The sequence below is a fragment of the Mucilaginibacter ginsenosidivorans genome, from assembly GCF_007971025.1.
Lineage (GTDB): Bacteria > Bacteroidota > Bacteroidia > Sphingobacteriales > Sphingobacteriaceae > Mucilaginibacter > Mucilaginibacter ginsenosidivorans.
This window is the reverse complement of the sequence record NZ_CP042436.1, coordinates 1,038,087-1,960,832: the sequence shown is the minus strand read 5'-3', so window position 1 is coordinate 1,960,832 and position 922,746 is coordinate 1,038,087. Positions and strand designations below refer to the sequence as shown.

Here is a 922,746-nt window from a genome sequence, read left to right as displayed (position 1 = left end):
AGCAAACGCATTACCCGTAAAACGGTAGTTGGCAGAGTGCGAGTTAAAATAATCTAAGGTAACCTGCGGGTTGTAATTGTTACCCCCGCCCAGGTTGAAGTCGCTTGGGTCGCCATAAGTTCCATCCGCATAATAAACAGGAACTACCGGCGCAGCGCCATATAACTCGTGGAAAATCCCCCCGTCAACATTTCTCGATCTTGAATATTGCCCGCTCGCGCTGATACCCAGCTTCAGGTTTTTGTAAGGCTGATAGTTATCGGTCAAATGCAGTGTGTAACGGTTGTAGCTATTGGTCTTTACAATACCGTCCTGGTCCAGGTACCCGACAGATAAGTTGTAATCCGATTTTTCGGCCCCGCCGTTGATCGAAACCTGGTGGTTAGTTACGAAAGCATCGCGCAATATCTGGCCGTACCAGTCGGTTCCTTTTCCAAAAGATGCAGGATCGGCGAATAACGCCGACGCGCCGTTCTCTGTCTGCAACTCATTAATGGCCGTTGCATATTCCGTAGCGTCCGCCATTTTTACCTGGTTGGTAACATGCTGCCAGCCGGCATAAGCGTTGTAATTAACAGTCGCTGTTCCTTTTTTACCTCTTTTGGTAGTTACCAGGATAACGCCGTTAGCGGCACGTTCGCCGTAAATGGCGGTACTCGAACCATCCTTAAGGATACTGATGTTATCAATATCAGCCGGGTTCAAAAAGTTGATGTCGTCGTACAGCGCACCATCAACTACATAAAGCAAGCCTGTGCCACCATAAATAGTACCGGTACCACGGATTGTGATCTGCGGCGAAGAACCCGGCGAACCCGAATTGACAATGTTTAAACCGGCAACCTTACCCTGTAAGGCGCTTAGCGGGTTAGTTGATGCCTGTTTGGCAATTTCATCGCCCTTTACCGTAGCGATGGAACCGGTTACGTCCACTTTCTTTTGGGTACCGTAACCTACAACCACAACCTCGCTCAGCGAGTTTGCCTGTGCCTGCAATTTAACGTTAATAAGCAGTTGCCCGTTCACGGGAACTTCCTGTGATGTATAGCCAATATAGCTGAATACTAAGGTGGCATTTGACGGGGCATTGATCGAATAGCCCCCGTTAACATCGGTTTGCGCACCGTTCGACGTTCCTTTTACAAGCACGGATACACCGATAAGCGTTTCGCCTGTCGAAGCATCTGTTACCTTACCTCTTACTGCTACGTTTTGTGCGAAGGCAGAAGAAATAAAAAGAAAGAAAAACAGCACCAACCCTGAAATAGTAAAACTTCTTTTCATGTGGTCATTGGAAATTAAGAATTGATAAATAATTGGTTTTTAATCAGTACGAAATTGTCGAGATAATACATTTTTAACAAATAATGTCACTCTACATTAATACATCATTCAAAAAGTAGTTTCTCAAAAATTTGTTATTTATAATACAATTAATTGATTATAAATGTTTTAAAAATCAATAGTGTAACCGCCACATACTACATTTAAGAAGTCGGGAACAATAAGGTGGGAATGGGCTTTGAGAGGTAATGATGTAGTATTATAAGCTGGTGAGAAACTCAATGCTATCCCGGCTATGTTCACAATTCGGTGTTTTTGACGTGGCCTGGTTATGCCGACACTTTTTAAAGTAATATAATTTTGGTCAGAGCAGTGGACCGTGGCGGGGTTTGGCAGGTGAAATAAATTTTATAACTCCATCAAAAACTCCACCAGGTTCTTATCGTGCTCCAGGTTGAGTTTTTTACGCAGGCGGTAGCGCCTGATCTCGACACCGCGCAGGGAGATGTTTAGCAGCGAGGCCATTTCCTTACTGCTCATGTTCATGCGCAGGTAAGCGCACAGTTTAAGGTCGTTCGGTACGAGGTCGGGATGCTGGGCCTTCAGCTTTTTGAAGAAACTTTCATGGGCCTCGTTAAAACTGCTTTCAAAAAGGTTCCAGTCGCGTTCGTCGCTCATTCCATCATTTATTACCTTTTGTATCCGTCTAAGCTGTTCGTCCGAAAGCTTTTTGCCGCTGCTGTCCTTCAAGTGAGTTATTTCGTCGCTTATCTTTTGCAGCAGTTCGTTTTTATACACGATATTCATGGCCGAATTTGCCAGTTCGCGGCTTTTGCTGGCCAGGTCGGCCTGTAACTGTTCGTTTTTTATTTTGACGATGCGTTGTTCGTTCGCCAAGGCTTCCTGTTTCAGGAATTCTTCATGTTCTGATCTCAGTTTTTCATGAATATGGTGCTGATGACGTTTCAGTTTCTGGCGGTAAAAATAACGTATAACGTAATAGGCTAATACCAGTAGCAGCAGGTAACAAGCTATGGCAACATTACCGGCGTACCAGGGCGGCAGTATTGTGAAGCTGAAAACCGTTTCTGGCGAGATACTTAACTCGTTGATGCTTGCCCGTACCCTAAAATGGTAGGTGCCCCTATCCAGGTTGGTGAAGTCCTTTTGGGTTTGGGTGCTCCAGTCCGACCATTGCCTCGAGTAGCCATCCAAATAATACTGGAACCTTACCTTTTCCTGGCGGTAAAAAGGCAGCGCATACGATATGCGGATATTATTTTGGGAATACGGGATTTCTATCTCGCCGTCGCGGTCATTATCGGCCATCAGGGTTATGCGGTCGGTAATATCTTCCACACGCCGTATCAATACGTTTGGCAGCTTAATATCACTGCGCTGCAGGGCATCCTCATCATTCAATATGGCAAAACCGTCGTCGACGCTGATCAGGTAAATAGAGCTGTTGATGCGGCTGATGCTCTCGTAATTGTGCAGCATCCGGCCATCCAATATAGTAAACCTGTTTGAGTCGATGCTGAGTTTCCCGGGTGCTGACAGGTCGGCAAGCGCCACTCTGCCGTGATTTATGAACCAATATTTCTTGCCAAATGCCGGTATGATCTTATTAGAACTGGCAAAAGAGCCAAGTTTGCGGTTTAGCTGTGCGTATTTAAAAAAGCGGTCGCTAATGTCATCGTAAATATAAAAGCCCGAATCCGACGCAAATACGATCTTATTATCCAGGTTAAATACATTGATATTGTAGCTGCCCGGCAGGCCGTACCGGTTATCGTAGTATTTTACCGAGGTCGCTTTTTTAAGATCGCTGCTGAGCGTTACCTTGTATATGCCTTTATAAGCATGGCTAACCCATATCTGCCCGCGGTTATCCTGTTCCACATAGCGCGAAGGCTCGCCGAAGCCATCAACCCTGTCATCGAATATCCAGTTGCCCTTATTATCCTTGCTGTATACAACCAGCCCTGTATAGGTTCCCTGTATCAGGTGACCGGCATTCAATTTTTTGATGGTCCACCCTCCGCTTATAGTCGTTATTTTGGTTAAGGTTGCACCGTTTACCTGGTAGGTGCCGGTATTGTGGCCGCAAAGCAGTCTGCCATCCTGCAATATCAGTTCCCATACCTGTCCCTGCGAACCGGGTATTAGTTTGAAGTCGAACGATTGTTTACTGCCGTTACCCGTCCAGTCGCTGTAAAAAAGTCCCTGGTTGGTGCCCAGGTAAATCTTATTGTTGAAAATAATACTGGAATATACCGTACCGAAGCGGCCCGTCTTGTCAAAATAAAAATAAAGCGGCGAATTAAATTCAATACGGTCGATGCCATTATCCAAACCGCACCAAAGGTTTTGTTCATTATCGGTATAAAGGCTCAGCACGGTATTATTCTGCAACCCGCTTGATTTATTGATCTGCTGAATAACATTGCCAGCGGTGTCGATAACAATAACACCGTTCAGGATAGTGCCGTAAGCAAAGTACTTGCCCGGGATAACTGCCCCGTTGTTCAGCTGGTATGTTTTCAAAAAATCGCTGGCCTGGTTGTTCCATGGCTGTATCTGCTTACCGTCGTAGATGAAAAGACCATTATGAGCCGTGCCTATCAGGTACCTATTATGCGGGAAAGGCAGTATCGACAAAATGCCGCTGTTGCCCATCAAATTGCTGCCAGCAATGGCTTCAAGCTTATTCCCTTTCAGTTCGAACAGCCCCGTATTTACTTGTTCTACGAAATACCGTTTGCCTACTTTAAACAGGAATAAGTAAGGGTTTGGCGCTTTCACAATACTGATCTTCCCACCGGCATAAATGAAAATGGTGCCAAAGGATTGAAAGATGATCTGCTTATCGTCGATGTATATCTTCCATATTTCCTCATTAAGGGGACGGTTATCTTTTGGGATAAGGCTGATGAGCGAATGGTATTGCAACCTGCCCATGTTATTGTTTTCCCAGTAACCAAACTCGCCGAAACCACCCGAATACACTTTACCTTTACCATCTGCAGCTACAGAACGTACGATCAACCCGTTTGGCAGTGAATAGGATTGCCAGTAGCGGCCATCAAAGGTGAGCAGGCCCTCCGAGTTGCCGAAGTACATAATACCATGCTCGTCGCGCGTTACCGACCAGTTTTGGTTGCCCGACTGGTAAATGGCCTTGGTGTAATTTTGCACATAAGGTACGCCGATGCTTTTTATATCCGCAGCTTTGAGGTTGCCCGCAAAAAGCAAAAAGACCGGGAAGATGAAAAGTGCTGCTTTACGCATTGGCTATAATATGGTAGAAACGCTGTGTATTGCGTCTCTACGAAAATACGTTTTGGAAGTGATTTTTTACAAAGCGGATTATTCAGCCAGCTTTATCTTAGCTTTCTTAGCTGTATTCACCGGTTGCGGCACCTTCACATAATATCCCGTGCCGTCATATTCGCGTTTGCGGGGATGTTGTTTGCAGGCGTCGCTGCAGCAGCCGTCCATTTGCCAGCCGCACTCTTCGCATTGCGTAAAGTGCTCGTTGCATTCAGGATTGGCACAATTGATCATCTTATCGGTATGTTTGCCGCAGTTGAAACAGGTTGAAATAACAACCGGGTTCACGCTGTTCACATCAACCGAAAGGCGATTATCGAATACGTAACACTTACCCTCAAAATCCTGCCCGCCTGCTTCCTTGCCGTATTTGATGATGCCGCCATGCAATTGATAGACGTCGGTAAATCCTTCGTGCAGCAACAGCGCCGAGGCTTTTTCGCACTTGATGCCGCCGGTGCAATAGGTTAATATCTTTTTGTCCTTGTATTGAGCCAGCTCATTTATTTTAGCAGGGAAGTCGCGAAAATTCTCGATATCCAGCGTAATGGCGTTTTTGAATTTGCCGAGCGAATGCTCGTAGTTCGAGCGCACATCCAATACCACCACGTCGTCGCGGTCCTTCATCGCCAAAAAATCCTTTGGCTCAAGGTGCTTGCCTGTTTTTTCCTGCGGGTTGATGATCTTCGGGTCGCGCAGGCCGGAATGGACGATCTCCGACTTATACCTCACATGCATTTTGATGAACGATGGTCCGTCTACTTCGTCAACTTTAAAGTCAATAGCCGCGAAACGCTCGTCGGCGTGCAGGGTGTCCATGTATGTTTTGCAGGATTCTGAATTACCTGAAACCGTGCCGTTCAAGCCTTCGTCGGCCACGATAATACGCCCGACCAATCCTAAAGATTTACAAAATTTCAGATGATCGGCAGCAAATTGCTCCGCATCCGCTATTGCCGAATAGCAATAATAGAGTAGTGTGTTGTACTTTGCCATAAAACATTGATACTGTTGCAAACAGCGTTTAATGATGGGGCAAATCTACGATTTTGAGGTGAAAGGTAAAAGCCTAAAGGTGAAAGGTTCCTGGGATGCTCAGCAAACATTAAATAAGGCAAGAATACAAACATTTATTCTTTCGCCTTTAACCTTTCTGCTCCTACTTAATTCCATAGAATATCCTGAATCCCTGTAAAAACTTATGGCTGCCCTCGAATGACACGCCATAATCCAGGCGGAATATAAAACGCTGGATACCTACATAAAACTCGGTGTAATTGCGGTTATCGTTGGTGGTTAAAAAGTTTACGCCCGCTATCTCATCCAGCTTCAGTTGTCTTAGCAAAGGTACCCGGCTAAAAAAGTGACCGGCAAAATTATGCTCGAAGTGCCCTTCAAAATACGGGCCATCAGTACTATAGGTATAGAAAGGCAGGAAGTGGTAGCTGCCTGGTGTTGGGTCGATAGTAGTACCCTGGTTACCTTTAAAATGATTGTAGTCCATGAAGTATACGGAACTGTGTTTAAAGAAATCGCCGGCCTCGATCTTGAACGCCGAAAAACCCCATAATCCATTGTCCAGGTGTTCATGATAAACAGATAGCGAGGCGAAATTATAGTTGACATCAGAACCAAACAACCCCTTTATACCCTGCCGGTAGGTAAGCGTTATCTGCGGATATTTGGATGGCAAAAACTCCCTGCCGGTTGGGCGGGTAATATATTGCTGATCGAAGGTGTAAGTAAGTGACGAAGTAAGCGTTAACGCCTGGTTTTGCGGGAATAATTCCGACCGTTCATAAGCCGGCGCCTCTGCCATCAGCGGGTTGTTGGATGTAAGGTGGCTGTCCACAGTGTGCTTGAAGGTGTAAAGCGTATTGTTATATAACTGCGTGCGGTTGGCAAAGGACAGGTCTGCTTTTAACAGCAAGTTATCGTTCAGGTTGCGCTGGAATCCAAAATTAAGATACTCCGAACTATAATATTTCACATAGTTACGCGCGCTGAGCAGGGTACTCAGGGTATTGAAATACACCGAACGTGTGCCGACATTGTTCAGATCGAGTATGTTTTTGCCAAAACCCGCAAAAAACTTGCCCCTGTGTAACGGATCGTAATTATACTCGCCGCGGATATTGGCATAAAGCGTTTTGTCTGTAAAGCCATACCGCAGGTTAGGCGTTATGCTGTAGGTGCGCAACGTATCAATATGGTGCACAAAGGTGCCCTGCAGATTGATGCCGCCGCCCTCGACAGTATTATAAAATACGGTTTGCAGGAAAGGATCGACATAGATCGAATCGCGGTGATGTTTGAATGACAACTTGTAGCCAAAAGGAATGTAGGGTAAAACATTGAAGTGATTTCCCGATTTCTCGATCACTCCCGCCTGCTCAAGCGCCTGGTTCATGGCAGCTATTTCGGCTTTATTAGCATAGTCCTTATTTTCCTGCGCCGTCAATGGCACCGGTCGCAGCTCTTGCCAGGCAGCAAGATTATGATTATCTGCCGAACTATCAACGCGCATCCGTTCGCCGTTAAAGTAATTATCAGCGAACCCAGGGTTTAGTTTGTAGTTGTTATAGATGCCCAGGTAATACCCCTCGAATTTAAAGCCCAGTACATTCCCGTTAAAGTTGTACTGAACGGACAACGGCTCCCATACACTGTCGCGTATCGGTACGTATTCCTGGCTTATCTGCAAGGTATCCACCAGGTTTAATGCGTTCTTGCTGCCGGTCAGCATCAGGTCGACGCTGTAAATGCGCCAGTCGCCGTCAACCACATAAACATAGCCGGTAAATACCCGGCTGTATTTGTGTTTTGGCGAAACCTGTATCTTATGTACTATAAGACCATTCTCCACTTTGGAGCCTACAAGATTGTAATTGTAATATTCGGGTGCATCCCCGGCAAAGGGCGAAATAAAACCCCGGCTGCTAAGGCCGCGTATCGTGAAAATATCCTTGTAAAAATTGGCCGAAAGATCAGAAGCCTTGTCGAAACTGAAGGCAGCATTCTGGCCGGCAGAGATAGAGGATATCATCACCTCTTTAAAATTATCAGGTTGCTTGAAGGCAAAATTGGAAATGGATTCTGTTTGATAAAGTATGCCTTTGCCTGTACTGTCGACACTCAGGGCGTTACTTACGTTGGGACTCATCAGCATTTTCGGGGCGCTGATCAGTTTCTGTACACCCTTTACATAAGCCGCACAGGAGTAGGAGTTGACCTGGTTTATAAAATACTGGCGCCTTGCTATTACCTGCCTGATGATACCCACCGCCGAATCGACCGGCTGCCCTTTGATACGACCGAACCGCCGCATAGCGTATTGCTCGTCCGTCATCTGCACATCATGCTGCGCATTGGCATCGGCAATAGTAATATGCTCCGTCAATTCCTTGTAGCCTACAAACCGGTATACTACATCATATTCACCCGTGGTCAATTTTAATTCATAACTACCCTGCTCGTTGGCATTGGTACCGTAAGTGGAATTTTTTATATAGACAGCGGCGAAGCTTAAAGGCTTGCCATTAACGCCGGTTATTCTGCCGGTAAGCATAAATGCCTTTTGTGCCGAAACAGAAAGCGAACAAATACAGGTAAAAAGCAGCAGTAGATATTTCCTCATAAACAAAGCCTCACCTTATAACAGTGGTAATGGAAAATGTTTTGAAAAATAGGGATTTTGCGCGGGATTGTTACGGAACACATCGCCAGTGCCGGGTTGTACATTTTTTGTGTATCGCAAAAAAATTGCATGACTGATGCTTCGGATTATTAAGAATTGCAGATGAGCGTAAGAATTCAATTTAGTTGTTCCTAACACGCCGGTCGCCTTCCGTGCAATTGTAAATAACTCGTTGCGTTAACAGTTTTGTTTTAAAAACGACATTTTGAGGCTATATTACGGCGTCAATCCGACACAATAGAACGTAGCATATTGAAACAATATTACCCGGCGCAGGCCATAAAACTGATCCTGATTATTTTTTGCTGCATCGCAGGCGACCGGGCGTTCGCTCAAAAAGCCAACGCTAATTACCGCTACCACATCAAGAGGGCAGGCTCGCCCATAACTATCGACGGTGTGATGGATGAGCCGGCGTGGCAGAACGCCGACTCGGCAGCTAACTTTCACATGGTGCTGCCTATGGATACCAGCATGGCCAAAGTAAAAACGGTGGTGCGTATGACCTACGACCAAAATAACCTGTACATCATCGTCATCAATTACAAACTGCTGCGCGGGCCATATATGGTGGAATCGATGAAGCGCGATTGGGCCTTTCAGAAAAATGATAATTTTATCTTCTTTATCGACCCCTTCGACGCGCGAACCGATGGCTTTACTTTCGGCGCCAACGCAGCAGGCGGGCAATGGGATGGCACCTTGTACGCAGGCGGCAGCGCCGATCTTAACTGGGATCAAAAGTGGTATTCGGCGGTAAAGAATTACCCGGACAAATGGGTTTTCGAAGCTTCGATCCCGTTCAAAAGCATCCGGTATAAAAAGGGCATCAAAGAATGGGGCATCAACTTTAGCCGGAATGACCTGAAGACCACCGAAAAATCGTCATGGGCGCCTGTGCCGAGGCAATTTCCGACAGCAGCCTTGGCCTTTACCGGAACATTGGTTTGGGACGAGGACCCACCGACATCGAGCAGTAACATATCCATTATCCCCTATGCCCTTGCGGGTGTTTCAAAAGACTACCAGACGGGAAACTCAGCATCTTTCAAAAGAGAATTTGGGGGTGATGCGAAAATTTCGCTGACACCATCACTCAACCTCGACCTGACGGTGCACCCCGATTTCTCGCAGGTGGATGTTGACCAGCAGGTAGTGAACCTGGACCGGTACGAATTGTTCTTCCCCGAAAAAAGGCAATTCTTCCTGGAGAGCGGCGACCTTTTTTACAACTTTGGTTATTCAGATATCCGCCCGTTCTTTTCAAGGCGTATCGGGCTTAACCAGCCTATCGATTTTGGTGCAAGACTGACGGGCCAATTAAACAAGAATTGGCGCATCGGCGCTATGGATATCCAGACTGGTAACTCGACCGATAACAATATTGAAGCTGCGAACTATGGCGTGATCACCCTGCAACGGCGTGTGCTCGACCGATCGAATATTGGTTTAATGTTCATCAATAAAGACATAACCGGGTCGCTGCCCGGTGTTAACGCCGCTAATAACAGCACCATAGGCGCCGAGTTTAACCTGGCATCGCGCAACAATGTGTGGACGGGCAAAGCTATGGCCTTGAAATCATTTACCGCGGATAAAAATGGACACGACTGGGTTCTGGCTGATCATATCCAATATTTTAGCAGGCACTGGCAGTTGTATTTGCAGGAAGAGTATGTAGGGAAGAATTATACAGCAGCCGTTGGTTACGTACCCCGGGTGGGTTACGTAAAGATCAGTCCGCTGTTATTGCGAAATTTCTTTCCTAAAAAAGGCCCTATACTTAGTCATGGTATCCAGTTTACCTCCAATTACTTTTTTAACGAAAATTTCAAACGGACGGATAATGAGAGCGCCCTCTCCTACATCATCACACTTCGCAACAGAAGTACATTGACCGTGTCGGGCATTAATGATTATGTAGCACTTCAGCAGAAGTTCGACCCTACCAATACACACAGGGATAGCCTTGCAATTGGCAGCCAGCACCGCTATAACTCATTGGATATTTTACTGGTGTCGAAACCGCAAAGCGTATTTACCTACCAGGTAGAGGCGTTAACCGGGGGCTATTATGATAACGGGCACCGGCTAACGTTAAGCGGCACCATTGGCTACCGCATACAGCCTTATGTCAATATCGCTTTGAATGGCAACTATACCGATCTGCGCCTGCCGCAGCCCTATGGCGATACCAGGTTCACACTCGTTGGGCCCAAAGTGGATGTGACGTTTACTAATAATTTGTATTTCACTACCTATGTTCAGTATAACGATCAGCAGAAGAACCTGAACGTTAATACCCGTTTCCAATGGCGTTATGCACCGGCCTCGGATATATTTATTGTATATAGCGAGAATTCGATGCCATCGCCTTATACTCCAAAGACAAGGCAATTGGTGATCAAGTGGACCTATTGGTGGAATATTTAATTGATCGGGTTTTAGCCAAAATCAAATACTGATAAATTTATCGTGCACGCGCACACTTTTCGGTAATTATTATAAATTTACCACTGATAGTGCTGCTATCAACCCAACCATTTACTAACCTAATAAAACAGAGATGAAAAATCTAATTAAATTCTCAGCAATATCGGTACTGGTAATTGCCACCATGGCTTTTACCATACAGGCGGTAAAGCGTGCTCCGCAAAAAGGCCAATGGGTCAGTTTGTTCGACGGCAAAACGCTGAAAGGCTGGCACGGTTATAACAAAACCGGAATCGTAAAAAATTGGGATATCGAGGACGGCGCGCTGGTTTGCCTGGGTGCCGCGAAAGATGCCTCGGGAGGCGATATTGTGACGGATAAGAAGTTTGCCAATTTTGAATTGAAGTGGGAATGGAAAGTGAACAAAGGCAGTAACAGCGGTGTGATGTATCACGTGCAGGAAGGCCCTAAATGGCACGCGCCTTATGAAACAGGCCCGGAGTACCAGATCATTGACGATGTCAACTTCCCTGAGAAACTGGAAGACTGGCAGAAAGCCGGTGCCGATTATGCCATGCATACCGCCAATGATCAAAAGACCCTGAAACCTGTTGGTGAATGGAACACGAGCAGGATCGTCTTTAATCACGGCCACGTGGAGCATTGGCTGAATGGCAAAAAGATCGTTGAGTTTACCGCCTGGGATGCCGATTGGAACAAAAAACGAGCCGAAGGCAAATGGAAAGATTACCCGGATTATGGCAAGGCCAAAACAGGTGAGATCGCATTGCAGGACCATGGCGATAAGGCTTTTTATAGGCATATTATGATAAAGGAATTGTAACAACAGGAGTTTATTAAGTTGATTGAGTGAGTGGTTGATTTAGTTGGGAAGATTTGAACTTAATCAACTTAATCCAACTCAATCAACCACCTAACTGAACTATAATGGAAGAAGAAAAAAAACTAAACACCCGGCGCGAGTTCCTCAAAAAATCGGCTATTGCGGCTGCGTCATTCACGATAGTACCCCGCTTTGTATTAGGCAAGGGCTACATAGCGCCAAGCGATCAGCTAACAAAGGGCATTGTAGGTGTTGGCGGTATGGGTAAAAACCATATCCCATATGGCAATACCCGCGTTGTCGCCATTTGCGATGTAGATAAGGGCCACCTGGACGAAACAGCAAAAATGCTGAATAACGGCGCAAAAACCTTTAGCGACTACCGCGAACTGATCACGCTGCCAGAGGTGGATATCGTACATGTGGCCACCCCTCCGCATTGGCACGCCATCATAGCCGCCGATGCTGCAAGGCAGGGCAAAGATATTTGGTGCGAGAAGCCCATGACCCATACAATGGGCGAAGGTAAGCGCCTTATGGAAGCTGTGCAGCAGCATGGGCGTATCTTCAGGCTGAACACCTGGTTCCGCTTTAGCGATAATTTTTATGGGATGGGAACGACGGTAAAACCAATAAAAAAACTGGTGGAAAGCGGCATGCTTGGCTGGCCACTGACCGTAACCGTTGGCCGCCATACCGGGTTCGACTGGAAATTTTACTGGGTGGGCAAGACTAATCTGCCGGTAATGCCTGTTCCGGCTGAGCTTGACTATGAATTCTGGCTGGGGCCCGCTCCTTTCAAACCTTATAATCCTCACCGGGTTCATCAAACCTTCAGGGGCTACTGGGACTACGATGGTGGCGGTTTGAGCGATATGGGGCAGCATTACATCGACCCGATACAATACTTTTTGGGCAAGGACGATACCAGCCCGGTTTCGGTGGAAATTGACGCGCCGCAGCAAAACTTCGACGCTGTGGGCACCTGGCGCAAGATCACCTATACCTATGCCGACGGCTGTAAGATCATCCTCGATGGGGAAGGCTCGGTTGAGGGTGTGCCTTACATTGAAGGGCCGAAAGGCAAGCTGTTCCCGGGTTTCAAATCAGACATACCCGACCTGGAAAGGAAACTGGCTGAGTTCCCCGACCCGGAACCGCAGGTGACCGACTTTATCGAGGCAGTAAAGACTCGCAAGAAATTCGCGCTGAACGAGCAGAACGGCTACCGCTCCTGCACCATCGTCAATATGGGATTGATCGCCCTGAAATTGGGGCGCAATTTGAAGTTCGACCCGGTGAAACAGGAATTCATCGGCGATGAAGGCGCTAATAAACTGATAATGCCGCCAATGCGCGGTCCGTGGACCATTTAACCCGACCCTCATGAGAAAGATATTTTATACCATCGTCATCTTATCCGCATTGGGCAGCCAGGTTTGGGCCCAGTCGGACAGCCGGATTACGGCAATATTAGATAAGGAACCGGCGAATAAAGCGACTGAACTAAATGCTAATGCCGTGGCTACCGCAGCGCTCGGCGAAAGCGGTATAACTGCCATGCTGAACATGCTGCAACCTAACGGGACCGCTGATAACACGCATATTTATGATGCCATCAGCGGGTTTTCATACTACGTTACCCAAAACGGAAAAGAAGCCTGGCGGGCGTTGGCCGTTAAAGCTTACAGCAAGGCTTTGCCTCATCAAAGTGACGACTACAACCGGGCGTTTATAATCAGCCAGCTGCAAATTGTAGGAAAAGATGATGCCGTAGCCACCTTAAAAAAATACCTGAACGACGACCATCTGTGCGACCCGGCCGCACGGGCATTGGTGAAGGTGAATTCCGTATCGGCCAAAGCGGCTTTGTTATCGGCGCTTAAAACCGCGCAGGGCGACTGCAAAATTTCGCTGGTGGAGGCATTGGGCGATATTAAGAATACCCTGGCTGTAAAAAGTATCAATGCGGTTATTGGCAGGGATAAAAAGCTGACTAAGGTTGCCTTATATGCACTTGCTAACATTGCCAGCCCTGTTTCCATTAACCTGATGGCCAATGCAGCACAAAATGTTGGGCTGACCTATGATGAAACCAATGCTACATCGTCCTACCTGCTTTATATCGAAAATTTAGGCAAGCATGGCCAGAAAGCAACCGCAATACGTTTGGCGAAAACATTGCAGACGAAAGCCAGCCTTGCCGGACAGGTGCAAACAGAAACTGCAGCCTTAAAATTGCAGGCGGATATGCAGGGCGCGGCGAGTACGTCTTTGCTGATACGGGCGATGCAGGATAACAACGAACAATTTCGTAAAGCCGCGCTGAAATTTGCGGCGCCGTACCTGGCGCCGGCTGCTGCAAACGCGTGGATCGCCACAATGCAAAAAGCTGATAACACACGCAAAGCCGAGATCATCACCATGCTTGGGCTTAACCATGTGCAGGCGGCATTGCCTGCGGTAGTAAAAGAAATAAAAAATGAAGATGCAGGTGTGGCATTAGCTGCGATAAAAGCTTCGCAACAGATAGGCCAGGATAAGGTATTAAACGACCTGCTGGCTGTATTGAATAGCGGCAATGCTGATGAAATTGCCGCCGTTCGCGATGCTTTAATGGTGATGAAAGGGAAAACCGTGGTAGACAAAACAGCCAAAGCTTTGCCCGATGCTAACCCGCAGGCCCAGGTAGCGCTGATAGCCGTTTTGGCTGAACGCAGGGCGCACAGCAAGATAGATATTATTATGCCGCTGCTTAACAGCACCGATGCATCAGTGCGCCTGGCGGCCTACAATTCGTTGAAAGAAATAGCAGGCGAAGACAACCTTTCGCAGCTATTTGCCTTGCTTACTAAAACTACCCAGGCGGATGAAACCGCTGCTGTACAAGCGGCTATTATATCGGTATTCGGCCAAATGAAAGATACCAAAGGGCAAAGCGCCATGGCATTGGAGCAAATGAACGCGGCCCCTGCCGCCAGGAAGCCATTGTATTTTAATATTTTGGCAAGCATTGGCGACAAAGCATCGCTCGCCGCAGTTTCAAAAGCTTATGACGGCGGCGACCTGGACACTAAAAAAGCAGCCGTTACCGCATTGTCGCAATGGGCCGATGGCAGTGCCGTACGCGAGCTTGTGCACATTGGCAAAGACGCGGCCGATGCAGGCTTGCAAAACCGTATTATGCGGGGGCTTGTCGGGCTGATAGGCAAATCGGCTTACCCGGCTGACGAGAAGGTGATCTTTTTGCGCGAGGCCATGGATATTGCCCGCAATACCGACCAAAGGAAATTGGTATTGGAAGAGTTGGCGAATGACAAAACCTATGTTGCTCTGCTATATGCGGGCAGGTATTTGGATGACCCGCAATTACAGACCGAAGCATCGGCGGCAGTAGTAAGCATTGGCCTTTCCAACCCGGCATTTTATGGTAACGATGTGAGAACCATCATGAATAAAGTGATAGCCATGCGGCGCGGCGGCGACGGTGATTACGAGCGCGAAGCCATTAAAAAGTTTGTTGCCGAAATGCCTAACGATGACGGCTTTGTCGACCTGTTCAATTACAAGGACCTGACCGGCTGGAAGGGTTTGGTGGAGAACCCGATCGCCCGCAGTAAAATGGACGCTGGCACGCTTGCCAAAGCACAGCAAAAAGCCGACTCGATAATGCGTAAAGGCTGGTATGTAAAGGACAGCATACTGAATTTTAGTGGCGAGGGTGAGAACATTTGCACCATCAAACGATACCGCAATTTCGATATGTACGTAGACTGGAAGATAGAACCCAAAGGAGACGCCGGTATCTACCTGCGCGGTTCGCCGCAGGTACAGGTTTGGGATACCTCGCGGGTGGACGTGGGCGCCCAGGTAGGTTCAGGCGGTTTATACAATAACCATGCGCACGAAAGCAAGCCGCTAAAACTGGCCGACAACGCCATTGGCGAATGGAACAGCTTCCATATTATTATGAAGGACGACAAGGTTACCGTTTACCTGAACGGGGTGCTGGTGGTGGATAACGTGGTGATGGATAATTACTGGGACCGCAAGCTGCCGATATTCCCGAAGGAACAAATAGAATTGCAGGCACATGGGAACCATGTGTATTACCGGGATATTTATTTGAAGGAATTGCCGGATTAAGGTGGAAAGTGAAATGAGATGATCTTTAAAATAGCGATGGGTTTGAGACCCATCGCTATTTTTTTATTCTGTTGGATGGAGGTGAGTCTTTCCTGATGTGGCGGAGTAGCCAACAAAAAGAATTTTCGTTAGATTGATGAGATCACCCCGTTCAATTGCCGTGGGGGCTGTTACTTCTCTCTTGATACAAAGTAGCGCAAAATCAAGTCAGCGCTATAGCCTCACCTAAATCATCTCCAAGGGAGAGGACTTTCCTTTTTTTCACTCACTTTCCTTTCCCCTGGAGAGGCGTTGGCGGTAAGGCTAACTCCTGTCTACAAACTTCTTATTGTTCTCGTTATACCTGTCGCCGATGTTGGGATATTTGAGCAGGAGGGCCTCGATGTTTTGCTTGTCTTGCACGGTTACCTGTACATCAACACTGCCTGCGTTGTCTTTCAGCTTGTCCTGTTTTTTAGTACCGGGGATGGGGATAATGTTATCGCCCTGCGCCAGCACCCAGGCCAATGCCAATTGCGCCGGCGAGCAGCCTTTCTGCCGGGCCAGTTCAGCAAAACCTTCGGCCAATTTGGTGTTGTTGTCCTGGTGTTCCTGCTGGTAGCGTGGCAGGTTCTTACGAAAATCGTTGGCAGCCAGTTCGTCCAGTTTCAGCGTGTTGGTCATGAGGCCGCGCGCAAGCGGGCTAAAGGGCACAAATGTGATGCCCAGCTCTTTACACAGGGGCAATATTTCCGCCTCCACATCGCGGGTGAGCAGTGAATATTCGCTTTGCAGCGCGCTGATCGGGTGAACGGCGTTCGCTTTTCGGATGGATGTTGCTGAAGCTTCCGACAGTCCCAGGTACCTCACTTTGCCCTGGGTAACCAGTTCGGCCATGGCGCCAACCATTTCCTCAACCGGCACATTAGGGTCGATGCGGTGGGCGTAGTAAAGGTCGATGGTATCGATCTTCAGGCGTTTGAGGCTGGCCTCCACGGCTTGCTTGATGTAAGCGGGCCGTGCATCGAATCCTGTTAAGCGGGCATCGGCATCGGTCCGGAAGCCAAACTTTGTGGCAATAAATATTTTATCACGGTTTTCAGTTAGCACTTTGGAGATCAGCTCTTCGTTTTTGCCGTTGCCATACACATCGGCAGTGTCCCAAAAGTTGATGCCGAGGTCCAGAGCAAGGTGGAGGGTGCGGATGGATTCCGGATCATCGGGAGTACCGTAGGCGTGACTCATGCTCATGCAGCCAAGACCAATGGCCGACAGTTGCTCGTTTTTTGCAAAAGTTCTGTATTTCATAAATGGTAATGTTATTTTAGCCGGAAATAGCGCAATATCTTAATAAAAGCGCGGGCGGGTTTAATCGGTTTGTAAAATTTGAAAAAACACTACTAATAAACCATGTCATCCCGAACGATAGAGAGGGAACTTATACGCCGCGTATCGGAACTATGCATAACGTTTAAGATTTCTCGTCGCTACGCTCACTCGAAATGACATTGATTAATTTACCTATGAAAAAAATCATCAACACGGGCCTCATCGGTTTCGGCAATTCGGGCCAAACTTTTTTTGCGCCCTTTATTGAGGCTGACCCGGGTTTTAAGCTGGCAAGCATCAGCACAAGCGACCCGGCTAAAGCGGCGAAGGCTAACGAAGTATATCCAAACGCCAAAGTAGTACAAACCGCCGACGACGTTATTAACGATCCGGGTATCGATCTGGTGCTGGTAGGGTCCCCCAATACGTCCCATTTCGATTTGACCAGGAAAGCTTTGCTTGCGGGAAAGCATGTACTGGTGGAAAAGCCGTTCACGATAACCAGCGCCGAGGCTGATGAACTCATCGCGTTAGCAAAACAGCAGAATAGGGTTTTGTCGGTGCATCATAACCGCCGGTTCGACAGCGGGCATAATACCATTAAAAAGGTTTTGGCAAGTGGCGTGCTGGGCAAACTCGTGGAGATGGAGGTACACTATGACCGCTACCGCCTTGGCCTGCGCCCACAGGCCTGGCGCGAGAAGCCGCTGCCGGGCTCCGGTATATTTTATGACCTGGGGGCCCACCTGATAGATGCCTCACTCGAGCTTTTTGGTAAACCAACCGAACTCACCTGCATGATGACCACCCAGCGCCCCGGCGGACTGGAGGTTGAAGATAATTACGAACTGATATTATGGTATCCCGGCCTGAAAGTAACCCTTAAGGGCGGCATGCTGGTGAAAGAAGCAGGGCCGGTTTATACGCTGTATGGTTATGACGGTACTTTCATAAAATATGGCATGGACGTACAGGAGGAGGCTTTGAAAGCGGGCCACAAACCAACTGAACCCGGCTGGGGCGTGGAACCTGAATCGATATGGGGACATGTGACGCGTGACGTGGACGGCAAGACGGTGACCGAGGTGATCCCGAGCGAACCCGGGCGTTACCAGGACCTGTTCCGCAATGTGTATGAGGCCATTGCCGAAGGTAAACCGCTTATTGTTCAGCCGGAACACGCACGAACGACTATACGCATTATCGAACTGGCTTTTCAGAGCAGCCAGGAGAAAAGGACGGTGAGTTATAGTGATTGATTTGATTCAATTAACGGGTTGAGTAAAGCCATGTTCATACTGGTCAACTTATTCAGATCAATCGGCCAAAAAAATGTAATTTTGCAACCTCAATAATAACACACTATGTACAACACGTTGAAACCAGTGCTGGAAAAGGAGCTTGCTGAGATAGAAAGCGCCGGACTTTACAAACGGGAACGCATTATTACCAGCCCACAGGGCGCCGATATAACGGTGCAGGGAGGCAAGGAGGTTATCAATTTTTGCGCCAACAATTACCTGGGGCTTTCGGGCAACAAAAAGGTAATAGATGCTGCCAAAGCAGTAATGGACACGCACGGCTACGGGCTATCGTCGGTACGGTTTATTTGCGGCACACAGGATATTCACAAGCAACTTGAAGCTAAGATAGCGGAGTTCCTTGGTACAGAGGACACGATCTTATATGCAGCTGCCTTTGACGCTAATGGCGGTGTTTTTGAGCCCTTGTTTAACGAGCAGGACGCCATCATATCGGACGAACTCAACCATGCGTCGATCATCGACGGTGTGAGACTATGCAAGGCGCAGCGCCAGCGCTACAAACATGATGACATGGCCGACCTGGAGGAAAAACTAAAAGCAACGCAGGACTGCCGTCACCGTATCATCGTTACCGATGGGGCATTCAGCATGGATGGGACCATTGCGCAATTGGATAAGATATGTGAGCTGGCCGAAAAATACAATTCGCTGGTGATGATAGACGAGAGCCACTGCTCGGGTTTTATGGGCAAAACGGGCAGGGGCACGCACGAGCATCACAATGTGATGGGCAAGATCGACATTATTACAGGCACGCTTGGCAAGGCCCTGGGGGGTGCATCGGGTGGCTTTACCTCGGGCCGTAAGGAAATTATTGACATGCTGAGGCAGCGGTCGCGGCCATACCTGTTCAGCAATACGCTTGCGCCGGCTATTACGGGCGCATCCATAGCGGTGCTGGATATGTTGAGTGAGACTACGGAACTGCGGGATAAGCTTGAAAAAAATACACAATACTTTCGCAGCAAAATGACGGAGGCCGGTTTCGACATCAAACCGGGTGTTCACCCCATAGTACCGGTAATGCTGTACGACGCCAAACTGAGCCAGGAGTTTGCCGCCAAAATGCTGGATGAGGGAATCTATGTGACCGGCTTTTACTACCCGGTAGTACCGCAGGGCAAGGCGAGGATACGTGTACAGATATCTGCCGCGCACGACATGCATCATTTGGATAAGGCCATAGCAGCGTTTACCAAAGTGGGGAGAGAATTAGGGGTTATCAAATAAGACATTATGCAGGACAAAATAAACCAATACACAGCCGAAATTAAAGCCGCCAACCCGGCAAATGCTGCGGAACTGGAAGAATTCAGGATAAAGTACCTGGGCACTAAGGGTATTATTAAGGACCTGTTTGACGAATTCAGGACCGTAAGTCCCGAAGAAAAGCGGGTGCTGGGTAAAGTGCTGAACGAGTTTAAGCAGTTAGCCGAAGCGAAATACGCTGAACTTAAAGAGAGCCAGGAATCAAGAGCCAAGAGCCAAGACATTGATATTGACCTGACTTTACCCGGCGAAGGCTTTGAATTGGGCTCGCGTCACCCGCTATCATTAACCCGTATAGAGATCATCGATATTTTCAAGCGCCTGGGTTTCGTGGTAGCCGAAGGACCCGAGATCGAGGACGACTGGCATAATTTTTCGGCACTGAACTTCCCCGAAGAGCACCCTGCGCGGGATATGCAGGACACTTTCTTCATCAAAAAGAACAGCGGTAAGGACGATATCGCTTTGCGTACACATACTTCGTCGGTACAGGTGCGGATGATGGAGAGCGGCAAACCACCATTCAGGGCTATTATGCCCGGCCGCGTTTACCGCAACGAGGCTATATCGGCCCGCGCGCATTGCTTTTTCCACCAGGTGGAGGGCCTGTACGTGGACGAGAACGTATCCTTCTCCGATCTTAAACAAACCCTTTACCATTTCGTGCAGGAGCTTTACGGCGAAGGCACCAAAGTAAGGTTCCGCCCGTCGTATTTCCCGTTTACCGAGCCGTCGGCCGAAATGGACATCAGCTGCACCATTTGCGGCGGTCCGGGCTGCAATATGTGTAAATATACCGGCTGGGTGGAAATACTGGGCTGCGGCATGGTCGACCCGAACGTATTGGAAAACTGTGGTATCGACAGCAAGAAATACACCGGCTTCGCCTTCGGTATGGGTATAGAAAGGATCACCAATTTAAAATATGTGATACGCGATCTGCGTTTATTCTCTGAAAACGACGTACGCTTTTTAAAGCAGTTCCAGACAGAAATAATATGACGCGTAAAATTGCCCTGCTGGCGTTATTGATGTCCACCTTTTTTGCCTGCGGCAAAGGGGGCGACGTCATCCCCAACGTGTCGGTCAACTTCCAGGCAAATATCAACGACCCGCGGCTGGCCGCCCTCCATAGCCCCGGTGGCGCCGTAATTATCGATGGCTACGGCGTGGCAGGGCTTATCCTGTACCGCGAGGCCGACCAATCCTATGCCGCGTACGACCGCTGCAGCAGTTATCAGCCTCAAAATCACTGCGCCGTCAACCTCGATAATAACACGCTTACCGCAACCGACCCCTGCTCAGGCTCCAAGTTCTCACTCATCGACGGCACGCCCGTAAAGGCCCCCGCCACACGCTCGTTACGCACATATAGTGTAAATGTGAGTAATTTTGAGATATTTGTATCAAACTGATACATGGAAGCCGACAAGATAAAGGAAAGTATAAAGGGAGCCGCGAAGGAATTGTTTCGCAAATTCGGGTACCACAAAACAAGCGTAAACGAAATTGCCAAAAAGGCCAGGATAGCCAAAGCCACCATCTACAAATACTTCGACAGCAAGGAGGCCGTGCTGCACGCCCTGCTGATGGAGTACATTAAAGTGAACGTGGACGAACTGGTGCACGGCAACATGAACGAGATAGACGAAGAGGCGCACCTTAACAACCTCATCATGAAAACCTGCCGCCTCAGCTACACCGTTTGTAACGAATTTATCGGCTGGGACTTCATCCGCGAATCGGCTAACTCGCAGGAGTTCCTGCGCAACCTATCCAACGAGCTCGAGGACCTGCTGGTAAGCTCCTTTATGCAATTGGGCGGGGGCATGCGCAAAAGCGACAATTATTCGCAACGCATACGCTTCCTCATCAAATGCAGCAAAAGCATCGTGTTCAGCTTTGCCTTTACCTCTGTCAGCGACTCCGATGTGCGCAAAAACTTCGTATCCTTCCAGAAAGAGATATTGCCGTACCTGGTAAAAGCCGCATTAACCGTTTAGCTTATGGCCCATGGGCGATGGATGATAGCTGCATCTGCCGGTTCATTCACCACTTTTATAAAATTTGCATCCGCGCTTGCAGGGTGTATAAGATTTCTCCTTACCCCGGTACACCACCCTCGCTATTCGTTAGAAATAACATAATTTTTAAAGAGCACACGTGACAGGAGTGCGCCGGGGAGGAAAAGCCCGCCCTCAGATTAAATAAAATGTCATTTCGATAGAGCATGGGTTGTCGGTGCGGCTGCGCGAAAGAGAAATCTTATAAAATTCGCACCCGCACTATGCAGGGTGTTTAAGATTTCTCCTCACCCCGGTACACCATCCCGCTGTTCGTTCGAAATGACATAATTTTTTTAAGGAGCTTGGTTTTTATTTAACGTATGTGTGTGCAAGCGATGAGGTATTTAATTTACTTTGCCTGGTTTATCTCTTCCTCGCCCTTACTTGCGGCATTAAAAGAAGCGTCATCATTTTGCTTCTTCTTGGCATCTTTTATCTTGTCCAGGAATTTAATAATATATGGAGCGGCCCCATCCGATTTATACTGAATGCCGATGTCTGTAAGCACGGCAATACCCTGCCGGGTTGCATTGGAATCGTTGATATTAATGACCATTATAGCAAACTTGTTCAGCAGGTGTATCTTTTCCTGTAGTGTGCCGTCCGTATATCGTTTATAAATAAAAGGCCAGTTCTTAATATCCGCCTTTTTCCCATAAAGCACAAAAATGCCTTCCGTTAATTCACCTTCATTGTCTTTTTCAAGAGTTTTTGCCGCAGTTATAGCCTTTGTTTCGTCAATACGGCTTATTCCGAATAACGCCGCCGCCTGTACATTGTACGATTCGCTCTTTAGTGCTGAATAAAATACAGGTAAATTCTCCGCATTGTTATATTTAGCCAACACCTGCAATACTGCCGTTTTAGTTTGATTGTTTTGTTCCGATTGGGCTAACGCGGCTAATTTGGGCTGGGCTTTGATCTTCATCGCCGAGTCGGCCGATTCGATCAGTCGTACAGCCTTCTTTCGCAAACCGGGGAACTTATCGTTAATAGCCGCCAGTATTACTTTTTGAGCGGTCGTATCCCTCAGGTTCTTTCCAGCCGCATCAATGGCCTCCAGCCGGTCCATGTACAGGGGCGCATGAAAGTATTGATAGGCTAACTCCTCCAGCGGTTTATTGTCCGTTTTCTGGCACACCAACATCTTGTCGGCATCGACATTCACCAGGTCGGGCTTTCTGTCCAAATGGAATCTCAAAGTGTCATTTTTATCAGCAAGCCAAACTTTATGGCGGGCGGCCTTGCTATCACTATAAATATCGACAGCCAAAGGAACTTTAAATATTTGGCCCTCCTGTTGTTGTTGAATGTAAACCGATTCCATCTTCGAGACCTCATCCCATTTGTAACTGATATTTAGAACAGGGTGCCCTGCCCCAAAATACCATTCATTAAAAAACCAGTTCAAATCACGGCCGCTGGCTTCTTCCATTGCCAGCCTAAGCTGGGTCGTTTCGGCGTTTTTTAATGCGTTGGTGGTAAGGTAAATGTGTAGTCCTTTATAAAATGCCTCGTTTCCTAAATAATTACGCAGCATATTTAAAATTCTGCCCCCTTTCTGATAGGTTACACCGGTAAACATATCAGCGGGTTCTTTGATATTGTAATTAACCAAAGGTTTGGTGTAATTGTTCTTGTCGCCGAGATATCCGTTCAAACCTCCCGCAACGTGTTCTCCTGCCGCATCCTTCCCGTATTTATGCTCTAACCAGATGATCTCACCAAAATCGGCAAATGATTCATTCAGGGTCAGGTTAGACCAGTTTTTTGCGGTTACATAGTCGCCGAACCACTGGTGGAATAATTCATGTTCGATACCGGCATTGAAATATTGGTCCGCTAACTCGCGTACACTGCCCTGGAAAGGATTACCAAATACAGTGGCGGTGGTATTTTCCATGGCACCGCTTACATAATCGCTAACCGCGATCTCGGCTTCCTTGTTCCACGGAAAATTGACCCCGAGGGTTTTTGAAAAAAATTCCATCGCCTCTGGCGTTTCCCCGAATATTTTTTTTGCATACGGCGCATATTTGGGATCGAGGTAATAATCTACCGGTTTGCCGCGCCAATGATCATGATAGATATGAAAATTGCCTACGGCCATCATAAAAAGATAAGGTGCATTAGGCTTCTCCATCTTCCAGGTGTCAGTACGCGTTCCATCTGAATTGCTTTTCTGCGAGGCCAGCCTTCCGTTTGAAAGCGTCACGTATTTAGCAGGAACGGTCATACTGATCTGCGAAGGAGCTTTTTCATCAGGACGGTCGATGGTAGGGAACCAGCCGGATGAACTTTCCGGTTCTCCTTCTGTCCATATCTGGGTTGGTTTATTTTTTTCCCTGCCCTGCGGGTTAATAAAGTAAACACCATGTTCGTTTTTCTTTACTCCCTTCCGTTGGTTGGGTTTAGCCGTATAGTTTATGAACAAGGTGTAGTTTTCTCCGGGTGAGTAAGATTTGTTAAGCCTGATGCGGAGCTTAAGACTATCGTATATAAATTTTAACGGGAACTTTTGCGTCCCCTTTATTATCGCAACCTCGCCAATATCCATACCCTTCGCATCGAGCGTCAACGAATCGGTTTGGTAAAAGTGGGGCGTCAGCGTCACCCACTCTTTTCCGTATACGTAACATTTTTCATAGTCGAACCGGACATCAAGGCGTGTAAACACCAGGTCGTTGATCTTATCCGGCGTTTGGTATGACTGTGCATTAAGTGCCGTAATCAGTAAAATCTGTAAGGCAATCAAAGGGAATATCTTTTTCATCACTAACATTAGTTTGTCAAATATAGTACTATTTATTACATAGTACTATAAAATATTATTTTTATTTTTTTTCGCCGCCTATAACCGAAAGGCAGAGCGAGCCATTGTTGTTCTTATCCGCAGCGGCTACATCTGCCGCAGCAGAAAGAGTAGTTGTTCCCCCGCACCTGCGCAACCCATTCACTATTCACCAATCACCCCCTATCGTGTCTTTCTGACACAACGAGCTATCGGGATCGCAACTCCGCCATTACAACCGTTAGTTAAACTTAGAGCATTTAGAAAAATTTGTTATCTTGCAGGCATTAACCTGGCTTTATTAAATGAAATATCTATTCAACCTAAGTATCCTTATCGCATTTACACTAACCGCATGTTCAAAGAAAAGCGGCGATGTACCACCGAAAAACAGTGTAAATATTAACGGCACCCAGTACCCAACAGTTACCATTGGTAGCCAAACCTGGACAACAGTAAACTATAATGGCCCCGGAGGAATTAACTACGACAATGAGGCTAACAACCCGGTATACGGCAAACTATATACTTTTGCCGAAGCGCAAGCCATTCAGCTTCCGGCAGGATGGAGGTTGCCAACAAAAGACGATTTTAATAAGTTAATAGGCGTACTGGGCTCTCCCGCAATTCCGAGCGAGATCACTTCCCTTGTTGATGAGAACGTAACCAAATCGCTGCTCTCTACCTCAACCTGGACTTATAAATCAGGCACCAATTCCAGCGGTTTTAACCTTGTTTCAGCAGGGTTTTACTCAAATTTTTACGGCAAAACCGTAAATAAGGGAGACAGAACAGCTTTCTATACACAAACTCTTTTCAATGTCGGCGGGAATATTCCCTATGTGGTTTCGGTATATGAATACCCTAACGAGGTGGACATGGCTTTTGACACAAGTACCTTTGGAAAAGATGACCGCCTGTCTATACGTTTAGTTAAGGACAATTAACATATAAAGCTCACCGGTGTACGCGCCGCGTGTGGCTAAACTTTCCCAACCCGAACAGGTAAACAGGCTGCTTACCAGTTACCTCATCAAGGGATCAGCATAGCGGCCCCCCTGCTATTGCGCATTGCCCACCGCGCCCCCTCCCAAGAGGGGAATTTAATTTTTTGTCCCCCCGCAGGGTCTTCCGCAGGAGACCCTGCGGCGGAGAAACCCAACTCCGGGCAATTCTTTAATTCCATCCAGGGCATCCGCATGGCGGCGACGCTTGCCGTAGGGAGAAGTCAGCTATTCCACCACGCCAGCCCGCCCCCATTCACCATTCACTATTCACCATTCACCTCCCCCTATCGTGTCTTTCTGACACAATAATTTTTAAACACCGTGTTATTTCGGATTTATTTTCGGTATTATTGTTTAACACAACCTCTTTAAACCAATACCGATATATGAACCTGTATGCAAAACGCTTATCCGCCCGTATAAGCCGTTATGCGCTGGCCCTGCTGATAATGCCGGCAATGCACCACGCCGCGCAGGCGCAAACTGTAAACCAGCCGGCCCGGCCGCGCATTGTGGTAACTGCCGACCCCGAGCTGGATGACAACAACTCGATGATCCGTTTCCTGCTTTACAGCAGCGACGTAGAGGTTGAGGGCCTGGTTTATGCCAGCAGCGCCTTCCACTGGAAGGGCGACGGGAAGGGTACCAAATGGTTTGTGCCAGGCAGGGAATATGCGCGTTTCGGCTTAAATTTATGCCCGTGCGAGTCGTGGCGGTGGGCAAAGGACGAGCGTTTTATTCACAACGCGGTGGAGGCCTATGCCAAAGTGTACCCCAATTTAAAGATACATAACCCGGCCTACCCTTCGCCCCAGCTGCTGCTTTCGAAGATAAGGTATGGCAATATCCAGTTCGACGGGGATATCTCTAAGGACTCGCCAGGTTCCGACCTCATCCGGTCGCTGATGTTGGATGATAAACCGGGGCAGCTATACATTACCGCCTGGGGCGGGCAAAGCACCATTGCCCGCGCGCTGAAATCGATACAGGAGCAATACCAGTATACGACGGATTGGGAACGCATCAGGGCGAAGATCTCGCGGAAAGTGGTTTTGCTTCCCTCGGGCGACCAGGACGATACGTATGCTACGTATATAAAACCCAACTGGCCCGGTATTGAATACCGGCAGTTTCGCGGCGGGCCAAATTACGGTTACGGTGCGCAGCTGAGGGCCAAACCGGAAGATTCGGTATACATGACGGCTGCCTGGATGAAGGCAAACGTAAGCAGCAGGGGCCCGCTTGGCGCCTTGTACCGTGTTTGGGGCGATGGCAAGCAGATGGTAAAGGGCGATATTATGGACTATTTCGGCATAGCAGGGCATACTACTGATGAACTGCGGAAAATGGGTTACGTGGTTTGGATGCCCGTGCAGGAGCAGGGATCGTGGCTGGGTGAAGGCGACGACCCAACGTTTATGGATATGCTGGGTAATGGCTTGCGCGCTTACGAGGTTGGATCGTACGGCGGCTGGGGCGGCCGTGCAGTAGTTGACCCCAATGCTAAAAATATCTTTTTTCAAACGGGTGATACCTCATCAAGCGCTATGGCAGCCACGCTCAGCTCGTCTGCGGCGCAGGCAAATAAAGTTGCGGATGCTATGGCTTATCCAAATTTTTTCCCTGCGGCACAGCAGGATTTTGCCGCGCGGCTGAAGTGGTCGGTAACGCCAAAATATTCAGGCGCCAACCACGAACCGGTAGTAACCATCGAGGGTCCCCTCAGCATCATGGCCTCGGCCGGCGAAAAGATACGCCTCAACGGCACCGCCTCCGACCCCGACGGGAATTCCCTTACGGTAAAATGGTGGCAGTTCCGGTCGGGCACCTACCCCGGCACCGTCGATATCACTAATGCCACCGCCATGCAGGCCGGGGCCCAGATACCTAAGGATGCCCTGCCGGGCCAAACGATACACCTGGTGTTCGAGGCAACGGACAACGGCTCGCCATCGCTCACCCGGTACCAGCGGGTAATAGTTACGGTGCGGTAATTGGAGCCGGGCGTTTATTTTCTGTTGCATACTGAAAATACAATTGCCCCGCTTGTCGCACGTCATGCCGTCACGGCTTTACGTACGCCAGCACCACGCATCCATTTTTAAACACCCTGGTCTCCGTTATTGGGTGTACAAGTAGCTTATTCGATTCGAGCTAAAACCGCGCCGGCTAAACCAAAATATTTTCTATTGAAAAAGAAATAATTATGGTTAACACGCATTTTATTTAATTTATTGATAATCAGATAATTAGTTAATAAATGAGCCGAATTGTGTTAACCACGTTAACCCTTGATCGTTTCTTCAGCTTAACGGAAAAACGTGCTTCTTACTGAATTTCCAGAGCGGAGATGGTTTCGTTCCCCGCAATGATGGCCCGTTGAAACTCCCGCATCCCAACTCCGACATTACTCTCTTTCGTAAAACATAACTCCAAAAAGCCCACTCCGGCACACCTATTGCATAGTTGTAACCCGCAACTATTTTTTATTGCGCAAATAATTTTATATTTTTATACTGATCGGTAACGGTATAGTAACCCCTGTTAAAGTAAATTATTGATGAGAAAAAGATTACCTATAGCATTATTATGCGTGGTACTTTCTATATCTGTCTCAAGCTGCCGAAAATCAGCCGGTACCGATAGTGGCAACATCGTATTAATTGACAACGATACGCAAGCTATTCAAAGTCAGCTCAATGCCGGCGACGTTACACTGGAAGCGGGAAAAACCTACCACGTAACCGGGTTAAAACTTACCCATTCGCTCGATCTGAATGGCGCCACCATCAACCTAATCACCAATAATCCCTACAGTTATGCCATAACCGTGTCAGCCCCCGGAGTGCGGGTAAGTAACGGAACAATTACCGGGAACTGGAACAACCAGAACCCGGGCAATGCCAGCGGCTATGGCGCCATCAATATCACTGCCTCCAAATGCGCTGTCTTCCACGTCAATATATCCGCTTTTTCATCCTATGGTATTTATGCCGCCGCGGTCGACAGTACATCGGTAACTTATTGCAGTATCTCCAATACGGGCTATATCGGCTTCTTTTTTAATGCCGAAAATGCGGTAACATCCGGCGGTACGTTTAGCAATAATACCGTCGACCGCAGTATGCTGCCTCCCGCAACCGTCCAGCAAATGGCCGTGGGCATCAGGGGTAACCTCTCCAACAGCGCCATCACGACTTCGGGCTGGGTAATAGCTAACAATACCATTAAAATGCCCGTCAATCCAACCGATCTTTCTGCCCAGGGCATGGAACTGAGGCGCTGCAATAGCACCCGGATCGAGAGCAATACCACCACGTCGGGGGCCATCGGCATTAGCATGGTCGACTGCTCGGGCAATACCGTAAAGGGAAACATTTGCAATAATGTGAGCCAGGAAGGAATAGAATACGCTAACTGCCAGTCGTGCACCGGGCAAAACAATGTCGTATCCGGCTCGGGCACCGTAGGCGAACTGATAGACGGCGACATGGGTTCAAATAACATACAGATAACCGGCGATAAAATTTCGGGTACTGCCATGGAATGCATCCAGGCCTGGCATCAAACAAAAAACCTAACTATTTCGGCTTGCACACTGTCCACATCGTCGCCTAATAGTTTTGCTATCAACCTTCAAAAGGCAAACCTGGTAAAGGTGATCAATTGCGATATCAACGGCAACGGCATAGGTAATGCCGCCATCCAACTGGATAATTGCCCCGGCAACCTGACAGTAACCGGCGGAACGATAACCAGCTTCAAAAGCAGCGTGCTGTATATTTACAACTCCACTCCCGGGCTTATTACCGATAATATAACTGTGTCGGGGGTAAAAATAAGCAGCGTACCGCAAGGCTTCACCTATGTGCTCGATAACGGCGGCCTGCTGGGCTCAAACATCCATGTAGCCTTGTAGTGCATGATTTTATTTTCGCCCACCCTGCACCACGCCCAAACAAAAATTTGCTATATTCATTTTCTTTAATTTACTTTGCAACTCAAAGTGCTTTTTCAATGGAAGAAACAGAATTGCAAAACGAGCTCGCATCCATCCGCAGCATTATGGAGCGCTCGTCCAAATTCATATCCCTCAGTGGGTTGTCAGGTATACTCGCGGGTATTTACGCGCTGTTAGGAGCCGGCGTTGCCGGCCTGGTGATTATGGACGACCCGGGATATTCCTTTTCGCGTAAATTGGATGAAGCGATATTTAAAGGACACAACGCGGGCTCGTTGTACCGCAACTTCAACGATTACTCCGATCTTATATTAAAACTAGTGACTATTGCGGCTGTTGTACTTGTTGCTTCCATTGCAACGGCACTGTACTTAAGCAACCGCCAGGCCAAACGTAAGGGCCAGCAAATGTGGGGTTCTGTAAGCCGATCACTGCTGTATCATATGGCCGTACCGCTGCTATCAGGAGGAATACTCATCCTTATCCTGCTGCTGCATCATCATTACGGCATCGTTTCGGCAACTTCCTTGATTTTCTATGGGCTCGCCTTGTTCAGCGCCGGCAACTTTACCTTTGCCGACGTAAAATACCTGGGGTTATGCGAGATCATTTTAGGTTTGATCGCCGCTTGTTTACCCGGCCACGGTTTACTATTTTGGGCCCTTGGTTTCGGCGTGCTGCATATTGTTTACGGCGCCCGCATTTATTTAAAATACGATAGGTGAATATAGCTTTTGATAAACTTGATAAGGCCTTTGAAAACCGGGTAAGGCTGCAGGTAATGAGCGTGCTGGTGGCGAATGAACGCTATGATTTTAATTCGCTTAAAGAGCTGCTGAATATTACCGATGGCAACTTGGCATCGCACCTGAAAGGGCTGGAGCGTGAGGAATACATCAGCGTGCACAAAAGTTTTTTGGGCCGCAAACCTAATACCAATTACGAAGCCACCGAAAAAGGCAAAAAAGCTTTCAAAGATCACCTGGATGCACTTGAGCAATTGATAAAGCAGCAAAAGAAGATTTAAATTTTTTTATCCAAATACTTTGAAATACAAAGTACTTTTTTATAGAATCAACATGATAGAACAACAACCGCAACCACAAGGACTTTTACACTGGCTCAGGGAGTCGGTGACGGTCAAATTGATTTTCATCGGCATTCTGGTACTGGTATTACTGATACCCTCGGCCATGATTAACAGCCTGATACAGGAACGTGCCCAACGGCAGGACGACACCGTAAAAACAGTTACCGACCAGTACTCAGGCGACCAGCTGATACAGGGGCCGGTGCTGGTGATACCTTACCGCGAGCAGCAAACCCAAAGCGATAGCAAGGGTCAGACGACAACAACAGAGGTTATCAAAACGCTTTATGTTCTGCCCAACGAACTTAACTATAAAGGCAACATCAGCTCCGAAGTATTGCACCGGGGTATTTATGCTGTGCCGGTTTATAACGGCACCATCAATGTTTCGGGCAATTTTACCAAAGCCGACCTGGCCTCGCTGTCGCTGAAACGGGAGCAACTGATACCTGAAAAGGCGTCGCTCCTTTTCAGCATCAGCGACCTGAAAGGGCTGAAAACCAACCCGCAGGTTGTGGTCGCCAGGCAAACCCTGACTGCTGAACCTGCCGCCGGCGACCGGTTGTTTGCCAATAGCCTGCAGGTTGCCGTAAACCTGGAGGGATTGCTGGACAACCCTGTGCCTTTCGCTTTCAGCCTGGATATCAAAGGCAGCCAGGATCTCAATTTCCTCCACATCGGCAAAACTACCGATGTAGAACTGACAGGCAACTGGACCAGTCCAAGCTTCGGCGGCAGGTACCTGCCTGATACACGCGTAGTAAATGACAAAGGCTTCTCGGCCAAGTGGCGTATGCTGTATTATAACCGTCCGTTCCCGCAGCAATGGGTGCAGGATACCGACCTGCTAACCAACGACAAGAGATCAGCCGACGCAACTTTCGGCGTAAAGTTCAAGCTGCCTGTCGACGACTACCAGAAAACCATGCGCACCAGCAAATATGCCGTCCTCATCATCATGCTCACCTTCGTGTCGCTATTCCTTACCGAGATGATCAGGAAGCAAAAGGTGCACGTATTCAACTATATTCTGATCGGCGCAGCCATGATCATTTATTACACGCTGCTGCTCTCCTTTTCCGAACAGGTGGGGTACAACATCGCCTATTTGATCGCGTCCGCCGCTACGATAGGGTTGATAGCCACTTTCCTGGCATCGCTTCTGAAAAATGGCAAGGCGGCCGTCGTATTTACCTTTATTCTAACGCTTTTTTACTCGTTCATTTATGTGCTTATTCAACTGGAGGATCTCTCGTTACTGATGGGCAGCATCGCACTGTTCATTATCGTAGCCGCGCTGATGTATTCGTCGAGAAAGATCAATTGGGACAAACCTTAAACCCTTATCACCGGGCGGGGCCTCCGGGCTTCGCCCATTTTTAAAATGATTATTATGAAACATTCTCACTTTTTGTATAGCCTGAAAATATGGTTGAGCAGCGCGGTCATCGCACCGGTCCTTTTTTTTGTTTCGCAATTGTTTACAAATCCACGTCAATGCGACCTTAGTGAAATTGGAATTTATCCTTTTTTACTGGTCATCGAGCTGATATTTTCCTTTGTCACCTGGCTGGTGTTTTGGGCATTTATTGAAACGGTCGCCTGGGCGACCAAAGATAACTTACTTAGGAAATGCCTGATATCCTTTATAGGGATCGCGCTTACAATTGGTACATTTTCCGTGTTTTCCATGATCGAATCCTATTCATTATTGGACTTTCCTTTCGTCATGATGCTGGCCAATGCCTTGCTTATCGCCCTTGGCACCTGGTATTTCAATGTCGAACCCAAAATCAATTCCGAAACACTGCCTGATTCAACACTATCTATCAATTCCAATGAAAACTAAACGCATCATCAACCTTATTAAATTCATCGCCATAAGTGGTAACGTCATATTCATTTTTTCGATCCTATACGACCGGCTGACAGAATTATTCGCTGTCACCTTCGATCAATTCCTCGGCTACATGATACTGGCTGCACTACTCATCATTAATACATTTTTAGTGGTAAAAGGTGCAGACCATGCTAACATGAACCGATCTAACTAAATTTAAAAGCCATGTTCTATAAACGACTGATAAATTTCATGCGTGTGGTGACAATAAGCGCCAATATCATTTTCCTGGCGTGGACAATATACAACGGCATCCAGGGCGATTTCGACAGCACGCTTATCCAGGCTTTCCCTTACGATGGACTAATGGTGTTGCTGGCCATGAATTGTATTTTGCTGATAGAGCGGAAAACAAGGACCGTGCATATTTATTAACGATCGCAGTGGCTGGGTGAGTGGGCAGCAAAAGCGACCAGTCGACTCACCTCTGCCCCCTCTTTCCTTCGTCAAGAGGGGGCTTTTTGAAACAAACAACCCTCTTTACCGCTTGCGGTAGAGAGGGTCGGCGAGCGAAGCGATGCCGGGGTGAGTCCATAGCAAAGCGGCCGTCAAAGTAACCTTTCAAAAAAATGACAAACATCATCAAAACAAATCAAATACCATTTTGGTTTTTGGTATAAATATATTTATATTAGCGTCACATAAATCATTTACCCCATGAGCCGTGAATTAATCGAAGTATCCGAACAAATTGAAGAGCAATTTGAAATAGAAGAAATAGACCTGGAAGCCGATGACTTTTGGCAATCTGTTTTGAATCTGTTTATTTAAAGGTTAAAGCAAAAAGACCAAAGCGTCTATTGCTTTAAGCCTTAGTCTTTCAGCTTTCTGCTATATTTGCAGCCTGATGAATAAAGCTGCTAATAACCTGTTTTTCGAAAACGTTTCCATTATTGATATTGCCGAGGAAGGCAAGGGCGTGGGCAAAGCCGACGACTTTGTGCTGTTTGTAGATAAGGCCGTGCCTGGTGATGTTGCCGACGTGCAGGTTTACCGCCGCAAAAAAAACTTTGGCGAGGCAAAAATAACACAGCTTAAAAAAGCATCTGATTTTCGTACCGGGGCTTTTTGCGAACACTTTGGCACCTGCGGGGGCTGCAAGTGGCAGCACATGACCTACGATGCGCAATTAAAATTCAAACAGAAAACCGTTGAAGGTGCTTTGGGTCACCTGGCAAAAATTGATGTGAGCGGCATGCTGCCTATTGCGCCATCGCCTGCTGACAGGTATTACCGTAACAAGCTGGAATTTACCTTCTCAAACAAACGCTGGCTGAACGACGGCGAGAACCGCACGGATGAAACGCCCGATATGGATGCGCTGGGTTTTCATATTCCCGGCAGGTTTGATAAGATACTGGATGTACAGCATTGCTACCTGCAGGCCGACCCATCAAACGATCTGCGTAACCGCATCCGCGACTATGCCAAACAACAGGGCATGAGCTTTTATAATCTTAAGCATCACGAAGGGGCCTTACGGAACCTGATCATCCGCACCTCGTCAACCGGCGAATTGATGGTGATCGTGGTGTTTGCTTATACCACGCAGGAACAGATAGACGGGCTGATGGGGTTTATCGATCAGACTTTTCCGCAGATCACGTCGCTGTTATACATCGTCAACCAGAAGAAAAACGACACCATCTTCGACCAGGAGGTAGTAGCCTGGCGCGGACCGGAATATATTTACGAGGAAATGATAGACGGCAACGGCAAAACCGTGCGTTTTCGCATCGGGCCGAAATCGTTCTATCAAACCAATTCAATACAGGCTCTAAAGCTCTACCAAATAACCCGCGACTTCGCCGGGTTTAAAGGCGATGAGCTGGTTTATGACCTGTACACCGGCGCTGGTACCATTGCCAATTTTATAGCCGGTCAGGTGAAGGAAATTGTCGGGGTTGAATATGTGCCTTCGGCGATAGAGGATGCGAAGATCAATTCGCAGATCAACAACATCACCAATACCAAATTTTACGCCGGCGATATGAAGGATGTGCTGAATGCTGATTTCGTCGCACAGCATGGCAAGCCGGATGTTATCATCACCGATCCGCCGCGCGCGGGCATGCACCCGGATGTAGTGGCAAGATTGATGGAGATCGGGGCGGAAAAGATAGTTTACGTAAGCTGCAACCCTGCCACGCAGGCCCGCGACCTGGTTGTGTTGAAGGAGAAATATGATGTGGCGAAAATACAGCCCGTCGATATGTTCCCGCATACGCAGCATGTGGAAAATGTGGTGTTGCTGGTGATTAGTTAACTTGTGATTAGAGATCAGTCGAAATATAATAGTTATCTTATGATACCTGAATCTTATAAATCTTAGTTCAGACAGAATATGGATCCGGAAGAATTATTAAACGAGGGCAATAGCCAGGAAGCAGGAAAAAAAGAAAGTCCGCTGGTGAGTTTGGAAAAAGACCTGAAACTATACAGTGAATCGATACACGAAGTGGCCGTCGAAATCATGGTGGAAGGCTTATCGCGCTACCCCATTTTCGTTGCGCACCAGCACGAAGTAAAGCTGGGGGAACTGATACTGGACCGCCACGACCTGAATACGGAATGGACCATACAGGCATCCACACTGGAAGAATTTGTAGAGAAAGGGATCATCAAGGAAATACTGAAAGAACGTTTCATTAAATCGTACAAAAACCCCGATGACTTTATGTGCATGTTCGTCATCGTGCCCGAGGGGGCCAATTTCGTATATTACCCTTATCAGAAAGATTGATTTTTGTTGTAAAGTTGAAAAGTTTGAATGTTGCAAAGTTGCTTATATCTTTACAACAAGTTTGGACGAGGTAATAACATTTCAACTTTCCAACCTTACAACTTTCTAACAAGATGAAAACATCCGACAAAAAACTCCTCATACTCGACCATCACCAGATAGAACAAAAGATCGATCGTATCGCGTACCAATTGCTCGAGGATAATTTTGATGAACAGGAAATAATCATAGCAGGTATTAAGCCGCGCGGAAATTACCTTGCCGAAAGACTGAAGGCTATCCTGGACAAGATAGCCCCTTTCAAAAGCACGCTGATGACCATCGAGCTGGACAAGCAAAGTAGCAGCCTGAAGGCCGTAACTGATACCGACATACAAATATGCCACAACAAGGCCGTTATTTTGGTAGATGACGTGCTGAACAGCGGCAAAACACTTGCCTATGGCTTCGGTGTATTCCTTGATGTGCCGTTGAAAAAGCTACGTACCGTAGTGCTGATAGACCGCAACCACAAAAGCTTCCCCGTAACTACGGATTACGCCGGCATAGCCCTCTCAACCGTTTTAAAGGAGCATGTAGATGTTGTTTTGAATGAGTCTGGAAAAGAGGATGCGGTGTATTTGATGTAGGATAAAAATTAGAGAAGGAAGTTTTGGCATTAAAAGCGCTGGGCTGTCATTCCGGCGGGCCGGGGTAAAGGCGGGAATGTCGCTTTAGCTTTTTCGGGTCGTAACCGAAAAAGCGTTAAGAAGCGGCAGGGCGGGTAGAAGCTTCGGAATGACTTGATCTTTTGGTTACTTTTGGATCAAGCCAAAAGTAACAGGCCCCGCGCCAATTGAGCGGGGGTACTTTCATCAGTTTAACGAAAAGTCCTCTTCTTCCTGATGTCCTATGACGGGATTACCTCATCGAAGAGTCCACGTAGGCCTTTACGCCCATGCTTCGACAGGCTCAGCATGACAGCCTTTTTTGATGCACTATTCAACAATCAATATCTGCTCCATCCGTTCCGCAGTTAAACTCAAACCATCAGCGATGATGTTGGCCTGGGCGTAAAAGGGTTCCCGTTCAGCAAGTTTATGCTCGATAAATTCCACCAGCGCATCACCATGTTTATCCTGCAATAATGGGCGTTCCTCCTTTCCCGACTCCAGCCTGTCGGCTAACGTCTTCGGTGAAAGCTTAAGATAAACCACTTTACCGTTGGCTTTCATCCAGTCCATATTATCAAAAAAGCAGGGCAGTCCGCCGCCGGTGGATATAATGGCATTTTCAGGGTAAGGCGTTTTACGCAACACTTCAGCTTCAAGCTTGCGGAAGGAATCTTCGCCAAAAAGTGTAAAATATTCGGCTATGCTCAATTCTACCTGCTGTTCCAGTTTATGGTCAAGGTCGATAAATTCATAGTTCATACGGGCGGCCAGTTTGCGGCCCAGTGTGGTTTTGCCGCTGCCCATAAAACCGGTGAGGAATATCTTCATAGTTTAATTTCAGGTCAGTTTTACCCTCGGGTCTATCCACACATACAGGAAGTCGACCAGGATGTTAATGACCACAAAAATAAAAGTAATAAACAGAATAGAGCCCATTACAACCGGAAAGTCGGACATTTCAAGCGCATCTACCGTAGTTTTGCCTAATCCGTTATAGCCGAACACATATTCCACAAAAAACGAACCTGCCAGCAACGAAGCAAACCAGTTGGCAATAGCCGTTATCACGGGGTTAAGGGCATTCTTCAAAGCATGGCGATAAATAACGGCCCGCTCGCCCAAGCCTTTCGCGCGTGCGGTACGGATATAGTCCTGCCCCATCACGTCAAGCATGGCGCTGCGTGTAAGCTGCACGATAATAGCCAAGGGCCGCAGACCCAATGTCACCATCGGTAGCACCAGGTTTTTCCACGTGATCATCTCGCCTTTAAAAGGATCGTAGCTATACAAACTGCCCGACATGTTGAGACCGGTATATTTGGTTAGCACAAAGCCGAATATCCACGCGATCAGTATCCCTGCAAAGAATGAAGGCGCCGAAATACCAAGTGTCGAAATGGCTACCGAAAGCCTGTCTATCCAGGTGTTTTGATGTACGGCGCTTAACGTCCCCAAAAATACACCAATCAGTATCGCAAATATCATGGCGGTGGTGGCCAGTATCAGCGTGTTGGGTATTACGCCCATCAGCAAAGGGGCAACTTCCTTATGCGTTTGGTACGAACGGCGGAGATAGGGCCATTTCAGTGCGATAACTTTGGCTTTCGATACCGGTAGCAGGGTGACATAATGATAGCGCTGCTGTTCTTCCGGCGTACGGTCATGAAAACCAATGGGCGAAAGGTCATTGATATAATAGGCAAACTGCACCGGAACAGGTTTGTCCAAACCAAACTCCTTGCGTACCGCCTGCAGCGACTGCACATCCGCGCGTTGGCCTTGCGTCATCCGCGCCGGGTCCACCGGTAAAATATTGAACAGGAAAAACACCACTACCACAATCCCCAGCATTACTGCGGACCCATATCCAATTTTCCGGAGCAGGTAGCCGATCATCGCTTTATTTTTGAAAATACTGTTTCACCAGGTTATCATAGTTTGGTATCGAATGGTAGTGCCATTTATTGATGACGGTGCCGTTCTTCATTAAAAATATGCCTGGATTGGCGCGTATCATAGTTTTCAGCGGCACGGCGTCGGCATAAAACACCTCCATTATCAAATGGTTCTTCTTACTGAACTGCTCTGCATCCGCCGGCGAATTCGAGGTCAGGAGCACCGTACGGGTGTTGTAATTCTGCGCCAGGTTAATGGCCAACGCATTTAGCTGGCCCATCGCGTCCAGGTTGGTCTTGCCCAGGTCGTAAGCCACAATGATGAGGTTGTTGAACGGATTAGCGAACAGTTCCTTCGTGTAATCGTTCCCTTGTGCGTCCTTAATGTTCAGGTCGATTATTTTAGGGGTGAAACCACGTCTAACCAGTTTACTTTCTGGGTTACCCACCACCGTCCAGTTATTATCTTTCCAGATATTACTTTTGATGTACTCCTTATCGGTCATCGTCTTAGTTTCGCCTGTCTTGCTGTTTTTAAGGTTGTAGGTGATCTCATACTCATCAGGCTTGGCCCCCGGCGGGGTGACCATCTCGGCCGGAATATTGGCCCCAATTTTATAAGGCAGAAAATCGATCACGGGCAAAAAACTATAGGTATAAAAACCAATGCCCAGGGCGACAATAATAGACGCGTACAGAGCCCGGTCGCCGTTTTGCGCACTGAAAAGCGGTTTGATGCTCCTGCGATTAACAAATATCACCGACACCAGCACCAGCAGCGCCATGTCTTTACTGAATGACTGCCATGGCGTAAGAGGTATCGCGTCACCAAAGCAGCCGCAGGTTTGCACCACTTTGAAATACGCTGAATAGAAGGTAAGGAACCCGAAGAAAATAATAAGCAGCAGCAACCCCCAGGCAACCGAGACCGCCCGGATACCAATGAGCAGAGCAAAGCCCAAAACGATTTCCAGCGTACATAAAATAATGGCTATAATAAGCGCGAAACTATCCAGGAAAGTAATGTGGAACACCTCGAAATATTCCTGTAGTTTGTACGAGAACCCAAGCGGGTCGTTGATCTTAATCAGCCCAGAAAAAATAAACAGCAACCCGACTAATATCCTGCAAACCCAAACTAGTTTAGTTCTCATTTTACTCCCAATTTTATCAACGCGAAAACGGCGTAGTTCAGCATATCCTGGTAGTTGGCTTTCACCCCTTCCGACGCCAGGGTAAGGCCCTTGTTATCTTCTATCTGTTTTACGCGGAGCAGCTTCATCAGTATCAGGTCGGTCATCGAGCTTACGCGCATGTCGCGCCAGGCTTCGCCGTAATCGTGGTTCTTGGCAAACATCAGGTCGCGCGTTTCGTTCGCCTTTTCGTCGAAAAGTTTGCTCACGTGCTCCACCGAAAGCTCGGTAGGTGTATCCGGACCGCTATCCAGCTGCATCATGGCAATAAGGCAGTAATTTACGATGCCGATATATTCGCCGGTGATATCCTCGTCCACCTTCGATATTTTCTTTTCTTCCAGCGTGCGTATGCGCTGCGCTTTGATAAATATCTGGTCGGTGATGGATTCGATACGCAATATGCGCCAGGCGGTACCGTAATCGCGGGTCTTTTTCATAAAAAGCCCTTTGCAATTTTTTATTACCGCGTCGTATTCTGCTGCTGTGTTACTCAATGTGTTACTTTGTTGGAAAGTTGCAAGGTTGGAAAGTTGAAATGTTGAGCCGGATAGCTATAAAGGATTATAAAAGTAGAGTAACTTTACAACCTTTCAACATTACAACGTTACAACCAAAACCGTGGCTAAAGATACATTTTTTCGCAAAAAAGGAACCATCAATGCGGGAGGTAAACTCATTGATCTGGCCAAACCAAGGGTGATGGGCATTATTAATATCACGCCCGACTCCTTTTATGCAGGCAGCCGAAAAATGGATGTTTCATCAGCCTTGCAGCAGGCGGAAAAAATGCTGAACGAAGGCGCAGCTATGCTTGATATCGGCGCCTACTCGTCACGCCCTGGGGCGGATGATAATTCGGAACAGGAGGAAACGGACAGGTTATTACCTGTTGTAGAGGCGATTGCAAAAGCTCAGCCGGATGCGATATTATCTATTGACACTTTCCGGTCCAATGTCGCCGAAGCGGCCATCGCAGCTGGCGCGCACATCATTAACGATATTTCGGGCGGGCAACTGGACGGAAATATGTTTGCCATGGTAGCGCGACTTCAGGTGCCTTATATCCTGATGCACATGAAGGGCACTCCGCAAACCATGAACCAGCTGGCAAAATATGACGATATCTTTATAGAAGTACTTGATTATTTCGCGGAGCGAACCTATCAATTAACCCGACTGGGTGTACACGATGTCATCATCGACCCCGGTTTCGGCTTTGCCAAAATGCCCGGGCAAAGCTACGCCCTGATGAACCGCCTGCAGGGCCTGGCGATGCTGCAATTACCCATTCTTGTTGGCGTATCCCGCAAACGCATGGTTTACAGCGTAACCGGCGGTACTGCCGAAGAAGCATTAAACGCCACTACTGCATTAAATACTATAGCGCTGATGAAAGGCGCCGGCATCCTGCGTGTGCATGATGTAAAGGAGGCAGTTGAAGCGGTTAAAATATATACTGCCGCGGTAGGTAATTAATTCTCGAGTTTAATATACTCCGTTGTACCCTCATCGGGTACCAGGGGCGTCAGCGTCATAAGCGTCCCGGCAATACTTATCAGCGACGTAAAATTGGCGTTGTTGCCAATGTATAATTCATCATAAGTGTGTTGGTTCATCGAATAACCGTTTTTTTTGATATGAAAAACTCCCTGGTACACCAGCGTACCGTCAAAGTACTGTTTAAAGGTGCTATCGCTGTTAAACTGCAAAATGTTACCGTTGCCCACTCTATATGTGGTATCAGGCGGTGTAATGTTGCCCCCATGCCTGCTATGCAATTCCCATTTACCGAAAATTACAGGAGCAATGTTTTTGTTTTTTTACACGCGGTAAAACTGCATACCACGGCAACCATCATCAAAATCCGTTTCATATAACTATGTTTAATCTGATATCTTCACATAATGGGTTTCTACCCCGTCATCGAAATCCATGCCTATCTGGAGGCTATCGCCCTTCAGGATGAAAACATCTGCATAACCACTGCCATCAAAGGATATCGCCTTTGAGCCCGGCGAAGGAAAATCACTTGGCCTGATATGAAACGTGCCCCGGTTAACAACCCTGTTTTTGCTGTACTGCAAATAAGTGCTGTCGCTTTTAAATTGCAATATCCGCCCATTACCGGCTTTAAAGGTCGAATCGAACCCGGCTATGCTGCCCATTTTCAGCCGCATCTCCCATTTGCCGAAAAGACCCGGAGATATAATTACTTTATCTTTTTTGCAGGCCGTGACAGTTATCAGCACAGCAATGAGTAAAAAACACCTTTTCATATTATTTTATCTTTACATATTCATAAGCAACACCGTCGGCAATCGTGGTTCCTATGGTCAGTTTAGTCGCGTTTATCTCTATAACATCGCCATAGGCGCTGTTATCAAAATAAATGGTGTTTAAAGATGGTACCTGGAAATTGTTGCCCTTACGAATATGAAACCTGCCAGACGAGGTTAGCGCCCCGTTGTCGTATAGTTTGTAGGTGCTGTCCGGATTAAATTGATAAATATTCCCGTTGCCGGCGACATACGTCGAATCGTGCCCCCATCCTCCGGATGCATGCCTCAATTCCCACTTTCCAATAAGGCCTGGTGATATTTCCGTTTTTTTGCAGGATGTAAAAATGACCGTCGTTAAGGCCAGCGAAACCAGTAACTTTCTCATAATCGCTTTTTTACCATTACGGGCATTTTCGATACTATGTAACAACTCATATCTTTTTTCCTTACCCCGTACGAAAACGAACAGCATATTGTATCAAAATAGATCATTTGACACAATATTTATTCGTTTAATATATTGATTATTAATTGGTTAAATAATCGGCATTGCATTTGTTGTATGCTTTTCGGAAAGTATTTAATATGTCTTATTTCCGCAAAAAACTTGAACGCCGCACCTTCTCGCAGGACAGGTACTATATCCTCATCAAAAGGCAAAAGGCAGGCACAGCTACCCTTAGCGAGCTTACAGAACTCGATGAGATCGTAAATCGTGTGCCCGATATCCGCGAAAAGGTACTTCGCGAAAATTTTGAAGAATTTGCCGATAACCCCAATGATACCCCGGCAGACGAGCTGCCCGGCGACGGTTTAAACGCAACGCCGGTGCGTAAAAATCTGTGGTTGCGCATTAAGGCCGTTTTAAGGGAGGCCTTTGCTGTAAATAGCGGTGCCGTTTCCCATAAAATTAGCACCATATCCTGACAGTTTTCATTCTAATTATTTACTTTTAGTGTCGAAAACATTGTGGCATTGTAATATGCTTTAATGGTCTGCTTAACTTATGAACAAAAACAGCCTGGTTACGTTGCTCCGAACCGACAGCGCCAACCGCGATTTTCAATACCTCGTGGTTTTGATGGACCATGACTTGCGCGAACGTTATGGTACCGTGCAATCAATTTACAACGAATTAAACCAGGTAGGCAATGTAGATACCATAGTTATCGCTTATGACGAACAGCAGGCAGTAGGTTGCGGCTGCTTCCGTAAATTCAGCGATAACACGGTCGAGATCAAACGGATGTACGTTGAACCGTCGCATCGCGGCCTGGGTATTGCCACCCGCATACTGAACGAACTGGAACTATGGGCGAGGGAAAAAGGTTTTACTCACGCTATACTCGAAACCGGCCGGAAACAGCCGGAGGCAATTCACCTTTACGAACGGTCGGGCTATGCCACCACCATCAACTATGGCCCCTACGATGGCCTGGATAACAGCATTTGCATGCGTAAAAAATTGTAATTCTTCATTATCTTAGGGCAGGATTTGACACGCGACCATGCCCGCAAAATCGATCACGATAAAACGGACCGAGGCTAACGACCCGGACTTCCCCTACCTGGCAGCATTGCTTAACCACGAGCTGCACGAAAAGTATGGCGAATTGCAGGTGGTATACGACAAATTTAACCAGATAAGCAACCTCGACACTGTAGTGATAGCTTATGTAAACGACGCCCCCGCGGGTTGCGGATGCTTTAAAAGGATCGATAAAAATACGGCTGAGATAAAACGGATGTTTGTTAAGACCGGCGAACGCAACCAGGGGCTGGCATCATCTATACTGAATGAGCTGGAGGTATGGGCAAAAGAAGAAGGATATTCCTCGGCTATCCTGGAAACCGCCAACAAACAACTGGAGGCCATTGCCTTTTATGAAAAACAGGGTTATGAAATGATCCCGAACTACGGCCCTTATGTGGGGATGGAAACAAGCGTTTGTTTTGGAAAAAAGTTGTGACCGCTGATAAACGACGCCCGCTTACCCCACCAACTCCATCAGCAACAATATCGAATCGATATACTCGCGGTCATTGGCTAAGCGCGGCACTTTATGCTGACCGCCGAGTTTGCCTTTTTCTTTCATCCAGTTAAAGAAGGTACCTTCCGGTGCAACGCGCACAATGGGGCGGCGCAGGGCCATATCTTTAAAGCGCTTGGCATCGTAATCGGAGTTGATGCGGCGCAGTGTTTCGTCCAGCAAGTCGACAAAGCGGTCGAACTCAGCAGGCTTTTGCTCAAATTCGATGACCCACTCATGCGCGCCGCATTCGTCGCCTTTAAAGTAAACGGGGGCGGCGGTATATTCTTTGATGATGGCGCCGGTTTGCCTGCAGGCCTCGTCCAGTGCACGTTCGGCATTGTCGATGATCAGTTCCTCGCCAAAGGCATTTATATAATGTTTGGTTCTGCCGGTTATCTGTATCCGGTATGGCGAAAGCGATGAGAAGCGGATGGTATCGCCTATCATATAACGCCACAAACCGGCGTTGGTGCTTATAATGAGTGCGTAGTTTTTTCCCAGCTCCACTTCATCAAGCGAGAGTGTCTTCGGATTTTCATCGTGCAGGTGTTCCAGCGGCAAAAATTCGTAAAATATGCCGTAATCCAGCATCAGCAGCATATCGTCCGAATCGGGTTGGTCCTGCAAACCAAAAAAGCCCTCCGAGGCGTTATAGGTTTCCAGGTAATACATATCATCGGCTGGTATCAGCTGCCTGAACTGCTCGCGATACGGCGTAAAATTCACCGCCCCATGAAAGTATAGTTCCAGGTTCGGCCATACTTCAAGCAGGTTGCTTTTGCCCGTTATTTCGAGTATGCGTTTAAATAACAGGATATTCCATGTTGGCACGCCGCTCAGGCTGGTCACATTCACATCTTTAGTGGCGTGGGCCATCTTTTCTATTTTCTCTTCAAAATTCTCCAGCAGGGCTATATCAAGATGGGGTGTGCGGTAAAATTCGGCCCAAAGCGGCAGGTTTTTCATGATCACCGCCGACAGATCGCCAAAAAAAGTGTCAGCATAAAGCTGGTTCACCTGGTGGCTGCCGCCAAGTGTTAACGATTTTCCAGTAAATATCCTCGCATTTGGCCGGTTGTTGAAATACAGGGTCAGCATATCCTTGCCGCCTTTAAAATGGCATTCCTCCAACGATTCCTCACTCACCGGGATAAATTTGCTGCGGTCGCTGGTGGTACCTGACGATTTGGCAAACCACCTGATCTCGGTGGGCCAAAGCACATTTTGCTCGCCCTTCAGCATCCTTTCGATATAGGGCTTCAGGGTGTCATAATTTTGAATGGGCACCTGTTCCTTAAAATTTTTAAGGCTGCTTATATCCTTGTAATGATACTTCCTGCCCCATTCGGTTCCTTCCGCTTCTGATATCAATTGCTCGAACCATTCTTCCTGCACTTCATTGGGATATTTCTTAAAAAGCTCTATCTGGTGGATACGCTTTTTGATGAACCAGGTAAATACAGAGTTGATAATTGGCATATTTCAGGCGATAGTCATTGGTCAATGGTCAATGGTCATTAGGCATTGGTCACTCCGCTTCGCTGGCATTTGCTTCGTAGCATTGGTCGTTGGTTTCCCGCATTATCCAATGCCTGATAACAAACCCCAAATGCTTAAACGAAGGTCTTGCGTTTCAGCACAAAGTTTGAACCAAGATACACTTTTCTTACCATTTCATTCTCAGCTAAAACCTCCGGCACGCCCGATTCCAATATTTTCCCTTCAAAAAGCAGGTATGCACGGTCGGTTATCGACAGGGTTTCCTGCACGTTATGGTCGGTTATCAGGATGCCTATATTGCGATGCTTTAGTTTGGCCACCATTGCCTGTATCTCCTCCACGGCTATCGGGTCCACACCGGCAAAGGGTTCATCCAGCAATATAAAGTTTGGCTCGGCAGCCAGCGCCCGGGCTATTTCGGTGCGACGCCGCTCCCCGCCCGAAAGCAGGTCGCCACGGTTCTTGCGTACTTTATGCAGACTAAATTCATCTATCAACTGCTCCAGTTTATCCCGCTGCCGTTCTTTGGGCATTGTACCCATTTCCAGCACAGCCTTAATGTTATCCTCTACCGAAAGCTTGCGGAAAACCGATGCTTCCTGCGCCAGGTAACCTATTCCTTTTTGTGCGCGGCGGTACATGGGGTCGGTAGTGATGTTCTCGTCGTCAAGATAAATAGTTCCCTCGTTTGGCTTTATCAACCCAACTATCATGTAGAAGGAAGTTGTCTTACCCGCGCCGTTCGGCCCCAGTAATCCCACTATCTCGCCCTGCGAAACCTCGAACGATACGTGGTTTACAACAGCGCGTTGCTTATATTTTTTAACTAAGTCGTTTGCTTTTAAAATCATTATTATTTACGAATTACGATTTACGGATTACGATTTGCCTGCAATCGTAATTCGTAAATCTAAAATCTAAAATCGTATCCCTTTTATATTCAACTGTATCGAACGCCTGTCGCGCCAGATATTTTCTTCTATTGTATAACAAATATCGAAAGGCTTCTTCTCACTTACTTCTGCCACGTGGTTACCCAGGCCAAAGCCGATACAATCGAACGTCGGCGAGCCTTCCTGCATCACCGACATTTTCAGGTGCTGCTCTCCCGCCAAACCAGCGTAACCGTTAACTTTAACACCTTTGCTGATAAACATCGGCGCCATATTCTCAGGCCCAAACGGCCCGAACTGGTTCAATATCCTGAAAAACTTTGGTTCTATTTGTTTTAACTCCAATTCGGCATCAATTTTTATTTCCTGCACCAGTTGTTCATCAGTAATGGTGGCGCTTACCACTGCCTCAAACTTATCGGTAAAAGCCTCAATATTTTCAGGCAGCATGGTTAACCCGGCAGCGTATTTATGCCCGCCGAACTGTATCAGCAGGTCTTTGCATTCGTACAGGGCCTCATACAGATCGTACCCGAACACTGACCTTGCCGAACCCGCAACATGCCCGTTCGACCGGGTTAGAACGACGGTTGGCCGATAATATTTTTCGGTTAGCCGCGATGCGACAATTCCGATAACTCCTTTATGCCAGTTCTCGTTAAAAACCACGGTCGATTTTCGGCCCATCATCACCTCATCGTTACCGATCATGCTTAACGCCTCATCGGTAATGTTCTGATCGTGCCCCTTGCGTTCGGCGTTTTTTGTATTGATCAGCATACCCTTTTCCGTGGCCGTTTCTTCATCGCAGGCAGTAAGCAGTTCGACCGCGTGTTTCGCGTCGTCAATGCGCCCTGCCGCGTTAATGCGCGGACCAAGTGCAAATACCACATCCGATATGGCATAGTTGCCCGTCCGCCCCGAAACGCCCATCAGCGACTTAACGCCAATACACGGATCATTATTGATCTTTTGCAACCCAAAATAAGCAAGTACGCGGTTCTCACCTGTAATATGTACAATGTCGCATGCTATACTGATGGCAACCAGGTCGAGATAACGGGTTACTTCCCCGATATCAATATCATTCTTTTCGGCGTAGGCCTGCACCAGTTTAAAGCCGATACCACAACCCGAAAGTTCCTTATAAGGATAATCGCAATCACTCCTTTTCGGGTCAAGCACAGCCACCGCCGCAGGTAGTTCACTTCCCGGCAGGTGATGGTCGCAAATAATAAAATCAACACCAAGCGTGTTCGCATAAGCTATCTTATCCACCGATTTGATCCCGCAATCCAAAGCGATGATCAGGCTGAAGCCATTAGCAGCAGCATAGTCTATCCCCTCTGTTGAAATACCATAACCCTCGCGGTAACGGTCGGGTATGTAATATTCAAGATTATAATAAAACTTTTTGAAAAAACTGTAAACCAGCGATACAGCCGTGGTGCCATCCACATCATAGTCACCGTAGATCAGTATTTTTTCACCCGACGCAATAGCTATTTCAATTCGTTCTATGGCCCTTTCCATGTCCCGCATCAGGAAGGGGTCGTGCAAATGCCGAAGGTCGGGTCGGAAAAAGTAGCGGGCCTCATCATAAGTTTTGACGCCGCGCTGGAGCAATAAAGTACTTAAAACAGTATCGATGCCAAGTTCCGAAGCCAGTTTTATTACATCATCATTACCCGGCCTCTCCCTTATCGCCCACCGTTTATTCATATCTTTGTCGCTTAAAACAGTAAAGATAGATAAATGTGCAGATGTTTTGATGTGCAGATATGCGAATATGCAGATGTGCAAATGACTATAACACCTTCTATCTGCACGTTTGCACATTAATAAACCATGGAGATTTTTGCATTAGGCGAAGGGTCATATTCTGTTGACGCTTCTAAAAAATTTATACCCTTCGACCCGCAGGTAGATAACTTTCGCGAAAGGCCGGGCTCGCTTTTTATTCATGTCAATCCCTTCCTGGTAAAAACGGCCAATGACCTCATTGTGTTCGATACCGGGCTGGGCTACAAGGATACACGTGATGAACTATTCATTCACCAGCATATCCGCAACGCCGGGTTCGACCCGGACGAAGTAACGCTGATCCTGATGTCGCATTTGCATTATGACCATTCCGGAGGATTGGTTGTTGAAAGAAATGGAAAGCTCGAACCAAGTTTCCCCAAAGCAAAACACGTTATCCAGCGCGGCGAATGGAACGTAGCCATGAGCGGCAAATCTTCGTCCTACCATAAAGAAATTTTCGAGACATTGAAGGACTCGGTAGATATTGCATTTACAGAAAATTCAGGTGAGTTTAAACCCGGCATCACCTACGAAGTATCAGGCGGCCACACACCTTGTCACCAGGTATTCTGGATAGAAGATAACGGCGACAAATGTTTTTTCGGTGGCGACGAACTGCCGGAACCTGAACAATTGATACGAAAATTTATTGCCAAATATGATTTCGACGGGCGAAAGTCGATGCAGTTGCGCGAAGTGTATGGTAAAAAAGCTGCTGAAGAAGGATATACCTGCTTATTTTATCATGCCAAATCCAATCCTGTGGGAAGGGTTAAGTATGATGGTGATGTGTTTAGTATTGTACCTGTTGGGTAGGTTTTAAGAATTATACTATTGGAGGGGATTAGACGGAAATGAAATAGCTATACTCACTCATTCAACCGCTCCGATCTTTAAAACTATTTCATCCAGTCGTCAGTCAGGCGGGATTTGCTACCGCGAAAAGTTCTTTTATCTTATCCACGTTAAGCGGCTTCGATACAAAGTCTTTTACAATCGGGTATGAGCGTGCCTTGTTTATATCGTTGCTGAAAACCGAAGACGAAATAATGTACACCTTGCATTTTCCAAGTGGATCGATGTTCAGTCTGGTATACTCATCCAAAAATTCCCATCCGTTCATTATCGGCATGTTAATATCAAGGAGAATGTAGTCCGGTAGCTTCGAAGGGTCCTCACGCTGTATCTCCATCAACAGATCAATTGCATACTTGCCGTGGAGGCAAGCCATGATCTCTGTATTCAATAACGCCTTCTTAATCAACTTGATGGAAATAAAGTTGTTTATTTCGTCATCATCTACAAGTAATATACTTACTGTTCCGCTATTCGTCATCATATACACTTTATACGGCAGCAAATTTTAAAAGGTTATGTCACGTTTACACTTCTTTATAAAAAAGTTTAAATACATTAACCTTTATGCAAGTTACGGTATTTTATATATTATTCAGATAATAATAAGCACAAAATATCATGTGTGCGCACCCAAAAAAGCAAAGCCATAACGCTTGGTTAACTAATAGGAAACACCGTCGGCCTGCGTACAGTAAGCCGCCGACGTTGCGTTGCCGATATATTCCATAAAAAAGGCTCCGGTAAAGGAGCCTCAAATTAATTATATTTCTTACGCTTTATTCAAGTCCCGAACTCCGGTGTGGTCACTTCGCTTTCTTCAAACTCGTAGTCGGTTAGCGGCGGGCAACTGCATATCAGCGTCCGGTCGCCATAGGTATCGTTCACGCGACCAACCGACGGCCAGAACTTGTAAGCCGCGACGTAAGGGAGCGGAAAAGCCGCCTTCTGGCGGGTATAGGTATGCTCCCAGTGATTGCCCGTTACTACGGCAACCGTATGCGGCGCATTCTTAAGCGGGTTATTTACTTTGTCAGATTGGTCTTTTTCTACATCATCAATTTCGTAACGAATGGAGATCATCGCATCGCAAAAGCGGTCGAGTTCGTGTTTTGGCTCCGATTCGGTTGGTTCCACCATTACCGTACCGGCCACCGGGAAGGATACTGTAGGTGCATGGAAGCCATAATCCATCAGTCGTTTGGCTATGTCGATCACCTCGATACCGAAGCTTTTGAACGCGCGGCAATCCAGTATCATTTCGTGTGCACAACGCCCGTGCGCGCCCGAGTACAATACCGGGTAATGATGCTCGAGCCGCGTCTTGATGTAGTTAGCATTCAGTATAGCATATTTAGTGGCGTCGGTTAAGCCTTCGGCTCCCATCATTGCGATGTAAGCATGCGAAATGATCAGAATAGAAGCCGAACCCCATGGCGCAGCTGAAACCGCGTGGATGGATTTACCTTTATCAATATCAACTACTGCATGACCGGGAAGATAGGGCACCAAATGTTTGGCCACACCTATCGGACCCATACCAGGGCCACCACCGCCATGTGGTATGCAGAATGTCTTATGCAGGTTAAGGTGGCAAACGTCGGCCCCGATATTAGCGGGACTGGTCAGGCCCACCTGCGCATTCATGTTGGCGCCGTCCATATAAACCTGGCCGCCATTTTCATGAATAATGTTACAAATATCAATAATACCTTCCTCGAACACCCCATGTGTAGAAGGGTAGGTTACCATCAGGCATGAAAGATCGTGTTTGTGCTGTTCCGCTTTTTCTTTCAGGTCGGTTACATCGATGTTTCCATTCTCGTCACATTTAACCACAACTATCTTCATCCCCGCCATAGCCGCCGAAGCAGGATTGGTACCGTGAGCCGAAGAAGGAATAAGAACAATATTACGGTGAACATCCCCCCTGTCCATGTGATAAGCGCGGATTACCATCAGCCCTGCATATTCGCCCTGGGCACCGGCATTGGGTTGCAGGCTCATGGCGGCAAAGCCGGTAATTTCCGACAGCCAGTTGTTCAGTTCGTCAAAAAGCTGCATATAGCCTCCTACCTGGTCGGCAGGGGCAAACGGATGTATCTTGCTAAATTCGGCCCAGGTAACCGGCACCATTTCCGTCGTTGCATTCAGCTTCATGGTGCACGATCCCAAAGCGATCATGGAATGGCACAGCGACAGGTCGCGTGTTTCCAACGATTTGATATAACGCAGCATCTCATGCTCCGAATGATGTGTATTGAAAAGCGGGTGCGTCAGATAAGCTGATGTACGCTGCTGCGCTACCGGTATGACCGTTTGAATATTCCCCTTGATCTCGTCAAAGTTCACATCGCTTAATGATTTGCCTTTTACTTTGGCAAAAAAGCGCACCATGGTTTTGATATCTTCCGGCGAAGTGGTTTCATCTATCGAGATGGTGACAACGGAACCTTTGTAATGAAAGTTCATTTCATTATTCAAAGCTTCAGCATGGATAGCGCCTACCAGGTCGCCAAGGTCAAATTTCAGGGTATCAAAATAAGCATCGTTCAGTTGTTTGTAACCCAAGTCGCTAAGCGATTCGGAAAGCAGTATCGCCAAGCCGTGAATACGCTCTGCTATCAGTTTTAGTCCCTTAGGGCCGTGGTATACGCCATACATACCGGCCATAATGGCGAGTAACGCCTGGGCGGTGCATATATTGGAAGTTGCCTTATCACGGCGGATGTGCTGCTCGCGCGTTTGCAGCGCCATGCGCAGGGCATAGTCACCAGCACTGTCAATGGTTACGCCGATGATGCGGCCCGGGATAGATCTCTTGTATTCTTCTTTGGTTGCAAAAAAGGCTGCATGCGGCCCGCCGAAACCCATCGGCACGCCAAAGCGCTGGCTTGTACCAACTACGATATCGGCGCCCCATTCACCAGGAGGGGTCAATAGCAGCAGGCTCATCAGGTCGGCGACAACCGTCAACTTGATGCCCTTTTCATGGCCCTTTGCCGCAAATCCTGTATAATCATAAACTTCGCCGTCGCCTGCGGGATATTGTACAATAGCGCCGAACATATTGTCGTTCAGCTCTACCGTGCGGTGGTCGCCGATCTGTAGTTCGATACCGTAAGGCTCCGAACGTGTTTTTAAGATATCGATGGTTTGCGGGTAAACCTCTTCCGAAACAAAGAAAACCTTCGCATGATGGTTTTTGCGCAGGGTATATTGCATAAACATGGCCTCGGCGGCAGCAGTACCTTCGTCCAGCAACGAGGCATTGGCTATTTCCATCCCGGTCAGGTCAATCACCATCGTTTGGAAATTAAGCAGCGCCTGTAAGCGTCCCTGGGCTATCTCGGCCTGGTAAGGGGTGTACTGAGTGTACCATCCCGGGTTCTCCAGTATGTTGCGCTGAATAACGCCCGGTACAATCACATCGTAATAACCCTGCCCGATATAGGATTTGAAGACCTTGTTTTTCGACGCGGTTTGCCTCAGCGTATTCAGGTAATCGAACTCGCTTTTCGCGGGCGGCAGGTTTAGCGGTTTCTTTAGCCTGATGCTTGCCGGTACCGTTTGCGCGATCAATTCATCAAGTGAACTTACTCCTGTTGTTTTTAACATTTCGGCCGTATCCGCTTCATTTGGCGCGATATGCCTGTTCTGAAATTTCTCCTGATATTCCGTGTTCAGCTTCATGAATTTTTGTCCCAGTTAATTATCGGGCAAAGGTACAATTTTCGGCATTCAGTAACAATCCCGTAACCCTATAGTGACAATGGTTTTACAACTAAAAAATTCTTATATTTAAGCTGCCTTGCTATGCTTATCTCTAAACATATATCGCTTCGTTTTACCGCAACATTATTGTTGTTCGTTTCTTCAAGTTTTAGCATACCCGGACAACATGATCTCCCAAAAAAAATTACCCAAACCGTTGATTGCCCAACTTTTGATTATACCTCAATGGTTGTAACAAATGCTGATTGCCAGGAAGCAAACGGATCGATAACCGGGATAAAAATAATTTCGACTAGTACGAAGATAAATTACACCTGGTACAATAGTGCCAAAACCATAGTAGGGCATACGGCCGACTTGAAAAATATTCCCGCCGGCCTTTATTATCTTATGATAAGCGACAACAGCGATTGTGTTAATAATATAACATCCAAAAAAATACTTGTAGCAAACGAGAACGCGATATCTATGGATGAAAGCGGGGCTTCTACAATAGATGCAAGTTGTGGCAACGGAGGGGCCATAAGTGGGATATCTGTGATTGGCGCAACCGAGTACGATTGGTATAATATTGCTACTAAAACTATAGTGTCGGCATCCATTATTTCGCCCGATCTATTAAATGTACAACCTGGAGAATATCAGTTAAATGCGCATAATAGCACGTGTCAATCCATAAGCAGAATCTATACAATTAGTTCCGAAGTTAAAGTGCCAAAGGTTATTGATTATTCTACTGTTGACCCAATCTGTCCGGTAGATAATGGAAGTATTTCGGTAACGTTGAGTATACAGTCGCAGCAACCCAAACTGAAATTTTATTTTACCGACTCAACCGGCAGTCATCTTTTTGACGGAGTAATAACAGGTGACAATCCAAACCCCGTACTTACTGCCACAGGCCTATACGGCGGCATTTTCTATCTGTATGTTCAAGATGATAACAACTGTTCGGTATTATTGGGTACTTACACACTCACAGAAGCAAATGTTTATATATCGCAAACGGAGACTGAAGTTGTAAACGACCGCTGCAATCAGCATCTCGGCTATATCGCCCCTGTTATAAAAGGTTATAAGGAATCAAAGGGGGACCAATATACATGGACAGACGTTAATACTGGTCAGGTTGTCGGCAAAAACAAGATTCTGTCGAAAGTTGGGGCCGGTACTTATCAACTTAAAATTATTACGGTAGCTGGCTGTCGCGGTAAGGCTGTCTTTACACTCAATAATATATCGCCTGCCCTGGTACCCCCTATAGCCGAAGGCACTACTTCATGTCTCCCAAGCCTGATCAATATTACAGTGACCAATGTGGACACTTCAAAACTGTTCAGGCTATACGACTCACCGACATCAACCGTACCAATCGATTCAAGCAAAACCGGGATATTTTATAAACAGGTTGATCAGACCACCGATTATTATGTTACACGGGTAAGTAAAGATTGTGAAAGCGACCGCACGAAAGTTACCGAAACCGTTGTCGTATCCATCAAAATACCAAATGCATTTACACCCAATAGCGACGGCGTTAACGATACCTGGGCAATAAATGGCATCGACAAATTCCCCGGTGCCGACCTGAAGATATTTACCCGCTACGGCAAACTGATCTATCACTCCATCGACTACCCGGTGCCGTTCGACGGTACGCATAACGGCTCGCCTTTGCCCGCTGGGGCCTATTATTATATCCTCGATGTAAAGCAGCCCATCTGTTACGGCAAAATATCGGGCAGTATAACCATTATCCGTTAAGCTAATTGCCGCAGGTACATTTGTATGGTATTCTCTAATCCATAATAAAGGGCATCGCAGATAAGTGCATGTCCAATACTTATTTCTAAAAGGCCGGGTATGTTTTGGGCGAAATATTTCAGGTTGTGCAGGTCAAGGTCGTGCCCCGCGTTGATCCCAAGGCCAACTTTTTGGGCAGCTTCGGCAGCTTCCGTATAAGGCGCTATTGCCTGTTCCTTATCCTTGTGATAATGGCTCGCATAACCTTCGGTATACAATTCAATACGGTCGGTCCCGGTAGTTACTGCGGCCTCCACCATTTCCACAACCGGGTCAACAAAGATCGATACCCGTATACCCGCGTCTTTAAATATTTTGATGATATCTTTCAGATATTGTTGGTATTTAATGGTATCCCATCCATGGTTGGATGTGATCTGCCCCAAAGCATCAGGCACCAGGGTCACCTGTTCGGGCTTGTTAGCTAGTACCAGGTCGATGAACTTTTGCTCCTGGCAGTTGCCCTCGATATTGAATTCAGTCGTCACGATCTTTTTCAGATCGAATACATCCTGGTAACGGATATGCCTTTCATCCGGTCGCGGATGCACGGTAATACCCTGCGCACCAAAGCGCTCACAATCTTTGGCAACTTGTATTAAGTCGGGGTTATTCCCTCCACGCGAGTTACGCAGCGTGGCAATTTTGTTAATATTGACAGACAAACGGGTCATGGCGCTATTATTTATGCGGTAAATATCATTATTACTTGTTTAACAAAGCCAAACAATTTTAGGATTCGTTTATTTGTGAGCTTAATATGAAAAATCTGTCCCGGCGCCTTTTGCTGTTGTTAATTGTTACGTTGCCTGCTTTCATTTGCCGTGCCCAGCAAAATTTTTTGAACATCGTCAATTATCGTGTCTACTACGGCTGGGCACATAATTACCCGCAGGATTGGTTGATACTGCGCCGCTTTGAAAATAATGGCAGGGACTACTTGCTGCTGGTAGACCCGCTTACGTTGCAGACCAAGGTAAACGAAACCAGTTTTTACCAGGTTAAGGAAATGACGCTGGAACAAACGCGTGCCCGCTTCTTAAAAACCGCTTATGAAAGGGCCATCAACGCAGCCGAAAAACAATCGGTAAACATCCAGGACGCGGGCATCGAGCGCGGCTTACCCACCGAAGCGGGCATCAGCCTTACCGCCGATCTGTGTCCATCGCACAAACCACTGGACAAGCGATTGTTTGAGGCGATGTTCCATGAATTTAAGAAGGTGGAAAGGCCTGCACCCATAGCGCTATCGGTAAGCGGCCTTTGGATGAAAAATCATTTACAGGATCTTGACTGGCTGAAAAAATTGCGCAACCAGGGCGATATTCGCATCACCTGGGTCAATCACTCCTACAACCACCGGGTAAGCAAAACAGCACCGCTTAAAGAAAATTTCCTGCTGGAACCCGGCACCGACATCAATTATGAAGTGCTGGCCACCGAAAAACTGATGCTGCGGAACGGACTGGTGCCTTCGGTATTTTTCCGCTTCCCGGGATTGGTATCCGATCAGCAACTGGTTTATAAAATAACAGCTTACGGCCTTATACCTATCGGGTCGGATGCATGGCTGGCCAAAGGGCAGCGGGCGCAGAACGGCAGCATAGTCCTTATTCACGGTAATGGCAACGAACCGATGGGTGTTAACGATTTTCTCCGGTTGTTGCGATCAAAAACCCGGCAGATAAACGAAAAGCAATGGCTGCTGTACGATCTGAGCGATACTGTTGATGAGGAATTCGGACAATAGGTGGGGGTGCTGCCTAAACTATAACCTTTGCCATAGCCCTTACCGGGAAAGTACCCACACCTTTAAACTTTGGCGGGATTGCACTGAATTTAAAACCAGCGGCGGGGAGTTGACCGAGGTTGCAAAGATGCTCAACGATCAATATTTCGGCTCCAAGTAATGTGGTATGCACGGGCCTCCTGTTACCCGTTGTATCGTCAATATTCATCGAATCGATCCCAACCAGTTTAGCGCCGTTATCGCGTAAGTATTCAGCGGCCCCTTTGGTAAGGTGCGGATTCGCGTTGAAATAATTATCCGTATTCCAGAATCCGTCCCACCCGGTTTGCACCAGCACGGCCTTGTTCCTCACCTCATAGCCCTCAAAATATTTTTCTGTTATCGTCGACGTTTCGGTATGAGGCACCCGGATAACAATACCATCCAAATCGGCAAAACTTTCCAACCCAACTTCTGACAAATCTTTACCATCCGCAAAACGGTGAAAAGGGCAGTCGATATAGGTGCCCGTGTTTGATACCATCTCTATTTTGCCGATTTGGAATGTGGTACCCTCTTCATAAAAACCCTTCGAATCCTCCCGGCTCAGGAAATCGCAGATAACAGGCGCGGGTAACCCTTTATAAGTAATCAGCCCAGCCTCGATGGTATGACTCAGATCGATAAATCCTTCCGTTGTGTTACTCATTTTGATGTTTGTTTATTCAGTGCTCCTTTAATAGCAGGCACCAGCCTTGCATGCAGGGCTTTGTCAACCGCCGCTTCCGAGGTCATGCCTCCTAACGAATAGTATTTTATTTTATTAGCGTGAATTGCTCGTGAAGGTAAAGCTTCCTTATCAATTGAACAAAAAAACACCGCCTCCCCGGTAATGATTCTTAAGTCAAGAGTTTTGTATGTTCTGCTTACGGGGGTCCCTTTCAATAATCATAAATATGTTCTACCTTAATGGCACGGTCGCGTGTTAATACACGAAGAATACCGCTTAAACTATCAACGGGCGTCACGATTGCTACCCTATTCAAGCCGGGTTGAGTAACGATGGACTGTGTAAACAGCACTTCCCATCCGCTGGTCTTTTGTAACGATTTATTCGTTAGAATCGTCAGCATGATTGCTGACTTATTTCCGGCTATCTCTCTGAAATTCACACCACTATTAGCAAGCTTACAGGCTGCCGAATTGAACGCTGCATACCTGGGCAGATCCATTACAAAGCATCCGCCAGGCATTTTTCGTATATTTTTTATTTCAGTAAACAATTTGATGTCCGGGGGCAATTTGTCGGTGACAACAGCCGTGTTAAATAAAGCATTATCATATGATGCCTTCGTAGCCAGTTTGATCAGCCATCCATATCCGGCCTTTACCAGCAACTCACTTGTCAGATAATATCGACGTTCGGCCTTTCTTAAAATATGCGGACCGGTTATATCCGTCCCGCTCCAAAGCTGTTTTAGTCTGGTTGTAAAATCATACTCGTACCAGGGATATTGTTCTATAAACTCTACATAGCTGTTAAGATACACAGCATTAAACTTATCCTCATCGGTCATCTGTTCTTCGGGTGCGATATCTGTCAACCGGCCCGCCAGCGTCTCATATACCGACTTTACATCATACTCCAGAGTCGTGCTTCCAGCTATCACAACGATCATGACATGGTACCCCATATTAAACTTGTAGTTTCCCTTGATCTGGTCGTTGATTACATCATATCCTTTCCACAGTTGGCGGACGTGCGCCTGATACGGGAAAGTGGTTGAGGTATGTTTTTTAAAATAATCAGCCTGTTCGGAAGGGCTAAATACAAGGAACCATTCCGGAAAGGTGAGAAATGTTTGATCAGGTGGACGTACATCCTTTACCGGTATCATTGGCCGGGCACTTGACTTCAGCCATGCCTTATTCACAACCAACCCCTTGCCTGCCGGAATAGTCAGCGGTTTCATGCTGCGTATATACCAGGTGATCCCCGCCAGCAATACCGAAATTAGGGTTAATATCCGCAGCCTTGCCATTTTTTTATAATTTAGTAAATAGCATCAACGTGTTATCCGATGGATCATTTTCCTGCAATATTCGTTCGCCGGCATCTTTGAATCCAGCTTTTGCGATAAGCAAGGCCCATTCATCGGCCGACCTGAAATTTTTTGAGTCTTTTTGTTCAAACTCCCAACTTTCATTCAACCCTACATTAAATACCGTATGCACAAGTGAAACAAAAGTGGCCATTTGCGATGTCTTTACGTCATGGTCGCGGATAATAAAAGCTCCGCCATTTCTCAGAATTCGATGAACGGAGCTAATAAATGCGTTAAGTTTCGCCGGCGGGCAATGATGCAACCCAATATAGCACGTAACCAGATCAATGCTTTCCGATGCTATTTCAGCTATAGGCTCATAGTTATTTAGATTGACAAAACTTCCGATCTTAGCCAGTTGTCCGCGCTCCATAATATCAGCAGGAGAGTTCGCTGGTGCAATATCATTCATTAAATATACCGTTCCGGCTATTTTAATTTCTTTCTTTAACCTGCTAATATACCTGCCTGTAGAACCAATCTCAAGATACCCGTTTATCTCTTTTTTTTCTCCTAATAGTCGAAGAGTCTGCCTTACTATCTCTTTCTTTTGTTTTTTTAGGGCGGGCAGTGCATATGTCAATTCCGAAAGAAACGGTTTAATGTCTGGTAGTTTTTCCTGTATTGACTTATAAATTTCCTCATCGGTTACATTAGTCGCCGTTTGCTCCTTTATCAGTTGGTGGAACTTGTCCTCAGGAAACAAATGAAATATCACTTGCAGAAAACGATAAAACTTATCGCTCCAAACTGTATCGTTAAATACTGATTTAAACTCTGACGATGTATTAGCCATGATCTTTCTGGTTAAGGTTTGTAATAAGTATCCCAAAGGGTGTTCCTGAACCGATTATCGGGATCGAGCTTTGCTTTTAGTGCAAATAATTTGCCTGCGTCAGGATAGGCTCTGTGAAATTGATCAGCAGTTGCGTGAACCTGATAAGGTAAATAATATGCACCGTTTACAGCGATAACAGCATCGGCTAATTCCCGCGTCCATACAGCCACTTTGTTTTTTGATATGGCATCGGTCCGTTGCTTGTAATAAACTACAAATGCGAACACTTCTTCACGCGCCCAGGCCAAATAGGTGCCGGGGTCGGCCTTGGCATGCCTGATAGAAACATTCAGTACATTTACATCGTACCGGATAAATATTTTTGCCATAGCTTGTTCAAATTCATCGAACCGATTTACCGGGACAAAATATTCAAGCAACACATAGGTGCTGTTAACGCGCGATTTAGGCTCAAGTTCTGCAACGTCATAACCAGCTTCATAGTTTCGCCAGTGTATTTTTTTATTTCTGTAAACCAGGGGGTCTATCACAAATTCACGGCGCCATTTTCCTAAAGGCGTTTCGGTGAACGCCCATAAAAAATAGCGTTCAGCCGGATATGACTCCCGCAGAGGCATTAGCCTGGTTTTCACTGTGGGCTTTTCATTCGTTTCTATCCAGCTAATAGCCCGCACACGTTTATATTTGGGAGGGTAAATATCCCCGTTATGAAATATCGCCTTTTTATTCGCCCGTACATTTTCAAAAAAATAGGATTTATAGTCGGCTACTTTCATTTTTTGCTGAACCCGTTTCATTGGCACATTGTCGGCCAGTTCAAGTTCGACCTCCGCAATAATACCGATAGCATTGTATCCACCTATTGCGCCAAAAAATATCTCCTTGTTTTCGTTTAGGCTTGCATGTACCAAATTACCATTGGCCAAAACCACATTGATTGAGCGGACGCTCAAAACAGCAGGCCCCATACCTATGTACCGCCCATGCGCGTTTACGCTTAGTGCGCCCCCTACTGTAAAATTAGCATAAGTCTGCATGGTCTTTATACTAAGGTCATATTCGTCGATATATTGCTGTATATCACACCAACGGATACCAGCCTGAACCTCGATCACCTTCGCACTTTCCGAAAAGTGAATGATCTTGTTCAGCCCGCGCATATCTATGTGCGTACTGTAAGGGCTTGCAGTTTGCCCACCCATACTAAAACGTCCGCCGCCAACTGAAATTGGGCCAATAGAATTCTTCACAAAATCACAGAGGTCATTTACCGATTTTGGCTTAAATATTTTTGAAACAAGTATTGGGTTTAGCTTAGTTACATCGTCAATAATGCGTTCATTAGTTTTCAGATGAGGTATCTCTTTCCCTTCGTCATTCTTTAGATAATCGGTGGCCGAGCCAGGAACGGCGCCGTACCGGTTGGGGTTTATGTTGCCTTTCCTGAAGCCAAGCATCATGATGAGCAGCAAGGGTCCAAGAGCTGGTATTGCTAACAGAAACATCCAGTAACCAGACAAGTTTTGATCATGCAGGCGTTTAAAGGACGTCGCTATAATAATCCAGAATAAAATTGGATATAAAATAAATGTTGCGCCTGAACCAATTGCAAACCAAAGCAGGTTAAACAACACATAAAAGCTGCACCAATAAAAAATGGATGCCATCCAATAAGTGCCGCGTGATATGCGCCCCTTTATAGTGAACAACAGATAGCTAACAGGCAGCTTTTGTTTTAAGCGCATTGTATGTATAAGGTCTCCTTAGCGGCACTAATATAATATTAAAATGAACAGATTATATAACAAAAAAGGCACCGCCTCCCCGGCGGTGCCTTTTTATTTGCGGTAAAAACCTTTCAGCTTTCGCCTTTATCCTTTCACCTTAATAACGGTAATACTCTGGTTTAAACGGACCTGCAACCGGTACGCCGATGTAATCAGCCTGGTGCTGGTCCAGTTCTTCCAGTTCCACGCCGATTTTGGCTAAGTGCAAACGGGCCACTTTTTCGTCCAGGTGTTTTGGCAGGGTATATACTTTATTTTCGTATTTATCGCTGTTTGCCCAAAGCTCTAACTGAGCCAGGGTTTGGTTAGTGAACGAGTTACTCATTACGAAACTTGGGTGACCGGTAGCACAACCCAGGTTCACCAGGCGACCTTCGGCCAATACGATCAGATCCTTGCCATCGATAGTGTACTTATCTACCTGCGGTTTAATTTCGATCTTGGTATTGCCATAGGCGCCGTTAAGCCAGGCCATATCGATCTCGTTATCAAAGTGGCCGATGTTACAAACAATGGCTTTATCTTTCAATGCGCGGAAATGTTGTTCCTTAACAATGTCGCAGTTGCCGGTGGCGGTTACGACAATGTCAGCTTCGGCAATAGCGGTCGAAAGCTTCTTCACTTCAAAACCTTCCATAGCAGCCTGAAGCGCACAGATAGGATCTATTTCGGTTACGATAACACGAACGCCTGCATTACGCAACGAATCGGCGGAACCTTTACCCACGTCACCATAACCACAAACAACGGCTACTTTTCCAGCCATCATCACGTCGGTAGCGCGGCGGATAGCATCCACCAGCGATTCGCGGCAGCCATATTTATTATCGAATTTTGATTTCGTAACCGAATCGTTCACGTTGATAGCAGGCATCGGCAAAGTGCCGGCCTTTACCCTGTCGTACAAACGGTGCACGCCTGTCGTAGTTTCTTCTGATAAACCTTTGATACCCGCAACCAGTTCAGGGTATTTATCCAATACCATGTTGGTCAGGTCACCCCCGTCATCCAGTATCATGTTCAATGGCTTGCGTTCTTCGCCAAAAAATAAGGTTTGCTCAATGCACCAGTCAAATTCTTCGGCGTTCATGCCTTTCCAGGCATAAACCGATGTTCCGGCAGCGGCAATGGCCGAAGCAGCGTGGTCCTGGGTCGAAAATATATTGCACGACGACCAGGTAACCTCGGCGCCCAGCGCCTGCAATGTTTCAATTAAAACAGCGGTTTGTATGGTCATGTGCAGACAGCCTGCAATGCGCGCGCCTTTTAAAGGCTGCGACGGACCGTATTCGGCACGCAGGGCCATCAGGCCCGGCATTTCGGCTTCGGCAAGCCCTATTTCTTTGCGGCCCCATTCGGCCAGCGACATATCTTTTACCTTATGCTTAATATAAGCAGTATCTGTTATCGACATAGTTTTTCAATTTGTTTGTGGTGCAAAAATAAGCAATGGGATTGTGTAAATCAAGTTACGCGCTCACCAACTCGGGCTTAGTGTGTTTGGCAACTTGTTGAGTATTAGCCGACATGGAGAGTTTTCCATTATGTGCGCCCCCGGTTTCAACCTGAAGTACCTGCGTTTTGATATCGCCGGTGATACGTCCCGTACTCCTTATTTCTAATGAATGTGTATTGATATTTCCGTTTACTGTGCCATAAACAATGATGTCCTTAGTGTGGATGTTCCCTGTTACACTTCCTTTTTCGCCCAGGATCAGCCCTTCGTCAATGGTTACGTCACCATTTATCGTTCCGTCTATCCTTACATAAGCCGGTGCCTTCATGTTGCCGTCAAACACACAACCCTCGCTTATCAGGGTCGATATCGCCTGCTGGTCCAGTTCTACTTTCTTCTTTTTCGAAAACATGCCTTTTTTAGTTATCAGTTGATTATGTTAGATTAAGTTGATTGGATCAGGTTAATTCAACTTCATCAACCACGTCCTCAATCAACCGCTCACTTAAACTAATTATTCAGTGTCAAAAACCTGACCGGGTTAACCGGTTTCCCATTCTTGCGTACTTCGTAATGCAAATGCGTACCGGTTGAGCGGCCCGTCGAGCCAACCTTCCCGATCACATCGCCTGTTTTTACCGGTTCGCCCTCCTGCACATTGATGTGCGACAAGTGGCCGTACAACGTCTGGAAATCATTTTTATGCTGCACGATAATGCAATTTCCGTAACCACCTTTCCACCCGGTGAATACCACTTTGCCATCGGCTGTCACGTGTACCGGATCGCCTTTGGCACCCCTGAAATCGATACCAGGATGCAGCTCCGCGCTTTCGCCGTCAAATGGGTCGCTACGGTAACCGAATGCCGAAGTAATAGAACTTATCCGCGGATATCCCATTGGTGTAAAGGCCACGCTGTTTAGCAAACGGCTAAGATATTCGTCATAAAGCGAATATTTCTCATTATCGCTCAGGTCGGCAGCAGCTTTGTTGTCGCCCCCTATATCTTTGGTCGAAAAGCCCTTCAGGCCCCTCTTTCTCAAATAGTCGTTTATTTTTTGCAGCTTACCCTGTATCGATTCGATATAAGTTTGGGCCGAGCTTTTGGCAACTGCCTGGCTATCAGCGGCAGCTTCAACCGCTGGCAGCTTGCTTTGCAGCCGGGCTATTTGCGACCGCAGTTGCTGCTTCTCCAGCTCATCCTTGCTACCTTTTGATGAAAGGTAAATAACCATACAGGCGAGCGCAAGGATAACACAACCGATAGTGGCTATATAGTGTTTTACTCTTTTTAAGTGCTTTGTTTTTACCCGGATAGCCTGTGTTTGCTCCTGGTTTTTGTTAACAATAATGATCGTACTAAAATTGGTCAGTTTTAGGTTCATGCTGCTAGTTTGAGTTGACTTGGGTTCTGCAATATAAGAGAATAGACGTATAAAAACCCAAAATATTTCGAAAATTTAACATTAAATTCAAATCTTTCTGACCTGCCATCGCTCATGGTTTCCTTTTACGTTTTAAGTCAGCAAAATGTTATTATTACACTTATAAAATTTGAATAAAAAATGATTTTATACCTTTGTAAAAAGTTTATTGAACAAACATGATGTACCCTGAATATTTAGTTACCCCAATGCGGGAGGAACTGACCAGAGTTGGTTTTGAAGAGTTAAAAGATGCAGATGCAGTAACCAAGGCTATCGAGAGTGAAGGTACCGTATTTGTGATGGTAAATTCGGTATGCGGTTGTGCCGCCGGCATGGCGCGCCCTGCTGCACGTGCAGCGGTGCAAAACGAAAAGCACCCGGATAAATTGGTAACTGTGTTTGCCGGTATGGAAACCGAGGCTGTAAACAAGGCCCGCGCTTACATGCTGCCGTACCCGCCATCGTCACCCGCTATGGCATTGTTTAAGAATGGCAAGCTGGTGCATATGATCGAGCGTCACCAGATAGAAGGCCGCCCTGCACAGATGATAGCCGATAACCTGATCGGTGCATTTGAACAATACTGCTAATTAGGTCAAAGGATAAAGGTGAAAGGCTGAAAGGAACATTTTTCTTTTCAGCCTTTTCATTTTTAAGATCTTGGCCCAATGAAACCTTTCGCCTTTATCCTTTCTAAATAATTGGTATATCCGGATTATCAGGTTTGCTTTTGAGATCTTTATCCGATTTGAGCTTCTTTTCTTCCTGGCCGTTTATCATCTCCATCAGGCCAGGGCCGTCGGGATGTCCCCTGGCCTCTTTTACCGGATTGTTCTCGGCAGGCTTAGTTTGTTTATTTTTATGAGTATTCATATTTAATTAACGTGAACCCCGATCGTTTTGTTTTATTTACCGCTGTATTGCAGCTCCGCCTGGATCGTGATCGGACGCGGCACCTTAGCATCGATAAGCGATGGCGTCAGGTACATCAATCGCAGGCTGGCCCGACCGCAGCGATTACTGGAAAGCAATAAAGGATAGCTGCTATCCCATATTGAAAAAATGCCGGCTTACGATTCATCGCGAGGTTTTTATTGACCTAATAGAGCTAAGACGAGCGATATTATCCGGTTGCTACAATTACCGACGCTCCCTGCAAAAAAAACTTCCCCTCAAAATCACTCGCTCCGCAAACTCTTTATCGGGTTCATCAAGGCTGCTTTTATCGCCTGGAAACTTACCGTAACCAGCGCTATAAACAGGATGATAATCCCCGCCATTGCAAACATCCACCATTGCATAGGCGTATGGTATTCAAAACCAAGCAGCCACTTGTTCATGGCATACCACGACACCGGTAGTGCGATAAGCAGCGCAATACCTATAAGCATCAAAAACTCCCGCGACAAAAGAGCGTATAACGACTGCACACTCGCTCCCAAAACCTTGCGTATGCCGATCTCTTTAACCCTTTGTTCGGCAGTGAACATCGCCAGGCCAAGTAGCCCGAGGCATGATATCAGTATGGCCAGGAAGGAAAAGGCATCCGAAAGCTTGCTGACGATCTGCTCGTTCTGATAAAGTTTCTGGTATTCCTCGTCCGAAAAATAATAGGTGAACGGGAAAGCCGGGTTCATCTGTTTGCATAACTTCTCCATGCTGCTAAGTGCCTCACGCGTTTTGCCTGGCCGGGTGCGAATAAGGAAATTCCCGTAATCCTCGTTTTCACGCAGCCTCAATATCAGCGGCCGTATCCGATCATGCAACGAATTAAAGTGAAAATCCCGCAGTACTCCTATTATTTTTCCTTTCTTACCCCACATCGTAAGCGGTTGCCCAATGGGGTCCTTGTATCCTATTCGTTTCAACGCCGCTTCGTTTATGATGTACCCGATTGAATCAGTGGCAAAGTCTTTTGAAAAATCGCGTCCTGCGGCCATTTTCAGCTTCATCGTTTTGGTAAAGTCGTACCCCACCGAAGCAAATGTAAACTGGATGTTAACGGTCGTATCCTTACCTACCCAGTTAATACCGCCTGTGCTGCCTTGTATATTGGTTGGTGTATTGCTTATGCGGGTAACCGATTCCACACCCGGCATGCTTAAGGCCTCCTGCTTAAACACCTCGTATTTCTGAATAAGTGTGCCCTCCATGGGAACATATACCAGGTTTTCGCGATCATAACCCAGGTTTTTGGATTGTATGTAGCTCATTTGTTTGGATACAACTATCGTTGCCGTGATCAGTACAATTGACAGGAAGAATTGAAAAACCACCAGCCCCTTGCGGAAAAACGTAGTGCCGGTATCCAGCTTCAATGTCCCTTTCAGTACCTTAACGGGTTTGAACGAAGACAAAAACAAGGCAGGATAACTGCCGGCGATAAGCCCGGTGACCAGGGTAATGGCGGTCAGCCGCGCCCAGAACCCAGGCTGGTTAAACGGAAGCACTATCTGTTTTTGTGTCACATCGTTAAATACCGGCAACAGCAGCGCCAGTAATACCAGCGAAACCGCAACTGCAATAAAAGTGATCAGCATCGATTCGCTGATAAACTGCTGGATAAGTGAACTGCGCAAGGCACCAACCACCTTGCGTACGCCTATTTCTTTAGCCCTTTTTACCGACCGTGCCGTGGCCAGGTTCATAAAATTAATACAGGCTATCAGCAGAATGAATACCGCCACTATGCTGAACAAGCGCACATAGGCTATGCGTCCGCCATCTATCCGTCCCTGGTCGTCAAAATTTCCATGCAGATATTTTTCGCTGTATGGCTGCAGAGCCAGGTCGATGATGAAGGTTGCTGTTTTACGATCCAGGTTATTGTATTTATCCAAAAACCTCGTTATCTTTTTTTCCACCAGCGCAGCATTGGCATCCGGGCGCAGCATGATATAGGCAGACGGCCCGTTATTACCCCATTCCAGCGCCCAGCTATTGTCGTCGGTGAATACTTTCCAGTTTGTTATAAAATCGACTTTTTCAGATACATTGGCCCCCATATCCTCAAAGACTGCGGTTACCGTAAGGCTTTTATCATTGTTGTATCGAATCGTTTTATTTATCGCAGCAGCCGGGCTGCCATAAAATGCCACCGCCATTTTCCTCGATATAGCTATGGCTACCGGACCTTTGAGCGCGTTTTGTGCATTGCCTTCGATAAGAGGATAGCTAAACATTTTGAAATAATCCGGGCCGGCCGAATTACCGTTCATTTTCAATATTTTATCACCCGCCTGAAAAGTCGCCGGGTTGGTAAAAGCGTAAGGTGACGCATATTCGATTTCTGGGATAACCTTTTTCATCTCCTCGGCCGCGGGGCCCGGGGTGTTATAGGTGCCGTGTGCCTTATGGTCATAATACTGGCTTGCATAAACCGAGTAAAGCCGCGACGAATTTTTATGAAATGAATCCATCGCCAGCTCATTCTGCACCCACAACAAAATAAGGATGCTGCAAACCAGTCCTACCGACAAGCCCGCGATGTTGATGAAGGTATGCGTTTTGTTTTTCGACAAATTGCGCCAGGCAACTTTAAGGTAATTTTTGATCATAGTCTGTTGGTTTAGCTGTTAATTGGTTCAATCGTTCATTACAGCCCGCTGTAATGGCTTAGCATCACTAACTTATTCGTTCAAGTATCTTTTCAAAAAGCCGTTCGTCATACTGTTTCTGCCCTTGTGCGGTTTGCCACCATTCAAATACCTGGTTTGCACGGTCACGCATTCCCGGGTTTCGCCGCAGCAATTCGTCCAGTTCACGCAATTCATCTTCAGTAGCTTCGCTGGCCAGCTTATCAGCCAGGCGCTTCCACATTTCATCTTCAGGATCCATACTAAGCCCGGAGCAGCTTTTTCATCCCCTGGGTTACAGGCAATAAAACACATGCCAAGTTTTAATAATTTGACTATCAATAATTTGCAAAATAAGATACATCATTACTGTACGAATACGGACAGACAGTGTGCGGTTTTGAAAACCTCGCCGCTTTATTATGAGTGAATATCACCTTTTTACATGAGGGATTGTAACACATCGTAGCGGCGCTGCGTCTGAGGTTTTTTGAATGAAAACTTTTCTAACTTAGCTGAACATTAACTGATCCATAGATGAAAAGACTCTTTTTCCTCATCGTGCTGTTATTCAGCTCGGCTGCCTTTGCGCAAAAAACTTATATCCAATGCGGAAAATTGATAGATGGCATAGCCGATAAACCACAAACGGAAGTGACAATTGTTATCGAGGGAAACCTTATCGCCGATATTCAAAAAGGATATACGAACGGCGGATCATCCGATAAGATCATCGACCTGAAAAATAAAACCGTAATGCCCGGACTGATCGATTGCCATGTGCACCTCGAAAGCCAGGGCAGCAAAAACTCTATCGTCGAGGGGTTCACATTTACCGATGCCGATATTGCTTATCACGCTGCTGTTTATGCAAAAAGAACGTTGATGGCGGGCTTCACCACCGTTCGCGATCTTGGAGGTACAGGTGTAAACATCAGCCTGCGCAAGGCGGTGAAGCAAGGGTTGGTCGATGGTCCGCGTATTATCACTGCCGGGCGGGCCATATCCGGCAGCGGTGGACACATGGACCCATCAGTAGGCTTCAGGGACGATGTGTTCAACCATAAAATGGGGCCGGACGATGGTGTTGCCGATGGCCGCGATGAACTCATCAAAGCAGTTCGTTTGCAATTCAAACGCGGATCGGATGTGATCAAAATAGCCTCAACCGGCGGCGTACTCGACCTGAGCGAGGAAGGTTCCGGTGCACAAATGAGTATCGACGAAATAAAAGCCGTTGTGGAAACAGCCAAAGATTACGGGCTGCGGGTAGCCTGCCACGCACACGGCGCCGAAGGTATCCGGAGAGCTATTTTAGGTGGAGTTACATCAATAGAGCATGGCACCTTTATGAACGACGAGGATTTTGAATTGGCCAAAAAATATGGAACCTATCTTGTTCCCACAATTATAGCGGGCAAATCCGTAGCCGATTCGGCAAAAATAGAAGGTTATTTTCCGCCGGTTATCAAACGCAAGGCGATAGAGGTGGGAACACAGATACAAGCCACTTTCGGGCGAGCTTATAAATCAGGTGTAAAAATAGCCTTCGGCACCGATGCCGGGGTGTACGCCCACGGTAAAAACGCCATCGAATTCCAATATATGGTGGAAGCTGGTATGCCACCGATGGAGGCTATCAAGGCCGCTACCGCCAATGCTGCGGATCTGTTAGGTATGAGTACGAAGGTAGGCAGCATCAGCAAAGGCAAATTTGCCGATATAGTTGCCGTTGACGGCGATCCCCTTACAGATATAAAAACAATGAGAAATATAGCCTTCGTAATGAAGGATGGAAAAACTTATACTAACCAATAATTACAAAACATGATAAATTTTAAAACGCTTTCAAAAATTGCGCTTACAGGCATACTTGCCGCAAGCCTGACGGCATCGTATGCGCAACAAGCATCGTCCGACAGCGCCCGGTTAAAGATTTACCGTGCGACCCCGGCCAGGATAAACGATGTGATACATACCAAACTCGATGTGCGCTTCGATTACAAAAAACGATACATGTACGGTAAAGAATGGGCCACTTTTAAGCCACATTTTTACCCTACCGACAGTCTGAGGCTGGATGCAAAGGGCATGGATATAAAAAATATATCGGTAGTAAAAAATGGCAAAAATGTGCCGTTGAAGTATAAATACGACGATAGCCTGAGCCTGAACATTCAACTCGACAAAGTTTATCACAATAACGAATCGTATGTCATCTACATCGACTATACATCGAAACCGAACGAGCTTAAAGTAAAGGGAAGCGCTGCTATTAACGATGCAAAGGGTTTGTACTTTATCAACCCTGACGGCACTGAAAAAGACAAACCTATCCAGATATGGACGCAGGGCGAAACCGAAGGTTCGTCGGCATGGTTCCCGACGATTGACAGGCCCGAGCAAAAAACCACTGACGAGATCAGCATGACCGTGCAGTCGAAATACGTTACGCTGTCGAACGGTAAACTGGTATCGCAGAAGAAAAATGCCGACGGCACCCGAACCGATACCTGGAAAATGGACCTGCCGCACTCTACTTACCTGTTTATGATGGCCGTGGGCGATTTTAAAATATACCGCGATCACTGGCGCAACAAAGAGGTGAACTATTACATGGAGCCCAAATATGCACCTTATGCCAAAGATATTTTTGGGCTGACACCTGAGATGATCGAGTTCTACTCGAAACTGACCGGCGTCGACTACCCCTGGAATAAATATTCGCAGATAGTAGTACGCGATTACGTGAGCGGCGCTATGGAAAATACAACAGCTACCCTGCATGGCGAATTTGAGAACCAAACCAAACGCCAGTTGCTGGATAGCTACTATGATTTCGGCATGAGCACTATTGCTCACGAGCTGTTTCACCAGTGGTTCGGCGATTATGTGACCTGCGAAAGCTGGAGCAACCTGACCGTTAACGAGTCATTCGCAAACTTCAGCGAGGTGCTTTGGGCCGAACATAAATACGGCCAGGATGTTGCCGACGACCAGAACCACCAGGACATGGCACAATATCTTGGCGACCCCGCCGCGGCGGATAAGGACCTGGTGCGTTTTTATTATGTGGATAAGGAAGATGTGTTTGATGATGTGACCTACCAGAAAGGCGGCCGTATCCTGAACATGCTACGTAATTATTTAGGTAAAGACGCTTTCTACAAAGGCTTAAATATTTACCTGAAAACTAATGCCTTTAAAAATGGCGAGGCGCAGCAATTGCGCCTGGCATTGGAGCAGGCCAGCGGCCGCGACCTGAACTGGTTCTTTAACCAGTGGTATTACGGCGCAGGCCACCCGGTATTTGATATCAGTTACAAATGGGATGATGCCAGCAAAACCGAGACGGTATACGTGAAACAAAAGCAGGACGGGCAAATATTTAGCATTCCGCTGGCTGTGGACATTTATGCAGGCGGCAAAAAAGAGCGCCATAAAGTTTGGGTGAACGGCAAAGAAGATACGCTAACCTTCCAGGTAGCATCTAAGCCCGACCTGGTAAATTTTGACGGCGACAAGATCATTCTTTGCAAAAAAACAGATAACAAGCCGCTGGATGAATTTGCGTTCCAGTACTTCAACGCCCCACTTTATATGGACCGGTTTGAGGCCATTGAAGCGGCACAATCAAAAGAAACTGAAGCGGCCGGGCAAAAAGTAATATTGGCCGCGCTTAAAGATAAGTACTATGGCTTACGCTTAAAAACCGTAAGGGCCTTGAAAATGAACAACCAGGCTGTACACGATGCCGCCCTGCCAATATTGACCGCCCTGGCAAAAAGCGATGCGAACACACTGGTACGCGCGGCGGCACTCACCGCACTGGGCAAGCTGAAGGACCCGGCCTATATGAATATCTACAAAGATGCCATTGGCAGCCAGTCGTACGCCGTACAGGGCGCCGCACTTACCGCTATAAATGGTATCGATTCGCTACAGGCCTTAACGCTGGCTAAAGGTTTTGAAAAGGATAACCTTGGTGCACTTACACAGGCCATGATAACCGTTTTTGCAACCAACGGAAGCTCCGAAGCGTGGCCGTTTGTTTATGATAAATTTACCGCGGGCGATGTTAACACAAAGTTCGGGATGATACGGAATTTCGGCGCAATGACGGGGAAAGTAAAAAGCCCGGAGTTCGCACAGCAGGGGATAAATGAAATAAAAGCACTGGGTATCAAATACAAGAAATTTGGCGGTGTGGGCCCTTTTATTATCAACATGCTAAACAATATTAAGGACGACCGCGCTAAGATGAACGATGCCGCTTCGGCCAAAGTTGCTGACGATGCAGCAAAAGAAGTGAAGGACGCCAAATAAGCGTTAACGTTCATATTACCAAGGACAAGTTTAAGGCCCCGGAAAACCCCGGGGCCTTTTCTTTTTCGCTGATTACAGCGTCATTAATTAAGCGTTCACACACAAATCATCTTATATAATGATCTCCGTCATGTTTAGCCAGCCGCAACACGGATAATTTAGCGGCATTTAGTGACCAGTAGGGCCCTGTTGAAATTCGGCAGCTTTACAATAACTTTATGTTATGGACAAAAATTTTTTTGTGTACCTCCAGCAGCTTGAATTGATGGGTTTCTTCTCGGGCTATGCGATAATTTACAGCATAATATTGTTTTTAGCCGACACCCGGCCGCTACAGGGGAAGTTCACAAAAAGGCTGGTAGCGCTATTGCCATTTTCCTATGCACTGGTTGGCATACTGTTCCTCGGCTTCCTATTCAAAAAACTATATCCCGATTACTCCATCGAACATATAAAGCAGGCTATACAGCGGCCATGGTTAATAACCTGGGCATTGCTTGCTATTCTTTTCTGGATACCGGCTGTAAGCAAAAAAAAGGCCCTGAGCCTGGTGCACAGCCTCGTGTTTTTCTTCTTCCTCGTAAGCGACCTGTTCGTACAATTATCCTCTTCATCCGTTAACAGCGACATCATAAAAAACGACATGAAAGTATATGCGGCAAGCATAGTTCTCAACATCGCTGCTCTCTTCTTTTTGGCGCTCGTCTACCCCTTGTTTAGCCGTTCCAACAAGCGGGCAAGCGCTTGATCAACTAGCCGGCGCCGTACTGTGCCGGAGCATGAAAATTTTTCATATTATTCTGAAAAACAGCATATTAAATTTAAAAACATCACGTATAATTTCCCCGATAATGTGATTTATATCATTCTATTGTCTGATTAGGCTCATAGAATTGTCAAATTCTTCCCGATACTTTTGACTCGTTGATAATTAAAAATTCTTCCACTTAAAAATGCTTTTTATGAAACGCTTCAATAACAAAATGCTAATGTTTGCCCTTATCCTCATTAGCGGCTATGGGGTTATAGCCAGTTGCACACACAAAAACGACCCATTACCAGCCGGTGTATCAAACACGGTAAAAATCACTCACGGCAGTCACGTACACTTGCCCGGTACCACCATTGGCGATACCACACAATGGAAATTCGATAAGGTACACAGCGCGGTAAACTGGTCGAGCCCATTTTTGGAAGTAGGCGCCGACCTGACCGGGAAATTCAACCAGTTTGGGGTGGCCAATCTTACCGATGCAATGATGCAGAATTATTCCGCTACCAAACAACCGGTACCTGATACCTCATGGGCATTTTACGAAAACGCTCCGGAGAAAACACATTTTGCGGGATACGTTCAACTTAACACGGTTAATACAGGAGAACCAGGCCGCGACGGAGGGTGTTTGATCACCACTTTTGGCACCACCGCTATCGTAGCCGGCACCCAAAACCTTACGGTACAAAATGTTGCCCATATCAAAACAACCAAAGTTGAATTTGATCCCACTTCAAATGATTACATCGCCACATTCAGCTTTACCTGGCAAGGTGGGTTGTCGGCACCGGCTACCCAAACATATGTAGGCAAATTGTCCTATATCCCCGAGGCCCTTGTTCCCGGCGGTGCTTACAGCGATTTTGGTCTCAAACTGGAATTCCAGATAAACAAAGCTGATTTCGGCATCAACAACACCGAAGTTGGCGACAATATCAGCATAGTGGTGAATGTAAACTTTAATAATAAATAGTAAACCTAATTACCATGAAACCGATAATCATATTCATAGGGCTGCTTTTTACAGTTGGTATCGCATTTACAGGGTGCTATAAGGATGTTATCCTTCCGGCAGCCGGGGTCGATCCGAACGGCCCGCCAAAGCAGTATAGTTTTAAAACAGATATTGCCCCCCTTTTAAGCACGAACTGCGCTTTATCTGGGTGCCATGTTGCCGGGGCCCAGGCGCCGGACCTGGAATTAGGCGTATCCTATAACAGTCTTGTTAGCGGTGGGTATGTAAATACGCTTATCCCGAATCAAAGTGAACTATATATCATGATCAATGGCGACATGCAGGTACATATTCCAAATGCCGCTGACAGGCAAAAGGTTTATGACTGGATCAGAACCGGCGCTAAAAACAATTAATTGACCTTAAATCAAAACAACGTGAAACCAAAAATAAATTTCGCAAAACGCTTGCTAACAGCGAGTGCGTGCCTGGTCAGTTGCATCTTAACATTTGAGACTGCCGTATATGCCCAGGATACCACTGCTACTACAAAAGAAGCCGAGGCCCCGGTTAAAGCAAAACCGGTAAAAAATACCTTCCAAAGCATTTGGCTGATCGACAATCAATCTGTTATGGTACCTTTCAAAGGCACTTTTGAAATGGATATCCAGCACAGGTTCGGAACCGTTGATAAAGGATACAGCGACCTTTGGGGACTGTATGCCTCCTCAAACATACGCATTGGCGTTGGCTACGCCCCGATCAATAACCTTTACCTGGGTATTGGGCTCAATAAATATGACGAACTTTGGGACGTAAGCGCTAAATATGCGCTGATAAAACAAACACCGGGCGAGTCTCCCGTCAGCATTACCTACTATGGCGATCTGTCGTACGACACGAGGAAAGACCCAACCAAGGATTTGTTTGCACACCAGTCGGACCGTTTCCTATCGTTCAACCAGATCATCATCGCCAGGAAGTTCTCCGATAAATTTTCGCTGCAGGTAGCGCCAAGTATTACGCACCAAAATGCGGTGAACGGTTACTATACAAAAAATGACAGTACAGGGCAAACCATCTTCGAGGAAATGAAGCACGACCACTTTGCGGTTTCCGTTTCCGGCAGGTATAAATTGGGCGATGCAACCGCTGTATTGGTGAACTACGACCAACCAATTACAAAGCATGCCACAAATAACCCCAGTCCAAACTTATCCTTTGGGTTTGAGTTCGCCACAAGCGGCCACACGTTCCAGATATTTATGGGCAACTACTCCCTGTTAAATCCGGGAAAAAACAACCTGTTTAATACCAACAGCGCCTTTAACTATACCCAGGCCGACGGCACGAAGGTAAAAGGAGGAAAGTTTGTCATCGGATTTAATATCACCAGGTTATGGAATTAAAAAAAGGTGACTGCTAATAAATTTTAAGTAATTTTAACATTGTTCAATATTAAATCGTAAATCCAATGAAAATTAAATTAATGCTGGCTACCTCCACCATTGCGGCAAGTGTTATGTGCGTCGCATTCACCACCGTGGAGCAAACAAAACCCTGGCCGGTTCCTGAAAAGAACGCCAAGATGCCGAACCCTGTAAAATCAAGCAAGGAATCAATAGCCAACGGTAAATCCTTATGGAACCTGCATTGTGCATCGTGCCATGGAAAAACCGGTTTGGGCGACGGCAGTAAGGCCGCTCAATTGAAAACCCAACCAGAGGATATGACCAAAGGCGCTGCTCAAACACAGTCCGACGGGTCGATCTTTTATAAGATATCTGAAGGGCGCGATGATATGCCAAGTTTCAAAAAGAAGATCCCCGATCCGGATGATATGTGGAGCCTGGTAAATTTTATCCGCACGCTGAAAAAATAATATCTTATCAAAATAATAGACGAAAAGCCCGGCATAGCCCGGGTTTTTCTATTTACACGTCTGATTATCAATAATATACATTAAAGTTGACTTTGTGATGACAGTCACTTTTTTACCTGCGTGGTATCATGGTACACGTTCCCGCACATAAATAGCTTTACACCATCAAATAACCAATACTATGGATAGCAATAAAAAAGCAAACCTCGATAACTCGCCATCCAGGCGAAAGTTTGTCTGGGGAGTCGGCATTGTATCTGCTTTCGCGGCAATTGCAGCTGCAACCGGGCTTCCCTTTTTCAGGAAACAAGCTCCAGCAAATAAAAAGAATACCGTTAAAATGCTTACTGAAGACGGCAGGCTTGTCGAGATCGATCAGTCGTTGATATCGGCAAGCAAGAAAAAAGTAACCAATACCGAATTGCAGCATTGGATCAAAAAATAAGTGTTAAAGACCTTTTCAAATTAAAAAATGGAACAAGAAAATAGCCCGAGAAGGGATTTCCTTTTAGCAGGCCTGGCAGCAGCCGGCGGTCTTCTGGCAGCTTGCACCCCGAGTAAAGATAAAGACCCCTTTGAAGCCGGTGCTGTGGAAACCGCCAGGGCATCCGGGAAAAAAGTAAAACTGCTTTCCGTCGATGGCGAGGTGATTGAAGTTGACGAAGCATTTCTGAAACCTGTGCCCCATCTGCCGCCCGTTTCCAATAGCGAAGCAAGGCTTGGTATCCCAGGCAAAAAATTTGTAATGGTTATTGATCTATCCAGGTGCAAAAACCTGAAAAAATGCCAGTCGGCCTGTAACCATGCCCACCAATTGAACCCAGGCGAGAACTGGATAAAGGTAGAGCCGATGCAGGATGCCGGAAATACCGCCCCTTTTTGGGAACCTACAACCTGTATGCACTGCGACGACCCACCATGCGTAAAAGTTTGCCCGGTTGATGCAACCTTCAAAAGGCAAGATGGTATTGTCCTCATAGATAGCGATCGTTGTATAGGTTGTCGTTTTTGTATGGCCGCCTGTCCATACTCAACCAGGGTATTCAACTGGGGTGAGCCCGATTTACCTGCCGAAGTTGCAAGTCAGCCTTATTCGGCTGAAACCAGCATCCCCCAGAAAAAAGGAACCGTAGGTAAATGTGATTTTTGCGCCGACATGACCCGCGAAGGGATGCTTCCGCACTGCGTTTCTGCTTGCCCTAACGGAGTATTTGCCTTCGGCGATATGAATGAAGATTCGGTTACCAACGGCGCGGAAACCTTTCGCTTCAGCGAACTGATAAGAGATAAAGCCGGTTACCGCCTGATGGAGGATCTGGGTACTAAACCAAGCGTTTATTACCTGCCGCCTGTCAACCGGAACTTCCCTTTCCAATCGGGGCTTGAAAATGATAAACAACCATCTTAACTAAATCCAATTGATCGTGGAAAATTCAGATTTAATTGCAGAAGATAAAATAATCCAGGACCTGCTGCCGCAAAAATTTGGCAAGTGGGGCAAAATATGGACCGCCGCCTTAGTCGTTGTTTGTTTAATAGGCGCATTTGCCTACTACCGGCAACTACGTTACGGCCTGGTGGTCACAGCCATGCGCGACTATGTTTCGTGGGGTATTTATATCTCCAACTTCGTGTTCTTTGTGGCCATCAGCTTGGTGGGTTCATTAATAACCGCAATTTTCAGGCTGGCGGGCGTAAAATGGGGTTCGCCCCTTACCCGGATAGCTGAGATAATTGCCGTGGCGGCCATCATCTTTGCGGCCATTATTATCATAGTAGATATGGGTAGCCCCGAAAGGTTCTATTTCCTTTTTACCCATGGCCGTATACAATCACCCATTATTTGGGACGTGATCGTAATTACCACTTACTTTTTTATCAGCATCCTTTTGCTGTACTATCCCCTTTTGCCAGATATGAAGATATTGCTACGCTTCAGGGAAAGATCAGGCGAGGGGCTGCATAAGTTTTACAAATTCATCGGCTCGTTCTGGCAGGGTACTGCCGCCCAGTTCAGGCTCAGCGAAAAAGCTATCAATATGCTTTGTATCGCTATCATCCCGGTTGCGTTTACCATTCACACGGTAACTTCGTGGTTGTTTGCCACAACTTATCGTCCCGGCTGGGATAGCACCAACTTTGGTGCATACTTTATAGCGGGGGCATTTTTAGTAGGCGCGGGCGCTGTAGTAGTGGCTATGTATGTTTTCAGGAAAGCCTATCACCTTGAAAAATATATTACCGAGAGCCATTTTGAAAAGATGGGCCGCATACTGGTACTGCTGGCTATGCTTTATCTTTATTTTAACGTGAACGAGTTTTTAACGCCGTTCTTTAAGATGAAGGAATCGGAAGCCGCCTATTTAAATGGCCTTTTTTCAGGCGATTTCTCCGCAGTATTCTGGTTTGCCATTTTAACCGGAATGATAGTGCCTACCATCATCCTGTTATTTAAAAAGGGGCGGAAACCGTTGCCCGTTATGATCTCGGGCATCCTGGTGATCATCGGCGCCTGGTTTAAACGTTACCTGATTGTAACGCCAACCTTGCTGCACCCGTTCCTGCCCATGCACGATGTTCCGGCAAGCTATCGCCATTACTACCCAAGCTGGGAAGAATGGGCCATAACCATGGGCTCGCTGGCAGGCACCCTGCTGGTGATCACTATACTGGTGAGGATATTCCCTATCATTCCAATTCAAGAAACTATAATTGAACAACATGAAACCGGTAAATAAAATAGTCGCCGCATTGTTATCCGTCGCCCTGCTGGCGACAGGCTATGATGGCTTTTCGCAAGGCGCACAAAAAGGCGACCTGAGCGTAAACATCAGTTATTTCAATGTAAACAACCGGATACCTTACGTAACGGTAAATGTGAAATCGAAGATCAACGGAAGGTTCCAGCCCATTGGGGGCATCCCGCTGAAGCTTTACCTGGATAAGGACTCTACCGGAACATTCATAGGCCAGGTTGTGACGAACGAAAAGGGGCTTGCCTGGGCCAATATCCCGCCTTCGGTAAAGAAAGAATGGGATAGCTCCACAAGTCATACCTTTTTGGCAACGTTTGACGGTAACAAGCAATACGAAACAGCAAAGGCCGATTTAACCGTGGGCAGGGCAATTGTTACCCTAAAAGTAACCGATGATAAAAGCATAACCGCTTCGGTTTTTGAAATGAAAGATGGAAGCTGGGTGCCGGTAAAGGGTATCGATCTGAAGATCGCGGTAAAGCGTCTCGGCGGCGACCTCCCCGTAAGCGAGACCCCTACCTTTACAACCGATTCAACGGGCCAGGCTTCGGCAGATTTTAAAAGGGACAGTATCCCAGGCGATGTTAAAGGGAACATTACCCTGGTTGCTAAAATGGAAGATAACGATCAGTTTGGAAATGTTTCAGCCGAAAAGGTTGTGCCCTGGGGCTCTAAATTTGTTTACAAAAGCACGTTTAACGAACGGACCCTATTTGCCACAAGGAATAAAGCGCCTATATGGCTGCAGTTGATAGCCTATTCCATCATATTTACTGTTTGGGGCATTTTGATATACCTTGTGTTCAATGTTTTAAAGATCAGGAAACTGGGTAAAAGTGTTTGATAGTGTAATGTCGGGCCGTATCTTTCAACCATCAGCAAATTGAAAAAGATACCGGCCAAAGGCCCCTGCCGAACAGCAGGGGCTTATTTTTTAACATTATCCTTCAAAAAATAACATCTTTTAACATTTGAATAGCTTAATTTAGTGCTGAACAAAATCATCATATCATGAAAAAGACCTTATTGATCCTGTTCATTATCGCCGCGGCTCTGCAGTTAAGCGCACAGCAGCTGACTTCGAAGCCAACGGATTCCGTATTCTTTAAGTCGCCGAAAAGTTTCCCTAACCTTAAACTATCCGACAGCGCGTTATTTAAAAAGTACCTGCAAACCCCCAACCTGAACTCGCTGGTTTTTGCAAATACTTTGAAGGAAAAGGTAAACGCAAACGCGTTGTACAGCACAATGCCGGTTGTAAAAATGGGAAGCAATGATAAAATGCCTGTCGCGAAGTTGGGAGATGGAAGTATGAACTACACGATGCTGATCAAAAAGATAACAGTGGTTAACCCGTTGGAAATGAAAAAGTCGGCGACGCCGTGAATTAAAAGTCCTTATTCAGCAATTTCTCCAGTTCGGCAAAGCCGATGTTCATTTTGATACGGCCCTGTTTGGCGTAGGATATTTCGCCGGTCTCTTCAGATACAATGATGGCCGTGGCCTCGTTATTTTCGGTCACGCCGATGCCCGCACGGTGGCGCAGGCCAAATTGAAGTGGCAGGTCGGTCTTGTCGGTAAGCGGCAATATGCAGCTGGCTGCTTTTATTTTATTTTCGGATATAACGACGGCGCCATCATGCAATGGGCTGTTTTTTTGAAAGATACTCTCGAGCAGCCGTTTGGATATTTTTGAATCCAGCACTTCACAGCTGTTCTGGTAAAACTGCTCATCGTAATATTTGGCGAATACGATAAGCGCACCGGTACGCGATTGCTTCAAGCCCTTGCAGGCGTCAACAATGGGTTTGATACGGGCGTAATTATCCTTTTCCACATCAGCCCGGCCAAAGAAATATTTCCACCAGGCTTTATTTCGCTGCAGTGAGGCATTTTTGCCCACCAGCAGCAGGAACCTTCTTATTTCCTGTTGGAACAGTACGATGACGGCTATAATGCCCACATCGGCCACTTTCTTTAATATCCCCGCCAGCAGGGGCATTTTGGATGCCGGAACAATGTAGTACAACAGGTAGATAAGCGCCAGCCCAATAAAAATATTGGCCGCAATGGTGCCGCGTATCAGGTTGTAAAGCTGGTAAATGATAATGGCCAGCAGCAATACATCGAGCACCGAAAAAACCGTGATCTTAAAACCGCTGAAATCAAACCAATGCATTGAGCGAAGTTAATACTTTATGTGAGATGTTAGATTTGAGACGCGAAATCTAATTTCCCGGATTTATCCCCGGTATGGGCCGCCGGGCACGCCCCACCCCCACGATGGCATAGGCACATCGGGCGGTTCGTTTATCTCATCCAGTTGCGAGTTAACAAGTGCCAGCCTCGAGCCCCATTCAAGGTAAGCCAGAAATGCCGAGCGGAACTCTGGGTCGTCCGGAAGTTTCAATTCGTCGGCGGTATCGAGCAGCAAATGAAGCCAGCGTTTGCGTTGTTCGTTGGTGAGGTGTTTCGAAAGATGTTTTTTTATCATTTCAAAATGGCTGCCTTCGGTTTCGCTGTAAAGTTTTGGACCGCCGAGTACCTCGGCTACAAAATGCGCCACATGCAGCCTGTGCTGTGGCGACATGTGCCGCAGGATCGGTTCGAGTAAGGGATCGACGACCACCTTATCATAAAACTTGTCAAACAGGGTTTCAAAAGCCTGCATGCCTCCGGCCCATTCGTATAGGGTTGGAATAGTGGGTCTGTGATCGTTCTCCATTTTTACCAGGTATGATACCGTAAATATAGGAGGTTGAAATAAAACTAAACGGCTTTTTTCTTCGGAAATATGAGCGAAGCTCCGATGCTTACTACAAGGATACCGAGTATGATCAGCAGTGCCATTCCGGTGGTCAGCCCAATTTTTTCAGCATAATCCCCCGCAAGCATTTTCAGTCCTATGAATGCGAGTAGTACCGCCAGGCCTGTTTTGAGATAATGGAATTTTTCGATGATATTAACCAGCAGGAAGAACATCGACCTGAGGCCCATAATGGCGAAAATATTAGAGAAAAATACGATATACGGGTCCTTGGTGATGGAAAAAATAGCCGGGATAGAATCCACAGCAAAAACAAGATCGGTTACTTCGATGATCATCAGCACCAGGAAAAGCGGGGTGATGAGTCGTTTTCCGTTTACTCTGATAAAGAATTTTCCGCCCTCGAATTTTGGATGCACCGCAAAATATTTAGATGCAAATTTCACCACACGGTGATTTTCCGGGTCTATTTCATCTTCCTGGTTCCGGTTGATAAACATCATTACCCCGGTATATACCAGGAATGCACCGAACAGGTATAATACCCAGTGGAACTGGGCTATCAGGGTGGCCCCAAGGAAAATAAACAGGAAACGCATCACCACAGCGCCGATAATACCCCAAAGCAGCACTTTATGGTAATACCGGGGCTGCACCGCAAACGCTGTAAAGATGAGCACCATCACAAATATATTGTCAACCGACAATGCATATTCTACTACGTAACCGGTGATAAATTCAAGCGCCAGGTTTTTGCGGTACAACTGCAGGCCACCGGCCAGGTCGTCAGGATTTAAATGTAAGTGATGAAAATGCTTTTCGTTAATATCTTTCAGCGCCGCAAAAGTCTCGACATGGTGCAGCAGATGCCCGTATTTAAAAATGAGCCCATAAAAAACCAAAGCCAGCGACACCCACACACCGCTCATGATAGCTGCCTGCTTCAGGCTAACCGGTTTGTCCGATTTTCCGAACAGGCCAAGGTCAATGGCCATCATGATAAAGATGAAAACTACAAATCCGGTTATAAAAATAAGTTCGCTTGGCATTTATTTATTCCTTTCGGTAGTGAACCGCACTAATTGTTCCAAACCTTTGCGCGAGTCGCTTTCGGGGAAGGTGTTTAAAATTTGAAATGCTTCGTCCTGGTATTTTTTCATCTGGGTTTCGGCATATTGCAATCCACCTGTCTCGTTTACAAACCTGATGATCTCGGCTATCTTCTTAGGATCATCATTATGGTTTTTTACCAGGTTGATGATGCGCTTTCTTTCTGACGATAGCGCGTGGTTCAACGAGTAAATTAGCGGCAGCGTAACTTTCTTTTCCTTGATATCGATACCCAAAGGCTTGCCTACATCATCGGTACCAAAATCGAACATATCATCTTTGATCTGGAAGGCAATGCCGATCTTTTCGCCAAACAGGCGCATTTTCTCAATTGTTTCCCTATCGGCACCCGCCGACGCGGCGCCACACGCGCAGCAGGAAGCTATTAAGGACGCAGTTTTCTGGCGAATCACTTCATAATACACAGGTTCGTCCACGTCCATACGGCGTACCTTTTCAACCTGTAATAATTCTCCCTCGCTCATCTGCTTTACCGCTTCGGAGACGATCCTCAGCAGCTCAAAATCATCGTTATCAATAGAAAGCAGCAAACCTTTCGATAGCAAAAAATCGCCCACCAAAACCGCTATTTTATTTTTCCATAGTGCATTGATGGAGAAAAAACCTCGCCTTTGATAGGAGTTATCCACCACGTCATCGTGCACCAGGGTGGCGGTGTGCAATAGTTCAACCAAAGCCGCGCCGCGGTGCGTCGAATCATTGATACCTCCGCAAATGCTGGCCGAAAAGAACACGAACATCGGCCTTATCTGCTTGCCTTTACGCTTTACAATATAATGGGTAATACGGTCGAGCAGGGGTACAGAGCTTTGCATAGAGGATTTAAACCTTTCCTCGAAGGCGTCAATATCTGCTGCTATAGGCTTTTTGATCTCGTTGATCCCCGGCATTGAAGATTACAGGTTTGCCCTTTTTGGCAATGGCACAAACATAAGCTAAAAATGTGTATCCGCGATGCGGCCAAAAATTTTTACGAAACGATTAAACCAAGGCGCCCTTGCACCGCTCTATATGTTAAATAACACGAATAAAAACTAAAAACAGAAAAAGATGAATATCAGAATATTTGGAGGCGTATTGGTTGCAGCTTTGGCCATTACCTCGATAGCAAGCGCTCAAACCCGTACCCCGGTTGTAAACCATAAACAGGTAAAACAGGAACGCCGCATACACCAGGGTGTGCGTAGCGGCGAACTAACACGCAGCGAGGCCGCCAATCTTCAGCTGCGCGAAAGAAAGATACAGCACGACAAGCGTATGGCAAAGGCCGATGGTCGCGTTACCCCTGCCGAACGCAGGCATATACGCCGCGAGCAGGCCCGCACCAGCCGCGCCATATACCGTAAAAAGCATAACGACCGTGTAAGAGGCTAATTTTAGTGTGGTTGCTTTTGTGGGCGTCCCGGCGATTGGCCGGGGCGCTTTTTTGTTTTATAGACTTCGCCATTCCACCACCGTCATCACATCCGCTCGGCGCGGATAAAACTATTTGCGGTGATACAACGAAGCAAATTGAGTTAGCTTACAGGGATTTTAAAAATAGAATTGGCACGAAATAAAAATTCACGGCCATGCCAGGCAATAAACTGTTTTGCGGAGAGGGACAGATTAATTTCATTGATCCCTTGAGGGGCGGCCTCAAACTATGTCAATGCCGTTCGTTTCACTCACTTTTATTTTTGTTTCCCGACTTTTGCGCAAACTACGTTTGGCAACGCCATAAAACAAAAACACCCCGCTTTGCGGGGCATTGACATAGTTTAGCGGAGAGGGAGGGATTCGAACCCTCGATACCCTTTTGAGGTATACACACTTTCCAGGCGTGCTCTTTCGACCACTCAGACACCTCTCCGGAATTCGGATTGCAAAGGTAAGATATTTGCCGGTTAGGACAATACGATTCCTCTACTTTGTTTTTACGTTGGCATTAAAGCGATCTGGGCGTCTGCCGGGACCGTAACAAAAAACGCCATCTGCCGGGGAGCAAATGACGTTTGTATTGTATAAAATGATCGGCAGCTTATAATTTGTTATATAATCTCCTTTCGCCGGTTTTAATTTTTTGCTCGTACCTGGCTTTTTTTTCATTTATTTCGGCGATCATTCTCTCGTACCAATCCGATTCGCTGGTGCTTAGGTAAGTGACTTTCAACCCCATCAAAAAGTCGTCGATCATCAGGACATTGTTATTATTGTCGCTTATTTTACTATGCATCAGGTTTACCTGGTTAGTGTACTTTTCCAGGTATTTGCCGGCAATAGTGTTTACAATATAATCACGCTCGTGTTTTGCCAACTGATTGTAAACATAGTTCACTAAAAATACCTTATCATTATACATATGTACTTCGCAGCGGGTTTTAAGGCCATTGAACCTCCACTTGTAAACATAAATGGACAGGTTTTTTTCTGCAAAAATGAAATCAGGTTTTCCGTATTTACTGGTTACGGCCCTTGCGTTGGCGCCAAGTATGCCCTGCTGAATGTTAATACCGGTATGAACCGTGCTTAATTTTGTTGATCCTGTGAATATTTCAACGTAGTTCGAAAAGTTTGTATACTGGCTCAATAAGGTTTTATAGTAGGACGTATTACTGTGATAATAGTTCCCCGAAAATATCTTTTTTGTCAGATCCGACAAAAGATACCCCTTCCGGAGATAGTATGAAAAATTTCGTGGAGATGCAATGGTTGCCATTGTGTTGTGAGTGGTTTTGGTTAATGGTAAATGGTTTCCTTTTATAATAATATCCCTGTAATATATATTTTTTGACTACTTATACGTCATTTACGTATATAAGGTTCTTAATCATTAAGCAAAAAAATAATATTAAACATTAGGAAATATATTTCTCAATAAGAAATTAATACGGTACGATCATTCCCGTTTTAGCTCATTAGTTAAACAAAATAGGAGTACCGCTGAATGCCCGGGAGATATTTCCGATATCGAATGACCGAACGGGAAGGTAACCGATAATTGGTGCTGTCAAAAAAGCAACCGGGCGTACCAGGTGAAGGGAGCGCAGGCTATCCTGGTCTGCAAATTATTTATAGGTTAAATACTCATAGGAATTTAGCCGGTAGCCAGCATCTGGGTTCAGCACCTTAACGCGAACGGAATGCTGCCCGGCAGGCAATTGATATTTCCAGCATAATTCCTGGCGACGCGTGGTAAAATTGGTGGGCAGTTTTGCTGTTTCAGCTTTTTTGCCATCGATCCATACCTCTTCGTCGAAAATGTAATCAGGGGAATCGGCTTTAACTTTTTCCGCTTCGCCCTTTAGCACAAAACCTGTCCCGGAAAATTCAAAGCTCACCTCCTTTCTGCTGATATCTTCTCTTAATTCGGTTTTCTGAAAGGGGCGCATTCCCGCAAACCCTTGCTCCCACTTTACCGTTTTAGGAACCTGCGTAAGAATAGTCACGTTATCCCCGCTTACTTTTCCGCCGTTTCGTTCGATGTTTTGTAAAGCATGTTTAAATCCGATCTCGTAAACCTTGTTCAGCGACATGGTAGTATATTTGAAATCGATCGATTCCGCATCCTTCAAACCCATTTTCCAATAGGCAGGGATTTTCTTATACCCAAGCATCGCACCCAAAATACCGCCAACAGAGGAGGGGTTGCAATCTGCATCCTGTCCGCAGCGGGTAGCTATCTCCAGCGTTTTTGTGTAGTCGCCATTTCCATATAGCAGGGCGAGTACAACATAAGCTGAATTGATCTTGGAATCGATATCAAAAGCAGCGAAAACGCCATCCGGGCAGCCGGTTTCCGACGACCATTTCTTTTGCAGTTCAAACCAGGTTTGATGCCAGTCGGCCGGGTACTGCTTGTGCCATTTGATCACATCTCTAATGCATTTATAATAAGTGGTGTTTTGCGGAATGGTTTTCAGTGCCTCGTTTACGATGTGGTTAATATCGTTCGACGTAAATGTCAGCGTGTACATCGCGCCGATAAACACCCCGCCGTACCAGCCGTCGCCATAATTCATGATGTGGCCAATCTTATCACTGATCTTTGATGCTGTGTTGGGCATTCCAGGGCTCATCAAGCCCGCAAAGTCCGATTCGATTTGGTAATCAATATCGTCAGCATGGGGATTGTTCAGCCAATTGCCCGATGCAGGCGCCTTGATACCATTAAGCAGGTTATATCTTGCCGCCTGGTTTGCATGCCACAACATATACCCGGCATGGGCAAAGGCATTGGCGAATGAATCGACAGGGGCATCCAATCCATATTTTTCAAAAACATCGACAAAGGTAAGGTCCATATACAGGTCATCGTACAGGCCCGGGGTTTCTATCATGGTCTTTTTCAGGTAGCCGTCGTACCAGGTTAAGGGCTGGTAATCCTGTATAAAGGTACCGTTGAAACGAAATTCGTATGGCCCGCCAAAAGTTACCGCAATGGTTTGCCCGGCCCATCCGCCCACTATTTTATCTTTTAACTGCTCTTTGGTGAGCGTGATCTTATATGCGGCTGCTTTTTTTTGCGCAAAGGACTGCATGCCGAAACACACCAGCAATGCCATAACCAGGTATCTTCTCATACGATAAATTTACTATTCTTTATCAACAAAGCGCCAATTGCCTGTGCATACCAATCCAACTGCGCGGCCATGCTAATTTCCCTTTACTTCAACCTTGCCTTTCCTCGCCGTCAAAGGCAGCCACAAATAATCCGACTTTTCCAGGTCGAGTTTATTCCACCTATCAGCCATAAAAATATAGCTGCCCGGCTTATCCTTAATGGGCAGCACGAAGGTGCTTTGTGCCTCGTAAGTGGTAGCGGCGCCAGGCCCTTTGCAAGGGTTGCCATATTCCTTGTATGGCCCCATGGGGTTATCGGCCACAGCATACATAGCCGCATTCGGCGACCAGCCGGAACAAGCTGAAGTAATGAGGTAGTACTTACCACCGTTTTTGAATAAGGCAGGAGCCTCTCGTTTTTTTCCGATCAATATGCGTGTGAAAGTTTTGGTCGGCCGTTTATAATCGTCGCTTAGCAGGCAAACCTGCATGGTAAAGTTTTGTTCGGACGAATAAATGAGATATGCTTTGCCATCTTCATCCTTAAACAGTGTCATATCGCGCGACATCTGCACATTGGGTTTAATGCTATACAAGTACCGGTAAGGTCCGGCAGGTTTGTCGCTTACCGCCACGCCCGATTGTGAATAGGAATAATCCTTTTTGTCGATGTGCATCCACATTACAAACTTTTTGGTCTTTTCATTATAGATCACCTTTGGCCGTTCGATAACCCGGCTCGTGTCCAGGTCGTTTGAAGGGTCACCCTTCACAGGGGCCAGTGCCACGCCTTCGTATTTCCAGTTTTTCAGATCTTTGGACGAATAACAGGAAACCCCGCCGGCAGGCACACGGTAATCCTCCCATTGCTGACCGGGTACCAACCAGGTTTTGCCTTTTTTTATCTCGCCGAAAAGGTAGTAGGTACCATTATGAAAAAGCACGCCTGCGCCATGCGCGTTCACTGGGTTGCCCGAGTCGTCTTTGATCGGTCCTTTAACGGTTTGGGCAGCAACGCCGATAACCTGGCCCGCTATTATTAAAATGAACAACAAGTACCTTTTAATTTTCATGACGTTACAATTTAATATTTCCTATCCCCAGCTTGTAAACTATGCTTTCCACAAATGCTGAGTTCCCGGATAATTTATAGTCATCAAAATTTTTCAATTGGCTGGCTGAAGTTATGATTGTTCTCCCTGCATTTTTAAACGCTGGGTTGACGTTCATTTCCGGGATTACCGCATCCGCATTACCCCAGGCTCCAACACATTTTTGCCTCCATTCTTCAAAACCGTTGATATCATTCATGTGAAAGCCTTTTTCAATGCTCCACCAGTTATTGCCCTGGTATTTCGCATCGCCGATCTTGTCCTTTCCTTTGATCAAAGAATCTTTCCCTACAAACACATTATACTTAAACCTGATACCTTTGCTTTCACTCTTTTCCGAAAAGCAAAGAGCTGCCACCTTTGAATTGTAAATTATATTGCCGTAAACCTCGCAATCATGAAATTGCTTTTCATCGTCCGAACTGTTCCACACATAAAGCCCGGCTTGAGAATCGGAAACCGTGCCATCATTCTCACTGATGTTATACCGGAAAATATTATCGTGCCAGGGGCTTGCCCCCCAATACTGGAATATGCAATAACCGCTGCCCTGGTTGCCATAGGACATATTGTACTGAACAATGGAGTTGGTCACCCCGCCATCCAGGTCGAAACCGCCGCCGTCCGCGCCTCCTTTTGAAGTTTTATTTTTGTATGATAAGCAATGCTGTATAACCACACTATCTGCTTCATAGGCCCATATGCCAACCGGACCGTTACCTATACGCGGCATATCCCAACCGTTGTTGGTTGCGGTACAATGGTCTATCAACACCTTGCGGCAATCGCCCACCACAATGCCATTACCGCTATGATTGGTGAGGTTAGTTGGGTCGCCGGGATTATTTTCGGCACGGCAGTTCAGTATTTTGATGTTGTGGCTCTCGCGTGTTTGGTAAGGCGCTTCAACAGTAATGCCGGCTGAGCCATTATCATGCACGAATACATTTTTTGCAACGACATTTTGAGATGAATAGATAAGCAGTCCTGATTTCTGGAACCCTGAAATGTCCAGCACACTTACTTCGATATTTTTGCAATTGATCACCGCCAGGCCATCCTTTACATTCCCCGTTTTGCGGCCGCTGCCTTTTAGCGACAACTGCTCCAGTTTAACAAAGTTGCTTTTATAAAGCCGGATGGCCGAACTGTCTTTTGAGTCAATAATTGCCCGGCCTTCGCCAAAAGACGTAATTACTACGGGCTGGTTTTTTGTACCGTTTACGCCGGTCTTTAATTCAAGGGTTCCTTTAAAAATTTGACCGGAGCGGAAGTAAAGTGTATCGCCTGCATTCAGGTTGATGGAATTGGCACGGGCCATGGTTTTGAATGGCTTTCCCTTTGTGCCAGTCGCGGCGTCGCTGCCTTTATTGTCCACATACCAGGCCCTGCCATGATGGGCTTGCCCAAACGCGGCACTAATTGCCAGCAATGCAATATTCGCAATGAAGCACACTATGCAAAAAACACGTTTGCGATGCATTAACAATCAATTAGGTCCGTACCGCGAAAACGGTGGCCGGGATGGTTTATAATGCAATATGGCAAATTAATTGGTCAATTCAAACGTGCGCTTCAGCCTGATATCATCCGATGCGCTGCCTATCATTACCTGGAACTCACCTGGCTGGGTGGTATATTCCAGGTTGTCATTATAGAACGATAGCATATCGCGGGTAATGTTAAAACTGACGCGCCTGCTCTCGCCTGCCTGCAGGTAAACTTTCCTGAAATCCTTTAGTTCTTTTACAGGGCGCAACGGCTGCGCCACGAGATCGCGGATATATAATTGCACGGTTTCTTCGCCTGCGTATTTTCCGGTATTTTTTAAGGTAAAAGAGATAGAAAGGTTCTCATTATCCTTTATAGCGGTAGTGGTATAAAAAGGCTCGTCATCAACGTAGTCGAAATGGGTATAACTGAGGCCATACCCAAAAGCATACTTAGGCGAGTTAGGGAGATCGATATAGGCGGATTTATAGTTAACATCATTATCACTTGCAGCGGGCCGGCCTGTATTCAGGTGATTATAGTAAATGGGTATCTGCCCTTCGGTCCGCGGAAAAGTGATAGGTAATTTCCCCGAAGGGTTATAAGCGCCATACAGCACGTCGGCCATGGCATTACCACCCTGGCTGCCCAGCCACCATGCGTATAAAATAGCCGGGGCGTGATCGGCCGTCCAGTTAAATATCATCGGCCTGCCCGACATCAAAATAACAACAACCGGCTTTCCCGTCTCCACTACGGCTTTTATCAATTCCTCCTGTACGCCGGGTAAATGGATGTTAGACTTGCTTTTAGCTTCGCCCGTCATGTCGGGGGCCTCACCCATCGCCATGATCACGACTTCCGCTTTCTGAGCTGTAGCCACGGCATCGGCAAACCCGGCTTTAGACTGATCGTTGATATTACAGCCATACGAGAACAGGTATTGCGTTTGCGGGTTCTGTTTTTGCAAGGCATCCATCAGCGAGGGGATATCCTCGTTCTTGTCCACATCCAGCGACCAGAAACCCTTCAGCTCCTTTTTTGCCTTTACCAGCGGGCCTATCAACGCCACGATTTTCAGCTGCTTTGACAAGGGGAGGATCTGGTGATCGTTTTTAAGCAACACCATGCTCTTATGTGCCATATCCTTTGCCGCGTCCTGGTTCTCCGGCAGGTTGAGCGCCGACTTTTCTCTCCCCGGGTTGATAAACCGGTAAGGATCGTCAAAAAGGCCCATTTCAAATTTCTTTCTTAATATCCTGCTCACCGCGTCGTCTATCAGCGTAAACGAGACCTTGTTATCAGCAACCAGTTTTGCCAGGTTGTTGATATAGCTCCGGCTTTCCATATCCATATCATTCCCGGCTGTCATCGCGATAAGTGCAGCCTCCGCATTGTCTTTTGCATATCCATGCGGTATCATTTCGCCTATCGATCCCCAGTCGCTGACCACAAAGCCTTTAAAGTTCCATTTTCTTTTCAGCACCTCGCGCTGCAGGTATACGCTTCCGGTGGCGGGTGTCCCGTTCAGGTCGTTAAACGAATTCATGAATGTGGCCACGCCTGCATCAGCAGCCGCCTTGAAAGGTGGCAGGTAATATTCCCACAAGGTATGCAGGCTCATATCCACACTATTGTAATCGCGCCCGCCTATGGCGGCGCCGTAAGCAGCAAAGTGTTTGGCGCAGGCCATTACTGCATCGGTATTTCCCAAACCATTGCCCTGGAAACCGCGAACCCTGGCGGCAGCTATTAATGAGCCAAGATAAGGGTCCTCGCCGGCACCCTCCATTACACGGCCCCAGCGCGGGTCGCGCGCAATATCAACCATCGGCGCAAAGGTCCAGTTTATGCCCGACGCAGCCGCTTCTGTCGCAGCAATACGTTCTGCTTTTTCAATAGCATCGGTGTCCCAACTGCAGGCCTCGGCCAGCGGGATAGGAAAAGTTATGCGGTAACCATGTATAACGTCCTGCCCAAACAGCAGGGGTATCTTCATCCGCGATTGCATAGCTGCATCCTGGAAAATTTTGGTGTGCGCACTGCCCATAATATTCAGTACGGCTCCAACGCGGCCCTTGCGTATCTCGTCCAGCTTGTTACCCACATCTTTGGTAACGGGACCGGTGGCTTCCCAATCGCCATTGTATTGATTTAGCTGACCGATCTTTTCGTCGAGCGTCATTTTGGAAAGGACGGAATCTACCTTCTTATCAATGGGGTCGTCCTGTGCGGAAACACTTTTTCCGGCAAAAGCAAGTGCCAGTAACAGCAGGATACATCCTGTTTTAGTAAAATTTTTAATCATCCAGGCAGTTTAATTAGGATATACAAATATTTGAACAGCAGTTAAATATAGTTACAAATTTCCTTTTTTCATTTCTGCTGCTGCAAAATTTGCTGCCCTGGCTGTCAGAGCCATATAAAGTATGGACGGGCTTTGGTTGCCCGTACTGGTCATGCAAGCCCCGTCGGTCACAAAAACGTTCTTACAAAGATGTAGTTGATTCCATTTATTCAGCAGGGACGTTTCCGGATCTTTACCCATGCGGCAGCCGCCCATTTCGTGGATATCCAGGCCGGGAGCCTGTTTGTTTTCGTACGTTTCGATGTTCTTACAGCCGGCCTTCTCCAGCATTTCCCGTGTCTCTTTCAGGAAATCCTGTATCATGCGTTCGTCGTTATCGTCATATTCTACCGACGTGATCAGCAAAGGGATACCCCATTGGTCTTTCTGGTCCTTACTCAACCTGACATGATTGGCCGCCTTCGGCACGGTTTCGCCCTGCATATACATGTACAGCTTCCAGCCGCCGGGTTCGGTAAGCGAATCTTTATACGCCGCGCCAACCTGCGAAACGCTTTCATCGGTTTGATGCGGATCGCGGTAGGCGCCCATAAATGTTGTATATCCGCCAAAATAATCGGTTTCGTGTTTATGCAGGTTTTTGTAGTTAGCCAGTATCAGCTCTGTAGGGTTGCGGCCGAAGTAATACTTATCCAAAAAGCCGTCCATTTCAGCGCTCACCGATGCGCGGTAATTCTGAAAAGCAACATACTTGCCAAGCAGGCCGTTATCATTGCCTAAACCGTTAGGGAACCGGGACGAGGTAGAATTGAGTAATACCAAATTGCTATTGAGCGCCGAAGCATTCAAAAAAATGATCCTGGCTTTGTATTCAAGAACTTCTTTTGTATTGGCATCGATCACCCGTACACCCGAAGCCTTGCCCAGCTTTTCGTCATAAATCACAGAATGCACTACCGAAAAAGGCCGGATAGTCAAATTGCCGGTCTTTTTTGCCCAGGGTAAAGTGGAACTGTTCGAACTGAAATAGCCGCCAAACGGGCACCCCCGCATGCACATATTGCGCGCCTGGCACTTCACCCGGCCCTGTTCAAAATGTATCTTATTGGGTTTTGTCAGGTGCGCCCAGCGTGCATGTACCAGGTGGCGGTCGGGGTAATTCTCGTGTATCTTTTTGCTGACCACTTCCTGCACACAATTCATTTCGAACGGCGGCAGAAACTCTCCATCGGGCATGGCCTCGATACCATCCTTGTTGCCGCAAACGCCTATAAATTGCTCCACGTGCGAATACCAGGGCGCCACATCATCATACCCTATCGGCCAGGCTATGCCATAGCCAAATTTTTCGGGGTTTGTAAATTCGTATTTGCTCCAGCGCTGGCAGGCACGCCCCCAGGTAAGCGATTTACCCCCAACCTGGTAGCCGCGAATCCATTCAAAAGGCTTTTCCTGGATATAGGGATGATCTTTATCTTTTATAAAAAAATGCGCGTTATCCTCGCCGTAACCGGCAGCTTTGCTGATGTATGGATTCTCCTTGATCACCGATAACGGCATCCGGCCCCGGTGTTTAAAATCCCAGGGTGGGGTGTTGGCAGTAGGATAATCTTTGATATGTTCGACGTTCCGGCCGCGTTCGAGCACCAGGGTTTTCAATCCAAGTTCGCACAGTTCCTTTGCGGCCCAGCCGCCGCTGATGCCGGAACCGATAACGATAGCGTCGTAGGTGTTTTTAATTGAATCGTCCATTCAGAAAGGTAGTAAATTGGCGGATGAAAGGTAAGATTTTATCCAAAACCAGGCAATAAAAAAAGCCCCATGCGTGCACAGGGCCTTAAATTTTACCAAGATTGTTACAGGATTATTTCCTGCCTCCGCCAAAGAAGAACCCTAAAGCAAATGCAGCATAGTTAGAGTTATTCCCGAGTATGTTATATTCAGCCGATATCCTTAAATGCCCGGCTTCAAAGCCTGCGCGGGGGAAAAAACCGAATTTGGAACCTATCGACGCGTACTCGGTAGAGCCTCCGGTATTGTTGTTGATGCTGATAGAGCCCTGGTCGAAAATACCTACTCCTCCTCCAATAAACGGCCTGAAACCGCCTTTCATTAAATAATATTCAAGAGAGGGGCAATACGAATAAATAATGGAGATATCGGCGCTTGAGTTATCGCCGCTGTTGGTATCAGCATAACCTAAACCGGCGCCTTCGAACCTGAAACCTACCGCAAGCGCGTCTGTTATACGATAATGCGGTTCAACGGTAATCGTTGCCCCTGCTTTGACATTGGTCGAAGCATCGCCGTTAGATGGCGGGATAGCGTAACCAAACGTCAGGTCGACCTTAAACGCGTGGTAGGTGGCTGACTGGGCCTTTGCCAGCGCGGCACAACCCAGCAATGAGATAAGTAACAATAGTTTTTTCATGATAATTAGGTTTTAAGGGTTAATGGGTAATTGTTAAACAATGTCGTTGCCCGTAGCCCGATTTAATTATTTAGCGTACTGTTACGAAATATAACTCTAAGCTGTTACCTTTAACTCAAACTAACTTGCTGATGAAGAAGCTATTCTGCATACTTTCCTTGTTCCAGTTGCTAACCTGCGGTGTGCTTGCACAGCAAAAAACTATCCCTTATGGCAACAACCCGGCAGCAGGAAGGTATTATGATGTAAGGGGTATAAAAATGTATGTGGAGGTTTACGGGCAGGGCAAGCCTTTGTTGCTAACGCATGGAAATGGTGGCAGCATTGCCGCTTTCTCAAAAACGATACCTTATTTCGCAAAAAAATATAAAGTGATAGCGGTGGACAGCCGGGCACACGGAAAAACGGTTGACACCAAAGATTCACTAAGTTTTGAGATGATGGCCGACGATTTTTCGGCCCTGCTGGATAAGATGCATATCGATTCGGCGTATGTCATCGGCTGGAGCGATGGAGGCATCAATGCGTTAGTAATGGCTATGCGCCATCCAAAACAAGTGATCAAACTGGCATCGACCGGCGCCAACCTGACGCCTGATTCAACTGCGCTGCAACCGGCAGTATGGAAAGATTTCGTTAAACAATATAACGAGGACAAGGATAAGCCCCGCAATACAGCCAAACAAAAAAATGACTGGAAGATATTTACGCTGGATTATTTCCAACCGAACATACCTTTCTCCGCTTTAAAGGCCATCAAATGTCCGTCGCTCATTATTTGCGGCGACCACGACCTGATACCCATTGACCATACCACCAAAATATACCAGGCAATTGACCGGGCTTATTTATGGGTAGTACCGAACTCGGGTCACGCCACATTGATAGAACATGCAGATGATTTCAATAAACTGGTGGATGAGTTTTTCCAAAAACCATATCATAAGTTTTGAGCCTCCCCCCCAACCCCTCTCCAAAAGAGAGGGGCTAAATTTCAGCCAGCTTTAATTTTTTCAAATAATCAATATTGATCTTTGCGCTTTGCAAGGGGGTCTCGTGAAAATAACGGCTCTGTTCTACAAAGAAATATTTCATACCGTTATCCAAGCCTGTGGCAAGCAAATGCGCGTAGTTGATGATACCCTGCCCCAGGTCGCAGGCTGACTCTTCTTCGCTGTTTTTAGGTAATCGCTGTTTCAGCACATCGCGCATGTGGCAGAGCCTGAAACGGTCACCGTATTTTTTTATATAAGCCTCCGGGTCCTGCCCTTCGGTAACGGTATAATAAAAGTCCATTTCAAAGTCAACCAGGTTTTTATCGGTATTCGCCAGCAGCACATCTATGGGCAACTGACCATCTACTTTTTTATAAGGATAATCATGAGGGTGATAGCCAAAGCGCATACCATGTTTTTTGCATATCTCGCCGTTACGATTAAATTCATCGGCAAACTCTTTAAACTTATCTATCGATTTCTGCGGACCTTTCCAGGGGCAGATCAAATATTTCATACCGATTTCGGCCGCTTTTTCCGCCTGCTTTTCAAAGCCGCCGGGTTCATCGTTGTAATGACTGGATATTAGCATCAGCCCGCTATCCCCTGCCAGTTTTTTGAAATCTTTATTACTCATTCCCCAGAACATGCCCTTATCGCTGCCATAGCTTTCAATCTGCGAGTAACCCATTGCTCCAAGCTTTTTTAAAGTACCCGGTGCGTCCTTTGCCATATCCTCCTTTACCATATACAGCTGTATGCCGAAGGCTGGGAGTTTATGGGCCGGAGCCGTAAAAAAATTCGTTTTAGCAACCGGCAGGCTTAATGCCAAAAGGCCTGTGTTTTTTATAAATGCTCTTCTATTGGTCATTTGGACGGTCTGTTTTATGGTTAACACATTTTTCGGCGTATTTTATTTAAAGCACTGATAATCAAATATTTATATTCAAAACAGGAAAAATTGTGTTAACCATGTTAACCCTGATCAGCATCAGATATTCCCCTTCTTCATCTCTTCCGCCGCATGGTTAGCCGCCCTTGCAGCAAAAGCCATGTACAGTATCGACGGGCTCTGGTTGCCGGTACTTGTCATACAGGCCCCATCGGTTACATAAACGTTGTTGCACAGGTGCATCTGGTTCCATTTGTTTAGTAATGATGTTTTAGGATCGTTACCCATACGGCAGCCCCCCATTTCATGGATATCCAGGCCCGGCGCCTGGTGCGTGTCGTGTTTTTCGATATCCTTTACCCCGGCCACTTCCAGCATTTCAGCGCATTGCGTCAGGAAGTCCTCCACCATCTTGTCATCATTATCGTCATAACCCACCGAGGTGATGAGCTGCGGTATGCCCCATGGATCTTTTTGGTCTTTGCTTAAACGCACATGGTTATGTTCCTTCGGGATGGTCTCGCCCTGCATATACATGCCTGCACGCCATGGTCCCGGTTCCGACAGCGAATCTTTCAATTCGGCGCCGATGCCCGGGTTCCAGTACTGCCTGCCCCGGTTGGAGTAAACAAAAGTCAAAAAACCGCCCAGGTAATCGGTGTCCTGCTTATGCAGGTTGCGGTAATTAGCAATGATGGGGTTGGTAGGGTTGCGGCCATAATAGTATTTATCTTCATAGCCTTCAACCCGACCGTGTACGCTGCCCCGGTAATTCTGGAAAGCCATAAATTTACCCAGCAATCCGTTGTCGTTACCCAGCCCATTCGGGAAACGGGACGAGGTAGAATTAAGCAATATCAAATTCGTGTTCAAACAGGCCGCGTTAAGGAAAATAACTTTAGCGTAATATTCTATCTCCTCTTTGGTATTAGTGTCGATGATACGCACGCCGGTTACCTTTCCTTTCTTATCATCATAAATAACGGAGTGTACTACAGAAAACGGCCTGATGGTGAGATTTCCGGTTTTTTTCGCCCAGGGCAAGGTCGAGCTAACCGAACTGAAGTACCCGCCAAACGGGCAGCCGCGTGTACACAGGTCGCGCGCCTGGCATTGCCCGCGCCCCTGGTCCAGGTGAATTTGGTTTGGCTTCGTCAGGTGAGCCCAGCGGGTTTTCACCATAAAGCGGTCCTTATAATGGGCATGTATCTTTTTTTGAATATCAGCCTCCACACAACTCAGGTCGAACGGCGGCAGGTAATCGCCGTCGGGCAGGGCTTCCAACCCGTCTTTATCGCCGCAGATACCCGAGAATTTTTCGACATGCGAATACCAGGGAGCAATATCTGCGTACCTTATCGGCCAGTCGACAGCGTATCCATAACGCTGCGGCGCCGAAAATTCAAAGTCGCTCCAGCGCTGGCATGCCCGCCCCCACATAATGGATTTGCCACCAACCTGGTAGCCGCGTATCCAGTCGAAGGGCTTTTCCTGTATGTAGGGATGTTCGGCATCCTTTACAAAAAAATGGTGCGTATCCTCGCCGTAAGCATAGCATTTACTTATAACGGGGTTATCTTTTATCACCTGCAGCGGTTCCTGCATACGATGCGGAAACTCCCACGGGCCCTTTGTTGCGGTCGGGTAATCCTTTATATGCTCGATATTCCGCCCGCGCTCCAGCACCAGTGTCTTTACGCCCAGGTCGCACAGTTCCTTAGCGGCCCAGCCGCCGCTGATGCCCGAACCTATTACTATAGCGTCATAGGTATGTTGTTCCGTTCCTTTACTCATAGTCAATCAATTACTTTACTTCGAACAAAACCAGGTCGATCGCTTTTTTGCTTGTCGGCGACAGGTAAAAAGAAATGCCTGGCGGTATATAAGTTTCTTTACCGGCTTTTATGATGATCGTTTTATTATTTTTTGTGTTGTGCAGGATAATATCATTGCCCACCACCAGGCCGGCGATCATCGGTCCGCGATTATCGATGATCTGTTTATCTACCGCGGTTACACGATATGCGATGGCTTTTTCTTCGTTAAACAAAACAGTAAACGGCAATGGTGTGCGATCCGAATTTGGTTCGTAGCCCGAAAGCAGCTCAATATCAGTGACGTGATAGTTCGTCGTATCCCAATTACTTACCCGGTGAATAACGGTATCCCTGGCGAAGTTGCGGTAAAAGACATTACCTGCCACACTTTTCCCGCTTTCCCAACTTCCTCCCCTGTTTTGAGTGGCGCTAACCGTATTTGTAAAAAATAAAATAACCGATGGCGTGGAATGAATATGCTGTAATGTTGTATCATGAGGTGGGATGTTTACGTCCAGCACCCTGAAATATTTATTTTCCAGCACATTATGGTGCCGCGGCTCGTAACGCACCTGCACCTGGGCGACCAAGTTCGCGGAAACGATCAATAATACTGACAAGCAAAACAGGCTGTATCTCATCATCCTGATAATTATTAACTATCGTTCTCGCAATAAAACACCGTCACATCCCGGTGCAGCCATAAAACTGAGGCCGGCAGTTGTGAGCTTATTTTACCTTCGAAAAGCCGGTCCATAATATCCTTTTTGTTTTTGCCGAAAACCGGCAGGATGATCTTCTTTGATTGCAATATATCGGCCACGCCAAGCGTGAGGCCATATTTCATATCGACGCCCGAGCTTTTGATCATATTGTGATTTAGCGATGTCTCGCTTAACACGGTCAGGTGCGCATGAGGTTGCAGGAAATCTGCAGGTTCGTTAAACCCGATATGGCCGTTAAGTCCTATTCCTAATACACAAATGTCAATTGGCCCCTTAGCAGCTATAAAATCATTTATGCGTTTGCATTCCGCCCCCGGGTCCTTCGCCATAGCATTAAAGCCGGTATAATTTTCATCCGCGATGCCCAATGGAAGGATCATATATTGCTGAAGGTAATATTCGCAACTGGCGGGGTGGTCCATAGGCAGGTTATACCATTCGTCAAGCTTTAACAAGCTGAGTCCATTGGGGTCGATAAGGTCCTTCTTATCTGCAAGCAGCCGGTAAATACCAGTAGGCGAATTGCCCGTCGCAGTACAAAACAGCGACTTCGGCCTGCTGTTCAGGTCGTTTATAATGTATTCAGAAGAAAGTTCATTTAGCTCAGCAACGCTGGTACAACGGGTTATTTGCATAAAAGAAAGGATTATAGTTGGTGGTAAGCCAAATATAATCTTTCCTGCATTTTATTTCGAAATAATCTGTTTATTCAGGCTTTAACCTTGAAAAGATCACGTGATCGCCTTCCTTCAGCTTAGCGATATCGAAACCGTAATAGTATGTTACCCTAAAATGATCGTTATCTATTTTTTCGAAGACGAATTGCTGATAAAGTGTGCCCCTGCCTTGGTGTGCGCTCGCATTCGCCAAAATTATCTTTCCGTTTTCCCAGCCATCGCTGGTAAAATCGTTAAGACCGGTAAAATTATTTATGATATGCGACACGGTTTTTCCGTCGCGACCAGTAACCCATGCCGACGTAGCTTTGTACCTGTTAGGCGCTTTGTCGGCATAAATATTTATCAGGCTGGTGCTATCTGTCGAAATATAGAATGATACATCAGCTTCTACTTTTTTTCCATTGGCAAACTCACCGGTGCCGGCCCAACTGCCGGCAAAGTATTTTGCCATATCCACGTTGATTTTTGGTGACTGCCCTTTCGCAGAAATAGCTGATATAATCAACAGGCACCCGGTAATATATTTCGTTAACCTCATCATCGCATTAATTATTAAATCTCGACACCAGGTCGGGTGCAGCGCCGGGCATCTTTATCTTATACCGGTACATACCATTGAACTGATCCTCTTCCTTCAGGAATTCATGATTTTTCTTGCTGATCCAAAAGGTTTGCGTGTAATGGGTACTGCCATTGGTTCCTTCGGTAAAAAGTTTCCAGCAATCAACCTTTTGATTATCGAGTGTTGCCAGAACCTCGCTCCCGGTAACTTTGTAAATCACATATTCCGGGGGGTTAAGCCCTGCATCATAAAAATTGATCGCGAAAGTTTTGTTCGCGGCAAGTGGCAGCATTTCAAATGTCTCGATATCCAGATCCCAGTTAAAATTAGGCACCTTAAAATCAAGGCTGAAATCTTTATGGGCATTGTTAGCCACGCTATCGGCGCCGGTTATTTTGTCCCTGCTCCAGTTGTAAGCCTTGGTTATACCTTTAATGGTCAGCGATATGTAAACCGGTGCAAAGTCTTCGGCTTTGTTTATCGAGTAAATACTCCGGTATGCTGCGCTGTCGCTTCCATACCAGTGCTGCGTAATGGCAAAGACTTTTTCGCCGTCGCGGTTTTTCAATTCAATATTACGAAGCCAGTACCAAAACCTGATGGTTTGCTTGTTTTTGGGGTTTTGAAAATATACCAGGTACTGGTTTAACCCCGGTTTAAGAACAGACGTATTAAGGCGCTTATCCTGTAAACGGATCGTATCGGCCTGCCCGTAGGCAAATAAACCGGCCAGACAGGTTATGAGTAATATTATAATTCTTTTCATGTTTTGGGGTTGTTATGGTCAATCAATTACCGGCATTGAATTTAACAGGATGTATTCCCTTTGATCTGCCGTAAACCTGAGGTCGGCCGACGTCAATGTAACAGATCGTTTCACCATCAGCTCGTCGCTTATAATGAGCCCGTTTTTGAACGTTGTATACCCTACCCAATGCGACCGCCCCGGAGCGATGTCCATAGGTGTTACCTTACCGTCCCTGGTAACATTCAACCGCTTCCGGTCATTATCATAAAAACCATCTCCCTCGCCTTCCCGCTTTAACCTGACAGTATGATTAGCAGCATCTATATCCAGCACGGTGATGGTTTGTTCGCCGGCGCCACCCAGTTCCCAGGCCTGCGGAATATTCATTTTCCATGAATTGCCTTCGCTAATTTTTGCAGGTGGTATACCCCATATCAGCGAGTTGTATAATACGCCGCTTCCATCGGTGTTAGTCATTGATGTGCCATCGTAATTTACTGTCTTCCCGTTGTCGTGCATTTCTACCTTGGAATGACTTTCGGCGCGGCCGTCGTACCGGAATACCCCGTCAAAAACAGGGTTTAACGGGCTGTTATTTATTACCGTATAAACGCCTGTTCCCCCTGCACGAAAAACAATTTCCGGAAAATCGGCCGATTTGTAAGATATGGTCCTGGAAAATATATTGCCCAGTTTTTCACCCGTTTTAACATCCAGTTTGAAAAACCCGGCACTGTTATAGCTTTTGCGTGCGTGGTTTTCTTTGTTATGTTTCTCCTTGATAGTACTTCTCTTTGGATAGGGCGGTAAGACCGCAAGGCAGCTCACCGCAATAACTACTGCTGTTTTCATAATTTTGTCAAATAACATATATCTGCGTATCGGCGAGCTTCCGGTTCACCTGCATTTCGAGATAATACATAAATAACAGGAGGGACAAGTTGAGTAATTCGGTGACAGCGGCGTACGAATCGGAAAACGGGTCGCGGTTATGCCAATGCGTATAAACTGCGCCCAGCATGATCAATATCAAACCGGCAGAGGCCGCCACGCCTGTTTTGAATCTGAAATGAAGCAGGATACCAAGCGCACATATAGTTTCTGCTGCCATAATAAAATACAGAAACCATATTGCGTAGCCCGACTGTTTAAAAAAATCGATCATGATACCCATGTTGGTTGATTTACCAACCGTCGCTACCAGGAAGGAGTTGCCGATGGATACCGATACGGCCCACAAAGTGATATTCATCGTTGAGGGAAGCAGGGTATCGTTTGATGATTCGTCCTTAGCATGCAGCCTGGTAAAAATGTTTACGGCCAGGTAGCCCAAAACCAGGTGAATGGCGTATGCCCCGTAATGGATAAGGATGTTAAGCGCCTTTAACAGGAAAGCATTTTTGATGCCCGCAAAGAAAAATATCCACACAGCCAGCGCCAGGTAAATAGCCACCATAAGGTAAGCCTTAGCCAAACTATGAACTGGTTTGGCATCGGGCTCCCATATAAAGTTCAATAACCCTCCAAGTAACAGCAAGCCGATAAAGATCATGATGTCCATCGCGTCAGTTTTCTTTTGCGGCCAGAGGAATTTTTACGGGCACCATTAAAATACCGGGCGCCTTATCCTGTGCGTAGTACAACGTTTTGCCATCGGGCGAAACAATTGGATCGAAATTGCCTTTGCCGTTGTTAACGTTGGCGCTTAGCTTTTCGCCCTGTGTCCAGTCATTGCCTTTTCGATAGCTGATATACAGTTCGTTATCACTTACGAAGATGATATAATGCTCATCGGGCGCTATGAAGGGATCATATATCTCCTTATCACCATTCAGTGCCAGCATTTTGGGCTTATCATAATGGTCACCGAGCCATTTAATGTAATATCCGTGCATTCCCTGGTTCCCATCGCGGTTTCGCGAACAAAAACATATTGTGCCTGAACCACTGACAGACGGGCCAAAATCATTACAGCCTTCCACATTTACAGGCGCATCGAAATGTTTTGGTGCCGACCAGCTATCACCTGATAGCTTATCTACATACCAGAGGTGAGCGTTTTCCTGCGCCTTATCCTGCGGGGCGCCTTCCAGCGGGCGGGTGGATACAAAGATCAACCGCTTGCCATCCGGGCTCATGGTGGGGTCCCAGTCTTTCCATTTTCCAGAGAAGGAAGCCGTTACCGGCGTACTCCATTTATCCCCGCTCCTTTTAGATACGACAATGGTTTGTCCATCGGCGATGAATACCGTTTTTTGGTTTGGCATAAAGGCGGCAACCGATTCATTACTCAGGTCGGCTTTACCTTCCTGCGAAAATACTTTTGGCTGTGCAGCCGGGTCAACTATAGCCTGGCCGAAAACAGAAAGGGTTGTACAAAGTACCGCGATACCCAGTACAACCCATTTAATGATGTATTTCATACAATAGATGATATGTTGAGATTTAGTTGATATCCTTACCGTCCTGCAGCTTTTGCACCATGGTGTTCACGATATTTTTATTTGCCGGGTCGGGTGCCTGTGACTGTGCTTTTTGTGCGTAAGTAAGCGCCTTTTTGTAATCGCCTACGGCTGAATAGCCCCTTGCCATACCCGCGTTGGTCAGAAATTCGTTCGGATGCTTGTCATAATTGATCTTGAACACTTCAAGCGCTTGCTGGCCTTTTTTCTGGCGTGTCAGGCTCCTGGCATAAAAATAAAGCTCGTTCACGTTGCCATAGGGGTATGCTTTTTTCATTACGTCGGCCGCTTCCTGGGTTTTGCCCAATCCATCCAGCACGCTGGCTTTGGTACTCCAGGCGGTAAAGCTTTTATCGCCGCCGAAATTCACGCTTGTAGCGGTATCGGTCCATAAAAGCGCCTCGTCAAGGTTGGTTTTGTTCTGAACGCAGTACTGCGCGGCCTGGTCCCAGGGCTCCCAGGTAAACCCTTTTTCGCTTTGCAACTCTTTTCTGAACGAAGCCAGCTGCGTACCCACTACGTCAACATCTATTTTGAACGGGATAACCAATTTCTCCCACTCCAATGCAACTACCGCACTTGATGGGGTTTGGTCGGTAAATTCATATTTCAGCCATTCAACACTTTTATCTACAGGTACCGGCTTTACTTTTACACGCAATACGTCTTCGCTGGGTTTGTAAAAGAAGCTACCCCATGAAGTTGAATTTTTCGAGAAAATGAGCGTGCATTCGTTTGGGTCGTAGGCAATAAAAAAGCCGTATTTACCTGCTGCCAAAGGCTGCCCTTCTATCTTTACATCGGTCGAGAATTCGATGATCGTATTTTCGTTGGCGCCGGCCCTCCACGGAGCCTGTTTCGACGGGCCAAAACCCTGGTCGACATAGCCAACAGGAACCAGTTCGCCCCAGATATGGCCGTCCCTTTTTTTAACCGCGGGGCGGCTATAGGTAATGGATACATTGGTGATACCGATACCCTCGCTTACCGATGCGCGTTTATTGCCACCGCTGGGCAGCGATGTTAGCTGCGCCTGCACCGGGCTGGTATAAATGATCTGCATAATTGCCAGTAATAAACCGGCGGTGATTAATTTCTTCATGTGAATGGTTTGAAAATTAATGTTCCTATTATTTTTACTTCCACAACGAAACGGCATCTTTTAAACCATGCGACAATAGCAACCACGCTGCGGCTGCAAGCGGGATAAGCTTTTGAACAAATTGGTATAATTTCATATCGGTTCGCGTGTAATTGTTTGTTAAAATTTGCCTTTATTGTAAGCCGCAGCAAATCATTTCAATCTGCACGGCAGTATTTTTAACCGATAGGCCCGGTTGATGGCATGTAGTGTTTTTACGGCTATTATTGAATAAGTAAGTCGGTTGGTTGAAAATGACGGGGCGGAATCAAAAAGCTTTGTATTTTTAAAAATGAATTTTTTGAAAGGAAAGGCAACGATCACCCAGTTGCAGGTGCTGATATGGATAGCCGTTTACCTGATCATTTTCTTTTCGATACTACCCGAGGACGGGCTGCCACAGGCTGCCAGCTTCAGTACCATCAGTGTAGCTTTCTACATTTTGATCATTTACGGGAACATCAAGTTCCTTTTTCCAAGGCTTTGGGAAAAAGGGCACAAGGTAACCTATGTGCTTTGTGTGATCGTCCTGCTGGTGGGGGGTGGATTAGCGCGGGGTTACCTCATCATGTCCATCTATAACAAGTTCATGGCTACCAAGCCCGAAGTGATGAACATTAACATGGCGCTGAATTTTATCATTGCCGGGTTCCTCAACTATATGCTCAGCTTTGTTTTCCGGATAGCGCTGGCCTATTTCAGCCTGAAGCAACAGGCAGAGGAGATATTACTACAAAAAAGCCAGGCAGAGCTCAATTTATTAAAGTCGCAGGTACAGCCACATTTCCTGTTTAATACGCTGAACAACATTTATTATGAAGCTTACCGCGAGGCGCCACGAACCGCGGGCCTGATTGAGAGACTTTCCGACATTATGCGCTATTTTGTGGATGAAAGCCCGAAGGACGAAGTTTCCCTGCAAACCGAGATACAGTTTATTGAAAACTACATCGCATTGGAAAAAATACGCATCCGCCACAAAACGGAGATCAACTTTGTAAAGGAATACAACGCCGAGTCGCGCATTCCGCCTATGCTGCTGATGACCTTTGTTGAAAATATTTTCAAACATGGGATAGATAAATCGAGCGCCGAGAACAAGATCGACATCTCCCTGATACAGCAGGACGGCTACCTGCTTTTCCAAAGCTGTAACAGGATACATCCAAAAGCGTCAAAAGAAGTAGCGCATGGCTTTGGGATACAGAATTTACGGAAAAGGTTAACCATGCTGTACGGGACCAGGTTCGAATTGAATATTGAAAACAATGGTCAAAAGTTTGTTGCGTTTTTAAAAGTGCCCATATCATGAGCTTAAGCTGCATCATCATCGACGACGAACCTAATGCGGTAAATTTGCTGGAGATTCTTATCCATCAAACAACCGACTGGGAGCTTTTAGCCAAATGTTACGATGCGCTGGAGGCGATGGCTTTCCTGAAAAAGAATAAGGTCGATTTTCTCTTTCTTGATATCAATATGCCGCAACTGACGGGCATGGAGCTTGCAGGGCTGCTGCCCATCGAAACCAAGATCGTTTTTACTACCGCCTATTCGGAATATGCCGCTGAAAGCTATACCTTTCAAACCATCGATTACCTGACGAAACCGATCACGCTGAAAAGGTTCCTTACTTCGACCCAAAAGATCGAATCTTATTTTGGCAAAAGGCGCGTGGTTGAACCTCCAACGCCACAGCATGAGAAAGAATATTTCTTTGTAAAATCGGGTAAAACACTTAGCAAGATAAGGCTCGAGGATATCCTGTATTTCGAGGGTGAAAAGGAATACGCGCGCCTGGTAACCACCACGGGACAATTGCTCATTTACCGGAGGCTTAAGGATATCGGGGCACAACTGCCGCTGCCATTTGTGCGGGTACATAACTCCTATATTGTCAACACCAGGCAACTGGAAAAGATACAGGACAATCACATTTATATAGCCGGCAAGCAGATACCTATCAGTGAAAAATTCAAACCTGAACTAATGGCGGTGATACAGCAACGGATATTTTGAGAGCCAGGAACCAAGATTTGTCTTGATTCCTGGCTCTTGGTTCCTGGCTCTATTCTACTTCGCAAACAACTGCCCCATGTCTTTAAACGCCTTAAACTCTAAGGCATTACCCGACGGATCGGTAAAAAACATCGTCGCCTGTTCCCCCGGCAAACCCTTGAAACGGATATAGGGTTCGATGATAAATTTGACACCAAAGTTTTTTAGGCGTTCAGCCAGTTTTTCCCATTCGTCCCACTCCAGCACTACACCGAAATGCGGCACGGGTACATCGTGCCCGTCTACAGGGTTGGTGTGATGTTTCGGATCGCCTTCAGGCTTGGGCTTATAATGGATAACAAACTGGTGGCCATACAGGTCAAAGTCGGTCCACAATTCATCGGTACGGCCTTCGGCGCAGCCTAAAACTTCGTGGTAAAATTTGCGTGCCGCCTCCAGGTCGTGAACCGGAACAGCGGCATGGAACGGGGTGAGTTTGCTCATGATGCAATTATAATTATTTTAATATTATCATATTTGCTTAACATGAATAACATCTGTTTGATCGAAGACGAACAAAAAGTATCAGCCTTTATCGTTAAGGGGTTGGAAGAGCATGGCTATACGGTTAAGGCCGCGGCAAGCGGGGCCGAAGGCCAAAAACTGATAGGAAAAGATAAATTCGATCTGCTGATTTTGGATGTAATGCTGCCCGACACCAACGGTATTGATCTTTGCCGGCAGATACGTGAGGACGACAATGACACGCCCATCCTGATGCTTACCGCCCTGAACCAGGTGCATGACAAAGTATCCGGCCTGAAAGCAGGTGCCGATGATTACCTGGTAAAACCGTTCCATTTCAGCGAGTTGCTCGCCCGCATCGAGGCCCTGATGCGCCGCAACAAAAACCGGGAAACGGATCATCAATTATTATTCGACGATCTTAAGCTGGATAGCTGGACCAAAACGGCGGAACGCGACGGTAAACAAATAACGCTGACCGCAAAGGAATATACATTGCTGGAACTGTTCATGCGCAACCCCAACAAAATACTTTCGAGGGAATATATTGCGGAAGAGGTTTGGGGTATCGGGTTCGACACGGGCACCAACTTCATCGACGTTTATGTGAATTATCTCCGCAAAAAGATCGAAAAGGATTTTAAGGGTAAACTCATCCATACCGTCATCGGCATGGGTTATATATTAAAGCAGGCAAATAAGTAATGAAAATAAAGAACAGGCTGGCGCTTTATTTTACCATTATCAGTGCGGTAATACTGCTGATAGCGCTTGCTGCAATATTTTTCACTTTCAGTTCTTTCGTAAAATCCGACTTCTACAACCGATTATCGGACCGCGCCAAAGTTGCCGCGCAATTATACCTGGAGGCTGATGAAATTCCTGTCGATTCGCTTAACCGCGTACGCGAACGTTACCTGAAGCAGATACCCGGCGAGGTTGTGCGTATCTATAACGACCGCAATGCCCCTTATTTCATCAAAGACAGGCAACAGTACTGGAGCGACAATGTGATAGACCTGGTTCGCCGCCGTAAGGAAATGGAATTTACCGAAGGCGACCGGCAAACCGTCGGTATCTATTATAACGACAACCAGGGAAACTTCGTGATATTGGTATCGGCCGAGGATATACACGGGCACCACCGTATAGAGGACCTGATCGAGATCATGCTGGTTATGATCATCTGCCTTTCGGCGGGTTTATTTTTTGTCGGCCGGTGGTTCGCAAAAAAATCGCTTGAGCCGATAGACGAAATTGTTGCCCAGGTACAGCAGGTGCGTGCAAGCAACCTTAGCCTGCGCATAAACGAAGGCAATGGCAAGGATGAGATAAGCGCCCTGGCAAAAAATTTCAACAAACTGTTAAAGCATCTTGAAAATGCCTTTGAATTACAGCAAACTTTCGTGATCAATGCTTCGCACGAACTTCGAACACCGGTTACCAGCATTATGGGCGAATTGGAAGTTACGCTGAATAAGCGGCGCACCCAGCAGGAGTATGAGCAGGTGCTGCGATCGGTACTATCAGATGCGGAAAGGCTGAATGAGACCATAACAGGGCTGCTGGAACTGGCGCAGGTGGACATGAATTATACGCAAGCTATACTTAGCCCTGTAGCCATTGATGAATTGATCTGGGAGCTTGCCGATTACTGGAACAGCAAAGCCGGCAGGGGATTATTTGTTGTCAATATCATTCACCTGCCCGACGACCACGAAAAATTGCTTATACCGGCAAACAAAGCGCTGCTCAGCATTGCACTGAACAATATTATAAGTAACGGCTATAAATTTTCAGATAACCGGCCGGTGCAATGCGACCTGGATGCCGGCAATGACCATATCAGTATTACCATTACCGATTCGGGCATTGGTATACCGCCCGGCGAAACCGACAAAGTGTTCAGGTCATTCTATCGCGCCACCAATGTGAAGGATTATTACGGCAACGGCATTGGCCTGTACATTACCGCCAAGATCATCAACCTGTTCAATGGCACCATAGATGCCCGTTCAAATCGTGGCAAAGGGGCATCATTTGTTATCAATTTCCCGGTTTAGTAATTCTAATCCCTTTCTAATCCGACTTTAATTCGGCTCTAATACTGCCCATCTACTTTTGCGCAAACAACAAAATATGCGTCTAAAGTTTATTCGCGCCTTTTTTTCAATTCAGCTTTTGGTTTCGGTCACGGGTGCACCCTTATTTGCGCAAGTGCAGTCCGATACTTTAAAGCTCACACTTAAACAGGCCGAAGATCAATTCCTCAAAAATAACCTTGACCTGATCATTCAGCGTTATAATATTGATAATGCAAGCGCCAATGTGATCACCGCGCGCTTGTTCCAAAATCCCGATTTCAGTTTTGCAAATGGCATCCACGCCACCGGGGTACCCAATGCATTCAGCGAACAGGCGGTCAGCGTCTCGCAGCTTTTCTTTACTGCCGGAAAAAGGAATAAAAATATCCAACTGGCAAAGATCGGCGTCGAGCAGGCCAAATATCAGTTCTTCGACCTGTTACGCACGCTAAAATTTACGCTCCACAGCGATTTTTACAATATCTATTTCCAGGAGCAGTCGGCTAAAGTTTATGATGAAGAGATAAGCTCGCTTGCAAAAACACTGGATGTTTTTAAACAACAGTATCAAAAGGGCAACATCGCCGAAAAAGAAGTACTGCGTATTCAATCGCAACTCTATTCCCTGCAAACGGAATACAATAGCTTGCTTACCAGCATAGATACCACGCAAAGCGAGTTGAAACTGCTCATCAAGGCATCACCTGCATCTTATATAGATCCGCAGGTAAATTTCGACAGCAACAAGGATGCCGTTTCTGCTGTTCCCTACCAGCAACTGCTTGATTCGGCCTACGCCAACCGATACGACCTGAAATATACCAAAGCGGCGGTCGACTATAACACACTCAACTTAAAACTTCAGAAGGCCACCGCTATTCCTGATGTTTCACTATCCTTCAATTATGATAAGCTGGGATCTTACGGCAACAATTTTATGAGTGCCGGCATTGCGTTCAGCCTGCCATTTTTCAACCGCAACCAGGGCAACATTCAGCAGGCACGTATAGCTATTGACCAAAGTAAAGTGCAGTTCCAAAGCCAGCAGGACCAGGTGCAAAGCGATGTGGCTACCAGTTACAAAAGTGCGCTTCGGCTCGAAAAACTGTATAACAGTTTCGACCCGAAGTTTAAGACCGACTTCACTAACCTGATCAAAGAAGTAAACATCAACTACGAAAAAAGGAACCTGAGCATGCTCGAATTCCTCGATTTCTATGATTCTTATAAAACCAACACCATCCAGCTGAACAACCTGCAATTGAGCAAAGTACTTGCGCTGGAACAATTGAACTACGCCACCGGGACACCCTTTTTTAATCAACAATGACAATGTATTCCAAACGATATGTAATGCCCCTCCTATACGCGGTCGCCATAGCCATATCGGCTATGGCGCTGCAAAGCTGCCACCATGCTGAAGAACCACCAAAGGACGAAAAATTTGAGGTGACCGACAGCCTGCTCAATAGCTTGCTGATAGACACTGTGAAAGAGGCGAGCGCTTTATCGGAGATCAATCTGACGGGAAATATAGCTGCCGACGAAAGTAAAATGGTAAAAATATACCCGATGGTAAGCGGCGTGGCACATGATGTTAATGTGCAATTGGGCGATGTGGTGAGCCGGGGGCAAACGCTTGCCGTAATGAAAAGCGCCGAGATGGCAGGCTTTACCAAGGATTATATTTCTGCCGAAGCTGATCTGCGAAGTGCAAAACGGGCTTTTGAATCAACCAGTGACCTGTACAAAAGCGGGCTTGCATCGCAAAAGGATTTTGAGCAGGCGCAATCGGATTATCAAAAGGCGGAGGCCGAAAACAAACGCGCGGGGGCCGTGGTGAACATCAATAAAAGTGACGGCCAGGGGTATTTGGTAAAATCGCCCATCTCAGGCTTTGTTATCGAAAAAAACCTTACAGATAATACACAGGTAAGGGCCGACAACAGTTCGAACCTGTTCACGATAGCCGACCTGTCGGATGTTTATGTGCTGATCAACATTTATGAATCGGACATATCCAACGTGCAGGTTGGCGACCCGGTAAAGATCACTACCCTCTCTTATCCTGATAAGATCTTCAGCGGTAAAATAGATAAGATATACGATATGCTCGACCCCGACAGCAAAGTAGTTAAAGCAAGGGTGAAAATAGAAAATCCGGGCAATAAACTTAAACCCGAAATGTTTGCCAACGTCACCATCAAGGCAAAATCGGGTGAGAACCTGCCGGTTATCGATACAAGGGCGCTGATCTTTGATAATGACAAAGATTATGTGATCGTGGTGGATGGCAAGGCCAAAGTGCATGTGCAGCAAATACAAATTGCAAAACGGGTGGAAAACAGGGCTTATATACGTTCGGGTCTTAAGGCTGGCGACCGTATCGTAGCTTCCCGGCAGCTGTACCTTTTTGAGTCGTTAAGAGATTAACTGAATCCGGAGCAAGAAACATGAACAAATTCATCAAAAGCGTACTGGCATTCTCGTTAAAGAATAAGTTCTTCATATTCTTTGTAACGGCATTAATGGCTGTCGGTGGCTATATCAGCTTTAAAAACATCAGTATCGATGCATTCCCGGATGTCACCAATACTTCGGTAACTATCATCACTCAATGGCCCGGCCGAAGCGCCGAGGAGGTCGAGAAATTCGTAACCCGTCCGCTAGAAATCGCCATGAACCCGGCGGAAAAGAAAACCAGCATCCGCTCATCCTCACTCTTTGGTCTTTCCGTGCTGAAAGTAACCTTTGACGACGATGTCGATTACGCTTTCGCGCGGCTACAGATCAATAATCATATTGGCGACGCTAACCTGCCCGATGGCGTAGATCCATCTATCGAACCGCCTTACGGCCCAACCGGCGAGATATACCGTTTTACTTTGGCGAGCAACCGCAAATCTGTACGCGAATTAAAAACCATTGAAGACTGGGTTGTAGAACGCGAAATAAAAGCCGTACCGGGCATTGCCGATGTGAACAGCTTTGGCGGCGAAGTTAAAACTTACCAGATAACCGTCGACCCGCAAAAAGCGTTGCAATATGGCGTTTCGGCACTTCAGCTATACGAGGCGGTATCCAAAAGCAATGTTAACGTAGGCGGTGATGTGATAGAGCAAAGCGGGCAGGCGTATGTGGTAAGGGGCATCGGCCTGCTAAATAATATCGACGAGATAAAAAATGTTGTTGTAAACAACGTAAAGGGAACGCCTATATATGTGAAAACCATTGCCGAGGTAACTGAGGGGGCCTTACCACGTTTAGGGCAGGTTGGCCGCGACCGCGACCCTGACGTGGTAGAAGGCATTGTGGTGATGCGTAAGGGCGAAAACCCCAGTAAAGTTATTGCGGCCCTGAAAGAAAAGCTGCATGATCTGAATACGAATGTCCTCCCTGATGACGTCAAGATAGTTCCCTTTTACGACCGCGAGAACCTGGTAAACTTTGCCACCGGGACGGTTCTCCACAACATGTTCGAGGGGATCATCTTCGTCACCATCATCGTGTTCCTTTTTATGGCCGACTGGCGCACGACACTTATTGTCTCACTCATTATTCCGCTGGCGCTCTTATTCGCCTTCATTTGTCTGAAACTAAGGGGTATGTCGGCCAACCTGCTATCGATGGGGGCGATCGACTTTGGCATCATCATCGATGGCGCTGTGGTGATGGTGGAGGGAATATTCGTCGTACTGGATATGAAGGCGAAAGAAGTTGGCATGGAGAAGTTCAACAAGCTCAGCAAGCTCGGGTTGATCAAACAATCCTGCCTGGTGAATGGGAAAGGCATCTTTTTTGCCAAGCTGATCATTATCACCGGCCTGCTGCCTATCTTCAGTTTCCAAAAGGTCGAGGGTAAAATGTTTTCGCCGCTGGCCTGGACGCTCGGCTTTGCACTGCTGGGCGCGCTGCTGCTTACGTTCACCTTTGTGCCCGCCCTTGCAAGTATCCTGCTAAAGAAAAACGTCAAAGAAAAGCACAATGTCATTCTCGAATTTATCATCAATGGCGCTATGCGGTTCTATAATTTTTGTTTTAAGGCCCGCAAAGTTATCTTTCCCGTTGCCATTATCTTCCTGGTATCGAGCCTGGCTTGTTTTAAGCTGCTGGGTACGGAATTTTTACCCGAACTGAACGAAGGCGCTATTTATGTGCGCGCAACGGGCCCGTTAAGCACCTCGCTGGGGCAGTCGGTAAAGCTGGCGAACGAGATGCGCAAGATTTTTTTGAGTTTCGATGAGGTGAAGCAGGTGATGTCGCAAACCGGCAGGCCAAACGACGGCACGGACGCCACAGGGTTCTATAACATCGAATTCCATGTGGACATCTATCCGCAGGACCAGTGGAAAAGAGGAGAAACCAAGGAAGAACTGATCAGCCGGATGCAGGACAAACTCAAGTTTTTTCCGGGCATCGACCTTAACTTTTCGCAACCGATATCCGACAACGTGGAGGAAGCTGTATCAGGTGTAAAAGGTTCCATTGTAGTCAAAATGTTTGGCGACGATTACAAATTCATCGAGAAGAAAGAAGATACGATCTACAACATTTTAAAAAGCGTTCAGGGGATTGAAGACCTGGGTATCCTGCGCAATATGGGTCAGCCTGAATTGCAGATCAACCTTAACCAGGCAAAAATGGCGCAATACGGCGTTGAAGCGGCCGATGCCAACGCGGTGATAGAAACAGCTATAGGCGGCAGGGCCGCAACCCAGATATATGAAGGGGAGCGCAAATTCGATCTGCGTATCCGTTACCCCGAAGACTTCAGGAATAATATATCATCTATCGGCGACTTACGCGTACCCTCCATCAGCGGCAACATGGTACCGCTGCGCGAGATAGCCGATATAACCAAAACCACTGGCATCAGCATGATCTACCGCGATGATCATAAACGTTATGGGGCCATCAAATTTTCTATCCGCGGGCGCGACATGGGAAGTACCATTAAAGAGGCGCAAAGCAAGGTTGAGAACCAGGTAAAGTTGCCTAAAGGCTATTCCCTGCAATGGGCCGGGGATTTCGAGAACCAGCAGCGTGCCTCGGCAAGGCTGGCGCAGGTAGTACCCATCAGTTTGCTCATCATCTTTTTTATCCTGTTCATCCTGTTCGGCAATTTCAGGGATTCGTTGCTGGTGCTTAACAATGTGCCATTCGCCATTGCCGGCGGTATCATCGCACTGATGATAACCGGGGTCAACTTTAATATCTCTGCAGGTATCGGGTTTATTGCATTGTTTGGCATTTGTGTGCAGAACGGCGTGATACTGATCACGAAATTCAAGACCAATATCCGCGACTTAAAGCATCATACTACCTGGAACCATTTCACTGACGCTTTAAGGGATGGCGTTGCCGACCGTATGCGCCCCGTTATTATGACGGCCATGATGGCGGCTATCGGGCTGCTTCCGGCGGCATTATCACATGGCATCGGTTCCGAAGCATCAAAACCACTGGCTATCGTGGTGATCGGCGGCCTGATCACCAATACCGTATTTAATCTTTTTGTTTTCCCTATCGTATTCTACTGGGCCTACCGCAAACGTGTGGAACGCGGCGAGATAGGGCGGATCTGATCAAAAATACTAATACCCCTAAAGTATCAGTGTTGTTGAAGGCGGTGCGGCTATGGCTGCATCGCCGGATACAATTTAATTTATACCAGGCATATCGTAATAAACATTTTGTAAATTTGTTTTATGGACATTCAGGCCGATAAAATTGAGCTGGCAAAATTAATATTAAGCACTAATGACACCGGATTGATCAACAAGGTAAAAGCTTTGTTCAAAAATGACGGTCACAATTTGTGGGATGAGTTACCACAACATATTCAGCAAGGTATTAATGAATCTATTGCACAAGCAGATCGGGGTGAGTTTGTGTCATTGGAAGATGTTAAAAAAGAGGTAAATACTTTGCTCAAAAAATGAGCTTTGAAATAATACTTACCCCGAAGGCAAAAGACACCCTGCTTTCCATAGTGAATTTTATAAAAGCGGAGTGGGGCCAAAATTCTGCTGAAAAGTTTGTTGCCAAAACTTATCAAACGCTGCACAATATCTCCATGCAGCCCTATCTCTTTAAGGCTTATTCAGGCAATGATGTTAGAATAGTCCTGATTGCCAAACAAACTTCTGTTGTATACAGAATTGGCTCCGATAAGATCGAAGTGCTTTTCTTTTGGGACAACAGGCAGGATCCTGTTATAACCGGTTAATTACTCTGCCCTCAAACTCTCTACCGGATTAGCATTAGCTGCCTTAACCGTTTTAAACGCTATGGTGCAAAAAGCAGTAATAATACCCGCCGATAACGATGCCGCAAATACCCACCAGCTTATAGTAACGCGGTAGGGGAAATCATTCAGCCACTTATTCATAAAATACCAGGCCGATGGCAGGGCAATGACGTTGGCTATAAGCACCAGCCTGAAGTATTGTTTATAGAACAGCAATACAATATTTCCTGCTCCTGCGCCTATCACTTTGCGTATACCGATCTCGCGCGTTTTTTGCGCCACCGTATAAGTGATCAATCCCAAAAGGCCGAGACACGAGATAAAGATGGCCAGGCCCGCGAAAATGCTTATCATTTGCTGCTCCCGCTGGTCCTGCGTGTAATCTGCCTGGAATATGGCATCCAAAAACCCGTACGAGAGAGGTGTATCCGGGTTCAGCTTTTTCCATTGATCCGAAGCGTATTGAACAGCAGCGGCGGCATGCTTACCATCAATTTTCGATACAATAGTGGTGCACCTCATCGGGTTAACCCCCATTATGGCACATGGCCCTATGGTGGCATGCAGCGAGAAATAATGATAATTTTTTACCACACCGACTATTTTATACTGGTACACTATCCCGTTGTGCAGGTGCGATACATATTGCCCCGGCGCTTTGTACGGGTCGAAGCCAAGCAGCTTTGCCGCCTCTTCGTTCAGGATCACCTGCTTGCCAAAATCGTGCAGTTCCGTATCTTCCTGCATATTGGTATTGGTAAACGTTTCGGGAGCAAAATTTGTACCCGCTATCAATTGCAGGCCAAGTGTTTTTAAATAGTTCTCATCGGCAAAATCAAAAAAAACGATCTGCTTATCGGCAATTGTTTTATTGGATGCATACAGATTCATATCGCCCGATACCAGCGGCGCGGTTGCTTTGGTAACTGATTTGAAATTGACATTTGCGGCAAGCCGGTTTGCCAGCAGGGTACTGTTTCGTTGTGCCTGTTCACCATTCAGGTTTAATACCAATTGCTGATCGCCGTCGAAGCCTGTTTTGGCGCTCAGCATAAAATCCAATTGGGTCCATATCACCAGCGTAGCAAAAATGAGGCAGGTTGAAATAATGAACTGCGAGACGATCAGCACCTTTCGCACGCTAAATCTGCCCGATGCTTCCACTACTTTACCTTTTAGTACTTTAACCGGGTTGAATGCGGACAGGTAAAAGGCCGGGTATAAGCCAGCCGCAACGCCGGTAACGAGGGTAATTAATATCAACCATAGAATCAGACTACTGTTCTCCTTTGCGAAGAAAGATAACGCCTGTCCAGTGAAATTATTAAACACCGGCAGGAACAAAAAGCCAAGTGCGATGGAAAACGCTAATGCTCCTAAACTGATAATGATCGTTTCTATCAAAAATTGATACCGGATGGCCGCTTTTCCCGCCCCCAGAACCCGACGTACACCTACCTCACGCGCGCGGCTTATAGCATGAGCCGTTGCCAGGTTCATGTAATTAATGCAGGCCAGCAGCAATATAACCAGGGCAATGGATGACAATAGGTACAGATATTTTATATTACCCTGTTTATAGGCCAGGTAATCCTGGTATTCAGACGAGTTGAGGTGAATATCCTTTAGCGCCTGTAGCGAATTGGTGATATGATCGCTATGTGATCTTAGTTCGGCGCCCGCGCGCCGTTGCAGGTAAGCGTTCAATTCCCTTATTACCTTCCCGGTATCGCTTCCGCGCTTTAGTTTTACATAGGTATAAAAATTATCATTCACTACCCAGCTGGTATTGTTCGCCATCAGCTCACGGATATGATCGCTGTTGTTCGATGCAAAAAAATCTGCCTGGATATGATTCAAAAAATCTTCCTTAAAAACACCGGTGATGGTATAAACTGTGCTGCCTGCTTTCAGAGTTTGCCCGATAGGATATTTGTCTTTGAATAATTTCCTGGCCAGCGATTCTGACAGCACTATCGCATTTGGCGCAGCAAGCGCTGTTTTACGATCGCCTTGCAAAAAGTGGAAGGAAAGCAGGTCGAAAAAATTTGGGTCGACCCAATAACCGGAGTTTTCTGTATAAGGTGGCTGATCGCCCGTCCCCTGCACCTGTACGATGGTAACACCGTTTGTCGGGTCCAGCCGGGCTGCCTGCTCAATTTCAGGTATCTCGTTTAGGTACCTGGCGTAGGGCAGGCCTACCGTAGGCGCTTTGCTGCCATCTTTAAAGGTGGAAGTTATACGGTAAATCTGCTCGCCATTATCAAATCCTTTATCAAAACTCAATTCGTGCTGAAAAAAAAGAAAGACAAGGGCGCAACATGCCAGGCCAACAGCTAAATCTAAAACATTGATAGCAGTGGTTATTTTATTCTTCCATAAATTGCGGAAAGCGAGCCTGAAGTAAGTTCTGATCATGTGATAGCCGTTTACCCAAAATTAACGGATTAAATTAGAAAGGGATTAAGAAGCACCCGATTTAACAATTTTTAACTGCCGGCACCGTTCCAAATTTTAACTAAATTTACTTCGGTACGTTTAAACCCTCATTATGAAAAAACTATTGATCGTGGTCATCATATTCTTTACGGCCAAAGCTTATGCCGACGATACGCTGCGACTACAGGCGTTGATCGATGCCGGAAATGTTAAACTACCCGCACACCACGCACCTTATTCCATCACCAGTTTGATATTACGGCATAGCCTGGATGCCAACGGAAATGTTTTCCGTTGCATACTACCCGACGGCGAGGGCTTTATCATGAAGAAAAGGGGCATCAAGCTTTCGAATGCAGAAATATACGGCGGCGATGATTTTACCAATCCGTCCGGGGCATCGGGCGTGCAGCTCAATGGAGATCACGACACGGTCGAGAACGTTTATATTCACAAATTTTCTGCTTATGCTATCATAGGTGGTAATGGCGATAATTCGGTAGTGCGAAATTGCAAATTTGCCGACATCGGCTACAGTTGCATGTTCCTGGTAACACGCACACACCCGGTAAAAGGCGGGATAGTTTCGGGCAACACATTCGATCAAAGCATGATGAACCCCGGCACAATACCACAACCGGCGCTTATGCTTCGTGGCAGCAAGGTTAATCCGTCAGCAGGCTGGAAAGTTTATAACAACACCTTCATTATGCCTTTTTCGCCAAAAGAGCTCTCGGCTGAATGTTTTGAGCTGCGCGGAGCCCCTTACAGCGAGATCCACCATAATACATGTACCGGTGGCACTATCGGGATTTCAGTGGTGCAGAACGATTTCGTGCAAACCTACGCCAACAAATGTTTTAAGCAGCGCGAAGAAGGCATTGAATACGCAGATAGTAACAATGGCATGATACGCGATAACCTCATCAGCGATCAGGATAACCTGGGGATAATGATTGATGGCTTCGCCCCATTAGGATGCCGTTTTGATACATTATTGAACAACACCATCTCGAAATGCAGGGGTATCGGTATTCAATTATATAAGGATACCTACGATACCTATATCAGCAATTGCAACATCAGTGCAAAAACCAAGGCGCTCAATATACAGGGAGCGCACGGCGTAACTTTACAGAACTGTACTTTTACTGGCAACGGCTACGGGAGTACTGCTATTTTCTTAGACAATTCCAAAGGCAAAATAACTATGAGAGGAGGCAGCATGAACGGTTTTGAGCATAAACTTTTCATTTATGCCAATAAGCAGGTGAAAACCGATGATGTGGTGATCGACGGCGTTAGGGGAAATAACAACATCAAGGAATCGGATAAAAGCTTATCAGGCGGGGGTGAGATAGGAAGGAATATCCGGATCAGGTAATAGATTACTTTAACACATTATGAAAATACCCACAATTACCGGGATAATTGACAGGCGAATACTGGTCAATTTCACTGTGGACATGGCTATAGCCAAATCCATTGTGCCGGCACCTTTTACACCAAAATTATATGAAGGCAAAGCTATTGCCGGAATATGTTTAATCAGGCTGAAAAATGTAAGACCGAAAGGTTTGCCGGGTTTTATAGGAATAGGTTCTGAAAATGGCGCCCATCGTATAGCCGTTGAATGGGAGGAAGATGGTTTAGTCAAAGAAGGAGTTTACATACCACGCCGTGATACTTCATCACTCATAAATACATTAGCTGGTGGGAAAATATTTCCGGGAAAGCATTATAAGGCAAAGTTTGATGTAAAAGAGGATAACAATAATTATCACGTAGCTTTTGTTAGCTCGGATGGAACAAGTATTAGTGTGGATGCCAAAACAACTTCACAATTAAATGAAGACTCCATATTTAAAAAATTGGAGTCCGCATCAAGTTTCTTCGAGAAAGGGGCAGCGGGATATTCGCCAAACGGGCAAAAATATGAGGGATTGCTTTTAACCACCCACCGGTGGGAAATGAAACCGCTTGAGGTAACAAGTGTGAAGTCCACTTTTTTTGAAGATGAAACCATTTTTCCAAAGGGTTCTGTAAAGTTTGATAATGCCTTGTTAATGACTGATATCAGTCACGAATGGTCTTCGCTGACAAACAAATCGTGTTATTAAGATACCGTCAATTCGCCCCGCAGGTCAGTTTCCAGTAATTCCTTAATAATAAGCGGGTCCTCATACTGTCCCAACAGGAACATCATTTTGGTGATGGCCGCTTCATAGGTCATATCGTAACCGTTGGCAATGCCCATATCCTTCAGCTCCTTGCTGGTTTCATAACGGCCCAATTCAACCGTACCAACTTTACATTGCGAAATATCAAGGATCACCTTATTGTCCTTGATCGCTTTTTTCAGCAGGTCGGTAAACCAGGTGTCCGTCGTGGTATTGCCTGCTCCGAATGTTTCCATAACAATGCCGCGTACATCCGCATTCAATATATTTTCAACCACTTTAGGGCTGATGCCGGGGTACAACTTCAGCACCGCCACATCGCTCGCCAGTTTTTTGTGCACTTTAAGAGGGCCTTCTACCGGCTGGCGGATATCGTTTATACTGAATTTGAGGTGCACGCCCGATTCGGCCAGGATAGGATAGTTGGGCGAACGGAATGCCTCAAATTTTGAAGAATTATATTTAAACGCCCTGTTGCCCCGGAACAATTTATAATCAAAATAGATACAAACTTCGGGCACGCGCGAGCGGTCGTGTTTTTTGGCTTTGGCTATTTCGATGGCGGTCATCAGGTTTTCCTTTGCATCAGTACGGATAGCGCTGATTGGCAATTGCGAACCCGTGAAGATTACCGGCTTGGATAAATTCTCGAGCATAAAGCTGAGTGCCGATGAAGTAAAGGCCATGGTATCCGAACCATGAAGGATCACGAAGCCGTCTACCTTATCATAATTGTCTTTTATCAACCCGGCAATTTCGCTCCAGATATCAGGATTCATGTTGGATGAATCGATAATATGCTCGAAAGAATGCACCATGATCTTGCAGTTCAGGCGTTCCAGTTCGGGAACATTCTCCATGATCTGCTCAAAGTTGATGGGCCTGAGCACTTTGGTTTTTGGGTCGCTCATCATACCGATTGTCCCCCCGGTATAGATGATCAGTATTTGGTTCATGCGTAAAGGTCTATGCGAAAAATAAATCTAACAAATAAAATTGTCATTCTGGCCATATTCGATCAGGCTGGCAATTACAAAAAAAGCGACAGGCAAATCCGTCGCTTTTATATTTTTTTTTCGGTTTTTAGTTAAACCAGCAAGCGAACGGGCTCTTCTAAAAGCGACTTCAGCGTTTGCAGGAATGCTGCCCCTGTTGCCCCGTCAACCACGCGGTGGTCGCAGGTAAGGGTCAGCTTCATGATGTTGCCTGGTACTACGGCGCCATTCTTCACTACCGGCACCTGCTGTATGCCGCTAACGGCCAGTATACAGGCTCCCGGAGGATTGATGATAGCCGTAAACTCATCGACACCAAACATACCTAAGTTAGATATGGTGAAGGTAGAGCCTTCCATTTCGGGCAACTGTAGTTTTTTAGCTTTGGCACGCTGTGCGAAGTCTTTTACTTCGGCAGATATCGCGCTTAACGATTTACCATCGGCAAAGCGAACTACCGGAACCAGCAAACCTTCGTCAACCGCCACGGCCACGCCAATGTTCACATGTTCGTTGGCGCGGATACTTTCGCCCAGCCACGATGAATTAACAGCCGGGTGTTGTTTCAACGCTACAGCGCAGGCTTTCAGCACTAAATCGTTAAATGATATTTTAACCGGCGCAAAGTCGTTCATTTTAGTACGGGCAGCTACCGCCTGATCCATATCAACCGTGATGGTCACGTAGAAATGCGGGATCAGGAAGCTTTCGGATAAGCGGCGGGTAATGGTTTTACGCATTTGCGTAACCGGCCTATCCGTATATTTTTCCTCGCCAACGTATTGTGGAATAACCACTGTCTTTTCTGCTTTAGCCGGTGCACTCGCAGACGCAGCTTCGGCAGCGTGTTTTTGTTCTATTTCTTTGGTTGATGGCGTAAAGCCTTCAACATCCTTTTTCACAATACGCCCGCCATCGGCAGTGCCTTTTACATCGTTCAGGTTGATGCCTTTTTCCTTAGCTATCTTACGTGCCAAAGGGGATGCTTTTACACGGCTGTCATCTGTTGAAGTGGCAGTTGCAGAGGTTTCCTGAGTGGTAGTGGCAGAAGCAGTTGCAGTCGGTTGTTCGCTGATTTCGCTGCTACTGCCAGCGCTACTGCTACTTTCAACACCGCCATCCTGCAGCAATGGGGTAATGTCAGTACCTTCTTTACCCACAATGGCTATGATACCATTTACAGGAGCGGCCTCGCCTTCTTTTACACCAATATATAATAAGGTGCCGGTCTCGTAACCCACAACTTCCATGGTTGCCTTATCGGTTTCCACATCGGCTAATGAGTCATCGGCTTTTACTTTATCGCCTACTTTAAAATTCCATTTCTGTATCACACCTTCGGTCATCGTATCGCTCAGCAAAGGCATACGGATAACGGTGGCCGGTATTTTAGAGGTATCAACTTTAGGTGCGGCAGCTGCAGCGGCTTTTTTATCCTCTACCGGTGCAGGCTTCTTATCTTCGGCAGGCTTAGCTTCTTCTTTTTTATCACTGCTACTGCCAGTGCTACTGCTACTTTCCAGTGCCGATTTGTAATCTTCGCCTTCTTTACCCAATACAGCTATCACGGTATCAACCGGAACGGCTTTACCTTCCTCGACACCTATATATAATAAAGTACCATCCTGGAACGATTCGAAATCCATCGTAGCTTTATCAGTTTCTACTTCGGCCAGCACGTCGCCCGATTTTACTTTGTCGCCAACCTTCTTATGCCATTTCGCTAATACCCCTTCGGTCATGGTATCGCTCATTTTAGGCATTTTAACTACTTCGGCCATATACTATTAAATGAATAGTGTTTTTATAAAATTAGTATAAAATATATTAGTCCTTTATAAAAGGATAGTCGCTTTCCACGTACACATCGGTGTATAGTTCTGATGCTTCAGGATAAGGCGACTCTTCCGAGAACTGAACCGATGCGTCAACTTCGGCCTTTACTTTTTCTTCAATATCCTCAAACCACTTTTCGTCTGCATAACCTTCCTTCAATATGGTTTGTTTCACCGCTTCGATAGGATCCTTCGCTTTGTAGCTTTCCAGTTCTTCCTTGGTACGGTATTTTTGCGGATCGGACATCGAGTGTCCCTTATAGCGATAGGTGCGCATTTCCAGGAAAGTCGGTCCTTCACCGGCACGTGCGCGCGATACCGCCTCGTCCATGGCGTTATGCACTGCAACCGGGTCCATACCGTCAACCGGCGAAGAAGGAATATCGTAAGGCAGGCCCAATTTATAGATGTCGGTTTGGATAGTGGTACGTTCAACCGAAGTACCCATAGCGTAGCCATTGTTTTCGCAAATAAATATCACCGGCAATTTCCACAACGACGCCATGTTAAACGTTTCGTTCAAAGCGCCCTGGCGCACGGCGCCGTCGCCCATGTAGGCACAGCATACATAGTCGGTGCCTTTATACTTTTCAGCGAACGCTATACCGGCGCCCAGCGGGATCTGGCCGCCGACTATACCATGCCCGCCGTAGAAATTATTTTCCTTGTCAAACATGTGCATCGATCCGCCTTTTCCCTTGGAGCAGCCTGTGGCTTTGCCATAAAGTTCGGCCATCACTGCATTTGGGGAAGTACCCTTAGCCAAAGCGTGTGCGTGGTCGCGGTAAGCGGTTATCATACTATCTTCATGCTTTAACACCGACATAGCACCCGCCATAACAGCTTCCTGGCCTATGTATAAGTGACAAAACCCGCGTATTTTTTGCTGCCCGTAAAGTTGCCCGGCCTTTTCTTCGAACCTGCGCATCAGAAGCATCGCTTCGTACCACATCAGGTAGGTGTCTTTGTTTATTTCAATGGAACTCATTTGTTGTAAACCAAATTTCTTTTTTGAGAAAGCGCAAATCTAATTATATCCGCGTAAATATCGAAACCGCAACAAATTTGTTAGAAAGAAATATTCCATCGTGAAACTTTTGGAATTCTTTTCCGTAAAAGGGAGGAGGCAGCTCTATTTTTACATTTTTCATAAAAAACGTGTCATTAATTTGTAATTCTAAAAAATTAAGATAGTTTTGCAGCTGACCACGGGTAAAGGGTCTAGTTTAATAATTCAATGTTGCACCCTGACGCAACAAAGACTAAAGATTAAATGAAGAAATATATATTCGCTATTCTGTTGAGCCTCAGTATTGTTGCAGCGCAAGCTCAAACAAAAAGCGCACCTACACCACCTGCCGATAAAGACAAACAAGAAGAAGACGGTTTAGTAAAAGATTACTTTTCGCAGATAATGGGCGTTGCCCTTTCCACCACTTCAAACGTAAAACTTTTCCAGTTTGTTTATGACTGGATAGGAACCCCGTATCATTTTGGCGGCGATTCGAAAAAAGGCATAGACTGTTCGGCATTTACAAAAGAATTATACAGCAAGGTTTTCAATCTTACTATCAAACGTAATTCGCGCGATATTTTCAGCATGGTTAGCCCTGTGCGCAAGGATGACCTGAAGGAAGGCGACCTGGTATTCTTTAAGATACACAGCCGCAGTATAAGCCACGTGGGTATTTACCTGGGCGATGGTAAATTCGCCCATGCTTCGTCAAGAGGTGTTGCGATCAACAGCCTTGAAGACGGATATTACAGCCGTTATTTTTATAAAGGCGGCCGCTTGCTTGATGTTTTCAAAAAACAGCTGGAGGATGAAGACGACTCCCCGGATGACAGCAATAAACAATAAGATATGTTGATCCTTTCAAGCGAAAGGATTTTTTTTTGCCATGAGACCGCACTTCCTTATCATCAGCCTTCTCCTTGCCGCACTGGTTACCGGTTGTGAAAAACCTGCTGCGTTTCCTATCCGACCGCATAAATCAAAAAGATCAATTGTTCGCAGGCGCGATACTTTAGCAACGATCAAACTACACGATACTATTTCTATAGCCGCCGTGGGCGATATGATGCTGGGTTCGGCTTACCCTGACGGCAGCAAATTACCGCCGGACAGCGCAAAACGTAGTTTCGAAACAGCAAAGGAATATTTCAAAGGGGCGGACATTGTATTTGGCAACCTGGAGGGCACCCTACTTGATACAGGCATGCCCGCCACGTACAAAAAGAACCTTAAAGTAGCCTATCTTTTCAGGATGCCGAGTTACTATGGTAAAGTCTTTAAAAATGCCGGCTTCAACCTGGTTAGTGTGGCCAATAATCACATCACCGATTTCGGAGAAAAAGGATACACCAGCACCACCAAAACGCTCGACAGTTACGGCATTCATTACGCCGGCCTGGAAACCTGCCCTACAACTGTATTTGAGAAGGCTGGTATTAAATACGGTTTTTGCGCCTTCGCTCCTAATGCACATACTACCTCGCTGCTCGAACTGCGCCACGTGTCAAAAGTGATCAGTGAACTCAAACGGCGGTGCGATATTGTGATCGTATCTTTTCATGGTGGAGCCGAAGGTGCGGGTTACGAACATGTACCTTTTAAAATGGAATCTTTTATGCACGGCAAGCGGGGCAATGTACACGCTTTCGCCCATACCGCGATTGATGCTGGCGCCGATATTGTGCTGGGCAACGGCCCGCATGTAAGCCGCGCACTTGAAAAATACAAGGGCCGGTTAATTGCCTATAGTCTTGGTAATTTTTGCACATACAAAAGTGTAAGTGTCGCCGGTGTTTGCGGTATGGCGCCCCTGCTGAAAGTAAAACTGGATAAAAAAGGCGAATTTCTTGGCGGAAATATTATTTCCTTCAAGCAAACACACCTCGAAGGGCTTACCCGCGATACATTGAACCATGTAGTAAAACGCATCAAATTATTAACTGAGAAAGACTTTCCGAATTCGGGCTTAGAGATCGGAGATGATGGATCGATAATTTCGAGCGGCACAAATTAACGGGTCATTTTGCCTGGTCAGCGGTCGTTCGTATCAGGCTGATGCCCGAGAAAAAGAATAACAGCCCTAAAATGCCGATAACAATAATAGGTGTGGTATGTGAACTATGCTGCATTATGGTGATACCTGCATAAATGAGGCCGATGATCCCAAGAGTAGTTAAGATGGCGCCGAAGGTTCGTTTTAAGTTCATGGTAACTATTTTAGTAGGCTAAACAAATACCATACCCAAAATAAATTCTATATTTATTGTCTCCAATTATTGATCTATGACTCCTGCAATCTCGTTTATGATCGTTGTCTTTATCGGCCTGATCATCTTATTTAGCTCATTTGTGACTGTAAAACAGGGCACTATCGCTGTAGTGACCGTGTTTGGCAAGTACCGCCGGATACTGCATCCCGGCCTTAACCTTAAGCTGCCGCTTATCGAGCAGATACATAGCCGCATATCCATTCAAAACCGTTCAGTAGAATTGGAGTTCCAGGCGGTAACCATCGACCAGGCCAAAGTTTACTTTAAGGCCATGCTGCTGTATTCGGTATTGGACCAGATGGAAGAAACCATTAAAAACGTGGCGTTCAAATTTGTTGACGAACGCAACCTGATGCAGGCGCTTATCCGCACCATCGAAGGTTCTATACGCGCTTATGTGGCTACCAAGAAACAGGCGGATGTTTTGATACTGAGAGGGGATATTGTGGAACACGTAAAGGGCCAGCTTGACCAGGTGCTGGAAAGCTGGGGCTATCATTTGCAGGACCTGCAGTTGAACGACATCACTTTCGACGATGTGATACTGAAATCGATGAGCCAGGTAGTTGCGTCGAACAACCTGAAAGCTGCTGCTGAAAACGAGGGGCAAGCCTTGCTCATTACCAAAACAAAGGCTGCAGAAGCTGAAGGAAATGCTATCAAAATTGCTGCGGAGGCTGAACGCCAGGCGGCTCAATTGCGAGGACAGGGTATTGCCTTATTCCGCGAGGAAGTGGCCAAGGGTATGACCGCTGCGGCCAAAGAAATGCACGAGGCCGATATGGATACCTCGGTTATTATGTTCACCATGTGGACGGAATCAATTAAACACTTTGCCGAAAACTCGCAGGGGAACGTGATATTCCTGGACGGGTCGACCGATGCGATGCAAAAAACATTAAAAGAGGTGATGAGCCTAAACCTTTTGCATGCAGATAACGTCAAAAAGGGGAAATAAATTTTTACCCTTTGTTGAGTAATGAAGAGAAGATCAGTGAGTGTGATATTGACGGTGTTGTTGAGCACCGTTTTTCTTGTTGGTAGCGCCCAACCCTACCGGGTGCTGACTGTTAATGATTTTAGGGGTATACCTCAACATACCGGCCCCACCATTGCAGAAACAAACTGCTTTGTCGATCTGAGATATGACGTGCATCAGGAGGGTGGTAATTGCCAGCTGACCTTCCACGTTGCACTTACCATGGATAATGAAAGATCGTGGATAGACCGTTCGCGCATCACATCGGCAGCTATGCTGGCAGATATTCTTAAACACGAACAAGGGCACTACAATATCAGTTATTTTGAGGGGCAGGAATTATTGTTCACCCTTAACCGGATGCACTTCAGTACCAATTATAAAGTTGAGGTCGAGGGCGTGTTCGACCGTATACACGGAAAGTATAAGCAGCTAAACGCCGACTATGACGACGATACGCTTAATTCGAAAAACAGCATACAACAAACCAGTTGGGATAAATATTTTCAACGAAAACTGGCTTATCAGCAACCGGCAAACCATGCCGCCTTATTGCAGCGATAGATAATCGAGCCACAAAGCCGTGCTTTGCTGTGTGTTAAATTTATGGCCGCCTTTTACCGACACCTGTACCGAATCGGCAGTTGCCGTACTTTGTGTTATGGGTATGGTAAATTTCCGGTAGAGCGGAATAGTTTCCGTGTCGATCCATTCGCCACTATCCACAACGGTGTTCGAACTAAAAACGCGCACCTTGATGCTTACGGTATCTCCTTCAACCAACAGCCCCTTAGCATACCCGATAAGTGCGGAAGGATGGGATGTAACAACAAATTTATCGGTGGCCGTGGCATTAAAAACACCGTTGTAAATAAATTTCGCAGCATATTGTCCGTGGTAAGCCTCAGTAGTCTTTTGCACTACATAAGTTTCGAACGGTGGAACGCAAACGGGGCAGCTGTTGGTTTTCCACTGCTGCAATTCGTCGATGCTGGTCCAGCTTTCAAAATCGCCATTGGGGACATTGGATGCCGGCAGCGACTGTTTTTTCTTACAGGCCGTGATACCCGCAACAATAAATACATAAAGAAGTAAAGCCTTGATTTTCACTATATAATAGTACGGGCTGCACAACCAGAACGATACAGGCAATAATCGTTTTTTTTTATTTTTTGTAGTCTGAAATATCCAGCCCATGGGTGCAGAAACTGTATTCATGCTCCTGGTTCGAACAAATGATCGTAAGCCGCCCGGCCGCAAACTGCTGTACCAGCCGCAGGTACCATTCCACGCCCTGTTTATCGAGGTTCGATGTGGGCTCGTCGAGCATCAGCATTAGGGTGTCCGAACAAAAAGCAAGGGCCAGTTTTAGCCTTTGTTTCATGCCTGAGGAGAAGTATTTGATCATTTTATTTTTGCTTTGCTCCATACCCAGCAAACCGATCAACCCATCATCATCTATCCCAGCTTTGCGCTTTTTGAATTTGAAGTGAAAATCGATCATTTCGGTTAGGGTAAACTCTTCGATGAGTTCCAGGTAAGGGGCAGCGAGGCTTAAGTGTTTGAAAACGAGTTCCGATTCAATGGGCCGATCTTCCAGCAAATAATTGATCTCCCCTGCCGACGGGGCAAGGCTACCATTCAAAACACTTAGCAAAGTGGATTTTCCGGAACCATTAGGACCAAGTATGGCATACGCCGTACCCTGTTCAAACTCATAATCAATACCCTTGAATATCCAGTCGCGGTTAAAACGACGGCCTATGTTTTGGAGCGTTATCTTCATTGATTGTTCATAGTTCATGGATCATAGTTCATGGTGGCTATGAACCATCAACTATGAACTATAAGCAAGTTAGGTGTTTCCAAATCCCTTCATGATACCACGCTGCGAATTGGACACAAAATTAATGATCTCGTCGCGCTCTACAGTAGGAGCAAATTCGGCTTCGATGATATCCATCGCTTTGGTTACGTTGTACTTTTTCAGGAATATGATGCGATATATTTCCTGTATCTCGTTAATCGTAGCTGCCGAATACCCCCTTCGGCGCAATCCAACTGAATTGATACCGATATAAGAAAGTGGTTCCCGGCCGGCTTTGGTATAAGGGGGGACATCCTTGCGGACGAGTGAACCGCCCGAGATCATGCTATGTGCCCCTATCTCGACGAACTGGTGAACTGCCGATGTACCGCCGATAAAAGCATAATCGTAAATATTGATATGGCCGGCCAGTTGCACCGAGTTGGCTATGATCACATTATCGCCTATCACGCAGTCGTGCGCGACGTGCACATAGGCCATCAACAGGCAATTGCTGCCAATGGTGGTTGTGTTTTTATCAAGGGCAGTGCCGCGGTTTAGCGTAACACACTCCCTGATGGTTGTGTTGTCGCCGATGGTAACGGTGCTCTGTTCCCCGCGGTATTTTAGGTCCTGCGGCGGGGCCGATACAACGGCCCCAGGAAATATGCGGCAATTCTTCCCGATACGGGCGCCATCCATAATGGTGGCATTTGAACCCACCCAGGTGCCTTCCCCTATCTCAACATCCTTATGTATAGTAACAAAAGGCTCGATGGTGACGTTGTCGGCTATCCGGGCTTGCGGATGTATATAGGCTAGGGGCTGTATCATGCTTCTTTTTCTTCTTTTGTCTTCTTAACTATCTGGGCCATCAGTTCGGCTTCAACTACTATGCGCGAGCCTACCATACCGACGCCTTTCATCTGCGCTATACCCCTGCGGATGGGGGCTATCAGGTTACAGTAGAATATGATGGTATCGCCCGGCACTACCTTGTCCTTAAACCTTGCATTTTCAATTTTAAGGAACAGGGTAATATAGTTCTCAGGATCGGGCACCGTATTCAGCACCAAAATACCACCTGTTTGCGCCATCGCCTCTATTTGCAAAACGCCAGGGAACAAGGGGGTGCCGGGAAAATGCCCTGCAAACAAGTCCTCGTTCATGGTCACATTCTTCAAACCGACCACGTGGCTTTTACTTAGCTCCAGTATCTTGTCTATCATCAGCATGGGCTGACGATGAGGCAATATTTTCATAATATCAACGGTATCAAATACCGGTTTCATATTGGGGTCGTAAACTTTAATATGCTTACGGCTGCGTTCCTTTTTGATAAGCGTTTTTATTTTTTTGGCGAAAGCCACATTGGCCGCATGGCCCGGGCGGGCCGCCATGATATGGCCGCGCAGCGGTACGCCAACCAGCGCCAGGTCGCCTATCATGTCCAGCAGTTTGTGTCTTGCAGGTTCGTTCTGGTGACGTAACTCTATGTTATTTAATATCCCCTGCGGGGCAACTTTGATATCCTTACGGTTAAATATCCTGGCCAGGTGAGCCAACTCGTCATCATCAACTTCTTTATCTACCACAACAATGGCATTGTTCAGATCGCCGCCTTTGATGAGATTGTGCTTTAAAAGCATCTCCAGTTCGTGCAAAAAGCAAAATGTCCGGCATGATGCTATTTCGGTATTAAATTCGGATATGGTTGATATACTGGCGTGCTGGCTGCCCAAAACCTGCGAATTATAGTCAACCATACAGGTAAAGCGATAGTCATCCAAGGGCATGGCTACCATTTCAACCTTGCGGTCGGGCTCCGAATAATGAATGTTGTATGGTATGTGGTAATATTCGCGGTCAGCATCCTGTTCGGTAAAGCCGGTTTTAGATAAAGCATTCACAAATTGTATGGAACTGCCGTCCATGATCGGCGTTTCGGGGCCGTCCATGTCAATCAGCACATTGTCTATTTCCAAACCTACCAAAGCGGCCAATACGTGTTCGATGGTACTTACGCTTGCCCCGTTTTGCGAAATGGTAGTTCCGCGCGACGTGTCGGTCACATTGTCCACATCGGCATCAATAACAGGCGACCCTTCTACATCTATCCGCCTGAACTTGTACCCGTGATTTTCCGGCGCGGGATTAAATGTCAGGTTAACTTTCTCCCCGGTATGCAAGCCTGTACCGGATATAGTTACCGGCGCTTTTATGGTTCTTTGCTTTACGTTCATTACTAATTAATTCATTGATACATTAGTTCATTAAGGATCTTAACGAGCCATTGAACTAATGCTTATTATTTCGCAGTTCAGCAATTATTTTTTCTAACTCCGTTACTTTCTTTTCCAGTTCGGGCAGGCGCATCACAACAATTTGCGAACGCATGTGATCCCCGTATGCCGTAGCGGGCGAACCCATCCACTTTTTATTTTCCTCGGCGATAGTCCGGCTAACGCCCGACTGCGCCTGCACCTGTGTCCCTTTTGCTATTGAAATATGCCCTACTACGCCTACCTGGCCGCCAAGTATAACGTTCTCTCCTATCTTGGTACTGCCGGATATACCTGTTTGTGCCGCTATTACCGTATTCTCGCCTATCTCCACATTATGCGCCACCTGGATCAGGTTATCCAGCTTCACCCCTTTCCGGATAACGGTCGACCCCATAGTTGCGCGGTCGATGGTGGTATTTGAACCAACCTCCACATCATCTTCCAGCACCACGTTACCTATCTGGGCAATTTTATTATACGTGCCATCGGGCTGCGGAGCGAATCCAAAACCATCACTGCCAATTATCGCCCCGGAATGGATGATCACATTATTGCCGATAACGCAGTCGAAATATACTACCACCCCTGGAAAAAGGGTAACGTTGTTTCCTATCGTAACATTATCTGCAATATAGGCATTGGGGTATATTTTACAATTGTTACCAATACTGGAACCGGGACCGATATAGGCGAATGCACCGATGTAGCAATTTTCGCCTACCGTTGCGCTGGGATGCACAAAGTTAGGCAGTTCGTTGCCTGTTTTATTCAGTTTGATGGTGTTATATTTTTCGAGCAAAATCGAAAATGACGAATAAGCATTCTCAACCCGTATCAGTGTAGCCTTAACCGGTTCCGAAAGTACAAGATCGTGATTGACGATGACAATGGAAGCTCCCGTTGTGTACAGGTATTGCTCATACTTGGGATTGGCCAGGAAAGATAAGGAACCGGCTGTAGCCTCCTCTATTTTTGCAAGCTTGTCGACTGCGACACGCGGGTCGCCCTCAACTGTTCCGTTTAGCATAAAGCCTATCTCCTGGGCGGTAAATTGCATCGGGCAAATTTAAGTGTAAATATCGAAGCGTCAAACTACAAATACGTCGGCCCCTCAGCGCTCATATCAGTTCTTTGGCGTAACATATAATGTATTTTTTAACTGTGCGGGCAAGGGCCTCCAGGTTCGAGTTATCGCTCGCCTGCGCAATGTCCTGCAACTTGCCGTCTTTCATCAGTATAAGTATGCTGCCGTCACCAGGTTTGTAGGCATTATTCTTTATGGTATCCGTAAATACAAAATAATCCAGTTCTTCGTGGCTGATGGGGTATTGGCCCAACGCCTTTGCCGACAGCTTTTCAAGCAGGGCCGCATCGGGCACATCATTAGTAATGTCGATGTGGTAAAGATGCCGGCGCATCAGCATGTGGCACAGGGCCGACAATATAAAATCATCGCAATTTTCCCAAACCTTTACCGCAGCCATAATATCATTATCGTCCAGCCGGGTAAAAATCTCGAGATGAACTTCACTTTGCATAAAATCATCCTTATTGATGGTATTTGCCAGGAAATGATTAAGCGCCGGCGTGGCAAAAAGCGGTTTGCCTTTTAGCGCCAGTTCCCGGGCGCGTTTTAAAATTTTGGCTAGCAATTGTTCGGCAGATACCACGGTTTTATGCAGGTACACCTGCCAGTACATCAGGCGGCGGGCTATAAGGAATTTCTCTATCGAATAAATACCCTTTTCTTCCACAGCAATATGGTCATCAACAACATCCAGCATCTTGATGATGCGGTCGAAACTGATCACCCCTTCGGATACGCCGGTAAAAAAACTGTCACGGTTCAGGTAGTCCATCCGGTCCATATCCAACTGGCCCGAGACCAGTTCGTGAAGAAACCTTTTTGGATAGGTTCCATTAAAAATTTCGATAGCTGTAGACAGTTTGCCGTTGAACTGCCGGTTTAGCTTATTCATCAGCAATATGGAAATATCTTCGTGCGATATCCCTTCGACAATCGTCTGTTCTAATGCGTGCGAGAACGGGCCGTGCCCGATGTCGTGCAACAGGATAGCAACAACGACAGCCTCTTCTTCTTCTGGCGTGATTTGATGGCCCTTATTTCGGAGGGTTTCTATAGCGAGACACATCAAGTGCATAGCGCCAAGCGCATGGTGAAAACGCGTGTGCAATGCGCCCGGATAAACCAGGTGCGTCATACCCAACTGCTTGATATATCGAAGACGCTGAAAATAAGCGTGCTCGATAAGGTCGAACACCAAATCGGCAGGTATGCTGATGAACCCGTAAACCGGGTCGTTTATGATCTTCTTTTTATTCAATGGCGTAATGCTGTGCAAAAATGTTAAATAGAAGTAAATTATACGCTTTTATTTGTTAATTTTTGTTAATTCCCTCTAAAGCATAGTAACAAAACCCTTGTATTGGGGTTATCTTTGTATAAAATATAATTATGCAGGATACGACCATTTTATGGGCTGATGATGAGATAGATTTGTTGAAGCCGCACGTACTTTTTTTGAACGAAAAAGGATATAATGTAAAAACAGTTACCAATGGCACTGATGCCGTTGACGCTTTTAGAAATAACTACTTCGACCTGGTCTTCCTGGACGAGAACATGCCGGGGCTGACTGGCATCGAAACCATGTCGCAAATAAAGAATCTGAATAACGAGGTCCCCATCGTGATGATCACCAAAAACGAGGAAGAATACCTGATGGAGGATGCCATCGGCTCAAAGATAGACGACTACCTGATAAAACCGGTAAACCCGAAACAGATACTGCTCACGATAAAAAAACTGACGGAAAACAAACGCCTGGTAACAGAAAAAACGACAATGGCTTACCAGCAGGATTTTCGCACCCTGGGGATGACGCTAAACGACCGCCTGAGTTACCAGGAATGGGTTGATGTTTATAAAAAACTGATCTATTGGGAACTGGAGCTTGAAAAGCTGGAAGATGAAGGCATGCACGAGATACTGACGCTGCAAAAAGCGGAAGCCAATGTACAGTTCGGTAAGTTCATCGAAAAAAACTATACCGGCTGGATGCAAAACCCGGAATCGGGACCGATAACATCCCCGCAGCTATTCAAGAAAAAGGTGTTTCCGAAAATGGATGGAAGGGGGCCGGTCTTTTTTATCCTCATCGACAACCTGAGGTACGACCAGTTCAAGATCATCAACCCGATCATATCTGAATATTTCCGGGTAGAGGAGGAAGATACTTATTACAGCATTTTACCAACGGCGACACAATACGCACGTAATTCGATATTCTCGGGGCTGATGCCGCTTGATATGGAAAAACGTTTCCCCGGCATGTGGCAAAATGACGAGGACGAAGGCGGCAAGAATCTTTTTGAAGAGCAGTTTTTGGCCGACCAGCTAAAACGCGTACTGCGGAAAGACAGCAAATTCTCCTACCACAAAATACTGAACATTGACGAAGGGCGCGCGCTGAACGATTCGGTAAACAACCTGATGACCAATGACCTGAACGTGGTGGTTTACAATTTCGTGGACATGCTTTCGCACGCGCGTACGGATATGCAGATGATACGCGAGCTGGCCAGTGACGATGCCGCTTACCGATCGTTAACCCTGTCATGGTTTGAGCATTCGCCATTGTTTGACCTGCTCAAATTTTTGGCGCAAAAACAGGCCCGGGTTATCCTTACAACTGACCATGGTACCATTTGTGTTAAAAACCCGAGCAAGATCATAGGCGACCGCAACACCAATACAAACCTGCGCTATAAACAAGGCAAAAACCTGAATTTTAATGCGAAGGACGTATTCCATATTAAAAATCCGCATGATATCATGCTGCCAAAATTGCATGTAAGCTCAAGTTTTGTTTTTGCCAAAAGCGACAGCTACTTTGTTTACCCGAACAACTATAATCACTTTGTGAACTTTTATAACGAAACGTTCCAGCACGGGGGCATATCGCTTGAAGAAATGATCATCCCGATTATCAGTTACGGCCCCAAATAAAATTTTGTTAATGTTTTTAACTTTGGCCCGATGGAACTGCCGGTCAAAAACATTAACGAACTGAGAGTTGCTGCCGAAAAACTGATTGTTTTCGCAGGCAACGAAAAAATATTTCTGTTTTACGGCGACATGGGCGCGGGTAAAACCACGTTCATTAAGTCGCTTTGCAGATGCCTTGGTGTAACGGAGCAAACGTCGAGCCCTACGTTCTCTATCATCAATGAATACCAGGCGACCGCTCTAAAAATATATCATTTTGATTTTTACCGGCTTAAAAAAGAGGACGAGGCATTGGATATGGGATACGAGGAATACTTTTATTCAGGCAATTACTGCTTTATCGAGTGGCCCGAAAAGATAGCCGGACTACTGCCCGATCACTATATACGGGTGGATATTAATGTTTTAAACAATGGCGAACGCTTATTAACTTTTACGAAGATTTAGTTTAACATGAAGTGTTTTTTCCCTATCTTCATCATCCGGAAATAAGCACCAATGAGTTCGGAGTTATACAGTGGATTTTCTGATGTTGCCAGGCAGGCAATGATGCAGCCCCAGGAGTCGATGCTGGAGGTAAAGAATAAAAAAAACAAACTTTATATTGGTATCCCCAAGGAAACATCGTTCCAGGAAAACAGGATAGCTTTGACACCGCTGTCGGTGGCCCTGCTTATTAACAACGGGCACGAGGTAATACTGGAAAGCAATGCCGGGCAGGCCGCAAATTTTTCTGACAAAGATTATAGCGACCAGGGTGCAAAAATAGTTTACGATACCAAGTCGGTTTATGAGGCAAACCTGATCATCAAAATAGCTCCGCCGACAATGGAGGAGATAGCCATGATGAAAACGCACCAAATTCTGATCTCCACCCTCCAATTATCAACCCTGAAAGCTGATTGCCTGCACGCCCTTCTCCATAAAAAAGTGACCGCATTGTCGTTCGAACATCTGCGTGACGAGGGTGGCTCCTTAGCCGTTGTGAGGGCAATGAGCGAGATAGTCGGCGCAACATCAATATTGATAGCAGCCGAATACCTGAGCAATATATTCGACGGCAAAGGGCTGATGCTGGGCGGCATAACCGGCGTACCGCCGACCGAGATCGTGATATTGGGCGCAGGGACCGTAGGCGAATACGCCGCACGAACTGCTATTTCGCTCGGTGCAGAGGTAAAGGTTTTCGATCCGTCAATTTACAAACTGCGGCGATTGCAGAATAATATAGGAACAAGGGTATTTACATCGGTAGTGCAGCCTATCGTGCTCGAGAAGGCCATCACCACCTGCGATGTAGCCATCGGCGCTATGCGGGCCGATGACGGCCGCAGCCCCTGTATTGTTTCGGAAAGTACCGTAAGCAGGATGAAACCCAATTCGGTGATCATTGATGTCAGCATAGATCAGGGCGGTTGTTTCGAAACATCTGAAGTAACCAATCACACCCACCCGGTTTTCCGGAAATATGATGTCATCCATTATTGCGTGCCGAATATAGCCTCAAGGGTTGCACGGACGGCTACCTATTCGCTCACCAACATCTTTACCCCCATTTTGCTGGACATCGGCGAACAGGGCGGATTAAAGAACGTTATCTGGCAAAAGTCGGGCGTACGTAACGCCGTATACATCTACGAGGGGCAATTGACCAATAAATTCATTGGCGAAAGGTTTAATATTCCGTGCAAGGATCTTGACCTGCTTATAGTTTCGCATCGTTAATAATAGTTTTTTTAATATTACCTAACACCTTTATGATCACATTTTTAAACTTAAAAAAAACATTTTTTTTATCCATCCTGATACTTGCCGGAAGCGCTGTATCTGCACAAGACATCATGTCAAAAGCCTGGGATGCATTTTTTGAAAACAGGCGGGCAGATGCCAAAGAACTATTTATGCAGGCCGCAAAACAACCCGGAGCCACCGGCAATGCCTTGCTTGGATTGAGCATATTGTCTCATGGCGATGGGCCGGCTTTACAGTCATTTAACTATTTTAAACAGTTTTACGCGCAAAGCAAAAATCCACAGCCTTATGTTTATGCGCTTTGGAACACCCCTTCAATAAATGAAACGTTTGGAAAAAAAACGCCCGAACAGCTGGCATTTTTGCGGGAACTGGCTACAAATAAAAACTATGATGGGACTATAGCCGCAATAGCGTACTCCATGCTGGGCAAACACTACGAAACCAGCAAAAAAACAGAACAGGCAAATAAAGAATACGCCAATATAGGCTCTGTTGACTCATGGGCAATTAGCGGTGAGTTTGAAAATATTTCGAGCAGTGGATTTGATAAAAGCTATGAAACTTTAAATCACCCGGAAGATACATCTGCTTTTAAAAATAAAAAAGGAGTTAAAGTCGCCTGGCATAGTGTGCCCTATTTACGCCATGATAAATGGTTTGATTTTACTTATTACGCCAACGCCTACAACTCAATTATGTTTGCCCAAACATTTGTAAAATCAGACACCGAAACAGAGGTGCAATTACGTATCGGTGTCTCTGGGTCATTAAAAGTATGGGTGAACGACCAACAAATCATTTCAGAACCCGAGGAAAGAAACAATGATCTTGATACCTATATTCAATCAATGAAGCTGCACAAAGGCTATAACCGCATTTTAGTGCAAATCGGTGAAAGCTATGCAGAGCGTTCAAATTTTCTTTTGAGGATAACAGACGAAAAAGGCGATGTAGTGCCAAACCTAATGAGTACTTACAAAGCACAGCCATATACCAGAGAAACTAATTATACCTCACATAAAATAGAACAATTCGCCGTCGCCTATTTTGACCAGCAGATAAAGAAAGACGCCAACGATAATCTTTCGAAACTATTGCTTACGCAAATTTACTTACGTGAGGATAAGACATTTGAAGCACGAAGGCTGATAGAGCCTTTACTAAAAAAATATCCTAACAGCACTTATCTAAACTCGTTGCTGCTAGAGGTATTTAGCAAAACAAATAACCGCACGGGAGCAGAAACTGTTAAAGAGAGGATCAAGATGGCAGACCCGGAAAGCAGCTTATCACTGACACTGAAATACCAGGAACTGTTAGAACAAAAAAACTATGATAAAGCCGCCTCGGTGATCGACAAACTGGAAGTTAATTACCCATTTCAGCGGGAGTTTATATATCTGGCAAAGATGAACCTTGCCGGTTACAATAAAAACCAGGATGAGTTAATCAAGGCGACCGAAGAGGCTTACAATAAATTCCCTGACAATCAGAGTTTCGTATATATCAAATACCTGATTGAAACCAATTTGAGAAAAAACACCGCAGCCGCCCTTGAAGTCCTTAAAAAATATGTCGACAATAACGATAATTACACTTACGCTAAACTATTGGCAGGGACTTATTTCACAGCAGGAAATTCGACGGCCGGGCTGAAGGTTTACCAGGACGAGATTTATAACGATCCTATTGGTGTTGCTATATATGAGGATTTGGCAGAACAATACTATAAGCTGCAAATGTATGACAAAGCCGCGGATAGTTACCTCGATTGTATCCGCATTGCCCCAACGCGTGCCAGTTACTACACGTCGCTCGGCAAGATATATGAAGCTAACAATCAAAAAGATAAATCCATACAATATTATCAGAAAAGCCTCGAATTAGATCCCAGTAACTACGAGTCGATCAAGTCATTAAGGAAGCTGCAGAATAAAAAAGACGTATACAGCTATTTTGAAGAACCTGATATAGATGCGATTATCAAAAACGCTCCAGCGGCAACGGATTACCCTGACGATAACTTTGTTATGCTGGACAAAGAAACCCAAAGAATTGTTTATGAAAATGGAGGGTCTGAGGATAAAAACTTCCTTGTTGCAAAGATACTTACCCAAAAAGGTATAGAAAGCTGGAAACAGTATGATATTGACACGGATAACGGGCAGGATCTTACTGTTGAAACTGCTGAAGTAATAAAGGCAAATGGTAATAAAATTCCCGCGGAGCGCAATGACGGATCTTTGGTTTTTACGAATCTTGAAGTGGGTGACGTAGTGAATATCCGGTATAAAACGGAAAATTATTTCAAGGGGAGGCTTGCCAGTCATTTTTGGGATACCTTCTATTTTACGATGGGATACCCATGCGTAAATTCAAAATACTCATTGCTGATCAGTAAGAATAAAAAATTCAGCTATAAATTTTCCAGGCAAGTCATAGAACCACAAAAAACGAGTGCGGATGAGTTTGATATGTATGTTTGGAAAGACAGCAAATCCAAATCGTTAGAGTACGAAGATAAGATGCCTGCACTTGACGATGTTGCTAATATTCTTTACCTCACTTCGATCCCCGACTGGAAATTCGTTTCTGACTGGTATAACGATCTGGCATCTGCCAAAGCGCGTAAGAATTATGAGGTTACCGAGGTGGTACGTGATATGTTTGATGGAAAGGCAAACCTGACGGACATGCAAAAAGTTGAAAAAATTTATGATTATATTACAAATAATATCAGCTATAGCTCAGTATCCTTCAGGCAAAGCGGGTGGATACCCCAAAACCCGGCCGACGTTATTAATACCCGAATTGGGGATTGCAAAGATGTATCCACTCTTTTTGTTACGATGTGTAAGGAGGCTGGTATAAAGGCCCAACTGGTGTTGGTAAAAACGCGGGACAACGGTTTAAATAAAATGGTCGTTCCTGCTATCGATTTTAACCATTGTATTGCAAAAGTGGAGCTTAACGCCCGGGACTACTATATCGAGCTGACGTCGCAATATTTACCATTCCGCTGTATTTACACAACAGAATTGAACTCAGCCTTATTGGATATTGGCGATGATAATACAACAAATACGATTAAATATCTGAACCCAGCTACCAGAAAACAAAACAATATTCATCGCTCCGTCAGCATCATCTTGAAAGACAGAGATTTTTTAATAAATGAAAACACTTATAAAACGGCGTCACTGGCGGGCGGTATAAGAGAAGCATACAATGAATTATCATCAAAAGATCAGGTCAAAAAAATAAAGGAGGCTATAGCAGTGGAATACCCGGATAATGAGATTACCGGACTTAGCTTCAGCAATATGGCGAAGAACAGCGGCGATACGGTATATATGAAACTGGATTATCAACTAAAAAATATTACTAAAGTGATTGCAGGGATGTCTGTATTTTCATTGCCATGGTCAGATAAATTCACTCCTTCTGATATCCAGATCATCCTGCCGCGTGCAACCGGTCTTGACCTGAGCCAGATGTATGAAATGGATAACGAGACGGAAACCATAACCGTAACGGTACCTGCCGGGAAGAAAATAATTGAAGGCCTTATACCCATTAAAATAAGCAACGATATCTTAGACTACAGTATTGTATCAAAGATGATCGGGAATAAACTGATATTAACCCGCACATTTAAGCTAAAAAAGGATTTTATACCTGCTGAAAAATCTGCTGAATTCAATAATATATTTAAAAAAATGGTAGAGGCCGACAATAAAGAATTTGCAATGAGGTAGTTACATTCGCGGATTTCAAGTCTCCGAGGTCTGTATTTAAGAAGTTTAAAAAAATCCTTGTGGAATAAAAAATGCTGACTATATTTGCAGCCCCAACGGAGTGGTAGTTCAGCTGGTTAGAATACATGCCTGTCACGCATGGGGTCGCGGGTTCGAGTCCCGTCCATTCCGCCAAGCACATTTTCAAAATTGTAAAAACCCCTTAATTTTCAAAATTAAGGGGTTTTTGGCTTTTAAGGGATACCCCAAAATCGCCAAAATTGTCAATTTTAACGCCAACATCAGTGCGTCACCATTTTTTAAAGAAAATGACGCACGAAATATCGGTTAATTAATTGACATCCAGCCAGTTCATGTGATGAACATCTTGATTGCCGACGCCTGCATTTCGAAATTTGTTTAATCTTTAAATTATTTCGTCATGTTAGAAAAAAGCTTTGGATTACTGTTTTTTTTGAAAAGTTCAAAAAGTCAGCGAGACCAGAACCTTCGGACCGTGTATTTACGCATCACAGTAGACGGTTCCGCAAAAGAATTATCCACTAAAAGGATCTGGCCCCAGGAGCGCTGGAGCCAATCTGCCGGCCGCGCGACCGGCAACAAAGAAGATGCCAGGGCACTCAATACCTACCTCGATGTATTATGCAGCGAGGTCTACAAAGCCAAGCAACATCTTATAGAATCAGGTAAACCGATTACCGCAGATGCTTTAAAAAACTTATTGACTGGACAGGGTGACGAATCGCGTAAGATCGTCGCGGTATTTGACGAACACAACGCACAAATGAAAGCCCTGGTTGGTGCAGAATTCGCTCCTTCAACCTTAACGCGCTACAAAACCGCGCGCGACCATACCGCCGCATTTATCAAATGGCAGTACGGAAAAGATGACCTGTCTTTAGCCGATCTTAACTACGAATTTGTAACCCAATTTACCTTCTGGCTGAAGACAGAGAGAAAGTGCGGCCACAATGCCGCTGTTAAATACATTGGCAATCTAAAAAAGATCGTTTTAGACTGTATCAAAAAAGGCTGGTTACTCAGGGACCCTTTTGCCAATTTCAAAATGAACCGCAAAGAAGTTGACAGGGTGGCGTTAACCAGAGATGAATTAAAGCGCATCGCAAAAAAAGACTTCGAAAATGAGCGGTTGAACAACGTCAGGGACATTTTCCTGTTTAGCTGTTACACTGGGCTGGCCTATATCGATGTCTATAACCTGCGCCGTTCCGAGATTATTGACGGTGTAGACAACAGCAAATGGATCATCACCAGGCGCCAGAAAACCGACTCAGCCACCCGCCTGCCGCTGCTTCCGGGGGCATTAGAGATCATGGCCAGGTACGAAGACCATCCGAAATGCGTCAGCAAGGGATTGGTATTGCCGGTGCTGACCAATCAGAAAATGAATTCCTACCTTAAGGAGATCGCCGACCAAAGCAAGGTTAACAAGAACCTGACCTTTCATATCGCCCGCCACACTTTTGCCACAACGGTTACACTTAGCAATGGTGTACCTATCGAAACCGTGTCTAAAATGCTTGGGCATAAGTCACTCAAACAGACACAGCATTATGCCAAGATCGTTGATACCAAGATCAGCGAAGACATGGCCATACTTAAGAAAAAGCTGCGGCTGACCTAGCGACACGGTATTTATTACAGGAAATAAGAAAAACATTAAAAGACAAGTAGCCTTATAAGGCTACTTTTATTATATTTGTATGGAAAAAATAAGAACCGTCAAATTTTACAAACGATACTTTCTTGATTTCTTTGAGGGTCAGAGACCGAAGGTCAAAGAAAAGATTGTCTGGACACTAAAGATCATAGAAGAAACCCGGCTGATACCGGAAAATTATTTCAAATACCTGGAAGGCACTGAGGGTTTATATGAGATCCGCGTGCAATCCGGTGGAGATATTTTCCGGATATTCTGCTTTTTTGACGAAGGACAGTTGATTATTGCAGTGAACGGATTTCAAAAAAAGACTCCAAAAACACCTATAAAAGACATTGTGCGTGCTTTAAAAATCAAAAAGGAATATGAAAAAGCAAAATAAAGAACTGACCTCCCTTGACGAACTGATAGACCGGGAGTATGGTGTTAAGGGAACGGCAGCACGCGACGAGTTTGAAGCAGGCTACGAAGAATTCAAAATAGGCGTAATGATCCACGAGGCCCGTTTGGCCAAAGGAATGACCCAGACAGAACTTGCGGAAAAATGTGGTACAACCAAGGCCTATATCTCTAAAGTAGAAAATAACCTGCGTGATGTCCGGATTTCAACCTTAAAAAACATTATTGAAAACGGCCTCGGGGGCCGCTTGCAGTTAAGTATCAAAATTTAACCTGTCTGATCCCATGAATGAGCAAAAAGCTATTGCATCCATTGCAGCAGAAAAAACCTACTTCATCCGCGGACAACGTATGATGCTTGATTTCGATATTGCCGACATGTTGAAGTAGATACCAAACATATCCGGCGTGCAGTTGCCAAAAATCCCAAACGTTTCCCCCCGGATTTTATTTTTTTGCTTGCAGCAGCAGAATGGGAGGAGTTAAAAAGACAAATTGGGCCTGCGGCTGTTCAGTCCGTAAAGCAGGTACCATATGCCTTTACTGAGGCGGGAGTATTGATGTTATAAGGCCAGATTAAGAGTGAGGTCGCCGTCAAGGTAAGCATTAGGCTTATTGAAGCCCTGTTTATTTTCAACAGGTCCGTTTAACGAACAATCGCGCGGCATTATCTATTAAAACTATTACCGTGACTTTTTAGAGGTTTTATTTAGTTTGCTGAGCGTTGTTCGGACGATGCCGACTAAGTCTATCCGGGCCAAGTGTTTAACCACCTAGGATTTCTTTATCACCAAATGCACCAGCGCCGGATCACTCAGTAACCGCTCCATCTCCAGCTCAATCATATCCCGGATATCCTGCCTGATCTGCAGATAATTCCGTTCGACAATAGCCGGGCTGATCTTCCTTACCTCCGGCAACGGCACATACCCGTCGATCTCTTTTTTCAGCGCTGCATGATCGTTTACGATCTCACAGTGGAAGGCTTTTAATTCGATCTTACAGTCCGGGTTATCGGCTACCATCCCCACAAACTCGCCTGAGCTGAGAGCCGAAATGCGCGAGGCCGGCACCGCCGCCTCCAGCTGCTTCGACCGGCTGACCGAAGTATCGTTGCTATTGATGGACAGGCTCTCCCGGTCCTGCATGATGCGCCCGATCTTTTCCGAAACGAACTTGGCCGTATCCCCCGACACCTGACCCACCGCCATATTGCCCACGATGTTCATGATCACGTCCGCCTGCTCGCGCCCGTAGTCCTTGCGCAGCTGGCTGGCATCCTGGATGCCGAGCGTGGTGGCGATCAGGTTAGACCGGCCCGTTGCGATCGTCGGGATGATGTCCGTCGTCAGCGTCGGGAACTCATCGAATACCAGGCTGCATTTGAGCTTGTTTTTCTGGTTAATGATCTTCAGCAGGCGGTTGGTGAACAGCGACAACACGGCACCGTAGATCTGTATCTTCTGCGGGTTGTTCCCCATGCAAACGATCTTCGGCGCATCCGGGTTATTGATATCCAGCGTGAACTCATTGCCCGACAGCACGTAGTACAATTGCGGCGAAGCGATCCGCGCCATCGTGATCTTGGCCGAAGCGATCTGGCCCTCCAGTTGCTCCACCGCATCGCGCTTATAAGCGCTGATAAAGGGATTGATCAGCACATCGATCTCCTTTTGCGTGCTCAGCACCGTGAACAGGCTGTCATAATCCACCTGCATCAGTTCGATCACATGCGGCAGCGTGCAGAACTCCCCGTCTTTATAACGCCTCAAATACCAGATGATCGCTGTCAGGAAGTTGATCGGCGATTCCACAAAGAAGTCGCCCTGCCGCCTGATCCACTCCCGGTTCAGACCCAGCAGGATCGTCCGCGCCGATTCCACCGCATCCGTCAAATCCAGCATCCCCGAAGGATCCAGCGGGTTGCAGCGGTTCGACCGCGCCAAGTCATCGAAATTGATGGAAAAGAACGCCGGTACGACTTTATACCTGTGCTTATACGTCAGCCAGGTATTGTACGCAATGACCGCCAGATCCGGCATTTTGAAGTCGTAGACGAACATCGCAAAACCCTTGCGGATATGCTGGGTGATCACATGCCGGATCACGAAATAACTCTTGCCCGAGCCCGGCGAACCCAGCACCAGCAATGCCCGGAACAAATTGATGAAATTGATCCAGGAAGGCCGTTCCCTGCGCTTCAGGATATATTTTGCCGGCAGGTTCACCGAGAATTCGTTTTCCAGCAGCCGTTCCTCCTGCGGGAAAGTCTCCTGGTCGCGGTTGAAAATATCGCCCTGCAGCCTGTCCCGGATAATGCGCGACAGCATCGTCCCGCCGCTCAGGATAAGCAAAAAGCCCAGGCCCGTGGTGCCCATATAAAGCAGTGCCACAACCGTATCTTTCGCCGGAACCAACAGTAAAAAGTAGCTGGCAAGGAAAAAAAAGACACCTACAACGAGGTAAAGCAAAGCCACCCTGACCGTCTGCTTTTCATCCTTCTTCCCGCGCACCCCGGTCAGCGCAATGACCAGGAAAGCCAGCGCCATTAGCTTCGGTTGCAGAAAGCTGCTCAGCAACCCGGTCTTAACAATATTTCCCAGGAGCCTATCCGAAATACCCGAGACCAAATGCCAGTCAACAAAGGCGCCGTAACACACCACATAAAAATGCAGCAACAACAACACGATACTGATCAGCCTCGTCATATCCAAGATCTTGCGCATCGCCTGATCATTCTCTCCGGTTTGCATAAAACAGCCCCCTCTCAATCTCCCTTGCTTCGACTGCGCTCAACACAGGCAACGGGAAAACTTTTTAATCATCCACACTCAACTCCTGTCACTCGCCACAGCGGACAGCCAGCGCCCGCCATCCCTCAATTGCCGAAAACGGTCCATCATTCACCCCAAAAAACATCTTGCCATCAACCCGGCGCGATCCGCACCCGTTTCTTCTTTTTGCGTCTCCTCCGCCGGAGTTCAGCATCCATGCCCGCCGTTTGCTCACCGTCCACCAGCAGCTCCTCCGCGAATCGCGACAAACCACCTTTCAACACGTCACCACCCAAAAATTCCGGAACAAATTCACGGCCTTCACCGCCGTTTGCCTGACCCGCCTGCACCACCCGTTTTTGCCTTTGTACGTTTTGTTTTTTCCCCTCGTCCGCCCCCCTGTTGGTGCAGCGGTCCAGTATAGCCTTTGCGCTGAACGCCTTGCCCAGCTCACTGCCATTGAACACCACTTTTCTCTCATGATCCACAAAGGTCAGCCCATACACCACACCATCCGCATTTTGCCGCACCAAAAGGTCAATACCCTTTTCCCGCAAGGCCATTTGCAAATCGGACAGGCGCTTTGCCCCTCGTACAAAAGCCATGTTCACTTCATAAGCCACCCGCTTGTTTTTGCCCGCCTTTAAAGCTTCATTCCTTGTGAATTTTTCCTGCAAATTTTTTAAGATCGGCTTACTGGCAAAATCGCTCGCCTTGATCGGCACGCCAACCTTATTACCATCCCCGTCCAGCATACGAAATACCAACCCTTTGTGCCTGTTCACCCGCGAACCCTCGGCGCCCGTGTCCGCCACAATATTGTACAAACCCAGCACCGCGTTCAACTGCGCCAGCGACGAAAAACGATAACTGTCCGTCACGACATGGATGATCGTATTCATTGCTTTTTTCGTTTCCATCCGGCCGTAAAGCGCGCGCGAAACATTGATGGGTTTAAATTTTTCGCCCAATTTTTTTTCCTGATCGGTCGCTACCACCAGACCATATTCTTTTTCCAATTCCACGCAAGCCGGCCGGGCTTTGTCTTTTCCGATATTATGCATATTGATCGCTTTGCCATCCGCCTGAATATTCGTCGATAAAAGATGAATATGCGGGTGCCCCGCATCGAAATGCTGGTATAATAAATAAGGCTGTCCGCCAAACCCGATCTTGTCCATAAACAATTCCGCGATTTCTTTTAGCTGTTCATCTGATAGTTTCTCTGAAGGATGAAAGTTCAGCGAAACATGCAGCGTATTCACCTTTGTGCGCTGGTTTAATTCCGTCAGTAGTTCCAGCCGGCGAAGCTTCTGGTGAAAGTTCATATCCGCCGCATCCATCGGATAAAAACCGGCGTCCAGACAAGTCGCCATACCCGCCTTCACCTTGTTCTCGTTGTAGTTCAAACAATCCCTCAAACTCTTATGCGTATGCACTACTGCAACCATTGCTCGCTCACCGAATTGATCTTCAATTTCACCTCTTCGAACAGGGCAAAATAAGCATCCCGGTCGCGTCCGAAACGCTCCACCCAAACCTGCATCTGCGGCGAATGATCCGACCTGTTCAACCGGTGCACCGCCTGGTTAAAATTCACCCCGATAGCATGCAGTTCCCGCCTTAACAGTACCAGTTCAGCGACCAGTTCATCCAAAGATTTGTTCCGCGAATAGACCGTGATCTTCCTGCCAAACAATGCCCCCCGCACGAACTCCGAGAGCTTTTTCACCGTGCTGTTCTTCCAGCTTTTTTCCAGCTCCCCGTATTCATCGGATGTCAGCCGCAGCCCGATGATCCGCGTGCGCCCTTTTCCTTTAGCAGTCTCATTCGCTTCCATCACTACATCTCCATCATTATTCCGAACACCAAATACAGCCATCAAATACAGGTCTTCAACCGGCCCCCGAGTTCCGAGGATAGGGCGCCCAGGTCAGTTGTTGTTAAACAACTGTACATCTGGCCGCACGCAAATTGGCGTGCTCAAACGTCTCCCGGTGAGGGAAAAATCACAAAAGACAACAAACCAGCAAAACGCCTAAACGTGCAAACCGACTTTTTGCCTGACTTTCGGCGTTTCGCCCTTATGCTGTAACCATTCGTTCAAATCCTTGAACCGCTCATATAGTCCGCTTTCATCCACGTAACGGGAACCCAGCGACAAAGCATAATCCCGATAAGCCAATCCCGTCACATCCCGGTCGAGCCATAAATGGACCCGCTCGTGCCGCTCCAGAAAAGGCAGCGCCCGTTCAAACAAACCCGCCCCGTTCAACACCAGCACATCCGCCGAACAAGGGTCGGTATAAGGGTGCAACGTGCGCCAGGAAAGAAAGTCCATAAAGCCCTCGAAAACATGCGCCGCAGCCGCGCCATGAACCAGGCAGGTAATATCTTTCGGCGATGAACTCCGCTTGAAATTTTTGTTGCGGATCTCCCAGCCCCCGGCATCATTCTGAAAGCCGATACCATAGCAGGAACGCCCGGCCACCTCGTAGGAAACTTCCTTGCAGAAAGCATCCGCCACCGATATCGGTATCGATCTTTCATGAAGGTAATTTTTAAGCGGATAAGCGTACAGCGGCCGTACATTTTTCACCGCCAAACGGCTCTCGTTGCGCAGCTCAGCGGCGAACCGTTCCGGCTCAAAAGCCTGCAGCGCATGCATGGAATAACGGCGGCCCAAAATTTCCGGCAATCCCGGAATATCGCAGCCATAATACCGCAGGAAAAAATCCAGCGGGTTGCCGCCCGCGCCCAGCCCGAAATCATACCATTCGTTCGTTAAGCGGTCCACATGAAAGCTCGCCGTTTTCTCCTCGCGCAGCGGCGACAAATACCACCAGTCCGTATCCTGCTTCCTGCGCGCCACCGGGTCAAATCCTTCCAGTTCCAGGAAACAGGTCAGATCTATTTCCCGGAGCTTACTTAGCGAAAAATATTCAGCACCTATATCCATCTCATTAATTAAAACCAAAAGTAGAGGGCCTAAATCACATTCACCTATCCTCCCCATATTTTAATGAGGATCGTTTAAATCAGCGCAACTACCTTTGTGACATTGATCACATAAAATTTTCGACCATGGGAAAAGATGTATTGGGAACGGTCTACGAAACCTTGTTATGTAGTCCGGGTATGAATGAAGCCGTAAAGATCGACCAGAAGATCAGCCGGAAGACCGTGCTGCTTTTAAGCGGTGTGATCGAGCGAAGTTTGAAGGAAGGTGCTACCGTCGGCGACGATCTGGTGGGAATAGTGCCAGCCGAAGATATTGGCGCACTTAAAAAATTCAGTGATGAATGCCTGGAAAAAGCCGGGTTGAAACAATTGCAGGATAAGCTAAAGGCGCTCCAGAAATAATGCCACAGGCCGGCTGACCGCCGGCCTGTTCATGCTATCGATACGGTAATTATTTCAGTTGAAGCGGATGTCGGTGAGGCACTCGCCGGCGGCTTTATGCAATGCTATCAAAAAAGCCTGTCAGAACAGGTTTAACTGTACCCGGCCCACCTGGTAGGCAGCAATCGCTTTCAATGTTTTCTGTACTACGTCCTGTTTATAATTGGTTGTATCCGAATGATTCAAATATTTCGTAAAATCCGCTTTTAGTTCTGACAGCGCGGCATCCAGTACCGCCTCCCGGCTCGGGTATTTCTTGCAGAACACACAAAGCGGCCCGCCGCCACCCGCACAGCCGTAATCTGAAAATTTCGCATAGGCCCAAAGGCCGTTTGGGCCGCGCCCGATCCTGATCTCGCTCCGCTCGAATCTGATGAGTTCAAAGTCCAGGAACTGCGGCGCTGCGAACCAGCCGTACCCGGTAAAGGCGATTGCTGTAAATCCGAACTCAAGGCCTTTGCGGTAATGGTTTACATTCATCAATATGGCCCGGAAGCTGTCGCCAAAACCGGCAAACCAGTTTAATTGCTTTGCGTCGCCGGCAGCGATCACATCTGTTATTTCCGCCAGAATAGCTTTTTCATCGGGCATCAAATGAGAATCGGCGATATATGCGTCGATGGCGGGCTGGGATTGAAGGGTTAATTCGAACTTTTCCATAACCTGAAGTGTTTTAAGGGCCCCACTTCGCGGTTCGCTTGTCCGTCAAGGGCCGCGGCGGAGCCGCGGTTCATATACCCTTGACGGGCAGGATAGGGCCGCGCTACCTTTGCCTTAAAAACTTCAGGTGGTTTGGGAAAGGAAAGCCCGCCGACCCAGTTCCAGCGCGGCCAGCAGCGTTGCCGCTTTCGCCGTACCCACGCCCCGGAACCGGCACAGGTCCCCGGTCGTCCGCGTCAACAGGCGCGAAGCATCATCCTTCACCGAGCGCATGATCTTTTGGCAAAGGTCCAGCACCGACAATTCCGAACTGCCCGTGCAGAACAGGATCGCCAGCAGTTCAGCATTTGACAAGGACGCCGCGCCGAAAGCATGCAGTTTTTCCCGCGGACGGTCCTCCGCCGGTATGGCCTGCATTCCTTTAGGGTCTTCGACCACTTTCAATTCCGGACGGGTAAAAGGCCGCGGCCCGTCGCCGCAGATAATCTCCGCCAATACCATGGAAAGCGCCTCCACGAAAAAGGCCAGGTCTTCTTCCCACAACTGGATGGTTTGCCGGTGATATTGTTTTTCCGCGTATTCCTCGCTGGAAGTGAACAGGATGAAATGCGTATCGTTCAACGCCTTCTTGACATCAATAAAATAGTGTTTCTTCCCGTGCCCGAAGCTTTCGCTCAGCAGATTGGGGTATTCAGTTTTGCGTGCTGTTTCCATGACCAAGTGTTTGAATATAAAGCACAAAATTCCCCTACCCGGAAATCAAAATATAGCAAACGCTGTTATTTAAACGTTTATATCCGTTTAAGTCACAGCCGATACCTCAACGCTATGGGCGAACAATTGCCAAAGAACCCTGAAAACACCTGCGCGGAATGCGGTATGCCGCTCGGGCCGGGACGCCGCGACCGCAAGTTTTGCAACGATCTTTGCCGCACCGCCTATAACAACCGCAAGCCGAAGAAGAAACCGGCAGCGGAACCCGCCTACCTGGAAAACGAGACCCGGGATACACGGCGCATTTACCAGGTCTTGCTGAAAAACCGGACCATCCTTTATTACCATAACCGGTACTTTGGCGATGAGCTGCCGCTGCGCGACCTGATCGGGCGCGGTTTTAACCTCAAATTTTTCACCAGCGAGATCATGACGCCGGATGGGGATATCGAACGCTATTGCTTCGACATGGGCTACCACATTTCCAAAAGTGAAACCGTTTATATCGTTGAGCGCCCCGAGGAAACCTTCTGAACCAAATAACCAAGCAACTGCCCTGATTTTGGCCGGTGCGGGGTCGCTTTAGCGCCCGCGCCGGCGAAGCGCAGCCTAAAGCATGGCGGTTGCTTCGGCGGCCTAGGCGGGTGAACCGCCGCGGCGTGCGCGGAGCGCGCAAAGCGGCGATGAACCTGCCCTGGCCGCATCGCAACCAGCTGAACGGCTGCGGCGGCCGTGGTCGCCGAACAAAGCAAACCATCTGCAGATCGGATTGCAAACCTATTAATCTTTCATCAATGCACTTGCTCCGGGAACCGACAGCGCGGATCATTCCAGCGGGCTATTGGCTTTATATTTATTGAAAACAAAAACGGCTATTACCATCGCAAACGTGATGCTAAAAAGGATGAGCGAATAAATATTTGCCGAGTGATAATCCATGTTCTCCACCGAATCATAAACGGCTATAGATGCCACCCTGGTAACCCCCGGTATATTACCGCCTATCATCAGCACTACGCCAAATTCGCCCAGGGTATGGGCAAAGGTAAGGATGGCAGCCGTCCATACCGAAGCACGGATGTTGGGCAGTAAAACATGAACAAAAGTTTGCCACTCCGTTTTGCCCAGGGTACAGGAAGCCTCGGACAGCGAAACCGGCAGTTGTTGCAAAGCTGATTTGATGGGACCGATCATAAACGGCAGGCTGTAAATGGCAGAGGCCAGCACCAAACCCTGGAAGGAAAACACCAGCTGCAGATCGAACGTGTTATGCAGCCACTTGCCAATGCCGTGCTGCGGGCTAAAGGCCAGCAGCAGGTAAAACCCCAGCACCGATGGCGGCAGCACCAGCGGCATCGTGATAATAGCCTCAATGACGATCTTGAATATCGAACGTCTTTTAGATAACCAGTAAGCTAAGGGCAGCCCGATGATCAGTAACACCAAAGTGGTGATAGCAGCCAGTTCGAGTGTAAGCCATATCGGGTTGAGATCCATTTTCAGGTCATCGTTTAAAGAAGGGTTTACTTCAGACCAGAGTCCTTAGCTTAGTTAAGCAACATCCGCCGTTTCACCCGCCAGATAAATTATCCTAACCAATTGAAATCAGCACTAAACATCGTTATCCTGAAAGTTTACCAGGCTGAGCCCGGCAAACAGCTCCCTGAACATCTCCCCGGGGTCTTCCTGAATTGCCAGAGCGATCTTATAAAGTTCCTCCGCTGTCACCCTGGTATTCGGATTAATGGACAGTTTGCTTAGCCTGGACCGACCCAAACCCGTCTTCCGCGACACGTCCGACAGATTCACAGATCTTTTCTTCAGGTATAGCCCTATATTGGTCATGCAGCCGGCGGTTGTATTGAAAATTCCACTCAAGTTACATCACAAAAAAAAAATCCCCCGCAAAATTTGTTTTTGTATCTAATATAGATACATTTGTATCTTTAATAGATACAATTAATAATAATGGAGCATGACACAGGCCTCCCGGTGCCAATTAAAAAACGGGGGAAAAAATATACCCACTTCGTGGGTGTCGACGTTTCCAAAGGAAAATTGGACTATGCGGTGCTGAACCAAAGCCGGTTGCTTTTTCATGAAACACATATAAATACCCCGGAAGCCATCCTGGAATTTCTGCAGCAGTTAAAACAGATCAGCGGCTTCACCTTAACCCGGGCCTTGTTCTGCATGGAATCTACGGGCATATACGGCAACCACCTCAGTGAAGTGCTGCGAAAGTCGAAAGCGGACCTGGTCATCGAAAACCCGCTGCACATTAAGCGGTCGATGGGGCTGATGCGCGGCAAAGATGATAAGACCGATGCGATCCGGATCGCACAATACTGCAGGAAAAACCAGGGGGACTTACGCTTACAGAGCGCCCGCCGCCCGGTCATCGCCGAACTTGCCGCCCTGTTCTCGCTCAGGAACCGCCTGCTTTCCAATATCCTGGCGATGAACAAACCCGTTGCCGATCAGCGCATTTTTATAAAAAAAGGGCTCCATCGTCAGAATGAGCAGTTGTGCCGGCGCACGATGACTGCCATGAAAGCAGACCTGGAGGGAATGGAAACAGCGATTGACCGGCTGCTCGACGCCGATGCGGAACTCAAAAGGCTGCGGGCAATCATAGAATCCGTCCCGGGTGTCGGGCGCATAACCGCTATACAGATGCTGATCAGCACCAACGAATTCCGCAATATTACGTGTCCAAAGAAATTTGCCTGCTATGCGGGCGTCGCCCCGTTCAAAAATGAATCCGGGACTTACACCGGCAAAGCCCGCATTTCGAAGTATGCAAACAAACGTATGAAGGCCCTGCTGCACATTTGTGCGTTGAACTGCAGGAAGGCCGACCAGCAGTTAAAACAATACTATGAACGCAAGACCGAGGGTGAAGGAAAGCCAAAAAGAGCGGTTATCAACGCACTCCGGTCAAAACTGATCCTGCGGGTGTACGCCTGTGTGCGGCAGAACCGGTTGTATGAAAGGAGGACAGCCTGAGCAATTATCAGCTATCGAACACAAATCATGCTCCATCTGCCTGGCACCGCCTTAACGGCCGATAGGACGTATTAACCCATGATATAAACAGCAGGAGGATTAAAAATTAAACTGAGTCGGACTCATCGTGTTTGGTAATCTACTGCTGTTTTTCAGCACCATGAATAGCAGTACAAGTTTACGCTTGAAAAATTTCCAAGTTTCCATTCGCAGATTTGCATTGCATTAGCGGACGATCGTGACTCAAAACATAAACAGTAGCGGGATTGATAATTAATTGAAGGTTGGACTTACGCGTTTGGTAGTCAGCTGCTGTCTTTTTAAAACGGGCAAAAGTTGGACTGGTTATAAACTTAAGATGAATTCATTGGCATTAGCAGACCGCTACTGTTTCTTCTGCATCAACGCCCAAAGGAGAACATTCCCGGTGTGGAATAATTGACGGGCGGAAAAAGAAAACTATATGGCACATCCTGGCAGGCAAAACCGAACAAACACTTACTCGTCTTGCCAATATTGTTTATTACAGCAGGGGCGACATTTTAAACGCAGGGAAAAAAGCGACCGATTTAGGATCATTTGGAGATCGGTAGCGGGTGGAATTATACTATGAGCAAGGTTAAAGACCTTCCCCTGTTGATAATCCCCGCTGCTGTTTTTCTTTATTTAAAAATAAGCAGCGGGTGGAATTAAACTATGAGCCAGGTTAAAGACCTTCCCTTGTTGATAATCCCCGCTGCTATTTTTTGCTTTCAAAAATAAAAAGCGGCGGGGCGAATTAAATTACGAGCCAGGTTAAAGACCTTCCCCTGTTGATAATCCCCGGCGCTGTTTTTCTGCTTAAAAAAATGCAGCGGGTTGAATTAAATTATAAATTAGGCTAAAGGCCTTCCAGCCTTGATAATCCCCGCTGCTATTTTTTGCTTTCAAAAATAAAAGGCACCTGTGGGGCATTAAACCACGAGCCAGGTTAACGACCTTCCCCTGTTGGCAATCCCGTGCCCTTTATGGCTCCCGTTGCTCAGGTAAGAACATGTACCCGGATAACCCGGCGCATACAGCATATTGAAATAACTTTGATCCGGATGACCCATCTTTTCACACCGCTAGAAAATCAAACCTGCGAACGGATGCGGCTGAGGGTTTCCTGCGTCATACCGAGGTATGACGCAATAATGCCAAGCGGTACGCGGAGAAGAAAGGAGGGATTTGTTTCCATCAGCGTTTGGTAACGCTGCGCAGCTGTGGTGAAATGCATATCGTCAAATTTCTGTTGCAATTGCACCAGGCCCGAACTGACAAGCAGCCGGCCCAGCTTTTCAACCTCGTGGAATTTGGAGTAAAGTTGCTCCAGTTTGTCGTGGGGGAACGAATAGAGTACAGAAGGTTCTAAAAGTTCGATGATCCAACTGTCGGGTTTACGGCTGATAAAGCTGAGTATGGAAACGGCAAAAGTGTTTTCAGGACTTATCCAGTCGGTAACATCCTTGCCGTCTTTGAAATAGTAGGTCCGGGTTAAACCTTCTTCCACGAAATAAAGGTTATTGCAAACGCTATTTTCTTTTACCAGGATGTGCCCCTTTGGCAACTCCAGCTTTTTCGCGATGGAAGCAAGCGCTTGCCTTGTTTCGGCCGAAAGATGGGTGAGTTGAGAGGTTGCTTCGCAGAATTTATCCATTAAGGCTCCGCGTCACTTGGCCTCATACATCACATAATTATCGCTCAGCATGCTTCCGTACCAGCCTTTATAATCGGGGAAGGACTTTAGAATGAATTTTTCCTTCGGCCCCGCATAGCTTTCGGGCAGGATGATGTATAGCGGCCCGGCGTGGCCCCCCTGCTCGTAATCATCATAATCAATACGCAGGTCGTCGCCGATAGGGTTCAGCGTAACCACCCGGTTATGCCTGATCTCGAGGCCGAGGCTTTCGTTCACAAAAACAAAAATAGCGTCCCTGTTTTTTTTGTCCAGTGCTATCACTTCATTCAGCGCCTTCTGGTCTATAGCCTGTTGTGCAATGCCAGAAAAGCCGCGGGCGCTTTTGGTACCGTTAAAGCTGTACCCTTTAACTATATAGATCACGCTCGAAACCGCAATACCCGCCCATATCAAACCAAAAGCGACACGATAAACGGGCAATTTAACTTTACTCAACAGGTACAATACACCGGGAACGACGATAAGCCCGATGATGCGGAAATGCCTTGCCTCGTAAGATATGGTCATTTGCCTGAGGTAGGCAATACAAAAGAATATAACGGATGCGATATAGAACACGCGCACAAGCAGCTTGTAGTTTTTATCGGGAACCGCCCGGACAACGCCCTGTATCAGCCACAAACTCAAAAACGCAAGCAGGGCCAGCAGGATGATGGCCTCCGTATTCGAAAATATAGCTTTTCCCGTATGATAGATCAAACCATGTGAAAGATCATCAACAGAAAATCCCGACAGGATGGGCGATGCCAGCGGAAAGAAAATTGCCTTCAGGCTCAGTTTGACCCCGGCCGAAACCGATGCCGGGTTTTGCCCTTTGGAAAGGAAAAACAGCCAGATAGAAACCATCGAAACAATTGCCGGCAAACCTATCCATACAGCGTTCCTGATCCATTCGGCCGATGGACGCAGGGACGACAGCCGCATCCAAAGGAACAGCAAACCCGCGGCGTACATCCAAACTACGGATGACTTGCAGAAAAATCCTATCCATCCCGCTAGCAGCACGAACAGGGTCAATTGCCAGCCAACCGTATTTATTGCCGTGCAGCCATACAGGAACCAGCCCAAAAACGCGAACAGCAATATTTCGCCGCCATTATAGAATACATAGGGCACCACGAAAAACTGCTGGCAGGCGATGAACAATAAACTCAGCGAGGAGATAAGCGGACTAAAACCGATCTTTTTGAAGAACGCATAAAAGCCTCCGAGCCCGAGCAACTGGCACAGCGTAATGGTTAGCGCCGAAGCCTGGCCGGTGTTAACGCCAATTAACAGTTTGAAGGTATAGGGAACAAGGTATTGCCCCGGCGACCACCACGTTAAAAATTCCGAAGTGTTTTTGGTCAGGTTATCAGCATCGGGTGTTATGAGCCGGTTAAAGCCGCCGCCTAACTGCATGGAGCGCATTACCCGGAACCCATTGGCCGGGTCGGGAAAGATGGACGGAGGGGCAATGAATATCATTATACCCAATACTATTACGGCCAGGTATAAAAAGGCCATGATAGCTTTTGGCAGATTCTGGTAGGCAGTTATCATATTATTATTCGTTCGCGTATCTTAACTGCAGGGTTACCCTGGTAAACCCCATAAGCCTCAAGGTCACCGGTGGCAACCGAGCCGCTGGTAAGCACGGCATGTGAATGTGCCGTTACGTCCAGGTTAACAATAGCTCCGGCCCCGATCCACGTACCATCTTCGAGTGTGATACCTCTTGTCAGGAGGTCGAAGCTGCTTTTTTTATAGTTATGACTGCCGGTTAGCAGCGTGGCGCCCTGTGATATACAAACGTTCGAACCGATAATGATCATCACCAGGCTGTCCAGCCACACATTTTCTCCTATCCACACCTCGTCGCCGATCGTCAAATTCCAGGGGTATTTGATATTGACGCAGGGCTTGATTTCAACTTTCCTGCCGATCTTTGCACCAAAGGCCCGCAAAAGCGCAACTTTAAAACCATAAAACGGGAACAGCGCACTTTTGAAAAAAAGGATATTGGTGTAATACCAAAGCACCCTTTTCACGGCATTTCCCCCGGGGTTATAGGGGTGATTATTATAGGCTGAAAGATCAGTTTTCTGCATGGCCTGCGGATGTTCTTTCGGCGGACTTCACCCAAATGTAAAGACTTAAGCCGATAATTACATAAATAATGATGTTAAAAATAGCGTGATGATCCAAAATTAGCCCCTGCCTTTGCTTCCAGAAAGCGGCCAGCAACACAAAACGCAGGATATTCAGCACCTGGATAACCGCTATCCCGCAAATAAGAAACAGCAGTTTCGATTTTAATTTTTGGGGATAAGCGATGACGAAAGCGCTGAAAAAGCTCATCAGGCCCAGGCCTAAACAGGAATAGATCAGGATAAGGCGCCCCTTGCCCATTACCAGTATTTCGGTGTTATTATAGATCGATGTGAAGCCGAACCACGAAAGTACAGTTTTGGTGGATGCCAGCAGGAAAGTGCGTAAGGCCTGGATATAATTGAGGTGCCGGGCCAGGAAGTCGCTATAATGATTGCCGGGCGACGTGATACCGAAAAAGAAGATGTTGAAGTAGTAAAATAGCAGGAACAGTGTTAAAAACGTCACTACAAATCGCAGCGGCGAACCTTTTTCAAATACTCGCTTTGCCATCCTTTTCCTGTTTTAACAACTCGTCTATCTTGACGTCCACAATAAGCCGGAACCAAAACCCCTGCAAAAAGTGGAAAATGATACCCGTCCGGCCGTCAAGAAAACCCAGTTGAAAAATGATGCGCTGGGTAAAGTAAAGCATCGGGCGCACATAGCGCGGCAGCCGCCACCACAATTGCTTGCGCCAGGCAGTGCGTTCGTCCGGCGAACCCCAAAACCGGGGCTGCACGGTTTGCGAGCGGGCCAGTTTCATACGCTCCACTTCTTCCTGCGCAACCAGGTCGCTGTAGCTGTTGTGCTTATCTATCCAAAAGCGAATACTGTTCTCTTTCAGGTTTTCTTCCAGGATGATGCCATCCTTCCAAACCTCCGTTTTCCCCGGAACAACGAGCCGGTGATCCATGTTTTCGTTGGTATCTGAGTAGCCCACACCGAACCGGAACATCTTCAGCAGGTAAAAGGGATAATACCCTCCGTGCTTTATCCATCGGCCCTTGAAGAAGTTCTTCCGGTTGAAATAGATGCCATCAATGTCCTTATGATCTTCATCCTTAAAATCCCGTAATCGTGTCTTCAGTTCCGGCGTCACGATCTGGTCCGCATCCAGGCAGATCACCCATGGCGTTGTAACCGGAAAATTTTTGAGGGCGAAATCCCATTGTTTAGGATGATTTTCAAAAGCATGCTGCAAAAATTGTGCGTGGTATTGTTCGCCTATCTCTATGGTTTTATCTGTGCTTCCCGAATCGAGTATAAAAACCGGTGCATCCAGACCCTTGACCGATTCCAGCAATCGTGGCAGGTGCAACTCTTCGTTATACGTCAGGATGATAAAAGAGAACCGGCTGCTCAATTGAGTTTGGCTTTGATGATCATGGATTTCCAAAAATACGGCATACGCCCGCAACCCTTAAAATCAGTTACTTCGAATCCTTTATCGTTAAGTAGTTTACCCAATGTTTTCCTCGACCAGAATTTGATGTGCCCGCCATGCCAGTCGGGGCCCAGGTGCTTGTCCCAATGATTGAACAGTGCAAGTGACAGGTTCTTCAAATAGCCATGATAGGGGGTCGAAATAATTAATTCACCGCCTTCAGGGAGGCACATTTTACAAAAATCAATAAAACCCGCCGGGTCGTACATATGCTCAATGACCTCGGTGGAAATGACGGTATCAAATTTGATCGCCTGTAGTTCCGCTGGTAATTTGCCTGTAGACAGATCCTGCAAAAAGAAGCGGTCAGGGTATCCCTTTTTAGCTATCGCTATACCTTCGGCCGATGCATCGGTGCCGTAGGCGTTATACCCCTGCTTTAGTAAATAAGTAGCCAGGTACCCGTTGCCGCAGCCCAGGTCGAGTATGCTTTGATTTTTCTGCTTATCCAGCAATGCCATCAACGGCTCCTGCAAATAGCCGAACGTATGCGCCGGGTTGCCGGTGGTAAAACCGTAGTCCTTATAATCCGTCATTGGTGATGATTTCAAGATACATTTCGTAATATTCTTTTCTTAAGCGTGCGTTGCTAAAATCTTTTACCACCCCCAAAGGCCCGTCCTGCCGTATACGTGCTAATTGGTCCCGATCGCGGGCTATGGCATTGATCTGCCTGCCAAAAGAGTCGGGGTTATGTTCGCAGACCCAGCCCAGCCGGTTGGTTTCGACGTAATTCGAAAGCCCGACATGCTTACTGATAAGCACTGCCGTGCCGACACCCAGGCTTTCTATCACGGCGTTCCCGAAGTTTTCATCAAAAGAGGGAAGCACCATCAGGTCATGCTGTTGCAGGATCTCAAATTTATCGTCCTGCAGGAACCCCGCCCAAATAACGTTCTTCGCAATGCCCGCTTTCTCCGCCAGGAGTTTAAGCTTTTTAACGTAAGCCGGCTCACCCTCGCCGGCAATTGTCAGTTTGTATGATACATTGACCCTGGTCAGCGCGTTGAACAGGATCTCCAGGCCTTTTTTTTCTTCGATCCTTGAAAAAAAGATTAGCCTGAGGATTCCCTCATCATGGACCGGTTGTAAGGGCATACAGCCGGGGAGCCTGATAAAGTTGGGGATATTGAATATTTTACGGGGTTTGACCAAAAGTTCAATAGCCTGCTTTTCGTGGTCAGAAGTTACATGAATGCCGATTTTTTTTAACAGGCGTTTCCCGATAAGACTGTGCATCAAACTTTTCGGTAAGTTATTTTTATTGGTGAAGGAGTAAGCGCTCAAAGTGCCCCTTGGTGAAACCACAACAGGTACACCGCGCCTGATGGCTATCCAGCACGACAGTACTGATACCAGGTTCCACCAGGCATGGATATGTACCACATCGAAGCTTTTAACGCTACGCCACAGATGTTTTAGCAGCGCGGGTGAAAAGTGGCTGTGATCTTTTGTCACGCGTTTAAAATAGGTTACGGTAACCCCGTCGATATTGATCGGCTGCCCCGCCCCCACGTCGAGTTCACCGGGACCGTTGGCGGTAGTCGTGAAAACTTCTACCTCTGCTCCGGCAAGTACCAGTTCTTCGCTTAATTTGGATACCGACATGGTGGGGCCGCCATAAATATAAGCGGGTTTGTAAGATGCGTTTACCTGTAAAAGTTTCAAATCCTTTTTAAGATATGGGTCGCCAGCAAGATCCTATGGATAAGCAACATGCTGATATAAGACCAGAAGACCGTATTGATCAAAAACTCGAAGCTCAGACCCCGCCACATGATCTGGAACAAGCCGCTGAATATTAGCGCAGTGCCCAAAATATAGCCGCCAAATAGTTTTTCTGCCTTTATCGAAATAAGCTGTGCAAGCGCACCATACAGGAACAGGGAAATAAAAACGCCCGGGCCTCCGAAAGAAAGATAGGCATCGACAACAAATGCGGGCTTTGCCGACACGAGAGAGCCCCGGTTGACGACATCGGCATCGAAAACCCGCTCCATGATCAGGTCCTCTGTATTAGGTTTGGCATGCCAGAATACCCGGGGTACAATGGCCATCCCCGATTGTTTTAGCAATTGAAACCCGTAGAAATCGACTTTTGCCGGGGTGGATTTAACAAACGTGGTAAACATATCGATCTCGCTTAAACGATAAGCCAGAAAATCCCAGTTTCCCTCATCTGCTGATTGCGGCGAGTCTTTGTTAAGCGCCGCATCCAGGGCCAATTGCGATGCTTCATCGACATCTACATCCCCGGACCACGCGTTCTGGCGGAAAATGCGGTTATATGTTGGCAGAAAAATAAAAAGCAGGATAAGCAGCGGCACAAATATGACGGTCACCAGCTTTTTATAAGAAGGATAAAGAAAGATTCCCAGCACCAGGATACTGACGATGATCGGTTCTTTGTAACCGGAGAGCAGGGCCTGGTAAAAGTTGGAAAAGTATAAGACCAGGCAAAGGATCGTATTCCAGATCTTTTTTTCGGGGATAGCAAAAGCGAGCGCAAGCGTCCCGGCGATGAAGCTCAGCGAAGCAAACTGATTGGCAAATTGTGTCAGACCGGGTACTTCGAGGAAAAGATAAGCGACCGGTAGCGTGATCAGGGCCGTTACCAGCAGGATATTGGCCAGCACGTCTTTTTCGATCCTGTACTGCTGTTTGAAATCGTAACGCATAAAGGCGAGGATTCCGGTGACCATCGCAGCATGACCCAGACAATAATAACGCTGGCACTGCGCGGTCAGTTCCAGCCTGTTGTAATCAACCAGGTAATATTCGGTCGTTTTGTGAAAGTCTTCGTATCCCAGGACATTGAGGAAGTAAAATATAGAAGTACAGCACATGTACCCCGCAAAAATAATCTGTACCAAAAGAATCGGCCTCATTAGTTGCTCATCCCAGCGGCGATCTTCCGGGAGAGGCTTAACCCAGCCGCTGAGCGACAGGTAGAAGATCAGGAACGAGCCCAGCCAGGCAATCATGTACGAGAATTCCGGATCCGACTTGAAGAGCATCGCAAGCAACCAGGGAATATACAAGACCAGGTATTTCTCGAACGAAGCGCTTTTCATGATCTATTCATTATAATGCAGCAATAATCAGCATTTAAATTCAAAACCTTAGCCTGGCAGGCCGGAGACCTGGTCTTCAATCCGGCGGACGATAGCGGCAAAGGACCAGGGCCGGATCATTGCCCGCGAATTCATACCCAAATGTTGCAGCCTGTCCTTCGATCCCGTGAGTTGATCCAGAGAATCTGCCAGGTCCCCCATCCTGCCGCTTTCAAAGATAGCGCCATTCTCCACGTTTTTTACCAGGTCAATCGCGCAACCGACCTTATCTGATACCAGCACGGCTTTCCCGCAGGCCATCGCCTCGTTGACAGCCAGTCCCCATGTTTCGCCCGGGCCGGCGGAAGGGAGGCAAAAAAGATCGCAGGCCTGGAGTATTACAGGCATGCGGCTTTGATTCTGGAAATCTATAAAATGAACCTTTTCTGAATGGCTGGCCCGGCTTTTTAAGATGGCCTCCTGCGCACCGTTCCCGACGAACAACAGGTGTACATTCAGCCGCCTTAAAGTCAGGAAAGCTTCCAGCAGTTCGACAGGTGATTTCTTTTTCTCAAATTTTCCTGCAAATAGAACCAGGACGTCCTCCGGGTCAATCTGTAGTCGCCCGCGAAAGGCGGCCGCTTCAGCCGCGTGGTCGGCCGAGAAACGGTCATTATCCACAGCATGAGGGGCAAAGCTCAGTTGATCATCCCTCAGGCCAAATTTTTTATAGTAGGCTTTGTTATTCGTACCGGTATAGAACGCATGGTCGATATGCCTGTACACCCATCGGAGGAACTGGGTCCTGACCAATTCTTTGAAGCCACCCCGGCTATCCAGCAGCGTCGAGTCGCCACGGAAAAAAACAGGCAGTCTGCCTTTAAAGAACCGCAGGCACCGCAAATGTCCGTGCCAGCCCCAGCCAAAAATCAGCAGGGCATCCGGTTGCCATTGCTGTAACTGGCCGGTCAGCCCGGGATTGATGATCCCGCGAAAGTGGTGCGTCCCGGGATCAGCCGAAGTATTCTTCACCCAGGTGTACGGGTACCCTTCCAGCAGCGGTATATCCCAGTCGATAACACTGCCGAACCCAGGGTCGTATTTTGTCCTGGCCGCTTCACCCCAGGTATAATAAACCATGATGCTGATATTCCCACGTTCATGCAGCATCCGGAATACCGGTGCGTAGTATTGTATCGGATGAGTGGTAATAATGGCAAGTTTCATCGATCACGCCTTTCAGCCAATACCTGGTCAAAGAGCAGGCACTGCTCATGCGTCATGTTTTCTGCGGCATATTTCTTGATAACGGCCGCCTGATAGCGCGGCGCGCTTGCGGTTCCCCCACACACCTCTGCCAGGAAAGCGCCGACCCTTTCCGTGCGCACCTCGTCAAAAGACAACACGTCCTTTACACCATATTCGCGCAGGATTGGAATCGCCGAACTGTCCGGGTGAAAGATGGCCAGTAGCGGCCTGCCCGCCAAAACGTAGGGATATATCTTCGAGGCAGTATATTTAGCGTCGTCAGAGCCCGGTATAAATAAGGCATCCGCTTCCTGCAAAGTAAGCAAAGCATGATAAAAACTTACCCTGCCCGGGATCTCGGTCACGTAATCTTCCAGCCCAAAACGCTGTGCCAGCGGGAATATGGTCTGCCGGCCCTTTCCTTCCGGCGCATAACTGGTACCGATAAAGTGGAGGCGGACCTTCCCATACCTTTCCGGGTCGGCGGTTAATGCTGTCCGCAATGCTTGAAATAAAGGTACGGTGGCAGTGTGCATATCCTCGCCTCCCCGGCCCACATAGACGATGTTCACCATTCCATTTTCAAGTAAGGGCGGGAACAAAGCCTTATTTTGTTGCGCGATGTGAAGATCCGGCGCGAAGGAACCAAACGTGATGGTTCTCGAAGGAATTCGCCGGGTCTGCGGATATCGCGCCCTGATATCCTGAAGGTAATCGGCGGATACGCCGATCAACCCGTCTGTCTTGCGCATGGCTATAGGCTCCAGGAACTTATTCAGGCGGTAAGAAAACCAGTATTTTGGCGGCCGTTGCGAACGGGGTTTATCCCGGTAATACCCGGAATGCCAGGGGTCCTGCAGATCGATCACATAAGGTATATCAAACCTCCTTTTCCAGCAAGCGCCCAATATACATACCGGGAACTGGGTAGTGGAAAAATAGACAAGGTCGAAGTGCCCATTTCTTAAAATACGGTTCACCCCCTTATAATAAAACCAAAGGGAACGCAGGGCTATACTGCCCAGCCCGAGCTTTGACGTCCATCTTTTACTCCAGGCGCTTACCCAGTGAACTTTAACATCAGCCGGCAGGCTCTTCAGCAGCAATTCATCCTTTACCATATCAGTATAGCGGGGCTCGACGGCTGCGACTTCAGCAACCCAGCCAAAATGATTGAAATATGGCAGGCTCATGCGGACCCGCTGCATGTCCGCCGCGTTTACCGGCGGAAAATACGGAGATATGATCAGTACCCGTTTCAATTTCTCACCAGTTGCGGCTGATTTTTAGCGCCAGCGCGTGCGCAGGTCTCTCAACCAATAAATAAAAGATGTAAGCTATAGCGATCGTCAGTGTCATCACGACCGGGTAATTCACTACACTGTTTTTGAGCCAGTAACGCAGAATAACGTAGGCAAGCGGGTGACACAGATAAAGTGAATAGGAAAACTTACCCATTTTTTCGAGGAAACCGGCAGGCTGATGGTCCCTGTAAAAAATAATTTCCGCCTTTAGCCACAGGCAGATGAGCGGTGCAAATACCGTCATGGACAAAATATAGCTGACGAACCAGTAGGAACGGGCAATGATCAGCAGACAACTTATTGCGTACACCCCCGCACGCCAGGTCATGATCTCTTTCATACTGACCTTTGCCGGCTCGTCTATATGTTCTGCTACCATAACACCAAGTAACCACACCGGCAGGCCGACGAGCCAGGTCAGCCCGATACCTAACTGCCAGTAATAGCTATGGTAATGGATGTCTTTTTGCTGCACCAGCGACTGGATATCGTGCTGTGCCCCGGCTCCGATCGCAATGACGGCGAGCAAACAAGCACCCAGGCATTGATATAGCCATTTGATCCTGAGTTTCAGGAGAAAAGGATAGATCGCATAATAGACCAATTCACAGACGAGGCTCCAGATGACTTTTTTGTCCGGGTGCCCAAATCTGGTGCCGGCAAGAAAGATGACAACCAGGGGGATCAAAATGCGCACAAACCTTCTCATCCAGAACTTCCCGAGGCTGCCGAGGCCGTTCTTATTGGGATAGTGAATAACAAACCCGGAAATGATGAAAAAAGCAATAACCGCAGCAGTGCCATTGAACGCATTTTCCAGCAGAAACGCGCATACCCGGCCGGCCGCAGTATCAAAATGCCGGAAAACACGTATCAGGGGATCATCAAAATGGGAAAGTACAACAATAAGCGCAAGGATGAACCGAAGGCTGTCGAGCCCCTTAAACCAGCGGATATGCCGGGAAGAAATATCTGCTGCCGGCTCATTCATAAAATCCCCCCGATACAACCGATAAATCGCCGGCTCTCATTTTCCCAGTTCAGGTCGCTTTGTCCTAATTGAAACGCCGCTTTTTGTGTTTCAGAAAGCAGGCGCCTGTTGCGGTCGTATGCCAAAAGGATCGAGCTCAGTTCCGCGCGGTCAGGGTATACTTTGCCCACCTGGGGATAACTGTTCAAAAATGCGACCTGCGCGGTAGTCGGACTGGCAGCAATAGCCAGCCCGCATTGCAGATAGGTAAACAGTTTGTTGGTGAGGCAGATATCCCGGTTCAGCGGAACCGTTTCCTCACAGGCAAAACCAATATCAAAACCCGCTGCTATGCGGAACAGCTCATCGGGGTAAACCGTATCGTGAAAGACCAAACGGCAGGCCCCGCCGCCGGTATCTGCCAATTCTTTCAGGATCGTATCATATCCCGGCCTTGGGTTGCCAAGCAGATGCAACTCCATGGCACTGCCGGCGGCCATGATCGCGCTGATTACTGTTTCAAGACCCCTGCCGGGACCGATCGTTTGTGAGAACCAGAAGAGGCGCAGCGGTCCCTGGCTGTCCTTAGCCGGCCTTGCTATACCGATCTTTGGAAATACATTCAAAATTGTTACCACGGGCCGGCTGAAAAGTTTCGCGTAACGCGCTGCGATCAGTTCGCTCGAGGCCGTTATATAACTTGTTTCAGGCAAATAAACGTCTTCGACAGCTGCTTTCAGCCGGTAATCCGGGTGTGTAAGATCATCCGTCATCTCATTCCGGTGGAAGTCTTCCGCATCAAAACCGCTTTTCGCCCTATTTCTGACCGCTGCGAGTACCACCACCGGCAGTGCACCGGGATTGTGCCCGATGTACAGGTCTGCGCGGCAGGCGACCGCAGCTCTCAATTGCCAGGAAAAATGCCGGTTCAACGTACTGGCAGGATCACGCGACAGTCGCTGCCGAAACCTGGAACAGACCCGGCGAAATTTTGAGCGCCAGGAATTGCCCGCCCAGTACAGAAAAACCGCATGCCATTCGGGATGCTCCTGCAGGATCCGGCGATCATAGGCAACAAGCTCTTCTACGTGCTGCGTGAAAACCAAATACACCTGGTAGCCAGCCGCCGAAAGAGCAGTCGCTTCCTTGACCAGGCGCGGGTCCGAAGCAATATGCCCGGGGGTGACCAGGCAAACTTTCTTTACCGGAACTGGGTCCATTCTTTTGTCACAAGCTTCATCAGATTTTGACGGTACTCCGGCCATTGGTAGCTGCCTGCTTTTTTTTTCGCCGCCCTGCCGCAGGCTGCCACTTCGTCCCGGTGGCCGACGCACCAGCGCAGGTGCTCCGCCAGCGCGTCCACTTCTCCGGGGGGCACCAGCCAGCCATCGTAAAATGGCTCGATGATATCAGGACCGCAACTGTTCGTTGAAGCGATCACCGGCAGTCCCTGTGACATGGCTTCCGTAACGACCATCCCGAATCCGTCCGCCAGCGTAGGGAAAACCAGCACGTCCGCCTGGCTATACAACTGCATGAGTTCGTTGTGGGCGATATGCTCGCGGATCAGGACGTCACCCGGCAACCCGTTTCTCAACGATAAGGGAAGCGACATGTTGCCAATGAGCCATAAGCTCGCCTGACTTTCGCTGAAGTTGCATCTGCGCCAGGCCTGGTAAAGGATATGCACGCCCTTTCTCATGGATTGATTCCCGGCATACAGGAATTTCAGCGGCCCTGTCGCTGGCGTGATCTTCTCCATTGCGCTTACTTCCGGAAAAGCAAGCGGAATGACGGCAATCTTTTTCGCTTCCACGCCCGCTGCGATAAGCGTATTTTTTGTAAAAAGGGAATTGCAAAGGACGACTGACGCCATGCTCAGCTCGGCGTCGCGCCTGCGATTCCTTCGGGCGGCGTGCGTATTGACCTGAAGGTCATCCGTTGCGTTCCGCAGCTCCGGGTATAACACCATTTGTTTCCTTGCGATCTGGGAAAAACAGGTATGGTGCTGGCTTGGCTGCTCGTATATGCTGAAAATATGCATCTTTTTAGCAGCGGTCAGTGTCGCCAGAGCGGCATGTTCGTAGGTATGGACGACGTCCGCCCGCACCGAAAGGTTCCGGGCGACCCACTGATCGAATCCGAGTTCAGACCATTCCCATAACCGGTCGGTTGTTCGCGGACCGAGTGTCCTGGCTGAAAGGCTCCGGAAAAGTTCCGGCCATGGCCGTGCCGCAATTTTTTCAATAGGTAACTCGTGAAATGCACGTTTCCGGATTTCATGCCCGAATTGCGGCACCCTGCTGAGGGCAGCCGCAAGCCGGTAATCCGGATGGGTAAAAAAACTGGTATAAAATGTTTCGAGGAAGCCCGCCTCCTGATAGGCTGTCACGGTTTGCCTGACATGTGGAGCAATAGTTGGGCTGGCGACGACTGATCTCATTTTTTGCGGGTCATCCGGTAATAAAGATCCTCGTATTGCCGCACGATCACCCCGGCTGAAAAATGCGCTTCGGTAATATCCCGGATAAGTTTCCGGTCCAGCGAATGAACCTGCCCCACCCATTCGGTTAGCTCCTCCATGGTATTACCGTAATAGCCGGTAACGCCGTGCTGAACGACTTCGCGAACCGCGCCGCGATCGAACCCGATGACCGGCGTTCCGCAGGCCATTGCCTCGATCATGACGATTCCAAAGGGCTCGTTCCACTGGATAGGCATCAGCAGCGCCAGTCCGCGTTTCAGGAGCTCGTTTTTTTGCCGGTCGTCGACGGGTCCCGTATAGGTCACCTGTTCATTCAGAAAAGGACGGATACGGGTGTTGAAATAGTCCTGTTCCTGCGCAGGAACATTACCTGCTATGACCAGTTTCCTGCCCGTCTTCTGCGCAATTGTTATCGCGGTATGCGCGCCTTTAATCGGCTCAATTCTTCCAAGGAACACCAGCGGGGCATCGCCGGCGGCAGGCATGCCCAGGTCATACCGCGCCGGGTCGATGCAATTGTAAACGGTTTCAGCCGTGGCGTAGGGCTTTATTTGGCCGGTAATATAATCGCTGCAGCCCGTGAACCGCAGACTCCCGTGTGCCGAAAGACCGGCCGCCCTTTTGATTTGCCGGATGGTCGGTTCTCGTTGATAACTCATCAGTTTGGGCAACCGGAGCGGCAGCAGCGGGGAAAGATAAGCCAGCCGCCCGAAACTGTGTAACACGTCAAACCCTCCGCCGAAGATCGTCTTGCTCACCGCCCAGGTGTTCCTGACGACGTCGGCGGCCTTGTTGCCTTCGGCGCCATAGGGTACCAGCCGGCAGCGCACATTGGAGTCGCGGTGGGCAAACAGGGTCACCTCGTGCCCAAGCGTCATCAGGCCCGAGACGAGCATGTCTATAATGCGTTCGATCCCGCCGTAAAGGGCAGGTGGTACCGGCAGCTCTGCGTCGGCCGTTATAGCGATCTTCAACCGCTCACGATCTTTGTTCCTGTTCACGTACCCTTGCTTTGGTGTTCTCTAAAAGGTAATGCCATAATTCTGCGTAGACCGTCTTTGCACGCAGGCAGCCCGACAGCACCGAAGGGTGCCTGATATTATAAAGAATGAAATTAAACCATTCCAGGGCGGTGGCTTTGCCGAGCAGTTTCCTGCTGGAGCGGCAGCAAAGACCGGTGTACATCAGCATCAGGTAGGACCGGTAACCGTTTCCCCTGACCTCGGTCCATAACTTTTCCGCTCCGGCGGCAGATATGGGTACACATTGAAGGAAACTGTCAATCAGCAGCAGACAATGCTCCTGACGATATTTAAAAGACGCGGATCTTCCTGTGCTGACCGTCTGTGCAAAATTCGCCAGGGGCAGGGAAACCAACAATAAAGGATGCCGGTATGCACGTTCCCGGATCGTTTCAGCAAAATCAAATAAAATAGCTTCGGGTGTTCTTAACTGCGCAAGGTCACTGTTCCGTACCAGCATGGCGCCGTTCGAATGCAGCGCCGTGTAGGCCTGGCGGTATTGCGGAAAATGAAGCAGCTTTGCCTGATCCCCGGCGGGCCACACGGTCTGACCGGTATCGGTCCACTGGTCGCCGGCGCTTTCCCGCCAGATACGCAGGTTTGCCCACGCCACCTGGACCTCAGGGTGTTCATCCATTGCCCCCAGCATGGTTGACAGGAAATCAGGTTCCCACCAGTTGTCATCTTCGAGGATCGATATAAATTCCTCGGGACAACCACCAAATGCCATGTTAAAGGTTTTTGTCGGCCCGAGGTTCGCCGGATGGTTGACCACCGTGAACCTTGCGTCGCCCAGTGACGCAATATGGTCAGCCGGAAAGATATTGGTAGGTTCGTCATTGTGGATCTCACAAACCCATCCGCCGAAGGTCTGCCGCCGCAGGCTTTCAATGCTCCTGACGAGCGTCCCGTTTCGCCTGTAGGTAAACAAATAAACCCGTACCCTTGTCCGGCTCATTTGTCCTTTTGATAAATACGGTTGTGACCTACGTTGAGTATATTTTTAAAACCAAAGCTTTCAATCGTCCGGCAGGCTTCTGAAACTCCCTGGTGGCCCTTCCAGAACTTTGTTCCGGGAAGATCACAGGATGCGTCATCCATGACCAGCAAACCGCCCGGAACGATCAGCCCGGAGAAGTTCCGGATATCCAGGACAACCGTGTCGTAACTGTGATCTCCATCGATGTAGATCACCGAAAAACGCTCGCCGGCAACCTGGCCGCGCACCCCGCCGTCCGTAGAGTAGCCCCGGATCAGGCGAAACTTTGTGAATTCGAGGGAAAAACGGCGAAACAGGCCTTCGATGATCCGGAGATAATCAGTTTCCTCGTAGAAATTTCCGTCCCGGAGGTCCTTCCTGTATTGTGCGGAAAACCTGGCTTTAAAAAAGCGTTCCCATTTGCCCGGAATCTTCTTGCCGCTAAGCGGCGTAATGCCCGTTACACGCAATTCGGGGAGCGTAGTTTGTGCAATCAGGGACCACAGGGACACCACTTGCCCTTTAAAGACGCCAATTTCAAGCATATCGGGTTTTAATTGCCGGGACTGGACATGCCGGATGATCAGATACCACATATAATGAAATGCCCGGTCGCCATATCCCAGCCGGTGCTGCTCGATATAATCGCGGTGTTCTTTTAAAAAGGGGTAGCGGTCCGTATTGCGGGTAAACGTTTCGAAAATATCATCATTGCATGCTCCGGTGTTTTCGTATTGCCTGACAAAATCATCAAGCGTCGCCTCTATTGGTGAAACCATATTTTTATTTTTTTTATCAATTTCCAGCCTAAAAATCTCTGCAACAGCAGCAAATAACCAGACGCCGGGTAAGCCAGGGTGGCGCTGCCGTATTTCGCCCTTTGTTTTCCTGCAGCAGCGATAAGGTCGGGGTGAGCCGGGTACACCCAGTAAATAAAGCTCTGCCATATATTCGCGCACGTCCTGCGGACTTCCGGAGACGGGCAGCGGCCTGAAAAGGCAGTTGTCGTTTTTTCGATCGCCCGGAAGGCTGAAAGGAAGGCGGCGCGGGAGTTTTTACCGGAAAGGCTGCCGGGCACGCCGGACCGGTAGGAAAGTATGGCCTCGCTGCAAAAGACCACTTGTTCCGAAGCCAGGACAATACGCGTAAAGTATTCGGTATCATCAAGAAGCGACAGGCGCTCATCCCAGTTGCCTGCGATGTCCGCAATTTTCTTGGGGATCAGGAAGAGGCCCGGGTTGGTCATCGGTCTGCCGTCCTTCCAGGAACTGCAAAGCCATTCATCTGGTGGTAATGTCCGCCAGCAATCTTCGTTTGCCATCCGCAATGCGCCGTGTTCGTCGTTGCTGAATCGCCCCCAGCGGCACGTGATAACGCTATGCCGGTGCCGCTCCGCCAGTTTTACCTGCTCTTCGATCATCACCGGGTTGATCAGGTCATCCCCGTCCAGGAATTTGATCAGTCCGCCCCGAGCAACACGGAATCCCGCGTTGCGGGCGGCCGAAGCGCCCCTGTTCTCCATATTGATCACCCGGATCAGATCTCCCGCTTGGGACAATTCGTCAATGATGCCGGCTGTATCGTCTGTCGAACCGTCGTTGACCACGATGACCTCGATCGGCCTGTAAGTTTGCTCCAGGACGGAGCGGACGGTAGCGGCAATATAAGGACCGGCATTATACGCCGGGATAATGACAGAAACCAGCTCCCTTTCCATTATGATCTTTTCCAAGACGTCTTATAATACCATTCCTTAGACCCCGCTACGTAATGGTGCAGCGTAGCCGTGGGGCGTTCCGCTTCCTCTTTGCCCGGCATGACGACATATTCGCTGCTGTCGGCAACGGTCACCGTTTCCCCTGCTGCCAGCATGGCGCTCATCGCCTGCTCCAGCAGGTAGCTTTTCCCTTCGGCATGCTCCAGGGCGCCGATCCATCGTTCCACTTTTATCCAATCGATTGCATCGCTTTTTAAACCAACCATGCCGACATTGAGGTGGGTTGGCACGGGATGCCCGGCCAGCGCTTCCATCAGGCCGGCCGAGTAATGGTATGAATTTTCCGGGTCCCGCAAAAACAGGGGATGTTGCGGATCCCCTATCCAGTGCAGTATTTCCGCAGGTTTTTTAAAAAAAAGCATATCCGAGTCCAGTACCAGCTTCCAGCCGGACGACCCGGCATGAATATCCGTCAGCTTGCGGATATGCGGATACGTCTTTCTTTTCTCGTGTATAAGAGGGAATTGCGACGGCGGTAACGCCCGGGCCATTTCCGGTTCAATATCGGAAGCCTTTTTGACCAGGCAGCCGGGGAACTGGAGATAAATACGCGTCATCAACCGTTCGTCCAGTGTACCATCGTCCACGAAAACAGGCCGTATACCTGACCCTGCGTGCCGCAACAAGGAACCTGCGCAGAAAGCCGTGAGCGGCCAGAATTTCTTCCCCGTCAAAAAATAGACCCCGAACGCTTCCGCCGGCACCGGGGAACGCTTGATCTGCGCCGCAGCTTTTTTCATCGCAGCACGGCCCCTTTTTATGCGTAAAACGTTAAACACCCCGCCGAATTTGCGGACCTCCCTCGTCCAGGACCTGGGTTTATAGAATAAATGATAGGCCAGTTTACCGGTTAATGACATCAGTCAGGTTTTTTGATAAGACCTTCATATAAACCGCATGCGCCCCGCCATTTCACATAGCCCGACGGGCTGCGCCAGGCCGCGAATACGAACCAGGATTTGATTTTCCGGAGACCCACGGACCAGCCGGGCACCGTATCCCAGGGACACAGGTCGTAGCGTCGCAATAATTCCGCCCACGACCGGGTAGACTCATAATTCAGCCGTGCGAGGTAACCCTTTTCCAACCGGGAGGCGGGGATGATGTGCCGGATACTGAGTTTCGGGAAATAAGCAGTCTTATACCCTTGTTTTAATACCCAGATATTGATCTCATTGTCGCCCCCGGAAGCCAGACTATTGCCCGTGCGGTCGGTAATCGCCCCCGGGGCATCTGATACCTCCCTGATATAACCGTCCACCAGCGCTTTCCTCACCGCCATGCCGGCGCCGACTGGGGCGAAGGCAGGATAGCCGCCCGAAAGGGAAGAAGCGGCCAGGTCCCGGTTCCCTGGGTCGCGGATAGCCAGCATATTCCAGAAAGGCCGGGTCCATTCCTGCGGCTGGTAGCCGTCAAATGATGCCGTGATACGGCCGCCGGCCGACCCCAGTGCCGGGTCACGGCTAAAATATGTCGTAACAAGCGATAAATAATCCCGTGCAAGCACATTGTCGTCATCGACCAGCACCAGCACATCCCCCAGTGCACGCCGAAAGCCTGCGATACGGCCGAAAGTCAAGCCTTGTTTCTTTTCTGCAACGATCTGATGGTTCGGGTGCCAGGAAAGATCCATATGACCAAGAACGCCGTTTGATGAATTATTATCCACGATGACCAGCTGCCAGTGCTGCGGCCCGAGCGATTGATCGCGGAGCGCTTCCAAAACACGGGACAGCCTTTCCGGGTTCGGGTTGTAGGTAGGTATGATGACAGATAATAACATGTTATTCCCGGTAACGGATAACTTTCGCGGGTACACCCACGGAGATGCTGTAAGGCGGAAGGTCCCGGGACACGACAGAACCGGCACCGACCACGCAGCCGTCGCCAATGGTCACCCCTCCAAGGATCTTGCAGCCCGCACCGATCCAGACGTCATGGCCGATGGTGACCGGCAGCAGGATATCCGGCTCCGAGCGGATGAGTGTTTCTTTCCCCGGGACCGTATGATTGGAAGATACAATACAGGTTTGCGCCGCGATCAGCGTATGGTCCCCGATAGTCACGCCCCCGTGGCCGTAAATGATCGTATATTCACCCAGGAAAGTATGACAGCCGATCGATATCTCGCCTCCGAAGGTACGCAGTACGGCGCCACGGCCAATCTCGCAACTTTTACCAACACGGATGCTGCCATACCGGATACCAGCAGGTGTGAGCCTTAAACTGGCTCCGCCGGCTACTTTCGAGGATAGATCGACAAAGATACCTCGCAGCTTTAACCGGATCACCCGGGCAAGGTATGGAAGAAAAAGAAGGAATTTACGAACCATTGGTCTTTTTGCCGGACTTGAGCCTGGCGCGCCGGTAAATATTAGCGAAAAACGCCCGTATATTGAAACGGACCAGGCGGGATATATCCGAATTTTCAAGGTTCTGATAAATGACCGTGAACTGATGATTATAGGGAAAATACATTCTCCTCCAGGCAAAATCATGTCTTATCCTGTTGAAATCCTGTGCTATTTCACGCAGCAGCCCGGCCGGCCGGCCATGAAAGACCTTCACCGTTTGTATGACATAGTTAGGGTAGTAAACGATGAAATTGTAAGCCGATGAAAAAATAGCGAACCTTACAGCGGAGCTGTAAAGGGTCCGGCGCAGGTGGTATTGATCCGTCTTGATCTCCGTATTCGTATCGAAGGCCGCATCCCAGTCATCGAACAGTCGAACCACTTCAGGGGTTAGGCTAAACGCGATCACCCCGGTGTTGAACTCGGGCATGGCGTTGGACATTCCCGGCATGGAAAACTCGTATCCCTCATCAGCCTGGTGGATCGCGAACTCCCGGAAATCGAGTATACTGAACAGATCGTCGAGGGGTTCAACTACATACGTGTCGGTATCCAGGAACACCGTTTTCGCGAAAGGCGTGTGGCGGATCAGTAACTTATCCCGATAGTTGAAGTACGCGCTTTTCACAATGACCTCGTCAAACAGCCCGGCAGGAAGATCATATGCTGCACGGTCAGTGATCAGGGCAATGGGGTAGCTGTTATGCACTTTACAGGAAGTCGCGGAAATGATCGCTTCTTCGACATACTTCTGACCGGTGGCAACATACAGGATGCCTTTTTCGGAGCCGGTTATTTCGACAGGTTTATTCAATGGCGATAGTTTGGGGGTTATCAACTCAGGAAAGTTTTCAGAAAAGCTTTGAACAATTCGTTCAAAGGGACCTTGTTCAATTTACCCAGCGGGTGCTGACGGAAAATTTTTATACCGTTACAATACTTATGTGTCGCGAAATAACATTTGCTCCAGAATACCTTGCCGGCCTTGCCGGTAAAAAGCCTGTCGTCAAACGCCCTCACCTGCCGGTTCCTGACCACCATGCCATACAACAGGTCCCCGGCTGCTATGAGGTGATCCGGCGTGCGCTTCCAGCGCTCCATGATCAACTTTTCAAAAAGGTGCAGTACGTTTTCGTCGCACAGCTGCGATTCGCGGACAAAATGTTTTTGCACGCTTTTGCCGGAAATACCCTGATGGTCCGCAAGGTTACTCGTTTGCCGGTCATGCAGGCGGTAGTGAAGCAGCACCTCGTCCAGGTTGTGAAATTGGGTCTTATCCCGTAACCGGAACCACATGAAATAATCCTCTGCCGGATAATATGCTGCATCGTAAAACAACTGGTATTGTTCCAGCAGCCCGCGCCGTATCAGCACAGCCGGGTGAGCCAGCGGGTTTTGAAACAGGAAAGCGATCCTGATAGCCGCATCGGAAACCGGGTAATCCCATATTTTTCCCAGTAACCCGTCGCGGATAGGCTGTACCCGGCACCCGCAAAGGCCGATCGCTGCGTGTTCCTGCAGATAACTCACCTGCTTCTCCAGACGCCCGGCCAAGGCGACGTCATCACTGTCCATGCGTGCGATATACACGCCTTTTGCGTTTTTAATACCTTCGTTCAGCCAGTGGATATAGCCCTTGTTTTCCCCGCAGTCCGTCAATTTTATCCGTTCATCTCGGTAAGACGCCAGTATGGCGCCGCTTTCATCGGTTGACCCGTCGTTAAAAATGAGGAACTCAAAATGACGGTAGGATTGATTTAGAATACTTTCTACCGCTTCGCGGAGGTATGGAGCGGAGTTGTATACCGGCATGATCACCGAGACCAGCGGTTGTTGATCTATAGCTTTATCCATTTTTCAGGAATAAGGTCATCCGGCTTAAATCCATCGGGGGGTACCTTAAACCAGTTTTTGGGTGCGATGACCACTTTTTCTTCATATCCGTTCAGCCAGGCCGCCCACCAGCTATAGGTACTGTTAGCAATGATGTGATGGCGGCAATTGCTCATCAGGTACAGATCGGCGCCATCCGGGGAACCGGCAGGTCGCTGGTCAACTATATAGCAGCCAGGTGCGCGGAAAAGCATTTGTTCCTTTACCCAAGGGGGTTCATCCGAAAAAATAAAAAAGTTCAGGCCGGCGAAGCGTTCGTTCAACAGGCGCATCGCATCTTCATAGTATTCGGCTCCGCAAACACCGTGACGCTCCCTAACCGGGACAGAGCTGATATAGTCGCCGCGGCGTACATGGACAGCCACGGATTCACAGGCCTTCAAGCGGTTTAACCAATGCACGTCCCCTGCACTTAACAGGTTTTCGCTGAACGAAAATTCTGCGCGTATCTTTGGTTCAATGTCGATAAAGTATTTTTCGCTCTGCCAGTACCCGTCCAGGTAGACAGGCGGACGGATATTTTCAAGCCTCGTGTCAAAGGCCATCACTCCTTCGCGGTAAATGCGGACCCGGCGGTTCATGATGCGCTTGAATACGCTATTGAAGCCTTTTTTCTCAAATATCCCGTCCAGCACCGCCCCGGGCGCCGTTTCAGCACTGACATGAAAAGCATCAAGGGCATAACGCCTGGGGGTGATATCGGTTGTCCCTGCGGAAGCGCTTAACGAACGCGTATCCAGGTATAATTTCGTGCCGTGACTGACCGCCAGTTTCAGGGCTGCGGCATATTGAAACATCTGGTTACCCAAACCTCCCTGAAGACGGGTCACGATCATCGTTTACGGGCATGGATGTGTATCCCATAACATAACAGTTCCCGAGAACCGCTATCGGCGCCGTCCAGGCGCTCAATCGTTTTAAGGAGTTTGTTGATGCGTATCCGCTCGCTCCGGCTAAGCGGGGAAGCAGTATATTTCTGAGCGACCGAATTCAGCCGGAGCAACTCCTGCGCGAGGTATCCAAAATAGTTGCCGTTATAGCTGAGTTCGCTCAGTTCGAAACCGTTGGCGTCCAGGTGATACTCATAGAAAAACCGGCTGAAGCCAGTGCAGAAATGATTGGGCGCAAAATGGGTCAGGCTGCAAAAAGGAGCGGTAAGGATCAGGTGCCCGCCCGGGCGAAGCAGGCGCGAAAATTCCCCGAAGACCCTGACCGGGTCAGGGATATGCTCAATCACTTCGCTGCATAATATGGCGTCAAAGGCGCCATCGGGTTCAGGGATACTGGCGATGTCACTGACGATGTCAAGCTTTCCGAAGTCCCAGCGCTCCGTTTGCAAGCCCACTTCCCCCTTGCCGTCGTATTCCCCAATGTCCTGGCTCACGTAGTGCAAATGACTGCAAAATGGACGGTAGGGCTGTTCACCTGCACCCGCGTCCAGCAGCCTGGAACCGGCAGGTACCTGCTGAAGGACATTCCTAAGCCATTCGCTTCGGTTGATTTCATTACCCAGCCCAACCGTGGTCCCCGATGTGAGTCCTGCGGCTTTTTTGATGATGTCTTTGATATTTCCCATGAATCTGGCTTAGTGATGAATCCGGATAATGTCGTCCTCGACCGCAAATTTTAAATCTTTGTCATGCTCCCTGACGAAATTTTCCAGGGCGTTCAGCGTTGGGTAGTCGTTGGTGCCGTCAAAACATCGCGCATCGTCGATCAGGATAACATGTTCTTTGACCCGGTGGGCCAGGATATGCGTCAGCTCTTTTAATACAGGCGTATTCAGTTCGCCCTTAGCCGTTACGCCTTCCGAATAATGGCCGTCGAGCCAGAAAACACATTTCTCACGGATGGCGGGCAAAATCTCTCCGATCACCTCACCCGAATCGCCCTGGCAGAGAAATACATTTTTGTCATTGCGAAACCTGTGCCGGGCAAGTTCGAACAGGTGTTTGTCAAGCTCGACCGAATAAACCTTGTCAAAGGTTTTACGGCACGCCGCCAGCGTATCCCCGTAATAGGTCCCCGTTTCCACCAATACCCCGATCTTATGTGCAGTGGCATATTCCCGGATAACATTTCGTTTATGCAACTGCGGGGGAGGGAGCGGCTTACCCGAAGCTTCCCATTGCCGAAGCTCCTGCAACCCGGCCCTTTCCGCTTTTCTCCTGAGCCACCCGGCATAAACCGGCGTACTTTTAACCAGCCTTTTTAAGAACCGCAGACTTTTACCGGAAAAGGAATGATCGGTGACCGGTTGCAGGCGCACAGGCTGGATAGGCTTCACGCCGTTATAGCGGAACCGCGGGTAGGCAGCGGCATCTGTTGCATTTTGCCCGAGTTGCGCATAATTAAGTTCGCCTGCAAGGAATGTGCTCCCGCCGTAAGACGAAATGAGGTAGACCAGGTTATTCCTCACGAAAATCTCGTCCAGCGAAGGCTCGGCAAACCGCAATTTGTCAAACTCGTTTGCCGCAACCAGGATCAAATTCGTCGCGGTGATGTGCGCCAGTTTGTAGCCCTTTTCGCGGCCCAGTTTCAGCAGGGAAAGAGCCGAGGAACCGAAATATCCCCCCTTTTCCTGGACAACCTCCATATCCGGAGGTATCGTTGGATTGTACTCAATAATAATTACCCTCGGCGTAAAGTCCCTGAGGCTTTCCAGTATGTAATAATCATCCCCGTCGATGTCGATGGAAAGCAGGTCTATCCGTGCCGGGAATTGCTGCCGGCGCAAGATATTGTCCAGGGCATCGGGCCCGCTGTCTGTCACAAAAGCAAGCAACGGCGTAACGTTCGCATGGCCTGAAGTATTGCTGACCAGCAACTTATATTTATCCGGGTCACCTTCAATAAGCAGGGTTCGCCAACCGCTTTGGTGCCACAGGTTCCAGGTATTGCCAAAATGGATGCCGTCCCAGGCTCCAAACTCGACGCAAGTCTTGTCAGTAACCCCGATCCGTTCAAATATTTCTTCAATGATGCCGTCTTCCCCGAATTGAGACCTGATGTTTTTTTCAAATTTTTTTAGACTCATGATATGGTATTTGCTGGTTTAATTGTAATCTCCATCGGGTTCAGCAATATTCCGGTTCCCGATGTCCTGATTATGCTTGGATCGAGGTCTTCTGCGCTGATCTCCGATATCTGGAGGTGCGCTGCACCTTCAAAGTACTGAACAGGTTTTTCATAAGAAGAAAGCCCCACCGAAAGGCTGTAAGTCCCGGTGGCCAATAGTAGCGAATTTTCCGTAAAAACGGCTTCATAGTCACCCGGGATGATATCGGCCGGACAGCTCCACGCCGTGCGAACGTGGTTATCCCTCGAATCGCTGATACCCAGCGCAATAATAAAATGCCGGATCGTCGCCGTAACCCGGAAGACAATACGTATCTGCCAGTACTCGCCAACGCGGACCTCCGTAACCCGGTTGCCCGCGCGGTCCTCGGTGAACAAGCGGAGCGCGAAGGCCGCGAGCGCCGCTTTATCGGCAGGCAAAGGGAAATCAAAAGCGCTCTGGCTGACGCGGCTAAGCAAGGCATAATTATCGATCACCCGCTCGACCGTATCAAACTGGCGGAGCCGGCCTTTGTCCAGGTAAAGCCCTTTTTTGCAGAATTTTTTGACAGCGCCCATATTGTGGCTGACGAACAGCACGGTACGGCCCTCCCCCCGGCTCACTTCGCTCATCTTCCCGAGGCATTTCCGCTGGAACTCCGCATCGCCCACGGCCAATACCTCATCTACGATCAGTATTTCGGATTCGAGGTGTGCAGCTACGGCAAACGCCAAACGTACATACATGCCGGATGAATAACGCTTCACCGGCGTATCGATATAGCGCTCTACACCCGCAAAACCCACTATTTCGTCAAACTTTCGCCTGATCTCCGCCTTACGCATACCCAATATGGCGCCATTCAGGAAAATATTTTCCTTACCCGTCAGTTCGGGATGGAACCCGGTACCCACCTCCAGCAAACTGGCAATACGGCCTTTTATCTTAACCGACCCGGTGGTCGGCGAGGTCACCCGGCTCAGTATTTTCAGCAGGGTACTTTTACCGGCACCGTTCCTTCCGATCACGCCTACAGCGTCCCCTTGTTCTATCTCGAAATCCAGGTCCCGGAGGCTCCATACAATATCACTCCCGCCTTTAACAGTCCGGTCGTTGCTTTCGCCGATCTTCAGGAACGGGTCCTCTTTTCCCCGAACCCGGGCCCAAAAGCGCTCCAGGTCGCGGGATATGGTCCCCGTACCGAAATCGCCCAACTGGTACGCTTTTGAAAGCTGTTCCGCTTTGATTGCCTTAGCCATTAAACTGTATCTACAAAAGTTTTTTCCACCTTGTTGAATATGACGATGCCGAGCAGCAGCATAGCCGCCGTCACCGTGGCACTATACCCCAGCAGTCCCCAACTGAATGACGCACTTCCAAAAAAGCCGTACCGGAACGTTTCGATGACCGGAGTTATCGGGTTATACCTGATCACCCAGCTATATGCAGGGTACCTGGTTACAGCGGTCGACAAAGGATAAATGACCGTCGTCGTATACATGAGCAGCGGTACACCGAATGCGATCACGAAAGCCAGGTCGCGGTATTTGGTAGTGACGGCGGAAATGATCATGCCCAGGCCAAGGCCCATTGCAGCAATCAAAACGATCAGGAGCGGAAATAGCAGGACGTAAATCGTCAGGTGGATCTCGACCCCTTTGAAGAAAGCAAAGTACAGCATCAGGACAATAAAAAGTAAGAACTGGACAGCGAAACGGATCAGGTTGGAAAATACAATGCTCAACGGCATAATAAGGCGGGGAAAGTACACTTTACCCAGCATGGCCGAGTTATCCTTGAAAACCGTGGATGTCTTCGTCAGGCATTCCGAAAAGTAGTTCCAGATGATCGTTCCGGCCAGGTAAAATAGGGGTGCAGGTACCCCTTCGGTCGAAATTCCCGCCAGATTACTGAATACCAGGGTATAAATAGCAACGGTAATGGCAGGCTGTATAAAAAACCATAAGGGGCCTAAGATCGTCTGCTTGTAAAAGGATACGAAATCCCGCCGTACCAGCAGCCACAGCAAATCCCGGTAGTGCCACGTATCCTTCAGCCTAAGGTCGAAAAGACTGTTTTGCGGGGTAATTTCAATGTCCCAGTTTTCCTCAGGCTGCAAGCTCATCAGTTATCAATTGTAAAAGGGTTTCGCGGTAATGCTTCTCGTTGAAATAGCTAAGGCAGGTTTTCTGCAACTGTTCTCTTTTTGCTACTGTCAGCGGGGTTTCCAGGTAGGTCACTATCGTCTTTTCCAGTTCGTCAAGGTCATTAACATTAATGGCCGTACCCAGTTCGCCGTTCCTGATCGCATCTACGCTGCCATCGGCATTACCGCAAATAACCGGCAGGCCGCAGGTAAGCGCCTCGATGAAGACAATGCCAAAACCCTCTTTTTTGCTGGGTAATACAAACAGGTCGGCCAGCAGGAAATAGTCTGCCAGTTCCCGCTCTTCCAGGAACCCGGTCAGGATAACATGGTCTTCCACCAGGCAGGCCTTGATCAATTCCTTAATGCGCGTTTCCTCGGCATGGTCATACGGCCCGGCCAGGATATACCGGATGCCGGGAAAACGATCTTTCAGACGGCTGACCGCTTTGATCACCTGCTCGTAACCCTTGTATTGTTCCGACGAGGCCAGGCGTGTCAGCGTAAAAAGCACCTGGTTATCCGCATGCAGGCTATACCTGTTCAGCAGGTATTCCGGTTTTTCAAATTCGTCCGGATGTTTAATAAACGGATCGACAGCGTTATTCAGGACGATACATTTTTCCGGGTCGGCGTTATGCCATTTCATCATCTGGTCGCGGGTGAACGCGCTTACGCAGATAAACTTGTCGCAATAACGGCGGACGAACAGCTTTTTTATCAGGGTGAGGGGCCGCCACACCTCGATGCCGTGGGCCACCATCCATAAACTGCATTTTGGGTTAAGCAGCTTGATGATAAAACCGATCAGGGCCAGGTTAACATGGCTCAATATCACTATATCTGCTTTGGTCGCCTTCCCCAGGGTTTCTATGCCAAGTTTTAACTTATTACGGCCGAACCCGACAAAGTTTTCGGGGGCGAGGTACTGCCGCATCAGGTCGTACCTCGAGTCATAAACCGACCAGAGCGCGAAATCCCATTGCTGCTGTTTTGACAGATGGTATAGCGAATGCGCCAGTGTCCGCGTCATCTTTTGAATGCCCCCGGTGCTGCTGAAGGTTTGCAACGAAAAAAGGACGATCTTTTCAGGCATTCATTTGTATTTGGTACAAGGCAAATATTTTCGACCAGTGCATGGTATTTTTCCCGAAATCCCTGATAATGTCTTTCGCCTTTTTACTTTGGTATAAAGTTACATTGGTTATTTCCCCGTGCGCGCGCATCCATTGCTGCAGCGGGAAAGTGAAACCCATTTTTGACCGGTCCCAAATGGCCCGCGGTAAAATATCCTTAAAGCTATCGATCAATATTTTCTTCGGTTGATTCATGTCGAACCGAATCTCCGGCGCGATGCATTCAGCCAGTTTTTTGAAATCCTCGTCCAGGAACGGTACCCGTACTTCCAGCGCGTGGCTCATCCCCATCACATCGGTATCGCGCAGCAATTGGTTTTGCATGTACAGGTTGGTTTCGAACCAGGCAGCATCCTCCTCATCGTAATTGCTGATATTAGGTAAGGGTTTGTCGTTAAATAATATATCCTCCACATTGCTCAGGTCTGTTTCCAGTATTTTGGCGATATCCATTGGGGTGTAGTGGCCCCTCAGAAGCAGGTAGTCGGCAAGGGGGTGATTGTAGGTCAGGAATGATATTTTTTTATACCTGTCGGATGTAAAATACTTCGCTGCGGCGAATGACACCCGCGGGAGCTGCCTCATTTTTTTGAGATATTTGATGCGGTTGAAGGAGGGGTATCCACCAAACAACTCATCCGCACCAACGCCTGACAATACCGCCTTTAAGCCATCTTCATGGGCATATTTGCTGATAAACCAGGTATTGATACCATCGGTGGTTGGCATATCCATATCCTCGATGATCTGTGGCAGAAATTCTTCGAAATCCTGCTGCTTCACCAGGTGGGCAAATTTTTCACCTTCAATTTTCTGCAATATCAGGCTTTGGTACATCCGCTCGTCGTAAGCCTTTTCATCAAAAAAAATGGATATGGTTTTTAGCCGGGCATGCTTCTCCTGGTTGGCAAGCAAGGTGATTAAACTCGAATCGGTGCCGCCGCTCAGGAATACGCCGATTGGGGCATCTGCTATCAATTGCCGGTCCACGGCAAAGTTGAGCGCGTTGTGGATCAACCCGTGGGCCTCATCCAAATCAGTAATGATCGTTTTATGGTTCGCTACATGGTAGGAGTGGATCTCGTAAGTGCCTTTTTGATGGTGCCAGCATAAAAACTCACCTTTATGCAAGCTAAAAACACCCTTAAGTGTCGTATAGGGTTCTGGAATATGGCCGTACGCCAGGAAACGCACCTTCCAGTTGCTATCGGGTTCTGTCGCTATGCCTGCCTTTTTAAGGGCCTTGACCTCCGACGCAAAGCTTAAGTCACCATCGTCAATGTAATAATATAATGGCTTCACACCCGAACTATCCCTAACCAGGTAAGTAAGTTCCTTTTCCGTATCGTATAAACCAAAAGCGAAGATACCCCTTAACCTGGAGAAAGAAGCCATTCCCCAATGGATATAGGCCTGAATAATGACCTCGGTATCCGTATTGGAGTGGAATTTGGCGCCAAGGCCCGCCAGCTGTTCCTTCAGGTCGATGTAGTTATATATCTCGCCGTTAAAGGTTATCCAAATTTTTTGCTGCACATCGGCCATGGGCTGATGCCCGTTCGGGCTTAGGTCAATAATGGAAAGCCGGCGGTGGCCGAAAACAAGCCCCGCTTTATCATCCGAATAAATGCCCTCATCGTCGGGGCCGCCATGCGCCAGCGCCTGGCACATAAGGGTAACTTTTTCACGCAGTTCGGCCGTTGTCAGCCTTTTAGATATCATTCCCGCAATACGGCACATAGTAGAGGTGTATTCAAAGCTTCGCCCGGTAAGTCACACGGTTGATGTATAACTTATTAATTTACAGCATTTTATAAATTTTCAAAAAATGCCTTTTGTTAATATATAACGGTCTTAAATTAAGTCAAAAAATAGCATTAGCCCCGTATAAAACTTATTCACATTAGGGTGCAGAATGTTAAAATCTGCCGATTAAGGAAGCCGCAATATGTATGATGATCGAACAGCCAAGGCCTTCAAGGCGCAGTGCCAGCAGCTTTTGCGAACGGTAGGATATGATCTCGCCGGTCATTCCTTTTAAGGGCCCTGCTTTGATAACGATCTTTTCTCCCGGAAGCAGGTTTTCCTCGGTGATTTCCAGTTCCGCCGGGCTGGCCATTAACAATTTAAGGTCCCGGATCTGACTGTCGGGCATGAAGGCAATTTTCCCCCCGAAGTAAATGAAGCGGACGACGCCCCTGGTCATCAGTACTTCGGCCTGGTCGCGGTCTGAAATGTGAACAAATAAATAGGATTTGATCAATGGTTCCTCCACCCATTTCTTCCTGTCGCTCCATTGTTTTACCTGCCGCCTCAGCGGCAGGTAGGTCTCGATACCCTTCTCCGACAAGGCTTGGCAGGCCTTTTTTTCAGCCCGCGGATGGGTATAAACCGGGTACCATTTATGGGATGCTGCCTTCGATTTTATCTTATCCATTTATTTTAACCACCGCCTGATATCCCACCACTTAAACTTTTTCTTGTCCACATAATAATCAGAGCCCTCGTAGCCGCTGTAATCCGAATAATAGTAATAATGCGACCCGGTATACTCCCCGGTAAACTTGGTCGTGTAGTAGCGCGAGTGCAGCAGATCCTCGGCAAAAGCATTCAGGATGATCACCGTGTTATCCAGGTGATATTCATTGGCTATGCGCTGGGGAACCGTAGCCGCATAATATTTGGACTTGCCCGAGCGGATCACAAAAATATTGATATCGCTCATCCGGATAAGCGGTATCGAGTCCGAAACCAGGCCGATCGGAGCGGTATCGATCATGATGATATCATACCGCTTTTTCAGCTCGGTTATCAGTTCCTTCATGCGCTTGCTGTGCAGCAATTCCGAGGGGTTGGGCGGTACAGGGCCCGACAACAGGATATCCAGGTTAGGCTGGCTGGTATTACGGATCACATCGTCAACCGTGCACTGGTTCGCCAGGAAATTGCTCAACCCGACGTCGTTGGGCAGGTGAAATGTTTTATGCAGCCTGGAACGCCTCAGGTCGGCGGCTATCAGGATGATCTTTTTATCGATCAGGGACAGCGTGCTCGACAAATTCACGGCAATGAACGACTTGCCCTCGCCCGCGATCTCCGAGGTGATACAAATGATCTTGCTCGACTTTTCCGAGGCAATAAAATTGAGGTTAGTGCGGACAGAGCGCACCGATTCCGCAAAAATAGATTTCGGCCGGCTAACCGCCAGGATCTGGGTATTGTCCTCGTCGATCTCGTCAGGGAACTTCCGGATCACCCCGATAATAGGGATGGTCGTCAGGCTTTCAACGGTTTCCTTGTCATAGATATATGGATTCAGTACCCTGATCAGGATGATCAATCCCAGGCCGATCGCGACCCCGGCGATCAGCGCGGTGCGGTGAATGGTGTGTTCATCCGGGGACACCGGGCTGAAGTTGGCCTCGGCGGGCTCGATAACGGTAGCCCCTGGTAATATCGCCGAGCGGCTGATCTGCGCATCCAGCCGCTTTTCGGACAGAAACGAGTATACTTTATCGTTGATCTCGAAGTCCCGTTTCAGGCTGATCAGGTCACGTTCCGCTGCAGGCAGCGTTGCGATCTTTTGATTGACCTTTACAGCCTGCGCGTCCAGGTAGTCTATGTTTTTATTGATACGAGTACTGGTACCCTCGATATTGTTCAGCGCTGCGTTCTTGATCTGCAGGATCTGCCGGTCGATATCCCTGATGACCTGCGAATTCGCGTTATAGGTTTTCAGCAGCGTACTTTTTTCATTGAGCAGGTTATCCAGGTTTTGTACGAGACTACCCAGCAAGGGGTCGATCACACCCTCGAGATTCAGGTTCAGGCTGACATTGTCCTTCTCTTTCATGATCTGATCCCGCAGCTGGTCGATAGCGATGAGTTGGATCTTGAGCAAGGAACGCTGGGACTCCAGGTCCTTGATCTTGCTGAACTCCAGGTCGGTCGCTGATGTAACATCCATGATCTTCGAGTTCTTCTTAAACTTCTCGATCGATTTCTCAGAGCCTTGTACTTCATTTGACAGCAACTCAAGCTGGTTATCAATGAAGCGGATCATATTCGTCGCTGACTGGGTCTTCAGATTTTTGTCATAGGAAAGATATTCCCTCATGATCGCGTTCAGCATGTCAGCAGCGAACTGGGGGTTCGAATCCGTTTCCTGCAGCGAGATAATATTAGAGTTTTTTACTATTTCGCTGGTCCGGAGCCCTCCTTTCACCCGTCCGATAAAATCCTCCGGCACATTAAATTTAAACATGAAAATGGTATTCTTCGCCAGTTCCCCGGGTTTTTGAATGCTAAAAGAGGTGTTTGCAATAGTTATCGGACTGTCATAGTTAAAAACGTGATTTACGGGCTTGCCGGCCAGCTTATAGCTCAGGCCGAACGAAGATGAGGAGACCGGCTTAAAAGAGATAATGTCCCGGAAGAAGTTTGTACTGTCGAATTTTAGCAAGTGGATATTCAGTAATTTCTGCGGGTAAACGTCGCTTGTGCGCACACGACCCGATATAAAAAAAGTAATCCGGTAGTCGATATCCCTGATCGCGTTCAGGATGAGCGTGCGGCTTTGTAACACAAATATTTCGCTTTGTATTTTCGACGGCCCCCGGTCATTATTGTTGATGATCCCGACCAGGTCCGAAAACTCTGACTTCTTTTCCTCGATCTTGAGCGTCGCGGTTGTAGCGTATGTTTTCGGGGTATACCACAGGTAAATATAGGAGATCAGCGTGCAGATCAGCACTGAAGCCGCTATCCAGTACCAGCGGCTCAGGAGGATTTTGGCAATTTTGTAATAATCCACCTCCTGGTTCGGCAGTTTCCGGGTTATCTTCTGGGTTTCTTCCATTAGCGGCGGATAAGCGTATAAATGATCAGGGCGGTATTCAGGATGATCAGCGCAGGCGAAAGCGTCGTTGTTACATTTTGTAACTGATCATTTTTGACCGCCCGTTTGTTCTGCGCAATATAAATAATATCATTATTCTGGAGGATAATCCTCGGATCCGCCAGCGTTTTCAGGTTGCTGAGGTCCACCGTGGTCACTTCGGGCTTAGAAGGGTCGCCCCGGATGATCTTGATCGTTTTTTCATCTGCCTTTTCCGTCAGGCCGCCAGCCTCACCGATCATCTCGACCAGACTGGTCCTGTCTTTCACCAGGGGAAAATTCCCCTGTGCCTTTATTTCACCGAGGATGGTCACCTTCAGGTTAACGATCCTCAGGTCGATGATCGGGTCCTTCAATACATCCTTGCGATAAAGACCCTCTATCTTAGCGGCGGCTTCTGCCCGGGTCAGACCGGCGACCGGGACATGCCCGATGAGGGGCAACGCGACCGTGCCGTCGTCCTCGACCTTATAAGTCTGGCCCGTTCCCGCAATCGTGCCTCCGCCGGTATTTCCACCGGCCGACGACACCGCCGAAGGGGTCTGGTCAACGATATATTGCGCATTCTGTAAATTTCTAACCTGCAGTATATCCTGTGAACGGATATGATAATCGCTTGTACCCGAGCCGGCTGCGTAAGCATGGCGGGCGGTGTCCGCGGTCGCGGGCATCTGCTGAAACAAGACCTGCTGCTGTTTATAGGAGCAGGAACTGATGATCAAAATTCCAAAAAGTAACAGGGTAGTAGCAAGGGCGGTATAAAATCGCATACACAATCGAACTGCCGTTTTGTTTAGTTTTACGCAGTATTTCCAAAATTACATATTTTGTGCAGATTAAAAATGTATTTTCCCTGAAATGCAAAATTTAAAGATATCGGTTGTAACGGTAGTATTTGACGCTCAAAATACCATAGAAAAATGCCTCGGCTCTGTAGCGAGGCAAAAATTCAACAATATCGAGCATATTGTTATCGACGGCGGATCGACCGATAATACCGTTCATATCATCAAAAAATACAGCAATAGCGTACACATTTTCGTATCTGAACCCGACGAAGGTATCTATGACGCTATGAACAAGGGAATTAAGTTGGCGACAGGAGACATTATTGGCGCATTAAATGCAGATGATTAATTGGCAAACGATGAAGTGTTGAACGACATTGCTGCGGCATTTGCCAGCCAGGAAACCGACGTTTTGTATGGCGACCTCGATTTTATAGATCCGGACGGGAATATCGTTCGGAAGTGGAGACCGGGAGCGTACAAATACGGTAAGTTTAACTGGGGCTGGATGCCTCCGCACCCTACATTTTATTGCAAGCGAACGTTGTTTGAAAGATTGGGTGGTTACAGGCTTGACTACGGTAGCGCTGCCGATTACGAACTCATGCTGCGATTTATTCATGTCGGAAGAGCACGCGTGTCCTATCTTCGAAAGGTTATCGTGAAAATGTATATCGGCGGGGTGAGTAACAAAAATTTAAGTAACCGTCTGCAAGCTGCGCGTTTCGATGTAAAAGCTATGCAAACCAATGGAATTTTGTTTCCGTACATAGCATTGATATTTAAGCCTTTGCGTAAATTAATTCAATTTTTTTAACATCTGTTAATAACTACCGGTTGTCTGCCTGATCATTCTATGGCTATTTTCCGCCATTGATGTATCCATGACAGAACTTCTACATTCGTACTATCTCGTTTATTACCCGGTCATCGTAGCTTTTTCGGTTTTAATAACCTCACTGGCCATCCCCTCAATTATTCACGTTGCCCGCGCAAGGCACCTGTATGACGATCTTGGCCATTTCAGAAAGCAGCACGACCATGGTATTCCACGTTTAGGCGGTGTAGCAATTTTCGTGAGCTTTACTATTACTTCGCTGCTTTTTAGCATGACTGACAAGTCGCTCCCCATAAATTACCTGCTAACGGCCTGTATCATCCTGTTCGCCATGGGCTTAAAGGACGATCTTTCCGGTGTAAATTCACGCACAAAATTCCTGATACAATTCGTGGTAGCGGCTATATTGGTTTTATTTGGCGATATCCGCCTTACAGGTATGTATGGGGTGTTTGGCATCCACGCGCTTCCTTACTGGCCAAGTGCTGCGTTGTCTGTTATGACCATTATACTTATAGTTAATGCCTTCAACCTGATCGACGGGATCGACGGCCTGGCAGCGACTACCGGCATTGTGGCCAATGGTTGTTTTGCCTTGTTGTTCATCTATACACACCAGTACCAGCTTGCTGCAGTTTCGCTGGCAATGGTAGGCGCCATAATTGGATTTCTGAAATTTAACATTACCCCGGCTAAGATATTTATGGGGGATACCGGATCATTGCTCATTGGGCTTATATCCGTAGTAATGGCTATCAAATTTATCGAGCTAAATAAGTTTACGAGTGCCAATACACCTGAAATTTACTCGGCTCCGGCGTTAGCCCTGGCTATACTGATAGGGCCGATATTTGATACTTTAAGGATCTTTATTTTACGCATTTCTACCGGAGTATCGCCTTTTACTGCCGACCGCAACCACATCCATCACCGCATGCTGAAACTTGGTTTCAACCACCTGCAAACTACGCTGATATTGGCGGGCCTTAATGTGCTTTGCATTGGTATGGTGATCTTTTTCCAGAGTTACGGCAACACAGTTTTGATCGGCTTGATACTGGTTGTTTGCCTGCTATTTAACTGGACGATCACTTTCCTGATTCGCTCGAGAGAACGCGAAAGCCTGGCCCTGCGCAACTTTTTTGGGTAAACCAAAAATACGCCCGCCGCCAAAAAAAACAACCCGCACAAGAGGGCCATCAGCGGACATATTCAACCCCCCTGCGGCGATGCGAAGCGTCCCGCGACCCGCTTCCCTTTCGAATTTTTCCCGCCAAAAACCTGCGTACCTGTCGTTGATCAGACCCTCCGGTACGCCGCCCGCCAAACCAGCGATCCCACAGCGCAAGAATTGCAAACACACCGGCGGGCAACCAGCCTGCCAACCGTTCCGGTTTCCCATCCATTGAGCTGTTCTTCGTTGCCCTCCCAATTAATTAATTTTTGCACAAACAATCCGCGCACCCATTAGTTAACTATTAAGCAATATCACTACCGGTATTAATTAACAATACCGGTCAGCGAAGCCGTTCCACATTAAATCAAACCCGTGATATGAGCCGGAAATTTACCATAGCCGCTGTCCTCCTCATCCTAACGTCCGGCTGCAACAAGACCAGCCAAAGCCCCGCACCGGATACGTTCCAACCAGCCACCGGCGAATTCAGCCTTGCCCAGATCAAAACCTGGTATGCAGCACAGGAATCCGGTTCCAACGGAACCCAAACAACGCAGGCCGCCGGCCAGGCCAGCCACTGGCGCATGCCCGCCCTTGACCTCAACCATGCCGAAAAAGTCACCCGGAAAAATACCCATTGGTGGGTCCTCGCCCTCCCCGGCAGGCCCCAATTCCAGGGCTTCCCCCAGGGATACCGAAAACTCGCCTTTTTCAAAGACACCGTGACCGGCGCCATCAAAATGAACATCCTCGAGATCATTCCCGACGCCCTGTACATCCAGCGCAAACAACGCGCAGCCACCCGCGACTTCACCGGCCGCGTCTTTATCTTCGACCAGGACTACCGCTTACAGCGCGGCCTTGTTTTTCAAAAGGGCACCATCACCGGCAAGATCCGCCCCCGAGACACCGGCACTACACAGCACCAGGATCTCCAAACCGACGCCACCACCGTCATCCGGGACTGCGAATGGCACGACGCTAATTACGTCGACGGGGATAACGGCCCCGTTATCTACTCCGAGCTCGTTTGCGACTACACCATCATCGACGATGGCGATACCGGCGACACCGGCATCGGCGGCAGCACCGGGCCCGATTACCTCGGCAGCGGAGGCGGCGGAGGAGGTACCGCCGCAGATGCACCACCCCCATCTAACCTCCCCGGCGAAGACGACCCGAAGATCGACCCCAAAAAATATATGGATTGCTTTGGCACCGTCCCTGACGCCGGCGCCAAGACTACCGTAACCGTCTACGTACAGGAACCCTGGCCCGGCACCACCTTCAACCTCGGCCCCAACAGCGTCGGGCACACCTGCATCGGCCTCACCAAGACCAACGGCAACACCAGCATCACCCAAACCGTCGGGTATTACCCCGACGCCAGCGGCTTTGCCAAGATGCACGCACCGAGTAAGGTCTTGGACAATGGGGGTGATTTAAATTACAACGTTAGTATGACCTACTCTGTCAGCACGGCGCAGTTCCAGCAAATTGTTAATTATATTGCCAATCCCCCCGCTACTTATGACTTGACAGAATTTAATTGCACGAATTTTGTTTATAATGCATGCAAAGCCGGTAATATTACTTTACCGAATCCGTATAATACCGTCGGGCCATCCGGGCCGGGGGGCTCAGAAGTCGCAATGACGCCAGCCGGATTAGGCGACAGCATAGATGCCCTAAAGAACAATCCCAATGTCAATCATACAGGGGGGACAACTCCTAATAGCAAAGGGTCATGTAATTAGAAATTATGAAAAGAAAGCTTTTGATCATAGTAACGGTAATTATACTGTTAAGCAATTTACCTTTCTGGGATTTCTTTCTTTTAGAAAACTATACTTACAGTAATATAGACGGAACCTTTTTGTATAGCGAGGAAGCGAATAAGGGAAAATCATTTTCTATGTGTGAAAGAAAATATGGCGTCTTCCTCTGCCAGCACCCCGATAAAGATCGCGGTGACAATCGCCTTTACCGGACTTTTACCATCAAACCCTGGCGTTTCTGGCAATGGAGACAGTTCATTTTTCACAGCGAGCGGTTCACCCTGCCCTACCTTGAACCACCTAAAGATACAAATAAGCCGTAAACAAAGCACGGAATCTTAAACCCAATTCCTTCATCGGACCCGGGATGAATTGAAGGCGATTAACGACACACCGGCTTACATTGGCAAGGTGGAATAATCCGGAAAAAGTCAGGCTTTGCGCTGCTCGCTGATCAACTGCGCCAGGGCATCCAGATGCCCCTTAAAAGCCAGTTTACCCTTGCTGGTCGCTTCATAGCTGGTGTTCGTCTTGCGCCCTGAAAAACGCTTGTTCACCAAGATGTATTCCTCGCGCTCCAAGCCTTTTAGGTGAGAAGCCAGGTTACCGTCGGTGACCTGCAGCAAGTCCTTCAGCGAATTGAAATCGTAATGCTCGTTCGCCACCAGCACACTCATGATCTGCAGCCTCACCCGGTTCTCAAAAGCCTTATCGAGTTTATCAAAAGGTATCTTCACCGATCGTATTTTAAATAAATGCGCGCACCGTAAATAATATGCAGTACCCCAAAACCAAGAATCCAGAACAACAGGCCATAGCCGGGAAAGTAAGCGGCAATTAACCCTAACAGGAGTTCGCACAAGCCCAGGTATTTGATATCCGCAAACGTAAAGTTGCCCGCGCTGAAGAGCGCAAGCCCGTAAAATATAAGTGACGCTGCCGGTACGATGGCATAATGATGATACAGCAGCATGATCAGGATAAGCACCCCACCCGTCAGCAGCGGCACCGCCAGGTGATACAGCAGCGCACGGCTGACCAAACCCCACATGGGCTGGCCCTTGCGTTTGGCCTGGCGGTTGCTTAAAAACAAAGCCGTAGCGACAGCAGCCACCAGGACAATCAGCGCTATCCAAACCAACTGCAGGACCAATCCCGATGGGGCGCTCCCCCAGCCGCCCGCCATCCCCTCTACCTGCAAAGAAGAAACCGCCTCCGGATGGAGCAACCAAGGCTGGGCGTAAACAACCACGCCCGCACCCGCCAGCGCATAAACGCCAGCCAATATGCCCGACAAGCCGCTGAGAGAAATAAATTTCGAGGACCGTTCCATGATGCGGCGTATCGACGCCAGTTCATCCTGCAGCTCTGTTTTTTTCATTGAAAAGCACTTTTATTTTCAAAGTTACTAACAACGGATCGCTTTTCCAAAACATACCTCTCTTTAAAGTACCGGTTGATCAAGCCAAAAAGAAACAGCGGCTCCCCAACCCAGGACCCGCTGCCAGCAATTTAAATTGATTCCAAAAGAACGGACTGTTGCACTCCCGGCGTTAACCCGGCGCATCGAAACCCCCGCTGAAAAACTCAGCCGGCGTCACCCCAAGGCTCCCAATCACCCGCACAACGCTATTTTGCCAATAGCCATCAATCGGCCTTTTTCGCCCCCGCGTGCTCCAGGCGATCGACCCGCTGCTTCAGTTCCTCCACCTGTTTGTCTTTTTCGATCAGGTAAAGCGTCAGCTCTTCCACCTTTTTCAGTAATTTTTCATTCATCGCGCCGAGGTCCTGGCCATTTTTACTGACCTCCGCAGCCGAAGGCATTTCCGGCAGTCGGTGATTCGACCGCACGAATGCTGCCAAGTCGGGGAGCGGAGTTAACCTGTAATTCACGTCGAACACATAGTCGGGCCAGTATTGCAGTTCCTTTACCGTCACCGACGTCGCAATCGTTTTCCCGTTAACCGCGAACTGGAAGCCCGCCGGTACCGCTGTACCGCCGATGGCCAGCTTGTCGTTGAACGTTTTGTTACCCGCGATGGTCTCGTTGCCGGCCAGGTGTACCACCATCGCATCATTCGATGGCGTAAAAGCAAGCAGCGGTTGGTAAGTTGCCCCCGCGCTCGCCTTCAGGTACCGCGTATCGCCCAGCGGGAAAAAATTAGCCACCGTCTGCAGTTTAGCCGTATCATTGGAAAACGTGATTGTGCCCGCCGAATTAGCCACCAGCAGCCCCGTGGCCGTACTGCCCGACAGCGTCTTTGCTTCCATTCCTGCCGCGGAGCCGTTCGCCCCCACCACCTGGTTCGCGGTCAATGCGGTACCGTTTAAATAGAATAGTCCATTATCGGCCATCGCCAGCCGTTCGTTGTAGCCGGCAGCGTTCACCTGGCTGGAAAATACCAGCCGCGAGGTAACCGGGCTGGTCCCGCTGACCGGCTTCACCTCCTCGATCCAGTCCACAAACTGCGAAGCCGAGCCCGTATAAGCCGAGCCCGTAAAGCGAAGTCGCGGGGAATACTGCACCGGAATGCCTGACGTCCCGGTTGAATTATTTCGCATAATGAGCCCGTCGGTCGAGCTGTTCCCGATCGAATTGATCGTACCCTGGTACATCCCCGCCAGCACGCTGCCGATCGAAGCCCCGTTCACGCCAACCGTAAGCGCGCCATTCGTTCCCAATTGCAGGTTCGTTCCCCAGGCCGCGCCGTTGACCGACGACTGGATAAACAGGTTGCCAACCGGCGAGCCACCCTGTACCGGCAGTGTGTACATCCGGAAATCCACCGACTGCGATGAGCCGGCCGTCGTCCCCCAGCCCGGCGACCGGAAATGCAGCGACGGCGAAATCTGCTGCGCATTATTCGCCGCAGCCGTCGTATTCTGCAGGATCAATGCATCAGCCGTCGTCGTTCCCAGCGAATTCTGCTGCAGGGCCTGCTGCTTCAGCCACGTATAGAATTTACCGGTATCCAGCGTTGCAGAGACATTAGACGAACCGTTGAAACTTCCGCCGGTAAGGCCGCGGCCAAGGGTAAGCGTACTTTGCGCGCAGGCAGTAGAGATCACTCCGAAGAGCGAAAAAAGCAGGACAAGGTTTTTCATGCTATATCAAATTGTAATAAAGGTGGCGTAGTCATCTCCCGGCAGACCGGGAACTGCAGGAATACCTGCCTCCCAAATATAAAAAAAACGTTCTGACATTTCCCAGAACCTTTCAACATTTTTTAATTAACAGGCAAAAGCCGGCAGCTCCCGCCAACCGGCAACACCCTGCCCGATGGACTCAACCATAACAGCGAGCCAGCAGATCCGTATCGCCTCCCCATTGACCCAACACGCAGCCGGAGCCTGCTTACCCATGAGGGAACACCGGACCACCCGCCGTAACCCACCGCGCGGTACCGTTTGCCCGCCGGTTATTTAATTTAACCTGACCAACAAGCAGCTGCCAGCCTGCTGCTCAGGGCATCCACCCTCCCGGGGGCGGCCCATAGCCCCAGCATGCGAAAAAAGCCATTTTCGCTTTATCTCGCCGCTATACCCGATCCGCATAGCGGTATACCCCGAGACCCGCATTTTCGCCACAATAGCTGCAAAAATTGACCAATAAGCATAAAATCCTGATTTTCAACTCCATCGCAAATATCTTAACCATAGAACCCTGTCATTTTCGGCTTACAGCAAAAAAATATTTGCATTGTTCATTTTAATCGCTAAGTTTACTCATCACGAAATAACGACAACCTTATACTCATTCACAATGAAAAAATACACAGCATTTAACGATCAGTAACCGGCCTGTTCCGCGTTAACTCCCTCCGGTCCGATCCGGCTGGGTTCCGAATTTTATTTCCCGGCGAATCCCGCTAACCCGATGTGACGAACGGCCATTGATGGCTATCCGTCCCTTGGGAGCTATTTGCCTATTAATTAATAATCCCCGGTGACCCCGTGTGTTCGCCGGGCGAAGACAGTTTGTTTTTTTCCGGCGGCTTTCGGGCGCTGCTGGCATCCACCACCACGACACAACGAACATGAAAAAACTCATCTTGCTGACGATCCTATTGGCCGGCGGGCGCGCGGCCTCCGCCCAGGATTACGTATTGAAGAACTGGATCGATTACTTCACGATCATGAAAAGCGGGCACGGCATCACCATCCAGGGCGACGACCTCAAAGACAGCCAGGGCGCGTATTTCCTGAAAGGCGTGCCGGATGGCTTCCTCCAGAAAAACACCAACTACTGGACGATGACCGGGCATTTTCTCGTGCCTTTTAATGATTACACCGGCAAAATCTCCACCGATTCAACCTTTGAATACGACCCGAACTACCACGCCCTGAAGGTCAGCAACATCTATACCAATCGCATCCTCGGAACCAATTTCGACGTGCAGGTCAATGCGACCTTCGGGAATATCGGGTTTTACTCCGACGGTACCGGGACCAGCCAGGAAGCGGCCATCATCTTTGATGACCACACCCGCGCCATGTCACTGAAATATTACCCCTCCGCGATCGGCCCCGGCCTGTACCTGAACTTCGCCGACCAGGGTTCCGGGGGGGAAAAACGCGTCATTGTCGGCGATGCGAACGGCAATATCGTGATGACCAATAAGATCATCACCGCAGACGGCAAAGACATCTGCAAGACACCCAACGGCAGCTGGAAATATATTCACGTCGCCGACGACGGCTCACGCCTGGTTGATGATGCAACCGTATCCATCGACGCCGCCGGCACAGCCACCGTGACCATACCCTGAACTCAACTGACAAATTAACCAGCGGCACAGCGATCATGAACACCAGTCAACTTACCAGGCGTACAATCTTTACCGGGCTTCGGGTTTTTTGCCCGGGCCCCCGGTACCGCGCCGCCTGCTGCCTGTTTTTCACGCTGCTGCTGACCATCGCCCGCAGCGGCGCAGCGACGCTGGTATGGACCGGCGCCGCCGGCACCGACTGGGCCAATGCCGCCAACTGGAGCCCGCAGCAAGTACCCGGCTCCGGCGATGCCGTCCAGATCGGATTTACGGGTTTTGTCAATCAGCCGGCACTCAGCCAGAACGCCCAGTGCGCGTCGCTGGCCTTCGGCAATCGCCAGGCCGTCACGCTGACCATAAGCGGCAGCCTTAACGTCAGCGGCGCCATCACCCTGGCACACAGTGACGATGATTTTATACCGCACGCAACCGTCACCGGCACCGGCACCCTGACCTGCACGTCCCTGCTGATCGGCGACGGGGTCTTCAGCAAGCTGGTGCTCAGCAAGACCACCCTTTTCAGCACCTCGCTTACCAATTTTACCGTAAACGGGAACGCCACCGTGAACTCCGTGACGATGTTTCTGCTCTCCGGCGGAGTGGCCCATAATCATGGCCGGCTGTCCCTCGAGGGGGGCCTGCTGACCATTACCGGGCAGATCCGGCTGACCAATAACATCCCGTCCTTCCTGGCCGGCCATATCGACGGGTATTTACCATCAGCAAGTTTTCTTATTGATGTGAGTACCGCGGATGCCCGCCTGAAGCTGCCCGGGAACCCCGCCATCCATATCGGCAATCCGGCCGGAGATACCGTCGACTTCTACACCTACGGCGAAACACAGGACGGCGGCAGCACGGTCGAATACGCCGGCGGAGACCAAGTCGTTTCCACCCGTTCCACCCCGGGCATGGACCGCCTTCCCGCAGTATACCAGAACCTGATCATCTCCGGCAGCGGCACCAAGGTAACCGAAAACGCCAGCGGCGACACCCTCGACACCGAAGGGTACCTGACCATATCGGCCGGAGCCCTCGACCTGCAGGCCAACCACGCCTTCCTGTCCACCGGCGGCGATTTTAACAACCGGGCGACCACCCGGCTGGCCAAAGCCAGGTTCTACGGCACGCTTTTCCTGAATGCGGGCACGTTTTCCACGACACCCGACACCCTCAGTTTCCTCAAAGCCGGGCAACAACTGCGGGACAGCACTGCCGACGGCACCACGATCACGACAGCTTACCTGAAGACCGGCAGCAAAACCATCGTCGGCGGGCGGTTCATTATCCCGCCCGGCGGCAGCTGGACCGTCGCCGACAACGCGACGCAGCTCCAGGTTTCGCCCAACGCCGAACTGGTCCTCCGGGCAGACGGCACCGGGGACCCCGCGCTGATCTTCCTCGGCATCAACCAGAACCTCGTCGCGGCCGCACGGCAATCCCCCGTGACCGGCCCGGTTAACCTGAAGGGACGCATCGCCGCCGCAACCGCAAAAGGGGCCGCGCGGCGCCCGCTGCTCGCCACCACCGGCCGGCAAACGCTCGCGCCGCCACAGGTCCTTACCCTCAGCCTGCTGCACGAAGGCGCCGTCTCCCTGCCCCTCGTCATCCGTTTTGACGCGGGTGCGCAGCCCTCCTACAGCCCCGGCGAGGACCAGTTATACCGCAAAGCAGCAGGACCCGGTCCGGAAGCCTGGTCATATTCCTCCGATCACAAGCCGCTGACACAGAACACCCTACCCCTGCATACCGGCAAAACCGTCATCAGTTTGTTTTGCGGGGGCGCTTCCGGCGGCGCGTACACCTGGCAGATCAACGGCGCCGCCGGCCTTCCCCCAGGCTATACCATCCGGCTGCTCGACAAGCTGACCGGCAAGTCAGCCGACCTGAAAACAACAGCGCATTACCACTTCAGCACCGCCCGGGGCAACCCCGCCAGCTACGGTTCCCGTTTTGAACTCTTAATCACCAGGCAGGATGGGCAATAAACGATACATAACCCTGGCCCTTGCCTTGTCCCTGCTCGTCCTGGACAGGCAAAACGCCCTTGCACAATCCCCCGTCGACCGGTCCGTGCTCCGGCAGGACTCCCTGTTCCGGGCAGCTCATCCGGCGGACCTCTTTCACTGGCGCGACTTTTTTACCGGGCAGGCATTGACCTTAAATCCGGCAGCAATGCCGGCGGCCTATTCCCCGGGAACCGGAAGCGCGCTCCTTCTCCGGGCCCGCCAGCTCCGGAACAACGCCGCCGGCACAAGCGGGGATCCGCTGCCTGCTTTCCGCGGCGCCATCAGCGCGCGATTGACCGGGCTGGAGAACCTGGCACCGGGAACCGTGCTCCCCCGCAACCCGCTCGCCGCCGGCCAGGCCAGCTACGGGAGGCTCCTCCGGGACGGAAAAAGCCTGCTCACCCTGCCCGCCACCGGAAACCCGTTGAAAACCTTATGGACCCGGGATACCAGCCTGTTCCGGCTGCCCGGCATTTCCCCCACCCTGCCCCAGGCCAGCCAGCTCACCGCCAAACTATCCGGCCTGCAGGGCCAGCTGGCCGGAGGACCCGGCAAGGCCTTCGCCTTTAAGGTCCCCGACGGCGCGCAAGCGCCTTTCAAAGCTATGGACGACGCCATCAGCCAGCATTTCAAGACCCTGAAGCATCCCGCCTTGTCGGCAAACCTTTCGGTGGAAAACGACCTGCGTTATAACCCCGCCCAGTTTTCGATCATCCCGGCCTCCAAATTCCAGGAAGTCCTCGGCGTGCGCGGCACCCTGCTGGTCGCCGGCGTCCCGCTAAGCCTCAACCTGTCCAACAACCAGGCCGCCTTCAACGGCCAGAACCCCCTGGGCAGCAGCCTGTTCAAATTCGGCTTTAATCCCGCGGCTTATGCCGGCAACCTGAAAAATGAGTTGCAACAATATACCGACCTGAAGAACAATGCCTTCCACGGGTTCAATTTTACCGATTACGTACGCCAGACCATCACCGAACAGGTGCATTCGCTGCAGGGCAGCCTGCCCGACCTCAAAAAGCTCCCGCTGTACCACCTCCTGGACAACCCGGCGGACCTCCAGGGACTCCTGAAACTCAGCGACAACCGCCTCCGCGAAAAACTGCAGGCGATCGCCGCGGAGAAAAGCGAGCTTGCGGGTGCGGCACAAGGCGGAAGCGGCACCCTCAGCGCCGCGGAAAAACAACTCAGCCGCCTCCGGGCAGACAGCGTAGCCGAAGTGCTCATCGCCGTCCGTAAACAGCTGACCGCAAAAGGGCTGGACCCCGCCCGCCTGGCACTCCTCGAAAGCTACCTGCTCGGCAAGGGCTCGCCGGAATTCCTTTCCTCCGAAGCCGCGGCAGCGCTGTCCGAAAAACGACCGCACAATTCCTGGCAATCCGCATTCGGCAAACTGAAGGACCTGCGCATCGGCTCCTTCGGCACCACGCTCCCAGGCGCCGGGGAAGGCGAGCAAAGCAAACTGATGAACGGCGCCAACATCACCGTAAAAATGAGCGGATACCCCGTCACCGTCGGCTTCGGCACCCTTAAAGATGTCAATTCCCTGAAGGATGCCGGGTACCAGAACTCGGTTTATAACTTCCCCACCAGCGTATCTTATGTCGGCGCGCAGCTGCGGAACAACTGGCTCGGTAACGTCCGGGTTTCCGTCATGGGCTCCTTTAGCGGGCAATCCGCTTTCATTCCCTACGGACAACCCGGCCTGCATTCAAATGCCGTGAACTTTACCGTCGGGAAGACCCTCAACCTGGACCGCTTCGGCCGGCTGGATGTCGACGTCTCCAAGTCCACCACGCTGTTCAATAACAACTACCAGTTGGGGAACGAAGCCCTCCTGCAGCAAAAAGCCGGCGCAAACTATAGCCTGACCAACGACCTGTTCACCTCGATGTCCGTCGGCTTCCGCCACGCGCTCAGCATCCGGGAACTCGGCGCAAGCGACAATGTTTATTTTACCTACTCCGGCCTGGGCTACCAGAACCCCGCCAATAACGGCTATTCGGGCGCTGCGATGAAATTCGGCGGGGACCTGAGAAAGACTTTTTACCAGAACCGCCTCTCCCTCGACCTGCGTTCGGACTTCAGCAATACGCCCCTCAGCTACCAGTCCGCCGATAAATGGAAAAACTACCAGGTCCAGCTGACCGGGAACTATAAATTGACGCGGACCCTTAATTTCAGCCTGAAATACCTGGAGAACGGCGTGATCAAAAAGTCAGACAGCGCCTCCATTTCGGTTTACAACGCCCGCAAGCTGGAGCTCGTCGCCAGCAACAGCTACAAAGTCGGCAGCAACTACACCACGATCCGGGCCAGCGTTGCCGGGCAGATGTTCCGCAACACCTACGTCACGTCAGCCGCCGGCAACCTCCTCAGCCTGAATTACCTCCAGAGCATGGTCTTCCGGACCAGCTCCATCACGTATATGTTCTTTTATAACAAAAACCTCTCCCGCAGCACCCTGCTGGGCGACATGCTAACCTCTGACCTGGCTTACCAGTACCCGTTGTCCAAACAGGTACAGCTAACCTCCGGGGCCACCTACCTCAATAACGGCCGCATCGCGGACCAGTTGGGCATCAAGCAGGGCATCCAGGTCCTGGCCGGCCGGCATTTTGATGCCGGCGCCTCCATCGACCTGATGAAGAACCTGATCACCCCGCAATACGACGACCTGTTCCCTTCCGTCCGCGCGGAACTGACCTTTAAATATTACTTCAAAACAGAATGATCATGAAAAGAACGCTATTCCTGTTTTTGATGGTTTGTTCGGTACCTGCCTTCGCGCAGGTCACCTTCCAGTTTATTCCCGAACTATCCGGGCGAAACGTCGACGGCCTGCTGAACTGCAACATCGTGAACCCCGGCGGGCGGAAGTCCGCTTCGCTCCAGGTAACGGTGACCGAAAGAAAGACCGGCATGGTCCTGGTCCTGCAGACCGGCGCCTTTACGCTTGCGCCCGGCACCAACCGCATCCCCGTACAGGCAATCCGCGGCACCCGCATACAATACAGCAGTAACCCCATCTCCGTCATCATCCGCCACGACCATAATTTCCCGGAGGGCGACTACGAATATTGCTTCACCCTCGATTTCCCCGGTTCCGCCCAGGACGCGCCTGCAGAGCAGTGCTTCCAGTACGGACTGGTACCCTTTGCGCAAATGCACCTCATTGAGCCCTATGACCGCGACACCATCTGCGACAAGCGGCCGGTCCTTTCCTGGCAACCCCTGCTGCCCACGCCGGCCGGGGCCGCCTACCAGCTCGTCCTGTCCGAGATCAAACCCGGCCAGAACGCCATTGAGGCGCTCAACTACAACCTGCCGGTCATCAACCAGTCGCGGCTGATATCGCCCATACTGCCCTACCCCGCGATCCTCAACCAACTGGAAGAAGGCAAGTCCTACGCCTGGCAGGTAACCGCCTACCAGGACCAGACCATCCTGAACCGGTCCGAAGTCTGGGAGTTCCGCGTACAATGCCAGGAAAAGAAAAAAGAAGCCGTACTGGCCGACGACGGCTACCGCGACATCGGCGAGCTCCTGAAGGGCAACTATTACGTAGCCGTCGAACTCCTCAAGTTCGCCGTGCTCAACCCCTACAAACCCGGCAATTTTAAATATACCATCGAATCGCTGAACAACCCGGGCAAAAAGATCAAAAACCTCCCCCGGGTACGCCTCGAAACCGGCGAGAACAAGATACGCATCGACCTGGCCAATACCGATTCCTTTACCGACGGCTACACCTACCTGCTGACCGTCTGGCTGCCGGACGGTTCCACCAAGAATTTAAGGTTCATTTATAAAGACTGAGATGAGAAGAATTTACACGCTCGCATTATTGCTTGCCCTGTCCTCCTGCAAGACCCCCCCAGCGCTGGCTCGACGGGCTCGAAAACCATGCCTCGGCCCGGGACCGGGCCCTTTCCCTGGACGCCGCCCGGATCCCCCCGCGGCCGGGCGATACCAGTTCCGTCACCTATAAGGTTCGCCTCTACCCAGCACGGGACTGGCTCGACCAGCACGGGACCAGCGGCGTGAACGAACTCAGCTACCAAATGGACAGCTGCTTCCTGCTCCGGCAGGGCAAACACGATTTCGCCCCCGCCCTTTTCGAACCTGTCAACAACGGCGTCGCCGGCTGCTTCGAATACCTGCTCTCTTTCGACCTGGTCAAAGACATGCAGGCCGGCCGCCTGCAGCTCGTCTACCGCGACCGGTTTATCAGCGGCAAACCCTATACCCTCAATTTACATGCACAATAACCATCGCCCGGATATGAAGAAAAGAAAACAGATCGCGATCGCTTTTTTAACCCTATGGCTGCTCAACCTCCTGCTGCCCTTCACCGCCGCCGCACTCACCTCCGGCCCCACGCAACCCGAAGCCCAGCAGTTCCAGCCCGCCGGCGTTTCCGATATGGTCGACCTCTTCACCGGCGACCTCAAATACAACATCCCCCTGCTCGATGTCGACGGCTACCCCGTCAACCTCAGCTATAACTCCGGCAGCGGAATGGACGACGAAGCCAGCTGGGTCGGCCTCGGCTGGAACCTCAACGTCGGCGCCATCAACCGCCAGGTCCGCGGCATCCCCGATGACCTGAAAGGCGATAATATCGAATCCGACCAGGACACCAAACCCAAGATCACCGTCGGCGGCCGTGTCTCCGGCAAGTTCGAACTTTTCGGCTATGGGAAAGGCGTGAACGGCGGAAACAAATCAGTCAACGGCAGCGGCACCCTCAGCCTGGGCATCTTCAATGACAACTACACCGGTATCGGCGCCGAATTCAGCGCCAACGCCGGTATCTCCGCCGACTTCGGGAACGGGGGCGCGAATACCGCTTCCCTCGGGCTCGGCGTCACCTCCAATACCGCCAGCGGAGCTGGCTTTTCCCCCACGGTGAACCTCGGGATCAGCCGCAAAATGTCCGACAACATCGCAGAAAATGCCGGCTTCAGCGCCTCGCTGGGTTACAACAGCCGCTCAGGTTTAAAAGCCCTGACCATGGGCAGCAGTTTCGGCGCATCTAAGTTCCAGGAAAAGTGCATAGGACCGGGCGGGAGCCGCTCCTGGAACCGGCAGTACGATGGCCTAAGCGCTCACGCCGAAGGCTCCTTCATCACCTTCAACACCGAGCCCATATCTCCGAAGATCCAGGTTCCCTACAGCTCCCGTTACGGCTCCTTCAGCATTGACGCCGGCCCCGCCGGCGAAGGCAGCTTCGCCAGCGCCGGCGCTACCGGGTATAAAAACGTGCGCTGGATCAGCAACAAAGTCATGAACCACCCTGCCTACGGCCTCCTGTATGCCGAAAAAGGCAAGGACCTCCCCGACGCCGTCATGGACTTCATCCGGGAGAACGACAACCCCGTCATCCCCAATATACCCAACCTGGCCGTGCCCATCGGCACACCCGACCTGTTTTCCTTTACCAGCCAGGCCGGCGCCGGCCAGTTCCGCCTGCATCGCGGCGGCACCGGCATCTTTTTTGACAACGCCGCCAGCGACGACGACGGCAGTACGACCTTCGGTATCGACCTCGGCATCGGGCCCCCGCTGCCCGTGGAACACGGCGGGGTAACCCAGTACAACCAGACCGTCAAAAACAATACCCGCAAATGGACCAGTGACAACGATTACCGGCAGGTCGGGGATTTCCAGGAGGAATCGCAGACCGATCCCGCAAAACAGCACGCCTATTTCAAAGTCGTCGGTGAAAAAACCGCCGAAGACGCCTCCCTGGCCGATCAGCAGTTGCACGGCGACGAAGCCCTGCAGGTGCAGATCCACGCCAGCGACACCAAGAAAGCCGACGCCGCCTTCACCACGCACACGATCGGCGGCCCCATCACCCAGACAAACCGCGCCCTCAACCGGACCGTCGTGTCCTGCCTGACCGCAGCCGAGGCCACCGCCGGCGGCCTCGACAAAAAAATTCAGAATTACGCCTTTTACGACGCCACGGTGACGCAGTTCACTCCCTCGCCGCAACCCATCAGCACCGAGGACCGGTCCGGCGACGGCGTCCGCCAGCCGCACCACCTCTCCGAGATCACCGTCACCGGCGGCAGCGGGCAGCGCCTCGTCTATGGCCTGCCCGTCTATAACCGGGTACAGCGTGAATACAGCTTCGCCATCGGCACGGAGACCGTAGATTACGGGCAACCCGGCGGCCCCGGATTTCACGATAACCACCTCGAATCCGTACCCGCGGCAAATTCCGGCGAATTCGGCGATTTCGACCACCAGAAAGGCGTCGACCAGTATTACCATATGCAGTCCCAGCCGGCCTACGCCGCCAGCTTCCTGCTCACCGCTGTGCTTTCCCCGGATTACGCCGACCGCACCGGCGACGGTATCAGCCCGGACGACCCCGGCACCGCCATCAAATTCAACTACGCCAAACTCGCTGCCCCGTTCAAATGGCGGACCCCCTTCACCGGCGCCACCGTCACCCGCGGCCTGTTAGCCGATAAGGATGACGACAAGGCCAGCATCGTCTACGGTGAAAAAGAGGTCCGGTACCTCAGTTCCATCGAATCCAGGACCAAGATCGCCTATTTCATCACCGCCGACCGGAAAGACGCCTTCGGCGTAACCGGGTACAACGGCGGCATCGACCCCGGCAACCCCCAGAAACAACTCGTCGAAATCCGCCTCTATTCCAAGCTGGATATGAGCAAACCCATCAAGATCGTCCACTTCAATTACAGCTACCGCCTTTGCCCCGGCCTACCGAATTACCACGACGGGCAAACCAACCAGGGCGGCAAACTCACCCTGGAAAGCCTGTACTTTGAATACGGCAAAAGCACCAAAGGCGCCAATTTTCCCTATGTCTTCCACTATAACGAAGGACTGGCCGCCAACAACAGCCCCGTCGGCTACGGTTACCAGCAGACCGACCGCTGGGGCGTTTACAAACCCAGCGGCCACAATACGCTGGCCGCGATGGCCAACGACGAATTCCCCTACACCCCGCAGGATTTCATGGGCAGCGACCCCACCATCAAACAACGCCAGGACACTTATGCCGCCCTATGGCAGCTCAGCCAGGTCGACCTCCCCACCGGCGGCAACATCAGCATCAGTTATGAGTCCGATGATTACGCCTATGTCCAGGACCAGCGGGCCATGGTCATGACCGGCGTACAGGCGCTTATCACAGGCACTTCATCCACCACGTTCACCTCGTCCCTGCTGGATGCCACCGGCATCCGCGTAGCCATCCCGGGAACAGCTCCCACCGGCCTCCAGACCGCCTGGTTCAAACGAAACTACCTGAATAATTCCGACTACCTGTACACCAAGTTTTCCGTCAAGCTGGCCACCTCCAATTACCGGAACAAGAAACCGGATGGCAGCGCGTTAACCGGCGCCGACTACGATTTCGTCAGCTGCTACGCCAAAGTGCAGTCCGTCAGCATCGGGGCGGACGGCACCGCCGACATCCAGTTCGAGCCCCGCAGCGACGGCGGCGTCACCCGGAACCCCATAATTTTTTCCGCCTGGCAGCAAATGAAGGACGAGTACCCCCGTTACGCCTACCCCGGTTTTGACCGCCGGGTAGGCGATTCAGGCGACGGCAACGTCGGCCAGGCCGTCAGCGCCGTCCTCAGCGCCATCGGCAACCTCAGCGAACTGGTCGAGAATTTTTATAAGAAAGCCCAACGCAAAAACTTTGCCGCGGACATCCAGCTGAACCGCTCCTTCGTCCGGCTGGCGCAACCCGGCGGGCGCAAACTCGGCGGCGGCCTGCGCGTCAAAAAGATCCGCATCAGCGACAACTGGCACACCATGTCCGGCAACACCGGCGCCGATGCCGCTTACGGCCAGGCCTATGATTATACCACCACTCTCGACGACGGCACCCGCATCAGCAGCGGCGTCGCCGCCTACGAACCCTCCGTCGGCAACGACGAGAACGCCATGAAACAACCGGTGCCCTATAAGCAGGATATCAAGGGAACCGTGGACAATTTCTTCGACCTGGAGAAACCCTTCGGCGAATCCCTCTTCCCTGCGCCGTCCGTGGGCTACAGCAAAGTTACCGTCACCGACCTGGATAAAGACGGCGACCCCGACCCTACCCTACGCACCGGCTACACCGTCAGCGAATACTATACTGCCAGGGACTTCCCGGTACAGGTGACCAACACCCCCATCGACCCCCACCATCCCAAACACATCAACGACTTCGCCTTCCTCGGCTCCACCAGCATCGACGAGCTCACCCTGGCGCAGGGCTACAGCATCATCGTCAACGACATGCACGGCAAGGAAAAACGCGTCGCCACCTATAACAACGCCGGGGCCGAGCTCAGCTCCACCCTGTATGAATACAACCGGGAACAAACCGGCGCCGACACCTACAAACTCAAAAACCAGGTGAGCCTCGTCAAACCCGACGGCAGCGTAGTTGACGACCAGGTCATCGGCCGCGACGTTGATTTCTTTACCGATTTCCGCGAAGCCGAAACCATCAACGACGGCAACGCCTACGATGCCGGTTACGACGGCGTCGGCATTCCCATCTTTGCATTTCCCCTGCCGCATTTCCCCGGGTATAACAACTCCGAATACAAACTCTTCCGCTCTGCCTGCGCCGTCAAGTGCAGCCAGTATTACGGCATCATCGATAAGATCACCAAAAAACAGAACGGCTCCACCATCGTCACCCAGAACATCGCCTTTGACCAGCTCACCGGCGCCCCGGTCGTTACCCGGACCCAAAACGAATTCGGCCAAAACCTCTACAGCGTCGCCATACCCGCCTACTGGGCCTACCCCGGCATGGGCGGCGGCTACCAGACCAGCGGCACCACCCTCGCCAATTTCAGCACCAACGCCGCCGGAGAAATACCCTCCGCTTACGACACCTTCCTCAGGGCCGGCGATGAACTGATCGTCGCCGACCCCGGCAACGAAAACCCCGGCCCTTATTGGGTCATCGAGAACCAGATCAGCGGCGGCAGCACCCATAAACGCCTCGTCGACCGGTACGGCGCCGTCCCCGACCCGATCAGCAACGAACCCGTCAAGGTCATCCGCTCCGGTTACCGCAACAACCTCGATGCCGGCACCGCCAGCCTCGTCTGCCTCACCAACCCCATCCAGAACGGGCAGCTCGCCATCCGGACCAACACCAACGACCTGACCAGCCTCAAAGTCATCAACGCCTCGCTGCAAACCTTTAACGATAACCGGACCATGAGCCTGAACAGCCAGGGCCCAGAGTATACGCGGACGCAAACCGGGACGTATTATCCCTATACCTCAGCCCGCTGGACTACCGCAGAAGATTACACGCCACCTTTGTCGCCGCAAACAACATATTTTGCTCCTGGCCGATATACAAGCGACAATAACGGCTTCGGCGTCACTGGCTTATATAACTGCGGCATCTGGCAGGTTACCGATCCACCCAACAACCAGCCGGTTACCATACAGCAGCAAGTTTACCTCCCACAAGGCGCCTATTTTGTCGGCTATACCGGCGTTGGCAACTACACTTACAATATAAGTGGCGTAGGAGATCTTCCTCATCCTTCGGCAACTTACGGAATGTATCATGTATACATCTCTTCGAGCGGTTACCACACGATAACCCTGACCGCTTCCCGCGGAACAGCAACAACACCCGAAATCGGCCTGGTCATCTACTCCACCACGCCCACGGAAGACCCTGCTGTAGATTATATCAACCAGGTCGTATTTACGACCGCGTCGCTCGTTACACAAAGTTCACCCGTCTACGACTACCGTTACCACGTCAACCCCTACGTCCGCGGCTTCCTCGGCAACTGGCACGAACAGGACACCCGCGTCTTCCAGCAGGCCCGCCAATACAATACCAGCCTCGGCACGAGCGGCGTTGACGTTAAAAACGCCGGCTACCTTAAAAACTTTGCCTCCTACTGGTACTATAACGGCAGTAACTGGGCCACCGACGCTGCCGGCAACCGCGCCCGCTGGATACCCGCCAGCACCGTTACCCAATACGACCGCTACGGCCAGCAGCTGGAGAACCGGGACGCCCTGCAGCGTTACAGCGCCGCCATCTACGGCTTCCTCGGCGAGCTGCCCGTCGCCGTTGCTTCCAACGCCCAAAACCGCGACCTTTACAACGACGGCTTTGAAGACGACGGCTTTGCCCTCGGCAACCTTGAGCCGGTCCTTCCTGCCAACCAGTTCAAGACCACCACGACCCAGTTTGACGACGGACCCGGCCAGGACATCAGCCATTTCATCACCGGCACCGTGTCCCATACCGGCAACTACAGCGTGCAGGTTCCCTCCAGCGGCTTTACACTTACCACCCGTTGTTACGACCAGCCCGCCAGCAGCACCCTGCTCCTCGTGAACGATCACGGCGAGTATAACGTCCAGTACGACCAGGCCACCAAAACCTCCCCCGCCGGGCTCTACCCCGCCGGTTTCGAACCCGTCCCCGGCGACGGCAGCAGCAACAAGGGCAAATACATCTTCCAGGTCTGGGAAAAAGACAACCACCCCGGCGACCGTTCGTTTGACCTCACGCTCAGTGCCGGCGGCACCCCCGTGACGCTCACCTGCCGCGCCGTGGTCGAAGACTGGAAATTACTCGAAGGCACCTTCAGTGTGCCTGCCTCCGCCTCCACCGTTTCGATCGCCATCGCCGGTTCCGGCGTCTACATCGACGACCTGCGGATCCACCCCATGGATGCCCAGATGAAGACCTACGTCTACGACGACAAAACCCTGCGCCTGATGGCCGAGCTGGACGAGAACGGCTTCGCCACCTTTTACGAATACGACGACGAGGGCCTGCTCATCCGCGTCAAGAAAGAAACCGAGCGCGGCATCATGACCCTGAAAGAAACCCGTTCCTCCTACCTTAAAAACCCCCTGCAATGAGCCATAAACCCAAATTCCGCCGCAATATCCGCTGGGCAATGCTATTCTCCCTGCTGCTGGCCACCCTGCTCGGCTGGGCCGTGGAACACCACAAGCGCCAGGCAGCGCCCAAAACCGCACCCGGCCCTGACGCCGCCCCGGCAGTCGCGTACGACCCCGCGCTGCTGCAGGAACTGGCGGACAAGCTGCGCACCCTTGACCTGAACCAGCCCCGCTGCCTGATCGAAGGCAGCATCGACCTGACCGACGGGCAGGACACCGCCAGCTCCGCCCGGGACCTCGCCTATATATTCTGCCGCAACGGCAAGGATTTTTATGGCAGGCTCGGCGATGCCGAGACCATCCATCACGGGACGCAGAACATCTATATCCGCCACGATCTCAAACGCGTCGTGCTCTCCGCGCAGGCCATCACCCTGCGCCCGCCCATGGTCGCCGCCGGCGCGCTCCTGGCTTACCTCAGGAACGAAAGCTACAGCCTCCGGGCAAGTGTTTCCGGCCGCAGCCGGACACTCTCCCTGGTCAACGAACACCACCTGGCCTGCAAAGAGATATCGTTAACCTACGACACCCTTTCCGGCAAGCCGCAGCGCGTGCTGACCAGGACCCCGGACCTCAGCGACCCGGCCAACCCCGAAAAGGACCGCGTGACCACGCTGCGCATCCTGCATTCGGCCGCCTCCGGCAAGCCCGGGCGGTATACCGCCCCCGCCGACGTCGTTCAAAAAGAAAACGGGAAATGGAAACTTACCGGCAAGTACGCCGGCTATAAACTGATTATGCTCTAATGACGACGATGAGGAAAGTACTGCTGTTTTTGTTAGGAACCGGGCTCGCCTGGTGCCTGGGACCCGCCCCCGCCTTCGCCGGCGTCGAGCCCTACCAGAATTTTATCCGCGGCAAGATCAAAAGAAACGATACCCTGCTGGTCAAGGACGAAAAGTTCAAAAACCCCCGGTTCAACTGGAGCGACATCACCCGCGTTTCCGTCAGCAACGAGATCGACCTGCGCATCACCGGCCAGGCCGCTGTCAGCCGGGACTTCAGCTGCACCGCTTACCTCAGGATACAGTACCTCACCGACCCCGGCCAAAGCGTCCCCCTGGAAAAAACCGCCGAGCTGAAAGTCAGCTATTCCGCAAAAAAAGGCGCCCATTACAAATACCAGGACGTCTTCAACTTTGCAGGCGCCTACTGGGTACGCGTCATCGTCGATAACATCTACAGCCCCGAGTTCGGCAACGACCTCCCGGCAGACTTCCAGCTGACCAGCCGCATCCTCGTCAGCCGCGAATACCGCTTTGACAAACGCCAGGCCATCCGCCCTTCCGCTGTATTTTTCAAAGCCGGGCAGCCAACCGCCGCCCCTGCAGCTACCGCCGGCCCCTCGCTCAAGACCAAACTACTATCGTCCCTCAAGCCCGCCCTCCGGGCCAATACGCTCGACCATGATGCCACCGCCTTTGCCAACCAGGGCAGCCAGCTGCAACTCTACTGGGCCAACCCCTCCGCTGCGGAATACGATATCGAGTGGACCACCGCTGATGAAAACAGCGATTACAGCAGCACCATCGCCCAAATGCTCGGCGCATCCGGCGGCGTCAGCGCCGCCGAAGCCGACCCGATCTTCCGGCACAACGCCACCCGCGTCACCACCAGCGGCAACGCCTACCTGATCTCCCTGCCCTATACCGATAAATACCTCCTCGTGCGCATGCGCGCCGTCAGCTATTCCGGCAACGTCCGGCAGCTCGGCGACTGGGACTACCAGCAGAGCAACGGACAGTACGCCGTCTGGCAATTGCCCAGCTGGTACCAGCAGGGCCTCGACTGGCAGTACAGCGCCGCTTTCGCCGAAGAAGGCAAGAAAAAAGAAGTCGTTAGTTTTTTCGACGGCAGCCTGCGCAGCCGGCAGACCACCACACTGAACAACAGCGACAAAGTCGCCGTCTTCCAGGAAAACATTTATGACGAGTTCGGACGGCCCACCGCCTCCATCCTGCCGGCACCGTTCCGCGAACCCGGCACCGGCACCGCCTACCTGCGCTATCAGCCCGGGCTCAACCTCGCCACAGGCACTTCCACCCCCTACAGCGCCGCCAACCTGGGCATTGCCGGCAGCGCCCCCGGCATCTGCGAAGTAGCCCCCGCCGCACTGAACACCGCCGCCGGCGCCTCGCAGTACTATTCCGCCCAAAACCCCTTCCTGCTGTCCACCGACCCGCTGTATAACCGTTATATCCCCGATGCCGGAGGCTACCCCCTTGCCGTCACCCAATACACCCCCGACAATACCGGCCGGATCAAACTGCAGGGCGGTGTCGGCCCCGCCTTCCAGCCCGGCGGCGCCGCCTCGCATACCACGAAATATTATTATGCCAAACCGGAACAATGGGAACTCGACCAGCTTTTCGGTAATGATGCCGGCCTCGCCGAACATTACCTCAAGAACATGGTGATGGACCCCAACGGGCAGATCAGCATCAGCTACCTCAATTCCAGCGGCAAAACCATCGCCACCGCCCTCACCGGCGCGTCCCCCGACGGCATGGACCCCGTCAAAACCGAACAGACCGGCGTCACCCCGCCCGTCATCAGCCAGACCATCCCGCTGCTGGACCCATCGAAGTTCGAGTTCCATAGCAGCGACCTGAAAATAGCCGCCACCACCACCTACCTCGCGTCGATGACCGGTCCGGCCCACCTGGACTACAACGTCGAACTGCTCGCCGACCATTATTCCGGCGGCACCGCGGACCTGTGCAGCAATTGCTATTACAACCTGCATATCACCGTCGCCAACGACTGCGGGGACCTCATCTACGAGAGCACCAAACCCACCCACGTCGGCTCAACGGACCTGCAGAACTGCCAGAGCGGCACCTATACGCACACCGAAGACTTCACGCTGAGCGCCATCGGCGAATACTACGTCACCTTCGAGCTGTCCCTCAGCCGGTCCACCATGGAAGATTTCGCCGACAATTTCGTCACCCAGGGCCAGGCCGGCCATATCCTGCAGAAACCCTTTGACTTTATCCTCGCCGAGCTGCAGCGCATCGACTTCCAGTCCTGCCTCAGCGACTGCAAGACCAATGTCGCCACGCTCGGCAGCGCGGAACAATTCGGGAACTGGGTCCGCGCCAAACTGACCGCCCTCGGCGTCGCCCAGGATGACCTCGACAGCGCGCCGTTCACCACCTGGCTCGACCAGGAGTACAGCAGCCTGTACACCTATGTCCAAAGCACCCAGGCCACCTGCCAGAGCGATGCCGATGACAGCCCCTGCAAACAGGCCGAGACCGCCATGAAGCACGATGTATCGCCCGGCGGGCAGTACGCCCTCTTCGACAGCAACGGCAACACCCTGGAACCCGCGCTGAACGTGCTCACGGCCCACTGGCACGATGCCGGTGTTTTCCCCGTGAAACCCGCCACCGACCCGCAGTATACCGCCGAGCTCATCACGCTGCCCGACGGCAGCACCACCTCGCCCTATGACGCCAATTTCAGCCCGCTGTTCATGGTGACCTACTGGAAAGACAGCTGGGCAAGCAAGTTCCTCCCCTTCCACCCGGAATACTGCAAGCTCCTGTTCTGCTATGCCAACTCCGACTACGTGTACTGGGACCAGCGGGTGCAGGAACAGGTCACTGACGCCAGCCATCTGGAAGACATCACCATCCCTGCGGCCCCCCATTCCTACGACCGCGCCAACGCCGCCTGGCTCGCCGACCTTGACCCCTTTTTCAACGGTTCCGGCCCCGGCGCCAGCCTGAAGTCCGCCTTCCGCAACGACCTGCTCCAGTATTCCCTCAACGTGCTGCACAATACCGTCAGCTCCGTCAAGAATATCGAACAGACCGTCGACTATCTCCTGTACTGTTCCGACCCCGGGGCGTCCACCAACACCCTGAACGACCCCAACAAGGATAGCTGGGAAAACTGCGTCCCCGACGAGAACTGCCGCGTTCCCGACCGCGAATGGGCAGATTACAAGACCTTTTACTTCCAGCTCAAACAAAAATATTACGACCTGCTCCGCGCAGCCACCACCTGCGCGGGCCAGTGCCGCGTCGGCCAGCCCGCCGCCCTGCCGCAGCCCGGGCCCTGCCCCGCCAACGCCGACTTCTCCGTGCAGCCCTTCTCGCCGCTGGACACCCCGCCCCAAACCGCCTGCGATGCCCAGCACCGCAACGCCCTGCTGGTTTACAGCGGCGGCATCCTGCGCGCCGACGCCACCGTGCAGCTGACCTACCCCGGCGCTACTGCGCCCATCACCGTCAGCCTGCCCAAAGGAGCCACCGGCATGGCCTTCTGCGCCCCGCTGGCCCTGCCCAACGCCGTCATCACCGTCCTGTCCGTCACCTGCGCCTCCTGCCAGGCCGACCCCCTGGTCTATAACGCCTGGCAGAACGACCATATCACCCGGCAGACCCTCGACGACCTCGGCAACGTGACCGCCACCCAGGACCTGCCGGTCAGCAATACCGACTTTTTTGCCGGCACCCTGACCATCGCTCCCGGCAATACCTTTCATGTCAACAGCGACCTGCACCAATATACCGGCAGCTGGTCCATGGACGAAAACTGCCAGTTCAGCCTGTCCGCCGTCACCGTGAAATATACCCTCGCCAGCCTCAGCGCCGCCACACTGGCCCTGACCCATACCGAGGGCCATACCCGCGAAACCTGGTATTTCAACAGCTCGCAAAACGACTGCACCAGCCCCGCACTTATACCCGTGACCGCCGCCGACGGCCCGAACAGCTACCTCAGCGGCAGCTACCCCGCACGGCACCGCATCACCGTCATCAACGGCAGCTCCGGCAGCCAGCCCGTCTTCAGCGGCACCGACGCCGCCGGTCAGCCCGTTACCGCCACCGCCGCCTTCTACAGCTGCCTGAAGATCACCCTGCCCGGCGGCGGCGCGATCCCCTACCAGGACGCCTGGGTCTTCGACAACCTGTACGACAACCTTCCCGGCACCTGCTCCGCCGGCCTCCTGAACAAACAACCCCGCTTCCTCGATGGCAGCGGCCCGGTCCCCGTCGGCCTCGGCAGCGACCCCCAGCAAGGACAGGACGCCCTCAACCAGCAACTGCAGACCGCCGCACAGGGCGGCGCCACCGGCTGGATGCAGGCCCTTTCCCCCGGCCTCGCCGGCTACAGCCAGGAGACCATCGACAAACTCAAACAAGACCTGATCCAGGTCGCCCTCGCCGGCGGCGATATCAACCACCCCCTCGGCGCCAGCACCACCGCCCCCGGGAAAACCACCGCCAGCGGCTTCAGCTCCTTCGCCGACGCGATCAAAGGCGACCTCGGCCTCGACCATTTTACCAGCGACCTCAACCCCTGGCTCATCGGCACACCTTACCCCTATGCCCCGAAGATGCAGGTCAACAACCAGCTGCTGTCCAACAGCAACCCCGCGCTATGCACCCTGATCGCCCAGCTCCAGGCGCAAAAGGACAGCTATAACACCGCGCATGGCAGCAGCCTCGACCTCTTCGGCTACCTCAGCCAGACCTACGGCACCGCCATGACCCTGACCACCGGCGACCTTGACGTCCTGACCAGCTCCTGCCAGCAATGCCAGTTCCTGCTGAGCCGCGATATTACCCTGCCCGTCTTCCTCGACCCGGACGCCAAAGGCTGCGTCACCCGCCAGGAATATAACGATGCCAAAGCCGACCTGCAGACCCAGTTCGGCGGCAACCTCGCCGGTGACGACCCCAATTACGAGCTCATCTTCACCACCTTCATGAACCAGCGCTGGGGCTTCGTGCTGAACCATGAACAATACACCACCTTTGAGAACGACCCCGGCATCGCCACCCTCTGCAACCAGCCCCCGGCCGGAACCAGTCCCGACCCCATGGCCTGCCCCGGCGACCAGCTGACCGTCGCCGTGTCCAACGGACAAGCCGCCTACGACACCTATATCGAGCAGCAAAAGGCCCTCTTCCGCGCCAGCTACGTCAGCGCCTGCACCGCCGCCAAAGCCAACCTCAGCCTGACCGCCCGGCAGCAGGTCTACCATTATACCCTGTACTATTACGACCAGGCCGACAACCTCGTCCGCACCATACCCCCCGAAGGCGTGCGCCTGCTCGCCGGCGACGACCTCGTCAAAGTCGCCGCCGCACGCGCCAACGCGACCTCCGGCTGCACCTATACCGGGCCCGCATCGGACTCCGACAAACCCACCGCGCTTAACGCCCTGTCAGCCACCCTGTCCGCCAGCACCGGCGCCATCGAACTCTGGCTGTACAACGACGGCAGCCAGCCCAACCAGTTCGCCGGCGTTACCCCCGATAAAAAATACCTGTTCCAGGTCATGCTGCTGGGCAACCGCCTGGGCATCGACATCCAGCCGCTGGACGCCCCCGACGACCATACCCTCACCCTGGCGCCGAATTCCCAGCATTACCGCGCCGACATCAGCGCCCTGCAGCCCCTGCAACCCTTTACCCACCTGGTCATCCAGGGCAGCGCACTCGGCAGCCAGAACAGCGCCCAGCTCTACCTCAACGGCCATCTGCTCAGCTACACCAGCGGCAACGACCCCATCGGCCCCGGCTTTGAACTGACCGCCGCCGGCGGCACCTTCAGCCTGCCCGACAATACCGCCAGCCTGAAACACCTGCGCCTGTACAGCCAGCCGCTCAGCCAGGCCGCCATCAGCGCCAACGCCGCCAGCAGCTGCTTCATGCCTTCCGACGCCGCCAGCCTCGCCGGCTGGTTCCGCTTCAATACCCCCGCAGCCGGCGGCCCGACCACCATCGCCGACAACAGCACCGTAGAAACCCAGGTCACCTATGTCTATCCCAGCCACGGCCTGGCCACCACCTACGCCTATAACAGCACCAACCAGGTCACCAGCCAGCACAGCCCCGACGGCGGCACCAACCGCTTCTGGTACGACCTGCTCAGCCGCCTGACCTTCTCGCAGAACGACAAGCAACAAGCCGCCGGCGATTACAGCTACAGCACGTATGACGCCCTCGGCCGCATCACCGAAGCCGGTCAGAAAAATACCACCGCCACCCTCAGCGCCCCCGATTACCTGGACGATGCCGCCATCAGCAGCTTCCTCGCCGGCGGCAGCAACAGCCAGGTTACCCATACCTATTATGACCAGGCCCCCGCAACCGGCAACGGCATCCACGGCGACCTCGCCCAGGCCAACCTGCGCAAACGCGTCGCCGCCAGCACCTACCAGGAAACCGCCGGCGCCGAAGTCAAACAGGCCACCTATTACGACTACGACATCGACGGCAACGTCAAAACCCTTTACCAGCAGATCGACGGCCTAGGCGAGCCCAAGCAAATCGCCTACGAATACGACCTCATCAGCGGCAAGGTCAACTTCGTCAGCTACCAGAAAGGCCAGCCTGACCAGTTCTATTACCAGTACCAATACGACGCCGACAACCGCCTCACCGAAGCCTGGAGCAGCCCCGTCCCCGCCGCCACCGGCCAGGCCAACGGCGAAAGCCTCCTCGATCCCGCCACCAAGCGGCTCGACGCCAGCTACCAATACTACCTGCACGGACCCCTCGCCCGCATGGAACTCGGCGACGTCAACAACAAAGTACAGGGCCTCGACTACGCCTACACCCTGCAGGGCTGGCTCAAAGGCGTCAACAGCCAGGACGTCACCCTCGGCAGCGACATCGGCCAGGACGGCGCCCCCGGCAGCACCCTGCCCAAAGACGCCTACGGCTACTCGCTCAACTATTACAGCGGCGACTACCAGCCCATCGGCGGCAGCCCCTATACCGCCTTCGCCAAAACCTTCAGCGCCCCCTCCGGCGACATCACCGGACACAGCCTGTACAACGGCAACATCAGCAGCAGCACCCTGTCGCTCAACGCCATCAATAACGGCACCCCGGTCGGCAACAGTTACCGCTACGACCAGCTCAACCGCCTCATCAGCGTCCGCCAGCACAGCGACCTGACCAGCTGGACAGCAAGCAACGCCTATAACGAAGACTTCACCTACGACGGCAACGGCAACATCCTCACCGCTGACCGCACCGCAGCTAACAACACCGCAGACCACTTCGCCTACCAGTACAACCGCGACAATAACAGCCACCTGCTCAACAATAAATTAAACTACATCCAGGGCAACAGCACCGCCACCAACCTCGGCGCCCAGACCGCCAACAACTACCAATACGACCCCACCGGCAACCTCACCGACGACCACACCAGCAATCAAAGCGTCACCGGCATCCAGTGGAGCGTCTACGGCAAGATCCGCCAACTCACCGGCACCAGCGGCCTCATCAACTATACCTATAACGCCGCCCAGCAACGCGTCGCCAAAACCAGCGGAGGCACCACCACCTATTACGTCCGCGACGCCCAGGGCAACACCCTCGCCGTTTACGACAACCAGCAAAGTCACATCAACTGGCGCGAACAGCACCTCTACGGCAGCAGCCGCATCGGCATGTGGCTCCCCAACGAAAACCTCGCCGACAACAACGCCCAGACCATCTGGCAAACCCTCGGCCACAAACAATACGAACTCACCAACCACCTCGGCAACGTCCTCACCACCGTCAGCGACCTCGTGACCGCCACCGACAACGGCGACAACACCACCAGCTACACCGCCGACATCACCAGCGCCCAGGACTACTACGCCTTCGGCGCCCTCATGCCCGGACGCGCCGCCACCGGCACCTACCGCTACGGCTTCAACGGCAAAGAAAACGACAACGACGTCCACGGCAACGGCAACCAGCAGGATTACGGGATGCGGATTTATGATCCACGGCTTGGGAAGTTTTTGAGTATAGATCTTCTAGCTGATCAGTATCCGTGGTATTCACCATATCAGTTTGCAGGAAACACACCAATTGAAGCTGTTGATTTGGATGGCTTGGAACCTTATAAAAAGGCTACTGAATTTGCCCATAAAACCGATCCCTCATTAAATTTATTTCATTCAGATAACATCATCGATATGGCAAATGCACCCAATCCATCTAGTTACAATAGTTTGGGCTGGCCAAGAGATGCATCATATTTCTGGAAACAATATAGAAATACTCCGATAGGCAAACTAGCTTTAAGCAAAGCTAATCTAACATTAATTAAGAACAATAAATCACCGAAAGTCGATGAACAATGGAACAAAGTGATGGAAAAGTTTGGAAATGATGGTGAACTGAATGAAACTGTTCATCACCACCATTCAATTAAAGGACGAAACGCATTTCCTGTTCCTGCAAGCAAACATATTGGCGAAGATGAAGAGATCGCTATGCATAGCATGAATATGAGATTGGGTCGTACCAGTCAGACATTTGGCAAATTTACTGGACGACTAAATATTTGGTTTAATATTTCGTCAATTATATTAGATTCGCCGAATTCTATTATCTATAACTACCACCAAATGGGAACACTTAAAACAAACAGGGCATACCCAACCAACGAAGAAAATGCACCTGCTGAGTATTATGAGTGGCGATGGCAGGGAAAAGAAGGCAAGTCCTTACGTATAATTACATATTTTAATGACTACCAAAAAATTAATGGCACTTGGCGAGGCGTTAACCAGGTTGGGAAAGAGCACCTTTACAACGCCGATGGAAAAGAAGTTCAAATTTTTTAATATGAAAATTAAGGAGTATTTACAGGAATTGATAAAAATTAAGCCATCTGATGAATTATTATTGATGGCAGGTTTCGATGAAATTCCTGACTATATTACCAAGGGCTATAAGCTTGATCCTAAATTGAACGATTATCTTTCAACTAATTTAACTGGTTTGATATTTGAATTATTTAGGAATTACGATCCGCAATATATAAGTTTTGGCGATTTTGTCTTCTATGAGAAGATAAAGAATAAAAATGGAGGTTACATTTTTGCAGGAAGTTCTTATTCTGAATTAGCTTTCGTTGATGTTACTTCTGAAGTGATTGAGTATGATAGAGACGAATGGTCTGTCTTAAATCGTTGCGCAGTCAACACCGACTCATTTTTGCTTGCATTGTTGCCACTGCTTGAACTGTACTCACTTCGCTTACAAGATATAATTGAAGTTGATGATTATGCAAAAAATATGGAATATCTCAATAAATGTACTTTTTTTGCAGGTGGAGATAGTTATAAAAGATTTTTTAAAAACTTAATCTTTTAGAATTAGGCGTACTCAGTCAACTAACTCGAGTATCAGGTGAGGCTGAGTACTTATGAATAAATAAACTGCCTCGCACCACATGGGTTACTGTTACCATGTTAACCAGATGAATATCTGCAAGACAATAAAATCCGTCAAACGTTATTGTCAACTATCTTTAAGTTAATATTTTGGCCTGGCGATATAATGAGATTTGTTTTTCATTGTAATTAATGTCAAACAAAAAGCTATTTTCATAGTAGGATTTGGAAAGTATAGAAATGCTGAGTTAATTAGATGAAACAAATTTTTAGGAAATCACTACTCTTCCGTTACTTCCTTTTTATAGTTTTTTCCACCTCCGCCCAGCAAAAACCTCAGTACACCCAATACCTCCTCAACCAGCAACTGCTCAACCCCGCCGTCACCGGCATCGAGAACTACATTGAAGCGAAAGCCGCCTACCGCAGCCAGTGGACCGGCCTCGACGGCGCACCCGTCACCAGCTACCTCAGCCTCAGCGCCCCCATCGGCCGCGAATTCATCAACACCCCCGGCCCCACCGGCAGCAACCCCTACAGCCGCTATTACCCCGAAACCTACCAGGCCTCCCCCGCCCACCATGGCATCGGCCTCCAGCTCCTCTCCGACCAGGCCGGCCCCTACACCACCACCGATATCGCCGCCTCCTACGCCTACCACCTCGGCCTCAGCCAAACCTGGAACCTCGCCCTCGGCCTCCAGGCCGGCTTCCAAAACTTTAACCTCGACCCCGCAAAACTCAGCCTCACCGACCCCGGCGACCCCGCTTTCCTCAACGCCGCCGGCAACCACTGGCGCCCCGCCATCGGCGCCGGCCTCTGGGCCTACAGCCCAACCACCTTCATCGGCCTCTCCGCCCAGCAACTCCTGCCCGCGCAAGCCGGCAACGGCACCGCCGCCACACCCGCCGGCACCGTCAACTGGTTCCTCACCGCCGGCCTCAAATGCCTCATCACCGACGACCTTGCCCTCATCCCCTCCGCCATGCTCAAAGTCATCCGCCCCCTCCCCCCATCCGTCGACCTCAGCCTGAAAGCCGCCTTCGGCAACCGCTTCTGGATCGGCGCCAGCTACCGCGACCGTGACGGCCTCGCCGGCCTCGCCGGCCTCAACATCAGCCCCCTCCTCAACATCGCCTATGCCTACGATTACAACACCTCCGCCCTGCGCAACGTCAACACCGGCAGCCACGAGATCGTCCTCACCCTCCTGCTCAACAACCGCAACCGCGTGCTCTGCCCCGAGCACACCTTTTAACACCCTCAACCGCTGAACTACCCGCCCGCACCGGACTACAGCGCCACCGCCACATAACCCGAACGCCGCAGCAGCTCCCCGTCCTCACCAACCGCCTCGATCTTATAATAATAGGTGCCCTGCGGCACCACCCTGCCCCGGTAAGTCCCATCCCAGTGATGACTGATATCCCCCGATTCGAACAGCAAAGACCCCCAGCGGTCATAGATATACACATGAAACGAACGGATATTCGTCATCACCACCCGGAAATCATCATTCTTCCCATCCCCGTTCGGGCTGATCCCGTTCGGTATAAACACATAGTTATTGTCCCGGACCGAGGCCACCCCGCTCACCAGCGCCGACGCGCTGCAGCCCCCGCTGTTGTAAGCCGTCAGCCGCACCGCATAGTCCCCCTTCCGCGTGTAGACATGCACCGGGTTCACCTCCGGAGAAACCGTCCCGTCCCCGAAATCCCAGGCATAGCGGTCCGCCCCCGAAGACCCGTTTATAAAATTCACCGTCAGCGGCGGGTACAGCGCCTCCGCGTGCAGCGGGTCCGTCGTAAACGCCGCCACCGGCGTTACCAGCGGCGCCGGCACCACCACCGAAGCTGCCCCGCTTTCACACCCGTATCGCGTCACCACCAGCGCATAAACGCCCGCCACCCCCGCTCCCGTCACCGGCAGGGCCACCACCCGCTCCGCCGAGCGGAACCCACCCGGCCCCGACCAGGCGTAGGAAGCGCCCTCCAGCGCCGCCGTCTCCAGCCGCAGCGTATCACCCACACAAAACTGCGCCTTATTGACCGAGATCACCGGCAAAGCCGGCTTCATCCTGACCAGCAGCGACTCCACCGCCACCACCGTGCAGCCCCCCGCGCCCCCCGCCTCCAGCGTCACCGTTTTCGGCCCCGGCATCGCGTAAGATACCGCGAACGGCCCCTCCCCGGAGCCCCCTGCCGGGCTCGCCCCCTCGCCGAAAGACCACTGCAGCGACGTATAATTCACCGATTTACTCGTAAACACATATTGCGGCGCCTCCGTACAATCCGGCGGGGCTGTTACCCCGATCACCGGCTGCGGCCCCGCGAAAAGGCCCGTCCCCGCCTTCCCCGCCTCATCCGTGAACGCCAGGCTGAAACCATTGTTACCCGATGAAAAGTTGTTGATCAGCAGCGCATAGAAGTGCCCCTGCTGCATCGTTAAAAACGCCAGCTTCCCGTTCTGCCCCTGCCCGCAGCCCGGCGGCTCTGACACATCCGTTTCCCCGAAGTCCAACCCTGTCTTATAGTAAGGCTTATCCCCCGGGCAATCCGTCACATCCACCCCCGCCCCCGCCTTACAGCGGATAGCGTTCGCCGCCCGCACCCCCGAGCAATCCCCCGTCGTACCCAGGTCAAACAACACCCAGTCGATATCATCCCGCGTGTCCGAAGGCGTGATCGTGAACACCAGCGTCCCGCTGTTCGCCGCCTGCCACTTGTACCAGGCGCTGTTCGCCTCCGAGGCCTGCCCCGCCACGCTCAGGCAGGTCCCCTTCGCCTCATCATTATCCGCACCCGCACCCGTCACGTCCTGCTGCGAGATCGCCTCCGTCGTACACAGCACCGAAGCCGTCGCACAATCCTGCCCCGGCTTCACCACCGGGTTATAGTTATTCAGGCACAGGCTGAAAACCCCCAGCTGCCCCTGGTCCCCCGTCACCTGCAGGTAATACGTCGCGCCGATGATCAGCCCCCCCTTATACAACGAGGTCAGCGCCGCCCCCGCGATACTGCTCCCCACCAGCTCCGTCCCGCTGCAGTCGCTGTACAATCTGACCACCGGCGAAGCCAGCCCCCCGCTGAGCCCCAGGCTGCTCACACTGATATTCACATCATGCGCCGTCGCCTTAAAGACGAACCACATCGATTTATGCTTGTTATTATTGGAAAACTCCCCCGCCGCAGAACAATAGTTCACCGTCTGCTGCAGCGCCTGCCCCAGCACACAATCCTGCACGATACCCTGCGCCGCGCCGCGCAGCACACTAACAAAAAGAAAAGAGAAAAGGATCAGGCGCTTCACAGCCCTAAAGTGCAAAAAAATCCGCAATTCAGGCATGCGGAATACCCGTTTTCGTCAACCTGCAGGTACCGGCCAAACGGCATAGCCTGTGCCCAACGCCGCCCCGGAACCCATCAAAAAGAAACAGCGGCTCCCCAACCCAGGACCCGCTGCCAGCAATTTAAATTGATTCCAAAAGAACGGACTGTTGCACCCCCGGCGTTAACCCGGCGCATCGAAACCCTCGCTGAAAAACTCAGCCGGCGTCACCCCCAGGCCCCTGATCACCTTCAATAACGTTGTCAGGCGAATATCCGAAACACCACGTTCATAGCGCCCGTACTGCGAACGGTTCAGGCCCCTGGCATTCGCAAAATCCTCGTAATCCGGGAAACCCTGCGCCTTCCGCAAGGCCTTCACACGTGCCGCAAAGCGACGCAGCAGCTCCTCATCTTCCTTGTCCGCCGGGATGGATTTTTTCGCCATGCCGTAAATTAACCGAAAAGCGCCCTCAATTTATACCGCTTATCCGCACCCGCTTATTAGGAACATAACAAATTTTCACCTACCTTTACGCAGCCACCAAAGGACCATGGACACCCTGCAGCAGCCCCTTAACCAACTGGCATTCAGCCCCGACTTCCTCGCGCGTTCCGGCGACATGGGTTTCCGTTGCCTGCAGGACATCCTCGACTGCACGCCCGCCGCGATCCTGAAAAAAGAAAGATTCAGCTATTTGTGGCTCGAAGAACTGACCACCTACCTCAGCGCCAAAGGATGGTTAACATTATGGCAGCCATGGCCGGGAAATAACGCGCGCTGATCAGGCCCGCCATGCGCAGGAGCAGATCCCGCACCCGCGCCGCCGTGAACTGGCTCGCGCTGTAAAACTCCTTATTAAAACTCCCCGCCGAGATATCCCCCCGCCGCCGGCTGCTAAAACAGCCCGGCACCGCCCGGAACAGATCCGCCAGCGGCATCCCGATCGCCCCCGCCTCGTGCATCGCCCGCAGCAAACAGGCCAGGTGCGCCACCGACAGGTCCAGCTTCAGTTTAGTGACCGCAGCCACCGGCTCCGCCGCAGCCGGAACCGTCCCCGCCCGCCATTCCCGCAGCCAGCGGTAAAACAGCTCCCGGATCCCCGGCAGCCCCGGGTCATAAGGCGGCCCCTCCCGGAACAGCACCGCGCCCCCGGCCTCCGGCAAAACCCCATCCGCAGCCTCCCCGGCCGCCACGGCGCACCGCTCCCGCGCCTGCAGGTACAAAAGAAAACCCAAATGATTAAAATTATGGCGGAGCAGCTCCTCCCGCAGAAACCCTTCCCTGTCCCCCGCCGGGTGCCTCCCCAGCGGTTCCAGCAAACGCACCAGGCCCCGGAAATAAGCCAGGTCCCGGTAAGCCGGCCGGTGCAGCACCCCCGCCCCCCGCATATACGACAGGTAGCCCCGCACACAACCGCATAAGGCCGCATCGACACCCCCCGTATCCAGCAACGACAACAGGTCCTCCACCGGAGCCCCGAGGCCACCCATAAGCTGCCGCCCATAAGCCGGGTAGGCCGGCAGTTCGCCGCCGGCATCCAAAGCCCCGCCGTCCAGCAACAAATCCGAGACCGCCCCAAGTTCCGCTTCCAGCACCCGGCAACCCTCCAACTCGCTTACCCCCGCCGGAACCACCGCCTCCATCCGGAAACCCAGCTCCGTCACCGCCCGCAGCTGCTGCCGCAAAAAAAGCCGCAGGCCATCGCCCGCGGCTCCGTTCAACAGCCGTTGCTGAAGCTCCACCCGGAAGGCAAGCCCCGCCGCACGCAATGCGCCCATGCCCGCTAAGGCCTCCCCCCTGGCCGGCACACCAGGTTCCCCGGCGTCCCGCAGCAGCAGGTCAGCAAGCTCAAAAAAACATGGCGCATCCCCACCCGGCACAACCCACCTCCGGCTTTGCTCAATGCATCTTCAGATGCGTCGTCGTGTAAACCGTCCCGCACAAGGTAGTCGGGTCCGAGCAGGGCGACGTCGTTCCCAAAATAGCCGCTTTAACCGACGGATGATACTGGTACAGCCGCTCCGCCGGTTTTTGTGTTAATTTTTTCGCTTTCATATCATCTTTTTTTACGATATTATCTTTTTTCTTTTGAGCAGGCAACAAATTCTGACCAACGACCACATGCCCTATGCAAACAGCAGGAACCACGCGCCAACCTGAAAATCACGGGGAACTTTTCCTCCCCCGGCCGGGCATCCCCGTCCAGATCCTCGCCTGGTGCGCCTTCATCGCGTACGAGCAGGCCGCCGTGATCCTGACCACCCCGAGCATCACCACCCTGCGACTCAGCATCCTCTATTATACCCTCAACATCGCCCTTTTCTACAGCCACTGGTTCCTGCTGCGCTACACCATCCGCGAACAGCGCCGCCGTTACCTGCCCGCCGTCGCGCTCACCCTCGCCGAGCTCGCCGCCTGCCTCGCACTGAAGTACGGGGCCAACCAACTCGTGACCATCAGCCGCCCCATGACCGCCCGCCAGGCACTGGTCAGCAGCCTCTGGGACCTGCACCGTTCGCTGTATTTTATCGGCCTGTCCACCCTGACCTGGTCCATCGCCTTTATCAGCCGCTTAAGACACCGCGCCCTCGAACTGGAAAACGCACGCCTCCTTGGCGAACGCGACCGCGCCAGGCTCGAAGTCCGCCTCGCCGCCGCCCAGCAAGCCTACTACCGGCAGCAACTTAACCCCCATTTGCTGTTCAACACCCTCAATTTTATTTACAGCCGCGTCGCCGCCACCTCCGGCGAAGCCGCAAAAGGCGTCCTCCTCCTGTCGGACCTACTGCGTTACAGCCTCGAAGCCGGCGAACCCGGCGCTAAGATCCCCCTCGACCGCGAGCTGGAGCATATCGGCAAACTCATCGAGATCAGCCGGCTCCGCTACGACGGCCAATGCTACCTGGACTACCGGGCCGAACCCGGGCAAAACCCCGCCGCCATCATTCCCCTGCTCCTCCTGACCCTGGCCGAGAACCTGTTCAAACACGGCCTGCTGACCGACCCCGCCAGGCCCGCCAGCCTGCACATCTCCTGCCGGGAGAACCAGCTCCTCTTCCACAGCCGCAACCACCGGAAACGCCCCGGCCCGGCCCGGGAAGACCACACCGGCCTCAAAAACACCCGCATCCGCCTCGAACAGTCCTACCCCGGCCGCCATACGCTGGACATCAGCGAAAACCCGGACACCTATGAACTCCGCTTAAACCTGTACTTATGAAAACCACCGTTTATATCGTCGACGACGAACCCCATGCCCTCGAAATCCTGGCCGGCTACATCCGCCGGACCCCCGGCCTCGAACTCGCCGGCACCGCCACCGAGCCCCTGCAAGCCCTCGCCGAGATCCGCCGCGACCCGCCGGACCTCGCCTTCCTGGACATCGACCTGCCCGTCATCACCGGCCTCGAGCTGGCCGGCATGCTGCCCGCGCGCACCCGCGCCGTCATCAGCACCTCCTACCGGGAATACGGCCCAGAAGCCTTTGACCACGAAGTCCTCGATTACCTGTTGAAACCCTACGCCTACGAACGCTTCCTTGCCGCCCTGCGGAAGTTTGACGCCCAGCGCACCCCCGATACCGGACCGTCCGGCGAAACCGATCAACTGTTACTGCTCAAGACCGGCACCAAAGGCAAATTGCGGAAGATCGATACCACCGCCATCGTCTGTATCGAAGGTGCCCAGAACTACGTCCGCCTGCACCTCGCCGACGGAGAAGCCCTCCTGACCAACCTCACCCTGCAGGACCTCCAGGAGCGCCTGCCCGCCGCCCATTTTTTCCGCGTTCACAAATCCTTTATCATCAACCTCCGGCGCATCCGCACCTTCGAACAGCGCCGCGTCCTCCTCGACAACCAGCAGGACGTACCCGTCGGCCGCTCCTACCAGGCCGCTTTCCAGCACCGCCTCGCACCCCTGCTCCTGCTTCCCAAAAAAGACCGCAGCTGAAGGCATCACCGCAGCCGCCCGGCAGGCGAGCGCTCATATTTACCCAGCAGGTAATACACCGCCAGCTCATAATCCAGCTGGGACGAGCGGAAAAGCCGGTTAACCAGCATATGGACCAGGTCCGCCACCAGCGCCAGCCGCTTCCTTTCCGCCCATCCCCCCGTCGCCCCGTACAACTCCAGGCAGCAGGACAACACCCGCCGCACCGCCGCCTTCCCCGCATAAACCCGCAGCGCCTCCCCCGCCAGCAGCCCCTCCATCGCCGGCCGCATCCCCCGGAACTTCTCGTCCAGGCTCCGCTTCAGCGCCTTCGGCTCCCGGTATTCCGCAAGAAAACGCGCCCCCATCGCCCGGAAAAAATCACCCGCCCGTTCACCCAGCATCGCCTCCGACATCAGCCAGACCAGCGCCAGCACCGCCAGCTCCACCGGCACCGCAGCCCCGGAACCCCGCCCCGCCAATTGCTCCAGCACCCATACGCTCTCCGCCTCGAAACACGCCTCCGCCAGCCCGATCTGCCCGGCCCCGTAGCGTTCCAGCTCGCGGTCATAGACATCCCCCTGCACCGCTTTGACCATGCGCCCGCCCGCCCAACGCCGTAACCGCCCGTGCAGCGCCGGCAGCAAAGCTGCCAGCGCCGCCGGTTCGCCCATCAGCCGCAGGCGGATGTGGTACCCCCCCTCCGCGTAGCGGATAAAGAACCAGCGCCGGATCACCCCCCGGTTCTCCCGGATAAAAGGCGCCACCACCCCCGCCAGCAGCTCATCCGCCACCCGCGGCGTGCAAAAAAGCTTGACAAACAGCCATTCGCTCCCCGGCAGGAACCGCCGCTGCACCCCCGCCGGCACCGCAGGTACCCGCGGCAAAGGCAGGACGGCCGCATCCCGCCGCACCAGGAAACCCAGGTACTGCGCCACCGCCGGGCGCCCGCCCGGCACCTCTTCGATCAGCATGCCCTCCTTCCCCGCCAGCTGCTCCAGGAAAAACCAGGCCTCCTCATCCCGCGACAGGTCGAACACCAGCTGCCGGTCCCCAAAACCCGTCGCCACCAGCGCCGGCAGGCCCCGCCTTTCCCGGAACAGGTGCAGCCGCCCCAGCGAGCGCGGCGCCGCCCGCAGCTGCTCCAGTTCCCCCTTTGCCAGCCGCCATTTCGCCGCCGCCAGCACCACCCCGCGGTACTCCACGCGCGGGTAAAAATCCTCCCCCGGGAAAAACCGCTCCAGGTCCAGCGCCAGGTCCCCAAGCGGCTGCGGATACTGCAGGTCACACAACAGCCGGAACAGCGCCAGCTCATTATGCCGGTAGTTATACGCCGTCGGCAGCCGCGGCACCACCCGCATCCCCAGGGCCGCCGATTCCAGCACCAGTTCCTCCCCCTGCACCGACAACAGCAGGTCCGAAGGCAAAAGCACCCCCCGGCCACCCGCCCGCGGGAACACATTAACCGGGATCACCCGGTCGTAAACCTGCCGCCGCCGGTTAATATTATCGATATGCCCCCCCGAAAGCTGGGCGACCTCCGCAAACACCACCCCCGGGTTCGCCGCTTCCTCCAGCCGCGCCACCTCCCGGCAAAGCCCGTACACGGCATCGCTGCAAACCGAGAAACGGCCCGCCAGCGCCACCGCCGAGGGCCCCCCGCAACGCTCCAGCCACAGCAGGCCACCATCCGCTTCCCGGAACAATACCCCCAGCGAAGCCGGCAGCAAACCCCGGCCCTCCGCCCCCGCCTGCCCTTCCAGTTCCAGGATATCCTCCCGCGACAAACAAAGCGGACCGAAGGCCGACCTCCCCGGCGCCTGCCGCCACAGGCGGAACAACAGCCGGTGCGCCGCCGTCCAGGCCGGCGGAACACCAGCGCCCGGCGTATCCGGGAAAACCAGCCCCGCCAGCAGGAAATCATCCCCCCCGGCCCGCGGCGGCACATCATAGCCGATCCCCTGGTCCGGGTCCAGCGCCTCCAGCAGCGGCACCTTCCCCCGGTCATAACGCTTTTTGAACTCGCGCACAAACTCCTCCAGCGGCCGGATACCACCCGGCAGGCCCAGCGCCCGCAGCGCGCCCACCGCCTCCAGCAACCGTTCCCGGCAACCCGGCCCCGACGGCCCCCGCCCGCCCGTACGTTCCAGCAGCGCGTAATCATAGGCACCATCCCCCCGCCGCAAGGACCCCGGCAACACCTTTTCCAGCGCCGCGCCCCGTTCCGGCAGCCCCAGGGCCCCAGGCTCAAAACGGCCGAAAAACCCCGCCAGTTCCCCCCAGCCAGGCAAACCCGGCACCGCCGCTTCCTCCCCCCGCAGCAAACCCGGGTCCGCAGCACCCAGCAGCACCTGCTCCCCCAGCAGAAAGCGCAGCCAGCCCAAAGCCTCCGCCAGATCACAGCCAAGCTCCCCCGACAAGCGCCCCGCCAGTTCCCCCAGCGGCAGCGGCCCCCGCCCCAGCCAGCGGAAAAGCAGCCGGTGCGCCGGCCCCGCATCCAGCGCATTCAGCCAGAATTTGAGCGCACCATCCCCCCGCACCTCCGAGAAAACATAGCGGTAACCCTTTCCCGCCCGGTACAAGGCCGGGTTCAGCGCCAGCAACTCCCCCTCCCCCGGCGGCGAAAGCCGCAGCGCCGCCAGTTCCAGCTCCCGCGACGGCAGCAGGTGCAGCCAGGTTTCCCGCGCAGCCCCCCGTCCCCCGCCGGTTCCCCAGCCCGTCACCGCAAACGAAGCAAAGGCCCCGAACGGCGTTGGCCGGAAACAGGCCCGGTTCATATATTTCTTCAGCGACAGCCGCTTACCCGCATCCAGCCGCTCCCAGTCGAAACCCAGCTTTTCCAGCGCCCGGTAAAACTGCGGGCTCGCCAGCCAAAGCGCCTGGCGGAACAAAGGCTCCGCCAGCAGCCCCGCCGGCCCCTTCCCCGCGTAATCCCCCGGCCCAAACAAAGGCTCCCGCAGCAGCAGCCCCTCCGCCATCACCAACGCCGGATCCATCCCACCCGGCACCTTATCCCGATCGTCCCGTTCCATCCTGCTACCCTTTCGCTACCCTTTTACCACTGTTCACCGCCCGGTTCCAGCCTTTCCTTTGTCCCAAAAAAACGTCATGAATACCCTGAACACCCGGACAACCCGGAAAACCCAGGCGCCCCGCGACAGGTTCAGCCCCATCGCCGCCGCCCTGCTCATCCTCCTCTGGGCCTATGCCGCAGTAAGCAAGCTGCTCGATTTTGACCAGTTCCGCGGGGAACTCCTCAACCAGGCCATCCCCCGCGAAACCGCCTACCCCCTGTCCTGGCTGCTGCCGCTCAGCGAACTCAGCGCCGCCGCCCTGCTGCTTTTTCCCAAAACCGAATACCGCGGCTTCCTCCTCAGCGCCCTCCTGCTGACCCTGTTCAGCGGCTACATCGCCCTCGTCCTCCTCGGCTTCTGGGAACGTATCCCCTGCTCCTGCGGCGGCGTCCTCCGCCACCTCGGCTGGGGCCCCCACCTCGTGTTCAACCTCGCCTTCCTCGCCCTCAGCCTGGCCGGCGTCCTGCAAAACCACCGGCGCGGCTAAAGCCGCATACGATAAACAGGGGCAGCCGAAAACCTGCGAAAAGAGTAGGCCCATTAAATCATCAAAAGTTTTTCGTTTGTTTTTTAGCAAAAAAGCATTCCTCATCATGAAAAAGTTAAAAGTTTCCATCACCGCCCTGGCCCTCGTACTCGGCGTCGGCACGGCCTTCGCCACCACCGCGTACCGCCCGTTCACCAACAAGACCTGGGCGCTCAACCCAAGCACCGGCCTGTATATGGACATCACCGGCCAGGTACGCGGCGTTGACTACAACTGCACCGGCGCCTCCGGCACCTGCACCGCCGACTTCCCCAGCGACGTCAACCCCAACGACCAGGCCCACGACGCCCACCCCGGCACCGTCCAGGGCACCAACATCCAGACCGGCGTATTCAGCAACTAAGCCGGATCATACCGTCATCCAGGCGCCCGTTCCCACAAACGGGCGCCTTTTTTTACCCGCCGTTCCCGTATCTTAACGCGGATTCTGCTGGATCCCGCTCCGCCCCACCTCATCCGCCGGTATCGGGTACACATAGTCCACGCTCCCCGGCTCCAGCCGGTACACCGCCCCGTTCAGTTCCCGCACCAGTTCCACCCGGAAAGCCGCCTCCCGGTTCAGCCGCCGCAGGTCCCCCCAGCGCGTCCCCCGGTCCGGCAACTCCTTCCGCCGCTCCCGCAGCACCAGCGCCAGCGCCGCATCCGCGTCCCCCGCCGAAAGCGGCATAAAGCCCCCCGGCGCATACCGTTTCGCCAGCAGCGTATTCAGGTCCGCCATACCCCCCGCCACATCACCCGTCCGCACCCGGCACTCCGCCCGGACCAGGTACAGCTCATCCGCCGCCAGTCCCGAGAACAGCGTCAGCACCCCGCTGTAATTCCCCTTAAAACCAAAGCCCCCTTCCGCCTTCGCCGCAAAGAACAAACCCTTCCGCAGGTCCCCCTCCCCGTAAGAACCATACAGCGCCGAATCCACATAGGTCGGCGAAGAACCCTGGTTAAACGAATAAGGCACCGCCGCGCAATACCAGATCACCTCCCCGTTCCCGTCCGGCAGCGCCCGCGGGAACGGACGCCGCGCCGACCCGTCCAGCAACGAATAGTCCAGCAACGCCCCCTGTAAGGCCAGGCAGGAATCCGCGCAGCCCCCCGCCCGCGCATAGTCCCCCATCGCCAGGTAAACCCGCGCCAGCATCCCCCAGGCCGCCGCCCGCGACGGCCGGCTCTTATAACCCACCGACACCGGCAGCAGCGCCGCCGAGGCCCGCAGGTCCGACAGCACCCGTGCATACGTCTCCCGCAGCGACGAGCGCCCCACCCGCAGCGTCACGTCCGGCGACAGCCGCAGCGGCAAACCCAAAGCGGCCCCCGGGTCCCCCGCGCCGTAATCCGCGCAAAACACCTGCGCCAGGTTAAAGAACGCCGTCCCCCGTGAAAACAGCGCCGTCCCCTTCACCGCGCGGAACTCCGCCGAAACGCTGTCCGCCCCCAGCCCGTCCAGCCCCTCCAGCACCACGTTGCTGTAAAACACCTGCTGGTAAGGAATATTCCAGTCCGCCGACGGCTCGTTCCCGAAAATGTCCCGCGCCCAGGTATAACTGTTCCGCTCCCCGTTGCTCTGGTAAGCCGCCCAGCCCGCATCCGTCGTATAAAAATCCCCGTCCGCGATCCCCGGCAGCCCCGGCGACAGGTTAAACACATTCAGGTTATCCAGCAAAGCCCGGAAATCCCCCAGCGCCGAAGGCACCAGCAGCGCCTTCGACGGCTTCACCTCCAGGTAACCCTTCTGGCAGGCAGACCAAAGCGCCGCCAGCAGGAGCAAAGCCCCTATTCCAAATTTCATTTTCATCGTTCAAAAGATTAAGTGTACCCCTAAAGCCAGCGTACGCGGCGCCGGCGTCGTATTCGGAAAATCCGGGTCCTGGTGATCCCGGTTCGCGCGCCAGACCAGCCCCAGGTTCGCCGCGTAAGCATACACCTGCAGCGATTGCCGCGGCAAACCCCGCAGCCAGCCCTTCGGCAGTGTATAAGACAGCTGCACATCCCGCAAACGCACATTATCCCCCTTATCCACCAGCACCGAAGCATACGTATAAAAGTCATCCCGCTGACTGTCCGGCACCACCGGCAGCGAAGGCACCGAAGTATGCCCCTCGTCCCCCGGCCGCTGCCAGCGCAGCGCAAAGTCCCCCGACTGCCCGCTCAGCCCATAGTCATTCCCGTAACGCACCGACGTACGCCGGAAATAAAACCCCAGTTCATAAGCCAGCGTCGCCGACACCGAGAACCCCCGGAAACTCCAGCTGTTCCGCCAGGCCCCGAACACCGGCGGCCGCGACGGCCCGTTATACACCAGCTCCCCCGGCGATACCCCCAGCAGCGCCGCGTAATCCCGGCTCACCTGCCCCTTCAGCACTCCCTGCGGGTCACCCGACTGCGCATCCAGCCCCGCCCAGCGCAGCGAATACACCGCGTACAGCGGCCGCCCCTGCAAAGGGTAATAACCCAGCGCACCGAACTGCAGGTAACTCAGCGCATCCTGGCGCTGGTCATACCGGCTCACCCGGTCGCTGATATAGCTCAGCCAGCCCGAACTCCGCCAGCTCAGCCCGCCCCAGTGCAAACGCAGCTCCAGGCTCAGGTCCAGCCCCCGCCCGCTCGTCTCCGAGGCATTCCCCGTGAATACCGTGATCCCCGACGAAGGCGGGAACGCCGTACTCCCGATAAGGTCCAGCCCCCGCTTCCGGAAATAGTCGATGCTCCCCGACAGCACCTCCCCCCGCGTATGAAAGTCCAGCCCCAGGTTCAGCTGCCCGATCCGCTCCCAGCGCAGCTCCGGGTCCGGCGGGTTCACCACCGTCGCATACGGCAAATGCGTCTGCGACCCGCTCCCGTCAAAGTACGCCGCCGTCGTATAAGCCGACAACGACTTGTTCACATTCCCGTTATAGCCGTAAGTCACCCGCAGCCGCAGGTAAGGCAGGCCGCCCAAACCATAAAAATCCTCCTTCGACAGCTCCCAGCTCAAACCCGCCGACCACAGGGGCACCCCCTTCCGGTTCGAAGCCACCCCGAACAGGTTCGAACGATCCAGCCGCGCACTCGCCGACAGCGTATAACGCCCCCGGTACGTATACGCCGCATTCCCGTACCAGGACAGGTAATGATCCGTCGCATCCGCCTCCGAGCCCCCGAAAGGGATCGCCGACCCGTTCCCCGGGTTATCATAAAAACTATAAATATTCGCCTCATCCACCGGCACCGCCGTCGCATGCCCGCTGTCATAGCCATACAGCCGCGAACCATCCTCCAGCACGTGCAGCGACTGCAGCTCATAGCCCGCGATCGCCGACAATTCCCCCTCAGCCCCCAGCCGCCGGTCCAGGTCCAGCTGCGCCCGCAGGTCATGCCCCACCGACACCGCATCATCCAGGTCCAGGATCCCCCCGGCCGGCAGCGGACGCGACAAATTCCCCGCCCCGTCATCCTGCGTATACCGGTTCACCAGGTTTCGCGTATAATAACTACCCGCCCCGTGCAGGTCACGCCCCAGCGTCAGCCCCCGGTCATACCGGTAAGCCAGCGAGGCCGACAAACCCGCCAGCACCCGGTACTTCCCCGAAGCATTCACCCGCACATCCGTCAGCCGGCTCCGGTTATCCGACAAGCCCGGCTCATCCAGCGGCCGGTACTGCCAGTCCAAAAGCCCCGCAGACCGCGCATCCGACAGAAAACCCAGCCGGTAATCATGCACCAGCGCCAGGTTCGCCCCCGACGCATCCCGCAGCACCGCATAAGGATACACCGGCTCCCCCCGGTTCCAGGTCAGCGCCCCCGGGTTGTTCCGCACCGTCCGGTTCTCCGACAGGTACCCCGAAGCCGACAACTCCAGCCGCCGCCCCGCCAGCGCCCAGGTATTCCCCCCGCTCACCGTCACCCGCTGGAAGCCATTACCCACCAGGTTATCCCGGTTATCATCCAGCCCCGCCGAGAAGACATAGCGCTGGTTCAGCGAGCCCCCCGACAAACCCAGCTGGTACTGCCGGTTCAGCCCCGTCCGGTACAGGTACCGGCTGATATCCCGCCGCACATCCTGCCCCGCAAGCACCGCCAGCGCCGCATCCGCCTGCGCAGCCGGCAGCAAACCATCCCGCTGCGACACCAGCACCTCCGCCGCCGGCGACAGCGGCGGATGCCCGTCCGCCCCCGGCAGCGCATCATCATAGCCCTCCGCGAACAGCCGCCGCTCCAAAGCGATATAATCCCCCGAAGACATCCGCCGCTGGTAAAACAGGTCCGGCCGCCCGATCCACTGCACGCTGCTGTTCAGCGACACCTGCAAAGGCTGGTTAAAACTCCCCCGCTTCGTCGTCACCACGATCACCCCGTTCCCCGCGCGCGAACCCCAGATCGATGCCGCCGCCGCATCCTTCAGCACCGACACCGAAGCCACATCCGCCGGGTTCAGCGACGACAGCGGCGCATTGAACGGGAACCCGTCCACCACCACCAGCGGCTCCGCATTCGAAAACAGCGTACTCTGCCCCCGGATACTCACCTGCGTCCCCACCGGGTTAAAACCCAATCCCGGCACCACATCCTGCAAACGCGGCAGCAGATCCGTACTCACCGTACGTTCCAAAAGCCCCCGGTCCACCCGCACGAACGAACCCGTCGCCCGCTCCGCCGGGATATCCTGGTACCCCGTCGACACCGTCACCGCATCCAAAGCACGGGAAACCCCCAGCAGCACCACCCGCAGCGCCCCCGCATACGGCATCACCACACCCAGCGTATCCGGCACAAAACCCACATAAGAGACCACCAAACGGTACCGCCCCGCCGCCAGCCGCAGGGAAAAGCCCCCCGCGCTATCCGTCACCGCAGCGCCCGCACCCCCCGCCAAAACCCGCACCGAAGCACCCAACAGCGGCGCACCCCCCGCATCCGACACCCGGCCCGACAGCCAGGAAGACCCCTGCCCGCAAACCAGACCCGGCAGCAGCAGCCCCAAAAACAAAGCACCAAACCATCCCCGGCCCAAACACGTAAAAAACCTCATCGCGCATCCCCCTTCCCCGGAACCGCATCCCGCACCACCAGCAACTTCACCAAAGCCCGCTTCCGCTCCAGCCGCAACCCGTACCGCGCCAGCTCCCCGTTCAGCTCCCCTACATCCGACAAGTCCGCCGAAATATCCAGGTCCACCTTCCCCAGGTAACCCGTCTCATCCACCACCGGCAGCTTCGAATGCTGCAGGTACACCTGGCTCAGCCGCATCATCAGCTGGTTCAGGTACGCATTATGCAGCACACAGGAATAGGGCCCCACCGCGATCACCCGCTCACCCCCCGCCGAACGCAGCTTATCCGCTCCCGGCAGCCGCACCAGCGCCAGGCTCCGCACCGAATCCTCCTCCACCGAAAACACATATTGCGGGAACAAACGCCGCAGATCCCCCTGCATCCAGCCAAAGGCACTCCCCGCCAGCCCCGCCGGCAGCAGCAACTCATAACAATACCCATGACCATCCGCCAGCCAGCGCTCATACGCCTGCCCCTGCAAACCCGTATTGAACAAAGCCGAATCCCGGCTCAGCACCCGCACCCGCGCATCCGGGAACCAGTCCAGCCCGTAACTGTACGCCAGCCGCCCCAGCCACAGCAGCGGCACATTCCGCGCATTGAACTTCTGCCCCCGCACCGGATCCAGATCCGAAATATTCACCCCGCCCGAAAGCCCCGGGATATAACCCGACAACAACGCATGGAAACGCAAAGCCGCCGCCCCATGCCCGTCATCACCATTACCCCCCACCAGCAAAGGCAAAGCCATATCATAGCCCACCGACACATCCACCTTCGTTTCCGCCCCGACAGCACCACCCGCCAGCACCCGCGACACATTCGCCGCCGTCACCGCCGAACCCTCCGTCACCGCCAGCACCCGGCCATCCTTGCCGATCCACACCTCATGCGGCAGCGAACGATGCGGGAACAAAGCCCCCAGCAACCCATCCTCCACCACAAAAGGCAAACGCCAGCGCCGCCCGCGACCAACCGCCGACACCACCCGCCCCAGCTTATCCCAACCCTCCGCACTCACCGGAAGGAAAGCCACCTTATCCCCGAACACCCCCTGCAGCGAATCCAGCTCCGGCAGCAACGTACGGCACGGCGCACACCACGACGCCCAGAAATCGATCACCACCAGCTTACCCCGCAAGCCCGCCAGATCCAAAGCCCGGAACGCAACATCCGAACCCTCAAAACCCGCAGCAACCACCCGCGGCAACACCAACGGCGGCAAAACCCCGCCAACCCCCAAAGAACGCTCCTGCCCCGCCGCCCCAAAAAAAAGACACAGCAATACCAGGAAGCCAAAAAAATGCTTCATAAAACCAAAAATTTTAAAGTGAAAAAAAAAGAAAAATCAAGACCACCCCGAACAGGCAGCCCACCGGCCAAACCCAAAAAGAACCCGGGAAAGCCCAACACCAGCCCCCCTCATTCCGGGGGACTGATCAGCAGCAGCCAGCCCCGGACACGCGCACTAAACATCACGCGCCCCCTCCGCCGGCCCATCCGCCATTGCCCCGCGACCCGCAGCAGCCTCCGCCACACACCGGTCCATTAACTGATCCAAAAACGAGGCAAGATCATCCAGAGAACCACCGGACAACAAACCCGCATCCAAAGCCGCCCGCCGGAACGCCCCCCAGAGCAACACCTTCGCATCACCCACCGGCATACCCCGCAGCACAGCCTCAAACACCGAACAGGCATCACCCCGCCCCCCATCAAACAACAATAAGATCCGGTCCTCCATGACTAACAAGATTAAAAGCCGGACCCAACCCCCAAAAAATAAGGCGTGGAACCCAACTTATCGTCTTAGCGGCCCTGAGAAGCCCGGAAACGAATAAGTCAGGCCCACGCCTATGGCGTGAGCGCTGTCACTTATCCTCCCGTTTCCTTTTGAAATTTCTCAGGTTTCTAAGACGAGATTCAAGTGCGAGTGCTATCTATGCTAACAAGTCTCGCAAAAGTATAAACTACTTCTATATTTAATTTTATGCAATATACTAAATATTTTAATTGTGGCAATATTGCCACAAAAATTTATACTTTTTTCCCTCATCTTTCGCTCAGATGAAGGAAAAGCACAAGTCGATATTTGCTTCAATAGGCAAAAACGTCAGACGTATCAGAAAAGAACAAAAGCTTAGCCAACAGGACCTGGCAAATAAATGTGATGTCGACCGTGCCAAGATTAGCACGATTGAGACCGCAAAAGAAGACTTTCATTTTACAACACTTCTTGAACTGGCAGATGCATTAAATGTCAAACCAAAAGAATTATTGGACTTTTGACATTCTTCAAAAAGAGTTCGACTCCCGACGAGAATATAGTTTTAGACTATTTAAGACCATTTTAAACTTTAATGAATCAATGGGGATCATTTGGCGTGTATTCTAAGTCATTCACACTTTACCTATTTTTTACTTTTTTAGTGAGATTCCAATTAAAGACTTGCTAATCAAAGGATCCATTTTGTTCTTCTTAATATGAGATAACAGTTTTGGAAAATGAAAATGCATGGTTTGGGAACCTGAAACAAGTCAAAAAGCGTAGGGGATAGGGGAATATTATTTCGCTATCGTAGCAAGCTGGACATTCCGGCGCCATTGACCATCTCGTTCCGGAATTGCTAACAATTGATTCCGTAGCACTTTGAGCATATTAATTTGTTGACTAATAATGCCAATTTTTTTAATTTTCTACACAACTATGTGATCCAAAGAGCACCGAATTGCCTGGTCGCGCTTCCCGGAATATCCAAGCCAAAGGCGAAAAAGACTTTGAAACTCGTATAATGGATCTGGAATTTTAAAAACACTTATTCTCTTAATGAACTTAACAGATCAGAAAATCGAAAACGAACTCCGGCTGAAACGAATCAAACCCGAAGCATTTATTGCACAGTTTGAAAATTATTTTGACGATGTGGCCACAACTTACCAGGTCACGTCCCGCGAAATACGTCAGCAGCGGAAGAATATTAAAGCGCATTTCAAACCCTATCATCATTTTACAAACATCATGGACATTGGTGATATCACTAACAAAGTCCTCGCCCATTCAGAAGCGGCAAAGCAAGCGGTCGCCGAAGGCAAGCCGGTGCCGCCCGGCCCCAACTATGCCGCCATCGAAGCGGACCTAAAAGAGCGAAACCGTTTTATTGATAATTTCGACACTAATCCCGAAAGATTCAAAAAGATACTGGACGAATACCACATTAACCAGCTCCGTGACCAGCTCGCCAGCGGCGCGCTGAACGCTTGGCTAACCAGCAGATTTTTAGGGGCGACCACCAAACTACTGTTACTGCTGCTGGCCATCGGTGTTTCACTCTACGTGGAAGATCCCATGACGAAGTTATTGAAATCGCAGGGAAAACAACAAGCGATCATCTTGACAACGACTTTCATCTATTTTACGCTTGATATCGTCGTTGACTGGATCAAAGATTTATTGTTGTGGCAACGCGTAAAAACCTGTTACCTGCGATTTAAAAAAGTCAGGGCAATTATTGAACCATGAGTTCCGTTTCTTGGTATTATATGTTATCTATTTGATCATGAGAAATAAATTTAACCATTTCTACGCAAGTAAAATGTCAAAATATAGCATCCCGTTTTGTACTTTTACTAAAGCTATATGAATATCGGAATCACGCCAAACCTAAAGATCGTAGATTGGGCCATCGGCCGGGCAGGCTACAATACGGATGAATTTATGCTGAAATTCCCTGTCTTCGCTGGCTGGCTACAAGGCGATAAACTACCCACCCAAAAACAACTGGAGGATTTTTCCCAAAAGGTCCATCTGCCTTTTGGCTATTTATTTTTGGAACAACCTCCCCAGGAAAAATTAGCCTTCCCCTTTTTTAGGACCGGTAACACCACAACCTTCCAGGTTAGCCTGAATTTGTATGATACCATACTGCTGATGCAGAAAAGACAAGACTGGCTCGTTGAATATTTAAAAGAAAACAACGCACCGCAGGTGCCATTTGTCGGCAAATTTGCCCAAATTAATGACCCGGAAATCATCGTCGCGGATATCCGGAAAACGCTCGGACTGGAACCGGAATGGGCCAGCCTGCATAAAAAAAACGAGGAAGCTCTTGACCACCTAAGTTCCCGCGTCGAGGAAGCCGGTATATTCCTTAGCTTCAATAGCGTCGTTGAAAATTCTAATAAACGGGGCATAGCGGTCGAAGAATGCAGGGGTTTTGTTCTGGTCAATACCTACGCGCCATTCTTATTTGTCAATGCCGCCGATAGTAAAGCTGCGCAGATCTTTACCATCATGCACGAACTGGCGCATATCTGGCTCGGTAAAAGCGCCGGTTTTGACATGCAGCAATTGCTGCCCGCCGACGACCCGATCGAACAGTTGTGTGACCAGGTGGCAGCCGAACTGCTGGTGCCCGGTGTTTCCTTTAGCCGGAAGTGGGAGGAGCTGAAAGACATTCCAAAGCTGGCGGCTTATTTTAAAGTTAGCCGGATAGTCATTGCACGGCGCGCATTAGATCATCAGAAGATCACCAAGAAGGAGTTTTTCGGTTGGTATAATCATTATAAGGTCAAACTGCAGGAACAAAAAGAAAAAGCTTCCGGGGGTGATTTTTACCTGACGCAAAAGAAGCGGCTCGGCCTTCGTTTTGCCGGGCTGGTCAACCAGGCCGTCAAAGAAACCCAACTGCTATACCGCGACGCTTATAAACTGACTGGGCTGAAAGGGGACACCTACCAGCATTTCATGAACAATAATTTCTGAACATGAGTGGGCCGTTATACTTACTCGACAGCAACTGCTTTATACAGGCCCACCGGATGACTTACCCGCTTGATGTCGCGACCAGCTTTTGGGCGAAGCTCAAACAACTGGCAGATGAAGGCACAATCTCCAGCATCGATAAAGTAAAAGGCGAATTAGGCCGCAATAAAGATGCCCTCCACCTTTGGTGCGCGGCCAACCTTCAGCCAGATTTCTTTCATAGTTCCGGCAGCGTCATGGCCGACTATGCAAGAGTGATCCAGACTGCCAGTCGCCGTATCCCGCCTTACAGTCAGAGCGCGCTCAGTACATTTTTTGACAAAGATGAAGCCGACGCCTGGCTGATTGCTCACGCATTGCAAAAGGGTCTCCCCATCGTCACGCACGAGGTAAGCCAGCCCGCCGGGATAGCCAATGTTAAGATCCCTGATATCTGTAACCTGCTCGGCGTACGCACCCTGATCACCATAGCGATGTTTAGGGAATTGAATGAGCAATTTTAGGCAGCAGCGTCAAAAGATGGTTGATGCATTTAGAACGGCTTATAACCGGATAGATCAGCTAGAAATTTACAAGGGTTTTCCAGTTGTTATCAAATACATTTGCGTTGTCGCCTTTAGACGGTTCTTTAGAAATTCTTTGCCCCCTCTCACAGCATAAGAACGTTATGTCAACAAGTAAATATTTACTATGTTAAGTAAATTTTATCCTTACAACTTTTTCCAAATCAGTTAGCATAGGCTTCGCTCATCGAAATTTTTTAGATAAATTATTTTTAAGACCTTTCAAATTCGATCTAATTCAGCAAAATCTGGTAGTCAAATTTAATAAAACTTATCTCGGAAAAATTTTAGTAAATCCCGCTTTGCCTGCTGGCCTTACCGGGTTAAAGATTTTTCCGGTAAATTAATCAAATATTAACGAATAGAACTTTTCAATCAGATATTTTCTTTTTCAAATTATTTTCCATATATATGGATTAAATAACCCTATGCCTGAATTAGTTATAGAAAATTCTTATCCTGCCAGCAAAGATATCGACAACCTTTACGCCGCATTCTTAGCCATTCATAAGGATGCGGTGGATAAGCTGTTAAAAATCACGGCAACGGTTGAAATTGTGAAATTAGATATTCGCTATATCGGGTACCTGATCTTATGCAAGCAGGCGCGGCCTGATATCGAATTTTTATTGGAATTTCCGCTAAATAATGAACCGCGACATAATGGTTTTCAATATATTTTATATCAATATGGTACCTATGCCTATTTAATGACCAAATCGGGCGTATTTAAAGTATCATTTGGGGAAGAAATACATGATTTCGATCTTCATACCGCTACGAAGTTCCCAACTAACTGGTTTGTGCTGTCCAGTCAATTTATGCCTTTACTATATGTAAATCGCGAGGATAAATTACTTTATGATTTATTGTTTGAAGCGCGGTTAAATAATTTAACGCCGGATACCCCCCTTCAATCATTACCCGCAAATTGCGAATACGATACCGACAATAACTTATTACTTGGAAATATAACCTTAAAAATCACCGAAAGCACTGACCCCCGGAACCAACCCTCGTGTATTGTTGATTTAGGGCGCTTGGCGTTTTACGGGATATTAAATCAGCTTAAGGTGCTGAATATCTTTCTCGACCAGCCGTATCGCTTTGATAAAGAGAAAAAAAACCGGGACGTTAAATCGGGGCATATCGGGATCAAAAAGAAAGACGGCAAAGAAATTTTCGAACAATACCAATTTTACGAAAAAATAAAGTTCCTAATCGACGAAATCAGTGATCAGCCCCTAATCGCGCAGTTCATATTCGCTACTATTATCGGTTCAGACGGCTTTTCGCACACTTTGCGCTTTTCCAATGCGGACCACTTTTTCAACCAACTGTTAAGCACCTGGAAATTTACGAAAGAAGCAGTATATGGCTTAAAGGAACTGATCAAAAACATTACCCAGCACACGGTTTCCGGACAGGGGCTGATAACCGGAAGGATCTACAAGAAAAATATAGCGAAAGCTTTTTTGGAAAGTGAATTGGAACAATTGGACGTGTTCGCAGATTATTTTGCAGGAATCGATAAAAGGCATTCCGCGATATTCCGGGATATTTTAGAGATCAGCGTAGCGGATCTGGGGGAAAATGGCGTCACCCGGAAACTGTTGGAGAATAGCGAAAGTTTTAAACAAAAACTAAGAGCCAATAAAGACCTCGAAAATCTGATACAAGAAGATATCGATTTGATCACCAGCGGTAAGTTTTCATTTAAAGACCTGCTTCATCCACCGGGGATCAAGCCGCTCCATCAACAAACCAAAAGGGCGATCGCGCACTGGGGCTTCAATATCTTCACCAAATTAGTGAAGAAAAATAATGGTCTGTTATTCGCAGCCACCGAAGGCCTGACATTGCCGAGAGAAACGGCGATCATTAGCAAGCAAGGCATCTTGACTTATACTAACGCCGTTTCTTTTGGAACATCCTTTCAGATCGTCTTCCCGATCATTCCCAGCCAGGATTTTGAACCCCACCTGCCTGACCGTATTATCTTACCGACAGAGACCACACAAGAAGATATACTTGGATTGGAAGAGCTCTTTAAAGTCAGGACCTGGAACTCCAGGACGGACAAGGAGATTAAACCCATTGCAAAAAGAAGGAACCTCGTTACCATCGCCTTGCCGGAAGGTACGGTGAACGACCGGGCGGACGAGCAAATCCTATGGGAATTTTTGGAGCCTTTCATTGAAGAGCTTAAAAGTTACGGTGTGCGATCATCTTTATTGTTTAATCTCGACTTTGACGAAGTACAATTGGATAGCAGCCAGTTATTGCGCCTGCTTAGCCGCTGGGAAGATACTTATCCGCAAATACCCTTAATGGTCAGTAATATCGCCTCACAGCTTTTAGAGGAATTGATCATCCTGAACAAGGACTTTCAAGAGCAACAAGACGCTTTCCCTTTTTGGAATAAACACGCAGGGGTTATTTTCTTTAGTTATGCACTCGTCCGCAATAACCGTTTCTATTTTTCTGATATTCTTTGGGGGGAGACTTTTGATGAATACCTGGTCATGAATAAACTGATCAGTTCCACCAGCTTTAATTATTCCAGCTTTTTTATTGAAAGAGATGATAAAGAAGGGCTGGTGGCCCAGATAGAGCCCTATCCGTCCAGCCCCGCTTTATACAACCGCCACGTGTTACTACCGCTGGATGTGATCCTGCAAAGCAAACTCGGGATATCGTTTTTTGAACATAATTCAATTGTGCTACTTGAAAATCATATCCAGCCGCTAACCTTAACCAATGAATCATGAACCCGGTAAATAGCATTGCTCAATTATCCGGTTATAAAATAGCTGGTTCTCATTTTCGAATTGGTTCAAAAATACATATCAGCGAATTTTATTATGCCAAGCGTTTTTTCCAAAACAGTTTTTTTGCGACAAGAATGGCTTTTATCCTCGCCAACGAGATCATCGAGACGACGGATGGCGCTACGTTACGGCGCATTCGCGGGACAGGATTAACCTTGGTCGGGTACGGTATCTATTCCGAATTACTCTTGAGCCTTGTGGAGAAATTCTTGCGTACGCAATGGCAACTAAGCTATGAAAAATTGAACCACAGTTTAGTGTTGGATTCGGAAGAGATGGAACTGGTTAACCAAACCAGTTTTCAGCAAAATGCACTCATTATTGTTCCCATTGCGAGCACCTTCAGTACATCGATCAAAATACAGGAAAAAATTCAAAAGACTTTTAAGCTACTGAAAGTAACCCCCAAACACTATAATATACTTTATATCGCCGACGGGCCGAACAAAAACGACTTGCTATCTAAATTAGAAAGGGAGTTTGGCTGGCTGGAAAAAAGTGCTTTAAAAAAAACCGTAACTATCCAAACCTACGGCGAGGGAAATCCAAGTAAGATCACCCAAAAATATTTCTTATCGCTGGAATCCGCCTGGCAACGCATTGAGTCCTGCAATCATTGTTTTCCGGAGTTACAAAATAAGGAATTGTTGGATGAACGCCCGCTTTTTGAAACAGACAAGACGGCCGTTACGCCATCGCTCATTTTTGACTTACCGAAAGGGCGTCACATTGAGAAAGACGATAACCGCCGGCCATTTAAACTGACACCTGACCTGATTGTTTATGGTCATCACACCCGTAATAACAGCCACTTCCTGTTCTCTGTCAAGACGGAAGATTTTTTAAATAAAAATTACGCGGCAATTGATTCCTGGCTCGACACGTGCAGGAAAACGATGACCGATGAAAAAATCATTTCCCCAAGTGACCATGTGATGATCGCTTCCAATTGTCATTATTCCAACGCCGCGTTTATCAACCTGGTCAATGAAAAATTATTTTCATCGGCGGCCACGATCATCCATTACGACCCCGCCAATGATTATATTCAAAATTTCGAAATGGTATATGGCCGGGAGATCGGGCGGGCGGACAAGATTTTTTTTGTAGATGATTCTTTGAAATCCGGTTCCTCTTTTTTGAAGATCTACGAGTTTATTGAGCAGACTATGGCAGGAAGTAAAACCGGGGGTGCTACTAAAGGAATTACTGCTGCTTTTTTTCTACTCAATAAGGCACAGGCGTTCACCGTAAATTCCGTTGAGCGCAAGTTGACCCAGCCCAACGGCATATTTGCCTTTGCGAACCTTCATTTATATACCTCCCTAAGCCACGACCAAGAGTCCCCGCTTTTGATCGAACAACGGCGGTACCGCGACCTGACCTCGGATTCTTTTTTGGATAGTTTGAAAACGCATTTTACCGAGCAGGCAGCAAAATTGGCGATCAAAGAGCGTGACACTAAATCGCCTTTAAAGCAAGAGCGGCATCTTCGGATGCTGGAAGCAACGCACCTGATTTATAATTACTTTGCATCCAATAGTTTAAGCAGCGACGATTTCGGGGATTTTCACGCCTTCAAAGAGCAATTATATGCCGAAACCAACCGGCCTGTTCAGTTCGCCGTTTATGATGATGTGGCTTCAGGCGTGGGGATATCTGAAGACGAGGCCGCCGTATTAAAGGTGCTAACGCAATCACCGTTTGTGCAGTACGAACCATTAAAAAAAGTGGTTTTTAAGTGGATATTAAAATTGCTGGATAATTATATCCGAGCGCTACAAAAAAAAGGCAGAACTCTAAGCTATGACGATTTTGAACACTTTAAGTTCCTGACCAGGCGGGTAGGCCTGTTAAATTCCAATTACCTGATCTCTAAAAAAATGTTCAGTTTTCTCCGCGATTTTTTCTTGGAAAACGTTATTGACCAATTAAAAATCAAGGTCCAGGAAGACCTGGATCTGGCGGAACAGAAAATAAAGGATCAGGGCGACATGTTTAAAGAAGTCAATATAAACGCCAGGGATGTCGTCAAAGCCCGGCTGACCAATCTGAAAGACTTCATTATTTTTTATACCGCCCAGATCAAAGAACTGTTGTTGCAAAATGAAAGCCGGGGCATTAAGCTGGAGTCGTTATTGCTCCAGGAAGCGTCCAAAGGCAACGCAGCTTACCGGCAATTAATTCGGATACTGACCGTTGAAAACGGCATACTGGTCAAAAGATTTTATGATTTTATCCGCAAACAGGAAGCATGGCCGGAGCTCTACAAACCAAGGAAGGATGCCGAGGACGAGATCAACGAATCTACCGGGCCGATAGAAGCACTTTTACGAAAACAGCAAGTTTTCGGCCATTATAAATACCAAAACCTCGTCAATTACAGCAACGCGGAAGCGTTCCCGGATTTTAAAGGTAATCTTTCAGATCCTTCTTCCAGTCCCTTATTGCTGAATTATTTGTGGTTAATGTATTTTTTTCAGTTTGACGCGTACAAAAAAGAACATGAACTCGCTGTCAGGACCGAATTGATCATAAAAAAACTTAAAGACTTTTTTGACGACCCGATGGGAGGCCCTTCGATGATCGGCTCCTTTTTATCGATTAAGAGAGGAGCCGATACGATGCTGGTGTATAACCGAAACCATAAGGGCAGAGAAGAACTTGATGATGATAAATGGCTGGAAAGTAACCCGTATCTCCAGCAATTCCAGGACGGGCAACTAGATGAATCGGGTACTTATCGCAAAACGGTTATCGAGCTCAAAAAGCTGGGCGTAAAGGAGCAATGGATCGATCAGTATGATATCAATAAAGCGTGCGTTATGCCCGGTATTCAAGTCGATTTCCTGCCTACCGAAATCAACAGCCTGCTGCTGGTTAGGCTAAACCGGGCTGACCGCAAGGGCGATAACCGAACGCAGGGACTACTTGGCTTTTACTTCAAATCTCCCAAGGACACACTCACCTCTTCCAGCCTTATCAAATATTTGCTCTTAGTGCGGCCGGCGCTAAGCTTGTTCCTAGAGTCGCACCATGAAAATGATGAATATCACGCCTGGCTGCTTTCTGAAAAGACCAAACGTTTAGCCTTACTGTCCGGCCACGGAAAAGAAATGATCAAATCGCTATCGTTAAGCGGACCGCTTAAAAGTGTCTACAGCCGTATCGCACTGAACCTCGAGCAATTGCAGATGATCATCCTCTTCAATTCTGCGGTGCGTAATAACACCATGGACCAAATCAAAGAGCGATTTAACCAATTTTACCACGTCAGTGGTAGCCTGGCTATTGACCAGGCCTTCTTAAACTCGCTGAAGGATATGGCCAATGATATCTACGAGAATTTCCGAATTGAAAATCCAGTCGATTTTTTGCCCGTGTTTTCAGCAGACAAAAACCGTTTGCCCTTTGCCTTTAGCAGGAATATTTTGGAACTCATCTGTTTTGAACTATTCGTCAACGCCAAGAAAAACAGGTGGCATCCGATGCCGGGAGACGATCCGTTGCTTAAAAATAAACTAACCGTCCAGTTCAAGATCAGCACTGAAGTAGACAAACGTTTTCTGGACCTGTATGTAACGAGCACAGGCCCGAGGGTTCTTGAGGATCACGTACAAAAACTAAATGATAAAAATAATAACATTAAAACGGACGATCCCGTGTCCGGCACCAGCCTGATCAAGACTTTAGTAAACAATTATCTGGAAGGCAAGATCAGTTTTGACAATAAGGACAGGCCGGCGGGAGAATCATTCGGCGAGTTTATCGTACATATTCGGTTAAAGGAGATGACCGGCAATGATTAAAAGAAGACTGTTGGTCATTGAGAACCAACTCAAGCAGTTCCAGACCCTGACCAAACTTTTAGAAGATGAATCCGATTTTCTGAAATACGATACCCATGAAGAAAGGTTTGATGTTTACCCCAAAACGGACGACTATACGCGTGTGCTTGATTGGATACGTGTCTACCTCGGCCCTTATTATGAGCAAGCGCGTAAAGACAGTGCTTTAGAATTACTGGTTGATTATATCCAGGCGAGCAGGGTCGAACTCTTTTTAATTGACTTCACACTGTCCGGCAGTTATGAAGGCGGAACGGGGATCACACTGGTCAATGCCTTAAAAAATAAAGAGAGCAGTTTTAAACAAATGCCAACTATTTTTCTGAGCAGGACGATGCGGAACGATCAAAGAGTCAAGGATACGATGCCCAATGACGAAAATATTCAATGGGTAGAAAAAGGGTACGCTGGTTTTGAAAATCTCGAAAAAACCTATTTTGAGAATTACGTGAAAAAGATCATACCGGGCTTCATCGGCAAAAGTGACTTCTCCAATCAACTGGAAATCATAGAAAGGCTGCATACTGTTTATGAACCTGCCCCGGAACTGAAAGAATTATTAATTGCCTTTAAGCATAAGCTCTTTCAATCCCACCAAAGCTTGGAAGCAAACTTGAAAATTTTGCAAACCCTGGAAACCAAACAATTTACGATATCCAACGAACGAATCAAAGATGGACTCAACAAACTCATTGCCAGTATTTGAACCGGAAGCTGAACCCAAGTGGAGACAACGCTATTATATCAAACTATCCGGTTTTTTCAACAACACCTTTTTAGGAATTTTTGTAGGTATCATCACTGCGGCAGTCGTCAATATATTAACAGGGGAAAAGTCATTGGGCTGGCGGTTTGAGCTGGCTATCCTTGGTTACTTTGGGGTAATTTATAGCGTGTACCAATTAATGATCTTTAGAAGAGAACTAGATGATGTAGAAAGCACGAGGAGATCCAGCGTAGCCGCATTTGAAAAAAGGTGGAAACTATCCTGCGGGTGGGAAAACGATAAAATTGTAAGCCGGTTTTTCCGGTTTTTTTCCCTTGCCATCCTGCTTCTCTTCCTTGCTGTTTTTATGAACGGCTGGTCAAACCAGATCGAGGCGACAGAAGCTAGCCAGCAGAATATATCATTATTGAACAGCTTAGACAGCTTAATAAAAGAAAGAGTCTCGGGCCGGTTCGATCGGTTAAATACCAAGATAGATTCTATAGCATACACTCAAATAGCGACTATCAAGAAACTCGATTCAATCAAAGGTAAATCAGGCAAAACGACAAAAAAATATAGAAGTTTCAAAGCTCCCAGAAACAATTAATTTTAAGCAGAATGTAGTTCGATCCTGTTTTAGGCTCAAATTCATAGTCAGTCTGAAACAAGATCGAACTACTGAAATTGGGCAAATAATCGCAAATCGTCCATTAAGCGGTTCGACTTTAGTCCTGTCGGGGCCCAGATTACTTGGCAGCGGGTGCAGGACTCGAACCAAGCTGAGCAAAATATGCTTCCGATCAATTTTTGGACGGCGATTGAGATTGACCTTTTCTTTTGGTACTGTTTACTAAAGTTGGCGCGTTGTGGCAAACCTAAAATATTTAATTAATTGATTATGAATTCCTTGCGATAATTCAAGATGCAGCTAAAAGCCTTAAGTCTGCGAAAAAGGGGTTCGAAAAGCTTCCCCTAGGGGCTACTCTATCGGCAAAAAGCCTTGAAAGTTAAGGCTTCTCTATTGAGGATCAAGTACTTTCAAGGCTTTGTTATTTTTTACATTTAATTCTCAATTAGTAAAGATCAAGTAAGTATTTGATATATAAAAATTTACAAGTTCGATCCTGCTTCAATTAACCCAACCGGCAAAAATCCATAATATGTTGAGAACCAAGACGATTAAGGATTCGGCCAATATTTGTCATCGTTAATAGCTCCATCAATCCTTATTTTTGTTTTTTCCTTTCGATATTCATAATACGCGATCTTAGTCAATTCTTCAATTGTACGTATTACTTCAGTGGCTTGTTCGTCTGAAAAATGAGCGAACCATGAACATGATTTTACTTCTTCTATTGTAATATCATGTTTTCGTTTTGGATCATTTGGACACAATTAAAAGCTTCAGAAATGATATAAAATATAAATCTCTTTTATCTCCACATTGCATTCAATCAACTCGTTCTTGTAAAGGAAAGTTTTAGAATAAAAATTGCCAAGAATTTGATCCTTAAATGTTTAATATTTAGCTTTATTAATTATCTAATCTAAACCGAATAAAGCTATATAGATGGAATATATCTTTTACTATAAAATTACCTGCTTAATTGTTGGCTTTTCAATAATCTTTTTAGGGTACAAGCTTTTCGTAAAAGGGGTATTTGTTGACGGAGGCAATTTCGAAGTATCGCTTAAAAATAACAAGTTAATTTTAAAGAAGGCGTTGCCCGGAACTTATTTCGTTGTTTTAGGTACAGTCATTATTTGCTTTACGATTTTTAAAGGTTTAAGTTCAGATGACATTTCTCGTCACAGATCTCCAGGAACGATTTCTCAAAAACATATAGATTCTCTCAAGATTAATAATGATTCAATAGTACTCAAATAAAAAATCATGAAAAAACGTGGTCTATGGATATTTTTTTTTACAATAATTATCTCATTAAGTTCTGGATATGCATACTGTCAAAATAGCATAAATGTTGACTACGGAGGTTTAAATATGGCAAGGCAGTGTATTAAGCAAAACAATTATGTCCTTGCTTACAAGTATCTAATTATATTTAAGTACTCTAACTTACAAAGATTACAAACAAAGGAAAATTCGGAAAATTTAACCAAGCTAGAGAAGCAGATCAATGAAATAGAAGCTTATTTACTTGAAAATTATTCTTGGGTTGATGAAATCAAAATTAGAGGATTTAAAGATGCTCAAATTGACTCCACATTACAAGCGCTAAGAGTCCACCATAAAAAAATTGCAGTTCAAAATATTGAGATTAATTGAACGGAGTATGAAAAAGGGGTTTATTATTTCAATCATGCTTTTATCGTTCCAATTATGTGCATTTGCTCAACATAAAATTTCGATCAAGCGAAGTTGCGGGTTTAGTAAAGAAGATCCGCCTGCTGAAGGTTACGCTTGGGGAGCAGACAATCAAGCACTTGAGTATATTAAAAGGATTTGTCAGGTATCGGGAATAAGTAAAAATTTTACTGTAGAACGCTCAAGTGCAACAGCTACTGCATGTGCCTTAATTGATTTTAATAACAATCGGATTATATATTATAATCAACACTTTTTTGCCTCATTGGGCGATGAAACGTATAAAATTGCAATATTGGCTCATGAAATTGCACATCATTTAAATAATAACCTTTTCACTAAGGATTCTAACAGGGCAATTGACGAACTGGATGCTGATAAGTTTGCCGGAAGTGTCATTTGTAAACTCGGCCTCAAACTGGAAGATGCAAAAGGGCTATACTTAACACAATGTCCTGCTCAAAGTACAGGATTATATCCAGCTCAAAGCGACAGAATTGATGCTTTTTCAATAGGCTTTAATGACGCCGGATGTCAAAATACCATCACACCAAAACTGGCGACAAAATCTGCCGAAACCGGTGATTTTTGCTTTCAGAACGCTGACAGAGTTGGCTATAAAGCCACCGTCACAATTCTTAAAGAGGGTAAAAATGGCGCTATCAAAACTATAAGCGTAAGTGATGGGGAGAAACAATGTGTTTACGAGTTGGAGGCCGGCGTTTATACAGTTAATATTTCATGGAGTGATAGATGGTCGAATAATATCCCGTCTACAACACAACAAATAAGAGTAAGAAGCGGCGTTGCTGGTACGCTTGCATTACAGCATTAATATTCAGCTTCTTGTCGGTGTTATTCACCGTATCAGCAGCGAAATATGAATTAAACGCTTTTTTTGATGGCACCAGCCCAGCTTAAATGGTCATACACTAAATGGTAGACAGTAATCGGGTAGACTTTATATCCTCCAAAAAGTTCTACATTTCGCGCGTTCCCGCTGAATGAGGCAATAGTCCTAAAAGGGTGGAACTTCTAAAACACAATAAGAAGACTGTGTTCATGTTTTATCTTTTTTAGATAAAACATGAAGCCTCAAATGCACATTTTGGAGGCCATGCTGCACTGCCCGTACAAAGCGGGCCGGAAACTGGGCAGGGGTGTTAAAAGCGCAGCGAATTTCACGTCCGCCCGAGCCACAGCAAGGCGGATGGAAAATGCCCTTTTTTTCGTACTAAAATTGACACGGCCTGCCTATAAATTTAGCCTTCGCTGCGCTTTTTACCCGTTTAGCATGAAAAAATCAATCGGTACTGCATTAAGGATTGAAGCGGCATCTTTTGAAAAAGATACAGCGGAAAGCCCGGGCCTGTTCCTGCAGGCAATGCCCCGGTTGTCCTTAACAACGGTGCTGAGCGGAGAAAATCAGGGTTAAAAAACCCTGAAAATCAGGTGTTTTAGACGTTGCTTGTGACGATTGTACCAGCGATATTCATAAAACAAACCAGTAAATAATGAAAAAAGAAGAAGAATGGAAAAATTGGGTCAAGTGGCGCTACGATCTGCTGCAAGGCGTTATCTCCTGGGCCATTATCGGTGCCTTATCCTATATCCTGTTGCACACCTATCAGGACAAACAGGCGGAAAACCAATTCAAACTTCAGAAAACGCTTGAGTTTCGAATCAACAGCATCAGGATATTCAGAAAAAACTCGCTTGTTTATTTATATGCATTACATGACGTGTTCTACAACAAGGAAGTACCGGGAGAAACCGATTATCACACGTTCACAGACAAAATAGTCGATGAGTTTTGGGATGATATGGCCGGTCTCCGGTCGTGTTATGTCGGGCCGGATACGCTCAAAAACTTATATGAATTCGACTACCAGGCGGATACCTTGTTCACTAAGCACGTCGAACGGCACGGAAAGGCTTGGATCACACCAAGCGATGCGGAAACGAAAATATTTGAGGCAAGTTACCAACGCCTCAAAGTTCTGCAAGATAAGATCATTGGGCAAGCTGATAGCATTAACACGGCAGGGATCTATTCGGACACGGTGCGCAGAATGCACACACTAAAGCGTTGAGAAAAAAAAGCCGCAGGCCTCGCCTGCGGCTTTCCAACCCCTGAAATTAATTATTGTAGCAGATATTGCATTTGGGCCTGTCCCTACGGATCAATTTTCTTTCGATCGTCAGAGCCTTTTCTCTTGGTTTGGCATCGTCGAAATCATATTCATCGAAAACGAGCCCTCGGACCTCATGTTCATTCAGACGCGCATCCATCCGGTCCTCATAACAAATGCCATTATATACAATATGGTTCTTGTGCCATAGAACGTAGTTCATGGTATCGTGATCCCGTTTAAAAATTGAACTGACCGCGTAGGCGGTTAAAAAAAATGCCCCAAGTCGTAAAAGGGAGCTGAACTCATTTGAATTGTGATCAGGATTATCATTCATACCTTAAAATTACGGCTTCGGCCACAGATAGTTACGTTGTTGCCGGCATTTAATTATCAACGTTGCCGATTTGCATAAAAAAATTGCATGCCGGATTATCTAAATTTCCCTTTTTAGGATGAGTCGAAACAAACAGAGAAAAGAGGGACTTTATGGGCTATGAGCGCGCAATATGACAGGCGGTTGATGCTTTGACAGGGGAATTGCTCAAATGGATGGAGTTATCATATAGCCATCAACATTCCCGGACCACATGGTACTGATCAACTCCTTAGTCTTTGATGTATCATTTTCGGTGCTGCAAAAAAATAGCTTGTAGGCTTTCTTACAGGCTAGTTCCTCGACATTGTAAGCTATATGCGAAAAAAAAAATCGGAAATCTTCTCCACCATGAGGCAGATCACCTTAGTCTTGCCTGTACTCAAACTCGTCGCAAGGTGGCTTGGTTTATATCCTTTCTCCTTAACATATTTCAGCACTCGTTCCGCTAATTCTTCGCTGATCCTTTTTCGTTTGGCTTTTCCGTTCAATATAAATGATACCGTTGACTTGGCGAAGTTCAAATCTCTGGCGATGTCATTTATAGACGTCTTCTTTTTCATTGGGCAGCCTATCTACCACAAATTGCAAAGTTTTTCTTTTTAAAGTCTATTTCGAGGTGTCTAATCCCACGAAATTTAAAGACTTCAATCTTTCTGAACAGTATCATAAGCCGGCATTTGGTGATAGCGCTATCCTAAGTGCCTGTTCTGTGAAATTCCGATCTGTCACAATGGTTTTTTCAAGCTGCTCAATTACTGTAATTGGAACTTCAGACTTCTTTAATTCTTCAATTAATTGAGTGAATATTTTTTTAGGAATATCGGACGTGTTTGGTTTAGGTTGATCGGTGGTATCCATAATATAAAAATACCTAAATAATTTGAAGCATTAAACTAAGGATGAAGTTACTATAACAAGGCAAATAGTGATAACACAGTTGTTGAAGCTTCAGTGATTTCTTCTACGACGTTTTGGATTTCAAATTTTTGATATTAAAGGATGAAGCAAATAGTCAGGCAAATTAAGATATTGCTTAGCATAGTTATTACGCCAGCTGCAAAATTTCGAACGCCACTTCCGAATTTCTCATTTTCTGTGTTAACTCAATTAGCGAGAACTTAGCAATATTCGAATCAAAATCAGCCATATTTTTTTCAAGTGTTCTGACTGACTTTGCTCTGTCCTGCACCGCTAGGACAAAAACAATCTTTCGTTCCTGGAAAAGTTTTATAAAATCTAATCTTGAAACTTTTGCCAATTCTTTTCGTGCTTTTTTGTAGTAATTAGAAGCACCCTTATTTGCCGCTAAAGCATCATACAAGCTCCCAAGAAATGCAAATTTATTTTTAGAATCTTCTAGTACTTTTCTGGCTGCAATACTTATCTGCCCGCACAGATCACGCATAGAATTATTAAAGCCCTTTTTTACGTGGTATAAATAAATATTATCCTTATCCCATCTCAAAATATCACAAACTTCGATATTTAGCGGAGTAATCAAATCAAATGCAAGGGTATTCGCCGTACCGAGAAGTGAAGCGTTGAACGCATTTTCCGATTGCGTTGATGGCCATTTAGGCATTGCCGGACCTGTATATTTTTTTTCGACTACAAAATTGGTACAGGTTACATTAATTTTATCAATCATGGACCGGCTGATTTCATACCAATCCTTTTCGATCAGGAAATAGCTTTTCAGGCCCTGTTTAATTTCCGTACAATAATGATGCCTGACAGTATCTGTGGTGAGGAGAGTCCCGTCTGCATCAAAGGTCTGAATGGTCCCGTTGTCGAGCATCAGATCTAATTCATCTTTAGTCAGCTTTGAATTTAAGGTTCTGATCTCATCGAGAATGGTTTGGATGTCCCGGATTGGCGCTTCATATTCGACCTCATGCGACTTGCGGCTTATCTTTAAGGATAATTTGGTCTGGTCAGACAAATAATATTTTTCAAATTCCTTGTGGCTGATCTCAACGCTGACAAAGTCTGCCACTTTTTTATAATTGGCATAAATAAGTTTATCCAAGTCTTTGTTCAGGCTGCTAATCAGCGCCGAGTCTTTCCTATCGATTTTGGTAATCGAATTAATTTCAACCGCAATCGGAAGTTTCAATATCTTCTCACAAGAATCAATGATACGCAACAGCTCTTTGAATGATACCGACTTCTTGATCGAAAAGGAGTTTTTGGCAATACAGAGATTATTGGAACGCAAATCATTAACGGAGAACCCGAAATGTTTAACCAGCTTTGCTTTAGTAAGTGCAGCACGTAATTCATTGTAGACCATACCAAAACTTTCATTGTCGTAAAAGTTATTTTCATTCCTGAAAAACTTGACTGCGCCTTCGACATTGCCCGTAAAGGTTTTTTCTTTGGTGGATCGAAGGGCTTTGTCTTCCGCTTTAACAATGCGTGACAGGATTTGAATACCAAGATCATTTGTTGCCACGTCCATGATATCGACATGCCCGAAGCCACCGGTTGAGCAGTAGAACTGTTTCGATGTCTTATTATATAACAGTAGAATATAGCTTTCGGAATGTCCGATACGATTTTTCAAGATATCCTCATTCGGATCGGCGATGGTTTCAATAAAGTCTTTCCACTTTACAGGTGTGGTATTTCTTTTATAAAACAAGTACACATCATAAGCTGCACTCAGGTTGGCTTTAAGGGCTTGCTCCTTGTATTTTCGTGTTTTAAAAAGCTTCTTAAGATATGTTAAATCCACCTTTTGCACCGTATACTTTACAGCGTTGTTGTTAAAAATATTAACCTCTTCTTTAAGCAGGTAAAAACTGTTTTGAATCTTTTGCGGCATAAATTATTGCATAAGGTTTAAGTTAATATATAGAATATTAAACAACATTTAGAGTGTTACTACTAACTCGAAAAACCTGAAAAATTCCCTATACTTTGCGATACATGTCAAAAGTTGATAGCATAAACTATTGGTAATAGTTGCTTTTTCTCACAGGGTTCGAACCCCAGCGGGACTACCCAAAACAGCATTTACGAAACTGTTACATACGTTTATTACCGATCAAAATTCACACAAAACCATTTGACCAAAATTACCAATTCAAACTTATCAAGCTTTGGGCTTATGGATGTGCGGTTTCAAATCAGGATGTTTTGGCTTATTCGGCGGATCCACCCGCCGTCTCCTGTCGTCTTGCCCATCATCTTTCTTTGGTTTTGGGCCCGGTTTAATCGCTTCCAACTTATCCATAACATTGAATTTTTTAAGTTTAAAATTTGCTTCCAATAGCTTACAGCAGCAAATATAAATCATTACAATTCCGGCCCATTACGGATTCCCGTAAAGAGAAACGGTGCGGCCCCCTGGCAAAACCTTTGAACAATTATTCTATTTTTCCCACCTCAACCCAAGTTTTCGTACCCTCATTGTTATATCATCTACGCCGGTACCTCACCGGATACTTACCACCGCCGGCACCGGGATAAAAGCCTGGATAAACACCGACATCGAAAACAAAAAGACCACCGCCAGCCCCACCACCAGAACCGCACGTACCACGCCTACCCCCACATTATTCTCCGCCAGCTCCACCACCAGCGACCTCCCCTTAAACACCCTTCCCGAGAGAAATCCCTCGAACGCCGACACCAGCACATAAGCCACACCCGCCACACAACAGCACAACAGCAGGAAACTGAACAGCGCCCAGGACAAAACCTCCTTCCCACCCGCCGTGATCAGTAAATAATCCCGCAGCGGCCCGAACACCCCCGATACCAGTATCAGCCCCGCCAGCAATTTACCCGCCAGCACCAAACCCTGCGCCAGGTTAGGGGCCCCCTCCGCATAATGCTTCCTGCGGAACCCGGACGAGATCAGCGTAAGCAACAGGTAACTCAACAGCCCGGCAAGCGCCAGCGCGAGACCACTCGCTATTAAAAAAGATATTTTCATGATGAAGTCGTATTTACCAAGTTAAAATCCCAATAATCCAGGTGATCGATCTCCGGACTCAGCTGACCCGCCCTAAACCCCCTCGAAGTCGTCTCCCACAAAACATACCGTTCATTGCCCGCCATCTTCGCCGAACCCGGCAGCGGCAACTCCAGCCCCAGCAGCGAATGCCGGAACGACTCACTCCCCAGGATCGCCACCCGGTAATGATAATGGTCAAAAAGCGTAAATAAAAAAAGCGTCCGCGTATCACAATCCCCCTGAAAGTTCCCCATGAACTCCACCGGCGACTGCACCCCGTAGGGCACCTGCCCGATACAATTGTAAGGCTCACCTGCCGGCCCGCTTGACACACTCCCCCCCCGCTCCGGACACGACCCGTCCGTCACCGAACTATAAGGAATATCCTGCACAAAACTCACCAGCATCCCCGCGAAACGCGTACTATCCAGGTGATTCACCAATTGCAGGCTATCGAACAAGGCATAAACCCCATCCAGCCGCCCCTCATCCGACAACGCCATCGACCGGTACACCTCGGGCAAACCACTCAGCCCCGCCAGCCGGCGATGCTCCGCCCCCGCCTGCTCATACACTGAACGTAGCACCCGCACGTCCCCTTCATAATTGTTACCATCCAGATCCGACCAGGCCCGGTGATGAACGACCCACTCATCGCCTTTCTCCGCAGGATGCCCCGCACCCCGTGCCCCAGCCGTCACCGGCTGCGTATGCGTATAATCCCGGTCGTCCGGGGCAGGCGCCTGCCTCACTACCGGATGCCCTGCAGACGCCGAACGGAACAGCGAAACACTGACCGCCAGCAGATAGATCAAAAAGAGCAAACCAAAAAAAACCGAGAAGAACGCCCTGCCGACACCCAACCGGCTGATCCTGGAGACCAGGAAAACCACCAAAAAAAAGCCCACCAATAACAACCCCACCCAGGATAAACGGATCAAAAAACCCACCAGCAGGCCTCCAAACAGCAAAACCCAAAGAAACTGCAGCATGCCGGAAAAAGACCAGCCGCCGTCGACCGCATACCAGTTCCCCCAGCGGTAAGCAGTTGCGCCGGAAACATAACGGTCACGCCGGAAACGCTGGCTGCCAGTCCGTTTAAATTCATGAGCGTCCGTCCGCGCCCAGCTAAGCGGCTCAGCCTTACCTGCCGCCGACACGGTATCTTCCCGGAAATGCTCCGTGCGGACCCTAGCCGGCACCCACCGGCTGATGTAACCGTAAAGCGTCCCCGTGATCGTCCCCAGGTGCTCCGTGCCTTCACGCGTGATCTTAGACAACTCCGGCCCCGCGATCCGGAGCTCCTCGAGTTGCAACTGAAAATAGGCGCCCGACTGCGCATCATAGCAATTGAGCGGCTGGCTGACCGTCCCCCGGAAAGACCGCAAACCGCCAGCTTCCGGGAAATCCCCCTCCTCCTCTTTACGCACCTGGTTGATACTCAGTTCCCCCTCGTAGATATGCATGCTGTACAGTTCACTGTGATGCTGCGAATCCTCCTCCTGACGCTGCGCATGGTATTTCCCGGAAAACGCACCCTTGATAAAAGTACGCTGCAGGGTCGTGATCTCTTCTTCGGTCCAGTAGCTGCTCATGCGTAAAAACGGTCTAAAAAGTCCTCCTGCGTTTTAAAAACACGCCCATCCGTTTTTCTTTCCGTATTAAAAGGCGGATCGGTGTAATTTTCGATGATGTCCACCCTGGCCCCGTATTTTTCCAGGAATATTTTGCGGTACTCCGCCTTGAAATCCCGGTAAGCGCCGTTGACAATCCCTTCATAGATCGTCCGCTTATCCCGGAAATAAACATTGGAGAAGTTTAACCGCCATTTTAGGTAGATCGGCAGCAGGAACAACAGGATAACCACCGACGTAAACAACCAGGAAAGCCTGTATATACCCCTGCCCGCCAGGATCTCCAGGCGCTGGACAAAGAAATCCGCCCTGCCGATCACAAAACGTACCCGGGCGAGGGCCTCCTCCTTTTCGCGGTCCAGCCGTTCCAGTTGCGCGAGCAGCGGCTCAAGGTCCGCTTCCGGGTAGTGCAACGCCCGCTTCCTCCCGATAGCCGCCCTGATCTTTTGCTCTGCCTCCCTTGTCCGATCGTTCAGCTGTCTTTCCGACTTTTGAATATCCCGCTCCTTCAGCTTTTCAACCTGCTGCGATAATTGCGGCTCAAAGACCCAGGCCTCGAGCGGCTTCGAGATGAACACCGCAAAAAAAACTATGAAGCTGATCCTTAAAAAAAGAGACAGGTGTTTGATCACACCCTGGTATCTGACCCGCAGCACCGGCTTCGACAAGGTGGTCAGCAACACCGTGTAAATATTATTGATCATCCAGGCAAATAACAGCGAGACCGGCACCGCCAGCAACCCATTGTCAAAAAGCATCCGGAAAGAATACCAGCAGGACAGGAAGCTCATGCAGTACACCAGCGCCGCAATCGCCCCAACCAGGGCAAACCGGTCACGGATGCCCTTGTGCCCGCAATTGTTGATCACCCAAAGATCTTCCCCGCTCCTTGCACAAAAATATTCCGTGATCCCCGCCATTGTTTACGCCTCCGGCTGTATTGGTTTATCCGCATGGGTAATACTTTCGCCCCCCGCCTCGTCCGGAACAATTTCTTCCGCCAGCACTGTGCTGACATAGGCCTCCAGGTTCCCGTCGATCTGCCGTTTTTGCTTCGCTTTCCACTGATCGATAATGTATTCATTCAATTCCTTTTGCGCCTCGATCACCCGGGCCTTCATGCTCGTCATGCGCTCGACCTCGTGATGGATCACCAGTTCCCGTTCGATACCTTCTTTATCCTTGTAATAATCGTGCTGTATCTCGATCCCGTTCTGGGCCTTGACAAGGTCCTTAATATTTTCCTCCAGGTAGTCGTACGGACCCTTGATCAGCATCAGCTTAAAGAAGATCGGCGTTAGCTCGATCGCCATGAACAACAGCGTAATAAAGATCGATATCCCCGGCGCCAGCTCCTGCGCGATCTTAATCCTTTCCAGTAAACCGTCCAGGCCCGCCGACACGGACTTGTTTTTTTTGAGGGCGGCCTCCAGTTCCGTGTTCATCGCAGCACGCCGGCGCTCGATATCCAGGATCTTGGATTTGTTCATTTCCGTGAACTGGTTCTTTTCCGCCTCCACCCGGTCCCTTTCGGCTTTATAGGACCTCGCCATCGGGCCCTCACCCTCCCCTCTTCCGCCCTGTCCCTTGGAGGTCTCCACGTTCCAGAGCGAGTCTTTTGTGGCGATCACCTTCATAAAATTATCTATCCGGTCCTGGATACCCGCGTTCTCTTTATCCAGGTCTTTGATGCGGTCCTCGAAATTCTTCCGTGTCCTGATCTCATACTCCTTTTGCGCCTCGAGCTGGGTCTGGTAAAGTTTCGCGTCGATCTCGCTTTTAAACATGCGGATCTCCACCGGTTTTGAAATCGTCAGCGCGATGATCGTGCCCATGATAATTCGTGGAAGCGCGCTTTTCAACTCCTGCTTCGTGATCGCTTCCGTCCCGTCGCCCTTGCCCGTGCTGGTGACAATAAACCGGTCGATATTAAAGATGATCGCCCCCCAGATCAGGCCAAACACCGCCGCCAGGATCGCCGTCGGCATATCGGTCGGGTCGTAATGCCCCGATTTGACGATCGTATTGATGTCGTCGATCGCGTCACCCTTCGGTGCGAAGATCGTGTAAAACGCATAGCCCCCGGCCAGGGCTGCCATTACCCCCGTGGCCAGCACGATGCCCCCCATACAGGTATATTTCACCTGGTCCGAATACGTGCTCTTTTCCAGGATATAACGGTCAGCGCCGGACACCTTCCAAAACTGCCTCATCAGCCAGGTCGGTTTTGGATTCTTATAATAGTTCGTTTCCATATCAGGTGATTAAGAATTTACGGTCATTTGGTCCTGGAAAAGCAAGATCCGGTTTTGCAACATTTCCTCTTCGCGTTTCATCAGAGGGCCCTCCAGCGTGATCCCGGGCGTTATCACCGAAGGTTGCGGCGCAACCGGTTGCCGGTAGGCCAGCCTGATCAACAGGCCGTTAACCATCGCAGGCTGCGCCGGGAAAGACCGCTTCAGCAACAGGACCGGAGCCTCGCGATAAATAAACGACCTTACCGGTAAGGAAAGCGTTTTTTCCTCGCAGCCAAAAACGCCGCAGGCCCTGACCCGCAGTTCGCCGGCGTAACCAGTGGGGATAAGTGGCACCCTCTCCGGAAGAAACGCAGCCACTTTTTTATCGCCAATAAACAGTTTGACCCGGTACGCCCCTTCTATTTGCCAGATCAGCCGGAAGGCCGCTCCTTCAAACAGCAGTTTTTGATCAGGTTCCAGGGCAATAAACCGCAGCCTTTTAAAACGAAGCGCAAGCCAACACCAGCCCAGGTAAACGCGAAAGTATTCTTTAAAGGTCAGCTTGCTCATTTTCGAAACAGGAAAAAATCGGAGATAAGTCTGTTGTGATCGTTTAATGTCAGGCCAGTTGTTCTAAGCAACTGCTATAAATTTAAAATCAAAATTCCATCCCCGCAACCCGTGAAAACACCCTAATTTCCCAGCCTTGCCGGCGCACCAAACTATGGGCTGAAATAAGGATAAGGTTTAGGTTGTTTGCTAATTGTCCCGGACCATACCTGTTCATCCGCTACACTTGCCAGCACTTTACTTCTCCCAGCCGCACAACGTCTTACCACGCTTCTTCGCCTCCGCCGGCGTGATCTTCACCACCCGGTGCTGGCAATTGCCCAAGCCCCGGCAATCCGCCCTCAAATGGTATTTCTTTGCACCGGGACTATCGCAAACATAAACCGAGTCCGGACGGAAGTGGCCCCCTCCCTGGTAAAGCGCTAGTAATAATATAAGTGTTTTCATCGTGAACAGGTTATCAAACAAGGCATTCAAGCTTCATCTGGTGGTGAATATTTATATGAATTTAATTATTTACCAGCACAATGCTGCACGCCTGCAATCACCGGATGTCCTGCTATCTCGTATGACAACCAGGCGAACAGGTCTTACAGCCATCGGCCGATTTGTATGTTTTTTTAGCTTCGTCCACCGCGTCCCTGCAACCATAAAATTCACCCAGGTACAGTCGGTTTTGTTCGGCGGGCAAATAAACACAGGACTGTTCATGCACCTCGTGATCGCCATTGCTTTGCGCGTGTTTGTTAACGTAGTATTTCTTTTTCATGCCGATAAATTTTAATAAAGTTATTTAGGATAATAGTTAGGGTATTTAATATTCCAGCAGGGCGTGCCTACTGTTAAAGCCATTCGTAATTGATCAGGTGCGACAGGTTATCTATCACGGTTCCGTCATGAACCGTCCTCAGGTAACTGCCGCCAACAACTTCCACCCGCGTTCCATCCCGCCAAAACGAGGTCGGGTAGTTCCAAAGCCAGGTCACCGCCGAATTACCGGAAATGCTCAGTCGCCTGACCGCATCTGCTTTCGCAGTCTTTACACCCCTGTAAATCGTGCCTCCCGACACCTCATGCATCGCATAGTGCGTAATCGTCCCCTGGGAACTCTTCCACACCCCTGATATTTTATATTGCGCCATCTTTTGATCAATTAAAAATCATTCAACACCCAAAAATAAACCGCAAAATCACCCCCTCCTTACGGGAAACCGTAAAAGCAGTTTTTAAACCAAATAAACTCGAAAGCTAAGGAATACTCCGGGGCACCTAATTCCGGATATGATAAATATACTTCTCCAGAATATAGTCCGTCATCGGCAACAGCCGCCGCGTAGAATCCAGCGGGTGCAACCCACTCCCCTTCCCAGTATAAAACTCTACCCGCCCGTGGTATTTTGCATACCACACCTTCCCGATCGAAAAAGGCGTCAGCGTATCCGGCCGCGTGATCCTTCTAAAATAATCGACCAGCTCATGGTCGATCGCGCGAAGCGGTATCGCCGCAGATCTATCCCCGCAATCAGCCGGCTCATAGTGATCCCCGGCCCAGATCATACAACCCTTCGGGCCTGCGGGCCAGAAATAGTGCACCAGAAAATAGCCCCCGATACCGGCCGCAAGCCATAAGCATAAGAATACCAGCTTGCGGTCACCACGCCGGAAAAACCGCCCGGTTTTTTCATCCGCAGCATCCGGTTCCCCTTCACCGTTCACCGCCGGATCGTCACCGTCCAAAACATCCCCGGCAATGGGCTTCTGCCGTTCGTTATCCCCCGTGCCCGTTACTTCTCCGGCGGCCTCCCCCGCCCGCCTTGCCTGCTGACCGGCATCGTCCGCACAGGGTCCAGCCACTTTCAGCCATACATGATACGGCCTTGCCTTAAAATCGATCAGCCAGGCCAGTAACTCTATATTCTTCTCATCCGTTCTCCCGACGTTCCCGTTCAGAACCAAATTCAGCGGCCTGAACCGGTCCGCCTCCCATTTCCTGATCGCCAGACGGTAGGCCTCCCGGTCCGCTCTCGGCTCAAAAAAAGAACGCAACGCACGCTCGTCTTTTTGATCATAGCGCAGGTCAAACGCCAGCAGGCATTCCTTTTTGAGTTTTCCAGGCGTCGGATGGCTGAGATTGGTCGAAAGCGCCCCAGCGGACTTCTTTTCTTGCCAGTCACGCATTACCGCCGACTCATAATCATCAAACATTTTCAAAAAAATTACAAGTAAAGCTAACGGAATTTCCGGAAAAGTCAACGCTTTCCCGGAAACCCGCCGGAAAGACCGGAATTACCGGAAATCATTGCTGTCAAGCCAGTTACCTCCGGCTACATTTGCTTCAGAAACCGATTCGAACGGTTTCGACCGAGCAAAGAAAGCGGAGGCCATTAGCCGGCCTGGGAAGCGGTGACCAGCTTCCGCGATCAATGCTCATCCCTTCCCAAAAAAATGTAAGAGGCGCCCTCTTACGCGGTTTGCAGCGTGACCCGGGGACAGTTCCCCGGGCCGCCTGCAGGATTTTTTAACCCATTAAATTTTAAAAAAATGATCGAGCTTATCTTAGCGCTCCTGCTGGCATTTTCATGCCCGGCGCATAACCCAGGCGGTAATACCACCGGCAACCAGGTCGTAACGACCGCAACCGACAGCGGCGGCGATGACGGGCATATCCCGCCCCCTCCGCCACCACCGCCACCTCACTGAGCAAACAAGTGAGGATCGCATAAGGCAGGCCACAACCTGCCTTATTTTTTTGCTGCCATTTTCCTAATTTAGGAGAAAAAAAGCCTTGAGAAATCTTATCCTCTTGCTATCGTTCGCTTTATTGGTTTCCCCGGCCTGCCGGAAAGCGCCAAAAAAGCCGCCTCAAGACCCCTGGGCCGACTACCGGAAAGCCTATAACTTTCGGGACACCCAAAAAGATTCCGCATTCTTTTACTTCAACCGGTCCGCCTCCCGGTCAGAAGACAAGTCACAAACCGCCCTGGCCTATTATAATATGGCCATGCTCCAAACCGATGCCGGCGACTATTATGGCGCCCAGGAAAGCCTCACGCAGTCCCTGAAGTCCCTGGATGAGCACCGCCGCGAAGACCGGAACAACCTCGCCACCGATTACAACGAACTGGGCATGACCTGCACCCGCCTGCATAATTACCAGCAAGCCATCCCGTATTACGAGCTCGCCCTGCGCTTTGCCGATGATACCGCCTTCCGCCCGTACATTTTGAACAACCGCGGCAACGCCTACAAGAAGCTCAAGCGTTACCCAGAGGCCCTGGCCAGTTACGAACAGGTCCTCCGCTTAACCGGAACCGGCGGCACAGCCTATGCGCGCACGCTGACCAACCTGGCCACCACCCGCTGGCTGAACGACCCGCGTTACAACGCCGCGCCACAACTCAGGAAAGCCCTGGCCATCCGCCTGCAGCTACATGATCTTTGGGGCCAGAACTCCAGCTATGCCAACCTCGCGGAATTTTACAGGGACAGCCATCCCGACTCCGCCCGCGCATACGCCGGCCAAATGTATGGCATTGCCCGCCATCTGCAGAGCCCCGACGACGAACTCGAGGCTTTGCAGACACTGATCCTGCTTTCCGGGCCAGCCGATGTAAGACGCTACTCCCTGCGCTACCAGGCGCTCCGGGACAGCCTCGACAACAAACGCAACGCAGCAAAAAACCAGTTCGCGCTGATCCGTTACGATGTTGAAAAAAACAAAGCCGAAAACCTCCAGCTTCAAAAAGCCAACGCCGAGAAACGCTTCCTGATCGGCGGCCTGCTGCTCCTGTTCATCGTGGGAACCGGGCTGACTGTGTTTTGGTACCGAAAACGGAAACAACGGCTCCAATTTGAGACCGCAAACCTGCTCCGGCAAAACGAGCTGCGCTTATCCCAAAAGGTACATGACGTGGTCGCCAATGGCATCTATCGCGTCATGAGCGAAGTTGAACATAGTAAAAAGGTCGACAAGAACGGCTTACTCGATAAACTGGAGGTCATGTTTGAACAGTCAAGGAATATCAGTTATGAAATACAGCAGCCTTCCGGCGACTTCCCGCAACAATTAAACGCCCTGTTAAATGCCTTCAAAAACCAATCCATTAAACTCGCGATCACCGGGATAGATACCCTGCCCTGGCAAGAGATCAACGCAGACATCAAGGCACAATTAACGATCGTCATCCAGGAACTCGTGGTCAATATGAGCAAGCACAGCCGGGCAAGCTGGGCTACCATTGCCTTTGATCTGAAAAGCGGGGTGCTCCAGGCTGATTACCGGGACAATGGCGTCGGGTTCCCCAAAGATCTTGTCTTTGGGAACGGCCTGCGCAATACGGTTTCCCGTATGCAGGCGATAGGCGGTGCGCTTATCTTTGATACCCGGGTGGAAAAAGGCGCCCATCTGCAAATCACTATACCACTGGCTTAATTATCAGACCCTATGTTCGAACACGTCCTTGTCGCCGAAGACCATGAGATCGCCAACCTGTCCCTGCGAAGAACACTGGAAGGCCTGCATATCCCCTCGCCGGACCATGCCCATTACTGCGACCAGGCCCTTTCCAAAGTAAAAAAGGCCCTGCAGAACGGCCAACCGTACGACCTGCTGGTCACCGACCTTTATTTCGAAGCAGACGGCAGCGCGCAGCAATTGCCTGAGGGTGTGGAGCTGATCCGCGCTGCAAGAACCCTGCAGCCGAATCTCCGGGTACTGGTATTTTCCGCGGAAAGCAGCCCGCCCGTGATACGGTCGCTATTTGAAGAACTTAACATTGACGGCTACGTCCGCAAAGCACGCGGTGACGCGCAGGAACTGAAAACCGCCATTGCGCACCTGGCGCAAAACCGCAGACACCATCCCCGCGAACTACGGACGCAGCCGGCACAGGAAAACCTGCACGTATTTTCAGAACTGGATACGGCGATCATTCGCCTGCTGGCCAAAGGAACCGCCCAAAAAGATATCCCGGCTTTCCTTAACGCCCTTGGCCTGCATCCCTCCAGCCTGAGCAGCGTAGAAAAACGCCTCAACCTGATCAAAACCGCCATGGATTTCAAGAAAAACGAACAATTGGTCGCCTTCTGCACCGAGCTGAAGATCATCTAATATTGCCGCTACGGTTTCCCGTAAAAACAGCCGCCAATGCCCGCCTACTTTTGATCCAATAGTTGCATTATTAAGATACGATATGATGGCAGGCAGCAATCAAGATGTCGCCCGGTAAAAAGACTTTCTTTAAGACCGTAACGCTACGTCGCCAACTAAGCCTTAACGTCATGCCATTGTTTATTGATCACAGCATAGGGTTAATCGTTGTCCTTTTTAGTTTCATTTTTGTTATGAAAATCAAAGTCTTATTTTTAGTCTCAGCTACCCTCCTTTTCATCACTTCCTGTAGCAATAATACTGACACGCAAATCGGTGATAACACTTTTATTCACCGGGGCAAAATTTATAAGTTGATCGACAACGAACTCCGGGAGATCGGCGACCTGGATTCCCGGAATATAAAAAAGTTCGAGGTTTTCAAACCCAATTTACGTGATCTCGGGACAACCAATCTCGATTACGTAAAAACAGGCGCCACTACAGCCATGAAAACGCTGTACCGGGGCAACTTCCTCTATTTCAAATTTTACCTGTATGGACTGAACGACCTGCGGGATAACTATAACCGGGGCGCGTTCACCGTTTCCTTCCTGGATGAACATGACTTTCGTCTCCATTCAACCGAGATCCCGGTGTCGGACCTGGTTGGTATCGTCGGTGACGACCGGAAACCGGAATATTTCGAATTTAACGGCAAGACAGAGATGAGCACCGATATCAGCTCAGCCATTAAAAGTTACGAGGTGGAATCGAGTGTCCGGTCAACTAGCTATTGAGAAATTATTGTCGCTATAATCTTCGAGACCAAAGACCATGCCCTATGTCAGACAAATTGATCCTCACGTGCCTGCTGGCATCGGCCGTGACCTTATCTTGTGATCAAGAGGTAAAAAGTCTCCACCGGTCGTTGAAACCAAACGGACCGTTTTACTTCAAAAACGAGAAGAACTTTAAGCAAATTCACCAATCACTTTCAATATCTATAGATAATAATTACAAAACACACTACATTTATTTACAATTCACTTAATTTTAAACTGGCCCACTTATATTATCATTCATATTAGATGCACAGAAAACCTCAAAACCAGGAAAACAATAGTGTATGCTTATGGGACATGACGCGGAGAACCATCTGACAGGAACAAACCAGTGCGCATTTTTCCCGTAGATGATGCCGGTCAACAAATCTGAGGCCCATTGCTTATAATAAGCCAGACGTCTTTAAGCCCGACTCTTCATTTTACAATGTAAAAACTGTAGTAAACCCAATAGCCAGCCGGTTTTGAAGGCCATTATTCACGCGATGGACGTCAAACGGATCCTGCGCTTGGACATCGAGCCCAAACACCGGCGCCCTGATACCTGATTTGTTTTGCTTGGTTAAAAAGAAAAGCAAACCAGCGTTCGTCTCAGGTTTGCCCGCTGACATGATGCTTTTGAGGTATACTGTATAACCCAGCCTTAGTTTCGCCACAGAGGCAGAGCCTGGCGCATCCGTTGTAGTCGCTTTGGTGAGTGCGATCATCAGGGGGTAACTGTCACCTTCCTTGTAGACCCCTTCTTTAGCTGTCTTACTTTTAACAGTTTGCCGAATCACCATGGTTTCCGGATCGGTGATCGAAGAAATATCCTGGATATTTACCGTATTCAACGCACCATAGTTACTGGTCCGGGCATAACCAAAATGGGCATTAAATATCCATCTTGACTTTATCAGTGCATTATAATTCAATGCAATACTAAGCCCCTTAAAACTTTGGGAATATACCTGGCCGGCAAATGCCAAATCCTTTTTATACAAAGAATATTTATCGATCACGTAAGCAATAGTAACCCCACCCCAATCCGTGAATGCGCTTTGGTCAGCAAACAAGGAAACCTGCGTCAGCGAATAGTTAAATTTCAGTCCCGGGGAGAATTGGCCATTGTTAAGGACCGCGGCCGCGCCATCGGTCGGTTTCGCTTTTACGCTGAACTCGTGAATGCGGTAATTAGAAGGGTCAAAGCTCTTGGAGGAGACAATATAATCGAATCCCAGCGACTGATCGCCCGTATTGAGTTTGATAAGCACCGTATTGATACCCCGATCCGCTCCTGCGGTTTGAGTGTAAACAGGTGCGTTGTTTGCGATCTGATCGCCCTGCTTGTCTTCCAGCAACACCTGGCTGAAGCCGGTAAACGAACAACCGGCGAACATTATAGTCCATAAAATTTGCTTCTTCATGATCAGATCGGATAAGATTGTGTGGCATATTTTTTATCTTCTACTTTGGCATCCACCGTTTTGACCTGTTTGGTACTATTGATGAACACTTCACAGCTTAGTGTGCCGCCGGTAATGCCATGACACCCTGCAAATACTTCGAGGCTGACATCTTCGATTTGATAACCTGGTAATTTTTTGTATAAGTAGCCGTCGGGTGACGATTGCCAGCCAGTCACCTTTTGATTCTCGTCCGTGGCGTCTTCTAAATAGATTTTCCACGTAATAATTGAGCCAAAGGCGGTCACCCGAAGCTCCAAGTCGAATGTTTTCATTTTTTGGATTTTTTAAAATCAACAGATAATTTTTTGTCTAAGTTATCCGCGGATACTCATGAAAAAACGGGTAGAAACCCCCTTTTTAACAGGGCGAATTCCCACAAAAAAAAGGGTGAAAATCCGGGTACAAGTCTTCGCAGATTAATATTGACTTCACGATCCCATGACACGACTCATTGGCCGCATAGCCCTCTATGCCTGCAACGAGAAATGGCCGGCAGATCCCTACAGGTACCTGAAAAGCTCAGGAGGTATTGAAAGAAAGATCGCGGTATATTGTATAACGCCCGCAAAACTGAATACTGCATTTCCTTTAACGCAAACGCAGCCGTATCGCTGTAACAAAAAAGGGTGAAAATCCGGGTAGTCAAGTCCGTTTTTTCATAGTATCTTCATTTCTATGAGCCTCTGGTCAAAATATCTGATTTTTTTCATCGCCATGTCATGGCACTTTTCGGTTAACGGAGCAGAATCAACCGTCCTGATCTACAAAAATATTTTACCAGGGCGGACGATCAAATGTTTGTTTATTGACCGTGACGGCTATTTATGGATCGGCCATAAAGGCGGTGTTTCGAGATATGATGGCATCATCGCTTCTGCTGTACCTCTTGGCCCGGGAAATCAAGAGATCGACCACATCATACAGGATGAGCAGGGTGGGATCTGGCTGACAGGCGATAAAACCAACCTGTATTACCTGAAAGATCAACAAAAGCCGCGGCTTCTCCGGCGGAAATCAAAGAATGATCGTTTTCAATGCCTCCTTTATCATGACCACCAAGTTTACGTGACCTCGGAGTCAGGCTTATACCTGTTCGACAGCAAAAGCCTTTCCTGCAAAGGCTACCGCCACCACAATGATTTCCCCGCGATCGACGAGCAAGCCACTAATATTTTTGCCATCTCGGGTCATATCTTTGTATACAACATGCCAACAGGCGATATTTTTTCCTTCTCGCAGAGGCGGGGGTTCAGGAAGCTCAACAACATTATCAGCCGCGACCGCAAAGACGCCTTCGGTATGATCTACCAGTCGAATTCATCGGGCACAGTATTATTCGCAGAAATAAATGCGCCGGTCATAAACTACTCACGGCTGGGCGTTCTCGGGTTCAATGGCTCTGCAATTACACCGTCGTGGCGGGCTGTACTTCCAAACGACCGGTTACTGGGCACGGCTTCGGAGCCGGATGGCACTTTATGGTATGGTGGTATTAATACAATTTATTGCAGCGACGGGCGCCAATTCCCGGGGTATAATATGCGGGACCTCGCGTGTGACCGGGAAGGTAACTTATGGTTCGTCACGCGGGACCGAGGGCTTTTCATGCTGCCGTACATACCAGCCAGAAAGCGCCTGGATATACCTGGTGAACAAATTGCATCGATAGCAGTGGACCATTCCGGATTGATTGCCGGCACCAATTCCGGAAAAATATATTTGATTGATCCTGAACAGCGTAAAATTGCACTAATTTTTAATACGGACAGCGTCCGGTATCCATTAATTCATGTGCAAAGGATTTCCCATCACCGCTATCTATTCGACGGCGGACTCGCCACATTTATATATGACGATTCCCTGCGAAAGACAACAAGGGTAGGGTGGATATTTTCAGATTCACTCAAGACTGCAGGAGGGGACGGGCTGGTCCTCCATACCGACGGCCTATTCGGCCATCTGCTCAGGCCGGACAGCCCGCTGCTCTCCCAGGAAAACCTGCTCCCTGCAGAATTCAGCCACTACACCGGAAGACCCCGCCCGCCGGACTTTATCACCGGCATCTGCTATGATACAGTGAGGCATTGCTTCATTGCCGGCGTCAAAAGGAAAGTCATTGAATTTGACAAGCACAAAAGGCGGTACATCCGTTTCGGGGAGAAAGACATCGATGCATCAGCACTATGTTCCACCGGGTCAAAAGAATTCATCGCGGTTAAAGAAAAAGGCATTATCGTTCATGAAACCGGGAAGACCAGACTGGCAATAAGTGCAGACCGTTTGCCTTTGGCGGAGATCCGCGATATGAAAGTGATCGGGAGCCATATACTACTCGCGGGACCAGGTGAGCAGCTGTTGATGAATTTAAGATCAGACAAGCTCGAGGGCGAGCGGTTCGGCGAAGATATGGATATGCGGGACATCGTCGCTACAAACGATTCCGTTTACATCCTGTCACGGGAAACAATATACAGCGAACCGCTGAAGAACCTCGATGTGCAAGCCGCGTTACCATGCGCAATAACTTACGCCATCTTTAACGGCGCCGATACATTATCCGGGTCGCGGATCAGCTACAGCCATGCCCTAAGCGATGTAGAATTTGTACTGTCCTTCCCTGCACTGCGATCACCAGAGGAAACCCGTTACCAATACCGTTTTGCGGATACCCGGGGGGGCAACTGGCGTTTCCTGCGGGCGGGGCTTAACGTCGTACACTTTGCTTCTCTTGCTCCCGGGAACTACGTTTTTGAGACTCGGGCCTGGCATCCTGTATTGGGGCCAAGCAGCAATAGTGTAACCTGCAGGCTGACTATTCCCCCTGCCTGGTGGCAGACGACCTGGTTTAACGTGTTTGCCGCGATAACTATCGCTCTGCTGATCTTCCTGGCCATCCGTATTTATTACCATATGAAGCTGACGCGGCAAAGGCTGTATTTTGAAAAGGAACTGGCAGTGGAAAAAGAGCGCCAGTCGATCAGCCGGGATATTCATGACGATATCGGCCAGGCCTTGTCAGTGATCAAGCTTAACCTGGGCATGGGCGCCCCTGGCCAGCTCGAGGAAGCCAAATCCATCCTGAACGAGGTAATCGGAAACCTCCGGGATTTTACACACAACCTTTATTACGGAAAATTGCTCATGCACGACCTGGTAGAAAGTATAAAAAGGGACGCGGAACGCCTGAACTTGGCAAAAAAAATCGATGCTTCGGTGAATATCGACTGGCAGGACGGGTTCCTGGACGACCAAACCGAACTGCTCGTATACCGTATCTTCCAGGAAGCGGTCAATAATATTTTGAAGCATGCCGATGCAAAGCACATTTGGATCACGGTGAGCAGCACTTCGAAACGTTTCAGGATCGCAGTGCGCGACGATGGTTCGGGTTTTGAGCAAACAAGCGCCCATGAAGGATTAGGTATATCCAACATGCAAAAAAGAGCGGCAATGGCCGGAGGTGTGCTTTCTGTTCTTTCCGAAAAGGAGCAGGGTACAGAAATCAGCGTGGTGATACAAAAACCAAAAAAATGAAGACATCACTTGCCATAGTAGACGATCACAAACTCTTCCTGAAGAGCCTAGCCGTTCTAGTCGCAACCTTCGATGACTATGAGGTACTGTTTTGCAGCGACAACGGCAAAGATTTCACGGAAAAGGTCAATCCCAAGCGCAAGCCGGACATCGTTCTCCTAGATAACAATATGCCGGACATGAATGGCTTTGACACGGTCCTTTGGCTTAAGGCACATTACCCGGATATCCGTGTGATCATCTTATCCATGAATCATAACGAAGAGACGGTTATCAAAATGGTCAGGAACGGTATCTCGGGTTATGTTCTAAAAGATGCCGAAATCGAGGAGTTCAGGTCCGCGCTCGATACCGTACGGAGCGGCGGGCTCCATTATCCCAGATTCGTGACCAATTACCTGGTTAAACATACAGCACGGGTCGCCGAGACCTCACCGGTATCGCCGTTACGAGGCCGGGAAATTGAGTTCCTCCGGCTGGCAGCGACTGAACTGACCTACAAGGAGATCGCCGATCGGATGTGCCTGAGCGCAAAAACGATTGATGGTTATCGCGAGGACCTTTTCCGTAAGCTCGAAGTTAAAAACCGCGTGGGTCTGGCGATGTACGCGGTGCATCATCAACTTATCTGACCATTCGGGCAAAAAGACAGTCCCAACTCTCAAAAGGCAACAATCAGCGGCCGGGATAACTTTGCTCAGGTGATTCTCCTTCTCTTAATTTCTCCCGAGGGGGTTTTCACGGGCACAAAAAGGGGATTTTTCCCTGCTGGCATTTGTTTGGTTTTGAGGATTTTAGCATTGGTATTTTAATCCAGTTAAACCATGTTCCGATTTACCGGGCCATCACCAGTTGATCGTTTTGCCGATACAGGTTCAGTTGCTACAGGAGCTATCAGACTGTCCAAAAATGTCACTTCGCTCCTGGTCGGTTCCCGGCTCCCCGGGCAGGTCATCATTATCTCATTGAGTTCATTCATTAATTCAGCAAAGCCATGAAAACAATCACCAAAAATGCTGTTTCCATTATAGCAGCCCCTGTTATTTTAACCTTAGGTGTAATCGCATGCCGTCAAAACAATATTCCTCCTGCCATTAAAGGCTGCACCAACAAAGAAGCAACCAACTATAATGCAAGTGCAACGCAGGATGACGGATCCTGCTGCGTACCAACAATTGATGTTTACCGGCGTGACATCAACGTGTTCGAGTTGGGTGTACCCGTGCCGTTTGCAACCTTCAACTTTATACAGACGGATAAGACATTCGTTAGCGGCTGCAGCCAAAATCGTTACAGCACGGTATTAAAAATCCAAAATCTCACCGGTCATTATCTGACATTTAGCTATACAATAAATTTTTCTCTTAATTTGATACAATGGTCATCGGCGAACACGGTAACCCTTTCTCCGGGTCAAACGCTGGAAGTCGGTGAAATTAATCAGAATCCCGGCAGGATCGATTTCGGTGCGATAGGTATTGGCTGCTATGGCATCCTGGTCTATTAGCGGGTTGATCCCGTGCACTTGCATGCCGGTGAGGTTAGCTTTACAAATACAGCTGCTGGCACGGTAAATTCAGCCTACAACATGGTATCAGACCTGGTAAAAATCACCGTGGTTATTTTATCGAAATTTGCTTAACCCATCGCTGAAAAAAAGGGACCAGGTTCAAATATACCACGGTGGCGCAGGGAGTTCTTTACTGATATACGCGGCGATATTATTTTGCTTTTAATTAACGGTATAATAAGCGGCATAATGAGACCCGGCTGGTTAGCCATGCTGTCATGAAGGAGAATATCGAAAAGTGTATCCGGTTCGGCACAGGGATTACAAAAACCCGGATATAAACGTATAGACAAGGCGTGAGTAATGCAATTGTACAGTAAATGGACAGAAATTTATTCCTGAACAATTCACTCCCTGCCTGCGATCCGGCTGGCCAAGCGGGCCAGGTAATTGACAAAGCCCGGTAAAGCAGGGCTCTGCTTTACCGCACCCGGCCGGCCGCTCCCGTCATTTCGTCATAAATTCAAAGACCCCCGAATCCGAAGTATTCCCCTTCGCATCCCGCGTCACCACCTTCCAGTAATACGTTTTGCCCGCAGACACATCCGCCGAGGTCGCAGATGCCGTAACGGCACTTGCCACCAGGGCAGGCTGGGACGTTTCGCCAAGGTAAACATCATAGCTGACAATGTCGTTATCCACATCCGTAGCATGCCAGACCAGGTTTACCCTGCCATCGCTGACCGTAACCGCCTCGTTGACCGCCGGCGAAACAATTTCAGCTGGAAAAGGCGCATAGTCAATACCCGCAGGCCCGGAATTATAGAATTTCCATACCTCGCTTTTCGCGAGAACCGCATTCGCCGCCGACCTGGAAATAACCGACCAGGAATAAGGCATGTTCCGCTCCAGCGTCACAGCCGCCTGCGTTTCCCCCGTTGTCCGGGTTTCGGCCGAGCCGTCCGCCAGGTTTTTGATCGTCAGCTCGTAGCTGTTGCTGCCACTAAAGCCCGACCATTTCAAAGTAACCGTGCTTTCAGCAGCGGAAATGACCGAACCCTGCGTACAAAGCTCATTCTGAGCAGGCGACAGCAACGCGATTTTACCCTGCTGCGGCACAGGATTGTCCCCTTTACCCCCGCCGGCCTTGCCACAGCCCGCCAGCACGATCGCTCCCAATAAAAAAAATATCGCTTGTTTCATTTCTTAATAATTTTATAGACGGTCTCCCTCGAGTCCACCACCACGTGAATAAAATAAACACCCATATCCAGACCGGAAACATCCAGCGTGATCACGCCGGACTGGGCATGGTATTCTTTTTCGAGCTTAAGCGCACCCGTTGAAGCACTGTAGATTTTGAACGCCGCGCGCTGAGCCGGGACCTCCCCGATATTGACATACAACAAATTTTCAAACGGGTTGGGATAAGGCGCCTGGTTACCGGAGATATTGATGATCTGCTCGATCCTGCCCTGGCAAAGCTTATCGGTGGTCACCGTTAATTTATTACTACCGGCCTCGAGCGGCAGCGTAATCGTATTGTCGGCTGTCGCATAGCTTTTCCCGTTAAGCTGTATCCGGTAGGCGGCGCCACCATGCAGCGCGATCGTAACCGTATTGGCGCTCTTATCGGTCACCGCATAGGCCGAAAGGTCCGCGGGTTCCGTGATCACCAGGTCAAAACATTGCTGATAATTGGCCAGCGACGGGTCCGTTATACAAACCGTATAGGTGCCCGGGGCCAGGTTATCAAAACTGCCCGCCGCAGAAAAATCAAGGTTCCTGCTTAACCCGTTCCCGGTCAGAACCGCCGTATAAGCAGAGGCCCGCACAGCGGTAATACTGATGGATCCGTTATTTTCGCCCTTACAGGTAACACTGCCTGCGGCAACCTTAAAGTTGTCCTGTGGCGGGCTCACCGTCAAGATGCCCTTGATATAATTGAAATCGTAACTGTCCGAAGTGCCGCCGCTCACCACGATATCGTAGCTCCCGGCCGGCGAAAGCGCCGTCGCCACGCAGCCCGCCGCCGGCAGGGTGCCCAGCTTACTTTCATTGTCCCCGTTCACAAAACCTTCATAAGTAAGCGAAAAAGGCGGATTGGGCTGCCCGGACGGGCGCACCAGGTCGCCGGCCCGGACCGTGAGCGACCTTTTGCGGATGTTGATCACCTGCGCGACGCTTTTTGCCGCATTATTAAGGCCGTCCCCGGCCTGCGACACCGTCACCGTTACCGTACCCGCGGTTATGATGTGCAGCTGACCGCCCGTTATGGACACTACACCCGGTTTATCAAGCGTGTAAGCCAGGGGTATCCCATTGTTGTTACTGGTCGCGTCCAGGCCGAAGTCAGCATCCCCGTAGGTATGGGCCGGAACCGGCGGAAAACGGATCACTTCGTTGGCTTTGACCGTGACCGATGCCAGCGTGCCGGTCCCCCCCGGCGTCGTCACGGACAGTTCCCCGCTCACGCCGGTAAACACCGCCGTGATGGTGGAGTCAGCCTTAACCGTAAATGAACTGGCCGCGACACCCCCGATGGAAACCGAGGCAGCACCCGTAAAATAATTACCCGAGATCGTCACCAGGCCGCTCCCGTCAGCAGCGGCCGCAGCGGCGGTAATCACCGGCGCCCGCGCAAAGATAAAGCCCGGGAAGGTCGCCTCACCGTTCGGGGTCAGCACCGAGATACGCCCCGTTTGACCATCGCCCACGACCGCTTCGATGCTTTCCGTAGAAACGACCGTAAAAGAAGCCGCCGCCTTACCCCCGAACTTCACGGAAGTCGTGCCGTCGAAATGCTTCCCCTTGATCGTCACTTTTATCCCCGGGCCGGCCGTAAGCGGTGACACCGACGTGATCTCCGGCACTACGGCCGGGCCGTTATGATAGATCGACAGTTTACCGTTCTGTCCGTCGACCAGCAGGATATCCACCCTCCCGTCACCATCCATATCGCTTGTCGTGATATAGGCAAGGTTGTCGGAACCGACATTGCTGACCAGCGGCGCCGGGGCCGCCAGCGCGATCGTTCCGGGAACGGACTGGTTACGGGCAAAATAAACAGCGTTGTTCGAGGCAGCGACCAGGTCGATCTTCCCATCCCCGTCCATGTCGGCGGCATTCATGAAATATTGCATGGATGAATTAGAGAATGCAACCGGCACATCAAGCGAAGAAGCGCTGAGAGCGCCGGGTACAGCGATATTCCTGGAAATGATCAGCTGGTTACCCGTAAAGTTATCTTCAACGATATCGGGTTTACCATCCCCGTCAAAATCCGCCGTGATGATGCCCGAGGCGTCATAATAGGTCCCCGAATTGGTAAAATAGGTAAGCGGAAAGTCATCCGCAGACAGGTCCCCCGGAACAGAATTGTTATGGAATATCGACATGCCGCGGTAAGAGCTTGCATTGATCGGGTCCGGTTTACCGTCCCCGTCGACATCGGTGATCGCCAGTGCCATGTTGCTGCTCGAAGAAGCATTGGCCAGGTACATCTGCGGCCCGAAAGATATGGTGCCGCCCGACGTCGTATTCGGGTAATAAACCGTCTCCGCCGAACCGACGATCAGGTCCGGCCGCCCGTCACTATTCATATCCCGCAGCGCCATACCGTCGAATGTTCCATTCAGATTTTCAAAAACCTGTTGTTCAAAAGCGATATGATCCGCAGTGGAGATATTATGCAGCAATACGATACTTGGATAGGAGGTAAACATAATGTCCATCCTGCCATCACCGTCCACGTCGCCGATCGCCGGCGACGCCCCGCCCCGCTGCGTTTCAAGGACGATCTTTTGGGAGAAAGATGACCGCGAAAGCGCTGGGTCGCTGCCATACCGGAGAATAAACAAAGAATCCCCCTTCGACACCAGCAGATCGGGCTTGCCGTCCAGGTCAAAATCCTCGACCGCATACCTGCCCGGCGTCCCGTTGAACTGGAGGTCCAGGTGGTTACTGAACCCTGCCGTACCGCTGTTATTGGTCACAATAAACGGCAGGTTGGAATTGGCCGACAGTTTTTTGTCCGTGTTGAGCACCCAGACCAGCCCGTTCGCCCCGGCCGGCACGGTAACCGTCAGCTGCGTCTGGCTCGCATTGGTGACCTGCGCTCTGACCGGGCCAAAGAATACGATGTTCTTTGCCGCAACACTATTAAAGTTATCGCCATTGATCTGCAGCGACGTCCCGACAGGGCCTGAGGCCGGCGAAAAGGAACTGATGGAAGGCGGTTTCAAATACAGGAAGCCACGGATCGCAGCCGTACCACCGCTGGCCGTGACGGTTATCTTACCCGTCGCCCCGGCACCCGGCCGGGCGGTTATACTGGTTGTGGACACCACCGAAAAGGACTTTGCCGGCACCCCGCCAAACTGGACCCCCGTGACCCCCGTAAAGTTACTGCCGGTCAGGGTAACCGTTGCATTCGCACCCTCGCCGGACGAGGTAAACGAAGTAATTGCCGGCGCAGCCAAAAAAGTAAACCCCGGCAGGACAGCCGTCCCGCCCGCAGCGGTTATCGTAATATCCCCGCTTGCGCCATTTGCAGGATCGATCGTGATCTGCGTAGACGAATCGATACTGAAGTTCACCACCGAGCCGCCCAACTGCACTTGCGTGATCGCCGCAAAATTGGTACCGGTCACCACCACCGGCGTTTGTGCGTTGGCGGCCATCGGCGAGGCTGAAGTGATCGCAGGCGCCGGATACCAGGTAAAACCGTCAAGTTCCGCTAAGCCCGCGATGGTCCTGACCGAAACCTTACCCGAAGCCCCCGAACCGGCCTTAGCCTTCACCTGGCTGTCCCCGCTGCCGGTTATCGTTGCGGCCACCCCCCCGACCAGAACCACGGAAGCGCCCGTCAGGTTTGCCCCGCTGATCGTTATCTCGGTTCCCTTTCCGCCCTCGTTTGGTGTAAACGCATAAATAACGGGTGGCGGTAAAAACGTAAAACCCGGAGCGGAAGCCGATCCCGCCGGACCGGCAACACTGACATTGCCGCTGGCCCCCGTACCCGTCACAGCAGTTATTTTGGAGGATGAAACGATCGAAAAAGAGGCCGCTTCTGCATTTCCGAATTTGACCGATTGCACCCCGCTGAGATTTGTCCCGTTGATCGTGACCGTCTGTCCTGCCGCTGCCAGTACCGGGCTGAACGACTGGATGGTCGGTGACGCATAGGTAAAGCCGCTTTGGGTGGCCGTGCCGCCTGCGGTAACAACGACCACATCCCCGCTGGCGCCGTTGCCGACCGTGGCGTTCAGGGTCGTCGGGGAAACCACGCTGAAATACAACGCCGGTACGCCGCCGAACCTGACGGAGGTCACGCCAACAAAACCGGTTCCGGTGATCGTTACCATACTGCCGCTAACCTGCGAGGAGGGGGAGATCGATGTGATCGCAGGTACCGGCGCCCAGGTAAATCCGGGTCTGCTGTCGGTGCCCAGCGGCGTGGTCACCATGACATCCCCGGATACACTTTTGGCGGGTGTGGCCTGTATCGAAGTCGCCGATATGACCGTAAAAGATGCAGCGGGTACGCCGCCGAAGCTGACGGCAGTTGCCCCGGTGAAATTGTTCCCGGTGATCGTTACCGGCATTATATAGAGGTCACCCGCGTAAGCCGGGCTGAAGGACAGGATGTACGGGCCCGGATGCTGGAATCCGGCTAGCGAACCCGACCCGGACGGCGTAGTCACCGTAACGCTTCCCGACCTGCCCGCGCCCACGACAGCGCTGACCTGAGTCGCCGAAATCACCCGGAACGACGTCGCGGGCACACCGCCAAAACTAACCCCGGTCGCCCCGTTGAAATTACTTCCCTGTATGGTTACCGTCTGGCCCTTTCCTGCCTGTACAGGCAGGAAGGAACTTATGGAAGGCCCTTTATAGACAAACCCGGGCACCCCCGCGGACCCGCCGGGGGTAGTTACCATCACGGCGCCGCCGGCACCATCCGGTACGGTAGCCTCGATTTCGCCGTCCGATATCACCTTAAATGTCGCATACACACCTCCGAAAGATACCGCGGAGGTCTCGGACAGGTTACTGCCTTTTATACTGATTTTTTCCCCCGCGGCAGCTGTTTGCGGTGTGAACGAGGCAATGGCCGGCGGAGCGATCCAGGTAAAGCCCGGCAGGGTGGCCGTTCCGCCCGGTGTCACAACAACGATATCGCCCGATGCGCCCCCGATGCCAAGGGTGGCATAGATCTGGTTGGTATAATTAGCGGTCACCGTCGCCGGAACCCCTCCGATGGTGACGATAGCGCCATCCAGGTTGGTGCCATAGATCGTGATCACCGAGTTGTTCCCTCCTTTCATGGTGCTGGTGCCGGTGATCACCGGCGGGGCTTTAAAGCTGAAGGAGCTGAAAGTTGCGGTCCCGCCGGGGGTGCTGACGGTAATACCGTCCGACGAACCCGCCGCAACAACGGCGGTGATCTTCGTCGCTGAATTCACGGTAAAGGAGCCTGCGGCGGTCGTGCCGAATTTTACGGAAGTGGCGTTGCTGAAATTGCTCCCGTTGATCGTAACAGTCGCTCCCGCCCCTGCGGATGCAGGGGATACGGACGAAATAGCTGGCGGACTGATAAAAGTAAAGCCCGGAACGGTCGATTCCCCGCCCGGCCCGTAGACAAAGATGTCGCCAGAAGCGCCGTCGCCCACCACGGCGTCGATCTGCGTGGGGGAGATCACCTTAAATGAAGCATATTGCCCCCCGATCATGACCTGGACAGCGCCTTTGAACCCGGTCCCCGTGATCGTTATGGTCGCTCCTTTGCCGGCAGTCACCGGCGCAAAAGAAGTGATGACCGGCGGCGGAAAAATTGTGAACCCCGCCCGCCGCGCAGTGCCGTTAGGCGTGGTGACGGTTACCTCGCCGGAAGGGGTCCCCGTATTAATATCCGCGGTAATAGCGGTTGGGGTTACATTATAAAAAGGCTCCTGCTTGCCGCCAATGGTGACTTTGGTAACCCCCGTAAAATAGTTCCCGGTGATGGTTATCGAGCCCCCCGGATAGGCCGTATCGGGGCTGAATGAAGTGATCACCGGCGGGTCCGGCGGGATAACGACGGCCAGGCTGACCGTCGCTGAACTGATCCCCTGCGCGTTCGATGCCGTTATTTTATAGTTCGCCGGGGCAGCAAGCGCCGTCGGGGTGCCGCTGATGGTTCCGTCCGCCCCGAAGGTTAAGCCGGCCGGAAGCAGGGGAGCGATATTATAACCCAGCATGGATAGCAGGTAAAAGCCGTCCGCAGCGCAGGCGATGACATTGTCATTTTCATCAATGATGACCCGCCCCGGCAGGTTACTGTATACGGGCTGACCCGTCTTATCATAAAAGTTTGGAGAAATGGTCGTGACCACACCGCCGGCACTGATGCGGCGTAAAAGCGAGTTCCCGTCGCTAACCAGCAGGTTCCCTTTAGAGTCGACCTGCACGGCCGTCGGATTGGAAAAAGATGCCGCAGTACCGACACCGTCATCGCTACCATATTTGTCCGATCCTGCGACCGTGGTCACCACGCCATCCGGCGTGATCTTCCGGATCCGGTTGTTTTGCTGATCAGCCATAAAAATATTACCCGCGCGGTCCGTCGTTATGCCTCCCGGGTAACCGAACGAGGCATTCGCACCGGTACCGTCATCCGCCCCCGGGCTGCCCTTACCGGCCAGCAGCGAGACTGTGCCGTCGGTGGCGACCTTCATGATCTTTCCCGAAGTCTCGGCAACGTACAGCACGCCGCCCTGGCCGGCCGCTATACCGAGTGGCCCCTGTAATCCCTGCGCATAGGTGCTGACCAGGCCGCCCGGCGTGATCTTTCGTATCCTCGAATTCAGTCCATCCCGGTAGTTATTGTCCGTGACATATAAATTCCCCTGCCCGTCTTTCGTGATGCCGCCCATTTCGCCAAAGCCCGCAGCGGTGCCCTGCCCGTCCATGTAGCCATAGCTGGAACCGCCGGCGAAAAGGTCATAAGTGCCGTCCGGCTTAATATGGTAAATGGCCCCATACTGGATACCGTAAATATCTCCCGAAGGTAAACGTACAAAGTACTGGATGGCCAGGCTGTTGCTGTTGACCGGTGTCAGGAGGCTGACCTGGGGAAACAACTGTCCGGGAACCGCTCCGCCGGCATTACTCACCTTAAGGGGCGTCATGGGCTTAGCGATAAAGATCTTAGGCGGTACGGGATAGGATATATCCGGGGCCTGGGCCCGCACAGCGAACGGCATGAGCAGCCCAAAAAAAATAGTATAAATTAAGGATTTTGACATCTAGACAATGGACAAGGTTGGTTAATGGACTTTTGCCAGCGAGCAGCTAAGCTTTAAGGTTATTCAGCATGTAAGTGTTCAGGATTTGTTATATGAGCCCAAGGTACGTCAAAATCCTGAAAAGCGGAATTTCTTTTAACAAATTCCTGCTCTCCGCCCTGTCTAACTGGATAGACTGCCGGCAACCAAAGCTATGGCACCGGTTTACAGGATCCCTGGTTGAAACAAAGGCGGCTACTCAGCCCTCCACGGCCTCCCTCAGCTCCTCCAGCAGCCCGATCACCTTTTTCTGAAGGGCCAGCAACTCCACATCCCGCTGTTCCAGCAAACGCCTTAACGTCTCCTCCTCTCCCAATTCCCCTTCCCGGCCGCTATTGCGGGACATCAGCCCGGCCATCGAAAGGCCGAAAACTTCAGCCAGCTGATCCAGCCGTGATAAATTCAGATCCGTGATTCCCGTCTCCATTTTGGAAAGTGCAGGCACCGACACCCGCAGCAGCGAGGCAAGAAACTCCTGGTTCCATCCCCGTTCGAGCCGCAATAAACGTATTCTTTCCCCGATCGTATGCATGATAAACAAGGTTTAATTGCGCAAGATAAGCAGAAGCCACCCAACCGGTCAACCCGTGTTTTCACGGTATTTTTATCCCGCGGGATCCACGCGCAGCCCCCACCCTCCTGCGCGGCAATAAAAATCCCGGGCGCCTTTCCCCCGGGATCATCTGACCGGCACAAAAACCACGCCCCCTGGGTACCCCGCAGGCTCGGTCAGCGGAAGCCTAATCGTTTTGTTTAGGTGAGAATCGATAGCGTAATAAAAAGAAAAGTTCGGTGCATTTGAATTTGGCACAGAGAAGCCTTCCGTGCGCTTTGGACAACCTGGTTATGCAGATAGTCAGGAAATTCCGAATTAATCATCAACAAATTAACAGGATCAAAGTGTTGCCGAATCAGTTGTTTGCTGTATCTGAACGAGGTGGTAAATAACTCCTGAATGTCCACCATTAATGGAGCTCAAAGCAAACTAAAATAGAGTTCATTTTATAGTCTTATTGAGCTGCATTTAACAACTCAATGAGCTTAAACTGGAGATGCCGGGCGCCTTGAACACCTAATTCCACGCGCTTTGGACACCTCCTTGCGCGGATAGCCGGGAAATTCGGAGTTGACCATCAACGAATTAATAGGATCAAAGCTTTGGGGAATCAGTTGTTTGTTATATCGGAACGAGGTTGTCAATGAGTCCGGAATGTCCGCATAGCCGAGGAAACGACGACGCTCGACGGGTTAAATGAAACAGGTCTGATCAGGATCAATTACGGCCAGGAAGCTGAAATTTTAACTTACCTTCCTGCGGCTCCATAAAAGCATCGCACGAACGCAGATAAACCTCCATCGCATTGCTAGCTTCACCGTAAACTGTCGAACTGAATGCATACAGCCTGAGCATCATCCGAATAAACGGAGCGGTTTCTCCGCGCCTGGTCAGCAATCGCAGCGCGCCCATATAATCTTCGCGGTAAACCGTTGGCACGATAATTTTTGAAAGGCTATTTGACGAAAGCTCGGCGTTCATCATAACTCGTGCAACGCGGCCGTTGCCGTCAAGAAATGGGTGGACTTCGCTGATAAGAAACATCATGTAAGCGGATTTCGCAAAAGGATGCCGCAGCATACTATACCAGTCAAAACCTTTTTTTAGTGTTCCTGCAACAAGGGTTTGATCCACAAATTCCGTATTTCCGGCACGGTTATTTTTGTCTTTGAACTTGCCCGGATTTTTGTTGGGACGCGAAGCCAGCATCAATTTATGCCGGTACCTCACCAAATGGAGCAGTTCGTCTGCCGAGGCCGGGCAAACGGCCATTTCCTGCCGGTTGGATACCAGTTTATACGTTCCGAGCACGTCGTGCGAATCTTCATTTCGTGCCGGAAGCGGAGTTTCTGTCAAGATGATCTGCTTAGCTTCCTCAACTTCAAACATGGTACCCTCGATATAGTTTGAAAAATAGCTTTCGAAGAAGGCAAAGTTTTGATAACTCCTGGTACTTTCATTCTTATCGTAATAGAAGGGAAAGTCCTGGCCTGCAAGCGCTTCATATAATTTTTCAAACAAGGCAATCCTGGAAGGATCAAACGGTTCCCCCAGCGCCCTTGCTTTGGCGACCGTAGAGGAAAGTAATTTGCTTGGCTTTGTTGCCAGCAATGCACTGATTAGTGTATTGAGTTTTATGAACTCCTTTTGCATGTCCAGTTCATCGGCTATTGAACGGGCCCGGTCACGAAGCTCGTTCAGGCCCTCTTCGCCCCGGCTGCGGATCAGGGTTTCAAGTCTTTGTTCGATTTGCTCCCTTGTAAGCGTTTTTGGGGGTTCAGCGCCTCTTGAAGTTTGAAGGTTTTCGAGATAGGCACGAGCTTCCTGGGACATATATAGTTCGCCAAAAAAACCCGGGTCACCTTCAATTCGTCCGACGCCCTTTTGAAAATGTATGGTTAGACCGGGTAGTGGTATATTTTTAGTATAGGTATAGGTGAGGAAAATATGCCCGTCTGGCGTCGGGCGGCTTTCAAGCGCACTGCGATGACTTAATATGGCCCCCGGGTATTGTTCAGCCAGTATGCGAAACCAATTGCGCTTGATGATACTTCCGGGGGAGTCCGCCATATTGGTGGTATATAACCTTGGCGCGATCTTTTTGGCGGTACCGTTTTTGACATAAAGGGAAATTTGCCTGGATTCCTTTTTATCAGAGCTTCCGAACAGAATTTCCTGCAGGTGTGCGGGATTTTTTTCCATTATAATTTAAATACTGTAGCTAATATAAGAATATTTTCTATTATTGTTGGATTTAGTAAGAATATTTTCTATTAATTAGAATACCTTAATGCTTTTAAGGAGAATAGAGGAAGAGAATTTTTTCGATTGAGATGGAGAAATCATTAACATATAAGAATATTTTCTATTAATTATATTTTATATAAGAATATTTTCTATTATCAATAGAAAATAGCAGAACGTGAAACGATACAGTGTTCACCGCAGAACTAAAAATTTTTGACGCCAGGGCCGGGCATCCCAGAGCCATTGACCTCCTCATTCTGGTATAGCAAACAACTGATCCCGCAACACTTTGAGCATATTTATTTGTTGACTATTAGTGCGATTTTGTAATTTGTACACACAACCAGGTTTCCCACCGTTTCCTGTTCATTATATTCGAAATCCCAAGCGCTTACGTTCAAAAAAACATTTTGTTCATGAATCATGAACACCTTCAACCAGGAAGGTTTTTACCGACTGTAATAGTCGAACACCCGTTTGGTCAATTCCTGCAATTTGCCATACAGCATGGTTATTTGCTTATAGCCCGCATTTATTCCATCTATGGGGTGCCGTATTTCAACCCGGTTAAAAATATCATCGGTTGATTGGAGGTTTTTCGTTTCGGTAACAAATTCTTCAGGGTTATACCAGCGTTTGTTTGGCGGGTCAAATAACCAGGCATTACGCTTTTTGGCTTCGTCGGCAAAATACAAGGCTTTTCTATGCGACGGGTACATTGCCCATACGTTATCCCGCAATTCTTTTTCTGCCGCCAGCTTTTGTTCGCGTTTATAATGTTCAAATGGATATTTATCGCCCGTATGTGCCATACAACAAAATTGCTAAAAATATTAGTAATTGCAACAGCAATTTTTATATTTGTATGTACATTGTTAATTTGGAGGTAATTATGGCATCTCAAACTATCGATACGGGTTTGCCGTTAGTTTATAAAGGCGTTAAGATAATCGTGCGCAAGCACATCATCGGGATGACGGAAGTATACCGGGCAATATTTGCTGATAACCGGCCGCCACTGCTGATAACGACGGCTAAAAACGATAAGGGCCGCGTGTTTTGGACATCGGTACCCGAGGGCCGGCTTGAAGAAGCTAACGATATTGCCATGCTGGTTGACGAACATTATTTTTTAATTAAATAATTATGTGTTATTACAACGGTCAAAAGGTTTCGCACGATGAGTTTATCCGGCTCAAGATTTTGGAAAAAGCTGCGTGCGATTTTAATTTTCTCGATAAAGACTTATCGGTAGGGTTTAGTTATGATTTGAATGCGGTGATAGTACCCGTGCCGGGGCAAAACGATTTTGATATTGTGCAAATGGAATGGGGCTTTATCCCAGGCTACCTGCGTACCCGGCAGGATGTAAAAAACATGCGTTTTGGCTATAAAGATGCCAAAGGCCAGTACCGCCCGCCAATTACTACACTAAACGCCATTGGCGAAGAAGTAATAAAACCCGGCAAAATGTTCCGCGAGGCTGGACTGCACAGGCGCTGCCTGGTACTTTCATCGGGCTTTTTTGAGTGGAGGCATGTTTTCCCGATAAACCAGCGTACCGGCGAACTGCTGAAAAAGTCGGTTACCTATCCGTACTACATTACGCTAAAGGATAAAAGCTATTTTTACATGGCAGGCATCTGGCAGCCCTGGGTTGATAAAGAGACGGGCGAAATGGTAAACACTTTTGCCATTGTAACTACTGCGGCCAACAAGCTGATGGAACAGGTGCATAACACCAAAAAGCGTATGCCGACCATTTTGGACGACGAACTGGCTTATGAATGGATTTTTGGCGACCTGACCGAAGAACGAATAACCGAGCTGGCTACTACACAGTACCCGGCCGAATTGATGACAGCCTGTACCATCGAGAAAGAGTTCAGGCAATCGCTTGAGCCTACAAAGGCGTTTGAGTATGAAGATCTGCCGGCACTGGAGTTGCATATCTGACCCCTACATATAAACGCTTTCTATCCTGTGCCCAATTTCGGTTATTATGCTGTAAGGCAGCGGTACGCCTGCCGTAAGCTGCCAGTTTAAATTATCGTCAAGCTGTATTTCGGCAAAGGCGCTACGGAAAACAACTTCATAAGCGTGGTCGCGCATAATAACTTCGCAGTAACGCAACTCCGTTGCAATTTGCACAGCATAGCCAAATACCGGGTTATCTATCCAATGAACCATATGCTAATTTAAGCAATCCGGGTTGGCACTAAAATCAAATACGCAAGCTGTCTTATGCACCCTGACGTTTTACGCCGGTCGAAAACCAGCGTCATAAAAGGGGCAGGTCTAAAGCAATCAGGTTTCCCGGCTGCGCCTGCCGTAGCTGGAAGCCTGCAAAATACCGTGAAAACACCCGGTGGAAATATCAGCTCGTCTCTATACCTTTAAAACAACCAAACACTTAGCCACATGATAAAAAGACTGATCACCATTTCCCTGTGTTCCTGGATGAGCACCGCCGTCGCCCAGGACACCGTCACGATCGTCCACCACCGCTATATCACCACCTTTGATACCGTGTTACACTACCCCGTGAAAGTACACTGGATCCTCAACGCTGCGGATGTCTGTCCCGCAGGGAAGCCCCGCCATGTTAACCGGACCAATGATTTCCGGCCCGACGCGGCATTGCCTGGACCAACAGATTTGCAGCCCTTTTACCACGCCATCGTTAAAAATTATGACCGCGGCCACAACATGGACGCGGCAGATAACGCATGCAGTACCGCCGATATGCACGAGTGTTTCTATTTTTCGAACATGACCGCCCAGGCCAGGCATCTGAATGAAATCACCTGGGAAAGGCTGGAAGTTCATACCCGCGCTATGGCGACCAGGTTCGGAACGGTCGAAGTATGGTGCGGCAGTTATGGCAAAAAAAAACAAAGCGGTCCCATGACCATCCCTTCCAGGTGCTGGAAAATCATCAGGTATCACCACACTATTGAAGCTTATATCTTTCCCAATACCTCCACCGTCAGCAAGAAAAAATACACCCAATATAAAAGCACCGTGTCGCAAATACGGGCCGGCTCCCATTTAGCATTGACTGAAATAACAGATTAAAAGCGGTTACAATGAAACAAGCGTTATTTATCCTATCCCTCTTCATCGGCATCCATGTCGTCGTTGCCAGGCCAATGCAGCATCGGCCCATTAGTAAAACGGACTCGGTCTACATTTGCCAGAGCAAATCGGCTTATGCCTATCACCAATATCAATGCCGTGGGCTAAAACGGTGCACCCATGTGATTGAAAAGCTCCCCTTGAAAGAAGCGATCCGGTTAGGCTATAAGCCCTGCAAAATTTGCTACCGGTAAGGCCCGTCAAAGCCAGCGATACTTAGCCAGCCACCGGAAATATGCCTATTCCCGGTTTTGATCCGAACTGGCATCACTAACCCGTCCCAACGCGCAGGCTAAGCATTCCGCGGGATGGGCCGACCGGCCCAGGTCACCCGTGGGATAGCTGCCCGCGAATCCGGCTCAGCGCCTCATGGCTCACATTGATGTGCGAAGCGATCATCCATAAAGGCACGCGCCGGATAATATCCGGGTGCGTCTTCAGCAGCAGCGCGTAGCGTTCCGCTGCCGTCGCGTTGCGGAGCAGCATCGCCCGGTGCTCGCTCTCGATGTAATATTTTTCCGTCAGCACACGGCCATGGTAGTTAAACTCCGGAAAATCCGCATAAATCCCCTGTAGCTGCGTCCAGCTGATACTCTGCAGCCGGCAATCTTCCAGCAGTTCGATGTTTTCCTCTCCCGGCTGCTGCGTAAAGAAACTGAACACGGAGATCATCACATCCCCTTCCCGCATGAACCAGGTTGTACATTCTTTCTGCTTCCCGGTAAGGTAATAGGCCCGCGCCATCCCCTCGGCGATAAAATAGATTTTACGGCAGGTTTCGCCCTGCCGCTGCAGCAGGTGTTTTTTGGGCAAGCGCTCTTCCCGGAGACATTCCCCCAGCCGGTCCTGGAGCCGGCCCGACAGGGGCCTGATAAAATTAAGGGTCTGTAGTAAGTGATCGATCTGCATAGGCCATTCAATATGGGCAACAGCGACACGTCAGGAATCCGATAAATTGCTTATAGATTAACATTAAAGTCAAAAGATTGTTTAAACCCGTTTTCGCATACCCGGAAAACTACACCCGTATGCCGAAAATAAATTGACTCAGGTCATTGGAAAACCGCCGGAAAAACTGTAAAACCACCCACCGACGAGCCGCCAGACCAGCACAGCAAAGCAGGCGGCACACCGGATGACCGCGTTTATTATTTGACTTCTGTCAATTCCCGTAGCCGCATCAAACCCGCTATTTTGTCTTACATATTTCTCTATAGTTAACACCAACGTCGATTAACCAAAGCTAAGCAGATGTATGAATTACTAACGGACCCCGGTAATTACCCGTTCGCGTGGCTCGAACAGGTCATCAGCATCCTCCTGAACCCGGAGGTCACGCCGGTCCTTGAACTGAGCCCTGAACAATTGAACGCAGTCGAAGCCAGGCTTCCCGAAGCAAGCGCCGAGATCATGCTCAAGCTGAAGGCGTGGATGTTCCTGCTCCTCGTGCCGGAACAACTGCGGCAGATCGCGCGCAACACCGAGGCCGCGGTTGCGGACCTCCTGCGCAGGGCAAGCGCCAATTACAGCGCCTACCCACCCGGCACGGCGATCGCCGGCCTCGGCCGGCAGGTCATACGGCGCCTGGAAATGCTTCACCGGGACCTATCCGAGCGCCATGCGCCCTACCTCCCCGCCGCCGGCACCGCATCTCCCGGCCCGGTCGCCCCGCCGGGCAGGATCACCTGCCTGCTCAGCGTCGACCAGCTTGGGCTCATCCTGAAAGCTGCCGACGACGCCCGGCTCATCCGGTCACCCTCCCTGAGCCTCATCTTTAAGACCCTGGTGCCCTATCTCTCCACCGAGCGGAAAGAAGACCTTTCCTGGGACAGCATGCGCAGCAGCACCTACCACCCGGAACACAGCGACCAGGAGGCCGCCATCGCCGCACTGGACAAGCTCATCCAAAAAATCCGGGAATACCGTTAATCCCCATCCGACCATTCCCTGCGGCGCGCCGCCTGCCGGTGGAACACCTGCGCCTGAAAATTAAAATACTGTGAGCCAATGGGGTACAAGGGCACAAGCCGGGTCCGGTTTGCGATCCGGACTTTTTGAGCGCCGCCGTTGGACGCACCTTTGTTCCATGAAGCAAGCGGAATGCCGCTTACCCGTAAAAAAAAGATCATGGACAATTTACTTAACCCGTTCAGCTGGAGCGCCTACCTGGGAACCCTTACCCTGCTGGCCCTCGCGTATTACGCCTTTATTGCCAGGAAATATTACAGCCGCGAAATCATCCGGCTCATCGGCCGCATTGGCCAAAGGGGCGTGACCGGGCAGCAACTACCGGACGCCCTGCGCTACCAGGCCGGCACCGGAGCGGATGAGCAAGCCGAAAGCTCAACGGCTTCCGCAGGACCGGTGCAGGCCGCCGCCGGACCCCGCAGCGCAACCGATGTCCTGGCACGGCAACTGACGGATTGTATCGCATCAGCTGCCGGAATGGCCTTCAGCCCCGGAACGCTCGCCTCCAGGCTTAAGACGATACTCAACTGCTACCCGCACATTATGGCTGCCAAGGAGCGCGCGCAGGTCAACGCGCTCATTGTGCGGCAATGCGAAGAAACCGGCACGGCATTGCTAAGCGAAAGTGAAGTCGATACGTGGTGGGACGCTTAGCATCCCGTGCCTTTGTCAATACCGGGAAAAAAGAAGCTGCCCGGCCCGGGCTGTAGAGCCGTGACACGACGATGGGGGTAACGGGCGCAGCATCCTTTCCGGCCGCTCCCGGATGATCCCGGGAGCGGACCGCAGAGGTCCTTGCTCAAAGTTTAAAAGAAAATGACAGTACAAATGAAAACGTGTAAAAGAACATTGCGGGGCAAAGCCCTGAAAACCGGCCTGCTGGCTGTTTTTTTTGCCAGCCTGAGCCTCCTCGCCAACGGCCAGGACGGCAACGCGGGCATCGAACAGGCGAACACCCAGGTCAGGAGTTATTTCGAGAGCGGAACCAGCCTGATGTATGCCATCGGCGCCATCCTCGGCCTGATCGGTGCCGTCAAGGTTTATTCCAAGTGGAACGCCGGTGACCAGGACACCTCCAAAGTGGCCGCTGCCTGGTTCGGCTCCTGCATCTTCCTGGTCGTGGTCGCCACGATCATCAAATCCTTTTTCGGCCTCTAAACAGCGAACGCTATGGACAATATGAAAACCCTTTTGATCGGCAAGCTGCATAGTTATATGCTCCAGCAGCACACCGACCTGCTCATCGCCCTGCAGGAAGAACACCGTCTCAGCCATTACCTCTCGGCCAAGGTCGATTCCGTAAGCAGCCTCATCGAACAGCTGCAGACCGAAGGCCGACCTGCCTATGTCGTCGAAGCGCTCTGCCTCGAAGAACTCACCCACGACCTGCGCCCCTCCCGCTTCAGCTGGATGCGCGAGCTGCTGGAAGCCGAATTTCCCGAAGCCCTGCGCCGGATGGAACGCAGCGGCGTCCTTACCTACGAACTCATCAACCTGATCGGGGCTTGTGAGCCCATTTTCGAGGTCTTCCGGTTCGGGGAAGAAACCGAAGACAACGTCCAGCTCCGCTATGCTGTCATGGGCATGATCGCCGAATACCTGGACCAGTAAAGGAAAAAATACAAAGCAAAAAGGTAGAGATCAGAAATAAATCATGGCCTATAACGCGTTCCAGCAACTCCGCACCAACATCGAGGCGATCCGCATCGCGCTTGCTTTCCGCCCCGGCGACCGGCTGGACGAAAAGCAGGCCGAAACCCTCCGCGCCTATGCCGGCTTCGGCGGCCTGAAAGCCGTGCTGTATCCTTATGCCGGCATCGGGGAATGGAAAGCGCAGAACGCCGCCAGGAGCGACCTGAAGCTGTACCCTTCCATGATGGAACTGCACGAACTGCTCGAAACGAAATTGGCCAAAGACGAATACAAAAGCGCCATCGACTCCATCCGCAACATTGTGAACACCGCCTTTTATACGCCAGCCTTTGTGCCGCAAACGCTTTACCGCGTCCTGGCCGCGCATGGCATCCACCCGCAAAGGATCTATGAACCCAGCAGCGGCGCGGGCATTTTCATCAGCGAAGCCGTTAAAGCATTCCCGGACATCCGGCAGGTCACCGCCGTCGAAAAAGATCTCCTCACCGGCAAGGTGCTGACCGCGCTGGCCTCCACCATGCCCGTGCCGGTCGACGTACAGATCAAAGCCTTTGAAAAGACCGATAACAGCGAGAACGGCTGCTACGACCTGATCACCAGTAATGTGCCCTTTGGCAATATCGCCGTATTCGACCCGGCCTATCCCGAGAAAAGCCTGAGCGGGAAGATTCACAGCTACTTTTTTGCCAAGGGACTGGACAAGCTGGCCGAAGGCGGCATCCTGGCCTTTATGACCAGCGATGCTTTTTTTAACGCCCCGTCGAATAAAGCCGCCCGCGAGCACCTGTTTTACCGCGCTGATTTTATAAGTCTCACTGTGCTGCCGGATAACCTGATGCTCGATAATGCCAATACCTGCGCGCCCAGCCACCTGCTGCTGGTGCAAAAGCATACCGGCAAAACCGAACTGACTACAGACGAGCAACTATTGCTGAACACCGCCCTGCAGCGCAACGGGTTCGGCGAATACCATAGCAACGAATACCTGCAAACGGTCAAAGCCTATGCCATCGCCGCCGATACCATCCGCGACGGCAAGGACCAGTACGGGCAGGCGCATGAGGCGCACTGGCAGGCCGCCGAACTCAGCGGCATTAGCGAAAAGATTGAAGAAACCGTCAGCGACGGCCTCAGCAACTGGTTCAACCGTGAAAGATTTAACGAGGCACAAAAGCAAATACAGTTGTTACAAGGTGGCGAAAGTACCGGCGAGCAAGAAAGGCCGCTCCTCACCTACCTTCCCATGCCGGAAAGCAGGGCGGTAGCCGTTTCCGTGCAGCTTGGTTTGTTTGATAGTCAGCCCGCCGAATCCGTGAACCGGGCGATGGATTACCTGACAGATACCGACCGGGCGGCAGTGATCCCGGAAACCGCCCGTTCCATCGGCATCATCAAAACCCGCGATAACGAAAAGCAGGAGTGCGTTTTGCTGGTGACCGCCAAACTTCGCCCGGGCAAGCAATACGCCTATAAACTTTTTTCAACCGTGCAGGAAATCCGGCCGCCCTATGGCTGGCTCAGCGGCAATCAGTTCAGCCGCGAAGTGACCATGCTTCGCGAAAAGCTGTCCGGCTATGGTCATGAGTTTTTCTTCGAGGGCGACCAGAGCCTTAAAGGCCTGTTCAAATTTCAAAAGCAGGAGATCACCTGGTTCCGCGGCCTGCTGCCGCACCACCGGGAAGGCAGCCTGGTCACCGAGGGCCTGAAAGCAGGTACCATTAAAAACCTGGAACCTGAACGCAACCGCGCCGTTTTCGAGCCGCTGGACGACCAGAAAGACACGCTGTTTTACCGCGCCTACCTGCGCCTGCGCGACGGCTATTATGAATTGTACACCAAAGAGGCCGAAGCGTTGCAGGAGTTCCCGGCGCTGCGCGAGCAATTGAACCATGCCTATACCGATTTCAAGGAGCAATACGGCGAACTCAACCGCCCGGCCAACCGTCGCCTGATCCTCGCCGATGAAAAGGACGGTTTTAAAATGCTGGCTTCGCTGGAAACCCGGGAAGGCACGGACTACCGCGCCGCAGATATCCTGAATGGCCCGGTCTTCCAAAAAACCGAGGTCTTCAAGACCGATGACCCTGTTTCCGCCCTGGCGCGCTGCCTGAATAACCGCGGCCGGGTGGATATCGAATTTATCAGCGACGCCACCGGCCTCAGCGCCGGGGAAGCCATCATCAGCTTGCACAGCCATATTTTCCTGAACCCTGCGGGCCGGGAATGGGAAACGCGTGACGCTTACCTGAGCGGTAACGTGGTGGAAAAGCTGGATACCGCGCGCAGGGCAGCGCAGGCGCATCCGGACGATCCGGAGATCCGGCGCAGCATGGCCGCCATCGAAAAAGCGCAGCCCGAACCGATCCCTTTTGAGCTGCTCGATTTCAACCTCGGCGAACGCTGGTTCCCGAACCGTTATTATGAACGCTTTGCCAGCGCTTTTTTCGACCTGCCGGTCACGATCACTTACCTGGCATCCAGCGACCAGTTCAAAGTTGCTGTGGATGGCACCAACCTGAAGATCACGAAAGAATACGCGATACGTCCGGCCGAGGGTACCCGCACTACTTATGGCTATACGCTGCTGGAACACGCGCTGGAAAACACCACGCCCTATTTCAGCTATGAAGTCAAAATGGGCGACAGCACCAAACGCTACCCGGATAATGAAGCGATCCAATTGGCCCATGAAAAGCTTGAGCAAATCCGCAACGGTTTTACCAACTGGCTGCATGAGCTGCCGGACAGCGAGAAGGCGACGATTACCGAGCTCTATAACCGCACGTTTAACTGTTATGTGCTGCGCGAGTTCAACGGCGATCACCTGCGCTTTCCCGGCCTGGAGAAAAAAGCGCTGGGGATCGAAGACCTGTACAGTTCCCAAAAAAACGCCGTCTGGCGCATCCTGCAAAACCGTGGCGGTCTGATCGACCACGAAGTGGGACTGGGTAAAACGCTGACGATGATCGTGGCCGGCCACGAAATGAAGCGTCTGGGCATCGTACAGAAACCCATGATCCTGGCGCTGAAGGCCAATGTAAATCAGATTGCGGAAACTTACCGCAAGGCTTACCCCGGGGCGCGAATACTATTTCCCGGCCAGAATGACTTTACGCCAGATAAGCGTCTACGCATTTTTCACGAGATCAAAAACAACAACTGGGATTGCATCATCCTGACGCATGACCAGTTCGGCCGCATCCCACAGTCGCCGGATATCCAGGCGCAGATTTTTGCGCGCGAGTTGGCCGATGTGACCGAGAACCTGAACACCCTGATTACGGAAGGCGGCGAAGTAACCCGCCGTGTGCTCAAAGGCCTGGAACTGCGCAAATCCAACCTGGAAGTCAAATTGCAGACCCTTCAGCAGGAGATCAACGAGAAAAAGGACAGCGGCATTAATTTTAAGGAAATGGGCGTCGACCATTTGTTCATTGACGAATCGCATAAGTTTAAGAATCTGACCTTTTCCACCCGCCATGACCGCGTGGCCGGCCTGGGCAATACCCTCGGCAGTCAAAAGGCGCTGAACCTGTCCTTTGCCATCCGCACGTTGCAGGAGCGTTACGACAGCGACTTGTGCGTGACTTTTCTAAGCGGCACCCCGATCAGCAATTCGCTAACCGAGCTGTTCCTGATCTTCAAGTACCTCCGTCCAAAAGAAATGGAGCGGCAGTCCATCGCCAATTTCGACGGCTGGGCGGCGGTATTCGCCAGAAAAACCACGGACTTCGAGTTCTCGGTCACCAACCAGATCATTAGCAAGGAACGTTTCCGTCACTTTATCAAAGTACCCGAACTGGCGCTGTTCTACAACGAGATCACCGATTATAAAACCGCGAAACACATCGCGCTCGACAAGCCGGAACTGGATGAGCGGCTGATCAACATCGCGCCGACACCGCAGCAAAGTGAATTTATCGCCAACCTCATGAAATTCGCCGAAAGCGGCGATGCCACCCTCATCGGCCGGCCGCCGCTTTCCGAGGAAGAAGACAAGGGCCGGATGCTGATTGCCACCAATTATGCCAAGAAAATGGCAGCGGATATGCGCCTGATCGACCCGGCCTACGGCGATCACCCGGACAATAAGGTGAATACCTGCGCGCGTAAACTGGCTGAACTTTATCATCAAAGCGCGCCGCACCGCGGCACCCAGATCGTTTTCTGCGATATCGGAACGCCTAAACCAGGCGAGTTCAACCTCTATGACGCGCTGAAGGACAAGTTGGTGAACGACCTGAACGTCAAAGCCGGTGAGATCACTTTCATTCACCACTGGACGGACAAGCAAAAGCCCGACCTCTTCAAAAAGATGAACCGGGGTGAGATCCGGGTGCTCATCGGTAGTACCGAGAAAGCCGGTACCGGCCTGAACGTACAGCAGCGCGTGATCGCCATGCACCACCTGGACATTCCCTGGAAACCATCGGAGTTGGAGCAACGGAACGGGCGCGGTGCCCGGCAGGGCAACCTGCTGGCTAAACAGCACTACTCCAACAAAGTGCTCAACTTTATCTATGCCGTCGAACAGTCGCTCGATAACTACAAGTTCAACCTGCTCAAAAACAAGCAGACATTCATCAGCCAGATGAAAAACTGCGAGCTGAACGTGCGCAGCATCGATGAGGGTTCCATAGACGAAAACACCGGGATGAACTTTTCGGAGTATATCGCTATCCTGTCCGGTGATACCACCCTGCTGGAAAAATCCAAGCTGGAAAAAAAGATCGCCGCGCTGGAAAGCCTGAAAACAGGGCATTACCGCGAGAGCAGCCGTTCACGCAACCTGCTGGAGGACAAATATAAGGAGCAAACGCAAATCAGCCGGGAACTGGACATCTTGCAAACAGACTTGAAAATATACCGGGCCAACCTCAAGCTGGAAAAAGACGGCAGCAAGGCCAACCCGATCCGGCTGGAGCGCTTGCAAAGCGCCGACCCGGTCGCCATCGGTAAATTCCTGATCTCCAAATACCGTAACTGGCTGCCGGAAAAAGGCTTGACCGGCGCGGCGAAACTCGGCACGCTTTACGGCTTCGACCTGATGATCGAACGCCACGCCGGCAGCTTTGACTTTGATAAATCCGCGAACTGCTATAATGTGCTATATGCCACCCGACCGGAAACCGGCGGTAAGTACCTATACAGCTCCGGCGTGCCTAATGTCGACAATGCCAAAACAGCCGCCCGCTATTACCTCAACGCGCTGGATAAAGCCCAGGGTCATGAAGGAAAATTAAAAACGACCCGGGATGAATTGGACGCGCAAATCCCACAACTCGAAGCGCTGGTTGGCAAACCTTTCGAGCGCGAAGCTGAACTCCGGGACATGAAAGCCGAACTCGTACGCCTGGAGCGGGAGATCGCGCAGCGCATCAAGGCTGAGCACCGGGCACAGAACGGTATCGATCAAGAAGAGCGGACCGTTCCGGCGGAAAAGATCAATGGCATAACAACGGTTATGCCCACCAGTCAGCAGGAAGCCGTCACGGTCTCCGAACAGCGGGAGGACCTGGTGCTGGCCGAAGTGAAAGCCGGGGTCCAGCCGCAGGTCGCCGCCCTTGCTGAGACCCGCAAACTGAAAGGAGTACGGCTATGAAAATACTACAATTCGATCATATCCGGTCCGCGCTGCACCGCTATATTTTTTCGATGAAAGCAATCCGGCAATCGGTGGAACAAACCTGCGAAGGCCGGGCGCTCAATGTCTTTGCCAGTCAAAACCAACCGGCCGTGGAGGAAGCGCGCAACGGCCTGAACCCGGCTATGCCCGCATTCTTTTTCCCGCTGCGGCCATCATTCTAAAACGAAAACCATGAACAACAGCATTTATAGCATCAACAAAGGCATAAACAACAGCATCGAGTTCCGCGGGCTGCGGGCGCAATACATCTGGTATTTCGCCGGGCTCGTGCTCGCCCTGATGATCCTTTTCGCCACCCTGTACATCGCCGGCGCCGGCGCCCTCGTCTGCCTCTCCACCTGCGGCAGCACCGCCGCGTTCGGCACTGTCAAAATATTCGCCCTGAGCAAACGCTACGGCGAGCACGGGCTGATGAAGGCCATCGCCCGCAAGCGCGTGCCCCGCGTGCTCAAATCCTACGGGCGCCGCTATTTCCAGCAATTAACCATTAATATCAGCCGCCATGAAAAATAAACCGGAACCCGTCATCTTAGATATCCACGGCACCGCTTTCGAACTTGACCTCGAAAAGCAGGCCCTGCTGCGCGCCGATGACCGCGACACCGAGATCTCCTTCATCAAGCAGATGACCGACCACGGCGACCGCTATACCTTCTTCTATGATACCGTCGCCCGCTGCGCCATTGACGAACCCTATGAGGAAAGCCGCGTCAGGCTCGTGGAGATCCCGCCGCTGCACGTCCTCGACCCGGACGGCATGGCGGCCAGGTACGGCAAAAGCCCGGAAGAACTCCAGGGTAAAACTGACTTCGAGATCATCTGCGATCCCGATACCCTGAAACAGCGCCGGGAAGGCATCCTGCCGCAGATCGACCTGGCGGGGGAAGCGTTCATCGTTGACCTGCAGCTGCACGAACTGCGCAACGCTAAATTTTTCTTTCCGGTCATCAGCCTCAAAAGCTTCGAACTTACGAATGACGGCTGGCATTACGAGGCTTTTTATGAACCACTGATGAAGCAGGTGGTTACGATCGACCCGGGCATCCTGGAGTTCCCCGAAGGCATCATCAAAATCAAAATACCGAACGAGCTCGGCCTCGACCCGGTTGCCACCGCCAAAGCCTACGGCTTGGACGAACGCAACCTGCTGCGGCGTTACCCAATATCAAAAGACCTTAAGGCGGAGATCATCCCGCTCAGCGAAACCGAGATACCCCGCCTCATCCGGCAAAATAAGGACAAGCTGCGCCGGGAACACGAACAAATCATGCAAAGGGCCAAGCCGCGGCGGCGGCCGCGATTCTAAACCGGGTGCCGGAGGCAAGAGGACAAAGCAACAACCCAAACGCCTGTTCTTTTTTCGCTCGCCGCCCCTCAATTTGAAAAAGCCGCGCAGAATAACAAAATGAAAGTGATACGTGAAATGGAAAAACAACTAAAAGACATACTGCCCCTGCTGGGCATCGAGCAGGGTTGCCTGCTCTCCAAACAGGGCGAGGTCACGCTGGCCTTCCGCCTGCAGCTCCCGGAGATCTTTACCCGCTCGGATGAAGAACACGAAGACCTGCACCAGGCCTGGATCAGGGCCATCCGGGTTCTGCCCAAACACAGCGTCCTACACAAGCAGGACTGGTTCCTCCAACGGAAAACCGACGGTGCTTCACTGGCCGGCAAGGGTTTCCTGAACGAAGCCGCCAGGCGACATTTTGCCGGGCGCAGCTACCTCGACCATGACTGTCTGCTGTACCTTACCCGCGTGCCCGAAGCCCGCAAGCCTTCTACCTCGCTGTTTTCCAACCTGCTGCGCCCGACGCTCGTCCCGCGGGATCTGCTGGACGCCGCCGCCATTTCCAAATTCACCGAAACCTGCACCCAGTTCTGCCGCCTGCTGGAGGACACCAGGCTGATCAGGGTCACGCGGCTTGGCGCGCAGGAACTGCAAAGCCAGCTCAAGCGCACCGGCCTCATCGAACGCTATTGTTTTTTAACCGAGCGCGAAGACCAGGCCGTTTACCGCGACATCAGCTTCGGCGAACACCTCGCCATCGGGGAAAAGCAGCTGGCTATATATACCCTCGGCGATACCGAACAGCTGCCCGCCCACTGCGGGGCGCGCCTGACCTATGAGCCTTTTTCGACCGACCAGACCCGCTTCCCGGTCAGCTTCGCCGCCCGCCTCGGCCTGCTGCTGCCGGTCAGCCATCTCTATAACCAGTACGTTTTTATAGACGACCCGCAAGAGACGCTCAAAAAACTGGAAAAGAAACGCCTGCGTCTGCAAAGCCTCTCCGCCTATTCGCGGGAGAACGCCATCGCGCTGGAAGCGACCAATGCTTTCCTCAACGAGGCCATCGTGCAGCAGCGCCTGCCCGTTCGGGCGCATGCCAATGTAATGATCTGGGACGACGATGCTGCGGCGCTCCATGAAAAAGGCAACCTCGTCGTTTCGGCGATTGCCGCCCTGGACGCCTCGGCCAAACCCGAGACCGACGGCGTGCCGCAGATCTGGTGGGCGGGCATTCCCGGCAATGCCGCCGCCTTCCCGGTTAACGATACCTATGCTACCTTCGTCGAGCAAGCGGCATGCTTCTTTAACCAGGAGAGCAATTACAGCAGCGCGCCGCCAACCAGCGGTATCCGCTTCTGTGACCGGCTCAACGGCCGCCCGGTCTTTGCTGATCTCTACGATGCGCCGCGTGCGCACGGCCTGACCTCCAACATGGGTACCCTGGTCTGCGGCACCTCAGGCAGCGGCAAGTCCATGACGGTCAACCACCTGCTGCATTCATTGTATGAACAAGGCGCGCACTGCGTGACCGTTGATATCGGCGGCAGCTACCAGAGTCAGTGCGAATTGCTGAAAGGCTATTATTTCACCTACGAGGAAAGCAACCCGATCCGCTTTAACCCTTTTTACCTCCCGCGCGGCGAAACGCTCGATACCGAGAAAAAGGAAAGCCTGAAAGCCTTGCTGGTCTCCCTGTGGAAAGCCGAGAACGAAACTTTTAACCGCGCCGAGTATGTCGCGCTTTCCAACGCGCTGCAGGGCTATTACGGGTTTATCTCCGGCGACCGCAGTATTTTCCCCTGCTTCGATACCTTTTACGAGTACCTGGAAACGCAGTATGTCGCTGTGCTGAAAAACCAGCGCGTCAAAGACTCCGCCTTTGACATGGATAACTTCCTGTACGTGCTGCGGCCGTATTACAAGGGCGGGGAGTTTGATTACCTCCTCAACGCGCGGGAAAACCTCGGACTGCTCAGCCAGCCTTTTATTGTCTTCGAGCTCGACCAGATCAAGGATCACCCCATCCTTTTCCCGGTGGTGACGCTGATCATCATGGAGCTGTTCATTTCCAAGATGCGCAAGCTGGCCGGGCTGCGCAAGGTGCTCACGATTGACGAAGCCTGGAAAGCCGTTGCCAAAAGCGGTATGGCCGAATTCCTGCGCTATGCCTTCAAGACCATTCGCAAGTTCAACGGCATCCCTATCGTCATTACCCAGGAACTTGACGACCTGATCTCCTCTCCGGTGATCAAGGACGCTATCATCAACAATGCCGATATCAAAATCCTGATGGATATGCGCAAGTTCCAGGGCAAGTTCGACAAGCTGCAGGACGCGCTGGGATTGTCCGACAAGGGCAAGACCATCCTGCTCTCGGTCAGCAAGGACGACCGGGAGATCTTTGTCGATATCGGCGGGCAGGACATGAAAGTCTACCGCAACCAGCTTTGCCCGGAGGAATACTACGCCTATACCACCGAAGGCCGCGAACGTGTGAAAGTGCGCGAATACGCTGCCCGCGAACGCAGCATGGAGGCCGGTATCGCCGCGCTGGTCCGCGAATATCAAGCAAAAACCAAAAACAAACAGCTATGAAAAAGCAAAATCACATGAGCCGCGTGATCGCGGCCTTGAAAGTGCTGCTGACCTTTGGTGCGCAGCACGCCGCCAGCCTGGAAGCCAGTAAAAAACCGTACACCCGCAGCTGGCTGGACCAGCCCTCGGGCGACCGTTGCTCGGTGAAGCTCGCGATCCATCCCATGGGGCACCTTTTCGAAGTGATCCTGACCTATTTCGTCAATGACCAGTACAAAGTCACCGAAAAATGGCCGGCGACCTACGGCTGGCATTCGAACGGCCACCTGATAGCGATCGGCCGCACGGCCCACATCATTTTCGACCCGGCGCGCAAGCTGGTATTGGTAGAGAACATCCCCGGCAATGGGCCGGTCACCATCGACATCTATCACGAAGCTTAAAGAGACCGCCATGAAAAGAAACATTGTCTTAACACTGCTTTTTTGTTGTCTGGCCTTTGCCCAGCGCGCTTCAGCGCAGGTACCCGTCGTTAGCCTGGTCACCGGCATCATCAAAAAGGTGATTATCGCCATTGACCTGAAGGTGCAGCAATTGCAGAACCAGTTGATTGCCCTTCAGAGCGGCGAGCAGCAGTTGGAAAATAACCTGCACCTCAATAGCCTCAATGACATTTCGGGGTGGCTGAACAAGGAAAAAGACCTGTACGCGGACTATTACCAGGAGCTCGCAACCGTGCGGAAGACCATCGCCGATTATGATGCGGTGAAACGGGTGATCAGCAGCCAAAAGCAACTGGTCTGGGAATATCAGCGCGCGAATGCGCTATTCCACAGCGATGCTCATTTCTCGCCTTCGGAGCTGAGCTATATGGGCAACATCTTTAACGGCATCCTGACCGAAAGCCTGCGCGACGTGGAAACGGTCACCACGGCCATCACCGACTTTGGCACACAGATGGACGACGCCGAACGCTGGCAGCGAATCGACCATGCGGCTAAAGCGATGCAGACCAATCTCGACCACCTCCGGCAGTTCAACCGGCAGAATGTGCAGCTCAGCTTCTCGCGTTCCCGCGATGAAGCCGACCGCAGGAGCGTACGCCGGCTTTACGGTATCAATTAACCCTTAAAATCAATACTATGAAACGTAAACGATTGACCTTTTTATTTTTCTCCTTCACCGGGTACTCCTTCCGCGTGCCGCGTCACCGGCGCATCCGCCGGACGGCCATCTGGCTGCTGGCGATCTTCCTGCCGGGCGTACGCACGGCCGAGGCGCAGTTCGCCGGCGGCTTTTTCAACCAGCAAAGCACCAAGGAAAAGCTGATGGCCGAACAGATACTCGGCCTCGACACTTACCTCGGCGAGATCAAGACCGGTTATCAAATCACCGAAAGCGGCCTCCATGCTGCCCAGGATCTCAAGGGCGGCACCTTCAGCCTGCATACAGCATATTTTAACTCGTTGCAGCAGGTCAGCCCGGCGGTGCAGCGGAACCCGAAAGGCAAGGCGATTGCAGAACTGTACCGGCAGCTCTGCAGCCAGTTCAGTGCCGAACTCAGCTGGCAGCAGCAGAAAAAACAACTGAGCCAGCCGGAAATGCAATACCTGCAAAAAATAAGCGCCAACGTGCAAAAAATGGCAGGCGAGGATTTGTCGGCGACCGCCGACGTACTGACGCCGGGCAAACTTCAGCTAACGGATCAGCAGCGGCTGGACCGCCTGGATAAACTCTACGCATCGATGAAAGATAAAGCGGCTTTCACCGCTTCGTTTACCGTCAAATGCCGGCAGCTTGCCTTAGCCCGACAGCGCGCCGCCGCCGACCGCACCCAGCTCAAACAATTGTATGGCATTCAATAAACATTCTATGAAAAAACGGATCAAAACCCTCCTGCTCACGGCTATAATCGCCTTCGGGGCCGCTGACCACTGCCGCGCGCAATCCGTGGCCGACTGCATCCGGCAGCTGGCGCTGGATTATCAGAAGCTCGCCAGCCTGAAAAGCATCCTCGGCCAGATGTACACTGGTTACGATATCCTCAGCAAGGGCTACCGGGCTGTAAAGGATGTTTCCCAAGGCAATTTTTCGCTGCACGAGGCTTTCCTCAACGGCCTGTTCATCGTCAACCCCACGGTACGCAAATACCCGCGGGTGGAAGACATCATCAATGACCAAGCCATGCTCGTCAGCGAATACAAAACGACCTGGTCGGCCTACCAGTCCAGCGGCAAATTCAGCCCGGATGAGCTGAGCTATATGATCGGGGTTTATAATAACCTTGTCGACGCCACTTTCAAAAACCTGAATGACCTGGCCATGGTGCTGGGCGACGGGCAATTGCGCATGAGCGATGCCGAGCGGCTCGGTGTGATCGACCGTATTTATCTGGACAGCAAAAACGAGCTCAGTTACCTGCGCAAATTCAATGACCAGGCCGGGCGGACGCTGGCGCAGCGCAAACAGGCGCAGGCGGACAAGCAAATTATCAACAGCCTTTACGGCTTAAATCCATAGTCCCATGAAAAGAAAGATCGCATTCACTCTTTTGCTGGCTGGCGGCTTGTTCCTGTTGCCTTCCTTCGCCCGCGCCGACGGTATCGCGGACGACCTGCGCGGGCTGCAGGGCGTATTGTCCGAACTTTACGACCAGATGATGCCGCTGTGCTCGGGTATGATCGGCGTTTCCCGCGCCATTGCCGGTTTCGCCGCATTGTGGTATATCGGCGCGCGCATCTGGAAACATATCGCCGCCGCCGAGCCGGTGGATGTCTACCCGCTGCTCCGGCCCTTCGCCCTGGGCATCTGCATCGCTGCTTTCCCGGCCGTGCTGTCTTTGATGAACGGCGTGCTGCAACCCGTTGTGACTGCGACCCAAGGCATGGTGCAGAACAACTATGCCGCCATCGCCTATTTGACACAACAGCCTGATGAAAATAACGAAATTCCGGCCGGCCAGCAAAATGCCGATCCGGACAAATGGTACCAATACAGCCACCCGGACGGGACGACGGCTGATAACGGCTCGTCCAATCCCATCGCGGACGCCTTTTCCGGCTGGAGCCTGAAGAACATGGTACGCAAGTGGATCGCGGAGCTGCTCAATATCCTGTTCCAGGCGGCCGCGCTTTGCCTGGATACCATCCGCACCTTCAAGCTGATTGTGCTGGCGATCCTGGGACCGCTTTGCTTCGGACTAAGCGTCTTTGACGGTTTTCATCACACCCTCAAGCAGTGGGTCGCCCGCTATGTCAATGTGTTCATGTGGCTGCCCATCGCCAATATCTTCGGGGCGATCATCGCTAAGATACAAGTCAATATGATCACGCTGGCCAACAGCGGGCAGCTGGGCGGCAATTCCTTTGGCAATACAAGCACCGCCTACCTGATCTTCCTGCTGATCGGCATCCTCGGTTATTTTACGGTACCGAGCATCGCCAATTATATCATGAATGTCGGCGGTCATGCACTGTTTAACAAGACCTCGGCACTGGCCTCGATGGCGGTCTCTTATGTCAGCGGCACCATGCTGCAAAACGTGTTCGGCGGCAGCACGCGGAACCAGCCGCAAACCAATCATTACAAAAACAAGCCATCGGGCAATACCTACAACACCGAAAAGCTGCAGGGCAGCCCCGGCAAAAAATCTTAACCATGTTCAAGAAACTCAAAAATCTCGAAACGGCCTTTCAGCATGTGCGCGGCTTTACCATCGCGGTAGTGACGTGCTCTTGCCTGCTGGTGGGTTTTTCCATCTGGGAATGCCGCAGCCTCGTGGCTACGATCCAAAACCGGGTGTATATCCTGTTCAACGGGAAGGTGCTGGAAGCCTTTGCCGCCGACCGGCACGATAATGTCGCCGTGGAGGCCCGCGACCATGTGAAGACCTTCCACGAGCTGTTCTTTACGCTCTCACCGGACGACAAGGCGAACCAGGCCAGCATCGGCAAGGCGCTTTACCTCGCGGACGAATCGGCCAAGCGCGTATATGATAACCTGTCGGAAAGCGGCTACTATGCCAATATCATTTCCGGCAACATCAGCCAGGAACTGACCGTCGACAGTGTGCATGTCGACCTGAGCAGCTATCCCTATGCTTTTCGCTGCTATGCTAAACAACGCATTATCCGCACGACCAGCATTGTCACGCGCAGCCTGATCACAACCGGCGAATTGCGCAATGTCAGCCGGAGCGACAATAACCCGCACGGCTTCCTGATCCAGCGCTGGACGACCATAGAGAACAAAGACCTGCAAATCATTAACCGCTAAATAGTCAATATCATGGAAACAATAACCCTTCAACAACTGCGCAGGCGTAAGTTCCTGCTGGTGGCGCCCTTGGTCGTGCTGCCTTTTCTGACCTTATTGTTCTGGACGCTCGGGGGCGGAAAAACTTCAGCGGATGCCCAACCCGCAGCCCAGGCCGGCTTCAACGTCCACCTGCCTGATGCCAAGCTCAAAAAGAACGGCGATCGCAGTAAACTGAGCTACTACGACCGCGCCGCCGCCGATTCTGAAAAGTACCGCCAGGCGGCGCAAACCGACCCCTATGCGCGCAACCGGACGGATAGCTCCGGGCGCTCACCGGTTGCCGGGGAATTGGCTTTTTCCCCACATCCTTCCGGCACGCTGAATTTGGCGGACGGCCCCGGGAGCGATAACCCGGCCGCAACGACCGCGCAGATTAATAAGAAGCTGACGCAGCTGCAGGCGCTGGTCAATAAGGCGGCTACCGTTACCGCGGCCGGCAAGCCCCAGCCTCCTACGCAAGCAGCCAGGGCACCTGTCGTTGCGGCCGCCGAAGACCCGGAACTGAAACAAATGAACGGCCTGCTGGAAAAAATACTAGATATCCAGCACCCGGAGCGCCTCGACGAAAAGCTTGCAGCTGATGTTACCCCACTCAAAGGTGCTTTTCAGGCGATCCCTGCGGTGGTCGACGGCACGCAGAAACTCGTGCAAGGCAGGGTCGTGCGGATCAAGCTGCTCGATTCGGTGCGGCTGAACGGCCAGCTTTTTCCCAAAGGGACGCTCGTCTATGGCAGCGGCGACCTGTATAACCAGCGGGTGAAAATCAATATCAGGCTGATCCGCCTGGGCCTGCAGATCATCCCGGTCGACCTGTCGGTCTATGACCGGACGGACGGGCTGGAGGGGATCAGTGTGCCGGAGGTTGTAACCGGCGACGCTATGAAAGACGGCGCGGTCAACGACGTGCAGAACATGCACGTGATGAGCTTTGACCCGTCCATGACGGCGCAATTGACCGCGGCCGGCATCAATACGGCAAAGGGGCTTTTCGCGAAAAAGATCAAGCGCGTCAAGGGCAAGATCAAAAACGGGCACCAGCTTTTGCTGCGGGATAATGCCACGCTGAAGGGCCGGACAGAAAAATCAAACATTCACTAAAAAACAAAACATATGAATCAATCAAGTTATGAGTACAACAAGACGACTTTGCAGAACCTGGGGTTCGGCACGGATATCGCGGAACAATTGCAAACCAAAATGGACCAGAACCTGGCTGAATTTACGCTAAACCATGTGCGCAAGTTCGGCAAGGACGAGGTGCACTCCTTACTCCATTTTTCAAAAGGCGATGACACGGACAAAGATATGACCTTCTTCAACCGTTTCGATGCGACGCTAAAGCAGCAAGGCAAGGAAGATCTGACGCAAAGCTTCTTTGTAGGGAAGAAATACAATTACACGCTGCAGGAGCGCTATAACATGATGGACGGCCGCATGGTGTACCGCGAGCAGCCGGTCATGGCGCAGTCCGATTCCGGCACCGGCAAAAAGATGGTGCCGACAGGCGAAACGTACTGGGCATGGCGGGGACTGGACTTCAAGAGTGCGGACCCGTACGGTAATTTCCTACCCAAAGTGGTTCGCTGGAACGATCACGCGAAAGAGTTGGACAAATACCCGATCCTGGGCATCGAAGAGAACTACATGAAACAACGGTTGGTCGCGCAGTTACAGAAAGGCAACCGGCCTGAAGTCACGCTGCAGAAGGATGGGCAGGAAGTCAAAGCGACGATGACGCTGAACGCCCCGATGCTTCGGCTCGACTTCCATGATGAGAACGGGCAAAAACTGGATGTCAAAAAGGTGTTCAGGCAATCGTTGCAGCAAGGCCAGCAAAACAACAAGACGCCGCAGGAAGTGCAGCGCGCGGCTATAGCGAAGGCGGCTGCGGAAAAGGAGCAAAACCAGGGTCAGCAACAGGGGCACCCCGGCCGAACGGAGCAGACCAATTCCCAGCAATTGATGCAGCGCGAAAGTGCTGAGCAAAAAGCGGCAACGGAACGAAGGCAGGAACAAGGTCCGCGCCGCAAGCATGGCGTGCATGTGTAATTGATGGATTCGGGCAGGGCGTTATCGGTTTTTTTCCATGCGATCCGGAGGGATCCCCGCATCGGGCTGAACCATATCGGCCTGTTCGCCATTTTGGCCGCCCATTGGCAAGACCTGGGCTGCCCGGAATTCATCCATGCATTTGCGCATGAGCTGATGCCATTGGCTAAAGTTTCCAGTACGACCTACCACCGATGTATCCGCGATCTGCATGATTTCGGGTACATCGTTTATGAACCTACCTACAAGCGCAACGAGCGCAGTCGGATCAGTTTGATTTTATAAGTGAACGAAATGAGCGTAGAATTAATCACGAAGGATGACTTGCAGCATTTTAGATTGGTACTTTTAAATGATATCAAGGAATTGCTGGCCGCTAAGACGGAACCCAGCAAAGAATGGTTAAAGGGAACAGAGGTCCGGAAGCTGCTAAAAGTTTCGCACGGTACCTTGCAAAATCTGCGCACCTCAGGACGGCTGTATTATTCGAAAATCGGCGGCACTTATTATTACCGGTATAAAGAGATTATGAAAATGCTGGAAAGTGGGGTGGAGGCCTACCGCTAGTATGGCCGCTGCTGCAAGGCATTTGTCCCGCTTATTCACCCGTTTCAACTCGGATGACCGTATCACGGCCTGGCACCAGAGTTTATATATGGCCTTATTTTATCTATGGCTATCGAACGGCACGCAAAATCCCCTACAGGTTTCGCGAAAGATGTTGATGGACTTGTCGCGCATCCAAAGCATCGTTACCTACCATAAATGTATCCGGGAGCTGAGGGACTATGGCTATATTAAATATACCCCATCGTATCATCCCACGCTTGGCAGCCAGGTTGATCTTTTGCTGGTCAGGTAATGACTTACCGTTTTGTTTTTTCCCCTCACCGGGTTCGAAATTTCCCTTTTATTTTTGGCATAAAAAGCTTAATTTTGATAGGTAAAAGAAATGCAGTTCTTTGGTAAAAAAGATGTTTTTTGCAACGAAGATTAAGGCATAATTTTGAAAAATATTGGCAACTGCTTGATACTGAAAAAAGTAGTTAAAAATCGGGTAAGCGTCACTCGTGTAGTACGAATTTTTAAGACCGCGTAAGTAATTGATTTACAGATTGGTTTTAGAAAGGTTCGAGTCCCGTCCATTCCGCTAAAAAGGAAAAAGCCTTACTGAAAAGTAGGGCTTTTTTGCGTTTAGAGCCATTTCAGGCCGTTTTCTGCAAAAAAGCATATCAAATTCAATCAAGTTTTCCCGATCAAAAAGGGTACCATTTCGGGTACCGTTGCCATTTGCGAAATTAGGCACCCTCGAAGGGGTTTAATCTTCTATTTATCAATGATTTGCGGAAGGAATGAGGTTTAATCATTCATATTAAAAATTTGATTATGAAAATCAATGAAAGGGTATCCTTATTGGTCATGTTAGAGAAATCTAAAGTGACGGCAGACGGCAAAGCGCCGGTCTTCATCAGGCTGACTATTGACGGCAAACGCGGCGAACTGTCATTAGGTCAAAAAGTCCATTTAAAGAACTGGGATCAGCAAAAGGGCTATGTGCGGGGAGCGTCGACAGAAGCACGGCTGACCAACAACACGATTGACGTAGCCGTATTAAAAATCAAGAAGTTGTACGAACACCTTTGCCGGAATGAGGAGTATGTTTCTGCTGAAATGGTGAAGAGCGCCTACCAGGGCAAACAGGAAAAAGAGAAGACGTTAATGGAGGTCATCGACTTTGTGATCGACCGGGTGAGGCAACGGGTAGCCGCCAACAAACGAGCTCCTGCAACATTGACCAAATGGAATACGGCCAAAGACAAGGTGATTAGTTTTCTGCAGGCTGAATACAACGCCAATGATATTTCGTTGCGTAAAGTCAAGATGTCCTTCGCAGAAGATTTCGTGGACTACCTGATGCTTAAAGAAGGTATCGGAAATAATACTTCGATGTGCTATTTGAAAAAGGTGAGGTCGATTTTAAGATCAGCTGTAGAAAGGGAGTGGCTGGATAAAAATGTCCTGAACAATTACCAATGTTCCTATATCGAACCGGAAAAGGACGTGCTCGATGAAAAAGAATTGCAAACCCTATATGAAAAACAAATGCCTGTTGAACGGCTCGACGAGGTGAAAAATGCCTATCTATTTATGTGTTATACCGGCTTCGCCTATAAAGATGCCAGCAAGCTAACCCCGGATCATATCGTTCGATTTTTTGACGGTGAAGAATGGCTCGTTAAGAATAGGGAAAAGATCAAAAAGACTATTTGCAAGGAAAGTGTACCACTACTTCCGATAGCAAAAGAGATTATCGAAAAGTACAAGAATCATTCGTATTGCAAAGAAAAAAACTTGTTGCTGCCTATCAGCAGCAATCAAAAGTACAATGCTTATTTAAAGGAGGTTGCCGATATCTGTGGTATCAAAAAGCATCTGACCACGCACACAGCCAGGCACACTTTTGCCACGACAGTGACGCTGGCTAACGGGGTGCCCATTGAAACCGTGAGCGCGATGCTCGGCCATAAGTCGATTAAAACAACCCAGATCTATGCGAAAATCGTAGCCAAAAAGATTGGGGAAGATATGAGTGAGCTAAAGACAAAGCTGGCCATGAAACAACCTGCTTTACTTCATAACGAATAGTAAGAATCTGGAGGTCTCTAATTGTGACTTCCAATTAGATAAACCTTTTTATCAGATAAGAAAATGACAAAAGATCAATTGCTACCGGATGAGATCATCGCCAACAAAATCTATTATATCCGGGGCCAAAAGGTAATGCTGGACAGAGATCTGGCAGAATTATACGGCGTAGAGACCAAACGTTTGAAGGAACAAGTTAAAAGAAATGCCAACCGGTTCCCCGAGCGTTTTATGTTTGAATTAACGAAAGATGAAAATGATGCTTTAAGGTCGCATTTTGCGACCTTAAAGCAGGGGGAACACTCTAAATATTTGCCATTCGTTTTTACAGAACACGGTATCCTCATGTTGGCTAATGTTCTGAAAAGTGAAACTGCCGTTGAAGTCAGTATAAGAATCATCGACATTTTTGTGAAGTTAAGAGAAACCTTTGCCGACCAAACTGAAATATGGCTGCAAATTGAGCGCTTGAAAGGCAAGCTGGATAACCAGGACAAAAATATGGAAATCGTCTTTCGGTATCTTGATGAATTATCAGAACGTATTCAAAAACCGCCAGAGGTTGTTCCCCGAAAAAGAATAGGCTATAAGTCAGATGATTTATAACAACTGATTTTGAGGTCACAATCTGTGACCTCAAAATTGTCCAAAGTGTCAAAATGGCTCCATGAAACAAAGCGAGAATATTAAGCACGGAGGACTTCTATATAAGTCAATTATTTTGAGTCTATAATTTTCTGTTTTCCTTTTCCCAGATTTCCTGCGCAATCTTTAAAATATCTTCTTCCAATGAAAACCCCTTAAGCTTGCCGCTTAAAAATCCTAATTTATATTCTATTCCCGGCGACATTAAACGCCAATTGGTTATAAACAAGGCAGTTTCGATTGTCTTTTTTAATTGTTTAACACTTTTAGCTTCTTCGCGGTCTGTCGGGTCTTGCGCAGAAAATTCTACCGTCAGATAACGACTGCGTTTTGGCTTGTCAAACTGAACTTTGATGAATCCGGCTTTCCCGATCTCGTCGGTAAGTGTTGTCTCCAGTTGGGCGATGTTTAGCTGCTGCACTTTACCATAGCCATATTTTGTTTTATTCTCCTGTTGCCCGAATATTTCCGACAGGTCAGCCAGCGCTTTTACATCTTCATAAAAATTCCGCCGGCCTTTGAAGTCTGTGCAGTATTTTTTTCGTTCATCTTCATTGATGGGTGATGGGAGTTTCGGCGAAATGTCAAACTCCATGATCTCGACGTTTTTGCAGGTTTTACAGGTTTCGGTAATTGCAAGTCTGTTTTTGGTCTTCTTTTTCTTTGTAAGAAGCTTACCCCCGCAGTGTTGACAATGATGGTCGGGCAGCCGATATTCCCTGCCGCTGGCAAATAGGGCTTTTTTGGGTACGTGGCCATTGACACAGGAAAAAATAAAGATGGGATCATCATCTTTATTTAGAAAATCATGCATTTCAAATTTCATTGGTACGCCACAGGTATCGCATCGTACATTTGTGGGAACGGGATGTAACCGGATCAGCCGGTCTTTTTTTTCGTCCGAATGCATTCGCTCTTGTATGGAGCTTTCCTTATTTCGGGATAACGCCACGCCTGTGTCCAGGTAGCGTATCCTGTAACCTATGTATTCGGTATCGCTTCCGGGGCCAAGCGGTGCATCCGGGTCAATATGAAACCTTTTTCCCGTCTCGATCATTAATTTTTCTATCGCTTTAAGTTCCTCAATAGTCATACGATCATATTCGTCGATATAATATTGGTCGGGTTTGCGATACTGCTCCATAGTGCTACTTTTTTGCTTGGGTAAAGTTACGTATTAGGCTTTCAGCAGTGGTCTAAATGAGCGCCTCGTTTTAACGCAGTTGGAAGAATAGCCCCTTTCTTTTGCTACTTTTCTCCGGCGCTTGAGGGGAAAGAAAAGTAGCCCGGCGGGTTTTGTCATAAAAAAAGGGGCTTGCGCCCCCTTCGATCAATTCATCACAAAAATCTCATCGCCTTTCTTTTCAAATTCCCGGCATAGGTTAAATGCGGTTTGGTTTTTATTGAAGCCATTGCCAAATAGGAGGGACTTTAATTTAGCTTCCTCACTTTTATAAGTCTTTACATTTTGCAGGTAACCACTAATTGCATTGTATGCCCCAAATAAGGTTCCTTTGGTGGTTCCTGATTGCTGCGTAGGATGGCTGAACGCATACTCGCAAACCTTTTCTACGGTATTCAGGAACTGGCGTGAATATTCATCGATATTTTCGTCCAAAACGTTCTGCAATACTTCCCTGCTTGGCGCCATTGCCTTTTGCACCAGCTTTAGCACTTCCTTATCCGTAATGCGCACCCGCGCCCAACGGTTAAAAATATCGTTCAACCGATCGGTCATAGTGTTGGTTATGCCCATCACTTTATGCGCCTGTTTCAGTTTTTCCTGTGCGCTTTGAGTGTGGCGTATCTTTACCCAATTGGTCATATTGCTCAAAGTCGCGTTCAATGTATTATTACAGCAAACCCGTGTCGGGGTAAAAGCTGCGGTGATACTGCCGAAACCATCGTGCGAAGTAGTCAGGAAAAGATATTTTTCGATCAAATCGTCCCTGCCTACTTTAATGTAGCCCGGTAATTTGGCGGTAATAAAGATGCGTTCGCCGTTCCCCAATGCGCCTGCGGTTTCATATAGGATACCATCTCCGCCACCGACAATTTCATCGAAAAAAGAAAAAGCTTCCCGGTTTTGTACGATCTCGTAGTCTTTGCCTACCACGCCCAAAACATCCCCGGTATCCATGCGGATAGTTGCATAGTTATTGGGTACAATGATATCCGGCAGCAATTCCCCATCCTCGTAATGGGTGTAAAGGTTTCGCTTTTCAACGGTGTAATCCAGTCCGGCATATTTGATCGCCTCGCTACTTGTCGGGTAATGGTCGATAATTTGCCCTAAGTTGTGCCAGGCTTTTTCCTTCACGCTCATGAAACTGTGCGTTCCTGTCTTACTATTATAATTTATCTGATGTGCCATGATAATAACTTTTAAGATTTACGTGTCTTTAATTGCATGATCTCTGTTTTAAGGACTTTCACATTTTTGGTGCTGCTTACCTGCAACAAGGTTTGAGACTGTAATTCTTGTATTGCCTCATGAATGTGTTTGTAGCTCGTCCTGACGGTGCATTTCACCAGTAAAAAGATTCTATCTTCCATCGTCTTTAAGCTGATAATTGTTTAAAAAATCCGTTAATTCAAATTGGAACCGTTCAGGGTTTTCCCTTGACAGTTGTTCTGCGTAACCATCCCAAAAAAGCTGGTCCGTCAGTTCTACAAATTGCTCGTACATAGGAATTGCTATTTTATGGTGAAGTCCTAAAAAGTCCCCGGAATGGCCGGGGACTGCTGTTACATCATGGCTCAGGCGTTTGGGAATTTGATCCCGGCTTCTATTTCAGCCAGTTTGGAATAGCAAGCTTTTTTTACAAATTCAGCTACCATTTTTATGAGGTTGGAAGTATTTGTAATGAAAGTCCGCCCCTTGCTGTCATAAATAGCCAGTTTGCATCCCTGAAAATGGTTGCCCTCTAATTCGTCGCTTTCTTCCATCAACTGGATTTCAAATTTTTCCAGTTCATCAATGCGCCCGATAAGGTTATCCCTTTTCACGCTTTCGCGGTACAGGGTGTGTACGGTTTTAAGGGTACGCTCCAAACCGATACCGGACGGTACAGTTTCGATTTTAATTTCTTCAGGCTTTGCGGGTTCTGTCTTTGCCGGCTCTGCCTTGGGTTGCTCCTCGTTTTTTGCTTCGGTTTTCTCAACTTTCGGAGCTTCGGCGGGTTTTTGACTTTCAGCTTCTTCATTTTTTGCTTCCTTTCCTGTCAGGTTTGGGCGATTTGTGGTTTTTGCTTCGGTTCCTTTTGCTGCTGCACCTTGTACCGCACCGTTGTTTTTGGTTTTAGTTTCCATTTTCTTGGATTTAAGAGTTAAAAAATCTGTTTACTTTTTCTTCTCTTTCGCCCCTTTCCCTGAAAAGCCTTTTTTCAAAAGAAAAAGGAAAAAAAGAAAGCCAAAAAAGGTTGCCTCGTTAAAGCCAAAAGGAAACGGAATAAGTCCCGCAGGGTGGCGCACCAAAGAATAAACACCTGCGCCATTATGCCGTAGTCTTTTGGATGACCTTATGTGTTCATTCGTTATAGAGGCACAACCTTAGCTGCCTTTTTTTCCTTCTTTTGAAAAAGGGAATGCCTCTGTCTGCAATTAAACGGTCCACGCAAAGCGGCATTGGGGGCGAAGGCAAGTGCCTGCCTCCCGGACAAGGAATTTGCCTGGCTAAGCGGCAACGTGCTGTCAAATTCAGGTAAGCGGGGGCATACGGCAGGCAGGCTCTTGCCGTGCAGCGGAAAAACTGCTGCGTGAATGAGCGGAGCTTTGCGGAACGAATGAGTAAAGCGGTTTGTATGCGGGCTTGCTACGGTTTGAGAAAAGCCCTGATAGGGATAGCAGTGAAAATCCTGCGAAGCAGATTGTAACGCATAGCCCGGCCCGCCTGCGGGATCAGCCAAAATCACCTTTTGCTGTTTATGAAAAAGCCCCTTGCGGGGCTTCGTATTAAATTTAGTGTACTGGCTGTTTCCGGGATTGTTTTCTTGAACTTTCCTCCTGCCCGTTTTTCTGGCTTTGCTTCTTGCTTTGACTTTGCTCGTTGCTGTTATCCAGCCGGAGTGATTCGCGTTTAACGCTTTTCATCTGGCTGTCATAGATGTTGATCTGTTTGTACTGAGGTTCCGCAACCAGGTAATATTTCTGGGCATGACCGTCTTTTTCAATGATGACCTGCTGGGCGTTACCTTTACGTAACGACCGCATAAGCTCTTCTTTTTGCTGGTTGTTATTGAGTTCCTTTATCGGGTATTGGGCTAAGGTCTTTTCCAGGTTATAACCATAACCTTCGCTGAATTTGTTCAGCATGTGATTACCGTAGTCATCCTTTTCCTTAAAATCCAGTTTCAGCCAGGCGGTGTAGGGCTCGTTTTCCTTGTTATAAAGCTTCTTCTCAACTGATCTTCCTTCGAGCAGGTTGAAAGCTTCCTTTGCGGTAATACCGTGACCACGATTGATGTACAGGGTTTGCGCCCGGTCTTTGGTCGGGTCAGCTTCATTCTTGAGGGTCGCTTCGTAGCGATTGAAGAAATACATATCGTTCTGCTCACCGGCTTTAAAATGGAGGGTGTAGTCCACCTTCTTATTGTTATAGGTCTGCTCGGCGGTCAGGTTAAATTCGGGCACTTTGGCCCGGATCAGCTTTTCCATTTCATCGTTGACCTTTTCGCCAAACCCCAGGTTCAGCAGGTTCTTTTTGAGATACTCTAAATTTTCTGTATTCATGGTTTTCCTTGGTTATTGCGTAAGAGAATGGGGAAGCCGTTCTTCAGCCGGACCTTCACCCTTCGTACTTTTTTGCTCAGCAGGCCTTTCGCGGCGTCGATGCCGGCGCTGGCGGCTTGTGTGGCCAGGCTTTGGTCCATGCTCAGCAATTGCATGTCCTGTAAAGCATTGTTTGCCCCTTCACCCGCAGCACCGGTGAGTTCCGCTTCGGGCGCAGGGATGCCGGGCAAACCGTCGAGGCTGAAAACGGTGAGGCTGACGGGGATAATGGAGTGTCCGAGGCGGATATTTTTGATATCCAGGAGCAAACGCTGGTTGGTGATGTTACAGGAACCGAAGAGTAATTGCCCTTTGCTGACTAGCGCACCTTTGACCCTGATGGTATCGGTTAGCCGTAATCTGACGACGCCCCCTTGCAATATTCTTTGATTGCCGTCGACTATAGCGGGAGTAGCTTTAAAAGGTGTATCAACTGAGGATTCGGCCGGTTTGGATTTTGTCGTTTCCGGGCGTTGTATGGCCTGTATCTTGTCCAGCATACCGGAGAGTTGCTGCATTTGAGGGTCTGGCTGCTGGCCGCTGTTCATGGTTTTCATCATGGTCTCCAGTTTGCTGACCTGCTGACTGAAGGATTTATCGTGCGCGATGTTATCTGCGCCATTGCCCGAAGGGAGGTTAACCGGCTGGGGCTGGCTGATCTGCCGGTTGATCTCCGCCAGTTTCTGGTTAATGCGGCCGACATTGGGATCGGTATTATTGGCTAAAAGCGGATTGGGAACTGCACCACCGGCAGACTTTGGTTTAAAGCCGAATTTTTGCAGCAGGGGGTTGCCATCTGACAACCTGGCTTTGCCCGAGTCCTGTACCGCTTGCTGGTAAAAGCTCATTTTGTCAGGGGTTTTGGCATGCTTGTCAAATTTCGCATCCGGCAGTCGGGTGTTTAATCCCTGGCTCTTCGTTTGGTCATTGGTTGATGGATTGCTGCTATTTAATTTCCAGAAAGCAAAGGAGAGCAAGGGTACGATCAGTAAAGGCAGGAAAAGCAACAGCTTCCTGGTCCGTTTAAATTGAATGGTATGATTCATTGTATTAGTTTTTAATTATGAAATGCTTTAATAATTAAGTACAGGCAAAGGCTGCCGAACAACAGGCAGAAAAGGAACAGGGCGATGAGTTTGGAAGGCTTGTTCCAATACTGCGTTTTCCGGTTCAGATAATTTGCCAGCTGGGTTTTCCTGTGGATGATCCGGCTGGCGATCCTGCCAGCCAAAACATCTGTATTTGATCCTTTCATGGCTATTGCGCTTTGGTGACCAAGTCATTGTTTTCCAGGATCTGCCATTTTTCGATCAGGAAGCCGTGGGGATTGTTGTCGGAGCGGCTTACATTACGCAGGTAGCCCTGTGTAATCAGGCTGCGTGTTACGGTAGAGCTTGTCCGGGTGAGTTTTTCGGTAGCGAAGCATTTGAACGCAAACGGGTATTGATTCATGTCCAATTGAATGCTGTCGACCGTTAGCTGCTGGCTGACATTGCCGGAAATGAGGTTGGCGTAAAAACCGGACTCCTTTAAATTATCATACTGCGTTTTGGCGCTTCCGTCCGCCAGGTACAGGGCTTTGGTTATCGTCGCTTGTATTTGTTTATCATCCGGATCAAGCGTAAAAAAGTCCTGGTGGAACACGTTGATATGGTCGCGGGCTTCTACCGGGATGTTGCTTTTGCGGTCTGCTGCGAACGCCTCCAATGCCTTACCATTTGCGAGGATATAGATGTGGTTTTTAAAGTCGGCGGAGGACTGGTAGCTTTTATACACTGCGAAGCAGGATATACCTGCGCAGGCGAGGATTAGCAGGCAGCTAAACACTTTGATGTGTTTAAAAGCGGTATCGATGTTTTTAAGATGGGTGAACATAAACTCTAATTTTTTAATTTGTCTTTGAAATAACCTTCGGACTCACTGTTGACGGCATAGCTCTGGGTGACATTCTCGCGCTGGTTGCCGAAAGCATCGGCGGCAAAGCCGCCACCTGCTGAAACGACTGTACGGGTACTGCTGCTAACGAGGCTGTTGATCTTCTGGAGCAAGCTGTTACCGCCTCCGGCATGGACGATGTAATTCGCGGTGGTCGGGACGGTAAAATAACCGACAATGCCGATCAGCAGGAAGATCAGGTAAGCCGTGTCAGTGCTGCTGAAAAAGGTATCGCCCGTGCTTTGTATCTGCGCGATATCCAGTTGCAGCATGTTTTGCTGCACCTTGCCGATAATGCTTCCAAAGATATTGGCGACGGGCAGCCAGAGGAATACATTGACATACCGGGCCATCCAGACGGTCAGTGTATGCTGGAAACCGTCGAAAACGGCAATGCCGAAAACCAAGGGCCCTAAAATTGCCAGCACGATCAGCTGAAAAGTGCGAATGGTGTTGATGCACAATGCAGCCGCTTCGTAAAGCACCTCTAAAATTTCCGACATCCATTCCTTGATACTGTTCCTGAAATTGTAAGAGGCTTTGGCCATGGCGAATTTGATGTCATTGCCGACGCTGCCGATCATGCCTTCGTGGCTGTCGGTCGGGTCATCCGGGTGTGTGTATTTATACCATTTGTCGCGGTCGCCTTCCCCATCCGTGCCGACAAACATCTGGTAAGCGGGGGTCTTTTGTTCGGCCAGCGTCTTTTGCTGCAACAGGGTGGCTATAGCGGCGTTGCTGTCCTGTACCATATTATTGGTAGCTGCTACCACCGGCTGTAAAACGCCGTTCATCACCGCGATTACGCCCGGAAACAACATAATGGCCAGACCTAAAGCGAAAGGCCGCAATAAGGGATAAAAATCGATGGGTTCTGCGGCGGCGATCTGCCGCCATACCCTTGCAGCAATATACCAGAGTGCGGCAAAGCCTGCAATGCCCTGGGCAGCGCCGATCAGGCTGCCGCACAGCGGCAGCATCTGGTTATAGACCTGTTCTAAAGTGGCCTGAAGGCCGGTTAAACTTTCCATGATCAATAGAGATTTTGAATGCCCCGTATCTCGTTCTGCTCATTTTTCCGCTGCACGGCCAGGATGGTCGCCTGCTGGTCGAAGTGCCGCAGAAAGGTCAGCTTGTCGTCCGTGTCGGCATAGATATGGTCAATTGCCCGCAACCGTTCATCATCTGACATCCGCAGCTTTCCTGTGGTTAAAATATCCGCCAGCCTGCTGAGGTTCAATAAACTTTGCTGTAACAGCGTGGTGTATACATTGCCCAGGTAGGCGATCTCGTCCGCGCTGAACCTGCCGCTTTGCTTGGCCTGGCTGAAGGTGCGCGTGTATTCGGCAACGATATAACCCTGTTCCAACACAATGTCGGCCACCCGGCCGTATTTGGCGACCGCCGGGCTGACCGCCAGTAGTCCGTTTAAAAAGGTCTGATGCAGGTTAAAATTGCCCTGCGCGATACTTTTGACCTGGTTATACCCGCCGTTAATGAGGTCATAGCCTGTTTTCATATCGCTCAGGATGCATTTTAGCTGGGTCAGTTTTTCGATGTCCAGGATCAGCTGCACCATATCGGTGGTCTGGGCTCTGCTTTTTGTTGCAGTGGCAGTTAACAGCAGCAGTGTCGCGGCTGCTATGATTTGCTTAATTCGTTTCATATAAGTTTCTTAAAGATTGTTTGGCATTCGTGTCCCGTTGCCTTTGCGCTGCCAACAGCCGGGCGGAACCGCAAAAGCTTTGCGTGAATTGGTATTTGTCCTGCATATCGGCATGAAGCCTGGTTAGCCACCGGAAGCGCTCATCGTCGGTCATTTGCAGGGTGCCTGCCCGTAGTAAGTTTTGCAGATCGGCCATATCCTCGCCGCAGTCTTTGAGCAAGTTGGTTTGTACCAGGCTGATATAAGTTTGCTCATTGGCGGTTAGGCCGATAAAAGGCTGGCTGAAGCTGCTGATGATCTCCGCTTGCCATTGGATGATGTCCTGCACCTGCGTACTGTTTTTGATCGCTGTTCCGGGTTGCCGCAAGGATTGGTAATAAGCGTCATGCGCATTCAGTTCGGCTGTATTAATTGCGGCGATACCGTTCAACCCATGCCGCATCACGTTATAACCCATTTTCAGTTCCGATTGGAACACTTGATAAGCTGCGATCTGCTGCAAGTAGTATTGCTTCTGTTTCGCGGCCTGGTTAAACAGGTCACCGAAGCTGAAAGATTGAGCAAAAAGCTGAAGGCTTAAAGCCGAAAGCAATGCGCTTAGGACTAGCTTTTTAATTGATGCCATAGAGGTTTTTCGTGCTTTGAATATCATCTTCATCATGCGCCCGTTCGAGGCTGAGGATGATATTCTGGTTATTAAATTCTTTCAGGTCATTATAATTTTCATCGACGCGGCGGGAAGTTGCATTGATCAGTTCCATCCGCCTGCCGTCCGACATTTGGGTTTTAAAGGAATTGACCAGTACCAGAAGCTGGTCGAGGTTATTGACGCTTGCCTTTAATATGCCGGTGTAAACCGAAGCGATATATTTCAGTTCCTCCGCGCTGAAATGCTTGTCCTGCCTGGTCAGGCTCCATCCGCTTTGGTATTCCCTGACCAACGCTTCCTGCTCCAGCGTGATGTTCCTTACCTGCTCATAGTTGGTAATGATCTCCTTTACGGTATACAATTCATGGTAATACTTCGTGAACAAGTCGGTTTGTTGCTGGCTGACGCCTGCGATCTGGGAAAGCTTGAGTTGGTTCAGCTGGTTTTCGATGACCTTTTGGGCATTCTGAAGCCAGATTGTTTTGTTCTGTGCCTTCTGCACCCCCAGGTCGATTGCGCGGATGATCCTGCCTACCGTTTGGTTCAATACCTGGCCGATGACAAACTGGGCATCGGCCTTCTTATCCGGCAAGGTAATGAGGATCACTGCCATGCTGAGGGGCAATACAACTTTGAAAAATCTCATAAGCCCTCCTTTATTTTAGTTTGTGATAAACAGCGGTGCCAACGGTCAGCGTTTGCGCATCCGGCTGAAAGACCAAAATGCTCCCATCCTGGGTGATCTGCAATATTTGTTTAGCCTCGTCCCAAACGCCGCTGAATGTTTTGACCTTATATTCTTTTGGCTGCAGTTTGCCATCCCTGATCCGCTGAAAGCCCGTTCCGCGTACAACCTGGTAGAGGTTACCGGCGTGTTCATCCGGGATCAGCAGCAGCGTATCGCTGGCGATGCTGTACGCGCTCTGCGCCTGATTGACATAAGTGCCGGGGATGAAATCCCTTACTTGTTGTTTGTTGCTGCAAGCTGCCCATAAGCCTATGGGCAGCAGCATGATCTTTATTGCTGTTCTCATGATCGATTGTTTTTAAATTCATTTACTAATGCGGTTATCCCCTTTTCCATACTGCCGTATTTTGCGGCATATTCCTGAACCCTTACCCGCTCTTTGCCTTCGGTTGTAAAAGCGTAGAGTTCTTCGGGGCAGAGCTCATTCTTGTATACTTTGATGATCTGCCCGCCGATGTCTATGTATATCTCCCGCTCATCCTTATTGACGGATAACAGGATCGTTTTGGCTTTATCGGACAAACCCAGTGCATCCTGCACTTTGTCGAACTTGTATTGGAATTTCCGCATGTCCATCAGTATTTTGATGTCGGCATTATTGATGATAGCATCCTTGATTATCGATGAACTGATCAGGTCGTCCACTTCCTGGGAAATCACCATGGGTACGCCGTTGAATTTGCGGATAGTCTTAAAGGCATACTGAACAAATGAGGCCATGCCGGCTTTCGAAATCGCCTTCCAGGCTTCGTCGATGCACAGCACTTTACGAATGCCCTTCAGCTTACGCATTTTAGAAATAAACATCTCCATAATGATCAGCGTCACCACCGGGAATAAAACCGGGTGATCCTTCAGGTTATCCAGTTCGATCACCACGAATGGCTGGTTCAGCAGATCGAGGTTCCCCGTCGCGTTCAGCAGGTAGTCAAACTCACCGCCCCGGTAATAGGGCCGCAGAACATACATAAAATTATCTAGGTCAAAATCACGGTCCTTGACCCGGTGCCCCTTTAACACCTCGGTGTACTGTTTTTCGAGGTACTCATAGAAAGTGTTGAAGCAGGGAAAAATGGCGTTGTCTTTTTCTACATGCTGGTAATAACCCTGTAAAGCGTTGGACAAGGCCACATATTCGCTGCGGTTGAAGCTGTCGTTTTCCTGTTTCCAGAGCGCAACCAGCAAGGCTTTCAGACTTTCTTTCTTTTCAGTATCCAGCAGATGGCCTTCGGGCAGATGGAAAGGATTGAACCGGATCGGGTTGGTCTCTTCATAAGTGAAATAGTATCCCTTAACCAATTCACACAAACCTTTATAGCTGCCGCCAATATCGATGATCACGCAATGCGCCTCCTGGTCATGCAATGTTTGCAGGATATGATTAACGGTTACCGACTTACCACCGCCCGAAGTGCCACAAACCAACGTACCCATGTTAGAGGTAATTCCCTGCTGTCGCGGCCGGTCATACAGGTCAACGTAAACCGGTTTATGACTAAGCCGGTCACAAAACCGGATACCGCTTTGCGGCGGATCGCTGCGGTAATTGCTTTCCATGTTCAGGAAACAAGTGGCCTGCTCCAGAAATGTATCGAAGGTATCATTCATGGGAAAATCGGCAGCATTGCCGGGAATGCCCGCCCACCAGATCTGCGGCGCTCCGTCGGTCTCCTGTTTGGCGATGGCGCCGATCAGTGCCATGGCTGAGCCCACCTGGTTTTTGATGTTCTGTAAGCCGTTCTGCCGGTCCGTCCAGGCCAGTACATTAAAATGCGCCTTAACAGGCAAGCGTCCCTGGCCGATAGCTTCATTCAGAAAATCATTTGTCGCATCCCTGGCAATGGCGTTTTCACGGCTATAGGTTGAAAGGGACTGTAAGCGCCGTTTTTTGGCTTCCAGCAGCTTCATCGTCTTGGCTGCGTCGCCGATAAAAATGTACTGGTTGTAGATATGGTTACAATCCAGCAACAAGCCGAGCCCTGCTGCAAAACCTACCGGGAATTTGGTATGATCGGTGCTGTATTTATCATAATCGATCCTGCTGCCGCAGAGCGATGGCAGATTTTCAGCATCCGAAAGCGTAAATAATTGTCCATGGAGCTCGCCAACCTGTATCCGGTCCTTTAAGTGCACATCTTTTAGGACCGGCTTTTCATCCTTGCCCAATAGGAAACAGTATTGCTCCAGGACACCCGGCTGCTGCATCGTTCCGGCCAGTTCGTCATCGTCCAGCCGCTGCAAGCTGATCAAACCGCTGCCTGACAGGATGCCGGCAAACTGGCCCACTTTTTCCATAAACTCCGCGAAGAGCCTCTGATCAATGGTCTGCTTCGGCACGATGTTTTTTCGCATCAGCCCGGAATAAGCACTGCTGGCAGTCTTGCGATCCTCCGCTTTTTTGGTCAGAAAGATGTAGCAAGTATGATCCAGGTAGGGTCGGCCCTCGAAATAATGATCCGCGCAACATGATAAAAAGCTTTGTCTTTCCTGCCGCGCTCCTGCATAATGGCTACGGATGAACACATCTTGTTTATGCATCACACTATGTTTGGGCAGTACCCTAATGGCCCTCAGCCAGGATTGATGCGCATTCTCGTAGTCAGCATTGGACAGGGTAAAAATATCCGGGAGCGCAGCCCGGTAGGCGACCGTGATGTCACCCTGCGCAGAGAGCAAACAGTTATTCTCGATCTTATAAATCGGCATAATTTTTTCGATAGGGATCATAAGTGCATAAATATTTTTCGTGAACGAAATTTGACATAGTCCGGAAGCCGCCTTTTGGCGCTTCTTTTCATCAAACCGTACTGGCCGTATTTATAACTGAGCCGGAAGATGCCCATGACCAGGGCGGTGCCCGATCCGAAGACCAATACCAGGCAGGCGTACCGGTTAACCCCGGTCACGTACAGGATGACAAAAAGGATGAGTAAAATGACCAAGGCGGCGGCGAGGTAACTGATGTATTGGGCCCGCAGACCCCGAAACTCTATGCTTTTGTTGATGCCCTTGTTGATGTGATAGACGCTGCTCATAAGCCAAAGAAGGATTTGATGACGGTCGCTACGACTACTAAAAAAATGCAACTGCCAAACCAGGCAGCAGCTACTTTACCCGTGTCCGGCTCACCGGCGTTCCATTTCTGGTAAACTTTCACCGCGCCAACGATACCCACCACCGCACCGATCGCGTACATCAGCGTGCAGCCTGTACTGAAATATCCCTGCACCAAAGTCGTAGCTTGCTGGATGCCAGCGTTTCCGTCCTGCGCATAGCCACTTACAGCAATCAGCACCAGGCTGACCAGTAATAAAAAATCTTTCTTATTCATCATTTAAATCGTTTAATATTTGTTCCAATTCGTTTGCACTAACTTGAAAAGGGAGTCCGCTGTCCCGCACGTAGCTGATAATGGATTCATTAAATGAGCCATCCATCAACTGGCCGTATTTGCCAGCTACCAGGCCGAACAGGGAAAGAAAACCCTCTTTGGTATCTTCTGACTCTATCGTGATCCTAACCAGTGTTTTGAGCTCATGCATAAAATCCGCCAGGCTACCTAACAACAGGACCTTGTTTCTATCACGGATAGCTGCCTGTTCCGGCCCGGCGAAGTCGAGGTCCCTGCTGCTTACCAGGCTCATTTCTGCGTCATCCTCCTTTACTTCTCCCATCACGCTGTAGCTATTCCGTGTTTCGGATTGTGGAGCAGGCTGTCTGAGTCGTCCTGTAAAAAAATCGCGCAATTCTCGCCGGTAACAGCAGACGGCGACGATGAGGTAATAGATCAGCAGGGCCGCGGCCAATGTCAGGCCGAACTGCCCCCAGGTGAAATAGTAATGCATAAAAAAATCTGTTTTCAGCAGCGCTCCATTGCGCTGCCGGAACAAATCTGATCAGCAAAAAATCCCGGAATCTCCGACCTACACCGATGTCAAAGTGTGTTTTACCTTAGCTTGGCGACCATTCTTTCCAGCACCGCTTTTTTCATCTCATCTAAGTAGATGGTTTTATTGGCCCGGCCGCAGATATAATTCCAGGTATCCGAGATATTACCGACATCTGCATGAAACACCTTTTCGAGATAGGCGGTGATCCGGGCAACGGAAAGTTTTCCCTGGTTCAATGCCTTTGTTTCTTTCAATCCATAAATGAGTTCCCCTAAGGCTGTGTTGGTCTGTGTCCAAACCACCATTTCTTCTTCGATAAAAGAAGACAGGTCTGTCCCTTCTCTGTGATTCAGTTCCAGCACCGCTTTCTCCAGGTAAATCAGCATCAGTTCATTAGCCATGAGCTGAGCCAGCTTGCTATCGTGGCTGGTCGTAAATGCGGGGTCGCCGTCCAGCACATTCTCATCAGACCCTAACAGCGGGTCGTAGATGCCGGGAAGAAAGTACTGCTCGTCCAGATAAACAGCGCCGTTACGGACATATTTGTAGAAATCCATGTTGCATTCAAAGAAGTAAGTCAGCATCTTCAGCTCGTCCAGGTAGTAGGCCGTTAGTGCCTCCTTGTTGCCAACGGGTTTCCGTGCTTCCATGTTAAGTACCGCCTGGTGAAAGATGAGCAGGGATTTGAATTTGGGTTTTACGCTCTTAAAAAAACTAATTTGATCCTCTTTATTGCCTGCCGGATTTGTCTTGCAGAAATCACGCAGTTTGATAAAGTATTGCCTGCAAACGGCAATTGATTCTTCAAGCCTTTTGAAACGGTGCTTCTCCTTCAGTTTGAGCATCCCTAACGCACTTTCCAAGTCCTCATAAAGTTTTTCGCTATATCTTAAAATCATCACGTATCCAATTTTTAGTGAATAAAAACCGGTCCTCAAAAGCCAAAGCAGTGGCTAAGCCCTGAAAAAAGGCTGCTTTATTGTTTAATATGCTTTGAAAGAAATCGCTGACCGGGAATGGTCAAAAAGGCGCGGGTGTGTACTGCAATAGAGGTACTGGTATACCCTGCAAACAGAACATGCAACCCCGCGCTTTGGCAGGCGTCGCACTTGTTCTCGTTTGCATTAAAAATTACCAGTTTTCTATTGCGAGAAGTGTAGTGACGCTGTGATTTAATATATTTTTAAGTTACTTTCTGTTCTTTATTTTTCATTTTGATTTCGTTTGTAAATATAGGTAAATAGCTTATTTGTTTTTATTCTCTGCCGCCTTTTCCCATGCCCAGGTAAGGATTTGCTCAATCGCAATCAATAGTTCTTCCCTGTCCTTCTCTAGGTTGGCATCAACTCCGGCTACCGTACTTCTATTATTTTCAGCGTGAAGGATCACGTAATAAATCCCGCCGAGTAACAAAGCGACGATCGGTCTGAAATTGATACCGGAATCCCTGAAATGTTCATCCGTTAAATTCAGGAGTTTTGCGCCCTCACTTTCCCGGTTTTCAGAAATGCTTCGCATCAGAACATTGAGTTCGCTGATCTGCCAGAGAATAAACTTCTGCATTTCCTTTTCCTCGTAAAAGAAGCGAAACTGATCCTGCAATAACGTGACGAATAATTGCAGCATATCCGGAGGCTTTTCAATAGCCGCAACGCTGAGTTCCGTTAATAGCGGCTGCCAGTAGTCTTTGCCGCTGATATAGGCCTTCAGCAAATTATTTAAACTGTCAAAGTACCGATAGATCAGTTCTTTGCTTACTCCGGCTTGAAATGCGATTTTATTTACACCTAAGCCGGTATAACCTTTGTCTTTTAATATTTGACCAACTGCTTCTATCAATCTTTTCATTGTTTCATCTTTATTTTTTCTGTGCATTTTTCTCCTTTCTTTATGTTTTAATAGGGTATTTATTCAAATTGAGTTTGCGGCCCACCCAATCCCAGGCGTTTAAGATTTTGTCCATATGTTCCAGTGTGTGTGCAGCCGTGATACTCATTCTAATCCGGGCGTTTTTGCGCGGTACTGCAGGATAGCCGATCTGATTGGCATAAATACCTGCTTGGAGCAAAAGGCTACAGGCCTCCGCGTTTAGATTCGGGTCCCCGGTCATCACCGGAATGATGGCGGATTGCGTATTGCCTAAATCAAAGCCCATTGTTAAAAGCCCTGTTCTCAGGTAATTGATATTAGTCCATAATCTTTCCTTCCACCATGGTTCCTCATCAATGAGGTCGACACTTTTGAGGATACAGCAAGAAGCCGGCGTCATCGCTACCGAAAAAATATGCTGCCGCGCCTGGAATTTTAAAAACCCAACCAGTTTTGGATCGGCAACCACATAGCCCCCCAAATGACCAAAAGTTTTGCTGAAGGTGCCTGTGATGATGTCCACCCAGCCAAACAGATCGTACAATTCAATCGCGCCGCGCCCCGTGTTTCCTACAACACCAACACCATGTGCATCATCCATCGCCACGTAAGCGCCGTAATGCTTCGCCAATTTTACCACCTCGTCCAGCTTGGCTATATCGCCCGGCTGTGAGTAGACGCCGTCCACGATCACCATCCGGGTACGATAATGTCCCTGCGAATCGGATAATATTCTTTCCAGTTTTTCCATATTGTTATGCGGAAAAACTTTCACATTAGTTAACTGACAGCCTTCATACATGCTGGCATGAACAGCCATATCCAGGATCGCAAGATCTTCACGTTTTAGCAACGCTTGCATCGTCGCACTATTAGCCGTATAGCCGGTTGTGTACAGCATCGCACTTTCATGCCTGAAAAACCTGGCAATCTTATCCTCGATCTGGCGGTGATAACCCATATGACCACCGATCGCAGGTGATGCGGCGCTGCCCGCACCATACTTTTCGATGCCGGCAATTGCCGCCGCCTTAACCGCAGGGTGCTGCGTAAAACCCAGGTAATCATTTGAGACCAACGAAACAAAACGCGTCCGCGGTTGCCCAGGCAAGTTCAACTCCACTTCAGGCATACAGCCGGACACCCCTTCCTGGTAATAATTCCAATGGCCGCGTCCGCTCCAGTTTTGTACATACCGGTCAAACGCTTCGGCCCATTCGAAGGGGCTCTTCCCCTCCATGTTCTCGAAGTCCTTAAAACTTGCTTTTTCTAAATTTAAACTCATAGATTTCTATAATTGGTTGAGCTTAAAATTACCTGAGAAACCAGGTTGGCAGTGGTCACATCTGATAAGATTTTTAACTTTTATTTAATAAAATATAAACTAAAAAAGCGCTCCCAGACTCAACCGGGACACGCTTCACATAATCAACTAAACCAGTCAACTATTAACTGAAATATAAAGAACAACGAGTATCTTAATCATCGCTTTTTAAAAAATTGGGGCCGACCAGACGGCCCCATAACCAATTTACTTTTTTAAGAATGTGCTCCTGGTAAGCGTCATTAAGGGCTATTCAGCATAAACCAATCTCTTTGTAAAATACTTCGGGTATTCCTGGTAACCCTGCTGCTCGTAAAACTTTTGTTCGGCGGCTCTCCATTCGGATAAATGGACCTGTATCCGTTCGCACTTTTTTAATATGGCCTGTTCACTAATGTATCGTTCAAGCGCCTTGTCAACACCCTGGCCCTTTAGCGAGTCATCAACCGACAGGTAACTGATGATAGCAACCCCGCCGTCAAATGCCAATTGTGGTAAAAAATGAACAGATGCAAATCCAACAATTTCCCCTCGCCGCTCGCAAACAAATACCTGGTGATCGTTTTTATCAAACATGGTTTCCAATTGATGAATAAGCATGCTCATCCGGGATTCATAACCCAAGACTTTTAGCAAGGCTTTGATTGCGGGGGCATCATGATACGTAGCATTTCTTATTGTCATTTACTTATCTACTTGTCAATTTGCTTTCCGGTAATAAAACTAAACGGATATAATTGAGTCCGCTCAGATAAGTCATTGCTGCATTCTGTATATCGGCCACGGAAATCTTATCTCTTATTTTCGTATAGTCGTTTAGCTTACTAATCGATTCCTTATTCTCTACCTGTCCGCTTAAATACCGCAGCCAAAAACCATTGGTTTTGAGTGCTGTTTCCCGGCTGTTTCGATCCTCCGCCCGCCATTTTTCCAGGTTTTGCGGCAAGGGCCCACTTTGTTTCAACTTGTCAATTTCGTCCTGTACCGAGGCGATAAGTTTATCGGCGTTTTGTGGCGCACAGCCGAATTGAACTACAAAACTGTACCGACCTTGCGGATATTTTGATGAGCTAACAAAAACGCCAGGGCTATAGACACCACTCTCCTCCTCCCGCAAACGCTCCAACAAACGAATTTCGAGCGTTTCTTTTAGGGCATCCAGCCGAACTACATTTTGCGGGTTGTACTCCATTAAACCTGAATACACCAGTAAAACGGTGGAACGCGGTTCGGTGCCCTTATAGACATTTTTGTTGACAATGCCCTCCCGTATGTGAATACCGAGATCCTTAGCGTCTTCTATGTTCTCATGCGAGGGTAAGCCGCCCAGGTATTTTTCCAGCAACGGTTTAATCGTAGTGGTGTCAATGGCGCCGACGAAAACAAAGGTCATTCCATTTACGTTGCGGAACCGGTTTTCATAAAAGGTAATCGCTGTATCCAGATTAAGCTGTTTTATTTTTTCGAGACTTGGGCCTGCCTTCCGGACGTTTTTGTTGTATAAAATCGCTCTTACCGAATCGCTGAACAAACTATTGGGATCACTTGAACGGTTTGCCAATGCGGCTATGCTTTTCGTGACTATACCATCGAATATTTCCTTATCCTTTCTCGGCTCGGTAATGTAAGCGTAAGTTAAAGCGAGTGCATTTTCAAGATTTTTAGGCGTGGTGTTGCCATTCACGCCTTCACTTTCCGGCTGCATGAATGGGATGACATTCGTTTGTTTATCAGCCAAATAATTTTCGAGCTCCGTTTCATTGTAGTTCCCCGCCCCGCTGGAATTCACCAGGTCGGCGGACAGGGCAGCACTTTCGTAAGCTGCATCAGTGGCCGTGGAGGTTCCACCAGGCTTGATCCCAGTAAAAATAATCTCATCGTTTTTAAAATCCGTTGGTTTTAATATCACCCGAACATGGTTGCTCAGCAGGTAGCTATAAGTGCCGGTGGCGCTGTCTTTCTGCTCCTCTACTATTTTCCCGAGAACCGGTTGCTGCGCCAGCAAAAGTTTGTTACTGATGTCATCCTGGTATGGAGTTAGCTTTTCTGCCTGAACAGTATTTATCCAGCTAGTAAAAACTACTTCTGAAGGCAATACTTCTTTCTCCTTGTCAGGTGCAAGCAACAGTATTGTTCGGTCATGACAGGTGATATTTGCTGCTGATAAAGCGTTTACATCAGCCAGGAAGATCGCCGGGAGAAAAGTTTTCACCAACTCACGCTCTTTATCAATACCGGGAGCGGCGATATCCTTCAAGAAATAATTCTGGTATTCCCTTACGAAACTTTCTGAATTCGTTTTTGCTTTTTCTTTCCATTGGGATTCTACATTATTCAGATAAGCAGCTTTCGTACGATCCAGCTCCCCCTGAGTGAACCCGAATTGCTTAACTCTTTCGATCTCCCGCCAAACTGCCTTAACTCCGTTTTCGAGTTCGCCTGGTTTGGCGACAACGGACACATCGAACATGCTCAGCCCTCCGATAAACCCGCCGATGCTTGCTCCGCCCTGCAAAAAAGGCGGCGTTGCCTGCCTTGATAATTGATCAATACGTTTAGCCAGCATTTGATTATACAGATTTTTGATCAGGTACTTCCTGTAATCGGTCTCGGTTTTTAACGGTTGTTCAGGATGTTTGAAGATGATGTCGGCAGCCGCCACCGTCATTTCTTTATCTGTAACTGCGACAAAGCGGTTCTTCCCGTCAAGCGGCACCTGGTATTTGATCCTCGCTTTTTCGTGCGACGGTTTTTTCAGGCCAGCGAACATCCGTTTTATGTCTTGTTCTATGGTGTTCACGTTAACGTCGCCGACTACAATCAGCGCCTGCAGGTCGGGCCGGTACCAGTCGTTATAGAAACTGGCAATCACCGGCCGCTTAAAACCATTCAACACGGTATCGTTACCGATTGGCATACGTACAGCGTAACGGGAATTATTGAGCAGTACTGGCCAGTACAGTCTTTGCATCCGTTCGGCAGCGCCTTTGCCCAGGCGCTTTTCCTCCAACACGACACCACGTTCCTTATTAATTTCACCAGAATCAAGCATGGCATTTTGCGCCCAATCCCGCATGATCATTAAGCCAGTATCAACCAAACCCGGTTTGTCAGATGGCAAGGGCAGCTGGTAAACTGTTTCATCAAAGTTGGTGTAAGCATTAATGTCAGCACCAAAACGCACACCCGCTTTTTGCAGGTAATCGATTAGCGCATTATGCGGGAAATTTGCCGTACCGTTAAATTCCATGTGTTCCATGAAGTGTGCCAGACCTCGTTGGTCATTGTCTTCTAGCACAGAACCCACCTTGTTCACAAGGTACATAACAACCCTGTCTTTGGGTTCTTCGTTATGCCGAATATAATAAGTAAAGCCATTTGGTAAAGTACCTCTTCGAACAGCAGGGTCGATACGTAATACTTGCGCTTTTACAGTTATGGCAACGATCACGGCATTAAGCAGTACTAAAATTAGTTTTCTCATCTATAGGTTTTGTTAGAATTTTTGGTAAAGGCGTGGCCCTGCTTTGCAGAAAAAGCTAGCTGAATTATTTGATTTGATTTTATTTTACCTGTGCGCGATACTCCACTTCATGGGAACACGATCCAAAAGCATCTAATAATTGTTAATTAAAAGAACATGTTGGTTACCAGGAATGTCATACAGAGCAATGGTGAAATTCTTCCAGCGAAACCGATTTTGATTAGTGTTGACCACCCCATCATTAATTCCATTCATTGTATAACTTGCTATTAAATTGCCGGTTGTGGCATCGTGAAACTCAAAGGTATAGCTGTTGATATTTCCTTTGGCTGAATAGTTTTTAAACGCCGTGACACTTTTATAGGCCAGACTAGCTACTTCCGAACCATCGGCGCTTCCTTGAATATTAACACTCATTGGGTTGCTGCCGGGCGAAATGTTCGCAAAACGGACACTTAATGAACTATCTGCCGCCAGGTGATAGGGCAGATTATCCGTGGTCAGGAAACTTTCAGGCGAAGCTAGTGTTCCAGTCAGGAAAAGTGTGCTGATGCTATGTAAAGGCAGGTTCAACGGGTTATCATACACCGTATGAGTTGTATCACTGATGTCCGAAAGAGCCAAAGGCACGTTGCCGGTATAACTGCCGAATTCCTGGAAAGAGCCATAGCCGATCTGTTGGGCGGTGCTGTAATATTTTAGCGTAGTCCGGCTGTCAAAATTGGTTACCAAACCTGCGCTGCCGACCACGCTGTTAACAATGGTCAGGGCCGAAGTGGCAGTAGGTGCGGTATTATCTTTTTTGCAGGCTAAAGCTGCCATCAGCAGCAATAGCGGTATATGCCTGATAAGTCTATTTTTCATGTTTAAAGTTTTTTGAAACATTTAAATTGTGATTCATTTTCCTGTTGTTTGAAAATATTTTCTCAGCCTTTCACCAAAGTCTTTCCCTTCATCACTATTTTGAATCTCCGAAGAAAGGGAATGAAACAGGGTATCCAGTTCACTTACGGGCTCCTTAAGCGTGGGGTCGCCGTTCCCCATCATCCGCAGGGCGGTCATGCAGAGTAATGAATGCGGATTTGAGAGAATATATTGCCTGGGGACATTGAAACAGCCTGCTATGGCTTGATTCATTTCTTTTTTGAGCAACACGGTATCTGCTCCTGTACTTCGCAATTTAGCATTTATTTGATTGATCTGGGTATTATACCGCTGCACCGGGGCAAGTAGCCGAGTTTGATAATCCATAGTGAGCACCGGTCCTTCAATAGAATATTCCTGCGACAAGGCGGATGAAGTCACTTTAACGGTAATATTTTCACCCGGAACAAGAAATAATGCAATCGTATTATTTATGGGTTTCCAATCCGTATATTTGAATTCCAGCTGGCAAAGGACAGGCCCGGTTAAGGTGTCCGGTATAATAGTCCTATAACCGGAAACTTGATAAACACCACAAGCTACTGAAAACCCTTTACCGTTTGCTTTGAAAAACTCAATACTTTCCAGTTGATGTCCGCAATCGGTTAATACTAAAACTGACGCTATTTTCCCGGTATCCGGCAGGGTAAGTATATTGAAAGATGATTTTGCTGCATTTGCCGAAAGTCGGGAGATGGTTAAAAAAAGAATGATTATTGAAATGATGTTGCCTATCCTGGTTCTCATTATTGTTAACGATTTAAATGACGATTATTTATTAAGATATTTATCCACGAACCAATGCAGTTCCAAACCCGAAATATTCCAGGCAACGATCTTCCCTTGTTGATCGATGACCACATTCTGAGGTGTATGTATGATCTTGTATGAGCTGTATACCGAATCACCAAATCCTTTCAGACTGGAGACATTTATCCAGGGTTGCTGATCGTCGGTAATTGCCTTTTTCCAGCTCTTTTCATTTTTATCCCAGGAAACAGCTATGATTTCCAATCCTTTGTTGTGAAATTCATTATACAAGGCGACAGTATATTCCTTAAACTCATTTCTGCATGGAATGCAACCGGAACCCCAAAAATCAAGGATAGTGAGTTTATTTTTAGCTGTTACATCTTTTAGTGATACAGATTTGCCCTCCGGCGTAAATGAAGTAAAATTGGGCGCTGGTTGCCCTTCGCATAAATACAACCTATTTTGCATGAGTTTTCCATAATAGCTGGTTTTAATATGCTCATCTAGTCTGTCATATAATAACGATACAATTGAATCATGTCCTACAGCGTCAAAACACTGCATAACATAATATGGAACTGCAGCCTGACCAGAAGAATTTTGAACCAGTCCACGTTTTACCTGGGCCAACTGCTCCAGTTTAAGCCGTTCAATTCCTGCCATAAAATCCTTATTATAGCCTAAAAGACCATTCAATTTTTGTAAAGTATCAGTCAACCGATCACGCAGCCCCTGTCGCCAAATGTCAAAGTAAGGGAACAATTTTTTCCTTTCCTCATTGGATCGACTGCCCTCAATAATTATTGACTGAGACGGCAGAATCTTTGCTCTAACTCTGCCGTGGATAACGATATTTTCATTATCCATTAAAAATGGAGGGAAAGGCTGCTTCATATCAGCGTTAGTACGGGAAAATTCTAATTCAGCCAATCTGGGACCATCAGGAAGATATCCGCGAATGGTAAATTTTCCATTTTTGACCAAAGCCGAGGCAACCGGTTTGGTCCAGCCGTTGCCCCAAATCGGCCATGTATCCTCAAACGTTAATTTGACCGTTTCCCCTTCTTTCAGCCCCTTTATTTTTCCGGTAATGGTAAAGCCGTGCTTTTCTTGTGCCCATCCTATTGAGGCAAAAAATTGATTGAATACAAGACACAGCAGTATTATAATTTTTATATTATTCATGTTTTTGATTTCTAATTCATATTTCAATAGCCTGGATTCTGTCTTAAATTGGGATCCGTTATTAATTCAGTTTTGGGAATTGGGTATAAAAGAGAATTGGATGACCAAGGTTGCTTCAAAGGAATTGCACCTAATACTGTGTTGGCCTGACCTGTTCTTTTCAGATCGAACCAGCGGTGCCCCCATTCTGCAAAAAGTTCAACCTGGCGCTCATGATAAATTGCATTCAATATTGAAGTCTTATCAGTTGTACCTGAATAGCTCGTAAGACCCGCCCTGTTCCTTATCGAATTCAAATCATCCAATGCGTTATTTTCTCCCAACTGCACTCTGGCTTCAGCCCTTATCAGGTACTGTTCTGCCTGGCGCAGCATCATGTAGTACTGAGGAATGTTACCACCCGGTTGAATATTGCTGGGAGCTAAGGTATATTTGTAAGGGAAATAATAAGTTGAACCACCATAATTAGTGCTGTCCACCCATATTTTTCTTCTTAAGTCCCCAGTCTCAAAGGAATTCAGCAATGAATTCGTAAGAATATATATAGGAGCAGTGTTGCTGTCATAAGGAATAAAAGTCTGCGCATCGACAGTCCCATTATATGGGGAAGCAATATTATTTTGTTTTAATTGCCAAATTGCTTCTTTACTATTGGTATTGAAAACATTTCCGACCATAGGTTCTAAACTAAAAAGGGAACTATTATTGATTACTGCACTTGCTTGCAACTCAGCATCTGCCCAATCACCTTTAAAGAGATACACTCTGGCTAAAAGAGCCGTGGCAGCCCATTTATTGGGGCGGACTCTTTCTCCCAAACCTGCAGAATAATCATCCGGTAACGCAGTTTGTGCATCTTTAAGATCTTGAATAATTTGATTGTATATCTGGGCTTGAGGTGTACGGTACATCAAGGCGGTCCTATTAAAATCTACGGTTAGTGCTAACGGAACGTCGCCAAACATGTTCGTGAGATAGAAATAACAAAAGGCGCGAATGAATTTTGCTTCACCTGTCAATTCCTTTTTTACGTTATCATGAAGCGCACCTGAAGTAGAACTTGCTATGCCTTCAATAATCGCATTTGCCCCGTAAATATTAGAGTAAGCAGGGGTCCAAATGAAATTATTAACATATCCGTAACCAAATTTTGCAACTTGTATAGAGTTGGAATCAAAATATCCGTCATCTGCCGGGCCATAAAAATCGATAAGTTCATCGGCTGACAGTCCGGGATAAAGGGTTGTCGCTCCATTGCTAAAAACAATGCTCGTAGTCGGCGGGTTTATCATCTGGGTGTAAATCCCTGCTATCGCAGAATTAGCTTGGGCATCGGTTGCAAATACTTCTTTTGTTGTAATAGAATCGACAGGTTCAGGAACAGACACCATTTTTTTGCAAGCGGCAAAGATAAATGGGAGAATCGCAAAACTCCATTTTGTAATCCTCAACCAGTTCTTAATTTCTTTATGTGATTTCATAATGCGTTTTTTAGAAGTTACAATTAATGCCTATCACGATAGTTTTCGCTGGGGGCAATCCGCCAAAATTCTGTACATCAGGATCAATGCCCTTGTATTTGGTAATGGTAAACAGATTATTCGTATGCAAGAATATGTTTAGGCCTGTCAATCCCAATTTTTTGCCAATTACGTCTGGCAGGTTATAAGAGACCGACAGGTTGGAAACTCGTATAAAAGAGGCATCTGTATATATACCGTCTGAACTACCAAGATAACTGTCTGATGTTGCGGATATGGTAGTCAATCTGGCGACACCGGTAATATCGCCAGGCTTTTGCCAACTGTTTTGAAAAACATACACTGATTGATTATGCATTGAGCCCGGGAGTTGACTGGCTAAGAAAGCGTTAAGTCCGATCTGTTTTTTGAAATACAAGAGAAAACTCATATTCCACCTCTTATAGCTAAAACTATTGGTTAATCCTCCAGTAAACTTAGGGGTAAGAACGATAGGATACTGGTCATCATCACCAGTTCCTGGCGGAATAGAATAATCAAGTGTTATTAACCCGTCATGATTCCTATCTTTGTAGGTATACTGACCCGTCTGAGGATCAACTCCGGTCATATGCAAAGCCCAACTTATATTCAAAGGTTGTCCTATCCTGTATTGATTTGCATAAGGCGACAATGCCAAATTCGGATACGAAAGGAGCTTATTTTGGTTGAACCCGGTATTAAAATTCATTGACCAGTGGAAATTCTTCGCATCAATAATGTTTGCAGATACCAAAAATTCCCAACCCGTATTTTCCACATTAGCAGGGGAATTAGCAATCACGCTAGTAAAGCCAGTAAATTCGGCAGTGGGGAAATTCACCAGTTGATTATCACAACGATCACGATAGTAGGCAATATTTAGGTTGATCCTGTCTTTTAAAAACCCCAAGTCGAGCGCCCCTTCTAATTTTCGGTTAACCTGCCAATGATAGTCAGTGTTAGCATGTTGTAAAGGTACCAAAGGAGAAACCCCATTATAGGTATACAGGTTATTACCTGACCAGCGGCTAAGATACGCATAGCTATTCCCTATATCCCCGCCGGTGGTACCGTAACTGCCGCGTAACTTAAAAAAACTGATAAAAGAAGGCAGAAATCTTTTTATGAAACCCTCTTCGCTGAGTATCCAAGCGGCTCCTAAAGACCCGAAATTACCAAATTGATTGCCGGGGCCAAAACTTGAAGCTCCATCTCTCCTTGCATTAAGGTTCAAAATATATTTATTATCCCAATTGTAACCGAGCCGACCAAAGGCTGCTACATACTTGTATTCTCCATAATTATCATTTGAAATCACATGTGGAGCATTGGTAATTGTTCTTAACAATGCATCATTTGTGTAACCTATTCCATTCACTTGAAGTCCATCCGTGGTGTTTTTTTGATAGGATCCTCCAAGAAGGATATTTAGTTTACCCCTGCCAATAATACCGTTATATTCCAACTGGGGTTCAACAATCAAGTTATGGTTGCTATTATTTCCAAAACTGGACGATCCTGTTGGATTACTGGCAGGATCTAGTGAAGCTATTGGAATAAAGGAAGTCTGGGTAGCCTGTGCATTATTATATCCCATACTTGTCCGTATCACAAATCCTTTCAAGATATTGTAGTTTAATGTCAAATTTGTAGTAAGAAAATTGGTTTTGCTATCATAGGGTTGCAATAGATTCCCAAATGGGAAAGAGCCGACTTTAGCATCCCATTCGGCGTAATTGAGATTGCCACTACCGTCGTAAACTGACGGCGCGTCAGGAGGTAAGATAGCCGCACCGTTAGGGATACTTATCATATTTACGTTTGAATAGGAATAATTAGTGGTAAAGGACACTGAGAATTTTTGATTGCGGGTATGATGCGAGAGGTTAAAAGAAACACTGGTATTCTCATTTGCACCACTAGTGGTGGTAATCTCAGTCACCCGATGATAACCTGCCGCAATCCGGAAGACGGTTAAGGCGTCCCCGCCAGAAAGACTGGTCTGCACATCCGTCGATTTCCCTGTATTCCCCCATAAAAATTTTTGCCAGTCAGTATAACGGTTGGTATCCCATACAAGCAAGTCTGGGGCATTTCCGACTGTTGGTGTAACCCCATCGTTCTTAAATGCTTCTTGGCGCATTTGAAGATATTGCTGTGTATTCAGCATATCCCAATGCCGAGTCACTTCACTTAAACCTTCTGTTGCATTCACACTAAACTGGGTCTTACCAGCTTTACCCTTTTTGGTAGTTATAAGAATTACTCCATTTGCTGCTCGAGAACCATATATTGCCGTGGCGTCGCCATCTTTTAATACTTCAATGGACTCAATATCCGCTGGCTCTAAACTGAACAGGGCACTTTGACCACCTGCTGGACCGGCCATGCCATTTTGAATAAACCCAGAAGAGCCGGAACCATAAAAAGACCCTCCGACGTTCACCACAGTTAAAGGCACCCCATCAATAATATAGAGCGGGTCGGAAATAGTATTATTAGTAATGGAGTTTCTTCCTCTCAACTCTACTTTTACCGGTCCGCTGAGGTAGCCGCTATTCGTTGTAATTTCCAAACCGGGTACCTGTCCTTGCAATGCCAATAAAGGGTTCATTATTGGTTGCTTTCCTATTTCTTCCGCTGTTACACGCGCTATATTTCCTGTGGCTAAACGCTGCGTAGTCTGCCCATAAGCCCGTACTACTACCTGGTCGAGCTTATTGCTTGTTTCTTCCAGTGTCACTTTAAAAACAGTCTCATTGCCTACCCGAACTGATAGGGAACTGTAGCCTATGAAACTAAAGATCAGGGTATCAGTGCTGCTCACCCCGCGTACTGTAAAACTACCATTTGCATCGGCTAACGTCCCGCTTTTAGTACGTTTAATAGTTACTGTCGCACCAGCCAAAGGTTCCCCTGCCTTATTGGAAATACGTCCCGTCACATCTTTTGACTGTTGCGGCTTTTCTTGAACCAGGGGCGGGATTTCTCTTTTTTTTATTCCAATAGTATTTCCCGCAATGGTGTAGACCAATGGTTGTCCTTTAAAACATAAATCTAATACGTCGCGGAGGTCAGCATTCTTAACATTTATGCTAACCCTTGATGTACCATTCAGCACGTTACTTTCATAAAAGAAAATGTAACCTGTTTGCCTTTTGATGTCATTGAACACCTGTTCCAAAGGTGCGTCCTTTACATCCAAGGTGACTTTTTGTGCCAAAACCCTTGCGGAAACCTGGAGACATGCTACCGTAATAAGAATAATAACAAGTTTCATGACAAGAAGGACTTTGAATAATCGCCCCCGTTTTTTACGCACAGGGTTGAAGAGCGTATAAAAATTCATACTTTTGGTTGTTTGGGTTAATAGAGATAATCTGTCGCAAGATTTTTTATCCTCGCACGCCATCGAGCGGTCGAAGAAAGGTTAACCCAAGCATCTGCCGGTGGTGTTGGTAGCACTTCCGGCTTTTTTTATGGGATCACCCATTGAGCGAATCTTTATTTCACCATAGGCCTCTTTAGTTTAATCATACATAGTTTAAATCCTATTAAGGTTTTATCGTTATTTTCTTGCCTTCCACCGTAAAATGGATGTTATTAAATTCCAATATTTTCAGTAAATCAGAGAGGTTAGCATTTCTTGAAATACCGCCCATAAATTTCCGATCGGGTATATCGCCCTGGTATTGAACATCTACGTCATACCAACGTGAAACCTCGCGCATGATCTCATGTATATCGCCATTTTTGAAGGACGTTTGCCCTTTTTTCCAGGCTATAATGTCTTCAACATCCGCTGTTCGAACATCCAGTGTGTTTTTCTTTATATCTACCAAAGCCTCTTGGCCTGGAACGAGTACAATGGACTTCTGTTGCCGCATGACCCTAACACTACCATTGACCAGGGTTGTGCTGATATACATCTCATCGTCATAGGCATTGATGTTAAATTCAGTTCCGATGTCTTCTATTGTCTGGCCTTTAACCATAACCTTAAACGGCTTACCGGCATCATGTGCAACCTCGAAATAGACCTGCCCGGTAATCTCGACGATTCTTTCCTTACCATTAAAAGTCACCGGGTATTTTATAGAGGAAGCGGCGTCCAGAATGGCAACAGTTCCATCAGCCATCTTCAATGGGTAATAGCCGCCCCTTTGGGTTGTGATGGTATTATAGGTGTCGTTGGTTGGGGTCGCCGAGTTTTGGCCGTTGTAAATAACCTGACCGTCTGCGGCTTTAATAACCGTTGCACCGTCTTGCTTGGCTAACGTGCCAACAGGTGCTTCATTCAATGCAATTTGTTTGCCGTCCGCCAGCTTAAGTATAGCCTTTTGACTTCCGGGTTTGATATTTACCGCTTCTGCCTTTGTAAGCTGTTCAGGGGCTTGTTTTTTGTGCAAAACGAAATAGCCTCCCACGGATATAGCAAGAATAATGGACGCAGCAGCGGCGATGCGTGGCCACAGGCGAATTTTCTTGTCAGGATATAACGGAACGATCTGCTCGTCTTTTCTTTCATCGATTTGGTCAAGGCCGCGCTCGATGCTGGCAATTAAAGCAGGATCAATATCATCGTAAAGTTCGGCCGCGTTAGCTAACTGTTCCCAATGACCAATCATCTGCTCGTATTCTTCCCGGCTGCAATGCTCCGCCCAATGAACAAAAGCCTGGTATTCTTCATTGGTATAATTACCTGAAGCCAGTTTTTCTAAAAATTCCCGGATTTCCTGCTCGTTCATTTTTATCCCCGTTTATAGTAAAGACAGGAAGTGCAAGCAAAGAGATACCCCGTTTTGAAAAAATATTTTTGCGGTTTATTTGATGAATAATGCGCCTGCGGCAATGGCGATAGAAGTGGTTAGACCCGCATGTAATTGCAGGTATTCCTTGACATAGGAATTAGCCGCATAAAACTGCTTTTTGACCATTGACTTGGAAATATTCAATTCTTCAGCAATCTGATCATAGGAGAGGTCCTGTTGTGTACTCATTTCAAATACCTGGCGGCGTTTGGGTGGAAGGGAGCTGAGGGCTTTTTGAACGACCTCATTGTATTGCTTGTAAATATACTGATCTTCCGCAGTGCAGCCACTTGTCTCATCTTGTTGCCCGATATAATCGGCGGCTTTTTGCCTGACCTTTTGATGGTCATAGTGATTCATCAGCTTGTTGCGGGCAATGCGGAACAGGTAACTGTTAAGCGTTTTGACGGTAGAAAGATCCTCTTTCTTTTCCCAAAGCTTTAAAAAGATATCTTGAAGAATCTCCTCAGTTTCTTCTTTTGAGCGGATAATCCCATAAAGATATTTATATAGTCGGGGAAGATAGTATTGGTAAAGCACTGCATAGGCTTCCCTGCCGCCCTGGGCAGCTTGTAGTAGCAGTTGAGGCTCTGCCTCGGGGGAATATGTAGCCTTCGGTTCCATCACTTTGCTCAGCGTATAGCTGTATCAAATTTAACGAATTTAATACGAACATAAAGGTTTGCTAATTAAATTGGTATGAAACAGGAAAAGAATTTTGTAGACGGACTAACCGTGACTATCCATTTTATCAATTCTTATACTCATTGGCAACTTGTTTATTCAGACAGCCGTTTTTCAGTATTTATTAGAAATTACTATCTTGCCGTTTACTATTTGGTTGATACTCTATCAGCCATTTGTGATAAGGTTTAGGTTGAAAGCCCCCAACAGCGAGTGTCAGGGGCTTTCGTTTTTCGGCTTTCACCGTGTCTGTCACGATCAGTTAATGATTTTTAGTTCTTTGATAAAATCCTTGATATTTAAAAATTTTATATCTGTATATAAATCCTCCTTCTTTTGAATTTGTTGCAAAGTATCGACTCTTGACTTATCGGTAACCACGACGGAACAATATGGAAATAGCATGGCGTGGAAAATATCTCCTTCGTCTGAAGGCTTGACCATTTTCTTTGCTACTACATATTCATACCAGAAAAGGCAAGTTTGCAAAAATGTCCTCTGATCGTAGTTTATATGGTAGTCGCGTTAAAATAGAGGGGTAACGCGCTTCTTCGAAATTATAGATATCATTTTGATTTACGATCACAAAAGGATTAACAGACAACAATTGTATCGCACGATCGGTCCGGTCACCACTAATGATTACCGGACTGTGATATTCTATCAACTGAAATGATGAAATAACAAGGTGTAACTGATGGATTTCGAGATAGTCATTTAATTCCTTATAGTGATCTTTAGTAAGTTGCGATAAAGCAAATGTGTCCAAAAAGATAAATTGCATAATCGGATAAACATAGAGTAAAAATACCGTTAAAACACCCTATGATATTAAATGCGGATCTTCTTATTTTTATTTGATTTATAAACACCAGTTACGAACCTAAACTCACCGTTATTAATGAATATTGATGATTATAAATTATCCGGCAAAGGCGTTTACGCGATATTAAAAAAGAAAGGAGTTGAATTTTTATATCATGCTAATACCGTCCTGACCTGCCTGACATTTATAAAGGAAAAAGCTTTGTTATCGAGACACCAGGTTGAAAGTGATGGATTATTACAAAGCCCCCAAAAGTCCGATGCGGAGGACAAGAAATATGACGTATGGGACTGCGTATTTCTTGATGGCGTAGATCTTCATAAGAAGTATTCAAGGGCGAACAAATATGGGCCAGTGTTGTTCAGGCTAAAACTTGAGCTTCTTGCGTCCCAGACAGTACAGCATATACATGTAACAAAGACTAACCCCTGGTATTGGAATGATCGCTTACCTCCTGAAAAACGCTATTACCAGTCATTGGAAGAATTGGAAAATGATTATTTAACCGGGAAAAAGCTGGATTCCCAAATAATGTTTACAGTTAGAAACCCCGGCAGAGAAATAAAGCTTAATAAATTCCTGGACTCAATAGGGATTGATGAGCCGAAGATACCGGTAACAATTGGAAATGGGGATGAAGTGTATGTCGGTGATTATGCGAGAAATGCCATTAAGGATGCACTAAATAAAAATGGTCTCGGCCACATTAACGTATTGACAAGACATCAAAATACTATCTACTGGTGTGCCTGCGCAATTAATTATAATTATTTGAATTTATGGGACAAAACTGAGTTTAAACGCCGTTTCAGTACCCAATCTCTATAATCAGACAGTTTTTTCGGTTAGCCTAGAGCGGCAGTATCACAGATAAGGTCAATAAAATAGCTGCGCCAATGCAGGTTTTTCACAAGGGGCGAATTTTAAATGCTTATATCATATACGGTGCAGTTTCATTCTGTTTCTTAAAATACCGTGAAAACACGGTGTAAAATAATAATTTATTGTATATACATTAGTGCCAATTAGCTTATTCCTAAATGCTTAACACGCTGCGAGATCATGATAATTACCCTTCTCCAAATAAAGGAAAGTAAACTAGAAGAAATACCCTCAACATCACATTACAATGGGATCAATAGTACCGCTGATTTCGGTTTTTCGTGGTGCTCAAGTATTCAAAAGCCCTGCAACTGGATATTGAACCCATGACGTAATCACGGCGGTTCCTAAACCCTCTCATAATGAGCAATTTTGCCTCTCGTTCGTCGGATATTAGTAATAGTAGCTTTTTAATAACCGGAGGTGCTGGTTTCATCGGTTCAAATATTGTCAGGTATCTTATAAATAATAATGCGGGAATGGTCAGGGTTTTGGACAATTTCAGTACGGGTTATATCCAAAATATCAATGACTTTATCAAACTGCCAAATTTCGAATTAATAACTGGCGATATAAGGAATTTGAACATTTGTAAAAAAGCCATCGCAAATATTGACTATGTTTCGCATAATGCTGCACTAGGGTCTGTGCCGAGATCCTTTAAAAATCCAATCAAAACTACCTCAGTAAACGTGAACGGATTTTTAAATATACTGCTCACAGCTAATGATGCGCGCGTAAAAAAACTGGTTTATGCTTCGAGTTCAAGTGTTTATGGGAACTGTAAATCACGTAACAATTTTGAAAATGTTATCGATAAGCAAATATCGCCTTACGCATTAACAAAATATATTGACGAATTGTACGCTGAATTAGTCGCAGATATTTCTGAATTTGCTGCGATAGGTTTAAGATATTTTAATGTATTTGGCCCATATCAAAATAATCGAGGCATATATGTTACGGTAATCCCGCAGTTTATAAATGCAGCATTGGCTAATAAAAGGCCTATTGTTTATGGCAACGGAGGAATAAGCCGAGATTTTACATACATTGAAAATGTTGTTCAAGCAAATATTAAAGGTTTATTGAGTGGAGAGAATGTAAAACATGAAGTTTTGAATATAGCTTGCGGAGAGAGTACTACCCTAAATGAACTGTGGCAAATTGTGAAAAACATCAATAATGCCGGAACGAGTCCCATTTACAAAGCTGCAAGAAAAGGGGATATTGAACACAACCATGCAAGTATTGAAAAAGCGAGTATATTGATTGGATACAAGCCCGATATTTTTATAAAAGAAGGCTTAGTTATAACAAATGACTGGTTTAGGCTTAATCGTAATTGGGGCAAAAAATAGCCTATAGTAAAACCTCGAAGGTAATCTTTTCCACAGGACAACAGATGAATATACCTTCCTCAATTATCTGTAAAGACTTTTTTTAAAAGAATTTTGACTCTCTGTTTAGATGTTAAAAACTAATCAAAAACCCATCTCAAGTTGAATATTATATTAGCCCATTCTGAATTTGAATGACTAATAATTTACCATTCGTTAATAAAATCATCCAAAGATTAACCAAATCGGGTATATCAACAATTTTATTCGGTGGGTGGGCGCAGGAATTGACCAGAATGATTTCCCCAAAAAGTCATAAAGACATCGACCTGCTATTCATTAACAAAGATTTCAGGCTTGTTGACAAATTTATAAACGAAAATAGCGACATTCTTGAAATTACCACAAAGCGTTATCTACATAAAAGGGCCTTTATGTTGGACGGAGTGATGATAGAAATAATATTAATCCAGCAAGAGAAAAAAGAATTTGTAAGCTGGTTTTGGGGCGAATATAAATTAACATGGCCAGCGATTAAACCGATATGCTATACAACAGATACAAAACAGATAGTTCGAGTTGCGTCCCCTGATGTACTGCGATTTTACACTGATAATTATCAAAACATTAACAAGCTGCGACAAAAAATACTTAGAGCTGCCTGATAATATTAAATTTATTAATAAATTTAATATGTGTACCCTGACCTGACTTGTCATCCTCAATATTTCTATGCCCAAAACCCGGAGACATTTAAGCGGGCTAGATTAAGCTATTACACCAGCAAAAAAAAAATAGATCAAAGTTTCGTCCGAAAATTATTCCTTGATGAATACAGATCGCGTTTTCTGGATCAGTATTTTCATAAACTGAATTTAGAAAAACTAAAGAATATAAAAGCTGATATTATAATAATTACCGCCACTTTTAACCGTGCCCATACAATTGAAAAACTATTTTTAAGTATTATAAATCAAAAATTTCCTGGTAATATTTGTTGGATCATTATTGACAATGGGTCAACGGACGCCACGGCCCAACTATTAGCGAGTTATCAAACAGATTTAAATATAATCTATTTAAAATATTCTGCGCCTTTTGGATACGCCTCTCCCAGCAGGAACCGGGGTCTTGCCTTTGCTTACGCATTTCTAAAAAAGCAAACGGGATTAAAATATTATTGGGTAATTGACTCGGATGATTATATTCATAATGAGTATGTTTTAAAAAATCTCTATACTATTTCGAGAAGGCATAGGTCTGTAATTACCCATGGATTTGCGGTTACAAATTACGAAGACAACAATGGGATAATAATAACTCAAAATACTATTCCCAGAGAAATCAATAGCGCTTTTCCGATGGTACCTACATTAAAGGATGAATTTGAAACAGGCCCGCAAAATTTGGCAGCAATTGTCGATTGCAACTTTCTACCCTATTTTTATTACCCTGATGAGTTTACAATGGAGGATGACGCGTTAAACCAAAGGATAATGGCTTATTGCTTTAAGCGTAAATTAAAGATCATCGCTTTGGACACGCCGTGTTTAGTGAAAACATTTCATTTGAACAGTATGTCCGGCTCTAATAATACCATCGGCAACCAAGATCTGATGATGGGCGTCGGTCCAATGACTGTTAAAGGTGTACGGGCGCAAGTTGTTATTGGACTTTTGCACCTCCGGGATTATTTTACGAGACAATCTGTATGAGGTATGTTCGAGTCAATTTATCATATTTCGGATGAACCGGTTTTAACCGTCGTAATTTCAACTTTTAACAGGCGCGATCGTCTTATGATTTGCCTGCAATGCTTGTATTCCTCTATTCTGTTTTTCGATGAGAGTGTACAAATTATAGTCATGGATAGTTCTCCTGACAACAGTACAAAAAACCTGCTGGTAAAATTTGTTGAAAGCAAAAAGCAATTATTCAATCTGCTATATGCACATTGCCCTTCTAAAAATCAATCACAGCTTAGAAATCTTTCCGTTGCGGCGATCCCGGAAACGGTGAAATCGGTGATGCTTCTTGACTCCGATATTTATATCAATAAACAAACGCTGGTTGAATGCCACGAGGCCTTGACTCGCAATAAAAACATCGGAGCGCTGGCCCCTCCGTTATTTTCTTATTTTGGAGGTAAGCATGCTGCTTGCCTTGCGAAAGCAAACAAATATCTGGACTCGGGCTCAGACCTAATTATTATGCCTGACAAGGGAGATTATAATAATAATCAGTATCGCAACGGCTTATTGGTAACAAAGCTTTTAAGAGGCGCTTTCTTTCTTAAAAAATCCATGTTGTATAGGAATTTTCCATACCAACCTTGGCTTGAAAGTTTTACTGTTTGGGAAAATGTTCCATTTTTTCTAACCATGTCGGAACTCAAAATATCGTTTGGTTACCTGATTGGAAAATCTACGGCTGCATTGCACGATGAAAGACCTCATAAAGACACGATCAGATTTTCATTAAAAAGTTGGCACGCTGAAACGATCAAATCAATTATTCTACTTCTTTATAGAAACAAACTTTACTTAAAATCGCAGCAAAGGCTCAATAGCAGATTCCTGGGTATTGCAACAGAAATCATAAAAAACCACCAAGTAGAACAGTTAACGAAACCCAGTCTTTCCTTAGTGGCTGCAAGGTATTTGAGTCTACCCGAGGGCATTGGAAAAAAAAAGCTTTTAAGCCTCACTAAAAACAAGATGGATATCAACTTTAAAGAAGCGCTCATTCTCTTAACGTCATTAAATTGGAATGATTTAAAAAGAGTTAAAAGCGAAAGTGTTCATGTTAAAATGTAGATTTTGCTATGAAAATCCTTTTTGCTACCGGTAGATCGTTATATCCATTTTTTCGTGGAGGGGATGGAACAACTGCGGCCCAAATGTTGTCGGGACTAAAAAGATATGGACTTGAATGCAAAGCTGTCGGTAAATTAGATCCTGAATTAGGCAGAAAAACACTTAAAGAAATTGAATCCAACTTAAAATTACACGACCATCCATACACGAAATCTGTCAACGAGATAGTTTTCGAAACGGAATTTGATAATCATTTGATAAAATCTGATTTCTTCGAAAATTATCTAAGCAGAATAATTAGAGATTACACGCCTGACTTTGTTATAACACAACAAGAAGATTCTGAAAAAATAATACGACTTGTAAAAAAATATGCGATTAGGTGCATCTTATATATTCATGATTGCGCAATTGAAAATTTTAAGTCTTTAGAGGAAAGTCCGGGATACATTTTCTACAATTCCAGCTTTGTATCTGACTATTTTAAAGCCCGCTATAACATTCCTTCACAAGTGATCTATCCGGTGGTAGATGAAGTTATTTACAAATCTAACAAGGTTAATCCAGTGTACGTGACTATGGTTAATCCTACGGTTGAAAAAGGCTCGGATATACTCTTGGAATGTTGTCAAAAACTCCCTTCGATACCTTTTCAAGTGGTCAACGGGTGGCGAAGCGATAGTAGTTTATTAACTAGGCTTCAAAATGTCAAAATTTTGCCTTTTGGTACAGAAATGAAGAGGGTATATGCTGAAACAAAATTTGTGATTGCACCTTCACAATGGGATGAACCTTTCTGTAGAATACCCGTGGAGGCAGGATTATGTCATGTACCAACAATCGCCAGCGCAATTGGGGGGCTATTTGAGTCTGTATCCAACGGAGGAATCTTAATTAAAAAACATACAGATAAAGAAAGATGGCTTAAAGAAATTTCTGATCTATACCACAATAGACGGAGAATTGATATATTAGGAAATCTCGCTGAAATTAACTCACAGAAATTTAGGCTCAAAGCGATTATACCTCAAATAATAGATCGATTAGCCTTATTGAATTCAAATGAGAAACAGCATGAATAAATTGGTCAAATATGTTTGCGGGACAAGAACTAAAATCATTATAGCTTTCATAGTTGTTGCTCTGTTTATTTACATCTTTTTTTTACTAATTTTTGCTTCGCTGTACTTTTATACTAATAGTTTATGCTCAACTCAAAATAAACCCGCGACTAGCATTAGCTTTTTTGATTGTCTTTATTTTAGCCTTGTTTCTTTTCATACAATTGGATATGGTGATATCTTACCATGCCTACCCGTTGGCAAAACAATATTATTTTTCCAATCGATAACATCTACGATATATACCAGTATTTATTCGGGGTTCTTAGTTTATCTTTTCATTAAACGCCCCCAAAATGTGTTCACTTCAGAAGATTGTTTCATAAGATTCATTTATGACAAGTTTTGGTTTTCTATAAGGGTTGGAAACAGAGGTGCCGAAGTCATCAATTGCAAGGCATCCATCGAGTTATTAAACCCCGATGATCGACACCGCGACAAAATTTTTATTCAAGTAGCTGAGAATCTTACTTTATTAGTGAAGACATGGTACGTTGATATTGACTTAACAAAAAAAATCAATTTACGCTTGCTTAGAAAATTGCAGGATGTTATCAATAATGATGAAGAAATTTTAATTCGCTTTTTATTTACGGGAATTGATCAAAGGAACGGTACCCCGGTTACTTTTCTGAAATGCTTTTCGTCAAAAAACTTAAAATTTGGTCATTGGTTTAATCCAGTTAATGCTAAGAATAGGGGTAGAAATACCTTTAACTTTAAATGGAGAAATTTCAATAGCATCGAACCTATGGATTTTGAAAAAGTAAATGAATTCAAAACGCTTTGAACAATACATTTTTCATTTGACCCGATTGAATATTGCGCTGTCGCAAATGCATTGTTTTTAGAGATTATCGTTTGGCATTATCGGCTGTTGACTTTGTCAGGAAGTCGGCTAGGCTAATTTCAATTCCTCCAAAATCAATCCCTCAATATTCATTTTGATTCTTAAATAATTAGCCCATACCATATCATGGGTCACAGATCTCAATACTGGTAAATCCCGATACTTCGCTTCTTCTTTTTGGATAGCTTCATGATCGTTAACGATTTCCACGTGAAAAGCCTTTAAGGTGATTTTCTGATCAGGATTATCCGCCACGATTCCGACAAACTCTCCTGATGATAAGGAAGCAATTGTCGATAGAGGTATAGCCGCATCCAGTTGCCCCGAATAATTCACTGACGTGTCGCTGCTGTTGATAGATGTGCTTTGCCGGTCCTGTATGATCCTGCCGAAACTCTCGGATAATGCCTTGGCGGTTTCGCCGGCAACCTGCCCGCTGATAATATTACCGGGTAAATTCATGACCACATCAGCCTGCTCTTTGCCATAGTCGCGTTTTAGCTGGCTGTAATCCTGCACCGCTAAAGTGGTCGCCACTTTATTGGAACGCGCCGTTGCCATCAGCGTATCAATGCCGTTAAAATAGATCGTCGGAAACTCGTCGAAGATCAGACTGGATTTTAGCTGACCCGGTTTATTGACCAGCTTAATCATTTTGGTAATATAAAGCGAAAGTACCGCGCCATAGACCTGTTGCTTTTGCGGGTTATTCCCCAGACTAATCAATTTGGGTTCTTGCGGGTTATTCAGGTCCAATGTAAAATCGTTGCCAGACAATATATAGTACAATTGCGGCGATGCTAATTTGGCCATCGCGATGCCTGCGCCTGAAATCTGTCCTTCCAGTTGATCCATCGCGTCGTTCTCGTAAGCGGAAATAAAAGGGTTGATGAGCGCGTCAATCTCTCTTTCCTTTTTCAATACTGCGAACAACTTGGCATATTCCACCTGCATCAGCTCCACCACATGCGGTAGCGTGCAATATTTACCGCCCTTATACTTTTTTAAATACCAGATCATCGCAGTGACATAAATGATCGGTGACTCCACGAAAAAGTCACCTTGTTTGCGTATCCACTCCCGGTTCAAGCCCATCATGATCGTCCTGGCGGCTTCCATGGCATCCGTAATATCTTCCATTGTACTTGGGTCCAGTGGATTGCAGCGGTGTGAACGGGAGAGGTCGTCAAAATTGATGACGTAAAATTGCGGTCTGATCTGATAACCTTTCGGGTGATTCAACAGGGTGTTATAAGCGATCCTGGTCAGGTCGGGGTATTTAAAATCATAAATGAACATGCTGAATCCCTTGCGGATATGCTGACTGATGACATGCCGGATCACAAAATAGGTTTTCCCCGCGCCCGGCGTGCCCAAAACTTCTGTACCCCTGAACGGGTTGATGATATTGATCCAGCTTTTGCGGATTTTCCCTTTTAAGCTGTATCGTGCCGGCAGGTTAATCGAATACTCATTTTCAAGCAGCCTTTCTTCCTGCGGGAAGGTCTCGTTCACTTTATTGAAAACATCCTGTTTAAATTTGAATTTCAGCAATCGCGAAATGAGCGTGCCGCCTGTGAGCATCAGGACATAACCCAGGCCGGTAACAGATATGTAAATGACAGCCCGAAATGTGACAGTACCTCGCAGCATAAGCAAAAGCCAACTGCCAAAGAATAGCAATAATCCCAGGCCGATGTAAGCCACTGCATTGCTCAACTTGATCTTTTCTTCCTTCCGCCCCCTGGTGCCGACCAATGACACTGCTAACAAGGCCAACGATATCGTTTTGGTTGTCGTGCCATTTTTAAAAACGGACATCTTAATAAAACTTTCTATAATATGATCCGCCAGCTGGGCAGTTAAATGCCATCCCTGAAATGCGGCGTAACATGTCAGATAAAAATGTATCACCAATATGAGCAGGCTTAACAGCCTGGTAAAATCAATAATGCGCCGCAGGCCATGTTCGTTTTCACCGGTTTGCATAGTTTAAAATCTTTGTTGTTGTCCCCTTTTCTTTTTGCGCTTCTGCTTTTTAGGCAACTGCCCGGGGACGTAGTTATCGAGCCGCCGGGATTGCAGTAAATCCTCCAATATTCGCTGATTAAGGTTAGTGTGTTCGCCCTGTTGAGTGATTGGTCCGGTTAACTGAGTTTGTCGATTTTGGTTCTGCATCACTTGTTGATGTTTCAATTGATCAATGGTAACGAGTCGTTCGGTGATCGCATTAGCTGCATAGGCTTTCCCCAAGTCGCTGCCATTGAATACCGATTTTTTATATTGATCGATATAAGTGATACCATAAATCTTGCCCTGCTGATTTTCCCGGAACAGAACTTTGATGTTTTCGTTCTTTAATAGATGCTCCAGGTCATTCCTGCTTAACTTTGGAGAGCTGTTTAATACTTTATCAATGCGTTCTTTAAGCATTTCTTTGTACAATTTGCGCCCTTGTTCATTTTTCAGGAATCGCTTTTCCAGGTTATTTAAGGTAGGCTTATTATAAATGGCACTGGCCTTGATCGATACACCGAGTTTTTTTCCCTGATCATCGACAGCACTATATACTAAGCCTTTACCCTGATACATCCGTGTGTGCTCATAGCCCCGGTCAGCTATGACATTGTATTGTTTTAATACCGCGTTGAATTCTGTTAAAGACGTGAAATTGTACTGGCGGACAATGGTGTTGACGATATTGGTAATCGCCCTTTTGGTTTCAGTCTGCCCGTATTGCAGCTTTTCAATCTGAAAAGGTTTGAGGCCTTGCATCTGCTTTTGGGAACGGCTTTCGGCCTGTATAAGGCCGTATTCTATCTCCAGTTCTTTTCTTGCCAGTTCTGACCGCCCCCTTCCGATATTATGCAGGCTGATCGCTTTACCGTTCTCCTGCACATTTGTCGTCAAGATGTGCACGTGAGGGTGCCCCGCATCCCGGTGTTCGTAAACCAGGTACGGTTGATTGCCGAAGCCGATCTTTTCCATATATCGACTGGCAATCTCAGCGAGTAGTGGTTTGTTTAATTTTTCGGATGGATCAAAGTTGAGCGAGATATGTACGGAATTCGTTTTTACCCTACTGTTCTTTTCCTGCAAGTTCTCCAGGCGGTTCAGCTTCTGGTAAAAACTTAGCTCTTCATGTTCAATGCCATAACTACCTGCCCCTATGCATTGCGCCTGGCTCTCCTTCACTTTGTTTTCGTTGTAGTTCAGGATACCCCGGATCGTCTTGCCGGTCGTTATTTTTGCAACCATTTTTTCGCGAGTTGGGAGATCATGGTTAAAAGCAGGCTGACTTTGGTATCCACCTGGCTGTAATATTGTGCGGCGCGTTTGATCTGGTACCAGCGCTGCCGTTCGCCGGTCATGCTATTAAAATTCCGGGTGACCTGATTGATGTTGACGCCTATGGCTTTCAGTTCTTTTTGTATGCTGATCAGGATTTCCATGGGCGCATCCATCGAAGCATCCTTGTTAAAAAAGATGATCTTCTCCAGGTTGATGATCCTACGAGCTACCTCGGGAATGGTCCGGCAATCGCTTTTTGACCTGATATTTTCGAGCTTATCGTAAGTGGCTTTTGTCACCCTGAGCATGATGATTTCGGTCAGCATTTCGTTCGGCTTAGCTGCTTTCTTCCTACCCATTCTTGGTTATTTTACCGGTTTGAAAAATGCGACTCTGGAGCATTTTGGCGGGTCCCGCAGGGCGAGATTATTTTTTGATGTAATCAAAAATACATCTCGCTAAACGCGCTGATGCGGCGTTTTGCGTCCTGGCGGACTTGCCTCTTGCCTTCGGTTGTCTTTGGTTAATTGTTTTATTATTTGATCCGCAGATATGGGTTTCGCAGTTTGATCTCCCATATCCATTCCTGCGCTTTGGTTTTCCAGTTGCGGATCAAACCGCCTTTTAGGCCCTGCCATTGCATCTCCTGATAGTGCTGATAAAACCGCCTTGCTTCGGTTTCAGGTAAACCAGCCTGGTCGAAAAAGATCAGCACATGTTCCCATACAGGCGGCACCTGGTCGCCTAAACCTGCTTGTTGGTGGCTGCCCATTAGCGTACTGCATGACCATGATTAACCTTGCGCTCTTCCATTACCTTCAGGATATCATCATAGTCGAAATAAAGCACCCCGCCGATTTTGGAATAGGGCAGGACGCCATTGATGCGCAAAGTCAATAACGTGGTGATTGATATGCCAAGGATCTTCCTGACTTCGTTGGTTTTGAGCCAGCGTTTGGTTGGCTGGCCAGCGCTTTCTCTGATTGTCCTTTTGACTTCGGATAGCAGGTCGTTTTTAAAATTGTCGAGGTCTTTGAGGGTAACTAACTGTTCGCCGAATAATTGTGTGTGGCCGCCGAGTTTTTGTTTATGTTCTGTTGCACTCATCTTGTTTGGGATTGATGGGGCAAAGGTGGGAGATTGAGAGATGGGGAATGTCCGACGGGGTTAGAGGTCGGAGAGAAATTGACGGAATAGTTGCATTAACATTTAACTTTTACCAGTTATCGCTATATTGCGACATCCGAAACCAACTCTAAACAATTGGCTATACCTTTATCAGAATTTGTAAAGTTTTTCCCGCTAAGAGCTAATAATCTAGCTTGGTTCTTCGGCGCGGGAAGTTCTGTTTCGGCAGGTGTTCCATCCGCCTATGACCTTATTTGGGATTTTAAAAGGCGAATTTATTGCGCTGAACAATCATACCCTTTATTGCTTTTTAGTAATTTAACTGACCCCGCCATACGGGAACAGATCCAGGCTTTTTTTGATGGGCAGGTAGAATGCCCGCCTGTAGACAGCGTAGAAGAATATTCCTATTATTTCGAGCGTGCTTTCGCCTCACCTGTGGATCGGAGTGAGTATATAGGACAGCAAACAAGTGGCATGCAGCTTACCTATGGCCATAAAGTTATTGGTATATTGATGAAACACCGTTTTATCAATATCATTTTCACAACCAATTTTGACAAAGCGTTTGAAAATACGGCTGCCGGCCAATTCAGCAAATTAGAAGATTGGTATGCTGCTGATATTGAAAGCGGAGAGAATGGAATGCGATTTCTTCAATCAGGGAAACGTCCGATTATAGTAAAGCTTCATGGGGATTATTTTTCTACTAAGCTTAAAAACACGTCCGAGGAACTCCAAACCCAAGATCAAAAATTGCGAGAGATTTTAGCTTTAACGATAAACACAAAAGGGTTATGTGTGATGGGTTATAGTGGAAGGGATTCATCTGTTATGGATGTTTTACATGAGGCGCTTAAAATTTCAAGCTCATTTCCAGGAGGGCTTTTTTGGTTCATCCGTGCAGGAAGTAAACCACTACCCGAAGTGGAAGCATTGATAAATGCCGCCATAGCCTGTAATAAACATGCAGAACTCGTTGAGATCGAAAACTTTGACACCGCTTGGGCAGATATCATAAAAGGGTTTGATACTATTGCATCTGAAGATCTTGGCCCACTAACCGTAACTCATCAATTGGTTAATCAACCATTGCCAATTCCAGGTAAGCGATACCCCCTCATCCGATTGAACGCACTGGAAATCACGCAGTATCCGGCGACGGCCCGACTGTATAGATGTGAAGCCGGAAACATGAAAGAAGTTAGGGAAGTTATTAAGAAGCAAAAAAGCAATTTGCTGGCTGTCAGAAAAAAAGCGGGTATAATCGGATTTGGGTCTGATGACGATTTTTTAAGCTGCTTTAAGCATTATGGGGACTTCGAAATGGATCTATACCAAATCACCTCAAAAGATTTGATGTATGATGATTCGTCAACAAAAGAATTGATGGTTACTGCATTGGCAAAAGCGATCATTAATAATAAACCCTTAAGATATTTAAGAAAAAGAGAGCGACAGTTAATTATACCCGATCCCAAAAAGATTAATGACGCAAATTTCATTCAGCTGAGCAAAGCCCTTGAAAGTTCAATTACCGGTTATATCCCTCGAACAAAATTATTGTGGACGGTCGCACTGGAGGTAAACATTCATTATCTACTAAACAAGCCGTTGCTGCAGTTGATGCCAACAATTATTGTCGCAAAGACTTCAGACGTAACTGAAAAAAAACTTGTTGCACCTTTTGTAAAAGAAGCGACGGCAAGGTGGTTCAATACTAAATTTGACACTATTTTAAACGGATGGCTCAAAATAATTTTTGGGGATGAAAAGGTTGTAAAAGTCAGCACATTTTCGTCCATGACACCAGGTGTTAACCCAACATTCGAGATAGCACAAACTACAGCATATTCAAGATCTTACTAATGGCAGAATTTCCAGGCTATCAGGTAATTCCTGAACCAAAATTGTCTTTTGAAGCATTTTCAGGTGGAATAGAAACCCATCCATTAAAGGGATTAAAAACGTTTGGTCCTTACTCATACAAATTAAATAACCTTCCCAAAATACGAGTTGCCGCCATCTATCCGGAGGGTACTTATCCAATCCTTGAAAACCTAGTACGCGAGCTTCACGGGAGCCACATGCCCCAGGAACGTAAAGCTTATCTCGAAGTCTTTGACGGAATTGAAAAGATTTTTAAAACAAAGGTCGAGCTGGCAGCGATGACTACCTGTATCGCCTTAAAAAAAGAGGATGCTTTTAAAGCGGGTATTGAACCCTATCTTTCATTAAGTGAAACAATCGGCAGGGCGATTAGAGAAATGGCTGGGCGAAAACTTGATTTCGATGTGTTAATGATATATCTTCCCGAAACGTGGTCGCCTGGGTTTGAAAATCTCGAAACCAGTTTTGACCTGCATGACTTCATCAAAGCAACAGCAGCGATGCAAAACATAGCTACTCAGGTTGTACGTGAAGGTAGTGCTATCAAATACAAATGCAGGTGCAGCGTTATGTGGCGCCTCTCCATTGCATTGTATGTAAAGGCCGGCGGGATACCTTGGAAACTTACTTCTTTAGATCAAAACTCCGCTTTTATTGGATTAAGCTATGCTATGCGAATGAATACCCATACCAGTAAATTCGAATATACCACTTGCTGCAGTCAAGTCTTTGACGGGGACGGAACCGGTCTCGAATTCATTGCATACGATGCCGCAGAAATCGAAAGTGTAAAGGGGGAAAATCCTTTCTTATCCCGGGCGGAAATGAGGCGATTGATGTCCAGAAGCCTTGAATTGTATCAAAGAAAACATGCGGGGAGACGTCCTTCTCGATTAATTGTACATAAAACATCACAATTCACTCAAAATGAGATCGACGGAGCATTTGATGCAATTCCCGGCAACATCAATCTTGAATTATTACAGGTAGTTCAAGATACCAATTGGCGTGGAATAAAATATATTGAAAAAGGGAAATTTAAGCAACCCGATATGTATCCATTAGACAGAGGCGCTTACTTACAGACCGGCGCTCAGGAAGTGCTGTTATGGACGCAAGGTAATATTCTGTTATCTGGCAAAAACTTTTTCAAGGAAGGGAAAAATATCCCATCGCCATTAATGATAAGACGATTTGCTGGAGAAGGTGGCTGGGACAGAAACTGTCAGGCTATTATGGGTTTAACCAAAATGAATTGGAACCATGATGCTATGTACGACAGGCTTCCCGTTACCCTGGGGTATGCGAAAGTACTTGCGACAACCATTAAAAGGATGAATCAATTGGTAAATAAGCCTTACGAATTCAAGTATTTTATGTAATCATAAAGCAGTTGTAGTGCCTCCGGCTCCAAAATTCCTGATCTTCAAATGAAAATAATATCCAATTTCTCTATAAATATTTTCTGAATGCCGCTATGGTTTGATAGATACCATAAGCAATCAAAATTTTCCCTAACAGAAAGAATAACGCTCCGATAAAACCACCGTTGACGGTATGATTGGTATTAATCAATCCGTCAAGACCATTAGGCAACCAAAAGTATTGTAGAAAACCTGGCCAGTCCGGCTGAACAAAACGGAAATTGTGGACGCTTAATGTAAAGAAATAAAAGCAAACAAATCCGGTTGCAACCGTAAAACTTAACCCTATCAGCCAACTGGTGCCGTACCGATTGGACCAGGCGTTAAGTTTTAATAAAAGCCAGTCACCTGTTTGACGAAAATGCAAATCCTTCGCGTGTAGTTCCATTTCGCGGCGATAATAGGCCAAGGCAGAAATGCTATTGTTGATTTTTTTGGCTTCATTTTTTAGCAACCGGGCACCGTGCCAGTCAGTTACGAAAGGTGCGAGCGTGCCGTTAGCTTGTAAGTTGCCGGTCACTACTGTTCCATCCAGACTAATCTCTTTTAAGTAAACATTTCTTATATCCATCAGGCCCTTAATTAAAGCACTTTGCATCTGAAGTTTTCCTTGAACGTTATTAACGGTGTTAATGTGAAATATCCGTACGATGGAGTTAGCAGAAATATTGCTGGCTTCGAAACCAATTGTGCCCTGAAAAGAGACCGCGTTTTCGGCCCGGAGATTGGCACCGATCCAAATGTTGTCATTAATCTTTGCCCCGGTAAACCATAAACTTCCGTTGTAGGCCGTATCGGTAAATGATAAAGCCTTTTCCAATAAACCATGAGAAAAGCTTAGATCCTGTTCAAACTTACAATGCTCGACCATGACAATCCCTTGGGCGGTGACTGCTGGAAAACGCACATGGCTATTGAATACACTGTGGTCGATATACAACTCTTTTTCAAAAACAGCTCTCGTTCCACGAAGCGTGCCTGTGAGGCTTAGATTATGTAATTGTACCTGTTGTTCAAAAACCGTATCGCCTACATTGAGATCGTTTATCATGATGGGCTTATCGCCCTTAAAAGCACCGGTAAGGACAAAATGACCAACACGACAATGAGATACATCTACAACGCCCGCTAACTGGCCATGGCTGATTTCCAATTTTTTTTTAAAGTGACAAGAACTCAAGTCCAGACCCTTTGGAAACTGCGAATCAAATAGAAAAACGTCTTGTTCAAATAAAGAATATTTGAAACCCGGCTTCATCAAAGGAAGCATAGACTTTGTTACGGTAAATGTGCTGCGCGCAAGGGTACTTACAAAAGAAGCCTCGCCTTTAACATCGATCTCCGTAAAATTCACACGTTCTCTATATTCATTATGATGAAATTGCAACCCCTTTTCAAAAATTACATTGTTAATTAGAACGGGGCCGCTTAGGAGAGAGTTGAAAACGCCAAAAGATTTGGTAAATTTCAAATTAGTGATGTATAGGCCCGGGGTTATGCGTGCTGACATTAAATCGGTTTGCTGAATCTCATTCATTCCCAAGATAATCTCTATGCCTTCGACCGGGTTATCTTTTATAATCTCATATACATTGATACCGACGTTGATTTCGCACTCAGAGAAGACAAATACGTTTTTATTCTTGCGCAGGATATTGAGCACATCTTCTGCGCTTTTTATGAGAAATTTCTTCTTGGTGACCATATGTGATGAAATTTAATTATAAATGGGAAAGTGCTCATTCAGCAGGTTTTGAAGGATTATTCCTCTCGGATCAGGATAGATATTGGCTACAATTGCGAATGTTTTTAGAACGGATAAATGGGTTTGTTGCTTTATTGCTCCGGATCGGAATAAATCCATTGTGAATCATGGTCTGGTCGGGCCGAGTAATATTTAAAGAACCATTTCAAACGAAGAATATTTATCTAATTCCAGTTGTCGATTAGGTATTGTTAAATAAGCGAAGTCCTGCAGGTCCATTATACATTTATTCACAATGTCTTCTCCCCGATTGAATTTTAAAGGCTCAAAATCAACGGCTGCCATTTGTATATCTTCATTTACCATTTCTACCTTCAAAGTATTTATAAAAGTTTCACAAATTTTAAGTATCATATTTTGAATCACTGAACTATCAAAAAAGCTATCATCACTTGAATCCATGTAAATGACACAGTTACAAGCATAATAAGGTTTGGTAGTTCCAGTTTTCGCGCCTTTATACTTGGCAACGATCGGGATCGTAAGAATGGTTTTCGGAGAGCTTTTAAAATTATATTTCTTTTCAATATTTAAATTAGTCATCAAGGCGTTAAATAGGTCGTCATCAATATTTTTCACCCAAAGAGGCAGACCTGTTCTGATTGAATAACCTACATTGCCCTTGTCAATTTTATAAACTGTTCCAACTTTATTGTTTTTCCTGCCATCTTCTTGGATTTGGAAGTAAGGGGTCAGCATTTGATAATATAGTTTGGTATCTATACTCAATACTCTATGAATGGTTACCCGTAAATTTTTTTCATCCTTATAATGTTCGGAAATGGAGCTGCCTAATATGTCTACAAAAACAGAGCAAATAGATTTTGTGTATCTTGATAAATGATGCTGTCTCTTTTTCTCATTAAAATAGGTGTTAAAGGTATCTTCATCCCAATTTATTTGAATCATGCCATGCTCAGCACTTTTACGCTGTAACGCCCTGATTTTAACTAACTGCCGGTACTCGGTAAATGAAAATTTAGCCTTATGATAAAGATTTTTCTTATTTGTTCCCTCCCTGATAATAATCTTACAATCACCTGTTATAGGGACATTTTCGAACTTGGGATTAGTAATGTCCAATTTTTTATCATATAAGAACTTGTCGTATTTGTATAAAATATAGGCAACAAACGCATTTATTAAAGAGATTCTTTTATAATTCAATATTTGATTGAACCTATCCTGTAGGCCGAATAAATAAACGTTAACTGAAGCATCCAATTTGGTGAAAAACTCTTTCCTTGTATATTCATCAATTATATAAGAATATTCATTTGGATTAATTGCCGAAAACTCTGTCTGGTAAAAATCATCATTCAAATTTTTACCTGTTAGTCTTTTACGTCTTATCTCAACAAGGTGCTTTAATAGCTTCTTACCGGCTGCCTTGCTGTGTAAAATATTCAAAAAAGAATCGTAAGAAAAATCCCTGATGAGTATAGTAAACAAATCTATAAGAGCTCCATCACCTGTACCGGATATCAGATAATTTGTTTTTGAAAGATCGTCTTGCTTTATTGACGTATCTCTCCAGTACGATTCTGATTTATTCTTGGCTGTGACACCTTTTTCAATTCCGTATCCAATCGCATAAATAACGAGGTCTGCATAAAGATCTATATTTTGAACAGCGTAACGACTTTCCGTTTTACCGACAATTTCAAAATGCTTCCCACTAGCGCGTTCTATAATTTTAATTTCTTTTGCGTTACAATGTTCTTCATAGCAGTCAGGGTTAACTTTCCTGGCTTTCAATAAAATTGCTTGAAATTCCTTTTTTACAGATTTGACAACATTCGCTGCAGTATCGTGGTGCCAATTTAATACTGGCAAATTTGTCCGTGTTTGGGTAGCGTTCTCTGCCGGCCAATCATATAAATAGGGATGGATATCTCTATTTGTACAACCAGCTTGTATATTTAATGTTTGAGAACCCTCCTCGAATAAATAAACCTTATTCTTCGACTTTAAGGCTGCAGCAGCAAATGTTAAACCAGCAATCCCTCCTCCAATAATCGCTATTGTAAAGTTTTTATCACTGGGGATTTTTCCTGTTTTCTTGAGCGCATCAAAAATATTTAATGCTCTGATTTGCTGCTTATAAAACGTAATGCCGCTTTCGAAAATCCCGATAATAAATTTGAATTCTGTAATCCTAAATAATTCCAGATATTCTGAGGCTTTTTCTTGGTCGGTCTTACTCATTAATAAAATTCAGGTTTACATAGATATGTATTTATTATTAAAAGTAAAAAAATAAAGCACAATAAATCACATCAACTTATTCATTAGAAATCATTTAGAGATTATATTTCAACAATTCAGAAAGGGTAGATATCTATTTACTGTTTATTTTTCCCAAACCATTACTACCTGCCGAAATACTTTGTCAACTACTTCTTTAAATCCAGCTTCTTCAGCTGCTCTAATTGATGCGATATTTGATTTGCGTGTATGCATATATACTCTATTCAAACCACTTTGCTCACAGGCCATATTATAAGCATATCGTCCTATGTGTCGACCCTGATACTCTTTGTTAATGAAAATATCGATTGATGGATGATTGCCGAGCACTTCATTTTCGAGGAAATCAATGTATATTTTTCCCACACGGACATCCCCTAAATGTATATGCCAATATTTACCTCTATTATGGTCATGTAAATTTTGTCCCTGTCCCGCCTTTAGCGTTAGTTTACTTGGGTCTATTGGTTCAGCCTTAACCTTCTGCATAGCTAATCGTTTAATAATTCATCAATTATCTCCATTGATTCCTTCCATAAATCTGCCGGATAAAATCCTGGCGAGAGCGCGATAGTTATATCTTCAAGTTGAGATTTTGGAATCTGATTCATAATTGCGACAAACACCTCTCGCACGCGCCTTAAAACATTGGCTTTGCTTGGATTGTGGATATACCGATGACCTTCCCAATCTGAGTCACCATCAAAACGGTTATTAAAATAATCCATATCAACATGCAACAAGATAGGAATGTCAGTTGGAATTTCAGATAAAAACGCCGCTAAGTCGTCCGTCGGATCATAGATGATACCGGATGATAATTCATTGGATTCAAATCCCAACGAGGGCCGAACACAGGTTTGACACAGTAGATCGTCGTTTGTGAGGCTTTTTTTTATTATGCCCTTTTTGTACGCGTGTGGAATTCGATAAGTGGGCAGCAGATGCCTGAACTGCAACTTTGAGAATTGATGAAAAAACAAAGGCATAAAACTTCCTACTGCAATTGAACCGCTTTTAATTGCGTTCTCAACAGATATCGGAGAGGCGAGGTTCACCTCACTTTCAGCTAAAGGATCGAAATATTGATGATCATCTTGGTGAAATAAAAGTGGGGGCATGCAATCCCGGTGGTCATCTACATGAAGAATAATAATCTCGTCAGTTCGTGGTTTCTTTTTTATAAGCTCTGCATACCATTTACTCCATGCAAATAATGTCCAGTTATCATTTAAAGATAATTGGTAGTTTGGATTTTGACGCACCGCAAAGGGAATATCCCGAACTTTGCAACCTTCTTGCCACCATTTTAATCCTTCTAATAAATCGGGATCAATATAAAAAGATTCGATTGCCGGCCAATCAATTGAAATTTCAACCACATCATGACGCAATTCAATGCCAATTTCCATTCCGGAAAAATAATCCGAAAGCAATTGATGCCGATCTATCGAACTAACAGGGAGCTGACGTAAAGGCAGTGTAATTTTCATTGATTAATGCCTTAAATCGGGTATTTAATAAAGTCAAAATGATACGGCCTCCTTCGGTAAGATCACAGGATTCAACAACAGCAAACCCTTTGCTTAACTGTTCGCTAATTCTAAGGCTTTCCTTATCTGCTTTTTCTTTTAAGATTGAATCAGCATTTAATTTAAGGAATGTCCAAAAATCCAAAAGTTCAACAAAAACAAATAGTGCGTGAAATAGACCAGTAGGCGGCCGCAATTCTTCCCTCCATGGTGAAGCCACTAAGGGGTAATCGGCGTGTACAATAGGACACACTCGCTGCAGCATATATAATTTTTGATGACGGTGCTCATGAATAATTGAATCCGCTAAATCACTTGGATCGATAAATTCATTTCCACGCATGACTTGGACATAAAGAGCACCAGGGACGCTATTATCGCTAAACGATACCACTTTATCTGGATGAGCACTTGGGTCACGTATAAATTGTATTTCAGGTGAGAACAATTGCATTTCTCCAATCAACTCTGGTTTCCATGAATTAATCAGATTCAATGCTTCATCCAAAATTGGTTTTCCGTTTGCCGCAATTGTTGCCGGCTCAAAATATATTTTGTCAGCGAAAGGCAAACGTAACCAACGATCTTCCCGCTGTACAGAAGGCCAAGGGGATCGGGTTTCACTTAACGCTAAAATTTGTAAAACATATTCGGGCTCCGGAGCTATGATTTTTCTGTCGATATCGTGCACCGTTATGCCTGCCATATGTTTTTGCATAACTTCTGTCCAGGCTACAATCGAAGGCTGAATAGCTAAAGACTGAAAATCCTTGTCGGACAAATCATATAGCTGGTTTATAGCAGACGCCAAAGAATTTTTATAAATATGATCAATTACACTTTTGAACTTTTCAGTCTGGCTTTGTTCAAATGATCCTAATATTGTTCTGAATGCACCAGTAATTCCTGGCTGAGTTTCATATTCATTTATAAGGTCGGTATCAAACTCCTTTAACCCTACTTCTCGGCGTTCAAACTCGATCTGCAGTTGTTCATTTACGCGTTTATTTGCATGTTCAATTAGACCTTTTAATTCCATACAATAAATACTTGGGTTTAAAAAGCCGTCCTTACCATAACGGTGAGCTACAGCCCCACCACCACAAACGTCTACAACCGGACAATTTTGACATTGCTCACTTAATCCTTCCTTTGTAAGCAAAACCCTGTGTTTGTTAACCTGTTCAGATTGTAAGGCTTGGAAAATAGAAGTGGAGTGCACATCTCCGTTAGATAAATTAGTACCCTGGCCAGTAATTTTTAAAACGTCAAGATCATGATAGCAGCCATCGGTTTCGATGGTAATTAAACTAACGTCTCCAAACCCAAATCCATCTGTTTCACTTGGCACTCCCATTAGCGAAGCCAATATGGAATCAAAAGTTCTTATTTTTAAGTTGGAATAATTATCAAACCAAATATCAAAACACTCTATTAACCATCTGAGGTAACGTTCTGGATCTTTGGATCTTCCTGGTGGCAAGGTCAAGTAATTGGCATCTGGCAACAAAAAGTCTAATTGAGGAATATCCCGTTCGGCAAAATATTTAAGAAGATCCAGGGGTGAGTTATCGGCGTCTATAACGGCAATTACCCCTGAGAAAACCTCTGGGTAATTCTCCAGTAGCGACAAGGCTTTTTCGGTGGCGCTATAGCTTGACTTTCCTTTATGGTCGAGCCGGTGGCGATTATTTGCAGATGCGGGACCATCCAAACTTAGGGATACTTGGATACCTGATTTTTGAAAATGGATTAAATCATCTTCCTTTAGCAAGACACCATTGGTTTGTAAAGAAAATTCAACAACTACTCCCGGCAGAAAACTCTTTAGTAGTTCTGCATGATTGATCAGTTTTTCCGTCGCCATCAACAAAGGTTCACCGCCATGATAAACTATTGCTATCCGGTCTAATTGTTGTTCAATTGTGTAGTCTCTAATTCTTTCTGCAACGGCCTGAAGAATCTTATCAGACATCAATTTTGGCTGTGATTTCCACCCTTGGTCCAGGTGGTTATACATATAACAGTAGTCGCAATTTATATTACAACGAGAAGCAACCTTGAGTAAGAAGCAACGTGCTGTAGGGTTGTTCGGTAACTCAGGCATAAGATTAGGTCGTTAATTTATAATTAAAAGAAAATGGATTGGTATCTACATTCTCTTCGGAGACTGGTCTATGAACGATTATGACGGTGGTGCATCCTATCGTATGCTGTTATTGCCTGAACGCCTGAAGCCTGCATCATTTTAGCGCGCATTCGGCTTAACGCTGGGTGCTCAGAAGTATTTTGTTGTAATTTCGGTAATAGCTCTGGTGCGCTAACGATAGACGACTGAGAAGTGGCTGTAGTGTTATGTTTCATGGTCGCAATTTATTGTTAAATTTTTTAAAGATAATAATATTGTTCTTGAAATAAAAAGTATAAACTGACAAAGGTAAAAAGCCCATATGTTAAAACTATGAATTAATGTTCTTTATTAACAAAATTTCTCAAAATCAATCTTATCTGCTTCACCCAATATTTCCCCCCCTTGAGAATTAATGACTTCAAAAACGTCCATCAGAAATATCCCAGGAGAACTTAATAAATCATCTACGTTTCTTTTTGGTAAAAGTCCTTGCGCAAATTCCCTGAATTCTGGATACCTATGATCAGTATCAATTCCAAGTGTTTGTTCAATGTGAAAAGGCAAAAGGTAAAATATGGCTATCATATGGAGATTACGATAATTAAGAACAGCACTTTCAATTTCAGTATTTAAGGGTATTTGTGGTTCAATGATAACATCTCTGCCCTCATTTTGCAATTTCCAGTCCGCATTCCAGTCAAGCTCTCTTGGAAATCCGGCTGTTACAAAATGGAATAAATAATCTTTTAAAATTTTACGACCAGAATGATACGCAATAGCCGAATCAACCCATATCCTTTTTGCACCCTTTGCCTGCGCCCGGATAAACAGTCTTGTTGTTTCTGCAAAAATCTCTTGCCCTTTCGCATTAAACTCTCTTTGATGCTGACCCCATTTAATGTAATCACTTAACCAATAACCCGATACCTTATCGTCAACGATATAGTCATGATTTATTGAATCGAAAAGATTTTGATATTTAGCATCGCTAATACTGCATAAATTAAAATAAGAGGCATAATCTGACAAAAAATCCGGCGGATAGCTGACGCACGCTTCGAATAAAAAATTGTGCCCATATTGAAGGGCTGCAGCCTTTATAAAATCAACATAGCCATTACTATAGATTGTATCAGCGTCAGCCTGAAGAATGAGGACATCTTCGATTTTTAAGTTAAGTTTTTCAGCGATAGTAACCGCTAAAAGATTCCCCCGATGGCGAGCCGGAACATAACCTTGTTCGCCTTCAAATACCACATAGACACTACCATCCGAAGACTTTTCTTTAATATCATTCGCGACTTTCATTGTTGAATCAGTTGAATTGTTATCAACTATTATCAATATTACATCATGGAGAGTTGATTGGCCTGATATACCAAATCCAAATGATTGACAGGCTTTAACAAGATTGTCTTCTTCATTATAACATGGCATTACTATTATAATTTGCATAGAGGGGAAGATAAAATGATAAGGGTCTAAATACTATGAGATTGCTATGCTTAAGTTTCTGAAATTTCGATTAAATATAGACATCTCGTGATGTCTACTAAAATTATATCCTTAAATTGTATTTCTTAAGCAGCTCTTCAACCCTTTAATTTCTGTTAATTTTACAGATTGAGCTTATGTTAGCCTGCGCCTTAACGACTTTTCCATATTAGATAAAAACTAATGAGCAAACTCCAGGAAATTGAACAAAAACTGATACGGGTAAATGATGCTGTTTTTCAAAATGTGTGTGACGCGGTGTTATTCAGCACGGAGCGGAATTTTTCAACTATCCACCGAACCGGAAGTCAGAAAGGAAAACAAAAAACAACGAAGGGAACGCCTGACAGCTATTTTCTTTCACCAATCGGCAGGTACACGTTTGTCGAATATACTACGAAGCATAAAGATGATAATCCGAATAGTTTTTTAAAAAAACTACAAGATGATATTTTGCGATGCCTGGATGAAAACATAACAAAGATTCCGGTCAGCAAAATTGAGAAGATAATCTACTGTTATAACACCACACTAACTACCGAAGAGTCGGACAGCTTGTCCGAAATTTGCAAAAGCAAACGTATTGCGCTCGACCTGATAGGTATTGACCAGTTGGCGCTGCTGCTGCTCACCAGAGCCGCCTATGCAGCAAAAGCATTTTTAGCGGTAAATATCGATACCGCACAAATTTTGCCTGTGGCACAATTCATTTCGGAGTATGAGTCGTCCGGGATTGCCACCGTGCTGAGTAATCAATTTATTGCCCGTGAAGCAGAGCAAACAGAGCTGATCAACCTACTCAATGAGAACCAGATCACCATTGTGAGGGGTGCACCAGGCACCGGTAAATCTAAATTAGTGCTCGCCTCGATAGATACCTTTTTGGCCGGGTCGCCAGACTACACAGTTTATTGTATTTCAAATAAGAATGCGGCGATCAACGAAGACCTGCGTACTTATGTTAATGATGAAAATAACTATCTTATTTTCATCGACGATGCCAACCGGCAGTATGAGAACCTGAACTCCATTTTGGGGATACTACGCGAGCAGCGCAAAGGTACCCTGAAAATTATACTCACCGTAAGGGACTACGCCTTTGACGATATTGTTCATCAATGCCGGGACCTCGCTCCCGCAGAATTAAATGTTCCCAAGCTTTCCGACGAACAAATTACTGAGATCATTACAGGCAGGGATTTTAATATCAAGGACAAAAGGTTCATTAGGCAGATTCTAGAGATCGCCGAGGGAAATCCGAGGCTGGCGATCATGGCGGCGAAGGTAGCATTGAAAACCAATAATCTGCTCAAGCTGTATGACGCCTCCGCCATCTATGACGAATATTTCCAAAATGCAATTCCTGACCATCGCCTGTTCAAGGACCGTGTCCTCATGAAAACCGTCGGGCTGATCGCATTTTTCTTTGCTATCGATCGTACAAATACGATCTTTCTGCAAAAACTACTTGATCTGGCCGACATCACGACCTACGAATTCAACCAAGCTGTCGAACAACTCGAGCGGCTGGAACTGATCGAAACGAACCTCGATTTATCGATTATTAAAATTGGCGACCAGGTTTTGGCGACCTATTTCTTTTTTAAAGTATTCCTCAAGGATCAATTGATAAAGTTCGAAATCATCCTTGAAAACTTCTTTAACAACTATTCAAACAGGGTCAAAGATTCAGTCATCCCGGCTAATACTATATTCGGTTATAACCAGGTAATAGAAAAAATAACGCCGTCCCTCGATGTCTACTGGACCAAAATAAAGGAAGACGAGTACCTCGCCTTGAAATTTCTTCAAACTTTCTGGTTCTACCGTTACCAGGATGTTTTTGCATATCTCTGGGAACGCATCCGGCAGCTGCCTGCAACCGAAGAGCCATTCATCTACGATCCTAAAACGTCACAAAGGGACCTCCTTGCTCATGAAGCCTACCTCGACCTATTGGACAGTTTCTTTGCATATCACTTCTCCGTTTTCAAGGATTCTCTGGAGTTGAGCTTTGAATATATCCGTAAAAAGCCACAATTCTTTACCAAGCTTATCAAATCGGTAAATGAAAAAATCGCCTTCAGCTTTGAGGACCAATTGTCGCATTTTACCAGGCAAAAGCAATTGTTTGAATTGCTGACCGAAAATTTCGATGATGCATTATATCGTCAGGCGTTTTATATTCTAAGCCGTAAATTTCTTAAATCCGTTTATCGCGTTCACACTGCATCAAGAAAGAAAAACACCATTTCCTGGTATGAATATCAGCTTCCCCTAAACACTGATATCAAAAGGTTCAGGACAAAGATATGGCGTCAACTTATCAAGTTCCAAATGAGGTATCCGTTGGAAACCCAACAGTTCATCTATGAATATTCCCAACGTTCCCCTGATTGGGTCAAAGAGCATATCGGACATGACTTGCCTTTTCTGCTCCAAGTATTCAAAAGATTCGATAAGAAAAACTTCGTTGATTGTTACATCATTCACCACGTGGAATGGTGGTTCAACAGGCTTGGGGTGCACTCTAATGAGCTAAGTATGTTAAAATCGGTCTTTACAAATCGGACCTATGAAGAATACAAGGTTCTAAGCTTCGACAGGTTGAGGGATAAGCGAGATTTTGAATTCGACGACCATGACGAATATAATCGGCTAAAGGAGGCGGAGATCCGAAAAGCTCTAATATTTAAGAATATGCGCGAATTCAAGGGCTTTTACAGCCGCTTTGTTTTTCTGAACACCTGGGCTGCAAAAAACAAGAACAATCAACTCACACAAACCGTCGATATGGCACTGGAGGAAAATTCCAGATTGAACCCGGTTCTGGGACTTAAACTGTTAAAATATTTGATTGAGTCAGGCAATGAGTCATTGATGATTCCCTGGAGGGCAATTAAGATGGTTATGGAAAAGATGCCTCAGCGTAGCCTTAAAAGTTTTTACAAACTCCTAACCGGGAACGACTACCCAAAGTCAAATTATTGGGTACTTTGTTATTTTGAATTCGCACCGTTCCACCTGGTAGATAAAAAATTGTTTACATTGTTCCTGAAATTTATCGCGGCCAACCAGGAGGGATACTTCTCTGTGGATTGGGACTGCCTGGATAGGTTTCGCGCCATCGATAAACGGGCGATCGTAAAAATCCTGACTATAGTTAACAGTAAAATCAGGGACAATGGGAAAAAATGGCGCATTGATCACCGTTTCTTTCTAAAGTATATAAATGACTTTAAGAAAGATATGCCGCTGTTGCAGGAGGCCTATTTGCTGCAAGAGTCCATGCAGGACCACTTCGATTTCAGCTGTGAAGCATTATACCTTTTGATCGAAAAGAGTCCGAAATTCCTATTGGTTTTTATCGAATCCATTTGCAAAGGAAAGTCTTTTATCAGTAGCCGGGAATATTCCCATCTGAACCTGATCTGGAAGTTTAAGTACGCAGAAAAATTGCTTGAAGAGATATTTCTTGTTATCGAACCGAGAGGTTTGATAACAGAAGATAATATTTATAATGCCTTTTTTGAACGCCTTGATGAGACGAATAAAAATAGAGCAATCGCATTTTTGAAGGAGTTATTAAAGAAATATCATAAGGACTCCGGCAAGGTTTCCATGATCATGGAAATTGTCATTGCCGTTTTCAAAAATCTACGAAAAGATTTTATCAGGTTGTTTCTTTCTCTTTCAGATGACTACGACGTCTTTACTGAAATCAAGCTGGCGGAAACAAATTACTTTGGACCTGCCAACGTAAATGTTGGCGCTCTGCGGGCTGCTGAATGGGAGGCGGTGCTTGAATGCCTGAATGAAATTAGGCGTGGGGCTTATAAATATGCCGCACACAAAACGTTTGTTTTAGGACAGATTAGTGCGTATAAACGTGACGCCGACTATGAGTATCGGGCACAACTCATGTTCGATCGGGACTGATGTAAAAATGTGTAACCTTCCATCAAACTACTCATTAAATTTCATTCCGAGAATTATCACATTAACGCCTTCGTCGATTCCTTTGCGTTGCAAACGGACGGCCATATTTTTTCCAAAGAATCATAGCAGCACTTGCCACAACGATCGCAGCGCCCCACCACTGAATACTTTCGTTAGCGGGTATTTTTACTTCCTCCTCTGTGTAAGTCAGCATGTACCGCACATTAGCATCCTCCAGCACCAGGTAGGTTAAGAGATCCTCTTCCATTTCCCTGTCCTCTTCCCCCAAATGGATAACCAGCACACTGGCTTGCTTCGTCTTATACTGCTGAATTTTTTTGGCACTGAGCGGGTTAGTCACGATAATCTCGACATAGACCGGCTGACCGTCCACTGTAATGGTCGCATCTGGCACTAGGTCGTTGCAGCGGATTTCGACCATCGGGTCCGTATAAGCCACCATCCCCTTACCAGGCATGAATAACCTGTTATTTTGTTCAATAATGACCTTGGCCATCAAATGCAGCTGGCTCTCCGGCGTGGGATTACAATTTAAGTTGTGGTTGTGCCGGAAATGCTTTTGATAAGGGGTGTTCAATACCGCCGTTAAAGCTTCCTGACAGTCATAACAAATGCAGTCACATTTAAGGCCGGTTTGCGTCACCTGTCCGATCGTTATGAGCTTTCCGGCTTCCCGTTGTATGGCTACGATAGGTTGTCCTCTCATTGGTTCTGTTAAAATTTAAATGGCAGCATCCGCCAGCGCGGTCCTGACGGCAGTTGACAGCGGAAGGTCGAATGATGGGTTTTTAACCAACAAGGTATAGCGTCCGACGTGGGCTTCGTTCCTGCGCATCGCGTAGTTAAAAAGCGGGTCGTCGACCAAAAAAGGTTCGTCCAGCGGCGGCATCACTTCCCCGTAAAAGACGACGCCAAAGATATTTTTATAGCGCCCCAACTCTATAGCAAGAGCAGCGACGGTTTCCGGCACATTCATCGTCAGCATATAGAGGATATGTACGGGACAATAAATGAGGCCGGGCTGACTTTCTGGGATCTGTTTAACTTCTCTTCTGAGTCGGCTGTTTTTAATTATCTTCATTGTATAATCATATTCCACATCGAAACCATCGAACCGGCGGGCGAGCTGAAGTTCAGTGCTCCAACGGTCAAGTTCATCGAGGCAATCAGAATGTGCAAAAGCGATAGCGAGGTATTGATCACGGTACGCAGCTACTTTTCTTTGTGTCGCGGCCTCATCTTTCAGTGCTTTTATCAGGTCAAATAATTGCGTTAAATGGTCATCCGGCACCAATTTATACAACTTTCCGGCAACGGGCAGGCTATAACCGTCCCTAAAGCACAGGTTTAGCAAGCTGTAATAGAGCCGGTCCTGTTTTTCCCGGAGGCGGCCCTCGCTGATCCGAGAGACTTCAATAAACACCTTTTCGCCCGTGCCGGGACAAATCAGTTCCAGGTCGGAGTTCTTTTGCCCCTCTTTTTCCTCCGGGAAATAAATGTCAAAACCCAGGGCTAGGTGCCGGGCACCGATCTCCAAAAACGGAATGGCCTCTGTAGCTACTTTGGTCCTCGAATGCAACTTTTGCAGCAGGTGCGGGTAATTACTCGCTGCTGCTTTTAATTGTCGCAACACCCTAATCCAATGGATGAATTCTTTAAGCTGCCCTTCTCCGCCTGCCATCATTAATTTATGGAGGACCGGATGGTTCCTCCCGCAAGTATCGAAAAAGCCCTTACCCAATTCCTTTTCTAGAAAGGAAAGCGCGGCTTCGCCATCCGCCTTCAATTCGTCCGGAAGATCCGGAAGGGTTCTCAGTCTTTCCTTGAAATAGGGCCAGCGCAAAGGAAACGGGGAACCGCCAAAGGGATATATTTTATATTGTGCTTCTGCCATTTTTTTGACGGGTATAAGGTATTGGAAATACGGAAGTCAAAATACTTAATCTGGACGACCGAGTTTCAGCAATTGGTCGACAAGAAAATATCACCGCAGATCAGTCATACAGGCAGAAATACGAAAAATGTTATTTATCGACCTGAAAAGTAAAAGTCTGCTAAATATCCGATTAACATTCGATAAAATATTTAAGGTAATTTAATATTTAATTGGAGAACTCACTGAAACAATACCAAATTTTGGGAATTGACATTGATTCATTAAATTTGTTCCGAGAGTTCTTTCCACAAAATCTGATTAAATAGAAACAAATAGCAAGGGTGCCATTTCGGGTAACTCTGATAATATTTGACTTTAACTACTTATAGGTAAGGCATATACGGACGAAACTTCGGTCCCGTCCATTCCGCTAAAAGAGCCGCAAGGCTTCGTAAAACGCTTAAATCATCTGGTTTAAGCGTTTTTTTTTGCTCAAAAAATCGCATAACTACTCAGGTTTTATGATTCACCCAGGTGGCCTATTCGGTGGCCTGTTTCTAAACCCTAAATTAGTCCAAATTAACGGTTAACTAAATGACATTCAATTAGTTAGTATCATAAATTTTGAGCTGAAAACGCCTCAAAACTACTCAGGATTCTGGCTTATTGGAACCGTCAAATTCGGACGATATCAGACCGTCTCAAAAGACCTCATTGATTAGGGTCTGAGGGTTCGGGTCCCAGCGGGACCGGGGTAAATTTTCCGCCAAAAAGTGACCATTTCGGTGACCTGTTTGGCGGATCGGATTTTGGTCACCGAATTACGTGGTAAACAGTTGATTTTAAAGTACTTAATATGATAAAAATGACCTTAAAAAGGCTCATTTGAACTCAAAATTAATGTAGTTAAACAATTTAAAATCAAATGTGGTATGAAAAGCACACAAAGGTTCTCAGTTCTCATCTGGGCTGACAAAAGAAAATCAGATGCAAAAGGTAATGTTCCGTTATACGCGCGAATTACCTATTTAGGTAAAAGGGCGGAAATTTCCATCGGACGGAAAGTTGACCCGAGCAAATGGGATCCGGAGGCCGGATTCATAAAAGGTCCGGGGCAGGAAGTAAAGGATATCAACAAAGAAATTATCACGGTCAACAACGACATCCACGCGGCCTTTATGGATCTTAAGCAAACGGAGGATTTTATTACCGCCGAAAAGATCAAACAACGATATGCCGGTGAAGAAGTTCCTCAGCGGATGTTGCTGGAAGTATTCGATGAGCATAACAAAAACGTGGAGGAACTGGTCGGTAAGGATTTCGTAAAGGCTACGCTGACCAAGTATAACACTGTCCGATCTAAAACGGCGGATTATATCCAGCACAGATTTAAAAAGCCGGACATCTACCTGGAATCTATCGATTACGCTTTTGTAACCGGATTTGAAATGTATCTAAAAACCGAGGATGGCATTGAGCACAATACCGCCATGCGGTACATAAAGAACTTGAAGAAGATTGTTAACCTGGCCTTTAATCATGGGTGGATCAGGACGAACCCGTTTAACTTGTTCAAGTGTACATATAAAAAAGTTCATCGTGAAGAATTGGAATGGGAAGAGATCCATCAACTCGCCAATCATCCATTTACCATTAAACGGCTGGAAGAAGTCAGGGATACCTTTTTATTTTGCTGCTATACAGGTTATGCTTTTGTGGATATTGAAAAGCTAACGCCCCAGCATATCCATATTGGAAAGGACCAGGTGGCGTGGATAAAAACACAGCGGACAAAAACGTATGTGACAGCCAATGTCCCACTCATCCCCCAGGCCATGGAGCTTATTGAGAAATATAAAGACCATGATTGCAGAACGGTACTGAACAAATTGTTTCCGGTTAAAAGCAACCAAAAGATGAACGCCTATTTGAAGGAGATCGGTGACCTTGCCTCTATTACCAAAGTTTTAACCACGCACATTGCCCGGCACACCTTTGCCACTACCGTTACCCTGGAGAACGATGTTCCATTGGAAACAGTCAGTAAAATGCTCGGGCATACCAAATTGACAACTACCCAGATCTATGCGAAGATGAAGGACAAAAAGGTTAATCGAGATATGCATGCGCTAAAGACCCGATTGAAGCTTCAGGAAGAAAACAATTCATTTGAAATTATGGAGGAGGAAATCGTATGAATTTAGAAAAATCAATTGTTACAGATATTCAATCGATTATCATTAAGGCGAGGGAATCAGCAATACGTGCGGTAGACCATGAACGTGTTTTGATGTATTGGCAGATCGGTAAAAGAATCTTTGAAGAAGATCAAGCCGGTGAAGAACGGGCGAAATATGGTTCTCAGCTATTGAAGTTTTTATCTGATAAGCTTCAGCCGCAATATGGAAGTGGGTTCTCAAGACGAAATTTAGAATGGTTCAGACAATTTTACAGAACCTTCCCAATTACGTCCGCACTGCGGACGCAATTGAGTTGGACACATTATAAGTCGCTTTTAAGTTTAAATAGTCAGGAGAAATTAGAGTTTTATTTAGAAGAAGCCGTTAAAAATAATTGGACTTCCAGGCAAATGGATCGCCAGGTTGCCAGCCAACTGTATGAAAGATTATTGTTGAGTACCGATAAAGACAAAATACTCTCAGTAGCCAGAAATGAAAATCATCCAACAGAGCCTAAAGACATTGTAAAAGATCCCCTTATACTTGAATTTTTAGGATTAAAGCAAGAAGCTTCTTATTTTGAAAAAGACCTGGAATCTGCGCTGATTACCCATCTACAGGAATTCATGCTGGAGTTGGGTAATGGATTTTCCTTTGTGGCGCGGCAGAGGCGAATCCATCTCGATGGCGATGACTTTTTTGTCGACCTGGTATTCTACAATCGTTTGCTCCAATGCTTTGTTATCATCGAGCTGAAAACGCATAAGATCACGCATCAGGATCTTGGCCAATTACAGATGTATGTAAACTACTATGACCGCATAGAACGCATGGCCCATGAAAATCCAACTGTCGGCATTTTGCTCTGCCTGGAAAAAAACGATACAGTTGTAAAGTTTACGCTGCCGGAAAACAGCAATGTTTTTGCAAGCAAGTATCAGCTTTACCTACCTACTGCAGAGCAATTGTCCAGGGAGATTCACAACGAGATCCTTAAACAAAAGGATAAGGAAAATGAATAAATGAATTAAGCACACAGCGTGTGCACAATTCATTTACACCAATATTTATTGGATTTTGACATCACAGATTGTGATGCCAAAATTATAACGGCCATTAAAATGTCGATCCATTTTCCCCTACTTCTATCTGATAACAATTATCACATTGTGAACGCACAGCGTTCACAATGTCCAAAGTCATGCCTCAATTTCAATTGTGCAGACAGCGTCTGCACAATTGAAAGGTATTGTTCGTTTTCATTGTGTGGTCCGAATTGTGTACGCACCGCGTACATAATTCGGGTTTTCCGATATCTTGAATTGTGCACGCACTGCGTGCACAATTCAAAATGACTTATATGATAAGCTGTATGGATGTGTTGCCTTTTCTCCTCTTTTGTGCGGCACCTTCCACTTGTTAATTGCCAAGATAAGTTTTCAGTGTTCTTGAATGGGTACTGTGACGCAGCCTTTCCAATGCCTTGTCTTTAATTTGCCTTACGCGTTCGCGGGTAAGCTGATATTTTTCACCGATTTCATCCGGGCTATGTGCCTGCTGATTTTTCAACCCGACAAACAGCACTGTTTGTCCACGCTTCAAAATAAGAAAGCTTTATATTTACATTGTTAACCATTTGTAAAACCTCACATTAACACTCCGCTAACCACCTTGAACCCGCCATTTTCATTTTTAACCTACTTTTCCCATCATCAGCTTATTCTGCAAACAATGACGGGCAGCATCGCCGAAACGTTAAAGAAAAATCTGCTAAACGCGTCGCATTATCCGGATATCCTCAGAAAACATGAAGCGAACCGTGCGTATAATCAAAGCATAGTGGAATACCTGGTGAAGCATAATGTGCAGCCGCTGCAAACACTTTTAGTGGGCGAAACCCCAATCAAGCCCGGGACTATGTTTTGGGTTGAAACAACGATCGCTTTTCAGGGAGCCGGCAAAGCATGGGAACAACTGAATTACTATAACAAGGTGCCCAGCTATTTCAGTTTCAGAATAAATTTTGAAGAATTTGAGAACGTCATCATTGAAGGGCAACTGAATGCCGAACACCTGTATACGACATCTTCCGTCGATCAATTGTCGCGCATCAAAAGAAAGTTTCTTTTCGGGCACGTGCAGGAGATCAACGGAAAGGCAATCACCGTACGGGCGTTACTGATCGGTGACCGTGTAGTTCATGATGACGAAATGCTGCTTTATGAACCTAAGCGGGCGGAACTAAATATTCACGCTATCGACGAATTTCGGGAAATTAAACGAATCAGCCACAAAGACCCTTCACTGGATATCAATATAAACAAGACAATTCCGGAGAAAAAAATCAAACAATACCTTGCCGAGATCATCGCCGAGTCGGGTGTTGATAAAGATTGGGGCGGCGAGCAATCCGACCTGTTTACAACTCATCTACATGTAGACGGCCAGCAGTTGAGAGCAGCTTTTGTACTTAAAGGACCTTCAAAATTTCACAAAATGCAAGTGAAAGACCTCGGTAAGAACGGCGATCAGATCGCGAGGCTTTTCGACGAACCGGCCGATATTTTTATTTTGCAACATTGCCACGATATCGCTTCATCTGTCATTAAAACGATGGATGCCTTTGCCAACCAGATCAACCGGCCCCGCAAATATTGTATCATTAATGGCATTGATACACTCCGGCTTTTCAAAGCATATCATAAACTGCCCTGACCTGCCCTTGTTGTTCATAAAAGAAACCGTTTTTAAGCGGTACCGGATATTCCTGCAGTTAATTATTTTGCCGCCATGATTTCAAACCAGCTAAATAAAATTGAAGGCATTGACCCGGAGGCTGATGCACTGAGAAAATTAGGGAACCGGATAAAAACTTTGCGGATCAAAGCCGGCCACCATCATTATGAGAAGTTCGCCTACCAACATAATATCGGAAGAATATTGCTGCGACGTGCGGAACTTGGCGGGAATGTCAATTACAAAAATCTGTTAAAGATCATTAAGGCATTAGGAGTAACACCATCAGCATTTTTTAGTGAAGGATTGGACTGATTGAAAAAAAGTTACATCCGAGTCGGATAAACTCGGATGTAACTTGCTGTTGCTTGAGCCAAATTTGTATCTGCTAACGTTTTAATACGATACAATTAATAAAATTAAAGTTATGGCAGCAGAAATAATAACTAAGGAAGACTTACAGGAGTTTGGAAAAAGCCTCCTTAACCAGATCAGGGGCTTATTGAGCCAAACTATCGAAGAACCTAAAAAATGGTTAAAAACCTACCAGGTAAAGAACCTTTTAAAAATATCAGACAATACCCTGCAAACATTAAGGGATAACGGCACCATACCGTTTACCAAGATCGGTGGCATCCTTTATTACAGCTCGGAGGATATCAACAAGGTTTTAAGCGGAGAAATTAAGCCGAAACGAGTTAAGGTGGGCCGTGAAATTAAAGCCGCCTGAATAAAATCATTATTGCATAAAGAATCCTTCTGGCCCCAGCGGTGCCCAAAAAGCATAGCGGATCAGTTTGTTCCTGCGCTTCTCTAAAGGAATTTCCTTTACCTGATAAGCCATTATGGCACCGGGTTTGGGATGTTTGCTGCATAATTAACTTATCCCAAAACATGAAAGACCGGGTCCTGCAGCCTATCACGCTATAAAAAATCAGTAAATACTTTTAAAATTGAACTTTGTTTACTAAGTTTGAGTGTTTACTAAAAGTAAACAAGTAAAAAATATAAACATGCACTTGCCAGTTGTCTTAAAAAAAGGATTCGAACTTCTGCCGCCGGTTTTTAAAGACGCTTATAAAAGCATGCAGGTACATATCGGGAGTTTGCATTTAGGGCAAAGCACGCTGTTGTCATTTGAAGTAAATAAGGTTGAATTAAAATTCAATGTTTACTATGCTAACCAGATCAGCCATCTGCAATTGAATTATATCCAACGGGATGCCGCTGATGCTTTAAAACAGGCTAAGCTCCCTACTTTAGTGATCAGCCCGGTAATCTATTCAAAGATCGCTCAGAAGCTGGTGGACATGAATATAAATTATCTGGACTCTTTAGGGAATGTTTATATTAATGAGCAAACGATCTACCTGCAACATACCGGGCACAAACCCCAAGCCGGATCAGTAACCGCAAAAAGCAGATTGTTTGGCGAATCAGGGCTAAAATTATTGTTCGCGCTGTTGCAGGATGAGGAAGCTATAAATTTTCCTTATCGGGAAATCGCAAAAATAGTAACTATATCGCCGGCATCGATCACGATCCTATTCAAAGAAATGCTGAAAAACGGTTACTTGTTCGAAGATTACGACGACAGTAAGCGGCTATTGAAAAAACGGGAACTCTTACAGCGCTGGGTCAACGGTTACCAGGAGATCTTACGCCCAAAGCTTTTGATCGGCGTATATCAAACCATGAAAAAAGACCTGATCCGTAATTTCGCTGATCAGCCAATTGCTGACTGGGGTGGCAATTGGGGTGGCGAAGCAGCAGCAGCGCTCTATACCAAATATCTCGTACCTCAATTACTGACTATGTACGTTCCTGCTGATGAAAAAAGCTGGATGAAAAAGATGGGGCTGATTCCGACTGATGATAACCCAGATCTGGAAGTCTTCGGTTACTTCTGGGACAAGGATCACCCGCTGTTTCGGGTGGAGCCAAACCTGGTACCTCCACTGATCGTTTATGCGGAACTAATGGCGACCGGGGACAGCAGGAACCAGGAAACCGCTCAAAAAATTTATGATGAATACTTACAATTTATCGAGCGATAAGATCCCTCAGCATATCCTCCGTATCATTAAATCCCTTAAAGAGATATTGGGCAAACAAGCCTACGACTTTATCCTTATTGGTGCCACCGCAAGAGATATAATTATAGATGGCATTTATGATCTCGGCGTCAGCCGATTAACCGCAGACGTAGACTTTGCCGTTTTTGTACCCGAATGGGATAATTATACGGGCATCATGAATAAACTGATCAATTCAGGAAGATTCTCACCGACCAAAGCAGCTCATAAACTAATGTATGATAACGCTTACGAGATTGACATTGTTCCGTTTGGAGATATCCAGGACAAAGAAGGGCAATACACGTGGCCGCCGGATAATATTAAAGCCATGAATGTAGCGGGATTTGCGGAGATAAGCGATGCCGCAATTAATATCTTCTCGGGCAATATAGATTTCAAAATAGCATCCATCCCGGGCATTTGCATAATGAAATTGCTTGCATGGAAAGACAGGGGGTCAAAAGATAACAGAGATGGTAAAGATCTCGGATTTATATTGGCAAACTATATCGAAATGAAGTATGAGGACCTTTATGAGGCTCATGAAGACCTAATGACCTCTCCCGATTTTGATCGTGTTGTCACAACTGCACGGATTATGGGTCGTGACATCGGCGATCTTTTGAAAAGTAATAATGTCGCGTTACGCCAGGTCTACGGGATATTGGAGGCTGCAACAGAAGATGAGGAATATTCCAGGTTAGCGCTGTCGATGAAGGACGGGGGTTCAATTTCCTATAAAACAGCTTATGACGCCGTTATTGCCCTGATGAGAGGTATCTCAGACAAGAATTCGGATAAATAAAGTTATTTGTGGCCAGGCAAAAAAGAAAGGCAAACACGATCAAGGCCACCCCAGCTAATCGTACTTGCTGACAGCGGAAACCATGGGGAATTATACGCGCCAGGATACTAACCTTTTGTATTTGTAATTCTTGAAAAAATCAAGTAACTATGAGATCATAGTTCAGCAATACCGCCTGTGAATATAAAATCTTATTTACCGATCAATACAACAGCAAAAGTTGATGAACTCATTGCTGAACTGGAATCCATGCGCTGGGACGCCAAAATGGAAAAGGTGGAACTGGAAGTGGTTATGGAGATCCGGAAAATGAAAATCCAGCTATATTGCAAGGAAGCTTTTCTGAAGCTACGGTTGCGCAAACAAAATCAAAAAAGTACGGCGACTGCAAGCAGCAGCAATGCCCAATCCGCAACTGTTAAGGAATTGACGGTAGGAAAAAAGGCGATGAAGCAGGAAAGCGCCCTGTGCCGGCAATTCATTGGTTTGACAATAGCAGAAGTCGCCCATCATATGGAGAAAGACCTTGTTGAACTGATCCGGGTATTGGGAAGCCTGGGCGCCGATGTCGCTGCCGATAGCTTATTTTCCCGCGAAATACATAGCCTTTCGAAAGATTATATCGTCAATTATATTTTTGCACGAAACCGGGCCATAAAACTTAAAGAAATCGAAACACAAAACCAGGCTTCGGGCTTCGTTAAAAAGGCTGCCCTGTTCAGGGCCAGCGAGGGTACAGAAGGAAACTATCACAAACTGATTTATACACACCCTAAATCCTGAGCCTAACGGCCTTCGCCGGGGTTTACCCTGAATTTGTGCAAGTGCCACTTGCACAATTACTTTACCATCATATCACATTATTGGACAAAGTAAGGGACAACGGATCCATGAATTATGTGAACCAACAGTCTTAAAAAGAAAAGTCCCGAACACTCGCTGCCGGGACTTTTCAACCTAAACCTTATCACAATAGGTGGGAGATTTCCACCTGTAGATCGCGCAATCTACTGAAATAAATGTTCCGTATCATAATATTTTGCAACTTCCAGGAAGCCATACCGCATGGCATTGGTATCAAAATGCAAGGGCTGTTTCTTTTCCTCGTCCAGAAACTCCCTCCCTCTCTCTTTAGCTATAGCCCTGCCGATTAGCGGCATTTGGCTCATCGCAACGGTGTCAATATCGGCGTCAAGGTTAATCAAACTCATTGGTTTTTCGGGATGCTGGAAGTTATATAATTTCATGTCAGCAATTAGCTGGTTAACCGTTTCAATGGTCAGGCCGAGCGCATCAAACATTTCCTGTATTTTCATGGCAGATTTTTTTTTACAAAGCTAAATGTTATGCCGCTTTCCAGGAATTTCCGATTGGTTTATTTAATACACTTAAATTGTATCCGATTTAATAAGTCATGAGCGAACACCACATTACCTTAATTGAACCCGCCAGTTGTTCGGAAGAACAATTAAGGCAGTTTCATGATTTGGTCATTTCTGGCAACCAGGTTCAGGCGGAAGGCCTGCCCGAACGCATCGCGTCAGCGGCGTTATTAGCATTTGCCCACGCAGATGGACAGCTCGCAGGCGTAGCCTCTATCAAAAATCAGAAGCGAAGTTATATCACCGGCATATTTTTGAAAGCCAAAGTTCCGCGCCTTGCCGGAGATTTCGACCATGAGATCGGTTATGCGGTTACCCATAAGGATTACAGGCGCAGGGGTATCAGCCGTGAACTAATAGGCCGTTTAATGGACAGCAAACCTCAGGCAGGATTTTATGCCACCACTAAAAATGAGGGTATGCGGATCCTGCTTGAACAAATCGGATTTAAAAAGACCGGGCACCCGTACCAGAATTTAAACGCTGAAGTTTTGGATGTTTACACCTATTGCAAAAAAATTTTTTAGCATGGAGCGCCCCGTATTTTCACCAGAGCAATTAACATAACGCGAAAACACGGGGCGTAAAATCGGGGCTCCGGCGCGCCGGAGCCCGCGGGACATTTTAAACCTGCACAGGTTCGTAAACGATAATGTCCATTGACAATTCCGATAACATTCCCGTGAGCATAGGTTTTATCACTTTCCAGTCCAGCCCGCCGTTACCACAGCCTAATGCAGGGATGGCGATGCTTTTTAAGGTACTTTCTTTCAGGAAAGAAAGCAGGGCAATTAGTCCCGAAGCAATATATTCATTCTTGGAAGGACTTTTCCAGTCCCTTTTTGTAGGAAAGTTGATGATGGTCTTTTCGCCTGTCAGCAGATTGCTGTCTTTTACAACCAATAATTTACCCGTGACCAGTTCGCCTTTTTTACAGGCGTTACGGTATTCTTTATAGTTGACGGGAAATGCCTGTTTAAACTGGAGGGCAATTCCCTTACCCATTACGCCAACTGTGTTGACGGTATTCACCAATGCTTCCGCACCGCTTTCCAGAATATTCCCTTTGGTAAACCGTATCATTCCCGTTCTTTTTTTGCTTTTATTTTGGCATCCAATATTAAGAGTTTTTGATAAAAATCTTCCCAATATTTATATAAATGCAACTGATACGACGAAGGCGCATTTACCCTGTAATGGCGGTAATCATCTGCCTGCATCATTGCCAGTGGTAAATCCGTTACAATTATTTCATTGCCGTCTAAATCTATTACTGTCATAACTGTGCTTATTTAATTGGGCTATCCTGCGGGCGGGGCGTTTTTGACAACCCTGCTTCCCGGGCAAGCGCATTCACTTTTATCGGGGTCGTCCTGAACTCTTTCAGATTGAGGAAAAATCCCCTGTTAAATAACATACCCTCCCGGAACATCTGCCATAAAAGCGATGCCCCTAAATTGGCGAGTGCGGAATTGATAAATAAGTCCTGCCTGCCGAGGGCATCCGCTAAGGAACAGCTTGGCGTATCGTCCGTTGTTTCCGATTGCTTTAACAGTTCTCCAAATTCGGCGGTGACCAGGGGCAGGCTGCCCACGACCTCAAACTTTTTGCTTTGGGGTTGGTCTATGGATGTCAGCGTGGCTAATACCACCTGCCCGCTGTCCTTGCTGTTGCCGAAGTCCAGCCAGTACAGGGGTTTGCTCCGGGCGTAGGAAATCTTTTTAGTAATTTCCATCAGCAGTTCCGCTATTTCAAATCTTGCGGAAACGGTGTCGACGCAGGATATGGTAAATTCCGCCATCCCTAAATCGGGGTCAGCCAATAGCGTGTCTCTGTTATACCGTTCGGTTATGGCTTTCCAGTTCGTGCCGAAGAACAGGTTGATGCGGTTTACTAAGGCTACCGCCTTATGGAGGCCAAGTTCAGCGGTAGTAAACAGCTGCCTGCCGAGGTTAGCGGGTTCAACCTTATCATCGTCAAAAACCCGCACCATCAAACCGGGATGGTTCAGTTCAATCAATGCATGGTTCATCCTGCCCAATGCAGTCAAAAACTGGCTTCCTGTACCGCCCGCCCCGATCAGGTTGACCATGACCGGGTTATAAGGGTTTAGCAATACCTTTTCCACGATATGCACGTTAGGCTTTACAGCCTTTATTTTCTTCGTTTTCATGTCAGTAAATTTTGAAGGGTAAGATGGGTTGGCTTTAATACTCGGGCAGGAAAGGCGTTATCGGTGCTGACCTGCGTCTGCCATAACTGAACGATATTTTCAGTTACCGGATTAAACTCATTCATTAAATGGCTGAAATAGCTGTTCCAAAAGTAGCTTTCCCATAGCCCCATAAAATCTTCCAGTCTTGCGGATTCGGCGATATTGATCCTTACCGTTCCCATGCATACCCTGCCATCATTGTAAATGTTAAAGAAAGGGGCATGGAACAGCTTGGTACGGCTGTCCGGCTTTCGGTTTCCTTTTAAGGCATAAACCATTAATTCGTTCCGGCCTGCCTTCCAAATCATGGCCGGAACATTTCCCCGGCCGGAAGTAATGCCCAATGCTTCGGCAAAAAACAGGGGTACTTCCTGCGATGGTGTGTACCAAACCGCATAGCCGGATAATTGGGGATTAACATATAATACTTTGTTCGGCATTACGCCCCTGCTCCGCAGGTAACCCGTTTTCAGTTCTTCGGCAGCCTGAAACAAACAGCTCAATTGCAGGGTTTCCCTATAAGTTAACGGGTGGGCGTTAATAGGGTTGCCGTTTTTGCCGATGTCGTAACTTTCCACGTATATGCTGTGCTGTTCGCCCTCGTCGCTTTGGCTTTGTTTTTGGCAAATCAGCAGGGCTTTGATGGCTTGGTAGTCGTTGCAAAAACTATTTGTTAAGTTCTTCATAATCGTAGTCGTTTAATAATTCAGATAATCGGTTAATGACCGAAAACAGCCTCGGCTCGTAATCAAATACATGCTCTTCTTTTTCCTGTGGCCGGTCAAACCATTGCAGGCTCAAGGGTTCTTCCTGGTAACCCATTTGCTGAAATTCATCGTTAATCATGTTGTACACGGTATCATTCAGGCAATCCTCCCCGCTCCAGTAAAAGGAGATATACTGCTCCCAATAAATGGTTTCCCCATCGTCCAGTTCCTTATCATAGTACATCGTTTCACGGATGGCTCTTTTAGGGTAATCCTTAATCAGCTTGATGATCTCGGCTACCGCTTCAATCATGTTGGTATCTGCCTGCTTACCTTTTCTGTAAATTTTCAGACAGCTTTCCAGTTGCTTCAAATCAAATGGTCGTTTGATTTCAGGTAACAGCGTATCGCCTGCCTTTTTCAATAATTCCAATTCAACCCTTTGGTTGTTTCTGTCGGTTTCCTCGTCGTCGTCAGCTTCCTCATCCAACCAGTTTTTAATGGTATCGTAGGTGCTGTCAATCGTTCCCGGCTCGGTAAAAAACGGGATGCCTGCCACCTGATAGAAATAGCCAAAAACCGAAATAACCAGTTTATAAAGGGATTGCTCCGCTTTTTTGTCCCGCATTTTCCAAACCGCCCGAACAGGGATATAATACAGGTGGTAATCCGTATTGAACGTTTTACCTGTGGTCATACAGCAGGCGCGTTTTTCATCCTGACAAATCTTTACTTCCAGACTAAACCCCGTTGTTTCCTGTGCGGTAATCATCTTATAGGCTTCCCTGATATTTTCGGGAAAGGACAAGCCGGAAACGTCCGGCATTGTCCATTGATACAAAGCGCACAGGTTTTCAGCGGAAACAAAGAACTCCTGTTCGGCAGATTTCCAGTCCCGGAACGCCACACCCCAAAAAGGCTGAAAAGCATGGTTCAGAAAACCATTACGGTGCGTTCCTGCGGTGCGCTTCGTAACGGGTTTTGCTGTACTTCCCTTGCGTCCGGCAAGCGGTTTAGCTGTTGGGCGAAATTTCCGAATAACTGATGCAGTTTCCATTGTTTATTATACTCTATGATGGTTACTTTTCTTTTAATTGCTCTCTTTTCCATAGCGGTCTGTATTAACCTTTCGTCCCCATTGTGCTTTCAAATCGGTACTGTATCTCATCGTTTTTGATTTCCGGTCCGACTATCCTTGCGTTGGTGAGTATTGGATAAGTACCCGCATAAAAATTGAGCACCATATCGGGATTGAATGCTTCGCCGGGGTCGGATAAGCGGACTTCCTGCCCGTTCTCCTTATGGATAAAAATCCGTTCTAATTTCGTGGTCTGTAACATGGTTAATCTTGATTAAATAATTGCAGGGCTTGCGCCATTTGTTCTTTTTTGCGGGTCAGGTCGGCTTTGCGCTTGTTCAGTTCCTGTTCCTTTTCAGGGTAATCGCTTACCAATGGCAGGATGGCTAAGGCTTCCTCGTACTTACATGCATCGTTCAGTTCCACCACTTTGCGTATTGCATCGGTGTAGACTTTCTTTTTTTCCTCTGCCGATATCTTAGTTTCGGCAACTTCTATATCATCACCGTTTTCCGAGGCGGTTTTTTGAACAGGCCGGGACTTGTTCCCCTGTGACAACTTCTTCTTGGCACTATCCAAATTCCTGTTGTACGTTTCAACATTGCTGTATAAACCTGCGGTAGCCTGTACGGGCTGTCCGATTGCTTCAAAAAAACCCTCATCCATTTCGGCAACCGTCCCCTTGAATATCAGGGGCGCAATCGTTTTCAGGGCGGGTTCATTGGAATTGTTGGGCGAGTACAGTACGGATACTACAAAATGCCCGTTCGCATCATTTTGGACGCCTATTTTCCAGATGCCGGGGGCATTCAGACTGGTTATATTTTCAAAAAAATTCGTTTTCATAATTGACTATTTAAAGATTAACAGGAGGATACCCCCTATAATGGCCAGTAAACCCAAAAGGTTAAACAGGGCTTCTATACGGGTGGTCAGCCACCATTTTTCATAGGATGAAAAAAGCTGTAGTCCCGCAATGCCACGGCGGTTAAACCTGCGCCTGTTGATGAGGTAGCGAACCAATAAGCCTGTACCAATCAGGACAATGGCGTTCAGGGCAGCAGGGTGATGATGAATGATTAATAGTTCCATTTGAAAGAAGATTAAAGGGGGATTGCTCCCCCGGTTAATTAATTCAGGGTTAGCGCATCCGCTCCGTTTTTGGCAAAATCCCGGCAAAGGTCAAAGGCGGTTTGTCCCCTTTGCTTGGCTGTTCCGTCCATGATAGATTTGAATTTCGCTTCGTCATTACCGAAACTGCGAACATTCTGAAAATAGCCCGTGATGGCGTTATACGCCCCGAATACCGTTCCGGCGGTAGTTTCCATTTGTTGGGTGGGACTGCCTAAAGCGTATTCATACACGTTATCCACGATATTGGTATAGGTGGTGGAAAGTTCATCCACCTTGCCCTGTGCTAAGTTTTTTAAAACCTCCTTGTTGGGTGACATGGCAATTTGTATCAGCCTCTTCACTTCTTTGTCGGTAATCTTCACCTGTGCCCAATGATTGAGCAATCCTTCCAGTTCAGAACCTAAACTGCCGGATATACCCATTAAAATATGGGCCTGTTTCAGGCGGTCATTGGCGGATGCGGTATGCCTGATTTTAATAGAATTGCTATGGTTACGCATAGCAGCGTTAAGGGTATTGTTGCAAACGATACGGACAGGGGTAAATGCTGCGGTGATACTGCCGAACCCATCGTGAGAAGTGGTTAAAAACAGGTATTGCTCTATCATATCCTGTTTACCCACCCGTATATAGCCCGGTAACTTGGCGGTGATAAATATGCGTTCTCCTTTGCCCAACGCCCCTGCGGTTTCGTATAGTATACCGTCACCGCCACCCACGATGGCATCAAAAAACTCAAAGGCGTTTACGTTCTGTACGATTTCGTAGTCTTTACCCACCACACCTAAAACAGCGTGGTTATCGGTGCGGACGGTAGCAAAATGATTGGGTACAGGCAATTGATTCCCCCCGATGATTTCGCCGTTATCGCCTATGGTTTCATCCCGCTGATAGGTGAACAGCGGTGATTTAATGACCTCGTAATCTAACCCCGCATATTTGATGGCTTCTGCGCTTGTGGGGTACTGGTCAACGATTTGACCTAACCCGTGCCAGGCCTTTTCCTTTACGCTGAAAAAGCTGTCTTTTCCGTTTACCCGATTAATGTTGTGTCCCATGATTTTAATTTTTTAAATGATTACTGAATTGCGCTCAATGGTATATTATGTTCTCCGGCTTAAAATGGCAGGTCGTCATCTTCCGGTGCGCCTTTCCCCTTGCTATCGCCGGGTTTGGCTGCGGTGCTGTTGGTTGAACCGCCTAAGAATTTGAGATGGGAGATATTACAGGTCAGATAGCTTTTGGCATCGCCATCCTTATTCACCCATGCACGGCTGCCTATGCGCCCGTTCAACTGTACCAATAAACCTTTTTTAAGGTATCCACCTACTTTGGCGTTCAGCCAGTAGGCGCACTCTACGTAGGTGGTCAGTTCCACCCGTTCACCGTCTTTCGGCTTGTAGCTATCGTTGATAGCGATACTGAAATTCACTACTTTTTTTCCTCCTTTAACCTCGCTCACCTGAGCGTCTGCGGTCAATCTTCCTGTTAGTTCCATTGCGTTAAAAAATTACTTGTTTAAAAAATCTGTTAATCAAGTCCAATTCGGCAAAACCCTCATTTGGCCTTTGATAGAGGCAGAATACTTGCGCGGGGGGCGAGCGGAACAAGGCTGACGCAAAAAAATACGACCCGGAGCGCAGCGGAGGTGTGGAGATTTTTTTAGCGGCACTTGCCTGGCCTTGGCCGCTGAAGAGGGGTAAATTTGCCTCAAGCAAAGGCTAAATGAAAAGGATCTGAGAGCTAAAAGCAGTCCGGGAAAAACTATGAAAAATAAACCTTCAAGCCGTTCATCAACAAGGACTTAAACCGGCAGAAAGAATAACTGCCCTTCCGGCTACCGTTGCCGGACGAGGCACCCGAAGGGCCTGGTTGTTATTGTCTGACGGGTCATTTGAAAGCGCGGGGGGTGGATATAAAAAGTACCAGGATCAGGGCAGGAATGAAAAACGAACGCAGTTTTACCAGATGGAATAATGGGAGCGGGTTAACCAGTGAGGCAGGAATGATGCGTTGATCCCGGATCTGCTGTTCGGCTCTTGCGAAAGCAAATGCCGGAACACTTGAGACAAAAAACTCAGTGATCGCAGCGGCATCTTTTCCGGAAGTATCGTGGAAAACACGACCTTGTGATGGGCATAATAGCAGACAAAATCTTAATGAATATCCTGCTAACTTAAACAGGTTGCTCTCCTGATGAATTGTATCTGCTATATTTAGTGTCTCTATAAATCACATGCAGTTCACGTAGCATAACTAAAAGATCAATGTCTTTTCAACGTTCAATAGATTTAGCTTATGATAAAACCAATGGTGATCTCTACGACGCTGATGCATCGTTTAAGGTCGCTAAGGAAGGTTATGAATTGCGTACGCGGTATAACTCGGGAGATCTGAACCTTTTTTGCTGCAGGTGTGATCAACCACTAATCATTTCAGATAGTAAAAACGACCGCTTGCACTTTAAGCATTTTCCAAACGCGGGCTATTGTGACCTGAAAGACGGAAAAATAAGCACAGAGGAAGTTCAGGATTACAATGACATACTCAGGGCGAGAGAAAGGCCGAGGCATAAGTATTTGAAAAACAGGATCGCTGAACGGCTGATGAACACGGAGGGTGTTGATCCGCTGTCAGTGATCGCGGATACCCGGTTTTTTTTCAACGAAGTTGAAAAGCGCAGGCCGGACGTTTATTGTATCTACCGGGGAAAGCAGATGGCTTTTGAGATCCAGCTTTCCAACTTGTCACAGCGTTACCTTTTAGGCCGGCATAAATTTTATAGTGAAGAAGGCATTTACCTGGTCTGGATATTGGATCAGTTCGATGTTCACGGGCAGTCGACCATGGAACGCGACATTAAATACCTGACACCGTCACAGAATTTTTTTAAGCTTGACGAATCCGTCGATGTGTTCAGACTTTCATGTACCTATAAATCACCGTTTATAACGAAGGAGGATCAAATCCTTTCCCCATGGCAAACCAGGTCTGTTGCATTGCCGCAGGTACAATTTGATCCGGCGACCTGCCAGATCTATTATTTACACTATGAGCAGAAGTTAAAGGAAACCCAGCGGCTGTTACAGGAGAAAATTGCGCGGGACGAAGAAAAGGTGCTTGAAGAGCGGATGGCCGTGCTCCGGGAAACGGCTGAAAAAAGCGCAGCCGCTATTATCGAAAAACTAAAATTTTATAAAAGCAAAGATTGGAATTTTTACAAGTTTGACGAGGAATTAGACCGGTTGTCACCTTTAGGTCTGGAAGCGCTGAATTCACGCTTTAAGTTTGCAACCAAACGGGTAAAAGGCATGTCGTTAATTAATCATTATATTTTCAATGCGGGCAAACTACAGCATTCCTTCATCCATTTTTTATTGCGGGACCGGCGCATTGAGTATGATATTAATGCGGCCAACGACGACGGCACGACTACCTTCCAGCAGATTTTGCAAAATCCCTATCTCGATTACCTGCAACCCCTGGTAAAAAGCATATTTAAAAGAGGCTACCGGCTAACCGAGGAAGACATCTCCGTTTATAACGAAATTGCTACGGAAATGCAGTTAAAGAACCACGAGCTAAAGGTCATTCAATGGTGTGACCAATTAAAAGACAAAAGCCTGGTTGATGATATTTTTAAGCATTTAACATTCCTGTTTTCTATAGAAAGCGCCCGCCGACAGCAGATCATCGGCTTCAATTATAAGAACTGGATCAGTTTTGCCGTGCAGGCGGTCATCAAGCACAAACAGTACTGGATTTATATTGAACGGTCGTTCAAAAGATACGGGCTATGGGAAATCATTGAGGCGCACGATAAAAACAAAAGCTTTCAAAAGCAAGTGGCCAACTTAGTGCTGGAACCACCGGAGCAGGATGCCGGTCCTGTTTATCCGTTGATACGGGAACTTTATAACGATATAGCCTGATCAAATTTTGACAGGCGATGGATGGGGAAGCCTTTGCAGCGAGGCAAAGTGCCATTTTATTTTTTTAAAATCATGTGTTTAAATTATCTTAGCCGGAGAATGTTTGTAAAGTCTAGTTTTGCTGAACATGGGCTGGATATCCAATCCATTTCCTCACCGTTGTTAAGTTACTGGGATAAGGAACTGGTCTGCAGATTTGCCAACGAGGCTTATGCAGCAGCAGCTGGAATCGTATTAGAGCGATTGACCGGCAACCGGATGTCCACAATTGCTTCGGCAGTACAGATTCCGGACAACAATTATGTACGAAAAGTACTGCAAGGCAAAATGCAGTTGTTCATTATTGGCGGGACAAGTCAATCCCGGAAAAACAGGGGAGTCATTGCTTCCTACAGTCCTGTTTACGGGAACGGCGAGGTCGAAGGCTTTTATTTTCATGCGGCCGAAACTGGTCGTCCCGGGACAGAACCGGCAGCAGGCCTTGCCATACGCCCTGGTAGGTGAACCCTTCCCGCAGGACCGGCAAGAGGAACCGGCACGGTCCGGCGAATGGAAAGAAATTATCCTATCCACAGTTACCTTGGTATTTTATTCGATGACCCCGGTTTCCGGCAACATTTTTATGTGCATTATGGGACGTGCTCCGCGGATTAAAGGCTGACTCCGGATAACCCGGGCAATTGCCCGATTGTATTGCGGTCTGTTTGACAAGCTGAATGTTCTTTATTCAGCGTTTAATGCCCAATGTCATTTTTTGCAGGGTTATTGGCGACTACATTTGCACTTTGCCGGATTTTGTGTACCATGAAAACCCGAATCCTAAAACTTTTTTAAATGACAAAGACTTCAGAGGCCTCCGGAAGGCAGATCCGCTTATGGCTGGGGGCAGGGATATTGATGGTACTGGTCCAGATTTTATTGGGTGGTATCACCCGTCTTACCGGTTCAGGTCTATCGATCACGGAATGGAAACCGCTATTGGGCGCGCTACCTCCACTAAACCACGCCGATTGGAGCCACAGCTTTGCACAATACCAACAGATCGCACAATTTAAAAAACTAAACAGTCACTTTACATTGGCCGATTACAAGGGGCTATTTTTCTGGGAATGGCTTCACCGGGAATGGGCAAGAGTCATGGGTCTGGTGTTTATCATTCCTTTTATGGTTTTTCTCTTGCAGCGGAAGTTTGACCGGCACTTAAAATGGCAGTTGACCGGCTTATTTGTACTGGGAGCCGTACAGGGGCTTGCCGGGTGGTTAATGGTTCAAAGCGGTCTGAATGATACCGATGTCGCGGTAAGCCATATCCGGCTGGCTGTGCATTTTTGCCTGGCGCTATTTTTACTTGTTTATCTGTTCTGGATGTATCTTAGGCTTCAGGCGGATAACGAGCCGGTGTATGTATCCCGGCCATTTAGGCTATTGACGGTGCTGACCTGCCTCGTGCTCTGTCTTCAGCTCATTTTTGGCGCTTTTATGGCAGGTACACATGCGGTGCTCTATGCGCCCACGTGGCCGGATATCAACGGGACATTTTTCATCCCATCATCCGGCATAACCGGCGGTTTCCTTCTCCGGATAATTTACGACCCCCTGCTGATCCAGTTTATCCACCGCCTGCTTGCTTATTTGTTATGCGTCCTCTTTTTAAGCTTTTTCCTGTATGCGCGCCTTTTACCGGCCCGGTCGGAATTGTCAGGGCCGGCGCTTTACCCGCTGCTGCTATTGATCATTCAGGTTTCTCTGGGCATTGCTTGTCTTTTCCATGCGGGCAGACCGAATTATATCTGGTTCGCCGTCCTGCACCAGTTCAATGGGATCCTGTTGCTGCTGAGCGTGACAGCCATCTATCGCCGGATCCGCACCGGCCCGCATAACGTATCGAATAGTCTTTAATTCGAACAGGCGGCCGGCGCTTGAAATTTCTGCTGCAGGGTTTCTGATCCGGGGATGCCTCGTTGAACAAGGCGATCAAACTTTCCGGCACCGTTAGCAGACAGCTTCAGCCTCCATGAAGTAAACACAGTGATTGGTATGCTCATACCGGCAACTGGCCCTGTAGTTCAGATCAGCAGCAATCTGCTTGTGCCGTCACCGGGACGGGGTTGGTTCCAATATTACCCGGCCAAGAAAACGGTCGGCCGAGACCTGATAACCGGTGACCGGCTTTTTCACCTGCAGCGCGGTATCGATCAATACCCGTTTTTTCTCCAGGATAACGGTCCCCAATACTCCCTCCCGGCGGTACCGGTTACAAAATTCCTTGTGGAAATGAGCCCCACTGAGCGAATCAACCTTTTGACGCAGCAACAGACGCGTATCATAATAGACGTAAACACGGTCTCCGGGATGAAGGCCTTTAACAGCCAGGGTTAAATTCTGACAGCTATCTGTCGGAGTATCCCTGTATGTATTCTTTTTTTCGCATCCGGCGACCGAAAGGAGGGCGATGATGATGATGGGAATTTGAAATTTGATCATGCTGTAAAAGGGTAAAAATGAAAAACAAAACCCTTCACTATGAGTGAAGGGTTCAATATTAGGCGGCCGGGCGTATCACATCCTGAATTAAAAGCTTCCATTTAGCGGCCAGCAGGATGGTTCTTTTTAAATGCCAGTCATTATCATGGTATTGCCTATAGAATATGATGTGCGATATTTTCTGGTGCTTGTCCCGAAGTCCAAGTTGTAAAAGCTGAAGCGTATCGCCCCGCTTTTTTTCTTCAAGCACACAACTGTCGATCCCTTCGAGGTCGATCTGACCGATCTGATAATCCGTATGGTCCATCTGGATAAGTTTTTTTTTCACAGGATCCAGGGCGATGACAAAAGCATCCAGCTGGTCTACGTACTGAAAGGAAAGTTCCCGTTCCTGCTCGGCAGCCTTAAGTTCATCGCTGATCTTTTGCTTTCTACGTTTATGGGACCTGATCATGGCCAGGCTGACAGGAAGGAGAATCACGGTTAGTAAAGCGCCCGCAATGAGGCAGTTTTCCAATATATGTGTCATAAAATAATATTTAATGGTTAAAAAAGGCATTGATTATATAAGCTGTTCGCTGGCAGGCACACCCGCTACCAGAAATAATGGGCGGGAAATAAGAGCCGCTGAATAAACCTAACCTCATACACCGCCGCGATCCTGTTTTGAAAAAAAAGCGTGGCGCAAATACGGGAAAAGCTGAAAGCGAGTTGTTTCACGTTTCCTTCCCCGGGGAATTTATGCAGCCCCTGCCGGACTGCCGGCATAACTGGTGCCTCCGCGATGTTTCCGGTGACCTGAAAAAGCCTGGCTGCATGCAGTTGCTCATTCCGGTTAGCCCGCGGAAGGCTTTCTGACACGGATGCCCTGTCAGGCTGCCAATGGCCTATTAACGCCGCCGATAGTACCAATAAGAATTTCAGCAGGCCTTTAGTTACCCTTGCCGCACCGATCTGATAATAACCCATATGAATTGAATTTGCTCCGGTAATATTAAACGAAGCGTTCATCGTAGCCCGCGCAAACATTGGGGCTGTCAGCCGCCAAAAATTCAGGATCTTCCCCGTCCCGGTGAACAGAAAGGAGTTCGAATCGCTGAATCCCATCCGGCATTTCCCATTCGGTCCGGTGACCATCGGCGTAGCCCAATAACGCAATTGACAACGGGTCAGTGATCATTATTTTATTTAACCTGGCCGGTTCGGGGTTTTGCGCAACAATATGTACACGGAAGGTTTGGTGCTTGCCAATATTTCTTACCAGTACTTTTGCTCCCTGCCGGGCTACGTTCAGCGGCAGGCTTCCTTTGCCGACGATACGCGCATCATTTAACTCACCGAAAAGCTTACGTTTATTAAAGACGGACAGGCCCTCGGTAAAATAATATTTCATTAACAATTTAAAATCCCCGATCGTTAATGTCAGTTGAAATCGCTTTCCCATGTTTTTTTATGATTTAAGGTTAAAAAAACGGCGTAAACGGCGCTGATAAAGTTACAGGCCCGGATCTATCCGTCAACTGCCTGCTGCAAGTCAATCCGGGTTACTTTCAGGATCTCAAATTCCTGTACGCCCCCGGGCATTTCCCATTGGGCCGTCGACCCTTTGCGGTAACCTAATAAGGCAATGGCGATAGGTGCCAAAACAGATACTTTGTTTTTTCTGACGTCTGCCGCAGCCGGCGACACGATTTGAAAAACAAAGCTCTGTTTGCTTTGCCGTTCCTGAACGTGTACGACCGCATTGAGGCTTATCACGTCGCAGGGAAGCTCGTGTTCTTCCACGATTTGGGCGGACGCCAATTCCGACAAAAGATTCTTTTTATTAAAATCCGTTAAAACGGACTCGTGCAGATATTTTTTCAATATGTCCAGCTCCCGCTGAACGATGATCAATGGAGTGTTCATGTTTTTTTAATTTAATTGCTAAAAGAATAAACGGATTGTAACAAAATCAATTGAGATGGACCAAAGGCGCCAAAGATCTTTCCCGCCCCGTTTGACAAAAAATATCTTTAAGCGATACGACCTCGAAAGCACTGATCCTGCGGAAAAAATCAGCCGGGTCGGCTTCCGATAAATGCTCATAGCCGCAGCGCTGCATAAGTGTCCGGGTGGCCCCGACCGTATTGCGCTGAAAATTGGCCAACCAGATCCCTGGTGAGCCGGAGCGGCCTATTGGTTTTTGCTGAAACAGGCCATTTTCCATCGGTATACCCGCCGCACTAAAGCAGGCATCGGCCCCCAAAGCGCACAGGCGCAGGATATCATATTCGGTCAGGATAACGCCGGTACCGATCACTTTTGCTGGTAGTCCATAGTTGCGGAGCATTGTTTTTGCCGTAAATACCGCCTCTAAGAAACGCTGCTCAGAATCTTTGTGCATCAAACGATTCGCCGCCCATGACTCTTCAATGCTGATAAAATCCAGGCAAACATTTGCCGGTCCCATTGACCTGACCAGGTGGCTGACCAATTCTTTAGCCGGGTTCAACAGGTGTATCCCAACCGGTTTACCACCTGACCAGAGCCGGAGCTTGCTGACCAGGGCAAAAACAGCCCATTCGTTGGGTGTCTTTTCCTGGCCGGCTACCTGTGTGGAATAAAGCCCTAGTTCGATCATTTTGACATACGGTTTGGCGGCAATGAGCTGCATCATAGTTTCATTAAAAGAACGGTCCGGGTTCCTGAGCTCAAGGTCACTGTAGCTCATATGCCAGACGATATCACCGCCGCCCCTGACCAGTTCGGGCGTAAGCCCTTTTTCACCTGAGTTCACCGCGCAGCTGCACATGTTGGCGGCCTGGGAAAGTGCATGGACGCTTTGATCTGCTACCTTGCCGCGGTCCAGCGCGCCGAAGTTAAATACACTTAAACTGTACGGTTGAAGGCATTGTGCCGTGCCGATATTTACCCTCAGATCCAATGGGCCAGGTAAAAAAAAGGGAGGGTGCGTCTGCACATATTCAAAGCCGGGATCGTTTTCAGGCAGCAGATTATCCTCAACCAAGGTGGTGTCCGTGCTCTTGGAGCGGCGGGCAAGCAGCAAACCTTCTTTTTCAGTCAGTTCGGTATTGGTCCGCGTTTTCACGAAGAGCCTGCCGACGCTTTCCGGGAGAAAGGACAACCGGTCCTTCAGGAGCTGGCCAAAAGGATAATTTGTTAAAGTACGGTAGCTGCGACCAAAACGGTCATGCAGGTAAAATTGGGCACAGGACAGCACGATCGCCAGCGCGATCAGCAGGTGGCTGGAACCGATGACGGCGGCGGCCACTAAGCCGGTATTCAAAACAAAAAGCGCGATAACCAGACCTATTCCGGATCTGAAACGAAATTTCTTCATAAAATAATAATTTAAAAGTGAAAAAACAGCCAATTGATGACTGGCCCCAAACCAGGATCGGTCCGGGGCTTACTTTACAAAGTCCTTACTGGTGGTCTGGGCGTAGAAGCCAAAATGAAAATGTACAGGCACAGACAAGCCGTACAAGATGAAAGATGACTGTATTTTGCTGCGTTTATTTTGCAGCCCTTTAAAAGACTTGAATGGGAAATGGATCATAACGAACTTTATCAGACAGTGAAAAACAAGCGTTTAAAACTGGCCCCAAACCAAATTTGGCCGGGGCTTAATTGATGAAGTCCTTGCTGCTTTGAATAAAAGCGTATGCCAAAATGTATTGGAAGCAACAATCAGTAAGGGGCACAACAGCAGTATCCGGGCTGCTTTTTGCAGGTCCGTTCCGATGTTTGCGATATGATGTGTTGTTCATGAACATGATCTCTGTAGGTATAACAAATAGCAAGCCATTTGTTTTCGCTAAATCTGATAACGCTGGTATATGCTGATTATTGTCGGGCCGCCATTAATAATCACCGCAAAATATACACGAAGCTGTATAAATCCAATGTCTAAACACCGCTATATTGGTCTTTGATGAATGGTTAGCAGCAAGGAAACCCGTGTGATCTGACACCGTTTAAACGGACTTTTTCGATATTTTCCTGCAGCATTTTATCGTTTAAAACGATCATCCTGATAGAAAAAGCGACGAACAGGTACTTGCCAAACGGTTTGGGAGCCATCAGGCCCCCATCGTGAGCGCGGCCAGTTTTTGGCGGTCATTGATCCCGATCTGCTTACCCGTCACCACGACGATATTTTCTTTTGTCAGGTCCATGATCACCCGGAAAACTGTTTCGTAGGTCGAGGCGGCGAACGCAGCGAGGTCATGCCTCGAAAGGGTAAGGTTAATGTAGCCGCCGGTGTCCTGGCCAAACTGTTCTTCCAATGATAGCAAGGCCTGCGCCACGCGCCCTTTGACGGGCATGTGCGCCAGGTCCCGCATTTTTCGCTCGGAAACATCCAGTTCTTCTGCAAAAAGCACCATGAGTTTATAGCATAGGTCGCTATTGGTTTTCAGCGAGGCTTCAAAGAATTTGATGTCTACAAAACAAACTACCAGCGGTTCTACAGCAGTGGCGGATACGCCGTAAACCATTTTGCTGCCCAGCCCACGATGCCCGAGGATCGAGCCATCGGCAGCGAACCTTATGATCAGTTCTTTGTCATCGCCCCATTTTTTATGAACTTTTGCCGTACCGGAATATACGAAATAAATACCCGTTACCGGTTGCCCCTCGCTGAAGATCACCTCGCCTTTTTTAAATTTCAGGTTTTGTTTATGGAGGTTAATGGTCTCGCGCCACTCCGGCACCGTGTTGTTGCAGAGGAAACATTTTTCGAGGTTACATCCTTTCTGGGGCTTGTTCATGGACTTTCGTTTTTATATTCGGTTGGTAATGATAGGATAATTTGTCAAAAGAAAAAAGCCACCCGGACTTTGGCAAATAGCGGGGTGCCGGGTGTAAAACTCATCTGATCAACCGGCGCAGCTTCTCCTCTCAGCCGGCTAACCTGTTCAACGGCATATTCGTTCCATTTTTTGTTCAGCAGATTTTCTACGGTTAAACCGAGCTCGTAGCGCTTTTTGCTATAGTTGATCTTCAGGTCGGTTACGAAGTAGCCGTCTGCGGTGAGTGTACTTGTGTTGTTTCCGGGGCGGTCGTGCATATAGCGGTAGCTCAATCCGCCGTTAATGCCGTTATTTAATTTAAAATCCAGGCCTCCGGTGCTGGTCAGCGTCGGGGCCAGCGCGAGGTAGCCGGTCTTTTTTGTACTGTCAGCATATCTTGGATGGGCGATATTGACGTTCAGGTCAGCAAAAAGCCATTTGGCCAGCTGGTAGCGGGCAGAGAGATCAATGCCCGAACGTTTGGTTTTACCGCCCGGCACAATGTCACCGTCGTCGGTGTAAACAAACTCCTGAGACAGGTACAGGTACCAGACCGCTGCGTTGATGAACAAGCGCGGCATTGGTTTCCAGTTCAGCCCCAGGTCCAGGCCATAGGCTGACGGAATGGTTTTCAGCCCGTTGTTGGCGATGACAGCGATCGCGTTATTGGAATGAAACCCTTTACCCGTTTTCAGATAAAATTGAATTTGTTCGTTAGCGGTATACTGGACATTCAGTTTCGGACTTACCGCCAAACTGTTTTTAGTGGAATCATGGTAATTGAATTTAAAATAGTCCAGCCGTGCACCGGCATTGAACTGCCATTTACCGCTTTCCAGTGTTTCATCCAGGTAGACGGCCGTGTTATTTTGCCGGATATCGCCCTGGGTGATGTTATCCAGGAATTGGTATTGTTTGGTAACGTGGTCATAAACGGTGCCATAGGTGCGGTCAAAGCGGCTGGATAATCCAATGATGGAAGTCAGCAGGTTATTGCCCCAGTATTTGCGTTTACTGAGTTTTCCGTTATAACCGAACATATCCCGTGTTTCCGACTGCCGGCGTTCGTCGCCGTTAACACTGTCGGCGGCGAAAAAAGTGGAATTGACATGCAATGAAAAGGTGTAGTGGGTGTAATACAGCTGGTTTTCCATAGCCCAGTCGTTTTTCAGGTCAGTGTTTAAGCGCGCGAAGGCATTCACCCTTGTTGACTTACCCCCTTGAGCGCTGTCGATAGCGGCAAACCTGTCGATGGTTACAGGAGCAGCCGGGATCCTGACCGCGTTTCCCTGCTCGTCCAGCGCAACCGTATTAGCGGCAACTACCCGTTCAGGTATTTCCCCGGAAGCGATCCAGCTGGTACTGAAGGTAGAAGCGCTTACGGTTAATTTATTATTTGTTCCTATTTTTTGGGTGTACTTCCCGAAGAGGTTGGTCCGTTTATAATGTTCCGGAAGCTTGAAGGCACCGTCGGTATAGTTGTATTCGCCCGCAATATAAGCTGTTCGCCCGCTATTGGCGGCTGACACGCCCAGCAGGTCAACAAGGCCAGCGAAGCGAAAAGTATGGAATTGCCCGCCCTCCAGGCTGATCATGCTCCGGTCTGTCGCGTCTTTGGTCGTATAGCTTAAATAGCCTGCTGTGGCCAGATCGCCATAAGCGGAATAATACGGGCCCTTGCCAAAATCAAAATTCTTCACCGTCTCCGGGATCAGGAAATGCAGGTCGGCATAACCCTGCCCGTGGATATGGGAAACCATATTAACGGGCATTCCGTCAACCGAAACATTCAGGTCGGTGCCATGATCCGCATCAAAGCCCCGTACAAAGATTTGTTCCGCTTTGCCGCCGCCCATGTGCTGGGCGATGAACAAGCCGGGAACCAGGCGCATCAGGTCCTGTGAAGAATTGACCGGGCGAAGCCGCAGGTCTAAAGTGCTCAGCGTATGAAAAGGGCTGCACAGCAGCGAGGGGGCGATCACCACCTCTTTCAGGTCGACCTGCCCGTTATCCATCAAAATGCTTAACGGCATAGCCGAACTGCGCAATGGAAGAACTTTTGTCGTATAACCGATATAAGTAATCGTTAAGGTGGCGGTATCTGTTGAAAGTGAAAGCTGAAAGTCCCCTGTTTTATTGGTGCAGCATAACTTGCCATTGGCGCGAATGCAGGCACATTCCAGTGGCTGTTGTGTATTGTTGTCGGCGATATGCCCTTTATAAATATATTGTGCGTTTGCCCATTGCACCGCTAAAACGGTAATCATGATAAGCAACGCCATTTTTTTTAGCGTGTTCATTGGAATATATTGAGTAAAACCGCTTGCGGTTTGATGATCGTTTAAAATTGTTCTTCAGGCCGGAAGAAACGGCCGGTACATAAATTAACCATTGAAGGTGCCAAAAGGCTCCCCCATGAGGATTAGACTTAGTTAAAGATCAAATCAATTGGGGCGGGTGAAAGATGGACAGAAAGGCACCAGGAACCTTCCCGTAATTTTCTGCAGACGGGAACGCGTTTCCGATACCCACGCTCCATAAGGTGTTGTTGTGAAAGCAAGTGTTGACCATATAAACATCCTGGAACAGGTTTTTCTGCGCCTGGCTTTCAGCATTGTTTTGTTTGTCTTCCGCTTGCTTTATCTTTTTCATCAGGTAACATTTACCGTTGCAATGGAGGAAAGGCTTATCGCGGTTTTCACACAGTTTGGCGGTGATATAGCTTTGGTTCAATTTGAATCCGGCGTAAACGAACAGCCGGGAGTAGTTAACGGTGAGTACCGAGAAAATCAAAAGCCATGCCGTGAACTGCTTTAACATCTTTATTACTGGAAATATTGATTGAATAGCGTTAAGCGTTTTTTTACTTCGTTAAAGTGAATTTTGGCAGATGCCGCGTTGGTCGCCTGGTTAAGGAGCGCAACTTGTTCCATCAGCGGTTCCAGCCATTTATGCAGGGCCAGGTGATCCGGTCCTTTCATCCGGCATTCTTTGATCATCTGGTTTATTCCGGCCTGCAGCGCGGCGCCGGCCTGGTGATAATCGGCTAACGTCCTGACGCCGGCTTTTCCAGCGATCTGCTGAAGACGGGTGACATTTTTACTGGTTGGCTGGTCGATCTTCCATTTGGCGCCATTGTTCAGCACTAATTTCTCCGAAGCTTGTTCATGCTGGTATAAACTCTTCGCATTCCCTGCAAAAAAGGTAACAGTCAATAAAATGATAGTTGTAATTTGTTTCATTATAGGTCTTTCTTTTTAAATATTTTAAGTGCAAAAAACAAGGGTACGATGATCCAGATGGTTTGCATCAGCAGCGAGAACACGATCCCGACACCACTTCCGAAAAATTGCTGGTACAGCGCCCCGGTATAGCCCATCAGCGCAGAAATATCGAGTTGCAGCAGGATCAGGATGCGGGCAAGGTCTATAGGGTTCAATGCCGTCAGAACGATCATCGCCTTTTCCAGGGGATAGTCGGCAAATAGGGTCAGGAACAATAAAACAAGCCCGTCAAAGATGATCGAGAAGTAGAACCAAAGCATTAAAGCCAACCCAATCCCTTTGGCTTTATCGCGGGTAATGGTCGATGTCAGGAATGCCAGTGAAATAAAGCTGAGTGTCAGCAGGCAGCCGGAGATCATTAAGGTGATGCCGGTGGCCGAAAATGCGAACAGGCAAACCGGGATACATACGCCAATAAAAAAGGCCAGCAAGATGGAACTGCTGATCCCAATGAATTTTCCCAGTAAGATATTGCGCCTGCTGATGGGCTGGGATACCAGCATTTCGGTGAACTCAGCCGCATTAAAATAATAGGTGGTCGCGTAAACAATGCTAACAAGCGGAATAATGATCAGGATAACCGTCGTAATACTCACCAGGCCTTTGGTTACATCTGCATCTGACAGGAAAATGGTCAGGCTGATCGCCAGTAATAAAAGCGTATACGCCAGCAATACTTTGCTGCGTACAATATCGAGGATGATATATTTCGCGATCTTTAGCATGATGTTGAACTTAATATTTGTGTTAAGGCCTTACTTAATTTTTGCTCACCGGTTTCCCTTTTTACATCTGTTAAGGTTTTATAAAATTTAATCTGACCTTCAAACAGATAAAGGATATGATCCGATATTTCATCGGCTTCGCTCAGGATATGAGAGGTTACCAGGATCAGTTTGCCTTTAGTTTTTTCTTCCAATATTTTCTCTTTAAGCGCTTCAGCAGCGAGCGGGTCGAGGCCCGCAGATGGTTCATCCAGGATCAGTACAGCAGGATTGAACATAAATGCCAGCGCAGCGCTTACTTTTTGTAAGGTACCTCCGGATAAAGTACGCATGGTTTTTTGATACATGCTTTCCAGCTGGTAAGCTTTGAGCAGTTCGGTGTCGACCGCGTCCTGTTGGCGGATATCCATCACCATTTTAAAAAGCTGACCGATCTTCATGTTATCCGGGTAGTGCCCTATTTGGGGCATATAGCCAATGTGCTTTTTATAATCAAAGGTGTTCAGGATAGACCTGCCTTGAAACAGGATCTCTCCGCCATCGGGTATAACCATCCCGAGGATGGATTTGATGAGTGTAGTTTTTCCCGAAGCATTCGGCCCCAGGATAGACACCACTCCGCCGCTTGCAAAATCGCAGCTGAGATTTTTGAGTACTTCCAGCCGTCCAAATGACTTTTGAAGTCCCTTGACCGCTATTATCTTTTCCATGGTTTCATTCTTGGTTTTTCGTCTTTAACAGATTCGGGGGTAATGGAAGGAATGGCGCGTTCCACCTTGTCAATGAGGTTGACGATGAAACTCCGCATCAGCATGACGCTCTGCGGGTTCTGTTCGATGATCTGCGCGTACAGGCTGATCGGGCGGTAGGGAATATCCCCGGTACCATCCTTATTCAGATCATAGCCTTCGTATTTGTCCCAATAGTTATCATTGAAATAGATTTCTTTTAACGTCCCGTTAGTGGTAACGTCAAAAGAGTTTCCTTTATAGTTATTTTGGGTAAAATGGTCCTTGTTACAGCTGGCCAGTACCCGCATGGCCCATCCATTGGATATAAAATCGTTATGGGTCACCGTAATACGGTCGGAATTTTCCATATAAATGCCGGTGGTGTTCCGGATAAAATGGTTGCCTTCGATCCGTGCATCGGTGATCTCTTTGAGCAATACGCCGTAAATGGAGCTTCCCCAATTTTCAATAAACGTGTTATCCAGCATCGCTATGCGCCGGGTGTACATCACGGAGACACCCGAGCCGTTGTTTTTAAAAGTATTGTGGCGATAGGTGTCATCATCCGAGAACATAAAGTGCAGCCCGTAGCGGATATTCTTTTCACTGAAATTGTTCTCGATGAGGCATTTTTTGGCAAACTCGAAATAGATGCCGTCGCGGTGACGGGTCACATAATTACCGTTAAGCAGTATTTCCTTACATTTCCATAAATGGATCCCATTCCCGGAGTTCTCGATGTTGTTGGAACCGGTGATGCGGTTATGCAGCACCTGGATATGTTTGCAGTTGGACAAATAGATCCCGAAAAAATTGTTGACGAGCGTATTATTGCTGATGGTCACAAATTCCACATTACTTAGCCGGATGCCTGCAAAATCACGCATAGAACCCGTCCTGGAGTTTTTGATGATAAAACCGTCTAACTTTACATGACGGGCCGTTATTGTCAGCACTTCTTCCTGGAAACGCGCGTCAAGTACAGGCTGATTTTGCCCTAAAATGGTCAGTTCCTTGTCAACTATCGTATTCAGAGAAATATAGGTTCCTTTTTCAACGCGTATCGTATCCCCATTTTTTGCGAGGGCGATTGCCTGTTTGATGGTAGCCACTTTTGTTCCGGGAGCCACGACGATCGTGTGTGCCCATGCCGGAAACGGCATCACCAGCAGCAAACCTATTTTTACGATCAGCGATCTCATTATTTGTTCTTACTTAATAACATTGACCAGTCATAAACCTCCGCCGACTTGTCCTTTTTTGCGGCTTCTGCCGCCGGCAGGGAAAGAAAAGCCGCCAGGTTCCCGCCCATAGGTGAGGACAGCGAACTATCTCTCAGGAAAAACGATTTACGGGCATCGGCAAATTGCCCGGGCCTGCTAAAATCATTGACTAAAAAGACGCTCTTGACATCTTCGGCAATGGCTGGATTTTCCTTTAAAAAACCGGCCATACATTCGGCCGCGTCAAATTTGAATACCTTGCCTTTGGCGGTGATCAGCTCAGCGGCAAAGCGTTTATCCATAATCGTCATTTTACAATGTGTACAGGCGTCCTGACCATAGCGGATAGGATCCGGCGCGTGACTGCATGCTGCTATCAGACAGCACAGTACCAGTATAAATATATTCAGCGTTTTCATTTAATTTTGTTTGATGATTGTTGCGGTTTATAAAATAGTGCAGCAGCGGCCAATAAACCACCTACACCTACCAGGATGCCCCCGGTATCGGGTAATGAACCAGCAGTGAAATTGAGCAGTTGCTTATAGCCAAAAAGTGGCGGCTGATAATTCATCCCTTCTACTTTGATAGCGGCATGCGGGTTGAGGTTGTGTCCATAATTATATTCCCACACATAGAAATCACCAAAGCCGACAATAGCAAACAAACATAAACCAATGAACCAGGCCCATAATAACCTGCGGCTTCTGGCAACAGCTGCGGCAAAGCCGATCAGTGTAAGCGCCCCAAATACATAGGGCAGGATCCTGAATTCTTTAAAGTCATCCACCGAAATAAATTTCATCCCGATATAATGGTTCAGCCCGTTGATCTGTTGAATGCTCCCCGATAAGCCATTCAGCCAGATCTTCATTTCCAGGCCTTCGGGGTATTGGGGTGCATCCAGCAAAATATGCCATAACGGAAGAAAATAGGCGGTCAGCATCAGCACACAGCTGATGAAGATCAACACTCTTGTATGTGTTTTCATGATCAGAGGATTATCAAAGTGTATCGTATTTTCAACACGATACACTTTGATCTGTAATTATTGGGTTACCGGGTTTTCACCGATAGAGAATTTAACAGGCACATTGGAGCCTGCGGGAGACACCCTGAAATAGCCCTGCATTTCTTGGTGGAGCGCTGAACAAAAGTCAGTACAATAGTAAGGAACTATGCCAACTAATCCTGGAGTCCATTTCAGGGTGCAGGTTTCACCCGGCATGATCAGCAGTTCTGCGTTATTCGCGCCTTTGATGGCGAAGCCATGCGGCACATCCCAGTCCTGTTCCAGGTTGGTGACATGGACATAAACTTCGTCCCCGATCTTAATCCCTTCAATGTTATCCGGTGCAAGGTGTGAACGGATAGCCGTCATATAGACATCCACCCGGTTGCCGTTCCGGACTACTTTAGTATCTTTTTCAGACTTGGTGGCATAAGCATTTTTATTTTCCTCCAGCTTGAAGAATTTGACCTGGTTTTTCAGGATCTTTTCAGCCGGTATCATCTGCGCGTAATGTGGTTCTCCAATGGTCGGAAAGTCAAGCAAAAGCTTCATTTTGTTTCCTGTAATATCAATGAGCTGACAAGCCTGGGCCAGTTCCGGGCCTGTTGGCAGGTACCTGTCCTTGGTGATCTTGTTCAGTGACAGCAGGTATTTACCGAATGGTTTTTTGGAATCACCGCCGACAACCGATAAGTGGCCCGGTGAATAATAAGAAGGTATCCTGTCAATAATTTCCAGGTTATCTATCTTCCATTTCACTACTTCGGATGATACGAACATGGTGGTGTAGGCATAGCCCTTGCCGTCAAATTCAGTATGTAACGGCCCAAGACCTGGTTTTTTAACCTCACCATGGAGAACGTCTTCATACTTTAACACAGGTAATACGCCATCGATCATCCCATCATATTGTTTTTTGTCTATTGCCGCAAGCATCTTTTTGAAGGAAAAAACCGGGATAACAGCCGCAAGCTTACCGCTGGCCGCCATGTATTCTCCGTCAGGGGTTACGTCAACGCCATGCGGTGATTTCGGGCAGGGCAAATAATACACCAGGCCCGGAAATTTGGTAACATCCAAAGTTTGCGTCCCTGTTTCCATAACCGACGTAGCGGTATGCGTATTTTCGTTATAAACATTGTGCGCATATTTCGCAGTAATCTTAGTGCCCTTTCCGGCAGCTATTAACTCTTCTGCTTTTTTCCAGTTTACCGCCATGATAAAATCTTTGTCCCGCTGGCTCGCATTTACCTCTAACAGCGTGTTGGCCTGTTCTGTATTGTAACAGGTAAAAAATATCCAATCATGTGAGGGGCCTTTACCTGCGTGTGCCAGGTCATAGTTAAATGGAGGCACTATCAGCTGAAATGCGAGGTTCATGGCTCCCTTGTCCTTGTCAACCTTAACAAAAGATACCGCCCCTTTGAAATTTTTCTTGTAGCTGTTAATGGGCACATCGCCATTGCTGTTATCAAGCGGTTCGCTAAAACGGGTGTTACCCACCACGTACTCCGTGTTTTCTGTACAAAACGGGGACGCGTGATTGCCACCGATATTAGGCAATTCAAGTATTTCTACCGTTTTAAAAGTGGCCAGGTTGATCCTGGCTATACGCGGGGTGTTGTTCCCGTTTATGAATAACCAGCGCCCGTCGTCCTCGCCGTTTGTTTTCGAAAGCTCGGGATGGTGGGAGTCATCCCATGGAACAAAACCGTGAGACGTATTCAGCATTGGTTTTGTTTCTTCCGAATAGCCATACCCGTTTTCAGCGTTTTGCGAGAAAACCGGTATTACCTTTAACAATCGACCAGAGGGTATGCCGTATGCAGCGACCTGCCCGCTAAACCCGCCGGATAGAAAAGCGTATACTTCATCATATTTACCAGGAGCCACGTATACTTTTTGGGCAGCATCGGCATCGACGGAAGAACCGGCTTTTCCCGGCTTACAGCCAGAAATAGTACTGCCGGCTAATATAGCCAATGCCGGTACCAGTAATTTATAAGATAAGAATTTCATAATCTGTAAAGGTTTAAATATTATTTGCTGTCATTTTTTCTAAAGTATTCCAGGATCTGGCGGGTTTCCTCATCCGTTACATTCTGGAAGGTCATCTGGGTTAGGTGTTTCGCTAACAACGCCTGGCCAACCGGATCTTTCGCTTCCATTTCTACCGGGTTGGTGATCTGGTTCATGATCCATTCAGGTGTACGCCTTTTGGTAACATCCTTCAGGCCGGGCCCAACTACTTTTTGATCGGTCACTTTGTGACAAGCGCCACATTTGGCATTGAAAACAACCATGCCCTTATCCGCCATCGCGGGGTCGATAGCATCCAGTTTCACATCGGTGAACCGGCCGATACCTTTGCTGTCACTTTTCGCAGCGGGGTCAATATCGGCGCTTGCTGTTGCTGCTGGCGCAGCCGTTGAAGTGTTCTCTGAATCGGAGCCCCCGTTTGACGGACCGCAGGCATATAAAAAGGTTAAACCTGACACGAGCGTCGCAATCAATAAGGTTTTTAAATTTTTCATTTTTCTTGTGTTTTAATTTTTGATAAAACTAGCTGTAAATAAGGAGGGTCAACATGATGCCCGACATTGTATAATGTGATTTAAATCATATTATACGATATTTTAACTTGTTTTATGTTCGTTTTATTTATGATAAATCATATTAATAAAAGATATTAATGTCCTTTATTGTGTTAAAATTTTTATTTCAAAAAGTATTTATGCTGCAGAAACTCTTCCACCAGTTCGGTAACAGGCTTCTTGCTGAACTCGGCCATTAACTGATCCCGGATCGGTTTGACCTGTTCGTGCATCGGGCAGGGCTGTGTTTCCGAGCACTTATTCAGGCCAAGTACACAGGCAGAGAACAGGCCGTTGCCATCGATGGCCCTGACAATATCGATCAGGAAGAGGTCCTGCCCGTTTTCAACATAAAATCCTCCGGTCGGCCCCTTCGCGGATGAAAGGATCTTCTTGCGGACCAGCGTTTGCAATATCTTGCCTGTAAAATGCATAGGCGAGCCGATTGCTTCAGCAACCTCGATGATCCCTGTCTTTTCATTCTTCCTGCTTTTCAGGGCGACATAAACCGTCGCCCGGATGGCGTATTCACATGATTTGGATAGTATCATTTTTTGTGCTGTTGATTTTACAAACCTAAATATATAATCGTCCTTTAAGATAATTCCTTTTCGAGCTGAATGGCTTTAGGGAACAGGATATTGCTTTCCAGGTGTACGTGACGGTGCAGGTCGTTTTCATATTCTTCCAGTTTTTTGAACAGGATGGTATAAGAACTACAGGCATCCGCAGGCAACTGGTAATTTGAAGTAATTGTCCGTATCGTTTCGAAATCGCCGCCTACCTGCTCATGTTCAGCGTCCATGATCTGTATCGGTACGGAGATCTTGCCGAAGTCAGCAGAAGGGAGCATGCCCCCGGAATTATAAACCTGGGCCAGTTCTTTGATAAAAGGGAACAGTATTTGTTCTTCTTTGACCATATGCAGGGTCAGGTCGTTTCCGATCCGTTCGAATAATTCCGCCACTTTGATCAGTTCCGGATGTCTTTCACCGTGCACCCGTGCTACTTTTTGGGCGATCTCCAGGATAAACTGGGTATTCTCACGTACATAGCGGTGGTGGGTATTGATCACATAGTCACTCAGAAAACCCAGGTCCCAGTTTTGAAAATCATTTTCACTGTTCGTGTTTGCTTCACCCTTGATGGCTTCGAGCTGGCGCTCCACTTCTTCAGGGTCAATCCCTTTTTTCTCGCAAACTTCAGCGATGGTCTTTTTACCGCCGCAACAAAAGTCGATACCCAGGTTTTTAAAGACCTGCGCTTTGCGGTAATCTTTGGCTACAATCTCACCAATGGTCTCGGTGTTTTCCGCTTCGGTCTTTTTGGCAATCTTTACCTGCCATACTTCCGGCCCGCTTTCCAGATAATCCCAAAGAAATACCTGTCCCCTTTCAGCCAGCAGCTGATAATACAACGGTTTAGGATCATGGTCATTGTGAATAATAAAGGCCTCGCCGGCTAACAGCGAATCGAACTTGTCAAAGATCTTTGGATGTTTAAACCGCGGTTCGATCACGGTTACGTCCAGAATGTCTAATACTTCCATTTTTTAAATTGTTAAATAATAAAAGACAAATGTATCTTTTATTATTTATTAAAAAAGTGATGTTCGTCATTAATCCTCAGAAACCGGGAAGAATACATAAAAAAAGCCGCTTGCGAAGGGCCGCGTTAAGGATATATCAAGGTTGGCTCATCCGCATTTGGAGGAACCGCAGTCCTTACAGTTCAGGCAGCCTTCCTGGTATTGGAGGTTGGTCGAGTTACAGTTCTGGCAAACCTGCTTTTTTACCTGGGTGCCGTCCGGTATATATTTTTTTAACGCCCGGGCGACACCGTTCTTCCAGGTATTGATGGCCTCGTCGAGCTGCAGGCTGCCGATCAGGTCAACCACCTTTTCTATCGGCATACCATGGCGCAAGGTTCCGGAGATCAGCTTGGCATAATTCCAGTATTCCGGGTTGAACTTGTAGGAAAGCCCCTCGATGGTGGTTTTGTGGCCGTAGCGGTTCTGGTACTGAAAATCATAACGGGAAATGCCGTCGCCGTCTTTGTTCTTGATGATCAGGCCATCGTTGACCCACCGCGGGATCAGGATGCCATCTTCATCGTCAGCCAGGCCTGTAAATATTTCATAGGGTTTATGGTCAACTAACCCGATGAACGCGATCCATTTGTCCTTGTTATTTTGGAAGCGGACGATCTCGGCATCCAGCACAGGCGGCCTGTCTACCGGAAATACCGTTTCTCCGCCGGCAGTATTTTCTGTTTTATCTCCTGTATTGGCGATCAGGACACCCGAGCGCGAACCGTCACGATATACGGTGACACCCTTACAGCCGGCTTTCCAGGCCGCCATATAGAGTTGCCCTACCACCTCTTCGGTCACCTCCGCAGGCATATTAATGGTAACACTGATGGAGTGATCCACCCATTGCTGGATCTGCCCCTGCATCTCCACTTTTTTAAGGTAATCAACATCGTTGGCGGTAGCTTTATAATAGGGCGATAACGCCACCAGTTCATCCAGATCCTGCTGCGAATAATTCTTATTAAGGTCATGGCCGTTTACGGTCATCCATTGCTTAAACCGGTGGTGGAACACCACGTATTCTTCCCAGGAGTCCCCCAGGTCGTCCACAAAATCTACACGTGCATCCTGATCACCCGGATTCACCTTTCGCCGGCGTTTATAAACCGGCATAAATACCGGTTCGATCCCCGAGCTGGTTTGCGACATCAGGCTGGTCGTTCCCGTAGGTGCGATAGTAAGCAAAGCCATGTTTCGCCTGCCGTGTTCCTGCATTTCATAAAACAGCTGCGGGTCTGTGGCCGCGAGTCGCAATACAAAAGGGTTCTGCTGCTCCCTTTCTGCATCAAACAGGGCGAAGGCCCCCCTTTCTTTGGCGGCATTAACCGAGGCCCGGTAAGCCTCCAATGCCAGGGTACGGTGCACCTGCACGGCGAAAGCCGTCCCCTCGTCGCTGCCGTAGCGCAGGCCCAGGGCAGCCAGCATATCACCTTCGGCGGTGATTCCGATACCGGTTCTCCGGCCTTCTTTGGCTTTGTTCCGGATATGCTGCCACAAATTCGTTTCGGTCCGCTTCAATTCCGCGTCTTCCGGGTCCGCGGCAATCTTTTCGAGGATCGCGTCAATTTTTTCCAGTTCCAGGTCTATGATATCGTCCATAATACGCTGAGCGGCATGAATGTGTTTTTTAAACAGGTCCCAGTTAAAAGCCGCCGCGCCGGTAAACGGGTGATCTACATAACTGAACAGGTTTACGGCCAGTAAACGGCAGGAGTCATAAGGGCATAAGGGAATCTCGCCGCAGGGATTGGTTGAAACGGTTTTATAGCCGAGATCGGCATAACAGTCGGGTAACGACTCCCGGATGATCGTATCCCAGAATAAGACGCCGGGCTCTGCCGAGCGCCAGGCATTATGAACGATCTTCTGCCACAGCCGTCCCGGGTCGATTAGTGTTTCATGAGTTGGCGTACTGCTATCCACCGGGTATTGCTGCCGGTAGTCCGATCCGGATTCCACAGCTTCCATAAAAGCATCATCGATCCGTACGGATACATTGGCCCCGGTTACTTTACCCTGTTCCATTTTAGCGTCTATAAAATCTTCCGCGTCGGGGTGCCTGATGGCTACCGAAAGCATCAGTGCGCCGCGCCGCCCATCCTGGGCAACCTCGCGGGTGGAGTTAGAAAAGCGTTCCATAAAAGGCACGATCCCCGTGGAGGTGAGTGCAGAATTTTTGACCGGGGAGCCCTTCGGACGAATATGTGACAGGTCATGGCCTACGCCGCCCCGCCTCTTCATGAGCTGTACCTGCTCCTGGTCTATCTTGAAGATCCCGCCATACGAATCGGCATTGCCATCGTTCCCGATCACAAAGCAATTAGAAAGTGAAGCCACCTGGTAAGGGTTGCCGATACCCGTCATAGGGCTGCCCTGCGGGATGATATATGTAAAGTCACGGATCAGCTCAAATATCTCATCCACCGATAATGGACTCGGATAGCGCTGTTCTATCCTTGCTAACTCGTTCGCGATACGATGGTGCATGTCATCCGGTGTCGCTTCGTAAATATTGCTGGCGGAATCTTTCAACGCATATTTATTAACCCAAACCCGGGCTGCGAGCTCATCACCTTTAAAATATTCAAGTGATTGCTGGTAGGCTTCTTCAGCGGTGTAAATGGTTGCGTTTCTTTTTTTTTCGGCGACGTTCATATTGATAACTGGTGTTAAAATGATGGTTGGACTGACGCTGGCGGTGTAAAAACATGAGAGCAGCCCGGTTATTAATAAAAGACAAATGTATCTTTATTTGCCAGCCAAAAAGTGATGCCGGTCATAATTGCTTATTATTATTCATTTTTGTGGCCGTCGTCAGGAGTCCTGCCCCAAAACCGAGGAACAGCAGGCACAGCCACAGCAACAGCTGCTGATAAAAGGGAATAGCAACATCAAAAAGGGCCAGCAAAGGCTGGATGAATAGCAAAGCCAAATAGGCTACGGTCAGTCCGACATAGGTATAGCTCAACGTGATTGTTCTTCGTCCTGTTTTTATGAACCCTTTACGCGCCAGCTGTCCGATAAGTAAAGGCATGATGATACCAAGCGTGAGCAGGTGGATATAACCTATAATCAGGTTACGGTTGAGGAAGGTCCAGTCGCCAACGGCAGGAATACACACCAGGAGTTGAAAAACGCATTTGAAAGTCAGGCCTATGACGGCCGCGCGTTCTATAAAAGACAAATCGCGCGATTGACTTCTAAAACTAAAACACAGTGCCAGCCAGCTGACCAGGTTTAGCGCGGCACCGGAAAAAGCCAATATTAGGATACCGTTACCAGGGCGACTCCATAGCATAAAAATAAAATACAGTGGTATCGCGGAAAAGACAAAAAGATATAACCACAGCCTTGATCGTCGTCCTACCGGCTTAACCGGTAAGGCAGCAGCCAATAGTCCTAAAACTGCCGGTAACATAAACCCGTTCATTTGGAAATGCAGGTAAAAGTAAATTGCGTCCTGGTAGTACGGTGTGTTTTTTAGCCCAGATGCAGCCAGCGGGCCTAAGGCGAATGGCCCCAGGGCCGAAAGGCATAATAAGACCAGGCTTCCCTTGAGCAGGATATATGCTGGTTCATTCACACGTTTTTTAAGCAAGTTTCCATGGAACACGAGGTAGGTAAAGCAAAAAGTCACCAATACAAAAAGAGTTGAAAAACCGATGGAAACCGGTTTATAGCCCTGCCAGGAAAAGCTGGCCAGCATACCGTAGGCGCTGACAAGCGTTAGCAAAAGTACCCGTTTGAAATTGTTGCTTAATTTATCGCCGGTACCTAACGAGGCGATCAAAAACGCGATAGTGAGAAACATCCAGCCTGAAAAAGCAAAGTGTGAGTGGGCGTGCAGGATGAACTGGTAGTCAAGCTTGGGGACATCGTAAAGCTGCATATAACGAAGTACCACACCGAAAATACTCAGCACAATGAAATTAATGATCGCCCACCGGGGATAATTCAGGCTTTGATACCATTTCATCACAGGCCTAATAATCGTTTACCTTGATCCGTAATACAATCATAAGACCAGACCGGCTCCCAAACCAGGTTGACCGTGGCCTCATAACCTTCATAATGGCCCTCGATGCAATTTTTTACTGCAGATACAATACTTTCACCCATCGGGCAATACGAAGAGGACAAGGTTATTTCAACCGTGACCCGTTTTTCCGGAGCCTCTATTTCTATACCGTAAACCAGCCCGAGGTCGATGATGTTAATGTGCAGTTCCGGATCCATCACCAGGCGCAGTGTTTCCGTCATTTGTTCTTTTAAAAAGGAATTGGGGTCGGTAATATCAAAGCTTGCCATAAGTTACTGTTTTATGAAATAGTACAATAAAGATGTTGGACAGGTACAGCATAGCTGTAACCATCAGCGCCGCTATCCCGACGTAGATCAGCGGCAGGAACAGCAGGTAACAGCCCGGCATAAAGGTTAAGCAAAAGATCAAATACGAAACGGTTTGTGCCTTTAGCAGGTTATCCGCGAACAGGTCTGCGGGCATCGGGGTTTTGAATTTGCCCGTCAGGTGTTCGTACCGTTTAACCCAAACAATAAAAGGCATTGTCTTAAAGGTTTGCCCCAATATTAACGCGGTGATCCAGCCCATCAGCATGAATTCGCCATAGATCATCGAAAAGCGGATGGTCACCGGATTGTTTTTAAGGTGGAAGTAGATAATGAACGGAACGGTCAGCGTCGCAATTTTTAACAGGATGAAAGAGAGGAAACTGTTCAGCATTGGCAGGTCGATATGCTTTCTTAACCGCGACCGCAGGCATTTTAACAGGAAGATAAAATAGCAGGCTATCCCGGCGCCACCTATGGTAAATATCAGATAAGTGCGAAGGCTGAGGCCAAAGAGATAGGAATCTACCAGGAAGTACAGCAACGCGCCTACGATCAGGTAATAACTGTAGGTGAGCAATTTGGTGCTTTGATAGGACGAGACCAGGAACATGGGTACCAGTTTGGAACTCACGCCGATCAGCATCAGCAGGAACCAGCCGATCAGCCCCATGTGCGCATGCAATTTCAGGAAATGCAGCTGATCCTGGGGAAATATAGCCAGGGTAAAATTAAAGACCAGCGCCGCTCCTAAGGCGACGGTCAGGCAAAGACAGATACAGGCGCTGAAGATAAAATCCTCCTGGATGGTCTCCTGCTTCTTCTTTTTGGCGGTCAGGTAGACATTTACCGTAAATAAGAGGACGGCCAAAAGCAATAAAATAGCCCCGCATTGCATATGAATACCCGGCACAAATACCCAGAATGAATAGACAAGTGCTATCAGCCCCGGTAAGAAGAGCGCGAAACTTATCCAGGCCAATTTTTCGCTATACAGATCCGTTTCCAGCACAACAGGTATTAACTGGTAAGATGCGCCCAGGATGATCATTGTTCCCCAGCCGAGCGCGGCCATATGCGTGATCGCGAGGATCTGCGGATGGAAATAATGCCCGGTAAAAGCTTTCACCGAAAATAACATCATTACAGAAAGAACCAAGAAACAAATGGCGGCAACCACATAATGGGTTACCACGATTTTATAAAGGCCGGGGTTCTGTTTGATCCCGCTCATTTTTTATAGATCAGCATGTTGACATCCGTAGGGCCGATCTTTTTAAAGACGTAGGATAACCCCTGCTTTTCTAACTCCGGAAGCAGGTATACCGGTATCTTTTTGTGATACACATACAGGGCACTCCCGGCAACCAGGTTCGGTGTTTGCTCCAGGATGGCCAGCATGGGTTTTGGCATTTCCAGTTGGCGCACATCAAGAAAAATAATGCGGTGTTCGTCAAATTTTTTCAACAGCCGGTCGAACTGGTCATTATCAACGGCCGGGGCGGTTAAGGGAATGGTTGCCGTTTCGTCCGGAGTAGATCCCGCTTTGCTAAAATAAGTTACGATCAGGTTTGGCTCCGGTTGTTCCACACGGAAGGAAAACCCTTTGTCTGCGAGCAAATGGATCAACGGCAACGGTTCGAAAGTATTGATCAGTTTTAGTCCCTGACCGTCTTCGAGTTGTTTAATACAGGCTAATATTTCTTTTAAGGGATCTTTGTCCCGGGCCAACATAGGGCGGACATCAAGTTCGAAATAATCCAAGGGCTCCCGGAAAGGAGCATTTAGGGTAGCTATATTATTTTCAACGGGATTGTCACCAGTTACCTTGAACCCGATCTGCTTCATGCTCCGCATAAAATCAGTGAGCTCGGTTTTTGATATTTTGCAGGCGTCAGCGATGCTAACCCTTTTGACCAATAAACTTCGTAGTAACGGATTTTTGAGTTTTGAAAATTTTTTATTCAAACCGACGAGCGTCCTGATCACCAGGTCACGGTCAACTTCGAGCAGTCGGCCGATTTTTGTTTGCGGGTTAATTGTAAGTTCCATCATGTAAAAATGCACATGTCCGTGGGTTTAAAATATGATATAAATCATGTTATATGATGATTGTTTGCGCAATAACCACACCCGGGAATGATTGATTTGTAATTATCTGTTTCAACTAAGACGCATCACCCGTACCGGTAATTTATTAAACAAGGATAGCTATCCTATTATGGATAAGCAGTATTAAATTCCTGGTTTTCGAGTCGGCTTGCGGACGAATCTTTAGTTTATATGGCTTTACTAAAGGTGTTGACATTTTTTTGCTCCCGCCATAGCCGGGCATCAATGGCAACACAAATATTCCGGATAAAAGATCTGCCTTTTGAGGTAACGCGTATGTTTGTCTCATCTACCGTAACGAGACCGTCCGATTCCAATTCCTGCAGCTGTAAAAGAGCGCTTTTGACAAAATCAGGCTCCAGCAGTTCACTATCCAGAATGGTCTTATCTTCACACATCAATTCAAGTATATTTTTTCGGATAACAGCATCCTCTCTATTCAGTAAATGACCGTTTACCAAAGGGAATTTTCCCTGGCTGATTTTTTCTTCGTAGGCTTCCACTACTTTTTCGTTTTGTGCGAATGCGTCCCAGGAATCACTGATGCTTGAGACCCCGAGACCAACTATAAGTTTTGATTTCGTTGTCGTATAACCCATAAAATTTCGATGCATGTTCCCATTTTTGGCAGCAACAAAAAGCGTGTCACTCAACAATGCGAAGTGATCCATTCCTATACTTTCAAATCCGGCATCCTCCAGTAACGCCCTTCCCCGGTTGTACATTGCCCATTTTTCTGAAGCTACCGGCAGATCTTCCTCCGTATAGTGTCTTTGCCCTTTACTTTTCCACGGGACGTGGGCATAAGAATAGAATGCGATCCGATCTGGTTCAAGCGTCTTAACGAGCGAGACAGAAAGTTCTATACTTTTTATCGTCTGATGAGGAAGGCCATAAATCAAATCAACGTTTATACTATTGTAGTTGTATTTCCTCGCCCAGTCAACGACTTCTTTTGTTTTTTCAAAGCTCTGAATCCTATTTATTGCAAACTGAACCTTAGGGTCAAAATCCTGGATACCCAAACTGATCCGGTTGAAGCCAACTTCCGCAAGTCTTGAAAGGTGTTCTTCGGTGGTATAATTAGGATGTACTTCTACGCTGAATTCGTGGTTTTCTTTTATAATAGCGTCAGCGGTAATGCCATTAATAAGTTGCACCAGGTTATCCGCACTAAAAAAAGTAGGCGTCCCGCCTCCGAGGTGGATTTCCTTTATTACCGGGATCGTTGAAAATAAAGCACGATACATACGCCACTCTTTAAGAACAGCGGTAATGTATGGGTCTTCAACCTGGTGATTTTTTGTGATCCGTTTGTTGCAGGCGCAAAATGTACACAGATTCTCACAAAAGGGTAGGTGAACATACACACACATTTCCCCATTTTCAGCTGTAAATGTGTCAACCACCGAATGTTTCCACTTTGCTTCATCTATTGTTGAAAAATCCCAGTAGGGAACGGTAGGGTAACTCGTATACCTGGGTGATGGCACATCGTATTTGTGCAGTAAATCCAGAGTGGTCTTATTCATAGCCTATGTTTAATTCAAAATATTTTGTGCTTTATAAAGCAAACCCAACTCCCGCCATCCATAAGGACATCAATCATCATTTTTCTTCTTTCGGTAACGCATTTCCACAGATGTCTCATCACATCAGGAACAACCGGATTAAATAGCCTCACCTATATTAAGTAGCTGCAATTTAAACTCTGCCTCAGCTAATTGCTCATACATTTTATTAAGGTATGTTTCGGTCTGATCACTGATCCGGGGTATGAGTTCTTTATAATACGCGATACCGTTTTGCAGCTGATCTTTAAACTTTGAAAGGTATTTAGCCTTTTTATCACTTAAATCTTTAAAATGATTTTCAACATCCTTTTTAAGATAGTCTATATACAAGTTTAACTCATTGATAAACATATTCGGCCGTTCTATCCCGGAAAGCAGGTTAAATTTGCCATAGATGTGTTTTACCAGTTCGTCCAAAGAAAAGATGTCCGAAAAGTATGCAGTATTGGGTCCGGGGCAAATAGCGACTGCCTTATTTTCTTTGGCTTGCAGCATGTTGTTTTTTTGATATACAGAAGTTGCCAGGCCTTCACAAAGGCAGGCCTTCTCCGTTATTTCGTCAAAACGGGCCTGGTAATCCGCTTCCCCGAGGTTATAGGACTTTATCTGGTCGATCTTCTTTTTCTGGTATTCGCGCGAAGCGGTACAGATGGGCGCCGAGGTAAACTCAGTATTAGAAACAAGATATTTCTTTTTACAGGGAGAACCGGGCCTGCCTTTTGCTATGCGGTCTAAACGCAATTTCTCCGAGGAAGAGTTTCGAAAATTGTTAAAAGGAATCCCCAGTGGCGAAGCGTTACTAAGATAGAACTCTTCTTCTTTTGCACTGACTAAATTCTGCAATGTTTCTTCATCTACATTTGTCGCTTCGGGAACCAACAGAAAAGGGCTCCCCCAACCTGTCGCATCCATTCCATAATGATTTAAAAGAAAACTATTTTCTTTTCCGGTGCCAATTCCGCCCTGGACGCTGATCCTCATCGCAGGCTTATTAATGATTGACAATCCCTTCGTTTCAAGCCCCGACTGGTAGAGTTGAAAGAGTTCCTGAATCATCTCCTCGCGCTTTTGTTTAAATTCTTCAAGAATCGGGCCTAATAAATATCCTTCAGTAGCAAAAGCATGACCGCCGCAGTTTAGTCCGGATTCAATTCTGAACTCTGATACCCAAATTCCTTTTTTTGCCAGGAATTTAGCTTGAATGAATGCCGAGCGGAAGTCACTTACTTTTAAAATAACGTTCTTTTTGATTTGTCGATCACTATCCGGAAAAAAATCTTCAAAAGTTTCCAGATAACTGTACAAGCGGGGATTCATTCCCGCTGAAAGTATTAAAGATGATTGCAGGTTACTTTGGGCAAAGCCCCGCAAAGCAGACAAAGCATCACTGAATTGATCACCTAAAGGAGCTCCATCTTCGTTTAAATTCAGCTTATCCACTTTGGACATAATATTTACATTAATAGCTCCTTTCTGTATGGCCCTGCGCAGCTCATTTTGCTTTTTTAACTTTCTTGTTTCATCCCGGACCTGCAGCATTTGATTATATGCCACTTTTAAAGCAGCCGTTTCAGGTAACAGCTCAAAATAACGGGTTATATCGCTGCCGGGTTCAAAAGGTTCCTGTTTTAAAGATGTGAACTGGCTGTCAACTATTTTTTCCATCAGGTTCAGATACGCAGAGATCCGCCTGGCACGAAAATCGGGTTCTTTCTGACTGATCGGAATGAATGCTTCCCCATTTCTTTCCGCGTGGAATTTCCGCATCCTTTCGATCAGGATGTCATCGACAATAGAAACTACCGATGAAATCCCGTACCGGGCTACCTTCAGCGGTGTATCAATCGAAAATGCTAAGCCGAGAACTGGTATATGGAAGGTGTGATTCATGGAAATTAAGTTAAGTTATAAAAAAATACTTTTAACGCACAAGGGCGGGTTTAGCGGCATTTAGTTGCGTTAATAATAAAGGACAAATTTATCCTTTTTTATTTAGTTGAGTTACATTTTTTTACTATTTCCCAATTTTCTGGTAAATCTGACCTGCCGATGGCAATTAAATTTTGCCAGAAGATTTCGAAGTGCGAAGTGATACATATCACTTACTGCGCTGATCATTGTCAATAATCAGGCTGATAACAATAGCTAATTTGCCGAAAGTTTTGAGTTTTAAAAAATGCCTGGAGTATCATTAAGGCATGGCTGATCTTAAAACAGGCAACTGAGTTAACCCATTACCCATCGGCAGATGCAAATACAAGAAGAATCGCAAACTGAAAAAGGACAGACTGAAAGAGACGTATCAAACGTTCGCCAACTGTTTCTTCAATTATTGCACAACTATCCGGATGGCGCAATAAGTATAATTGACCGAAATTACAATTTCATATTCACCGGAGGAGAATTGCATAAACGTATGAATGTCGTTCCAAGCGAATTAATTGGTCATGAAATATATCCGAAATTTCCAGAAGAAGTCAGAAATGTAATCAGGGGGCAATTAGATAAAGTTTTTCTGGGGAACAACATATTGGAGTTTGAGCTTCCTTACCCGATAAAAAGTAACCTATACGTAATGGATGCTTTCCCATTGAAAGAGGAAGGCGGATCTATTATATACGCAGGCGTAATTTTTAGAAATATTTCCCATTTAAAATTGATTGAGAACGAGTTAAAACAATCGTTGGAAAAAGAAAGGGAACTTGGCGATTTGAAATCCCGGTTTCTAACCATGGCTTCCCATGAGTTCCGGACACCATTGAGCAATGTCCTGCTGTCAGCCAAGTTAATAAAAAAATACACTGCGGTTGATGCCCAGCCTAACAGGGATAAGCATATTAGCAGGATCGTGTCGTCTGTAAATTTAATTACGGACATCTTGAGCGACTTTCTTTCCGTTGAGAAAATAGAAAGCGGCGTAGTAGTTGTTAATCCGGAAAAACTGGACATAAAAGAATTTATCGGCATGATTATCAAAGAAATAAAGGCGGATCAGAAAACCGGGCAGGATATTTTCTATCGGCATGCCGGTAAGAAATCAGTTGTATTAGATCCTCTTTTGTTGAAACAAATTATTGTAAACCTTTTATCCAATGCTATCAAATTCTCTATCGACAATTCGCCCGTGGAGGTCAGGACGGAATGGCACAACAGCCGGCTATCGATTTCAATAAAAGATTATGGGATCGGTATCCCGCCCGAATACCGCAAACATATGTTCGAACGGTTTTACAGGGCTCCAAATGTAACAAATATAGGAGGCACCGGTTTAGGCCTGTATATTGTCAGCAAATATGTCGAATTAATGAACGGTACCATTCGATACAACAGTGAAGTACACAAGGGAACTCAATTTGTAATTACACTTTAAGAAAGAGGAATTCAAGGTGCATGAACTGCACATTCTGAAGCAAATTCATATTCACCCCTCTTCCATACCATGCTGTTGCCAAAGCCTAAATGGCTATCCTTCATCTTTATGCTATCAAGAAAAATGGTAAATACTTCGCCTTTCATCGCCAGCGCGATCGGATGCTTTTTATGATAATCAACAGAAGCCCCCAGTGCCAATGGGTGAAGGTGATCCAACACTTTTCCTTGCAGCTGTATACCTTTTGTCATCAATTTATTTAATTTATCCGGCAGCACGGTTCCCGCAATTACCGATTTTTTAACCAGCAGCTTAGAATGATATGCATCAGGTGATGATTTGAAATACAACAATTTGTCTTCCTGGTTAAATGCGTAAAAACAATTGAAACAATAAGGGTTTCCCTCGGTATCTGTGCAGCAAATGGTTGCACACGTTTGTTGTTTTAAGAATCGAAAGATATGTTCATTCATAATTTCGTCATTCATAAGGCTTGCAGTGTTAATTGCTGATCGGCTATTTCTTCTATTATCTCCAATATTTCACCTGCCTGCTTTTTATCAAAATCCTGGTGCTGCCGCTTGGCCACGCCGAAACTGGTGAGCTCTATGTGAACATCGGGTTCGATTGAATGATTACCTAAACAAGCTTTAGCGCAAGCCAGGGGGCAGCCATCGACAACTATAATTTTCCGGCCGGAATGCGCAGTTTGAACAAGCTTTTTGACGTTGCCGCCGACGCCTGCGATGCACGACATTTCTGCCGTTCCATTTCTATCCATTTGAACGGCAAGGTAATTTGCCATTTGTGCCGCGCTGGAGCAGCCGGAACAGGAATAAACAATTGGTTTCATTATTTCATTTGTATTCATAGTGCTTTATGATTAGTAAGATCCCACCGGTTCTTCCTGGTGTTGGATTGCAGCCCCCACTTTAGGGTTAACTTTTTTCAATCCCCTTCTCCTGCTGATAACAAACCATGTAAGCGGAATTACACCCCCCAGGGTGAACAAAGCACCACCGACCATTCGCAGCCAGGTAAAGGTCTGAAATCCGGTACTCTCAATAAACGTGTGGCTTCGCGCATACCAGAGACCATGTTCGGTCACTGTTTTAAATTGCCAGATACCCGCCGGGAACAGATCAAGAAATACCATGAGCAGTAAACCTATATTGATAGACCAGAATGCTGTTCTGATCATGTACGGCTTCCACCGCTCTGGTTTTACCAATAACTGGCAGCAAAATAAAACAATTGCTAAGGCCAGGTTGCCATATACCCCCATCAATGCAGCATGCCCATGGTTAACCGTTAAATAAGTGCCATGCTCATAATAGTTGGCAATGGGCAGGTTAATGATAAAACCAAGTACGCCGGCCCCGAAAAAGTTCCAGAAATTAACGGCAACCAGGAACAGGAATACTTCCGGAAATCCAAATTGTTTCTTGATGTCCCTATTTGCACCATTCCCATTTTCCAGTATTTTGGGCAATTTACTGAACCGCCATGCTTCCAGCGTGAGCAGTATTAACGGAATTACCTGTAGAGTTGAGAAAACAGCGCCTAAAGCCAGGGTACTTACTGTTTTGGCATTCCAGTAAAAATTATGCGAAATGCCAAGCAATCCTGAACCCAGGAATAACAATGTTGCTAAATATATAACGCGGATGACTGCCTGCTTATTAACCAGCCCCATCATAACCATAAAGTAGCCGATGAGCACAGTTGTGAATACTTCGAAGAACGCCTCGGCCCACATATGCACTACCATCCATCGCCAGAAATCAGAGATTACAAAGTTAGTTTTTGGGGTAGCAATAAACCCTGATATAAATAATATGATAACACTGAAGATGGCATATAACAGCCAGTTGGGCAATGCCCATGGTTGTTTTAATTTCATTACCGGCTTAATGCCACGGTACAATGTAATGCCCCAAATGACAAAAACAACCCCAAGCATAATTTGCCATAGTTTCCCCATTTCCACGTATTCCCAGCCCTGATGGCCGAACCAATACCACGTTTTTGGCAATAATCCCATTGGCCCCAGAAAAATGCCGGCGAACGAACCTGCCACTAATAGAATAGTCAGCCAGAAGATCGTATTGATCAGGGTAACCTGTTTTTTTGGCTGATCAGGAGAAACCAGCGACATCATAAAAAATGAAGCCCCGATCCAGCAGGCTGAGATCCACAGCAACGATAGTTGGACATGCCAGCTACGGGTTACCGGAAAGGGCAGGACTTTTGCGAGATCAAATCCCCAAAATTTGGTAAACCCCACAAAGTCATGAACGGTTAATATTCCGGCAAGTACCTGGACTGAAAAAAGCAATATCGCCGCATAAAAAAATTTGTAAGTAGCCCTTTGTATTGCCGTTGGCTGAAATTTTTGAACCTCAGCCGTAGTCATCAGGGGCTGGGCTTTGTTGGTATATGCTTTATCATCAAGTTTTTCCAGTTTACCATGATAATACATAACCAGCCCAAGTCCGATTATAAGCGCTAACGATCCAATAATACTCCATAAAATAACCGCAGGAGTGGCTGTATTTCCTGCCTGTTTATCATAGGGCCAGTTGTTGGTATAGCTGTATTGTTCGCCTGGTCTTTCCACACCGCAAACCCATGCCCCCCAGAAGAAAAAGGCGGTCAGCGATTTCAATTCTTCCTTACTGGAAATATACACGGTCGGTTTAAACGCACCCGGAAAAGTAGAGTCGGTAAATTTTGTAGTATAAAACCTAACCAGTTCATTTGCCGCAAATGCCTGTGCTTCGCTAAGCCTTACAGTATTGTTGTTCCTAACATATGTATTAGTTTTAATCTCTATCCTCACCTGCTCCGAAATGCCTGTCCGAAGTAATTTTATATTCGCATCATTTTGCAGATGTGACTGGTAATAATCATTCATGTATTGGGTTAACAGGTGTAGTGCTTCTGCGGTAAAATCAGGACCCCGGTTAGCCCCATCGCCAAACATAGTACCATATTCCATCAACGCATATTTCTGGAAAACTCCTTGTCCTTTTAATATATCGTCGTTGGAAAAGACAACCTCACTTTTCCCGGTTACATAAGAAGGGATTGGCGGGGCGTCTGTATAGGTATGTACACCGATCATCATTACTCCAGCAATGCCGACAATAAAAATTAACAGCAAAGGAAGCCACCAATTCTTTGGATTGAGCAGATAGCCCATGAAATTTCGTTTAGCCATAACATGAATTTTTGGTAAATATAATAATTAAAGACAAATTTGTCTTTAATTATTATTAAATTAACTATTTTTGAAAAATAAAATTCTTGAAGGTGCAAGCGAAGACTAATCCATGGCTTTATCATCCTAAGTCCCATGTATTATTCATTGCTAATAGCACGAGAACTGGATAAATTTTAACTAAACAGGGCCGGACACTATTCACGTGGAGGGTTCATATTCTATTGGTATAATGATCAGGATCACAAAAATATTTTATTTTGAAATGGCCCATGCGCTCCACGGCTACAATGGCGCCTGCAGGCATATACACGGGCACTCTTATGAGTTACACGTGACCATTGCATCGGTCAAAGGCGAGGATACTTATCTTCAATCTCCAGGGTTTATTATTGATTTCAAGGAATTAAAAAAGATCATAAACCTGGCTGTCATTGAAAAGTTTGATCATAAATTGGTATTATCACAGGCTTATCTGTCTAAATTCCCTGCTGTTATGTTACAGGAAAATCTAGAAATCCTGGAAGTCGAGCCATCTGTAGAAAATTTATTATTGTTTTCAAGAAAGGCTATTTGTAAAGTTCTTCCGCCACTGCTGTCCCTGCAGGGGCTAAAGTTATATGAAACAAGAGATTCTTATGCGGAATGGTTAGCGAGTATAAATTGAAGCTATTTCTTGTTTTTATGCTTATTTTGCATTCAAGCTTTGTTATTAAATATTTATAAAGGAAGATGTTTTCAAAAGCAACCGAGTATGCCCTCCGGGCAACAATTTATATATCTCAGAAAGGCACTGAAGAAAAAATGCTTGGACTTGCTGAAATTGCTAAAGCGATTGACTCACCTCAGTTCTTCACAGCAAAAATCCTCCAAAAGCTTAGCAGGAATAATAAAATTATTAGTTCAGCCAGGGGCCCCAATGGGGGATTTTACATGACGGAGGAAATGAAAAAAACACCCATTCGCAGTGTCCTGACAGCAATGAAAGAGAGTGAAGTCCTTGAAAAGTGCATTATCGGCTTAGCGCAATGTTCAGAAAAAGAGCCCTGTCCGATGCACGCAAAATACAAATTCATTAAAGCCCAAACGATACAAATGTTTGAAAGTATGACTATACAATCGCTTGCTGACGAAATGGAAAAAGGAAATATGTTCATTTCAAATAGTTAACGTTTAGCTATCCTCTAATTTCCTCAGTTTCCCGATTTATAAATGTTTGATCAGTTGCCGTTGGATTCTGTAAGAAAAGAATATAATGCAAAAACAATAAAAGATAAAAATATCCTTTATTATTAAATATCCACCTATCTTTGTATCGTGATGATAGCGTTCCTTGAACCCCGCCAATTTAGCAGGTTCATGAGCAAACTACTTTCGAAATTCAGTGCTTGGCGCAATTTCTTTTAACCAGGTATCAACAGCTGCTTTTTCCTTTGTTAACCCCCGCGGCCACAACCTGTCAACCAGGATGCGGGTGTCATCTTCTTCGGCCGGGGCTTCATATACTCTTTTGATACTGATCTTCATTTTGTTTTACTATTTATACTTATAATAGCCTCAAAATTCTTCGGTGCGGATATGATCATCATCAATGCCTGACTCATTAAGCATTTTTCGTATGAAAGTAACCATAGTTGCCCGACCGGCGAAAATAAATCGGAAGCGTCAGATCCTTAATATATTTTTGCAGCACTGCATTGGTGAAGAATCCGGCTTGTCCATTCCAATCCTTATTTAATTTTTCCTTTATAAATGGACATGGCGGTGTTTTTTATTTACGGAAAACCAGATGACCATATTTCTATTTTGTCATATAGTTTCCCGAGAGTTCGTGCCCGGATAGACCAACAAGGGTATAGCAATATGGCCGGCCATTCGTTTGGTATGGCTGCCCTTAAAAATGTTCTCTAATAAACCATGCTCCCTGTGCGCCATGGCCAGTATATCAATTTGTGCATGTTCACAAAGCCAGTCCAGGCCTGATTCTACTTTGTCCTGGTTGATAATGCGGTGATATATTTTGTGGTAGTCGGCTTTATCAGAAACTTCTGCCAGGAATTTTTCAATCCGTTTCTCAAATTTCACGGCGTTGTCAGCTTCATTTTTAATATGCGTTAACAAAATTTCAGCGTCCAACATTTTGGCCAGTTTTATAAGGTCATAAAGCTGTTGTAAGTCATTTTCAGGATATTCAAGATCGGTCGCAAACGCTATTTTTTTTATCGGCTTAAAGGCTGCCGTCCGGGGTATGATCAGTAAGGGCCTGATACAAGTTTCAATTAAGTCAATTGTATGGTTCCCTGACAGGAGACTACCGAGGCCGTCTTCTTCGTGTGTACCGGCGATGATGACATCAGCCTGTTGTTTAAATGCTGAATTATTCACGAAATACCAAACGGTCCCGGATTCGTTTATATAGTCAACGGGTGGTCTAAAAGTGTTGGTATGATCGTTTTGTTGCAAGTGTGCCTTTAATTGTTTCAATTCTTCAGTAGAATCCGCCAGCAGCGTATCACTATCCCCCTGGCTCCAAAAAGCGATGCCTGAAACGGGCACCTCGGCGGGGATGACGATTGTATTACAAAGGAACACGCCAGCTTTAAGTTGTTTTGCCAATAGGTATCCGTATTCGGCTGCGTGTGCTGCTGTCGCCGAAAAATCGGTTGCGATCAATATCTTCATGATATACGAAATTACGCCAGTGTGCGTCCTGAAAGAATGCATTTTGTCACTATTTCAATTGAGTGTTTGCATTGTCTGATCGCTGGCTAATACCGATGTTTATATCATTATAGCACGATCAGTTTTTTAGCCCCGACCGTGTTACCCAACGAACTATCAATGGATTTAATCATTAACATTAAAGCTTTTCATGCAAATCCTGCCTTTAACCCCGTCAGCACCCTTAACTTTGACGAACACAATACACTATGGAAATACGGTATCTCAGACTGATCAAAGCCATTGTTGAAGAGGGGAGCATCACCCGGGCGATGGATGTGCTGCATTTATCGCAAAGCGCATTGAGCTACCAGTTAAAAGAGGCGGAGCTCCAGGTGGGAACCCAGCTATTCTACCGGCGGAATAAAAAGCTGATCCTGACCCCGGTGGGCAAGAAACTTTATACCAGCGCCATCAAGGTGCTCGCGGAAATGGACGCTACGGATTCCGAAATAAAAAAAATGATGAATGGCGAAAACGGTGTGATCAGGATCAGCACGGAATGCTATACAAGTTACCATTGGTTACCGGCCGTACTAAAAAAATTCAATAACGAATTTCCCAATGTCGAAATAGAGATCGTGTTCGAGGCGACGCACAAACCGATTGAAAAACTCATGGAGGGCGAGCTGGACCTGGCCATCACAAGTAACCCGGAACAGATCGATAAAATAGAATATATCAAGCTGTTTGCTGATGAAATGCTGGCTGTGGTAGCCCCGCAGCATCCATGGGCAAACCGGCCATTTGTACAAGCCGAGGACTTCCAGGATATTACCCTCATTATCCACTCACTTCCGCTGGATACTGTTTCAATTTTCCGGACGGAGTTAACTCCAAAGGGGATCAACCCTAAAAAGTTAATTGTCTTACCGCTGACGGAAGCTTCCATCGAGCTGGCTAAAGCCAATATGGGCGTGATCGTGCTGGCCAACTGGGCCCTGAAGCCCTACCTGAGTAACGACATTAAGGCTGTAAAGATCAACCCGGAAGGTTTTTTTCGTCAGCAGTACGTAGCCAGGACACGCGACCGTGCGTACCCGGTTTACTTCGATTACTTTATCAAGTTTTTAAGAGAAGAAATTAAACTGGATAAAGAAGATACAAAATAATGTTTAATTAAATCAAATACAATGAGTTTAAGAATTGGAGACACTGCTCCTGATTTCAGTGCACAAACTACCGAGGGAGATATTGATTTTTATAAATGGCTGGGCGATAGCTGGGCCATTCTATATTCGCATCCGGGCGATTATACCCCGATATGTACCACAGAACTAGGGCGCACCGCACAGTTAAAAGACGAGTTTGCCAAACGCAATACGAAGATCCTGGCCATTAGCGTTGACGGCCTTGCATCGCATCAGGGATGGGTTAAAGATATCAACGAAATCTCGAAAACCATCGTCGATTTTCCTATCATCGCTGATCCGGATAAAAAAATCTCCAGGTCTTATGCCATGATCCATGATAATGCGTCAACCTCGGCAACGGTGCGTTCCGTGTATTTCATCGGCCCGGATAAAAAGATCAAGGCTTCGATCACTTATCCGGCATCTACCGGCAGGAATTTTACCGAGATCCTGCGTGTGCTGGACTCCTTACAATTGACCGCGCTTTATAGCGTAGGCACGCCTGTTGATTGGGAAGACGGGCAGGATGTAGTTGTCTCTACCGCCATTAAAAATGAAGATATTCCCGCCATATTCCCCAAAGGCTACCAGGAAATTAAGCCCTATCTTCGCTATACGCCGCAACCGAACAAATAATGATGAATTGGGAAACGGGTTTAAAACGCGGACCTTTTTCTGATCAGCAGGTTAAAACGTTGAACGAATTACTGCCCGGCATGGATTACGGGCAGGTTCAATGGCTGTCCGGATTTTTGTCAGGGGTCAGTTCGGCTTCGGATGACCCGCCAATACAGGCCGCCCCGGGTTCCGGTCTCCGCCTTTTGTCAAATGACGGGGAACCGGTCTGGATACTTTACGGGACACACACGGGCAACAGTGAAAGACTGGCGAAGCTGTCTGCGAAAAGAATTGAAGATTTGGGAATAGCGGCCAAAGTATCGGACATGGGTTCTTTTAAAGTTAAAGAGCTGCGAAATATAAAAAGGCTGTTAATTATTGTAAGCACACATGGGATTGGCGAACCGCCCATACAGGCCAGTGAATTGTATGAATATTTACATGGCAGCAAGGCTCCGGAGTTAAAGCAGCTGGAATATTCGGTTCTTGCCTTAGGGGATACCGCCTATACCAAGTTTTGCCAGACCGGGAAAGATTTTGATGGGATACTGGCCAGACTTGGCGCTCAAAGAATCTGTGAAAGAGTGGACTGTGATGTTGATTTCGAGGACGATTATACGCGGTGGATGGAAGGTAACCTTGCAGCCATCGCGTCATCGTTCCAAAGTGGGAATGTCCCGGCTGTACCAATTCAGCCGGCCATTTCAGGCAAGGCCAGCCCCGTTTACGATCGCAAACATCCATTTGGCGCCACAGTATCCAAAAAGATCAACCTGAACGGCCGTCATTCCAGCAAGGAAACCATTCACCTGGAATTGGATCTGAGCAACTCTGGTTTACGCTACGAACCGGGTGATTCCCTGGGTGTTTATGCCAGTAACGCCAACCGGCTGATCGAGCCTGTCCTAAACACGCTGCATTTCACGGGCGAAGAGCTGGTAGACACCTACCTGGGGAAGAAAACGTTACTGGAAGCGCTGACGACAGATTATGAGCTGACACCGCTGACCAGTATATCCCTCAACCGTTATGCGGAGCTAACCGGAAGCACCCGGCTTGGTAAGATCCTTAATGATAATACGGCGGTGGTTGAATACCTGTATGGCCGGGATCTATTTGACCTGATCCGGGAGGTTCCGTTCAAAATGGCCCCTGAAGTGTTTATTTCGCTGTTAAGGAAAAATTCGCCACGGATGTATTCTATCGCCTCCAGCCAGGATGCCGTGGATGATGAGGTCCACATACTGGCCTCTGTCGTCCGTTATGAAGCGTACGGGCGCTATAAAGAGGGCCATTGTACCTCCTTTCTTGCCGGGCGCATTAGTGAGGATGATCAGCTCCAGGTATTCGTTGATGCCAACAGCCGGTTTAAGCTGCCGCTTGATCCCGATATGCCGGTCATCATGGTTGGTGCAGGCACCGGTGTTGCGCCCTACCGGGCGTTTATCCAGCAGCGCGGGATCCAGGACGCGCCGGGCAAATCATGGCTATTTTTTGGGGAGCGGAATTTCACAACGGATTTCTATTACCAGACCGAATGGCTGCAATATCTAAAAGAGGGTACGCTGACGCGTGCTGATGTCGCATTCTCGCGTGATCAGGCAAAGAAAGTGTATGTACAGCACCGGATGCTGGAACAAGGAAGGGAACTGTTCAAATGGCTGGAAGAGGGGGCCCATTTTTATGTATGCGGCGATGCACAAAAGATGGCCAAGGATGTCGACCATGCCTTAAAGGAGATCATACAAACGCAGGGGGGCATGACCCGGGAAAAAGCCGAAGAATATGTCAAATGCCTGCAGGTGACGGACCGTTACCAGGCTGATATTTATTGAAGATCAAAAGGTAAAACACAATTAAGACGATAACGAAATGACGAGTAATGCTACTGGCGCTGAAGTTTCCCAGGAGGAACATATCAAAGAGGACAGCAATTTTCTGCGTGGAACCATCGTTGCGGGCCTGGACAACCCGCTTACCGGGTCATTGACAGCCGACGATGCCAAGATGGTTAAGTTTCATGGTTCATACCAGCAGCATGACCGCGACCTGGAGAAGGAAAGGAAGAAGCAAAAGCTGGAGCCGCTTTATCAGTTTATGTTAAGAGTAAGGGCTGCGGGCGGTATAACTACTCCTGCCCAATGGCTGGTGCTGGACGAACTGGCAGAAAAATACGGCAACGGGACGATGAAGCTGACTACCCGGCAATCTTTCCAATTCCATGGGATCATGAAAAGGAACCTGAAAGCAACCATTAAAGCGATCAACGACACGCTGATGACCACGATCGCTACGTGCGGGGATGTGAACCGGAATGTCATGTGTAACCCCAATCCGTATGAGTCCAGGGTTCACGGGGAGGTTTATGCCTGGGCCGGTAGGCTCAGTGATTATTTTCAGCCTAAAACCAAGGCCTATTTTGAGATCTGGCTGGATCAGGAAAAGGTCGCCGGTGCCGCCGACATCGAGCCATTATACCATGCCACGTACCTGCCGCGAAAGTTTAAAATCGCTTTTGCCATTCCCCCGCATAATGATATCGATCTTTTTGCAAATGATCTGGGATTTATTGTGATCGAAGAAAAGGGAAAGCTCAAAGGCTTTAATGTTTGCGTGGGTGGCGGTATGGGAATGACCTTTGGCGACGAGCAGACCTATCCCCGGCTGGCGGATGTGATCGGCTTTATAAGGCCGGATGAGATCGTTGAAGTGGCAGAAACCATTATCGGGATTCAACGGGACCACGGCAACCGGCTGAACCGGAAGAACGCCCGTTTAAAGTACACCATAGATGCGCAGGGACTGCCCTGGTTCATCGCCGAGCTTGCACGCCGTCGCAATAAGCCGCTGCTGCCCGCTTTGCCCTATCATTTTAAAACCAACGGCGATCAGTATGGCTGGCTGAAGGGGACGAACGGCAAGTGGTTTTATACACTTTTCGTGGAACACGGGAGGGTTAAGGACCGGGAAGGATATCCCTTAAAAAAGGCGATCCGGGCGGTCGCAGCCCTGAACAAGGGCGACCTGCGCCTGACGGGCAATCAAAACCTGATCATTGGCAATATTTCGCCCGAAGATAAAGGAGACATCGAAAAGATATTAAATGACCACGATGTTTTCAATAACCCGCAAAACACCGCTCTGCGGTTAAATTCTATGGCCTGTGTGGCGCTGAATACCTGCGGCCTGGCCTTCGCAGAATCGGAGCGCTATCTGCCCTCGCTGATCGATAAACTGGATGTGATCCTGCGGGATAACGGGCTGGAAAAAGAAGCGATCAATATCCGCATGACCGGCTGCCCCAATGGCTGTGACCGTTCTTCGTTGGGGGAGATCGGCTTTATAGGCCGTGCGATCGGCCAGTACAATTTATACCTCGGCGCAAGCCATAATGGTGACCGGCTGAATACGTTATATAAAGAAATGCTTTCAGAAGCGGAAATTTTACAGGCGCTGGAACCGATCCTGATCAGCTACGCTGCGGAAAAACTGGCCGGTGAGCATTTCGGGGATTATGTACACCGGAAAAATATTGTCCAGGACAAGCGCAAGACCGGATTAAAACAACTGTCATGAAAAAACTGGAAACATTATGTGTCCACCCTACCGGGGAAAAGGACCAATTCAAAGGCTCTGTTACTGCTGCTATCTTTCCTTCAGCAGCGTATAACTACCTGGACCAGGAAGAACTTCAATATCCTGGCTTCTATTCCACCTATAACCAAAAACGGCTGGGCCAGATCATGGCCGAACTGGAGCATGGGAACTGGGGCATGGTGTTCAGCTCCGGCATGGCGGCGATTAGTACGGCTATTTTGTCCTTTGCACAACTACACGATCACGTCATCTTTTCCCGTGACCTGTACGGAGGCACCTGGAAATTCGCTGAACAGGAACTGCCGAAAAGAGGCATTTCCTGCAGTTATGCCGATAACACCTTAGCCGGGTTCCAGGCAGCACTAAAACCTCATACCAGGGTCATTTATATCGAAACCCCAGCTAACCCTTTATTAAATATTGTGCCCTTACGGGAGATAGCAGAATTTGCGAAGAAGAACGGCATCGTTACGATTGTTGACAATACTTTTGCTTCCCCTGTTAATCAGTTACCGCTGCTGCACGCTATCGACATCGTTATTCATAGCGGCACCAAATACCTCGGCGGGCATAATGACCTGCCCTTTGGCGCGTTGGTTTCCAGCAACCCGGAGCACAGGGAGCCTGTTTTCAGCACCGCGAAATTGTATGGCGGCTCTTTGTCCCCTTATCAATGCTACCTGGTGGAGCGTAGTCTGAAGACACTGGCGATCAGGGTAAAGCGGCAAAACGAAAATGCAATGAAGCTGGCGGAGTATCTCTCCGGTCATGCTGCGGTAAACCGCGTCTATTATCCCGGACTAACCTCGCACCCGGACCACCGGATCGCCTTGCAGCAAATGATGGGCTTTGGCGGCATTTTGTCTTTTGAGCTTCATGTTAACCCGGAAAAGCTGATCCTTTTTCAAAAGCGCCTGGCGATCATACAGCCTGCTTTAAGTCTTGGCGGTGTAGAGAGCCTGATTTGCTCGCCGGTCGCGACCTCACATCGGAGCTTATCTGCAGAGCAGCGCCATCAGCTGGGCATTCAGGATAATTTACTGCGGCTTTCCGTGGGTATTGAAGATGGGGATGACCTGATCGCAGATCTCCATTCCGCGATTGCGGCTATAACCTAAAATGGTGAAACCCGGCTTCGCAAGGATGCAATTCTTTGGAAAGTCTGATCAAAGAGGAGACCGCTGATCCGTAAAAAGACGATTAAATGAATTTATCATTCCCTGTCAAGCCCGTCTCTGCATCATAAAAACGATAAACTATTTCCTTGCACAAATGGTTTTTAACGCCTAAAAAAGGCTACCTTTAAATTAAATAGCGACATTATGGACACCATGACAACTGTATCGGAGGTAATCAGCAAACTGCAGAAAGAGGGATATACGGTCGATTTTAATCTAAAGGACAATTGCCTTGAATGCCATGAAAACGCCCTGCAGATATACCCTGATGAATTCATCGTTGACAAGCATTATCGTTTTGAGGGACAATCCGATCCCGCTGATGAAGCGATCGTATATGCCATTTCTTCTACTAAACATAACCTCAAAGGCATTTTAATCAATGGCTATGGCGCATCCAGCGATCAGTTCACGGACGATTTGGTTCGCGCTTTAAGAGAAAGGCAATAAGTCCGTAAAGAGACCTTTCGGATTTGCTGCAGCGATAGGTAAAACAAATGCATCATAGTTTTAGGCCCGGTCCGGATTGGTTTCAGGATTTGCGCATAATGGCGCCAACACTGGATGCTTTAGAACAACGTTTACGTCTGCCTGTTTAAAATCCGGGATAGCCGTTTTTTGAACGGTCTATCCCGGTGCCGTCGTGCAACCCGCTCTTAATGACCTGTTGATTCAACAGGGAAAAAGCAAAACGGGGATACGGATATAAGCGGGCAAGCGGTATGGAATAGCATCGCCGAATAATTCATTAAAATGATACCTGTGATTAACCAGCACCAGAAGGTCTGTCTTCATGTCATTGGCCAGTATATCAATGGCTTTGGGAATGTCTCTTTCCCGGATATTATTGAAATGAAAATGGTCATGGCTGGCCGGACGAGCAATGGTGTCCTTAAAAACATCAAACGCGTAATTATGCTCCATAAAAGGCAAACCCTTTGCAGCGATGTTCGCAATAAGAACGCTGGCCTTAAAATTAATTGCCAGTTTACTTAAAAAACGAATGATCCCCTGCCTGCAGTACCGGAGGTCTGTCGCGTAAACGATCCTTTCAAAAGTTTTGTATGGGAATTGTTCAGGAACCAATAAAACAGGACAGCCCGATTTGGCTGAGCAACTAAGGACATCACTTTCAATCACGGGAAGCTCCTGGCCTCTATTTTCAGGAACCCCTTTGATCAACAGACCGATGTTGAATTTCCTTACGATGGCCGCAATATTATCGGAAACAAAGTGGATATTTTCAATAAATCCTACCAGGGTCTTTAGGCCTGTTTGTAGATGAAACTTACGTTGCAGTTGTTCAATCCACTGATGCTTAGAGACGGGCCGCCCCGGTAAAATTTTACCCGAGCCGGCAATGCTCATTTCAGCGGCATACGAACGCGTTGGGGTCACAGCAGCATTCCAAAAATATAATTTAGCATTCGTTGTTCCTGCGAGCAATAGGGCCAGCTCGGTCGAGCGCTCCGTATCCTGAGGATTCTTGCTGATCATCAATATGTTTTTCATGGTTTTCTTTATTTAGTATATGTTGAATGTTCTGAACTAACCTGTCGCAAATTTTTGATTTTATTGCGTGGCAGGTCTCGAAAAACTGGTTTGGGGAGTTAGGCCCCTGAATAATTTAACACCGCCGGGCTTCCTTTGGCTACGTACTAAATTGAGAATTAAGGACCTCCATTTTTCAGCCACTTTCATGACCGCGGGAAGGCAGGTTTCGTCGTCGATGAATCTCCGGTAAAATGGCACAGTGTATGAAAGTACGCCATTTTTGTTTATCAGTTGCAGCACGATAGACCCAACCGCATTTATATCCATCTTTTTCAGCAGCCTACAGGCGGTGATTTCCGTCAGATCAATCATTATCTCTTTGTTTTTATCCGTGTCAATAAATAAGATCTTCCGCGCGTTTTCATCCAGGGCAATGGCCCTGGCGCCGATCTGTTCAGATCGCGATAGCTGACTGTTCGACTGATGAGCCAGCGCAGTCAGCTTCGCCGTCATGGCCACGCTTATTTTCTTTCTTTTTGACAGCTGGGTGATCACCAAAAAAGGGATGACGATCAAACCCACCAGGCCGCCCGCTATCAGGGCTTCTTCCAGGTTGTTTTCCATGTTTCTATTTTTTTTAGGCAGGAATGGTCAACTAACCATTCCCTGTTAAAGAATATTTCTAACTCCGGTGATGTCCGGCGAGCGCATCATCTACGCGCCCCTGTCCTACTGAGATCACTTTAAATTTATTAATCCCGTCTTTCATTTCCCACTCGGTCATAGCCCCTGCGGGGTAACCCAATAAGGCGACAACGATCGGGTCTGTAACCCGGATTTTATTTGTTCCGCGTTCGGGGCTATCCTCAGCAACTATACTGATACTGAAGGTCTGGTTCTTATTGATGTTCCAAATCAGGACATCAGAGTTTGACGAGACGACATTAAGCGGCATGGATTGCGGCCCTACGATTTTGGCATCCTTTAATTCCTGAAACAGCTTTTGCTTGTTAAAGACAGGAGTGGTCACGGACTCATATTGGTCCGTTAATAATTTATATTCTTCTTTTGTTAAAATAAGTGGTATGGTACGCATGGTATGTGTAATTAATCAAGATGAAAGAATAACCAGGCTTTAGAGGGCACACGGCCTATCGCCTGACAGGATTAAAAATCAGATTTGGGATTATTTCCCCGCTGTGGGATACCGATGGATTGAACAGCAGCCAGGTACCGGAAGTCGCATGATGATTGCGCTGACAGCCGGTATAAACGGCCTCCAAAGCAATATCATCTGTCGCCCGGTTACCGTATATGTTTCAAATACGTTACCGAACCAGGGACACTCCCGATTTTGGAATATTCAACTCAGGAAAAGCGGGGGATCTGACTACCAAAAACCATGAAACGGAAAGAGCAGAAGCCTGTTGAATGTTTTGAACGGGCAACCTGATATGGCGTAAACATTGACGCGGGGCTCAGGGATATCTAGGCTAAAAAAAATGTTATGGACGTTCGCCGGACTTACCAGGATTAGCTTAATTGGTTTAACTGTCCTGGAAAATTCACTAAGGACAGGCGCGCCCGTGAAGTTATGATCATCAATTCCTGCAGCCCGGCAATCATGGCCGGTTAGATCGGAAACACAATGCACCCCGTATGCTTTCTCTGACGCCATCGATGACAACGTGCAAAAAATAAATAGAATGAGAAGAACAGGTTTTATATGTTTAAACTGCATTTCTACAAGTATAATGAATATAATGTAATCCGAATGTTAAAAATGGTTAAATTGCATTTCTTCAGCCACGTAGTTGATTTTCATGTTTTTACGGTACCCTATGATTCGATCTTATGAACATTAAATTTCAAATCGGCGACCATGTCAGCTGGAATTCAGAAGCAGGGCATGTGAGCGGAAAAATCATCGCGATTCACACTTCGGATTTTAACTTTAAGGGCTATGTTCATCATTGCAGTGAGGCGGACCCCCAGTATGAAATTAAAAGCGACAAAACCAACCATGTTGCTGCGCATAAAGGAACGGCATTAAAAAGGATATGAATTATTCTTCGATAGTCATTAGCGGAATAACCTAAAATACCTCTCCAGTCTGTCATCATCTATCCGGTCGGTGATCATCCCAATATAATTATCAGGCCTGACCAGGATGTACAATTTCTTTCTGATACCCAATTTTAACCAGCAGGGGCTATGGGGAAGATTAATCAACTGGATCAGGGGTACCAGGGCTGCGGGGACATCATCTTTGTTCCCGTTGCTGTCAGCGCCGATACATACCAGGTGGAATTTTGCTGCGGTCAGTAAATGGTAGCAACTGATCATCTTCCCTTTATGATCGATGCGAACATATGGAAAGCGGTCACCCGCTTTAAATGTTAACGATTGTTCTGAATGCCCGACGGAAAGCGGGCTGTCTCCGTAGGAATACCAGATTTGGGACAGGGCCCTGAAAATGCGCTTTTTGATCCGGGGGCTGATCGAAAGTACTTTAAAAAGGAAAGGCAGCAGGTGCTTGCGCAGCAGATAAAAAAATACCTGGCGATCAGTCATAAAGCCAAATATGCGGTCCGTGAACTTTAACAGCCATTTCGCAAAAGGATATCGTTCGGTATGATAAGTGCAGAGCAGCGACTCACCAGCTGTTCCGGTGAGTACCATCCATAATTTCCAGGAGAGATTATAAGCATCCTGCAAGCCGGTGTTCATGCCCTGCCCGCCGGCCGGACTATGAATATGCGCGGCATCGCCTGCTAAAAAGCACCGGTTGACAGCAAAACTTTCTACGCACCGCTGATGGAGCTTGTATACGGAAAACCAATTGACCACTTTAAACTGCAGCGGGATACCGACGGTCGATCGGATCACGGGTTCAATGTCCTGAAAGGCGATATTTTCCTTATTGTAAAAGCTGCCGGGCAGGGTGCCCAGCACCCGGTAGGTATCCTTGTCGTACATCGGAAAAAAGGCGCAGAAATTCGTTCTGGATGGGGAGGCCACGACCCGGTGCGCGGGTTGCGCCCAGTCAATTCTGGTGTCCGCTACAAAGAATTTGTTCTCATAGGTCTTGCCTTCAAATTTACATTTCAGCAGCTGGCGGACGGTGCTGGACGCACCATCACATGCGATCAGATATTTGGCGCGAACTTCCAGCTGCCTTTTAGCGACCAGATCCTGCAGCTTCACAGTAACCCCTTCCGCCGATTGTTCCATATCCACCAGCTCGGTATGCCATAAGACATCGCGACCCTTTTTTCTCAATTGTTCATAGAGCAGCGATTCGTTTCCCGATTGTTCAAAGGACTGTATATACGGAAAGTCCGTTAACCCGGCCCCGGCTTTTCCCAGCGAAAAATCGACTTTTTCTTTCCCGTCAATATAAATGGAGAGGTTCCGGATATATTCCCCCTGTGCTAAAACCTTATCAGACAAGCCCATCTGCTGGTAAATCTCCATGCTTCGCGCACTGACCAGCATGGCCCTTGATTCCGGGGTAGTGCCGGCCTTCGCGTCTATAATGATCAGGTCTACGCCGAATCTGGCCAGTTGGCAGGCCGCCATGAGCCCGGTAGGCCCGGCGCCGACAATGATAATATCCGTACCTAGCTGGTGGTTAGCAGTGATGGTTCCCATATGTCCTGGCTGTACGTTTTATCCGATGAGATAAGCGAACCCATCACTGACGGGCACGCACAGATCGTGTACCTTTTTATTTTCAAACAGGTTTTCGATCAGATCCCTGGCTTGTTTGTAATCGTCATGGATCGGGCAGGGGTGCAGTGAAGAGCACTTGCTTAGCCCCAGCCCGCATTCTTTGAAGATCTGCTGCCCGTCAATCGCTCTTACGATATTAATAATTGGCTGCTCTTTCTGTTTGCCCGAGAGATAAAAGCCACCCGATGGTCCTTTTAGGCTATTGATAACCCCTTGTTTGACCAGGGTTTGCAATAGCTTGCCTACTGTATGCTCACTGGCGCCAATATATTCAGCAATTTCCCTGACCGCAGCTTTGTCGCCAGATTCAATTTTTGTAGCCAGGAATATGACCGCCTTGATCGCTGTTTTACAGGTGTTACTTAACATGCTATCTATTTAAAAACTTACGCCCTTCTTCTGATATCAGCTGCATGCTCCAGGGCGGATCGAAAATAACATCCACCTTTACGGTACATTCCCTGAAGGCCATCTCCATCGTCAGGATCACGTCATCCAGTATAGATTGCCCCATGGGGCAAAACTGGGTGGTAAACGTCATGATGACCAGGATATAATGGGTATCATCATTAAAGTCGATGCGGTAAATCAAACCGAGATCCACTACGTTCAGACCAATTTCAGGATCCAAAACATCCTTTAGCGCTAACAATGCTAAAGTACACTTATTATCGTTATTTGTAACTACGTTCATTTTTTCGGGGGAGTATGAAATATCACAGAAAATACATTCCAGTTATAGAGCAGGGCAGCCAGCAGGATACCAAACGAAGCATACTGAAGCAACACATGGCTGGAAGTTAATATGCCGGCAATAAACAGCACAAATCCAAGCAAATAGGCTGTCCCCATCACGTTAAATACTTTGGCAGCAAACAGGTCCTTTGGGTTGGGTGTTTTGCCTAGTCCTGCCCGCTGGTGATAAACCTTGTTCCAGACAATAAATGGCAGGGTTTTAAAAGTCATCCCAAAGATGATCGCCGTGATCCAGCCAAAAAAGATGGAAAAACCATAAGCTAAAACCAGACTGGTATCCACGCGGTTCAGGATCAGCATGGCGGCGAAGATCACCAGGAATCCTACTGGTATAGCCATCAATAATATTGAAAACAGGGATATGCGTACCTGGTTGTCTACCTTGCGGCGTATGCGTTTGCTGTAAGCCTGATAAATAAAGACCGCGAATAATGCGATCGCTGCGGCAACCGCAATCACCGGTATAAACAATAAAGCGGAGCTGCCTACATAAATAAAGATAAATGCAAAGCTTAGTAATCCCCCGTTGACCAGACCATAGATCGTCCACAAAAGCTTCTCATGGGTATATTTTGAGATCATGAACATCGGGATCAGCCGGGAGCCTACACCCATGACCATTAATAAGAACCATCCCGCAATACCGAGGTGGGCATGCAGGGACAGGAAATGCAAAGAATCCTTTGAAAAAATCGGCAGGGTAAAATTGTAGATCAATAACAGGCCCATCAGCGTGGCGGCAAACAGCCATAACGTGGCGGTATAGACGAAAATGGCATGGACGTTTTTACTTTTACTGCCCAGCAGGCTGCCTGTCAGGTTGGCGAGGAAAGACAATATCGCCGCGTTGACTAAAATTGCGCCATATTGTGCCGGCCATTGCATACTGAACGTATAAAAAGCGTAGACGAGCAGCGGAATACCGGCGGCGGCCAGGACAAAGGAAAGGCCGGCCAGGAAGTTACTGTACAATTTCCCTTCGACCATCACCGGGACGAGCTGGTGACTGGCACCAAGGATCATCATCGTGCCCCACCCTAAGGCCATCGTATGTGTAATCGCCAGGATATGCGGTTGAAAGTAATGCCCTGTAAACTCGCCCGCGAATCTGAACAAAAGGGCAGCGGCCGTTAAAAACGACAAAGCGGAAAAGGCATAAAAGGGAATAATGACCTTGTAAGAGGTCGTTTTTGTCAAGGCGGCACTAACGATCATGGGATGAAAATGATTAAATGGACTTCTCCGTCTGCCACTTCTCTGATCCGGTAATCAAAATTCCTTTGGGTCAGTTCGGGGAGCAGGAATACCGGAATCCTTTTATGATAAACGTACAGCGCGTTGACCACCGGCAATTTGTCCAGTTCCTCCAGGATGGTGGTCATCGGCAAAGGCATTTCCAGTTGCCGGACATCCAGCAGGATAAATTTGCCCTGGTACCTCTTTAGGATTACGTCCCAGTCCTGCTGTATCTCCAACTCAGGTTCCACCTCCGCAGTTTCGGGTGTCTTAAAAAAGTAAGTTTCTATCTGGTTTTCTTCCGCGGTATGGGTATAGCTGAGAAATTTCTTTTTCTCCAGCAGCGCGATCAGCGGCGTAGGCGAAAAGGTATTGGTTACTTTGAGGACCTGACCGGGCTGTATATTTTTTATATGTTCCAGGATCGTGTTTAAGGGGTCATTGCCGGCGGCGAGGATTGGCCTTACATCGAGGTCAACGATTTGCCCTTTCCGGAGGGAATGAATAAAATCAGGTACGGGTTCCAGGTCGGCATGAACCGGCAGAACTGACCTGTCAATTTTAAAGCCCAGGGGTTCGAGTTTTACAAAAAAATCGTCAATGCTGCAGCCCCCTAATTTGGCCGCCATAGCGAGGCTGGTCCTGCCCGCCATCAACCTGCGGAGCAGCGGGTTCCGCAGCTTTTCAAACTTCGGACGGATACTGACTATTGCTTCCAGCGCATCGGGATTTTGCTTGATAACTTCAGCAATCTTGGTATTAGCGTTTATCGGGTTCATCTTTCAAATTATTGGGTATATAAGTTAATAGCCGGGTCGATATTTTTTTCATGAAGAGGATTTTCATTTTTCCCCGAAGTTTTTAAGATCAGCCGGAGCGACTGGTCGTACGTGACATATTGCCATAGCCAGTTGATGAGGATGAACAGTTTGTTTTTTACGCCTATGATGGACATCAGGTGCACCAGCATCCAGATGAACCAGGCGCATGCACCACTGATTTTCAATTTACCTATTTCAACGACTGCGAGGTTGCGTCCAACCGTTGCCATGCTGCCATTATCCTTATACCGGAAGGCTGCCATTTTTTCTCCGGACAACGATTTTTTCAAATTCATCGCCAGTAACCGGGCTTGCTGAATAGCGACCGGGGCCACTTGCGGGTGGCCTTTGGGACTTTCCTTACTTTGCATGAATGCCACGTCTCCAAGGGCGAAAACATTGACCATATCGTGAACGCGGTTGTATTCATCTACCCTGATCCTATTATTGGGCAGAACGGCAGATAGCGGCAGGCCAGCGATGGGCATTCCTTTTACGCCGGCAGCCCATACCAGGCACCGGCTGTGCATCGTATCGCCATTGTTCAGTTCTACCCGATAGCCATCGTAATTTTTTACCGACAGGTTGTTTTTTACGATTACGCCGAGTGATTCCAGGTATTGCTGTGCCTTTTGGCCTGACTGCTCGCTGATCCCGCTCAATAACCGGGGAAAAGCTTCGATCAGGATGACCTGCATCTGGCTGAAATCCAGCTCAGGATAATCCTTCGGCAGAATATTGTTTTTCATTTCTGCGATCGCGCCGGCGAGTTCTACTCCCGTTGGCCCGCCGCCGACTATGATGATTTGCAATAGTGCCCTTCGTTCCTTTTCACTGCTTGTATTAAGTGCCTGTTCGAAGTTTTGCAGTAAGGTATTCCGCAGATATATTGCATCCCCAACCGATTTCATCGAGAGCGCATTGTATTGCAGCGATTGATTTTTGAAATAGTTCGTTTCTGCGCCGTGAGCTAACACCAGGAAGTCATATTCAATATTACCAATGGATGTTTCAATCAGATTTTCATGGATATGTTTCACTTCAGCAATCCGGACAAAAATATTTTTATAATGCTGGAATATTTTACGGAGAGGAAAGCTGATGCTGCTGGGTTCCAATCCTGAAGTCGCCACCTGGTATAGTAAAGGCTGGAACTGGTGATAATTATTTCTGTCTATCAAAATAATCTGAAAACAGACAGGAGAGAGCTTTTTGGCCAGTGTGAGCCCGGCAAAGCCTGCGCCGACGATAACCACTCTCTTTTGATCTCCATGAATAGGTGGAATGTCCATTTGTGTTGTTTTAAATTCAAAAAACCTTTCCCGCTTCCGGTGCGCTGTTTGGCATTTTTTTGACCGGGTACCGGTTCACCGCCGGCGATCGGCTTCGTCACGTAAAAAAAGCTGGTTCCCGGGTGGCCAGAGGATTGCGGCCTGTCCAGGCCCCGCCTGAATTCCAGATCAGCAACAATCCGAATTGATGATCATTTAGAAAGGAGACAGGGCCCGGTGTACCGATATTCACAGCGTTATTTATTTAATTGCTTTTCTATTTCCAGTGCCTTAATAAACAGGATGTTATTTTCCAGGTGAATATGCGTAAACAGGTCATCTTCAAATTCCTGCAGCATTTTATACAATAGGCCATAGCTGGCGCAGGCATCTTGCGGCAGCTCATAATTGTTAGTCAGCATCCGGATATCTGATAAGCTTTTCCCAACAATTTCGTGCTCTTTTTCCATCAGGGTGATCGGCTGTTTAACAGTATGTATAAGGGGTTGCCCGTTCTCTTTCGAGCCCTCCAATTGTTTTATATAAGGGAACAGGACCGTTTCTTCCTTTTGCAGATGTTCCGTCAGCTCGGCACTAATTTCTTTTGTTAATTGCAGGATATCCAATAGTTCGGGGTGTTCTGCGATATGCACTTTCGCAACTTTTTCCGCATATTTCAGCAATTCAGGTAAAGCCGCTTTCACATAGCTGTGGTGGGTATTGACGATATAATCAGCCAGGAAGCTGAGGCTCCAGTCATTATAAGGTAAGGGGCGGGCAAGGGGGGATGTAGCGCCGTCCTTTTCGGCCTGGCGCAGTTCGTTTTCCACGGCTTCAAAATTCAGTCCTTTCTCCTCGCAGGCGGCTTTCACAGTTTTTTTGCCGCCGCAGCAAAAATCAAGACCATACTTTTTAAATACTTCCGCCTTACGCAAATCTTTAGTGGCAATTTGTCCGAGGGTTTCATCGCCCCCACCAGTTATCTTTTTTTTGATGCTCACTTTCCACCATTCCGGTCCCTGCTCCAGGTATTCCCATTGGAATATGTCGCCTCGTTCCCCAAGCAGTTGGTAGTAAACAGGCTTAGGGTCATGATCATTCAGGATAACAAAGCCCTCTCCTTCGTTCAATGCATCAAAGCGGGAAAAAATAGTGGGGTGTTTTAGTTTGGGTTCAATTAAAGTCACATTAAGTATGCTGTCTTCTAAAGTTTCCATAAATTTTGAATTTGTTTTTATTGAGCAAATCTACTATTATAAAAGTATAAAAGTACTTTTATACTTTTATACTTTACGGTTCGATGACAATCGGCAGTAATCCTGATTTCAGGATTGGAAATGTCCTCTTGTTCTTTGCTGTTTCTCCATATACCAGAAGCCGGTAATTAGAAATATCAATCCGGCTTGCGCCAGGATTGTTTCCACAGTTGAATAAATACCAACCAAATCAACATTGAGGTTAAAACCGAGTGTGTGCACAGTAAAAACGCCAGATTCCTGCAGAGAATGAACGCCTTTGCCAATGATAATAATGGCCAGTACCGAGATCATAACTGATCCGTATTTAAATAATTGTTTAACAGGGATGCGTTGTGCATACCTGATCCATACAAACGAGATCGAGAAGATAAGCGTTAATGCCGTTAAAACGCCCAGGCCGATGGATGCTTCGTTCCGGGGATCAATCTCCAGCTGGATGGCTTTTAAAAAAAGTATGGATTCAATAGCTTCCCGAAATACTACTAAAAAAGAAAAAGCTGCAAGGCCCAGCATATTTTCATTATTTATGAGTCTGTTAATCTTGTTTTCGACAAACGATTTCCATCTTTTCACGTCCGAGTTCCTATGGAGCCAAAAGCCGACGTATGTTAACACACAAACGGCAAAAAGAGAAATGAAACCTTCCAGCATTTCCCTGTTCTGACCGCTGATCTTTAAAATGAAATCAGATAAATACCAGCCGGCCAAGCCGGCGAACATAGCTGTGATCCATCCGCCGTGCAACCAGATAAGCGCCTTTCTTTTATTCATGGCTTTTATAATCGTTATCATGATGGCGATGATCAAAAAAGCTTCCAAACCTTCTCTCAAAAGAATTGACCCTGATAAGACAAACGAAAGCCAGAAAGAAACCTTTGAATCTCTAAGCTTCCCGTCAGCTTCTGAAATCAGGTCTAAAGCGGTGCTTATTTGCCGGCTTATCTCCGCTTTTGAACCGTGCTTCTCAATAACAGACCGTACTTTCAGCATCCGTTGTTCCAGCTTTGCCATCAACGCGCCATCATTCGTTTTAAGCCGGGCTTCTATCGGTTCAATACCTTCGAGGTATGCGTCCAGCGCAGCCTGTCTTGCCCCGTCGGGGTTATTTTGGTTATAATCTTTTAAAGCCGCCTGTAAGCCGCTTGCCGCAATGGCGAGAGGGCTGTTTTTTTCGGGGACAGGGATGTGAAGCCGTATAGCTGTCAACTGGTCCGCTTTCCGACCCGGTGTACCCTTCAGCCTTTCCAGCAATTCTTTGTCGGTAAGCGTAGCTGCATCTTTCAATGTGATCACTTCCGATGCCTTTTTAAACGATTCGTCCAGTTTCTGTGGACTTGCGTTCCGGTTGTTAAACCTTAGGCTCTGTATGTAAAATGCCAGTTTCCATCTTTCAGCCGAAGACAATTCATGGAAGCTTTTCATCGTGGTCCCCTCTACACCCAACGATATGGTATTGTAAGCCTGCAATGCAGAAACCCGATGCATCAAAGCATCATTTTCGAAATTTGCCGGTGCTGGATCAAGACCGCTTGCAAGCGGACCATCTCCTTTCCCTGTACTGCCATGACAGGATGAACATTTCTGTACAAATAGTATTTTGGCCCCTGAAATATCTGGCCAGGCACCGGGTGATATGACATACCCTGTCATATCGATCAGCTTTCTTTTGATGGACCTCGAAATAGATGAAATTGATTCAGAGGGATATTTTTTTGCGATCATACGGTTTAATACGGAAACGCTATCCAGAAGTGCGTTAGCCTTAAAATGGCCTGTTTGTATCACTTTAGCGCAAAGGCTTTGAACGGTTATCCCAAACTCGGTCATTTCGCGATACTCCGCCATATTTTGTACCTGGTGATGATTTACAGCTGTCGGATAGTCTGAGGAAATGTAATCCAGCAGGTGAATGATGGTTTGTACATCCTTATCACTCCCCGCTGCTTTCAGCGAAGTACACGGCAGCAAAAGAAAAAGTACCCACCCCAGAAAGAATTGTTGCGGTTTCATATTGATGATTATAAAATTCGTTTTCCTGTGTTTATCCGGCAAAGGTAAACTTTCCATTTATTATTTATACTTTTTTGTATAAACAGAAAACATTATTTAATTTTGGACCTGTAAACAATGGAAACGGTAAAGAACGAAAATATAGGATTCAAAGTAATAGCCGCACTCAAAGGGCACACCGGCTGTATCTATGCGCTTGACCGGGGCTTGTCCGATCACACGGTGTTTACCGGGGGGAGTGACCAGTTCATCGCACACTGGGACTTGGAAAGTTTCCGTGCCGAGAAATTTGCGACCTCCTTCACGGCACACCTGTATAGCATCTGCCATATTTATGAAAAACAATTATTATTGGCCGGCACCACGGACGGCAGCATCCATATTATTGACGTTGCTCAAAAAAAGGAAATCAAGATACTCAAGTATCACCAGGGGCCGATTTTCGACATTAAATATTCCCTGGAGACCAATTGTTTCTATACGGCCGGGGGGGATGGCAATTTCGCCGTTTGCTCGCTGGATACCCTTTCCCTGGTCAAAATAAAAAGGCTTTGCGCTGAAAAAGTTCGCAGTATTGATTTTAACCACGACACGTCTGAGATAGCTGTCGCCTTAGGCAGCGGGGACGTGTTTATTTTCGATCTCTTTGGCTTACAGGTAAAGTACGGATTTATAGCCCACCGGCTGTCTTCAAATATAGTGCGCTATTCGCCCGATGGAAAATTCCTGCTGACCGGCGGAAGGGACGCTTACCTGAATATCTGGGAAACGGGGAACTATAACCAGATTAAATCTGTCGCTGCGCATAACTGGGCGATTTATGACATTGCTTACAGCCCGGATGGTACCCTATTTGCCACGGGCAGCCGCGATAAAACCGTCAAGCTATGGGATGCCGGAACCTTTGAATTTCTAAAGCGCATCAACAAGGAAGTCTATACAGGGCATTCCCATTCTGTCAATAAATTATTATGGAGCCCGTTTCATAATTACCTGGTATCCGTTGGTGATGATAAGGAAGTAATGATCCGGGAGGTCAATATAAATGATTAAAATGGATAACATAAACAGAGAATTCATGCCGCGAGGTGGTGCTGTATTGCCTGCCAGCGGATATTTTGGCCAGTCTGATGCCTATGACTGGGTTTCTGTGACCAATATTCCTGATGACAACCAGCAAACCAACATCGTAGAAATTCAATTTAAGGGACATCGGAAGGAATTTTATATCAACCGCAAGAATCTTCCGCTCAGAAACCGGGAACTGGTCGTGGTGAGCGGTGCGCACCGGGGTTACGACATTGGCCAGGTGTCATTGACAGGCCCTATTGTTCTTTTACAGTTGAAGAAGAAAAAAATCGCGGCGAGCGATGTGGTAAAAATGCTATACAGGATAGCGACCGCGGAAGATCTGCAACAATGCAAAACGGTAAAAGCTGCGGAAAAAAATGCGCTGCTCGTTGCAAGGGTCACGGCCAGCGAAATTGGCCTTAGCATGAAATTTTGTGATGCGGACTTCCAGGCTGACGGGCAGATGGTCACCTTTTATTATACCGCTAAATCGCGGGTAGATTTCAGGGAACTGATTAAAATATTAAATAAGCGGCTGCAAGTCTATATCAAAATGCACCAGATCGGCTTGCTGGAAGAATCCCGCCGCCTGGGGAGCATCGGCCCCTGCGGCAAAGCCTGGTGCTGCCATACGTGGTCCGCCAGGCTTAGTGAAGAAGAAATCCGACCGATAATATACACTGCCGGGGGTGTTAACAGGCTGCGGAAAAGTACAGAGGGGAAATTTGAGTGTTATATCCGGGACTAACCGGGCAGGAAAGCAAGGCGGGCCCTGCACCTATTGCACCGCCCGGTACTACCTATTAATTCTTATATCCTAATAAAGGACAAATACAATGAAAGATGAATTGACGACACTGGAAAAAACCATAGCAAAAGACTACGCCTATGGTTTTAGTACGGTTATTGCGACCGATGTAATCCCGAAAGGGCTTAATGAACAGGTGATCCGCCTGCTTTCAGCAAAGAAAGAAGAGCCGGAATGGATGCTGGAATGGCGGCTAAAGGCCTACCGGCACTGGTTAACGATGGAAGAACCCGGATGGCCCAATGTGCATTATCCCGAAATCGATTACCAGGACATCATTTATTATGCTGCGCCAAAAAACAAAGGAAAACTGAATAACCTCGATGAGGTTGACCCGGAGTTGCTGCGTACTTTTGAAAAACTCGGTATCTCTTTAAATGAACAAAAACGTTTGAGCGGGGTGGCCGTTGACGTGGTCGTGGACAGTATCTCCGTCGCAACTTCCTTTAAAGAGCAACTTTCAGCTATCGGGATCATATTCTGCTCCATCAGCGAAGCTATTCAGCAACACCCGGAGCTCATAAAAAAATATTTGGGCTCCGTTGTCCCGGCAACCGACAATTTCTTCGCTGCATTGAATGCGGCAGTATTTACGGATGGTTCCTTCTGCTATATTCCGGCCGGGGTACGTTGTCCGATGGAGCTATCCACTTATTTCCGGATCAATACCGAAAACTCAGGACAATTTGAGCGTACGCTCATTATTGCGGAAGAAGGAAGTTATGTGAGTTACCTGGAAGGCTGTACCGCTCCGCAGCGTGATGAAAATCAGCTGCACGCAGCTGTTGTCGAACTGGTCGCCCATAAAAAAGCGGAAATTAAATACTCCACCGTTCAAAACTGGTATCCGGGTGATCACGACGGTAAGGGCGGTATTTACAATTTTGTTACCAAGCGGGGCCTTTGCCAGGGAGATCATTCGAGGATCTCCTGGACCCAGGTTGAAACGGGTTCAGCCATCACCTGGAAATACCCCAGCGTAATTTTAAAGGGCGATTATTCGGTAGGCGAGTTTTATTCTGTAGCCCTTACCAATCATTACCAACAGGCGGATACCGGGACCAAAATGATTCACCTGGGCAAGCATACCAAAAGCCGGATCGTCTCCAAAGGGATTTCGGCCGGTTTTAGCCAGAACAGTTATCGCGGGCTTGTCCGCACCGGCAAACATGCCACCGGGGCACGCAATTATTCACAATGTGATTCCTTACTGTTAAGCGATCATTGCGGTGCACATACCTTTCCTTATATCGAAGTAAAGAACGCCACCTCTATCGTGGAGCATGAAGCCACCACTTCAAAGATCGGGGAAGACCAGCTTTTCTATTGTAAGCAGCGCGGGATTGACGCAGAGACGGCGATAGCGCTGATCGTTAACGGTTTCGCTAAAGAAGTAATGAATAAACTGCCTATGGAATTTGCCATAGAAGCAAAAAAGCTGCTGGCGGTAAGCCTGGAAGGCAGCGTAGGTTAATCAAAAAAAATAAAAAAAGAATTATGTTATCAATAACAAATATACATGCCTCAATTGAGGGTAAACAAATCCTGAAAGGGATCAGCCTGAACATCCGTCCGGGAGAAGTGCATGCTATTATGGGGCCAAACGGCTCCGGCAAAAGTACCCTGGCTGCGGTATTGGCGGGAAGGGAGGCTTATGAGGTAACCGAAGGATCGGTGAGCTTTTTAGGCAAAGACCTGTTGCCGATGCTGCCGGAGGACAGGGCACACGAGGGCTTGTTTCTTGCGTTTCAATACCCGGTAGAAATTCCCGGCGTCAGTACCACCAATTTTATTAAAGCAGCGGTCAATGAAAAGCGGAAATACCTCGGACAGGAACCGCTGGATGCGGTAGCTTTTATGAAGCTAATGAAAGAAAAAATGGCCATGCTGCAGATCGATCAGTCCCTGTTGAGCCGTTCGATCAACGAGGGCTTTTCCGGCGGCGAAAAAAAACGTAATGAGATCTTCCAGATGGCGATGCTGGAGCCGAGGCTGACGATCCTTGATGAAATGGATTCCGGTTTAGATATCGATGCGCTGCGTATAGTCGCCGCCGGCATTAACCAATTGCGCACGAAGGATAATTCCCTGCTGGTCATCACGCATTACCAGCGTTTACTGGACTACCTGGAACCTGATTTTGTGCATGTGCTGTATAACGGGCAGATCGTCCGGTCGGGCACTAAAGAACTTGCCCTGGAAATTGAACAAAAGGGGTACGATTTCATCAAAGAGGAAGCCGGTTTGGCCGAATCTTTATAAATGGCGATTAATAAAAAGGTATCATGAATTTAGCGTACATAAAAGATAGCTTTGAACAGCTAAAGACAAGGGGGCCGGAAGGCCCGGTTGCCCGGCTCAGACTGCAGGGCTTCGAGGCTTTTGAGCAAACCGGGCTTCCAACCAGGCGTAATGAAGAATGGAAATATACCGGCATCAGCGGGTTGTTTGACAATCCCGCTTATTTAGCAGCACTTATACCGGAAGCACAGCTTGAATCAGCAGCTATAGATGCAGTCAGGTTGCCTGGCTACCTGCAGGCTAACGAGCTGGTATTTTTGAACGGCCGGTTCAGCCCCGCGCTGTCAACTATCCGTTCGCCAAAAAGCCAGCTTACTGTATTGCCATTGGAAGAGGCTGCAAACGGTATTTATAAAGAGCTGGTGAGGGAACATCTCGGGAAGAGCGGCACCTCTATCGCAGACGGGGTTCATGCGCTGAATACCTCCTTTATACAGGACGGCGTTTTTGTCCATATTGCCAAAGAGCAGTTGTTACAACAGCCAATATATATCTACAACATTTCAGATGCGCGGCAAAGCCCGGTGCTTGCCCAGCCGCGCAGCCTGGTCATCATTGAACGAAACGCAAAATTGCAGTTAGTAGAAACCTATCATACCCTTGGCGCGTCGGATAGTTTTACCAACCAGGTAATGGAAATAGTGATTGATAGGGAAGCTAAGCTGGAATATTACAAAATCCAGGAAGATGCAGTTACCGCGAGCCAGGTCAGTACCACACATATCCGCCAGATCGGTAACAGTTATGTACATGCCGTTACGGTGACGCTGAGCGGGGAAATCATTCGTAACAACTTGCATGTGGTTATGGAGGCCTCTGAAAATGAAGCCCATTTATATGGCTTGTATATTTTAAACGGACATACCCATGCCGATAACCATACGCTGGTAGATCATACGCAGCCGAACTGTCTGAGCAATGAATATTACAAAGGTATTCTGGACGGTCAGGCTACCGGAGTCTTCAACGGCAAGATCATGGTACGCCCCGACGCGCAAAAGACCAATGCCTACCAAACCAATAAAAATGTGCTGTTAGCGGATGAAGCTACCATCAATACTAAACCGCAGCTCGAAATATTTGCCGATGACGTAAAATGCTCACATGGATGTACGGTAGGGCAACTGGATGAAAATGCCTTGTTTTATCTGACGGCGAGGGGCATTCCAAAGGCGGATGCCAGGGCGCTCCTGTTACAGGCCTTCGCACTGGATATTATCAATCAGGTGAAGCCCGAACCGCTACGGGCTTATATTACGCAACTCATTTCAAAACGTCTATCTATTCAAAGTTTATGATTTTGGCAGGCACATCAACGGACCGTTTGGATATCACGGCGATCCGGCTACAGTTTCCTATCCTAAGCCGTATGGTTAAGGGTCGTCCGTTGATTTATCTGGATAACGCAGCGACCACCCAAAAACCGCAGGCTGTAATTGACGCCATCAGTCAATACTACTGCGGATATAATGCAAATATCCACCGGGGCATACATACCCTGGCTGAAGAAGCCACAGCAGCTTACGAGGACTCCCGTACAGCATTACAAGAATTTATTGGGGCGGCCTCTGCCGATGAGATCATTTTTACCCGTGGTACCACCGAAGGAATTAACCTGGTGGCTTATACCTGGGGGCGGGCAAACATTATTGCAGGCGACGAGATCATCATCTCTGAAATGGAGCACCATTCCAATATTGTGCCCTGGCAGATCCTGTGTAAAGAAAAGGGTGCCGAACTAAAAGTCATCCCGGTTATGGATAATGGTGAGCTTTCCATGCCGGCGTACCTGGATCTGCTGACTACACGGACCAAGCTGGTCGCTGTCACGCAGGTATCTAACGCGCTGGGCACTGTTAATCCGGTAAAAGAGATCATCCGGGCCGCACACCGGGCCGGCGCACTGGTTTTGATCGACGGGGCTCAATCGGCAGTTCATCTTGATATTAATGTGCAGGACATGGATTGCGATTTCTTTGCTTTTTCGGGGCATAAGCTGTATGGCCCTACCGGCATTGGTGTACTGTATGGCAAAAAGGAACTGCTAAATCATATGCCGGTTTTTCATGGTGGCGGTGAAATGATAAAAGAGGTGACTTTTGCGTATACGACCTACAACGAGCTTCCCTATAAATATGAGGCGGGGACACCGAATATAGCGGATGCCATCGCCTTAAAATCCGCGATAGATTTCATTAAAAAACATGGCAGGAACCAAATAAGGCAACATGAAGCGGCGTTATTAAGCTATGCCACCGAACAGCTTGAAGCGATCCCCGGATTAACCATTATCGGAAATGCAAAAGAGAAAGCGAGCGTGATCTCTTTTATCATAAAGGGCCTTCATCCGCAGGATATCGGGATCTTACTGGATAATCAGGGGATTGCCGTCAGGACCGGGCATCATTGTACGCAGCCGCTGATGAAACGCTTTGGTATTCCCGGAACGGTGAGGGCTTCGTTTGCAGTTTATAATACAACCGAAGAAATTGACGCGCTGGTTGCAGGCTTACGAAAAGCTATTAAAATGTTATCGTGAAAATGGAAAAGGATATTGCAGCAATTGAAGAAGCATTTATTGAATCATTTTCTTTCCTGGATACCTGGGAGGAGAAATATGAATATATCATCGAGTTAGGGAAGAAGCTGCCGGCTTTAGATGAGCAGTTCAAAACGGAAGATAAAAAGATCAAAGGCTGCCAGTCGACGGTTTGGCTGGTGGCATCTTATCAGGACGATAAGGTTTTCTTTAAAGCAGACAGCGATGCGGTTATCGTAAAGGGCCTGGTAAGTATGCTGATTGAGGTATTGTCGGGACAAGCACCGGACAGCATTTTAAATGCCCGGCTGGAATTCATCGAAAAGATAGGGATGCATGTCCATTTGGCGCAAACCCGTTCAAACGGCCTGCGCGCGATGATTGCGCAAATGAAAGATTATGCCAGGGCCTTTAAAATAATTCATATTTAACCTATAAGTTATGGATGACAATGTATTGAAACAAAAAGTGATCGATTGCCTGCAGACCATCTACGATCCGGAGATACCGGTAAGCATTTATGAGCTGGGGCTAATTTATGAAACGGAAATCCTGCCACCCTATAATAATGTTCAGATCGTGATGACGCTGACGGCACCGAGTTGTCCGTCTGCCCAGGATATCCCGGTGGAGGTGGAACAAAAAGTAAGAGCCATTGAAGGCGTAAATGAGGTCATTGTGATTGTCACCTGGGATCCGCCATGGGATAGCGATATGATGTCAGAAACAGCCAAACTTGAATTGGGCCTTTTGTAACGATTGAACACACCGGATGAATATCATTTAAAATTGAATAATTTTGAAAGCTTGAAAAGCCTGTTTTTCAGGAATGACTTATGAAAATAACTTCACAAGAGGAATATGGTTTGCGGGTCCTGTTAAGGATTGCAAAGTGCCGCGAGCGGGACGGTATGACTATCCAGGCTTTAAGTTTTGCCGAAGGCCTGTCCACACCCTATGTAGCCAAACTTACCCGTATGCTCCGCATGGCCGGCTATATCAATAGTACACCGGGGAATAAGGGCGGCTATATCCTTTCGCGTCCCGCTGCCCAGATCAACATTAACGAGGCCTTAAAAATATTGGGAGGTTCCTTGTTTGAAAAAGCATTCTGCGAAGATTACTCCGGCATCCTTAAATTCTGTACCAATTCGGTGGATTGCTCGATACGTTCCCTCTGGCAAATGGTGCAGATCACCATTGATAATCTGCTGGATAAAATTACGCTGGAAGATCTTATCGGTTCAGAAATGAACGCGGATCAGCTGATCAATACCATTATTGAGCAAAACATAAAGACATTTATGGCCGGGAATGGAAAGATCAATACTTAAGTATGGGCGCCGGAAACCAGTGACTGGTCCATTTTTTAAAAAAGCGAAAAATCCGATATAAAATGGCTACTATATACAGGTGCACTTACAATATCATTTGCTTTTTTTACGGGCACTGAATAATCCTTTTCCATGAGCCAATACTTTTAACCTTTGCCGCTTCAATGAAATCTGTGTGTTTACTATTTCATTTTCATCTTGGTGCGATTTATAAGTATCAATAATATCCTGATGGCTTAATAAACCTATGACCTGGTGATCCATTATCACCGGCAGTACTTCTAACGTTCCTTTTGACAGCAACTCCACTGCTTTCCGAAGGCTGTCCGTTTTATCAACGGCATGAGTTCCGGTGTGGATGATCGCGTTTAACAATGATTCCGATTCTATATCGTGCCGGTTGATATCCTGCAGGGTTACGATCCCCAGATAATTACCTTTTTTGTCGGCCGTAATAAAATATTTGTCCTGAATTTTGTTTGTTTTTAGCCAATCCCTGACTTCACGGATCGTTTGTCCGGGGTCAAGAATTGTAGCCGTATCCTTGATTACCTGTGCCACCGTTAGTTTTCCCAGTATATCAGGTTCATAGGAATCCGGCGTAAGCACCCCTCTCCGCGCGATCTTTTCTGTCATGATCGTATTTTCCATCAAAAAGAAAGAAACAATATAGGCAGCTGTACAAGCACCTAATAATGGTAATAAGGCATGAAACTGCCCGGTGGATTCCAATGCGAAGGTGATACTCGTGAGGTAGGCTCTCGAAGCCCCTGCGAACATCGAAGACATTCCAATCAACGCGGTCATGGGAATCGTGATACCTGAATCGGGGAATAGGGTTAAAATCAGCGCTCCTGTAAGTGCTCCGGCCGCTCCGCCTATGGTAAGCAATGGTGCCAGTGTTCCACCGGAAGTGCCACTTCCCAACGCGATTGCCCAGGAAAGGAATTTAAAAAGAAACAATCGTAAAATAACGATCACACTCAAAGTCCCCGAAAGGATACTAATGATATTATCATACCCGACACCCAGCGTTTTGGGGGCAAAGAAACCGATCAGTCCAACCGCTAAACCACCTATTGCCGGCCACCACATCCAATGAACCGGTAATTTTTCAAAGATGTCTTCTATGAAATAAACAATCTTAGTCACGCCTAATGAAAGGAATCCGATCACTAATCCAATGCTGCTATAGATGGCCAAAGCGCCGTTGTTGGGAATCTTTAAATCAGGCATCGGAAATACCGGGCCTGTGCCAAATAATAAATGATGACCTGCAGCGCCGGTAATACAAGCCAGCGCAACCGGGAGAATGGACCGGGGTGAAAATTCAAATAGCAATAATTCTATGGCTAAGAATACCCCTGCGATCGGCGTGCCAAATATGGCAGCCATACCGGCCGTAGCACCGGCAGCAAGTATGATCTTGCGTTCATTGGAAGATATCTTAAAGAGCTGGCCCAGCGTAGAACCTAAGGCGCCGCCGGTTGCTATGATCGGGCCTTCGGCGCCGAAGGGACCGCCCGTTCCGATGGCTATAGCAGAAGATATAGGTTTTAAAAAGGCGATAGAAGGTTTGATCCTGCTTTGATTGGTCAGTATCTGTTCCATTGCTTCGGGTATGCCGTGCCCCCGAATTGCTTTAGAACCGTATAATGCCATCAGGCCAACTAAAACGCCGCCAATTGCCGGTACAAAGATCACCCATAATCCCAATTGATTATCGGCGGGGCTATGGAACACTGATTCTAGTGATCTGTAAAAAGACAGATTGGTTACAATATTGATCAGTATGACCAAAAACTTTGCGATCAGGCTGATGGCAATGGCTACCAAAATAGACAACCCTGAAATACGTAATAATCTTTTTTTTAATTGCAGACTGTCATTTGTAGACTGAGCCTCGTTGTCGATAGAAGACAGTATCGGGGAGATGGGGATATGATTAGGATGCTTCATTTTAAGACAAATACTATTGATGATTCTTATGTTATGTCGGGTTTGTAATACTGTTGCAAACTTACAAATTAATTCCCTTTATGAGTGATTTTTATATTGCACAGGCAATGTTAAAATTGTCAAATATCATATTATTGTTAAATTAGTATTTCATGCGCAATGTTTATGATATTTAGAAATTTTATACTTATTATTGTTAGGAACAGCTAAAACTTCAATGACGAATAACCATTTATGTGGTCCGGGCGGTTGTTTTTTATGCCAGTCCTGTTTAAAGGATTGGCTACCCGCAATTGGCCTAAACAAAAAAAATATTCTTGTTAAAAGAGGACAACTTTTGTTTAAGGAAGGCGATCCGGTTAAGGGCATTTTCTTTGTCGCAAGCGGGAATCTAAAGGTTCATAAAAGATGGACTAAAGAAAAAGAGGTGATTTTAAGGTTTGCAAAGGACGGCGATATTATTGGCCATCTCGGATTAGGCAATCAACCAACCTATCCTGTATCTGCCACAGCGATCGATCAATCTTTGGTTTGCTATGTAGATATGGATTTTTTTAATACTTCATTAAATGTTAATCACCAGTTGAGTATCAAAATGATGCATTTTTTTGCGAATGAGTTGCAGGAATCAGAAAAAAGGATGCGGAACCAGGCACATATGTCTGTGAGAGGAAGGGTTGCCCAGGCTTTGATTAGCCTTAAAAACCAATTTGGGCTGAATGAACATGGCTTTGTGAATGTTGAGATAACCCGGCAGGATCTTGCGTCTTATTCAGGCGCGGTTTATGAATCCTTATTCCGGACCATCAACGACTTCACGGAGAAGGGATTAGCCACCATTACCGGTAGAAGGATGATGATTATGAACGAAGTAATGTTAATGAAACTGATTGAAGATGATGGTTTATAGCGAAAGACTAATAGGCCCCTGAAATTAAATCAAAAACAAAGCGGTTAACCATTTGATAAAATTGGTGGAACACACCGGGTCTTTATCCTCTTATATACGGCCCGTATCGGGAAATATAGCCAAACGCCGGCTTTAAACGATTTAATGCGGCGGCGCTTAAAAATGACCACCGACCCCGGTTGTAGCATGAACTGATTGCCGGTTTAGAACCAGAAGAAATAGAAATTCCTGACCACATGGAAAATGCTCCGTTATTAAATGCAATTATTCAAAATGCGATCGACGGTATTATTACAATAACTGAGAATGGCGTCGTCGAACTGATCAACCCATCGGCATGTAAACTTTTTGGTTATTCGCCGGAAGAAGTGATCGGGAACAACCTATCCATGCTGATGCAATCGCCGGATAAAGACAGGCACGATACCTATCTTCAGCGTTATCAGCAAACCGGCATACCGCACATTATCGGTACAGGAAGGGAGGTGACCGGGTTAAAAAAAGACGGGAACGTTTTCCCTTTCAGGCTGGCCGTAAGCGAAGTTCAATTGGCTGAAGGGATAATTTACACCGGATTTATACATGATCTCAGCCCCCGGAAAGAAGCGGAGGATAAGCTTAAAAACCTTGCTGTTCAATTGGAAGAGCAGGTTAAAGAGCGCACCCTGACATTAAATAATATTGTCGAGCAATTGCGACGTTCGAAGGAAGAAGTGAGTTTGTCCCTGGAAAAAGAAAAAGAATTAGGGCTGTTGAAGAGCCGGTTCGTGTCGATGGCTTCACATGAGTTCAGGACACCTTTGAGTGCGATACAGCTATCTGTTTCTTTAATTGATAAATATGCCCTGGTCCCGGACACCGGTCGCATCCGGAAACATGTAGGAAAAATAAAGAATGCTGTCGGGAACTTAACCAGTGTGTTAAATGAATTCCTTTCATTGGAAAAACTGGAAATCGGAAAAGTAGAACCAAACTTTAACCGCTTTGACCTTGTAGAATTTGGGGAAGAAATCACCGAACAAATGCAGATGATTGCCAAACAAAATCAAAACATTATTTATCAGCATACCGGCACGGATAATATGGTCAGGCTTGACCGGAATCTCTTAAAAAATTGCATTTTTAATTTGATCAGCAACGCCATAAAATATTCTGGTGAAAATACATTTATTGAATTCAACACCGAGATAGAAGCTCAAATCTGTAGAATAACCATTAAAGACAATGGCATCGGCATACCCGAAGCGGATCAGAAGCATTTATTCGAAGCATTTTTCAGGGCACACAATACGGGAACTATTCCGGGGACTGGCTTAGGCTTGAATATCGTAGCAAGATATACTTGTTTGATGAACGGCGAGGTCGACTTTAAAAGCCAAGTGAATCAGGGCACTTTATTTACGCTTTCATTTCCAGCACTATGAAACAAAAGATATTAATCATTGAGGACCACACCGATATACGGGAGAATATTGTTGAAATCCTTGAATTGGCAGATTACGATGTATTAGAGGCAGGCAATGGCAAAATCGGGGTAGAAGTTGCTATTAAAGAGTTGCCAGATCTTATTTTATGTGATATCATGATGCCGGAACTCGACGGGTATGGAGTATTATATTTGCTGAACAAGCATCCTGAAACGATGGTTATTCCGCTGGTATTTCTAACCGCTAAGGCTGAAATGGCCGATTTAAGAAAAGGCATGGATCTTGGGGCAGATGACTACCTGACCAAACCATTTGATGACATGGAACTGTTGCATGCCATAGAAGGCCGCTTAAAGAAAAGGGAGACGCAGCAAAGATTTTACAACGATTCGCTGAACAAGCTGCATACGCTTTTTGGTAAAAAAGACGGGCTTGAAGAATTAAAGAAAATAATTGATGAGCGGAAAGACCGGCTATTTAAAAAAAAGCAGGTAATCTATTACGAAGGTGATAAAGGGCATGGCCTGTTCCTGGTCTTAAAAGGCAGGGTTAAAACAATTAAGGCTTGCGATGACCGCGAACTGATGACCGGCGTTTATGCTGCAGACCACTATTTGGGCATTCAGGCGGTATTGGCAAACGAACCTTATGGCGATACGGCGATAGCGATTGAAGACAGCGTATTGTGCCAGCTTCCTAAGGACAAAGTAGAGAACCTCTTGAATTTATACCCGGATATCGCACGGGAGTTTATTAAATTACTTTCCAACGATATTAAGGAAAAAGAAGAGCAGCTTTTACAGCTTGCTTATTTTTCGGTACGTAAGAGGATGGCCGAAACCATTTTGCGTTTATATGGAGCGGAAGATAATCAGACAAGATCCTTTAAAATTACAAGACAGGATCTCGCCTCTATGGCGGGCATGGCCATTGAATCTGTCAGCAGAACCTTAGCTGATTTTAGAACAGAGGGGTTAATCGAGAAAAAAGGAAGCAACATCTGCTTGCTTGACCCCGACCGGTTGAGAAAGATGAAAAACTGATAAATGGCACTTTTTTCTTTGACCGGCCGCATAGTTCATTTGCAGTGGCTTGGATACTTTTGTAGGTAACAAAGATGTTGGCGTATGAGAGCAGTTGTCTATAGCATAAAACCATTTGAAAAAGAGTTCCTGGCAAAGGCCAATCAGAAAAAGCATCATATTACTTTAATCACCAATCCGCTGAACCTGGAAAGCGCCATGTATGCTAAAGGAAAAGAAGCGGTATTTGTCTTCACCAACGATGCCGTTTCTGAACAGGTAATTAGCCGGCTGGCCGATTTAGGGGTCAGGCATCTCGCGACATGCGCTACATCCATTCGAAGCACCAGTAAGAAAGGGACAGACCGATCCAACAACAAATCTGTTGACAGTATGGCTTATCCGCCGGGAGCCCCTGAAATAGCCAGACAGACCATACAAAATCTTGACCGGTGGCAGGAAAATAAATCTGCCGGTAAACAAGCGACGATCCAGGTAATTACGATAAAGAACGATCTTTCAAATTAAGGCAAACGGTTACTCCCCGATGTTGCGCGGGGCGGTAAAATCCATTAAAATGGGTAAAATTAATTCACGTAATGGCATCACCTGAGATGGTTGGCGGCGGCTATTTATTTTTTCACCGGGGGCAAAAGCCGGATGATGGCATAAGTTGTCAGTGACAAAGGGCTGTTTTGGATTAGGGCTATTGCAGTGAAATCCGGGAGAAAGTTCAACTTTCGGAGGATATTAATTAAAGGGAGCCATTTTTACCCGGCGCGCAAAAACAAAGTCTCCCGAGTCCTTCAAAAGGCTGATTGCTTATTATTTTCAACTTAATGAAAAAATTCCAGTTGATTTAACAGGAAATGTATTAAGAGGTAAGATGATTATTGCACCGTGGTCATGCTTCCGAAATTGCGGTTATATCCCACTTAAAAAACCACATAAAGTGTATCGCTAATTTTACTTACATCGGTTATCATAGTATATAAATGGCCAGCATCGTCAAATTCACAGCAAAGCTAAACGCTGTATAAAGAATAAGGGTTCGTATCCCAAACCCCGTCATTCCAACCACCAAAAATCCAAAAAACAAGAGGACCGTTATTGCGAGAGTAACAACCGATGCATTGTAATAATACATCAGCGCTGCCGGTATGGGAAGGAAAACTACCGCCTGAAACACAAACGCTACCAGGAACCAGAGCATACGATTTTTAGTCTGGCTATCGGCAAAAGCGATATACTTTTGCCACGTTTTATTACTTTTTAGAAAGGAAGACAGATCCGCTGCATTTGATGAATTAATTTTAAAAGTATTCATGATATTTTGTTTTATATAACAAATATCCTCAACACAGGGCTCCGGGGATAGGTCAGCAAGCACCAAAAAACAGGGCATTTCGCACCTTTTCTGCGGGAAAATGAAATAAGCATGGAGGTAATGGGTATACGGATGCCGGTTTTATAAAATCAGGGCAGGATCATCTTAATTGTCAACTAAATTGATGCAAATGGTCATTTTTTAAAGCTAAGGAACCTCGTAATTTTAGGTGAAGGCCAACTTCTAACTCAATCTTTATGAAAACAATCATCATCATTAACGATGGCTCAGCCGAGGCAAAACACGCCGGGGAATTAGCCTTACAAATCGGCGGGAAAATAAATGCCAATCTTTTAGTGGCAAATGCGCAAAAAGTAGGCGCACTAAAATCCTTAAAAAAGGAGTATGCTTTAACCTCCGGAAAAGAGGAAGCCGGAAGCGAAACGATCAACGGGCTGACCGGCTATTTAAAATCGCTTGCTACTGCGGATCAACCGGCTGATACTTTTAAAACGGATATTACGGAGATCGATATTTCGGCTTTTCATGAAAAGGAGCTCATCCAGCTGATCATCAAAAGAAATATATGGATGATCGTTAAAGGTCTGACGGAAACGCCGGTTATTAACCATGAGACTAAACCGGTTAATATTCACGGCGTCCTTAACAGGGTAAGCTGCCCTCTTTTGATTGTGCCCGCTCATTTCTGCCTCAAAGCATTTGAAAGAATTGTTTATATGGCTGATCTGCGGTATTGCAGGATGCTGGTATTAAAACATTTGGTCGAGCTGGCAAAACCATATCAGGCCAGCCTGATGGTCGCCCATATTTCAGCAAAGGGATTGGTTCCTATCGAAGATCATTACGCGGCCTCATTATTTTGTGAAACCGTTAGCAATAAAGTCAACTATGACGGGCTGATCTTTAACAATATCAAGGAGCGGGACTCGCAAAGGGCTTTAGATATCATGGTGCATGAAATGCACACGGACATGGTCGTTGTCGTTAACCACCGCTTTCATTTTGAGGAACTCGTGGGCAGGTATATCACGGAAATCCTGCCTGAACATATTACCATCCCGTTGTTGGTATTCCCTTATTAGTTCGGACGGACGTCTATATGACAAAAAAGCGAATCAGTGCCAGACAGGTTTTATTCATTTGCTCCAGATCCGATAATTGAAATGCGGCTAAGTATCGGCCAGCAGATCAAAATATTCATCATCCTCATTCTTACCGCCAAACCCCTTACCGGTATGCAGATGGGTTTCTAAAAATTCAATTTTGCTGATCCATTTGACCATTTTATATCCCAACTGATTTTCTACCCTAAGCCTTAGCGGCGCACCGTGTGTTGCAGAAAGGGGCTGATAATTCATCTCCCAGGCCAGTATGGATGCCGGTTTCATGCAATTGTCCAAACTATGGGTATCATAATAGGTTCCGCCAAAAAGCCCCTCGCCAAAAGAATAGAATGCCACTGTAGTAACGGAAGGATGGGGCTTGACCAATTCAATCAGTTTGCTAAGCGGCAAGCCGCCCCATTCGGCAATTCCTGACCAGCCTTGTATGCAATGATGCATCGTGATGTTTTGCTCCAAATCCATTTTTTTAAGCTCTTCAAGAGATAGTTCAACCGGATTGTCAACCAGGCCGCCTATTTTAAGCCTATAATCTTTAAATTCACTTGCAGCAAGGTCGCGCCATTCGGCGGAATCAGGGATTTTGCCATTTACCCAGAAATAAGGCGAAATGTCTTTTTTCTTATAATATGCTTTGGGGGCTAATTTGTTGATTGATAAATGCCACAGCCTGCCGTTGATAGCCGCCTCCGCACGTTGTAATGAACGAGGCCGCTGCCAGGAAATCCAATGAGCCAGAAAAGCAAAGGCTATCGTTATTAAAATAATACCTGATCCAATATATATTCCTATTCGATTGTCAGGATTATCGCTACCAACGGTAATGTGGTTCATATTGCGCACGAGGCCGGTAGCGGCTATCATGGCCACATGGATGATAATAAAAACTACAAATGCAAGCATGACTAAAAAATGAACCGAACGGGCACCCTGCCTGTTGCCAAAAAGTTTAGGAAGCCAATGCAGCCGGTTTTCAATAGCCGGTGACATGGCCATGCCACTAAGCATAGCAACTGGCGCGAGTAAAAAGACGACCGCAAAGTATGATATTTGCTGAAGTGCATTAAAATGATAAAAGCCATTGGGCTCAATGGGCATGTGAAAGGTCGCATAATGGACAAACACATTCCAGGAATCGGGGAGCACCTGCCATGACGTCGGAACAAGGCGTTCCCACTGATCAGTAAAAAACAATAACGCAATAAATGCAGCGCCATTGAGCAAAAAAAAGGGAACCGTCAGAAAATGCCAGTGCCTGGCCAGGCCAATGGTGTGGCGGTAACCGGGCAGGCCGATAACCGGACTAATATAGCGGGCATCTTCTTTAGCCGTCCAAACTTCGTCATCAGGTACTTTCACGGGTGTAAACCGCAACCACTCTGAATTTGGAGAACAACCATTGTTCCAATATAAACGGGCATGGTCTGCCAAAATGGAAAGCCCGCTCCGGATAATAAGTATGAGAAAAAAAAAGTTAACCCAATGGCTGAGGTTTAACCATATGGGAAAGCCCGCCGGAGCAGCATATCTCCTCACCGGCAGGGACAGGGAGGGGTCAGGGGGAAGGCCAAATACCAGGTATTGAAACCAGGCGAGTCCCGCTGTTGCCAGCAGGATAATAAGAAAAATCACAAACACCGCCGGTTTTATTCCAATAAAAAACCGCCGGTCATCCGGATAGCGTAGTTTTCGCTCTGCTTCATTAAAGTTGGTAAACATGGTTCCTGTAATTACCTGTTATAATAGCTCATTCCTAAAATGGTTTTGCTTCATCAGAAAGAATATTCAGGATATAACGATGATGAAGAATGTCCGGACAGTGTAGGTCATTCGAAAATCTGTTTCGTAGAAACGGCTATCCTGTTCCATGAGTTTATAATAATTACCTGCATGATCAGCTGCGCCACCACGTTCTCCCCAAAAGTTTTGACAAGGTTATCATAGGTCTCATCGCTGACCCCATCAGCTGAGATTAGCGTCACTTCTTCTGTTAAATGCAACACCATTCTTTCTTCTTCGGAGAATAAGGGAGATTCTTTCCATGCTGACAGTGCAAAAATCCTCCTTTGAGTTTCCCCGATCTTCAGCGCTTCCTGTGTGTGCATATCGATGCAATAAGCACAACCATTAATCTGTGACGCCCGTATTTTTATGAGTTCACGCAAAAAGGGTGAAATCGCGGAACTACTTATATAATTCTCCAGGCCAAGCATGGCCAGGTAGGCTTTAGGCTCGACGTCTTTTATTGATATTCTTTTCATTTGTTTATATTTTATCGATTAAATCTTTCAGGTAATCGGTGGTTACCGGATTTTTAGCCAGTACAAACATTCCTTCATCCTGCAGTAATTTCTCCGCCAGGCTTTTCAGTGCGTTGACGGATATTTTTAAAAATCCAGGACCGAGACTTACCCGCGACACCGCCATTGTCCTTAACGTATCAAACCCCGGAATACCTGGAAGCAACAGCAAATTTACCGGAAGGGTAACTTCTTGAATAATGGTTTCAATATCTTCTTTGTTCTTCAGGAGAATAGGATAAAAACCATCTGCACCGGCTTCTTTATAAGCTTTTCCTCTTTGGATGCTTGTTGAACGTTTCTCATTTTCTGACAAAGAGTGTTCCTTTAGGTAAACATCCGTTCTGGCATTAATAAAAAGCGGGCATCCCATTGCTATGGACGTTTCCTTGATCAGGCTGATTTTTTTACATTGCTCCTCAACAGGAATAATAAATTTTGCGCCAGGTGTGCTGTCCTCCAAATTTATGCCCACAATCCCCACGTCGATAAGCTTTTTGATATTTTCTTTCAGCATAGCATTGTTTTCCGCATAGCCGCTTTCAATGTCGACGGTTACAGGAATTTTTACGCAACGGACGATTTTTTGTAAAATGAGCAATAGGTCATCAAATGGGATTTTTTCTCCGTCAGGATAGCCATTAGCAAATGCAATCGCAGCGCTTGCAGTTGCTACAGCCGGGTAACCTAAACTTTCCAGCAGCAAGGCCCCCAGGGGGTCCCATATATTAGGAAGTATCAATAGCGGACCGTTGTGATGAAGCTGGTTGAATAAATCGGCCTTGCCGCGATAATGATGTGCTGTCATGGTAGTTTTTTAATAGAAAGCCTTTACAGGACTTCCCGGATCATATTTTTCAACGCTGGAATCGTTTCCTCCATAAACCAGGGGTTTGCTTTCATCCAGTGGCGGTTTCGGGGGGAAGGGTGCGGCAGCGGGAAATATTCAGGAAGAAAGCTTTTGTAGTTCTTTACTGTCTCCGTCAGGCTGCTTTTACGCGCTTTTTTCAAATAATAACGCTGGGCGTATTGTCCGATAAGTAAAATAAGGGGCGTGCCCGTTATCTGCTCTAAGATCTGTGGATGCCATAAGGGCGCGCATTCGCGCCGGGGGGCGGCATCTCCAGATTTCCCTTTTCCGGGATAGCAAAAACCGATGGGCATAATCGAGATATGAGCGGTATTATAAAAGATCTGTTCATCTATGCCCATCCATTCTCTTAATTTTCTTCCGCTTACATCGTTCCAGGGTGTTCCTGTTTCATGGGCGCGTCTCCCGGGAGCCTGGCCGATAACGATGATTTTAGAGAAGGCACCTAACTGCACAATTGGTTTCTGCCCTAAAGGCAGCTGATACCTGCAAACATCACATAATCGTATTTTATTTAACAGGGTTTCCATTACTTCTTTTTAAAATACTTTCAGGCCGGACAGGCAGGGCTGTTACCTGCAAAAGCATATCCGAGCACAACAATTAAACAGGAATGACCGCAAATTAATCCTGGTTTGCTATGCGAAAAACCATTCCGTCCATCTCCTCGTTAATCCGTAGCTGGCAGGATAACCGGCTCAATGGACCGGCATCAGGCAGCATTTCCAGCATATCCAGTTCCTGGTCGCCGGCGGGCGTGAGCGTTTCCGCGCCCTTCAATACCTTTACGTGGCAGGTTGCGCAGAGCGCTATTCCGCCACAGGTGGCTAAAATATCATAATCCGCAGCCTTCAGAACCTCCATCAGGCTCAGGTTTAAATTGCAGGGTATTTCTAATGCTGCGATTTCCCCATTTCTATTTTCTACAGTGATCTTTATCATGGCTAAAATTCCGGAACCCCATAAACCGTTGTATATTTAAAACTTAATTTCTGATCAGGATAAACATATTTAAAGGCACCCTGCGCCATTAGGGCCGCTTCATGAAAACCGCATAAAATCAATTTCAGCTTACCCGGATAGGTATTAATGTCGCCGATCGCATAGATACGGGCTACATTGGTTGAGAAGTCTGTTGTGTTCACTTCGATAGCTGATTTATCCATGTTTAAACCCCAGTTTGCTATCGGGCCAAGCTTTGGGCTCAGGCCAAACAATGGAATAAAATGATCTGCCGGTAAAAGCGTTAGTGCTTGCTGCTGTCCCTGGACGGAAACCACTTCCAAATTCTCACGCCCGTCTAAGCCCGTTACATTGGATTGGAGTATTAGATCAATATCCCCCGCTTTTGCCAGTTCGAAAACCTTTTCCGCTGTATCGGGTGTGCCCCGAAAGGTATTTCCGCGGTGTATCAAAGTCACCCTGGCAGCAATATTTGCCAGGTAGATGGCCCAGTCAAGTGCTGAATCTCCGCCTCCGGCTAAAACTACCTGCCGGTTCCGGAACGTTTCCGGATCTTTAACCATATAGGCCACTCCTTTCCCCTCGAATTCAATGAGGCGGTCAATATCCGGCTTGCGCGGTTCAAAACACCCCAGACCTCCGGCAATTACTAACACCTGACAAGAAACAGCAGTTTGGCCGTTTGTTTTTACGATCAGGGAGCCATCATCCTGGCGGTCCACTGTTTCCACGCGTTCACCAAGGGTAAAACCAGGATGAAAAGGTTTGATCTGCTCCATCAATCTGGTGACCAGTTCCTGCGCATTGATTTCGGGATAACCGGGTATGTCATAGATCGGTTTTTGAGGATATATTTCAGATAGTTGCCCGCCTACCTGTGGCAGCACATCGATCAGGTGACAGCGCATCTTTAGCAGGCCTGCCTCGAATACGGCAAATAACCCCACAGGCCCGGCACCTACTATACAGATATCCGTTGTGATCATCTCTTTATCCTTGAATGAGGAAACAAATACTATCTTCCAGTGCTTCCACAGCGTGCGGAGCGTTAACTGGGATATCCATATCCTCAAAGGAATCGATGATGACCGATGCACTGCCTTCTGTGTAATTTATGCTGCCCTCGATCACCACCAATTTGGTCGCTACATTTGTCTTATGTTCCTTAAGTCCCAGCCCCTTTTTAAATCCAAGCACAATAACTTTGACGTGCTCACTTTTTTGAAGCACTTTTACTATTGGCGCAGTGGCATCTTTAAGCGCCCATTTAACTTCTTTCACAATCATTTCCTTAAAATTTATGATAAAACTTTAACCTTCAGTCCATCCATATTTTCATCGACAATCAATTGACAGGATAGTCTGATATTTTCTTTTGCAGATATGTTTCTGAGTAATGTCATGTCTTCATTGCGATCATACCCTGTCGGCTGCCGGCGGCAGCTAATGACCTCCACCATGCAGGTCCCGCATTTTCCCATGCCCAGACATTCCCCGAAACTTTCGGTACAGATCCTGTCATAGATCAGCATCATCAGGCTTCGGTATTCATTGGTATAAGTTTGAATTTCGTGGCATTCCCCCTCATAACTTACCGATATCGTGATATTTTTTGCGGGCGCCTGCATTATTTTTTTTCAATCCAGAATTCATCAGCATAATTGTCTTTAAACGGTACCGGGTGCTGCTGGGTCAAATACGCTTCAACGCTTGTCAAGGCAGATGAAGGAAGTATCTGTTCTAAATGGGGGAATAATATTCTTTCTTCAAAGCGGATATGCTTTATGAGCAGTTCCGCTAATTCATGATATTCATCCTTTGCAGCATTTTCATTGCTATTTAGCCTGTTGATGCGGTTTTGAATCGCTTGATGCTCATTTCTACCCTGCTGAGAAAGGGTATCTCCCTCTATCCGGTTGAATAATAAGACTTCTTCTTCCTGGAAATGCACCTTTAAATGATGCGCCCAGAAGTAATCCACATACATTTTGATCCGGGGAAGCTCGGCACCTCTTTTCAACCCTTCTTTTACTTTCCAACTGAAAAGTAGCCCCGCATGGTGATCTTTGGAGAGCTCAACCATATGCGGGCTTCGTTTGATAGGTTTGTTTTTCATAGTTTCCTGATAATTATTATAGGACAGAATAGGTAATCACCGCATCATTCGCCAGTACGATGTAGGCTTTAAAATCTTCAATAACTTTGAGTATGTGTGGCTCATGTGAAGGAATGGAGAGGCTCATGCCTTTTTTCAGCTCGGAGGTTTCACTTTTATAGATCAACAGGGCATTCCCTGATTCGACGATGACATAGGCATCCGACGTAGTAAAATGCCTTGGCATATTGGTGCCGGCTGATATTTCTATGCCGATAATTTTGTAATGATCATTCTTTTGGAGTTCCTGCATGATAAATTTCGCTTTCAAAATCCTTCCTCTCTTAGCGCCTTGCCGCTCTCCAGCCCAATCATCAGTAATACGGGTACTTTAATAACCTCAAACGCAATATAAAACCAATGTATCGAATGGGATGTCACGGGAAACCCTTTAATAATGAGATCTGCATTCTTGTCAAGGACAGGAAGTAGCCAGGAAGTTTCCAGCGCCATTATTACACTAACCGCTGTGATAAGATAAAAACCCCTCCGCGTCGTCTTTTTCACGATACAGGTGATAAAAATGATCAGCAAAAATGTCCATTCGCAGGTATTTAATGATTTGAAAATAATTTTTCCGATTTGTAAACCTTCTGCCATGCTCAATCCGGGCGCAGTAAATTTCAGCGGTGCTTCCATAAAACTGATGGCCGTGAAGAAACCCAGCCAAAAGATTGCCGTTATGCCTCTGATCAATGTAAAAACTTGTGTGTTCATTTCTCCTTACTGTATGCTAAGTGGTTACATTCAAAGCGTCAAAAAACAACTTTCCCGGCCCCGTTTCCCATTTTTTGCAGCCTGCTTAAAAACATAAAAGCCATCAGTTCGGCACGGTTTTTTGCTTCAAAAGCGATATTACCCTCAAAGTGGCGGTCTATGGTTTCATTAAATAATTTCAACCAGCGTTCAAAATGCTCCGGGCCAATCTGTAATGGCGCATGCCTGGCAAATGGATTGCCTCTGAAACCAGGCACACCAAACAAGGCCGCATTCCAAAAAGCGTATAATTTTTCGAGGTGGTGCTGCCAGTCTTCGATTTTTTCCAGGAAAACAGGACCAATCAGTTCATCAAGCCTTACCTTCCCATAAAACTCGTCTACAAAAAGTTTGATATCATCGATGTTTTCTATTTCTTTCATTTGAACAATGTTATAGCGCCTGATGTGATGAGGTAATAAGCAGCCCAGGCGGTAAATGCGATCAGTAAAATGATGAACCAGGCAGGAATACTTTGCGGGGTTTCACTGCCGTGTAACATAAATGTTTTCTGATCTCCTTTTCCGTAGGCATTAATCATCAAAGGAAGGACTCCATCAACGACTTCATCTTTTTTAATCCCTTCTATCGCTATCGCCGGGCCGTTTCGTACGATAAACGGTATGGTTTTAATACCTTCTTTGCCCCTGTGGTCCTTACTGACGACTTTAAGAACATGAGGCCCATCCGCCAGCTTTTTAGTGTCCAGATCAAATGATACCGGAGCAGGAAAAGTCCCTAAAGGTTGAACGTCATCATCAATAAAGAGGGTCACATAACTTTTATCTTCCATAACGACATTAATTAAAAATGACATTTTTAATATCCTGATAATTTTTTTCTTTTGGCTTCACCAAGCATTTAATCGCGGCATACGCCGAATACACCGTAATAATTACCATTGCGCTAACGATCAGATAATCCCAGTTGCTATCCGGGCCGCTGCCATGTGTTATACCCTGTAGTAATTTAGGCTGCTGCTTTTTGCAGGCGTCGCAGGCAATGGCAGAAAAGCTAACCGGTAGCCATAAAGCTACTATGACTACCAGGCTGATTATGTTTTTTACTTTCATCTGTTTATTATTTTGCGGTTTTACTATTATCCGTTTTGAAGCTGGCAATTATTTTCTTCACCTGGTCTGCGGTTACCTGTTTAGCGTTATTACCCCAACTACTTCGTTCATGATTAATAATGGCTGCTACCTCTTCGGGCTTTAGGTTATTGTTGATGCCCACCGGCGGCATAACACCATAGCCTTCACTAATCCGGCCGCTATACCCTTTCATCACAATGGTAATCTGTACCTCTGGGTTATCGTCAAGCACAACCTTACTGCCCTTCAGTGGTGGGAAGGCGCCTACCAATCCTTCACCGTTTGGCTGGTGGCAGCTGGAGCAATTAGCGGTATACAGGGCGGCCCCGTCAAATTGCGGTGCGCTCGCTTTGTTAGCTGTGCCAGCTTTTCCGGTTCCTGACTCCTTTACATCTTTACCATATAAAAATATCGGGGTTGGTTTTCCATCGGGCAAGGCCGTTTGCTTTAATGATTTAAGATAGGCTACCAATTGCAGCGCTTCCTTTGTGGCCACAATCTGCCCGGTAATGCCTTTGCGGTATTCATCCGGAACATGGAGCACCACGTCGCCCGGGAAGGCATAATCTTTTACCTCGAACAGCCAGGAGTATGCCGGCATAATGGATTGCTCCACCACTGACCGGGGATTATACAAGTGGAGCAGATGCCAGTCCTGGCTCGATTGACGCAGACCTATATTGGTCAGATCGGGTCCGGTCCTTTCTGAACCCATGAGCATTGCGGTGTTTCGCCATACATCTGTCCTTCTGATTCTTGCATAGTCAGCAGCAATTCCAGGCCGGCTACCCCAAACTTTATCCATATCCACATCCCTGACCTGTTGCGTATGACAGGCGATGCAACCCTCTCTGATAAATATTCCTTTACCAGCAGTTTCGTCGGCAGTAAGCGCTTTACTTCCCGGAAGCGGTGTTGAGGTCTTTTCTTCATTCAAGGCGGGCAGTATAGCTGCAAACATGGTTAAAGCAATAAATAAAATTATAGCTGCACCGAAAAGTCTTTTATGATTGTTATAAATTTCCATTATTGATTATTGTTTAGAAGTGTTTGCCGGAAGTTTATTGAGCTCTTCAAAGACGGTTTTTTGCAAATCAGTCGCTTCTTTTGAGGCTATCATATAGTAAAGATTATAAGCAAATATGAGGTGCGACGCCCACATCAGTGAACCGCCTATCGCCCGCCATAACCAGTAAGGAGCCATCAGTACCACGGAATCAATAAATGGCTTGCCTTCCTGCCAGGCAATGCCTCTTAAGGTGCTTCCGATCATCAGCGGGACCGTGTAAAATAGCAAGCCGATCAGCGCCATCCAGAAATGCGCGCCCACAAAACTTTGACGCGGTTCTTTACCTGTGAGGCGCGGCACCAGGGTATAAATAGAGGCCCAAAGCATAAATGCGATGATCCCGTACATCGTCATATGCGAATGTGCAACCGTGAAATCCGTAAAGTGCCAGTATAAATTAGCTGAGCGGAAAGCTTCTGCTGTGCCCTGGGAAGATCCGGTGAAGTAAAAGATAATGCCGACCAGGTAGAAAGGCAAGGTATAACTGGAACCTATCTTGTGAAAGTTACCCCGGAAGGTCATCAGGAAATTGGTTGTCCCCGCAAATACGGGGATGAGCATGCCCATACTGCCGATTATCGCCACCGTTTGCAGCCACCATGGTATCGCACTAAAGATAAAATGGTGTGTACCGATCAGTGTATAGAAAAGAATCTGTGTCCAGAACGCCAGGATGCCCAGGCTGTAAGAATAAATAGGGGTATTAAGTTGCTGAGGCAGGAAGTAATAGATCAGACCCAGGTTAAAAAGCATGAACCACATACCTACACCCTGATGCATATAATATCCCTGCGCGATGGTCTCTCCCAGCCCGTTTTGCCAAAAGGGCAGGTACCCTACCAACGCAATTACAATGGTAAACATAACCGCTGCTACAATATACCAGTTGGAAATGTAGATTTCTTTCGTTTTACGCCGGGCTATGGTTTGTAAATAGTTGATCAGGGTAATCACGAGACCTATCGCAAATAACAACATGATCGGCCAAATGTATTCCCTGTATTCCCCCCCGCCGTTATTTATACCGGCCATCAACGAAATGCTGCCTAAAATGACGGAAGCATTGATCAGGTATAGTGCATACCATCCCCACTTTAAACTGGCTACAACGGTATTACTTACCGTAGAAACCACATAATAACCTAACCCGATCATCGCAAGAGACGACCAGCCCCAAAAAACCATATTGGTATGTACGGGTCTTAATCGGCCGAAGCTTAACCAGCTGACATGATCGACATCCGGTGAAACAAACTTAATCCCCAGATATTCGCCGACAGAGGTTCCTAATACCAGCCAAAGGGTTGCCGACCCGAGATACCAAAGTATTAGTTTGGTTAATTTCGGATCAATATCAGGTCTTTTTACAGCCTTCTTTTTAGCGGCAATAAAACGGGGGGTATTTACTTCAGCAACGTTATGTAATAACCCTTTTTTATCATCCGGGGCGTTTTCACCAGACAGTTCAGTATTGCTGAGTTTAAAATCAAGTGCCTGTTTGCGTTTGATCAGTTCTTCTCTAACCTCTCCGGCACTTAACTCGTCCAGGGATTTTGCGAGGTATCGGGCGTCATTTCTAATCCTCCGCTCCCGCACCACTTTCACGAGGTTATTTACCTTTATACCTACCAGGTATACCGCTATGACCAGTATAATGAGGATTAACGCGATAGTAATCATAACACCGGGATTGGTTAATACACTATCGCTTGCAGCAGGCGTTTGCGCAAACAATTGAAAACCCTGCAGGGCAAGGATCATTAAAACAGCGGCTTTCTTCATATCATATTCGATTTTATTATTTTTTTAGTTCAATTCACTTCTGTTGTTGCTTTGCATGACCACGATTAATTAAAGTGGTTAGCTGGTCCGGCTCCATATCTTTTATATGATTGTTTAACCAGTCTTTACTATCCAATTCTTTGCTCTCAATGTTCTCTTTTAGCCGGTAGCTGTTTTTTAATATCCATAAAGCGAGCAGAAGTAAAATCAAAATAATTAAAACGAAAAACGTCTCTCCCAACCCATCAGGATGAGATTCTTGGGCAATTGTTGAATCTTTTGTCATCGCATAAGCGGAATTTAATGTTGTAAAAAGCAGGTAAGCGGTCGTGAATATGGTAAATGTTTTCGTTTTCATCATATAGTATATTAATACCTTTTACTCCTTTAATTAAGGAATTTTTTTTTACTTCTTCAATGCGGTTGTACCAGCGATCAGACCTGTATTAAATTCTCCGATCGTTGTGCCTTGCAGCATATGATGCAGTTGGTTGCGCACTTTTTTAAATTCATGATGCAGCGGGCAGGGGTTAATTTCAGAGCACTGTTTCAGACCCAAACCGCAGCCGGTAAATATCCCGTTGCCATCCACGGCCGCTACAATATCACTAACGGGCCGCTTTAATATTGATTCATCAGTATAAAAACCGCCGTTGGGCCCCTTTGCCGATTGAATAACACCCCGTCGGCTGAGGTCCTGCAATATCTTGGCTAAGAAATGTTCCGGCGAATCGATCCCGACTGCTATTTCTTTAATTCCTACACGTCCCCCGTCGGCCGTCTTATGCGCTACGAAAAAAACCGCCCGTATGGCGTATTCGCAGGTTTTTGAAAATATTCCCATGTTTTATTCAAAGGTAGAAATATTTTTATAATAAAAAGAGTTTTATATCTTCTTTAACTCAGTATGCTTAATCCGGTGCTGATATCTTCAAGAATGTCTGCAATATCTTCCAGCCCTACTGAAAGCCGGATGGTCCCTGGAAAAATCCCAATCAGGTTACGGTCATCTTCCGTCAGCTTTGAATGCGTGGTTGAGGAAGGATGTGTAGCGATCGACCTGGAATCCCCCAGGTTCGAGGTGATCAGGATCATTTGTAAAGCGTCAAGGAAATTTTTGGCAGCACCGAAACCATCCTTTAACTCAAAGGTAACTACGCCGCCGCCTGCTTTCATCTGTTTTTTGGCCAGCGCATACTGTGGATGCGAGGGTAAAAAAGGATACGTTACGGTTTTAACCGCGGGGTGCATTTCGAGTAGTTCCGCGACGGCCAGGGCATTCTGGCAGTGCCGGTCCATGCGGAGCGGCAACGTTTCCAGACTTCGCGATAATAACCACGCATTAAAGGGTGACATGGCAGGCCCGGTATGGCGTATAAAAAATAACAGCTCAGCGATCAGGTCCTTTCTACCTACTACCACACCGCCTAATACCCGGCCCTGCCCATCCATATATTTGGTCGCCGAATGGCAAACGATATCGATACCAAAAGGGATCGGCTTTTGAAGATAGGGTGTAGCAAAACAATTATCTACATTGAGAATGACGTCGGGATATTTGTTTTTGAAACTACCCAGCCATTCCAGGTCGACCAGCTCTAATCCAGGATTTGAGGGGGTCTCCAGGAAGATCATTTTGGTTTCAGGGCGAATCGCTGCTTCCCATTCTTCCGGCTTCAGTGCATCGACATAGGTATGGGTAATTCCCCAACGGGGCAATAGCTGGTTGAGCAACTGGCTGGTCGACCCAAATACAGATCTGCAGGCAATCACATGGTCACCGCTTTTTAGGAAACCGGCGAGGGATGCAAAGACAGCGGCCATACCGGAAGCAAAAGCTAATCCGTCTTCCGCTCCTTCCATTTCACAGACCTTGGTAATAAATTCAGTCGTGTTCGGATTGGAATAGCGCGAATAGATATTAGCTTCCTGCTCGCCTGCAAATACTGCCCTGCCTTGTTCTGCATCATCAAATATAAAGCTGGAGGTCAGGTAAAGGGGTACCGAATGTTCGCGGTTTGCCGAGCGGACAGCCTGGGTACGGATGAGTTTGGTCTGTTCTTTCATGTTGTTTGTTTAAAAGGCAACTGATTTAAGTTTTAATCCGGTTGTTTCGTCCAGCCCAAATAGCAGGTTCATGTTTTGCACCGCCTGACCGGATGCTCCTTTTAACAGATTGTCCATTGCGCTGATAATTAAAATCTTATCGTCATATTTAGCGGCATTGATGAGGATCCTGTTGGTATTGACGGCTTGTTTCAAATCCGGGGCCATATCGGTAATGACCACAAAAGGATCATTTTGGTATCGTGTCCTAAACCGGCTCTGCAGTTCATCAGCGGTAATATCGGATTTGAAATAAATGGAGGTAAAAATCCCCCGGGTAAAGTTGCCCCGAACGGGCAAGAAATTGACAACAGCCTTAAAATCGGGGTGAGCATCTTTCAAGGTTTCATTGATCTCATCCAGGTGCTGGTGCGAAAATGCCTTATAAATAGAAACATTGTTACTTCTCCAGTTAAAATTAACACCGGGCGACAGGGACTGACCCGAGCCTGTTGAACCTGTTATCGCATGGATATGAACCTCGTTTTTTACCAGCGGTATGACGGGCAATAAGGATAGCGTTATGGCGGTTGCAAAGCAACCGGGATTGGCCACACTGCCGGTTGCTTTGATTTGTTCTCTATTGTGTTCTGACAGACCATAGATAAAACTCCTGCCATGACTGTTTTTAGTGAGCCGTAACCTGAAATCCTGGCTCATATCGATGATCTTTACGGTGGCAGGAATCTGATTTTCCGTAAGAAATATAGTTGATTGCTGATGCCCGCCGCAAAGAAAGAGCACGTCTGCATCAGCGCTCCAGGAGCCAACAAATCTTAATGAACATTCCCCTTCCAGATCGCTATGTATGCTGCTGACCAATTTATCCTGCTGGCTTTCACTTTGGACATATTTGATAATCGCAAAAGGGTGATTCATCAGGATTCTGAGCAATTCGCCTGCCACATACCCTGCGCCTCCGATGATCCCTATTTTAATTCGTTCTGACATGCGCAAATGTAAAGCGGCAGAGGCGCAAACAGGCGTAATATCTATGAAACTATTGCATGTATATAATCGGAATATTTGATAAATGCTTTTTCAATGACGGGCCTGAATTAATTTTGTAACCCTTTTTCGGCAGCCGCTCTCTAATAGATATACATTCCATAATATAATCAAAAACAAAATGAAAAAATTCAAAAACTTTGCGGCGCTTACTGCCCTTTCGATGGCTTTTCTGTTGGTATTCTCGTTGCCTGCTTTAGCGCAAAACCCTAAACTTACAGATCCGGAAATAGCATCTGTAGCGGTAACGGCCAACCAGATCGATATCGACTACGCAGCGATTGCCAAAGAAAAATCCAAAAATGCGGAAGTATTGCGCTTCGCCGAAACCATGACCAATGACCATAAAGCGATCATTGCGCAGGCTGTAGAACTGGTTACCAAACTCAAGGTTACGCCAAAAGACAATGCAGTAAGTCAAAAGTTGAATGCCGATGCAGCGCTAACAAAAAAAGCGTTGCTCAAAAAATCAGGAAAGGCATTTGATAAGGCTTATATCGATAATGAAGTAGCCTATCATAAAGCGGTGATCGCGGCGGTGACCGGTTTATTGATACCGGAATCCCAAAATGCAGAATTAAAAGCTTTGTTGCAAAAAGTTGTTCCGGCCCTGAACGCCCACCTCGCTCACGCTGAAATGGTACAGAAAGACTTCAAATAATGAGCACTTTTTTTAACGTTTGCCGAAATTGCGTTTACCTGATCTTTATTTGGAGCGTAGCAGCCGGGTGTTCTTCTGCTCCGCAGAAAGCAAAGGTTTATACCGTTGAAATCAAAGACATGAAATTTGTTCCTGAAGATATTATCGTAAACAAAGGCGATACCATCACCTGGATCAACCGGGATATGGTGGCGCATGATGTGACAGAAGAAGCCTCTAAAAGATGGACCTCCGGGCCTATCGCCGCAGGCGGTACCTGGAAGATGGCAGTGAGCGATGAAGCCAACTATTACTGCAGCATTCATGCAGTCATGAAAGGCAAAATAGAATTAGAATAAGAACTGGATAGAAGGGTGGTTTAGATACGGCGTGTCCTGTTAATTCAGGGCACGCCGTTTATTTTAAGGCTTATTTGAAATCAGCTGGCCTGGTAAAGCAGGCCATTTTTTATTAAAACGGTGCCGGCTGATCTGCTCTTAAATAGATGATGGTCCTATTGATATAAGGAAAAAGAGCGATCAATATAATTGTAAAAAATAATAACATACTGATCCATTGATAATAATCCATGGCAAACCTGATCTGCCCCTGGGTATTGATCGATTTTACCAATAAGCGGTTGGATAATTTCATGGCCTGCCCGGCTTTCAGTCCTTTTGCAGAAAATGCGTGCGCCTGTTTGGCGATTACCTGCCGCGCCACAGGGTTGAGTTTTGTTACCTGGTCCTGAAAAGTATTGTAATGTTTGCTTTTGGCAAATAATTCAAAAAAATTGATCAATGCGATGCTGACCATAAAACCAAGACAGCGGACGAATAAGCAGATCCCCGCCGCGCTTGCCCCTAATTGATGGGGAACAGCCGAAATGGCAAAAACGATGGTCGGTGTCATCAGCATGCCCGCGCCCAGGCCTTGTACTATTAATGGGATGACAAACTCAGATTCGTTCGCCTGGGTATCAAAAAGAAAAAACATCCATGTATGGTAGACCAGCAGGAGGAGGAAGCCGCTGATCAGGATGAAACGTATCGGCCGGTGCTGCAAAACCAGCACACAGGAAAATATAACCCCGGCTGCAATCCCTAAAATATTATACAGGTTGATATAGGATAAATTGATCGGGTCCAAACCCAGGACGCCAACGAAATATGTGGATGTTAACCCGGACGCAAACCTGCAGATATAAAATATAAAGAGAATGACCGCACCCACCTTAAAATTACGGTAGTTAAACACGGCCAGGTTAAAATAGGGGCGTTTATGTTTCCATTGCCTTACGATACCGATACCCAGTAAAACAGCCGCCGCTATTAAACTATACCGGATACGCTGATCGTCCAGCCAGTAATATTCCTGACCGTAAACGCAGGCATAACCCAATAACCCTAAAAAGGTGGCATAAATAACAAAACTGGCCCAGTCCAGCTTATAAAGCGGAAACTTCACGTTGAGCCGCACGTTGTTCATCAACACGCCCAAAAACACCAGGCTGGGGGCATAAGAAAACAGCGCGCATTTGTAAAGCGTATTGTAATTAAAGGAATCGATCAGGTCAGCCGTTATGAAATTATTGAAGGGGATCATGCAGATCAGCAGGCCAAAGAAAATGGAGTAGCCTACTTCGCGGGCCCGTTCTGTTTTTAAACGGCTAAAGATGAGCGCCAGGGAAATATTGACGGTACAGGTAAACGCCATTCCCTGTATAAACCGGCAAACAAACAGGAAGGTTAGGTTTTGAGTAATATAGCAGATATAGGATGTGATCAGCTGTACAAAAGTGATTATAAAAAAGTATTCTTTGGTGGCCAGGTAATTGAAGAACCGGCGTTCCAGCGAGAAAAAGCTGGTATAGCCTACATAGAACAGTACTACAGCGAACTGTATATCATAGGGCTCACAACCGTAATAACCCGCGGCGGCGTTGATATTGGCCAGCGGAAGGAAAAACAATACCAGGCTGGGCAATAAAACGACAAATAAGACAGCCTTGATCATCCACCCCGGTACCCATGATCTGAATATGGGAATGACGCTGCTCATGATTTATTTTTACTGATAGCCACATTGACATTCATCCCTGCTTTGAGCAGGTCAATTTCCTTGCGAGCGCCGGTTAGCCGGATCCGCACCGGTACACGCTGTACGATCTTGACATAATTACCGGTTGAATTATCCGGGGGCAATAAAGAAAAACTGGAGCCGGTAGCGGGAGATAAAGAAATAATCACCCCTTTAAATTTCTTACCCGGATAGGCATCAGCTTCAATTTCTGCCGCTTCGCCAATACGCATCAGGCCGATCTGCGTCTCTTTATAATTGGCAACAACCCACTTGTCCGTTTCTTCATCAACAATATAAGCTAAAACCTGGCCCGCATCGATCATTTGTCCTTTTTCGACACTGCGGCGGCCCATCCGGCAATTATAGGGGGCGGTAATCACCGTGTAGGTCACATCCAGTTTATGCCGGTCAAGCAAAGCTTCCAGTCGCTTTATCTCTGCTTTAACGACCACCTGCTGGGTTTGTGTATCATTAATTTTTGATAATGAGGCCTGGTAGCTTTCGCGGGTAGATTGCAGATCGGCATCCGCAACGTCTTTTAAAGCCTCAACATTTTCAAGCTGCTGTTTGGTTGCTGATTCCACGGCATACAATTTCTGGTAACGGGCGTAATCCAGCTGCTGTTTCAGGAGCTTTGCCTGCGCGGCAGCGATCTGGGAATGGTTAACCTGGGAGGTCTTGGTCAGGGTCTGTACATTGCTTTCCAGCACCTTCAGTTGTGACCGGGCATTAAGTAATGCAGCTTCGGTCTGCTGTTGCTGTATGACATATTCCCGGTTGTCGATCACCAGCAGGGTATCGCCTTTTTTCATTTCCTGGTTTTCATCAAACTTTACGGCAACAATAAAGCCACCGGCACGGGAGATGACCGGATTGATATATTCCTGGACCTGGGCATCATTTGTTTCTTCAAATTTGTAGAGGTCCCACAAAGAAAATACCCCCCATATAGCAAGTGCAATAACGATAGCGCCCGCGACCCAGGCCGTGATGCGGGTAATGATCTGATCCGTAACGGTATATTTATTTTTCTTATTCATCTTAAAGGTTTCCTATGACATTTTGTAATTGATAGTATTGTAAGCTGGCCGCCATTTCTGCTGTTGCCAGGTCAAACCTGGTTTGCAGCAATTGTACACCGGCATCCAGCAGATCAGTGATCAGGGAAGATTGATTAAAATAGGTATTGTTAACGATCCGGTAATTCTCCTTAGCCTGCTCTACGTTAACCCTGGCCACATCAATACCTATCAATGCTTCCTTATAGCGCAGATAGGCTTCCTTAACCTGCTTCCGTACATTATCTTCGGTATCCGAATGTTCCAATTCCTGGTTTTTTAATTCCAGCTCAGCAATTTTTTCTTTGTGCCTGTTCAGGTAGATCGCTGACAAAGGAAATGAGGCCCGTACCCCGGCAATACCCAATGAATAAAGATGAGGGTTATAGGGATAAAGAAAGATCTGGGGATTGGCATAATAAAAATCACCGTACAAGCCTACTTTCAGGGATACGTTTGCTTTGACATTTTTCAGCTCGATTTTCTTCAACTCAGTTTCCTGGGCCGAGATCCGGTACTGAAATGATTTCGCCATCGCCTCGGACAGGTAGGATTCATAGGTACCCAGTGTTAAAGCATCCGGCCCTGCCTTATCGGTGGGAATTACAATTTGTTCATCGGGCTCGCCGATCAGGATGTTGAGCTTTTGATTGGAAAGGCTAATATCGTTTTCAATGGTAACCAGGGATAGTTTCTGACGGGAAAGTTTGAGCTCAACCCGTAAGACATCGCTTTTTAAAACCACCCCATTTTTTAAGAACTGCCTGATCTCTGCCAGTTGCTTCTCCTGATCGGCAATATCTTTGATCATTAGATTTTTAAAGATCATACTCCTTTGCAGTTCCAGGTATCGTGCAGCTGCCCGGTACCTGATATCAGAAATGGTCAGGTTCTGTTGTTCAATGGCAATTTTATCATGCGTTTTTTCTTCGGCGATCTTCAGATTGGTTTTGCTGCCATTGTAAATGTTCAGGTAGCCATCGGCACCTATTTTATAAAGTGTATGGATCACCTCATGCTGGGTGGGCGCGCTAAACAAGCCATGTTCATAAACCGGTATATTGGTGGCCTGCTCAAAATTGCCGCCAACAGATAATTCGGGCAACCTTTCCACCACCGCGTCCCGGATCTCTTCCTTACTGCGTTGCACCTTCACCTTTTGCATTTGTATGGCCTTGCTATAAACATCAGACCTTTGCCAGACCTGTTGTAATGATAAGGGTAAAGCAGTTCCCGCTGATTGTTGCGCGCTCAACAGCGATGTTCGCAGAACCAAGCACCCCCACAGAGCCATAATTTTTGTATAATTTTTTTGCATCCTTTATTTTGGACGCAAAAGTATGCCTACCCGGCTGATGCGGCTTTACGGAATAAGCCATATATTTGATGATTCCGGCCAAAATCAAGAAAATTACGTTGGTCCTTGTTACCTTTCACAACAATTTGAGTGATTTGTTGCAAAAGTCATTCCTATAATTGCATTTTGTTATGAGTTTAATAGCTTCATTGCCCTATATTGATCAGGAACCGCAATCCGTTTACGTGATGCACGAGAAGCTGGAAAGGCATATTCCTGTTCACCGGCACACCAAGGGGCAACTATCTTATGTGGAGGGTGGCATTGCTTATGTTCATATCAAAAACAAAACATTTGTGATCCCTGCCCGGCATTACTTCTGGATACCGCCTGGGCTGGAGCATATTTTAAAGGTAAGCCATTCCGCCACTGTTTTACGCTCCATATTTTTTTATGCTTTTGATGACGACCGGCATCCTTTTTACGCCAAAGTGGGCATCTACCCGATCAACGAACTGCTGTTGCAGATGATCAAACACTCAGATGGCTGGGAAGGGCTGATCGGGCCGGATGACCAACGCTATCAGTTTTTAACCACCATAAAAAATATCCTGCCGGAAATCAGTACGCATATCATGCCAATGGCGCTGCCTTCAACCGAAAATGAAAGAATGTGCGCCATACTTGCCTTTATGGATGAGCGAATTGCTGAACCGCATACGCTGCAAAGCATCAGTGACCGTTTTGGATTTAGCTGCCGTTCACTCTCCCGGTTGTTTCAGTCTACCCTGGGTATTTCCTTTTTACAATACCTGAAATTACTCCGGATGGTTAAAGCATTTGAAATGATCTTGGAAACGGACAGGTCCATGACGGAGATCTCTTACCTTATCGGCTACCACAGTCTCTCTGCATTTAGTACTACTTTTTACCAATTCACCAATCTACGTCCCTCAAGTTTTAATAAATACAAATGATGGGGGATAAAATAATGGTCCCGTTGACCCTGGTGTATCTCGGTGAAAATTACCGGGTACAGGTTGTCCCCGCGCGGTATCAAAGTTTAATGACGCTGATTTCGGATCTCCTGGCTATACCGGGTTTTGGCCTTTGTTGTGGTATGGGAAGTTGTGGTACCTGTTTAGTAGAAATTGCTGACTCCCGGACCGCGTTAAAAAGGCCCGTCCTGGCCTGTGGAATACAGGTTAATGACGGGCTCTCTAACGCTTACGTTTTTATACCGGATCGGGTCTATTAATCCAACTTCTTCTTTTAAGTATTCAGGTATTTTAAAAATTCGTCTCTCTTTTGGGCGTCAAGGAAAGCCCCGGAGTATTCCGCGGTAAGCGTGCTGCTGCTGGTATCCTTAACGCCTCTTGACGAAACACAAAGGTGAACAGCATCAATCACTACAGCTACGTCTTCGGTGCCAAGGATCGTTTTTAATTCTTCGGCGATTTGCCTGGTCAGCCGTTCCTGCACCTGTGGCCGCTGCGCATAATAACGGACGATCCGGTTTAACTTAGACAGGCCTATGACTTTGCCGCTGGAAATGTAAGCCACATGTGCTTTTCCAATAATGGGTACGAAATGGTGTTCGCAGTTTGAATAAAGCGCGATATTTTTTTCTACCAGCATCTGGTTGTAGCCATATTTGTTTTCGAACAGGGCCATCCCGGGCTTGTTTTCCGGATTAAGCCCACTGAAAATCTCCCTGACATACATTTCGCCGACGCGCATGGGCGTTCCTTTAAGACTGTCATCAGTCAGGTCAAGCCCCAGGACCTGCATGATCTCCTTAAAATGATAGGCGATCAACAGGATCTTTTCTTCGTCATCCATATCAAAGGCATCTTCCCGCAAAGGGGTGTCCCAGGAAGTGCCGATATGTTCATCGCCCAGGTCAGCTTCCGCTGTATAATTATTCCCCGCTATATTCAACGAAGTTTCGTTCTGTTTCATAAAGTATTATAGTTAATTTATTCTGGATTTGTGGTTTTAATAGGGTATAGATGACACCGGCGATATTTTCAGCCGTTGGATTTAAGGTTGTGAACTCCGGCAGATCAAGATTAAGGTTCCGGTGGTCAAACCGTTCCGTTACTACTTGTCTGACGATTTCCTTTAAGGCCTTTATATCCATTACATAGCCGGTATCTGGATCTATCTCTCCGGTGACCTTGACAATCAGTTCATAGTTGTGCCCGTGATAATTAGGATTATTGCATTTCCCGAACACGTCCTGATTTTTTTCATCTGTCCAATGTGTATTGTGTAGTCGATGAGCGGCGTTGAAATGAAATTTTCTGCAAATCGTCGTGATCATCGGCTTACTGTTCAAAAACGATGAATTGATCGGCTACATTTAATTCGTGCAGCATGCCGATCATATCTGCTGTAAACTGGTCAGGACCACAGATGTAATAATAAGCCGCGTGATCGCCGGCACTGGCAGCGATCAGTTTTTTATCTAATATTTTTTGCTCTTCGCCCGGTAAAGGATACCGGATGATATCAATATCGCGATCTCCTAAAAACGTTTTTAATTCGTCTTTCAGAATAATGTCCGCCGCGGTATGGTTGGCAAACAATAAAGTATTGTTTGGATGCGCCCCGGTTGCCCCAAGTTGCCTGAATATCGCTATGAATGGTGTGATACCGGCACCCCCTGCAATGAAAACGCCCGGCCCCTTATATCGAATTGCTCCAAATACTTCATGGATAATCAATTCATTTCCGGGCACGATATCCGCAAGTTTTTCGGTTACCCCGTTATGGCCTTTATAGATCTTGATGATAAATTCAAGGTAACCTGCGTTTACGGGAGAAGTAAACGTAAATGGTCTCAATTCAGATTCCAATCCGGGGCGGTTGATCGCAACATCTGTTGCCTGGCCGGGCGTATAACTGTAACCGGCCGGTTTTTCTGTGACAAAACGTTTAACGTTGTGGGTTAAATATTCCGTGGCTAAAACTTTAACAATATGGCTTTCCATTATACAGTTTTTAAATTTTTAACGGTTGAAAGTTTGCCCAGCGAGAAAGCGCCTATAGCCATAACCAGATCGCGAACGGCCACATCAAGAAAACTACCGGACACGATCAGGGTCAATGCGATCAGCACCAGCCAGGCACTGACGATCCATGAGCCGATCTGAGGTTTTATTAAAACGATTATACCTGCGGTGATCTCGATTACGCCAACGATCATCATAAAAGTATGACTACTGACCGGTGAAATCATTTTCAGCGAAGGGTTTAAATATTGTTCCCAGTTTGTTAACAGGTTGGTGAACTTGTCTGCACCGGCTACGATAGGCACCAGACCAAAAGTAAGCCTTAAAATGGTTTGAACGTCCTTAGCATTTTTTGTATTTGCTTGCATGATATTATTAATTATTTATACGTTAGAGCACGCCCGGTTAAAAAGGGTTACAAAATGTAACGAATTGCAAACAACCCGGCTGAAATACCATTAATTTTGTAACCCTTTCCTTTTTCGATACTCTATTATATAATCAGGATCAATATAGTTATGGATAACTCAACAATTAAAGATTTGAGTGATGAACAGATCGTTGCCAGAATAGTCGGCGGTGAGCAGCAGTTGTATGAAAATCTAATGCGAAAATATAATTCGCGTATGTACAGAATCAGCATGTCTATAATCAATGACAACGCAGAGGCTGAGGACATTATGCAGATTGCCTATATCAATGCTTATCGTCAGCTCGCTAACTACAGGCAACAATCCAGTTTCGGAACCTGGCTCACCCGGATACTGATCAACGAAAGCCTGCTGCATAAAAAGAGAAAAACAAAAAAGGATAAAGCGCTGATGGAAACCACTTTTATTGATGAACATCATGAAACGCCTTTAAACGGCCTGATGAACAAGGAACTGAAGAGTATATTAGAACAAGCGGTTGCCAGTTTGCCGGAAAAATACCGATTGGTATTTATGATGCGGGAGGTGCAGGGCATGAGCACCAATGAGACGATGGAAGTTTTAGCGCTCGGCGAATCAAACGTAAAGATCCGTTTAACCCGAGCCAAAGAAATGCTGCGGGCGGAGCTCAGCAAAGCATGGAAGCCGGAGCAGATCTATGAATTTAACCTGGTTCGTTGTGATGTGATCGTCAATTATGTCATGAATAAGATAAATCAGGGTTTGTTTTGAGTTTACCTGCACTTACATTTATTGGTGTCCCGGTTATTTAAGCAATGCATGTTTATTGCAACATAAACTGCTGACAGCTCATCATCTGGGGATTTTCACGCGTTACCTGGCACAATATTCTTGATAATTTAAATCCCTTTTTGTTCGTTTCAATCTTACCAGATCAGATGACTTTAAGGTTTTTAAAAGCGTTCACTAAAAAGTATAAAATGACTTAACAAAAAACATATCATGGAAGCAAATAAGGTAAAACAAATCCACAGTTTTGGTCAAAGTATATGGCTGGATTTTATCGACCGGAGTATTATTTCATCGGGAAATTTAAAGAAGCTGATCAATGAGGATGGCATAAGCGGGGTAACTTCAAACCCGTCTATTTTTGAAAAGGCCATTACCGGCAGTACCGCTTATAATAACGAAATTCGTATGCTGGCTGAAGGTGACCGCAGCAATGAAGATATATTTTTTGGATTAGCCATAACCGATATCAAAAATGCGGCCGACGTATTCAGGATTGTTTACGATGAGGCTAACGGTGCCGATGGTTTTGTGAGTTTGGAGGTATCGCCATTTTTGGCATTGAAAACCGGGGAAACAGCTAAACAGGCCTTAAAACTTTGGAAAGAAATTGACCGCAGAAACGTAATGATAAAAATTCCGGCGACACAGCCGGGTTTAGCCGCTATAAGAAGTTCAATTGCCGCTGGCATAAATATTAACATTACCTTACTATTTGGCTTGCCAAGATACGAAGAGGTGGTAGAAGCCTATTTATCAGGCTTGGAAGACAGGTTGGCGAAGAATAAAGCGATAGACCAGATTTCATCAGTAGCCAGTTTTTTTCTAAGCAGGATAGATGTGATGGTTGACCCGATGATTGATGAAAAGGACTTGAGCGGCCTAAAAGGTAAAATTGCTATCGCGTCAGCGAAAAAAGCCTACGAAATTTTCAAAAGGGCGTTCAGCGGCCCGCGCTGGGAAAGGCTGGCTGCCAAAGGCGCAAAAGTACAGCGTTTGTTATGGGCAAGCACCAGCAGCAAAGACCCTTCTTTTAAAGATACCAAATATATAGAAGCCCTCATCGGACCTGATACAGTAAACACGATTCCGTTAGAGACTATAGCAGCTTTCCGGGATCACGGTATAGCTGCAAATACCTTAGGTGAGGATCTGGACGAAGCGACCGAAATATTAAGCAGACTAAAAAAAGGTGGTATTGATTTAGCTATGGTTACGCAAAAGCTGGAGGATGAAGGCATTGAAAAATTTAATAAGGCATTTGAAAACCTGCTACTGGCTATTGAGAAACAAAAGACCAAGGCCTAAGACAGGCATGACACCACTTGAATACAGGAACCAGAACTAAAGCGATAACGATCACTCTGTAAACTGAAAATCGGATCGCTTGGAAAAGACGTTGAACATTTGTTAGTCTTTATAGCATTTTGTACATTTGAATAACACTAGTTCTTTCAAAATCTTTCAAACAGAGATGTTTATCAAGGCCACCAAAAAGGTTACCATTCAACATATCTGATTGTAAAAATCTATAAGTGAGACATTTTCCGGAAGATATACGGAGCCGTCCATTCCGCTAAAAGCTTTACAAATTGTAAAGCTTTTTTGTTTCGTGGATTTTTTTTCAAAACCAATGCCGAAATAGTATCATCATTACGGCCTAATAATACTACTTGTCAGTACATAACCTTCCTGGTCGTTAAATAGTACCTTACAATAGGTTTCGCCCTTTTGCCGCAATTGTACCTGGGTTTCGTCCGAAATTTTGGCGATGACGGGTGAGTTATAATCGGGTGACCGGTGCAGGTAAACGATGCCGGTTACGTTGGCGTGCAGGGTGACCAAATAGGGCAAGGCAGTTGAAACAGGCGCCGGACCGGTTGTGTCGGTAATGGATGGGCCAGCATGTGTAACGGGGATAAACGCGTTGATTTCCGAAGCCGGATTATGCTCTTTGGTGCTGAGTGTAGTTAGATGGCTTTGGACGGCCGCTGTCACCGCTTTGTGATGTTTTTTTGGCCGAATGGCTGCCACAGCAGCAACCGCAGGTTGTATGGGAGTTTTTGTTACCGGTTTTTTTGAAGTGTGGCCACGAATGGAGCTGATGACATAGTCGGCAAACAGTGCCGTTACCGCCACGAACGTTATCGCGACTGCGATATTAAGATATTTGAGTTTGAAGGCGGCTAGGCTGCGTTGATGGTTACGCCTGAAGGCGGTGTCATACTTGCTGCGGCGATTGGTATCGCGCAGGGTATCATAAGCCTCGGTTATCTCGCGGAAATGGCTGTCCATAAATTCGTCGTGCGCCTCGCCATCGCGGTAGAACCTGCGGGCAAGTTTTCGATATGCCACCTCAATTTCGGGTTGGGTGGCATCGCGGGCGGTACCGAGGATGTAGTAAAAGTCCTTCATGGCTGCGATTACAGCTATTGGATTTATTTTAGCGGCGATGGTTTAATGGAGGGGCGCTACATGGAGGAGAAGCATCACGAGGCGTGGACGCCGGGAGCGAGACAGCGTGTAAGGCAAAATAACATGAATATTGCTTTCGCCAAAGACAGAATCAAATCCCAAAAATAGCTTTAGAATTTTCTGTGGTAATATCTGCTACGGTTTCGATACTTACCCGGTGAAGATCAGCTACCTTCTGCGCCACGTAAACCAGGTAAGAGCTCTCATTGGGTTTGCCGCGGAAAGGAACCGGGGTTAAGTATGGCGAATCGGTCTCCAACACCAGGTGTTCCAAATCCACCTGCTCCACTACTTTGTCGAGGCCGGAATTTTTGTAGGTTACCACGCCGCCGATACCCAGGTAAAAACCCATACCGATGAGTTGCCTGGCCTGTTCCAGCGTTCCGGTAAAGCAGTGCAATATGCCGCGCAGGTTTTCGTCATATTCTTCCTTTAATACCTCTAATACTTCGTCGTATGAGTTACGGCAGTGGATAACGATGGGGAGTTTCAGCTCTTTCGCCCAACCTATCTGTATTCTAAATGCTTCTACCTGTATATCCAGCGTGGTTTTATCCCAATACAGGTCGATACCTATTTCACCTATCGCGTAAATTTTGTGTGAAGGAATGGCTTCTTTTATGGCGCTGAGTTCCTGCTGCCAGTTTTCTTTTACGTCGCAGGGATGCAAACCGAGCATGGCAAAGCAGTTTTCGGGAAAGGCGGCTACCTGGCTGAATACCAGCTCCATCGAAGCCGAATCGACATTGGGCAAAAACAACCGCCCGATATTATTATCAAGGCAACGCTGCATTAGCTCCTGCCTTTTGAGCGGGTCGGTTTGGTAATATTGATGGGTATGGGTGTCCGTTAATAACATAGGTCTTTGCTGAAAGCCTCTTCACAACGAGATAGCTTTTTAATATCGCAAAGTTAATAAAAAAGCCCCCGGGTCATCGGGGGCCGTATATCAGCTTTTCTTTTTGGCAACGGTATGTTTTTTAACCGTGGTCTTCTTTATAACCGGTTTGATAGCAGCGGGTGCATGCTTTATCGGTTTTATGCCTGTCAGTTCGAGGTCGAATACCAATGTAGCGAAAGGCGGGATGTCGCTATAGCCTTCCTGCCCGTAAGCCAGGCTGGACGGTATAACAAATGTGGCCTTTGCACCGCTGCCCAGCAGAAGCAGACCTTCGTCCCAACCGGGAATAACGTTTCCTTTACCAACAACAAACTGGTATGGGGCATAAGTGCGGCCCGGCTGGTTCAGTCCGGCTTTTTCAGCTTCGGTTTGAATGCTGGTATCAAATATCTGCCCGTTCAGGAACCTGCCCACATAATTAACCAATACCGTATCGCCGGCAAGTGGTTTGTGCTTTAACGAAGGTTTGGTTATTACATATTCCAGCCCTGAAGCCGTAGTTTTTAGAACAAGTTTATGATCGGTTATGTATTTATTCCGTTCCGTGGTCTCGGCTGTTTTCATGCTGTCGACGATCTTACTGCGCTCGGCCATCGCATCGTCGAGCGTCTGCACACGCTCTATCTTTACCAGGCACACCAGGTAGCTGCCCTTGGGCAGAAACGGGGGGCGCTGATCGTCATGTCCTTTAAACAGCGAGTCGGTAGGAACTTTTACCAAAGCGCTATCCTTTTCGGCCAGTACAGGGAAGATGTCCATCAGGTCCGCAGCATTTTTTGACTCTTGTACCTGTATTTTAATGGGGCGGCCCATGGTATAGGTAGATCCCAATACCGAGTCCTTTTCTGTTTTTTGGGTGAGGTTAAAAGTCACCACATCATTCACTTTTATTTTGTCGCCTGGTTTATTGGTCAGGTTCTTCACCAGGTCACCCTGCGGTGTCTTTACAAAACCATCCTGCGCTTTCAGCCCAAGACCAACAATCATGAATGATAAAAGCGCTATTGCTATTTTTTTCATATATAAAACAAAAGCCCCCGCTTTCGCGGGGGTTATATCAATAAATTACTTTTTTGCCGGTGTTAGCTTTGCCGTTGGCTGCAATGCAGGAGGGGCGTATTTCGGCGCGTTTGGATTCGGATGGATAATATCTACAACCTCTACTTCAAATACCAATGACGTGTATGGCGCTATAACCGGGTAATATCCCTGTTCGCCATAGCCCAGCTTTGAGGGAATAACGAAGGTTGCTTTTTCGCCCTTGCTCATCAATTGCAAGCCTTCGTCCCAACCGGCTATTACCTTTTTTACACCTACCGGTACACGTATAGGCTTGTACTGTAAACCGGGGTTGTAGTTGTTATTTTTTTGAGCCACCTCTTTAATGTTGGTTTCAAAAATCTTACCTGTAAGGAATTTACCTGTGTAAAATAATTCCGCTGTATCGCCCAGGGCAGCCTTATCGCCAACGCCCGGCTTATTTACGATGTAATACAACCCGTCTGCCGTGGTGGTGCCGTTAAGTTTTTTATCAGCAATATATTTTTTCATTTTTGCGTCCTCGGCTTTTGCCATCGCCTGCACCTGCGTCGCCATGTATTTTTTAACCTGGCCATTAAAGGTGCTATCAGCATCTTTGCCGGTACCTTTTGGAATAACCTTTTCGATTTTTATTTCATATACAATGTACTTCCCTTTTATAGGAGGCCTGCGCATACCTCTTTTCACCATCGAATCTATATTGGCTTTAACCGTAACACTGTCGCCTTCGGCCAGGTATTGGAAGATATTTGCCACATCGCCTACCGGCCTGTTCTTCTGCATGATACTGTTTGATGCGGCTCCCTGTTCATAACTGCTGAATAGCACCGAGTCGCCGTCGGTTTTTGTAACAGCATTTAAACTAATAAAATCGCCGTCCTTTATTTTGGGGCCACTTTTATCGATATGAATATTATATAACAAACCGCCCGGTGCCTGTTTAAATCCTCCATTGCAGCTTGCTAGTCCAACCGCTGCAATTACTAAAAACATTAAGTTTTTTTTCATTATTTACTGTATTAATAGTTTTTTATACTCTGGTAAAATTAATTTAAATTTATTTATCACCTGTTCCAGGCTATCGGTCGATTCGCCGCCCGCTGCGTTGCGGTGACCGCCGCCGTTAAAGTATTTTTTACATATCTCATTCGCCGGGAACTCCCCCTTCGATCTTAGCGATAACTTTACTTTGTCCTTTCGTTCCACAATAAAAGCGGTCAGCCGCACACCTTCCAGCGATAGACCGTAGTTCACTATACCTTCCGTGTCGCCCGTCTCTACCTGGTATTTTTCCAATTCCTCCCTGTTCACGGTTATCAGTGTCGTGTTAAACTCGGGGAACACCTCCAGTTTATTGCTCAGGCAATGCCCCAAAAAGCGCAGGCGGTTTTCTGACATATTGCTGTAAACCAGGTCGTGGATATGCCAGTTAACGGCGCCCAGGTCTATCAGGTCGGCAGCTATGCGGTGAACGCCCGATGTGGTATTTGGAAGTTTGAACGAGGCCGAATCAGTCATGATGCCTGTGTAAAGGCAGGTGGCCACATCCTTGTTGATCAGTTGTTTGTTATTAAGTTGATTAACGATAAAATCGTAAACCAATTGTGCCGAAGCACATGCATTGATATCCCAATGACGGTAATCGTCAAAGTCCTCGGGTTCCAGGTGATGGTCTATCATCACTTTTACCGCATTGCTGGCCCGCACCAGTTCGCCCAGTTCGTTAATGCGGCTCAGCGTATTAAAATCAAGGCAGAATATCAGCTCTGCATTGGCAACCAGTTCGGCACTTTCCTTTGTATTTTCTGTGTAGATGATCACTTCGCCGTTACCGGGCATCCAGGCCAGGAAATCGGGATAATCTGTCGGCGTGATCACTTTGGCGTGATGGCCCTGCTGTATCAGGTAATTGTACAGGCCCAGCGACGAGCCCATAGCATCGCCATCAGGTTTATGATGGGTAGTTATGACAATTCGGCGGGGTTGTTCTAAAAATTCCTTAAGCGCGGCTAATTCCAGCATTCATTTAAAAATAGCGTGCAAAGCTAAGGAAATAAATTAAATACAAACTATTCCGGCAAAACACTTATTCAATTGTAATTGAGTTTTAAAGGTAAGTGTAAGGTTTACAAAAAGCATTTATTTATTAACATTAAAACGCTACTTTTGCGGCAATTTAAAAGAGACGATGGAAACCAATAAAACATTCACTATGATAAAGCCCGATGCTGTCGCTAACGGACACACCGGCGCTATTTTAGACCAGATCATAAAGGGCGGCTTTAAGATCACCGCGATGAAATACCTTTGGCTCACGCCCGAGAAAGCCGGCCAGTTTTACGCCGTGCACGCTGCACGCCCTTTTTATAACGACCTGGTGGCTTTCATGTCATCGGGCCCGATAGTAGCTGCCATTTTGGAAAAAGACAATGCGGTTGAAGATTTCAGGAAACTGATAGGCGCCACCGACCCTGCTAAGGCTGAACCCGGAACTATCCGTAACCTGTTTGCCAAATCGATCGATGCAAACGCTGTGCATGGTTCCGATTCGGACGAAAACGCTAAAATAGAAGGCGATTTTTACTTTTCGGCTTTCGAAAAGTTCTAAAAATCTTATTCCTGAAAGCGGAAATTCAGTTCCGCTTTCAGGAAATATTTTCCCCATCTCCCTTGCTTATTTTAATTTAAGTTAATACCTTTAGGTTGTTGCGAGCCTGCGGGTTATAAAAATACGTATGCTGGCAGGGTTTTTGTATTACTTTGTGATACCTTAAAACAAATTTTATGAAACTGCTTGTCAAAAGTCTTATATACGCGGTACTGATCGCTGCTATCATATTTATCAATTCGCTGTTCTTCATCCATCACCCGCCTGAAGTGCAACTGTTATTCATCACTCCGGGATTTATGATACTGGGCTATTCTATCATCAGTGATGATTTCAGGAAAAAGTCGGTAGCAAGGGCCCGTTGGTCTAGAGGAAGATAATTTCTTCGATAACCAGCGCGTTGGCGTCCTTATTTATCTTTTCGATTATCTGCGAACGCATCATCAGCAGTTCATTTTTTATTACGGACGATTCGATCCGGAGGAAGAGTTTTTTATCGCTGATGAATATTTCTTTGGTACGATTGGCAACCGATTTACCAACCAGTTCGGGCCAGGCAGATATGATCCCGGTCTCGTCGTACCGCCGTTTGATCTTGTAAACCTGCAGCATCTGCTCTATGGCTTCTTTCAGGGTCTTATCGTTAGCTTTACGCATTTACTTCCCCTCCCTTTATATCGAACAGGCGGATATCCACACCTATCTTATTAAATATCCCCTCCACTTTTGCTGCACTGGTGTCGGTTATAAAAACCTGGCCAAAATCGTGGTTCGATACCATTTGCATTAACTTGGTTACCCTTTTATCATCTAATTTATCAAAAATATCATCCAGCAACAATAGAGGCTTAAACCCTTTCTGCCTGTAAAGAAAGCTGTATTGCGCCAGCTTTAAGGCAATGAGGAAGGATTTTTGCTGCCCCTGCGACCCGAATTTTTTCATCGGCATACCGTGAATGGCAAATTGAAGTTCATCGCGGTGAATACCCATGGTGGTACGTTCGAGCGCGCGGTCCTTCTCGGTGCTCTTTTTTAACAGCGAAGCAAAATCATCCTGTAACAATTGCGATTCGTAAACCAGGTCGACCTGCTCGGCTTGCTCGCTCAAAAAACGGTAGTGTTCATTAAAAATCTCCGTAAAGCTTTCCATAAAAGCCTTGCGTTTTTCAAATATCTGGTTCCCCGAAGCAATGAGCTGCTCATCGAACACCGCCAGCAGATCAGGATCGTACCTGCCGGTATCGGCTATCCGCTTCAGTAAAGCGTTCCGGTTTATCAATACCTTATTATAAGCTATCAGCTCATCCAGGTATCGGTTATCGGTTTGCGAGATCACATTATCAATAAACTTGCGGCGTTCTTCGCTGCCTTCAATGATTATACTGATATCATAAGGCGATATCATCACCAGAGGGAACAAACCGATATGGTCGGCCAGGCGGTTATACTCCTTTTTATTGCGCTTAAATTGCTTTTTCTGGTTGCGTTTAACACCGCACGAGATGGTATTAAGCTCGGCATTTTTATCAAAAACACCGTTGATGATAAAAAAATCGGCCCCTTGTTTTATCTGCTGGCTGTCTATCGGGTTAAAATAGCTTTTACAAAGCGAAAGATAATGTATGGCATCCAGCAGGTTGGTTTTACCTGCCCCGTTATCGCCGGTAAATGCATTTACCCCCTCGCTGAATACAAGTCCGGCTTCGGCGTAATTTTTAAAATTGATGACAGATAATTGCTGGAGATACATTCGTTGTCAAAGGTAGTGATTTGTGGTTAGTTAACTGGTGACTGGTTAACCGGTGATTAGTTAATCTGTTATTGGGGATCGGTCAAATAAGATCAATTGAAACTACAAACAGGCAATTACAAGCCAACCGACCACTAATTACAAGTTAACAGATCACAAATCACTAATCAACAAATATTTGCACCCACCTATTGCTAACAAACTTGAAAACCGTATTTTTGCAAACTTTAATTTAGAATAGAAATGTCGAAAACGCAAGCGAACAGCAAGGCTCCGGTAACAAGAAATGATTTTGGACAATCGGGCAAATTTGTACGCGACAACCAAAAAAGTTTAGTTTTTATAGCGGGTGCTATCGTCCTGATGATACTCCTGTACCTGGGATACCAGAAATTATATCTTGCCCCGCGCGAGGAAACAGCCAATAAGCAAATGTATGTTGCGCAGGATTTTTGGGCCAAAAAAGAATGGGATAAAGCAATTAAAGGCGATGCCGGCTATCCTGGTTTCGAAAAGATCATCGCCGATTACAGCAATACCAAAGCTGCAAACCTGGCTTATTACTACCTGGGTATTGCCTATTTGAATAAAGGTGAGTTTCGTAAAGCGGTAGAAAACCTGACCAACTACCGCGGCAGCGACAGCATGGTTGCAGCCGAAGCATTAGGCAGCACCGGCGATGCTTATGTTGAAATGAAAGATTACGACAAAGCTGAAACTTATTTCAAAAAAGCAGCAGATAAGGCAAGCAACAAATTTCTGTCGCCGTTTTACCTGAAAAAACTCGGCCTGGTTTACGAAGCTGAAAAACAGTACAAAGACGCTTCAGACACTTATAAAAAGTTAAAGAGCGACTATCCTGAAAGCAACGAGGCGCAAAATATAGATGCCTATATTGCCAGGGTTGACGCCCAACTGTAAAAATATAATGTTGAAATTATCAGGCGGCCTCATTCATCATGAGGCCGTTTGTTTTTTTATTAACTTCGAAGCCTGTAAACAATGGCGACACAATTAAAAAACCTTTCCGACTTTTCGGACACCGACATCCCATCGGCGGCACCATACCGCTTTGGTATAGTTGTAGCCGAATGGAACGCGGAGATCACCAATGCACTGTACCAGGGTGCTTATCAAAGCCTGGTAAATAACGGCGCCCTGCCCGATAATATCTTCAACTATTCGGTACCGGGAAGCTTTGAGCTGACATCGGGTGCGGACATATTATTAAAAAACCTGCATCTGGACGCGGTAATTTGTCTTGGTTGTGTTATACAGGGCGAAACACGGCATTTCGATTTTATTTGCAACGCAGTGGCAAATGGCATAAGTAATGTTGCCATAAAATATTCAAAACCTGTTATATTTGGGGTATTAACTACCGACAATCAACAACAGGCAATTGACCGCGCCGGCGGCAAACACGGCAATAAAGGTGACGAGGCGGCAATAACCGCCATAAAAATGGCAAGCCTGGCTGAAACATTGAACGGCTGATACACGTTTAACCGGAAAGTAATTTGAACGATGAAAAAGATAATTTACATAGCCCTTTTAGTTTTGATAGCAGGCAGCATAGCCTCATGTTCAAACAAACTTTGCCCGGCCTACGGATCGTATCCAAAAAACAGCCGATAGTCATTTTTACTTTTCTGTAAAACTAATTTGTCTTTCGCTGCTTATTTTTGCGGATTAGATTATCGATATTTTTATGAATTGGATACCGTTGGAGTCTGCTGAGCAGGTGAAAGAGATCAAACAGCAACAGGGCTATAGCATTATTTTCAAACACAGCATCCGTTGTGCCACCAGCCTGATGGCAAAAAGAAGGGTTGAAATGGACAAGGAACATTTACCCGAAGGGCTCCATATCTATTTCCTCGACCTGATAAGGCACCGCGACATATCCAATCAAATTGTGCACGATTTCCATGTGCATCACGAATCGCCCCAATTATTGGTTATCAAAGACGGCGAATGCATACTCGACCAGTCACACGGCGATATATCCATTGAAGAAGCGCTGTCGGTACTGAGCTGATCTTCCGATATACATTTTGCGTTTAGTCGCTTTATCTGTAAATTAGTATAAATTAATTAGTCATGAGTGTACTGAATTATCCGCTTACTAACGTTCAGATAGAATTACTTAAGTTGTTCAAAACAAACCTTTCTAACGAAGACCTGATCGAATTAAAAGACCTGTTATCGGGATTTTATGCAGATAAAGCTATATCGCAGGCAGATGACATATGGAAGGAAAAGAACCTGACTCAACAGGACATGGAAAAATGGCTTAATCAAAAATCGTAAGCTACCGTGATAATTGTAGTGGACACGAATGTGTTACTGGTCTCCATTTCTTCAAAATCAAAATACCATTGGCTGTACCAATTGATTCTAACCAAAAGAATACAAATTGCCTATACTAATGAGATTTTAACTGAATACGAAGAACAATTATCCTTGCATTGGCATCCCGAGGTAGCCATCAATGTGATACGGTCAATAACTGAATTATCGAACGCCATACTGACGACAATTTTTTATAACCTCCGTTTGATCGATAAGGATGAAGATGATAATAAATTTGTGGATTGCGCATTCGCTGCAAATGCCGACTTTATTGTCACAAACGACAGTCATTTCAATATATTAAAGCATATTGGTTTTCCGTCAATACCCATTCTCAGTATAGATGAATTTGAAGATCTCTTGAAAAAATCAAATACACTTTGATCAATTCATTGTAAATATCGCCCCGGGGCTTTTAAAATAAATTGCCCGTTTACGGGGTTAGGGTGTTTTTACATACCTTTGCATTATGATCGAATTACCGGTAGTTCCTGTAAATCAAACCCAGCGCAAACCCGATTGGTTGAGGGTGAAACTTCCTGTGGGGAAAGAGTACGCCCAGGTACGCAACCTGGTGGATACACATAAGCTGCATACCATTTGCGAAAGCGGCAATTGCCCTAATATGGGCGAATGCTGGGGAGCGGGGACTGCTACATTTATGATATTGGGCAACATCTGCACACGTTCGTGCTCTTTTTGTGCCGTGGCAACCGGAAGGCCGCTTGCGGTTGATATGGACGAGCCCGGCCGCGTGGCCAACTCAGTAAAGCTGATGCAGGTAAAGCATTGCGTAATTACCTCCGTCGATCGTGATGATCTGAAAGATGGCGGCTCCATCATCTGGGCCGAAACGATCAATGCCATCCGCCGGGAAAGCCCCGAAACGACACTCGAAACCCTGCTTCCTGATTTCAGGGGCATATGGGAAAACCTTGAAAGGGTTTTAGAAACCAGGCCCGAAGTGGTTTCGCACAACCTGGAAACTGTCCGCCGCCTGACAAAAGAGGTAAGGATACAGGCAAAATACGACCGCAGCCTTGAATGTTTAAGGCATATATCACAAGCGGGGCTTCGCACCAAATCGGGTATTATGCTTGGCCTGGGCGAAACGGAAGAGGATGTAGTTGAAGCAATGAACGATCTATATGAGGCCGGGGTGCATATACTAACCCTGGGCCAATATTTACAGCCGACCCGCAGCCATCATCCTGTTATCGACTGGATACATCCCGATCAATTTAATAAATACAAACAAATAGGCCTTGATATGGGTTTCAGGTACGTGGAGAGCGGGCCATTGGTTCGTTCCTCTTATCATGCAGAAAAACACCTGTTTGAAATGTAACCAAAGCTCCCTATATTCACAACGGATTGGCCAGGAAACTTAAAATATCTCTTTCAGAAGATGAACTTATACGCGCATTACGCAACCGCGAAAAAATAGCGGTTGAAGCGCTGTATGACATGTATTCCTCGTCGTTGTATGGCGTAATTTCGCGTATCGTCGTCGATACCGCAACAGCGGAGGATGTTTTACAGGATACCTTTGTTAAGATATGGAATTCATTTACTACTTATAGCTCTGATAAAGGCCGGCTATTTACCTGGATGGTCAATATTGCGCGAAACCTGGCCATAGACAAGATCAGATCGAAGGATTTCAAGAACCAGAATAAAAACCAGGAACTCGAAAATAACGTAACTTTTATCGATGAGCAGAGGAACACTGTTTACAAGCCGGAGCTGATGGGCATTAAGGACCTTGTCGACAAACTGAAACCCGAGCAGAAATCGATTCTCGACCTGGTATATTTTAAAGGTTATACCCATGTAGAAGCCGCCGACGAACTCGGCGTGCCTTTGGGTACAATAAAAACACGGTTGAGGATGGCAATAGTGCAGTTGAGGAAACATTTTAATTGACAGTGGAAGATATAAAAGCATATATCGAATCGGGGATACTGGAACTTTATGTTTTAGGCGATGTCTCACACGAGGAAAAACTCGAGGTGGAGGCTATGGCTGCGAAACACCCGGCGATAAAAGCTGAATTGGAGGAGATCGAAAAGTCGCTTGAATTATATGCAAAGGCAAATGAAGTGGACCCTGCAGAAAATTTGCGCGACCGTATATTGAACAGCCTGGTTGTAAACCTTGGCGACGACCGGAATTTTGCATCGAAGGAAAAAGCGCCTGAGCCAAAAGTTATACCATTTGAGAAGCCAAAAACGACCAACATTTATAAATATGCTTTTGCCGCCTGCCTGGCGTTGCTTATAGCAAGCGTGATAGCGCTGATATCGGTTTATAACCGGCTACAGGTGTCAAATAACCTTGTTGCATCGTTGCAAAGCCAAAACCAGAAGTTTGCCAATACAGTTAGTTTTAAGGACGACGAGATCGGGGTATTACGCGACCGTTCCTATAAGGTGATCAGGATGGGCGGTACGCCGAAATCGCCTGACGCGGGTTTGAGCGTTGCGTGGAGCCCGGTTAAAAAGAAGGTTTGGATAGATATGGCCGATGCCAAAATGCCCGCTAACGACCAGGCGCACCAGTACCAGTTGTGGGCCATTGTAGGCAAAACCCCGGTTAGCCTCGGCGTTTTTGATGCTGATACCACTTCTAAGGATATGAAACAAATGCAGTCGATAGCATCAGCCGATGCATTTGCTGTTACGCTTGAAAAACGCGGCGGCAGCCCAACGCCAACCATGGATGCAATGGTGGTTATTGGCAAATTCTAAAAGGAAGATATTTTAATATTGAAAGGTCCCGGTGCAAACAGTTCCGGGACTTTTTTGTTACCAAAGGTGAGTTTGGCACACAATATGTCGCTCAATTGTTAATTTTTGTTAAAAAACCGGGGCGTAAGGTACCATAGTGTAACAAATACTCAATACCAACGTCTTGTAAATAAACCTACAGTAAGAGTATTTCGTTCTTTATAAGATCAGTTAATATATTAATTAAAAATGCGGCCGGATAATACTACGGCCGCTTTTTTTATGCCATCAATTTTACCATGGTAACCGGCAGTTGCGTTATCAGCCTGCCCGGCAGCACCGCATACATACGGTTTGGCAGCGCCAGTTCGTCACCAGCCTTCCCATGAATATAGTTGCCGATAATGCAGGCGTCTTCCGAAGAATACTTTTGTGCAAGCAAGGCGGCTATTATACCGGTTAACACATCGCCCATACCACCGCTCGCCATCGCCGCATTGCTGGTTGAATTGAAGTAAAATTTTTCGACGGGCGTAATGGTTATGGTATAGTCGTTTTTCAGGACGATGTAAACGTCATAATTTTTTGCCTGTTGTTTACCTGTTTGCAAACGCTGCCACCAGCTTTTATGCTCGCCAAACAGGCGGTCGAACTCTTTAACGTGCGGCGTAAGTATGGAGCCTTTTGGCACATGTTTCCATAGGTCGGGATTTGAAGCAAGCATATTGATGGCATCGGCATCGATAACCACGGGCCTGTCGAAACTCGCGAGCACCCGGGTAAATAATTTTAAAGAGGCTGCGTCTTTGCCCAATCCAGGCCCTATAGCTATCGTGCTAAATTTCGGCCAGTCCACATCGGGCAATTCCTTTTCTTTCCTCACTATGGCCATAACTTCCGGCTGGTGGTTGTTTAAAGCTATCAGTCCGTTCTCAGGTATGCATGCCGTTGTCAGTCCGGCACCTGCATAAGCGCAGGCTGAGGAGCTTAACAGCGCCGCTCCCATTGTCTCGGGCTGACCGGCTATAATAAGCGCGTGGCCATAGGTTCCTTTATTAGTAAAACGCTTCCTGTGCTTTAACTTAGCGCGAATGTCCTTTTCTTCAACCAATTGGTAAGGTGAATTCAACGAACGGATGAATTTTTCGTCAAGGCCGATATGAACAACTTCAAGGCAACCTATATAAGGACCTGATTCGGGCAGCAGGAAGTTGATCTTTGGTTGTTGAAAAGTGATGACGAGATCGGCTTTCAGAATAGTGGCATCCGGGTCAATTTCGCCGTCAGCAAAAAAGCCGGTAGGTATATCCACTGCTACCATAGTGCATTTAACACTGTTTAAATATTTAACCAGCTTTTCATACTCTCCTTCGAGGGGTTTGTTCAAACCCGTCCCAAGCAATGCATCGATCACGATTCCGTTGCTTTCTTCGGGCAGATCGTCGCCGTTTTCCATTTCGGTTAACGGAACATCAAGCCGCTTTAACCGGGCAAGATTTTTGTCGAACTCATCAGTGGAACGCGACGAAAAACGCGCAATTTTAACCGATAACGCCTCGTAGCCGTGGTCGTACAGCATGCGCGCAATGGCAACACCGTCGCCGCCGTTGTTCCCGGTTCCGCAATAAATGGCAATATTTTTATTTTTATCAGGAAAATGGTTGACAAACCAACCGACAAAAGCCTTAGAGGCACGCTCCATCAGATCGATAGAAGCAATAGGCTCGTGCGCTACCGTATGGGCGTCGGCTTCGCGGATCTGGGAGGCAAGCAGGAGTGGTAACATAATTCCTAAAGTTAGGAATTATGGGGATTGTTTAGCTTAATTTATAATTCGTTCGTTTCACAAAGCAACTCCAGGAAAGTATTGGCTGAAATAACTTTGACCGATGGGAAATCAGATTCGTTGATAATATTGAAATGAGTATCGTTTGTCACCAGGTAATCAGCATTTGCGGCTACAGCAGCATCAAAAAATTTGTCATCATCCGGATCAGCCTTAATGGCGTTCCAATTGTAATATACGTGCTGAAAAATAACATCAGGTGATTCAATAAAGACTTCCATAACTATTGCAGATACGCCGGGGGCGGAATGCTGCTGGAGCACCTCTTCATACTCATAGGTAATTTCATCTGAAATAATAAGCCGATATCGCCCCTCAATAAAGGCATCCCAAATTGGTTTGAACCGGCTTTTTCTGCCAATTACCACCAGCAGAATATTAGAATCCAATACAATTTTAATCAGGAGTTGGCAGACTTGCGGCGAAAATGTTCTTTGCTTAGCTCCTCGTACGACGTTTCAGTAATATTGTTATTATCTTCCCATTCCTGAACGGTTTCATCCAGTTGTTTCGACAATAATTTAACCGCAAGCCTACGGATTTGGATAAAATCGGCTTCAGGCAAAGGCTTTTTCAATAACCTTAGCATCATTACCTGCTGATCATTTAAAGAATCTGAAACTAATTCTTTGGCTTTCATATTCAAATATACCCAAAAGAAATAACAATATTATTCACTTTATCCCCATCTCCTTCTTCAAAAACTGCCCGGTAAAGCTCTCTTTCACTTTGCATAAACCCTCGGGTGTGCCGCTGAAAAGAATTTTACCGCCACCGGAGCCACCTTCGGGACCAAGGTCTATCACATGATCGACCACCTTGATGACATCAAGATTGTGTTCGATAACCAGTACCGTGTTTCCTTTATCCACCAGTTGCTGAAGCACACCAAGCAATACATTGATATCCTCAAAATGCAATCCTGTAGTTGGTTCATCCAAAATATAGAAGGTATTGCCAGTGTCTTTTTTGGAAAGTTCGGTAGCCAGCTTAACGCGCTGAGCCTCGCCGCCGGATAGCGTGGTTGAAGCCTGGCCAAGGGTGATATACCCTAACCCAACATCAAACAATGTCCTTATTTTGCGGTGGATGGATGGGATGTGTTCAAAAAAGTCGCAGGCGGTTTCAATGCTCATATCCAGCACATCGCTGATGGATTTGCCGCGATAACGCACCTCCAGTGTTTCGCGATTGTAGCGCCGGCCGCCGCACTCCTCGCACGGAACCTGTACATCGGGCAGGAAGTTCATTTCGATCACCTTCATGCCCCCGCCCTGGCAGGTTTCGCAGCGTCCGCCTTTTACGTTGAACGAGAACCGCCCCGGCTTATAACCTCTTATCTTTGATTCGGGCAGTTGAAAATACAGGTTACGGATATCAGAGAAAACACCGGTATAGGTAGCCGGGTTCGAGCGCGGCGTACGGCCGATAGGCGTTTGATCGATCTCGATCACTTTATCGATATTATCTAACCCTTCAATACTTTCATAAGGCAAAGGTTGTTTCTTGGCTCTAAAAAAATAATGATTTAGTATGGGATATAGCGTCTCGGTTATTAAACTCGATTTGCCACTGCCAGATACCCCGGTTATGCCGATCAGCTTACCCAATGGAAAATCAACAGATACCTTTTTAAGGTTATGCCCGGTAGCTTTTCTGAGCGATAGTATTTTGCCGTTCCCTTCGCGCCTTTTCTTTGGTACGGCAATGCTTTTCTCGCCGTTCAGGTACGATGTGGTAAGGGTATGCATGGTCATTAGCTCGGCAGGCGTACCCTGCGCTACTATTTCCCCGCCATGCATGCCCGCCGCAGGGCCCATATCTATAACATGATCGGCTTCCAGGATCATATCCTTATCATGCTCGACTACCAAAACCGTATTACCCAGGTCGCGCAGGTTTTTTAGCGCGTGTATCAGCCGCTCGTTATCACGCTGGTGCAGGCCGATGCTTGGCTCATCAAGGATATACATCACATTCATCAGCTGCGAACCTATTTGTGTTGCCAGCCTGATACGTTGTGCCTCGCCGCCCGAAAGGGTACGTGCAGTACGGTCGAGCGTAAGATAGCTCAAGCCAACATCCAGCAGGAAAACAATACGCGCCCTTATCTCTTTCAATATTTCCTTGCCTATAACATTCTGGCGCTCGTTCAGCCTGTCTTCCAGGTTATTGAACCACTCCTGTAGTTCGCGGATATCCATGCAGGCCAGCTCGAAAATGTTTTTATGATCGATCTTAAAATGGAGCGATTCCTTTTTCAACCGCGCACCTTCACAAACCGGGCAGGTCCGGAGCACACGGTAGTTCTCCATATCCTCCATACCCTCGTCGCTACGGCGTTCCTGCTGTTCTTCCAGCATGCGGATGATACCGTCGAAGGTGATCTGGTAGTTCTGTACGTTCCACTTATTGTATTCCACGGCCACGGTTATCATATCCTGTGTACCGTTCAGGATAATATCCAGCACTTCGCGGGGAAGTTTATCTATCGGGGTGGATAAGGAGAATTCATATTTCTTCGCCAGCGACTTCAACACCTGGAATATCCAGGTTTCGCGGTATTCGCCCAAAGGGGCAAGTCCGCCGTTCAGTATGCTTAATTTCGGATTAGGTATCACAGATGCCTCATCCACTTCGAAAATATAGCCAAGACCATCACATTTTTCGCAGGCACCATAGGGCGAGTTGAACGAAAAGGTATTCGGCTGCGGCTCGTCATAAGATATTCCCGAAACAGGGTCCATCAGGTACTTGCTGTAATAAAATACGTTATTATCCCTGTCGGCTATCCTGATAATACCTTTGGCCGTTTTTAACGCCGACTGTATGGAAGTATGTAAACGTTTACTGTCCTTTTCGCTGACGATAAGCCTGTCGACAACAATATCGATATCGTGTATCTTATAACGGTCGAGCTGCATCTTAGGCGTAACATCAACGATCTCTCCGTCCACCCAAACCTTCAGAAATCCTTGCTTACGTATCTGTTCGAACAATTCGCGGTAATGCCCTTTGCGGCCCTTTACAACCGGGGCGAGTATATTTACGGGCTGTCCCTCGAATTTGGTGGTGATGGTCTTTAGTATCTGATCTTCCGACATCCGCTCCATCTTTTCGCCTGTAACGTAAGAATAGGCTTCGCCGGCGCGCGCATAAAGCAGGCGCATAAAGTCGTATATCTCGGTAATGGTGCCGACAGTGGAACGGGGGTTTTTGCTGGTGGTTTTTTGTTCGATGGCGATAACCGGGCTAAGGCCCGACACTTTATCCACATCGGGCCGCTCCATGCCGCCCATAAACTGGCGCGAATAGGCGGAAAAGGTTTCCATATACCGGCGCTGCCCTTCGGCGTAAATGGTATCAAACGCCAGCGACGATTTGCCGCTTCCACTTAAACCCGTTACTACAACCAGTTTGTTTCGCGGAAAGGAAACATCGATATTTTTTAAATTATGCACCCGGGCACCATACACTTCAACTTCGCTTTGCTCGCCCAGGTCAACAGGTTTTTCGATCATATTTAAATCGGGAACTAATTCAGCCATATTAATTGCTAAATTAGTTAGTATTTTTCTAATATAAATGTCAATTTATAAATAACCTTAAAGGAGCAGTAAAAGTTTAAGAAACAGGCAAATTGCCTTTACTGACGACCCGTTATTTAAGGGTGCAAAGATACAAAAAAAAGACCGCTTTACCATTGGGTAAAGCGGTCCTCGAGTGCTCCGTGAACTAAGGGCAATTAATTGAATGCCATTAAGTCTGCAGGCTGCAGATTATCAAGGTTGAAATATTTTTTATAGCCGTATTTCTGGGGTCTTTCTATAATAGCCTTCATCGCAATAATGCGGTAAAGGTAGCTCCCTGTTTCGGCGTTAAAGTGCATACGAAAATAATTATCCTCGCTTTGCTCCCGTATGGCCCTTGCCATTTTTATTTCGCCAATATTATAGGCGGCAGCGGCAAGTGTCCAGCTGTTAAACTCAGCGTAAAGCTCGTTGAGGTATTTGCAGGCAGCTATTGTGGATTTGCGGATGTTATACCGCTCGTCCCTGCCATGTCCTACTTTTAATCCATAAGTACGGGCGGTGCCCGGCATAAACTGCCACCAGCCCGCGGAGCCGCGTTTTGAAACGCCCGATTTAAGCCCGGCTTCAACCAGCGGCATGTACTTGAAATCCTCAGGAATACCATTGGCCTTTAAGATAGGCTCGATAATAGGGAATAATTTTATGGCCTCTTCCTGTAAAATATTCGACTGGATGTGACTGTAGCTGGTGCGCACAAGCGACTTACGCAGCTTTTGGTTTATCCGTTTATCATTTAAAGGGACCGCTTCATCAGCGAAGCTAAAATCATTGGTAAAGTCATTTTTGGCGTAAATAAATCTGTATTCTGCCTTATGCCTGGCCACCTTTTTGGTGTCGGTTTTGCCGCAGATAAACAGCCCGGAAATGAACGCCAATACACCCATCACGGAGCACGTAATTAAGTGTTTTTTTGTCATTTCTTTTTTCGTCATTAATTAAATATAAGAGATAAATGTGATGCAAATGTAGGGTATATAAGTCAGACTATCAAACACTTATAACCAGGTGATTGTTTTACGCGACCTGAAATTTATTTAAAATCAATGTTTAAAGTATGTTAAACGCAGTTTTTGAACCGAATAAAAAAGTTGTAAAATCTTTCCACATTTTGTACCTTTGACCCTCTCTTAGAGATAGCGCAAAGCAAAAATTATGGTATTTAAAAGACCAGCGAACAGTCGTGATGACAGGTCCGCCAGAGCACCTAAAAGATCCTTTACAGGTGACGATAAGGCGAAAAAATCTACTAACTCCGGGGCCGACAGGTCCGCAACGGAGAACATAGGTAGTAAACTCAAACGAAATCATTATGGTGACGAAGCGGCTGGCGGCCGTAAGAAATCATTTTCGTCCGGTAAGTCGTACAGCGGTCGCGCCGGGTCAGATGACCGCCCTAAAAGAACGTTCGATAATGATGGGGAGAAGAAAAGCTTCAAACCACGAAACACACCTTATTCGGGCAGGCCAACCTCTGACGACCGGCCAAAACGCAGTTATGGCGGCGAATCGGGTGGAGAGAAAAGAGAATATAAACCAAGAAGCGCCCCCTATTCGGGCAGGCCGTCTTCGGACGACCGTCCAAAACGCAGTTATGGTGGCGACTCCGCGGGAGAAAAGAAAGATTACAAACCAAGAAGTACGCCGTATTCGGGCAAGCCAGCCTCGGACGACAGGCCGAAGAGAAGCTATGGCAGTGAACCGGGCGGCGAAAAGAGAGCATACAAGCCAAGGAATACCTCCTATTCGGAGCGGCCGGAAGGCGGCGATCGCCCGAAACGCAGTTTTGATGACAAGCCGGCCGGCGAAAGAAGATCACCAGGATATAAAGGCGGCGAACGCAGTGGCGATAAAAAATTTGGCAGCCGTGGCACAGCAGGGGGCGGTTTTAAAAAACGCGACGGTGATTTTAAGGGTAAACCTTTCCGCAATTCAGAAAATTCATCCTATAACAATAAACCGGTACGAAGCGAGCGCAGCCCCGAGGACCGCGTAATGCGCAGCCGCAAAAAAACTGAAAACGACGATTCGGGCCTTATCAGGCTGAACCGCTATATTTCCAATGCGGGTATTTGCTCGCGCCGCAAGGCCGATGAACTAATAGCCGCGGGCGTAATATCAGTGAACGGCGAAGTGGTATCGGAGCTTGGGCATAAAGTTGACCCGATGAAAGATGTGATCCGCTATAACGGTGAAACACTGAAAAGGGAAAAAATGGTGTATGTGCTGCTTAACAAACCCAAAGATTATATCACTACCACCGACGATCCGCAGGAACGCCGTACGGTAATGCAATTGGTTGAAAAGGCCAGCAGGGAGCGTATCTATCCTATCGGGAGACTCGACCGCAATACAACCGGCCTGCTTTTGATGACCAACGACGGCGATTTGGCCGATAAGCTTTCGCACCCAAAAAATAACGTTACCAAAATATACCAGGTTGAGCTAAGCAAAAGTCTTACACAAGGCGACCTGAACAAAATTGCTTTCGGCCTTGAGCTGGAAGACGGTTTGATAAAACCGGATATGGTGTCCTATGTACAGGGCGGCACCAAACGGGAGGTAGGCATACAGATACACAGCGGGAAAAACCGCATTGTACGCCGCATTTTCGAACACCTGGGTTACGAGGTGGTAAAGCTTGACCGTACGGTGTACGCCAACCTCACCAAAAAGGACCTGCCCCGTGGACGCTGGCGTTACCTGGATGAAAAGGAATTAATACAGTTAAAGCACCTGGTTTAGTTGAGGTGAAAGGATAAACCTGCCGGCAGGCAGGCAGGGGTTAAAGGCGAAAGGTTTTTTTAAGCAAAAAGACTAAAGCTGAAAGCTTGTCTGGGGTGAGAGGATAAAGGTTAAAGGCGAAAAGTTTTTAGTTGAACTTTCGCCTTTTTTGTTTTTGCCGCCTGGCTACTTTACCCACCCGATCTTCGCTGCGCTCGACCACCCTCCCTTTTGCAGGCAAAATGGAGGGGATTAAACCGATGGTATTAGGCATTTACCTTTCTGCCTTAATTATCCTTAATTACCGCGCGGCTATTTTACCCACCCGATCTTCGCTACGCTCGACCACCCTCCCTTTTGCAGGCAAAATGGAGGGGATAAACAGGTCGCATTCATCTTTCTCCCTTAATTATCCTTAATTATCGCGCGGCTATTTTACCCACCCGATCTTCGCTATGCTCGACCACCCTCCCTTTTGCGGGCAAAATGGAGGGGATTAAACCGATGGTATTAGGCATTTACCTTTCTGCCTTTCACCTTTTACCTTTCACCTTTGATTAGTATCTTGCGCTAACTAACCATTCCTGAAAAATGAAAAAATTCCTGCTTATTATTTCCCTGCTGTTTCCGGTGTTTACCTATGCGCAAAAGGACAAGGCCCCTGCCACTTACGACCTGGTTATAGGCACGTACACCAAAGGTACCAGCAAAGGCATATATGTTTACCGGTTTTATACCGAAACTGGCAAGCTAGCTTACCTGAGCCAGATAGACAATGTGAGCAATCCATCGTACCTGTGCATCTCGAAGGATAACAGGTTTATTTATGCAGTGAACGAGGACGGGAAAAATGGCGGCGTAAGCGCATTCACTTTCGATCCGCATATCGGCACCATGAAATTCCTGAACAGGCAATCGTCTGCCGGCGCCGACCCATGTTATATTTCTGTTGACGAGGACCGCAAAAATGTTTTTGTAGCCAATTACTCGAGCGGCAGCCTTGCTGTTTTACCCATCAATAAGGATGGTTCGCTGCAGGCGCCTTCGCAGGTGATACAGGACCAGGGTAAAGGCCCCGATGCAGCACGCCAGGAAGGGCCGCATGTACACATGGCTTATTTCTCGCCCGATGAAAAATATCTGCTTTATACCGACCTGGGCACCGATAAACTGAATATCATGCGCTACCGTTCGTCGAAACCGCAGCCGCTTACCTTAGAAAATACCGTGAGTGTGAAACCAGGTAACGGTCCGCGGCACATGACCTTCTCACCCGATCGCAAATACCTGTACCTGCTGCAGGAAATGGGCAGCGCAATTAACGTTTATGCTTACAGCGGCGGCAAAGTGAAGGAGCTTCAAACCGTAAGCATGAGGGACCCGAAGGCCAAAGGAACTAACGGAGCGGCCGCCATACACATGACACCCGACGGGCATTTCCTGTACGCTACCGACCGCCTGGATGCCAGCTCGATACTGGTTTACTCGGTAAACCCGGAGAATGGTCAACTGACCTTTATGGAGCGCCATACTACTTACGGCCAGAATCCCCGGGACTTTACCATCGACCCGACCGGCAAGTTCCTGATCGTAGCTAACCAGGACGGCAATAACGTTGTGGTATTCAGGATAAACCCGGGCACGGGCACTTTAACCACCACCGGCAGCGGCATCCAGTTGGGCAACCCGGTTTGTTTGAAGTTTACGCCTGCGGAGTAAGCGAAAAGCTTAAAGCAGAAGGACCAAAGGCTATTCCACACCGTTATCCGGGTTATAACAGGCGTTATACAGATATGCCTGTATGATTACCCAGGATAGCTTATTCCCTTATTTAACATTTCGTAAGGTTGGTTTAGACGCTATAATCATCCATTAAAACAACCTTTTCGAAAAAAAGCCTGTATAGTTAATTAGTAAGCGAAACGCAATGCCCTGCCGGTCGATGTTTTCGAAAATAATTAATGCGGAACAGTTGCTTAGTGATTTGCTCCCCGGTACGCGGCCGGAGGACAGGCTGCCTGCTGGCTTGATCACTACTGCCGGCGCGTGGTCGGAAACAGTGTGGGCCGTTGCGGAACAATTGGGGCCCATGTCCTTAAGTATCGGGCAAATCGAACAGGGGCTGCAATTGGCTCAGGCACCGGTTTTTATTTGCGGCGTTCACCGAAGCGGGACAACACTGCTGAAAGACATGCTGGACGGGCACCCCGACCTGGTGGTTCTTCCTTCGGAGGGTACTTATTATACTAATCTTGAACACAAGCTGCTGTCGCTTCCGGAAAATGAATGGGCCGCTTTTTTAGGGAAAGAATGGCTGCGCCGGCTGGCCAACCCTATAAACCAGCCACCGTACTGGCTGCTTGGCCGCAGCGATGATCAGGCATCGCCATATGTAAATTTTGCGCGTTATCTGATGGCCTGGTGGCGGGCTGTGGATCATATACCGGGTACGCAATGGCCGCACATGGCTATCGTGCTGGCTTATGCTTCCTGCACGGGCAATTTAACCGCCAGGGCATGGGTTGATAAAACGCCCACAAACGAGCGCTTCATTGACCGTATCAGGCAGGAAATGCCGGGAGCAAAGATCATACACCTGTTAAGGGAGCCGGTAGCCACCTTAACATCGCGCAAAAAAATGGAGCCGGCCGCGGGTCTCCGCAATGCGCTCCGTTACCTTAAAGCGTCGCTGCGTATTGCCGCACGGCAGCAGGGCAGCCCCGGCTTTTTATTATTACGCTACGAAGACGTGTGCAACGAGCCGCGATCGGCAGCCAAGCAACTGGCCGATTTTCTGGGCATCCCGGCATTAGCCGTATTGAGCCGGCCCACGGTTGCGGGCAGGCCGTCGCTGGCAAATAGTTCGTTCGGCAAACCAACACAAGCAGGTATAATTCTTAAACCCGTACCATATACGCAAAAGGGCCTGTTAACCAGGGCCGAACAGCAGTTGATAGCTGCCTGTACAGGGAGACTGGCGGGAAAGCACAATTATGCATTTGAGAAGATCGGGCTTTTGCACAGCATATACCTGAAACTGCGGTACCGGGTCTTTTAAACGCTGATCAGTAAGTTATTTCACAGGAAATTTATCGCTTCGCCTTAAAGCACATGCGTGCGGCTTTTCTCTATCACCTCGGCGTAGTAGTTCTCATACACAGGCAGGATGATAGACAAATCGAATTCTTTGGCGCGGGCCAGGGCGTTTTCCTTAAACGTGTTCAGGCGTTCGCAATCCTCCAGTATGTAAACGGCACTTTCGGCCATGCCGTCGATATCGCCTATCTCACGCAGGAAACCGGTTACGCCGTCAACATTCAATTCAGGCAAACCGCCAGCATTCGAGCTTACTACCGGCACCTTGCAGGCCATAGCCTCCAGCGCCGCCAAACCAAAGCTCTCCGACTGCGACGGCATCAGGAACAGGTCGGCCACGGAAAGTATCTCCTCAATGGCATCCTGCTTGCCCAGGAAACGGACATTATCGTTTACGCCAAGGTCGCGGGCCAGTTGTTCGCATTCCGATCGTTCGCCGCCGTCGCCTACCATCAATAGTTTGGAAGGTATCTTTTCGGTCACTTTGGCAAATATCCGGATGACATCCGTGGTGCGCTTTACCTTGCGGAAGTTTGAAGTATGGATGAGTATCTTTTCGCCCGATGGCGCTATTGCTTTTTTAAAGTGGTCCTTTGCTTTCAGGCTGAAACGGGTAAGATCGATAAAGTTGGGTATCACCCGTATCTCGTTCTCGATCTCGAAAAACTCGAATGTGTCTTTTTTCAAATGCTCGGACACGGCCGTTACGCCGTCCGATTTATTGATGGAGAAGGTAACCACCGGGCTGTAGGTCCTGTCCTTACCCACAAGCGTTATATCGGTACCGTGCAGGGTAGTAACCACCGGGATATAGATGCCGTAGGTCATCAGTATCTGCTTCGCCATGAATGCGGCGGAAGCGTGCGGTATGGCATAGTGCACGTGAAGTATATCCAGTTTTTCAAACCGTACCACATCCACAAGCCGGCTTGCCAGGGCCAATTCGTAAGGCGGATATTCAAACAAAGGGTATTTGGAAACGGCTACTTCGTGGTAAAAAAGGTTCTCCGAAAAAAAATCAAGCCTCGCGGGCTGATTATAGGTCACAAAATGAACCTGGTGCCCATGGTCGGCCAAAGCCTTGCCAAGCTCAGTAGCTACAACGCCGCTGCCGCCAAAAGTGGGATAACAAACTATTCCGATTTTCATTTATGTGATCTTGCTATGGTAATGAAACTACCACACACGGCCAACAAAAATTTACTGGTTGATGTGGTAGCTTCACTGCTGCAAGTTTAACAGCAATTTAAGATAATAGTGTTAAAGCTGTGTAAAGATATTCTGACAGATTTTGCAATTAAAGGGATGTGATCCACCAGGTATTCCCAAAGGGATCGCTTATACCTGCGCTACGGCCGTATTCCTGGTCGGCAGGCGGCATAACTGTCAGCGCGCCGTGGCTCAATGCCTTTTCATATACTTTGTCGCAGTCGTCAACATAAACAAACATCCCGGCATTTTGCGGGTTGAAATCCTCCGTCGCATCGGCAAACATGATCACGCTGTCACCAATTTTCAGTTCGGCATGCCTGATGAGCGTTTCGGTGCGCATGTTTTTATACTTCTCCCTGGCGCCAAATACACTTTTCATAAAACTGAAAAACTCAGCTGCATTTTCGACAATGAGGTAAGGCATGATCTGCTGATAGCCTTCGGGAATTTTTACATCTTTCATAACCGGTTCAATTGACTATTAAAGGTAACAAATACTAAACCCTAAAGTTGAATTTTTTCGTCGGTTGACCGTCAGAGCCCCTTGTCTATCGCCTGATAAACAGCATCCTGTATTCTTGGCCTTATATTGAGGCTTGAAAGCTTATCGCTTACCTTTGGGTTAACACGATTTGATAAAAACACATAAACCAGGTTATACTTCGGATCGACCCATATACAGGTGCCTGTGTAGCCCGTGTGCCCAAAAGTTTGGTCGGATGCCATTTTAGAAGGATAATGCCTTTCGGCTATCGGGTCCCAGCGGTCGAACCCCAAACCTCTGCGGCTTACCGCAGATTGCTTTGCGGTAAACAGCTCAACTGTAGAAGGTTTAAAGTATTGCACTCCTCCATACATACCTTTATTCAACAGCATCTGGTATAGAATTGCCAGGTCGTTGGCGCCGGCAAATAACCCGGCATTCCCCGATACCCCTGCCAGCAAGGCGGCTGTCGGGTCGTGCACGTAACCAATAAGCAGGGTATGCCTGAACACCTGGTCGTTCTCGGTAGGGATGATCCGCGTGCGCGGGAAGCGGTTCAATGGCAGGAAACCCGCCGTCTGCATTCCCAACGGATCATAAAAATTTTTTTGCACGTAGGTGTTTAACGGCGTCGAGGTTATGGTTTCGAGTATCTGCTGCATCATCACCATACTCAGGTCGCTGTACACATACTGCCCGCGGGTACGCAATGGCGAATTGAATATATCCGTCAGCATTACATCCCTGAAATAGTCCTTCCTTAAAAAATAATGATCGACCACCTTATGGGTAAACACGGCCGACGAATCGAGACTAACGTCGGTAGGTTTTAATTTCTCGTACGTTGGGATATCAGGTATCAGGCCCGACTGGTGCTCCAGCAGTTCCCGTATCGCCAGGTCGCTTTTATTTGTTTTACGCGCTATAGGCATATAGGTGCCTATTGTCGAATCAAGGTTCAGGCGACCCTCCTCGTAAACGCGCATGGCCTCCATCGTAGTTGCCGAGACTTTGGTTACCGATGCGAGGTCGAAGATATCATTCAGCTTGTCGGGCATTACGTTATCATAAGTATGATAGCCGTACGCTTTGTTAAAGATCACCTTGCCATCCTTTGCCACCAATACCACGCAGCCTGGCGTGGCCTGGTTGCGGATAGCCTCATAAGCGATCTTGTCTATCTCGTCGAGATTGGATGATTTGATACCTACCTCTTCGGGCGCGGTGTACCCAAGACGTATCTTTTGGGTTAAAAAGCCACTGTTCCGTTTGTATTTGGCCGAATAGTTGGCAATAAGGTTTTGTGTTATCGGCACGCCCCCAAATATGGCCTGTGCGCTATAAAATGCTGCGACAGGCGATGGCCTCGGGCACCAGATGACAGGCGCATTTACGCTATCGAATTTCCCAAGGTTATCTCTTGTGCCAAAAAATGCTACAATAACATTTTTGATGCGCTGATTGTCGTTAATAAAACCAATAATGGCCGGGTTTTCCAGGTCGGCATCGTTAACCTGCACAATGAGCGTATTGTAAGTTTTGGTGTCAAAATCAAGGTCGCCGAGCGTTTTAATGGTGACGTAATCCGTGCCATTGTACGAATCGATGCTGGTGTATTTATTCAGCAGGCTATCAAACCCGGCTGCATACTGGTAGGTAAAATGCACGCTCGCTATCTTCAGCTCACCCACATCCAGCAAGGGAATAAGCTGCTGCTGGTTATTGAACAGGAACGTAGCTTTTTCGACAAGTTTTTCCTCGTTAACGTAAGCCTGGCCAGAGAACGGAGGGTTTTGCGCACAGGCCGAATGAGCTAAAATAAAACCGGATAATATAATTAGGTACGCCCATCCTTTAGTTTTTGCCATATACTTTTTCTCCGTTTATATAGGTGTATAATACTTTTACTCCCGGCAGTTCAGAACCTTTGATCTTCATGATATCCTTGTTCAATATCACAAAGTCGGCATACTTGCCCGGCTCTATGCTGCCTTTTTCTTTTTCCTCGAAATTAGCTTTAGCCGCCCAGATCGTCATCCCCTGCAGGGCCTGTTTGCGGCTGAGCGCATTTTCGGGCTGAAAGCCGCCTTCGGGGTATCCCTTCAGGTCCTTACGCTCCGTAGCAGCGTAGAAGGTATAGATGGGGCTGATATTTTCCACCGGGAAGTCGGTACCGAGCGGTATCCAGCCGTTTTGCTCAAGCAATTGCTTGTAAGCGTAGGCTGTTTTTAACCGCTGCGGGCCAAGCCTTGTGCCTGCCCACCGCATATCAGAAGTAGCGTGCGTGGGTTGTACCGATGGTATGATATTATAATCGCCAAAATAATGGATATCCTCCGGCGACAATACCTGCGCATGTTCAATTCGCCAGCGCCGGTCGTTTTTGCCCTTTAGTACCGAAGCATAAATCTTCAGGATAACACGGTTAGCCGAATCGCCTATGGCATGGGTACATAACTGGAAACCTTTGTCGGCCACTTTCTGTGCCACCTCTTCAAAATGTTTCTGGCTGCTCAACAAAAACCCTTTCCAGTCCTTTTGCTCTTTTTTATTATCGCTGTACGGCTGCAATAAACAAGCACCTCTTGAACCGAGGGCGCCGTCGGCATACATTTTAAATGACCTGACATCCAAACGCGGAGTTTTAAATACCCCCCGTTTAAACAGGTATTCATAATTGTCGGGCCTGTCGGACAGCATCACGTACAGGCGCATCTTTAAAACGCCTTTGTGCTGCAGGTCCTCGATGGTATTGATCATGGTATAGGGTAAACCACAGTCCGAAACCGTTGTTAAGCCTGCTGCAAAACATTTTTGCTGCGCGTCTGCCAGGGCTGTTTGTATGATCTGGTCAGTCGGTTCGGGTATTTTCCGGGTTACTATACCTACGGCGTTATCTACCAGTATCCCGGTGAGTTTTCCCTTTATGGTCTCGATCTCGCCCCCGGTGATGGTCTGGCCCGGTTTTACACCAGCCAGGTTCAAAGCAGCCTGGTTGGCGATGGCCGCGTGCCCGTCGATGCGGGTAAGCAATACCGGCCTCACCGGGAACATGGAATCAAGCTTGGCTTTATCCGGGAATTTTTTTACCTGCCATTTGTTCTGGTCCCATCCACGCCCGATCACCCATCCGTCGGGGTTGCGTTTGGAGAACATCATCACCGAATCTGCCACCTCATTCCAGCTTTTCGTATTCACCAGTTCCACTTCCTGCAGGCTCATGCCATAGCCGTAAAAATGGGAATGATCGTCCATAAAGCCAGGGTAAACCGCCTTGCCTTCGGCATCGATAACAGAATGGGCCTTGTAAATTTTTTCAAGCGAGTCGTCTTTCCCTACAGCTACGATCATGCCTTTCCTTACTACAAAGGCATCGGCCATGGTAAAACTGCTATCAACAGTATAAACTACGGCATTTTTAACCAGCAGGTCGGCGTTGAAGTCCTGTTGCTTACAGGCAACGGCAAATAGCAGGAGCAAAGGTAAAAGCTTTCTCATAAGTGTGGATTTACAATTATCCAAATATTAACTTAAAACAACAACCTTTAATTGCAAGTAGCTGAATTTCATCACTAACAAAAAAAGTGTACCGTGGTTTAAAAAATCGGCCGACGGCAACACAATAGCTTGTTAAAAAGCTAAAGTTATGCGGTCAATTAGTTAATTTTGCCCGGAACAGATCCGCGCACAGTACCGGACGATCAAGAAGGGAAATTTTTCTAAATGCCAGATATAATCCAGCTTTTACCTGATTCCGTTGCCAACCAGATAGCCGCGGGAGAAGTGGTGCAGCGCCCCGCCTCTGCCGTGAAAGAGCTGGTTGAGAATTCGATAGACGCAGGTGCCGATAAGATACAACTGATACTGAAGGATGCCGGCAAATCGCTGATACAGGTGATAGATAACGGCGCCGGAATGAGCATTACCGACGCGCGTATGTGTTTTGAAAGGCACGCCACTTCCAAAATACGCAAGGCAGAGGATCTTTTTGCTATTCGCACGATGGGCTTCCGGGGCGAGGCAATGGCATCGATAGCAGCCATATCACATGTTGAACTAAAGACCCGTCGCCATGGCGACGAACTGGGAACCTGTATTAATATCGAAGGCTCGGAAGTAGTGAGCCAGCAGCCATGTTCGGCTAACACGGGCACTTCAATTTCGGTGCGGAACCTATTTTACAACACGCCCGCCCGGCGTAATTTTTTAAAAAGCAACCCGGTGGAGATGCGCCATATCGTGGATGAATTTCAGCGTGTTGCATTGGCCAACCCGGGTATTTTTTTCACCATGCACCACGACGGGCAGGAGGTTTATCATCTGCCTGCTACTGCCTTAAAGCAACGTATTGTGCACCTGTTCGGCAATAACTATAACCAGCGTTTGGTGCCGGTGGAAGAAGATACTTCGATCATCAAGCTCCGGGGCTATGTCGGGAAGCCCGAATTTGCAAGGAAGACCCGCGGCGAACAGTTCTTTTTTGTAAATAACCGTTATATACGAGACGCCTACCTGAACCATGCCGTACTTGCCGCTTTTGAGGAACTGTTGCCCGATGAAAGCTTCCCGCTTTATGTGCTTTTTATCGAGATAGACCCGTCGAAAATCGATATAAACGTACACCCGACAAAAACCGAGATCAAATACCAGGATGAGAAATCGATCTATGCCATTATCCGGTCGGCAGTTAAACGTTCGCTGGGCAAATATAATATTACCCCTACGCTCGATTTTGACCAGGAGAATAGCATAGGCCATTTGATAACACCCACGCCGCCCGACCGGATCGTACAGCCTACCATATCCTTCAACCCGGATTTTAACCCCTTTGCTGCGGAAAAGAAAAGCAGCGAACGGGAGATACCCTTCCTGCGGAACACGGGCGATTATAATAAAACCGCCATCCCGCAAAACTGGGATACGCTGTACGAGATCAGCAAAAAGGATACCGCACACCAGCATGAGATACACGCCGAAAAGACCATCCCCGTTGAAGAACAGGAGGTTAGCAAACCAAGCGAACGGCAACTGTTTCAGCTGCATAACCGGTATATCCTTTCGCCCATTAAATCCGGCTTTATGCTGATAAACCAACAGGCAGCACACGAACGGGTATTATACGAACGTTTTCTGCAGCAATTGGAAAATCATTCGGGCACCAGCCAGCAAAGTTTGTTCCCGCAATCGGTTACACTAAACGGCGGCGATTTTGAGTTATTGAAAGAACTTTTACCGGATATCCGTGCGCTTGGTTTCGACGTAAGGGAGTTTGGCAAAAATACCGTTGTGGTGGAAGGCATACCGGCCGACCTGGGCGATGTATCGGAACACGCCTTGCTGGAACACCTGCTGGAAGGCTTTAAAAATAACCTTTCGATACTGAAGCTGGATAAGCGCGACAGCCTTGCGCGGTCACTTGCGCGTAACGCCGCAACCAAAATTGGCGTCAGGTTATCATTGGAAGAAATGAATTTGCTGATCGATCAGCTTTTTGCCTGCCAGATGCCTAATATTGCACTGAACGGAAAAGCAATTATCAGTACTTTTACCATGGCCGAACTGGCCGAACGATTTGAAAAATAAAACAATTATCTGAAACTATGAGTCAATACCGGCAATCCCCTTTCGCTAATCTAACCCCGGTTGTTAAAAACCTGCTGATCATTAATATCATATTTGCTATTGCACCTTATTTAGTGGGTAAGATATTTGACATGAATACTTCACTCGCGGCATTTTATTTCGATTCGCCGTTTTTTCGCCCATGGCAAATAGTCACTTACATGTTCATGCATGCGCCGTTGTTAAAAGAGCCAAGCCATTTGCTGTTTAATATGTTTGGGCTCTTCATGTTTGGGCCAATACTGGAATACAGTATGGGCTCAAAACGCTTCTTTAACTTCTATTTTATTTGTGGTATAGGTGCAATAGTTATGCAAATGCTGATACAAGCTATTGAAGTCCATAGCATCATGGGCAGTTTTGTGATGCCGCATCCTATTACGGACCAATCCTTTTACCAATATGGCGGCGACATAAAAGGCATAAATAAACTTGCGGAGATATATTATGCACCAACCGTTGGAGCTTCCGGAGCATTGTTTGGCATATTAGTAGCTTTCGGATTGCTATATCCCAACATGGAGTTAATGATAATTTTTATACCTATCCCGATCAAGGCTAAATATCTTGTATCATTCTATGTTTTATATGAAATATACGATAGCGTCGTTCAGCGCCCTGGTGATCATGTGGCCCACCTTGTTCATTTAGGAGGAGGATTGTTAGGGCTTATTATGATCAAAATCTGGCGCATGAGGCGCATGGACAACTTTTTTTAACCGATCAGCGTTATCGACTGTAAAGAATATTTATGAGCACGCTCTGGAACGAACTCAAGATAAAAATGCTTCACTCGGGCAGCAGGGTCAGCCTGCTGATCGGGATCAACCTTATTGTGTTCCTGCTTATCAATATACCCGCTGTTTTCGAGACTTTGTTTTGGGGGCATCAGGAAAGCCTTATCAGATACTATGCCAACGAATACCTGGCCCTGCCTTCCAATTTCGCTAAACTGATTTTCCGTTTCTGGACACCTGTCACCTATATGTTCATGCATGCAGGTATATTGCATATCGTATTCAATATGCTGTGGTTGTTTTGGATAGGACAGATATTCGAGGAATATTTGGGCACTAAACGCACGATAGGCTTATATCTTTTGGGTGGGCTTACCGGGGCGTCGTTCTTTTTACTCGGGTTTAACTTTATTCCTTTTTTCGCTCAACAAATTGGTGATGCAAGTGTGCCGATAGTTGGCGCCTCAGCAGCTGTAATGGCTATTTTGGTAGCCACAGCTACCTTATTGCCCGACTACACCATGGTGCTGATGCTTTTTGGACCGGTGAAACTGAAATGGTTAGCGATAGCTTTCATAATACTCGACTTTTTGCTTATTGCCGGCTCAAATGCCGGCGGCGAGCTTTCACATCTTGGCGGCGCGTTGTTCGGCTTTATTTATATTAAACAACTGCAGCGCGGTAACGACTGGGTCGGGTTTTTTACCAAAATGTTCAGCAAAAAGCCTCATTTAAAGGTTGCAGCGAAAAACAATGCCAGGAGTGGCGGCAATGTACCCAGGCAGGAGGATATCGACCGTATCCTGGATAAGATATCGCAATCGGGCTATGACAGCCTGACCAGGCAGGAAAAAGAAATATTATTCAGGGCCAGTAAGGATAATGAAGGCTAAAAGGGGACTAACCTTTATTGATAAGTTTTTTTTATGGATCAATATTTTCCTATGTGTTTGCCTGTTTATTAGTTACCTGGCACCGGTAATTAACCCCACCAAATTCTGGCCAGTGGCCTTTTTTGGGCTCGCTTATCCGTTGCTGCTTTTGGGCAACGTTATTTTGATCGTTTACTGGCTGTTCCGAAAAAAAAGCCTGGTTTTTCTTTCCATTGTTTGCATTGGTATTGGCTGGCGGGTATTGAACAGGAACATCGGCATGAGGTTCATATCACCCGAATCTTCCAAAAGCAGTGCGGCTTTCGCCAGGATAATGACCTACAATGTTCACAACTTTAAACGTTACGGCTCGAAGAACGACCTATCGACCAAACAGGAAATTTTACAGATAATAAAAGACCAGCAACCCGACGTTATCGGGTTCCAGGAGTTTTATACCCGGAAAAAAGGGCAGTACGACATGCTCGACTCCATACAGAAGATATTGGGCAGCAAAAATTATTATTTCGAACCGGTGCGAAGCAATGCCGATGTGGGTATCGGCCAGGCCGTCTTTTCTAAATTCCCCATCATAGCCCACGGCATGATCCAGCTATCCGAACCCACGAGCGAGAACCAATGCATCTATGTCGATATTAAAAAGGGCAATAAACCTTTCCGGTTTTACAGCGTCCACCTGCAATCGATACGTTTTGATCCCGACGATTACCGCTATCTCAACAGCGTTTCCAAACAGGACGGCAAACCAGAGGTCGGCTCGGCAAAAAGGCTTGGAAGCAAGCTTAAAACTGCCTTCCTGAAAAGGAGCGACCAGGTTTTCAAAATAAAGGCCCATGCGGCCACTTGCCCCTATCCGTATATTATTTCGGGTGATTTTAATGACACGCCTACCTCGTTCGCGTTGGCAAAGATGAGCGGGGGCATGAAAAATGCCTTTGCAGAATGCGGATCGGGACTGGGCCGTACCTATAACGGTAGTTTCCCCAACTACCAGATAGATTATATACTGGCGACCCCTCAGTTTGATGTACTCAACTATTATATCATCGAGAAAAAGCTTTCCGATCATTACCCTGTCCGCAGCGATCTTGATCTGAAATAAAATCCTTGCAAACGGATGATAAAAAATTGGCTTTCCAATTTGCGGAGATTTATTGCAGGTGCTAAAAAATCGTAAGTTTGCCGGTATGGAACAAAATCTATTTGTTTACAATACTTTAACCCGTAAAAAAGAGGAATTTAAACCGATAAACCCGCCCCATGTGGGCATGTATGTTTGCGGTCCTACTGTTTACAGCAACGCCCATTTGGGCAACTCGCGTACCTATATTTCTTTCGACCTCATTTTCCGTTATCTTACCCATTTAGGATACAAAGTGCGTTATGTACGCAATATAACCGATGCCGGGCACCTGGAGGGCGACGCAGGTGATGAGGGAGAAGATAAAATTGAAAAAAAAGCAAAACTGGCCCAGGTAGAGCCCATGGAGATCGTGCAGAAATATACGGTCGATTTCCGCGATGTGATGCGCACCCTGAACATTTTGCCCCCGAGCATCGAACCCACCGCTACCGGCCATATCATTGAGCAAATAGAGCTGGTAAAGCTTATCCTGCAAAACGGGTACGCCTACGAGGTAAACGGATCCATTTATTTCGACGTTGAAAAATACAATAAAACGCAGGACTACGGCATACTGAACGGCCGCAAACTTGAGGACCTGATCAACAACACGCGGGACCTTGGCGGCCAGGACGAAAAGCGTGGCAAGCTCGACTTTGCCCTTTGGATAAAAGCCAAGCCCGAACACCTGATGAAATGGCCATCGCCCTGGAGCGTAGGTTTCCCCGGGTGGCATTTGGAATGCTCGGCAATGAGCAACAAGTACCTGGGCAAGCAATTTGATATTCATGGCGGCGGTATCGACCTGATGCCGACGCACCATACCAACGAGATAGCGCAAAGCATGGCGGCCTGCCATACTAACCCAGCCAGGTATTGGGTGCATACCAATATGCTTACCATTAACGGGCAAAAGATGTCGAAATCCCTTGGCAACAGCATTTTGCCGCACGAGTTGTTTTCGGGCGATAATTCGATACTGAGTAAAGGGTACAGCCCTATGACGGTACGCTTCTTTATGCTTCAGGCCCATTACCGCAGTACGCTTGATATCAGCAACGATGCGATGGAAGCATCCGAAAAAGGCTTTAAGCGCCTGATGAATTCGTTTGCTTTGCTGGATAGCCTTGTAGCTTCGTCAAACGGCGAGGTGGAAATAGCTCCCTTAATTCAGCGTTGCTACGATGCGATGAACGATGATTTCAACAGCCCGGTGCTTATCGCTGAACTGTTCGAAGCCTCTCGCATCATCAATTCGGTAAAGGATGGCAAATTGAAGATCGACACGCAAAACCTGGCGCTGTTAAAACAATTAATGAACACCTTTGTACTGGATGTGCTGGGCTTAAAAGATGAACAGGCCGCTAACGACGACCTGCCGAACGTGCTGAACATGATCGTCGGCATCCGTAACGAGGCAAAGACAAATAAGGATTATGCCACATCCGACAAGATAAGGAATGGCCTGCAGGACATCGGCTTTCAGCTAAAAGACGGGAAAGACGGAACAACCTGGAGTAAAATTTAAAATCTGCACAAAAAATTGACATTTGTAATTTATCACGCATAATGCCGTTTACTGTTGAGAATAAATCCTGGCAGCCGGCATTTGCTAAAAAATGGACAGGATCGCCAAAAACCTGAAAATAAGCATGAGAAGAACCCTATTAATTGCAGCGGCAATTTTGAGTTACCCCATATTTGCTTCGGCACAAAAAACAGTTGCCGATGTGAACCAGGTTGTCGAAGCGGAAAAATCTTTTGACAAGTTGGTTGAACACAGGGGCATAAAAGATGCTTTTTTAGCCGTGGCCGACCCGGAGGGCATTGTTTTCAAGCCCCATGTGATCAAAATAACCGACTTTTATAATTCGATAGATAAGCAACCCGGTTCGCTGAAATGGCAGCCAAAATTTGCCCGTATTTCAGCAAACGGCGACCTGGCCTTTACCGCCGGGCCTTATGTTTATCAGAATGATAAAAGCAACGACGATGATAAGGTTTACGGTGATTATGTATCGGTTTGGCATCTTGACCCGGCCGACAATAGGCTTAAACTGCTGATAGACCTTGGCATACAGCACCCCGAGCCGGAGCAATCGGAAATACCTGATTTCAGGCAACCTGATACCGCTAAAGCGACCGCTCCAAGCAAGGACCCATTTAATGGCAAAGGGATAATACTAAACACCGACAAGGTATTCAACCACGAGTTAACTGTCTCAACAATAGCATCTTACAAAGAATTTCTCAGTCCAGAAGGACGTTATTACTTCCCGGGCTTCGAGCCCATGACCGGCCCGGACAAGATCATGAAGTTTATCGATAACGAAGGCATCAGCATATCTGCCCAAACAATCAATGTGGGGCGGTCAACAAGTAACGACCTTGCCTATAGCTACGGAACTGCGCGGATCAGGAAAGGCGCCATTGTTAGCGATTATAATTATGTACGGGTTTGGGAGATAGATGCCAGCCATAAATGGAATATTTTGCTGGAGGTTTTTTCGGCGGTGGAACAGTGATTTGTGATTGGTTAACTAATCACAAATCACAACAACTTCTGAATAATATCGTCGGCTGACAAACCTTCTGCTTCGGCGTGATAGCTGCGGATGATGCGATGTCTTAACACTGGCTTTGCGATGGCCTGTACATCTTCAATATCCGGCGAATATTTTCCACTGATAACTGCATGGCATTTGGCGCCAAGGACCAGGAATTGCGAGGCACGCGGACCAGCGCCCCAGTTGAGCAGGCGTTTTATTTCGGCAGGGGCGGTGCCGCCGTTCGGGCGGGTTTTAGATACCAGCTTTACCGCATATTCAAGAACGTTATCCGGAACCGGAATGTTCCTTACCAGGTGCTGAAAATAAATGATCTCTTCTGCATTCAGCACTTTATCTACCTGTATGTTTGAACTGCTGGTGGTATTTTTTACGATCTGCAGTTCTTCTTTGAACGACGGATAGTCGAGCGACACATTGAACATAAAGCGATCGAGCTGCGCTTCGGGTAAGGGATATGTGCCTTCCTGTTCGATCGGGTTTTGTGTGGCAAGCACGAAAAATGGCTGCGCCAGTTTATGCGTTACCCCCGCTACGGTTACTGCTTTTTCCTGCATGGCCTCGAGCAAGGCAGCCTGGGTTTTGGGCGGTGTTCTGTTTATTTCATCAGCCAGGATGATGTTAGCAAATACAGGACCCGAAATAAACTTAAAGCTCCGGTCCTCGCCTAAAATTTCTGACCCGATGATATCCGAAGGCATCAGGTCGGGCGTAAATTGTATACGGCTAAAATCCAGGTCGAGTATTTGCGCTACTGTTTGAACCAACAGCGTTTTGGCTAACCCCGGCACGCCAACCAACAGGCAATGCCCGTTACTGAAGATGGAGATCAGTACAGATTTGATAACCTCATCCTGGCCTATGATAACTTTGCCAATTTCAGAGATTATACGCTTATGGGCATCCTTCAGCGCATCAGCAGCTTCCACATCTGTCCGGTGTTGCATAATAGTCTATCAGGGAGTTTTAGTGGATTGTGCCGACATGGGGACATTGGCCCAGCCTTTTAATTCAGGGCATACTTCAAATTCAGGATCGATCTTGACAAATGTTTCTTTCCTGCGTTTTTCGAACCATTCGCTGATAACCCGGTTGGTTTTATCGTCAAGCGCTGCGGCTTTGATCTTTGGAAAATCCTGCTTCAGGTTTGCTTTGTGAGCGTCCGTCGCCGATTTTAAATAAAGTATCTTATATACTTTTTTGCCGGATTGTTCTGTAAAAAGCTGCGGTTGCGAAACTTCGCCTACCTTCATTGTATCAATGGTCAAAGCTACCTGCGGGTCGAGTTTGTCGGTAGGAATGTACGTGGTGCGTGTTTCAACGTTCTCGGCATTAAGCATCATACCGCCGTTGTATTTTGTTTCCTTATCATCGGAATAATAAGAAGCGACAGCCGAAAAATCAGCGTTTTTGTTTTTGGTAAGCAACAGATAAACACTATCTGCTCTTTTCTTTGCGCGTTCAATACTGGCCTCGGTAACCGAAGGCATGATCAGGATATGGCGTACATGCACCTGTTCGCCGCGGCGCTCGATAACCTGCAAAAAGTGGAAGCCATATTCCGTTTCAAAAACAGGGGACATTTCGCCTGCCTTCAATCTGAATGCCCAGGCCGCAAATTCTTTTACAAAGGTGTTACGGTCAGCAAAACCAAGGTCGCCGCCATCAGGGGCCGATCCGGTATCGTTCGAATAAATGCGTGCCAGGTTACCAAAGTCTTCTCCCTTTTTTACACGGGCAAGCAATTCTTCGGCTTTCTGCCGGTAAGGTTCCTTCTCTTCCTTATCCATTTTAGGCTGAAAAACGATCTCACCAACTTCTACTTCCTTGTTAAAGGTTGGCAGGCTATCCTTTGCCAGTTTTTTAAAATAGTTCTCAACGTCAAGTGGAGTTACGTTTATTTTCTCCGTTATCTTGCTCCGCATCCTGGTGGCCACCATATTTTCCTTAATGTCGTCGCGTATCTCATCTTTATACTGGATCACCGACCGGCCCAGGAACTGTTCGAGCCTGTCCTGCCCGCCGGCCCTGCTTATCATACCACGCATCCTGCGGTCAACTTCGTTGTCCACCTCATCATCCTTCACCGTAACGCTGTCGATGACCGCCTGCTGAGCGAGCAGTTTCTGTGTAATAAAACTTTGCACTATCTCGCACCTTACCTTGTCATTTGGCTGCCCCCCTGATGCCAGGTAGTTGGCGTAACGCAATTCGACGTCCGACTTCAGCACGATACTGCTGCCTACCACCGCCACTATTTTATCCAGGTTTCGCACCGGCTGTGCCTGCGCAAACGACGCAGTAAAAACTATACTTAATAAAAAGGCTATCCCGATCTTTCTCATTAACATTGTGTATGTTGTAAACATGCAAAGGTGCAAATTTATCGGCACACGAGCATGAATAATTTGTGCGAATATGCTGATAAAGGCTCTAACAATTAACTATTTTTGGTTAAAATTTGTTAAAAGTGAAAGTTGAACATACAAATGCCCTGCGATACATCCTGCAGGACGAATTATACCTGCTTGATGAAGATAAGAACCTGTATAACGAAACAAAAGCATCTGCACCCGAAATAAAAACGCCCCTGCCGTCTTTTAATTACCTTGGATCGAACAAAAAGAATTTTTTGATACTGGCAAACTACGCAGATCAAGAATTTGTACAAGACGATCACCTGGCTGCGCTTGAAAAGGTATTGAGTGGCATAAAGCATACCCGTGATGACGTAGCCATCCTTAACCTGGCAAAAAACGACGGCGCAGCCTATGCACAAATTGCCGCATTCTTTAACCCGCAAACCGTTGTCATTTTAGGCAAGCAGGCTTTGCCGGAAGGGTTAACCGGTCTTGATTTCAACACCATAGCGACCACTGATGGTGCGAAGGCACTGCTTACCTTTAGCTTTGAGCAAATGATGACCAACATCGACAATAAAAAGGCCTTTTGGGAACAAATAAAGAACCTTTGATATGCCTGTGAAACTTGTATTTGCCACCAACAACAGGCACAAGCTGGAAGAGGTGTCCGCCAAACTGAATGGCGCTATCGAACTGGTAGCACTGCATGATATCGGTTGCGATGAGGATATTGAAGAAACCGGCGCCACTTTTTATGAGAATGCGTCGATCAAGAGCCATTACGTTTATAAAAACTACCGGCTGAATTGCTTCGGCGACGACAGCGGCCTGGAAGTAGAAGCGCTGAACGGAGAACCCGGAGTATACTCGGCCCGCTATGCCGGCGAGCACGGGAACCATGACGCTAACATCAAAAAAGTGCTTGAAAAGCTTGCGGGCACAGGAAACCGGCGGGCGCGTTTTATCAGTGTCATTTCGCTGATGTGGAACGGGACCGAACATTTTTTTGAAGGTACGGTTGAAGGTACCATCAGGCATGGGAGAAGAGGAACAGGCGGATTTGGTTACGACCCTATTTTTCAGCCGTACGGCTTTGATATAACCTTCGCTGAGATGACCCTTGAGGAAAAGAATAAACTGAGCCACCGGGCCCGCGCAGTTGAAAAGCTGGTGCAGTTTTTAACTGAACAGGCTACTGGTCCGTCTTTGTAGCCGCCTTCCTGACCGCGGACGTATCTTTCCTGCGGGTAGCTGATGTATCGTTAGATTTTTTAATGGTGTCGGGCAATTGTTTCTGCAAACTATCTTTAAGCTGCTTTATAACCGGCAATGCGCCCGGTTTCACCGAACTGGTATCTTTCCCTGCCTTCACCGGCACTTGATCTTTTCCAGGCGGCTTTTTTGAGGGCGATGCCTTCGTTCCCGCCCTGGTCTTTGCGTCAGACTTTGTCTTATCGTTCTTTACCGTCGCATTTTTGTTCAGCGAGGGGATAATGGACTCTTTCGAGACGGGCCGCTCTTTGGGTTTCCAGATGAAGCCCTTCAGCAGTTTATCTTCCTCACTGAATTTATCCAGCGGCCCGTAGCGGTGTTCGGGCTTGTCCATAAATAGCAGCGTAGTTACCTTGCTGTCCTTAAAATTAACACGTATCCTGCTGCTGAGAGATCGCTGCATGTTGGCTACCTTGCCGCTATCGCGCGAAAAATAGATCGTTTCGGCATTGCCCGAAACGTATAAACTCTCCAGCTTATCATCTTTAAAAAATCCGCGCATTTTTTTCCCGGCCATCTGGTTGTAGTGTACCGAATCACCTTTTTCAATATTCACCACAAAGGCGTTAGGGTAAAGCTCCATATTATTGAGCTTTTTATCCCTCATCTGCAGATTGATCGTATCAGCTGATAGCTGCGATCCTTGCATCCATACGATCGGGTTGATATACAACCTTATGGTCGAGTCGCTACTGGCATAAAATGCGGAGTCGGATTTTCCCTGCAGGTCCGACTTGAACATCTTTACATGATGAAAGGCGCTTAATATCCTCACCCGGGCCGTGTCGTCCAGTTTAACCGGGCGCACCAGGTAAACCGAGTCGATCCTCGCCTTTTTCAAACTATCACGCTTGCTCAGCTTTTTCTCTGCCACCGGAGGCGGGGTTTTACCGGGCGCCTCTGTATCAGATGCCCCTTTATCCGGTGCATCTTTCGCGGACGCTACTTTTTTTGGTTCAGTGTTGTCTGTAGCCGGTTTATTTTTGTCCCTTTTTTGCTTCTTTTTGCCTGTAATAGCAATGTTTTCGCGCTTTACCGTGTCAAATTTGTAATTGTCAAAATAGTGCCGGTGCAAGTATGAACTGTCGGGTATCAGTCGCGGCGGCGAAAGATCGATATGCTTTACCGGAACTTTGTAGACTATAGAGGGGGGCTTGTTGCTTGCTGTGTCCTTTTTTGCTGTTGTATCTTTGATATGCGAAAGCCTTTCTTTTTCCTGTATACTCTTCAGGTCCTTCCATGTTATCACCCTCGTTTCCAGTGTATCGGCGGTCATGTATATGGAATCGTGCTTCATCCTGGTGGTATCCTTTTTACGGATAGAGGTATCCACCGGTAATTTCGAGAGTGTTAGCGGCTTGCCTTTTTTATTTGATCTTACTGCGGACGTATCCCCCTTAGCCTGTTTACTATTCTTTATTGAAATCGTCTTTTCGTCAACCTTACTTTTAGGCGCTACGTTTACAGGCATTGTGTTCGGTGGGGCCGATATCTTCTGCTTCTCTTTTTTGACGGAATCTGTCATACCGTTTTTATCGTCATCCGGAGTAGCTACCCGTTTATTTGCCAATGAGTCGGTTTTTGAGGTATCCTTCTGCTCGGTCACAATTACGGCATAGGCATTTTTCGTCACAACAGTGCGCTCTTCCGCTTTGTAATAATTGGCCAGGTCGCCGCGCAGCTGCATTTTTTGCTCGGTATCATTAAAAATAATGTGATCAATGGCCTTGCCGAAACCTTTCTTGCGGTCGTAGAACAAACTGTCGCCGGTCAGTGTCTTGGTTCCTTGCTTGTAAAGGTTCTTCTTACCAAAAAAGGCTTGTTCGGTATTGGTGTCGTACGATCCGTTCTCGGTATAAAGGGTATCATTATCCTTGCCTTTCTTTTTGCCGTAGATATTCGTAGGCCCATAGAAATAAGCGATCTTCGAGCCTGAATTATATTTCATCGTATCCGTCAGCGTTAAGGCGTCAGGGGTTACCAGCCTGACATCATACCGGAAATACGAATCGCGCGTTTGGGCGAAATAATACCCGTTTTTACTGGTCAGTACGTTGTCCTTGTTCACCAGCTTGCCACCACCGGTGTATGTTCCGTATTTGGTAGCTGTATTGTAGGTCAGGTAATTGGTGGTAAGCGTGGCGTCCTTATCGATCATTCTTACATTATCGGTCAGGATGGCAATTTTTGTGTTCCCGTTATAGTTCAGTTTGTCCGAATAGATATGCATCGTATCGCCCTGCGTGATCAGCACATGACCGAACGCATCGAACGTGTTTTCCCGCTGATGAAAATACGCGCTGTCCGACTGCAACGTGGAATTATCCTGCTGAAAGGTGGCATCGTACACTTTCAGCACGTCAACGCCGTTCACTTTAGCGCCCTGCACACTGGACGATTTTATCAAATTGATCACCGATTTTTGCTGGGCCGAAACGGTCAATACCGCCGTCAACATAAAAAAGGTTAATATGTACTTGATCACGGGGCAAAATTAGTTTTTTGGATGGGGTTATTAAATTAATAATTTTGGTGATGCTGCCGACCGAACGTTTCAGGGAATTTATCGTCAAGAATGATCTTTTCGGGCATCATCATAAAATATTAGCAGCTGTAAGCGGCGGCAAAGACTCTGTCCTGATGGCGCACCTGCTTAAAGCAGCCGGTTTTGATTTCGGTATAGCACACTGCCATTTTCAATTACGCGGCCAAGAAGCGTTGGCCGACAAAGCCTTTGTCAGCAGCCTCGCATCGGAATTGAATGTACCGGTTCACAATATTGATTTTGACACCAAAAAATATGCCGCCGATGAAAAGGTATCTATACAGATGGCGGCGCGCGAGCTAAGGTATCAATGGTTTCAGCAGATCAGTCGGCAATACGGCTACGATTTTATCGCGCTTGCGCACCACCAAAACGATGCTATCGAAACAATATTGCTCAACCTTACACGCGGCACCGGCATTGCCGGCCTGCATGGCATACTGCCTAAAAATGAAAATCTGATACGTCCGCTGCTGTTTTTAAGCCGGGAAGAAATCGACCAGGTCATCCAAAATAATAAACTTACTTATAGGGAAGACAGTTCAAATTCTTCCAATAAATATGCCCGCAATAAGATCAGGCTGGAGGTTATCCCGAAATTAAAAGAATTGAATCCCGCGCTTGAAGAAACCTTTGAGCGCAACCTCGGACACTTTCGCGAACTGGAAATACTGCTCGGTCAAAAGATCGGTGAATTAAAAAAGGAACTATTTACCGGGCATGACGGTGATATCCGTATCCCCGTTCAACAGGTAAAAAAACTAAATCCGCAAAAACTGTTGCTGTACGGACTTTTGAGTGAATTCGGCTTTAACGAATCCACCATAGGCGACATCATTTCGTCCCTCGATAAACACCCGGGGAGGATATTTGAATCACCGGGTTTTATTTTGTTGCTCGACCGGACCGAACTGGTCGTATCGAAAAAAGATGCCGAACCAGCACTTATAACAATTGATAAGGCTCAGCACGAGGCACATTACGGTAATTACCGGATCAGCATTTTACATGACGACTCACCGCTGATCGTCAAAGACAACCCGATGGCGGTTTCGATAGATGCGGATCTGCTCATCTATCCGTTAACGGTAAGGAGCTGGCAGCAAAGCGACCATTTTTATCCGCTTGGTATGAAAACCAGGAAAAAGCTGAGCGATTTTTTTATCGGGCTGAAAATTCCGCTGCACCAGAAAAAACACGTGCCACTACTGGTAAACGGCAATGGCGAAATAGCCTGGATCGGTGGCCTTCGTCCCGACAACAGGTATAAAGTGAGTATGAAGACCAAAAAAGTTACTATCTTCGAACTGTATAAATTATGAGCGATTTCGTATCGGCTCATACCCGGCAAATAACCCTCTTTGCGCAAAGCGGAGAGAGGGTGGTCGAGCGAAGCAATGACCGGGTGAGTTGTTGACCGATTTGCAAATTATGTTATGAGCGAAAAACCGCAATTTATCGAGAAGCAATACCTTGGCAGGGAATGGATCCCGATAACCATTCGCCTGATGCTGGCTATGTTTTGCTTTGCCGCTTATACCTTTAACTTTTTTACTGATAGCACTGAAAAAGCCGACATCCTGGCTGTGGCGGGGTTTGGCATTATCACCATATCCATTATCATGGGTTTTTTCCTGCATTTCCGCACCCGGGTGATCAACGGCAGCATTCTTATCGACGGCCTGTGGACCACCAAGCTGGTTAAAATAGACCTTAACAGTATCGTAAAGGTGGAGAAAGGCATTTACAGCCGCTACTTTTTTAATAACCCTGTTTACAACCTGCACCAAAAGGGCACCATCAGGTTTTACACATCCGGCAAGGATGCCATCCATCTTACCGACCGTGACGGCCTGGTTTACGTCATCGGTACGCGGCACATCAACGAGTTGTACCGGGCCATACAGGAAGAAATGAAGTGAAACACTAAGTGTTCGCGCCATCGCCGCTTGCCGGCTTAATTCGGTTTTAAAAACCTCATTATCAATACACTAAAAATTACCGCAGGCAAAAATTGACCTGTTTTACCAGTTTTCGTGAACATCGTCAGGGCGCTTCTTAATGTCAATCCTGCAACGCCAGTGTTTTGGTGCGAAATATTTCCTTCGTTATCAATTTGGTATTGTTGGCCAGATCGCCAAGCGTACAATAAATAGTTTTTACGGTCACCGGCAACTCTCCTTTTATTTCTACCAAGTCCAGATTTAGCACTGCTTGTTTGTTGCTTTCATCCCGTCCTTGCAATTGAGAAAAAGCTGCTTCAGCATACCGCCTGTCGTTCCCTAAAAAGAACTCGCCAAAACATTCATATCTATCCAGCGTCTTTAGGCTAAGCATAATATAAAATGCACTTTTCATATACTGCTCCTGTTAGCCAGAAAAGGCTCCTCGTTTGAGGAGCCTTTTCCGCGGGACTAAAAATTCACTTTATTTAACTTCTATTTGCCTGCGAACAGATTTAGCTTCTTCTTTCTTCGCAATGTTTATTTTCAATATACCGTCGGCATATTCCGCTTCAATGCTGTTATCATCGGCAGTTTCCGGCAAAGTAAACGATCTCACAAATGAGTTATAACTGTATTCACGTTTACTGTAATTTTTCTGATCGTCATTGTTTTCAGAGCGTTGCTCAACTGATATGCTCAACATGTTTTTGTCGAGATTCAGTTTGAAATCTTCTTTCTTCAGGCCGGGCGCAGCTAGTTCAACATGAAAATGATCAGGCGTTTCGCTAATGTTGGCAGCAGGCACACGGGTTACCATGCGATCTGAAATAAAGGAATCGTTAAAAAATGATTCGAAAATGTCATTAAAGCCTGGCAATAATACATTGTTCTTTTTTTCCGGATTTAATTTAACCAATGTCATACGTTTTCCTCCTTAATAATAATGATTGAACTTTTTAATTAATTAAACTCACATACCCTAAAAACAAAGAAAATGCCAATAATATTCCAACAATTACATCTGAAAAAATTTCATCTTGGACGTGAAATTTTTTCAGATGTAGCTGCCAAAATTTCGAAACACAACACACTATAGATTGGGTCGTAAGCGGTCAATCCGTTTTAGTTTGTTGAAAATTGTAATGTTCATGTACTATTCCCAAATTTTGAAGAAGCGCCCTTGTAAACCAGTTTCCAGTTCCTATTTTTGTATTTCCCCTGCGTCGAACCGGTTTTTTTGCCGGTACACCGTCTGTTGCCGACATGAGCAAAAGCTGATTAATTCAGTATCGAGGGGTTTTTATAGTTGCAACTATACCATCCAAAACATTTTTTTTTAATATCCCATTATTCACATTTAACCAGATCAAACGCTATGAAAACAATTAAAGTAAACGACGGAACCGAAATTTTTTACAAAGACTGGGGCACCGGGCAGCCGCTCTTTTTCCATCATGGCTGGCCCCTGTCCAGCGACGACTGGGACGCCCAACTGATGTTTTTCCTTAAACAAGGGTACCGGGTCATCGCGCACGACCGCCGCGGGCATGGCAGATCGACCCAGGTTTCGGAAGGGCATAACATGGACACCTATGCGGCCGACGTAGCCGCGATCGCAGAGGCGCTTGACCTGAAAAATGCCGTTCACATAGGCCACTCCACCGGTGGCGGGGAGGCTATACATTATGCTGCTAATCTTGGAAAGGCCCGCGTGGCCAAAGTGGTGCTGATCAGCGCCGTTACGCCGTTGATGGTAAAAACAGAAAATAATCCCGACGGTGTGCCCATGGCCATATTTGACGAAATAAGGGAAGGAACTGCATTTAACAGGGCACAGTATTTCCAGGATTTCACCATACCATTTTACGGCTACAACCGCGAGGGCGCCAAAATATCGCAGGGCATACGCGACAACTGGTGGCGGCAGGGCATGATGGGCGGCGTAAAAGCCCACGTTGAAGGTATCAAAGCATTTTCGGAAACAGATTTTACCGACGACCTTAAAAGCGTGGATATCCCGGTATTGGTTTTACATGGCGAGGACGACCAGATAGTCCCATTTCCAATTTCGGGTGCGAAAGCTATAAAACTTTTAAAACACGGAAAACTCATCTCATACCCGGGCTTCCCACACGGTATGCCCGCCACCGAGGCAGCAACTATCAATAAGGACCTGCTGGAATTTATCAGATCATAAATAAGACAATACCTGATTGACATCAGGGTTTAAAAGCTGCCGCCTTTATGGTGGCAGCTTTTGCTTTTAGCTCCCAGCCCAAATTGCTATTCTGATAATTAACAAGGGAATTTTCAATCGACGAACAAAAGGGGCGCGGGACTGACAGAAAAGCGGGCCAGCGTAAAGGCGTGAATGACGGTTTAGCTTTTGCTATGCGCGGAGCGCTACAAAAGCGTAAAGAACCGGCAGAGCGGGCTGAAGCTTTTTTCTGTCTTGATCTTTTGGTTACTTTTGGATCAAGCCAAAAGTAACAGCCCCGCGGCAATTGAGCGGGGTAATTTCTTCCGTTAGAATAAATTTTTTCTTTTGGCGTCATCAAAATCTCAACTTCATGTCCCCTCCGTATCTCTGGAACTCAGAGGTACGCCAAAAAATCATAAATTAGCCTTAATGGATCAACATCCCTACATCAGGTTAGAATGGGTGCCCTCGGCTTACCGGCAAAAAACGGAAACGCCTCCGCCGGCTGTTACCCAGCCCCGTTGCACCCAACCGGCCTTATACAATCATAGCAAATCCTCCCAGGCACAGCCCATATACCGCAAGTTGCGGCAACGCAGATCGCATTAACCAGGCCGGTTTATTTGAGTTTCAATCCAATTCCGCCGTTAATCCCATCTAATTTTTTTATATTTATCTTCCAATTTAAGCCAATTTCTTCATGCCTTCAACAAAAATAAAACGCCTTCTCATCGGTTTGCCCACGCCTTTATTATTGGTACTTTCTGCTTTTATCTGGTTTAATCCAAAACCGGCAGAGCCGCAGCCGCATTTTAAGCTTACCCCCACCAAACCATTTATTTTCAATTCGTTTGTCGATTGCAATATGTCTGAGGTGTGGGTGGGCGACACCTTCCGTATTTTCCCCGGAAAATATGGCGAGGATCCGCTTTGGGGCTATTCCAACGAACTGAAATACGCCAACGGCAAAACCGTTGACGAGGCATTCGGCAGAAAATCCACAGAATTTACCGCGCCTAAAATGCCGCTCAATGCCAGGCCGGGCACACCGGGACTGCATGGCGCCGTTTGGTTCGAATCGGTTTACCAGGACGCAAACGACAAAAGCGGGAAAACACTTTATGCACTGTATCATAACGAGAACTACCCTTCAACCCTGCCTTACGATGCTAAAACCGGGGAAGGCTATATTAATGCCGATTGGCCGCAGGGCCTGAAAGGGCCAACATCGCCATCGGCTGTATGCCGTATCGGTATCATGAAGTCGACCGACGGAGGCCTGAGCTGGAAAAACAACGGCCTGTTTATACAGGACCTGCAACCGCGGCTCATCCTGAAACAGCATAATACCGCCGCAAATTTTGCAGGCGGCACCGGCGACCCGTCTGCAGTGGCAAGCGGTAAATACCTGTACCTGTTTTACGGCGAATACGGCTACCCTGAAAAATACAGTAACGCAAGCTACAGCGCCAAAAAGGAATGGGGCGGCCAATGTATCAGCATAGCCCGTATAGCTTTGAGCGACCTGGATAACCCCCAGGGCAAAGCCAGGAGATGGGACGGCAGCGGGTTCAATGCACCGTATAACGGCGCAGGCAAACCGGTAAGGTCATTACAGATACCTATGGAAGATGGTGGTGGCCCGGCTTCGTCGCCAACGGGTAAATACTACTGGGGTCCTTCTGTTAGCTGGAACACCTACCTTAATTGCTGGGTAATGCTGATGGCCAAAGCCGAGGGCCCATCGTGGAAAGGCAGCAGCATTTATATTTCGTTCAACAAAAACGCAGACCTCGGTACCGGCGATAACGCGCAGCTATGGTCGGCTCCGCAGTTGCTCGTCGATAAACCGGGCCATACCATCTGGTACCCTTCGCTACAGCCCGAAAGCAGCGTTGCCAATGGAACAAATAAGTATTCATCCCTTAAACTCGGGCAAAAAGCGCGCTTGTTTTACAAGGACAATTACAAGGACCGCGGAGATTATATTTCGGAATACACGCTTGAGTTTAGAAAGTAGCGGCCGGCACAATCGCGGGGCTACGCCAATATCCAACCAAACCCTTTTTTCGTATAAACCCGCTAAGATTTTTATATTTAGCAACGAAAATTAACAAGGATGCAATTTGAACAGGCCGGCAACTTTATATTAAATAAGCTGGAAAAGGAAATACCCGCACATCTGTGTTACCATAATATCGACCATACCCGGGATGTATATGATGCTGCGGAAAAGATAGGGCGGGCCGAGGGTATTTCGGATCATGAAATGAAATTATTGCACGTTGCGGCTTGTTATCATGATTCGGGTTTCCTGAATGTTTTGCACGAACACGAGACAGAGTCGTGCCGGATAGCGAAAGAAAGCCTGCCTGCCTTTGGCTTTAGCCCGGAGGAGATAGACCGCATTTGCGGGATGATCATGGCCACCCGCATACCGCAATCGCCAAAGAATAAACTGGAGGAAATACTTGCCGATGCCGACCTGGATTACCTTGGCCGCGACGATTTCTTTGCTATCGGCGATAAGTTATACCACGAACGTGAACTGACCGATCGGGATGAATGGAACGCCACACAATTAAAATTTATGCAGGCGCATCACTATTTTACACAAACAGCGCTAAATTTACGCGGGGCTAAGAAGCAGGATAATTTGGACAAAGTAAAAGCCCTTTTGCAATAAGATATGAAAAGACTCAGGTTACCCGGCCCTGTTATCGATGCGATCTATGTCATTGTGGGCATATTGTTTTGCGGTTTTGCATTAAAAAGCTTCCTGGTCCCCAACCAGTTTTTTGATGGCGGCGTAACCGGGGTATCTCTGCTCATTTCCGAACTTTACCATATCCCCATAGCTTACGTAATCGTGGCGGCCAATATCCCCTTTATCATTATGGGGCTTAAACAGGTAAACCGAACGTTTGCTTTCAAAACTGTCCTGGCCATCGTCGGTCTTGGGCTATGCCTCCTTTATATGCCCGAACAGCACGTCACTTCAGATAAGCTGCTGGTATCCATCTTCGGTGGTGTATTTATGGGGATCGGCGTTGGTTTATCTATCCGCGGGGGCTGCGCCCTTGACGGCATCGAGGTATTGGCGCTTTATACAGGTAAACGCATCAGCTTTACCATCAGCGAAATTATTTTGGGCATCAATATCGTTATATTCCTTATTGCAGCCATTAAATTGGGCTTACCAACATCCTTTTACTCTATCATAACCTATTATGCCGCCTCCAAAACCAGCCACTTTGTGATCGAAGGGCTTGAAGAATATACCGGTGTCACTATCATCTCGGCGCAAAGCGAGATCATTAAAGAGCGCCTGGTAATGGAACTGGGCCGGGGCATTACGGTTTACAAGGGCGAACGCGGATTTTTGAAAAACAGCTTTGACGTTAGCCACCCGGTCGATATTATTTTCACGGTGGTAACACGCCTGGAGGTGCTCCGGCTGAAAGATCTTGTTCATAGCATCGACGAAAAGGCCTTCATATTTACCAGCACCATAAAAGAAGCGGCCGGCGGCGTGCTTAAGCGTCGGGCAAGGCAGCATTAATTTGCCATCCGATTAATCACTCTTACTTATTCGCAGCTAAAATCTAACCCTGGCCTGCGTTTGTTTTATTCCATTTTGTCAATTGTTTAACCAAAAGGCAGCTAACTGCCTGAAAATCTATAAATTCTTGTAAATTTATGGGTTATTGCTATTTTTATAAAGTAACGATCAGCCCAAACCAAATGACAAAAAAGTTCCTGACAATTGCAGCACTGCTTATCGCTTGCTGCAGCATTACTTTTGCCCAACAAAGCAGGGTCGACAGCCTGCAAAAGGTATACAATAAAACCAGGCAGGATACCACGCTGGTGATGTTTTATTTTCTTAAAAGTGTCACCACATTTCTGACCACAAATACTGATTCGGGCATGATCTATTCAAAAAAAGCGCTCGAACTGGCCCGAAAAATCCATTTTAAACAAGGCGAGGTGCGTGCCCTATCCGGCATAGCTACTTTTCAGAACATCAGCGGCGACTTGCCGGGATCGTTAAAAACAACTTTCGATGCGCTTCCCGAAGCTATCAGGCTCAACGAGGTGCGTGTTGTTGCTTCGTGTTATAACACCCGGGGGCTTACCTATTCGACGCTTAAAGATTTCAAAAAATCGCTTGACAACTATTACATGGCAAAGAATGTGGCTGAAAAACATCATTTAAATGATTTGCTGGTAGTTGAAATGAACAATGTTGCCCGTCAATACCTGGATATGGACAGACTGGACTCCGCTTACTATTTTACCAAAAAGGACTATGATTTTGCTTTAAAGTCGCACATAGTAAATAATCTGGGTTACCTGATCCGGAATTTTGGTATCATCCAGCACAAAAAGGGCGATTTCAGGGGCGCCATCACTTATTATCAAAAGAGCCTGCGCGATTCATCGGCCCGTAACAATCATTATCTTCAAAGCGAGGACTACCGCCGTATTGCCGAGGCCTACCAGCAGCTGGGCGTGGCCGATTCCAGCATTAGTTATGCAAAACAGGCTTTTGAACAGGCCAAACTCGACCGGAACCCCGACCAGGTGCAACGCGCGACTAAACTGCTTACCGATGAGTTCCTGGCCAAAGGAAACTACAAAGAAGCCTTTGATTACCAGCAGATCACGCTTAAGGCGCGAGATAGCCTTTTCAGCCAGCAAAAGACGCTACAGGTACAAAACCTGGCATATAACGAACAACAACGCATACAGCAGGCCCGCGCTGCCGAAATTGCTTATCAAAACCGTGTGCGCTATTATGCCTTGCTGGGAGTGATCGCAGTATTTGTACTGGTAGCCGGGATCCTCATTTATGCTAACGGAAAGCGAAAAAAAGCAAACACCCTGCTGCACGAGCGTAACGCAAAAATAGAGGCTCAAAGTAAAGCGATCGAAAAAACACTTGCCGACCTGAAGAACACACAAACCCAGTTGGTACAGTCGGAAAAAATGGCCTCGCTGGGCGAGCTGACCGCAGGCATCGCCCACGAGATACAGAACCCCTTGAATTTCGTCAATAATTTTTCGGAGGTAAATACCGAACTGATAGAAGAACTGGAACAGGAAATAGCAAAGGGCCATTTCGACGAGGTTAAGGCTATTGCCGCCGATGTAAAAACCAATCAGCAAAAGATCAGTCAGCATGGCAAACGCGCCGATTTTATCGTAAAAGGCATGCTGCAGCATAGCCGTGCCAGCACCGGCGAAAAGCAGCCCACCAACCTGAACATGCTCGCCGATGAATTTCTTAAGCTTTCCTTTCACGGCCTTAGGGCGAAAGACAAATCCTTTAATGCCGAAATGGCAACACATTTCGACCAGGATCTGCCCAGGATCAACGTCGCGCAGCAGGAAATAGGGCGGGTGCTGCTTAACCTGTACAATAACGCTTTCTACGCCGTAAATCAAAAAGCGAAAACTGCAGGCGCCGCTTATAAACCCGAAGTATCGGTTAGTACCGCAACGGAAAACGGGCAGGCGGTTATTAAAGTAAAGGACAACGGCAATGGCATACCCGACGCGATAAAAGACAAGATCATGCAGCCATTCTTTACCACCAAGCCGACAGGCGAGGGTACCGGGCTGGGCCTGTCATTAAGTTATGATATTATAGTGAAGGGGCACGGGGGACATATTGAAGTAAATACCAAAGAAGCTGAATTTACGGAGTTTACCATAACACTGCCGCTATAAACTTATTAATTGAAGCTATGAAACGGATCATCGTTTATTTATCGCTTATTTTTTGCCTGGCAGGGATTAAACCGTGTTTTGCACAAAATGATTTTGCCCATGCAGCTATGGATTCGCTGCAAAAAGTGTTAGCGAAGCAAAAAACCGCTAAGGATAGCTTACTGATATTGCAAAAATTGGTGGACTTTACCCCAATACGATCGGATGAAACACTTTCGTATCCTGATCACTACAAAATGTTGCTGGAGATCAACGAAAAATTAAAATTGATCGATCCGGCCCCATACCTGCTGATGCAGGATGGCAACAGATATTGGGCTAAACGGAAGTATAGCGAATCGTTAAAGAGTTTCCAGGCCGCAGTTGAAATCTTTGATAAACAGCATAAGGTTATTTATCCATTGCTGATCAATATGCGCATCCTTTACAATTTCCTGAACGACCAGGATGCGCGGCTGCACTATTTCCAGAAGAAGCTGGAATATTACCTTCTGAACGGCCCTTACGAAAATACGGCCCCGTGTTACCACGCCATTGCCGGTTACTATCTGTATAAAGGCGCCTACAACCAGGCCATTAACAATTATATGAAAGGGGGCGAAGTATTTAGAAAATTCCAGCCTAATTTTTACGCCCAAATCATCTATGTGCTCGGCATGACCTACAATCAATGGGGTAATTTTGATAAGGCACGTTATTATGCCCGTAAGGCACTCCCCTTGTCGCAAAAGCAAAAAGATACCAGCGGAATAAATTATTGCTATGCCACACTAAGCCGTATTGAGTTTAACGCAGGAAAATACAACGAGGCCCTGGATGCGATAAATGAGAGCATTCGCTTTATGAGTAAAAGGGTATCGCAGCGCGTAGTCAACATATACGCAACTAAAGCAGAGATATACCTCAAGCTAAATCACCCCGAGTTGGCATTCCCTTTACTAACCAGGGCGAAAAAGCTAACCGACTCAGCGGGTTTCAAAACAGTCAGTTCTGTTGGCTATACGGAGATCGATTACGATTTTTACGATTATTACCTGGGACAGGGAAATAGCGCCGAAGCCGAAAAGGCCCTTTTAACAGCTTATCAAAAGTCATCCAACGAACAAGGGGTGCCACTTCAATTAAAATACCTGCGCGAACTCGGCAACTTCTATCAAAAGCATGGCCAGCCCGAAAAGTCAGAAAAATATTTCCAGGAGTTTTTTAAAGTTTACGATGCCCGGGAGGAAGGGCTGCACGATTTTAAAGTGGCCCAATTTGAGATAGATCAGAATGACCGGGTGCAGCGCGAACACATCAACCAGCTAAAGCAGGAAAAAGCCCTACAGGATTACCAGCTTAGCCGCAGCCGCACTTTATTATGGGGCTCGCTGGTGGTGGTTTTATTGATATCGGGCTTATTGATCTTTATCTACCGCCAATTACAGGTCAACAAAAAAACACTCATATCACTCAGACAAACCCAGCGGCAGCTGATACAATCCGAGAAAATGGCCTCATTGGGTGAGCTTACCGCCGGCATTGCCCACGAGATACAAAACCCGTTGAATTTTGTGAACAACTTTTCGGAGGTGAACATCGAACTTCTGGAGGAAATGGAAGCCGAACTGAAACGCGGCGATATAAATGAAGCGATCGATATTGCGGGCGATATAAAACAAAATCTCGAAAAAATAGGGCACCACGGCAAACGCGCCGATGGTATAGTAAAAGGTATGCTACAGCATAGCCGTGCCAGCAGCGGCCAAAAGGAAGCCGCCAATATCAATACCCTTGCCGACGAGTATCTGCGGCTTGCCTATCATGGGCTGCGTGCCAAGGACAAATCGTTTAACAGCGACCTGGCAACTGATTTTGACGAGAAACTGCCGCCCGTAAATATGATCCCACAGGATATTGGCCGGGTTTTATTAAACCTGTTCACCAACGCGTTCTATGCCGTTCAGCAAAAGCAAAAAACCGCGGGTAGTGATTATAAACCGATGGTGCAGCTGGCAACCCGGTTAAAGGACGGTTTTGTTGAAATAACGGTAAAAGATAATGGCACAGGCATACCAGATAATGTAAAGGACAAAATATTGCAGCCATTTTTCACCACCAAGCCAACCGGCGAGGGAACGGGCCTGGGCCTATCCATGAGTTACGATATTGTGGTGAAGGGGCACGGGGGAAGTATTGATGTGGACACCATAGAAAATGAATACACCGAATTTACTGTCACCTTGCCCATCAATTTATAAATGAAGAAGCTATACCTTTTTATACTTTTCCTGCTGACTATTGCATTAAGGTTGGAAGCCCAGACTGCAGGGGTTTTTCATTTGGATAAACTATCAAAAAATGATACATTATTAAGCAAATGGGTTTTTCATGCGGGCGATGATATGCAATGGGCGGGCCAGTCTTACCAGGACAGCAAATGGGCATCGACTAACCCGGGGCAAAATATCGACCGTTTTGAGGTTCTTAAAAGTACAGGCATACTATGGCTGCGGCTCCATGTGATGGTCAGCAATTCCCTAATCGGCAAAACATTCGCCATGCGTATTGCACAATATGCTGCATCTGAAATATACCTGAATGGTAGGCGTATAGCCACTTACGGCAAGGTCAGCGCGGATCCTTCGAGCGTACGGGGCTACCTGACTTCAAAAGAACCCATAGTCATCAATCTTGAGCCCGGTAAGGATAATGTTATCGCTGTGAGGCTGGCCTATCAGCCTGGCTTAACATATATCTCGTCGCTTTTTGAACCAATACCGGCCTTCGCACTTTACGTAAATGATTATCGGTCAGCTGCCGCTAATTACTATACTTACCTTAATGGCTTAAAGAATTTCGTATTGGTTTTCAGCTTGTTCGGAGGCGCCATCCTGATCGTTCTTTGTACCCACCTTGTATACTTTTTTTTCGATCGCCGGAAAAAAGTGAATTTATATTACGCGCTGTTTTGCGCGTGTATCTGTTTTGTCACCATGCCAAATGAGGTATGGGGAGTAGACCGTTTTGGGAATCTTGCTATTCAAATGTGGGTAGCTTACGCGGAAGGTGTATTTTTTGTTATTGGAATGGTGTTCCTGTTGCTAACAGTTTATGCCCTATTTAGCTACACCCGCCGCGGAACGTTATCTGTACTTTCATTTATCGGGCTGTGCGCAACCATTTACATGTATTTCAACGGAATAAAAGGTTTTGTCGTTTGCACCAATATCATACCGGCGTTGTTTATGGTTGAAGCGGTGCATGTTTGCATTTGGGCCATGAAACGCCGGATAAAAGATGCTTCCTTTGTTCTGGCCGGTATTATCTTATTTGTTGTACTGGACATTATCGGTGGCTTGCTGGATCAGGCTACTGTACTGGCGCAGTTGCTTTGGGGCATTGGCCTGCTTTGCTTCCCGTTAGGCATGTCGTGTTACCTGGGTGTACAAACGGCTTTTACCAATAAAAAGTTATCGGCTACCCTGAACGAGGTACAAATACTTTCAGCGCAAAGCCTGGCCCAAGAGCAGGAAAAGCAGCAGATTCTGGCAAATCAAAACATTTTATTAGAACGGCAGGTGGCGGAGCGTACGAAAGAACTGAACACCTCGCTTGAAAACCTCAGGGCTACACAAAACCAGCTCATTCAATCGGAAAAGATGGCCTCGCTGGGCGAACTCACCGCCGGCATAGCGCATGAGATACAAAACCCTTTAAATTTCGTTAATAACTTTTCAGACGTGAACCAGGAAATGCTGATCGAACTGCGGGAAGAATTAGATAAGGGGGATGTTGAGGAAGCAAAAGCAATAGCAGCAGACATTGAACAAAACGAGGCGAAGATCAACCACCACGGCAAACGCGCCGAGGCTATTGTAAAAGGAATGCTACAGCACAGCCGTACTTCTTCCGGCCAAAAAGAACCAACCAACCTGAATGCTCTCGCCGATGAATATCTGCGTCTCTCCTATCACGGCTTTCGGGCAAAGGATAAAGAATTCAATGCTGAACTGATAACCAACTTCGATTCAAAGCTGCCCAAAGTAAATGTTGTGCCGCAGGATATTGGACGTGTGCTATTAAATGTGATCAACAACGCCTTTTATGCTGTTCAGCAAAAAACCAAAACCGCCGGAGCCGATTATAAGCCAACTGTTGAGATCTGCACGGCTCAACAAAATAGATCCGTAATTATTTCGGTGAAAGATAATGGCACAGGCATACCAGATAATGTAAAGGACAAAATATTGCAGCCATTTTTCACCACCAAGCCTACGGGTGAGGGAACCGGTTTGGGATTGAGCTTAACTTACGATATGGTAGTGAAGGGGCATGGCGGGAGTATACAGATTAACAGCGTTGAGGCGGAAGGTTCGGAGTTCATTATATTACTACCTTTAATTACCACGACATAATGAGGCGATTACAATTGTTGGTTTTTTTTGGGCTTTGGCTAAACCATTCGGCTTTGGCGCAAACAGGTTCGTCTGAATCTATAAAATTTTTCCGGCAACAATTAGCGCTTTATAAAAAAGATGATACGACGAAGGTTAAAATACTTACGCGGCTGTCAAATAGTTACCGCCGGAATAATTATGATTCAGCGCTATTTTACGGGCAAAAAGCCGTGTTATTGGCTAAAAAATTAGGGTACACTAATGGCGTAACCTTTGCAGAGTTTTCCCTGGAATACAGCCTCCGGGAAACCGGGAACCTCGCTGAAGCCCTTACTCTTCAACTGGACCTGCTTGACAAAGCACGATTATACAAGAATGTGTATACTGAAGGTATTGAGCTCAATAGTATCGGAAATACCTATCTCGAGATGGGCGATTTTAAAACAGCCCTTGACTATTACCGCGAATCAAGGAATATTTTTCTGCCGTTGCCAGACAACAAAGGGCCACATATTGCTTTAAGCAAATACTGGGTTAGCGGCTATTATAAAAGAAATGAAGCGTCGAATATGGGAAATGCGTTTGAAAAGATGAATCAATTGGATTCGGCCTTGCATTACGAAACGGCGATGTATAATGATCTGAATTTCCCGGTTGATCTGATGCCTGAGCTTCTGTCAAGGTTGGGGGCATTGCAGTTAAAACTGGGCAAAGAACAAGGCGCTATACAATTCTTCAGGAAAGGGATCAAGCTAACATTTCAGCAAAACACGGTTACTGACAGGGCTATCATTTACTACCAAATGGCAGCCTTGTTCAATAAAATGAAACAGCCCGACTCAAGTCTGTATTATGCCCGTCAGTCGTTCTATACGGCAAGGGCCACCACTCTTGCCAAAGTTGCGCTCGATGCATCGCTCCTGATAGCCGACCTGTATCATAAAAGTGCAAAGTTAGATAGCGCTTATACTTACCAGCGCATAGCCATCGGATACAAAGACGCGCTTTTTGGAGCGGACAAGTTCAGGCAAATACAACTCGTATTATCACAGGAACAGCAACGTCAGCAAAAATTATTGCAAGACCGGGAGAGGCTTAAAAATCGTTATCTTTTTATTGGCGGTGTGTCCACTGTAGTTTTTGTGCTCATTGTGGCCTTAATAATATGGCGCAATAACCAGAAGCAAAAGCAAATCAATTTATTATTAAGCGAACAGAAAGAAGAAATAGAAACACAGCGAGACAACCTCGGACAAGCCCTGGAAGACCTGAAGACCACCCAAACCCAACTAATCCAGTCCGAAAAAATGGCTTCGCTGGGAGAATTGACGGCCGGCATCGCACACGAGATACAAAACCCGTTAAACTTCGTCAATAATTTCTCCGAAGTCAGTGTTGAACTGTTAACAGAATTAAAGGAAGAAGCAGAAGCTGGCAATAAGGACGATGTAATAGGGATTGCTGATGATCTTACAGAAAACCTCCGAAAGATCAATCATCACGGCAAACGTGCCGACAGTATAGTGAAGGGTATGCTGGAACATAGTCGCGTGGCAACGGGCGAAAAGCAGCTAACTGATCTAAATGTCCTGGCTGACGAATTTTTAAAACTCTCTTATCATGGTTTGCGGGCCAAGAACAAAGGTTTCAATGCCGACCTGGTAACGAATTTTGACGATAACTTGCCAAAAGCGGATGTTGTACAACAGGACATAGGCCGCGTACTGCTCAACTTATTTAACAACGCTTTTTATGCGGTAAATCAAAAGCAGAAAATAGCGGGGAGCGATTATAGGCCGGAAGTTTCGGTCACGACAGAATCCGGGAACGGGCATGTCGTCATCAAAGTAAAAGACAACGGTATTGGCATACCTGACGCCATCAAAGAAAAGATCATGCAGCCATTTTTTACTACCAAGCCCACGGGTGAGGGGACCGGTTTGGGATTAAGCTTAACTTATGATATGGTGGTGAAGGGGCATGGCGGAAGTATTGAAGTAAGTAGCGAAGAAGGCCTGGGTTCAGAATTTATTATTAAATTACCTATCCTAACATAATCACATGAAAAAAGCACTTGTTGCCCTTTTGCTTACCATCGTTTCCGGCCTTTGCTATGCGCAGGAGGCCCGGATCAAACAGGTTCAAAAAGATTTAAAAGAACATACACAAGCGGATACCTTAAGGGTAAACCGGCTTAACGAGCTGCCTTCATTAATGACCCTGCCCATTGCCACGGCGGACAGCATGGCAAATGAAGCGTTGGCCATTTCGCGCAAACTTCATTATGAAGACGGCGAAGCAGAGGCGCTAATTATTATGTCCAGGTTAACGTACCGTAAAAATAACTTACCGCAGGCGAGGGTGCTCCTGCAACAGGCTATTGCCCTGGCACAGAAGCTTGAGGATAAAACACACCTGGCCAATGCTTACGCTGCGATGAGCTCCCTAAACAACCTTACGGGCGAAAGCAAGCAAGCATTGGATTATGCTTTTAAATCGGAAGCAGCCGCTCAAAAGACCATGGATAAAGCTTTGATCGCCCGCCGGCAGATCGGACTTTCCGGTTTGTACTCAACTTCAGTGGGCGACTATACCAAATCTATGGAGTGGGCGCTGAAAGGGGAAAAGAATGCAGAGGAGGCAAACGACCTTAATGCCCTGGCACAGGCCTGGTCGGCAATAGCCACAATTTTTACAAATATCGGCGACCAGCCCAATGCTATTGCTTATTATAAAAAAGCGTTGGACGCCAACAAGAAGCTCGGTAACAGGAATCTTGAATTTAACCTGCTTAATCGCATTGGGGAGATGTATCGCCTTACGGGCAGGTACCCGGAAGCAATAAAAGCTTATGAGGAGGGGCTAAGTAAAACCCAATTGCCCTATAATACCGAGCTTACCGAGAGTAACCTGGCCGATGTATATGTGCGCACGGGTAACATGCCGATGGCATTTAAATATGGTTTTAAGTCGTTGTATGGTGCACAAAAAATAAATGATGCCGAAGGTGAGGAATGGATAGACGGCATATTGGCGCGGGCCTATCTGAAATTAAATAAACCGGATAGCGCAATTTACTACGCCGCCAATGGCTACGAAAAAGCTAATCGTTCCGCAACAATAGAATTCAAACGGGATAACAGCGAGGCCCTGGCCAATGCTTATGTAATGAAAAAGGATTTTGCCAATGCTTACAAATACCATGTTCTTTATATCAGCTACCGCGATAGTATGACCAATGCCCAGGTTTCCAACCAAACTAACCTCCTGCAATACAATTATTCCCTTGCCAAAAAACAGGCCCAGATAACCGCACTTAACCAGGATAAAAAAGCCCAGCGCTATTTTATAACCGGTTCGCTTATCGTCCTGGGCCTGATCATCATTACCGCCATTGTTCTGCTTCGCAACAACCGTCAAAAACAAAAAGCCAATAACCTGCTAAGCAAACAAAAGCAGTTGATAGAAGAAGAACGCGATAAAACCAACAAAGCGCTGGGCGACCTTAGACTAACGCAGAACCAATTGGTGCAGTCAGAGAAAATGGCCTCGCTGGGTGAACTGACGGCGGGCATTGCCCACGAGATTCAGAACCCGCTCAACTTTATCAACAACTTTGCCGAGGTAAACCGCGAGATGATAGATGAAATGACCGAAGAACTAAAAAGCGGCAATGTTGACGATGCCCTTGAAATTGCGGCAAACATCAAGGCAAACGAAGAAAAGATAAACCATCACGGCAAACGTGCCGACGGCATTGTAAAAGGGATGCTGCAGCATAGCCGGGCCAGCAGCAATGTCAAGGAGTTAACGGATATCAACAAGCTGACCGACGAATATTTCCGGCTGGCCTATCATGGCCTCCGGGCAAAGGATAAATCCTTCAATTCGGAACTGGTTACCAATTTTGAAGCCGGGCTGCCCGAAATAAATACTATCCCGCAGGATATCGGCCGTGTGTTGCTTAACCTGTTCACCAACGCCTTTTATGCAACCCAGCAAAAGCAAAGAACAGCAGGACCCGGGTATAAGCCAACCGTTGAGGTTAGTACCATCGCAAAAAACGGCAACATCTTTATCAGGGTAAAAGATAACGGCATGGGTATACCCGACGCTATAAAAGATAAAATTATGCAGCCTTTCTTTACCACCAAGCCTACAGGCGAAGGCACCGGCCTGGGCCTTTCGTTAAGCTACGATATGGTGGTAAAGGGGCACGGCGGAAAGATCGAAATTGATACCAAAGAAGGTGAATACACCGAATTTACGGTGATCTTACCACTTTCTTAAGTTTAATATTTACTTTAGGTTTCTCAATTGAACTTATAGCAGAACCATGTCTTTCTTTTATTTTCTAACGGCATTTCTCCTTGTAAGGCGAATAAATAAACGCCTCAAAGGCAATTTGTACTTATATCCCAAGTGGCGTAATATGATCATTATGGCTACCTGGGGAACAGTGGGGCTTTTTATCGGATCGTGGTTTCTCGAAGAACAATACCAGGACCTTATTGGCGCTACTGCGCTACTTGGTTTGGCTTATTACGGATATAAAGAAGAAGACCTAAGAGTTTATAAAGTTGTTTTCCAGGCCACTTACCCGCTTATTGCCATTGGTTACATCAATGCTATTGCTAAAATATTCTTTGGATTCTTTTTTGAAAAGGGCAGTAACGACCAGTATTTTGTTTTTGCGGTAATTGCGGCTTTCATCTGGACGTTTGCCCGTTGGGCAACTACCAAAAAGCAGGAAGAGGCGTTACGTATCAGTGCCGAACGGCGGGCCGAACTTGAAGTTTTGGTAGGCGAACGAACTACAGAGTTGCAACGTCAAAAAGAAGAATTACAGGAGGCCCTTCGCGAACTAAAGACCACCCAAACGCAACTGATACAGTCTGAAAAAATGGCCTCGCTTGGTGAGTTGACGGCAGGTATCGCGCACGAGATCCAGAATCCGCTCAACTTTGTCAACAATTTCTCAGAAGTAAGTGCCGAGTTGATAGACGAAATGGAAGAGGAGTTAAAAAAGGGAGATGTTGAAGAAGCCATGGCAATAGCCAACGACATTAAACAAAATCTCGAAAAAATACGACATCATGGAAAGCGCGCTGACGGTATTGTGAAAGGGATGCTTCAACATAGCCGCGCCAGCAGCGATGTAAAGGAACCGACCGACATTAATAAGCTTGCCGACGAATACCTGCGTCTGGCTTACCATGGCTTAAGGGCAAAGGACAAATCGTTCAACTCCGAGCTGGTTACCCATTTTGCAGAAGGGCTGCCGAAGGCAGAAATGGTGCCGCAGGATATTGGCCGCGTACTTTTAAATTTGTTCAACAACGCCTTTTACGCAGTTCAGAAACGCCACCTGGCCGAAGGCAATGCTTTCAAACCTACCGTAACCGTAACTACGGCAGCAAAGGCCAAGCGCCTGGAAATTACGGTAAGGGACAACGGCACCGGTATACCTGACAATATAAAAGACAAGATATTACAACCATTTTTTACCACCAAGCCCACCGGCGAAGGCACAGGGCTGGGCTTATCGCTTAGCTACGACATTGTAGTGAAAGGCCACAACGGTAAAATTGATGTAAAAAGTAAAGAGGGAGAGTTTACGGAGTTCCAGATAACCCTCCCGGTATAGTTTAATTAAGTATATTTATCACAATTATGAAAATACTCGTAGTAGACGACGAGGCTGATGTACAGCCGCTCTTTCTGCAAAGGTTCCGTAAGGAAATAAGGGAACACGAATTTGAGTTCGATTTTGCCCTGTCGGGTGAAGATGCATTGAGTTATCTGCATGATAAGCATTCGGAGATCGTGCTCATTCTTTCGGACATCAATATGCCCGGCATGAGCGGACTGGAATTGCTGTCGCGCATCAGGCACGAGTATGACACGCCACCCCCTATGGTAATGATGATTACCGCCTATGGCGATGAAGAGAATCACCGCCAGGCAATGGAACGCGGCGCGAACGACTTTTTAACAAAGCCCCTTGATTTTAACCTGTTGAAAGAAAAACTTAAAACCTTTAGCATATAATAATGGCCAAGATACTTGTTGTCGACGACGAGGCTGACCTGGAAGCGTTGGTAAAGCAAAAGTTTAGAAGGAAGATACGTGAGAACGTGTACGAATTCGTATTTGCACAAAACGGCGAGGAAGCGTTGCAAAAAGTAAGCGAGCACCCCGACCTGGACATTGTGCTCTCGGACATCAATATGCCTATAATGGACGGGCTGACCTTGTTGAGCCGCCTGCCCGAAGCAAACCCGGTGATAAAAGCCATAGTTGTTTCTGCCTATGGCGATATGCAAAATATAAGGACGGCCATGAACCGCGGCGCTTTCGATTTTGTATGCAAGCCGGTAGATTTTGAGGACCTTGACCTGACGATGGAAAAAACCATCAACTATGTAAAGCAACTGCACGATACGATGCAGGCCATCAAGGAAAATAATATCCTGAAAATGTATGTGGACGATAATGTCCTCAACTTTATGTCGCATAAAGAGTTCGAGAACAGCCTGCTGAAGAACGAACTAATGGATGCTACGGTAATGTTCATCGATGTTTGCGGCTTCACCAAGATCACCGAGCATGTGCCGGCCAATATCGTAGTCAATTTGCTGAACGGCCTTTTCGATAAGATCGTAAAAGAAATAATAGCGCAGGGCGGGCACGTGGACAAATTTATGGGCGATGCTGTAATGGCTGTTTACCGCGGCGATTACCACCTCGACCGGGCCATCGACACAGCATTGGCCATCCGCGCCGAACTGGCAAAACTCGATCCCATATCCGCCGGTGATAAAACCTTTAAAGCCGAGATTTCGATAGGCATTAATTCGGGTGAGATGGTTTCGGGAAATATCGGCTCCGCCTCCCTGAAAAGGCTTGATTATACCGTCATAGGCGATTCGGTAAACGTTGCACAGCGCCTGCAATCGGTTGCCAAGGCGGGTCAGATACTCATTACCGAAGATGTGCATGAGAAGATCAAAGAATCCTTCAAAAGTGAAATAAACGGCGAGTTTACCCTAAAAAACAAGGAGAAACCCGTTGTTACCTACGCAGTGATAGAATAACTTTCATTTAACTTTCTGTTAAGGCAAAATCCAAAAAGATAAAGCAAATTTGCAAGGGCATTTTTATGTCCCCGCAAACACTTTATTATGGAAAGACGATCAGCGCTCAAAGGCCTTGGCAGTATTTTGCTGGCCCCTGCAATCCCCTTCAACAAAATTTTATCGGGCGAGAAACCTGTCTTGCGGGTAGCTCATTTGACCGATATCCACCTGAAGGATAAATTTGAAGCTCCGTCAAGGTTTACCAAATGCCTGCACCATCTTCAGCAGCAATCGCCGCAAATCGACCTGGTATTGAATGGGGGTGATGTGGTATTCGACATGAACAAGGAGAACATCGGCACCATAAGCGATCAATGGAAATTGTACCGGTCTGTGTGGGCAAATGAATGCAAACTACCTGTCAGTTATTGCCTGGGCAATCACGATATCTGGTGGAATGAGGACGATAAGGCACAGGCACTTTACGGCAAAAAATATTCCATGGATCAGTTAGGGCTTTCAACCCCTTATTACAGCTTTATCAAAAGCGGCTGGAAATTTATCTTGCTCGATAGCGTTCATCTCGACATCGACAATACATGGTACATCGGCAAACTGGGCGATGAACAGTTTGCCTGGCTGGAGAATGAGTTAAAGAATACAAACCCGGCTATGCCGGTATTGGTTATGACCCATATCCCGATCCTCACTGCTACCAACCTGATCGAAGACAATATCGTTAACCGCTGGACCATGTACGGCGGCGATATGCATACCGACGTTTCAAAGATCATCAACCTGTTTTATAAACATCCAAACGTGAAACTTTGCCTGAGCGGGCATATCCATCTGCGCGAGAAACTGATCTATAATAATGTCACCTACATTTGCAACGGTGCAGTAAGCGGGGCATGGTGGGAAGGTAACCGGCGCGAAACGGCTCCGGGGTACGGCGTGATAGATCTTTATGCTGACGGTAGTTTTAAGGAAGATTATATCAACTACTGATCTTTCAATATTATATTTGTTATACGATTGCCCATTTATGGAATTTGAAAGTCTCGTACCTATTCTTTACTCAGACGATATTCCCAGGAGTATCGCCTACTATAAGGATGTGCTCGGCTTTGGCAATGACTGGATATGGGACCAGGAGCTGACTTTCGGCGGGATTGGCAATGATCCGGTACGAATATTTTTCTGCAAGGGTGCACAGGGACATCCGGGCACCTGGATATGTATCAACCTCGACGACCTGGATGAATATTACGAAACCATAAAAGCCCGTGGCGCTGTCATTTTGTCCCCACCAGCCGATAAGCCCTGGTTTATGCGCGAGATGCTGGTGCAGGATCCAGACGGCCACATCATCCGCTTCGGGCATGGCATTGAATGCCCAGAGGACTAAGAGGCAATAACGCCGCCCATTCCCTTCCCGGTCATAAATACAAACGCTTCCGCAGCTTTTACGCCCAATTCGCGCCCGCGGAAATCTTCCATCGACGCATGTCCGCAGCCGTATATGCCCGGCGGGTCCTGGCTTACGTGGCAATAAACCGATTTCCTCTTCTGCTCCTGCGTTTCGGTGATATCCACGTAATCCGTTGGTTTGAAGCCCATGGTTTGCTCGCCCGTACACACCTCGAAAAAGTATAGCGGGTACTTATGTTCCGAACGCACCCAGGTTTGTATCATCAGCAAACTGGCTATTTGATGGTCCTTATGCGTGTCAATGGGCCAATGGGTAAAAACAATATCCGGTCTCTCATCAGCTATCATTTTTTGCACTTTTGCCAGCCAGGTATTATCCATTATCGTATCGCCGTCTATCTGTCCCGCAAAAACAGGTTTAGCTTTTAATATCGCGCAGGCATTTATCGCTTCCTGCTTTCGTATTGTTGCTGCTTCGCTGTGGCTTTTTCCTTCAATACCGGCCTCGCCGGTGGTCAGGTAAATGATCGTCACATCGTGCCCCATAGCCGCCAGTTTAGCAAGCGTGCCGCCGCAGCCGCTTTCCGGGTCGTCCGGGTGCCCGCCGAAGCAAACCGCTTTTTTCTTAGTGGCTATCGATGCCGGCCCGGTTTGTAAGAGATTAGGCAAAGTCAAAAAGCCGAGCCCGGCAGTTTTAACAAAATTACGGCGACTCGCAGATGGTTTTTTCATGTCTTGAAATGAATAGCTGAAATTACATAATTCTGTGATTTAACGTTAGCTACTGATATATTTCTCTCTTGTAAAATCAGCCGCAATGTACACACATCCATCTGCCGTGAGTATTCGTGACCCATAGGGTCTACCTGTTTGTAGCCAATGGAAAGAAAAGGGGTTTGCCTCGTAGAGGCTACCCTTTACCGCGGATTGCGGCATGTGAGAGAAATGCCGAACCGGTAGCCTCTACGAGGCAAAAATATTATTCATTATTATTCTAAAAACAGGTAGAGCCTACGGCTCAGTACCCCTTAAAGCGCCCTTGAAAATTGGGGGTATATCGCAGCTAATTTAGGGGAACATGCCGACGCTGGGAACAGACAGGGTAAAAATGCTGATCCTTATTACCTATCTTAGATTTAAACAATATACTTTATGAAAGGCTTTTTACTCATTTGCCTGTTTTTGCCATTAGCCGCATTATCACAAACCGGCCCCGCCAAAACTTATGACATCTGCGTTTACGGCGCAACATCGGGCGGAGTGATCGCTGCTTACACAGCAGCCGCGCAAGGTAAGAAAGTGATATTGATAGCCACCGGCAGCCATGTAGGCGGCCTATCGTCAGGTGGCCTGGGTTATACCGATATCGGCAATAAATATGTAGTAACCGGCCTGGCACTGGATTTTTACCGCCGGGTTGGCCAACATTATGGCAAACTGGAGCAGTGGATATTTGAGCCACATGTGGCTGAAGACATTTTCAGGGATTACTTAAAACGCCATAATATCACGGTTATTTATGGGCACAGCCTGACTGCGGTCGATCTGAGTATCCGGAAATTTGGCATCCGCATTAGGAATTTAAGCCTGCACCCTACCCTAAGCAACAAAAAGCCGGATATAAAGATAGCAGCAAATCAATATATCGATTGCTCCTACGAGGGCGACCTGATGGCCAAAGCCCGGGTGAAATATACCGTTGGACGCGAGGCCAACAGCCAATACAATGAGACGTATGATGGTGTCGAACTGCGCGACAAGCACCAGTTTGCCGATGGCGTTGACCCTTATAAAGTTTTGGGTGACCCGAAAAGCGGCCTGCTTTGGGGCATTAGCAGCGATACCTTAAAACCCAATGGTACCGGCGACCACCGGGTGCAAACTTATAACGTTCGCGTTTGCCTGAGCAATGATCCGGCTAATAGCATCCCTATAACACGCCCGGCAGATTATGATTCCACCCACTATGAACTTTACCTGCGGATGATCCACTATAAGGCGCCGACCAGTTTGCCCATGTACATCAGCATGATGCCGAACCACAAGACGGATATCAACAACAACGGGGCGTTCTCGACGGATATGATCGGCGTTAATTACGATTACCCGGATGGCGATGAGGCGACGAGGGAGAAGATCATCCAGCTGCACAAAAACTACACGCAGGGGCTTTTTTATTTTTTAGGGCACGACCAGCGTGTGCCGGAGAACATCCGCCGACAAATGCTGCAATGGGGTTACCCGAAAGACGAGTATACCGATAATGGCAATTGGACGTCGCAAATATACGTCCGTGAGGCCCGGCGCATGATAGGCCGGTATGTGATGATGCAAGCCAACTGCGAAGGCAAAATCACCGTGAACGACGGCATTGCCATGGCAGCCTATACCATGGATTCGCACAATGCCGAACGAATTGTAACCAACGGAATGGTGAAGAATGAAGGTGATGTGCAGGTGGGTGGTTTCGGACCCTATCCAATTTCTTACCGTGCTATTACCCCAACCAATGTTACTAACCTTTTGGTGCCGGTGTGCCTGTCGGCCAGCCATATCGCTTACGGTTCCATCCGCATGGAGCCCGTTTTTATGGTACTGAGCCAAAGCGCGGCCCAGGCAGCCGTTTACGCCATCGACCATCATACTACCGTACAAAAAGTAAATGTAACGGATATCCGGAAATCCTTGCGGGAAAATCCATTAGCCGATGGCCGTACACCTGATATCCTGTTAGACGATAACGATTCGAAGCATGTTAAAACTAATGGAAAGTGGACCGTAGGCCACGGCGGCTACGGCCCGACTGTTTTGATCAGCGATACAACCGGCTCATCCATTAAAACTGTAAAGTACAGTCACCCGGTAACAAAGTCCGGTGCGTATAAGATATATACCTATTCATCCTCCGGAAATAAAACGCCTTTTAGCGTAAATATTTCGACGGGCAGCGTTGTGAAAAATCTCACCATAAATCCGGCAGATACGGAAATAGAAGGTCAAACCAGCGGCGAATGGACATCCCTCGGCGAATATCAATTGAAGGCAGGTAAAGCGGTGAGTATAAAAATCTCCACTATTCATCCTGCAGACAAGATAGAGGCGGACGCTGTTTTGCTTGTACCAGGTCGTTAGTTGTTCAGCACAAAAGAGTAAGCAACCCAACGGTGGTGATGGGCGAAGGAAATGGTAACAGGCAGTTCTTTATCGCCGCTTAAAAGAAGCGGGGAACCGTGCGCGCTTTTTTCGATACGTAGCTCTTCGCCGGGGAATAACCGGTTCAGTTTGTCAAGAATGAATTTCCTTACTTCTGCTGATTGTGCATCTGTTTCGGAAGAACCGATGCGCCTGATACCCCAATATAGACGGCTGAAGTCATTGCTATCATTCACCGCTGTGAAAATAAAGTTATCATCGATAACCGACCTGGAGTAAAATCCCTTCTGACCAAATTCAGCCAGTCCGGAGTATACAGCATCGTTGTCGAATCCGAGCCCTTCTAATTCAGCAAGTAACCCTGCCTTTTCCGGAACATTTAGCTGCTGAAGAATGATCTTCGAGGGTGAAAAAACGAGTTCGGGGTCGTGCCGCTGCAGGAATTTGTAAACCGATTCCTTTACCGACCAGGCAAGCCAGACGAAATGCTCAAGCGGCATTACAACAGAAAGAGCTTTGTCATAAAAGCTCTTTTCACTATCGACAATGATCTTCGAATAAAACCTTGATTGCCGGCTGCGGTTAACATTGATAGCGTTTAAAGCCACAATATCGCAGCCGGTGCCGCCCATTACTTTTGATCGAGTTTATCGTATATCACATCAATGCAGCTGCCCACATTGATCATTTTATCGGCCGAATCGTAATCGATCTCGATATTGTACTTAGCTTCCGCGTCAATAATAATATCCACCAAATTGGCTGAATTGATCTTTAAATCTCTTATCAGGTCCGTTTGGTCATTGATGCCGTCCAGCATCTCCTTATTAGTTGTGTATGGCGCGATAACCTTTTTAAGCTCATTTAAAATCTCTTCCCTGGTCATTTAATTTTTGAATTTTGAAAATATCAGGCAACAATTGACATCACCGAAGCCAAAGTTTGCTTTTGCAATTATATTAATTTCTTTCTTTATCATGCTTGTGGGCAAACATTCCGTGTCTACTATGCTGAGTATCTCGGGGTTTGGGTCCTCTAAGTTAATATTTGGATGCACAAATCCATGCACAATCTGCAATACGCATGCCACAGACTCTATCGAGCCGGCTGCGCTTAAACAATGCCCTATCATTGACTTAACCGAATTGGTGAGCGGGAAATTCTTTCCGCTTCTTCCCAGGGCCTGCGCCCAGCTTTGTATCTCGTATTTATCGGCCATTGTCGCTGTAAGATGACCGCTTACCAGGTCGATGTCGCCAGGTTTAATGCCTGAATTTTCCATCGCCTCGCTTATACAGCGTGTCACCCCTGCAGGGTTAGGCGCCGTCATGGTGCCACCGCCGCGCTGCCCGCCCGAATTGGCGCATCCACCCAAAACTTCTGCATATATGCGTGCGCCACGGGCCAGCGCAAAGTCAAGGTCCTCAAGCACAAACGCAGCGGCGCCCGAACCCGGTACAAACCCGCCGTAGGATGCGCTCATTGGCCGCGACGCGCGTTCGGGCTGATCGTTAAACTTACGCGAAAGCACCCGCATGGAATCGAAAGTTCCGAAAATATATGAATCGATATATTCGCCGCTGCCTACCAGCATCCGCTTTGCCAAACCGCTTTGAATATATTCATAGCCCATCAAAATAGCCTGTGTGCCCGTCGCGCATGCTGTCGAATTGGTTACCACCCTGTTCCCCAAACCTAATCTCCCTGATATAAAGGAGGTAACACCGCTGTTCATGGTTTGTTCCACCACGCGCGAACCTAATTTTTTCACTTCCCGGTTATCAACCTTGTTGATGACATTCTTGGTCGCTTCCGAATCGGGCGCACTGTTACCGAAAACGCAACCCGTTTCCCAGCGAGGCTCATCAGTATCATAAGGTAGCCCGGCGTCGGCCCATGCATCAAGGGCGGCAGTAATTCCATATGCTATATTGGTACCTTTCAGCCCGTGAAAGCTGACCTCAGATATGTAAGTTTTAAGGTTATCCCATTCAAATTCGGGGATGCCGGCTACATGGCAGCTCATATGCAGGTCCTCGTACTTTGGCACAAAACGGATACCCGATATACCCTTCTGAATTGCATTTAAAAAAGCAGGAATGCCAATACCATTGGGCGAAACAACCCCCATACCTGTGATCACTACGCGTTTAGCCATTTTTCAGATCGACTTTTTTGACTATTCCCGAAAACATCCCCTTAGCAACCAGGTCGCCTGAACTATCATGCATTTCAACATAGCATTTCAGTTTACCAAAGCGGAAATACTCTTTTTCCGATGTGACCTTTACTTTTTGCCCTGGCAGAACCATTTTATGAAAGGACACTTCGGTTGATGTCAGCAGCGGAAATGCTGCTACATCGTCCCCGAAATTGAAATCGCTTTCCTTTAACAGCAAAAATATCCCCAGCACCACCAGGCCTATCTGCGCCATTATTTCGGTGATGATAACCCCTGGCGTCACGGGATTGCCTTCAAAATGATCCTCGTAAAAAAAGGCATCTTCCTTTAGTGTGTATTCGCCTATCACACCATCCTCGCTCAGTTCCGAAATGTGATCCACAAAGCGGAAAGATGATTTATAAGGCAAGTGGCTTAGTATGTGATTATTCATAAGTTCAGTTTAATGTGCGGATGTGCAAATTACAGATGTGCAAATGTACCCTGCAAGTTGGTGAAATAGTTTTTCCTATATATAATTAATCTGCATATCTGCACATTTAAAATCTGCACATCACCTATCGGCAATGTTCGCCGCCGTCTACGTGAATTAACGCCCCGTTTATCCAGAAAGCCTCGCCGGTACAAAGCAGGTAAATAACATTCGCCACATCGCCGGGCTGTGTAATACGCCCCATGGGGTTGCGTTCGTTGCCTATGGCTATCAATTTTTCGCTCCCGGGTATCATTTTTAATGATGCCGTCGGGGTAATTCCCGCCTGGATGATATTTGTTTTCAACCCCATCGGTGCAAACTCCACCGCCATATATTTAGCCAGGCTCTCCAGCGATGATTTAGCCAGCGACACCGCGGCATAACCCTCCCAGTACTTGTGGGCGCCTTCGCTCGTAAGCCCGATAACACGGGCGTCTTCATGAAAAAGATCAGCATCCAGGATATCCCTTGTCCAGTCAAGCAAGCTGTTCGACATGGCATAAGTTGTAAACTGGATATCGTCGGTAGTCAGAACATCATTACCTGCTAAAGGTTTTAAATTACCGCGCGCTATGGAGTGCAGCAGCAGCTTTACGCCGTGTTTTGCTATGCCGTTTTCAGCGGTCAATTTTTGAATGACCGATGCGCGCCCTTCGGCGGTTAACGCATTTACATTAAAAGGCAGGATAGTAACGCCGTTTTCGGCTGCCATTTTTGAGAATTTCTCAAGCAAAGGTTTTTCGCCAACAGATGTTTCGCGGTAAAGCACAGCGATATTCATACCGTGGCGGACCAGTTTTTCAACCGAAGCAAATCCAAAACCGCCCGATCCCCCCAAAATAACAGCCCACAAACCTGAAAACTGCGTGTTTGTATCCAACTTTCGATCTTTTAAACTTTTATAACCTTAGCCTGTCTTAACAAGGGGTATTAAAAAAAGCAATTTATTCCTAAAACAGAAAAAATTGCAGCCTCAAAGTAAACAAAAGTAAATTAGTTTTAAGGTATAAATATCAGATATTCTCACAACTATGCGGTCGCCGGACTGTTGCGGGGCCATCGAATATTTACTATGTTTGGTACAACTACAATGAGAAGGATCATATTTTTTACAGGGCTGATATTGCTGACTGCGGGCATCGTTATTGGCCGGCCGCTGCAACAAAAATTCGACAAGGCCGCGTTTTATGCCGTTATGAAATCAGGTGACATAGACGCGATAGATAACGAGATCCGGGACCTTTCTGCCGCTCCCGAAAAAGAGCGGGATGGCTATACCGGCGCTTTGCTGATGAAAAAAGCCGACCTGCTGAAAAAAAACAAGGATAAGCTTAAGTCGTTTAAAGAGGGGCGTATCAAACTTGAAACAGCGTTGATGGCTGACCCCGACCATACCGAGTTTCATTTTTTGCGCCTGACGATAGAGGAGCACGCACCAAGAATAGTAAAGTACCGGTCGGATATTGAAAAGGACAAGGCATTCGTTATCAAAAACTTCAAAAGCCTGTCGCCTGCCGTGCAGCATGCTATTTTGGATTATTGTTCAAATTCCAAAGTGTTGCACAAGGAAGATTTCTAATTTTGCCGCCGAATGAATAAAAAGGTTTTGGCCATTTACTACACGCAGTCAGGGCAAATGCGTGACATCATTGATAACTTTACGGCGCCGCTCGCCGCGGCCGGCGATCATGTCGAAAAAGTGCAGGTGAAATTAGTATCCGATTACCCATTCCCCTGGACAGGGCAACGTTTTTATTCTGTAATGCCTGATTGCGTGCAGGAAGTACCGGCGGAATTAGAGCCATTTAACCTGGAAGAAAAGCGCTACGACCTTGTCATCCTTGGTTATCAGCCCTGGTTTCTTTGGCCAAGCATACCGTCAAATTCAATATTGAATAACCCTGCCATAAAAAATATCCTGGAAGGCACCCCGGTTATCACCATCAGCGAGGCACGCAATATGTGGCTCAATGCTTACGAACGTGTTCGCCAGAAATTGAAAGATGCCGGGGCCAGCCTGGTTGGTAATATCGCGCTGGTGGATAAACATCCCAATGCCATTAGCTTTTTCACCATCTTTCATTGGATGCTCGGGGGTAAAAAAGACAGGTACCTGGGCATATTCCCAAAACCGGGCGTATCGCCCGAGGATATCGCCAATACTAAAGTTTACGGGCAAACCGTTTCTAAGCATTTGATGACGAACGACTGGGAAGGAATGCAGGACGAACTGCTGAAACAAAATGCTGTAAGGGTAAAATACCCGCTGATGTTGCTGGAAACCACTGCTGTACCAACTTATACCAAATGGGTAGGATTAATTGAACGCAAACAGCGCCGGCACTTCTGGCTCATGGCATTTAAGTATTATCTTTATGTTGCGTTGTTCGTTGGCGCGCCCATTCTTCTTACCTTAGATGCAATTTTTATAAAACCTTTTTCCCAAAAAAGAATTAAAGCTAAAACAAAAAACTATTTACAAGTAAGTTAGTAATATGTCTGTGAACCAAGTTTATATAAACTCCACCTCTAAATTTTTTCCTAATAACCCCGTTTCAAATGACGAGATGGAGGAATACCTCGGCTATATCGATGGCCGGCCCTCCAAATCAAAAAAGATAGTATTACGCAATAATGGCATTATCAACCGCTATTATGCACTGGATAAAAATGGCAAATCGACCCACACCAACGCCGAAATGACGGCACTGGCGGTGAAGGAGCTGTTTAAAAATGATCCCGAAAAGATAAAAGAGATCGAACTGCTTTCATGCGGAACTTCATCACCCGACCAGGTAATGCCGAGCCATGGTGTAATGGCACACGGCTGGCTGCCTGAGTTTGAGTCGATCGAAGTAGTATCGCCGGCGGGGGTTTGCTGCGCTGGCATGCACGCGCTTAAATTTGCGTACCTGGCCATTAAAGCAGGCGAGGTAAAGAATGCCATTGCTACAGGTTCCGAGCGGTTTTCAGGGCTCCTGGTTTCAGATGTTTTTGAAGAGGAAGCACAGAAACTGAAAGAAATGGAAGACAATCCTTTCATCGCATTTCAAAAAGATTTTTTAAGATGGATGCTGTCAGACGGGGCCTCGGCATTTTTGATGTCTGATAAGCCAAACCCTGATGGCTTAAGCCTGCGTGTAGACTGGATAGAGGGTGCTTCCTATGCCAACGTTATGGATACCTGTATGTATATGGGCGGTGAGAAGATGGAAGATGGTTCGCTGAAAGGCTTTATGGATTATACGCCGGAAGAGATCATGAATAAGTCCATCTTCAGTGTAAAGCAGGATATTACTTTACTAAGCGATAACATAGTTCACCTGGGCGGTAAAAAGATAAAGGAGATATTCGATAAAAAAGGGCTGACTGCAGGGGATATCGATTACTTTCTGCCGCACATATCCAGCGATTTTTTTAAAAGCAAGATATACGACCTGGTAGAATTTTACGGCGGCGGCATCCCGTACGAAAAATGGTTCATCAACCTCTATACCGTGGGCAACGTAGGCGCAGCCTCGGTGTACCTGATGATCGACGAACTGTTCCACAGCGGTAAACTTAAAAAAGGCGACCGTCTGTTGTTACTCGTTCCGGAAAGCGCGCGCTTTTCGTATATGTATGCGATGCTGACGGTTTGTTAACTTGTTATTAGTTAAATGGAACGGTTCATGACTTTTTCGATCCAAATAATCCCTTAATCGTGTCATCATGAAGAAGGAAAATGTGCCGCAGGATATGGGTGCCCTCGGGAAGATCACCAAAGAGGTTTGCTATGCTACAGACAGTTCGGGGAAATATACCACCGAGTTAAGCAATGGCTGGGACGTAAAGAACGAAGCGCTGAACGTGGCCTGGAAGGAGGTGGAAGAACGCATAGCCAAAGCCCGGCAACAGGTTTTGAATGGCGCGGCCAGTCCGCTATTATTTTTTATGGAATATCGTTTGATGGGCATTGGCATATTAGCCGGCTATACCGGGTATTGGAAATGGCAGATAAAACGGCATTTAAAGCCAGAAGTATTCAAACGCTTATCAGAAAAAAAACTACAAAAATATGCCGACGCCTTTAACGTAAAGGTTGATGAGCTAAAAACAATGACCGTGCATGAAGCTTGATTTTGAACACCGCCAGTCGGCACATTGCGAATCCGGTGTTACCAGCAGCTTATTGCGCAAAATATCAGGAGATAAAATAACCGAGCCGCTGGCCTTTGGCATTGGCGCCGGGTTATTTTTCACTTACCTGCCGTTTATCAAGATCAATAATGGGCCGGCCATAGCTTTCCGTACATTCCCGGGATTGATATTTAAAAAGACCTGCCAGGCTTTAGGGATACCGGTTGTACGGAAAAAATTCGGTTCAAAAGAAAAAGCTGAAGCCGCCTTAAAACAGTGCCTTGATGAGGGCAGGCCGGTTGGCTGCCAGGTGGGGGTTTACTACCTTTCTTATTTTCCGCGCGAATACCGCTTTCATTTTAATGCCCATAACCTTATTGTTTTTGGCAAGGAGGATGATAATTACCTCATCAGCGACCCGGTGATGGAGACGCCAACCCAGCTAACGAGCTACGAACTGGAACGCGTAAGATTTGCCAGGGGCACCCTTGCGCCAAGGGGGCAGCTTTATTATGCGGAAAGTAAATCGGATATTACCGACGACCAAATACAGAAAGCGATCATTAAAGGAATAAAACGGAACACCTTTATGATGCTTAGTATTCCGGGGCCTTTTGCGGGCGTTAAAGGCATCAAATACCTTGCGGGAAAGATCAGGAATTGGCGCGACAAACTGGGTGTGCAGAAAGCCGGCTCGTACCTGGCGCAGCTGGTACGGATGCAGGAAGAAATTGGCACCGGCGGCGGTGGTTTTCGCTATATTTATGCGGCCTTTTTACAGGAAGCACACGCCTATACCCACAAGGACGAACTGCTTGAAATTTCAAGAATTTTCACCCAATCGGGCGACCTTTGGCGCACGGCAGCCGTACATGCTGCAGGTATATACAAGGGACGGTTGGGCAGCCAGCAGGATTTTGACCAGATGGGCGACTACCTGCTTGAAATTGCCGACCTGGAAAAGAGTGCCTTTTTGGCTTTGAAAAATATAAAATGGTAAATAACGAATTGGCCATAAAAATCAGTAACCTGGGCTTTCATTATCCCGGCAATGATGGCGTTACCTTTTCGGGGCTGAACCTGAAAGTAAAAAAAGGTGAGCGTTTTGGTTTATTCGGGCCGAACGGTGCCGGGAAGACCACTTTACTGAGCCTGATGACAGGGCTATTGTCGGCCAACCAGGGCACCGTTGAACTGCTGGGCCACGATGTAAGCCGGCACAGCAATAAGGTAAATGCGTTGTTCGGCTTTGTTCCGCAGGACTTTTCTTTTTACCAGGAAATGAGCCCGGTGGAAAACCTGGAATTTTTTGGCGCCTGGGCCGGCCTGAACCGCCGCCAGATAAAAACCCGCACGGATGAATTGCTGCATATCCTCGGGCTGGAAAACGTCCGGAATAAACAGGTGGATAAATTTTCGGGCGGGATGAAGCGCAGGGTAAACCTGGCCATCGGGGTTATTCATGATCCGTCTGTACTGATACTGGATGAACCTACCGTCGGTGTCGATGTGCAAACACGGCATGCCATTATCAATTACCTGCTCGAACTGAATAAAAACGGGACCACGCTTATTTACACTTCGCATCAATTGAGCGAAGCTGAAGGTTTGTGCGAAGAAGTGGCGCTGATCGACAGCGGCGAGATCATCGCCCAAAATACCCTGACCGAATTACTAAAAGAACATAGCAAGGACAGTTTGGAAGGTTTATTTCTTGAACTTACCGGCAAAGAATACCGCAATGATGTTTAAACTTTGGGCCGCTGTACTAAAGGATCTCCGTGTACTCCTCCGCGATGGCGTAGGGCTGGCGCTGATGTTCGTGATGCCCATTGTACTCGTGGTTGTTATCACCGATATCCAGAACAGCACTTTCCAGCTCATCAATAAAAATAAACTGCCGGTTTTGATATGCAACCGCGATACCGGAACATCGTCAAAACAACTGGTTGAAGCGATAAAAAAAGTGGGCATGTTCAGTGTATCCGGCCTGCCAAAAAACCAGGACGAGAAGGCGATAGCTGATTCGATGAAGAAGAATGATGCGCTGATGAGCATTATCATCCCGGCGGATTTCACCCAAAAAGTTATGGCCAAGTCAAGGACCACTGCCGGCAAAGCGCTTACCAGTTTTGGCCTGCAGGCCGATCCGGCGCAAAAGGACCCTGGCGACCCGGAGCCATTAAAGCTGTACTATAACCCGGTTCTGCAGGAGTCGATCCGCCTATCGGTAAAAGGAGCCTTACAAAGCGCCCTGCAACTAGTGGAAAGCCGGCAAACTTTACGAACCTTATATTTCTCCATTAATGAAAAACCCCTTCCTGCCAAACTCGAGGGGGAAATGCTGAACAGCAAAGCAGGTATCAACGACGTACCCATTTCGATCAGCGGCTCGCTTAAACCGCCAAATGCGGCGCAGCACAACGTTCCGGCCTGGACCATCTTTGCCATGTTCTTTATCATTATGTCGCTGGGCGGCAGCGTGGTGAGGGAGAAGGTGAGCGGTAGTTTTATCCGGCTTAAAACTTTGCCCACAAGCTACCTGGTCGGCATGGCCTCCAAACAGATCGTATATATTGTTGTTACCCTTGTGCAAGCCGCTGTAATATTCTCGCTGGGTATATGGTTATTCCCTTTGATAAATTTACCTGCGCTCAATTTGACCCATGATATTTTGGGGTTATTTGTAGTAACGATATTAACAGGCTGGTGTGCCGTTAGCTACGCTATTTGTGTGGGTGTATTTTCGGAAACTCACCAGCAAAATAACGGTTTTGGGGCCATATCCATCGTTATACTGGCGGCCATCGGCGGGCTTATGGTACCTACATTTTCTATGGACACCTCGCTGAAAGCGATAGCCAACTTTTCGCCGATGCACTGGTGCCTCGAAGCTTATTACGGCCTGTTTTTGGAGAATGGCAGGCTGGTTAATGTAATTGGTTACCTTGTGCCGCTTGTGGCTATCATAGTTGTACTCCAGTTGGTGGCGTTTTGGGGGCTGAAAAGAAAAAATTTAATATGACCCGATTTCGTGATCAAAAGATTTAAACAGGATTCGTGCATCATTGTTAAAAACATTATTATTACCCGATGGAAATTACCGAACTAAAAGAAAAGCTGAAAAGCCAGATCATATTATTTTTAAACCTGACCGACCTGACCCCTGCCGATATTAAGGACGACGAGCCGCTATTTGGCGACGGGCTTGGGCTGGATTCGATCGATTCGCTTGAACTGATCGTGCTGCTAAAACGCGAGTACGGCATTACCATACAAGACCCTAAAGAAGGGCGTAAGGTGCTGGTTGACGTAAATACCATGGCTGAATATATTCAGCAGCACGGAAAATAGTCGGTTTAGAGCAGTACCGGCTGGCGCTTTTATGCAATCTTCCGGCATTGTTAACGCTGTTAAGCTATAGCTGTTTGTTTTCAGGTTTTTTTGGCCTATTTTTAAAGAACCTTTGGAAATACCGACATACTATGGCCCTATCGAAGCTTAAACTTGCCATAACTTTCATATTATTTTTCACGGCCGGATACGTTGCCCCTTTGCGCGCCCAGGAAAATTACAGTATAAATGGTACCGTAAAAGATGAAAAGGGACAAACGTTGCCCGGCGCAACCGTATTTCTAACAGGTACTAAAATTATAACGGTATGCGATGGAGAAGGCCTGTTTCACCTGAACAATATCTCGCCAGGGTCGTATGTGCTGGTTGCAAAAATGATAGGGTTTACCGCTGAGTCGATCCCGGTTGCTCTTAAAACCGCATCCGTTACTGTCGATGTCATCCTGAAGCAGAAAATAAATGCATTGAATGAAGTGACGATCACCTTTGATCCGAATTGGGATGATCATTTCGCTGAATTTAAAAGAAAGTTTTTAGCCACTACACCTAATGCAACTGAATGTAAAATATTAAACCCCAAAGTACTGCATTTCCGGTTCAGCAAACGACTTAATACCCTTTCTGCAACTGCCGAAGATTTCATCGTGATCGAGAATACGGCGCTTGGTTATAAAATAAATTACCTGCTTAAGAACTTTGAATATAATTACAATACCCATATTCTTGAATACCAGGGCTCTCCGTCATTCGCAGAGCTAACGCCAAAATCGGATAAACAACTTAAATATTGGAATAAGAACAGGGAAATTGCCTACAAAGGCTCTGTAACCCACTTTATGAAAGCTATCTATGATGACCGGGTGCTAAAAGAAGGATTCGAGGTATATAAGGTGATTAATAAACCACCGCCGGGTGTGCCTTACGATCGCGAAAAGCCTCTCCGGTTTGACCTTCACCCCGTATTGTTCGATTCGTTATTAACAGTAACCGACAAATATTTTAAGACATTGAAATATAAGGATTGCCTGTTTGTGGTGTATACTAACGAGCGTGAGTCGTACGAGTTCAGTAATACCGGGTATAAACTCGACAGACCTACAGGTGGTAAAGTACCCAATGGTCAGTTTTCCATGGTAAATCTTGTAGACACAAGTGTTAGTATTGATGGCAACGGGAACTTTAGTAATCCGGGTGGTTTGCTATTCGAAGGATATATGGCATGGGAGCAGATAGCCGACCTGATGCCGCTCGAATATGGCAAGGAAAAATAATACAGGTTGTTATCCGAAATACAGTAAAGAATGTTGCCACCCGTGACCGGCATCACCGACCTTGTTTTATTATTTTGAATAACCTGTCAACATCGTTGCGATCGCATAAACCGGTGCCGGGATTCATGGTTGCAGCCGTACCGCAGGCTACGCCGTATTGAAGCGCTTCCTCCAATGAACTGTTTCGCTCAAGGCTAAGTACAAGTCCTGCTACCATGCTGTCGCCCGCCCCGACGGTTCCCTTTACATCGACAGCGGGTGGCTTTGCCTTCAACACCAGGTCACGGGTTACAAGTATTGCGCCGTCGCCGCCCATGGAAACTACCATCACTTCGCATCCGCCCATACCGATCACTTCTTTTGCTGCATTAATAACGTCTTGTATTTCCATGTTTTGCCGCTTTACCAGGGCCGCCAATTCCTTTGCACTGGGTTTTATCAAATAGGCGCCTGCCTTGAGCGCGTCTTCCAGCGGCTTGCCCGAAGTATCAATGACCAGTTTTGCATCTTTCCGGCGGGCTATTGCAGCTAATCTTGAAAAAATATCGACAGGTATCCCGGCAGGTAAACTTCCGCTTGCGACAATGAAACGTGCACCTGGCAACTTATCAATACTATCCAGGCAATCCATCCATTCTGATTTGCTTATTGTTGGCCCCGGCATCACAAAACGGTACTGGCGATTTGTCCCGGTTTCAGAGACAACCAGGTTTTCGCGTGTATTTTCTTTGATCTCAGTGACTAAAGAAGGCACCGATTCGTCTGCCAATAATTGATTGAATTTTTTACCCGAATGCCCCCCGGCCATATAAACGGCTATTGCATCGCCCCCAAGTTTTTTTACCGCCCGCGCTACGTTGATACCCCGCCGCCCGGTTCGTAGGCAGGCGCCGAGCAATACATCTTCTTCTCAGGTATCAATAAAGGGATAGTCGTGCTTTTATCGATGGCAGGGTTAAAAGTGACGGTAACAATCGGGTGCATTTTGGCCGGTTTAATAGCATAAAGCAACTTAATTTCGCTCATCACTGCAATAGCCATGATCATGACGGATAATGATCGCTGTCACTTTTTTACCGGCAGCCTGCTGTTTTATTGTTTTTTATTCTTCTTCATCAATATTACCCGGTTTTTCATACCGATGAAATCATGCATTGGCGGGCGGATGGTACCTATCCCCAAAGTGGTAGCCTTTGCAGATGCGCTGTCCGTATTCAGAAATGCGTTGAAATCAAAAGGGATATTCAGGATGGCATCTATCTGGCGGGTTATGGCTTCCCTGCTGGGGGCGTTATAATTGGGGTGACCAAGGTCGAACATCACACTGTAAAGCTCGGGACGGTACACGCCGGTGGCCCGGTAATACCCGCCCTGGTAAGCGCCAACTATACCCTTATAGGCATGTACCGGGAAATACTGCATCCATTTGATCTTCGCGGGGTCATTGGTCGTATCGGTATTCGGAAAAAATTGGGCATCTGAGGCTGTTGTAAGAGCGGCCTCCTGGCTGTCGGCGTACTCATCGGCCAGGCCGCCGAACGAGTGGCCGATCTCGTGGATCATAATGTATTTTGAAAGCTCGTTGGTCGATATTACGGCTACGTCTCCGCCCGAACCACCGTAGGCCTTATCGTTAACCAATACCACCATCATATTCGCGGCGTAAAGGGGGACAGCATCCTGAACATATTGATAGCAGGTAGCGTAATCCCCTACCTGGAGCAGCCTGGTAACATCCGTCGAGAAATAAGATTTCAGTTTCCTGGTTGTATCATCAGCATTGAAACCCTGCGACGCGCCCCGCTTTTTTGATTCGGCATAAACCACGTAAACATTGAAGTGCTCTTTATTTTGCTTATAGGGCGCTACGCTAAAAAAATAATCCACCAGCATTTTAACCTGCTGGTCGTAATACCCGCCGGTGTCCAGGTCGTCTTTGATGAAAGCATCGCCCACAATAACCATGTTAATGCCATTGGGATCGTTGCCGTACAATTTTTTTACTTCACCATCTGTATGGTAAACAAGGGGTTTGGGGTCAGGCTTCGGTTTAATCGATTTTTTTTGGCACGACACGGCCACGGCCATTATGGCAATACACACAAGCATAAGGCACCGTTTCATTATTATCCAGGTTTACGACGTTAATATAAGGTTAACTTTTTGATATAAAGTAAGATAGTTATATTTTCACGAAAGTGCATTGCAGTTTAAAACATATATTTTCGTCGGCGGATACTTTGGCTGTAACGAAAGTCTCCTCCTGGCCGGCATCGCGATAGACAATCTCCAGCTGCACCGTTTCACGTTCCGTGGGGTCTACCAGCGACATAAATTTCAGGTGATCCGCTTTTTTTAACCTGAGCGTGGTTCCCAACGAATCTTCCAAAACATCTTTTACTACCTGCAGCATACAGGCTCCGGGTACCACAGGGTGCCCGGGAAAGTGCCCCTTTAATATTTCGCTATCGCGATCGATACCCAGTTTAGCGACGATCATACCGTCCAGTTTGTCGATCCTGAGGACATGGAAAAGATCGTTGTTATTGACGGGCATAGCTTAAATTTAAACAGCGGAAACCAGCATCAGCGAATGATACTTGTTTTGATAATGATTATATATAAGTATTTTTTTAGGAGGCTGATCATTGGCCTTTTTCTCTGAAACCACCGGAGGCACCATCCCCTTCTTCAAAATATTCGCCGCCAGCCACAATGCAAACGAGGCCGATACCGGGTATTCGCCGCAAAGGTGTTTGTAATTACCGGCCGGGATATTTTTAAACAGATCGTTTTGCAGATCTTTATAAACAGAATCGTTCCGTATATCCCCGTTTTTCCCTGTGATCAGCAGGTCGATGTCATCCAGGCGCAGCCCGTTGGCGGAAACAAATGAATTGATAGCTTTCTGCAGGTCATCGGGTTTATATAGTGTGCGGACAGCGACAAGTTCAGCCATATTTTCATCCGAAGGCTCAGCGGTCAGCAGGAAAAACGCAGCGCCTTCACTGCCTATCGTACCTTTCGAATCTTCATCAAATAAGTTGAGATTAGAGACCGGGTGCCGCTTGTAAAGCCCCAAACGGGTAAGTACCTTAAAACTTGTCTCTACCATTTCTTCCGTGCCGCCTGCGAGTACTGTATCGGTATCCCCTTCGTTTAACAACATCACGGCATCGGTCAGCGCGCTTTCAAACGAGATGCCCTTATGCACAAAAGTATTGTTGTATTCATGGCATTTCAGCATCAGGGCTATTTGTGCAGCAACGGTGTTATGGGTTGACTGGATGAATGCCGTTGGCGGCAGCATTTCCTCGTCCCCTTCCACTATCCGCGTTAAAAATGTAATGGTATCTTCCATGCAACCAAAGGCCGTTCCGGTGATGACAGCCCCCGGCATTTCGATATTAGCTTCATTCAAACACTGCTTTGCGGCGGCAACACCCCTTTTGATAACATGGCTCATGCGCCGTATCAGTTTGGGATCGATGTATTCTTTATAATCCGGCTCTATCACCGGCAGGCGTGTGCCGGTGTATTCCACGGGCTGGTCGAGAAACCCTTCATTGCGAAAAGTGTCCTGGGCAGATATGGCGGCAGCTGAACGGATAAAAACTTTCATATTACGCCTGCGAAAATATTAACGATGTACAATTGCCGCCAAACCCGAATGAGTTGGACATAACGTTTTCGATATTTTGGCCGCTCAAAAATTCTGTTTCCGGGGCAAAAGGCAGTTCGCTCATTTGTGTCTCGAAACGAAGGTTGGGATAAATAATACCATGTTTGATAGCCAGTACCGAAAATACCGCCTCGATGCCGCCGCTTGCACCCAGGGTATGCCCGGTGTAGGATTTGGTCGAACTCATGGGCGGGTAATGCGGGTCGAATACCCGTTTGATAGCCGTTCCTTCGGCGCTATCATTGTTAGGCGTGCCGGTACCGTGCAGGTTGATATAATCAATATCCGCGGGTTGCAGGCCGGCTTTGGCAAGGGCCCCCTTCATGGCCAGGTACGATCCCGTACCATCGGGCGACGAGGCCGTTTGATGATAGGCGTCGTTGCTGTTGGCATAGCCGCTGAGTACGCAGTACGGCTCTTTGTTTAAGGTTTTTTTAACCTTATCCGAAACCAATACCAGGTAACCCGCGCCCTCTCCTAAGTTCAATCCTTCGCGGTGCTCATCAAAGGGCTTGCAAAATTGCTTATCCAGTATCATCAGCGTATTGAAACCGTTTAGGGTGAACCTCGTCAGCGCGTCGGCACCGCCGGCTATTACCACATCAACTATATCATTTTTAACTAATCTTGCCCCATAAAAGATCGCATTTGCAGACGATGAACATGCCGTGCTTATCGTGGTCATAAAATCGCGGATACCCAGTTGGTCAGCTACGATCTCGGTCATACTACCACATTCATGGTCGAACACATTGCGCAGCTTCCCCTTATTATTGTCTGCCAGGAATTTAACGAAGAAATCTTCGCTCTTATCCATCCCGCCGACGGTGTTGGCCGAAACAAAGCCTACACGAAATGAATTTAAACCGGGTATACCAGCATCCTCAAGCGCCTCTTTTGCCGCTACCAGGCTCAGCAAGGTGGTGCGGCTGTTGTGGGTTGTCAGGCCGGTCATGGCTACCAACTCAGCATCGGTAAGCTTCACCTCTGCAACCGGCAATTCCCCTTTATGAACGGTGTTTAATAGGGTAATATCGCCCATACCGGCCTCCTCTCTCTCAAAGGCGGCCAAATGATCCGCCACGTTATTCCCGATTGCTGAAATAACCCCTAAACCTGCTATGTAAACCTGTGAGCCCATATTTTCTATCGTAGAGACGCAATATTTTGCGTCTCTGTTTTGCATCGCTACATTTTTGGAGACACGAAATATCGTGCCCCTATATCTTTATTTTTAGAGACGCAATATTTTGCGTCTCTACAGTTTGTTAAAAATAATATTCATATTTTCTGCAGAAAAACCGATGGTGGATCCGTCTGCATCTTTTTCCACCAAATATAAAACCGCTTTATAATCCTCACCCAAAACATCAACCCAACCGCAAATACAGGCCTGCAAAATATCCTCATCCAGCAGGTAATTTACCTGCTTCGCTATAAAACCGGCATCAAACTCCTGCTGTATATAAAAGGCATGTTCGCCTTTAAAGTTATTGCGGATACATATTTCGCCTATCACAATATTGGGCAAGGTATATACAAATAACGAGGGGCTTGCTACTTCCTTAGCCGACTCCCAGTATTTTATATCATCATCCAGGCTCGAGTTCCTGTTGGCCACTACCAAACCAATTTCTTCAGCAGCATAGTTCTCCTTCTTAAAATCCTTCAGTAAAATTTCAGAAGCCAGCCAGCCCAGTTTGCTCAAATTATCCATCTTATAAAACCTGGGATAATTAAACCGGAAGTACTGGTAAACTAAAAGCAAAAAAGCGGATATATCGGACTCTGTGCTTTCAAAAAGGCTTTCACCGTTTTTGAATACAGTACCATTGCTGATGATACAGCTGCTTGTTATATATCCCGTCGACGACAATGTGTTCTTTACCTTAGCCGCAAAAATAATCGATTATTTACCAAAAACCACGGCAGCATTACAACCGCCGAAACCGGATGCGGTTTTGAGTATGTTTTTGGCCGAAATATCCAATGGCGACGCACAAACGTTGACCGGCTGCGTAACACCCAATTCAGTAAAACCAGGAGTTGGCAGGAACGGGCCCGCTTTCATCGACCGGATGGAAATGATCGATTCGATCAGCCCCGCTGCACCCAAAGTATGCCCATAGTAACCTTTCAGGCTATTCAGGGGCACATTTCGTAAACCAGCCAGGCCAATAGCATTTGCCTCCATTTCATCATTGTAAACGGTAGCTGTGCCATGTGCCGAAATGAAATCAATATCATCGGCGGTCAGCCCGGCATCGGTTAACGACCTGTTAATGGCATAGGCCAGTTCCTGCCCCGTACGCGATGGGCCGGAGATATGATTTGCATCATTGCTGACGCCACCGCCCATTACTTTAATATGACCAGTATATTTTTTACCGGACGAAAGCATGATGGTTCCGGCGCCTTCACCTAAATTCAAACCATCCCGCGACCTGTCAAAGGGGCGGCATACCTGCGGACTTAAAGCCTGGAACGACCGGAAACCGGACAATACAAATTCAGAGATCACATCGGCGCCCACAACTACGGCGGTCTCATATTGCCCTGTGCGCAATAACCGCATGGCGGTGATAATGGCTATGACACCCGACACGCATGCATTGGATATAATAACAGGTTGATTGACAAAACCGAAATATTTTGCCACCAGTGCAGCCGAAGTTGATAAGGCGATACGTTCCTGTAAGCCGGGGCCATTCTCTTCCGTTTCCAAAAGGCTGATATTCCCTTTGGTGGACGAAATGATCAATATTGTTTTTTCACCCGTTGCATCTATCCCGGCCTGACCGAGTGCATCGCTGACAGAACGAATAAGCAACTGTTCAAATTTGGTGTAATCCCATTCGTTAAGGAGTACCTCGTCCTGGTCAAATAAAGCGGCGTAGCACGGCTGCGACTTGTCGCCTTGCCGTTTTACTGCAGAAATATTTTGCTTAAGAAGGTCGAAGTTCTCCATGGTGGTTTTACCCAAAGGCGTAAAAACATTATCAGCAATTACAAATACGTCCTTCCCGCTCATTGCTTATTCATTTTTGCTGAACACTTTCATTTCGCATTGGGCCATCAAATTTTCGCCCAGCCAAACCTTTCCGGAAAGTACGGCGATATCAAACACCTGGTTTTGAACGCTGATTTCTGTCACGATCTCATCACCAGTTTTGGGCAGATCAAACACTTCAAATTTACTTACCGCGCCAATATAGCCCACAGCAACCGGCTTATTTTCCGATTGTGCTATGTAACCTGCGCGCAAGGCGGCAGTTTGGGCAATGTTCTCCATCAGGCCCGCCTCCTGGAAAAGCCCTTTCTTTACAAAAACGTTATTTTCCGGAATAACAAAGCTGCTTCGCGTCAAATTTTCATCGCTGCTCATCAACCTGCCCACCATTACAAACGGAGGTTTTTGCGGAATTAAAGGGATTATATCTTCAGCCGGCAGTGTCATATCAGGTATATAAGCCGCCGTTGATTGACAATACCTGCCCGGTTATATAGGAGGCTTCCGGCGATGCAAAAAATGCCGCGGCATGTGCCACCTCTTCGGGCAAACCGAAGCGTTTGGCCGGTATAATAGCTTTCAATTCTTTTTCATCCAGTCCTTCGGTCATATCAGTTTTGATGAAACCCGGGGCTAGCGCATTTACGGTGATGCCCTGGCGTGCCACTTCCTGCGCCAGAGCTTTGGTAGCGCCGATAACGCCTGCCTTGGCAGCCGAATAATTGGTTTGCCCGGCCAAACCTTTGATACCCGAAAGAGATACAATATTGATGATGCGCCCGTATTTGCTGGCAAGCATGCCGCTCAATACGATACGGGTTACAAAGAAAAAACTATCGAGATTGGTTTTGAGTACCTTATCCCATTGTTCTTCGCCCATCCAGGCCATCAGGCTATCGTCGCGGATGCCTGCGTTGTTTACCAGCACTTCTATTGGTTTATTTTCATTGGCGGCTATCCAGCCACCCAATACCTGTTGGATCTGCTCCCTGTCCGCCACATCAAATTGCAATATTTCCCCCTTGCCGCTGATCTGCGAAAGGGTGTTTTCGGCTTCTTCGCGGTTGCTTTTATAATTGATCAGCACATAATAGCCTTTGGCAGCCAATTGCAGGCAAATGGCCCTGCCAATGCCCCTTGAGCCGCCGGTAACTAATGCACATTTCATTTTACAGCGATGATGTTATCCGAATTTTCCAGGAAGTCTTTTACCAATGCCATGTTTTTATAAGGGGCCTTATCCTCGACAAATTTCGGGAATATCGGGCGAACACGGTCGTACAGCGACATGGAAACCGATGCCAGCCTGTCGTGGCATTCGATATAGTCAATTGCCTGGAGGATGGTTACCAGGTGAATAGCCAGCACTTCGAACGAATTATCGATAACACGTTTGGTCATCAGCGCGGCGTTGCAGCCCATGCTCACGATATCCTGGTTATCATTGTTGTTGGGTATGCTGTGCACATACATCGGGAACGACATCGTCTGATTTTCCGCTACTGTAGAGGTAGCCGTAAACTGCATGCCCTGCATACCGAAATTGAATCCCAATACGCCAAGGTTCACAAATGGAGGCAGTTTTTGATTCAGCTTATTATTCAGCAGGTAATTGAGCTGCCGTTCGCAAAGCATAGATAGTTTGGTGATGGCTATTTTCAGCTTATCCATTTCGAGCGATACATAGTCGCCATGGAAATTACCGCCGTGGAAAATATTATGATTCACATGATCGATAACCGGGTTATCGTTCACCGAGTTCAGCTCGTTCACCAATACATTTTCGGCCTGTGCAATGGTATCGTATATCGGGCCCAAAACCTGGGTAACACAGCGCAGCGAATAATATTCCTGCACCTTATCTTCAAATACTTCCTGGTCGAGGTTATCCGGATTATACAAATGCTCCGAACGGTCGCGTATCATTTTACTGTCCTTCAATATCTCCCGCATGGTAGTGGCCACAGCGTTCTGACCTTTGTGGTGCTTAACGATGTTCAATTCGTGTGAATAGTGATCGTCAAATGCCTGCACCACTTCGTTTATCATGGCCGAAAATAAAACCGCCCAGTTCAGTAATTTTTTAGCCTGGATTATGTTGATCAGCCCGATACCCGTCATGGCCGAAGTGCCGTTTATGATAGCCAAACCCTCGCGGATATGAATGGAAAGCGGCTTGATGTTAAAGCGGTTGAATATTTCGATGGTTGGGTAAACACCACCCTCAAACTGGACCTCGCCTTCGCCGATCAGCACAAGGCCCAAATGTGCCAACTGTACCAGATCGCCGCTGGCGCCCACGCCTCCGTGCTCGTAAATGCAGGGGCAAATGTCGTGATTGATCATCGCCTGCAATAGTTCGATCACTTCGCTGTGAACACCCGAATAAGCCTGCATAAAGCTGTTCAAACGGGCCACCATCAATGCTCTCGACAATTGCGGCGGCATCAGTTTGCCGCTGCCGGATGAATGGCTGCGGATCAAATTATATTGAAGCTGCAGGATATTTTCCTCGCTAACCTTATATTGCGCCATTGGCCCGAAACCGGTATTGATACCATAAATGAGCTTGTTGGACGAAAATTTTTTCAGGAATTCAAAATTGGCCTTCACCTTATCCATAGCGGCCTTATCCAAAGCAACTTCCTTATGTTTAATTACCAGCTCAGCAAAATCTTCGAGGGAAAGCGTGCTTTGTCCAATTTGTATCATGGGCAAAAAATAATGTTTTTATGAGGTTTTAAATAATTGGCTAAAGTAGGAAATAAGTGCGAAAGTCGGAATAAGCCGGAAATCTGCCGGAAAAATCCTGCTTAATGTAAGAGCGGTCAACATGAGGCATCACAAGGCAATTCCGGTATAAATAGCCGGCTCCATTGGAGTTGCGGGATAAGCGGATATAATTCAACCGGAGCAGGCATGACACTTTATGGTTAACACGCTTTTTATTTAATTTATTGATAATCAATTATTTATGTTTAAAATACCTGAAAATGTGTTAACCATGTTAACCCTGCTTCCTTAACACTTATGCGGCCCTTCAGATCACCGCCTGTCAATGAATTTTATCGCCTTGCGGTTCGCCTCGTTAAATTGGATTTTGTGTATCTCTTCCGGCGTCACATATTTAATATGCGGACTAACCCGTAACCTTGCCTGCAGGTACGCCCGTATGCGGTGGTCGCATTCTTCGCTGTTGTCTGCCGGGACAAGATACAGTGACACCTGGTCGAGGCCGATATCATTGGAGTAAACTTCAACTACAAAATCCAGTATTTCCTCGCGCTCGGTTAGCAGATCGAACAATGCGGGCGGATATAAGGTCGTCCCCTTGAATTTGATCATCTGCTTTTTACGCCCCATCAGCGGAGACAGGCGTAAAGTTGTTCTGCCACAGGCGCATGGCTCATCAAAATACATGCAGATGTCGCCGGTTTTATAACGCAGCAGGGGCATACCTTCAACACCGAGGGTGGTAATAGTAACCTCACCGGGTGTGCCAGGTTCAACCTGTTTGTTGTTTTCATCCAGCAACTCTACGATAACAAGCTCCGGCTGGCAATGTCCGCCCCTGCCTTCGCTGCATTCGGTAAAGGCAGTCTGCATTTCGGTTGAGGCATAGGTGGAGTACAAATGAATATCCCATGCTTCTGTTATCTTTTTGCCGAGCATGTTAAGTGAAAAATCGTTGTTACGGATATTCTCACCTATACAAATGGCTTTTTTAACCGACGAGCTGTTAACGTCGATGTTATTTTCTTTGGCGAAACTGATCAGCTTCAAAATGAACGACGGTACGGCAACTATCGCGGTCGGTTTAAGCCTTTTGATCGTCTCCCACTGCAAAGCCGGCACACCGGGGCCAAGCCTGATTATACCGGCCCCAATCTTTCGGATACCCGAATAATAGGCAATGCCCGCCATAAACTGCCTGTCCAGCGTCAGCATCAGTTGATAAATGTCATCCTTAGATCCATCGGCACACAGGAACGAATTATACTCGTTATAGGCCAGCCGGTCGAGGTCCTTATCGGTCAGCGCAATGCTTACAGGCCCGCCCAGGGTACCTGATGTTGAAGTATATTCAACTATCTTTTCTGCCGGTACACATAAAAAATCATTATTCCTTTTCTGTATATCGTCCTTTTCGGTTGTGGGGATCTTGTTAAGATCATCAAGCGTATTAATGCTGGCGACATCGATATTATACCTGGCAAACAACTCCCGGTAGAAAGGCGAATTGACCGAAACATATTGCACCAATTCCCTTAGTTTCTTCTCCTGTGCGGCTGTTATAGTTATATGCTGATCTTTTTCCTGTGTAGTTGTCATTCACTTTTCAATAATAACAATAGCCGACGCCATTGTTCTGGTGTGGGTTAATGAAACTGAAAATTTTAGTACGCCCATTTTGCTCACGGTTTCCAACGTTTGTCTCAATAATTTTATTTCGGGCTTACCATCTTCTGCATTGGTTACCTCTACTTCGCTGAATGCCGTACCGTCAGCCCAACCAGTACCTAAAGCCTTAAAAAAAGCCTCCTTGGCGGCGAAACGGGCGGCATAATGTTCGAACCTGCACTTTTTTGATTCGCAATAAATGATTTCGCTTCCCGAAAATACCAGCTCCCTGAACCCCGCTTCCCTGCTTATGCTGGTTGCGATACGTTCTACTTCAACCATATCTATCCCTACACCAAATATCATAAAATGGCTTTTTGTTTAGTTAAGCTTCATTTCAAATGTAATAAAACAAAGCAATAAGCAATTACTTAAACAAATTGGTAGCTTTACCGTTGAATTTGATTATCAAAACCTGAGTTTTTATGAAGATCGTTCGAATTTTTCTAACAGCGCTGATCATCTCGTGTCTCTGGTGTGTGACTGGTTTTGCACAACTACCGCCCCCGCCCAGGCACGCTCCTCCACCGCCGCCAAGGCCGCCCCGTCATCCCAAACACCCAAGGCTGCACATACGCAAACCTCATATTCATAGATTGCATATAAAATTACCGCCGCCTCCACCAAGGCCGCCGGCACCGCCGCCGCATCCATAATATAAAACAAAAACGCCCTCCGGTACGAGGGCATTTTTGTTTTATACGTTATACATTACCTTGTAATATTCATCCGCCATCCGGCCCGAGTCAAATGCCGGCGCAACATCAGCAGCTGCCGTTTTTATAATAGATAACCATTTTTTCTGGTCTTTATAGTACATGGGTAGTATCGTGTTTTCCAGCGTATCCATCAAACTTTCTGCTTCCCTATGATCTTTCTCGTCGTTCGAAAGGTTATTATCCGCAGGTGTTATGACAAAACTGTTCTTCCTGTCTTTGGCAAATTCCGGTACCCAGCCATCCGGTAATGAAAGATTGATGCTGCCGTTAAAGGCAGCCGTCATACCGCTGGTACCAGATGCCTCGCGATACATGCGCGGATTGTTTAACCAAACATCCGAGCCCTTTTTTGCAAGGGCCGAAAGCGCCAGTTCATAGCCTGTCAATACCGCGCAGTTGGCTAAAGGCCTGGCACGGCGTATGATCTGGTTAAATTGCTCTATTGCCCCATAATCTTCCGGGTATGGTTTGCCCGCCCATATCACCTGCACAGGATAATCGGCATTAAACACCAGCTTGATGAACCTGTCCCAATCGCGCATCATCAGATCGGCTCTTTTGTAGCCGGCAAAACGCCTTGCCCACACTATGGTAAGTACATTTTCGTCAAATATCTTCCCGCATTGGTCGGCAACAACTTTAAATAGTTGGCGCTTCATTTCCTTTTTCCGGGCCACTATGGCCTTATCATCATTGTTTGCCAATGCCTTTTCGAGCTCATCATCCTTCCAGTAGGTTTTGTTCTGTGCATTGGTGATGTCAACAATATCGCAAATGCCCGGATTACCTTTCCACATCTCGCGGGCCACCTCGGCGTGCATTTTGGAAACGCCGTTGGCTTTTTTTGCAAATTTCAACGCGGCGACAGTATAGTTAAGCGAATCGCCCTCGAGGTTTAAGATGTGTTTTACCTCATGGTCCTGCAAGTGGTAAAAAAATGACATCTCTTTCAGCAGCGCGTACCTGTGCTCCTCGTTGCCGGCAGCTTCGGGCGTATGCGTGGTGAATATCACCCTCTTTTTTACTTCCGCCAGGTTTTGATATTTGGAGTACAGATAAAAATTCAAGGGAAGGGAGTGTCCCTCGTTCATGTGGTACACATCAATATTCAATCCAAGCTTATCGATCAGCATGGCGCCGCCTATACCAAGTATAATCGACTGCGCGATGCGTGTCGCCTCGTTTGAGTCGTACAATTTATAGCTGATCGAGCGCGATTGTTCGTCGTTCTCGTTCAGGTTTGTTGTCAGCAAAAAAATCGGCGCCGAGCCAAACGTTGACGGTTGCAGCAGGTAGGCCCTGACGTGCACCGGCGAATCGTGCACCGGTACGGTGAACATAATGCCCGTGTCTTTAAGGAAAGAATATCCTTTTTCAACAAACATTGGTTTCATTTCGGCATTCAGATCTCGAAACTGGTCGTAATATCCATATTTCCAGAGCATGCCGATGCCGATAACATTCTGCTTTAATTCGTACGCGCTGCGCATGTGTGAGCCGGCCAGGAAACCAAGGCCGCCGCTGTATATTTTCAACGCCTGGTCGATGGCAAATTCCATGCTGAAGTAAGCAACTGCCTTGTTGTATTGTGGGTCGGGAGTATAGCCGAATATCTCTTCTTTTGTCATATTGAATTCAATAATAATGATCTGTTTTTCAGGGGCGCAATATAGCAAAAGATGAAATGCCGATTAAAATTTCTGTTATTCAGAAATGTTCAATGCGCCCTTACCGGCTTACGCCGGACGCCCAGAATATAGCCTTCGAGAATATCTTTTTATAGGCGTCATTCTCAAAAAGGATCGGCGAATGCCCCATAAATATATAAACGTTGCGGGCTTTCACATGCTGGTTGGTCCATATAACAGGATGGTCGCCCATTTTGACATCTGAATTGGGCGAATAGGTATTTTCGTCCACACTGGCTATCACATGCACATTCGGACGCGGGCTTTTATCGTAAGTGTAAAACTCCTCCTTTTTTATAAGGAACGAAGCCGGCACACCTTTCATAACCGGGTGCTGCCTGTCCTCAACATTTACCTGCCCCTGCACAAAGGTGGCTATATAGCCTTTCCAACGGATATCGCCCATAAACCGGTGGAACCATTCCCACATCGGGTAGCCGTCAAACTCACCGAGTAACGATGCATGGTGAAAGCCTATCCACCCGCCCTTACCTTCGTCAATATATTTTTCAAACGCGGCAACCGCCTCCGGCTTCCAGGCGTAAGGTGGATAATCGAGCTGGATAAATAGCTGGTAATGGCTCAAAAATTCGTCATTTATCTTGTCGGTGTTTTGTATGTAGTCGATACTGAAATTGCTGTCGGCGGCCAGTTTATTCAGCCAAACTTTTGCCGCTTTGGAATATTCGATATGATGGCCGCCATTCTCGTAAAGAGCAGTAACACGGAAGCGTGCTGGTTTTGCTTGAGCAACGGAAGATCCCCAAATACAAAGTACGGCGATTACAGTTATGGCGATTTTTTTCATTACGGTCGATTTTAGCCAAATATAAATTACAAAAACAATATTTTTAGTCCGTTATGCCCTCATCGTCTGCCATAAAAAAGATACGGCCGCTCCAACTGATAGCGGTAATATTCTTTACCGTATCCGGAGGTCCGTATGGGCTGGAGCCGCTATTAGGTTATGCCGGCGAGCATGCTGCCCTATTGGTATTGATGATAACGCCCATGTTATGGGATGTACCCGCTATTTTTACTGTGCTTGAATTGAACAGCATGATGCCTGTTGAAGGCGGATATTATAAATGGGTTAAGTACGCCCTTGGTACACGCTGGGGGTTTTTTGAAGGATGGTGGACCTGGCTTTACACTTTTATCGACCTTGCAATATACCCCGTGCTCTTTGTAACGTACGCGTCGTTTTTCTTTCCTGAACTTGCACACTATAAGATACCGGTGTGCCTGTTTGTTATCTGGGCTTCCGCCGGACTAAATATTTTGGGCATTGTGCCTGTGGGCCGTGTTTCGCTTATATTAAGTGTGATCGTCCTTACGCCCTTCCTCATTCTTATTATTTTATTTTTTTACCACCATACCGGTGGGGTTACCCTGCCTTCGCCTTCTGTAAAAGGTATAGGTTTCCCCTCTATGGCGATGGCTTTGTACACCGTAATGTGGAACTGCCTGGGTTGGGATAACGTAACTACCTATGCCGAAGAAGTGGAAAAACCCGTGAGGTCATATCTTGTTTCCGTATTTGTCGCTTTTATACTGGTGCTGGTGGTGTATTTTTTTACCATCATGGCGGCTCAGCAATCGCATATAAATTATGCCACGCTCGAAAACGATGGTTTTCCTGCCCTGGGCACCCTCATCGGGGGTAATTGGCTGGGGGTATTGATCGCTGCCGGTGGTATGGCCAGTACTTTAGGCATTTATGCGGCCGTTTTACTATCGGTATCAAGGGTGCCCAAAGTAATGTCAGACGATAACCTGCTGCCAGGCTGGTTCAACAGGCTTCATCCAAAATTCAACACGCCCTATATTTCCATCATTGTATGCTCGCTGGTTGTCAGCCTGATGGTGTTGTGGAGTTTTGCCGAACTCCTGATAATTGATGTAACTGTTTATGGGGCCGGGCTCTTTTTAGAATACGTAACCCTTATCAGGTTACGTATAAAAGAACCGTCAACGCACCGGCCTTTCCGCGTGCCTTTGAATATTGCCGGCCTTTCCCTGGCAACCATATTCCCGGTAGGGATTTATGTAGTCGCGCTTACCGGCGCCCTTGTATCTGACGAAGGGGGTATTAAACCAGCCATTTTTGCCGTATGCACACTGCTTACTGCCGAGATAGCCTGGCAACTGGTCAAATGGTTCAGGCTGTCGCCCCGAAAACCATCCTGACCCTTGTAAAAAATCAGATATAAATCAGCAGAACAGGGTTAACATGGTTAACACAATTTGGACTATTTTTAAGTTAACTAAATCATTATCAGATATTTAAATAAAAAGTGTGTTAACCATAATTTGAACAGTGCGGCCATTCCTATATTTTCCCCTAACTAATAATTGTCAGTTTTACAATTTATTATATATCTTTATCAAACCAATTGTTAAGGCTATGTTCAGGAAGTTCTTCTTACCCGCACTTATCACGTCTCTATTGATTTTTTCGTTTTCAGGCACAAATGCACAAGGTAGAAGAAAGGGCTCACCGGGACAGCCCTTTGAAGTCCAGATAACTCCCTATAAAACCACGATGAAGGCCGACGGAAAAGACACTGCCCTTATTGCGGTTAACATCATCGATAACCAGGGTAAAACCGTTGAAACAGCCGATAACCTGGTGACTTTTGTAGTGAGCGGGAAAGGCGGCAAGATCCTAAACATCCGCAGCGGCGAAAATTCCATCTATTCACCAGTGAACGGCACCTGGCGGGCGCAGGTATATCATGGCAAATGCGATGTGATACTGCAAACCACTATCAACAGAGGGGCAATAAAATTTGAAGCAAAAGCAGATAGTCTGTGGACCGGCTCGACTGATATACAGGCTGTTTGGCCCGGTGTCCCGCACGCGGTTACAAACGCCAAATATAAACCCAGGTTTGTGAAGGACAGGATATTAGGCGCCGATATTTCCTTTTTGCCCGAACTGGAAAGCCGGGGGATAAAATTTTCAGATAAGGGTGTACCGAAAGACGCCATCGGGATATTGAAGGACCACGGTTTCAATTATATCAGGCTGCGGATATTCAATGACCCGGCGGTGCCGAAAGGCTACTCGCCCGGAAAGGGTTTTTGCGACCTGGAGCATACCAAAGCAATGGCCAAACGGGTGAAAGCGGCCGGGATGAAATTCCTGCTCGATTTTCACTACAGCGATACCTGGGCCGACCCTGGCAAACAGTTTAAACCCGCTGCATGGGAGGGCGAAGATTTTACCGCGCTGAAAACCTCGGTGCATGACTTTACGGTAAAAGTGATGCAGGAGTTAAAGGACCAGGGCACTACGCCGGATATGGTGCAGGTAGGCAACGAAATAAACCATGGTATGATATGGCCCGAAGGATCGATAAGCAACCTCGATAGCCTTGCGCAATTGATCTATGCCGGGATAACCGGCGTAAAGGAGGTTGCGCCAAAAACCATCATCATGCTGCATATAGCGCTGGGCGGCCAAAACGCCGAATCGCGATTTTTCCTCGATAACATGGCCGAGAGAAAAGTTCCTTTTGATGTGATCGGGCTGTCGTACTATCCAAAATGGCACGGCACGCTTGTCGATCTGAAAAATAACATGGCCGACCTGGCTAAACGCTACCCGCAACAGGTTTGCGTGGCAGAATACACCCAACTGAAGTGGGAGGTAAATGACATTGCCTTTAATGTGCCGAACGGAAAATCAGTAGGCACTTTTATATGGGAACCGTTGAACACCTGGGAGCAAATATTTGACCACGATGGTAAATCGAATCACCTGGTAGACATTTACCAGGAAGTGGCGAAGAAATACGATATAAAATAACATATCACCGTAGAGACGCAAGATTTTGCTTCTATACGATTATCGTAAAACCCTTTCACCTTTTCCATAGTTATAGTAATTACAATAATTACGTTGATTATGAGATCGATCTGGAAAGGCTCGATAGGCTTCGGCTTGGTGAGCATCCCTATAAAATTATATTCGGCCGTGCAAACCAGCGCACTGGATCTGGACATGCTGGACAGCCGCGATCATGCACATATCCGCTATATGCGGGTGAATGAAAATACACATAAAGAAGTCCCCTATGAAAAGATCGTCAAGGGTTATAAGCTGAACGACGACTACGTGATACTGGAAGACCGCGATTTTGAGGATGCCGCACCCGAAAAAAGCAAAGTGATCGAGATAGAGAGCTTTGTGAACATCGCCGAGGTTAACCCCATGTATTACGAGACCTCGTACTACACCGAACCGGAAACCAAAAACAATAAGGCTTATGCCCTGCTGGTGGAGGCATTAAAAAAATCGGGCAAGGCCGGGCTGGCGCGCTTTGTTTTGAGGAACAACGAAAACCTGTGTATCGTGCATCCGCAGGAACATGTGATGGTGGTTACACGCATCCGTTTCGGGCAGGAATTAAGAGGAACGGAAGACCTGAATATCAGTGACGGTGTAAGCGTCAGCAAAAAAGAACTGGATATGGGCCTTGCGCTGATCAAACAATACGAGGAAAAGTTTGACGTATCCAAATTCAAGGATGATTACCACGAAGAGTTACTAAAGATCATCCATGCAAAAGCCAAAGGCAAACGGCCTACCATCAAGAAGCTGAAACCTCATAAGACCAAGAACGACGACTTGTATGACCAGTTAATGCAGAGCCTGAATGCCAAGAAAGGAGCGTAACAAATGAGTTTAGTGGAGTACGTAAAGAAGCGGGTTTTCTCGAAAACGCCGGAGCCGAAAAGCGGCAAGGCAAAAGGCAAAACGCTCAATTTTGTGGTGCAGCGGCACCATGCCTCGCATTTGCATTACGATTTCCGCCTCGAACTGAATGGCACGCTGAAAAGCTGGGCGGTTCCCAAAGGGCCATCCATGAACCCCGCCGACAAGCGCCTTGCCATGATGGTGGAGGACCACCCGATTGACTACCAGCATTTTGAAGGCATCATCCCCAATGGCAACTATGGTGCCGGCGTGGTGATAATATGGGACAAAGGGACTTACACTTCACTGGCAGATGACCGGGAAGCGGATGTAAAAACTTTGCGGGCCGGGCTTAAGTCGGGTAACCTCAAATTCAAACTGAATGGGGAAAAACTGAAAGGTGAATTTGCGTTGGTGAAACTGCACGGGGCGGAAGATAACTCGTGGCTGCTCATTAAGCACAACGATGAGTTTGCCGTTCACAAGGATTATTCGAGCGAGGACCTTGTGCCCGATGAGATAAAAAAGATGCTGAACAACAAAAGCGGCAAGGCAACAAAATTGCCGCGGGTGAAAAAGCCGGCAGCAGAAAAAAAAAGTCCTGAGCTAAGCGACGGGGCTGAAGATAAGCCCCGAAGCGAAAAAGCATATACGCCTATGATGGCGAAGCTGGAATCAAAAGTTTTTGATAATGCCGACTGGATATATGAAAAGAAACTGGACGGCTACCGGGCCCTCGGTTACACCGGCAAGGGCGCCAAATTAATATCCCGTAATGGCATCGACTTCAGCCATAAATACCAGGCTATATTAGACGAACTGAAGGTAATAGAAGAAAGTGCCATACTGGATGGCGAACTGGTAATAGAGGACAAAAAAGGGCAAAGCAAGTTTCAGCATATACAGAATTATGAAGGCGATACGGATGGATTAACCATTAAATATTATGTTTTCGATCTGTTGAAGCTGAACGGGCACGACCTGCGGGGACTGGAACTGATCAAACGCAAAGGCTTACTCAAGACACTTATATTATCTCTGAAAAGCAAACGCATTATTTATAACGATCATATCGAGGGCAAAGGATCAGACCTGTTCAAAAAAGCGCAGAAAGAGGGATGGGAAGGTATTATTGGCAAGGATGCTTACAGCTATTACAACAGCGGCACACGGACGGACCGCTGGTTAAAATTTAAGCTCCAAAATTCGCAGGAGGCTATTATATGCGGATTCACTGCTCCCACCGGCTCGCGCAAACATTTTGGGGCGCTGGTGCTGGGTATTAACGACGGCAGCCACGTCAGGTATATCGGCAATTGCGGTACCGGTTTTAATGATGTTTCGATCAAAGAGCTTTACGGCAAGATGCATCCGCTGGAAACTGACAAAAAACCTTTTGACGAAAAAGTACATCAACGCACAAAAGTCACCTGGATAAAGCCGAAATTAGTCTGTGAGGTTTGGTATGCCGAATGGACCGCCGACGGGCATTTGCGCCAGCCGGTTTATAAAGGCCTGCGTATGGATAAGGAAAAAGAAAAAGTAGTTATGGAAACACCGGACACACAACTGGCAGATGAGGAGATCATTAAGCTGGGCAAGGCGAAGCTGAAACTGACTCACCTGAACAAGGTTTTCTGGAAAGACGAAGGTATAACCAAAGGTGATCTGATCCATTATTACCGGGATATGGCCGGATGGATAGTGCCCTACCTTAAGGATAAACCCATCAGCATGCGCCGCCAGCCTAATGGCATATCCGATCCCGGTTTTTTTCAGAAGGATACGGATTCCGCCCATATGCCATCATGGATAAAAACTGAGCCCCTGTATTCTGAAAGTAACGATAAACACATCAATTATATCATTGGCAAGGACGAGGCAACATTACTTTACTTGGCTAATATCGGTTGTATCGAGATCAATCCATGGCTCAGTTCCTACAAAAAGCCGGAGAATCCGGATTTTGTGGTGATCGATATAGACCCGCATGATGTGCCCTTTACCGAGCCCGTTGCGGTGGCGCTAAAAACCAAAGAAATTTTCGACAGGATGAAGCTTGATGTTTTCATCAAAACCTCGGGCTCCAAAGGGCTGCACATTTACTGCTATGTGGGCGCTAAGTATGATTACGATTTCACCAAAATGTTCGCAGAATACGTAGCCGGTATGGTACATGATGAGTTGCCTGATATTACGAGTATTGAGCGCAGTCCGGCAAAACGCCCAAATCGCACTTATGTCGACTTTTTGCAGAACCGGCGCGGGCAAACCATTGCCTGCCCTTATTCCGTGCGACCAAAGCCCGGGGCCACGGTATCGGCGCCATTGCACTGGCACGAGGTGAACGACGACCTGAAACTATCCAACTTCACCATTCACAATATGCGCGAAAGGGTAAAAAAGGTGGACGATCCCTGGAAAAACCTCACCAAAACCAAAGCCGATCTGAAAAAGGGTCTTGAGCTATTGAAGGCGGAATAATTTATTATAGCTTTGGGTATGCAGGGCGAAAACTATCCGAAAGTATACCTCTACCGGCGCATTGTGAAAGCCAAGCTTTTCATCGACGAGAACTTTGCCGGTGACATCGACCTGGATCATATTGCGGATGAAGCGTTCTTTTCGAAATTCCATTTCATCAGGCTGTTCAAAAACGCGTACGCGAAAACGCCGCACCAGTACCTCACGTTTGTCAGGATAGAAAGATCAAAATTGTTACTGAAGGAAGGCAAGTCTGTTGCAGAGGTTTGTTACACGGTCGGTTTCGACAGTATCAGTTCGTTCACCGGCCTGTTCAAACGCCTTACCGGGCAAACACCTTCGGCGTACCAGCAGTTGCAGCAAAAGATCAAAGAAGAGATCAAAACTACTCCGTTAAAACACATACCCAATTGCTTTGCTGAAATGAAGGGCTGGACACAAAACAGCAATTTTGAAGAAGTGCGATCATAAGCCAATGGTGATATTTGGGTTCACCATTAAAACAATTGCACATGATAACCCGGTTAAACCACGTCAGCATTTTTGTCCTGGACCAGGACAGCGCTTATGATTTTTACGTAAATAAATTAGGATTTAAGGTACATACCGACGCACCCATGGGCCCCGGCATGCGCTGGCTTACCGTTTGCCCGCCGGAACAGCCCGAACTGGAACTTTCGTTAATGTCGATAGACGCCGGGATGATGTTCACCAAAGAGTCGGCGGAAGCTATGCGCAAGCTGGTAAGTGCAGGCACATTCGGCTTTGGCGTATTTGAATGTAACGACCTGCTGGCCACATACGAGGAATTAAAAGCGAAAGGAGTTGAGTTTACCAAACCGCCAAAACAGGAATTTTATGGTTTCGAGGCCTTATTTAAGGACGACTCGGGAAATTGGTTCTCTTTGGGACAAAAGGCCAAATAAAAAATCCTCCCCGTAAATGGGGAGGATTTCTCCGAAAGTTTATTTTAAATTGCTGTGGGTCTCTTGATCAATCCAAGGATCAATGATATTATGGCGATCACCAATAATATATGTATCAATCCGGTAACTGAATAGACGAATACGCCCAATGCCCATCCGATGATGAGAATTATGGCTATGATATACAATATTGAATTCATGGTAGTTGTTTTTTAATAACGTTTATTGCTATTAAAAGCATTTTCTATACCAAAAAGTTTTAAAATTTTGACAATAAACGCGAAAACCGCCCTTTTGAGGCGGTTTTCCTGTGTATCGGCAAGTCGATTTATTGTATACTCAGCCACTTTTTCCTGACCAGCATTTGCTGTTCGCTGGGTCGTTCAACACTGTCAATTTTGTACTTCACCTGTGTCCGTTTTAACAGCGTAACCGGCAAAGTAAGCGGCAGGCCATCGCGCAAAACACTGATATTGATCTTATCCCCAACCTTTTTCCCGTTCAGTATCGCGTTAACGTCAGTAACTTTAGCGCTATCTACAGCCACTATTTCGTCGCCGACATTTATACCATCAACCCAGGCCGAGCTGTTCCGCATAACAGTCGAAACAAATATCCGCCCGTTGGGTGTTTGGGTAACAATGCCCAGGCTGGGTTCGTTGGTGCCTGCAAATTCATCGGTCAGGTGATAACCTGCGTAACCCAGGTATTTGTCGAAATCAATATCTTCCAGCCCATAAACATATTTCCTGTAAAACTCGTCCAGGTTTTTTCCGGCGAATTTTTCTACACCCTGTTTAAATTCTTTATCGGTGTAACCGCGCTTTAACGTTTTGTAATAGGTGTGGTACATATAATGCATCACATCGTCCAGGCTGTATTTGCCCTTCGTGTCGTTAATGATCTCCAAATCAAACATCAGTGCCATTATAGAGCCTTTGTTGTAATAGGAAATATTGGTATTCGGCGAATTTTCATTCGGGCGATAGTATTTTATCCAGGCATCGTAGCTTGCTTCGGCAAGTGTTTGTATCTTATTCCCGGGCTGGTTGGCTACATAGTTGATATCCGCCGCAAGCACACCCAGGTAATTTTCGACCGGGTATAGGTTGGTACGGCGGATAATAATATCCTGGTAATACGCGGTAAAGCCTTCGGCTATCCAAAGGTCGGTAGTATAATTCTCGTTATCGTAATCAAACGGACCAAGCACGATCGGCCGCAGGCGTTTTACGTTCCACAAATGAAAGTGCTCATGTGCCACCAGGCTCAGGAAGCCCTGGTAGCCGCGCTCGGTGGCATAATTCTCCCGAGAGGCGCCCAATACGGTCGAACTCAAATGCTCCAGTCCGCCACCGCCACGCGATGTGTTATGAACGATAAATACATAACGCTTATTAGGATTTTCGCCATAGATAGCCGCCTCATGTTCGATGATCTTTGGCATATCCCGTGTGAGCTTGTCTTTATCATAATTACCCGCTCCGCACATGGCCACTTCGTATTCAGTATTGCCAACTTTAAACCCGAAAACATCCTGGTTGCCCACTTCAATAGGGGAATCGAATAGAATATCATAATCGGGCGAGTAGAGCGTGAATGGATCACCATTTACTTTATCTAAGCTTGTGGAAACTTTAGTCCAACCTTTGTAGGGAACGATGTGGATGGTTGACGGATGATGCAGCATGCCATCAGGGTAAATAAAAATGCCGGCGTTCGACAAAAAAGCATGTGCCGCATCAATAAAGCTGGTGCGAACGGATAGCTCGAACGAATAAACCCGGTAACGCACCTTAACTGCCGAAACATTTTCGGTATTGATGCGCCAGGCATTCTTGCGTATCTTTTCCGCGGCTACTGCTTTTCCCTTCACCTCGGCTGTAAACGACTCCACATTTTTCGAATATTCGCGTACCAGGTACGATCCGGGAGTCCACACGGGCATCTTCAAAATAAGTGTCTTTTGCTGTAGTCCGGTGATGTTCATTTCAACATCAGCATAATGGGCCTGGGCCTCGGGAAATGTTATGGTATAGGAAATATTGACAGAGCCTGTTGCTTTGCCTGTAGTTGAATTCATGCACAAAAGTATTAAACAAATGAATTGTGTAAGGGTCGATAATTTCATGCAGCCAAAATAAAAAATTAAACTGCCTATTTTAAATTTCGCCGTTAACCGCCGATGTAAAATGGTTGATACATGAAACTATTATAAATGCTAACCATTTAACTTCGTACCACCGCATCGAAAACCGTGAAAATAGTAGAACCCATATCCCGTAAACTGATCCGCCTGGGCAAATTGTACCTGAGCGAACTGGAAAAAGTTACTAACCATCTTGATATAAACCAATACTATTATGTGTTGACACTCATCTGTTACCACGACGGTAAACTGACGCAGACCGCGCTTGCCGACATGCTGGGGAAGGATAAATCGGCTATGGTATCTATCATAGACAATTTATCCGAACATGGTTTTGTATTTCGCGAGGTTAACCCCGCCGACAGGCGCGAACACTTGCTGCGGGTAACCGAAAAAGCCAAAGAGGCCGTGCCGGAGATTGTCGGCGCATTTGAAGAGATGAATAACACGATGACACAAAATATATCGGCAGATGATATGGCAGTGTTCTACAATGTTCTGTTACAAATGCAACAGAACCTGAATTCGATCCAAACCCAACCGCACAATATAACCGTATGAAAACCAGGTATTACATATACATCGCACTCGCACTATTGATCGGCTACCTGGTCTACAATAAATTTTATAGTCCAAAGGGTAAGGAGGTTATGGCAAATAATGCCAGCAAAAAGGGCAAGCGGAAAACCGGGCCGGTTCCGGTGGATGTGATGATCGTAAAAGACACCGTCCTGAATAACTCGATCGATGTGACCGGCACCATTGATGCTAATGAACAGGTAAACCTGACGAGTGAAGCAGCCGGAAACATTATAGCCATATATTTTAAAGAAGGAAGCCGGGTGCAGAAAGGACAATTGCTTGTAAAGGTGTATGATAAGGACCTCGTAGCTTCATTAAAGCAAAACGAATACCAGGTGGCCCTTGCCAAACAAAACGAGTACCGCAACAGCATTCTTTTGCAGAAAGAGGCCATCAGCAAACAGGAATACGACACTTCGCTTACTTCGCTCCAAACCCTGACGGCACAGGGCGAAGTTATAAAAGCGCAGATAGCAAAAACAGAGGTCAGGGCCCCCTTTTCGGGCACTATTGGTCTCCGAAATGTAAGCCCGGGCGGCTACCTCGTCCCCGGCGCAACCATAGCCTCGCTTGTAAATATCGACCCGGCGAAGATCACTTTTTCAGTGCCTGAAAGGTATCTGGAACTGATAAAAGTGGGCAGCAGGATCAATTTCACGGTTGAAAGTTCGAGGGAAAAATTTGCGGCAAAGGTGTACGCTATCGAGCCTGCTATCGATCTCACTTCAAGAACGGTTACGGTACGTGCCGAAGCACCGAACCCTAAAGATATGCTGCGGGCAGGAGGCTTTGCCAAGATAAATCTGGCCCTCGACCAGATACCCAAAACCATCATGGTGCCAACGCAATGTATTATACCCGACCTGAAAAGCAGCATCGTTTACGTGGCACACAACGGGCAGGCTTTGGCAAAGCCTGTACAAACCGATTTGCGTACCGACACTAAAATACAGGTAATACAAGGTCTTGAACAGGGCGACAGCGTAATTGTGTCGGGCATTATCCAGCTGCGGCCTAAGGTCCCGGTGAAAATCATGAAAGTTATAAAGTGATCATCCTATGAGTTTATCGTCCGTAAGTATAAAAAGGCCGGTACTGGCTACAGTGATGTCGATCACTATCGTGGTATTTGGAATTATAGGATATAGTTTCTTAGGGGTTCGCGACTTCCCATCGGTCGATCCTCCTATCATCACAGTCAGCACGAGCTATTCGGGCGCCAATGCTGACGTAATAGAATCGCAGATCACCGAGCCGCTCGAAAAAAGCATCAATGGCGTGCCCGGTATCCGCAATATATCCTCTACAAGTTCAGTAGGAAGCAGCCAGATCACCGTTGAATTTGACCTGGATGCCGACCTGGAGACCGCTGCCAACGACGTGAGAGATAAGGTGGGACAGGCCCAGCGCCAGTTGCCGCAGGATATTGATGCCCCCCCGGTGGTTACCAAGGCCGATGCAAGCGCCGATAACATTTTGTTCCTGACCGTGAGCAGCAATACCCGCAATATTATGCAGGTTGACGATTACGCTGAAAATGTATTGCAGGAAGGGTTGCAGACCATACCGGGTGTAAGCGCCATTAACATATTCGGCCAGCGGCAATATGCCATGCGCCTGTGGATCGATCCCAATAAGCTTTCGGCGCTGGGTTTGACAGCAACGGATATTACCACCGCTTTGAATAAAGAGAATGTCGAACTCCCGGCAGGAAAAATTGAAGGTAACAACACCGAGGTTGCTATACGGGCAATAGGGAAACTGACCACAGCGAAAGAATTTAACAACCTGATCATCCGCGCGGATAGCAACCGGGTGATCCATTTAAGCGATGTCGGCTATGCGGTTCTCGGTTCGGCAAATGAAGAAACGTCCTTAAAGGACTCCGGCGTACCCGAAGTGGGCCTGGCGCTTGTACCGCAGCCCGGAGCTAATTACGTACAGATAGCTAAAGATTTTTATGTGAGGCTCGCGCAGATAAAAAAGGACCTGCCACCCGATATCAGCATCAAGGTGTCACTTGATAAAACCAAATTCATTAATCAATCCATAAGCGAGGTAGAGGAAACGCTATTGGTTTCATTTGTGCTTGTGGTCATCATTATTTACTTGTTCTTCCGCGACTGGCTCATCGCTTTCCGCCCGCTTATAGACATACCTGTATCATTGATCGGGGCATTTTTTATTATGTATATTTTCGGATTTTCCATAAATATATTAACACTGCTTGGTATCGTGTTGGCGACCGGCCTTGTTGTCGACGACGGGATCGTCGTCACGGAGAATATTTATAAAAAGGTAGAAGCAGGCATGGCCGTCAGGAAGGCGGCATTTGAGGGATCGGCTGAAATATTTTTCGCGGTAATTTCCACTTCGATAACGCTTGCGGCCGTATTCCTTCCCATCGTATTCCTGCAGGGCTTCACCGGGCGCCTTTTTCGCGAATTCGCCGTGGTTGTAGCCGGCTCGGTTTTGATTTCAGCTTTTGTATCGCTGTCGCTAACGCCTATGCTTAACGTTAAGCTGATCCGGAAAAATGCTAAAAAATCAAAATTCTACGAAAGAACCGAGCCATTTTTTGTTAACATGACCAGTTCGTATAAAGAGACGCTCATCAAATTTATGAAGGTAAAGTGGGTGTCATTTGTCATACTGGGCATATCACTGGTAATAACCGGCGTCATCTATTTTGATCTGCCTCAAGAGTTGTCACCGCTGGATGACCGAAGCTTGTTGCGTGTATCCGTCACAGGTCCTGAAGGGGCCACTTACGAGTATATGGGCCGGTATATGGATAAACTTTCTGACCTGGTGCTCGATTCGATACCTGAACAGAATGTAGACCTCGAGATCGTTTCGCCGGGGAGCGGTGGCGGTGGATCTGCCAACAACGGGTATGCCAGGATCGGCTTGGTACCCCCCGACCAGCGGCAGCGGTCGCAACAGCAAATAGCCGACTGGCTAACCAAAAAACTTAGTCACGCGCCGGATGCCCGTGCGCTGGTTGTTCAGGAACAAACGATAAGCGGCGGCGGCAGCGGCGCACGTACTTCACTGCCTATCCAGTTTGTTATCCAGAATCAGAATTTTGAAAAGATCAGGAAGATCTTACCCGCTTTTTTCGCCGAAGTTTCCAAAAGCCCGGTGTTCTCGAGCACCGATGTGAATTTGAAGTTTACCAAACCCGAACTGCGTGTGACTACCGACAGGGACCGCGCCCGCGACCTGGGTGTATCGGTTTCAGATATTGCGCAGGCACTGCAATTATACTATAGCGCCGGGCGTATCGCTTACTTTTTGATCAACGGCAAACAATACCAGGTGATTGCCCAGGTTGACCGGGGGAACCGCGACCAGCCTATCGACCTGAAAAGTATTTACGTGCGTAACGACAAGGGGCGTTTGGTACAGCTGGATAATGTGGTGAAGATCGAAGAGGATGCAACCCCTCCTGCTATCTATCATTTTAACCGATATAAGTCGGCTACTATCCAGTGCGGGCTTGCACCGGGTCACACGATAGGTGATGGCATTGTCGAAATGAACAGGATTGCCAAAAGCATGCTTGATGAAACATTCAGCACTGCCCTAAGCGGCCCTTCACGCGATGCGGCCGAAAGTTCATCCAACATATTTTTTGCTTTTGCTTTTGCGTTATTGCTCATTTACCTGGTGCTCGCCGCCCAGTTCGAAAGCTTTGTCGATCCATTCATCGTTATGTTCACTGTGCCGTTGGCAATAGCGGGCGCGCTCCTGTCGCTGTGGCTGTTTAACCAAACATTGAATATATTCGGCGAGATCGGCATTATCACACTTGTGGGGCTTGTTACCAAAAATGGCATCCTCATCGTCGAGTTCGCGAATCAGCGAATGGAGCACGGGCTACCGAAATATGAAGCGGTAATTGAAGCAGCTACTTCCCGTTTACGTCCAATCTTAATGACAAGCCTTGCAGTTGTACTTGGCTCGGTGCCTATCGCTTTTGCCTTGGGTGCGGGCGCTAAAAGCCGGGTTTCGTTGGGTATAGTAATTATGGGTGGTATGCTGTTCTCCCTGGTGCTCACGCTGTATATTATACCGATGATGTACCTCATCTTTGCGCCAAAAACCCATCGCGACCCCGATGCGGAGCCTGAAGAGGAAGAAAAAGTTACAGAACCAAAATTAATTGAAGACTACTAAGCAATATGAATCTGAAAAAATCCGCCTGTATGTTTTTTTTCCTGGTGTTCATCATTGCGAATTGCCGGGCGCAGGATACGCTGCTTACTTTGAAAGACGCTGTCGAAATAGCGCTTAAAAACAATTATCATATTCAAATCGCTAAGAATAACTCGGCCGTTGCTCAAAATAACGTTACGCCCGGCGCTGCGGGTATGCTGCCGTCTGTAACAGGAAATTTTTCCCAGTCGAACAGTGTGCAAAATGTTAATCAAACCACATCGGCCGGACCGAAAACTTTGACCAACAACAAAACCAACAACCTCAGCATCGGCCCAAACCTTAATTGGACCATTTTTAATGGTTTTGGTATGTTCGCCAATTACGACCAGTTAAAGCAGTTCGACCAGTTGAGCCAGGTTATGCTGCGCGATACGGTACTGACCACAGTGAGCGATGTAATGGCGACCTACTACAATCTTATCAATCAATACCAGCAATTAAAAGCCTTGAAAGGAGCCATCGAAATATCACGCACGCAATACCGTTATGCTAACGATAAGTTCCAGGTGGGTACGGCCTCAAAGCTTGATGTGTTGAATGCCCAGGTAAACCTGAACACCGATACAGCCAATTACCTTAACCAGTTGCAACAGTTTAAAGCCGCCAAGGTTCAAATGAACCAGTTGCTGGTACGCGACCTGCAAACGCAATTTGCTGTTAGCGATACCATTATCGTCGATGAAAAGCTGACTCTTGGCGAGATATTGACCAAAGCAGAGGACCAGAACCAGGTCATTCTGGCAGCGCAGATCAATAAGCGCCTGTCCGAGATCAACCTGCGCCAGGTTAAGGCAGGGCGCTACCCGCAGGTTGCGGTCAACGGCGGATATTCGTACACCAATAGCAGCAACCCGGCCGGATTTGCACGTGCGCAAAATACACATGGGTTTACCTATGGTATTACGGCCTCTATCAACATTTTCAACGGCTTTAATCAAAGTCGCCTGGAAAAGAATGCAAAACTGGGTATCGAAAACGCCGAGCTGAACCGTAAACAGGCCCTGCTAAATGTTCGTGCACAGATCAACAATCTCTATATCAGCTATCTTTCCGGCCTCGACCTGATCAAATTGGGGCAGTCTAACGTATCCATTGCCAAACGCAACCTCGAGATTTCGCTGGATAAATACAAACTGGGCAACATTACACCCCTTGAGATTCGCGAAGCCGAACGCAACTACCTGGATGCCGAATCCACTTTCTTTGCCGCACAATATCAATCCAAAATAGCCGAAATAACACTTAAGCAAATAACAAACAGCATTGATATTCAATAAATAAAATAAGTTCATTTTTATTTTTATAAAACCTATTTTTGGAGTGAATGTCAAATCATTATAAAACCTGCTTCCTGATCGACGACAATTACATTGATAATTTTGTCACACGCCGCATTTTGGAAAGCAGCAACTTTGCCGAAACCGTTATTGTAAGCCAGTCAGCTTCCGAAGCTATCGAATCGCTTCGCTCCGGAAAAGTAGTTCCAGATGTTATATTTTTAGACATCCGTATGCCGCTGATGGGCGGTTTCGAGTTTTTGCAGGAATATGATAAGATAGACATCGACAACAAAAAAGCGATCAAGATATTCATGCTTTCATCCTCGCTTGATCCTACCGACCTGAAAAAATCGGTTAACAATAAGTATATCACCAATTTTATCCACAAACCGCTTACTCAAAAAGCGCTCGACGAAATTGATACATGATCTTAGTTGCTGACAGCGGCTCATCCAAAACAGACTGGTTGCTTGCAGTACCAAAGCAGGAACCCTTACAATTCAGAACAGCAGGTTTAAATCCCTATTTCCGCACCGAAAAGGAAATGGTGAAAATATTGCAGGATCAGGGGGCCGAGCTCATCAAACACGCGTCGGATATTACCGAGATCTATTTTTTCGGCGCCGGTTGCTCAAGTCCTGACAGGCACGAGATCGTTTCAAATGCGTTAAGCCAATTATTCCCGAAAGCTTATATCAGCGTGGACAGCGACCTTTTAGGCAGCGCCTTTGCTACCTGCGGCCACGAAAAAGGTCTGTGCTGCGTGCTGGGAACCGGTTCGAACATTTCGTTTTTTGATGGCGAGGAAGTGCATTCGGGCAAGCATGGTCTCGGCTATATCCTTGGCGATGAGGGTTCGGGCAGCTGGTTTGGCAAAGCCCTGGTAACCGATTATCTGTACGGCAACATGCCGGAGGATATCCAGGGGCAATTCGGCAGCGAATACCCGATAACCAAGGAAAGCGTCATCCAGAACGTCTATCAAAAGCCCGGCGGAAACTTCTATCTCGCATCGTTCACAAAATTTATAAGTAAGATACGTGATTCACAATACGGGCAGAACCTGCTGGCGAGCGGCTTTAGCGAATTCATCGACACCAACATCAAATCTTATCCCCAATATCATAAGTATAAGTGCAACTTCGTAGGCTCGATAGCCTATGTGTTTTCTGATGAACTGATCCGCTTATGCGAAAGCAACGAAGTGAAAGTGGGTAAGATCATCCGCCAGCCCATACACGACCTGCTTCATTTTATTCTGAGCCGCGAAAATTAATTATTACAAGCAGGGACACATAACGGATCCTGCTATGTCGCCGATAGGCTTACTGTCCCGATTTTTCAATCCCTGCTTTACCAAACTGGATGAGCGTTTTAGCGTCCATATAACCCATGGTGACAATGACCGGTTTGCCGGTACTGTCCAGGATGAGCATTGTCGGGTAAGCGGTTAACTTGTAGGCCCGTACCAGCTGAAGCCCTTCGCCCTCTTCGCCATTTAATGACAAGCTGATAAAATTTGCATTAAAAAACTCACCAGCTTTTTTACTGGAAAAAGTTCTTAGTTTCAGCATGGTACACGGCGCGCACCACGTAGCATATATATCTATAAAGATCAGCTTTTTTTGCTCTTTTGCCATTCGGATGGATTGCGCCAAAGTAGTGGCCGTAAAGTTTATACCGTTACCGAATCTTACCGGATCGGGCTTTGCACCGGTAATTAAACCCAATGAAGATAGACAGATAAGAAGAACAAGTTTTTTCATAGTGCTAATTCAATTATCAGGCTGCCGTTTTCCTGATCTTTTTCCTGTATACATTAATTTTGGAAAAGGCAATCCAAAATACACCAATAACGGCCAGCAAACTCCCCGCCCTGGCAAGGTAATCCCCGTGCAGTACATAAAAGGTCTTGTCCGAGCTTAGGTTAATATCCTGTTTAATAGCCGTCCGTGTCCACCATTTGGTTTGCTGTACAACATCGCCGCGCTGGTTGATAAAAGCCGATATACCCGTATTGGCCGAGCGACAAACCCAGCGCCGTGTTTCTATCGCACGCAATTTGGCATAATCCAGGTGCTGGTCCTTGCCGGATGTATTTTCCCACCAGCCGTCGTTGGTAATAATGGCGATAAATTGAGCCCCTTTATGTACCGACTGGCCGATCCACTCACCCCATAGTGTTTCATAGCAAATAACAGGGGCGGCGCCTATTCCGCTCTGCGAATAAAACACACTGGGTTCGTCCTGCCTGCCGTACCCGCCGGTGGTACCGCCGAGGTGTTCGAAAACAGGTTTCAGGAAAGATAAAGCATTGCCAAATGGCATCGATTCAACCCCTGGTACCAGTTTCGATTTATGATAAAATTGTACTTCGGCCGAGTTTTCAAAATTTGCGGCCGCATTAAATACATCATAATATTCGTTGCCTTGCGGGTCTAGCGGAGCGGCCGTGGACGTTTTTCTCGAATTGTAAATTTTAATATCTTCCGAACCTGTCAGCACGTTGCCGTTCTTGTATTTGTTTAAAAAATGCTGTATCTGCTGAAAATAGGGGCTCGACCGCACCCTGTCCTCATTTAATCCTTGCTGATCTGCAATAGCAGTTTCGGGCCAGATAAAGAACTCCGTATTAGGCTTCCCGAGCGAATCGGACAAGTGCGTTAGCACGTCAATTTGCTGAGCGGGCGGTATGGCCCCCTCTTTCATATAAGGGTCTATATTAGGCTGGGCAACTACAATATTCGAAGGGTTCAGTTGTTCGTGGTAACTGCGGTAGCGGTATAGCGAGAGGGCGATAGGTAATAGAATAATAAGCCCAAGGGCCAGTATCTGCTTCAAGCGCATTGACCGCGCCCGCGGCTTATGCAAACCATTGTAGACCAGGAACGCGAAAATATTCACTATCCATATCCATATTGTGCCGCCGTAAACACCGGTGTATTCATACCATTGTACCCATTTATGGCTCACAGCAAAACCATTACCCAACGTCATCCATGGAAAATTAAGATCCCAGTTTTGGTTCAGGTATTCGTAGGCCACCCAAAAACAGGTAAGTCCCAATAGGGCCACATTGCGCCTGGTTATCCTGCGTAAACGATAATAAAGCCAGCACGCGGTCGACATCAGTAAAGGCGCTAATGCATAGGGTATAATAGCTACCGGTAGCGCAGCTGCCGCTCCAACCGATTTCAATGCGTTATATACCCAATAGATGCATAATGTGTTCCAGATAAAAAACCCAAGGAAGGTGGTCCAGAATAATTTCTTTCCTTTTTTTACCGACTCCGACTGGATGATATTCTCCATTGCTACCAGTACCGGCACAAATCCGACAAACAGCAGAAAAGTAAAATGCGGTGTGGGCGGCCAGGCTATCCACAGCAGCAAACCGGAAAGGATGGAAAGGAAAATGTTTTTTTTCATAGGCTCCACCTAAATCCTCCCCTGTAGGGAGGACTTTTGAATATTTATTTAATGATAATTTCTTTTTTAAAAGCCTTTTTAAGTCTCCCCTGCAGGGGGAGATTTAGAGGGGGCTTACACATATCACAAATTCCCCCTTCACCGGGTGCGTTTCAAAATACGTTTTCACTTCGGCTACCGTCCCGCGCACTGTTTCCTCGAACATCTTTGTCAGCTCGCGCGAAACGGATATTTGCCTTTCAGCGCCGAAATAAGTCGCCATTTCTTCCAGTGTTTTCATCAGCCGGTGCGGCGATTCGTACAGGATAATGGTCCGGTCTTCTTCTGCTAATTGTTTATAACGTGTTTGCCTGCCTTTCTTCAATGGCAAAAACCCTTCAAAGCAAAATTTGTCCGTCGGGAAACCTGAATTAACCAGCGCAGGCACAAAAGCCGTGGCGCCGGGCAGGCATTCTATCACAATGCCATGTTTCAATGCTTCGCGTACCAAATAAAAGCCGGGGTCGGATATAGCCGGTGTACCCGCATCAGATATCAGGGCGATGTTCTTCCCCTCCTTCAAAAACCGGACGATCTCATTCGACGACTGGTGTTCGTTATGCTGATGATGCGCAAACACCCTTTTTTCTATACCAAAATGCTTCAGCAACGGCGCCGATGTACGCGTATCCTCTGCCAATACCAGGTCCACTTCTTTCAAAACACGTATCGCCCTAAAGGTCATATCCTCCAGGTTGCCTATCGGCGTGGGTACTAAGTAGAGTTTACCGGGCATATTTATCGTGAGTAGCAGTGGAACTGGCAGTAGCAGCGGCTTTTAATAGCAGATATTCAACTGCTACTGCTTCTGCAACTGCCACTTTAACTATATTTGCCAAAAAATACAACAATGCTGCAAGTTAATTATATCCGCGAGAACAGGGAAAAGGTTTTGGAACGTTTGGCTGTAAAAAATTTCAAACAAACGGAATTGGTCGACGAGGTTATTGCTTTGGATAACAACCGTCGTCAAACTCAAAACAAACTCGATTCGGTTTCCGCCGAAGCTAATTCAGCAGCTAAACAGATCGGCGACCTGATGCGGGCCGGTAAAAAGGACGAAGCCGAAGCTATCAAAGCCAAAACAGGCGCCTGGAAAGAAGAAATAAAAACACTGGGTGATGCGCTGTCTGCCATCGAAAACGATTTGCAGCAAAAGCTGGTGCTGCTGCCTAACCTGCCGTATATATCGGTACCAAAAGGTGTCGCTGCCGAGGATAACGAAGTAGTGCTTGAAAACGGCACCATGCCTAACCTCCCCGAAAATGCCCTGCCGCATTGGGAACTGGCCGCCAAATATAAACTGATCGATTTCGAACTGGGCGTAAAAATAACCGGGGCCGGGTTCCCGGTTTATACCGGCAAAGGCGCCAAATTGCAAAGGGCACTCATCGCTTACTTTTTGGATGAAGCCGAAAAAGCAGGCTTTGCCGAAGTGATCCCTCCCCTGGTGGTAAACGAGGCCTCGGGTTTTGGCACCACGCAGTTGCCCGACAAGGAAGGGCAGATGTACTATATTACTGAAGACAAATTATATTTGATACCTACAGCCGAAGTGCCGGTTACCAATCTGTACCGCGACGTGATATTAAGGGCCGATGAACTGCCCGTAAAGAATTGCGCCTACACACAGTGCTTTCGCCGCGAGGCAGGCTCCTATGGCGCCCATGTACGCGGCCTGAACCGCCTGCACCAATTTGATAAAGTGGAGATCGTCCAGATAGCCCACCCTGATAAGTCTTACGAATTACTGGAGCAAATGAGCCTGCACGTACAGGGTCTGCTTCAAAAATTGGGGTTATATTACCGTGTGCTCCGCCTGTGCGGCGGCGATATGAGCTTTGCTTCGGCCCTCACTTACGATATGGAAACCTGGAGCGCCGCCCAGCAGCGTTGGCTGGAAGTTTCATCCGTTTCAAATTTTGAGACCTTCCAGAGCAACCGCCTCAAACTGCGTTTCCGCAATGCCGAAGGTAAAACCCAGTTGGCCCATACCCTTAATGGCAGCGCATTAGCATTGCCCCGTATTGTGGCTACCCTGCTTGAAAATAATCAGACCGAAAAAGGCATAAAAATACCGGAGGTATTGGTGCCGTACACAAAGTTTGAGTGGATCGGTGAAGGAGATCAGTAATTTGTGACTGGTGATGACCAGGGAATATAAAGTCCCTCTCCTTTGGAGAGGGATTTAGGGTGAGGTAATTTCAAAAAGAAGCATTAACCAGCAGATCCGTAACTGTTGAATCCAAAATGGATTTCACATGGCTGATGGTTTCTTTAGTGGGGTGCTGCAGGTCGTCTTTATAGATCACATGGTTAACGCCAAGCACTTTTAAAAGACTGTCTATCTTCCTGCTCTGGCCGCTTTTAAAACAGCATATCTTGATCTTGTTGTAATACGGGTTGGTGCGTATGCGACGTAAAATACGTTCCATATCCTGGCTTAGGTAGTCGTAATCAAATATGATCATATGTGGCGCCATTTCATAGATAGCAGGAAAAACCCGATCGACGGACGTAATGTGCCGGATCTGTTTGTTATTTGCCAGTATCTGTACCGAAAATATATTGGGAGCAACCAATAATACCCTTTCGGTCCTAAAATGTATCATGCTCAGTTTGTTTACGGATACCTAAAGATATATGCTATATTTTATATTGTCAAGTGCCTGTTAATCAGTAAAGTAAAAAATAGGTAAATATTAACAAATGTTGGGTAAGCATTTGCATCTTTAGTATACGTTAGGTTGGCGCGAAAAGTTACGGCGCAATTTCAAAAACTGCCGAAACCTGGAAGCTTAATTTGATCTTTTTAAAATCGATGTCGGAATCGGCTGAAGACGCATCGGCCGCCTTATACATCGCCCGGTTAGCATACTGATTTACCATAGGATAGTTACTGTTGTCGCTTTCCGAAATATCTATCGCCCTTCCTAATTTTTCGTTAATGCTATTTAGCAAATAGGTGGCCTTTTCTTTAGCAGCAAGCAGCGCCTGTATCTTCAATTCCCGCTTCAATTCGGGCATTTTCGAATAATCGTAGCTGCTTATATAGGTGGATTGTATGCCTTTAGGATCGATATTGCTCATTATCGGGTCGAACTTATTCAGGTTATGCAGCCTTAAAGTATATTGCTTGCTTGCTAAAAAATCCGGGGTCTTTTTCTTTTGCCAGGTATTGTTCCATGCCGAAACGTTGTTCACTGTAAAATCTTCCTTTGCAATACCTGCTTGTTTCACCGCTGCCTCCAATTGATTTTCAAGTTGATCGATAGTGATCTTCTTTTTACCGTCCATATACTCTTGTAACGAGATTGATACATTAATAATATCAGGGGTAACCTCCTGTTCGGCTATGCCGGTCACGGTAATTTTTCTCCGCAGGTCCACATTTTGTGCAAAGGCAGTAATGCTCATAAGGCTGAATACAGCCGCTATCAATAGTTTTTTCATAACAGTTTTATATTTATTATTCATAGACTATTAACGAAGGTAAAAGTTAATTCGCAACACCAATCATAAAAACCTTTGGCCTTTCTGCTTTCTCCTTTCACCTCAACTTATTACATTTGAAACTGACCAATAATTAAAATGAACAGAAATAACACCCTGCTTCTAATCCCGGCAGTTGCGTTGCTATGGAGCTGCAATCGCCAGAACAAAACAACCGGCCCTATCACACCCGAAGACATCAAGAGTCACATCGCTGTGCTGGCTAACGATTCATTAATGGGTCGAAAACCCTTCACCGAAGGTGAAACCAAAACCATCCGCTACATCTCGGCCGAGTTCAAAAAGTTAGGTCTCGAACCGGGGGACAACGGCAGCTATTACCAGGACGTACCGCTCGTAGAAATCAAAGGCAGTCCTTCTGAAACGATGGAAGTTACAGGCGGGAAATCGCCCATCACTTTGCATAGTTTTACCGACTTTGTTGCCTTTACCCGGCAGGAACTGGAGGAGGTTGATCTGAAAAACTCACCGTTGGTTTTTGCAGGATACGGTGTTGTTGCGCCGGAATATAACTGGAACGATTATGCAGGGCTCGATGTAAAGGGTAAGACCGTAGTGGTGCTGGTAAACGATCCCGGCTTTAAATCAGGCGACCCCAAATTATTCAAAGGTGATACCATGACCTACTACGGCCGCTGGACCTACAAGTATGAAGAAGCAGCACGACAGGGTGCTGCCGGTGTCATCATTGTACATCAAACCGAACCGGCCAGTTATCCCTGGAGTGTGGTTAGCAGCAGCAATACCGGTGCAAGGCTTTACCTGCAGCAAGGCAATAAACACATGGACCGCTGCAAAGTGGAAGGGTGGATGACCGAAGATGCTGCCAAAAAACTATTCGCGCAGGCAGGAGTTACCGGTGACTTCCGCGCAATGGCCCGCAAAAAGGACTTTAAAGCTATCCCTCTTAATATGACTGTAAACCTAACCATTCATAACAAGCTCAAATATTCGCTTTCGCACAATGTCATCGGTGTTTTAAAGGGGAGCACTGCGCCTGATGAATACATCATTTACACCGCGCATTGGGACCACTTTGGCATTGGCAAACCGGATGCGAAAGGCGACAGCATTTATAATGGCGCTGTGGACAATGCCGATGGAAGCGCAACGCTCATCAGTATGGCTAAAGCCTTTACGGAGGCAAAAGAAAAACCGAAACGCTCTATTATTTTCCTCGCCGTTACTGCGGAGGAACAGGGCCTGCTGGGTTCCGAATATTATGCCACCCACCCGGTTTACCCTTTAAATAAAACCGTTGCCAACATCAATATGGATGCCCTTGGCAATTACGGCGAAACAAAAGATATTTCCATCACCGGCAAGGGGCAGAACGACCTGGAAGATTATATCGAAAAGTATTCAAAAGAGGATGGCCTCACCGTTGTGGGCGATTCCAAGCCCGGAGCCGGCGGATACTACCGGTCAGACCATTTTAATTTCGCAAAAGTAGGGGTACCGGCTCTTGATATGAACAATGGCACAGTAAGCGCCACGCATGAAGCAGGATGGGCCAAAAAACAGCAGGACAATTATACGGCTAATACCTATCACCAGCCATCTGATAACTATTCCCCGGACATGGATGCTTCTGGCATGGCACAGATCGCCAACCTGCTTTACCGTCTTGGTGCCGACCTGGCAAATGAAAGCACATTTCCCGGTTGGAAAAACGGTTCGGAGTTCAAAGCGATAAGGGATAAGTCGATGGGTAAATAGCCTAAATGGCGTGCCGCATAGTGATTTCCGGCGCATCTCTAAAAAGCAAAAAGACAACCGCATTATTGCAGTTGTCTTTCCGAACCTGATAAAGTTTAGGCTTTGATGTAAAATAATAGCTTTTAAATTAAATCCGCAACCCGTGTTTTCACGGTATTTGCAAAAACAAGAAAGCCGCTTTGGAGTGTAACAAAGCGGCTTTTGTTATATTTTGTAACCTATAGTTAAATGATTCCTATCAATAGGCGTTCTGTTGAAGCGTAATATCGTATCTCGATCCGGTAATTCCTTTCATATCCATGTACGGAACCACAAAACTGTTAGCAAACCAAAGTACCGCATGGCTCGCAGCCGGGTGCGAATTGCCGATCTTTTTCTTTGACAGCCAATACATTTTTTCGCATTTGCCGGTCGCGAAGTTGATCATCGAATATGTACCGTTTAAGGTAGTCATGCCGCGCTTGTCATTCGAAATTATATAAAGACTACTTTTGTTGAAATAAAAACCCAAAGGCAAGTGCCTGTTAGGTATAGTGTACCCTGTAGGGATCAACTGCTGAAATTTGGGAGTAAGGTCCAGATCGTACCCGTTTACAACAATACTGTTTTCAGTTTCCCAGGTGCCGCCATTCATGCCCGACGAGGTAGCCGTGCTTGTAAGCGCAGCGATCAGACCGTTATCACTTTCTCCGAAAGATCGCAGGTTTAGCGATTTCACAGAGCCCAGGTCTGGCGAATCCATCTTTTTATTCACAGGCACAAAACTCTTTTTCATGGCCTTTACGTGATCTTTGGTAAACAGTTCATTTACATATTTTTTTGCGCCGGTTGAAAAATCTAACCTTCCAATGCCCAGTTCTGTTTCCTTATCCGGATTTCTGAAAACCAGTGAATAGTATAGTATGTTATTGTTATTTTTTGATGCCCTGATAACAATGTCATTCCCGCCAAACGAGTCTAAAGCATCGTCCCCCAATATCACGTCACCCGTGATCGTTTTTGCAGGTGTGGCTTTGCCTTTATCATATTTGGTGATATCCATCTTTCCGTTATTGTCCCAGGCGACAAACAAATCGCCTGCGTTATTAGCTGTCAAGCCTATAAAAATACCAGGGCCTATTACAGGCTTAATTTTATTTACAACTTCCAGTTTATCGTTAACGTCTATTACATCCAGGTTTTTCGTTTCGTTAAACTGTTTGATATACGAATTCATCGACACAATACCCAGCAAGCTCGGCATGGCAACGTGCAATCTGCGTTCAAATCCGCTTTCTCTAACTGCTAATTTAAAAGTGTCGCCATCGCCGGTAAACACGAAAGGAAAAGCCATATGATCCTGTACGCCGTCAAAAATCACCTTTTCCGCAAGTGTTTTGCCGGTTGCCGGGTCGAGTATGTAGGCTTTAAAAGTGTTATTAGTTTGCTTTATTTTGCTGAATTCAGACGCAGCTACCGCCAGTATTTTCCCATTAAACTTACGTACCGTTATTACATAACCGGGCAATGATGACTGCCAAACGGACTGCACCTGGTCGTTTATCGCAGTAAGGCTAAAATTTTCATTGTCGGTATTAACTGACATAATATTCAGGTGATCATTAATCACCAGCGAAGGTTCAAGACTGCGGATGTCTTTAAAAAAGTCTTTGTAAAGTGGCGGTTCTTCTTCCTGGGCTGACGCGATAAGGGGCAAGATCAGCATCAGGCTTATCAATAGTTTTTTCATGAAAGGGTTAAGTTGATTAAATAAAGGCATTAAGATAGCCAAATAAAATGATCATAAACAAAAAGGCTGCTACTTAGCAGCCTTTCTATTAATTACGTTGACTATGGTTACTCTTCCACCACCTCGCTGTTGGGCGTCGTTACTTCGGCAGTTTGATGTTTAAAATAGTGCTTTTGTTTGATCAGTATCATGATAACGCCAACAGATATGGAGGCATCGGCCAGGTTAAAAATGGGCCGGAAAAACTCAAAATCCTCGCCTCCCCAAAACGGGAACCAGTGCGGGAAATTGCCCGAGAAAAGCGGGAAGTAAAACATATCAACCACGCGGCCGTGAAATAACGGTGCATAATGGTAAATAACTCCATAAAAAGTAGAGTCGATTATATTACCCAAAGCGCCCGCAAATATTAAGGCAACATTCAGTATAAGCCCCCGGTGGTACTTGTGTTTTATCAGGTAAACCAAACCCCATGCTATCGCGATAACGGCTCCTATGCGGAACAATGTCAGGAATAATTTACCCCAATCACCTCCAAATTCCATACCGAAGGCCATGCCGTTGTTTTCGGTGTAACGCAGCATGCCCTTGCTGCCAAGGAAATGTATCTCCTGCCCCATGATCATGTGACCATGCACCCAGGTCTTTATAATCTGGTCGGCAATGATCACGAGAGTGGCAATAAGAAATGGCCTGGTATAAGCAGCCTTCATTAATATTGCTTCAGTTTGGCTTCCATGCTCAGCGTGGTATGTGGTACGGCACGCAGGCGTTCTTTTTGGATCAGCTTACCGGTTTCGCGGCAAACACCATAGGTTTTGTTTTCAATACGCATAAGCGCAGCTTCCAGCTGCTCTATAAATTTCTTCTGGCGTGCAGCCAGTTGATTGATGGATTCCTTTTCCAGCGTAGCCGACCCGTCTTCCAATGTTTTATATGTTCCGGCCGTATCATCCGTGCCGTTGGCATTTGGTGAACTTAACGACGATGCAAGCGCGTTCAACTCTTCTTTAGCAATACGCATTTTTTCCAATATCAGCGCTTTAAACTCCTGCAGCTCTGCGTCAGAGTACCTGGTTTTTTCGTTTTCTTGTTTCATTTACACTTAGTTATAAAAATCAATATTTCGTTCCCGTCAATTTGTACTGTATCGCCTTCACCTAACTGATTATCAAGTACTATGCGCTCAGCCAAAATTTCGGCGCAAATATAAGATAAATTATTTTCTATCGCTTTGATAATCACGGGTGATCCGGCACCGTAATTAACGTTTATTTTATCGGTAACCTCAAGGCCCTTTTCCTTGCGCAGGTTTTGCACCCGGTTGATAAATTCGCGGGATATCCCCTCCTCCTTCAATTCCTCGGATATGTTAACATCTAACGCAACGGTCAGCTTTCCCATATTGGCAACCTGCCATCCGGGCACATCTTCAGCAATGATCTCAACTTCGGTCGCAAGTACCTGGTATTTAGCATCAAGTATGCCTATGCTGCCCTCAGTTTCCAGCCTGGTGATATCATCCTGGGAAAAATTGGTGATTGCATCCGCCACTGCCTTCATATCCTTACCCACTTTCGGTCCTAATGCTTTGAAATTTGGTTTTACCTTCTTTTTAATAAAACCCGAAGCATCGGTAATATACTCAATATCCTTGATATTTGTTTCAGAAAGGATAAGATCTTTTACAAGTTCAACCTGGTGCTTGAAGTTTTTATCCAGTATCGGCAGCAATATCCTCGCTAACGGCTGGCGGACGTTGATACCTACTTTCTTACGTAACGACAACACCAGCGATGATATATCCTGTGCCATTTGCATACGCTCCTCAAGAGCTTTGTTCACCAGGTCCTTGTGATAAGCAGGGAAATCAGTCAGGTGAACCGACTCGAAATTTTCCTTTTTGGTCACCTGGTTCAGGTCGTTATACAGCCTGTCGGCAAAGAACGGCGCTATGGGCGACATCAGTTTGGCAATAGTCGTGAGGCAGGTATATAACGTTTGGTAAGCCGACAACTTATCTGCCGAATCATCTGACTTCCAGAAACGGCGGCGGCTTAGACGAACGTACCAGTTGCTCAGGTGTTCGTCCACGAAATCCTGTATAGAGCGCGCGGCCTTGGTTGGTTCAAAATCCGCATAAAAGGCGTCCACATCCTTGCTCAAAGTGTTCAGCAGTGATATGATCCACTGATCAATTTCAGGACGGTTCTTTAGTTCGATCTCTGCCTCCGAATAGGTGAACTTATCAATATTGGCGTACAGCGCAAAAAACGAATAAGTATTATAAAGCGTACCAAAGAACTTGCGGCGCACCTCGTCCAGCCCCTCCATATCAAATTTGAGGTTGTCCCAGGGCGATGCATTGCTGATCATGTACCAGCGGGCCGTATCTGCGCCGTATTGTTCAATGGTGGAGAACGGGTCGACCGCATTGCCCAAACGTTTGGACATTTTGTTACCGTTCTTATCCAGCACCAGTCCATTCGAAACCACATTCTTGAACGCGATTCCCTTATTGCCAACTTCCTTATTGATGGCTTTTATTTCGTCGCTGCATTCGCTTAGCATTACAGCTATGGCATGCAGGGTAAAGAACCAGCCGCGGGTTTGGTCAACCCCTTCGGCAATAAAATCAGCCGGGTAAGCATTTTTAAATTGTTCCTTATTTTCAAACGGGAAATGCCATTGCGCGTAAGGCATGGCGCCGCTGTCAAACCAAACGTCGATCAGGTCGGGTTCACGATAATAGTAATACGTTTTGCCATTGTAGATGCGAGATAAAATGATATTATCTACATAAGGTCTATGAAGATCGACAGGTATATTTCTTTTGTCAAAATATTCCTCGATTGAACATGAGAATTCTTTAAAGAGAATATCCCTATTTGGACAATTGTCCAAAAGACTTTTTAAAGAAATTGAATTATCGTGAATGTTATATATAAACTGCTCAACAGTTTCCCAGTCCTCTTGTTTATCATCATTATAATCGATACCTAAAAACTTCAGAATTTCATCAGCATGATGCATTCTGAAATATTCTATAGCTTCCTCAAAATCGAAATATCTCCCTTGCTGTCTGAGTTCTTCAATGCTGCCGATGCATATTTCCGGCTCTTTAATGGTTAAATTATCGCATCGCCATATCGGCAGCGGCGTTCCCCAGTATCTCGAACGTGATAAATTCCAGTCCACCAGATTCTCCAACCAGTTGCCAAAGCGGCCTGTTCCGGTCGATTCCGGTTTCCAGTTGATGGTTTTATTAAGCTCCACCAGCTTGTCCTTTACCGCAGTGGTTTTGATGAACCAGCTATCCAATGGGTAATATAGTATCGGCTCATCGGTACGCCACGAGTGCGGGTAGCTGTGCTCGTATTTTCGTACATCAAAGGCCTTATTGTCTTCTTTCAGCTTGATGGCGATCATCACATCCGTTTCACGGAAACCGGGCGCTTCACGCTCTTCTTTGCTATAATATTCTCCTTTTACATAGAGCCCGGCAAAATCCGTCACTTCATCCACAAAACGGCCCTGCTTGTTTACCAGCGGTACTTCCTTGCCGGTTTCATCCAGCACCATTACCGACGGTACACCGTTTTCCTTACAAGCCCGAAAGTCATCCGCACCAAAAACCGAAGCGGTATGTACAATACCCGTACCATCCTCAGTGGTCACAAAATCAGCCGGGATAACACGGAAGGCGTTTTGCTCCAGGTCGGCATTGGTTACATAAGGCATTAGCTGATGGTAACGTATGCCGATTAGGTCCGAACCTTTGAAAGATGCTTTGATGGTCCACGGGATAATTTTGTCGCCTTCTTTGTACTCTTCAAAAGAGGCATTCTCACCCTCGGCCTTAAAATATTTGCCAACCAGTTCTTTCGCCAAAACAACGCTTACAGGCCGGAAAGTGTATGGGTTATAGGTGCCGATCTTAACATAATCAATATCTTCACCCACCGCCAGCGCACAGTTGGATGGCAACGTCCACGGGGTCGTCGTCCAGGCCAGTATCACCGTATCCTCGTCCGCATTTTGAAACAAGGTTTTGATAAAGGGATGTTGCTGATCGTTTTTAAGATGAAACTGCGCAACAATAGTGGTATCCTTAACATTTTTATAAGTACCCGGCTGGTTCAGCTCGTGCGAGCTTAAGCCAGTGCCTGATTTGGGCGAATAAGGCTGCACGGTATAACCCTTGTACAGCATGCCCTTATTATAAAGCTCCTTCAGTATCCACCAAAGGGTTTCAATATATTCGTTTTTGTAGGTGATGTACGGATCGGTCAAGTCTACCCAGTAACCCATCTTTTCAGTTAGGTCGTTCCATACATCGGTAAATTTCATTACCTCCTTACGACAGGCTTCGTTATAATCTTCGATGGATATTTTTTTGCCGATATCGTCCTTTGTGATGCCCAATGTTTTTTCGACACCCAGTTCGATAGGCAAACCGTGCGTATCCCAGCCGCCCTTACGTTTTACCTGGTAGCCTTTAAGGGTTTTATATCGGCAGAAAATATCCTTAATGGAACGCGCCATAACGTGGTGGATGCCGGGCATACCGTTAGCCGAAGGCGGACCTTCGTAAAAAGTGTAAGGGTTATTTTCGGGACGGCTCGTAATGCTCTTTTCAAAGATGTTGTTCTTCTTCCAAAACTCAAGTACATCCTTGCCTGTCTGCGATAAATTCAGCTGCTTATATTCCTTGTACATCAATATGTTCCACCTAAAATTTTAGAGGTGGCAAAAATACGGAATTTGAAATTAAAAAAGCCATATTCCCCGGTTTAAAAACATCTTCCTGACAGAAAATTCAGACTATTTACCTTATTATTGGCCAGAATTATGACCAGATTCCGAACTCCGCTCATACTGTTCGTTGCAGGCACCGTATTTCTCGTTATCGGCATGGCGTTCAGGATAATGCATTGGCCGGGCGGCCAACTAATAACCGGCAGCATGATGATGGTACAGGGATTTGCTATCGTGTGGCTGATCGTTTTGCTTTTCCGCAGTGATAAAAAGCTTTAAGCATGCCAAAACTATCAGACCTCAGACTTTCGGACTTCCTAAAAAATCCCCCTGCTTGCGCCTCCGTCCACCTGTATGGTCGTTCCGCTGATGTAGGCGGCCTGTTCTGAAGCCAGGAAAGCCACCAAAGCGCCTAACTCTTCCGGTTTGCCGATCCGTCTTGCGGGGATGGTTTTTGAGCGCTCTTTAATAGCCTGGTCGTGGTCAATATCCTTTGGCAAAACCTCTTTTACCCGGTCGGTCAGGATCAATCCCGGCGCTATGTTATTTACCGTGATCTGGTAAGGACCCAATTCATCCGCCATCAGTTTGGCCATACCCACAACACCCATGCGCATAGCGGTAGAAAGCACTGCATTGTTCAATACCGCCTTTACCGATCCGCTTATGATGTTGATAATACGCCCGCCGCCTGCCTTTTTCATGTATGGCAGCACCTCGCGACCGGTGCGCGCAAAAGCAAAAAGGGTTAATTCAAACGCCTTTTGCCAGGCCTCGTCGTCAAAAGTTTCAAATTGGGCAAAAGGCGGACCGCCGCCGTTATTCACCAAAATATCTATCCCGCCGAACGTCGCAGCAGTTTTGTGAATAAGGTCAAGCACCTGCGCCGCATCCGAAACATCCGCGGCAATAGCGATCACCGGGTTACCGGTTTCTTTGTGAATTTCAGCCGCTGTTTGTTTGAGCTCATCCGCATTGCGCGAGCAGATGGCCACTTTCGCGCCTTCTGCGGATAACGCCAATGCCGATGCCCGGCCCAGTCCCTTGCTGGCGGCAAGCACCAGGGCTACTTTATTTTTGAGTTTAAGATCCATAGGAATATTTTGAAAGTGAAAGTTAGCAAGGTTTATTTTTTAAACAATAAATCCAATGTCATTTCGAACGATAGAGAGAAATCTTCACAAAGTAGCCAAGCGGACTATATAAATCGTTTAAGATTTCTCACTGCCGTTCGAAATGACAAAAAGATTTGAATTACTTTTGAATTCATGAACACCATCATGAGCTACAAAAATTAAAAACTGCTCGTGATAGCTTTCATACCTTAGAAGTAAGTTAGCCTAATGAAAAAATTCACCCGGGGATTCGGTTATGCATTTAAAGGGCTTTGGTACGCAGCCAAAACACAACTTAATTTCCGCGTGCATTTAATTTGCACCATTATAGCGCTCGTCCTGGGTTATATACTCGATATCTCCGTTACCGAATGGCTCTGGATCTTTATTTGTATCGGACTGGTCCTACTCACCGAACTGCTGAACACCGCACTTGAACTTTTATGCGATGTCATCTCGCCGGAATACAACGAAAAAATAGGCCATGTTAAAGATATAAGCGCCGGTGCGGTGCTGGTGACGGCTATTACCTCTCTTGTTATCGGCGCCGTTATTTTCCTGCCCAAATTATTGTTGCTTATCCATCATGCTGCATAAAACCCGTGGCATCGTTTTCAAAACTACCGACTACGGCGAGAGCAGCGTCATCGTCCAGGTTTTTACAGAAAAGTTTGGCCTGCAATCATATATCATCAACGGCGTAAAAAAGCCGAGGGCCAAAATTAGCCGCAACATGCTGCAGCCTATGCACCTGCTCGACCTGGTAGTGTATCATAAAAACACCGGCTCAGTACAGCGCATAGCCGAACTGAAAAACTCGCCTTTATTGCAAAGCATCCCTTATGATGTTATCAAAAGCAGCCTGGCTATTTTCCTGAACGAAGTACTTTACAAGGCCGTCCGGCAGCAATCGGCCGATGAGAATTTGTTTGATTTCATCTTCAACGCCATTGAATGGCTAGACCACCAGCATGAAGGGCTGGCTAATTTTCACCTGCTGTTCCTGGTAAGGCTCACCCGTTACCTCGGTTTTTTTCCCGAACAATTTAAAGCCGAAGGTTTTGACTACTTCGATATGAAAGCCGGTACTTTTAGCCGTTATAAACCGGAAGGGTTTTACTATTTATCACCGCCACATACACAAAACTTTGGCGTATTGCTGCAATGCAGCTTTGAAGGACTGGGCAAGCTGCATTTTTCTAACGATGAGCGACGCTACCTCCTGCAAAAACTATTGGAATATTATGCCCTGCATGTGGAGGGGTTCGGCAATATCAGGTCGCACGAGGTTTTGGAGGAGGTGTTGGGGTAATAATTGTAATCGCCTGCCTTTTACAACGACAAGGTTTAACAGCTCAGAAAACATTAAAAATAGGTCTTCAATTCATTGATGTACTCGTAAGCCTGGTATCCAAAAGGCTTATCCATAGGAAATGCTTTTTGCATCAGGTCAAATAAAATACTCATCAATCTACGATCTTCTGATTCAAGATGGTTACTAAAATGATATTTTTTAATATTCCCGATTTTGTTAAAATTCACATCTACTTCAATGCCGTCAATTTGAAGATCCTTAAGCAAAGGGTATTTATTGCTTTTCTCACGTTTGTTTTTCACCGTTCTGGAATAATGGTATGATTGAAGAAAGCCAGTTAATCTTACTAAATCAAAAGCATTGAGTCTGGCTGTATCATATGAGGAAAGCTCCTTTTTATTAAACCCCTTGTAAACCCTCAATTCCACGAAACTGGAATCAGGCGTTTTATGAATCATTAATGTACTTCCCCTCGAAAGTGAGGGCGTGAACTCAAGGGACAACGTATAAGAGGTCACTTTTGATTGTCCAATACATGTTAAGCCAAGTGCGAGGCAAAAAAAGATGATGAAACCTTGTTTCATGAATAAGGCTTGAATGTCACACTAATTTATCATTATTTATGCAAATAATACACACTAATGAGCAACATTTCCTGCATCAAAGGTTTGCTGGCTTCGTAATATCAGATCGCACGAGGTGCTGGAGGAGGTGCTGGGGTAATTAAAAAGTCCCTCTCCATCGGAGAGGGATTTAGGGTGAGGCACGATGTTCGAGTCCCGTTTTAGTCAAGCACCTTAAGATTTTCAGCTTTGTAATTCTGTACAAATTGATTTTTGCCTGCCCCGGTTACTTTTATTACCTCCACGGTATTTCCGCATACGCCCGGTTTTGAAAAGAATAGCAGCAACTCCTCCTTTTTATATTTTATTTGCAGGCAGTAGGACGATAATATAGTGCACCGGTTTGCCTCTGGCTGAAGGTTATTGCAATTCAGCAATACGCTTATCAGCTTATAATATTTTTCCTTAGCAATTTTTTCTTTGGAGGCCGACAGGTAGTTCATGATATAGGTGGCCCCTGCCTGCTTCGAACTGTCGCTTACCGGGGACCCGTCAAGATGGTGATAGGTTATATTCCTGCTGTTGAGCAGTATCTTGATATCATTCTGAGTAAGAAAAACAGAGTCACGCATCGGTGTCTTGTTTTGTGCGCCGCCGCAATTCCATATTACGGCAAACAAAATAATGCTGGCGATGAGTTTCATTAGTTTATTTTTACGTAACTAACTGCGGTTTCTGAGCATATCGACTCGTTGCAATTCTGCCCGTTCGTCATTTCAAGCACGGCACTCCTGGTTTCGGATATGATATTGGACCATGATGTATTCCCTTCAAATACGCTTAGCGACTTATCGAGCGATTTAACAAAATTATAAATGAAAAAGCCGCCTATATCGGCATTGCACTTGGCAGTCTCGCCCTTTGATGCCGCCGTTGCCACAACTACACCCGATTGGTTAAGGAATAACGACTGGCAGTTGGACCTGCTCCATTGCACGATCGAACGTGCTGTTGCGGCCCTTGAATTGCCGAACGGTTTGGCTATATTGAGATAACTGTTGCAGCAATCGGATAAAATTATTTTGAGATGCGCATTTTGCGGTTTTAGCATCGAATAAATATCCGAAAGGTTAAGGGTATTGGCATCGAGAGCGTCAAACTTGCCGCTCCGCAGATCAAATTGCGGGTAGGCGTTACTTTCATCATTCCGGTAGTGAAACCCATGGCCCGAATAACAAAATATCAATATATCATTATTCGATGTGCTCATCGAGTTCAGCGTGTTAACAACGGTGGCCTTACCAAAATTATCGCCCGATATCTCCTTATATTCAAACCCCAGGTTCAGCATTCGTGATACATCCCTGAACATGCCTTTAACGTGATCGATATCCCGCTGGCAGGTACTGCCGATATTATCATCGTTGGTATTGGCTATCATGATCAGCTTGATGGAGCCCGAATTTGAAGCATACGAACTTGTATTATTGCCCGAAGAAGTATTGAACAGGTTAACAAAGAACGGTTCGGACCGCCCGAAAAAATAGTTGGCATAGTCCTCGGTTATGTCGCTCGTATTTAACAGCCGAACGCTGGTAATGGTTCCCTGGTCCGTTGTGCCATTTGGATTGGGCGATGTCACGCCCCATGGCCTGAATGTGCTTTCACCCGGTAGTTTCTTGAACCATAAATAATCAGGGTAATATTTATCTGTTGCCTCGCCTAAAATAAAAACGGGGTTTTTGCCTGTGAACCGTATCGTTTCATTATTGGCGCCGTCAATCGTGTAATTACCGCGCACTTCATCAAAATCCATATTTACAACCTTTGCCTTTCCATTGACGATGTATCTCACGCGCATAAAACCGGTATTATTCTCATACCTCACCAAAAACGCGGCATATATCCTGTCGCCGGTATTCGCAAATGTGTATTTGATCTCGTAAATAGTTGTCGCCTTTGTAGCGCAACAAGCAACGGCAAACGCAAATAGTAAAATGAGCCTTTTCATGTCTTATTATTTAATGAAGAAATAATTAGTACTATTCGATGATTTTCAGGTATTTATACAATAAATATCGCAATCGGATTTCAAATTTCCCACGGGAAAAACACCTTTTTTTCAACGTATCTTAACTTCGGTTTTTACGCATCCTGATGATTTCAAACGATGGTGGTATTTTTGTAAAAAACCTTTAATTTCACCACTGAAATTTAACACCCAGTTAATCCCGCTGAACGAATGCCCGGCAAAATCCTGATCGTGATACCTTGTTACAATGAAGAGGCCTCGCTGCCATTGCTTTTACCCGGGTTACTCGCCACCACATTACCGCAGGGCTACCAGTTGGAAGCGCTCATCGTTAACGACTGCTCAAAGGACAATACTTCCGCTGTAGCAAAAAAACATAAGGCGACAGTGATAGATCTGCCGGTAAACCTTGGCATTGGCGGCGCAGTGCAAACCGGCATTTTATATGCCCGCGATAACGGCTTCGATATGGCTATTCAGCTGGATGGCGACGGGCAGCATCCGCCGAAAGAGTTGCCCAAGCTCATTAATCATCACCTCGAAACCGGCGCCAACGTGGTTATCGGTTCGCGTTTTTTAGAGAAGGAGGGGTTTCAGTCGTCGTTCGCACGCAGGATGGGTATCAAATATTTTCATTGGGTTAATTTGTTGCTCACCGGGCAGCAGATATACGACAGCACGTCCGGTTTCCGCCTGTTCGACCGCAAGGCCATCGAACTAGCGTCCATCTACTATCCTGATGAATATCCTGAGCCTGAATCGCTGGTTGTATTTTCCAAAGCCGGGCTTAAAGTCGCCGAGGTGGCCGTGGTAATGGCTGCCAGGCAGGGCGGGCAATCGTCCATCCGCAGCTTCGGCTCGTTATATTATTGCTTTAAAGTGAGCCTGGCCATGTTCTTTTCATTCATTCGTAAACTCTGATCATCATGCTTAGGATACAGATCATCACCATCATCGCGAACATTTTGTTCATCCTGTACATTTCGCGTCTTATTGTAAAAGGCAAACTGCGCGAGGAGTATGCCATTGTCTGGATAATATGTACGGTTTTTTTAATGGTTTTCTCGTTCTGGACCGATGGCCTCGAGCTTTTGCGAAAAGTAACGGGTGTTGTGGTTGCCGCAAACCTCGTGTTCACTGGCTTTATCTTCGCGATATTGATATACCTGCTGCACCTGAGCGTAGTAGCATCAAAACTATATAACGACAACAAAAAACTTGGCCAGGAAATAGCTTTGCTAAAGGAAGAGTTCAACAAGCACCTGGAAAGTAAAAAATAGCATACATGGATCATTCCACCTGCCCCGTTTGCGGAAGTCCGCTTAAAGTACTGTTCAAGCTGCGTTTCAATGTCTATAAATGCGATAACTGCGGCCTGCTGAATTCAGATGCGCAGTTCGAGCATTCGTTCGAATCGGCCCTCGAGGCCGGTGCGCGCGACCCGGGCCTGAAGGCGTTGCGGCTGCAGAACTTTATCACCATCATAGCCAAACTAAAAGCCGCAAAAAAAGGTGACCTAAACGGTTTGGAAATAGGCAGCGGCAATGGCTGGTGGCTGGAAACCTGTCAAAGCCAGAAAGTTGGCTGTATCGGTATCGAACCGGAGCATGTTTACGAGGATTATCACCAGGAAAAAAAGCTGGATGTTATCTACGGTTTCTATCCTGATGTCAGTCCTAAAAAAGAGGGCGGCTACGATTTCATCATTTTTAATGATGTCTTCGAACATATCCCTGATATCAACAGCCTGGTTGAAAGCCTGAAACAAGACCTTGGGGATGATGGCATCCTGATCATTAACATACCCATGAGCACCGGCTTCTTTTACAGGATTGCAACATTGCTGCATAAATTCGGCATGAACGGTCCTTTAACCCGCATGTGGCAATTTAATTTTCACAGTCCGCACATGAATTATTTTAACGAGAGCAACATGAAAGTGCTTTTGGAAAAACACGGGTTCAATTGCGCAGAGGTCTTCAAACTAAAATCGCTGGATATTCAAAGCACCAAGGACCGTATGCTGGCCGACAAAAATATGAGCAAATGGAAAGCCTCGCTGATGACCTCGGCGCTGAAAGTAATGAAACCTGCTATTGACAGCTCGGAGCCCGATATTAAGGCGTTTTTCTTTAAGAAACGCCCTGGCAAATAGCATTAAAAGTTTATTTCCGGCTGCTCGCCTTTCCGGCCCTTGCCTGCGCCAGGTTATTCTTTAACAATTGATTTTTGGGATTTATTTGCAGGCCCTTTTCGCCGGTTTTTATGGCATTATCCCATTGACCGAGCGCATTGTAAGCGGCGCACATATTGTTATAAGCCAGGTCATAGTCCGGTTTTTGTTCAAGCGCGCATTCGCAGGCTACAATGCACAGGTCGTACAGTTTAAAATTGTAATAGGTTAAACTTTGATTCACATATTCTTCCGCTGTTGGTGGTTTAACCGGGTAGGTAAGGCCTGTGCTATGGTTTTGTGCCAGGGCCAGGTTATTCTTTGCCAAAACGAAGCCGGGTTCCAGGCTCAGCGCCTTTTTCAGCGGCTCAATGGCTTTGTCGAATTGTTCCAGCGCAATATAAGCGCTGCCGATATTATTGTAGGCAGCGGCGTAATCAGGCTTTAACTTAATGGCCTCCTGTGCAGCAGCTATACAACTGTCAAACCGCGCAGCAAGATAGTAATCAAGGCTTAGCTGCAGGTATTTTTCGGGCGTTGGCGCAAGCTTAACTTTTTCGGCTTGCAGGTCGGCCTTATTCATTTTTTTATTGGCATCCTCCAGGTAGCCCAGGGCAACGGTATTACCCGGCTCCAGTTGCAGCGTACCTTTTGCCAGCAATTCCAGGTTATCCCATTCACCCAACCTGTCAAAGGTTTCCATCAGGAATTTATGGGTTTCCAGATCGCCTGCCGAAAGGTTCAGCGACCTTTCCAGCTCAACCTCGGCCTCGCGGTACCGGCGCATATCGTACAAAAACTTTCCATAGAGTTTGTGATGAACAGCATATTGCGGACCGAGAAGGATACCCTGTATAAAATAGCTTTCAGCATCCTTGAATTTTTGCTGCTTGTCTTTCAGCACACCCATATTGATGTAGATGAACGAGTAATTAGGCAGTAACTGCAGCGCGCGACCAAAGTAATTTTCCGCTTCGGCGTATTTGCCCTCCGAAACCAGGATATTACCAAAATTCATCAATCCCCTGCCGTTCTTCGGGCTTTTTATCGTAACGTTTTGCCACAGGCTTTTCTCGCTGTGCCAAACATTGTTCCGCTTCCATGTACCGTAGGCGCAAGTAGCAAGTATAGCAAGCACCGGCAGCCAAAGCAGCTTTGGATTTTTCGCCAAAAACGAGTCCTTCTTAGCCATCAACTCGAATATGAGCAGGCTCAAAGCCCAGCTAACACTTAATACCAAACCCACAAAAGGGAAGAACATACGGTGATCGTTCAGCACTTCGCCAAGCGGGATAATGCTTGACGTAGGTGCCAGCGCAATAAAAAACCACAGAATACCAAAACTGATGGGCCTTAGTTTAGACGATCTTGAAGTGTAAAAAGCAATGCTGATCATTATCAAAAGAAACAGGCAGCCCGCAAAAAAACGCCAGTCTTTAATACTGTTTAATACCCCCCAGTCGCTGTCGGCGCTTAACCCTGTTGGCCAGAAGAATGTGATGAAATAATGCAGGATGACAAAAGGTTGCGTGATGACGTATTGCAACGGCGAATGGCCACCGGGCTCCCAGGTCTTTGGCGTCATCCTGTCGACCAGCAGATACATCCCGGCGCATACAACAAAGGCCGGAACCGATTTTATTATGGCCTTACCCAACTGCTTAAGATGTACCCGTCTGAATATGTCGATAAGACTGAGCTTTTCCTCGAATAGTAATGTATAAAAGAAAAATATCGGCGCGAACATAACTGCAGGCGGCTTGGCTAATATACCAACGGCAACAGGCAGCAGGTAGATAAACGTCCGGCGGCAAAACGGCGAACAGGCATAAAGTACGAATCCCGCCAGCACGGCTACGGTTGATTGTACATCGGCCCGGGCAATGATGTAATTTACGGTTTCGGCTATAGCCGGGTGCAGCAGGTACCATGCCGTTGCGAAGAGCGCTACGTATGTGATGTTTTTATTGGAAGATGAAAGGCCGAACAATTTATTAAAAAATATCACCATCAATAACCCCTGGAGCAGGAAAGTTATAAAAGTGGACAAATGATAAAAAAACGGGTCGTATCCCTTGCTCAACCAGTAATCGATGGCCAGTGATGTCGTGGTAACAGGGCGGTACGATTGGTTTTGAGGTAATATACTGCTCGTTGTGCCATCCTTAAAAAACTTTGGGATATTCTGAATGTGGCGGATATTTGGATTATCGTAAATGGAATGGCTGTCGTCAAAATGAAAGCCGTTGTAGAAGTGGTTTGAATATACCGCAGTAACAGCCAGTACGATCAGTAAAAAATAAAATAGCAGGGTGTTCCTTTTCACAGTACGGTTAAAGTATTATCAGCGCAAAAATTACTAACTTTTGAGGAGAAATGGCAAATAGTAATTATTAACAAGGCCGAATTTATAGTGTTGATTTCGTTATTTGTAAAATACTTGTTGCCCTTCTGTTTTTCCCGTCATGGGGTACATCTTCTGCTTACCTTTACCCTATGAAACGATGTGCTATTTTCAGCCTGTTTATTGTGCTGGCAATTTATTCAGCATCAGCACAGACCAAGATCCGGGCAAAAGATGCTGCAAAGCATATCGGCGAAACGGTAACGATAACCGATAAAATTTACGGAACAAAATTGTTCGAGAATACCAATATGACCCTGCTGGACATGGGCGGGAGTCACCCCAACCAGTACCTTACCATCGTAATCAACGGTGCCGACCGGCCTAAATTTAAAGACAAGCCCGAAGACTATTATAAAGGGGCGAATGTTTCCGTTACTGGTAAGATCATCGATTATAAAGGGAAACCCGAAATAATTGTGACTGACCCCGCCGACCTCAAAAAGGCATCCAACTAAAACGCAAAGTGCGGTTCTTCATGCAAATGGCCGCCCGGAAGCAGCCATTTTGCAAACCAACCATAAACTGTAACCACGGTAGAATAGTATCATTTTTTTATCGCTGAGCGGGCGATATACGCTTTGCTTACGTTTTCTGCGCTTATGCTGTGCAGCTTACGATAGTCGGCACCGGATACATTACGGTTCAGTACATATTCTTTGCCGTTCCATCGCCACACTGGGAAGTTATTGCCCGGACCGCCGATCAGCAGGTCGGGATAGCCCCCGTTGCCGGTGTTAAGTATATCCGGCGTAACACCCGGGAAACCCAGCTCCTTATGCCAGTCGCCGTAACTATCCCTGATAAAAAGCACCACGCTCGAACCCGTAAGTCCCGAAGTGTAACTATTACCGAAGGTCATAAATATCTCCTCTACGCCATCCTTGTTCATATCTGTCGGGTACACTTGTATATCGAAAGGGTAGTCGGCGGCGTCTGTACCAAGAATAAACTGCTTTTTATCTTTCGACAACGGGAAACCTGCCAGCCTTGCTATGGCGTTTTTGTCTTTTATCGACAGCCTTGAGCGGGTATGCCCGAACAGCACTTTGGTTTCGTCATTCAATATGGTAGCAAGCTCCTTTTTTGATTTGGTAGTGATCACCGGCTCGGGGAAATCCTTTACTTCGGCCGGCGCGTTTGAATAAGCACCCCGCACCGTTTTGCCAGCGCCTAATTGACCATAGTAATTGCCTCCCCAGGCCCATACTCTTCCATTGTTCATAAGTGCCACCGCATGGTTTTGGCTCACCGCCACGCTGCTCCACCCACCTGGCAGGTTAACTTTTTGAGGGCTGGCAATATCGCCCTGGCCGCTAAGCTGGCTATTACCCCACTGCCACAGCGAACCATCGGCTTTTATGGCAATAGTATTCATGCTGCCGTTGGCAAGTGTCACCCAGTCATGGTCGGTACCTACCTGCGTTGGGCGGTCTATACTTTTAACATTCCTGCCAAGCCCCAGTTGAAACGAACGGCTTACACCCCACGCCCACAAAGTGCCATCTTTCTTGATACCAAAACTGCCATAGCCGCGCCAACCGGTAAATATTTTGGCCCAATCTTTATCTGTACCTATTTGTATGGGCGCCTGCTGCACCCTGGTTACAGTTGGTGTGCCGAGGCACCCGCCTGTATTAACACCCCATGCCCAAAGGCTACCATCTTTCTTCAGTGCCATGGTGTAGGCATCGCCCGCAACCACCATCGCCCAATCACGGTCCCTACCTACCTGGTAAGGGTGCCGGCAGGTGCTGTTTACAGTTGGGCCCACACCCAGTCGCGCGTCAACATTGTTGCCCCATACCCAAAGCGTGCCATTCTCTTTCAGCGCAGCGGTTTGGCCGTCGGATGTCGACACCCATGTCCAATCTGTGTCGCGTCCAAGCCTGGTCGGAAATTCAACCCGTGTGCCCAATTCATCCAAACCCATTTCGCTGTCGTTTCCCCATCCCCAGGCCCATAAGGTGCCGTCCGTCTTTATAGCCAGGGTGTGATATCCCCCCATGGTCACCATCTTCCAGTCATTATCCGTGGTGATTTGTACCGGGGTAAAATTCGATGCCGATTTCCCTACCCCCGACTGTCCGTAACTGTTATCGCCCCATCCGTAAAGCACTCCGTCTTTTAATATAATGGAGCAATATTCGCCCGAGGTCAAATTGCCTTGCGTTATTGGCAGGTCACCGGCTGTCACCTTCCCGATGCCATTATTGGATTCGTTACTTGTATTTGTAGTAGTGGTTTGCTGCTTATCTTTCTTTTTAAACAGGTCGAGCAACTTGATCGGTTTAGGCGGAGGAGGTGGTGGCGTTCTTTTCTGCTGGGCTACCAGGCCGCCACATATTAAAATTAATACCAGGCCCGCGTATATCTTTTTCATATCGAAATGTTTTGCATAGTTGACATCAAGCCAGTACCGCTGGCGGCAGCGACGCCTCTTCCTTAAACTCGCGCAGCTTTGGCCCGTTCCAGGTAACGGCCCACATCAACAGGCCAAAAAGCAACCCAAAAATTCCTCCGGTTATGCTGCGACCAAGTACCAGTCCCAGCAAAAAGCCGCCACCTAAAAAATACCATATATTAAAGCGGAATATCTTTTTCAGCTCCTTATCGTTATAAAAGCTTTTGCGTGTAGAATGATTGACAACCACAATATATGGCCCCAGCTTTTTTCCTTTTTTTATGGCCCATATCACCGAGATCAAATTGGTCTCGCGGCAGGCCACATTAAAGTCCTGCAGCTGGAAGGCGTGTTCGGTCCCGCTGTCATCGGTCAAAAATATCTGGTCGTGCACAACCGTGGTCGAGGTTATGGTCACCGGCGCCGTTCCGCCCGTTCCGCGGTAGCTGTAACCGCCGCCACCGCCGCCGTGTACCTTTGTTTCCATATTTTTCCCGGCCTCGTTTACTTTCCCCGTTACGGTGTAGATGTCGTAACGTCTTCCGCTTATTTCCAGTTCTTTCATAATTGAATTTTTATTGATGAACAAATAAATTTAGAGCGATCGGCCAACATAGAATTCTCCGTCTGTCACCGTAATAAAGGATGCCGTGGTACCCGATTTGATCAGTTTACCTGAAAATGTCCCTTTAAAATGATCGTTGGCTACCTCGCTTATATTCAGCGTTACGTTAGTGCCTGCCGCTGCAGGGCTGGCCAGGTAGGTCGAGTTATCCTCGTCCTTGTAAGTAAATGTAGTTTGGATAGTTGTTATACCACTAACCTCTATATATTTACCGGTGTACGTAGTGGTGGTATTATATGCGGCGCCATCATTCAGTCCTATAGTTACCCCGGCAGCCGGGTTTGAAGTAAACTGTGCACTTACAGACATTGCGTGAATAACACCTGAAACTACGCCCGAAACCGTTGTGGCGTTCACGGTCATAGTTTTAGCAACACCATTAACTTTCAGCTTAATATAAAAGTCTTTTGTTGAAACTTGCTTATTAGTGGCAGCACCGTCCTTTTTACAACCATTTAAAACCGATGTGACTACAAACAATGGCAGTAATACCCGAACTATTTTCTTCATAAAAGCATGTTTTCAAACAATATAGTTCCACAATCTTTGCACAGCAACCTGCAATTATTAAACGCCCGTATCCATTTATTTTTCGATGTATAAGCGCCCATAATCTGCAAAAAGCGTATCTTTTGCTATGGATTCGGTAGCACGGCGTTTTTACTTCGTTTTTGGGCGGCTTTCTGCTTTCCTGTTTTTATTATTTTTCATCGTAACCGCGACATTTGCGCAGCAGAAAATTGCCGACAGCCTGCTGCAACAACTAAAGGCCCACTCGCAAAAGGACACATCGTATGTTCGCTTACTGAACCAGCTCAGCATGGCATATGCCCCATTCGATAACAAGGCCGGTATGGCCTATGCAAACCAGGCACTATTGCTATCAAAGTCACTAAGCAGCAGCCATGCCCTTGCCACATCGTATCTGACGCAAGCCAGGGTTTATGAATTCGGGTCGAAACCCAGGAACGCTATCACGGCCGCAATGCTGGCACTTAATGAGTTTAAAAGAAGCAACAATGATACTTCGGGCCTGGTCGATTGCTATCTCAAGCTTTCCGCCAATTATTATAATACAGCCAACTACATTACGGCCCTTGATTATGTCAATAAAGCATTGCTATTAGCGCAGCAAACCGGTGATAAAAAGCGGGTGGCGGCCTGTTACAATACGCTTGGTTCATGTTATACCCTTCTGGCTGATTATCCCAAAGCGAGCGCATTTTATTATAAGGAACTGAAACTGGCCGATTCGTTACAGAATAAGTCGATGATAGCCAAAACCACAGGTAATCTCGGCGTGGTAAATTATTACCTTAAAAACTACAGCGCATCGTTAAAATATTACAACCGCTGTCTGAGGGTACTTGAGGAACTGGATGACCAGGTTTGGGTGGGCGCCGCCCTAAACAATATTGGCGGTGTTTATCTTGATACCAAGGATTACCAAAAGGCAATTGACTATAACCAACGGGCGTTGGCCATAAACCTGGAAGTAAAAAGCAAAAAGGGCGAGGCAAACGACCTGAACGACATGGGCGTAGCCTACGGGCACCTGGGTAGATATGCAGAAGCGTTCGCCTGCCTTAACCGGGCCATTAGCCTTTATGATACTATCGGCTCAAAAAACAACTCGTCGGCAACATTAGGGCATCTTTCCGACCTATACCTTGCCGCGCCGGGCGATGTGTTGCGCACGCAGGGGATCGATCCCGCAAAAAGACTGGATAAAGCACTGGCAGTGCAGTTAAAGGCAGTAAGCCTTGCGCTCGAGGTACGCGACCTTAATACCCAGTCGGATCAGTGGAAAAAATTGAGCCATATTTACGAACAGCAAAAAAATTACAGTGCGGCACTAAACAGTTATCGCAATTATGCCAAACTGACCGACAGCATCCGGAATGACAAAAAGCGCGAGGAAATAACCCGCCTGAATATCCAATACGATTATGATAAAAAAGCCGCCGTTTTAGAATCTGAAAATCAAAAGAAACAGGCCGAACTTTCGCGCCAAAAGGTTATTAAAAATGCGTCGATCATAGTTGGTATCGTCCTGTTATTTTCGGCGACCCTCTCCTTTGTTTTTTATTCAAGACGAAAGGACGCGCGCGAAAAGCAAAAGGAAGCGGAATTAAAAGCTCAGGTGTCTGAAACGGAAATGAAGGTTTTAAGGGCACAACTGAACCCTCATTTTATTTTCAACTCGCTTAATTCTATCGGCGATTACATCGCAAGGCACGACAAGGAAACAGCCGATCTGTACCTGGTACGTTTTGCCAAATTAATGCGGCTGATACTGGAAAATTCAGAACATGAAACCATTAGCCTTGCCGACGATCTGAAAGCGCTTGAGCTTTACATCCAGTTGGAGGCCCTGCGGCTGGGCAACAAATTCCTGTATTATATCGAAGTGGACGAAGATATCGACCCCGAACAAACCCTGGTGCCGCCTATGCTGCTGCAGCCCTTTGTCGAGAACAGTATCTGGCATGGGATATCCCCAAAAAACGGTGACGGTATCATCCACATAAAGGTTCAAAAGAATGGGGGGATGATAGAATACACCGTACAGGACAACGGTGTGGGCCGCGTGCGGTCCGCTGAATTAAAAAAGAACAAAGTAAAGCAGGGTAGGCGTTCGTTTGGCATCAAGGTAATACAATCGAGGATCAATATTATCAATGCGGCCAAACAAACTGACGCCAAAGTGGAATTAACCGATCTGGACGAAGGAACGAAAGTAAGTATTAAATTGCCGCACGATTTAAAGTTTTAGCATGATCAGGGCAATTATTATCGACGACGAACAACATTGTACGAACCGCCTCACCGACCTGCTGAACAGGTTTTGCAAACAGACCGTAACCATAGCCGGCACATTTGAAAACGTGGACGATGCAATAGCCGGAATAAATACGCTGAAACCCGACCTGGTTTTCCTGGATATCCAATTGCACGATCAAACCGGGTTCGATCTGCTGGCGCGGATACGGCAGATCAGTTTTGAGGTGATATTTACCACCGCATACGATAATTATGCCATCCAGGCCTTCAAGTTCAGCGCGGTGGACTACATGCTTAAACCCATTGACCCGGACGATCTGGTGCAGGCCGTGGGTAAACTGCAAAAGATATTCCACCAGCGCGAACTGACAGAGAAATTCGACGCCCTGCTTCATAATATCAAGACGGCAGATACCTCGTCTAAAAAGATCACGGTAGCAACAAGCAAAGGGCTTCTTTTTTTACAGGTTAGCGACATCACCCGGTGCCAATCGGATGTTAATTATACCACTATCTATTTAAAAGATAAACAGCAGATAGTGGTAGCGAAAACGCTGAAGGAATTTGAAGATATGTTATCCGATCACAATTTCTTCCGCATCCATAACAGCCATCTCATCAATATGGACTGCATTAAGAGTTACCATAAAGGTAAAGGGGGTTACGTTACATTGACCGACAATACAAGCCTCGAAGTATCAACCCGCCGGCGGGATTTGTTCCTGAAGAAGATAGAGGAAATGTAATTGCATGGATACTATAACGGCTAAATTCAACAAAACCCGCATAGCCCCTACACCCAGCGGTTTTTTGCACCTGGGCAATGTGCTTTCATTTGCTATTACTGCGTATGTGGCCGAACAAACAGGCGCCAAGATATTATTGCGGATCGACGACCTTGACCGCGACCGGGTAAACCCCGAATATGTGCAGGACATTTTTGACACCCTCAATTTTATGGATATTCCCTGGCATGAGGGCCCCCGGAATTTACTGGAGTTTGAATCGGAATACTCGCAGGTTCACCGGATGGATATTTACCGCGGGGCTTTGAAAAAATTGGAAGAGAATAACGCGGTATTTGCTTGCACGTGTTCGCGTTCGCAGATCAGGCAAAACAACCCGGATGAAACTTACCCCGGTACCTGCCGCAATAAAGGCATCCCGCTTGACACACCCGATGCAAGCTGGCGAATAAAAACGGGTGCACAAACTGAACTTGCGATCAAAACCCTCAATAATGGCGTACAAAAAGCCACGCTGCCTGCTAATATGTATGATTTCGTGGTCAGGAAAAAGGACGGTTTTCCGGCTTATCAATTGGCTTCGGTAATCGATGATATTCATTTTGGTATCGACCTGGTCATTCGAGGCCAGGACCTTTTTCCCTCTACCCTGGCGCAGCTTTACCTGGCGAATAAGCTTGAAGCAAATATTTTTACAAATAATACATTTCATCATCACCCTTTACTTACCGAAAAAGGTAAAAAACTATCAAAATCTTCGGGTGATACGTCCATTCACTATCTTCGCAAACTGGGAAAAAAGCCCGCGGATATTTACAACCAGGTAGCAGGGGCAGCCGGGTTACACGGAAATATTAGCAATTGGCGCGAACTGGGCCAGCGGTTTTGGCATTAAAATTGGTCGGTTCATTCGGCTGTTTCGTCGGTACATCACAATATTTTTTGTTAATGACGTTATTTTCCCGGCAACAGTTTAAACCTATTTGTACGTATTAGGTTTAATAGAAAGCACTTTATGTTTCAGAGATATACGCTTGTTCGTTTACGTTTCGCAGCCCTGCTATTGGTTATAGCCGCTGCTTATTCCTGCAAAAAGGATAATACCAAACCACAAAATACCAATACAACGGTAAACCCCGTGGTAATGGGCCTGTATGAATATGCTATCGATACCAATAAAAGGGTATTTATCCCCATAACCAAGATCGGCACGAATACAACAGCCTATTACGGCATTTTCGACACCGGTTCGACAGGTATGACGATTGACGCTCACGACCTGATACCAGCGTCGATGATAACAAGTACCGGCATCCAATTCACAGGCGATTCAACCGTAGTGAACGGTATTACCATCACCTCGCAAACATCCACTATTAGCTACGGTAACTCGCTGAGCCTGACCAAGGAATATGGCAACCTGGCGTATGCGTCTGTCACCATCGGCAATTCTGACGGTAGCTTTACCGTTAAGCGACTGCCATTCTTCTTATATTACAAAATAGTCTCAGGCACCGGCACGGTATACCCCGCGCACTCAAACGACGTATTTGGTGTAGGACCGGGTGTTAGCTATACCAGCAGCAAGATAGCCAGCCCGTTAAGCTATTTCGATACCGGGAGCAACCTAACCAGTGGTTTTAAGCTGGCTACTTTGAGCATGGCGCAGTTCAACAGCAACGGCAACTATGTTTCAAGTTTGCTTACGGTGGGGTTGACGTCTTCCGATCTTACATCCGCAGGTTTTATTATGCACCCATTATCCCCAATTAACCCGGGCGGATATTCGCCTAACATACCTTCTACCATTACTTACGGCAGCAAAAGCGTTTCAAGCAATGTTCTGTTCGATACCGGTACGCCCGCCTTAACTATTATCGAAGATAAAACAGCGGTACGCACAATAGGCCAGTTACCCGCCAATACTGTGGTGAAGGTGACCACCAATAAAGGTTTCGTTTATCAATACACCACCACCTCAACAGAAAACCTGACCGAAGTGCAAAACCCGAATAATACGAATGACTTCAGGACGATCTTCAGTCTTAGCTTTTTTATTGAGAATGAATACCTGACGGATTATAAAAATCACCAGATAGGTCTAAAGAATAATTGACCCTGCCCGGTTGATACCTGGTTTAATTTACGCGCGCATTATTGACAAAAATTGATTTGACCGACGCGTCGTTGTCTATCTTGTCATAAAATTCATCAAGATATTTGATCATATCTTTTTTCGTATACAGGCTGAGCAGGTTAAAATTATTGATAAGTGCGTAGATGTTATCTTTTTGCTTTTTAAAATCATTCAGTACGTCGTGTAGCTCGTCCATCGTTCGCGGGAATCCGCGGTAAACCCGTTCCCTGACGGTTGAAGTGCCCAAATGTTCGTCGGGAGCCGCATAGTTGGTATTCACCAGTCCCGAAAAATCAAAATCATAAGGCACCGCGTAAGGGCGCGAGAGCGAATCCGTTTTGGAGTGCAGTATCTTGATGTTATGCTCAACCGGAACCGACCAGTCCGTATTCCCTATCATGTATTCAAACACGGCAACCATGGTCATTTGCTTGCGATCGGTTCGTTCGGTGGGAATTTTCCTGCCATTCCACTCTTCACAATCATTCCTCTTAGCCAGTTGCTTGGCATCTTCTATCAGGAACGCGTGCCGCGTCAACGGATTTTTTTTGCCCGCGCTGTCCAGGTAGGTCAGGTTCAAAAGCCTTACCCTAAAGCTTTTTTCGCAAAGCAAATTGTACATTTTATAAATAAGAAACTCTTTAAGCAGGTTTTGGTCGTCTGCGTTGCTGGTCATGCAGGCACTAACCAGTTTTAGCGACTTTAACTGGTAGAATGCTGCCGAAGGGTCGTTTTTATAGATCAGTTTCAAAGGCGGCAGGTAGCAATGCGCGCGCCGGAAATGGCCCCTTACTTCTATCTGTATCGGGTCATGTACTTCCAGGCCTTCCATATTACAGATAAAGGTTGCGGGAAAAATAGCGCCTTCCTTATCCCTGTTTGATATTACCTTTTTGAAGTTGAAACTGAGTGTGCCATTAAGTACGGAAGTATCTGTAAAGAATTTTACTTTGTCGACGGACTTCTGGGCGCTGACCATTGAGCTTGCCGTGCAAAGGAACAATAAGGCTGTAAAAACACGCTTCATCGTGGCAGTTTTATTGTGACCGTTCATTTTCATTAAATATATGCAAGTGCCCCTCTATTTCGATATCTCGGGGATAACTTGGCCTACAGCACCGCTCGGCATCTGTATATGCAATAACGAAGCTACCGTAGGTGCAATATCTGTCATATAAACTTCCCTGCTCAGCTGCCCCGGCTTTATACCCCACCCGTACCAAAGCAACGGTATATGTGCATCATACGGCCCCCAGGCACCATGCGTTGTGCCGCCATGTTCAAAATTCTCTATCCATTGGGGTTTAAAAATGATCTGGATATCACCGCTCCGCGATGGGTAGTATCCGTTTGTCGCATCCCTTTTGATGGTTGCATTTAATGTCGTTTCTGCTGCCTTGTCAAGCGCGAACGCCCTGTAAATTGCCGTTTGTCCCGCAAGATAATCGATAACTACTTTGCTCACCGAATCTTTATTCAATCCAAGCCGCTTTATCTCCAGGCGGTTGAAGTGCACCTGGTAGTTAAAGACACCAATAAGTAATTTATCGGAATGAAATTTAGCTTTCAGCAGTTCACTTATCTCATCGTTGTACCCCCGGTCTATCGCATTGCCGGTAGGTATACTATGCTGGCCCAGGAAAGCCGGCACATGCGCGCCCCCATGATCGGCCGTTAAAAATACAAGATATTCACCCTTGCCTACCTTCTGATCGAGGAAATCGAGAAAAGCCCCCAGGTCCTTATCCAGCCGTAGGAAATCGTCCTCGGCCTCAACCGAATTCGGACCAAAGGTATGCCCGATATAATCCGGGGTCGACAGGCTTATGGTAAGCATATCAGTAACGGAGTCGGCGCCCATTTTTTCGCCGTCAACCGCTGCTCTTGCCATATCAAAGGTAAAGCTGTTACCATACGGCGTTACATGCAGCATGCCGTAATTTTTACCAACGAATTGTTTCAGGTCGTAGGGAAATCCCTTAACATCCTTCCCGAAGGGGCGGTACTCATAAGGTTCGGCATCAGGTGTGCTTTGTGTGTAAGTATTCAACGGATAAAGCGTATTCCAGCCGTTGGCAAAATACTGGTCGGGCATTTTTTTGGCGTTCAGATCGTCCACCCACTTTGGCAGGCCTATAGCATAGTATGAAGATGATATCCAGTTTCCGGTGGCCTCATCAAACCAATAGGCGCCATTTGCGGTATGACCCGCCGGCAATATAGCGGCCCGGTCTTTAAGCGCAATGCCAATAACTTTACTTTTGAAATTGGTAGCAAGATGCAGTTCGTCGCCTACGGTAGTTACCAGCAGGTTATGCGGGCTCATTTGCCCGGCAGTGCCCTTCCCGCCAACGGTAGTCACTTGCTCGTCTTCGGTGCAGTATACCTGCTTGTTCAAGTCATAATCATACCATTCGTTACCGGTGATGCCATTGATAGCTGGAACCGAGCCGGTGTAAATACTGGTATGGCCGCAAGCAGTTACTGTGGGTATATAGGGTATGATGGTATTTTCGCAGGAAAAGCCGTTGAGCAAAAGCCGTTTGAAGCCCCCGTTGCTTTGATAACGGCTATAATAGCGGTACAGGTAGTCCCATCGCATCTGGTCGACCACGATACCGACAACAAGTTTTGGCCTTCGGATACCCTGCTGCGTTAAAACAGGACCATTATCGTTACTTTGAGCAACTGCCTGTAACAACAGGAAACTAAATAAAAAAGCGAGGAGGAATCTTGCCATAAGATTAAAGAATTGAATGTAAGAAAATTCTTAAAAAGGTTAGCCCGGAAAAATAATATATTTGGTTCGCTTGAAACCGAAAAAGATGAGCATGACGGAAGAAAATCTGCCACCCGAAGGGAACTTAAACGATTTAACGGGTAACAAACCTGCCGGGTCAAACGATCCGAAAAGCGTATATGTTCATCATTTAAAAAAGAAAAAACACCACTTGCAAGGGGTGCAAACCATGTTCAAATCGTCTTCGGCCAATCATCAGCGACTGAGTGTGATGGCGGATAACAAGGCGTTTATCATGATATCGGTTAATTCCATTATCATAACCGTAGCCATCGGTTTGCTCATCAGCAAATTTTCGGTAAACCCGCGACTGGTGGCCCCTACGGTGCTGTTGCTCATCATCAGTGTGATAACCATTATTTATTCGGTGCTCGCCACGCGGCCCAATATCCCGAAAGGCACCTTTACCCGCGAGCAGGTGGAGCAGAAAAAAGTGAACCTTCTGTTCTTTGGCAGCTATTACAGAATGGACCTGAAGGAATTTGAATACGGCATTACTCAAATGATGGACGACAGCGATTTCCTCTATGGCAGCTTTATCAAGGATATTTACTGGCAGGGGCGCGTTTTGGGTCGAAAATTCCGCTTGCTGCGTATTGCATACGACATATTTATGTACGGTATAGCGCTTTCTGTAGCGGCCTATCTTTTTGCGGCGCTGATATAGGTTTTATTTGTGGTGCTTTTTTTTCTTATGGTGATGCTTCTTTTCATCTGTATCCAGCACCAGCTTCTCCGAACCACCCTGGCCGCGCCGTTCCAGGTCGTCGTATAACCCTTCGTCTGACAGATCGAGCGTGTGCGAATTTTCCCAATCATGGTGTGCTATTTTCTGCAGCCGTTCTATCACATCGGCATCATGCACCTCGATAGCCAGCTCGCGGCGGTGGTCGAAACTTCCCGGTGCCAGGTTGATAGATCCTACCACCGCCCTGCAACCATCAGCTAAAAGCATTTTGCCATGCAGCTTCAGATGTTTCAGTTTATGTATCTTGATGCCTACATCATCCATTATGCGCAAACCGCCAACGCCTTCTACCAGTTTGTCTTTTTTCAGCGTATGCGGTGGCGCTGCCATTACATGTACTTTAACCCCGCGGCTCGCCGCACGTACTATCCGTTCTATGATCACCAGGTCCTGGAAACGTTCGTTTTGTATAAATAGGGTATGTTTTGCCTGGTCTATAAAATGCGCTATGCGCGCACGGCCGTTCAGGCTGCACCAGATCAGCCGCGCTTCTTCCCCGGGGTCAAACTCTTTCCGATGCCAGTCGGCATCAAAGCAGAGCATGATCTCCTCTACTTCGTTCGGGTGCGAGGTAATAATGGCGTAATCCCGGGTTTCGGTCAGATTTTTTGTTTCCCAGTTAAGCGATTTTACAAAGGCAAGCTTGCTATCAACCACCATCGATTTTTCGTGGGTGATGATAAAGCTCGGGTTGGTATCGCGCACTGTTATGCCTGCCGCCTGAAGCCGGACATGTGTTTCTTCATTCTCATCTTCTCCATTCCTGCGGGCAGGATTCAGCATCACTTTCACTTTCACTCCCCGTTGCTTTGCAGTAATAACGGCGTCAATTAGTTCCGGGTCCGAAAAAAGAAACATTTTTACCAAAATAGATTTCTCGGCCCCATTGATAGCATCAATAATGGGCTTTACGGTATCGTCCGGGAAAACTATAATGGAACGCTGAAACATGGCCTGGTTAGATGTATTCCGTTAAAAGCGTGAAACTACGAAATAATTTTGTGAAGCGGGTGCTTCGAACTTGCCTGGTTGTTGTAAAGCCCGGCATAGATGTGCCCCAGCTCTATCAGCTCATCATGGGTGCCTTCTTCGGCAATTACACCATCATGTAAGACGACGATCTTGTCCGAATCAGCTATGGTGCTCAACCGGTGTGCAATGGTAATAACAGTACGTCCCTGCATCAATTGTTCCAGGGCCTCCATCACTATTTTTTCCGCCTCTGTATCCAGCGCTGCGGTCGGTTCATCCAAAACCAGGATAGGCGAATTGCGCACCACCGCCCGCGCTATCCCAATGCGTTGCCGCTGCCCGCCGGAAAGCGTTACACCACGTTCACCAACCACGGTGTCATACCCATGCGGCATGTGACTGATAAATTCGTGCGCATTGGCCAGTTTGGCTGCTTCAATAATCTCCGCCTCTGTAGCCTCGGGCCGGCCATAAGCTATATTATCCCGCACGGTACCATAAAACAAAACCGTATCCTGCAAAACAAAAGCGATCTGCGAGCGCAATCCGTCAATACTAAACCGGGTAATATCCTTACCATCGATATAAACATGCCCGCCTGTAGTGTCATAAAACCTGGCTATCAGGCTCAGTATGGTCGATTTTCCGCTGCCTGTTGGCCCGCAAATACCCACCCTTTGCCCGCTGCCGATATGCAGATCAATACCTTTCAAAACGGGCTCATCTGAATTATAGGCAAAAGATACCTTCTCAAAAACGATGTCGCCGGTCAGCCTGCCGGGGTCTTCTGCGCCGGGTAGGTCAGCTATCAATATTTCGGTATCCAGTATAGATTGAATTCTTTCCAGCGCAACCGTTGCCTGGGCTATGGTGCTGGTCATTTTAGCCAAATCCTGCACGGGCGAAAAGAACTTGTTCATATACCAAAGGAACACGGTAAGCGACCCTACGGTCATAGCGCCTTTCAGTACCAGGTCGGTGCCCTGCCATAAAACCATCGCCGTACAGGCAGCTACGATGAGGGTGATGACCGGGTTCAGTACCGATTTCACCCGCCGGGCTTTTAGTGCTGCGCCGACGGTCTCCATACTCACCTTTTTTAGCTTATTTTCTTCCAGTTCCTGCCTGCCGAAAGCGTTTACCGCCCTGATAGATTCGAGCCCCTGCTGCATCACTGTAAGCATATTGCTCTGATCGACACGTACTTCATGGGTGGCCTTCTTCATCACCTTTTTGAATCGCGAAACAAAGAAAAGCAGGAACGGCGTGATGCATATGGCCAGCAAAGTGAACCCGGCATTCAGGTAAAACATAATGCCGAGCATCCCAATGATGGTAAGAAAATCGACAGTGATACTCATCATCGTGGCCGAGGCAAAGTCCTGGATGGTTGACACATCGCTGGTGATAACGCTTAATAGCTTGCCGGTTTGATGCGTATCGTAATAGGCCAGCGACAATCGCTGCAGGTGATGATAGATACGCCGGCGCAGGTCGTTCGAAACATATTGTGCAATGCTTTCGGTAAAATAACTGTTGAGATACCCTGCCAATGCCCCGATAGCCGCCATCACAATAAGACTGACAGCGGCAACCGCCGCAAACTGCATCTTATTTTCGCCGGGGAACACCCTTTCCATCCAGCTGAGCCACCCGGGTAGTTTGTGATGACCGATAACATTGTCGATGAGTATCTTTAATGGCCAGGGGGTGGCCAGGCTCATCAGCGTCTCCAGCACCATAGCGGTGAAGATGATGACCATCCATTTTTTATAGGGCCGCACCAGCATCCAAACCAGTTTAGCCAGGCTTTTGGAAGGTAATGCCTTCACCTTTTCCGACGGGCTGTCTGTATTTGGGACGTCAAACTTCATGCAATACTATCGCTATCGACCAGGGTTGTTTATTCAAAGATAGAAAATAGGGTGGCTTTGGCAATAGAGCCTACGTGATCGGTAACTGCTTATTGGTAAACGTAAGTGTACGTTGCCGGTGCAGGGTAGTTATATTTTGGATCGTCAAGCACCAACACCCAATCGTTTCCAAATCCCAATGTTGGAGGGGTGAACTGCATCTCATCTGATCTTTGCAATGTCTGTACACTTTGTACTTTACCCGTAGCGGGCGCAAACCATGAAGCCGTCACCTTTGAATTAAGGATCGATCGCGTATCTATGGTCACCTTTTTTCCAACTGGCAAATAGATCATCATGTATCTTCCCAAACTATCGCTGAATGCGCAGGCATGGCTACCTTTCTCGCCTTGTCCCGATAAAATAAGGCCATCGTCGGGGATGCGCTGTAACAGAGGCCGTGATCGCATTAGTTTAATAAGATAACCTGACTGAAAAGCTCCGGGGCGGTCAATGGCTTCGGTCCAATACATTTTGGCGTGATTGATCACGTCTTCCCACTGGCTATAAAATTGCCAAACGCTATGATGCCCGTAAGTCACGCCCGCCGCACCTGCAAAAACCGAACGGTACAGTTGTTTACGAACATCGTAAGCATCGTAGTAACCCGTCGCCGGGTCCCATTTTGGCCAGGGGTTTACCGGGTGATCCTCGTAATTAGGCTCGGCATCTATTACCGGCTTATGGGGCCGCATTTTATAGTCCCTCCCTATCAGGTCCCAGGTTGCAACGTCGTGCCCGCCGCCATGGCCGGACTGTATCATGTTCATATCCAGCCAGGGCTCGTTGTGGATATATTGCGATGTCGAATACGGTCCGCCGGAAGGATGGTAGGTGATAAATGCTTTATGACCGGTTGCATCCAATATCCCCTTGGCCATGGCTGTCCATATCGGCCGCCAGTCGTTGGTGTCCTGTTTGGCCGGCCGGTCACCACCCAATATCCATAAAACATTAGGTGAATTCTTATACCTGCTGGCTATCCAATAGCCATATTTATAGGCATTATCTTTGTTGAAAATAACCGGACCTGCACCCCATGCCAGTGTTACTTTATCTCCCCATGTCGGTAGCAGTCCGATATACAGGCCCCGTTTTTCGGCCATCTTTACTACGGTATCAACCAGTTTGAAATACTTTTCATTCGGTTTTAGCGGGTCGTTGCCGATCAGGGGTACATCACCATATTGATTCGGTTTTGTCAGGCCGTCAAATTCAGCCAGCGCAACGGCCTGTATTACATTAAAGCCTTTTTGCTGCCGGTTTTCCAGGTAGGTGCCTATCTCTTCTATTTTCAGCCGATGAAAAAGTTCCCAGGCAGTATCACCCAGCCAAAAGAAAGGCTGCCCATCCTCATATTGCAGATAATGCCCATTGGGCGATACGATGACACGGCCATGTTTGAAGACATCCTGAGCTTTTAATGATTGGACAATCAGCAATAGGGAAAAAAAAACGAGCAGCTTTTTCATGCCTTGTTTTGACGATCAGTTCACCAATGCCTCATCGACAAAAACCCAGGATGGCTTACCTTTTGCAGGGTGCCAGTCGGGTAGCTTATAGATCGGTTTGGCTATTACTTTGATACAGTTTATCGGACCGGCAAGTTTCAATTTGCAGTTTAGGCCCAGTACCACATTCGGATCGTCCTTTTTCTGCATACCTGGTTTTAGTCCGCCGATGAGTTTCAAATGCTGTTCGTCCACACCGCCCCAAACCTGTATCTCGTTCGGTAAAAATATCTGGCTGCCTATTATTTTCAGACAATTCAGCGTTAATACAGCCGGCTTAATTGGATTTTTGAAGAACAATAAAAACTCCATATCCTGCTGCGTGCCCAGCCATTTGTTGTTGCCGAAATTCATCCCACCCAATTCGCCATCTATCAGTGTTTTGGCGCCATCCGCCTGGTATCGTTCATTCACTGGCTTTAAAAGCCTTGCGCTGTCGGGCCAAAGGGTATTTTTAAAGAAGGAATAATTAACCACATCGCTTCCAAACCAGCCTGCCTTGTAGGCTTTGGCTTTGATGGTGGTATTATCGCTGATCACAATTCCAGGCTTGTAAAGTGCTGATTTGATGCTGTCGGGCTCAGTGCCGTCGGTTGTATATCGTATGTCGACGCCCTTGATGGGGTTAGTGATTACCAGGGTCACCGGTTTACGGAAAACAAAATCCGTGTTCTTCACCTGTGGCGGTATCAGCTTCATCGCCTTCCCGTCGTCTTTAAACCCTTCTATAAAAGTAATCCCTTTATTGGCTTTTTCGAGTGACGCAAGTTCATCCGGCTTTAGACCCGTGTCCCAAACCGAGATCTCTTTGAGGCTTTTGAACGAGCCAAGGTTACCCAACGCATTGGGAGTTAATTTTGTTCCTGCTAAAGAAAGTGTACGCAGATACTTTAGCGACGCAAGGTCCTTTAACGTAGCCCCGGTGATCTCCGAAAAATTAAGGTTCAGTGTGCGCAGGTTCTCGAACCCGGCTATCGTTTTCAGTTCGGCATCCTTAACCGGCATTTTATTCAGATTGAGCGACACTACCTGTTTTTTTATCGGGGAGAGTTCCTCAAGTACTTTCGGGTTATATTTCGATTTGTTGTAAATATCTACTGCCAATGCGGGCGAACCTTCCGACAACTGGTAAATGCCCCGATAATTATTATTTAGTTTTTTGATGGTCTTTTCATCTGCTGCCGCGAAATCAAATTGCTCTTCGCTTGCTTCAGCAGGTTTCAGGAATGGCATGGCAGCCATCCTCAATGAGTCGGACACAGGCAAATCGGTCACTTTCTTTTTGAAATCGGCATTTTCTTTTATCCAATGATAAAGTACTGCCATTTCGGTGGCGGTTAATTGAGGCTTGCCTGCGGGTGCCATATGCTTTTTTTCTTCTTCGGGCAGATGGATTCGCTGTAGTAACAAACTCATTTGCGGTAGCCCCGGCACGATCGCCTTGCCATCCTTGCCGCCTTTTAGTATTGATTTTTCATCGGTCAGCATCAGTCCACCCTTCAATTTGCTTTCATTATGGCAACCGATGCACTTGCTGTCAAATATAGGCTGTATCACATCGCGGTAAACCAGCGCCTGATCTACAGGCACCAAATCGCGACCGCCCTTCATCACCGGCGCCAGGATAAAATTATCGCCGTGCGTAACATCGGCGCCGAAATGCCCGCCTACCAGCAGGAACAGCACCATCACCACCGAGGCTTTTTTTGCCATAGCGGTGTCATACCAGCTATCGTTCCTGAAAATATAGATCAGCGAAGCGACGAAAACGATACTCACTCCAAACCAGCGGTGCCATTCAATATCCACACCTTCGTAACCGGGCTCCCTCGACAGGAACAGTCCCATTATAGCTGTTAATGCCGAAAGCAACGCGCCCGTCAGCCATAATAAAGTGGTAAAATCGCGGTAGAATTTTTCGGCCGCAAAGCTTTGTTTGAAGCGAAAAAATTCCATCAGCGCTGCCAGTACCAGTATCACGATAGGAAAATGCAGTATTAGCGGATGCACACGACCAACAGGCTGCAGCCAGCGCGGGATAGCTAAATGGTCGCCTGCCAGCAGCAGAACGATGATGAAAATATTAAGGGCAAATAAAGTATTATCTGCAAAAGCTTTATGGCGGCTTTTGATCATCTATTTATACGCGCGTAAATTTATATGGATATACTTTGCCCGAGGCCCATTGCGCCACGTACAGGTTCTCATCATCGTCCACACATACATCATGGGGGTTCAGGAATATTTTTTCAGCCTGCGACATAGGCTGTAAAACGCCGTCCTTATAAACAGGTTCCGATCCGCCTAAATTGGATACAACTTTATTATCCTTATCCAGGATTGTAGTAAACCCAGAATTTTCATGACCCAGATCAGGCGAACGCAATACCGCTGCGTACAAATGGTCGCCCTTGATAACCGGACGGCATACACACGCACCGGGCAGTTTGATCACCTCTATCAGTTTGCCATCCATACTGAAACGTTTAAAGCAATTACGTGTACGGTCGGTGATCATTAGCGTTGGCGTAGCCTGGCGCCGGTCTATAACGATACCGTGTGCATTATCCAAATGTTCGTCGCCATCGCCGCGTCCGCCAAAAAAGTTCTTCAGTTTGCCGTTTTTATCATAATGGGTGATGTACTGCGCACCATAACCATCAGCTATATAAAAATCGCCGTTGGTGTCAATCGCGGTTTCAGTTGGTACAAACTCCTTAGCTTCTTTATATACGCCAGTTTCAAGTGGAACATCAATGGTCATTAATATCTTACCGTCGATGGTAGTTTTATAAACCTGGTGTTTTACGGTGTCGGTAATAAACAGAACTTCCGTACCATTTTCGTTAAACAAGGTCAAACCATGCGCTCCCGGAAAATCGTGCCCCCAGGTATCCAGCAGCTTGCCCGATTTGGAATAGATCAGTACATTGTTCTTCGTCTCGTTGGTAAGCAGTAGTATCCGGCCCTTCTTGTCCTGCACCATCTCGTGGCAATCGTTCACCGGGTTAATGTTTGGGTCGGCTTTGCTCCACTTATTATTCATGCGGTAACGCATGTTGCCATGCCCGTAAATTGGCCCGTCATCCTTTGCCAGCATATCCTTCGCAATAAAAAACGAAGCTGAGACTAGTGCCGTTTGTTTGATAAAACTTCTTCTTTCCATGTCTATTTAATTAAATGTTTCCTTTCCACCTCATCCCGGCCCTCTCCTATGGAGAGGTTGAAAAATGCTTTAAAGTCTCTCCTTTGGAGAGGATTTAGGTGAGGCTTTACGAAATAATATCACGTACCACATTCCCCGCAACGTCCGTCAAACGGTATCGCCGGCCCAGGCTCTTAAAAGTTAATTTGGTATGATCAATACCCATCTGGTTCAATACCGTTGCGTGAAAATCGTGGACGTGCACCGGGTTTTGGGTGATGTTATAACCGAAATCGTCCGTTTCGCCATAAACCATCCCCGGTGTAACACCACCACCGGCCATCCACACACAAAAGCATCGCGGGTGATGATCGCGACCATAGTTGGCTTTTTCCAGTTTGCCCTGGCTGTAGTTCGTACGACCGAATTCGCCGCCCCATATCACCAGGGTTTCGTCCAGCAGGCCACGCTGTTTCAGGTCAGTAACTAATGCTGCCGACGCCTGGTCTACATCCCTTGCCTGCCCTGCCATTTCCATGGGCAGGTTAGTGTGCTGGTCCCAGCCCTGATGATATAATTGTACAAACCGAACCCCATTTTCGGACAGCTTTCGCGCGAGTAAGCAATTGGCGGCATAAGTGCCCGGCACAAGGCATTCCGGCCCGTACATTTTTACTATGTCATCCGATTCCTTCGATACATCCATGATATCCGGTACAGCAGTTTGCATGCGGTAGGCCATTTCATATTGCTGCACTTTCGCGGTTATTTCAGGATCATGAAATTCATTGGCCGAAATATCATTCAGTTCGGCCAGTTTGTCCAGCATCTTCCGGCGCTCATTCCTGTCGAGCCCTTCCGGATTGTTGAGGTATAATACCGGATTCTCGCTGCTGCTGAACAGTACACCCTGGTGAATAGAATCCAGGAACCCATTGCTCCACAACTTGGAGTAAACCCCCTGTCCATTGCCCTTGCCTTTTGAAAGCAAAACAGTAAATGCAGGCAGATTTTTATTTTCGCTACCGAGGCCATAGCTCACCCACGATCCCATGCTTGGCCGGTTACCCTGCTGTGCGCCGGTCTGGAAAAACGTCAGCGCCGGGTCGTGGTTAATAGCTTCAGTATAGATGGATTTGATGATGCAAATATCGTCGGCTATGCTGCCGATATGCGGAAATAAATCGCTCACCCAGGCGCCGTGGCGGCCATATTGCTTGAAATCATAATAGGAGCCTGCCAGGGGAAATGATTTTTGATTAGCCGTCATCCCGGTTAGTATCTGGCTGCCGCGAATTGAAGCAGGCAGTTCCTGCCCCATCATTTCGCGCAGCTTGGGCTTGTAATCAAAAGACTCCAATTGCGACGGTGCGCCATCCTGGAACAGGTAAATAATGCGTTTAGCTTTAGGGGCGAAGTTGGGTATCCCCGGGATAAAATCGGCGCCGCTATCCCCGCTAAGACCGGAAAAAAGGTCGGGTATAAGCAGTGACCCCAAGGCAGCGCTGCCTATGCCCAGGCTCAGCCTCGACAAAAACTTGCGCCTGTTCAGGTGCAGGCCATGTTCTAAAAACTCCTTCTCCATCGCCATCAGGTTTTAGTAATAGCTTCTTCTAAATTATAAATAGTATCCACGACTTTCATCATAGCAGCAAGGGTTATTTTATCGACGTCCTGCGGGATGGGATATTCCCCCACATTCAGCAGTTCTGCCGCATCTTTTTTATTGATCGACCGCAACTGGCCGGCATAATAATCATTCAGGATCGTCATCTCCTTTTCAGTTGGCTTGCGGCAAATGATCCGCCGGAAGGCCTCGTATATCTTATCCTTAGTTTGATTATTTTCCTTAAGTAGCTTAGCAGCTAATACCCGTGCCGCCTCCAGCATCGTCGGGTCGTTCATCATTTCCAGCGCCTGCAATGGCGTGTTGGTACGCAGCCGCTGCACCTCGCATTGATCCCGGTTGCTGGCATCAAAAATAGCCATCTCAACAGGCGGTGAGGTGCGTTTTATTAAGGTATACATTCCCCTTCGGTAAAGATTTGGTCCGTGAACCTGCTTGTAACTTGCCAGTTGGCCCCGGCCCGAAGTTGTGCTTTCCCATAAGCCAGGTGGCTGATAGGGGTTTACACTTGGCCCGCCAATGGTTTTGTTCAACAGTCCGCTGCTGGCCAATATCATGTCCCGCACAAACTCGGCCGGAATGCGGTAACGCGGGCCACGGGCCAGCAATACATTTTCAGGATCGTTTTTATATTTATCAGGAGTAATTACAGCCGACTGCCTATAAGTAGCCGACGTGACGATCTGTTTTACCAGCCGTTTTATATTCCAGCCGTGTGTTTTAAAATCAACTGCCAGCCAGTCGAGCAATTCCGGGTTCGACGGCAGATCGCCCTGCATACCAAAATCGCCCAGTGTTTTTACTATCCCCCTGCCAAAAAATTCTTCCCAAACCTGGTTTACATATACCCTCGCTGTCAGTGGGTTTTTGTCGTCAAACAGCCATTCAGCAAGCCCGAGCCTGTTTTTTGGATAAGTACCGTTGAACGGCAAAATTGATTTAGGTGTACCGGGAAACACCTCATCGCCATGCAAATCATAATTGCCGCGCTTTAATATGTAAGTTTTACGATACGCCTCGCTGTCGCCCATTACGGAAACGATCAGCCTGCCGGTGTCCTGTTTGTTTATGAATTTTAATATACCCTTCGCGTCTTCGTTGCTGATCTGCATCATGGGCCTTTTAGCATAAGTTTCCGGCCCGCCAACGATCGACTGCAAGCCCGGCTCTTTTACGCTATTAAAAAACGAGAACACCTGGTAATAGTCTTTTTGCGAGAATGGGTCGAACTTATGGTCGTGGCAATGTGCACATTCTAACGTAATGCCGAGCAAGGCTTTGCCGAAAGTATTGGTGCGGTCGGTTACATAGGTTATACGATATTCCTCATCTATCACCCCCCCTTCTTCGGTTATTTTATGATTTCGGTTAAAGCCAGTGGCCAGTAATTGCTCTTTGGTATGATTTGGCATCAGGTCGCCGGCAAGTTGCCAGGTTATAAAATCCTTGTACGGAAGATTCTCGTTATAGGCGTGTATCACCCAGTCGCGCCATGGCCATTGTGTGCGGTAATTATCATCCTGGTAACCGTGCGAATCGGCATAACGTGCAATATCCAGCCAGTGCAAGGCCATTTTTTCGCCGTATTGCGGCCGCGCCATCAACTCGTCGACCATCTGTTCGTAAGCATCCGGGCGTTTATCCGCCAGGAAGCGGTCCATCGTGGCGAGATCCGGCGGCAGCCCGTTAAGGTCAAGGCATAGCCGTTTTAACAACCGTTCCTTGTCGGCTTCAGGGTTTGGGGTAAAGCCTTTCTGTTCCTGCTTGTGCAGCACAAAATGATCGATCTCGTTTTTTGGCCAGGTTTTATTCTCCACTTCCGGCACGGCAGGTAGTTTCGGCGGTACAAATGCCCAATGCTTCTCATATTTAGCACCCTGCTGTATCCATTTTTTTATCAGGCTCACCTCGTACGGCGTCAACCGCTTCAGCCCCGACTTGGGCGTGGGCATCATATCATTGGAATCGCTGGTGGTTATCCTGCGGTAAAGTTCGGATGCGCCGGGGTCGCCGGGAACAAGCGCGTGTGCCTGCGGGTCATCTTTCAAGGCCTTATAAGCGCTTTCGGGCATATCAAGGCGCAGATCGGCCTGCCGCTTATTGGCATCCGGGCCGTGGCATTTGAAACATTTATCGGAAAGTATCGGCCGGATATTGAAATTATAGCTGATAGTTTCGGGAATATCTTCCGATGCTACAGATTTTTCAGACGAACTGTGACAGGCGTAAAAGCTGATGGACACAACCGCAACAAAAACCAATGCATAAAATAGTTTCAAACGCATTCCAATAAATAGCTAATCCCGGTTTAATAATTGAGAAAAACTAATGTAGAAAATTATTGACTGATTATGAAGAATTGTGATTGAAATGTTACGGGGAGATATTGCCAGACAACATCTAAAGTGCGATTTTATATACCTTTCATGAAGCGTGCATAGTCAAGATTTTGTCAATATAGCGCGCAAGTCCACTAGCGCCGCGCTTCATCAATATCATTTGCACATTTATTACTGTTCTCGTTCGGCTTGGTCGAGCCGGTACTTATGAAACAATCTGTTCTTAAGTACAAATCGGCCACTTTAAATAAAATAAATCGGACCTGTTTACAATTCACTTGCTTATTACCATCGGTACCAAATTATTGTTTTTATAGGTGATCCATGTCTTCCAAAAATAGTTAGATGGGAAAGGACTATCTTCTTGGAAAAACTCAACTAAAAACTGCTTCACGAAATGTGTTTTTGAGAAAAATCTAAAAGGGTCATCTTTTATCACAATAAAAATAGGGCTTTCTTTATAGCAAAAATAGCCTAACTTTTCTTTAATTTGTGTATGCAGATTGTATGGGGCAGTGTCTGTTTTGACTGCAAATAGCAGAATGTTATAATTGTCCTTCAATCCATTTGGTCTCAAAAGTAGACAGCTACCCTTAGGGAAGGTTACACCAATATATCTATCCAGTAGTGAATCGATTTTCTTACTCTCTTTGATTATTGGGATATTAAGTGTCTTGGTGATTTTTTTTGACTTCGATTCGACGTTTCCTAGTTGCTCAAATCTCCCATTTACAAAAATATATGACGAAGCGAAAAAATAATTAACCTTGGGGATTGTTTTTTCAGATAAGTTCTTATTCTGTTCATATCTAAATGCTTTTGAGATACTCGTTACTCTGAACAAATTTTGGGGATGAGCATGATCAACTATTAAAATTAGGAAGTTCTTATAATTAAAAAAATACACACTGTCCGCTGACGGAAGAATATCCAATTTCAGAATAGCTGTATCTGTCAATAAGCCCGTTATTGTTAACTCATATTCATCTTCAAACCCGTAGCTATGAATTACCAAACATGATCGCGATGGATCGCCTTTATTTATTGCTCTGTCTAAAAGACGATCAATATTTTTACTTTCTTTGACCATTCTCAATGAGGCTTTAATCGTAGTTTGGGCAATAACTACATTAAAACTGAGTAGGAGTATATTTATAATAAACCATTTCGTTTTCATATTGTTAATTTTTCGGTAATTGCCATGCATTTTTAGCGTCGTATTGCCAATACGTTCCATTATCTAAACTTAAATCAAAAACTTTGAAGATAATACTGGGATCGTTAATTTGGTTATACATAGCTCTATCCCCAGAATGAGCCGCAGTATGAGGATCCATAGATTTATAGCCTGTAGGACCAGTCAAGCCATTTTTAACAAAAAAGTTGTCACGATCGAGATATGGATGGGTATGATCAAATTCACTGACTAAGAAACGATTCATCGCAGTCCGATAAACTATGGCATTCCCTGCTTGATTAATTGTGAGCATATCGTTAATGAGCTGCTCAGTGAATGTCTTAAACGACAAAGATTTTACACTTCTCTCTTTAATTGGTTGAGTCGTTAGTCTTTCCTTAAGACTTTCAAAGCTAAACTCCCTCCCCATTGGATTCCAGTTCCAAAACAGATTTTTGCACCCTTAAGTAAGTTTCCGTAACTGTTTTGTTTAGTAACCCTGCATTCGGATGGACGTTGCTGATAGAGCATTTCTCCAAGAGCCACTGTTCTTTCTTTACAAACACCCCAGTATTAAAGGTTGTGGATTTGCGATCGTGGGTAATTCTGATTGTAACTGCATATGTGCCATCGGACTTTGGACGGCGTGCATCTAATAAAACTTTGTAGGTAACCATTGTTTTTTGATTATGGTCACCCGTTTGTGCAAACAGTGTGCAAATAACTTATGGTATTTTGAAGTTAAAATCAAACTTCAGAAAGGACTTAAAACAAAAAACCCCTTAGAACTTAATCTAAGAGGCTTTTCTTTGTGGGAGCTACTGGGTTCGAACCAGTGACCCTCTGCTTGTAAGGCAGATGCTCTGAACCAGCTGAGCTAAGCTCCCTTCGTTTTGGGACTGCAAATATAGGATGTCTGTTCAATTAGCCAAAAAATAATTTACATTTTCTGAAAATAGCTAAAAAACCTACTTTGAGACCGAATTGATAGCTATTTGAAATTTAAGTGACGGCCGTCACACACGTCTGCGCAACGGATAATTATTTTAGTCCGTAAGTTTTATTATCATTATATCCGAAGAATGCATTATTCTGTCTTTTTTAGCACAAAGGGTTACAAAATAAACAGTAGTATTTACTAAGCAGAAGATACATGAAAAAAGCCATATTAGATTTCTCTGACGGGGAATTAATTGAAGCGCTTAAAAAAGATCATGTCACCAATATGGCGATCAGTTATTTATATCGAAGCTATTACGGAGTTCTAAGTAATCATGTGCGGCAAAACATGGGATCGGAACAGGATGCAGAGGATGTTTTCCAGGAGGTTGTGGTCACATTTATTGGCCTGGTTAAAAATGGAAAGTTCAGGGGCGAATCATCCGTCAAAACATTCCTGTTTACTTTGAACAGGTTTACCTGGCTTAACGAGCTGAAAAAAAGAAACAGGGCGGCGCATCGCGAAGAAAAGTTTGAGAGCGAAAGCGAAAGTGAAGAGGGCGATGTAAGCAGGTATTTAGTTGAACGCGAGTCGAGGCATATGGTGATAGCTATGATGGACAAGCTTGGCGCGGTTTGTAAAAGTATCCTGCTGTCCTATTACTATGATAACCTATCGATGAAGGAAATACTCCCGCTCGTAAATTTTGAAAACGAGCAGGTTCTGAGAAATAAAAAGTATAAATGTTTGAAAAGCCTGGAGCAAATGCTAACCACTAACCCCGAGCTGGCACAACGATTTAAAGCGGCCTTAACCTATGGAAACTGACAGCGCACAACCAAACGACAAGATGATTCAATACCTGGACGGCGAATTGACGGGCGATGAGTTGCGTGAATTTGAAAAACAACTGGTGGCGGACCCTTTGATGGAGCAAGAGCTTGAAAACTTGAAGCTTGCCAGGCTTGCAGTACAACATTACGGCTTGAAACAACAGGTAGGCGTGATGCACCGGGAGATGATGGAAGAGTTAATGGGCAATAAAGGTGGTGCGAAAACTTTCCGGTTGATGCGTACTTTGACGAGAATTGCCGCAGTATTAGTTATAGGCATAGCGCTCTTTGGGGGATATGAATACCTATCTGTTTCTTCTGCTGGTCTTCTTCCGCAAAGTGGCTATGACCTGAGTATTGCAAGGAGCAACGCAAGCGCTTCACAAATAGAAAAAGACTACATAGCTAAGAATTATACCAAAGTGATAAGCGATTTTTCGGCTATTTCATCACCTGACAATAAGGACCTCTTTCTTACCGGACTGGCTTATTATAATACATCGATGCCACTCAAGGCGGTCCCCCAATTTAAAAAGGTGATAGACAATAAAACAGACGACAATTATCGTGACGATGCTGAATATTACTTGTCTTTAAGTTATCTCCGCGATAATCAACCCACGAAGGCAAAGCCCTGGCTGGAGAAAATTTACCATGATAAAGAGCACTTGTATCACGACAAGGTCAGTTCCTGGACCATTTTAAAACTAAAGCTGTTGCTGCTGAAAGATCCCGGAAAATAGCCGGGATTTTTTATTTCTGATAAAATCTTAAAAAAAATTCCAACATCCGGTTACATATTTCCCGGCAGGGGATACTAAGGATAAAAAAGAAGCAATATGAAAACTTTTAAAACCCCCTATTCCAAATTAACCGTAGTTCTTTTGGTATTAACAGCTGGTTTGTTCAGCTGTAAAAAAGACAGCAGCGTGTCTCCTGCTGCAAGTTCCGGATCGCGTATCCTATTCGGCGTGACGGCCAGTAACTCCCTGGCAACCGCGTCGGCTTCCAAGTCAGTGATCAATTCCACTGGTGGCTCTTCTCCGGCAATAACCTGGACCGCTGGTACTGCCAGCATCAGCAGGTTTAAATTTGAAGCTAAACGGAACGGCGTTGGAAAAGAATTCAGCTCTAAAGGTATGGCCAGCGTTGATCTGTTTGCACCCGACACAGCTTTTGTAAACACAGCCATCGACACGGGTACTTACAGCGAGATCGAAGTAAAGGTTGACCTTGCAAAATCGGCATCGTCGAGCGCCCTCATACTGAAGGGGACTTTCACCAAAGCCGACGGCACCACTGTTCCTGTCGAACTGGACGTCAACGACAACCTTGAAATAAAAGCAGAAGCGCAAAACGTATTCATCGATAAAACCACAAACTTAAAAACCACGCTTATCTTACATTTGAATGCCCTTTTTGAAGGCGTATCAAATGCCAGCCTTGAATCTGCAACTTTAACAGGCGGGAGTATAATCATCAGCAGTTCGTCTAATTCAGATATATTCAACCAGGTGATGGGGAATTTACAGAACATAGGCGAAACTCATTTTGAAGGAGAACATCACCACGGAAATGACGACAACGGCGACAACAGTGGCCATGGTAATGGCGGCGACGACCACGGCGGCGATGGTTAAATATAACTGCCCTTTTTGATTCCGCCGGGGTTGCTATAAATTAGTGCTCCGGCTTTTTTTGACCACTACCAAACTGGCGACCAGGAAAAAGCCAATAAGCACCCAAATAAAAATACCGTTTGGGGCTTTCGTTTCCTCAAACCCACCCACCAATCGTAATTGCGCCCAATACCCGGGTGTTTTTTTGGCGTTAGGAATGGATCCGTCATTCAAATAGTCAAGTTTCGCTTGCCGCAAAGCCGAGGCTATGGTATAGCCCTTCTGTAAATAGCGGTGCATTTTCGACGATATATATGCTGTTGAAGCGTCGTCGGCCTTCCACATCGAAGTAACAATATTATAGCATCCCGAATAGGAAAAAGCACGCGATAGGCTTATCAGACCTTCACCGCGCATCAACTCCCCGGTTCCGCTCTCGCAGGCGCTTAGTACGATCAGGCGGGTTTTGTCAAGTCGCAGATTATATATTTCAGGAATGTATAGTTTATATTGTAATACTGAATCGGGTTTAGATGGATAAAATGCAATGAACGACCTGTTGGGATCATTGTCATTTGCATAAGCATGCGTGGCCAGGTGTATGATATTAAAATTCGGCGCACTACGCAGAAACTGCTGCTTTGTTGCACTTTGACCAATAAAAGATGTCCCCTTTAATTGCTCCGTTTCCTGCTTCGAATAGGGCAATTGGGCCCATTCGCCGGCGGGCGCACTGCTACCCGGTGCTATCTTTTCAGTAAATGGGGCCATACTTAATTCCGATGCGTTTTTCTTTAGCTGGCCCCTATTATTTTGCAATAGCGCGCAGGAATAATTATAGGTTACAGCATATCTACTGATCAGGCTGTTGCCTTCGTCGTCGGCCAGTAATTCGAATGGCAGGTAGTTTAATTCGTCATCCGGAATAACTGTGATATTTTCCACATCAGCAAGCGCGGCTTTTGCAGGGGCTATCAATAGCTTGTATAAAGCATTGCCGGCGTCGTTTATTTTCCGATTTGTATTGCTGCTCCTGGCTTGCGCGTTCAGGTAGATATTGCGGATAAGCGGGGTAAAAGAAGGCCCTGTCTTTGTCGCAAAGAAATCAAACTTGTCAGCTGTTATTACAAAGCAAAGTAAGCCGGTATTGCTTAAATGATAGGACAAAACAGCATTGTGCGGTGGTATTATTTTCTGAAGCTCGTTAATTGAGAGTTCACCGCTTTCGGGCCTCATTTTATTTAAGTGGTCCGCCGCACCGATTTTTTCCTGCACTTTTATCAGGCGGATACTGTAGTCGTTGATTTGCTTTTGAGCACTTAACAAAGTTGTCGAATCCGTGATATTCCTGGCTTTCAACGATTCATGTGTAATATTTTCCTTAAGCAATGTTTCCTGCTCCAGCAATTGTTTCGGAATACGTCCGGCAGACCTGTATCTTGAGCCTTGTAGATTAAGCATTAACAAGTTTGCTTTATTCTCTTCATCAAGAAAGAAAGCATGATAAAGGTATTTTTTCTCATTTGTCAGCTTTAAAAGCTGTAAGCAAATCTCTATCGGCAGCTGGTGCGATTCATATTTTTTATCATTTATCAATTCCCGGGCATCGTCCGTATCGTAAAATCGTTCGATATGATCAGCCAGTTTGTAAAATGCCAGGTAAGTATTAAGGGAGGCGTCGAGGTCTCTAATTTTCTTATCCTGATCATAAAGCGCTTTAAATGCTGTTGCTTTGGCAAGCAACGCTTCCAGCAGTTCAACACTATTGAACGCGCTGTTAAACTCCGTCGGATTTACGTATATATCGGTCGAATTAAAATTGATCTGCAAATAATTAATAGCATGCTGATAATAGAACAGGGCCTGCAACGGCTGATCCTTTTGCAGGTAAACGTCTCCCCAATATTTAAGTGTAATTCCGTGATCGCTGTTTTTGTGTGAACCGTTTTGTTTAACATTCCAGGCCGAGGCCTTTTTGAAAAAACTATCGGCCGGTGCATAGTCCTTTAAGAGATAATAGGCCCTGCCGATGTCGTTAAGTTTTCTTTGGTCGTCATAAGCTACTTTGGACAGATAACTGAGAGCTATGGCCGGCTTTTGCATAGCCAGGTAAAGCGAGCCAATATTATGCATTAACTTATCGGTTTCCACGTGGTATTGGAGCAATGCCATATAAGTGCTTAATGCGCCGTCATAATTTTTCAATTTACGATAGGCCGAAGCAAGATTGGTTTTGTAATAAACCAGGAATGTCCTGTCATAGTGGGACCGGCTGGTTAGCGTGGAAATAGCTTTTTGATAATATGTAATACTTTTACTGTAGTTTCCTGTTGAGTACGCAATCACTCCGAGCGTATTATACAACCTTTCCAATTCGCTTACTTTTGGGTATAACTCGGCGATGTTTTCGGCTTTTTTGTAAAGATTGCGTGCTGAATCGAGCATGTCAAGCTCGTAGTAACTGTTGCCACAATAAACCAAAGGTCTGAACATGATAGAGTCCGGGGCGTTTTTAAACCCAAGTTTCACTAAAAAAGCATTTCTGAAATACGGAATGGATTCCTTGTACCTCCCCAGCACCTGCAAAAAAGCGCCGGTAGATACAGAAGCTTTAAATAAGAAAATGGGATCCGCTTGGGTCCGGTTTAAAATATTTACGGCTTTGATGTAGGCGTCAAGCGCTTGCCTGTCCGTTTCGTCTGTAGGGTGTTCAGCGTTCGAAAGCTTTTCTGCAAGGGCAAACGATCTTTTGTAATCAGGTGTGGGCGGCCTCTGAGCTAAGGCGGAGGAAGCGAATAATACTATTAGCGCGACTAATAATCTAAATAAGCGATCCCAACACATGGGACTAAATATATTCAAAAATAATTATTAACCTTTAAATACCCTGTTACCTGCTTACCACCACAATACAGGGTGGTCTTGGGCGCGAAAGCTGCTGGGTTTTATTTACTGCCAGGCTGTTTATAACCAGCCTGCCTTTGGGCACGGAAGAAGTTATAATAGTATTTTTACGCTCGATCAGGAGCGCCGACAGGTACTGAGGGATTTCCGACGCGTCACGGTAGAAATAGATCTTAACATTCAACCCGTTAAGCGCAGCACGACTATTGTCGTTTATCCGGTAAGCTAATTTTACTTCCTGGGTCGCACCGGTATCTATACCCTGGTTGCGAATGGTTTGAGCAAGGTTGATCTCAGCATTTCGGCCATCAATAACGATGCCTGCATTTCTGCAGCCTCCTCCCTCATCAAATATTGCGGTGGAACCTGCACCGGGGATATTTAGGTGCGAATCGGCATTATATATTGCGGGCGCAATACTGTCACCTGCCGAAAGATTATATATTTTATCCATGTAATTCAATCCCGATATTACAATGTCCGACGTTTTTGGCTCCGAGCCGTCGTCGGGTGTAAAGGTCACTTTATATTTAAGGCCTGTCTCGCTTTTATTAACGTCAATTTCTCCTGTCACTTGATCAAGTTCAAGCCCCAGCGGGACGCAGGAATAGCTTCCAGCTTCGTTTTTCACCGGGTTCACAAGGTATTTTGAAGAAGAGTTATTAATGTAAAAGACAGAATCGCTGTAAATAGATTTTCCCGACGCGATAACATTTACCGGGTCTCCGGGTTTAGTGGACCTGTCCTTCCTGCACGAAAATTGAACTAAAAGCAATCCGGCAAATATGTAAATGATCGATCGCGCCCTCATATCACGTGTTCTTTTTTTGTCAACGCTAAACAGCCTCAGAAAGTCCGGGTGTTTCATCTTATACTTATAATGTAATTGCATATATACAGTACTTAGTCAACACCACTGCCGTTTATGTAATCACCCCGGTAATCTTTTTTCATTATGAAATACCATATCGCCAATTTCGGGTTTATAAATAAAATTTTCAATGACGATTGTCACATCCGCCATAATAATGTGACAACTTTTTGATGAGAATGGTTGCCTCCTCGCTGAAAAAAAGCAGACAATAATTAAAAAATTTCTTATTTAACTTCAGATATTTCCTCATCAACCAACCGCTCAAGCACTTCTTTGGTAATTGGCTTAAATACAAAAGATTTTACGCAGTTATATTGTTTTGCGTGGTCGATGTCTTTGGGGTTGATCGACGAAGAAAGAATATACAGTTTAAATGGCTTGGATAAGTTGGGATATATTCGCTGCACCTTTTCCAAAAACTGCCAACCATTAAATTCGGGCATATAAATGTCCAGCAATATTACGTCGGGCAGTAACGCTCTGTTCAGGCGATTTTTTTCAAGGAAGCCGATCACCTCTTCGGCGTTAGCGGTACAATTTATTTCATACGCCAAATTATACTTGTTCAGTATCCTCTTCAGGATAAAATGATCCAGGGGGCTATCGTCGATGAATATCAATTTTTTCATTGCAAACCGGTCTGATTCAAATATAGATTCCTGCATCCTTTTGAAAGGCAGGGTTTACACGGTATTTGCTACGTAGTACTACGCTTTTGTGATACACAGAAAACGTAATTTAATCGATACAAATACCCTTTCTATCGATATTAACACAATATTTGCTAACATATTGGGTTGATTGCTGTTATATGTTAATAATTAATAACATGCTGTTAACTGAATGCCTATTTATTACAGAAAAACATACGCTTCACTATGATATTACTGTTTTGCGGTCTGTCGGGGGCCGGTAAATCTACGTTAGCCGAAAAGGTAAAAGATAAATTAGCCGCCGAAAACATTTTTGCCGAGATCATCGATGCTGACGTATACCGCCGGTGCCTGTTCAAGGACCTGGGGTATTCAATGGAAGATCGCTTTGAAAACATCCGGAGGCTGGGTTTTATTGCGAATAAATTTTCTTCCCATAATATCATCACCATTGTTAGCGCCATCAATCCTTACGATACCATACGCCGGGAGTTGATAAGCGCCTACAAAAATGTCAGGGTGGTCCACATCGATTGTGATGTGGATGAACTGATCAGGCGTGATACGAAAGGGCTATATAAACGCGCCATGCTCCCCGAAGGGCACCCGGATAAGCTTTCAAATCTGACAGGGATCAACGATCCGTTCGAGGCTCCGCAAAATCCCGATGTTTATGTAAATACCCATGCGCTCGGCGAAAAGGAATGTACAAACAAAATATGCTCGTTTATACTTAACAGTATTGTAAAGGAGAAGTATTTATATAATACCTATACTCATGTATCCTGATCGATTGTGTAATTATTTCTGATAAGTCAAAAATGCCGTCGCAAACACTCATTATTGCAGGAATGCACCGCTCGGGAACCTCTTTAATTACAAACTGGCTGTATCACTGCGGGTTGCAGGTAGGCGAAAGCCTTGTGGAAGCCAATGAAGGTAATAAGGAAGGACATTACGAAGATGTTGAATTCCTGAAAATACACGAAGAAATATTGGCAGATAACGGGCTTACCGTATCGGGCCTGGTATACGATGAGCAGCCAAAAATATCCGACTATCAGCTTGAGAAATTAAAGGCCATTATCCGGATCAAAAAACGACGATTTGATCAGTGGGGCTGGAAAGAGCCCCGCACCTGCCTGTTCCTGGATACCTATCGCCAATTGCTGCCCGAAGCCAGGTACCTGGTAATAGTTCGCGACTATGTATCAGTTGTTAACTCCCTGCTGAAAAGAGACTTTGACGAACTGGATAAATCATACCGGCAGCGAAGTTTTTTTACGCGTTTAAAATGGACAGTGATCAAAAAAAGAGCTAAAAGAAAAAAGCACTACCGTAATAATGCGGAAGATTACCTGAAAGTCTGGATCGAATATAACCTGCATATACTAAGTACGCTGAAAGGGCTTCAGCCCGAAGATTACCTGGTTATAAATTACTCGCTGCTACAGAAAGATGACAGGCGTGTATTTTCATGGCTTAAGGGTAAATGGGGTTTTAACCTGCAATATTTCTCGTTCAGGAATATATATAAGGAGAGCCTCATTAGCCGGGTTGCCGACCTTTCGCCTTATATAAAAGATGAGGGACTTGTAGCCGAGGCTAAAAATGTGGGCGATCAGCTTAAGAAATATATAAGTTTGGCTTAGCCAACTTGTTGTATTTGATAAGCTCTGCCGTTAAGCTCAAAAGCATCACCTGCCTTTTTTCCTGCCAGTTTAATACCAATAGGCGATTGTGGCGAAACCACAAAGAAAGCAAGGCCCGCGACAGTGAAACTGCCCGCGCTTATCGCGACAAAAAAATTTCCGTTATTGGTGGTCACAACACTCCCGGCATCAGCCGATGTATATTCGCTATTATAGTTTACTTTACTTAACGCAACCATCAGTTTATTGGCCTCATTCAACTGCAACTGATACCGGTCGGTTTCTTGTTGCATCATTTCCCGCGCTGTTTCATACTTATCCCCCGCGCTGCTTTTGCTTTCCTCGGCTGCGGCATACTGTGCATCATCAATCCCCTGTTTTGCTTCATTTATTTTAGCCTGCACATAATCAATGCACATTTTATAAAGTTGCTCTTTCAAATTCTTCATCATACGTGGGGCAAAGATTTTAAAAAAAGCCGGTAAAACAGCTTTTTTATGAGGGCTATAATTATGATATACTGAACATCAGGACTATATAGCTATGTTCCTTCCGGGTCGCGGATCATCTGCAACTATATTCATTTCAGGGCATTTAATATAACCGGCATACCACTGGATGGCTTCAACAATATCCAGGGCATCGTCAGATGTCACGTCGATGCTTTCAAAGGCATACAGTTTATTTTGTCCCTTGCCGTACAATTGTATTTCGTTCATATCGGGATGAAATGGCTCCGTATCGAGGCAAAACACACGCAACCTTAGACCTGTGCCACGCGCATAGATCACGTCCCTGCACGGATTTTTAGGATCGGTTGCCAATAAGAAAACATTACGTTTCATGGTAGACATAACAACATACTGGCCATTTGGTTCGACCATCAACAACAAAAATAATATATATCGAATTACCCGGGCGGTGAGTATTAACAAATTCGAATAATAGAATAATTATAGATAAATATTTGTCGGAATGAGTAAAAAAATCGCTTGCTGTTATTAAAATAGCCGTTTATGTGGAAAAATGATTTTTATACTTACTTAATATTATTTGCGCTATTATTTAAACGATACTTACTTATCATTTTAATTAAAAAGGGCGCCTTGCTTGGTAGGGCGCCCTTTTTACCTTTAAAAAATGCTCATTATTTCTCGTTGCCATGCCCCCGGTGCTGCGGTGGCTGCTGGCGTTGCTGTTGTGCCGCGCGTTCCGCACGTTGTTGCTGGGCCTGTTGCTGACGCTGTGCATTTTCCTGGGCACGTTGCTGCTGTTGCTGAGCCGCACGTTCTGCACGTTGCTGTTGGGCCTGCTGCTGACGCTGTGCGTTTTCCTGGGCGCGTTGCTGCTGTTGCTGAGCCGCGCGTTCCGCACGTTGTTGTTGGGCTTGCTGCTGACGCTGCGCATTTTCCTGGGCACGTTGCTGCTGTTGTTGAGCCGCGCGTTCTGCACGTTGCTGTTGGGCCTGCTGCTGACGCTGTGCATTTTCCTGGGCACGCTGCTGCTGTTGTTGAGCCGCGCGTTCCGCACGTTGCTGTTGGGCCTGCTGCTGACGCTGCGCATTTTCCTGAGCATGTTGCTGCTGTTGCTGAGCCGCGCGTTCTCCCCGTTGCTGTTGAGCTTGTTGCTGACGCTGCGTATTTTCCCGGGTGCGTTGTTCAGCCGCTTGCTGCGGACGACCAGCATTTTCCCGGGCATGCTGCTGCCGGGCTGCTTGCTCTGCACGTTGCTGCTGTTGTTGAGCTTGCGGTTGGCGCTGCGCAACATTTGGCCTGCCAGGCGTTGCGGCAGCACGATTATCACGTGGATTTACACGAACCACTTTACTATCAGGCTGCTGACTACGCGCCACCGCGGCAAGGCGCGCTGCGTTAGCACGGTTTATAGCGGCCTGGTTTTGTGCAGCAATACGTTCGTTCGGGTGCTGATCGCGGTATGCCCGTGCGTCTACTACCCTGGTTGGGCGGGCGTCCGGAGCTTTTCGCACAGCCGGACGATAAATATTAACCGTGTTGTTTCTAACGCTCGTTACACCTGGCCTGCCTGTATTACTTATGTTATAAACCCTGACGTTGTTATTATGTGTAACGCGGCGTATATCGGTCACACGCGGACCGCTAATATAAGTTACGTTATTATGCACATAAGTGTTATTGATGATGGTAGTGTTGTGTATAATGTTAACCACCCTGGTGCGTGGCGCATAATAACTGTAAATACGCGGGCTGGTGATATAAGCCTCAGGCGCGCACACCCAATAGTTATCCGGGATGTTATAACCACCGCCTATAGATACGCTAATACTTATCCCGGGGGTTAAAGGTGCCCAGCCGTAGTAACCGCCGCCATGCCGCCAGCTCACCCATGCCGGTGCCCAGGTGTGACCGGGTATCCATTCCCAGCCGTAATAGTCGTCATACCGCCAGCGACCGTAGTGAAAAGGGGCCCAGCCCCATGAGTAATCCGACACCCAGGTATTACCATATTCGGTAACTACCCAATGCCCGTTAGTGGCATACGGCCTGAAATCGTCCGAAGCATCGGGGATCCAAACATCGCCGTATTCGGGGTCGCTTACCCAGGTACCATAGGGTTCAAGTTCATCGTAAAATTGCTGATCTGTGACATAGCCCTCATCCTGGGCCATGCTACTTTTTGGGGCGGCCAGTGCCATAGTCATTATTAACAGGCCGGCACCCCATATTTTATTTAAAGTTTTCATTGGTTTCTAAAGATTTGTTAATACTACTTTAGTATTTGACTAAGTATGATATAAAGCGTTTAACGCAAAATTTGTTTGCCTTTCATAGGCACGAGCCAGCAGCAGGCGATTTTTTGGCGGCAAAAGTCTGTTTCTACTCATATAATTAATAATTTTACCCCCTCTAAAATCTCGATAATTATGGGCTCAGTAAATATTCCAAGGCTCGACCTGGACACTTATATTAACGGCACCGCCGAACAGCGCAAACTTTTTTCTGACGAGATCGGTAAAGCTTTCAACGAGACGGGTTTTGTTACCATTACCAATCACGGGTTAAGTAAGGAACTGATAGACAAGTTATATCAACAAGTAAAAGCACTTTTCAGCCTGCCGGAAGATGTGAAACTCAAATATGAAAAGGCTGAACTTGCGGGCCAGCGTGGCTACACCAGCAAAGGCAAGGAAACCGCAAAAGGTTTTAAAGTTCCGGACCTGAAAGAGTTCTGGCAAATAGGCCAGACCGTTACGGACGGCGATCCAGTTAAAAATGAGTATCCTGACAATTTAATAGTTGAAGAATTACCGGATTTTAATACAACCACGCGCGAAGTGTACCAAAAATTGGAAGCTGCCGGTACGCATTTACTTAGGGCCATAGCAATTTACCTTGGCCTGCCCGAGAATTATTTTGATGATAAAGTGCACAATGGTAATTCCATATTACGCACGCTGCATTATTTCCCTATCCTCGACCCGGACGCTTTGCCAGCCGACGCGGTACGTGCCGGTGCGCATGAAGACATCAACCTTATTACCTTGTTAATAGGGGCGAGTGCCGACGGGCTGGAGTTACTTACCCGCGAAGGCAATTGGTTCCCGGTAAAGGCACATGGTGAAGACGTTGTAGTAAATGTGGGTGACATGCTGCAGCGCCTGACTAACAACAAATTAAAATCTACCACACACAGGGTTGTAAATCCACCTCGTGAAGAAATGAAGAACTCCCGGTATTCGGTGCCTTTCTTCCTTCACCCTAAATCGGAGATGGACCTGACCAGCCTGCGATCATGCATTGACGCCGAACATCCGAAATTATACAGCGACATGACCGCCGGCGAATACCTGGACGAGCGGCTTCGCGAGATCGGGCTGAAAAAATAACCAGCGGACAAACCGCAATTACATAGACATTAGCCGGAGGCCTCCTGATCGAATACCAGGGGGCTTTTTGCCGATAGTGATGAGCATCACATAGTCCGGTGACCGCGGTCATCCCGTTTTTTTGATTTGTTGCCGAACTTGGGCCGAATAGTCATTGGCCATTTAGCAACGCATGAGAACCATACTTCTATTCAACGACAGTTCGCCCGAAGCTGAAAATGCTGCAGAGTTCGCATTGGATATTGCTCAAAAATTGAAAGCTGATATCCTTATCCTGAATTTATGCGATGATGTCATGGTCGAAAACAAACAGGCGGTAACAGCAGGCGAGCAGCTGTCGGCGGAAAGCACCGGTTTATTCAGCCTGGTTAAGCACTTATACAACATTACCCGAGACAATGCTTTCCGACCTGTAGTGAATGACATGAACGTAAGCGGGTTTACAGAAAAGGAGATCTGCGAACTGGTGACCGGGAAGAACATTTGGCTGATGGTAAAGGGAATAGAAACGCATGCTACACACAACTCATTGTCCAATATAAATGTACAGGCGGTTTTGAACCGTGTAGCCTGCCCATTGTTGCTTGTGCCTTGCAATTACAAAAAACGCGGGTTTGAAAATATTACTTATGCTTTGGATATGCGCTATTGCCGCACCGCGATATTGAAATTTATAACCGAACTTGCCAGGGAATATGGCGCCAATCTTGTAATTGAGCATTTCTCGGCAAAAGGTTTGCCGCCGTTGAGCGACGACTATGCTGCAACATTATTCGAAAGCGAGATCACCAATAAAATATTTTACGATAAGACCTATTTTAACAATATAAAAGAGCGAAATTTAGAGATTGCCGTTGATGTGATGATCAATAGTTTACACGCCGATCTGCTGGCATTGGTAAACCACCGATTCCATTTTGAAGAATTGTTCGGGCAGTGCATCAATAATACGCTGCCCGAGCATATTCCGGTACCGGTAATAATTTTCCCATTATAAATAACGAATTGAATTTCGGCTTTGGATAAAAAGAATCAATGTTCTGAACCCGATCATTTCTGGAATCTTACTCCGGAACAGGCACTAAATGAACTATCCTGCGGTTCGGACGGCCTTACCGGCAGTGAAGCAGCTAACCGCTTAAAAATATATGGGCCAAATACCATAAAGCCGGGGCACAAAAGCTCGACCATAACACTTTTCCTTTCACAATTCAAAAGTCCAATAACCTTACTGCTGATCGCTGCCGCTTTGTTATCAGCTGGGCTTGGCGACGTCATCGATACTGTTATTATACTTTTGATTGTCATGATCGGCAGCATCCTAAGTTTCTGGCAGGAGCGCGGAGCGGCTAATGCCATAGACGAATTGATGAAGTTGGTAAGACTTAATTGCACGGTTTTGAGGGACGGCCAAAAAAAAGAAGTCCCATTTGAAGCCGCTGTACCGGGCGATGTGATCTACTTATCTGCTGGTGACATTATCCCGGCCGATTGTCTTTTGCTCGAATCGCAGGAGATATTTATTGACGAAGCCGCATTTACGGGCGAAACCTATCCGGTAGAAAAGCGAACCGGGATATGCGCTGCTGATACCCCATTATCAAAACGCAGCAATACCCTGTTTATGGGCTCGCACGTTATCAGTGGCAAAGCAACCGCGTTGGTTATCAGAACGGGCACACAAACGGAGTTTGGTAAAATATCATCTGGCCTGCAGGCCAGGGCGCCCGAAACTGATTTCGAACGCGGTATACGCAGGTTCGGGTATATGTTGATGGAAATAACGCTGCTGCTTGTCATCATCATTTTTGCCATTAATGTATATCTTCACAAACCGGCCCTCGATTCTTTATTGTTTTCGTTGGCACTTGCCGTGGGACTCACCCCACAATTATTGCCTGCCATCATCAGCGTCAACCTGTCCACAGGCGCCCGGCGCATGGCCCGTAAACAAGTTATTGTTAAACGACTGGCTTCTATCGAAAACTTCGGAAGCATGCAGATATTGTGTTCTGATAAAACCGGCACTATTACAGAAGGGAAAGTAAAACTGAAGGATGCGCTTGATATTTCCGGAGTGCACAGCGACAGGGTTTTACAATACGCCTGGTTAAACGCCTCGTTGCAGCAGGGGTTCCATAACCCGGTAGATGAGGCCATATCCGGAGCCTGGCATATCGTGGAAAACCCTTTTGTACCGGTAGCAGAGGTACCCTATGACTTTATCCGCAAACGGCTCACGATACAGGTAACCGACAAAAAAGAAGATCTCATTATCACCAAGGGCGCGTTAAAAGCCGTACTGGATGTTTGCGACCGCGCCGAAACGGCGGACGGCATCATTAACATAAATGGTTGCAAGGGCGGTATTTTAAAACAATATGAACAATTGAGCGACGCCGGCTTCCGTACATTAGGCGTAGCTTTCAAACCGTGGGGTGCGGAAACTAAGTTTACAAGAAATGATGAGCGGGAAATGATTTTTCTCGGCTTTATTGCATTGTTCGATCCGCCGAAGGCTAATGTGCCTGAAACAATAACAAAACTGAATAGCCTGGGTGTGAAGCTCAAAATAATCACCGGTGATAATGCGTTGGTGGCGAAAAGTCTGGCCCTGCAGGTTGGCATCAAACAACCGAATATTCTGACCGGCGCGCAGTTACTCCAAATGAACAACGCCGCCCTGATACATAAAGCTGTGCGCACGGATATTTTTGCCGAGGTGGAACCCAACCAGAAGGAGCGCATTATAAATATGTTGAAAAAGGCAGGCTTTGTGGTGGGGTTTATGGGCGATGGCGTAAACGATGCTCCTGCACTTCACACGGCGGATGTGGGCATATCGGTTGATAGCGCAGTGGATGTCGCCAAGCAAGCTGCCGAAATAGTTTTGTTAAGTCAAAGCCTTGACGTGTTGGTTGACGGAATTGTGGAAGGGCGCAAAACCTTTACCAACACCATGAAATATATTTTCATGGCAACCAGCGCAAACTTTGGCAATATGTTCAGCATGGCCGGCGCATCGTTAATGATGAGCTTTTTACCTTTGCTGCCAAAACAGATATTGTTAACAAATTTGCTAACTGACTTTCCCGAAATGGCGATAGCTACAGATAAAGTGGATGAGGCAAATATCATGTCGCCCCAAAAGTGGGATCTGGGTTTTGTAAGGCGCTTCATGGTCATCTTCGGATTACTTAGTTCGGTGTTTGACTACCTTACTTTCGGGCTGTTGATCTATATTATGCATGCCAATGAAAAAACATTTCAAACCGGCTGGTTTACTGAATCTGTTATATCAGCCATACTCATCGTGCTGGTAGTTCGTACCAAATTGCCATTCTTCAAAAGTCTCCCGGGCAGGTTGTTGTCACTGGCCACTATCCTTGTACTGGTTTTTGTTTTATCGATACCCCTGCTCCCGCTTGCCGGCTGGCTCGGTTTTACCCGGCTGCCTTTATCCTATTACGGCTGGATGCTTTTTATTGTAGCTATGTATCTTTTTTGGGCCGAGCTGGCTAAAAGATGGTTTTACAGGCATATGAAAAAGCGCCGGCAAAACTGACGAAGATCAATTTTTTGTGTGACCCCCGTCATGTATCACCTGCGTGGCCCGACCGACCTTTATCTCATATCAAACACAAACATATGGAAACCACCAACAGCCTGTCATCCCGTGCACTTCAGTATTATGTTATTGCCCGCAAGTGGGGTTCCGACCTCGAATTCTATAAATTCGAAACCGGTTTTTTACGTACCCTGCTGGATGATTACTATTTTAATATTCAGCATAAGGACGGTCGCGCGGATGTACTGGAGCTTAATCGCGAGCTGATGAAGCTTGACGCTGATAAAAATCAATTAGAAAAGGCCCTGGATGAACAAATAAGGCATCTCGAACTGATGTCAGAAGATGTTGTTCCCGAAGACGTGAGCTGGCTGGCAGGTAAGCAGATCAGGCTTGAATATATGGTAACCAACATCTTTTCGGAATATAAAGAACTTAAAAAGAAAATCTTCAGCTTTTTACAAAAACCACATAGCCAAAATGGTTTGGCCACCAACATGCTCTTTCCAAATTAATTAATCAGTCATATTTTTCAGTAAAAGCGCCATGCAGATATACATGAGCGCTTTTTTTGTTCCACCGGGTGACTCACTGTCAGAATATTATATGACGATGGTCATTATTTCGCCCGGGTCTATTAAGCAACTTTGAATAACAAAAAGCAAAGTCATGGAAAAGCTGATCAAACATGCACACGGGAACAGAGCAAATGCTGTTATTTTTTGCACATTGTTATTATTTGCATCGATAAGGGGTTTCGCGTCATGCAACGCGGTCTCATCCAGCAAGGCAAATGATGCGGATACATCCGTAACCGCCCTGATACAGCAATACCTGGTACCGGGCAAAGAACCTATGCTATATTATCCAAACTCGGTAAAAAGATTTTACGAAGCCAATGGTTACCAGGCTGCCTGGGTAAGCAGGCAAGGCGATACAAAGCAAACCTGGGAAGCAATGATGTTACTGGATTGTGTGCTGCAATATGGCCTTTCGCACGAGGATTATCATCCAAAAGCGCTGTTGTACGATCCGTTGCATACAATGATAGAAGAGCCCGGGAAGATCAGCAACAGCAAAAAGGCCCGGTTTGATATTTTGCTTACCGATGCGCTCATCACATTTATTAACAACCTGCACTATGGTAAGCTTAACCCATGGTATGCTGCAGAAAAAATAGACGGAGATATGTCACTCCCGTTCCATGCCGAATCCGTATTGATGAATGCCCGCCGGCAACCTGATATTACAAATGCCATAGTAAGTGTGCAGCCAAGATCAAAACAATACCTTGCTATGCAGGATCGCATGCGGCTGCTGAAAGGCCAGTACCAGGAAGATTGCTATGCAGTACCTGACAGCGAGGTGCACAAGATCGCTATCAACATGGAACGCCTGCGCTGGGCAGACATCGGCGGCAACGGTTACATCCAGGTTAATATCCCAAGCTACACTTTAAAGTTTTACCAGCCCGACACAGTTTATGAGTTTAAGGTGGTGGTTGGCAAAACATCAGCTCCCACACCGACACTGAATAGCGAGATCACGTATTTTACAACTTCGCCTGAATGGAAAATACCACAGAAAATATTTGTGAATGAAATATTACCCAAAGCACTAAAGAATGCTGACTATATAGAGAACAGTCATTTTGCCATTTACGACAAAAGTGGTAATTATATTACGCCGGACAGGACAAGCCTGCTGACGGTGAAGCGCAACCCCCAATTGTACTATGCCCGCCAGTCTTCAGGCTGCGATAACGCATTAGGGCAGCTTGTGTTCCGGTTCGCGAACGTGTATGATATTTACCTGCACGATACCCCGGAGAAGCAACTATTTAACCGCGAAGAAAGAGCATTCAGCCATAGCTGCATACGAGTTGAAAATGCGCAGCACCTGGCAGAGCTAATGTTAAAACGCGGTGGCGACAGTGGCAAAATCGCGACGCTTACCAAAGCAATGAAGAACCACCTGACAAAAAACATATCATTTTCAAATCCGGTGTCCATTAAGATCACCTACCTGACCTGCGAAGTGAAAGAAGGATCCGTTTATAACTACAAAGATATTTACGACCTGGACAAGAGCCTGGAAATGGCCCTTTACAGCGCACCCCAAACACTGACAATGCAATAATAATGGCCCATTAATAATTAAAAAGATGAAAAATTTACTTATCGCGACAGATTTTTCGACTAATGCAAAGCATGCTGCCAGGTATGGTTACACGCTCGCCGGCAAGATAGAAGCCAATGTGGTTTTGTGTAATGCTTTTCTTGTGCCTGCCGAAATTCCGCAGGGCGGTACACTGGTTTGGCCACAGTACGAATACGAAGAATTGCAAAAAAGCAGCGCTGACGAGTTAAAAGAATTAGAAAAATCGCTTGAACGGTCTGCAAAAGGGCCTGCATTCCGCCCTTATATCACTCGTATCAGTGAAGACGGTATCGTTTCCGATATCGTTAATAGGGCAGCAAAAAAAGAGAACGTCGAACTGGTTGTAATGGGGACCCATGGGCATACCTGGGTTAGCGGAACGTTTTTAGGGAACCATAGCCGCAAAATGATAGATGATGCTACATGTCCACTTTTGTTGGTCCCGCCAACAGCTGAAATCGCCCCGGTAAAGAAGATAGCGTTTGCTACCGATTTTAAAGAACCCAAAAAGGACCTGGAAGCCATATTCGAACTGATTTCCCTGCTGAAACGCCTGAATGCCGAATTGCTTTTAACACACATTTATGACGAGATAGATGAGGCTTACGATTTCAAGAAGACCATTGAAGGTTTCCTGCTTGAGTTATCCAACAAAGCCAATTACCCGCATATATACTACCGGATTGTAAAAAGCAATAAACCTGCAAAAGGTCTCGATTGGCTATGCAGGTTCGGCAATGTGGATATACTGGCAATGGTACACCGCAAACGGTCCTTCTTTGATAAAATATTAACCGGCAGCCATACCCAAAAAATGGCTCAGCATATTACTATACCGTTATTAGTAATTCCGGGAAAATAAACTCCGGGTTGATAACCCGTTAAAGTTAAATAAAAAGGGCCAGGGCTGCGCCGAGCATTAACAAAAACGTAATTGCTCCCATAATGTTTGAGCGAAGGCTATTAACATTATCGCCCATTATCCTGCGATTGTTACTGATATGCAATACGATCAGGATGATTACAGGAGATGTAATACCATAAAGCATAGCCGAATAGATAAGCCCTTGCAGTGGCGTAATATTGGTAAAATTAATGAGCAGCCCTATAACCAGCGCAATAACAATGACTGCATAAAACGGTTTGGCCTGGGAGAATTTCTTATCTAATCCCTCATCCCAGTCAAAGGTCTCGGCAAACATATAGGATAACGAACCGCTTAATACCGGAATAGCTAAAAAACCCGTACCAATAATACCGATTGCAAACAAAGTATAAGCTAAATTTCCCGCGATAGGCTTCAATGCGACGGCTGCCTGCTCAACCGTTTCTATTTGGTGCACGCCATTGGGGTAAAGCACGTTTCCGCACGTTAGTATGATGAAAAACATGACGATATTGGAAAACAACATACCTATATCCACATCCTTCCGCATATCTTTAAGTACCCTTTTGTCAACTATGAGCGCTGCTTTACTTTGTTTGATGCCTTCGGCCTCCATTGTTGCCTGCCAGAAAAATAAATAAGGAGAAATTGTTGTTCCCAAAATAGCTACCATCATCCCCACAAAGTCCCTGTTAAATTCAACATTGGGAATGAAGGTATGCCTGAGTACTGAAAGCCATTTTGTATCTGTAAAAAACGGTACGGCCAGGTACACCAACAGCGTAATGCATGCCCATTTTAAAGCCGCCGCCAGCTTTTGATAAGGGTAGTAGATAATAGCTACGATGATTAAAGCAGTAAATACAATAGTGAAAATAAAAGACGGCACCGCAGGGCAGATCAGATGGGCCGCAGCCCCCATTCCTGCAATATCTGCTCCTATATTGAGAACAATTGCAGGAAATGAAAAAATGATCATGAGCCAAAGTATCCATTTTGGGTAATGATTTTTCAAAGTGCTGGCTAGTCCACCACCGGTTACCAATCCTATGCGGGCACACATTTCCTGCATTGAGGCCATAAGCGGAAACGTTATAAGGGCCGTCCAAAGCATGGAAAAGCCGAATTGTGCTCCTGCCTGCGAATAGGTTGCTATACCCGACGGGTCGTCATCGCTTGATCCGGTTACCAGGCCCGGTCCCAAAGTTTTCAGAACGGATAAAGTCTTTTTAAAGATTCTTTTCGGTGCGGGCATCGCTATAATTTCGGCAGCAATATAACAAAGTAAGCTTTAATTAAGCGGTGCAAAAAAAATGACGAAGGTCACTTTTCAGCGTTAATTAAGATCATTCTTTTACAGGCAAATAGCACTCATTTTTGCTTTTGACAACGGGCTTAAATGAAACAAATTAAGATACAGCAGCAAATTCATTGCTACCATTGCGGCAATGACTGTGAAGAAGGATATATTGAACAGGACGAAAAGGTGTTTTGCTGCAATGGCTGCCGCGAGGTTTATTCCATTCTGTCACAAAGCGGGCTCTGCAACTACTACTCCTTTAATGTACATCCGGGTGCAGAGCAAAAAAGCGGGAATAAACGGTTCGATTACCTTAAAGAGCCTTCCATAGTAAAGGACCTTGTCGATTATTCGGACGAGAAATTCACTATTGTAACCTTCTACATACCCAATATTCATTGCAGTTCGTGTATATGGCTGCTTGAGCAATTGAACAGGATCAACCCGGCTATCTATTACAGCCGGGTTGATTTCCTGCGCAAACAGGTTAACATCCGGTTCAACAATAAGCAGATCACCCTGCACGGGGTGGTTGAAGTTCTGGACCGGATCGGATATGAGCCGCTCATCAGCCTGCAGGATGTGATAAGGAAACAAGGCTCGGATAAGAAAGATAACCTGGTTAAAAAAATTGCATTAGCCGGTTTTTGCTTTGGCAACGTAATGTTACTGAGCTTCCCCGAATACCTGGGCATATCAGTGAACGAACAAGCCTTCCGGCAGTTTTTCGGCTGGCTGAACCTGGTGTTTTGCCTGCCTGTGGTACTTTATTGTGCCAATGGCTATTTCACATCGGCCTGGACAAACCTTAAGAATAAGGTATTGAACATCGACCTTCCTCTGGCCATAGGTATTACCGTTCTGTTCGTACGCACGGCAGCAGAAATAATAACGCATATGGGGCCTGGCTTTGCCGACACCTGTTGCGGGCTGGTTTTTTTCCTGCTGGTAGGGAAATTTGTCCAGCGCAAAACTTACTATCACCTGTCCTTCGAACGCGATTACCGTTCATTTTTCCCTGTAGCTGTACAGGTGATCGAAGAAGAAAAAGAACGACCGGTGCCGCTGGCTGATATACAGGTGGGGCAGCGGATACTGATAAGGAATAATGAGATCATCCCGGCCGACGCAATTTTGCTGAAAGGTGAAGGTAAGGTTGATTTTAGCTTTGTTACCGGTGAGTCTGTACCTGTTGAAAAAGTGCTGGGCGAAGTTGTGTATGCAGGTGGCAGACAAACCGGCGAAGCCATTGAACTGGAGGTGGTAAAACCCGTATCGCAAAGTTACCTTACCCGGCTTTGGAATAACGAGGCATTTACCCGCCTGCAGGATAACCGCATGCAAACCTTCAGTGAAAAGGCAAGCAAATATTTTACCATCGTGCTGTTGGCGATAGCTTTAGGGTCATTCCTGTTCTGGTTGCCTGCCGATCTTCACCGGGGTATATCTGCATTCACCGCTGTGCTAATCATCGCCTGCCCGTGTGCGCTGGCGCTTAGTACGCCGTTTACCATGGCTGCGGCATTGAGCATTTTTGATAAGAATTTTTTTTACCTGAAAAACACGGCCGTTGTTGAACAACTGGCCCATATTGATACCATCGTTCTTGACAAAACGGGCACCATTACCATTGCAGGCGGCAATACCGTTACGCAGCACGGTGATGTTTCCGAATACGAGAAAGGACTTATTTATTCGGCTTGCAGTAATTCGGCGCATCCGCTTAGCAGGCTTATCTGCCAGTTTTGGAACCACCAGCATAAATTGAGCACTAACTCTTACTACGAGATACCGGGCCGCGGTATCACCGCCGATATCGACAGACATATTGTGGACGTTGGCAGCGAAAGGTTTATCCGGGGCATATCCTCGCCCGGTTCGGGGCCTAAATTGACCGAAGTTCATATCCGGATCGACAATATTTATAAAGGATATTTCAGTGTACAACAACATTACCGCGACGGCATAAAAAATATAAAGGATCTTTCATCCGCGTATGAAGTATTCCTGCTATCGGGCGACCATAACCACGAGCGGGAAGCGCTGTCGGTTGTGTTTAAACCGGGTCACATGTTTTTCGAACAATCCCCCCAGGAAAAGCTCGACTTTATTAAAATGCTGCAGGCGAACGGGCATAGAGTGATGATGATAGGTGATGGGCTGAATGATGCCGGAGCGTTAAAGCAAAGCGACCTGGGCATAGCCATAACAGACAACGTCAATAACTTTTCGCCCGGCAGCGATGCCATACTCGATGGCAAAGCATTAAGCCGCTTGCCCGATTTCTTTAAATTTTCAAAAGATGCCCTACATATAATATATGCATCGTTCATCATATCGCTTTGTTACAACATTGCCGGCCTTGGCTATGCTGTAAGCGGCAGGCTATCGCCGCTTATTGCAGCGATACTAATGCCCCTGAGTACAGTTACCATTATTTCGTTCACCAGTATTGCCGCACACCTGGCTGCTAAAAAAAGGAAGTTACTATGAGTATCATTTATTTTTTGATCGGGTGCAGCATGTTGCTGGCGCTGATATTCCTTGGGGCATTTTTTTGGGCCCAAAAGAATGGTCAGAATGACGACCTGTATACTCCTTCGGTCCGGATACTGCTTGACGATGAGCCGGAAAAAGAGGAGAAAAAGTGATTACGATCACAAATCGGCACAACCAATATCATTCTGTCATTGAACCGGCCGGAATAATTTTACGGCGGTATAAAAATCACATTAATCAATAAATATATGCAACCGGAAAAATTTTACTACGACAATAAGATCGTTCGAAATTTTGGTATTGCGACAGTTATCTGGGGTATCATCGGCATGCTGGTGGGCCTGATCATAGCAATACAATTGTACCAGCCTGAGATGAATATGCATAACCAGTACACCTCGTTCGGGCGTGTAAGGCCGCTGCACACCAATGCGGTGATATTCGCCTTTGTGGGCAATGCCATTTTTATGGGCGTTTATTATTCTCTCCAGCGGCTGATGAAGGCCCGCATGTTCAGTGACGTACTCAGTAAGATCCACTTCTGGGGATGGCAGCTGATCATCGTATCGGCGGTTATTACGCTTCCGCTGGGTATCACTACCTCGCATGAATATGCAGAGCTGGAATGGCCGATAGATATACTGATAACCATTATATGGGTGGTTTTTGGTATCAATATGTTCGGCACCATCATCAAACGCCGCGAAAGGCATATTTACGTTGCTATATGGTTTTATATCGCCACGTTTGTTACTATTGCCGTTCTACACATCGTTAACTCGCTCGAGATACCGGTAAGTTTCACTAAAAGTTATATGGTTTTTGCCGGGGTGCAGGACGCGCTGGTGCAGTGGTGGTACGGGCACAACGCTGTTGCATTTTTCCTGACTACCCCATACCTGGGCATGATGTATTACTTCCTGCCTAAAATGGCCAACCGTCCTATATATTCTTATAAATTAAGTATCCTGCACTTTTGGGCGCTGATATTTATTTACATATGGGCGGGCCCGCACCACCTGCTTTACAGCACCCTGCCCGGCTGGGCGCAATCACTGGGTGTGGTGTTTTCTATCATGCTTATCGCACCAAGCTGGGGCGGTATGATCAATGGTTTGCTTACGCTGCGCGGCGCCTGGGACAAAGTTCGCGATGATGTGATCCTCAAGTTCATGGTAGTTGGCTTAACTGCTTATGGTATGGCGACGTTCGAAGGGCCTATGCTTTCGCTAAAACAAGTGAACGCTATCGGTCACTTTACCGACTGGATCATTGCTCACGTTCACGTGGGCGCTTTAGGCTGGAACGGTTTCCTTACTTTCGCCATTCTTTACTGGCTTATCCCTCGCATTTATAAAACGGAACTTTACTCAAAAAAAATGGCTTCGTTCCACTTCTGGATCGGCACGCTGGGTATCCTGTTCTATGCGATCCCGATGTACTGGTCGGGCTTTACGCAAGGTTTAATGTGGAAGGAGTTTACACCGGAAGGTATTTTGAAATACCCGAATTTCCTGGAAACTACTATGCGTATCATCCCTATGCACGTAATGCGCTCAATAGGTGGTACCATGTACCTGACGGGAGTAATTATCATGGCCGTCAATCTTTATAAAACTGCTGTTCGCGGTAAACTGGTTGCCGATGAAGCCGCCGAAGCAATGCCGCTTGAAAAATTAAGGCCAGAGGCAAGTAACGAACGCTGGCACCGCAGGCTCGAACGCAAGCCTATCCTTTTCCTGGTTGCATCGCTGATCGTCATCCTTATCGGAACATTTGTAGAACTTATGCCAACGCTGACCATATCTTCTAATATCCCAACTATTGCAAGCGTCAAGCCTTATACACCACTTGAGTTACAGGGCCGCGACATCTATATCCGCGAGGGGTGCGTCAACTGCCACTCGCAAACCATAAGGCCGTTCAGGTCGGAGACGGAACGTTATGGCGAATACAGCAAAGCGGGCGAATTCGTGTACGACCACCCATTCCTGTGGGGATCGAAACGAACCGGCCCCGACCTGCAGCGCGAAGGCGGCAAGTATGGCGACTCGTGGCATTTTAATCACCTGATGGACCCCAGGCTGATGTCGCCGGGGAGTATCATGCCCGAATATAGCTGGCTGATAAAACAAAAGCTGGACACCAATACAACGGGGGCCAAAATAAGGGCCATGCAATCATTGGGCGTTCCATACCCGACCGGTTACGACAAGATAGCAAACAACGACCTGGACAAGCAGGCTAAAGGCATTGCCGATAACTTGGCTAAGGACCATATCAAGGTTAAGAGCAACAAAGAAATAGTAGCCATTATCGCTTACCTGCAACGCCTGGGAACCGATATTAAAGCAAATAAAACTGCAAATAATTAAGAAGATGTTTAGACAATTTACAGAGCATATCGACGGTAACCAGGTTTACCTGCTGTTCTCCATGTTCATATTCCTTGTATTCTTCATCGTGGTTACCGTACTGTTATTGCGCCTGCGCAAACAGCATGTTGATTACATGAGCGATATACCCTTAAATGATTGTACGGAAGAAACCCCTAATCCTTTAAAGTCATGAAAACTATCCGCTTCATATTTTTATCACTCCTCATACTAAGTATTCAGCCGGCATTTGCGGCCGATGATCATAGTCTTTTATCAGGCGAAACGATGAATTATATAGGCTATGGCGCTATTATGATTGCATTAGTTGTGCTTATTGTAGCCATGCTTACGGTGTTAAAAGCATTCAAACTGGTCGCCCGTTTATTGCTTGGTCCCGAAGCAGCAGTTGACGCAAAAGCCGACAAAGCAGCGCTTAAAGAAGCCAGGAAGGCCGCGCGCGCCGACAGGTTAAACAGGTTGTTATCGCTGAAGCCTATGTCGGAAGAAAAATCGCTGCTGATAGAGCACGATTACGATGGTATACAGGAACTCGACAACCCGACGCCTGCTTGGTTTATGTACCTGTTCTACGTAACAATAGCCTTCGCAATAGGTTACCTGCTTATTTATCACGTATTCGATGCTGCGCCGTTACAGTACGACGAATATAAAAATGAAATGGCTGTTGCTGCTAAAGAAAAGGCGGCTTACCTGGCCAAAGTAGGGAATATGGTTGATGAAAATACCGTCAAACTTACAACCGACGTGGCCGTGTTAAGTTCGGGTCAGGATATCTTTAAAAGCCGTTGCATAGCATGCCATGGCGATCATGGCCAGGGTAATGTAGGTCCAAACCTGACCGATGATTACTGGCTCCATGGAAATAAGATAAACGAAATATTTAAGACAATTAAATATGGCGTTGCCAGCAAAGGCATGCCAACCTGGGAAACACAACTGTCGCCCAAGCAAATTTCTGATGTTGCCAACTATGTAAAATCGATACATGGCAGTAACCCTGCCAATCCGAAAGAGCCGCAGGGAGATAAAATAGTTGATGACGGAGCAGCAAAACCGGCTACCCCAGCACCAAAAACGGCAGCACTGATTAAATAACACAAGTGAATAAATAACAACAGATGTTAGATACAGATATTTCAGAACAGCCACAAACCACCGGTAAGGGTAAGCGCAGATGGATGTACCCGGTGATACGGAAAGGTAAATTTTACCAATACCGCAACTGGCTGAGCTATGTGTATCTCATCCTGTTTTTTGCCGGGCCATTTTTGCGGATAAACGGGCACCCGTTATTACTGCTCAATGTAATGGAAAGGCATTTTGTCCTGCTCGGCCAGACGTTCTGGCCGCAGGACTTCTTTCTCTTCGTGCTCGCTATGCTGGCCTTCGTGGTGTGTATCGTTTTCTTCACCATGGCTTTTGGCCGGGTTTTTTGCGGTTGGATATGTCCGCAAACGATTTTTATGGAGATGGTTTTCCGGAAGATCGAGATATGGATAGAGGGGGACGCCAAAAAAAGAAGAAAGCTTGACGAGGGACCAGCGACCCGGGAAAAGATCATCAAAAAGACATCCAAGCATTTCATTTTCGTGGTTCTTTCATTCCTTATCGCCAATACATTCCTGGCGTATCTTATCGGCAGTGAAAACCTGTTAAAGATCATGACGGAGCCGGTGACACAGCACGTAATTGGCTTTATCAGTATATGGGTGTTCACAATAGCTTTCTACCTGGTTTATAGCCGTGTGCGCGAACTGGTTTGTACTGTTCTTTGCCCTTACGGCCGTTTGCAGGGAGTGCTTACAGATAAGCACACGTTATTGGTGGCTTACAATTACACGCGTGGAGAGCCCCGTGGCAAACTGTCGCGCAAAGATCCAACTCCGAAAGGCGATTGCGTGGACTGCGGCTTGTGTGTTGATGTGTGCCCCACGGGCATCGACATCAGGAAGGGAGCACAGCTTGAATGTGTAAATTGTACCATGTGTATCGACGCCTGTAACCAGGTAATGGAAAAGATACACCGCGATATGAACCTGATCGGCTTCTACTCTGAAGAAATGATCAGGGAAAATAAGAAACCTACTTTCACCGGTCGCATGAAAGCGTATAGTGTCATCATAGCTGTGCTGTTTGGGGTGCTGGCTTATTTTATCTACCAGCGCAAGGACATCGACGTAACTGTTCTGCGCACGGGCGGGATGCTTTACCAGGAACAGCCCGGGCATTATATCAGTAATATTTACAACGCTGATATCATTAATAAAACCGACAAATTGCAGGACGTTCAATTGGTACCTGCCGACCCTTCGGTAAAAGTAAAGTACATACAGGCGCCTGGTACGCTCGGTAAGGAAAGTTCGACAAAAGCTGTCTTTTTCCTGATGCTGCCGGTCAAGCAAATACACGCAGCCAAAACAAACATTAAATTGAATGTGGTGGACCATGGTAAGGTATTGAATTCCATAAGCACAACTTTCATAGGACCATACGACGATGAAGAAGATTAAGCTAAACTGGGGAAAGGGACTTGTGCTGGGCATGGGTGCTTTCATAACTTTTATAGTGGTGCTGGGCGTGCAAATGTTCCGCCAGTCGCCCAACGATTTTGACCGGCAATACTATGAGAAGGGGCTTGCTTTCGACTCCGTTTACAACCAGGAGAAACAGGTTGTTACCGACAAGGCACAGCCGGTTATTAAAATCTCAGAAAACAGTCTTGCATTCATGTTTACGTCGGCTGTAAAAGGAAGCGTCCGGTTCGAAAGGCCGGCCGATGCCACCCTTGATAAGGTTATCAACTTTAACAGCGATGGTGACGATCATATTGTTATCCCCCGCGACGGCCTGCGCAGCGGACGCTGGAGCCTGACTGTCGACTGGCAGGCCAACAACAAAAAATATATCTACAAAAAAGAAATAGACCTGCCATGAGCACCTACCAAATAGCTTTTTATATAGGGCTGTTTGGCAGTATCCATTGTATCGGCATGTGCGGGCCCCTCGCGTTTGCGATACCAACCGGAGATAAACGCCGGTGGCTTTTTGTATGGGATAAACTTGTTTACCAGTTCGGCCGCATTATCAGCTATTCGTTGTTGGGGTTGCTTATTGGCCTCATAGGCAAACAGCTCTGGCTGCTTGGCCTGCAGCGCGGTGTAACAATTGCAAGCGGTATTTTAATACTTATAGCTGCTTCTTCCCGATTGTTCAAACTGTCATTCACGAACAGCCAGAGAGGGAACAGGTTTTTTTTAGCCATTAACCGGCTGGTGGTTTACGCAATTAATCATCGCTGGGGGCATATCTTCGTCGGTATGCTAAATGGTTTACTGCCTTGCGGATTTGTTTATCTTGCTTTGGCCGGCGCTATTAACACTTCATCGGCCGGCGGCGCTATGCAGTATATGTTCTGGTTTGGGCTGGGCACACTCCCGCTCATGTTCCTTGCCACGGTTGGGTCAGGTTTTATTAACCTGGGGGTAAGGCGAAAATTGAACCTGGTGGTGCCTTATTTTATGGTATTGCTTGGCGCGTGGTTTATCCTGCGCGGTCTCTCGCTGGATATTCCATACCTGAGTCCGGTGATCAGGGCCGCTCAAAATTTGTGTCAGTAGTCGTTTGTGAGTACTGTCACTTTTTGAAATGACCGTCGTCATCCTGTTGTAGTTTCCTCTTTGCGATCTTTGAATTAAAGATTAACAGTTATGGCTACTTTAAAAACAAGCATGCCCGCAAATTGGGCTCATTCACACTCCACCGACACGAACATCTCTTTATGGCAGAAATTTACAGTCTTTGCAGACAGCCAGCAGGAAAGAAAGACCATGTGGTTCTTTTTAGCACTGGTGGTACAGGGCATATTTTTCCTGCCGCTACCGGTGTTCCTGGTATATTATTATGATGCCCCGGCGCTGCCCGTACTTTTAATTACCATGACTTGCTTTTTTTCAACTATCATCGCCTATATGGGTGGTGCAAGCATCCGCGCAGTTTTGTTGATGTCTGCGATAAGCATTTTAATCCAGGTTATTATGTCTGTTGTTGTGATCATATTATAATTACCCCTGGTTAAAATCGGAAAGCCCCGTATTGGGGCTTTTTTTATGTATCTGATAATTAAATAATGATCCACTCATTTCATATACCCGTTTTAGGGCTTGCTTTTTCCATTGATACACCAATAAAAGTTGCACGGTACGGCATCTCATCCGTAGTTTCTGTCGTGGACGACGAACTGGTGGAACGTATGCGCAAATATCATAGCGGGTTAAATAATATCCCGTATGCTCCAATTCATAAAACGTCGCCGGATTGCCGCGCACGCAGGATAACTGCCTACCTGAACCTGTTGAATACCATTGTAAACGATCAATTCACCAGGTTAAAACAGGAACCTTTTACCGAGGGAAGCGACATTGAACGCTATTTCGATCTGCTGCCGGAACGCTCTGTTTTAAAACAGGGATACGACCTGATGAAGGAACATGAAGGTGAGCGCAAAGAAATTTTTCAGCAGGTATTGCGGGCTCAAATACAAAAAGGATCGATTGATGTAAACATCATGGCCAAAGTAGATAAGCTGAATTATGATGCGAAAGGTGATTATAGCGGCGACGAGAATACCGATGCATTGGCGGCTTTAAGGGGCTTTGCAGAAAGCGACCTGGAATCGTCGGTTGTACTATCTGCAGGTATGAACCCCAAATTATATAGTTACCTTGAAAAATTCCGTGATTTTTACCCCGATGAAAACGGCGCCCTGCGGAAAAAGGTCACATTGAAAGTAAGCAATTATCGTTCTGCACTGATACAGGCAAAGTTCCTGGCAAAAAAAGGCATTTGGGTGTCGGAATTCCGTATCGAATCGGGTCTTAACTGCGGCGGCCATGCCTTCGCTACCGATGGCTTGTTACTTGGGCCCATCCTGGAGGAATTTAAGTCGGAAAGATTGGCGATGCAGTTGGAGCTTTTTGCCATGTATCAGTCCGCTCTCCAAACAAAAGGTCTTGAAATTAACGAAGCACCTACTCAACGCGTAACTGCCCAGGGAGGTATCGGCACAGGCAATGAGCATAATTTTCTCCTGCAGCACTATCAACTGGATGCAGCCGGCTGGGGCAGCCCCTTCCTGCTGGTGCCTGAGGCAACTAACGTCGATGATGATACGCTGAAGCATTTGGCCGGCTCAAAAAGAGATGATTATTATCTTAGTAATGCGTCGCCGCTGGGTGTGTTATTCAATAACTTCAAAAACAGCAGTATTGAACAGGAAAAGCAACACCGCATAGCGAGAAACAGGCCGGGAAGCCCGTGTACCAAAAAATATTTATGCAGCAACACTGAGTTTACAGACAAGCCGATATGCACTGCATCAAGGCAATACCAGCACTTGAAAATAGCAGAATTGGCTGCTCTGAAATTGAATGATGAAGATTACAACCGGCAATATGAAAGCATCACGGAAAAGGTGTGCCTGTGCGAGGGGTTGTCAGCTTCGGTCTATATAAAAAATGATATGCTGACGGCCGGGGAAAGATCCGCTGTTGCCATTTGCCCGGGACCGAATCTTGCTTATTTCTCAAATGTTTATTCGCTCGACGAAATGGTTAGCCATATTTATGGCAAGATAAATTTGCTCCAGGGCTCCGATCGGTCCGATATCTTTATCAACGAACTGAACCTGTACATTGATTATTTGAAACGCGAAATATCGGCATACATGGAGAATATGAATGATAAAAAGCACAAGCACCTTCAGAACTTTAAAGCCCAATTGCAGCAGGGCATACAATATTATCAGCAGCTGATCCCGCAAATGACAAATTACGCCAACTCTTATATCGAAAAGATGTTCAGCGACCTGGCGCTATCAGAACAGCAGCTTTGCCTGGTTAATATTGAAGCAGCGACCAATCAGTTATCCTTGCAGTAAAGAATTCGAATACCGCCGGGTTGGCCGCGGGTAAACATACAAAAGCCAGCCTGCCGAATAGGTACCGGCAGGCTGGCTTTTACATTAAAAAAAAATTTATTCCTTATCCGGCCATGCTGAATAACTGCGTAGTGGGTTGATCGGCCCAAAGCCTGGCGTCCAAAGCCATACAGATATTCCGCAAAAATCTTTTACCGATGGGCGTAACCGTAAGGCTATAGGAGCTAAGTTGAACAAGACCGTCATCGGCCAGCTCCTGCATACGTTCCAGCCCTTCGAATAAAGCGTAACAAGGCTCTTCGTGAAAATTCCAATAGGTTTCGCCTTTACACATGATATCGAGGATATGTTTGCGAATGACCATGTCCTCTTCAGTCAAAAAATGTCCTTTTACGACCGGTAACTCGTTATTGCCGATCATAGCGATATAATCTTCAACCTTCTTGACATTTTGGGCGTAAGCATCCCAGGTATCGCTGATGGACGATACGCCCAGCCCAACCATCAGCCTGGTATATTGGTGCGTATATCCCATAAAATTACGGTGCAGATGTTTGGACCTTTCAGCTTTATAAAGACTGTCAGTCGGCAGGGCGAAATGGTCCATGCCAATGTCATGATAACCAAGCGCGGCAAGCATGCGATGGCCGAGGGCATACAATGCCCTTTTCTCTTCCGGCGATGGCAGATGCTGTTCGGTAAAACGCCGTTGTCCGGGTTTTACCCAGGGTACATGCGCATAGCTGTAAAACGCAATGCGATCGGGCATGAGTAAACTTACCTTTTCAATGGTATCTACCAGGCTTTCCTGTGTTTGCAAGGGCAAACCATATATCAGATCGTAATTTACCGAGGTGTATCCTATCTGCCTCGCCTGTTCGGTTACATCCCTAACCTGTTCAAAGGTTTGGATGCGGTTAATGATGAACTGCACGCGGGGATCAAAATCCTGTATCCCAAGACTAACCCGGCGAAACCCGAGATCATACAATGTTTTTAAATGTTCGAAAGTTGTATTAGCCGGATGCCCTTCGAAACCAAAATCGGCTTGCGGGTGGACAACGGAATCTTTTAATATACCGTTGATCAATAATTTAAGATTCTCGGGGCTGAAAAATGTGGGTGTGCCGCCGCCCAGGTGTATTTCGCGAAGCACCGGCTTACCGCCGAATATTTGACGATATATATCCCATTCCTTCAGCAATGCTTTGATATAAGGCTCTTCGACCCCGTGATTTCTGGTTATCCTGGTATTGCAGCCGCAATAGGTGCAAAGGCTTTCGCAAAACGGCAGGTGAAGATATAAACTTATACCATCTTCGCCGTTGGTGGCATCAAAGGCCCCCTTTACAGCCCCTGCCCATTGTTTTTGATCAAAGGGCTCTTTACTCCAATATGGCACTGTGGGATAACTGGTATACCGCGGCGCCGCCACGTTGTATTTATTTATCAGGTGTTTTGGCAGGTGATTCATGGCAAAAGATTAATATGGTCCATACTTACAGGCGCATCCGCTTTTTTTTCATTGCATTTTTTATTACCGATACAGGCATCACCCACACATTTCTCCTGCTGCCACAGATCCAGGTTAATGATGGTCTGATTTGCGATCTCCTGCAGTGCCTCCCTGGTCAAAAAGCCCTGGTGCGGCGTGATCAGCACATTTGGATGATCCATTAACCTTTTGAGCAATGCATCCTTCTGTTTATCATCTTCATGGTCGGTGAAAAAGAGTCCCTTTTCAAATTCGTACACATCCAATCCCAGGTAACCTATTTTGCCGTTGTCAAGTGCGTTCAATACATCAGTTGTCTGGATCAGGGCACCCCTTGAAGTGTTGACGATCATTACACCGTCCTTCATCAACGCTATTGCAGCCTTGTCGACGAGGTGTTTGGTCTGGTCGTTAAGCGGTACATGGATCGAGATAATATCCGATTCAGAAAATAGTTTATTAAGGTCGGTCAATTCAATATTTTCGGCATCTTTCGGGGGCAATATATCATGCCCGAGCACCCTGCAGCCAAACCCGTTGAAAATAGCTGCGGCGGCCAGGCCGGTCTTTCCAAGCCCAATTATCCCAACTGTTTTCCCGTGGAAATTAAAGCCGATCAGGTTGTCCAGGCGGAAGTCAAAATTGTGGCTTTGTTCATCGGCTTTGATCAGTTTACGGTTAAGCGCAAGTGCCAGCGCAACCGCATGTTCGGCAATCGCCTCGGGTGAGTATGCCGGGACGTTAGCCAGCCTGATGCCTCTTTTTTCGGCAGCGCCCTTATCAATATGATCGGTGCCGGAAGACCTTGTTGCAATATATTTTACACCAAAATCAGCAAGTTTATCTATTACCCCCGCTGATACATCGTCATTTGTAAAAACCAGGACAGCATCTTTACCCGCCGCAAAGGAGGCAGTCTCGGGGCCCAAGGGGTTCGATATAAGCGTTATATCGTGTTTCTTCTGATTGGCTCTCGCAAGAAACTCCTTTTCAAACGGCTTTATACTATAGGCTACTACCTTCATTTTCGACAGAATTTATTTGAACAAAATTAGCTCTGTCGTTATCGCTGCCGTATGAGAACGGTCAATAAGAAAAGTGATATTCGTCAGTTTTTCATTTTGGCGAGCTTCTCAAGGTTTAGTATCTGTATGTGACTCCCCTTTTTTTCTATCAATTTTTCATCTTTAAAGTCACTCAGCGTACGGCTAACCGTTTCGGTGGCCATACCCGCCATTGATGCCAGTTCGTCCCTTGATATCTTAAATTGAGAAGGGTCGGTAAACTGTTTGCTTAGTCTCACCAGCACCTGCGCCAGTCTTTTCCGTACCGAATTATAAGCCAGTTCAAGCAGTTGGTCCTCCTTTTCGCGTATGTTATTCGCCAGTATTTTGATGAATTGCAGCGTAATATCAGGATACCGGTTTACCAGGTTAATTATCGCATCCTTGGGCAAAAGGCATACAGCTGCGTCATCAACGGCTTCGGCTGTCTCTGTAAAGGGCTCGTCCAGCAACAATGCGTGCACACCAAGGTAATCATCAGGTTTATATAAACCCATCATTAGTTCCCTGCCATCCTCGGCTAGTTTAAATGTTCTTATGGCCCCTTCAATCACCAGGTAAATACCCTGGGGCTGGTCGCCTTCATAGTATAATATCTGCTTCTTCTTTATCTGGCGTATTTTCCGCCCGGCTATCATCGCTTTTAGTTCGGCCATCCCATGCCCGTTTCCCGCCGATAGTTTCTCCAGGCTTTGCAACGATTTGCTATAAAATTCTTCCTGCTTGCGTTTTTTTTCCAGCCTGCTTTCAATTGCATTCAAAAGTTCAATATCATCAAAAGGCTTGGTAAGATAATCGTCGGCGCCCATTTCCATCCCTTTCCTGAAATCTATCCGCTCAGCTTTGGCTGTCAGGAATATAAATGGTATTGATGCAACCTCGGCATTTTTACTGAGCATATATAAAACTCCGTAACCGTCCAGTTCGGGCATCATGATATCGCATAATATCAGATCAGGCTTATGCTGATAGGCAAGGTCGACGCCTGTTTTACCGTTAATGCCCTGCAGTACTTTGTATCCTGCGAGCTCCAATATTTCGGCGGTGTTTTCGCGGATGTCTGTGTTGTCTTCGATGATCAGTATCGTTTTCATAGTTATTGCGGAAAAGAGATAGTGAATGATGTGCCTTTATTTACTTTACTCTGAAATTTTATTTTTCCATTCATCAGGTTGGTATATCGTGTAACGATATTCAGTCCAAGGCCCGTTCCGGGTATGTTGCCGGTATTATGCGCACGGAAGAAGGCTTCGAAGAGGTGCTTCTGGTCGTTTTCCGGAATACCTATACCATTATCTTTTACGGTCACAAATAACTGCTTATCAGCTATTTCTGTATTAAATTCAATAAAAGTATTTTCGCCCGAATATTTAATGGCATTGCCTATCAGGTTGATAATGCAATTCTTCAGCAGGGCCTGGTCCAGCTTTGCGAGACTTTCAGTGCCGGTATGTTCATAAACAATCAGCTGGTTTTGCTTCGCCACCATCTGCATTTCCTCGATGATATCTTCAGCAAATTTTACAATATCAAATTCAGCATAAACGGGCTCCACTTTCCCTGCTTCCAGCTTCTCGAGCGAAAGAAAGTCATTTAATATTGAAGTCAGGTTGCGAACTGCATTCTTTATTTTTGCTATATGTTTGGCTATGTTTTCGTTATCCTTTTGTGCAGAATATTTCTCTATCAATACGGCGGAAAGCTGTATTGCACTTAAGGGCGTCCTGAATTCATGCGACGCCATCGACACAAACCGGCTTTTTAGCTGGCTTAGCTCCTTTTCTTTTTCAAGCGATAAGCTCACCTCCTCTTTGGCCGCCTGTAGTGCCAGTACAGTTTCTTTTAATGAACTGGTACGCTCTTCGACTAACTCCTCCAGTTTAGCCGCATAACCTCTCAATTTTTCTTCAGCATCTTTTTCGCGCGTCAGATCATGAATAAACCCATTGTAAATTATTCGCCCTGAATATTGAACCTGACTTACCCCTAACCTGAAAGGGAAAACGGAGCCATCTTTTTTCAGTCCCCTTACCTCGCGCCCTATTCCGATAATATGGGCATCGCCCGTTCGTTGATATCTTGCAAGATATCCGTCGTGATTTTCACGATCAGGCGAAGGCATCAGCACGGAGATATTTTTACCGATAACCTCGCCGGGAGTATACTGAAAAAGGGCACACGCAGCGGGATTTATGGATTCGATATGCCCACGTTCATCAATGGTGATGATGCCGTCAATGGCGTTCTCAATAATGGCTTTTAATAAAGCGGCGCTCTCCATAAAATGATATTTATCACAAATATCTAAAATGCATCAGGTTATGAAGAATGCTTTAAATTATTTAAAAAAATGACACAGGTCATTTTTTGACTATTGCCGCAAAGCAACTATCGATTGGGTGGATTGATCCGCTCAAAAAAGGACCCCGATAGCCCGTCTGTTTTCTTTATACAGGTAATAAACACTTGATCTTTGCGCCAAAAAAGGAGATTTTTAAAGAATAGCACCATGACCGCAGTCAGTAAGTTACGTGACCCGTGTCATTTAGGATAACTTGCATAACAGGGATGTTTGTAATAGATTTATTACCATCTTATGGACAAATCAGAGATCGTATTCCTTGACGGGCCGCATTCCAGGCTCAAAGAGCTTAAGTTCACGCTCGAAACTATGGTTGAATTTATACGTGGGTTTCGCGCACTGCATTTTATAGGGCCCTGTATTACCATATTTGGTTCGGCACGTTTTAAGGAGGGCCATCCTTATTATGAACTAACCAGGGAGGCCGCCGGGGCTTTCGCCAAATTGGGCTTTACGATAATGACAGGGGGAGGGCCGGGCCTGATGGAAGCAGCAAACAGGGGGGCAAAAGAAGTTGGCGGGCGCTCGGTTGCCTGTAATATTCAGCTGCCGGTAGAACAAAAGCCGAATCCGTACCTGGATAAATGGGTCGACGTTAAACATTTCTTTCTTCGCAAAATATTGCTGGTAAAATATTCTTTTGCATTTGTGGTAATGCCGGGCGGGTTCGGAACAATGGACGAATATTTTGAAGCGTTAACGTTAATACAAACACGTAAGATCAAAAATTTCCCCATAATTATTTTTGGCAAAGAATATCATAAAGAGTTGCTGGCCCATATTGACCAGATGAAAACTAATGCGACCATTGGCGAAAACGATGACCGTTTGTTCCTGGTAACCGATGATATCGAAGAGGCTAAAGCATTGATCATTGAAAAAAGCATCAATCAATATAACCTCAAGCCTAAACGCAGAGTCAGGCCGTTGAAATGGCTGTTTGAGCGGGAATAAGCTGTTGATGAAACGGCATTGTGATAACAATCACCCCAATCATTGACCACCGTCATGGTACAAAAGTTTTGATGTTTCGACCTTTATAACAGAAACTTTAAATATTAGTCGTTATGTCAACTTTAGTAAAAACAAAACCAAACGGATTTTCATCATTGAGGTCAATGATGGAAGATTTCTGGAACACAGACAAGTTCTTCGACAAAACATTGTTTAATGGAGAAACATTGCCTGCGGTAAACATTAAAGATGCAAAAGGCCATTACGAAGTAGAAGTAGCAGCCCCGGGCTTTAACAAAAATGATTTTAAAATAACAACCGAGAACGGACTGTTAACCATTAGCGCCGAGACCAGCAGCGAGCGTAATGAAGAAAAGGACAATTATACCCGTCGCGAGTTTTCGTGTTCATCCTTTACCCGTACATTCACCTTACCGGACAATGTGGAGGAAGACGCTATTAACGCGAGGTACCGCGATGGCCTGCTTACTATCGATCTGGAGAAATCCGGCAAAGCGGCCATCTCAAAAAAAGAGGTGAAGGTAAACTGATCTTTTAGCTTACTGCCATTTTCAAATCAATCAGTTAAGTTGGGAAACGCCCGGTGACGGGCGTTTCTTATTTTATTTGAACGGCTGCGGTTGGAAAACTTGTTATGATTATATAAATACTGCTAAATTCATCATTTAATTTACCAATGCAATGAACGCTGCCACAATGAAAGCTATGGTGTTTGAGGAGCCGGGCCGGGCTTTGGTTTATCAGGATGTCGCTGTTCCGGTGCCTTCTGATGGCCAGGTACTTATCAGGGTGTTAGCATGCGGCATTTGCCGTACAGACCTTCATGTGCTGGATGGCGAGCTTCCCGGGCCCAAATTGCCACTCATTCCCGGTCACGAGATCATAGGGACGGTGGCTGCGGTCGGGGCAGGTGTCGAGGGTATCCGTATCGGTGATATTGTCGGTGTGCCCTGGCTGGGTTATACCTGCGGCAAATGCAGGTATTGCAAAAAAGGCAGGGAAAATTTATGTGAGAATGCAAAATTTACCGGCTACACCATGGATGGCGGTTATGCCGAATATACCGTGGCCTACGCGCAATATTGCTTCAGGCTTTCAGATCAATATCACAATCCTGCTTCGGCGCCCTTGCTTTGCGCCGGGTTGATAGGCTTCCGGTCGTACCATATGATCGATGCTGCTGCGAAAAATATAGGCATGTATGGTTTTGGGGCGGCGGCCCACATATTGATACAGATAGCAAAGGCTCAAAATAAAAAGGTATTCGCTTTTACAAGGGACGGCGATGTAAAATCGCAATCGTTCGCCCGCGACCTGGGCGCTTTTTGGGTTGGCGGCAGCAGCGATATCCCACCGGAAAAACTCGACGCGTCAATTATTTTCGCACCCGCAGGTGAGTTGATCCCGAAAGCTTTACAGGACACAGACTGGGGCGGAACCGTTATCTGCGGCGGCATACACATGAGCGAGATACCCGCTTTTTCGTACGACCTGCTTTGGGAAGAACGCGTGTTACGCTCAGTAGCCAACCTGACCCGGCAAGATGGACTCGATTTTTTTGATCTTCTGAAATCTATTACCGTACATACCCAAACTGAACTATTTCCGCTGTCGCAGGCTAATGAAGCTATAGCCCGCCTCAGAAACGGATTGGTAAAAGGCGCCGCAGTGCTGGTGATGGATACCAAATAAGCTTCCCGATCATTTTTTTGCATGATTACTGTCATTCCGGGCCTCCCTGTTTTTTCTTTAATTGGTTGAAAAATGAAGTCATGAAGCTGAACAAAGAATGGCATTTAAATCATCCTATGCCTAAAAACCCAACATTTGAACAAAAAGTGACCTGGCACATCGAGCATCAAAAAAATTGTTCGTGCAGACCTGTTCCGGCAAAGCTTGCCGAAGAGATGAAAAAGTCGGGCATCCGCATTTAACTGCCGGGAGATGAAACAATTTTTGAGACTTGTGACAGCTGCACTATTATTATTCAATGCGGGCGGTGCCGTCTATGGCGGGTTAAACCTGGTCATGTTTCCGGACGGAAGCAGGCTGCATCTATCGCCAGGCCTGCTCCGGCATTCTATGTTCTCTGATTATTTCATACCGGGATTACTGCTTCTGTTATCTAATGGCGTCCTGGGGCTTTGGACACTTGTCACCGTTTTACTCCGTACAAAACTGTATTGCCGGTTTGTTATCCTGCAGGGAGGCATTCTTTTTAGCTGGATCATTATACAGGTGCTGATGATCCAAACAACAAGTTTCTTTCATTATATTTTGGCTTCTATTGGGTTACTGCTGGTTCTGATAGGATATATTCTCAACAAACTTGAAGCATCGCATGAGTGATCTTGAACGATTATTGTCGGGGGACGACCTGAGGTCTATCGGCGAAAGTAACAGGGTCGTTTCAGCTATACAAAACCAGGAGGATTTTGATGAATTATTCAGGTTAATATTCAGCCCAAACAGGATCATAGCCATGCGTGCAGCCGACGCAGTCGAAAAGATCACCATAGCGAGACCTGAATACCTGGCAAAATACCCAGGCGACATACTGAAACTTTCAGAAAAAGCAGAGAATAAAGAATTAAAATGGCATTTAGCGCTGCTAATTCCACGCGTCAAATTAGAATCAAAAGATTTGCAGCATGCGTGGCTCATGCTGCAAAATTGGGCTGAATGCACCTCAAACTCCCGCATCGTTCGGGTAAACTCCCTGCAAGGTCTTTACCAGATCGCATTGATGCACCCCGGTTATAAAAACGACCTTATGCATATCATTACCCGGCTAGAGACCGAGAACATTCCTTCAATTAGCGCCAGGATCAGAAAGATAAAAGACCGCGTCTAAAAAACCGATCATCAATCCTGTTCGTTTTTTGAGGGGAATACGAGCAATGGAACTTTTTGCCTGGATATTGCCTTCTTGGTTATACTCTGACGGAAAATAATTGAAAATAACGAGTTTTTATAATGTGTAAACGATAGCAGGTCGGTCCCCGACTCTTCACAATATTTATTCAGGCGGCCGATCACATCTTTCCCGTAAAGCTCTTTGATCTCAATATTCGTATACCTAAGCCTGTGAACATGTTTCATAAACTCAGCTTTGCGCAGATCTTTTGTTATATCATCTTCCCCAAGCAAATTGATATGGACCACCTCAAGATGATAGTTGAAAATGTGACCAAGCTTGATGAGGTAGTGGATAGCTTTGATGTCAGCCTCAATAAAATTTGTCGCAAAAGCCACTTTCCTCACATGCGCAAGATCTGCTTCTGCCGGCACGATCAGGACCGGCCTTTTTGAACCATCAATTACCGAGTAAGTATCGCTGCCGGTTAAAAGGTGGTCGATGCCGCTGCCTGTCCGCGCACCCATAACAACCATTTCAATATCCTTTTCCCTGATCAGGTTTTTCACCTGCAAAGCAAGTCCGCCCAGCCCCTCCTCGAAATGTAAGGAAGGCCTCCATTCTGTTTCCTCCTGCGATAAGAAAGGTTTGAGCGTATCGGCAAGCTGTTCAAGCTGGCGCTTATTTTCCTCGTCCATATAACTGATATTATCTATCACGGTAATGCCACCTGCATAGGCCGGCGCCACTGGTTGGGCCACATTGGCGTTAAAAAGCAAAAGATTGGCATGTATTTTTTTACCAAGCATTACACCGGAAAGAGCTGCGTGCGCAGCATTCTCTGAAAAGTCGGTCAGTATCAGGATAGTTTTCATGGCTGTTCTGTTTTAATTTTTAAATTATCGTGGAGTCGGTTTATTTCATCTTCGATGGAAAAACAAGTAGGGGAATTTTTTGATCTGTCAGGGTTTTTTTTACAGTACTATGCCGGAACAGGCGCGCCAGGAACGAATTTTGAACATGTACCATGGCCAGCATGGTGCCCGGTATTTCTGTTACAAAACGGTTTAGCCTGTTTACAACGTCTTTACCATTGATCTTGTGGTATTGCAGGCCGGTATATTTTATTTTAGCGAGGCCAACTGCAAATTCAGCTTCCTCGTCTTCAGCACTCCTTTTTTCGGGATCAGATACATGGATAATTTCCAGTTTATAATGGAACAAGCTCCCCAATTTGGTTAAAAAGCGAATAGCTTCCAGGTCGGCTTTTTCAAAATTGGTGGCAAAAACTATTTTATGGATATCTTTTAATTTAGTTCCCGATGGGGTAACTAAAACCGGACGAGTTGAATAGTCGATCACTGCATTGGTGTCGGCGCCAAACATCAGGTCGCTTTCTGTACCCGACCGTGCACCCATTACAACCATCTCAACATCTTTTTCACGAATAATATCGGCTACATCCAACCCGAGGTCGCTATCGTCAGATTCGGTATTGATAGCGGGTTTGCGATCCTCCGGACTTAGCTGATAGCTTAAAGACTCCAAGCCTTCAGTTAAGGTTTGAAGACCGATCCTACTGTGCTGCTGCCTTTCGGAAAATCCGTCTATATCCCACCCGCCTCCGGCGTACGATGTGATGGTTTTATAATCGATGTAAGTATTAAACAGCAGTAGGTCTGTATGTAACTTTCCGGCAAGCTGCAAGCCTGCTTCCGCGGCTGATGCGGCGTTTTCGGAAAAATCGGTAAGGACAAGAATATTTTTCATCATAATAAGTTTTGCTGAACAAATATTCTATTTCACAGCAAGATGATGAATGACGGGCGTCACTTAAGTATTTGATATAAAGCATCATTTGCCGCTTATTACTGCACCCGGCCTGCTAACAGGGGCGCGTCATCCTAACCCTTTACACTAAACAGAAGCTGCCTTTGATCTTCTTTGGGAATCACTGGCTCAATATTCAATTCATCCTTGATCTTCACCCTTAAAGCGTCCATCGCTGAAGGTTCGCCGTGAACGAGGTAAACGCGCTTTGGCTCCGGAGCAAATTCTTTCAGCCAGGTAAGCAATTCGTGCTGGTCGGCATGGGCCGATAAGCCGCCGATCTCCTTTACATTTGCCCTTACCGGATAATATTGGCCATGTATCTTTAACTCATACGCTCCGTTTAACAATGCCCTGCCACGTGTACCACCAGCCTGGAAGCCCATGATCAAAATTGTATTTTTTGAATCAGTAACGTAATGTTTTAAATACTCCAGCACCCGGCCGCCTGTCAGCATCCCGCTGGCTGCCAGTATTATCTTACTTCCCTTTTGCCTGATAATCTTTTCGGTACCATCGTAATCCTGGTTAATGGTAATGCCGTTGAACATTTGAGCGCATTCCTTTTGGCTAACGGTAAGCCACTCCGGGTATTTCAGCAGGCTTTTACCGGCCGAGGCAGCCATCGGGCTGTCAAGATAAACCGGTACAATCGGCGGTATGGCCCGCTTCGCTTTCAGCCTGTACAAAAGATGGATAACCTCCTGCGCGCGACCGACTGCAAAACACGGTATGAGTATATTTCCACCGGCTGTAATCGTATTATTAATTACCAGTGCCAGTTCATCGGCTACGTCACCTTTTTCGTGCAGGCGGTCGCCATAGGTCGATTCCATGATCACAAAATCGGCAGTGGCAGGATGGCTCGGCGGATGCAGCAATTCGGAATGGTACCGGCCAATATCGCCCGAGAAAATGATGGTTTTTCCATAGCAGTTGACCTCAACGGTACAAGCTCCCTGTATATGCCCTGCCGAATAAAACTTGAACCATATATTATCACTCAGTTTACAAGCCTCATCCATCCCTATTATGACAAAATGCGGCAAGGCGGCTTCTACATCAAGGGTATCATACAACGGTTTTGCCGGGCTATGCCTGGTATACCGGTGCTTGTTTGCTTTCCAGGCGTCTTCTTCCTGCAGCTTTGCGCTATCTCTCAATATCAACTCGGTCAGATCGCGCGTTGGCTTGCTCATAAATATCTTGCCCTTATATCCATTTTTGATAAGCAGGGGGATGTAACCGCAATGATCGAGGTGCGCATGGGTAAGGATCATTGCATCAATTGACGCCACATCGACCGGCAAGGGCTCCCAATTTTTCTCGCGCAGGTACTTAATTCCCTGGAACAGCCCGCAATCAACCAAAAGGTTAAATCCGGGGGTTCGGAGCAAGTGCTTCGAGCCCGTCACCGTTTCGGCCGCACCAAGCGACTGCAGGTAAACGCCCTTATCGTCAAATGGAGTTGATCCGGGATGCATATCAGGTCAATTTAATATTCCAAATAGTTACATCCATTTAGCCGCAAAACGGTTAAAGTCATGCCGCAACTCGTTAAATAATCTCTCTTCAGTTATATAACGTTCATAAAGCTCTTCATTTGTCGCAAATGTGCTTTCATCGGCAAAGCCCGCTGTTTCAACAAGCTGCACCTCCATTTCTTTAAAGTTTTGATGAAAAGCATGCCGTAATTCGTCTATCTGTTCGTTATGGATGGTGAACTGATTCTGGAAATGTTCAACCTGTTCTGCAACCTCGTGGCTGGTGTTATCTGCTGCTATCTCCTCAAGGCGTTTTCTTAGGATGGTTAATTCCTGCCAGTAAAAGTCGAGGCCTCTTATTGCATCATTATGCAAATTGTCGATGTGTTTAATGTTTAGCTTTTCCATGTTACAAGATTACCGGGTATAACGCTCATCCCTAATGACTGTATGCACAATTAATTGTGACATCAGTCATATCTGTTGCTGACTACGATCACGCACTTTTTTAGAGGTCCAAAGTAGCTTTGAGAACTAATCGCAGGAGTGTTATGGAAAAATTCATAAAGAAATTTAGCCAAACCGGCATTAATGATATTGCCGAGGTAGGCGGGAAGAACGCATCGTTGGGCGAAATGTTCAGTCATCTCACCGCCAGGGGTCTTTTGATACCTAATGGTTTCGCCGTCACAGCCTCGGCATATCGTTATTTTATTACCTGTAACGATCTGGAAGACAAGCTCGGTGAGCTGATGAAAGGCCTGAACAGGAAAGATTTTTCAAATTTAAGCGAAACAGGCGCCCGGGCCAGGAAGCTGATCATGGATGGACATATTCCTTCTGACCTTGGTTTCGCAATAACAGACGCCTACGATTATCTTTTTGATAACGATGACCAGCCGGTTGCTGTACGCAGCAGCGCGACAGCAGAAGATCTGCCTGATGCAAGTTTTGCCGGGCAGCACGAGTCGTATTTAAATGTGCAGGGCCATACACATTTACTTTATTCGGTAAAACGATGCTACGCTTCATTATATACCGACCGGGCAATAAAATACAGGGAAGACAAAGGTTTTGAGCACAGCAAGGTATTTTTATCGGTAGGCGTACAGCAAATGGTGCGGGCCGACATTGGTTGCTCTGGTGTCGGCTTTACGCTTGAGCCCGAATCAGGCTTCAGGGATGTGGTCCACCTGGCTGGCGTTTGGGGCCTTGGCGAAAATATTGTGCAGGGCACGGTAACACCCGATGAGTTCCTGGTGTTTAAACCGGCGCTTAAAAATAAGAAGCGGGCCATCCTGCAAAAAAACCTTGGCAGCAAAAGCAAGATGATGATCTATGCTGATGAAAGTGATGAAGCGAATTCCACTATCAACAAGGATACTCCGCGCGACATGCAGGAAAAGTTTGTGCTGAATGACAGGGAAGTTGAAAAGCTTGCAAACTGGGCCTTGATAATCGAAGAGCACTATCAAAAACCCATGGATTTTGAATGGGCCAAAGACGGCTGCGATCACCAGATATACATTATCCAGGCAAGGCCCGAAACTGTCCACAGCCGCGAACGGTCAATTGCCGTAACCTCATACAAAATAAAACAAAAAGGCGAGGTTATAACTACCGGCGAAGCTATCGGTAGCAAAATCGCCTCGGGCTACGCGCGCTTGCTGACCTCGCCCGCAGAAGCCGGCAAACTTGAGGAGGGAGATATTTTAGTTACCGGCATGACCAGCCCGGACTGGGACCCTATATTGAAAAAAGTGGCCGGCATTGTCACCAACAAGGGCGGGCGCACCAGTCACGCAGCCATTATAGCCCGCGAACTGGGAGCCGTGGCCATAGTGGGTACCGAAGACGCTACCCAAACCATAAAGGATGGGGAATTGATAACACTGAGTTGCGCCGAAGGTAAAGACGGGGTTGTGTATCGCGGCAAGTGTTTGTGGGAAGAAACTACCACTGATGTAAGCGCGATAAAATTGCCTGAAATAGTTAAACCCCAGTTGATCATCGGGGAGCCAGATAAGGCTTTCCAGCTATCATTTTACCCAAACTGCGGCATCGGCCTGATGCGAATGGAATTTATCATCAGCAACTATGTAAAGGTACACCCGCTGGCGCTGATAAATTTTGATAAGGTGACCAGCGATGCAGAGCGCGATGAAATTACCCGGCTTACCTCGCACTATCCTGATAAACAGGAATATTTTATCGATAAACTGTCGCAGGGCGTGGCAACCATAGCCGCAGCCTTCTTCTCGAAAGAAGTGATAGTGCGGATGAGCGATTTTAAATCGAACGAGTACGCAGGATTGGTCGGCGGAAAATATTTTGAACCCAGGGAAGAAAATCCAATGATCGGTTTCCGCGGGGCATCAAGGTATTATAATCCCCGGTATCGCGAAGGGTTCAGGCTGGAATGTGAAGCGATGAAAATTGTGCGGGACGAAATGGGGCTGACCAATGTTAAGCTGATGATCCCGTTTTGTAGGACGGTGGAAGAAGGCAAAAAAGTTATCGCCCAAATGAAGGAATTTGGCTTAACGCAGGGCGAAAACGGGCTCGAGATATTCGTAATGGCCGAAATACCGAGCAATGTGATATTGGCCGGAGAGTTCGCTAAAATATTTGATGGCTTTTCTATCGGCTCGAATGACCTTACCCAATTAACGCTGGGTATCGACCGCGATTCGGCGCTGATAGCCGACCTTTTTGACGAGCAGAATGCGGCGAGCAGGCAACTGATAGTTACCATGATCGAAAAAGCCAAAAGGCTGAACCGAAAGGTTGGGCTATGCGGCCAGGCACCCAGCGATTCGAAAGCTTTCGCCCAAATATTGGTTGAAGCGGGTATAGACAGCATAGCCTTTAACCCGGATGCTTTGATAGCGGGCATAAATAACATAAACGAGATACTGGATAAACAGCGGGTAACTGCCCCGGAAAATGAAACCGCCGGACTGAAAACCCTGGTGCTTTAATTTAAATTCAAATGAAAGGTATAATAATCTATAAAGGAAAATACGGCGCCACCGCGCAGTACGCCGCGTGGCTTGCCGAGGCCCTCTGTTTACCGGTTATTGACGTGGACCAGCGGGCACCGGGTGATCTGTCGGCCTATGATTATGTTATCATCGGGAGCCCGGTATACGTAGGTAAATTACTATTGCGCGATTGGCTGCATAAAAACGCGTCAATGCTTCAGGGCAAAAAAGTATTTCTATTTATAGTGAGCTCGGCTGCCGATGGCGACAAACCGAGGCAGGAGGCTGTGATAAAAGCCAATATACCCGACGAACTGGCCAGGGACTATTCGATATATTTTGCCCGGGGCAGGGTGATAGTGAACAAGCTATCATGGACCGACAAACTGATAGTAAAAATCGGGGCTTTTTTAGAAAAAGATCCGCAGAAAAAAGCTGTGATGCGGAGAGGATTTGATGGCATGAAACGGGAAAATATCAATTCCCTCATCAAAAGCGTGCTTCAATATTCCAATTCGGAAGCCTTACTTTGATCTGGTTAACCGCCGGATTTACCGTTATTGCCACTAAGTTCAGGATGATAGCGCAAGCCGGGCGTTAGCCAATGCAACAACAACACTCTTGAATACCTGAAGTTGAGAGGTGCCAGCAGGGCAACCACCGTTAACATGATACAGAGATATACCCAGGGATTCTCGCTTCCTGTAAGTATATAAGTACCAACAGCCAGCGTAACCAGTTCGGCAACTATGAAAGCGTAACCTACATACATGGCCGCATAAAAATAGCCGGGTTCTCTCTCATAAACCAAACCACAGTGCGGGCATTCCTTCAGTATTTTCTGCCCCTTGAAACCATACGCCGGGTTAGTAAATATCTTTCCAGCCCTGCAACGCGGGCATTTTGCATGAACTATCGCGGGCCACATTCTTAAATTGCCAGCTTTTACACTTTCCATTTCCATGCTGATTTGAATGATCAACCAATTTTAAATGCATCCAATATTTTTTCGAGCGGGCAAAATTTGGTGAACGACGATTGCAACAGGTTGACGCCTACAAAAACGCCGAGCCATATCCAATTGACGTTCACAAAATAGGCCATGGCAATGCTGGTCAGTACAAAGCTACCGGCTACAGCGCGGATAATTCTCTCTTTCATATCTTTTAATTTTTTATGTTTTTATTCTTCAACAGGCACTATAAATGCCCTGACCGGGAAATCCGTTTTATTTTTCTCATTGTACTTTGCGATCAATCCTTTCGCAGTTCTTGCGTTAGCCTCACCGGTAAAACAGAATATCATGATCGAATCGAATTTTTCATCGCCGCTTGCAAACCAATCCTGCAACAGATCAGGGGAATTATCTTCCTTTATGCCGGTAATATCTGTGACGCTGTAAACCGCCATACTGGCTTCTTTAAATAGTTTGAAAACGTCATCCCTGTACTCTTTCAAACATGTTGCTATAAATAGTTTCATATGTCAATCGTTTAATTTATTAACGGGGTATTTCTTGCGCATCATTTTATAATATAGTAAAGGCACCACCAGCAGGGTAAGGAATGTCGAGGTGATCGTCCCGCCCATTAATGAAATGGCAAGGCCCTGGAATATGGGGTCGAACAGGATGATAACTGCACCCAGCGCAACCGCACCGGCAGTCAGCACGATAGGTGTAGTACGCACCGCGCCCGCTTCAATTATTGCCTGCTTTAACTGAATGCCCTCCCTCAGCCTTATGTTAATGAAGTCAATCAGCAGCACTGAGTTACGGACCATTACGCCCGCCAACGCGATAAAACCTATCATGGATGTAGCCGTGAAATAAGCATGCAGCATCCAATGCCCGAGAATAATGCCCACCAGCGACAGCGGTATGGCAGCCAGCATAACCAGCGGTACGGTAAAGTTTTGGAACCAGCCCACGATAAGGATATAGATCATGATGATCACCACTGCGAAGGCAATGCCCAAATCGCGAAACACTTCATACGTGATCTGCCATTCGCCATCCCATTTGAGCGAATAGTTGTCCTCCATTTCGGGTTGATGCGTGTACTCCTCTGTTAGTGTGTAACCCTTCGGAACGTGTACATTTTTCAGGCTATCTGATACGTCTGAAATGGCGTAAGAAGGACTCTCCAGGTTGCCGGCCATATCGGCCAGTACATAAACCACCTCTTTCTGATTTTTACGATAAATATTTTTCTGCCTGATCTGCCTCGTCACCGAAACCAGGTCGCGGATAGGGACGGTGTTACCCTGCATACCCACTACTTTCAGATCCAGTATATCATCCAGGCCCGACTTATCCGCGTCACTTAACTGTAACCTGATAGCCGTTTGGTTATAGGATGATGGCTGATAAATGTTGCCTGCAACCATGCCCGATAAAGCTGCATTAACCGTGGCGACAACCTGTACCGGAGCAACACCATATCGCATGGCTTTTTCCTTGTCCACATCAATATGATATTCCGGCTGGTCGTCTTCAACCATCCAATCGATATCTACCACATCAGCAGTCTTGCTGAACAGGCCCTTTACCTGTTTGGCTATCTTCATCTGCTCCTTATAGTTTGGTCCGTAAACTTCGGCCACCAGGGTAGACAATACCGGCGGGCCGGGCGGCACTTCCACCATTTTCACGTTGGCATTATATTTTTTGGCGATAGCCTGTACAGGGCCACGCATTAGTTTGGCAATGGCATGACTTTGTATGCTTCTGTCTTTTTTATCAACCAGGTTTACCTGTATGTCAGCAACATTGTCACCCGTTCGCAGGTCGTAATGCCTAACCAGTCCGTTAAAACTGATTGGAGCCGATGTGCCGATATATTCCTCATAATTCCTGACCAGCGGTTGCCCCGAGATGTAATCCGCGATATCTTTGGTAACGGCCTGGGTTTTCTCCAGCGTGGTCCCTTCAGGCATGTCGATAACTACCTGGAACTCGTTTTTGTTGTCAAAAGGCAGCATTTTTACTGCTACTGCTTTGGTGTAGAACATAGACAGCGACGCAAATAATATGACGACAATGCCCATGATAAATGTCCAGCGTTTCCACCGGGTTTGTAGCAGGGGAAATATAAATGAGCGATATATCTTGTAGATACCGGTTTGTTCCAATACTACCGGCTTACTCTCTTCGTGGTCAACACCTTTCTTTTCCTTTTCCCTCAGGAATATAAACCCCAGGTAGGGTGTAAGCGTCAAAGCGACGATAAGCGATAAAAGCATGGCAATAGATGCGCCAATAGGCATAGGGCTCATGTATGGGCCCATCATGCCGGACACGAATGCCATGGGCAATACCGCAGCTATTACCGTAAAGGTGGCCAGGATGGTCGGGTTCCCTACTTCGTTAATGGCATACAGAGCGGCCTGCAAAGGCGGCAGTTTTTTCATTTTAAAATGCCGGTGCATATTTTCGGCAATGATAATTGAGTCGTCCACCACGATACCCGTGATAAATACCAGGGCAAACAGCGTGATCCGGTTGAGGGTATAATGCAGGAAATAATAACTGAACAGCGTAAGCGCGAAGGTTACCGGGACGGATAAGAAAACCACCAGGCCACCCCGCCAGCCCATTGCCAGCATCACAAAAACCGTTACCACCACAATAGCTATAAAAAGGTGGAACAATAGCTCAGATACCTTATCCGACGCAGTCTCGCCGTAATTACGCGTAACCGTTAGTTGTACATCATTGGGGAGAAGGTCTTTTTTTAGCAGATCGACTTTTTTAAGTATTTGCTCCGATAATTTCATTGCATCGGCGCCTTTTTTCTTGGCTATCGACAAGGTAACTGCCGGATAGCTTGACCTAAAATTTTTTGCTTTCGAGGTATCGGCGCGGCCATAACCGAATAATACATATTGGCTGGCCGTTTCAGGACCTTCTTCAACACGGGCAACCTGCTTCAGGTAAACGGGTTGCTGCTGGTTGGTGCCGACTACCAGGTTTGCCACATCATCGGCATTGGAAAGAAAATTCCCGGTCTCGACGGAAAATGCAGTATCCTTTTGCAGCAGTTCGCCGCTTTGCATTTGCGCATTACTGCCTCGTATCTGTTTGTTTATCGACAGAAAATCGACATGATTTTCGGCCATCTTATTTTTATCGAGTAAAACTTTTACCTCGCGGCTGCGGCCACCGATGATATTGATGTCCGACACATCGGTTATTTTTTTGATCTCGTTGGTAAGTTCCTGCCCGATCTGCCTTAACTGGTAGTCGCTATATTTTTCGCTCCAAAGCGTTAAGCTTAAAACAGGTACATCATCAATAGCCCGTGTTTTTATTAACGGAAGCGTAACGCCCTGCGGCATTTTATCCATGTTCTTCATTAACTCGCTGTATAGCTTTACGAGTGAACGCTCCACGTCCTCGCCAACATAAAACTGCACGATGATCATGGCCTGTCCCTTCATCGAGGTGGAATAAACATATTCCACGCCTTTCACGTTCGAGATCATTTTCTCCATTGGCGCCGCTACCTTGGTTTCGACGTCTTTTGGTTCGGCTCCGGGGTAGCCTATGAAAATATCCGCCATCGGCACCTGTATTTGAGGCTCCTCCTCTCGAGGGATCAAAAAAGTGCTGTAACCGCCTATGAGCAAGAAAGCGATCATGAGCAGTATGGTGAGCTTCGATTGCAGAAAGGCCCCTGCTATTTTTCCTGAAAATCCCTTTTCCATGCCCTTATTTTATTTTTACAGGTTCACCATTAAACAATTTGCCGTCGGCGCTCACAATGAATTTTTCATCCTTTGCCAGGCCGCTAAGCACTTCGGCATTATTGCCGTCAACTTTACCCAGCCGTACCCAGCGAAGCAGCGCCGTATTATTTTCACTGATGGTATAAATACCTGTCAGGTCATCCTTTTTTTCGATGCTGCCGAGCGGTACCATTACCACATCGCTGCCAGTTTTAACTTTTCCAGATCCCTTTACCGGGATAGAAACGTTGGCATACATGCCGCCATACAAGCCGGCTTTTTCATTATCCGGGATATTCACCCTGATGAGGTATTGTCCCCCCGAAAATTGTGATGATTGGCTCACTTCGGTTATTTTTCCGCTGATGGTCTTACCAATGGCCCTAACAGATACGGTGGCGTTTTCTCCCTGTTTTATCTGCCCGATAGAGCTTTCAGGAACGGATGCTCTTACCTGGTAACTACCGGTACGCTCGATGGTCAATATTGGCATTCCGGGATTGACCATATTGCCGGCATCCGCTGCTTTCTGTGTTACAATGCCGTCAAACGGGGCGGTTAAGTTGGTGTAGTTGAGTATCGCATTGGCCTCGTTGCGCATTTGTTTTGCCGTTTCCAGTCCCGATTTTGCTGCAGTGTATTGCAGCGTAGCATTCTCAAGTTCTTTTGCCGATGCACTTTGCTGCTTGTATAAAGCGCTGAAACGTTCGTAATCTTTTTTTGCATTACTATATGCGGCCTCGGCCTGGGCTATCATCGCATCAGCCTGCGCCCTTTTTGCAAGAATATCATCATTGCTAATGGTTGCAAGCAGTTGTCCCTTGTTTACATGATCGCCTACTTTTACATTCAGTTTGGTGATGTATCCCATTACCCTTGTGCTGATATTAGCCGACTGCGAAGATTCAATTTGCCCGCTTACATTAATGTTATCCTGTTCGCCTGATGATGGCGTCGAAACGGTTACAGCTATTGCCGGGCCGCTATCCGATGCGGCGCGCTCATTTTTGTTAGAAGAACAGGAACCAAGCACCAGCGCACCTGCCCCGGCAATTAGTGTTATGATAGATATATTAGTAGCTGATCGCATAGTTTTGAGTTTTATTTGTTAGTTGATGAGGTTAATAACTGTATATAAGCCCTGGTAACATTCATGGTGAATACAGCCTGGGCCAATGCAAATTTTTGTTGTGATAATTGGGTCTCGGCAGTCAATACATCAGTAGTATTGATGAGCCCCTGCTGGTAGCGGTTCTGTAGTATCCGCAAAGATTCCGTTGCCTGTTCGACTGCTGCTTTTTCCTGTCCTATTTCGAACCGCACATCGGCCAGGTCGCGGTATACCTTATTGATCTCCATTTGGCTTTGATCTTTCTGCTGCGACAATTCTGCGGAAAGCTTATCACGTTCAAGTTTTTGAGCAGTGATCTTATTTTTTGTTGAATTACCCTTGAATATATCCCATGATAATTGTACACCCACCAGGTATGAGTTTGCACCAAAACCTGTTAAATGCGCGTCATTGTACTGGTAATTACCAAATGCATTTAATTTGGGCAGGTAACTTAACTGGTTCGATCGGATCATCATGTCAGAAGCTTCAATCGCCTTTTCCATCGCCATAAAATCAGCTCTTGAACCGGGAACTTTTTGCGTAGTATCGGCCGACTGTGATCCATCGGCTGTAAGGCCATCTGTTTTATAAACGACGCCTGTTTTTGCCCCCATCAATAAACTGAGATAGTCTGACGCGTTACGGATGTTACTTTGCGCCTTAGCTATGTTGCTTTCAATACTTGTCAAATGCACATTCGCATTCAACACGTCCGACTTTTGGATAAGTCCCTGCTTGTAATGATCGTCCGTAAACTTATAGACTGATTTTGCGGTCTTTAATGCTTCGTTCAAAACGCCGGCGGCTTCGTACGCCAGTTGCAATTGCATGAAGGCCTTCTGTACCTCGAAAGTCAGGTATTCCTTTGTACGTTTGGTTTTGTATTGATAAACCTCGATTTGCTTTTCAGCGCCTTTGCGCATGTACAGCATATCCATATTCAACAGCGGTTGCTGCACCTCCAGTTTTGTTATGATGTCCGGTGTGCCAGAAGGGTGATTGAGCAACTGCGGATTAAAGTCGTTTTGGGTGATCACCCGTTGATCAAGCTTAAACCCGAAGGCATTCAGCGGGTCGTTGGTGGTCATGGCGGTATAGGAAAAGCCTATCCTTGGCAGGAAAATGGCCTGGGTTTGCTTATAATTTGCTATCGCGATTTTTTCGTCCAGTTTGGCTATTTCAATGGCCTTGTTATTGCCCAGGGTGGCGGCTATAGCTTCATCCAGGCTCAAATTCCTAATGCTATCCTGTGCCCGGGCTTTTAGTACCGGCGCCAAAAAAAATAAGCTCGCCGTAACGGAGAATAAAATAAAATACTTCTTATTGCTGCTCATTGCATTTAATTTGCAGCAAACTTACCCCGGCTAAAAAAACCGTTTGGTAACATTTGTTACTCAGCAGTTAAAAGCCATGGAATAATATGAGGTGGACCATCCTGGTAATGATAAAATGAATATGAATTGACAAAAGAAGAATCGCATACGGTTATTAATAAACTTTCCGGGATAAGCGCGGAGCTTGCCGAAATACGATCGGATATGGAAGGCTTAAGTAAAAATGCAGCGATCTGCAACGAGGAAAACTTTAATAAGCGTGCCGAAGCTTCAGACTTCCTCGAATTTCATATTATTGACCGGCTTGATAGCCTTCGTCCCAAAACAGCAGAGGTAACTGCGCTGAAAGATCGTGCTGAAAAATTAAAAACTCAACTGGACGAAATAGATAGTAAGCTTTTCAAAAAAATCCGGGCCGGCATTCGTGCGGGCCAGTATAGCGGTGCCTATTTCAAAAACTTGGTTAGCAAATATTTCGATCTTAACGCAGCGGATAAGCGGGACGAACCTGACTACGATAACCTGGATATTTTTATCAACAGATTGCTCACCGCCGAGCCGCCGCCCCGGGAAACCAGGAAACTTGAGCCAGAAATGGTGTTCTACCAAAAAACGCCTGCGCGGGTAATTTTCGAATTGGCGGAGAAGGTTAATTTTGGTATCGACGATGTTTTCTTCGATATCGGTTCAGGTTTGGGACAGGCGGTTATGCTGGTTAACCTGGCCACCGGTATCAAAGCCGTGGGTGTAGAATTTGAACCGGCATTTTGTGATTATGCAAAGCGTGCTGCAACCGAACTTGATTTAAACCGGGTGACGTTTATCAACACGGATGCACGGGATGCCGATTATTCCAAAGGAACGGTGTTCTTTATGTACACTCCTTTTAAAGGCGAAATACTAAAAGACGTGTTAGAACTATTAAGGAAAGAAGCCTTGAATCGAAAAATCAGCATAATTACCTATGGGCCATGTACAGCGGCAGTGGTATTGCAACGCTGGCTAAAACCGGACCGCACGGTGATTGGAAACATTTACGAGGCCGCTGTCTTTACAGCAGCCCCGTAATAATTACAGCTTTTATTTGCCCACACGTGCCTGCAAATTTGCAGGATATCGCGCCCCTTCTATTGTAATTTTAGAAGCAGCGTCTTCTATCCCTGCAAGGTCATCGGCAGTTAGCACGATGTCTGCTGCGCCCATATTCTCCTGCAAGCGGTGTAGCTTGGTGGTACCGGGTATCGGAACGATCCAGGGCTTTTGCGCCAGCAACCAGGCAAGGGCTATTTGCGCCGGTGTCACATTCTTTTGCTGCGCGATCTTTGCGAGCAGATCGACCAAAGCCTGATTTGCTTTACGGGCGTCTTCGCTAAAACGCGGGACGATGTTGCGGAAGTCGGTAGCGTCAAATTTAGTATTCTCGTTAATAGCGCCAGTCAAAAAACCTTTACCCAGCGGACTAAAAGGTACAAATCCTATTCCCAGCTCTTCAAGTACCGGCAGTATCTCCTGTTCGGGTTCGCGCCACCACAATGAATACTCACTCTGAAGCGCAGCCACAGGTTGTACAGCGTGTGCTTTTCTTATCGATTGCATGCCCGCCTCCGACAGCCCAAAATGTTTCACTTTGCCTTCCTTTATAAGATCTTTAACCGTTCCGGCTACATCCTCCATGGGCACGTTTGGGTCGACACGATGCTGGTAGTAAAGATCGATACGGTCGGTCCTTAACCGTTTAAGAGCAGCCTCTGCAACGCTCCTGATGTTCCCAGGCCGGCTATCCATACCTACAGTGGGCAGTCCTCCCTTAAAACCGAATTTGGTTGCTATTACCACTTCGTCGCGAAAAGGTTCAAGCGCCTCGCCCAATAGCACTTCATTGACAAACGGGCCATAGGCCTCGGCCGTATCAAAAAAGGTGACGCCCATATCGAAGGCCGCCCGAATCAGTTTTACAGCTTCTTTGGTATCGGTGGCAGGGCCATAACCAAAGCTAAGTCCCATACAGCCTAAGCCCATTGCCGAAACTTCCAGTCCGCTATTGCCGAGTTTTCTTTTTTTCATTGTTTGTCTTATTTATTTATTAAAGCCCCATATTCTTCATCCGTAACGTGCTCCATCCACTCTACCGGCGACCCGTTCAATTTTTCCTGAACAGCAATATGGCTCATCGCTGTGGTCGCCGTAGCGCCATGCCAGTGTTTTTCGCCCGGCTCAAAGAAAACTACATCCCCCGGATGTATCTCTTCAATCTTTCCTCCCTTACGCTGTACCCAGCCGCTGCCGCCGGTCACTACCAGTGTCTATCCGAAAGGGTGAGTGTGCCAGGCTGTCCGCGCCCCCGGCTCAAATGTTACAAGAGCCATCGCTACCCTCGCAGGCTCGGGCGGACTGTTCAGTGGGTCGATACGTACCGTCCCGGTAAAATACTCGGCCGGGCCTTTTCCCGAAGGCTGCGAGCCGCTGCGTTTAATTTCCATTGTTCCCCTTTTAAATTATCGAACACTAATTGTTCATTAAAGTTAATTGATAGCGCGGGTAATTATTTATTACCGTTCATTTTAACAGGTCTCAGCAGAGTTGAGAAAGTGAGGGAGCCCATTTTCCATTTTCCATTTTCTTTAAGGTATACCTCGGTCACCATAAAGGCATGCGTGACGTCGTTCCCGCCAACCACTGCCTCAAGGTCTATGTCATTTAAAAGGATGGCCGTGTTGCCAAAAATGTTTACAGAGGCGCCATACACCACGGCTTTTTTATACCAGATAAAACCGCCCTTTATTGTATTCAACTCCTGTGTTTTCCCCCAGCTTCCCCCCATATGTACAAAAACGCAGTTCTCATCAAACAAGCCATTCAGCGTATCTGTCTTTTTATCTGCCATCCATTCCCATTTGGATTTAGAAAGATCGAGAAGTTCCTTTTCTTCTTTTGTTGGGTTTGCTTTCGGTGCACTGGGTAAGTTAGCCTGGGCATGTGATAGCGATACACCAGCTATGCACAGGAAGATAATGATAATTGATTTTTTCATTGATTTGAATTTATGTGTGTCCATAATGCCTGTACAAATTTCATGCGTTTTAGCGAACATGATAGGATACAGGTTACGGATGTTTATACCATTATTACTGATTTTATGACGTGGACATTCAGCCGCATAAATAGCGGATCGTTTTTAATAGCGATGATCGTGGGATATGAAATATTAATGCTCCATATATTCCTGATCGGTAACTACGGCACCGGCGGTAACTCCGCCCCTGTCCAGGTTAGGGGTTGTAACGATATGTGTCATCGGGCCGTCCGGCGATGCCCCATGCCAGTGCATTACTCCCGGGGGGCATACTACTGCCTCTCCCTGTTTAATAATTTGCTTGGGCTTGCCCTTCTCCTGGTACCAGGCCGTACCTGATGTGACAACGATCACCTGGCCACCGGCATGAGCATGCCAGATGGTGCGCGCACCCGGTTGAAAGGTTACTTTGGCCGCACCGCAATTGAGGCCCGGGGGCATGGTCATCCTGACTACCGTGGCAGTTCCGCCAGAGAAAAAACTTCTGACCGGCGACTGTCCGGTTCTTTGCGACGAAGATGAATCCGGGCGCGTTTGTGCATTGACATGAACCGGGGTAAGGTATAAAAGAAACAAATTGACGAGCAACATACCTAATAAGTTTTTCATGATTTGAGTTTTATTTATGGGTCCTATTCCCGTTCTGTTAAAATATTGCGTGTTTTAAACATTAAAGCTTTCTTTCACCGAGCCATTTCACCATCGCAGGATCCCGGTGATCAAAAAACAGGCTCGCCGAGGTATCCAAAGACTTGATAGACTCCATATCCTCGCTGCTTAACTCGAAATCGAGGCTGTTAAAATTTTCTGCCATTCGTTCCCTGCGGACCGATTTCGGGATAGCTACCACGCCTCTTTGTGTTAGCCATCGAAGTATAACCTGGGCAATTGATTTTTCGTATTTGCTTGCAATAGCCTGTAATAGTTCATTGTGAAAAATGTTGTTCTTGCCTTCCGCGAACGGTCCCCACGACTCGATCTGCACATTATTATCCTTCATAAATTGCTGTGCCTCATTCTGCTGATGGAAGGGATGTGTCTCAACCTGGTTAACAGCCGGAACGATCTCGTTGTGAATGATAAGATCTATCAGCCTGTCTGAATGAAAGTTGCTGACCCCAATGGACCGGACTTTCCCTGCTTTATATAACTCCTCCAACGCGCGCCATTCGCCATATACGTCACCGTAGGGCTGGTGGATCAGGTATAGATCCAAATAGTCCAGTTGCAGTTTTTTCAGGGACCGTTCAAAGGCCTTTTTTGCACCTTCATATCCATTTGAATTTATCCAGAGTTTAGTGGTAATAAACAATTCTTCCCTTGCCACTCCGCTTGCTTTGATAGCTTTGCCAACAGCTTCCTCGTTCATATAGGATTCTGCAGTATCTATCAGGCGGTAACCCGTCTCGATCGCATCGATCACACTTCTTTCGCATTCGGCCAGGTCTTTTACCTGGAAAACGCCGAATCCCAATACCGGCATTTCAACGCCGTTATTTAATTTTACTGTATTCATTTTATTATATATATATCTAATAAGGATAAACTGATGTGAAAGTTTGGCATGTGGTCACTATTGCATGTGCGTTCTTACCGGCGCTTTTTCCATCAGATCAAGACGCGGTTTTCTGGCATCAGGCTCACCCACTGCCGAACCATCCGGCGTGATCTCCAAAATCTCATTCGTTTCCGTTTTAAAGGCGGGCCATTGGGGCAATCCGCCGCCATTAGGATCTCCCGTTTTGGCAAAATTTGTCCAGTAAGTATTCATCAGTTGAGCAACTTGCAGATCCTTTTTTATCGTATCGGCTCCGGTTCGCGTCCTTAGATTATTGAATACGTACCCTATCTCTGACGCATGCGCTGCGCCATAACGCATGAACTGCCGCATCGACGGCGAAACATAGGAGAACATATAGACGTACGCCGGTGCACCCTTGGCTACCATAGCACGCGCGCTGAAGCGTGCCGGTTCTGCCCACACCTTATCTGTGTTTACCAGGGTCAGCATTTTCGCGAGTTCGGTGGTACCATCCGGGTCATATACCTTACTGGCTTCAGCCTTCATATCACCAAACTGATCCAGTAATGCATCTTTTGAACCGGCATTCACAAAGCCTTGTCCTATTTCTGCGCTATTTGAACCGATTATGAGTGGAACCCGTGCTTGCCGGCCGGCTTTGTAAGCGCTTTCAGCGGTCTCCGCAACAAGGCGACCATCCAGTATTGGCCCTGAATAGATCAATGAGCCGCCGTTGCCGGCTGTTTCCTGTCCCCCATCCACAATATCTGCTACGGGCAGGGCCCTAAGCTTAGCCAATGCCGCAGCATCGGTTCCCATAATCCCGTGTTTTTTTGAAAAATTGATACCGATGGTTTCGGCAGAAACAGGATAATAGGAATCGGCATTATCTTTACTGATCGGTCTGCCGGTAAGCACACCATCGCGGCCCCCGCCAGATTCTACAATAGCTTTTTGAAATAAGCCCTTCGCCGACGGAATTGTAAGAAGAGATTGTACTGAAACGCCCCCGGCAGATTCACCGAAAATAGTTACGTTGTTGGGATTGCCTCCGAACGCAGCAATATTTTCCCTGACCCATTTAAGTGCAGCGATCTGGTCCATGTAGGCATAATTGCCTTTTTGTTCTTCCGGGTGTTCCTGGCTGAGGGCAGGAAAAGCGAAGAAACCCAATCGCCCTAAGCGATAATTGATCGTAACTAAAATAACACCCTTGTCCGTGAATGACGCTCCTGTAAAATCAGGCCCCTGGTTCCCGCTCCCAAATACAAACCCGCCACCATGTATCCAAACCATTACCGGGAGTTTTGCTCCTTTGGAAGTACCGGCCGGGCTCCAAACGTTTAAAAAAAGGCAGTCTTCGGACGAGGTGGGAGAAATTCCACCGTTACCGGCACCAAATCCCCGTTGGGCACAGTCCGCGCCATATTTGCTGGCGTCGCGCTCGCCTTCCCAGGCCGGGAATGGTTGTGGTGGCCGCCAGCGTAATTCACCCACAGGCGCAGCGGCATAGGGAATTCCCTTGTAGCTCGACACTCCATTTTCAATAAGACCACGCAAAATGCCGGATTTAATACGAACGGTTGGTCCGCTGGCGGTAGTTGTTTGTGTTTGTTGTGCATGTCCTGTGCATGCCATCAATAATGCGATACAAGCTAAAAATCCTTTCATAACTTTTATAATTTTTGACGATCAGGTTTACTCGTATTTTCGACGACACAAAGGTGACGGGTTTTTTTGGCACAGATATAATATATATTACGGATATGTATACCATTATTACTGATTGTGCTACGTTAAATGAATTATATAGTATTTTTGAAATAAACGAAGATGGATATGGACGACATGCGCCGTTTCAACACGATCAGCGAATACAACGAGTTTAATAATAACGCAACCAAGCATCCCCTCGTAAGTGTTGTTGATCTATCAAAGGCATCGCCAAGAAGCGGGTCCCGTATGTATTTTGGGTTTTATACGATATTCCTGAAGGATGTGAAATGCGGCGACCTGACATACGGCAGGAGCACATACGATTACCAGGAAGGTACGCTTGTTTTTTTTGCACCCGGGCAAGTGGCGGGCATTAACAGCAATGGCGAGATATATCAGCCGAAAGGCTATGGTCTTGTATTTCATCCCGATTTTATACATGGCACCTCGTTGGGCCGGCATATACAGGATTATAGCTTTTTCGCCTACCAGTCTAACGAAGCGCTGCACTTATCGGACAGGGAAAGAGGGATCGTCCTGGATTGCTTTTCAAAAATCGATTATGAACTGGATCATGCTATTGATAAGCACAGTAAAAGATTGATAGCAACCAATATCGAATTGCTTTTGGGTTATTGCGTCCGTTTTTATGACAGGCAATTTATTACACGCGAGCATGTCCACAAGGGGGTTTTGGAAAAATTTGAAGAGCTGCTTAATGATTATTTCGCCACGGATAAGCCGCAAACTATCGGATTGCCTTCTGTAGCCTACTGCGCTTATGAATTAAACCTGTCCCCCAATTATTTCGGCGACCTTGTAAAGAAAGAAACCGGGATATCAGCACAGGAGTATATCCAGTCGACCCTGATCGATTTTGCCAAACAAAAGATATTTGATACAAACAAAACGGTAAGTCAGATTGCTTACGAATTAGGCTTTAAATATCCGCAGCATTTTGCGCGGGTGTTTAAGCAGCGCGTCGGACATTCGCCTTTGGAATATCGTTCCGCGAACTGATAACTATTGCTTTCCTTTGTAACAATCGGGAAGCAATTTATAGTTTTCTGCATATATCGGTATATTAGTATAACCAAATATAACAGCGCTTATGATCACCATTACAGTAAACGGGAAACAGCATAATGTAGATGCGGACCCCGATATGCCCCTGCTATGGGCCATCAGGGACATACTTGGCCTTACGGGAACAAAATACGGCTGCGGCGTGGCGCAGTGCGGCGCCTGTACCATTCACCTGAACGGGGAGGCGGTGCGGTCCTGCGTAACTAAACTGAGCCGCGCGGCCGGTCAGCAGATCGTTACTATTGAGGGTCTTTCTGCCGCCAACAACCATCCGTTACAGGTTGCCTGGAATGAACTGAATGTCCCGCAATGTGGTTATTGCCAATCGGGACAATTGATGTCGGCAGCTGTTTTGCTGCGCGAAAACTCCAATCCGACCGACCAGGACATCGACGATGCCATGTCGGGCAATATTTGCCGCTGCGGAACCTATCAGCGTGTCAGGGCCGCAATACACAAAGCGGCAGAAATGCAGCGGGAAGGAGCCAAAATATGAAAAAACTGGTTGTTTTGACAATGGTGGTTCTGATAGCCGCCGTGGTAACCATATCGTTTACTACAAAAACCGCAAAAAACGAAAGCTATCCTGTGCTGGCAAAAGACAGCGTGGGTTCGGTGAAGGCATTCATGTCGGTGTATAAAGTACTAAAAAGTGCGCGTTGTATGAATTGCCACCCCTCCGGCGACGCCCCCCTGCAGGGCGACGATAGCCACATCCATACCATGAACGTTAAACGGGGAGTAGACGGCAAAGGATTGTATTCGGTACGTTGCAGTAATTGCCACCAGGCCGAAAATACACCCGGTTTGCATGCGCCGCCGGGCAACCCGAAATGGGCATTGCCCCCCGCCGATATGCGAATGGTGTTCCAGGGGCGCACACCGCGCCAACTGGCGTTGCAGTTGCTAGATCCAAAACGGAACGGCAACAGGACAAAAGCACAGTTGATAGACCATATGGCAAACGATGATCTCGTGGGCTGGGCCTGGCACCCGGGCGACGGACGTACCTTGCCGCCTATGAGCAGGGCAGCGTTTGCAGCACAAGTGCGGTTATGGATAGCAAAGGGAGCTTATGCGCCATCTGCAAAAATTAAATAGAAAGGGATTGAAGTATGGAGCAGGTATCAAGACGCCATTTTATTAAAACTGCCGGTACTGCCGGTATTTCAATATGGCTGGGCCTTTCTGCAAAAGGTGCCATCATTAAAACAAGTGATATTGCCGCAGCCAAAAACTTTTCCCCATATATACTTGTCGAGTCCAACGGTAATATAACCATCTACAATATCAAGCCCGAAATGGGACAGGGTACGTTTCAGTCCGTTCCGGCGGTCATCGCAGAAGAGTTCGAGGTCTCGCTTGACCAGGTGAAGATCAAAAATACAAGTGGTGAGCCCGAATTCGGTCGTGGACAGCGGGCAGGGGGTAGTTCCTCTATCCGTACCGGTTATAACGATTACAGGAAAACAGGTGCCGCCGCAAGGACAGTATTTATAGTGGCCGCGGCTAAGCGCTGGCAGACGAGTCCCGATAATTGCTACGCCCGGAATGCAAAGGTGATCAACAGGACAAACGATCAGTCGTTTACTTATGGAGAATTGGTTGAAGACGCCGCCAGGCTCGATCTGCCTAAGGATCCAAAACTGAAGGACCCGAAAGACTTCACGATAGTAGGCAAAATGTCGCACCGGCCCGATATTCCCTTAAAAACCTGCGGCGAGGCCAAATTTGGCATCGACGTACGGGTACCGGGAATGGTTTATGCGTCGGTGGAAAGGTGCCCCGTGATAGGCGGCGTACTAAAAAACTTTGACGCTTCAGATGCACTCAAAATAGCGGGCGTACTTAAGGTTGTTGAAGCTGAGCGCGTGGTGGGCAATTATCGTTATACCGGGGTGGCCGTTATCGCCGATTCCTATTGGACCGCTTTACAAGCCCGCAAAAAGTTGAAGATAAACTGGGACTATAAAGGATTTGATAATTTTGACTCAGAAGATTACGACGAGCATTTGCGCAAGTTGGCCGATGAAGAGGGTTTGGTTGACAAAAATATCGGGAACGCGGATAAGGTGAATGTTTCGCTGCAAAATACCGTCGATGCATTTTATGAAACGCCGGTAGTGGCGCACAGCCCTATGGAGCCAATGAACGCTGTGGCACAGGTGCACGGCGACAACCTGGAGATATGGACATCTACCCAGGTACCCAGTTCGGTGGTAGGCAGCAGCCCCAACGAGTTGCCAAAGCTTACCGGTTTTTCGCCTGAAAATGTAAAAATGCATAATATGTTTGTCGGCGGCGGCTTTGGCCGGAGGCTGTACCTGGATTATCTCGTCGAGGCTGTCAACATAGCCAAACAATACGACAAGCCTGTAAAAGTGATCTGGTCGCGGGAAGATACCACCCAATTCGGCCCTTTCAGGCCAATGACTTTTTCCAAGCTCAGCGGTGGTTTTTCTGATGACGGCAAGCTCCTTGTCTTAAAACATAAAGTGATCAGCCCTTCCATATCCGAGTCGGCGCGTCCCAATTTCGATAAAACGAAAGTCGACGGGACAATGGTAGAAGGGATAGGCGAGCAGGATTACCAGGTACCCAATATAAAAACATCTTATGTCAGGGCCGATTACCATGTGCCGGTAGCAGCCTGGCGGTCGGTAACCAGTTCTACTTTAGCTTTCGCCCATGAATGCTTTATGGACGAACTGGCACATAAAGCTGGCAAGGACCCGCTCGATTTCAGGATGAGCCTGCTTGCCCCGGATTCGGACACCGCTAAGATCTTCAAAAAACTCCGCGAGGTGTCAAACTGGGATCAGCCGCTACCAAAAGGAAGCGGGCGCGGTTTGGCGCAATGGAAATTTTTTGCCGGGCAATGTGCACAGGCTGTAGAAGTGACGCTCCGGCCCGATGGAACCATCAAAGTAGATAAGGTTTATGCCGTAATAGACCTTGGCGTGGCCGTCAATCCTGATAACGTAAGAAATCAAACAGAAGGTGCCGTGGTGATGGCTTTAACCGCGGCCACAAAACCGGCCATTACGCTAAAAAATGGCAAGGTGATGCAGCATAATTTTTATGACAACACCATGATTCGCATTAACGAGGTGCCGCAGGTCGAAGTTCACATTCTTACGGGCGAGGGGAAAATAAAGGGTGTAGGCGAACCCGGATTGCCGCCATTTGCGCCGGCGCTGGCCAATGCAATTTTTGCGGCGACAGGAACCCGGATTCGTAAAATGCCTTTCGACTTAAAAATAAGTTAAACTGCTTAAACAACTCCAGCTATGGAAACTAACGCGATATCAAGAAGAAATTTCCTAAGGGCGTCCAGTCTTGCCGGAACGGCCCTTTGCCTCGGCTTTTATTTTCCTGCGGACGCAAAAAAAGAGGAGATCATGACAGCTGCCGGTGCGGAAAAAACTGGCGTTGAAATGAATGCCTGGATACACATTGATACCGACGGCAAAGTAACGCTTACAGATCACCGGGCCGAAATGGGCCAGGGCTCATATCAATCGGTACCGCAGATCATCGCGGAAGAGCTGGAGGTTGACCTGAACGACGTGAATATTATTTTTGCGCAGGGAGACAGGGAAAAATACGGCAACCAGGTAACCGGGGGAAGCTCGACTATCCGCGGTTCGTATAAAAAATTATTGAAGCTTAGCGCATCGGCGCGTGAAATGCTGATAACCGCTGCTGCCGGGAAATGGAACGCGCCTGCGTCAGAATGTTATGCCGAGAATGGCCGCGTGATCCACAAGCCGTCAGGAAAGAAATTCCATTACGGCGAGTTGGTGGAAGCCGCATCCAAATTGGAGGCGCCGAAGGATGTTGTGCTCAAAAAACGTTCGGATTATAAATTGATTGGCAAACCGCTGCACAGGCAGGATACCCCACTGAAAACCAACGGCGAAGCAATATTTGGCCTGGATAAGAAATTACCCGGTATGCTTTATGCTGTTGTAGAAAGGAACCCGCGTTTGCGCGGTAAGCTGAAGAGCTTTGATGCAAGCGCTGCGCTTAAGGTACCCGGGGTAAAAAAGGTGTTCAAGATCCAAACAGGCGTGTTTCAAACCTTCAGGGATGGTGTGGCCGTTGTGGCTGACAGCACATGGTCGGCCATACAGGGGCGAAAGGCGCTGAACATAGAATGGGATGACAGTGGGTTTGACCATGTTAGCACCGCTGGGATATATCAGCAGCAAAACGACATCTTAAAAAACCAGGAAGGGCTTTCAGCACGAAAACAAGGCGATAGTGATGGCGTTCTGGCTGCTGCGCCTAAAAAGCTTGATGTAACGTATGAAACCCCATATCAATCGCACAGCGCAATGGAACCACTTAATTGCGTGGCATTTTATCAACCTGATAAATTAGAAATCTGGGGGCCCATACAAGCGCCGGAGTGGGTTCAGGATTACATAAGCACACAATTCAAACTGCCTAAGGAAAAGGTGGTAGTTAATATGACCTTTTTAGGCGGTGGCTTCGGTAGGAAGGCATTTATGGATTATCCTCACGAAGCGTGCCTTATCTCGAAAGAAATGAGCGCTCCGGTACAGGTTGTCTGGACAAGAGAAGACGATATGACGCAAGGCCCTTACCGGGCGGGTATCTCGTACAGGTGCCAGGGCGCTATAACCGACGGGCAGCTAAGCGCACTCAAATTCAAAGCGGCCGGGCAGAACATCGGTCACTGGATGGGAGCGCCCAAGACACAACCCAATCGAAGCATTTCAGAAGGATTTCTTGCACCTTACTACAAATCTATAGCCAATATCAGCTTTTGGGATGTGCCATTTGAAATACCTATTCCTAATGTCTGGTGGCGTTCGGTTTATGCATCAACCAACGGTTTTGCCTATGAAAGCTTTTTGAACGAACTGGCTGCCGCCGCGGGCAAGGACCAACTCGATTTTCGCAGGGAATACTTGAAGGACGAACGGTGCCAGAAACTGATAGATAAAATGGAAGAAGTATCTGGCTGGAAAGCCCGGCAGAAAAACGCCGGATATGGCACCGCTATTACCGAGTGTTTTGGAACCACCGTCGGCCAGGTAGTAAAAGTTTCAGGCGGCTCGGGCAAAAAGCTGAAAATAGACCAGGTTTGGGCAGTAATGGATTGCGGCTGGTATGTCAATCCCGATATTGTAAAGGCGCAGGTCGAAGGTGCCATTGTTATGGCTTTAGGCGCGGCAACCAATCATGAGATCACATTCAAAGACGGGCTGGTGGAGCAGAGGAATTTTTACAACTACATTATGCCGCGAATGAACGACGTGCCGCCGGTTGAAGTGCATATTATGGAGAACGACGCTGATGCAGGAGGTGTTGGCGAGCCGGGTCTGCCTCCCTTTGCTCCGGCATTAACTGACGCAATTTTCGACCTGACTGGTAAGCGCATCCGAAAACTACCTTTTAGCCTGGATATGATCTAAGCAGTAATACCTGCCAGGTTCATGCCTGATGGCGAAGTTTTTTCAAACCTTAAGGGTAACACAACTGTTACTTCCTGACTGGCAGGTAACTGCCGTGAATCGCTACATTTGAGTAAACCTTTTGTTATGAACCAGATCAGGAAAGAAGACATCAGGCAGGAAGTATTCGACCTGTACGATGACTATGCACATAACCGGCTTGACCGTCGTGATTTCGTTCAAAAGTTATCGCTTTACGCCGTTGGCGGTCTAACCGTACCGGCCTTGATGAGTTTCCTGATGCCCGATTACAAAGGGAACATCCAGATCAGGGCTGACGACCCCCGCATAAAATCGGAGTATATCAAGTATGATTCGCCCAAAGGCGGCGGAACTATCAAGGCACTGCTGTCAAAACCGGCAGATGCCAGTGGGAAACTAGGCGGGGTCGTTGTTGTCCACGAGAACCGCGGTTTAAACCCCTATATCGAGGATGTAGGCCGAAGGGCCGCCCTGGCAGGCTTTATTTCGCTCGCACCGGATGCGCTTACACCGCTTGGCGGTTACCCGGGCGACGACGACAAAGGCCGGGAAATGCAAAGCAAAAGGGACAAGGGCGAAATGGAGGAGGATTTTATAGATGCCTATCATTACCTTAAAAATCACAAGGACTGCAACGGCAAAGTAGGCGTTGTGGGCTTTTGTTTTGGCGGTGGCATAGCCAATATGATGGCTGTAAGGATACCCGACCTGGCAGCAGCGGTGCCTTTTTACGGAAGCCAGCCTGCTGCTGAAGATGTGCCTAAAATTCACGCTCCGCTTATGCTGCACTACGCATCGCTCGATAACCGCATTACCGGTGGCTGGCCGGCTTACGAAGCTGCCTTAAAAGCCAACGGCAAAAAATACCAGGCCTTTATTTACGAAAATGTGAACCACGGATTTCATAACGATACAACACCCCGTTATGACAAGGCCGCAGCCGAGCTGGCCTGGAATCGCACGATCAATTTTTTTAAAGAAAATTTGACGTGAGGCCATTTTCACTTTCCATGGCGTTCCTGTTTTGGTTGCAGATACACTTTTCTTAAAAACCTTCCCTTTAAACCATAAACCAACAACAGTGTCTTCAACAAACTTCTTTCTAACATGTAACAGGCATCCTGCCGGTCGGGTTGAGCCTTTCAACATGCCACATTTACTTCCGTCATAATTTGTTTACAAAAACATTGTCCACGGGTTAATTAAAACTTATTTTAGCGTTATATTTTTAAATATATAACGCAAGATTTTAAACAAAGCTTTCCATGAAAAAAACTTTCCTTTTTTTTCTATTCTTCATAACACTCAATCATGCCTTTTCCCAATCAAGTGGTAATATTAAAGGTAGCATCACCGACAATAAAAAAACACCGTTAGAACTGGTGAATATCATCCTTTACCAAACGAATTTCAGGGCCATCACAAACAATAAAGGTCAATACAGTATCGATAACATTCCTGCCGGAAATTACCAGATCATTATCTCGCACATCGGCTATCAATCTGTTAAACAGCATATAATCGTAAAAAACCATGAGACCGCTGAATTTTCCTATCCACTTCAGGACAGCGTTATTAAGATACCATCTGTTGAAGTACAAGGCGAACGAAATGCGGGAAGCATCACGACGTTACCCGAGATCGGGGGAACAAATATTTATTCGGGCAAAAAAATTGAAGTGATTTTGGTTGACAGTATCAATGCAGATATTGCACAAAGTAAAGCCCGCGATATGTTTGCAAAAGTACCAGGTATCACGTCGTGGGAGCTGGATGGTTCGGGCACCCAAACAAGTGTAGCGGCAAGAGGATTAAATCCGCACAGATCATGGGAGTTCAACGTGAACCAGAATGGTTACAATGTTAATAACGATCTGTATGGTTATCCTGAGGCTATGTACAACCCGCCACTCGAGGCCGTACAGCAAATTGAGATCATCAGGGGATCGGCCGCTCTTCAATACGGTCCTCAGTTTGGCGGAATGCTCAATTATGTAATTAAGCAACCCGACACTACAAGATCATTAAGCATCGAAACCGAGCAAACATATGGATCGTTCAATACCTCAAATTCCTTTGCTTCGGCAGGCGGCAAAAAAGGCAAATTCACTTATTATGCTTTCTTTAATTACCGCAGCAGCGACGGATGGCGTCTTAACTCTAACTATAATTTCCTGAATGCTTATGCAAGCCTGCACTACAAGCCAACAGATAAAATGGATATTGGCCTTGAATACTCGAGAGAAAACTACGTGCAAAAATTTGCCGGCGGGCTTACCGATGCGATGTTTGCTGCCGATCCGCGCCAATCAACAAGGAGCAGAAATTATTTTAACCCGATACTTAACGTGCCCGCTTTGAGTTTTAATTACGCCATCAATAATAAAACACAATTGAATGTCAAAGCCTATACTTTATTCGGGCAAAGAAACATGGTTATTGCCAGCCCGGGTTTAGCCACCAATGCCGATACCATTAGCAAAACTACAGGTTCCTACGCGCCAAGAGAGATAAACAGGGACTTTTACAACAGCTATACTGTTGATGCAAGAATGATAAAAAAATACGACCTGTTCGGCCACGAGAGTGCCCTATCGGGCGGTTTAAAATATTCCAGCGCCGCTACAAACAGAAAACAAAACGGGGAGGGCACTACAGGCACTAATTTTGATCTTACTCAAACCGGCAATTACGGTATCGCGCTGCTCTTTAAAACAATAAACTATGGGGCGTTTCTTGAAAACCTTTTCCGAATCACAGACAGGTTATCCGTAACACCCGGCATCAGGTACGATAATCTCAATTCAACTTTAAACGGGACGGAATATAAAGTATACAAAAACTTCAACCCGGTATCGCTTTCAACCACCAGGAACATTGTGCTGGGTGGAATAGGGGCGCAATATAAGATCACTCAAAGTATTAATATCTATGCTAATTATTCGCAGGCTTACAGGCCCATCCTTTATTCAAATCTTATAATTGGATCGAGTACAGCGGTGATCGACCCGGATTTGAAAGATGCGAGCGGCCACAATGCAGATATTGGCATCCGGGGGAAGGTTAAAAACATATTGAACTTTGATTTAAGCGCTTTTGAACTAAAGTATAACAACAGGATAGGAAATATAACACTGACCGATGCCAACGGAGAGCCGTACACCTACACTACCAATGCAGGTAATGCGCTCACTAAGGGCGTGGAAGCTTTTTTTGAGCTCCACCTGCTTAATTTCGATGACGAGCAAAGTAATAATGATCTTTCAATATTTTCTTCTTACGCTTATAATCATGCCAGGTATTTGAATGGCAAAACAGGCGCGGTTGATCTGACCGGGAAAACATTAGAAGATGTCCCCCAATTTGTTAGTCGCTCGGGCATAAATGGGCGGGTACATAACATCACCGCTACTTTTTATTATTCATACGTTGGCGGATCGTGGTCGGATGCGAACAATACAGTAGCCACCAAAACAAGTCCTAACGTAGGCTATGTGCCGCGATATGGGGTGGCCGATTTTGCCCTGGGTTATAAGTTTTCCGAAAAGTATAACATCAGGATCGGAGTAAATAACCTGACAGATAATAAATACTTTACCCGCAGAACCGAAACGCTCGTTTATGTCGGTAATGGTATATTACCCGGAGATGGAAGATCATGCTATGTTACACTCGGCGCCAAATTCTGACAGCTGGATATAAAACTGGCTCTCCATAAACTGACGGCATGATTTTTAAAGGTGCAGGAAGCGCACAGCCCCAAATTGATCACGAGATGAATAGTAAGGATCAGCAAGCAAATCGTTTTTGTCCGGCAGCTTTTTGTGGCTCGCCGCGGCTGTCCGAAGTTTACGAACCTCGGACGATTGTACCCATCGTCTTCGTCTACAGTAAAAGTAAACAACCCCCACCTAAGGTGGGGGCTTTATCCTAACCCCTGAAAGGGGATGGTCGTCAAAACAATTTCAGGTCAGTTGTTCCGTCTTCTTTCCGCTCTTCTGTTTCCTGATATTTTACATAGTTCTTTATCCGTTCTTCATCTAAACCTACCGTACTTACAAAATAACCTCTACTCCAAAAATGATTACCCCAATATGGCTTCTTGCGCAAACTCGGATAATTACTGAACATCATTAGTGCTGTTTTACCTTTTAATATCCCCATGAAATCACTCACACTCATCTTTGGCGGGATGCTACAAACCATGTGAACATGATCGGCTTGAATATTCATCTCCAATATCTCCACTTCTTTCCATCCGCATATTGCTCGAATCTTATTCTCCAATGTATCGGCCACCACATCTGTTAATACCCTGAAGCGATATTTCGGCGTCCACACAACATGGTAAACACAATAGTAAAAGCTATGAGATAATTTCCTGTATTTCGTCACAAATACTAAGATAGCGGTTTCTGGCCTAGCCTTCACACCTTACCTACCGCCTTAGGCGGTGGTTTTACTATTATAATAATAAAAAAAGCCTTCAACTTTTCGTTGAAGGCTTTATGCTTTAAAAGGTAGAGGGAAGCGGACAAATGTCGAACTTTTTTGATGATCTAAAAACTATCGGTAAAGTCAACTCACATGATAGCCGGATCGATATATAAAACCGAGTGACTGTTGCGCTTTCAAAATTATTTCGAAAGTGACTCAGCGTTAAAAAATATTTTGCCCGCAGCGACTAAATATTTTGCCTGTTCTATTTTAAGATTTGGGACTCGATTCGAGTCCATAAGCCTAAAGGTTGGTTTCGCTTAAGTCAAGCGGCAGTTCGATCCGGTATTCCTTGCCGCCATCAGGCAATGTGCCAACACTGATCGATCCTCCAAGGATGTCAACCCTTGTTTTCACTGTAGACAAGCCAACACCGTGACCTCTGATGGACGTGTTCAGGGTCTTATAAGATCCGGCGTCTGCCTTTGTACCCTTACTGTAACCACCTTTCCCGAAATTTTTATAATGGATAATAACTTTGTTCGCCGTCTTTTCAGCAGTGATTTCAATCACCGGTGGCCTCCCGGTTTGGTTATATGTTATACTGCTGAAAATAAGATGAAAAAAAATACTCTCCAGGTAACTTACAATAGTAAAAATCTCGTTCACGTTGTCGAAATCAGTATAAATTCGGACGGCGTCCTGTTTGGCGATCGGTTTATACCGGGCAGATACTTCATTTACCAGCTCGGTTAGATTGACCTTTGCTTTTTTCAGACTCAGAGTTTTGTCCAACTCCAAAATGCGGTTCAAATTATAAACTGCATCATTCAGTTTCTCGATGCTTTGAAATAAAAAGCTTTCGAGTTCTGGTCTTTCTGAATTGGGAACATTTGTGTTTTTAAGCATCCTGGCTAACCCAAGCATGTTGGCCAATGGCGCCCGCAAATCGTGCGATAAACTAAAAGCAAATTTATCTACGTCTTTATTGCGTTCTTCTAATCGGCCGCTTATACGTTGGAGCTCTGTTTCCGCCCGTTTATCTCGGGTAATATTGCTTGCAGTGCAACATACTCCGACAACCTTTCCATCATCATCCTTTACAGGATGAATGGTGACGCGGTACCATTCCCGGAACTCGCCCTGGTCCTGGTAGCTCGTCTCATAGCTTAGCGACTGCCCCGACAGGACAGCTTTTATCGTTTCTTTAAATTTGATTTTTCCTTCTTCATTCAAAAGGTCAGGCAAATAGACGCCTTTCTTCAAAGGAACTCCGAAAGACAGGATTGACCAATAATTTGCTATAGCATTAAACAACAATACATGTGAGTCACTATCGAATAATACAAACGCGATATCTGAGGTGTTTACTATTGTTTTTAAATAAAGTTCGGATTTGTACGGGGAAAATACCCCTTTCTTTCTTTCGGAACGTTCCTTCTTTACCTGTTCGGTGATCCCGTTTAACTCCCTCGTCGTTTTTAGCACTCGTTTCGTGAGCAAATCTCTTTCCAGGTTCAGTTGCGTCTGGGATGTTAAGAAGTTCCGGGTTTCCAGTATTTCCCATCGGTCCTTACGTTTCGAAACAGCAGATTCATGCAACAGGGCAACATCTAACACGTCTGTCGCGGTGCATTTACTTAATTGATAACTACATGATATGATAAGCTTTTTTCCCGCTATTGCCGGATTAAGGAAGCGTTCATATTCCATAAAATCGTGCGATGTTCTTTGGTCCATCCAGGCTTCGTCACCATTGAGGCGTAAGCCGGCAAAGCCGTTCTCAAGTGCAATTTTTAAACGCGCTAACATCAAGCGTATGACGTTATCCAGTTCAAATTGTCCATTAATCAGGTACCAGTCATGGTGGGAAAGGATCTCGATACTTTTATGTTCATAATATTTATCAAGATCAGGAACTACCTCCTTTAGTGCATTCTTAGCATTCTCAACGGTGGTTTGTCCGGAAGTTACCCATATGCAGTATTCGTTGTTTTCCAAACCAGTTTTAAAAAAAGGCACTTGAATCGACAACAGGTCCTCGTCATTTTGGTAAAAATGACAAAAATGAGTGCCCCACGGTATATTGCCGAGTACTTCGATACCGGTTGGTCTGAGCGCTTGTTTCATAGACAATTCTCGGTTAATAAATTAATATGCTCTATTAAAATCCCGGACTAATTACACGGCAACTATTAAAGTAGGAAAGGAATCTTTAAAGATAAGTATAAAAAAGTCGGAAAGACCAAATGATTTACAGTCGAATGGGTTGCTTTGTCATTTTTTATGCACAGTAAATAGCAGTATGAAATGAAAAACGTAGAAAAAAATGTTTAACAAAACACACCTCAATCTAAAGTTTCGTTGACCCTAACAGGACTCGAACCAAAATTACCTTGATCATTGTTAAGGCTGCGAAACTAATTCCATTTTAAAACAAAAAATGCAACGAAAGAACTCTTCCGTTGCATTTGTCTTAAAGGTAGCGGGAGCAGGACTCGAACCTACGACCTTCGGGTTATGAGCCCGACGAGCTACCAACTGCTCCATCCCGCACTGTGTTTTCCCATTAAAATCGGGGTAATCCTTATTTTTATTGGGACTGCAAAGATATAATTCGTTTCTTTGCAGTCCAAATTAAATTTTATATATTTTTTATGAGTCATAAGGCGGGTTTCGTGAGTATAGTTGGTAAGCCCAACGCGGGTAAGTCGACCCTTATGAACGCGCTGGTGGGCGAAAAAATGTCCATCATTACTCCTAAAGCCCAGACAACCAGGCACCGTATACTCGGCATAGTCAATCACGAAGATTACCAGATCGTGTTCTCGGACACTCCCGGAATTATCAAACCGCACTATGCTTTGCAGGAAACGATGATGCACCAGGTGTCCGGTTCGCTGGTGGACGCCGACCTGGTATTGCTGGTAACCGACATTAATGAAAAATATGATGAAAGCGACGCGATAGAAAAGTTGCAGGGCTCGTTGGCCCCGCTTTGCGTGATCATTAATAAGATCGACAAGTCGGACGAGGAAACGGTAAAGGCTAAGGTGGCGTATTGGCAGGAGAAACTAAATCCCAAGGCAATATTCGCCGTTTCGGCATTAAAGGAGCATAATGTACTGGCGGTAATGAATTTCGTGATAGAGCACTTGCCCGAGCATCCACCCTATTACGAAAAGGATTTCCTGACCGATCGTAATGACCGGTTCTTTGCTTCCGAAATTATCCGCGAGAAGATATTTAAGATCTACGAAAAGGAGATACCCTACAGTACCGAAGTTATTATCACTGCCTTTAAAGAAGGTGATGAACTATACCGCATCAGTTCAGAGATCATTGTCGAACGGGATTCGCAGAAGAATATACTAATAGGCAAAGGGGGCGAAACACTGAAACGCGTTGGCACTTATGCCCGTAAGGATATGGAGGAACTTTTTCAGCGTAAGGTGTTCCTGGAGATGTTTGTGAAAGTGATACCCGACTGGCGCCAAAAGAAAAATTACCTGAAACAGTTTGGGTACGAGAGTTAGACGTGAGACTTGAGATGTGAGATATGAGAGCCTTCCTGGCTCCCATCGTCCTCCTCAAACTCAAAATTATTATAAGGTTGTGGGCCGGGTGTGAGATAGCTCACATCTCAAATCTCACACCTCAAATCTGCAGACCAATGAGCAATATAGTAGCCATAGTGGGCCGCCCCAACGTAGGCAAATCGACTTTATTTAACCGGTTGACCGAAACGCGCAAAGCCATCGTGGATGATTTTAGCGGCGTAACACGCGACAGGCATTACGGGGTTTCGGAATGGACGCATCACAGTTTTACCGTGGTAGATACAGGCGGTTACGTAGCCAACTCAGAAGACGTTTTTGAAGCTGCTATACGCGAACAGGTAATCATCGCTATCGAAGAGGCCACTGCTATATTGTTTATGGTCGACGTGACAACAGGCGTTACCGACCTTGATGATGAAATTGCAGCGTTGCTGCGCCGCGGAAAGAAGCCGGTGATGGTTGTTGTGAACAAAGTGGACAATAATGCCCAACAATCGGACGCTGCCGTATTTTATAGCCTGGGCCTGGGCGAGATATATAACATATCCTCGATGACGGGTTCGGGAACCGGCGAATTGCTTGATGAACTGGTAAAGCATTTTGACGATGAGCCGGTTGAAGAAAACACCTTGCCGAAGTTCGCCATCGTCGGGCGCCCTAATGTAGGCAAGTCATCCATTATCAACGCACTTATAGGTAAGGATCGTAATATCGTAACACCGATAGCAGGCACCACCCGCGATTCTATCTATATCCATTATAACCAATATGGGCACGATTTTATGCTGGTTGATACAGCAGGAATGCGCAAAAAGACGAAGGTTAAGGAAAATATAGAGTTTTACTCCGTTATGCGCACCATCAAAGCGCTGGAGGAAGCCGACGTGGTGATCCTGATGATCGATGCGGTTGAAGGTATCGAGTCGCAGGACATCAACATTTTTCACCTGGCCGAAAAGAATAAAAAGGGCATTATGGTGGTGGTGAATAAGTGGGACCTGATAGAAAAGAACAATAAAACCACCAAAGTATTTGAGGATATGATACGCCAAAAGGTGGCTCCGTTCACCGACGTCCCTATCATCTTTACATCTGTTACCGAAAAACAACGGGTGCTGAAAGTGATAGAAACAGCACAAAAGGTTTACGATAACCGAAAGAAAAAAATACCCACTTCCAAACTTAACGACGTGATGCTGCCGATTATCGAAAGCTTTCCGCCGCCGTCTATCAAAGGGAAATACGTTAAAATAAAATACATCACGCAGATCAACGGCGTATCGCCCATGTTTGCATTTTTCTGTAATTTACCCCAATATCTCAAAGAAGGATACTACCGGTTCCTGGAAAACAAATTGCGCGAGAACTTTGACTTTACCGGCGTACCGATACAAATATTTTTCAGGCAGAAGTAGTAAAATGTGCAGATGTGCGAATGTGCAGATTAATCATGAGTCATTTGCACATCTGCATATTTGCACATTCGCACATCTATGGTGTAGCACTCTGGCTATCAGCTTCGTAATACTATTAAAACTGGTCGTATGAAGCATATTTTCCTTATCCTTTTTGCATTGGCAGTACTGGCTTCCTGCAAAAAAAATGATATAAACGGCGATAACGGTTGTATCAGCCAGCGGCAAACACAAAGTTTCGGGCTTAACCCTGCCGATTCGCTTGCTGCACTACAGTTATTACAGAACAATCATATTGCGACCAATGATATCGAGATGGAGTATATCAACCTGCGCGATACGATCACAAATGCCGAAAACGGTACACATGTTTACCAGTATATAGCCGCCATCCAATTTATCAAAGGGCTGCCTGTGCTATCAGACGATTTTGGATATCATTTTTTAGATGGCGTTTACCAGCATACATCGGGCAAAAGGTATGCTTCCGTACCCCTTGACACACATTCAACGTTGTCTTTACCGCTGTTAAGGAGTTTATATATGACGGAGCTAAAGAAAAACACCACGGCAGACGCCTACAATGGGTTCCGTGACTCATGTCTTGTGGCGCGTTTTGGATACTATAATTTGAATGCAGGTACCGGGAACGAAACGCCCAATATCGTTAAGGCGTGGGCGGTCAGGCCGAAAAACACCGAGTACCCGGTTGCAATATTCCGTGACGACAATCGCCAGAATATTGTCTATTTCAGTGGCATAGTATTGTATTAGTTAATTTCGGCAATGGCCCGTTTGAGCGTACTGTCATCGCTGTTAAGCACCTGGAAGTAAGCCGTATCGCCCCATTTGTAGCGCGCGGCGTAAGCTTTTAGCAATAATTTGATATTGTCTTTCGACACTTTTACTTCCTTCGAATCCATTTCCTTCAACGTTTTGGATGCATAGCCAATAAAGTCGTCGAATTGGTCGTTGTTCACATTGTAGTTTTTCAGAAAGCTGCTGTCGGCTTTAAACCCTTTTAAAACCGGTTGCATTTTATCAATCACGTAAGCGTTAAACAGCTGCGCCTCGCCAAGTTCCTGTATCAGCTGGGTATTACCGCTTGTATCAGCCGGCACGAATACATCGGGCATAATGCCACCGCCGCTAAACACCTTGCGGCCCTTTGCCGTATGATAGGCAGTCGCTCTTTTAAAGGCGCTATCGGTAAGGTAATTCTCCTCCGAAAAAAGCTCGCCCTTTTGTATGCGCTCTGCCACTTCGTTGCGGTAGTTTTCAACACCGTCCTTATATGATTTTTGTATCGATCTGCCGGAGGGTGTATAATAACGCGCCACGGTTAAGTTTACGGCCGATCCGTCACCAAACCCAAATTGCTGCTGCACCAAACCCTTACCGAACGAGCGGCGGCCCACTATAACCGCGCGGTCCAGGTCCTGCAGGGCGCCTGCTAATATCTCGCTTGCTGATGCAGAATATTCATCGATCAAAACAGCCAGCTTGCCGTTGTGAAACAGGCCCGAATCCGTAGCCATATAGTCGGTACGTGGCTCGTGCACGCCGCGTGTATACACAATAAGCTTGCCCTTATTCAAAAATTCACTGGCCAGCTCGGTAGCCGAGCTTAAGTAGCCTCCGCCATTACCGCGCAGGTCGAGCACCAATTTTTGCATCCCTGAGGCCTGCAGTTTTTTAAGGGCCGACCGGAAATCATTATCCGTAGTGGCGGCAAACTTGCTGATCTTGATATAACCGACGGAAGGCGCAGCTATATACGCGGCATCAAGGCTGCTCAAATCCACATAGCCGCGTTTGATATGGTAAGTTTTAAGGGAGTTATCTGCAGGGCCCACAACCGACAAAGCGATGAGGGAATCTTTTTGCCCCCTGAATGTCCTGCTTACGATCTCCTGGTTAAGATGTGTCCCCGAGAATTTTTTCCCGTTCACTTCTATCACCCTGTCACCGGCAATGATACCTGCTTTCATGGCCGGACCATTGTCGTAAACCTGGGTAATGATCAGGGTATCACGCAGCAACTGGTATTCGATACCAATACCGTTAAAACCACCGTCGAGCTTCTCATTGATCGACTCGGCTTGCCGTGGCGGCAGGTAAAGCGAATGCGGATCGAGGTTCTGCAGCAGGTTATTTACCGTTACCCCTTCCAGGCTGTCGGTATTAACAGAATCAACATAATTGTGCCGCACCAGTTGCATCACTTTCGACACCTTGTTACCCCCGGGCAGCGAAAGTCCCCTGCGTACATTATCGCCCAGCACCAGGCCGATAGCTATGCCTGCAAGTACCAGTATCAATGACCTGAAAATAATGGATGCCGCTCTCTTCATATTCCTCGCACAAATTTAAGCATTGTATCCATGCTTAATAATATTATATATAGCTAAAGTATTGCTTTTGACGTTTTTTGCCGACTTTTGTTGCAAAGTATTGACATAAAAATGGAAAAAACCACCGAACGCGATTCCAAATACAATAACCTGGAGCAAATGCCGGTGTCGGAGATATTGCAAAGTATTAACAGAGAGGACCATACGGTTCCGGTTGCTGTTGCAAAGGCCCTGCCCCAGATAGAAAAACTGGTAACCGTAACGGCCGAAAAAATGAAGGCCGGCGGCAGGCTTTTCTATATCGGAGCGGGCACAAGCGGTCGGCTGGGGATAGTAGACGCATCGGAATGCCCGCCTACTTTCGGGGTTGATTTTGATCGTGTAGTGGGGATCATAGCCGGCGGCGACAGCGCCATTCGCAAAGCCGTTGAATTCGCCGAGGATGACGCTGAACAAGCCTGGAAGGACCTGTCTGTATACCATATCAGCGAAAAAGATGTTTTGGTAGGTATAGCGGCATCGGGCACTACCCCTTACGTAATAGGCGGACTGCAGATGGCAAATAAAAATAATGTGGCCACGGGCTGCATTGTGTGTAATACCGGCAGCCCGGTGGCTGCGGCGGCCAAATTCCCGGTAGAGGTTGTAACCGGTCCGGAATTTGTGACCGGGTCGACACGCATGAAAGCAGGAACGGCCCAAAAACTGGTGCTGAACATGCTATCGACCGCTGTAATGATACAATTAGGAAGGGTAAAAGGTAATAAAATGGTGGATATGCAGCTATCCAACCATAAGCTGGTCGACCGCGGTACGCATATGGTGATGAATTACACCGGTCTGCCGGAACAGGAGGCCGCCGACCTGCTGCTAAAGTACGGCAGCGTGCGAAAAGCGGTGGAAGTTTATATGAACGCTAAGTAAACACGGGGCTTGCATTTAATTAACATTATTTTTTTTAATATAGCGCTAAATAAAGGAGGGGGCTATGCACGAGATAGAGCCGTATTATAAGTGGAGGGATGATTATATAGCATCTGAGGACGAATATTCTCCTTTTTACGCAACGGAATACAGCGAGTTCGAGTTTGACAAACAGATATACAATTACCTGCTGCATCCCCAATGGGATTCGTTCGGTTCCAATACCTTATACCTGAAAGTTCTGTTTGCCGACTACGAACGCGGCTATACCATCATCGAACTTATAGGCGAGTGGAACGATGCCATCAACAATGACATCATGCTGATGAAGCGTGAATTGCTGGAGCTGATGGTGGATAGCGGTATCAATAAGTTTGTGCTGATAGGTGAGAATGTATTGAATTTCCATTCGTCCGACGATTGTTACTATGAAGAATGGTTCCAGGATGTAGAGGACGGATGGATAGCGGGTGTGAATTTCAGGGAGCACGTGATCGATGAGTTCAAGCGCAACAATATCGACTACTACATCAATTTTGGCGGAGAACTGGACGACCTGATTTGGCGAAACCTGAAACCTATCCAGTTCTTTAAAAAAGTGGAGGAACAACTGGTGAAAAGGTTGAATTAATGTGCAGATATGCAGATGTTTGAATGTGCAAATGCCATTTTTAACCAATCACTTTACAATTTGCGCATTTGCATATTCGCACATGTGCACATTATTTTCGTAAATTCGTATTATTAAAAATCAATTTTAAAAAATGGAAAATCAAAACCCGGATTACACTTATCAGAATGTGATCCAGATAGAAGATGCAGCAGCATCACGAAAGTATTTAGCTAAGGTGTTCTTATGGATGTTCGCCGCTTTGGGTATATCTGCTTTTACCGCATTTGAATTTTACGCAAATAATAATTTACTCGAACTACTTGTTAATCCAGTTACTGGTCTTACCGGATTAGGGTACGTGGCTATTTTTGCCCCTGTTGCGTTTTCGTTTGTTATAAGCTTTGGCTTTAACCGTATTTCTTATGTAGCATTGTTAGCTTTGTTTATAACCTATGCTTTTACAATTGGCGTCAGCCTGAGTTTTTTAGGTATTCTTTATACCGCGACTTCAATCTTTGGAGTTTTCCTGAGTTCTGCGCTTGTATTCGGAATAATGGCAATCGCCGGCTATACAACAAGTATGGACCTTACCAAATTCGGCTCGGTATTGATCATATTATTTTTTGGTGCATTTGCGGTTAGCCTCGTCAATTTCTTCTTAGGAAGTTCACAATTACAATATATCATAAGCTTTGTATTTGTGGCAATTATGGTTGGCCTTACCGCCTATTACATGCAAATGCTAAAACGTATTGGTGCAGGTATTGAGTATGGTACAGAGAGTTCAAAGAAACTGGTGTTGATCGGCGCCTTTATTCTTTACACAACTTTTATCAATTTGTTTATGTCGATGATGCGCATTTTCGGCAGCAGAAAGTAATTTTCTGAAAAATACGAATAATGGTATCAAAGCCTCCTGATGGTCAGGAGGCTTTTTCTTTTTTACGATAGTCAGTAAAGTATCTTAAAAAAGATATAAAGCTTGCATTATTAAATAATAAAGCGGTATTTTTACTTTTAAGCAATTACCTGTGCTCAACATTTTAGCCGATTGAAGAGATTATTTGCTATCGCCTTGCTTTTTCTTCACCTGTTCAGTCTATACGGGCATATGATGCTTTACCAATACCTGGTATATAAATCCGACAAATTATTCAACGAACAGATCGCCAAAAACAACTATAAACTTGATGATCTTTTCGAAGTAAAGCTCCCGGTAAAAATGGGTGCCGTGCAGGACTGGACTGACTATGTTTACATTAGCGGGCAGGTGCAGTTTAAAAATGGTTCATATAATTACGTAAAGCTAAAAATGACAAGGGACACCGTATACCTGATGTGTGTGCCTAACTACGAAACTACCAGGCTGCACAACGAAAACATTATTAATGCCCGTAAGATAGCCGATGTTCCCTTTGGTAAAAAGGAGCACGTTCCACTGATCAAGGCAGACGGGGTAAGTGTTTACAATTACCAAACATGCTATTACCGTTTTCTGACGCCTGTCAGAACGCTAAAAAAGCAGATCAGCCGGACCGGTTCCGCTATTGTCGAAATTCCTATTGCCAGCCCCGGCGAACCACCCGAAGAATCAGCCCAACTTTCCTGAATTAAGTTTTACAGGTTTTTCATCATGCACCCTGATGCTATTTTACAGGTTTGCGCCGAGTTATGGTGTGGCAGTAAGTTTATTTAAGCATCGGCTAAAGCTACTTCCATAGTGTTGTTTTTCAAAAACAAGTGCTGAGAACACTTTAAAACTTCCATTAAACATTTTATTAAAGAATTGCGCTTACGAATGCCGGTCATTTCGGCCCATGCAGAGGCGCATAATATTTAAAGACGTGAAAATCGAAAAAAAACATATAGGGATAGTAGCGGGGCTGGTTGTTTTGACTGGCATCTTCAGCTTTATCCTGATTAACAGAAATTCATCTCACGAGAAGATGATCAATACGCTTAAGTATCTGAGTGAAAAGCATAACAGCATATCAAATCCGTTTAACCCTGAATCCAAAGTGGCACATTGCGACTCGCTGCTGCGGCTCAAAGAATACAGCCACGACATTAATTTACTACTAATGAAAGCATCACTTGATCTTAAAGTCGGTAAGGAACAGGAATCGGTTGCCCTTTACGATAGTGTACTTCAGAAAATGGATTACATGGGTTTAGGCGGGATCATGCCCGACGTGGCAATAGCATACATGCGCCTGGGCGAACGGAGCAATTGTATGCTTAATCATACTGGGGCCTCCTGTATTTTCCCGATAAAAGACGGGGGCATCCATCAGATCAAAACCGGGTCGCAAAAAGCTATCGATGTATACCAGGGCATATTAAAAGCGAGGCCGGATGACTATGAATCCAAATGGCTGCTCAATATCGCTTATATGACGCTTGGGCGTTATCCAAAGGGTGTACCGCGTGAGTTTTTGATACCCGGTCTCGATGCGGATACGATTGATAAGGTAAGGCCATTTAAAGATATGGCTGCTGATCTTGGTCTGAATGTCAACGGCAGGGCAGGCGGCGTTATCGTGGATGATTTTAACAACGATGGTTACCTGGATATCGTAACTTCAGGCTGGGACCTGGACGACCCGATGCATTATTTCCAGAATAACAAGAATGGCACCTTTAGCGACCTGACTGCCCAAAGCGGCCTGACAGGTATAAATGGGGGCCTGAACATACAGCAAACCGATTATAACAATGATGGTAAGCTGGATATCTTTGTTTTAAGAGGCGCCTGGAACAGCCAGGGATTTGGTAATCAGCCAAGCTCGCTACTGCGCAACAATGGCGATGGCACCTTTACTGATGTAACCTCTTCCAGCGGTCTGCTATTTTTTCAGCCGACCCAGGCAGCTACATGGGCCGACTTTAATAACGATGGTTGGCTGGATGTATTCGTCGGCACCGAAAATTCGGGAATGGACGATAAAGGCGGGGTGCATACCAGCATGTTGTTCATGAATAATCATGACGGCACTTTTACCAATGTTGCTGACAAAGCGCACTGCGATGTTACTGATTTTGTAAAAGGTGTTACATCAGCCGATTATAATCATGACGGCTACCCTGATATTTTCGTTTCAACGCTTACGGGAGAAAAATATCTGCTGAAGAACAAAGGAAAACAGGGCGCTATACCAGATTTTCAAAATGTCACAAGGGCAGCCGGGCTGATGGATAACGATGAAGGAACGTTTACTACCTGGTTTTATGACTACAATAATGACGGATGGCCGGATATTATGGTCGCAGATTATCAATTCCAGACCAGCCTGGCCTGGTATGCCGGGGCTTATGCTGTGGGAAAGCCAGTGCCTAAGGCCGGTAACATATTCCTGTACCGCAACAATCACAATGGCACTTTTACTAACGTAACCAAACAGATGGGGCTAGATAAAGTGGTTTACAGCATGGGCGCAAATTTCGGCGATATTGACAATGATGGTTTTCCCGATATGTATTTCGGCACAGGGAACCCCGATTTTAAATCGCTGGTGCCTAATAAGCTGTTTAGAAATATCGAAGGAAAACGTTATGCGGATGTAACAACCTCATCTCGTATGGGAAACCTGCAAAAAGGGCATGGTGTGGCTTTTGCCGATATCAGGAATAACGGGATACAAGACGTTTTTATTGAAATGGGCGGTGCTTTTGCCGGCGATTCATACACCAGTTCATTATATGTTAATCCGGGTCAGAACGGCAACAACTGGATAAGTCTTAAGCTTGAAGGAACTAAGGCAAACAAAGCAGCAATAGGCAGCCACATTAAATTAACTTTTACCGAGAATGGCGTTAAGCGAAGTGTTTATAAAGACGTTAATTCGGGTGGAAGCTTTGGGTCACAACCACTGCGGCAGGAACTTGGTATTGGGCAGGCAAAGGTGATCGATGATATTGAAATAACCTGGGCGGGAACCAATGCTGTTCAGCACTTCACAAATGTTGCGCCAAACCAGTTCCTTCATATCACCGAAGGTAATAACAGGGCCGGAATTGATCACTTTGAAAAACTTTCCTATAAATCCAGGCCCGAAAAAATGATGAAAATGAACATGAACGCCAGCACCCCGATATGTAAATAATATTAAATAAAACCTATTTATGATTATCTTTGCTTCTGTATGACAGCAAATTATATTTAAATAATACCGACCCCAAACACATCAAAACAATGAAAAGAATCCTTTTAATATGCTGCCTGTTCATCGGGATATCGACGGCAGCCCGGGCCCAGGTTAAATCGACTACCGACCCTATAGAAAAAGCCAAAGGCCTGCAAAAAGAACTGAAACTGACCGATGAGCAGACGGCAAAAGTTGCGGCTATTTATAAAGAATCGGCTGAAAAGTTCGAGAAGATCAAAGTGGCCAAAAAAGGGAACACCAATAAAATGATGGCTGACATAGCCCCGTTGCGCGCTGCGACCATCAAAAAGATAAAAACAGTATTAACACCTAAGCAGGCTGTTAAATATGAGAAGATGGTAAATGACACCCACAAAACAGGCGGCAGCGGCTGGAGTGACGGATGGAGCGCAGCTTCAACGAACTAACAAAGGACAATCTTTTATATCAATGCCTTCCCATAAACGGGAGGCATTTTTTGTTTACCTGCCTGATATGACGATGTCCATTTATTCTTTGGCCTTACGATTCAAATTAATCACCTGAGTGCCTTGCAATAATTGATGCCCGCTTTTGTTTAAGAGTTCGGGCAGTGCCCTCAATGGCAAAGCCCCTTGGGCACCCTTTAAAAAAACCTTAAGAAAACAGGAAGCTGAACAAGCGCTCGGGGAGGTTAATGAAGCTATCCTGACTCATCCGGAGAAAGCTATACAAGTAATTTATTTATGGTTAACACCCGTTTTTGCTAATACTCTGATAATTAAGTAATTAGCTACAAAATGGCTCAAATTGTATTAACCATGTTAACCCTATTTTGCCTCGGCAAGAACCAAAAAGGGCCCCGATTGATCGGGGGCCCTTTCAAAATGCTTTAACTTAGAGCTTTATTTCGTCACGTACATCACTTCCTTCACCGCCTTGATCACTCTTTCAGGGTTTGGAAGATATTCCTGTATCAGTGTAGGTGCGTAAGGCAGCGGAACGTCGCCGCCCATAATGCGCAGGATAGGAGCATCAAGGTAATCGAACGCGTCCTTCTGAACTTTGAACGCAACTTCGGTAGCTATTGAACCCAATGGCCAGCTTTCCTCAACCAGCACCAGGCGGTTGGTTTTCTTCACAGATGCTATTACCGTATCATAATCTATCGGGCGTACCGTGCGCAGGTCGATCACCTCGGCATGGATGCCTTCTTTTTCCAGTTCGGCAGCGGCGGCGTTAACAACTTTCATTATCTTTCCAAAGCCTACCAGCGTAACATCAGAACCTTCTTTGGTAACTGCTGCTTTACCCAGCGGGATGTAATAAGTTTCTTCCGGCACTTCACCTTTGTCGCCGTACATCAGCTCTGATTCCATGAAGATCACCGGGTCCGGGTCGATGATGGCCGATTTTAACAAGCCCTTAGCATCTGCCGGGTTTGAAGGGACAACCACCTTTAAACCGGGGCAATTGGCATACCAGTTCTCAAAGCACTGGCTATGTTGCGAGCTTAGCATACCCGCGTTACCCGTTGGGCCGCGGAACACGATAGGCACCGAAAACTGGCCGCCGCTCATCGACATGATCTTTGCGGCGCCGTTGATGATCTGGTCGATAGCTACCAGCGAGAAATTGAAGGTCATGAACTCGATGATCGGGCGCAGGCCGTTCATTGCCGAACCGATACCGATGCCGGCAAAACCCAATTCAGAGATGGGCGTGTCTATCACCCGTTTTGCACCAAATTCATCCAGCATACCCTGGCTTACTTTATAAGCGCCGTTGTATTCGGCAACCTCTTCGCCCATCAGGTATATTTTATCGTCTTTGCGCATTTCTTCGCTCATTGCTTCCCGAAGCGCTTCTCTGAATTGTATTTCTCTCATTATGTTTCTAAAAATGAATTTTTCGCGAACGCAAATATAGGGAATGAACTTGTAAAAACAATTCATTGCCCCTGTAACAAACAGCTTATATAAAATATGGATTTATACTGACCTTTCGAGCAGACGGACATACTTATCGCAGAAATAAAGGGGCACGAACCCGATCAGCCCGAACGAACAATCGATCAATTGCCAGAAAAAAGGGATACCTCTTATCGACCCTGCAATAAAAGCCAGCGGGAACACAGCTACACAGGCGATCATGCCGAAATGGATGACCCAGATATTCCGTACCGGGTCGCGCAACGGACCAATAAACACAACGGCGATGACCAGGTGCGCGAAGGCCAGCCAGTCGGTACCGTAACTAAGCCATGGGAATTGGTTATTGGTGGTTTTTACGGCGTTGTAAATATGAACTATCCAGTTACCCATCAGGCTACCGGGGCTAATATGATCTTTTAAAATTGCCAGTTCGCTCTCCAAAGGAAATGCGGTTATGCCGCTTAGTGCCAGGCCGCTGATGACTATCCAGAGACATATTTTAATGCGGCGTTTTAGGGTTCTTTCTTTCATCACTTGATAAGGCCTATCGTTCGGCGCGCTCTTTTATTATTTGCAAAATATTGTTCTGAATATCCTTCATGATCCACCCTGCCCACCAGGATGCGTAAAAATTGAAAGTGGTGGTCATCTTAAAATGACTGTAAAGATGAAGGCGGTACGTACCGGGCGATAGTTGCTGGAGCACGTAAGTACCGTCTAATACATCGAAATAATCACCGCCTATAACCACGTGTTTATCCATGGTCGTCGACGGTATATCATAAGGATTGGCTTTGATAGAAAAATGCATGCTCCGCTGATCCAGGTACGATTTTACTTCTTCATGAAATACCAAACCCTTACTAAAAACAGCCTTGCGATAAGCGCCGACCCCGTTGTAATTAAGTTCAGCACGTATCGGTCTCGGAAAGCCGAGCGAACTCGTGAGCCAGCCTTTGTCCTGTTCCGGCTTTATGGGCTTAACGCGGGTTACATTTTCCCAGATATGATTACGGTTTGAACGAATATCGATGTAAGTATAGGCCTCGTACCGGCCGGGTATACTACCGATCAGTTGTTCAACGGGCGAAATAAGAAGCGGCAGCAAAACCAGTAAGGATGCATATGTCTTTTCATTCCTGTGTTTTTTCAACCTGAAATAACCCATGGTAAGCCCTCCCAGGGATGCCATGGGCAGAAAAAGTGGTAGCGCCATGATCCAGCAGGCAAAACCCTCCATCGAAAAGGCAAGGGTTAATGTCAAAAGCCCGATTATCGGCAGCCATGGCATAAAAATGCGATAAGTAATTTTTCTGATAGTTGCTAATGGCGAAAACAGAATAGTTAGAACGCCTATGGCAAAAGGCACCAGGAAAAGGAAACTTATGGACATGACACTGAGAAAAGAATTCCAGCTATCAATACCAAAAAGGTATCGCATCAATAACCCAAAAGCCAGGGGAATGGACAACCCTATAAGTGTTTCTTGAGTTTTGCGTGCAAAAAGACTTGTGCCTTGAATACATTCTTCCACCGCCCCCTTCATATCCGGGTATTTAAATATATACCCTGCCTCCAGTAACCGCTTTGGCAGCACCCACCTGCTTTTTAAAATCAGTTCGGTTTCGGTGCCGATGACCACGGAGCCGATGCTGAGCAGCCAAGCAGGCGTAGGCAGGCCAAACTTTGCACCGTAAGCCTGGCGAATGAGCCGCATTTGGTTATCGTTTCTTTCAGGATTGGGTGCTGTAGCGTTAACCATCCCTTCTATTTCCGGGTGCTCCATCAGCCATTCGGTTATCCCGGCAACATCCTGCTCGTGTATCCACGATACCATCTGCCGCCCGTTGCCCTGCTTGCCGCCGAAACCGAGTTTTACCAGGTTCAACAGCCTTGGGAACACGGCATCGGCCTTACCAAACACGATGCCTATGCGCAGGGCGACTTTACGGGTTTGTGGTGTCTTTGTATTGAAAAAGGCGTTTTCCCAGGCTCTGCAAATGTTGACTGAGAAGCCCTCGCCTATCTCGCCGGAATCCTCGGTTTGAGGCACATCTTCGGCATGCCGATAGATGGTTGCCGAAGCACTGTTGATCCATAATTTTGGCGGATTCTTCAATTTAGAAACCACCTCATTTAGCAGGTTTGTCGGGTTGATGCGCGAGTCCAATATCTCCTGCTTGTTCTTCGGCGTGTAGCGGCAATTGACATTTTTACCACAGAGGTTTACCAGCAGGTCGGCGCATTCCAATTCACCTGCCCAGTCGCCTTCGGTTTTGCCATCCCACACCAGGGTCTTGATATTACCCTCGGCGGCTTTGGAATGACGGCTGAGGATGATCACTTCTTCAGCCAGCGGTTTAAAATGTTCGGCAAGCACGGTTCCCAAATAACCGTTGCCTCCTGCCAATATTATTTTGTGGTATTTCATTTTATATAAGGTTTAGGATAATTAAAAGAATAAGAATACGATAAATTACCCAGCTTATGGTAAGCAGCCAGCCCAATTTCATCAGTTTGGTACGGCGGATGTGTTCTAAAAGCATTAGCCCGGCAACAACAATAAAATACAACGGATAGACGAGCGGCGGGATGTAAACAAAATGCGCCAAAAGGATAACCGGTATCAGCAGCAAAGCGCCCGCAAAGGAGACGGTCATCATATTGCCGAGATAGTCCCAGCGCTTTTTTGGCGCGTAAAAACTCACAACGATGCCCTGGAACAGTATCTGCCCGCCGCAGATGGCGTATTCGCGCCAGGCGTTCCCAGGGGGAACAAAGGCTGTCAACAAATTTGCATAATGCGTCAGTATGAAACCTGTCATCAGCCACGTAAAGATCAAATAAGCTATACGGTGCTTCAGGCTGAAAGATGGGTCGAGCGTAGTATGGTTACCTGCTACTGAAGGCGCTATCACCCGCCTGTTGTAGGAAACAAACCCATACGCTTTGCTCAACAGCCAGATAAACGGCCCCAGTTTGAAGAGCCCGCCAAATACCGGGAATGAATTGCCGATGACCTTAAACAAACTCTTAACGCCATACTCGACTTCGCCGGTTTGGGTGTTTACGAGTGCTATCTCATTAACCGCCCGCTGCCTGTCCACATAGGGGCAAACCATTTCGGGCATTTGCTGGTAAGGTGCGCGACCGTCGGCACCCAACATGCCGCTTTTTACAAACTGGCTGGTATACAACTTGCACATAGGGCAATCGGCATCGTAAAGGATGATGTGGTTGTTGAGCGTTTTCATGACGTAAATTATTCTATTTCGTTAACGTGATTTTGAGCGCGGCGCCTCAGTTTGAAGAAAATAACAAGGTTTAGAAAATGCATACCGCCGAGTATGAGTATGATCCATCCAAGCTTATAGCTCAATACTTCTACTACTACCTGTGTGTTTTGTATTGAACCGCTTTCTTTTAACGTAAGGCTCATGTAGCCAAGGTTGATAAGATAGAATCCGACTACAAGCAGCTTGTTCACTGAGTCGGCAAGGGGGGCGTTGCCATGGAAAATATCAACTAAAAACAGCCGGCCGTTTTTGAACAAAACTTTGGCTACCCAAATGGTAAGCGCTATACTGATGGCGATGTAGAATGTGTAAGTGATAATGAAGTAGTTCATGACGTTGTTGTTTAAGTTATTGATTATAGTTATTGTATTTTCAGTAAAAATTGAAATATAAGATTAAAAAATATATTACTTAAATATTTTAAATATCGAACCCCAAAACCAGTTCTCTTCAGCCTTCACCATAGTGGTCAGCGTGCGGTCTACATTTTTAGCCAGCTTATTAATATCTCCAACCGACTTTTTAAAAGTTTTAAACCGGGGATCTTTCTCGTCGCCTTTGATGGCTGATAATTCATTCAATACTTTCAATACCGGGTCAAGTTCGCGCCTTTTGCGTTCCTGTGCTACCTGGCGGGCAATGGTCCATACATCTTTTTCTGCAAAAAAGTATTCCTTGCGCTCACCGGCTCGGTGCTGTTTTTCTATCAGTCCCCAGTTTATCAGGTCGCGCAGGGTCATATTGGCATTGCCGCGGGAAATCTGCAGCTCGGCCATAATTTCCTCGGTGGTCAAAGCGTCTGGCGAAAGCAGCAGCAAAGCATGTACCTGCGCCATGGTGCGGTTGATGCCCCACTCCGAACCCAGTTTGCCCCATGCTTCAATAAACTTCGCTTTGCCTTCTGCTAATTCCATGCACAAATATAAGTATATTTTTAAACTTTCAAAATATTTTGAAAGTTTATTTTATTGTGAGCTCAAAAATCCCTTTATGGCTTAGTTTGCTTTGACTAATTTGAACAACGGGCGAGGCTTTATTTCATTTCCGAAGCGATCTGTAATGCCTTATAAGCATTAACGATACCGCCGGTTTTGGAAAGTGACGTAAAATCGACTATCTGCTGGGTGCCTGGTTTGTAAACTTTGGTACCCGTTAATGGTGTGGCCGATTGCAGTATTGCCTGTTTAACTTGTTTGGCGCTCAATTGGGGATAGTATTCGCGTATCAGTGCCGCTATGCCCGACACGATAGGAGCCGAAAAACTGGTTCCGTCGTCGGTGATCGTTTCAGCATCCATATCGATGGAAGTTATTTTAACACCGGGGGCAAACACATCTACATTTTTTTTGCCGAAATTGCTGAAATCGGTCGCCAGGTTGGTATCCGCTTTCATGCCTGATGCGCCTACGTTGATCACGTTATCCGCATCAGCAGCTGAACCGTCTTCGAAGGTATCATTTGGATACTCGGGCCTTTCATCCATATCCTGGTTCTCATTGCCCGATGCCTGCACCAGCAGCACGTCGTGCGCGGCGGCGTATTTAAAAGCTGCATCCACCCAGGCTTTGTGGGGTGATATCTTTTTGCCAAAGCTCATGTTGATAACCTTTGCGCCGTTATCAACCGCATAGCGTATAGCGTTAGCTTCGTCTTTATCGTACTCATCGCCAACAGGCACCGCTTTCAGGATCATCAGTTTTACGTTATCCGCCACCCCGTCGATACCGTAGTTGTTATCGCGCTTAGCACCAACCAGGCCCGCTACTTCGGTGCCATGCGAGGCATCCTCCCATTTAAGGATATTGTTCCCGTAAGGTTTGTCGTTCAAAATATCGGGATTGTCGCCCACAGTGCGCTTGCGTGCTTCCAGGTCGGGACTGATGTCGTTATTGAGTTTGGTGATGTACTCGTTCATCTCCTTTATCACCTTTACATTGGTGCTTGTGGAAACATCCTGGCTGAATGCCACCAGCCAAAGATCCTTCACCTGGGCCATGGTATCATTTTTAGTTTCCATATGCTCCACATCCGTACGGGTAAAGGTCTGGCTATTTTTCAGCCCAAGCTGGGCTCTCACCAAACCCGATGTTTGTACAAGCGCATTAAATATTGGTGATAACTGTTCAAGCTCGGTCCTTGCCTTGCTCAGGGTCGAATCGTACTGCGTTTTTACGTTCAGCCAAAAATCATATTCTTTTTTATCAGGTGCGGTCGCTTTGGAAAGATGGGCGTATTTATCCTTCAGCTTAAAATACTGCCTTACTTCTTCTTCAGTCTCATTAAAGTCACACTTGCGGCCTGGTCCGCCAAGGTAGTTCCAGCCGTGCACGTCGCCCCTGCCTGTCTTTTTCGGGTTTACCCATAAAATACCCTGCAGATCCTGCTGCAAAGTATCCACCCCGCTGTCGATTATAGCCACCACTACGGGCTTGCTTTCCTTGCCTTTCAGAAACTCATAAGCCTGGGCAAGGCTCATACCGAAATAGCCATCCTTTTGCAGATCAAGTGCATACCAGTTTTTTGGCGGATCGGGCTGAACAGGGGGTAATTGCTGGGCAAACGAACGGGAGCCGCAAAAAAGGGCGCAAGCGGCAAAGCAGCTTATAAGGTATTTTTGGAAATTATGCATTCTCGATCTAAGGCTACAGGTCGAATTTGATGCCTTGCGCCAGTGGTAATTTAGTTGAATAATTAATAGTATTGGTTTGCCTTCTCATATAAACCTTCCAGGCGTCCGAACCCGATTCGCGGCCACCGCCGGTTTCCTTCTCGCCGCCGAACGCCCCGCCTATCTCCGCGCCCGATGTACCTATGTTTACATTGGCAATACCGCAATCAGAACCAGCATAGGACAGGAATTGTTCTGCCTCGCGCAAATTATTGGTCATGATGGATGACGAAAGGCCCTGCGGCACCCCGTTTTGCAGTTCAATGGCCTCGTCGAGCGTTTTATATTTGATGAGGTACAATATAGGCGCAAAAGTTTCATGCTGAACTATCTTGTAGCTGTTCTCTACCTCGGCAATGCAGGGTTTTACATAACAACTCGAAGCGTAATCTGCACCTTCAAGCCTGCCGCCTTCCACAACAAATTTGCCGCCTTCGGCTTTGCATTTTTCTATCGAATCGAGGTATAACTGAACCGCGTCCTTATCTATTAACGGCCCCATGTGGTTATGCTCGTCCAAAGGGTTGCCTATGCGTATTTGTCCGTAAGCTTTTACCAGTTTTTGTTTGAATTGATCGTAAACGCTTTCATGAATGATGAGCCTGCGGGTAGTAGTGCAACGCTGGCCTGCCGTACCCACGGCACCAAATACGGCGCCGATCAAAACGGTATCCAGATCGGCGTACTGGCTTACGATGATGGCGTTGTTGCCGCCAAGCTCTAATAAACTGCGGCCTAAACGCGCGCCAACGGCAGCCCCGACAGCTTTACCCATGCGCGTAGAGCCGGTGGCAGATATCAAAGGTACGCGGTTGTCGTTGGACATTAATTCGCCGATCACCCGGTCGCCGATAACCAGGCAGGATACGCCTTCAGGTACGCCGTTCCGCTCAAAAACTTCCTGCACAATATGCTGGCAGGCGATGGCTGTCAGCGGAGTTTTTTCCGATGGTTTCCACACACACACGTCACCGCATATCCAGGCCAGCGCCGCGTTCCAGGCCCAAACTGCAACCGGGAAATTGAAAGCCGATATGATACCGATGATCCCAAGCGGGTGGTATTGCTCGTACATCCGGTGCTCGGGCCTTTCCGAATGCATGGTCTGTCCGAATAACTGGCGGCTCTGGCCGACTGCCAGGTCGCATATATCTATCATTTCCTGGACCTCGCCGTAGCCCTCCTGCAGGCTCTTGCCCATTTCGTAGGATACCAGGGCGCCAAGCTCCTGTTTTTTGGTACGTAAAGCTTCGCCTACCTGCCGCACTACTTCGCCGCGTTTCGGCGCGGGTATGGTCCGCCATTGCTTAAAAGCTTCAGCAGCCTGTGTAATCACTGTATTATAATCTGCTTCCCCAGCCATTTGCACTGAGGCAATTTTTTTGCCGTCAACAGGCGAGTAGATGGTCTTTATACTGTCACCTTTACCGCCGCCCCACTTACTTCCGGTACTAAACGCACCATTATTGTCGTTTATGTGTAAATGGTTAAGAATTTCAGAAATATTAAGGCTCATAATCGTATTTTTGTCAAAGGTAAAAATCTTTAAGGCAATTTGTCATCAACTCACCCTTTGCCGGCAAAGCACCATCGCTTTTCATTTATTATCAGACCGTTGCAAAAAACCGCTGTTAAAAATGTTTGAATGTTGAAAACTTAATTGCCATGAGGATGCTTACATGTTGTAATTTGAGACAGCAAAAGCCAAAAATAAACCCTGATTAGACTATTGGGCTGATGGCCGCTAGCGTTCTGAAAAATATATTGAATGGAAGAAGACTTTGAATTTGGATTCACCGAGGACCCCAAGTTTTCGGTTGAACGTTACGAAGAAATGATTCGTAATCATGACCAGTATTTTTTTGATGCGCAGGCGTTTGAAAACATTATCGACTACTACATCGAAAAGAATGACCCGGCGAAAGCCCTGCAGGTTGTTGAATATGCATGCAACCAGCACCCCTTCGCCGCTGTATTTTTGATCAAACAGGCACAACTTCTGGTGGTTACCAATCGCGTCAGCGAAGCTTTTGCTTCACTGGAGAAGGCCGCCCTGCTCGAGGCTTCCGATGCGGATATTTATATCATCCGCGGAAACCTGTACGAGAACATGGAGCGCTATGCCGAGGCGTTGGAAAATTACGAGAAGGCGCTTGACCTGGCCGAAGAGACCGATGAGATACTGCTGCATATTTCCTATGTATATCAAAACATGGGCGACTATGACACAGCTATAACCTACCTGAAGCTTTGCCTGCAACAGAACATGGAAAACCAGGACGCGCTGTATGAGCTCGCTTTCTGCTATGATGTAATGGACAACCAGGAGGAGAGCGTGCAGTTTTACATGCAATATATCGACAGCGAGCCCTACAGTTATGCTGCCTGGTATAACCTGGGCAACGCCTATACCAAGCTTAGTTTGTTCGAGAAAGCTATAGATGCTTATGATTACGCTATCCTGATCAAGGATAGCTTTGCATCCGCCTACTTTAATAAAGGCAATGCACTGGTGAACCTTGAAAAATATGCGGAAGCGATAGAAGTTTACCGCCAGACTTTCGAATATGAACAGCCTAATGCCGATACCTACTGTGCAATAGGCGAATGCTACGAGAAGCTGGAGCAAATGGATGATGCCCGTGCCTTTTACAAAAAGGCAGTAAAAATGGACTCCAAGCTGGCCGATGGCTGGTTCGGCATAGGGGTGACGCTTGATTTTGAAGAGCGTTATTTCGAGGCGCTGCATTTTTACAAAAAGGCGCTCGATCTCGACATCGCCAATGCGGATTACTGGTTCGCGATAGCTGATGCTGAATATAAGCTGGGCCACCTGGCCGAAGCCGAACAGGCTTATGAAAAAGTGGTGGAGCTTAACCCGATAGATGTAGATGCCTGGCTGGATTATTCGTCCATATTGTATGAGCAAAGCCGCCTGGTAGATGCCGTGGAAGTAATGGCCCAGGCTATAAAAAACAATCCTGACGCTGCAGAACTATACTACCGCATGGTAGCTTACCTGTTCGCCGCGGGCGACTATAAGGAGGCGCTGAATCATTTGGAAATGGCCCTGGCTGCCGATCCTGAAAAACATTATATCCTGTTCGATTACCTGCCTCAGTTGCAAAAAAACAAGGTGATACTGGATATCATCAACCGATATGCAAAATAATGGCTCAGACTTACTGAAGTTTTAAAACTTTCCAGGCCTGAATCAAGAAAAAGGAAAAGGCCCCCTGTAAAAAGGGGGCCTTACCAAATCAACCTCACTTATCAACCTAAAATATCAACCTCACTTATCGCTCTGTTTTTCAATTTCTCTTATCCTGGCAGATGGTTCTTTTACGTAGCAGTGTGCAGGGAATATTGTCGACGCAACCACGAAACGCATGTCATATTTTGGTTGACATAACCGGTTTTGCGAGATTTTAAAACTTCTTAAGTATTCTCCCGTTACTAACATTTTTACATTAAGCAAATCATAAGATTAGCTTGTTTTCGTTTTTTTTATGATATTTGCATCATTAGTACTTTTTGTTATAGTCTATAACTAAACGTTACATCTATGAACTACGCCGGCATATCCGAACTTATTTCATCCCCTATGAACTACCCTTTAAGCAATATTCCCGATCGCACTGCCAAACCCCGCAACAGCGGCATAACCATGGTAATGGACAAGGGATTAAGTTTACGGCAAGCCGAGGACCTGGTAGAGGTTGGCGGCCCATATACCGATATTGTTAAACTTGGCTGGGCAACGTCATTTGTTACACCAAACCTGGATGAAAAATTAAAAATATACCGCGAAGCCGGGATACCTGTTTACTTTGGGGGCACTTTATTCGAAGCGTTTATTGTGCGGGGTGAGTTTGATGAATACCGCCGCATACTGGATAAATACAAGCTGGAACATGCCGAAGTTTCGGATGGCTCTATCGAGATTGAACATGACGTAAAATGCGAATACATCCGTAAGCTGAGCGAGCAGGTAACGGTCATTTCGGAGGTGGGATCCAAAGACATTCAAAAAATATTTGCCCCTTATAAATGGATAAAGCTGATGAATGCCGAGCTGGAAGCCGGTGCGTGGAAAGTAATAGCCGAAGCCCGCGAAAGCGGCAATGTCGGCATCTACCGCGATTCCGGCGAGGTAAGGCAGGGGCTTGTGGATGAGATATTAACCCAGATACCGGAAGACAAGATCATTTGGGAAGCTCCGCAAAAAGCGCAGCAGGTATGGTTCATCAAGCTGATAGGCGCTAATGTAAGTTTAGGCAACATAGCCCCGGCCGAGGTGATCCCGCTGGAAACCCTCCGTTTGGGTATTCGCAGTGATACTTTTGATCATTTTTTGAATCTCTAAAATACATCTGCATACGAGATCAGCCTCTCCGATGAATCGGAGAGGCTTTTTTATGACCAAAATTTAGATGAGACAGCGGTCAGCGCGCCGGGCTCATATCCGCAGGTAAGCGGACATAAGTTCGAGTCCCGCTACCGAAGCCCCCAGGTTTTCATCTGGAGGCTTTTTTTATGACCGAAATCTCGCTGGAGCATTTGGCAGCTCGTCGGGCTAATATCCTATGGTAAGCGATCCGCTGGCCAGCGGATCGGGTCCTGCTCGATTAAAGCGCACTCTATGGTATTCGAACCAAAGTAAGCGGGCATGGTTACCCGTAGTTTAGAAACTATGGACAGTGGGAGCTTAGCTAATAAGAAAGACGACGAGGTAGCCGGACCACATCATGCCTGGCAAAGCGGTTTGTGAATAGTTAGCATAATGACGGTCGTGCAACATTTAGTTTCTATTTAAATTGTTACAATTCTATAACAATTTGTATCCTTGTATTTTCTGAAGAAATCTTCATTCAGACGAACCTAATTTATAATTTAATTTTTATGCAAAGAGGTTTACCCCCGTGGGTGCTTTTTAAGCTTCGTGTATTTTTTATCAAACGCGATATTAATTTCCTCGCTGCATCGGCTTTCCCTGTTTTAACAGGGACCGTTCCTTCCAGATGACCAACTCAGATATATATGTTGAACTACAGCTTATATACTGACCATGAACTTACATCCTTGCTGAAAGAGGACGATCACACCGCATTTACAGAGATTTATAAAAGATACTGGAAAAAGATGCTTTTGATAGCCTGGAATCATAGCAATGATAATACGGCGTCGAAAGATATCGTGCACGAGGTTTTTATTTCGTTATGGGAGCGCCGCCACGTGGTGGAGGTAACGAATCTTCCGGCCTTCCTGGCAACTTCGGTTAAATTCAGCATTTATAAATACTACCAACGCGAAAATCGCCGGAGCGAGCTCGCCCGCCTTAATTATGAATTTAATGAACTAACCAATGATGAAGCTAAACTTGACGCCCTTTTTCTGCGGGAATATATTGATGGCATAGTAGAAGAAATGCCTGAAAGATGCCGGTTGGTCTTTCGTTACAGCCGCGAAATGGGTTTGAAAAACCACGAAATAGCCACCCGGATAAGTATCACGGAGAAAGCGGTGGAGGCTAATCTTACCAGAGCCTTAAAGATCATCCGTGCCGAGTTAAAAAATTACGGCTGGACGATATTGCTCACGCTTTATACGATTTACGCTTTTCTTAAGTAGGCGTTTCATACTCTTTAATTTTTTTTAAATATATTTTAATATCCATGTAGGGTTAAGTCTTTGGTGCGGTACACATCTATACCAATACCCAAAACCAATTGAACCGGGAACGTATTTACATTTTAATTTCAAAATTCAGGGATAATACTGCCTCTGAAGCTGAAAAAGAGGAGCTTTTGAACTGGTATCGTCAAAAGGCGTACCAGGATGCGGAGTTTCCCGAAAGCGAAGACGCTGTTGGCGATTTTATGCTTTCGCGCCTTAACCGCGAAATAAGACCAGTACGCAGAAGTATGCCTTATGTGAGATGGCTGGCCGCTGCTTCTGTAGTGGTGGTTTTGGGCGTATCGTGGTTGCTTGTTTCGAAATTTACGGGTGGCGCAGATAAGAACAGGATTGCTTTAGTGCCAAAAAATGATATTCCACCAGGCCGTAATAAAGCGGTGTTAACCCTGGCCGATGGCTCAAAAATATCGCTGACCGATGCCGGGAATGGGGAAATTGCCAATCAGAATGGCATACAGGTAACCAAATCGGCCGATGGGCAGTTGGTTTATACCATCAAACCTTCCCAAGATCAAAACACTGCGCCCGGTTCAGCCGGCACAACTCAGTTACACTCCTTTAATACCATAGAGACGCCTAAAGGCGGGCAGTACCAGGTGGTTTTGCCCGATGGATCAAAAGTGTGGCTCAATGCATTTTCATCGCTCAAATTCCCCGTAAATTTTAATGCAGTTAAGGAACGCCGTGTTGAATTAAAAGGCGAGGCTTACTTTGAAGTGGTGCATAATGATGCAATGCCCTTTAGGGTGGTAACTGATAAACAGGTGGTGGAAGATATAGGCACCCGGTTCGATATAAACGCATACGACGATGAAGCAAACTCAAAAACCAGCTTACTACAGGGTAAAGTGCGCATCATTGCCGATGGCAGGTCCGCTTTATTAAATCCGGGTCAACAAGCCACGGTAGCAAATGGCATCAAAATTTCGGAAGTGAATACCGAACAGGTGATAGCATGGAAAAACGGCTACTTCAATTTTGATGACGAAAAATTGGAAAACATTATGAAGAGCGTGTCGAGATGGTATGTTGTTGATGTTGTTTTTGAGGATGACAACTTAAAAAGTGAGACTTATGGCGCCATAACAACACGCTTTGCCAACATTTCAACGCTGCTCAACATCATGGAGCAAACCGGGGATGCAAAGTTCACGATCGAAGGATCTACCATTAAAATAAGCAAGAAAAAAAGTCACCCTGATAAAACCAATTAATTAAACCGATTTAACCAAAACAACCATGAGAAATTTAGAAACCCCGCCTTAGCATGTAAAAAAACGAGGGTTTATGAAGCAGAACAGGAGCACTTGCGATGCCCCTGCTCAATGGCTTATTTAAACGCTCAAATGCAATTGTCATAACATTTCTTACTTAAAATAGCCTTAACAAATGTATAAATTTTTTACTACAAACATTTGTATGCCTTCGGGCTGCATTGGGAAATTTCTGCTCATCATGAAGATCACCACCTTTATTCTCTTTCTTGCTTTCATGCAGGTAAGTGCAGCGGTATTTTCTCAGAAGATCACCTATAAGGAGAACGATGTCTCGTTAAAAAAGGTGTTAAACGAAATTAATAAGCAAACTGGTTATAACGTTTTCTGGCCGCCCAAAAGCATCAAAAATGCCCATAATTTAGATGTAAACTTTCAAAACACATCTATTGAGGAGGCCCTGAATATCTGTCTGAAGGATTCAAAACTTACCTACACTATCGAAGGTAAATCGGTTATTATTAAAGATGCATCAGCTGCCAATACCAGTACTCCCTTAGCTTCAATTATTGCGGATATTACCGTAACCGGGACGGTGAGGGATGACAAAGGAACGCCCATGCAGGGAGTGACCATTTCGGTGGTCGGTAATTCCAAAGTAGGAACGGTGACCGACAATAACGGCAAGTTCATCCTGGACGTAAAGAGCGACGCTGTGATCAAAGTTTCTTTTGTTGGCTTTGTTTCACAAACCTTTACGGTAAGCGCAGAAAACAACCTGTTTAATATTGTTTTACTTGAAGACGTCAAAAGCGCAGAAGAAGTAGTTATTACTGCTTACGGACGAAAGGAAAGAAGAGAAGCTGTAGTGGGTTCTGTTACTACTGTAAAGCCATCCGAACTGAAGATACCTGCAAGTAACCTTACAAATGCGCTTGCCGGGCAGGTAGCCGGTGTTATAGCCTATCAGCCGAGCGGCCAGCCGGGGCAGGATAATGCGCAATTCTTTATCAGGGGCGTAACAACATTTGGTTATAATAAGAGCCCTTTGATCCTGATCGATAACGTTGAACTTTCAGCCAACGACCTTGCCCGTTTGCAGGTAGATGATATAGCCAGCTTTTCAATATTAAAAGACGCAAGTGCAACTGCCCTTTACGGTGCAAGAGGAGCAAACGGCGTTATACTGGTTAGTACCAAGGAAGGAAAGATTGGTAAAGCTGTCATCAATTTCCGGTATGAGAATTCGATCTCACAATCGGCTAAAACTTTACAACTGGCCGACCCGATAACCTATATGCGGCTGTTTAACGAAGCCACTACTACCCGCGATCCATTGAGCCCGCTCCCCTTTCCCGAAAACAAGATCATCAACACCCAGGCTACGCTGGCACATGCGCCCGGCAGTAACCCTTATGTTTACCCGGCGGTGGATTGGTTAAACATGTTATTTAAAAAGAACACCTTAACACAACGCGCGGACATGAGTGTTAGCGGGGGTAACGAGCTTGCTAAATATTATGTGTCCGGTTCGTACAGTATCGATCACGGTATCCTGCGGGAAGACATCGCGAACAACAACAATAACAACGTTAATTTCCGGAATTACCAGCTGCGCTCAAATGTTAACATTAATCTATCTAAAACAACCGAACTTGTTGTGCGGTTGGAGGGGATGTTCAACGAATACAATGGCCCGCTGACCACAGATGCGTCATTTCAAACCGACTTGTACAATATAGCGGTGCATACCAGTCCGGTGCTGTTCCCCGCCTACTTTCCTGCCGATTCAGCCAACCGGAATACCAAGCATATCCTGTTTGGTAATGTCGGCGGTAATAACAGCATACAATACAACAACCCTTATGCTGCCTTACTGCGCGGGCATAAAAATTACTCCGAATCAAGGCTGTCGGCGCAATTGGAACTGAACCAGAATTTATCGTTTATAACGAATGGCCTTAATTTTCATGGGCTGTTCCACACCAACCGCTATTCGTATTTTGAATCTCAGATGGGCTATTCTCCGTTCTATTACAACGTCGAGAATTACGATAAAACAACAAACCAGTACACGCTGCAATGGCTAAATCCGCAGCCCACCGGGAACAATGTTGCTACCGAATATTTATCCTACTACCGCGATCCGAGCACGGATAACTTAAATACCTATATTTTTTTCCAGGGTGTGTTGGATTACAGTAAACGCATCGGAGATCATAACCTGAGCGCCTCACTGATCGGCACGCAACAGCAAACGGTTTATTCCAATGCCAGGAACCCTGCAACAGGGCAGCAGGATCTGCAATACTCATTGCCCTACCGTAATTTAACCGTTGCGGGCCGCGCCACTTATTCTTACAAAGGCAAGTATTTTCTGGAGTTTAACTTCGGTTATAACGGTACGGAGCGTTTTTCTGAAGCACACAGGTTCGGGTTTTTCCCAACTATTGGCGCTTCATGGATGGTGTCTGAAGAGAAGTTCTGGTGGGGCGGTTTGTCAAACATTATTTCACGCTTAAAAATACGCGGCAGCTACGGCACTGTTGGTAACGATCAGATAGGTTCGCAAAGGTTTTACTACATTTCAAATGTAAACCTCAACGGCGGCAACCCGGCCACCTTTGGTACTAATAATGGGTATACACGCAACGGTGTTGTTGTTAATAACTACGCCAACCCGGATATTACCTGGGAAACATCGCGCCAGGCCAACATCGGCCTTGAATTTACGGTGCTTAAAAGCCTGAATGTAGTAGCTGAAGTTTACAAATATCACCGGTATAATATCCTGCAGGACCGTACCATACCCGCAACAATGGGTCTTGAATCTAACGTTACGGCCAATTTTGGAACGGCAGACACGAAGGGTATAGATATCCAGATGGATTACCGGCAAACATTCAGCAAAAACTTCTGGATGCTGGGACGCGGTAACTTCACCTACGCCACAAGTGTATACGGAAATTACGAACAGCCCCAGTATAAAGAGGCATACCGGTATCAGAAAGGGCAACCGATTGACCGGCAGTATGGCTATATAGCAGAGCGTTTATTTGTTGATGATAATGAGGCCCGGAATTCACCATCGCAAATATTTTCGAGTAATGGCCGACCGCCACAGGGAGGCGATATCAAATATCGCGATTTGAATGGTGATGGCAAGATCGACGGGGCCGATGAGACATTTATTGGCTACCCTACCATCCCCGAGATCGTATATGGTTACGGCCTTTCAATGGGTTATAAAAGCTTCGATCTTTCCGCATTTTTCCAGGGTCAGACCCGGGTTTCCTTCTTTATCGATCCAAGCAGGGTGAGCCCGTTTATCCAAAGCCCCGATCCATACATCTACGGGAATACACAACTATTAAAGGCCTTTGCTGATAACCATTGGTCGGAGGATAATCAAAATTTATATGCTGAATATCCAAGGCTTGGTGTAACAGGCAACCAGATAGAAAACAACCGTCAGAACAGTACCTATTGGATGCGCGACGGAAGCTTTTTGCGGCTGAAATCAGTAGAGGTTGGCTATACGCTGCCGGCATCGCTTACCAAAAAAATAAGCGTTACCAAGTGCCGCATTTATTTCAATGGCTTAAACCTGTATACCTGGTCTCCATTTAAATTATGGGACCCGGAGCTGGGGGGTAACGGATTTGCCTACCCGATACAAAAGGTGTTTAACCTGGGCATAACCGCAACTTTATAGCATTGTTTATTTTATAGATGATAAAATTATGAAAACATATTATAAAAGTTTATTGCTGATGTTCCTGCTGTTTTCGGGGGTGTCATGCAAAAAATATTTAAATGTCGTTCCCGATAATACAGGCACGCTCGACTATGCATTCAGAAACCGTAACGAGGCAGAAAATTATCTTTTTACCTGCTACGCCACGCTGCAGCAGTTTTACGATCCTACTGCCAATGCGGGCTTCACTACTTCGTCAGAGATCATTTATCCCGATAACCTCACCAATCACCCCCTTATGGAGACAGGCTTTTCCCTTATCCGGGGAACCCAAACCAGCGGCAATGTGGGCCTTAATTTTTGGGACGGCGAGAACGGCGGGGTGGCCATTTACCGGTCTATACGCAGGTGTAATATCATGCTCGAAAACATTGATAAGCCGATTGACCTTAGTCCGGCCGAGAAACAACGCTGGATAGCTGAAGTGAAATTTCTGAAGGCCTATTATCATTATTACCTCGTGCGTTTGTACGGGCCGATACCAATCATCAAAACAAACCTGGATATCACTGCTTCAACAGAAGCGGTGCGGGTGGCCCGGTCGCCGGTCGACTCGGTATTTAGTTACATCGTGCAATTGCTGGATGAAGCCGCGCCAAACCTGCCGGCTGTTATTGACAATAAGGCGCAGGAATTGGGCCGCGTAACCTCAGTGATAGCGCTGTCGGTTAAAGCAGAGGTTTTAGCCACCGAAGCAAGCCCCTTATTTAACGGGAACCCTGATTTTTCGGGAACAAAAAACAAAAATGGCACGCCGTTATTTTCAAGCACCTATGACGAAACAAAATGGCAAAAGGCAGCGGATGCCGCTAAAGTGGCCATTGATGCCTGCACGGCGGCCGGGTTAAAGCTTTACACCTTCTCGGCGCCGGCAATAAGTGTCCCCGACTCATTAAACAGGGTTTTAACCATACAGAATGCGGTAACAGAAAAATGGGATCAGAATCCTGAGCTGATATGGGCACTAAATGGAAATTTTCCCGACCAGGGGTATGCTACGCCAAGGCTGACGCCAAAATCGGCGGTTAATATATTTTCAAATCCATCCACGTTTGCGGTGCCCATTTCTACAGCCGAACTTTTTTATACCGACAAAGGTGTGCCGCTTAATGAAGATAAAACATTCGACTATAACAGCCGGTACAACCTTCAGACAGGCGATTATGCCAGCCGCTTTTATGTTCAGAATGGCTATACCACTATAAAAGAACATTTTGACCGCGAAGCCAGGTTTTATGCAAGCATTGGCTTTGACGGCGGCATTTGGTTCGGCAACGGAAAGACCAATATTAATGACTTGTATCATGTAGAGGCACGCGGCAATTCGTCATTGGCAGGACCTAAAGACCTTAATACCTTAAACATAACCGGCTACTGGCCAAAAAAGCTGGCCAATTACCTTTCCGTTTATGATGACGGTTTTGCGCCGATCGAATTTCATTTGCCCATAATGCGCCTTTCGGGTTTGTATTTATTATATGCCGAAGCTTTGAACGAAGTTAACGGTCCGACTGCTGAGGCATTCAATTACATCGATAAAGTAAGGGCCCGGGCCGGTTTACAGGGTGTGCAGGAATCGTGGACGGCTTACTCAAAAGATCCGGCAAAGTTTACCACCAAGGAAGGATTAAGGGCCATAATTCACCAGGAAAGAAGAATAGAGCTTTGTTTCGAGGGTCAAAGCGGCTGGGATCTCCGCAGGTGGAAGGAACTACAGGGCGTATTAAGTAACCCGCTGCAGGGATGGAACATTTATGAATCAGAAGCGGGCAACTATTATCACCCGCGCACAGTGCTGATACCGGTATTCGGGCTAAAAAATTACCTGTGGCCCATTAAGGACAACGACCTGATCATAGACAATAACCTGGTCCAAAATCCTTACTGGTAGGATGACAATATCCATTCATGATTTTAAATAAATGATAGCGATGAAAAAAATTGAAAAATATATAGTGCGGATATCACCATTAATACTCGTTATACTAATGGGTTTGCTGAGTTCGTGCAAAAAGAACGACGGATATACCGCGCCCGTGTCGGCCGATAAATCAAAGCCGGGGGTTATAACAGATATAAAAGTTAAAAACCTGAATGGCGCAGCCTATATCACCTATACATTGCCTAATTCTCCAAACTTGTTATATGTCGAGGCGGAGTATAATATTAACGGAAAAACAGTTCGTCAAACCAAATCAAGTTATTACACCGACACCGTGTTGGTGGATGGTTTTGCAAAAAGCCAGGATTATAAGGTAACGTTAAGGTCGGTAAGCCGTGCCAATGTGCAGTCCGATCCGGTTACCGTAACCGTGCACCCCGATACACCCTACTACCTGCTTGTGAAACCGACCATTAAGTTGACCGCGGATTTTGGTGGCGTGAATATAAAGGCTGTAAACCGGGGTAAGTCGCCGGTGGGATTGATTTTGATTGCCATGGATGTTTCAACCAATGCGCTCGAAGTTTCGGATCAACACTATACCAACCAGGACAGTATAAATTATACCATAAGAGGATTTTCTCCAACGCCCCGGCAAATTGGGGCCTACGTTACTGATAAGTATGGAAATGTTTCTGATACAACACTCATGACAATAACCCCCATATTTGAAACACTGCTTGATAAGAGCAAGTTTTCGACTTACAGGTTACCCTCTGACAGCCCAACTGCTTACGGATGGGAGGTGCCTTATTTGTGGGATAATAAGACGGATGGTTACTCCAACGGATGGCATACAGCTCCGGGTGGCCCGCAACCCATACAGGTAACTTTTAGCATGGGCGTATCGGCGCAGTTAAGCCGTTTTGTGATGTGGGAAAGGCCCGACCAGTATGCCTATGCACATGGTAATCCAAAAGATTTTTCGATCTGGGGGTCCGATAAACCTGCGCCGCAGGACGCCTCATTGCCAACATTAGCCCCCGTTGGGGCTGTTGTGGGAGATTGGGTAAACCTGGGTAATTATCATTTTCCCGACCCTCCCTCGGGCCTTACACCAGGCTTTACAAACACTGCCGATGCCGCCTTTGTAGCCGCTGGTGTCAATTTTGACATCCCGCCGGGAGCTCCCATTGTAAGGTATTTCCGCATGGTTGTTCGCGATACGTGGTCGGGCGGTGATTTTGCGCATGTGATGGAGTTTTCTATTTATGGTAACCCGCAGTAATATTTAAACATGTTTAAATAAAGAGATCATGAAATTAATTTTCAAAATAACTATAGTGCTGATGGTGACCGCCGTTTTCATCAGTTGTGTAAAACGAGATACAGAGTTTAAAGACTTTTTGAAGGGAAAGGAATTAATTTATCCCGGTGTTGCCAGTAATCCGAATTCAAAACCGGGAAATTTACGGGTGGAGCTATTATGGAACCCCAGTCCCGATCCGAGCATAACCAAATACATTATTTTTTGGAACAACCATGCCGACTCCCTTGTGTTTTCTTCCTCAGATCATAACCCCACGGACACACTAAAGGTCATCGTACCCGATCTGAATGAATATTCCTATTCGTTCACCATTTATTCGTACGACGGGCAGGGTAATAAATCAATACCAATTGATGTTAACAATGTAAAGGTATACGGGCCCAGTTATCAATCGGGCCTTGTAAACAGGGCTTATAAGGTGGCTAACCCTTACACGGTATCAGCCGATGGAAGCGTAACCCTTAACTTTTATAAAATTGACACCGCGAGCGAGAGCTTTAGCTTTGCCCATAATACTTCAACTACCATCAGGTATACTAACAGGAGCGGGCAGACCGTGCAAAAGTTATTGTACAGGGACAGCAGTATCACCCTAACCGATTTTAAAGGCGGCTCAACATTAGATTTCCGGTCGACATTTGTGCCGGTCAAGGGTGCAATAGATACCTTTAATGTCAATAGTTACACAACGTTCCCGCAAATATTCGGGTATGCTGCGTGCGACAAATCGCTGTTTCAAAAAGTATATCTTCCTAACGATATGAACCCTTACGGAGGGGATACCGATGTTCCGCGGCTTTGGGACGGAAGTGTTGGCCCGCAGGGGTATCCGAATATATTCCATAGCGATGGCGCACATCCGCTTCCTCAAACTTTGACCTTTGATATGGGCAAGGTATATAACAGTTTAACACAGATAGAGGAAACCGGGCGTGACTGCTGCCACAATCCGGATGATTTTGAAGTATGGGGTATTGCCGATATTACCAATGCTGCAACTACCCTGCAGCCCAACGATCCGGGATGGACCGATGAGGCTATAGCCAAAGGATGGAAGCTGCTTAAGGAAGTGAAAAGAACCGACGACGGAAAGGCCGCATTAAAGGTTGACCTCGATAATACGTCGACACCTGTACGCTATATCCGGATAAGGATAAAGCACAATTCGGACGGCGAAGGGAGTTACACCAATTTAAGCGAAATCACCATGTTTTATAACGTGCTTAACTAAGCTGCAAGCAAGGTCAACTAAATCTCACTATCAGGTAAGTCAACGGGCCATTTAGTTTGAATGGCTTGTTGCTCTTATTACGGGCTTTTGCCTATATTGAAGCAACCGTAAAAAAATTAATTCAATGCAGGGATATTTCTCAATGTTTTCTGGGTCATACTATAAGCTAAGCTTAACGCTGTTATTGACCATTGTTTTCACATTTGCCAACGGGCAGGATAGATCACCAACCAATTCCTGGAAAGGATTTGAAAAGGTCGGGTTTTCAGTTGACGGGCATAATGCTTACTATGTCAAGCCGGCCCATGCCCTGCCGGGCAACCCCTGGGTTTGGCGTGCCTCGTTCCCCGACTGGCACACGGATATGGATAGCATTTTGCTTACCAAAGGTTTTTTTGTAGCCTATATCAGCGATGATGATCAATATGGCAGCCCACAGGCCATGCAGGTTTGGGATAAGCTTTATGACTACCTGACCACTAAAATAAACCTCGCGCCAAAGGTAGCGCTCGAAGCAGTAAGCCGCGGCGCCCTATATGCCTATGGCTGGGCGAAACGCAACCCGGATAAAGTTACCTGTGTATACGCCGAAACGCCCGTATGCGACATTAAAAGCTGGCCCGGTGGCAAGGAGAAGGGCATAGGCGATACTGCTTTGTGGAGCCAGCTAAAAGCCGTTTATCATTTTACAGAGGAGCAAGCCATGGCTTACCGGGATAATCCTGTCGATAACCTGGAGGGCCTTGCGTCGTTCAGGGTACCTGTGCTGCATGTTATAGGCCTTGAAGATAAGCTGGCACCGCCGGCCGAAAACTCCTACCTGTTTGCCCAAAGATATATTGCCGCCGGAGGGCCAATGAGCATTCACCCGGTAACTATTGGTCCGCAGGAACTTATGGGCCACCATTTCCCAATTGACAGGCCGGACTACTATGCTGATTTTATATTCAATAACTCATTCCCGGTAAAAGAACCGCTGCCATACAGCAATTACTATGAAAAGGCGAGCGGGTTGAAGAATTTTTATAAAGCGGTTACAACCCGTAAAATGGCAACCGTGACATTTCTTGGAGGGTCCATCACTTATAACCCCGGCTGGCGGCAAAAGGTGTGCAGGTATTTGACGGAGCGGTTCCCCGATGCTGAATTTCATTTTATTGCAGCGGGTATACCTTCTTTAGGTAGCCTTCCTCATGCTTTCAGACTACAGCGCGATGTGCTGGACTCAGGTAAAACAGATCTTCTATTTGTCGAGGCAGCAGTAAACGATAGAGCAAACAGCACGGACAGCATTACCCAGGTACGCGCCCTCGAAGGGATCATCCGCCACGCTAAGAAAAGCAACCCGGACATGGATATTGTGATGATGGCTTTTGCCGATCCGGACAAAACGGGCGATTACAACAAAGGTATCGTACCTGCAGAGATCGCCAATCACCGGTTATTATCGTATTATTATGATCTTCCTTTCATTAACCTTGGTAAGGAAGTATCGGATAAAATGAACCATCATGAGTTCAACTGGGACGATGATTTTAAAGATCTTCACCCGGCGGCGTTTGGGCAGGAACTATATTTTGCTACCATCAAGGGATTATTGCAGGATTGTTTTGATCACCAACCTGGCGGCTTACCAGAACCGGCAAGATCATTGCCAAAACCACTCGATAAGGCGAATCTGCAACATGGCAAATATTACAACATTAGAAATGCAGTTTACAGGAACGGCTGGACGATCACCCCTCAATGGCATCCTTCGGACGGTTTGCCAACGCGCGAAGGTTTTGTGAATATCCCGGTATTGAGCTCGGATACACCGGGTGCTGAATTATCATTGCCCTTTAAAGGAACGGCCGTTGGAATAGCCATTGTATCAGGCTCCGACGCGGGAATTATTTCCTATGCCGTTGACAAGGGCGAATACAGAAATTTAGATATGTATACCCAATGGAGCGCCATGCTGCACCTGCCCTGGTACCTTTTGCTTGGCAGCGATCTGAAACCGGGTAATCATGTTTTGAAGATCAGGATAAGCGGGCAAAAAAATAAGGCAAGCAAAGGCACTACCTGCAGGATAGTTAATTTTTTGATCAATGAATAACAGCTAAAATTTAACCTATGAATACTAAAACAGCCAGAAGATTTTTTCCATTAATAACAGCATTACTGTTTTTAAACAACCTGTGCCCGGGGCAGCAGCAACCCTTAAAATTATGGTATGATAAGCCTGCGCAGGTTTGGGAAGAAACTTTACCCTTGGGCAACGGTCGGCTTGGGATGATGCCCGATGGCGGTGTAACCAAAGAAAATATTGTACTGAATGACATTACGCTGTGGTCGGGCGCGCCGCAGGATGCCAACAATTATGAGGCTTACAAAGCCCTGCCGCAAATTCGGAAATTACTTCTTGAAGGCAGGAACGACGAAGCGCAGGCGCTTATCAATAAGGATTTTGTTTGCACAGGAAAGGGTGGCGCCAGTGTCCCTTTCGGATGTTACCAGGTGCTGGGCGACCTGGCTATCCAATTCAAATATAATAATACTGACAGCGAGGATGTGAAATTCCAGAACTACGAACGCGAATTATCCTTGAACAACGCGATAGCCAAATGCAGCTACCAGGTAAATGGCATTACCTATACACGGGAGTATTTTACAAGTTTTGGTAATGATATAAGTGTTGTAAAACTTACGGCAGATAAGCCCGGGCAGCTCAACTGCACTATTTCGATAAGCAGGCCCGAACGCGGAACGGCATCCGTTAATGACAATGAACTGCAACTAAGCGGTCAGTTGGATAACGGCACCGATGGCAATGGGATGCAATATATTGCGCGGGTAAGGGCAAAATTGAAGGGTGGCACTATCAATGCATCAAACCAAACGCTTGTCATAAAAGATGCAACTGAGGCCATTATCTATATTTCAGCTGGAACGGACTTCAAGGAAAAGCCGTTCAAACAAAAAACCGAGGCCATACTCGCAACTGCATTAAAAACACCTTACGCAGCAGAAAAACGCCATCACATCAGCAATTATCAAAAGTTGTTCAATCGGGTAAGTATCATTCTCGGTAATACCAATAACACTACAGAAACAACCGATAAAAGGCTTATTTCCTTTCATAAAGACCCTTCCTCGGACAATGGTCTGGCTGCCTTGTTTTTTCAGTTCGGAAGATACCTCAGCATTTGCAGCACAAGGGTGGGGTTGCTGCCGCCCAACCTGCAAGGTTTGTGGGCCAACCAGATACAAACACCGTGGAACGGCGACTACCACCTGGATATAAATGTGCAGATGAACCATTGGCCCTTAGAGATGGCTAATCTTTCTGAGCTGAATCTGCCACTCGTTGAATTGGTAAGAGGCATGATAAAGCATGGGGAAAGAACAGCTAAAGCTTACTACAACGCAGATGGGTGGGTAGCACATGTAATAACTAACCCCTGGCATTTTACAGAGCCTGGTGAGGAGGCTTCGTGGGGAATATCCAAGTCGGGATCGGGTTGGTTGTGTAATAATATATGGGAGCATTACACCTTTACCAACAATAAAAAATACCTGCAAAGCATATACCCGATACTGAAAGGCTCGGCGCAGTTTTATAACAGTATTTTGGTGAAGGACCCTAAAACGGGCTGGCTGGTAACTTCGCCGTCATCTTCGCCCGAAAACTCGTTTTACATGCCTAACGGCAAAACCTCGAGTATATGTATGGGCGCGACGATTGATAACCAGATCATCAGGGAATTATTTGAAAATGTGATAACGGCATCTAAAGTATTAGGCATAGATGCAGCGTTCAGGAAGGAATTAACTTTAAAATTAAAAGAGATACCTCCGCCTGGTGTTATAGCAAAAGATGGCCGTATACAGGAATGGCTTGAGGATTATAAAGAAACAGAGCCACATCACAGGCACATTGCCCACCTGTATGGTTTATACCCGGCGCAGTTGATCACACCAGAGAAGACTCCCGCTTTGGCCGAAGCCGCTAAGAAAACACTCAATGTGCGCGGTGATGATGGGCCGGGCTGGTCAATAGCTTATAAAATATTGTTTTGGGCAAGGCTGGAGGATGGGGAACGGGCTTATAAGCTTTACACTGAATTGATGAAACCAACCGTTCGCACTGATATTAACTACGGCTCGGGCGGGGGTATTTACCCCAACCTGCTCGACGCTGGACCTCCGTTCCAGATCGACGGCAACTTCGGCGGCACAGCAGGTATCGGCGAAATGCTGATACAAAGCCACGCCGGTTATATAGGATTGATCCCCGCGATACCCGCTGCCTGGAAGTCTTATGGAAAGGTATCAGGATTAAGGGCCCGGGGCAATTTTACGGTTGATATGGAATGGAGAAACGGTAAAATAACCAGCTACCGCATTACCTCACCGTCGCCTCGTAAGGTTAAAGTAAAGGTGAACGGCGTTATGAAAGAAGTAATGGCTGAGAAGGCATCATGATATATCTTCATATAAAACCTTTGAGATCATTACACATCATATATAAATACTGCAGTCTGCTTTTTGCAGCACTGCAGTTTATAGTCGCTTTACCGGTAGTTGCCCAAAATAATGCCAGCCCGGTCCGTATCCCTTTTGGAAAGACCCGCTTCATCAAATACGATCTTAAAACAGGTCTCATGAATGTTTACAAAAACAATGAGGCCGTCTTTTCAAATGTATACGCAGAGGTAAAGATTGATGAAAGGCTTACTTCATCAAAAGATTATAAGAAAAGAACATACACAGAGACAGCTATAAGTAATGGTTTAGGAAAAGGCGAAAAATATATTATAAAGTTAACCGGACCCGATCTCCCGGAAATGGACCTCATCTTTTACACATATCCTAACAGGGAATATTTTTTGATCGAAACAGAAATAAAGGGTGACCATCTGCAAAGCAACTATATGGCACCTTTTTCCGGCAGCTTTAAGGCAGTGCCCCGAGACGCCCGTACCCTTTTTGTTCCTTTTGACAACGATACATTTATCGGTTATAACGCTAAACCCTTTAACGATACGCTGCGAAATGTAAGTGCTGAGGTTGGTGCAGTTTACGATAACGACAGCCGGAGAGGGATCGTAGTGGGCTCGATTGAGCATGGATTATGGAAAACAGGCGTACTTACTGCATCTACGAAAGACGGTATCGATTCGGTCAAGGTGTGGAGTGGTTATACAGCAGCGGAAATTACCAGGGATAAAATGCCTCATGGCATCATACGTGGTGCTACATTGAAATCAGCGCTAATATTTGTGGGCTGTTTCGACGATTGGAGGCATGGACTTGAAGAATATGGTAAGGCAAACCGGATCGCCGATCCGCCCTATATATTTAACTGGACCAACCCTACACCTGTTGGCTGGAATAGCTGGGGTGTGATACAGGACAAATTAACACTCGACAAGGCATTAAAAGTGGTTGATTTTTTCGCGGACAGCCTGGCCGGGTTCAGAACCGGCAATACGGCTTTTATTGATCTGGATTCCTATTGGGACAACATGCTGCACGGAGGAATGAGTGGAGATTTCTCAAAACTTAAAGAATTTGCCGGCTACTGTATGAAAAAAGGGCTGCAGCCTGGCGTATACTGGGCGCCGTTTACGGACTGGGGTTACAAAAATGGCGCCGACAGGCTTGCCGAAGGAGGCAACTATAAGTTTGGGGACATGTGGACAAAAGTTGCCGGCGGCTACCACGATTTGGATGGTGCCCGTGCCCTTGATCCGACGCACCCGGGTACAAAACAACGCATTGCTTTTATGATAAAAAAGCTTCGCGATTGCGGTTTTAAAATGATAAAGATCGACTTTTTGGGCCACGCAGCGATCGAGTCGACCCGTTTTTACGATACGACAGTAACTACCGGTATGCAGGCCTACCGAAAGGGAATGGAATTTTTGTTGGATCAGTTAAGCAACCAGATGCTGGTTTATGCGGCCATATCTCCAGGTTTGGCAACTGGTCGCTATGCCCACATGCGTAGGATAGCGTGCGACGCTTTTAAAAGTATAAACGATACCAAATACACCTTAAACAGCCTTAATTACGGATGGTGGCAAACGTATTTGTATAATTATATTGATGCCGATCACGTGGTTTTATCCACCGAAAAGGAGGGAGCAAACCGGGCAAGAATATTGTCTGCAATTATAACAGGGACATTTATTACCGGAGACGATTTTTCAATCAATGGACACTGGTCTGCTGTAGCAAAATCAATGTATCAAAACCCGGAGATACTTAAAATAATAAAAAATGGAAAGGCATTTGAACCGGTCGAAGGTAATACTGGTAGCGGTGCTGCAGAAATGTTTACCCGTAAAATAGGCAACGATTTTTACCTGGCTGTATTTAATTACGCTGATAAACCTAAGGTATTTCCAATTGATCTTAAAAGGCTTGGGCTTCCGTCTGAAAAAAAATATACGGTTAGTGAAATATTTAGTGGCAATAAAGATGTGCTTGAGATAAATGTTGATGCGGCGTCCGCAGAATTATATAAGTTTAGCTACTAACCCGTACCTTTTTTAGCTTATCATTGTCATAATCATCGATTTAGGCACGAAAGGTATGCCACATTTGTATCATTCTTTCATATCGCGGCTAAATGCCCGGTCAAATACTTCAGCGTGTATTTATTCAGGAAGATCCTTTCAAAATTTATAGCGGATTTTAAATCTTCCGAAAAGTACGGAATTTGTCCTTTTCCTTTTACTGAAACCCCAGATGAAAATTCGGGGCTTTTATTTCTAAAAGATCAGTTTCAAAGCCATCGTTATGTATTATCTTCGGCTATGCCGAATCTGATCGCTCCTGATATCGAAAATTTCTACTCCTCAACTTCCGAAGAAGGCCGCCTGCAGCTTGGCCTGGGGCCACTGGAGTTCGAGCGTAACAAAGAACTTATCGGTAGGTATCTGACGAAAAAGAATGTGGTTGTTGATGTGGGGGGCGGTCCGGGCGTTTACTCGGAATGGCTGTCGAACCTGGGGCACGAGGTGTATTTGATAGAGCCGGTTGAAAAGCACATCAAGCAGGCACAAAAACGTTCGGCGAAAGCCAAAAAACCTTTCAAAGTTATTTTAGGCGAGGCCCAAAAACTGGAGCTGCCGGATAATTTCGCCCACGTTGTCATCCTGCACGGGCCGCTTTACCATTTGCAAAAAGAGCCGGAGCGGATAAAGGCCATAAGCGAAGCAAGCCGTGTATTAAAACCAGGTGGTATAGCTTTAGGGTTTGCGATCAATCATTCTGCATCGACCATTGCTGCACTTTTGAACGGCTTTATCCATACCCTGGAGATATTTGAGATGTGCAAAGAGGAACTGCGATACGGTACGCATACCCCGCCGGCAAGCATGCCGGGTATACTGCCATCGGCATACTTTCACCATCCTGCCGAACTGAAAAGAGAATTTGAAAAGGGGGGCCTTGCATACCTTGATACAATTGCAGTGGAAGGGCTGATATGGATGGATAAAAACTATTTCGAAAGCAGGTACGATGCTGCCAAAAAAGCAAGAATGATGGAGCTAATGCAGCTAACAGAGAACGACCAGTCGCTGTTGTCGTTAAGCCCGCATATGATGATAGCTGGGAAGAAGGAGTAATTTACATCCTCATAATATATAGACAAATGAAAAAACCACTAAGCCTGTTATCATTATTATTAGTTCTTACAAGTTTTACCTACTATGATGAAGCAAAAAACTAGTATAGAATTCCCGAAACCATAGCGTTTGATGACATCCAGTACAAGCTTACAGCGAGCTATCACCCGAATAATATCTATTACAAACAGGAATATATCTCGCAGGAGAATCAGCGGACCACTTTAATAAAATGGTGATCGTCGATTTTGTTATTACCGATGCTCCGGCAAAAACCCTTATCGGCATGAAAATAAAAGAACTAAATGACCGTAAGAAAGATGACCCTGTGGTCAATTATGACATGATGGAAAACGCAGGAAAGGGTGAATACATTTTAGATTTTGTTTTGAGCGAACAAAATGGCGGAAAAGTTAGTACTGTGGAACGGAACGTATATCGGTATAAGGGATATACGGACAGCTCGGGACATAAAGGGATTCTGCTATTTGCAATAAGTCAGCGCGGGTATGGCGACGATATCGTTGCCTTTTTCGGTAATCTAAAAAAACGAGGATAGATGATATTAATAAGGTTGCGAGGTATGATCTGCCGAAAATTGAGATCAAATAATAGTTTTTTTGAAAATCGGCAGGGTGCCGTATTTCTGTTTAATTGTTATTAATATTACAGCATGAAACATTACGGGCTTATCGGCTTCCCGCTTTCGCACTCATTCTCGAAAAAATTTTTTATCGAGAAGTTTAAGAACGAGGGCATTACTGATGCCAAATACGAGCTGTACCCCATTGAACACATCAGCGAGCTTATCCCGCTGTTACGTGAGCATCCCGACCTTTGCGGCCTTAACGTTACGGTACCATACAAGGTCAACGTCCTTAAATATCTCGATTGGGTAGAGCATGACGCCCGTAACGCAGGCGCGGTAAACTGCATCAGCATTACTGCCGAAAGTCCTGTTGTTGCCGCGTTTTCAGGCGAAATCGGGATAAAGGGGCATGATTTCAGGCTGGAGGGTTATAACACTGACATTTATGGTTTTGAAAGATCGCTGAAGCCACTGCTCAAAAACCGGCACGACCAGGCGCTTATACTTGGGGATGGCGGGGCCGCCAAGGCGGTAAAGTGTGTGCTGGATAACCTGGGCATCAGCTATAAATGCGTAACCCGCAAACCGTCGCCTGGGAATATCCTGTTCAGCGAACTTAACCCGCATCATATCAAAAACAATTTACTGATTATCAATACGACGCCTGTCGGAATGTCGCCGAACGTGGATGAATGCCCGCCGATACCTTACGAGGCTATCACGGACGACCATTTACTGTACGACCTGATCTATAATCCGGAACAAACCCTATTTTTGAAAAAAGGCGCTGAAAAGTGTGCAACAACCAAGAACGGTTACGAAATGCTGGTGTTGCAGGCTGAAAAGTCGTGGGAAATATGGAACTCAAAAGACAAGCATCCATGAGAAAAATAATTGTGCCGGCCATGGCCTTGCTTTTGCTTGCCGCGTGCGGCAGCAATCCGGACTACTCGCCTAAGCCCCGGGGATATTTCCGTATAGTCTTCCCGCAGAAATCATATCGTCAGTTTGATACCGTTTATCCGTTTACCTTTATTTATCCGAAATATGCCTTTATCGAAAAGGATATGCACCCGCAGCGGAATGACAGCAAGCTGGTGAACATGAAATACCTGCTGAACATGCAATTTCCGCAGTTCAACGGTACACTGCACCTGAGTTACGAAAGCATTACATCGAAAAAAGTATTTGACGAACTGACCGAGGATGCACGCACTTTTGCCTTTAAGCATACAGTTAAAGCCACCTCTATCGACCAGGGGATCATCCACAATTCGGCCCGGAAGATTTATGGGATTTATTATACCATCGAGGGAAATGCTGCATCGTCACTACAGTTTTACATTACCGACAGCACTAAAAACTACCTGCGCGGCGCCCTATATTTCAACAACGAACCGCGCCAGGACTCGATACAACCTGTGCTAAAGTTTGTAAAAAAGGACATTGATACCATGCTGAAAACTTTTCGGTGGAAAGGGGAATAAACTCTGGTTTCGAATTGCCGTGCCACTTTAAGAAACAGTCATGACGAAACTAAGATCGTTTGTTAATAACCCCTACCAGGAAAATACTTATATCCTGTATGATGAGACACACGAGTGCTGCATCATCGACCCGGGCATGTATACCGCGTCGGAACAAAATGCCGTAACGAACTTCATCAGGAATAACCAATTGAAGCCGGTTTTGCTGCTGAATACGCATTGCCATATCGACCATGTGCTGGGTAACAAGCTGGTCTTCGATCTGTACGGGTTAAAACCGCAATTCCATATCGGCGAGTCGCCGGTGCTGGCGTCGGTACCTGCTTATGCCCCCCAAATGGGTATGCGCTACGACCCGTCGCCCCTGCCCGATCATTATTTGCCTGAAACAGGCAGCGTATCATTTGGCGATACTGAATTAACCCTGATATTCGCACCCGGCCACTCGCCTGCGCACCTTTGTTTTTATAATGAAGCTGGCAATTTCCTGGTCGGCGGCGATGTGTTATTCCGTGGCAGCATTGGGCGCTGGGACTTTCCCGGTGGTAATTTTGAAACACTTACCGGAAATATCCGCGAAAAACTGTTCACCCTGCCCGGTGATTGCACCGTATACCCGGGCCATGGCCCGGAAACCACTATCGGGTTTGAAAAGCAGAACAACCCGTTTTTTAGTTAGGTTGTACGTTTAACGTCCAACAAATTTGTAGTTTAGTGCCGAACGCACCACACGCATTGAACACCGCCATTTACATAGCCCGCCGTTATCTTTTTTCGAGGAAGAAGATGCATGCCATCAATATCATTTCGGGTATATCCATGCTGGGCGTGTTTATTGGCAGTGCTGCGCTCATCGTTATCCTGTCAGTTTTCAACGGTTTCGAAAAGGTGATCTTATCGCTTTACAGCAATTTCACGCCCGAAATGCTCATCACTCCTAAACAAGGGAAGACATTCGACCCGAATACTCCCTATTTCAACGCACTGCGCCGCGATCCGAAGCTAATATCGTTCACTGAAATACTGGAGGAAAAAGCTTTGATACGCTATGGTACCGATGGCGAATTTATTGGTACGGTAAGGGGCGTCAGCGACGATTTTTTGAAGGACACCCTGCTGGACAGCACTATCGTAAAAGGAAGCTTTACGCTCAAAAGCAAGGGCCATTTTTATGCGGTAATAGGCGCTACCGTACAGAGCAAATTATCTGTCAACATAAACGATCAGCTTTCGCCGCTGCAGATATACACGCCAAACAGGCATGCCTCCAGTTCGGCCGATCAGCTCAACGAGTTCGAGGTGAGGTATATTTATCCATCGGGCATATTCAATATCCAACAGGATTTTAATAACCTCATCATTACGCATATCGATTTTATGCGCGACCTGCTGAATGAGCCTAAGAACATTTCAGCAATTGCCCTCAACTACAAAAAAGGCACTGATCTTAAATTGATAAAAGACGACCTTTCAGATAAACTCAGCACGATGTTCACGATAAAGGATCGTTACGAACAAAATGCAGAACTTTATAAAACACTGAACTACGAGCGGTGGTTTATTTTCGTGATACTCACCTTTGTGCTTGTCATAGCTATATTTAACATCATCGGATCGTTAACCATGCTGGTTATTGACAAGCAAAAGGACATCGCCATTTTAACCAGTCTTGGTGCGAATAGCCGACTGATACAGGGCATCTTTTTTTCCGAAGGGATGATGATCTCTTTTATCGGCTGCATTGCGGGGATGCTGGTTGGACTGATATTCTGCCTTTTGCAGGAACAATTTGGCTTCATCAGGTTCGGCGAAGAAATGTCTGCCATCGACGCCTACCCGGTTGCATTGAAGGTTACGGACTTTCTTTTAGTCTTTCTGACCGTAGGCGGCATCTCGACCATCGCGTCAGGTATAAGCGCACGTTTAAGTATCAAAAGGCTCGGAGAGATCAAAGAAGAATTGTAATTTTGGGCTTGAGGCTTAAAGCAAAAAGATCAAAGCAGAAAGCTCTTTCAAATACAAACAAAATTCCGGCATATAGCTTTTAGCTTTATGCTTTTACCTTTCAGCTTATAAAAACATGGAATCGAAACGTCAGCAAAAATTCGCGGGAGTAATACAAGAGGACCTGGCCGCTATATTTCAGCGCGAGGGGATGAATCTTTTGCCTAATACCATGATCACCATTACAAAGGTGCGGGTAACCCCCGATCTGGCCATTGCAAGGGTGTTCCTGAGTTTTTTTAACAATACCAATAACCAACTGGCCTTGAATACCATCAAAGCGCACGCCTCTGAAATACGCTACAAACTTGGCGCCCGCATTAAAGACCAGGTAAGAATAATTCCGCAGCTTGAGTTTTTTGTGGACGACACCAGCGACTATGTAGAGCGTATGGATAAGATATTCGACAAAATAAGCAAGGAAGAGCGGCAGCCGGACAGCGAATAGCCGATGACGAAAGATGTAATGCCGGCTCATCTTTTCAATCAGACCTGGATGAATAAGCATATCCTGCTTGCAAACTATATCAAATCCCATCCAACAGAAGTCGGCAAAGTGGTGGACTACAATGCAGAAACCGACCTGCTGTACCCATTCGACTTCACAGCTGCAAATACCGGATTAACGGCGGAAGACATTGAAGATACGAACCGTTTCAGTGCCTGGGTGGAAAAGAAACTGGTTGGAAATAATTGCCGCTACGGCGTAGGCGGTTATATGGAGCACAGGACCATTTACGCCCGCAGTGTGCATTTTAATACTGAAGACGAACCGCGCCGCCTGCACCTGGGTGTAGATATATGGGCCGGTGCAGGAACGCTGGTTTACGCGCCGTTAGCAGGTCATATCCACAGTTTCCGGGATAATAATAATCACGGCGACTACGGTCCAACCATCATTTTACAGCATAACCTTGACGGGCTCGAATTGTACTCGCTTTACGGACACCTTAGCCGGAAGGACCTGGCGGGTTTACACGCTGGCATGAAAATAGAAAAAGGGCAACAGCTTGGCGCTTTTGGCAACCAGGAAGACAACGGCCATTGGCCGCCGCATCTGCATTTTCAGCTGATGTTTAATATAGAAGATTGCGCGGGCGATTATCCTGGTGTTGCTAAATTTTCAGAAAAAGAGAAATGGGTGAAAAATATTCCCGACCCGAACATTGTACTACAATTTCCAAATCCGGAATAATAGGTTTATATTTAGTAAACCTAAAATCACATGACGCCAAGATCCCTGTTTGCGATTATTATTAAGATCATCGGATTTTACCTCTTACTCGGGGCCGTAGTATCTATTCCACAAACCATTACCGCTCTATTTTCCTTTAAATCTCAATTTGGCTACGGCAGTGCGGACGATATATTGACAATGGGGTTTTTCCTGGTATTTTCTGTTTCGTTTCATCTTGCTGTGATGTATTACTGTATTTTCAAAACAGAATGGATAATCGATAAACTTCAGTTAGATCAAAACTTTTCAGAAGAGAAGTTCGAGTTCAGTATTCACCGTTCAACTGTTTTAAGGATAGCAGTTATCGTTATTGGCGGCGTAATGATTGCCGACAGTTTGCCGCTGCTTTGTAAACAAGTTTTCGTTTTCATCCGGTTTAACCGGACAGGTGCCGACCTGAAGCAGAACCCGGAAACTGTATGGATGATATTCTATTTTGTCAAATTTTCTGCGGGCTTTGTTTTGCTTTCGTCCAGCAGGCCCATAGTCAATTTCATTGAGCTGAAAAGGAAAAAGCCGGCACAGGAAGAAACAACCGAATAGTTTTACCGGCCTTCCGCCTGCTCTTACTATCGCAACAAAAACCCGCCCGCACAAAGGGCCTTTAAACAGTCGGGTTTGCAAAAAAACTATTTGATCAGTAATTGCTGGAACGACAGGCTATCGCCACTAAAAGCGTCAAAGTCCACCACGTGGCCAATGCCGGTTATGGTGGCTTTATCCGAATGCTGCCATATCAGCCATCGCTTGCTGCCGATCGATTTCATTTCGGGCTGATCGTAATTAGCCACCCATAGTGGATAATCGTCAAAGAAACCCAGCAAGTAATCCTGGTAGAAACTGGAGCCTGAATAGATGATGGGTTTTATACCGGTTTTCTTCTCGACGGACGTTAAGAACTCCTTTAGTTGCAGGCGCATTTTATCAGGAGTCATGTGGTTCAGTTCTTCCACATCAACTACCATGGGTAAGTCGCCTTTTTCCACCTTCACGGTCTGCAAAAAAAACCTCGCCTGCCACGACCCGCTTTTGGATGGCTTAAAATAGTGGTAAGCGCCGCAAACTATCCCGGCTTTGGCGGCCTCGCGCCAGTTGCGCTGAAAATAGGGATCGACGGACAGGATACCTTCAGTGGCTTTGATATAGGCAAAAGTGATATGCACACTATCTTCCTCCATCGCCTTTACTTTCTGCCAGTCTATTTTTCCCTGCGCATAGGAAACATCAATACCGTGAATAGCATATTTGTCGGGTATACGGATATTGAAACTGCGGTAGGTACGGTAATGCGGGTTGCCGCCGATATCCCTTACCCAACGCCATGCCGAGCTAAATCCCCGCAGAACATACCCGTAATAAAATGGTGACAACAATACCAGGGCGATACCGGCAATAGTTAATTTGAGTTGTATGGGCCAGCCCTTCTTTTTCTTCTTACGCGCCGCCGGTTTACGCGCCGGTGAAGGCTTTTTTGCAGGGGTTCTTTTCGGAGCGGCCACGGCGCAAAAATAGGAATATAAGCTCGTCCTGCAATATAAAACCCCCTTGCACTCGCTGCTTGGGGGTTTAAACCTAAACCTTATCACAGTAGGCTTGTCAGAACGACAGCCTCATGTACAGCAAATATAATAATGTAACATGTATGTTACAAGTAATTCAATAAACTCATTGTGTTTTTTGGACGCAATTATTTTTTTATCACTACCAGGGGATTGTAGCCGCATGCGCTGCACACAACCGCATTATTAAGAACAACCTCATGTATTTTAGGTATAGAGCAGCATTTGGGCGAATCAAGTTTCAAAGTCACCCGTATACTATCGGCAGCCAGGCTGCCGAGTGTCAGTTTAAAAGTCTGCGTTGAGGTGGCTATGATCCGTACGAAACGCTTTGCCTTATCCGTGCTATCTACAGAGAAAGAAACATTTGAACCGTCTGCAGAGCTGCTCACTTTAAGATCATCAGATTTGTAGGGTGATCCCGGCGACAGGAAAAGGTCGACGCCGCTGGTTTTATCAACAATGCGCACACCAATAGTAGGTGCAACTATGGCTATAGCCGGGCATATGCCGCATTTACTGCTGGCTGGGGTATTTTTACAGGCGCTCCATAACATAGCGGAAGCTGCCAGAACGACAAGGAACTTTTTCATAATTCAATGACTTTAAAGTTAATACGTTCACAATAGCAGTCGCGATACAGTACCCTGATAATCTTTTTTTCCGGTGTGTCCAATTGCCATCATTTCACTTGTTATGCTGGTATAATTCATATATTTATTAACCTGTCCATCGCAAGATGGATCAAAAATTTACCAAAATGGACGAATACGCATTAATTATGAGGCACGAGGACGGGACGAAGATCGCTTCGCCCGAGCAAATGCAGATCTGGATGAAGCAGACGATGGACTGGATTGGTGATATAGCAGCCAAAAACAAATTTGTAAGCGGCACCGGGCTGCTGTTTGACGGGGCTAAAGTGGTGGGACACGGTGGCGTTGTTACCGACGGGCCTTTCGGCGAGATCAAGGAGACCATCGGCGGCCTGATCGTTGTCAAAGCCGACTCGGTTGAAGAAGCTATCGAATTTGCCAAAGGCTGCCCGGTTTTGCAGGGCGAAGGCAATACAATGGAAGTGCGCAGGATAGCAAAAAATGACGGCACTCATTAGAACCAGGTCTGTGCTCCTCTGTGAAAAACTTTGTGTCCTCTGTGGTTAATTGCCCCGAAAGATTAACCACAGAGAATGCAAGGGAGACACAAAGTTCACGGACGTTTTTTACGGCAATGGAACAACCGGAACTTATAATACACCTTTTTAGGACAGAATACCGAAAGATAGTTGCGGTGCTCTGCAAACGCTTTGGGTTCGACCAGATAGAAACTGCCGAAGATATTGCCGCCGATACTTTCGTTACCGCTGCGCAAACCTGGCCCATGCGCGGCATTCCGCCTAACCCGGTAGCCTGGCTGTATAATGTGGCCAAAAACAAGGCCAGAAACCACTTGCAGCGCGAAACGGTCTTTAACGAAAAAGTGGGGCCCGAACTTATCCATACCTCTTCCGGATTGTACGAACAGGACATCGACCTTTCGCCCCAGAACATTAATGACAGCCAATTGCAAATGATGTTCGCCATTTGTCACCCATCTATCCCTGCGGAGGCTCAGATCGGCCTGTCTCTTCGTATACTCTGCGGTTTTGGTATCGACGAGATTGCCGCTGCCTTCCTCAGTAATAAGGACACGATCAACAAACGCCTGTTCCGTGCGAAGGAAAAACTCCGCGGAGGAAAGGTAAGGATAGAACTGCCCGGCGCTGCTGAATTGGATGAAAGACTCGACCCCGTGCTGCGTACCATCTATCTGCTTTTTAATGAGGGCTATTATTCCGTCAGCCAAAACCAGGTGTTGCGCAAAGAACTTTGCTTCGAGGCCATACGCCTTTGTTATATGCTGATCGACAACAGGGAAACCAATAAACCCACTGTAAACGCCCTGCTGGCCCTGATGCTCTTTCACGCTTCGCGATTCGAAGCGCGGACCGGCAAGAATCGCGAACTTGTTCTTTACGACGACCAGGATACCAGCCTTTGGGACACCGACCTTATTAGTCGGGGCAGTTATTTCTTCCATTGCGCAGCCAGCGGCGACACGCTTTCCAAATACCACCTCGAAGCCGGTATTGCCTACTGGAACACTCAAAAGACCGATTCGATTGAAAAGTGGGAAAGCGTTTTGCAACTCTATAACCAATTACTTGCTATCGAGTATTCGCCGGTGGCGGCCCTCAACCGCACTTATGCCCTTTCAAAAACCAGGGGTAAGGAACAGGCTATCATGGAGGCGGAACAGTTGACGCTGGAAAATTACACCTTTTATTTTATCCTTTTGGGCGATCTATACACCGGTATCGACACCGAAATGGCCCGTAAAAACCTACTGAAAGCCCTTTCGATCACCAAAAACACCCCTGACAAAGAAGCCATCCGGCGAAAGATCGACCTCTTGTAAACTTGCAACCGTTTCAAAGATCTTGCCGGTACTAAAGCCAACCTTTCAGAATAAATTCTGCCCGGTGTCCAATCCTGCACTGCCCGGTCGTCATTAGGGTATAAATCAAATACAGAATAAAATGGAACAGAGAATTAGTTTTTTTAACAAGGGACAAAACGCAATGAAAGTGTTATTTGGATTTGGCAGTTATTTAAGAAGATCGGACCTTGATCCGCAGCTTTTACATCTGATCGAATACAGGGTATCGCAGATCAACGGCTGCGCTTTTTGCCTGGATATGCACTCGAAAGACCTGCGGGCGGGCGGGGAGACCGAGCAGCGCATATACATGCTCGATGCATGGCGTGAAGCGCCGTTTTATACCCTGCGCGAGCGTGCCGCACTCGCCTGGGCCGAGGCTGTTACCAAATTGACGGATAAAAATGTACCCGACGACGTTTATCAGCAGGCCAACAGCCAGTTTACTGAACAGGAACTGGTCGACCTTACCTTTGCTGTGCTTGGCATCAACTGCTTCAACCGCATCAACGTCGCCTTCCGCACCCCCGCAGGCGATTACCACCCGGGACAGTTTGCAACGCAGAGTGCATAGAATAACATAAGATTGAGTAGTCCTAAAATAGGTTGACTATTTTTGATTGGACAAACATTGATAAAAAAGCTCAAACATCCACCAAAGATGTTTGAGCTTTTTTGTTGTAGGATTTTATTTTGATCTCTTTTTGTTGATGCATTTGCACAGGGGTAAGCATGTAACAGCTTAAGTGTGGCCGGATGGTATTGTATCTGGTAATGCTCTGCCTGGTTTGCTGCAATGCTTCTGCAATGTTATTAAGTTGCTCTGCCAAGCCAAACTCATCTTTTAGAATGCCGTTTACTCTTTCAGCAATCGCATTTTCGTAAGGATCACCGTTTTCGGTCATACTGATATTGATACCATGCTCTTTAAGATAATCCGTGTAAAGTTTACTACAGTATTGCAGTCCTCTGTCTGAATGATGAATAAGCGGTTCATCTTTATATTTTCTATTTTTTATTGCCATTTGCAAAGCTTTTAAAGTAGATGCTGCTTCCATATTACTACATAATTCATAACCCATGATTTGCTTGGAATAAGCATCAGTGATCAGGTGCAGATAAGCATTTCCGTCTGCTGCTGTATCAATGTAAGTAATGTCAGCTACCCATACCTGTTCAGGCCGGATAAGCTCTGCACTCTTAATTAAGTTCGGGTATTTTCTCATCCAATGCTTTGAATTGGTGGTGACCGTATATCGTTTTTTCTTATAAATCAGCAACCCTTCTGTTCTTAGCAGATTAAACAGGTTATCTCTGCCCATGCTTATTTCGTTTTTTATCAAGTGATACAGCTTGCGCGTACCCAACCTGGGCATCTGCCTGCGTATATCCAATACCACCGACTTTACCTGTTGTTTTTTGCAGACTGTCAGATAATGATGGACTTGTTGTTTATAGTAAGCTTGTTTGCTATAGCCAAACAACTCACAGAACATACTTACTTTTCTTGGGTAGGTTCTGGCAAGCTCCCGGATCGTTTGGCTTCGTCTTTTTTTAGGATACTGATCCCTTCTGCCTGTTCGGCGATCCCGATCAGCGTTTCATAAGCAACCAGCTTCAGTTTGGCATCGGCTAATTGCTTCTCCAGGTCTTTTATACGTTGTTTCTGAGGATCTTTCATCGGACGGCCCAAAGAACCTGCTTTGGGATAGTGCAATTTACCATACTTGCGGCACCAGGTCAATACCCTGGAGTTACCTTTAATGCCGTACTTTAGTTGAATCTGGTCTTTGTTGAGCAGCCCTCGTTCATACTCAAATACCACAGCTCTTTTGAATGCCTCGCTATACTTGGCTTGCGAGGCTGTCTCTTTTACTTTAATTACCTTGTAACTCATTTTGTTGACTTTTTATTAGTCAACTTTTTTTCACGACGTGACAGTTAAAAAAAAGCCCCTCTCCCGTAGAGGGGGGCCTAAGGTGAGACTACAAACTTTGCTATATTTATGCAATGAAAAAAGTCATCCTGTTTTGCCTTATCTTGTTGCCTTTCTTTTTAAAGGCTCAAAATATGCCACGGCCGCCCAGCTATATAGGCGATTATACCAATACATTATCCGACACCGCCAAAATCAAACTTACAGCCAGGTTAAAGGCCCTTGATATCCCCCATAATGGGCGGATTGATGTGATCATCATCAAAACGGTGGGCAACAGCGACATCCTGACGTTTGGACGAAAACTGCTCCTAAGCTGGTCTGAAGGAAACAAAGACACAGACAATGATCTTCTGGTGTTAATTGCTATGGATGATGGCAAAGCGGCCGTTATAACGGGTATAACTATTCAAAAAACCGTTACTAATGCGATATGCCGGAATATCATCAAACATGACATCACACCCCATTTTAAAAATGGCGAATACTACGAAGGACTGGATGAAACAGCGACCGATTTGGTAAAAGCAGTTAAAAAAGAATATAAGCTTGCACAAGTGAAGTAACCCCGCCCGTTTAAGCGTCCACACTAAACAATTCAGATTCTCAGCATCCACGCTCACGCCATAGTTCAAAAGCCCTCCTGCTACCCGGAAAGTTAAAAGCCTGAAATCATTAGATTTTGAGGCTTTTATGTTTTATGGTTCACTCCTCCTCTTAACAGCGCCCATTTAATTTTCTGCTATTAAAATAGACCTATTTTAACGCCACCAAGTTCAGCATCTCCAAAAAAGCGATTTATAAAATCTGAAAGTTGACAACTGCAATAGAATGTAAATTTTTAACGGAATTATATAAAAGCGGTCTCAGGTATTAACGGTACTTTAGCAACACATATAAATTTAGTATTTTTGATTCGTGAAACGGACCGCCCTCATTTTATTAACGGCAGTTTACCTTTTATCCCTGGTGGGTATCGGGGTTAACCGTTTTTATTGCTGCGGCAAGCTCGCCTCTGTTACACTAATCTATGGGGCGGCAGATAACGCCGGTGAAGCGTCCGCAAAAAAGAATAATTGCTGCAAGCACGAAAAGCAAAGTTTCAAAGTAAAAGACAGTCATGTGAATACGGCTGCCTTCGAGTTTAGTTCGCCCGCTCCGGCATTATTACCCACTATCATCCACTGGGCTTCTGTTAATCCTTTTAAAGAGCAATCCACAAACACCCGTTACGGTGCAAACTCGCCACCAGTACACCCGGATATTCCATTTTATACGCTCAACTGTACTTACCTGATCTGAGGGTTGCAATGGCCCTTGCGTCCTGTATGCGGCCACCCCCATTTCTTTTAATCCACGACTATTTTAGTTATTACGTATAGGGCTTGCCTTATGCTATTTATTTGAAACAACCAGCACATGAAAAAAGCAACCTGTTGGGCATCTACTGTTGCTATTTGTGGCCTGTTATTTTTAACGGCCTGCGATCAGCAGCGACCCGTCAACCGCGGCACCGCAACTGATACCACCAAAACTTTGGGCACACGCAAAGTGGAATACACTTGTACCATGCACCCGGAAGTAATTGCCGATAAACCCGGGAAATGCCATAAATGCGGCATGACCCTTGTAGAAAAAAAAGCAAAGCCATGATCAACTATCTGATTTCCTTGTCATTGAAAAACCGGTATATTGTTATGCTGACCGCGATCGGTCTTTTCGCTTGGGGAGCTTATTCGGTCAGTATAAACCCGATCGATGCCATACCCGACCTGTCAGACAACCAGGTGATCGTATTTACCGAATGGCAGGGACGCAGCCCGCAGATTATGGAAGACCAGGTGACCTATCCGCTGGTGAGCAACCTCCAGGGTATCCCAAAGGTAAAAGCCATCCGTGCGACCTCCATGTTCGGGATGAGTTTTGTGTATATCGTTTTCGACGACAAAGCAGACGTTTACTGGGCGCGAAGCCGGGTGCTGGAAAGGCTCAATTATGCGCAGCGTTTGCTGCCCGAAGGGATTACACCCACATTGGGGCCGGATGGCACGGGTGTTGGCCATGTGCTGTGGTATACGCTTAATGCCAAAGGTATGAACCTGGGTGAGCAAAGGGCGTTACAGGACTGGTATGTAAAATTAAGCCTGCAAACCGTTCCCGGTGTCAGCGAAGTAGCCTCTTTCGGTGGCTTTGAAAAGCAATACCAGGTGACTATTGACCCGCATAAACTTAATTATTATAACATCCCCTTAGGGCAGGTGCTCAAAGCGGTAAAAAGCAATAACAACGATGTTGGCGGACGCAAGTTTGAAATGAACGGCACGGGATATATTGTCCGCGGTCTGGGTTATATCAAAAGCTTAGGCGATGTCGAACAAATCCCTATCGGGGCGATAAACACCATCCCGGTAAAAATTAAAGATGTGGCCACCGTACAGATGGGCGGCGATGAACGCCTGGGAATATTTGACCGGAACGGCGACGGCGAAGCTGTTGGGGGGATTGTTGTGATGCGTTATGGCGAAAATGCCGACAGGGTGATCCATGCTGTAAAGGATAAGATGGCTGATATTAAAAAAGGATTACCTCCCGGTGTCAGTTTTAACATAGCGTATGACCGCAGCGAATTGATTGAAAGTGCGGTCAATTCTGTAAAGCATACGCTGATCGAAGAGATGATCACTGTTTCCATTATAGTTATCCTGTTCCTGTTTAGCCTTCGCAGTGCTTTGAGTATTATTATTCAAATTCCAATCACAATAGCGGCAAGTTTCATTTTACTAAATGCCTTTGGTATCAGTTCCAATATCATGTCGTTAACCGGTATCGCTTTGGCCATCGGGGTGATCGTTGATAACGGGATAGTGATGGTCGAGAACTCGCATCGGAACTTATCCATCGCACAAAAAAAAGAAAAGTCATGACCACAGCAGAACGAATTAAAATCATAGAAGCATCCTGTAAGCAGGTGGGGCGTGGTGTGTTCTTTTCCACGCTCATCATTGTTGCTTCCTTTCTGCCGGTGTTTCTATTGGAAGGACAGGAAGGCAAATTGTTTGGGCCTCTGGCGTGGACAAAAACATTTATTCTGGCCATTGATGCTATCCTCGCGGTAACACTGGCGCCGGTGCTGATCTCTTTTTTCCTGAAAGGGAAATTGAGGACGGATGACCGCAACCCACTGAATCGGGGTTTGGAAAAAGCTTACCGGCCTGTATTGAAATGGTGCGTTACCTGGCGCAAGACAACGTTAACCATCAATGTAATAGCCCTGCTGATCAGTATTCCCTTGTTATTAAGCTTAGGCAGCGAGTTTATGCCACCTTTAGACGAGGGGACTATCCTGTTTATGCCGGTAACACAGCCGGATGTTTCTAATGCGGAGGCTAAACAGTTGTTGCAGGTGCAGGATAAGATTATCAAAAGCGTACCCGAAGTAAAAAGCGTTTTAGGTAAGGCAGGGCGGGCCAATACCGCTACCGATAATTCGCCCATTAGTATGACGGAAACCATCATTTTATTAAAACCTAAAGACGAATGGCGCAAGGGGCGCAAAAAGGAAGATATTATTAACGAACTAAACGCCAAGCTGCAAATACCGGGCGTAGTGAACGGCTGGACACAGCCGATCATCAACCGTATCAATATGTTGTCGACAGGTATACGAACCGATGTGGGCCTGAAAGTTTATGGCCAGAACCTGGATACCATCAGCGCTTTATCTAATCAGATCAAGATGGCCTTGCAGGGCGTAAAGGGTGTAAAAGATCTGTATGTTGATCCTATAACCGGCGGCAGATATTTGGATATCAAGGTCAATAAGGAGGCCATAGGCCGTTATGGTTTAAGCGTGGATGATGTGAATGAAGTAGTGGAAAGTGCTTTGGGCGGTATGAACCTGACCAGGACAATAGAGGGCAGGCAGCGCTTTAGTGTCAATGTCCGTTTCGCGCAGGACTACAGAAATAACCTGGAGGTCATTAAACGGACACTGGTGCAAACAGCCGGCAACGGCCCCATACCGCTATCGTCCGTTGCCGATATTAAGATCAGCGATGGACCGGCCATGATTCAATCGGAGAATGCGTTGCTACGAGGCACGGTGTTATTTAATGTCCGCGACCGCGACCTGGGCAGTACAGTAAAAGAAGCGCAGGACAGGTTAAATGCAATGGTTAAAATGTTGCCAAAAGGCTATTATATCGAATGGAGCGGCCAGTATGAAAATTTGATACGGGCAGAACATACCCTAAAGATGATATTGCCGGTTGTGCTGATCATTATTTTTGCCTGCCTTTATTTCGCTTTCCATTCGATAAGAGAAGCATTTTTCAGCCTCATCTCTATTCCATTTGCCCTCATCGGCGGGGCTTACATGGTGTACTTTTTTGGGGTACACTTATCAGTTGCCGTGGCTGTAGGCTTTATTGCCTTATTTGGTATTGCCGTGGAAACCGGTATTGTCATGGTCATATATTTGAATGATGCCATGCAGCAATTGGTTACTTTAAAGGGCAATAGCAAGCAGACTATTACTAAAGAAGATCTCCGGATTTATGTCATGAATGGTGCTGTAAAACGTTTGCGCCCAAAACTCATGACGGTTTGCGTTGCCTTGTTTGGTTTAGTGCCGGTATTATGGGCAACTGGCACGGGCAGCGATGTAATGCTGCCAATTGTGCTGCCGATGATTGGCGGGGTATTAACTTCTTCCACCCATATTTTGTTGGTTACCCCGCTTATCTTTTTGATGGTGAAAGAGTACGAGTTAAGGAAATACGGAAAGCTCGAAGTATTGGAGGTAAAGGAATGATGAAAAAATATCAGATCATACTGGCAGCATTGTTATGCCTGGCAAATTTCGCCAGGGCACAGCGACTGTCCTTAGACAGTGTTATCGCCCGGATAGCGAACAATCCGGCCTTGCAGGCCTTTGATGCGAAAGCCAAAGCACAGGATGCTTACTCAACCGGCGCCAAAAGCCTGGATGCCCCAAGAATCGCCGCCGGTCAGTATATGACGCCGTACAGACCGGACCCTAACATGGGTTCTTTTATGATACAGGCAGAGCAAATGTTCACCAACCCGGCCAAGTTAAGGGCAAAAGAAGCGTACATGAAAGGCCTGTCCAAAGTGACAGCAGCCGATAAAAACTATCTAAAAAATCAATTGTTTGCCCAGGCCAGGCAGTACTATTATGAACGGGTGGTATTGGAAAAGAAACTAACCTTGTTACAGCATACACAAGATTTACTGGAATACGTCCTCAAGGACGCGAACATCCGGCTGACCTATAATAAGGAAAGACTGCCTAATATTTATAAAGCCAGGGCTGCGCTGTTTGAACTGGATAATACCCGGGAGCAACTCAACAACGAGATCAGCCAAAAGAATATCCTGTTGAATACGCTGATGGATAGGGATCAGCAAATAGCTTTTACTATTGATACCAATATTGATTTAAAGGACTATGAACTAAAGGTAACCGATACGGCCGACCTTGCAAGCGCACGAAGCGATATTAAAGCCATCAGCCGGAACATTGATCTGCAGCAATTGAATGCACAAATGGAATACAGTAAGCGTAAGCCTGATTTTGGCCTGCAGGCCGGGCATATGTTTACCTATGGCGGTAATTCCAATCAATATATACTCATGGCCTCTGTCACTATCCCCATTGTACCCTGGGCCTCAAAGGAATATAAGGCCAATATCAAGGGTATCCGCTATGAAGTGGAAGAGTTGCAACAGCAAAAGCGGGATATATTGAACCAGGCGCAAGGGCAGCTTGCCTCATTGAGAACGGCCATGGGCAGTAAGAAAAGGCAATTGAATAACTACGATCAACATATCATCCCGGCTTTGCAGAATAGTTATAAAACAGCCTTATTGGCGTATGATCAGAATACGGGCGATCTGCCGTCGGTATTAAACAGCATCAATGATTTACAAGCGGCAAGAATGACCGCTTTGGACCTTTTGCAGGAAGTATTAATCTTACAGGTAGCTTATGAAAAGGAAAATGAAAGCAATTAAAATCAGCATGCTGGCAATAGCCGTAGCTATCGGCGCCTGTTCCCGTCCGCAACCCCCAGCATTCAGTGCCCAGCCAAAAAGCGAAGTACAATATACCTGCCCGATGCACCCGCAGATATTGGAAGACCACCCGGGCGGCTGCCCGATCTGTGGCATGACGCTGGTGAAAAAGTCTGGACAAGCCAGTGAAGGCGCCGGCATAAGTTTGAATACCGTTTTACAACCGGTCAATTCATCCGTTGTTTCCACAGTCAGGGCCATTACTCCTACACAAAAGGAAGTCCAAACCACCATCTTAGCAGACGGCTATCTGGATTTTGATACACGGACATTTAACAATATTGCTTCCCGTTTTTCCGGGCGTATTGAAAAGCTATACATTAAATATGCCTTCCAGGATATACATCGGGGGCAGCGCATCTTTGATATCTATAGCCAGGAGATGGTGACTGCCCAGCAGGATTTGTTATACATCAGCAAAAACTCACCGGAGGAAGCAGCATTGACCCATGCAGCCAAACAAAAATTATTGCTATTAGGCATGACTTCCGCACAAATTGAACAGGTTATCAAAACAGGAAAAGCCTTTTTTAGCCTGCCGGTTTACAGCCCTTACGAGGGGCACGTTCATGACGTGGCGCATAGCCAAATGCCAGGTGCCGCTGTAACAGCAATGCCCTCTGGTTTCTACAACAACCTGCCCCTGGCGGTCAAAGAAGGCATGTATGTCGAAAAAGGCCAAACGCTGTTTAATGTGGTTAATCCCCACAGGCTATGGGCCGTTATCAAAATTGACCCTGCCGATGTAGCAGCAGTGAGATTAAACCAGTCGGTTAAAATTTCACTGCCTGACCTGCCGGGCAAAAATCTTATTGGGAAGGTAAATTTTATTGAACCTATTTTACAGCAAGGTGATAAGTCAACGAGCATCCGGGTTTACCTGGATAATATGAACCATGAGCTGAAAGCAAACAGTCTGGTCAAAGCCGAAATAAAAACCGGGCAAACAAGTGGTTTATGGATACCCAGGGCTGCGTTGGTCAATTTGGGCCGAACACAAATTGTCTGGCTGAAAAAGGGTGCTGCTTACCAGGCCCACCAGGTTAGTGCAGGGTTAGTAAATGACTCTGAGATACAGATCACCAGGGGCCTGGCTGTTACGGATAGCCTGGCATCGAACGCCCAATATTTAACAGACAGCGAAAGTTTTATTAAGACACAAAGCCATGAATAAATTGAAAATAGTAGTATTGCTCTTATTTTTTTTGGCCGCCTGCAAGCCAAAACCACAACAGATAGCCCAACAGCAAAGCAAAGCCTATTATACCTGTTCCATGCACCCGGAGGTACACCAGAAGCATCCGGGTAATTGCCCCGTTTGCGGGATGAAACTGATTAAGGTAGAACTAACAGGTGCCGGCAACGGAAGTTCCGATAAAATAAGCCTGACGGCAACGCAATTGCAGCTATCCGGCATCCAAACGGATACCGTGCGGGAAGAAAATACCGGGCTGGAAAAAACACTGACCGGCACGGTTACCGCCAACGAAAATACAACAGCCGAGTTGAGTGCAAGAGTGGCCGGCCGGGTACAGCAGTTATTCGTGAGGACGGTTGGTGAAAAAATAACTGCAGGGCAACCCGTTTATTCGATTTATAGCGAAGATTTACAGGAAGCTGAAAAGGAATACCTTCTGGCCATCCAGCAACAAAAAGTGTTACATAATCCGGATGTGGATTACGGGCAACTGATCCACGCTGCGGAGAATAAGTTGCAATTATGGGGCTTATCAGCCATTCAGATCAAAACCCTGGCTACTTCAGGGAAAGTTTCAGCCACGACAACCATATTAAGTAAAGTTGGCGGAACAGTTAGCGGTATTTCGGTTCATGAAGGCGATTACGTAACCGAGGGCATGATGATATTAAAAACACAGGCACTCGATAATTTATGGATAGAGGCGCAGCTATACGCCGGTGAAGCCGGGAACTGCCAGGAAAATGCTTTGGTGAACGTTTCTTTTCCTGATCTGAATGGGAAGGTTATCCCGGGAAAAATAGAATTTGTTAATCCTGAATTATCGGATGCTTCTAAGGTAGACCTGATTAGGATCAGCATTTCCAATCCGCAAGGGACGATACGGCCCGGTATGCTGGCCTATATCTCGATCGGAGGCAACAGCAACCGTTCTTTGGCTGTGCCTGCTTCCGCAATCCTGACGGATGGTAAAGGCAGCAAGGTATGGGTTAAGAATGCAGACGGTAGCTTTTCGTCAAAAATGGTTAAAACCGGGACCGGCAACTCAAATTACGTGCCCGTTCTTTCCGGCTTAAATCATGGTGATATTGTAGTAACCAATAACGCTTATTTACTGAACAGTGAAGCAATATTTAAAAATGGGAACGACAATGGAATGGGTGGAATGAAAATGTAAATCAATACTTTCGGCAGGGGCAAATACAGCGTGAACGATTCCTTCAATGCATGTATAAATTCTTACCGCTATAGAAAAAATGCATAAAATTACCACTAATCCATTAAGTAGCCGAAACGATGCCGGTGGTAACACAAATTGGCATAACTTGCGTATACATATAACAAGGGAAAGTATATGAGAATCCCCCCCGCGCTTTCCAGGTAATACATCTAATAAATTTACTATAATAATCGATATTTAAAAGAGCTCTCTTTTGAGTCGGGAGTATCCTTACTTGCCGGAGAGGTGTCCGTTTTAACGAAATCGGCGCACGCTGTTTGGGTTGAAAAGGACGCCGGACTTAAGGCGTTTTGTGTTGACGAAGACTACAGAATGAGCGGCGCGGAAATAAGATCGGGGAGTGAAATTTTGAAGGGAGCAGATATGCTGTTGAGTATCCACGCGGACGATTTGTCTTCTCTCGACAAAAAACAAGGCAGTTATTGGCGTTTGCCAGCCTTTGTATCACCTTGACGGGATAAATAGCTGGAAACAGCAGAGAAATGCAGTGTTTAGCCTCGACTTGCTGCCGCGCACCACCAGGGCACAAAACATGGACGTGCTGAGCTCGCAGGCCAGCTTTGCCGGCTGCAAAGCTGCGTTGTTGGCTGCTTCTTCGTATGCCTGTTAAACCCATCTTTAAGAAATTCTGATGTAGTAGCTCACTTACTATTCTTTTTACCCGAATTCCCGAAAAACAAGTTATTCATTTTACGGTTGATGTACTAAAAGCATTCACTAAACGAATGGATATTTTTACAACTTTCAAAATTCACAAAATTGAGACGGATCGGACGCATAGCCCTTAAAACCATACTCTGGATAATTGGAAGTGTTCTTTTCCTAGTCCTGCTTGTCATCATTTTGATCCAGATCCCCTCCGTCCAGAATTACCTCAAGAACAAAGCAGTTGCCTTTATCGAAGGAAAGATACACACCAAAGTAGCGATCGGGCACATCTCATTGGGCCTGCCTAAACTGATTGTGCTGCAGGGTGTATATTTCGAGGACCAGAAAAAAGACACCCTGATTGCCGGAGACAACCTGAAGGTGGATGTCAGTATGCTTAAGCTGCTGCACCACCAGGTAGAGGTAAACGAAATAAATCTTGATGGTATCACGATGAATGTGAACCGCGGGCCCGATAGTGTTTTTAATTTCGACTACATTATCAAAGCTTTTGCGGGTGAGCAGAGAAAACCTGTAACCCCGGCCGATACATCCTCGTCAATGAAATTTTCTGTCGATAAGATCATACTCGACAAGATCAACATCGCCTACAAAGACGCTATCACGGGCAATGATATCAAATTCCTGCTCGGCCATTTCGACACCAGGATCAAAGATTTTGATATGGACAAAATGAAGTTCACTATCCCGAAGATAAACCTTTCAGGAGTGGATGCACACATTATTCAAAAATCGCCGAAAGGTAAAGCCACGCCCGTAACGGCACCTGATACAGCCACCAAACCGATCAATATGACTTTGGACCTCGGTACTATCGACATTTCAAAGATCAAGGTGAATTACCAAAGCAACCAGATGTCTTCGCTGGTGGACCTGGGTAAGTTGTTGGTGGTAATGGATAAGATCGATCTGAAGAATCAAAACGTCGGCATAAAAACTATCGAACTTAACGACACCAAAGCCGGGATCACATTTGCCAAACCTGAGTCGGTCAAAAAAGCGGTTGTTAAAGCGGTAAAGAAACTGGATACACTCGTCGCGTCGCCAAAAAGCGATAAAGGCTGGCGCGCTACCATTGCTAAGATCAGTTTTGCCAATGATGATATTAAGTATGACAATAACGCAACAGCCCCGGTAGCCAAAGGTCTCGATTTCGGGCACATGCATATACGCGGCCTTGAAGTGGATATGGAGAACCTGGCCTATAATCCTGATTCGATATCCGGCCGGATAAACACCCTTACCTTTGCCGAAAAAAGCGGGCTGCGGGTCAATAAATTTCATACAAGCTTTTTATACGGACCGAAAAGTTCCTATTTGAACGACCTGTACCTGGAAACACCGCAGACGGTATTGCAGAAACAATTGCAGGTGAGCTACCCTTCTATCGAATCCTTAAGCACAGATCCGGGTAAGTTGTATGTGAATGCCGACCTTAACGGCAGTCGCCTCGGATTAAAAGATGTGCTGCTACTTATGCCCGCTATGTCGTCGATGGAGCCGTTTAAACATTCACCTGATGCGGTATTCAGGATCGACGGACGGGTTATCGGCAAGGTAAACAATCTTCGTATCCCCGAACTTGAGGTGAGAGGGTTAAGTAAAACGCATATCAAAGCGTCAGCCGTTATCAGGGGATTGCCGGATATCAATAAATCATATTTTGATCTCACGATAAATGACTTAAGCACCGGCAGCAGCGACATAACTAAACTGGTTTCGCCGGGAATGCTACCATCGTCGGTAAGCGTTCCTTCTGCTTTAAACCTAAAGGGGACATTTAAGGGCAGCATGTATAATTTTAATACCCGCATGATGCTACGTTCCTCCTACGGCGCAGTAGGCCTGGATGCCACCATGAAGAACGGCAATAAGAAAGGTCACGAAGTATATTCAGCCAATATAAAAACGAATAACTTAAATGTCGGGGCATTAACAAAACAACCAAAAACGGCAGGCAATATTACATTAGCGTTAAACATTAAAGGAGCTGGTACAGACCCCAAAACCGCCAATTTGCAGGTGAGCGGGAATGTTGCCAGCGCCTATGTTAAGGGTTATACCTATCAGAACCTGGTACTCACGGCTACCGGGCACGATGGTAAGTATACTGCCAACATGCACATGAACGACCCGAATATTCATTTTGCCCTAAATGGTCGTGCGAACATGAACAAAAAATACCCATCGGTATATTCAATTATTGTAGTCGATAGTGTTGATCTGCAAAAACTTCATTTAAGCAACGACGCGCTTAAAATCCATGGCAAACTGATCGCCGATGTACCTACGGCTGATCCCGGCTATTTAAATGCGAACATTAAACTTACCGATCTGGTAGTAGCGCAAAAACAACAGGTTATCAGGTTGGATAGCATTAACCTTGTCTCCACCGCTAATGCCGATAGTAGCACGCTGCGGCTGAAAACCCCCATGCTGACAGCGCATATGGCCGGAAAATATAAGCTGACCGAAATAGGACCCGCTATGCAGGATGTAATAGATAAGTACTATAATACCAGTACAGCCGGTAAAACTATGCAGGGTAGAGGCGCCTATTCGCCGCAGCATTTCACGTTCAGTATCCGCGCGGTTAAAACCCCTTTGGTGACCCAATTTGCGCCCGACCTTAAAACGCTCGAACCTGTAAATGTCGACGGTCGCTTCGATAGCCGCAGCGGTGAACTGGTGGTGAACGGTACTATGCCCAAAGTTGTATACGGCACCACCATTGTAGATAACATGAAACTCGCCATAAATACCGGCAACAATGCGCTTAATTATAATCTTGCGGTGAATGAGATCAAGCTTTCGTCGTCAATCGACCTGCTGTACACCCGTGTTTCTGGAAACGCACAGAATAATAAACTGAACGTGATGCTACAGGTACGCGACGCGGCAAAAAAAGAACGGTATCGTGTGGCCGGTGTTTTCAGCATTATGCCGGACCAGTACAAATTCTCTTTTGTGAAAGATGGCCTGGTGCTCAATTATACACCCTGGGCCGTTAATGCCGGTAACGAACTGGACTTTGGCACCAAAGGTATTTTGGCGAAGGATTTTGCCATCAGCAATAGTAACCAGGTGCTAAGTGTGAACAGCGATTCGCGGGTAATGAATTCGCCTATGACCATCAGCTTCAAAAATTTCCGGATCGAAACATTAACGCGGGCTGCACAGCAGGATTCGCTGCAGGTTGGAGGAGTAATAAACGGCGACGCACACATCCGCGACCTGCAAACTAATATGCATTTTACTTCGGCACTCAACATACACGATTTTAGTTTTAAAGGCGATACCGTAGGCGATATAGCGTTGAAAGTAAATAACCAAACGCAAAATGCCTACGCCGCCGATGTACGCATAACGGGCAAAGGAAACCAGGTAAACCTCAGCGGGCTTTACTACGCCACGCCGGCTAGCACGTTCGACCTGAATCTGGACATTGCCAGGCTTAATATGAAAAGTATTGAGGGATTCACTTTTGGGAGCATTAAAAATGCGAAGGGCAATCTAAGCGGGCAGTTAAAGATCAGCGGAACAACGTCGGCTCCGGTAGTAAGGGGTGATGTCAACTTTAACCAGGTAGGTTTCAACGTAGCTATGCTCAATTCCTATTTCACCATGCCTAAGGAAAGCATCACCTTCAATAACGACGGTATCATATTCAATGATTTCACGATGATCGATTCGCTTGGGAACAAGGCAGTAGTAGCGGGTGGTGTTTACACCAAAACCTTTACCGATTTCCGGTTTGGACTGGATATTACCACCGACAACTTCCGGGTGATCAACTCAACGCAAGATGACAATAAGCTCTATTACGGCAAGCTTTTCCTGAACAGCCGGATAACTGTTCGGGGAAATATGGATAAACCTGTTGTTGATGCCAACCTGACGATCAACGACAAGACAGATATGACCATTGTACTGCCCACCGATGACCCGAGTATAGAGGACAGGAAAGGCGTGGTCGAGGTTATCAACCCGAAAGCACCGAAGCTCGACTCTATATTTCTTGCAAAACAATTGGACTCACTTCGGAAGAGCAACGTAAGGGGTTTGGATGTATCAGCTACGATAAGAGTAAGTAAAGAAGCAAACTTTACTATCGTGGTTGATGAACGTAACGGCGATGTGGTGCAGCTAAAAGGAGATGCGCAGTTGAACGCCGCGATAGACCCGAGCGGCAAAATAAACCTGACCGGTACATACGCGGTCGATCAGGGGTCTTATAATCTTTCGTATGCATCAGTGAAACGCAAGTTCCTTTTCAAGAAAGGAAGTACAATTACCTGGTCGGGCGACCCGACAACTGCTACGGTAGACCTGACGGCTATTTATGTGGCCAACGTACCGCCTATCGACCTGGTAAGCGACCAATTGGGCGGCGATGTTCAGAATATGACCATGTATAAGCAAAAGCTTCCGTTTAATGTTAACCTCATCATGCGGAACCAATTGTTAAAGCCTGACATAACCTTCGATATTATTTTGCCCGATAGCTCTTATACCGTATCTCCCCAGGTTGTTTCTACGGTAGATACCCGCCTGGACCAGGTGCGGCAGGATCCTAATGAATTGAATAAACAAGTATTGGGGGTATTAATACTGGGACATTTCATTGGGGATAACCCGTTGCAGAGCCAGGGAGGAAGTACAGGCATAGCAGGCACTATACGGAACAGCGTAAGCAGCCTGTTATCCGATCAGTTGAACAGATTGGCAGGCGACCTGATAGGCGGTGTGCAGTTAAGTTTCAACCTGACCTCAGGAGCAGATTATTCTACCGGTGTACAGCAAAACCGCACCGACCTGGATGTTGGTTTATCCAAATCTTTTCTTAATGACAGGGTTACGGTGACCGTAGGCAATAACTTTAATCTGGAAGGGCAGAACCAGCCAGGGCAAAAAACAACAGACATTGCAGGCAACGTATCGGTAAACTATTTACTTACCAAGGACGGCAGGTACCGTATCCGTGCCTATCGCAAAGACGAATTTATAGTGATAGAAGGACAAGTGGTAGAAACCGGCGTGGGCTTTTCACTGACGTATGATTTTAATCGTTTCAGCGAATTGTTCAAAAGGAGGCCAAAAAGGGACAGGGAATTGCAGAAAGAGTACAATAAGGACCAGAAAGAAAAAAAGAAAGAGCAAAAGGAAGCAGACAAACAGGCGGACGCTGATATGGCCGGTATAGTTGAGCCTACGGATGAACCCTGATGATAATCCCGATAAAACATGACCAGGTTTAGATACTTAATAATTTTAGTGGCATTTTTTACAAGCGCTTGCAGCACTACCAAGTATTTGCAGCCCGGGCAAAAGCTATACGATGGCGGTGAAGTGAAAATAACCGACAAAAGCGCCGACAAGGGGGATGCCGACGCGCTTAAAGATGAATTGAAGACCTTGCTGCGACCAAAGCCTAATGCCAAGATCCTGGGGTTAAGGTTTAAGTTATGGGTATACAACAAAACCAGGACCAACAAACGACGGGGCTTAAGGCATTACCTGAACACCCACATTGGCGAACCCCCTGTATTGATAAGCGCCGTGGACGTTGATAAGAATGCAAGCATATTGCAAAACCGGCTACAGAATGAAGGCTATTTTGTGGCGCAGGTAGCGGGCGATACCACGAGCAAAAAGAAAATAGCCAAGGCAATATATACCATACAAACCGGCCCGGCTTACCACTATAATAAGATAACTTTCCCTACGGACAATGACGACCTGGATACCGCGGTTGCCGGGACCAATAAGCAAACGCTGCTGAAAGTTGGGGACAAGTTTAACCTGGATGTCATTAAGGCCGAACGTATACGGATAGATGCGAGGTTAAAAGAGGAAGGTTTCTATTACTTTGCTCCTGAGGACCTGATCATGCGGTACGACAGCACAGTGGCCGGGCATAAAGTGGATATGTTTGTCAAAGTTAAGGATGAAACGCCGGACGAGGCACGTTGGATATACAAGATAAGGGACATATATGTTTATCCGCATTATACGCTAAGGGATACGGCGTTAAAGCTTGACTCGGCTGTAAAATATCGCTGGTATAATGTCATCGACCCAAAAAATACTGTACGTCCATTTACTTTTAAAAATAGCATACTGCTCCATCCCGGCGATATCTATAACCGGACCGAGCACAATAACTCGCTAAGCAGGCTGATCGAACTGGGCCCCTTCAAATTTGTGAAGAACAGGTTCGAGGATGTCACACCCGATTCGGCTTTCCTGGATGTTTACTACTTCTTAACTCAAAACAAGCGTAAGTCATTACAGGCTGAAATATTGGCCAGGTCGACCTCCGCCAATTACGACGGTACGCAGATCAATATCAATTTCCGAAACAGGAACACCTTCAAAGGAGCCGAGCTTTTTACGCTGACCCTGTTCGGCAGCTCCGACATTCAATTTGGTAAATACAACAAAGGCTACAACGTATACCAGCTGGGTATACAGCCATCGGTATCGTGGCCCAGGTTTATAAGTCCCTTCAATCTCACCACCAATAATGCCTTTGTTCCGCATACTATTTTTTCTACAGGATATACACTTGTTAACCGCACCCAGTTATATACGCTTAATTCGTTTACCGGATCATTTGGTTACCAATGGAAACCGAGCCTGCACAAACAGGATGAGTTGAATCTGCTGGTTATCAACTACGTGGATGCGGCCCACGTAAGCCAGGTATACCTGGACAGCATTAAAAATACCCGGAACCCCACGCTTGCGCACGTAATAGACAGGCAATTTACTTTTGGTCCCACCTATAGTTATACTTATACCAATACGACCGAAGAAAACCGGGTAAATACATTTTATTATAACGGAAAAATAAGCCTTTCGGGCAACTTGTATGGGTTGCTCACAGGTGCCGATACATTGGCGGGCAAGGTGCGTAAATTATTTGGCACGCCGTTCAATCAATATGTAAAACTGGAGAACGAACTACGGTTTTTTCACAAGCTTGGCCCTAACAGCAAGCTGGCTACCCGGCTGATGGTGAACGTGGGGCTGCCTTACGGCAACTCGACAGTGCTGCCTTATACGCAGCAGTTTTTTATTGGCGGGGCCAATAGTTTGCGTGGTTTCCAGGCACACGCAATAGGTCCGGGTTCCTATGCCATACCTGCCGCTCTTACGCAGGGAAGTGCTTTTTTACCCGATGAGTCGGGCGATATAAAGATCGAGGCTAATATGGAATACAGGCCAAAACTGTTCAGCATTGTTGAAGGTGCGCTGTTTTTGGATGCCGGCAATATATGGCTGCTTCGCAGTAACCCTAATTTGCCCGGAGCGGCTTTCGGAAAAAAATTTTTGAGCCAGATGGCCGCCGACGCCGGGTTTGGCCTAAGGTTCAATTTTACGGTGCTGGTGCTGCGTACCGATGTAGGCTTCCCGATCATTGAACCTTATCTTCCCGCCGGACAACGCAACGTGATCAATAAGATCGACTTCGGCAGTTCATCGTGGCGAAGCCAGAACTTAGTGTTCAACCTCGCAATAGGTTACCCTTTCTGACGAGTTTGTATATAAATTCAAAATAACCAAGTTATGGAAGAGAAAGACAAAAGACCGGTTTCGGTTATCGACCAGGCAAAAGGGTATGCAAAAACCAGTATCAAACTGGCAAAATATGAGGCGTTGGATAAAGGCTCGTCTGTTGCAGGAGAAATCATAACGGATGTTGCACAAATAATTTGCGTCCTTTTCATCATTGGCTTTGCCAGCCTTACGCTTGGTTTTTATCTTTCGGATATACTTGGCTCGTTTTGGGCAGGCTTTGGTTGTGTGTTCGTCTTATTCCTTGTAATATTCCTTGTCACGAAGATCTTTAAAAAGAATATTGAAAAGACCATCGTTAATTTCGTGGTGCGGAAATTTTTTAGACACCTGTAAAAGTTAACAACACTTAATAGCCCCTCTATCTGCCCGCGTAATTATGCTCTTTCCGCTGAATAAGCAATACGGTTTTTATAAGATTGAGATATAAAAAGCGCAATGTGATAAAGGGTTAAAAAAAGAAAAGGACTAATACTTACGATCATAAATTTCAGCCTGAATGCCAAAGTAGGGCTCCGGTTAAAGTCGTTTCGGAGGGCTTTTTTAATCTCCGCGAACGACTGCTCTTCAATTCCAAAGCACTTGCGCCATATGGCTACCGCCTCGGCGTAGTGAAATACAGTATCTGCTTCAGCCGGCCCCCATCGCCTGATCAGTGCATTTTTGAAATCGTAATTTATAACCTTCTGCGATGATATTCTTGTTTCGGGATGAAGGTGGATAAGCACCAGTGGTTCGGGTATCGACCTTACTTTAAGCCCCAGCCTGATTATCATTTTACACAGGTCGTAATCATCCATACGGCTTTGCTCCTCGTCAAACCGGAGGTGGTTGGCCGCAAATATTTTTTTATTGATCATAATGGATGAGCACGACATCATCAATAACCTTTCGGTGTGCAGGGCCTTATTGTAATGATAATAGCGGTATATTTTGAAGGGATACGGATATATTTTTGAATAACCCCCGCAATACAGCAACGCAAGACAGGGGTCGGCAAGCATATTATTCATCCGTATTTTTATGCTATCAGCCAGCAATTCGTCGTCATCGTCTAAAAAAATGATGTGGTCCCCCGACGAAGCATCCATGCCGTCGTTCCGTGCACCCGATGCAAACTTTTTATTGCTGTGTATATAACGCCATGTTATGGCCGGGTAATTCTTTTCAAATTCTCCGACGATTTCCCTGGTTTGCCCGTTCGTTTTTTGGCTGCTATTATTGTCGACTATACACACCTCAAAGCCGGGATAATCCTGTATAGCGACAGACAGCATAGCCCTTTTTAACAACTCGGGCCGGTTTTTGGTAGGAATAATAACAGACAAAGTATGATGAGGCATGATGATCCGGAATTATGATGACGGGCCGGTGTGGTAACTAATATAGGCGGCCTTCGGGGCAATTAAAAATTATTCTTGAATCGATCTCGGGAAACCGTCAAAGCTTTTGCCTCGAATACATTTTTTTAAACTCACCATCTTCTTTAACCAGGGTTTCAAAATCACCTTCCTGGTTGATGCAGCCATCCTTCAGCAAGTAAATGTGATCGGCAATCTTCAAATTATATAAGCGGTGGGTCACTACAATTATCATTTGATCTTTCAGGTTATTTTTCAGGTTCTCAAACACTTCGAATTCGGCATTAGGGTCAAGTGAGCTGGTCGGCTCATCCAGTACCACCAGGTTCGTGTCGCGGTAAAATATTCTTGACAACGCCAGCTTTTGCCACTGGCCACCGCTCAGTTGTTCGCTGTCCTTAAAGTACCGGCCTATTCGGGTTTTGTAGCCTTTACTTAGTCTTACAATAAAATCATGCGCCTGCGCCAATTGGGCTGCCCGCTCTACATCTTTTTCCATTTTACCGCCGTCGTTATCCCCCAGCGTTATATTGTCTTCGATACTTAAAAAATACTTTTCAAAATCCTGGAACAGGAACACTGATTTCTTCCGGAAAGCATTCAATTCGATCTGATCTATATCGGTGCCGTTAATTTTAATATCGCCGGTTTGCGTTTCATACAAACGCGCCAGCAGTTTTATCAACGTGGTTTTTCCCGAACCATTTTCGCCTACCAATGCGACGATCTTGCCGGGTTTGCACACCAATGATATCCCGTCGAGCACTAATTTGCCTGTACCCGGGTAAGCAAACGACAGGCTTGTTACCTTAAGGCCGGCTGCCGCAGGAGGGAATGGCGCCGTGCTGGTATTCACTTTTGATGTTTTGAGGTCTAAGAATGCGAAAAGGTCCCGTAAAAAAAGTCTTTGCTGGAATAGCTGAACAAGGGCCTGTAGAAAACCTTTAGACGATGCCTGCAACCGCTGGAATCCCTGCAGGTAAATAACGAACACGCCTAAGGTGATTATCTTTTCCCACGTATATTCGGCGAGCAGGGCAAAAACAAAACTCATGGCGATCACTTCGCCCGCTTCAGCTAAAAAATTATACCAGGTAAGTTTAGCGTGCAGCGTGGTTTTTTCATGGTGTATAATTGCCCGGATGTTCATGAATTTTTTTATGAAGCTGTTCCCGTAACCAAATACCCGTACTTCCTTGGCAGGGTTTACACTGGTCAGCGTTTGGTTCAGGTAATTGGCTTCACGTTCCATCGGCACGAATTTTTTTTCCAATTGGAGCAATTTGAAACCCGAATACCATTTGGTAACTGCTAATGGTATAAATACAACCATCAGAAAAAGCCCGAACAATGCATGTATGGTAAAGAAAAATCCTACCAGGAACGCCAGCGACAGTATGTTGACCAGCATGGCGTTAAAGTCTTTAAGCACCTGCGGTATTTTATAGGCGGCCTGCTGCTGGGCTAAATGTAAGGTATCATGGTACAATGGGTTTTCGTAGTATTCGTAATCCACCTCAATAGCTTTTTGTAATATTTCGCCCGATAACTTATCGGTGATCTTATGCTGATGCTTAATATCGATAAACGATGAGTACTGGTTGATGCACACGATCATCAGTTGCGTAAGCGCGTATCCCGCGATAAAGGGCAAAATGGGGTAAAAGGTGGCGTAATGATGTAGGACAGCCTCTATCATGCTCTTCATAAAATACAGCGATGCTATAGGAAGAAAGGCCTGGAAAAGCTGCAGCAAAATGCTGATGCGGCTTACCTTTTTATCCACTGTCCAAAGCAATACCACCGATCGTTTAAGATCCCGTAAAAAAGCCAGGAAATTACGTTTGAAACTCAAATGATCTGTGAATTATTTAGATGATAAATGTTTACACGGGAAGATGTCCCGTAAAAATAAAAGTACATAATACTTGTTTACGCGTCAAATGATGTTGTGGCAATCAGCCGTTTTTACATTGGATTTTTTAATAAAGACGCCGGTTATTCAAAAGAAAGGGTTTTTAAATTAAAATATGTAGTTTAGCTATAATTAATGTTGTGTTTATGCAATAGTTAATAGCGATGATTTCCTTTAGCATGTAAAGCAAAAATAAAACCGGTTTTTGCTGCCTGCGAGCGAAGACATCTCGTCGCCAAAATGCATTATAACCTTAAAAACTTCACCTAAAGCTGTTAAAATATCAAATGCATACCTATTGGAAAATAATAACTCTGCTATTTTTTTGTATAACTATCAATGTTTCTGTTTCCCTGGCCCAGGGAAAGCATGCGGCCCAGGCTGCGCAGATGGCCACATCGCAAACGCCGGATATTTTCAATGGATACAGCCTTTCCACGGTCACTGCAGATCAGCTTTCCGACGCTGATGTATCCACTATCCGGTCGAGGTTAACGGCAAGCGGCATATCCTACGACCAAGCCGAACAAATCGCGTTAAGCAAAGGGATGCCGGCGGCTGAGTGGCAAAAACTAAAAGCAAGATTGCTTGGCACAACATCAGCCAGGGCCACGCAAAGTAATTCCTCAAATCCTGTTACGGTTGATTCGGTTAAACGGCACCAGGAGAAGGATGATTACCTTACATTTCAGAAACAAAGGATCACCCCCGAAGTATTTGGCGCCTCACTTTTTACTACGGCGTCGTTATCGTTTGAACCCAACCTGCGCATTGCCACTCCCGTCAATTACATATTAGGGGCCGATGACGAATTGCAGATCAATATCTCGGGCTACCAGGAAACTAATATCCGGGTGACGGTACAGCCCGAGGGAACGATATTTTTGCCCCATGTTGGTACGATCCCGGTTGCAGGGCTGACCGTTGAACAAGCTACATCGCGAATACAGGCTAAGATGGGCCAAAGTGCTTATCCATCTCTTAAAAGCGGGCAATCAAAACTTGTTATAACCCTGAGCAGGATCAAAAGTATACATATAACTATTATAGGTGCTGCCAAACCCGGCAACTATACAGTTTCATCGCTGGCAACGGTTTTTAACTCGCTGTTTTTATGCGGCGGACCGGGCGACATCAATTCGTACCGGAACATAGAATTGATACGAAACAACAAAGTTTATAAGACGATAGATCTTTACCAGTTTTTGACAAGGGGCGACCAGCAGGGTAACGTTCCGCTGCAGGAGAACGACGTTATAAATTTTCCTGTCTATAAGGAGCGGGTGACGATATCGGGTGAGGTAAAAAGACCGGGAATATTTGAATTGAAAGATAAGGAAACGTTGCAGGACCTGTTGTTTTTTGCGGGTGGGTTTACTGAACGTGCCTATAAAGCCAGTATCAAAGTTAAACAGGTTACGGATATCGAGCGAAAAATAAAGGACCTGCCCAAAACAGAGAATGCGACTTATGAGCCGCAAAACGGCGACGAATTTGAGGTTGGCTCTATCTTGAACCGCTTTGAAAACGAAGTGAATATTACAGGAGCGGTTTACAGGCCCGGAGGGTTTGAGTTTACGCCCGGTTTGACTATAAGCGGCTTGATAAAACGCGCCGGGGGGTTGCAGGAAAATGTGTTTACCGGGCGGGCAACCCTGACCCGCACGCACGTAAACGGCGTAAAGGAGAACATTACGTTTAATGTATCCCGTGTGTTGAATGGGATTAATGACGTTGCGCTTGTTAAGCGCGATTCGATACACATCGCTTTTGAAAATGATTTCAGGAGCGATTCTAAAGTAACCATTTTAGGAGAGGTACGGAAGCCCGGGCAATACGCATTTAAACAAAATCTGTCGTTAAAAGATGTTTTGTTTATGGCCGGCGGAGTAACGGACGCAGCCAGTTCGTTCAATATCGAAGTTGGGAGGCGGATTGTGGACCAAAGCCTTCATGTAAGTGTTGATTCGATCGCTGAAGTGTACAATGTCAATATACACGACGGGCTTGAAATAGAGAATGACAAATTTGTTTTGCAGCCTTATGATATAGTTACGGTAAGACGTAACCCCGGTTACACCGAACAGAAACGGGTCACTATCAATGGAGAGGTCACTTTCCCGGGGACGTATACGATAGAGCTAAAAAACGAACGTATCAGCAGCCTGATAAAACGCGCGGGCGGGTTATCACCGCTTGCCTATAAAAAGGGAGTTTTTTTGACCCGGAAAAATACAGATGCGGACTTGGCAAACGATCAAAGTATCAAAACGGTACAGCAAAAAACGGGCGACACAACCACAACACAGGCCATTGAAGGAGATAGCAAGGCAAACAACCGGATCGCTATTGATCTTGAACAGGTTTTAAAGGCACCGGGCTCACTGGACGATTATATCCTACAGGACGGGGATATCATACAGGTTTTAAAAGTCGATCCGCTGGTGCGCATAAGCGGCGAAGTGCTTTCGCCGACTAAAACAGGCTTTGTCGAGAGTGAGTCGTTAAATTATTACCTGACGCAGGCCGGGGGCACAACAGAGAATGCACGATTGTCAAAGATATATGTGGTATATCCAAACGGGCACGTGAGCAAAACAAGCAATGGGTTCCTGGGAATGTTCAGATCGTATCCAAAAATTGAAACAGGGGCCGAGATAATTGTACCGCACAAAAAGATAAGAAGAGAGCTTACCACGGGCGAAACAATAGGGCTTACATCCACCATTGTTTCGTTGCTGTCGCTTGTAATTATTACGATCACCAATATTCATAAATAGTATAAGGGCATAAGTAAATAATCATCATATGTTCAGCCAGGAACAAATACTCCGTATAATATCTAATGTTCTTAAGAAATGGCACTTCTTATTGATCGCTGCTCTTATAGGTGCAGCCGTCGGTTATATCAGGATACGAAGCAAACTACCCGTTTATACATCTAATATAAGCTTCGTTTTATCGACGGACCCAAGACCGAACAGCGGATTGTATAATTTGGCAACACAACTTGGCTTTGATGCCATATCCAGCAATCCTGATAATATTTTCTCGGGTGACAACATTATCGAATTATTCAAATCGAGGAAACTGATCGGCGCAGCCTTATTGTCGGAAATAGATACAAAGCCGCGTCAAACCCTGATCAACCTCATCGCCCGCAAGCAATTTAAGGATCAATATAACTCGGTGGGCCCATTTGGAAACGACCTTGATAAGTTCTCGCCTGCCCAGAAAATGCTGTACCAGCAAATAATCAGTTTTGTCGAAAAATCCTTTATTGTATTTAAAAAAGATAAAAAGCTGATCATTTATATTATCAGCGTTACGTCCACCAATTCCGATATTACTTATTATACAGCTAAGGTTTTATTGGACGAAACCTCCAGGTATTTTATTGAGACCAAGACAAAGGTTTTTGCTTCGGGTGTAAAACTTTTACAGCACGAAGCCGATAGCCTGGCAAACGTGCTCAGCGGCATCTTCTCCTCCACAGCCTCGATGAATGACCGTACTTACGACCTTAACCCCGCTATTACCGTTCAGCGCTCGGGGTCTATGTTCAACCAGGCAAAAGCAGCGGCCTATGATGCGGCGTACATTGAGGTGATGCGCAACCTGGAGATAGCAAAGGTTAACCTGCAAAAGGAAACGCCGTTATACAGAGTAATAGACGAAACCGACCTGCCCCTGGTACCGCAGAAGGATAGCCTTATCAGGCACATGTCCATCACTACTTTGATTGGGTTACTATTTATGACCGTACTGCTTGGTGTAGACGAATTATTAAAAAAATAAACTTTATCTGTGAAAAACCTACCTCTATGTATGAGAACCAATACCATGATACAGATTTAAGCCGGTACAGTTTCCTGGTAACAGGCGGAGCAGGATTCATCGGCTCGAACCTGGTGAAATATTTACTGAAATATAATGCCGGTAAGGTGCGCGTACTCGATAATTTCCTGACCGGTTACCGCCGTAATATTGAGCCTTTTTTTGATAACCCCGCGTTTGAATTGATGGAGGGGGACATCAGGGATATTGAAATTTGTAAGAAAGCGATCGCCGGGATAGACTATGTAACACACCAGGCTGCTTTGGGCTCGGTTCCCCGTTCAATAAACGATCCGGTTACTACCAACGCGGTCAACATTTCAGGCTTTCTGAATATGATCTATGCGGTTAAGGATAGTGGCCATATCAGGCGCTTTATTTATGCCGCATCGTCTTCTACTTACGGCAGCAGCCAGGAACTTCCCAAAATCGAAGAGCGAATCGGGAAACCCCTTTCACCGTATGCAGTAACTAAATATGTCAACGAGTTATATGCCGACTTATTTTCGAGGGTTTACGGGTTACAATCTATCGGGCTGCGTTACTTCAATATTTTTGGCCCCGGACAAAGTCCGGAAAGCGAATACGCAGCGGCCATACCAAAATTTATCCTGGCTGCTAAATCGCGCAAGGCGCCTATGATCAACGGCGACGGCGAACAAACAAGGGACTTTACCTTTGTGGAAAATGCGGTACAGGCCAATATTAAAGCCTTTTTTGTAGAAAATGTCCCTGCAGAGGACAGCGTATATAATATCGCGTGTGGGAGCCAGACATCGCTAAACCAGCTTTGGCAGGAAATCACTAATGTTTTAGGCGTGCAAATTGATCCTTTTTACCGCGAAAGCCAGAAAGGTGATGTGCGGCATAGCCTGGCTAACATTGATAAGGCCGGCAACATATTAGGGTATAAACCATTGATTGGCTTTAAGGAGGGGATCAGGACCACTATCGAGGCCTTTAATTATCAATAATATTTAAACGGAAATTGAGCTTTTACAAATCATTCGGGATATATACAATTTGTGGTTTGGCCGCCAAAGGCATTTCGTTTTTCCTGTTGCCGTTTTTTACCCACTATCTTTCGCAAAGCGAGTACGGCATCATCGTAATCTTTTCCAACTCTATCTATTTCATAGCTCCGCTGATGAACATGGGCATCGGGGAAACTTTTACGGTGGAATACGTCTCTATCGATAAAAAGCAGCTCACAGGTTTTGTAAGCACCTCCCTTACCATCCCTGTTTTGGTGCTTTTAATAGTGCTGCTGATCGTTATAGCTTTTCACGGCTTTTTCTACAGGCTCACTGGTCTTACAACACAAGTGCAGTATATTGTATGTTTCTTTAGCTTCTCCAATTTCTTCAGCGACTACCTGTTTACCGTCTTACGAAATAAAAATAAAGCTTTGAGCTTTGGCATGCTTGCCATTTTAAAAACAGTGTTGGAATTAACATTAGCGGTTGTTTTCATCCGGTTTCTGAAAATGGGCTATATGGGCAGAGTGCAAAGTATGTTTATAAGCACGGCTGTTGTATTTATTGTTACGCTTTTTTACTTCATCAAAAGTGGCTTGCTTACTTTTAGTTACAGTAAAAGCTGGGCCATGCTTATCCTGAAAAGGGGCTTTCCTGCAATTCCCTTGTTTTTTATGGTGTTCGTTTTATACAATACGGATAAGTATATGATCAACTATTTTTTTGGCCCCGCCAGGGCCGGGTTATATGGTTTAGCTGCACAATTTGCATTTATCATCACCATGCTCAGTTCGGCATTCATTACGCCTTTTTATCCATTTTTATATGAGAACCTGAACAAGGGAAATCTCCGGAAAGTGGTGATTGTAACAAGCAGTTATATGCTGCTGCTTGGTATAACTGGTTTGGCAATATACCTGCTTGCCCCTGTAGGTTTCAGGTATTTTATAGCCCCCAAATTTTATTCGTCATTATACTATCTGCCCTTTCTTATCGTAGGGCAATTTTTTTATAGTGCTTATATGATACTCGGTGGTTTGGTTTACTACAAAAGGCAAAATAATGTCTATTACTTTATTGCGCCGGTGGTCATATTGTTCACTATTGCTGTTAATTACTATTTGTTAAATACGTTAAAGATCGAACAATTTGCCTATACTTCGGCGCTCTCATACATGTTTTGCTTTATCCTTGTCGCTTTTTTTTACCGGCAGGAACTTAAAAAAGGGCTAATGATATTATACCGGTCTGGCTTTAAATTTATAAATTGAATATGAGCAGGGAACGATCATCCAAAAAATGCTATAATGTCGGTAGAACGTCACTTATTTACTGAAATCACACCATGGACAGGCGAGCATATTCACCGGTATTTGGAATCAGCCCGGCACATCGGTGAAGGGGATGTAATACTCGACCTTGCATGCGGGTCGGGCTATGGAGCTGATATTCTAAGCCGGGTGAGAAATACCCGGGTCTATGCCGGCGACATAAACCCTGATATAATATCGGCTTGTCAAAATGACTGGAAGAATAATGCCTCGTTGAATTTCGAGGTAATGGATGCAACGGATCTACGTTTTGACAATGCTTTTTTCAACGTTATCGTATCATTGGAAACCATAGAACATTTAACGGCTTATGAGAAGATGGTCTCGGAGTTCAGTCGGGTGATAAAACCGGGGGGCACCGTTATCATATCCACGCCTAATATTAAAATATCCAGCCCGGATGGCAGGATCATCAACCCGTTTCACACACAGGAGTTCACTTACCAGGAATTAAACGACTTGCTGAAGCCGGAATTTTCGGAGGCTAACATCTGCGGGCAAAAGTACATCAGATACCCGGGGGAAAGACGGAGCCGGGGTAAATACAGTACTGAGAAATTGCTGCTTGCACGGGGGATAAGAAAGTTGCCTTATAAGTTTCGCGACCGTATCTTCAGATCTGTTTTTGGCTCATCACTGTACCCTATGGCCGCGGATTACAAAATGTTCCCCGACAGGAAATTTATAGAAGAGAATTGCCATGTATTATTTGCTGTATGCCGAAAATGAAATTCAAGCCCGAAGTAAGCATAGTTATCCCGGTTTATAATGGCAGTAAGTATTTGCGGCAAACGGTCGATTCTGTTCTTGCACAAAACTTTGATGAATTTGAGGTTTTGATAGTGAATGATGGCAGTACTGATGATACCGCGAAAATAGCGCTTGAGTTAAAAGAGAAGGATAGCAGGATAGAGCTTTTTCAAAAAGAAAATTCCGGCGTGTCAGCTACGCGGAATTTTGGATTGGAACGGGCGCGGGGCGAGTTCGTAGTTTTCCTGGATGCTGATGACCTGTTAGGAGCAGATTTTCTGCGGACACGCGTAGAAGCATTGATGGCCGATAGCGGCGCAGGCGCATGTGGATCTCTGATAGGGCTCATTGATGAAAATGGAGAGCCTATCGATCAATCCATCACATTGCAGGCTCCGGGTGAGAAAATGATAGAAGAGATATTATTCTACAAAAGCGGCATTGCAACCATACCATCAAACCTGGTGTTCAGGACGCAAGTGCTCACTGCCAATGACATTTCATTTGATACCCGCCTCCATAGCAGTGCCGACAGGTTATTGTTGTGCAGGGTGGCTTTGGTTTCAAAATGCATCTCGTTACCTTGTCAAAATATCTTTTACCGGGTTCATGACGGCAGTATGTACCATAGCGCAGGCAACATGAAAAAGATATTTAAGGATAATGAATTATTTATCACTATTTTAATAAGCGAACATATTGTGCCCGAAGGATTGATGGGCGAGTTTTTGAAAAGCAATTATCATATGCTATGCGGCGCCGCCATGAAGGCGGGGGACTATGCGGCTTCCATTTGGTACGCCTTTATATATGGATTGACCACGATTAAATATTTAACAAAATAAAATAGCAGCTTTATAATGTGTGGCCTAACCGGGTTTGTTGATTTTAATAATGACAGTGACGAAGCCACCCTCGCTGCGATGACCCGGTGCCTTGCCAGCCGGGGTCCCGACGGTCAGGGCGTGTTCCTTCAGCAGCTTGACAATTGCCTGGTTGGGCTGGGGCACAGGCGCCTTTCGGTGATCGACCTGAGCGCATTGGCCAATCAGCCGATGGAGTACGACGGTCTTCATATCGTATTTAATGGTGAGATATACAACTATAATGAAATAAGAGATCAGCTGATCGCTCTCGGGCATACTTTCAAAACCCACTCCGACACGGAGGTTATCCTGCATGCCTGGCGTGAATGGGGTGAGGACAGTATTGCCCAATGGCGCGGTATGTTTGCCATTGTTTTGTATGACAACAAGACAAACGAACTGGTATGCATAAGGGATCGGGCCGGCGTAAAGCCTTTGTTTTATTATTTTCATAATGGTCTCTTCTTATTTGGGTCCGAATTGAAGTCATTGCTGAAGCATCCCGGGTTTGAGAAAACGATCGATCGGGATGCAGTCGCTTCCTACCTGGCTTACGGATATGTTTCGTGGCCGAACTGTATCTATAAATGCAGTAAAAAATTATCTCCGGGGCATATTCTTCGCTTCGATCTTCAATCAAAATCTATCAAAACCAGGGCTTACTGGAGTGTTTACGACTGCTATAACCAACCCAAGCTCTCCATACCCTTACCGGAAGCCATCGAAGAAACTGAGCGGATACTTTCAGCATCGTTCCAATACCGGATGGTGGCCGATGTACCGGTGGGGGTTTTCCTGAGCGGTGGTTATGACAGCACTTGTGTTACTGCGCTGTTGCAAAAGGAAAGTACGGCACGATTGAAAACATTTACCATAGGCAGCATTGATGACCAGATTGATGAAGCGCCATTTGCCAAACAGGTTGCTTTGCGGCTGGGAACGGATCATACCGAATATTACTGTTCGGCAAAGGAGGCTTTGGATATTATTCCCGACTTACCCTATTACTACGACGAACCCTTTGCCGACAGCAGCGCCATACCGACCATCCTGGTGAGCAGGATGGCCAGGAAACAGGTTACCGTTGCTCTTTCGGCCGATGCTGGTGACGAGATATTTGCCGGGTATAACAGGTACGATTATGTGTCGAGATATGGTGAAAAGATCGCCAGGATACCAGGGCCTTTTCGGAAGACATTGTCCTACGTAATGGATCGCGTTTCTTCCGAACACATTCCCTATTTCAGCAGTTCGTATAATTTTCACGGACGATACCACAAGCTCAAAAATATTTTGCGGGACCCTTCACCCGGTGAGCTGCTTAAAAATCTGACCCAGGTATTCACCGAACAGGAGATAGCACAACTGTTCAGTCAACCGGTAAAGCAATTGGATACGGCACACAATGCCGGGAAACTTATCGAAGGTTATGACGACCTGTCGTATATGATGGCTGTGGACTACCAGACCTACATGGTTGATGATATCCTGCAGAAAGTGGACCGGGCCACTATGAGTATTGGCCTTGAGGGACGCGAGCCATTTTTGGATCAGCATATTATCGAATGGGCAGCAAAATTGCCAACTGACTACAAGTATCATCAAAAACAAAAAAAGTATATCCTTAAGCAGATCGTCCATAAATATGTCCCGAAGGAGCTAATGGACAGGCCCAAAATGGGTTTTGCTATTCCCGTAGAAAAATGGCTGGCGGGAGAATTAAGGCCGCTGGCTGAAGCTTTTATTAACGAGGAAAGTTTAAAGGAGCATGGGTTGTTTAATACCGGCGTAGTACTCGATCTTTTAAAAAAATTCTATTCAGGGAATAAGGAGAAGCATTTACAGGTGTGGTACCTGCTGATGTTTCAGATGTGGTATGCTCGTTGGATGAGAAGTAATTAATTACGATAAGATGGGCGATAATAAAAACGTTTTATACCTTTCGTATGATGGTATGACCGACTCGCTGGGGCAGTCGCAGGTTATTCCGTACCTCGCGGGGCTGACAAAAAACGGTTTTTCTTTTACCATACTAAGCTTTGAAAAGAAGGATAGATACAAAAAAAGCGGCAGCGATATAAGGACCATTCTGGATGCAGCATGCATCACCTGGCATCCGTTGATCTATACCAAATCGCCTCCTGTACTATCTACCGTGTATGATTACACCAGGATGAAACAAACGGCTGCTTCGCTTCATCGCAAAGCAGGGTTCGATCTTATTCACTGCCGCAGCTATATCCCTGCCCTTGTGGGTATGGCTTTAAACAGCAAATACCGGATACCATTTATTTTTGATATGCGCGGTTTCTGGGCCGACGAGCGTGTTGATGGCGGATTGTGGAACCTTAAAAACCCGGTGTTCAAGTTCATATACCGTTATTTCAAAAAAAAGGAACTTAAATTTTTAAACCGTTCGGCGGCGATCGTGAGCCTTACTGTTGCCGGTAAAAACGAGATACTGAACTGGAAAGGTGTTGAAATAAATGCCGGTAAAATATCGGTCATTCCCTGCTGCGTGGACACAGGGCTCTTCGATATAAATAAAATACGGCCCGGCGAAAAAGAACCTGTGATGCGATCGCTTAACCTGGCGCCCAACGACCTGGTCCTCGGCTACCTTGGAAGTATCGGCACCTGGTATTTGCTGGACGAAATGCTTCTTTTTTTTTCGTTGTTAAAAAAGCGAGCCCCGTCCGCAAAATTTTTGTTCGTAACACACGACGATCCTGAGGATATTATCCATAAAGCACGCCGGCATCAAATAGATAGCAGAGATATTATAATTATGAAAGCCGAACGGCGCGACGTGCCGCTGATGATCAGCTTATTTAACTATGGGATATTCTTCATAAAGCCATCGTATAGTAAAACAGCAAGCAGCCCTACCAAACAGGGTGAGATAATGGCTATGGGCGTGCCGGTAATTTGTAACGACGGTATAGGCGATAGCAGCAGGATAGTTGAACAATATCATTCCGGTCTTGTTGTTGATCTGCATAACTACGACAAAGCTATATCGAAGATGACTGCGGGTATGCAATACGACAGGGCGTCGATCAGGGCGGGCGCACTGGATTATTTCTCTTTGGATGAAGGGGTAAAAAAATACATGGATATCTATATCAATGTCACGAAATGAAGGGATTTGAGATGGACGCAATACCTTTTATAACCGAACCTGTTAACACTACCCAGGTTGATGGCTTGCCTGTATATAACTTTGGTATCGCTCATTCAACCAATATCGATGCTGCTACCGTGGAGTCTTTTGGCCTGGAATGGAAAAAATTTAACCATTTCACGGACCGTGAGATAAATCAAATAGCTTCCAGTCATTATTTTGATATTGTTAAGGCTGAATGGACCGAAAACAAACGAGTGCTTGACGTCGGCTGCGGAACGGGCAGATGGACTAGGTTTGTTGCTGATCGTGCCTTAACAGTTGATGCCGTGGACCCGAGTGATGCTGTTAACATTGCGTCGAAGTTCCTCGCTGATCACGGCAATGTCAGGCTGTCGCGCGCCACTGTCGATAAACTTCCATTCGCCGACTACAGTTTCGACTTTATTTTTAGTCTTGGAGTTTTGCATCACATTCCAGATACACAGTTGGCAATGGACCAATGTGTACGCAAACTGAAGCCGGGGGGGTATTTTCTTGTCTATCTTTATTACCGGTTTGATAATAAGGGGGGGTGTTCAAGTTGATCTTCCACCTTTCAAATGCTGCAAGGAAATTCATATCGGGATTACGGGAGCCGGTAAAAAATATTTTATGCGATATTATAGCAGTAACCGTGTATGTACCCCTGATATTTGTTGGATGGTGTTTTAAAAAGATCGGGTTGGATAGAATTGCCCGGCAAATGCCTCTGCATTTTTACATAGGCAAAACCTTTAATGTCATCCGGAACGATGCACGTGACAGGTTTGGAACCCCCCTGGAGCAGCGCTTTACAAAAAATGAGATCAGGTTGATGATGGAAGATTCCGGATTGACCGATATAATATTTTCAGATAAAGAACCTTATTGGCATGCCGTCGGAAAAAAGAAATAAAAGAATTTTAGTGCTATGCCCCTATCCCATAGGATGTGCACCCGGCCAACGGCTCAAATTTGAGCAGTATTATGAAAACTGGCGCGCAAACGGCTTTGAGGTGGAGGTTTCTCCTTTTATGTCTGACGAGATGCAAAAGATAGTGTACAAAAAGGGCTATTTATTTGCAAAGATCGCGGGAACCATCGGTGGGTATTTTCGCAGATACAGGGATCTTTTCAGGGCTGGCAGGTATGATATCATTTATGTGTTTCTTTGGATCACACCATTTGGCCCTCCAATAACCGAATGGCTGGTACGGGCGCTGTCAAAAAAGATGATCTACGACATAGACGACCTGGTTTATATGGGCCGTACGAGCCGTTACAACAAGTTTATCAAGTTTTTGAAATCGGCTTCAAAAATAAATTTCTTAATTAAGCGGAGCGATCATGTTTTGGTTAGTACCGATGAATTGCGGTCATATTCGGGTAAGTTTAACAAGAATTTGAGCATGATACCGGCTACCATTGATGTTAAAAAATATCCTTATCCCGCTACACATATGTCCGGCACCGTAGTCATCGGTTGGAGCGGGAGCCAAACCACAAGTAAATACTTGCATTTGATAGATTCGGTCCTGAAATATCTTGCAGCCAACCATAATATTAAAATTATGGTAATGGGCGATGATGATTTTGAACTGGATGGGGTAGATATTGAACTTTTGCACTGGACAGCCGACAGCGAAATAACTAACCTGCAGAAATTCGACATCGGCCTGCATCCTTTACCGGACGAGCAATGGGCATACGGTAAAAGCGGCGGTAAATTGGTACAGTACATGGCGGCGGGCATACCTATTGTCGCAACGGCTTTGGGCCCGAATTTCAAAGTGATAAGGGATGGATATAACGGGTTCCTGGTGACGGGGGAACAGGAGTGGATAGATCGCCTTGTTGTTTTGATCACAGATCATGAATTAAGGAAAAAGATGGGCGAGAATTCGCGCAGGTTTGCCGAGGAAAATAGTTCGGTTGAAGCGAATGCCGGGAAGTATCTCGCCGTGTTCGATAAGTTATGACACCGGTTGAGCTTCAGCAGCTACCTCGTTACCTTCGGCAGCAGCCGGTGCAGCAGCAGGTCGGTCCTTAAACAGTAACACCAGCACAAACAACATAAAAAAGGGGATGCCTGGGATGCGGTAACGGGAAAGTGAGCCAAAATTATAGGTGGACACGCCTACGACAAAGGAAAAAGCCAGCACAAAAAGCAGGCACATGATCAGGGTTGGATCGGTAATGATATTTTTGACTGTTTTAAATATATTCCTGCTTACCAATAGGTATAAGGTCAATAATAACATCCCAAGCGATTCAAATGAATTGAAAAATTCCATCACGCTTCGCGACTCCCACACATATGGCCTGAACAGCGTTACATTCACAGCCGGCCAGAATTTGCTCAGGATACTGCCTAACGTAGGGTCAAAATCGCCCAGGTCGTATGCCGAGCCATCAGATAGCAGCGAGACATGTAATAAATAATCTTTCTGCCTTTTTATAGTTTCCAGGGTGGTTTGCACGGCTTCAGCAGAAACACGATGCGATACGCGCCGCACTATAAAAAACAGGCTTACAGTTATTATGAACATTACTATGTAATAAGGCAACCGGTTCTCATAGTAATTAGACAGTTGTTTTCGATAAACCAGCAGGGTTTTAAGAAAAACGAGCGGTAGCAAAAGAATCAGTATATAAGCCTTTATAAGTATTAACAGCATAACAGAAACCGACAAGAGCAAAACCAGTGATATTTTAAACTCCCGCCTTTCAAATAGCACGTATATGCAATACACCAGGCAACCGATAGCAAAAAGACAGAAACTATCTTTGAACAATCCTGAACCCCAGATAATGGGTCCCGGCATAAATAATACAGCAATGGCTACATACCTGATCAAGTTTGGATATTGCCGCGCATATTGCACAAAGAATAGCCAGCTGCCTATAAAAGATAGCGAAGCGACTATGACATTTATGACAAGATATTTTGTGAAACAAAACATCCCGATCAGCGCACCGATGCACGAAGTGGTGTAAGCCGGAATATCATCATACCAGTACATATCCGACAGGGCCTTTGACGCTACCAGGTCATTGCTGTCGGCCCGGTGTGTGATCAGTGAAAACCATGCGTGGGGCGATCGCATAAAGGTGGAATTGATGATCTGCGAGTGGTAAAAAAAGTTAAAGGTGTCGCCGCCACTGTAATAATAATTATATATTAGTCCTATGGATATTGCTCCGGCAATTTTTACTGTGAGTGCGGGTATGAAATAGCTTTGATAAGGATGGCCCTTGGGGTAATACTTTTTTCGGTAGAAATAGGCTATTTTATAGATAAGCCAAAGGTAGACCGGCAACAGCAAATAATCGGTTAAAGTAATTTCCGCCATGTTTGTTCTAAAAGCTCTTGTTCGTTGTCATTGCCGCACCTGCCAGGGGCAAATACCCTTTATAACTTATTTGCCAACTGCGCATTTTTTTCAAAAAAAGAATTTTCTACTGATTTACGAAGAAAAAATTATTAATTGAAACAAATAAGTAATTTTAATTATTAATATTGTATTCGCGTGCTGCATTTAACCAATATGCTGTTATTTCGATTATTTTTAACCAATAGATTAAACGCACGAATACCTAATACCCTGTTATCTATTTAAACTTTTATTACAATGCCCCGCATCCTGCGCATCCTTAACCGTCTGAATATTGGGGGACCGACCTATAACGTGGCGTACCTGTCGAGGTACCTCGACCCGTCCTTTCAAACGATGGTACTTGCTGGGAACAAGGAACCGTATGAAGGAAATTCGGACTATATTTTGAAAGACCTTGGGGTGGCTTTTGATTATGTTCCCGGCATGAACAGGAGTATCAATTTTCGAAAGGATATGCGGGCGTACAGGTATATCTACAATATGATCAGGACTGAAAAACCTGATATTGTACATACCCACGCAGCAAAGGCAGGTGTGCTGGGCCGGCTGGCAGCTTACCGGAGTTCAGGGAGGCCAAGGGCCATTGTGCATACCTATCATGGAAATGTTTTTGACGGGTATTTTTCGCCCATCAAAACAAAAATATTCTTAAGTGTTGAACGCTACCTGTGCAGTGTAAGCAGTGCCATCGTCGCCATAAGCGAAAAGCAAAAAGACGACCTGGTAAATAAATACAAAATTGCACCCGCGCACAAAGTACACGTTATAAAATTGGGTTTCGACCTGCGGCGATTTACTGAACAGCAAGAAGAAAAAAGGGCAGCTTTCAGGCAGTTTTACCGGATTGGGGAAGATGAGGTTGTGATAGTTATAACCGGCCGTCTTACGGCCATCAAAAACCATTCGCTGCTTATCGGGTCGCTCAGTTTAATAAGGCAGCAGGCACCGGAGCTGAAATTAAAAGTATTTGTCGTAGGCGACGGCGAATTGCTTGACACGATCATATCGGAGAGCCGGGATAGCGGGTTTAGTGTTTGCGTACCCGGTGACGACAACTATGATGCGGAAATCATTTTTACATCGTGGCGCAAGGATATTGATGTAATTAATGCCGGTGCCGACATTGTGGCGCTCACTTCCTTAAATGAGGGTACACCGGTAAGTATCATTGAAGCGCAGGCATCCGCAACGGCGGTGATATGTACCGATGTGGGAGGCGTAAAGGACGTGGTAAAAGATGGCCATAACGGGCTTTTAACTGACGGTACCCGGGACGTGTTCGCTGGAAAGTTAAAACAGCTTATCACCGATGCCGAATTAAGAAATGAACTGGCACTAAATGGAAAAAAAACGGCATTGGAGAATTACTCTTATACCCGTTTGGTGGCCGAAACGGAAAATTTATACCGCTATTTATTGAGCTAAACGAGTAATAAAGACCTGGTTACGATTATGAAAAGAATATTGATCACCGGCGGTGCCGGCAATGTTGGCAGCACACTTGCAGGCAGCCTTGTTCAAAACAGGGATTATCATGTTGTCGTGGCAGATAACTTGCTTACAGGGTCGGTACATAATCTGCCGGTGGGTTATGATAACTTTTCCTTTATTAAATGCGATGTCAATAATTACCACGACATTTCAGCCGTAATGCTTGGTTTCAGGTTTGATTACGTGTTTCACTATGCCGCGCTGGTCGGCGTAAAAAGAACCCTGAACAACCCGATGAAGGTTTTGGAAGACATTGAGGGTATAAAGAACATACTGAATCTTTCAAAAAATACTGGCGTTAAACGCGTATTCTACTCGTCATCTTCCGAGGTATATGGTGAACCGGTTGAATTTCCGCAGAATGAAGATACCACGCCTTTGAACTCGCGCCTGCCTTATGCCATTGTTAAAAATGTGGGCGAAGCGTTTTTCAGGTCTTATCAAAAGGAATTTGGCCTTGATTTTACCTTATTCAGGTTTTTTAATACCTATGGACCTAAACAAAGCACCGATTTCGTGGTGACAAAATTTATCGACCTCGCATTGAAAAACCAGGACATCCCGATCTATGGCGACGGCCATCAAACCCGCACTTTCCTGTATATTGATGACAATGTTGATGCAACAATCAAAATTTTTGAGCATGGATTGAGTTTAAATGAAGTTGTCAATATCGGTAATGCGCAAGAGATCAGGATAGTGGACCTTGCCCGGAAGATAATTGACATAACGGGGTCCTCATCCTCGGTTATCCATCTCGAACCGCTGAAAGAAGGTGACATGACCCGCCGCCAGCCAGATAATTCCAAAATGCTTCATATACTTAACCGCCACCTTGTGAGTATCGACGAAGGAATAGAAAGGATATTGAACATAAAGTATAAGTTGGACAATAAGATGACCGTATGATCCCCCCTTTCCTGAAACCGATCATTGCAGGCCTGACAGCTCTTATTTCCTGTTTGGCTATTACACCATTTGTTATCAGATTGGCAAACAGTAAAGGGTGGGTAGTAAAACCCAGGAGCGACCGCTGGCACCAAAAGCCGACAGCCTTAATGGGCGGTATCGCTATTTTTTCGGCCTATAGCATTGCTCTTTTCAGTTTGAGCGCCGCGCATATCAACTGGATGCTTTACTGCGCGTCATCTATCATGTTCTTGACTGGTCTCATTGATGACATTTGGGAAATAAAGCCCGTCATAAAAATAGTAGTACAGATATTTTGCTCATTTATACTTATCTACTACGGATTTAATTTTGGAGGTGGATTGTTAAGCTGGGCCGGCATCCCGCTGACTTTTATATGGGTTATGGGGATAACCAACGCTGTTAATTTGTTGGATAACATGGATGGGCTTGCGGCGGGTATTTCGGCCATTGTTGCATTAATAACAGGGATATTGACCTATCTGAATGGCGAGACCGACTTGGCGATACCGGGTTTTGCCATAGCCGGGGCAGCTATAGGGTTCCTGTTTTATAACTTTAAACCGGCCCGTATTTTTATGGGCGATTCGGGAAGCCTTTTCCTGGGGTTTTCGCTTTCCTATTTAAGTATCGCGGTACAATATAAAATGGGGTCCTCCTCGGCAGTTTGGGTTTTATTCATACCTATTAGCCTAATGGCCATTCCCATTATGGATACTACATTGGTAACGATCAAGCGAATTTTGGCCGGGCGAAGGATAGATCAGGGTGGCCGCGACCATACTTCGCACCGGCTGGTAGCCCTGGGTCTGAGCGAAAAACAGGCTGTGCTGACACTTTATGGCATCAGTATGCTTTGGGGGGTGCTCTGCCTGCTTATGTATAAAACCCAGGTCAATAACCTGCTTTTATGTATCCTGCTGGTGGCGGTTAGCTCGGTTATCTTCTCCGTACTACTGTCTAAGGTGAAAGTTTATAATGAAACGGAGGAAACACTGACATATCGGCGGCTAAGAGGCAAGGACGCGGGCAGCAACTTAGTATTGCGCTTTTTTCTGTCGCAAAAAAAGTTGATCGTCGGTGTTATTACCGATATCCTTATCATCTACGCTTCTTTCCTTGTAGCAAAAAACACCCTGCATATTAATGTGAAGGATGATGACATTATACTGGCGACATTTATTTGTGTTAAGATATCGGTATTGTATATCACCAGGCTTTACTACCGTATATGGCGATATATGGAAGTGATAGAAGTGGCGGCCTACTTTATGTTCATTTTTTTAGCCAGCGCAGCGTTGGCAGGGATACTTTACGTCAAAGGAAAGTTTGGTATTTATTCGCCTTATTTTTTTATGGTCGATTTCCTGCTGAGTGCAACAGGGATAGTTTTTTCGCGGCTATTCTACAGGTGGGTCAATGAACTGATCAGCAGGAACAGGAGCGCAAAGAAAAAAGTTATCATCTATGGCGCCGGTGATGGTGGATATCTGCTGATAAAAGAGTTGCTGCAAAATCACAAACACGAGCTTAGACCCGTTGGTTGGATAGACGATGACGAGACCAAGCACAATATGTACCTGTATGGCTACAAAATTTATGGAGGTAAAAGTCACCTTGCCAATATCTGTGAAAAATTAAAACCTGATCTTATACTGATCTCGACCAACGCCATTAGCGTGAAAGATGAATTGGAGATAAAGGAATTGTTGGAGGAACAAAATATCGACCTCGGCAGGTTTAATATGCAGCTTTCGTTCAGTTAGTTATTACCACCTGCTTTCGAGGTATTCGTTCAGGATGTCAAGATCCTTATCGACAGGCACGGTTAACGAGCGTATTGCTTTCCACGTCTCAACGTTAGATTTCCAGATGTGCTGATTGCGTACGGACCGATCGAAGTTTTTAGGTATTTCGCCCTGTCCCATCATCATCACATCAAAGCCAACCAACCCGAATATCACGTCTTTTATCGACGAATTGATCATCCTGACCAGGCTTTTGTTGGCACAGCTCAGCAGGCCAACCTCATGATAGAGGTCTATCATATCCTGTATACCGCTGACATCGGTAAGTGCGCGGCAATCTTTCCAGAAAGGAGTATCAAATTTTTTATTGAACTTGTAGTGTATCGCCAGGAAGTCCCTTAAATAATCCCAATTATCATTGATATCGGTATTTATCTTTTTCCGGAGAGCAGGAGATCTTTTTAACTCACTAAAATTATTGACCAGCCTTTTTGCTTCGGTAATGATCATGTGAATGCCAGTCGATTCAAGTGGCTCGACAAAAGCGAACGAATTCCCTATGGCAAATACGTTTCCGATGCAAATTTCGCGGTGCCGGCCTGTTTTGAAACGAACGATCCCCGGATTGCGTATTTCCGGGTTCTTCCGGAGAAATTCATCGGTAGCCTCGCCAATGGAACAGTAACCGGAAGAAAACACATAACCCCGGTGATCCTCGCCGCGCATCGGTATGTTCCAGCACCATCCGTGATCCATTGATTCTGCATAGGTGTAGGTTTTGATCTTTTTAACACCAGGTATATTACCTACGATAGCGGTGTCGCAAAACAAGCTTTTGTCATAGGATACATATTCAGACTTTAAGGTCTTTCCGAGCAGAAGCGAACTGAACCCGGTACAGTCAACATAAAAATCATAAACATGGCGCCGGCCGGTTTCCCCTATTACTGCAGCCAGTTCATCGGAATCAACCTTCCTTTCGGCATCCACTATCAGATCATCGATGTGAATAATGCCTTTTTCCTGCGCCTTTATTTTCAAATAATTGATAAATGAAACATTATCAAGATGAAGGGCATAAAACAGGTCGTCGGAAAGCGTTGAATATTGTTGCAAGCCGCGGCCATCATTAGCAGCAACGACAAAGGAAGACTCCTGGTCCATTAATGTAGCAGTGAGCGAGCTGTTGTTGATATCGCCATCGGCAACATACGAACTTTTTACATCCGGCCATCCGAAAGGGTAATTGAAGTAATAGTCGCCGGGTAAACCCCAAAAGAATTTTATCCCGAGTTTCCAGGTAGGTTTAACTTTTTCATAAAATTCGTGCGCCGAAAATTTCAGCACGCCAAACAGGAATGATCTGATCTCCGGTGTGGTCGCTTCACCAACCCCGATCACCGGTATTTTAGATGATTCTATCAGAGTCACCTGCATCTTGGGGTATTTTTCTTTAAAGAGTAGGGCCGTAAGATACCCGGCCGTTCCGCCGCCGATAATGGCAACATTCTTATACTCATCTTCAGGACCTTCAGGAGGGGGAGCATTAAAAAATCCATTTTTTATCTGGGATACCGAATGCAGGAACTTGCCCACCAATACCTTATAGTCAGCTAAACTTTCGTGCGGCACACCGTCCGCCCCGTTGTCAAAAATGGGATAGATGTACTTCGATTCATAGGTCGCCTGATCTTTTTGATGGAGCCTAAACAAGCGCACCCCATCAACAAAATTCAGCCTTTGCGCAGGCTTATCGTTGTAAAGAATTTTTAATTCGTTTAACAGGCCGGCAAAGGCTGTATAAAATATATCGGGATTGTCCCGGACATCGTTTGCTGATACCGTGGATGTGATCTGGCTTTTTAATTCAAGCTTATCGGCCGGGTGGCCATATTCCTGCTGAAGTATTAAAATTGCGGAATCGGCACCGGCGCTTTTCCCCGGAAAGTGAGTTGGGCCGGTTACCAGGCTGTTATTCCACGACGAAACGGTTATAGACTTCTTTTTTTTATTTCTGAAAAAAGCGCAGATATCGATTATTTCGCCTAAAGTATTGCCCTCAAGTATATTGATGTAGAAGTCTGCTTCGCTTCCATTTTTAACGGCCTGGTAGTCGAGCCCTGTACAGCTTACCCATTCGATATAATTTAGCTGCACGAGCAAAAAATTATACAACACCGAACCGGTTTGCCTGGCGGTGAGGATGATCTTCATCGGTGAAGCAGTTTTACTCATGCTTTGGATCGTCGATTTTTAGGTAACCTGCCTCTATTAGTTTCTGCACAAGCTGAAGTTTGCCGCCAGGGGTTGCCAGCCCTTTTATTTGCTTGGCCGTAAACGGCCCGAACTGCAAAAAAATATCTTTTTCTATAAAGGGGGGTATAGTAAGCTTTTGCCCTCCGAAATAAATGTTGAATTTTCCATCTTCCGTTTTAAACAGGCATGTAAAGCCTGTCCTGCGCGATACCTGCGTGTCCCCGTTAAGGTCTTCAATCCGTAACGAGTCGGTAAGTTTACCGCGAAAATCAATTGCCTGTTCTTTGACAAAATGGTCACCCTGTTTTTCCAGTAATTGCTCAGGACTTATTTTTTCGATCAGTTCGTTTAGCTTTTCCTTGAATGCGGCCAGGTACGCGTTCTGTTCGTTTTCGCTTTGAAACCCGTTGGGTATTGTCAACCTGAAAAACCTTTCTTTTTCATAAGCGATGCGGGCCAATTCTTCAACCATGTGATATCCATACACGGGTTTGAGCGAAAAATTGACATGAATGGTTGATACGCCGGATGACATAGCCTCGTGCGTGGTGCCACGTGGGATATAGAGGAAATCGCCTGAGTTGATCTCGAATTTTGAAACTAATCGTGGCTTATGGCTAAATGCGCGGTACTTTACAGGTAAATCTTCGCCTGTATCATATATCATCCAAGTCTTTGGTCCTTTTATCTGCATCAAAAAAATATCATGCGGGTCGTAGTGCATTGCGAAGCCCTGCGAGTTGGGCGGAGTGATGTAGATATTAGATTGTAACCTGAATTTCAATTCCTGCTCCAATGCCCTGCAGGCTTTCGACAAACGGCTTATCGACCTGTCGGCGGAATTTATGATAATGGTCGCTCCCTCATTGAAATGACCGATCAGCTTTCCCGGGTCAACTACGGTTTTTATGGTGCCATCTATCAGTGTATCCGACCTGGTCCAGTTTGCAGGCGGTATGCTGTTGCCCTTGTTCATGACCTTGATGCCCTCGGGGACCAAATTTTGCTGGCTTAGAAAATCATCAATGTCAGCTATAGATACCAAGTTGTCAAAATAACCGGGGTTTTCGTGACGATTATGAACGAAGGCCTTCTCCCAGTTGTCTTTGAAAAACTCTTGTATTGTGAGCGGTGCAACCAGGTATGAAAAATCGATAGTTTTCATCAATGCTCTGATATCTTTTCGTTCAAACTTGTTTTTTAAGATCATCCAACACAACACTGCACTGTTGGTACACCAACTTTACATTCCGGCCAAAATGCAGGTACTTAACCGGCACTTTTAGCGACAACCGCCCAAGTATCTCAAATTCTGCCTTCTGCTGGTCGGGCGTCAGCACGTAGCCGGCAAAAGTATTGCTGTGCAATTGAACCAGGCGTTCAGCCGAGGTTGGCGTCACAAAAGGAGCCCCGTCTGTTTCTTCAGTTTCTCCTAACAGGTAAATAGCGCCAAGTTTTAACGGAGTGTTATGAAAACTACCCGCCAGGTCGGAATATTTGCTGTCGCGATGTGAATATACCGAATCAAACGCATAAGTGTTTTCGGGGTAAAAAACTTCCAGCGGCTGAGGCCGCAAACGTACTTTGGCATAACCTGGTTGAACGACAAAGTTACCGTTCGCCTCATTTATTACAGCAATATCATCGGCCATAACTTTATAGCCCAATCTTGAAAATGCCGTTGCTGTGGTCGATTTCCCGCTTTTCTTTTTCCCGGTAAAGATGACAGCCTGCCCATCAATATTTATTACCGATCCATGAAGACATAGTATGCCCCTTAACCGTAATATACAACCTAATATGGAACCTACGAATAACGAATTCATGTTAGACACAGGCTCTGTATCGCTATGAATTATCCAAACATTTTTTTTATCCGGGTCCATCAAGACTGATAGGTCGCCATGTGCAGTAATAAAAGTTAATTTTAAATACGTTCCCGAATTGGACTCAGCAGAAAAAAAAAGTATGCGCTGTTTGGCGCTGAGCTGCCGGGTTATCACCCGTTGCCAAATTAATCCTGCATTGGGTATCGCTGCCCGTTCAGAGGCCCAGGTAACTGAAAGATCTACCAAAGAAGGTTTAACCAGTTCGTTAAGTAATTCTATTTTACGTGAACTGCTGACCGACAGTCCGTAGATATTATAAAAATGAGTCATAGTTACAGTCGGTAATCCGGGAACCGGCGTAAAAAGTGTATCAGGTAAATACCCTCGGGCACTGCGTCCCGGGCCATTTTGTCAGTGATGCTGCTATATTTATCCGTCCATAGCTTTAATTGTTCCACGTCAACTATCTGTCTGACCGGATCATTCAAATTAATGTCATCTAAAAATGATCTTACCTGTGGCAGTTGGGCATTATATCTCGTCCTGTAATCGGGCGAAAAAGGGCCTTTAGTGGTTCGCCATTGTATCTCGGGCGGAAGCATCCCGTTAAGACCCGATCTTACCAAATACCGTTTATAACCGTTTTTTACTTTCAGGTCAGGCGGTACGGCAAGGCAAAATTCCAACAAAGTTTTATCCAGTAGCGGGTTCCGTAACTCAACATCCCCCAGGTCCGCTTTGCCATGGGCCTTCGTTTGTACCATCCTGATCATCTTTGACTGATTGACCCTGTGGCTGGATGAAACGCCGCCAGAATTTACATTAAATAATTCAGCGTTCACGCGGCCCCATTTATCCATAAGCATTTGCACAACGCCTGGTTGCAGGCAATGCGTCCTTACCTTGTCTAAATGCCTTTTTCTGATCATTTTTGCGATCCGTTCCGGAAACATAGGTTTCAAAACATCGGTGTAAGCGGTTTGCCAGAATTGCTCACCGTTCATTTTTTTGCGGCACTTCAATTCGTGCAATAATATGGACCATTGCATCTTCCTGAAAAACTCGGCGTAGCAGCCAGTGCCATGATAGGATATCCCCATTTCTCCCCCGCCTCCCCCGAGCAAAGCCCTCGACCCATGTTGACCCGCCGCTAATGCAAATGACTTGTGCAGGTAATGGCTCGCGATAAGAGTTGGGGCATAAATAGTTGTCTGCAGCTCTTCCAGGTCGCTAAAAAAACCTTTTCCTTCGGCAGTTATGTAATTGATATTTACGTTGGGAAGTCTTTTGAACTGATCGATATAATAGCGTTCGTCGATCAATCCAGGATCGGCCCCAGCCGGCAATACGCCCGAAAAAACCTGTAGCTCGCGGTTTTGGGTCTCCAATACCCTGGCCGCCACACTCACTATGGCCGAGGAGTCGAGCCCGCCGCTTAACAATGCAGTAACAGGAAACCGGCTCCGCACGCGATCACTAACAGCTTTAAACAATATTTCCCGGAAAGCTTCAGCAAATGCAGCCTCATCCTTAAACGATAGTATTTTGTTTGTATCTGGTGTCCAGTATACCTTCTTTTTAAAGCCATTCCGATCGACGGATATCGTCGTTGCCGCCTGGACCGGGAAAATGTTTTTGAACCAGCTTTCACCCCAAAATAAATGTTTTGCATGCGGACTGATCATGGTCATCAGCTTATTTTCGTTAACTATCTGCGGGACATCATTGAGCGCGAGAATTGGGTTAGGGGTCGTAGCGAAAACAAATTTCTTATTATTATAAAAGTAATGCAGGCTGCGTGATGCGAGGTGATCGGTACAGCCAATGAGCCTCTTTAGATTGCCGTCCCATAAAACAAAAGCGAAATCGCCCAGCAGGTTTTCGCACAAAGCCTCTCCCCACTTTCTGTAAGCTAAAATGATGATGGCAGCATCGTTACGTTCCTTATATTCTTTGGGATCGATATCTAATTTATTATAGAGCTCTGAACGGTTATCGAGCCGCACATCCCCGACAATGGTTATATTATTAACCTGATCGTAAAATGGCAGGATTTCATAAAAAGATTCAGGTGTGTTGAAAACGGTCTTTTGCCCTAAAGCTATTCCTTCGGCATTCCAAAGTGAATCGGCATCAGACGAAACATAATCTAATGACTCCAGCATGATTTTGGTATCAGAACTGCAATCGGTCTCATCCAGGCAGTATACACCAAAAAATATCGTCATCGGTTATATCCCAAAATTATCGCTTAAAATTAATACCGGTTAAATAAGACCGCGTGGCCCGGCCGTGCGGTAACAATGTATCTAATTATGCAGCAATATTTTCAGGAAGTGCAATCGGGCCAAATGGTCTCTCCATCGGCGCCACGCCCCGGACGCAGTTGAACCAATTCGGCTAAACCACCAAATCGTTGAATTTTTGGCGTTTGGTACACTTTTTTTTGATTGCTATCTCCGCTGTTGGCCGGCATAGCTTCAGTTGGATTATTGTTCTCCATAACGGCTTAATTATTTGTTAAATGTAAATTTACTTAATAATTTACTTATTATAAAACAGGCTTATCAAATGTTTTAAACTTACCTATTGCACTGTCATCGGCGCTTAGCAGGTATCCTTTATGCTCAAGCCAGGCATGCGATTTAAGCTTATTCTCCGGCACGGTTAATATACCAAATTTCAGATCAGTTTTTACACCTTTTCTGCGGAGTGTGAGCCAAAAAGCCAGCGATGAGGACAGGCAGTTGGTAGCCGGCCAGAATTTATGGGATAATGTGATCATAAAACGATACTTTTTAAGTTCGGCTATTTCAATATCGGTATTAATTTCACGGCCCTTTTCAAATTTCCTGAGAAAGCGAACAGTGTATTTGAAGCCCGTAAATTTTATCAATACCCTTACCAGGAACGCCAGCATCAGCGTTCTGAAGAATATCCATTTATAGGTATAGGATAAGCTTCGCGGGGGAATATTGGGCCATTTAATTTTCAATTACGATCAATTTTTCATTTCCAAGCTCGGTAAGCAAGTTGACGAAATCGGTACGTAAAGTTGTTTCATCCGTCTCATACTCTGCCAGTAATTGTAACAATGCTTTTTCCGTATCACCGTCTTCAGACAGAATTTGCCATATCCGGGCTCCTACATCATTTAACCCAAAGTATTGTTCGCTATCCATATCCAGCAATACGCATTCATTATTGATTTGCTGGAACAATACATTGTCGGATATTTTTACTTTTTTTGGTAAATTAAGATGAGTCATATTAATGCGATTTAAAGTTTAAGTTTTCTATAAATGTCATTTTGCCTGTTTACCCGTTAGCACCTTGCCCGAGTTCATGCCTATCATTATTCGTCCGTCATTTTTATATTGTGCATACTCGCCGTTAACGTCTACATAGTGCAAAAATAACTGTATCCAGTTTCTGCCCTGAAATATCTCGCGCCAATGCGGGATTTCACAACCCATATAAACAAGCATATCTCCTTTGTCCAATTTTACTTCAACGGCTCCATTTTTGCCCTCTATCCAAATAGGGTAAAGATCCTTTGCATCATACCCTATTGCAAGCGTTGCGCTATATTCGCAGGTTGGCCGGTCTGTATGTTTTTTCAAAACACCTCCGTTTTGGTATATTCTCAACACAGAATTAGTTGGGTATAGCTTCCGCCCCGACACTTTTTCCATCAGCGGCTGCAGATGAAGCAACAGGCTTTCTCCCAGCGTATCGGCATAGCGCCAGTGAGAGCAGGTTTGCTCATCATACAGGTAATAATTATTAAATCGTTGCATACGTGCGTAGTTTTCAAACACGCTGATCATATCGCGGTTAACGGCCTGCCTGACTACACAATAACCGGAATCCCGGAATTGCGAAGCCTGGTCAGAGGGCATTATGTCTATTACAGCCTTATCCATTACAATTGGTCTATGCGATACGGTTTTCTTTATTGGCGGTCAGCAGTTCATGCGCTATAGCCGAAAATTTATTTAAAGATAAGACATGTATTTTATAATACTTAATTGCTTTCGCTACAGCCATCAGCCGTGTCGAAAAAACTGGCACCTCTGCAGGCGAAAGCAAAGGAACTTCATCCGGCAAAGGATGCGTATTTTCTTTAATATATACGACGGACAAACTCACCCTGGGCTGAACATTTTTAGCCGACATTGTTCCCCAATGTATAACATCGCCTTTCCAGGATAATATACTGCCTGCAGGCACGGGCAGCGCCCGCGTACTTTGCAATAAGGTCTTAACTTCGCGGTGGCTCAAGTCTTCCATATTCAGCCATTTCTCAAGCAGCGCCTCAGAAACACGGTGCCTTGCAATAATATACATGCAGCCATTATCAATTGTTGCATCACTTAGGGGGAACCAAACCGTAAAGCGGTCTTGCCGGTCGGAAAAATCAACATGTGGGCTCCACCCTGCGCCTTTTTCCGGGTAAACATAATGGACCACCACATGCGGCATTGCCATAAAGCCTTTGCCGAGGTGCGCTGACAACAAACTGAGCATTGATGGCGTGCGGGTAACCTGCCAGAATTCGTCGTACACAAAGGCCCAAACTTCATGCCAGCCGGCTTTTCTTAGGTTTTCAACACCAAGCAACATTCTCGCGGTAACGTCTTTCCTTATGATGGGGCTCCCGGTTGAAAAATAGCCTTCCCGGCTAAGTTTTTCCAGCATCTCATCTATCCCGCCGGGGGTTAAGGGGCGCTCTTCAAAGTCATCAAATTTCAAACCGGCGCACACATTCAACTGCGGATTTAATTTGCGCCAGTAATCCTGCGAACGGGCCAGGCCAATACGCCGGTTGGTTTCTTCTTCAGAAAAACTCTCCTTTTCAAGCAATGCTTTGAATAATATCTTTCCGGCTTCTGCTTTTCCTTCTCCCATTTTTTAATATGGCTTTAAATGCGCTGCAGCAAATGTTGCAAGGTCTGGTTTCGATCTGAACCAACCCACCCCGACCGTTCTCTGGCCGGTTTCTAAAACTGTAAGCCTGTGCTGCAAGGCGGGCGCTATTTTGAAAATTATTGCATCACCAGCGTTCAGTTGCCCAAATTCCCGTATAATTTGGTCGCTGCCTGTTTCCCGTATTTGTAGCTTACCGCCGGTATAATCCCTTGTTCCTAAACCGAGCGTCATAGCCAGCAGCCTGTTATCAGAATTATCGCCATGCCATTCTATGCCATGTTGTTCGCCTTCTTCGCTTCGGTGAATACGGCCCATAAAATTCCCGATAGGCTCGCAACCGGTGATCTCCTCCACGATAGAAAAAAGGCCGGTATTGTTTATAAGCAACTGGAAAATAGTCAATAAGGGATCGTTTTGGGGAACCAAAAGCAATTTTCCAAATTTGCTGTGGTCATCCATTTCAAATTTAGTTTGAAACCGGATATTGCCTAATTTTTTCAGAAGAAAATTTAAGGCCGCCTGGGGTAAAAAGCCCGGCAAAAAAATACAATTTGTACGAACGTACTCTTCCTTATAGCTTTCAATCCTGGTATCATCTATGAAAGTACTGGTCGCTAACATATCAAACGTCTTTAATTGTGCAATAAAGGGGTATCGGACGTGAACCATCCCGCGCCAGCCGTTCTTGGGGAATTGCCGGTTACTGTTGTGACACAATGTTCCAAATGAGGGGACACTTTAAAAATATGAGTGTCGCCCCTGCCGCCACAGCTAACTTCCTTTAAATTGTCGCTGCTCCCTTTTTTTCGGATCTGGAATACCCCGCCCTCGTATTTTTCCTTGCTAAGGTTAATGCTCATCCCAATGAGCCTTGCCGGCCCGGATGTATCATCGTGCCAATCCAGAAAATGAGCTGTCCCCGGCATATTGCGATATATTCTGCCCGAAAATCCGCGAATTTCGGTACAACCGGTTATAGCCTCAATCAGGCGAAAAAGTTCGGGATTATTGAATAGAAAATTTAACTGGTGCAACACGATGCTTTTTGTTGATACCGAAAGATCCGAAGCAAATACCACATTACCTGACGCGGTATGCTGATTTTCATAAAAAGATGCGTTATCTATACGATCTATTATTTTATCAAGCAGCTGACCTTCGAGCAGCTTGGGCAGCATGGTACATTGCTTTTCGGCAAATTCGTGCTTTAATTTATCAACAATAGAATCTTCCCAACCCGTAAGGCCTTTTTTTGTGATGGTTATCATTGGTAAGTATTGAATGGCAGCAAACGGGTTATTAAATAAATCATTTAATTTAGTAAGTTTTAAAAGAAAATCCGAAACTTTATCAGTAAATCTACTGACCAGCTTTTCAAACCATGACCTTAAAAGAAATCACGGTTATTTTCATATTTTCCTTTTGGCTACTTGCCAACACCTGCTACGCTGTTTTTATTAAAAAAATGGCCTGCTTTACTTTTTATATTGACCTATTCAGGTGGACATCGGCCTTCCAGCTTTTTTCCCGCAATAACCCGGGAGAATATAAATTATATTATCGCGACAGGCTTTCTGATCAATCTGTAACCGAACGGAAAAATATCTCACTGACGCAGCGCTGGAAGATCTATCAAGCTGTCCGGTTCCCTCCATACGCTGTTTCCGAAAGTTTTAAATCCATTATCGGCGATTTTGCAGCCATTGCAGAAACGCAACAAGATAAAACAAAATTGAAAAAGATAAGCGAAAGATTTAATTATAATGCAATATTGTGCTTTATAATGCAAATGCCTTCAGCAGGTTATAAGGCCGTCCGACAATTCAACATAGACGATCACGAAGGCATAGTAATATTTACTCGCTATTTTCATAAAGGATGAACTTGGAGATTACGGCGACCGCGGTTTTGGAGTGGGCAGGCTGTTTATCGGCAATGTTATATGGCTAAGGCTTGGATTTTTTTGGGTTTGGATAGCAACTTGCCCTGCATATATATTTATAACGCAATGAATATTCAGGAAGAAGGATTAAATTTCGTTTTTATACAGGGAATAATGCCACGCAGCGGAACGCATTACCTGATGCATCTGCTTTGCCTTCACCAAAAATGCCGCAGAAGTGTACTGGTAGAGGATGGGCTATTAGCGAGGTCGTCGTTACTGATGAAATATATAGAGCGCAGCAACAGGCAATGGGTGGTAGATGCCGACCTGCCCGAAGATATGGAAGCTGAGCAACTGTTAGCAGAAGGATTGGGAGAAGGGTTAAGGATATTTCTGAAGCGTCTTACACAGCAAGCTTTAGATCAAAAAAAAATACCTGTTACCGAAACCTGCGATATGGATTACCGGTACATGGTTACTAAAACCCCTAATGTAAGTAATCTTAAAAATTTCTTTAGGCTTTTCCCGGATGAAAAACTCATTATACTGATAAGGGATGGAAGGAGCCTTGTAGAATCTATTAATTTGTCTTTCAAATATAACAGGGAAGCGGCAACACGCGATTGGGCAAATGCTGCCCGGGATATTTTTGAAATTCAAAAGCAATGGACGGTGGAAGGGAAGCAATTCCTTGTGATAAAATATGAAGAGCTTTACGCAAACACTGAAAATGAGATGAGAAAAATTCTGTCCTTTCTTGATCTGGATACAGCACGTTACGATTTCGAAAAGGCATTGAATTCGCCGGTAATTGGCTCTTCTGTATTTAAGCGCGGCGCCGGGCCGGTGCATTGGGAGCCTGTAGATAAAACGGCTGAATTTAACCCGCTGCAGCGAAGCGCAAAATGGAATCGTAAACAGCATGAACGATTTAACTGGCTGGCCGGAAAAGAGCTGATCATGTGGGGGTATGATCCCATAAAACCTGGGAGAATTAAATTCCTGTGGGTGCTGACGAATTACTTTTACGATTGGGGTTATGCCTTAAAGATATGGTTTTGGAGATTCATCAGGTTGAATCAGTTTATTGGCAGAAAATTGAAGGCTTATTTAAAAAATGATGGCGTTAAAACCTGAAACCTTACTTAAACAGGCCTGTGGCATTGAGACCAGAGTGGACTCGCTGCACACGATTGAAATGATAAATCTTGAACTTTGCCCCGGCAATACCATGTTTTCCGGGCGCGATTCGGAAATAAGGCTCATACATAACGAAGAACTTACAGGATGATCTTTTATATCATTTTTTTTATTGCGGTTTGCGCTGTACTGCTTTTGGTTACAGTAATGCAGAAGGAAGCCTATCCTTTTTCATATTACCCCATGTATTCGTCTATGCATAAGTTAAACGAAATTGGCGTGTACCGTATCGCGTTTAAAAAGCCGGACGGAAGTATGACATGGTGGATATCTGAGTTTTATCGTTACCCCGAATACGTTGGGAGAAAGCTGAAACAGCTGCACGCTATCGACAGTGGGTGGGCGGAAAAGGACGTTTTATTACGGCTTGAGCAAACAAGGCTTTTAATTTTAGTTTTGAGGATCGCTAAAGAAGAAGGGGTGCCGGTGGGCAATTACACCACTCTTTGTATAGTTGAAAGGAAGATGACAAAAGACCTTAAGCCTGAGGATGAGGTAATTGAAACAATCCCGTTAGATAATTTAAGAGATGGATTTTCCTGATCTGTTTAATAGCGCCCACGGTCCCAATGAAACCGGCATGTTCGCCAAACTTTTTTGCGCGGCATTGGCCATACAATTACTGTTCAGCTTTCGCCAACAGTATCGCTATTTCAAAACAGAACCCTGGAAAATATATGGCAGGACACAACAATTGCTCGGTTTTATACCTTTACCTGCGTTAAATCAATACCAATTTTTAGGCTCCGGCTTATGTATGATGATAAGCCTGGTATTGGTATGCATAGGGTTTTATCCGCACATATTTATTTTTATAGCGCTTGTTAACTACTTTTTGTATTTCAGCCAGATCATTTCGCTAGCATATGTCCAACGCAAAACCAATCTTTTGCCAATTGTTTTGCTCATACTGCTATTATCACCCTCATTGGATAAATCGTTGGCAGCACCATCAACAGGTTGGGAATTGCTCCTGGTTAAAATAGCGTTAGTGCAGGTTTATTTTTCCGCGGGCTTGCAAAAACTGACAAGGTCGGGCCTAAGGTGGGTAAACGGTAAAAGCCTGCAGGCCTATTTAATGGAAAATTATCTTTGGTCCGATAAGAAGAGTGCGTTAGTTTTAGCTGGCAGACCCGCGGCCTGCATGGCATTAAGCTTCCTTACCCTTGTTTTTGAGCTTACTTTCTGGTTGGTTGTCTTCTTCCCGTCGGTTGCTTTTTTTTATGTGGCGTTTGCCATACTATTTCATACAGGTACGTTAATAACCATGCGCATAAATTACCTGAAATACATGGGGCCGGCATACCTGGTTTTCTTTACCGATATGATATTTCGCTTAAAAATAATCCCGGGGACGTAATGAGAAACGGTACAGATCAAGCGGTTTTAAGCGAACTTATTGCGAACACCGGATTTCTTCCGGTATCGGTCGATCCGGTGAAACGTACCATTGCCTGGCTTGATTTCGGCCGGTATCATTTTTACGAGGGTTTTTTTCACAGGTCAGCTGATGTATTCTCAGCGTTAAAAAAAGGTGACATCAAAACACTTCTGACGGGTATTGACACGCTCGAGGAAGATGCATTGGTGGCTGAAAGTATTTACCCGACAGGTTTTATATTCCACGCAGGTCGTTCAGGATCTACAATGCTTTCGAAAGTATTGGCACGTTCGCGCGAAAATCATGTTATTAGCGAAGCCGGGCCGACGAATAGCATATGGCCCCTTTTTGCCGAAAATGGACATTTGCCCATACAAGAGACTGAGAACAACAAAAAGATGTACAGAAATCTTTTACTTGTGATGAGCAGGCAGAGAAGCAAAACGCATAAGCACTATTTTATAAAATTCACTTCTTTCAACATTCTTTTTTTTGACTTTATACATGCGGTGTTCCCTGATGTGCCGGCAATATTCTTGAATCGGGACAGCGAGGATATATTAAAATCGTTCGGCAAAAAGCTCCCGGGTTGGCTTGCGACAGGCGACACCGGATTTTTGAATATAACGGCACAAAGCGCTCACACTGATAAAAAAGAAATAGTGGAAAGTTTCCTTACGACCGCAAAAAAATACCCCGTTGATGTATTAAAATCAATTGATTACAAGGATCTTAATCCTGATTTATTGCCATCGATATTGCATTATTTCAAAGCTGATGCCAGCGCCAAACAATTATTGCTTATGCAAACACAGTTTTTATTTGATTCGAAAGTAGAATTTAACAGGAAAAGCTTTGATGAAAATGATACGTGACAGTCTTTTATGACGGCGCTACTTTTTGGGTCGAAGACTTATTTTTTCTAACAGCAGCCGGAATGGCCGCAAAATGAATAAAAGGGGGAAGAGATATATAGGCAGCCTGAAAGTGTTTATGTCTATATATGACGGGATAAAAAAATAAGCAAATGACCGTAAAAGAAAACCGGCCTTATTTGCGGTGTTGTCCTGCGAACTTAACGAGCGCTTTAAAAAACGAGCATTATTAAATTGTAAGCTGCTCAAAGCAACCGGGTATTGCAATGGTACCAACAGGTCTTCCCTGGTTATTTTGGTTGAGAAGGACGGCGCAATATCCACCCCTGTCAGGCTGCTTACAACGGATAAACCTTTTATGAGCCTTTTCTTAAATCCAAACTTAGTTGCAGTTGAAAGAATAACAGAATCGTCTAACAATGCGGGGTCCTTTTTTAATATACAGGCTATATCAATTATGTATTTAAACCGGGTATTCATGTCTTTTACCAGGTGATTGGAAATGGTGGCAAGAAAATCAAATGACGGAGACAGAACGATGTATTCGCCGGAAGCCTGCTTATAGGGTTCTATATGGGGGTTAAAAAATTCAAAGGTGGGATATTTTCCGGCAAAACCGTTGAGAAGCGACCAGTGAACTTCGATGTTGCAATCGTATTTAGGTACGTGGTAAACCATATCCTTAAAAAAAAGCTGGTAAAGTTTAAGGTAACGGCGTGGCACGGTCTCTTTGGGGATGTATCCGCTGTTAATAAAATAATCTTCTATCCTTGCTATATCACTCCGGCTTGCGATAAGGTCGATGTCGATGCTTTCCCTCATTCCCATATTATCATAGTGCCGGGATATTAAAGCAGCACCTTTATAAGCAATTACGGTGATGCCTAAATCTTTTAGATCCGCAGTTATTTTCGCTGTCACTATTGCCTGCATCATGTTTCTTTGCAGCATGATACGGTGATCATTTTCTAACTTTAGCCGGAAGTTCGTATCAACATCAAGGTCGTATTTTAAGATCACATCATAAATAAATGGTCTGATGCCGTGCGCCATGGCTATTTTGTAAACTAATTGCCAGTCGGGAGGCTGCGAGGTCACGAAAGCATTAAGATCAGTTTTTCCGTATCCCGAAAAATACATCCTGCATATCTGCAACAGAAAAAGTTGTTCGTTTGAATAGGTATCTGCCAGATCTTTTAGCGGGATCATTTTTATAGAGGTATAAATTATTCGGTCAGGCCAGCTACTGAAAAGTGGTGCTTAAAGCTAAAAAAGTTTGTGCAAAGTGTGGGTTAACCAACAATAAAAAGATGTTGAAGAGCGGCAAAATACTGGTGCTGTTCCAAAAAACAACGACCGGCAAGTGATACCGGCCGTTGTTTCTCAGGCTTATGATTCGTCGTTTTAATTCCTGACGGGGAATACACCCTGGAGGCAAATAATATAATTCAGGGCCAGGGACGGCTGAATATTGTTGTGGGGAATGGTATTGCCTGCCGGCGCAAGTGTGACGGTGGTTACTGCCGGCGTGGAAACCTTGGTGACAACAATTGATCCAGGATCCATAGCCACGGGCGTACCGGTGGCTGCAAAAAGGTTTACATTTTGCGCCGTATCCTGTCCTAAAAGGCCGCCGGCAGGGCTTGCTTGGCCGGCCAGGCCATTTACGCCGTTCAGGGTAACGTCAGCGGTTGCGCCTGTTCCGGCGGTAACCGTAGCTGTATGCGTATGCGAGGGCAGATTTGACGAAATTAACGTTACCGTTTCAGTTCCAACCATTTCGCCGTTGTCATAGAGGCTCAAGCCGGGCCCCTGCCCGGTGCCGATGAAAGCCCTGCTGGCAAGGTTGGGCAGGGCAAAAGTACTGGTTCCATTACCGCCGTATTGCGTGCCTAAAATTGAAAAAAGTGCCGTATTTGATGCTATTGATAATATCTGCCCCTGGCAGTACGCCCAGGTACGAGGTGCAAAATTTGCGGCAAACATTCTTACTTCTCCTATAGTTCCTTCCATTTTGATAAGTTTTTTAATGATCCATAATTAATTTGGCATTAATCCCTCGATGGGAATATTCCATTGATACAAATGATGTAATTCATAGCCAGTACTGGCTGAATATTAGAATGCGGCAGGCTTGAACCAGCCAGGGAGACGGCGACTCCCGGTAAAGGTGCGGTCAGGCTATTGAGTGTTACCGATCCGGCATTCATAGCAACGGTCTGTGATCCGCCGGGGGCATAAATAGTAGCCGTTGCGTCCTGTCCCAATAGATTACTCTGCGGCAGTGCTTTCCCGCCCTGGCCCGGAACACCCATCAACTCGAATGTCGCGGATGCGGGCGTTGAATCGGTTTGCACAGTTGCTGTATGATTATGCGCAGGTATCTCGGTGGTCAGGAGCGTATGGTTTTCTTCCCCTAAAACCTCTCCGAGGGCATAGTCTGGCAGACCCAAGCCCTGCCCGGTACCTATAACTATCCGGCTTTGTATATTGGGTAATTGAAAAGTGGTTACGCCATCGCCACCATAAGTAGTGCCTATGATAGCAAAAAGTGCTGTCTCCTGGGCGATGGACATTGTTTGCCCCTGGCAGAATTGCCAGTTCAATGGTGCAAAATTACCTGCAAATCCGCGTATTTCGCCAATTGTTCCTTCCATGTGTTTAAGTTTTAAATGGTTAATCTCTTGAAGGGAATATCCCCTGGAGACAAATAATATAATTTAATGCAATGGTGGGCATGATGTTATTGTGTGGCTGGCTGCCCCCGGTAAGCCCGGTCGTAACCGTAGGTGCAGGCACGTTTAGATTTGCATATGTTATTGCATCTCTGGACATTACCGCTGGCGTACCTGTGCCCGGATGTGTAAAAGGTTTGGCTCCCCCGGTTGTATCGGTGCCCAGGAAATTTCCTGCAGGTTGCGATTGCCCGCCTGCATTAACCCCATACAATGTTGCTGTGCCCGTCCCCCTTGTTGTCGGCTGTGTTATAACGGTAGCGTGAGTGTGTGCTGCCATGGTTTGCGATGTTATGGTCACATCGTTAGTGCCGAGGGTTTCACCTAAAACATACTGCGAGAGACCAAGTCCCTGCCCGGTGCCGATCACTGTTTTTCCCCGCAGGTCGGGCAGCATAAAAGTTTGAATTCCATTACCCCCGTAAGTAGTGCCAAGCAATGCAAATAATGCCTGGTTACTTGAAATGGCTAATGTTTGCCCCTGGCAAAGCGCCCATGTTCGGGGGGCAAAGTTCCCGGCGAAAAGCCGGATTTCTGACATTGTTCCTTCCATAATATTTAATTTAAGTTGATGAATTTTTCTCCTGCCCGTACGCCCATACTGAATAGCTTACTGCCCGAAAAATACCCTTCCTGTGTATGGACAACATTGATCTTTAAAAACCGGCTTTCCCGGCAGGCCACGATTAGCCCGTATACAGCATCCGCATAAACTATCGTTCCCGGGTCGGCCCTGAAATTATTTTCAAGCTTTATTTCCGCGGGCGATGTTTCCAATATCCTTATTTCCGCATTTCGTAAATATGTTGAGGCCCCGTCATATTTTGGATTCGAGGCGTTCACCAGGTACTCGATTTCGTCCGCCGATTGTTCTTCCCAGTTGATCTTTAATGTCGTCGCCCCGGGCTTTTTAAAAAATGATGCATCACCGCCATTTGGCTGACCGAGTTCTGGCAGTACCCCGTTCCGGTAATTATCCACTAAAGGCTGAACAAGCCCCGCGGCCATAAATCCCAGGCGCTGGCAAAACAGGCCATAGTTTTCTCCCCTTATCGTTTCCAGGTCCCGTGTCATTACTATGGGGCCTTCATCAATGGCCGGTGTCATGCGATGCACCACGAGGGTAGCTTTCTCCTCCCCGTTTTTTAGCTGCCAGAATATGGGATCGGCCCCTTTGTATGCGGGCAGGTTGCCAAAATGGAAATTGAGGAAACCGCCTCCGGGCATTGCAAGTAAATTTGATGGGATTCGCCAGGGAAACCCAAACACCCACATCATATCGGGATCAATCTGCTGAAGCCAGGTTTGCATTTCAAGCTCCCATGTCTCCCTGGTTAATTGTATAATATTTTCCTTCAATACACCCATCCCTAAAAGTGGTGCAAACAGCCGGCCGCTGCTTCGTGCCAATATCCCGACGCCAGCCAGCAAGCCGTCGCCCGCAAGAGAGGCGATGGCCGGAAAAGCCAGTGAATCGGAATTGCATATAACAGCTATTTTCATATCTAAATACCGAGGTATGGGTTAACCCAACCCGACGAGGGTTGGCTGTTGATGTCGGCTACCACCTGGTTACTAATGCCAATGGTTTCCAGTTCGCCTATTATTTGCCGTGATATTTCGTCTTTGTTTCCCGACCAGGTATTTTTTACCAGGAAGACCCTGCTATCATTGCCGGTCTCGCCGGGCAGTATTTCCAGTTTCCCGCGTTCTGTATTTACGGCCGCCTCTGCCAATGCTCTTTGAAGCGTTTTTCCGCTTGATTTTTCCACGGCCTCCCTGATCAAAAGACCTGTCTCGTATCCAAATTGCACGAATGGGTCGGCAGCGATCTTGCAAAGGCGATCAATTTCTTCTTCCGCGATTTCGCGATACGAGGATATCGTGGTATATACTTCAATTGTTTCACCCCGGGCATCAAACGATTCCAGCAGAAAGGGCAGACCCAGTAATGGTATTTTTTTATGAAGTCCGTTTTTGACATATTCGGACAGGAAAAGACTTGCCTCTTCACCGCAAAATGTAGCCAGTATAAAATCTGGTTCAAATTCGATGATATGCGGTATTACCGATGCAACGTCGGCCAGGCCGTTGTACTGCCTCATTGGCGCTATCGCGAACGGTACCGTACTGTCGGCAGCCGAGGCCTGTATCCCTTTTTGCAACATAACCGGAAACGAATAACCGGAATCATAAATGCCGGAAACCAGCATCCCTCTTTTCCCGAGTGTTTTTACCCCCCAGTTACCCATCGACCATACCTGTTGCCAAGTATGCACCGAGTTTAGGAAAGTATAATCGTTGTACAGCGCCGGGTCGGGAAGGTGTTCACCCAGGTTGTTGATGATGAACGGCCGTTTGTGCTTTTCAAATTTTTCCGACAATTCATAACCTACTTTATTGGAAACAATACCGGTTATAATGTCGGAGTTGTCAAAACTGAATAGTTTATTGATGGCTTTTTCTGCCTGTTCCTTTGATCCCTGCCCTATAAATTCCGGCACGATCTCAACATCAAGACCCGTTAGTGCCTGCCTTAAACCCGTATTAAAGTTTTTAGCCATCGGTAAAATGGTAGAGTTGGATAAAAGCACCCCAACTGTCAGTTTTTCTCCGTTCATTGTAAGTATATAATTAGTAGGCCCACATGCGTAACAGATTACTATAATGCTGCTGTAAAACCCCTACCTCTTCAGTCGCAATATTTTGCTGGTGCAGAGTTTCGGCAACCTGCTGCAAACCGAATAATATCCCGCGCTGCTCCGGCGAGCGAACCAACGATTGTATCCACGTAACCGCCACATGTCGCTGCCCGCTTGTTACCTCATTTACTCTGTGTAAATGCTGGCATGGGTAGCAAATAGCATCTCCCTTGGCCAGTTTGAACTTTATTGACCCGGGCGCCGTCTGTAATTCCAGTTCGCCACCCTCGTATTCGGCCGGATCGTTTAAAAAGACGGTCATAGCTATATCTGTCCGCATCATATTTCCCATTACCGGGCTGTCCACGTGCCAGCCATAACTCATGCCTTTATCATATTTGCTTATCAAAAACGGATGCACATTTTGCGGGAACAAAGCATTTCTGAACAATGCACTCCGGTTTAAAGCATTTAACAGCACCTGCTGTATCGACATGTAAGCCTGCTCATGCTCGTTTAGCTGCAAATTGTCCTTTACTTCCCTGGCCGCCCCCGTGGCAGTTATTTTTCCGTCCTGGTATTTTGCCTGTTCACTTAATTTCCCGATTTGCCCAAGTTCGGCAGCATCAAGCAAGTTTGATAAATGCAGGAACGCGTTCTGAATTATCATATGCCTGGTGATGTATAGGTATTCATAGATGATAAGTTTAGAAAAAGTCAAAAAACGGTACTTAAGCGCTTAGTGACTCAGGTAAAAGTAGCGAATAAATTAACAAAAACAATAGTTATAAATTATTAAGTAATTTACATTTGTTTATTAGGATATTAATTGGTCAATGGTCAATTTAATTTTCTTAATAGACTATTATTTAATGAAAAATAATTTCATAATTAATATATAAATTAATTACTATTTAATAAATGAAAGCCTTATTACCGAATGGCCCTGATCTTCATCTGATATGAGCGTTTACATCTTAGGAACGGGCCTTTCACACGATGGCTCGGCCTGCCTTATAAAAGATGGAAAGATTGTGGCAGCAATAGAAAAGGAACGGCTGACCCGTATCAAGCATGATGGCGGGAACGATCGCGAGGCTGTGAAATATTGCCTGGAAGCTGCAGGTATCGGGGTTAACGACCTTGCGCTGATCATCCAGGCGGCTAATTTCGAGATCGACATTAAGCCCGACCGGTATTCGGGGCAGCGCTATTTTGAAAAAGATATTGATATCCCAATGATAACCCTGTCTCACCATATGGCACATGCCTGGGGCGCCGCAGCAACATCACCCTTCGGGGAATGCAATGTCATGGTTATTGACGGGGCGGGTAGTCCTTATTATCAATGCCGGGATATCGAGGGGGCCATTGTACCCGATTATCCTTTCAATAATGCATTGTTTTGCGAGAAGGATAGCTTTTATTATTTCGACGGAAAGACGCTAAAGCCGTTATATAAAGACTTTTCGGAGGTTCGGCTTTTTGAGAACTCACCCACTTTGAAACTCCCGACCAATTATCATTCTATAGGCGGGCTTTATAGCGCCGCAAGCTTTTATGCCTTTCGTAATATGGACGACGCAGGCAAGCTTATGGGGCTTGCGCCATACGGTAAATTGGACGGCAAACCCAACTTGTTTAAACTGGAAGACGGTAGCGTAGAAATAATTTATGAGCATATTAATGCCTTTTTTACAAACCCGGCTGCGGATTATGATCATTTCAAAAAAGAGTTCAGCCACTATGCCGATATGGCCCGGTGGGTGCAGGACGAGGCTGAGCGGGCGATACTTTATCTTTTTGAACAGAGGCAAAAGATCAGTCCGCATCCCAATATGGCTTATGCAGGGGGGTAGCTTTAAATGCGGTGGCAAACCACAAGCTGCTGCTGAAGGGAAATACAAAAAACCTGTATATGCAGCCCGCTGCGGGCGACAACGGGCTGGCCATTGGTTGCGCTTATTATGGCTGGTACCATGTGTATGGGAATACAAAAAAGGCCGGCCCTGGCGGTTGTCCTTTCCTTGGACGGTCTTATTCGGCCGAAGAGATCAGAAATGCGATAAGGGATTACGGGGATGAAAACAATACGATGCTGAATGTTTCTGTTTCGCAGGATGTGATCTTGGAAACGGCCGGGCTGCTTGCCGAAGGAAATGTGGTCGGCTGGTTTAACAGTGGCGCGGAGTTTGGCCCAAGGGCTCTTGGGCACCGCAGCATTTTGGCCGACCCGCGAATACCAGGAATAAGACAGCGCATTAACCGGGATATTAAATTCCGGGAAGACTTCCGTCCATTTGCCCCGGCAGTAAAGATTGAAGATGCGGGTAAGTATTTTATTTACGGTTGGGAAAGCCCTTACATGATACTTGTCGACCTGGTTAAGCCTGAATGGGCGGCCGAATTACAGGGAGTTGTACACGTGGATGGTACCTGCCGTCTACAAACGGTGAGCCGCGAATGGAACGCCCGGTTTTATGAACTGATAAACCGGTTTGAAAAAGAAGCGGGTATCGGGGTGTTGCTTAACACCTCGCTCAACAGGAAGGGTATGCCAATAGTAGAAACGCCCTCGCAGGCCATCGGGCTGTTCTTTTCAGGGGCGATGGACGCGCTGGTTATGGATGATTTTATAATACGAAAAACGAACTTATGATTTGTTATGCAAGACTCGGCCTGCCCGTTGCTATCAGGAAAATGCAGGCCGAAGTAAAAAAAGTATTGACCAGTGAGAGCTGGATGGGACATTATAACCGGTTGCATTACGATGGCGAATGGAATGTATTGCCTTTGCGCGCACCCAGGGGCGATGCGGGTAAACCATTTGCCGAATTGTTGAATGATGATTCATTTGAAAATACCGGTCTGTTAAAGGCGCTGCCGGCTATAGGCCGCTTTCTCGACGGGTTGCTTTGTGAAAAACAGTCGGTAAGACTGCTGAATTTAAGAGCAGGCGCCATTATCAAACAGCATCGTGATGCCGAGCTTTGTTTTGAAAACGGCGAAGCCCGGTTGCATATACCCGTGTTTACGCACGAAAAAGTTGAGTTCTTTGTGGATGATGAGCGGGTTAATTTGAAGGAGGGCGAATGCTGGTATATCAATGCCAACCTGCCCCACAGGGTTGCTAATATGGGGAACACCGACCGCATACACCTGGTGGTGGATTGCACGCTAAACGACTGGTTAAAACGGGTTTTTGAACTTTCTGAGAAGAAATGCAAAGCGAATGCACAGGATAGGGAATTGCAAATAAGCATCATCCGTAGTTTAAGAATGCACCGGACCGAGGCATCTTCAGCCCTGGCTGATAAGCTGGAAAACGAACTGAATCATGAATAAACCGATCGATTTGATACTAAGTTTTCTCGGGGAAATAGGTATCGGCTATCATTTTGAAAGTATCGACGGAAATACCTTTTTACCGGGTCTCAGGCTTATGGACGGGACGCTGATCATTGACCGGGAAAAACTGCTTTACCCGGGGGATATTTTGCACGAGGCGGGTCACTTAGCCTGTATGCCGGAAGATATAAGGCGTGTAATGAATGACAACCTTGACGGCGACCAGGTACACCAAGGTGGCGAAATGATGGCCATAGCCTGGTCGTACGCTGCATGTTTACACTTGGGTATCGATCCTAAGGTGGTCTTTCATGAACATGGCTATAAGGGTGGCGGAGATAATATCGTCGACAACTTTAACCGGGGGCAATACTTTGGAGTTCCGCTGCTGGAATGGTGCGGTATGAGTTATGGCCCGGCAACTGCGAAGAAGCTAAACAAGCAACCGTTCCCGCAAATGATCAGTTGGCTGTGCGAAAAAAATATGTTTAACAACTGACCTTTATATTTTTATGGGCCAAACATTTTTATCACCGGACACCTTAATTCCCTTTTCAGAAACAGGGAAGCTTGGTATCATGCACCTCAAAAGGTTTTGGAACAAAGTTTTACTGAAGAGGGAAAATAAGCTATCGCAAAATGACTGGCAGGACGAGTGGCAGCTTGATCGAACTTTGCTTTCGGCCCTTGGCCTTGGGCTCGAACAATGCCTGATCTACATATTCCGGGAAACGCCATCTTTCGGGAAGTTCGAAACCTGGATAATCGAAACAGCCGGTTACCCGCGGCAGGAAGATGTGTTACGTTTTAACGACCTTTTCGGCGATAAAAATAAAGAACCCGCAAATGTCATACAGCCGGTACTGGATGTTGAACAGCTAAAATGCTGGCAGGAAAATGGCTATGTTATCATCAGGAATGCCGTTTCGAAGGACGACTGTGAAGAAACCATCGAGGTTATTTGCGATTTTATCGGCGTAAAGCGAGTCGACCCGGCTACCTGGTACAAACAGCATCCATCCATCCAGGGCATTATGGTGCAGCTTTTTCAGCATCCGTTATTAAATAAGAACAGGCAATCAGAAAAAGTGCGAATGGCCTATGAGCAGCTTTGGCAACGGAAAGATATTTGGGTAACTGCGGACCGTGTGGGCTTTAATCCGCCTGAAACGGAACGGTGGAAATTTCCCGGTCCAAACATGCACTGGGACTGTAGCCTTACTTTACCCATACCATTTTCCCTGCAGGGTTTGCTTTACCTTTCGGACACGGAAGCTTCGCAGGGCGCCTTCACTTTGGTGCCCGGCTTCCATAACCGCATCGAAAAGTGGCTGCACTCCCTGCCGGCAGGGACGGACCCACGGAAACAGGACCTTCATGCGCTGGGTAGTACACCCATAGCCGCCAATGGCGGCGATTTTATAATCTGGCACCAGGCACTGCCACATGGCAGCAGGCCCAATACATCGGATAAACCCAGGTTTGTTCAATACTTCACCTATGAACCGGTCGATATAAGAGAGGCCGACCTTTGGATTTGACAAGCCGGAGGGTGCTCATAAATTCCAGGTAAATTTTTTTAAGATAAATTTGCGCAAGTAAATACTTGCGTTTATATTTGCAAGCATTTACTTGCATAAAGGACAGCAAATGGAAATGAGAAGAGACGCCTTCCAGGCGATAGCGGACCCGACAAGGAGGCAGATCATAGGGATGTTATCGAATACAGCATTGAACGTGAATACGCTGGCGGAAAGTTTTGATATGAGCCGGCAAGCTATTTCGCTTCATGTTAAAATCCTTACTGAGTGCGGTTTGATCAGTATACAGCAAAAGGGCCGCGAACGATTTTGCGAGGCGCAGCTGAATAAGCTAAGTGAGGTGGCGGCATGGGTGGAGCAATACAAGCAGCATTGGGAGAGCAAACTGGACAACATGGAAACTTATTTGGAAAAACTTAAAAAAGAGAGATATGGAAAATGATCAAAGCAATACCAAAGACCGCGAGCTCCGCATTTCGAGAAAGCTGAAAGCGCCGGTAGAGCTGGTTTGGGAAATTTGGACCAAGCCCGAACACATTGCTAACTGGTGGGGCCCAAATGGATTTACCAATACCATAACGACCATGGATATGCGTCCAGGTGGCGAATGGAACCTTGTGATGCATGGCCCCGACGGAACGGACTATAAGAACAAGAGTATTTTTAAAGAGATCATCCCGCTCAAAAAGATAGTTTATGAACACGCAAGCAGCCCAAAGTTCGTGGCGACCATCGAGTTTGAGGACCTTGGCGAAGAGACCTTCCTGAGCTGGCACATGCTTTTTGAAAGTGCAGAACAATTTATACAGGTTGTAAAAACTTACGGAGCCGACGAGGGCCTGAAACAAAATGTCCAAAAACTCTCGGTTTATTTAGAAGGAATGAAAAAATAGGAATAGATCACGCTATGGCAACTATGAGAATAAATGCCGGACTGAGATCGCTGATTCTGATCGTTTTATTTATTGCTGTATCGGCGGTGGTTACGAACGCACAATAAGCTAATAATATGAAAAATTCAAAAATAACGGGATACGCACCCGTAAACGGTTTGAAAATGTATTATGAGATCTATGGCGAAGGCAACTTGCCGCTGATATTGATTCACGGCGGCGGATCGACCATAGAAACTACCTTCGGCACTATGCTGCCTTTTCTTTCAGGCTGTGGTAAATTGATAGCCATAGAATTACAGGCGCATGGCCGCACCGCGGATCGTGACGCTCCGGAATCGTTTGAGCAGGATTCGGATGACGTAGCCGCCTTGCTCAAATACCTTAAAATAGAGAAGGCAAATTTCTTTGGGTTCAGTAATGGGGGCACCACCACTTTACAGATAGCGATAAGGCACCCTGAACTGGTGAATAAAATAGTAGATCTTTCCGGCGCCTACCGAAGAGACGGGTTTATCGACGGATTTTTTGAAGGTTTTAATGGCGCCACAATGGACAATATGCCCGAAGCCCTTAAAGAGGCTTTTTTAAAAGTAACGCCCGATAAAAGCCGTTTGCAGGCGATGTTTGACAGGGATGTGGCGCGTATGATCGCTTTCAGAGATATTCCTGATGATATGATCCGGTCAATAAAGGTCCCGGCACTTATCATGGTATCCGACCAGGACGTGATGCCTGCCGACCATGCGGTGAAGTTATCCCGGTTGATCCCAGGTGGCCGGCTGGCGGTATTGCCCGGCCCTCACGGTACGTGTATCGGTGAGATGGGCATGGCAAAAAAAGGAAGCAGGCTACCCGAACTTACCGCTGCACTGATAGAAGAATTCTTAAATGACTGATCGTTAAAAATCGAACCAGGCACTACCCCTTATACCAAAGCGGGTTGTGTGGGGATTGTCGAGATAGGTGAACCTTTCGACAAGGTCAATGCGAAATACTTTGAAGATATTGCCGATGCCGACGCTGCCCTCCAGGTAAGGCGTTTTATTGATGGTGTAGGTTTCTGATATGCCATTCTGATCCGTAGGGAATTGGAATAACGAAGGGTGTAACGCTGGGTTATTCTCGTCGCGCAAGCCGCCATAAATGGCTTTTATGCCTACAACCTCGCGCCATTTCAATTTTTTCAACAGGGGTATCTTGTTAAAGAAGAAGCCGTTCGGTGTATACTCAAACTGCGCTGCCGCGTAGTGGTCGCTTACAAACTCGAGGAAATTCATTAGGTTGTACGAATGAAAATCGTAGGTATAGGTCTGGTTGGCCTGGTGAATGCTTAACAGCGGGAAAGGCACCTGCCCAAACAGGTAACTGCCCTGTACCGAAAGATCGGCATAGCCCAGTTGCGAAAAGTAAAAACGCTTATCGAGCCGGCCCAACAGATTCTTGTAATTATAGTCGCCGCCAAAAAGTCCTTTTATACTCTGCCTGTAGTCCAGGTTAAGTATGGGGTATTTACTTGGAATGGTTATGCGATACTGTTTTCCCTGCACTAATTGTTCATGCGGGGCATACCGTAGGTTAAGTGAAAATTCAGATGTAGTTACATCGTGAACGCTGTTAGGCATCCCATTTACTTCATTAACAAAATATAATGACCCGGCTGGGGTTTGCCGCCAGCTTTTAAAACCGAGTGAGTAAGAGAAATGATTTTCAAATTCATTTACATAATCCAGCTTGTAGTATTGGTTGTAAAGGAATTTATCATTCACGCCGCGCGTAAACGACAGGAACAAGGCATCCTGCTGCGCAAAAGATATTTCCTCACCGGGTATCTTTGCTTCATATTGAACGGTGGCCTTAATATAGCTTAGGGGAAACTTATAGATCGATTTATTATTAAATGAATAAGCGGCACTTAACAGGTATTTAAATTTATCATCTTTGAATCCATAGGCGCCGTAAGCTTCGAGGTAATACCTTGTGCTGAAAGCCGTCGTCGTACGCCCCCCAACGCGAAAGCGGTTGCCCTCTACGTCGTTAAAACTATAAAAGGTACCAAAAGGCCCCATTTCTATCGGCCCAAAGCTTTTAAAGCCGGTAGCTACCAAGGTAATGATATCCATTGTGCGCTTGTAAGCGGGTATGGTTTGCAGCGTATCGATGTTTTTATAAACGCCGGCCTCAATCTTCGTCAGCGTATCCCGTCCACGGCTGTCCGACCAAAACTGGCTGCCCTGCTTCAGCGCATTTTTTTTGATAACCAACTGGTCGCCGTCGTAGATACTATCCGGTCTCGGGTGGTTTATAAGATAGTTTTGATAGGATATCGTCCGCTCCCCGAAAATCCCACGCTGCCCGTTCTTGTTCAGCCCAAAGTCGGCCTTCATGTCACTTTTACTTAAATGGTAACGTCCATCGGGGTTCTTCTCATAGGTCAGGTCGACCGACATGCCGCGTACCCAGTTAAGGTTAATATTTTTATTGGTAGAAAGTCGTGCCTTCTGCACCGAGTAATGCCCGTCAAGCGTGATAAAGATCAGCCCTTCAAACAGCAAATCGTTGCCATTGCGCGGGGTAAAACTTAGCTCTACCATTTTTTTACCATCAACCTCGATGGTGTCAGTAATAAAGAATTTGTAAAAGGTTGGGGCAGCATCCGAAATGGGGCTCAGGAACTGGTTGGTCATCAAAAAGATATTGTTCGAATAAATATCTACCTCGGCGTACATGCGGTTGAGATAAGTATTCACACCCTCTTCGTCCACAAAATTGATGATGTTGACCTTTTTCTCGCCCTCCACTATCTTCTTTGTTTTCTCCGGCTGCTTGCGGTAATAGGTTTGCGTCAGCTTCTCCTCCAGGTAAACAGGCAACAGCGCTTTACCCGGCATGCTGGTAGTGTCCTTGTTATCAAAGTAAAATTTATAAGGACGCATCAGCTTGCGCTGTGTGAGCTTCTCAGAAACATTGATAAACGAAAATTCGAGCTTTTCATACTGTTTGTATTCGGTATAGTCATAGCTCTGCATGCGGTTCTCTTCCTTATGCGCTATCACCTGGCGTATCAGTTCAACTGCAGGGTTGTCCTTATTACGGTAACGGGTCTTTTTGCCGGCATGAATGGTTACATCGGCAAGCGTTTGCACTTCGGCTTGCATCCGTACATGGATTACCTGGTCCTTACCTGCTATAATAGTGCGGATAACAGATTTATATCCTACAGATGAAAATTTTAATTGGGTATAAGTTTTACCTGTTTCAATACGGTATTTGCCGCTGGTCCCTGTATTTGTTCCTATGGAGGTACCGGGGAAAGATACAGTTACAAAAGGTATTAACTGGTTGGTTTGTGCATCGGTAACGGTGCCGCTTACGATGGTGTTTTGCCCTTTTGCGGTTACGGACAAAAGAAGTATAAATGCAAAAAGGCTGTATTTCATTCGAATGCTTTCCAACTGATTATCATGGTAGTATGGGTATGCTGTTTAAAAGCATTTAGCATAAAGAACATCTTTACTTGTTTTACCTTTTGTACCGCTTTCAAAGTTAACGGCGGGAGCCTAAAAATGTTATGAATGTCCATTATATATGGTCACCGGCCTGTAAAAACACGCCGAACGGCAATATCCGTTATTTGAATGATCTAATGCAATAAAAATTTGCGAAATAAGCCTTCTGTGCTTAGTGGAGCAGATCGCCGATCTTTTTCACCAGCACATTGATATCAAAAGGCTTGGTGATAAAAGCATCGAAACCAAAATGGCCCAAAGAAACAGCTAATTCGGGATAGGCTGATATCAGGATGACCGGTATATGACAGGTATCCTTGTTGCCTTTTATTTGCTGGCATATCTTGCCACCGTTCGTACCCGATAGCAGGTAATCGGTTAAAACAAGGTCCGGTTTATATTCCCCAACAGATTTAAGTATATCATCAGTTCGCTCAAGTCCTTTAACTTCATAATCATTGTGGACCAATACCGTTTCTAATACCTGAAGTATATCTTCGTCATCTTCTATTATTAATACCCGTTTTGACATTTTTATCCCGTGATAAAGTGAATCAACATGGTAAACCAAAAATCAAATGAAATGTTTGGAATGATTTGCTGAATTTTAAATATTAATTAATGATTATGGAACATTACGCATATCGTTCGGTCAGCGTTGCCACAAACAGTATCTTTTATGGCAGGTTCCAGGATCACATGATCTTGCCGGGCATCAAATGCCCTAAATGAGCATTAATGCCTGAAATTTTTTTCATAGGATGAATTATAGAGGCAATGCAAGGTACAAAATTGCCTCTGTTTCAGCAAGTGCGAACGAGAATAATTACCGGGAAAGGTTAATTATTTATTAAAAAATTCTACAAGCACCGGCCCGATGGCCTTTTCTGACACATTGTGAGTTTGCCCTTTTAACATCCGCAGTTCGCTATTGGGCATTACCCCGGCTAGTTTTTTTACTGAGTTCCGCAGCAAAACCTGGCTTTTATCGCCGCCCGACACAAGCGTGCGCACCTTAACTGACCTGGCCCGCTCCTCCGGCAGTCCGAAGCCATCCAGGATAGTAATATCATAAGGAAGGGTATGGGCAACGGCCTTCAGTTTTTTCCAGATGGGGAACAGTGTCATCATAAAAACAACAAGCGGGGGTATGCCAATAATATCTTTCATAAAATATTTTACAGCATCGGCCCGCCGGTCCTGTGTAACAAGGGCCTTTAGTTGTGCCAGCGCATCGGCCGGGGCATGGTGTCCTTCGTCCGAAACATCAAAGGGTGGCTCATACAAGGCAAGTTTGGTGATATTCAATTCGCTTGCAGCGGCGGCGAGGGCAAGGGCAGCGCCAGAGGATATGCCATATACGTAAGCCGATCCACCCGCTTCACCGATAAGCGCGTCAATGTCCTCTATTTCGCGTTCAACGGCGTAAGGTTTGGTATCACCGCTCTCATTTCTTCCGCGTCGGTCGTACGTGATGACCGTAAAATTATTGGCAAGGTACTGCGCCAGTTTAGGCATAGGGCCAAAATCCCGGCTGCACATCGCGCCATCAACTAATATTAAAGGTAGGCCGCTGCCGGTTTTTTCATAAGCGATAGGTGTACCGTCTTTCGATGTTACTTGTGCCATTTTGATGAGTTTGAATTTTATTCGAGTATATCGCACCGGTAACCATGCCCGGTTACCAGTGCGGTTATCTTTTCATGACGGATGTTATTCCCTTCCACGCGTAATATCTTATCGCAATCCTCCAGGTCGAAATTGATGCGGCATAACGGGAACTGCTGCGAAAGTATATTCAACAGCCGTTTTGCCTGCCTTTTCTGCTTCACATTTGTTTTAAAAACCTCTACCGTTTGCGTTTCCATCGTGTAAAGTATTAATTGTCAGATCAGGCAGCCATATTTTTGTGATAGGTAAAATAGGAGCCTAACAGGATAGCTATAAAAATGAACATCGGAGCCCATGCCCCCACCGGATCGCCTATAGCGATGAACGAATAGGTTGCTCCCAGCAGATCGAAAAAAAAGCCCGCGTAGGCCCATTCTTTTAATCTCCGGAATCCGGGAACAAGGATGGCGACAACTCCCAGCATCTTTGCGACAGCAAGGAATTTAAAAATGTAGCCCGGGTAACCAAGCTTTACCATTTCGGGATTGGGCGGCTGTGGTATGAAAGTCATAACCGCCGAGAACAGCATTAATCCGCAGATGATGATCGTACAGATCCAGTAAATGATTTTGATTGTTTTCATTGTTTTAGTGAGTTTGATTTTATGATGAATTATTTCTTTTCTTCAGTACAGTTCACCATCCAGTTGATACCGAATTTATCAGTAAAACTGCCATAATAAGCGCCCCAGAACATATCCATCAGCGGCATGGTTATCTGTCCGCCTTCCGAAAGGCCGTCGAATAATCTTTTGGTTTCCTCGCGGGTATCAGGCTCCAGGTTAATGTGCATATTGTCGCCTCTTTTTAGGGTAAAACCCATGGATTCGGGCGCATCCGTGCCTTTCAGTATGTGGCCGCCGAGGATGGGTAGCTCAATGTGAAGGATCAATTTTTTGTCCTCTTCACTTAAAGGCGGCATGCCTTCGTGCGGCGGAATTTCGCCAAACCTTGCTATGCCCGGACCTGAAAATTCTGTACCGAATACCGACTTATAAAAATTGAATGCCTGCTCGGTCTCCGTACTGAAATTGAGGTAGGTAGTTACTCTTGACATGGTAGTAGTTTTTAATTGTTTTTGCAGATCGAACCGTGATTTGATATAGAGTTCCAGTTTATCGATAGTTTGGTTGCTGCCTTCCACAACGCCGAATTGTTTTACAGCGAAATCACGTTCGGCAGCGCTAGCATAAATACTACGCATGGTTAGCCAGGTTTTTGCTCCCCGCTGTTCAAAAGTCACGGTCACTTTAAAGTTGGCGTCGTAGCTTTCATCTGCAGCATGCAGGTAGGCCAACCGCTCGGGCTTCACCACTTCAGTGAACAAAACAAAGTTTGGAAAACTAACCCCGCCTGGGCCGTTCATTTCAAAATGCCACTTACCACCGGGCTTTATCTCGATGTGGTGAAAAGTGCTGCTGAAACCCTGGCAGCCCCACCAGTTTACAAGATGCTTCGGGTTGGTCCAGGCTTCGAACACCAGCTCGCGGGGGGCATCCAGCAATCGGTTGATCACTATCTCGCGGTCATCTGTTTTGCCACCGAATTTGTCGGGGGATGTTGCTGTATCTTTCATATTACTCAGGCTACAGTTAATTCGTAAGCAAATTTCTCCAGGCTCTGTGTCCAGCCTTCGGCCATCTGCATGCCTACCATTGCGTCGCGCACCCCGTTGGATGCGAAGCGTGTTGTTAACGTCAGTTTGGTCTTTCCGTCCAGGTCATCAAAAATTACAGTGACCTTATTTTTGATGGTCGAAAAATCGATGTCATCACCTACTTTATCTCCTATCACCATCTTCCAAAAGTCGGCCTGCTCAAACAAATCGTCTGAATATATCAGCCGCTTGCCAGGGACAATCTCGATATATGTTCCCCTCATCGGAAAATCCATGCCATCCGGCGACCGCATTACGTAATGAAACCTGCCGCCGGGCCGCAGGTCGATCTCGCATACAGGATTGGTGAACGGCTTTGGTCCCCACCACTTTTTTACATGTTCCGGATCGGTCCAGACCTTGAAAACCAACGCCGGCGGCGCATCGAACAACCGGGTTATTACCAGCTCGCGGTCCTTTATTTCAACATCGGCATTATTTAAGCGTGTCATATTTTCCCTTTTTATAATTTAGTTTTACCCTGATCTTGGTTTTTTGCCTGAAGAGTTTTTAAATAGCTTTCCAACGAATCGAGGCGCGTCTCCCAAAACTCCCGGTACTGTGCCACCCAATCCGATACTTCATTCAATCTTTCCAATTTGCCTTCGCAAAAGCGCTCGCGTCCCTGTTGTTTGATCTCGAGCAAGCCGCACTCGGTCAGTATCTTCATGTGTTTGTAAATGGCCGCCCGGCTTACGTCAAACTGCTCCGTCACTGAATTTATATTAAGCGACTTGTGCGCTATCATCCCCAAAATCTCCCTCCTCGTCGGGTCGGCTATCGCCTGGAACACATCTCTTCTCATCATTTATGAAACCTTTTGGTTGCAAATATACATGCCACCTTTTGGTTGCACAAATTTATTTTAATTTTTCTTCAAAGACCAACTACAAATGCCTGTTTAGGAATGCACAATACAAACTTAGGACGAATTGTACCCCAACTAAACTGGTGAATGCGGCAATATGAGGGGCGTGTTGCGACAGGTAGGGATTTGCACTTTTTCCTAAGATGAAACCTACTGGAATGCCCAATTTAGGACAATTAGCTTAAAATAACCCTTCCCGCCCGGCTAACCGGTCATCGCCTCGCAAATAGTGGGAGCTTTGCGGCTGTGGGGCCAAACAAGGTTAACATGGTTAACACAATTTCGCTCTTTTTTGTGTTAATAAATTGATTATCAATCAGTTAATTAAAAATGGCGTTAACCATAAATATTCCCTTTTTGACAGAAAATATTTTGGTAGCAATAACTGGCTCACCAAGCGGGTATAGCCTGAATGGCATCCGCTACTTTTCTACCCAATAGTCGACCACGGTTACCTTTTCCATGATGTCAGGCAGCAACTGGGTGAAAGCTTTGTGTGCCGGGTTTACCAGGTAAGCGTCGCGATCCTTTTCGCTGTCAAAAGTTAACACAAAGCAGTGAGTTAGCCCCTGGTTCAAATGCTCGGGACTATTGTTTACACCCCATTCAAAACTTTTGATCGTATTAATTTGCTTCGGCAGCGCTTTAAACGCCGTCACAACCCGGCTAATAGCCGCACTGTCTGCGCCTGCTTTCCAGCCAAATAAAACCACGTGCTTCAATTGTTTATTTACAGACTGAGCCTTTGCGTTAACCGAGATGATCGCAATAAGCAGCATACAACCTACTATCTTTTTCATGTTCTAACTTACCCTTATATTATCAATTGTCAAGGTTTTTTTTCAGCAACGGAGGAACAGTTGTCGTTGACGTGATACGCCACGCTTTTTGCCGCAATCCGCCTTATGCAAGTGCTATTTTTAAACTTTATTTTAGCGGGACAGAAATTATCCCGACCCCATGAGAAAAGTTATTTGTGGCTTAAATATCACCATCGACGGTTGCTACGACCATACCAAACTGACCGGCAGCGAGGAGATCCTTGAATTTTTTAACGGCCTGATGCAGGATGTGGACCAGACCATTACCGGGCGCAAGATGTACGAGCTGATGCTACCCTACTGGCCCGAGCTGGCCAAAACACAATCCGGCACGCCTGCGGCGAATGCCTACGCGAAAACGGTTTCCGTTATTGATACCATCGTCATATCCCGCACCATGGAGCAGGTGGAAGGAGGCCCGCGCATTATTTGCGGCGGACTGGAGGACGAGGTCCGCAAACTGAAACAACTGCCCGGCAAAAAGATATCCATCGGCGGTATGACGGTGCGCTCCCAGTTAATGGCCGCCGGTTTGATCGACGAATTGTATGTGGTCATTCACCCCGTCATCGCAGGTACGGGCCCCCAGTTGTTTAATGATATCAGCCTGGATGAAACCATTAAAATGGAGTTGGTTGATACAAAAGTAATGCAGAACGGCTGCGTCGTCCTGCATTATACAAGCCGTGGCAGCGTTTAAGCTCCTACGGTACCTGTCTTCACTTCCCCGGCCTTTTTATAGTTGGTCATAATAACCCCGGTGGGCGTAACGGTGCTCTCCACCAGGGTAAACGCAGCCGGCATAGCGTCGTCGCCAAACAGTTTTTTCCCCTTCCCAAGCACGATGGGGTAAATATTGAGCCAGAACTCGTCTACCAGGTCGTGTTTCAGCAGTAACTGTACCAGCTTGCTGCTGCCCCAGATCTTCAGGTCCTGGCCTTCCGAATTTTTTAACCTTTCGATATCCGCCACACTGGTCAAAAAGTTAACGTTATTCCAATCCGACCGGGTTGCCGTGTTGGATAAAACATACTTGGGCACCTCGTTAACGCCCGGCCAGTAATCGCCATGCGATGGCCAGTACGATTCAAATATCTTAAAGGTGTTCCTGCCCAGCAGCAGGTCGGCAGGGGCCAGTTGTTTTTGCATCACCCCGGCAGCGGTTTCGTCGCCGTAATGTGCCGTCCAGCCACCGTATTTAAAGCCGCCCGAAGTATCTTCTTCCGGTCCGCCCGGTGCCTGTGATACGCCATCTAAGGTGATAAACGATAAAACGATTATTTTTCTCATAATGATTTGTCCTCCCTGGTTTTTGTGATTTAAAAAATAAACTCCTGATTAGTTTCAATCATGATGTAAAATTCGACGAAAAAAGCACAGCGCTTAACCCCTGATTACGACAAAAGCAAGGGTGAAATGGGACAAATATCGGTCACCGCAAGGTTAATACGGTTTGGCTTTGGGGCTTGTTTTTGACTTAAGCGATTGATAACAAATCTATTCGGCCGGTTAGATCGACGAATTGTATGTGGTCATTCACCCCGTCATCGCAGGCACGGGTCCCCGGTTGTTTAATGATATCAAACTGGATGAAACCATTAAAATGGAGTTGGTGGATACGAAGGTGATGAAGAATGGGTGTGTGGTGTTGGGGTATGTGAAGGGGTAGCCTTTATTGGTGTTAGACTCATGGCAATCCTTGCAAACCGAGACCAGCCATTGTCTTGGCTCTTTTCCAATATTATATTTGCCGTATTTTTTATGGTGAACCTAGGTGGCCTGTTTGCCACAATAAACGCAGCGCTCCGATGACGCGAAACATAAACTTGTCCCTTTAAGTTAACCATTATAGGTTATCAACCATACCGGACTTTTGCTAATACAAATTCGTTTGAGTTATTTTGTAAATCTAAAGAAGAACATAACGCTTATTGAAAATGCAGCTTTACATTTGAATATCATAAAATATGTTTAATTTCAGATGGCTAAATGATCAATAAAAATAGAACTTTTTGTTATCGCATTACGCATCGTGACAATCTCTCGCATATTCTTAATTATGGTTTATTGAATAAAAATCACGCCAATGCTGATCCTGGATTTGTCGCGATTGGAAACCCAGAAATTATTGACGTACGAAGCACCACGCAGATTAATTTAGCAGGCTATGGTTTCATTGGCGAATACGTGCCTTTTTATTTTACACCAAGGTCCATTATGTTATATAATATAATTACCGGATATTATGCACCAAAAGTACCGAGGAGGAGTAAAGAAGAGATTATTGTCGTGCGTTGCTTAATAGAAACACTGGTGTTGCAAGACCGGTGGTTTTTTACTGATGGTCAAGCTAATGATGAAGAGACAACGCATTTCGCAGATATTAATCATCTTAATGAAATCGATTGGAGTTGCATACAGAATAGCAATTTCTCAAAATCTGATGGTGATTATGACCGGCAAAGACGGTACCAGGCAGAGTTTTTAGTATACGAATCAGTGCCTGTAACATGTATTGAGTCAATTTGTGTGTATAGTGATAATATGTTAGCTTGGGCGCAAAATAAAGTTAATGATGCTGGTAAAATGATACCAGTACATATCAATAAACCTTACTTTTTTGATTAAGATGATTCAAACCTTGACAGGCGATTTATTTAAATCTGATGCGCAGGCATTAGTTAATACTGTTAACACTGTTGGTGTAATGGGTAAAGGAATCGCTTTGCAATTTAAAGAAGCTTTTCCTCATAATAATCGTGTTTACATAGATGCTTGCAAAAGAAAAGAACTAGAACCAGGGAAATTACTTAGTGTTTGGGATGAACATTTACTGTACGGAAAAAAGCTAATTGTTAATTTCCCAACTAAAACCCACTGGCGGCAACCATCGAAATATGAATATATTGAAAAGGGTCTTGTTGCGCTAAGGGAAGAGATTAAAAATAAAGACATAAAAAGTATTGCAATTCCTCCACTTGGTGCAGGCAACGGTGGTTTGAACTGGGTTATCGTTAAACCAATGATTGTTGAAGCGCTGAAAGATTTACCTGTAGACGTCCAGATCTTTGAACCGAATGCCGAAATCAAAGAATTATTACAAAATCGGGAGGTAAATAAAAATATCGAACTGACCCCCGCACGTGCAGCCTTACTTTACAGCCTTTTTGCATTTGAAAGTTTTGGCGAGTATAGCAGTCTTTTTGCGGCGAATAAGCTTGCTTATTTCTTACAAAGGATGGGACAAAAACTACGATTGGATTTCAGAGCCCATCATTATGGCCCCTATGCCGTTGGCGTGGAGAAGGTACTTTATCATTTAAATGGAACCTACTTAAAAGGGTTAGAACAAGGCCAAGCTAAACCGTTTGAACCCTTAAAGCTGAACTATCAGAAATGGGAAATGGTGAATGATTATGTAGCAAGAATGCAGCCAGAAGACAGGGATCGTTTAAACCAATTGCTAATTTTTTTGAAGAACTTTACGTCTGAGCTATCTTTGGAAATTCTTGCTTCGGTTGATTTCATTATGTCAAAACATCCTTTTTACACCGTCAATCAAGTAGCTGATGCAATGTGGACCCGACGCAAGAAAGAGCTTTTTCGACTTGAAAGCATTGAAAAAGCATACAATCACTTACAAGTATACAAAACCAAATTATTGATTAAATAGGAGCGTGGTCAAAGTAATTTTATTGCTTTCGATGAGCTTGTTACTAGTAAACTCTGAGAAAACATAACAATGCATTCCCGTTGTCCAAGGTTTCCAAACTTAGGACTATTATGCCTGTATTATAATACTACGGGCTTAGCCCATTCGTAGGCAGAGTCTATGAACAGCGTAAGGAATTTTTGTAGAAGGTGTTTTTAAATCAGATATATTTCCAGAAAACACCAAACTATAAAAAAATAAAAGGGTCTTGAAATAGTAAAAAGTATTTTTAGTCAATGATTATCTCTACTCTTAATTATTTCAATAAGTATAATTTAGCCAAAATCTTAAATCCATGTAATTTTTCCATTACGGGCTTAAAATATTCACCCCTTTGCTTGTAAAAATCTTTAATAGCCTCATCCTTGGTTTTTTCATAATCTTTAATTTGATTAGTAACGAAGTCTTTTATTTCCGCACTCATTTTCCTTAAATTACCCATACTAATATTCGGCATGTGCATATTTAACCCAACCAACGCTGATTTTAGTGATTTGTATTTTACTTCAACAAATTGATGAAGCTTTAAAGCTTCTAAAATTAGCTCATCGGCTTTTCTGTTAAGTTCGATATCATTTACTAATAAATCCATAACCCCATTATAAATGTTTACTTTATCATGAGTTTGGTTCATCTCAATTATTTTTTTATTCAATTTTTCGATGTCATTAATCCAATATTCATGAATAGATATTTTTGTTTTTTCCCAAATCCATTTATTAACCTCAGTGTAGAATGCAATTATAGCTTGTTGTTCTTGAGTAAATGACTTAGCCTTTTTATCAACAAGAATAGATAGCCCTGCTCTTAAATGCTCATTTTCCTGACTAAACTTGTTTTTACTTCTTCAACAACCTTTGTTAAGTTTTCTATATCGCCTTTATCAGCAAGGTTTCTACCTTTTTGGTTAAAAAAACTCAATAAAAAAGCTGTCCCGAATTGTCCTACTAAAAAACAGTATAAGTAAAAGGGGATTATTCATACTTTAAATATAACTAATAATACTTAATTCCTGTCTCTCATCTCGTTGGCGTTTGCTAACCAAATGCTGCTTGGGCAAAGTTCAGCAATATTTGAATATTACCCCGACTTGGCGCGAGTATGTAGTGTTAGCCAAGAAGTAGCATACTCGTGACCAATGTTTTATGCACGATCTCTATTGTACGACAAGCTCTCCAACCGGCGCGAGTATGCTGCGCTCCCCGCTGGCACACACGTGCTGCGTGTGCCTCAACTACCCCCGCGCCAGAGCACAGCAATGTATACCGGCCTCGTGACTAATGCCCGTGCAGTATGAGCGGACAGCCCGCCCGGGCGCCCAATGCAAAAATGCGTCCCGTATCTCACCCCGGAACGCTTTTTAAGCTGAAAGCAGAAAGGCCAAAGCGGAAAGCGATTTATAGCTTTTTGCATTAAGCGTTAGTCTTTCCGCTTAAAAAAAAGCTTTATGCTTTCCGCCTTAAGCTTTCTGCTCCATCACTCAGAACGCAAACTCTTCACCGGGTTCGCCATAGCCGCTTTCACCGCCTGGAAACTGATGGTTGCCAGTGCAATCAGGATGGAAGCAAGGCCACCCGCGGCAAACAACCACCAACTGATGTTTATGCGGTAAACATAATCCTGCAGCCACTGGTGCATGTAATACCAGGCTATGGGGGTAGCAATGGCAAAGGCAATGGCTATGAGTACGATAAACTCTTTGGAAAACAAGTAAACGATATTACCTGCGCTGGCGCCCAATACTTTCCGGATGCCCACTTCTTTTATCCGCTGCACGGCCATAAACGAGGCCAAACCATACAAGCCAAGGCAGCTGAGGAATATGGCAATGACCGCAAAAATTTTGTACAGCTGCGATAACTGGCTTTCCTGTTTGTAAAAGCTGGCTATCTTTTCGTCCAGGAACCGGTATTCAAAAACATAATCGGGATAGGTTTGGTCGAATACCTTTTTAACCAATTGCATGGTAGTAGCCAGGTGCGTGGTCGACAGCTTAATGGCGAGCTGGTTGTACATGGCCTTGTCCTGCGTAATGATCAATGGCGCTACATGATCGCGAAAGGACCGGTCGTTAAAATCTTTCAATACACCTACAACCGGGCATTTTATCTGGTCGTCCCAAATACTTATTTCTTTGCCTATAATGTCCTCTGGCTTTTTTAGCCCGAGGCTTTTCACCAGTGTTTCGTTCACTAAAAATTCGGTAGTCATATCCGATTGGCGCAGATTTCTTCCGGCTACCAGGGGCAGCTTATAGGCGGGCACATATTCTTCGTCGGCAAACTTGGTGATCGCCTTAAAATCGGTTTCTTTCACAGCGTGGTCAAATTTCAAGGCGCTCCACGTATCATTACCATTTTCAACCGGGGTATTGGTATTTAAGCTTACGGTTTGCACGCCGTTGGTCGACAATAGTTGCCGTTTCAAATACTCCATTTTGTTCATAAGCGTAGTATCCACCCGGAAAGGAATGGTAACAACGGCGTCTTTATCAAAACCCAGGGGCTGGTCCATAAAATAATCCATCTGCTTCACAATAATGAGCGTGCCGATGATGAGCACCTGTGCAACGATGAACTGGAAAACGACCAGCCCGCGGCGCAGGGAGATACCACCTGAATTTGATGCAAGCTTGCTCTTTAAGGCAGTAACCGGGTTAAAGCGTGATAAAACGATGGAAGGATAGAAGCCGGCAAGCGCGGTTACAACAACGGTTACGGCTAACAGGAATAATATAATAGCCGGATCGGTGATTAGGTTAAACGAAAGTGAAAGGTCCAAAAGCCGGCCCACAGCGTTTAAAGAGAGCCAGGTAATAACCGCCGCAAACACCACTGCGCTGATAACGATGAGGAATGTTTCGACGATGAATTGGGTTTGTAATTGCGATTTATTGCTGCCCAAAACTTTTCGTACGCCAACCTCCTTGGCCCGGTTTACGGCCTGGGCAGTGGACAGGTTGATGAAGTTTACGCAGCCGATCAGCAGGATAAATGCCGCGATGAGCCACAACACGTTGAGCAATTGATGGCTAACGGTTTTGCCGCTGTAATTACCCACCCGGGCATCATAATGCACCGCACTTAAGGGTTGTATGGTATGGCTATCCTTATTGCCGGCAGATTCCACACGCCTGGAGTACGCACTTAGCTGCTGGTTAAAATTGCCTATAGCAGTATTAGGCGGCAACAAGATATAGCAACCAAAACCCGACACCGTGGTATTCCAGTCGTGAGAGCTGGCCAGGTAGTCGCCGGTAAACCCTGTTCCAAAAGACACCACAACTTTTAACTGGAAATCGGTGTTTGCGGGTATGTCGGCCAAAATGCCCGAGACTGTTACCACATCCGTGCCATGTTCGAACATATAGCCGCCTACCTGCATTTTAATGGTTTTACCCATTGCTGTTTTCCAGTCGCCGAAGTATTTTTCAGCCATCGCTTTGGTAAGCAGCACATTGTTCGGGTCTTTTAACGAAGCATAAGTCCCGTCGAGCAGCGGAAAGTCGAATATTTTAAAGAAGGAGGGCTTCGTAAAAAATACGCCGTGCTGCTCCTTAAATACTTTTTCGGTATTCCCGTTATTGCCAATTATCTGCAGCTGATCATCGTGGCTGGCGAAGATGGGGGCCACCTCTTCTATTTGCGGGAAAGATGTTTTCAACCCTATCGGCCAGGGAAAAGGAAGGTCTTTTCCATAGGATACTTCGCCCGATTCGGTGCTGTGGTATTCGGTCAGTACCCGATAGGTACGGTCCTTTTTGGTTTGAAAACTCTCGAAGCTTGTTTGGTATTGTATAATGATAAAGATCACCATACAAACGGCAATACCTACGGCCAGTCCGGTAACATTAATAGCAGTATAGCTTTTGTTGCGCACCAGGTTGCGCCGCGCTATTTTGAAATAATTTTTAAACATATAATTGCGGGTTAATTTCTCGTGCGACCACTTTGGAGCGGTTTCACGATTCGAATTTACCGGCGCAAATTGGGAATAGCTGCCCAACTTATAAGATGATTGCTCCTTTTTAAGCTCATTTTTATATTCCACCGGGCTCTTCCCGGTTATTTGTCTGAAAATGCGGTTAAAACTGCTTTGGGAATTGAACCCAGACTCGTACGCAATACCCAGCAGGGTGATGTGGTCGTAAGCAGCGTCCTGCATTTTCCGGACGACGTCTGCAACGCGATACTCGTTTATAAAATCATTAAAACTTTTTTTGAGCACGGTGTTGATGATCCGGGATAAGTCATGGGTAGTCAAGCCAAGCTTTTCAGCCAGCGAAACTAAGCTTAGTTCCGCGTCCTGGTAATAGCGGTTTTCTTTAACTGCCTTCTTCAGCCAAATGCCCTTTTGCCTTAGTTCCGCGGACAGTAATGGCTTTAAAATCGGTACAGTATCTGCCGGCATGCCCGTTTCTTGTCTTAAAAAGGCTGCGGCCCCTATCCAGATGACCGTTACCGCTAAAAGAAGATACAATGGATAAAAAACCTGTGCACCTAACTGGTAAAAATAGCCGAACACCGCCAAGGGTATCCAAAACAGCCATAAAATCCCGAAAGCTGTCACCAGCTGATGCAGCCATTGCAGCGCGTGCCGATAGCGGTCGCCCCAGGTAAATTTCAGCTCATTATAAAAATCTTTGATCAGCATACGGCACCGGTACAGGTAAATAATAACCGAAATGAATGCCAGTAGCTGTAGTATAGGGTTCAATCGATGAAATATCGATGTATCATAAGTAGCTGCCCCGGTTTTAATGCTTGCTATCATTTCTAAAACGTAAGCGCTTAGTTCCAATAATAAAGGACTGAGATGCAGCAGGTCTTCAGCTCGGAATTTATATTCCGGCCGGGTTATTTTAAGCACGTAAAAATAGATGAGCGGGCCCAAGGCCAGCGAAAATTGCAGCGGCAGCAGGCTCCAACCGGGTATGTAAGCCGACAGCCCGATGTCGATACCCAATATCCGGGCTATCCACAAAAGGACAACCGCCAGGGCAAGGGCAAGCATCCGGTTTGCTGCCCTATTAATCTTTTGAGTGAACCATAGCAAAAGGGCGAAAGTCAGCCCGATAAACAACGTTCCAAAGAACGCAGCATCATACAGGGTGATATGGAATGTATATGGATTCAAGGTATCAAATAACTCAAACGTTATTCCAAATAGCTAATGTACTGATATATTGAAAATTAATATCGCAACGTTGGGGAGGTTGTAATAAAAGCGCACATCTGACTGTTCGTTTTTGCACGGCATATAAGATTACCTGGAGGAACTAAATTTGAACTGCCTGCGCTTATCGCATAACCAAAATAATCGACCGGACAAAAAAAGCCTCCAACTTTCGATGGAGGCTTTGTAGCCCGTAGGGGAATCGAACCATATAATAAATGGACTGATTTCCAGTAGCTTAATTATATTTTTTAAATCAACTCCACGAATGGCGCGATTAAAAATAATTTGTTTTAAGAACTTTGTGTTGCATTATCGAAAGCTTTTGCCTGCATGATAGTTTACTTCATGTCTAAGAGCAATTACATTTCCTTTTCAATTCAAAAATACAAAATATTTTTCATTGCAAAGCGGGAATGAATTTAGAATTCACATTAGACACAATCCTGTGCTATCCTGGAGTACTAGGAAACTCGTTATAAGCCCCTGTTTATTGTCAAACTATTTAACGCTTCATTAAATAGCTCCTGTGCAGATATGTCTTGCGTCAATCCTACCAAATTCATCCAAAATGCGAGCCACTGAAATATCTCCGTTTTGCCGTTGAGATCCGGTCCGCCGTTGATGATCAGGCAAATACGATAAAGTTGGCTGATTACTTCTTCCTTGATAGGTTGTGTTTTCCAGTCATCAAACCCACCAACTACATAGCCTAAAGTAAGAACGACCAATAGGATATCCGGCTCTCCCTCTTCCGTTTTCATAAGTTCAAATAATGGCGCTATGTGATGCCACAAAGCTGCCCTGAACGGAGTGACGCCAACCAACATTGTCAGATACAGAATCTTACCTTGCAACGGATTAGGTACCCCCTCTAATGCGGCACGCTGATCCATTTGGCTGATCAATCGTTCATAGATTTCTTGTAGTTGAAAACAAGTAGCTTCGAGGGCAACATCTATTTTTTCCTCGTCTAACAGTAAATTACTGAGTAGGTCAGGTCGTCTGACGACAATCCTGCCGAGTTCGGATAAGGTATTAGCAAGGTATTCATATTGCCGGTTCCTGTAAAATCCTTCTACCGTTTTGAAGAGCAGGTCTAACCCTTCATCCATTGCCCCCGTGTGTATCAAGCAAAAACCTAAATGGTGATAGGTACTTAAAAGATTAGTCTCATCACTTAACTTTTGCTGTATCTCTACGGCCTGCTTATAATAAACAATTGCCTCTTTCAGTTCGCCCGAGAATTCATATACCTTGCCCATCTCACTATTCAGCAATGCCGTGTTGCCTTGCTTTGTTGACTGATCAAAATCTCCTATCATTTTTGAGCCCCGGTTGTCAGCAGACTTGGCATTATCTTTACTCATAAGGCCCAATGCCGTCTTATAATGTTTTTTTGCAACAGCCCAATTTTTATGCTCCATCGCAAAACGCCCTTTGGCCCAATTAATATTAACCAGCATGTTTTTATTTCCAGTACGCGCTGTGATAACTTCCATTTCTGCAATAGTCGCCTCGAAGTTCTTCAGATCAAATTGGCGCTCATAGATCTGCGCGAGGTACATATATTGCTGAGCGACAATGTCAATTTCATTCAACAGTAAATTAACTCTGATGCCAGCCTTTGCAAACATGATCCCGTATTCGAAATAGCCTCTGGTGAAACAGAATTTTCCCATCGCTGTAGAAATGCCAATAACTATTGAGGTATATTTTCTTTGCACCTCGTTTTCTATTCGTGTTAGATCTTTGATTCTTAATTCCGAGTTATGAAATGCTTCCAAAATATTTGGTAACTCATCATCCAATTTTATGATCCCAATCGCCGGCGGACCATCTTTCCAACCTTCGACGAAGAATGCATCAAAGAAAACCGCCTCGGCCATTGTTTGACCGTACGCTTCAACCTGTATTTCCTCAATACCACCTTCGAATTTCTCGGCCATAGCGTTCAAAAATGGCCGTACCGGGTTAGGAATAGAAATCCTTTCAAATTCAAGTTCATCGAAATCTGATTCCAGAAAGAAGAATTGATTTACTGAAGCGATATGGTGATCTATTTGTGGGTCTTTCGAAAAGGTTTTAAACCTATTGATGTTTACACCGGCGGGATGGCATTGGACGATGAATAGAAACTTTTTCTCTTCAGTGGTCAGGCAGTCATAAGCTGTAGATAAACAGCGTTCGAGGGATGTTCCTTTATTTTGTATCCGGCGCAACGGTTGTTCAACGATATGGTGCTCCCGAATTTTTGTTATTGCTTTTTTTGCATCGGCCCAAAATTTAATCAGCGAGGCCGTTAGTTTTAACGACAAGGGGTGCCCGTTGCAAAATTCGGTTATCCAATAAACATCATCTCCGTCCAACGAAAGATGGGCAGGTAATAAATATCGCAGGATTGATAGTGCATGGCCATCGTCAATTCCAGTCAATTGAATGGTATGCTGCTGGTGATCAAAAAGGGACAGGTCGACCTGTGTAGTAACGATGAGTTGAACTTCAGTAGTTTTGGTCATCAGATCTGTTATGACGTCCTCTATTTCATCTCTAAATGGAATAAGTAACTTTTCAAGGCTATCAAAAATGAAAGTGATCGGCGTATCGCTCAATTCTTCTATAAAAAGTTTGCTGCCTTGTTTTCCAGTGATCTCGAAAATGCCGTTCTGCATAAGTATGATCAAATCCTTCACATCTGTCACCGTTTCGATATTAAAATATAAAACCGGATTGTGATAGCCTACGCTGGAAAGTGCATTTAACACTAATTGTGTTTTGCCAATACCGCCGATGCCTTGGATTACTATCATCCGCTCAGTTTCCATCAAAGCCGTAAGATATTCCAGGTCAGCCGTTCGTCCCAAAAATAGCTGATGAGGCAAAGGAGGCTTCAAAGATGATTGAAAAGCATTGTCCTCGACACTCAATTTTCTCCTAATTTGATCAACTAGTCGTTGTTTATGCTGCCATAACAGCTCTTTTGGAATTATCCCCTGGTCAGCTTTTGTATGCTCGTCCTTGGCGATTCGAATTAGATTGTGATGATGATGACTAAAACATACCGCATAATCTTCGATATGCGCGTTATCCAATGGTGCGCCTTTGCCGGTTATCGGACACTGCCCTCCGATCTCGGTTATTAAATATTCCTTTATGTATTTTGGTATTTCTGGTCGTTTATCTCCAGGCGCAGACCACGGTTCTCTTAAATACTTATCGAAATCCCGAAGGTCACTTACCGCAAAATAATTTTTACTTTCTTTAACAATCGTTACCAGCTTTCGGTCATGTCCAAGGTGCTTTTTCGGCGCATTTCTTACATACGCGTATAGCAATTCCTTCGTTATTCCAAGCCACTTCGCTGCTTGCGTATCGGTAAGTAATTGTGCGGACATATAATTAATTTAGGTCTTGGTAAACATAGACAAATTGAATTGAAAAATTATTAACCGAAAATTATGGACACTAAATTAGCCATTCGATTCAATGCTAATAAAGGGTATTTTTTCACTCGTCGAGTTAGAAGCGCTAGGAATTGAGGGCCTTACCAAATAAGCGAAATAAATTACTTGCTGGACATGCACGGTGGTGATATTAATGTTTGACAAACTCGTTCGCGCACAGATGTAATAATGAATATTATTGAGCGGCGAACTAAAAGTATAAGCCGAAGAATAAACGTATCTTAATGGAATTCCTTTGTGCCGATATCAAATACCTTAGGCTTCAAGAGTCTAAATTTGAATCTTAACTAATGGCTTTGATTTCTGCAATGAAGTCATCTATTTGCTTGTGATTATCTACTGGGTCATATGTTAAGACGTTTATATTATAGTCTTTGCGCCATCTATCTTTTTCAGTCTGGGTAATCTGATCTTTGTTGATAAGTGCGAAATGGTCCGGTGAACCACCGTGAAATATATTGTGTATATATCCTAATAGCAACTTTAACTCTGGATCTTGCAATGACGCACCTAAAAAAAGAATATTACATGTTGAAAATAGAACATGTAATACGCTTTGATATCCCTTTTCTTTAAATATAATGTTACGGTAGTCTTTTTCTGTCAGAATTATTTCGTTTGGAGAACTTTTGGCATCGCCGTGAGCTTTTAAAATAAATTCTTGATTGTTCAGAATATTATAGTTTATCGCACTCGCGTTCTTATATGTTAATGGGTTCGGAATATCAGAATATACTTTGGCATAAGCTTTTTCAATTAGTGTATCGTAATTCGTCGTTATTATAAATTTGTGATTTAGCTGAACGATATTACAAAGAGTGTCAGTAGGCTTCAGTTTTTTATCGTCAAATTTTTGCTTTATATATTTGGGAAGGTCCGAAGCTAGAATATCCTTCAATTCTTCGGCTACTAATAAGTAATTTGATGGAATTGATATCAAAGAATGAAGTTCTGCTTGTTTACCGGTGTCTACAAAATTGTTGTCTTTTGCAAAATCGATCAGTTCTCCCAAAAATGTTTTCCAGTCGGGGAGTCCGGCGGCCCGAGACATACCTGCCCCAATATAGATGCCAAATGAACCGTTTTTGTAAGATTCAACTAATTTAGGAGGTAAGGTCATTTTATAAATATAAAGTTGGTATCATTCAAGAATTTGTTGTGCATTACTCGATATCTAATTAATGCGTTGCCTTTTTCCGCTCCAGCGGTTTTAAATGCAATAATATAATCATATAAATCCTTGTCATAATCAAGGCTACGCTTGTTTTCAATGAGCGCCTCGGGATTGGCATTATGTTGTCGCCGCAAAATTTCAAATTGCGAAAATGAATCCGCAAAAATCCGGCTGTGTACATTTTCTATTTTTGCAAGATTTTTAAATAATAAATAGAAGACATCAACAAATGCCCATTTATTTTTAAAAATACCTTTTTTGTGTCGATTTATTTCCTTCATAAACCTTAAAACCCGATCTGTATTCTGCATTAGCGGCTGCAATCCCGTCAGGGCAGTAGAAGCAAACTCAGTGTATAGATGCTTCATATCAACAGCCTTCACACTTCGAGCACCATCATATTTTGAAAGCGTTAGAGCGTTATCCAAATAGTCCTGATGTTTATACCTCGTATTAGAGATTTTACAATCGTCGCTGAAAAACTCATTATTCTCTACTATTGATGCAATTGCATTGCCGATATTGCTTGCAAGCGCATGCCGAAGCTCTGCTGGGTTTAATCTTTCTCCCATTTGCAACCGAGCAAATAAAGTTCTTATTTCTTCTTGCGATGCTTGCTCAATTGTTGATATATTGAGCTTATAGTTGACAAAGCCTAAACGAAAACTGGAAATTGCCTCTAACCCTGTGTAAGTCAGATTGGAAGTATTCACTGATCCAATCATTGATTCATCCAAATGATATACTCCATCAACAAATTCCCAAATTGCAATCATTCTTTGTTGCCCATCTGTTACCTCATATTTGAAACTTGATTCAGGAGGTGTTTTACGCAAATAAAACTTGGGAATATCATACCCACGAAGGATTGAATCAATAAGCAATTTCTGTTTCGATCTTGACCAAACTGCAGTCCGTTGATATTGCGGTCTTGGGTCAATCAGTGGACGAAGTTCTATTAGTTTTCGGATCGTCCAGACTTCAGGAATTATTTTCATTGAAAAACTGCCGTAAGGTTTGTGTATCAATAAAGGTATTAAAAATCATTTACAAGAGTAGTCAAAAAACGTATTCTTTGTTTTGCAGGATAGCCAAGCATAAACGAGTCGTTGGAAATTTCTCAATAACGTTATTCGGAGACATAAATGGCACAACAGGATTCCCTATGATGAAGCCGTTGCATTTAACACAATTCCATTTGATTAATTAAGCACCTTAACCCCACCTCAATTGATAGCACTCTCCTATAGGTGATTGTTTATTGAGCTAAGTTACTTGACTTTTACTTTCCTATAGGAAAGCACATGAAGTCCGAAATCGATAATTATGTAATTAATAAAGTCAGAGAGCGGCGAATAGAGCTAAATATGTCCCAAGCAGCTCTTGCAAATGAGCTGGATGTGTCTCTGAGCTTTATAGGCAAAGCGGAAAGTGGTAGATACGCCACACATTATAACATTAAGCACCTGAACTTACTTGCTATAATTCTCAAATGCAGCCCTCAGGACTTTCTTCCGAAAAAGCCCCTATAGATACTTTCCTATAGGCGATTGCCCACTTTTTTTAATACCGCCACCTTTATAATTCGAAATAAGGTAACCAACACACGAATTGTTGTCCTTACTCATATTAAGTTCTTTATTTCTTATTGAATCATTTTTAATCGGATTGGCATGCACCGTATGGGTGTGTCGGTCACAACAAAACAAACATGATCAAAAACAATGAAGGTGAATGGCGCACCGAAACAATTAAACGCCTGCAAAAGCAGCTATCCAACTGTGATAGTGCTTATTATTCTAAAGTATATGAAATTGCTTTAGATTTCGCTCTGAATACAGACAGAGTGGTTGGTCCAAACTTCTATTTTCGAGTGGTAAATGATGCCAAACGAACTTTGAGGAGAAACAAGCCAAACTCCCCCTCAATTATTTCGCTGTACATGCTCAGTGAAAATGGTGATGAAGAAATTGATAATCCGCTTATAGCAGATTATGCAACTCCGGAACAAGAAGTAATTTATCGACAGTCTGTCGAATTGCTTAGGCGAGCCTGTTCCCAAAAACACAAACATTCAGTTTCTGTATTTTACTCCATGTTGGAAGGGTACACCGTAATCGAAACAGCAAAAAAGCTGGGCATTTCCGATAGCATGGTAAAGAAGCTTAGATCGGACATCATTCGCTTAGCACGCATTATTCTTTTAAACTAAAAATTAGAACAAAATGGAAAATATATTAACATCTCCGGTACCTTTTATTAGAACCGGCCAGGCATTGCAATCCTTGCGCGACTCAGGTTATAGTATCGAGGCTGCGCTAGGAGAAGTAATTGATAATAGTATCGAGGCAAAAGCAAACAATATATACATATACCTTTTCAAAAAGGAGAATAAAAAAGGGAAAAAATATGTAAATGAAATTGCCATTATCGATGATGGCGATGGTATGAGCCGCGAAATACTACAATTTTATCCTCAGATAGGCTACTCAACGAGGTACATGCGAGAGGACACGATTGGTAAATATGGGGTTGGCGCTAAACTTGCTGCATTAAATTTTGCTAAACGTTTCGACGTGTGGAGCAGGGATTCCGAAGATTTTGACTGGAGCCATGTATACCTGGACTTGGACGAAATGATTGAAAAGGAAGAAAATGGAGAGCCTTATTTCATACCGGTTCCTAGGCCTAAGGTCTTACCGGTTGATTGGACTGATAAAATAGTAGACAAAACTGGTTCAGTTGTTTTGTGGAGCAAGGTAGACCGGCTGGAGGATGGCCGTTATGCAATCAGCTACGATGAACTGGAGGCAAATCTGCGGAAGGAGCTGGCGAGGATTTTTAGATTTTTTATTAATGGCGGTATAAACATCTATGTCAATGATTTGGAACTCCTGGCACATGATCCGCTCTATTTAATGGAGGACACGTTTGCGGATAAAATGTTGTTTGATCATTTTAAAAAGGAAAACCCCGACAGTAAAGTTAAAGAACATTACCCTGCAACTTTAATAGCCGAGGAAACGATAAAGGTAGGCCCAGCTAAGGCAACGGTGAAGGTAACCCTTTATCCCGAAGAAGTGACACGACGTCGCGGTATGGGTGGGGATGATTTTGCCAAAAAATTAAGGATACCGGAAAATGAAGGGAGCATAAGTTTCATACGACTTAATCGCGAGGTTTCATACACTAACGTACCAAGAATATTTCCTCGAGGTATTCAAGAGCCCGACCGTTTTATTGGTATTGAGGTATCTTTTGCTCCAACTTTAGATGCCTATTTTGGGGTCCGGAATGTCAAACGGGGAGTTGAACCACACGGTGAATTGCGCGATCAGATAAGAAAGATTCTAGCCAAATATCTAAAGACCTCCAGAACGATGCTGGACGAGGCGTGGGGAAAGGCCGAACGAGAACATAAAGCGAATTTTGGCGAACACGCATCGATTACCCAGGCAGCGAGTAACACGAATGCTATAATGCCGAAAGGTAATGCAAAAGGGCCGGCTAGCAAAGCTGAAGAAAAGCAAATCCTAGATGACCTGGCTAATGATGTTACAGGAGATGACGAAGAAACTAAGGAGGAGTATCTTGAAAAAATCAAAGAGGCGCCATTTGTCGTTGAGTCAGTTGATTTCCCAGGAAATGAATTTATTGACATAAAACATTTAAGCAATAAGGTCATTATAAGGCTGAACACCCGTCATAAGTTTTACCGCGAGATGTGGCAGCCCTTAAAATCCATTTCTGAGCTTGACGCGGGTGCGGTTAGTGCTGATGATGCAATTGGGGTGTGTAAACGGGCTGTAGAAGCATTAACCCTACTATTTATTGCTTATGGAAAGGCGGAGTCTATGGATGTCAATCCGGATGAAAAGTATAGAGATCTAACTTCATATTGGGGCCAGTTTTTAAACACATTAATGAGCAATGTGAAAAATGTTATTTAATTGGTAGGAATATTAGCAGGAGCAGTCTCAACGCTCCTGCTTTTTTGCATTAAACAAATTTATCTAGAAAGAGAAATGCCTCCTCTAAATTGCTAAAGACATTACTCGACGGTTGATGCGCAATTTTAAAATATTTAGCAAAAACCGGGTCTTCGTGAGATTTTTCGTCTACCAATATAATCGTTTTGTTCAAAGCGTAAGCCATACCCAATTCAAACATTAAACCAAACCCTGAAGGATTAGTTGATTCCATGTAGGCAAATAAAATGTCACATTTTCTAACATAATGAATATCCCAAGAAGCGTATAAATGCGGTTCTTTTATTTCATGATTTCTAGGATTGAAAAAGTCAAACTTTTCGCTGTACCGATTGATAACCTTCAATTGCCAGTCTGATTTAAAGCCACCAGATAAAAAAATAGTTGTTTTAGCACTCATGGGTTATTTTTTGAAATAAATAGGGAGAAAGGAAGTCTCATCGCAATTTTGTAAAATCTATCTCTTGTTTTCTTAAATATAAAATATGAAATTATTAAAAAAACATACAGGGTTATATGTGCAGAATCAGTAAAAATCATGTCCAAGGATTTAAAAAAAAGCTTTAGGATGGATATTAGCAAAGCTAGTCCTCCAAATAAAAATGATGTATTCCCTATGTGTCGCGATAAATCCGAACGGAACATAAAAGTATAAACCTTCTTATCAGATTCGGGCGTATAGCTCATCGCTAAATTTCGCGTTTCCTTCATACTTAATTGATCAATTCGCGTTGGCACATTACTTGAATCAATTTTTTTTTGCAAAAGCTCTGTGGCTAGTTTGTAGTTTTTGCTATTTTTTATTTCTTCTTGTGTCTTATCTTCAAATGAGTTTTTACCCATCATGTCTTCCTTAAGTTCACCAAGGCCATATATCAGATAACCAAGTATGTAAGAAAGTATAATTATTATAAAATTTATTCCTTCACCTTTTTTGTCTAGCAGTGTCGACTCCAGATAATATTTGGATTGTATCGTAACAGAAAGTAGAATTATCAGATAAAATCCAGGTATGAAATATCCAATTATATCCCAGATAAACTCTTTCATAGCTTCAAAAAGGGACTTGAGATTTTCCATTGTTTTTTATTTTAGATAAAGCAACTAGCACATCCTTCACCTTCTGCATCAGCCAGGATGTCTATTAAATAAGGCGAGTTTGAATTTTTATTCCTCTCTGTTCTTTTAATGTAATCTTCCTTTATTCTTGCAATTCTATCTGGCTTGATCAAATCTGAGAGTGATTCTTCTTGCATCCAAGTATAGCCGTCCTTTTCATACTCCATTGCTTTTTCAAACAAATCTGGGTGCTGTTCGTATAACCATACCCACTCAATTTTTTGCTGGTAGAAACAAAAAAAGCAACCGGATCGACTGCGAGCGTATGTTGAATTCTTGCCGTTGATTTCAAACGCTACTTCTTTATAGTATTGGGGGACACCAACACCCGACTCCTCAAGGATTTTAAAAATATCATCCCGCACTAAGACATCTTCATTTGTTACTAATGGGAAATCGGTTTCTCTGGACAAAGGATAGTTTGTTCCTTTTAGAAATTCAAAAACTAAATGATTAAATTCCTTAATGCCCAAGTCAAGTAGCTGATTTAATTTTTGGGGCTGAGTAAAAGAATTAGAAACTGGAGTTGAAATGATTTCCTGAATCCTGACCGATTTACTATTTGCAGTATCAATCTGTTTAAACAGTTCAGTCAATTTGGATATATTTTCATTCGAAAGAACTTTCATAACGATATCTTCACTCCAAATATTCTTTCGAAAAGGGAAAATCGATTGGATGTTTGACTTTTTTGAGATATAGCCCTCCCGTTCTTCATCACCTCGTATTCCGACATAGGATATTACGGGGTCGCTTCCAACAAATTTCTCAAAAGGTTCAAGCTTAAGTTTCTTTGTACACCACCTGGCATTTGACGAAGGCAAGAAACCGCCGTACATCTTTAGGAAATGATCGAATGGTAATTCCGGGCTGTTGTCAGCTGCTGTTAGACGAAGTATTTTTTTTCCTAAAAAAATCTCCAAATTATCAATTAAATGATAAGTTTCATCAAGCTCCCTGCCTGTATCTGAAGTATAATATTCAATATCCAGATCAGGGTAGTTTGTCTTCATATATATAGCCAATGCGGCACTGTCCTTGCCTCCAGATATACCTAATACGTGTCTTACCTTCATTTAATTAAATCTTTAAGTAAATTAGTTAGAGCTGCAATATTCAAAAGCCTATCTTTTGAAAGCCCTTTCTTCAGAACTTCCCCAATTTCTGAAATCTCTTTCTGCTTTGATTTCGGAAGCCTAACTAACTTATTGGAAATACCATCTACAAAACTATTTATTTGCAAATCAAAGATATCTTCTTTGTCTTCTTTATAATCAGATTTAGAGATTTTTGTCAAGCTATCTAGGCTTAAAATCATTTCGTGGAATTTGTCATAAATCATGACTTCATCTTCATCCTGGATTTTTTCCAGGCTTTTCCCGATTAAAGCTTGAACTATGGAATTGAGCCAGGCCTTTTTATCGTCAAGCAATGAATCTAAACGTTGTACAAATATTTTTTGATTAGAAAGCAATAAATGCCTTCTCAATTTTTTATACCTATTTTGGAGGTTCTCTTTGTAACCTTCAAAAGGTACATCCTCAAAAATGATTTCAGTTTGAACAAATAGCTCAATTCTGTTTACAAGTTCATCATAGCAAGTTCGCAATTCCCTAATGGAAATCTGAAGCTTCGTTATATACCGCTGTAAATCATTTTTGGATGACTGTAAGTTTTCAATTTTAAACCCTAAGGCAGCGGGAAAATCCTCGAAAAAAGTTTTCTCAGGGTCCTTTGAATTCGCTATTGCAGTTCTTATAGATCGCGCTTCGCTACTCAGACGATTTGTATTCTTAGCGTAATCTGGTAGGTCCCTGTAAAAAGTCAGAAAAGGTTTTATAGTTTCAATAAAAGTAGAGCCAGTTAGTTTTAATTCTTGTTGTTGGTTTAAAAATTTTCTATAACTGTTAAATATGTCAAGCTTTACACCGTCAATATCGAATGTTTTAATTTCATATTCATCGGGATCTTTTACCATTAATTCAAGAACCTCGTCATTTAAAAACGGGATGTAACCGTTTTCACCAAACAAAGCAAAATCATCTCTTTTTATAAATAGGAATGTAGGAATCCAAAAATCAATTAGTCCCTGCTTTAATTTGTAAGGCCGCTTTCCCAGAAGCTCAACGAATTCAGAGACTTTACGTCTTGATATTTTTGCGCTATCAAGAAAGTCATTAGAGACTTTCCAAAGGTACTGGAATTTGTTTTTGTTATTCGGCAATATAGGCCCATCTAACTCGTCTGAAATGAGATTGATATTGTTACTTTCCAGTAATGAAAGATAGATGGTCTTCTCTGGTGGGAATTTATTTTCCGGAAATCCTAAATGTGGCTTGTCCCAATTTGCTGTTAGTGCCTTATAATAGTTCCTTTTCGCAGTATGAATAGAGGATGATATCTTATGTTTGTTTACGAGCTCATTATTAAATATTGGGCTCTTCGAATATATGGTTCGGCAAATTTCAGATAGTTGCTTATTGAAAACTTTTCTGTTAGGAATGTCAATCTCTTTCCCCTTAAATATCCAAACAACTTCTGGCTTAACTGAATAGAAATTATTTAATATTTTATGAGTTAAGAAGTTTTGTTGATGGAGAATACTGTTATTTAGCTCGCGAACAGCGACTCTATCGTCAATATTTTCTTCAATTACTTTTTTAGTTTTTTCAATTTCCAGTAATAAATCTTTGATGCTTCCTGATTTCTTATAATAGCAATAGAGTATTGCCTCTTTTTGTTTACTCGAGTATTCAATAATTTCACTTTGTTTAAGTTTGTCATTGAAAATTAGATTTATATATCCGTCAATTTCACCTTGCGGAATTTGATCAATAGGATGGGCGGATATAACATATTCAAATAATCTTGGCGTCCCAGTCGTGTAAGATATTTCTTTTGCAATAATTGGGGGTAATTGGTAATGTTTCTTTAACAGCGTCGTGATATCTGTAATTTCGTTAATCTTATTGCCAGCAGCTAAAAGAGCCGTTTGGAAATCTAGATCAGTTCCCTCAAATAAAACATAGCGGTTACTATAGTTTCTGAACAGAATTAATTTCTTTACTTCAAGTTCTTCGATTAAATACGCGGCATTCTTAATTCCTAAACACTGTTCTGAATAGCCGACTATAAAAGCTTTATCTAACGATGACCCAGCTGCGGTAAAAATATTAAGTAGCCCTATTGTTTTTATGATTTTGGCTAAAAGATTTATGTCCTTTTCGAAAATATTGTCCACACGCTCCAGCGTGCTTTTTATCGATTTCCATGCCGAAAAATCAGGATTATATCGAGAGTTTATGTAAGAATAGAAATTGAATATCAAATAATCATAAACTTCTGCGATACTATAGAAACCGGAGTTATGAAACTGATGTTGGACAATCCCTGTATGATCTGTTGATTCAAGAAAGGAAAACAATGACCTTTCATTTTGCCCATATTTCTGTAAAGATGAGGTCAGAATACTGGCAGAAAATAAATCTAATGGATATAGTTTAGACGATATTTCCCCAAGATAATCTGCATTAATACTGAAGGCCTTGGATTTTATGAAAAGGTTGTTCGCTTTCGTTATTGATTTTTCATTTTCAACTGCCGGCGACCTTTTGTTCAGGTGCTCAGAAGCTAAAAATAATAGTTGTTCTACTGGTTCATTAAAGGTTATTTCTCGGAATCGACCTTTTACTTTCGTCCATTCCTGCTTTTGGCTATTATTTAATGAGATGGCATAGGCATCAAAATTTTGATGGACCGCTGTTAATAGAATGATATTCGAATCAGGGTTATTAACGAACTCAGACAACTGCTGGATGAAGTACAATTCTTTTTCAGGTTCATTCTGGGCAGCAAACTCCAGGAATTTGCCGAATTCATCAATAACGATAAATAATAAAGGATTTTTTTTGCCTAAGTCATGATATCGGTTGTAAATCTCTGAGAAGATATTCTCTGATAAATTTCGGTTATTCTTAACCTCAAAATAATCAGCAAATGTTTCTTTGATAGATTTATATTCACCTATCATATTGATGAATCCTATACTCGGGTTTTGTAAAATATTGATGCCAAAGTGCTTTTTCCTGCCTGTTATGCTTTGTTGAAAGGCCCACAGGAAAGCGGACTTGCCTGTGCCGTAAGACCCAATAATGTTGAAAGACCTAACTCCCAATTTATAGTCATTTGCAAGCTGATTGACAACCCGCACAGCATTCGGAGTAGGAATATAATTTAGTTCCTTTTCACTATCTCTGATGATGTTTACTGAAGTTGTGAATTTAGATGCCATAGTATTTATTCAGAATATCAAAAGGATTAGGAATTGATTTAAATTGTAGTTCTTTGATCCCGGCATGGTCAGTATAGGTGATGCCATACTCTTTGAATTTCTTCGACGAGGCGATTGATTCGAGTTTATTAACTAAGCCAGTCCTATTTAATGCGAATATTGAGCCGGCATTATCTGGGTTTTGTTCGATCGCTGATAAATTTATTGATTTGTCAAATCCTCCGGAATTTATTATTGCATATAATACGACTTCATCAGGAATTTCCACCCGTTCTGCATTATCGATATAATAGTATGTTTCTGTTTTCTCATCTGATTTACGGACATCAAATTTCAGAAGGTTTAATTCAGTAAGCAGGCCAGAAAAAGTATCCTCAATGTCCTTTCCTTGCGAGTTCGTAAGCTTATACATTTTTACAAAAATGTCGAAATCAGTCGCGACAGTTTTCATGTTTATATTGACGAAGCCGAGGCTTTCCGCTTTTCTATTCACAAAAGCAATAAAGTTATCCTTGGTGAATTCAATTTTCTCTCTTCTTAATTCGTTAAAAATGAGACTGTACGTTGATGCCAATCCTTTTTTTACCAGGTGATAGTGCAAAAGCCAAAGAGAGGCTTCATCCTCCAAATATGGATCCTTCCCATTATCATCAAGGAGATACTCCGCTATCGTAGTCGGCTGACCGTCCTTATCCAATAAATCAAAGGCCTTTAACCAATAATTGATCGCTGAAACCATGTTTTTACCAACACCTAGGTCAACAACTGCGGATTCGTTATTGAATGATTTATTTTCTTTAACGAATTCATATCCCTTTTTTAACCAAAGTTGCCTGCACTGAAAGGTATCGTGCCCTGAAAAAGTATATTTAACGCTTTGTTTATCAAGTACTTCCATAAGTAAAAAATTGCCAAATATTTTAGCAAATTATATAATGTAAAGTAACAAAAAAAAGCGCCGTTCACATAAATACTTTATTAACACGATGTGTATTATGACAATCGTGAAAGTCGTCAAACTTTGCAACGAAAAACCAATTTAAGAATTGCAGCAAGGATTTAAGTGCCTGTATCTGTTCGCAACCGCCTGCCATTATTTTAAAAAATCAGTGGCTGAGAGAAAGAATGCTTTTATATATTTAAAATTGAAATCACAATTTGATGACCAATTTTTTAATTAAGATTAGACTAATATATCTACCATTCTTACTGATAGCTTTTGGCTTTATCGTAATATATTCATTTCTAATATGGCTAGTCGTTTATCAATTTCCCTTATTGACCTTAAACGAGGATTTAACCAACTTTTGGTTACCATTTTGTCTGCCAATAATACCAGTATATATTTTTTTAAGACCGAGAATTAAGTTGCTGATGTTAAAAGACAGGCAAGGGAATTTACCGTTTCTCTATCTTTTTGCCGCTTGCCTTGCTATATCAATCCCAACTATTGTGTTACAAAACTATTTACTAACAGCAACAGGTAAACTGACACCTGTAATACAGACTAGCGAAATAAGTCAAAAGCCGATCACGAAATACTACACCATTGCTAATCACTATATCGATAAACAACATGCAGTGATACATCGAAGAACGGAAGTAAGCGGAAGAAATAACGAAAATTTGACTTTTCACGTGTATGTTGCTTGTCCTATTTTAGATAAAGTTCCACAAACTCGCGTCGACAACAATAGTACATTCAAATTGCCAGTGGCATGGCTGGGAACAGAATACACAAAAGGCATTAGTAATCACAGTAGCGATGCTGAAAAAGAACAGGCATTTAAAGAATTAGGTATTGAAGCATACAATAAACTGCGGGAACAGGACCTCAATCAGTTTGTATATTTGGATCATATCGGTAACAATGACCACCGCAAGGGTTATTACGCTGCGATAAAGGAGATTCCTCAATATGATGGCAGAGAACCGTTAGTTTTCGAATCCAGGAATGAACCGTTTGAAGCGAGGAATGGAAAAAAACTTGGTTGGATTTTTAGGTCATTCGCTATTGGCGCAATCATTTGGTTTGTCATGTTGTTATTCCCAAAGTTTAACAGCGCAGAATTTAAAAAGCTTCCAGAGTATAGTTTTCAAAATCAATGGAAATCGTTTTGTAAATTCATTCAGACCATACGAATTACCAAAAAATCGTCTGTCTCGCTGATCATAATTGCAATAAATATTTTGGTTTTTGTAATTATGGTTTTTGCCGGATTAGGGTTTATCTCGTTTGACGGCCAAGAGTTATATGCATGGGGGGCTAATTACCGGCCGGCTGTGATTGACGGGCAATGGTGGCGTCTTTTGACTAACATCTTTTTGCATGGAGGATTAATGCACTTGATGTTGAATATGTATGGTTTGCTTTTTGTTTCTATTTTCCTGGAACCTATTTTAGGCAGAGCTAAATATTTAATTGCATACATCCTATGTGGTCTGTTTGCAAGCCTAGCGAGTATCTGGTGGCATCCGGCGACCTTAAGTGTCGGTGCGTCTGGGGCTATTTTTGGTTTATTTGGTGTGTTAACAGCTTTGCTGACAACTAATAAGGTAGATACAAGTTCAAAAAAAGGGTTATTAATAAATAACGCAATTTTTATCGGGATTAACTTAATAATGGGTTTTGCAGGGGGCATTGATAATGCTGCCCATATCGGTGGTTTACTGACAGGAATTCTCATCGGATATATAATGTATTTTTTCGTCGACGAACCCAACAATAAGAGAAAAAAAGGTAAAAGCATAAGGCCGGCGGATGAAGTCACTATCACTACCGAGTAATATTGATCGTTAATGAATCTTGATTTTAACTCAAGTAGTTTGCCTAATTCTTTTTTATTATTAAATATTGTAAGGAAGGATCATTTATTAACCTTTCCATTTCAGAAATAATGATTTCCTGTATATCGGTTTTGACCTGTAAATAGTTTTGCAATATGATTGTGCTGTCTATCTTTTTAATCTGCTTCACCCCTTGATAACTGTTCTGTTCTTTTACAAGTCTCTCCTGGTTATTTAGAATTTCACAATGAAAGGTTTTCCGCTCAATTTTATTGTCGGGATCATCTGCGACCATTCCGACAAACTCGCCGGAACTCAAAGAAGAAATTGTGGAAGGAGGCACTGCGGCTTCTAGCTGTTTGGATCGACTGATTGAAGTGTCCTGACTATTTATAGACAAGCTCTCCCGGTCCTGCATAATCTTGCCGAAACGTTCTGATAGTTGTTTAGCAGTATCCCCTGTAACCTGGCCAGAGATAATATTCCCGACGATGTTCATGATTACGTCGGCTTGCTCACGGCCGTAGTCCTTGCGGAGTTGTGAGAAGTCCTGAATGCCCAGGCAGGTTGCAACTTTATTACTCCTGGCAGTAGCTATCAGGCTATCCATGTTATTTAAATAAATTGTTGGGAACTCGTCAAACACAAGACTGCTTTTGAGCTTCCCTTTCTTATTAACCAGCTTGACTAAACGGTTAACATAAAGCGAAAGGACTGCTCCATAAATCTGTATTTTCTGCGGATTGTTACCCATGCAAACCAACTTTGGTTTTTCCGGATCATTGATGTCAAGTGTGAAGTCATTGCCCGAAAGCACGTAATATAGTTGAGGAGATGAAAGGCGGGCCATTGCAATTTTTGCCGAAGCGATCTGGCCCTCCAGCTGTTCCATGACATCATTTAGGTAAGCATTTACGAAGGGGTTTATCAGTACCTCGATTTCCTTTTCTGTCCTGAGAATTGTAAACAGGCTATCGTAATCCATTTGCATCAACTCAATTACATGGGGCAGGGTGCAGAACTCACCGTCACGGTATTTTTTAAGGAACCAGATTATAGCAGTCAGGAAGTTAATCGGTGACTCCACGAAGAAATCGCCCTGGCGTTTTATCCATTCCCGGTTTAGACCAAGCAGAATGGTCCGGGCTGATTCTGCTGCGTCCGTAATGTCAAACATAGATGAAGGGTCTAAAGGGTTACAGCGATGGCTGCGGGATAGATCGTCAAAGTTGATCACATAAAATCCAGATGGTCTTTTGTACTTGTCTTTATTCTGTAGCCAGGTATTGTAAACGATGGTTGTCAGGTCGTCAAATTTGAAATCATAGACGAACATGGCGAACCCTTTTTTGATGTGTTGGGTAATAACATGACGGATAACAAAGTAGGACTTACCAGAGCCCGGCGTTCCCAACACCAAGAGCGAGCGGAACGGATTAATAATGTTTATCCAGCTTTTCCTGGTTTTGCCTTTGAGATTGTATTGTGCCGGAAGGTTAATGGAATATTCATTTTCGAGTAGGCGCTCCTCCTGGGGGAATGTCTCATTGTCCTTGTTAAATATATCGTTGCTTAGCCTGTTGCGGATGATCCTTGAAAGCAAAGCCCCACCGTTCATGATCAACAAATAACCGATCGTTGTAATGCTTATATAAATTATTGTTACAGTTTTCGGGTCAGCGGGAATCAGCAAACTTAGATAGCTAATAAAATAGCATAGAGTACCACTAATTGCGTAAGCTACTGCAGTCTTCGCATTCAGTTTTTCGTTCTTCCTCCCTTTCGAGCCAAGCAATGAAATAACCAGGAAACCAAGTGCAATCAGTTTCGAGGAAATGAAAGATTTAAATAAACCCGTATTGGTAACGTTCCTCATTATATTGTCCGTTATTGGGGCTGTTAAATGCCAAAGTTGAAAGGCATGATAGCAGTAATAGTAGAAGTGTAAGCCTAAAATTACCATGCTGATCAGCCTGGTCATATCCAGGATTTTCCTCAGCGCCTGTTCGTTTTCACCTGTCTGCATTGCATTATATTTTAATCGTTTGAAATTCTTTTCCGCTTCTTCCTTTTCTTTTTCAAATCGTAAGGCATGTTATCGCCGGTATATTCCTGTCTTAATAATTCACCGCCAAGTCCAGACACAACGGATTCCACAAATGAGTCGCCGTTATCCTGTTTAGTGAATATTTGAGGTGACTTTTTAGCGTCAGATTTTAATTGGTTTTGTTCCGCGTTGCATCGCTCTATCACTGCTTTTGCGGAATAGTTTTTCCCGAGATCACTGCCGTTAAACACGCATTTTGTGCGATGGTCAACATATGTTATCCCATAAATATATCCCTGTTCATTTCGCCTCAATACAAGATTTATCCCTTCCTTGTCAAGCGCTTTTGCGAGAGATTCAATAGTTTGTTTTTCCTTTTTCAGCAGTGCAAAATCGATTGAATTTTTAAGCCGGGCTTTATTGTTAGCCTTTTGCGGTTCATTTACTTTGAACCGTTCCTGGAGGTATTTCAGGGTTGGCTTATTATAAAAATCACTTGCTTTAATAGGGACACCAACTCGTTCCCCTTGCTCATTGAGTATTCGATAAACAAGTCCGTTATTCTTGTTAATTCTCGAATGTTCTGTGCCCCGGTCTGCAACGACATTGTATTGCTGGAGTATGGCATTTAGCTCAGGCAGGGAAGAATATTTATACTCTGAAATAACCTTGCTTAAGACAGTTGTGATCGCTCTTTTTGTTGCTGTTTTGCCATACGAGACCTTCTGTACATTTACTGGGTTTAACTCATATCGCTGCCTGTTTTTACTGTCCTCCGGGCGCAGCAAACCGTACTTTAACTCAATCTCTTTCCGCGCTTTTTCAGATTGGTTCTTCCCCAGGTTATGCAGCTCAATCCTCCTGCCATCGGCCTTAATATTGGTGCTCACAATATGGACATGTGGGTGGCCAGCATCGTTATGACGGTACAGTAAATACGGCTGCTCTCCAAAGCCAATCTTGTCCATATATTCCGCCGTAAGTTCTTTTAAAAGCTGGCCGGACAGTTGCTCACTCGGATCGAAGTTCAGGGAAATATGAACACAGTTTACGATCGTTCTTTCGTTGAGGCTCGCCTGATTTTCCAGCCGTTTGAGCTTTTGATTGAAGCTTAAATCGGCTGCGTTTTTTGGATAATTTGCTGCCTCCAGGCAAACAGCTACCTGTTCCCTGACCTTCTTTTCATTGTAGTTTAATACATTATGAAAACGCCTGCTAACATGTATTACCGCAACCATGAATCCGCCATTTTATTGATGTGTTGCTCGATGTTTTGTACAGATTGTATGAGGCGTTCATTGTCGGCTTCGTAGCGCATAACCCAGCTCTGCAGTTGGCCTGTTTGATTGTGCAAATGCAGCTTTCTTACTACTTGATTGAAGTTATTTCCAATCGCATTAAGCTCTCCGCGAAGCTTTATCAGTTCTGCCATTAAGTCATCAAGCGACTGATCCCGATAAGTGGCAATCAACGGTTTGCCCAGTAGTATTTTTCGGGCATAGTCGCTTAGTTTCCGACAAGTTGTTTTCTTATATGCCTTTTCAATCTTTGATTTTTCATCGGATGTCAGCCGTAAATGCAGCCATTCCGTTTTGTTGTTTTCCTGTTCCATTTGCACTGATCGTTTTCACTTGTTCATTCAAAATATAATGGAGAAAGCTGCTACAATATCCGCCAACGAGTTCCGAGTGGCCGGCGGCCAGATCCGGTTGTGATACAACCGTACATCTGGCCGATTGCAAAAAACACAGCAATCTTTATTGCTTGCCCTTTCTTAAGGCAGTTATAACTCCAGCATTTGCTAAATCGGCATGCACTTTTGCAATGCACAGAGATTGTACAACTTTGCGTTATGCAGCCTGCTTTAGCGTTACTATTATTGCTGCCCATTTGTAGGTTTATATACCAGATAATCATTAAGGTCTTTGTATCCATAGTAAAGTCCGCTTTCATCCAAATAATGCTGTTTCATAGCAATAGCCTGGCGACTGCAATTTTGTCCGGCTTTATCCCGGTCGAGATAGAGACGTTTAAGATTGTATCCGGCTGACAGCAGGATCGCTTTTTCGAAAAAAGAAAGGCTATTGAGGATAAGATAGTCCGTGCCAGACATCCTGTTTTGATATATGGTTAGATAAGATAGAAAATCAAAAAAACCCTCAAATACGCATAGCTGATGAAAGCCGTTTTTTATCAGTGTGAGGTCCTTCGGACTGCTGCTTCCTTTAAAATATTTGCTGCGCAATTCATAACCGCCGGCACCATTTGCGAAGCCCAATGCATAAAAGGTTTTGGGGCCAATGGAATAATGGACCTGGCAGCAATATTCAAGTGCTATTTCGATGGCGATCTTTCGTGAGCAGAGATATTTCAATAAGGCCGGTGACTGGATGGGTTTTACCTCTTCGACGGTAATTATTGGTACGTTCTCAAGGGTCGCAAAAGGCAGAAGCGACGGCTTATGAAAAGAAACAGAACCGGTAAGTTTTTTAAGAAATTCTGAAACACTGCAGTCGAAAAGAGCGATTCCAAGATCTACCAGTTTACCGCCTTTCCCAATGCCATGATCATACCATCTATTCAGCCTTCTATTGATTTTAAAAGATGCAGTATTTTCACTTCGTAAGGGTGAAAGATACCAGTAGTTTTCACCGCAAACTTTAACGGGCTCAAAGCCACAATCAGCAAGATAAGTAACAAGGTCAATTTGATTTGCCGTATTACAGGAGACACTATTCAATTTCTTATCCATCGCCTTCAACCCTTCCTGTTAGTTTGTGATACGAAATTACCGAGCGCTTGTGGCTTCACTTGCAGCCCTTTAAATTTTAAAGAGCTGCTATAGGATAAAATTGGCTTCCATACATTAGCCCTTAAAACAATATTGTTACACTTAAATTAAATGGTATGCTAACAGCAAGTGAAGCGGGAAAAGTATTTGATACAGTATTGAGTAGTCCCGGAATGAACGAAATGGTGAAGATCGATCTTAAAATGTCAAGGAAGCACGTCCTGCTGCTCAGTAATGTGATCCAGCGTGGCTTGAACAGCAAAGGCGATGAGGAAGCAGGCGGATTACTGGCTAATGTGCCAAAAGATATTTTTGCAGAGCTTTCAAAGATTTCAGAGGACTGCCTGCAAAAAGCAGGGCTCAGTGAATTAAGTGAAAAGCTTAAGGCACTAAACACTAAATGAAAATGTAGCCTCAGTAATTTCATTATATAATCTAAATGCTATATTTGAAATCTCACACAAATTGTGATAAGGTTTAGGTTAATGCCCCCGTTCAGCGAGTGATTGGGGGCGTTATTTTTTTACGCCTCTTTCAATCACTACCATAACATTGTCGTCTTATCTTTGGGCATGAAAAAAATCGTAGGCAGTGTTGTCATCTGTATATTTTCACTTGTTTTCATTTCCTGGGGCATTACAGGACATAGGACGATTGCTGACATAGCGGAAAGGCATTTGAATGCCGGCGCAAAGGCGGCGGTTACTGAGCTTCTGGACGGACAAAGCATGGCTGATGCAAGCACCTGGGCGGATGAAATAAGAAATCAAGGAGCCTATCGTAAGACATCTTCCTGGCATTTTCTAAACCTGCCACTTGGATTAAATCATGAGGAATTTGTGCGTACTGTGACAACAATGTCAAATAGCAATGTCTATAATGAAATACTAAAAACTGAAACTATACTAAAAGATAAGACGGCTTCTAAAGATCAAAAAACTGAAGCGTTAAAATTCCTGATCCATTTCGTCGGCGACATTCACCAACCCATGCATGTGAGCAGAGCTGAAGATAAGGGCGGCAATACAATACAAGTGAATTTCAATGGTAAAGGCACAAATCTGCACAGCCTTTGGGATACGAAGTTAATCGAACGGCAGGGAATGAGCGATCAGCAATTGGCAGCGCAATATGACCACATCGGTCAGCAAAAAATCAAAGCTTGGGAAAGTACCCCGGCCATTGATTGGGCCTGGGAAAGTTACCAGATCAGCAGCCGTTTATATGCAGAGGTTGACCAGATGCGTGGCCGGACTATTAGCGATAATTACTACCAGCAACATATGCCGACCATTGAAGAGCGGATCGAGCAGGGCGGCATTCGCCTGGCTGCGGTCTTGAATGAGGTGTTCGGAAATTACAAGACAAGCAATAGCAATCGTGTACCAACTAAGGCAGAAAATCAGAATATAATCTGTGATAAAGTGTACGATGGCCGCTATTTTGCCAGTTCAGGAATGACCTTATTAAATCTTGGGGCAGCATATCCAAATCAGAAACTAACGGTGGTTATCCATAAGAAGATCGGACAGCAATTCGGGGACAACCCGGCAGAATACTTCAGAGGGAAAAGAATATGTGTGCGGGGCGTGCAACAAATGTATAATGGAAAGCCGGAGATCGTGATCAAAGATGCCTCGCAAATCTCTTTAGAAAAATAATTTTTAAAGAAGCACTCATAACAGAGGCTAACAGCCTGTTAGCTGAAAAGGAAATCGAGTTTCATCAGGCAGAAAGAATACCTTTTCAGGTATCTGGCTGTCAACAAAAAAAGCCAGCTCTTCCGAAGGATGTGCTGGCCAGCTATTTTATAAATGGGATTTGATGACCGCAGAAGTAGTCGGCCTTTTCAAGTCGTTTGCATTAGGGTCTTTATGGATGATATAACCCATTGTCAAAAGGATAAGACCAACAATGATGCAGGCGATATAGAGGAAGAATTTTAACTCCTGCCCGGTATCGGACATTATTTTCCGTTCATAAGAAACCACCTTTACAGGTTCGAACCGTTTGTTATAACGTGCCCTGCCGTAGCTGTAGCGGAGTGCTATACCTGTGAGCAATACCAACACTCCCAAAATCATCATTCCCATCGCTGTCTCCTTTTTACAAGTTTAACCAAAAATCGAAAAATAACCTTTCAGTTTATAAAATCCTTAACGCATTTTCTTTTGCTTCTTTTCTTTCCGTTGCGTCTGACAAAGAAAAGAAGCGCCTTGAAACAGGCTGCTTCCGCCATTTCAGGCTACCTTTAAAGGCTGTACCCTGAAATCCTTCAGGTTTACAAAAAAGCCCCTGTTTTCTACCATCCCTTCCCTGAATAGCTGCCAAAGTAAAGAGCCTGCGAGGTTGGCGATGGTTGAATTGATATATAAGTCCTGCTTTTCCAGTGCCTCGGCAAGAGAGCAGCTCGGCTCATTATTATCGACTTCATTATCGAGCAAAAGTTTAAATTCATCCGTAACTAAAGGCAGGGTAGCAATGGGCGTAAACTTTTTAGAATCGGGCTGTTTAATTTCCACTAAAGTTGAAAGAATGACCTGCCCCGTAAACTGCGCATTACCGCAATCCATCCAATACAAAATTTTGTCCCCCACATTTTTGATGAATGCATGCTCCTTTAAGACAGTGGCAATCTCGTAACGTGCGGCAACCGTATCGACACAACTAATGTTAATGTTGGCAGCCCCGTTATTGGGTTCTTTGAGCAGCGTTTTTACACAAAACATTTTTGTTATTGCTTTCCAGTTAGTGCCAAAAAATCTGTTGACCCTGTTAATCAATGCCACAGATTTATACAAGTCTATCTCGCTTTCGGCAAAAAGCTGCCTGCCCAAATTGGCTTCTGATATTTTATCATCATCGTATAGCGTCACCTGCAAACCTGCATGACCTAAAGCGACTAGAGAATGGTTCATGCGTGCAAGGGCGGTCAGCATTTGTGAGCCTGTTCCTCCTGCGCCAATCAGGTTAACCGTAACCGGATTGTACGGATGCAGCAGATAATTATCTGTAAAATGGATATTGGGTAACTGGTTCATCTGATTAAGTTTTTAATAGTTCGACCGTTTTTTACAAGTTGGGATTGAGGAAAGATTTTCTTTGTGCCGACAAGACTTTGCCATAGCTGTATAATATTGCCTTTTACAGGGCTGTTTTGTTGTATCAGGTGGCTGAAATAGCTATTGAAAAAGTACTCCTGCCACTGTTGCATAAATAATTCAAGGGAACATTGACTATGTATATCAACGTTCACTGTGCCCATACAAACATTGCCGTTGGGGTGGACATTGAAGAATGGTGCATGGTAGACTGGGGTGTCCATTTTCAGTTCCGTTCCCTTTTTCAGGGCATAGATATTTAGCTGTTCCCTGCCCGCCATCCATAATAATTCAGGGATGGCTGCATTGCCCGATGGTATGTCTAAATCGTTTTTAAATAATAGGTTTACCCTCATGGCGGGGGTATGCCAAAGCGCAAAACCGAGCCTGCCGTGCTTCAGGTAGAGAAGATTCTTTGGCAGCAAGCCTGTTGGCTGTAAAAAGCTTTGCTCCCGTTCCCCGCCTGTATCGAGCGCCTTTGCCAGTGAAGCCCCTTCCCTGACAGATAAGGGATGGGCGTTTACGGGGTAACCCTCATTGCTCATGTCGTAGCTTTCTGCATAAACCCTTTTGTCACCCTCCTTTTCCTTATAAAGGATAATAGCTTTAAAAGGGTGGTACAGGCTGCCGAATGATTTGCTTATATCTTTCATTGTATTTCATTTAAAAGACTGCATAAATCAGCTATCAGGGGGAATAACTGCTTTTCAAAGTCGAGTGTTTTTGAATCGCTTTTAGCTTCTTCGGTAAAGACCTCGATGATGGTGGGCTGTTCCATATAACTGCATTCATTAAACTCGTTGTTGAGCATATCGGTAATATTTTCATAGAGCCAGCCATGGGTGTCGGCAACAAAAGAAACATATTGCTGCGCCCTTATAACCTGATCATCGGATGTGGCATCCTCGTCCAGTTCAGGGATATTATCAAATACCCCCGCGTTCGGAAACTGTTGCGCCATTTGGTGAAAGGATTGTGCCAATTGAAAGCAATTCAAATCAAACGCACATTTTGCTGTAAAGTCGTTGAGCCGCTTGCTCATATGGTTTAAATGGATGCTGTTATAAATCTTCCGATGTACCAGGTCTCCGTAATGGCTTGCCTTATTGAGTTCCGATAATTGCCTGTTTTGGTCGTCAGGTTCGTAACTGTCTATGTCATCCCGCAGCCATTCCTCTGTCATTTCATAATAGTAGTTTAGCGCCGAATAATTATCCCGATAATAGGGTACGCCAACAACGTGGTACAGGTATGCAAATACCGATAGCAAGAGGTCGGCAGCTTGCCTGTGTTTTTTCTGTTTCATGAGCCGGCATAATGGAAGGACAGGGATAAAATATAGAGTTGTTCCCGTGTCATACACTTCCCTTGCTGATAAAATGATATTGTCGGCATCATCCCTCGCGATGCTTAGTTCATAGCAGTCTTTGTCTGCTCCCATCTGTTGCTGTAAATCTGCCTGAACCAATAGCATGTTATAGGGATAGTTTTTATTTTTATAGTCAACAATCACCTCTATGCCTTTTTCGGACAAGATGGACAGGGATTGTTTTAGTCCCTGTTCCGCCTTGTCCTGTTCGGGTAAATATTTGCCACACTGGTAAAGGGGCAGAAACTGCTGTTTTAAAAAACCATTGGCAGCAAGTCCAGTGGCGCTGCCTGTTTCCTGTCTTTCTTTAACTGTGCAGCGTCCTGTCGCCTGTCGAGGTTTTCTGCCCATTGTGCTAACTGCTGATATAGTTGCCATTGCCTTTTTGTTTGTGGCGGGATGACCCTGCCTGTGTCTTTATTTGTTTTCATCGCCTTAACCTTTTGTGCCGATGGTGGAAATAAAACGATAAGTGATTTCATCATTTAATATTTCAGGCCCTTCAATTTTTGCGGTCGTCAGTATCGGGTAGGTCTGTGCGTAGAAATTGAGTACCGCCTCCGGGCTGTAGCTGCCCGAAGGGTCGGCAAGCCTTATGTCCTGTTCTTTATCCTTAAAGAGGAATATCCGTTGTAGTCTGCTAGTTACTAACATGATCGATTTATTTAGCGTCAACATTAAAAAGGTCAGGAGCGAATTTTTGTGCAAGCTCCGATTTGCGTTGTCGTAGTGCCTCAGCTTGTTCGGGGAAGTCGGCAGGGTCAGGTACTTTCAGCCATGCATCCCTGAACTTGCCTTCTGCTTCCAGTTCTTCCGCTCTTTTCAGCGCCTCCTCATAGCGTTTTTGTTTCTCCTTGCGTTCCTTTTCAGCCTTCTCTGTTTTATCCTTTTCCATTTGAGATTGTTTTTTCGCCTCCTCCCTTTGTTTGAAAAACTGTTCCATGTTCAGGAACAAGGCGGCTGTTTCCTTTACAGGCTGTTCAATAGCAGTAAAAAAGCCCGCGTCCAGTTCTTCGGCAGTTCCCTTTAAAAGGATTGGCGGGATGATTTTTCGCGCGTCATCCCCGATGGCCTCGTTATAGAACAGTACAGACACGATCAATTTGTCCGTAGCCTCTTTGGCAATATTTATTTTCCAGTCCCCTGCGACCTGCAGGGCTATTATGGATTGAAAGAAATTCATAGATTTTACGATTAGGGGTTAAATAATAAATCAATTGTCTGGCTGAATTTTTTATTAGGGTGCTTTTTGACGGTGGTAGCTATAATGAGGCAATGCACCGTGAACATGGCAGCATAGCCCTCAAACAAGACTTCGGAAAAAAGACGTTCGTTGAGTTTCAGCCCTGCGCCATATTTGGTGATATGTTGTTGCGCCTGTACAATGAGGGAGCGCCAAAAGTCAAAGGTGATAAACCCGTACGTCCATGCAGCCTTTTCCTGCTCCTGATTTTCAAGCATTGTCTCGCACATAGCAGAAAGAAAATCTATAAAGGCTGGTATCTCGTTTGGAAAAAGCTGAAATAATAATTTCGCCTTTTCTGTATTGCTTAGTTCATCTATCGGTTTCATATCGGGAAATTTGAAAATGCAGGGGCAATGCCCCTGCACCAGTTGTTAATTGAGTTTAAATATGTCCGCGCCATTCTTTGCAAAGCCAGTACATAAATTGAATGCAGCCTGTGTGCGGATACTGGCTGTCCCGCCTAAGAGAATAGATTTCAGTTTGGCTTCATCATTTTTGTATTTGCGCACGTTTTGGAAATAACCAGTCACCCCGTTATAAGCCCCAAACAAAGTACCTTTGGTTGTTTGCATTTGTTGCGTTTCGTTGCTCATGGCGTATTCACAGGCGGCATCGCACATATTGACAAAGCAAGTGGATAATTCATCCTCTTCCCCTGCCTTTAGTTTTTGCAATACTTCTTTGTTGGGAACCAATGCTGCCTGTATAAGCTGTTTCACTTCTTTGTCTGTAATGCGAACTTTTGACCAGGTGTTAAACAGGGCTTCCATTTGCAGGCTCAGGGTATTGGAGATACCCATTAACTGGTGTGCCTGTTCCAAACGCTGTTTTGCATTGGAGGTATGGCGGATGCGTATTGTATTGGTTTTATTATGCATGGCAGCATTCAGGGTGTTGGCGCATACAATCCTAATTGGCGTGAAAGCTGCGGTAATACTACCGCTGCCATCATGAGAGGTGGAAAGGAACAAATATTTTTCAATCAGGTCGTCCGCGCCCACCCGAATATAGTCGGGTAGTTTTGCAGTGATAAAGATGCGTTCCCCTTTGCCTAATGCCCCTGCTGTTTCATAGAAAATACCGTCTCCCCCGACAATGCTGTCGAAGAAACTAAAGGCGTCACGGTTTTGTATCACCTCGTAATCCTTGCCAACAACCCCTAACACGGCATTGTTATCTGTTCGGATGGTGGCGAAGTAATCAGGCACGGACAGGGTGGTACCAGTTTGTACCATCCCCTCCGAGCCAATAGAAAGCCCTTGCCCTGTTGTAAACAATGGAGTTTTTGCAACATCGTAGTCAAGCCCCGCATAATGTATTGCCTCGTGGCTTGTTGGATAGTCGCTAACTATTTGACCGAGGCCATGCCATGCCTTTTCTTGTACGCTGAAAAAACTATGTTTTCCTGTATGCTCGTTGAAATTTATATCGTGTGACATCTTATTGAAATTTTGAAATGAATAATCGCGTTAATGGATGGCTGTTTAAAACGGGAGGTCGTCCTTAACCTCGTCGTTACTGTTACCTGTCGGGGTATTTTGTTTGCCATTCTTTTTGCCTTTGGCAGCATTATCAGGCTTGTCGGTCGCATAAGCCAACACCTCGATGCGGTTGGCGTGTACATTCAGGGATGCCGCTGCATCACCTGTGTTTGTAGTGTAAGGTCTTGCACTCACCCGCCCGTTTACCTGTACGACTGCGCCCTTGCGCAATACTTTGGCTACGCCCGTATGCGCCCAATAAGAGCAATTAAAAAATGTAGAAATCTGTACAGGCTCATCCTGTCCTTTTGGCTTGTAGCTTTCATTGTCTGCAATGCTGAAACTGACTACTTCCTTACCGCCATCTAATGTTTTTACGATGGCATCTGCTGTTACTCTTCCTGTGAACTGTTGCATTTTGTTTGCGATTAAAAAGTGAATAATTTGTTTGTTTACTCTCTTTCTCGCCCCTTTCCCCGAAAAGCCATTTTTCAAAAGAAAAAACGGAAAAAAAGAAAGCACAGGAAGTGTGTCCGCAAAAGGGCCAAAAGGAAACGGAATAAGTCCCGAAGGGTGGAAAAGTGAGGGACGAGCTTTTACATTATGCCGTAGTCTTTTGGCAATCTTATTTCAGTGCAGTAATACGGACACAAACTTCGCTGCCCTTTTTGTCCGTTTCGATTGAAAAATTGATAAATGGTATTATAGAAACTTACCGTTAGCGATTGCAACGGAAATCCTTCAGCGAAGATTGCAGAGAAAAGCGCGGCCTGAAAGGAAACGGCCTGAAGCTTTTGGGTAATGATCTTAATTAGTCTTGTTTTGCTAACTCCAGGATATGATCGGAGAGTTGCTGTTCGCATGTCAAAATCTCTGGCGGGCAGTCTTCTCTCATGGCGAATATGAATCCCCCTTTACCGTCTTCTTTAAAATGAAAGCGACGTTTTTGTCCCTGAAAATTTACATAGACCTGAAACAGCTGCGCCCTTTGTACGTTCATAGAAAGAAAATTGAAGCGAATATTGTTGATCTCGATGGTAAATGCTGAATCCATGCGCAAATATAGCTTGCGAAGCTTGTCTCTTTTTATTTGATTTTTCCGTATTTTAGGATGACCCATTATGGAAAAGGAAATAACGGATTGGGAGACTGTTTACCGCGGGCACCAGGTAAAAATAGGTAAGCGAACTTTTGGCGGCACAGATGTTTACTATGTTTCTTCGTCGCCGGATAAAAAGCCGCTTGTTTTAACCCGGGCCCTGAAAAGTGGCGGGAAGGAGTTCTGGACATCCATTCCCCAGGGTATGCAAAGGGAAGCAGAGGAAATCGGTGCAATAATTGACAAACTAGAAAAATAAATTTTATGTGTTATTATAATGGTCAGAAGGTAAGCAAGGAAGAATTTATCAGGCTAATGACGCTGGAAAAGGCGACAAAAAATTATGATTTCCTGAATGCGGGTGTGATCAGTGGGTTTACTGACACTCCAGTAGCCGTAGTGGTGGCAACTGAGGGCAATACAAACTTCGATATTGTCCAAATGGAATGGGGCTTTATCCCAAACTATCTAAATACCCGGGAAGAAGTAAACCGGATGCGAAAGGGTTATAAAGACACTAATGGTAAATATATACCGGGTCAGCCTCAACTGAACGCGAAGTCAGAAAACCTTTTTGTAAGTGAGCGCAGTGGTCGCCGGTCAATGTTTTACGATGCGGCAAAAAATCGCCGTTGCCTGGTACTTTCGAGCGGCTATTTCGATTGGCGGCATGTGTATCGAACCAATAAGAAGACGGGAGAAAAATTAAAGACGCCGGATAAATATCCATACTATGTCAGTTTGCGGGAACATGAATATTTCTATATGGCAGCAATATGGAATCCCTGGACGGATAAGGAGACTGGTGAAATGGTTAATACGGTCGCGCTTGTAACTGCCGTTGCCAATCCGCTCATGAAGCAGGTTCACAATTCGAAAGAACGCATGCCTACAATCCTTAACGATGAACTTGCATGGCGTTGGATAAGTGAAGATCTGAGCGAGCAGGAAATCCTCGAGATTGCCGCCACTCAATATCCTTACCAGGGAATGACGGCATGTACGGTTGCAAGTGACTTTTTAGGGAAACTTGATCCGACCGAGCCTTTCGTATACGAAAACCTACCGGCCATTGAGCTGGTTGTATAAGGGACGCTTACCTGAAGTTCCTTGAAACAGCAAATAGATCCCCTTGCACATTTGGCGGAGGGGCTTTTTTGTTTTCTTTCCCAGATTTGCTTTCGTCCTCCTGGCCGGTTTTAGGAAGTTGTTGTAAGAGCCGTGATAGGTCAAAACAGCGTTTTGCAACTACATGGATGACTTCTCCTTCTATCTGCAATATTCCTTCGGCCATTAATAAATGGCCCTGTAGAATTTCCTTGCGATATGTTTCAAAAACTTTAGCCCAGACGACCAGATTGGCAAATCCTGTTTCATCCTCGATTGTGATGAACATCACCCCCTTTGCTGTTCCCGGCCGCTGCCGCACCGTTACCAATCCCGCGACTTTTATCTTGTCGCCATTTTTAAAAGAGGACAGAGCAGCGGTGGGGGTAACCTGCAATTGATCCAGGCGGGGTCGTAAGAAGCTAACGGGATGCGCTTTCAGCGATAAGCCAACTGCCATATAATCCTGCACGACATGTTCTGCCGCCGACATATGCGGTAATTCAATTGGGCCTTCATAAGCACTTTCTGATGGTTGATTGACGAACAGGCCGGCGGGCTTATCCTTTAAGGCCGTTACCTCCCACAATGCCTGCCGGCGGTCAAGGTTTATGGAGCGAAACGTATCGGCGTCCGCCAGCAATTCCAGCGTGGCAATCGAAATGCCCGCGTCGTGCAGTTCCTCTATTGATTTGAAAGGATTTGTTCGTGCCGATACCAGGATGTCCATATCGTCTTGCCGTATGCCATTGGCCTGCCTGAAGCCCAGCCGCAAAGCGCGGTATTTACCATCCTGTTCTTCCAAAATATTGTCCCACATAGAATAGTTGATATCAATTGGCCGTACGATGACGCCATGCTTTTTCGCATCGGTTACGATCTGCGCGGGTTGATAAAAGCCCATCGGCTGACTATTCAATAAGGCCGCACAGAAAACATCAGGGTAATGGCATTTGATCCAGCCGGAGACATATACAAGCCAGGCAAATGCAGAAGCATGACTTTCGGGGAAGCCGTAGCCTTCCTGAAATCCCTGCAACAATTTGAAAGTGTATTCGGAAAACTCAGGTGTATAGCCGTTGTTCACCATGCCGTTGACAAACTTGCTTTCCTGCAGATGCAATTGCCCGTTCGCTTTGAAACTGGCGATGCTCCTGCGCAACTGATCAGCCTCGGCGGGTGTATAACCCGCTGCGATAATGGCAATCTCCATAGCCTGTTCCTGGAAGAGTGGTACGCCCAGTGTTCTGCCAAGAATCTCTTCCAGTTCGGGTGAAGGGTACTCAACAGGGATCAAACCCTGGCGGCGCTTCAGGTACGGGTGTACCATCTGGCCCTGTATCGGACCGGGCCGTACAATAGCGACTTCAATCACAAGGTCGTAGAAGCAGCGTGGCTGCAGGCGCGGCAGCATGGACATTTGCGCGCGGCTTTCGATCTGGAAAACTCCTACCGTGTCCGCATGACAGAACATATCATATACTTCGGCGTCATCCTGCGGTATATTAGCTAAGGTCACTTTGGGGCCGTAATGCTGTTTAATGAGATCAAAGCCTTTGCGTATGCAAGTAAGCATACCCAGTCCCAGTACGTCCACCTTAAGAATACCCAATGCTTCAAGGTCATCTTTGTTCCATTCGAGTTGTACCCTGTTTTCCATACGGGCATTTAATACGGGGCAGATGTCGGACAGTTTTCCATGCGTTATCACAAAGCCCCCGGTATGTTGTCCAAGCTGTCTTGGAAATCCCATCAACTGGTCGGTCAGCTCCACCACTTTGCGCAGGTGCGGGTCATCAGGGTTTAAGCCCTGTTCGCTGAGAAATTGCAGATCAACACCGTCCTCATGATAATGCCATACCGAACCGGAAAGGCGCTTGATCGTATCCTCGGACAAGCCCATCGCTTTACCAACATCGCGGACAGCACCTTTGTACCGTTCCTGGGTAACGGTGGCTACGATGGCAGCATGTTCGCGGCCATAATCTTCATAGATAAATTGGATAATTTCTTCGCGGCGCTCGTGTTCGAAATCAACATCAATATCCGGCCATTCTTCACGGGCATCAGACATGAAACGCGAAAATACCAATCGGGATTTCATTGGGTCAACCGGCGTAATAGCCAGACAGAAACACACGGTGGAGTTAGCAGCAGATCCACGGCCCTGGTACAGTATTTCCAGTTCAGCGGCTTTGCTGGTGTATTTGTGTACCCGCAGAAAGTAAGGTGCCAGCTTGCGCCGCTCGATAAAGTCCAGTTCAAATGCTATCTGCGTTTTTACTTTTTCAGGGATGACATCTCCATATCGTTTATGGGCACCTTCGATGGTGAGCTTTGTCAAACGCTCCTGTGCCGTAAGTCCGTCGGTGCTAATATTCTCCGGCTCGATATATTTTAAGGTGTCCAGCGAAAAAGTGCAGGCTTCCGATATCTCCTGTGTCCTGCGGATCGCGTCGGGGTACCCGCGGAATAAGCGCTCCATTTCCGCCGTGCTTTTCAGGTGCCTTTCAGCATTTTGATGCAGCTTATAGCCGGCGTTATAAATGTTGCATTTTTCACGAATGCACATCAGCACATCCTGTAAGGGCCTGCGTTCGCTATGATGATAATGCACGTCGTTAGTTGCAAGCATGGGGATATCCAGCCCGGCGATCCGGTATAGGCGCTTTGCATCATTGGCCCTGTAAGTTCGATTGGCACAGACATAAAGATTACTGCCCAAAGCCTCGCGGTACTCATATGCATTTGCGATAAAAGATGCATCAAACTCAAAAGCCTTGTTTAAAGTGTCCGGCGGGATAAGCGCAAACAATATACCCTGCGCATGATCGTACACGTCTTTCTTATATAAATCACATTGTCCTTTTTCCGTTCTCAAATTCCCGAGGGTGATCAAAGCGCACATCCTTGTCCATGCATCCTGGTCGGTGGGATAGGCAAGCAGGCTGGGGCCATCCAACAGATCGAAACGGCAGCCGGGAATAATGGGAATGCCTGCCTCTTTAGCAGCAAGATGCGCACGCACTACCCCTGCTACGGAGTTGCGGTCGGTGATGGCAATTTTTGTATGACCATATGCAGCAGCGCAGGCAACCAGTTCCCGCGGATGGGAGCCTCCGCGGAGAAAACTAAAGTTCGTTGTTACCTGTAATTCTGAGTATTCCATAATTCATTCATTTACACTAAGCGAAAAATCCATGCAGGTACCACTCAGGTGTGGCATTATCATAGTGACCCAGGCGGAAGAGCCAGTACCGTGCGCCTTGCTCGTCTTCAACACAGTAATAATCGCGATATTCCCCTTTACGCAACCACCATTCCTGTTCGATGCGCTCCGGCCCGTCTGCCTTTTGCACCCGGTGCAGTTTTTCCTGGTAATGAAACAGCATCGGCGGGTAATCCGGAAGCCGGACAGTAACTTCAATCTTCTGTGGCTTTGGTAAGAGGTGCAGTGGGCGTGGCAAATCAAGCGGCCATTCCGTTGCAGGTTTTTCCTCTAATGAGGTTGCCGGCTTCACAGCATACTCCGGCCAGTGATGCTCTGCAGGCAGGTAGCGATGTATTGCCTTTTCCCCTATTTTGCCACTGATGCGGTCGATCAGTTCAGCGATAAGGGCCTGTTGGTTGGCACTGGTCGTATTCCAGATAGCTTCCTGGTTAGCGGGCAATTCTTCCACCACGGGAGCATCCAAAACAAAGAGCTCAATGCCCAGCCCCGGTGCGATGGTACTTATCTTATCCTCGAACAGTTTATATAAGTGCTGTATGTTGCGCGTTGCCCGGCTGGTGCCAATCTCAATGAGTTGTTGCCTGCCATCTACGCGGTAAGTCCTTAAGCTGCATTTTCGCAAGCCCTGGCCTTCTTTTTCCAGTCGTTTGCACAAGCCTTCCAGTAATTTTTTTAATGCTATTTCAATGCCTGTTTTAGTACGTATCGCCTCCAGGCTCGGAAGCCGCTCCTGGTAGGGTACGGCAGGGCACAGCGGCTCGATGCTTTCCTTCACCCATCCGAGCGCCTGGTCAATCCTGTTGAGCATGGACTGTCCAAACCTGCGCCGTAATGCCCTTCTTGGCATGTGGATGAAAGCCCGGACCTGGTAAAAGCCCAGCTTGCGTAATTTTTCAACGATGGCATCTTCAAGGCGTAAGGCGGCAGTGGGCAGCAACGACAATGCTTCGGCCTGCCTGCCCGCTTCAACAATAGCGGCAGGTTCCGGGCCAAAATTGCATACCGCCCATGCCGTGCCAATCGTATCAGCAATGGCGGCCTTCACATGATAACCAAAAGCGGACAGGCGTTTAAGAATATCCTTTAGGTAGGCGGCTTCGCCGCCCCATAGATGGGGACAGCCGCTGATATCGAGTATTAAGCAATTTGGTAAGCCAATTGCAACAACAGGGGTATATCGAATGCACCATTCACCCAATGCTTTAAGCAGTTGTTCTGCTAATTGCGGCCGGTCATCGAATACTTCTAATCCGGGATAAACCGCACGGGCATCAGCTACCACGGTGCCACAGCAAATCCCATTGGCAGCGGCAATCACATTGACCGCCTTAATCACCATGCGGTTTCGTTCAGGGGCGGCTAAGACAAAAGGGATCGTACGTAATTCCGGCCGACGACGGACCATCCAGTCCGTCGTTAAATGACAGAAAGCAATTACCATAAAGCGCTTCGACATCTTAACCCGTTTTTCGTTTTTGAAATTGCGGTATCGCAACCGTCGTTGACTGTAAATGGCAGAAGGCCCCGTTCCATTCGACCTGCCAGTTCCCCGGCTGCCCGTTCCGGACTTTTAGCAATTTAATATCCCAGCAGGGGAAGCCAATGCCAGGCATTGCCGGATGGCCTGTACTCATCAGCGGATCGACTTTCCACCTGGTCACGCAGGCGGTCGTATTTTCAGTCCGGGGATTGTTGCGGTGAATGAAACCGGTAACCCGGCTTTTTTCTACGGCAAGCTGTAAACGGCGTGAATCGCCAAAGCTTAATTCAGATATTTCGCCGATTACGACGGTCAAAGCTTCGCATTTGAGCGCCTCTTCTACGGTCCATAATGCTTCTTTCTGCGTTCGCACATCGGCGAATATTACCTGTTCAGGCGGGATGCCAAATAAAGCTAAAGTTGGCGGGAAAATTGTCCTGGCAGCACTCACCCATACACAAAAACCAGCATCGCCCAACAGCTTCCCCGTGATCGCAGAAATAAAGCCATTACTGGCCACAGCGCTTTCCGGCTGATAACTGATCATTTCGTGAATATGCCCTTTAGGAAACACTTTCTCCGGGAAATGGTCTTCGATACTACCCATCCCGATTGCCCCAGCCTTATCGGCATCACTGCGTTTAAAGCCCTCCCACACCAGGAGATCCTTTTTTAAACGGCTGATAATCTCTTTCTGACTTGCTGCTGCCATACTGCCTCCCCTTGTTTTTGTTTATAGAAATCCTATATTTGTCAATATTATTGACAATGAACTGTCAATAATTCTAACAAAATAAAATGACAAGTCAAAATTTTTATTGGGCATCCAACCTGAAGTTCCTTAGAAACAGGAAGAAAATAAGCCAGGAATCTATGGCTGAAAAGCTGGGCATTGCGCGCTCAAAGCTCGCAATGCAGGAAACCGGGGCGGTAAAAAACCTTTCATTGGAAGACTTAATTAAATTTTCTGAATATTTTAAAATCAGCATTGATACCTTGTTGAAGGTAGACCTGGCGAAGCTGGGTGAATTGAGGCTGAGGGAACTTGAAGCAGGCAACGATGTTTATATTTCCGGTGGACGGATCAGGGTGTTATCGATAAGTGTAGATAAGAACAATAAAGAAAATGTTGAATTTGTTCCGGTGAAAGCTAAGGCGGGCTACCTGGCAGGATACAATGACCCGACCTATATTGGCAAGTTGCCGAAATTGTCATTGCCTCACTTACCAGAAAATAAAACTTTCAGGATGTTCCCGACAGAAGGTGATTCGATGTTGCCAATTCCTGAGAATTGTTTGGTGATCACAGAATATGTTACGGACTGGACAGGCCTGAAAAAAACACCTTGTATTGTTATCATGCGGAATGAGCAAACCTTTCTATTCAAGATGGTAAGCAGTCAGATTGATACGAACCGGACCATGCTGCTGCATTCGTTAAACCCGGCTTATGAAGACAAAGAAGTTTTTGCCGGCGATATTGCAGAAATATGGAAATATCATAGCCACATCACGGATGTGATTCCATCCTCAGAAACACTAATAGAAGAATTACTACGGACAGTGAACGAAATAAAAGTTGATGTTAAGTCACTGAAGGATGTATAAAATCATTCACTGTATCAACAATGATTTAAAACCCAACTAGGATACGTTTTTTTGCTTTCTGTACATCTCTATTACTTCGTCTTTGCTTTTTATAATATCATCCTTTTCTTTCAGTAAACGTTCATACAATTCCTGTATTTTCTCGTTTGGGTTATACTGATAAAACACGCTTCCTGCGTTTCCTCCCTGCTGATTGATGCTTAAAACGGAATGAGCATCCAATTCCCTGACTGCCTGAACCGGAAAGTCCAACACTTCGGCGATTTTCTCTAACAAATCCTCATCAATTTCAGCTTTATTTTCTACTGCCGAATAAGCTTGCTGCGTCATTCGCAATTTTGCGGCCATTTCTTTCTGAGGAATGCGGCGGAAATTTCTAAGCCGTGCAATATTATTCCCTAAATGTTCCATGATTTAGCATTTTGTATGTAAGGCGATAACACACTACATATATTTTTGGTAAAATACAACGATTTCGCCGTAAAATACAACAAGTCAGGCACTTGACATTCTGAAATTCCGTATTAGTTTCGTCGCTTGTAAACTCGTTACATCAGTTTTTAAACCTATTTCTATGAAAAATATTAATGTTGCGATTGCCGATGACCATAAATATGTACGAGCAATAGTATGTGACATTTTATTGAAGTATGGATATTCAGTAGTGCTACAAGCGGCAAATGGGGAGGACCTGCTTAATTCGATTCCAGGGCTGGAACAACTTCCGGATATCTGTATCATGGATATTAATATGCCGGTAATGGATGGATTTATTGCCACAAGAGAAATGAAAAAACGCTGGCCACATGTAAAAATTTTAGGTTATAGTATTAATTATGAAAAAGCAATTATCGAGGAAATGCTAAATAGTGGAGCAGATGCCTTTCTTAATAAGGGTGAACTGCCGGAAAAATTAGATGAAATGATCAAAAGCTTATTGAATTGAACCTATAACATTAATTATAATGTTAATAACCCGTGTAAAATACCTCCCTGTAAACACTATAATTTTAAAAACATAAACGATACGTTTGTGACCATTTACTTATAACCCTAAGAGAAATTAGAATTCTCTTCCTTTCAGTAAAAAGCATTTTTTCTGAGTGCCTTTTTGAGCTTGCCTTTAAAACTATTCGGCTATGAGAAGCAGACCCATCTGTTTACTCTTTATTGTTGCTTTGTGGCTATGCCAACCTAATTGTGTTCATGCACAAGAGGAAAACACGCTTATTGTGAAGAGCAGCCGTTACATAAATTTCAAGATCAAATCTCTCAACAAGCTAAATGTTCGCCTTGAACGCCAGCAAAAACGTCTACTGAAAAGACTTACAAGACGCGAACAACGATTTGCAGCAAAGCTTAAGCAAAACGACTCCGCGGCCTATGATAGGTATCGTCACCAACGACTTAGCTATGACTCCATACAAAAACTATCACTCCCGGATAGTGCTATGCTTGCCAAAACAGCTGCAAGGCGTAATACTTCTATTGATAGCCTTAAAGCAATACGATCATTCATTCAAAATAAATCTTCAGCACTTAATACCAATAGGCAACTGCCAACAACAGATCCCAAACTAAGTCAGCTGCAAAGCCAGCTCAACTACAGAAACTATATCAACGAGCTCATCACCCAGCGAACCAATAACCTTCAAGGCATCGCAGGCGGTAGTAGCATACCGGCCTTTACAGGTATACAAAAACAAGTGTACTATGCAAAACAAAAGATGAATGTCTTCAAAGAGATGGAAGAGGAACCATCTAAGGCAGAAGACAAAGCAATGGAATACCTGCAGGGCACAGAAGGCTTTGATAAGTATATGGACGAGGCAACAGCAGGTCCCAACAGCATGCAAAACCTTGGCCCAAATGCAACAGCAGCGGACCTGCAAAAGATGGGCTTGCAAACCAAGCAACAGGTACAGGCAGCTTTACAACAAAGGTTTGGTAGTAATCTGAGCGGCTTATCCCAAAAGATGGGTGACCAGATAAAAAGTTTCCAGGACAAGACACAGAACATAAATACAGCAAAGCAATCGCTGCAAAGCCTCAGGCAGCTAAAGCATATAAACAGACCGTCGTTCAAAATAAATCCCATGCGCGGTCTTCCTTTCTGGAAGCGTATAGAGAAGCAATACAATTTCCAGACGACAAGGGCTACTATTGATGGCGCTCCGGCTATTCTACAGTTATCTGCAATGGCTGGTTACAGGCAATCGCCCAAACTTAGCTATGGTATAGGGGTAGTGGAAGCAACCGGCTTGGGACAAAGCTGGACTGATCTCCGTTTATCATTTCAAGGCGTAGGCTTGCGTAGCTATACTGCCTGGCAATGGCAATACGGTATTGGCGCTTATGCTGGCTATGAACGCCTATATAAACAAGCTGCATTTAGTAATACAATTAATCCTGATCAAACGGTTACAACATCGCCACATAGCAGCAATACATACAGCGAAAGCATACTTGTAGGGTTAACAAAAAATTACCGAATCAACGATAAGTGGAACGGCGCAATACAGCTGCTCTATGATATATGGTGGCAGCAAAAAGGTATGCCTTCACCAATAGTTTTAAGATTTTCAACGATTTCAAAATAATTCAACACAAGTACTGATATGAAAAAGTTCCTCTTAATGCTACCGCTATTGTTCCTGAATTGGGAATATGGCTTTACGCAAACTCCGTTAAATTATGTCGTTTCGCCGGAAACGCTACCACAGCCCCAATATCAAAACGTGGGGAAAAACTTTAGTGTTGATCTTTTTACGGGTATTGCTTGTGCCAATGTACCGTTGTTCGACTATAGCGTAGATGGGCTTGATCTCGGCATTGCGCTCAATTATAACTGTAAAGGGATTGCCGTTGACCAGATCTCTTCGGAAGTAGGTTTAGGGTGGCAGCTATTGGCCGGAGGATCCATTGAAAGGACTGTAAACGGATTCGAGGATGAGTTGAATATCCCGGCAACCGGATCCTATCCAGCGATGATTGGAATATTTCGTTACGGGCCTCCGTTTGACCCCTATATTCAAGAGGCGGAAAGGGACAAGTATAGTGTTCTTATCGGAGGACGCTCGTTTGATATGGTAATAGACCAAGCATTTACGCCCATAACTTTTCCAAAAAGTGAAATTCTATCGGCAGGAACTGGCGGTTTTGATACCGTTAATGGAAATATATACACTACCACGTCGGTTACCGATGAAAAAGGAAATGTTTTCAACTTTGATAAAGTTGACTATGTATCGCGCACTTACAATACTACCACTGTATATCCGATGTATAGGTGGCTCCTGACAAAAATAACAACATTTTCCGGCCAGGTTGTTAGGTACAAATATACAACACCGTATAGCCTTGTTTACAATGACTATAAAGATCAAAGAGTAGATGAAGGGACCAGTGATTCCGGCAGAACCTGGTTCACTTATATTGATAATGTGGATACCCCACATGTATGGAGCGGTACGGTAACACATTTATCGGAAATTGATTACCCCGATGGTACAATAGTAACATTTAAAATGGGATCAACCACAGATAAGCGATGCGACCTCTTTAATAACTACATCCTGGATTCTATTACGGTTTCGAAATCTTATGATAATAATGTCGGAAATTCCTATACTTATAGATTCAATTATGCCTATTTTAATTCCGATGTTTCAGGAAATTCGGAATTGCCTATAAGCACTTCCTGTTCGGGCCCGTCAAATAATCTGAGGTTAAAGCTTCTGAGTATCACCAAAACTGGCAATGATCATGGAACATCAGAACCTTATTATTCATTTACGTACAATAGCACAAGGCTGCCGGCAAGGTTATCACCTTCAAAAGATTGGTATGGATTTTACAATGGACAGTCTGCTTATGGGGTCAATGGGTTAATTGTTCCTGATACATTTACACATTTTTTCGAGATGCCGCTACACTGGTGCAATGGTAAACATTTCGGCATCGATAAAACGCCGAATATCACCTATATGCAGGCTTGTAATTTAACTTCGATTCTATCGGGTACGGGCGGAGAAACGGATTTTTACTATAAAGTCCACACTTTGGCAGATGCGCCGACATCAAGCGACATTTACACGACGCCATCAGATTTGGAAGCATCGGGTACTTATGATGGACTTTGCATAGACAAAATTATTTATAAAGATGGGTTCCAATCAACAAATGGCTACGCGACTTACTTCACTTTTTCAAACGGTTTAAGATTTTACAAAGGTGGATATTTTTGGTATCCAAGGTCTTTTTTGAGAACAGTTCCTTCTGGTCAGTATCTCGCTGAGCGATTTTATACCAACAATCTAATTGCTCCATTTGATCTATTCCGCAATTCAAATCATGGATATAGTAATGTTTCTGTACAAACGCTTTCAAATTCCAGCGAAACAATTTCTACTACAAAATATCAATTTACTAATATAGTAAACGAAGTGACAGGTCGCTCAAGACTTGCTTATGACCAGACGCATTATTATAACTCTGCGTTTGGCCGCGATTCCTTTGAAACTGCGGAGTTAGGATTACTCATGAAAAAAGAGCAGTATGACCTTTATGGTCACTTGCTTCAAAAAGATACATTTCAATATGACGCAAGCGATATTCCTGCCGATTATACAATGAATACGCGCTATACAAGTTTTTACGAACTTGGAACTTCTAGATATGATCGTGATACAGCCGTTATCAGCAGACGCTATCAGCCGTTTGAAACGCGCATGTATAGATTGAAATACTTAACATCGACTATTTATTCAAACGGGAAATCACAAATTCTTAATTATCAATATGATCACGATGCCGCCGACAACTTAACAAATGTACGTTGGACGGATAGCCGTGGTGTGCATTTCAATAAGTTTTACCGGTATAGTTACAATTACGTATTTAGTTCCCCGTCCGGCCCTGTATATTATTTGCCCGGACTACAATTTTTAACAACAACTGAGTTACTAGAGCACTCAACAGGTGTTGATTCAGCGATATCCATTCAAACTATAAAAGGTGTTCAAAATCCAATTGGCCTTACTTTCCCTTATAAGTTTAAATCAACAAGTGCCGTGCCCTTCTGGGCGGATAATGTGCAAGATGGCCAAATCATTCAAGCCGGTACAATATTTTATCCGGATTTAGTTCTACTCGCAAGTCAAAGCACAACATACGACGATCACAACAACGTGCTCGAGACAAAATATTTAAATCAGGAAAAATATTCGAGCGCAATATGGGATTCTCGGATTGGGCAAAAAGCAGCAGAGGCAACTAATGCTAAATACAGGGACATAGCCTATTCAAGTTTCGAAGGACAATTCCTTGCTTCAGGTACTGATTACAATAAAGGTAACTGGACTTTCAATCCATCATTCGTGACATTCGTTCCCTATACTGCATCGATTCAACCGATAACCGGAAGGTATTATTTCCATTTGTCGTCAAGTACTGGGGCAATCACCAGCTCAAATACCCTGACAAACGGAAAACAATACATACTTTCTTTTTGGGCAGTTGATCTTCCAACAGTAACAAATGGAGGAGCCGGTGTGACGCTCACGCAACAAGCTACAAAGGGCAGCTGGCATCTTTATACAGCTCTCATTACCGGTTCTAATTCTACTATTAGTATCAGTTATCCAACCGTGACAGATATAGATGAACTAAGGCTATGGCCTGCAGATGCAATGATGACGACATATACCTATGACCCATTATTTGGTGTAACGAGTATATGTGACGAACAAAATAACATTATCTATCAAAATTATGATCGTTTTGGCAGACAAACAGCAACAAGAGATATAAACGGTAATGTGATCACGCTCAATCGTACTATTATTCATGGCTCAGATAACTAAGCATTAAAAACTTACTATAATGAAAAAATTACTCGCTATATATACCTTTTTAGGAATGGTGTCGGTCGCTTATGGACAAACGAACCGCCCAAATGGAACGACTGCTCCTGCAGGTACCCGAAGTTCTTCCTATTCATTACCGGGTTCTTTTGCAACGCCGTTATTTTATAATTATACGCAAACCTGGGTTCCCCAAATACCTCTTACTGATACGTCTACCAGTAAATTCCATTACAATGGGACTAATACAATTCCAGTTTCAACCAATTACTATAATGGTTTAGGGCAGTCGTTAATGCGCGTCGTACACGGCAACCACGATACTCATTTTAAAGACATTATATATCCTAATGATGTAAGGTATTCAAAAACACATACGAATCTGCTACCTTACACGTCCACACAAAATAGTGGCTTCCAATTAGACCCCTTTGACAATGCGTTCGGCTATAATTTAGGGCTATACGCTAACGAAGATTACACAGCATATAGTCAACAGGTAACGCCCGACGATCAAAGCACATTAACAAGCGTCGCTTACGCGCCTGGTAAATCATTTGTAGGAGAAGGCAGAGGTGTTATAACCACTGCTACCTTTAATGACGTCGCAGATTCAATTACCCAATACTTTGTAAATGCCTCAGGCACAATCGATGGATTTGGAACGCACTACAATAGTTCTGATCTAACAGTAAAAACAACCTCTTCTGCACACAGTCAGGTCATAAAAACATATATTAACAAATTAGGTCAGGCTGTTTGTAAACAAGTATATGCCGGCTTAGATAAGCATGGTGTCAATATTTGGCAAACCACCTATTATGTTTATGATCTCTTGGGCAAGCTTCGTTATATTTTACCTCCGTTGGTTTCAGCGGCAAAGCCTACGGCTGCCAATTTCTCAACCTATGCCGCTTTGTATTATCAATACAAATATGATAAATACGGGAACCAGATTGAGGCAGACGTTCCAGGGAAGACTGGCCCCATATACGAAATTTACGATAACCAATTTCATCCTGTTATGACACAGACACCACTGCTTCGCGCTCAGGGTAAATGGCAGTTTGCATTATACGACACACGAGGCAGAATTATTATGACTGGCATAGCGAGAGATACAAATAGTGCTGTCACATGGCAAGGATGGGCTAATGGATCCGTTACACCGTCGGGCGGTGTTGTTGCAGGCAGCTTACTATATTACATTTTAAATGGCGCAACAACTTCTGTTTCTGCTATTACCAATTGTGAAATCAGGACTTATAATTATTATGATTCATATAGCGCTGACCCTTCTTTTTCTTCTAACACCTATGGGAATATCAATACGCTGGACTTTGCAACTGACCCATCAGCCGTAACACCTGTTCCTTATTTATTCACACAGGGCAAACTTGTGGCAAACAAAACTAAAATTGTAGATTCTGCGAATACATTGCCAAACCAATGGGTTTTAAATGTTTTTTTTTATGACCAGAAGGGTAACTTAATCCAAGTTCAGACAAAAAACCCATGGAATACTTCCGGATGGGATACAACTACGATGCAATATAATTTTGCTGGCAAAAAGGTTTATGATCTTACCCACCATCATGCCTGGGCTGGGTGCAAGAAGATAGATACGAAAATAGCGAATAAATTTTTGTACAATTTTGTAGGTAGGTTGTATGCGGTGCAGCAAAAGGCTGACAGTGGAAATTGGCGTATCATCGCAAATTATAATTTCGATGATTTAGGGCGTACCAGCAGCAAGAACCTCGGCGGCGTGGAGCAGCAAGATTACACTTATAACATCAGAGGGCAGTTGGAGAGTGTCAATGCCGACTATTTAGCAAGCCCGATGCAACCCGATAAGACCTTTGGCAGCCTCTTAAGCTACGACTACGGTTTTGATTCTGCTCGTTTCGATGGAGGAATTTCAGGTATTCAATGGAGAGGTGCAGGTCTCTTGACCCCATTACGGGCATATGGATATAAGTATGATCCGGCTGGCAGGCTGAATTATGCAGATTTCAACGAAGACAGTTCCGGTATGCCAGGCGCCTGGTTTAAAACCTCTCACGACTTTAGTATGTCAAATGTAACCTATGATCTGAATGGTAACATCCTTACAATGAACCAGATGGGCACATCCACTAGCGGCCCTGTATTTATTGACAAGCTAACATATACTTATCCGTCAACGAGCAACCAATTGCAGCGGGTTCAGGATGGCATAACCACCAATTATCACCTTGGCGATTTTCAGGATATTGCGGGTACAAACGATTATTACTATGATGTTGATGGCAATGTAATATCGGATAACAACAAAAGCATTATTGCGATTACTTATAATGAGTTAGACTTGCCCCTTACTATCAAGTTCTACAATCACAGCACTATTAGCAATATTTACGATGCATCCGGGCGTCTGTTACAAAAAATTGTTGCCGATAGTACTATACCACATATAGATACCTACCGATACTGGGGAGCGTTCAATTACAGGAATGACAGTCTAAAGTATATTGATCATGGCGAAGGACGAGCCCGTTGGATGGCTGATAGCAGTATTTTCAAATACGACTTCTATGTAAAAGATCATCTTGGTAATGTGCGAACTATAGTTACCTCTGATGAAGGCTCACCTATAAGTTATTTTGCAAGCCATGAGATAGCATCGGCCGGACTCGAAAGCTCAATTTTTGCAAATATGGATTCTGTTCGCGATCTAAAGCCGGGTAGCACTAACCCCTATGATATACAGGCCGCTCATTTGGATGGCTCAGATGCCCAGAAGCGCATTGGAACAGCACTGCTTATGAGTGTAATGGCAGGTGACAAATTTGATATTAGTGCTACGAGTTATTATGATACGAACAGTGCTGGTATGACGACTTACGCTGACCCCAATAGCATGCTAAATGCTATAACAACGAGCCTTGTAAATGGTGTTGGTGGATATGCCAGTGAGGGAAATAACACTGCTATGGTGGGAAGCCTTTTTAGCACTTCAAATTACCTAGGCATTTATGAAGGTGTGTTAGATAATCTTACAGACTACACGCGCCCGAGAGCATACATCAACTATCTGGTATTCGATCAGTCGATGAATCTTGTGCCAGAGCAGAGTGGTGCAGTACAGGTTAGTGGTACACCGGGTAGTTGGCAGGTAATAGGCACCAGTGGGCCGATAACGATCGGGCAAAATGGCTATGTATCTATATATATGAGTGATGAGCAGTTCTTACCCGTATATATGGATCAACTGCATGTTACTTACTACCGTGGTCGTCTTGTGCAGGAACAACATTATTATCCCTTCGGCTTGCCAATAAACCCGGTGACGAGCAGTGGCACATTGCCGTCAAATACGCAGATCGAAGGAAACGAAACACACAATGAACTTGGTCTAAACCAGTCAGATTTTAATTTTCGTCAGTACGACTATCAGATCGGCCGATTTACGAGTATTGATCTACTCTGCGACCGACGTGGGCAGGAGGGGCTTTCTCCATATCATTTTGCAGCCAACAATCCAGCAAACTTCACAGATCCAAAGGGTTTGGGAATACGCGATAATAATGAATTACCTGCCACAACGGTGTACGCAAGCAGAATAGTGCCGTTAGTGGATGATGGTAGTTACAATGTTTATTACGTTGGTATACCGCGCCCTTCTGAGATTGGATATGGAAGTACCCAAAGCAGCGGTGTGCAAGGCGGAGGAGGTCCAGGTAGTGCAGGAAACGGGGAAAACGGTATAACCGTTAATACATTAACTCCGTTGCGCACTCTCCAACAGCAGTTAGATCAGTTTACCCAACATTATATCACACAATATATGCAGCCGCTGCAACCGGTACAATTACCCCCGATATTAAATGACTTTAACCCGATTCAAATTACACAGGTGAATGTACCAGAGACGATATTATTGGAATCCAATAATCAACAATCTCAAGATAACGAGTCGGAATCATCATACGTAGTAGACGCAGTAAACACAACAGGAACCATTATGGGGCTCAAAGCAGCGACAATGGACTTAATGCTAGGAGCTGGATTTTATAAAAATGCGTCTGGTCAATTTTCTACATATACGACATTAGCAAGATATAAACCCGGTCTTAGTTTGTCGCAACAAGGTAGATTGTCTGGAGCGTTTGCATCATATAGAACCTGGGCGGATGTTTTTAGATGGGGATCACGTGCAATAGGTGCCGGTTTGATTTTATACGATGTTAAGCAGAACAAAGGTGAAGATATAGTCGAACAGGATGTATTTTTCTTGGGAATGGCTGAAGTTCCCTTTGTCGGACCGCCAATGTCCGCCTGGTTGTATTTCAATACACGACTCCCCATCCCATACGAGACTCCATGGACTCCTGGCCGGAATCATGAGAATTGGAATAGTTGGGTAAAATAAATAAATTGAGGACTATGAGATTTTACAGGTATCTTTTTTATCGGTTTTATTCTGTTTCGAAATCGTTAGGGGGGCAAGGTGCGACAAATGAAGCAAATGCAACATTTAATATAACCTTCCTTTTAGGGTCAAATGTTTTATCGATTAAATACTTGTTTGATTTAAGAACACAAACTCTACATTTCAATAGGAATATAGAGATAGGAAGTGTATTAATGATCTTACTATTCGTGATTTTCGAATCAGTTTATAAGAAGCGATTTACCAACTATGAAAAATTATTTGTTAATGAAAATCGACGAATTAGAAATTTGAAAGGAATAGCAATTGTTCTTTATTGCATATTGTCCGCATGCGTTTTCTTTTACCTATATGGTCAAGAAGTTAAATTTTTTTATAAAGGTTAAAGCATTGTTCAGCATTTGCTGAACAATGCTATTTGTTTAATAGCTAATAGTCTAAGGCCTTGCAACCAATCCGAATTTAAAAAAATCGGAAATACAGGCTAAGGTGAATGCGTAGCCAGCTTACGGTGCTATTGAGAATTCAACAGTACTTTTGCTTAATATTTATTTCCATCTTTTCCCCAATCCAAACCCTGCAAACAATGACGCCTGGTAGGAATACGCTTTCTGGTCCGCCATTATAGGTAATTCCTTTGAATAGTAAGCGACATTCGCGCCAAGTGTCACTACCTGGATAAATGAGTTGCTTTTAGAAGGAGTGATCACGAAACAAGCTTCTGCAAAAAGGCCGGGTATATATTGTATGTCGTCAAGTCCCTTGCTCCATTTAGATGCAGCAAGCACATCGCCGCTGTTCAGGAAATGGTCACTGTTGGTACTGCTGTATTTTTCTTCCTTCAGCGTTGCTGGATTGTTAGGCTGTGTATAGTCAACATATATCAGCTTCAGATAATAGGGCTTGAGCATCGCCAGACTAAATCCTCCACTATAGCGAAAGCCTATTGAGATATTACCTTCCAGCACATCAGGCAGTAATAGTTTTTCCCTGCCATAGCCAAGCTGTAAGGTGTACAGGTTATTTATCTTCCCAAAGACATAAGGGCCTGCATTACCTAATTGAGGAAATGCCTTATTGGTGCCTTGCTGTTTAATTTGCTTTTCGTGCTTGATTTCTGAGAAGTGCAGTTGCCAAAGGCTGTTAGCAAGCTTGTTCTTTCTCTTCAGGTAATAGATGCTACCACTCCAGCCGTCTGTATTCACCTTTCCTCCTAATAGCAACTCTTTATTAAAGTTTGGGTCTAGGCCCCATTCCTGTAAATGTTGTTTGTAATTCTTTAGCTTGTTTTTGAAACCTGCAGTTGACTTGCCCATTGATCCTTTAACAGAATTGCCGCTGTTCCAGACACCTGTTTGTGCACGGCAATTGATGATACCAAAACAGAAAATAAGAGTAGTAAAAAACCTTCTATTTCGGAGGAGAAATTTCAAGAATTAAAGTTTGAAAACAACAGTAAAATACTACTAAATGCCGAGAAATTAGTAGATTTTTGTAACGCAATTAAAGTTTTTGCCAGCGCTTTTAGAAGCCTTCCTGAAAATGAGATTGACCGTTCCTTCACTTCAAAAATTGCTGTCCATCCTATTGCTGTTATCATTAACAGTACAAAATACCTATGCTCAGAAGGAACAGCGCTATTACAGGTTACAATACCACAAATATCACTGGCAGGTTTTCCATACTAAAGTATTCCATGTTTACTTTATTGTAGGTTCAGACAGCCTGGCCTCGTTTGTCACAAGAGAAACACCTAAAGCAATAGAGCATGTAAAGAAGGAAATGCTAAGCAGCGATATAAAAGAACCCAATATCATCATCTACCCATCTACGGACCAGCTTTACGAATCTAATGTTGGCAGCTATGAACCGGAGCAATATACACTGCCCACATTTGTATATAAAGGCAATAGATTATTGCTTGCGTACAAAGGAAGCTATGCAGATCTGAAAGCGCAACTTTATGAAGCACTGGTAAGATATGAATGGGAAAGCCGGCTAAGTGAAAACAACCTCGGTGACCAGGCGAAAGGCACAGCGAAAAAAGATGAAGTGCCCATGTGGTTTAAAGAAGGAGCGATAAGATATCTGGCCAATGGCTGGCCTATACAGGATGAAGATAAGTTCAGAATATCATTTAAGGACAATACATTCACCAATTGGCAGCAGGTACTCAACTATGAACCCCGACTGGCAGGACAAGCCTTCTGCTATTTTCTTACAGAGCATTATCAACCCAAAGTAATAGCCCAGATATTCTTCCAGCTAAGAAAGAAGTCTTTACAGAGAAGTATAAGATTGGTCACCAAGCATACGCTTGACAGTTTGTATACTCAATGCTATGAGTATTATAAAACGCGCTTTACAGTTAAAGAAAAGGACCAACCTTTAGCACAAAAGCTAATTCTTAAACACAGGAAAGGGATTATCAATAGGGTGCTGATAAGCCCGGATGAAAGCTATATAGCCTATACAGTAAGCACCTACAACAGGCGTACGGTTTATATTGACGACCTGAAAAACAAGACAACGAAAAAGGTAACAAGCTATGAGTTGCCACCCTGGATAGACGATCATAGTGCTGATATATATCCACTACTGCAATGGCATCCTGATGGGAAACAGCTTTATATGGCGATGCCTAAGAAAGGGAAAATCACAATCAGCAGGTATGCTACCGACGGGAGCCTGACGGATGCGGTAAAGCTGTATGGCGTAGATGGCATCAGTAGTTTTGTTCCATTATCAGATAGGGAGTATCTGCTTGCAGGATATAGGAGAGGGGAAAGTGATATAGTGCAGTATAACGAGAACAAAGAGAAGTACACAACCTGGACAGATGACAGCTATGATGATAATAGCCCGGTATTGAACAGTAAGAAGCAGTTGTTGTTTCTCTCTGGCAGGCCTAAGGTAGCTAAACAAAAGGTCTTCAAAATTGGTGTAGGTTATGATCCGGATACGCTGTGGCAGGGGATATATAGCATGCATGATAAACAAATAGAACCGGTAGTCATTGATACGATCAGCTATATAAAATGGGATAAGCTTACGCAACTGGCAGATGGACAGCTATTAGCTACATATACAAGACATGGCACAGAACAGTTTGTGATATTACCATCAAAGGGTGCTGGAAAACCTTTGAGCGAATGGATGCCATTTCAATACCTGGAAGAGAAGGATAGAATAGCATTCTATAAGGCTGATAAGGACAGCATTTATGTTAGTTCTTACCCCATGCAACAATGGTTAACTGACAATAGCGCAAAAGATGAAGATACAAGCAGCGCATGGTTAACTGACTACAGAGCAAGACTAGCTAAGCAGGCAAAAGAGGACTCCATGCTACGAGCCGCTATAGATACTACTCATTCCATACTGGAAGATGCACTGGTGCCTAAGGATGCCAGGAAGCGATCTGCTTTTATGAAAGACAGCATTGCAAAAAGTCTCACATACAACCCTAAGAATGTAAGGCCATACATGCTGCAACTGCATAGTGCATACTTCTCGGCTAAGATCAATAATGACTACTTTATCAATAGATATCAGCCATATCTTAACTACCAGGGGCAGTTCAAGTTCCCTGAAGTTGGAGGTATGGCACAAGGCGGTTTTACTGACCTGCTGGAAAACCATCATATTTCCATTGCTTACAGGATGCCTGCAGGTACTGAAGGCAGCGACTTTTATATACGCTATGAGAACACTGCCAGGCGGCTTGACTGGGGTCTGTCTTACTTCAGGAAGGTGGAGAGCCTGCAACCTGATCCAGCCAGGCAATGGGTGGATGAAAGCGGCAATCCATATCCTAATACAGCTAAGGTAAAGACGCATTACTACGAGCTCTTCCTGACATATCCCTTGAGCTATGATTGTGCGTTGGGTTTCCAGACTGCGGTGAGAAAGGACAGGACCATTTTCCTGGCGACTGACAAATACAGTCTTGATTTTGATCCTATAGAAAGTCTTTGGTCTATTAATACGTTTTCCTTTAAGCTTAATAAGCTACAACCAACTTTGCCTTATTTATACAAAGGCTTTAAGATTGTGGGATTGATTGATTTGTTTAAGGGCTTTACACAGGAGGAGTCTGCAGTGATGGGGACTACGCTTAATGTGAGCTATCACCAACCGCTGTATAAGTATATAACCCTCGTAGCACAAGCGCACCTAGGATATAGCGGGGGAGATAAGAAAGTGCTGTACGATCTTGGTGGGCTTGATAATAATGTGACACCAAGAGTAGATACAACGGTTCATTTCAACCAGCATGCACCTTATGCATTCCAGACCTTGGTTGCGCCATTCAGGGGATATTACCAGAATACGCTGTATGGGAATGAATATGCGGTTTTCAATGCGGATGTTTATTTCCCGATCTTTGAGACCTTGATACCAATTGAGACGCCATTGCCTGCTGTGAATAACCTACAGTTGGGTTTGTTTACAGATGCGGGAACTACCAGGGAAACATGGAACAATGCGAATGCTAATAATGGCAAGTGGAAAGTTTCGTACGGGCTGAGTGCAAGAACCAACCTTGCCGGTTATCCTATACGAGTGGATGTGGCCTGGCCGGGCACATTTAACAAAGCCGCCTGGTATTTCTCTTTGCATTTATAATCTGAATATTCAATTATTTATCTTCACTTGGAAAGAAAAAAAGTGAAGGGACAACATTAATTGTATCGTGGATTTTCATCTGCCTGATCCATCCGTTGTATTAGTTGCTCCCGCAATTTGTCAATGAATGTTGTTCTTCCCTTCTTGCGGATGCGTATTTCCTGGAATGTCCTGTAATAGTTTCCCAGATCGACACCAAGTGCCATTTCAAAAAACCGCGCGACCTGGCTCATGTCCGCTTTTGTTTTTGTTTTGGTGTTGTAAAATACCCCCAAAGTTTGCAGACCATACATTAATTCAATAAATGAAGCCTTTGATTCAGCCCAGCTGATGCCTGTGTCTTCAATGCCAATCGGCGCAATAACTCGTTGGTGGTTCTTTAACTTCAATAATTCACTGTTCAGGTAGTCGGCAATTTTTTCATTGGCAAGCAATGTAGCCACAGTATGATCATGACAGCTGCAAAAGCTTTCGTTGCAATCGAAATAGCTGAGATTAAAACCTATCATAAGGTCATGTTTTGTTCTTTTAAAATAAACCTCATCCATATGAACTGCACCTGACCTATAATATGAATAGATGTTCTGATGATCATGGTCGTACCTCATTATTTCGGATAAATGCCTGTTGAAATATTTTTTTTGCGATTTAGCTATACCTATAGGCTTTTGTGATTCTAATTCAAATAAGCGCACATGATAAATAAGCTTGCTATAAAACTTTGGTTTTAACTGTTTAAAAAAGTGAATTTCTTCTGCCACATTATTGAATGTATAGGTCGCCATAAGCTCCTTTAGCTTAGATATCGCTTTTTCGCAAGCTTCAAATGAGTTCTTTGATCTTTCAATAATATTGTTAGTTTCGAGTTCAATCTCATCCAACTCTCTTTCCAATTGCTGAAGCAGTTCTGTTACGAATTCCATGACGAGGTGTGTTGTAGGTGTTGCTGAATTATCCACGATTGTCCGGGCATCTTTTCATAAGATTTCCTTTGTCAAAACTATTGTTGAGGGTTGGCTAAAGTGAAATTTTATGAAGCGTTAAACCGCTCAGGCATATAAAAATGCGATTGAGGTATATTAATCTGGGGGTGAAATATTGAATCGGTCTATCGGTTTTTTTCAGAGGGCGTAAAAAAGACTCTAAGTAAGTAATTGCCTTCAATTGATACGTCTATTTTCCTTTCATGTCGTAAAGGTGCAATCATTATGCTACAACTGTTGACACTTTTGCAGGACTTCCTCGAAAATTTATTTTTCTGTTTTCAAGCTAAATACCGGGGATAAATTAAATATTTACAGCCTCTATCTGCAAGAGTTGCATAATGTCCCCTACATCTGTTGGGATAAGGCATTAAAATAACCACTTTGCAAGGACTACCTTTTTTTATCACATGCTGATCGCTGCAAAAGAAATCCGCCTATTTCATGAATCCAGATCTGCATTGTCCATGTTTTTTATCAGATCTTCTCTGGCGCTATCCCAATAAGGTGTACGGTTCTTTTTCCTGATACGCAGGTTCTGAAAGGTGCGATAAAAATTGCCCAGACTGGTATTAAAGGCTATTTCAAGTGAAGTCATAATCTGTTTAATGTCTGCCTTACCATAATTAATGGAGCCTTTAGCGTAAATGCCATATCCCAATTCAATCAAGGCTGACTTAGAGTCCGTCCACCTTATTGTCTGCCTTTCTTTATCAGCTTCTGACATTGGCGCACCAGGATGTTCGAGGTTATAAACGCAGCGATGCAGGTAGTCGCTGAACTGTTCATACGCCTGCAATTTTGCAAATTGGAAACTGTAAACTGTAGAGAAGCGGCTGTCTGTGTCTGAAATACTGATTGGTGAAATCAAGTCGCAGCGACCACCCCGTAAGAAATATTGTTCATCGTGCAAGGAGCTCCCCATCCTGTAATAGGTATACAGTTCGTTGTAGCGTTTAAAATAAAGGTCTGCTCGGTGGGCGCCTAGCCGGTAGTGTGCAATTTGCTCATCCCGGCCAACAGGTGGTTTCCAGGCCTCGACCTGAAAGACCTCCATATGATACAATAGCTCCTTTAAGAACATTGGTTTAATCCTCTTGAAGAAATTGATCTCTTCCTGTTTGTCTGAAAAAACACAGCTGATTATATGCTCCTTTAATTGGGATAGTGCATGCTCTGCAATTTTGTAGGATTGCTCCGCCCTTTGAAGGACATTTTCCGAAGTCATAGCGATCTGTTCGAGGCTTTCCAACATAGTTTCATAAATAGATGATGTTCTCTTGTCCATACATTATTATTTACGCGTTAAAAATGGAGGGCATAATTGACTCGGTATTTGGGCCTGTGGCCAAGGGTATTTCGTTTGCCAGGGCATTCAAACGTTCTATATGGGTTTTTTGACTGATATAATGAACTTGTATTCAGTCTGAAAAAGACGCTAAAATTATATAATGGGCCTGGGATAATTTAGAGGTAAAAGACATGGAAAAGTCCGAGGTGAAGATTACTATTTTGAATTGAAAACTGGGTTTACTTTTACTTCATGGAACAAGAGTTAACGATCCGGGTTGCGTTTGCCGACGACCATAATCTGGTAAGGAAAGGGATTATCTCCATGTTGCGGTCTCTTGGGGGGATCGATATAGTGATCGAGGCGGATAATGGAAATGAATTAATCAGCAAATTAACTGCCGCTGACAGGCTACCTGAAATTTGCATACTGGATATTAGCATGCCCCAGATGGATGGCTTTGCAGTGTTAACGGAAGTAAAGCGCCGGTGGCCGGAAATGAAAGTACTGGTGCTGACCGCCTTTTTTTGGGAAATATATATCATTAGAATGATGCAGGCCGGTGCGAACGGATATCTGCTCAAGGAATGTGACATAGAGGAGGTGAAGACTGCGCTCTTTTCGATTCATAATGACGGCTACTATTATTCCGAGTGTGCCAACAGTACCGTTTTCCATTTGGTCAATACCAAAGCAATCAGGCTGCAGACCTTTACGGAAAACGAAATTGAAGTACTTAAATATTGCTGCACTGACCTTACCTACGGCGAAATAGCACAGCAAATGCATACGACTTTACGCAGTGTTGAAGGCTCCCGTGACCGTATATTCCATAAACTAAACCTAAATAGTCGGATTGCGCTAGTCCTTTTTGCGATACGGTCCGGACTTGTAACCCTCGATACAAATTATTATCCAGGCAAAACAATAATTCCATTCACTAAAACCAAGTAATCTATGAAACGCACGCTATTGGCTTTGCTGGCACTTCCGGTGCTGGCCAGCTGCACCACGTCCAATGCTAATCCGGGACCTGTAATAAAGCAAGGTCTTAAAACTACAGGAGCGACCTATGGCTTTCCAGACGTCATCCCGGTAGATTCCGCAAATAAAATGATCGGAAGCTATTTAAACAGCATTAATTACACTGGAAATGATTCCGATGCCCGTGCCTTCACTTTAAATGCGTCTCTATTACGCCTATACCTTGATAGTCTTAGCGGCAGCAGTACGATTACAGGACTGAAAGTTTTCCTGGCGCACAGGCTAAGTTATGTCAACAGCGGCCATGCAAACAAAAATTGCGGCTACAGTAATAATGGATTAACTTTAATCTTAGCGGGTTATACCTCATCAGGTGAGTATGTCTATTACACCAATAATCTTGTAATAGATAATTCGATGGCTTGCCCAACGAACTGCCCTCCGGGCACAGCCGGCAATCCGTTATTACCCTAAACCGATCACGATGAATTATTATATCTCGGTAATCATGAGCTTGTCCTCGTCGGCCTTGCCTGTGCTGATCGCAGCCCTGCGTTATAGAATGCTGGACCAGGCTTCAAGGATAATATTCTACTTGCTCACACTGGCATTTTTGACAGAATGTGTGGCGGCTGTTGTGGCATATAAATACCGCAATAATCTAGCCGTCTATAACGTGTCAAATCTTGGACAGGTCTTTCTTATTGCCCTTTATTTCAACTATTGCAGTAATACTTTGAAGCGCAGGAACATCGGGTTACTTATCGGATTGTTCAGTATCGTCGTGGGTGTTTTAAATATGTGGTTCCTTCAGTCCATCAAAACCTATAACAGCAATTATTTCCTGTATCAGACGCTGATTGTGCTGGCACTTGGTATGTTTGTTTACACACAATTTCTGCTGAATCAAACCTACCTGAAGATTCAACGGTCACCCCATTTCTGGATTATTCTTGTGCTGTTCTTTTTCTATGTGTTTAATTTTTTCACTATGTCGCTGTATGACTACGAGACCAGGCACCTAAACGGGTACAAGCGATTCATTGACTATTCCATTGCTTATCTAAGTGCGACTACCAACATTGCTTTTACACTTGTGTTCCTGTTTTATCCAAGATTAAATCTCAGGTATGTTGGATAGTTCTTTGATATTGCTCTTTATTGCGGGATCAATTATCCTCATCCTGTTCACCTTTCTTCTGGTATTTTTCACTCTTCATTACAGGACCAGACTTAACCAGCACCACCAGGAGCGCGAAAGGCTCCTAATAGATAAGCTGGAGGAAGGGGAGCGAATGATGAACCAGATCGCCAAGGACGTGCATGATAATATCGGGCAGTTGTCTAATTTTTTAAAGATGACCGTGCGGCAGCTTGTTAAATATACTCATGGCGAAGAAAGCAGACAGTATCTTGAAGACGTTAAAAACATTACCGACCAGATAATAATCCATTCCAATAATATTAGCCATTCACTAAACAGTGACTTTATAAAAAAGCGGGGATTTGCCAATGTGCTTCAGGATGATATTGAGTATTTGAAGCGCTCAGGAAAACTAAACTGTAATTTGCATATAGAAGGTCAGATCATAAATGTACATCCTGAGAAAGACCTGCTGATATACCGGATCGCTCAGGAAGTGCTCAATAATATCGTCAGGCACTCCGGCGCGGCAAACGTTGAAATCGTTATTGAGTATCAGAAGAACGGTTTTAGGATGCAGATAAAAGACGATGGGACTGGCTTTGATATAGGAACCAGTAACGGAAAAGGTATCGGGATGGCTAACATGAGGGACAGGGCAAAATTGCTCAATGGTGACTTTCAAATCATATCTCAACCTGGCGAGGGATGTGCCGTCGAACTTTTCATTTCGGAATTCTAATTTGGCCGCAGCCGCGGTGAACAGTTTTACACATGGGACCAAATAATAGGATGGTACTCTTCGAGTCTGATATTAAGAGACTTGAGGAAGTCAAATCGTTTATTCTCGAAAATCTTGATAAAGAATTAACAGCCGCAGCAATTGCAGCGCAACACCGTATCGGTAAATCAACTCTGCATAGGCATTTCTCTGCCTTTTTTAATCAGTCATTGCATCAGTTTATTCTTAAATCCCGGATGGAAAAAGTAATGGAGCTTATTGTCGAAAGACATTGCAATATCAATCAGGCCGGGACCCTTGTCGGATACAAGGAGGCATCGAGTCTGACGCGGGCATTTATCAAATATTATGGGCATCCACCCAAATATTACATAATTGAGGATCGCTCGCCCGGGAGCCAAATGGACAAAAAATAGAGTCATTTGGACAAGAAATAGAGACGATTTGCTAAACAGCCTGTGCCAGCACAGATGTAATTTTACACTCGGTTTTCAATTACAGGCCTGCATTCTTCCGTCAAGACTGGATTTTCTTTTCACCTGAAAATATCACTCGCTATGATTCGTAAATTCATTATTGAAGCGGTTTCCTTTTTGCTAATAGTATTGTTTACCTACGCAGCTGTCAGTAAGATACTTGATTTCAGCAATTTCAGGGTTCAGCTTGGCAAATCTCCTTTATTAGATCTGTTTGCAAGTACCATTGCAGTAGCAGTACCAACTTTAGAAATCCTTATTTCATTCACTCTGATTTTTAAGAGGACGAGGAAGCTCGGGCTATATGCTTCATTTGCGCTCCTCATGATATTTACATTTTACCTGATAGTCATTTTGAACTACAGCTATTATATACCCTGCAGTTGTGGTGGGATCTTGCAGGGTTTATCCTGGAAGGCTCATATCATTTTTAATTCTTTGTTTATAGGAGCCACAGCCCTGGCTATCCTTATATACCACGAACCGGGCGCGACAAATGAAACAACAATGACCTTTGTTTAACAATATTGGCCAATAACAGGAATAGCCGAACACCTGTAGAAAAAAGTAGGCAAATTAATGCTAACGTAAGTTTTATAGCTTTTTAAGATTATAAAAGCGATTTCATTATGAAAAAGATCAGATTAGCAATGATTGCAGCAGCCTTTATTTTAGCCACCGGCGCAGCCTATGCAACATCAAAAGCCAAGGTCGGCCTGCCGGACTGTTCAACCGGACGTTGTGTTGGTACAACAAACCAATGTTGCGTTGATGCCAACAGCAACATCCTGCCGGGGAACTTTGTGCATAACTAAGCAACACGAAAGTCCGATACCTCCCTACGGACTTTCTAATTTTTCAAATCAACCACTATGAAAAAAGCATTGCTTTTATTGGCGCTTATTGCTATTGGATCGGGCCTTGCGGTTGTTTTGCTGTACGGTTTTAGCAGTAAACCTAATGAGCGAAGAAACGGATTTAACAGGCAACGAGCAATACCGCATTTAAAGCCAAAATATTTATCCTGGCAGGTAAACGGTGCTACAGATATTGCCGGCGCGACCGATGACGAGTTGTTTTTTCAAACCTCAGATCCCACACAAATTATCAGGACATCAGATGATTTCTCCAGTATCAAGATGGTATACCTACCCATGCAGGCAAATACAAGTTTGCAAAGTAATTTCAGAATAGTAATAGATGACGCCCATACTTTTGTTTATGCCTCGAACATGCCTGCTATTTATTGCATTAACCTAAAAACCGGTGCGATAAATTGCCATTGGCTTCTTAGGAAATTCAGCAGAGGTATTGCACTCGATACATCACGATATATTGTCCGCGCTTTGGATACTGGGTTGGGAGACCAGGTAATCGAGTCAGTCAATATCGATAAAAATACAGAGGTACCTTTTAAAAACATCCTGGAATGTAAACACGACGCTGGATTTTCTACTGATGGATTACTGCTTTATGATCAATCGTCTCATTTGCTCATCTATAAATACTTTTATGCAAACCGCTTTGTCACGTTTGATACTTGCTTGTTGCACATATCGCGGCATACGACTATTGATACCAATTTCACTTTACCCGACAATGGTAAAAAGATGTCGAAGGCAGGTTACCGGCCAACCTATACATTAAGCGCAGCACCTATATTTTCGACAATTACTAGTTGCCTGGATGATGGAATTCTTTATTGCAGTTCCGCCCTTCAGGCAGATAACGAACGTACCAGTGATTTCCTTAGTAACTCCGTTATCGATTGCTATAACGCGGTAACAGGAATTTACCGGGGCAGTTTTTATGTGCCCCGGCAAAAAGGCGAACAGGTAGTACATATTTTTGCCCGTAACAGGAGGATTATAGCACTTTATTCCCACTGTGTTGCTGTTTACCAATTGCCATAAGCTACCTGGCATTTTGCTGAATTCCAGTTAAGGAAATTATATCATTTGAAAAAGGATATACATAACGCGGATCATTTGGAGGCAAGGTATAGGTCTGGCCATTCAGTGTTCGGGAAAGAGTGACGGCAAAGCGGTTATCCTGGTTTAAGCGCCGCAGATCGCTCCAGCGTATGCTCCTGAAACAGAGTTCCTTGCGCCGTTCGCCAAGTATTTTTGTCAAGGCATCATCCGGGCCAGTTGCTGTCACCGGCACAAAAGTTCCCGTTTTATATCGCATCTTCAATAACGCATTAAGATCCTGCAAAGCGGAACTGGCGTCTCCCTGGCGGGCATAGCACTCTGCGCGGTTCAGGTACATTTCATCTGTTGCCAACCCGCCAAAGAAATATAGATCGCCGCCATAGCTTCCTTTAAAGGAGTAGGTGCCATCACCATTATTACTAAAAAACATTACCCGCCGCAAGTCATTTTGGTCATAGGAATTTACGAGCGAAGGATCTGCAAGGCCAAAATAAAATGACAGGTATAAGGTCAATACTTCATGGTATAGGACTTCATTGTTAAACATTTGCAGCGGCTGGTAGGCCGTCGAATCTAGTTTATTGTAATCGATGAGATCATTATTTACCTTCAAAGAAGCATCCGCACTTTTCAGGGCATTTGGATAATCAGACATCGACAGGTAAGTCCTCGAAAGCAGCGCTTCGGCACCTGGCTTTGAGGCGCGGGTTAGATACTTAGGATTATCAGGCAACAGGCCAGCTGCCTCGGTAAGATCACTGACAATCTGGTCGTAGGTCTGCTGTACTGTGGCACGGGTAGATTTCGCATTCACGTCAGCGGTCAAACGAAGGACTATGCCCAAATCCGTTTTGGCTGTGGCTGCGTTATACGGCTTTGCAAATTCCTGGGCCATCTGAAAGAGGCTGAATGCACGGACAAATAATGCCTGGCCCTTGATGTTGTTATAGTCTGATTGGTTAGCATTATTAATATTTATTTGCTTTAGCCCATCAAGCACCACGTTCGTATAGAAGATTTTCTGGTAAGCAGAATCCCAATCGTAGGCGGTCTCGCCATTATAAATATCCTTTGCCCAGATATAGCAATTTTGTTCAAATGGGTCTGAAAGAGACTGCCAGCTGGCATAACTTAAATAAAAGTCACCGGCGCCGATTTCGGCCATTGCAGGGCCGTATTCATTGAGTGTTACCACATTGTCCAGCATACCCTGGAAATCCTGCAACGTAGTAGGCACGACGAGAGCCTGGTCAGGTTTGATATTGAGCGCATCTTTTCTGCAGGACGCCGTAAGCAGCAGGCCCAATATAATAATGTTGCCTATTATTGTTTTACAGTAAAACGTTTTCATGTCTTTGAGAATTAAAAGTGAAGGTTAAGGCCTAATGACCATGTTTTCGGATCAGGATAGCCGTTTACAAAATCAGGATCAAGGCCATATTTATTGGCTCGCCATAGAATCCCCAGGTTGTTGGCGTAGGCAAATATTTGCAGGTTATTAAGCCTTGCCGATCCGATGCGCAGCGTTTTTAAATCATAGCTTAGCCGAATGTCCTGCAGCCTGATATTATCTCCTTTTTCCACAAGTACAGACGAGTAGGTGTAGAAATTATCACGGGTGAGGTTGTCAGGGTAAACCAAAGAGGGAACGTTGGTTGATTGTTCATCCCCAGTCTTCTGCCACCTTTTCAGGTAGTCTTTGTTCCCGATGTAAAGTCCAAACAGGTTTTGGTAGTTCACAGAGGGCCGTCTGAAATAAAAGCCAAATTCATAAGCTATATTGATGGACAGTGTAAAAGCTTTATAGGAGAAATCATTCCTGAGGCTACCGCTTAAAGTTGGGTTTGCGGGGCCATTATAAACAAGATCATTGGTATTGGTGGAACTTGTAATACTTGCATAATCTTTGCTGACGGCGCCGTTGAGATAGCCCATCGGGTCGCCGGTCTGTGGGTCGAGTCCCGCCCATTTGTAACTGTACACGCTGAATACAGGATGTCCTGCTATGGGCACAAAGAAAGAACTGATCGTGCCGTCAAGCGTACCGTCACCGGACTGGACAATGGTGCTGACGGGCGTTACACCCGCATTGTACCGGGTGACTTTGTCGGAAGCCTTGCTGAATAGAAACGTAGTGTTCCACTTCAACAGCCCGTTTAGGTTCCTGCTGTTCAGTTTCAGGTCAAAGCCGTGACCCTCCATATCCGCCACATTGCCCTTATAGCTGGAAAAACCACTTGTAGGATCAATGATCGCGTAGCCGACAATATCAGTTCCTTTCCGGTGGAAATACTCAATAGAGCCGGTTATACGCCTGTCAGCCAAACCGAAATCAATACCGATGTTCAGCATACGGTCTTTTTCCCAACGCAGGTCCGGATTGGGAGGATTGGTAACATAGACATCCGGGGCATTAGTGATTTCGCTAACGCTGTAGCGCCCCGTATTAAAAGCAGTCAATGTACGGTCGATATTCCCATTGATACCATAAGTGGCACGCAGCCTCAGTTCCGGCAACCATTGTACCTGGTAGAAAGCTTCTTTATTAATGGCCCAACTCAGACCGGCTGACCATAAGGGTACGCCTTTCTGGTTGGTATTTACGCCAAAAAGATTACTCTGATCAAATCGGGCACTGCCAGAAACTGTGTATTTATCATTATAGGTGTACGATGCATTTACAAAGTAGGAACGCAGCTCATTCACCATTTCATCGAAACTATCCTTGTAAGGAATAGCCGCTGCTGGCGCAAGATTTTGATAAGCAGGGAAGACCGTTCCATAGGCAACCGGGCTGCTGCTGGCAGCTTCGCTGTTATAACCATATAGCCGGTACTGGCTCAGGTCCGTAATTTGTTGCTGGTATTCGAGACCCGCAATGGCGGACACAAAGTTCTTACTGCCAAATTCTTTATTGAAATTAAGCTGGCCACGAAATATACTGGCCGCATAATCATTAACCCCCTTGTCATATATGTCCCCGTATGGGATAGGTCGTGTTACCGTTCCGGCATTTACCTGGCTGTAAAGATTGACCAGGTTGCGCACATAATATCCGTCCTGGGATTGTATATTATCGTTCTCGGTAAATTGCTTATCGTATTGATAACGGACGTCGGCGGTCAACCAGTTCGTGAATTTATAGCTGATTGAAGGGTTGATCCTTATATCATTTACATGGGTAACATTATTTGCCAGATTTAATTCATCAAGTGGCCGGTAAGACCAGTCCAGCAGATTTGTCTGCGCCGAAACGTAGCTGTAAGGATGATCTTTGGAAACCGCCAATGAATTTCCATTGGGACCTGCAAAAGCCGCATAGGGATAGATCGCACTTCCGTTGGAAGTTATACCTGCATAACCGGGATTGTTATTGTCCAGCTTGTTTGTTGCATAATGTATGCCGATGGAAAGGTTAAGGTTTCTTACAGGCTCGTAGCTGGTATTTTCATTGAGGGTGACCCTGCTATAGTCATTTCGCACAAGGTTGCTTATGTCGTTATCATAGCCTGCGGAAAATAAATAAGTAGCCTTAGTGCTGCCACCGCTTAAAGTAAGCGACTCCTGCTGATCGAAGCGCCTGCGGTAAAAATATTTATTAAAGTCATTGCGCACATCCTGGCCGCGAAAAGCATTAATCCGGGCATTAGCATCGGATTGACTAATAGTCCCGGCCCGCTCAGCCGCTAAAATGTCCACTACAGGTGTAAGCACATTGCGCCTGCTTTTACTGTTTAAAGTTGCGTTATAATAGCCTTTATTAAAGAGGTAGGTTTCGAGGTCAATAAAATCAGAAGCATCTAAAAAATTAGGGCTGTAAAATAAATTGGGTTTTTCGCCTATGGTCATGCTGCTATTGAGGCTGACCTGCAATGGCTGATTTATCTTCCCCTTTTTTGTGGTAACTACGATGACCCCGTTGGCGGCCCTTGCTCCCCAAATTGAAGCAGCGGCCGCGTCTTTTAGAATGCTGATGTCCGCAATGTCATTTGGGTTAATATTGTCCAGGTCCCCCTCGTATGGAAAGTTATCCACTACGATCAGCGGCTTTGTATTGGCAAAGATGGTACTGCGTCCGCGGATACTAATGGGCGATGCATTCGGGTCAAGGCCGGACAGGTTATGATTGAATACGAGGCCACTGGTCACACCCTCAAGGCGATCTATAAAATTGGTGCTGACCCTTCGATTGAGTAAAGCACTATCCACCTTTACAAAGGAACCTGTTGCCCGCTCCGCAGAAATGGTCTGGTAACCGGTTGATACGATCACTTCGCTTAGTTTCTGCTCTCCCTGCTTTAGTTCGATGATAAAGTCTACTGAATTAGAAACAGGCTGTTCCGTTGCAACAAAGCCTATAAATGTAATGACAAGTAAAGCATTGGACTTAACATGACTCAATGAAAACGCGCCATTCGCATCAGTAACCGTAGTGAGCTGCGTCCCTTTAACCCTGACGCCGGCTCCCGGTAATGGACTGCCTTTGTCGTCAACGACATGCCCCTGTATTGAGATGATGGAATCCGCCGTCGGCACTAATGCACCCGTCCGGTTTTTTTTCGGGGTTACTATGATGGATTGCTCCTGTACAACGTAATCAAAAGGTTGATTGTAAAAGCATTTGCTCAGCACCGTTTCCAAACTTGCCTTTTCGACAATGACCGTCACGAGCTTCGCCCTGGCTATTATCTTTTTGCTGTATAAAACCCGGTAGCTGCTCTGCTGCTCGATATCTTCAAATACTTTTTCAATAGAAGTATTTCGAAGTGCCATGGTAAATGTTGGAGCCTGCGCCACAGCCCTGCTGCTGCAAAAAACACTGCAGCATAAAAGCCAAATGAAGAACAAACTGCCTTTGCAGGTTTGCCGAAAACGCTTCCTGTGATGTAAGGGTAAAAAATAGTGCATAGTGTTAGTTGGTTAAATTAGGGTTATCGTTAATGATTGGTTGGTTTGTATGGATGGACCGTTATCGTATTGCCCGTGATGGTAAACTCAGCAATACCGGTAAGGGCAATTTTATCCAGCAACTTACTGACGGCGACCTTATTGGAGATTTCGCCTGTAAAAGTGTTATCTGGTATATAGTCTGTCGCATATACTATACGCGCGTTGTACCAGCGGCCAATAATCTTCATCATTTCAGTAACCGGCTCATTATGAAAAGCGAATAAACCATTTTTCCATGCGGTGAATGCTTTCAGGTCAGCCTTCGATACATCGATACCGGAACCGGGCATATCGGCCTTTTGTCCCGGAATTAAGATGGAATTATTCTTTCCGTTAGTTACTTTGACGCTTCCTTTTACCAGCGCCACAGCAGGGAATTCATTATCATTATAGTTATTGACATCGAACTCTGTTCCTATATCTTCAACCTGCCTGCCCGCAATTTCAACAACGAAACGGCGTTTGGGATTATGAGCCACCGCGAAATATGCTTCGCCATTTAGTACCACTTTTCTTTCGGTACCGTCAAAATAGGTAGGATATTTCAGCGAGGAGCCTGCATTGAGCCAAACCTGTGTACCATCCTCCAGTATCATTTCAAATGTTTTCCCGGCTGGGGTGATCATGGTGTTATAAGTAGCGGCCGCGGAATGGTCTTTTACCTTATAGGACAGAACACCGTTGTGGGTTTGGATGCCGAGGTCTCCGGCGGATATAACTTTGTTTTGTTCTTTGGTCAATGCTACAGTTGTCCCGCCAGACAGTATCAATTGTGCCTGGTTAGTAGCGGGAGCTATATCGTTTTTATAAGGGTGATCGGCAGTCAGTGTCCTTTTTTCATGTTGCTGCCTTATGTGAAATATGGCGAAACCTACTCCTGAGATCAGCAGCAGTATTGCAGCATACCTGGCAAGCTGCCATATCCTTCTCCTGTATGAGGCCAATGGTACGATATGCGGAGTTAAACGTCCGGATACCCTTGAAAATGCCGCGTCCGTATCATAACGCCGCATTTGCTTTAACTGCTTTTCTCTTGCCTGCTCTCCGGTCAATTCCGAAAACAGTACCCGGTTTTCCTCAGAAGCATTTATCCAGCTTTTCAATTCCTCTGCTTCGAGATCATTGATACTGCCCTTAAAATCCTTGCTGATCAACATCGCGATCCGCAAGGCTTCCTCTGTGTTATCTGCCATTGGTGCTCGGGTTATCTGTTAATAGGAGATAGTCCTGGGGCCGCTGCTCTTCGACAAGTTCAAGCCCATATTTTGCAAAGCCTTTTTTTAATACTTCAATATCGCGCAGGTCGCCCTCGATGTCCAGGTCGATGGGGTGGTCAAGATGGGTTTCATTAATGAAGATGTCCATTTGGTTGTAGTGTTCCAATGCGTCCATGACCCTGGAGACAGGACTGTTTTTCATTTTAATCCAGTAATTGCTCATTTCAAACTGGGGGCCGCCTTCCGACCTTTTCGCATTTCGGTTAATCAGCACATAGCATTTTGTTGGCTTGGAAATGACCGTTCCATAAAAACCAAAATACCGCTCCAAATCCTGCCTCATGATCTCATAAATAAGAGTTGCTTTGCTTTCTGGAACTATGAGCTCATAACAGAATAAACCAGTGGTATCCTTCCAGTCCGGATTGATTTTATATACTGTGGTATCTTTTATCTGATAGATCGTTCGTGAAGACGGGAATCCATAAGGGCGTTCAGGACTGCTGTATGCAATTCTGTAAAGTAGGTCGACGGGGCAATTACAGGCCATCACGCGTCTGCCTTTATAGCGGCTTTTTGACATTGGGGTGGAGTAGCGGGTAACCTGGCCGGAGTAATACCCGGTAATGATCGAATGGTATTGCAGGATATTTACATTGCCGTTATTGCCGCTGAGCAGCGGGAGGTTATAGTCATAGGGTTGCTCTGCTACATTGGGCTTGGTTTCAATATTTATCTTGTCATTTTTTATGAATGAACTGATATTTTCGGTTGTTAACGCTTCGTGGTCTGTAACAGCGCAAATAACACCTTCCTTATTTATCCAGACATAATTGGGCACGGATTGTACGCCGAACGACTTAAACAGGTCTGTATTCTTTAGCTCACAGGGAAGATCAATTGGGCTGATTTTTTGCATACGCGAGAAAAAAGCCTCAGCCCTTTCCTCAGTTTCCTGGTTAACTAAAATGATCTGAAGTGAGTTGCCAAATTGCTTTTGTATTCGTACCATCTTTGGCAGCATGGCCACACATGGCTGGCACCAGGTAGCCCAAAAGTCTAGTATTACCGGCTTCCCTTTAAAATCCGAAAAGCTGGTCTCCGTACGCTTATAATTGATAAGGTGTTTGAAATTGATCGCCATCGCCTGTTTGCCGATGGTATAATACCCTGTATCGTTTTTTGCCCTTGATCGGGCCTGAGAAAAAAGGCCGATGCCCAATAATACAGCCAGTAAAAAATATTTTTTTGTTGCGTTCATACTTACCAATACGACACGCCATTTATTTAGTACCAAATGAACATTAAAAAATAAAGGCAGCGGATGCTGCCTGTTACCATTAACTACTTATTATAAATTGCCTCGCGCAATATCTTTTAGCCTCTACGGCTTAAATACATCAATTCCCTTTTTCAAAAACCTGCTGAAACTTGATACATCGTAATCGGCGCCACCGGGAGCAATAAGCAGATGCCCTGTATTATCGAGTATAGCATAATAGGGTTGGCTATTGGCGTTGAATTTTGATGCCTGAAGGTCTGACCATTTCTGCCCCAGCGTTTCAATATGCTTATGGCTAAACCGAGAAGTATATTGTTCCCCGGCAGACAAGGGTGTTTTATCATCTACATATAATTGCACCAACACAAATTTTTCATTCAGATAAGCGAATACCTGCTTATCCGGCCACACCGTTTCTTCCATTTTACGGCAATTGACGCAGGCGTGCCCTGTGAAATCAATTAATAATGGCTTCTGACATTTTTTAGCATATGCCAATGCTTCATCATAGTCGAAGAATGCATCAAGTCCAAGCGGCGCCTTAAATAATTGTTCATACTTCTTTGGCGACCGGACGGTACCGCTTTTGACCCGTGATACTGAATTGACAGTTAAATTAAAATCCTGGCTGGATGGCGGTGGCAGGAACGCGGCAATTGATTTTAGTGGTGCACCCCACAAGCCCGGTATCATGTAAAGTGTAAAAGAAAAAACAACAATTGACAGAAGCAACCTCGGTACCGAAATTGTCTTTGTTTCTTCATCATATGCAAAGCGCAGTTTGCCCAATAGATAAAATCCCAATAATGCAGCGATTGTAATCCAAAGCACAAGGAATACATCGCGGTCAAGCAAATTGTAATGATAGCTAAGATCAACATTTGACAGGAACTTTAGGGAAAGCGCTAATTCAAGAAACCCAAGGATGACCTTGAAGTTTACGAGCCATTTACCGGATCTCGGTAAAGCGTTCAGCGCGTTTGGCGCTAATGCGAAAATTGTAAAGGGCAGGGCCAATGCCAGAGAAAAGCCAAACATGCCGATTGCAGGCGCAAGGAGTCTGCCGTTAGCCGCGGCCTGCACCAACAATGTTCCGACAATAGGGCCTGTACAGGAAAAAGAAACCAGGGCCAATGTTGCCGCCATGAAAAACAGGCCGGCGATCCCTGCCTGGTCGCCCATGCGATCAACTCTGTTAACCCATTTGGAAGGTAAATTGATGTCAAATCCGCCGAACAGGGAAATGGCAAAGGCCAGCAAAATAATAAAGAACAGGAAATTGAGAATTCCATTCGTTGATAGGCTGTTCAGTGCATCAGCACCAAACAACACAGTGACGGCAAGACCAAGAAGCACATATATGACAATAATACTAAGGCCATAAAGCATTGCCTTGTTTACTGCTTTACTCCTGTTTGTCGTTGTTTTAGTGAAGTAACTGACGGTTAAGGGCAGCATAGGAAAGATACAGGGCATAAGCGTAGCGGCAAAGCCGCCAGCCATTCCGGAAAGGAAGATTGCAAATAGCGATAATGACATAATGATTAATTTATTAATTGGATACGCTTTTCTGAACGTGATTTTTATTGAGTGGCTGGTACCCTATAAAATCAACGTAGGGTGAAATATAGTTTTCCCGCTCAGGTTCTTTTTTCACGAGATCTGTACTCAGATATTTTTTATTGCAATCAGGGAAAACAGTCACGACACAGGCTTCTTTCCCTAAAAGCTCCTTCATCTTTATCGCTCCGATGACGTTCGCTCCTGATGATATGCCCACTGCCAGCCCTAACTGGGAGGCAAGTTTTTGGGCCATAAGAATCGCATCGCCGTCACTGACCTGTACAACCTGATCGAGGTACTTAAAATCAACGATCGGTGGGACAAACTCATCAGAAATTCCCTGTATCCTGTGACTGCCGGTTTTATAGCCCGTACTAAGCGTCGGGCTTTCTGCCGGCTCCAGCGCAAAAACCTGCGCATACCGGTTTTGCTTTTTCAAATAGCGTCCTATCCCCATAATTGTCCCACCGGTACCAACCCCGGCGATAAACGCGTCCGGCTGCATTTTATATCGTTGCAGTTGCTCCCAGATTTCAGGGCCGGTTGTTTTTTCATGAGCTTCCGTATTTAGTTCATTTTCAAATTGGCGGGGAAGAAAAATACCGGCCTGACTTTGGGCGATAAGTTCCGCCTTCCGAATGCTCCCAAGAAAACCTCCCTGTTCTTTGCTTACCAGCGTAATTTCGGCACCCAGACTTTTTACAATGTCAATCCGTTCCTGGCTTAGCCAATCGGGCATGATGATCTGCACTTTATGGCCTAAAGCTTTTCCAAGAGCGGCGAAAGAAATGCCTGTGTTGCCGCTTGTCGCCTCGATAATCTTATACCCCGGCAGTAATTCACCTTTCTTATAAGCGTGTTGCAGAATGAATAGGGCGATTCGGTCTTTTATGCTGCCCGTCAGATTATATTGTTCGCACTTTACAAAGATGAAGCTTGTTTTGCCGTTGTAGCGATAGCATAACTTGAGCATTGGCGTATGGCCGATCAAATGCCACAAATCAGCAAACCTGTCATCAAAAATCAGTGTATTACATGCAGCAGTAATTGGAAGCATTATTGGTTATCTAAATGGATATGTAACCAATACGACGTTCCAGGAATAAAGTACTAAGCCGCTTTTAGAATTTAATGTTTATAGAGCAAATCGAATAGCTGTAAATATGGGATCAGTAGCAGCAATTGGAATTTGTCATTAGGTAACCGTTGCTTTAACATAGCAAGACCGCGTCCCTTTTGATTTTTCACTGTTTGTACCGATAGATTTAATTCATCTGCAATTTCCTGATTGCTTTTTCCATCAAGATAGCTCATCGTAATTATCTTGCTGCACTGAGGTGACAGACTTTCAATAGCATGATAAACCTCAGAAATTATTTCTGCGCGAATAATCTCATTGAGGTAGGCATCCTCACTATAGCCGCGCTCTTCAGCAAAGAACGTATTACGCATGTCGGACCGTTCAGATACCTTCAAAAAGTCAAGGCAAGCATTTTTTGCAGAGCGGTACAGGTACGCTTTAAGATGTTGCTCCGTTTCAAACTGCAATTGCTTGTTCCACAATTTTACAAAGAGTTCCTCAATTACATCTTCAGCATCGTCGTGGCTACCAGTAATCCGTTCTGCAAAAAAGCAAAGGGATGGATAAAACTTTCTGAAGATAATTTCAAAGGAATTGGGATCAACCATATTCAAATATGGAGTCAAATCATTTGACGATGAACCCCCGGTACGCATATACGCTAAAAAATCACAGCTAAATTGGAAAATTAATTTATGTAAAATTAATATTTTGAAAATATAACTGTGAATATTCTTAGCATTAAGAATGAAATTCAGGTTTTACTACTTGCGATGAAGTAATTTTTTGCAAACAGATTAAGAGTAATCCACTTCAAAAACTAAAGTTCCCTTGGCAGCAAATCCAGAAGTATTTGAAAAATCGCATTCGAGCCCGGTGCCAATCGTCTTGACCAGTTTACCGGAGCCCGTTCCTTTTTTTGCCAGCGATATACCGAGCCTGTTCTCAACAGCGAAGCCCGTGACCTGCGCAGTATATTGAATCCATCTTGGATCGGCGCTATTCAAAAATGCCTGCTGTCCATTGTCAAGTGTGAAATTATCATTCACCCAGCTCACTAAATTGGACCGTATAAGGTTTGCCTGTGTTAATAGATCAGCATTTGATAGTTGGTAAAGTTCCGCCTGTTTGGCGCTGACACCGGTGGAGTCGAAAGGTTGTTTTGGCATGGTTCATAAGTTTGATTTTCAATTATAATTAATTATAAATTAAATCCAAACCAATTTGCAGCAAATTCGTTTATTCAATCGTCATTTAAACCTTTAAGCGTGCCGTCAACTTCCAGATATCATGATCTGTATTTCAGGATAATCCTTTCCGTCGTTGCCGCTCATTTTATTGTTGTATTTGGTGAGAAAGACAGTATTTTTCAACTGCTGCTTACCTGGG

General features: G+C 46.5%; 847 protein-coding genes, 4 tRNA genes and 2 pseudogenes (2 of these 853 running past the window's edge). 401 read left to right on the top strand and 452 right to left on the bottom strand.

Going from position 1 to position 922,746, the window contains the following annotated elements:
• The 4 genes from FRZ54_RS08970 to FRZ54_RS08955 all read right to left on the bottom strand — a co-directional run.
• A protein-coding gene (locus FRZ54_RS08970) for a SusC/RagA family TonB-linked outer membrane protein (RefSeq protein WP_147031288.1) crosses the window boundary here: on the bottom strand, positions 1-1,284 show its start. 1,725 nt of this gene lie to the left of the window's left edge; the window shows 1,284 of its 3,009 coding nt (coding positions 1-1,284); it begins with the start codon at positions 1,282-1,284; the stop codon falls past the left edge of the window.
• 408 nt (positions 1,285-1,692) lie between these two features.
• Complete coding sequence (locus tag FRZ54_RS08965; protein ID WP_147031287.1) at positions 1,693-4,575, bottom strand: triple tyrosine motif-containing protein; 2,883 nt, start codon at positions 4,573-4,575, stop codon at positions 1,693-1,695.
• Between the two features lie 78 nt (positions 4,576-4,653).
• On the bottom strand, positions 4,654-5,613 hold the full coding sequence (gene trhO, locus FRZ54_RS08960; RefSeq protein WP_147031286.1) for an oxygen-dependent tRNA uridine(34) hydroxylase TrhO: 960 nt from the start codon (positions 5,611-5,613) through the stop codon (positions 4,654-4,656).
• 163 nt (positions 5,614-5,776) lie between these two features.
• Positions 5,777-8,254 (bottom strand): DUF5686 family protein, encoded by a 2,478-nt coding sequence (locus FRZ54_RS08955; protein WP_147031285.1) that lies wholly within the window; start codon positions 8,252-8,254, stop codon positions 5,777-5,779.
• 312 nt (positions 8,255-8,566) lie between these two features.
• Between FRZ54_RS08955 and FRZ54_RS08950 the strand changes: the two genes are divergently transcribed.
• The 4 genes from FRZ54_RS08950 to FRZ54_RS08935 all read left to right on the top strand — a co-directional run bounded on the left by FRZ54_RS08950 (position 8,567) and on the right by FRZ54_RS08935 (position 15,737).
• Positions 8,567-10,747 (top strand): DUF5916 domain-containing protein, encoded by a 2,181-nt coding sequence (locus tag FRZ54_RS08950; RefSeq protein ID WP_228462667.1) that lies wholly within the window; start codon positions 8,567-8,569, stop codon positions 10,745-10,747.
• A 133-nt stretch (positions 10,748-10,880) separates the two neighbouring features.
• The gene (locus FRZ54_RS08945) at positions 10,881-11,591 is read left to right on the top strand and encodes a 3-keto-disaccharide hydrolase (RefSeq protein WP_147031284.1); all 711 of its coding nucleotides are present in this window, start codon (positions 10,881-10,883) and stop codon (positions 11,589-11,591) included.
• A 104-nt stretch (positions 11,592-11,695) separates the two neighbouring features.
• Positions 11,696-12,967, top strand: coding sequence for a Gfo/Idh/MocA family oxidoreductase (locus tag FRZ54_RS08940; RefSeq protein WP_147031283.1), 1,272 nt, complete (start codon positions 11,696-11,698; stop codon positions 12,965-12,967).
• Positions 12,968-12,977: 10 nt separating this feature from the next.
• The gene (locus tag FRZ54_RS08935; protein ID WP_147031282.1) at positions 12,978-15,737 is read left to right on the top strand and encodes a DUF1080 domain-containing protein; all 2,760 of its coding nucleotides are present in this window, start codon (positions 12,978-12,980) and stop codon (positions 15,735-15,737) included.
• Positions 15,738-16,040: 303 nt separating this feature from the next.
• On the opposite strand, the gene FRZ54_RS08930 is transcribed toward FRZ54_RS08935, so the two are convergent.
• On the bottom strand, positions 16,041-17,024 hold the full coding sequence (locus FRZ54_RS08930) for an aldo/keto reductase (RefSeq protein ID WP_147031281.1): 984 nt from the start codon (positions 17,022-17,024) through the stop codon (positions 16,041-16,043).
• A 215-nt stretch (positions 17,025-17,239) separates the two neighbouring features.
• Between FRZ54_RS08930 and FRZ54_RS08925 the strand changes: the two genes are divergently transcribed.
• The 5 genes from FRZ54_RS08925 to FRZ54_RS08905 all read left to right on the top strand — a co-directional run bounded on the left by FRZ54_RS08925 (position 17,240) and on the right by FRZ54_RS08905 (position 21,642).
• The gene (locus tag FRZ54_RS08925; RefSeq protein ID WP_147031280.1) at positions 17,240-18,304 is read left to right on the top strand and encodes a Gfo/Idh/MocA family oxidoreductase; all 1,065 of its coding nucleotides are present in this window, start codon (positions 17,240-17,242) and stop codon (positions 18,302-18,304) included.
• A gap of 105 nt (positions 18,305-18,409) precedes the next feature.
• Entirely contained in the window at positions 18,410-19,600 is a 1,191-nt protein-coding gene (kbl, locus tag FRZ54_RS08920) for a glycine C-acetyltransferase (protein ID WP_147031279.1), read from the top strand.
• A 6-nt stretch (positions 19,601-19,606) separates the two neighbouring features.
• On the top strand, positions 19,607-20,641 hold the full coding sequence (gene pheS, locus FRZ54_RS08915) for a phenylalanine--tRNA ligase subunit alpha (protein ID WP_187359799.1): 1,035 nt from the start codon (positions 19,607-19,609) through the stop codon (positions 20,639-20,641).
• Positions 20,638-21,054, top strand: a complete 417-nt coding sequence (locus FRZ54_RS08910; RefSeq protein ID WP_147031277.1) for a Rieske (2Fe-2S) protein — start codon at positions 20,638-20,640, stop codon at positions 21,052-21,054. Before pheS ends, FRZ54_RS08910 begins: the two co-directional genes overlap by 4 nt.
• A 3-nt stretch (positions 21,055-21,057) precedes the next feature.
• A complete protein-coding gene (locus FRZ54_RS08905; RefSeq protein WP_147031276.1) occupies positions 21,058-21,642 on the top strand; it encodes a TetR/AcrR family transcriptional regulator in 585 nt (194 codons plus the stop codon).
• 412 nt (positions 21,643-22,054) lie between these two features.
• Here FRZ54_RS08905 and FRZ54_RS08900 read toward each other — a convergent pair whose 3' ends face one another.
• Positions 22,055-24,478 (bottom strand): M1 family metallopeptidase, encoded by a 2,424-nt coding sequence (locus tag FRZ54_RS08900; RefSeq protein ID WP_228462666.1) that lies wholly within the window; start codon positions 24,476-24,478, stop codon positions 22,055-22,057.
• Positions 24,479-24,801: 323 nt separating this feature from the next.
• Here FRZ54_RS08900 and FRZ54_RS08895 point away from each other — a divergent pair, with 323 nt between their 5' ends.
• The 12 genes from FRZ54_RS08895 (at position 24,802) to FRZ54_RS08840 (ending at position 35,826) form a co-directional block, all read left to right on the top strand.
• A complete protein-coding gene (locus FRZ54_RS08895; RefSeq protein WP_147031274.1) occupies positions 24,802-25,443 on the top strand; it encodes an FISUMP domain-containing protein in 642 nt (213 codons plus the stop codon).
• 446 nt (positions 25,444-25,889) lie between these two features.
• Complete coding sequence (locus FRZ54_RS08890; RefSeq protein ID WP_147031273.1) at positions 25,890-27,497, top strand: DUF1593 domain-containing protein; 1,608 nt, start codon at positions 25,890-25,892, stop codon at positions 27,495-27,497.
• Between the two features lie 566 nt (positions 27,498-28,063).
• A complete protein-coding gene (locus FRZ54_RS08885; protein WP_147031272.1) occupies positions 28,064-29,422 on the top strand; it encodes a right-handed parallel beta-helix repeat-containing protein in 1,359 nt (452 codons plus the stop codon).
• A 98-nt stretch (positions 29,423-29,520) separates the two neighbouring features.
• Positions 29,521-30,189 carry a hypothetical protein gene (locus tag FRZ54_RS08880; protein ID WP_147031271.1) on the top strand — a complete coding sequence of 223 codons (669 nt, stop codon included), beginning with the start codon at positions 29,521-29,523 and terminating at the stop codon, positions 30,187-30,189.
• On the top strand, positions 30,186-30,491 hold the full coding sequence (locus tag FRZ54_RS08875; protein ID WP_147031270.1) for a winged helix-turn-helix domain-containing protein: 306 nt from the start codon (positions 30,186-30,188) through the stop codon (positions 30,489-30,491). Before FRZ54_RS08880 ends, FRZ54_RS08875 begins: the two co-directional genes overlap by 4 nt.
• 52 nt (positions 30,492-30,543) lie before the next feature.
• Positions 30,544-31,893 (top strand): cell envelope integrity protein CreD, encoded by a 1,350-nt coding sequence (gene creD, locus FRZ54_RS08870; protein ID WP_228462665.1) that lies wholly within the window; start codon positions 30,544-30,546, stop codon positions 31,891-31,893.
• A 54-nt stretch (positions 31,894-31,947) separates the two neighbouring features.
• Positions 31,948-32,403, top strand: a complete 456-nt coding sequence (locus FRZ54_RS08865; protein WP_147031269.1) for a hypothetical protein — start codon at positions 31,948-31,950, stop codon at positions 32,401-32,403.
• Positions 32,393-32,608, top strand: a complete 216-nt coding sequence (locus FRZ54_RS08860; protein ID WP_147031268.1) for a hypothetical protein — start codon at positions 32,393-32,395, stop codon at positions 32,606-32,608. The genes FRZ54_RS08865 and FRZ54_RS08860 overlap by 11 nt, the downstream gene beginning before the upstream one ends.
• Positions 32,609-32,619: 11 nt before the next feature.
• Positions 32,620-32,829: a hypothetical protein gene (locus FRZ54_RS08855; protein WP_147031267.1), complete on the top strand. Its 210-nt coding sequence runs from the start codon at positions 32,620-32,622 to the stop codon at positions 32,827-32,829.
• A gap of 472 nt (positions 32,830-33,301) precedes the next feature.
• The gene (rlmD, locus tag FRZ54_RS08850) at positions 33,302-34,720 is read left to right on the top strand and encodes a 23S rRNA (uracil(1939)-C(5))-methyltransferase RlmD (protein ID WP_147031266.1); all 1,419 of its coding nucleotides are present in this window, start codon (positions 33,302-33,304) and stop codon (positions 34,718-34,720) included.
• Positions 34,721-34,798: 78 nt separating this feature from the next.
• Positions 34,799-35,197, top strand: coding sequence for a hypothetical protein (locus FRZ54_RS08845; protein ID WP_147031265.1), 399 nt, complete (start codon positions 34,799-34,801; stop codon positions 35,195-35,197).
• A gap of 113 nt (positions 35,198-35,310) precedes the next feature.
• Complete coding sequence (locus tag FRZ54_RS08840) at positions 35,311-35,826, top strand: phosphoribosyltransferase family protein (RefSeq protein ID WP_147031264.1); 516 nt, start codon at positions 35,311-35,313, stop codon at positions 35,824-35,826.
• A gap of 348 nt (positions 35,827-36,174) precedes the next feature.
• Here the strand turns inward: FRZ54_RS08840 and FRZ54_RS08835 are convergent, their stop codons facing one another.
• The 4 genes from FRZ54_RS08835 to FRZ54_RS08820 are packed head-to-tail and all read right to left on the bottom strand — an operon-like array spanning position 36,175 to position 39,378.
• Entirely contained in the window at positions 36,175-36,678 is a 504-nt protein-coding gene (locus FRZ54_RS08835) for a shikimate kinase (RefSeq protein WP_147031263.1), read from the bottom strand.
• A gap of 9 nt (positions 36,679-36,687) precedes the next feature.
• Positions 36,688-37,746 (bottom strand): ABC transporter permease, encoded by a 1,059-nt coding sequence (locus tag FRZ54_RS08830; protein WP_147031262.1) that lies wholly within the window; start codon positions 37,744-37,746, stop codon positions 36,688-36,690.
• A gap of 4 nt (positions 37,747-37,750) precedes the next feature.
• The gene (locus FRZ54_RS08825; RefSeq protein WP_147031261.1) at positions 37,751-38,899 is read right to left on the bottom strand and encodes a BT_3928 family protein; all 1,149 of its coding nucleotides are present in this window, start codon (positions 38,897-38,899) and stop codon (positions 37,751-37,753) included.
• Complete coding sequence (locus FRZ54_RS08820; RefSeq protein ID WP_147031260.1) at positions 38,896-39,378, bottom strand: DUF1599 domain-containing protein; 483 nt, start codon at positions 39,376-39,378, stop codon at positions 38,896-38,898. Before FRZ54_RS08820 ends, FRZ54_RS08825 begins: the two co-directional genes overlap by 4 nt.
• Positions 39,379-39,559: 181 nt before the next feature.
• Between FRZ54_RS08820 and folP the strand changes: the two genes are divergently transcribed.
• Entirely contained in the window at positions 39,560-40,417 is an 858-nt protein-coding gene (gene folP, locus FRZ54_RS08815; RefSeq protein ID WP_228462664.1) for a dihydropteroate synthase, read from the top strand.
• Here the strand turns inward: folP and FRZ54_RS24415 are convergent.
• A complete protein-coding gene (locus FRZ54_RS24415; RefSeq protein ID WP_187359798.1) occupies positions 40,414-40,557 on the bottom strand; it encodes a hypothetical protein in 144 nt (47 codons plus the stop codon). The two genes, folP and FRZ54_RS24415, sit on opposite strands and share 4 nt — an antisense overlap.
• A gap of 21 nt (positions 40,558-40,578) precedes the next feature.
• Here FRZ54_RS24415 and FRZ54_RS08810 point away from each other — a divergent pair, with 21 nt between their 5' ends.
• A complete protein-coding gene (locus FRZ54_RS08810; RefSeq protein ID WP_147031259.1) occupies positions 40,579-40,818 on the top strand; it encodes a hypothetical protein in 240 nt (79 codons plus the stop codon).
• Positions 40,819-40,824: 6 nt separating this feature from the next.
• Here FRZ54_RS08810 and FRZ54_RS08805 read toward each other — a convergent pair whose 3' ends face one another.
• The gene (locus FRZ54_RS08805) at positions 40,825-41,217 is read right to left on the bottom strand and encodes a hypothetical protein (protein WP_147031258.1); all 393 of its coding nucleotides are present in this window, start codon (positions 41,215-41,217) and stop codon (positions 40,825-40,827) included.
• A gap of 1 nt (position 41,218) precedes the next feature.
• The gene (locus FRZ54_RS08800; RefSeq protein WP_147031257.1) at positions 41,219-41,605 is read right to left on the bottom strand and encodes a hypothetical protein; all 387 of its coding nucleotides are present in this window, start codon (positions 41,603-41,605) and stop codon (positions 41,219-41,221) included.
• 200 nt (positions 41,606-41,805) lie between these two features.
• Here FRZ54_RS08800 and FRZ54_RS08795 point away from each other — a divergent pair, with 200 nt between their 5' ends.
• From FRZ54_RS08795 to FRZ54_RS08785, 3 genes are all read left to right on the top strand, one after another.
• Positions 41,806-42,147: a hypothetical protein gene (locus tag FRZ54_RS08795; protein ID WP_147031256.1), complete on the top strand. Its 342-nt coding sequence runs from the start codon at positions 41,806-41,808 to the stop codon at positions 42,145-42,147.
• A gap of 79 nt (positions 42,148-42,226) precedes the next feature.
• Positions 42,227-42,691, top strand: coding sequence for a GNAT family N-acetyltransferase (locus FRZ54_RS08790; protein WP_147031255.1), 465 nt, complete (start codon positions 42,227-42,229; stop codon positions 42,689-42,691).
• Between the two features lie 37 nt (positions 42,692-42,728).
• Positions 42,729-43,190 (top strand): GNAT family N-acetyltransferase, encoded by a 462-nt coding sequence (locus FRZ54_RS08785; protein ID WP_147031254.1) that lies wholly within the window; start codon positions 42,729-42,731, stop codon positions 43,188-43,190.
• Positions 43,191-43,211: 21 nt separating this feature from the next.
• Here the strand turns inward: FRZ54_RS08785 and FRZ54_RS08780 are convergent, their stop codons facing one another.
• The 3 genes from FRZ54_RS08780 to recJ form a co-directional block, all read right to left on the bottom strand.
• On the bottom strand, positions 43,212-44,732 hold the full coding sequence (locus FRZ54_RS08780) for a GH3 auxin-responsive promoter family protein (RefSeq protein ID WP_147031253.1): 1,521 nt from the start codon (positions 44,730-44,732) through the stop codon (positions 43,212-43,214).
• Positions 44,733-44,866: 134 nt separating this feature from the next.
• The gene (lptB, locus tag FRZ54_RS08775) at positions 44,867-45,604 is read right to left on the bottom strand and encodes an LPS export ABC transporter ATP-binding protein (RefSeq protein WP_147031252.1); all 738 of its coding nucleotides are present in this window, start codon (positions 45,602-45,604) and stop codon (positions 44,867-44,869) included.
• A gap of 66 nt (positions 45,605-45,670) precedes the next feature.
• Positions 45,671-47,368, bottom strand: a complete 1,698-nt coding sequence (gene recJ, locus FRZ54_RS08770; RefSeq protein ID WP_147031251.1) for a single-stranded-DNA-specific exonuclease RecJ — start codon at positions 47,366-47,368, stop codon at positions 45,671-45,673.
• Positions 47,369-47,494: 126 nt separating this feature from the next.
• Between recJ and FRZ54_RS08765 the strand changes: the two genes are divergently transcribed.
• Positions 47,495-48,268 carry an MBL fold metallo-hydrolase gene (locus FRZ54_RS08765; protein ID WP_147031250.1) on the top strand — a complete coding sequence of 258 codons (774 nt, stop codon included), beginning with the start codon at positions 47,495-47,497 and terminating at the stop codon, positions 48,266-48,268.
• A gap of 103 nt (positions 48,269-48,371) precedes the next feature.
• Here FRZ54_RS08765 and FRZ54_RS08760 read toward each other — a convergent pair whose 3' ends face one another.
• Complete coding sequence (locus tag FRZ54_RS08760; protein WP_147031249.1) at positions 48,372-48,791, bottom strand: response regulator; 420 nt, start codon at positions 48,789-48,791, stop codon at positions 48,372-48,374.
• A 299-nt stretch (positions 48,792-49,090) separates the two neighbouring features.
• Positions 49,091-52,000 (bottom strand): aminomethyl-transferring glycine dehydrogenase, encoded by a 2,910-nt coding sequence (gene gcvP, locus FRZ54_RS08755; protein WP_147031248.1) that lies wholly within the window; start codon positions 51,998-52,000, stop codon positions 49,091-49,093.
• 267 nt (positions 52,001-52,267) lie between these two features.
• Between gcvP and FRZ54_RS08750 the strand changes: the two genes are divergently transcribed.
• Entirely contained in the window at positions 52,268-53,806 is a 1,539-nt protein-coding gene (locus FRZ54_RS08750) for a gliding motility-associated C-terminal domain-containing protein (RefSeq protein ID WP_187359797.1), read from the top strand.
• Here FRZ54_RS08750 and FRZ54_RS08745 read toward each other — a convergent pair.
• On the bottom strand, positions 53,803-54,519 hold the full coding sequence (locus FRZ54_RS08745; RefSeq protein ID WP_147031246.1) for a pyridoxine 5'-phosphate synthase: 717 nt from the start codon (positions 54,517-54,519) through the stop codon (positions 53,803-53,805). The two genes, FRZ54_RS08750 and FRZ54_RS08745, sit on opposite strands and share 4 nt — an antisense overlap.
• A gap of 86 nt (positions 54,520-54,605) precedes the next feature.
• Between FRZ54_RS08745 and FRZ54_RS08740 the strand changes: the two genes are divergently transcribed.
• On the top strand, positions 54,606-55,595 hold the full coding sequence (locus FRZ54_RS08740; protein WP_228462663.1) for a polysaccharide deacetylase family protein: 990 nt from the start codon (positions 54,606-54,608) through the stop codon (positions 55,593-55,595).
• Between the two features lie 13 nt (positions 55,596-55,608).
• Here FRZ54_RS08740 and FRZ54_RS08735 read toward each other — a convergent pair whose 3' ends face one another.
• The 7 genes from FRZ54_RS08735 to FRZ54_RS08705 form a co-directional block, all read right to left on the bottom strand.
• The gene (locus FRZ54_RS08735; RefSeq protein ID WP_147031245.1) at positions 55,609-56,283 is read right to left on the bottom strand and encodes a cyclase family protein; all 675 of its coding nucleotides are present in this window, start codon (positions 56,281-56,283) and stop codon (positions 55,609-55,611) included.
• Positions 56,284-56,515: 232 nt separating this feature from the next.
• Positions 56,516-57,616, bottom strand: a complete 1,101-nt coding sequence (locus tag FRZ54_RS08730) for a hypothetical protein (RefSeq protein ID WP_147031244.1) — start codon at positions 57,614-57,616, stop codon at positions 56,516-56,518.
• 4 nt (positions 57,617-57,620) lie between these two features.
• Positions 57,621-58,475 (bottom strand): class I SAM-dependent methyltransferase, encoded by an 855-nt coding sequence (locus tag FRZ54_RS08725; RefSeq protein WP_147031243.1) that lies wholly within the window; start codon positions 58,473-58,475, stop codon positions 57,621-57,623.
• 11 nt (positions 58,476-58,486) lie between these two features.
• Complete coding sequence (locus FRZ54_RS08720) at positions 58,487-60,223, bottom strand: FAD-binding protein (RefSeq protein ID WP_147031242.1); 1,737 nt, start codon at positions 60,221-60,223, stop codon at positions 58,487-58,489.
• Between the two features lie 139 nt (positions 60,224-60,362).
• Complete coding sequence (gene ahcY, locus FRZ54_RS08715) at positions 60,363-61,679, bottom strand: adenosylhomocysteinase (RefSeq protein WP_147031241.1); 1,317 nt, start codon at positions 61,677-61,679, stop codon at positions 60,363-60,365.
• 55 nt (positions 61,680-61,734) lie between these two features.
• Complete coding sequence (locus FRZ54_RS08710; RefSeq protein ID WP_147031240.1) at positions 61,735-62,133, bottom strand: bactofilin family protein; 399 nt, start codon at positions 62,131-62,133, stop codon at positions 61,735-61,737.
• A 98-nt stretch (positions 62,134-62,231) separates the two neighbouring features.
• Positions 62,232-63,107: a M23 family metallopeptidase gene (locus tag FRZ54_RS08705; protein WP_147031239.1), complete on the bottom strand. Its 876-nt coding sequence runs from the start codon at positions 63,105-63,107 to the stop codon at positions 62,232-62,234.
• A 221-nt stretch (positions 63,108-63,328) separates the two neighbouring features.
• On the opposite strand from FRZ54_RS08705, the gene FRZ54_RS08700 reads away from it, so the two are divergent.
• Positions 63,329-63,739 carry a BrxA/BrxB family bacilliredoxin gene (locus FRZ54_RS08700; protein ID WP_147034454.1) on the top strand — a complete coding sequence of 137 codons (411 nt, stop codon included), beginning with the start codon at positions 63,329-63,331 and terminating at the stop codon, positions 63,737-63,739.
• A gap of 103 nt (positions 63,740-63,842) precedes the next feature.
• Here FRZ54_RS08700 and FRZ54_RS08695 read toward each other — a convergent pair whose 3' ends face one another.
• The 3 genes from FRZ54_RS08695 to FRZ54_RS08685 all read right to left on the bottom strand — a co-directional run bounded on the left by FRZ54_RS08695 (position 63,843) and on the right by FRZ54_RS08685 (position 66,986).
• Positions 63,843-64,022 carry a hypothetical protein gene (locus tag FRZ54_RS08695; protein ID WP_147031238.1) on the bottom strand — a complete coding sequence of 60 codons (180 nt, stop codon included), beginning with the start codon at positions 64,020-64,022 and terminating at the stop codon, positions 63,843-63,845.
• Positions 64,023-64,327: 305 nt separating this feature from the next.
• Positions 64,328-66,706, bottom strand: a complete 2,379-nt coding sequence (locus FRZ54_RS08690; RefSeq protein WP_147031237.1) for an ABC transporter permease — start codon at positions 66,704-66,706, stop codon at positions 64,328-64,330.
• A gap of 67 nt (positions 66,707-66,773) precedes the next feature.
• Positions 66,774-66,986: a hypothetical protein gene (locus FRZ54_RS08685; protein WP_147031236.1), complete on the bottom strand. Its 213-nt coding sequence runs from the start codon at positions 66,984-66,986 to the stop codon at positions 66,774-66,776.
• 275 nt (positions 66,987-67,261) lie between these two features.
• Here FRZ54_RS08685 and FRZ54_RS08680 point away from each other — a divergent pair, with 275 nt between their 5' ends.
• The 12 genes from FRZ54_RS08680 (at position 67,262) to FRZ54_RS08625 (ending at position 78,804) form a co-directional block, all read left to right on the top strand.
• Entirely contained in the window at positions 67,262-68,542 is a 1,281-nt protein-coding gene (locus FRZ54_RS08680) for a metal-dependent hydrolase family protein (protein ID WP_147031235.1), read from the top strand.
• 9 nt (positions 68,543-68,551) lie between these two features.
• Entirely contained in the window at positions 68,552-71,050 is a 2,499-nt protein-coding gene (locus FRZ54_RS08675; RefSeq protein WP_147031234.1) for a M1 family metallopeptidase, read from the top strand.
• A 223-nt stretch (positions 71,051-71,273) separates the two neighbouring features.
• Positions 71,274-71,798: a hypothetical protein gene (locus FRZ54_RS08670; protein ID WP_147031233.1), complete on the top strand. Its 525-nt coding sequence runs from the start codon at positions 71,274-71,276 to the stop codon at positions 71,796-71,798.
• A gap of 214 nt (positions 71,799-72,012) precedes the next feature.
• Positions 72,013-72,798 (top strand): YceI family protein, encoded by a 786-nt coding sequence (locus FRZ54_RS08665; RefSeq protein ID WP_147031232.1) that lies wholly within the window; start codon positions 72,013-72,015, stop codon positions 72,796-72,798.
• 14 nt (positions 72,799-72,812) lie between these two features.
• Positions 72,813-73,196 carry a hypothetical protein gene (locus tag FRZ54_RS08660; protein ID WP_147031231.1) on the top strand — a complete coding sequence of 128 codons (384 nt, stop codon included), beginning with the start codon at positions 72,813-72,815 and terminating at the stop codon, positions 73,194-73,196.
• Positions 73,197-73,217: 21 nt separating this feature from the next.
• Positions 73,218-74,189: a DUF5777 family beta-barrel protein gene (locus tag FRZ54_RS08655; protein ID WP_147031230.1), complete on the top strand. Its 972-nt coding sequence runs from the start codon at positions 73,218-73,220 to the stop codon at positions 74,187-74,189.
• 65 nt (positions 74,190-74,254) lie between these two features.
• Positions 74,255-74,662, top strand: a complete 408-nt coding sequence (locus FRZ54_RS08650; protein WP_228462662.1) for a c-type cytochrome — start codon at positions 74,255-74,257, stop codon at positions 74,660-74,662.
• Between the two features lie 181 nt (positions 74,663-74,843).
• Positions 74,844-75,107 (top strand): hypothetical protein, encoded by a 264-nt coding sequence (locus tag FRZ54_RS08645; RefSeq protein WP_147031229.1) that lies wholly within the window; start codon positions 74,844-74,846, stop codon positions 75,105-75,107.
• Between the two features lie 27 nt (positions 75,108-75,134).
• Positions 75,135-76,070 carry a 4Fe-4S dicluster domain-containing protein gene (locus FRZ54_RS08640; RefSeq protein ID WP_147031228.1) on the top strand — a complete coding sequence of 312 codons (936 nt, stop codon included), beginning with the start codon at positions 75,135-75,137 and terminating at the stop codon, positions 76,068-76,070.
• Between the two features lie 16 nt (positions 76,071-76,086).
• Positions 76,087-77,400 (top strand): NrfD/PsrC family molybdoenzyme membrane anchor subunit, encoded by a 1,314-nt coding sequence (gene nrfD, locus FRZ54_RS08635; RefSeq protein ID WP_228462661.1) that lies wholly within the window; start codon positions 76,087-76,089, stop codon positions 77,398-77,400.
• Positions 77,384-78,262 carry a hypothetical protein gene (locus FRZ54_RS08630; RefSeq protein ID WP_147031227.1) on the top strand — a complete coding sequence of 293 codons (879 nt, stop codon included), beginning with the start codon at positions 77,384-77,386 and terminating at the stop codon, positions 78,260-78,262. The genes nrfD and FRZ54_RS08630 overlap by 17 nt, the downstream gene beginning before the upstream one ends.
• Before the next feature lie 167 nt (positions 78,263-78,429).
• Positions 78,430-78,804 (top strand): hypothetical protein, encoded by a 375-nt coding sequence (locus FRZ54_RS08625; protein ID WP_147031226.1) that lies wholly within the window; start codon positions 78,430-78,432, stop codon positions 78,802-78,804.
• 1 nt (position 78,805) lies between these two features.
• On the opposite strand, the gene cdaA is transcribed toward FRZ54_RS08625, so the two are convergent.
• From cdaA to FRZ54_RS08605, 4 genes are all read right to left on the bottom strand, one after another.
• Positions 78,806-79,597 (bottom strand): diadenylate cyclase CdaA, encoded by a 792-nt coding sequence (gene cdaA, locus FRZ54_RS08620; RefSeq protein WP_147031225.1) that lies wholly within the window; start codon positions 79,595-79,597, stop codon positions 78,806-78,808.
• Between the two features lie 63 nt (positions 79,598-79,660).
• On the bottom strand, positions 79,661-80,143 hold the full coding sequence (locus FRZ54_RS08615) for a group II truncated hemoglobin (protein WP_147031224.1): 483 nt from the start codon (positions 80,141-80,143) through the stop codon (positions 79,661-79,663).
• A gap of 44 nt (positions 80,144-80,187) precedes the next feature.
• Entirely contained in the window at positions 80,188-81,234 is a 1,047-nt protein-coding gene (locus FRZ54_RS08610) for a TerC family protein (protein ID WP_147031223.1), read from the bottom strand.
• The gene (locus FRZ54_RS08605; protein WP_147031222.1) at positions 81,235-82,206 is read right to left on the bottom strand and encodes a polyprenyl synthetase family protein; all 972 of its coding nucleotides are present in this window, start codon (positions 82,204-82,206) and stop codon (positions 81,235-81,237) included. It lies immediately after the preceding gene.
• A 160-nt stretch (positions 82,207-82,366) separates the two neighbouring features.
• Between FRZ54_RS08605 and FRZ54_RS08600 the strand changes: the two genes are divergently transcribed.
• A complete protein-coding gene (locus FRZ54_RS08600) occupies positions 82,367-82,690 on the top strand; it encodes a hypothetical protein (protein WP_147031221.1) in 324 nt (107 codons plus the stop codon).
• Between the two features lie 390 nt (positions 82,691-83,080).
• Here FRZ54_RS08600 and FRZ54_RS08595 read toward each other — a convergent pair.
• The 8 genes from FRZ54_RS08595 to FRZ54_RS08560 all read right to left on the bottom strand — a co-directional run bounded on the left by FRZ54_RS08595 (position 83,081) and on the right by FRZ54_RS08560 (position 93,200).
• A tRNA-Ser gene (locus FRZ54_RS08595) sits at positions 83,081-83,168 on the bottom strand.
• Positions 83,169-83,336: 168 nt separating this feature from the next.
• On the bottom strand, positions 83,337-84,014 hold the full coding sequence (locus tag FRZ54_RS08590; protein WP_147031220.1) for a hypothetical protein: 678 nt from the start codon (positions 84,012-84,014) through the stop codon (positions 83,337-83,339).
• A 349-nt stretch (positions 84,015-84,363) separates the two neighbouring features.
• The gene (locus FRZ54_RS08585) at positions 84,364-85,878 is read right to left on the bottom strand and encodes an ADP-ribosylglycohydrolase family protein (protein ID WP_147031219.1); all 1,515 of its coding nucleotides are present in this window, start codon (positions 85,876-85,878) and stop codon (positions 84,364-84,366) included.
• 72 nt (positions 85,879-85,950) lie between these two features.
• Complete coding sequence (locus FRZ54_RS08580) at positions 85,951-86,931, bottom strand: glycoside hydrolase family 43 protein (RefSeq protein ID WP_147031218.1); 981 nt, start codon at positions 86,929-86,931, stop codon at positions 85,951-85,953.
• Between the two features lie 4 nt (positions 86,932-86,935).
• Positions 86,936-88,426, bottom strand: coding sequence for a right-handed parallel beta-helix repeat-containing protein (locus FRZ54_RS08575; RefSeq protein ID WP_187359796.1), 1,491 nt, complete (start codon positions 88,424-88,426; stop codon positions 86,936-86,938).
• Between the two features lie 93 nt (positions 88,427-88,519).
• A complete protein-coding gene (gene bglX / locus FRZ54_RS08570; RefSeq protein WP_147031216.1) occupies positions 88,520-90,769 on the bottom strand; it encodes a beta-glucosidase BglX in 2,250 nt (749 codons plus the stop codon).
• A 51-nt stretch (positions 90,770-90,820) separates the two neighbouring features.
• Complete coding sequence (locus tag FRZ54_RS08565) at positions 90,821-92,521, bottom strand: GMC oxidoreductase (protein ID WP_147031215.1); 1,701 nt, start codon at positions 92,519-92,521, stop codon at positions 90,821-90,823.
• A 112-nt stretch (positions 92,522-92,633) separates the two neighbouring features.
• On the bottom strand, positions 92,634-93,200 hold the full coding sequence (locus tag FRZ54_RS08560; protein ID WP_147031214.1) for an outer membrane beta-barrel protein: 567 nt from the start codon (positions 93,198-93,200) through the stop codon (positions 92,634-92,636).
• Positions 93,201-93,331: 131 nt separating this feature from the next.
• On the opposite strand from FRZ54_RS08560, the gene FRZ54_RS08555 reads away from it, so the two are divergent.
• A complete protein-coding gene (locus tag FRZ54_RS08555) occupies positions 93,332-94,153 on the top strand; it encodes an alpha/beta fold hydrolase (protein ID WP_147031213.1) in 822 nt (273 codons plus the stop codon).
• Positions 94,154-94,187: 34 nt separating this feature from the next.
• Here the strand turns inward: FRZ54_RS08555 and FRZ54_RS08550 are convergent, their stop codons facing one another.
• From FRZ54_RS08550 to FRZ54_RS08505, 10 genes are all read right to left on the bottom strand, one after another.
• On the bottom strand, positions 94,188-95,066 hold the full coding sequence (locus FRZ54_RS08550) for a sugar phosphate isomerase/epimerase family protein (RefSeq protein ID WP_147031212.1): 879 nt from the start codon (positions 95,064-95,066) through the stop codon (positions 94,188-94,190).
• A 120-nt stretch (positions 95,067-95,186) separates the two neighbouring features.
• Complete coding sequence (locus FRZ54_RS08545) at positions 95,187-96,881, bottom strand: GMC oxidoreductase (protein ID WP_147031211.1); 1,695 nt, start codon at positions 96,879-96,881, stop codon at positions 95,187-95,189.
• 10 nt (positions 96,882-96,891) lie between these two features.
• Positions 96,892-97,548 carry a hypothetical protein gene (locus FRZ54_RS08540; protein ID WP_147031210.1) on the bottom strand — a complete coding sequence of 219 codons (657 nt, stop codon included), beginning with the start codon at positions 97,546-97,548 and terminating at the stop codon, positions 96,892-96,894.
• Positions 97,549-97,559: 11 nt separating this feature from the next.
• Complete coding sequence (locus FRZ54_RS08535) at positions 97,560-98,264, bottom strand: 6-phosphogluconolactonase (RefSeq protein ID WP_147031209.1); 705 nt, start codon at positions 98,262-98,264, stop codon at positions 97,560-97,562.
• Positions 98,265-98,334: 70 nt separating this feature from the next.
• Positions 98,335-98,760, bottom strand: coding sequence for a hypothetical protein (locus tag FRZ54_RS08530; RefSeq protein WP_147031208.1), 426 nt, complete (start codon positions 98,758-98,760; stop codon positions 98,335-98,337).
• A 94-nt stretch (positions 98,761-98,854) separates the two neighbouring features.
• Positions 98,855-99,637: a DUF3108 domain-containing protein gene (locus FRZ54_RS08525; protein WP_147031207.1), complete on the bottom strand. Its 783-nt coding sequence runs from the start codon at positions 99,635-99,637 to the stop codon at positions 98,855-98,857.
• An 18-nt stretch (positions 99,638-99,655) separates the two neighbouring features.
• Entirely contained in the window at positions 99,656-100,471 is an 816-nt protein-coding gene (locus tag FRZ54_RS08520) for a hypothetical protein (protein WP_147031206.1), read from the bottom strand.
• A gap of 7 nt (positions 100,472-100,478) precedes the next feature.
• Positions 100,479-101,180, bottom strand: coding sequence for a DoxX family protein (locus tag FRZ54_RS08515; protein WP_147031205.1), 702 nt, complete (start codon positions 101,178-101,180; stop codon positions 100,479-100,481).
• Between the two features lie 4 nt (positions 101,181-101,184).
• On the bottom strand, positions 101,185-102,042 hold the full coding sequence (locus FRZ54_RS08510; RefSeq protein ID WP_147031204.1) for a TolB family protein: 858 nt from the start codon (positions 102,040-102,042) through the stop codon (positions 101,185-101,187).
• A gap of 22 nt (positions 102,043-102,064) precedes the next feature.
• Complete coding sequence (locus tag FRZ54_RS08505; RefSeq protein ID WP_147031203.1) at positions 102,065-103,183, bottom strand: DUF2911 domain-containing protein; 1,119 nt, start codon at positions 103,181-103,183, stop codon at positions 102,065-102,067.
• Between the two features lie 331 nt (positions 103,184-103,514).
• Between FRZ54_RS08505 and FRZ54_RS08500 the strand changes: the two genes are divergently transcribed.
• The gene (locus FRZ54_RS08500; protein WP_147031202.1) at positions 103,515-104,534 is read left to right on the top strand and encodes a sensor histidine kinase; all 1,020 of its coding nucleotides are present in this window, start codon (positions 103,515-103,517) and stop codon (positions 104,532-104,534) included.
• Positions 104,531-105,241: a LytR/AlgR family response regulator transcription factor gene (locus tag FRZ54_RS08495; protein WP_147031201.1), complete on the top strand. Its 711-nt coding sequence runs from the start codon at positions 104,531-104,533 to the stop codon at positions 105,239-105,241. The genes FRZ54_RS08500 and FRZ54_RS08495 overlap by 4 nt, the downstream gene beginning before the upstream one ends.
• 54 nt (positions 105,242-105,295) lie before the next feature.
• Here the strand turns inward: FRZ54_RS08495 and FRZ54_RS08490 are convergent, their stop codons facing one another.
• Positions 105,296-105,724, bottom strand: a complete 429-nt coding sequence (locus FRZ54_RS08490; RefSeq protein WP_147031200.1) for a VOC family protein — start codon at positions 105,722-105,724, stop codon at positions 105,296-105,298.
• 42 nt (positions 105,725-105,766) lie between these two features.
• Between FRZ54_RS08490 and FRZ54_RS08485 the strand changes: the two genes are divergently transcribed.
• The 7 genes from FRZ54_RS08485 to FRZ54_RS08455 all read left to right on the top strand — a co-directional run bounded on the left by FRZ54_RS08485 (position 105,767) and on the right by FRZ54_RS08455 (position 114,058).
• A complete protein-coding gene (locus FRZ54_RS08485) occupies positions 105,767-106,450 on the top strand; it encodes a response regulator transcription factor (RefSeq protein ID WP_147031199.1) in 684 nt (227 codons plus the stop codon).
• A complete protein-coding gene (locus FRZ54_RS08480; protein WP_147031198.1) occupies positions 106,450-107,808 on the top strand; it encodes a HAMP domain-containing sensor histidine kinase in 1,359 nt (452 codons plus the stop codon). The genes FRZ54_RS08485 and FRZ54_RS08480 overlap by 1 nt, the downstream gene beginning before the upstream one ends.
• A gap of 76 nt (positions 107,809-107,884) precedes the next feature.
• Entirely contained in the window at positions 107,885-109,159 is a 1,275-nt protein-coding gene (locus FRZ54_RS08475; protein ID WP_147031197.1) for a TolC family protein, read from the top strand.
• A 23-nt stretch (positions 109,160-109,182) separates the two neighbouring features.
• The gene (locus FRZ54_RS08470; protein WP_228462660.1) at positions 109,183-110,262 is read left to right on the top strand and encodes an efflux RND transporter periplasmic adaptor subunit; all 1,080 of its coding nucleotides are present in this window, start codon (positions 109,183-109,185) and stop codon (positions 110,260-110,262) included.
• 20 nt (positions 110,263-110,282) lie between these two features.
• On the top strand, positions 110,283-113,414 hold the full coding sequence (locus tag FRZ54_RS08465) for an efflux RND transporter permease subunit (RefSeq protein ID WP_147031195.1): 3,132 nt from the start codon (positions 110,283-110,285) through the stop codon (positions 113,412-113,414).
• Positions 113,415-113,537: 123 nt separating this feature from the next.
• The gene (locus tag FRZ54_RS08460; RefSeq protein ID WP_147031194.1) at positions 113,538-113,771 is read left to right on the top strand and encodes a hypothetical protein; all 234 of its coding nucleotides are present in this window, start codon (positions 113,538-113,540) and stop codon (positions 113,769-113,771) included.
• On the top strand, positions 113,768-114,058 hold the full coding sequence (locus FRZ54_RS08455; protein ID WP_147031193.1) for a type II toxin-antitoxin system RelE/ParE family toxin: 291 nt from the start codon (positions 113,768-113,770) through the stop codon (positions 114,056-114,058). The genes FRZ54_RS08460 and FRZ54_RS08455 overlap by 4 nt, the downstream gene beginning before the upstream one ends.
• On the opposite strand, the gene FRZ54_RS08450 is transcribed toward FRZ54_RS08455, so the two are convergent.
• The gene (locus tag FRZ54_RS08450; RefSeq protein WP_147031192.1) at positions 114,059-116,497 is read right to left on the bottom strand and encodes an ABC transporter permease; all 2,439 of its coding nucleotides are present in this window, start codon (positions 116,495-116,497) and stop codon (positions 114,059-114,061) included. It lies immediately after the preceding gene.
• Positions 116,498-116,630: 133 nt separating this feature from the next.
• Between FRZ54_RS08450 and FRZ54_RS08445 the strand changes: the two genes are divergently transcribed.
• Positions 116,631-117,902 (top strand): right-handed parallel beta-helix repeat-containing protein, encoded by a 1,272-nt coding sequence (locus FRZ54_RS08445; RefSeq protein ID WP_147031191.1) that lies wholly within the window; start codon positions 116,631-116,633, stop codon positions 117,900-117,902.
• A 19-nt stretch (positions 117,903-117,921) separates the two neighbouring features.
• Entirely contained in the window at positions 117,922-118,638 is a 717-nt protein-coding gene (locus FRZ54_RS08440; protein ID WP_147031190.1) for a DUF2071 domain-containing protein, read from the top strand.
• On the opposite strand, the gene FRZ54_RS08435 is transcribed toward FRZ54_RS08440, so the two are convergent.
• From FRZ54_RS08435 to pdhA, 3 genes are all read right to left on the bottom strand, one after another.
• Positions 118,635-119,654, bottom strand: a complete 1,020-nt coding sequence (locus FRZ54_RS08435) for an asparaginase (RefSeq protein WP_147031189.1) — start codon at positions 119,652-119,654, stop codon at positions 118,635-118,637. The genes FRZ54_RS08440 and FRZ54_RS08435 overlap by 4 nt on opposite strands.
• Positions 119,655-119,785: 131 nt before the next feature.
• Entirely contained in the window at positions 119,786-121,474 is a 1,689-nt protein-coding gene (locus FRZ54_RS08430; RefSeq protein ID WP_147031188.1) for a pyruvate dehydrogenase complex dihydrolipoamide acetyltransferase, read from the bottom strand.
• Positions 121,475-121,520: 46 nt separating this feature from the next.
• Positions 121,521-122,516: a pyruvate dehydrogenase (acetyl-transferring) E1 component subunit alpha gene (pdhA, locus tag FRZ54_RS08425; protein ID WP_147031187.1), complete on the bottom strand. Its 996-nt coding sequence runs from the start codon at positions 122,514-122,516 to the stop codon at positions 121,521-121,523.
• A 285-nt stretch (positions 122,517-122,801) separates the two neighbouring features.
• On the opposite strand from pdhA, the gene FRZ54_RS08420 reads away from it, so the two are divergent.
• Positions 122,802-123,389, top strand: coding sequence for a C40 family peptidase (locus tag FRZ54_RS08420; RefSeq protein ID WP_147031186.1), 588 nt, complete (start codon positions 122,802-122,804; stop codon positions 123,387-123,389).
• A gap of 40 nt (positions 123,390-123,429) precedes the next feature.
• A complete protein-coding gene (locus tag FRZ54_RS08415; protein ID WP_147031185.1) occupies positions 123,430-124,557 on the top strand; it encodes a CapA family protein in 1,128 nt (375 codons plus the stop codon).
• A gap of 4 nt (positions 124,558-124,561) precedes the next feature.
• Here FRZ54_RS08415 and FRZ54_RS08410 read toward each other — a convergent pair whose 3' ends face one another.
• Positions 124,562-124,750 carry a hypothetical protein gene (locus FRZ54_RS08410; RefSeq protein ID WP_147031184.1) on the bottom strand — a complete coding sequence of 63 codons (189 nt, stop codon included), beginning with the start codon at positions 124,748-124,750 and terminating at the stop codon, positions 124,562-124,564.
• A 76-nt stretch (positions 124,751-124,826) separates the two neighbouring features.
• Here FRZ54_RS08410 and FRZ54_RS08405 point away from each other — a divergent pair, with 76 nt between their 5' ends.
• Together FRZ54_RS08405 and FRZ54_RS08400 are read left to right on the top strand one after the other, a co-directional pair.
• Positions 124,827-125,771, top strand: coding sequence for an SPFH domain-containing protein (locus FRZ54_RS08405; protein WP_147031183.1), 945 nt, complete (start codon positions 124,827-124,829; stop codon positions 125,769-125,771).
• A gap of 21 nt (positions 125,772-125,792) precedes the next feature.
• Positions 125,793-126,356 carry a DUF922 domain-containing protein gene (locus FRZ54_RS08400; RefSeq protein WP_147031182.1) on the top strand — a complete coding sequence of 188 codons (564 nt, stop codon included), beginning with the start codon at positions 125,793-125,795 and terminating at the stop codon, positions 126,354-126,356.
• Here FRZ54_RS08400 and FRZ54_RS08395 read toward each other — a convergent pair.
• The 6 genes from FRZ54_RS08395 to FRZ54_RS08370 form a co-directional block, all read right to left on the bottom strand.
• Positions 126,342-126,902 (bottom strand): hypothetical protein, encoded by a 561-nt coding sequence (locus FRZ54_RS08395; RefSeq protein ID WP_147031181.1) that lies wholly within the window; start codon positions 126,900-126,902, stop codon positions 126,342-126,344. The two genes, FRZ54_RS08400 and FRZ54_RS08395, sit on opposite strands and share 15 nt — an antisense overlap.
• A 55-nt stretch (positions 126,903-126,957) precedes the next feature.
• Complete coding sequence (locus FRZ54_RS08390; protein WP_147031180.1) at positions 126,958-127,578, bottom strand: ABC transporter ATP-binding protein; 621 nt, start codon at positions 127,576-127,578, stop codon at positions 126,958-126,960.
• Between the two features lie 69 nt (positions 127,579-127,647).
• Complete coding sequence (lpxA, locus tag FRZ54_RS08385) at positions 127,648-128,433, bottom strand: acyl-ACP--UDP-N-acetylglucosamine O-acyltransferase (RefSeq protein ID WP_147031179.1); 786 nt, start codon at positions 128,431-128,433, stop codon at positions 127,648-127,650.
• Entirely contained in the window at positions 128,430-129,842 is a 1,413-nt protein-coding gene (locus tag FRZ54_RS08380) for a bifunctional UDP-3-O-[3-hydroxymyristoyl] N-acetylglucosamine deacetylase/3-hydroxyacyl-ACP dehydratase (RefSeq protein WP_147031178.1), read from the bottom strand. The genes lpxA and FRZ54_RS08380 overlap by 4 nt, the downstream gene beginning before the upstream one ends.
• Positions 129,843-129,897: 55 nt before the next feature.
• Positions 129,898-130,941, bottom strand: coding sequence for a UDP-3-O-(3-hydroxymyristoyl)glucosamine N-acyltransferase (gene lpxD / locus FRZ54_RS08375; protein WP_147031177.1), 1,044 nt, complete (start codon positions 130,939-130,941; stop codon positions 129,898-129,900).
• A gap of 61 nt (positions 130,942-131,002) precedes the next feature.
• Positions 131,003-132,229 (bottom strand): HD domain-containing protein, encoded by a 1,227-nt coding sequence (locus FRZ54_RS08370; protein WP_147034451.1) that lies wholly within the window; start codon positions 132,227-132,229, stop codon positions 131,003-131,005.
• Between the two features lie 131 nt (positions 132,230-132,360).
• On the opposite strand from FRZ54_RS08370, the gene porX reads away from it, so the two are divergent.
• The 10 genes from porX to FRZ54_RS24970 all read left to right on the top strand — a co-directional run bounded on the left by porX (position 132,361) and on the right by FRZ54_RS24970 (position 142,076).
• A complete protein-coding gene (gene porX, locus FRZ54_RS08365; protein WP_147031176.1) occupies positions 132,361-133,914 on the top strand; it encodes a T9SS response regulator signal transducer PorX in 1,554 nt (517 codons plus the stop codon).
• A gap of 30 nt (positions 133,915-133,944) precedes the next feature.
• Complete coding sequence (gene tsaE, locus FRZ54_RS08360; RefSeq protein ID WP_147031175.1) at positions 133,945-134,361, top strand: tRNA (adenosine(37)-N6)-threonylcarbamoyltransferase complex ATPase subunit type 1 TsaE; 417 nt, start codon at positions 133,945-133,947, stop codon at positions 134,359-134,361.
• Positions 134,362-134,412: 51 nt separating this feature from the next.
• Positions 134,413-135,639, top strand: a complete 1,227-nt coding sequence (locus FRZ54_RS08355; protein WP_147031174.1) for an alanine dehydrogenase — start codon at positions 134,413-134,415, stop codon at positions 135,637-135,639.
• 32 nt (positions 135,640-135,671) lie between these two features.
• On the top strand, positions 135,672-139,427 hold the full coding sequence (locus FRZ54_RS08350) for a DUF3857 domain-containing protein (protein ID WP_147031173.1): 3,756 nt from the start codon (positions 135,672-135,674) through the stop codon (positions 139,425-139,427).
• A gap of 97 nt (positions 139,428-139,524) precedes the next feature.
• Positions 139,525-139,601: transfer RNA gene (locus FRZ54_RS08345), tRNA-Asp, on the top strand.
• 247 nt (positions 139,602-139,848) lie between these two features.
• Positions 139,849-141,072: a site-specific integrase gene (locus FRZ54_RS08340; RefSeq protein WP_147031172.1), complete on the top strand. Its 1,224-nt coding sequence runs from the start codon at positions 139,849-139,851 to the stop codon at positions 141,070-141,072.
• Positions 141,073-141,151: 79 nt separating this feature from the next.
• Entirely contained in the window at positions 141,152-141,490 is a 339-nt protein-coding gene (locus FRZ54_RS08335; RefSeq protein ID WP_147031171.1) for a type II toxin-antitoxin system RelE/ParE family toxin, read from the top strand.
• Positions 141,474-141,779, top strand: coding sequence for a helix-turn-helix domain-containing protein (locus tag FRZ54_RS08330; RefSeq protein ID WP_147031170.1), 306 nt, complete (start codon positions 141,474-141,476; stop codon positions 141,777-141,779). The genes FRZ54_RS08335 and FRZ54_RS08330 overlap by 17 nt, the downstream gene beginning before the upstream one ends.
• A gap of 13 nt (positions 141,780-141,792) precedes the next feature.
• Positions 141,793-141,897, top strand: a complete 105-nt coding sequence (locus tag FRZ54_RS24655) for an ORF6N domain-containing protein (protein ID WP_147031169.1) — start codon at positions 141,793-141,795, stop codon at positions 141,895-141,897.
• 11 nt (positions 141,898-141,908) lie between these two features.
• On the top strand, positions 141,909-142,076 hold the full coding sequence (locus FRZ54_RS24970) for an ORF6N domain-containing protein (RefSeq protein WP_147034450.1): 168 nt from the start codon (positions 141,909-141,911) through the stop codon (positions 142,074-142,076).
• A gap of 204 nt (positions 142,077-142,280) precedes the next feature.
• On the opposite strand, the gene mobC (FRZ54_RS08315) is transcribed toward FRZ54_RS24970, so the two are convergent.
• From mobC (FRZ54_RS08315) to FRZ54_RS08300, 4 genes are all read right to left on the bottom strand, one after another.
• Positions 142,281-144,260 carry a conjugal transfer protein MobC gene (mobC, locus tag FRZ54_RS08315; protein WP_147034449.1) on the bottom strand — a complete coding sequence of 660 codons (1,980 nt, stop codon included), beginning with the start codon at positions 144,258-144,260 and terminating at the stop codon, positions 142,281-142,283.
• A 173-nt stretch (positions 144,261-144,433) separates the two neighbouring features.
• On the bottom strand, positions 144,434-145,732 hold the full coding sequence (locus FRZ54_RS08310) for a relaxase/mobilization nuclease domain-containing protein (protein WP_147031168.1): 1,299 nt from the start codon (positions 145,730-145,732) through the stop codon (positions 144,434-144,436).
• Positions 145,720-146,163: a plasmid mobilization protein gene (locus FRZ54_RS08305; protein WP_228462659.1), complete on the bottom strand. Its 444-nt coding sequence runs from the start codon at positions 146,161-146,163 to the stop codon at positions 145,720-145,722. The genes FRZ54_RS08310 and FRZ54_RS08305 overlap by 13 nt, the downstream gene beginning before the upstream one ends.
• 156 nt (positions 146,164-146,319) lie before the next feature.
• Complete coding sequence (locus tag FRZ54_RS08300; protein WP_187359795.1) at positions 146,320-147,240, bottom strand: toprim domain-containing protein; 921 nt, start codon at positions 147,238-147,240, stop codon at positions 146,320-146,322.
• Between the two features lie 125 nt (positions 147,241-147,365).
• On the opposite strand from FRZ54_RS08300, the gene FRZ54_RS08295 reads away from it, so the two are divergent.
• Positions 147,366-147,644, top strand: a complete 279-nt coding sequence (locus FRZ54_RS08295; protein WP_147031166.1) for a hypothetical protein — start codon at positions 147,366-147,368, stop codon at positions 147,642-147,644.
• Positions 147,645-147,764: 120 nt separating this feature from the next.
• Here FRZ54_RS08295 and FRZ54_RS08290 read toward each other — a convergent pair whose 3' ends face one another.
• Positions 147,765-148,343: a hypothetical protein gene (locus FRZ54_RS08290; RefSeq protein WP_147031165.1), complete on the bottom strand. Its 579-nt coding sequence runs from the start codon at positions 148,341-148,343 to the stop codon at positions 147,765-147,767.
• Between the two features lie 123 nt (positions 148,344-148,466).
• Positions 148,467-149,057: a UPF0758 domain-containing protein gene (locus tag FRZ54_RS08285; RefSeq protein WP_147031164.1), complete on the bottom strand. Its 591-nt coding sequence runs from the start codon at positions 149,055-149,057 to the stop codon at positions 148,467-148,469.
• A gap of 114 nt (positions 149,058-149,171) precedes the next feature.
• On the opposite strand from FRZ54_RS08285, the gene FRZ54_RS08280 reads away from it, so the two are divergent.
• A complete protein-coding gene (locus FRZ54_RS08280) occupies positions 149,172-149,591 on the top strand; it encodes a hypothetical protein (protein ID WP_147031163.1) in 420 nt (139 codons plus the stop codon).
• A 291-nt stretch (positions 149,592-149,882) separates the two neighbouring features.
• On the opposite strand, the gene modB is transcribed toward FRZ54_RS08280, so the two are convergent.
• Both modB and FRZ54_RS08270 read right to left on the bottom strand, forming a co-directional pair.
• Complete coding sequence (modB, locus tag FRZ54_RS08275; protein ID WP_147031162.1) at positions 149,883-150,554, bottom strand: molybdate ABC transporter permease subunit; 672 nt, start codon at positions 150,552-150,554, stop codon at positions 149,883-149,885.
• A 114-nt stretch (positions 150,555-150,668) separates the two neighbouring features.
• Positions 150,669-150,902, bottom strand: coding sequence for a helix-turn-helix domain-containing protein (locus FRZ54_RS08270; protein WP_147031161.1), 234 nt, complete (start codon positions 150,900-150,902; stop codon positions 150,669-150,671).
• 123 nt (positions 150,903-151,025) lie between these two features.
• Here FRZ54_RS08270 and FRZ54_RS08265 point away from each other — a divergent pair, with 123 nt between their 5' ends.
• The gene (locus FRZ54_RS08265) at positions 151,026-152,066 is read left to right on the top strand and encodes an IS110 family RNA-guided transposase (protein ID WP_147031160.1); all 1,041 of its coding nucleotides are present in this window, start codon (positions 151,026-151,028) and stop codon (positions 152,064-152,066) included.
• Positions 152,067-153,180: 1,114 nt separating this feature from the next.
• Here FRZ54_RS08265 and FRZ54_RS08260 read toward each other — a convergent pair.
• The 31 genes and pseudogenes from FRZ54_RS08260 to FRZ54_RS08105 form a co-directional block, all read right to left on the bottom strand.
• The gene (locus FRZ54_RS08260; protein WP_147031159.1) at positions 153,181-153,744 is read right to left on the bottom strand and encodes a Crp/Fnr family transcriptional regulator; all 564 of its coding nucleotides are present in this window, start codon (positions 153,742-153,744) and stop codon (positions 153,181-153,183) included.
• Positions 153,745-153,756: 12 nt separating this feature from the next.
• The gene (locus FRZ54_RS08255; RefSeq protein ID WP_147031158.1) at positions 153,757-155,328 is read right to left on the bottom strand and encodes a hypothetical protein; all 1,572 of its coding nucleotides are present in this window, start codon (positions 155,326-155,328) and stop codon (positions 153,757-153,759) included.
• The gene (locus FRZ54_RS08250) at positions 155,325-155,876 is read right to left on the bottom strand and encodes a WcaF family extracellular polysaccharide biosynthesis acetyltransferase (RefSeq protein WP_147031157.1); all 552 of its coding nucleotides are present in this window, start codon (positions 155,874-155,876) and stop codon (positions 155,325-155,327) included. The genes FRZ54_RS08255 and FRZ54_RS08250 overlap by 4 nt, the downstream gene beginning before the upstream one ends.
• A pseudogene (gene xrtY / locus FRZ54_RS25025) lies at positions 155,863-157,282 on the bottom strand (exosortase Y). The gene FRZ54_RS08250 and the pseudogene xrtY overlap by 14 nt, the downstream one beginning before the upstream one ends.
• Positions 157,279-157,899, bottom strand: coding sequence for a class I SAM-dependent methyltransferase (locus FRZ54_RS08235; RefSeq protein ID WP_147031154.1), 621 nt, complete (start codon positions 157,897-157,899; stop codon positions 157,279-157,281). The pseudogene xrtY and the gene FRZ54_RS08235 overlap by 4 nt, the downstream one beginning before the upstream one ends.
• Positions 157,886-159,031, bottom strand: a complete 1,146-nt coding sequence (locus FRZ54_RS08230) for an XrtY-associated glycosyltransferase XYAG1 (RefSeq protein ID WP_147031153.1) — start codon at positions 159,029-159,031, stop codon at positions 157,886-157,888. The genes FRZ54_RS08235 and FRZ54_RS08230 overlap by 14 nt, the downstream gene beginning before the upstream one ends.
• Entirely contained in the window at positions 159,028-160,437 is a 1,410-nt protein-coding gene (locus FRZ54_RS08225) for an exosortase Y-associated Wzy-like protein (protein WP_147031152.1), read from the bottom strand. The genes FRZ54_RS08230 and FRZ54_RS08225 overlap by 4 nt, the downstream gene beginning before the upstream one ends.
• A gap of 48 nt (positions 160,438-160,485) precedes the next feature.
• Positions 160,486-161,643, bottom strand: a complete 1,158-nt coding sequence (locus FRZ54_RS08220; RefSeq protein WP_147031151.1) for a glycosyltransferase family 4 protein — start codon at positions 161,641-161,643, stop codon at positions 160,486-160,488.
• Complete coding sequence (locus tag FRZ54_RS08215) at positions 161,640-162,926, bottom strand: glycosyltransferase (protein ID WP_228462658.1); 1,287 nt, start codon at positions 162,924-162,926, stop codon at positions 161,640-161,642. The genes FRZ54_RS08220 and FRZ54_RS08215 overlap by 4 nt, the downstream gene beginning before the upstream one ends.
• A 4-nt stretch (positions 162,927-162,930) precedes the next feature.
• Positions 162,931-163,959, bottom strand: a complete 1,029-nt coding sequence (locus FRZ54_RS08210) for an acyltransferase family protein (protein ID WP_147031150.1) — start codon at positions 163,957-163,959, stop codon at positions 162,931-162,933.
• Positions 163,956-165,158 carry a glycosyltransferase family protein gene (locus FRZ54_RS08205; protein WP_147031149.1) on the bottom strand — a complete coding sequence of 401 codons (1,203 nt, stop codon included), beginning with the start codon at positions 165,156-165,158 and terminating at the stop codon, positions 163,956-163,958. Before FRZ54_RS08205 ends, FRZ54_RS08210 begins: the two co-directional genes overlap by 4 nt.
• Positions 165,140-166,381, bottom strand: coding sequence for a glycosyltransferase family 4 protein (locus tag FRZ54_RS08200; protein WP_147031148.1), 1,242 nt, complete (start codon positions 166,379-166,381; stop codon positions 165,140-165,142). Before FRZ54_RS08200 ends, FRZ54_RS08205 begins: the two co-directional genes overlap by 19 nt.
• A complete protein-coding gene (locus FRZ54_RS08195; protein ID WP_228462657.1) occupies positions 166,378-167,424 on the bottom strand; it encodes a glycosyltransferase in 1,047 nt (348 codons plus the stop codon). The genes FRZ54_RS08200 and FRZ54_RS08195 overlap by 4 nt, the downstream gene beginning before the upstream one ends.
• Positions 167,402-168,403, bottom strand: coding sequence for a glycosyltransferase family 2 protein (locus tag FRZ54_RS08190; RefSeq protein WP_147031147.1), 1,002 nt, complete (start codon positions 168,401-168,403; stop codon positions 167,402-167,404). The genes FRZ54_RS08195 and FRZ54_RS08190 overlap by 23 nt, the downstream gene beginning before the upstream one ends.
• Positions 168,400-169,203: a class I SAM-dependent methyltransferase gene (locus tag FRZ54_RS08185; protein ID WP_187359794.1), complete on the bottom strand. Its 804-nt coding sequence runs from the start codon at positions 169,201-169,203 to the stop codon at positions 168,400-168,402. The genes FRZ54_RS08190 and FRZ54_RS08185 overlap by 4 nt, the downstream gene beginning before the upstream one ends.
• Complete coding sequence (locus FRZ54_RS08180) at positions 169,188-170,156, bottom strand: glycosyltransferase family 2 protein (RefSeq protein WP_147031145.1); 969 nt, start codon at positions 170,154-170,156, stop codon at positions 169,188-169,190. The genes FRZ54_RS08185 and FRZ54_RS08180 overlap by 16 nt, the downstream gene beginning before the upstream one ends.
• Positions 170,141-171,061: a glycosyl transferase gene (locus FRZ54_RS08175; protein ID WP_147031144.1), complete on the bottom strand. Its 921-nt coding sequence runs from the start codon at positions 171,059-171,061 to the stop codon at positions 170,141-170,143. Before FRZ54_RS08175 ends, FRZ54_RS08180 begins: the two co-directional genes overlap by 16 nt.
• A complete protein-coding gene (locus FRZ54_RS08170; protein ID WP_147031143.1) occupies positions 171,061-171,984 on the bottom strand; it encodes a glycosyltransferase in 924 nt (307 codons plus the stop codon). The genes FRZ54_RS08175 and FRZ54_RS08170 overlap by 1 nt, the downstream gene beginning before the upstream one ends.
• Position 171,985: 1 nt before the next feature.
• Positions 171,986-172,534, bottom strand: coding sequence for an acyltransferase (locus FRZ54_RS24880; RefSeq protein ID WP_147031142.1), 549 nt, complete (start codon positions 172,532-172,534; stop codon positions 171,986-171,988).
• A complete protein-coding gene (locus tag FRZ54_RS08160; protein WP_147031141.1) occupies positions 172,524-173,369 on the bottom strand; it encodes a hypothetical protein in 846 nt (281 codons plus the stop codon). The genes FRZ54_RS24880 and FRZ54_RS08160 overlap by 11 nt, the downstream gene beginning before the upstream one ends.
• Positions 173,370-173,389: 20 nt before the next feature.
• On the bottom strand, positions 173,390-174,409 hold the full coding sequence (locus FRZ54_RS08155; protein WP_147031140.1) for a glycosyltransferase family 2 protein: 1,020 nt from the start codon (positions 174,407-174,409) through the stop codon (positions 173,390-173,392).
• Positions 174,394-175,284, bottom strand: coding sequence for an alpha-1,2-fucosyltransferase (locus FRZ54_RS08150; protein ID WP_147031139.1), 891 nt, complete (start codon positions 175,282-175,284; stop codon positions 174,394-174,396). The genes FRZ54_RS08155 and FRZ54_RS08150 overlap by 16 nt, the downstream gene beginning before the upstream one ends.
• A complete protein-coding gene (locus tag FRZ54_RS08145; RefSeq protein ID WP_147031138.1) occupies positions 175,281-176,024 on the bottom strand; it encodes a class I SAM-dependent methyltransferase in 744 nt (247 codons plus the stop codon). Before FRZ54_RS08145 ends, FRZ54_RS08150 begins: the two co-directional genes overlap by 4 nt.
• Positions 176,025-176,033: 9 nt before the next feature.
• The gene (locus FRZ54_RS08140; RefSeq protein WP_147031137.1) at positions 176,034-177,485 is read right to left on the bottom strand and encodes an FkbM family methyltransferase; all 1,452 of its coding nucleotides are present in this window, start codon (positions 177,483-177,485) and stop codon (positions 176,034-176,036) included.
• Positions 177,482-178,765: an ABC transporter ATP-binding protein gene (locus FRZ54_RS08135; RefSeq protein WP_147031136.1), complete on the bottom strand. Its 1,284-nt coding sequence runs from the start codon at positions 178,763-178,765 to the stop codon at positions 177,482-177,484. The genes FRZ54_RS08140 and FRZ54_RS08135 overlap by 4 nt, the downstream gene beginning before the upstream one ends.
• Complete coding sequence (locus tag FRZ54_RS08130; RefSeq protein WP_147031135.1) at positions 178,765-179,631, bottom strand: ABC transporter permease; 867 nt, start codon at positions 179,629-179,631, stop codon at positions 178,765-178,767. The genes FRZ54_RS08135 and FRZ54_RS08130 overlap by 1 nt, the downstream gene beginning before the upstream one ends.
• Positions 179,615-180,748, bottom strand: coding sequence for a glycosyltransferase family 4 protein (locus tag FRZ54_RS08125; RefSeq protein WP_147031134.1), 1,134 nt, complete (start codon positions 180,746-180,748; stop codon positions 179,615-179,617). The genes FRZ54_RS08130 and FRZ54_RS08125 overlap by 17 nt, the downstream gene beginning before the upstream one ends.
• A complete protein-coding gene (asnB, locus tag FRZ54_RS08120) occupies positions 180,741-182,528 on the bottom strand; it encodes an asparagine synthase (glutamine-hydrolyzing) (protein ID WP_147031133.1) in 1,788 nt (595 codons plus the stop codon). Before asnB (FRZ54_RS08120) ends, FRZ54_RS08125 begins: the two co-directional genes overlap by 8 nt.
• Before the next feature lie 178 nt (positions 182,529-182,706).
• The gene (locus FRZ54_RS08115) at positions 182,707-183,225 is read right to left on the bottom strand and encodes a UpxY family transcription antiterminator (protein ID WP_147031132.1); all 519 of its coding nucleotides are present in this window, start codon (positions 183,223-183,225) and stop codon (positions 182,707-182,709) included.
• Complete coding sequence (locus tag FRZ54_RS08110; protein WP_147031131.1) at positions 183,226-185,646, bottom strand: GumC family protein; 2,421 nt, start codon at positions 185,644-185,646, stop codon at positions 183,226-183,228.
• Positions 185,646-186,455 (bottom strand): polysaccharide biosynthesis/export family protein, encoded by an 810-nt coding sequence (locus tag FRZ54_RS08105; protein WP_147031130.1) that lies wholly within the window; start codon positions 186,453-186,455, stop codon positions 185,646-185,648. Before FRZ54_RS08105 ends, FRZ54_RS08110 begins: the two co-directional genes overlap by 1 nt.
• Positions 186,456-186,543: 88 nt before the next feature.
• On the opposite strand from FRZ54_RS08105, the gene FRZ54_RS24645 reads away from it, so the two are divergent.
• The 5 genes from FRZ54_RS24645 to FRZ54_RS08085 all read left to right on the top strand — a co-directional run bounded on the left by FRZ54_RS24645 (position 186,544) and on the right by FRZ54_RS08085 (position 190,589).
• A complete protein-coding gene (locus FRZ54_RS24645; protein ID WP_228462656.1) occupies positions 186,544-186,822 on the top strand; it encodes a glycosyltransferase in 279 nt (92 codons plus the stop codon).
• Positions 186,823-187,290, top strand: coding sequence for a glycosyltransferase family protein (locus FRZ54_RS24640; protein ID WP_228462655.1), 468 nt, complete (start codon positions 186,823-186,825; stop codon positions 187,288-187,290).
• Positions 187,291-187,357: 67 nt separating this feature from the next.
• Positions 187,358-188,461, top strand: a complete 1,104-nt coding sequence (locus tag FRZ54_RS08095) for an MraY family glycosyltransferase (RefSeq protein WP_147031129.1) — start codon at positions 187,358-187,360, stop codon at positions 188,459-188,461.
• Positions 188,462-188,865: 404 nt separating this feature from the next.
• Positions 188,866-190,245 (top strand): hypothetical protein, encoded by a 1,380-nt coding sequence (locus FRZ54_RS08090; protein ID WP_147031128.1) that lies wholly within the window; start codon positions 188,866-188,868, stop codon positions 190,243-190,245.
• A 5-nt stretch (positions 190,246-190,250) separates the two neighbouring features.
• A complete protein-coding gene (locus FRZ54_RS08085) occupies positions 190,251-190,589 on the top strand; it encodes a hypothetical protein (protein WP_147031127.1) in 339 nt (112 codons plus the stop codon).
• Positions 190,590-190,697: 108 nt separating this feature from the next.
• Here the strand turns inward: FRZ54_RS08085 and FRZ54_RS08080 are convergent, their stop codons facing one another.
• The 3 genes from FRZ54_RS08080 to FRZ54_RS08070 all read right to left on the bottom strand — a co-directional run bounded on the left by FRZ54_RS08080 (position 190,698) and on the right by FRZ54_RS08070 (position 193,371).
• Entirely contained in the window at positions 190,698-191,003 is a 306-nt protein-coding gene (locus tag FRZ54_RS08080; RefSeq protein WP_147031126.1) for a winged helix-turn-helix domain-containing protein, read from the bottom strand.
• A complete protein-coding gene (locus FRZ54_RS08075) occupies positions 191,000-191,647 on the bottom strand; it encodes a hypothetical protein (protein WP_147031125.1) in 648 nt (215 codons plus the stop codon). The genes FRZ54_RS08080 and FRZ54_RS08075 overlap by 4 nt, the downstream gene beginning before the upstream one ends.
• A gap of 266 nt (positions 191,648-191,913) precedes the next feature.
• A complete protein-coding gene (locus FRZ54_RS08070) occupies positions 191,914-193,371 on the bottom strand; it encodes a hypothetical protein (protein WP_147031124.1) in 1,458 nt (485 codons plus the stop codon).
• Positions 193,372-193,546: 175 nt separating this feature from the next.
• Between FRZ54_RS08070 and FRZ54_RS24410 the strand changes: the two genes are divergently transcribed.
• The 11 genes from FRZ54_RS24410 (at position 193,547) to FRZ54_RS08020 (ending at position 219,402) form a co-directional block, all read left to right on the top strand.
• Complete coding sequence (locus FRZ54_RS24410) at positions 193,547-193,693, top strand: hypothetical protein (protein WP_187359792.1); 147 nt, start codon at positions 193,547-193,549, stop codon at positions 193,691-193,693.
• Between the two features lie 610 nt (positions 193,694-194,303).
• Positions 194,304-195,035: a hypothetical protein gene (locus FRZ54_RS08065; RefSeq protein ID WP_147031123.1), complete on the top strand. Its 732-nt coding sequence runs from the start codon at positions 194,304-194,306 to the stop codon at positions 195,033-195,035.
• Positions 195,036-195,070: 35 nt separating this feature from the next.
• Entirely contained in the window at positions 195,071-197,023 is a 1,953-nt protein-coding gene (locus FRZ54_RS08060; RefSeq protein WP_147031122.1) for a hypothetical protein, read from the top strand.
• Positions 197,013-199,775, top strand: a complete 2,763-nt coding sequence (locus FRZ54_RS08055; protein WP_147031121.1) for a TonB-dependent receptor — start codon at positions 197,013-197,015, stop codon at positions 199,773-199,775. The genes FRZ54_RS08060 and FRZ54_RS08055 overlap by 11 nt, the downstream gene beginning before the upstream one ends.
• 2 nt (positions 199,776-199,777) lie before the next feature.
• Positions 199,778-200,860 carry a DUF928 domain-containing protein gene (locus FRZ54_RS08050; protein ID WP_228462654.1) on the top strand — a complete coding sequence of 361 codons (1,083 nt, stop codon included), beginning with the start codon at positions 199,778-199,780 and terminating at the stop codon, positions 200,858-200,860.
• Between the two features lie 224 nt (positions 200,861-201,084).
• Entirely contained in the window at positions 201,085-201,312 is a 228-nt protein-coding gene (locus tag FRZ54_RS08045; protein ID WP_147031119.1) for a hypothetical protein, read from the top strand.
• Between the two features lie 13 nt (positions 201,313-201,325).
• Entirely contained in the window at positions 201,326-207,949 is a 6,624-nt protein-coding gene (locus tag FRZ54_RS08040; RefSeq protein WP_147031118.1) for an RHS repeat domain-containing protein, read from the top strand.
• Positions 207,946-208,737: a hypothetical protein gene (locus tag FRZ54_RS08035; RefSeq protein WP_147031117.1), complete on the top strand. Its 792-nt coding sequence runs from the start codon at positions 207,946-207,948 to the stop codon at positions 208,735-208,737. The genes FRZ54_RS08040 and FRZ54_RS08035 overlap by 4 nt, the downstream gene beginning before the upstream one ends.
• Before the next feature lie 8 nt (positions 208,738-208,745).
• Positions 208,746-217,592 (top strand): RHS repeat domain-containing protein, encoded by an 8,847-nt coding sequence (locus tag FRZ54_RS08030; RefSeq protein ID WP_147031116.1) that lies wholly within the window; start codon positions 208,746-208,748, stop codon positions 217,590-217,592.
• Position 217,593: 1 nt separating this feature from the next.
• Positions 217,594-218,124, top strand: a complete 531-nt coding sequence (locus tag FRZ54_RS08025) for a hypothetical protein (RefSeq protein WP_147031115.1) — start codon at positions 217,594-217,596, stop codon at positions 218,122-218,124.
• Between the two features lie 276 nt (positions 218,125-218,400).
• On the top strand, positions 218,401-219,402 hold the full coding sequence (locus FRZ54_RS08020; RefSeq protein WP_147031114.1) for a PorP/SprF family type IX secretion system membrane protein: 1,002 nt from the start codon (positions 218,401-218,403) through the stop codon (positions 219,400-219,402).
• 35 nt (positions 219,403-219,437) lie between these two features.
• Here the strand turns inward: FRZ54_RS08020 and FRZ54_RS08015 are convergent, their stop codons facing one another.
• Together FRZ54_RS08015 and FRZ54_RS08010 are read right to left on the bottom strand one after the other, a co-directional pair.
• Positions 219,438-221,453, bottom strand: a complete 2,016-nt coding sequence (locus FRZ54_RS08015) for a T9SS type B sorting domain-containing protein (protein WP_147031113.1) — start codon at positions 221,451-221,453, stop codon at positions 219,438-219,440.
• A gap of 201 nt (positions 221,454-221,654) precedes the next feature.
• Positions 221,655-221,918, bottom strand: coding sequence for a helix-turn-helix domain-containing protein (locus FRZ54_RS08010; RefSeq protein WP_147031112.1), 264 nt, complete (start codon positions 221,916-221,918; stop codon positions 221,655-221,657).
• 106 nt (positions 221,919-222,024) lie between these two features.
• On the opposite strand from FRZ54_RS08010, the gene FRZ54_RS08005 reads away from it, so the two are divergent.
• Positions 222,025-222,255, top strand: a complete 231-nt coding sequence (locus FRZ54_RS08005; RefSeq protein ID WP_147031111.1) for a hypothetical protein — start codon at positions 222,025-222,027, stop codon at positions 222,253-222,255.
• Here the strand turns inward: FRZ54_RS08005 and FRZ54_RS08000 are convergent.
• Positions 222,197-223,252, bottom strand: coding sequence for a hypothetical protein (locus FRZ54_RS08000; protein WP_147031110.1), 1,056 nt, complete (start codon positions 223,250-223,252; stop codon positions 222,197-222,199). The two genes, FRZ54_RS08005 and FRZ54_RS08000, sit on opposite strands and share 59 nt — an antisense overlap.
• 121 nt (positions 223,253-223,373) lie before the next feature.
• On the bottom strand, positions 223,374-223,529 hold the full coding sequence (locus FRZ54_RS24405; RefSeq protein WP_187359791.1) for a hypothetical protein: 156 nt from the start codon (positions 223,527-223,529) through the stop codon (positions 223,374-223,376).
• Between the two features lie 73 nt (positions 223,530-223,602).
• Between FRZ54_RS24405 and FRZ54_RS07995 the strand changes: the two genes are divergently transcribed.
• Together FRZ54_RS07995 and FRZ54_RS07990 are read left to right on the top strand one after the other, a co-directional pair.
• Positions 223,603-224,694 (top strand): sensor histidine kinase, encoded by a 1,092-nt coding sequence (locus FRZ54_RS07995; protein ID WP_147031109.1) that lies wholly within the window; start codon positions 223,603-223,605, stop codon positions 224,692-224,694.
• Positions 224,691-225,425: a LytR/AlgR family response regulator transcription factor gene (locus tag FRZ54_RS07990; protein ID WP_147031108.1), complete on the top strand. Its 735-nt coding sequence runs from the start codon at positions 224,691-224,693 to the stop codon at positions 225,423-225,425. The genes FRZ54_RS07995 and FRZ54_RS07990 overlap by 4 nt, the downstream gene beginning before the upstream one ends.
• A gap of 5 nt (positions 225,426-225,430) precedes the next feature.
• Here the strand turns inward: FRZ54_RS07990 and FRZ54_RS07985 are convergent, their stop codons facing one another.
• A complete protein-coding gene (locus FRZ54_RS07985; RefSeq protein ID WP_147031107.1) occupies positions 225,431-228,436 on the bottom strand; it encodes a lantibiotic dehydratase in 3,006 nt (1,001 codons plus the stop codon).
• 76 nt (positions 228,437-228,512) lie between these two features.
• Between FRZ54_RS07985 and FRZ54_RS24965 the strand changes: the two genes are divergently transcribed.
• Together FRZ54_RS24965 and FRZ54_RS07975 are read left to right on the top strand one after the other, a co-directional pair.
• Positions 228,513-228,965, top strand: coding sequence for a MauE/DoxX family redox-associated membrane protein (locus FRZ54_RS24965; RefSeq protein ID WP_147031106.1), 453 nt, complete (start codon positions 228,513-228,515; stop codon positions 228,963-228,965).
• 106 nt (positions 228,966-229,071) lie between these two features.
• Positions 229,072-229,368 carry a DUF6520 family protein gene (locus tag FRZ54_RS07975; protein ID WP_147031105.1) on the top strand — a complete coding sequence of 99 codons (297 nt, stop codon included), beginning with the start codon at positions 229,072-229,074 and terminating at the stop codon, positions 229,366-229,368.
• A gap of 72 nt (positions 229,369-229,440) precedes the next feature.
• On the opposite strand, the gene FRZ54_RS07970 is transcribed toward FRZ54_RS07975, so the two are convergent.
• The 4 genes from FRZ54_RS07970 to FRZ54_RS07955 all read right to left on the bottom strand — a co-directional run bounded on the left by FRZ54_RS07970 (position 229,441) and on the right by FRZ54_RS07955 (position 235,793).
• Complete coding sequence (locus FRZ54_RS07970; protein WP_147031104.1) at positions 229,441-230,814, bottom strand: RagB/SusD family nutrient uptake outer membrane protein; 1,374 nt, start codon at positions 230,812-230,814, stop codon at positions 229,441-229,443.
• Positions 230,815-230,817: 3 nt separating this feature from the next.
• The gene (locus FRZ54_RS07965; RefSeq protein WP_187359790.1) at positions 230,818-233,979 is read right to left on the bottom strand and encodes a SusC/RagA family TonB-linked outer membrane protein; all 3,162 of its coding nucleotides are present in this window, start codon (positions 233,977-233,979) and stop codon (positions 230,818-230,820) included.
• Between the two features lie 44 nt (positions 233,980-234,023).
• Positions 234,024-235,361, bottom strand: coding sequence for a TlpA family protein disulfide reductase (locus FRZ54_RS07960; protein WP_147031102.1), 1,338 nt, complete (start codon positions 235,359-235,361; stop codon positions 234,024-234,026).
• 156 nt (positions 235,362-235,517) lie between these two features.
• Complete coding sequence (locus FRZ54_RS07955) at positions 235,518-235,793, bottom strand: hypothetical protein (RefSeq protein WP_147031101.1); 276 nt, start codon at positions 235,791-235,793, stop codon at positions 235,518-235,520.
• A 323-nt stretch (positions 235,794-236,116) separates the two neighbouring features.
• On the opposite strand from FRZ54_RS07955, the gene FRZ54_RS07950 reads away from it, so the two are divergent.
• The 13 genes from FRZ54_RS07950 to FRZ54_RS07895 all read left to right on the top strand — a co-directional run bounded on the left by FRZ54_RS07950 (position 236,117) and on the right by FRZ54_RS07895 (position 251,181).
• Positions 236,117-236,338 (top strand): helix-turn-helix domain-containing protein, encoded by a 222-nt coding sequence (locus tag FRZ54_RS07950; RefSeq protein ID WP_147031100.1) that lies wholly within the window; start codon positions 236,117-236,119, stop codon positions 236,336-236,338.
• A 538-nt stretch (positions 236,339-236,876) separates the two neighbouring features.
• Positions 236,877-237,569 carry a hypothetical protein gene (locus tag FRZ54_RS07945; RefSeq protein WP_147031099.1) on the top strand — a complete coding sequence of 231 codons (693 nt, stop codon included), beginning with the start codon at positions 236,877-236,879 and terminating at the stop codon, positions 237,567-237,569.
• Between the two features lie 117 nt (positions 237,570-237,686).
• Positions 237,687-238,811 (top strand): ImmA/IrrE family metallo-endopeptidase, encoded by a 1,125-nt coding sequence (locus FRZ54_RS07940; RefSeq protein WP_147031098.1) that lies wholly within the window; start codon positions 237,687-237,689, stop codon positions 238,809-238,811.
• 2 nt (positions 238,812-238,813) lie between these two features.
• Entirely contained in the window at positions 238,814-239,314 is a 501-nt protein-coding gene (locus tag FRZ54_RS07935; protein ID WP_147031097.1) for a DUF4411 family protein, read from the top strand.
• A 488-nt stretch (positions 239,315-239,802) separates the two neighbouring features.
• Positions 239,803-242,145, top strand: a complete 2,343-nt coding sequence (locus FRZ54_RS07930) for a hypothetical protein (protein WP_147031096.1) — start codon at positions 239,803-239,805, stop codon at positions 242,143-242,145.
• The gene (locus FRZ54_RS07925; RefSeq protein ID WP_147031095.1) at positions 242,142-246,014 is read left to right on the top strand and encodes a hypothetical protein; all 3,873 of its coding nucleotides are present in this window, start codon (positions 242,142-242,144) and stop codon (positions 246,012-246,014) included. Before FRZ54_RS07930 ends, FRZ54_RS07925 begins: the two co-directional genes overlap by 4 nt.
• On the top strand, positions 246,007-246,759 hold the full coding sequence (locus tag FRZ54_RS07920; protein ID WP_147031094.1) for a hypothetical protein: 753 nt from the start codon (positions 246,007-246,009) through the stop codon (positions 246,757-246,759). The genes FRZ54_RS07925 and FRZ54_RS07920 overlap by 8 nt, the downstream gene beginning before the upstream one ends.
• Positions 246,728-247,369: a hypothetical protein gene (locus FRZ54_RS07915; RefSeq protein WP_147031093.1), complete on the top strand. Its 642-nt coding sequence runs from the start codon at positions 246,728-246,730 to the stop codon at positions 247,367-247,369. The genes FRZ54_RS07920 and FRZ54_RS07915 overlap by 32 nt, the downstream gene beginning before the upstream one ends.
• A gap of 963 nt (positions 247,370-248,332) precedes the next feature.
• Positions 248,333-248,650, top strand: coding sequence for a hypothetical protein (locus FRZ54_RS07910; RefSeq protein WP_187359789.1), 318 nt, complete (start codon positions 248,333-248,335; stop codon positions 248,648-248,650).
• A 6-nt stretch (positions 248,651-248,656) separates the two neighbouring features.
• Positions 248,657-249,049, top strand: a complete 393-nt coding sequence (locus tag FRZ54_RS07905; RefSeq protein WP_147031092.1) for a hypothetical protein — start codon at positions 248,657-248,659, stop codon at positions 249,047-249,049.
• Positions 249,050-249,056: 7 nt separating this feature from the next.
• Complete coding sequence (locus tag FRZ54_RS07900) at positions 249,057-249,923, top strand: M48 family metalloprotease (RefSeq protein ID WP_147031091.1); 867 nt, start codon at positions 249,057-249,059, stop codon at positions 249,921-249,923.
• 459 nt (positions 249,924-250,382) lie between these two features.
• Positions 250,383-250,523 (top strand): hypothetical protein, encoded by a 141-nt coding sequence (locus FRZ54_RS24400; protein WP_187359788.1) that lies wholly within the window; start codon positions 250,383-250,385, stop codon positions 250,521-250,523.
• A gap of 79 nt (positions 250,524-250,602) precedes the next feature.
• Entirely contained in the window at positions 250,603-251,181 is a 579-nt protein-coding gene (locus tag FRZ54_RS07895; RefSeq protein ID WP_147031090.1) for a hypothetical protein, read from the top strand.
• Positions 251,182-251,227: 46 nt separating this feature from the next.
• Here FRZ54_RS07895 and FRZ54_RS07890 read toward each other — a convergent pair whose 3' ends face one another.
• The 13 genes from FRZ54_RS07890 to FRZ54_RS07830 all read right to left on the bottom strand — a co-directional run bounded on the left by FRZ54_RS07890 (position 251,228) and on the right by FRZ54_RS07830 (position 262,050).
• Entirely contained in the window at positions 251,228-251,443 is a 216-nt protein-coding gene (locus FRZ54_RS07890; RefSeq protein WP_147031089.1) for a hypothetical protein, read from the bottom strand.
• 467 nt (positions 251,444-251,910) lie between these two features.
• On the bottom strand, positions 251,911-252,159 hold the full coding sequence (locus tag FRZ54_RS24960; RefSeq protein ID WP_147031088.1) for a LacI family DNA-binding transcriptional regulator: 249 nt from the start codon (positions 252,157-252,159) through the stop codon (positions 251,911-251,913).
• Between the two features lie 103 nt (positions 252,160-252,262).
• Entirely contained in the window at positions 252,263-252,457 is a 195-nt protein-coding gene (locus FRZ54_RS07880) for a hypothetical protein (RefSeq protein WP_147031087.1), read from the bottom strand.
• 187 nt (positions 252,458-252,644) lie between these two features.
• A complete protein-coding gene (locus FRZ54_RS07875) occupies positions 252,645-254,426 on the bottom strand; it encodes a DUF6119 family protein (RefSeq protein ID WP_147031086.1) in 1,782 nt (593 codons plus the stop codon).
• Between the two features lie 612 nt (positions 254,427-255,038).
• Entirely contained in the window at positions 255,039-255,542 is a 504-nt protein-coding gene (locus FRZ54_RS07870; RefSeq protein WP_147031085.1) for a DUF350 domain-containing protein, read from the bottom strand.
• A complete protein-coding gene (locus FRZ54_RS07865) occupies positions 255,539-256,951 on the bottom strand; it encodes a DUF2304 domain-containing protein (protein WP_147031084.1) in 1,413 nt (470 codons plus the stop codon). Before FRZ54_RS07865 ends, FRZ54_RS07870 begins: the two co-directional genes overlap by 4 nt.
• Positions 256,952-257,154: 203 nt before the next feature.
• Positions 257,155-258,117: a DUF4407 domain-containing protein gene (locus FRZ54_RS07860; protein WP_147031083.1), complete on the bottom strand. Its 963-nt coding sequence runs from the start codon at positions 258,115-258,117 to the stop codon at positions 257,155-257,157.
• Between the two features lie 3 nt (positions 258,118-258,120).
• Positions 258,121-259,452 (bottom strand): DUF4407 domain-containing protein, encoded by a 1,332-nt coding sequence (locus FRZ54_RS07855; protein WP_147031082.1) that lies wholly within the window; start codon positions 259,450-259,452, stop codon positions 258,121-258,123.
• Positions 259,453-259,461: 9 nt separating this feature from the next.
• Entirely contained in the window at positions 259,462-260,004 is a 543-nt protein-coding gene (locus FRZ54_RS07850) for a hypothetical protein (protein WP_147031081.1), read from the bottom strand.
• A 237-nt stretch (positions 260,005-260,241) separates the two neighbouring features.
• Positions 260,242-260,451 (bottom strand): hypothetical protein, encoded by a 210-nt coding sequence (locus FRZ54_RS07845; protein ID WP_147031080.1) that lies wholly within the window; start codon positions 260,449-260,451, stop codon positions 260,242-260,244.
• A 112-nt stretch (positions 260,452-260,563) separates the two neighbouring features.
• Positions 260,564-260,773: a hypothetical protein gene (locus tag FRZ54_RS07840; RefSeq protein ID WP_147031079.1), complete on the bottom strand. Its 210-nt coding sequence runs from the start codon at positions 260,771-260,773 to the stop codon at positions 260,564-260,566.
• Between the two features lie 73 nt (positions 260,774-260,846).
• Positions 260,847-261,146: a DUF3892 domain-containing protein gene (locus tag FRZ54_RS07835; RefSeq protein WP_147031078.1), complete on the bottom strand. Its 300-nt coding sequence runs from the start codon at positions 261,144-261,146 to the stop codon at positions 260,847-260,849.
• A 127-nt stretch (positions 261,147-261,273) separates the two neighbouring features.
• On the bottom strand, positions 261,274-262,050 hold the full coding sequence (locus tag FRZ54_RS07830; protein WP_147031077.1) for a hypothetical protein: 777 nt from the start codon (positions 262,048-262,050) through the stop codon (positions 261,274-261,276).
• Between the two features lie 495 nt (positions 262,051-262,545).
• On the opposite strand from FRZ54_RS07830, the gene FRZ54_RS24395 reads away from it, so the two are divergent.
• The 4 genes from FRZ54_RS24395 to FRZ54_RS07815 all read left to right on the top strand — a co-directional run bounded on the left by FRZ54_RS24395 (position 262,546) and on the right by FRZ54_RS07815 (position 265,893).
• Entirely contained in the window at positions 262,546-262,704 is a 159-nt protein-coding gene (locus tag FRZ54_RS24395; RefSeq protein ID WP_187359787.1) for a hypothetical protein, read from the top strand.
• Positions 262,705-262,789: 85 nt separating this feature from the next.
• Complete coding sequence (locus tag FRZ54_RS07825) at positions 262,790-264,436, top strand: tetratricopeptide repeat-containing sensor histidine kinase (protein WP_147031076.1); 1,647 nt, start codon at positions 262,790-262,792, stop codon at positions 264,434-264,436.
• Between the two features lie 12 nt (positions 264,437-264,448).
• Positions 264,449-265,114, top strand: a complete 666-nt coding sequence (locus FRZ54_RS07820) for a response regulator (protein WP_147031075.1) — start codon at positions 264,449-264,451, stop codon at positions 265,112-265,114.
• Between the two features lie 233 nt (positions 265,115-265,347).
• Complete coding sequence (locus tag FRZ54_RS07815; RefSeq protein WP_147031074.1) at positions 265,348-265,893, top strand: hypothetical protein; 546 nt, start codon at positions 265,348-265,350, stop codon at positions 265,891-265,893.
• Positions 265,894-266,360: 467 nt separating this feature from the next.
• Here the strand turns inward: FRZ54_RS07815 and FRZ54_RS07810 are convergent, their stop codons facing one another.
• Both FRZ54_RS07810 and FRZ54_RS07805 read right to left on the bottom strand, forming a co-directional pair.
• Positions 266,361-267,344 carry a hypothetical protein gene (locus FRZ54_RS07810; RefSeq protein ID WP_147031073.1) on the bottom strand — a complete coding sequence of 328 codons (984 nt, stop codon included), beginning with the start codon at positions 267,342-267,344 and terminating at the stop codon, positions 266,361-266,363.
• 2 nt (positions 267,345-267,346) lie between these two features.
• Entirely contained in the window at positions 267,347-267,658 is a 312-nt protein-coding gene (locus FRZ54_RS07805; protein WP_147031072.1) for a hypothetical protein, read from the bottom strand.
• 166 nt (positions 267,659-267,824) lie between these two features.
• Here FRZ54_RS07805 and FRZ54_RS07800 point away from each other — a divergent pair, with 166 nt between their 5' ends.
• The 3 genes from FRZ54_RS07800 (at position 267,825) to FRZ54_RS07790 (ending at position 271,552) form a co-directional block, all read left to right on the top strand.
• Positions 267,825-268,016 carry a hypothetical protein gene (locus tag FRZ54_RS07800; RefSeq protein ID WP_147031071.1) on the top strand — a complete coding sequence of 64 codons (192 nt, stop codon included), beginning with the start codon at positions 267,825-267,827 and terminating at the stop codon, positions 268,014-268,016.
• An 84-nt stretch (positions 268,017-268,100) separates the two neighbouring features.
• Complete coding sequence (locus FRZ54_RS07795; protein WP_187359786.1) at positions 268,101-270,920, top strand: sensor histidine kinase; 2,820 nt, start codon at positions 268,101-268,103, stop codon at positions 270,918-270,920.
• Positions 270,917-271,552 (top strand): response regulator, encoded by a 636-nt coding sequence (locus FRZ54_RS07790; protein WP_147031069.1) that lies wholly within the window; start codon positions 270,917-270,919, stop codon positions 271,550-271,552. Before FRZ54_RS07795 ends, FRZ54_RS07790 begins: the two co-directional genes overlap by 4 nt.
• A 185-nt stretch (positions 271,553-271,737) precedes the next feature.
• Here FRZ54_RS07790 and FRZ54_RS24390 read toward each other — a convergent pair whose 3' ends face one another.
• Positions 271,738-271,899 (bottom strand): hypothetical protein, encoded by a 162-nt coding sequence (locus tag FRZ54_RS24390; protein ID WP_187359785.1) that lies wholly within the window; start codon positions 271,897-271,899, stop codon positions 271,738-271,740.
• Positions 271,900-271,914: 15 nt separating this feature from the next.
• On the opposite strand from FRZ54_RS24390, the gene FRZ54_RS07785 reads away from it, so the two are divergent.
• A complete protein-coding gene (locus tag FRZ54_RS07785) occupies positions 271,915-272,427 on the top strand; it encodes a hypothetical protein (protein WP_147031068.1) in 513 nt (170 codons plus the stop codon).
• Positions 272,428-272,937: 510 nt separating this feature from the next.
• Here FRZ54_RS07785 and FRZ54_RS07780 read toward each other — a convergent pair.
• From FRZ54_RS07780 to FRZ54_RS07760, 5 genes are all read right to left on the bottom strand, one after another.
• Positions 272,938-273,633 carry a hypothetical protein gene (locus tag FRZ54_RS07780; RefSeq protein WP_147031067.1) on the bottom strand — a complete coding sequence of 232 codons (696 nt, stop codon included), beginning with the start codon at positions 273,631-273,633 and terminating at the stop codon, positions 272,938-272,940.
• Positions 273,630-280,718, bottom strand: a complete 7,089-nt coding sequence (locus FRZ54_RS07775) for an IPT/TIG domain-containing protein (RefSeq protein ID WP_147031066.1) — start codon at positions 280,716-280,718, stop codon at positions 273,630-273,632. The genes FRZ54_RS07780 and FRZ54_RS07775 overlap by 4 nt, the downstream gene beginning before the upstream one ends.
• A 238-nt stretch (positions 280,719-280,956) precedes the next feature.
• A complete protein-coding gene (locus FRZ54_RS07770) occupies positions 280,957-281,289 on the bottom strand; it encodes a helix-turn-helix domain-containing protein (RefSeq protein ID WP_147031065.1) in 333 nt (110 codons plus the stop codon).
• 741 nt (positions 281,290-282,030) lie between these two features.
• Positions 282,031-283,515 (bottom strand): Fic family protein, encoded by a 1,485-nt coding sequence (locus FRZ54_RS07765; protein ID WP_147031064.1) that lies wholly within the window; start codon positions 283,513-283,515, stop codon positions 282,031-282,033.
• Between the two features lie 494 nt (positions 283,516-284,009).
• Positions 284,010-284,372 carry a hypothetical protein gene (locus tag FRZ54_RS07760; RefSeq protein WP_147031063.1) on the bottom strand — a complete coding sequence of 121 codons (363 nt, stop codon included), beginning with the start codon at positions 284,370-284,372 and terminating at the stop codon, positions 284,010-284,012.
• Positions 284,373-284,452: 80 nt separating this feature from the next.
• Between FRZ54_RS07760 and FRZ54_RS07755 the strand changes: the two genes are divergently transcribed.
• Both FRZ54_RS07755 and FRZ54_RS07750 read left to right on the top strand, forming a co-directional pair.
• Positions 284,453-284,704, top strand: coding sequence for a hypothetical protein (locus FRZ54_RS07755; protein ID WP_147031062.1), 252 nt, complete (start codon positions 284,453-284,455; stop codon positions 284,702-284,704).
• 2 nt (positions 284,705-284,706) lie between these two features.
• On the top strand, positions 284,707-285,516 hold the full coding sequence (locus tag FRZ54_RS07750; RefSeq protein WP_147031061.1) for an SOS response-associated peptidase: 810 nt from the start codon (positions 284,707-284,709) through the stop codon (positions 285,514-285,516).
• Positions 285,517-285,519: 3 nt separating this feature from the next.
• Here FRZ54_RS07750 and FRZ54_RS07745 read toward each other — a convergent pair whose 3' ends face one another.
• Positions 285,520-285,750 carry a hypothetical protein gene (locus FRZ54_RS07745; protein ID WP_147031060.1) on the bottom strand — a complete coding sequence of 77 codons (231 nt, stop codon included), beginning with the start codon at positions 285,748-285,750 and terminating at the stop codon, positions 285,520-285,522.
• 231 nt (positions 285,751-285,981) lie between these two features.
• On the opposite strand from FRZ54_RS07745, the gene FRZ54_RS07740 reads away from it, so the two are divergent.
• Complete coding sequence (locus FRZ54_RS07740) at positions 285,982-286,638, top strand: DNA/RNA non-specific endonuclease (RefSeq protein WP_147031059.1); 657 nt, start codon at positions 285,982-285,984, stop codon at positions 286,636-286,638.
• Between the two features lie 387 nt (positions 286,639-287,025).
• Here the strand turns inward: FRZ54_RS07740 and FRZ54_RS07735 are convergent, their stop codons facing one another.
• Entirely contained in the window at positions 287,026-287,607 is a 582-nt protein-coding gene (locus tag FRZ54_RS07735; RefSeq protein ID WP_147031058.1) for a Crp/Fnr family transcriptional regulator, read from the bottom strand.
• A 342-nt stretch (positions 287,608-287,949) separates the two neighbouring features.
• Between FRZ54_RS07735 and FRZ54_RS07730 the strand changes: the two genes are divergently transcribed.
• Complete coding sequence (locus FRZ54_RS07730) at positions 287,950-288,627, top strand: hypothetical protein (protein WP_147031057.1); 678 nt, start codon at positions 287,950-287,952, stop codon at positions 288,625-288,627.
• Here the strand turns inward: FRZ54_RS07730 and FRZ54_RS07725 are convergent.
• Positions 288,624-288,827, bottom strand: coding sequence for a hypothetical protein (locus FRZ54_RS07725; protein WP_147031056.1), 204 nt, complete (start codon positions 288,825-288,827; stop codon positions 288,624-288,626). The genes FRZ54_RS07730 and FRZ54_RS07725 overlap by 4 nt on opposite strands.
• Here FRZ54_RS07725 and FRZ54_RS07720 point away from each other — a divergent pair.
• The 21 genes from FRZ54_RS07720 to FRZ54_RS07620 all read left to right on the top strand — a co-directional run bounded on the left by FRZ54_RS07720 (position 288,826) and on the right by FRZ54_RS07620 (position 309,407).
• Positions 288,826-289,320, top strand: coding sequence for a hypothetical protein (locus FRZ54_RS07720; protein WP_147031055.1), 495 nt, complete (start codon positions 288,826-288,828; stop codon positions 289,318-289,320). The two genes, FRZ54_RS07725 and FRZ54_RS07720, sit on opposite strands and share 2 nt — an antisense overlap.
• 174 nt (positions 289,321-289,494) lie before the next feature.
• The gene (locus FRZ54_RS07715) at positions 289,495-289,824 is read left to right on the top strand and encodes a DUF4134 domain-containing protein (protein ID WP_147031054.1); all 330 of its coding nucleotides are present in this window, start codon (positions 289,495-289,497) and stop codon (positions 289,822-289,824) included.
• A 12-nt stretch (positions 289,825-289,836) separates the two neighbouring features.
• Complete coding sequence (locus tag FRZ54_RS07710; protein ID WP_147031053.1) at positions 289,837-290,277, top strand: DUF1896 family protein; 441 nt, start codon at positions 289,837-289,839, stop codon at positions 290,275-290,277.
• Positions 290,278-290,320: 43 nt separating this feature from the next.
• Positions 290,321-295,921, top strand: coding sequence for an SNF2-related protein (locus FRZ54_RS07705; RefSeq protein ID WP_147031052.1), 5,601 nt, complete (start codon positions 290,321-290,323; stop codon positions 295,919-295,921).
• Positions 295,918-296,127 carry a hypothetical protein gene (locus FRZ54_RS07700; protein ID WP_147031051.1) on the top strand — a complete coding sequence of 70 codons (210 nt, stop codon included), beginning with the start codon at positions 295,918-295,920 and terminating at the stop codon, positions 296,125-296,127. The genes FRZ54_RS07705 and FRZ54_RS07700 overlap by 4 nt, the downstream gene beginning before the upstream one ends.
• A 10-nt stretch (positions 296,128-296,137) precedes the next feature.
• Positions 296,138-296,479 (top strand): DUF4133 domain-containing protein, encoded by a 342-nt coding sequence (locus tag FRZ54_RS07695; protein WP_147031050.1) that lies wholly within the window; start codon positions 296,138-296,140, stop codon positions 296,477-296,479.
• A complete protein-coding gene (locus tag FRZ54_RS07690) occupies positions 296,469-297,272 on the top strand; it encodes a PAS domain-containing protein (RefSeq protein ID WP_147031049.1) in 804 nt (267 codons plus the stop codon). Before FRZ54_RS07695 ends, FRZ54_RS07690 begins: the two co-directional genes overlap by 11 nt.
• Before the next feature lie 99 nt (positions 297,273-297,371).
• The gene (locus FRZ54_RS07685) at positions 297,372-299,849 is read left to right on the top strand and encodes a TraG family conjugative transposon ATPase (protein ID WP_228462652.1); all 2,478 of its coding nucleotides are present in this window, start codon (positions 297,372-297,374) and stop codon (positions 299,847-299,849) included.
• Entirely contained in the window at positions 299,846-300,232 is a 387-nt protein-coding gene (locus FRZ54_RS07680; protein WP_147031048.1) for a hypothetical protein, read from the top strand. Before FRZ54_RS07685 ends, FRZ54_RS07680 begins: the two co-directional genes overlap by 4 nt.
• 10 nt (positions 300,233-300,242) lie before the next feature.
• Positions 300,243-300,914, top strand: coding sequence for a conjugal transfer protein TraI (locus tag FRZ54_RS07675; RefSeq protein WP_147031047.1), 672 nt, complete (start codon positions 300,243-300,245; stop codon positions 300,912-300,914).
• A 17-nt stretch (positions 300,915-300,931) separates the two neighbouring features.
• Positions 300,932-301,654, top strand: coding sequence for a hypothetical protein (locus tag FRZ54_RS07670; RefSeq protein WP_147031046.1), 723 nt, complete (start codon positions 300,932-300,934; stop codon positions 301,652-301,654).
• Entirely contained in the window at positions 301,641-302,309 is a 669-nt protein-coding gene (locus FRZ54_RS07665; RefSeq protein ID WP_228462651.1) for a TerB family tellurite resistance protein, read from the top strand. Before FRZ54_RS07670 ends, FRZ54_RS07665 begins: the two co-directional genes overlap by 14 nt.
• Before the next feature lie 4 nt (positions 302,310-302,313).
• Positions 302,314-303,444 carry a conjugative transposon protein TraJ gene (gene traJ / locus FRZ54_RS07660; protein WP_147031045.1) on the top strand — a complete coding sequence of 377 codons (1,131 nt, stop codon included), beginning with the start codon at positions 302,314-302,316 and terminating at the stop codon, positions 303,442-303,444.
• 2 nt (positions 303,445-303,446) lie between these two features.
• Positions 303,447-304,064 carry a conjugative transposon protein TraK gene (gene traK / locus FRZ54_RS07655; protein WP_147031044.1) on the top strand — a complete coding sequence of 206 codons (618 nt, stop codon included), beginning with the start codon at positions 303,447-303,449 and terminating at the stop codon, positions 304,062-304,064.
• A 12-nt stretch (positions 304,065-304,076) separates the two neighbouring features.
• A complete protein-coding gene (gene traM, locus FRZ54_RS07650; protein ID WP_147031043.1) occupies positions 304,077-305,204 on the top strand; it encodes a conjugative transposon protein TraM in 1,128 nt (375 codons plus the stop codon).
• A 12-nt stretch (positions 305,205-305,216) separates the two neighbouring features.
• Positions 305,217-306,155 carry a hypothetical protein gene (locus FRZ54_RS07645; protein ID WP_147031042.1) on the top strand — a complete coding sequence of 313 codons (939 nt, stop codon included), beginning with the start codon at positions 305,217-305,219 and terminating at the stop codon, positions 306,153-306,155.
• Positions 306,156-306,158: 3 nt separating this feature from the next.
• The gene (locus tag FRZ54_RS07640; protein ID WP_147031041.1) at positions 306,159-306,440 is read left to right on the top strand and encodes a hypothetical protein; all 282 of its coding nucleotides are present in this window, start codon (positions 306,159-306,161) and stop codon (positions 306,438-306,440) included.
• A gap of 9 nt (positions 306,441-306,449) precedes the next feature.
• The gene (locus FRZ54_RS07635; RefSeq protein WP_147031040.1) at positions 306,450-306,722 is read left to right on the top strand and encodes a helix-turn-helix domain-containing protein; all 273 of its coding nucleotides are present in this window, start codon (positions 306,450-306,452) and stop codon (positions 306,720-306,722) included.
• A 1-nt stretch (position 306,723) separates the two neighbouring features.
• Positions 306,724-307,017, top strand: a complete 294-nt coding sequence (locus FRZ54_RS07630; protein ID WP_147031039.1) for a hypothetical protein — start codon at positions 306,724-306,726, stop codon at positions 307,015-307,017.
• Positions 307,018-307,541: 524 nt separating this feature from the next.
• Entirely contained in the window at positions 307,542-308,801 is a 1,260-nt protein-coding gene (locus tag FRZ54_RS07625) for a site-specific integrase (RefSeq protein ID WP_147031038.1), read from the top strand.
• A 63-nt stretch (positions 308,802-308,864) separates the two neighbouring features.
• The gene (locus tag FRZ54_RS07620) at positions 308,865-309,407 is read left to right on the top strand and encodes an ORF6N domain-containing protein (protein WP_147031037.1); all 543 of its coding nucleotides are present in this window, start codon (positions 308,865-308,867) and stop codon (positions 309,405-309,407) included.
• Between the two features lie 121 nt (positions 309,408-309,528).
• Here the strand turns inward: FRZ54_RS07620 and FRZ54_RS07615 are convergent, their stop codons facing one another.
• The 30 genes from FRZ54_RS07615 to FRZ54_RS07475 form a co-directional block, all read right to left on the bottom strand.
• The gene (locus FRZ54_RS07615) at positions 309,529-310,590 is read right to left on the bottom strand and encodes a hypothetical protein (RefSeq protein ID WP_147031036.1); all 1,062 of its coding nucleotides are present in this window, start codon (positions 310,588-310,590) and stop codon (positions 309,529-309,531) included.
• Between the two features lie 186 nt (positions 310,591-310,776).
• Positions 310,777-311,820, bottom strand: a complete 1,044-nt coding sequence (locus FRZ54_RS07610) for a DUF932 domain-containing protein (protein ID WP_147031035.1) — start codon at positions 311,818-311,820, stop codon at positions 310,777-310,779.
• Between the two features lie 11 nt (positions 311,821-311,831).
• Positions 311,832-312,002, bottom strand: coding sequence for a hypothetical protein (locus FRZ54_RS24385; RefSeq protein WP_187359784.1), 171 nt, complete (start codon positions 312,000-312,002; stop codon positions 311,832-311,834).
• 204 nt (positions 312,003-312,206) lie between these two features.
• Entirely contained in the window at positions 312,207-312,758 is a 552-nt protein-coding gene (locus tag FRZ54_RS07605) for a hypothetical protein (RefSeq protein WP_147031034.1), read from the bottom strand.
• 224 nt (positions 312,759-312,982) lie between these two features.
• Positions 312,983-313,354: a hypothetical protein gene (locus FRZ54_RS07600; protein ID WP_147031033.1), complete on the bottom strand. Its 372-nt coding sequence runs from the start codon at positions 313,352-313,354 to the stop codon at positions 312,983-312,985.
• Positions 313,355-313,406: 52 nt separating this feature from the next.
• Complete coding sequence (locus tag FRZ54_RS07595; protein ID WP_147031032.1) at positions 313,407-314,177, bottom strand: hypothetical protein; 771 nt, start codon at positions 314,175-314,177, stop codon at positions 313,407-313,409.
• Positions 314,174-315,262, bottom strand: coding sequence for a conjugative transposon protein TraM (locus FRZ54_RS07590; RefSeq protein ID WP_147031031.1), 1,089 nt, complete (start codon positions 315,260-315,262; stop codon positions 314,174-314,176). Before FRZ54_RS07590 ends, FRZ54_RS07595 begins: the two co-directional genes overlap by 4 nt.
• 11 nt (positions 315,263-315,273) lie before the next feature.
• Positions 315,274-315,471 (bottom strand): hypothetical protein, encoded by a 198-nt coding sequence (locus tag FRZ54_RS07585; RefSeq protein WP_147031030.1) that lies wholly within the window; start codon positions 315,469-315,471, stop codon positions 315,274-315,276.
• Between the two features lie 2 nt (positions 315,472-315,473).
• Entirely contained in the window at positions 315,474-316,091 is a 618-nt protein-coding gene (gene traK, locus FRZ54_RS07580) for a conjugative transposon protein TraK (protein ID WP_147031029.1), read from the bottom strand.
• Between the two features lie 5 nt (positions 316,092-316,096).
• Positions 316,097-317,182: a conjugative transposon protein TraJ gene (gene traJ / locus FRZ54_RS07575; protein ID WP_147031028.1), complete on the bottom strand. Its 1,086-nt coding sequence runs from the start codon at positions 317,180-317,182 to the stop codon at positions 316,097-316,099.
• A gap of 2 nt (positions 317,183-317,184) precedes the next feature.
• Positions 317,185-317,817, bottom strand: coding sequence for a TerB family tellurite resistance protein (locus tag FRZ54_RS07570; RefSeq protein WP_187359783.1), 633 nt, complete (start codon positions 317,815-317,817; stop codon positions 317,185-317,187).
• Positions 317,804-318,442 (bottom strand): hypothetical protein, encoded by a 639-nt coding sequence (locus tag FRZ54_RS07565; protein ID WP_147031027.1) that lies wholly within the window; start codon positions 318,440-318,442, stop codon positions 317,804-317,806. Before FRZ54_RS07565 ends, FRZ54_RS07570 begins: the two co-directional genes overlap by 14 nt.
• A complete protein-coding gene (locus FRZ54_RS07560; protein WP_147031026.1) occupies positions 318,429-319,112 on the bottom strand; it encodes a conjugal transfer protein TraI in 684 nt (227 codons plus the stop codon). Before FRZ54_RS07560 ends, FRZ54_RS07565 begins: the two co-directional genes overlap by 14 nt.
• Before the next feature lie 10 nt (positions 319,113-319,122).
• Positions 319,123-319,500 (bottom strand): hypothetical protein, encoded by a 378-nt coding sequence (locus FRZ54_RS07555; protein ID WP_147031025.1) that lies wholly within the window; start codon positions 319,498-319,500, stop codon positions 319,123-319,125.
• Positions 319,497-321,941 (bottom strand): TraG family conjugative transposon ATPase, encoded by a 2,445-nt coding sequence (locus FRZ54_RS07550; RefSeq protein WP_147031024.1) that lies wholly within the window; start codon positions 321,939-321,941, stop codon positions 319,497-319,499. The genes FRZ54_RS07555 and FRZ54_RS07550 overlap by 4 nt, the downstream gene beginning before the upstream one ends.
• A complete protein-coding gene (locus FRZ54_RS07545; protein WP_147031023.1) occupies positions 321,938-322,249 on the bottom strand; it encodes a DUF4133 domain-containing protein in 312 nt (103 codons plus the stop codon). Before FRZ54_RS07545 ends, FRZ54_RS07550 begins: the two co-directional genes overlap by 4 nt.
• Positions 322,246-322,545: a DUF4134 domain-containing protein gene (locus FRZ54_RS07540; RefSeq protein WP_377026822.1), complete on the bottom strand. Its 300-nt coding sequence runs from the start codon at positions 322,543-322,545 to the stop codon at positions 322,246-322,248. Before FRZ54_RS07540 ends, FRZ54_RS07545 begins: the two co-directional genes overlap by 4 nt.
• Positions 322,538-323,059, bottom strand: a complete 522-nt coding sequence (locus FRZ54_RS07535) for a hypothetical protein (protein ID WP_147031021.1) — start codon at positions 323,057-323,059, stop codon at positions 322,538-322,540. The genes FRZ54_RS07540 and FRZ54_RS07535 overlap by 8 nt, the downstream gene beginning before the upstream one ends.
• 101 nt (positions 323,060-323,160) lie before the next feature.
• The gene (locus FRZ54_RS07530; protein WP_147031020.1) at positions 323,161-324,003 is read right to left on the bottom strand and encodes an RteC domain-containing protein; all 843 of its coding nucleotides are present in this window, start codon (positions 324,001-324,003) and stop codon (positions 323,161-323,163) included.
• 346 nt (positions 324,004-324,349) lie between these two features.
• Positions 324,350-324,952, bottom strand: a complete 603-nt coding sequence (locus FRZ54_RS07525; RefSeq protein WP_187359782.1) for a TetR/AcrR family transcriptional regulator — start codon at positions 324,950-324,952, stop codon at positions 324,350-324,352.
• A gap of 40 nt (positions 324,953-324,992) precedes the next feature.
• On the bottom strand, positions 324,993-326,258 hold the full coding sequence (locus tag FRZ54_RS07520) for an aminotransferase class I/II-fold pyridoxal phosphate-dependent enzyme (RefSeq protein WP_147031018.1): 1,266 nt from the start codon (positions 326,256-326,258) through the stop codon (positions 324,993-324,995).
• A 288-nt stretch (positions 326,259-326,546) separates the two neighbouring features.
• Entirely contained in the window at positions 326,547-326,981 is a 435-nt protein-coding gene (locus FRZ54_RS07515) for a GNAT family N-acetyltransferase (RefSeq protein WP_147031017.1), read from the bottom strand.
• 4 nt (positions 326,982-326,985) lie between these two features.
• Positions 326,986-329,781, bottom strand: coding sequence for a M16 family metallopeptidase (locus FRZ54_RS07510; protein WP_147031016.1), 2,796 nt, complete (start codon positions 329,779-329,781; stop codon positions 326,986-326,988).
• A gap of 132 nt (positions 329,782-329,913) precedes the next feature.
• Positions 329,914-330,645: a hypothetical protein gene (locus tag FRZ54_RS07505; RefSeq protein WP_147031015.1), complete on the bottom strand. Its 732-nt coding sequence runs from the start codon at positions 330,643-330,645 to the stop codon at positions 329,914-329,916.
• Between the two features lie 33 nt (positions 330,646-330,678).
• A complete protein-coding gene (locus tag FRZ54_RS07500; RefSeq protein WP_147031014.1) occupies positions 330,679-331,452 on the bottom strand; it encodes a hypothetical protein in 774 nt (257 codons plus the stop codon).
• Positions 331,453-331,476: 24 nt separating this feature from the next.
• On the bottom strand, positions 331,477-332,643 hold the full coding sequence (locus FRZ54_RS07495; protein WP_147031013.1) for a TlpA disulfide reductase family protein: 1,167 nt from the start codon (positions 332,641-332,643) through the stop codon (positions 331,477-331,479).
• A gap of 23 nt (positions 332,644-332,666) precedes the next feature.
• The gene (locus tag FRZ54_RS07490) at positions 332,667-334,124 is read right to left on the bottom strand and encodes a RagB/SusD family nutrient uptake outer membrane protein (RefSeq protein WP_147031012.1); all 1,458 of its coding nucleotides are present in this window, start codon (positions 334,122-334,124) and stop codon (positions 332,667-332,669) included.
• 10 nt (positions 334,125-334,134) lie between these two features.
• Positions 334,135-337,494 (bottom strand): SusC/RagA family TonB-linked outer membrane protein, encoded by a 3,360-nt coding sequence (locus FRZ54_RS07485; RefSeq protein WP_187359781.1) that lies wholly within the window; start codon positions 337,492-337,494, stop codon positions 334,135-334,137.
• 205 nt (positions 337,495-337,699) lie between these two features.
• Positions 337,700-338,893, bottom strand: a complete 1,194-nt coding sequence (locus FRZ54_RS07480) for a FecR family protein (RefSeq protein WP_147031010.1) — start codon at positions 338,891-338,893, stop codon at positions 337,700-337,702.
• Positions 338,894-338,968: 75 nt separating this feature from the next.
• Positions 338,969-339,580 (bottom strand): RNA polymerase sigma factor, encoded by a 612-nt coding sequence (locus FRZ54_RS07475; RefSeq protein WP_147031009.1) that lies wholly within the window; start codon positions 339,578-339,580, stop codon positions 338,969-338,971.
• A 961-nt stretch (positions 339,581-340,541) separates the two neighbouring features.
• Here FRZ54_RS07475 and FRZ54_RS07470 point away from each other — a divergent pair.
• From FRZ54_RS07470 to FRZ54_RS24630, 8 genes and pseudogenes are all read left to right on the top strand, one after another.
• Positions 340,542-341,294 (top strand): hypothetical protein, encoded by a 753-nt coding sequence (locus FRZ54_RS07470; RefSeq protein ID WP_147031008.1) that lies wholly within the window; start codon positions 340,542-340,544, stop codon positions 341,292-341,294.
• 416 nt (positions 341,295-341,710) lie between these two features.
• Positions 341,711-342,709 carry an NAD-dependent epimerase/dehydratase family protein gene (locus FRZ54_RS07465; protein WP_147031007.1) on the top strand — a complete coding sequence of 333 codons (999 nt, stop codon included), beginning with the start codon at positions 341,711-341,713 and terminating at the stop codon, positions 342,707-342,709.
• A 173-nt stretch (positions 342,710-342,882) separates the two neighbouring features.
• Positions 342,883-343,353 (top strand): hypothetical protein, encoded by a 471-nt coding sequence (locus FRZ54_RS07460; protein ID WP_147031006.1) that lies wholly within the window; start codon positions 342,883-342,885, stop codon positions 343,351-343,353.
• Positions 343,354-343,383: 30 nt separating this feature from the next.
• On the top strand, positions 343,384-344,403 hold the full coding sequence (locus tag FRZ54_RS07455) for a glycosyltransferase family A protein (RefSeq protein WP_147031005.1): 1,020 nt from the start codon (positions 343,384-343,386) through the stop codon (positions 344,401-344,403).
• Positions 344,404-344,553: 150 nt separating this feature from the next.
• Positions 344,554-345,504 (top strand): hypothetical protein, encoded by a 951-nt coding sequence (locus FRZ54_RS07450; RefSeq protein WP_147031004.1) that lies wholly within the window; start codon positions 344,554-344,556, stop codon positions 345,502-345,504.
• Positions 345,505-345,512: 8 nt separating this feature from the next.
• Positions 345,513-346,586 carry a glycosyltransferase family 4 protein gene (locus FRZ54_RS07445; RefSeq protein WP_147031003.1) on the top strand — a complete coding sequence of 358 codons (1,074 nt, stop codon included), beginning with the start codon at positions 345,513-345,515 and terminating at the stop codon, positions 346,584-346,586.
• A pseudogene (locus tag FRZ54_RS24955) lies at positions 346,567-346,881 on the top strand (ion channel); the annotation flags it as partial. The gene FRZ54_RS07445 and the pseudogene FRZ54_RS24955, both read left to right, overlap by 20 nt.
• Before the next feature lie 42 nt (positions 346,882-346,923).
• Entirely contained in the window at positions 346,924-347,415 is a 492-nt protein-coding gene (locus FRZ54_RS24630) for a hypothetical protein (protein ID WP_228462650.1), read from the top strand.
• A gap of 108 nt (positions 347,416-347,523) precedes the next feature.
• Here the strand turns inward: FRZ54_RS24630 and mobC (FRZ54_RS07435) are convergent, their stop codons facing one another.
• The 5 genes from mobC (FRZ54_RS07435) to FRZ54_RS07415 form a co-directional block, all read right to left on the bottom strand.
• The gene (gene mobC / locus FRZ54_RS07435) at positions 347,524-349,464 is read right to left on the bottom strand and encodes a conjugal transfer protein MobC (protein WP_147031001.1); all 1,941 of its coding nucleotides are present in this window, start codon (positions 349,462-349,464) and stop codon (positions 347,524-347,526) included.
• A gap of 3 nt (positions 349,465-349,467) precedes the next feature.
• Complete coding sequence (locus FRZ54_RS07430; protein WP_147031000.1) at positions 349,468-350,733, bottom strand: relaxase/mobilization nuclease domain-containing protein; 1,266 nt, start codon at positions 350,731-350,733, stop codon at positions 349,468-349,470.
• A complete protein-coding gene (gene mobC, locus FRZ54_RS07425) occupies positions 350,718-351,125 on the bottom strand; it encodes a plasmid mobilization relaxosome protein MobC (RefSeq protein ID WP_147030999.1) in 408 nt (135 codons plus the stop codon). Before mobC (FRZ54_RS07425) ends, FRZ54_RS07430 begins: the two co-directional genes overlap by 16 nt.
• 176 nt (positions 351,126-351,301) lie before the next feature.
• A complete protein-coding gene (locus FRZ54_RS07420) occupies positions 351,302-351,538 on the bottom strand; it encodes a hypothetical protein (protein WP_147030998.1) in 237 nt (78 codons plus the stop codon).
• Complete coding sequence (locus FRZ54_RS07415) at positions 351,538-351,873, bottom strand: helix-turn-helix domain-containing protein (protein ID WP_147030997.1); 336 nt, start codon at positions 351,871-351,873, stop codon at positions 351,538-351,540. The genes FRZ54_RS07420 and FRZ54_RS07415 overlap by 1 nt, the downstream gene beginning before the upstream one ends.
• A 156-nt stretch (positions 351,874-352,029) precedes the next feature.
• Here FRZ54_RS07415 and FRZ54_RS07410 point away from each other — a divergent pair, with 156 nt between their 5' ends.
• Positions 352,030-353,763: an SIR2 family protein gene (locus tag FRZ54_RS07410; protein ID WP_147030996.1), complete on the top strand. Its 1,734-nt coding sequence runs from the start codon at positions 352,030-352,032 to the stop codon at positions 353,761-353,763.
• Complete coding sequence (locus FRZ54_RS07405) at positions 353,763-355,166, top strand: argonaute/piwi family protein (RefSeq protein ID WP_147030995.1); 1,404 nt, start codon at positions 353,763-353,765, stop codon at positions 355,164-355,166. Before FRZ54_RS07410 ends, FRZ54_RS07405 begins: the two co-directional genes overlap by 1 nt.
• A gap of 70 nt (positions 355,167-355,236) precedes the next feature.
• Here the strand turns inward: FRZ54_RS07405 and FRZ54_RS07400 are convergent, their stop codons facing one another.
• From FRZ54_RS07400 to FRZ54_RS07375, 7 genes are all read right to left on the bottom strand, one after another.
• Entirely contained in the window at positions 355,237-356,913 is a 1,677-nt protein-coding gene (locus FRZ54_RS07400) for a hypothetical protein (RefSeq protein ID WP_147030994.1), read from the bottom strand.
• Between the two features lie 192 nt (positions 356,914-357,105).
• Positions 357,106-359,181 (bottom strand): NAD(P)-binding protein, encoded by a 2,076-nt coding sequence (locus tag FRZ54_RS07395; RefSeq protein WP_147030993.1) that lies wholly within the window; start codon positions 359,179-359,181, stop codon positions 357,106-357,108.
• A gap of 144 nt (positions 359,182-359,325) precedes the next feature.
• Complete coding sequence (locus FRZ54_RS07390) at positions 359,326-359,712, bottom strand: GNAT family N-acetyltransferase (protein ID WP_147030992.1); 387 nt, start codon at positions 359,710-359,712, stop codon at positions 359,326-359,328.
• A 2-nt stretch (positions 359,713-359,714) separates the two neighbouring features.
• Positions 359,715-360,716, bottom strand: a complete 1,002-nt coding sequence (locus FRZ54_RS07385) for a hypothetical protein (protein ID WP_147030991.1) — start codon at positions 360,714-360,716, stop codon at positions 359,715-359,717.
• Positions 360,679-362,862: a cyclophane-forming radical SAM/SPASM peptide maturase YhhB gene (gene yhhB / locus FRZ54_RS07380; RefSeq protein ID WP_147030990.1), complete on the bottom strand. Its 2,184-nt coding sequence runs from the start codon at positions 362,860-362,862 to the stop codon at positions 360,679-360,681. The genes FRZ54_RS07385 and yhhB overlap by 38 nt, the downstream gene beginning before the upstream one ends.
• Positions 362,863-362,930: 68 nt before the next feature.
• Complete coding sequence (gene yhhA / locus FRZ54_RS24950) at positions 362,931-363,119, bottom strand: YhhA family cyclophane-containing RiPP (RefSeq protein ID WP_377026817.1); 189 nt, start codon at positions 363,117-363,119, stop codon at positions 362,931-362,933.
• 115 nt (positions 363,120-363,234) lie between these two features.
• Positions 363,235-364,341 (bottom strand): glycosyltransferase family 2 protein, encoded by a 1,107-nt coding sequence (locus FRZ54_RS07375; protein WP_147030989.1) that lies wholly within the window; start codon positions 364,339-364,341, stop codon positions 363,235-363,237.
• 222 nt (positions 364,342-364,563) lie between these two features.
• Between FRZ54_RS07375 and FRZ54_RS07370 the strand changes: the two genes are divergently transcribed.
• Positions 364,564-368,319, top strand: a complete 3,756-nt coding sequence (locus tag FRZ54_RS07370; RefSeq protein ID WP_147030988.1) for a P-loop NTPase — start codon at positions 364,564-364,566, stop codon at positions 368,317-368,319.
• A 61-nt stretch (positions 368,320-368,380) separates the two neighbouring features.
• On the opposite strand, the gene FRZ54_RS07365 is transcribed toward FRZ54_RS07370, so the two are convergent.
• Both FRZ54_RS07365 and FRZ54_RS07360 read right to left on the bottom strand, forming a co-directional pair.
• Positions 368,381-369,046, bottom strand: coding sequence for a hypothetical protein (locus FRZ54_RS07365; protein WP_147030987.1), 666 nt, complete (start codon positions 369,044-369,046; stop codon positions 368,381-368,383).
• A 15-nt stretch (positions 369,047-369,061) separates the two neighbouring features.
• Positions 369,062-370,234 (bottom strand): hypothetical protein, encoded by a 1,173-nt coding sequence (locus FRZ54_RS07360; protein ID WP_147030986.1) that lies wholly within the window; start codon positions 370,232-370,234, stop codon positions 369,062-369,064.
• 914 nt (positions 370,235-371,148) lie between these two features.
• Here FRZ54_RS07360 and FRZ54_RS07355 point away from each other — a divergent pair.
• Positions 371,149-372,414: a site-specific integrase gene (locus FRZ54_RS07355; protein WP_147030985.1), complete on the top strand. Its 1,266-nt coding sequence runs from the start codon at positions 371,149-371,151 to the stop codon at positions 372,412-372,414.
• Positions 372,411-373,418 (top strand): PDDEXK nuclease domain-containing protein, encoded by a 1,008-nt coding sequence (locus FRZ54_RS07350; RefSeq protein WP_147030984.1) that lies wholly within the window; start codon positions 372,411-372,413, stop codon positions 373,416-373,418. Before FRZ54_RS07355 ends, FRZ54_RS07350 begins: the two co-directional genes overlap by 4 nt.
• A 397-nt stretch (positions 373,419-373,815) precedes the next feature.
• Here the strand turns inward: FRZ54_RS07350 and FRZ54_RS07345 are convergent, their stop codons facing one another.
• Complete coding sequence (locus FRZ54_RS07345; protein ID WP_228462649.1) at positions 373,816-373,998, bottom strand: sigma factor-like helix-turn-helix DNA-binding protein; 183 nt, start codon at positions 373,996-373,998, stop codon at positions 373,816-373,818.
• Between the two features lie 129 nt (positions 373,999-374,127).
• Between FRZ54_RS07345 and FRZ54_RS07340 the strand changes: the two genes are divergently transcribed.
• The 6 genes from FRZ54_RS07340 (at position 374,128) to FRZ54_RS07315 (ending at position 378,798) form a co-directional block, all read left to right on the top strand.
• Positions 374,128-375,111 (top strand): hypothetical protein, encoded by a 984-nt coding sequence (locus FRZ54_RS07340; RefSeq protein WP_147030982.1) that lies wholly within the window; start codon positions 374,128-374,130, stop codon positions 375,109-375,111.
• Between the two features lie 75 nt (positions 375,112-375,186).
• On the top strand, positions 375,187-375,447 hold the full coding sequence (locus tag FRZ54_RS07335; protein WP_147030981.1) for an XRE family transcriptional regulator: 261 nt from the start codon (positions 375,187-375,189) through the stop codon (positions 375,445-375,447).
• 112 nt (positions 375,448-375,559) lie between these two features.
• Positions 375,560-375,862: a helix-turn-helix domain-containing protein gene (locus tag FRZ54_RS07330; RefSeq protein ID WP_147030980.1), complete on the top strand. Its 303-nt coding sequence runs from the start codon at positions 375,560-375,562 to the stop codon at positions 375,860-375,862.
• A gap of 283 nt (positions 375,863-376,145) precedes the next feature.
• On the top strand, positions 376,146-377,189 hold the full coding sequence (locus FRZ54_RS07325) for a type IV toxin-antitoxin system AbiEi family antitoxin (protein ID WP_147030979.1): 1,044 nt from the start codon (positions 376,146-376,148) through the stop codon (positions 377,187-377,189).
• Positions 377,158-378,015: a hypothetical protein gene (locus FRZ54_RS07320; protein WP_147030978.1), complete on the top strand. Its 858-nt coding sequence runs from the start codon at positions 377,158-377,160 to the stop codon at positions 378,013-378,015. Before FRZ54_RS07325 ends, FRZ54_RS07320 begins: the two co-directional genes overlap by 32 nt.
• Positions 378,016-378,192: 177 nt before the next feature.
• Positions 378,193-378,798: a hypothetical protein gene (locus tag FRZ54_RS07315; RefSeq protein WP_147030977.1), complete on the top strand. Its 606-nt coding sequence runs from the start codon at positions 378,193-378,195 to the stop codon at positions 378,796-378,798.
• Positions 378,799-379,022: 224 nt separating this feature from the next.
• Here the strand turns inward: FRZ54_RS07315 and FRZ54_RS07310 are convergent, their stop codons facing one another.
• Complete coding sequence (locus FRZ54_RS07310) at positions 379,023-379,331, bottom strand: hypothetical protein (RefSeq protein ID WP_147030976.1); 309 nt, start codon at positions 379,329-379,331, stop codon at positions 379,023-379,025.
• A 98-nt stretch (positions 379,332-379,429) separates the two neighbouring features.
• On the opposite strand from FRZ54_RS07310, the gene FRZ54_RS07305 reads away from it, so the two are divergent.
• On the top strand, positions 379,430-379,924 hold the full coding sequence (locus FRZ54_RS07305) for a GNAT family N-acetyltransferase (RefSeq protein ID WP_147030975.1): 495 nt from the start codon (positions 379,430-379,432) through the stop codon (positions 379,922-379,924).
• A gap of 97 nt (positions 379,925-380,021) precedes the next feature.
• On the opposite strand, the gene FRZ54_RS07300 is transcribed toward FRZ54_RS07305, so the two are convergent.
• The 10 genes from FRZ54_RS07300 to FRZ54_RS07255 all read right to left on the bottom strand — a co-directional run bounded on the left by FRZ54_RS07300 (position 380,022) and on the right by FRZ54_RS07255 (position 386,029).
• Positions 380,022-380,480 (bottom strand): macro domain-containing protein, encoded by a 459-nt coding sequence (locus FRZ54_RS07300; protein ID WP_228462648.1) that lies wholly within the window; start codon positions 380,478-380,480, stop codon positions 380,022-380,024.
• Entirely contained in the window at positions 380,477-380,677 is a 201-nt protein-coding gene (locus FRZ54_RS07295; RefSeq protein WP_147030974.1) for a hypothetical protein, read from the bottom strand. Before FRZ54_RS07295 ends, FRZ54_RS07300 begins: the two co-directional genes overlap by 4 nt.
• 8 nt (positions 380,678-380,685) lie before the next feature.
• Positions 380,686-381,570 carry a PRTRC system ThiF family protein gene (locus tag FRZ54_RS07290; RefSeq protein ID WP_147030973.1) on the bottom strand — a complete coding sequence of 295 codons (885 nt, stop codon included), beginning with the start codon at positions 381,568-381,570 and terminating at the stop codon, positions 380,686-380,688.
• Positions 381,567-382,298 (bottom strand): PRTRC system protein B, encoded by a 732-nt coding sequence (locus tag FRZ54_RS07285; RefSeq protein WP_147030972.1) that lies wholly within the window; start codon positions 382,296-382,298, stop codon positions 381,567-381,569. The genes FRZ54_RS07290 and FRZ54_RS07285 overlap by 4 nt, the downstream gene beginning before the upstream one ends.
• The gene (locus FRZ54_RS07280; protein WP_147030971.1) at positions 382,279-383,376 is read right to left on the bottom strand and encodes a hypothetical protein; all 1,098 of its coding nucleotides are present in this window, start codon (positions 383,374-383,376) and stop codon (positions 382,279-382,281) included. Before FRZ54_RS07280 ends, FRZ54_RS07285 begins: the two co-directional genes overlap by 20 nt.
• A gap of 64 nt (positions 383,377-383,440) precedes the next feature.
• Positions 383,441-383,659, bottom strand: coding sequence for a PRTRC system protein C (locus FRZ54_RS07275; RefSeq protein ID WP_147030970.1), 219 nt, complete (start codon positions 383,657-383,659; stop codon positions 383,441-383,443).
• A 2-nt stretch (positions 383,660-383,661) separates the two neighbouring features.
• A complete protein-coding gene (locus FRZ54_RS07270) occupies positions 383,662-384,243 on the bottom strand; it encodes a PRTRC system protein E (RefSeq protein ID WP_147030969.1) in 582 nt (193 codons plus the stop codon).
• A gap of 6 nt (positions 384,244-384,249) precedes the next feature.
• On the bottom strand, positions 384,250-384,489 hold the full coding sequence (locus tag FRZ54_RS07265) for a molybdenum ABC transporter permease (protein ID WP_147030968.1): 240 nt from the start codon (positions 384,487-384,489) through the stop codon (positions 384,250-384,252).
• A gap of 38 nt (positions 384,490-384,527) precedes the next feature.
• Positions 384,528-385,589, bottom strand: coding sequence for a DUF932 domain-containing protein (locus FRZ54_RS07260; protein WP_147030967.1), 1,062 nt, complete (start codon positions 385,587-385,589; stop codon positions 384,528-384,530).
• A 59-nt stretch (positions 385,590-385,648) separates the two neighbouring features.
• Positions 385,649-386,029, bottom strand: a complete 381-nt coding sequence (locus FRZ54_RS07255) for a single-stranded DNA-binding protein (protein WP_147030966.1) — start codon at positions 386,027-386,029, stop codon at positions 385,649-385,651.
• A gap of 769 nt (positions 386,030-386,798) precedes the next feature.
• On the opposite strand from FRZ54_RS07255, the gene FRZ54_RS07250 reads away from it, so the two are divergent.
• From FRZ54_RS07250 to FRZ54_RS07240, 3 genes are all read left to right on the top strand, one after another.
• Complete coding sequence (locus tag FRZ54_RS07250) at positions 386,799-388,463, top strand: DUF6035 family protein (protein WP_147030965.1); 1,665 nt, start codon at positions 386,799-386,801, stop codon at positions 388,461-388,463.
• A 99-nt stretch (positions 388,464-388,562) separates the two neighbouring features.
• Positions 388,563-388,967 carry a PAS domain-containing protein gene (locus tag FRZ54_RS07245; protein ID WP_187359779.1) on the top strand — a complete coding sequence of 135 codons (405 nt, stop codon included), beginning with the start codon at positions 388,563-388,565 and terminating at the stop codon, positions 388,965-388,967.
• Between the two features lie 330 nt (positions 388,968-389,297).
• Positions 389,298-390,362, top strand: coding sequence for a COX15/CtaA family protein (locus FRZ54_RS07240; RefSeq protein ID WP_147030963.1), 1,065 nt, complete (start codon positions 389,298-389,300; stop codon positions 390,360-390,362).
• A 195-nt stretch (positions 390,363-390,557) separates the two neighbouring features.
• Here the strand turns inward: FRZ54_RS07240 and FRZ54_RS07235 are convergent, their stop codons facing one another.
• The 26 genes from FRZ54_RS07235 to FRZ54_RS07110 all read right to left on the bottom strand — a co-directional run bounded on the left by FRZ54_RS07235 (position 390,558) and on the right by FRZ54_RS07110 (position 416,604).
• Positions 390,558-390,947 (bottom strand): hypothetical protein, encoded by a 390-nt coding sequence (locus tag FRZ54_RS07235; RefSeq protein WP_147030962.1) that lies wholly within the window; start codon positions 390,945-390,947, stop codon positions 390,558-390,560.
• Between the two features lie 58 nt (positions 390,948-391,005).
• Complete coding sequence (locus FRZ54_RS07230) at positions 391,006-391,476, bottom strand: hypothetical protein (RefSeq protein ID WP_147030961.1); 471 nt, start codon at positions 391,474-391,476, stop codon at positions 391,006-391,008.
• 65 nt (positions 391,477-391,541) lie between these two features.
• Complete coding sequence (locus tag FRZ54_RS07225; RefSeq protein WP_147030960.1) at positions 391,542-391,916, bottom strand: hypothetical protein; 375 nt, start codon at positions 391,914-391,916, stop codon at positions 391,542-391,544.
• Between the two features lie 25 nt (positions 391,917-391,941).
• Positions 391,942-392,391, bottom strand: a complete 450-nt coding sequence (locus FRZ54_RS07220) for a GreA/GreB family elongation factor (RefSeq protein WP_147030959.1) — start codon at positions 392,389-392,391, stop codon at positions 391,942-391,944.
• Between the two features lie 65 nt (positions 392,392-392,456).
• Positions 392,457-392,855 carry a GreA/GreB family elongation factor gene (locus tag FRZ54_RS07215; protein ID WP_147030958.1) on the bottom strand — a complete coding sequence of 133 codons (399 nt, stop codon included), beginning with the start codon at positions 392,853-392,855 and terminating at the stop codon, positions 392,457-392,459.
• Positions 392,856-392,901: 46 nt separating this feature from the next.
• Positions 392,902-394,290 carry a beta/alpha barrel domain-containing protein gene (locus FRZ54_RS07210; protein ID WP_147030957.1) on the bottom strand — a complete coding sequence of 463 codons (1,389 nt, stop codon included), beginning with the start codon at positions 394,288-394,290 and terminating at the stop codon, positions 392,902-392,904.
• A 742-nt stretch (positions 394,291-395,032) separates the two neighbouring features.
• Positions 395,033-395,722, bottom strand: a complete 690-nt coding sequence (locus FRZ54_RS07205; protein ID WP_147030956.1) for a Crp/Fnr family transcriptional regulator — start codon at positions 395,720-395,722, stop codon at positions 395,033-395,035.
• A 44-nt stretch (positions 395,723-395,766) separates the two neighbouring features.
• The gene (locus FRZ54_RS07200; RefSeq protein WP_147030955.1) at positions 395,767-398,043 is read right to left on the bottom strand and encodes a TonB-dependent receptor; all 2,277 of its coding nucleotides are present in this window, start codon (positions 398,041-398,043) and stop codon (positions 395,767-395,769) included.
• Positions 398,044-398,182: 139 nt separating this feature from the next.
• Complete coding sequence (locus FRZ54_RS07195) at positions 398,183-398,563, bottom strand: hypothetical protein (RefSeq protein WP_147030954.1); 381 nt, start codon at positions 398,561-398,563, stop codon at positions 398,183-398,185.
• A 5-nt stretch (positions 398,564-398,568) separates the two neighbouring features.
• Entirely contained in the window at positions 398,569-398,985 is a 417-nt protein-coding gene (locus FRZ54_RS07190) for a hypothetical protein (protein ID WP_147030953.1), read from the bottom strand.
• Positions 398,985-399,752 (bottom strand): ABC transporter permease subunit, encoded by a 768-nt coding sequence (locus tag FRZ54_RS07185; protein WP_147030952.1) that lies wholly within the window; start codon positions 399,750-399,752, stop codon positions 398,985-398,987. The genes FRZ54_RS07190 and FRZ54_RS07185 overlap by 1 nt, the downstream gene beginning before the upstream one ends.
• Positions 399,746-400,462 (bottom strand): ABC transporter ATP-binding protein, encoded by a 717-nt coding sequence (locus tag FRZ54_RS07180; protein WP_147030951.1) that lies wholly within the window; start codon positions 400,460-400,462, stop codon positions 399,746-399,748. The genes FRZ54_RS07185 and FRZ54_RS07180 overlap by 7 nt, the downstream gene beginning before the upstream one ends.
• Positions 400,450-401,685 (bottom strand): nitrous oxide reductase family maturation protein NosD, encoded by a 1,236-nt coding sequence (locus FRZ54_RS07175; RefSeq protein WP_147030950.1) that lies wholly within the window; start codon positions 401,683-401,685, stop codon positions 400,450-400,452. The genes FRZ54_RS07180 and FRZ54_RS07175 overlap by 13 nt, the downstream gene beginning before the upstream one ends.
• Entirely contained in the window at positions 401,685-402,125 is a 441-nt protein-coding gene (locus FRZ54_RS07170; protein WP_147030949.1) for a nitrous oxide reductase accessory protein NosL, read from the bottom strand. The genes FRZ54_RS07175 and FRZ54_RS07170 overlap by 1 nt, the downstream gene beginning before the upstream one ends.
• Positions 402,122-402,697, bottom strand: coding sequence for a hypothetical protein (locus FRZ54_RS07165; RefSeq protein WP_147030948.1), 576 nt, complete (start codon positions 402,695-402,697; stop codon positions 402,122-402,124). Before FRZ54_RS07165 ends, FRZ54_RS07170 begins: the two co-directional genes overlap by 4 nt.
• Before the next feature lie 57 nt (positions 402,698-402,754).
• Entirely contained in the window at positions 402,755-404,737 is a 1,983-nt protein-coding gene (gene nosZ, locus FRZ54_RS07160; RefSeq protein ID WP_147030947.1) for a Sec-dependent nitrous-oxide reductase, read from the bottom strand.
• A 20-nt stretch (positions 404,738-404,757) separates the two neighbouring features.
• Positions 404,758-405,252, bottom strand: coding sequence for a c-type cytochrome (locus tag FRZ54_RS07155; RefSeq protein ID WP_147030946.1), 495 nt, complete (start codon positions 405,250-405,252; stop codon positions 404,758-404,760).
• Between the two features lie 182 nt (positions 405,253-405,434).
• Complete coding sequence (locus FRZ54_RS07150) at positions 405,435-405,863, bottom strand: RrF2 family transcriptional regulator (RefSeq protein ID WP_147030945.1); 429 nt, start codon at positions 405,861-405,863, stop codon at positions 405,435-405,437.
• Positions 405,864-405,907: 44 nt separating this feature from the next.
• A complete protein-coding gene (ric, locus tag FRZ54_RS07145) occupies positions 405,908-406,861 on the bottom strand; it encodes an iron-sulfur cluster repair di-iron protein (RefSeq protein WP_147030944.1) in 954 nt (317 codons plus the stop codon).
• A gap of 147 nt (positions 406,862-407,008) precedes the next feature.
• Complete coding sequence (locus tag FRZ54_RS07140; protein ID WP_147030943.1) at positions 407,009-409,561, bottom strand: adenosylcobalamin-dependent ribonucleoside-diphosphate reductase; 2,553 nt, start codon at positions 409,559-409,561, stop codon at positions 407,009-407,011.
• 121 nt (positions 409,562-409,682) lie between these two features.
• Positions 409,683-410,882 (bottom strand): hypothetical protein, encoded by a 1,200-nt coding sequence (locus FRZ54_RS07135; RefSeq protein ID WP_147030942.1) that lies wholly within the window; start codon positions 410,880-410,882, stop codon positions 409,683-409,685.
• Positions 410,882-411,214, bottom strand: a complete 333-nt coding sequence (locus FRZ54_RS07130; protein ID WP_147030941.1) for a metal-sulfur cluster assembly factor — start codon at positions 411,212-411,214, stop codon at positions 410,882-410,884. Before FRZ54_RS07130 ends, FRZ54_RS07135 begins: the two co-directional genes overlap by 1 nt.
• The gene (locus FRZ54_RS07125; protein WP_147030940.1) at positions 411,201-412,487 is read right to left on the bottom strand and encodes a cytochrome C oxidase subunit I; all 1,287 of its coding nucleotides are present in this window, start codon (positions 412,485-412,487) and stop codon (positions 411,201-411,203) included. The genes FRZ54_RS07130 and FRZ54_RS07125 overlap by 14 nt, the downstream gene beginning before the upstream one ends.
• Positions 412,484-413,308, bottom strand: a complete 825-nt coding sequence (locus FRZ54_RS07120; RefSeq protein ID WP_147030939.1) for a DUF2249 domain-containing protein — start codon at positions 413,306-413,308, stop codon at positions 412,484-412,486. The genes FRZ54_RS07125 and FRZ54_RS07120 overlap by 4 nt, the downstream gene beginning before the upstream one ends.
• A gap of 224 nt (positions 413,309-413,532) precedes the next feature.
• Positions 413,533-414,897, bottom strand: a complete 1,365-nt coding sequence (hemN, locus tag FRZ54_RS07115) for an oxygen-independent coproporphyrinogen III oxidase (protein WP_147030938.1) — start codon at positions 414,895-414,897, stop codon at positions 413,533-413,535.
• Between the two features lie 138 nt (positions 414,898-415,035).
• Complete coding sequence (locus FRZ54_RS07110) at positions 415,036-416,604, bottom strand: hypothetical protein (RefSeq protein ID WP_317131604.1); 1,569 nt, start codon at positions 416,602-416,604, stop codon at positions 415,036-415,038.
• 583 nt (positions 416,605-417,187) lie between these two features.
• Here FRZ54_RS07110 and FRZ54_RS07105 point away from each other — a divergent pair.
• Positions 417,188-418,309, top strand: coding sequence for a PAS domain-containing sensor histidine kinase (locus FRZ54_RS07105; RefSeq protein ID WP_147030936.1), 1,122 nt, complete (start codon positions 417,188-417,190; stop codon positions 418,307-418,309).
• 11 nt (positions 418,310-418,320) lie between these two features.
• Here FRZ54_RS07105 and FRZ54_RS07100 read toward each other — a convergent pair whose 3' ends face one another.
• Genes FRZ54_RS07100 through FRZ54_RS07090 form a run of 3 tightly spaced genes read right to left on the bottom strand, consistent with a single transcriptional unit; the run spans position 418,321 to position 421,532 of the window.
• On the bottom strand, positions 418,321-418,797 hold the full coding sequence (locus FRZ54_RS07100) for a PNPOx family protein (protein WP_147030935.1): 477 nt from the start codon (positions 418,795-418,797) through the stop codon (positions 418,321-418,323).
• Entirely contained in the window at positions 418,794-419,180 is a 387-nt protein-coding gene (locus FRZ54_RS07095) for a putative zinc-binding protein (RefSeq protein ID WP_147030934.1), read from the bottom strand. Before FRZ54_RS07095 ends, FRZ54_RS07100 begins: the two co-directional genes overlap by 4 nt.
• A 12-nt stretch (positions 419,181-419,192) precedes the next feature.
• On the bottom strand, positions 419,193-421,532 hold the full coding sequence (locus tag FRZ54_RS07090; protein WP_147030933.1) for a nitric-oxide reductase large subunit: 2,340 nt from the start codon (positions 421,530-421,532) through the stop codon (positions 419,193-419,195).
• A 232-nt stretch (positions 421,533-421,764) separates the two neighbouring features.
• On the opposite strand from FRZ54_RS07090, the gene FRZ54_RS07085 reads away from it, so the two are divergent.
• Both FRZ54_RS07085 and FRZ54_RS07080 read left to right on the top strand, forming a co-directional pair.
• Positions 421,765-422,199, top strand: coding sequence for a 6-pyruvoyl trahydropterin synthase family protein (locus FRZ54_RS07085; protein WP_147030932.1), 435 nt, complete (start codon positions 421,765-421,767; stop codon positions 422,197-422,199).
• A gap of 65 nt (positions 422,200-422,264) precedes the next feature.
• Positions 422,265-422,702, top strand: a complete 438-nt coding sequence (locus tag FRZ54_RS07080) for an RrF2 family transcriptional regulator (protein WP_147030931.1) — start codon at positions 422,265-422,267, stop codon at positions 422,700-422,702.
• Positions 422,703-422,900: 198 nt separating this feature from the next.
• On the opposite strand, the gene FRZ54_RS07075 is transcribed toward FRZ54_RS07080, so the two are convergent.
• Positions 422,901-423,059, bottom strand: coding sequence for a DUF488 domain-containing protein (locus tag FRZ54_RS07075; RefSeq protein WP_147030930.1), 159 nt, complete (start codon positions 423,057-423,059; stop codon positions 422,901-422,903).
• Positions 423,060-423,341: 282 nt separating this feature from the next.
• On the bottom strand, positions 423,342-424,214 hold the full coding sequence (locus FRZ54_RS07070; RefSeq protein WP_187359778.1) for a universal stress protein: 873 nt from the start codon (positions 424,212-424,214) through the stop codon (positions 423,342-423,344).
• Between the two features lie 248 nt (positions 424,215-424,462).
• Between FRZ54_RS07070 and FRZ54_RS07065 the strand changes: the two genes are divergently transcribed.
• From FRZ54_RS07065 to FRZ54_RS07040, 6 genes are all read left to right on the top strand, one after another.
• Entirely contained in the window at positions 424,463-425,365 is a 903-nt protein-coding gene (locus FRZ54_RS07065) for a LysR family transcriptional regulator (protein ID WP_147030928.1), read from the top strand.
• Between the two features lie 21 nt (positions 425,366-425,386).
• Positions 425,387-426,022, top strand: a complete 636-nt coding sequence (locus FRZ54_RS07060) for a peroxiredoxin (protein ID WP_147030927.1) — start codon at positions 425,387-425,389, stop codon at positions 426,020-426,022.
• A complete protein-coding gene (locus FRZ54_RS07055; RefSeq protein WP_228462647.1) occupies positions 426,022-427,839 on the top strand; it encodes an assimilatory sulfite reductase (NADPH) flavoprotein subunit in 1,818 nt (605 codons plus the stop codon). Before FRZ54_RS07060 ends, FRZ54_RS07055 begins: the two co-directional genes overlap by 1 nt.
• A gap of 37 nt (positions 427,840-427,876) precedes the next feature.
• Positions 427,877-429,580, top strand: coding sequence for an NADPH-dependent assimilatory sulfite reductase hemoprotein subunit (locus tag FRZ54_RS07050; RefSeq protein WP_147030926.1), 1,704 nt, complete (start codon positions 427,877-427,879; stop codon positions 429,578-429,580).
• Complete coding sequence (locus FRZ54_RS07045) at positions 429,577-430,719, top strand: trans-sulfuration enzyme family protein (protein ID WP_147030925.1); 1,143 nt, start codon at positions 429,577-429,579, stop codon at positions 430,717-430,719. Before FRZ54_RS07050 ends, FRZ54_RS07045 begins: the two co-directional genes overlap by 4 nt.
• Positions 430,720-430,923: 204 nt before the next feature.
• Entirely contained in the window at positions 430,924-431,229 is a 306-nt protein-coding gene (locus tag FRZ54_RS07040; protein WP_228462646.1) for a phosphoribosylpyrophosphate synthetase, read from the top strand.
• Between the two features lie 222 nt (positions 431,230-431,451).
• Here FRZ54_RS07040 and FRZ54_RS07035 read toward each other — a convergent pair whose 3' ends face one another.
• Genes FRZ54_RS07035 through FRZ54_RS07025 form a run of 3 tightly spaced genes read right to left on the bottom strand, consistent with a single transcriptional unit; the run spans position 431,452 to position 433,369 of the window.
• Complete coding sequence (locus tag FRZ54_RS07035) at positions 431,452-432,291, bottom strand: hypothetical protein (RefSeq protein ID WP_147030924.1); 840 nt, start codon at positions 432,289-432,291, stop codon at positions 431,452-431,454.
• Between the two features lie 60 nt (positions 432,292-432,351).
• Positions 432,352-432,897: a hypothetical protein gene (locus FRZ54_RS07030; RefSeq protein WP_147030923.1), complete on the bottom strand. Its 546-nt coding sequence runs from the start codon at positions 432,895-432,897 to the stop codon at positions 432,352-432,354.
• 58 nt (positions 432,898-432,955) lie between these two features.
• Positions 432,956-433,369: a GreA/GreB family elongation factor gene (locus tag FRZ54_RS07025; protein ID WP_147030922.1), complete on the bottom strand. Its 414-nt coding sequence runs from the start codon at positions 433,367-433,369 to the stop codon at positions 432,956-432,958.
• Positions 433,370-434,127: 758 nt separating this feature from the next.
• On the opposite strand from FRZ54_RS07025, the gene FRZ54_RS07020 reads away from it, so the two are divergent.
• The gene (locus FRZ54_RS07020; protein WP_147030921.1) at positions 434,128-434,337 is read left to right on the top strand and encodes a hypervirulence associated TUDOR domain-containing protein; all 210 of its coding nucleotides are present in this window, start codon (positions 434,128-434,130) and stop codon (positions 434,335-434,337) included.
• 18 nt (positions 434,338-434,355) lie between these two features.
• Here FRZ54_RS07020 and FRZ54_RS07015 read toward each other — a convergent pair whose 3' ends face one another.
• From FRZ54_RS07015 to FRZ54_RS06980, 8 genes are all read right to left on the bottom strand, one after another.
• Positions 434,356-435,927, bottom strand: a complete 1,572-nt coding sequence (locus FRZ54_RS07015) for an FAD-dependent monooxygenase (RefSeq protein ID WP_147030920.1) — start codon at positions 435,925-435,927, stop codon at positions 434,356-434,358.
• Between the two features lie 18 nt (positions 435,928-435,945).
• Positions 435,946-436,377 carry an RrF2 family transcriptional regulator gene (locus FRZ54_RS07010; protein WP_147030919.1) on the bottom strand — a complete coding sequence of 144 codons (432 nt, stop codon included), beginning with the start codon at positions 436,375-436,377 and terminating at the stop codon, positions 435,946-435,948.
• 1 nt (position 436,378) lies between these two features.
• On the bottom strand, positions 436,379-436,702 hold the full coding sequence (locus FRZ54_RS07005) for a metal-sulfur cluster assembly factor (protein WP_147030918.1): 324 nt from the start codon (positions 436,700-436,702) through the stop codon (positions 436,379-436,381).
• The gene (locus FRZ54_RS07000; protein ID WP_147030917.1) at positions 436,699-437,979 is read right to left on the bottom strand and encodes a cytochrome C oxidase subunit I; all 1,281 of its coding nucleotides are present in this window, start codon (positions 437,977-437,979) and stop codon (positions 436,699-436,701) included. Before FRZ54_RS07000 ends, FRZ54_RS07005 begins: the two co-directional genes overlap by 4 nt.
• Positions 437,976-438,779: a DUF2249 domain-containing protein gene (locus FRZ54_RS06995; protein WP_147030916.1), complete on the bottom strand. Its 804-nt coding sequence runs from the start codon at positions 438,777-438,779 to the stop codon at positions 437,976-437,978. Before FRZ54_RS06995 ends, FRZ54_RS07000 begins: the two co-directional genes overlap by 4 nt.
• Before the next feature lie 8 nt (positions 438,780-438,787).
• Complete coding sequence (locus tag FRZ54_RS06990; protein WP_147030915.1) at positions 438,788-440,113, bottom strand: NAD(P)/FAD-dependent oxidoreductase; 1,326 nt, start codon at positions 440,111-440,113, stop codon at positions 438,788-438,790.
• A 236-nt stretch (positions 440,114-440,349) separates the two neighbouring features.
• Positions 440,350-441,309 carry an iron-sulfur cluster repair di-iron protein gene (ric, locus tag FRZ54_RS06985; RefSeq protein ID WP_147030914.1) on the bottom strand — a complete coding sequence of 320 codons (960 nt, stop codon included), beginning with the start codon at positions 441,307-441,309 and terminating at the stop codon, positions 440,350-440,352.
• Between the two features lie 108 nt (positions 441,310-441,417).
• The gene (locus tag FRZ54_RS06980; RefSeq protein WP_187359777.1) at positions 441,418-443,361 is read right to left on the bottom strand and encodes an FTR1 family protein; all 1,944 of its coding nucleotides are present in this window, start codon (positions 443,359-443,361) and stop codon (positions 441,418-441,420) included.
• A 117-nt stretch (positions 443,362-443,478) separates the two neighbouring features.
• Here FRZ54_RS06980 and FRZ54_RS06975 point away from each other — a divergent pair, with 117 nt between their 5' ends.
• From FRZ54_RS06975 to FRZ54_RS06935, 9 genes are all read left to right on the top strand, one after another.
• A complete protein-coding gene (locus FRZ54_RS06975) occupies positions 443,479-444,414 on the top strand; it encodes a WD40 repeat domain-containing protein (protein WP_147030912.1) in 936 nt (311 codons plus the stop codon).
• Position 444,415: 1 nt separating this feature from the next.
• Positions 444,416-445,180: a regulatory iron-sulfur-containing complex subunit RicT gene (gene ricT / locus FRZ54_RS06970; RefSeq protein WP_187359776.1), complete on the top strand. Its 765-nt coding sequence runs from the start codon at positions 444,416-444,418 to the stop codon at positions 445,178-445,180.
• A gap of 88 nt (positions 445,181-445,268) precedes the next feature.
• The gene (gene sufB, locus FRZ54_RS06965; protein WP_147030910.1) at positions 445,269-446,714 is read left to right on the top strand and encodes a Fe-S cluster assembly protein SufB; all 1,446 of its coding nucleotides are present in this window, start codon (positions 445,269-445,271) and stop codon (positions 446,712-446,714) included.
• Between the two features lie 23 nt (positions 446,715-446,737).
• Positions 446,738-447,502 carry a Fe-S cluster assembly ATPase SufC gene (gene sufC / locus FRZ54_RS06960; protein WP_147030909.1) on the top strand — a complete coding sequence of 255 codons (765 nt, stop codon included), beginning with the start codon at positions 446,738-446,740 and terminating at the stop codon, positions 447,500-447,502.
• A gap of 23 nt (positions 447,503-447,525) precedes the next feature.
• Entirely contained in the window at positions 447,526-448,839 is a 1,314-nt protein-coding gene (gene sufD / locus FRZ54_RS06955; protein ID WP_228462645.1) for a Fe-S cluster assembly protein SufD, read from the top strand.
• Positions 448,836-450,080 (top strand): cysteine desulfurase, encoded by a 1,245-nt coding sequence (locus tag FRZ54_RS06950; RefSeq protein ID WP_147030907.1) that lies wholly within the window; start codon positions 448,836-448,838, stop codon positions 450,078-450,080. The genes sufD and FRZ54_RS06950 overlap by 4 nt, the downstream gene beginning before the upstream one ends.
• Before the next feature lie 2 nt (positions 450,081-450,082).
• Complete coding sequence (locus FRZ54_RS06945) at positions 450,083-450,511, top strand: SufE family protein (protein ID WP_147030906.1); 429 nt, start codon at positions 450,083-450,085, stop codon at positions 450,509-450,511.
• Positions 450,512-450,521: 10 nt separating this feature from the next.
• Positions 450,522-450,836, top strand: coding sequence for an iron-sulfur cluster assembly protein (locus FRZ54_RS06940; protein WP_147030905.1), 315 nt, complete (start codon positions 450,522-450,524; stop codon positions 450,834-450,836).
• An 80-nt stretch (positions 450,837-450,916) separates the two neighbouring features.
• On the top strand, positions 450,917-451,414 hold the full coding sequence (locus FRZ54_RS06935) for an RrF2 family transcriptional regulator (RefSeq protein ID WP_147030904.1): 498 nt from the start codon (positions 450,917-450,919) through the stop codon (positions 451,412-451,414).
• A 93-nt stretch (positions 451,415-451,507) separates the two neighbouring features.
• Here the strand turns inward: FRZ54_RS06935 and FRZ54_RS06930 are convergent, their stop codons facing one another.
• Complete coding sequence (locus tag FRZ54_RS06930) at positions 451,508-453,373, bottom strand: chloride channel protein (RefSeq protein WP_147030903.1); 1,866 nt, start codon at positions 453,371-453,373, stop codon at positions 451,508-451,510.
• A 217-nt stretch (positions 453,374-453,590) separates the two neighbouring features.
• On the opposite strand from FRZ54_RS06930, the gene FRZ54_RS06925 reads away from it, so the two are divergent.
• The 4 genes from FRZ54_RS06925 to FRZ54_RS06910 all read left to right on the top strand — a co-directional run bounded on the left by FRZ54_RS06925 (position 453,591) and on the right by FRZ54_RS06910 (position 457,260).
• Positions 453,591-454,283 carry a Crp/Fnr family transcriptional regulator gene (locus tag FRZ54_RS06925; RefSeq protein ID WP_147030902.1) on the top strand — a complete coding sequence of 231 codons (693 nt, stop codon included), beginning with the start codon at positions 453,591-453,593 and terminating at the stop codon, positions 454,281-454,283.
• Between the two features lie 236 nt (positions 454,284-454,519).
• Entirely contained in the window at positions 454,520-455,707 is a 1,188-nt protein-coding gene (locus tag FRZ54_RS06920) for a PAS domain-containing sensor histidine kinase (RefSeq protein WP_147030901.1), read from the top strand.
• Entirely contained in the window at positions 455,704-456,753 is a 1,050-nt protein-coding gene (locus FRZ54_RS06915; RefSeq protein ID WP_147030900.1) for a response regulator, read from the top strand. Before FRZ54_RS06920 ends, FRZ54_RS06915 begins: the two co-directional genes overlap by 4 nt.
• 84 nt (positions 456,754-456,837) lie before the next feature.
• Positions 456,838-457,260 (top strand): Rossmann-fold NAD(P)-binding domain-containing protein, encoded by a 423-nt coding sequence (locus tag FRZ54_RS06910; RefSeq protein WP_147030899.1) that lies wholly within the window; start codon positions 456,838-456,840, stop codon positions 457,258-457,260.
• A 454-nt stretch (positions 457,261-457,714) separates the two neighbouring features.
• Here FRZ54_RS06910 and FRZ54_RS06905 read toward each other — a convergent pair whose 3' ends face one another.
• Entirely contained in the window at positions 457,715-458,059 is a 345-nt protein-coding gene (locus FRZ54_RS06905) for a hypothetical protein (RefSeq protein ID WP_147030898.1), read from the bottom strand.
• A 257-nt stretch (positions 458,060-458,316) separates the two neighbouring features.
• Between FRZ54_RS06905 and FRZ54_RS06900 the strand changes: the two genes are divergently transcribed.
• Complete coding sequence (locus tag FRZ54_RS06900) at positions 458,317-459,162, top strand: hypothetical protein (protein ID WP_147030897.1); 846 nt, start codon at positions 458,317-458,319, stop codon at positions 459,160-459,162.
• Positions 459,163-459,249: 87 nt separating this feature from the next.
• Here the strand turns inward: FRZ54_RS06900 and FRZ54_RS06895 are convergent, their stop codons facing one another.
• The 20 genes from FRZ54_RS06895 to argC all read right to left on the bottom strand — a co-directional run bounded on the left by FRZ54_RS06895 (position 459,250) and on the right by argC (position 473,248).
• Positions 459,250-460,920, bottom strand: coding sequence for a molybdopterin-dependent oxidoreductase (locus tag FRZ54_RS06895; protein ID WP_147030896.1), 1,671 nt, complete (start codon positions 460,918-460,920; stop codon positions 459,250-459,252).
• Between the two features lie 107 nt (positions 460,921-461,027).
• Positions 461,028-461,462, bottom strand: a complete 435-nt coding sequence (locus FRZ54_RS06890) for a carboxymuconolactone decarboxylase family protein (protein WP_147030895.1) — start codon at positions 461,460-461,462, stop codon at positions 461,028-461,030.
• 4 nt (positions 461,463-461,466) lie between these two features.
• A complete protein-coding gene (locus FRZ54_RS06885) occupies positions 461,467-462,309 on the bottom strand; it encodes an isocitrate lyase/PEP mutase family protein (RefSeq protein WP_147030894.1) in 843 nt (280 codons plus the stop codon).
• A gap of 23 nt (positions 462,310-462,332) precedes the next feature.
• Complete coding sequence (locus FRZ54_RS06880; RefSeq protein ID WP_147030893.1) at positions 462,333-462,902, bottom strand: uracil-DNA glycosylase family protein; 570 nt, start codon at positions 462,900-462,902, stop codon at positions 462,333-462,335.
• 94 nt (positions 462,903-462,996) lie between these two features.
• A complete protein-coding gene (locus FRZ54_RS06875) occupies positions 462,997-463,314 on the bottom strand; it encodes a 2Fe-2S iron-sulfur cluster-binding protein (RefSeq protein ID WP_147030892.1) in 318 nt (105 codons plus the stop codon).
• Positions 463,315-463,316: 2 nt separating this feature from the next.
• Entirely contained in the window at positions 463,317-464,321 is a 1,005-nt protein-coding gene (locus FRZ54_RS06870) for an NAD(P)/FAD-dependent oxidoreductase (RefSeq protein ID WP_147030891.1), read from the bottom strand.
• A 4-nt stretch (positions 464,322-464,325) separates the two neighbouring features.
• Positions 464,326-464,622: a cupin domain-containing protein gene (locus tag FRZ54_RS06865; RefSeq protein ID WP_147030890.1), complete on the bottom strand. Its 297-nt coding sequence runs from the start codon at positions 464,620-464,622 to the stop codon at positions 464,326-464,328.
• Positions 464,623-464,633: 11 nt separating this feature from the next.
• Positions 464,634-464,963, bottom strand: coding sequence for a 2Fe-2S iron-sulfur cluster-binding family protein (locus tag FRZ54_RS06860; RefSeq protein WP_147030889.1), 330 nt, complete (start codon positions 464,961-464,963; stop codon positions 464,634-464,636).
• The gene (locus tag FRZ54_RS06855) at positions 464,963-465,451 is read right to left on the bottom strand and encodes a hemerythrin domain-containing protein (protein ID WP_147030888.1); all 489 of its coding nucleotides are present in this window, start codon (positions 465,449-465,451) and stop codon (positions 464,963-464,965) included. Before FRZ54_RS06855 ends, FRZ54_RS06860 begins: the two co-directional genes overlap by 1 nt.
• Before the next feature lie 16 nt (positions 465,452-465,467).
• On the bottom strand, positions 465,468-465,743 hold the full coding sequence (locus FRZ54_RS06850) for a cupin domain-containing protein (protein WP_187359775.1): 276 nt from the start codon (positions 465,741-465,743) through the stop codon (positions 465,468-465,470).
• Between the two features lie 14 nt (positions 465,744-465,757).
• The gene (locus FRZ54_RS06845) at positions 465,758-466,129 is read right to left on the bottom strand and encodes a hypothetical protein (RefSeq protein WP_147030886.1); all 372 of its coding nucleotides are present in this window, start codon (positions 466,127-466,129) and stop codon (positions 465,758-465,760) included.
• 116 nt (positions 466,130-466,245) lie between these two features.
• The gene (locus tag FRZ54_RS06840; RefSeq protein ID WP_147030885.1) at positions 466,246-466,629 is read right to left on the bottom strand and encodes a group III truncated hemoglobin; all 384 of its coding nucleotides are present in this window, start codon (positions 466,627-466,629) and stop codon (positions 466,246-466,248) included.
• Complete coding sequence (locus FRZ54_RS06835; RefSeq protein ID WP_147030884.1) at positions 466,626-467,039, bottom strand: cytochrome C; 414 nt, start codon at positions 467,037-467,039, stop codon at positions 466,626-466,628. Before FRZ54_RS06835 ends, FRZ54_RS06840 begins: the two co-directional genes overlap by 4 nt.
• 7 nt (positions 467,040-467,046) lie before the next feature.
• Positions 467,047-467,319: a hypothetical protein gene (locus FRZ54_RS06830; RefSeq protein WP_187359774.1), complete on the bottom strand. Its 273-nt coding sequence runs from the start codon at positions 467,317-467,319 to the stop codon at positions 467,047-467,049.
• Positions 467,320-467,326: 7 nt separating this feature from the next.
• The gene (locus tag FRZ54_RS06825; protein ID WP_147030883.1) at positions 467,327-468,367 is read right to left on the bottom strand and encodes a cytochrome c; all 1,041 of its coding nucleotides are present in this window, start codon (positions 468,365-468,367) and stop codon (positions 467,327-467,329) included.
• Positions 468,368-468,373: 6 nt separating this feature from the next.
• A complete protein-coding gene (locus tag FRZ54_RS06820; protein ID WP_228462644.1) occupies positions 468,374-470,191 on the bottom strand; it encodes a cbb3-type cytochrome c oxidase subunit I in 1,818 nt (605 codons plus the stop codon).
• Positions 470,192-470,225: 34 nt separating this feature from the next.
• Positions 470,226-470,552: a hypothetical protein gene (locus FRZ54_RS06815; protein ID WP_147030882.1), complete on the bottom strand. Its 327-nt coding sequence runs from the start codon at positions 470,550-470,552 to the stop codon at positions 470,226-470,228.
• Between the two features lie 45 nt (positions 470,553-470,597).
• Entirely contained in the window at positions 470,598-471,035 is a 438-nt protein-coding gene (locus tag FRZ54_RS06810; protein ID WP_147030881.1) for an RrF2 family transcriptional regulator, read from the bottom strand.
• Positions 471,036-471,088: 53 nt separating this feature from the next.
• Entirely contained in the window at positions 471,089-472,258 is a 1,170-nt protein-coding gene (locus FRZ54_RS06805; RefSeq protein WP_147030880.1) for a trans-sulfuration enzyme family protein, read from the bottom strand.
• A gap of 9 nt (positions 472,259-472,267) precedes the next feature.
• The gene (argC, locus tag FRZ54_RS06800; protein WP_147030879.1) at positions 472,268-473,248 is read right to left on the bottom strand and encodes an N-acetyl-gamma-glutamyl-phosphate reductase; all 981 of its coding nucleotides are present in this window, start codon (positions 473,246-473,248) and stop codon (positions 472,268-472,270) included.
• A 178-nt stretch (positions 473,249-473,426) separates the two neighbouring features.
• On the opposite strand from argC, the gene FRZ54_RS06795 reads away from it, so the two are divergent.
• Together FRZ54_RS06795 and FRZ54_RS06790 are read left to right on the top strand one after the other, a co-directional pair.
• The gene (locus tag FRZ54_RS06795; RefSeq protein ID WP_228462643.1) at positions 473,427-473,966 is read left to right on the top strand and encodes a DUF4142 domain-containing protein; all 540 of its coding nucleotides are present in this window, start codon (positions 473,427-473,429) and stop codon (positions 473,964-473,966) included.
• A complete protein-coding gene (locus FRZ54_RS06790) occupies positions 473,966-474,304 on the top strand; it encodes a plastocyanin/azurin family copper-binding protein (RefSeq protein WP_147030878.1) in 339 nt (112 codons plus the stop codon). The genes FRZ54_RS06795 and FRZ54_RS06790 overlap by 1 nt, the downstream gene beginning before the upstream one ends.
• 112 nt (positions 474,305-474,416) lie before the next feature.
• Here the strand turns inward: FRZ54_RS06790 and FRZ54_RS06785 are convergent, their stop codons facing one another.
• From FRZ54_RS06785 to FRZ54_RS06775, 3 genes are read right to left on the bottom strand one after another with little or no spacing between them, the layout of a single operon-like run.
• Positions 474,417-476,006, bottom strand: coding sequence for an MFS transporter (locus FRZ54_RS06785; RefSeq protein ID WP_147030877.1), 1,590 nt, complete (start codon positions 476,004-476,006; stop codon positions 474,417-474,419).
• Positions 476,003-477,067 (bottom strand): HlyD family secretion protein, encoded by a 1,065-nt coding sequence (locus FRZ54_RS06780; protein WP_147030876.1) that lies wholly within the window; start codon positions 477,065-477,067, stop codon positions 476,003-476,005. Before FRZ54_RS06780 ends, FRZ54_RS06785 begins: the two co-directional genes overlap by 4 nt.
• Before the next feature lies 1 nt (position 477,068).
• Positions 477,069-478,379, bottom strand: coding sequence for a TolC family protein (locus tag FRZ54_RS06775; RefSeq protein WP_147030875.1), 1,311 nt, complete (start codon positions 478,377-478,379; stop codon positions 477,069-477,071).
• A 194-nt stretch (positions 478,380-478,573) separates the two neighbouring features.
• Here FRZ54_RS06775 and FRZ54_RS06770 point away from each other — a divergent pair, with 194 nt between their 5' ends.
• A complete protein-coding gene (locus tag FRZ54_RS06770; RefSeq protein WP_147030874.1) occupies positions 478,574-479,359 on the top strand; it encodes an AraC family transcriptional regulator in 786 nt (261 codons plus the stop codon).
• 295 nt (positions 479,360-479,654) lie between these two features.
• Here the strand turns inward: FRZ54_RS06770 and folE are convergent, their stop codons facing one another.
• Genes folE through FRZ54_RS06745 form a run of 4 tightly spaced genes read right to left on the bottom strand, consistent with a single transcriptional unit; the run spans position 479,655 to position 481,767 of the window.
• Positions 479,655-480,344, bottom strand: a complete 690-nt coding sequence (gene folE, locus FRZ54_RS06760) for a GTP cyclohydrolase I FolE (protein WP_147030872.1) — start codon at positions 480,342-480,344, stop codon at positions 479,655-479,657.
• Entirely contained in the window at positions 480,304-480,708 is a 405-nt protein-coding gene (locus FRZ54_RS06755; protein WP_147030871.1) for a 6-pyruvoyl trahydropterin synthase family protein, read from the bottom strand. Before FRZ54_RS06755 ends, folE begins: the two co-directional genes overlap by 41 nt.
• 4 nt (positions 480,709-480,712) lie before the next feature.
• Positions 480,713-481,378: an FAD-binding oxidoreductase gene (locus FRZ54_RS06750; protein ID WP_147030870.1), complete on the bottom strand. Its 666-nt coding sequence runs from the start codon at positions 481,376-481,378 to the stop codon at positions 480,713-480,715.
• On the bottom strand, positions 481,378-481,767 hold the full coding sequence (locus FRZ54_RS06745; protein WP_147030869.1) for a hypothetical protein: 390 nt from the start codon (positions 481,765-481,767) through the stop codon (positions 481,378-481,380). Before FRZ54_RS06745 ends, FRZ54_RS06750 begins: the two co-directional genes overlap by 1 nt.
• 150 nt (positions 481,768-481,917) lie before the next feature.
• Between FRZ54_RS06745 and FRZ54_RS06740 the strand changes: the two genes are divergently transcribed.
• Positions 481,918-482,562, top strand: a complete 645-nt coding sequence (locus FRZ54_RS06740) for an RNA polymerase sigma factor (protein WP_147030868.1) — start codon at positions 481,918-481,920, stop codon at positions 482,560-482,562.
• Positions 482,563-482,793: 231 nt separating this feature from the next.
• Positions 482,794-483,888: a transaldolase gene (tal, locus tag FRZ54_RS06735; RefSeq protein ID WP_147030867.1), complete on the top strand. Its 1,095-nt coding sequence runs from the start codon at positions 482,794-482,796 to the stop codon at positions 483,886-483,888.
• Positions 483,889-484,233: 345 nt separating this feature from the next.
• Here the strand turns inward: tal and FRZ54_RS06730 are convergent, their stop codons facing one another.
• The 5 genes from FRZ54_RS06730 to FRZ54_RS06710 form a co-directional block, all read right to left on the bottom strand.
• Positions 484,234-484,995, bottom strand: a complete 762-nt coding sequence (locus FRZ54_RS06730) for a DnaJ domain-containing protein (protein ID WP_147030866.1) — start codon at positions 484,993-484,995, stop codon at positions 484,234-484,236.
• A 151-nt stretch (positions 484,996-485,146) separates the two neighbouring features.
• Positions 485,147-485,914: a TatD family hydrolase gene (locus tag FRZ54_RS06725; protein WP_147030865.1), complete on the bottom strand. Its 768-nt coding sequence runs from the start codon at positions 485,912-485,914 to the stop codon at positions 485,147-485,149.
• Between the two features lie 90 nt (positions 485,915-486,004).
• A complete protein-coding gene (locus tag FRZ54_RS06720) occupies positions 486,005-486,976 on the bottom strand; it encodes an FKBP-type peptidyl-prolyl cis-trans isomerase (protein WP_147030864.1) in 972 nt (323 codons plus the stop codon).
• A gap of 45 nt (positions 486,977-487,021) precedes the next feature.
• Positions 487,022-488,005: an FKBP-type peptidyl-prolyl cis-trans isomerase gene (locus FRZ54_RS06715; RefSeq protein WP_147030863.1), complete on the bottom strand. Its 984-nt coding sequence runs from the start codon at positions 488,003-488,005 to the stop codon at positions 487,022-487,024.
• A 3-nt stretch (positions 488,006-488,008) separates the two neighbouring features.
• Positions 488,009-489,019: a DHH family phosphoesterase gene (locus FRZ54_RS06710; protein WP_147030862.1), complete on the bottom strand. Its 1,011-nt coding sequence runs from the start codon at positions 489,017-489,019 to the stop codon at positions 488,009-488,011.
• A gap of 166 nt (positions 489,020-489,185) precedes the next feature.
• Here FRZ54_RS06710 and FRZ54_RS06705 point away from each other — a divergent pair, with 166 nt between their 5' ends.
• The gene (locus tag FRZ54_RS06705; protein ID WP_147030861.1) at positions 489,186-489,605 is read left to right on the top strand and encodes a nucleoside-diphosphate kinase; all 420 of its coding nucleotides are present in this window, start codon (positions 489,186-489,188) and stop codon (positions 489,603-489,605) included.
• A 176-nt stretch (positions 489,606-489,781) separates the two neighbouring features.
• Positions 489,782-489,985 (top strand): hypothetical protein, encoded by a 204-nt coding sequence (locus FRZ54_RS06700; protein WP_147030860.1) that lies wholly within the window; start codon positions 489,782-489,784, stop codon positions 489,983-489,985.
• Here the strand turns inward: FRZ54_RS06700 and FRZ54_RS06695 are convergent.
• Both FRZ54_RS06695 and recF read right to left on the bottom strand, forming a co-directional pair.
• The gene (locus FRZ54_RS06695) at positions 489,972-490,262 is read right to left on the bottom strand and encodes a DUF721 domain-containing protein (protein WP_147030859.1); all 291 of its coding nucleotides are present in this window, start codon (positions 490,260-490,262) and stop codon (positions 489,972-489,974) included. The genes FRZ54_RS06700 and FRZ54_RS06695 overlap by 14 nt on opposite strands.
• Positions 490,255-491,355 carry a DNA replication/repair protein RecF gene (gene recF, locus FRZ54_RS06690; RefSeq protein ID WP_147030858.1) on the bottom strand — a complete coding sequence of 367 codons (1,101 nt, stop codon included), beginning with the start codon at positions 491,353-491,355 and terminating at the stop codon, positions 490,255-490,257. The genes FRZ54_RS06695 and recF overlap by 8 nt, the downstream gene beginning before the upstream one ends.
• Positions 491,356-491,598: 243 nt before the next feature.
• Between recF and FRZ54_RS06685 the strand changes: the two genes are divergently transcribed.
• From FRZ54_RS06685 to FRZ54_RS06650, 8 genes are all read left to right on the top strand, one after another.
• The gene (locus FRZ54_RS06685; RefSeq protein WP_147030857.1) at positions 491,599-492,276 is read left to right on the top strand and encodes a tetratricopeptide repeat protein; all 678 of its coding nucleotides are present in this window, start codon (positions 491,599-491,601) and stop codon (positions 492,274-492,276) included.
• 81 nt (positions 492,277-492,357) lie between these two features.
• Entirely contained in the window at positions 492,358-492,852 is a 495-nt protein-coding gene (gene ribH / locus FRZ54_RS06680) for a 6,7-dimethyl-8-ribityllumazine synthase (protein ID WP_147030856.1), read from the top strand.
• Between the two features lie 214 nt (positions 492,853-493,066).
• The gene (ytxJ, locus tag FRZ54_RS06675) at positions 493,067-493,396 is read left to right on the top strand and encodes a bacillithiol system redox-active protein YtxJ (protein ID WP_147030855.1); all 330 of its coding nucleotides are present in this window, start codon (positions 493,067-493,069) and stop codon (positions 493,394-493,396) included.
• Between the two features lie 62 nt (positions 493,397-493,458).
• Positions 493,459-493,668, top strand: coding sequence for a hypothetical protein (locus tag FRZ54_RS06670; protein ID WP_147030854.1), 210 nt, complete (start codon positions 493,459-493,461; stop codon positions 493,666-493,668).
• Positions 493,669-493,686: 18 nt separating this feature from the next.
• Positions 493,687-494,094 carry a putative toxin-antitoxin system toxin component, PIN family gene (locus tag FRZ54_RS06665; RefSeq protein WP_262712282.1) on the top strand — a complete coding sequence of 136 codons (408 nt, stop codon included), beginning with the start codon at positions 493,687-493,689 and terminating at the stop codon, positions 494,092-494,094.
• Positions 494,095-494,179: 85 nt separating this feature from the next.
• Positions 494,180-495,058 carry a lipoyl synthase gene (gene lipA / locus FRZ54_RS06660; protein ID WP_147030852.1) on the top strand — a complete coding sequence of 293 codons (879 nt, stop codon included), beginning with the start codon at positions 494,180-494,182 and terminating at the stop codon, positions 495,056-495,058.
• 26 nt (positions 495,059-495,084) lie between these two features.
• Positions 495,085-495,636 carry an RNA polymerase sigma factor gene (locus FRZ54_RS06655; protein ID WP_147030851.1) on the top strand — a complete coding sequence of 184 codons (552 nt, stop codon included), beginning with the start codon at positions 495,085-495,087 and terminating at the stop codon, positions 495,634-495,636.
• 2 nt (positions 495,637-495,638) lie between these two features.
• Positions 495,639-496,460: an anti-sigma factor gene (locus FRZ54_RS06650; protein ID WP_147030850.1), complete on the top strand. Its 822-nt coding sequence runs from the start codon at positions 495,639-495,641 to the stop codon at positions 496,458-496,460.
• Positions 496,461-496,719: 259 nt separating this feature from the next.
• Here the strand turns inward: FRZ54_RS06650 and FRZ54_RS06645 are convergent, their stop codons facing one another.
• The 5 genes from FRZ54_RS06645 to FRZ54_RS06625 form a co-directional block, all read right to left on the bottom strand.
• Entirely contained in the window at positions 496,720-498,225 is a 1,506-nt protein-coding gene (locus FRZ54_RS06645; protein WP_147030849.1) for an NAD(P)H-hydrate dehydratase, read from the bottom strand.
• A gap of 41 nt (positions 498,226-498,266) precedes the next feature.
• Positions 498,267-498,674, bottom strand: coding sequence for a PIN domain-containing protein (locus FRZ54_RS06640; protein WP_187359773.1), 408 nt, complete (start codon positions 498,672-498,674; stop codon positions 498,267-498,269).
• 11 nt (positions 498,675-498,685) lie between these two features.
• A complete protein-coding gene (locus tag FRZ54_RS06635; RefSeq protein ID WP_147030847.1) occupies positions 498,686-498,925 on the bottom strand; it encodes a hypothetical protein in 240 nt (79 codons plus the stop codon).
• A 34-nt stretch (positions 498,926-498,959) separates the two neighbouring features.
• Positions 498,960-501,806 carry an excinuclease ABC subunit UvrA gene (gene uvrA, locus FRZ54_RS06630; protein WP_147034436.1) on the bottom strand — a complete coding sequence of 949 codons (2,847 nt, stop codon included), beginning with the start codon at positions 501,804-501,806 and terminating at the stop codon, positions 498,960-498,962.
• Positions 501,807-502,030: 224 nt separating this feature from the next.
• Positions 502,031-502,810 (bottom strand): lytic transglycosylase domain-containing protein, encoded by a 780-nt coding sequence (locus FRZ54_RS06625; protein ID WP_147030846.1) that lies wholly within the window; start codon positions 502,808-502,810, stop codon positions 502,031-502,033.
• Positions 502,811-503,030: 220 nt separating this feature from the next.
• Between FRZ54_RS06625 and FRZ54_RS06620 the strand changes: the two genes are divergently transcribed.
• From FRZ54_RS06620 to FRZ54_RS06610, 3 genes are all read left to right on the top strand, one after another.
• Positions 503,031-504,620, top strand: a complete 1,590-nt coding sequence (locus FRZ54_RS06620; protein WP_147030845.1) for a pseudouridine synthase — start codon at positions 503,031-503,033, stop codon at positions 504,618-504,620.
• A 570-nt stretch (positions 504,621-505,190) separates the two neighbouring features.
• On the top strand, positions 505,191-506,318 hold the full coding sequence (locus tag FRZ54_RS06615) for a lactonase family protein (protein WP_147030844.1): 1,128 nt from the start codon (positions 505,191-505,193) through the stop codon (positions 506,316-506,318).
• Between the two features lie 223 nt (positions 506,319-506,541).
• The gene (locus FRZ54_RS06610; RefSeq protein ID WP_187359772.1) at positions 506,542-507,657 is read left to right on the top strand and encodes a sulfotransferase family protein; all 1,116 of its coding nucleotides are present in this window, start codon (positions 506,542-506,544) and stop codon (positions 507,655-507,657) included.
• Positions 507,658-507,701: 44 nt separating this feature from the next.
• On the opposite strand, the gene bshA is transcribed toward FRZ54_RS06610, so the two are convergent.
• The 4 genes from bshA to FRZ54_RS06590 form a co-directional block, all read right to left on the bottom strand.
• Positions 507,702-508,844, bottom strand: coding sequence for an N-acetyl-alpha-D-glucosaminyl L-malate synthase BshA (bshA, locus tag FRZ54_RS06605; RefSeq protein ID WP_147030842.1), 1,143 nt, complete (start codon positions 508,842-508,844; stop codon positions 507,702-507,704).
• A 148-nt stretch (positions 508,845-508,992) separates the two neighbouring features.
• A complete protein-coding gene (locus FRZ54_RS06600; protein ID WP_147030841.1) occupies positions 508,993-509,370 on the bottom strand; it encodes a VOC family protein in 378 nt (125 codons plus the stop codon).
• A 71-nt stretch (positions 509,371-509,441) separates the two neighbouring features.
• On the bottom strand, positions 509,442-511,259 hold the full coding sequence (locus FRZ54_RS06595; RefSeq protein ID WP_147030840.1) for a serine hydrolase domain-containing protein: 1,818 nt from the start codon (positions 511,257-511,259) through the stop codon (positions 509,442-509,444).
• Positions 511,246-512,889 carry an amidohydrolase gene (locus FRZ54_RS06590; protein ID WP_147030839.1) on the bottom strand — a complete coding sequence of 548 codons (1,644 nt, stop codon included), beginning with the start codon at positions 512,887-512,889 and terminating at the stop codon, positions 511,246-511,248. The genes FRZ54_RS06595 and FRZ54_RS06590 overlap by 14 nt, the downstream gene beginning before the upstream one ends.
• Positions 512,890-513,114: 225 nt before the next feature.
• Here FRZ54_RS06590 and mutL point away from each other — a divergent pair, with 225 nt between their 5' ends.
• From mutL to FRZ54_RS06560, 6 genes are all read left to right on the top strand, one after another.
• Positions 513,115-514,974 (top strand): DNA mismatch repair endonuclease MutL, encoded by a 1,860-nt coding sequence (gene mutL / locus FRZ54_RS06585; protein ID WP_147030838.1) that lies wholly within the window; start codon positions 513,115-513,117, stop codon positions 514,972-514,974.
• A gap of 17 nt (positions 514,975-514,991) precedes the next feature.
• A complete protein-coding gene (locus FRZ54_RS06580; RefSeq protein ID WP_147030837.1) occupies positions 514,992-515,732 on the top strand; it encodes a rhomboid family intramembrane serine protease in 741 nt (246 codons plus the stop codon).
• A gap of 32 nt (positions 515,733-515,764) precedes the next feature.
• The gene (locus FRZ54_RS06575; RefSeq protein ID WP_147030836.1) at positions 515,765-516,643 is read left to right on the top strand and encodes a rhomboid family intramembrane serine protease; all 879 of its coding nucleotides are present in this window, start codon (positions 515,765-515,767) and stop codon (positions 516,641-516,643) included.
• Positions 516,633-517,745 (top strand): endonuclease/exonuclease/phosphatase family protein, encoded by a 1,113-nt coding sequence (locus tag FRZ54_RS06570; RefSeq protein ID WP_147030835.1) that lies wholly within the window; start codon positions 516,633-516,635, stop codon positions 517,743-517,745. The genes FRZ54_RS06575 and FRZ54_RS06570 overlap by 11 nt, the downstream gene beginning before the upstream one ends.
• An 85-nt stretch (positions 517,746-517,830) precedes the next feature.
• Positions 517,831-519,294: a cysteine--tRNA ligase gene (cysS, locus tag FRZ54_RS06565; RefSeq protein ID WP_147030834.1), complete on the top strand. Its 1,464-nt coding sequence runs from the start codon at positions 517,831-517,833 to the stop codon at positions 519,292-519,294.
• Positions 519,295-519,418: 124 nt separating this feature from the next.
• Entirely contained in the window at positions 519,419-520,291 is an 873-nt protein-coding gene (locus tag FRZ54_RS06560) for a hypothetical protein (RefSeq protein ID WP_147030833.1), read from the top strand.
• 26 nt (positions 520,292-520,317) lie between these two features.
• Here FRZ54_RS06560 and FRZ54_RS06555 read toward each other — a convergent pair whose 3' ends face one another.
• Complete coding sequence (locus FRZ54_RS06555) at positions 520,318-521,280, bottom strand: AAA family ATPase (protein ID WP_147030832.1); 963 nt, start codon at positions 521,278-521,280, stop codon at positions 520,318-520,320.
• A gap of 9 nt (positions 521,281-521,289) precedes the next feature.
• Positions 521,290-522,678, bottom strand: a complete 1,389-nt coding sequence (locus FRZ54_RS06550) for a peptidylprolyl isomerase (RefSeq protein ID WP_187359771.1) — start codon at positions 522,676-522,678, stop codon at positions 521,290-521,292.
• Between the two features lie 125 nt (positions 522,679-522,803).
• On the opposite strand from FRZ54_RS06550, the gene FRZ54_RS06545 reads away from it, so the two are divergent.
• Together FRZ54_RS06545 and FRZ54_RS06540 are read left to right on the top strand one after the other, a co-directional pair.
• Positions 522,804-523,307 carry a hypothetical protein gene (locus FRZ54_RS06545; protein ID WP_147030830.1) on the top strand — a complete coding sequence of 168 codons (504 nt, stop codon included), beginning with the start codon at positions 522,804-522,806 and terminating at the stop codon, positions 523,305-523,307.
• A 1-nt stretch (position 523,308) separates the two neighbouring features.
• Positions 523,309-523,908: a non-canonical purine NTP diphosphatase gene (locus tag FRZ54_RS06540; protein ID WP_187359770.1), complete on the top strand. Its 600-nt coding sequence runs from the start codon at positions 523,309-523,311 to the stop codon at positions 523,906-523,908.
• Here the strand turns inward: FRZ54_RS06540 and FRZ54_RS06535 are convergent.
• On the bottom strand, positions 523,889-526,453 hold the full coding sequence (locus FRZ54_RS06535) for an OstA-like protein (protein WP_228462642.1): 2,565 nt from the start codon (positions 526,451-526,453) through the stop codon (positions 523,889-523,891). The genes FRZ54_RS06540 and FRZ54_RS06535 overlap by 20 nt on opposite strands.
• Positions 526,454-526,503: 50 nt before the next feature.
• Here FRZ54_RS06535 and tilS point away from each other — a divergent pair, with 50 nt between their 5' ends.
• Both tilS and FRZ54_RS06525 read left to right on the top strand, forming a co-directional pair.
• Entirely contained in the window at positions 526,504-527,835 is a 1,332-nt protein-coding gene (gene tilS / locus FRZ54_RS06530) for a tRNA lysidine(34) synthetase TilS (RefSeq protein ID WP_147030829.1), read from the top strand.
• Positions 527,836-527,949: 114 nt separating this feature from the next.
• Entirely contained in the window at positions 527,950-528,435 is a 486-nt protein-coding gene (locus FRZ54_RS06525) for a hypothetical protein (RefSeq protein ID WP_147030828.1), read from the top strand.
• Between the two features lie 142 nt (positions 528,436-528,577).
• Here the strand turns inward: FRZ54_RS06525 and FRZ54_RS06520 are convergent, their stop codons facing one another.
• Complete coding sequence (locus tag FRZ54_RS06520; protein ID WP_147030827.1) at positions 528,578-528,871, bottom strand: hypothetical protein; 294 nt, start codon at positions 528,869-528,871, stop codon at positions 528,578-528,580.
• A gap of 69 nt (positions 528,872-528,940) precedes the next feature.
• Positions 528,941-529,381 carry an Hsp20/alpha crystallin family protein gene (locus tag FRZ54_RS06515; RefSeq protein WP_147030826.1) on the bottom strand — a complete coding sequence of 147 codons (441 nt, stop codon included), beginning with the start codon at positions 529,379-529,381 and terminating at the stop codon, positions 528,941-528,943.
• 453 nt (positions 529,382-529,834) lie between these two features.
• On the opposite strand from FRZ54_RS06515, the gene FRZ54_RS06510 reads away from it, so the two are divergent.
• The 14 genes from FRZ54_RS06510 to FRZ54_RS06445 all read left to right on the top strand — a co-directional run bounded on the left by FRZ54_RS06510 (position 529,835) and on the right by FRZ54_RS06445 (position 549,261).
• Positions 529,835-530,656 (top strand): alpha/beta fold hydrolase, encoded by an 822-nt coding sequence (locus tag FRZ54_RS06510; protein WP_147030825.1) that lies wholly within the window; start codon positions 529,835-529,837, stop codon positions 530,654-530,656.
• 703 nt (positions 530,657-531,359) lie between these two features.
• Positions 531,360-532,679 carry a hypothetical protein gene (locus FRZ54_RS06505; RefSeq protein WP_228462641.1) on the top strand — a complete coding sequence of 440 codons (1,320 nt, stop codon included), beginning with the start codon at positions 531,360-531,362 and terminating at the stop codon, positions 532,677-532,679.
• A 99-nt stretch (positions 532,680-532,778) separates the two neighbouring features.
• Positions 532,779-533,345: an HD domain-containing protein gene (locus tag FRZ54_RS06500; RefSeq protein WP_147030824.1), complete on the top strand. Its 567-nt coding sequence runs from the start codon at positions 532,779-532,781 to the stop codon at positions 533,343-533,345.
• A 3-nt stretch (positions 533,346-533,348) separates the two neighbouring features.
• Positions 533,349-534,221, top strand: coding sequence for a YitT family protein (locus FRZ54_RS06495; RefSeq protein WP_147030823.1), 873 nt, complete (start codon positions 533,349-533,351; stop codon positions 534,219-534,221).
• 182 nt (positions 534,222-534,403) lie between these two features.
• Positions 534,404-536,395, top strand: coding sequence for a tetratricopeptide repeat-containing sensor histidine kinase (locus FRZ54_RS06490; protein ID WP_187359769.1), 1,992 nt, complete (start codon positions 534,404-534,406; stop codon positions 536,393-536,395).
• Positions 536,396-536,412: 17 nt separating this feature from the next.
• Positions 536,413-538,635 carry an ATP-binding protein gene (locus FRZ54_RS06485; protein ID WP_147030821.1) on the top strand — a complete coding sequence of 741 codons (2,223 nt, stop codon included), beginning with the start codon at positions 536,413-536,415 and terminating at the stop codon, positions 538,633-538,635.
• Entirely contained in the window at positions 538,636-540,792 is a 2,157-nt protein-coding gene (locus FRZ54_RS06480) for an ATP-binding protein (RefSeq protein WP_147030820.1), read from the top strand. It begins immediately after the preceding gene.
• Positions 540,792-542,831: an ATP-binding protein gene (locus FRZ54_RS06475; RefSeq protein WP_147030819.1), complete on the top strand. Its 2,040-nt coding sequence runs from the start codon at positions 540,792-540,794 to the stop codon at positions 542,829-542,831. The genes FRZ54_RS06480 and FRZ54_RS06475 overlap by 1 nt, the downstream gene beginning before the upstream one ends.
• 4 nt (positions 542,832-542,835) lie before the next feature.
• Positions 542,836-545,064 carry an ATP-binding protein gene (locus tag FRZ54_RS06470; RefSeq protein WP_147030818.1) on the top strand — a complete coding sequence of 743 codons (2,229 nt, stop codon included), beginning with the start codon at positions 542,836-542,838 and terminating at the stop codon, positions 545,062-545,064.
• Positions 545,065-545,110: 46 nt separating this feature from the next.
• Positions 545,111-546,421 (top strand): sensor histidine kinase, encoded by a 1,311-nt coding sequence (locus FRZ54_RS06465; protein WP_147030817.1) that lies wholly within the window; start codon positions 545,111-545,113, stop codon positions 546,419-546,421.
• Positions 546,422-546,447: 26 nt separating this feature from the next.
• Positions 546,448-546,825 carry a response regulator gene (locus tag FRZ54_RS06460; protein WP_187359768.1) on the top strand — a complete coding sequence of 126 codons (378 nt, stop codon included), beginning with the start codon at positions 546,448-546,450 and terminating at the stop codon, positions 546,823-546,825.
• 2 nt (positions 546,826-546,827) lie between these two features.
• Positions 546,828-547,871, top strand: coding sequence for an adenylate/guanylate cyclase domain-containing protein (locus tag FRZ54_RS06455; protein WP_187359767.1), 1,044 nt, complete (start codon positions 546,828-546,830; stop codon positions 547,869-547,871).
• 87 nt (positions 547,872-547,958) lie between these two features.
• Positions 547,959-548,861, top strand: coding sequence for a metallophosphoesterase family protein (locus FRZ54_RS06450; protein WP_147030814.1), 903 nt, complete (start codon positions 547,959-547,961; stop codon positions 548,859-548,861).
• Between the two features lie 37 nt (positions 548,862-548,898).
• Positions 548,899-549,261 carry a VOC family protein gene (locus tag FRZ54_RS06445; protein WP_187359766.1) on the top strand — a complete coding sequence of 121 codons (363 nt, stop codon included), beginning with the start codon at positions 548,899-548,901 and terminating at the stop codon, positions 549,259-549,261.
• Here the strand turns inward: FRZ54_RS06445 and FRZ54_RS06440 are convergent.
• A complete protein-coding gene (locus FRZ54_RS06440; RefSeq protein WP_147030812.1) occupies positions 549,258-550,016 on the bottom strand; it encodes a PIG-L deacetylase family protein in 759 nt (252 codons plus the stop codon). The two genes, FRZ54_RS06445 and FRZ54_RS06440, sit on opposite strands and share 4 nt — an antisense overlap.
• Before the next feature lie 420 nt (positions 550,017-550,436).
• Between FRZ54_RS06440 and FRZ54_RS06435 the strand changes: the two genes are divergently transcribed.
• Complete coding sequence (locus tag FRZ54_RS06435) at positions 550,437-552,416, top strand: FAD-dependent oxidoreductase (protein ID WP_147030811.1); 1,980 nt, start codon at positions 550,437-550,439, stop codon at positions 552,414-552,416.
• On the opposite strand, the gene FRZ54_RS06430 is transcribed toward FRZ54_RS06435, so the two are convergent.
• From FRZ54_RS06430 to FRZ54_RS06410, 5 genes are all read right to left on the bottom strand, one after another.
• A complete protein-coding gene (locus FRZ54_RS06430) occupies positions 552,413-553,069 on the bottom strand; it encodes a 4'-phosphopantetheinyl transferase superfamily protein (protein WP_147030810.1) in 657 nt (218 codons plus the stop codon). The genes FRZ54_RS06435 and FRZ54_RS06430 overlap by 4 nt on opposite strands.
• Positions 553,069-553,323 carry an acyl carrier protein gene (locus FRZ54_RS06425; protein ID WP_147030809.1) on the bottom strand — a complete coding sequence of 85 codons (255 nt, stop codon included), beginning with the start codon at positions 553,321-553,323 and terminating at the stop codon, positions 553,069-553,071. The genes FRZ54_RS06430 and FRZ54_RS06425 overlap by 1 nt, the downstream gene beginning before the upstream one ends.
• Entirely contained in the window at positions 553,324-554,595 is a 1,272-nt protein-coding gene (locus FRZ54_RS06420; RefSeq protein WP_147030808.1) for a beta-ketoacyl-[acyl-carrier-protein] synthase family protein, read from the bottom strand.
• On the bottom strand, positions 554,588-555,052 hold the full coding sequence (locus tag FRZ54_RS06415; RefSeq protein ID WP_147030807.1) for a 3-hydroxyacyl-ACP dehydratase FabZ family protein: 465 nt from the start codon (positions 555,050-555,052) through the stop codon (positions 554,588-554,590). Before FRZ54_RS06415 ends, FRZ54_RS06420 begins: the two co-directional genes overlap by 8 nt.
• Positions 555,053-555,176: 124 nt before the next feature.
• Positions 555,177-555,974, bottom strand: coding sequence for an SDR family oxidoreductase (locus FRZ54_RS06410; RefSeq protein ID WP_147030806.1), 798 nt, complete (start codon positions 555,972-555,974; stop codon positions 555,177-555,179).
• Positions 555,975-556,184: 210 nt separating this feature from the next.
• Between FRZ54_RS06410 and FRZ54_RS06405 the strand changes: the two genes are divergently transcribed.
• From FRZ54_RS06405 to FRZ54_RS06365, 9 genes are all read left to right on the top strand, one after another.
• A complete protein-coding gene (locus FRZ54_RS06405) occupies positions 556,185-556,673 on the top strand; it encodes a hypothetical protein (RefSeq protein WP_147030805.1) in 489 nt (162 codons plus the stop codon).
• Positions 556,674-556,685: 12 nt separating this feature from the next.
• Positions 556,686-557,585, top strand: a complete 900-nt coding sequence (locus tag FRZ54_RS06400; RefSeq protein WP_147030804.1) for a hypothetical protein — start codon at positions 556,686-556,688, stop codon at positions 557,583-557,585.
• Positions 557,586-557,589: 4 nt separating this feature from the next.
• Positions 557,590-558,738: a beta-ketoacyl-ACP synthase III gene (locus FRZ54_RS06395; RefSeq protein WP_187359765.1), complete on the top strand. Its 1,149-nt coding sequence runs from the start codon at positions 557,590-557,592 to the stop codon at positions 558,736-558,738.
• A 67-nt stretch (positions 558,739-558,805) separates the two neighbouring features.
• Complete coding sequence (locus FRZ54_RS06390; RefSeq protein ID WP_147030803.1) at positions 558,806-559,213, top strand: hypothetical protein; 408 nt, start codon at positions 558,806-558,808, stop codon at positions 559,211-559,213.
• Complete coding sequence (locus FRZ54_RS06385; RefSeq protein ID WP_147030802.1) at positions 559,203-560,213, top strand: BtrH N-terminal domain-containing protein; 1,011 nt, start codon at positions 559,203-559,205, stop codon at positions 560,211-560,213. Before FRZ54_RS06390 ends, FRZ54_RS06385 begins: the two co-directional genes overlap by 11 nt.
• A complete protein-coding gene (locus tag FRZ54_RS06380) occupies positions 560,207-560,965 on the top strand; it encodes an ABC transporter ATP-binding protein (protein WP_147030801.1) in 759 nt (252 codons plus the stop codon). Before FRZ54_RS06385 ends, FRZ54_RS06380 begins: the two co-directional genes overlap by 7 nt.
• Positions 560,955-562,238: an ABC transporter permease gene (locus tag FRZ54_RS06375; protein ID WP_228462640.1), complete on the top strand. Its 1,284-nt coding sequence runs from the start codon at positions 560,955-560,957 to the stop codon at positions 562,236-562,238. Before FRZ54_RS06380 ends, FRZ54_RS06375 begins: the two co-directional genes overlap by 11 nt.
• Positions 562,239-562,306: 68 nt before the next feature.
• A complete protein-coding gene (locus FRZ54_RS06370) occupies positions 562,307-562,567 on the top strand; it encodes a phosphopantetheine-binding protein (RefSeq protein WP_147030800.1) in 261 nt (86 codons plus the stop codon).
• A 131-nt stretch (positions 562,568-562,698) separates the two neighbouring features.
• Positions 562,699-563,838, top strand: a complete 1,140-nt coding sequence (locus FRZ54_RS06365; RefSeq protein WP_147030799.1) for a carboxypeptidase-like regulatory domain-containing protein — start codon at positions 562,699-562,701, stop codon at positions 563,836-563,838.
• Between the two features lie 52 nt (positions 563,839-563,890).
• Here FRZ54_RS06365 and FRZ54_RS06360 read toward each other — a convergent pair whose 3' ends face one another.
• From FRZ54_RS06360 to FRZ54_RS06290, 15 genes are all read right to left on the bottom strand, one after another.
• Positions 563,891-564,736 (bottom strand): 1-phosphofructokinase family hexose kinase, encoded by an 846-nt coding sequence (locus tag FRZ54_RS06360; protein WP_228462639.1) that lies wholly within the window; start codon positions 564,734-564,736, stop codon positions 563,891-563,893.
• Positions 564,691-564,885: a hypothetical protein gene (locus tag FRZ54_RS24625; RefSeq protein ID WP_228462638.1), complete on the bottom strand. Its 195-nt coding sequence runs from the start codon at positions 564,883-564,885 to the stop codon at positions 564,691-564,693. Before FRZ54_RS24625 ends, FRZ54_RS06360 begins: the two co-directional genes overlap by 46 nt.
• 45 nt (positions 564,886-564,930) lie before the next feature.
• On the bottom strand, positions 564,931-565,962 hold the full coding sequence (locus FRZ54_RS06355; protein WP_147030798.1) for a M64 family metallopeptidase: 1,032 nt from the start codon (positions 565,960-565,962) through the stop codon (positions 564,931-564,933).
• A 58-nt stretch (positions 565,963-566,020) separates the two neighbouring features.
• On the bottom strand, positions 566,021-566,395 hold the full coding sequence (locus FRZ54_RS06350) for a hypothetical protein (RefSeq protein ID WP_147030797.1): 375 nt from the start codon (positions 566,393-566,395) through the stop codon (positions 566,021-566,023).
• Between the two features lie 9 nt (positions 566,396-566,404).
• Complete coding sequence (locus FRZ54_RS06345) at positions 566,405-567,460, bottom strand: beta-ketoacyl synthase N-terminal-like domain-containing protein (RefSeq protein ID WP_147030796.1); 1,056 nt, start codon at positions 567,458-567,460, stop codon at positions 566,405-566,407.
• A 1-nt stretch (position 567,461) separates the two neighbouring features.
• The gene (locus tag FRZ54_RS06340) at positions 567,462-568,706 is read right to left on the bottom strand and encodes a beta-ketoacyl-[acyl-carrier-protein] synthase family protein (RefSeq protein ID WP_228462637.1); all 1,245 of its coding nucleotides are present in this window, start codon (positions 568,704-568,706) and stop codon (positions 567,462-567,464) included.
• Between the two features lie 72 nt (positions 568,707-568,778).
• Positions 568,779-569,237, bottom strand: a complete 459-nt coding sequence (locus tag FRZ54_RS06335; RefSeq protein WP_147030795.1) for a hypothetical protein — start codon at positions 569,235-569,237, stop codon at positions 568,779-568,781.
• A 192-nt stretch (positions 569,238-569,429) separates the two neighbouring features.
• Entirely contained in the window at positions 569,430-570,551 is a 1,122-nt protein-coding gene (locus tag FRZ54_RS06330; protein WP_147030794.1) for a beta-ketoacyl-[acyl-carrier-protein] synthase family protein, read from the bottom strand.
• A 3-nt stretch (positions 570,552-570,554) separates the two neighbouring features.
• Complete coding sequence (locus tag FRZ54_RS06325; RefSeq protein WP_228462636.1) at positions 570,555-570,977, bottom strand: 3-hydroxyacyl-ACP dehydratase; 423 nt, start codon at positions 570,975-570,977, stop codon at positions 570,555-570,557.
• Position 570,978: 1 nt separating this feature from the next.
• The gene (gene fabG, locus FRZ54_RS06320; protein WP_147030793.1) at positions 570,979-571,698 is read right to left on the bottom strand and encodes a 3-oxoacyl-ACP reductase FabG; all 720 of its coding nucleotides are present in this window, start codon (positions 571,696-571,698) and stop codon (positions 570,979-570,981) included.
• Positions 571,695-573,242, bottom strand: a complete 1,548-nt coding sequence (locus FRZ54_RS06315) for an HAL/PAL/TAL family ammonia-lyase (protein WP_147030792.1) — start codon at positions 573,240-573,242, stop codon at positions 571,695-571,697. The genes fabG and FRZ54_RS06315 overlap by 4 nt, the downstream gene beginning before the upstream one ends.
• A gap of 333 nt (positions 573,243-573,575) precedes the next feature.
• Entirely contained in the window at positions 573,576-574,862 is a 1,287-nt protein-coding gene (locus FRZ54_RS06310; RefSeq protein ID WP_147030791.1) for a phenylacetate--CoA ligase family protein, read from the bottom strand.
• The gene (gene acpS / locus FRZ54_RS06305) at positions 574,863-575,237 is read right to left on the bottom strand and encodes a holo-ACP synthase (protein ID WP_147030790.1); all 375 of its coding nucleotides are present in this window, start codon (positions 575,235-575,237) and stop codon (positions 574,863-574,865) included. It abuts the gene before it with no gap.
• 391 nt (positions 575,238-575,628) lie between these two features.
• Positions 575,629-577,278 (bottom strand): alpha-glucan family phosphorylase, encoded by a 1,650-nt coding sequence (gene glgP, locus FRZ54_RS06295; protein WP_147030788.1) that lies wholly within the window; start codon positions 577,276-577,278, stop codon positions 575,629-575,631.
• A 100-nt stretch (positions 577,279-577,378) separates the two neighbouring features.
• A complete protein-coding gene (locus tag FRZ54_RS06290; RefSeq protein WP_147030787.1) occupies positions 577,379-578,146 on the bottom strand; it encodes a ThuA domain-containing protein in 768 nt (255 codons plus the stop codon).
• A gap of 53 nt (positions 578,147-578,199) precedes the next feature.
• On the opposite strand from FRZ54_RS06290, the gene FRZ54_RS06285 reads away from it, so the two are divergent.
• The 6 genes from FRZ54_RS06285 to FRZ54_RS06260 all read left to right on the top strand — a co-directional run bounded on the left by FRZ54_RS06285 (position 578,200) and on the right by FRZ54_RS06260 (position 585,453).
• Positions 578,200-579,528 carry an APC family permease gene (locus FRZ54_RS06285; RefSeq protein ID WP_147030786.1) on the top strand — a complete coding sequence of 443 codons (1,329 nt, stop codon included), beginning with the start codon at positions 578,200-578,202 and terminating at the stop codon, positions 579,526-579,528.
• 217 nt (positions 579,529-579,745) lie between these two features.
• A complete protein-coding gene (locus FRZ54_RS06280; protein ID WP_147030785.1) occupies positions 579,746-581,152 on the top strand; it encodes a glycosyl hydrolase 53 family protein in 1,407 nt (468 codons plus the stop codon).
• 99 nt (positions 581,153-581,251) lie between these two features.
• Positions 581,252-582,022 (top strand): non-homologous end joining protein Ku, encoded by a 771-nt coding sequence (gene ku, locus FRZ54_RS06275; protein ID WP_147030784.1) that lies wholly within the window; start codon positions 581,252-581,254, stop codon positions 582,020-582,022.
• Positions 582,023-582,025: 3 nt separating this feature from the next.
• Positions 582,026-584,527 carry a DNA ligase D gene (ligD, locus tag FRZ54_RS06270; RefSeq protein ID WP_147030783.1) on the top strand — a complete coding sequence of 834 codons (2,502 nt, stop codon included), beginning with the start codon at positions 582,026-582,028 and terminating at the stop codon, positions 584,525-584,527.
• Between the two features lie 18 nt (positions 584,528-584,545).
• Positions 584,546-584,998 carry a helix-turn-helix domain-containing protein gene (locus FRZ54_RS06265; protein WP_147030782.1) on the top strand — a complete coding sequence of 151 codons (453 nt, stop codon included), beginning with the start codon at positions 584,546-584,548 and terminating at the stop codon, positions 584,996-584,998.
• A 41-nt stretch (positions 584,999-585,039) separates the two neighbouring features.
• A complete protein-coding gene (locus tag FRZ54_RS06260; protein WP_147030781.1) occupies positions 585,040-585,453 on the top strand; it encodes a VOC family protein in 414 nt (137 codons plus the stop codon).
• Positions 585,454-585,497: 44 nt separating this feature from the next.
• On the opposite strand, the gene FRZ54_RS06255 is transcribed toward FRZ54_RS06260, so the two are convergent.
• Together FRZ54_RS06255 and FRZ54_RS06250 are read right to left on the bottom strand one after the other, a co-directional pair.
• Positions 585,498-585,653, bottom strand: a complete 156-nt coding sequence (locus FRZ54_RS06255) for a lmo0937 family membrane protein (RefSeq protein ID WP_147030780.1) — start codon at positions 585,651-585,653, stop codon at positions 585,498-585,500.
• A gap of 128 nt (positions 585,654-585,781) precedes the next feature.
• A complete protein-coding gene (locus FRZ54_RS06250; protein WP_228462635.1) occupies positions 585,782-587,536 on the bottom strand; it encodes a M61 family metallopeptidase in 1,755 nt (584 codons plus the stop codon).
• A gap of 174 nt (positions 587,537-587,710) precedes the next feature.
• On the opposite strand from FRZ54_RS06250, the gene FRZ54_RS06245 reads away from it, so the two are divergent.
• From FRZ54_RS06245 to FRZ54_RS06220, 6 genes are read left to right on the top strand one after another with little or no spacing between them, the layout of a single operon-like run.
• Complete coding sequence (locus FRZ54_RS06245; RefSeq protein WP_147030778.1) at positions 587,711-588,163, top strand: MarR family winged helix-turn-helix transcriptional regulator; 453 nt, start codon at positions 587,711-587,713, stop codon at positions 588,161-588,163.
• Positions 588,160-589,236 carry an efflux RND transporter periplasmic adaptor subunit gene (locus tag FRZ54_RS06240; RefSeq protein ID WP_147030777.1) on the top strand — a complete coding sequence of 359 codons (1,077 nt, stop codon included), beginning with the start codon at positions 588,160-588,162 and terminating at the stop codon, positions 589,234-589,236. Before FRZ54_RS06245 ends, FRZ54_RS06240 begins: the two co-directional genes overlap by 4 nt.
• A gap of 7 nt (positions 589,237-589,243) precedes the next feature.
• Positions 589,244-592,366, top strand: coding sequence for an efflux RND transporter permease subunit (locus FRZ54_RS06235; protein WP_147030776.1), 3,123 nt, complete (start codon positions 589,244-589,246; stop codon positions 592,364-592,366).
• A 5-nt stretch (positions 592,367-592,371) separates the two neighbouring features.
• Positions 592,372-593,685, top strand: a complete 1,314-nt coding sequence (locus FRZ54_RS06230; RefSeq protein ID WP_147030775.1) for a TolC family protein — start codon at positions 592,372-592,374, stop codon at positions 593,683-593,685.
• Positions 593,686-593,732: 47 nt separating this feature from the next.
• Positions 593,733-594,116 (top strand): response regulator, encoded by a 384-nt coding sequence (locus tag FRZ54_RS06225; RefSeq protein WP_147030774.1) that lies wholly within the window; start codon positions 593,733-593,735, stop codon positions 594,114-594,116.
• Positions 594,113-594,964: an N-acetylglucosamine kinase gene (locus FRZ54_RS06220; protein ID WP_147030773.1), complete on the top strand. Its 852-nt coding sequence runs from the start codon at positions 594,113-594,115 to the stop codon at positions 594,962-594,964. The genes FRZ54_RS06225 and FRZ54_RS06220 overlap by 4 nt, the downstream gene beginning before the upstream one ends.
• A gap of 49 nt (positions 594,965-595,013) precedes the next feature.
• Here FRZ54_RS06220 and FRZ54_RS06215 read toward each other — a convergent pair whose 3' ends face one another.
• The 3 genes from FRZ54_RS06215 to rsmI form a co-directional block, all read right to left on the bottom strand.
• Positions 595,014-595,454: a thioredoxin family protein gene (locus tag FRZ54_RS06215; protein ID WP_147030772.1), complete on the bottom strand. Its 441-nt coding sequence runs from the start codon at positions 595,452-595,454 to the stop codon at positions 595,014-595,016.
• A gap of 16 nt (positions 595,455-595,470) precedes the next feature.
• Positions 595,471-597,117: an apolipoprotein N-acyltransferase gene (gene lnt / locus FRZ54_RS06210; protein ID WP_147030771.1), complete on the bottom strand. Its 1,647-nt coding sequence runs from the start codon at positions 597,115-597,117 to the stop codon at positions 595,471-595,473.
• 103 nt (positions 597,118-597,220) lie between these two features.
• Positions 597,221-597,892 carry a 16S rRNA (cytidine(1402)-2'-O)-methyltransferase gene (gene rsmI, locus FRZ54_RS06205; RefSeq protein WP_147030770.1) on the bottom strand — a complete coding sequence of 224 codons (672 nt, stop codon included), beginning with the start codon at positions 597,890-597,892 and terminating at the stop codon, positions 597,221-597,223.
• A 114-nt stretch (positions 597,893-598,006) separates the two neighbouring features.
• On the opposite strand from rsmI, the gene serS reads away from it, so the two are divergent.
• A complete protein-coding gene (gene serS, locus FRZ54_RS06200; RefSeq protein ID WP_147030769.1) occupies positions 598,007-599,290 on the top strand; it encodes a serine--tRNA ligase in 1,284 nt (427 codons plus the stop codon).
• Between the two features lie 70 nt (positions 599,291-599,360).
• Here the strand turns inward: serS and FRZ54_RS06195 are convergent, their stop codons facing one another.
• Both FRZ54_RS06195 and FRZ54_RS06190 read right to left on the bottom strand, forming a co-directional pair.
• Positions 599,361-599,768 carry a hypothetical protein gene (locus FRZ54_RS06195; RefSeq protein WP_147030768.1) on the bottom strand — a complete coding sequence of 136 codons (408 nt, stop codon included), beginning with the start codon at positions 599,766-599,768 and terminating at the stop codon, positions 599,361-599,363.
• Positions 599,769-599,916: 148 nt separating this feature from the next.
• The gene (locus FRZ54_RS06190; protein ID WP_147030767.1) at positions 599,917-600,609 is read right to left on the bottom strand and encodes an SIMPL domain-containing protein; all 693 of its coding nucleotides are present in this window, start codon (positions 600,607-600,609) and stop codon (positions 599,917-599,919) included.
• Between the two features lie 138 nt (positions 600,610-600,747).
• Here FRZ54_RS06190 and FRZ54_RS06185 point away from each other — a divergent pair, with 138 nt between their 5' ends.
• A complete protein-coding gene (locus tag FRZ54_RS06185) occupies positions 600,748-602,388 on the top strand; it encodes a M28 family metallopeptidase (protein ID WP_147030766.1) in 1,641 nt (546 codons plus the stop codon).
• Between the two features lie 238 nt (positions 602,389-602,626).
• Here FRZ54_RS06185 and FRZ54_RS06180 read toward each other — a convergent pair whose 3' ends face one another.
• The 4 genes from FRZ54_RS06180 to ileS form a co-directional block, all read right to left on the bottom strand.
• A complete protein-coding gene (locus FRZ54_RS06180) occupies positions 602,627-604,117 on the bottom strand; it encodes a hypothetical protein (RefSeq protein ID WP_147030765.1) in 1,491 nt (496 codons plus the stop codon).
• 107 nt (positions 604,118-604,224) lie between these two features.
• Positions 604,225-604,830, bottom strand: coding sequence for a lipoprotein signal peptidase (locus tag FRZ54_RS06175; protein WP_147030764.1), 606 nt, complete (start codon positions 604,828-604,830; stop codon positions 604,225-604,227).
• Positions 604,830-605,216 (bottom strand): TraR/DksA family transcriptional regulator, encoded by a 387-nt coding sequence (locus tag FRZ54_RS06170; RefSeq protein ID WP_147030763.1) that lies wholly within the window; start codon positions 605,214-605,216, stop codon positions 604,830-604,832. Before FRZ54_RS06170 ends, FRZ54_RS06175 begins: the two co-directional genes overlap by 1 nt.
• A complete protein-coding gene (gene ileS / locus FRZ54_RS06165) occupies positions 605,213-608,836 on the bottom strand; it encodes an isoleucine--tRNA ligase (RefSeq protein WP_147030762.1) in 3,624 nt (1,207 codons plus the stop codon). The genes FRZ54_RS06170 and ileS overlap by 4 nt, the downstream gene beginning before the upstream one ends.
• 132 nt (positions 608,837-608,968) lie before the next feature.
• On the opposite strand from ileS, the gene FRZ54_RS06160 reads away from it, so the two are divergent.
• On the top strand, positions 608,969-609,154 hold the full coding sequence (locus FRZ54_RS06160; protein ID WP_147030761.1) for a hypothetical protein: 186 nt from the start codon (positions 608,969-608,971) through the stop codon (positions 609,152-609,154).
• A 38-nt stretch (positions 609,155-609,192) separates the two neighbouring features.
• Here FRZ54_RS06160 and FRZ54_RS06155 read toward each other — a convergent pair whose 3' ends face one another.
• On the bottom strand, positions 609,193-609,969 hold the full coding sequence (locus FRZ54_RS06155; RefSeq protein ID WP_147030760.1) for an SDR family oxidoreductase: 777 nt from the start codon (positions 609,967-609,969) through the stop codon (positions 609,193-609,195).
• Between the two features lie 249 nt (positions 609,970-610,218).
• On the opposite strand from FRZ54_RS06155, the gene FRZ54_RS06150 reads away from it, so the two are divergent.
• Together FRZ54_RS06150 and recO are read left to right on the top strand one after the other, a co-directional pair.
• Positions 610,219-610,587 (top strand): diacylglycerol kinase family protein, encoded by a 369-nt coding sequence (locus FRZ54_RS06150; protein WP_147030759.1) that lies wholly within the window; start codon positions 610,219-610,221, stop codon positions 610,585-610,587.
• Positions 610,577-611,302, top strand: a complete 726-nt coding sequence (gene recO, locus FRZ54_RS06145; protein WP_147030758.1) for a DNA repair protein RecO — start codon at positions 610,577-610,579, stop codon at positions 611,300-611,302. Before FRZ54_RS06150 ends, recO begins: the two co-directional genes overlap by 11 nt.
• 53 nt (positions 611,303-611,355) lie before the next feature.
• On the opposite strand, the gene FRZ54_RS24380 is transcribed toward recO, so the two are convergent.
• From FRZ54_RS24380 to FRZ54_RS06130, 3 genes are all read right to left on the bottom strand, one after another.
• On the bottom strand, positions 611,356-611,607 hold the full coding sequence (locus FRZ54_RS24380; RefSeq protein WP_187359763.1) for a hypothetical protein: 252 nt from the start codon (positions 611,605-611,607) through the stop codon (positions 611,356-611,358).
• A 482-nt stretch (positions 611,608-612,089) separates the two neighbouring features.
• Positions 612,090-612,572, bottom strand: coding sequence for a hypothetical protein (locus FRZ54_RS06135; RefSeq protein WP_147030756.1), 483 nt, complete (start codon positions 612,570-612,572; stop codon positions 612,090-612,092).
• Positions 612,572-613,879 carry a caspase family protein gene (locus FRZ54_RS06130; RefSeq protein ID WP_147030755.1) on the bottom strand — a complete coding sequence of 436 codons (1,308 nt, stop codon included), beginning with the start codon at positions 613,877-613,879 and terminating at the stop codon, positions 612,572-612,574. The genes FRZ54_RS06135 and FRZ54_RS06130 overlap by 1 nt, the downstream gene beginning before the upstream one ends.
• A gap of 231 nt (positions 613,880-614,110) precedes the next feature.
• Here FRZ54_RS06130 and FRZ54_RS06125 point away from each other — a divergent pair, with 231 nt between their 5' ends.
• The 3 genes from FRZ54_RS06125 to FRZ54_RS06115 are packed head-to-tail and all read left to right on the top strand — an operon-like array spanning position 614,111 to position 616,055.
• The gene (locus tag FRZ54_RS06125) at positions 614,111-614,821 is read left to right on the top strand and encodes a glycosyltransferase family 2 protein (protein ID WP_147030754.1); all 711 of its coding nucleotides are present in this window, start codon (positions 614,111-614,113) and stop codon (positions 614,819-614,821) included.
• A 5-nt stretch (positions 614,822-614,826) separates the two neighbouring features.
• Positions 614,827-615,180: a DUF2304 domain-containing protein gene (locus FRZ54_RS06120; protein ID WP_147030753.1), complete on the top strand. Its 354-nt coding sequence runs from the start codon at positions 614,827-614,829 to the stop codon at positions 615,178-615,180.
• 5 nt (positions 615,181-615,185) lie between these two features.
• Positions 615,186-616,055: a class I SAM-dependent methyltransferase gene (locus FRZ54_RS06115; protein ID WP_147030752.1), complete on the top strand. Its 870-nt coding sequence runs from the start codon at positions 615,186-615,188 to the stop codon at positions 616,053-616,055.
• 10 nt (positions 616,056-616,065) lie between these two features.
• On the opposite strand, the gene FRZ54_RS06110 is transcribed toward FRZ54_RS06115, so the two are convergent.
• Complete coding sequence (locus FRZ54_RS06110) at positions 616,066-618,399, bottom strand: tetratricopeptide repeat protein (protein WP_147030751.1); 2,334 nt, start codon at positions 618,397-618,399, stop codon at positions 616,066-616,068.
• A gap of 170 nt (positions 618,400-618,569) precedes the next feature.
• On the opposite strand from FRZ54_RS06110, the gene FRZ54_RS06105 reads away from it, so the two are divergent.
• Positions 618,570-618,935 carry a hypothetical protein gene (locus FRZ54_RS06105; RefSeq protein ID WP_147030750.1) on the top strand — a complete coding sequence of 122 codons (366 nt, stop codon included), beginning with the start codon at positions 618,570-618,572 and terminating at the stop codon, positions 618,933-618,935.
• An 89-nt stretch (positions 618,936-619,024) separates the two neighbouring features.
• Here the strand turns inward: FRZ54_RS06105 and FRZ54_RS06100 are convergent, their stop codons facing one another.
• From FRZ54_RS06100 to FRZ54_RS06090, 3 genes are read right to left on the bottom strand one after another with little or no spacing between them, the layout of a single operon-like run.
• The gene (locus FRZ54_RS06100; protein ID WP_147030749.1) at positions 619,025-620,860 is read right to left on the bottom strand and encodes an RCC1 domain-containing protein; all 1,836 of its coding nucleotides are present in this window, start codon (positions 620,858-620,860) and stop codon (positions 619,025-619,027) included.
• A 25-nt stretch (positions 620,861-620,885) separates the two neighbouring features.
• The gene (locus FRZ54_RS06095) at positions 620,886-621,446 is read right to left on the bottom strand and encodes a hypothetical protein (RefSeq protein ID WP_147030748.1); all 561 of its coding nucleotides are present in this window, start codon (positions 621,444-621,446) and stop codon (positions 620,886-620,888) included.
• Positions 621,447-621,476: 30 nt separating this feature from the next.
• Entirely contained in the window at positions 621,477-622,016 is a 540-nt protein-coding gene (locus tag FRZ54_RS06090) for a hypothetical protein (protein WP_147030747.1), read from the bottom strand.
• Positions 622,017-622,143: 127 nt separating this feature from the next.
• On the opposite strand from FRZ54_RS06090, the gene FRZ54_RS06085 reads away from it, so the two are divergent.
• The 4 genes from FRZ54_RS06085 (at position 622,144) to FRZ54_RS06070 (ending at position 627,152) form a co-directional block, all read left to right on the top strand.
• Positions 622,144-624,282, top strand: a complete 2,139-nt coding sequence (locus FRZ54_RS06085) for a tetratricopeptide repeat protein (RefSeq protein WP_147030746.1) — start codon at positions 622,144-622,146, stop codon at positions 624,280-624,282.
• 1 nt (position 624,283) lies between these two features.
• Positions 624,284-625,036, top strand: a complete 753-nt coding sequence (locus FRZ54_RS06080) for a LytR/AlgR family response regulator transcription factor (RefSeq protein WP_147030745.1) — start codon at positions 624,284-624,286, stop codon at positions 625,034-625,036.
• A gap of 4 nt (positions 625,037-625,040) precedes the next feature.
• A complete protein-coding gene (locus FRZ54_RS06075) occupies positions 625,041-625,931 on the top strand; it encodes a glutamate--tRNA ligase family protein (protein WP_147030744.1) in 891 nt (296 codons plus the stop codon).
• Between the two features lie 120 nt (positions 625,932-626,051).
• Positions 626,052-627,152 carry a pepsin/retropepsin-like aspartic protease family protein gene (locus FRZ54_RS06070; protein WP_147030743.1) on the top strand — a complete coding sequence of 367 codons (1,101 nt, stop codon included), beginning with the start codon at positions 626,052-626,054 and terminating at the stop codon, positions 627,150-627,152.
• A gap of 22 nt (positions 627,153-627,174) precedes the next feature.
• On the opposite strand, the gene FRZ54_RS06065 is transcribed toward FRZ54_RS06070, so the two are convergent.
• Complete coding sequence (locus tag FRZ54_RS06065; protein ID WP_147030742.1) at positions 627,175-628,200, bottom strand: hypothetical protein; 1,026 nt, start codon at positions 628,198-628,200, stop codon at positions 627,175-627,177.
• A 54-nt stretch (positions 628,201-628,254) separates the two neighbouring features.
• Positions 628,255-629,913 carry an alkaline phosphatase PafA gene (gene pafA, locus FRZ54_RS06060; protein ID WP_147030741.1) on the bottom strand — a complete coding sequence of 553 codons (1,659 nt, stop codon included), beginning with the start codon at positions 629,911-629,913 and terminating at the stop codon, positions 628,255-628,257.
• A 91-nt stretch (positions 629,914-630,004) separates the two neighbouring features.
• Here pafA and FRZ54_RS06055 point away from each other — a divergent pair, with 91 nt between their 5' ends.
• A complete protein-coding gene (locus tag FRZ54_RS06055; protein WP_147030740.1) occupies positions 630,005-630,640 on the top strand; it encodes a Pycsar system effector family protein in 636 nt (211 codons plus the stop codon).
• A 3-nt stretch (positions 630,641-630,643) separates the two neighbouring features.
• Here the strand turns inward: FRZ54_RS06055 and FRZ54_RS06050 are convergent, their stop codons facing one another.
• The 11 genes from FRZ54_RS06050 to FRZ54_RS06000 all read right to left on the bottom strand — a co-directional run bounded on the left by FRZ54_RS06050 (position 630,644) and on the right by FRZ54_RS06000 (position 644,292).
• Positions 630,644-631,672, bottom strand: a complete 1,029-nt coding sequence (locus FRZ54_RS06050) for a phospholipase D-like domain-containing protein (protein WP_147030739.1) — start codon at positions 631,670-631,672, stop codon at positions 630,644-630,646.
• Between the two features lie 35 nt (positions 631,673-631,707).
• The gene (locus FRZ54_RS06045; RefSeq protein WP_147030738.1) at positions 631,708-633,567 is read right to left on the bottom strand and encodes an ABC transporter ATP-binding protein; all 1,860 of its coding nucleotides are present in this window, start codon (positions 633,565-633,567) and stop codon (positions 631,708-631,710) included.
• 89 nt (positions 633,568-633,656) lie between these two features.
• Positions 633,657-635,078, bottom strand: coding sequence for a glycoside hydrolase family 140 protein (locus FRZ54_RS06040; RefSeq protein WP_147030737.1), 1,422 nt, complete (start codon positions 635,076-635,078; stop codon positions 633,657-633,659).
• A gap of 15 nt (positions 635,079-635,093) precedes the next feature.
• Positions 635,094-637,253 carry an FN3 associated domain-containing protein gene (locus FRZ54_RS06035; RefSeq protein ID WP_228462634.1) on the bottom strand — a complete coding sequence of 720 codons (2,160 nt, stop codon included), beginning with the start codon at positions 637,251-637,253 and terminating at the stop codon, positions 635,094-635,096.
• A 4-nt stretch (positions 637,254-637,257) separates the two neighbouring features.
• Positions 637,258-638,283 carry an NHL repeat-containing protein gene (locus FRZ54_RS06030; protein WP_147030736.1) on the bottom strand — a complete coding sequence of 342 codons (1,026 nt, stop codon included), beginning with the start codon at positions 638,281-638,283 and terminating at the stop codon, positions 637,258-637,260.
• 106 nt (positions 638,284-638,389) lie between these two features.
• Positions 638,390-639,847, bottom strand: a complete 1,458-nt coding sequence (locus FRZ54_RS06025; protein WP_147030735.1) for a DUF1501 domain-containing protein — start codon at positions 639,845-639,847, stop codon at positions 638,390-638,392.
• Between the two features lie 5 nt (positions 639,848-639,852).
• Positions 639,853-642,174, bottom strand: a complete 2,322-nt coding sequence (locus tag FRZ54_RS06020; protein ID WP_147030734.1) for a PSD1 and planctomycete cytochrome C domain-containing protein — start codon at positions 642,172-642,174, stop codon at positions 639,853-639,855.
• A gap of 328 nt (positions 642,175-642,502) precedes the next feature.
• On the bottom strand, positions 642,503-643,405 hold the full coding sequence (locus tag FRZ54_RS06015; RefSeq protein WP_147030733.1) for a hypothetical protein: 903 nt from the start codon (positions 643,403-643,405) through the stop codon (positions 642,503-642,505).
• Between the two features lie 4 nt (positions 643,406-643,409).
• On the bottom strand, positions 643,410-643,835 hold the full coding sequence (locus FRZ54_RS06010; protein ID WP_147030732.1) for a hypothetical protein: 426 nt from the start codon (positions 643,833-643,835) through the stop codon (positions 643,410-643,412).
• On the bottom strand, positions 643,819-644,082 hold the full coding sequence (locus FRZ54_RS06005) for an Arm DNA-binding domain-containing protein (protein WP_147030731.1): 264 nt from the start codon (positions 644,080-644,082) through the stop codon (positions 643,819-643,821). The genes FRZ54_RS06010 and FRZ54_RS06005 overlap by 17 nt, the downstream gene beginning before the upstream one ends.
• A gap of 135 nt (positions 644,083-644,217) precedes the next feature.
• Positions 644,218-644,292: transfer RNA gene (locus tag FRZ54_RS06000), tRNA-Val, on the bottom strand.
• A 266-nt stretch (positions 644,293-644,558) separates the two neighbouring features.
• Between FRZ54_RS06000 and FRZ54_RS05995 the strand changes: the two genes are divergently transcribed.
• The 3 genes from FRZ54_RS05995 (at position 644,559) to FRZ54_RS05985 (ending at position 646,818) form a co-directional block, all read left to right on the top strand.
• The gene (locus FRZ54_RS05995; protein ID WP_147030730.1) at positions 644,559-645,173 is read left to right on the top strand and encodes an RNA polymerase sigma factor; all 615 of its coding nucleotides are present in this window, start codon (positions 644,559-644,561) and stop codon (positions 645,171-645,173) included.
• Positions 645,163-645,921: a hypothetical protein gene (locus FRZ54_RS05990; protein ID WP_147030729.1), complete on the top strand. Its 759-nt coding sequence runs from the start codon at positions 645,163-645,165 to the stop codon at positions 645,919-645,921. The genes FRZ54_RS05995 and FRZ54_RS05990 overlap by 11 nt, the downstream gene beginning before the upstream one ends.
• Positions 645,922-646,017: 96 nt before the next feature.
• Positions 646,018-646,818 carry a hypothetical protein gene (locus tag FRZ54_RS05985; RefSeq protein ID WP_147030728.1) on the top strand — a complete coding sequence of 267 codons (801 nt, stop codon included), beginning with the start codon at positions 646,018-646,020 and terminating at the stop codon, positions 646,816-646,818.
• 33 nt (positions 646,819-646,851) lie between these two features.
• On the opposite strand, the gene FRZ54_RS05980 is transcribed toward FRZ54_RS05985, so the two are convergent.
• The 3 genes from FRZ54_RS05980 to FRZ54_RS05970 all read right to left on the bottom strand — a co-directional run bounded on the left by FRZ54_RS05980 (position 646,852) and on the right by FRZ54_RS05970 (position 651,204).
• Complete coding sequence (locus FRZ54_RS05980; RefSeq protein WP_147030727.1) at positions 646,852-649,641, bottom strand: CHAT domain-containing protein; 2,790 nt, start codon at positions 649,639-649,641, stop codon at positions 646,852-646,854.
• 46 nt (positions 649,642-649,687) lie between these two features.
• Positions 649,688-650,569 (bottom strand): hypothetical protein, encoded by an 882-nt coding sequence (locus tag FRZ54_RS05975; RefSeq protein ID WP_147030726.1) that lies wholly within the window; start codon positions 650,567-650,569, stop codon positions 649,688-649,690.
• Between the two features lie 230 nt (positions 650,570-650,799).
• Positions 650,800-651,204, bottom strand: a complete 405-nt coding sequence (locus FRZ54_RS05970) for a response regulator (protein ID WP_187359762.1) — start codon at positions 651,202-651,204, stop codon at positions 650,800-650,802.
• 249 nt (positions 651,205-651,453) lie between these two features.
• On the opposite strand from FRZ54_RS05970, the gene cysC reads away from it, so the two are divergent.
• Together cysC and FRZ54_RS05960 are read left to right on the top strand one after the other, a co-directional pair.
• The gene (gene cysC, locus FRZ54_RS05965) at positions 651,454-652,017 is read left to right on the top strand and encodes an adenylyl-sulfate kinase (RefSeq protein ID WP_147030724.1); all 564 of its coding nucleotides are present in this window, start codon (positions 651,454-651,456) and stop codon (positions 652,015-652,017) included.
• Between the two features lie 32 nt (positions 652,018-652,049).
• A complete protein-coding gene (locus FRZ54_RS05960) occupies positions 652,050-652,880 on the top strand; it encodes a sulfotransferase (RefSeq protein WP_147030723.1) in 831 nt (276 codons plus the stop codon).
• Here the strand turns inward: FRZ54_RS05960 and FRZ54_RS05955 are convergent.
• The 3 genes from FRZ54_RS05955 to FRZ54_RS05945 all read right to left on the bottom strand — a co-directional run bounded on the left by FRZ54_RS05955 (position 652,877) and on the right by FRZ54_RS05945 (position 655,602).
• A complete protein-coding gene (locus FRZ54_RS05955) occupies positions 652,877-653,332 on the bottom strand; it encodes a 3-oxoacyl-ACP synthase (protein WP_228462633.1) in 456 nt (151 codons plus the stop codon). The two genes, FRZ54_RS05960 and FRZ54_RS05955, sit on opposite strands and share 4 nt — an antisense overlap.
• 81 nt (positions 653,333-653,413) lie before the next feature.
• Positions 653,414-653,725, bottom strand: coding sequence for a hypothetical protein (locus FRZ54_RS05950; RefSeq protein WP_147030722.1), 312 nt, complete (start codon positions 653,723-653,725; stop codon positions 653,414-653,416).
• Between the two features lie 302 nt (positions 653,726-654,027).
• Positions 654,028-655,602: a DUF6600 domain-containing protein gene (locus FRZ54_RS05945; RefSeq protein WP_147030721.1), complete on the bottom strand. Its 1,575-nt coding sequence runs from the start codon at positions 655,600-655,602 to the stop codon at positions 654,028-654,030.
• Between the two features lie 180 nt (positions 655,603-655,782).
• Here FRZ54_RS05945 and FRZ54_RS05940 point away from each other — a divergent pair, with 180 nt between their 5' ends.
• From FRZ54_RS05940 to FRZ54_RS05915, 6 genes are all read left to right on the top strand, one after another.
• Complete coding sequence (locus FRZ54_RS05940; protein ID WP_147030720.1) at positions 655,783-656,745, top strand: isopenicillin N synthase family dioxygenase; 963 nt, start codon at positions 655,783-655,785, stop codon at positions 656,743-656,745.
• A gap of 172 nt (positions 656,746-656,917) precedes the next feature.
• The gene (locus FRZ54_RS05935; protein WP_147030719.1) at positions 656,918-657,742 is read left to right on the top strand and encodes a universal stress protein; all 825 of its coding nucleotides are present in this window, start codon (positions 656,918-656,920) and stop codon (positions 657,740-657,742) included.
• Positions 657,743-657,763: 21 nt separating this feature from the next.
• Complete coding sequence (gene mgtA / locus FRZ54_RS05930; protein ID WP_147030718.1) at positions 657,764-660,310, top strand: magnesium-translocating P-type ATPase; 2,547 nt, start codon at positions 657,764-657,766, stop codon at positions 660,308-660,310.
• 83 nt (positions 660,311-660,393) lie between these two features.
• Positions 660,394-660,828, top strand: coding sequence for a hypothetical protein (locus FRZ54_RS05925; RefSeq protein ID WP_147030717.1), 435 nt, complete (start codon positions 660,394-660,396; stop codon positions 660,826-660,828).
• Positions 660,829-660,982: 154 nt separating this feature from the next.
• The gene (locus FRZ54_RS05920) at positions 660,983-662,452 is read left to right on the top strand and encodes a L,D-transpeptidase scaffold domain-containing protein (protein WP_147030716.1); all 1,470 of its coding nucleotides are present in this window, start codon (positions 660,983-660,985) and stop codon (positions 662,450-662,452) included.
• A 25-nt stretch (positions 662,453-662,477) separates the two neighbouring features.
• Positions 662,478-663,335: a universal stress protein gene (locus FRZ54_RS05915; protein ID WP_147030715.1), complete on the top strand. Its 858-nt coding sequence runs from the start codon at positions 662,478-662,480 to the stop codon at positions 663,333-663,335.
• Between the two features lie 25 nt (positions 663,336-663,360).
• Here FRZ54_RS05915 and FRZ54_RS05910 read toward each other — a convergent pair whose 3' ends face one another.
• Positions 663,361-664,614 (bottom strand): Nramp family divalent metal transporter, encoded by a 1,254-nt coding sequence (locus FRZ54_RS05910; RefSeq protein ID WP_147030714.1) that lies wholly within the window; start codon positions 664,612-664,614, stop codon positions 663,361-663,363.
• 144 nt (positions 664,615-664,758) lie between these two features.
• On the opposite strand from FRZ54_RS05910, the gene FRZ54_RS05905 reads away from it, so the two are divergent.
• The 10 genes from FRZ54_RS05905 (at position 664,759) to FRZ54_RS05860 (ending at position 675,492) form a co-directional block, all read left to right on the top strand.
• Positions 664,759-667,152 carry a heavy metal translocating P-type ATPase gene (locus FRZ54_RS05905; RefSeq protein WP_147030713.1) on the top strand — a complete coding sequence of 798 codons (2,394 nt, stop codon included), beginning with the start codon at positions 664,759-664,761 and terminating at the stop codon, positions 667,150-667,152.
• Positions 667,149-667,310: a cbb3-type cytochrome oxidase assembly protein CcoS gene (gene ccoS / locus FRZ54_RS05900; RefSeq protein ID WP_147030712.1), complete on the top strand. Its 162-nt coding sequence runs from the start codon at positions 667,149-667,151 to the stop codon at positions 667,308-667,310. The genes FRZ54_RS05905 and ccoS overlap by 4 nt, the downstream gene beginning before the upstream one ends.
• Positions 667,311-667,406: 96 nt before the next feature.
• Positions 667,407-669,533 (top strand): cytochrome-c oxidase, cbb3-type subunit I, encoded by a 2,127-nt coding sequence (ccoN, locus tag FRZ54_RS05895; RefSeq protein ID WP_147030711.1) that lies wholly within the window; start codon positions 667,407-667,409, stop codon positions 669,531-669,533.
• 4 nt (positions 669,534-669,537) lie between these two features.
• Positions 669,538-669,729 (top strand): hypothetical protein, encoded by a 192-nt coding sequence (locus FRZ54_RS05890; RefSeq protein WP_147030710.1) that lies wholly within the window; start codon positions 669,538-669,540, stop codon positions 669,727-669,729.
• Positions 669,726-670,652 carry a cbb3-type cytochrome c oxidase N-terminal domain-containing protein gene (locus FRZ54_RS05885; RefSeq protein ID WP_147030709.1) on the top strand — a complete coding sequence of 309 codons (927 nt, stop codon included), beginning with the start codon at positions 669,726-669,728 and terminating at the stop codon, positions 670,650-670,652. The genes FRZ54_RS05890 and FRZ54_RS05885 overlap by 4 nt, the downstream gene beginning before the upstream one ends.
• Before the next feature lie 23 nt (positions 670,653-670,675).
• Positions 670,676-672,067, top strand: a complete 1,392-nt coding sequence (gene ccoG, locus FRZ54_RS05880) for a cytochrome c oxidase accessory protein CcoG (RefSeq protein ID WP_147030708.1) — start codon at positions 670,676-670,678, stop codon at positions 672,065-672,067.
• Positions 672,054-672,491, top strand: coding sequence for a FixH family protein (locus tag FRZ54_RS05875; protein WP_147030707.1), 438 nt, complete (start codon positions 672,054-672,056; stop codon positions 672,489-672,491). Before ccoG ends, FRZ54_RS05875 begins: the two co-directional genes overlap by 14 nt.
• Positions 672,488-673,174, top strand: coding sequence for a sulfite exporter TauE/SafE family protein (locus FRZ54_RS05870; protein ID WP_147030706.1), 687 nt, complete (start codon positions 672,488-672,490; stop codon positions 673,172-673,174). The genes FRZ54_RS05875 and FRZ54_RS05870 overlap by 4 nt, the downstream gene beginning before the upstream one ends.
• A 90-nt stretch (positions 673,175-673,264) precedes the next feature.
• Entirely contained in the window at positions 673,265-673,618 is a 354-nt protein-coding gene (locus FRZ54_RS05865; RefSeq protein WP_147030705.1) for a hypothetical protein, read from the top strand.
• A gap of 65 nt (positions 673,619-673,683) precedes the next feature.
• Positions 673,684-675,492 carry a hypothetical protein gene (locus FRZ54_RS05860; RefSeq protein WP_147030704.1) on the top strand — a complete coding sequence of 603 codons (1,809 nt, stop codon included), beginning with the start codon at positions 673,684-673,686 and terminating at the stop codon, positions 675,490-675,492.
• A 103-nt stretch (positions 675,493-675,595) separates the two neighbouring features.
• Here the strand turns inward: FRZ54_RS05860 and hemN (FRZ54_RS05855) are convergent, their stop codons facing one another.
• The 4 genes from hemN (FRZ54_RS05855) to FRZ54_RS05840 form a co-directional block, all read right to left on the bottom strand.
• A complete protein-coding gene (gene hemN / locus FRZ54_RS05855) occupies positions 675,596-676,966 on the bottom strand; it encodes an oxygen-independent coproporphyrinogen III oxidase (RefSeq protein WP_187359761.1) in 1,371 nt (456 codons plus the stop codon).
• Complete coding sequence (locus tag FRZ54_RS05850; RefSeq protein WP_147030703.1) at positions 676,963-678,012, bottom strand: 2-hydroxyacid dehydrogenase; 1,050 nt, start codon at positions 678,010-678,012, stop codon at positions 676,963-676,965. The genes hemN (FRZ54_RS05855) and FRZ54_RS05850 overlap by 4 nt, the downstream gene beginning before the upstream one ends.
• An 83-nt stretch (positions 678,013-678,095) precedes the next feature.
• A complete protein-coding gene (locus tag FRZ54_RS05845) occupies positions 678,096-679,145 on the bottom strand; it encodes a response regulator (RefSeq protein ID WP_147030702.1) in 1,050 nt (349 codons plus the stop codon).
• Positions 679,146-679,147: 2 nt separating this feature from the next.
• On the bottom strand, positions 679,148-680,332 hold the full coding sequence (locus FRZ54_RS05840) for a PAS domain-containing sensor histidine kinase (RefSeq protein WP_147030701.1): 1,185 nt from the start codon (positions 680,330-680,332) through the stop codon (positions 679,148-679,150).
• Between the two features lie 315 nt (positions 680,333-680,647).
• Between FRZ54_RS05840 and FRZ54_RS05835 the strand changes: the two genes are divergently transcribed.
• The 6 genes from FRZ54_RS05835 to FRZ54_RS05815 all read left to right on the top strand — a co-directional run bounded on the left by FRZ54_RS05835 (position 680,648) and on the right by FRZ54_RS05815 (position 684,242).
• Positions 680,648-681,367 carry an LOG family protein gene (locus FRZ54_RS05835; protein ID WP_147030700.1) on the top strand — a complete coding sequence of 240 codons (720 nt, stop codon included), beginning with the start codon at positions 680,648-680,650 and terminating at the stop codon, positions 681,365-681,367.
• A 113-nt stretch (positions 681,368-681,480) separates the two neighbouring features.
• Complete coding sequence (locus FRZ54_RS05830) at positions 681,481-681,918, top strand: Hsp20/alpha crystallin family protein (RefSeq protein WP_147030699.1); 438 nt, start codon at positions 681,481-681,483, stop codon at positions 681,916-681,918.
• Between the two features lie 151 nt (positions 681,919-682,069).
• Positions 682,070-683,080 carry a zinc-dependent alcohol dehydrogenase family protein gene (locus tag FRZ54_RS05825; RefSeq protein ID WP_228462632.1) on the top strand — a complete coding sequence of 337 codons (1,011 nt, stop codon included), beginning with the start codon at positions 682,070-682,072 and terminating at the stop codon, positions 683,078-683,080.
• A gap of 80 nt (positions 683,081-683,160) precedes the next feature.
• Positions 683,161-683,322: a hypothetical protein gene (locus tag FRZ54_RS24375; RefSeq protein ID WP_187359760.1), complete on the top strand. Its 162-nt coding sequence runs from the start codon at positions 683,161-683,163 to the stop codon at positions 683,320-683,322.
• 10 nt (positions 683,323-683,332) lie between these two features.
• The gene (locus FRZ54_RS05820; protein ID WP_147030698.1) at positions 683,333-683,737 is read left to right on the top strand and encodes a hypothetical protein; all 405 of its coding nucleotides are present in this window, start codon (positions 683,333-683,335) and stop codon (positions 683,735-683,737) included.
• Entirely contained in the window at positions 683,730-684,242 is a 513-nt protein-coding gene (locus tag FRZ54_RS05815) for a hypothetical protein (RefSeq protein WP_147030697.1), read from the top strand. The genes FRZ54_RS05820 and FRZ54_RS05815 overlap by 8 nt, the downstream gene beginning before the upstream one ends.
• 11 nt (positions 684,243-684,253) lie before the next feature.
• Here the strand turns inward: FRZ54_RS05815 and FRZ54_RS05810 are convergent, their stop codons facing one another.
• From FRZ54_RS05810 to FRZ54_RS05795, 4 genes are all read right to left on the bottom strand, one after another.
• Positions 684,254-685,120 carry a universal stress protein gene (locus FRZ54_RS05810; protein ID WP_147030696.1) on the bottom strand — a complete coding sequence of 289 codons (867 nt, stop codon included), beginning with the start codon at positions 685,118-685,120 and terminating at the stop codon, positions 684,254-684,256.
• Positions 685,121-685,160: 40 nt separating this feature from the next.
• Positions 685,161-686,018, bottom strand: a complete 858-nt coding sequence (locus FRZ54_RS05805; protein WP_147030695.1) for a universal stress protein — start codon at positions 686,016-686,018, stop codon at positions 685,161-685,163.
• 131 nt (positions 686,019-686,149) lie between these two features.
• Positions 686,150-687,559, bottom strand: coding sequence for an MBL fold metallo-hydrolase RNA specificity domain-containing protein (locus tag FRZ54_RS05800; protein ID WP_147030694.1), 1,410 nt, complete (start codon positions 687,557-687,559; stop codon positions 686,150-686,152).
• Between the two features lie 27 nt (positions 687,560-687,586).
• Positions 687,587-687,967: a hypothetical protein gene (locus FRZ54_RS05795; RefSeq protein WP_147030693.1), complete on the bottom strand. Its 381-nt coding sequence runs from the start codon at positions 687,965-687,967 to the stop codon at positions 687,587-687,589.
• A 143-nt stretch (positions 687,968-688,110) separates the two neighbouring features.
• Here FRZ54_RS05795 and ppsA point away from each other — a divergent pair, with 143 nt between their 5' ends.
• Both ppsA and FRZ54_RS05785 read left to right on the top strand, forming a co-directional pair.
• Complete coding sequence (ppsA, locus tag FRZ54_RS05790; protein ID WP_147030692.1) at positions 688,111-690,540, top strand: phosphoenolpyruvate synthase; 2,430 nt, start codon at positions 688,111-688,113, stop codon at positions 690,538-690,540.
• An 11-nt stretch (positions 690,541-690,551) separates the two neighbouring features.
• Positions 690,552-691,076 carry a flavodoxin domain-containing protein gene (locus FRZ54_RS05785; protein ID WP_147030691.1) on the top strand — a complete coding sequence of 175 codons (525 nt, stop codon included), beginning with the start codon at positions 690,552-690,554 and terminating at the stop codon, positions 691,074-691,076.
• A 5-nt stretch (positions 691,077-691,081) separates the two neighbouring features.
• Here the strand turns inward: FRZ54_RS05785 and FRZ54_RS05780 are convergent, their stop codons facing one another.
• Genes FRZ54_RS05780 through FRZ54_RS05755 form a run of 6 tightly spaced genes read right to left on the bottom strand, consistent with a single transcriptional unit; the run spans position 691,082 to position 697,719 of the window.
• Positions 691,082-691,501 (bottom strand): DUF983 domain-containing protein, encoded by a 420-nt coding sequence (locus tag FRZ54_RS05780; RefSeq protein WP_147030690.1) that lies wholly within the window; start codon positions 691,499-691,501, stop codon positions 691,082-691,084.
• A 20-nt stretch (positions 691,502-691,521) separates the two neighbouring features.
• The gene (locus FRZ54_RS05775; RefSeq protein ID WP_147030689.1) at positions 691,522-691,704 is read right to left on the bottom strand and encodes a YgaP family membrane protein; all 183 of its coding nucleotides are present in this window, start codon (positions 691,702-691,704) and stop codon (positions 691,522-691,524) included.
• 21 nt (positions 691,705-691,725) lie between these two features.
• Complete coding sequence (locus FRZ54_RS05770; protein ID WP_147030688.1) at positions 691,726-692,025, bottom strand: hypothetical protein; 300 nt, start codon at positions 692,023-692,025, stop codon at positions 691,726-691,728.
• A 3-nt stretch (positions 692,026-692,028) separates the two neighbouring features.
• Positions 692,029-695,250, bottom strand: coding sequence for an efflux RND transporter permease subunit (locus FRZ54_RS05765; RefSeq protein ID WP_147030687.1), 3,222 nt, complete (start codon positions 695,248-695,250; stop codon positions 692,029-692,031).
• Positions 695,251-695,254: 4 nt separating this feature from the next.
• Positions 695,255-696,361, bottom strand: coding sequence for an efflux RND transporter periplasmic adaptor subunit (locus FRZ54_RS05760; RefSeq protein WP_147030686.1), 1,107 nt, complete (start codon positions 696,359-696,361; stop codon positions 695,255-695,257).
• 11 nt (positions 696,362-696,372) lie between these two features.
• Positions 696,373-697,719, bottom strand: a complete 1,347-nt coding sequence (locus FRZ54_RS05755; protein ID WP_147030685.1) for a TolC family protein — start codon at positions 697,717-697,719, stop codon at positions 696,373-696,375.
• A gap of 126 nt (positions 697,720-697,845) precedes the next feature.
• Between FRZ54_RS05755 and FRZ54_RS05750 the strand changes: the two genes are divergently transcribed.
• The gene (locus FRZ54_RS05750) at positions 697,846-698,787 is read left to right on the top strand and encodes a class I SAM-dependent methyltransferase (protein WP_147030684.1); all 942 of its coding nucleotides are present in this window, start codon (positions 697,846-697,848) and stop codon (positions 698,785-698,787) included.
• Positions 698,788-698,799: 12 nt separating this feature from the next.
• On the opposite strand, the gene FRZ54_RS05745 is transcribed toward FRZ54_RS05750, so the two are convergent.
• The 7 genes from FRZ54_RS05745 to FRZ54_RS05720 form a co-directional block, all read right to left on the bottom strand.
• Positions 698,800-699,783, bottom strand: coding sequence for an aldo/keto reductase (locus tag FRZ54_RS05745; protein ID WP_147030683.1), 984 nt, complete (start codon positions 699,781-699,783; stop codon positions 698,800-698,802).
• An 8-nt stretch (positions 699,784-699,791) separates the two neighbouring features.
• Positions 699,792-700,013: a cupin domain-containing protein gene (locus FRZ54_RS24620; protein ID WP_228462631.1), complete on the bottom strand. Its 222-nt coding sequence runs from the start codon at positions 700,011-700,013 to the stop codon at positions 699,792-699,794.
• 9 nt (positions 700,014-700,022) lie between these two features.
• Positions 700,023-700,199 carry a cupin domain-containing protein gene (locus FRZ54_RS24615; RefSeq protein ID WP_228462630.1) on the bottom strand — a complete coding sequence of 59 codons (177 nt, stop codon included), beginning with the start codon at positions 700,197-700,199 and terminating at the stop codon, positions 700,023-700,025.
• A 62-nt stretch (positions 700,200-700,261) separates the two neighbouring features.
• A complete protein-coding gene (locus tag FRZ54_RS05735) occupies positions 700,262-700,750 on the bottom strand; it encodes a nuclear transport factor 2 family protein (RefSeq protein ID WP_147030682.1) in 489 nt (162 codons plus the stop codon).
• A gap of 174 nt (positions 700,751-700,924) precedes the next feature.
• Positions 700,925-701,401 (bottom strand): cupin domain-containing protein, encoded by a 477-nt coding sequence (locus FRZ54_RS05730; RefSeq protein WP_147030681.1) that lies wholly within the window; start codon positions 701,399-701,401, stop codon positions 700,925-700,927.
• A gap of 61 nt (positions 701,402-701,462) precedes the next feature.
• Complete coding sequence (locus tag FRZ54_RS05725; protein WP_147030680.1) at positions 701,463-702,308, bottom strand: aldo/keto reductase; 846 nt, start codon at positions 702,306-702,308, stop codon at positions 701,463-701,465.
• Between the two features lie 57 nt (positions 702,309-702,365).
• Entirely contained in the window at positions 702,366-703,985 is a 1,620-nt protein-coding gene (locus tag FRZ54_RS05720) for a carboxylesterase/lipase family protein (RefSeq protein ID WP_147030679.1), read from the bottom strand.
• 162 nt (positions 703,986-704,147) lie between these two features.
• On the opposite strand from FRZ54_RS05720, the gene FRZ54_RS05715 reads away from it, so the two are divergent.
• From FRZ54_RS05715 to FRZ54_RS05685, 7 genes are all read left to right on the top strand, one after another.
• Positions 704,148-705,050: a helix-turn-helix domain-containing protein gene (locus FRZ54_RS05715; protein WP_317131603.1), complete on the top strand. Its 903-nt coding sequence runs from the start codon at positions 704,148-704,150 to the stop codon at positions 705,048-705,050.
• 91 nt (positions 705,051-705,141) lie between these two features.
• On the top strand, positions 705,142-705,612 hold the full coding sequence (locus tag FRZ54_RS05710) for a (2Fe-2S)-binding protein (protein ID WP_147030678.1): 471 nt from the start codon (positions 705,142-705,144) through the stop codon (positions 705,610-705,612).
• Positions 705,609-706,217, top strand: coding sequence for a hypothetical protein (locus FRZ54_RS05705; RefSeq protein ID WP_147030677.1), 609 nt, complete (start codon positions 705,609-705,611; stop codon positions 706,215-706,217). Before FRZ54_RS05710 ends, FRZ54_RS05705 begins: the two co-directional genes overlap by 4 nt.
• Before the next feature lie 14 nt (positions 706,218-706,231).
• Positions 706,232-708,385 carry a xanthine dehydrogenase family protein molybdopterin-binding subunit gene (locus FRZ54_RS05700; RefSeq protein WP_147030676.1) on the top strand — a complete coding sequence of 718 codons (2,154 nt, stop codon included), beginning with the start codon at positions 706,232-706,234 and terminating at the stop codon, positions 708,383-708,385.
• 21 nt (positions 708,386-708,406) lie between these two features.
• Positions 708,407-710,563, top strand: coding sequence for a xanthine dehydrogenase family protein molybdopterin-binding subunit (locus FRZ54_RS05695; protein WP_147030675.1), 2,157 nt, complete (start codon positions 708,407-708,409; stop codon positions 710,561-710,563).
• A 126-nt stretch (positions 710,564-710,689) separates the two neighbouring features.
• Entirely contained in the window at positions 710,690-711,577 is an 888-nt protein-coding gene (locus FRZ54_RS05690) for a dienelactone hydrolase family protein (RefSeq protein ID WP_147030674.1), read from the top strand.
• 272 nt (positions 711,578-711,849) lie between these two features.
• A complete protein-coding gene (locus FRZ54_RS05685; protein WP_147030673.1) occupies positions 711,850-714,273 on the top strand; it encodes a TonB-dependent receptor in 2,424 nt (807 codons plus the stop codon).
• Positions 714,274-714,538: 265 nt separating this feature from the next.
• Here the strand turns inward: FRZ54_RS05685 and tnpA are convergent, their stop codons facing one another.
• From tnpA to FRZ54_RS05670, 3 genes are all read right to left on the bottom strand, one after another.
• On the bottom strand, positions 714,539-714,979 hold the full coding sequence (tnpA, locus tag FRZ54_RS05680; RefSeq protein WP_147030672.1) for an IS200/IS605 family transposase: 441 nt from the start codon (positions 714,977-714,979) through the stop codon (positions 714,539-714,541).
• A 345-nt stretch (positions 714,980-715,324) separates the two neighbouring features.
• Complete coding sequence (locus FRZ54_RS05675) at positions 715,325-717,151, bottom strand: MEDS domain-containing protein (protein WP_147030671.1); 1,827 nt, start codon at positions 717,149-717,151, stop codon at positions 715,325-715,327.
• Positions 717,152-717,504: 353 nt separating this feature from the next.
• A tRNA-Met gene (locus tag FRZ54_RS05670) sits at positions 717,505-717,577 on the bottom strand.
• A 101-nt stretch (positions 717,578-717,678) separates the two neighbouring features.
• Here FRZ54_RS05670 and era point away from each other — a divergent pair.
• From era to FRZ54_RS05655, 3 genes are all read left to right on the top strand, one after another.
• Positions 717,679-718,557, top strand: coding sequence for a GTPase Era (gene era, locus FRZ54_RS05665; RefSeq protein ID WP_147030670.1), 879 nt, complete (start codon positions 717,679-717,681; stop codon positions 718,555-718,557).
• A gap of 137 nt (positions 718,558-718,694) precedes the next feature.
• On the top strand, positions 718,695-719,996 hold the full coding sequence (gene der / locus FRZ54_RS05660; RefSeq protein WP_147030669.1) for a ribosome biogenesis GTPase Der: 1,302 nt from the start codon (positions 718,695-718,697) through the stop codon (positions 719,994-719,996).
• 129 nt (positions 719,997-720,125) lie between these two features.
• Positions 720,126-720,770, top strand: a complete 645-nt coding sequence (locus FRZ54_RS05655) for a hypothetical protein (RefSeq protein ID WP_147030668.1) — start codon at positions 720,126-720,128, stop codon at positions 720,768-720,770.
• Here the strand turns inward: FRZ54_RS05655 and FRZ54_RS05650 are convergent.
• The gene (locus tag FRZ54_RS05650) at positions 720,767-722,350 is read right to left on the bottom strand and encodes a S41 family peptidase (RefSeq protein ID WP_147030667.1); all 1,584 of its coding nucleotides are present in this window, start codon (positions 722,348-722,350) and stop codon (positions 720,767-720,769) included. The genes FRZ54_RS05655 and FRZ54_RS05650 overlap by 4 nt on opposite strands.
• A 111-nt stretch (positions 722,351-722,461) precedes the next feature.
• Here FRZ54_RS05650 and murQ point away from each other — a divergent pair, with 111 nt between their 5' ends.
• The 6 genes from murQ to FRZ54_RS05620 all read left to right on the top strand — a co-directional run bounded on the left by murQ (position 722,462) and on the right by FRZ54_RS05620 (position 728,460).
• A complete protein-coding gene (murQ, locus tag FRZ54_RS05645) occupies positions 722,462-723,274 on the top strand; it encodes an N-acetylmuramic acid 6-phosphate etherase (protein ID WP_147030666.1) in 813 nt (270 codons plus the stop codon).
• 64 nt (positions 723,275-723,338) lie between these two features.
• Positions 723,339-723,905: a hypothetical protein gene (locus FRZ54_RS05640; protein ID WP_147030665.1), complete on the top strand. Its 567-nt coding sequence runs from the start codon at positions 723,339-723,341 to the stop codon at positions 723,903-723,905.
• A gap of 133 nt (positions 723,906-724,038) precedes the next feature.
• Positions 724,039-724,767 (top strand): Bax inhibitor-1/YccA family protein, encoded by a 729-nt coding sequence (locus tag FRZ54_RS05635; RefSeq protein ID WP_147030664.1) that lies wholly within the window; start codon positions 724,039-724,041, stop codon positions 724,765-724,767.
• Between the two features lie 171 nt (positions 724,768-724,938).
• Positions 724,939-725,496 (top strand): hypothetical protein, encoded by a 558-nt coding sequence (locus FRZ54_RS05630; protein WP_147030663.1) that lies wholly within the window; start codon positions 724,939-724,941, stop codon positions 725,494-725,496.
• A gap of 235 nt (positions 725,497-725,731) precedes the next feature.
• Positions 725,732-727,990 (top strand): CRTAC1 family protein, encoded by a 2,259-nt coding sequence (locus tag FRZ54_RS05625; protein ID WP_187359759.1) that lies wholly within the window; start codon positions 725,732-725,734, stop codon positions 727,988-727,990.
• 89 nt (positions 727,991-728,079) lie between these two features.
• Entirely contained in the window at positions 728,080-728,460 is a 381-nt protein-coding gene (locus tag FRZ54_RS05620; protein WP_147030661.1) for a hypothetical protein, read from the top strand.
• 456 nt (positions 728,461-728,916) lie between these two features.
• Here the strand turns inward: FRZ54_RS05620 and FRZ54_RS05615 are convergent, their stop codons facing one another.
• From FRZ54_RS05615 to amaB, 8 genes are all read right to left on the bottom strand, one after another.
• The gene (locus FRZ54_RS05615) at positions 728,917-729,900 is read right to left on the bottom strand and encodes a pyruvate dehydrogenase complex E1 component subunit beta (protein WP_147030660.1); all 984 of its coding nucleotides are present in this window, start codon (positions 729,898-729,900) and stop codon (positions 728,917-728,919) included.
• A gap of 102 nt (positions 729,901-730,002) precedes the next feature.
• Positions 730,003-730,476, bottom strand: a complete 474-nt coding sequence (locus FRZ54_RS05610; protein WP_147030659.1) for a hypothetical protein — start codon at positions 730,474-730,476, stop codon at positions 730,003-730,005.
• A 13-nt stretch (positions 730,477-730,489) separates the two neighbouring features.
• Entirely contained in the window at positions 730,490-732,376 is a 1,887-nt protein-coding gene (locus tag FRZ54_RS24610; RefSeq protein WP_228462629.1) for a TIGR01777 family oxidoreductase, read from the bottom strand.
• 1 nt (position 732,377) lies between these two features.
• Positions 732,378-733,199, bottom strand: a complete 822-nt coding sequence (locus FRZ54_RS05595; protein WP_147030658.1) for a DUF393 domain-containing protein — start codon at positions 733,197-733,199, stop codon at positions 732,378-732,380.
• A gap of 8 nt (positions 733,200-733,207) precedes the next feature.
• On the bottom strand, positions 733,208-733,573 hold the full coding sequence (locus tag FRZ54_RS05590; protein WP_147030657.1) for a hypothetical protein: 366 nt from the start codon (positions 733,571-733,573) through the stop codon (positions 733,208-733,210).
• A 75-nt stretch (positions 733,574-733,648) separates the two neighbouring features.
• Entirely contained in the window at positions 733,649-734,155 is a 507-nt protein-coding gene (locus FRZ54_RS05585) for a GbsR/MarR family transcriptional regulator (protein ID WP_147030656.1), read from the bottom strand.
• A gap of 119 nt (positions 734,156-734,274) precedes the next feature.
• On the bottom strand, positions 734,275-735,870 hold the full coding sequence (locus FRZ54_RS05580; RefSeq protein ID WP_147030655.1) for a S8 family serine peptidase: 1,596 nt from the start codon (positions 735,868-735,870) through the stop codon (positions 734,275-734,277).
• A gap of 13 nt (positions 735,871-735,883) precedes the next feature.
• A complete protein-coding gene (gene amaB, locus FRZ54_RS05575) occupies positions 735,884-737,425 on the bottom strand; it encodes an L-piperidine-6-carboxylate dehydrogenase (RefSeq protein ID WP_147030654.1) in 1,542 nt (513 codons plus the stop codon).
• Positions 737,426-737,677: 252 nt separating this feature from the next.
• Between amaB and FRZ54_RS05570 the strand changes: the two genes are divergently transcribed.
• The 20 genes from FRZ54_RS05570 (at position 737,678) to FRZ54_RS05475 (ending at position 764,505) form a co-directional block, all read left to right on the top strand.
• Complete coding sequence (locus tag FRZ54_RS05570) at positions 737,678-739,081, top strand: tetratricopeptide repeat protein (RefSeq protein ID WP_147030653.1); 1,404 nt, start codon at positions 737,678-737,680, stop codon at positions 739,079-739,081.
• A gap of 432 nt (positions 739,082-739,513) precedes the next feature.
• Complete coding sequence (locus FRZ54_RS05565; RefSeq protein ID WP_147034423.1) at positions 739,514-740,275, top strand: phosphosulfolactate synthase; 762 nt, start codon at positions 739,514-739,516, stop codon at positions 740,273-740,275.
• A gap of 674 nt (positions 740,276-740,949) precedes the next feature.
• Positions 740,950-741,540, top strand: coding sequence for a sigma-70 family RNA polymerase sigma factor (locus tag FRZ54_RS05560; RefSeq protein WP_147030652.1), 591 nt, complete (start codon positions 740,950-740,952; stop codon positions 741,538-741,540).
• 98 nt (positions 741,541-741,638) lie between these two features.
• The gene (locus FRZ54_RS05555) at positions 741,639-742,820 is read left to right on the top strand and encodes a FecR family protein (protein WP_147030651.1); all 1,182 of its coding nucleotides are present in this window, start codon (positions 741,639-741,641) and stop codon (positions 742,818-742,820) included.
• Between the two features lie 175 nt (positions 742,821-742,995).
• Positions 742,996-746,535 carry a TonB-dependent receptor gene (locus FRZ54_RS05550; RefSeq protein ID WP_228462628.1) on the top strand — a complete coding sequence of 1,180 codons (3,540 nt, stop codon included), beginning with the start codon at positions 742,996-742,998 and terminating at the stop codon, positions 746,533-746,535.
• A gap of 28 nt (positions 746,536-746,563) precedes the next feature.
• Positions 746,564-748,468, top strand: coding sequence for a RagB/SusD family nutrient uptake outer membrane protein (locus FRZ54_RS05545; protein ID WP_147030650.1), 1,905 nt, complete (start codon positions 746,564-746,566; stop codon positions 748,466-748,468).
• 40 nt (positions 748,469-748,508) lie between these two features.
• Positions 748,509-749,747 (top strand): DUF5000 domain-containing lipoprotein, encoded by a 1,239-nt coding sequence (locus FRZ54_RS05540; RefSeq protein ID WP_147030649.1) that lies wholly within the window; start codon positions 748,509-748,511, stop codon positions 749,745-749,747.
• 28 nt (positions 749,748-749,775) lie between these two features.
• Positions 749,776-751,020: a DUF4998 domain-containing protein gene (locus tag FRZ54_RS05535; protein WP_147030648.1), complete on the top strand. Its 1,245-nt coding sequence runs from the start codon at positions 749,776-749,778 to the stop codon at positions 751,018-751,020.
• Positions 751,021-751,162: 142 nt separating this feature from the next.
• Positions 751,163-753,121: an SGNH/GDSL hydrolase family protein gene (locus tag FRZ54_RS05530; protein WP_187359758.1), complete on the top strand. Its 1,959-nt coding sequence runs from the start codon at positions 751,163-751,165 to the stop codon at positions 753,119-753,121.
• Positions 753,122-753,138: 17 nt separating this feature from the next.
• Positions 753,139-755,490: a glycoside hydrolase family 95 protein gene (locus FRZ54_RS05525; RefSeq protein ID WP_147030646.1), complete on the top strand. Its 2,352-nt coding sequence runs from the start codon at positions 753,139-753,141 to the stop codon at positions 755,488-755,490.
• Between the two features lie 20 nt (positions 755,491-755,510).
• Positions 755,511-757,550 (top strand): alpha-galactosidase, encoded by a 2,040-nt coding sequence (locus FRZ54_RS05520; protein ID WP_147030645.1) that lies wholly within the window; start codon positions 755,511-755,513, stop codon positions 757,548-757,550.
• A 279-nt stretch (positions 757,551-757,829) separates the two neighbouring features.
• Positions 757,830-758,645: a class I SAM-dependent methyltransferase gene (locus FRZ54_RS05515; RefSeq protein WP_147030644.1), complete on the top strand. Its 816-nt coding sequence runs from the start codon at positions 757,830-757,832 to the stop codon at positions 758,643-758,645.
• 232 nt (positions 758,646-758,877) lie between these two features.
• On the top strand, positions 758,878-759,204 hold the full coding sequence (locus tag FRZ54_RS05510; protein WP_147030643.1) for a hypothetical protein: 327 nt from the start codon (positions 758,878-758,880) through the stop codon (positions 759,202-759,204).
• A 114-nt stretch (positions 759,205-759,318) separates the two neighbouring features.
• The gene (locus FRZ54_RS05505) at positions 759,319-760,119 is read left to right on the top strand and encodes a shikimate dehydrogenase family protein (RefSeq protein ID WP_147030642.1); all 801 of its coding nucleotides are present in this window, start codon (positions 759,319-759,321) and stop codon (positions 760,117-760,119) included.
• Positions 760,116-760,721, top strand: a complete 606-nt coding sequence (gldD, locus tag FRZ54_RS05500) for a gliding motility lipoprotein GldD (RefSeq protein ID WP_147030641.1) — start codon at positions 760,116-760,118, stop codon at positions 760,719-760,721. Before FRZ54_RS05505 ends, gldD begins: the two co-directional genes overlap by 4 nt.
• Before the next feature lie 40 nt (positions 760,722-760,761).
• On the top strand, positions 760,762-761,400 hold the full coding sequence (locus FRZ54_RS05495) for an MBL fold metallo-hydrolase (protein ID WP_147030640.1): 639 nt from the start codon (positions 760,762-760,764) through the stop codon (positions 761,398-761,400).
• Between the two features lie 35 nt (positions 761,401-761,435).
• Positions 761,436-762,686, top strand: a complete 1,251-nt coding sequence (locus FRZ54_RS05490) for an ABC transporter permease (protein ID WP_228462627.1) — start codon at positions 761,436-761,438, stop codon at positions 762,684-762,686.
• Between the two features lie 115 nt (positions 762,687-762,801).
• Positions 762,802-763,173 carry a 30S ribosome-binding factor RbfA gene (gene rbfA / locus FRZ54_RS05485; RefSeq protein ID WP_147030639.1) on the top strand — a complete coding sequence of 124 codons (372 nt, stop codon included), beginning with the start codon at positions 762,802-762,804 and terminating at the stop codon, positions 763,171-763,173.
• A gap of 3 nt (positions 763,174-763,176) precedes the next feature.
• Complete coding sequence (locus FRZ54_RS05480; RefSeq protein ID WP_228462626.1) at positions 763,177-763,920, top strand: peptidoglycan DD-metalloendopeptidase family protein; 744 nt, start codon at positions 763,177-763,179, stop codon at positions 763,918-763,920.
• 30 nt (positions 763,921-763,950) lie between these two features.
• Positions 763,951-764,505, top strand: coding sequence for a hypothetical protein (locus FRZ54_RS05475; RefSeq protein WP_147030638.1), 555 nt, complete (start codon positions 763,951-763,953; stop codon positions 764,503-764,505).
• Positions 764,506-764,591: 86 nt separating this feature from the next.
• Here FRZ54_RS05475 and FRZ54_RS05470 read toward each other — a convergent pair whose 3' ends face one another.
• Together FRZ54_RS05470 and FRZ54_RS05465 are read right to left on the bottom strand one after the other, a co-directional pair.
• Positions 764,592-765,461, bottom strand: coding sequence for a glycoside hydrolase family 25 protein (locus FRZ54_RS05470; RefSeq protein WP_147030637.1), 870 nt, complete (start codon positions 765,459-765,461; stop codon positions 764,592-764,594).
• A 188-nt stretch (positions 765,462-765,649) separates the two neighbouring features.
• Entirely contained in the window at positions 765,650-766,114 is a 465-nt protein-coding gene (locus tag FRZ54_RS05465) for a hypothetical protein (RefSeq protein WP_147030636.1), read from the bottom strand.
• Positions 766,115-766,260: 146 nt separating this feature from the next.
• Here FRZ54_RS05465 and FRZ54_RS05460 point away from each other — a divergent pair, with 146 nt between their 5' ends.
• The 3 genes from FRZ54_RS05460 (at position 766,261) to FRZ54_RS05450 (ending at position 768,573) form a co-directional block, all read left to right on the top strand.
• Positions 766,261-766,635 carry a YciI family protein gene (locus FRZ54_RS05460; protein WP_228462625.1) on the top strand — a complete coding sequence of 125 codons (375 nt, stop codon included), beginning with the start codon at positions 766,261-766,263 and terminating at the stop codon, positions 766,633-766,635.
• A gap of 116 nt (positions 766,636-766,751) precedes the next feature.
• The gene (locus tag FRZ54_RS05455; RefSeq protein ID WP_147030635.1) at positions 766,752-767,978 is read left to right on the top strand and encodes an RNA polymerase sigma factor; all 1,227 of its coding nucleotides are present in this window, start codon (positions 766,752-766,754) and stop codon (positions 767,976-767,978) included.
• Between the two features lie 121 nt (positions 767,979-768,099).
• The gene (locus FRZ54_RS05450) at positions 768,100-768,573 is read left to right on the top strand and encodes a carboxymuconolactone decarboxylase family protein (RefSeq protein ID WP_147030634.1); all 474 of its coding nucleotides are present in this window, start codon (positions 768,100-768,102) and stop codon (positions 768,571-768,573) included.
• Between the two features lie 70 nt (positions 768,574-768,643).
• Here the strand turns inward: FRZ54_RS05450 and FRZ54_RS05445 are convergent.
• A protein-coding gene (locus FRZ54_RS05445; RefSeq protein WP_147034418.1) for an IS3 family transposase occupies positions 768,644-769,881 on the bottom strand; the annotation gives its coding sequence in 2 pieces (ribosomal slippage) (positions 768,644-769,548 and positions 769,548-769,881; 1,239 coding nt in all).
• Between the two features lie 128 nt (positions 769,882-770,009).
• On the opposite strand from FRZ54_RS05445, the gene FRZ54_RS05440 reads away from it, so the two are divergent.
• From FRZ54_RS05440 to FRZ54_RS05385, 13 genes are all read left to right on the top strand, one after another.
• The gene (locus FRZ54_RS05440) at positions 770,010-770,501 is read left to right on the top strand and encodes a TPM domain-containing protein (protein WP_147030633.1); all 492 of its coding nucleotides are present in this window, start codon (positions 770,010-770,012) and stop codon (positions 770,499-770,501) included.
• A 352-nt stretch (positions 770,502-770,853) separates the two neighbouring features.
• Entirely contained in the window at positions 770,854-771,237 is a 384-nt protein-coding gene (locus tag FRZ54_RS05435; protein WP_147030632.1) for an HYC_CC_PP family protein, read from the top strand.
• Positions 771,238-771,354: 117 nt separating this feature from the next.
• Positions 771,355-771,588: a heavy metal-binding domain-containing protein gene (locus tag FRZ54_RS05430; RefSeq protein WP_147030631.1), complete on the top strand. Its 234-nt coding sequence runs from the start codon at positions 771,355-771,357 to the stop codon at positions 771,586-771,588.
• Complete coding sequence (locus tag FRZ54_RS24825) at positions 771,585-772,859, top strand: efflux RND transporter permease subunit (protein WP_147030630.1); 1,275 nt, start codon at positions 771,585-771,587, stop codon at positions 772,857-772,859. Before FRZ54_RS05430 ends, FRZ54_RS24825 begins: the two co-directional genes overlap by 4 nt.
• The gene (locus FRZ54_RS24820; RefSeq protein ID WP_147030629.1) at positions 772,856-774,748 is read left to right on the top strand and encodes an efflux RND transporter permease subunit; all 1,893 of its coding nucleotides are present in this window, start codon (positions 772,856-772,858) and stop codon (positions 774,746-774,748) included. Before FRZ54_RS24825 ends, FRZ54_RS24820 begins: the two co-directional genes overlap by 4 nt.
• Complete coding sequence (locus tag FRZ54_RS05415) at positions 774,745-775,971, top strand: TolC family protein (protein WP_147030628.1); 1,227 nt, start codon at positions 774,745-774,747, stop codon at positions 775,969-775,971. The genes FRZ54_RS24820 and FRZ54_RS05415 overlap by 4 nt, the downstream gene beginning before the upstream one ends.
• Positions 775,958-777,205 (top strand): HlyD family efflux transporter periplasmic adaptor subunit, encoded by a 1,248-nt coding sequence (locus tag FRZ54_RS05410; RefSeq protein WP_187359757.1) that lies wholly within the window; start codon positions 775,958-775,960, stop codon positions 777,203-777,205. The genes FRZ54_RS05415 and FRZ54_RS05410 overlap by 14 nt, the downstream gene beginning before the upstream one ends.
• Positions 777,198-778,406, top strand: a complete 1,209-nt coding sequence (locus FRZ54_RS05405) for an efflux RND transporter periplasmic adaptor subunit (protein ID WP_147030626.1) — start codon at positions 777,198-777,200, stop codon at positions 778,404-778,406. Before FRZ54_RS05410 ends, FRZ54_RS05405 begins: the two co-directional genes overlap by 8 nt.
• Before the next feature lie 219 nt (positions 778,407-778,625).
• Positions 778,626-778,922 (top strand): Rossmann-fold NAD(P)-binding domain-containing protein, encoded by a 297-nt coding sequence (locus FRZ54_RS24945; protein ID WP_147034417.1) that lies wholly within the window; start codon positions 778,626-778,628, stop codon positions 778,920-778,922.
• Positions 778,909-779,079, top strand: coding sequence for a hypothetical protein (locus FRZ54_RS24370; protein ID WP_187359755.1), 171 nt, complete (start codon positions 778,909-778,911; stop codon positions 779,077-779,079). The genes FRZ54_RS24945 and FRZ54_RS24370 overlap by 14 nt, the downstream gene beginning before the upstream one ends.
• Before the next feature lie 149 nt (positions 779,080-779,228).
• A complete protein-coding gene (locus tag FRZ54_RS05395; protein WP_147030625.1) occupies positions 779,229-784,364 on the top strand; it encodes a translocation/assembly module TamB domain-containing protein in 5,136 nt (1,711 codons plus the stop codon).
• 18 nt (positions 784,365-784,382) lie between these two features.
• A complete protein-coding gene (gene tamL, locus FRZ54_RS05390; protein WP_147030624.1) occupies positions 784,383-786,677 on the top strand; it encodes a translocation and assembly module lipoprotein TamL in 2,295 nt (764 codons plus the stop codon).
• A gap of 33 nt (positions 786,678-786,710) precedes the next feature.
• Entirely contained in the window at positions 786,711-787,055 is a 345-nt protein-coding gene (locus FRZ54_RS05385) for a phage holin family protein (RefSeq protein ID WP_147030623.1), read from the top strand.
• 41 nt (positions 787,056-787,096) lie between these two features.
• On the opposite strand, the gene FRZ54_RS05380 is transcribed toward FRZ54_RS05385, so the two are convergent.
• Positions 787,097-788,062 carry a glycosyltransferase family 2 protein gene (locus FRZ54_RS05380; RefSeq protein ID WP_147030622.1) on the bottom strand — a complete coding sequence of 322 codons (966 nt, stop codon included), beginning with the start codon at positions 788,060-788,062 and terminating at the stop codon, positions 787,097-787,099.
• Between the two features lie 97 nt (positions 788,063-788,159).
• Positions 788,160-789,935, bottom strand: coding sequence for an ABC transporter ATP-binding protein (locus tag FRZ54_RS05375; protein WP_147030621.1), 1,776 nt, complete (start codon positions 789,933-789,935; stop codon positions 788,160-788,162).
• A gap of 347 nt (positions 789,936-790,282) precedes the next feature.
• On the opposite strand from FRZ54_RS05375, the gene FRZ54_RS05370 reads away from it, so the two are divergent.
• Genes FRZ54_RS05370 through FRZ54_RS05320 form a run of 11 tightly spaced genes read left to right on the top strand, consistent with a single transcriptional unit; the run spans position 790,283 to position 802,880 of the window.
• Positions 790,283-792,775, top strand: a complete 2,493-nt coding sequence (locus tag FRZ54_RS05370) for an SLBB domain-containing protein (protein WP_147030620.1) — start codon at positions 790,283-790,285, stop codon at positions 792,773-792,775.
• 28 nt (positions 792,776-792,803) lie between these two features.
• Positions 792,804-793,793 (top strand): GumC domain-containing protein, encoded by a 990-nt coding sequence (locus FRZ54_RS05365; protein WP_147030619.1) that lies wholly within the window; start codon positions 792,804-792,806, stop codon positions 793,791-793,793.
• A gap of 26 nt (positions 793,794-793,819) precedes the next feature.
• Positions 793,820-794,806, top strand: coding sequence for an SDR family oxidoreductase (locus FRZ54_RS05360; protein ID WP_147030618.1), 987 nt, complete (start codon positions 793,820-793,822; stop codon positions 794,804-794,806).
• A gap of 14 nt (positions 794,807-794,820) precedes the next feature.
• The gene (locus FRZ54_RS05355; protein WP_147030617.1) at positions 794,821-796,080 is read left to right on the top strand and encodes a lipopolysaccharide biosynthesis protein; all 1,260 of its coding nucleotides are present in this window, start codon (positions 794,821-794,823) and stop codon (positions 796,078-796,080) included.
• 36 nt (positions 796,081-796,116) lie between these two features.
• Positions 796,117-796,869 carry a class I SAM-dependent methyltransferase gene (locus FRZ54_RS05350; protein WP_147030616.1) on the top strand — a complete coding sequence of 251 codons (753 nt, stop codon included), beginning with the start codon at positions 796,117-796,119 and terminating at the stop codon, positions 796,867-796,869.
• Positions 796,857-797,735, top strand: a complete 879-nt coding sequence (locus tag FRZ54_RS05345; protein WP_147030615.1) for a glycosyltransferase family 2 protein — start codon at positions 796,857-796,859, stop codon at positions 797,733-797,735. The genes FRZ54_RS05350 and FRZ54_RS05345 overlap by 13 nt, the downstream gene beginning before the upstream one ends.
• Positions 797,736-797,750: 15 nt before the next feature.
• The gene (gene asnB / locus FRZ54_RS05340; RefSeq protein WP_147030614.1) at positions 797,751-799,658 is read left to right on the top strand and encodes an asparagine synthase (glutamine-hydrolyzing); all 1,908 of its coding nucleotides are present in this window, start codon (positions 797,751-797,753) and stop codon (positions 799,656-799,658) included.
• A 10-nt stretch (positions 799,659-799,668) separates the two neighbouring features.
• A complete protein-coding gene (locus tag FRZ54_RS05335; protein ID WP_147030613.1) occupies positions 799,669-800,898 on the top strand; it encodes a glycosyltransferase in 1,230 nt (409 codons plus the stop codon).
• 11 nt (positions 800,899-800,909) lie between these two features.
• Entirely contained in the window at positions 800,910-801,467 is a 558-nt protein-coding gene (locus FRZ54_RS05330) for a class I SAM-dependent methyltransferase (RefSeq protein WP_187359754.1), read from the top strand.
• Entirely contained in the window at positions 801,455-801,817 is a 363-nt protein-coding gene (locus FRZ54_RS05325; protein WP_147030611.1) for a hypothetical protein, read from the top strand. Before FRZ54_RS05330 ends, FRZ54_RS05325 begins: the two co-directional genes overlap by 13 nt.
• Complete coding sequence (locus FRZ54_RS05320; protein ID WP_147030610.1) at positions 801,795-802,880, top strand: glycosyltransferase; 1,086 nt, start codon at positions 801,795-801,797, stop codon at positions 802,878-802,880. Before FRZ54_RS05325 ends, FRZ54_RS05320 begins: the two co-directional genes overlap by 23 nt.
• Here the strand turns inward: FRZ54_RS05320 and FRZ54_RS05315 are convergent.
• A complete protein-coding gene (locus FRZ54_RS05315; RefSeq protein ID WP_147030609.1) occupies positions 802,875-804,254 on the bottom strand; it encodes a hypothetical protein in 1,380 nt (459 codons plus the stop codon). The genes FRZ54_RS05320 and FRZ54_RS05315 overlap by 6 nt on opposite strands.
• A 279-nt stretch (positions 804,255-804,533) precedes the next feature.
• Between FRZ54_RS05315 and FRZ54_RS05310 the strand changes: the two genes are divergently transcribed.
• The 3 genes from FRZ54_RS05310 to FRZ54_RS05300 are packed head-to-tail and all read left to right on the top strand — an operon-like array spanning position 804,534 to position 808,486.
• Entirely contained in the window at positions 804,534-805,724 is a 1,191-nt protein-coding gene (locus FRZ54_RS05310; protein ID WP_147030608.1) for a glycosyltransferase, read from the top strand.
• Positions 805,725-805,751: 27 nt separating this feature from the next.
• Positions 805,752-806,699, top strand: a complete 948-nt coding sequence (locus FRZ54_RS05305) for an NAD-dependent epimerase/dehydratase family protein (protein ID WP_147030607.1) — start codon at positions 805,752-805,754, stop codon at positions 806,697-806,699.
• A complete protein-coding gene (locus FRZ54_RS05300; protein ID WP_147030606.1) occupies positions 806,696-808,486 on the top strand; it encodes a hypothetical protein in 1,791 nt (596 codons plus the stop codon). Before FRZ54_RS05305 ends, FRZ54_RS05300 begins: the two co-directional genes overlap by 4 nt.
• 3 nt (positions 808,487-808,489) lie before the next feature.
• Here the strand turns inward: FRZ54_RS05300 and FRZ54_RS05295 are convergent, their stop codons facing one another.
• The 11 genes from FRZ54_RS05295 to FRZ54_RS05250 form a co-directional block, all read right to left on the bottom strand.
• The gene (locus FRZ54_RS05295; RefSeq protein WP_147030605.1) at positions 808,490-810,703 is read right to left on the bottom strand and encodes a tryptophan halogenase family protein; all 2,214 of its coding nucleotides are present in this window, start codon (positions 810,701-810,703) and stop codon (positions 808,490-808,492) included.
• The gene (locus FRZ54_RS05290; RefSeq protein ID WP_187359753.1) at positions 810,696-811,889 is read right to left on the bottom strand and encodes a cupin domain-containing protein; all 1,194 of its coding nucleotides are present in this window, start codon (positions 811,887-811,889) and stop codon (positions 810,696-810,698) included. Before FRZ54_RS05290 ends, FRZ54_RS05295 begins: the two co-directional genes overlap by 8 nt.
• A 22-nt stretch (positions 811,890-811,911) precedes the next feature.
• Complete coding sequence (locus tag FRZ54_RS05285) at positions 811,912-812,883, bottom strand: phosphoenolpyruvate carboxykinase (ATP) (RefSeq protein WP_147030603.1); 972 nt, start codon at positions 812,881-812,883, stop codon at positions 811,912-811,914.
• A 2-nt stretch (positions 812,884-812,885) separates the two neighbouring features.
• Positions 812,886-814,781: an asparagine synthase-related protein gene (locus FRZ54_RS05280; protein ID WP_147030602.1), complete on the bottom strand. Its 1,896-nt coding sequence runs from the start codon at positions 814,779-814,781 to the stop codon at positions 812,886-812,888.
• 101 nt (positions 814,782-814,882) lie between these two features.
• The gene (locus tag FRZ54_RS24365) at positions 814,883-815,056 is read right to left on the bottom strand and encodes a hypothetical protein (protein ID WP_187359752.1); all 174 of its coding nucleotides are present in this window, start codon (positions 815,054-815,056) and stop codon (positions 814,883-814,885) included.
• A 48-nt stretch (positions 815,057-815,104) separates the two neighbouring features.
• Positions 815,105-815,548: a lasso peptide biosynthesis B2 protein gene (locus tag FRZ54_RS05275; protein WP_147030601.1), complete on the bottom strand. Its 444-nt coding sequence runs from the start codon at positions 815,546-815,548 to the stop codon at positions 815,105-815,107.
• On the bottom strand, positions 815,538-815,822 hold the full coding sequence (locus tag FRZ54_RS05270; protein ID WP_147030600.1) for a PqqD family protein: 285 nt from the start codon (positions 815,820-815,822) through the stop codon (positions 815,538-815,540). Before FRZ54_RS05270 ends, FRZ54_RS05275 begins: the two co-directional genes overlap by 11 nt.
• A 36-nt stretch (positions 815,823-815,858) precedes the next feature.
• Positions 815,859-816,479: a hypothetical protein gene (locus FRZ54_RS05265; protein ID WP_147030599.1), complete on the bottom strand. Its 621-nt coding sequence runs from the start codon at positions 816,477-816,479 to the stop codon at positions 815,859-815,861.
• 10 nt (positions 816,480-816,489) lie between these two features.
• Complete coding sequence (locus FRZ54_RS05260) at positions 816,490-817,464, bottom strand: phytanoyl-CoA dioxygenase family protein (RefSeq protein ID WP_147030598.1); 975 nt, start codon at positions 817,462-817,464, stop codon at positions 816,490-816,492.
• A gap of 3 nt (positions 817,465-817,467) precedes the next feature.
• Positions 817,468-818,106 carry a 2OG-Fe(II) oxygenase gene (locus tag FRZ54_RS05255; protein WP_187359751.1) on the bottom strand — a complete coding sequence of 213 codons (639 nt, stop codon included), beginning with the start codon at positions 818,104-818,106 and terminating at the stop codon, positions 817,468-817,470.
• A gap of 11 nt (positions 818,107-818,117) precedes the next feature.
• Positions 818,118-818,753, bottom strand: coding sequence for a 2OG-Fe(II) oxygenase (locus FRZ54_RS05250; RefSeq protein WP_147030596.1), 636 nt, complete (start codon positions 818,751-818,753; stop codon positions 818,118-818,120).
• A gap of 113 nt (positions 818,754-818,866) precedes the next feature.
• On the opposite strand from FRZ54_RS05250, the gene FRZ54_RS05245 reads away from it, so the two are divergent.
• The 6 genes from FRZ54_RS05245 (at position 818,867) to FRZ54_RS05225 (ending at position 822,826) form a co-directional block, all read left to right on the top strand.
• A complete protein-coding gene (locus FRZ54_RS05245) occupies positions 818,867-819,367 on the top strand; it encodes a hypothetical protein (protein ID WP_147030595.1) in 501 nt (166 codons plus the stop codon).
• A 126-nt stretch (positions 819,368-819,493) separates the two neighbouring features.
• The gene (locus FRZ54_RS05240; protein WP_187359750.1) at positions 819,494-820,507 is read left to right on the top strand and encodes a sulfotransferase family protein; all 1,014 of its coding nucleotides are present in this window, start codon (positions 819,494-819,496) and stop codon (positions 820,505-820,507) included.
• Entirely contained in the window at positions 820,488-820,661 is a 174-nt protein-coding gene (locus FRZ54_RS24360) for a hypothetical protein (RefSeq protein ID WP_187359749.1), read from the top strand. The genes FRZ54_RS05240 and FRZ54_RS24360 overlap by 20 nt, the downstream gene beginning before the upstream one ends.
• Positions 820,658-821,113 carry a hypothetical protein gene (locus tag FRZ54_RS05235; RefSeq protein WP_147030593.1) on the top strand — a complete coding sequence of 152 codons (456 nt, stop codon included), beginning with the start codon at positions 820,658-820,660 and terminating at the stop codon, positions 821,111-821,113. Before FRZ54_RS24360 ends, FRZ54_RS05235 begins: the two co-directional genes overlap by 4 nt.
• Positions 821,100-821,930, top strand: coding sequence for a hypothetical protein (locus FRZ54_RS05230; protein WP_147030592.1), 831 nt, complete (start codon positions 821,100-821,102; stop codon positions 821,928-821,930). The genes FRZ54_RS05235 and FRZ54_RS05230 overlap by 14 nt, the downstream gene beginning before the upstream one ends.
• Positions 821,930-822,826, top strand: coding sequence for a sulfotransferase family protein (locus tag FRZ54_RS05225; RefSeq protein WP_147030591.1), 897 nt, complete (start codon positions 821,930-821,932; stop codon positions 822,824-822,826). Before FRZ54_RS05230 ends, FRZ54_RS05225 begins: the two co-directional genes overlap by 1 nt.
• A gap of 18 nt (positions 822,827-822,844) precedes the next feature.
• Here the strand turns inward: FRZ54_RS05225 and FRZ54_RS05220 are convergent, their stop codons facing one another.
• The 7 genes from FRZ54_RS05220 to FRZ54_RS05190 all read right to left on the bottom strand — a co-directional run bounded on the left by FRZ54_RS05220 (position 822,845) and on the right by FRZ54_RS05190 (position 828,873).
• Complete coding sequence (locus tag FRZ54_RS05220; RefSeq protein WP_147030590.1) at positions 822,845-824,035, bottom strand: nucleotidyltransferase domain-containing protein; 1,191 nt, start codon at positions 824,033-824,035, stop codon at positions 822,845-822,847.
• A 195-nt stretch (positions 824,036-824,230) separates the two neighbouring features.
• Positions 824,231-824,839, bottom strand: a complete 609-nt coding sequence (locus FRZ54_RS05215) for a phage tail protein (protein WP_147030589.1) — start codon at positions 824,837-824,839, stop codon at positions 824,231-824,233.
• 38 nt (positions 824,840-824,877) lie between these two features.
• Positions 824,878-825,483, bottom strand: a complete 606-nt coding sequence (locus FRZ54_RS05210) for a phage tail protein (RefSeq protein ID WP_147030588.1) — start codon at positions 825,481-825,483, stop codon at positions 824,878-824,880.
• A 19-nt stretch (positions 825,484-825,502) separates the two neighbouring features.
• Positions 825,503-826,114 carry a phage tail protein gene (locus tag FRZ54_RS05205; RefSeq protein WP_147030587.1) on the bottom strand — a complete coding sequence of 204 codons (612 nt, stop codon included), beginning with the start codon at positions 826,112-826,114 and terminating at the stop codon, positions 825,503-825,505.
• 5 nt (positions 826,115-826,119) lie between these two features.
• The gene (locus tag FRZ54_RS05200) at positions 826,120-827,064 is read right to left on the bottom strand and encodes a formyltransferase family protein (RefSeq protein ID WP_147030586.1); all 945 of its coding nucleotides are present in this window, start codon (positions 827,062-827,064) and stop codon (positions 826,120-826,122) included.
• A gap of 2 nt (positions 827,065-827,066) precedes the next feature.
• Entirely contained in the window at positions 827,067-828,182 is a 1,116-nt protein-coding gene (locus tag FRZ54_RS05195) for an ABC transporter substrate-binding protein (RefSeq protein WP_147030585.1), read from the bottom strand.
• A 13-nt stretch (positions 828,183-828,195) separates the two neighbouring features.
• Complete coding sequence (locus FRZ54_RS05190) at positions 828,196-828,873, bottom strand: Fe2+-dependent dioxygenase (protein WP_147030584.1); 678 nt, start codon at positions 828,871-828,873, stop codon at positions 828,196-828,198.
• Between the two features lie 292 nt (positions 828,874-829,165).
• On the opposite strand from FRZ54_RS05190, the gene FRZ54_RS05185 reads away from it, so the two are divergent.
• From FRZ54_RS05185 to FRZ54_RS05150, 8 genes are all read left to right on the top strand, one after another.
• Entirely contained in the window at positions 829,166-830,062 is an 897-nt protein-coding gene (locus FRZ54_RS05185) for a carbamoyltransferase N-terminal domain-containing protein (RefSeq protein WP_147030583.1), read from the top strand.
• 11 nt (positions 830,063-830,073) lie between these two features.
• Entirely contained in the window at positions 830,074-830,862 is a 789-nt protein-coding gene (locus tag FRZ54_RS05180) for a carbamoyltransferase C-terminal domain-containing protein (protein ID WP_147030582.1), read from the top strand.
• Complete coding sequence (locus FRZ54_RS05175; protein ID WP_147030581.1) at positions 830,859-831,548, top strand: aspartyl/asparaginyl beta-hydroxylase domain-containing protein; 690 nt, start codon at positions 830,859-830,861, stop codon at positions 831,546-831,548. Before FRZ54_RS05180 ends, FRZ54_RS05175 begins: the two co-directional genes overlap by 4 nt.
• Entirely contained in the window at positions 831,541-832,050 is a 510-nt protein-coding gene (locus FRZ54_RS05170) for a hypothetical protein (RefSeq protein ID WP_147030580.1), read from the top strand. The genes FRZ54_RS05175 and FRZ54_RS05170 overlap by 8 nt, the downstream gene beginning before the upstream one ends.
• A gap of 13 nt (positions 832,051-832,063) precedes the next feature.
• Positions 832,064-833,092: a phytanoyl-CoA dioxygenase family protein gene (locus FRZ54_RS05165; RefSeq protein ID WP_147030579.1), complete on the top strand. Its 1,029-nt coding sequence runs from the start codon at positions 832,064-832,066 to the stop codon at positions 833,090-833,092.
• A 109-nt stretch (positions 833,093-833,201) separates the two neighbouring features.
• Complete coding sequence (locus tag FRZ54_RS05160) at positions 833,202-833,534, top strand: ArsR/SmtB family transcription factor (protein WP_147030578.1); 333 nt, start codon at positions 833,202-833,204, stop codon at positions 833,532-833,534.
• Positions 833,524-833,985 (top strand): SRPBCC family protein, encoded by a 462-nt coding sequence (locus tag FRZ54_RS05155; protein WP_147030577.1) that lies wholly within the window; start codon positions 833,524-833,526, stop codon positions 833,983-833,985. Before FRZ54_RS05160 ends, FRZ54_RS05155 begins: the two co-directional genes overlap by 11 nt.
• 116 nt (positions 833,986-834,101) lie before the next feature.
• Complete coding sequence (locus FRZ54_RS05150; protein WP_147030576.1) at positions 834,102-834,884, top strand: alpha/beta fold hydrolase; 783 nt, start codon at positions 834,102-834,104, stop codon at positions 834,882-834,884.
• Between the two features lie 3 nt (positions 834,885-834,887).
• Here FRZ54_RS05150 and FRZ54_RS05145 read toward each other — a convergent pair whose 3' ends face one another.
• The 9 genes from FRZ54_RS05145 to FRZ54_RS05105 all read right to left on the bottom strand — a co-directional run bounded on the left by FRZ54_RS05145 (position 834,888) and on the right by FRZ54_RS05105 (position 842,489).
• Positions 834,888-837,425 carry a DUF5686 and carboxypeptidase-like regulatory domain-containing protein gene (locus FRZ54_RS05145; protein ID WP_147030575.1) on the bottom strand — a complete coding sequence of 846 codons (2,538 nt, stop codon included), beginning with the start codon at positions 837,423-837,425 and terminating at the stop codon, positions 834,888-834,890.
• Between the two features lie 241 nt (positions 837,426-837,666).
• Entirely contained in the window at positions 837,667-838,026 is a 360-nt protein-coding gene (locus FRZ54_RS05140) for a response regulator (RefSeq protein ID WP_147030574.1), read from the bottom strand.
• Between the two features lie 311 nt (positions 838,027-838,337).
• A complete protein-coding gene (locus FRZ54_RS05135; protein ID WP_147030573.1) occupies positions 838,338-839,123 on the bottom strand; it encodes an alpha/beta fold hydrolase in 786 nt (261 codons plus the stop codon).
• Positions 839,124-839,140: 17 nt separating this feature from the next.
• Positions 839,141-839,362 carry a hypothetical protein gene (locus FRZ54_RS05130; RefSeq protein ID WP_147030572.1) on the bottom strand — a complete coding sequence of 74 codons (222 nt, stop codon included), beginning with the start codon at positions 839,360-839,362 and terminating at the stop codon, positions 839,141-839,143.
• A 23-nt stretch (positions 839,363-839,385) separates the two neighbouring features.
• Positions 839,386-839,748 (bottom strand): DoxX family protein, encoded by a 363-nt coding sequence (locus FRZ54_RS05125; protein ID WP_147030571.1) that lies wholly within the window; start codon positions 839,746-839,748, stop codon positions 839,386-839,388.
• A 29-nt stretch (positions 839,749-839,777) separates the two neighbouring features.
• Complete coding sequence (locus FRZ54_RS24600; RefSeq protein WP_147030570.1) at positions 839,778-840,740, bottom strand: SRPBCC domain-containing protein; 963 nt, start codon at positions 840,738-840,740, stop codon at positions 839,778-839,780.
• A gap of 5 nt (positions 840,741-840,745) precedes the next feature.
• The gene (locus FRZ54_RS05115) at positions 840,746-841,273 is read right to left on the bottom strand and encodes an SRPBCC domain-containing protein (protein WP_147030569.1); all 528 of its coding nucleotides are present in this window, start codon (positions 841,271-841,273) and stop codon (positions 840,746-840,748) included.
• Between the two features lie 11 nt (positions 841,274-841,284).
• The gene (locus tag FRZ54_RS05110) at positions 841,285-841,629 is read right to left on the bottom strand and encodes an ArsR/SmtB family transcription factor (protein ID WP_228462624.1); all 345 of its coding nucleotides are present in this window, start codon (positions 841,627-841,629) and stop codon (positions 841,285-841,287) included.
• Positions 841,630-842,111: 482 nt separating this feature from the next.
• On the bottom strand, positions 842,112-842,489 hold the full coding sequence (locus tag FRZ54_RS05105) for a Dabb family protein (protein ID WP_147030568.1): 378 nt from the start codon (positions 842,487-842,489) through the stop codon (positions 842,112-842,114).
• Between the two features lie 160 nt (positions 842,490-842,649).
• On the opposite strand from FRZ54_RS05105, the gene FRZ54_RS05100 reads away from it, so the two are divergent.
• Positions 842,650-843,210: a dihydrofolate reductase family protein gene (locus FRZ54_RS05100; protein WP_147030567.1), complete on the top strand. Its 561-nt coding sequence runs from the start codon at positions 842,650-842,652 to the stop codon at positions 843,208-843,210.
• On the opposite strand, the gene FRZ54_RS05095 is transcribed toward FRZ54_RS05100, so the two are convergent.
• Positions 843,207-843,800, bottom strand: coding sequence for a dihydrofolate reductase family protein (locus tag FRZ54_RS05095; protein WP_147030566.1), 594 nt, complete (start codon positions 843,798-843,800; stop codon positions 843,207-843,209). The genes FRZ54_RS05100 and FRZ54_RS05095 overlap by 4 nt on opposite strands.
• Positions 843,801-844,038: 238 nt before the next feature.
• Here FRZ54_RS05095 and FRZ54_RS24345 point away from each other — a divergent pair, with 238 nt between their 5' ends.
• The 3 genes from FRZ54_RS24345 to darG all read left to right on the top strand — a co-directional run bounded on the left by FRZ54_RS24345 (position 844,039) and on the right by darG (position 846,183).
• The gene (locus tag FRZ54_RS24345; RefSeq protein WP_187359748.1) at positions 844,039-844,179 is read left to right on the top strand and encodes a hypothetical protein; all 141 of its coding nucleotides are present in this window, start codon (positions 844,039-844,041) and stop codon (positions 844,177-844,179) included.
• A gap of 320 nt (positions 844,180-844,499) precedes the next feature.
• Positions 844,500-845,138 carry a type II toxin-antitoxin system toxin DNA ADP-ribosyl transferase DarT gene (gene darT, locus FRZ54_RS05090; protein ID WP_147030565.1) on the top strand — a complete coding sequence of 213 codons (639 nt, stop codon included), beginning with the start codon at positions 844,500-844,502 and terminating at the stop codon, positions 845,136-845,138.
• Between the two features lies 1 nt (position 845,139).
• Positions 845,140-846,183, top strand: a complete 1,044-nt coding sequence (darG, locus tag FRZ54_RS05085; protein WP_147030564.1) for a type II toxin-antitoxin system antitoxin DNA ADP-ribosyl glycohydrolase DarG — start codon at positions 845,140-845,142, stop codon at positions 846,181-846,183.
• Between the two features lie 295 nt (positions 846,184-846,478).
• Here darG and FRZ54_RS05080 read toward each other — a convergent pair whose 3' ends face one another.
• The 5 genes from FRZ54_RS05080 to FRZ54_RS05060 all read right to left on the bottom strand — a co-directional run bounded on the left by FRZ54_RS05080 (position 846,479) and on the right by FRZ54_RS05060 (position 857,033).
• Positions 846,479-846,856, bottom strand: coding sequence for a hypothetical protein (locus tag FRZ54_RS05080; RefSeq protein WP_147030563.1), 378 nt, complete (start codon positions 846,854-846,856; stop codon positions 846,479-846,481).
• Between the two features lie 842 nt (positions 846,857-847,698).
• Positions 847,699-851,358, bottom strand: a complete 3,660-nt coding sequence (locus FRZ54_RS05075) for an ABC transporter permease (protein ID WP_147030562.1) — start codon at positions 851,356-851,358, stop codon at positions 847,699-847,701.
• A 515-nt stretch (positions 851,359-851,873) separates the two neighbouring features.
• Positions 851,874-854,792: a tetratricopeptide repeat protein gene (locus FRZ54_RS05070; protein ID WP_147030561.1), complete on the bottom strand. Its 2,919-nt coding sequence runs from the start codon at positions 854,790-854,792 to the stop codon at positions 851,874-851,876.
• A 352-nt stretch (positions 854,793-855,144) separates the two neighbouring features.
• On the bottom strand, positions 855,145-855,981 hold the full coding sequence (locus tag FRZ54_RS05065; RefSeq protein ID WP_147030560.1) for an SIR2 family NAD-dependent protein deacylase: 837 nt from the start codon (positions 855,979-855,981) through the stop codon (positions 855,145-855,147).
• Positions 855,978-857,033, bottom strand: coding sequence for a GmrSD restriction endonuclease domain-containing protein (locus FRZ54_RS05060; RefSeq protein WP_147030559.1), 1,056 nt, complete (start codon positions 857,031-857,033; stop codon positions 855,978-855,980). Before FRZ54_RS05060 ends, FRZ54_RS05065 begins: the two co-directional genes overlap by 4 nt.
• A 306-nt stretch (positions 857,034-857,339) precedes the next feature.
• Here FRZ54_RS05060 and FRZ54_RS05055 point away from each other — a divergent pair, with 306 nt between their 5' ends.
• The 3 genes from FRZ54_RS05055 (at position 857,340) to FRZ54_RS05045 (ending at position 859,985) form a co-directional block, all read left to right on the top strand.
• Complete coding sequence (locus FRZ54_RS05055; protein WP_147030558.1) at positions 857,340-857,567, top strand: helix-turn-helix domain-containing protein; 228 nt, start codon at positions 857,340-857,342, stop codon at positions 857,565-857,567.
• Between the two features lie 179 nt (positions 857,568-857,746).
• Complete coding sequence (locus FRZ54_RS05050; RefSeq protein WP_147030557.1) at positions 857,747-858,247, top strand: RNA polymerase sigma factor; 501 nt, start codon at positions 857,747-857,749, stop codon at positions 858,245-858,247.
• Between the two features lie 13 nt (positions 858,248-858,260).
• A complete protein-coding gene (locus tag FRZ54_RS05045) occupies positions 858,261-859,985 on the top strand; it encodes an ATP-binding protein (protein ID WP_147030556.1) in 1,725 nt (574 codons plus the stop codon).
• A 49-nt stretch (positions 859,986-860,034) separates the two neighbouring features.
• Here the strand turns inward: FRZ54_RS05045 and FRZ54_RS05040 are convergent, their stop codons facing one another.
• The 5 genes from FRZ54_RS05040 to FRZ54_RS05020 are packed head-to-tail and all read right to left on the bottom strand — an operon-like array spanning position 860,035 to position 866,332.
• On the bottom strand, positions 860,035-860,424 hold the full coding sequence (locus FRZ54_RS05040) for a nucleoside 2-deoxyribosyltransferase domain-containing protein (protein WP_147030555.1): 390 nt from the start codon (positions 860,422-860,424) through the stop codon (positions 860,035-860,037).
• Positions 860,421-861,104 carry a hypothetical protein gene (locus FRZ54_RS05035; RefSeq protein ID WP_147030554.1) on the bottom strand — a complete coding sequence of 228 codons (684 nt, stop codon included), beginning with the start codon at positions 861,102-861,104 and terminating at the stop codon, positions 860,421-860,423. The genes FRZ54_RS05040 and FRZ54_RS05035 overlap by 4 nt, the downstream gene beginning before the upstream one ends.
• Positions 861,105-861,115: 11 nt before the next feature.
• Entirely contained in the window at positions 861,116-862,219 is a 1,104-nt protein-coding gene (locus FRZ54_RS05030) for a phosphoadenosine phosphosulfate reductase family protein (protein ID WP_147030553.1), read from the bottom strand.
• Complete coding sequence (locus FRZ54_RS05025) at positions 862,216-865,434, bottom strand: hypothetical protein (RefSeq protein ID WP_147030552.1); 3,219 nt, start codon at positions 865,432-865,434, stop codon at positions 862,216-862,218. The genes FRZ54_RS05030 and FRZ54_RS05025 overlap by 4 nt, the downstream gene beginning before the upstream one ends.
• Entirely contained in the window at positions 865,424-866,332 is a 909-nt protein-coding gene (locus FRZ54_RS05020; RefSeq protein WP_147030551.1) for a DUF4007 family protein, read from the bottom strand. Before FRZ54_RS05020 ends, FRZ54_RS05025 begins: the two co-directional genes overlap by 11 nt.
• A 476-nt stretch (positions 866,333-866,808) precedes the next feature.
• Between FRZ54_RS05020 and FRZ54_RS05015 the strand changes: the two genes are divergently transcribed.
• Positions 866,809-868,221: a rhomboid family intramembrane serine protease gene (locus tag FRZ54_RS05015; RefSeq protein ID WP_187359747.1), complete on the top strand. Its 1,413-nt coding sequence runs from the start codon at positions 866,809-866,811 to the stop codon at positions 868,219-868,221.
• Positions 868,222-868,264: 43 nt separating this feature from the next.
• On the opposite strand, the gene mobC (FRZ54_RS05010) is transcribed toward FRZ54_RS05015, so the two are convergent.
• From mobC (FRZ54_RS05010) to FRZ54_RS04995, 4 genes are all read right to left on the bottom strand, one after another.
• Complete coding sequence (mobC, locus tag FRZ54_RS05010; RefSeq protein ID WP_147030549.1) at positions 868,265-870,247, bottom strand: conjugal transfer protein MobC; 1,983 nt, start codon at positions 870,245-870,247, stop codon at positions 868,265-868,267.
• An 11-nt stretch (positions 870,248-870,258) separates the two neighbouring features.
• The gene (locus FRZ54_RS05005) at positions 870,259-871,506 is read right to left on the bottom strand and encodes a relaxase/mobilization nuclease domain-containing protein (protein WP_147030548.1); all 1,248 of its coding nucleotides are present in this window, start codon (positions 871,504-871,506) and stop codon (positions 870,259-870,261) included.
• Positions 871,494-871,880: a plasmid mobilization protein gene (locus FRZ54_RS05000; protein WP_147030547.1), complete on the bottom strand. Its 387-nt coding sequence runs from the start codon at positions 871,878-871,880 to the stop codon at positions 871,494-871,496. Before FRZ54_RS05000 ends, FRZ54_RS05005 begins: the two co-directional genes overlap by 13 nt.
• 264 nt (positions 871,881-872,144) lie before the next feature.
• On the bottom strand, positions 872,145-873,020 hold the full coding sequence (locus FRZ54_RS04995) for a toprim domain-containing protein (protein ID WP_147030546.1): 876 nt from the start codon (positions 873,018-873,020) through the stop codon (positions 872,145-872,147).
• Between the two features lie 155 nt (positions 873,021-873,175).
• Between FRZ54_RS04995 and FRZ54_RS04990 the strand changes: the two genes are divergently transcribed.
• Positions 873,176-873,463 (top strand): hypothetical protein, encoded by a 288-nt coding sequence (locus tag FRZ54_RS04990; RefSeq protein ID WP_147030545.1) that lies wholly within the window; start codon positions 873,176-873,178, stop codon positions 873,461-873,463.
• 168 nt (positions 873,464-873,631) lie between these two features.
• Entirely contained in the window at positions 873,632-874,720 is a 1,089-nt protein-coding gene (locus FRZ54_RS04985) for a S1/P1 nuclease (protein WP_147030544.1), read from the top strand.
• 147 nt (positions 874,721-874,867) lie between these two features.
• Here the strand turns inward: FRZ54_RS04985 and FRZ54_RS04980 are convergent, their stop codons facing one another.
• The 10 genes from FRZ54_RS04980 to FRZ54_RS04935 all read right to left on the bottom strand — a co-directional run bounded on the left by FRZ54_RS04980 (position 874,868) and on the right by FRZ54_RS04935 (position 881,310).
• Positions 874,868-875,152, bottom strand: a complete 285-nt coding sequence (locus FRZ54_RS04980; RefSeq protein ID WP_147030543.1) for a hypothetical protein — start codon at positions 875,150-875,152, stop codon at positions 874,868-874,870.
• A 147-nt stretch (positions 875,153-875,299) separates the two neighbouring features.
• Positions 875,300-876,100: a PRTRC system ThiF family protein gene (locus FRZ54_RS04975; protein ID WP_147030542.1), complete on the bottom strand. Its 801-nt coding sequence runs from the start codon at positions 876,098-876,100 to the stop codon at positions 875,300-875,302.
• Positions 876,097-876,813 (bottom strand): PRTRC system protein B, encoded by a 717-nt coding sequence (locus tag FRZ54_RS04970; RefSeq protein WP_147030541.1) that lies wholly within the window; start codon positions 876,811-876,813, stop codon positions 876,097-876,099. Before FRZ54_RS04970 ends, FRZ54_RS04975 begins: the two co-directional genes overlap by 4 nt.
• On the bottom strand, positions 876,810-877,880 hold the full coding sequence (locus FRZ54_RS04965; protein WP_147030540.1) for a thiamine pyrophosphate-dependent enzyme: 1,071 nt from the start codon (positions 877,878-877,880) through the stop codon (positions 876,810-876,812). The genes FRZ54_RS04970 and FRZ54_RS04965 overlap by 4 nt, the downstream gene beginning before the upstream one ends.
• An 84-nt stretch (positions 877,881-877,964) precedes the next feature.
• Positions 877,965-878,183 (bottom strand): PRTRC system protein C, encoded by a 219-nt coding sequence (locus tag FRZ54_RS04960; RefSeq protein WP_147030539.1) that lies wholly within the window; start codon positions 878,181-878,183, stop codon positions 877,965-877,967.
• Between the two features lie 7 nt (positions 878,184-878,190).
• Entirely contained in the window at positions 878,191-878,712 is a 522-nt protein-coding gene (locus FRZ54_RS04955; RefSeq protein WP_147030538.1) for a PRTRC system protein E, read from the bottom strand.
• 11 nt (positions 878,713-878,723) lie between these two features.
• Positions 878,724-879,101 carry a hypothetical protein gene (locus FRZ54_RS04950; protein WP_147030537.1) on the bottom strand — a complete coding sequence of 126 codons (378 nt, stop codon included), beginning with the start codon at positions 879,099-879,101 and terminating at the stop codon, positions 878,724-878,726.
• Positions 879,102-879,146: 45 nt separating this feature from the next.
• Positions 879,147-880,214, bottom strand: coding sequence for a DUF932 domain-containing protein (locus tag FRZ54_RS04945; protein WP_147030536.1), 1,068 nt, complete (start codon positions 880,212-880,214; stop codon positions 879,147-879,149).
• A gap of 45 nt (positions 880,215-880,259) precedes the next feature.
• Complete coding sequence (locus FRZ54_RS04940) at positions 880,260-880,673, bottom strand: single-stranded DNA-binding protein (protein ID WP_147030535.1); 414 nt, start codon at positions 880,671-880,673, stop codon at positions 880,260-880,262.
• A gap of 394 nt (positions 880,674-881,067) precedes the next feature.
• A complete protein-coding gene (locus FRZ54_RS04935) occupies positions 881,068-881,310 on the bottom strand; it encodes a hypothetical protein (RefSeq protein ID WP_147030534.1) in 243 nt (80 codons plus the stop codon).
• 67 nt (positions 881,311-881,377) lie between these two features.
• On the opposite strand from FRZ54_RS04935, the gene FRZ54_RS04930 reads away from it, so the two are divergent.
• Positions 881,378-881,614 carry a hypothetical protein gene (locus FRZ54_RS04930; protein ID WP_147030533.1) on the top strand — a complete coding sequence of 79 codons (237 nt, stop codon included), beginning with the start codon at positions 881,378-881,380 and terminating at the stop codon, positions 881,612-881,614.
• 5 nt (positions 881,615-881,619) lie between these two features.
• A complete protein-coding gene (locus FRZ54_RS04925) occupies positions 881,620-882,444 on the top strand; it encodes an SOS response-associated peptidase (protein WP_147030532.1) in 825 nt (274 codons plus the stop codon).
• A gap of 7 nt (positions 882,445-882,451) precedes the next feature.
• On the opposite strand, the gene FRZ54_RS04920 is transcribed toward FRZ54_RS04925, so the two are convergent.
• Genes FRZ54_RS04920 through FRZ54_RS04910 form a run of 3 tightly spaced genes read right to left on the bottom strand, consistent with a single transcriptional unit; the run spans position 882,452 to position 887,886 of the window.
• Positions 882,452-885,631: an error-prone DNA polymerase gene (locus FRZ54_RS04920; protein WP_147030531.1), complete on the bottom strand. Its 3,180-nt coding sequence runs from the start codon at positions 885,629-885,631 to the stop codon at positions 882,452-882,454.
• A gap of 16 nt (positions 885,632-885,647) precedes the next feature.
• Positions 885,648-887,150 (bottom strand): Y-family DNA polymerase, encoded by a 1,503-nt coding sequence (locus FRZ54_RS04915; protein ID WP_147030530.1) that lies wholly within the window; start codon positions 887,148-887,150, stop codon positions 885,648-885,650.
• Between the two features lies 1 nt (position 887,151).
• Positions 887,152-887,886: an ImuA family protein gene (locus FRZ54_RS04910; RefSeq protein ID WP_147030529.1), complete on the bottom strand. Its 735-nt coding sequence runs from the start codon at positions 887,884-887,886 to the stop codon at positions 887,152-887,154.
• 86 nt (positions 887,887-887,972) lie between these two features.
• Here FRZ54_RS04910 and FRZ54_RS04905 point away from each other — a divergent pair, with 86 nt between their 5' ends.
• Complete coding sequence (locus FRZ54_RS04905) at positions 887,973-888,782, top strand: XRE family transcriptional regulator (RefSeq protein WP_147030528.1); 810 nt, start codon at positions 887,973-887,975, stop codon at positions 888,780-888,782.
• Positions 888,783-888,818: 36 nt separating this feature from the next.
• On the opposite strand, the gene FRZ54_RS04900 is transcribed toward FRZ54_RS04905, so the two are convergent.
• Positions 888,819-889,193: a helix-turn-helix domain-containing protein gene (locus FRZ54_RS04900; protein WP_147030527.1), complete on the bottom strand. Its 375-nt coding sequence runs from the start codon at positions 889,191-889,193 to the stop codon at positions 888,819-888,821.
• A 163-nt stretch (positions 889,194-889,356) separates the two neighbouring features.
• Between FRZ54_RS04900 and FRZ54_RS04895 the strand changes: the two genes are divergently transcribed.
• From FRZ54_RS04895 to FRZ54_RS04880, 4 genes are all read left to right on the top strand, one after another.
• Positions 889,357-889,728, top strand: a complete 372-nt coding sequence (locus tag FRZ54_RS04895) for a response regulator (RefSeq protein ID WP_147030526.1) — start codon at positions 889,357-889,359, stop codon at positions 889,726-889,728.
• Positions 889,729-889,921: 193 nt separating this feature from the next.
• Positions 889,922-891,382, top strand: a complete 1,461-nt coding sequence (locus tag FRZ54_RS04890) for a hypothetical protein (protein WP_147030525.1) — start codon at positions 889,922-889,924, stop codon at positions 891,380-891,382.
• Positions 891,383-891,400: 18 nt separating this feature from the next.
• Positions 891,401-894,646, top strand: a complete 3,246-nt coding sequence (locus FRZ54_RS04885; protein WP_147030524.1) for a hypothetical protein — start codon at positions 891,401-891,403, stop codon at positions 894,644-894,646.
• 19 nt (positions 894,647-894,665) lie between these two features.
• A complete protein-coding gene (locus FRZ54_RS04880) occupies positions 894,666-899,060 on the top strand; it encodes an RHS repeat-associated core domain-containing protein (RefSeq protein ID WP_147030523.1) in 4,395 nt (1,464 codons plus the stop codon).
• Positions 899,061-899,629: 569 nt separating this feature from the next.
• Here FRZ54_RS04880 and FRZ54_RS04875 read toward each other — a convergent pair.
• Entirely contained in the window at positions 899,630-900,397 is a 768-nt protein-coding gene (locus tag FRZ54_RS04875; RefSeq protein WP_147030522.1) for a hypothetical protein, read from the bottom strand.
• Positions 900,398-900,623: 226 nt separating this feature from the next.
• Here FRZ54_RS04875 and FRZ54_RS04870 point away from each other — a divergent pair, with 226 nt between their 5' ends.
• Positions 900,624-903,710 (top strand): BamA/TamA family outer membrane protein, encoded by a 3,087-nt coding sequence (locus FRZ54_RS04870; protein WP_147030521.1) that lies wholly within the window; start codon positions 900,624-900,626, stop codon positions 903,708-903,710.
• A 56-nt stretch (positions 903,711-903,766) separates the two neighbouring features.
• On the opposite strand, the gene FRZ54_RS04865 is transcribed toward FRZ54_RS04870, so the two are convergent.
• Positions 903,767-904,633, bottom strand: a complete 867-nt coding sequence (locus FRZ54_RS04865) for an RteC domain-containing protein (protein ID WP_147030520.1) — start codon at positions 904,631-904,633, stop codon at positions 903,767-903,769.
• 502 nt (positions 904,634-905,135) lie between these two features.
• The gene (locus tag FRZ54_RS04860) at positions 905,136-905,981 is read right to left on the bottom strand and encodes an RteC domain-containing protein (protein WP_147030519.1); all 846 of its coding nucleotides are present in this window, start codon (positions 905,979-905,981) and stop codon (positions 905,136-905,138) included.
• A gap of 255 nt (positions 905,982-906,236) precedes the next feature.
• Here FRZ54_RS04860 and FRZ54_RS04855 point away from each other — a divergent pair, with 255 nt between their 5' ends.
• The 8 genes from FRZ54_RS04855 to FRZ54_RS04820 all read left to right on the top strand — a co-directional run bounded on the left by FRZ54_RS04855 (position 906,237) and on the right by FRZ54_RS04820 (position 911,243).
• Positions 906,237-906,938 (top strand): response regulator transcription factor, encoded by a 702-nt coding sequence (locus FRZ54_RS04855; RefSeq protein ID WP_147030518.1) that lies wholly within the window; start codon positions 906,237-906,239, stop codon positions 906,936-906,938.
• A gap of 3 nt (positions 906,939-906,941) precedes the next feature.
• Positions 906,942-907,442: a hypothetical protein gene (locus tag FRZ54_RS04850; RefSeq protein WP_147030517.1), complete on the top strand. Its 501-nt coding sequence runs from the start codon at positions 906,942-906,944 to the stop codon at positions 907,440-907,442.
• 10 nt (positions 907,443-907,452) lie between these two features.
• Positions 907,453-908,109 carry a hypothetical protein gene (locus FRZ54_RS04845; protein WP_147030516.1) on the top strand — a complete coding sequence of 219 codons (657 nt, stop codon included), beginning with the start codon at positions 907,453-907,455 and terminating at the stop codon, positions 908,107-908,109.
• The gene (locus FRZ54_RS04840) at positions 908,099-908,854 is read left to right on the top strand and encodes a sensor histidine kinase (protein ID WP_147030515.1); all 756 of its coding nucleotides are present in this window, start codon (positions 908,099-908,101) and stop codon (positions 908,852-908,854) included. The genes FRZ54_RS04845 and FRZ54_RS04840 overlap by 11 nt, the downstream gene beginning before the upstream one ends.
• 50 nt (positions 908,855-908,904) lie before the next feature.
• Complete coding sequence (locus FRZ54_RS04835; RefSeq protein WP_187359746.1) at positions 908,905-909,270, top strand: helix-turn-helix transcriptional regulator; 366 nt, start codon at positions 908,905-908,907, stop codon at positions 909,268-909,270.
• Positions 909,271-909,411: 141 nt separating this feature from the next.
• Positions 909,412-909,852 (top strand): MauE/DoxX family redox-associated membrane protein, encoded by a 441-nt coding sequence (locus FRZ54_RS24940; protein WP_147030513.1) that lies wholly within the window; start codon positions 909,412-909,414, stop codon positions 909,850-909,852.
• Between the two features lie 107 nt (positions 909,853-909,959).
• Positions 909,960-910,145 carry a hypothetical protein gene (locus tag FRZ54_RS04825; protein WP_147030512.1) on the top strand — a complete coding sequence of 62 codons (186 nt, stop codon included), beginning with the start codon at positions 909,960-909,962 and terminating at the stop codon, positions 910,143-910,145.
• A 57-nt stretch (positions 910,146-910,202) separates the two neighbouring features.
• Positions 910,203-911,243, top strand: a complete 1,041-nt coding sequence (locus tag FRZ54_RS04820) for a hypothetical protein (RefSeq protein WP_147030511.1) — start codon at positions 910,203-910,205, stop codon at positions 911,241-911,243.
• Position 911,244: 1 nt separating this feature from the next.
• On the opposite strand, the gene FRZ54_RS04815 is transcribed toward FRZ54_RS04820, so the two are convergent.
• The 8 genes from FRZ54_RS04815 to FRZ54_RS04780 form a co-directional block, all read right to left on the bottom strand.
• Positions 911,245-912,615, bottom strand: coding sequence for a RagB/SusD family nutrient uptake outer membrane protein (locus FRZ54_RS04815; protein WP_147030510.1), 1,371 nt, complete (start codon positions 912,613-912,615; stop codon positions 911,245-911,247).
• 11 nt (positions 912,616-912,626) lie between these two features.
• On the bottom strand, positions 912,627-916,037 hold the full coding sequence (locus tag FRZ54_RS04810) for a SusC/RagA family TonB-linked outer membrane protein (RefSeq protein WP_187359745.1): 3,411 nt from the start codon (positions 916,035-916,037) through the stop codon (positions 912,627-912,629).
• Between the two features lie 164 nt (positions 916,038-916,201).
• Positions 916,202-917,407 carry a FecR family protein gene (locus FRZ54_RS04805; RefSeq protein ID WP_147030508.1) on the bottom strand — a complete coding sequence of 402 codons (1,206 nt, stop codon included), beginning with the start codon at positions 917,405-917,407 and terminating at the stop codon, positions 916,202-916,204.
• Positions 917,397-918,692 carry a TlpA family protein disulfide reductase gene (locus FRZ54_RS04800; RefSeq protein ID WP_147030507.1) on the bottom strand — a complete coding sequence of 432 codons (1,296 nt, stop codon included), beginning with the start codon at positions 918,690-918,692 and terminating at the stop codon, positions 917,397-917,399. Before FRZ54_RS04800 ends, FRZ54_RS04805 begins: the two co-directional genes overlap by 11 nt.
• A 123-nt stretch (positions 918,693-918,815) precedes the next feature.
• The gene (locus tag FRZ54_RS04795; RefSeq protein ID WP_147030506.1) at positions 918,816-920,252 is read right to left on the bottom strand and encodes a protein-disulfide reductase DsbD family protein; all 1,437 of its coding nucleotides are present in this window, start codon (positions 920,250-920,252) and stop codon (positions 918,816-918,818) included.
• A 13-nt stretch (positions 920,253-920,265) separates the two neighbouring features.
• Positions 920,266-921,333, bottom strand: coding sequence for a PLP-dependent cysteine synthase family protein (locus FRZ54_RS04790; protein ID WP_147030505.1), 1,068 nt, complete (start codon positions 921,331-921,333; stop codon positions 920,266-920,268).
• A 71-nt stretch (positions 921,334-921,404) separates the two neighbouring features.
• Positions 921,405-921,965: an RNA polymerase sigma factor gene (locus tag FRZ54_RS04785; RefSeq protein ID WP_147030504.1), complete on the bottom strand. Its 561-nt coding sequence runs from the start codon at positions 921,963-921,965 to the stop codon at positions 921,405-921,407.
• A gap of 189 nt (positions 921,966-922,154) precedes the next feature.
• Positions 922,155-922,526 (bottom strand): hypothetical protein, encoded by a 372-nt coding sequence (locus FRZ54_RS04780; RefSeq protein WP_147030503.1) that lies wholly within the window; start codon positions 922,524-922,526, stop codon positions 922,155-922,157.
• A 99-nt stretch (positions 922,527-922,625) separates the two neighbouring features.
• On the opposite strand from FRZ54_RS04780, the gene FRZ54_RS04775 reads away from it, so the two are divergent.
• Positions 922,626-922,746: the start of a LytR/AlgR family response regulator transcription factor gene (locus FRZ54_RS04775; protein WP_147030502.1), read on the top strand. It continues 728 nt past the right edge of the window; only the first 121 of its 849 coding nucleotides appear in the window; its start codon is at positions 922,626-922,628; its stop codon lies beyond the right edge, outside the window.

Excerpts from the sequence above, each read along its gene's own strand:
- FRZ54_RS08965 (WP_147031287.1), bottom strand. The coding sequence starts at position 4,575 with ATGCGTAAAGCAGCACTTTTCATCTTCCCGGTCTTTTTGCTTTTTGCG.
- trhO (WP_147031286.1), bottom strand. The coding sequence starts at position 5,613 with ATGGCAAAGTACAACACACTACTCTATTATTGCTATTCGGCAATAGCG.
- FRZ54_RS08955 (WP_147031285.1), bottom strand. The coding sequence starts at position 8,254 with ATGAGGAAATATCTACTGCTGCTTTTTACCTGTATTTGTTCGCTTTCT.
- FRZ54_RS08945 (WP_147031284.1), top strand. The coding sequence starts at position 10,881 with ATGAAAAATCTAATTAAATTCTCAGCAATATCGGTACTGGTAATTGCC.
- FRZ54_RS08940 (WP_147031283.1), top strand. The coding sequence starts at position 11,696 with ATGGAAGAAGAAAAAAAACTAAACACCCGGCGCGAGTTCCTCAAAAAA.
- FRZ54_RS08935 (WP_147031282.1), top strand. The coding sequence starts at position 12,978 with ATGAGAAAGATATTTTATACCATCGTCATCTTATCCGCATTGGGCAGC.
- FRZ54_RS08930 (WP_147031281.1), bottom strand. The coding sequence starts at position 17,024 with ATGAAATACAGAACTTTTGCAAAAAACGAGCAACTGTCGGCCATTGGT.
- FRZ54_RS08925 (WP_147031280.1), top strand. The coding sequence starts at position 17,240 with ATGAAAAAAATCATCAACACGGGCCTCATCGGTTTCGGCAATTCGGGC.
- kbl (WP_147031279.1), top strand. The coding sequence starts at position 18,410 with ATGTACAACACGTTGAAACCAGTGCTGGAAAAGGAGCTTGCTGAGATA.
- pheS (WP_187359799.1), top strand. The coding sequence starts at position 19,607 with ATGCAGGACAAAATAAACCAATACACAGCCGAAATTAAAGCCGCCAAC.
- FRZ54_RS08910 (WP_147031277.1), top strand. The coding sequence starts at position 20,638 with ATGACGCGTAAAATTGCCCTGCTGGCGTTATTGATGTCCACCTTTTTT.
- FRZ54_RS08905 (WP_147031276.1), top strand. The coding sequence starts at position 21,058 with ATGGAAGCCGACAAGATAAAGGAAAGTATAAAGGGAGCCGCGAAGGAA.
- FRZ54_RS08900 (WP_228462666.1), bottom strand. The coding sequence starts at position 24,478 with ATGAAAAAGATATTCCCTTTGATTGCCTTACAGATTTTACTGATTACG.
- FRZ54_RS08895 (WP_147031274.1), top strand. The coding sequence starts at position 24,802 with ATGAAATATCTATTCAACCTAAGTATCCTTATCGCATTTACACTAACC.
- FRZ54_RS08890 (WP_147031273.1), top strand. The coding sequence starts at position 25,890 with ATGAACCTGTATGCAAAACGCTTATCCGCCCGTATAAGCCGTTATGCG.
- FRZ54_RS08885 (WP_147031272.1), top strand. The coding sequence starts at position 28,064 with ATGAGAAAAAGATTACCTATAGCATTATTATGCGTGGTACTTTCTATA.
- FRZ54_RS08880 (WP_147031271.1), top strand. The coding sequence starts at position 29,521 with ATGGAAGAAACAGAATTGCAAAACGAGCTCGCATCCATCCGCAGCATT.
- creD (WP_228462665.1), top strand. The coding sequence starts at position 30,544 with ATGATAGAACAACAACCGCAACCACAAGGACTTTTACACTGGCTCAGG.
- FRZ54_RS08865 (WP_147031269.1), top strand. The coding sequence starts at position 31,948 with ATGAAACATTCTCACTTTTTGTATAGCCTGAAAATATGGTTGAGCAGC.
- FRZ54_RS08860 (WP_147031268.1), top strand. The coding sequence starts at position 32,393 with ATGAAAACTAAACGCATCATCAACCTTATTAAATTCATCGCCATAAGT.
- FRZ54_RS08855 (WP_147031267.1), top strand. The coding sequence starts at position 32,620 with ATGTTCTATAAACGACTGATAAATTTCATGCGTGTGGTGACAATAAGC.
- rlmD (WP_147031266.1), top strand. The coding sequence starts at position 33,302 with ATGAATAAAGCTGCTAATAACCTGTTTTTCGAAAACGTTTCCATTATT.
- FRZ54_RS08845 (WP_147031265.1), top strand. The coding sequence starts at position 34,799 with ATGGATCCGGAAGAATTATTAAACGAGGGCAATAGCCAGGAAGCAGGA.
- FRZ54_RS08840 (WP_147031264.1), top strand. The coding sequence starts at position 35,311 with ATGAAAACATCCGACAAAAAACTCCTCATACTCGACCATCACCAGATA.
- FRZ54_RS08835 (WP_147031263.1), bottom strand. The coding sequence starts at position 36,678 with ATGAAGATATTCCTCACCGGTTTTATGGGCAGCGGCAAAACCACACTG.
- FRZ54_RS08830 (WP_147031262.1), bottom strand. The coding sequence starts at position 37,746 with ATGATCGGCTACCTGCTCCGGAAAATTGGATATGGGTCCGCAGTAATG.
- FRZ54_RS08825 (WP_147031261.1), bottom strand. The coding sequence starts at position 38,899 with ATGAGAACTAAACTAGTTTGGGTTTGCAGGATATTAGTCGGGTTGCTG.
- FRZ54_RS08820 (WP_147031260.1), bottom strand. The coding sequence starts at position 39,378 with ATGAAAAAGACCCGCGATTACGGTACCGCCTGGCGCATATTGCGTATC.
- FRZ54_RS24415 (WP_187359798.1), bottom strand. The coding sequence starts at position 40,557 with ATGAACCAACACACTTATGATGAATTATACATTGGCAACAACGCCAAT.
- FRZ54_RS08810 (WP_147031259.1), top strand. The coding sequence starts at position 40,579 with ATGAAAAACTCCCTGGTACACCAGCGTACCGTCAAAGTACTGTTTAAA.
- FRZ54_RS08805 (WP_147031258.1), bottom strand. The coding sequence starts at position 41,217 with ATGAAAAGGTGTTTTTTACTCATTGCTGTGCTGATAACTGTCACGGCC.
- FRZ54_RS08800 (WP_147031257.1), bottom strand. The coding sequence starts at position 41,605 with ATGAGAAAGTTACTGGTTTCGCTGGCCTTAACGACGGTCATTTTTACA.
- FRZ54_RS08795 (WP_147031256.1), top strand. The coding sequence starts at position 41,806 with ATGTCTTATTTCCGCAAAAAACTTGAACGCCGCACCTTCTCGCAGGAC.
- FRZ54_RS08790 (WP_147031255.1), top strand. The coding sequence starts at position 42,227 with ATGAACAAAAACAGCCTGGTTACGTTGCTCCGAACCGACAGCGCCAAC.
- FRZ54_RS08785 (WP_147031254.1), top strand. The coding sequence starts at position 42,729 with ATGCCCGCAAAATCGATCACGATAAAACGGACCGAGGCTAACGACCCG.
- FRZ54_RS08780 (WP_147031253.1), bottom strand. The coding sequence starts at position 44,732 with ATGCCAATTATCAACTCTGTATTTACCTGGTTCATCAAAAAGCGTATC.
- lptB (WP_147031252.1), bottom strand. The coding sequence starts at position 45,604 with ATGATTTTAAAAGCAAACGACTTAGTTAAAAAATATAAGCAACGCGCT.
- recJ (WP_147031251.1), bottom strand. The coding sequence starts at position 47,368 with ATGAATAAACGGTGGGCGATAAGGGAGAGGCCGGGTAATGATGATGTA.
- FRZ54_RS08765 (WP_147031250.1), top strand. The coding sequence starts at position 47,495 with ATGGAGATTTTTGCATTAGGCGAAGGGTCATATTCTGTTGACGCTTCT.
- FRZ54_RS08760 (WP_147031249.1), bottom strand. The coding sequence starts at position 48,791 with ATGATGACGAATAGCGGAACAGTAAGTATATTACTTGTAGATGATGAC.
- gcvP (WP_147031248.1), bottom strand. The coding sequence starts at position 52,000 with ATGAAGCTGAACACGGAATATCAGGAGAAATTTCAGAACAGGCATATC.
- FRZ54_RS08750 (WP_187359797.1), top strand. The coding sequence starts at position 52,268 with ATGGTTGTAACAAATGCTGATTGCCAGGAAGCAAACGGATCGATAACC.
- FRZ54_RS08745 (WP_147031246.1), bottom strand. The coding sequence starts at position 54,519 with ATGACCCGTTTGTCTGTCAATATTAACAAAATTGCCACGCTGCGTAAC.
- FRZ54_RS08740 (WP_228462663.1), top strand. The coding sequence starts at position 54,606 with ATGAAAAATCTGTCCCGGCGCCTTTTGCTGTTGTTAATTGTTACGTTG.
- FRZ54_RS08735 (WP_147031245.1), bottom strand. The coding sequence starts at position 56,283 with ATGAGTAACACAACGGAAGGATTTATCGATCTGAGTCATACCATCGAG.
- FRZ54_RS08730 (WP_147031244.1), bottom strand. The coding sequence starts at position 57,616 with ATGGCAAGGCTGCGGATATTAACCCTAATTTCGGTATTGCTGGCGGGG.
- FRZ54_RS08725 (WP_147031243.1), bottom strand. The coding sequence starts at position 58,475 with ATGGCTAATACATCGTCAGAGTTTAAATCAGTATTTAACGATACAGTT.
- FRZ54_RS08720 (WP_147031242.1), bottom strand. The coding sequence starts at position 60,223 with ATGCGCTTAAAACAAAAGCTGCCTGTTAGCTATCTGTTGTTCACTATA.
- ahcY (WP_147031241.1), bottom strand. The coding sequence starts at position 61,679 with ATGTCGATAACAGATACTGCTTATATTAAGCATAAGGTAAAAGATATG.
- FRZ54_RS08710 (WP_147031240.1), bottom strand. The coding sequence starts at position 62,133 with ATGTTTTCGAAAAAGAAGAAAGTAGAACTGGACCAGCAGGCGATATCG.
- FRZ54_RS08705 (WP_147031239.1), bottom strand. The coding sequence starts at position 63,107 with ATGAACCTAAAACTGACCAATTTTAGTACGATCATTATTGTTAACAAA.
- FRZ54_RS08700 (WP_147034454.1), top strand. The coding sequence starts at position 63,329 with ATGTACCCTGAATATTTAGTTACCCCAATGCGGGAGGAACTGACCAGA.
- FRZ54_RS08695 (WP_147031238.1), bottom strand. The coding sequence starts at position 64,022 with ATGAATACTCATAAAAATAAACAAACTAAGCCTGCCGAGAACAATCCG.
- FRZ54_RS08690 (WP_147031237.1), bottom strand. The coding sequence starts at position 66,706 with ATGATCAAAAATTACCTTAAAGTTGCCTGGCGCAATTTGTCGAAAAAC.
- FRZ54_RS08685 (WP_147031236.1), bottom strand. The coding sequence starts at position 66,986 with ATGGATCCTGAAGATGAAATGTGGAAGCGCCTGGCTGATAAGCTGGCC.
- FRZ54_RS08680 (WP_147031235.1), top strand. The coding sequence starts at position 67,262 with ATGAAAAGACTCTTTTTCCTCATCGTGCTGTTATTCAGCTCGGCTGCC.
- FRZ54_RS08675 (WP_147031234.1), top strand. The coding sequence starts at position 68,552 with ATGATAAATTTTAAAACGCTTTCAAAAATTGCGCTTACAGGCATACTT.
- FRZ54_RS08670 (WP_147031233.1), top strand. The coding sequence starts at position 71,274 with ATGGACAAAAATTTTTTTGTGTACCTCCAGCAGCTTGAATTGATGGGT.
- FRZ54_RS08665 (WP_147031232.1), top strand. The coding sequence starts at position 72,013 with ATGAAACGCTTCAATAACAAAATGCTAATGTTTGCCCTTATCCTCATT.
- FRZ54_RS08660 (WP_147031231.1), top strand. The coding sequence starts at position 72,813 with ATGAAACCGATAATCATATTCATAGGGCTGCTTTTTACAGTTGGTATC.
- FRZ54_RS08650 (WP_228462662.1), top strand. The coding sequence starts at position 74,255 with ATGAAAATTAAATTAATGCTGGCTACCTCCACCATTGCGGCAAGTGTT.
- FRZ54_RS08645 (WP_147031229.1), top strand. The coding sequence starts at position 74,844 with ATGGATAGCAATAAAAAAGCAAACCTCGATAACTCGCCATCCAGGCGA.
- FRZ54_RS08640 (WP_147031228.1), top strand. The coding sequence starts at position 75,135 with ATGGAACAAGAAAATAGCCCGAGAAGGGATTTCCTTTTAGCAGGCCTG.
- FRZ54_RS08630 (WP_147031227.1), top strand. The coding sequence starts at position 77,384 with ATGAAACCGGTAAATAAAATAGTCGCCGCATTGTTATCCGTCGCCCTG.
- FRZ54_RS08625 (WP_147031226.1), top strand. The coding sequence starts at position 78,430 with ATGAAAAAGACCTTATTGATCCTGTTCATTATCGCCGCGGCTCTGCAG.
- cdaA (WP_147031225.1), bottom strand. The coding sequence starts at position 79,597 with ATGCATTGGTTTGATTTCAGCGGTTTTAAGATCACGGTTTTTTCGGTG.
- FRZ54_RS08615 (WP_147031224.1), bottom strand. The coding sequence starts at position 80,143 with ATGGAGAACGATCACAGACCCACTATTCCAACCCTATACGAATGGGCC.
- FRZ54_RS08610 (WP_147031223.1), bottom strand. The coding sequence starts at position 81,234 with ATGCCAAGCGAACTTATTTTTATAACCGGATTTGTAGTTTTCATCTTT.
- FRZ54_RS08605 (WP_147031222.1), bottom strand. The coding sequence starts at position 82,206 with ATGCCGGGGATCAACGAGATCAAAAAGCCTATAGCAGCAGATATTGAC.
- FRZ54_RS08600 (WP_147031221.1), top strand. The coding sequence starts at position 82,367 with ATGAATATCAGAATATTTGGAGGCGTATTGGTTGCAGCTTTGGCCATT.
- FRZ54_RS08590 (WP_147031220.1), bottom strand. The coding sequence starts at position 84,014 with ATGGCAACCATTGCATCTCCACGAAATTTTTCATACTATCTCCGGAAG.
- FRZ54_RS08585 (WP_147031219.1), bottom strand. The coding sequence starts at position 85,878 with ATGAGAAGATACCTGGTTATGGCATTGCTGGTGTGTTTCGGCATGCAG.
- FRZ54_RS08580 (WP_147031218.1), bottom strand. The coding sequence starts at position 86,931 with ATGAAAATTAAAAGGTACTTGTTGTTCATTTTAATAATAGCGGGCCAG.
- bglX (WP_147031216.1), bottom strand. The coding sequence starts at position 90,769 with ATGATTAAAAATTTTACTAAAACAGGATGTATCCTGCTGTTACTGGCA.
- FRZ54_RS08565 (WP_147031215.1), bottom strand. The coding sequence starts at position 92,521 with ATGGACGATTCAATTAAAAACACCTACGACGCTATCGTTATCGGTTCC.
- FRZ54_RS08560 (WP_147031214.1), bottom strand. The coding sequence starts at position 93,200 with ATGAAAAAACTATTGTTACTTATCTCATTGCTGGGTTGTGCCGCGCTG.
- FRZ54_RS08555 (WP_147031213.1), top strand. The coding sequence starts at position 93,332 with ATGAAGAAGCTATTCTGCATACTTTCCTTGTTCCAGTTGCTAACCTGC.
- FRZ54_RS08550 (WP_147031212.1), bottom strand. The coding sequence starts at position 95,066 with ATGACCAATAGAAGAGCATTTATAAAAAACACAGGCCTTTTGGCATTA.
- FRZ54_RS08545 (WP_147031211.1), bottom strand. The coding sequence starts at position 96,881 with ATGAGTAAAGGAACGGAACAACATACCTATGACGCTATAGTAATAGGT.
- FRZ54_RS08540 (WP_147031210.1), bottom strand. The coding sequence starts at position 97,548 with ATGATGAGATACAGCCTGTTTTGCTTGTCAGTATTATTGATCGTTTCC.
- FRZ54_RS08535 (WP_147031209.1), bottom strand. The coding sequence starts at position 98,264 with ATGCAAATAACCCGTTGTACCAGCGTTGCTGAGCTAAATGAACTTTCT.
- FRZ54_RS08530 (WP_147031208.1), bottom strand. The coding sequence starts at position 98,760 with ATGGCAAAATACTTTGCCGGCAGTTGGGCCGGCACCGGTGAGTTTGCC.
- FRZ54_RS08525 (WP_147031207.1), bottom strand. The coding sequence starts at position 99,637 with ATGAAAAGAATTATAATATTACTCATAACCTGTCTGGCCGGTTTATTT.
- FRZ54_RS08520 (WP_147031206.1), bottom strand. The coding sequence starts at position 100,471 with ATGAAAACAGCAGTAGTTATTGCGGTGAGCTGCCTTGCGGTCTTACCG.
- FRZ54_RS08515 (WP_147031205.1), bottom strand. The coding sequence starts at position 101,180 with ATGGACATCATGATCTTTATCGGCTTGCTGTTACTTGGAGGGTTATTG.
- FRZ54_RS08510 (WP_147031204.1), bottom strand. The coding sequence starts at position 102,042 with ATGAAATACATCATTAAATGGGTTGTACTGGGTATCGCGGTACTTTGT.
- FRZ54_RS08505 (WP_147031203.1), bottom strand. The coding sequence starts at position 103,183 with ATGAAGAAATTAATCACCGCCGGTTTATTACTGGCAATTATGCAGATC.
- FRZ54_RS08500 (WP_147031202.1), top strand. The coding sequence starts at position 103,515 with ATGAATTTTTTGAAAGGAAAGGCAACGATCACCCAGTTGCAGGTGCTG.
- FRZ54_RS08495 (WP_147031201.1), top strand. The coding sequence starts at position 104,531 with ATGAGCTTAAGCTGCATCATCATCGACGACGAACCTAATGCGGTAAAT.
- FRZ54_RS08490 (WP_147031200.1), bottom strand. The coding sequence starts at position 105,724 with ATGAGCAAACTCACCCCGTTCCATGCCGCTGTTCCGGTTCACGACCTG.
- FRZ54_RS08485 (WP_147031199.1), top strand. The coding sequence starts at position 105,767 with ATGAATAACATCTGTTTGATCGAAGACGAACAAAAAGTATCAGCCTTT.
- FRZ54_RS08480 (WP_147031198.1), top strand. The coding sequence starts at position 106,450 with ATGAAAATAAAGAACAGGCTGGCGCTTTATTTTACCATTATCAGTGCG.
- FRZ54_RS08475 (WP_147031197.1), top strand. The coding sequence starts at position 107,885 with ATGCGTCTAAAGTTTATTCGCGCCTTTTTTTCAATTCAGCTTTTGGTT.
- FRZ54_RS08470 (WP_228462660.1), top strand. The coding sequence starts at position 109,183 with ATGCCCCTCCTATACGCGGTCGCCATAGCCATATCGGCTATGGCGCTG.
- FRZ54_RS08465 (WP_147031195.1), top strand. The coding sequence starts at position 110,283 with ATGAACAAATTCATCAAAAGCGTACTGGCATTCTCGTTAAAGAATAAG.
- FRZ54_RS08460 (WP_147031194.1), top strand. The coding sequence starts at position 113,538 with ATGGACATTCAGGCCGATAAAATTGAGCTGGCAAAATTAATATTAAGC.
- FRZ54_RS08455 (WP_147031193.1), top strand. The coding sequence starts at position 113,768 with ATGAGCTTTGAAATAATACTTACCCCGAAGGCAAAAGACACCCTGCTT.
- FRZ54_RS08450 (WP_147031192.1), bottom strand. The coding sequence starts at position 116,497 with ATGATCAGAACTTACTTCAGGCTCGCTTTCCGCAATTTATGGAAGAAT.
- FRZ54_RS08445 (WP_147031191.1), top strand. The coding sequence starts at position 116,631 with ATGAAAAAACTATTGATCGTGGTCATCATATTCTTTACGGCCAAAGCT.
- FRZ54_RS08440 (WP_147031190.1), top strand. The coding sequence starts at position 117,922 with ATGAAAATACCCACAATTACCGGGATAATTGACAGGCGAATACTGGTC.
- FRZ54_RS08435 (WP_147031189.1), bottom strand. The coding sequence starts at position 119,654 with ATGAACCAAATACTGATCATCTATACCGGGGGGACAATCGGTATGATG.
- FRZ54_RS08430 (WP_147031188.1), bottom strand. The coding sequence starts at position 121,474 with ATGGCCGAAGTAGTTAAAATGCCTAAAATGAGCGATACCATGACCGAA.
- pdhA (WP_147031187.1), bottom strand. The coding sequence starts at position 122,516 with ATGAGTTCCATTGAAATAAACAAAGACACCTACCTGATGTGGTACGAA.
- FRZ54_RS08420 (WP_147031186.1), top strand. The coding sequence starts at position 122,802 with ATGAAGAAATATATATTCGCTATTCTGTTGAGCCTCAGTATTGTTGCA.
- FRZ54_RS08415 (WP_147031185.1), top strand. The coding sequence starts at position 123,430 with ATGAGACCGCACTTCCTTATCATCAGCCTTCTCCTTGCCGCACTGGTT.
- FRZ54_RS08410 (WP_147031184.1), bottom strand. The coding sequence starts at position 124,750 with ATGAACTTAAAACGAACCTTCGGCGCCATCTTAACTACTCTTGGGATC.
- FRZ54_RS08405 (WP_147031183.1), top strand. The coding sequence starts at position 124,827 with ATGACTCCTGCAATCTCGTTTATGATCGTTGTCTTTATCGGCCTGATC.
- FRZ54_RS08400 (WP_147031182.1), top strand. The coding sequence starts at position 125,793 with ATGAAGAGAAGATCAGTGAGTGTGATATTGACGGTGTTGTTGAGCACC.
- FRZ54_RS08390 (WP_147031180.1), bottom strand. The coding sequence starts at position 127,578 with ATGAAGATAACGCTCCAAAACATAGGCCGTCGTTTTAACCGCGACTGG.
- lpxA (WP_147031179.1), bottom strand. The coding sequence starts at position 128,433 with ATGATACAGCCCCTAGCCTATATACATCCGCAAGCCCGGATAGCCGAC.
- FRZ54_RS08380 (WP_147031178.1), bottom strand. The coding sequence starts at position 129,842 with ATGAACGTAAAGCAAAGAACCATAAAAGCGCCGGTAACTATATCCGGT.
- lpxD (WP_147031177.1), bottom strand. The coding sequence starts at position 130,941 with ATGCAATTTACCGCCCAGGAGATAGGCTTTATGCTAAACGGAACAGTT.
- porX (WP_147031176.1), top strand. The coding sequence starts at position 132,361 with ATGCAGGATACGACCATTTTATGGGCTGATGATGAGATAGATTTGTTG.
- tsaE (WP_147031175.1), top strand. The coding sequence starts at position 133,945 with ATGGAACTGCCGGTCAAAAACATTAACGAACTGAGAGTTGCTGCCGAA.
- FRZ54_RS08355 (WP_147031174.1), top strand. The coding sequence starts at position 134,413 with ATGAGTTCGGAGTTATACAGTGGATTTTCTGATGTTGCCAGGCAGGCA.
- FRZ54_RS08350 (WP_147031173.1), top strand. The coding sequence starts at position 135,672 with ATGATCACATTTTTAAACTTAAAAAAAACATTTTTTTTATCCATCCTG.
- FRZ54_RS08340 (WP_147031172.1), top strand. The coding sequence starts at position 139,849 with ATGTTAGAAAAAAGCTTTGGATTACTGTTTTTTTTGAAAAGTTCAAAA.
- FRZ54_RS08335 (WP_147031171.1), top strand. The coding sequence starts at position 141,152 with ATGGAAAAAATAAGAACCGTCAAATTTTACAAACGATACTTTCTTGAT.
- FRZ54_RS08330 (WP_147031170.1), top strand. The coding sequence starts at position 141,474 with ATGAAAAAGCAAAATAAAGAACTGACCTCCCTTGACGAACTGATAGAC.
- FRZ54_RS24655 (WP_147031169.1), top strand. The coding sequence starts at position 141,793 with ATGAATGAGCAAAAAGCTATTGCATCCATTGCAGCAGAAAAAACCTAC.
- mobC (WP_147034449.1), bottom strand. The coding sequence starts at position 144,260 with ATGCAAACCGGAGAGAATGATCAGGCGATGCGCAAGATCTTGGATATG.
- FRZ54_RS08310 (WP_147031168.1), bottom strand. The coding sequence starts at position 145,732 with ATGGTTGCAGTAGTGCATACGCATAAGAGTTTGAGGGATTGTTTGAAC.
- FRZ54_RS08305 (WP_228462659.1), bottom strand. The coding sequence starts at position 146,163 with ATGGCTGTATTTGGTGTTCGGAATAATGATGGAGATGTAGTGATGGAA.
- FRZ54_RS08300 (WP_187359795.1), bottom strand. The coding sequence starts at position 147,240 with ATGGATATAGGTGCTGAATATTTTTCGCTAAGTAAGCTCCGGGAAATA.
- FRZ54_RS08295 (WP_147031166.1), top strand. The coding sequence starts at position 147,366 with ATGGGAAAAGATGTATTGGGAACGGTCTACGAAACCTTGTTATGTAGT.
- FRZ54_RS08290 (WP_147031165.1), bottom strand. The coding sequence starts at position 148,343 with ATGGAAAAGTTCGAATTAACCCTTCAATCCCAGCCCGCCATCGACGCA.
- FRZ54_RS08285 (WP_147031164.1), bottom strand. The coding sequence starts at position 149,057 with ATGGAAACAGCACGCAAAACTGAATACCCCAATCTGCTGAGCGAAAGC.
- FRZ54_RS08280 (WP_147031163.1), top strand. The coding sequence starts at position 149,172 with ATGGGCGAACAATTGCCAAAGAACCCTGAAAACACCTGCGCGGAATGC.
- modB (WP_147031162.1), bottom strand. The coding sequence starts at position 150,554 with ATGGATCTCAACCCGATATGGCTTACACTCGAACTGGCTGCTATCACC.
- FRZ54_RS08270 (WP_147031161.1), bottom strand. The coding sequence starts at position 150,902 with ATGACCAATATAGGGCTATACCTGAAGAAAAGATCTGTGAATCTGTCG.
- FRZ54_RS08265 (WP_147031160.1), top strand. The coding sequence starts at position 151,026 with ATGGAGCATGACACAGGCCTCCCGGTGCCAATTAAAAAACGGGGGAAA.
- FRZ54_RS08260 (WP_147031159.1), bottom strand. The coding sequence starts at position 153,744 with ATGGATAAATTCTGCGAAGCAACCTCTCAACTCACCCATCTTTCGGCC.
- FRZ54_RS08255 (WP_147031158.1), bottom strand. The coding sequence starts at position 155,328 with ATGATAACTGCCTACCAGAATCTGCCAAAAGCTATCATGGCCTTTTTA.
- FRZ54_RS08250 (WP_147031157.1), bottom strand. The coding sequence starts at position 155,876 with ATGCAGAAAACTGATCTTTCAGCCTATAATAATCACCCCTATAACCCC.
- FRZ54_RS08235 (WP_147031154.1), bottom strand. The coding sequence starts at position 157,899 with ATGACGGATTATAAGGACTACGGTTTTACCACCGGCAACCCGGCGCAT.
- FRZ54_RS08225 (WP_147031152.1), bottom strand. The coding sequence starts at position 160,437 with ATGAAAAGCGCTTCGTTCGAGAAATACCTGGTCTTGTATATTCCCTGG.
- FRZ54_RS08220 (WP_147031151.1), bottom strand. The coding sequence starts at position 161,643 with ATGAAACTTGCCATTATTACCACTCATCCGATACAATACTACGCACCG.
- FRZ54_RS08210 (WP_147031150.1), bottom strand. The coding sequence starts at position 163,959 with ATGAATGAGCCGGCAGCAGATATTTCTTCCCGGCATATCCGCTGGTTT.
- FRZ54_RS08205 (WP_147031149.1), bottom strand. The coding sequence starts at position 165,158 with ATGGACCCAGTTCCGGTAAAGAAAGTTTGCCTGGTCACCCCCGGGCAT.
- FRZ54_RS08200 (WP_147031148.1), bottom strand. The coding sequence starts at position 166,381 with ATGAGATCAGTCGTCGCCAGCCCAACTATTGCTCCACATGTCAGGCAA.
- FRZ54_RS08190 (WP_147031147.1), bottom strand. The coding sequence starts at position 168,403 with ATGAGCCGGACAAGGGTACGGGTTTATTTGTTTACCTACAGGCGAAAC.
- FRZ54_RS08185 (WP_187359794.1), bottom strand. The coding sequence starts at position 169,203 with ATGGTTTCACCAATAGAGGCGACGCTTGATGATTTTGTCAGGCAATAC.
- FRZ54_RS08175 (WP_147031144.1), bottom strand. The coding sequence starts at position 171,061 with ATGTCATTAACCGGTAAACTGGCCTATCATTTATTCTATAAACCCAGG.
- FRZ54_RS08170 (WP_147031143.1), bottom strand. The coding sequence starts at position 171,984 with ATGTTATTATCTGTCATCATACCTACCTACAACCCGAACCCGGAAAGG.
- FRZ54_RS24880 (WP_147031142.1), bottom strand. The coding sequence starts at position 172,534 with ATGGTTCGTAAATTCCTTCTTTTTCTTCCATACCTTGCCCGGGTGATC.
- FRZ54_RS08155 (WP_147031140.1), bottom strand. The coding sequence starts at position 174,409 with ATGGATAAAGCTATAGATCAACAACCGCTGGTCTCGGTGATCATGCCG.
- FRZ54_RS08150 (WP_147031139.1), bottom strand. The coding sequence starts at position 175,284 with ATGATCGTGACCCGTCTTCAGGGAGGTTTGGGTAACCAGATGTTTCAA.
- FRZ54_RS08145 (WP_147031138.1), bottom strand. The coding sequence starts at position 176,024 with ATGGGAAATATCAAAGACATCATCAAAAAAGCCGCAGGACTCACATCG.
- FRZ54_RS08140 (WP_147031137.1), bottom strand. The coding sequence starts at position 177,485 with ATGAGTCTAAAAAAATTTGAAAAAAACATCAGGTCTCAATTCGGGGAA.
- FRZ54_RS08135 (WP_147031136.1), bottom strand. The coding sequence starts at position 178,765 with ATGGCTAAGGCAATCAAAGCGGAACAGCTTTCAAAAGCGTACCAGTTG.
- FRZ54_RS08130 (WP_147031135.1), bottom strand. The coding sequence starts at position 179,631 with ATGAGCTTGCAGCCTGAGGAAAACTGGGACATTGAAATTACCCCGCAA.
- FRZ54_RS08125 (WP_147031134.1), bottom strand. The coding sequence starts at position 180,748 with ATGCCTGAAAAGATCGTCCTTTTTTCGTTGCAAACCTTCAGCAGCACC.
- asnB (WP_147031133.1), bottom strand. The coding sequence starts at position 182,528 with ATGTGCCGTATTGCGGGAATGATATCTAAAAGGCTGACAACGGCCGAA.
- FRZ54_RS08115 (WP_147031132.1), bottom strand. The coding sequence starts at position 183,225 with ATGGATAAGATAAAATCGAAGGCAGCATCCCATAAATGGTACCCGGTT.
- FRZ54_RS08110 (WP_147031131.1), bottom strand. The coding sequence starts at position 185,646 with ATGGAAGAAACCCAGAAGATAACCCGGAAACTGCCGAACCAGGAGGTG.
- FRZ54_RS08105 (WP_147031130.1), bottom strand. The coding sequence starts at position 186,455 with ATGCGATTTTATACCGCCCTTGCTACTACCCTGTTACTTTTTGGAATT.
- FRZ54_RS24645 (WP_228462656.1), top strand. The coding sequence starts at position 186,544 with ATGCAAAATTTAAAGATATCGGTTGTAACGGTAGTATTTGACGCTCAA.
- FRZ54_RS08095 (WP_147031129.1), top strand. The coding sequence starts at position 187,358 with ATGACAGAACTTCTACATTCGTACTATCTCGTTTATTACCCGGTCATC.
- FRZ54_RS08090 (WP_147031128.1), top strand. The coding sequence starts at position 188,866 with ATGAGCCGGAAATTTACCATAGCCGCTGTCCTCCTCATCCTAACGTCC.
- FRZ54_RS08085 (WP_147031127.1), top strand. The coding sequence starts at position 190,251 with ATGAAAAGAAAGCTTTTGATCATAGTAACGGTAATTATACTGTTAAGC.
- FRZ54_RS08075 (WP_147031125.1), bottom strand. The coding sequence starts at position 191,647 with ATGAAAAAAACAGAGCTGCAGGATGAACTGGCGTCGATACGCCGCATC.
- FRZ54_RS08070 (WP_147031124.1), bottom strand. The coding sequence starts at position 193,371 with ATGAAAAACCTTGTCCTGCTTTTTTCGCTCTTCGGAGTGATCTCTACT.
- FRZ54_RS24410 (WP_187359792.1), top strand. The coding sequence starts at position 193,547 with ATGGACTCAACCATAACAGCGAGCCAGCAGATCCGTATCGCCTCCCCA.
- FRZ54_RS08065 (WP_147031123.1), top strand. The coding sequence starts at position 194,304 with ATGAAAAAACTCATCTTGCTGACGATCCTATTGGCCGGCGGGCGCGCG.
- FRZ54_RS08060 (WP_147031122.1), top strand. The coding sequence starts at position 195,071 with ATGAACACCAGTCAACTTACCAGGCGTACAATCTTTACCGGGCTTCGG.
- FRZ54_RS08055 (WP_147031121.1), top strand. The coding sequence starts at position 197,013 with ATGGGCAATAAACGATACATAACCCTGGCCCTTGCCTTGTCCCTGCTC.
- FRZ54_RS08050 (WP_228462654.1), top strand. The coding sequence starts at position 199,778 with ATGAAAAGAACGCTATTCCTGTTTTTGATGGTTTGTTCGGTACCTGCC.
- FRZ54_RS08040 (WP_147031118.1), top strand. The coding sequence starts at position 201,326 with ATGAAGAAAAGAAAACAGATCGCGATCGCTTTTTTAACCCTATGGCTG.
- FRZ54_RS08035 (WP_147031117.1), top strand. The coding sequence starts at position 207,946 with ATGAGCCATAAACCCAAATTCCGCCGCAATATCCGCTGGGCAATGCTA.
- FRZ54_RS08030 (WP_147031116.1), top strand. The coding sequence starts at position 208,746 with ATGAGGAAAGTACTGCTGTTTTTGTTAGGAACCGGGCTCGCCTGGTGC.
- FRZ54_RS08025 (WP_147031115.1), top strand. The coding sequence starts at position 217,594 with ATGAAAATTAAGGAGTATTTACAGGAATTGATAAAAATTAAGCCATCT.
- FRZ54_RS08020 (WP_147031114.1), top strand. The coding sequence starts at position 218,401 with ATGAAACAAATTTTTAGGAAATCACTACTCTTCCGTTACTTCCTTTTT.
- FRZ54_RS08010 (WP_147031112.1), bottom strand. The coding sequence starts at position 221,918 with ATGGCGAAAAAATCCATCCCGGCGGACAAGGAAGATGAGGAGCTGCTG.
- FRZ54_RS08005 (WP_147031111.1), top strand. The coding sequence starts at position 222,025 with ATGGACACCCTGCAGCAGCCCCTTAACCAACTGGCATTCAGCCCCGAC.
- FRZ54_RS08000 (WP_147031110.1), bottom strand. The coding sequence starts at position 223,252 with ATGGGCGCATTGCGTGCGGCGGGGCTTGCCTTCCGGGTGGAGCTTCAG.
- FRZ54_RS24405 (WP_187359791.1), bottom strand. The coding sequence starts at position 223,529 with ATGAAAGCGAAAAAATTAACACAAAAACCGGCGGAGCGGCTGTACCAG.
- FRZ54_RS07995 (WP_147031109.1), top strand. The coding sequence starts at position 223,603 with ATGCAAACAGCAGGAACCACGCGCCAACCTGAAAATCACGGGGAACTT.
- FRZ54_RS07990 (WP_147031108.1), top strand. The coding sequence starts at position 224,691 with ATGAAAACCACCGTTTATATCGTCGACGACGAACCCCATGCCCTCGAA.
- FRZ54_RS07985 (WP_147031107.1), bottom strand. The coding sequence starts at position 228,436 with ATGGAACGGGACGATCGGGATAAGGTGCCGGGTGGGATGGATCCGGCG.
- FRZ54_RS24965 (WP_147031106.1), top strand. The coding sequence starts at position 228,513 with ATGAATACCCTGAACACCCGGACAACCCGGAAAACCCAGGCGCCCCGC.
- FRZ54_RS07975 (WP_147031105.1), top strand. The coding sequence starts at position 229,072 with ATGAAAAAGTTAAAAGTTTCCATCACCGCCCTGGCCCTCGTACTCGGC.
- FRZ54_RS07970 (WP_147031104.1), bottom strand. The coding sequence starts at position 230,814 with ATGAAAATGAAATTTGGAATAGGGGCTTTGCTCCTGCTGGCGGCGCTT.
- FRZ54_RS07960 (WP_147031102.1), bottom strand. The coding sequence starts at position 235,361 with ATGAAGCATTTTTTTGGCTTCCTGGTATTGCTGTGTCTTTTTTTTGGG.
- FRZ54_RS07955 (WP_147031101.1), bottom strand. The coding sequence starts at position 235,793 with ATGGAGGACCGGATCTTATTGTTGTTTGATGGGGGGCGGGGTGATGCC.
- FRZ54_RS07950 (WP_147031100.1), top strand. The coding sequence starts at position 236,117 with ATGAAGGAAAAGCACAAGTCGATATTTGCTTCAATAGGCAAAAACGTC.
- FRZ54_RS07945 (WP_147031099.1), top strand. The coding sequence starts at position 236,877 with ATGAACTTAACAGATCAGAAAATCGAAAACGAACTCCGGCTGAAACGA.
- FRZ54_RS07940 (WP_147031098.1), top strand. The coding sequence starts at position 237,687 with ATGAATATCGGAATCACGCCAAACCTAAAGATCGTAGATTGGGCCATC.
- FRZ54_RS07935 (WP_147031097.1), top strand. The coding sequence starts at position 238,814 with ATGAGTGGGCCGTTATACTTACTCGACAGCAACTGCTTTATACAGGCC.
- FRZ54_RS07930 (WP_147031096.1), top strand. The coding sequence starts at position 239,803 with ATGCCTGAATTAGTTATAGAAAATTCTTATCCTGCCAGCAAAGATATC.
- FRZ54_RS07925 (WP_147031095.1), top strand. The coding sequence starts at position 242,142 with ATGAACCCGGTAAATAGCATTGCTCAATTATCCGGTTATAAAATAGCT.
- FRZ54_RS07920 (WP_147031094.1), top strand. The coding sequence starts at position 246,007 with ATGATTAAAAGAAGACTGTTGGTCATTGAGAACCAACTCAAGCAGTTC.
- FRZ54_RS07915 (WP_147031093.1), top strand. The coding sequence starts at position 246,728 with ATGGACTCAACAAACTCATTGCCAGTATTTGAACCGGAAGCTGAACCC.
- FRZ54_RS07910 (WP_187359789.1), top strand. The coding sequence starts at position 248,333 with ATGGAATATATCTTTTACTATAAAATTACCTGCTTAATTGTTGGCTTT.
- FRZ54_RS07905 (WP_147031092.1), top strand. The coding sequence starts at position 248,657 with ATGAAAAAACGTGGTCTATGGATATTTTTTTTTACAATAATTATCTCA.
- FRZ54_RS07900 (WP_147031091.1), top strand. The coding sequence starts at position 249,057 with ATGAAAAAGGGGTTTATTATTTCAATCATGCTTTTATCGTTCCAATTA.
- FRZ54_RS24400 (WP_187359788.1), top strand. The coding sequence starts at position 250,383 with ATGAAAAAATCAATCGGTACTGCATTAAGGATTGAAGCGGCATCTTTT.
- FRZ54_RS07895 (WP_147031090.1), top strand. The coding sequence starts at position 250,603 with ATGAAAAAAGAAGAAGAATGGAAAAATTGGGTCAAGTGGCGCTACGAT.
- FRZ54_RS07890 (WP_147031089.1), bottom strand. The coding sequence starts at position 251,443 with ATGAACTACGTTCTATGGCACAAGAACCATATTGTATATAATGGCATT.
- FRZ54_RS24960 (WP_147031088.1), bottom strand. The coding sequence starts at position 252,159 with ATGAAAAAGAAGACGTCTATAAATGACATCGCCAGAGATTTGAACTTC.
- FRZ54_RS07880 (WP_147031087.1), bottom strand. The coding sequence starts at position 252,457 with ATGGATACCACCGATCAACCTAAACCAAACACGTCCGATATTCCTAAA.
- FRZ54_RS07875 (WP_147031086.1), bottom strand. The coding sequence starts at position 254,426 with ATGCCGCAAAAGATTCAAAACAGTTTTTACCTGCTTAAAGAAGAGGTT.
- FRZ54_RS07870 (WP_147031085.1), bottom strand. The coding sequence starts at position 255,542 with ATGAAAATATCTTTTTTAATAGCGAGTGGTCTCGCGCTGGCGCTTGCC.
- FRZ54_RS07860 (WP_147031083.1), bottom strand. The coding sequence starts at position 258,117 with ATGGCGGGGATCACGGAATATTTTTGTGCAAGGAGCGGGGAAGATCTT.
- FRZ54_RS07855 (WP_147031082.1), bottom strand. The coding sequence starts at position 259,452 with ATGGAAACGAACTATTATAAGAATCCAAAACCGACCTGGCTGATGAGG.
- FRZ54_RS07850 (WP_147031081.1), bottom strand. The coding sequence starts at position 260,004 with ATGAGCAAGCTGACCTTTAAAGAATACTTTCGCGTTTACCTGGGCTGG.
- FRZ54_RS07845 (WP_147031080.1), bottom strand. The coding sequence starts at position 260,451 with ATGAAAACACTTATATTATTACTAGCGCTTTACCAGGGAGGGGGCCAC.
- FRZ54_RS07840 (WP_147031079.1), bottom strand. The coding sequence starts at position 260,773 with ATGAAAAAGAAATACTACGTTAACAAACACGCGCAAAGCAATGGCGAT.
- FRZ54_RS07835 (WP_147031078.1), bottom strand. The coding sequence starts at position 261,146 with ATGGCGCAATATAAAATATCAGGGGTGTGGAAGAGTTCCCAGGGGACG.
- FRZ54_RS24395 (WP_187359787.1), top strand. The coding sequence starts at position 262,546 with ATGATCGAGCTTATCTTAGCGCTCCTGCTGGCATTTTCATGCCCGGCG.
- FRZ54_RS07820 (WP_147031075.1), top strand. The coding sequence starts at position 264,449 with ATGTTCGAACACGTCCTTGTCGCCGAAGACCATGAGATCGCCAACCTG.
- FRZ54_RS07815 (WP_147031074.1), top strand. The coding sequence starts at position 265,348 with ATGAAAATCAAAGTCTTATTTTTAGTCTCAGCTACCCTCCTTTTCATC.
- FRZ54_RS07810 (WP_147031073.1), bottom strand. The coding sequence starts at position 267,344 with ATGAAGAAGCAAATTTTATGGACTATAATGTTCGCCGGTTGTTCGTTT.
- FRZ54_RS07805 (WP_147031072.1), bottom strand. The coding sequence starts at position 267,658 with ATGAAAACATTCGACTTGGAGCTTCGGGTGACCGCCTTTGGCTCAATT.
- FRZ54_RS07800 (WP_147031071.1), top strand. The coding sequence starts at position 267,825 with ATGACACGACTCATTGGCCGCATAGCCCTCTATGCCTGCAACGAGAAA.
- FRZ54_RS07795 (WP_187359786.1), top strand. The coding sequence starts at position 268,101 with ATGTCATGGCACTTTTCGGTTAACGGAGCAGAATCAACCGTCCTGATC.
- FRZ54_RS07790 (WP_147031069.1), top strand. The coding sequence starts at position 270,917 with ATGAAGACATCACTTGCCATAGTAGACGATCACAAACTCTTCCTGAAG.
- FRZ54_RS24390 (WP_187359785.1), bottom strand. The coding sequence starts at position 271,899 with ATGAATGAACTCAATGAGATAATGATGACCTGCCCGGGGAGCCGGGAA.
- FRZ54_RS07785 (WP_147031068.1), top strand. The coding sequence starts at position 271,915 with ATGAAAACAATCACCAAAAATGCTGTTTCCATTATAGCAGCCCCTGTT.
- FRZ54_RS07780 (WP_147031067.1), bottom strand. The coding sequence starts at position 273,633 with ATGAAACAAGCGATATTTTTTTTATTGGGAGCGATCGTGCTGGCGGGC.
- FRZ54_RS07775 (WP_147031066.1), bottom strand. The coding sequence starts at position 280,718 with ATGTCAAAATCCTTAATTTATACTATTTTTTTTGGGCTGCTCATGCCG.
- FRZ54_RS07770 (WP_147031065.1), bottom strand. The coding sequence starts at position 281,289 with ATGCATACGATCGGGGAAAGAATACGTTTATTGCGGCTCGAACGGGGA.
- FRZ54_RS07765 (WP_147031064.1), bottom strand. The coding sequence starts at position 283,515 with ATGGAAAAAAATCCCGCACACCTGCAGGAAATTCTGTTCGGAAGCTCT.
- FRZ54_RS07760 (WP_147031063.1), bottom strand. The coding sequence starts at position 284,372 with ATGGCACATACGGGCGATAAATATCCATTTGAACATTATAAACGCGAA.
- FRZ54_RS07755 (WP_147031062.1), top strand. The coding sequence starts at position 284,453 with ATGGCATCTCAAACTATCGATACGGGTTTGCCGTTAGTTTATAAAGGC.
- FRZ54_RS07750 (WP_147031061.1), top strand. The coding sequence starts at position 284,707 with ATGTGTTATTACAACGGTCAAAAGGTTTCGCACGATGAGTTTATCCGG.
- FRZ54_RS07745 (WP_147031060.1), bottom strand. The coding sequence starts at position 285,750 with ATGGTTCATTGGATAGATAACCCGGTATTTGGCTATGCTGTGCAAATT.
- FRZ54_RS07740 (WP_147031059.1), top strand. The coding sequence starts at position 285,982 with ATGATAAAAAGACTGATCACCATTTCCCTGTGTTCCTGGATGAGCACC.
- FRZ54_RS07735 (WP_147031058.1), bottom strand. The coding sequence starts at position 287,607 with ATGCAGATCGATCACTTACTACAGACCCTTAATTTTATCAGGCCCCTG.
- FRZ54_RS07730 (WP_147031057.1), top strand. The coding sequence starts at position 287,950 with ATGTATGAATTACTAACGGACCCCGGTAATTACCCGTTCGCGTGGCTC.
- FRZ54_RS07720 (WP_147031055.1), top strand. The coding sequence starts at position 288,826 with ATGGACAATTTACTTAACCCGTTCAGCTGGAGCGCCTACCTGGGAACC.
- FRZ54_RS07725 (WP_147031056.1), bottom strand. The coding sequence starts at position 288,827 with ATGATCTTTTTTTTACGGGTAAGCGGCATTCCGCTTGCTTCATGGAAC.
- FRZ54_RS07715 (WP_147031054.1), top strand. The coding sequence starts at position 289,495 with ATGAAAACGTGTAAAAGAACATTGCGGGGCAAAGCCCTGAAAACCGGC.
- FRZ54_RS07710 (WP_147031053.1), top strand. The coding sequence starts at position 289,837 with ATGGACAATATGAAAACCCTTTTGATCGGCAAGCTGCATAGTTATATG.
- FRZ54_RS07705 (WP_147031052.1), top strand. The coding sequence starts at position 290,321 with ATGGCCTATAACGCGTTCCAGCAACTCCGCACCAACATCGAGGCGATC.
- FRZ54_RS07700 (WP_147031051.1), top strand. The coding sequence starts at position 295,918 with ATGAAAATACTACAATTCGATCATATCCGGTCCGCGCTGCACCGCTAT.
- FRZ54_RS07695 (WP_147031050.1), top strand. The coding sequence starts at position 296,138 with ATGAACAACAGCATTTATAGCATCAACAAAGGCATAAACAACAGCATC.
- FRZ54_RS07690 (WP_147031049.1), top strand. The coding sequence starts at position 296,469 with ATGAAAAATAAACCGGAACCCGTCATCTTAGATATCCACGGCACCGCT.
- FRZ54_RS07685 (WP_228462652.1), top strand. The coding sequence starts at position 297,372 with ATGAAAGTGATACGTGAAATGGAAAAACAACTAAAAGACATACTGCCC.
- FRZ54_RS07680 (WP_147031048.1), top strand. The coding sequence starts at position 299,846 with ATGAAAAAGCAAAATCACATGAGCCGCGTGATCGCGGCCTTGAAAGTG.
- FRZ54_RS07675 (WP_147031047.1), top strand. The coding sequence starts at position 300,243 with ATGAAAAGAAACATTGTCTTAACACTGCTTTTTTGTTGTCTGGCCTTT.
- FRZ54_RS07670 (WP_147031046.1), top strand. The coding sequence starts at position 300,932 with ATGAAACGTAAACGATTGACCTTTTTATTTTTCTCCTTCACCGGGTAC.
- FRZ54_RS07665 (WP_228462651.1), top strand. The coding sequence starts at position 301,641 with ATGGCATTCAATAAACATTCTATGAAAAAACGGATCAAAACCCTCCTG.
- traJ (WP_147031045.1), top strand. The coding sequence starts at position 302,314 with ATGAAAAGAAAGATCGCATTCACTCTTTTGCTGGCTGGCGGCTTGTTC.
- traK (WP_147031044.1), top strand. The coding sequence starts at position 303,447 with ATGTTCAAGAAACTCAAAAATCTCGAAACGGCCTTTCAGCATGTGCGC.
- traM (WP_147031043.1), top strand. The coding sequence starts at position 304,077 with ATGGAAACAATAACCCTTCAACAACTGCGCAGGCGTAAGTTCCTGCTG.
- FRZ54_RS07645 (WP_147031042.1), top strand. The coding sequence starts at position 305,217 with ATGAATCAATCAAGTTATGAGTACAACAAGACGACTTTGCAGAACCTG.
- FRZ54_RS07640 (WP_147031041.1), top strand. The coding sequence starts at position 306,159 with ATGGATTCGGGCAGGGCGTTATCGGTTTTTTTCCATGCGATCCGGAGG.
- FRZ54_RS07635 (WP_147031040.1), top strand. The coding sequence starts at position 306,450 with ATGAGCGTAGAATTAATCACGAAGGATGACTTGCAGCATTTTAGATTG.
- FRZ54_RS07630 (WP_147031039.1), top strand. The coding sequence starts at position 306,724 with ATGGCCGCTGCTGCAAGGCATTTGTCCCGCTTATTCACCCGTTTCAAC.
- FRZ54_RS07625 (WP_147031038.1), top strand. The coding sequence starts at position 307,542 with ATGAAAATCAATGAAAGGGTATCCTTATTGGTCATGTTAGAGAAATCT.
- FRZ54_RS07620 (WP_147031037.1), top strand. The coding sequence starts at position 308,865 with ATGACAAAAGATCAATTGCTACCGGATGAGATCATCGCCAACAAAATC.
- FRZ54_RS07615 (WP_147031036.1), bottom strand. The coding sequence starts at position 310,590 with ATGGAGCAGTATCGCAAACCCGACCAATATTATATCGACGAATATGAT.
- FRZ54_RS07610 (WP_147031035.1), bottom strand. The coding sequence starts at position 311,820 with ATGGCACATCAGATAAATTATAATAGTAAGACAGGAACGCACAGTTTC.
- FRZ54_RS24385 (WP_187359784.1), bottom strand. The coding sequence starts at position 312,002 with ATGGAAGATAGAATCTTTTTACTGGTGAAATGCACCGTCAGGACGAGC.
- FRZ54_RS07605 (WP_147031034.1), bottom strand. The coding sequence starts at position 312,758 with ATGGAAACTAAAACCAAAAACAACGGTGCGGTACAAGGTGCAGCAGCA.
- FRZ54_RS07595 (WP_147031032.1), bottom strand. The coding sequence starts at position 314,177 with ATGAATACAGAAAATTTAGAGTATCTCAAAAAGAACCTGCTGAACCTG.
- FRZ54_RS07590 (WP_147031031.1), bottom strand. The coding sequence starts at position 315,262 with ATGAATCATACCATTCAATTTAAACGGACCAGGAAGCTGTTGCTTTTC.
- FRZ54_RS07585 (WP_147031030.1), bottom strand. The coding sequence starts at position 315,471 with ATGAAAGGATCAAATACAGATGTTTTGGCTGGCAGGATCGCCAGCCGG.
- traK (WP_147031029.1), bottom strand. The coding sequence starts at position 316,091 with ATGTTCACCCATCTTAAAAACATCGATACCGCTTTTAAACACATCAAA.
- traJ (WP_147031028.1), bottom strand. The coding sequence starts at position 317,182 with ATGGAAAGTTTAACCGGCCTTCAGGCCACTTTAGAACAGGTCTATAAC.
- FRZ54_RS07570 (WP_187359783.1), bottom strand. The coding sequence starts at position 317,817 with ATGAAACGAATTAAGCAAATCATAGCAGCCGCGACACTGCTGCTGTTA.
- FRZ54_RS07565 (WP_147031027.1), bottom strand. The coding sequence starts at position 318,442 with ATGGCATCAATTAAAAAGCTAGTCCTAAGCGCATTGCTTTCGGCTTTA.
- FRZ54_RS07560 (WP_147031026.1), bottom strand. The coding sequence starts at position 319,112 with ATGAGATTTTTCAAAGTTGTATTGCCCCTCAGCATGGCAGTGATCCTC.
- FRZ54_RS07555 (WP_147031025.1), bottom strand. The coding sequence starts at position 319,500 with ATGAGAACAGCAATAAAGATCATGCTGCTGCCCATAGGCTTATGGGCA.
- FRZ54_RS07550 (WP_147031024.1), bottom strand. The coding sequence starts at position 321,941 with ATGATCCCTATCGAAAAAATTATGCCGATTTATAAGATCGAGAATAAC.
- FRZ54_RS07545 (WP_147031023.1), bottom strand. The coding sequence starts at position 322,249 with ATGAGCAGCGTCTATCACATCAACAAGGGCATCAACAAAAGCATAGAG.
- FRZ54_RS07540 (WP_377026822.1), bottom strand. The coding sequence starts at position 322,545 with ATGAATAAGAAAGATTTTTTATTACTGGTCAGCCTGGTGCTGATTGCT.
- FRZ54_RS07535 (WP_147031021.1), bottom strand. The coding sequence starts at position 323,059 with ATGCATTACTATTTCACCTGGGGGCAGTTCGGCCTGACATTGGCCGCG.
- FRZ54_RS07530 (WP_147031020.1), bottom strand. The coding sequence starts at position 324,003 with ATGATTTTAAGATATAGCGAAAAACTTTATGAGGACTTGGAAAGTGCG.
- FRZ54_RS07525 (WP_187359782.1), bottom strand. The coding sequence starts at position 324,952 with ATGAAAAGATTGATAGAAGCAGTTGGTCAAATATTAAAAGACAAAGGT.
- FRZ54_RS07520 (WP_147031018.1), bottom strand. The coding sequence starts at position 326,258 with ATGAGTTTAAATTTAGAAAAAGCAAGTTTTAAGGACTTCGAGAACATG.
- FRZ54_RS07515 (WP_147031017.1), bottom strand. The coding sequence starts at position 326,981 with ATGACAATAAGAAATGCTACGTATCATGATGCCCCCGCAATCAAAGCC.
- FRZ54_RS07510 (WP_147031016.1), bottom strand. The coding sequence starts at position 329,781 with ATGAGAAAACTAATTTTAGTACTGCTTAATGCCGTGATCGTTGCCATA.
- FRZ54_RS07505 (WP_147031015.1), bottom strand. The coding sequence starts at position 330,645 with ATGAAAAATAGACTTATCAGGCATATACCGCTATTGCTGCTGATGGCA.
- FRZ54_RS07500 (WP_147031014.1), bottom strand. The coding sequence starts at position 331,452 with ATGAGAACCAGGATAGGCAACATCATTTCAATAATCATTCTTTTTTTA.
- FRZ54_RS07495 (WP_147031013.1), bottom strand. The coding sequence starts at position 332,643 with ATGAATAATATAAAAATTATAATACTGCTGTGTCTTGTATTCAATCAA.
- FRZ54_RS07490 (WP_147031012.1), bottom strand. The coding sequence starts at position 334,124 with ATGAAATCACATAAAGAAATTAAGAACTGGTTGAGGATTACAAAATGG.
- FRZ54_RS07485 (WP_187359781.1), bottom strand. The coding sequence starts at position 337,494 with ATGAATTTTTATACGCTCTTCAACCCTGTGCGTAAAAAACGGGGGCGA.
- FRZ54_RS07480 (WP_147031010.1), bottom strand. The coding sequence starts at position 338,893 with ATGAACGAGCAGGAAATCCGGGAATTTTTAGAAAAACTGGCTTCAGGT.
- FRZ54_RS07475 (WP_147031009.1), bottom strand. The coding sequence starts at position 339,580 with ATGGAACCGAAGGCTACATATTCCCCCGAGGCAGAGCCTCAACTGCTA.
- FRZ54_RS07470 (WP_147031008.1), top strand. The coding sequence starts at position 340,542 with ATGAATATTGATGATTATAAATTATCCGGCAAAGGCGTTTACGCGATA.
- FRZ54_RS07465 (WP_147031007.1), top strand. The coding sequence starts at position 341,711 with ATGAGCAATTTTGCCTCTCGTTCGTCGGATATTAGTAATAGTAGCTTT.
- FRZ54_RS07460 (WP_147031006.1), top strand. The coding sequence starts at position 342,883 with ATGACTAATAATTTACCATTCGTTAATAAAATCATCCAAAGATTAACC.
- FRZ54_RS07450 (WP_147031004.1), top strand. The coding sequence starts at position 344,554 with ATGGATAGTTCTCCTGACAACAGTACAAAAAACCTGCTGGTAAAATTT.
- FRZ54_RS07445 (WP_147031003.1), top strand. The coding sequence starts at position 345,513 with ATGAAAATCCTTTTTGCTACCGGTAGATCGTTATATCCATTTTTTCGT.
- mobC (WP_147031001.1), bottom strand. The coding sequence starts at position 349,464 with ATGCAAACCGGTGAAAACGAACATGGCCTGCGGCGCATTATTGATTTT.
- FRZ54_RS07430 (WP_147031000.1), bottom strand. The coding sequence starts at position 350,733 with ATGGTTGCAAAAATAACGACCGGCAAGACGATCCGGGGTATCCTGAAC.
- mobC (WP_147030999.1), bottom strand. The coding sequence starts at position 351,125 with ATGGGTAGGAAGAAAGCAGCTAAGCCGAACGAAATGCTGACCGAAATC.
- FRZ54_RS07420 (WP_147030998.1), bottom strand. The coding sequence starts at position 351,538 with ATGGGCAGCCACCAACAAGCAGGTTTAGGCGACCAGGTGCCGCCTGTA.
- FRZ54_RS07415 (WP_147030997.1), bottom strand. The coding sequence starts at position 351,873 with ATGAGTGCAACAGAACATAAACAAAAACTCGGCGGCCACACACAATTA.
- FRZ54_RS07405 (WP_147030995.1), top strand. The coding sequence starts at position 353,763 with ATGGCAGAATTTCCAGGCTATCAGGTAATTCCTGAACCAAAATTGTCT.
- FRZ54_RS07400 (WP_147030994.1), bottom strand. The coding sequence starts at position 356,913 with ATGGTCACCAAGAAGAAATTTCTCATAAAAAGCGCAGAAGATGTGCTC.
- FRZ54_RS07395 (WP_147030993.1), bottom strand. The coding sequence starts at position 359,181 with ATGAGTAAGACCGACCAAGAAAAAGCCTCAGAATATCTGGAATTATTT.
- FRZ54_RS07390 (WP_147030992.1), bottom strand. The coding sequence starts at position 359,712 with ATGCAGAAGGTTAAGGCTGAACCAATAGACCCAAGTAAACTAACGCTA.
- FRZ54_RS07385 (WP_147030991.1), bottom strand. The coding sequence starts at position 360,716 with ATGAAAATTACACTGCCTTTACGTCAGCTCCCTGTTAGTTCGATAGAT.
- yhhB (WP_147030990.1), bottom strand. The coding sequence starts at position 362,862 with ATGCCTGAGTTACCGAACAACCCTACAGCACGTTGCTTCTTACTCAAG.
- yhhA (WP_377026817.1), bottom strand. The coding sequence starts at position 363,119 with ATGAAACATAACACTACAGCCACTTCTCAGTCGTCTATCGTTAGCGCA.
- FRZ54_RS07375 (WP_147030989.1), bottom strand. The coding sequence starts at position 364,341 with ATGCAAATTATAATAGTAATGCCATGTTATAATGAAGAAGACAATCTT.
- FRZ54_RS07370 (WP_147030988.1), top strand. The coding sequence starts at position 364,564 with ATGAGCAAACTCCAGGAAATTGAACAAAAACTGATACGGGTAAATGAT.
- FRZ54_RS07365 (WP_147030987.1), bottom strand. The coding sequence starts at position 369,046 with ATGAGAGGACAACCTATCGTAGCCATACAACGGGAAGCCGGAAAGCTC.
- FRZ54_RS07360 (WP_147030986.1), bottom strand. The coding sequence starts at position 370,234 with ATGGCAGAAGCACAATATAAAATATATCCCTTTGGCGGTTCCCCGTTT.
- FRZ54_RS07355 (WP_147030985.1), top strand. The coding sequence starts at position 371,149 with ATGAAAAGCACACAAAGGTTCTCAGTTCTCATCTGGGCTGACAAAAGA.
- FRZ54_RS07350 (WP_147030984.1), top strand. The coding sequence starts at position 372,411 with ATGAATTTAGAAAAATCAATTGTTACAGATATTCAATCGATTATCATT.
- FRZ54_RS07340 (WP_147030982.1), top strand. The coding sequence starts at position 374,128 with ATGACGGGCAGCATCGCCGAAACGTTAAAGAAAAATCTGCTAAACGCG.
- FRZ54_RS07335 (WP_147030981.1), top strand. The coding sequence starts at position 375,187 with ATGATTTCAAACCAGCTAAATAAAATTGAAGGCATTGACCCGGAGGCT.
- FRZ54_RS07330 (WP_147030980.1), top strand. The coding sequence starts at position 375,560 with ATGGCAGCAGAAATAATAACTAAGGAAGACTTACAGGAGTTTGGAAAA.
- FRZ54_RS07325 (WP_147030979.1), top strand. The coding sequence starts at position 376,146 with ATGCACTTGCCAGTTGTCTTAAAAAAAGGATTCGAACTTCTGCCGCCG.
- FRZ54_RS07320 (WP_147030978.1), top strand. The coding sequence starts at position 377,158 with ATGATGAATACTTACAATTTATCGAGCGATAAGATCCCTCAGCATATC.
- FRZ54_RS07310 (WP_147030976.1), bottom strand. The coding sequence starts at position 379,331 with ATGAAAATACAGGAAATGTTTGATGCGCTCGGCCTGACCATTGAAACG.
- FRZ54_RS07305 (WP_147030975.1), top strand. The coding sequence starts at position 379,430 with ATGAGCGAACACCACATTACCTTAATTGAACCCGCCAGTTGTTCGGAA.
- FRZ54_RS07300 (WP_228462648.1), bottom strand. The coding sequence starts at position 380,480 with ATGATACGGTTTACCAAAGGGAATATTCTGGAAAGCGGTGCGGAAGCA.
- FRZ54_RS07295 (WP_147030974.1), bottom strand. The coding sequence starts at position 380,677 with ATGACAGTAATAGATTTAGACGGCAATGAAATAATTGTAACGGATTTA.
- FRZ54_RS07290 (WP_147030973.1), bottom strand. The coding sequence starts at position 381,570 with ATGAAAACGAAGAAAATAAAGGCTGTAAAGCCTAACGTGCATATCGTG.
- FRZ54_RS07285 (WP_147030972.1), bottom strand. The coding sequence starts at position 382,298 with ATGAAGAACTTAACAAATAGTTTTTGCAACGACTACCAAGCCATCAAA.
- FRZ54_RS07280 (WP_147030971.1), bottom strand. The coding sequence starts at position 383,376 with ATGGAAACTGCATCAGTTATTCGGAAATTTCGCCCAACAGCTAAACCG.
- FRZ54_RS07275 (WP_147030970.1), bottom strand. The coding sequence starts at position 383,659 with ATGTTACAGACCACGAAATTAGAACGGATTTTTATCCATAAGGAGAAC.
- FRZ54_RS07270 (WP_147030969.1), bottom strand. The coding sequence starts at position 384,243 with ATGAAAACGAATTTTTTTGAAAATATAACCAGTCTGAATGCCCCCGGC.
- FRZ54_RS07265 (WP_147030968.1), bottom strand. The coding sequence starts at position 384,489 with ATGGAACTATTAATCATTCATCATCACCCTGCTGCCCTGAACGCCATT.
- FRZ54_RS07260 (WP_147030967.1), bottom strand. The coding sequence starts at position 385,589 with ATGGGACACAACATTAATCGGGTAAACGGAAAAGACAGCTTTTTCAGC.
- FRZ54_RS07255 (WP_147030966.1), bottom strand. The coding sequence starts at position 386,029 with ATGGAACTAACAGGAAGATTGACCGCAGACGCTCAGGTGAGCGAGGTT.
- FRZ54_RS07250 (WP_147030965.1), top strand. The coding sequence starts at position 386,799 with ATGTCTTTTCAACGTTCAATAGATTTAGCTTATGATAAAACCAATGGT.
- FRZ54_RS07245 (WP_187359779.1), top strand. The coding sequence starts at position 388,563 with ATGTTTGTAAAGTCTAGTTTTGCTGAACATGGGCTGGATATCCAATCC.
- FRZ54_RS07240 (WP_147030963.1), top strand. The coding sequence starts at position 389,298 with ATGACAAAGACTTCAGAGGCCTCCGGAAGGCAGATCCGCTTATGGCTG.
- FRZ54_RS07235 (WP_147030962.1), bottom strand. The coding sequence starts at position 390,947 with ATGATCAAATTTCAAATTCCCATCATCATCATCGCCCTCCTTTCGGTC.
- FRZ54_RS07230 (WP_147030961.1), bottom strand. The coding sequence starts at position 391,476 with ATGACACATATATTGGAAAACTGCCTCATTGCGGGCGCTTTACTAACC.
- FRZ54_RS07225 (WP_147030960.1), bottom strand. The coding sequence starts at position 391,916 with ATGGGTTATTATCAGATCGGTGCGGCAAGGGTAACTAAAGGCCTGCTG.
- FRZ54_RS07220 (WP_147030959.1), bottom strand. The coding sequence starts at position 392,391 with ATGGGAAAGCGATTTCAACTGACATTAACGATCGGGGATTTTAAATTG.
- FRZ54_RS07215 (WP_147030958.1), bottom strand. The coding sequence starts at position 392,855 with ATGAACACTCCATTGATCATCGTTCAGCGGGAGCTGGACATATTGAAA.
- FRZ54_RS07210 (WP_147030957.1), bottom strand. The coding sequence starts at position 394,290 with ATGAAGAAATTTCGTTTCAGATCCGGAATAGGTCTGGTTATCGCGCTT.
- FRZ54_RS07205 (WP_147030956.1), bottom strand. The coding sequence starts at position 395,722 with ATGAACAAGCCCCAGAAAGGATGTAACCTCGAAAAATGTTTCCTCTGC.
- FRZ54_RS07200 (WP_147030955.1), bottom strand. The coding sequence starts at position 398,043 with ATGAACACGCTAAAAAAAATGGCGTTGCTTATCATGATTACCGTTTTA.
- FRZ54_RS07195 (WP_147030954.1), bottom strand. The coding sequence starts at position 398,563 with ATGTTAAAGCAGTTCACGGCATGGCTTTTGATTTTCTCGGTACTCACC.
- FRZ54_RS07190 (WP_147030953.1), bottom strand. The coding sequence starts at position 398,985 with ATGAAACAAATTACAACTATCATTTTATTGACTGTTACCTTTTTTGCA.
- FRZ54_RS07185 (WP_147030952.1), bottom strand. The coding sequence starts at position 399,752 with ATGCTAAAGATCGCGAAATATATCATCCTCGATATTGTACGCAGCAAA.
- FRZ54_RS07180 (WP_147030951.1), bottom strand. The coding sequence starts at position 400,462 with ATGGAAAAGATAATAGCGGTCAAGGGACTTCAAAAGTCATTTGGACGG.
- FRZ54_RS07175 (WP_147030950.1), bottom strand. The coding sequence starts at position 401,685 with ATGAGATCGCTGATCGTAAAAATAGGTTTGCTGCTGGTGATGCCGTTT.
- FRZ54_RS07170 (WP_147030949.1), bottom strand. The coding sequence starts at position 402,125 with ATGAAAACGCTGAATATATTTATACTGGTACTGTGCTGTCTGATAGCA.
- FRZ54_RS07165 (WP_147030948.1), bottom strand. The coding sequence starts at position 402,697 with ATGAAAACACATACAAGAGTGTTGATCTTCATCAGCTGTGTGCTGATG.
- nosZ (WP_147030947.1), bottom strand. The coding sequence starts at position 404,737 with ATGAAATTCTTATCTTATAAATTACTGGTACCGGCATTGGCTATATTA.
- FRZ54_RS07155 (WP_147030946.1), bottom strand. The coding sequence starts at position 405,252 with ATGAAAAATTTAAAAACCTTATTGATTGCGACGCTCGTGTCAGGTTTA.
- FRZ54_RS07150 (WP_147030945.1), bottom strand. The coding sequence starts at position 405,863 with ATGATACTATCCAAATCATGTGAATACGCCATCCGGGCGACGGTTTAT.
- ric (WP_147030944.1), bottom strand. The coding sequence starts at position 406,861 with ATGGAAGTATTAGACATTCTGGACGTAACCGTGATCGAACCGCGGTTT.
- FRZ54_RS07140 (WP_147030943.1), bottom strand. The coding sequence starts at position 409,561 with ATGAACGTCGCCGAAAAAAAAAGAAACGCAACCATTTACACCGCTGAA.
- FRZ54_RS07135 (WP_147030942.1), bottom strand. The coding sequence starts at position 410,882 with ATGAAATGGTATCAAAGCCTGAATTATCCCCGGTGGGCGATCATTAAT.
- FRZ54_RS07130 (WP_147030941.1), bottom strand. The coding sequence starts at position 411,214 with ATGGCAAGCTTTGATATTACCGACCCCAATTCCTTTTTAAAAGAACAA.
- FRZ54_RS07125 (WP_147030940.1), bottom strand. The coding sequence starts at position 412,487 with ATGAGCGGGATCAAACAGAACCCCGGCCTTTATAAAATCGTGGTAACC.
- FRZ54_RS07120 (WP_147030939.1), bottom strand. The coding sequence starts at position 413,308 with ATGATGGAACTTACAATTAACCCGCAAACAAAAATCGGCCGACTGCTC.
- hemN (WP_147030938.1), bottom strand. The coding sequence starts at position 414,897 with ATGAATAAGACCACTCTGGATTTACTGCACAAATACGATGTGCCATCA.
- FRZ54_RS07110 (WP_317131604.1), bottom strand. The coding sequence starts at position 416,604 with ATGGAAAAAATAGTTGACAGCCAGTTCACATCTTTAAAACAGGAACCT.
- FRZ54_RS07105 (WP_147030936.1), top strand. The coding sequence starts at position 417,188 with ATGCAAATACAAGAAGAATCGCAAACTGAAAAAGGACAGACTGAAAGA.
- FRZ54_RS07100 (WP_147030935.1), bottom strand. The coding sequence starts at position 418,797 with ATGAATGACGAAATTATGAATGAACATATCTTTCGATTCTTAAAACAA.
- FRZ54_RS07095 (WP_147030934.1), bottom strand. The coding sequence starts at position 419,180 with ATGAATACAAATGAAATAATGAAACCAATTGTTTATTCCTGTTCCGGC.
- FRZ54_RS07090 (WP_147030933.1), bottom strand. The coding sequence starts at position 421,532 with ATGGCTAAACGAAATTTCATGGGCTATCTGCTCAATCCAAAGAATTGG.
- FRZ54_RS07085 (WP_147030932.1), top strand. The coding sequence starts at position 421,765 with ATGATCAGGATCACAAAAATATTTTATTTTGAAATGGCCCATGCGCTC.
- FRZ54_RS07080 (WP_147030931.1), top strand. The coding sequence starts at position 422,265 with ATGTTTTCAAAAGCAACCGAGTATGCCCTCCGGGCAACAATTTATATA.
- FRZ54_RS07075 (WP_147030930.1), bottom strand. The coding sequence starts at position 423,059 with ATGAAGATCAGTATCAAAAGAGTATATGAAGCCCCGGCCGAAGAAGAT.
- FRZ54_RS07070 (WP_187359778.1), bottom strand. The coding sequence starts at position 424,214 with ATGAAGATATTGATCGCAACCGATTTTTCGGCGACAGCAGCACACGCA.
- FRZ54_RS07065 (WP_147030928.1), top strand. The coding sequence starts at position 424,463 with ATGGAAATACGGTATCTCAGACTGATCAAAGCCATTGTTGAAGAGGGG.
- FRZ54_RS07060 (WP_147030927.1), top strand. The coding sequence starts at position 425,387 with ATGAGTTTAAGAATTGGAGACACTGCTCCTGATTTCAGTGCACAAACT.
- FRZ54_RS07055 (WP_228462647.1), top strand. The coding sequence starts at position 426,022 with ATGATGAATTGGGAAACGGGTTTAAAACGCGGACCTTTTTCTGATCAG.
- FRZ54_RS07050 (WP_147030926.1), top strand. The coding sequence starts at position 427,877 with ATGACGAGTAATGCTACTGGCGCTGAAGTTTCCCAGGAGGAACATATC.
- FRZ54_RS07045 (WP_147030925.1), top strand. The coding sequence starts at position 429,577 with ATGAAAAAACTGGAAACATTATGTGTCCACCCTACCGGGGAAAAGGAC.
- FRZ54_RS07040 (WP_228462646.1), top strand. The coding sequence starts at position 430,924 with ATGGACACCATGACAACTGTATCGGAGGTAATCAGCAAACTGCAGAAA.
- FRZ54_RS07035 (WP_147030924.1), bottom strand. The coding sequence starts at position 432,291 with ATGAAAAACATATTGATGATCAGCAAGAATCCTCAGGATACGGAGCGC.
- FRZ54_RS07030 (WP_147030923.1), bottom strand. The coding sequence starts at position 432,897 with ATGGAAAACAACCTGGAAGAAGCCCTGATAGCGGGCGGCCTGGTGGGT.
- FRZ54_RS07025 (WP_147030922.1), bottom strand. The coding sequence starts at position 433,369 with ATGCGTACCATACCACTTATTTTAACAAAAGAAGAATATAAATTATTA.
- FRZ54_RS07020 (WP_147030921.1), top strand. The coding sequence starts at position 434,128 with ATGAACATTAAATTTCAAATCGGCGACCATGTCAGCTGGAATTCAGAA.
- FRZ54_RS07015 (WP_147030920.1), bottom strand. The coding sequence starts at position 435,927 with ATGGGAACCATCACTGCTAACCACCAGCTAGGTACGGATATTATCATT.
- FRZ54_RS07010 (WP_147030919.1), bottom strand. The coding sequence starts at position 436,377 with ATGTTAAGTAACACCTGTAAAACAGCGATCAAGGCGGTCATATTCCTG.
- FRZ54_RS07005 (WP_147030918.1), bottom strand. The coding sequence starts at position 436,702 with ATGAACGTAGTTACAAATAACGATAATAAGTGTACTTTAGCATTGTTA.
- FRZ54_RS07000 (WP_147030917.1), bottom strand. The coding sequence starts at position 437,979 with ATGATCGTTAGTGCCGCCTTGACAAAAACGACCTCTTACAAGGTCATT.
- FRZ54_RS06995 (WP_147030916.1), bottom strand. The coding sequence starts at position 438,779 with ATGAACCCGATAAACGCTAATACCAAGATTGCTGAAGTTATCAAGCAA.
- FRZ54_RS06990 (WP_147030915.1), bottom strand. The coding sequence starts at position 440,113 with ATGGACATTCCACCTATTCATGGAGATCAAAAGAGAGTGGTTATCGTC.
- ric (WP_147030914.1), bottom strand. The coding sequence starts at position 441,309 with ATGGAAACTTTAGAAGACAGCATACTTAATGTGACTTTAATTGAACCC.
- FRZ54_RS06980 (WP_187359777.1), bottom strand. The coding sequence starts at position 443,361 with ATGAAACCGCAACAATTCTTTCTGGGGTGGGTACTTTTTCTTTTGCTG.
- FRZ54_RS06975 (WP_147030912.1), top strand. The coding sequence starts at position 443,479 with ATGGAAACGGTAAAGAACGAAAATATAGGATTCAAAGTAATAGCCGCA.
- ricT (WP_187359776.1), top strand. The coding sequence starts at position 444,416 with ATGGATAACATAAACAGAGAATTCATGCCGCGAGGTGGTGCTGTATTG.
- sufB (WP_147030910.1), top strand. The coding sequence starts at position 445,269 with ATGAAAGATGAATTGACGACACTGGAAAAAACCATAGCAAAAGACTAC.
- sufC (WP_147030909.1), top strand. The coding sequence starts at position 446,738 with ATGTTATCAATAACAAATATACATGCCTCAATTGAGGGTAAACAAATC.
- sufD (WP_228462645.1), top strand. The coding sequence starts at position 447,526 with ATGAATTTAGCGTACATAAAAGATAGCTTTGAACAGCTAAAGACAAGG.
- FRZ54_RS06950 (WP_147030907.1), top strand. The coding sequence starts at position 448,836 with ATGATTTTGGCAGGCACATCAACGGACCGTTTGGATATCACGGCGATC.
- FRZ54_RS06945 (WP_147030906.1), top strand. The coding sequence starts at position 450,083 with ATGGAAAAGGATATTGCAGCAATTGAAGAAGCATTTATTGAATCATTT.
- FRZ54_RS06940 (WP_147030905.1), top strand. The coding sequence starts at position 450,522 with ATGGATGACAATGTATTGAAACAAAAAGTGATCGATTGCCTGCAGACC.
- FRZ54_RS06935 (WP_147030904.1), top strand. The coding sequence starts at position 450,917 with ATGAAAATAACTTCACAAGAGGAATATGGTTTGCGGGTCCTGTTAAGG.
- FRZ54_RS06930 (WP_147030903.1), bottom strand. The coding sequence starts at position 453,373 with ATGAAGCATCCTAATCATATCCCCATCTCCCCGATACTGTCTTCTATC.
- FRZ54_RS06925 (WP_147030902.1), top strand. The coding sequence starts at position 453,591 with ATGACGAATAACCATTTATGTGGTCCGGGCGGTTGTTTTTTATGCCAG.
- FRZ54_RS06920 (WP_147030901.1), top strand. The coding sequence starts at position 454,520 with ATGGAAAATGCTCCGTTATTAAATGCAATTATTCAAAATGCGATCGAC.
- FRZ54_RS06915 (WP_147030900.1), top strand. The coding sequence starts at position 455,704 with ATGAAACAAAAGATATTAATCATTGAGGACCACACCGATATACGGGAG.
- FRZ54_RS06910 (WP_147030899.1), top strand. The coding sequence starts at position 456,838 with ATGAGAGCAGTTGTCTATAGCATAAAACCATTTGAAAAAGAGTTCCTG.
- FRZ54_RS06905 (WP_147030898.1), bottom strand. The coding sequence starts at position 458,059 with ATGAATACTTTTAAAATTAATTCATCAAATGCAGCGGATCTGTCTTCC.
- FRZ54_RS06900 (WP_147030897.1), top strand. The coding sequence starts at position 458,317 with ATGAAAACAATCATCATCATTAACGATGGCTCAGCCGAGGCAAAACAC.
- FRZ54_RS06895 (WP_147030896.1), bottom strand. The coding sequence starts at position 460,920 with ATGTTTACCAACTTTAATGAAGCAGAGCGAAAACTACGCTATCCGGAT.
- FRZ54_RS06890 (WP_147030895.1), bottom strand. The coding sequence starts at position 461,462 with ATGAAAAGAATATCAATAAAAGACGTCGAGCCTAAAGCCTACCTGGCC.
- FRZ54_RS06885 (WP_147030894.1), bottom strand. The coding sequence starts at position 462,309 with ATGACAGCACATCATTATCGCGGCAAGGCCGATTTATTCAACCAGCTT.
- FRZ54_RS06880 (WP_147030893.1), bottom strand. The coding sequence starts at position 462,902 with ATGGAAACCCTGTTAAATAAAATACGATTATGTGATGTTTGCAGGTAT.
- FRZ54_RS06875 (WP_147030892.1), bottom strand. The coding sequence starts at position 463,314 with ATGATAAAGATCACTGTAGAAAATAGAAATGGGGAAATCGCAGCATTA.
- FRZ54_RS06870 (WP_147030891.1), bottom strand. The coding sequence starts at position 464,321 with ATGATCACAACGGATATCTGTATAGTAGGTGCCGGGCCTGTGGGGTTA.
- FRZ54_RS06865 (WP_147030890.1), bottom strand. The coding sequence starts at position 464,622 with ATGATTGTGAAAGAAGTTAAATGGGCGCTTAAAGATGCCACTGCGCCA.
- FRZ54_RS06860 (WP_147030889.1), bottom strand. The coding sequence starts at position 464,963 with ATGCAGGCGCCCGCAAAAAATATCACGATATCGGTAAGTTATGAGGGG.
- FRZ54_RS06855 (WP_147030888.1), bottom strand. The coding sequence starts at position 465,451 with ATGAAAAACAAACCTATCAAACGAAGCCCGCATATGGTTGAGCTCTCC.
- FRZ54_RS06850 (WP_187359775.1), bottom strand. The coding sequence starts at position 465,743 with ATGCAGGAACTCCAAAAGAATGATCATTACAAAATTATCGGCATAGAA.
- FRZ54_RS06845 (WP_147030886.1), bottom strand. The coding sequence starts at position 466,129 with ATGGAAGCACCGCTGAAATTTACTGCGCCCGGATTGAGCATGGCAGAA.
- FRZ54_RS06840 (WP_147030885.1), bottom strand. The coding sequence starts at position 466,629 with ATGAAAGAAATAGAAAACATCGATGATATCAAACTTTTTGTAGACGAG.
- FRZ54_RS06835 (WP_147030884.1), bottom strand. The coding sequence starts at position 467,039 with ATGGAAGATAAAAGTTATGTGACCCTCTTTATTGATGATGACGTTCAA.
- FRZ54_RS06830 (WP_187359774.1), bottom strand. The coding sequence starts at position 467,319 with ATGAAAGTAAAAAACATAATCAGCCTGGTAGTCATAGTAGCTTTATGG.
- FRZ54_RS06825 (WP_147030883.1), bottom strand. The coding sequence starts at position 468,367 with ATGGAAATTTATAACAATCATAAAAGACTTTTCGGTGCAGCTATAATT.
- FRZ54_RS06820 (WP_228462644.1), bottom strand. The coding sequence starts at position 470,191 with ATGAAGAAAGCCGCTGTTTTAATGATCCTTGCCCTGCAGGGTTTTCAA.
- FRZ54_RS06815 (WP_147030882.1), bottom strand. The coding sequence starts at position 470,552 with ATGATGAAAACGAAAACATTTACCATATTCACGACCGCTTACCTGCTT.
- FRZ54_RS06810 (WP_147030881.1), bottom strand. The coding sequence starts at position 471,035 with ATGGGAATATTTTCAAAAACCTGCGAATACGCCATACGGGCGGTTTTT.
- FRZ54_RS06805 (WP_147030880.1), bottom strand. The coding sequence starts at position 472,258 with ATGAAAGAACAGACCAAACTCATCCGTACCCAGGCTGTCCGCTCGGCA.
- argC (WP_147030879.1), bottom strand. The coding sequence starts at position 473,248 with ATGTCAGAACGAATTAAAATAGGGATCATCGGAGGCGCAGGGTATGTG.
- FRZ54_RS06795 (WP_228462643.1), top strand. The coding sequence starts at position 473,427 with ATGAAAAAATTCAAAAACTTTGCGGCGCTTACTGCCCTTTCGATGGCT.
- FRZ54_RS06790 (WP_147030878.1), top strand. The coding sequence starts at position 473,966 with ATGAGCACTTTTTTTAACGTTTGCCGAAATTGCGTTTACCTGATCTTT.
- FRZ54_RS06785 (WP_147030877.1), bottom strand. The coding sequence starts at position 476,006 with ATGAGCAGCGTCATTCCCATATTCAGATCATGGGTACCGGGGTGGATG.
- FRZ54_RS06780 (WP_147030876.1), bottom strand. The coding sequence starts at position 477,067 with ATGAATAAGAAAAATAAATATACCGTTACGGATCAGATCATTACCCGC.
- FRZ54_RS06775 (WP_147030875.1), bottom strand. The coding sequence starts at position 478,379 with ATGGCTCTGTGGGGGTGCTTGGTTCTGCGAACATCGCTGTTGAGCGCG.
- FRZ54_RS06770 (WP_147030874.1), top strand. The coding sequence starts at position 478,574 with ATGAGTTTAATAGCTTCATTGCCCTATATTGATCAGGAACCGCAATCC.
- folE (WP_147030872.1), bottom strand. The coding sequence starts at position 480,344 with ATGAAACAGAACGAAACTTCGTTGAATATAGCGGGGAATAATTATACA.
- FRZ54_RS06755 (WP_147030871.1), bottom strand. The coding sequence starts at position 480,708 with ATGATCACGACGATTTGCAGAAAATTTCATTTCAACGCCGCTCATCGA.
- FRZ54_RS06750 (WP_147030870.1), bottom strand. The coding sequence starts at position 481,378 with ATGGAAAGCCATATTGTTAAAGTTTTAGCCACGGAATATTTAACCCAC.
- FRZ54_RS06745 (WP_147030869.1), bottom strand. The coding sequence starts at position 481,767 with ATGCAAGCAAATACAAAAAATGCTAAGGACGTTCAAACCATTTTAAGG.
- FRZ54_RS06740 (WP_147030868.1), top strand. The coding sequence starts at position 481,918 with ATGGATAACTCAACAATTAAAGATTTGAGTGATGAACAGATCGTTGCC.
- tal (WP_147030867.1), top strand. The coding sequence starts at position 482,794 with ATGGAAGCAAATAAGGTAAAACAAATCCACAGTTTTGGTCAAAGTATA.
- FRZ54_RS06730 (WP_147030866.1), bottom strand. The coding sequence starts at position 484,995 with ATGAAGGACTTTTACTACATCCTCGGTACCGCCCGCGATGCCACCCAA.
- FRZ54_RS06725 (WP_147030865.1), bottom strand. The coding sequence starts at position 485,914 with ATGTTATTAACGGACACCCATACCCATCAATATTACCAAACCGACCCG.
- FRZ54_RS06720 (WP_147030864.1), bottom strand. The coding sequence starts at position 486,976 with ATGAAAAAAATAGCAATAGCGCTTTTATCATTCATGATTGTTGGTCTT.
- FRZ54_RS06715 (WP_147030863.1), bottom strand. The coding sequence starts at position 488,005 with ATGAAAAAAAACTTAATGTTTTTAGTAATTGCAGCGGTTGGACTAGCA.
- FRZ54_RS06710 (WP_147030862.1), bottom strand. The coding sequence starts at position 489,019 with ATGCTGGAATTAGCCGCGCTTAAGGAATTTTTAGAACAACCCCGCCGA.
- FRZ54_RS06705 (WP_147030861.1), top strand. The coding sequence starts at position 489,186 with ATGGAAACCAATAAAACATTCACTATGATAAAGCCCGATGCTGTCGCT.
- FRZ54_RS06700 (WP_147030860.1), top strand. The coding sequence starts at position 489,782 with ATGAAACTGCTTGTCAAAAGTCTTATATACGCGGTACTGATCGCTGCT.
- FRZ54_RS06695 (WP_147030859.1), bottom strand. The coding sequence starts at position 490,262 with ATGCGTAAAGCTAACGATAAGACCCTGAAAGAAGCCATAGAGCAGATG.
- recF (WP_147030858.1), bottom strand. The coding sequence starts at position 491,355 with ATGTATCTCCAGCAATTATCTGTCATCAATTTTAAAAATTACGCCGAA.
- FRZ54_RS06685 (WP_147030857.1), top strand. The coding sequence starts at position 491,599 with ATGTCGAAAACGCAAGCGAACAGCAAGGCTCCGGTAACAAGAAATGAT.
- ribH (WP_147030856.1), top strand. The coding sequence starts at position 492,358 with ATGGCGACACAATTAAAAAACCTTTCCGACTTTTCGGACACCGACATC.
- ytxJ (WP_147030855.1), top strand. The coding sequence starts at position 493,067 with ATGAATTGGATACCGTTGGAGTCTGCTGAGCAGGTGAAAGAGATCAAA.
- FRZ54_RS06670 (WP_147030854.1), top strand. The coding sequence starts at position 493,459 with ATGAGTGTACTGAATTATCCGCTTACTAACGTTCAGATAGAATTACTT.
- lipA (WP_147030852.1), top strand. The coding sequence starts at position 494,180 with ATGATCGAATTACCGGTAGTTCCTGTAAATCAAACCCAGCGCAAACCC.
- FRZ54_RS06645 (WP_147030849.1), bottom strand. The coding sequence starts at position 498,225 with ATGTTACCACTCCTGCTTGCCTCCCAGATCCGCGAAGCCGACGCCCAT.
- FRZ54_RS06635 (WP_147030847.1), bottom strand. The coding sequence starts at position 498,925 with ATGAAAGCCAAAGAATTAGTTTCAGATTCTTTAAATGATCAGCAGGTA.
- uvrA (WP_147034436.1), bottom strand. The coding sequence starts at position 501,806 with ATGATCGAAAAACCTGTTGACCTGGGCGAGCAAAGCGAAGTTGAAGTG.
- FRZ54_RS06625 (WP_147030846.1), bottom strand. The coding sequence starts at position 502,810 with ATGACGAAAAAAGAAATGACAAAAAAACACTTAATTACGTGCTCCGTG.
- FRZ54_RS06620 (WP_147030845.1), top strand. The coding sequence starts at position 503,031 with ATGGTATTTAAAAGACCAGCGAACAGTCGTGATGACAGGTCCGCCAGA.
- FRZ54_RS06615 (WP_147030844.1), top strand. The coding sequence starts at position 505,191 with ATGAAAAAATTCCTGCTTATTATTTCCCTGCTGTTTCCGGTGTTTACC.
- FRZ54_RS06610 (WP_187359772.1), top strand. The coding sequence starts at position 506,542 with ATGTTTTCGAAAATAATTAATGCGGAACAGTTGCTTAGTGATTTGCTC.
- bshA (WP_147030842.1), bottom strand. The coding sequence starts at position 508,844 with ATGAAAATCGGAATAGTTTGTTATCCCACTTTTGGCGGCAGCGGCGTT.
- FRZ54_RS06600 (WP_147030841.1), bottom strand. The coding sequence starts at position 509,370 with ATGAAAGATGTAAAAATTCCCGAAGGCTATCAGCAGATCATGCCTTAC.
- FRZ54_RS06595 (WP_147030840.1), bottom strand. The coding sequence starts at position 511,259 with ATGGCAAAAACTAAAGGATGGGCGTACCTAATTATATTATCCGGTTTT.
- FRZ54_RS06590 (WP_147030839.1), bottom strand. The coding sequence starts at position 512,889 with ATGAGAAAGCTTTTACCTTTGCTCCTGCTATTTGCCGTTGCCTGTAAG.
- mutL (WP_147030838.1), top strand. The coding sequence starts at position 513,115 with ATGCCAGATATAATCCAGCTTTTACCTGATTCCGTTGCCAACCAGATA.
- FRZ54_RS06580 (WP_147030837.1), top strand. The coding sequence starts at position 514,992 with ATGAGTCAATACCGGCAATCCCCTTTCGCTAATCTAACCCCGGTTGTT.
- FRZ54_RS06575 (WP_147030836.1), top strand. The coding sequence starts at position 515,765 with ATGAGCACGCTCTGGAACGAACTCAAGATAAAAATGCTTCACTCGGGC.
- FRZ54_RS06570 (WP_147030835.1), top strand. The coding sequence starts at position 516,633 with ATGAAGGCTAAAAGGGGACTAACCTTTATTGATAAGTTTTTTTTATGG.
- cysS (WP_147030834.1), top strand. The coding sequence starts at position 517,831 with ATGGAACAAAATCTATTTGTTTACAATACTTTAACCCGTAAAAAAGAG.
- FRZ54_RS06560 (WP_147030833.1), top strand. The coding sequence starts at position 519,419 with ATGAGAAGAACCCTATTAATTGCAGCGGCAATTTTGAGTTACCCCATA.
- FRZ54_RS06555 (WP_147030832.1), bottom strand. The coding sequence starts at position 521,280 with ATGCAACACCGGACAGATGTGGAAGCTGCTGATGCGCTGAAGGATGCC.
- FRZ54_RS06550 (WP_187359771.1), bottom strand. The coding sequence starts at position 522,678 with ATGAGAAAGATCGGGATAGCCTTTTTATTAAGTATAGTTTTTACTGCG.
- FRZ54_RS06540 (WP_187359770.1), top strand. The coding sequence starts at position 523,309 with ATGCCTGTGAAACTTGTATTTGCCACCAACAACAGGCACAAGCTGGAA.
- tilS (WP_147030829.1), top strand. The coding sequence starts at position 526,504 with ATGCTGCCGACCGAACGTTTCAGGGAATTTATCGTCAAGAATGATCTT.
- FRZ54_RS06525 (WP_147030828.1), top strand. The coding sequence starts at position 527,950 with ATGAGCGAAAAACCGCAATTTATCGAGAAGCAATACCTTGGCAGGGAA.
- FRZ54_RS06520 (WP_147030827.1), bottom strand. The coding sequence starts at position 528,871 with ATGAAAAGTGCATTTTATATTATGCTTAGCCTAAAGACGCTGGATAGA.
- FRZ54_RS06515 (WP_147030826.1), bottom strand. The coding sequence starts at position 529,381 with ATGACATTGGTTAAATTAAATCCGGAAAAAAAGAACAATGTATTATTG.
- FRZ54_RS06510 (WP_147030825.1), top strand. The coding sequence starts at position 529,835 with ATGAAAACAATTAAAGTAAACGACGGAACCGAAATTTTTTACAAAGAC.
- FRZ54_RS06505 (WP_228462641.1), top strand. The coding sequence starts at position 531,360 with ATGCCTTCAACAAAAATAAAACGCCTTCTCATCGGTTTGCCCACGCCT.
- FRZ54_RS06500 (WP_147030824.1), top strand. The coding sequence starts at position 532,779 with ATGCAATTTGAACAGGCCGGCAACTTTATATTAAATAAGCTGGAAAAG.
- FRZ54_RS06495 (WP_147030823.1), top strand. The coding sequence starts at position 533,349 with ATGAAAAGACTCAGGTTACCCGGCCCTGTTATCGATGCGATCTATGTC.
- FRZ54_RS06490 (WP_187359769.1), top strand. The coding sequence starts at position 534,404 with ATGACAAAAAAGTTCCTGACAATTGCAGCACTGCTTATCGCTTGCTGC.
- FRZ54_RS06485 (WP_147030821.1), top strand. The coding sequence starts at position 536,413 with ATGAAACGGATCATCGTTTATTTATCGCTTATTTTTTGCCTGGCAGGG.
- FRZ54_RS06480 (WP_147030820.1), top strand. The coding sequence starts at position 538,636 with ATGAAGAAGCTATACCTTTTTATACTTTTCCTGCTGACTATTGCATTA.
- FRZ54_RS06475 (WP_147030819.1), top strand. The coding sequence starts at position 540,792 with ATGAGGCGATTACAATTGTTGGTTTTTTTTGGGCTTTGGCTAAACCAT.
- FRZ54_RS06470 (WP_147030818.1), top strand. The coding sequence starts at position 542,836 with ATGAAAAAAGCACTTGTTGCCCTTTTGCTTACCATCGTTTCCGGCCTT.
- FRZ54_RS06465 (WP_147030817.1), top strand. The coding sequence starts at position 545,111 with ATGTCTTTCTTTTATTTTCTAACGGCATTTCTCCTTGTAAGGCGAATA.
- FRZ54_RS06460 (WP_187359768.1), top strand. The coding sequence starts at position 546,448 with ATGAAAATACTCGTAGTAGACGACGAGGCTGATGTACAGCCGCTCTTT.
- FRZ54_RS06455 (WP_187359767.1), top strand. The coding sequence starts at position 546,828 with ATGGCCAAGATACTTGTTGTCGACGACGAGGCTGACCTGGAAGCGTTG.
- FRZ54_RS06450 (WP_147030814.1), top strand. The coding sequence starts at position 547,959 with ATGGAAAGACGATCAGCGCTCAAAGGCCTTGGCAGTATTTTGCTGGCC.
- FRZ54_RS06445 (WP_187359766.1), top strand. The coding sequence starts at position 548,899 with ATGGAATTTGAAAGTCTCGTACCTATTCTTTACTCAGACGATATTCCC.
- FRZ54_RS06440 (WP_147030812.1), bottom strand. The coding sequence starts at position 550,016 with ATGAAAAAACCATCTGCGAGTCGCCGTAATTTTGTTAAAACTGCCGGG.
- FRZ54_RS06435 (WP_147030811.1), top strand. The coding sequence starts at position 550,437 with ATGAAAGGCTTTTTACTCATTTGCCTGTTTTTGCCATTAGCCGCATTA.
- FRZ54_RS06430 (WP_147030810.1), bottom strand. The coding sequence starts at position 553,069 with ATGGGCGGCACCGGCTGCGATATTGTGGCTTTAAACGCTATCAATGTT.
- FRZ54_RS06425 (WP_147030809.1), bottom strand. The coding sequence starts at position 553,323 with ATGACCAGGGAAGAGATTTTAAATGAGCTTAAAAAGGTTATCGCGCCA.
- FRZ54_RS06420 (WP_147030808.1), bottom strand. The coding sequence starts at position 554,595 with ATGGCTAAACGCGTAGTGATCACAGGTATGGGGGTTGTTTCGCCCAAT.
- FRZ54_RS06415 (WP_147030807.1), bottom strand. The coding sequence starts at position 555,052 with ATGAATAATCACATACTAAGCCACTTGCCTTATAAATCATCTTTCCGC.
- FRZ54_RS06405 (WP_147030805.1), top strand. The coding sequence starts at position 556,185 with ATGAGAAGGATCATATTTTTTACAGGGCTGATATTGCTGACTGCGGGC.
- FRZ54_RS06400 (WP_147030804.1), top strand. The coding sequence starts at position 556,686 with ATGAATAAAAAGGTTTTGGCCATTTACTACACGCAGTCAGGGCAAATG.
- FRZ54_RS06395 (WP_187359765.1), top strand. The coding sequence starts at position 557,590 with ATGTCTGTGAACCAAGTTTATATAAACTCCACCTCTAAATTTTTTCCT.
- FRZ54_RS06390 (WP_147030803.1), top strand. The coding sequence starts at position 558,806 with ATGAAGAAGGAAAATGTGCCGCAGGATATGGGTGCCCTCGGGAAGATC.
- FRZ54_RS06385 (WP_147030802.1), top strand. The coding sequence starts at position 559,203 with ATGAAGCTTGATTTTGAACACCGCCAGTCGGCACATTGCGAATCCGGT.
- FRZ54_RS06380 (WP_147030801.1), top strand. The coding sequence starts at position 560,207 with ATGGTAAATAACGAATTGGCCATAAAAATCAGTAACCTGGGCTTTCAT.
- FRZ54_RS06375 (WP_228462640.1), top strand. The coding sequence starts at position 560,955 with ATGATGTTTAAACTTTGGGCCGCTGTACTAAAGGATCTCCGTGTACTC.
- FRZ54_RS06370 (WP_147030800.1), top strand. The coding sequence starts at position 562,307 with ATGGAAATTACCGAACTAAAAGAAAAGCTGAAAAGCCAGATCATATTA.
- FRZ54_RS06365 (WP_147030799.1), top strand. The coding sequence starts at position 562,699 with ATGGCCCTATCGAAGCTTAAACTTGCCATAACTTTCATATTATTTTTC.
- FRZ54_RS24625 (WP_228462638.1), bottom strand. The coding sequence starts at position 564,885 with ATGATCATGGCTATTGCAGTGATGAGCGAAATTAAGTTGCTTTATGCT.
- FRZ54_RS06355 (WP_147030798.1), bottom strand. The coding sequence starts at position 565,962 with ATGAAACGGTGCCTTATGCTTGTGTGTATTGCCATAATGGCCGTGGCC.
- FRZ54_RS06350 (WP_147030797.1), bottom strand. The coding sequence starts at position 566,395 with ATGCCCGTCAATAACAACGATCTTTTCCATGTCCTCAGGATCGACAAA.
- FRZ54_RS06345 (WP_147030796.1), bottom strand. The coding sequence starts at position 567,460 with ATGAAAGTTTTTATCCGTTCAGCTGCCGCCATATCTGCCCAGGACACT.
- FRZ54_RS06340 (WP_228462637.1), bottom strand. The coding sequence starts at position 568,706 with ATGCAAAACAGAGACGCAAAATATTGCGTCTCTACGATAGAAAATATG.
- FRZ54_RS06335 (WP_147030795.1), bottom strand. The coding sequence starts at position 569,237 with ATGGATAATTTGAGCAAACTGGGCTGGCTGGCTTCTGAAATTTTACTG.
- FRZ54_RS06330 (WP_147030794.1), bottom strand. The coding sequence starts at position 570,551 with ATGAGCGGGAAGGACGTATTTGTAATTGCTGATAATGTTTTTACGCCT.
- FRZ54_RS06325 (WP_228462636.1), bottom strand. The coding sequence starts at position 570,977 with ATGACACTGCCGGCTGAAGATATAATCCCTTTAATTCCGCAAAAACCT.
- fabG (WP_147030793.1), bottom strand. The coding sequence starts at position 571,698 with ATGAAATGTGCATTAGTTACCGGCGGCTCAAGGGGCATTGGCAGGGCC.
- FRZ54_RS06315 (WP_147030792.1), bottom strand. The coding sequence starts at position 573,242 with ATGATACAAATTGGACAAAGCACGCTTTCCCTCGAAGATTTTGCTGAG.
- FRZ54_RS06310 (WP_147030791.1), bottom strand. The coding sequence starts at position 574,862 with ATGACAACTACACAGGAAAAAGATCAGCATATAACTATAACAGCCGCA.
- acpS (WP_147030790.1), bottom strand. The coding sequence starts at position 575,237 with ATGATATTTGGTGTAGGGATAGATATGGTTGAAGTAGAACGTATCGCA.
- glgP (WP_147030788.1), bottom strand. The coding sequence starts at position 577,278 with ATGACAAAAGAAGAGATATTCGGCTATACTCCCGACCCACAATACAAC.
- FRZ54_RS06290 (WP_147030787.1), bottom strand. The coding sequence starts at position 578,146 with ATGAAAAAAATCGCCATAACTGTAATCGCCGTACTTTGTATTTGGGGA.
- FRZ54_RS06285 (WP_147030786.1), top strand. The coding sequence starts at position 578,200 with ATGCCCTCATCGTCTGCCATAAAAAAGATACGGCCGCTCCAACTGATA.
- FRZ54_RS06280 (WP_147030785.1), top strand. The coding sequence starts at position 579,746 with ATGTTCAGGAAGTTCTTCTTACCCGCACTTATCACGTCTCTATTGATT.
- ku (WP_147030784.1), top strand. The coding sequence starts at position 581,252 with ATGAGATCGATCTGGAAAGGCTCGATAGGCTTCGGCTTGGTGAGCATC.
- ligD (WP_147030783.1), top strand. The coding sequence starts at position 582,026 with ATGAGTTTAGTGGAGTACGTAAAGAAGCGGGTTTTCTCGAAAACGCCG.
- FRZ54_RS06265 (WP_147030782.1), top strand. The coding sequence starts at position 584,546 with ATGCAGGGCGAAAACTATCCGAAAGTATACCTCTACCGGCGCATTGTG.
- FRZ54_RS06260 (WP_147030781.1), top strand. The coding sequence starts at position 585,040 with ATGATAACCCGGTTAAACCACGTCAGCATTTTTGTCCTGGACCAGGAC.
- FRZ54_RS06255 (WP_147030780.1), bottom strand. The coding sequence starts at position 585,653 with ATGAATTCAATATTGTATATCATAGCCATAATTCTCATCATCGGATGG.
- FRZ54_RS06250 (WP_228462635.1), bottom strand. The coding sequence starts at position 587,536 with ATGAATTCAACTACAGGCAAAGCAACAGGCTCTGTCAATATTTCCTAT.
- FRZ54_RS06240 (WP_147030777.1), top strand. The coding sequence starts at position 588,160 with ATGAAAACCAGGTATTACATATACATCGCACTCGCACTATTGATCGGC.
- FRZ54_RS06235 (WP_147030776.1), top strand. The coding sequence starts at position 589,244 with ATGAGTTTATCGTCCGTAAGTATAAAAAGGCCGGTACTGGCTACAGTG.
- FRZ54_RS06230 (WP_147030775.1), top strand. The coding sequence starts at position 592,372 with ATGAATCTGAAAAAATCCGCCTGTATGTTTTTTTTCCTGGTGTTCATC.
- FRZ54_RS06225 (WP_147030774.1), top strand. The coding sequence starts at position 593,733 with ATGTCAAATCATTATAAAACCTGCTTCCTGATCGACGACAATTACATT.
- FRZ54_RS06220 (WP_147030773.1), top strand. The coding sequence starts at position 594,113 with ATGATCTTAGTTGCTGACAGCGGCTCATCCAAAACAGACTGGTTGCTT.
- FRZ54_RS06215 (WP_147030772.1), bottom strand. The coding sequence starts at position 595,454 with ATGAAAAAACTTGTTCTTCTTATCTGTCTATCTTCATTGGGTTTAATT.
- lnt (WP_147030771.1), bottom strand. The coding sequence starts at position 597,117 with ATGAAAAAAAACATTTTCCTTTCCATCCTTTCCGGTTTGCTGCTGTGG.
- rsmI (WP_147030770.1), bottom strand. The coding sequence starts at position 597,892 with ATGCCCGGTAAACTCTACTTAGTACCCACGCCGATAGGCAACCTGGAG.
- serS (WP_147030769.1), top strand. The coding sequence starts at position 598,007 with ATGCTGCAAGTTAATTATATCCGCGAGAACAGGGAAAAGGTTTTGGAA.
- FRZ54_RS06195 (WP_147030768.1), bottom strand. The coding sequence starts at position 599,768 with ATGATACATTTTAGGACCGAAAGGGTATTATTGGTTGCTCCCAATATA.
- FRZ54_RS06190 (WP_147030767.1), bottom strand. The coding sequence starts at position 600,609 with ATGAAAAAACTATTGATAGCGGCTGTATTCAGCCTTATGAGCATTACT.
- FRZ54_RS06185 (WP_147030766.1), top strand. The coding sequence starts at position 600,748 with ATGAACAGAAATAACACCCTGCTTCTAATCCCGGCAGTTGCGTTGCTA.
- FRZ54_RS06180 (WP_147030765.1), bottom strand. The coding sequence starts at position 604,117 with ATGAAAAAACTATTGATAAGCCTGATGCTGATCTTGCCCCTTATCGCG.
- FRZ54_RS06175 (WP_147030764.1), bottom strand. The coding sequence starts at position 604,830 with ATGAAGGCTGCTTATACCAGGCCATTTCTTATTGCCACTCTCGTGATC.
- FRZ54_RS06170 (WP_147030763.1), bottom strand. The coding sequence starts at position 605,216 with ATGAAACAAGAAAACGAAAAAACCAGGTACTCTGACGCAGAGCTGCAG.
- ileS (WP_147030762.1), bottom strand. The coding sequence starts at position 608,836 with ATGTACAAGGAATATAAGCAGCTGAATTTATCGCAGACAGGCAAGGAT.
- FRZ54_RS06160 (WP_147030761.1), top strand. The coding sequence starts at position 608,969 with ATGACCAGATTCCGAACTCCGCTCATACTGTTCGTTGCAGGCACCGTA.
- FRZ54_RS06155 (WP_147030760.1), bottom strand. The coding sequence starts at position 609,969 with ATGGATCTTAAACTCAAAAATAAAGTAGCCCTGGTGCTTGCCGCCAGC.
- FRZ54_RS06150 (WP_147030759.1), top strand. The coding sequence starts at position 610,219 with ATGAAAAAATTCACCCGGGGATTCGGTTATGCATTTAAAGGGCTTTGG.
- recO (WP_147030758.1), top strand. The coding sequence starts at position 610,577 with ATGCTGCATAAAACCCGTGGCATCGTTTTCAAAACTACCGACTACGGC.
- FRZ54_RS06135 (WP_147030756.1), bottom strand. The coding sequence starts at position 612,572 with ATGAAACTCATCGCCAGCATTATTTTGTTTGCCGTAATATGGAATTGC.
- FRZ54_RS06130 (WP_147030755.1), bottom strand. The coding sequence starts at position 613,879 with ATGAAAAGGCTCATTTTACTATTTGCGTTTGCCGTTGCTTGTTGCGCT.
- FRZ54_RS06125 (WP_147030754.1), top strand. The coding sequence starts at position 614,111 with ATGCCCGGCAAAATCCTGATCGTGATACCTTGTTACAATGAAGAGGCC.
- FRZ54_RS06120 (WP_147030753.1), top strand. The coding sequence starts at position 614,827 with ATGCTTAGGATACAGATCATCACCATCATCGCGAACATTTTGTTCATC.
- FRZ54_RS06115 (WP_147030752.1), top strand. The coding sequence starts at position 615,186 with ATGGATCATTCCACCTGCCCCGTTTGCGGAAGTCCGCTTAAAGTACTG.
- FRZ54_RS06105 (WP_147030750.1), top strand. The coding sequence starts at position 618,570 with ATGAAACGATGTGCTATTTTCAGCCTGTTTATTGTGCTGGCAATTTAT.
- FRZ54_RS06100 (WP_147030749.1), bottom strand. The coding sequence starts at position 620,860 with ATGAAAAAGATATACGCGGGCCTGGTATTAATTTTAATATGTGGCGGC.
- FRZ54_RS06095 (WP_147030748.1), bottom strand. The coding sequence starts at position 621,446 with ATGAAAGAACTGGAAATAAGCGGAAGACGTTACGACATCTACACCGTA.
- FRZ54_RS06090 (WP_147030747.1), bottom strand. The coding sequence starts at position 622,016 with ATGAAGAAAATAGTTCGGGTATTACTGCCATTGTTTGTAGTCACATCG.
- FRZ54_RS06085 (WP_147030746.1), top strand. The coding sequence starts at position 622,144 with ATGGATTCGGTAGCACGGCGTTTTTACTTCGTTTTTGGGCGGCTTTCT.
- FRZ54_RS06080 (WP_147030745.1), top strand. The coding sequence starts at position 624,284 with ATGATCAGGGCAATTATTATCGACGACGAACAACATTGTACGAACCGC.
- FRZ54_RS06075 (WP_147030744.1), top strand. The coding sequence starts at position 625,041 with ATGGATACTATAACGGCTAAATTCAACAAAACCCGCATAGCCCCTACA.
- FRZ54_RS06070 (WP_147030743.1), top strand. The coding sequence starts at position 626,052 with ATGTTTCAGAGATATACGCTTGTTCGTTTACGTTTCGCAGCCCTGCTA.
- FRZ54_RS06065 (WP_147030742.1), bottom strand. The coding sequence starts at position 628,200 with ATGAAGCGTGTTTTTACAGCCTTATTGTTCCTTTGCACGGCAAGCTCA.
- pafA (WP_147030741.1), bottom strand. The coding sequence starts at position 629,913 with ATGGCAAGATTCCTCCTCGCTTTTTTATTTAGTTTCCTGTTGTTACAG.
- FRZ54_RS06055 (WP_147030740.1), top strand. The coding sequence starts at position 630,005 with ATGACGGAAGAAAATCTGCCACCCGAAGGGAACTTAAACGATTTAACG.
- FRZ54_RS06050 (WP_147030739.1), bottom strand. The coding sequence starts at position 631,672 with ATGTTTCAGCGTTCCATTATAGTTTTCCCGGACGATACCGTAAAGCCC.
- FRZ54_RS06045 (WP_147030738.1), bottom strand. The coding sequence starts at position 633,567 with ATGAAGTTTGACGTCCCAAATACAGACAGCCCGTCGGAAAAGGTGAAG.
- FRZ54_RS06040 (WP_147030737.1), bottom strand. The coding sequence starts at position 635,078 with ATGAAAAAGCTGCTCGTTTTTTTTTCCCTATTGCTGATTGTCCAATCA.
- FRZ54_RS06035 (WP_228462634.1), bottom strand. The coding sequence starts at position 637,253 with ATGATCAAAAGCCGCCATAAAGCTTTTGCAGATAATACTTTATTTGCC.
- FRZ54_RS06030 (WP_147030736.1), bottom strand. The coding sequence starts at position 638,283 with ATGGAAAGAAGAAGTTTTATCAAACAAACGGCACTAGTCTCAGCTTCG.
- FRZ54_RS06025 (WP_147030735.1), bottom strand. The coding sequence starts at position 639,847 with ATGGAGAAGGAGTTTTTAGAACATGGCCTGCACCTGAACAGGCGCAAG.
- FRZ54_RS06020 (WP_147030734.1), bottom strand. The coding sequence starts at position 642,174 with ATGCGTTTGAAACTATTTTATGCATTGGTTTTTGTTGCGGTTGTGTCC.
- FRZ54_RS06015 (WP_147030733.1), bottom strand. The coding sequence starts at position 643,405 with ATGAAAACGAAATGGTTTATTATAAATATACTCCTACTCAGTTTTAAT.
- FRZ54_RS06010 (WP_147030732.1), bottom strand. The coding sequence starts at position 643,835 with ATGGGGAGGGAGTTTAGCTTTGAAAGTCTTAAGGAAAGACTAACGACT.
- FRZ54_RS06005 (WP_147030731.1), bottom strand. The coding sequence starts at position 644,082 with ATGGTTACCTACAAAGTTTTATTAGATGCACGCCGTCCAAAGTCCGAT.
- FRZ54_RS05995 (WP_147030730.1), top strand. The coding sequence starts at position 644,559 with ATGAAAAAAGCCATATTAGATTTCTCTGACGGGGAATTAATTGAAGCG.
- FRZ54_RS05990 (WP_147030729.1), top strand. The coding sequence starts at position 645,163 with ATGGAAACTGACAGCGCACAACCAAACGACAAGATGATTCAATACCTG.
- FRZ54_RS05985 (WP_147030728.1), top strand. The coding sequence starts at position 646,018 with ATGAAAACTTTTAAAACCCCCTATTCCAAATTAACCGTAGTTCTTTTG.
- FRZ54_RS05980 (WP_147030727.1), bottom strand. The coding sequence starts at position 649,641 with ATGTGTTGGGATCGCTTATTTAGATTATTAGTCGCGCTAATAGTATTA.
- FRZ54_RS05975 (WP_147030726.1), bottom strand. The coding sequence starts at position 650,569 with ATGAAACACCCGGACTTTCTGAGGCTGTTTAGCGTTGACAAAAAAAGA.
- FRZ54_RS05970 (WP_187359762.1), bottom strand. The coding sequence starts at position 651,204 with ATGAAAAAATTGATATTCATCGACGATAGCCCCCTGGATCATTTTATC.
- cysC (WP_147030724.1), top strand. The coding sequence starts at position 651,454 with ATGATATTACTGTTTTGCGGTCTGTCGGGGGCCGGTAAATCTACGTTA.
- FRZ54_RS05960 (WP_147030723.1), top strand. The coding sequence starts at position 652,050 with ATGCCGTCGCAAACACTCATTATTGCAGGAATGCACCGCTCGGGAACC.
- FRZ54_RS05955 (WP_228462633.1), bottom strand. The coding sequence starts at position 653,332 with ATGATGAAGAATTTGAAAGAGCAACTTTATAAAATGTGCATTGATTAT.
- FRZ54_RS05950 (WP_147030722.1), bottom strand. The coding sequence starts at position 653,725 with ATGAAACGTAATGTTTTCTTATTGGCAACCGATCCTAAAAATCCGTGC.
- FRZ54_RS05945 (WP_147030721.1), bottom strand. The coding sequence starts at position 655,602 with ATGAAAACTTTAAATAAAATATGGGGTGCCGGCCTGTTAATAATGACT.
- FRZ54_RS05940 (WP_147030720.1), top strand. The coding sequence starts at position 655,783 with ATGGGCTCAGTAAATATTCCAAGGCTCGACCTGGACACTTATATTAAC.
- FRZ54_RS05935 (WP_147030719.1), top strand. The coding sequence starts at position 656,918 with ATGAGAACCATACTTCTATTCAACGACAGTTCGCCCGAAGCTGAAAAT.
- FRZ54_RS05925 (WP_147030717.1), top strand. The coding sequence starts at position 660,394 with ATGGAAACCACCAACAGCCTGTCATCCCGTGCACTTCAGTATTATGTT.
- FRZ54_RS05920 (WP_147030716.1), top strand. The coding sequence starts at position 660,983 with ATGGAAAAGCTGATCAAACATGCACACGGGAACAGAGCAAATGCTGTT.
- FRZ54_RS05915 (WP_147030715.1), top strand. The coding sequence starts at position 662,478 with ATGAAAAATTTACTTATCGCGACAGATTTTTCGACTAATGCAAAGCAT.
- FRZ54_RS05910 (WP_147030714.1), bottom strand. The coding sequence starts at position 664,614 with ATGCCCGCACCGAAAAGAATCTTTAAAAAGACTTTATCCGTTCTGAAA.
- FRZ54_RS05905 (WP_147030713.1), top strand. The coding sequence starts at position 664,759 with ATGAAACAAATTAAGATACAGCAGCAAATTCATTGCTACCATTGCGGC.
- ccoS (WP_147030712.1), top strand. The coding sequence starts at position 667,149 with ATGAGTATCATTTATTTTTTGATCGGGTGCAGCATGTTGCTGGCGCTG.
- ccoN (WP_147030711.1), top strand. The coding sequence starts at position 667,407 with ATGCAACCGGAAAAATTTTACTACGACAATAAGATCGTTCGAAATTTT.
- FRZ54_RS05890 (WP_147030710.1), top strand. The coding sequence starts at position 669,538 with ATGTTTAGACAATTTACAGAGCATATCGACGGTAACCAGGTTTACCTG.
- FRZ54_RS05885 (WP_147030709.1), top strand. The coding sequence starts at position 669,726 with ATGAAAACTATCCGCTTCATATTTTTATCACTCCTCATACTAAGTATT.
- ccoG (WP_147030708.1), top strand. The coding sequence starts at position 670,676 with ATGTTAGATACAGATATTTCAGAACAGCCACAAACCACCGGTAAGGGT.
- FRZ54_RS05875 (WP_147030707.1), top strand. The coding sequence starts at position 672,054 with ATGAAGAAGATTAAGCTAAACTGGGGAAAGGGACTTGTGCTGGGCATG.
- FRZ54_RS05870 (WP_147030706.1), top strand. The coding sequence starts at position 672,488 with ATGAGCACCTACCAAATAGCTTTTTATATAGGGCTGTTTGGCAGTATC.
- FRZ54_RS05865 (WP_147030705.1), top strand. The coding sequence starts at position 673,265 with ATGGCTACTTTAAAAACAAGCATGCCCGCAAATTGGGCTCATTCACAC.
- FRZ54_RS05860 (WP_147030704.1), top strand. The coding sequence starts at position 673,684 with ATGATCCACTCATTTCATATACCCGTTTTAGGGCTTGCTTTTTCCATT.
- hemN (WP_187359761.1), bottom strand. The coding sequence starts at position 676,966 with ATGAATCACCTGCCAAAACACCTGATAAATAAATACAACGTGGCGGCG.
- FRZ54_RS05850 (WP_147030703.1), bottom strand. The coding sequence starts at position 678,012 with ATGAAGGTAGTAGCCTATAGTATAAAGCCGTTTGAAAAGGAGTTTCTT.
- FRZ54_RS05845 (WP_147030702.1), bottom strand. The coding sequence starts at position 679,145 with ATGAAAACGATACTGATCATCGAAGACAACACAGACATCCGCGAAAAC.
- FRZ54_RS05840 (WP_147030701.1), bottom strand. The coding sequence starts at position 680,332 with ATGGAGAGCGCCGCTTTATTAAAAGCCATTATTGAGAACGCCATTGAC.
- FRZ54_RS05835 (WP_147030700.1), top strand. The coding sequence starts at position 680,648 with ATGGACAAATCAGAGATCGTATTCCTTGACGGGCCGCATTCCAGGCTC.
- FRZ54_RS05830 (WP_147030699.1), top strand. The coding sequence starts at position 681,481 with ATGTCAACTTTAGTAAAAACAAAACCAAACGGATTTTCATCATTGAGG.
- FRZ54_RS05825 (WP_228462632.1), top strand. The coding sequence starts at position 682,070 with ATGAACGCTGCCACAATGAAAGCTATGGTGTTTGAGGAGCCGGGCCGG.
- FRZ54_RS24375 (WP_187359760.1), top strand. The coding sequence starts at position 683,161 with ATGAAGCTGAACAAAGAATGGCATTTAAATCATCCTATGCCTAAAAAC.
- FRZ54_RS05820 (WP_147030698.1), top strand. The coding sequence starts at position 683,333 with ATGAAACAATTTTTGAGACTTGTGACAGCTGCACTATTATTATTCAAT.
- FRZ54_RS05815 (WP_147030697.1), top strand. The coding sequence starts at position 683,730 with ATGAGTGATCTTGAACGATTATTGTCGGGGGACGACCTGAGGTCTATC.
- FRZ54_RS05810 (WP_147030696.1), bottom strand. The coding sequence starts at position 685,120 with ATGAAAACTATCCTGATACTGACCGACTTTTCAGAGAATGCTGCGCAC.
- FRZ54_RS05805 (WP_147030695.1), bottom strand. The coding sequence starts at position 686,018 with ATGATGAAAAATATTCTTGTCCTTACCGATTTTTCCGAAAACGCCGCA.
- FRZ54_RS05800 (WP_147030694.1), bottom strand. The coding sequence starts at position 687,559 with ATGCATCCCGGATCAACTCCATTTGACGATAAGGGCGTTTACCTGCAG.
- FRZ54_RS05795 (WP_147030693.1), bottom strand. The coding sequence starts at position 687,967 with ATGGAAAAGCTAAACATTAAACACATCGACAATTTGCATAATGATGCA.
- ppsA (WP_147030692.1), top strand. The coding sequence starts at position 688,111 with ATGGAAAAATTCATAAAGAAATTTAGCCAAACCGGCATTAATGATATT.
- FRZ54_RS05785 (WP_147030691.1), top strand. The coding sequence starts at position 690,552 with ATGAAAGGTATAATAATCTATAAAGGAAAATACGGCGCCACCGCGCAG.
- FRZ54_RS05780 (WP_147030690.1), bottom strand. The coding sequence starts at position 691,501 with ATGGAAAGTGTAAAAGCTGGCAATTTAAGAATGTGGCCCGCGATAGTT.
- FRZ54_RS05775 (WP_147030689.1), bottom strand. The coding sequence starts at position 691,704 with ATGAAAGAGAGAATTATCCGCGCTGTAGCCGGTAGCTTTGTACTGACC.
- FRZ54_RS05770 (WP_147030688.1), bottom strand. The coding sequence starts at position 692,025 with ATGAAACTATTTATAGCAACATGTTTGAAAGAGTACAGGGATGACGTT.
- FRZ54_RS05765 (WP_147030687.1), bottom strand. The coding sequence starts at position 695,250 with ATGGAAAAGGGATTTTCAGGAAAAATAGCAGGGGCCTTTCTGCAATCG.
- FRZ54_RS05760 (WP_147030686.1), bottom strand. The coding sequence starts at position 696,361 with ATGCGATCAGCTACTAATATATCTATCATAACACTAATTGCCGGGGCA.
- FRZ54_RS05755 (WP_147030685.1), bottom strand. The coding sequence starts at position 697,719 with ATGAGCAGCAATAAGAAGTATTTTATTTTATTCTCCGTTACGGCGAGC.
- FRZ54_RS05745 (WP_147030683.1), bottom strand. The coding sequence starts at position 699,783 with ATGAAAAAAAGAAAACTCGGCAATAGCGGACTGGAAGTTTCGGCAATG.
- FRZ54_RS24615 (WP_228462630.1), bottom strand. The coding sequence starts at position 700,199 with ATGGAAATTAAACGCAGCGGCTCGCAGCCTTCGGGAAAAGGCCCGGCC.
- FRZ54_RS05735 (WP_147030682.1), bottom strand. The coding sequence starts at position 700,750 with ATGAAAAAATCAATTATCATTATCTTCCTGTGCATAGCTGGTGTATCG.
- FRZ54_RS05730 (WP_147030681.1), bottom strand. The coding sequence starts at position 701,401 with ATGAAAAACTTATTAGGTATGTTGCTCGTCAATTTGTTTCTTTTATAC.
- FRZ54_RS05725 (WP_147030680.1), bottom strand. The coding sequence starts at position 702,308 with ATGAATACAGTAAAATTAAATAACGGCGTTGAAATGCCGGTATTGGGA.
- FRZ54_RS05720 (WP_147030679.1), bottom strand. The coding sequence starts at position 703,985 with ATGAAAGGATTTTTAGCTTGTATCGCATTATTGATGGCATGCACAGGA.
- FRZ54_RS05715 (WP_317131603.1), top strand. The coding sequence starts at position 704,148 with ATGGATATGGACGACATGCGCCGTTTCAACACGATCAGCGAATACAAC.
- FRZ54_RS05710 (WP_147030678.1), top strand. The coding sequence starts at position 705,142 with ATGATCACCATTACAGTAAACGGGAAACAGCATAATGTAGATGCGGAC.
- FRZ54_RS05705 (WP_147030677.1), top strand. The coding sequence starts at position 705,609 with ATGAAAAAACTGGTTGTTTTGACAATGGTGGTTCTGATAGCCGCCGTG.
- FRZ54_RS05700 (WP_147030676.1), top strand. The coding sequence starts at position 706,232 with ATGGAGCAGGTATCAAGACGCCATTTTATTAAAACTGCCGGTACTGCC.
- FRZ54_RS05695 (WP_147030675.1), top strand. The coding sequence starts at position 708,407 with ATGGAAACTAACGCGATATCAAGAAGAAATTTCCTAAGGGCGTCCAGT.
- FRZ54_RS05690 (WP_147030674.1), top strand. The coding sequence starts at position 710,690 with ATGAACCAGATCAGGAAAGAAGACATCAGGCAGGAAGTATTCGACCTG.
- FRZ54_RS05685 (WP_147030673.1), top strand. The coding sequence starts at position 711,850 with ATGAAAAAAACTTTCCTTTTTTTTCTATTCTTCATAACACTCAATCAT.
- FRZ54_RS05675 (WP_147030671.1), bottom strand. The coding sequence starts at position 717,151 with ATGAAACAAGCGCTCAGACCAACCGGTATCGAAGTACTCGGCAATATA.
- era (WP_147030670.1), top strand. The coding sequence starts at position 717,679 with ATGAGTCATAAGGCGGGTTTCGTGAGTATAGTTGGTAAGCCCAACGCG.
- der (WP_147030669.1), top strand. The coding sequence starts at position 718,695 with ATGAGCAATATAGTAGCCATAGTGGGCCGCCCCAACGTAGGCAAATCG.
- FRZ54_RS05655 (WP_147030668.1), top strand. The coding sequence starts at position 720,126 with ATGAAGCATATTTTCCTTATCCTTTTTGCATTGGCAGTACTGGCTTCC.
- FRZ54_RS05650 (WP_147030667.1), bottom strand. The coding sequence starts at position 722,350 with ATGAAGAGAGCGGCATCCATTATTTTCAGGTCATTGATACTGGTACTT.
- murQ (WP_147030666.1), top strand. The coding sequence starts at position 722,462 with ATGGAAAAAACCACCGAACGCGATTCCAAATACAATAACCTGGAGCAA.
- FRZ54_RS05640 (WP_147030665.1), top strand. The coding sequence starts at position 723,339 with ATGCACGAGATAGAGCCGTATTATAAGTGGAGGGATGATTATATAGCA.
- FRZ54_RS05635 (WP_147030664.1), top strand. The coding sequence starts at position 724,039 with ATGGAAAATCAAAACCCGGATTACACTTATCAGAATGTGATCCAGATA.
- FRZ54_RS05620 (WP_147030661.1), top strand. The coding sequence starts at position 728,080 with ATGAAAAGAATCCTTTTAATATGCTGCCTGTTCATCGGGATATCGACG.
- FRZ54_RS05615 (WP_147030660.1), bottom strand. The coding sequence starts at position 729,900 with ATGAGAGAAATACAATTCAGAGAAGCGCTTCGGGAAGCAATGAGCGAA.
- FRZ54_RS05610 (WP_147030659.1), bottom strand. The coding sequence starts at position 730,476 with ATGAAAGAAAGAACCCTAAAACGCCGCATTAAAATATGTCTCTGGATA.
- FRZ54_RS24610 (WP_228462629.1), bottom strand. The coding sequence starts at position 732,376 with ATGAAATACCACAAAATAATATTGGCAGGAGGCAACGGTTATTTGGGA.
- FRZ54_RS05595 (WP_147030658.1), bottom strand. The coding sequence starts at position 733,199 with ATGAAAACGCTCAACAACCACATCATCCTTTACGATGCCGATTGCCCT.
- FRZ54_RS05590 (WP_147030657.1), bottom strand. The coding sequence starts at position 733,573 with ATGAACTACTTCATTATCACTTACACATTCTACATCGCCATCAGTATA.
- FRZ54_RS05585 (WP_147030656.1), bottom strand. The coding sequence starts at position 734,155 with ATGGAATTAGCAGAAGGCAAAGCGAAGTTTATTGAAGCATGGGGCAAA.
- FRZ54_RS05580 (WP_147030655.1), bottom strand. The coding sequence starts at position 735,870 with ATGCATAATTTCCAAAAATACCTTATAAGCTGCTTTGCCGCTTGCGCC.
- amaB (WP_147030654.1), bottom strand. The coding sequence starts at position 737,425 with ATGAGCCTTAATATTTCTGAAATTCTTAACCATTTACACATAAACGAC.
- FRZ54_RS05570 (WP_147030653.1), top strand. The coding sequence starts at position 737,678 with ATGGAAGAAGACTTTGAATTTGGATTCACCGAGGACCCCAAGTTTTCG.
- FRZ54_RS05565 (WP_147034423.1), top strand. The coding sequence starts at position 739,514 with ATGAACTACCCTTTAAGCAATATTCCCGATCGCACTGCCAAACCCCGC.
- FRZ54_RS05560 (WP_147030652.1), top strand. The coding sequence starts at position 740,950 with ATGTTGAACTACAGCTTATATACTGACCATGAACTTACATCCTTGCTG.
- FRZ54_RS05550 (WP_228462628.1), top strand. The coding sequence starts at position 742,996 with ATGTATAAATTTTTTACTACAAACATTTGTATGCCTTCGGGCTGCATT.
- FRZ54_RS05545 (WP_147030650.1), top strand. The coding sequence starts at position 746,564 with ATGAAAACATATTATAAAAGTTTATTGCTGATGTTCCTGCTGTTTTCG.
- FRZ54_RS05540 (WP_147030649.1), top strand. The coding sequence starts at position 748,509 with ATGAAAAAAATTGAAAAATATATAGTGCGGATATCACCATTAATACTC.
- FRZ54_RS05535 (WP_147030648.1), top strand. The coding sequence starts at position 749,776 with ATGAAATTAATTTTCAAAATAACTATAGTGCTGATGGTGACCGCCGTT.
- FRZ54_RS05530 (WP_187359758.1), top strand. The coding sequence starts at position 751,163 with ATGTTTTCTGGGTCATACTATAAGCTAAGCTTAACGCTGTTATTGACC.
- FRZ54_RS05525 (WP_147030646.1), top strand. The coding sequence starts at position 753,139 with ATGAATACTAAAACAGCCAGAAGATTTTTTCCATTAATAACAGCATTA.
- FRZ54_RS05515 (WP_147030644.1), top strand. The coding sequence starts at position 757,830 with ATGCCGAATCTGATCGCTCCTGATATCGAAAATTTCTACTCCTCAACT.
- FRZ54_RS05510 (WP_147030643.1), top strand. The coding sequence starts at position 758,878 with ATGGTGATCGTCGATTTTGTTATTACCGATGCTCCGGCAAAAACCCTT.
- FRZ54_RS05505 (WP_147030642.1), top strand. The coding sequence starts at position 759,319 with ATGAAACATTACGGGCTTATCGGCTTCCCGCTTTCGCACTCATTCTCG.
- gldD (WP_147030641.1), top strand. The coding sequence starts at position 760,116 with ATGAGAAAAATAATTGTGCCGGCCATGGCCTTGCTTTTGCTTGCCGCG.
- FRZ54_RS05495 (WP_147030640.1), top strand. The coding sequence starts at position 760,762 with ATGACGAAACTAAGATCGTTTGTTAATAACCCCTACCAGGAAAATACT.
- rbfA (WP_147030639.1), top strand. The coding sequence starts at position 762,802 with ATGGAATCGAAACGTCAGCAAAAATTCGCGGGAGTAATACAAGAGGAC.
- FRZ54_RS05480 (WP_228462626.1), top strand. The coding sequence starts at position 763,177 with ATGACGAAAGATGTAATGCCGGCTCATCTTTTCAATCAGACCTGGATG.
- FRZ54_RS05475 (WP_147030638.1), top strand. The coding sequence starts at position 763,951 with ATGACGCCAAGATCCCTGTTTGCGATTATTATTAAGATCATCGGATTT.
- FRZ54_RS05465 (WP_147030636.1), bottom strand. The coding sequence starts at position 766,114 with ATGAAAAAGTTCCTTGTCGTTCTGGCAGCTTCCGCTATGTTATGGAGC.
- FRZ54_RS05460 (WP_228462625.1), top strand. The coding sequence starts at position 766,261 with ATGGATCAAAAATTTACCAAAATGGACGAATACGCATTAATTATGAGG.
- FRZ54_RS05455 (WP_147030635.1), top strand. The coding sequence starts at position 766,752 with ATGGAACAACCGGAACTTATAATACACCTTTTTAGGACAGAATACCGA.
- FRZ54_RS05450 (WP_147030634.1), top strand. The coding sequence starts at position 768,100 with ATGGAACAGAGAATTAGTTTTTTTAACAAGGGACAAAACGCAATGAAA.
- FRZ54_RS05440 (WP_147030633.1), top strand. The coding sequence starts at position 770,010 with ATGAAAAAAGTCATCCTGTTTTGCCTTATCTTGTTGCCTTTCTTTTTA.
- FRZ54_RS05430 (WP_147030631.1), top strand. The coding sequence starts at position 771,355 with ATGAAAAAAGCAACCTGTTGGGCATCTACTGTTGCTATTTGTGGCCTG.
- FRZ54_RS24825 (WP_147030630.1), top strand. The coding sequence starts at position 771,585 with ATGATCAACTATCTGATTTCCTTGTCATTGAAAAACCGGTATATTGTT.
- FRZ54_RS24820 (WP_147030629.1), top strand. The coding sequence starts at position 772,856 with ATGACCACAGCAGAACGAATTAAAATCATAGAAGCATCCTGTAAGCAG.
- FRZ54_RS05415 (WP_147030628.1), top strand. The coding sequence starts at position 774,745 with ATGATGAAAAAATATCAGATCATACTGGCAGCATTGTTATGCCTGGCA.
- FRZ54_RS05410 (WP_187359757.1), top strand. The coding sequence starts at position 775,958 with ATGAAAGCAATTAAAATCAGCATGCTGGCAATAGCCGTAGCTATCGGC.
- FRZ54_RS05405 (WP_147030626.1), top strand. The coding sequence starts at position 777,198 with ATGAATAAATTGAAAATAGTAGTATTGCTCTTATTTTTTTTGGCCGCC.
- tamL (WP_147030624.1), top strand. The coding sequence starts at position 784,383 with ATGACCAGGTTTAGATACTTAATAATTTTAGTGGCATTTTTTACAAGC.
- FRZ54_RS05385 (WP_147030623.1), top strand. The coding sequence starts at position 786,711 with ATGGAAGAGAAAGACAAAAGACCGGTTTCGGTTATCGACCAGGCAAAA.
- FRZ54_RS05380 (WP_147030622.1), bottom strand. The coding sequence starts at position 788,062 with ATGCCTCATCATACTTTGTCTGTTATTATTCCTACCAAAAACCGGCCC.
- FRZ54_RS05370 (WP_147030620.1), top strand. The coding sequence starts at position 790,283 with ATGCATACCTATTGGAAAATAATAACTCTGCTATTTTTTTGTATAACT.
- FRZ54_RS05365 (WP_147030619.1), top strand. The coding sequence starts at position 792,804 with ATGTTCAGCCAGGAACAAATACTCCGTATAATATCTAATGTTCTTAAG.
- FRZ54_RS05360 (WP_147030618.1), top strand. The coding sequence starts at position 793,820 with ATGTATGAGAACCAATACCATGATACAGATTTAAGCCGGTACAGTTTC.
- FRZ54_RS05350 (WP_147030616.1), top strand. The coding sequence starts at position 796,117 with ATGTCGGTAGAACGTCACTTATTTACTGAAATCACACCATGGACAGGC.
- FRZ54_RS05345 (WP_147030615.1), top strand. The coding sequence starts at position 796,857 with ATGCCGAAAATGAAATTCAAGCCCGAAGTAAGCATAGTTATCCCGGTT.
- asnB (WP_147030614.1), top strand. The coding sequence starts at position 797,751 with ATGTGTGGCCTAACCGGGTTTGTTGATTTTAATAATGACAGTGACGAA.
- FRZ54_RS05335 (WP_147030613.1), top strand. The coding sequence starts at position 799,669 with ATGGGCGATAATAAAAACGTTTTATACCTTTCGTATGATGGTATGACC.
- FRZ54_RS05330 (WP_187359754.1), top strand. The coding sequence starts at position 800,910 with ATGGACGCAATACCTTTTATAACCGAACCTGTTAACACTACCCAGGTT.
- FRZ54_RS05320 (WP_147030610.1), top strand. The coding sequence starts at position 801,795 with ATGCCGTCGGAAAAAAGAAATAAAAGAATTTTAGTGCTATGCCCCTAT.
- FRZ54_RS05315 (WP_147030609.1), bottom strand. The coding sequence starts at position 804,254 with ATGGCGGAAATTACTTTAACCGATTATTTGCTGTTGCCGGTCTACCTT.
- FRZ54_RS05310 (WP_147030608.1), top strand. The coding sequence starts at position 804,534 with ATGCCCCGCATCCTGCGCATCCTTAACCGTCTGAATATTGGGGGACCG.
- FRZ54_RS05305 (WP_147030607.1), top strand. The coding sequence starts at position 805,752 with ATGAAAAGAATATTGATCACCGGCGGTGCCGGCAATGTTGGCAGCACA.
- FRZ54_RS05300 (WP_147030606.1), top strand. The coding sequence starts at position 806,696 with ATGATCCCCCCTTTCCTGAAACCGATCATTGCAGGCCTGACAGCTCTT.
- FRZ54_RS05295 (WP_147030605.1), bottom strand. The coding sequence starts at position 810,703 with ATGAGTAAAACTGCTTCACCGATGAAGATCATCCTCACCGCCAGGCAA.
- FRZ54_RS05290 (WP_187359753.1), bottom strand. The coding sequence starts at position 811,889 with ATGAAAACTATCGATTTTTCATACCTGGTTGCACCGCTCACAATACAA.
- FRZ54_RS05285 (WP_147030603.1), bottom strand. The coding sequence starts at position 812,883 with ATGACTCATTTTTATAATATCTACGGACTGTCGGTCAGCAGTTCACGT.
- FRZ54_RS05280 (WP_147030602.1), bottom strand. The coding sequence starts at position 814,781 with ATGACGATATTTTTTGGTGTATACTGCCTGGATGAGACCGATTGCAGT.
- FRZ54_RS24365 (WP_187359752.1), bottom strand. The coding sequence starts at position 815,056 with ATGGAGAACAATAATCCAACTGAAGCTATGCCGGCCAACAGCGGAGAT.
- FRZ54_RS05270 (WP_147030600.1), bottom strand. The coding sequence starts at position 815,822 with ATGACTCATCTTAATTTACCAAAAAAAGTAAAAATATCCGACAATGTA.
- FRZ54_RS05265 (WP_147030599.1), bottom strand. The coding sequence starts at position 816,479 with ATGGATAAGGCTGTAATAGACATAATGCCCTCTGACCAGGCTTCGCAA.
- FRZ54_RS05260 (WP_147030598.1), bottom strand. The coding sequence starts at position 817,464 with ATGGGAGAAGGAAAAGCAGAAGCCGGAAAGATATTATTCAAAGCATTG.
- FRZ54_RS05255 (WP_187359751.1), bottom strand. The coding sequence starts at position 818,106 with ATGTTAGCGACCAGTACTTTCATAGATGATACCAGGATTGAAAGCTAT.
- FRZ54_RS05250 (WP_147030596.1), bottom strand. The coding sequence starts at position 818,753 with ATGATAACCATCACAAAAAAAGGCCTTACGGGTTGGGAAGATTCTATT.
- FRZ54_RS05245 (WP_147030595.1), top strand. The coding sequence starts at position 818,867 with ATGACCTTAAAAGAAATCACGGTTATTTTCATATTTTCCTTTTGGCTA.
- FRZ54_RS05240 (WP_187359750.1), top strand. The coding sequence starts at position 819,494 with ATGAATATTCAGGAAGAAGGATTAAATTTCGTTTTTATACAGGGAATA.
- FRZ54_RS24360 (WP_187359749.1), top strand. The coding sequence starts at position 820,488 with ATGATGGCGTTAAAACCTGAAACCTTACTTAAACAGGCCTGTGGCATT.
- FRZ54_RS05235 (WP_147030593.1), top strand. The coding sequence starts at position 820,658 with ATGATCTTTTATATCATTTTTTTTATTGCGGTTTGCGCTGTACTGCTT.
- FRZ54_RS05230 (WP_147030592.1), top strand. The coding sequence starts at position 821,100 with ATGGATTTTCCTGATCTGTTTAATAGCGCCCACGGTCCCAATGAAACC.
- FRZ54_RS05225 (WP_147030591.1), top strand. The coding sequence starts at position 821,930 with ATGAGAAACGGTACAGATCAAGCGGTTTTAAGCGAACTTATTGCGAAC.
- FRZ54_RS05220 (WP_147030590.1), bottom strand. The coding sequence starts at position 824,035 with ATGATCCCGCTAAAAGATCTGGCAGATACCTATTCAAACGAACAACTT.
- FRZ54_RS05215 (WP_147030589.1), bottom strand. The coding sequence starts at position 824,839 with ATGGAAGGAACTATAGGAGAAGTAAGAATGTTTGCCGCAAATTTTGCA.
- FRZ54_RS05210 (WP_147030588.1), bottom strand. The coding sequence starts at position 825,483 with ATGGAAGGAACAATTGGCGAAATACGCGGATTTGCAGGTAATTTTGCA.
- FRZ54_RS05205 (WP_147030587.1), bottom strand. The coding sequence starts at position 826,114 with ATGGAAGGAACAATGTCAGAAATCCGGCTTTTCGCCGGGAACTTTGCC.
- FRZ54_RS05200 (WP_147030586.1), bottom strand. The coding sequence starts at position 827,064 with ATGAAAATAGCTGTTATATGCAATTCCGATTCACTGGCTTTTCCGGCC.
- FRZ54_RS05195 (WP_147030585.1), bottom strand. The coding sequence starts at position 828,182 with ATGAACGGAGAAAAACTGACAGTTGGGGTGCTTTTATCCAACTCTACC.
- FRZ54_RS05190 (WP_147030584.1), bottom strand. The coding sequence starts at position 828,873 with ATGATAATTCAGAACGCGTTCCTGCATTTATCAAACTTGCTTGATGCT.
- FRZ54_RS05185 (WP_147030583.1), top strand. The coding sequence starts at position 829,166 with ATGAGCGTTTACATCTTAGGAACGGGCCTTTCACACGATGGCTCGGCC.
- FRZ54_RS05175 (WP_147030581.1), top strand. The coding sequence starts at position 830,859 with ATGATTTGTTATGCAAGACTCGGCCTGCCCGTTGCTATCAGGAAAATG.
- FRZ54_RS05170 (WP_147030580.1), top strand. The coding sequence starts at position 831,541 with ATGAATAAACCGATCGATTTGATACTAAGTTTTCTCGGGGAAATAGGT.
- FRZ54_RS05165 (WP_147030579.1), top strand. The coding sequence starts at position 832,064 with ATGGGCCAAACATTTTTATCACCGGACACCTTAATTCCCTTTTCAGAA.
- FRZ54_RS05160 (WP_147030578.1), top strand. The coding sequence starts at position 833,202 with ATGGAAATGAGAAGAGACGCCTTCCAGGCGATAGCGGACCCGACAAGG.
- FRZ54_RS05155 (WP_147030577.1), top strand. The coding sequence starts at position 833,524 with ATGGAAAATGATCAAAGCAATACCAAAGACCGCGAGCTCCGCATTTCG.
- FRZ54_RS05150 (WP_147030576.1), top strand. The coding sequence starts at position 834,102 with ATGAAAAATTCAAAAATAACGGGATACGCACCCGTAAACGGTTTGAAA.
- FRZ54_RS05145 (WP_147030575.1), bottom strand. The coding sequence starts at position 837,425 with ATGAAATACAGCCTTTTTGCATTTATACTTCTTTTGTCCGTAACCGCA.
- FRZ54_RS05140 (WP_147030574.1), bottom strand. The coding sequence starts at position 838,026 with ATGTCAAAACGGGTATTAATAATAGAAGATGACGAAGATATACTTCAG.
- FRZ54_RS05135 (WP_147030573.1), bottom strand. The coding sequence starts at position 839,123 with ATGGCACAAGTAACATCGAAAGACGGTACACCTATCGCTTATGAAAAA.
- FRZ54_RS05130 (WP_147030572.1), bottom strand. The coding sequence starts at position 839,362 with ATGGAAACGCAAACGGTAGAGGTTTTTAAAACAAATGTGAAGCAGAAA.
- FRZ54_RS05125 (WP_147030571.1), bottom strand. The coding sequence starts at position 839,748 with ATGAAAACAATCAAAATCATTTACTGGATCTGTACGATCATCATCTGC.
- FRZ54_RS24600 (WP_147030570.1), bottom strand. The coding sequence starts at position 840,740 with ATGAAAGATACAGCAACATCCCCCGACAAATTCGGTGGCAAAACAGAT.
- FRZ54_RS05115 (WP_147030569.1), bottom strand. The coding sequence starts at position 841,273 with ATGACACGCTTAAATAATGCCGATGTTGAAATAAAGGACCGCGAGCTG.
- FRZ54_RS05110 (WP_228462624.1), bottom strand. The coding sequence starts at position 841,629 with ATGATGAGAAGAGATGTGTTCCAGGCGATAGCCGACCCGACGAGGAGG.
- FRZ54_RS05105 (WP_147030568.1), bottom strand. The coding sequence starts at position 842,489 with ATGAAAAAGATAGTAGGTTGTATGCTGCTTATTGCGATCATCTCGGTT.
- FRZ54_RS05100 (WP_147030567.1), top strand. The coding sequence starts at position 842,650 with ATGAGAAAAGTTATTTGTGGCTTAAATATCACCATCGACGGTTGCTAC.
- FRZ54_RS05095 (WP_147030566.1), bottom strand. The coding sequence starts at position 843,800 with ATGAGAAAAATAATCGTTTTATCGTTTATCACCTTAGATGGCGTATCA.
- darT (WP_147030565.1), top strand. The coding sequence starts at position 844,500 with ATGATCAATAAAAATAGAACTTTTTGTTATCGCATTACGCATCGTGAC.
- darG (WP_147030564.1), top strand. The coding sequence starts at position 845,140 with ATGATTCAAACCTTGACAGGCGATTTATTTAAATCTGATGCGCAGGCA.
- FRZ54_RS05080 (WP_147030563.1), bottom strand. The coding sequence starts at position 846,856 with ATGAACCAAACTCATGATAAAGTAAACATTTATAATGGGGTTATGGAT.
- FRZ54_RS05070 (WP_147030561.1), bottom strand. The coding sequence starts at position 854,792 with ATGTCCGCACAATTACTTACCGATACGCAAGCAGCGAAGTGGCTTGGA.
- FRZ54_RS05065 (WP_147030560.1), bottom strand. The coding sequence starts at position 855,981 with ATGACCTTACCTCCTAAATTAGTTGAATCTTACAAAAACGGTTCATTT.
- FRZ54_RS05060 (WP_147030559.1), bottom strand. The coding sequence starts at position 857,033 with ATGAAAATAATTCCTGAAGTCTGGACGATCCGAAAACTAATAGAACTT.
- FRZ54_RS05055 (WP_147030558.1), top strand. The coding sequence starts at position 857,340 with ATGAAGTCCGAAATCGATAATTATGTAATTAATAAAGTCAGAGAGCGG.
- FRZ54_RS05050 (WP_147030557.1), top strand. The coding sequence starts at position 857,747 with ATGATCAAAAACAATGAAGGTGAATGGCGCACCGAAACAATTAAACGC.
- FRZ54_RS05045 (WP_147030556.1), top strand. The coding sequence starts at position 858,261 with ATGGAAAATATATTAACATCTCCGGTACCTTTTATTAGAACCGGCCAG.
- FRZ54_RS05040 (WP_147030555.1), bottom strand. The coding sequence starts at position 860,424 with ATGAGTGCTAAAACAACTATTTTTTTATCTGGTGGCTTTAAATCAGAC.
- FRZ54_RS05035 (WP_147030554.1), bottom strand. The coding sequence starts at position 861,104 with ATGGAAAATCTCAAGTCCCTTTTTGAAGCTATGAAAGAGTTTATCTGG.
- FRZ54_RS05030 (WP_147030553.1), bottom strand. The coding sequence starts at position 862,219 with ATGAAGGTAAGACACGTATTAGGTATATCTGGAGGCAAGGACAGTGCC.
- FRZ54_RS05025 (WP_147030552.1), bottom strand. The coding sequence starts at position 865,434 with ATGGCATCTAAATTCACAACTTCAGTAAACATCATCAGAGATAGTGAA.
- FRZ54_RS05020 (WP_147030551.1), bottom strand. The coding sequence starts at position 866,332 with ATGGAAGTACTTGATAAACAAAGCGTTAAATATACTTTTTCAGGGCAC.
- FRZ54_RS05015 (WP_187359747.1), top strand. The coding sequence starts at position 866,809 with ATGTTAAAAGACAGGCAAGGGAATTTACCGTTTCTCTATCTTTTTGCC.
- mobC (WP_147030549.1), bottom strand. The coding sequence starts at position 870,247 with ATGCAGACAGGTGAAAACGAACAGGCGCTGAGGAAAATCCTGGATATG.
- FRZ54_RS05005 (WP_147030548.1), bottom strand. The coding sequence starts at position 871,506 with ATGGTTGCGGTAATACATGTTAGCAGGCGTTTTCATAATGTATTAAAC.
- FRZ54_RS05000 (WP_147030547.1), bottom strand. The coding sequence starts at position 871,880 with ATGGAACAGGAAAACAACAAAACGGAATGGCTGCATTTACGGCTGACA.
- FRZ54_RS04995 (WP_147030546.1), bottom strand. The coding sequence starts at position 873,020 with ATGGATAAGAAATTGAATAGTGTCTCCTGTAATACGGCAAATCAAATT.
- FRZ54_RS04990 (WP_147030545.1), top strand. The coding sequence starts at position 873,176 with ATGCTAACAGCAAGTGAAGCGGGAAAAGTATTTGATACAGTATTGAGT.
- FRZ54_RS04985 (WP_147030544.1), top strand. The coding sequence starts at position 873,632 with ATGAAAAAAATCGTAGGCAGTGTTGTCATCTGTATATTTTCACTTGTT.
- FRZ54_RS04980 (WP_147030543.1), bottom strand. The coding sequence starts at position 875,152 with ATGGGAATGATGATTTTGGGAGTGTTGGTATTGCTCACAGGTATAGCA.
- FRZ54_RS04975 (WP_147030542.1), bottom strand. The coding sequence starts at position 876,100 with ATGAACCAGTTACCCAATATCCATTTTACAGATAATTATCTGCTGCAT.
- FRZ54_RS04970 (WP_147030541.1), bottom strand. The coding sequence starts at position 876,813 with ATGAAAGATATAAGCAAATCATTCGGCAGCCTGTACCACCCTTTTAAA.
- FRZ54_RS04965 (WP_147030540.1), bottom strand. The coding sequence starts at position 877,880 with ATGGGCAGAAAACCTCGACAGGCGACAGGACGCTGCACAGTTAAAGAA.
- FRZ54_RS04960 (WP_147030539.1), bottom strand. The coding sequence starts at position 878,183 with ATGTTAGTAACTAGCAGACTACAACGGATATTCCTCTTTAAGGATAAA.
- FRZ54_RS04955 (WP_147030538.1), bottom strand. The coding sequence starts at position 878,712 with ATGAATTTCTTTCAATCCATAATAGCCCTGCAGGTCGCAGGGGACTGG.
- FRZ54_RS04950 (WP_147030537.1), bottom strand. The coding sequence starts at position 879,101 with ATGAAACCGATAGATGAACTAAGCAATACAGAAAAGGCGAAATTATTA.
- FRZ54_RS04945 (WP_147030536.1), bottom strand. The coding sequence starts at position 880,214 with ATGTCACACGATATAAATTTCAACGAGCATACAGGAAAACATAGTTTT.
- FRZ54_RS04940 (WP_147030535.1), bottom strand. The coding sequence starts at position 880,673 with ATGCAACAGTTCACAGGAAGAGTAACAGCAGATGCCATCGTAAAAACA.
- FRZ54_RS04935 (WP_147030534.1), bottom strand. The coding sequence starts at position 881,310 with ATGGATTCAGCATTTACCATCGAGATCAACAATATTCGCTTCAATTTT.
- FRZ54_RS04930 (WP_147030533.1), top strand. The coding sequence starts at position 881,378 with ATGGAAAAGGAAATAACGGATTGGGAGACTGTTTACCGCGGGCACCAG.
- FRZ54_RS04925 (WP_147030532.1), top strand. The coding sequence starts at position 881,620 with ATGTGTTATTATAATGGTCAGAAGGTAAGCAAGGAAGAATTTATCAGG.
- FRZ54_RS04920 (WP_147030531.1), bottom strand. The coding sequence starts at position 885,631 with ATGGAATACTCAGAATTACAGGTAACAACGAACTTTAGTTTTCTCCGC.
- FRZ54_RS04915 (WP_147030530.1), bottom strand. The coding sequence starts at position 887,150 with ATGTCGAAGCGCTTTATGGTAATTGCTTTCTGTCATTTAACGACGGAC.
- FRZ54_RS04910 (WP_147030529.1), bottom strand. The coding sequence starts at position 887,886 with ATGGCAGCAGCAAGTCAGAAAGAGATTATCAGCCGTTTAAAAAAGGAT.
- FRZ54_RS04905 (WP_147030528.1), top strand. The coding sequence starts at position 887,973 with ATGACAAGTCAAAATTTTTATTGGGCATCCAACCTGAAGTTCCTTAGA.
- FRZ54_RS04900 (WP_147030527.1), bottom strand. The coding sequence starts at position 889,193 with ATGGAACATTTAGGGAATAATATTGCACGGCTTAGAAATTTCCGCCGC.
- FRZ54_RS04895 (WP_147030526.1), top strand. The coding sequence starts at position 889,357 with ATGAAAAATATTAATGTTGCGATTGCCGATGACCATAAATATGTACGA.
- FRZ54_RS04890 (WP_147030525.1), top strand. The coding sequence starts at position 889,922 with ATGAGAAGCAGACCCATCTGTTTACTCTTTATTGTTGCTTTGTGGCTA.
- FRZ54_RS04885 (WP_147030524.1), top strand. The coding sequence starts at position 891,401 with ATGAAAAAGTTCCTCTTAATGCTACCGCTATTGTTCCTGAATTGGGAA.
- FRZ54_RS04880 (WP_147030523.1), top strand. The coding sequence starts at position 894,666 with ATGAAAAAATTACTCGCTATATATACCTTTTTAGGAATGGTGTCGGTC.
- FRZ54_RS04875 (WP_147030522.1), bottom strand. The coding sequence starts at position 900,397 with ATGGGCAAGTCAACTGCAGGTTTCAAAAACAAGCTAAAGAATTACAAA.
- FRZ54_RS04870 (WP_147030521.1), top strand. The coding sequence starts at position 900,624 with ATGAGATTGACCGTTCCTTCACTTCAAAAATTGCTGTCCATCCTATTG.
- FRZ54_RS04865 (WP_147030520.1), bottom strand. The coding sequence starts at position 904,633 with ATGGAATTCGTAACAGAACTGCTTCAGCAATTGGAAAGAGAGTTGGAT.
- FRZ54_RS04860 (WP_147030519.1), bottom strand. The coding sequence starts at position 905,981 with ATGGACAAGAGAACATCATCTATTTATGAAACTATGTTGGAAAGCCTC.
- FRZ54_RS04855 (WP_147030518.1), top strand. The coding sequence starts at position 906,237 with ATGGAACAAGAGTTAACGATCCGGGTTGCGTTTGCCGACGACCATAAT.
- FRZ54_RS04850 (WP_147030517.1), top strand. The coding sequence starts at position 906,942 with ATGAAACGCACGCTATTGGCTTTGCTGGCACTTCCGGTGCTGGCCAGC.
- FRZ54_RS04845 (WP_147030516.1), top strand. The coding sequence starts at position 907,453 with ATGAATTATTATATCTCGGTAATCATGAGCTTGTCCTCGTCGGCCTTG.
- FRZ54_RS04840 (WP_147030515.1), top strand. The coding sequence starts at position 908,099 with ATGTTGGATAGTTCTTTGATATTGCTCTTTATTGCGGGATCAATTATC.
- FRZ54_RS04835 (WP_187359746.1), top strand. The coding sequence starts at position 908,905 with ATGGTACTCTTCGAGTCTGATATTAAGAGACTTGAGGAAGTCAAATCG.
- FRZ54_RS24940 (WP_147030513.1), top strand. The coding sequence starts at position 909,412 with ATGATTCGTAAATTCATTATTGAAGCGGTTTCCTTTTTGCTAATAGTA.
- FRZ54_RS04825 (WP_147030512.1), top strand. The coding sequence starts at position 909,960 with ATGAAAAAGATCAGATTAGCAATGATTGCAGCAGCCTTTATTTTAGCC.
- FRZ54_RS04820 (WP_147030511.1), top strand. The coding sequence starts at position 910,203 with ATGAAAAAAGCATTGCTTTTATTGGCGCTTATTGCTATTGGATCGGGC.
- FRZ54_RS04815 (WP_147030510.1), bottom strand. The coding sequence starts at position 912,615 with ATGAAAACGTTTTACTGTAAAACAATAATAGGCAACATTATTATATTG.
- FRZ54_RS04810 (WP_187359745.1), bottom strand. The coding sequence starts at position 916,037 with ATGGCACTTCGAAATACTTCTATTGAAAAAGTATTTGAAGATATCGAG.
- FRZ54_RS04805 (WP_147030508.1), bottom strand. The coding sequence starts at position 917,407 with ATGGCAGATAACACAGAGGAAGCCTTGCGGATCGCGATGTTGATCAGC.
- FRZ54_RS04800 (WP_147030507.1), bottom strand. The coding sequence starts at position 918,692 with ATGAACGCAACAAAAAAATATTTTTTACTGGCTGTATTATTGGGCATC.
- FRZ54_RS04795 (WP_147030506.1), bottom strand. The coding sequence starts at position 920,252 with ATGTCATTATCGCTATTTGCAATCTTCCTTTCCGGAATGGCTGGCGGC.
- FRZ54_RS04790 (WP_147030505.1), bottom strand. The coding sequence starts at position 921,333 with ATGCTTCCAATTACTGCTGCATGTAATACACTGATTTTTGATGACAGG.
- FRZ54_RS04785 (WP_147030504.1), bottom strand. The coding sequence starts at position 921,965 with ATGGTTGATCCCAATTCCTTTGAAATTATCTTCAGAAAGTTTTATCCA.
- FRZ54_RS04780 (WP_147030503.1), bottom strand. The coding sequence starts at position 922,526 with ATGCCAAAACAACCTTTCGACTCCACCGGTGTCAGCGCCAAACAGGCG.